Raw genomic sequence first — 920,038 nt, forward strand, 5'->3', positions numbered from 1 at the left:
TTCAAATCGATAATGGCCGCCAAGCGGGACCGCATCGAGCGTTTCCTGCGGTACGAGATAGTAGACATACAACCCACCGTCTGCCTTTCCGGTCGGGAAAACAACAGTATTGAACGGCTTGTTCGAACAACGCTGCATCTCTTCGTTCAAAGGAATTTTGCTCGCATTCGCGAGGGTGGCTTCAAACTCGGATAATGGCCGCTCGCCCGGTTCGTAAGTCTTGGCGTCAGTGACTTTCTGATCACTGTACAGGGCAGACCAAACGGCCTCGAAACCGTCATCGGTGCCCCGCATAAAGACAACTTCGAGCCCAGCTTCGATGTCATTCACGATCCAGCCGCGAATACCTTCACCAGCCGGGTCTGCAATATCTTCAAACATCGCATCGGTGGTGTGCCATGCAGCCTGATCATAAGCATAAAGCTATTGACCGCGGTCCAAAGCGCCTCGCAATTCCGTCGCCTCGCCATCGGTTATCTGGGCTAGAGCGTCCTCGCCAGCGTCCCCTTGTTGAGAGTTCGCGTTTGCAGGAAGAGACATCGCCGAACATAAAATCGCAAAACCGATACGTGAGATCATACGCCCTACCTTCCCCATCTAACTCGTTGCAATGTCGCTGAAATCCGGCTGCTGGTCAAACGCTCTATGCGTGACATCTAACAAACGCTGGTCTCACGCCCTATTTCGCTCCAATGGAGCTTTATTTACTTCTCGGCGCGATTGCGTTGATCGTCGGTTTTTTAGTCTATCGCCGCGTTGCGAAGGCGCAGCGGCGCACAAAGCTCCTTGTCGCCCCTCTCACCCCTGAGCAACGCGAAGTGGTTAGACAGCTTGTGCCGATCACACGCCAGTTGCCCCAGCCCCTGCGGCTGAAACTGGAGGGGAAGATCAACCTATTCCTCGATCAGATCACATTTCACGGCCAAAACGGTCTTGAAGTGAATGAGGCGATGAAGCTCTCGATCGCGGCTCAGGCCTGCCTGCTCATTGTCAACACGGACGCATGGTATGACACGCTAAGGACAGTGCTTATCTACCCCTCGGCTTTCCGCACCCGCCGCAACACGCATGACGGCTATGTCGTTCAGGAACGAGACCTCACCATGCTTGGCGAGAGCTGGGCCCGCGGACCAGTGGTTTTATCTTGGGATCATGCATTGAAAGGCGGTCTTGACGCCCATGACGGACACAATGTCGTGATCCACGAATTCGCGCATCAATTGGACAGCCTAACCGGCCACACCAACGGCATCCCGCTCCTGAGCAAGGGCCAGGCCTATGAAGGCTGGGAGAAGGCCATGCTGGACGCATACAACGACCATGTGGAGCGGGTCCAAAGCGGATACCGAACCTTGATCGACCCATATGGCGCAACCAACCACGAAGAGTTCTTCGCGGAAGCCATCGTCACATTCTTCGAAAAACCGCAGGCTTTGCGGCGAGATATTCCAGCGCTTTACGCGCAATTGACGGAACTGCTGGCGCTTGATCCAGCGAAGTGGGGTTAATCACTCGCCGTCAGGGAAAAAGAACTCGCGCATATGTTCGCCAATCCGCGCCGGGCGCAAAGTGGTCGAGTCGATGCAGCACCAGCTTGATTGCACCTCGGCCAGGACTTCTTCACCGCGCGAGATGACCGTGCGGTAGAAGGCGCGCGCGCCATTATATCGTTCCAGCACCGTGTTCGCGATCACATCATCTTCCAGGAATGCAGGGCGGCGATAGGTGATCTCATGTTTCAGAGCGACCCAGGCTTTGGAGGCAATTTCTTCGGCCGGAGCAAGGTTGTTCCAATGCGCCAGAACGGCATCCTGCACCCAGTTCAAATAGCGCGCATTGTTCACGTGCCCCATGAAATCGATGTCTTCGGGAAGGACTTTGATCGGAAAGGCAAAGGGCGCTGCTGACATGATTGTAAGTTAAACACACAAAGGTGTCTTTTCCATGACTATCCGCCTGCCGAGTACGGAGCGGGTTGCAAGTGTTGCACCAAGGCCGCTAATCGACTCGTCATGGCTAGCAAACCACGCACATTGTACGAGAAGATCTGGGACGCGCATGTTGTTGAGACGCGCGAGGATGGGACATCGCTGATCTATATTGATCGGCATTTGGTTCACGAGGTGACGAGCCCGCAAGCGTTCGAAGCCTTGCGGCTGGCGGGGCGTCCAGTGCGCCGCCCGGAATTGACCCTGGCCGTGCCGGATCACAACCTGCCTACCACCGCTCGGCGCGATGCGAGCGGCAGAAAGATCCCGATTGCCGATCCGCAAAGCCGCGCTCAACTGGAAGCGCTGGAGAAGAACGCGCCGGAATTTGGCATTCGCTACATTGGCGATGCGGATGACGCGCAAGGCATCGTCCATGTTGTTGGGCCGGAGCAAGGCTTCTCCCTGCCCGGCACCACGATCGTCTGCGGGGATTCGCACACTGCCTCTCATGGCGGATTGGGCGCGCTCGCATTCGGTATAGGTACCAGCGAAGTGGAGCACGTGCTCGCGACGCAGACCTTGCTGCTCCAGAAATCGAAGACGATGGAGCTTCGCGTGGAAGGAGAACTTTCCGCAGGCATCACCGCCAAGGATCTGATTTTGCATATCATTGGTCAGATTGGCGCGGCTGGCGGGTCTGGCTATGTGATCGAATATCGCGGCCAAGTGTTTGAGCAGATGAGCGTCGAGCAGCGCCTGACCGTGTGCAATATGAGCATTGAGGCAGGCGCGCGTGCGGGCCTGGTCGCGCCGGATGATGTCGTATTCGACTACCTCAAAGGACGCCCGATGGCGCCCAAAGGAGCGGATTGGGACGAGGCGGTGCAATATTGGCGCTCGCTCGTCAGCGACCCCGGCGCTCAGTTCGACAAGAGCGTGGTGATCGATGCCAGCGATGTTGAACCCACGGTCAGCTGGGGCACCAGCCCTGAAGACGTGATCGCGATTGGCGGCACGGTCCCCTCGCCCGAGAGCTTTGCCGACAAAGACAAGCAAGAGGCCGCACGCAAAAGCCTCGACTACATGGGCCTGACGCCGGGCACCGCGATGAGCGATATTCCAGTGGAGAACATCTTCATCGGCAGCTGCACCAACAGCCGTATCGAAGACCTGCGCGCCGCCGCTGAAGTGCTGAATGGCCGCCGCAAGGCAGACAATGTGAAATGGGCCATCGTCGTGCCCGGGTCTGGCCTGGTGAAGCGCCAAGCGGAAGAGGAAGGCCTCGACCACATCTTTACAGAAGCCGGATTTGAGTGGCGAGAGCCGGGGTGCTCCGCCTGCTTGGGGATGAACCCGGACAAAGTTCCAACCGGGGAACGCTGCGCCTCAACCTCCAACCGCAATTTTGTTGGCCGCCAAGGCCCCGGCGCGCGCACGCATTTGCTCTCGCCAGCGATGGCTGCGGCGGCAGCTGTAACCGGGCGGTTGACCGATGTTCGCACGCTAAAGTGATGCAGGGCAGCTGCCATTGCGGGAACGTGAGCGTGATCATCGCGAGGCAGCCAGACTACATCAACCTGTGCGATTGCTCGCTGTGCTTAAAATCTGGCGGCGCGTGGGGATATTTCTCTGAGAGCGACGGTGAGGTGGATGGTTCAACCCGCGCCTACCGCCGTAAGGATTACAAGGAACCTGCGGTCGAGATGCAATTCTGCGGAGATTGCGGGACGACGACCCACTGGGTGCTGACAGAGCATTTGGAAGGCGAACGAATGGGCGTGAATATGCGGCTTTTCGCGCCGGACCAGGTCGAAGGAATTGAAGCGCGCACGCTTGATGGGCGCAATTGGTTTGACGAAACTGAGGCTGAACATCGCCGATCTCCGGGCAAACTGGGCAGCGATGTCTTTTTGTGAGCAGCAAAGCGATTGCTTGATTGGGTTTCGCGGGCCATTGGCCTCGCAACAGGAGGGTTAGCAAGCGATGGATGTGATGAAGGGAATTCGGGTTCCAGAGCGGCTCTACAAGGGCGTGCTGTGGCTTGTTTCGATTGTCTTTGCCGCCTTTCTGGTGGGCCTGGGCAATCTCATCATTGGCGATCTGCCGCAGGTCCAGGCTGAGCTGAACCGCGATCAATATGTCGAAACCGCTGAGGTAAAGGAGCTGCGCGGCCAGATAAGCGCGCTTGATGAAGAGCGCTCCGCTCTGGATGATCGGCGCGAGCTGCTTTATATTCAGCAGCGTCAGGCAGCCGAAGAGAAGCAATCCGCGACCGAGACGTTTGAGGCGTGGATCAAGACCCGCTCTGCGACCACCGATCCAACGCAAGATCCAGAGGTGATCGCGCGTACCCGCGCTTTGGAACAATTGCAGCAAAACGAGCGCTCAATCAGCAGCTCGATCAACGCGCTCGACACCGAAGCGACCGAACTGAGCCAGCGTCGCAGCGTGATTTCAGAGCAGCTTTACGATGCCGAAGATGCGGGCGTACCCGCTTATGAACGTGCCTATTTCTGGCAAGAGCTGCAGGTATTTGGGCTGAGACTGCTCATCACCCTGCCCATGCTGGGGATCGCCGCATGGCTGATCGTGAAGCGCCGCAAGGGCGAATATTGGCCGATCTCACGCGGGTTTGTGCTCGCCTCGGTGTTTGTATTCTTCGTCGAGTTGGTGCCTTATCTGCCAAGCTATGGCGGCTATGTTCGCTATAGCGTTGGCATCCTCCTGACCTTTGCGGCGGGCCATTTCTTAATCAAGAATATGCGGCAATATCTCGCTCAGCGGCAGGAGGTTGAGCAAAAGGCTGAGGAAGAGCGGCGCAAGCTCGTCTCGCACGATGAGGCGTTCAAGAAAATGTCCTCCAGCGTGTGCCCCGGCTGTGACCGGCCAATCGCCAAGATGGATGGAACCGAGAGCAATTTCTGCGTCCATTGCGGCATGACCTTGTTCGATCGCTGCATCAGCTGCGAGACCCGCAAAATGGCGTTCTTCCGCTTTTGCATGGCCTGCGGAACCACCGCCGAGACCGAGTCGGAGGATCCTGCCCCTGCAACCTAGCCGAAGCTGAGAACATATTGCGCGCAATCCCTTGCAAGCCTGCCCTCCCGCTCCCATGAGGATATCATGACGAAAAACACCAAAAGCAAAGCTGCCATCGCCGCCGGTGCAATCGGCTCTGCTGCTGTTGCAGCGGCGCTTCTCTATGCCAACAAACGCAAGAGCAAAGACAAAAAACCAGAAGCGCCCAAAGTGCCCTCTGGCGAAAACCCGGAAACAGACTGATGGACGCTATTCAAAGCGTGGCAGGGCAAGCGATCCCGTTCGGCGCCAAAAATATCGACACAGATATTATTATCCCAGCGAAGTGGCTGAAAACGACCAGCCGCGAGGGGTTAGGTGCTGGCGCTTTTGAGTCGATCCGAGAGATTGATGGCAACGTCTTTGACGACCCCGCCTATGCCGGGTCACAAATCCTGATCGCTGGCGACAACTTTGGCTGTGGCTCCAGCCGCGAACACGCCGCCTGGGCTCTGCTCGATCTGGGGATTCGCGCGGTCTTGGCGCCGAGCTACTCCGACATTTTTTCAGGCAATGCGGTGAAGAACGGCATCTTGCCGATCGTCCTGCCTCAGGCAGCGATTGACCGCCTGCTGGAGGTCGCGCGCGGGGGCGAGCCAATCGACATCGATCTGGAAACGCAAACCGTCACGACCCCGTTTCAAGACCGCTTCGCATTCGACATCGATCCATTCCGTAAGCACTGCTTGCTCAACGGATTAGACGAGGTCGCGCTCACGCTAGAGCGCAATGACGCCATTCAATCATATGAGAACCAGCGCGCATCGACGCAAAGCTGGCTGACACAGGGAACGGAGATACACGCATGAGAGCGCTACGCACACACGAGATTGGCGGACCGGAAACGCTGAAACTCGACGAAATTGAGGTGCCTGCGCCGGGCAAAGGCGAGGTTCTGGTCGATGTAAAGGCGTGCGCGATCAACTTCCCCGATACTCTGATGATCCGCGACCTCTACCAATTCAAGCCAGAACGCCCCTATGCGCCCGGCGGCGAGATCGCAGGCGTGATCGAGGCAGTTGGCGAAGGCGTGGAAGGATACAAAGTCGGCGACAAGGTCATGGCCGGGATCGGCAATGGCGGCTTGTCAGAGAAGGTTATTGTGCCTGCCGCTCGCATGTTCCCTGTCCCGGACGGTGTGCCCTATGAGAAGGCGGCATCGCTGCTGCTGACCTATGGCACCACGATCCACGGTCTGAAAGACCGCGGCCACATCAAGGCGGGCGACACAGTCCTGATCCTAGGCGCGGCGGGCGGCGTTGGCCTGTCCGCTATCGAGCTTGCCAAGGCATATGGTGCGCGCGTCGTCGCCGCCGTCTCCAGCGAAGCCAAAGGCGAAGTCGCCAGAAACGCGGGCGCGGACGAGGTCGTCATCTACCCGCGCGATGAAATGGACAAGGCAGCCTCCAAAGAGCTCGCCGGGGCGTTTAAAGCCGCGTGCGGACCTGAAGGCGCGAACATTGTCTATGACATTGTCGGCGGCCAGTATTCCGAGCCAGCCTTGCGCTCAATCGCTTGGGAAGGCCGTTTCCTGGTTGTGGGCTTCCCAGCAGGCATCGCGAAAATGCCATTGAATCTGACCCTACTGAAATCCTGCGATATTTGCGGCGTTTTCTGGGGCGCTTTCACCGCGCGCGAACCAGCCAAATTCGTTGAGCAGGTCAAGGAGCTGTTCGAGCTTATGAAGGCAGGCAAAATTGATCCGCTGGTGTCTGAAACCTTCCCATTGGAGCGCGCAGGCGAGGCCATCGCCAAGCTGGAAAGCCGCGAGGCGGTGGGCAAGCTTGTGGTGACGATGGACTAGCGCCCGTACGCTTACTTGGAGGCGCCGCGCGATCCACGCTTGCCGCAGGCCGCCCGGCCTCCTATTTTGCATGGGCACATTTCAATACTTGGGCCACCGGCCGAGGGGACTAATATGACTGATTTCAAAGATCGCGAACGCGCCGAAGAAGCCAAATTCGCAATGGACGAAGAAACCGCCTTTAAAGTCGCGGCGCGTCGCAACCGCTTGCTGGGCGAATGGGCCGCTGGCCTCATGAACCTCACCGAAGAAGAGACCGACGCTTACAAGAAGGCCGTCGTACAGGCGGACTTTGAAGAAGCTGGCGATGAAGATGTGATCCGCAAGCTGCTGGGCGATCTCACCGCGGCGGAATGCGATGTCAGCGAAGACGACATTCGCGCCAAGCTGGAAGAAAAGGCCATCGAGGCAAAACGTCAATTCATGAGCGAGAGCTAAGCGGCATGCCGATGGCAGCGGCCGATATCGAAGCGCTTATCACGGCGGCGCTGCCTGGCGCTGTGGTGGAGATGCGCGATTTGGCGGGAGACAATGACCACTGGGCCGCAACCGTCACTGCGCCGCAATTTGCTGGCAAGAACCGGGTTCAGCAGCACAAGATGGTCTATGCGGCGCTGGGTGAGCGCATGGGCGGCGAACTGCACGCCTTGCAAGTCACCACCGTTGTTCCCACCTAATCCTCATACGATTTTTCATGATTCAATTTTCAAAGGTCTAGGCCATTATGTCCGACACAAACGCCCGCATCACCAGCATCGTTAGCGAAAACGATGTCGTACTGTTCATGAAAGGCACCCCGCTGTTCCCACAGTGCGGATTTTCTAGCCGGGCCATCGCCATCCTCGATCATTGCGGCGTCGCTTATGAAAGCGTCGATGTGCTGCAAGACATGGAAGTGCGCCAAGGCATCAAGACGTTTTCCGAGTGGCCGACCATCCCTCAGCTCTATGTGAAGGGCGAATTTCTGGGCGGCAGCGATATCATGATGGAAATGTTCGAAGCCGGCGAACTGCAACAGCTTATGGAAGAAAAAGCGGTCGCAAAAGCCGAAGCGTCGTAAGTCTACGCGCTCGCATCCGCGAGCGCGATTTCCTCGCCCACGCGACCTGAAGGTCGCATCGCTGCGGGCGGGCAGTCGCCCTTGCGACGCCTGCGGCGCCGAGTTTTCACGGACCTCCCGGCTTGCGCCTAAAGCCGAACAAACACCCGAAAAACGAAAAACCCGCCTCGTGAACCAAACGAGGCGGGTTTTCTAATTTCGGGGAGGTGAAACCAAGAGACCAAAAAAGACCTCACCTCTTTATCGAAGACCACTAGGGGCACACATTACTATGCATCCACCGTGCCAAAAACGCGGGCGCTAGTATTTTCAGTCAGTTAAATGGTTTCTACGGGTTAACCATAGGGCCAAATGTAAAAGATACCGACAAGCAAAGCTGTAAATGCGCTTGGCAAGTCGCCCTGCCCTCGGCATCACTGCAAAGAATGGCCAATCAAACACCGCAATCACCCGAAGGCATCCCTGCCGCGACCATCGTGATCTTTCGCAAGAGTAGCGATGGCGGTGCCCCTGAAATCCTGATGACGGTCCGTTCGCGCAATATGGCATTTGCGGGCGGTATGGCCGTGTTCCCCGGCGGACGGGTCGATGATGCGGACTTTGCGCTGGCCCGCACACTTGCCTCTCCGCTTGATATTGCTGAGCTTGCGCATCAGATCGCGGCGGTTCGCGAAACCATCGAAGAAACCGGTCTGGCGCTGGGCATTGCGGGCGATGTTGATGCGGCAAAGGCGGCCGACGCGCGGGCGATGCTGCTGGCGACCGGCGAACTCGCACCCGTGCTGGACGCGTTCAATTGGTCGCTCGACCTTGATCAAATCACGCCCTTCGCCCGCTGGTTTCCCAAGAATGAGAACATCAGCCGGGTCTATGACACGCGCTTTTACCTTGCCAATCTGGGTACGGGCGAGGTCGAGATCGCCGCTGACCAATCAGAAAACACGCGATTGTTCTGGGTCAGCGCGCAAGGGGCGCTCGACATGGCGGAGCGCGGCGAGATCAAGCTGATCTTCCCGACTCGCCGCAATCTGGAACGCCTCGCTCTGTTCGCAAGCTATGAAGAAGCGCGCACGCAGGCCGAGGCTATTCCGGTCAAAACCATTATTCCCAGGATCGACGACAGCAATGATCAGCCGATGCTGAGGATCATGGAAGACGCTGGCTATCCCATCACAGCAGAATTGCTGGAGACGGTTCAGCGCGGGTAGCGTGAGTTTGCGACAAGGACCGTGCCGCCCGCACCCTCCACCCTTCCACCCGGATGGTATCCCGGTAGGCTCCGGGTGGAAGGGTGGAGGGTGCGGGCTGGCTAAGGCATTCTAACTACGACACACTACCTACGCGCGAGCCTGCGGTTGTTCTCTTTGAAATTGGCAACGTGATAGCCGCGCTCGGCCATTTCCTTGCGATAATCATGGCGCGCATCGCGGAGTTCCTGGCGATATTCCTCATAGGCATCGCGGCGATCTTCTTCATCGGTTGCGCGGCGAAGGTCACTCGCCAGCTCGCGCTTGGCCTCGCTGATATCAGTCCGATAATCGAGCCACCATTTGTTGCTGTCATTATTGGGCGAGAGCGGCGCGCGGTAGCCGTCGACCACAATCCCCTTTTGGTGGGCCGCAGCGGGAGCCGCGATCATGGCGCTGCCAAGAGCGATTGAAGCAAGAATCATACGGGTCATCGGATGTCTCCTATCGGTGATTAGTCCGCGCAAAGTGTCGCTCAGCACATGAACCGCAGGTGTCGAAATATGCGCTGCGATCGCGGCAAGGGCGATGCGCCACACCAGCTGTGCGGAATGAGCGACGAGTTGCAGGGCCCGCGACACGCAGGAGCTTCAATCGTGACTCTGGAAAATGGCGCGCCCGGCAGGACTCGAACCTGCTGCCTCAAGATTAGAAGTCTCGCGCTCTATCCAGATGAGCTACGGGCGCGCACGCTCCTTGCGAGCACATTCGCCCAATAGCGCGCTTTGCGGCGGTGTAAAATCGCGTTAGGCACTTCGGCTATGAATAACCCAGATAACAATGCGGCCAGCGGGCCGATTGCGACCAGCGCAGCGCCGCGAACTTTCCGTTATTACGACCTGGTGATGGCTGCCTTTGTGGCGATCCTGCTGCTCTCCAATATTATCGGCGCGGCAAAGCTGACCTTTCTCGAGGTGCCGTTCTGGCCCGATAGCATGTGGCCCGCACCCGACGGGATATTCATCTATGGCGCAGGGATCCTGTTCTTCCCGCTCGGCTATGTCATCGGCGATATTCTGACTGAGATCTATGGCTTCGCAAAAGCGCGCCGAGTGATCTGGACCGGCTTTGCTGCGATGATCTTCCTCGCCTTTATGAGCTATGTGGTGGTCGGCCTGCCCGCCTTTGCCGGATGGGAATGCGCGGCAAGCTCCTCTCTGCAATTCACAGGCAACAGCGACTCGATCCCCGGCGAGATATGCCAGCAGACCTACGAATCCGTCTTTGGCAGCACATGGCGGATCGTCATGGCCTCAATCATCGCCTTTTGGGCCGGCGAATTCGTCAATTCCTATGTCATGGCCAAGATGAAGGTCTGGACGAAAGGCAAGGCGCTGTGGACCCGCACGATTGGCTCGACCGTGGTCGGCCAAGGGGTCGACAGCCTGATCTTCTACCCAATCGCCTTTTACGGCATTTGGAGCACTGAGGCGGTGATCACTGTGATGATCACGAATTGGCTACTGAAGGTCGTGTGGGAGGCTTTGCTGACGCCAGTGACCTATGCGGTAGTTGGCAAACTTAAGAAGGCGGAAGGCGTCGATCTGTTCGACACGGAAACCAATTTCTCCCCCTTCGCGAGTGAAAAACAGCAGGCTTAGCAGCTCCTACGCGGACGCTATTCCTGATCTCCGATGGGAAGGTGCAGCGCGCCATCCTCGACAATTTCGACGGTGAAGTCGACGCCGAGGCGGTCCGAGAGCAATTTCAAATCCTTCTCGGTCGGGATGCCAAATAGGTCGCGGTGGCTGTGTTCTAACCGCAGGACTAGACCGTTCTCGCCCAGCATCAACCGGCTGACCTGCAGCGAACGCCGCGAGCGTCCGCCGATCCGGCGCGCCAAGCGAATGGCGAGGCCCCAGCACACCGCCTCCTCCAAAGCGTTTTCGGTGGCAAGCGCATGCAATTCGTCCGGCAGATCGCAGTGATTGCCATTGGCCATGCTCGCCGCGGCCAGCATCGCCCGCCCCTGCCCATCAATCGCCAGCCAGCGTTTATGCATCGCCCAATCCACCGCCAGCGGATGGCGCAGGTTCGGCTCTATCTGCATGCTGGCGAGCGCCAACATGGTCGCGGACAGACGCAGCCGCTCTGACCCGTGCTCGCCCAGCGGTGCAGCATCCGCCGTCCAACCTGCGATCTGCGTTGCGAGGGTCGGCGGCGCGCCGCGCTGCGCGGCAAACACCGCCACGCCAGCTTGCAGCGGATCTTGGTCCTTCCCGTGCATCGGCAAGGCATCGAACAGCAGCCCTTCGCGCAGGCCCCAAGAGGAAAACACAACCCGCTCCGGCTCCAACTGCTCCAGCATCGCTTGCAGCAGAACCGCCGCATCGGGCAGTTTCTCAGAACGCATGGTCGAAATCCGGTCGATCGATTTGAGGGTTTCAGGCGACTGATCTGCAAGCCCCTTCGCCAGCGCCATCGCATCGCTCTGTGATAGTTCAAACGCGTGCGGATCGCTCAGCGGATGGCCGCGCTCCTGCATCGCGTAAACCGCCATCGCCCGCCAAGTGCCACCGACCAGATAGAGCGGCGTCTCAATCGGTTCACCCCAACCGGCTTTCTTGAGCCGTTTCTGCAGCGCTTTGCGCATGTCTGATTGTTTGTCAGCGTGATATTCGGGCAGCCTTAGGGTGCCGAGCGGCAGTGAGGTCGCCTCTCCCGTGTCTCCGCCAGCAATAGTCACCAGCTCCAGACTGCCGCCACCGAGGTCGGCCACAACCCCTTTGGCGCGAGGGAACGCGCCAATCACACCGTTCGCGCTCAGCCGCGCCTCTTCTTCACCAGAGATGACTTGCAAATCCAGCCCCAGCGCGCGGACGTTTTCCACGAATTCTGGCCCGTTTTTGGCATCGCGCACAGCGGCGGTGGCAACTGTCTCAATATCTTCAATCCCCAAGCCATCGAGCAGCAGCACAAAGCGCCTTAGGCCGCGCATGGCGAGCTCCACCGCTTCTTCTGCCAGCATACCAGTTTCGGAGATTTCGCGGCCCAGCCGCGCCGTTACCTTTTCATTGAACAGAACAGTCGGCGCCCGCATCGTCCCGCCATAGACCACCAAACGAACCGTGTTCGAACCCACATCGATGATCGCGCGTTCGGCCTTGTTCCCAGAGAACGCCCCCTCGCGATCCGCTCGCTTGGCTCTCAATGTCATCCAGTTCCGCCCCTTCGCAGCGACAATTTCGGCACAGCGCCCGCCTCTAGCGCGCCCCCACGCCCAGACAGCGAAGGGTTCGTCATAAAATAACGGTGACAATTAAATGGCTTAGCATCAGTTACGACGCGTTCATAGGAGCCGTCGGACTGCAACCACCAGCTTTGCTCTGTATCGAGCATATTGGCGAGCAGCACCTGCTGCAGCACCTGATCATGCACGGTGCGATTGGTGATCGGGATCAGGGTTTCGACCCGGCGATCGAGATTGCGCTCCATCAGATCGGCAGAAGCAATGTAGACCCGTGTGTCTTCGCTGGGCATTGGCGCGCCATTGGCGAAGGCGTAAATCCGGCTGTGTTCCAGAAAGCGCCCGATGATCGATTTCACGCGAATGTTCTCGCTGAGGCCCGGGATGCCCGGGCGCAAGCAGCAGATACCGCGCACGATCAGCTCAACCATGACCCCGGCCCCGCTCGCTTCATACAGGCGGTCGATGATCCCTTGATCGGTGATCTGATTGCACTTGATCCAGATCGCGGCGGGCCTGCCCGCTTTCGCATTGGCGATTTCTGTGTCGATGCGGCTGCCAATCTCATCGCGCAGATTGATCGGGGCGATCTTCAGCGCCTCCAGCTCATCCGGCTCGACATAGCCAGTGATGAAATTGAACATCTTCGTCGCATCGCGGACCAGCTGAGGATCGGCGGTGAAGAATGACAGATCGGTGTAAATTTTGGCGGTGATCGGATGATAATTACCGGTGCCAAAGTGGCAATAGGTGCGCAGTCCATCTTCCTCGCGGCGCACGACCATCGCGACCTTCGCATGAGTTTTCCAATCGACGAAACCGTAGATCACCTGAACCCCGGCACGCTCCAGCTTGCTCGCCCACATCAGGTTCTGCTCTTCGTCAAACCTTGCCTTCAGCTCGACGACTGCGGTCACGGATTTGCCCGCCTCTGCCGCTGCGATCAGGCCATTGATGACCGCCGATTGCGAGCCTGCGCGGTAGAGCGTTTGTTTGATAGCCACGACATCGGGATCAGCTGCCGCCTGCCGGATAAAGTCGACCACCACTTCAAAGCTCTCATAGGGGTGGTGAATGATGATGTCTTTTTCGCGAATGGCGGAAAATGCGTCGCCATCATGCTCGCGAATACGCTCCGGATAGCGCGGGCTATAGCTGTCGAATTTGAGGTCTGGTCGGTCTTCTTCGACAATCTCAGCCAGCCCATCGATGCCGATAATCCCGTCGGTTTTGATCACGGCGGCTTCATGAATGCCGAGCTGTTCGAGCAATATCTGCTCTGCGCGAGGGTCGAAATCTTCTTCAATCTCCAGCTGGATCACACGGCCACGGCGGCGGCGCTGGATCGCGCTGCGGAAATAGCGCACGAGGTCTTCGGCTTCTTCCTCAACTTCGATATCGCTGTCGCGCAAAACGCGGAACTGGCCATCGCCTTCTATCGTAAAGCCGGGGAAGAGCATGCTGGCATAGCGCTGGATCAGGCTTGAGATTGAGACGTAGATCGCCTCCTCGCCGGGCACACGAATAAAGCGCGGCAATCCGCTGGGGATCAGGATCATCTCGATGATCTGTTCCTCATCTGCGTCACGGTTCAGCGTGAAGAGTACGCCGGTTCCTTCATTGGCAATGAAGGGAAAGGGATGCGCCGGATCCAATGCCTGCGGCGTGATAACCGGCAGAATTTCGTCACGAAAATAGGTTTCAAGCCAGTCCTTTGCCTCATCGCTCAGGCGGTGATCCTCATCGACCAAAATGCCCGCATCGTTGAGCAGTTGATGCAGGTCGCGCCAACTGTTTTGCTGATTTTCGGAAATCACCTCTAACCGTTCGCGTATGGCAGACAGCTGCTGCGACGGGGTGCGGCCATCAATCGCTGGCCGGGCGATGCCGCGCTGAACCTGACCGACCAGCCCTGCAACCCGGATCATCATAAACTCATCAAGATTGGTGCCGGAAATCGAAAGAAAGCGCAGCCGCTCAAGCAGCGGATATTTCGTGTTGTCAGCCTCTGCCAGAACGCGCTCGTTAAAACGCAGCCAAGACAGCTCGCGGTTGAAATAGGCCTCGCCGGGATGCTGGGATTCCATGCCTTCTCGGCTGAAATCGCCAGCGACATCGTCGTTACTCGGGATTGGCTGGCTGCCCATCATCGCCTCATTGTTGAGAAGTTAAACGCTGCTTTTTCGTCGGACATATTCGCGATGTAAATCAAGCTCGCAAACTTGTCACACCAATGATCGGCAATCCGCAATTTGTGTAATCCCGCGCTTGCCATTGGCATCGCGTCCGAGCTGAACGATCACATCAATGACACTCGCCGCATAGGCAATGGTGTCCGTGCGTGAGAGGCCAATGCCGGTCTGCATCACCATTAGCGACAATTGTTCGAGAGCGCCGGTCAAGCTGTTGGCGTGAATGGTCGAGAAACTGCCCGGGTGCCCGGTGTTGATCGCCCGCAGGAAGGAAACACTTTCCGCGCCGCGCAATTCGCCCAGCACAATGCGGTCTGGCCGCAGACGCAGCGCAGCTTGCAGCAGTTCATTGGCGGTGACCTTTGCCTCGCCCAGCTCGCCTTTCACCGCGACCAGGCCAACCGAGTTTTCTCCCGGAAATTTAAGTTCTGGCGTATCTTCCACCATCACCACCCGTTCGGCGCGCGGTATCTCGCCCAGCATGGCGTTGAGGAATGTGGTTTTACCCGTGCTGGTGCCGCCAGAGATCAGGATTGTGCGGCGATTGCGGATCGCTTCGCGCAAATATGCAATCGGCTCTTTTTGAGAGTCCGGCATTGGCGTTTCTGGCGCGCTGGTCAGAGGTCCAGCGTCATAGGCATCCAGCGGCAGGTCGAGTTGCCGGTGGCGGCGAATGGCCATCACCCAATGCTTGCGCGAGGCAGGCGGACCGCAAAACTGGATCCGCGCCCCGTCTGGTAACGTCGCCCCGAGCAGAGGATGCTCGCGGTTGATCCCCTGGTGGCTAACGCGCGCAACTTGCTCTGCCAGGCGCTGAACCAGACGGTCATCAATGTCGGGCGCGTCGATCCGCTTGAACCCGGGATCAGAGGCGTCTTCGACCCAAACCTCGCCCGGCTGGTTGACCATAATCTCGGTGACCGTATCCCGGTCCAGCCAACGACGAAACGGCGCAAGATAGGCGTCGAGATAGACGCTGCGCTCGCCGATCATGGCCGCGCCCGGTGCGGGTATGGCCTGCTCGCTGCCTGCCGATGCGGCTGGGCCAGTGTCATTGGCCAAAGGATGGATCTCTGCGCTCATGCGGGACCGTCGGGCTCAGTTGACCGTGCTGAAATCGAGATCGCGCGCGGTGAAGACCCGGATTGGCTCCCCCATCTTCACGCGGATCGTCGGGCTGATCGCGCCGTCTTGCTGAGCCGCGATGCTGGCTGCACCCTGCCCTGCTCCGCCGAGGACGACCGATGCGCCGCCGCTGCCGATGGCTGACAGGCCGCCAACCACTGACAGCAACATGGCCGAACCAAACCGGCGGAAGAAGTGGTTGTTCACATCACCTTGCAGACCCGTCGTGCCATCAAAGGCGACCGCCGGTGAGGCAATGTTGACCGACACGCCGTCAGGACGGATCAAGCGGGTCCAAATGACATAAGCGCGCTTCTGTCCCTGCTGGACGCCGGACTGATATTGCCCAACCAGGCGCGAGCTGCGCGGGACCAGTACCTTCGTACCGTCGAAGCTGCGCACATCCTGGCTGACGACAGCCCGGACAAAGCCCGGAACATCGGTGTCGATAGCGGTCTCAAGGATCGCTGGGATCAACGTGCCTTGGGTAACGGTAGTCGTTGGATTGGCCATCGGCTGTGCTTGGGCAGGCCCGCCGCCTACGCCGCCGATACGGCTGGCAAATTCGCTAGCTGAACCGACCGCACCGCCCGGTACAGAGGTCGCGCCAGCTGTCGCCGCCATGGGAGCGGGTGCAAGCGCCTCACCGAGACGCGCAGAGCTTGCCGCAGCGCTCGCATCAAACACCATGGTCGGCGTCGCGTAAGGATTGGTCGCTGGGCCAAGCACGCGGTTGGGATTGTTCGAGAACACCGGCGATGGCGCAGGGTCGCTGCGCGGCGCTCTGGCGGGCGCAACCTGAGCGACATTCACCGGACCGGCAGCGCCCGGCGCTCTGGCCGGAGGCGGCGCACTGGCAACTGCCGCAGGCGCAGTTTCTGCTGTACCAGTGCGCGCGGCGTCCATGCTCCACAGCGTAACTGCGCCGAGGCCAAGGACAATGACGGCGCCCAAAGCCAGACCCAAGCCGTCGGATTTGGAGGTGCGCTCTGTGACGGCGGGAAAGCCATTGCGGCTGGCGAGATCGATGATCTCTGCCGACTCGCCGTCGCGCGGATCAGTATTGGCGTCAGAATTCGCATCCGCGCCGTTTTGCCCCTTCTTGGGCGGCATTCGCATGGCAAGGCGCATCACTTCACCTCCGTCTTGGTGCTAAGCCGGGCCAACGCAGCATTATCGCTGAGCGCCCCGAGATCGACCGAGCGGATTGGCCCGGTGTTGGTCAAAACTGCGCTGTCTTCGCCAGAGCGTAGGATGATCTGAGTCGGCACACCTTCCACGATCACAGTGTCCCCGCGAACGGTGAAATTAACCGGACCCTCATCGCCCTTGTGGTTGGTCGTCAGGATCGCCGGAATGGTCGAACCCTCCGCCCAAGTCAGAAAGGTCGTGTCGCCATCGTCATAGGCGCGGGTCGGCAGCAATTCCTTGTCACCCTCGCTCGCCCAATCAAAATTGAGCCGCGATGGATCGCTTACCGCGAAGGGATCATTGGCCGCCGCCAATTCCGCTGCGCTGGCGCGTTCACGCTCTTCCCGCTCCAACCGTGCAAGCCGCTCCGCTTCTTCAGCTGCCTCAGCCTCTGGATAGCTAAACTGCAAGACATAGAGCGGCTTATTGCGCGGGCTTGCCACCAAATCGAACAGGTATGTACGCTTGGTCGTCACCACGGTCATATTGGTGCTGGCATTGGCCGAGAGCGGCTTCACGAACAGCAGGCTGGCGCGCTTATTTGGCGTGACCTGCCAGGCTTGGCTGTCGCCAATCGCGACGTTCTCGATCGTCTCATCATCGCGAAACTTGATCGTTGCCTGTACTTTTGGCTTGCCAGAAATGCGCACGACCTGTGTCTCATCATAGACCATGGTCACAAGGCGCGAGTCCTGCGCGGTGGCGGGCGCGGCGGCGATAGGCATGAGGCCTAATGCGAGAGCAGCAAGCGGAAGCCGGAATTTCGGCGCGCGGATCATTTTGTCGTCTCCGGTTTACGCGAATGTGCGGGACGGAAGCGATTGCCTATCCCGTGTGTGCGTGACGTGGATGGATTGAGCGGAGCGTTCTGCACGCCTCCGCCTGAACTGGTGGCGAACACGCGGGTCTCGCGCACTGCCGCGCCGCCGGCCGTGCCCGTGTCATTGGCGGCGGTGATGGTTGTGATCGTCGGCATATCGATCCGGCGTTGACCAGTCGCACCCATAGGCGCGGTTTGCGCGGTGCGATTGTCAGCCACTGTCACTTGCGGCTGAGGCGGCGTGCTTGTCATGTCGCGGCCCTTCTCGACCTCGACATTCTGGGCAAAGCCAAACACCTGCCAGCCGGCGACCATGGTCGAGGTGACTTTGATCGTCATGATCATCAGCGCCACATGGACCGCACCGACCAGGAAGAAGGCCATGGCGGCCTGCTGGTCAATCTCGCCCGGTACAGCCACCAAAGCGGCGAGGATCGGCACGGCAAGCTCCAACATGATCGATCCGCCCAGCACCGCGAACAGCGGGGTCAGCGCAAGCATCACTACGCCCTTCAGCCAGCCTACAAACAGCCCTCGCGTGCCATTGAACAGCGCCATCACCACGAAGATCGGCCCCAGCGCCACAAGCAGCGCGAGGCCAATGCGCGCAGTCACAAGCAGACCGACCGTGCCAAGCAGCAGCAGCATAGCGCCGAGCCACATCATGCCGGGCGGCGAGAATGCGCTGATATCAACCTCACCCGTGCTCGCGTCTTGCACGGCCAGGAACACGATATCGAGCTTGGTTGCGAAGGTCTGCGTCGCGGAGCCATCGCTGTCGGTCAGAATACCCGCCAGCCAGTCCGGCCCGCCCACCGCAATGTTCCAAACCACGCTTTGATAGGCGACCCAGCTGGTCACAAAGGTCAGCACCAGGCCAATGGTAAGGATGCGCGGAGTTAGCGCGCGAATGCTAAGGTTGGACCGCCCAAGCAGCAAGCTGATCCCGAAGAATGCGACATAGAGCGTGAGCAGGATCGTCAGCACCGTCGCCAGCGACCCGCCTGAGGCAAACAGGCGCCCAAAGGCATCGCCCGTCACTTCACTGGCGATGCAGTCCACCGCCGTTAAAGCGGCGGCTACTCCAGTGCCCATATTCTCGGCAACAGTGTCGCAATTTACCGTCATTCGGCCGCCAATCGCATGGCTTGTGCGTCATCGGAATCGAGGCTCGGCCCATCCGGCCAGGCATGATTGGTGAGTGCCGGGTACCAATCCTCTGGCTTATCGCCGACCGCCTCGCGCAGCAGGTCGACCCTGCGCACGGAGCTTTCGCGGCCAGAAAGAACGGTCAGCACCTCAGGCGCGCCTGACAGATCAAGCCGCACAACCACGCTCGCGTCAGGTTGGCGCACAAGGAAACAGCGCGAATGTGCTGGCAATGTGCGGATCAGCGCCAGCTCATGCTCGGTCAGGCCAAAGCCCTCGCAATAATCCTCAGCGCGCGCTCTGCTGTTTGGCATAAACACCATAGTCGCGGTCTGCTCGACCAAAGCGGTCGAAATGCGGCTTTCCAGCGCATCAGCGGCGGACTGTGTGGCAAATCCGACCAGAGCATTGCGCTTACGCAAAGTCTTCAGCCAGTCGCGAATGCGCGCGGCGAACACTTCGTCATCGAGCGCTTTCCATCCCTCATCGATCAGGATCATGGTCGGTTGACCATCGAGCCGTTCGTCGACGCGGTGGAACAAATACATCATGGTCGGCGTGCGCAGGCGCGGATTTTCCAGCAGCGCTGTCATATCAAATCCGAGCACGCGCTGGTCGAGATCGAGCTTGTCCTGCTCATTGTCAAACAGCCAAGCGTGCTCGCCGCCCTCGGCATCTTTGGCCGCATCGTTGGAGCCTATCCATGCCGACAGACGGTCAGCGAGATCGCCAGGCTCTGGGCGCTTTGCACCGGCCAGCAGCTCCTTAAAGTGGCGCAGACGGCGCAGGCCCGCATCATTGGCATAGGCCGCATCGACAGCCGCGCTGATAGTTGCAAATTCCTCTGGACCATCTGCGTCAAGCAGCACCGCCAGCCAATCGCGCAGGAATGCCTTATTGGTCGGCGTGTCCGGCAAGGACAACGGGTTAAACCCGGTCGGCTCGCCCGCGCTGATCCGGTCATAGCGCCCACCAATCCCGCGCACGAACAGTTCCGCGCCGCGATCCTTGTCGAACAGGATCGTGCGGGGACTGAACTTTTGCGCTTGCGCAGCGAGGAAGTTCATCACCACAGTTTTGCCTGAGCCCGATGGCCCGATGACCGAGAAATTGCCAAGATCACCGTGGTGAAAATTGAAGAAGAACGGGGTCGCACTGGTTGTCTCCAGCAGAGTGACCGCATCGCCCCAGTGATTGCCGCTGGCCTGGCCCAAGGCAAAGCCGTGGAAGCTGCCAAAGCTTGCCATATTGGCCGAGGAAATGAGCGCGCGCCGGACGATATATTCCTCGTTGCCCGGGAATTGCGCCCAGAACGCAGGCTCAAGATTGGTGTCTTCGCGTACCGCAATCGCGCCGGTGTCCGCCAGTGCTGCCGCGCAGGCCGCCGTGGCGTCGTCCAGGCGGTCAAGGCTGCGTTCCCGCACCAGCACAGTGAGGTGGTGATCGCCAAAGCCGACCGCGCCATTGCCCAGCGCATCGCGCGCCGCGAGCATATCATTGCGCTCTGCCGCCGCTTCTTCGTCAACCGAGCGCAGACGCCGCAGCGCCAGATCAATCCGCTCCCTCGCGGTCGTGCGTTCATTGGGCGCATAGCTCTCGGTCACGATCATCTCGTATGGCAGGCGCAGCAAGCCATCGAGTAGACCGGGCGATGTCGCCTCGGGATAATCTTTCAGTCCTAGGATCGCAGAGAAATCCGGCTGGCCAGAGCCGCGTTGCTCCATCGCATCCAGACCAAAGCTGGCGCGGCGATAGGGCAGCATATGGCCAATATCAGTGTCTTCATCCGGGCGGCGCACGGGGCGCATCTCGCCATTGTAGAGCGCAGAGAGCAGCTCCAGCATTTCTGAATTGGTGCCGTCGCTGCCGGGCACGGAATAGTCGGCCAGCACACTCGCGCCGTAAGCGGAAAGCGATGCGACCAATCCAGTGGCGGCCGATTTCAGGCTGCGCACATCTTTGATATCGGCTTCCAGCTCGCTTTGGCCAGTGCGGCTCCACATGCGCGAAAACCGCTCTGCAAGGCCAGCTTTGCCGCGCGCAGGGCGGCGGATCAGCGTGATAAACTGGTCGTTGATAAACAGCGAACCGCCCGCCAGCCGCTCTTTCCAGCGCTGGTCAATATGGCGCGACAATGGATCGGCAAACTGCGCATCCAGATCAACCTCAACCTGACGGCGAATGACGTGGTGGTACAGCGCAAAGCGCGCATCCAAGGTCGAGCGCAGCATCACCTCGCGCGTCGCCGCATGGGCGTTAAGCGCGTCGGAATCCTCGGTCTCAAACAGCAGGCCAGGCACTTGGATCGCGGTCATCACCGATCCATCGCGCAACAGCACGGTGCTCTCATCGATCAGCCGCGCATAGGGCAGGCGATCGCCAGCCAGCGCCTCTTTGGCGCTCCAGCTTGCCGGTCCAATCCATTTCACCATAGCAGGCCCTCCTTATCAGGCCTTAAGCCGCGTAGCTGTTACAGCCCCACCGCTTGTAATTCTTGACCCGCGGACATTTCGAAACCTTGGTGATCCAAAGGTCGAAAATGCGCGGTTCGCGAAGCGAAGAAAAATAGCCGATCACGTGCACGACCACCGGCACGATCATGATCCACCAGTTTTTGAGGATCAAAAACGCAATCGTCGTCACCATCAGATTGATGATGAAAAAGTTCATCGTCACGCCGGCAAACATTTGCGGGCGGGTAAGAGCGCGGTGAACCGGATGGCGAATGAGATTGGTCATATGCTCGCCTCAGGCCGCCGCGCTTTGGATGCCAGCGACAATGGTCGATGCGCCAAACAGGATGAACACGCCGATGATCACGGTCGCGCCAAAGCGCCAATTCATCCGGCCGGTCAGCATCATGAAGCCGACCGCTGCGACAGCCATCACCGCAACTGCAGTGGCGACATTGCCCAGCAGCGTGCCTTGTAACCAGCCGAGCGCCGCAACAATCGGGCCGGAACCCTGCGGATCAGCAACCTGCTGAGCATGCGCAGCAACAGGCGCCATCATCAGGGCGATAAAGGCCACAATCCGGGCCATCATCATGGCTGGCATGCAAAAAAGTGACGACATTGATGTTCCCATTCGTGTTCTGCTTTGTCCTTAGATGCCGTGTTTACGACATCATGGTTAAAAAGGTTGCGTATCGGCGCGCGAGTGCGACGCCAGCCGGCCCATGATGGCCGCGACATAGAGTTTCGTCTCGCGAATATTCGGAACGCCGCCAGCGCGCTCGACCCGTCCGGGTCCAGCGTTATAGGCGGCCAGTGCTTTTTCGAGATCTCCGTCAAAACGGTCGAGCTGCTCGCGCAGATAGCGCGCCCCTCCCTCTAAGTTCTGGAACGGATCATCGGGGTCTACGCCGAGATATTCGGCGGTGCCCGGCATCAATTGCGCAAGCCCCCGCGCCCCCGCATGCGACACAGCATTGGGGCGCCAGCGGCTTTCCTGCCAAACCAGCGCCTCAAGCAGCGATGGGCTGAGATCGAACCGCACAGACAGGCTCTGAATGGTGTCGGCATACATCGCCGGCACACCCAAGGCATGACGCGATGGATCGGCAATAATGCTGTCCGGCACGATCATAGCGTCGAGATCAATAGCATCGCTGGAGACAGAAAATTCAGGATTTTGGGTGATCGCCACCGACCGCGCCCCGGTGATCCAGCGGGCACCGTCAGCATCGATTTGCAGCACATCCGCCTGAGCGGGTGCAGTTGTAAGAGCAAACGCAGCAACAGCGCCGGCCATGCCCAAACGAGCGAGAATCATCCAAAACCCTCCAATCACGCCCCCTTGCTCATGGTACATGACAAGCAAGTGACATTTACGCAGTTCATAGCCTTATCAAGGCAAAGTATTGCGTAGCAATTAAAGTTAACGCCTATGATTAAGCGATAGATTGGACTGGTTGCAAACAGGAAAGCAATCGTGGGGCCTGTCGAACCCGCCCAATTGCGTCGTTTTGTGCGATGAAGTGTTGGAATTACGGCCTAGACGACAAGGCCGCCCAAGTTGGTCACTCTTTCAAAGAGACGCGATTGGCGAAACGCTCGCTCCGCACGGGGGCGAATTCGTCATTGTCGAGCATGCGCAGCGCTTTGCGCGCAAGCCGGCGCGAGTCGGTTTCTGTGCCGTTCGCTGTGTCGATTTCAATGCGATCATCGCTGGCTGCAGCGGCCTTGAACAAAGCGCGCGCCCGCTCCTCATCCCCTTGCCGCGCATAGGCAATGCCAAGATTGATAAGCTGCGCGGGATCATGAGCGCGAACCGCCTCCAGTTCAGCAATCGCATCAGCATTGCGGCCGGCGACCAAATGCGCGGCTTGCAAATCAGGCTCGGCCTGCCTTGCAATGACCTCAGATGTGACAGGACTTGCTGTCAAAGACGCAGCTACCAATGCTGAAGTGATGAACACGGCTCTCTCCTTCTTGAATAATCAGAAGATGCGCCGCCAAACCGCAAACTGCAATAAAAATGTCATATTGTCATTTTTCTGTAACGAGATTCTCTTTTGATCTGTTTTTAAATAATATTTTTTTCTGTTCTTTCTCACTTTGACGTGATGCAAAATCTGACAAAACGGACATAAATATCTTTCTTTTGTCATAGTTCGGTCAAAGAAACCGAACCGTCATATTCGACGCAATTCCGTCATGCTCGCTGCCTAGCGGACTCCCCGAACGCGATAATCGCGCTCTATCGATTCTTCGGTTTTTAAGGGGACCGCTCGCTGTGAAAAACATGTCTCGTACTCTCGTTCTTGGTTGCAGCCTCGCTGCATTAGCTGCCTGCGGCGGCGATGAAATTGTCTCCCCCGGCACCTCGGGGGACATTATTATTAACAACCCCACGCCAACCGCGACACCCACCACCACACCGCCAACCGGCGGAACGGTCACACCGGCTGCTGGTTGCCCTACAATCAATTCAACTGGCGGTCTTACCGATGCCGGTACGATCACCGGTCCAACCGGCGAATACCGCGTGTGTGAGCTTCCAGCTCTGATCGATGCCAATGACACGCTGCCATTCGTGGACGGCCTGCTGTATGCCCTGCCCGGACGCGTCGATGTCGGCACCGACCAAGGCTTCTCGAGCACTGGCACCGACGTAACGCTCACGGTTGATGATGGCGTTATCGTCTTCGGCTCAACCGGCCGTTCGTTCCTCGTCGTCAATCGCGGCAACGCATTGAACTCTGTTGGTACGGCTGACCGTCCAATTGTCTGGACCAGCCGCGACAATGTGCTCGGCCTTAGCGATGATAATTCCACCGGTCAGTGGGGCGGCATTGTTCTGCTCGGCCGCGCGCCAGTCTCTGACTGCGCAACCGGCGTGTTCAACACCGATGCCAACCCCAACGCCAATCCGACCTGCGAGCAATCGCTCGAAGGCACCACGGTGGCCACCAACTTTGGCGGCGGCGACAGTGCCGACAGTTCGGGTGAGATGAACTACAATCAGATCCGCTTCTCCGGCTTCAGTCTGGCGCCGGGTGATGAGCTGCAATCGCTTACCACGGGCGGCATCGGCAGCGGCACGACGCTCGCCAACTTCATGTCGTTCAACAGCTCGGACGATGGCATGGAATTCTTCGGCGGCTCGGTGAACATGAGCAACGTTGTGGCTGTCGGCGCGGATGACGACTCGATCGACGTCGATACTGGCGCTCAGGCCAATCTTCAGTTCGTGGTCGTGGCTCAGCGCACCTCTGGCGGGGACAGCCTCATCGAGCTCGACTCGCCTGATGCGGACTTCTCCGTCAACGCCCGCCCACGCACCGTATTGCAAGTGGCGAACTTCACGTTCCTCGAACGCTCTGGCTCCAACTCGCAAGCGATCCGTGCACGCGGCGGCGCGGCGCTCAATCTCGCCAATGGCGTGATCGACACCAATGACGAAACTTGCCTGCGCATCGATGAGACCTTCACCCGCGATGTCCCGCCAAGCTTTAACTCGGTGGTCGGCGATTGCGATGCGACGCGCCCTGTTCGCGGCGATGCTGGCGTGACTGACGCTGAGGTTCAGGCGCTGGTCGATGGCGGCACGAACAACAATGTCGCCTTCACCATCTCGCTGACCGGTATCGTCAACGGCGCCAATGAAACCGGCGTGGCCGCGTTCGATCCGACCGCCCTCTCCAGCTTCTTCACCGCAGAGACCTTTGTCGGCGCGGTTCCAGATGCGGCGGACACGCGCTTCGGCAATTGGACCTGCAATTCCGGCACGCTCGATTTCGGCAGCACCACCGGGTCTTGCACCTCGCTGCCGGTTTACTGATCGAACGCCCAAAATGCGAAGGGGGAGGCGCTGTGATCTGGCCAAGATCTCCGGCGCCTCCCTTCTCACAATCTACGAGCCGAACTGCCGGCTCATCACAGTTTCAGACCTGATTTCATGAGGGGGTCTAATATCATGCCAATTGGCAAGCGCCTCGCCGGCACGCTGCTCTTCACCACCGCGCTGACGTTTCCAGCCTTCGCCGCTGCGCAGGAGGCTGAGCAGCCTACGGCAACCGAACGAGCGGCTGACGTACCAGTCGAGAGCGAAGAAGATCAAGCGGCGCAAGAACAGCAGCCGGACGTCTCCGTACCAGGCGGCGGGATTATCGTCACCGGCCGCCGCAACCGCGATCCGCAGCGCGCCTCAACCCAAGTGCTGAGCGTATTGTCAGAAGAAGACATCGCCCGCACTGGCGAGAGCGATATTGCTGGCGCTTTAGGCCGAGTTACCGGCCTGTCGCTGGTCGGCGATGGCCGCGTGTTTGTGCGCGGTCTGGGCGATCGCTATTCGCTCGCGCTGCTCAATGGCCTGCCGCTGCCGAGCCCGGAACCGCTCAGCCGGGTTGTCCCGCTTGATATCTTTCCGACCAGCGTGGTCGCTTCCTCGCTAGTGCAGAAAACCTACTCGGCGAACTTCCCCGGCGAATTTGGCGGCGGTGTCATCAACCTCACCACGCGCGCCGTGCCGGCGGAAGACTTCCTCAGCTTCAGCTTCAGCACGGGCGGTGACACTGAGACCACTTTTCAGGATGGGCTGACCTATTTTGGCTCTGATCTCGACCCGTTCGGCTTCGACAATGGGAACCGCGATATCCCATCCAATCTTGCCGCTTTCTTTGCCAGCGGTGACCGGATCGAAGACACCTCGATTGAGGTGCAAGAAGGGGTCGCTGGGCAAATCCTGCCGACCAATCTCGTCACCTTGCAGCGCAATGACACTCTGCCAGCGAACTTTTCCGCATCGATAACCGGCGGCACCTCGATTGAACTGGGGGGCGACAATTACCTCGGCATTATCGCCACCGCATCGATCAAAAACAATTGGCGCAATCGCAATGTGCGCAGCCAGTTTGCAACGCCTGATCTGGCAACGGTGACCGAAGACTTCACGACCTTCATCACCGACAACAATGTGCTGGTGAACGGCCTGCTCAGCTTTGGCCTCGACCTCGGCCCGCACACCTTGCGCTGGACCAACCTTTATATCCGCGACACGCTAAAAACGGCGCGACTTGAGCAAGGCACAAACTTCATTTTCGGCGAAACCGGGTTTGACTTTGCCAATCAGCAAACCGCCTGGTTTGAGCGGCAGCTGATCGACACGCAATTTGTCGGCGAGTTTGATTTTGACCGCTTCGACTTTGACGTGCGCGCTGGCTATGCCCGGACCGACCGCGAAGCGCCGTTCAACGCCAATGTCCGCTACACCCGCACGAATTTTGCCGAGGATCCGCTTGGCGAGTTTTTCGTGGCTTATCTCAATCGTCTCTCCGACACGGGCCTGACGACCATCGCCTTTGACGATCTGCAGGAAGAACTGCTGTTTGGCAGTATCGACGTCTCTTACGAAGTCACCGATACGCTCGAGCTGACGGCAGGATATGCCTACAGCGACACCGATCGCCGCTCCTCCAGTCGGGAATTCAGCCCACTGATCGAAGGCGATGTGCTGGATGACAGCCTGGTCCCGATCCTTGGATTGCGCCGTCCGGGTGACCTCATTAACGGAGCGACGCTCGCGGGCTTCAACGTCCGTCTCGACGAGACGAGCCCGTTTCCCGTCTTTGACGCGGCGCTCGAAACGCAGGCCGGATACGGCATCGTCCGCTACCTGCCGACCGACACGTTCACGATGGAATTTGGCGTTCGTTATGAAGATGCGACGCAAACCGTCGCGCTTGATCAGACGATCTTCACCACGCCTATTGTCGGCGCGACTCCAACCAATCTCGCGGAGGATTACTTCCTACCGGGCACGACGATCACATGGGAGCCGGTCGAGGATCTACAGCTGCGCCTCGCGGCGTCCAAGACGATTGCCCGCCCCCAGTTCCGCGAACTCGTGGAGCAGACCTATTTCGATCCGGAATCAAACCGCGAATTTCGCGGCAACCCCTTCCTAACCGATAGCGAGCTGTTCAACCTTGAGGCGCGCGCCGAATATTACATCAGCGGCTCTGACCGGGTCAGCATCGCGGGCTTCTATAAGGAAATCGACAACCCCATCGAGGCCTTCATTTTCTCAACCGCTGGCGACTTGGTGACCAGCTTTGCCAATGCGCCGAAGGCCGAGCTTTACGGCGCAGAGATCGATCTGGTCTACGGTATCGACCTCTACAATTGGGGCGGCAGCTTCTTTGAAACCAAACAGCTGCTGTTTCTTGCAAACTACACCTACACCCAGTCGCAAATCTCGGTCGACCCGAGCGATGTGACCTTTGTGCCTCCGGGCGGCGAAACCAACGCGTCGCTCCTGTTTGATGATGGTGATCCGCTGGTTGGACAATCGGATCACATCGCCAACTTCTCTATCGGGATTGAGGACACAGAGAAGGTTCAGCAGTTCACCGTGCTGTTCAACTATGCGAGCGAGCGGGTGACGACACGCGGGTTCCAGCGCCCTGATATCGTCGAGGATCCTGGCCTGACCGTCGATATCGTTGCGCGCTCTGAGGTGGGCATGTTTGGCCAGCCGTTCGAGCTGGAGCTGGAGGTGCGCAACATCTTTGGCCGCGACAATCTGGAGTTTCAGGAGAACTCTAACAACCGGATCGACATCAACAGCTATGATGTCGGCACCTCGTTCTCCATCGGTATCAAGACCGAATTCTAAGCGCTAAGCGCACCACCTCTCCCAGGATCGCTCAGACACTTTAAAGGCCGCTTTGGAAAACCAGAGCGGCCTTTTTTCAGGCTTTGCAGGGAAACTAGGCGATCAGGGCAGATCGAAGACATATCCGCGCGAGCGCACCGTGCGCAGCGGATTGCCGCCGCCAGCCTGCTTAATCGCGCGCCGCAACCGGCCAATCCAGACATCGACTGTGCGCTCATCAATGGGCGGCTCGCGCTTGCCCAGCCCGTTGATCAAATCATCACGGGTGAGCACCCGGTTGGGGTTTTCCGCCAGAAAGCGCAGCAGGCGAAATTCATTGGGGCGCAGGGAGATGACTTCCCCATCCCAGCGCGCCTGCAAGGCCGCCATATCAATCGAGAGATCGCCGACCTCGAACAGGCGGGCCGCGTGCCGATCATTGGGGCGCGATTGCAGCGCCAGCACTCGGTCGAGCACCTTGGTGCGGTCAATCGGCCCGACCATGTAGTCATGCGCCCCGGCCTTTAAGGCGCGGCGGCGATCATCATGATCGTCTTGTTCAAGCACCATCGTCACATGCGCCTCTTTCGTGCGCGGATCAGCGCGCAATCGGCGGCACATCTCCAGGCCTGCCAGATCGTCCATCACCCAGTCGACAAAGGCCCACATTGGCCCTTCGACCAAGCGGCGCGGGCCATCGGAATAGAGCCGATCAAAGGTGAATTGGCGGTCACCATAGACAAAGTCGTCCTGGTTTTCAGCCAGATCGCTGGTCAGAAAAATGTTGATGACGTCCACGACCACCCCGCTTCGCTTTGAAGCTGGGATGACGACGACTTATGACGCATTCATGACGTGTTTTTGACCGCTACAGCGATCTTGTCACATTTGGAGAATTGGGGGCAGATAAGACGCATAAACTCGCAAAAAGTCAGGTCAAAGTCATCCCGCCATCTACAATCAAAGTCTGGCCCGTCATGTAGCTCGACAAGGGGGATGCGAGAAACAGCGCTGCGCCCGCCATATCCTCTGGCGTGCCCGTTCGCCGCATGGGAATACCGCTGACCATGGCTTCCAATCGCTCAGGGTGGTCGGTCATGACCGACGTCATCTTGGTCGGGACTAGGCCGGGCGCGATCCCGTTTACCCGGATGCCATCGCGCGCCCACGCCGCGCCAAGCGTTTTCACAAGGCTCGCTGCGCCTGCTTTGGACGCCGCATAGGCCGGGTTTCCGATCACTGCGTTGAACGCGGCGACAGAGGAGATCACGATCATCGTACCGCCTTTGTCCGCCAATGCGGAGTGAAAAGCGCGCGCGCAATCGGCGATCGAATTGAGATTGACATCCACGACCGCGTCCCAGCCATGGCTCATAAACTCCTCGCGCCCATAGCGCACCAGACCCTGACACTGAACCAGCACATCAGGCTCCAGCATGGCATCAGGCAAAGCGTCCACCGCTTTGCGGTCCGTCACGTTCAATTGGTGATAGGTAAGCCCCGTAAAATCGCTGTCTTCCGCCTCAAGATAATCGCCCGCATCGGGCCGCGTTCCGGTGACATGCACCTCCGCGCCGCGTGCTCGAAAGCCCTGCGCAATCCCATTCCCGATCCCGCCTGATCCGCCAATGACGAGGACAAGTTTGCCAGTAAATTTGAGTGGGTCCGTCATAGTCGGGCTCTCCTTAAATCTCGCGGCTCACGACTTCCTTCATGATCTCGCTCGTGCCGCCATAGATGCGCTGCACGCGCGCGTCGCGCCACAGCCGGGCGATGGGATATTCATTCATATAGCCTGCCCCGCCATGCAGTTGCAGCGCGGCATCGACCATCTCCCATTGCATTTCAGTGTGCCAAAGCTTTGCGGCGCTGGCCTCTCCCGTGGTCAGTTCACCGCGCAGATGGCGGGCGATGGCCCAGTCAAGATGCGCCCAGCCCACTTGCAGCTTTGCCTGCAGGTCCGCGAGCGTGAATTTGGTGTTCTGAAACTCGAACACGGTGGAGCCAAAGGCCTTGCGGTCCTTGGTGAAGTTCACCGCTTCGTCAAATGCGCGCTGCGAGCCGCCCATGGCGGATACGGCGATAGAAAGGCGCTCTTGCGGCAGCTCTTCCATGAGATGGATAAATCCGCGATTTTCGCCGCCCAAAATGTTGGTCTTGGGCACGCGCACATCGGCGAAGAACAGTTCGGACGTGTCGGCGGAATGCTGCCCGATCTTGTCGAGATTGCGCCCACGCTCAAAGCCCGGCGTGTCTGCATCGACAAGGATCAGCGAGGTTCCTCTAGCGCCGGCACTCGGGTCCGTCTTGGCCACCACGATCACAACATCGGCGTTCTGTCCGTTGGTGATATAGGTCTTGGAGCCATTAATGACCAAGTGATTGCCATCCTCAACCGCGGTGGTCTTGATCCCTTGAAGGTCGCTGCCCGCGCCTGGCTCGGTCATGGCAATGGCAGTGATGACATCGCCAGAGATCATTCCGGGGAGGTATTTCGCCTTTTGCTCATCGCTCCCCAGCCGCTCAAAATAATTGACCGTGATGTCGTTTTGCAGCGTGAACCCGGCGGACGAGCCCATATAGCTAAGCTCTTCGGCGAGCACGCAGTTGAACCCGAAATCGAGGCCCAGCCCACCATGCTCCTCTGCAATGGTTGGGCACAGCAGACCCGCCTCCCCCAACGCCTTCCAGGCAGAGCGAGGGACAACGCCCTCTTCCTCGTGTTGGTCAAGGTGAGGCTCCATATGCTCAGCAAACACCTTGCGAACCGTATCGCGAAACGCCTCGTGATCTTCGTTATAGGCGGTGCGGTGGGCGACGTTGAGCATTGGAGTTTTTCTTCCCGATTGTCATTTAAGTTTCTAGTTGCAATTCATGCCGCACGCACGGGTTTTGTAAAGGCCGTGCGGCAAAAATTGCCTTGCGAAATTCGCACGAATGCCAGTGCGCGCTTGCAAAATGAGTGGGGCAGACGCACATGCGCTGACACATGAAATCGCCCTCCCACACCGAATATCGCTCTGGCTCTGATCCGCGCATCTTGCGCGATGCGCTTGGCACGTTTGCAACCGGCGTCACTGTGGTCACGTCGCTGGGAGATAATGGAGAGCCCGTGGGGCTCACCGCCAACAGCTTCACCTCGGTCAGCCTTGATCCGCCATTGCTGCTGGTTTGCCCGGCGCGCAGCGCGTCAACCACCAGCGCGCTAGAGGCAAGCGATCATTTCGCCATCAATGTCCTGCGGGCGGATCAGCGGCACATCTCCACCCTGTTCGCGACCAAAGGAACGGATCGCTTTTCCGAGATCGCCTTTGATACTTGCGAGCACGGGGTGCCGATCATCCACGATGCGCTGGCGAACTTTGAATGCCGCAAGCACGCCGTGCATGATGGCGGCGATCACCTAATCCTGATTGGGGAGATCACGCGCGTGCGCTTCACGCCGGAGCATGACCCGCTGCTCTACTACGGCGGTCAGTATCGCAGTCTACTTGCCGACTGATCAGCAGACGTGATTATGCGGCGCGAGGCCACCAATTAGCCGACAAATGCGCGTTCGATCACAAACTGGTTCGGCTGTGAATTGCTGCCTTCGGTAAAGCCGCGCTCTTCCAGATCAGCCGCATGGTCCTTAATCATCGCCATACTACCACATAGCATCACGCGGTCTTCCTCCGGCACGAAGTGCTTAGGTCCATTGCTCTTTTCGAACAATTTACCGCTGTCGATCAGAGTTCCGATCCGTCCCGTCGTGTGGAAATCCTCACGGGTCACCGTTGGAATGTAGTGGAAGCGTTTGCGGTCTTCGTCTTCAAGCAACGGATCGCCTTCAAGCTGGCTTTCCAGCAATTCGCGGTACGCTAGTTCGTTCACTTGCCGCACCGAATGAACGATGAAAATCTCATCATAGAGATTGTAGATCTCTGGATCACGGGCGAGGCTCATAAATGGCGCAAGGCCTGTGCCGGTCGACAGCATGAACAGCCGCTTGCCGGGCAGCAGAGCGTCAGTCACCAGCGTGCCAGTTGGCTTCTTGCCAAGGTAAATCGGATCGCCAACCTTGATGTGCTGAAGCCGCGAGGTCAGCGGGCCGTCTTGCACTTTGATCGAGAGAAATTCGATCTCTTCCTCATAGCTCGGGCTCGCCATCGAATAGGCGCGCAGCAGCGGTTTGCCATTGTCGCCCGGCAGGCCGATCATGATAAATTCGCCTGACCGAAAACGGAACGCAGCAGGCCGCGTGATCCGCAAAGTGAACAGGCTATCCGTCCAGTGATGGACGTAGGTGACGGTCTCAACGGAAAGCGCGCCGCTTTCGGTGAACTGATCGCGATCTAAAGTGAGCTCGGTCAATTAGGGCCTCGATAAATCAATTATAACGGCCAGTCGCCAGGAGGCGCGGCCTTGGCGCACGATGCGCCGGATATGTCTTCGCGGCGCATTTGGCGGTTTGGTCAGCGCTCTTCAAGTGAGTTTAGCGTTCACTCCTGAAAGTCAGCCTTGGGACGATCCCCCGGCCAGTCGCTCTAGGAGGTAGGTTGAGGCAGCGCCAATGCGACCTTTGATGCAAGTGCAGAGACCTGCCCTGCTGGCGCCGGATCAGCGGGCGGGATCGGCCCTTCCTCTGGCCACAGCGCAAGCATAGCGGTGAGCTGCGTGCGCACATCCTCGGCGCGCGGCGTGTCCAAATCTGCCGCCATTTGCCAGGCCACGCGGGTAAAGCCCCAAGCGTCTTGATACTCAGCGGGATCGGTGACTTTCCCGTCAGACACAGCAACGCTGTATTCCGCAACCGCCGTGTCCATCAGGAAGCGAATGATCTCCACCTCATCGCCGCCGGCCTTGCCGCGCACTTCGCGCAGGTTCGCCTCAGCCGCCGCCAATTGCGGCTCAATCTCCCCTGCAGGCTTGCCCGTTTCAAGCGCGGCTGACACCGCTTCGAATGGTGCCGGATCAAACCCCAGCTCCTCTAGACCAGCGCGCTCAGAGGCGTGGGTTTCGGAAACCGGGTGGAGCAAATGCGGGGCCGCAGCCTCAGCATCGCCAGCCCGGTAGAGAGCAAGACCCGCTGCGACATGGCCAGACATAAAAGCGAGGCGATTGGGCAGTTCCAGCGCGCCGACATCTGCGCCCGCTTCGCCGCCCTCGCCTTCACCGCCAGCCGCTTCGCCGCCTTCTCCAGCCTCTTCGCCCATACCAGCTTCGCCGGTTTGTGCAGCTTCGCCGCCTTCACCGCCCTCGCCGCCTTCTCCAGCGCATCCTGCCAGCCCGCTGCCCATCAGCGCGGTCGCCACGCCCAATCCAGTCCACAATTTCAGCTTGGAATTCATTGTCTCGCCTTTCGCGCAATTCTATGCTTCAAATCCTAGCCACACCGTGCGCTTGTGCAACACACTATCGGGCCAATTTCTCAATGATCCTGTCGATATCCGCGATTACAGACCAGCAAATTCTGGACACCATCACAACCCAACTGGGCAAGTTGACGTGGCAAGACGGGCGAGCCACAGCGGGCAAACGCGCCAGCGCGGTTAAGGTCAATCAGCAAGCCGTGATGAGCGATGAGGCCGGCCAAGCGCTGCGCCAGACGCTGCTGCCGCATATCGTCGACAATCCGATCCTGCTTTCAGGCGCACGGCCCCGGCGGTTCTCGCATTTCCTTGTCAGCAAAACGGAAAACGGCGGCCATTACGGCGCACATATCGACAATGCGCTGATGGGCAAAGGGGAAGGCCGGATGCGCAGCGACCTTTCCTTCACTCTGTTTCTGACCCCGCGCGATCAATATGAAGGCGGCGAGCTGGCGATCCACAATGCCGGCGCAACGCAGGAGATTGCTGGCGAAGCGGGCCAGTTGGTGCTGTATCCGTCAACCAGCATTCACGAAGTGCGCCCGGTAACTTCCGGAACGCGGCATGTCTGCGTCGGTTGGATCGAGAGCCTGATTGCCGACGGGCCGCAGCGCGAGCTCTTGTTCGACCTCGACAATCTGCGCGCCAGCCTGCGTGCGGCGGACAACATCGATCCAGCGCTATCGTTGACGCTCGATAAGAGCATCGCCAATCTGACCAGGATGTGGGCGCAGCCCTAGAAGTCCAAGCGCGCCGTCACGCCCCGGATCAGTTCCAACCGGCTTGGTCGTAAATCCGCACGGCTTGCGCTTGGCCCTTACCAACCTCCGCCGCGTTCAGCGTGTCTGGCTTAAACTCGCCCAGACCCTCGACCGCGGATGACGCCGCGACACTCAACACCGCCGGATACTCATTGTTGCCGTTTGCGAAATATTGCTGGGCGCTTTCGTCCGTCAGATACTCGAGGAAGCGGATCGCATTCTCACGATTGGGCGCGTTTTTGAGCACGCCAGCGCCGCTGATATTGATGTGTGTGCCGGTGGTTTCCTGATTGGGAAAGATCACCCCAATCGCATCCAGAACTTCAGGATTTTCCGCATCCTCCGACGCATAGCGCGCAAGGTAATAGGAATTAACGATCGACATGCGGCATTCGCCAGAGGCAACCGCTTCGATATTAGCCGTATCATTGCCTTGCGGCGGACGGGCAAAATTTGCGACCACGCCGCTGGCCCAATCCTGTGCGGCCTCCGCGCCATTGTTGGCGATCATGCTGGAGAGCAGCGAGATATTGTAGATGTTGGATGAAGAGCGGACACAGATTGCGCCTTTATAGGCCGGGTCGGTCAGGTCTTCATAAGTGGCCAAGCCTTCCGGCTCGCCCACTGCCTTATTGTAAATAATCACGCGGGCACGGGTGGAAAGACCAAACCACAGGCCATCGGGATGTCGCAAATATTCCGGCAGACGCTCGGTCAGCACATCGGACTGCACCGCAGACAAAATACCCGCTTCCTCGGCGCGCCAAAGACGGCCTGCATCGACCGTGACCAACAAATCTGCTGGTGAAAATTCGCCTTCGCTGACAATCCGCTCGATCAAAGCATCCGCACCTGCTTCAATGCGATTCACCCGAATGCCAGTTTCGCGGGTGAAATCCTCATACAAGGCCAAATCAGTGTCATAGTGACGCGAAGAATAAAGGTTCACCTCACCAGTGATTTCGACGCCTTCTGACGTTTCGCTGTCACCGCTCGCCCCAGAACACGCCGCGAGTGCGCCAGCCAGAATTACCGTGAGGGCACCGCCCAAAAATCGCTTAGCCATTATGTTTCCTTGAATGCTTATTGCGATTGATTAGCATTAGAATATATTTACGCAAGCCTTCATGGCGTGACGGCGATCAATCTGCCGTTGGTGCGGTCGCAAATGCCAACACGCTCGCCGCGCGCGGCTGCACCGACAATCGGGCGCCAATCGCAGGCACATTGCCGCCCGCAAGCTCAATCGACAGCTCTTTTCCGCCATCATTGGCAAGGACGATCTGCATGCGCGCGCCCGTGCGGCGAATGTCGCGAACCACCAATCCGCGCCCCTCTCCCGCGCTTGACACTTCAAAACCATCCGCCCGCAGCAGCAGCTCTAAGTTCAGGCTGTCCGGGGCATCCCCCACCAAAGCGGATAGCGGCCACGTGCCAAACGCGGTCGCAATCCCGCCTTCCACACGCTCACCCGCAATCACCTGCGCACCTCCGAAGATCGCGCCCACTTGTGCGCTACTGGGCGTGTCATAAAGCTCGTGCGGAGTGCCGAATTGCGCAATCCGTCCGCGGTCCATAACCGCGATTTGGTCGCCAATATCCAGCGCCTCTTCCGGATCGTGCGTGACCATGATTACCGTCGCACCTTGCTGGCGTAGCAAAGCGCGGCATTCGCGCCGCAGACTTTTACGCAGGACAATATCGACGCTCGCAAAGGGCTCATCCATGAGCAGCACTTGCGGCTTAGGCGCCATCGCCCGGGCCAAGGCTGCGCGCTGCTGCTGCCCGCCAGACAGCTCATGCGGATAACGCGCCCCAAGCCCGGCAAGGCCAACCAGTTCCAGCCATTCTTCGGTCACATCGCTGCCGCCGCGCGATTTCGGCAGTCCGAAGGCGACATTTTGCGCGATTGTCATATGCGGAAACAGCGCGCCATCCTGAAAGACCAGCCCAACCGGGCGCTTCTCAGGCGGCGGAGAATGGCCCTCGTCGGCCAGCAATTCGCCGCCAATATACACGCTGCCTTGCTGCACAGGTAGCAATCCGGCGGTGAGATTTAGCAAAGTTGACTTGCCACAGCCCGACGATCCAAGCAGACACGTGATCTCTCCTTGGGGCGCCGTGAAGCTGATGTCTTTTAACGCCCTAGTGTTACCGTAAGCATGGGCGATATGGCGAAATTCGAGGCTCAAATCTTCATTCCGGGCCAGTTGCGTTGAGCCGCCTTAGGCTCAATGCTTTGCCGCGCGCAACCGCGAAGGGCGATGACGCAGCGCTCTCGCCCACCGCATCGTCGGGCCTTGGGGCGCTGGACCGCTGGTCGCTGGGCGCGTGGATCATTGCGGCCTTGGCTGCAATTCCCATCATTACCATTGTGGTCTCCGCGCCGAGAGGCGGCATCGACAGCCTACTCGAGCTCGTCTCCACTATCCTCACCGACTATCTGATCAACACCAGCGCGCTGATGCTGCTGACCGGTTTGGTCGCGGGTGTGATCGGCGTCGGCACCGCATGGCTGATCAGCGCGGCGCGCTTTCCCGGCAGGCGAATACTGGCTTGGGCCTTGGTGCTGCCGCTCGCCGTGCCCGCCTATATTGCGGCCTATATCTATGCTGACCTGCTGTCGTTCACCGGTCCGGTGCAAAGCATGCTGCGAACGGCAACCGGTTGGGGTCTAGGGGAATACAGCTTTCCTCAGATCCGCTCGCTTCCCGGTGCGGCTCTGATCTTGGGCCTCGTGCTCTATCCTTATGTCTATCTGCTCGCCCGCGCTGCCTTTTCCGCGCAAAGCCTCGGTCAATTTCGCGCAGCTCGCAGCCTTGGCGCAGCTCCGCTACGCGCCTTCACCCGTGTCGCTTTACCCGCCGCCAGACCGGCAATCGCTGGCGGCCTTGCGCTCGTCTTGATGGAGACTTTGGCCGATTTCGGCGTCGCGGAATATTTCGCTATACCGACCTTCAGCACCGGCATTTTCCGCAGCTGGCTGGCGATGGGTGACAAACAATTGGCGCTCAAGCTGGCGGCATTCATGCTGGTCTTCGTGATCGCGCTGGTCGTGTTTGAGGCAAGCAGCCGGCGCGGGCGCACCGATAGCCGAGATGCCGCCCGATCCGATGAAGCCTTGGTCTCGCTAAACGGCTGGCAGCAAGCGTTGGCGCTCATTTTCTGCGCCCTGCCCGTGCTGCTCGGCTTTGGCATTCCTGCCGCGCATCTGGTGGTTCTGGCGCTCCAGACCGGCGATCAAATGAGCGCCGCAACCTTGTGGAGCTACGCGCAGGACAGCCTGACCCTTGGCCTAAGCGCGGCTCTGGTTTGCACCATAGCAGCGGTCGTCCTGGCCTTTGCTCAGCGCCGCTCAAACAGCCGCATCACGCGCTTTGCCATCAGGGTCGCGACATTGGGCTATGCCCTGCCCGGGGCGCTGCTGGCGGTGGGCTTGCTCGCTCCTTTGGGCGTGTTCGACCAAGCGATCACCCGCTTCTCACGTGATACATTCGGTTTTACGCACGGCCTGCTGCTCGCTAGCACCAGCGCGATATTGATCTACGCTCTGTCTGTGCGGTTTTTGACCGTCGCGTTCAACTCGGTCAGCGGCGGGTTTGAAAAAGTCCCGCCATCGCTGGATGCCGCCGCCCGCTCACTGGGCGCAGGACCGGGAGAGGTCATACGTCGGATCCACATCCCGCTGCTCACGCCCAGCCTCGCCGCCGCCGCTGCGCTGGTGTTCATCGACACCTTGCGAGAGCTGCCCGCGACCTTGATCTTGCGGCCCTTCAATCTCGAAACTTTGGCCACACGGGTCTACCGGCTCGCAAGCGATGAAAAGCTGGCCGAGGCTTCTACCGCTAGCCTCTTGATCCTTGCCGCAGGTCTTATTCCCGTGCTGATGCTGAACCGCGCGGCCAAGGTCTAAGCGCAACTGCACGCCGCCTTTCTGTCAGCCAAGCCTGTCAAATCAAACTGTCATGGGGACTTGTCCCGCGCCGCGCACTCGTCCACAAAGCCAATGATATGGCTCGTTTTCCTTTCTCCGCCATCGTCGGCCAAGACGAGATGAAGCAAGCTTTGCTGATCGCGGCGATTGAGCCAGCGATTGGCGGCGTTATGGTGTTTGGCGATCGCGGCACCGGCAAATCGACCGCTGCGCGCGCGCTCGCCAGCCTGCTCCCGCCAATCTCCTCGGTAGAGGATTGCCGCTACAATTGCTTGGGCGATCAGCGCGGCACGTGCCCTGATCCATGCACATCGGGCCGGGTACGAAAACGCGTGGTTCCCTTCGTTGATCTACCGCTTGGCGCAACCGAAGACCGTGTAATCGGCGCGCTCGATTTGGAAAAGGCGCTGCGCGCTGGCGAGAAGAGTTTTGAACCCGGATTGCTGGCCAAGGCGCATCGCGGTTTTCTCTATATCGACGAGATCAATCTGCTCGAAGATCATCTGGTCGATCTGCTGCTCGATGTCGCGGCATCCGGCGAAAACGTGGTCGAGCGCGAGGGGCTATCCGTACGACACCGCGCAAAATTCGTCCTCATCGGCAGCGGCAATCCTGAAGAGGGCGAGCTGCGTCCGCAATTGCTCGACCGGTTTGGGCTTTCCGTCGAAGTTCGCACGCCGACTGAGCTAGACCAGCGCGTGGAAATCATGCGCCGCTGCGGCGATCAGGAACGCGATCCAGAGGGCTTTGCCGAGCAATGGGCCAAGGAAGAGGAAAAGATCCTGCGCCAGGTTGCGCGCGGCAAGACCAAGATCGCCAAAATGGAAACTCCGGATGCGATCATGCAAGACGCCGCTGAGCTGTGCATGGCAGTGGGCGCAGATGGCCTGCGCGGTGAATTGACTTTGATGCGGGCGGCCCGCGCTCAGGCGGCCTTGGCCGGAGCAAAATCGGTCCGCCGGGAGCATTTGATTGCGGTCGCGCCATCGGCCTTGCGTCATAGGCTGCGCCGCGATGTGCTTGATGAAACCGGCTCAACCGTGCGGATTGCCCGCGCGATTGACGAATTGTTCGGATGAGCGAGAAGCCCGCAGCTGATGATCCGCTCGCCGATGCGCTGCTCGCTGCCCGCCTGTTCCTAAACGCTCCGGCCGCGCTGGGCGGATTGACATTGCGCGGCGGCGGACCAGCACGAGACGCAATGCTTGCCGCGCTAGAAGGCGCTGGCCTTACCATGCGCAAATTGCCGGCCCATGTGGATGATGAGCGATTGCTGGGCGGAGTGGATATCGCCGCCAGCCTGGCCGCTGGGAAGGCGGTCTCGCAAACTGGTATTTTGACGGAGGCTGCCCGCGCGCGCGCCGCTTTGCTGGTGCCGATGGCGGAGCGCATGCCTGATGCGCTGGCTGGCAAGCTCTCGCAGGTTTTCGATTGCGCCGAAGAGAGTGCTCCCAAAGGCCTCATCTTGCTCGATGATGGGATTGATCCAGAGGAAGCGCCGCCGCTCTCTCTGACCGAGCGCCTGGCCTTTCACGCGGACCTTTCTCAGTCCCAGTTTCACGGCACGGCCATTCTGCCGCCCGTGTCAAAAGCGATCCCAATCTCTCAAGTGGACACGCTGAACGAAGATGCACAGACGGCCCTCACGCAAACGGCAGCTGCATTCGGCATTCACACTGTGCGCCCCTTGCTGTTCGCTCAAACTGCTGCACGCGCCCATGCCAGCCTGTTTGGACGCAGCGAGACAAGCGAGCAGGATCTCAAAGCCGCGGTTCGTCTGGTCTTGGCGCCGCGCGCACTGCAATTGCCGCAAATGAGCGAGGAGGAACCGGAGCCTCCGCCGCAGCCGCCAGAGGATCAGACGCACAATGACGAACATTCGGACAATTACGATCCCGGCGAGCGCGATCTCGATGATATTCTGGTTGAGGCCGCGCAGGCAGCGATCCCAGCCGATCTTTTGGCTCAGTTGACCAGCGGCAAGGCAAAGCGTCAGGCACAAGGCAGCGGCGCCGGGCAAAAGCGCAAATCGGCGCTGCGCGGCAAACCCTTGGGCACCCGCCCCGGCCTGCCCCGAGGCGGCGCGCGCCTAGCCTTGGTCGACAGCCTTAGGGCAGCGGTGCCATGGCAACCCCTGCGAAGGCGGGAACGAGCAGTCGCTGGCGGCGAAGACAGCGGCGCGATTATCATGCGCAAGGGCGATTTGCGCGTGAAACGCTTTGAAGAACGCATGGGTAAGGTCACCATTTTCTGCGTCGATGCCTCTGGCTCGGCAGCGGCTGCGCGTCTGGCGGAGGCCAAGGGCGCGGTCGAACTGATGCTGGCTCAGGTCTATGTCACCCGCAGCGAGATAGCCTTGGTCGCCTTTCGCGGAGAAAGCGCGGAATTGCTGCTGCCGCCTACTCGCTCTCTGACCCGGGCGCGGCGCGCTCTGGCGGAGTTACCTGGTGGCGGCGGCACGCCTCTGGCCAGCGGGCTCAATATCGCGCGCGAGCTCGCCGATATGATCGCTGCGCGCGGACGCACGCCCAGCCTTGTGGTGCTGACCGATGGCCGGGGCAATATCGCCGCCGATGGCTCGCCGGGCCGGACGCAAGCGAATGAGGATGCACAGGCCGCTGCGAAAGCCATTCATTCAGCGGGCTATGAAGGGCTGGTGATTGACATTGCCGCCCGCCCTGGGCCGCACGCGCCGGAACTGGCAAACGCCATGGGCGCGCGTTTTCTCGCCTTGCCGATGGCGGACGCAAAAATGCTGCACAAGGCAATATCAGCTGCGACCACAGCCAACGCGCAAAACACCAAGACGGCGGCATGAGCCGACCACTCGAATGGGAGCGCGATGGGTTGATCTGGCCTCACCGCGAGGCGAGCGAATTTGTGAGCGTCGGGCGAACCCGGTGGCATGTCCAGCGCATGGGCAAAGGCCCGGTTATTCTGCTGCTGCATGGGACTGGCGCATCGTGCCATTCCTGGCGCGGCGTCATGCCGCCACTTGCCAAAACGCACAGTGTGATCGCGCCTGACCTGCCGCGCCACGCCTTTACCACCGGCCATCCGCCAGAGGTGATGGCGCTGCCAAGCATGGCGCGCGCTCTGTCCAGCCTGCTGAGCGAATTGGAGATCGAGCCGGACCTAATCGTCGGCCACTCAGCGGGAGCAGCCTTGGCCCTGCAACTGGCATTAGACCGGGGGCTTGGCGTGCCGGTGGTCGGGCTCAACGCAGCGCTGCGTCCGTTTCCAGGTCTCGCGGCGCAGCTTTTTCCAGCCTTTGCAAAACTGCTTTTCGTCAATCCTCTGGTGCCGCGATTGTTTTCCAAAAGCGTTGCGCGCGCCGAGGATGCAGAGCGGTTCTTGACGCGGGCCACTCAGTCCCAAATCGATGCTGAGGGGATGGCTTGTTACGCCGCCCTGCTGCGCAACAGCCGGCACACCAAAGGCGCGCTGTCGATGATGGCAAATTGGGATTTGCCCGCGCTGCAATCGCGCCTGCCGCAGGCCAGCAATCAGGTCCTGTTGGTGCATTCGGAGCGTGACAATGCGGTGCCGCTTTCGGCCGCTCGCGAGGCAGCAGAATTGCTGCCCAATGCGCGGCTTGAGGAACTGCCCGCGCTCGGCCATCTTGCTCATGAAGAGGACCCCAAAAACGCCGCGCGACTGATCGCAGCCTTTGCAGAGCTTCATTGCGTTAGCGGCCAGAAGTAAGGAGAACGCAGATGGAGGGCCACAATTACGGCTGGATCGAAATCGTCTTCTTTTACGGAATCGCGCTTGGCTTTGCTGGGTGGCAATATTGGTCAGTCAGCAAATCGCTCGAAGAGGACCGCTCCAAGCGCCGTCAACGCGAGGCTGAGGAAGCTGCCGCGACAGAAGCTGATAGCAGCAGCGATACCGCCAACTAGAACTTTCGCCGCGGCATCCGGAACGGCAGCATAAACTGCACAATTGGTGATGCATAACGACGCAAATCCAGGCTTTCCTGAACCGCAATCACCGGCTCGCCGTAGACCCGCGATGAAACCGTTGAGCGCGCATAGAACGGGGTGTCCTCCCACGTCTTGTCGACCTTCGCCTCGCCCTTGTCCGCGCGCGTTCGGCGCTGGACCTGCCATTTGCTGTTGGGCAAATCCGCCATCATTGGCAGTTCATCCTGAGCGGGCACGCCGTGCTGATCAAATCGCAACGCGCTGGCAAAGCGTGAGCCATCGGCGCGCTCGCCCTCATAGCAAACGACCGCCCCATCAGACAGATGCGCACGCGACCAATGCCAGGATCGAAAGCCCTCTTCGAGCGATTCCGTCCCGCGATTGTGATCAATATATCCGCTGCCACTCCATGAGATATCGGGGTAGTTCATTTCCACCACGATCCGGGCGCGCGGGGCGAGACATTGCCAGATGTGCTTTTCCTCTGGGTCGAGCGCAAAGCCGACCGGGTTGAGCATTTCCGGCACCACACGAACGCGCCCGCGCACCGGCCTGCGCCAGGGTATGCCCAGCCGCTTGTCGCGCTCCGCAATATCAATCTCCAGCGCATCGCCGGTCCAGCGCACACTGCTCGGACCGATACTCAGCATCTTCGCATCGCGCGAGACATTGCCTGCCGGGCGCTCCGTCATCGCCCAGCGCGCCTGAGGCCCATACAGCGCGACATTCAGTGAGGCGTGATCTTCTGGATGACCGCGCCCGCTTGCCTTGTAATAGGGCGAGAAGACACTGCCCAAAAAGGCGATGATCGTCAGGCCGTGCTTTCCGTCGTCGCTGATCGCGTCGATGTACCACCAGGAATAGCCGCCCGGTGGAACCGGCGCATTGAAGCGAGGTCCGAGCTCACCGTGTTGGCAGCCAGTCGCCCGCTTAAGGCGGCCATAGGCACGCCGGCTCCGGGATGGGTCGCCCCGCCCGTGCAATAGAGCCCCGGGATCTTGGTCTTTGGCCCTTGCCTCTGGAACGATGCCGCCCAGCCGTGCGACGCCCGGCCGTACAGCGCTCCCCCCGTCGACGGGAACAGCTTCGCCCAGGTCTGCGGCGTCGCCAAGGAGCTCGGCATGGCCTCCTCCAGCTCGAGACCGCAGCGCGTCAGGCTTGCCCTCATCTGCTCGGTGCATCGTTCGATCTCCTGCTGTGTGTAGGTGTGGGTGTCGCCATTAGCGGGTGCGTTGACGATGATTTGAATGCGCTCGCGCTGATCATTGACCGCGCCGCCGGCATGCGCCTTGGCGCTGCGATCTTGCGCGCAGACATAGACGGTTGGATCGCTGGGAACCTGACCGCTCGCGATTTCATCAAACTCGCGGCGGTAGTCAGGCGAGAAAAAGACATTGTGATGCTGCAGCGCAAAGCCGGATGTCTTGGCATGCGCGAACCAGACGCAGGCGGAAAGCGAGCGTTTTTGCGGCGACAGCTGAGGCACCGCGCGCGCCGCATCATGGCCGAACTTTCCAGACGAAAGCGCCGCCGGATCGGCATTGCAGATGATCCGATCCGCCGCGATATGATCGCCGGATACGAACCTGACCCCGCTCACCGCGCCGCGATCCGTCAGCACCTCTGCCACCGGCGTTTCAAACCGAAATCGTGCGCCTTTGTTCTCGGCGATCTTGCGCAAAGCGTTGGCGAGCGCATTCATACCGCCATCAATCAGCCACACGCCCTTCGCCTCAACATGCGCGATCAACATCAAGGTGGCTGGGGCAAGGTAAGGCGAGGAACCGCAATAGGTCGAATAGCGCGCAAACAATTGCCGCAGACGCTGATCTTTGAAGTGCTTACCCAGCGCGCTCCACAGGGTCTCGAACGGCTTCATCGCCGCCATCTCCGGCAGGCGGCGCAGGCCAATTCGCCACATCATCGGCAATGGGGTGCTGGCCTTGGCCCCGCGCATAAATGGCTCGTCCAGCACATTGTATATCCGCGCGGCTTCCGTTCTGAAGGCGCGGTAACCCGCCGCCGCATCGGCGCCTGCAAAATCGCCAATCGCCTGCTCGCTGCGCAATGGGTCGGCAAACAGATCGAGGTGCGTGTCATTGTCCCAGGCATGGCGCGCCAGCACCTCTGCCTGCTGAATTTTCACGTGATCCTCCAGCCGAGCCCCGCATGCGCGAAAGACCTCATCAAACACATCGCGCATGGTGAAAACGGTTGGACCTGCGTCGATAGGCTGGCCATCCACCTCGACCCGGCGAGCCTTCCCGCCAGCCCAGGCCTCTTTTTCCAGCACCGTTACATCGTGTCCGCGCGCAGCGAGGAGCGCGGCACTCACCAGCCCGCCAATTCCTGCACCGATTATCACGACTCGCGCGCTCAAAGGCATCTCTCCTGTGCAATATGATTGACCTTTACACTCAATATGTCCAATCTTTTGGACAGATGTTGCTCAATTGGATCAAAAACTAATGGCGTCTGTGACGCTGCGTGAGCGTTGGGCGGCGCGTCGCAATGCCGTGATCGGCAATCCCAGTTTTCAGCATTGGACCTCGCGCATTCCGTTCATGCGTAGCGTCGCCCGCAAGCGGGCGGCGGGCATGTTCGATCTGATCGCAGGCTTTGCTTATTCCAAAATCCTGTTTGCGATGGTCGAGAGCGGTCTGATCGACCACCTTGCAAAAGGCGCGAGCGAGCTCAGCGAGATTGCGCGCTTTGCCGAGCTTGAACCCTTTGCTGCGGAGCGATTGCTGCGCGCGGCAGCGGCATTAGAGCTGGTGGAAGAAGTCGCTCCTGAGCGTTGGATGCTGGGTGAGCAGGGGGCGGCGCTCCAAAGCAATGCCGGGGCCAAGGCGATGATCCGTCATCACCGTCTATTGTACCGCGATCTTACCGACCCGCTCGACCTGCTGCGCAAGAACCGCAGCGAGCCCACAGAGCTGTCGCAATATTGGTCGTATGCGGGCGCATTGCACGGCCATGCGGAGCGCGGCGATGAGACCGCTGAATATTCCGATCTTATGGCCACATCTCAGCACTTTGTTGCCGAACAGGTGCTCTGCGCCTTCTCGTTTAGCGGCGTTGCATCACTGCTTGATGTGGGCGGCGGACATGGCGCATTCCTAAAAGCCATCGGAGCGGCGCATCCAAGACCACGACTCGGCCTTTTCGACCTACCCGAAGTGGCCGATGCCGCGCGCGACTCGCTAACGCAGGAACTGGGCCCGGAGCGGGTGACAGCGCATGGCGGCAACTTCTTTGAAGACACGATACCCACAGGCTACGATCTCATCACGCTCAGCCGCATTTTGCACGACCATGATGACGAACCAGCGCTAAAATTGCTGCGCAACATTCGCGCAGCATTGCAGCCCGGAAAACGCCTGTTGATCGCAGAACCTATGGCCGGTGTACGCGGGGCAAAGGGCATGGGGGATGCGTTTTTCGGGCTTTATCTATGGGCAATGGGATCTGGCCGCCCGCGCAGCGCGTCGGAGATCCGTGCCATGCTGAGCGAAGCTGGCTTTTCCAGTTCGTGCGTCATTTCAACACCCCAGCCAGTTGTGTCCGGCGCCATCGTCGCAACAGCCTGACAACTAACTGTCTTGTTTATTTGACACTATGTGTTGTTAGGCGTACCTGACAGTCAGGGGAAGCACCCCTCCACTGTTGATCGTAGATATTGCGACAAAGGGGAAGAGGACCAGATGGAAGCATTGGCTGTCACACTTGAGGGACCAGAGCGCTTAGCGCTCCGGACGCTTGAGCTGACCGCACAAAAGCCTTCCGATGTCCTCGTAGAAACAGCATTTAGCGGCATTAGCGGCGGCACTGAAAAACTGCTCTGGAACGGGCAAATGCCTGAATTTCCGGGGATGGGTTACCCGCTGGTGCCAGGGTACGAATCGGTTGGGCGCATTGTTGATGCGGGCGCTGAGGCCAAATCGCGAATCGGCGATTGGGTGTTTGTGCCAGGGGCCAATTGCTACACCGAGGCACGCGGATTGTTCGGCGGAACATCGCAGCGTCTGGTCGTCTCATCCGCCCGCGCCTTCACCGTTTCCGAGTCGCTGGGCGATGCAGGCGTGCTGCACGCGCTTGCCGCAACCGCGCTCCACGCAATCAATGGCGGCACTCCGCCTGACCTTATTATAGGTCACGGCGTTTTGGGTCGTTTGCTGGCGCGTCTAACAATCGCGCTGGGCCATGCTGCACCGACAGTTTGGGAAACCCACGCCGGTCGCCGCGAAGGCGGATCAGGTTACAGCGTTATTGCCCCCGATCAGGATGAGCGGCGCGACTATGCGTCAATCTATGATGCGAGCGGCGATGAAAAGCTGCTCGACACGCAGATCACGCGCCTTGCCAAGGGCGGAGAGATCACGCTCGCCGGTTTTTACTCCAAGCGTTTGAGCTTTGATTTTGCCCCCGCCTTCATGGCCGAGGCCCGCCTGCGCATCGCCGCTGAATGGCAGCCGGATGATCTCACGCAAACTTGCGCGCTGATCGAAAGCGGCAAGCTCAACCTAACCGGATTGATCAGCGACCGGCGCTCTGCCGCCGACGCATCAGAGGCTTACCCACGCGCATTCGGCGATCCCGACTGCCTAAAAATGGTTCTCGATTGGAGGGGCTGCGCATGACAATGCTCGAAACACAGGCTGAAGCACTGCGTGAAGAGGCTGACCAAGAGCCCGATCCCGTTCACACCGGCGAAGTGACCAGCGAAACGCAGGTTATTGCGATTTACGGCAAAGGCGGTTCGGGCAAGAGCTTTGCGCTTTCCAACCTGAGCTACATGATGGCGCAGCAGGGCAAACGCGTGCTGCTGATCGGCTGCGACCCAAAGTCAGACACGACCAGCCTGCTGTTCGGCGGCAAAAGCTGCCCGACGATCATTGAAACCTCTTCGAAGAAAAAACTCGCCGGTGAAGAAGTGAACATCGAGGATGTCTGCTTCCAGCGTGACGGCGTGTTCGCGATGGAGCTTGGCGGGCCTGAGGTCGGTCGGGGCTGCGGCGGACGCGGCATCATTCACGGCTTTGAGTTGCTGGAAAAACTCGGCTTCCACGAATGGGGCTTTGACTATGTCCTGCTCGACTTCCTCGGAGATGTCGTTTGCGGCGGCTTCGGCCTGCCGATTGCGCGGGACATGTGCCAAAAGGTGATCGTGGTCGGCTCGAACGATCTGCAATCCCTCTATGTCGCTAACAACGTCTGCCATGCGGTTGAGTATTTCCGCAAGATGGGCGGCAATGTCGGGGTAGCCGGCATGATCGTGAACAAGGACGATGGCACGGGCGAGGCTCAGGCCTTTGCGAAAGCGGTCGATATCCCTGTGCTCACGGCGATCCCAGCGGACGAAGATATCCGCCGAAAATCCGCCAATTATCAGATCATAGGCAAGCCCGGCGGCGAATGGGCGAGCCTGTTCGAAACGCTGGCAACCAATGTCGAAACTGCACCGCCATTGCAGCCAAACCCGCTCGATCAAGACGGGCTGCTCGGCCTGTTCTCGCCAGAGGACACCGGCGGCAACGTCCAACTCATCCCGGCCACTCAGGCCGATATGCGCGGCGGCGTGTTCGAAGAAAAGCCATCACTCGAGGTCATTTACGACGAAATCTGATGACAGACGCTCCCGCCTCGAACCCTGATATGGGCCGCAATCGCGACACGCTCGACCTGGCTGCGCCAGCGCCCGAAGGTGGCGCGTGCTCCAGCGGCGAGACCATGCGCGAAGCCGCGCGCGCTGCTGGCAAGAGTGATATTCTCGATCAATACGAAGCCGATTACCCAGTCGGCCCGCATGACCAACCGCAAAGCATGTGCCCCGCCTTCGGGTCGCTCCGAGTGGGCCTTCGCATGCGCCGCACAGCAACCGTGCTGTCAGGCTCGGCCTGCTGTGTTTACGGCCTCACCTTCACCTCGCATTTCTACGGCGCACGCCGAACGGTGGGCTATGTCCCGTTCAGCAGCGAGACGCTGGTCACGGGCAAGCTGTTTGAGGACATCAAGGAAGCAGTTGAAGACCTCGCTGATCCTGAGCAATATGACACGATTATCGTCACCAATCTGTGTGTTCCCACCGCGAGCGGCGTGCCGCTGCGGCTGCTGAAGAAGCAGATCAATGGCGTACGCATAGTCGGCATTGATGTGCCTGGCTTTGGCATTCCCACCCACGCCGAGGCGAAAGATGTCCTCGCTGGCGCGATGCTGCAATATGCACGCGAGGAAGTGGCCGCTGGCCCCGTTGCTGCGCCCGCAGAGCGCACTGACAAGCCGAGCGTCACCTTGCTGGGTGAGATGTTCCCGGCTGACCCTGTTGGCATCGGACAAATGCTGGAGCCGCTGGGATTGGCCGCTGGCCCGGTCGTACCAACGCGCGAATGGCGCGAGCTCTACTCCGCGCTTGATTGCGCGGTCGTTGCCGCGATCCACCCGTTCTACACCGCCAGCATCCGCGAATTTGAAAAGGCTGGCCGCCCGATCATCGGCTCCGCCCCTGTCGGCGCAGACGGCACCGCGGCATGGCTCGATTCCCTGGGGCAAACCTTGGGTCTCGCGCAAAGCAAGGTCGACGGCGTCAAAGACACAATGGTCGGCGCAATCAAAGGCGCGCTCGCTTCCGCTCCGATCAATGGCCGCATCACAGTGTCTGGCTATGAAGGGTCTGAGCTGCTCGTCGCCCGCCTGCTGATCGAAAGCGGCGCAGATGTGCCCTATGTCGGCAGTGCATGCCCGCAAACGCGCTGGTCCGATCCGGACCGCGAATGGTTGGAGGCGCACGGCGTGCGGGTGAACTTCCGCGCGAGCCTAGAAGAAGACATTGCGGCGATCTCCGAATTCCGCCCTGATCTTGCGATTGGAACCACTCCGGTGGTCCAACATGCCAAAGCGAAAGCAATTCCCTCGCTCTACTTCACCAACCTCATCTCTGCTCGGCCCCTGATGGGTCCCGCAGGCGCAGGCAGTCTGGCCCAAGTCATCAATGCGGCAATGGGCAACAAAGCCCGGTTCGATAAGATGCGCGACTTCTTCGAAGGGGTCGGCACAGAACACGCCGCGGGCGTCTGGGAAGACACGCCAATTGATCGTCCGAAATTCCGCAAGAAATACGCGGCGCTCAACGAAGCGGCCCGCAAAGCGGCCGAGGCGGTGGGCACATGACCCTCGTTCTCGATCACGACCGCGCTGGCGGATATTGGGGCGCCACTTACGTCTTTACGGCGGTCAAAGGCCTACAAGTCATCATTGATGGCCCAGTCGGGTGCGAGAACCTGCCGGTCACATCCGTGCTGCATTACACCGATGCCCTGCCCCCGCATGAGCTTCCCATCGTGGTCACGGGTCTGGGCGAAGAAGAGCTGGGTAAAACGGGCACGGAAGGCGCAATGAAGCGGGCCTGGGAAACGCTTGATCCAGAACTGCCTGCAGTTGTTGTCACCGGTTCCATCGCGGAGATGATTGGCGGCGGCGTGACGCCTGAGGGCACCAATATCAAGCGGTTCCTGCCGCGTACAATCGATGAAGACCAGTGGGAAAGTGCCGACCGCGCGCTCACCTGGCTGTGGACCGAATTTGGGCCGAAGAAGACGCCCAAACCGCGCGCTCGCAAAGAAGGCGAGAAGCCGCGCGTCAACATCATCGGTCCGTCCTATGGCATGTTCAACATGCCCTCCGATCTCGCCGAAATCCGGCGTTTGATCGAGGGGATTGGCGCAGAAGTTGGCATGGTCTTCCCGCTCGGTAGCCACCTCGCTGACATTCGCCAGCTTGGCATGTCAGACGCCAATGTTTGCATGTACCGCGAATTTGGCCGCAATCTGTGCGAGACCTTAGAGCGGCCCTATTTCCAAGCGCCGGTCGGACTGTCCTCAACCACCAAATTCCTGCGCGCCTTGGCTGCAGAATTAGGCCTAGACCCAGAGCCCTTTATCGAGCGCGAAAAGCACACCACAATCAAGCCATTGTGGGATCTGTGGCGCTCCGTCACGCAAGATTTTTTTGGCACCGCGAACTTTGGGGTCGTCGCAAACGAGACCTATGCGCGCGGCATCCAGCATTTTCTCGATGACGACATGGGCCTGCCTTGCGCTTTCGCCTTTTCACGCAGCGCTGGGGTCAAGCCCAAGAACGAAGATGTGCGTGCAGCCATTGCGGCCAACCCGCCGCTCGTGGTGTTCGGCAGCTATAATGAGCGGATGTATATGGCCGAATGCGGAGCGCGCGGGATCTATATTCCCGCAAGCTTCCCGGGTGCGGCCATCCGCCGTCACACTGGAACGCCGTTCATGGGCTATTCGGGCGCAACCTATCTCGTTCAAGAGGTGTGCAATGCGCTGTTTGACGCGCTGTTCCACATCTTGCCGCTGGGCACGGAGATGGACAAAGTGCCCGCAACGCCGGCACGCGAGCTGACCGAGCTGACCTGGGACGATGCCGCCAAGACGAAGCTTGATGAGCTGGTCGAAGCGCAGCCGGTCCTGATCCGTATTTCCGCAGCCAAGCGCCTACGCGATGCCGCCGAACGGGCAGCGCGTAGCCGCGGCAACACCATCGTCACCGCAGATTGCCTCGCGGACGCTCTTCTCGAAGGGGAACGCGCATGATGAGCGCCAAGCGGACCAACCAGTTTACAAGATTGCCTGGAAACAGGCTCCCAAATCCACGTGGGGGATCACGCGGGGATATCGTCGGGGGCATTTATGCCCTCACTCCAACAACTGAATACGGAGAATACCGATGAACGATCCGGCTGATCGCCCGAGCGTTGGCACGTATCTGACCGACGAAGAAGCCAAGGAGATCCATAAAGCATTTATGGGCACCTTCGCTCTTTACGTCGGCATTGCTGTCGTCGCTCACCTTTTGCTTTGGATTAACAAGCCTTGGCTTCCGATCCCCTAATAATCAAAAGATAGGAATTACCTATGTGGAGAATTTGGCATCAATTTGATGTTCGCCGGGTGCTTGTTGCCCTGCATGTGGGCTTGGCTGTGCTGGCCTTTAGCATCCACTTCATTCTGCTTAGCACGGACCGCTACAACTGGCTCGATGGGCCTAGTTCGGGGGCGTCACAAGCAGCTGCAGTGATCGAAAGCTCGGAAGCCTCCGGCTAGTCGAGCTTTCACAAGTGTGGAGGCAGGTTCGCCTGCCTCCAACAACTTAACGAACACGAGAAGAACCTGCCGTCTTGGCGGGGAGGATGGATTTATGCTCCTTAGTTTCGAGCGCAAATACCGTGTGCGTGGTGGTACCTTGATCGGAGGGGATCTCTTCGATTTCTGGGTAGGGCCATTTTACGTCGGATTTTTCGGGGTGACAGCGGCGATCAGTGCGCTGCTGGGGACCATGTTGATCTTTGCCTCTGCGGCTCAGGGGCCAACCCTGAACCCGTGGCTGATCTCAATCGATCCTCCAGCCATCGAGGCCGGCCTTAAGCTGATGCCGCTCAACGAGGGCGGCTATTGGCAAGTCATTACAGCCTGCGCGATCGTGGCCTTTGGGTCGTGGGCGCTGAGGCAAGTTGAGATATCGCGCAAGCTGGGCATGGGGCTGCACGTCCCGTTCGCATTCAGCTTTGCCGTGCTCGCTTACGTAACCTTGGTTGTCATCCGCCCTGTCTTGATGGGCGCATGGGGCCACGGTTTCCCATACGGGATTTGGACCCACTTGGATTGGGTCTCTAACGTCGGCTATCAATATGTGAACTTCCACTACAATCCGTTGCATATGATCGCGATCACGTTCTTCTTTACGACGTGTCTTGCGCTGGCTTTGCACGGCTCGCTGGTGCTCTCTGCGGTGAACCCTGAAAAGGGCACTGAGGTGAAATCACCAGAATATGAAGACACCTATTTCCGCGATTTCATCGGCTATTCGGTCGGCACTTTGGGCATTCACCGGGTCGGTCTGATCTTGGCGTTAAACGCTGGGTTCTGGAGCGCGGCCTGCATCGTGATCGCTGGTCCATTGTACGTCGGCAGCTGGGTCGAATTCTGGGATTTCTGGAAAGCCATCCCGATCTGGTCTTGAGGAGAACCTGATAATGCTACGCTATCAAAATATCTTCACTCAAATCCAGGTCAAAGCGGCCCCAGAAATGGGCGTTGCACTGCCGGCTGGTAACGAAGATCGTATCAACGAAACCTTCTACAGCTATTGGGCGGGCAAGATCGGGCAGGCTCAAATCGGGCCGTTTTATCTCGGCTGGCTGGGCATGATCGCGCTCGCTTTTGGCGGTGCGGCGATCATGATCATCGGCCTGAATTTCTGGGCTCAGGTCAATTGGAGCCCGCAGGGTTTCATGCGCGAGTTCTTTTGGCTCTCGCTAGACCCTCCTGGCCCAGAATATGGCTTCAGCCCAATTGTCCCGCTGAATGAAGGCGGCTGGTTCATCTTGACCGGCGCGTTCCTCACCATCTCCGTGTTGTGCTGGTGGGCGCGTACTTACACCAGAGCGAAAGCGCTGGGCATGGGCATGCACATTCCATGGGCCTTTGCGAGCGCGATCTGGTTGTTCCTGGTACTCGGTTTTATCCGTCCACTGCTAATGGGCAGCTGGGCCGAGGCGGTACCATATGGCATTTTCTCGCACCTTGATTGGACCAACAATTTCTCGCTGATTTACGGGAACCTGTTCTACAATCCGTTCCACGCTTTATCGATCGCATTCCTCTATGGCTCGGCCCTGTTGTTTGCCATGCACGGCGCGACGATCCTGGCGGTTGGCCGCTATGGCGGTGAGCGCGAGATCGAACAGATCACGGATCGCGGAACGGCATCGGAGCGCGCCGGCTTGTTCTGGCGCTGGACGATGGGCTTTAACGCCACGATGGAATCAATCCACCGCTGGGCTTGGTGGTTCGCAGTGCTGACGACCTTCACCGGGGGGATCGGCATCCTGCTGACCGGCACGGTGGTCGACAATTGGTACCTGTGGGCACAGGAACATCATTACGCACCAGAATAACGAGTAGTCAGGCCTAGCGCGGCCCGAGCGGGCCCCGCCTCCTCTCCCGACGGGTAGAGCTCGCTAAAAAGGGAACCCGGCTCCTGTTCCTGATCAGGGGCCGGGTTTTTCTTTGCCTGTAAAGAATGTGAATTGCGGCGCATTCGCGCGTTTGGGGGAGGCGCTAGTCTCGGCCAGAGCGCGCGGCGAACCTCGCCCGCAAATCAATGAGATGCAGCGGCAGCGAAAGCGCCAGCGGCAATGCCACCCAATACCACGCGGCTCCCACCAGAGCGGCTCTCATCCCAAGCACCAAAAACACCGCCGGTCCCAGCAGGGCGAGGATCTCGCCCCATGTCCAGCCGCGTGACTTTAGCCACAGCGCCTCACATGCAAGCACCGCCAGTACCAGATCGGCAGCGTGCCCAGACTGGAAAAAGCCGCTCATCATAGATGGAAGGTCAGCCAAATGGCCCGTTGAGCTCAATCACTTGCCAATTGAGCGCCCCGGCAATTGTCACCCAGATCAGATAGGGCACCAACAGCAGGCTCGCTGCCTTCGAATATCGGTACGAATAGATGATGAGCGCGAGGATCGACAACCACAGCAGCAACAGTTCGATAAACGCCAAGTCTGGTCGCTGGATCCTGAAGAAGATCAGGCTCCAAGTGATGTTGAGGAACGCATTGAGCGAGAACAAACAAATCAGCACGTCCGATACTCGGCGGGTGGGTGCGGCCAGCCAAGCGGAAACAGCCGATGCGGTCACAAACGCGAAGATGATCGTCCACGCGATTGGGAACAGCTGATCGGGCGGGTTCCAGCTCGGCTTTTCAAGCGACTGATACCAAGGGCCAAGATCGGTGATCGTCGCGCCCAGCATCGCCACCGCAATCGCAGCGATGCTGGCGATGACGACCGGTAGAACCCAGACTTTACCCATTAAGCAGCCGCCTTCAGCCCCAGCAGATGCGCGCAATCCTTCAAGAATATTCGGACATGCGCCATCGGTTTGGAGCGCACCAGCCGCTTGTTCATATAGGCCTGCCAAGTCAGCTGCTGCACGTCTTTGTCAGCACACATGGTCACAAACCGCTCACGCCGCTTATCGCTGGAATACCAGAAATATTGCATAATCCCGAGGACCCAGAACACTTTGCCGTGTTCTTTCATAAAGTGTTTGCGCGCCTGGCGCAGGGCCTTGACCTCGCCGGTCGCCAGAAACGCATGCGCGGCCTCCGCCACATAGCGTCCGCCGATCATGGCGTAATAAATGCCCTCGCCCGATGCCGGGGCAACAATGCCCGCCGCATCGCCCGCGACGATCACATCGCGGCCATTGTCCCAGCGTTTGAGGGGTTTGAGTGGGATCGGTGCGCCCTCCCTGCGAACGGTCTCGCATTTGGCCAGATCGAGCTCGTCGCGCATGGTTGTCACCGCGCCGCGCAGGGAAAAGCCCTTGTTTGCGCTGCCTACGCCAATGCTGGCAGTTTTACCATGCGGGAACACCCAGGCGTAGAAATCGGGCGAGAGTTTGCCTTGATAGAAAACGTCGCAGCGTGCCGGATCATAGGCGTCATTCGCATGCTCCGGGGATTGAATGATCTCGTGATAGGCGAACACGCAGGGAATCTTTTCAGCGCCCGGAATGCTCTGCTTAGCAACCGCAGAACGGGCACCATCGGCGCCGATCACGAGCCGCGCACGCACTTGCTCAATCTCTCCGCCGCGTTCCCTGCGAAAGCGCACGATTGTGCCTTCCTCCTCATCGCGCTCAATCCGCTCGAAGGTGGCTTGCAGCCGCTCTGCGCCGCTTTTAACCGCGCGCTCGCGCAGCCATTCGTCAAACTCCTCGCGGTCGACCATGCCGACATAGCCAATCTCGCCAACTGGCATATCTACGGCGCGGTTCGAAGGCGCGATCATGCGCGCTGAGCGTGCGCGCGCAACCAGCAGACTTTGCGGAATTTCGAAATCTTCCATTAAGCGTGGCGGCACGGCACCGCCGCATGGCTTGATCCGCCCGCCTCGCTCCATCAGCAAAACCGAATGACCGGCCCGGGCCAGATCATCGGCCGCCGTCGCCCCAGATGGGCCGCCACCAACAATGACAACATCATAGATCATCTCAGTCATGCGAACACCTGTTTTTGCGAGGAATGAACACGGCGAGTGGCGCGCAGCGCCAGCCCAGCAGCGATGATGAAGAGCCCGGCTTCGAGCGCGAAAATCAATTGGAAGGCATCGCCGTCACCCTGATTGGCGCGGCGAGCGAAATCGACACCAAGCGCACCGAGGAGGCCGCCGAGACCAAAGGCGATGGCTTGGCTTGCACCCCACACGCCCATGCGTACGCCTTCGCGGGTTTTCTCGCCCGATCCCGCGAGGCCCATCATCGCGCCGATAGCAGCAACCGCAAACACGCCGTTGCAAAACCCGAGCGCAAAGACATTGGCGGCCAGCGGCCATCCCGGCCCGTAAACAGCGGCCATGGCGAGGCCTGAAAGAGCAATCGCCGATCCTACGCAGCCGGTGACGATCCAGATTTTGAGGTCGACTGGCATGCGCCCAGCAAAGGCGCTGCCGCCAATTCCAGCGAGGATCATGCCGAGCAGAACACCGCCATGCTGCATGCTGGAAAGCTGGGTCGAAGCGCCGGGTGACATATCAAACACGAGCCCAGCAAACGGCTCCAAGATCAGATCCTGCATGCTATAGGCCAGCATTGAGACGAAGATGAAAACAGTGAAACGGCGCGCAGCGGGTTCGGCATAGATCTCTGCCAGTGCGGCGCGGAAATCCGGGGTCGGTTCGTCCTTGGCTGTCTCAGCGAAGACCTGCCGCGCGGGCTCCAGCCGGATAACCGCCAGCGCAGTGGCGATCACCGCTGCGATCGCGACACCGCTCGCGACACTGACCAAGCGATCAGGCGAAAACGGCTCATCAGGAAAAGCGGGCTTGAGCAATGCGCCAGCGGTGGCGGCGGAAATGACAATCCCGGCCACCATCATGATCCATGTGGTCGCCGCCGCAGCCGCTCGCCGTCCCGGCGCTACACCAGAGGCCAGAAGCGCCAGTGCCGAGGTTCCGCTCGCGCCAACGCCTGCTCCAATCAGAGTAAAGCCCAGAATCGCGAGTCCAATCGCGAAGCTGCGGTTGCTGTCCATCATCACCGTTGCATTGATCGCCAACATAGCCCCGGCAGCGAGCACCATGATGCCGCCCAGGATCCAAGGCGTGCGCTTGCGCCCTTTGTCCGATCCATGGCCAAACAATGGGCGTCCCAATTGCACAGCGTAGTGCCAAGCGACGAGTCCAGCGGGGATCGCCGCCGCGAGCGAATACTCGACCACCAACACGCGGTTGAGAAGCGAGGTCGCCAGCATCACAATCGCGCCAATGCTAGCTTGAACGACGCCAATCCGGGCAATCGCAAACCAGCTGAGGCCGCGTTCGGATGATGCGCTGCTCACCATCGGATATATCCCCCCAGCCCCAGCGCGGCGGCCAACATGCCGAGCACATAGAGCAGCACCCCGACGGCGTTGTACCAAGGCGCGTATTTCGCAGGGTTGCTGAGCAGGCGCGGCATAGCGGCCAATTGCGCGAGCAGCAGGATAGAAACAGCAATGGCCGAGACCATCAGCCCCCAATATGCGAGCAGCGCGATCACAATCGCTTGCGCCGCCGCCATTACGGCGCAGGCCAATCGCGCGGCGTTATTGACCCCCAGAGTGACCGGCAGAGACTTAAGTCCCGTCTGGCGATCACCCTCCACCGCCTTAAAGTCGTTGAGCGTCATAATGCCGTGTGCGCCGACGCTGTAGAGCGCCAGCACGATGAGCACCTGCGCGGATGGCAAAGCCCCGGTCATCACGCTCGCCCCGGTGAACCAACTGAGACCTTCATAGGTCAGGCCAACCACGGCAGGCCCAGCCCAGCCGCTTGATTTGAGACGGAATGGCGGCGCGCTGTATGCCCAAGCGAGGCCGAGCCCAACAAGTCCGGCGACCAAGACCCAAGGGCCGAGCAGTCCCGCAACTATCGCCGATAAAACGGTGCCGGCTATTGCTACATACAGACCCCAGCGGCCCGCAATGCGCCCCGACGGAATGGGCCGGTCTGGTTCGTTGATGGCATCAACATGGCGATCAAACCAATCGTTCACCGCCTGGCTAGTCCCGCACACCAAAGGCCCTGCGAGAATGATACCGGCGGCCACAAACAGCCAGCGGCCATCCATGCTCGCGCCAGAAGAAACCGCACCGCACATGAAAGCCCACATCGGCGGGAACCAGGTAATCGGCTTTAGAAGCTGAACAACATCACGAAGCGCCGGAATCGGTGCATGGTGAGTCGAGGCCGCAGATCGCTGCATATGTGCAGGCTATGCCTGACACTTCAATGCGTCAAATTATTTTGACACTTTTGCCAGTCGCTTGCAAACTTTGCAAAGAACTAGTCGTTTTCAGCCGCCAAATTGCCCAATCCATGCCGGTGCAGCTTGGAATAGAGGCTCTGGCGCGAAAGACCGAGGATCTCCGCGGCGGATGCGCGATTGTCCGAGGTGTAAGACAGCGCTGCCTCGATGCACAATCGCTCGATCAGATCGGTGCTTTCACGCACAATATCTTTGAGCGGCATGCGGCCAACCAGATCGGTGAGTTGGTCAACCGAACGCGGCAAATCTTCAGAGCCCGGAGGTAGATCGCGCAGTCGGCGACCAATTGGGCGGATTACAAAACCAAAATGCGCTTCATCATCGCCGCTGACGACGGCTGACAGCTCTACGGGCTCGCCAGCATCTTCGCTGCTCGCGCGCAGAACGGTGCTGACATTGCGGGCCGATCCGTGCTGGTCGATCTGTCCCGTGATCAACTCCAAATCGATGCCCGGTCGGCCAATCCATTCGGACAGATGCCGACCGCGCAGCTGATCAACGCTCGCCGCCTGCACCAGTTCAACAAATGCAAGATTGGCGCTGACAAGTTGCATATCGCGGTCAGCCACCACGAAAGCATCGGGCATTTGATCGACAATATTCTGCACTGGTGAGGCCTCAGCAGCAACCTCATCCTGCGCGACTGGATTTAGGCGCAGTAGCAGATATTGGACACGGTCCTGAGTGAAGCCCGAGGCCGCTAAAATCGTCGACGTGCTGCCTTTTGACAGGGCAACCTCCACCGGGGAAACACTATCCGAGACCAGCGCAGAGCCGGTGAGTGCCAAAACATCATCTCGCGAATTGCGATCAAATAGGGAAAGCAGTTTCTTACCAACCAAAGTGCCTGCGCGCGCGCCAAGCAGATCATGCGCGGCCGGATTGGCCTCTCGCACACGCTGCGATGAGACATCGACGATAACAACCGGCTCGCCAGATATATCGAACAGCATGCGGTAACGCGTCTCAACCTGGCGCATCCGCAGGTAATCACGCTCTAGCGATTGTTGAACTTGTAGGAGGCGCTGCTGAAGTTTTGCTGCCTCGCGCAGGTCGCGGCCAAAGGCGATGCGGTGCTCGCCGCCGTTTACGCTGACCACAACATAGCGGATCGGGACGTCGCCATCACGAACCGTATGGTTGACCTGGCGCCAGTGCTGAACCTCGCCGCGGCGCGCGGCCGCCAGCATTTCCATGATCTTCGGACGGCTCTCAACCGTCACCGTATCAATCCAATTGCTCCCGGTGAGGTTTTCCAGCCCTGGATAATGTTCCGGATCGTACGCGGCATCCAAAATTGTGCCAGTATCATCAAGAACGAGCGTGATATCCCCCGCAACCATCGCCAATTTCATGGCGGCGTCGGCATCCAGCGAATCAAACAGCTCTGCTGCATCACCGAAAGGGCTCTTGCCCTCGATGCTATGTTTGCGGGTTAACATGCGCAATCTAGTCTATTGCGTTTGATGCACACTCGTAATCGCTTCCCGAACCATTTGTTCAGCTATTTCAACAGCTGCTCGGGCATCAAGCGCTGTGCCATCGGCTCCGACCTCTGCGACCAGATCAGGGTTTTCATTGACCACACGTCCCCCAATAAGCACTCGCATTTGAGGGTTCGCGGCAACGCTTCGCAGGGCGTTGATCATGTGGGTGATCGCGGCGCTAGGGCAATCACGAGATATGGTCAATCCCACCACATCGAACGGCTTTTGCCCGGCGCGGCTGAGTAATTCGCGGCGCCCCGGTTCGACCAAAACTTCGCTTTTCCAGCCGGCCCGAACAAACACATCATCAAGCATAATTGCCCCAAAACTGTGCTGATCACCGGGAAGTGGAGCAAGCAGTATTGAGCGCGGCGCAGAAAGCGCTTTCGCAACCGGCGGCGAGCGCACGGCAATCTCGCGCATGACTTCTTGCAAGCGCCATAGCCCCATTGTCACGTCAACAAAGTCGCACTCGTCGGCTTCCCAAAGACTGCCGAGTTTGCGCGCAGCCGGCGCGAGCAGATCAATATAGATCGCCTCAACGCTAACGCCTTCTGCAAGATAGGCATCGACCTCTTCCAGCAATTCGGCGGCTTCGGAGTGGAGCGGCATCGAGGCAAATCGGCTTGCATCCAATGCATCAATCTCGTGAGCGCTTCCGCGCCCAGGCGCTGCGCCGGCTGATGAATGCGCCATCAGCAGGCGCGGCAATATTTCACTTTCTATAATCGCGTCGATCGAGTCGCTTGCGAGCGAGGCTTGCTCACCATCGCTCAAAACGTGCGCTTTGCGCTTCCGTCTTGCCAAGGGTTCGCTGATCACTTTGCGTAAGGCGGCTGAGCCAGCCCCAATCACTGATGCCATTACAGACTCTCCCAGTCTGCCAAACCAGCCAAGGTCTGGATGCGGCGCGGATCGCGTCAATGCCAATGGGGCGAGCGGACAAAACGAATCCAATCCCACCAACACGTTGGACTGTACGCCTTTTTTGACAGGCTGGCAAATCAGCCCCGCGAGACACTGTCCATCTAATTTGTCGTCAAGCTAGATTGACACACGTGTAAAAGAGGGCGTAAGCCATGGATTGAAAGCGGAGGTATTTCGCATACATGGGATGGGATAACCCAAGACTCGATGGCACGGCCCCACTGGCCCGCGAAGGCGGCGCAAGAGGGTCAAGCACGGGGGCGCTCTACACCGCAGAAGAGCGCCGCAGACGCGACGAGTCGGTATGGACCACCATCCAAGGCGTGCTTGCCCCGCTTCAGTTTCTCGTCTTCCTCATCAGCCTGATTTTGGTGATTCGTTTCTTAATGAGCGGCGACGGCGCAGGCGCGGCGGATATCTCCGTCGTTATCAAAACGCTCACTCTCTATACGATCATGATCACCGGCTCCGTTTGGGAGAAGGTTGTGTTTGATCGCTGGCTGTTTGCGCCGGCGTTCTTCTGGGAAGACGTGTTCTCAATGCTCGTTCTGGCATTGCATACGCTTTATCTCATAATGCTGTTCGGCGGTTTTGGCTCGGTTGAGGCGCGCATGATGGTCGCGCTGGCGGCCTATGCGGCCTATGTCATCAACGCCGGGCAATTCCTCTTAAAGCTGCGCGCTGCGCGGCTCCAGGCGTCGCGTAACAATACGGTGGCGGCATGAACGCACTGCCACCAGCATCAGGCTGCGCGCCGGAGCTTGCGACGCTGGAACGCGCGCCGATCCTGCGTGAGCGCGGCCAACGCGAGGTGTTCTGCGGGCTGACCGGCATCATCTGGCTGCACCGCAAGATGCAGGATGCGTTCTTCCTGGTGGTCGGCTCGCGCACCTGCGCCCATCTGCTTCAATCTGCCGCTGGCGTGATGATCTTTGCGGAGCCACGCTTTGCCACCGCAATTATGGAAGAGCGCGATCTGGCCGGCATGGTCGATGCGCAGGACGAGCTCGACCGCGTCGTCACCAAGCTGCTGGCGCGCCGCCCCGATATCAAAACTCTGTTTCTGGTCGGCTCTTGCCCATCAGAAGTAATCAAGCTCGACCTAGCCAAAGCGGCCGAGCGTCTGGGCACAAAATACAACCCCAGCGTGCGCATTCTGAACTATTCCGGCAGCGGGATCGAAACGACCTTCACTCAGGGCGAAGACGCCTGCCTCGCCTCACTTGTACCAGAGATGCCAGCGGGCGATCCAAACGGCGAGAAAGAGCTGCTGATCGTCGGCTCGCTGCCCGATATTGTCGAAGACCAATTCATGCGTTTGTTTGACCAGATCGGGATCAAGCGCGTTGGCGCTTTGCCTGCCCGCCAGGCCAGCGATCTGCCTAACCTTGGCCCGCAAACACGCTATCTTTTGGCTCAACCATTCCTGGCTGAAACCGCCATGGCTTTGGAAGGCCGCGGGGCGCAGCGTCTCGATGCTCTGTTCCCATTTGGCGCGGAAGGCACGACCGCTTGGTTGCAAGCCGCTGCGCGCGAGTTTGGCATTGATGAAATGCACTTCAACAGCGTGATCGCTGGCCCGCGTGAGCGCGCCAAACGAGCGATTGAGCACAGCGCAGCGCAATTGAGCGGCAAACGCATCAGCTTCCTGCCCGACTCGCAGCTGGAAGTGCCGCTGGCGCGCTTTCTCAACCAAGAACTTGGGATGGAGCCAGTTGAGATTGGCACACCCTATCTGCACCGCACGCATCTCGCGCAGGAGCTGGAATTGTTGCCGCAATCCGTTCGTCTTAGCGAAGGGCAGCACGTTGATCGCCAGCTCGATCGAGTACGCGAAGATAAGCCTGATCTGACCGTGTGCGGCCTCGGCCTCGCCAATCCTCTGGAAGCGGAAGGCTTTGCGACCAAATGGGCGATTGAACTCGTCTTCTCACCCATTCACGGGTTTGAGCAAGCTGGCGATCTTGCTGAACTCTTTGCCCGGCCGCTTCGGCGCCGCGATGTGTTGAGGGTTTAGGCGATGCAGCTATCCGTCTGGACATATGAAGGACCGCCTCATGTTGGGGCCATGCGGGTCGCCACCGCGATGGAGGGCATGCATTATCTGCTACACGCCCCGCAAGGCGACACCTATGCCGACCTGCTGTTTACGATGATCGAGCGGCGCGGAAAGCGTCCGCCGGTCACCTACACCACATTTGAAGCGCGCGATCTGGGCAAAGACACAGCGCAGCTGTTTCAAGACGCCGCGCGCGATGCTGCGGCTAGGTTCCAGCCGCAGGCGATGATGGTCGGTGCCTCTTGCACCGCGGAACTGATCCAGGATGATCCCGCCGGTCTGTCAGAGGCGATGGACCTGCCCTGCCCCGTCATTCCGCTGGAGCTGCCAAGCTATCAGCGCAAGGAAAACTGGGGCGCTGCAGAAAGCTTCTACCAAATCGTCCGCACTTTGGCCGACCGGAAGGTGGAGCGCGCACCGCGTGAAGGCCGCCGTCCGCTGGTCAATCTTCTGGGCCCAACCGCGCTCGGTTTTCGCCACCGCGATGATCTGGTCGAGATCCGCAAGATCCTCGATGCGCTGGGCGTAGACATTCACCTGGAAGCGCCATTGGGCGCCAGCCCTCAGGACATCACACAGATCGGCGCGGCCGATTTCAACATCGTTCTTTACCCCGAAATTGGAGATGAAGCGGCGCGTTGGCTTGAACGAGAGTTTCGCCAGCCAGCCGTTCGCACGGTCCCGATAGGCGTCAGCGCAACGCGCGCGTTTATCGCGGAAGTCGCCGAGTTAGCAGAGGTTGATCCCACTTCTGCGCTCGGCGACGATTCCGCCCGTATGCCGTGGTGGAGCCGCTCGGTCGATTCCAATTATCTCACCGGCAAGCGCGTGTTTATTTTCGGCGATGCGACCCATGCGGTTGCCGCCGCGAAAATCGCTCATGAAGAGCTCGGATTTAAGGTCTGCGGCCTCGGCTGTTACAACCGCGAATTTGCCCGCGACATTCGCGCCGCGGCCAAGCTCTACGATGTTGAGCCGCTGATCACCGACGATCACATGGCGGTCGAAGACGCGATCATGGCGGCTCAGCCAGAGCTGGTGCTCGGCACGCAGATGGAGCGGCACATTGCCAAGCGGCTCGGCATGCCCTGCGCAGTGATTTCCTCACCGGTTCACGTTCAGGATTTCCCGGCGCGCCATTCCCCACAAATGGGTTTTGAAGGCGCAAATGTCATCTTCGACACCTGGGTCCATCCGCTGGTGATGGGATTGGAAGAGCATTTGCTCACCATGTTCCGTGATGACTTTGAATTTTCGGACGAGGCTGGCCCATCGCATCATGCCGCCCATGCCCCCAAAATGCCGCAGGCAAGCGCAGCTCTCCAATCGGCAGAACCAAAAGCGCCTACTCCTACTGTAGCTCCGGTCGAAGCGGCCAATGATACAATCTGGACCGCAGAGGCGGAGCGCGAGCTTAAGAAAATCCCGTTCTTCGTGCGCGGCAAGGCTCGCCGCAACACAGAGAATTTCGCCGCTGACCAAGGCCGCTCAGAGATCGATCTCGACACTTTGTATGATGCGAAGGCTCATTATGCACGGTAGCGCCCCCGCCTCTCCCGCCGCTGAGCGCCCGCACGTGCGGGTCGTGATTGTCACGCTCGACAATCACCTCAAAGGCGCAGCCGAGCGCGCCAATGCTGAACTGCGCCAAGAGAACATTTCGCTGAGCCTGCACGCAGCCGCAGACTGGGATCGCAGTGGCGATGCGCTGGAGCAGACCAAAGCCGCCATCGCAGAGGCCGATATCGTCATTGCGACGATGCTGTTCCTTGATGATCACGTTCGCGCGATCCTGCCCAGCCTAGCGGCGCGGCGCGAAAAGTGTGACGCAATGCTCGGCCTGATGTCCGCTGGCGATATCGTGAAGCTCACCCGGCTTGGCGGATACCGCATGGATGCGCCAGCTAAAGGCCCGCTGGCTCTGCTTAAGAAGCTGCGCGGATCGCCTAAGAAAAACGCCAGCTCTGGCGCAGGCCAGATGAAGATGCTGCGCCGCCTGCCCAAGATTTTGCGTTTCATTCCCGGCACGGCGCAGGATGTGCGGGCCTATTTCCTCACGCTGCAATATTGGCTCGCGGGTTCGGAAGAGAACGTCATCGCCATGGTTCGCGGCCTGATTGACCGTTATGCTGATGGCGAGCGGATTGCCCTGCGCGGCGAGACAGCAGCGGAGCCGCCGCTCGAATATCCAGAGGTCGGGGTTTACCACCCGCGCACCAAGCAGCGTATTTCAGAAGGTGCCCGTCTGCTGCCCGCAAAGGCTGGCAAAAACGGAACCGTCGGCCTGCTGCTGCTCCGATCCTATTTGCTTGGGCGCGATACAGGACATTACGATGCCGCGATCGCCGCATTTGAGGCCGCTGGCCTTAAGGTTATCCCAGCTTTCGCCAGCGGGCTCGATGCGCGTCCAGCGATTGAGAAATTCTTCATGGAGCGCGGCGAGCCCACGGTGGATGCCATCGTCAACCTGACCGGCTTCTCGCTGGTTGGCGGCCCTGCCTATAACGACGCGGAAGCTGCGGCGGAGACGCTGGCCGATCTCGATGTTCCCTATCTCGCAGCCCATGCAATTGAGTTCCAAACTCTGGAAGAATGGCGCGCGCGCGATCAAGGTTTGCTGCCGCTCGAGACGACCATGATGGTCGCCCTGCCAGAGCTCGATGGATCAATCTGCCCCAGCGTTTTTGGCGGCCGGTCTGGCCCGGGCGAGGTCTGCAATGGCTGCGAGCGCAAGTGCGAACAGCCCAAGACGGAGAATGTGCGGGCGATGATGGGCTGCCCAGAGCGCGCCGAAGCCTTGGCAGACAAGACCGTCAAACTGATCGAATTGCGCCGTGCACAGCGCGCCGAGCGCAAACTTGCAGTCGTGCTGTTCAACTTCCCGCCAAACGCAGGCGCAACCGGAACCGCCGCATTCCTCTCTGTGTTCGCCTCGCTCCACGCGACACTCCAGCGGCTGTCCGATGAGGGCTATCAGGTCGAGGTTCCAGAGACGGTCGATGCCCTGCGCGAGGCAATCATCAACGGCAATTCAGAGCGTTTCGGCAGCGATGCCAATGTCGCCGCGCGCATCCCCGCCGATGAGCATGTACGGCGCGAGCCTCACCTTGCCGAGGTTGAGGCGCAATGGGGCCCAGCCCCGGGCAAAGCGCAGAGCGACGGCGCCAACATTCAAGTGCTCGGCGCGCATTTCGGCAATGTCTTTGTCGGGGTTCAGCCAGCCTTTGGATATGAAGGCGATCCGATGCGCCTGCTGTTTGAAGGCAATTTTGCGCCAACCCATGCCTTCAGTGCGTTCTACCGCTGGATCCGCGAAGATTTTGGCGCGCATAGCGTCTTGCATTTCGGCACCCATGGCGCGCTGGAATTCATGCCGGGCAAGCAAGCGGGCATGACCGGCGATTGCTGGCCAGAACGGCTGATTGGCGATCTGCCAAATTACTATCTCTATGCCGCCAACAATCCATCCGAAGGCATCCTTGCAAAGCGCCGCTCGGCCGCAACCTTGATCAGCTATCTGACCCCACCGCTTGCGCAGGCTGGCCTCTATAAAGGCTTTGCTGAGCTGAAGCAGAGCGTTGAGCGCTGGCGCAGCAGCGCCGATGGTGATGAGCGCGCAGATCTAGAAACGCTGATCCATGATCAATGCGATGCGCTGGATATCGAATGCAGCGACATCAGCCAGCTCGCCAGCCAGCTTTATGAGCTGGAACGCACTCTGATCCCACACGGTCTCCACGTGCTGGGCCAGCCGCCTGTCGGCAGCGCCCGCGAGGAAATGCTCGATGCGATGGAAGAAGCCGGCGCAGGCAGCGATGCTGAAATGGATCGCGATGCACTGGGCGAGAAACTCGATGCCTGCGACGAGCTGACATCACTCATCCATGCACTCGATGGCGGTTATGTGAAGCCTGCCCCCGGCGGTGATGTGGTCGCCAACCCGGATGTGCTGCCCACTGGGCGCAACATCCACGGCTTTGACCCATTCCGCATCCCCAGCGCCTTTGCCTGTGAGCAAGGCCTGGTGCAGGCAGAGGAACTGATCGCGCGCCATGTAAACGGCGGCGAGCCTTTCCCAGAAAGCTTAGCCATGGTGCTGTGGGGCACCGACAATATGAAGAGCGAAGGCGTCCAGCTTGCGCAGGCAATGACGCTGATCGGTGCCAAGCCTCGGCGTGATGGCTATGGCCGTCTGTGCGGCGCGGAGCTCATTTCACTGGAAGAATTGGGCCGTCCGCGGATCGATGTGGTCGCCACGCTTTCAGGCATTTTCCGCGACCTCTTGCCGCTGCAAACGCGGATGCTGGCCGAAGCTGCGCTGCTTGCCTCTCAGGCCGACGAGCCGGTTGAGGCGAACTTCGTGCGCAAACACAGCCTCGCCCATCAAGAGGCACATGGATGCGATCTGGAAACAGCTGCCCTGCGGGTCTTCTCCAATGCCGAGGGCGCATATGGCGCCAACGTCAATCAGATGATCGAAGGCGGCGTTTGGGCCGATCCGGATGAGCTCGCCAATGCGTTTGAGACGCACAAGGGCTATGCCTACGGCGTCAATGGCGCGCCGGTTCAACAGCGCGAATTGCTGCAAAGCGCGCTCGCCAAGGTCGAGTTTACCTATCAAAATCTCGAAAGCGTCGAAGTTGGCGTGACCGACCTCGACCAATATGTCGACGGGCTCGGCGGGGTCAGCCGCTCGGTTGCCAAAGCCAAGGGCGCGGACGCTCCGGTCTATATTCTCGATGCGACGCGCGGCAATGCAAAGGTCCGCACTCTGTCCGAACAGATTGACCTTGAGACCCGCAGCCGGACGCTCAACCCCAAATGGTATGAGGGCATGCTCGACCATGGGTATGAGGGCGTGCGCCACATCGAAGGCCATGTGACCAACACGATGGGCTGGTCCGCGACCACCGGACAGGTTGCCCCGTGGGTCTACCAGAAAATCAGCGAAACATTCGTGCTCGATGAAGAGATGCGCAGGCGTCTTTCCGAGCTCAACCCCAAAAGCTCCGCGCGCGTTGCGGGCCGCTTGCTTGAAGCGTGCGACCGCGAGCTTTGGACACCCGATGATGCGACCCTCGCCGCTCTGCGCGAGGCCAGTGATGAACTCGAAGACCGTCTCGAAGGCGTTTTCGCGGCGGAATGATGAGGAAGAGAACGCTATGAACCTGATGGATCCAAAGACCCGTTTCAGCGCACCCGATGGCGAAGGCTCTGTGCAGGTGGCGCTCGACCCGCAAGATCAGATCAAGGGCGCGAAAGTGTTTGCGGTCTATGGCAAGGGCGGAATCGGCAAATCGACGACCTCCTCCAACCTGTCGGCAGCCTTTTCAAAGCTCGGGCACCGGGTGCTGCAAATCGGCTGTGACCCCAAGCATGACAGTACGTTTACGCTGACCAAGAAGCTGATGCCGACTGTCATCGACGTGCTTGAGACGGTCGAATTTCATTCCGAAGAATTGCGGCCCGAAGATTACATGTTCGAAGGCTACAATGGCGTGATGTGCGTTGAAGCGGGCGGACCGCCAGCGGGCACGGGCTGCGGCGGATATGTCGTTGGACAAACCGTCAAATTGCTCAAACAGCACCATCTGCTCGAAGACACTGACGTGGTGATCTTTGATGTGCTGGGCGATGTTGTATGCGGCGGCTTTGCCGCACCGCTGCAACATGCCGAGCGAGCTGTGGTGGTCGCAGCAAATGATTTCGACAGCATCTTTGCGATGAACCGCATTGTCGCCGCCATCGCCGCCAAATCGAAGAATTACGACGTGCGGCTGGCTGGAGTAATTGCCAACCGCAGCCGCGAGACGGACGAGATTGACAGGTTCTGTGACCAAATCGGCATGGAACGGCTAGCGCACTTCCGCGACGTTGATGCGATCCGCCGCTCGCGTCTCAAGAAATGCACTCTGTTTGAGATGGAGGACAGCCCGGAAGTTCAGCAGGCTCAAGACGAATATATGCGCCTTGCCGCGATGCTGTGGGCCGGGGTTGAGCCATCAACGGCTCAGCCGATGAAAGACCGCGATATCTTTGACTTCTTGGGGTTTGAATGATGGCAACACGCTCACCCTCTTCCTACGATGCGCACCGCGACCAACTGGCGACTTACTTCGACAGCACCGCGCGTAAGGCTTGGATCGACCTCACCTCTGACGCAAAGGTCAGCGGCATTCGCGCGACCGTGCGAGCGGGACGCGATGAAATGCGCGCCACTCTGCTCAGTTGGCTGCCAGCCGATCTGCGTCGCACCGCCGTTTTGGACGCAGGCTGCGGCACGGGCGCGCTCAGCATTGATGCCGCCTGCCGCGGCGCTGAGGTGACCGGAATTGATGTCGCCGCAGGTCTGGTTGAGGTCGCGCGCGAGCGCACGCCATCCTTTATCGGCCACGGCCGCATCCGCTGGCGCTCTGGTGATATGCTGGACCCCGCGCTGGGCGAATTTTCCCATGTCGTCGCCATGGACTCGCTGATCCACTATCCCTTGAGCGATCTTGTCTCGGCGCTGGAGCAGCTGGGCGAGCAATGCGGCACTTCGCTGCTCTTTACCTTTGCCCCGCACACGCCGCTGCTCGGCGCGATGCACAAGGCGGGCAAGTTCTTCCCGAAGAGCGACCGTTCACCGGCGATTGTCCCGATCAATGAAGAGGAACTGCGCGCCAGCCTAAGCCGCCTGAATGGTTGGCATGTCGGGCGCACACACAGGGTTTCCTCCGGCTTCTACACCTCGCAAGCAATGGAGCTCGTCAGGGCATAATGGCCGGCACCGCCTCTTCTGTCAAATGGATCCAAGCCGCCGCTGGATGGCTTCCGTTCGCAGATGCGGCGAGCGCAGACCTGCCTCTACCTCGCCTGCTGCGCCTGGCTCTGTTCCAGGTGAGCGTCGGCATGGCGATGGTCTTACTCAACGGCACGCTCAACCGGGTGCTGATCGTGGAGCTGAATGCCCCGGCATGGCTAATCGCCGTGCTGATCGCGGTGCCATTGCTGATCGCGCCATTCCGCGCTCTCATCGGCCACCGTTCTGACACTCACCGCTCGGTCCTTGGCTGGCGGCGCGTACCCTACATCTGGTTTGGCACTATGATGCAGTTCGGCGGTCTGGCGATCATGCCATTTGCTTTGCTGCTGCTCGGGCGGGAAGACACCTTTACCCTTGGCATCATCAGCTCGGCGGCCGCATTCCTGCTGACCGGCGGCGGCATTCATACGACGCAAACTGCTGGCCTCGCCTTGGCGACCGATCTTGCGCCGGAGGACAAACGCCCACGCGCGGTTGCTCTGCTTTATGTCATGCTGCTGATCGGCATGATGTTCTCCGCCTTTGCGATTGGCGGCTTCTTGATCGATTTTACTGCGACCCGGCTTGTCCAGGTCATCCAAGGCGCGGCGGTCCTGACCCTCGTGCTCAATGTCATCGCTTTGTGGAAGCAGGAAGCGCGCAACAAAGAGCTGACTGCGCCGAGCCGCGAGACGCCCGCCTTTGGAACTTTGTGGCGCGCCTTCATCAATGATGGTCGCAACGCCCGGCTCCTCACCGCAATCGGCATCGGCGCAGCAGGCTTTGCGATGCAAGACGCTCTGCTAGAGCCTTATGGCGGCGAAATTCTCGGACTCTCTGTTGGCGCGACCACGGGCCTTACCGGAGCATGGGCAGCGGGCGCATTGCTCGGTTTCCTGCTTTCTGGCCGCTCGCTTACCAAAGGCGGCGATCCTTTGCGCATCGCTGGCATGGGTTTGGTCGCCGGGGTCACTGCATTCCTGCTGATCCTGTTTGCGGCTCCGTTCAATTCGGTCGCCATGCTGTTTGGCGGCGCGACCGCAATCGGGCTTGGTCTAGGCCTGTTTTCGGTCGGAACTTTGATCGAGGCGATGAGCATCGCCAAGCGCGAAACCGCTGGGCTGGCGCTCGGCGTATGGGGCGCAGTTCAGGCAAGCTGTGCAGGCCTCGCCATTGCGCTGGGCGGCGTCATTCGTGACGGCGTATCGAGCGTTGCCATGGCCGGTGATCTGGCCCCAGGTCTGGCCACCAGAGCCAGCGGATACACCACAGTTTACTGCATCGAGATTGTACTTTTGCTGGCGGGCTTGATCGCCCTCGGCCCACTGGTGGGCCGTCACCGCAAATCTGGGAGCGACGATGCACCAGTCCCCTTTGGACTGCGCGAGTTCCCAACCTGAGTGTGAATGAGAGGAGTGTGAGATGAACGCAACATACATAGTGGGCACGCTTGACGTGGCGGAATTGGTCTTCCTGCTCTTCGTGCTCTTTTTCATCGGTCTAGTCATTTATCTGAACCGCGAAAGCCGCCGCGAAGGCTATCCACTTGAAGATGAGTGGACCGGCAAAGTGCTGGGGGCGCCGCTAACTGATGGCGATAAGAAGGTCTTCAAGCTCCCGCACGGTCAAGGCGAATACATCCCAGAAGACGTGCCGCGCGATCCAGTTGATGTGCCAGCAAAACGCACCTTTGGCGCCGCTGGCGCGCCCTATGTGCCCGAAGGCGATGCCATGAAATCCGGCATGGGTCCGGGCGCATATGCGAAACGTTCAACCAATCCAGACCTGACCATTGATGGCCGCCCGCGGATCGTTCCGATTGGCGACAGCCACGAGATCGAAATCGCGCCAAACGACGCTGATCCTGTGGGTCTGCCGGTCTATGACGCGAATAAGAAACTGGCGGGCAAGATCAGCGATGTCTGGGTTGACCAGTCGGAGCACATCATCCGCTATCTCGAGGTGACGACGAATTCCGGCAAGAAAGTGCTGGCTCCAATGTTCTTCGCAAAAGTGCAAGGGAAAGGTCTGCTCTTCGGCGATAAGACCCCGCTGATCGATATCGACGCGATCACAGCAGAGCAGTTTGAGGACGTGCCTCAGCTTGCAACGCCGGGCCAAATCACTCGCGACGAAGAAGAACGCGTGATGGCTTACTATGGCGGCGGCTATCTCTACGCCACGCCAGAGCGTCAGGAACCGATCCTATGACACAGGAAAACGCTCCGCAATTTCCTGATGCGCAAGGCGATCCGCTGGGTACGCCAGCGGATGATGAAACGGTGCTGTGGCAAGGACGGCCCAATACGGCTGTGCTCGCCCGCACCGCGTTTCACACCTACTCTATGGCGATCTATTTTGCCGCTCTGGCAGCGCTCGCAGTGGCTCTGGGCCGCTATGATGCAGCGACATTTGTGGCTGTGTTTGGCGCGGGCGTCATCGCGCTCTTCTATGCCGCAGCATGGCTGACGGTGCGCAACACGCTCTACATCCTCACCGATGCGCGCCTGATCATGCGGGTCGGCATGGCCGTGGACAAGCGGATCAATGTCCCGTTGAAGAAAGTGACGGCGGCGCATTTCGCGGATCGCGGCAAAGGCTACGGCGACATTGCCTTGGAGCTCGGCGATAAGACTGTGCTTGGTTACCTGCTGCTGTGGCCGCATGCGCGCCCATGGCACATTTCTCATCCTCAGCCGATGCTGCGCGCCCTGCCAGATGCGCAGGCCGTGGCTCAGCATCTCGCGAGTGCCAGCGCTCAGTTCAATGCAATTGAACGCGGTGATTTCGAAGCCGGGACGGCGGGCGCTCAAACCGCATCAAACGCTGGCTTTGCCGGAGCCAGCGCATGAGCGCTCATTACGAATATGACCACGAGCACGGTGAAGTGCACAAAGCCCCGGTGATCGCGATGGCTGTGGTCGCTCTGGTCACTGTCGTACTTGCCGCCTCGGTCAGCCTTGGCTTTGTCGACAAGCTATCCGTGCCTAGCGAAGCGCGCGCCGCGCAAGGCACCGCCGCCGTGTCAGAACGCGCGCTGAGGTTCTTTGACGAAGAAAGTGGCGCGGTGCGAATAGAAGACGCTGCCACTGGCGAGGCGATTGCTCGTTTTGAGCCGGGCACTGGCGGCTTTGTTCGCTCCACCGTTCGCAGCCTCGCGCATTCACGCCGCATTCGCGGGATCGGGGCAGAGGCACCATTTGCGCTCACCCTGTGGGAGAATAACTCGCTCTCACTGCGCGATGACACCACCGGAAAGAGCGTGGAGCTCGGTTCATTTGGCGCGACCAACCGCGCCGTTTTCGCAGCATTGCTAAAGAGGGATCAAAGCTAATGCCAACACGTACGTTCGAGACGCCGTGCCGAATATCGGTGGAGCAAAGCTCCGATCATTTTCACGCTCATGTCGAGCTGGAGGGCAATCTTGCGATTGAACCCGGCGACAAAGTGCGCGTGCATGGCGACCCGATCCAGATCCCCTTTGGCCACAGCGCCGTTTACGAACGCGCCGCAACCGTGACGCGCGCCGGCCCATTCGACCGGGCGATCACGCGTCTCGCGGCCTATTTCGATCTCAAGGAACTCTACGAAGTCAGCTTCAATCCAGGGAGGATCAAATGAACGCGCACGCCCCGATAACCAGCGAAGACGCGATGGAGATCGCCACCCAGGACACCATTCTCACCCCGCGTTTTTATACTACGGATTTTGATGCATTGGACGCGATTGATGTGTCGCTGGTGCGCGAGGAATGGGACCAGCTGATCGCCGATATGGTGGGCGATCCCAACAAGACGCACTTTAAACACAACGACAGTTTCACTGGCGTGATCGAAAACCTGGAGCCGGAACTGCGCGCCGAGTTCACCGACTTTCTGGTCAGCTCGATGACGTCTGAGTTCTCCGGCTGCATCCTCTATGCCGAGATCGCTCGGCGCACGAAAAACCCCGATGTGAAGCAGCTGTTCAAACTGCTGGCTCGTGATGAAAGCCGCCATGCAGGCTTCATCAACGAAAGCCTCAAAGATGCAGGGATCGGGGTTGATCTAAGCTTTCTGACCAAGACCAAGAAATACACTTACTTCAAACCGAAGTTCATTTGGTACGCGGTCTATCTGTCCGAAAAGATCGGCTATGCGCGCTACATCACGATTTACCGGCATCTCGCCGCCAATCCGGAGAAGAAATTTCATCCGATTTTCGATTGGTTCGAGGAATGGTGTAATGATGAGTTTCGCCATGGCGAAGCATTCGCAATGCTGATGCATGCCGATCCGAAGCTGCTGAAAGGCTATAACAAGCTGTGGATCCGCTTCTTCCTGCTGTCCGTCTATGCGACCATGTATGTGCGCGACCATGCGCGCCCTGTGTTTCACAAGGCGCTGGGCGTTGACCCGACCGAATATGATTACAAGGTCTTCAAGGTCTGCAATCAGATCAGCCGCCAGGTTTTCCCAGTTGAGCTCGACATTGATGATCCGAAATTCCGCGCCAATATGGAGGCCCTGCGCCAGGCAGCCTTGCGGATCGAAGATGGCAAAGCGCAGGGCGGCATTGGCGGCTTAGCTAAGCGGATAAGCGGCGTCGCAGGCGCTGGCTGGAACTTCGCCAAGATGTATTTCCGTCGCACCAAATCGAATGAGCTGCCTCAGACCATCCGGCTACAACCTGCGTGGTAAGTTGGAGCGGACATATTGTCCCCATCGCGGTGACGATTGCGATCTGGTTTTTCGCAACCGGGCTGATTGCCTGGGCGGATAATCGCGGCCGCGAGACATTCTTCACCAGCCTGATGATCGCAGGCGCAGTGGGGATTGCGGGATTAATCGCGATCCTGATTTCCGCGCAGGCCGCCAGCGTTGGCGGGGTATATCTCGCCTTTGCCGGTGCGCTAATGGTGTGGGCCTGGCACGAGGTGGGCTTTCTCACCGGCGCGGTTGCTGGCCCTCGGCGGGAGGCCTGCCCAAAGGATGCGCGCGGGCTCGCCCGCTTTACGCAAGCGAGCGCAACTGTTCTGCACCACGAGATTGCGCTGGCGCTGACCGCTCTGATGCTGATTTCGCTAAGCTGGAACGCCGCCAACCAAATCGGCGCGACCGTGTTTACTTTGCTGTTCTTCATGCGGCTGTCGACCAAGCTCAACATGTATGTTGGCGTGCCCAACACCAGCCTGGAAATCCTGCCGCCGCACCTCGACTATCTTAAGAGCTACTTCGGGCCGAACCGCCTCAACGCCATGCTTGTCCTATCGACCATTGCGATTGTCGCGGTGGCCGCTTGGTTCGGTACCTTGGCCGCCGCGGCGCCTGTCGGTAGCGCCGAAATGGTCGGCGCGAGCCTGCTGTTCGCGCTGTGCCTGCTCGGCGCGCTTGAGCACGTTTTTCTGGCACTGCCATTCCGCGATGGCGCCCTGTGGGGTTGGGCCTTGCCCCGCCGCAGCGCCGCTGTCGCCACATCAAATCACGATCAAAGCACAATCAAGACAGAGGGATCAGCCCATGGATTATGAAGCCTATTTCAAGGACGAGCTGGACAGCGTTCGCGAAGAGGGCCGCTACCGGGTGTTTACCGATATCAAGCGGCATCGCGGCTCATTCCCCCATGCAACCCGTTTTGTCGGCGAAGAGACGCAGCCGGTAACGGTATGGTGTTCCAATGATTACCTCGGCATGGGGCAGCACCAGACTGTAATCGACGCCATGCATGACACGCTGGAAGAATGCGGCGCGGGTGCGGGCGGCACGCGCAATATCTCTGGCACCAATCACCACCATGTCTTGCTCGAACAAGAGCTGGCGGACCTTCACGGTAAAGAAGCCGCGCTGCTGTTCACCAGCGGATATGTCTCCAACTGGGCGGGCCTTGGCACCTTGGCGAGCCGCATTCCCGGATGCGTCGTGTTCTCCGATGCGCTCAACCATGCGAGCATGATCGAGGGCATTCGCCACAGCCGCGCGCCCTACAAAATATGGCAGCATAATGATCCGGAAGACCTCGACCGGTTGCTGAGCGATTATGGCCCCGATGTGCCCAAGCTGGTCGCGTTTGAAAGCGTTTATTCGATGGACGGCGACATCGCCCCGATCGCCGAGATCCTGGACGTCTGCGAGAAGCACGGTGCCATGACCTATATCGACGAGGTTCACGCAGTTGGCCTCTACGGTCCACGCGGCGGCGGCATCGCGGAGCGCGAAGGTCTGATGGACCGGATCGATGTGATCGAGGGTACACTCGGCAAAGCATATGGCGTCATGGGCGGATATATCGCCGCCAGCCGCAACCTTGTGGACTATGTGCGCAGCTTTGCCAGCGGCTTCATCTTCAGCACCGCCCTACCCCCAGCAGTCGCAGCGGGCGCGGCGGCCAGCATTCGCCATCTTAAACAAAGCAGTGAAGAGCGCGAGGCGCAGCGTGACCGCGTTGCCAAAGTGCGCCGCAGGCTTGATGGCATGGGCATTCCCCATCTGGCTAATCCCAGCCACATCATCCCGGTGATGGTTGGCGATGCGAGGAAGTGCAAAATGATCAGCGATTGGCTGATGGATAATCACGGCATCTATGTGCAACCGATCAATTATCCGACGGTTCCGGTCGGGACGGAGCGCCTGCGCATCACCCCATCACCCGTCCACAGCGATGATGACATCGACCGCCTGGTCGAGGCGCTGAGCGAGATTTGGTCGCAATGCGAGCTGGCCCGGATGGCATCCGCTGCTTAAGCGCATAGCCGAACAACCCGCCTTTTCCGGATGAGAGAAAAGGGCGCGCGCACCAGCCACAAACCAAACCGATTGCAGACACAAAAAAGGCGGCGTGGGAAACCACACCGCCTGTTTTGTCATCGGCAGGCTGAACGCCCGCCGCGATTAGCGATTATTCGCCGTTGGTTTGCAGATACGCGATCAAGTCAGCGCGATCTTGCGGATCTTTCACCCCTGGAAACGCCATGCGTGTGCCAGGAATAACACCCTGTGGATCTTCGAGATAGGTGAAGAGCTCTTCAGGGGTCCAGGTGATGCCGCTGTTCGCGTTTGCTTCGGTGTAGTTGAAGCCTTCAACCGATCCGGACACGCGCCCAACAATGTTGTGCAGCGATGGGCCAACGCGGTTCACGCCTTCTTCAAGCACATGGCACGAACGGCAAAGCGCGAAGACTTTTTCACCAGCTGCAGCGTCGGCTGTCAGATCAGCAAAAGCTGCGCCTGCGGCAGCTTCGGTTGCTTCTGCTGGCGCCTCAACGGGCGCCTCTACTGCTGCGGTTTCTGCTTCTGCAGGAGGCGCGCTGGCTTCATCGGTGCGGCCACCACAGGCCGAAACGGAGACAAGGCTTACCAGGGCCAATGTGCCCAGCAATGCATTACGCTTCATATTCGAACATCCTCTACAATTCAGATTGCTTCGATCCCAATGACCGTAGGCTTATACGAGAATTGGCACATTGCCTAGCTATCCCAGCCATTTAGGTGGTTTTTCCCGCTTTATCGCGGGTTTCATGCCGATCACTTGCATTTGCCTCAACCAAACCGCGCGCGCTTCGTCCAAATTCGCGCCCTGACAGCCCCCTGAGTCGCGGCGCGCTCACTCGCTGATAGGAATGAACCGGATCGCCGCCCCACCAGAGGAAGCAAGGCGGAGCGATAGCGCCTCCCCGCCAGTTACTGTGCGGCTCTCGATGACGATATCATAGGGATTTGTGTCCCAATGCGCGTCCGGCCCGTCCACATAGAATTGCGCGGTGTAGCTCTTGCCCGCTTCGAGGAAATCCGTGGGCACTTCTACCGTGCGCGGCGTGCCATCGGTGACCGCGCCGAGGAACCACTCATCCCCGCCCCGTTCTTGCCGTGCAATCGCGACATATTCGCCAACCTCGCCGGCCAACGCGATGCTTTCCTCCCAATCGGCAGGCACGTCTTTGATGAACTGAAACGCGTCCATCCGCTGCTCGTAATTCTCCGGCAAGTCGGCCGCCATTTGCAACGGCGAGTAGAGCACCACATACAACGCCAATTGCTTCGCCAGCGTTGTTTGCGGGCGGTTTGATGGATCTCCGCGCGGCATATCTTCGCGTACTGGCGGGCGCTCGTTCGGCTTTAGATCGAAGATACCCGGCGTGAAGTCCATAGGGCCAGCGAGCATCCGCGTGAATGCCAAGGTGGAGATATGCGAGGTGGGATTGGGCGGCGTGCCCCAGGCGTTAAACTCCATGCCGCGTGCACCCTCGCGCGTCATCCAATTGGGATAGGTCCGGCGCAGCCCTGTGTCCTTCACAGGCTCATGCGCATTGATCGAGATATTGCGCTTCGCCGCCGCTTTCACAGCGCGCAAATGATGGCCGACCATGAATTGGCTGTCGTGCCATTCAAATTTCCTAATGCCATTTTCATCCACGCGCGAAATATCTCCCGCATCGGCGACATAGCCGGTTTTTACCTGCGCAACGCCGACCGATTGATAGAGGTCATAGGCAGCATCCATCTGGCTTTCATAATTGGAGACATCGCCCGATGTTTCATGGTGCCCGATGATCCGCACGCCTTTGGCACGCGCATATCGGCCCAGCTCCTCCAGATCGAAATCAGGATAGGCCTCTGTAAAATTGAACAGTGCACCATTGTTGAACCAATCACCGTCCCAGCCGATGTTCCAGCCTTCGACCAGAACGCCCGCAAAACCATGCTCGGCAGCAAAGTCGATATAACGTTTGGTTTCTTCATTGGTCGCGCCGTGGATCCCATCATTGCCCCAGGTGCGCTCGTTGATGTGCATCGCCCACCAGATGCCGATATATTTGCCCGGCTCCACCCAAGAGACATCGCCAAGCTTGTTCGGCTCATTGAGGTTGAGAATGATGTCGGAATTGATCAGACCAGCGGCATCAGGCGCGATCTGAATGGTGCGCCACGGGGTATTGAAGGGCGCGCTGGTTTTCACTCGAATGCCGTCTGATCCCGGGCGCAGGCGCGCTTCAAAATTGCCCTGCCGCAAAGCCTCCAGCGACATGCCGGAATAGTTGACTAGAGCGGCTTCATGGATGCTGATGTGCACGCCCACCGGATTGCGGAATGTCACCGGCGTATGCGCATCATCGACATCGCCGGCGCGGCCAGTGCGGTAGATATATTCATAGCGGTTGAACTCGTCGCTGGGCGTATACCAAGCCTTGCTTTCTGCACCGACGCCGAACTGGGTGAGCTCGTCCATGATGTTAATCTCGCCAGCGAAGGCTTCTTGCTCTGCCAGCTCATAACGAAAGCCGAGCCCCGTATCGAACACGCGGAATCGCACAGTGATGGAGCGCGCTGGCCCTGTTTGCGCAGCGAAGGTCACGGCCAGCTCATTGTGATGATCGCGAACAAACCGGCGCTCGCCCCATGGCTGCTCCCAGGTCGCATCATGTGTGGCCGTTTGCGAGCCAGTGATTGCCAGATCGCGATCAAAACCATGATGGTCACGGAACAACATGCCGAGTTTAGAAGGCGCGATGACGCTGTGATCGCCGTGGCTCACGGCATAGGTCGCCAGCCCGCCATCATCGCTCACGGTCAAAGTGATCGCGCCATCGGGCGAGGTAGCAGTGAGGGTCTCCGCGCGCAGCGGCAGCGCGATAGCGAGCGAGGCGGCGAGAAAAGCGACAATCGCGCCCATTCGTTTTAGCATATTGCGTCCCCATTCCAATCAAAGAGAAAATGCTGATGTGGTGTGTTTGGCCCCGTGCTCAGGGCACTTCACGATAGATTTTGTAGTCCCAGGGCGGCAGCGTGAGTCCGGTCATTTCACCCTCGCCTTCGCCAAAGGAAACTGGCTCATCGGACAAAAAGTCGAGGTAATTACCGGTGTGACGGGCGAGCGAGAATTCGGCGGTTTGCGCCTCTCCAGATAGGTTGAAGACGGCAAACACACGGCTTCCCTTTTCGCCGCGTACGAAGCTGAGCACTTGCTTGCGCGCGCTGCTCGGCACCTCGACCATCGGCCCGCCATAGCGGCCATTCCACAACGCTTTGTTCTCGGTCTTGAGCGTGATTAGGGCGCGGAAGAGCGCATCATAACGGCCTTCACGCCAAGTGATCTCGTCCTTTTCGAAGAACTCCAATTGACGATCAAGATCGGCCTCTTGACCATTGTAAATCAGAGGAATTCCCGATCCAACAAAGGATAGAGCAATGGCCGCCTCATAGGCCGGGCCATATATTTCCGATGCGACCCCATCCCACGAGTTTTGATCGTGATTGTCGGTATAGACCATGCGGTAGGCATCGGAGGGCCAGGTGGTTTGCTGGCTGTCGTAATAGCCCCGGATCGCCGCCGCGCCGCCACCATCTGAGACGGTTTCCTGCATGGCTTCTTTCCAGCCCCACGCATAGGTCGCATCGAACGCTTTGCGATGCAGATCGCGGGTCTGCCATTCGGCGAGCATAAAGACCGGCTTGATCTGGTTCAGCTCGCCGCGCGCGGTCTCCCAAAAGTCGAGCGGAACATATCCAGCAACATCAGCGCGATAGCCGTCAATGTTAAATTCGCGCACCCAATAAACAAGGCTCTGCGTCATGTACTCGCGCAGCCCAATTTGCGCGTAATCGAAGTCGACTGTGTCGGCCCAATCGGTCCCCTGCGGCGGCATCAAATCGCCCTCAGGCGTGCGGCTGTACCATTCCGGATGCTGCTCAGTCAGCGGGTTATCCCAGGCGGAATGGTTCGCCACCCAATCGAGAATGACCTTGAGGCCGTTTTCATGCGCCGCATCCACAAAGGCGCGAAATTCCTCCTCAGTGCCCAGCTCAGGATTGACCGCGCGGTAGTCCTTCACCGCATAGGGACTGCCCAATTCGCCCTTACGATTGACCTCGCCAATCGGATGGATCGGCATCAGCCAGATGATATCGACGCCCATATCCGCGAGCCTTGGGAGGTGCTCCTGCGCGGCGGCAAATGTGCCGTCCCGCGTGAATTGCCGGGTGTTGAGCTGATAGATCACCACATCTCGGGTCCACTCAGCATTCTCGAACTCCACGTAATCCTGTGGCTCATAATTAGCCGCTGGCGTAGCTGCCATGTCATCGCATGCGGAAAGCGAAATCAGCGCTGCAAGCCCGATGCACGAACGGCGGATCATGCCTCTGCTCCCACCGCATCACCGTCTTGCACAAACAGCGTCGCAATCGCCGCCAACGCAAAGGACACTGCCGCAATCACCATCGCATAGATCGGCGCGCCATCGAAAAAGACAGTCAGCATAAAGCCGAGCAATGTCGCCGCAATCAGCTGAGGCACAACGATGAAAATGTTAAAGATGCCCATGTAAATGCCCATCTTATTCGCAGGAACCGAGCCAGCGAGGATTGCGTAAGGCAGCGAGACAATCGACGCCCAGGCGATGCCGACACCGACCATTGGCAGCCACAGCAATCCGGGATCTGTGATCAACAGCATCGCTGCGAAGCCGACCGCGCCAATTGCGAGATTGGCGCTATGCAAGCGCTTTCGATCAATCTTCGACGCGATCCAGATGAAACCGAGCGCCGCCGCCGCTGCAATCCCGTTGCGCACCGAACCAAGCAGGCTCCACCAATCCGCCGCGTCCTGATAGCCGCGCGTCGTAGGATCAGGCGCGCTGTAGTGAAATTCTGCCAGCGCAGGGGTGCCATAAATCCACATCGCGAACATCGCGAACCAACTGAAAAACTGCACCACCGCGAGTTGCCGCATGGTCTTGGGCATGGCGAACAGATCGTTGACCACCTCCATAAAGCCGTTTTCATCGCGGCCTCCACTGCGCAGCATTCCGGCAACCAATTGAATTAGACCGAAAGCAGCGATCAGCCCCGCGAGGACATAGAGCTCTTGCGCAATCTCAATCTCGTCCAAGAATTGCGGACGCGGGTCTTGCCGGGCAAAAAACAGGAACGCGGCAAGGGCCAATCCAATCAAAAGCCAGATCAAACCGCCAGTGTTGAATTGGCCGGCGCTGCGCAGCACTCCGGCATCCTCGGCGGGCGCAGTGCCAAGCTCCGCCTGCCGCGCGGCCTCGAACGCTGCCAGCTGATCCGGGCTGTATTCCTTTGTCTTGAAGACCGTCCAGGCGACCGCCGCGAGCAGAGCCGCTCCGCCAATATAAAACGCCCATTGGACAGTTTCAGGGATTTCACCCGCAGGAGCGGTGTTGCTGAGCCCCATCCAATTGGTCATCATCCACGGCAAGGCCCCCGCCACCACGGCACCGACCCCGATAAAGAAGCTCTGCATGGCATAGCCCTTCGTCCGCTGCCGATCGGGCAGATTGTCGCCAACAAAGGCGCGGAACGGCTCCATCGTGATGTTGAGCGAGGCGTCCATGATCCACAGCATGCCTGCCGCCACCCACAGGGTCGGCGAATTGGGCATGACGAACAAAGCAAAACTGGCGAGAATAGCGCCCAGCAGGAAATAAGGACGGCGGCGGCCGAAACGGCCCCAGGTGTTATCCGACAAATGACCAACAATGGGCTGAACGATCAGACCTGTCATCGGTGCCGCAATCCACAAGATCGCGAGCTCATTGACCTCCGCCCCCAGCGTTTGGAAAATCCGGCTGACGTTTCCGTTCTGCAGATCGAAACCGATCTGGATGCCTAGGAAGCCAAAGCTCATATTCCAGATCTGCGCTGGATTAAGCGCTGGCTTCTGCCCCGTGCCCGTGGCCGGATTACTCATGATAAATGCCTCTCACCCTCACCCGCCCCGGCCTTTTGTAGCGCCAATCGACGCCCAAACCTTAGGCTTTGCGAGCAACAGAAATGCACCTGAGGCACATTTTCCCGCAAACTCGCCGTCCCGCCAGTCTGACCAAATTGCAAATTTTTGCAAGAAACTTTCTTTTTTCTTAAAATTTTCTGCTGATAATTCTGATCTGAGTTTCAGTAAAATGCTTTATTTCAGATATATGATGGCAGAATATCGATAGCGTTTTACGAAATACAAAGATTTGCAAAATCTGAAAATTGATGGCATCCACGTGATCGGAGGGGCCTGATAATGAGACCATACCTTAGCCTGATTCTCGCTGCAATTGGCGCGGCCAGTGTGCCCGCACTGGCGCAAACTGCGCCTACTTCGCCGCAGGAGCGGCCGCCAGAAGATGAGGTGGTCTATTTCGTCCTGCCTGACCGGTTTGAGAATGGCGACACCAGTAATGATCGCGGCGGCATCGCCGGAGGTCCACTCGATCATGGCTTCGACCCCGCTCACAAGGGCTTCTACCACGGCGGAGATCTCAAGGGCCTGACCGAGAGGCTCGATTACATTCAGGGCATGGGCGTGACCGCAATCTGGTTCGCACCAGTGTTTAAGAACAAGCCGGTCCAAGGCGAAGCCGGCAAAGAAAGCGCCGGTTATCACGGCTATTGGGTGACTGATTTTACCAGCATCGACCCCCACTTTGGCAGCAATGAAGAATTCAAAGCCTTCGTCGATGCGGCGCGCAGTCGTGGGATGAAGGTGTATATGGACATTATCACCAACCACACCGCTGATGTGATTGATTACACGGAAGGCCAGTCGACCGGCTATGCCTACCGCAGCCTCGCGGATTACCCCTATTCCCGGCGCGGCGGCGCAGATGGTGAGGCGATCAACGAAGGATTCCTGGGCGACCACGTGCAAACGGCGGAGAATTTCGCGCGCCTGATAGCTCCGGATTTCGCCTACACCCCGATTGTGCCGGAGGCGGAGCGCGAGGTGAAGATGCCAGCATGGCTCAACGATCCGATCTATTATCACAATCGCGGCAGTTCGACCTTTAGCGGGGAAAGCAGTTTATACGGTGACTTTGCCGGACTCGATGATCTCTACACAGAGCATCCCCGCGTGCTGTCCGGCATGATCGAAATTTATCAGAGCTGGATTACGCGCTTCGGCATTGATGGCTTTCGCATCGACACCGCCAAACACGTAAACCCAGAGTTCTGGCAGGCATTTGTGCCTGCCATGTTGGAAACCGCCGAGGCTGAAGGCCTGAGCAATTTCCATATCTTCGGCGAGGTGTTTTCAGAGAGCCCAAACAGTGGTTTCCTAGCTCAGTTTACCCGCCGCGATGGCTTTCCAGCAATCTTGGACTTCGCATTTCAGTCCTCGGTTCGTGAAGCCCTTGGCCGCGGCGCCCCGCCTTCTGTTATCGTCGATATGTTCGCAGGCGATGTGAATTACGAAGGCGGAGAAGAGGCGGCGCTGGGGATGCCAACATTCCTTGGCAATCACGACCTTGGCCGTTTTTCGACACTGCTTAAGGCGGACATACCAGACATCTCCCAAGAAGAGCTGCTCGCCCGCGTGAAGCTTGGCCATGCGATGCTGATGAGCCTGCGCGGCTCGCCCGTGATCTACTCCGGCGATGAGCAAGGCTTTGTCGGCGACGGCAATGATCAGGCGGCGCGCGAAGACATGTTTGCCAGCGAAACGGCAAGCTACAATGATAACGATCTGATCGGGACCGATGCGACAACCGCTGAGGCAAATTTCAATACGGAGCATCCGCTTTACAGCCTGATCGCGGAACTGGCCGCCGTTCGCGCTGAGCATGCAGCGCTGCGGCGCGGTAAGCAGATCACTCGCAGTTACAATGACACTGCGCCCGGCCTCGTCAGCTTCTCGCGCTTCGATCCTGAGGAAGGCACGGAATATCTGCTCGCCTTCAACACCTCGGCAGAACCGCTTAAGCAGCAATCCGCCATCGGCTATGACGCGCGTGAGCTTGAAACGCTGAGCGGCGCTTGCACAGATACCGTGTCCGCGCCGGGAAGCGTGGCGGTGGAGCTGCCCCCGCTGGGATGGTGCATAGCGAGAGTTTCAGAGACCGCCCAATGAATGAGATGCGACCTGTGAACGGCAAAGACCTAAGCACGACAACGGATGAATGGTGGCGCGGCGCGGTGATCTATCAGATCTATCCGCGCAGTTTTCGCGACACCAATGGCGATGGGATCGGCGATTTGCGCGGCATTGCCGATGGGCTCGACTACGTTTCTTCATTGGGTGTGGATGGGATTTGGATCTCGCCTTTCTTCACCTCGCCGATGAAAGACTTCGGATACGATGTGTCCGATTATTGCGGGATCGATCCAAGCTTTGGCGATTTCGATGACTTCGACCGGATCATCGACAAGGCGCATAAACTTGGCCTGAAGGTGATCATTGATCAGGTCTATTCGCACACCTCAGACGAACATGACTGGTTCGCGGCAAGCCGCAAGGATCGCAGCAATGCCAAGGCCGATTGGTATGTCTGGGCCGATGCGAAGCCCGATGGCTCTCCGCCTTCCAATTGGCAATCCGTATTCGGTGGATCAGCATGGCAGTGGGACGGCCCGCGTAAGCAATATTACCTGCACAATTTCCTCACCTCTCAGCCGGATTTGAACGTCCACAATCCAGCGGTTCAGGACGCGCTGTTAGAAGTCACAAAATTCTGGCTTGATCGGGGCGTTGATGGCTTCCGCATCGATGCCCTGAACTTTGCGATGCATGATCCGGAGTTTCGCGACAATCCGCCCTCGCATGCCCCAATGGAAGCAGTCACGCGGCCGTTTGATATGCAGATCAAGCAGTTCAACCAGTCGCATGAAGACATTCCGCTGTTCATTGAGCGCATCCGCCAAACGATTGATCAATATCCCGGCCGCTTCACCGTTGCTGAGGTTGGCGGGCCGGATCCGCTGGCGGAGATGAAGGCGTTTACAGCCGATGGGAAGCGGCTCGATTCTGCCTATAATTTTGACTTTCTCTACGCGCCAAAGCTGACTGCACAAGCGGTCCGACGCTCGCTGATGCAATGGCCGGGGGAAGCTGGTGAAGGCTGGCCGAGTTGGGCATTCTCAAACCATGATGCACCGCGCGCCGTCACGCGCTGGGTATCTGGCGATGCCGGCCATGGTCAGATTGCTCGGCTTTCCATGCTGCTGCTGATGGCGCTGCGCGGCAATCCGATCATTTACCAGGGCGAGGAATTGGGCCTGCCGCAGGGTCATGTCGCGTTCGAAGACCTGCAGGATCCCGAGGCGATCACCAATTGGCCGCATACTTTGGGCCGCGATGGCGCGCGCACGCCGATGCCGTGGGAGGCGAAGGCGCCGCAGGCGGGCTTCTCCAATGCGAACCGAACCTGGCTAAAGCTCGATCAAACGCACGCTGAGCTAGCGATTGATTGCCAGCGCGAAGACCCCACTTCCATGGCGAGCTACACTCGCGATCTGCTGGCGCAAAGGCAGGCTCTGACCGCGGTCGTATCAGGCGACTTGGAGCTGCTGGAAACGCCTGATGAAGTGCTGGCGTTCATCCGCACCGATAATGCTGGCCGGGTCTTGTGTGCCTTCAACCTGTCCGACAATCCTTGCGATTGGGCACCGCCATCAGAATTCGCGCACGCGAAAACGGTTGCTAACCAGCGACAAGTGGGTTCACCTGAACCCATCACTGCCACTATGGAAGGCTGGTCGGGCTATTGGGCCATGACGACCGGGCAATAGGGGGCAAACGAGCATACGGGATGAGTGAAGAGCAGGACCAAAAGAACGCGAAATCGGCCCGGCTCGAAGACATCGCCCGCGAGGCTGGAGTATCGATCTCCACCGTATCGCGCGCGCTTAATGACAATCCTGCGGTCAAACGGCGCACCAAGCAGGCGATCTGGAAGATTGCTCGCGCGCATGATTATGACTTTCGCAGCACCATGCCCAATGCGCCCATCGGTGCAGAGGCGACAATTGCGGTCGTCGTCCCCGCCCCGCAAGCCCGCGAAAGCCGCGTTGCCGACCCGTTCTTTCTTGAATTGCTGGCGGGCGTTGCCGAAGCCGCCAGAGTGCGCAATGCCGACCTCGTCATCAGTCATTTGAGCCCGAGCTCGGCTGAAGACCTAGAGTTCGCGATGAACACCAGCAGAGCGACCGGCGTGATCTTTATCGGACAAAGCTCGCTGCATGCCGCCTTCAATGATCTGTCACAGCGCGACAGCCGGTTTGTCGTTTGGGGCGCAGAATTTGCCGATGCCGAATATTGCTCGGTTGGCTCCGACAATATGGCGGGCGGCAGGCGCGCGACTTCCCACCTCACGCGCTTGGGTCGCAAACGCATCCTGTTCCTCGGCGATACCGAGGCGCCGGAAGCAGAGCAGCGCTATCGCGGCTATCGCCAGGCGCTCGAAAGCGCAGGGATTGATGTGCGTGATGAGCTGCTGATGCCCGCACACTTCGACGTCCATTCTGGCGAGGCCGTGACCCGCTCCGCGATTGATCAAGGCATCCAGTTCGATGGCGTATTCGCCGCCAGTGACCTGATCGCCATCGGCGCAATGCGGGCGCTGACCCGCGCGGGCCGCAGCATCCCAGAGGATGTGTCGGTGGTGGGTTATGACAATATTCCGGCCGCTCGGCTCGTCACGCCGCGCCTCACCACGATTGATCAAGACGCCAATCTCGCCGGGCGTATGCTCGTCTCGAAATTGATCGATACCAAGGGCGGGCGCGCCACGTCCGACCGGCTAGAAACCAGCCTGACCATCAGAGACAGCTGCGGCGGATAGACAATGGCCAGCGCGTTCTCCCCCTTAGAAAGCATCATCATTGTCGGCGGCGGCAGTGCAGGGTGGATGACGGCGGCTGCGCTCGCGAACACGCTAGGTGAGAGCTGCGAGATCAGGGTCGTCGAATCTGAAGCGATCGGCACCGTGGGCGTTGGCGAGGCGACCATTCCGCCGATCCGCCACTTCAATCAGCGGCTCGGGATCGACGAGGCGACCTTCGTCAAGGAAACCGGAGGCTCCTATAAACTCGGAATCGAGTTCGTGGATTGGGCCCGGCTTGGCCACAGCTATTTCCACCCGTTCGGCCAACATGGCGCCGAATTTGACAGCGTGCCGTTCTACCATTTCTGGATGCAGGAAAGCCTCGCTGGCCGGGTCAACGGACCGATCGACGACTTCTCCATGGGCTGGGCCATGGCGAAAGCGGGCAAGTTCGCGCATCCCCTGCCCGACCGTCGGCAAATCCAATCTACCTATGACTACGCCTATCACTTTGACGCGGTGCTTTATGCCGCGTTCCTGCGCAGATATGCCGAGGCGCGCGGAGTTAAGCGGATCGAGGGTAAAGTCGTTGATGCTGCGCTCAATGCAGAAAACGGTACAATCGAGAGCGTTCAGCTTGAAAACGGTGGCAAACTAAAAGCAGAGTTCTTCGTCGATTGCAGCGGCTTTCGCGGGCTCTTGATCGAGGGGGCACTGGAGGCAGGCTATGACAATTGGCAGCAATGGCTTCCTTGTGATCGCGCTGTCGCTGCGCCCAGTCCAAAGCAGGCTGACATCGCCCCTTACACCCGCTCGACCGCCAAGGCGGCGGGCTGGCAATGGCGTATTCCACTGCAACATCGCACCGGAAATGGCTATGTCCATTGCGGCGAGTTTGTGAGCGAAGATCAAGCGGCCGATACGCTACTAAGCTCCCTAGAAGGCGAAGCTCTGGCTGAGCCGCGAATGCTGCGCTTCGTGACTGGGCGGCGTCGCAAGTTCTGGCACAAAAATTGTGTTGCAATTGGGCTGTCCGCTGGATTTATGGAGCCGCTGGAATCAACCAGTCTGCACCTGATCCAATATGGCATCTTACGCTTGCTCGCGCTGTTTCCGGACAAGGAAATGTCGCCGCTGCTGGCCCAAGAATACAATGCTCAAACGGCGGCCGAATATGAGCGAATACGCGACTTCTTGATCCTGCATTATAAGGCGACATCGCGCGATGATGCGGAGCTTTGGCGCTATTGCTCCAGCATGGCGATCCCAGACAGCCTGCAATACAAGATCGACCACTTCCGCAATTATGGATTGTTGGTGTCTGACGAACGCGAGCTGTTCAAAAACCCCAGCTGGATCGCGGTTTATCTGGGCCAAGACATCGTGCCTGAGCGCGCGCCCGCCCTGGCGGCCATGCGTAGCGGCGCGGTGCCCGTAGCCGACCGGATGAGCGCTATCTCATCGGCGATGGACAGCGCGGTTGCAGCCATGCCGAGCCATTCGGAATTTCTCGCGCAGCATTGCCCTTCCCCGCACGCGTAACCGCTCGCAGCGCTGGTTTCGCAGGCGCTCGCTCAATCGCACAATCACCATAGAAAAAGGGCCCGCCATCGCCGGCGAGCCCTCTTTCATTTTGCGACCCCAAAAGAGGGGTGAACGACGATCTAGAACTCTTTCTTGATCGTGAAGTTGTAAGTCCGACCATAGAGCTCATGACGGCTCGGGAAGGTGCCGATTTGATTGCCCGCACCATCGAACAGATCGTTCTCGGTGACGAACGGCTCATTCGTGATGTTGAATACTTCAAACTGGAAACCAAGGCCGTTGAGGAAGCCATCCGCTTCTTCGAACGTGTAGCCGATTTGACCATCAAGAATCGTCTCGCTGCGGGCCTGCGCGCCGCTTAGGCTACCGTCGAAGTTCTGAACTTCTGACAAGAAGCCGCTGCGGTGGCGGGCGCTGAGCTTGGCTTGGAAACCGTTCTTTTCATAGAACATATCGCCGGACCATACCGTTTCGGAATAGCCGGGAATATCGAGCGCCGTCATCGTGGTGTCTTCGACTTCTGCGTCAGCATAGGTGAAGCTGAAGCTGCCGCCGAAGCCATCGAGACTTTCTGCAAGGTCAACGAAATCAACTCGCAAGGTGCCTTCAATGCCAGTTATCGAGCCATCGCCAAAGTTGACCGGACCGCTGAACGCGCCGGTGGCAAGTTCTGGCGCGTTGGTTAGGATTGAGCCGAAACCAGCGTTGATGATTTGTTGCTCAACGTCGATCGTATCACTGAAGTCAATCACCCAATCCGACAGATCCTTGTGGAACACCGCGACCACTAGGGCCGTGCCGCGAGAGAAGTACTTCTCGAACGAAATGTCATAAGAGGTCGAGGAGTAAGGCTGGAGCGCTGGGTTACCACCGCCAAGGTTGAAGCAAACCAATTGCGGCGGGTTAAACGCGATGACCGTATCTGGCACTTGATCACCGTCAGTGTCCGTACAGCTAAGCGGGTTCACCGTGATATTCTGGTTCGCGGCCAATTGATCGAGCCGTGCGCGCGTGATCGTTTTCGCAAAGGCGAGCTTGATGAAAAAGTCGTCAGCGACTTCAAAGCTGAGGTTCGCGCTTGGCAGCCAGTCATCATAGCTTTCGGTGACCGTATTGACCAAGCCGCCCCCGATCGTGCCGGTCGAGCTTTGCGTGGTGTCGACATATTTGAGGCCGATATTGCCGCGCAGCGGAACCGAGCCAAGCAGCGTGTCGATATTGGCCTGAGCGTAGAAGCTGTGAATTTCCTCGGAAACGACCCACTCAGTGTCGAAGGTCGCCTTTTCAACAACGTAAGTACCGTCAGTGAGGAAGCTCGATGGATCATAGGCGATCACATCAAAGTTCAGACCGCCGGTGTCGGTGCTGCCCAGGATCGAGCCCGCTGGAATTGCCAATGCACCATCGGTGAAAGCAGCCGATTGACGCAGGAAAGCTTCGTTTGAATCGAAGTCTTTCTCACGGTCGGTGTAGATCCAGCCCACCGTGATGCTATCGAGAAATCCGCCGTCAAAGGCGTATTCCGCCTCTGCGCGAAGCTGATGCAATTCGTCATTGATCTCAGGCTCTTTGATAAAGCCAACCTGGCCCCAGCCTCCTGGATCAGTAAGCAGAACCGTACCCGGATCGGTGTAATCAAGTTGAGTGTCGACGCTGTAACGGCCGCTTTGCGGGAACGTAAATGTGATCGTATCCTGCGGGCCGCCGCGAGCAAACCCAGTGCCAGCGTAGCTTTCGTAATCGATGTCGTTCCGGTCGAGCGTCGAATAGCCATAATCAAGCTCAAGCGAGAGATTGTCAGTCACGCCCCAAACAAGGTTTGCACCTGCCGCAAAAATCTGAGCTTCGTTGCCTTCGGTGTCTGTGCGGACGATTGGCACAACGGCTGAGTAGGTTGCCGTATCAGCGAAGGGCCCATTGCCGGTCGCACCGTCAAAGCTTGCGCCGCTCCATGAGGCAATCGGTGTTTCCGTACCGCGGAAAATGCCGGAATCTTGCGTGTCAGTGTAAAACGCATCAAGCGCGAGCGAGAAATTGTCGGATGGCTCGAACTGCAAAGCGCCAGCAATCGATGTACGTTCAAAATCGCGTGAAACGGCGCCTTGGCGCGGGTTGTCCGAAGGGTAAATCAGACCATTTGCGTCAGTAGAGACCTGGTTCTGGTTCGTCTTCAACTCGCGCGAAAGGATTTGCGTTGGGTTGGACTGGTGCGTGACACCAATCGACCAACCAACGGTGCCCGCATCATTCTGGCCGATGTATGATCCGAAGAAGCGGTAGCCCTGATTACTGAAATCTGGGTTTAGCTCGCCGCTGTCATTGACGACATACCGCGCTGATACGTTGAGCTTCGTATCCTTGAAGTCGAGCGGGCGGATCGTGCGCAGGTCAACCGCGCCGGCAATGCCGGTGGCGGCGAGGCTCGCCTCAGCGGTCTTGTAGACAACACCTTGCGCGATCAGCTCTGATGGGAACTGGTCGAACTCAATCCCGCGATTGTTACCAGCGGAGACAACCTCACGGCCGTTCAAAAGTGCCAGCGAGAAATCTGGGCCAAGGCCGCGGATCGAAATTTGCTGAGAACGACCGCGCACACGCTGAGCGGTAACGCCGGGCAGGCGCGCAAGCGCATCGGCAATTGAAAGGTCAGGCAGCTTACCGACATCTTCTGCTGAGATCACTTCGACGATGCTGGTGCTTTCGCGCTTTGCCTCAAGCGAGCTTTCAATCGCGCTGCGGATCCCGGTGACGACGATACCCTCGTCCTCCACACCGCTTTCTGTCTCTGGCTCGGCATCCTGAGCCGCCGCAGGCATAGCCGCCGCGATCATCGCGAGGCCGGTCGCTGCACCACAAAGCAGGCGCGCGTTTGCTGAGTTACGCTTAAAAACCATTATCTCTCTCCCCTAACGCCAATTTTTGATCCTCGGCGTTTGCATATTTTTTCATAGCGGATGTTTTGAGAGACGTAAACGCCCAATATTTGGAACGCATTTCATGTTTTGAAATTCCGCAAACTCCTGTTTTAGTGTACTTAAACGGGATTAAGTGTGACTTTTGAATGTAACAGTGCCACAAGTTTCAACAGGCTGTGGCAAGCCTGTCACACCCAACCAGACCCAAGATGAAGCCGGGTCACCCAGCAGATTCTTGCAAACCACTCGACTCGCAAATTTCCAAACTCAAAAATCAATATAAATACTATATTTCAATGTTTTAAGTTATTTCAATTGGCGCTCTGCATGCGATTTGTTAGCCTCAACGTAGAATTTTCCGATCATTAGCAAGGCCTCAAACCGCGATGAAAAACTGGTCGATATCACTTGCAAATTTGCAAAAATCGCATTTTTCATCGCAAAAACATGATCTTGTGACGATCAATGAGTTCCTTGAACAACCACAAGCGGTCATTGAAAATTCGTTTTTGCAAAATTTTGCAGAAATTACTCCGCAATATCCCGGGGTCCGCTCGCCGCTGCCGCAAAAAGTCTGTGAGGCATGGTTGGAGCAGCTCTCACCGACGCTCGAGGAAACCTTCCCGCCCGCGCAGCCCGCCTCACCAAACGGGGGCAAAGCGCGCTGGGCAATGCAGGGATGGTATTCAATCGTCACCACCGCGCCAGAGCAATTGCAGCCGATCCAGCGCCTGCCGCATGTCGATGGCACAGATCCTGATCAAATCGCGCTAATGCTTTATCTACACACCACCCCGCATGGCGGCACGGCATTCTTCCGCCACAAATCCACTGGGCTCGAGGCGCTCACACAGGACAGTTACCCGCGCTACGCCGCCGCCTTGCAGCAAGATGTAAAGCGCAGCGGCCTGCCGCCCGCCGCCTACACCACGAGCGGAGAGCCTCACTTTGAACGCACCCACGCCGCGCCCGGCACATTCAACCAAGCGGTGCTCTATCGCGGCAATATTCTGCACAGCGGCGTGATCAGCAATTCAGACCCGCTGCCAGCGGACCCCAAATCCGGCCGACTGACTATCAATGCCTTTTTGCGCCGAGAGGCTCCCCAAGGATGAGCGCACTCTATAGTCTGACACAAACGCCGCCCCTTCTTTCTAACCGCGCCGCGCCGCCAAAGAGTAAAACGCCATGAGTAAGCAGACACAGCGTCGGTTAGTAATCGTCGGCGGCGGAACCGCAGGCTGGATAACAGCGGCGGCATTTGCGCGCCTGCTCGGACCGAGCTTGTCGATCCACCTGGTCGAATCCGATGCGATTGGCACCGTCGGCGTGGGCGAGGCGACCATCCCGCAGATCATCCGTCTCAACACGATCCTGGGCTTCGATGAGAACGATTTCCTGAAGCAAAACTATGGCACGTTCAAACTCGGCATTGAGTTTGTCGATTGGGGCAAGAAAGGTGATCGTTATCTGCACACTTTTGGCGATGCAGGACTGAACCTCGCCAATGTGCCCTTCCACCATTATTGGCACCGTGCATCCCAATCCGGCGCTGATGCCAAAGACCTGTGGCATTATTCCTTGCACCAGCTGGCCGCTGCACAAGGGCGTTTTTCCAAGCTCGACCGGGTCGGCAACACCGCGATGACTGGTCTAGCCTACGCCTATCATTTCGACGCCAGCCTTTATGCCCAATATCTGCGCAAATATTCCGAGGCGCGCGGCGTCACCCGGCATGAGGGGATCGTCAGCGCAGTTCAGCGGGACGGCGAAAGCGGCGATATCACCTCAATCACGCTGGATGGCGGGGCCGAGATCCATGGCGATTTCTTCATCGATTGCACCGGGTTTCGTGCGCTGTTGATGGGGCAAGAACTGGGCGTTGGCTATCAGGATTGGTCTAAATGGCTGCCGTGTGACCGCGCGCAGGCGGTGCCAAGCAAAAAACTAGACAGCCTGCCGCCCTATACCCGCGCGACCGCTAAGGATGCAGGCTGGCAATGGCGCATCCCTCTGCAACATCGCACAGGCAATGGCCATGTCTATTCCAGCGGCTTTACCACTGACGAGGCGGCGCATGATGTGCTGATGGCGGGGCTGGAGACAAAGGCCTTGGCTGATCCGCGCCCAATCCGTTTTACCACTGGGCGGCGCGAACAGTTTTGGTCCCACAATTGCGCAGCTATAGGCCTGTCGAGCGGATTTCTGGAGCCGCTGGAATCGACCAGCATCCACCTGATCCAATCGCATGTCAGCCGCCTGATCCAGCTGTTTCCGCAAAGCGCGAATGCCGATGCAGAGCGCGCTGAATACAATCGTCGCTGCGCCGCAGAATTTGAACAGATCAGAGACTTTCTGATCTTGCATTATCATCAGACGGAACGCGAGGATTCCGAGTTCTGGCGCTATTGCAAGAATATGGAGGTGCCAGATAGCCTGACCCACAAACGCGAATTGTTCGCCTCGAGTGGCCGCCTGGGCCGCGATGTCGATGATCTGTTCCGCGAGGCAAGCTGGGTCCAAGTGATGCTGGGCCAGGGGATCACACCTGACGGCCACGACCCAATGGCCGATGCGATCAGCGACGCTCAGCTGAGCGAATTCTTGGGCAATCTGAGGACTATTGTCGAGCGGGCGGTCGGCGGTCTCTCCACGCACCAGGATTATATCGCCAAACATTGCGCCGCGCCGCAAATGGCGTCTTAATCCCAGCCTAAAGTTCAACGTTATGAGCACATGCGCTGAGCGACTTTCGCTGGGGCGCAAGATTTGATAGTGTTTTGAAACGTAACGCGTAACGCGCGCAAGCCCCGCCTCCAATGGAGCCAAACAAATGATCGAGTTCACCATCAACGGCCAAGCCACCAGCCTGGATGCCGATCCCAATATGCCAATCCTGTGGGTCGTGCGTGAGAAGCTGGGTATGACCGGGACCAAGTTTGGCTGCGGGATTGCGGCCTGTGGGGCCTGCACCGTGCATCTCGACGGGGATCCTGTGCGCAGCTGCTCCACTCCGCTGTCGGCCGCTGAAGGCCGCGCGATCACTACGATTGAAGGCGTTTCAGGCGAAGACGGCGAGCTGAGCGCGGTTCAACAAGCCTGGATCAGCGAGCAAGTGCCGCAATGCGGATATTGCCAATCGGGCCAGATCATGTCGGCGACCGCGCTGCTGCGCGACAATCCTGCGCCGAGCGATGACGACATTGACGCCGCGATGAGCGGCAACATCTGCCGCTGCGGAACCTACAAACGCATTCGCCAAGCCATCAAGGTTGCCGCCGGTCTTGAGACCGCACAATCCGAAGACGAAGCGCAGGAGAGCGCAGCATGAGCGAGCAAAGCACAGACACACCTGCCGCGAAAAAAGAACGCAGCACAGCCGCCAAGTGGAGCCGCCGCGGATTCATTGGCGCTGGCGTGCTCGCCGGCGGCGCATTGCTGATCGGGGTTGGCGTGCGGCCCGGCAATCCAGTTGGCAAGCTGAAGGCGACAGTTGCCGGCGGAGCTGGCGAAGAGCTGGTCAACAGCTGGGTGAAAATCGGGGCTGACAATATCGTCACGGCGATCATACCGCACTGCGAAATGGGCCAGGGCGCGCATTCCGTTCTCGCGCAGATGCTGGCTGATGAACTTGATGCCGACTGGGCCAAGGTCGAAGTGATGCAAGCGCCAGCGGACGGCAGCTATATCGTCAGCGACACCGCGCGCATGTTCGTTGCGCCCTTCACTATGAACGCAGCCGATTGGATTGAGCCGACGTGGGACGGCCTGTTCACGCAGATCGGGCGTTTGGCCGATGCGATGATCACCGGTGGCAGCTCCTCCATCCGCACCACGGGCCAATATCAGATGCGGATCGCAGGCGCGGCGGCGCGTAAAATGCTGATCGGTGCCGCAGCCGATGAATGGGGCGTACCGGCCAGCGAGATTACGACGCGTGACAGCACGCTGATCCACAGCGGCAGCGGCAAGTCTGCACCCTATTCTGATTTCGCAGCGGCGGCAGCTGATCAGCCCATGGACAGCTCGCCTGCGCTGAAAGATCCCAAAGATTACCGCCTGATGGGCAAGAGCAAGCGCCGGACCGACATTCCCGCAAAGGTGATGGGCAAGGCGGATTTCGGGATCGACGCGAATATTCCCGGCGTCGAGCTTGCCGATTTATCCTATGCTGCGGTGCGCCGCCCTCCGGTGCCCGGCACTAAGGTGACGAGCATGGACGCGGAGGCGGCCAAAGGCATGCCGGGCGTGCAGCAGATCCTCAACATGGGCAGTTTCATCGCGGTGGTGGCCGATGGATATTGGAATGCGCAGCAGGCGCTGAACACGATCACGGCGGAATACAGCGCCTCGGAAAGTCCTATCAAAACAACCGCCGATCAATTTGCAGCGTTTAGAGACGCGATTGATGCAGCGGGCGATGACGGCGGAGAGCAAGCCGCCTCCAAAGGCAATGCGGCCAGCGCGTTTGCTGATGCGGCAACAAAGCTGGAGGCGGAATACAGCGCCCCGTTCCTTGCCCATGCTCCAATGGAGCCGGTCAATTGCACCGCATGGGTGCGCGATACCGACGACGGCGCAAAGTGCGACATCTGGACCAGCACTCAGGTGCCGCTGATGGCGCGCAGCGCAGCCGCAGGCGCGCTCGGCATGAATGACGAGGACATCACCGTGCACCATCCGTTCCTCGGCGGCGCATTCGGGCGGCGGCTGGAGAATGACTACGTCACGATGGCGGTGCGAGTGGCGAAGGCCACCGGCTATCCGATCAAGATGATCTGGTCGCGCGAGGAAGACACGCAAAAGGCGCTTTACCGCCCGGCAGATGTGAGCCGCTTTAGAGGCGGGCTTGATGCGGGCGGCAAGATGGTCGCTTATAACAACATCTTCACCCAGCGGCATGACCCGGCAGAAGCCAGCGTTCCGGGCATTTACGACATTGCGAACACCTCCGTGCGCGTCGCAGAAGCACCTTTGCACCTGCCATTTTCCGCGTGGCGTTCGGTCGACCACTCACAGCAGGGTTTCTTCATTGAGAGCTTCATTGATGAGGCCGCGATTGCCGCTGGCGCAGATCCGCTGGAATACCGCCTCAACATGCTCGGCGCGAACACCGCGCGGCACAAAGGCGTGCTCGAAAAAGTCGCTGAGATGAGCAATTGGAGCGCTCCGCGCGGCGAAGGCATTGGTTTGGGCGTCGCCATCGTCGAAAGCTTCGGCACCGTCGGCGCAGAGGTGATCGAGGTCGATATGACCTCAGGCCGCCCGAAGATGCTCAATGTCTGGGCCGCGATGGACGCGGGCTATGTCATGAACCCGGACGGTTTCCGCAACCAGATCGAGGGCGGCATCGTGTTCGGCCTGACTGCGGCGATGTACGGCGAGATTGAGCTGGAGGACGGCGCGGTCAAGCAGAGCAATTTCCACGATTATCAAATGCTGCGGATGGATGAGACACCGGCGATCGAGGTCGCAATCATCAACAGCGGCACCGTGCCAGTTGGCGGCGCGGGAGAGCCGGGGACTCCGCCCGCAGCGCCCGCATTGGCCAATGCGATCTTTGCAGCCAGCGGCAAACGCCTGCGCGACATGCCGTTTGCCAAGCAATTTGCGTAAGCGCGGGGCAAGGAGGCACACTATGCGCAAGTTTACCGCAGTCATGGCCGCTCTTGGTACGCTGTCTCTTACCGCGTGTGGCGGATCAGAGGTTCAGGAACCGGTCGAGCAAATCATAATCGCCGAGCCGGGCGAAGCGGCCAGCGCGGCCCCGCCCGAGCAAGCAGCTCCCGCCGAACCCGAACAGCCTGCTGAATAGAAACGCTGAATGGACCGCGACCGGGTCTTTGCCTTTCTGAGCGATCGGCAGCGCGAGGGCCGCACCTGCGCGCTGGTGACGGTGATGGCGGTGGAGGGTTCCTCCATCCGCAATCCCGGCACGCATATGGTGGTTTGCGACGACGGCCAATTTGCCGGATCATTCTCTGGTGGGTGCATCGAAAACGCCGTTGTCACGGAGGCACAAGAGGCCCTGCGCGAGGGAAAGCCGCGCATCGTCCGCTTTGGCGCAGGCTCCCGCTACATCGATATCACCCTGCCCTGCGGCGGCGGCATTGATGTGCATTTCCAGCCATTGGCGAACCAAGAATTCGCCGGGCAGTGCAATGCCGCAATCACCGCGCGAAAAGCCTTCACCGTGCAAATCGGCGGTGGCGAGGTCGCATGTCTAGATGGCTGGCAAGAACCCAAGGCAGATGTCGCATCAGGCAATGGAACGTTCGGACATTGGCCCCAGCCGCGCCTCTGCATCATCGGGCATGGAGCGAGCGTAGAGGCGCTAGCCAAGCTGGCAGGCGCGATGGACATTGGCAGCGGCGTTTTGTCACCCGATCCCGATATCTGCGAGCGCCTAACCAGCATTGGCACCCAGGCCCAGCTGCTCACCAGAACCAGCGACACCCATCTGCTCAGCAGCGATCCCTGGACAGCCTTCGTCTTTCTGTTCCACGATCACGATTGGGAAGTAAAACTGCTCGGCCGCGCGCTGGAACTGCCGCATTTCTATTGCGGAGCTATGGGCAGCCGCAAAGCGCATGGCGCGCGCAGCGAAGCGCTGATCGCCAGCGATGTGCCCGCCAATACGGTCGCCTCGATCAACGCCCCGCTTGGTCTGTTTCACTCTTCGCGCGATCCAGAGACGCTGGCGCTATCCGCCTTGAGCGAAATCGTGAGAGCCTATCAATCGGCGGATTTTGCGAGCCATGACGCATAGCCACGGCGGACCCATGATCGCGCTACTCGCGGCTGGACAGTCTCAGCGCTTTGGTACGGCGGACAAGCTTTCTGCGGATATGAACGGCACAATGCTGGGCCTACACGCGAGCGAGACACTCGCCGCCTTGCCCGCCAATCACCGCATCGTCATTGCATCCAGCGATGAGCATCAGTGCGTCGGTGGCTGGCGCGCAGCGGGCTTTCAAATCGCGCTCAACTCGAATGCCGATCAGGGCATGGGCACATCGGTCGCGCTCGCCGCAAAACTTGCCTTTGAAGCAGAGGCAAAGACGCTGCTTATCGCGCTCGCTGACATGCCCTTTGTGCCGCTTGCCCATTTCCGCGCGCTAGCGTTGCAAGCCACCGCCAGCACCATCGCCGCCTCGCATAATGGCGCTGCCCCCACCCCGCCTGCGGTGTTTGGCAAAGAGCACTTTGCGTCCTTGATGCAGGCTACGGGGCACCACGGCGCAGGCGCTTTGCTATCTGAGGCAAAGATCATTTCCTGTCCGCCCAAGCAACTGGCAGACATAGACACTCTGGACGATCTGGAACGGCTGACGCGCTAGGCCTCGCCTACATCAGGCCCGCCGCACGCAGCACCAACCTCAGGCCCAGTCCCGCTGCAATCAGCACCACGCCAAAGCCCAACACATTCGCAAGCGTGCCATTGGCATAGCGGCCCAACACCGCCTTCTGGTTCATCACATAAAGCAGGAATGCGGCGACTATCGGCAGCAGCAGACCATTGGCAAATTGCGCGGTCACGATCACCTCAATCGGCCGAATGCCCGCGAGCGATATGCCCGCACCAATCACAATCACGCTGAGTGCGATCCCCCTAAAGGCGAACGATTTCTGGCCGCCCTTCAGCCGCAAAACCTCTGTCATCGCAAAGGCAGTGGCAAGCGGCGCGGTAATAGAACTCGTCAAGCCCGCTGCAAACAAACCGATACCAAGCAGATATTTAGAGCTAGAACCAAACAAGGGTTCGAACTGGCTCGCCATTTCTGCGGCGCTGGATACAGTGATCCCGGCGGCAAATAGGCTGGCCGCGGCGGTCGATGCGATCAGGATCGCGATCAGGCCGCCAATGCCAATGGCTATGCTGGTGTCGGCGCGCGCTTCGCTCAAATTGGCGTCGGTATTTTCGGTTTTGCTCCAGCGCGCCTTGGCCGCCGATGCGTGCAAAAACAGATTGTAGGGAACCACCGTGGTGCCGATCAGAGCGATGACGGTCAGCAGCGCTTCCGGCGGGATCTTAGGCACGAACATACCGGCAAACATCGCGCCGAAATCAGGGCGAACGATGGCGAATGTCGCCGCAAATGCGAGGGCCATAATCGCCACCAAAGCAAGCAGAACGCGCTCAATCTGTTTGTACGATCCAGCGAGCAGCAGCGCCGCGGACAGCACCGCTATCGCGATCACCGCGACCTTGAAGGCCGCATCCCCCTCGCCCGCAATCGCCGCAATTCCGAGTGCCGCGCCAGACAGATTGCCCGCCTCATAGGCAGCGTTACCAAGGTAGAGCGCAAGGCCGACGAGCAGGATCAGCGGCCATTTGAAGACGGAAGTTTGCAGCAGGTCCGCCAAAGTCTCGCCCAGCCCGCGCTGCGTCACCACGCCCAGTCGCGCCGACATTTCCTGCAAGATGATCGTGGCCAGCGTCGCAAACACCAAGGCCCACAGCAGCGCAAAGCCAAAGCTCGCGCCCGCGATGGTGCAGGCGGTGACGGTGCCCGGACCAATGAACGCGGCGGTCACCAGCGCGCCGGGGCCGATATTGCGAATGCGGCTGATCATGTGTCGTTGCTTTCTGCTTCCCTATCGGCAAGTGGGCCGAAGCCGCCGCCGGTGGGTGTTTCAATCACGATCCGGTCGCCGGCCGCCATATGGGTTTGCGCGCAGCCGCCAAGGTTGTCGCTGCTACCGCCCGCGCGCTCAGCCAGATTGCGGCCCACGCGGCCATTCTCGCCACCCATGATGCCTGGGGCTGGCACGCGCCGCCGCTCTGACAGGATGGAGCATTCCATATCCTCCCGAAACCGGATCACTCGGCGTACCCCATCGCCCGCGTTCCATTGGCCCTTGCCGCCCGATCCGCGCTCAATTCGAAACTCGTCGAGCACCACGGGATAGCGCTGCTCCAGCACTTCGGGATCGGTCATCCGTGTGTTGGTCATATGGGTGTGGACGCCGGAGGCTCCGTCAAAGCCCGGGCCAGCGGGCGCGCCCGAGCAGATCGTCTCATAATATTGGACGCGGGCATTGCCAAAGGTGAGGTTGTTCATCGTCCCCTGCCCGGTGCCGAGCCGCCCGAGCGCCGCGAACAGAGCATCGGTGACTGCTTGGCTGGTCTCGACGTTGCCCGCGACCACAGCCGCTGGGAAAGCAGGGTTGAGCAGGCAGCCGTCTGGGATGATCACGTCAAGCGGCTTCATACAACCAGCGTTGAGCGGAATGTCATCGCCAACCAGGCAGCGGAAGACATAGAGGATCGCGGCATGCGTGATCGCGCGCGGGGCGTTGAATGCGTTGTTCATCTGGGCAGACGTCCCAGTGAAATCGACGACCGCGCGGCCCGTTTGTTTATCCGCGCGGATGGCAACTTTGATCACCGCTCCGCTGTCGAGTTCGAGCGCAAATTCGCCGTCATCAAGCGTCTGGATCGCGCGTTTGACCGCAGCCTCCGCGCTGTCCTGGATAAAGCCCATATAGGCGCGCACTTGCCCCAGCCCATAACTGCGCACCAGCTTAGCTAGCTCATTCGCGCCTGCTTTATTGGCTGCGACTTGCGCCATCAGATCGGCGATATTCTGAGCCGGATTGCGCGCCGGATAAGGCCCGCTGCTGAGCACATCCTCCATACGCGCGGTTTGAAATTCGCTGCTCTCAACCAGCTTGATATTGTCGAGCAGCACGCCCTCTTCATGGATGGTGCGGCCCAGCGGCGACATGGATCCGGGCGCGATGCCGCCAATATCCTCGTGATGCGCGCGCGAGGCGGTAAAGAACATCAGCGCGCCATCCGCCTCGTCGAACACCGGGGTAACCACAGTGATATCAGGGAGATGCGAGCCGCCCTTATGCGGATTGTTATGCACGAACGCATCGCCTGGCTGGATCGACTGGCCGCTTTCGATGATCGTCTTTACGCTCGCATCCATTGATCCGAGATGCACCGGCACATGCGGGGCATTGGCGACCAGATTGCCGCCCGCATCAAAGATGGCGCAGGAAAAATCGAGCCGCTCCTTCACATTCACCGATTGCGAGGTGTTGCGCAGGACAATGCCCATTTGCTCGGCGATCGACATGAAGAGATTGTTGAAGATCTCGAGCGTGACCGGGTCGCTTTGTTCGCTTGCCAGTGTGTCCGCCGCCGAAGTGCTTTCGGCCTTGCCTGCCGTCAGGATGAGGTGCCCATAGGCGTTGAGATCGGCGCTCCAGCCCGGCTCAACAATGATCGTGCCAGTCGGCTCAGTAATGATGGCGGGGCCTTGGATGGCCGCTCCGGGCACTAGTGAGGCGATGTCATAAATTGGTGCCTGGTGATGCGCGCCCTTGGTGAACATGCGCACTTCGTCAATCGGGGTTGGCTCCGCAGCGCCGCGCCCCTCCAGAACCGCTTCAACTGGCGTCTCGACCGCTGAGCGGGTTTCGACCACCAGAGTGTCCAGCAACACAGCCTTACCCGGCGCGAGAAAGCCGAATTGCCGCGCATGATCCGCTTCAAACGCCGCGCGCATCGCCGCTGCGGTGTCGATGGCGACGCGGATGACCGTGTCCGTCCCGCGATAACGCAGCAGAGCAGACGCACGATGTTCGAGGGTGTGCTCATCCGCTCCTTGCCCCGCCAATTCGCGCGCGTTCTCCGCCTCAAGTTTAGCGATATCGGCATCAACCTGCGCCAGCACTGCATCGCTGAGCTCATCTTCGATAACCCGCTGCCGCTCGGTCTCTATCGCGGCCAATCCCATGCCATAGGCGGACAGGACACCAGCAAAGGGGTGCAGCAAGATAGAGCGAATGCCGAGACGTTCCGCGACTAGGCAGGCGTGCTGTCCCCCCGCTCCGCCAAAGCAATTGAGCGCATAATTCTGCACGTCATAGCCGCGCGCAATCGAGATTTTCTTGATCGCTTGGGCCATGTGCTCGACTGCGATCTCAAGAAAACCCTCCGCCACTTGCTCCGCGCTGCGGCCGTCGGCAATTTCGCCCGCGACCGCTTCAAAGCCCGCGCGCGCCGCCTCCACACCCAGCGGCTCATTCTGACCAGCGCCAAAAATCTTCGGAAAATGGTCCGGCTGCAATTTGCCCAGCACGACATTGATATCCGTGACCGTCAGCGGGCCGCCGCGCCGGTAACTCGCCGGGCCGGGGTCTGCACCCGCCGAGCCCGGTCCCACCCTCAGCCGTCCATCCTCGTAGCGCAGCACCGATCCGCCCCCGGCGGCCACGGTGTGAATGTTGAGCATCGGCACGCGCATCTGAACGCCCGCGACCTTGGTCTCATAGACCTTCTCAAACTCGCCCGCGTAATGCGACACATCGGTTGATGTCCCGCCCATGTCGAAGCCGATCACGCGGTCGAACCCGGCTAGCTTTGCCGTGTGCACGCAGCCGACGATCCCGCCTGCCGGACCAGAGAGGATAGCGTCGCGCCCACGAAACTGCGCGGCATCCACCAAGCCGCCAGAGCTTTGCATAAACAGCAGCTGACCCGGCTCATGCACCTCGCCAAAGGCGCCCGCCACCCGGTCGACATAGCGCCCCAAAATCGGCGTCAAATAGGCATCGACAATCGTCGTCTCGCCGCGCGGCACAATCTTGCTGAGCGGGCTGACATCATGGCTGACCGAGATTTGCGTAAAGCCAATTTCACGCGCGATCTCTGCCACTTGCCGTTCGTGTTTCGGAAATTTGTAAGCATGCATCAAAGCCGCAGCGAGGCAGCGAAGGCCCGCATCATAAGCCGCTTGCAAAACGCCGCGCACCTGCGCCTGATCCAGCGGCAACTCCACCGTTCCATCCGCCAGCACACGCTCATCAATTTCGGCCACTTCGCGGTAGAGCAAATGCGCCTTTTCAATGTTGAGCGCAAAGGTGTCTGGCCGCGATTGATAGCCAATCTCGATCACATCCCCGAGCCCGCGCGTGGTCAGGAACAGAGTGTCCTCGCCCTCCCGCTCCAGCAAAGCATTGGTGGCAGTCGTCGTACCCATTTTGATCGCGGATATCTGATCCAGTGGGATTGGCGCATCGCCGTCCAGGCCCAGGATCAGGCGAATGCCATGCAGCGCGGCATCTTCATAATGCTCAGGATTTTCGGAAAGGAATTTGTGGGTGGTCAGCGCGCCAGCGGGATCGCGAGCGACGATATCGGTGAAGGTACCGCCGCGATCAATCCAAAACTGCCAGCCGGTGTCCCCGTCCATCTCGCCTCAACACGCACCCAAAAAGCTCATCACAATCTAAGCTGTGGTCGAGCCGGGCGGTGATGGCAAGTTAGCCCTTGGCAATCGCCACAGCTTCGCTCGCCAGCTGAGTGACGCGCGCAAAATCGCCGCTTTCCACTGCATCGCGCGGGGTCAGCCAGCTGCCGCCGCAGGCGAGCACGTGATCAAGCGCCAGAAACTCTGCCAGATTGCCCGCGGAAACACCGCCGGTGGGCATGAAGCGCATCTCGCGAAACACGGAACCCAATGCCTTGAGCATTGGCACGCCGCCGGCGAGGCTGGCGGGGAAAAACTTCACATCACGCAGACCCAGTGCATAGGCGCGCTGAACTTCGCCAGCGGTCATGGTGCCCGGGAAGAAGGGAATGCCTTCATCGAGACAATAGACAGCAATCTCGTCAACTAAGCCGGGGGACACGATAAATTCCGCGCCGCTCGCGCGGACAGATTTGGCTTGGTCGAGTGTCAGGACGGTACCCGCGCCAACGATCAGACCCTCGGTTTCAGCGATGATTGCCTCCATCCCCGCTTGGGCGGCATCGCTGCGCATCACAACCTCAATCACCGACAGGCCGCCGGCGTTTAGGGCATTGGCGGTCTTCACCGCGAGTGCCGCGTCATTCTCGCCAATCAGAGGAACCACGGGCGCTGCGCTGAGCCGGGAAGAAAGATCGCTGGTCATGTGGGTATGCCTCCGTGCCCCATTGCGCCGCTTGCCGGGCGCCTTTGAAAGAGGCTTGTCTCTAACCCTTATTGCGCCTGATGCACCAGTGAAAACGCTGTGCGGCGATGGAGCAAACGTATGCGCGGCGCACCGTGATTTAGGCGGTGTGCGCGGTCACATCATGGCCATATATCCAGTCGAATTGCGCATCCAATGCTTTGGGGACAAGGCGACTGGCGAGCCAGATCGGTCCATAAGTCGCGAGCTTCGCAGGCGCGCTGCGGCGGTGGAATATGCCCATATTACCAGTGGCACGGCGCTGAACCCGGGCGGTGCGCGGCTGACGCTGCGCCTCATACCAAGCCAGCGCATCTGGCACGTGCGCTGCCTCGGACAAAGCGCGCGCTAGCACCCAGCCATCTTCAATCGCCATCACCGCCCCCTGCGCCATAAATGGCAGCATCGGGTGGCAGGCATCGCCGAGCAGAGTGACGCGCCCGTCGCTCCATTGATCGATTGGCACGCGGTCAAACAAGGCCCAGCGATAATGCGCATCGGCTTGCTCGATCATGCGAGTGATGACCGGGTGCCAACCTGCGAAATCGGCCAAGGCCTGTTCCCTAGTTCCGCGCTCGCTCCAGCTTTCGACCTGCCAATCATCGCGTTCCACCACGCCGACAAAATTGGCCAATGTCCCTCCGCGCAGCCGGTAAGTGACGGCATGCTTACCCTCACCCATCCAGATGCAAGCGGCCGGCGGCGGGGCGTGCTCACCCAGCTGATCCATGGGCACAACAGCGCGCCATGCGACATTGCCGGTGAAGCGCGGCTTGGACAGCCCGAGCATCTGCTGACGAATGACGGATTTGATGCCGTCTGCACCGATCACAATGTCGCCTTGCACTTGCGATCTGTCGGCGAGATTGGCCCAGGCAGAGCGCGCGTCCTGACCATAGCCCGTAACCACCGAGCCAGTTCGCAAGGCGCCCGGACTGCGCGTTTCCAATGCGTCTGCAAGCACTGCCGCCAGGTCCGCACGGTGCACATGCCAGTATGGCGCGCCGTGGCGCTGCTCCATCGCTGCGCCCCAGCGGGTGCGGCCGATCAGCTTGCCAGAGGTACCGATGCGAAACTGCGCTTCCTCCGGGGCGAAGGCGCGTTTCTCCAATGCCGTCTCCACGCCGAGCGCGCGCAGCACCTTTACGCCATTGGGGCTGACCTGAATGCCGGCGCCCACTTCGCTCAGCTTCTCGGCCTGCTCCAAAACCTCGACCTGCCAACCAAAGTGATTGAGGCACAGCGCCGCACACAGCCCCCCAATTCCGCCGCCGACAATGATCGCTTTCATGGAAACCTATGCCTATCCGCTTGCGCCGCCGGGCGGCGTCTGGAGCGCCCCCTATCGCGGGCGCAGTGAATTCTATCAACACCCGCCTTTGCCTGCGTGATGATGGGGCTTTGCAGCTTTGGGCTGCCTCGCTAAAGATGCGGTCATGCAAAAAACCCCTTGGCACAGCCGCTTCGTTTTCGCCCTCGCCTTGCTTTTGCCGGTCTATTTCGCCGGTTCAGCGCTTGGGACCAAGTTTGGATTGTGGAGCTGGCAGACAGGCCTTGGCACTCTGATCGCCAAGGTTGGCCCGCTGCTGCTCGGCGGCGTGGCGCTAGCGGCATTGGCTTCCTTTGTGGTCTGCATATTCAGAAAACCGCGCAAAGGCTGGCTCTTGGCATTGCTCGCAATTGCGATCCCGGCGACCGCTTTTGGCGCGCTGGCGATGGTCCGCGCTCAGGCAGGCGCGATCCCGCCGATCCACGATATTGCGACCGACACCGCGAACCCTCCCGGCCTGTCTGCCGCAGCGCTGGCCGCGCGCGATGAAAGCGGCGCGAACCCGATCAACGATTATCAGACCCCGCTCGGTCAGATTGACATGTGGAAAGAAGGCGATCCTGAGATCGCCAGCAAATCCCACGCTCAGCTGATCACATCGGCCTATGCGGATCTCGCGCCTTTGCCGCTCGGCAGCACCAGCCAAGCAGACGCCGTGGCCGCGGTTGCGGCAGCGATGGAAGACATGGGCTTTGACAATGTGGTGGCCGATACCGAAGCTGGCAGAGTTGACGGTCTGGCTGAGACTTTCTGGTTCGGCTTCAAGGATGACGTGACCGCTCGCGTTGCGGAAAATCAGATCGATTTTCGCTCGATCAGCCGGGTCGGGGTAAGCGATCTGGGCGCCAATGCCGCACGGATCGAAGAGCTGCGCGCGAATGTCGAAAAGCGGCTCAATCCTTAAACTGAATTGCGGCCAAGGCGCTGCGCTGAAAAACGGTTATGACGCACAGACCCGCATATGCGTATGCGATGAAAGCGAACCATGTCGGAAACGCGCACATTGCAATGAAAACTGCAATGGTTTCGGCGCCTTCTGCGAATCCAGTAGAGTAAAAGAAGCTCTTTTTCCCGTGGGCGTCTGTCTCTTCACCGCGCTTGCCCGCGATCACCGCAAAGGCAAGGAAACTGGTGCCGGTTAAGACGAATGCTGCGACCAAGACCAAAGCGGGCAGAGTGTTCGCCGGATCAAGCACGCCAAAGCCGAGCGGGATCGAGACGTAAAACGCGAAGTCGGCAACAATGTCGAAATAGCCACCCAGATCGCTCGGCTGCGTCGCGCGCGCCACCGCTCCGTCCAGTCCATCGGCCAAGCGGTTTGCGATAATCAGCACGAGGCCCAACCACAATTCGCCAAAGGCAATCGCCGCCGCCCCGGCCAATCCCAAGGCCAAGCCGCCAAACGTCAGCATATTCGCGCTCACGCCAAGGCGCGCCAATGCAGCGCCCATCCGGTTCAGCGGCGGATCAATTAGAGGGCGGAGTTTTGAGTTGAACATCGCAGTTCGGCTTTACGTCCCAAACGTCACGAGGCCAATCCACGCGCCCGTCATGGCGGTGGCGATATTGCCCGCAATCCAGCTCTTGATGCCCAGCCCAGCGGCCTCTGCCCGGCGTTCCGGGCACAGAGTGCCAATGGTCGACACCAAGAGGCCAATGCTGGCAAGGTTCGCAAAGCCGCACAGAGCATAGGTCACGATCAGCAGGCTGCGCGGATCGAATGTGCCCTCTGCCAGGGCCGACAGCTCCAGAAAGGCGACATATTCGTTGAGAATCGCCTTGGTCCCCATCAATCCGCCTGCATCCTGCGCCTGATCCCACGGCACGCCGATCACCCACATTAGCGGAGAGAATAGCCAGCCGAAAATGCGCCCCAATGTGAGCGCTTCCCCGCCCACCAGGGGCAGCAGGGACAGCGCCTGATCGGTTAGTGAAACCAGCGCAAACACCACGATGATCACCGCCACCACGGCCAGAAAGAGCTGCATCCCGTCCATCGTGCCTTTGACGATGGCATCAATGCTGCCTTCGTATTTGAGGCCCGGATCTTCGCGGTCGATCTCGGTTGCGATTTCTTCGCCGCCATCCGCATCCGCTGTGCCCGGCACCATCAACTTCGCGATCAACAAGGCCGCAGGCAGCGACACGAGCGAGGCGGAAATCATATGGCCCACCGCATTGGGCACCGTCTCTGACAGGGTGGAGGCGTACAGCACCAGCACAGCGCCGCTGATGGTCGACATGGCCAGCACCATCACCTGAAACAGCTCTGCCCGGCTCATTTTCGCAAAATAGGCGCGGATCACCAGTGGGCTTTCCACCACGCCGAGAAACATGTTGGAGCCGCCCGCGAGCCCTACGACGCCGCTGACCTTCAGCGTACGGCGCAGCATGTAGGACAAGCCGGCAACCAGCCAGCGCAGTACACCCCAATGCCACAGCAGAGCGGCAATGGCGGACAGAACAATCACCAAGGGTAATATCTGAAACGCCACGATCAGCGGCGCATCCGCGCCCTCTTTGAGCTCAAAGGGGAGCGGTGCACCGCCGAGATAGCCGAACATGTAGGCTGAGCCATCGAGCGTCGCCCGCTCAATCGCGGCCACACCAGCATTGGCATATTCCATCACGGACCAGACAAATGGCACCCGCACGATAATCAGCGCGAGCGCGCCCTGCATCACCAGCGCCCCGGCGATCCATGCCCAGCTGGGCCGCCCGCCGCGGTTTTCAGACAGGCCCCATGCGATCAGCACCAGCAGCGCAAGGCCGATGATCCCGCGAAACTGATCGAAGAGTTCCAAACCGCTCAACCGCGCCGCCAAGTGTGATATTTCTCCACAAAGGTGAGCAGTTTTTCCGGCTTGTGCGCTTTCTTCCAATTACCCGCGGCAAATTTGTTCGCCTCAGCCATGGTTGGATAAGGGTGCACGGTGCCCAGGATCTTATTGAGACCCAGCTTGTGCTTCATCGCCAGCGTATATTCGGCCAGCAATTCGCCCGCATGCGCGCCGACAATGGTCGCGCCCAGAATGGTGTCTTTGCCGCCCGGCGGGGTCAGCACTTTGACGAAGCCCTTGGTCTCGCTTTCGGCGATTGCGCGGTCGAGATCGTCGAGATCATAGCGGGTTACCTCGTAGGCCACGCCCTGCTCTTTCGCCTCAGTCTCGTTCAGACCAACGCGGGCAACCTCTGGATCAAGGAAAGTCACCGCCGGGATCACGCGGTAATCCGCCTTAAACCGTTTGAACTGGCCGAACAGCGCATTGACGCTGGCGAACCAAGCCTGGTGGCTGGCGGTGTGGGTGAATTGATAAGGGCCAGCAACATCGCCCGCCGCATAGATATTCGGGAATTTGGTGGCGAGAAATTCGTCGGTCACAACCGTACGGCTAGTGTCGACGCCAATGTCCTCTAGGCCATATCCGGTCAGGCGCGCTTTGCGACCAACCGCTATGATCAGCGCGTCATAGGGCACTTCGCTCTCGCTACCCCCATGCTCGACGACAATCGCGCCGCCTTCTGCGCGTACCGCTTTGTGATCAGTCAGGACGGTAACGCCCGCTTCCTCCAGCGATTGCTGCGCCAGTTCAGAAACCTCTTCATCCTCGCGGCCCAGCACACGGTCCGCCATTTCGATCTGCGTGACGTTAGAGCCGAGGCGCGCAAGGGCTTGGCTGATTTCACAACCAATCGGTCCGCCACCCAGCACAGTGACGCGCGCGGGCGCTTTGTCCATTTCGGCAAAGGCATCCCACATAGTGTCCGAGGTGAGGTAGCCGCTATCTTCCAATCCATCGAGTGGCGGAACAAACGGCTCTGCGCCCGCTGCGATCACAATGCTGCGCGTGGTGAGGCGATCTGTACCGCCATCATTGCGCGCGATCTCGACCGTCCATGGATCAATGACCTTCGCATAACCTTCAATCACATCAACGCCGAGATCGGTGTAGCGCTCCACACTGTCATGCGGCTCGATAGTTTTCACCGCAGCCATAACTCGGGCGATGGTCTGCTTAAACGGCACCTCCGGTTCATGCGGCGTAAGGCCATATTTGTCAGCATTGCGGATCATCGAAGCGACCTTGCCGCTCTTGATCAGCGCCTTTGATGGCACGCAGCCCGTATTGAGGCAATCGCCGCCCATCTTGTTCGCTTCAACCAAGGTCACCTTAGCCTTCACCGTCGATGCGATGAGCGCGGAGACCAGCCCGGCGGAGCCTGCACCGATAACCACCATATTGCGGTCGAAGTATTTGGGCTTGGTGAAACCTGCGTAAACCTTGCGCCGCTTGATCCAGCCGATAATCAACTTGGCCAGCCACGGGACGATTGCGAGCAGCACGAAAGAGCCGATCAGTGCGGGCGACAAAATGCCCTCAAGACTGTCGATCTGAGCAAGCTGGGTGCCCGCATTCACGAACACAGCCGTGGCGAGCAGCATGCCGATCTGGCTGACCCAGGCGAAAGTGAACGTTTTGATCCGGGTGAGGCCCATGACCAGATTGACCACGAAAAACGGGATCGCCGGGATCATACGAATGGTGAAGAGGTAGAACGCGCCGTCGCGCTCCAAACCATTGTTCACCGCCTTTAACCGGTCGCCAAAGCGTGCCTCTATGCTGTCACGCAGGACATAACGCGAGGCGAGGAATGCCAGCGTTGCGCCAATGGTAGAGGCGAAAGAGACGACAATCGTCCCAACCACCAGGCCAAAGAACGCACCAGCAGCAACCGTCATGATCGCCGCACCGGGCAGCGAAGCGGCAGCAACGGCTACATAGGCTAGGAAGAATATTCCAATCACCAAAACCGGATTCTCTTGATAGAACCCATCGATGTTGGCGGCTTCCTCTTTCAAGCGCTCGATTGAAAAATATTGTCCCAGATCAAAAATGAAATAGGCGGCGATTAGCGCAATCAGCGCGATTATGATGACGATCTTCTTCATGGGTTTTCCTATGCTTACCCCTACTTCGCGCTGCTTGGCCAAGCGGTTACAGTTTGCCGGCCAGCTTCGCGTAGGAGGCCAGCCAGCGTTTGTCGATCCAGCGTTTGAGTTTTGCCGCCCAGCGCCCTTTGGCCACGAGCCCACCATAAACGGCGATGGCAGAGCCATTGCCGGTAGAGATCAAGTAAAGGCTGGCCGGACGCGGATCGTAGGTGTGGCTAGGCTCTAGACCGCCCGCAGCGGCGCGAATGTTGCCGGCGAGTACGGGGCCAGTATGGACCGCATGCACTCCAGATCGCGTGACATGCCGGTCTTGGCGGCTCGCGACGTCTCCGGCGGCAAAGATATGCGGGTGGGAGACGCTGCGTTGGTGGGCATCGACCGCGATGAAGCCTTGTTTGTCGGTCGCAAGCCCTCCCGCTGCGGGCCAATCAGGTGCGCCGCTGCCTATGGCGGCAACGATCAGATCTACGGACTCTAGGGAATGCGAACCGGCGAGCAATTGGCCGTTTTCGATGCGAGCATTGTCTGCTGCGACTGCGATCCCTTGGGCGGCGAGTTCGGATTGGACGAGGCTGCGCGCTTTCGCCGCGAAGCCCGGAAGCAAGCCATCTGATCCAGTGATCAGTGTGACTTCGGGTTTTGAGTTTCCGCCGCGCATATTGCGCAGGCCAAAGGCAAGCTCGGTCCCGCCTGCCCCGCCGCCAATTACCGCGACGCGCCGCGCGTCCGCTGTTTGGCTCCATTCGCGCAACCGCTCAGCAAAGGCATCAATCGGGCGGACATCGGCAATGCGCGGATCATTGCCCAGGATGAGCGCGGCCCGGCCGACTCCGCCGGTGTCGATTGAGCATCTCTTGAAGGCTATCAGCCCGCTGCTCAGCGTGATGACAGAGCGTGCCTCTGGGTCGATGGCAACGCAGCGGTCGGTTATGAATTCAGCGCCCGCGCGCTTCGCCAACGCCTTGACATCGACCAGGCCATCCTCCGGCGCATATTCGCCCGCGATCCAACCGGGCACAGTGCCGGAATATCGCAAGTACCGCGAAGGGCTGAGGACCGCCGCACGCGCCGCTGGCAAGCCGTTGCGGATCCAGTCCGCCAACACCGCAAGATGCGCATGCCCGCCGCCGAGCAGCAGAATCTCAAAGGGCGCAGGCGCAGTCATCCCTGCCCCATTTGCGCGCCCGCTCGCCGATGTCAAAGAATGCGCGCTATCTCAGGCAATCAAGTCCCTTCGATAAGCGGTCCTGCAAATCCTGTTGGCTGATCTTTTCTACATCAGAAACTGCATCGTCCGAAGCAAGCAGGCCCGCCTGACAACGCAGCGACTGCGACACGAGATCAACCGATTGCAATTGCGCCAGATGGTTGGAGAGCACCTGCTCATCGCTGCACAATACCTCGCCAAGGCCTTCGACAATCTCGGCCAGCTGAATGAGCTCACCCGATATATTGCCGAGCAGTTCTGAGGGGATCACTTGTTTGTCATGCTGTGACGGAACTATTCCGACACGCTGAAAGTTGAGTTGCCTTGGGCTTAGGGGTAAGCCCTTAGCTTCTTGCGCGCTGCTCGTAATGCCCGACCTAGAAAATACGGCGGAACATGCGCGCGAGCTCAGTCGCGGCCCACTCAGCAAAAGAGCGCCCTTCGGTGCGGATTTGAACCGATCCCGGCACCAGCTGGATCTGATAGTCTTCGCCGCTCAGCGCGCCCTTTTCCGCAATCATCCGAATACGGTACAACGCCTCTCTCGGGGCCAACTCCTCGCCGTCTTTGTCAACCGCGATCGGTCCGCCATTGGTCGAGGCAAGGATGGGCTGTTCCAGCCGCGCAATCGCGCTCGAAGACATCTCAACCAACTTGGCAGAGCGCGACGGCCCGCCCGCATCGGAGGCTACAAATGTGCCCAGCGCGCCATCGCTGAGGCGCCAAATCTCGTCCTCTGGGACATAGGCCTGAACATCGTAATCGCTCGGCGTTACGACATGGGCGATCACCTCTTCGCCGCCAATCCAGCGCCCTGGATGCATATCTGGCATCAGTCCCGAGACCGTGCCCGGCCCCGGCGCGCGCAGGATCAGCTTGTCGGCGCGCCTTTCCAATCCAGCCAGCTTGCCGCGCTCCCGCGCCAGTTCTCGCTCCAGCACAGCGCGGTTGGAGCGGTCCCGGCTGTCCGCCATGGAGCGGCCCATCTGCAGTTCAAGCTGAGCGATCCGCACTTTAGTGGAGGCGGCATCCGCTGCGAGCTCCGGCGCGTCGAGCTCTATGATCGGATCACCTGCGGCGACTGTCTGACCATTTTGCGCAATCACTTTGACCACGCGCGCTGGCTCTCCTGAAACAATCGGCGCAGCGCCAACCGGGGTCAGAACGGCATAGCCGGTCACATGCCGGTCGAGCGGCAGGAAAGCAGCCAGCAGCAGCCCTCCCAATATCCAAAACCACGCCTTGCCCCGGCGGGTGCTGGTGATCGAATTGCGAAGGCCAGCCCACTCACGCATTTCAGCAAACACCGGGCGACCGATAAACACCGCCAGCTCCACAATCGCCAGGATCAGGCCGAGCGGTTGGAAAAACAGATTGTAGACTAGGATCGCGATCCCGGTGAACAGAAACAGGCGGTAAATCCAGGTCGCATAGGCATAGATAATCATCCCGCGCCGCAGCTTGCGCGGCACTTCTTCCGGGGCATCGACGCCTAGTCCGAAGAGGATTTCGCGCATCTTCCACTTGCCCAGAGCAAAGGCGCGCGGCTGCAAATTGGGCACGTTGAGAAAGTCCGACAGCACGTAATAGCCATCGAAGCGCATGAACGGATTGAGATTGATCGCGAGGCTCATGATCCAGCTGGTCGTCGCCAGGATAAAGGCGACGCTGCGCGCGGTACCATCGGGCAGGATCACCCAAAGCATCGTCGCAATGCTGGCCACCATCAGCTCTGCGGCTACCCCTGCGCAATCAATCGCCAGGCGTTTCTTGCGCGATGTCAGCCGCCAGGCCGCCGTCGTATCGGTGTAGAGCACCGGCATCATCACTAGAAAGCTGACGCCCATGGTCGGCACCCGGCAGCCATAGCGGGTGGCTGTGTAGGCGTGGCCTAGCTCGTGCAAGATCTTCACAAAGAACAAGCCTGCGCCATAAGCGATCAGGCCCTGCCAGCTGAAGAAATAGAGAAACGACGCCATGAAGGCATCCCATTGGCGCGAGACCAGAAACAGGCTGGTGAGCGCGAGCGCAGCGAAGAACACCAGGCTGTAGAGCGACCACAGCGGGCGGACATGCTCAATCGTACGCTCCAGAAAGCGCGCAGGCTTAACCAGCGGAATGCGGATGAAGAGATAATTGTCGAGCAGCCATTTCCACGCCGCTTTCTTGTTGCTGGCGCGCTGCTCCATAAAGGCAGAGACACTGTCGCGCCCCACTGGGCCGACAGTAAGGCCATTGGTCGCGGCGAATTCGACGACGGCATTGAACGCTTCATTGGATTCGTCGCTGGTGAAGCCGCGCTGCTCCAGATCATCACCGATCCGGGCCAAATTGCCGCTCGCCCAATGGGAAAAGATCACAAATTCGATCTGACCCAGCTGAAAGAACGCATGGCGGACGGGGTCAAACAGGTTCCAGCTTGGCGCTCCATTGACCAGCGGCGCGCCCGGTTCGATCCGCAATTCCTGCCGCAAGGCGGGCAGCGGAGGCGGCTTTGGCATCTCCGGCAGATCAATGGGGATCGCCGCTGAACTCATAGTCCGACAAATTGGCGCAGGGCAGCAATCGGCCGGCGCAGCAGCGAGTAAACAAACGGCACCCAGCGGCCATAAACCTGCGCCGTGCCGCGCGATCCAATTCGGGGGTTATCGCCATCCAGACGCGCGGTGAGCGCAAAGGCGAGCGTTCCATCGGGCGTCTGGCGGGCCTGATAACTCGCCGTCTCCAGCAGACCGTCGATGGCCCACAAAGGCTGGGAATCGAGCCACATTTTGATCTTCGCGCCCTTCTCCAGCGACATCTGCTCCGCCGCCGGCAAATCGATGCGGATCATCACCTCATCTGGATTGACGACCTGCATGATCGGATCGCCAACATTAACAGCGCGCCCTTCCCAATCGCGGCGGTCGCTGAACAAAGCCATCCCGTCGCGCTGAGCGGTGATTGCGGATTGTCCGGCGAGCTCTTTCGCATAATCATATTCGGCCTGCGCGACTTCAACCTCGGCCCGCATGATCGCAATATCAGAGGTCTCGTCCTCGTCACTAAAGGCAGAGCTGGTGGAGCGTTCGAGCCGCGAGCGAGCAACAGCCAGCCTTTCCTCGGCCAGCTCCAGCTCATTGTCGAGCCGGACGTCGTCAAAGCGCAGCAGCACTTGGCCCGCCTTCACCGGAGCATTCGGTGTGACCTCGATTGAGGCAATTCGGCCTGAAAATGGTGCAGCAACGATGTAGGGCCGCTCAGCAACGATCTCAGCAGGGGCCAGAGCTGTCAGGCGCACCGGGAACAGCAGGATCACGGCAACGGCGACCGCGATCCATTTCTTCTTCTTGCTGTCGATCACAGGGAGCCGGCGTACAGGCTTACCGCCGCTCTGGGCCAGCCAGGAATGCGCCGCTGTTTCGGCGATGCGGGCCGCGCGGTATTTCTCGCCCTCGCGCAATGGCTCATCGCGGGCGAACAGCAGACCGCCGAACACTTCGCCGTCTTTGCCGAGCAGCGGCTGCCAATGCAGCTGGGAATAGGGATATTGGTCAAAGGCCTCGTCCGCGCGCAGGCTGGCCGCGTCAAAGGCGTTGGGCTGCTCCAGCCCGTGATCCTGAGCGAGGCGCTCAATCGCCTTCTCCAGCGCATGGATCAGCGGCGCATTGCGGTCCACGGTCGCCAAGGAGGAGGCGCATTGCACCTCAAAACCCTGCCCGATCCGCGCCTGGCGCAGCACAAACATCTGGCCGTAAGGCAAGACCTGCCGCGTTTCATTGGCGACAAGATATTGCAGTTCTTCGACGGTTTCCTGGCGGCGAATTTCCGCCTCAAATTGCAGCAGCGCAGCAAGCTTTGCCGCATCCGGCGCTGCGCCTTTGGGGGCCAGAGAGCTGACCTTGGGCGCAGCGGCCTCAACCGGATCAGGTTGGCTGGCTGCCATCGGCTTCAGCCCCTTCCGTGGCCGCTCCGCTTGCTTCGCCTTCAGCCGCGCCTTCGCCCTCACCCGCTGCCTCTGTTTCGGCAGGTGCCTCGCTCGGCTCTTCGAAAGTCGCTGTGCCGCTCATTCCCGGCAGGACCAGAGCATCGCCGCGATCAATATTGGCACCAATGCGGATCGTCTTGCTGACCGGATCAACCGATGCGCCCAGCCGGGTGACAACGCCGGTGATGGTCGCGCCTGTCTCGTCGATCACGAAGTCAAACTTCGCACCCGGCTCAAGCCAAGTTAGCCAATTGCTGGGAACGATCAGGTCCGCCTCCAGGTCGCCGCCGCTTTGAATGCGCAGCAGCGGCTGACCGCTCGCGGCCACTTCGCCGCGGCTTGCGATCTCTTCGACCACTGTGCCGGCGAATGGCGCATAAACCGCGCAATCGCGCAGCTGAGCCGAGACCGCATTGGCCTCTGCCTGAGCGCGGCCAAGATTGGCGCGCGAGACCGCGACTTCGTTTTTGCCGACCGCCTCATAGCTGTCGAGCTCAACATTGGTCTCATAAGTTTTTTGATAGGCGGCGGTTGCGGCGCGGGCCGCGTTCAATTCCGCCTGAATGGTTGAGCAGTCAAACCGAGCAAGCAAGGCCCCTTTGCCAAAGCTGCGCCCTTCCCGAAATGGCATAGAGGTGATCCGCGCGGTCATGCGCGAGGCCACTGTGCTCTCGTTCTTCGCCGCGATCACGCCGCGCGCCTCCAGAACCGGCTCTGGCTCGGGCTCTGAGGCGACTTCACCGCCCTCACCCGCTGCCAGTTCCGTCTGCTCTGCTGAGGCCACAGCGGTGTTATCCGACCACTGCGTGTCGCCGCTGCCCGCATAGACAACGCCTGCTATGGCCGCAGCCACAGCAAGCATGCCGCCGCCAATCCACAGCTTGCGGTTGCCATCTTCTGCGGGCGGTGATCCCTCGTCCACCTGCTCAATGTCACTCATGTTTTAACTTCCAGACAGCTTTACCGCAGCTTCGCGGTCCTGCCACATTTGCTCCAGTGATGCGCGCAGAGTAGCGACATCTTCGCGTCCGGTCACGTTTGGACTAAACTCGTCGATGCCCATTGAGGCGAACAGGCCAGCATAAGCGTTTTGCGCCTCTGCATAAGCGATGTCATATTTCACCTCTGCGGCGAGCGTATTCATCTCTTCACGCAGCAGTGTCTGACGGCTCATTGCTCCGGCCCTATGGCCAGAACGAATTTGATCGAGGATCTTGTCTTGTACCTTCATCTGGCGCGATGCCGTGTCGAGCTCTTCGCTCAAATGGCTGAAGCGCGCACGCGAGACGTGAACCTGCGTCATCACTGCCATGGTCAGCGCCAATTCGCGCTGTTCCAGCAGATCTTCCTGAGCGCGCACGGCCTTTTTGTGCGCTGGCAGGCGGAACAGGTTGAGGACGTTCCAGCTGGCGCGGGCGCCGTAGTTCATCCAGTCATTGTTAAACAGGAAGTCGTTGGAATCGACATTGACACCCAGGACACCGCGGAAGCTTGGCAGAGCGGAAAGCAGTGCCGCATCCAATTCGCGCGAATTGATCCGCTGACGATAGCTAACCTCGCGCAGCTCTGGACGATTGAGCAGCGCCGTCATCATCATGTCTTCGCCTTGGTAATTGACCGCAGGCAAAGTGTTGGTGCGATCTGGCAAAGCGAGCGAGAACTCAGTGCCGGGGCGCAGGTTCATGAGCGCGGCCAATTGCGCCTTTGCAACCACCAGCTCGCGCTGAAGCTTGCGGATTTGCGCCTGAATTTCCAGCAGTTCACGCTGATAAGTCAGCGCGGTCAGCGGAGCAGACAGACGGCGCTCAGCCAAACGCTCTGAATTTTGCAGCGTGGTGGTGACCGAGTCTTCCAACTCTTGCAGCTTGGTCAGCAGGCGTTCGGCGCTAACCGCCCGCCAATAGGAAGACCGCACATCTTCGATCACGCGGTTAGCAACCTTGCGGCGGCGCTCCTGCGCGATCAGAACTTCATCCGCGCCTTGCTTGGCCCGAACATAGGACAGGCCGAAATCGAGCACGTCCCAGCTGAGCGCGAGATCTGCGGTAAACAGATCGCGCTCCTGCGAGGTTGAAGGCTCCAGCGATTGCCGCCGGGTGATCAGCGAGAGCGAACTCGCACCAGAGAAGTTGTTGCGTCCGGCATAGCCAGCGCTGGCAACCAATTGCGGCAGCATATCGTAACGCTGAAGATCAAGCTCGCGGTCGCGCAGCGCAATCTCCATGAGCTCAACCTTGTAGTCGAGGTTGTATTTCAGCGAGCGGGCCATCGCCTCATAAAGGTCAATTGGCGCCGTCACCGGCTCCTGATCCACATCAACCCGCTCAAAATTGCTGGCCGCTGTTTCGTTCAATTCCGCCGCCGTGAACGGCTCGGGTACAGTTGCGCAGGCACCCAGGAAGAGTGTTGATGCGCTTACCAGTGCAAGTCCCTTATTCATTGGCTCACCTTCATCCGTTCTATTTTCAACTAAAAGCTGCAAGCAGTTTGCTTGCTTCGTCATCGGCTTCGCCACTGGCGCGTGCCATCATCGTATCAAGTGTTTCAGCCTTGGCCACCGCATCTGCAATCGCCTTATCCAGCTGTATCTCACCGGTTGCACCCTGAATAACGACAGGGATCTCAATCACTTCACCATCAGCCCGGATTGCGCGAACAACCAGTCTGATTGTCTCTGCATCCACAGGGCGTTCAATGATCGCTAGGCCGCGAGCATCCATCCGGATCCAGTCAGGCAGCGGCGCACCATCGCGCGTCACCAGCTGATATTCGGTGATCCGAGGGGCATTGTCCGCGCCAATATCGCGCATTTCGACATAGACCACGCGGTCGCGAGAAATGCTCTCGATCATGACCTGATCGGTGCCAGTATCGAGTTGCCGCACGGAGAAGCCGGTAAGTGCCTCTGGCAGGAAGTCGCCAAAGCGCGGATCGAACAGGCGGTCCACACCAAAGCGCAGATCGCGGATGTGATCGATATAACCAACCACGTCATCAATCGGATGGCCATTGGCATCGAAGCCGCCAATGCCGTTCAAGGAGCGCAGGCCGTTCACAGCGTTCAGCAATGGCTGATCAACGTTGAGCGTGCCCATGCCGCCGAGCGAGCGGAAATCATTGACCGTATCGAGGATGATCAGCGGCGCGGTTATAAAGGCGTCGCTCTGATCCAGCACCCGGTCAACCGGATAGGCATCAGGAATGCCCGGAGCAGGCTCCTCGCCGAGCAGGAAGCTGATATCAGCCGCAGCCTCAACCACGGTGATCGTCGCGAAGCTCTCTACAAAGCCACCCTGACCATCAGAGATGAAGTAGCGGATCGTCACTTCGCCAAAGAAGTCTGGCGGCGCAGAATAAGTGAGCGTGCCGTCAGGATTGATCACCACTTCGCCAATATCGACGAGCGCGATCACCACTTCCAGAGGATCGCCCTCTGGATCAGTCGTATTGTCGAGCACGTTGATAATCGTGTCAGTGCCGCTGATAACGGTCACGTCCTCCGGCTCATCAACCGGCGGTTCGTTGGTGTTGATCACCTCTACCGCGACGGTCGCTGTCGACGTGCCGCCATTGCCATCCGTGATGGTGTAGGTAATCGTATCCTGGCCGAAGAAATCGGGGTTCGGCACATATGTGATCGTGCCATCCGGGTTGATCGTAACCGTACCATTGGTGGCAGTAGCGGTTGTCACCGTCAGCGGATCGCCATCGGCATCCGTGTCGTTAACCAGCACTGGAATGGTGACTTCGCTGTCTTCATTCACACTGGTCACGTCATTGCCCGCAACCGGCGGATCATTGACTGGATTGACGGTGACGGTTGCCGTCACTGTGTCAAAACCGCCCATGCCGTCGCTCACCTGATAGGTGATCGTATCGGTGCCGTTGAAGTCCGGGTTTGGCGTGTAAGTGATTGTGCCATCTGGGTTGATCGTAACCGTGCCATTCGGCGCATTAGCCGAGACCACCGTCAGCGGATCGCCATCCGGGTCATTGTCATTCGCGAGCACCGGAATGGTGACAGGTGTGTCTTCATCGGTGACGGCCGTATCTGGCTCGCCCACAGGCGGATCGTTCACCGCGACAATGTCGACGGTAACCGTCGCTGTCGCCGTGCCGCCCTTACCATCATCAATGGTATAGGTGATGGTGGTTGGCCCGTTGAAGTCCGGGTTCGGGACAAAGGTAATCGTGCCATCCGGGTTGATCGTAACCGTGCCATCTGGCGAAGTCGCCGTTGTCACGGTTAGCGGATCGCCATCTGCATCACTGTCATTGGCAAGCACTGGGATAGTGACCGGCTGATCTTCCGTACCGGTTGCCGTATCATCTTCGGCCACTGGTACGTCGTTCACTGGATCAACCGTGACCGTCAGCGTCGCCGTATCAAACCCGCCATTGCCATCAGAGACAGTGTAGGTGATCACATCGGTGCCGTTGAAGTTCTCATCCGGCGTGTAAGTGACCGTGCCATCCGGGTTGATCACAACCGTACCGTTTGGCGCGGTCGCCTCCGTAATGGTCAGCGGATCGCCATCTGCGTCGCTATCATTGGTGAGCACAGGAACGGTAACCGGCGTGTCTTCGTCGGTCGTTACCGCATCATCTTCTGCAACAGGCGGATCGTTGACCGGCGCAACATTGACCGTGACGGTCGAGGTTGCGGTGCCGCCCATGCCATCATCAATGGTATAGGTGATGGTGGCCGGTCCGTTGAAGTTCGGATCGGGCTCAAAAGTGATCGTGCCATCTGGGTTGATGGTGACTGTGCCATCAGGCGAGGTCGCATCAGTGACCGTAAGCGGATCGCCATCAACATCGCTGTCATTGGCGAGCACTGGGATGGTGACTGGTGTGTCCTCATCCGTGTCCACCGTGTCAGGCGTCGCAATCGGCGCGTCATTGACCGGCGCAACCACAACAGTGATCGTCGCAGTGTCGGTGCCGCCCATGCCATCATCAATGGTGTAGGTGATCGTGTCGGTCCCGTTGAAATCGGGATCCGGCGTATAGGTCACTGTGCCATCAGGGTTGATCATAACCGTGCCGTTTGGCGCGGTCGCATCGGTCACCGTCAGCGGATCGCCGTCCACATCGGTGTCATTGCCAAGCACAGGGATCGTAACCGGCGTGTCTTCATCGGTTGTGGTAGTGTCATTGACGGCCACCGGCGGATCATTCTCTGGATCAACTGTAACCGTGACGAGCGCCGAAGCCGTGCCGCCATTGCCGTCGCTGATCGTGTAAGAAATCGTGTCCGTACCGTTGAAATCCGGGTTCGGCGTGTAATCAATCGTGCCATCGGGCAGGATCGTAACCGTACCATTCGCCGCAGACGCGGTGACCACAGTCAGCGGATCGCCATCAGGATCGCTGTCATTGGTCAGAACATCGATATTGGTCAATGTGTCTTCTGTAGTGGTCGCGGTGTCGTTCACCGCCACCGGCACAGGATTGGTCACTGTCCAATTAAAGGTGGTGGACACAGTGCCGCCATTGCCATCATCGGCTGTCACGGTGACTTCATAGACACCGTCACCATTCGGTCCGCCGATCGAAGCGGATGGATCAATCGTGCCGGAAATCACGCCCGTGGCCGGATCAATCGAGAGGCCGGTTGGCAGACCAGTGGCATCAAAGGTCAGCGGATCGCCATCAACATCGCTGAAATTGCCAACGGTCGGCACGTTTACCACCGCGCTATCGACATTATCGCGCGGGGCAATCGGCGTCACATCCGGATCATCATTGATTGGATTGACCGTAACCGTAACGATCGCAGTCGAGGTGCCGCCGTTGCCGTCGGAGATCTCGTAAGTGATCGTATCCGTTCCGTTGAAGTCTTCATTCGGCGTGTAGGTGACCGTGCCATCAGCTTCGATCACAACCGTGCCATTTGGCGCGCTAGCCTGAGTGACAGTCAGCGGATCGCCGTCTGGGTCATTATCATTGCCAAGCACCGGAATGTTGACCGGCGTATCTTCGTCGGTAATCGCGGTGTCATCCACTGCGAGCGGCGCTGGGTTACCAACCGTCCAGGTGAAGGTGACATCAACGGTGCCGCCATTGCCATCATCAGCGGTGACAGTGACTTCGTAGATACCATCGCCGTTCGGCCCGCCCTGCGAAGCGTCCGGATCAATCGTGCCGGTTACATTGCCCGCTGCGTCAATGCTGAGACCAGCAGGCAGACCGGTCGCCGTAAAGGTCAGCGTATCGCCGTCGACATCAGCAAAGCCTGGCGAGAGGTCCAGAGCGACAACGTCGGCATCATCATTGATGAGCGCCGACAAAGGCGGCGCGGTTGGATCGTCATTATCCGCGCCAACCGTCACCGTCACAATGGCTGTGGACGTGCCGCCCTGACCATCGGTGATCTGATAGGTGATCGTATCGGTGCCGTTAAAGTCTGGATCCGGCGTATAGGCCAAGGTGCCATCAGCGTTGATCGAAACCGAACCATTTGGCGCACTCGCGGAAACCACGGTCAGCGTATCGCCGTCCGGATCGTTGTCATTACCAAGCACATCAATCGACGCGATTGGCGTGTCTTCCGTGGTCGAAGCCGTATCATCCGCGGCCGTCGGGCCAGGGTTGGTCACGGTCCAGACGAAGGTGACATCGGTCGTGCCGCCATTGCCATCATCAGCTGTAATGGTTGTCTGATAGACACCATTGTTCACCTGGCTGGCATCGGGATCAACCGTCCCACTGACAATGCCAGAGACGGGATCAATCGTCAGGCCAGCTGGCAGATTTGTCGCGCTGAAGGTCAGCGTGTCGCCTTCGATGTCAGAGAACAATACGCCAGCGTCGATCGAGATTGCATCGCCGTCTTCATCGCCGCGATCGGGCAGCGGCGTCGCATCAGGCGCATCGTTTTCTGGCGCGATAACGATCGTCGCAACCGCGGTTGCTGGATCGCCGTTTGCATCTTCGATGGTGTAAGTGACCGTCGCCGTGCCGTTGAAATTGGGATCCGGCGTAAAGGTGATGGTGCCGTCAGAATTCACCACGGCCGTACCATTGGTCGCCTGCGCATCGATGACGACAATTGGCGTTGTGGCATTGCCATCCGGGTCAATATCATTCGCCAGCACGTCGAGCACTTGCGGTGTGTCTTCCGTACCGACGAAGTTATCATCAACGGCTGTCGGTGGCTGATTGTTGATCGTCCAAGTGAAGGTCGTGCTGACCGTCCCGCCATTGCCATCATCAGCAGTGATCGTGACCGTGTAGACGCCATCGCCCAGCGGTCCGCCGGTCGAAGCAGTTGCGCTGGTGGTGCCAGTAACGGCGCCTGTGGCCGGATCAATCGACAGGCCATCTGGCAGGCCCATAGCGGAGAAGGTGAGCGTGTCGCCTTCCGCATCGCTGAACGCTGGAGCCAGAGGCACGTTGATCGCCTCGTTATTGCCATCGGTGAGATCTGGCAGACCAATTGTCTCTGGATCGTCATTCACCGCGCCAACAGTGATTGTGACGGTTGAGGTCGAGGTGCCGCCCTCGCCATCACTGATCGTGTAGATCACTGTGTCGGTGCCGTTGAAATTCGCATCCGGCGTGTAAGTGATCGTGCCATCGGCATTGATCAGAACGCTGCCATTGGCGGCATTCGCCTCTATCACGGTCAGCGTGTCGCCGTCTGGATCATTGTCATTCGTCAGAACCGGAACATTGACCGGCGTGTCTTCCGTGGTGCTGGCCGTATCAGGTGCGGCGAGTGGCGGCGGATTGTTTACGGTCCACACAAAGGTCGATGTCGTCGTGCCGCCATTGCCATCATCGGCTGTGACGGTGACGGTGTAGAGGCCATTGCTATTCGGCCCGCCTTGCGATGCGTCAGCATCCAGCGTGCCGGTGATGACACCATTGGCGTCAATTGACAGCCCGCCCGGCAGGCCAGTGGCGGTAAAGGTGAGCGTATCACCATCAACATCGCTGAAATTGCCAGACACATCGAGCGAGATAACATCGGCGTCATCGTCGGTCTGATTGGTCAGCTGCGGGTCAGCGACCGGATCGTCATTCACCGGATCAACCGTAACAGTGACAGTCGCGGTGGTGGTACCACCCTCGCCATCGCTGATCGTGTAGGTTATCGTATCCGTGCCGTTGAAGTCTTCATTCGGCGTGTAAGTGATCGTGCCATCGGCTTCGATCACGACGGTACCATTTGTCGCAATTGCGGACGTCACCGTCAGCGCATCACCGTCTGGATCATTGTCGTTCGCCAGCACAGGGATGTTGACCGGCGTGTCCTCTGGCGTGGTCGCGGTATCATCCGTGGCCACTGGCGGCGGATTGGAGACGGTCCAGGCAAAACTGCTTTCAACAGTGCCGCCATTGCCATCATCCGCCGTCACGGTGACGGTGTAAATTCCATCACCCGCTGGCCCGCCTTGCGAGGCATCAGGATCGATGGTGCCAGTGATGTTGCCAGCCGGATCAATGCTGAGACCCGGAGGCAGACCTGTCGCCGTAAAGGTCAGCGTATCGCCGTCGACATCGCTGAAGTTACCGGCAACCGGAATACTGACAGTCGCGCTGTCGATATTGGCGAGATTGGCCAGCGGCGTATCAACCACCGGATCATCATTCACCGGATCGACCGTTACAGTGACCGTCGCGGTCGAGGTGCCGCCATTGCCATCACTGATGGTATAGGTGATCGTGTCGGTGCCATTGAAGTCCGCATTCGGCGTGTAAGTGACCGTACCATCAGCCTCAATCACCACCGTGCCATTTGGCGCGGTGGCAGATGTGACCGTCAGCGGATCGCCGTCTGGGTCATTATCGTTGGCAAGCACTGGAATGTTAACCGGCGTATCTTCGTCAGTCGTCGCCGCGTCATCCACCGCCTCTGGTGGCGGGTTGGTGACAGTCCAGGCAAAGGTCGTCTCCACCGTGCCGCCATTGCCATCATCAGCCGTAACAGTGACGGAGTAGATACCGTCACCTGCCGGGCCGCCTTGGCTAGCATCTGCGTCAATCGTGCCGGTGATCTCGCCCGTGTTGGGGTCGATCGAGAGGCCCGCTGGCAGGCCAGTGGCGCTGAAGGTTAGTGTGTCGCCATCCACATCGCTGAAATTGCCCGCTGTCGGCAGCGATACAGCCGCGCTGTCGATGTTATCTTGCGGCGCAATCGGCGTGACAACCGGATCATCGTTCACCGGATCAACCGTGACAGTCACGGTTGCGGTGGAGGTGCCGCCATTGCCATCGCTGATGGTGTAAGTGATCGTATCAGTGCCGTTGAAGTTCGGGTTCGGCGTGTACGTGACCGTGCCATCAGCCTCGATCACAACCGTGCCATTGCCCGCATCCGCAGCCGTCACGGTCAGCGGATCGCCGTCTGGATCGCTGTCATTGGCGAGCACAGGGATATTGACCGGCGTATCTTCATCGGTTGTCGCGGTGTCATCCACGGCCTCTGGCGGCGGATTGTTCACCGTCCAAGTGAAGGTTGTATCAACCGTGCCGCCATTGCCGTCATCAGCGGTAACAGTGACTTCATACACGCCGTCGCCCGCCGGGCCGCCTTGCGAGGCGTCTGGGTCAAGCGTGCCAGTGATATTGCCATCGGCATCAATGCTGAGGCCGGGTGGCAGACCGGTGGCGCTGAAAGTCAGATCATCGCCGTCAACGTCAGAGAAATTGCCGCTGACATCGAGCGTGACAGGCGTGCTGTCATCATTGGTTTGTGGCGCGATTGGGGCCGCAACTGGATCATCATTGACCGGGTTCACCGTGATGGTTGCGGTCGAGGTTGAGAACCCACCATTGCCATCACTGATGGTGTAAGTGATTGTATCCGTGCCGTTAAAGTCCGGGTTAGGCGTGTAATCAACACTGCCATCCGCGTTGATTACGACGGTGCCATTCGCCGCGGTCGCAGCGGTCACGGTCAGCGCATCGCCATCCGCATCGGTGTCATTACCAATGAGCAGTACGTTGACAGGCGTGTCTTCATCGGTGGTCGCCGCATCAGGGTTCGCAACCGGCGGATCGTTGATCGGGTTGACCGTAACCGTGACGGTCGCAGTGGCCGTGCCGCCATTGCCGTCCGAAATCTCGTAGGAGATCGTGGTCGTGCCGTTGAAGTTCGGATTCGGCGTGAATTCCAGCGTGCCATCGGCATTGATCGTAACGGTGCCATCGGGCGAGGTAGCGGTCGTGACGGTCAAATCATCGCCATCAACATCACTGTCATTGCCCAGCACACCGATGGTGACCGGCGTGTCTTCATCGGTCGTAACCGCATCATCGACAGCCACCGGATCATCATTGATTGGATTGACGGTGACGATAACCGCAGCGGTCGAAGTGCCGCCATTGCCATCATCGATCGTGTAAGTGATCGTGTCTTCGCCGTTGAAATCAGGGTTCGGCGTGTAGGTCAGCGTGCCATCGGCCTCGATCACCACGGTGCCGTTCGGCGCGCTCGCGCTGATCACGGTCAGCGGATCGCCATCGGGATCATTGTCATTGCCGAGCACATCGACATTGACGCTGTCGTCTTCATCAACGCTCGCGGTGTCGTTCACTGCTGTTGGCGCCGGGTTGGTCACGGTCCAGACGAAGTCTTGCGACACTGTGCCGCCATTGCCGTCATCCGCCGTCAGCGTGACGGTGTATGGGCTGCCCTGGCTTGCATCAATGTCGAGCGTGCCAGAAATGATGCCGGTCGCCGGATCAATCGAAAGACCTGGTGGCAGGCCAGCCGCCGTGATCGTCAGATCATCGCCATCAACATCGCTAAAGAAGCTCTCCGTTGCGATGGAAACCGACTGATTGTCTTCATTGGTGACGTCAGGAATATCGACCGCCACTGGCGCATCATTTTCGGCAGTGACAGTAACGGTCAGCGTCGCTGTCGCAACGCCGCCTTGGCCATCACTGACGGTGTAGGTGACATTCGCCTCGCCGTTGAAATCGGGGTCTGGTGTGAATGTGACGGTGCCATCTGCATTGACGACAACTGTGCCATTGTCCGCGCTCGCGCTGGTAATGGTCAGCGCATCGCCATCGGGGTCGCTGTCATTGGCCAGAACCGCCACGGTAACCGGCGTATCTTCCGGCGTGGTCGCTGCGTCATTCTGCGCGATCGGCGGCAGGTTTTGTACCGAATAGATAAAGGTAGTGCTGACTTCTTCACCGGACGGATCAGTCGCAGTCACAGTCACCACGAATGGCCCGTTTTGCGAACTGTCCGAAGCCAAAGTGCCGGAAATCACGCCTGTAACGGGATCGATCGTCAGCGCATCGGGCAAACCATCGGCGCTAAACGTCAAGGCATCGCCATCAACGTCGTTAAACGCACTGGCCGTTGGGATAGAAACGGTCTGACTGTCTTCGCCGCTCTGATTGGGCAGCCCGATTGTGGTCGGTCCGTCGTTAACCGGAGTGACGGTCACATCGACGCTCGCCGATGAGGTACCACCTTCACCATCGTCAATGGTGTAGACGATTGTGTCCGTGCCGTTGAAATCTGGGTTCGGCGTGTAGACCAACGTTCCGTCAGCATTGATCGTAACCGTGCCATTGCCGGCCTCAGCCTCGATTACCGTCAGATCATCACCGTCAGGATCGACATCATTGGCAAGCACCGGAATATTGACCGGCGTATCTTCATCGGTCGTAGCAATATCGTTGGATGCAATCGGCGCTGGGTTTGCAACGGTCCAGGTGAAGTCCTGTGAAATGGTGCCGCCGCGTCCATCATCGGCTGTCACTGTGATGCTGTAGCTGCCACCGTTCACCTGGCTCGCACTGTTATCAATCGTGCCAGAGATTACGCCCGTATTGGGATCAATCGTCAGACCCGCAGGCAGGCCCGTCGCTGTAAAGCTGAGCGCATCGCCATCCGGATCGCTGAATGCGCCCGCAACTGGTAGGTTGATGTCTTGTGCATCAAGGTTGGTTTGATCACCGATAGAGCCGCTGATCTCTGGCGTATCATTGATATCGTTGACCACGACCGTAACGGTCGCAATCGACGTGCCGCCATTGCCGTCAGAAATCTCGTAAGTGATCGTGTCCGTGCCATTAAAGCCCGGATTTGGCGTGTAGGTGACCGTGCCATCAGCGTTGATGACCGTGGTACCGTTTTGCGCATCAGCCGACGTCACTGTCAGCGGATCGCCGTCTGGATCACTGTCATTGGCCAGCACATCAATAATGACCGGCACGTCTTCATCGGTGGAGGCGTTGTCGTCCACTGCCTCTGGTGGAGGGTTCCCAACATTAAAGGTGATCGTCTCGGTTGTCGTGCCGCCATTGCCATCATCAACAGTGATGGTCGCGGTGTAGACGCCGCCATTGGTTTGGCTGGCATCCGGCGTGATCGTGCCAGAGATGACGCCTGTATCGGGGTCGATCGTCAGACCTGGCGGCAGATCAGTCGCGCTGAAGGTGAGCGTGTCGCCATCAACGTCGCTGAATGCGTCCGCAACCGGCACAGAAACCGTATCACCGTCGAGCGCATCGACGGGCGGGATCGGGGTCGAATCCGGATCGTCATTTTCTGGCGCAACCGTAACCGTAACGGTCGCCTCAGACGTGCCGCCCTCACCATCGCTGATCGTGTAGGTAATGGTCGCCGTGCCGTTGAAGTTGGCGGGCGGAACAAAGTTGATCTGATTGCCGACCAGCGTCGCCTGGCCAACGGAAGAGAATGCGGAAATAACCGTTAGAACATCGCCGTCTGGATCGCTGTCATTTGGCAAGACATCGATCAGAACAGGCGTATCTTCCGTGGTGCTGGCGGTGTCATCAACTGCGATTGGTGCAGGGTTGGTGACTGTCCAGGTGAAGTCCTGATCCGCGCTTTCGCCTGCCAGATCAGTCGCTGTCACGGTGATGTCATAAACGCCGCCCGTGCCGCCAGTGCTTGCAGAATTGTCGATCGTACCGGTGATCTCGCCCGTGGCGCTGTCAATCGACAGGCCCGGCGGCAGGCCGGTCGCGCTGTAGGTGAGCGTTGCATCATCGCTATCGGCAAAGCCGCCAGCAGTCGCCACAGAAATCCCGCTATCGGCATCGAGATTGGTCTGCGCTGGCAAAGTGCCAACGGGAACAGGCGGATCGTTGACCGCGCCCACAGTGACAGTGACGGTCGCCTGCGAAGTGCCGCCCTCGCCATCACTGATCGTATAGGTGATGGTGTCTGTACCGCTGAAATCAGCATTTGGCGTGTAAGTCAGCGTTCCGTCAGCATTGATAACAACCGCACCGTTGGGCGCGGTGGCCGAAACAACGCTCAGATCATCGCCATCGGGATCATTATCATTGGCCAGAACCGGGATGTCGACAGGCGTGTCTTCGTCGGTGGTCGCCGTGTCATCGGTCGCCGTCGGCGCAGGATTGCTTACCGTCCAGCTAAAGTCCTGGGTGGCTGGCGTTCCGCCCATATTATCCGTCGCAGAAACGGTGACATTGTAGACGCCTGCTGCGCCGCCTTGGCTGGCGGAATTATCGATCGTCCCGGTGATCTCACCGGTCGAAGAATTGATGCTGAGCCCCGGCGGAAGACCAGTTGCAGAGTAAACCAAATTGGTGCTGTCAACGTCATCAAATCCACCCGCAGTGTCCACGCTGATGCCGGCATCGGCATCGTCATTCACTTGCGGCGGCAGTGAACCGACAGCGACCGGATCATCATTCTGCGCGTTTACAAACAGGCTAACAGTCGCTGTGCTTGTACCGCCCTCACCATCACTAATCGTGTAAGTGATGGTTTCCGGGCCGCTGTAATTGGCGTTCGGCGTATAAGTGATTGTACCGTCGGCATTGATGACAACTGCGCCATTCGGCGCGCTGGCCGAGACAACGCTTATATCGTCGCCATCAGGGTCTTGGTCATTGGCCAGCACATCAAAGGTAACTGGCGTATCTTCGAGCGTAGAGCCGCCATCATTATTGGCCTGAGGCGGAGGGTTGGTGACGGTCCAGCTGAAGTTTTGCTCCGCAGTCAGACCGCCGGGATCGGTGGCGGTCACAACCACGTTGTAAACACCGCCAGAGCCGCCCTGGCTCGCGGAGTTATCGATATTGCCGGTGATAAACCCGGTGTTTGGATCGATTGAGAGCCCAGCCGGCAGGCCGGTCGCGCTGTAAGTCAGGCCGTTCGGATCTTCGGCATCGCTGAAACCGCCAGAAACATTGACGAAAATGCCTTGCTGCGCATCAATATTGGTTTGCGGCGGCAGATTGCCATTGGTGGTCGGATTGTCATTAACTGGATCAATCACAATCGGAACGGTCGCCGTGGATGTCCCCCCGCGGCCATCGCTGATCGTGTACGTGATGGTGTCTGTTCCGCTAAACTCTGCGTTCGGCGTGTAGTTCAGCGTGCCATCAGCATTGATCGTGACTGTACCGTTGCTGGCATTGGCACTGATCACGGTGAGCGTATCGCCATCACCGTCAAAATCATTCCCAAGCACGTCAATGTTGTTGACCGGCGTATCTTCGTCGGTCGTGACCTGCGTGTCATTGACCGCAGTTGGCGGATCATTGACCTCGAGCACATTGATAGTCGCGGTCGCGACGTTTGAACTCAACGAAGCATTTTCGAAACTGATATCAATTGTGCGCGGCGTCTCAACCGGACGCTCACCCGCCGTCAGGAATGTTATCGCCTGAAGCGCATTCTCATAGTCAACTGCGCTACCATTTCCGGTGATGAGGATTTCAGTGGCAGTGCGGGTGTAGCTAAGGCCGCCACCCAAAGAACCAGAGGCTGCATTCGAACCGTTGACAAGCAACTCATCGCCACTCTGCGCATTGGTTAGAGTGATGGACGCGCCAGTGACCGACCCATTTGGGTTTTGCACATCGACATCATTGTCGACGATCGACACGCCCGCGCCGTTCTCGACGTAAGTGTTGGTATAGGCAGACCCGGCAGCCGTGCTGTCGTTGCCATCCAAATCAAGCCGCGGAATGGAAACCGTCGTCCCGCCAGTGCCGAGGTCAAAATCAGCATCGCCATCGTGACGGAAAAACGCACCAGTGAAACCGCTTGCAAGGTTGTACTCAATGGTAAAACTGTTGGTGTCTAGCCAATTGAAACGCGCAGCAGATGGCAATCCGCTGTCCTCATTCGCAGATCCAGACGCAGTAACCTCGCCAGGCACGGAAGTATCAAACAGAACGCGCGAACCATTTGCCGCCTCAAAGGAAGACAACGTATCCGTGTCAATTACCAGAAACTCACGCGTCTCTGGGCCGCCATTGCCATCAATATCGGCGACTGTGAAGTTCACGTCCACGTTTGCAGGCGCGCCGGTTGCGCTAAAGAAAATGTCCCAACGGATTGCGGTCGTTCCGAGCGTTGATCCATCTCCCTTGCGGAGAAACACCCCGAAGTCATCCCCAGGCCCGCTGAATTGCACATCGTCACCCGGCGTCAGCGACAAAATAGTAGCCCGAACGCTGATTTGCTGGCCATTGACGGTCGCTACATCGAACCAAGTCGCAGATGACCCAACAGTTGTCAGGCGAGTACCATCCGCCACCTGATTGCCGTTCTCATCGAAAACATCGAATGCGCCCGTTACGAATGCCGCGGGCGCCAGCAAGCCAGCCCATTCGCGCGCTACGAGCGAAGCCGTTTCAACCACACCAAGGCGGTTTTCGAGCGTCCAATCGCCGCCGCGAGAAATGCTACCGGTATCATCAATAGAAGCCGCAATGTCAGCACCGGTGATAGCAGCCAGATTGTTGAGCAGAGCCTGACCATCGGCATCACTGCCGACATCACAGCCGTAAATCAGGATATCCCCATCAGCTGAGAGTTTTGAGCCGATCGAAGCAAAGGCGGAAGCCAGCTCTCCGGTCAGCGATGCGTTATCAATCCGGGTGTCGCCCAGCCAAAACATGCCGTCTTCGCCATGGCTAACGAAATGGATCGCGCCAATATCGCTTGCACCGGCAAGCGCGGTGAGAACCTGATCCACGCCGTCGCTATTGCTATCGACGAACACAATCGTGCCGCGACCTTCCCAAATCTCGGCCAGCTGCTCGTAGTTTTCCACGCTGGTGTCGATAAAGATAAAATCGTTGGGTACTTCGCCGGACTGCGCGACAACCGCATCATCAGCGGGCTCTGCAAAGAAACCATCAGCCAGCGCGCGCTCCGCGCCATACATGGTCGTCGCACGGTCATCGCGCATAGCTTCAAGAATAGCGCGCGGCGTGCTGCCCTCGCGCAACTCGTCGTCAACTTGAATTTCCGGATACAGCCCTGCGTTGCCCTCAGACCGGTTGCCAGAAAGTAGCCCGACAGGTTGAGCGGAAAGACTTGAGCCACCCACATCGCTAAGGCTTGAAGAAGTATCACCGCGTATATCGAGATTTACAGGCGCAACACTCGCTTCGCTGAAGGCATATTCACCGGGCGCGGCGGCCATCGGGCCAATGTCTGCAGTGACAGCCGTAACCACCCCTGCACCATCGAACATCATCCGTGGTTCAAGCGCCAGAATGTGACGACTTACAGCCTGTTTTTTTGTCATGCGCGACCTGACCCCATATTCACAAGCCTACCCCAAATTTATGGCTAAGCGTTGCGATGCATTTCTCACTTTACAATCAAAACAGTATCATAGTGAAACAGCTTTGGCACCAGCAAACAGGGGTGAGAAGTTGTAAAATTACGTTAAGCCGGGCAAATCTGATTGCAAAAGTCTTAATGCAATCAAGCACTAACAAAGCCTGTTAGTTACTCGTTAGTACGAATACTGAGCCGCGCTGTTAAAATGCGACTTGCGGCTTGGAACGCACTCCGAAAGCACCTTCTTAGGTCACAGCACGTGCGCCTCTATGCAACCGAGGCACGCGCAATCCGAACAGCGAGCGAAACGAGCGCTGGAACTCAACCCACTTTATGCCAGAATCCGTTAGCTGCAGGTTAGTCAAAACGCCTTACATCGCGGCCACACCTCCCAAAAACTCATTTTGTGCCAGATGCTTACCGGACTGCCCATCCGATCAGCCATGTGGTGCAGCAAGCGGGATGAGGCGACCTTTGGGTCTAGTGACAAGTTACGGTTTGTTCGCACATCTTGCGTAAAGCGTCAGGTCCGACGTCATGAAAACCGCGTTAGCTTTAATGATTAGGAACTGGTTTCATCGCCGATGATAGCGGTGCACCCAGTTGCGATATTACCCGCCATCCGGCGGTCTTTGGGAGGAATTCCAGTATGAGTGATGAGCTGCTTGAGGCGCCCGTGCGCCCTGAGGTGGAGACAGCCAATCCGCCAACACCAGAAGCGGGTGAGGCCAGCCATAGCCCCGCCATTTCCAAAGGCGCAGCGGTATCCGCGCTAGCAATTGCGACCGCAGCATGCGGCGGCGGTGGTGGCAACGGTTCAACCGCTGGTGGCGCGCCCCCAACCGGTGGCGGCACGCCCGCGCCCGTTGCTGTGGTCACTCCGCAAACCGACGAGGAGGCATCACGCTTCCTGCTTCAAGCATCGCTCTCTGCTTCGACTGCTGAGATCTCGGCTTTGCGTTCCGATGGCTACGAACCATGGCTTGATAGCCAAATGAACCGCAGCAACGATCAGACCGCGCGGCAGTTCTTTGCCAGCCGCGGCTATGATCAGGTCACGCAAGAACGCTATTACTTCAACTCCACCATTGGCGATAACATGGTTTGGAGCCAGTTGATCCAAGGTGGCAGCGGCGTTCGCAAGCGCGCGGCCCTGGCAATGTCAGAGTTCTTCGTTGTCTCTTTGAACAGCATCAACAACACCTGGCGAGCTCTCGCAATAGGTGAATATTGGGACATTCTCAATCGCAATGCGTTCGGCAATTTTCGCGATCTGCTCGAAGAGATCACACTTAACCCGGCGATGGGCATTTTTCTCAACACTCGTGGAAATCGTAAAGCTGACCCAAGTTCAGGCCGGGTTCCGGATGAGAATTTTGGCCGTGAAATCATGCAATTGTTCACGATTGGCCTGTTTGAACTCAACAATGACGGGACCGTTCGCACCAGCGGCGGCGAACCGATCGAGACATATGCAAACGAAGACGTCACTGGTATTTCCAAAGTCTTCACAGGCTATGATTACGATTACACCGGGATCGGGTTTACTCCGGACGCGCAAGGTGGGGACTTCGACATCCCCGACCCAGACTACACCCGCCAGGCGATGACCGCCGACCCTTCCAAGTGGCGCTTCCCAAGAAATGAATCGTTCCATTCCGATCTAGAAAAGACCTTTCTCGGCGTCACGATCGCTGCGAACACCGGTGCTGAAGAATCCTTACGTATCGCGCTCGACACACTGTTCAACCATCCCAACGTCGGGCCGTTCTTTGGTAAACAGATGATCCAACGTCTGGTGACCAGCAATCCGTCACCGGCCTATGTTGATCGGGTCGCATCGGCCTTTAATGACAACGGCAGCGGCACTCGAGGCGATCTTCGAGCAGTGTTCAAGGCGATTTTGCTGGATGACGAAGCGCTTTCCAGCGCCAATGTCACCAATGCCAATTTCGGCAAGCTGCGCGAACCCATGCTGCGCTATGCACAGTGGGCACGCACATTTGGTGCACAATCAGTCTCGGGAAATTATGAAGTCGGCAACACATCCGACAATTCAAATCGAATCGGCCAATCGCCATTAAGGTCACCATCCGTTTTCAACTTCTTCCGTCCCGGCTACGTGCTAGCAGGATCGCAAGCGGCAGAACGCAATCTGCTCGCCCCAGAATTTCAACTGGTCAATGAGACCTCGGTCGCTGGCTACGTCAACCAGATGGAGCGGGTGATCGATGGCTCAGTGTTCTGGTCACGCGATATCCAGGCTCAATATTCCGCAGAGCTAGCAATTGCAGATAACAGCGCCGCTCTGGTCGACCGGCTCGACCTACTGCTGACAGCGGGCCAACTGAGCGACAACACCCGCTCATTGATCCTTCCCGTCCTCGACGAAATCGACGTTACCGCCACTAGCGATAACGAGACCAAGCTCAGCCGAATCCATCTGGCGGTCCTGCTGATCATGGCGTCGAACGATTACCTCATTCAGAAATAAGGGCAGCAGCATGTATATTGGCAAAGGAAATGAACTTTCGCGCCGCGCCTTCATGCGCCGCTCTGGCCAGCTTGCAGGAGCAGGTGTGGCATCATCTTATGCGCTTGGACTTGCAGGAATTGGCGAAGCCGCAGCGTTCTCATCTGCCGGCGGATATAAAGCGCTCGTGTGCGTGTTCCTCTATGGCGGCAACGACCATGGCAACACGCTGATCCCCTACGATCAGGCGAACTACAATCGCTATGCCGCCATTCGCGGTGGTCAAGGCGATGCGGGCGGCGGGATTGCACTGGCGCGCGGTAGCCTGGCCTCGACAGTGCTGAACCCGACCGGCAATCAAACGCTGACCGACGACATCCAATATGCGCTCGCGCCGTCCATGCCGCGCCTCAAGGCTCGCTTTGACCAAGGCGCGATGGCGCCATTGCTCAACGTCGGTCCGCTGGTCGTTCCGCTGACCAAGGCACAGTATGAAAGCAACAATAACTCGCAATTCCCGCGCCCGGCAAAGCTGTTTTCGCACAATGACCAGCAATCAACCTGGCAAAGCTCACAGCCGGAAGGGTCAACCTCTGGCTGGGGCGGGAAAATGGGTGACCTTGCCCAGTCAAGCAACACCAACTCGATGTTCACGCTGATCAATGCCACCGGCAATGCCGTATTTATGACCGGCGAAGAGGCTGTCCCGTACAAGATTGGATCCAACGGTGCGACCCAGTTCCAAGGGCTCGAGCGGGGCCGTGTCTATCGTTCACAATCGGCCTCTGCAGCTTTGGACAGCATCCTGAAAAGCAGCAATGGCAATGTCCTTGAGGCGGACTATTCGATGGTGAACGCCCGCTCAATTGAATATGGCGGCTTTATCGCTGATGCGCTGGACAACACCAACGTCACCACGGATTTTGGCCAAAACAATAACCTTGCATCACAATTGTCAGTTGTCGCCCGGCTGATCGCTGCACGCAATCGGTTGGCTGTGACGCGCCAAGTCTTCATGGTTGGTATAGGTGGGTTCGACCACCACGATGGCCTCATTGGCAGCCATGAAGCTCTACTGGGCCAAGTCGATTTCGCGCTTGATGCGTTTTATCAGGCTACAGTCGATCTTGGCATCCAGGATCAAGTGACCACCTTCACCGCATCGGACTTTGGCCGAACCTTTGCCTCCAATGGCGATGGTTCAGACCATGGCTGGGGCAGCCACCACTTCATCGTTGGCGGCGGGGTCAATGGCGGACGCTTCTATGGCACCGCGCCTCAGGTCTCTGTCGAGAGTGACGATCAGGTTGGTCGCGGCCGTTTGCTGCCGACCGTCTCGGTTGACGAATATTCCTCAACCCTGGCGCGCTGGTTTGGGGTCGACAATTCAGAGCTGCCGTCGATCGCGCCGAACATTGGCCGGTTTGCTCAGCCTGACCTTGGCTTTATGGCCTAAGCTAAACCTAGTTCACACGAAAAGGGGCTCTGCGCGGCAGCGTAGAGCCCCTTTTCTTTGTCGGCTATGGTCGCGCTTCTTAGGCGTTCGCCAGCGCGATGTGCCGCTTCATATGATGATCGACATTGCCGAACTCATTGTCGTACGTCGTCAAGCGCTTGAAATAATGCCCAATCGCATATTCATCGGTCATGCCATTGCCGCCATGAATCTGGATCGCTTCCTGGCCGATGTGATGGGCCGCTTGGCCAATCCGCACCTTGGCCGCTGATATCGCAAGCTTGCGCTCACGCTCATTGGCATCGAGATTAAGTGTCGCAAGGTACGTCATCGAGACGGCCTGCTCATACTCCGTATACATGTCGACCATACGGTGTTGCAGCACTTGGAACGATCCGATTGGCACGCCGAATTGCTTGCGCTCCCGCGAGTAATCGACCGTCATGGTGTGCGCGACTTTCATCGCGCCGCATATTTCTGCGGACTGCGCAGCAATCGCCTCGTCCGTAACGAGTTCGATCAGCGGCAGGCCATTGCCTTCTTCGCCGATCAAAGCCTCAGCTGGAATGCTGGCGTTCTCAAAGAACACCTCTGATGCGCGGCGGCCATCAACCGTGGCATAGTCGCGCGTCACCACTCCATCGGAGCTCTTATCGATCACAAAGACGGACACACCTTCACGGTCTGTCCGCTCGCCTGAAGTGCGCGCTGTGACGACCAGATGGGTCGCCCAAGGTGCGCCAATCACAACCGCCTTGTGCCCGTTTAGGACATAGCCAGAGCCATCCTTCTTCGCGGTTGTCTCTAGATTGGCATAATCGTAGCGCCCGCGCGGCTCTGCATAAGCAAAGGCGAAGATGCGGCTGCCATCGACGATCCCGCCAATATGCTCTTCCTTTTGCGCATCCGTTCCCGCGTGCTTCAGGAACCCGCCCGCGCACACCACGGTGGGAACAAACGGCTCCACCACCAGGCCTTTGCCGAATTCTTCCATCACAATCATCGCATCGACCGCGCCGCCACCAAAGCCGCCATCGGCTTCAGAAAATGGCATGCCGAGCAGACCCAGTTCAGCCAGCTGCGCCCAGATCGCTGGCTGCCAACCGCTTTCGCTATTGATCGCCTCCATGCGCGCTTCCCACGCATAATTTTCACGCACCAGCCGCGTCAGGCTGTCGCGCACCATGTCTTGTTCTTCAGTGAAGTTGAAATCCACGTAATGTCTCCCGCGTGTCCTTAGGCCCTAAAGGCCCAGGATCATCTTGGTGATAATGTTGCGCTGGATCTCGTTCGATCCCCCGTAAATCGAGGTTTTGCGCATATTGAAATAGCTCGCAGCGGAATGTTCCGCATAGGCGGGGCCAACCGGATATTCGTTCGATCCGGCATCGGACACGCTTGGATAGAACGGCATGCCATAATGGCCGACCGCCTCCAGTGTGAGTTCGGTCAGGCGCTGCTGAATCTCCGTGCCCTTGATCTTGAGGATCGAGCTTTCTGGACCAGGGCCCTTGCCCGCCTGCTCACCGGCCAGCGTGCGCAGCTCGGTGATTTCCAGCGCGGAAAGGTCGATCTCCAGCTGGCTGACTTTGCGCGCAAAATCGAAATCGCTCATCAGCGGCGCGCCGTCCATCTGCTCTGACTTGGCAATATCACGCAGCTGCTCAACACCGCGTTTGGAGCGGGCCACACCTGCAATTCCGCTGCGCTCATGCGCGAGCAGGAACTTCGCGTAAGTCCAGCCCATATTCTCTTGCCCAACAAGGTTTTCGACCGGCACGCGGACATCCGTGAGCCAGGTTTCATTGACCTCATACCCGCCGTCGATCAGCTTAATCGGGCGCACCTCAATACCTGGCGATTTCATATCAACCAGAATGAAGCTGATGCCTTGCTGCGGTTTCGCGGCATCGGGATCGGTCCGGCACAGGACGAAGCCCCAATCGGCGTGCTGCGCCAATGTTGTCCAGGTTTTCTGACCGTTGATCACATAGTGATCGCCATCGCGCACGGCGGTGGTCTTGAGCGAGGCAAGGTCCGAACCAGCGCCCGGCTCTGAATATCCCTGGCACCACCATACATCGCCGCTGCGAATGCCGGGCAGGTGCTGTGCCTTTTGCTCGTCATTGCCGAAGGAGTAGATCACGGGGCCAACCATTGAGACGCCAAACGGCAGCGGCATGATCGCATTCACCCGCGCGTTTTCTTCAGACCAGATATAACGCTGCGTCGGGGTCCAACCGGTGCCGCCATATTCCGTTGGCCAAGCCGGAACGGACCAGCCCTTTTCACCGAGGATTTTGTGCCAAGCGACCATATCCTCTGGATCAAGGTCATCACGCAGGCCGTCCGGCGAGACGTGCTTCGGATAATTCTCTTCGATGAAGGCGCGCACTTCTTCGCGAAATGCCAGCTCTTCGGGGCTAAACTCCAGATTCATGCTCTCTCACTCCTGATCGGTCCCACGCAAGTGATAGTGGCATCACTGCGAGGGACTGAAAAGGGGTGACGTTGCGGCAACCGAGCGATTTATTTTTGCCCGGAAGAGCGCACGCTCCGAATGTAAGCTCCCCTACCAGAGGTATGCGTAGAGGCCGATGAGGATGGCGATGGTGATGGTGGCAAGCGTGTTGAACAGCGCACTGGTGGCAAAGGCGATATCGCCCAGCTTCACAGTCTGCTCTTCATCAGGCGCCGCCGTCATCCGCGAGACGATGGCTGCTGCAACCAAGCCAACCAGGAACACGATCCAGATCCGCACCACAAACGGCAGATCAGGCAGAACCGCGTTGACGATGATGTTCAGCGCAACCGACCCGATCAGCGCGGTAAAGGCGCCGGCCGCATTGGCCCGTTTGTCAAAGAAGCCCAGCAAGAACACGATCACCACGCCCGGTGCGATATAGCCGGTGTATTCCTGAACCGTCTGGAACGCGCTTTCGAACCCGCCGAGGAATGGCCGGGCCAGAACCAGCGCCAGCGCCATTGCGGTGAAGGCTGCCACGCGGCCAACGGTCACATAATGCCGCTCGGTCTCATCGGGCTTCACGCTGCGATAGAGATCCATGGTGAAGATGGTCGAGATCGAGTTCATCATCGAGGCGAGCGAGCTCACCACCGCCGCGATCAGCGCCGCGAATACCAGACCGCGCAGGCCAGCAGGCGCAAAGCCCATCAGCTCGCCGTAAGTGCGGTCTGAACGTTCTGCCAGAGCCGCGCTATCCAGTGCACCTTGCTGAGCCAGAATGACCGCGGCAATACCCGGGATCACCACGATGAACGGCACCACAAGCTTCAGGAACGCAGCGAACGCCAGGCCCTTTTGCGCCTCGCCCAGGCTCTCTGCGCCAAGCGCACGCTGGATGATGTACTGGTTAAAGCCCCAATAGCTAAAGTGCAGCACCCACAGCCCGCCCAGCAGCGTCCAGATGCCGGGAAGATCGTTATAGGCGGGATGGTCATTATCGAGGATCATTTCAAAGTGGCCCGGCATCTCGCCTGCGAGATAGCTGAGCCCGCCCAAAGCGCCGTCCGCTGGTAGCGCATCAAGCGCAAACCAGGTAATCGCAAAGCCGCCTAGGATCAGGATCACAACCTGGATGATGTCAGTGAGCGCAACCGCCTTCAGTCCGCCATAGAGCGAATAGAGCGCGGCAAACGCCGCCAGCGCCGCCATCGACGTCAGCACGCCCCAACCGGTCAGGCTTTCCACCGCAAGGCCGCCTAGCCACAGCACGGTGGTGAGGTTGACCGCCGTGTACAACGCGACCCAGAATACGCTCATCAGCGTCTTGACGCCGCTGCCATAGCGCTGCTCGAGGAACTGCGGCATCGTATAAATGCGCCGCTTCAAAAAAATCGGCAGGAAGTATTTCGCAACGATGATCAGGACCAAGGCCGCCTGCCATTCATAGGCCGCAATCGCCATGCCCACGGCAAAGCCTTGGCCCGATTGACCGATGATTTGTTCCGCTGAAATGTTCGAGGCAATCAGCGAGGCACCAATCGCCCACCACGGCAAAGCGCGGCCGGCCAAGAAGTAATCCTCGGTGTTCTTATCGCGCCCCTTAGGTTCGCGGCTGACCGCCAAGGCTATGCCCAGCAACGCCACCGCGTACCCAACAATGATCACGATATCGATCGTCTCAAGCGTCACGAAATTCTCTCCCCATTGATCCCCGGCCGTCCATGCCGTGTTTTAGGGATCATATCCATTACCTAAACCCAAAGACCCCCGGACAGCATGGCTATCCGGGGGTCTCGGGAGTTCCTAATAAAAAGCTTGCGCCTCCTATTAGAAGTTCGCGCGAAGAACTACTGTGTATCGCCGGTCATTGCGGAAGAAGTTACGCGGTGCGCGTAGTCCGGCCTCATTGACGGTCTGTTCCGTTACAGTGACGTCATCAGTTAGGTTCACGCCCTGAACACCAACAGTGATATTGTCCGTAACATCAAAGAAAAGCGAAGCGTCGAGTTGTCCAGTTGCCGGCTGATAGATAGACGCAAACGGGAAGATCACATCGCGCGGCGTTAGCTGGAATGAGCTGCGCCAATTGTAGGCCAATCGCGCCTGAACCGGCCCTTTTTCATACAATGCAATCGCGTTGATATTGTGTTCTGACACGCGCGGGAACACATCACGATCGATCTCGAAACGTGCGACCGGAAGGTCATCTTCTGCAGGCAAACTAGTGTCTAGCTCCGCAGCAACACCTTTCGCGTCGATATAAGTGTAGTTGAACTGCATCCCAAGCCCGCTCAGAACACCTGGCAAGAAATCATAGAATTGCGTGTAGGCAAACTCGATACCGGAAAGGCTGGCATTCTGTTCAGCATTCACGTTAGCGTTGCGGAAAACTTCAAGCCCTTCTGCATCGAGCGAAACCGGTGCGAAGGTGATAAAGTTATCAATGTCCTTGTGAAACGCGGACAATGTGATCGAGCCGGTTCGAGAGAAGTAAAACTCGTAGCTCAGATCAATGTTCCACGACAGTTGAGGCAGAAGCGAGGCGTTACCTGTCGGCGAACCCCCAATTCCAGAACCCTCGAAACCAGCAAATGTCGCGACTTCATCTCCGTTGCCGTCGAGCGTGATGGTGTCTGGTATCTGCGCAATCCGAACGCGTTGGAAAATCTCGTCCACTTCCGGTCTCGACAAGGTGCGCGAGATCGCCGTGCGAAGGACATGCCCACCAGGAAATTCAAGCTTCGCATTAAAGCTAGGCAAGAAATAGTCATAATCCGTTTTGACCACATTGGCTGTCAGAGAGCCGTCACCAAAAAATGCCTCAAGCGCTGCCAGATCTTGGGAACACACGCCCGGTTCGACGAAGTCTGGCTCAGCGCGAGCTGGATCGCCCGGTTCACACTCATTCACTGTAGGGAAGATGCTGTCATAAGCGGGGATGCTCGTAATGGTGTCAACTTCCCTACTGCTGCGAACATAACGCAAACCGACGTTACCGCTCAGGCTAACTCCACTGCTGTGATCATTACCCCAATCGAGCCGAACATAGGCGGCAAAATCATCCCGATTTACGCTTCCAACCTCGCTTGGAAAGAACGGCGTACCATCAATTAGGCTTTCGTTTGCACCCACTCTGTTTGCCAGTGTCGCGTAAGGCCCGCCAAACGGTCCGCTGCCTGTCGCCCCACCAGCTGCCGCTCGAATAGCTTCGATAGTTGCAGCCCAGGAGTCGTAATCTTCAGTTGAAGGACCGGTATAGAAAGGTGCGCCGCCGGCCAAACCGGTGCTCGCTCCACCCTGACGATTAAAATCATCAAACCCAAAAAGTCCGAAATTGCCAGCTACAGCTGCTTCAACATCGGGATCCGTGTTCCCGCCAAGAAACACCAGTGGCTGACCTGTCCACACCTCTGAGATATTGCCCCAGTTAAAGTCGGACTGCCGCAATAGCCGATCTTGCTGCGAATAACGCGCACCGGCTCTGACCGATTTTAGCCAGCCATCGCCAGAGAAATCGTATTCAACATCACCGCGGAATGCAAACGACTCCGCCTCGTTTTCCGTAAGGTGATCCATTGCAGAACGCAGGTAAAAATTTGATGGGTCTTGATAAAAGCCCGCATCGCGATCTGCTGGCTCAAGATGCGTAACAGTCGCGGCATTCGGATCGCTAATATCGATAAACAGAGGAGCAAACGTCGCGCCATGCACCGTAAGATCGATCACTTCAGCGGTTGAATCGATATATTGCGCGTCAAAATTGAAACGCAATTGATCAGTTGCAGCAAACTTCAGATTGAAGCCAAAATCGTTGGTGATATCGGTCTCTGACCGCTCACGATTAAGGAATATCTGGCGGCTACCAATGTTGGAAAAAGCCGCTGCATTCGGGCCACGCCACTGCCCCGCATTGGTATCACTGATCGTTCCGCTCTGAAAAACACCATCTTCATCGAAGACAAAATCAGAAGGATCAAAGCCGTCTGGCGGACCCGCATCATCAATGCCGGACTCGGTTACGTTTTCGCCCCATACGAGGTCAGAGTCAGAGCGCAAGAATTGCGCAGTGGCCAGCCAACGACCATCAGCGCTTTCATATTGAAGCGCGCCAGCCAGGGTTAGGCGCTCGCGGTCAAATTGCTGTGAGCGAACACCACCGCCTAGCGGCACAAATACCGGTCCATTTCCAAAGTTAGTTTCGCGAAAATCGGAAACACTCACCGCATCAGCACGTGAACGCAGGCGTGAGTAGGCCGCATTCAATAGGATACCGAATGATCCGCCATCGGTGTCCCAAGACTTTGAAACAAGACCAGACACGGTAGGAGTTAGCACTTCGGCAAAGTCACCATAATTCCCCTCAATCGAGAATGCGACTGTATCTTTGCTGTCCAGCGGAAGACGGGTGCGAAGATCGATCGTGCCAGACAAGCCACCTTCTACAAGGTCAGCGGTCTGGTTCTTAAAAATAACCACACTGCCAAGCAGTTCCGGGGAGACATCTTCAAAGCCCAGGACACCGCTGGAATTAGCACCAAAAACATCGCGGCCATTCAACTCAGATCGAACAAACGGAACACCGCGTACTGTTACACCGGACCCTTCAACCGCGAAGTGATCAGGATCGTTGGCTCCAGCGAACCGCAGCACATTAACACCAGGTACACGCTGCAAAACCTCGGAAACCGAACGGTCAGGCAGTGCGCCGATATCCGAAGCGGTAACAACATCAACCACTGTGTCAGCGTTTCGCTTTTGCGCCGCTGAGGTTGCGAGAGATGCTCGCAGGCCTGTCACAATGATGGCGTTACCTTCATCTTCGCTAGCAGCCTCAGCTCCTTCTTGCGAAGCTCCGTCTTGTGCGGCTTCGTCTTGAGCCAGTGCTGGCGCAGCCGCCAGCAATCCCAAAGACGAAACACTCGCCAAGAGCGTTTTGGACACGGCACCACCTGCGGCACGAGCGCTAAACTGTTTCACTGATTTTCCTCCCCTAAGAGCCTCCACTATACGGAGGTCACCCTAACTTATTCCCTAATTCAATCCCAAATTGACAACCTTGTCAACTGAGATTGTCAAATCTTGTGGAAGGCGTGGCCTCCGCGTCACTTAGAATTTTAAAGCATTGTATTTGATGCGCAATTTTCTTCGATAAACGAACGATGTGTCGGCATATCATTGGCTGCGTTATCAATTGTTGCCCGAACCTTGTTCAGGATCGAATCAATCCGCTCCATCGGCAGCTTGGCAATTAACGGGTTGCTCGCCTGCGGTTCGACCCCTTGACCATACATCACAGCGAGCCAGCTGGCCGTGCCAAAAATGTCGTTCGGCTCTTCAAAAATCCGCCCGCCTTGTTCGAATTGTGCGATCCGGCGGCGCAGCTCTTCAGGCTGTTCGATCGTTTGGCAATGCCGCCAGAACGGCGTGTCGTCGCGCTGGGTCGCGGTGTAATGCAACACGAGAAAATCGCGCACCCGGATGTACTCCTTCAAAGTGCGCGCGTTAAACGCATCGATATCCGGCTGGCTAAAGCGCTTGTCCGGGAAATGCGTCAGCAGCCGGGCAATGCTGGTCTGGACCAAATGTATGCTAGTGGATTCCAGCGGCTCCATAAACCCAGCCGCCAGCCCGAGCGCGAGAACATTGCCGTTCCAAAACTGCTTGCGATGCCCGGTGACAAAGCGCAGCCGGTTGGGCTCTGCCAAAGGTTCGCCATCGAGATTGCTCAGCAGCGTCTGCTCGGCTGCGTCATCGTCGAGAAACTCGCTGCAATAGACATAGCCATTGCCGGTGCGATGCTGCAGCGGGATGCGCCATTGCCACCCGGCCTCACGCGCTGTGGCCCTGGTGTAGGGGATCGGGAATTCATCGCGAGTGCAAGGGATCGCGACCGCCCGGTCACATGGCAGCCACTTGCGCCAATCCTCATAGCCCGTCTTCAGCGTCTGCTCGATCAGCAGGCCGCGAAAGCCGGAGCAATCCACGAAGAAATCGCCGCTTACAGATTGGCCGGATTCCAATTCGAGCAAGCGCACATGGCCGCGCTCGCTGTCTTGCGCGACGTTGCTGATCCGACCTTCGATCCGCTCAACGCCTTTGCCCTCTGCAAAGCGCCGCAGGAACGCGGCATAAAGCGAAGCATCGAACTGAAACGCGTAATTGATCCCGGCAAAGGCCGATTGCGGCCGCTCCGGCGTTGCCCGCATGAACTTCTCGCGCCGGCAGGCCTCGACCATCAGCGAGTACGAAAACAGATCGTCTTTGTATCCCGCAAGGTTGCGGTGCAGCCAATATTGATAGAACGGGATGGCATCGAAATCGCGGCCAAAATCCCCGAACGGGTGGATGTAGCTCTCGCCCTTTTTGAACCAGTCGACGAACTCGATGCCGAGCTTGAAGGTGGCATTTGTTTCGCGAACGAACTCGTTCTCATCAATGCCCAGCATGGTGTTGAAAGCGATAATTGGCGGAATGGTCGCCTCGCCTACGCCGACGGTTCCGATGGCCTCAGATTCGATCAGCGTTACTTTGGTGGGCGAGCCTTCGAGCAGATGGCCGAGCGCCGCAGCCGTCATCCAGCCAGCGGTCCCGCCGCCAACAATAACAACACGGTCGAGCAAATGAGGGTTCATGCAGGTTCCGTCGCAAAGGAGATGGGCGCCGCCTTACAAAAGCGGTCGATATAGGCTTGGTGAGTGGGCATGGCCTGAGCCGCCTTGGCATAGCTGGTGCGCATGTTGGCGAGGCTCCCCTTGAGGTTCGCCTCTGACAATCCGCTGGCGATGGGGTTGAAGCCTTGCGGGCCCCATCCCTGCCCCTCAGCAACGGCAAGCCAGCTGGTCACGTCAAACAATTCGGCATCATATTTGAAAAAGCGCCCTTGCGATTTTAGCAGTTCCAACTTGCCCGCGAGGCTGTCTGGAATGTCCATCTCCCGCACATAATCCCAAAACGGCGCGTCATCGCGCTTGGTCGCTTTGTAATGCAAGATCAAGAAGTCGCGCACATGGGTGAAATCATCGGTCATCAGCCGGTTGTATTCCGCCCTTTCCAATGGCGCATCGGCGCTGCGCGGGAACAGTGAGACGAGCTTCGCAATACCCATATGGATGAGGTGAATGCTGGTCGATTCCAGCGGCTCCAGAAAACCTGAAGACAGGCCAATCGCAACGCAATTTCCGGCCCAGAACTCCTCGCGGTGGCCGGTGCGGAACCGCAGATGGTTGGGTGAAGAAACAGGCGCGCCATCAAGGCTGCCCAGCAAAGTCTCCTCAGCCTGCTCAGCGCTCAAATGCTCGTCGCAATAGACATATCCATTACCGGTCCGATGCTGCAGCGGGATGCGCCATTGCCATCCCGCCTCACGCGCGGTTGAGCGGGTGTATGGCACCGGATCACCTTGCTTCTCACAAGCCACGGCGACGGCGCGGTTGCACGGCAGCCAATGGCCCCAATCCTTATGCGCAGAGCTCATTGCTCCATCGATCAGCAGCCCGCGAAAACCGGTGCAATCGATAAACAAATCGCCCTCAATGCGGCGATCATGATCAAGGGAGAGCGCCGTGATCAGGCCGCTGGCGCTATCTTGCTCAACCTCTTGAATGCGCCCTTCGATCCGGGTCACCCCCAGCCCTTCGGCAAAGCGGCGAAGGAAGGCTGCGTAAAGCCCGGCGTCAAAGTGATAGGCATAGCCGAGTTGGCCGATGACAGCCCCGTGGTCAGGCTCTGGCCGCAGGAATTTGCCTGCATAGGCGGCGCAGGTGTTGAGCGAATAATCCGCCAGACCATGCGCATCGCCCAGGCCTTTCAGCCGCGACCAATATTGGTGAAATTCGATTCCTTCCAGATCAAAGCCGTATCGGCCGAAGGGGTGGAAATAGCGTTCGCCCAAACCGCCCCAATCGGCAAATTCAATGCCGAGTTTGAAGGTCGCCTGCGTCTCGCGCACGAAGGTGTGCTCATCAATGCCCAGCTGGGTGTTGAACTTTGTGATCGGCGGGATGGTCGCCTCGCCCACACCGACTGTCCCAATTGCCTCGGACTCGACCAGAGTCACGGAGATACCAGCAGGCATCACCATTTTTGCAAGCGCCGCCGCTGTCATCCAGCCAGCGGTGCCGCCGCCCGCGATAACGACGCGGTTGATTTGCCCCTCTGTCATGCCGCCTGCACCTGCCGCGTTAGGCTGGCGATTTGCCCGCGCAATTGATCCAGCCAATCGAGCAGCTGCGTGTCCGGCAGGCGTTCTGCCATGCGATCAGACCGGCGCGGACGAACACCGCGCGCCCACAGTGCTGCAAGCCATTCTGGCGGAGTGAACACTTCATAATCCTCGGTTGGGATTCGCCCGCAGGCGGCAAACACCTCTACCTTTCGCTGCACAGCGGGCCCCGCACTCGCGAGCGGATCATCAATGCTGAGCAGCTCGCGCATATCCGCCACACGCTCTTGCTCTGCTAGCGCCAGCCGGGTCCATTCGGTCTGCTCCGGCGCGCTGTCGGACAAGGGCGCTGCGAGGTTTGCAAAACGCCGCGCGGCACTGCTCAAATGGTGCCATTCGAGACCGGGAATATCGCATTCGCCCGCAATGGTTAGCTCTTGCCCCTGCCACTTGGGAGCGCCTGCGTCAGTCGAACATTGGATCACCAAATCCGCCTCCTGCCCTTGCTCATTAACGCTCTCGATCACGCTCGCCCCGCCCGCCTTTGCAAAAGACAATAACGCATTGCCATAGGCCGCCCGGTCAAATGCAATTCCAAACTCCACCGGCAGCTGCGCCAATTGCGCCAGCGGCGGCTTATGCGCGGCATTTTGCAGCGCCAAGGACAGGGAAAATTCGGTGAGATCAGCCTGCTTTGTTAGGCGGCTCGCGCGCAGCCAATATTGATGAAACTCCACCCCGCCGCGCGGCACGCCAAAGGCGGAAAACGGCAGCTGGACTGATGTGTCATTGGCGACGAGAGCCTCAGCCGCCAAAACGGGAGAGCCCCCGCATCGGGCGAAAAGCTGATCAATCGGCAGGCCCATCTCGCCATGGATGCGATGGACGCTGGGCCGGGTTACAAAAGGATCGGCAGTGTTCTCCTCGGGGCCAACTCCCAGCTCCAAAGCACGTCCTGGCCCAAGCCAGCGGCTGGCGAGATAAGCGCCAACAATCCCCGCCTGCACCGGCGTTCCACGGACAAGGATGCGCTCGGCGCTCATGGTGCCGCCCGCATCATGTTATTGCGCGCAAGATAGGCCGCGTGATCTTCCATCGATCCGGCGGCCTTTTTCATATGGCCTTTGAGCCCAGCCAGATGGCGCAGGACCTCCGCATCCGACTGCCCAGAAATGCGGGCATCGACACTGCTTGGCAGCACACGCTGGCCGATCAGCACCGCGATCCAGCTCGGCACCAGAAAAAGGCCGTGATCATATGCGCTGACATGGCCGTGCGCGGTGAACAGCTCCAGCCGCTCGGCCAAACTATCGGGCACTGTCATCGTGCGCATGTGGTTCCAGAAATCGGAATCGTCGCGCTCGGTCGCGTGGTAATGCAGGATCAGAAAATCGCGCACCCGCTCAAATTGCAAGTCCATCCAACGATTGTATTCCGCCACCTCGACATCGCAGTCCTGATCGGCGGGAAACAGCTCCAGCAGCTTGGTGATGCCTTCCTGAATCAGATAGATGCTGGTCGATTCCAACGGCTCCAAGAAGCCGCCAGACAGGCCAATCGCAACGACATTACGGCTCCACAATTTGCGCCGTTTGCCGGTGACAAAGCGCAGGAACCGTGGGTCGGCCAATCGTTCCCCCTCGAGCCCGCCAAGCAAGGTATCGCATGCGGCATCATCGCTTAAGAACTGGCTGGAATAGACATGGCCATTGCCGGTGCGATGTTGCAGCGGAATGCGCCAGCTCCACCCGGCCTCATGCGCTGCGGCCCGCGTGTATGGCAGCAGCGGTCCGGCACTTTCACACGGCGCGGCAACTGCGCGGTCTGCGGGCAGCCATTCGCTCCAATCGTCGTATCCAGCGCTCAGCGTCTTTTCGATCAGCAGGCCGAAAAAGCCAGTGCAATCGACGAACAGATCGCCCTCGACAACCCGGCCATCGTCCATGGTCAGAGCACTCACTCGGCCGCTTTCTGGCTCCAGCGCGACGTCGACCACCTTGCCTTCCATCCGCGTGACCCCGCGCGCTTCGGCATGGGAGCGCATGAAGGGCGCATATTGCAGCGCATCGAACTGATAGGCGTAGCGATAGGTCGACATGACCGAGCGCGGATCTTCGCTCGGCGGCTGAAACTTTCCCATACGCGAGGCGATGACGGGCAGCGAATATTCGTCGAGCGCGCCAACGCCCGGCTGGACTGCAAATTTGCGCCAATATTGGTGGAAGGCGACGCCCGCATTGGGCAGGCCGAATTCGCCGAACGGGTGGATGTAACTGTCGCCCTTGCGGCCCCAGTTCACAAACTCAATGCCGAGCTTAAAGGTCGCCGAGGTTGCGGCCATGAACTCCGCTTCATTGACGCCGATCGTGTCGTTGAAATTCTTGATATGCGGCAGAGTGGCCTCGCCCACGCCGACAACACCAATCGCCTCGGATTCGATCAGCGCGATCTCCAGCCCGGTTGGGCCGAGCATGCTGGCAAGCCCAGCCGCAGTCATCCAGCCGGCGGTTCCCCCGCCAACCACAACCACGCGGTTTATCGCTTGCTTGCCCTCATTCGCGCCCACAGGTCGCTCCTCCATCCCACCGCCAAGATCGCATTTGCTCGCTCGCTGTCAATCGCAAGCATTGCAACATTCACGCTGCTCAGCTGAGGACGCCAATACGCACAATCACTTGACGCCTCTGCCGAAACAGTAATACTAATTGACAACGTAAGACAATAGCAACCTTGGGGAGGGGTTCAGTGAGTTCTTCGCGCGTGCGGATGGGAATGGCCGGCGGCGGCCAAGGCGCCTTTATTGGCGGTGTCCACCGCATGGCGGCTGCGCTAGATGGCCAGATTGATCTGGTCTGCGGAGCATTCAGCCGCGATTTCGCCAACAGTCTGGCAACCGGCAAAGCGCTGGGGCTCGCTGAAAAGCGTTGTTATCAGGATGTCGCAACCATGCTCGCCTGCGAAGCGCAGGTTGCGAGCGGCGGCACGGGCGAGCGCAATCCGATGGAATTCCTGTCGATTGTTACCCCCAACAACACCCATGCGCCCATGGCAAAGGCGGCGGCGGACGCGGGCTTTCACATAATGTCGGATAAACCGGCGGGCGTGAGCCTGGCCGAAATCGAGGCTTTGGCTGAGACGCTGCAAGCGACCGGCGCGCATTACGGGTTGACGCATACCTATCTTGGCTATCCTATGGTGTGGCAGGCGCGGCATTTGGCCGCCCAACCGGACTTTGGCCCAATCCGCAAAGTGCTGGTGAATTACACTCAGGGCTGGCTCGCGAGCGAGACGGAAAGCAGCGGTAGCAAGCAAGCGGAGTGGCGGGTCGATCCAGAGCGCTCTGGCCCCGCAGGCGCGCTGGGCGATATTGGCAGCCATGCCCATAGCCTCGCTGAGTTTATCGCCAATTCGCGGATGGCCCGACTGTCTGCGCGGCTGCGCAGCCACTATCCAACGCGCGCGCTGGATGATGATGGCGAGATCAGCTTCTCGCTGGAAAATGGGGCCACCGGACAGCTCGTCTCAAGCCAGATTTGTGCCGGCGATGAGAATGATCTGACGATCCGCATTTACGGCGAACATGCGAGCCTTGAATGGCGACAAATGGAGCCAAACACGCTCACACAAAGGCTCGCCAGCGGACAAAGCGTGATCCACCGCGCTGGCGTCGACAAGCCGCTGTGCGATGAGGCGTTGGAACGCTGCCGTCTGCCCTCCGGCCATCCGGAGGGATATCTTGAGGCATTCGCCAATCTCTACCGCCACTTTGCTGAGGCGCTGCGCGCTGGCACGGCGCCGTCATCGCTTGGTGTGCCGGGCATTGCCGAAGCTCTGCGCGGCATGGCTTTCCTAGAGGCAGCCGTCGCCAGCGATGTCGCCAATGGCGCGTGGCACGACATCAAAGCGCCCTCGGTGGGCCCTGATCTGAAAGGCCTCCTGGCGTGAAAGAACTTCGTGGTCCGGCCATTTTCCTCGCCCAATTCATGGGCGACACCGCGCCGTTCAATTCGCTTGATACGATTGCGGAATGGGTTGCGGGCCTCGGCTATAAGGGCGTGCAAATTCCCTCCAACGATCCGCGCTGCATGGACCTTGATCTGGCGGCGGAAAGCCAAGACTATTGCGACGAGCTAGCCGGTCGCTGCGCCGAACATGGCCTGACCATCACGGAACTGTCGACACACCTGCAAGGACAGCTGGTCGCGGTGCATCCGGCCTATGATGAAATGTTCGATGCCTTCGCCCCAGAAGCGCTGCACGGCAAGCCTGCCGAGCGGCAGGAATGGGCCGTCGATCAGATGAAAAAGGCCGCGATTGCATCACGCCGACTGGGCTTGAAGTCGCACGCGAGCTTCTCTGGCGCGTTGATGTGGCACCTCGTCTATCCTTGGCCTCAGCGTCCGGCTGGATTGGTGGAGGCTGGCTTTGCTGAGCTCGCCAAGCGCTGGAAGCCGATTCTGGACGTTTTTGAGGATAACGGTGTTGATGTCGCCTATGAAATCCACCCCGGCGAAGACCTGCACGATGGCGCGACCTTTGAGGCATTCCTCGATGCGGTGGACAACCATCCACGCGCCAACATCCTGTTCGACCCGAGCCATTTCGTGCTGCAACAGCTCGACTATCTCGACTTTATCGACCGCTATCATGAGCGGATCAAAGCCTTCCATGTGAAGGACGCTGAATTCCGGCCCAACGGGCGCACCGGAGTCTATGGCGGCTATCAAGGCTGGCAAGACCGGGCGGGCCGGTTCCGTTCACTTGGCGATGGGCAGGTCGATTTCCGCCAAATCTTCAGCAAGCTGACCCATTACGGGTTTGATGGCTGGGCGGTTCTGGAATGGGAATGCTGTTTTAAGCATCCCGAACAAGGCGCCGCCGAGGGCGCGCCGTTCATCGCAGACCATATCATCCGACCAACCGAATATGCGTTTGACGATTTCGCGGGCGGTGATGTGGATGAGGCCAAGATTAAACGCGCGCTGGGCATCGATAGCTAGATGCGATTTGGAGAGGAAAACTCATGGAAGCCGTAGCAATGGGCACGCGAGCAGAGCCCGGAATAGATCGAAACCGTCTGTTCTGGCTAAGCTGTATCTCACTGATCGTGACCGCTATGACCTTCGCGATACGCGCAGGGATTTTGACTCAGCTGTCGGATCAATTCGCGCTGAGCGATACTCAGCTTGGCTGGGTGAACAGCATGGCCTTTTTGGGCTTTCCGCTGGCCATGGTGGTGTTCGGTTTCCTCTACAACAAGCTTGGCCCGCGCCTGATTATGATCCTGGCCTTTGTCGGCCATCTGCTCGGCCTTGTCCTCACCATTTTTGCTGATGGGTTTTTAGGCTTGCTGATCTCCACATTCTTCATCGGTTTCGCCAATGGTTCAGTGGAGGCCGCGTGCAACCCCTTGGTTGCAGATCTGTACAAAGACGAAAAAACTAAGTGGCTAAACCGCTTCCATGTTTGGTTTCCTGGGGGAATCGTGATCGGTGCGGTTGTCTCTTACGTCATGACCAATGCGGGAATTGGTTGGCAGCCCCAAATTGCAGTGATGCTAATTCCTACGGCAATTTATGGCGTCATGATTTTCACCACGCGCTTCCCGGACGTGCCCGAAAGCGAAAGGATCATCGATCTGGACGCTAAAGGCGTGTTTCTGATGAGCGCGATCCTTGGCCTTCTGATCCTGATCGGCACACCAAACAACCTGATCGCGGGTCTGCCAGGGACGTTTGTCTTGCCGCTGCTTCTGGTGCTGGGCCTGACTTTTGTCATGATGCTGTGGCGTGCAGGGCGCGCGCGCGATGCGTTGCTCTTGATTGTGTTTATGTCGATCATGAGCATCACAGCCACTTCAGAGCTAGGGACTCAGCAATGGGTTGATCGCATCCTTGGTGCGCAGCTCGGGAACCTTCCCGGCCAAGCGATGATAGTGCTCGGTATGGTGACAGGTATCATGGCGGTCGGCCGCTATTTTGCCGGGCCGCTTATTCATGCACTCAACCCTATCGGCGTGTTGTTGATGAGCGCCATACTGACGACGCTGGGACTGTTTATGATGTCATCGGCAAGCGGGGCAATGGTCTATGTATCGGCCATCATTTTTGCGGTTGGCGTGTGTTACTTTTGGCCAACGATGATCGGCATCACAGCGCAATATGTACCGCGCTCCGGCGCTCTGGGCATGAGCCTCGTCGGGGCCGCAGGCATGTTTGCACTAACGATTTGGAATCCGATCATCGGGGGGTGGATCGACAGTGCAAGGGCCAATGCTGAGGCTAGCGGGCTCGAGGGCACAGCTGTTGAAGTGGCAGCGGGGCAAGGAGCGCTCTCTCAACTGGTCTATTTCCCAGTGGTGCTGATCGGTATCTTTGCCTTGCTTTACGTCAGCCGAAAACAACTCGAAAACTCTGCGGAAGGTGCTCAGTTATGACGACAGATACTCTGTCAATGAACCGCCGCTTCATGCTGCGCGGCTCTATCACAGTGGCAGGCGCTGCAATTGTGCTGCCCGCGATGGGCGGCCTCGCAGGCTGTTCCAGCGGCGCAGGCGGTAGTCTTGCCGGAAAGCTGGAGCTGATTGATGCGGTCAGCGATCTGGTGATCCCGCAAACCGATACGCCCGGCGCGCGTCTGGCCAAAGTGCCCGCCTATATCGAGGCGGTATTCACCGACCACTTCACCATCGAGCAGCAAGATGATTTCGCCGCTGGCCTGTCCGTCTTTGACGACATGGCAAAAGACGCAGGCGCCGACAGCTTTAACAGCGCATCGGCGGAGCAGCAGCGCGCGATCCTAACCGAGCTGGACACGGGCCCCCGCGATATGACCGGCAAAGCCACCTGGCAGCAGCTGCGCGATATGACGATCTTCGGCTTTTACACCTCGGAACAAGCCACCGAGGAGCTCAAGTTTGAAGAGATCCCGGGCCGGTATGACGCCTGTGCACCGTTGGAAGAGGTCGGCCGCGCCTGGCTGAACCGCGGCGTCTGATTGGAATCGAAAGCGAGTATCAAGAGAATGTCTGAGAACACCCCTTTCGATGTAATTGTTGTTGGGTCCGGAATGTCCGGCGGCTGGGCCGCGAAAGAATTCAGCGAGAAAGGGTTTAAGACCCTGGTGCTGGAGCGCGGCAAGCAGAACGAGCACAGCAAAGGCTATGTCACGGAAAACCAAAACCCGTGGGATATGAAGCACCGCGACCGCGTCGACCCGAAACTGGCCGATGCGGAATATCCGGTGCAGCAGACCTGCTATGCCTTCCGCGAGAGCACGCGGCACTACTTCATCAACGACAAGGAAAATCCCTACTCCGTAGAAGACGGCAAGACCTTCGCGTGGCTGCGCGGCGATCAGGTCGGCGGCAAGTCAATGATGTGGGCGCGGCAAAGCTATCGTTGGAGCGAGATGGATTTTGCTGCCAACAAAGCCGACGGACACGGCACAGATTGGCCGATCCGATATGCCGATGTTGCGCCATGGTATGACTATGTCGAGAAATTCGTCGGCATCAGCGGGTCTGAAGAAGGTCTGGACCAACTGCCTGACAGCGTATTCCAACCGGCGATGGACCTCACCTGCGTAGAGAAAGACGCAAAGGCCAAGATCGAGGCAGCCTTTCCGGGCCGCAAGATGATCCCCGGCCGCGCGGCGCATCTGACCAAGCCAACCGAAGAGCAATTGGCGCTGGGCCGCGGTTCTTGCCAGTTCCGCAACCAATGCGAGCGCGGATGCTCGTTTGGCGGCTATTTCTCAAGCGTCTCGGCCACCTTGCCAGCGGCGAAGAACACCGGAAATATGACCCTGCTGCCCGACACCGTGGTTGAGCGCATTCTCTATGACGAGAAGAGCGGCAAGGCGACCGGGGTGCGGACTATCAATCGCACCACCAAAGAGCGCCAGGATTACCAGGCCAAGGTGATCTTCATGTGCGCATCGACGCTGGGCACAGTGCAGGTCCTACTCAATTCGACCTCAGAGACCTTCCAAAACGGATTTGCCAATAACAGCGGCACGCTCGGCAAATATCTGATGGATCACCACACCCGGGTCGGTGCAGAGGCGGCCTATCCCGGTTTTCAGGACAGCTATTTCGCAGGGCGTAGGCCCAATGGCATCTACGTGCCGCGCTTTGCCAATCTCGGCAATGAAACCGATGGCGAGTTTTTGCGCGGCTATGGCTATCAGGGCCAAAGTTCGCGGTCCTCTTGGACCCGCGCCTTGGGCGGACAGGGCTTTGGCGAGGAACTGAAGAACCAGCTCAGACAGCCCGACGACAGTTGGCGCATTCGCCTGCAGGCCTTTGGCGAGATGCTGCCGCGCGAACAGAACAAAGCGGTGCTGCATCCGACCAAGACGGATGACAATGGCATCCCGCAAATCCACTTGGATGTGACCTGGTCCGAAAACGAGCGCAAGATGCGCGTCGCGATGAAGCGCGATGCAGTTGCGATGCTGGAGGCAGCGGGCTGCACCGACATCCAGACCTTCGAGCAGGAGCCTGTTCCGGGGCATTGCATCCATGAAATGGGCGGTGCGCGCATGGGCTATGACGCGGCGACCTCTGTCGTGAATGGCCGCAACCAATGCCACGATGTGCCCAATGTGTTCATCACCGATGGCTCGTCGTTCTCCTCAGTCGCATGCCAGAACCCCTCACTCACATTCATGGCGCTGACCGCGCGCGCAGCCGATTATGCCGCCACGCAAATGAAGCAGGATTTGATCTGATGAACGCATTTCCATCCCTGGGCCGCCGCGATGTCTTAAAGGGCGGATTGATCGGCAGCATGGGATTACTGGCGGCTTGCAATGGCGTGATTCCAGGGGAGGAAGTAGCGGCAAAGGCCAAGCCTTATGCCGGTAAGCTGGGCATTCAGCTGTACACTTTCCGAGAGCAGTTTGAGCAGGACTATGACGGCGTTCTCACCACTCTGGCCGAGATTGGCTACAAGGACTTAGAGTTCGCGGGATATTTCGAACACGACGCCGCCGCGATCAAGGCTCGGATGGATGACCTCGGATTGGTCAGCAATTGCACCCACGTGCAGCTCGCCGATATGCGCGATAATTTCGATGCTGTTATCGAGCGCGCGGCATTGATGGGACAGAGCAAATTGATCATCCCGTGGCTCGCCCCAGAAGCGCGCACTCTAGACAGCTACAAAGCGATTGCCGATCTGCTCAATGAGCGTGCCGGACCTGCGAAAGAGGCGGGCATGACGGTTGGCTATCACAACCATGAATTTGAGTTTGAAACTGTCGAAGGCGAAGTGCCTTACGACATCCTGCTCGAACGCACTGATGCAGACAAAGTGACCATGGAGCTCGACTTTTTCTGGACGCATAAGGCCAATGTCGATCCATTAGCCTTATTTGCAAAAGCGCCGGGCCGCTTCTCCGCCTGCCATATCAAGGATGCATCGGCCGATGGGGAAATGGTCAATGTCGGCGACGGAGTGATCGATTTTCCAGCTATCATGCAGCAGGCGGAAACCGCTGGGCTCGAGCACTTCTACGTCGAAAATGACGACACGACGGATGCCGCAAGCTTTGCCAAGGCAAGCTTCGCCTACCTCAATCAATAGCGGGAATTGCGGGCGACCACGCGCCCGCACGCCATCAGCCTGCGATTAGTCTTCGGTCAATACGGCAAGCATATCCTCGTCCCAGCCATTCTCTTCAGAATGGAGCGCAAAGGTATTGCCGTAAGCCCATAGGCACCAGGGAATGTCGGCCGCTTCCATCGCTGTCTTCACCGCGCCGGCCCATTTTACCCGCTGTTTGTTGTCGACCGGTTCGTTCACTCCGAACTCGCCGAGAAAGACAGGTCGCTTCACGGCATCGCGAAACGCATTTGCAATCTCAATCGCATTGGCGAGCTCTGCCTTGTCCGCGGCAGAGCCCCAACCACGTTTGCCCTTCGGCATGTTCTCACCCAGCCAGGTCGCTTCTTGGTGCGTGAAATCAAATGGGTCATAATAGTGGAAAGTGTAGACCACATTGGGATCGTCGGTAGCGAGGTTCGTCGCAAGCGTGCGGATGCCAGACCATTCCTCACCGCCCAAAATAACAATTCGATCAGGATTATCGCGGCGAATAGTCGCCAGCGAAAGCGCCTGCGCTTGGCGCATTAGCTTACCTTGGAGGTTCTTGTTCGGCTCGTTTAGAACCTCAAACCAGACATTGCCCGGCAGCTTGGAATAGCGCAGCGATAGCTGGTCCCAGATAGCCCGGAACCGTTCCATCTGCTCAGCCGGGTTTTCCATGATCTCATCAAAGTGATGGACGTTGACGATCACATTGAGGCCGCTGGAAAGCGCCCATTTCAGATTGCTATCGACCTGCTCAGCAAAGTCAGGATGGATGCGATAATCTGGCGCAGGCCCGGTGTAATCGCTCCAGCGCACGGGAATGCGGACCGTGTCAAAACCAGCAGCTGCGATCTTTTGGTAGTCTGCCTTGGCATAGTTCTTACCCCACGGCGCACCGTTCGGGGCCTCCAGCGCATTGCCCATATTGACGCAGCGCTTCATCTGGAAATCCGCCGCTACTGGGGCACTCGCAGCCGGTTCTGCGGCTGAGGTCGGTACATCCTGTGCATTCCCGGGAAGCGACAAGGAAAGACCCATTGCCGCAGCAATCGCTAGTTTCGAGTTTTTCCAGTGTGTCACATTCAAATCCCTTATTCTGCGTGATTTTTAGCCGCGCTTTGGCGGCGCGGTTGTCCCTCTCAGCACAAATTCATGGTCCAGCACGATGCGATGCGGCCCTGCCTTTTTGCTATCGCTGAGGCCCTGTACCAGCTCGCTAACAGCAGTGCCGCCCAGATCGCTGAGCGGCTGACGCACAGTGGTGAGGAAAGGCCGCATCCGAGTGGCGATATCGGCGTCATCGAACCCAACGACAGACATGTCGTCCGGCACCTTAAGGCCTGCTTCGATCAGCGCAGCGACTAGGCCCGCCGCCATGTCATCGTTTGAAGAGAAGATGGCTGTTGGACGGTCTTCTAGGCTCAAGAAATGCTGGCCCGCTTCATAGCCGGACGAGAAATCAAACGCGCCAGGACGCACCAGATCATCAGCAAGTTCTAATCCCGCGGCCTCCATCGCCACAGTAAAGCCAGAATGGCGCACGTGAGTGGCGCGCTGATCTTCGCTGCCACGCACAAAGCCAATGCGCTTGTGCCCAAGATCAGTCAGGTGGCGGACGACCTCAATCGCCGCCTGATAATCATCGATCTCGACCATCATACCTTGCGTCTGGAGGTCAACCGGCCCCACGCGCACGACCGGAATGCCGAGATCATTGAGCACAAAGCCAATCTTCTCGTCATTGGCATAGGGCGCGAGCAACACCACTCCATCGGGACGATTGCGGCGCACCAAAACGTCAAAGGCGGCGCGGATATCGGCAATGGATTTTCCGGTTAGGTTCTCCAGTAGGCTGATCGACAATTGATAGCCCAGCTCTTGGCATGCGATCACCGCGCCGAACTGGATCGAATTGACATAATTACTGCCTGCCATGTGGCAGACCAGATTGATATTGTAAGAACGGCTGCCGCGCAGAGATCGTGCCGACTGGCTTGGCACATAGTCGAGCTTTTGCGCAGCCTCGCGCACTTTACGGCGCAGCTTTTCCTGCACATGTGGTTCGTTATTCAGAACCCGCGAAACAGTTTTGATGGAGACGCCAGCCAGATCGGCCACGTCCTTCATCTTTGCTGATTTCCCCGCCTTTACAGTCGCCATCTCGCCCCCGTCATTTCGATAACTCGTCAACTATCCGTGCATGCAAACCGCGGCTCAGTGGCATAAGAAACAGCGTAATTGAAGCGATCACTAGGAATGAAGCTGGCACCAGGGCCATAAAAACCCCTAAAGATTCCGCCGTTTGAGCAGTCTGAACCTCGCGCCCCGCGTCATATCCAATACCCGCCAAGAGGTAGCCAATGCCTAGACCCGTGAGCGCGCCAGAGGCTTTTTGCACAAACAGGCTAGAGCCGAAAACAGGTCCTTCATAACGCTGCCCGTGGGTGTACTGACCATATTCGACGGTATCAGGAATGAGCGCCCAGATGATGATCGCAAACGCAGATGTCGCAAATCCAAAGGCGATGATCTGCAGCGGAATTCCGCTCATGAGCAACGGTCCGCTGATGAACAAAGACAGGCCAGCCGCAGCTGATAGGATGGTCGCCAAGTACCAGCATTTTTTCTTTCCATAAGCGCGTGCGATCATGGTCCAAACGGGCGTTCCGGCGAGAGTTGCAATGGCATAGGAAGAGAGGATCACCTCTTTGTTAGCAAAGGTCTGCGAATTGGCTTCGACATAGAACGCCATGGGGATGTGCAGGCTCGCCCCGGCGGCTGAATTGACCAACAGCAAGAGCAGCAACAGCCGCAGGGCGTCATTCTTTTTGAAAGCATCGACGAACGAACTAAGGTCCCAGCCTCGCGACAGATCTTCACCGCCCAGCGGTGGTTTTTCCTCTGTCAGGAAATAGCATCCGACCAATGCAATCGTCGCGATTGATGCGCCGATTGCGGCCGCGATCAGGAAACCGCCGCTGGTGTACTGGCTTGCCCCACCCAGCGCGCGCGCCAGCGGGAAAAAGAAGCTGGTGACGCACAGCATGCCGCAAAAGGCGAAAAACATCCGAACGCCCGAAAGCTCCGCTCGCTCGACAGAGCTGAAGGTCAGCCGCGATGAGAGAGCAGAATAGGGCACCGCGACAATGGTGTAAGAAGTACGGAATATGATCGCCGAACCAAGCAAGGCCGCGAACAGTGCCCAGCCTTCAAATGGCGGTGTCCAAAACAGCAGACAAAACGAGGCACCCAGCCCAAAACTGCCAAACAGAATAAAGGGCCGGTAAACGCCTCGCTTGCTGCGATTGGCAGCGGCTATGGAGGCAATGAGGGGGTCAGAGATAGCATCCCAAAGCAAACCCAAGGCATAGATCCAGCCTGCCATTTCCGGGGCAAGTCCCACCACCTCTGCATACCAAAAAACAAGAATAAGCGAGAGGCTGTGCCAGTAGATATTGAGCCCGAAATCGCCAATGCCGTAGCCAGCCAAGCGTAGAGGTTTACCGCCAATCATCAGCTGGCGCAGCTCAGACGCAGCGGCGATTGACGCGGCGTGGGACAATTCAAAAAAGCCCTACTCCAGAAACTTTGGTGCGCACCGCAATCAAACGGTCGGCGGCTGTGATGAACAAGGTGCGTCCATCCTCGCCAAAGGCGCAGTTGGCCGTCGCTCGTCCGGTTCCAATCCGGCCCATGCAGCGGGCCTGAGGATCGATCACCAGCACACCGCCCGGACCCCCTAAGAAGATGTGCCCGCTGGTCGCAACGGCCATCCCATCGGGCAGGCCGCCAACCTTGTGCATGAACGGCTTTGCGTCGAACCATATCTCTCCCCCGCCCATCTCACTATCGGCAGACGCGGGCGTGTCAAACCGGCGGATCAACGGAGCCTCTGGATCAGATTGGCTCACATACAACGAGCTCTCGTCTGGAGACAGGACAATGCCGTTGGGAAAGGTCATATCATCCACAAGCCGCGACAGGGTGCCGTCGTTCAACAAGCGATAGACGCCATTGGCATCCTGCTCCTTCATTGGCGATGCGTTGAGCCCTTCTAGCCCATAGGGCGGGTCAGTGAAAAAGATGGTTCCGTCGCTTGCCTCGATCAGATCATTCGGGCTGTTAAAGCGTTTGCCATTGTATTCGCTGGCCAAAGTACGGCGGCGGCCGGTGGCCATATCGCGCGCTTCAACACTTCGTTTGCCATGGTTGCAGATCAGCAGCTCGCCGCTTTTCCCCATCAGTAAACCATTGGCACCGGGCTCTCGCATGCCGCCAGCTTCCTCTGCCGCGACGCCTGAAGGATCGAGAAAGACAGACGTTCCCTCTGCTTCACTCCAGGAAAAGGCGCGGTTTTGCGGGACATCGGTAAAATAGAGCTTCTGGCGCGCCGCATCCCATACCGGGCCTTCAGACCACTGATGCCCTTCGGACAACAGCCGCGCTGGAGCGTCTATATCGACGAGGTCGGCAAAGCCTGTCTCGAAACCCTCAAAGGTGACACCAGCGCCCGCATGAGCGTCATCCGCAGCAACTTTTTCGCTGCCATGATCGCCAGCGCAAGCTGCAAGCGCGCTAGCCGAAAGGCCCAGCATTGTTGTCCGACGCGTAAACTGCATAGTGAATCAATCCCTCCTAGCCCCCTGATATTCCAATATTGACAACCTTGTCAAAAAACGCTGCTAGTAGGACAAGATTGACGAATAGGGATTCGCCTGCGCAAGGCTGCGCGGGCGGGGGAGAGCCAGAATGCAGTTTAAATCAATGAAGCCAGCCTTGGCGCTGGGACTTAGTCTTGGCGCGGTAAGCTGCGCCTCCAGCAATCAGGTTCAAGTCGCCTCGACCGACGAGGTGAAGACGCAGGGCGTCATCAACCCGGACGTTTGGCCTCAGCTTCCCGCCACCCCGCTCGATCCGGCGATTGAAGCGCGCATTGATGCGATCATGGCCAAAATGACTTTGGAGCAAAAGGTCGGCCAGACGATGCAGGCCGATTCCGCATCTGTCACGCCTGAGGATGTGAAGAAGTACCGCCTCGGCTCCGTGCTCAGCGGCGGCAATTCCGCGCCTGGTCCCCTGCCCTATGCCGATACCGCCAGCTGGCTGGAAATGGCCGATAAATATTGGGAAGCCTCAACCGATCCTGAAGGGGTTGAGGTCGCTATCCCGGTCATCTGGGGCATTGATGCGGTCCATGGCCACGCCAATTTGCTCGGCGCGACAATCTTTCCGCACAATGTCGGCCTTGGCGCTGCGCGCGATCCCGATTTGATTGAACGGATTATGGCCGCGACTGCGCGCGAGCTGGTGGTATCCGGCCATGACTGGACCTTTGCGCCAACCTTGGCTGTGCCGCGTAATGACAATTGGGGGCGCGGTTATGAAGGCTTTTCAGAAGACCCTGAAATCGTCGTTTCCTATTCCGACCGCATCGTTGAGGGCCTGCAAGGCACATACGGCGAGGCTGACTTCATGGCGCCGGGCAAAATCCTATCCGCAGCCAAGCACTATATCGGCGATGGCGCGACGGATTTTGGCCGCGATCAGGGCGATGCCAGCATCAGCGAAGAGGAGCTGCGCGATATTCACGCAGTCGGCTACCTCCCCGCGCTAGAGGCGCAGGTGCAAACCGTGATGGTCTCGTTCTCCAGCTGGCAGAACGTCAAAATGACGGGCAACAAGGCGCTGATCACAGATGTCCTTAAGGACCGCCTGAACTTCAATGGCTTCGTGGTGAGCGACTGGAACGCGCACGGACAAATTCCGGGTTGCTCCAACACTGATTGCCCAGAGGCGTTCAACGCCGGCATCGATATGTTCATGGCGCCCGACAGCTGGCGCGGCCTGTATGAGAGCACGCTAGCCCACGCAAAATCTGGACGCATTCCGATGGAGCGATTGGACGACGCGGTTCGCCGGATTTTGCGGGTGAAGCTGCAATATGGCCTGTTTGATCGCGGCGCACCGAGCACGCGGCAGGATGCCGGTGATGTAAGCCTGCTGGCCAATTCAGAGCACCGCGCGCTTGCCCGGGAGGCGGTTCGCAAATCGCTTGTTCTGCTGAAGAATAATGAGTCCTTGCTGCCACTTGATCCGGGTAAGACCGTTTTGGTGGTGGGTGACGGCGCAGACAGCATCGCCAAGGCATCCGGGGGCTGGACTCTGTCATGGCAAGGCGGAACGCACACGAATGACGAGTTCCCCAATGGCCAGTCTATCCTGAGCGGCATTCAAGAGGCCGTTGGCGCAGCTGGCGGCACGGTGATCTTTGACGAGGATGGCACCGGCAACCATTCCGCCGATGTTGTCATCGCGGTTTACGGTGAAGATGCCTATGCAGAATTCCAAGGCGACCGTCCGCATCTCGATTTTTCTGAAGATGGCTTCGACACTAGTCTGCTTTCAACCTACCAAGCGGCAGGCACACCGGTTGTCTCTGTATTCCTTTCAGGCCGGCCTATGTGGGTCAATCCAGAAATCAACGCCTCTGACGCGTTCGTCGCCGCATGGCTGCCCGGTAGCGAAGGCGCCGGGGTCAGCGACCTCCTGTTCCGGACAAATCCCGCCTATGATTTTACCGGCAAACTCTCGTTTTCCTGGCCAAAGCTCGCGAGCCAGTCAGAACTGAATGTCGGGGATGACGATTACGACCCACTGTTCGCCTATGGATATGGCTTGTCCTATGCGAGCAATGGCAATCTTGCAGAACTATCTGAGCGCTCTGGCGTCAACACCAGCGGATCCGCCGTCGGCGATGTGTTCTTTGCTGGCGGGCGCGCACCAAACCCTTGGTCGCTTTACGGAATAGTAGATGAGGCGCAAACTCGCCTCAACTCAAGTGTATGGGACGGCGGCGTGTTGTCCTTTGCTGGCCTTGATCGCTTGGCCCAAGAGGACTCCCTAGAGGTCACCTGGGGTTCTGGCGAACCCTATGTTCGCTTCAGCAGTCATGTGCCTGTGGACTTCATGCGGCAATCAAACGGCGCAATGGAGCTGGCCTTCTTTGTTCGCAACACTGGCGATACGCCCGCCAGCCTGCGTGTGGCCATGGGCTGCGAAGATGACAGCACTTGCGGGCGCGGACTGCCGGTGAATGTGACGTCGAGCGAATGGCGCGAAGTGCGCTTGTCACTGGCCTGTTTTGCGGACCTGGGCGCTGATCTGGGTGCGCTCAGCAACGGTCTGATAGTCCGCTCTGATGGTCCGGCGTCGATCGGCCTGTCGGACATCCGGCTAGAGCCCGATATCGACGCTACGCGGACTTGCGAATTTTGAGTCAAGCAGCGCTGTGACATGACCGCTCGGCTCGTCATCATTATGGGGCCAAGCGGCTGCGGCAAATCGCGGATTGCCAGTGCGTTGGCGGAAGCGATGGCGGCTGCGATGCTGGAGGGTGACGATTTTCACCCGACTGCAAACCGCGCCAAGATGACAGCGGGCGAACCTTTGATTGATAGCGATCGCACAGCTTGGATCGACGCCATGCTCGGCGCGATTGCGGAGCGTAACGAGCCGCTGGTGGTGCTTGCATGCTCGGCCCTGACACGGTATGTTCAAATGCGGCTGAAAGCAGTTCCGAGCCGCGAAACTCGGTTCGTCTTGCTAGATGCACCGCGCGATACCTTGGCCGCCCGTATGACAAGCCGCGAGGGTCACTTCATGCCGGTCAGCCTGCTCGACAGCCAGCTTGAGGCACTTGATGTGCCGACAGGCGCAATCCGCATCGACGCGCAACAATCCGTCGGCGCAATTGTGCACCAGATCACCGCCGCTCTAGAGCACTAGGCCCAGCGCCAGCACCATCGCAAAACCGATAAGACCGACGAGCGTCGAGGCAACGGTCCACGTCTTCAGCGTCTCGCGTTCAGTGAGCGCGAAATAGCGCGACACCAGCCAGAAGCCACTGTCATTCACATGGCTGACCACGCTCGCCCCGGCGGCGATGGCGATCACCATGCGCGCGAGATCCCAACCCTCTAGCCCGGCGGCCAGTGCCAATGGTGCGCACAGCCCCGCCGCCGTCAGCATCGCGACCGTCGCTGAACCCTGCGCCACCCGCACAATCGCAGCGAGGACGAAGCCCGCAACAATCGGACCGATGCCCAGACCCGCGAAGCTCTCTGCCAGCATTTTGCCAGCGCCCGTGTCGACCAAGACCTGTTTGAAAGCGCCGCCCGCCCCGGTCACCAGCAAGATCACGGCGGTCGGTTCAAACGCGCGCGACAGCCCATCTTTGAGCCGCGCAGTGCCTGCCTCATCATCCGCGCTCAGCGCCAAAGCGGCGGCTGCGCAGCCGATCAGCAGCGCGGTGAACGGGTGACCGACAAACGCCAGGACCGAGCTCTCAAAACCAAACTGACCAGCAAGCGCAGCGGCAACGATCAGCGCAATCGGCAACGCCACAACCAGAGCAGCGCGCATTGCGAGGCCCGTGTTCGCTGCATCCTCGTTTTCCACTGTGGTGCCTGCTTCGCTCATCGGCAACCAGCCGCGTGCATCGGCAAAGCGCGCATAATACGGCCCCGCGATCAGCATGGCCGGAATGCCCGCTACGAGCCCGCAGACAATCACCAAGCCTAGGTCGGCTGACAGGATCTCCGCCACGGCCACCGGACCGGGCGTTGGCGGGATGAAGGCATGCGCGGTCGCCAGCCCAGCGAGCAGCGGCAGTCCGAAGAACAGCGCTGGCTTTCCCGCCCGCATCGCCAGCGCTTGCACCAGCGGGAAGAGCAGGATCAGACCAACATCGAAGAACACCGGGATCGCAATCACCAGCCCAACAAAACCCATCGCAACGCCCGCAGGCCCGGCGGGACGGTTGCCGATCAGCGAGCGCGCGAGCGCGGCTGCGCCGCCGCTTGCCTCGAGATAGACGCCAAGCAAGGCGCCAAGCCCCACGATCACAGCGATAAAGCCGAGCACCCCAGCAAAACCGTTTTTGACTGCGTCCAGCACCGCGTCAGGCGCAAGGCCTGCCATCAGACCGGTTGCCAAGGCTGCAACGAGGAGAGCAGCAAAGGCATTCACCCGCCGCATCAAAATCAGGATCAGCAACCCAGCTACGCCAAGCGCAGTTGCGAGCAAGGGCCGCCATTCGGCCAGAAATGCTACAAAATCGCTCATATTTTATTCGCCTTCCCGCGCATCATGGCTCAGCTCGGTCCAGCAAGAACACTCGGTCCCCTGTGCCAGATGCCACGGCAAGAGCTGCAAGCTCATCTGAACTCGCCAGCTCCACCCTCTTTGCTGCCCCTAAAAACTCACCTGCAACCGGATCAAACGATCGCACCCGGTAAGCGCTCGGCTCGACCGTGCCCGCATCCGGTTTTGGCGTCGCATCGCTCCAATAGATCGCATAGCTGCCCTCTGCGTCAGTCAGGCAATAGGCCGCGCCCACGCATGGCCGCATCGCCCAATACTCAAGGTTCTCTTCAAAGAAATCGAGCGCCACTCGCGTCTGCCGCCACAGCTCAGCGCGGCTGCGCCAATCCTCTGTGGTCAGATCATTGCCGTCCTGATGCGCACCGAAATACCATTCAACGCCCGCACCGCCGCCTAGCAAAGTGCCCCACAGCGCATGCCGCCGCAGGCTGTCATGCGTGGGATCGTCTTTGTCCGCCTGCGCGCCCACCTGCCATTTGCCGATTTCGTCCATGGTGATCGCCCACGGACGGCCCGCCGCGCGTGCGGCCGCGATCCATTTGCGTACCTCTGCGTTCACCGTCTCGCGCTCGTTCACCTGAAACGAAAGACCGTCCAGCGCTGCCTCACCGAGCAATGGCGCTAGGATCACGTCCTTATCCGCGGCCTCTGCATGGGTGTGGAGCAGGACGGCATGCTCATAGGGATCGTTCGCCGCAAAATGCTCCGCCATCGCGTTGCGCTGCGCATCGGTCTGGCCCTCTGGCCGCCAGTGGACCGGGCCATTTTCCTCGCCCAAGTTCCAAAACAGCGCCGGGTGATGCGCAAAACGCGCGATCAGCTCGTTGAAATAGAGCTGGCGCATTGGCCCCGTATCGCCGCCATCCAGCAGCAATTCGTTCTCGGTTTCTTGCAGCACAATATGCAGCGCAACGCCGCGCGCCTGCATATGCGCGAACACCGTTTCCCATTGCGCCAGCTTGCTGACATCAAACCGAGTGGGATCATCGGGCGAGGTCCAGGGCCACACATCCTTGCCGTCGCCCTCAATATTATAGGTCAGGAAATAGACGGCGTTCATGCCTTGATCAGCGAGGTAGTTTACCGCTCCGATCAGACCTTTGCCTTTGCCGCCCTGCCAAGTCGGATCGCCCTCGCGCCAATCGCGCACGTGCGGGGCAAAGGTGTGAATGTCGCCGCCCGCATCAGATTCGCCCTCTCTGGCATTGTCAGAGATGCGGTAGGTGCCATCGAAATCCGCGAAAGCGAGCAGGTTTTCCGGGCTGTTCGCCCCGCCCTTTAGCCATCTTTTCCCGGTTTGCGCGGTGCGGAAAAACTGGCCGTCTTGGGTGAGTTTCCCGGCGGCATAGAATCCCGTCGCATCCCGCTTTGGCGGGGCAACGGCAAACTTTCCCTGCCATTCGCCAAGGCTTTTGGGCTTAGCCTGCGAAGCAGACTTCAATGCGATGTCAGGCCCCTGCTCCAACCGCGCGTAATACTGCCATTCGCCCGGCTCATCCGGCATAAACCGCGCGCGCCAGACATTGCCGCTATCCGCGCCCGTCTCGCCCGCATTGCCATCGGCGGCGAAGAACCCGCGCGTCGAAACCGCACGGGCGCCCTTGGTGTAGGTGACCAGCAGGCGCACGTCGGTGAACGGGTTAAGCTCGCCGGTCTCGCTCAGCTGAGGCCCGGTGAAATCCAACGTCACCGGTTGCCATTGCCGATACACATCGAGCGCTTCCAGCTTATTGGAGACAGCAACCACGTTCTGGGGCGGCGGCGACACTGCGCAACCTGATAGCACCAGCACAAGTGCTGCCAAAGCGACGGCGCGGGCGGCCCAAGGGCTGAGCATCGTCACCTACTCTTCGCCTGCCGCCTCCATCGGATCAGGCGGCGCTGGCAATCCGTTTGAATTCCATTTCCAGAACACGAAGGTCAGCGGCGTGTCGCCGGTGTTCTTAACCCCGTGCAAATCCCACGGCGCGGCGTAGAGCATATCACCCTTGTTCGCGGTGAAAACCTCCTCACCCACGGTCCATTCGCCCTGCCCCTCCAGCACCATCAGGAATTCCTCCTCAGCGTGGCGATGCGGCGGGTGAATTTCGAGGCCCGGCTTGATCGTCGCGGTGCCGGACAGGAGGTCACGCGTGCCAGCCGTTGTCCCGGCGAAAAATTCGGCAAAGGTACCCCATTCCTCTTCGGTGGATTTGGCGGTTTCGTTCGTCAGCACAGCGGTGGCCAATGCGGCTCCATCCGCTGCTGCCGGGGCCTCTGCGTCCGGCTCGCTGGCCTGCGGTGCACCGCAAGCGGTTAATGCGCAAGCCATCAAGCCAAGCATCGCTGCGTGAAACTTCATCAATCCCTCCGTCTCTCTGGGACCACTGATAACGTTGTCAATCGGTACACGCAAGATCACCTTCTGCGCGCTGCTAAACATACGGTGCGCATCCCAAATTCACTGGCTGACTTACCGGGCTGCTTCGACTAGCACACATGAGAAGCGGCGGCGGGGCAAATGGGATTGGCTGAATGACGATAGACTGGGTATCTTTGGCTGATGAAGCGGCGCAGGCAGCGCGCGCCTATCGCGCGGCGGTCGCAGACAAGACCGCCAGCGTGATTGCGCCAGGCGGCCGGGTCGACGCCGCATTGGCCGAGCGCGAGCAGCGCCTGACCCACGGATTTGCCTGGATCGCCACCACGGTTGAAGCACTTGAGGCGGCCGCTGAGTGGGCGCAATCCGCGCAAAGTGCGGGCGCGTTCCAAACCGTCGATGAACTGGTCTTGCGCGTAGGCTTCGGCGAATATTGCGCGCAATTGGCGAGCGGCATTGTGATGAGCGTCAATGAAGTGATCCGTCCGGGTGAATTTGGTCTGGAGGATGCGGCACGGGCTTTTTCCGCCAATCCCGCCGTCGCTCAAATGATTGCGGAAGGCAACACGTTAGAGACCCGCGCCGAGCTGACCGGGCGATTGAGCCAAGGCGAGCGTCCCTATGAGGGCCTAGGCGATGAAACGCTCGATATGATCCGCACACAGTTTCGCGCCTTCACCGCCGATCGGATCACCCCGCATGCCCACGCCTGGCATTTGGCTGACGATCTCATCCCGCTGGAGGTCGTGGGTGAAATGGCGGAACTCGGCGTCTTCGGCGTATGCATCGCCGAGCAATATGGCGGGCTAGGCCTCGGCAAACTGGCGATGTCGCTCGTCTCTGAAGAGCTATCGCGTGGCTGGATCTGCGCAGGCTCGCTTGGCACAAGGTCAGAAATTGCTGGCGAGCTGATCGGAGAGAACGGCACAAACACCCAAAAGGCGGAGCTGCTGCCGCAAATCGCCGATGGCCGGATCCTGCCAACCGCCGTTTTCACAGAGCCGGACACCGGATCAGACCTCGCATCGGTGCGCACCCGCGCGGCCCAGCAGTCGGATGGAAGCTGGCGCATTCACGGGGCGAAAACCTGGATCACCCATGCTGCGCGCGCTGATCTGATGACAGTCCTGTGCCGCACCAATCCCCACGAACCCGGCTATGGCGGGCTCTCCATGCTACTCGCACACAAGACGCGGGGCACTGACGCTGAACCCTTCCCTGACGCTGGCCTCGATGGCAGCGAAATCGAGGTGCTCGGCTATCGCGGGATGAAGGAATATGCCCTCGGCTTTGACGATTTTGCCGTCGCTGAAACGGGCCTGCTCGGCGGGGCAGAGGGCCAAGGCTTCAAGCAATTAATGCGCACATTCGAAGGTGCTCGCATTCAAACCGCCGCCCGCGCCATTGGGGTCGCTTGGAACGCCTTCGACCTCGCTTTGGGCTATGCACTGGAGCGCAAGCAATTTGGCAAGAGCCTCACCGCCTTTCCGCGCGTTTCAGACAAGCTGGCGATGATGGCCGCAGAGACAGTAATGGCGCGCGAACTCACCTACCGCGCCGCCCGCCACAAGGACCGGGGCGAGCGCTGCGATATTGAGGCCGGCATGGCGAAACTGCTCGCCGCGCGCGTCGCCTGGGCCAATGCGGACAATGCGTTGCAGGTGCACGGCGGCAATGGCTATGCGCTGGAATATCCGATCAGCCGGGTGCTGTGCGATGCGCGCATTCTCAACATTTTCGAAGGCGCTGGTGAGATCCAGGCCCATGTCATCGGGCGCGGCCTTGTAGCTGGCAGGCTCAACGGCGCATCAACCTAGGCAAGACGCTATTTCTTCACTGGCGGCTGCTTGCGCGTGAACACCAGTTCGCTCTCGCTAGAGGCCGCCGCGTCATAGGCATACCCTTCCGCATTGAAGTCCTTCAGGCCCTCTGCCCGGTCAATCCGATTTTCCATGATCCAGCGCGCCATCAGCCCTCGCGCGAATTTGACGTGATACATCAGCCGCCGCGCCTCGCCATCCTTCACATTGAGGAAGCTCGCGGTGAGAACCGGCGCATCCAGCGCGCTTTGATCGACCGCTTTGAAATACTCGTTCGACGCCAAATTGACCACGGTCTGATCGCCATGATCCGCCAGATCACTTTTGAGCGTTTCAGCAATCCGGCTGCCCCAGAAGTCATACAGCGACTTGCCGCGATCATTGGCCATCTTCGTGCCCATTTCCAGGCGATATGGCTGGATCGCATCCATCGGGCGGAGCAAGCCGTAAAGGCCGGAAAGAATGCGCAGATGCTCCTGAGCATAACTGAGCGATGCCTCGTCCATGCTGCTCGCCTCCAGCCCCCAATAGACATCGCCATCAAAGGTCAGACCCGCTGGCTTGGCTGAATTGCTGCGTCCTTCTAGATCGAACACGCGAAAGCGCTCTTCATTAAGCTCAGCCAGCTTGTCCGAAATGTGCATCAAGCGTTTGAGATCGGCGGCAGATTGCTGCTTTGCAACGCCAGCAATCTCGCGCGTATCCTTAGCCAGGCGCGGCTGCGTGATCTCTAGGCTGGTCTCTAGCGGATCAAAGTTCAGCTTCTTGGCAGGCGAAAGCAAAGTGATCATCGGTCGTTATGTCCTATCAGCATTGGCGGCGGGAATGCGCGCGAACAAAGGCTGGAATACGCGTGAAATATGGGGAGGATGAAACAGCTTTAAACGGCTGATGGCAAGCAGTGATGCGCGGCAATCATCGGCAAAATTGCGGCCACACAGATCGATTGCTTCGCTTAATTGGCTGCACGATGCACAGCTCACGTCACCGCTGACATGGCGTGGAACTCTGGCCTGTCCCAGCTGCGCGTCTCGCAAATCTCGCTGAGGCGCTGGACCGCCTCCACAATGTCTGCATAGCGCAGGTACAGCGGGGTCAGCCCCAAACGCAGCACATCTGGCGCGCGGAAATCGCCGATGACATCGCGGGTCTTTAGAGCCTGCGCAATCGCATAGGCGTTGGGGTGCGCGAAAGAGACGTGGCTGCCACTTTCCGCTCGGTTTTGCGGACTGACCAACTCAAAGCCATATTGCGCGCACAGCGGCTGCATCTGCTCGATCAAGAGCTCTGCCAACTGAACCGATTTCGCCCGAACATCGCGCATGTCTGCCTTCGCGATCAGGTCCACGCCGGCCTCTAATGCCACCATCCCTAGCACTGGCGGGGTCCCGCAAAGAAAACGCTCAATCCCGCTTGCCGCATCATATTGCTCTTCAAAGGCGAAGGGGCGCGCATGGCCAAACCATCCGGCTAGCACCGCATCGGCATGCTGGTGACGCTGCGCCACATACATGTAAGCGGGCGCGCCCGGCCCGCCGTTGAGGAATTTGTAGCCGCAACCAATCGCGAAATCCGCGCCCGCGCCGCTTAGATCAACTTCAATCGCGCCGGTCGAATGGCTGAGATCCCAAATCACCAGAACGCCGTGTTTATGCGCAGCCGCGTTGACCGCCGCCATGTCTCGCATTGCGCCGGTCTTATAATGCACCTGAGTCAGCAGCAGGACGGCAATGTCGTTATCCAAGCGGCCAAGCACGTCGCCTGCAGGCACCGCGAGCGAGCGCACTGTGCCGCCACTGAGACGCTCCAGCCCTTGCATCATGTAGTGATCTGTGGGGAAATTGCCTTCCTCGGTCAGGATCACCGAGTGCCCTGATTGCAAGGACAATGCCGCCCCCAAAGCCTTGAAGATATTCACCGAAGTGCTGTCCGCGGCAATCACTTCGCCAGGACTTGCGCCGATCAAGGCGGCAATCTTATCGCCGATCCGGCGCGGCGAATTCACCCAATCCGCGCCCAACCATGAGGTGATCAAGCCCTCGCCCCATTGCTCACCAACCGCATCCTGCATGGCCGCCATCGTCGTCTTGGGCAGAGCGCCAAGCGAGTTGCCGTCAAGGTAAATCAGCCCATCGCGCAGTTGGAATTGATCGCGAAAGCCGCGCAAAGGATCATTCGCATCGAGCGCCGCCACTTGGTCTGCCAATGAAGTCATGCCGCCAGCTCCCTTAAAATCGCGCGCACCGGGCTTGCATCAGCCCCGGCAATCGCCAGCGGCAATGCGATCAGCTCATATTGGCCGGGCGGTACATCATCGAGCACCAGGCCTTCCAAAATCCGCATATCGCCCGCGCGCACCTCGTGATGAGCGTCCATCGTCTTGGATGTTTCCGGGTCAAGCGACGGCGCATCAGTGCCGATCAGGCGCACTCCCCCCTCACGCAGCCGCGCAATCACGCGCGCATCAATCGCGGTAAAGTTGGAGTCCCAGGCGTCATGCGGAAAGCGCTCATAAGTGCGCAGGATCACGCGGCTTTCCCCGGCAATTGCCTGCCAGTCGAGATCGCCCTCCTGCACGCTGCCAACGGCATGGCGCGCGTCGACCACCAGGCAGCGGCCAAGATAGGGCTCAAGACCGCACTCATCGCTCGCAATGCCCACCGGGTCGTAATGCAGCGGCGCATCGCCATGCGTGCCAGTGTGCAGCGGAAGCGAGAGTTCACCGATGTTAACCGGACAGTCCGGCCCGATTTCGACATTGCGCTTTATCACCACCGGCGGCTCGCCCGGCCACAGGGGGATACCTGCATGAATACGCTGCGAAATGTCCCAGATCCGGGGCGCGCTCATGAAACGGGGCACTGCGAATAATCGCCGCCCTCTTTGGGCGCGTTCATGCGGGTGCGCATCGACCACAGCTCTGGGAAGAAATTGAGATCCAGCGCTTTGACGAGGTAATTGACGCCGGAAGAACCGCCAGTCCCATGCTTATGCCCGATCACGCGCGAGACGGTTTTCATGTGCTTGAAACGCCATTCCTGGAAATAATATTCGAGCGCGGTGACGTTCTCGCCGAGCGTGTAGAGCTCCCAATACTGATCAGGATTGGTGTAGATCGCGAGCCACGCGTCTTCGACTGCTTCGCTCGGCTCATAGGGCTCGCTCCAGTCGCGCTTTAGCTTGCCGTCGGGGATATCGAGTCCGCCGCGCGTCAGCGCCGCCAGCACTTCGTCATAAAGCGAGGGTTCTTTCAGAACCTGCGTCAGCTGCTCGGTCGCCTCACCATTGTCATGGTGGACCAAAATGAGGTCGGGGCGCTTCAGGCCCAGCAGGAATTCCAGCTCGCGATATTGGTGCGATTGGAAACCCGATGCTTTGCGCAGGAACCCGCGAAAGGTGAGGAAATCATGCGGGCTCAGCGTCGCCAACACCTCCCAGCTGTGGATCATATGGCGCATGATGGTCGCCGTCCGGTCGAGCGTCTTGCCCGCCCTGCCCAGCTTGTCTGAGCGCAAGGCAGCGATCGCCTCACGCACCTCATGCAGCATCAGCTTGATCCACAGCTCCATGGTCTGATGCATGATGATGAACAGCATCTCGTCCGGCTTGTCTGAGACCGGAACTTGGCTACTAAGCAATTGATCTGTTTGCAAATGGCGACCGTAGGTGAGGCCCTTATCCCACTGGATCGTCTCGCCTTGAATCACCGCTTCGAAAGTCTCCACGCCGTCCTCGATCCGGCGCGTGATCGGCGAGCGTTCAGGCAGCTCTCCGCTTGGTTTCTTGTCGCTCATGCCCCGCCCACCTTAAACTCAATATCGCTCGGATCGCTCTCGCCTGGCGCGAGGATTTTTAGGTCCTTCAACTCGTCATAGACGGCGCTAAGGCTGGTCGTCTCCATTTCTTCGAGCAGCGCTGCAAAGCTCTCAATCACAAAATAGGTCGGCTGAAACGTGTCGAAGGGATAATCCGTGCGCATCATACGCGGCAGATTAAACCGCAGCCTGCGGGCGCTGTCGCCGCTCACCGCATGCACCGTCTCAGCATAGCTGGAAAGCAATCCCGCACCGTAAGCCTTCACTCCGGCGCCCTCATGGATCAGGCCAAATTCGACCGTGTGCAGATAAAGCCGCCCGAGCAGATCAGACACGCCCTTGTTTTTCGCACGCAATCCCGCGCGGCCATAAGCGGCCATGAAATCGCCAAAAGTGCGGTCAACGAACATTGGCAGGTGGCCAAAGACATCGTGAAACATATCCGGCTCGTCATTGTAATCGAGCGAGGAATGCTGGCGCAGGAAGTTTGAAACAGGAAAACGGCGCTGCGACAAATGCTTGAAGAACACATCTGTGGGGATCACGCCGGGGACAGCAATCGCCTGCCAACCGGTCGCCGCGAGAAAACGCGGATTAAACTCTGCGTAGTCCGGAATGCCATTTTCCGCGAGCTGCAAGGTTGCAAGCCCATCCAGAAAAGCCGCAGACGCAAGCCCCTGCAATCCTGCTGATTGCCGGGTGACAAGATCACGCCAGCGCGCGTGATCCTGATCAGAAAACTGCGCCCAGTCCTGCGGAATGGTCCAATCATCCGCCGCACCCTCTGGCGGTTCTTCAGTCATGCGAAGTTGCTCCATGGGCACTCAATAAGCCGATCCTGCGAAGAAACCAATCTCAGTGCGCGTTACTCTGAAACAAGTAGAAACAGGGTTTCGCCCCAGCATCACCCTCCGCTTGGTCACGATCAAACATCACAAGGCCTATGGATTACCCAAATCGTGTGATAACAAGTTATTGAAGCAAATAATTGTACAGGGGATCTAGTAAATGCGCGTGGCTCTAGCAGATGACGAAAAGGAACTGCTCGAACAGGTGTCTGCCATCGTGGTAGGGGCAGGGCACGAGGTTGAGACATTTCTAGATGGCTCCGCTTTGCAACGGGCGCTGCAACGCGAGACGTATGACATTGTGCTGCTTGATTGGAACATGCCGGGCATGACCGGGCCAGAGGTCGTCAGCTGGGCGTCTGAGAACATGGACACACCGCCGCCTTTCATCGTGATGACCAGCCGCGCGGCGAAAGAAGATGTGGTCCATGGCCTGGAAGCAGGCGCGGTCGATTACATTATCAAGCCCGAATCAGACGAGGTGATCAAAGCGCGCATGGAAGCCGCAGCGCGCCGCAACGAGACCTCAAAACCAGACACCCAAGCCAGCTACGGCAAATATTCGCTCGACCGCAAAGCGAAGTCGATCACCGTTGATGGCGAGGATGTGCCGGTGACCTCGCGTGAGTTTGATTTGATTGACCTGTTTTTCCAGAACTTTGACCGGCCACTTTCTCGCGGCTATCTGTTGTCCAAGGTTTGGGGCGGCAATGCCGACCTCGAAACGCGCACGGTCGATGTCCACATCTCGCGGCTTCGCGCCAAGTTAAAGCTGGAACCGGCCAATGGCTTTGTGATCAGCACTGTTTTTGGATTTGGATATCGGATGGATGCGTATAATGATGAGCCATCCGATGAAGAGTGAGATATGATCCGCAAACACCGGTTCCTCAGCAGCGCAATCCTGGCCGCATCTTGCAGCCTTGCTCCCGCTTGCGCGGTGACCATGCCGCCGCAGATCAGCTCCAGCACGGGCGCTGCTCCGAGCGCGCAATCAATCCATCTGGTTGAACCGGACAAGGAACAGGCGCAGCTTTTGGCGCTGCATTCCGCTCTCAAACAAAGTTTGGCCGCTAAGGGCATCACTGTGGCGGAGGACGCCGATGTCGTGGCCGAATTGGCCCTGTCTCAGCGGGCAGCAAGTCTAGGCGTTTTCGCCGGTGAGGCTGGAGATAACACAGAGCCGCCCCGCCCTGTTGCCGAGCCGCGCAAAGCAAGATTGCTCGACCTGTGCAAGGCCGTAACGGTGGAAGCGAGCCTCGCCTTGTTTGACCGCGCAAGCGGCAAGCCGGTTCAGCAGAGCAAAGCTCAAGGCACCATTTGCGAAGGCAAAGAGCCGCCAATGGATGAATTTGCCGAGATTCTGGTGAGCCAGCTCGCCAGCAATTAGTAGCTGATCATCTGCTCGCAGTTCAGAATAATCTCAAACGAGGTGCCACCATCCGATTTGGTGCGCACTCTGATCTCTGCCTCGTGCTCGTCGACCACCTTTTTCACATAGGCCAAACCTAGCCCGGCGCTGGGCCCTGCTCCCTTGGTGCGCGCACCAAAGCGAGCAAAAGGATCGCTCACGCGTTCCGGCGGCAGGCCGGGGCCTTCGTCGACAACCTCAATCACCGGCGCGCCGTTTTCGCCGCTCTTCAACGCAACCTTGACCGTTTCGCCTTCGGACGAAAATTTGAGCGCATTGCCGATTAGGTTGTCGATCGCGCGCGACAGCGAATAAGCCTCCACCATACAGAACACCGGGTCCATCGGCAGGCTGGTTTCCAGCTTGATATGCTTGCGTTTTGCGAGCGGATAGGCCCGGTCGGTGGCCTCGTGCAGCAAAGCGCCAATATCGGTCTCGATCGGCTCAATGCCTTCATATTCCAGCCGGGCGATCTGCACGAAATCATCGGTCAGCTTAAGCGTACGGCGCGCCTGGCTCTCAATCCGCTCCATGCGCTCTTGTTCAGGCAGGTTCTTGCCCGCTGCTCCAACCAAGCCGACAATCGCGGCCTGCGGGGAGCGCATATCGTGCGAGAGAAATTCCAGCATTTCACGGCGCTGCTGCTCGCTCTCGCGGATCTTGGTGATGTCGCGCATGGTGATGATCTTGATCTGCTCGTCGATCTCCACCTCAGAGGAGGCGACCAGAAACTCGCGCCCATCCGCGGACGTTATCTCTTCCATCTTGGTGTCGAATTGCGCCCGGTTTTCGGCGAGCAATTGGAGTAAGGTCAGACCAGACCAATCGCTTTCCTCACCAAAAATGACCATCGCCTGCTCGTTCATAAGGACCGCGCGGTCCTCTTCATCAAACACCATCATCGGGTCGGGTGATGCGGACAGCGTCTTGCGCAGAAACGCCAGCCGCTCGCGCGTGGCTCCGATCAAATTGCGCATCAAGGATACCTGGCGCGCCACCGTATCAAAGCCGGAGCTGCCATCGGCGACCTCTTTGCCTGCGCGCGGCATCAGCGCCTGCGCTTCAACTTCCAAGAACCGGCTGACCGCGCTGAGGCGCCGCCAACCCCACAGCGGATAGGCAACCACCACGCCCAGAATCGCAGGGAATACCGGCATCCAATGGCCCGACACGACCAGCGCGGTGGACAGCGCCACCAGCGCCGCGATCAGCGCCAATGACAACCGCAATCCCCAAACCGGTGGGAATTGCCAGAAGGTGAGAAATAGCAGCGCAATCGCCGCGATCAGAGCTGCGCCAACGATCCAATCATTGAGGTCGGTGATCAGCTCATTTTGCAAAATGGCGCTCAATAGGTTGGCCTGCATTTCGACCCCGCTCATGATTCGCCCGGCATGATCCGCGACGGTGTAGCGGTCTCCAAGGCCTTGCGCGGTCGATCCAATCAGAACGATCTTGCCAGCCAAAAACTCGCGCGATGCCTGTCCAGAAACCACATCGCCCGCTGAATAGCTGACGAAGGAGCCATAGGGATGCATCGGTACAATCGGCTCGGCGGTGTCTTGCGGCAATTCCACAGCCTCCGCATCTGCACTCAGCGCGGCAACTTTGGTCAGATGGTCGTATTGCTGACCGCCCGCTTCAAATTCGAGCACAAAGCGGCGCACCACGCCGTCGCTATCGGCCCCGACGGACACATGCCCCACATCCTGCGCTGCATTGGCCAGCTCTGGGATAGGGAAAACCGGGACCGGTTCGTTGGACGCGCCCATCGGCCGCGCAAAGGCATGGGCCAGGATCACATTGCCAGCCTCCGCCACAGAGCGACTCAATTGCGCGTCGCTCTCTGGCTGGGTCGGGTCGACGAACAGAATATCGACCACGGTCAGCTTAGGACCATAGGTCGACAATTGATCGATCAGCTCCGCATGGCGCGCCCGGTCCCATGGCCAATTGCCAATCTCTGACAAGGCACGATCGTCTATTTCGACAATGACGATCTCGTCCGACGGCTCTGCAAGGCGGTATTGCGAGGCGAAATCGAGCAGACTGTAATCAATCCGGTGCGTCCATTCCTGCTGCCAAGCGGTCAGCACGAGCACAATTGTCGCGCCAAACAGCAGCAGCCATTCGCCGAACAGACGGAAATTCTTCATGCGGACGCTCGATTGTGCGGCAAGGGCTGACTCACTCGCTTATGGACAGCTCTTGCGTCGGGCTCCACACTTTGATGACGTCGCCTTCGTCAATTTCGAAGGTCGCAACGCGCCAGCGATAATCTCCATTCTCTAAGTTGGAGATGATGATGGCGGAATTTTCGAGCGCCACTTCATCGACCAGCAATTGGCCTGGCGTCTTCGCATTCCATAGCTGGAAGGCGCTCAGGCTGTCTTCGCTGCCCTGCGTGCGCCAAGCGAATTTGAACGCATCATCAAATGGTGATGGTTCAACCCCGCCCTCCACACCGGCGCGCTTGCGGCGGAAAGAGAATGTCCGCGACAGACCTTCAAGCCCAGAGGCGGAGATCGCGCGGGAGCGCACGAAATAGCGGCCGTCTTCGAGACCATCGAAACTGGCAAGCGGCGTATCTGTGATCCGCTCAGTCACGGTCTCGACAAAACCAGCATCCTTGGCAATTTGCGTACGATAGCCCGCCGCGCCGCTCAATTCGTTGATCGCAAACTCGACCATTTCGTCGGTTTGGATACGGCCCGGATCAACCAGCTCTGGCGCAGTTAACAGACGTTCTTGCGCGCCCAATTGATCCTTAGCCGAGGCAACACCGAAACCAGCAGCAGTCGCGGCCTCACTCTCGCCCGCGCTAACCGCAACCTCGCCTTCGATAACTTCGGTCAGGCTGACTTCGCCATCAGGCTCAAACCCGACGCGGAATTCGGTGCCGCGCACTGCCGTCACAGATAGAGGCGTGCCAATCCGATAGCGGCCCTGACCGTTCACCTTGGGCGCGACGACTTCACTGCGGCCTTTGAGAACCCTGATCTGCACATCGATCTGGCCATTGATGAGATAGCGGCGCGCATCGACAATGCGCACGCGCGAGTTGGAGGGGATAGAAAGGCTCGAATTGCCGTCTCCGGAAAACGCGGCAAAGCTGTTTGCGCGGGTGGTAATCTCTGCGCCTTCACGCACAGCCAGGCCAATGCGAGGCGTCACATTGCGGCCGCGCGCGGTTAGGCTGACGCTGCCCGAAAAGCTCTGAAGGGTCAGCGGGACCGGGCGGTATTTCAGCAGGCTGCGCGGAATTTTTAGGGTCGTCCCAACCTGCATCAGGCGCGGGTTGCGCACGCCATTGGCGCGGCGCACGCGCTCCAGCGCGGCTGGGTTCACCAAATAACGCTTGGTCAGGTCGTACAAAGTGTCCGACGGCTTCACGACATAGCGGATCTCGCCCTCGGGCGCGGCAATGGCTTGGGTCGTCGCTGAGGCGAAAAACGCCCCCGCAATCAATATTTTCAGCGCAGCTTGCTTCATGCAAAATCCTCCGGTCCTCTGGGTATAACACCTTGGAGGGCCGCGAAACCAGTATTGGCTGGCTGCAATGAAATTTTACATGTTCTGAGCGCAGCAGGAACGCGTCTTAAACGAAGCCCTCGGCTTGGTGTTTGGCCAATTCCTGCTCGTCCCAGCCCAGCAGCTCCCCGAAGATTTCCGCGTTATGCTGCCCCGGATGGGTCGGCGCAGATTTGCGAAAACCCGATTGCGATTTGGAAAAGCGCGGAAAGGCATTTTGCATCTTCAACTTGCCGCGGCCCTCGGTCTCAACCTCGATGATCGCCTCGCGCTCTTTGAAATGCGGATCCTCAAGCATGTCTTTCGCGGTGTAGACCCGGCCCGCTGGGATCGAATATTCGATCATCAGTGCATCGACCTCGTCCATGGTCAGCGTGGCGGTCCACTCATTGATCAGAATATCGAGCTCTGTCTGGTTTTCGCCGCGCGCCAGATGGGTCGCGTATTTCGGGCTTTCTGCAAGCTCGGGCTGGCCCATGGCCTGCGCCAGACGGGCAAAGATGGCATCATTATTGCCGCCAATCATAAACGGACCATCCTTGCAGGAATAGACGTTCGAGGGGGCAATGCCGGGCAAGATCGACCCAGACCGCTCCCGAATGAAGCCATTGTAATCATATTCGGGGACCAGCCCCTCCATGACTTGCAAGACCGCCTCATACAGCGCGGTGTCGATCACCTGGCCCTCGCCGGTTTTCTCGCGGTGATGCAGCGCGGCAAGCACACCCATAGTGCCATAGGTCGCGCATAGAGTGTCGCCGATTGAGACGCCCATGCGCGATGGCGCGCGGTCCGGCTCTCCCACGATATAGCGCCAGCCGCCCATAGCCTCGCCAATACCACCGAACCCGGCGCGCTTTGAATAGGGCCCAGTCTGTCCATAACCAGACATGCGCGCCACAATCAGGCCGGGGTTGTGCTTGTGGAGCTCCTCCGGTGAAAGGCCCCATTTCTCCAGCGTTCCGGGCTTAAAATTCTCAATCAGCACGTCGGCTTTCTTGATCAGTTCAGCGGCAATCGCCTGGCCCTCTGGAACGCGCAAATTGCAGGTCACAGAGCGCTTGTTGCGGGCAATGACCTCCCACTGCACCTTCTCCTCGCCCTGACCCCAAACGCGCATCGGATCGCCTTTGCCCGGTGCCTCGATCTTGATGACATCTGCGCCCATATCGCCGAGCAATTGACCGCAAAATGGGCCAGCCAGCAGCTGCCCCATTTCGACCACGCGCAATCCGGCGAGCGCGCCATTGTTTTTCGGCTCGGTCATTCGGCCGCCTCGGCAATGCCTTGATCATGCCACTCAGGTTGGATTGGCGCCGGCAGGCCGGTTTCGCTCTCGCAATTGGCGCGCAGAGTCTCGATTCCAGGACCGTAGTCGAACAGCGATAGCTCGCCGCGCTCAGCTCGCATCTTGGTGCGCAAGGCCTCAGTGGCCGCAATGTCGATGACGCCGTCACCGTCGGCGACGACCCCATAATTGGCCGCGCCTTCAGGCGTGACAAGGCCTTGCCGAATTTCGAGGCCCACCAACTCTGGATCACGCTCCAGCGGGTCGCCCCAGCCGCCGCCGCCCCAGGTGATGAAGTGCAGCAATTCGCCTTCTTTGACGGATACGTCTTCGATCTTATTGCCAACGATTTCCGTGGTGCCATCCGCGCGTTCGAGCACTTTCTTCGCGCGCATTCCGGGATGCCCGCCATTGACGCCCCAAGGCGGCACGAACCAGCGGTCATCATGGATTGCGATTTCACCATCGGCAAGGAAACGGTAAGTCATGTGAATACCATTACCGCCGCGGTGCAGGCCCGCACCCCCGCTGTCTGGTTCGGTCGCATAGCGTTCAATCCGCAGCGGGAAATAACGCTCCAAAAACTCGTTTGGCACATTGGTAAAGCCCGGCCACAGCGAGTGTCCGTCCGGTCCATCGCCCAGCGGCCGCCCCGGAATCCCGCCAAAGCCGATTTGGAACAGCTGGAACCAATCGCGCTCTTTGCCCTCTCGGCTGTCCCAGCCGGAATAGAAGAGATGCGGTGATGAGCTGAACCCAGCAGCGTTGAGGAACTCCGGCGTTCCTTGGCCCAGCAGACCACCGAGAATGTCGAAAATCCGCCCCAAAGCGTGGGTGCGCCCAGAAAGCGCTGCGGGGAATTTCGGCTTCAGCAAAGATCCTTCTGGAATGCGGACCTCGATCAGATCGTAGAACCCGTCATTGAACAGGATCTGCGGGTCGAACACCATGATCATGTAGATGCCGAAGAACATCTTGAACATGTTTTCATTGAGGAAAAAGTTGATCGAAGCGGCAGATTGCGGATCGGTGCCGTCAAAGTCGAGAATGACCTTATCGCCCTCGCGCCACATTGTGCATTTGATCTTGTAAGGGCCATAGCCCTTGCCATCATCGCAGATGTAATCCTCAAAGCTCGCTTTCTCGGTCGGGATCGCCTGAGAAATCAGCGCCTTCATCGCGCGGTGGTTGCGCGCAAGCAGCTCTTTGGTGGCCGAATAATAGACATCATCGCCAAAGCGCTCGCACATTTCGATCACGCGATTGGAGGCGACGCGGCAACTGGCGATCAGCGCGTTGAGATCAGCCTGACACCAGTCGGGCTTGCGCGTCTGGTGCATCACCAGCTTCATCAGGTCGTCGTTATATTCGCCGTCCTTCCAGATTTTCACCGGCGGGATGCGCACACCTTCTTGAAAGATCGAGGTCGCACCAATCGGCATGGAGCCGGGCACCATGCCGCCAATGTCAGACTGGTGGCCGAACATGGACGTGTAGGCGACCAAGCGGCCATCCTTGAACACAGGCAGCAAAACGAGCCAATCGTTGGAGTGGCTGATCGCGCCGCCAACGGAGTAAGGATCGGAGAGGAAGATCATATCGCCTTCCTCAACCGTGCCATCGAACCCGTCTAGGAATGGGCCGATATAGCTGCCAAATTGGCCTACGATCATCTCGCCGCTGGGCGCAGCGATCAGCGGAAAGGCATCGCCTTGCTCGCGAATGCCGGGCGACATGGCAGTGCGCACCAGCGTCGCATCCATCTCAATGCGCGCATTGCGCAGCGCGTTCTCGATAATGTCGAGCGTAACCGGATCGATATCGAGCTTTTTGAAGGGAGTGGTGTTTGATTGAATGATTTGTGCAGGCATCGTCTCAGCCCTTCTCGTTCAAATTGATAAGGATATTGCCGACCGCATCGACCGTGGCGGTGCAGCCATTTTCAATCAGAGTGGTCGAGTCCATTTCGGTGATGATCGCCGGGCCAGGGATGATGTCCCCTTGGCGCAGTTTCGCGCGGTCATAGATCACAGCGGCGCGTTCTTCGCCGTCCATCCAAAGCGTGTGAGCCCGGATCTTCGCGGACGAAGGATCGCCGTCGCCCTTCTCCAGCTCATTGGCAGGCAGATCGGGCGCTTCACCCATCGCAACCGCGCGCAGGTTCACGATCTCGTGCGGGGTATCCATGTTGAAAGTGAAGAGGCGCAGATGCTCCTCGTCAAAGCGCGCCAGAATACCGTTGATCCCATCTGTGTTGAGCAAGTCCTGATCAATGGTCAGCGGCACTTCAAAGGCTTGACCCGCATAACGGACGTCAACTTCAAAGGTGCTGGTAATGGCGCTTTCGGGCACGCCGTCCGCGAGCAGTTCCGCCCGCGTCTGCTGCTCCATTTCGGTCAGGACATTGGCAAGCTCCACCTCGTCCGTATCGCGCGCCAGCTTGCTAAAGCTGCGTGCGGTTTCGGTGCGCATCCGCGTGGTCGCATCGCCGAGCGCGCACAGCACGCCGGGGGATACCGGGCTGACCGCTGGCCAGCTGCCCATCAGCTTCGCCACCGCATTCACATGCAGCGGCCCTGCCCCGCCAAAGCCCATCACCGCGAACTCGCGCGGGTCATAGCCCTGCTGAACGCTGATCATGCGCAGCGCGCCGAACATGTTTTCATTGACGATGTCGATAATGCCGCGCGCGGCCTCCATCAGGCCAACGCTCAGCGCATCCGCAACCGTCTGAACAGCCTTCTTAGCGCCTTCCCGATCAAGCTGGAACGCACCGCCGAGCAGATCCTCTGGCAGATAGCCGAGCACAACATTGGCGTCGGTCACGGTCGGCACTTCGCCGCCCTTGCCATAAGCCACCGGGCCGGGCACCGCGCCCGCGCTTTCCGGGCCAACCCGCAGTGCGCCGGTTAATTCTGGCACGTGAGCGATTGAGCCGCCGCCCGCGCCGACTGTCTTTACATCGAGCGCCGATGCGCGGACCGATAAGTGGCCGACTTCGGTGGTGCGCACGCGGCGCGCCTCAAGCCCTTCAATCAGCGCCACATCGGTCGATGTACCGCCGACATCCAACGTCAGGATATTGCTGAGGCCAGCGTTCTTGCCGACCCACAATGCGCCGGTCACACCGCCAGCCGGGCCGGACATCAGAATGTTGACCGGATGCTCTTCAGCCTTCTGGCTGCTCATCAACCCGCCATCAGAACGCAGCAGCGAGAGCTTGCCTTTGAGGCCCTCTTGCTCAAGCCGATTGCGCAGGTTGGAGACATATTTGCCGACCACCGGGCGCACCGCCGCATTGGCAACCGTGGAGAGTGTGCGCTCATATTCCTGCATTTCAGGCAGAACCTCATGGCTCAGCGACACAGGCAGACCGGGCAGCTCTTCGGCTGCAATTTCGCCAATGCGCTGCTCATGCGATCCGTTCACATAGGCGTTGATCAGGCTGACAGTCAGCGCTTCGATACCCTGCCCCTTCAGCTTGCGCATTGCGGCGCGCACTGCGTCCTCATCCAGAGGGCGCACCTCCTTGCCATCCGCGCCCATCCGGCCCGGCACGTCAATCGTGTCCTCCAGATGCGCGAGCGGTTGAGGCTTTGGCCAGACGATCCAAGCGGCAAGCCCACCGGGCACAAAACTGCGCGCAATCTGCATCACGTCGCGGTAACCCTCGGTCACTATCAGGCCGACTTTCGCGCCCTTGCCCTCCAGCACCGCATTGGTCGCAACGGTGGTGCCGTGCAGGAAATATTCGATCTCGCTCGGCGCGACATCGGCTTCCTTCGTGATCGCTTCGACGCCCGTCAGAATACCCTCTGAGCTGTCATGCGGGGTCGAGGGGGTTTTGTGACGCCAGAATGCTCCGGTCTCATCGTTAAACAGCAAGAGGTCGGTAAACGTGCCCCCAACATCCACTCCAAGGCGATAGCCCATTAGGCAGCATTCCTTTCTTTATCATCGGTCGGGTTTGGAAACCCACCTGCTTTACCGACCATCGCCGGCAGTTCTTTATCCATCACACCGGCAAGCCAGTGGTTCGTTTTGATAATGGTATCGAGCGAAAGGCCCGTAGAAATCTTCGCTCTTTCGAGCATGTAGAGAACATCGTCGGTCGCAACATTGCCCGCAGCGCCCGGAGCAAAGGGGCATCCGCCGAGCCCTCCAATCGATGCATCGACCGTTTGCGCGCCTGCGCCGATGGCCGCCCAGACATTGGCGAGGCCTGTGCCGCGCGTGTTGTGAAAGTGTACACGGACGGGCAGCGGATCAATGGCTTCGCGCACTCGCTCCACCAGACGCGCAACGTGCGCTGGATTGCCGACGCCGATTGTGTCGGCCAGAGCAATCTCGACCGGCCCTGCCTCGGCAATGGCCTTAGTCATGGCGACAACGTGATCCTCGCTCACCTCGCCTTCGAACGGACAGCCAAAACTTGCGCCAATGGTGGCCTGCGCAGTGAGGCCTGCCTCCTTGGCTCGCTCTATAATTGCGCAGCAGGCATCGACCGATCCATCACTCGTCTGGCCCTGATTGCGCATGGCAAAGGTGTCGGTGGCCACCGCTACTGCGCCCAATTGATCAATGCGTCCTGTGGCAATCGCTCGCTCTGCTCCGCGCAGGTTCATCACCAGGCCAATGTAGGTCACATCATCACGGTCAGGCAGGCCCGCGCACACCGCATCGGCATCGGCCATTTGCGGCACCGCCTTGGGATTGACGAAGCTGGTCACTTCGATCCGCCGAGCCCCGGCTTCGATTGTCCGATTGATCAGCGTCAGCTTGTCCTCCGTGGAAATCGGTTGCTTCTCATTTTGCAAACCGTCGCGCGGACTGACCTCAACAATTTCTATGCTTTCTGTATACATTTATATTAGGCCCGCTTCTTATTCTGATCCGCTTCCGCTGCCATCATTTCTTGATGCGCATCCGAATAAGCATGGAAAGCACGGCGGATATGGCCGGTCATAATCGCTTCCGCCCACGGCCCATCGCCGCGCTCAAAAGCCGCGATCAATTCGTCATGCTCCTGATGCGAACGAACCAGTTCACTGAGTTCATAATGATGCGCAGTGCGCCAAATTACCGGCTGCTCAATCAGGGTTTGCAGCAGAATTTCGAGCCGAGGTGAAGCCGCGGTTCGCAGGATCAGCGCATGAAACTCGCGGTTGCGAGCAAGGAATTCTTCGATATTCGGTGGATCACTCGAAACCGCATCTCCAAGACGGGAATTGTGCATTTCTAACGCCTTGAGAACCGCATCATCCATCAGCTCTGCGGCTCTGCGCGCGGCATATCCCTCCAGCATGGCGCGCAGCTCAAACACATCATGCACGTCATCCAGCGACCAGTCAGAGACATAGCTGCGCTGAGATTCTGTTTTGCGGATCAGCATATCCGCCTCTAGCCGGCGCAAGGCCTCGCGGATCGGCGTACGCGACACGCCGCACATCTCAGCCAGCGCCTCTTCACCCAAGGCCTCACCCGGGGCAAGATCGCCCGAGATGATAAGCTCGCGGATTTGCGAGTAGGCCTTGTCCGATGCGCGAGACATAGAATCCTCTAAAAGCTTGACGGGTTGATTTTGTATACAATAAGGAACGCGCACTGCAATGATTGTTTATTCGCTGTGCGATTTTTCGAAAGATCGCAGCCGCCACCGACCAAGTCCGATCAAAATCGGATCACGATAAATCTGGGGAAGTCGAATTATGAAGCGTTCAACCAAAGCTCTGCTGTTCGCCACGGCTGCATTTGCGCCCGCGCTGGCAACACCTGTTCACGCGCAAGATTCAGAGGTGCCCACCTCGGTCGATGCGGATGAAGAAGACAATGCGATTATCGTTACCGCGCGGCGCCAGAATGAACGCTTGCAAGATGTTCCCGCATCGGTTTCGGTTCTTACCGCACAAGCTTTGGAGCGCACCGGCGCCGACAATGCCGAGGATTTCGTTCAGCTAACCCCCGGCGTCACCATCGTGACTGGCACGGCTGAGGCGGGCGATACCCAGATCAACATTCGCGGGATCAATGGCGCGCGCGATGCGGAAAGCTCCGTCGCGCTGGTGGTTGATGGCATCCTTAAAACCAACACTGCGCAATTGAACCAGACCCAAGGTACGCTGCGCCAGGTCGAAATCCTGAAAGGTCCGCAAGGCGCGCTTTACGGACGCAACGCGGCTGCTGGTGCGATTGTCCTGCAAACGCTGAAACCCTCCGATTTCTTCGAAGGCGGAGTGAAGGCGTCTTACGCGAACGAAAACACCATACAGGCAACCGGTCATGTGGCTGGGCCGCTCGGCGACAATCTGGGCTTCGTCGTATCTGGCTATTACAGAAGCACAGACGGTTTCTTCCGCAATGAATTTCTCGACAGCGATGTGGTCGATGATCAGGAAGTGTGGAGCGTGGACGGGCGCTTGGTCGCGAACCTGGGCGATGCAACAGAGCTCGATATCAAAGCGCGCTATTCACAGCTACGCGGCGCGTCGATCAACTTCAATTCCTCGTTCCACCTGCCGAATTTCGCGGGCGTGAACCCGGCATTTAACGAAGATGTGAACGACCATCCGTTCCGCTATTATGGCAATATCCGGCCCACGAACGAGCAGGACAGCTTGGATATCTCAGCCAAGATCGAGCATGATTTTGGCGACATCACGCTGACCGCATGGGCGCTCTATTCCGACGTCGATCAATTGCTGACCGCCGACGGGACCTCGGCGGACTTTGCACGCTTCATCGCAGCGGCGGACCCCGCCGCGCAAAATGTGGTCGACAGCTGCTTCTCCTCTACCGCGAACCTCACCGGCTTCCCGGTCAACCAGCCCGGCTTTGTTGGCGCTCTGCCGGTTCCCTTCATCTTTGATCCCGTCAATGGTTCCACCTTTGGCGCCTACAGCCCGAGCACATGCGACGGCACTCAGCTGCAGATCCGCAAGCAATCCGACATCAGCGGCGAGATCCGCCTGGCCTCTAACGGCGGCGATGCGCTGAGCTGGCAGATCGGGGCATACTTCCTCAATATTGACCGCGAAACCGGCGTCAGCATTGGCGGCGACACAGGCGCAGGCGTCAGCCGCGAGCTGTTCAACGCACCGGGCAGCGCCAACCCAACCTCGCTGTTGCTCAATGATACATTCGACACCAGCGTCTATGCCGTGTTCGGCAATGCGGAATATCAGTTCGGCGATTTCACCGCTGGCCTCGCCTTGCGCTATGACATCGAAGACCGCTCGTCAGAATCGCTTGTGCCAGCCGGCGCGCTCGATCCCTTCACCGGCGGCCCGATCAACCCTGGCCTTGCCTTCGGAGCCTTCGCGCCGGTCGATGCGACCTTCCGGCAGCTCCAGCCGAAAGTCAGCCTCAGCTGGCAGCCCAATCCTGACCTAAACTTCTACGCCAACTGGGGCATTGGATTTAAGTCGGGCGGCTTCAACAACCAAGGCTCCGCCGCCATCATCGATGCCAATTTCGTGCAATTTATCGGCGCGGATGTATCCATCGAAGACCAGTACGACAAAGAGGTCTCCTCCGCGTTTGAAGCGGGCGTAAAGGGCGAGATTGCGGGCGGCGCGATTACCTTCGACCTCGCGGCCTATTACACCGACATCGAAGACATGCAGTTCTTCGAGTTCTTCGTTGGCTCGTTCGGCTTGCTCCGGGTCGTGTCCAACATTGACGAGGTCGATGTCTACGGGATTGAGTTCAACACCTCTGCCGAAGTGGTCGACGGCTGGACCTTCTTCGGCTCGGTCAACGTCACCGAGAGCGAGATCAAAGCCAACAGCTCGCGCCCTTCAACGGTTGGTAACAAATCACCCTACACCGCTGATTACACGATCAATCTGGGTACAGAGATCGATGTACCATTCAATGACAGCGTCGATCTGATCGTGCGCGCGGACTACCGGATTACTGGCCCGACCTGGTTCCACTCATTCCAGAACCAAGAAGCGCCCACGCTCTTCTCCGGCCTGCTGCCGATCTCTGCCCTCGCCCTGCCTGACTTTGTCGGCAATGCGAATTACGGCGTGGCGCGGCGCGATGCCTTTGGCGTGCTGAACCTGCGCGCTGGGATTGAGACTGGCAATATCACCGCCGCGATCTTTGCCAACAATGCGCTGAACCGCGAATACCTCAACGAGGTGATCCCGGCGATCGAATTTGGCGGATCCTTCATCTCGCCGGGCGCCCGCCGCTTGGTTGGCGCTGAAATTGGCTTCAAGTTCTAAGCCAGAAATCTAACGGGCACCAAAAGAGGCGTTGTGATGAGCAAGCTCGATGAAAACTACGCCAAAGCCTATGGGCAAAGGGCGGGCTTTGGCAAAAAGCCCGCTCTCATCCTGATCGATTTTGTCGAAGGCTATTTCGACCCAGAATGCGATCTCTATGCAGATGTCGATGACGCGCTTGCCTCGGCGCTGCGCGTGCGCGAGGCCGCCAGCAGAGCGGGAATTCCGATCATCCTGACCAACGTGGTGTATCACCCAAAGGCAATTGATGGCGGGCGCTTTTATGAAAAGGCCCGCCCGCTGCGCTACTTCCTCGAAGGAAGCGCGATGGGGGCATGGCCCAAAGGGTTGGAGCCGCGCGAGGATGAGCTGATCATTTCCAAGCAATATCCCAGTGCATTTTTCGGGACGTCGCTCGCCTCAACCTTGACCGCGCTGGGCGTGGACAATGTTATTTTGACCGGCCTGACGACGAGCGGCTGTGTCCGTGCATCATGCGTGGACGCGATGAGCCACGGCTTTATCACAACCGTAGTGCGCGATGCCGTAGGCGACCGTCACAAGGCCCCGCACGAAGCCAATCTGTTCGATATGGACGCCAAATACGCCGATGTGGTGAGCGAAGGAGAAATCGTCGCTCATCTGCAAGGGCTTTAAACGGTGCTGTCAGTCTAATCGCAACCAGTCTCTGATAGCGCGAGTACCCCTTCCTCACTGGGTTCTCAGGCCATGAGGTTTTGCCACTCAATCAGAGCGGCTGAGCGGCTTGCTTGGTAAATTTGGCGGTCGGTGAGGTGGCGATTTGCGTTGAAGTGATTGTGGACGTTGGCGTGAACTGAAGCGAACTTTTGCAAGCTCTTCATCTGTCGGAACCGCAGCATTGCTCGCTCTCGTCGTCGAAACGGTAGATGCGAGTTTTCCGCTCGATTGTTCTTCGAGCGCCCCATCTCTTGTCGTTCGAGATTACCAAGTTCGCGCATCGCTGCTGGATAAGATTTCAGACCGTCAGTGACAATCGTTTCAGCGTCTTCTTGAAAAAGCGCAAAGCTGCTGATTTGTCTCGTTTCTTGGTGACATTGCTTTCGAGGATCTCGCCTTCATGATCGACAGCGCGCCAAAGGTAATGCGTCTCGTCGTTGATCTTCACAAAGACCTCATCGACGTGCCAGCGCCAATTTCTAAAGCCGCGCATCCTGCTGATCCGCTGGCGTTTAATGTCCGCTGCGAACAGCGGGCCGAAACGGTTCCACCAATGCCTGACGGTTTCATGGCAAATGTCGATGCCGCGCTCGGCCAGCAAATCTTCGACATTCCGCAGGCTGAGCGGAAAGCGGACGTACATAATCACTACAAGCCAGATGACTTCAGGTGACGAGTTGAAATAGCGAAATGGACTGGCGAGTTTGAGAGGTCTGGGCATGGCCCTGCCCTCGCCTATCACTCGCAGTCCGCTAACCGGTGCATTTGCTCTAACAGCGCTCCCCCCTTAGAACTTGCTCAAGATGTTCAGGAACGGTCCATGACTTGAGTAACTTTGGTCGGTCAGATCATCAGAGAAGTCTGACAGTGAATAGCCAACACCTACCTTCACATTGTCACCAATGTGGCGGTAGATCGCCCCCAGAGCGCCAAGCCGCATATCGTCGGCCAAAGTGACCCACAAAGCGCGCCCTTCAACTAGCGCATCCCATTTCTTGTTCACGCGGTAGTCGGCACGGAGCACACCCAGATGGGCTTCCGAGCTCACGAAGATATCGCTATCACGGGTTACAGAAACACGGCCTTGACGGTAGCCATATTTGGCACCCAAAGTCAGTTTCTGGCTCAGATCATAGTTTAAGTCTGCACTGAAGACGACGCTGCGCTGTTTCGGGCTTTCTACCTGGCCTGATCCGGTGATCTGACCCACTGGGCCCAGATCTTCGAAATAGGTGAAGCGAACAAGACCATTGAAGCGTTCATTGTTGACCGGACGGAATGCCAGGCCAGCGACCGCTTCGGTGAACTCAGCTGCATTGACGGAGCCGCTTTGCTGATCGGCACGAGCCAGGTTGAACCGGCCCAATGCAGTCCAGCTCGGGTTCACTTCATAACTAATGTCGTTGCGGAGTAGCCAAACGGTTTGATCGATCGTTGCGCTTTTCTCTTTGCGCAGCTCAATCGAGCTACCCAAACGCACGCCCTCGGTGACGTATCCAAAGCCTAAGCTACCTGCGGTACGGCGGAACACGCCGGTGGATACATCGTCAATGCGGCCATTTTCAAAGCTACCGTTGATCGATATCTTATCAGTAGGATCGAATTGCAGACCAAACCCGCGGGTCAACGCTGGCGCAGAGCCGCCAAAGCCGATGCGGTTTTCGCCGTAGACAGACAGGCTGTCGCTAAAGCGTTGGCGTGCACCGACCGTAAGCGTACCGCGGTTAGACCGGGTGAAGATGTTCTGGCTGTCGAGGCCGGTGTCAGTGCGATCTGCGAACAGAGCGTAACCAACATAGGCTTCTGAGCCTTCGCCAAGGCGGCGATTAAGCTGAACATCTGCGCCAAGGCCGCCGTCACCATCGGAGACTTCACCGCTCAGCGACATTCTTTCAGTCAATTGAGCGGTTACGCCGCCGCCGAAGCGGTTGTTGCGTTGACGCGTATCATCACGATCAAGTGTGGCTTGGCCAAAGGCATGCACTGCTACGTTCTTAGAAGGAGCATAGGCCACTTCCACAGCGGCATCCGTACGGCTGCCATCCTGCACTGAATTGAACAAAGTGCCCGGCGTGCGATCTTCATAACGAAGGCCCAGTTTGGTTGTCACATTGCCTGTGCCTGCTGCGAATTTAGCCGCCAGATCGACCGACCCGGTTTTGTTGTCGCCGGTATTGTCTGACGAAAGCTCATCATATTTGGCTGCAATCGACAATGCTTGCCCAATGGGAACACTTGCTGCCGCGCCCCAGCGGGTGGTGTCCGAAAGGGTGAGATTACCAGTGGACGCAAAGCCAGCTTCGTAATTCTCGTAATAGCCGTGCAATTTGCCCAGATCGCCAGCCTTGCCAGCGAGTTCAGCGAAATTGACGCCGGCTTCTGCGCGGTAAGCTTTCGCTTTTGCACTGGTGCCGGGGTTGGCAATGTCAGTGAATGACAGGCCGCCATCAACCGAATTGGACTGGCCGAAACCGGGTCCATCAGTGCGGGCGACTTCACCCTTAATATAGGTGCCAGCAGTCAAGCGGATCAAGACATCGGTGCCAAGCAGAGTTTGCGCTGCTTCTTCAACGGTGTCGCGTTGACCCGTGATACCAAAGCGCACTTTCTCGCCCAGCCAGCTGGTCGCACGGCCGCCTACAGTGTAGCCATCAAGATCACCCACCAATGGTGTGTATTCATAGCGGACCACAAGAACAGGAACGTTACCCGTCGAGCTGCCTTCACGAACTGTGCTGCCATTGGCAACCGTTGATGAAAGCGGGTTAAGCAGAGTGATCCGGCCCTGATACGGGTCAAAATCATAATCCTGCTGCGGATAGAGATCGCGGCTTTCAATAACGAGGCCAGTGTTGCGATCACGCGTTTCAATGCGCACCCGCTCAGAACCGATCGACACATCTTGACGTTGCAAGAAGTAGAGCGAGCCGCCCGTACCGCGGAATTCTTCACGAGCTGGCAAAGTGCCAGGATCAGAAGCAAATGCGGTGATCTGTGTTTTGCGCTCACCAAACTCTGTGGTTTGATCGCTGTTGATGTCGATCAATGCGCCGAACAGGCCGCGGTCGAGTTGAGCAAGTTCTGCGCCATTGAAATTGGTTACGAAGTTACCGAGCACAAACTGGCTGTCGTCCTTGGCAACTTTGAGATAAAATCGGCCTTGCGTCGGAGCATCTTCTACCAGCGTCGAATTGTCCCCGTAGGTCGGGTAATATTGATCGCGGTTCAAACGGCGCAGCAATTGGCTTGGATCTTTGCGGTCAAGATTGCTGAAAAGGTCTTTCAGCAAAGTCTCCCCCGTATCGACAGAAGCCGTGATGCGGATATCGTCTTTGTCATCGCCATCATCGTCTCCGATCACACCTTTGGCATAAAACGCCGCGCGTCCGATTGCGAAGCTGCCTTGGGCAAGAGTATCTCCGCTAACATCCTCTGCAGGGCCAGAGCCAAAGCTACGGCCGAGTGTCAGATCACCCTGCCCTACTACAAACCAGTCATCCTTTTTCACGGCGAAGCTCTGCGACTTTTCGTATACAGTCTCGCCATTCCGCTTGATGACTACATCAAGTTTGGATGAAGGTCCGCGGCGCGCGACAATTTGCTGCGCAGCAAACCGGCCATTATTGTCGATAGGGACAACTTGGCCCGCGACATAGACTAGATCGGTGTCAGGATCGGCGAACCCTGTGACAGTGGCCATAAGCCCACCAAGATTGATATTGCGATGCGCCGCTTCGTCAATGGTACCAAAGTTAGAACGATCAATCGGTTCATCATCGCCTAGCTCGTCTAGCTTCTTATCAACGATGGTCAGCTCTTCAACGGCCGTTTCGTCAAACTGGCCATTCTTCCCATAAACCCGCAGCACATAGAACATTGCAGATGGTCCTGACATCGGCACATCCCAAGAAGCTGCGCCCATTTCATTAACGTCAAGAACAGCCAATGGCTCGCTGTCTGGAGATTGCGAAGCGCTGAAAATGCGCACTTCACTTTTCTCGATAAACCCGGGGTAGTTATTGTAGGCTAAGAATGTGGCTTTTTGCCCAGCAACAGCCGACCGCTGTGCTTCTACCAAACCTACATTGAGGACTGGCGAGACAACCAGTGTATCAGCACGAAAACGAACTTCATGCTGAGCGTTCGTTGAGATTGGCTCACCTGCCGCGCGGCGTTCGTTGCGCCTTAGGCTCGCTGCATTGAAGTTATCGGGCTTGGTTGTTTGAACCTTGTCGGCAATACGCAGGACCGTCTCACGGGCCGTTTCTCGGTTGGCTGCGGATGCTTGCGATTGCGCCTGCGACGTTTCAACAACAGCCTGGTTAGCTGTTGCAACGGCAATAGCCGCTTTCGAAGTTGTGCTTGAAGCACGTGATTTCGCTTGCCCTTGAATCACGGCATCCGAAACAAAAACAACCTGTGGTTGTGCGGCTGCTTCCGGCTCATCTGCCAGGACCGCCGTGGGCGTTGCCAATGCGGCAGCCACAATTCCCGTGCGCAGAGCCCAAACATTGAGATTTTGGGCAATTGATGAAGTGGTATATGTGTTTTTCATGGCCCTTACTCCCCCTTCTCGGTTCGTTGGGCTTGCGGCACCTCTTCTGGCGCGACGCCAAAGTTCAGCTCGCCAAATTTGCCTCGTGTGAGCCTGATCGAACGTGGGTTGTCAGTGGTCGGCTCCCAGCCAAGTGGTAGGCTGCGAGTGTCGATCTTGAGTACGAAGTTGGAGCCGATGCGAGCATCTGGCACAGCGGCACAAGCAATATGATAGCGCCCGAACTCATCGGTCGTTATCAGTTGTCCGTTGACCGTGCCGAGGCGCACACCTGGCACACCCGGTTCGTTTTCGTCCTGATAGCCATCCCTGTCTGCGTCTTCGAAGACCTTTCCGATCAGTTCAGAGCAGTCGAAGACCGCACTCGGCACGATGGTAACAACGGCGGTGCCGCGGTTCGAAATTTCCAAACCATCAGAGCCGTTCTGTGCAAGGCCAGTGTTCACCTTCTCACCGCCTGTCACACCGGCACCAATCACGACTGCCAAATTGTATGTCACGGAGCCGTTCGCAGGAATGACCTGATCTTCCCAAATCAACGTGCGACCGGTGCTAACTGGTTCTTCAGGCTGCCCATCGACCAGCGATGTGCCAAGCACATACTTCGTACCCGATGGCAGAATATCGACTACATCGACGTCGGCTCGCTGCACATTCTCTGCATTACTGACCGTGATTTCGTAGGGGACGACATCGCCAACGTTCGCGGTGCGTTTTGGGCTAGTCTTTGTAACAATCAGCTCGCCGCGCGTCAGGAATGGATCGAGTGGAATGTGATTGAAAATCACATCGGGGTCGCCTGCCTCAAGAGCAAACTCCAAGTAGTAAGGAGGTGTTGGCCCGGTCGGTATGGCATTGGTCGGATTGACCAAAACCGGCGCTGCAAGCCCAGTGGGGTCAAACGGCCCATCCAATGGCGCGATCACGCTTGAAACTGGGCCAAAGCCGGCGGGTGGCTGGATAGAGATCGTATACTCCGTCTCGCCAACTGGACATTGCGGTGCAGCCCCCGGAACGATGTCGAAGCGATAGGCTCCAGACGCCCCGGTTGTTTGGTTCGCCTGGCTAGAGTCTACATAGCAAATGTCGGGCAACGCATTGCCTTGATCATCAACCAAATTCAGCGTCGCACCCGCAATTGGGCTGCGCTCCACTGAATCGTAAATAATGCCCGAAGGATCAATCGGAGCATTTACGTCGCTAGTGGTCGTGTTTGGCTCAAGAGTAAGGTCTTCTATGGTTTCGAAAACGACGCCGTTCTCAGGATTAATAAACTGCACCGTGAGAGGCGTGTTGCTGGGCAGACCTTCAATGCTGTAATTGCCGTCGGCATCAGCGGTGGTTTCGGCGATTACATCGCCGTTCTCATCGAGAACCTGGACAAGGTAGCCCGGCGCGCCATCCTCGTCAGTTTGCAGATCTTCATCGCCATTGTCGTCGTTGAAGACGGTACCTTCAAGAGTACTGATCGGCGCCTCAACTACGACTGTAACGGTGCTCGTCGAGCAATTGGTCGGATTCAGGGTCTCGCAGATCTCATAGATAATCGTGTACGTGCCAGCAGGCACGTCTGCACTAACAGAAACAAGGCCGGTGGCAGGATCGAGCACAACGCCGGGATCAGCTGCAGGTGTCAGAACTGTCGCGGTAATCGCGGCAGGGTCAACTGGCTCTCCGTTCAGCGTATCGTTGTCGAATGCATTGATGATATCATTGCCGCCAATGCCAGAACGAACCGGCTCGGGCACATCGTCGACAGACTCAATAACCGGTGGCTCGACCTCGATCGTTATTGATGCTTCTGCACAATTGGTCGGGTTCAACGTCTCGCAGATCTCGTACACGATGGTGTAGCTGCCAGCAGGCGTGCCAGGAGGCACATCAACTAGGCCTGTTTCGGGATCAAGCTCAGGCACTGGTGCGCCTGGTGTCAGCGGCGTTGCTGGTGTTAGTACAGTCGCGGTAATTGCGTCTGGATCGACCTGAACGCCATTCAGCATGTCGTTGTCAAAGGCGTTAATGGCATCATCTGCGCCGTCTGCACCATTGATACCTATCACGGTGTCATCGTCCGCACTGATTTCTGGCGCATCAACGACAACCGTCGCCGTGGCCTCTTCACAATTGGTTGGGTTCAGCTCTTCGCAGATCTCGTAAACGATCGTGTACGTGCCAGCAGGCGTTCCCGCAGGAACGTCAATAAGACCCGTTGCCGGGTTCAGCACTGGCACCGGATCACCCGGGTTCTGCGGAGTGGCCGGTGTAACAATGCCGATGTCCACTTCAGCAAGCGTGGTTTGCGCGTTGTTCAACAGATCGCCGTCCAGCACATCGAGCACGCCGGTCGCACCTGTGGTGCCATTGATGCCTGTGACCATGTCATTGTCAGGCGCAAGGTCTGCGCCCTCAACGACAACCGTCGCCGTGGCCTCTTCACAATTGGTTGGGTTCAGCTCTTCGCAGATCTCGTAAACGATCGTGTACGTGCCAGCAGGCGTTCCCGCAGGAACGTCAATAAGACCCGTTGCCGGGTTCAGCACTGGCACCGGATCACCGGGGTTCTGCGGAGTGGCCGGTGTAACAATGCCGATGTCCACTTCAGCAAGCGTGGTTTGCGTGTTGTTCAACAGATCGCCGTCCAGCACATCAAGCACGCCGGTCGCACCTGTGGTGCCATTGATGCCTGTGACCATGTCATTGTCAGGTGCAAGGTCTGCGCCCTCAACCACGACTGTGGCCGTGGCCTCTTCACAATTGGTCGGGTTCAGCTCTTCGCAGATCTCGTAAACGATCGTGTACGTGCCAGCAGGCGTTCCAGCAGGAACGTCAATAAGGCCCGTTGCCGGGTTCAGCACTGGCACCGGATCACCCGGGTTCTGCGGAGTGGCCGGTGTAACAATGCCGATGTCCACTTCAGCAAGCGTGGTTTGCGTGTTGTTCAACAGATCGCCGTCCAGCACATCGAGCACGCCGGTCGCACCTGTGGTGCCATTGATGCCTGTGACCATGTCATTGTCAGGCGCAAGGTCTGCGCCCTCAACGACAACCGTCGCCGTGGCCTCTTCACAATTGGTTGGGTTCAGCTCTTCGCAGATCTCGTAAACGATCGTGTACGTGCCAGCAGGCGTTCCCGCAGGAACGTCAATAAGGCCCGTTGCCGGGTTCAGCACTGGCACCGGATCACCCGGGTTCTGCGGAGTGGCCGGTGTAACAATGCCGATGTCCACTTCAGCAAGCGTGGTTTGCGTGTTGTTCAAAAGATCGCCGTCCAGCACATCGAGCACGCCGGTCGCACCTGTGGTGCCATTGATGCCTGTGACCATGTCATTGTCAGGCGCAAGGTCTGCGCCCTCAACGACAACCGTCGCCGTGGCCTCTTCACAATTGGTTGGGTTCAGCTCTTCGCAGATCTCGTAAACGATCGTGTACGTGCCAGCAGGCGTTCCCGCAGGAACGTCAATAAGGCCCGTTGCCGGGTTCAGCACTGGCACCGGATCACCCGGGTTCTGCGGAGTGGCCGGTGTAACAATGCCGATGTCCACTTCAGCAAGCGTGGTTTGCGTGTTGTTCAAAAGATCGCCGTCCAGCACATCGAGCACGCCGGTCGCACCTGTGGTGCCATTGATGCCTGTGACCATGTCATTGTCAGGCGCAAGGTCTGCGCCCTCAACGACAACCGTCGCCGTGGCCTCTTCACAATTGGTTGGGTTCAGCTCTTCGCAGATCTCGTAAACGATCGTGTACGTGCCAGCAGGCGTTCCCGCAGGAACGTCAATAAGGCCCGTTGCCGGGTTCAGCACTGGCACCGGATCACCCGGGTTCTGCGGAGTGGCCGGTGTAACAATGCCGATGTCCACTTCAGCAAGCGTGGTTTGCGTGTTGTTCAAAAGATCGCCGTCCAGCACATCGAGCACGCCGGTCGCACCTGTGGTGCCATTGATGCCTGTGACCATGTCATTATCAGGGGCAAGGTCTGCGCCCTCAACCACGACTGTGGCCGTGGCAGTGTCACAGTTTTGAGGCTGACCAGCTGGAGGGACATTGGCCGTTTCGCAGATTTGATAAGTGATCACATACGTGCCAGCGGGCGTACCTGCCGGCACATCAACTGCCCCGGTTGTGGTGTTCAAAACAGGGACCAGATCGCCCGGATTAACAGGTGTTGCAGCGGTGACTTCGCTGATCGTTACGTTGCCTGTGGTGGCTGGGTTGCCGTCCAGTGTGTCATCCGTCAAAACATTCAGCACATTAGTCGCGCCAGCGGTTCCATTGATGCCCGAGACACTATCATTCACGGCGACGATCGGAACCGCGACGGTCACCGATTCCATTGCATCAACCGGGGCAAGCGTGCCTGAATCTGGTGTGCCTGTCACAGTCGCAGTGTTGACCAGTTGCGCATGCGCTGGGCTTGCCGCCAAGCCGATGCAAAACGGCGCTGCAGCAACAGATGCAAGAGCGGCCCTTTTGAAAGAACTGCGCGTTTGGACATTTGACCCTTTGTTGATCGTGGTCATGATCTTACCCCTAAATCGAATTTCAAATTCGAGCGTGAATCAATGGCGAACTCGGTAAATAACTGTTCGAGAACGCAAATTATTGTAGATTGTCGATGTCGGCCTGTTGGACCGTATACGTTCCGGTGAATGTCACGATGTCACCGGGCGCGAGAACGCTCCAGATGCCGTCATTGGCTGTTACGTCGGTTGAATCGCCGGTCGTACCCGCGTCTGTGGTGAGTGTTTCATTCGCTGGCGTTGGAGCAGGTCCAGCGCCATTGTGAACGTCGTTCACTGTCACGCCGCGGATGATTTCATTCCCGGTGTTCGTTACCCTGTAGGTGTAGGTCACAATTTGGCCGACCGTGACGAACTCATCATCATCTGCTTCTTTCGTCATCGCAATCCCTGGTGCAGGATCGACAACGACCGTCGCCGTCGCAGTTTCACAGTTTACTGGGTTCAGCGTTTCGCAGATTTCATAGTCGAAGCTATAGGTGCCTGACGGCGTGCCAGGCAGCACATCGACTGAACCATCGTTTGTATCGAAGCTGAGCTCAGGTGGAACGCTCGATCCCGTAGCAACACCAATTGTTACATTGCTTGTTGTCGCAGGATCGGTGCCGAGAGTGTCGCCTGTCAGGACGTTTAGAACATCGGTCTCGCCGTTAAGCCCATCTACGCCCGTAACTGTATCATTTGTTGTAGCAATTTGCTGAGGCGTGACAGGGAAGCTGTAATTCGTTTCGTTGGATGTCAAAACGTTGTCTGATGTATCGCCCGTGGCAACGGCATCCGGCGAAATGGTGAAACCCGATGGCTCGGCATCGTCCATGTTGTCTTGGGTCAAAGTGTACGGGCGAGTGATAATCCAGGTTTCGCCAGGATCAAGAACACCGTCCCCATCGGTATCACCAGAATCTGGAGACGTGATGACGATCGTGCCCAGCAAATCGTCTTGGACAGTAACAGTGCCCAGAGGCCGAAGGTTACCGGCCGGGTTGCTGATTGTGTGCTGGATATCGACCGTGTCTCCGGCGCTATCCCCACCACTTCCATCAACATCATCGCGGCCTGTTACGGTTGATGCGAGTGTGATGAAGGTTTGACAGACTTCAACGCCATCGAGGAAGTTGCCTTGCGATGCCGAATCCGAGCCTTGAATTGAGGTAAAGTTCATCGTGAACGAAGTGGCGGCGGGATTTGTGACTGTGGTAAAGCTGTTCTCTACCCATGCCGAGGAGTCTGCGGAAAACGGGCCGGTGTTACCGATAGTACCCTGATCATCGGCAATTTCAGCTTCCGCGATATTGGTGAGTACGCTTGCTGGGTTGGTCGGCGGCAAGGAATTGCTTGCCCTTGCGCGGTGTGCCCAGCTTATAAAAAGTTCGGCCCCGCCTGCTGCCGTTCCGGTTTGCGAAAGTGTTGCAGGTTCGCGGGCATTCAATTCGGCAAACTGCCCCCCTTCAAACGCTGGCGTAGGAGCCGAACTTCCCGGCGCAAAATTGGACTGCCAAATTTCAATCCGACCAGAACTATCGGTCGTCGACCAACCGGGCACCTGACCTTGGAGCGTTTGAACCTGACCCGGGCTTGAACTTGGGTTGATAACTGGCTGTTCAAAACCGCCATTGATTTGGATTTGCGTCGCAATCCCGCAAGATGTCGGCGATGTTGTCTGCGCGCTGACCACCGATGGCGCAGTCATGACACTGGCACTCACCATGAGTGTCGCCAAGACTTTTCGCGACCGTTTGGGCGTGGCTGTACGAAAGTTACTCAACATTCAAAGTCCCCAATTTGATCCACTTCGGACCAGGTAATGCCACATTTTTTGAGCGAACCTGGTTAACAGTTCCATAAAAAACGTACGACTTTACGTTGTTTTACAAGTCTATAGGATCGGCCACTTCACCGACGCGATGCTGTCAATCTCATCACGACTTGTCTCGGTTTGGCGCAGCTATCCCTGATCCGGTGCTGTGTCAGGCCATTGGGGTTGCCGCTCAGCAAGGCATCTTAAGAGTGGGTATCGTAAGCCTGTCTGTCGGTGAGAAGTGGTCTAAAGGGTGCTGTCAGTTTAACGCTAATTAGTCTCCAATAATGAGATTATGGAGTCTAGATTGGTGAATATGAAGCCCCTTTCGTTCAAGCGTCATCGCTTTCCAGCTGATGCCATCCGCCAGGCCTTGTGGCTGTACTTCAGATTCACGCTGAGCTTACGCGATGTCGAGGATTTGATGGCCGAACGCGGCATTGACGTGACCTACGAAACGATCCGCTGCTGGGTGGATAAGTTTGGGCCAGCGATCGCTGCCAACATTCGAAAGAGACGTGGGCGAGTAGATTGTGTTTGGCATCTCGATGAGATGATCGTGAAAATTGGTGGCAAGAAAATGTGGATGTGGCGAGCCGTCGATAAGGAAGGCGAAGTGCTGGATGCCCTTGTCCAGAAGCGCCGTAACAAAGCAGCAGCGCTGAAATTACTCAAGAAACTGCTCAAGAGCGAAGGGTTTGTGCCGGACAAATTTGTGACGGATGGGCTGGCATCGTACGGCGCTGCCCTGAGAAAATTAGGTTGTTCTAAGCGTCATCAACCGGGTCAGCTGAAGCACAACAATCGAGCCGAAAACTCCCATCTCCCAGTGCGAAGACGGGAACGAAAGATGCAGCTGTTCAAGTCACAGGGGCAAGCACAGCGTTTCGTTTCAACCCATTCAGCCATATACAACAACTTCAACATCCAACGCTATCTCATCTCAAGAAATACAATGCGGAAGTTTAGAGATCAGGCGATGGCCGAATGGAAAGTCGCGTCCGCAGCAAATGGGTGAAGTTCGCGAATTGCGCTTCAGCGCGCCCTCAGAAAGTTAACCTGACAGTGCTCAACCCTACTCAAGGTTACATAAGTGACACATCAGCATTTGCTGTCACCCACCGCAAGCCCAGCATTTGTGCAGGTTTGCGTGGATGGACAGCGCAGGCGCCCGCAAAGGCAGAACGCAACATTATTTCCTACAAGGGGCTTACGAGACGGGTTGGGTGTAGCGCCGCGGGAGTTAAGTATACTGTCCCCGAAACTCTCCCGGAACTCAGAATCTCAAGATCGGGGTTTTGGTTTAGCGGGAAGCCAGTCTGGATCATCCAGGCGTTTTTCCGCTATCTCCAGAGCACGGTCGATATAGCCCTCGTCAATATAGGGCACGAAGTTCAAACGGTCCCCACGAGCAAAGCTCTCTCTGTAGTACTTCAGCTTTTCAATATCCGGATGGATCGCCAGTGCTGCCAGATGCCGGGCCGGCATTGCGCCTTTGGCATCCGTTGGTAGAGCACGAAGAACTGCCAATCCTGCTTCAATATCCTGGCGTTGTGCCCAATTGATCATCATGTCGCAGTAGTGTTCGACTTGATCTTTGGTTTTGAGGTCTACCTTTTCATATATATCTGTCTGCAAGACGATACTTCTCTCAGCAATTCTTTTGGGTCTACCAGAGATATAGGTCTGCGCGACATCAAAGTCATCGCGTGATAAGGTCGGACCCAGATCGACCATATTTGAGCGTAGCATCGGCAAGACCTGCAGCGTGACATCTCTCATTCTGAGGCTCGCCATCAGAGCTCCGGTCTCATCGCGCAATTTCGTCCAGCCCAGTTCAACCATACGATCGACAAAATCCTCGCGCGTCATCAATTTCCTCCTCCCTGCAAGCCTGGGAACCCCTGCTCCATGACCGGAATGCCGTTGGGGTAACCCTGATCCCGCAATCTGAGGTTGGGATCGAGTCCCAACCGTCTAGCATTTTCGCCTCTTGGATAGGCATCGCCGCTATTGATAAAGCTATAAATACGCTTCTGCCCGGTCGATAGCGACGCATTGCCGGTTTTAACCTCGATGACAACCAGACTTCCATCCGGTGCTTGCGGGACGGGTTGGGCGTAGCGCCACGGGAGTTCGGAAACAAGGAAGCCGATGTGATGCCAACTAATCCTTGGCAAATTGTGGCTTGGTTATATCTGGCGGGAGAAAGCCCAGTAGTTCCAGATCGATACGCAGCTCGCGCTGCTCTTCGTCGGGAATGCCTGCGGTTAATTCGTCAAGATCATGTTCGCGCAGCAGCTCTTCGATTTTCAAGGTCGCGTTAGTGCGTCCTGGTTCTGGGGCGAGACCTGCACAAAGAACAAGAAAAATCGTCTCGTACATTAAACGTTTGAGCGGTCCCATGTCCACACTATCATACTCCCAGTCCATAAACGCCACGCCTACATCTTCAATCGGGTGCAGCCATTCACGCTTGTCACGCAGTATGTTTTGACGCGCCATATACATCAGCTTGAAGCAGCCAATTTTAATATCATCATACGTTCTTCGCGCGGTCATTGTTATTCTCCTGTCGGTGAGGAAGAACTGGGTTCTTGTCTACCCACCCTTTTTACATTCACCGTAATATTGGGATAGCGCTTTCTAAATTGCTCTATAACCTTCAAACAACTGGTACATGGGGGAAGCTCTGTGAACAGGTTTATACTGCCACTGGCATTGGTGTTATCACCCAATTGATCCGCAATGTTATCAAGGATCTTGAATTCCGCATCGGTACTGCGGTTGATTGGGAAACCATTGGCCCCTGGAATTATGTCAGCGTCAAAATTTCCGCTTCCTCTTCCGACGAGACCGTTCCCAGCATCGTTGACTTGACTATGCGCCGCAAAACGTGTGCTCCCAATTCCTTCGATATTGACGTCCGCTACCGCGACATTGCCTTTCTGATCTGGATCCCTCAGTGGCACAGATGCGCGGATATCACTGATGCTATCTTGTGCCCTCGTCAAATCCGCTGCTTCTTGACCCGTCAACTGATCATTGAGGCGTTGTTGATTTGCCGCTGATGAAGCCGGGCCAGGATCACCATCAGCCGTATCGGCATTGTTGTTAGGTGTGTTTGACGTATCGGGTGTGTTGGGTGTGTCAACATCCGGGCTTCGCGTAGCGGCACGGATTGCTGCACGGGCGGTGAGTGCAGTGCCGCCGGTTGTAATAGCAGCCGCTGCTTCAAAGGTTGCCCGTCCTTTAATCTCGCCAAGCACCCTGGCCTGCTCATCGCTTGGAAGCGCGGCAAAGGCAGCAAGTTCAGCTGACCCAGCGCCATACACATCACTAGCGATTTCCAGCGGGGTCCGCGTCTCAAGGAAAACCGCATCCAAACCCTGTGCAATTGAGCCAAGGACGTTCAACGTCGCTGCCCCCGGATCATCAAGCGCTGTGCCCAATGCCTGAAGCGTATCAGCACCCGCCACGAGGAAGGACTCGTCAGAGGCTATCTCGACCAGAGCGGCAAAGCGACGCGCTTCGATTATAAACTCAGGTACGCCTGCGGCTCTCCAGGCTTCTTCCTGTTCATCGAGTGCTGCGCGCTCTGTTTCGGCGTCTTGCGCTGCGGAATCGCGGATTCCTTGCAAACCTTCCACGCCCGCCTGCTTGGCTTCTTCCACCGCGATGGCGATGCGAACCGCGCCTTCGCTGCCCACCAGCACATTAAACGCACTGCCCAATGCGTCGGTTAGCAGATTGCCTTCACTTGCCTCATCAATATCAGCATAGATCGCACGGCGCACTTCAGGCGTAGTATTGGCCAGCAACTCACCAATACGCTGCTCTTCAGGATTATCGGATGCAGCCAAGTTTTCAAGCAACTGCCCATCACGCTCGCGAAATTCAATTTCGTTTGTGGCAGAAACAATCGCATCAAGATTTCCACTTTGAATTGAGTCGATTACAGATTGATCCAACCCGATTTGTTCAGCCCGCTCCGTCAAATTGCCAATATATTCGCCAAGCCTTGCCTGCGCCTCTTGGCAGGCGGCATTGCTACCATCATCGGCGGCACAAACACGAACCAACCGTTCACTACCAAAAACCTCAAGCAACAAGGCGCCATTATCAGTAGCAAAATAATTCTGCCATTCCGCTTCCACCTCTTCAGGCGTCAATCCTTCAGAAGAACCAACTCTTAAGACCGTACCATTAGGCAGCGTGATCTCATTATTCTCGGTTTCGATCTGCGCGGCCTGAGTGGCGGCGGCGGCGTCGAGGCCGGCGGCGGCGGCGATACCGCCAATGATGGTCGCGACCAGGTCTACGCGGGCTTGCTGGTCGGACAGCGTCGCATCATCGATAATCCGGCCATTCTCATCCAGCTTGACCGTGCCGGGATCGTAAGTGATGCTGTCTGCGTCCAGCGCGCTGTTAATCAGCGCATTGACGACCACGCTGGCCGATGCGCCCAGAGCGGCACTACCGCAATCGCCCTGACCACCTGCTTGAGCGCCGCCGCATGCGACAATCCCTTGTAGAACAGCGCGCACGGTCTCGCTCGTCTCATTGGCCGAGACCGTGACTGTACCATCTTCATTGCGCGTTCTGGTCAGCAAGCTGTCGGCGATGTCCTTCACCTCACTCACCGCCAGCGACTGTATCACATTGACCGCAGCGGAGCGGGCCAGATCGGTCAGGCCGCCAGCGACATTGCCGCCTGCTGCGCCGTTAATGGCGGTGGCCGCGATCCGCGCAGGGGAGCCTGCACCGAACGTGTCGTTGATCGCATCTGCATCGCTGCGCAGCTTGTTGGCCCGATCGGTGTCGCCCGCCGCTTCTGCAGCGTCCGCTTCTGCGCGCAGGTCCGCCTCATCACTCGCACGATTGGCGAAGAAGGTGCTGGTCTGCTCAATCAGCTCGCGCGTTACGGCAAAGCCCTGCGCGATCTCCTCGCGCCGTGCAGCGTCAAACTGCTGCACCAATGCGCCGTCATTTGCGCCCTGTGTATCCCGGCTGATCGTCTGGGCGAGCGCTGCGCTGTCATCATCGCCGCCGGTGATCGTAATCCCGCCCGCTGCAATCGCGCTTTGCGTGGACCCTGATTGCGAGCCAGAGGCGCTCAGCGCGGATGGTGCGCCCGCAGACAGAGTGCCGCCATTACCCAGAGCAATCCCGCCCGTGCTGCCGCCAGAACGGCTCGCATCGGCTTCTTGATTGTCATTCCGGCCAGCAGAGCCACGGCTGTTATCGCCGCCGCCAAGGCCAGCAAGCGAGCCAGACAGGTTCAATGACGAGGCATCATAGCTCTCGCTGTTCTCAATATCGCTAGCGGTCAGAGTGCCCGTGGTCAGCTGATTATCAGCCGGATCCGCAGTGGAGGCAATAACCCCGCCTACCAGATCGGTGTTACCCGTTACATTGATATCAAAGCCACTTGTCCCGGCGGTAATCCCGGCCTGCTCAGCGACAGAGGCAAAGGAACCATCTTCCCGGGTCCGGCCAACCGAAACAGAACCGCCAATGCCTTGGGATTGCCGGCCGCTACCGCCCTCTGCCGAGCCAGTGTTGCCAAAGTCGGCGGAGACTGTAACGCCAATATTGCTCTGCCGCGCCTGGAAATCAGAGCTGTCTTGCAGGCTTTCAATGGCGAGCGAACCCGCATCAATCTCTACACGTTTGCCGCTTACTTGGGAACCGGTGATCTCCAGCGCATCTGGCGTCGCGATAGTGACCGTCTCGCCAGCGCCGACAATGCTCTCAATATTAGTGACATCACTGCCAGAGCTGTTGCCCTTGCCAAGATTGAGCGAGGCATTGGGGGTGATCCCTTGCGGGCTGAAGGTCACGCCGACGCTGACGCCGCTGCTGCTGTTCTTCGATTGCAGCGTGTCTATTTCTTGCGCAGCCGCAATCGTAATCGGACCCTGCGCCGCAAGCGTCAGATCGCGGCCTGCTTCAATTGTCGAGCCGGTCACGTTAATCGTGCCGTTCGCGCCTTCACCAGTCGCGATGATCGCAACATCCCCGCCGCTGATCTGCGAGCCGATGACGGTTTCATCAACAGTGTTCGTTTCGCTCTTCGACTTGGAGAAGCCAACTGAGACGGAAATGTTCGGAGCGATTTTCCCGCCAGCGAGCACATCTTTGGCGGCATCAACGGTGTTCGCCGCTGCCAATCCGCCAGTAAGACCTGCGACTGCTTTGGTCCGGTCGCTTTCACTGGTGGCTATTGCTTGCGCAGAGTCCGCGATCGCTTGAACCCCAGTGAGAACCGGAATGTTGGCAGAAGCCGTCACCCCAAAAGAGGAAGACTTGCTCTCTGTTCGTCCGATTGAGACGTCGGTAGCGTTGGTGATCTCGACGCTTTCGCCAAGCAGCGCGACTGATCCAGGTGCCGCAACCTGACTGCCGACGATGGATAGTGCTTCACCCGCACTGATTGTAACATCGCCAGTGGCTGAACCGATCAACGAACCGAGGTTGGTTGTCGCGGTGTTTTCTGAGGTATTGCGATTTTTCGATACTCCCAAGAACAGGCCGCTGCCGCTGATTGACAGACCAGACTTCTTCACCTTGACGCTCTGATTGGTCACATCCACCGTCGCCAGCGTTCCGATATCGATCGCGCCTAGAGCGGACAGATCGACATCATTGGTCGCAACGATGTTGCTACCGCGCACGTTGATATCACCGCCCGCGTTGACGACAACTTGATTGCCTTCAAGGGTGGACGCGATGGCCGTTTCGTCGATGATGTTGGTGGTCGTCGTGGTCTTCTTGGACGAGAGGAAGCCGGACTTCTTCTTGCGAACCGTGCTGTCCTGTGTTGCCACATCAATGACACCAGTGATGTTCACATTATTGGCACCAATAGCCGCAATGCCCCCAGCCGCCAGATTAGCGCCGACGATATCGACGTCGCCAGGTGTAGTGACGACCAGATTGCCGCCAGCGCTCAATTCGGCAAGCTGATTGGTAACGGTGGTTTCGCTGGAGCGTGTTTTTGTCTTGCGGATATGTGTGCGCAAGTCGCTACTGCTGGTCGATTGAGCGGCCTCCAGTGTCACGTCGCCGCCTGCATCAATGGCCAAATTGCCAATGGCCGCAATTTGCGAGCCGGTTACGCTCAGCTGATCACCAGCCGAGATCGACAGATCTCCGCCAACGGCCACTGTTGAGCCGACAAATTGCGTCGTTTCCGTGGTGATCTCACCATTGTTGCGCCGATTGCCGAACAGCTTCTTGCGGTCTAGGTTCCATGCTTCGCTTGAGCTGCTGCTTTCGTTCGTGCCGGTAATATCGACATTACGACCCGCCTGAAGCACAGCATCACCGCCAGCACCAACGGTTGCAGAAACCACATTAATGTCGCGTTGGGCATTCAGCAGCAGATTGTTTTCTGCGACGACTGATCCACCAGTGACAGTGGTTTGGCTGCTAGTGCTGCTCTCAAAACGGCGCTTACTCAGGCTTGTGTAAGAACTGTCGCTGGTCGTCTCAGTAACCGGCACGATCGAAATGTCGCGGCCAGCGGACAGCAGAATGTCCCCACCTGCGATAGAAGACGCACCGTTATTGATAATATCTCGAGCAGCACTGGCGATGACGGTGCCCCCGCGAATGAGGCCGCCTTCTGAATTAACGATGTCATTGCCTGCTGTGAGGCTGACGACATTACGCGCCGAGATTTGTCCGGTATTGCGAATGTCGCCAGCAATATTGGCAACCACATTAGTGCCGGCAATGAGATGGCCGTTTTCAAGCGATTTCTGATCGCTGGCAGCGAGATACAGCACTGGTACAAGAACATCGCGGCCGTTGAGGTCAACATTCACCCACCAGACCAGGCTGGATGTCAGGTTCTCAAGTTGATCGTTGGTAAGTGCAATGCCCAGCTCAAGGCCAAGCGCGGCCTGCTGATCTACTGCCGACTGCATTAGCGCTTCGGCCTGTTCCAGAGCGCTGCCATATTGTGGAAGCTGCGCCTGATTGGTTGCTTCCTGTACTTGTTGACTGATCAACTGCGTTTCAAAGAAACCATCACCAAGCCTTACGAAATTGGTTTCGCGGTCGATGTTCAGTTGGTCGAAGAAGAAATCGCTGTCGAATAGGCCTGCAAGATCGCCGAAGCCTCGGTTGGTGGTGAACAGCACATCCGCGTCCGGCGCATCATTGAAAGTGAACAGGCCGTTCCCATTGGCGAAGCCGAAGCCGCCATTGTCGTCCACAAGATCGAACTGGCCCAGGAAGCCGAGAAGAAAATCGCCTGCCAATCCATCGACGCCAAGAATGGAATTGATTGCAATGCCGCCAAACCCGTCGAGCACCATCGCTTCAGACGCCGACTGGCCGGTAGCAAGCATGCCAGCGTCGATCTGACCGAGAGTCATTACCCCGGTTTGAGACAGGTCCGCCATATCCGCTGACAGAATGTCCACCGCACCTGCCTGAGGGGTGGCAGCTGTAATCAACACCGCAACCGGATTGTTGCTTTCTGCTGCGCCCTGAATTGTACCGCTAACTCCTGCGGTAGCGCCCAGAGCATCATTGGCAATAAGCGCCATTGATGTGCCCGAAACGTCAGCCTGTCCGGCAAGACCGCCAGTTGCAGATCGGTCACCAATGCTCTCGGGAGCGGTAGTCGTCACACCTAGCGGGATCTGATTTGCGCCGCTGGTCGCGAGCGATACCGCATCTGGACCCACATTCCCGATGCCGCTGACATTGGCGATATTGACCAAGGCAGCTTCCGCCACGGTGTTGCCAGTCGCGCTCCCGCCAGCAGCAACAGCGTTGGTGCCCCCTGTGAACGCCTGAGCACCCTGGCCATTGGTTTCGGTTGATCCAACTGCCCCGCCACCCAGCGCGCCGCCAATTGTCGGTGCCATGTTGCCAAGCGCTGTCACCGCGCCCGCACCATTGCCAGCGATTGCCGCTGCCTCACCGCTCACAAGCGGGTTAGTTTGGCCAGTAAAGTCAGGGCGGTTCCCCTGCGCGCTCACAGCAGGTACGGACGTATCAGGCGAGGTATCGCCTCCGCCAGCAACCGTTGTGCCTTGAACAACTGTGCCATTGCCCAGTTCATTGGCCGTGATGGTGACTGTACCACCCGCCTGAATGATGGTGGGTAGCGGAACCTCTTCGGTCACAGTTTCCTGACCGGTTACTTGTCGCTCAATGAGACGGTAGCGAGTTTGTATTGCTGGCAGAGGTGCGTTGAAGCAAGAACCCGGTACGTATCCAGGATATTGAGCGACTTCGGCGCATGATATGAATGCGTCTTCGACGTACGCCACCTCGACGTCCTCAATGATATCGCGCAACATCGTTTGTGTAAGCGTGCTAGCTACATTGTTCAGCGTGCCGGTGGTAATCGCAATGTTCCGGCCAGCGAGAATTGAGCTATTGCTATTCGTGACCGCGCCAGTTGCGCCGCCATTGATTGTTACATCACGCGCCGCGATGATTTGCGAGGCTCCAGAGCTTTGAGTAACTGAGTCATTGCCAGAGCCATCAGGTGTGATCACCAGATTTTTAATCCGGTTGGTGACATTGCCACTGTTAATCGCAACGTCGCCAGCCAGCGCCTCGATGCGGGCGCTGTCATTGAGCAGCTCTATCGCGCTCAGCGTGATATTCCCGAAAGCAGACAGGATCAGGCCTTCGTCATTGTGGATCAGCCCGCCAGCATCCACCGACAGATCGTCACCGGCAAACAAAGTGCCTGTATTGATCACATCGCCAGTGGTATTGAGCGTGAGATCGAAGCCCGCACCGATAAGGCCGCTATTGGTGATGTTGGGCGCATCGATCAGCAAGCTACCGTTGGCCACAAATGCGCCAGTGTTATTGAGGTCTACGGCCTGGAAAATGCCCAGCGACCCCGCAGATACATTGCCATCATTCACAAGGCCGAACTGGTCAGCCTGAGTGATTACAGTACCGGCGGCAGTGATACTTCCGCTGGCCCGGTTTGTTATGGTGGAGTTTGCGCTTCTTAGGACAACCGACCCGGTTGAGAAGATGGTTCCGTCATTGCTCAGTGAGCCAATGGTTTGCAGGTCGATATTCGCCGTCGCACCCTGATTGCGGTCCAGCGAAATAGCCTGAGCATTGCCCAGTGTCTCAATCTGTCCGCTGCTCAAGATAGTGATGGAGTTTCCAGCATTGGCCGCAACGCGCCGACCCGATTGGATCAGCCCGCCGACAATGAGATCACGGCCTGCATCGAGAGCAATAAGGTCGCCCGCTGCGACAGTGCCTTGCGCGGTGATGTCTGTCGCGGCGATAGCGATGCTGGTGTCGGACACAAGCAGACCAGTTTCGCTGATCAGAGCAGTGCTATTGCTGTTAGCTCCTGTGGTAGAGGTTATGGCAATCGCGCCGCCTGCTTGGACGCTGCCGGACAATGCAAAGGCGAGGAGGCCCGCATCTGGCGTGGTGAACTGAGCACCGTTGTTGATGGTCAGTGTGCCCGCGGCGAACACATCGCCCGCAACATACTGATTGAAAGCTGTAATGCTAGCATCCCCGCCAGCGTATAGATATCCGCGATTGCCCGCCGAGCTCTCGACAATAAATCCGCCTAGCACATTGAGGGATACGTCGCCGCCAGCTGCCACGAAGCCGGTATCTTCAATCGTCAGACTGATGGGTGTTCCAGTTACGTCTGGAACAGGCAAACCGAACGAGCCCGCATTGCTAAAATCGATCGTACCCAGCTGGTATGACTGGGTTGCAATCATCAGATCGCCCTCAGCAAAAATCAGCCCGCCGATCGTAGTCGCGCCGCCCGAAAGGTCGATATTGTTGCTGGCCACGACTTCACCATTGATGGTGGTGGTGAGGCCGGTATTGCCCGCAGCGCCTGTGTAACTGAGCGTGACATTGCCCTCACCAAGTGCAGCGCTGATCGCTTCGATTCGTCCGGTAGCGCCGACAATCAGGGAGCTCGCATAATCTGCGGTCACCGCATCACTTGCGGAAATCAAGCCATCGACCGACAGGTTGGAAACGCGATTGAGCGTCACGTCACCGCCGAGGGCTTGCAGCGACCCGGCACTGCCCAGCGTCAGGTCTGCGTTCGCTGCGAGACCGCTATTAAAGGCGATGCCACCATCGGCAATGACGGCGCCATTGATAGCTGCATTTGTGGCTGCGCTAAGTGTGATATCGCCTAGCGCGCGCAATACCCCGCCATCGACATTCAGGCTGGTAGATGACGCGCTGATATCTCCGCCATCGACACGGCCACCAACCACGATGGTTTGACCCGCCGCGGTGCCCGTAGACAGATCAACCGCGGTCAAACCAACGACATTGCCGCTAATATCGATCGAGCCGCTGCTGGCGTTGATATCGACTGTAGCCCGGCTCGCCAGATCGCCTGCGATGTTGACATTTTGCGCTGCGAGAACCGCGTTGTCAGCAGCATAAAGACTGCCGCTATTCACAACCGTGATCGCGCCATTGGCTGCCGAAACAGAAAGCGCACCTGTGCCATCGGACCCTGCGTCTACGGAGCCGCCAATGGTGATATTGCCATTGCTGGCCGAGAGCGAGACATCGCCATTGGCAAGAACATCACCTGTCGCGGTGATGGCGCGCCCGGCAATAAGAACATTGTCACCAGCCAAGGCGCTGCCAGAGATAGCCACCAAGCCATTGGCGCTTTGCACATCGATGTTCGCATTGCTTTGCAACGCGCCGTCGATGGTCACGCCGTCGCGCGCGGTGATAGTCGCATCGCCGGCCGATTGAATTGTGCCGTTTGAAGTGATGGACTGCACCGCGCCTGTATTGGCGGTAAGGGTCAGCGCGCCCAGCGTTCTCACAACGCTGCTATTGTCAAAGATGAAAGAGCCGCCCGAAATCGCCAGAGCCCCAGCGCTTTCGATTGTCCCCGCGACCGCGCCCCCTGACGCAGAGGCAATCGCCACACCGCCATTGATCGAGGCCAGTGCACCTGCTTGGCTGAAGCTATTGGTTGTAATGTCGATGGCATCGGCTGCGACAACATCACCCACAAGATCGAGCGAACCAGTCGTGACCAAGTTTAAGCCGCCGCCGACTTCGAGTGCGCCAGTTGCAGCAACCACACCCGTGGCTACATTGATATCGGCATTGCCGATTGAGCGCAGAGTTCCCGCTATGTGAAAACTCTGGATATCGAGATCGAGCGCCCCATCTGACTGCAACAGCCCACCGCTACTGATGGCAAGGTTGGCTCCCGCACGGTTGAGCGCAATAAAGCCATCGCTAACGACTTGGCCGCCGATAGTGATCACGTCACTCTCAAGGTTCAGACCGGTCGTGCCTTGCGCGTACACTGCGCCATTTAGATCCAGTTGCGCGCCTGAAAGGCCGAGCTGTCCCCCCGCTGCAAAGATGGTCCCGATATTGCTCAGTGTTTGGCCGCTGGTGAGTGAAACCGTGTTCGTCGCGGCAATGGTGCCTGCATTTGTCAGATCGCCAGCCGCCCTGACGGTGACACCCGAGAGCTCACTGCGCAGGGCGCTACTCGCATCAATCTGAACGAGCCCGCTGGCCGCATTTGCCGTGACTGCGCCGCTAGCATTCACTTCCCCGGTGATTGAGACCGAGCCAGCTGCGCTCAGGTCAACGCGTCCATCGGTCAGGATCTGACCGCTGGTGATCCCGCCGCTCGCGGTTGTGATGGCGACATCGCCAAGCGACTCGATGCCCAAGGCGTTGCCTGAACCATTAACGCCATTGCCGAGATTGATGAAGTCGATCGCTGCATCCGCCGAGAGGGTGCCCGTGGTCGCAACTCGGGCCGGTGTGCCGAGCGTGATTGAGCCATTGCTGGCGATCAGACCGATGCCGAAACCAGCATCATTGCCAGCCAGGATCGAGCCATCCACAGTAATGTCATCACGTGCCGATAGCCTTGTATCAAGAGCGCTGCTGATCGCCCCGGTAGCATTAAGAGCAATGGTGCCCGTCGCTGCATCCATCTCGACCGTACGGCCCGAAACTGCGCCATCAAGTGCGAGGTTACCGACATTGATCGTAACATCATTCGCGCTTCGGACGGTGCCGGTGATGAGACCGTTTGCACCAGCCAGATCAAGCGCGCCATTCGCCTCCAGCACGCCGCCAATGGTGAGATTACCGCCAGAGTTAAGGCTTAGAGTTTCACCTGCGCTGACAAGCCCACCAGCGGTTTGGACAAAGTCACCGGCACGGCGCAAAGTGATCGAGCGATTGGTCGCAACTGTTCCGCCAATGGTGAGCGCTGCGCCGCTGTCGATCACCATCGCATTGTCGCTGAGCACGCTGCCGCTGAGCGTTACTCCCAGCCCAAGTATATCCACCGCTCCAGCGGATGAAATAATACCAGCCAGATCAACGCTACCATTGCCATCTATCCGGGTTGTGCCGCCCGCAAAAAGGCTACCTAGAGCGGATTGCGTGATATCAGTCCCGGCAAGCGACAGCGCGGCGTTGGTCTCAATGGTTCCGTCGAGATCAAGATTGCCGAGCGCCGCGACCGAAATCGCACCGGCTGATGCGATCAACCCGCCAAGGGAAGCGGCACCTGCGCTGTCCAACGTGATGGAGGTAGCTGACAGCATTTCGCTGGTGTCCGCAGCATCAAGCACACTGACGTTGAGGAGCAGCGCGTCTTGCGATGACAGCAGGCCAGTGAGATTGAGATTATCAGCGGTCAGCGACAACGCATCTGCGGTGCGGATGCCGCCGGAGATAGTCGTCGCTCCGCCAGTAAGGGTAACCGCCTGCAAGGCTGTGAGGTCGCCGCCAATATCGAGAGCGCTACCAGCAACGGCGCTCAATCCACCAGCCGCCGACACACTGCCACCAAGGGTAAGGTCAGTGTCCGCATCAAGCGTGACATCGGCATTGCTTTCAATCCGTCCGAGCACATTCTGATTGGCTGCCGTTACAGTGATCGCGCCATTCGCGCTCAGCGTTGACGCAGAGCCGAGGGTGAAGTCGCCCGACGTATCAAAGATTTGCGTCAGGTCTGAAAAGATCAGCCCGTCAGCCTGCACATTGCGACCCGTAAGGCTCGCCGAGCCACCAGAAATCAACTGGCCTGACTGGGTAATATCGCGGAACTGTGCATCGATATTACCAGCGGCAGAAACCACACCTGCCAGTGAGAGATCATCAGTCAGTGTAAAATTAATCGTTCCGCCCGACAGTGTCTCTCCAGCCAAATTGCCAGATGCCGCAGCAATCGTGATGGCGCTGAGCGCCTCCAATCCAGTATCCGCCGCCGCAACAATCGCGCCATCGCTCGACAAATCGAGAGTATCGCCGCTCACGATTGAGCCGGTGCCCGCTAGGTTAATCCCGCTAATGCCCGATAGCGTTGTGTCGCCCAATGCGAGCACGCCGCCATCGATCTGCAAGACGTCGCTCGCCGTCAGGGTGAGCGCAATACCGCTTTGTACACTGCCGCTATCGGTGATCGTGATCGCCCGTCCGGTCGCATCGAAGCCGGCCTGGCCAACTAGAATTCCCGCAATAGAAATGTCGCGCGCATCGAGATTGATCGCGCCGCCCGAAAAGACGTTGCCTGTGAGAGCCAGGTCACCTGCTGTGCTGATAGAAAAATCGTCACCCGATGCGAGAGTGCCAGTGTTATTGAGCGCGCCAACAAAGCTCAAATTGAGGGCGTTGTCGCTGCTGATAACGCCCGTATTGGTTATGTCAGATGCAGAAGTGACTGTGAGCTCGCCAATCGTGGCCAATGTGGCCGGATCTGCGCCCGCCAGCGTCTCAACATTGACTGACCCTGCCGAGATGACACCTTCTGAAAGGCCGGTCAGACGCCCGGCTACATCGAGCGCGCCGGGTGTAGTCACGTTTAGCAAGCCATTGGCCGCAACCGAACCAGCAATGCCGATCTGCGCGGCGTTCAATTCCGTGCGGCCAGCGCCCTCGATACTTCCGCCAACAGACAGCAGGTTGTCGCTGCTGATCAGCAAGTCACCGTTGCTGCCAGCCAGGCCGTCAATGGTGATGTCGCCCATGGCGAAAAGGGTTTGCGCGCCGCCTGAGAGCAGCTCGCCTGAGCCCGCGATCGTGAGGTCTTGCCGCGCTTCAACGGTCAGAGTTAAGTCCGACTGAATACCGCCCGAGAGCGATAGATTCTGTCCGGTGATGGTCAGGTCTTCGCCCGCGAGAACCCTACCGCTGAGGCTACTGTCGTCCGAGCTTGTGAGAGCGATCGCAGCGTTGGTTTGAATGAGGCCAGCCAGATCAATGGCACCCGCATCAATGGTGATGTTTGCATTGCTCAGGATTTCTCCCGCTACGCCGCCAGCAAGGCCACCGGCAACCGATATTGCAATCGTGTCAAGCGCAGCCACACCCCCATCAAGCGATGCGCTGTCGGCTGTGATGCCAATCGCGTTGTCAGACTGGAGCGTACCAGAAAGCAGCAGATTACTCGCCGCCACCGCATCTACGTTGCCAACCGCAAAGAGATTGCCGGAAAGGTCAATGTCGCCCGCTGTTGCGCTAATCTGCGCCATGCCATTGGAGACAACATCTGCCGCAATTGCGATTTCGCCAGCCGTGAGCGCAAGGTCGCCCGTGGCTTCGATATTGCCGGTGACGTCAATCAGCCCGCCAGCGTCTACTGACAAAGTATCACCTGCCGTCAGGGCACCGCTGATCGCTGCATCGCCGATAGCATTGAGGGTCAGTTCACCCACCGATATCACGCGCGAGCCAAGCGCAACTGAACCTGCTGCATCAATCGTGGTGGCGCCGCCGCTCAGCAATTCGCCTGATGCGCCAGTGCTGAGATCCGTGACGGCCAGCGACACGCCGCCCATTCCCAAAACGCTGCCTGCAACGGACAGATTTCTGGCTGTGGCATCGAGCGCCCGAGCCGTCTCGATAGTGCCAGGAACCGAGATGTCTTCGGTCGTCGTAATGCTAATTGCGTCGGCAGAAACGAGTTCGCCAGCATTGCTCAAATTGACAGCCGAAAGCGCGATTGCCCCATCCGCGTAAATGGTGCCGAGATTGTCGAAAGACGCGGCGCTGTCTGCTGTCAGTGCCGCATTCGTGACCAATTGCGCAGTGGCGCCAAGCGCAATCGCTCCTGCAGAGACATCAACCGCATCGACCACCGAAACGCTGCCATCAATCACAACCTCATTGAGCGCGGTGACAGTGAGGCCCGAGAGGCTGACGCTTGTCCCATCGATCAGGACTGAGCCGCCGTGCCAGTGCTGTGGGCCGCCGCTCTGGACCGTACCTGTGCTAACCAAAGCACCGCCACTTTCCAGACTGATGCCCAGTTGGCTTGATACGACACCTGCATTGCTGAGTGTGCCCGAGCTCAGCAAGGACACATCGCCGTCGCTGCTCAGCTGAGCAGTGCCTGTGACCGTAATCGTATCGAGCGCTGCTACGTCCAGCGCGCCAGCACTTTGAACGAGCCCTGCCAGGCTGATTGCGGCTGCTTCAAGTGCAAGATCGCCGCCAACCGACTGCTGCCCTGCAAGCGAGAGCGTTTGCCCCGCAGCGACGCTCAGATTTCCGTCGCTTTGCAGGATGCCGGGGCTGGTAAAGTCTGCGCCTGATGCCAGGGTCAGACTGTCCGAACTGGCAATCGCGCCATTGGTGACAAAATCACTGGCGGTGCTGATCACCGCGTCACCCACGGCAAAGATAGTCCCGTCATTGACGAGAGAGCTCAGGTCCAGTGACAGGCTCGATCCGCTGGTGAGGCCCGCGTTGCTGCCGATAGCCAGGGCAGATCCATGTGAGGCACTAACGCCCGCTATGCCCAGCACATTGCCGCTTATGCCGATAGTGTCCGCCAACAGGGCAAGGTGAGCGTTGCTCTCAACTGATCCGGCAAGGGTTAGGTTGCCCGCCGACGCAAGTGTAATGTCGCCTTGCGCAGCTAGAGAGCCTGAGTAGTCGATGCCGCCAGCAGCCGCATCAACCAGAAGGTCAGCATTGCTGGTGATCGCGCCTGCGCCAGTTAGGGCATTGGCGGTGAGCAGAACGGCACCATCGGCCAGGAGCTGACCATCTTGAACCAGAAGACCCTGCGCGGAAATAGAGCCCGCTGCGCCCAGCGTAATCGTGGCATCGGTCAGCAAATCGTTGCCGACGTCCAAAGTGGCAACATCAACGGACACAAGCGAACCGGAAAGGCTTGCGGAACCAGTTGTGCTCAGTGCGAATAGGCCGCCGCTTTGCACATCACTCGATGCCGCAAATTCCAGCGTGTCGGCGCTCATGGAAATGCCCGTGCCGCCGATAACACTGCCGGAGTTCCGGACACCGCCAGTGGCCGTGATAGTGAGATCTTCAACGCTTTGAAGGATCGCCGCGTTATTGAGTTCACCAACAGTAAGGCGCAGCGTATTCGCATTGAAAAGGCCGTCCAGATTGGCCGTGCCATTAGCTGATACCGCGATGTCGCCATTGGCAATAAGACGGCTGTCGCTACTTGTGTCTAGCAACGCTGTATCGACCACAATCGAGCCAGCACTTTCAACAGTGCCATCAATAGTGATCGCTGAAACGGTATTAAGCGAGATCGACTGGCCAGCGTTAAGATCGCCGCTAACAGTGAGGGTGTCGGCGCTGATATCGAGCGTGCTGTTGGTGGCGAGCAAACCGGAAAGCTCGGCATTCTCTGCATCCACCGACACAGCGCCAAGGGCGGTGACAACGCCGTCCAACACTGCGCTATCGCCCGCAACCAGCGAAAGACTGTCATTCGAGGCAATCACTCCGCTGTTTGTCAAATCAGTGGCAGCGATTGCGACTCGTCCACCCGCCAAAATGCTGCCGGTATTATCGAGCGCTGTATCTACAGTGATCGTCAGTGCGCCGTCCGCAATCAGATCGCCAGCGAGAGATGCCATTTCAGCTTGCAGGGACAAAGCACCGCCAGCTTGCAACGCGCCGTTACCACCAAACGCGCCCAGGACCGTCAGATCGAGAGCCCCGTCCGAGGTAATCTGGCCAAGGTTCTGAAAATCGCCATTGATCGCCAGTGACAGCGCCTCTCCGGCAAAAAGAAGACCAGCATTGTCGAACTGATCGATATCAAGCGTGATCGCCTGGGCAGACAAAAGCGCGGCATTTTCATTGATTGCCAGTCGATCAAGGTCATTGCTGGTGATTGGGCCAAGCGCACTCACGGTGCCATTTACAAGCAGCGAGCGGGCGGCGAAATCAATCCCGTCATTGCTCTGTACAGTGCCGCCTACGGTCACTTGATCGGCGGCAAGCGTAACTGCGCCGTTGGCCGAGATTGTTCCATAGTTGGATAGCGTGCCGGCGGCAGTCAGCGATCCTGAAGCGCCAAACGCGATGTCCGCGTTCTGAGCAAGATTGCCAGCTGTCTGGAGGGTTGCATCCCCAATCGAGAGGATATTGCCGGACAGTGTGAGGTCGTTATCGGTAGCGATGGACAGCGCCCCGCCGCTTTGCAGCTCGCTGCTTTCAGCAAGAGCGAGTGCCGATGCGTTCAGCACGAGGTTTTCGACAGCGAAAACACCCCCGCTGTTGGCGATGCTGTCCGCACCGATTTCAACATTGCGGCCGCTTAGCGTGCCCGAAATATCCACGAAGTCCTGCGCCGTAATCACGAGGGCATCATTCGTGGCGATAAAGCCTGCAATGTCGGTTTGCGTGCTGCCTAGGCCAATTGTGCCGTTGGCCTGCAATTCGCCTACCACCGAGAGGTTCTCGCTCGCGGTTAGCGTCGCCTCGCCGCCAACCGAAGTGACACCTGCAAGTGCAATATTTGTGGCCGCGAGATCGAAATTGCCATCGGCCACTTGCACCGAGTCAGCCTGACTAACAATGCCGGTCGCGCTCTGCATCGACAAATCGCCACTGGTCGAAATCTGACCTGAAAGAGCCACATCAGCGGCCATAAGATCGACATTGCCAACGGCTGCAACAGCGCCGCCAAGATTGGCCGTGCCATCGGTTTCGAGCGCAATCGCGCCATTTGCGCTGATAACACCGTCAGAAGACAGCGCCGCTGCCGCATCAAGCACAATATCGCTACCCGAAAGCACAGCTCCGGCATTGCTCAGCTGACCTGTGGTCGTAAGGGCTACCTCTCCAACACCGAGCAGAGTGCCCGCATTGGCAATACTATCTGCACTGCCATTCAGAATGCCGTTTGTCTGAGCCGATGCGCCGTCAGCAATATCAAGAGATGTGCCTGCGCTAATCGAGATAGATTCGAGTCCGATCGCATCGCCGGTAAGGGCGATGGTATCGCCGGAAATCGCGAGATTGCCATTGCCGGTGACTGCGCCCGCAAGGGTGATTTGATTGCCTGTCAGCGTCAGATCACTCTGCGATTGCAACTGGCCACTGATCGCCAAGTCGCCATCCGCGCTCAGCGCCAACGTGTTGGCAGACAATATGGCATTCTGACCAAAATCAATTTCGCCTGCGTCGACTACGGCGGCACCCGTTGCGAGAATCCGAGTCGCATTGACCGTAAGCGCCCCGCCAGCGGAGATATTCAGCGCGCTTGTTCCATCGAGCTGACCTGATGGGTTGAGGCCTGCGTAAAGCCCTTGAGCTGCCAGATCAGTATTGCCGCCAGAAACAAGCGCAATGTTGCCGCCAGCACCAACAAAACCGCCGCGTTGGGCAATATTGTCCCCGGCATTCAGCGTTAGATTACCTGCGCCATAGAGGCGCTCATCAATCGTGATGTTGCCGTCTGTCGACCTTAATTCCACGTCACCAGCACTAACCGCATTGCGCACAGCGATCGTTCCATCAGCAGTGATCTCAAGCGGGCCTTCCAGAGCTGTCAGCGTGCCACGAAGATTGATCCCTACACCATCACCGGTGCCGATCAGGCGAATACGGTTAGCAAACATGCCGCCCAGCAGGCTGGAATCGATCACTACTCGGGGCTGGCCAGTGCCGTTGCCGGATGCGGTGCGAGCATCATAGTCAAATTCGCCATTCCCTGCCGCGATCACGAGATCTTGAGCGAACAAATCGGCGTTGAGGCTGCTTGACGCAGTAACAATATCGAAAAAGTCAACATTTCCGGCCAGCAAACCGTCACCTTCGATAAGCACGTCGCCGCGAGACGTCACAAATCCCGCAAACGATCCGTTCTCATCAAAGGTAATTCGACCCGTAGAAAGAGAGACACGATTGATATTGATAAAGCCACAGCCATTGCACGTGATGCCTGCTTCATTTGCCAAAACAAATGCGGCGGTCGGTCCAAAAATCTCGATCGGCCCAAACAGGTCGGAACGGCTCGAGCTCACCACCTCGCTCAGAATGAGCGATGCATTGTCGCTGTTGCGCAGATTGGGGTTGGCAAGCAGTTGGCCACCGAGCGCAGTAGTGCCAATCTGTTTGCTGTTGTTGAGAATCAACCCTTCACGATTGACATTAAATCGGTCAAAACGGTTGTAGGATGTGCCGTTATCATCGGGGGTCGCGATGTTGACAATAGGTGTGCCAGTTGGAGTGACATCCAGAGTAGTGGAGTCATCAGCAGGGGCCACGGGCGGAACCGCAATTGGGTCATTTGTTGACTGCGCGCTGAGACTAGCGCCCAATCCAAGCACAAGCCCCATGGCAGTTGTTGTTTTGAGAAACTTCATTGGTTTGTGGCCCTGTTCAAATTCCAAGCCGCGCCGAGAACGCGAGTTCGACGTCTTTCCGCTCGACAAAGGCAGGTGCGCTCAGCGGTCGCGATGCAGAAAACTCCAAGCTGACCCAGCGGCTCGCATAGCGCAGGCCCAGGGTCGCAGAGTGGAGGAAGCCGCGCTCAAAACTGTCTTCGCCGCGGTTGAATATGCCGCCCGCGTCGTAGCCGACATAAGTCGACAAACGTCCCTCCCAGTCAGCGTTGTCAGCAAAGGTAGTAATCACAGGCACTTCGGCTTGCTGACGCACGGTGATGCCGCTGCGCCCGCTCAATCCGTCATCGCGAAAGCCGCGCACGGTTGAGCTGCCGCCCAGGTTGAAACGGTTTGCAGAGAACACGGCGTCCAACGCCGTTTGCCCGCGTGCGAAAGCCGAATAGCCAACTCGCAGATTGCCGATTTGAAACGGCTGGCGATAGCCGAGCGAGGCGTCGAGCACGGTAAACGTCAGCCCCGGTCCGCTAGGTCCAGTATCTGCGGCATTGGCACCCAGAACATCGAGCCCGCGCGTGATCCCCGCACCCGCAGTCAGCAGGCCGCGTTTGAGGCGCTGTTGTAGGCGCGCATCGACTGACCCAGTTGCCAAGCGAAATGAGCTGGTTGACAGGCGAATGCCCTGAATGCGGTTTTCAGTGTCGGTGACGGCCAGCGTTGCAGAAATGGACGCTTTTGTGTCAGCGTCACGGTAGACTAAGCGGTCGAGGGTGGCGGATGCGTTCCAGCTATCGCCATCGCTCACAAAGCTTTGGCCGTTAGCATCAAGCACGCTTTCGTATTCGAACCGTCCGGCATTGGCGCTGAGCGTCCAATAGCCATAGGGCACTGATACAAAGCCACCGAACCCCTTGCTCCCCCGGTTACGATCATCCTCAACAGATCGGGTCACATACAAAGACCAGAAGTCGGCAACTCCAAGAATGTTGTCGGCATCAAGGCCGATATTGCCCTGTATTCTGCCTGTTGCGATTGAACCGTCGTTATTCGCAGATACGGATGGACGAAGGATCGGCGCGACCGCTTGTCGTGCTACTTTGACAGCGCTTGTGCCGGGCAAGTTTCCCGGTTCGATGTCGATCTTTGCCTCGTAAGAAGGCAGCCGCGCGAGCTGGTCAACGCCTTGCTCAAGATCACGCAGGTTGAGCAAGGCGTTTTTGCGGCTTGGGAAGGCCGCGTCCAAAGCAGCATCGCCATATCCATTGGCCTCTGCATCGCCAATGCCATCAAGCGTGCCCTCAACCACGGTTATGTCGAGCACGCCATCATTCAGGTCTTGCGGGCCGACCACTGCGCGCGAGGTGATGTAACCATCCTCGATATAGGTGTTGGTTATGACGCGGAGAGCTTCGTTGATCGTGCCAAGGCTGGTGCAATCGCTGACCAGCTTGGCCAGTTCGCTGGACAATTGCGCCTCATCGTAAATCGTCATGCCGACGATGTTGACTTGGGTAACGGCGATGCACTGTTCGTTGTCGTCAGTCGCAACGCCCGGCTGAATAATTGCTTGTCCAGAGGGCGCCGTTTGTTGCCGCTCAAGTAAATCCTGCTCGCGCGCTCTCTGACGCTCCAATTCGCGTTCTTGCAGCCGCTCGGCCTCGCGCACAACCGCGTCCGGCTGCGCCTGCGCAAAGGCTGGCCCTGAAAACAAAAAAAGCGCGCCAACCGGCACCAAAATCCCAACAAAACGCACAACGACCTCGAACTACTTTTGCAAGTCGAGCTATGCCGTTTTCAGTCTAAGAATTCGTAAATAGTTTTACGTGGATCCGTGTTTACCTGGTGTAAGCTATAAGGAACTGGATCGGCCCCTGTCATATCTCGGACTTCTCGGCGTCTGTGTGCAGCCTGCCAGCTATGAAGATGGTACTGTGTGTCCAAGGCGGACCGCCTCTTGAAGGTTTCAAGTCCCCTACCTTTATCGCGTCTCCAGCGCAAAGCTGCCGTTCACTCAGTGACCGTCCACCACTCTGGCCAGTTCACTTTGTGCCGCATGCGGGGGCAGTTCCACACTTCGTGTTGTTCAGCCTCAGTAAGTTGCCGGTCGCCCAGCCTCGCAAGTGCAGCCTCGACCGCCCAGGGATTGATTTCCCAACGCACACGGTCTTTGTCAGTCGGGTACTTCTTGATTGCAATGCCAAGCGTCCGCAGAACGCACTCGATCTGCATTGGAACAATCACGATCTTCGTGATCCCAATGCCTTCCGCGTCTGCGTTCTTTGCGCGCGCAGTTTCGAGGGCAGCCAGTGATGAACGCATCGCCGTGCTGTCTCCGGCTAACCCTTTCTGCGTGAGCTGAAGGATAAAAGCCTCCGCTGCTGTAATGCGGCGCTCGCGTCCATCTTCACGTACCGTGACCATTTGCCCTAGAACATGATCGTATGGGATTTCTGAGTTGCGCTTACCCTTGGGCCGTCCTTTGGGATTGCCGGACTGGCCTTTCTTGAACCGAGTGGCGCTCGGCGGTTTGCCGTAACCGTTTGGCGCAGATGTTTTACCTTGGTCTTCATTCTTGAACCGGCTCATATCCCGCGTCCTCGCGGCCAGCGCAGCTTGTCAGAATCCTTGGTGAAGAACTTTATGTCGTTCAGATCCTTCGTTTCTAGCTGGCGCTTACCCGACTGGCTCAACCCAGCTTGAGCAGCCCAGCTCGTCACTTTCATGCGCGATTCTGCATCATCACTTTGGCTTGGCTCGGGCTCAATCAGGCCAAAGATAATTAAAGCCTCGCGTGCATTGTCAGAGCTTTGTTCATGCACCGTGCTGACTCGCCCAGCGGCCGGTTTGTTGCGTTTAACAAGCGCCGCCTCGCGTTTCTCGATCATCTTTAGAACTTGGCGGATAGCCATTTTACTGCCGCCCAGCGCTGCCTGATAGGTTTGTAGCTGCAGTGCTTCATCGACGGTCAGCTCGCGTTCCTTGCCATTTTGATTGACGGTCAGAACCTTGTCGAACACGATATCGAACGCAGAAACATTGGGGCGGCGCTTCTTCGGCCTGCCTGCGGGGTTGCCGGACTGGCCTTTCTTAAAGCGAGTATCACCGCCCCGGCTCATTCAGCAGCCTCTTGCGCGCTGACCTCATCTCCCGAACGGTGGACCAGCTGCGGCTCTTTACCCGTGATCTGCGACCAGCGCGTCATCGCCACATCAACATAGGATGGATCGATATCGAGCCCGCGGAACGCGCGTCCAACCCGCTCAGATGCGATCAAGCTAGTGCCGGAACCAAGGAAGATATCCAGTACCAGTTCGCCTTGGCGGGTGACGTCACAGATCGCGTCGGCAACCATTGCGACAGACTTTACCGTGGGATGCAGCTCCAGGTCCTCACGCCGCGACCCGCGCATCGAATTGACCGAAGCGTAATCCCAGACATTGGTGCGGTTGCGGCCGTGTTTGCCGAGCTCCACCGCGTTAGTGTGCGGCGCATCGCCCACCCGGTAGACAAACACCATCTCGTGTTTGGAGCGGTAGAGCGATCCCATCCCGGCATTGCTCTTGTTCCATACGCAGATGTTGAGCAGCTTGTTGTAAACCTCGGCAACCGACGCGGTAACATCATCCATATGGCGCCAATCCATGCAGACAAAATGCACAGCTCCTTCTCGCGATACCTTGGCGCAGGCACCCAGCGTATCACTGAGGAATGTGCGGAACTCATTCTCGCTCATCTCGCCCGATGCCATCGCAAACTCACGGTGGCGGCCTGCTGCGTTGACATGGCCATTGACCTTTACATTGTAAGGCGGGTCCAGGAACGCGCAGTCGATCTTAGCGCCCTCACCAACCAGCTGGGACAGGAACTCTGTGTCGCGGCCATCGCCGCAGCCAATGCGGTGTTCGCCCAGCTGCCAGATATCGCCCATCTGAACCCGCGGCGCACTGGGCACTTCTGGAATAACCTCATCATCCGGATCCGGGCTATCCGCCAGCACGACGTCGATCTCGCCCGAACTGAAGCCTGTAAGACCCAGATCAATATCGATCTCAGGCATGGAGAGCTCGGCAAGTTCGAGCTTGAGGATCTCCATATCCCAGCCAGCATTGAGAGCAATCTTGTTGTCAGCGATCCGCAGTGCCTTTTTCTGCGCTTCGGATAGCCCGCCAAGTTCTATGACTGGAACTTCGGCAAGCCCCAAGTCTTTGGCTGCTCGCAATCGGCCATGGCCTGCAATGAGATTGTCTTGCTCATCGGTAAGGACCGGGTTGGTAAACCCAAATGCCTTTATTGAAGCGACAATCTGTTCGATCTGCTTCTTGGAATGCGTGCGCGCATTGCGGGGGTCAGGGGTCAGCTCTGAGAGGGCCTTGTAGACCACTTCGAGCGGGCGATCGGCAGTAGGGGCTGCCTCTGTTGGTGATGTTGTCATGCTGAAAATATATAGGAACAAAGTAGGTACCCAAAGGGGGTAAATTGATTCAAGCGGGGACAAATCGTGCAAAAACTGAGTCGCTGGACTTCTTTCTACTTTTGAGCATTGGTGCAGTGGCCCGGCCTGTTCGGGCTCGTGCCGGTAGCGGCCGTCATTTGAGGCGGCCTAAGCAACCGGAGAACACGCATGACAAAATCATCAAAGGCCCAAAAACCAACTAAGCTTGATACGCTTGAGAAGCTTCTCAAGCGCAAGAACGGCGCCGCTATTGCCGATATGATGAAGGCAACAGGCTGGCAGCAGCACTCAGTGCGCGGGGCTATGGCGGGCGCGCTTAAGAAACGCGGGCTCATCATTACTTCGCAGAAGGTGGCGATGTCCGCCGCTACAGCGCTAAGCAATCGGCATGAGCGCTGCAATGACCCATACCGAGCAAATGGTCCATGAAATAGGAGCGATGGACCTTGAGGCACTGCGCAGCGCATGGAAGCGGCGCTACGGCGCTCCCCCAACCCTGCGGTCTGAACCGCTCATGCGCATGCTGCTGGCATGGCGCGTGCAGACAGAAGCGTATGGAGGGATTGATGCACAGACCCGCAAAGCGCTGGCCCGAACGGGCGCACCCCAGCCTGAAGGGCGCCAACTTGGCCTCGGCGCGGTCCTCACCCGCAATTGGAAGGGCAGAGAGGTCAAGGTGGTGGTTGAGGAGGATGGGTTCCGCTGGGAGGGCGAGTTTTATCCCAGCCTTTCAGCAGCCGCGACCGCTATCGCTGCAAGCCGCTGGAACGGCCCCCGCTTTTTTGGCCTCAGGGATGCGACATGAGTAGCGACGCAAAGCCTTCAAAGGAGGCGGCGATCCGCTGCGCCATCTATACCCGCAAGAGCTCAGATGAAGGCCTCGAGCAGTCGTTCAACAGCTTGGATGCGCAACGCGCTTCTGGCGAAGCCTATATCACCAGCCAAGCCAGCGAAGGTTGGACGATACTTCCAGCTCTCTATGATGACGGCGGCTACTCTGGTGGCACGTTGGAGCGGCCCGGTCTGCAGGCTCTGTTGAGTGACATTGAAGCAGGGCGGATTGACGTGGTGGTGGTCTATAAGATCGACCGGCTCACCCGCTCGCTCACAGACTTCTCGCGCATCATTGAGACCTTTGATGGGGCCGGGACCAGTTTTGTCTCAGTCACCCAGTCGTTCAACACCAAGGACTCGATGGGACGGTTGATGCTCAACGTGCTGCTCTCATTTGCGCAGTTCGAGCGCGAGGTGACAGGAGAGCGCATCCGCGACAAGATCGCTGCTTCCAAAGCTAAAGGCATGTGGATGGGCGGCAATCCGCCGCTGGGTTATGACCGGCCCAAAGAGGGCACACACAAATTGCTAGTGAACGAGACTGAAGCTGCAAGAGTGCGAGGTATATTCAACCGTTACCTGGAGATCGGCTCGGTCCATGCTCTCCAGCGCGAACTCACAGCGCAGGGTATCGTCTCCAAGCATCGCACCTACTCCAACGGGCGAACATCAGGCGGCACCCCCTTTAGCCGCGGGGCGCTATTTCATCTGCTGCGCAACCGCATCTACCTTGGGCAGATCGTCCATAAGGACCAGGTGTTTGAAGGCGAGCATGACGGGATCGTCGATCCGGACCTGTTTGAGCGAGTGCAACGCAAGCTCAATGCCAATGCTCGCCGCTACCGCGCCGCTGCTGACACCCGCGTCACCAAAGCACCGCTTACGGGCAAGTTGTTTGACGCAAACGGCGAGATCATGAGCCCATCATTCTCGCGTGGGCGATCAAATCGGGTCTACCGCTATTACGTCTCCGCTTCACTTCAACAGGGAGGCAGTCAGAGCGACGACAAGATCGTTCAAAGACTGCCAGCGCCTGCAATTGAAAAGCTCGTCGCCGACATAACATCGCGTTGGCTGCCGCGTGAGGAGCATCCCCTTGATCATACAACGGCCGTTCGGATCGCCGATGAAGGATTGGTCTTCGAGTGCCCCGCTAAGCTAGCCGACGACATTGCTCAGCATCTGGAGGGCGGTGAGCGGATGATCCATACCTCTGCCAAACTCTGCCGGATCCACGTACCGGTCGCTCTTCCGCTGCGCGGCGGCAAGCGCCTCATCATCCCATCCGGCAAGCCCGATATCCGCCCAGACCCGACCCTAATTGCTGCGCTTCGCCGCGCGAATTCTCTGCTCGAGCGCGACCGCCGGGGAATGCCCATGCTCGAAGTGTCGCCGCCCTCCGCCTACAATCGCAATCTGGTTCGGCTTGCTTTCCTCGCGCCAGATATTCAGCGCGGCATCATGGAAGGGCGTCAGCCAGCATCGCTCAATCTTCAGCAGCTTATCAAAATGGACATCCCGATCCGCTGGCATGAGCAGAGAAAAGCGTTGGATTGGGCAAACACGAACTAGCCTGTTCCGGCGAGTAACAGGCCTGTTCTGCCTAAGTTGCACCCTGTTATTGGCGGATAAACACCCAGTTACGTCGAAGAACAGGGAAACCCCATTCCCACACCCATAAACCTCTGTAATTACGCGCTTTTACTAGGAGCAATCCAGCGAATCTTGATCGATTTGGCCTGTTATCGCCCTCAAATGCATGATTTTCCCCTGTTCTTTCCCTGCCAAACGGGGAAACTCTACCGATTGCGATTGGCGCAGAGACCGGCCGCGCAAATCTCGCCTGAAACGCTCTGAGACTGATGCTGAAGAGCGCGCCAACAGCGGTTTGACTGTTCAACCCCGCGCACACCGCCGTTGTGCGCGCGCGCCCTGTAAACAGAGATTGGTGCTGGGGGTGGGTGGCGGAGACGGTGGGATTCGAACCCACGAAAGAGTTGCCCCTTTACACACTTTCCAGGCGTGCGCCTTCGACCACTCGGCCACGTCTCCGCATTCCCGTATCCGGGAAAGGGCGCGGATAGACGCAAGCTTGCTCTTTCGCAAGCGGCTTCACGGTGGCAGACTATAGTCCATGAAAAAACAGCTCCTGACTGCCGCTTGCGCTCTTGCGCTCACCCTGCCCGCCCATGCTCAGAATGAGGGCGAGCCCCAAGGTGCGCCATCACCCAATGAAATCGTCGATAGCGCCGCTGGTGATGAGTGGGTCGCGATTGCAGCGGAGGATTTGCTGGTGATGACACTCGCCCCGGATGCGCAAGGGGCCGCGCGCAAAGTGGTGATCCAGCTGATGCCTGCGCCCTTCTCCCAAGGCTGGGTCGGCAACATCCGCAAGCTCGCCCGCGCGAAGTGGTATGACGATATCACCGTCAACCGCGTGCAGGACAATTACGTCGTACAATGGGGCGATCCAAATTATGACAATCCCGAAGGCGAAGGCGAGGCAAAGCCGCTGCCAGAGGGGCTGAGCGTGATGGATGAGGAGGATTACACCGCTACGGATCCATCAGAAATTTCTGCAATTTTGCCCAATGCTGATGCCGAGAAGTTTGCAATTCAAAACGGATTTGCGGCGGCTGGTTATTTTCCCCTGACCAACTTACCTGAAAGGAACTCAGATGCTCTTTTAGCTGACCGATACGCCCCAATGAATCTTTTGAGCGGGGGCTGGCCATTGGGTATGTCTTTTGGAAGAGGAATATGGCCCGTCCATTGTTACGGCATGGTCGGCGTGGGCCGCGGGTATTCGCCGGACACTGGCTCAGGTGCGGAGCTCTACACCGTGATCGGCCATGCGCCGCGCCATCTGGACCGCAATATCGCGCTTGTGGGCCGGATCATTTCCGGCATGGAGCATCTTTCTTCATTGCCGCGCGGCAGCGGCGCTCTGGGCTTCTACACCGCCGAGCAAGCAGACAAGCGCACGCCGATCCTGTCGGTTCGCGTCGCGTCAGACCTGCCGGACGGTGAGCGGCCCCAATTCGAGTATCTCTCCACCGAAAGCGATACCTTTGCTCAATATGCGGAAGCGCGAGCGAACCGCCGCGATCCGTTCTTTATTGTGCCCGCGGGCGGCGCAGACATCTGCAACATCCCGGTTCCGGTGCGGCCAGTCTCTGCTGACGAATGAGCGAGGCACAGCTCACACAAACGGGCCCGCTGTGGCTATGGACCGCCTCCAATGGGGTCAGCTGGCACTTTGTCACGATTAATGGCGAGGCGGGTGAGAGCATCTCAGCCAATGAGGCGATGCGGCGGTTGGAGCTGGGCCGCAAACGGGGCTTTCGCTCGCAAAAGGTCGAGGCCAGGATTGGCGAGACCGCATGGCAAACCTCTTGCTTTCCAAACACCGGCAATGACAGCTCACCCAGCAGCGATGAGGGCGGCTGGCTGCTCCCGGTAAAGGCGCAAGTTCGCAAAGCAGAGGGACTGGCAGAAGGCGACGAAGTTCAGGTCTCGCTGACACTGATTTGAGCCCAGCCCAGTGTGCCCTACTATACGTCCTTGGAATTCAGATCGCTGGCGCTGCTACGGACCGTTTTGAGGAACTCGTCCGCCTTTTGACGCATTGCAGCAGCGTGCTCTCCCAATTGCTCAGCAGATGCCTGAACTTGATTGGAAGCTGACCCGGTCATCAACGACGCGTCATGCAATTGTTGTAGCTGGCCCTCAACGGTCGCCGTGCTTGCCGCGACGCTATCAATATTGCGGGCAAGTTCGCTGGCGGCGTGAGACTGCTGCCCAACAGCCTCGGCAATCATCATAGAAGACTGCTCTAGCTCGTTGATTTGATTGACGATTGATGTGAGATCGCTGACGCTCGACCCGGTCGAGCTTTGCATTGCGCTGATTTTCGCCGCCACGCTGCTGGTTGCATTGCTGGTTTGGCTTGCAAGCTCTTTCACTTCAGAGGCAACGACGGCAAAGCCGCGCCCTGCCTCTCCGCCCCGCGCCGCCTCGATCGACGCATTGAGCGCGAGCAGGTTGGTCCGCTGAGCGATCGTTTGGATCAATTCGGCAATTTCACCGATCTCTTCAGCAGCGCTGGACAGCTCGGTCATCTTGCTATTTGCCGCGACAACCAGCTCGCTGGCATCATGCGCCAGGGACGCAGACGCTTTCGCTTGATTGCTAACCTCAGCAATCGACAAAGCAAATTGATCCGTTGCAGCCGCAGCAGCGCTCACATTCCTGGTCGCCTCCACCATGGCGTTGGAGGCCTCGGATGACTGCAGCGTTGAGCTGTCGGCTAGGGTCACCATGCTTTGCGATGTCGTCTTCAGCTGCTCCGACGCCCCGCCGATCTCGGCAATAACTGCTCCGTTGGAAACTTCGAAACTGTCTGCCAGCCCCTGCAGCAATTGGGCCTTGTCAGCTCGCATTTGGGCCGATTGCTCGGTCAGCTGCTGCTGTTGGAAGAGCTCTTTTTCGGCAGTTTGCGCTCTTTGATCGTTGAGCTGCTGCAGCTCTTGCGACCTATCGCGAAACACCACGAGCGCGCGCGCCATCTCGCCCAATTCATCACCGCGTTGCTGGCCCGGTATCTGGGCCTCGGAATAGCCATCGGCAATCCGTTTCATGGCGCCGGTGACCGATCCAATCATACCAATGATATTGCTCGTAACTTGCCGCCCGCCCCAAACCGCCACGGTCAACAAGACAATTCCTGAGATCGCGACGAGCCAGGCCATGACAGTGATTTTCCCAATCAGATCGGCAAAATCCACGGCGACAACTTCGACGACTGTATCAAATTCAGAGCGCGATGATTGCAGAACCGCGGCGGTGCGAGACTGTAGCGCAGCCACTGCGGCAGCGTTCGCCGCTGGCTCTTCGAGGTTGGACAGCGAATTTCGAATTGCGCCGATTTCCTCAAGCCGTGCAGTGTTTCCTGATTGGATCTCCTCAGAGAATGGATGGTCATCCTGCGTCAACAAACCATAATTCGTAAATGCCCGGTCCATCTCAGTCTGCGCGCTTCTAACGTCCGCCAGATTGCGGCTCTCATCAAACTCATTGAGATGAAAACGTGCCTCGCTAAGTGCTGTGTTTGCATCTGACATCAATTCGCTGGTCGACGCCTTATCACCTTGCGCAACACCCTCGCTGCCCAGGTAAAAAACCGAGCCTAAGACAATCGCAAGCAAGGCAATCATGATCAGAATATTGCCAAAAATCGCAGCGCGTACCTTCGCAACAACCGTATATTTGTCGAGCCAGCTATCAGCCGAATCGAGGAACTGCGCATCGACATGCGTACCAGCGTCTGCTGGCTCAAAATTATTGTTCGCCATGTCCATTTGATGCGTACTCCACGCGGAACGTTCTTCAACTAAGCGCTTACGAGACTGCGATTAAAGAGCGGTAAATTGCCCCTTAACCAAACTCACTATCCGCTGCTTCACGCGGCCTTTGCTTTCGCTAGCAATTCGCTGTCTGCCGAATCCAGTTCGCTCGCACTGCGGCGCACATCAGCAAGGAAACTCGTCGCTTTCTCGCGCAGGGCATCGGCGTGAAGATCAAGCTCGCTGGCAGAAGCCAGAACTTGCGAAGAGGCAGAACCGGTTGCGAGCGAAGCCTCGCGCAATTTGCCCAGCTGCGCATCCACTTGCGAGGTACCACTGGCGACGGTGTCGATATTGCGCGCCAAATCCTCGCCAGAAATTGATTGCTGATCAACGGCGGTCGCAATCACGACTGAGGCGCGTTCAAGCTCATCGATCTGCGTCACCATGGAATTGAGGTCCGCCACGCTCGAATGGGTGGAGCTTTGCATCGCGCTGATTTTCTCCGTCACGCTGCTCGTCGCATTGCTGGTCTGGGTTGCCAGCTCTTTCACTTCGGAGGCAACGACAGCAAACCCGCGCCCTGCCTCTCCGCCCCGCGCCGCCTCAATCGACGCATTGAGCGCGAGCAGATTGGTGCGCTGAGCGATCGTCTGGATCATCTCGACAATGCTGCCGATCTCATCAGCCGCGCTGGAGAGATCGGTCATTTTGCTGTTTGCGGCGGTCACGAGCTCGCTCGCCTCGCGTGCTAGAGCCGCTGAGGCGCTGGCTTGCTTGCTGATCTCCGTGATCGACAGGGCAAATTCATCCGTTGCTGCGGCTGCCGCCGTTACATTGCGAGTGGTTGCCTGCATCGATGTGGAGGCCTCTTGCGATTGCTGGGCAGAGCCTTCCGCAAGCTTCACCATGCTCTCAGACGTTTCTTTAAGCTGCGCGGAGGCTGCGCCAACGGCGTCGATCACTTCCCCGATTGAAACTTCAAAACCGCCGGCAAGCCGCTCTAACAGTTCGCCTTTATCGGTGCGCAGACGGTTCGATTCCTGCGCGAGTGCTTGCTGTTGAGCCAGCTCATGTTCCGCCGCGCTCGCGCGCTCAGCGGTCAGCTGGCTAAGCTCCAGAGCGTCCTGGCGGAACACCGCGAGCGCGCGGGCCATATCGCCGATTTCGTCTTCGCGCTCTGCATGGAGAATATCAGTCTGATCGTCGCCATTTGCGATCCGCTCCATCGCATCGGTGATGCTGCGGATCATGCGCACGACATTGCGAATGATCGCGCGGCCGCCAAAGAAGGAAGCGATAACCGTGAACGCCAATAGGGCCATGAAGGCGAGAATTATCTTGCCAACGATATCGAGCAAGTCGCCGGCTTTGCCGCTTACAAAGACGTGCAGATCATCAACATAGACGCGCATTTCGGAATAAAGCGTGCCCACCTGTTGTTCGACTTCGCGCGCAGCAGCCGCATCAGCGCCAGCACCGGGCGCAATCGCGTTAAGGCGGGCATCGGCATTTTCAATCCGCCCGAGGTAATCCTCCAGCGAAGTGCGAATGTCACTCGGCATCATTTCGCCGCCATAATTCAGCGCCGTTCTGATGTCTTCCGCTGCGTCTTCAAGCTTGTCAGAGGCGCGCTCAAGACCGGCCTGTTCGCCGCGTTCCGTCACATCACGCAGCGAGACATAGGCATCGCCCAGCGCCAGCGCGGCATGGCCGCTGCGAACCTCGGCAGAGGCCAGCACGGTTTGGCGTTCACCTTCATTGCCAATGTAGGCAAGACCGCCAAGAATGATGAAGGCAACCACCAGCACCATGGCCGCATTGCTAAAAATCGCGATGCGCAGGTTTCCGACCAGTGAAATGCGTTCGAGCCAGCGCTTGCGGGGTTCCTCGCCAGCGCTCAGATTCGCGTCATAGGTGTCCAACTCCTCGGTTGAGGCCGGCACAAATTCATGCGCTGAATAGCTCACAGTATTATCCTCATGACGCCGCTTACGGACGTTTGGTTTCTTACATGAGGGGCAATACGAGGACGGGTTTAAGGAGTGGTAAACGCCTATTTAACCATCAAGTGGGGCAGTGCAGCTGGCCAAGCGGATTAAATCCGCTCTGCCTGAGCCACCGCGTCGCTGGCGCGCAGCGCGCTCAATATCCGTGTGAGGTGCGCGAGATCCTGCACCTCTGAATCGATTTCATAGGTGGTGAAGGGATGGTCGAGCTGGACCTGATTGAGGCTGGTCACATTCGTCTTATTCTGCGCGAAAATCCCGGCCATTTCCGCCAGCGTGCCCGGACGGTCATAGAGCGTCACCCTAAGGCGACCGACCGCGCCAACGGAACGCTTGCCCCAGGACAGATCGAGCCAATCGGCATCGATCCCGCTGGCAAGCTCCAGGCAATCAATCGTGTGCACTTCGACCCTTTTGTCCTTGCGGCGCAAGCCCACTATTCGGTCACCCGGCACCGGGTGACAGCAGTCTGCCAGCGTATAGCCGACCTCTGGCGTCAGCCCGCGAATAGAGATCACCCGCTCGCGCTTGGACCAATCTGCATCGTCTTCGAAATCGGCGGTTGATCCGGGGACCAGCGCCTCCATCACTTCGCGGTCGGTCAGCTTGGCCGCCCCAATTGCGAACATCAGGTCTTCCGGCTCTTCCATCTCAAGGCGTTTGACCGCCTCGCGTATGGCCTTCTTGCCGATCCGCGCGGGCACTTTTCCGGCGATCTCATCGAACAATTTGCTGCCAATCGCAGCGATCTCTGCGCGTTCCTTAAGCCGCACAGAGCGGCGGATCGAAGCGCGCGCCTTGCCCGTCACCACAAAGCCTAGCCAGGACAGCTGAGGCTCTGCATTCTTGCCTTTGATAATCTCCACGACATCGCCATTGTTCAGCGGCGTGCGCAGCGGCATGTGCCGGCCATTGATCTTCGCGCCGACCGTTTGCGCGCCCAAATCCGTGTGCACGGCAAAGGCGAAGTCGACCGAACTTGCGCCCTTGGGCAGCTGGAACAAAGCCCCCTTAGGCGTGAAGGCGAAAATCCGATCCTGGTAGATCGCCATGCGGGTGTGCTCGAGCAGCTCCTCCGCGTCATGGCTGGCATCGACGATCTCGATCAGATCGCGCAGCCAAGCGACCTGGCCATCGGCGGAATCGCTTTGCTTATAGGCCCAATGCGCCGCCAACCCGAATTCATTGCGGCTGTGCATTTCGCGGGTGCGGATTTGCACCTCCACCCGCATGGAATTCTCATACATCAACGAGGTGTGCAAGCTGCGATAGCCGTTCGACTTGGGCGTTGAGATGTAATCCTTGAACCGGCCCGGCAGGAATTGCCACGTTCTGTGCAGCACCCCCATGGCGGCATAGCAATCCGTCTCGCCCTCGCAGATGACGCGAAATGCCATGATATCAGTGACCTGCTCAAAGCTGACGTGGCGTTCCGCCATCTTCTTCCAGATCGAATAGGGATGCTTCTCGCGCCCCATCACCTCAACCTGAAGCCCCGCCTCAGCCAGCACCTGCTTCACCTTCAGGGCGATTGCATCAACCTGCCCGCCGTCCTGACTGCGCAATTGCTCCAGCCGGTTGGTGATGGTCGCAAAGGCCTCTGGCTCCAATTGCTCAAACGCCAGCGCCTGCATCTCGCGCATATATTCATACATGCCGATCCGCTCCGCCAGCGGGGCATAGATATCCATCGTTTCGCGCGCGATCCGCTGGCGCTTTTCGGGCTTCTTGATGAAATGCAGCGTGCGCATATTGTGCAGCCGGTCCGCCAGCTTCACTAGCAGGACGCGGATATCCTCACTCATCGCGAGCAGGAATTTGCGCAGGTTCTCCGCCGCCCGCTCGTTCTCGGGCATAGCCTCGATCTTGGATAGCTTGGTCACGCCATCGACCAGCCGCGCCACGTCCGGCCCGAAGTGCTCTTCGATGTCCTCAATCGTGGCCAGCGTGTCTTCGACCGTATCGTGCAGCAGCGCGGTGATGATCGTTTCCTGATCGAGCTGCAGGTCGGTCATCAACCCGGCGACCTCGACCGGATGCGAGAAATAGGGATCGCCGCTGGCGCGCTTTTGCGTGCCGTGTTTCTGAACGGTGTAGACATAGGCACGGTTGAGCGCTGCCTCATCCGCACCAGGGTCATATTCTTTGACCCGTTCCACCAGTTCATATTGCCTCAGCATACGTTCCTATGATGCGGTAAAAACGCTCAATATTGCAAAGCAATTCGGCACTTGGGCAATCAAATATCAAACTCTTCGGCTTATGAGGCCTCGGCATACGGGGTGGACCGAGGGAATTTGCACATGAGTATCACGGGTAAACTGAGCGCAGCGGCGCTGACATTGGGCGCATTGGCGGCCGCTGGCTGTCAAAAGGCGCCGATCACGCCAGAAAACCAGATGTGCGATTTCAAGACGATCCGCATGAATGTGGGCGTGCCCGTCTCTCGTCCAGCCGACCTGGGTGAACGCACGCCTTCCGCGCTCGCGGCAGAGATTGAGACCAGCCTGCGCGCGCATGACCGGCTGCAGAACGGTGAGAAGGCCAGCCTGCTCTCGCTATCCGGCGGCAGCGAGCACGGCGCGTTCGGCGCAGGCGTTCTCGCCGGATGGGGCGGCACGGGCGATCTGCCGGACTTCCAAGTCGTCACCGGGATCAGCACCGGATCCATCCTGGCCACCTTCGCCTTTGTGAACGATGCAGCAGGCGCGGTCGAAGGCTATACGATCAATTCCGAAAGCGATCTGATCAATGTCTATGCCACGCCGAAGGACGGAAAGCCGGACTTTGCCAATTATCTGACGCTGATCGAGCATGGCTCGTTCGGCAATCTCGAGCCGCTGCGGGCGAGGCTGCACACATATATCTCCGACGACGTCATGCAGACGGTGGCGGTTCGCTATGCCGCTGGCGCGCGGCTGTATGTGGGCGCAACCGACGCCGATAGCGGCGATGCGGTGGCGTTTGATCTGGGCGATATGGCCACGCGCTATGTGAACACCGCGCCCGATGATGAGGGCAAAGAGAACCTCAAGGATTGCTACATCAGCGCGATCATAGCCAGCTCATCTTCGCCGATTGCCGCCCCGCCCGCGTTTATTGACAATACGATGTATGTTGATGGGGGCCTGCGCTTTGGCCTGTTCTCAGACAGCGTGCTCGAGGCGTTTTTCCGCCGGCAAAACGGGATGACAGATGCCTATGAGCTAGCCGAACTGATCGAGCCGGGGAGTGAAGAGCCCGCCCCGCTGCCGGTCCGATCACTCGCCCCGGTGGTCTATGCCGTGATTGACGGCACGCTGGAACTGCCCCAGCGCCCCTGCCCCAAGGCGGACAAATCTCTGTGCACCGAAGAACAGCCGATGGGCGGCAAGCAAGGCGCGCATAAGGATTGGAACATCCTGGAACTCGCGCTCGATGCCGAACACATTCTCGTCAATGAGGTCTACCGTTTCTCTGCCCTCGCCGTCGAAGCCGATGCTTGCGAAGAAGCGGGCTGTTTCAATTTCCTGCGCATTGAGCCAGACGTGAATGATTTCATGAGCGGCCTGCCAGCGAAAGACGGCGGGATCGAAATCCTCACCTGCCCTGAATGGCAGCAGGTCGATATCGAAATCGATGACCCGATCGAATTCCACAAGCGATATATGCGCTGCCTCATCTCCTATGGTGAGGAAAAGGTGGGCGCCGCTGGCTGGGGCAAAAGCTAAGCCTTTTTCGCCGCGCCAAACCTGAAGGGTTTTACGTAGCCTAACGGAAGGGTCATGGGAGGCAGTTGGTGTTAGCCTCCCGGCGATGTCTTTCTCAGTTCCCTCCGCCAAAGAACGGGTTGCCGCTGCAACCGGCTTGGTCACCCTTGCCGCTGCTTTTGCAGCAGTGATCGTCCTGATAGCTGGGTTGCTGGGCAACGAAACAAAGCTCTATTTCGCAGAGGCCACAATCGCGGCATTGCTGCTGACGATTGGCCTGCGCGAGTTTAGCTCCAAACTGCATCACGTCCGCCAAACGGATGAGCTGCGCGAACAGATGAAGGTGGTTGAGGAGAAAAACCGGCTACTCAACCTCACCGAGGCCTCTGCCCATGTCGGCCATTGGCGGATTGATCTGGCGACAGACGATCTGCATTGGTCGGCGGAGACCTATGCCATTCATGGCCTCGAACCGGGCAACCTGCCGAGGCTTGAGGACGCCATAAACTTTTTCCACGAGGATGATCGCGATCTCGTCGCCACATCGGTTGAGCAATCCCGGCAAACGGGCAAGCCTTACACCTTCAAGGCTCGCCTAATTCGCAGCGATGGTGAAATTCGCCATACGCAAAGCATCGCCCGGGTGGAGTTTGATGAGGCGGGCAATCCCGCCGCTCTGTTCGGCGTGTTCCGCGACCGCACCGATGAAGAGCAGATGCAGCAGGAACTGCGCAAGGCCCGCGATGAGGCGCAGGCCATGGCCAAGGCGAAAAGTGCATTTCTGGCCAAGATGAGCCACGAAATCCGCACTCCGATGAACGGCGTGCTTGGCTTTGCCGAACTGCTGCAGACCAGTTCGCTGGACAAAGACCAAAGGCGCCACGTTGATCTGATCGTCGAATCCGGCCGCTCTTTGCAGACTCTGCTCAATGATATTCTCGATCTGACCAAGATCGAGGCTGGGCATATGACGATCAAGCCGGAACCCGTCGATATTGGCCACATCGTGCACCGGGTCGCGCAATTGATTGAACCGCTCGCGCGGGAGAAAGCGCTAAAGGTGGAGCGGGTCGTCGATTCCGCATTGCCGCAATTTGTGCTGCTCGATGGCCTGCGACTGCGGCAGATCCTCACAAACCTCATGCACAATGCCGTGCGCTTCACCGACCAGGGCAAAATTCGCCTTTCTGCCCAATGCGTGAACGGGCAATTGGAAATCACCGTCGCGGATACGGGCATCGGCATCTCGCAAGAGATGCAAGAAAACGTCTTCGCCGCCTTCGCTCAGGTCGATCAATCCTCGCAAACAGAGCGCGGGGGCACTGGGCTTGGCCTGGCCATTTGCCAGCAATTGGCCGAGCTCATGTCTGGCTCTCTATCGGTCCACAGCATACCGGGCCGCGGCTCTGCCTTTACACTGAACCTGCCATTGCTCGCGGCCAGCAACATGCGGCACGAACTCCCTCATTCCAAAATGATCGAGGCAGAACATCGTCTGGCCGGCAGGCGCGTGTTGCTGGCCGAGGACTTCGATATCAACCGCGAGCTGTTTGCCGATATGGCTCAGCGTCTGGGTGTGGAATTAAGCGCGGCGAAAGATGGGGCAAACGCGGTCGAGATGGTGCGCGATGCGAGCCATGATGATCAACCCTATGAGCTGGTCCTGATGGATGTTCGCATGCCCAATATGGACGGATTGCAAGCGACCGCGACTTTGCGCAAAGACGGATTTGACCCATCGACCCTGCCTATCCTCGCGCTGACCGCCAATGCCTTTGCCGATGACGTTGAGGCCTGCCTCGAATGCGGCATGCAGGAGCACCTATCCAAGCCGATTTCAATCGACACCTTGCGCGATGCCTTGGAGCGCTGGCTGCCCGAGAAGGAAGAGGCTGTTCTTGAGACTTGAGAGGGCGCGTCTCCCAGCCTGATCAGCTCCAGGTTGCTCGTGGCGGCAGGCTCATCAGGATTGCGTCGATATTCCCGCCGGTCTTTAGGCCGAACAATGTCCCGCGATCATAGACGAGGTTAAACTCGGCATATAGCCCGCGATATTCGAGCTGCTGTGCGACGTCCTCGTCGCTGAATTCGCTGTCCATCCGGGTGCGCACCAGCTTCGGATAGATGTCTAGGAAGGCTTTGCCGACGTCCTGTGTGAAGGCGAAATTGCGATCAAACGCGGCTTCGTCCTCGCATTCCAAATGGTCGTAGAAAATCCCGCCAACGCCGCGATGTTTCTCGCGGTGGGGAATATAGAAATAGTCGTCCGCCCAATTCTTGTATTTCTCATAATAGGTCGGATTGTGGGCCATGCAGGCCGCGCGCAGGCTGGCGTGGAATGCCTCGGTGTCTTCCTCATAGGGGATCGGCGGGTTGAGATCTGCCCCGCCGCCAAACCAGGCCTTGCCGGTAGTGAGAAAGCGCGTGTTCATATGCACGGCGGGCACGCGCGGGTTCGTCATATGCGCCACCAGCGAAATGCCGGTCGCAGAAAACCCCGGGTTCTCCGCACTCGCGCCGTTCACTTGGCCAGCAAACTCCTTGCTGAAGCTGCCGCGCACGGTGGAGACGTTGACTCCGACCTTCTCAAACACTTTGCCCTTCATCAGGCCTTGGGTGCCGCCGCCGGGATCAGAATTGCCTTCCTCTTCCCGTTCCCACGGGGTGTATTGAAAGCTCGCATCGGATCCGGCCTCACGCTCGATCGCCTCGAACTCAGCACAGATCTGATCGCGCAGGCTTTCGAACCACGTGCGTGCTTGCTCTGTGTTGGATTGCCTATCGCTCATAAATCTCGCTCTCGCCCTTCTAGCGCCCCGGCGCGTACTTCATGTCACCTGAGCGATGACAAGGCCGCTGTCCACCCGCTTTGACATAAATCAAATAGACACAGCGAAAGCAATGATCGCGGTTGCATTATCGCGTGGCCCGCTCCAGATGAAGCGCATGGTTCACCTTTCGTTCGCACCATCTGATTTTGCCGCCATGCAATTTGCGGGCGAGGAAATGGTGCTGCTGAAAAACAACGCGCTGTATTGGCCGCGAGAGCGCGCCTTGCTGGTCGCGGACCTACATTTGGAAAAGGGCAGCTTCTATGCGCAGCACGGGCAGATGCTGCCGCCCTATGACAGCCGCGAGACCCTGGAACGGTTGGCCGATAGCGTGAAGGCAACGGGCGCGCGGCGCGTGATCACTCTGGGCGACAATTTCCACGATGATGACGGTACGCACCGGCTCGATCCCTATGCCGCTGGGATGCTGGAATCGCTGACCCGCGCGCTCGATTGGGTGTGGATCACCGGCAATCACGACGAGAATATGCAGCGCTCTTTCGGTGCGCAGCTGTCCGAGGAGCTGGAGATTGGCGGAATTGTGCTGAGGCATGAGGCAAAGGCGGGCGAGACGCAGCCGGAGCTGTCCGGGCATTATCACCCCAAGATGCGTCTCAGGGTGCGAGGCCGCCATATCGCCCGCCCCTGCGGCGTGGTGAGCCGCGGAGACACGCGCGCGGACCGGATGATATTGCCAGCGTTCGGTGCCTATACAGGCGGCATGGATGCAGGCGATCCAGTAATTTTGGACGCGCTGAAACCCGCGAGCGAAATCGACGCGGTGCTGCCAGCGAAGGGGAAATTGGTGAGCTTCGCGCTGTTCCGAGAGGCGGCCTAGTTTTTTGTTTGGCCTCAAGCGCCGGCGTTCGCATCCGCTCACTTGGCTATCCTCGCATAAGCTCGGGCGGGCGGTCGCCCTTGCGACGCCTGCGGCGTCGAACCAGCGCTTTCCAAATGGCTTGGTGGCGGAGCACGGTCGCGCCAGCGACCGCAAGGCCCTTGCGGCCGCCCGCAGCAGCGCGGACTTGTCCGCAAGCTGCGAGGAAATCGCGCTCGCGGATGCGAGTGCGAAACGCAAAAATCTAAATCCAATCTCATCTGGCAATCCTCCGCGTTTGCCCTTACATAGCGCGCTGCACACTTTGGCTATTACAGGAGAACACACATAGCCCGTCCACCTCGGCGTTCGATGGCCCCGCCAATCAAAAGCGGCCCTCGCTACGATAATTTCATTCAAGTTCCCAAGGTCCGCGTGATCGACGAAAACGGCGAGAATCTCGGCGTGATGATCACGGCTGAAGCCACCGAGCAGGCCAATGAAGTTGGTCTCAACCTGGTTGAGGTTTCGCCCAATGCAGACCCGCCCGTGTGCAAATTCCTGGATGTCGGCAAGTATCGGTATGAGGCCCAGAAAAAGGCCAATGCCGCGCGTAAGACCCAGAAAACGCAGGACATTAAAGAAGTCAAAATGCGCCCTAACATCGACACGCATGATTATGATGTGAAGATGCGCAATGTAAACAAATTCATCGAAAACGGCGACAAGGTGAAGGTCACCTTGCGTTTTCGCGGGCGCGAAATGGCGCACCAGCATCTGGGCATGGACTTGCTCAAAAAGGTGCAGGCTGACGTCGACGAAATCGCCAAGGTCGAAGCATTCCCGCGCCTTGAAGGTCGGCAAATGCTGATGGTGCTCGCCCCGAAATAGGCTGGCAGCGATGCTGATGAGGTTTCAAGAAAGGGTAAGGGCATGGATTGCTCTTGCCCTTTTTTGCTTATGCGCCCCCCTTGCCGGCTGCGCCACGACCGCACAGGAAGAGGTGAGCGCATTGAGCCCCAATGCCGATTTCGCAATCTACCTGGCGCGGATTGAAAAACAGAAGTTTGTGGGACTACCCGATTGTCCTGAGGGATACATCTGCATGAGCGCTCTATACGATTTGTCGCTCAATCCGGTCGAACTCATCGCCGGTAACCCAAAGATCGGCAAACAGACATTTCGCGTGGCTCAGCACAGTGCTTATCGCAGCGACCTTTTGCTCATGGCTCACGCAAAACGCGGCGAGAATGGACAGTGGGAGCTGGTCGAGCGCACAGCAGTTGATCTGTCGGCTTGCCTTGGCGAGAAGGCCAAGGAAGATGCCGAAATACTCGAAAATACCGACAGCGACTGGGATATTGAGCACGGCTCAGATGAAGAAGAAGTCTGCTTGAGGCGTCTCCACTTAGAGAGCCCAGAAGCCGCCCGATAAGCGCATTTCTCTGATCCCGCTTGCACTTGCGGGCATTGCGCGCGAGTAATGCGGGACCGCCGCGAGCATTCCAGCGCGCGGCCACTGCACGGGGACCGATAGCCAGTATGAGCGCGCGCATGATTGGCCTGATCCTTGGCCCGCTGGTCTTTGCCATCACCGCGATCACCGCCCAGCCCGCCGGGATGCCGGGCGAAGCGTGGCTAGTCGCGGGCCTGGTCGTGTGGATGGCGGCCTGGTGGATGACAGAGGCCGTGCCGCTGACGGTCACGGCGCTGCTGCCGTTTGTGATCCTGCCCTTTAGCGGGGTGTCGACCGCGCGCGAGACGGCCAGCACATATTATTCACCGATCCTGTTTCTGATCCTAGGCGGCGCGTTTCTGGCTTTGGCGATTGAGCGCACCGGCCTGCACAAGCGCCTTAGCCTGGCGATCCTGCGCGTGGTTGGCAAAGGCGGCGGGCAGACGCAATTGCTGCTGGCGTTTATGATCTCCGCCGCGCTGCTGTCGATGCTGATTTCCAACACTTCGACCAGCCTGATTATGATGCCCATGGCGCTGGCTGTTCTTTCTGGAGGCGCGGTTGCCCGCGCCGCCGCGCCTCCCGCTCCCTCCGCCCTTCCACCCGGAACAGTTTCGGATACGATCCGGGTGGAAGGGCGGAGGGAGCGGGAGGTCCAGCCCCAGGTTTCGGCGGATGCCGAGACCCCGCTCGACAAAGAAGGCCTCTCCGGCGCGCTCCCGATGGGCATTGCCTTTGCCGCCAGCATTGGCGGGCTCGGCACCATTGTCGGATCGCCCACCAATGCGATTGCCGTCGGCCTGCTCGACACGATGATCGGGGTGGAGATCACCTTTGCCCAGTGGACCCTGTTTGGCCTGCCGATTGTGATCGTTGGCGTCCCGCTCGCCGCGCTGATCATCGCCAAGTTTCAAAAGGTGTCGCAGCACCCGTTTGACGTCGCCGCCGCGCGCGATGCGATTGAGACGGGCACGGCCTGGACCACGCCGGAAAAACGGCTGATCCCGGTCGCCGTCCTCACCTTCCTCGCGTGGATGACATTGCCGCTGGTCAAGCCGTATTTGCCGGAGGGGTCATGGACCAATGGCACCATCGCCATCCTCGCTAGCTTTGCGCTGTTCCTGCTGCCCGATGGCACAGGCCGCGCGCTGCTGAATTGGAAAGAGGCCGACCGCGCGCCCTGGGGCGTGATCATGATGTTTGGCGGCGGATTGGCGCTGGCTGGCGGGATGCAGGCCTCAGGGCTAGCGACATGGCTGGGCGAGGCGTTGTTGCCGCTGGAAAACCTGCCGCTGATCGTGGTGGCCCTGTGCGTGGTGGCGATGATCGTTGTGATCACCGAATTCGCCAGCAATGTCGCAACCGCAACCGGCATTATCCCGGTGATCGCGGCGCTGGTGGTGGCTCTAGGCGCAGACCCGTTGCTGCTCGCGATGCCCGCTGCGCTGGCCGCCAGCTGGGGCTTTATGCTGCCCGCCGGGACCGGGCCAAACGCGATTGCGTGGTCCACCGGACGGATCAAGATCGAACGAATGGTCGGCGCCGGCCTGGTGCTCGATATCGCCGGGATATTCCTGATTGTGGGGATGGTGTGGGGAATTGCGGCGGTGTTTTAGGTTTTCTTGGCCGCCAGGCAACGTGCAGGCGCGCTTCATTCCACGCCAGCAGCTAATGCCGCTCACGCCTCAGGTCACATCAGCGAATTTCTCAGGTTCTTTCTTCGGTCGCACCCAATTGCGCAGCCGTTTTACCGGGCCCGTCCGCCACAGCGCCAGCAATCCAAAGCCGAGCAAAATCCAAGGCAGAATGATGCCTAGGAATGTGAGCACTCCTGCAATCATGGCGGAAAGGCTGAACCACGCCGTGCTGCCTGCATCTCCAATCGGATTAGAACCCAGTGAGAAGCCCTCATCGCTCCGATAATAATAGGTCATTGGCGTGTTGGCCAAGGATTCAGACAAATTCTCGCGCGTCGTCCCCTGAGCCTCAATCTGCGAACGGATTTGAGATATCTGTTGCTCCAACCGGCGACGCTCATCCTCGCTCTGGCCACCTCGGCGCAGCTGCGTCTGTGCCCTTTCGAGCTGCTCTTCGAGCCGGGAAGTGGTTTCTTCTGATTGTTGAATTTGTTCGGCGGCATCAGTGCCGACGATCACCGCTTCGATCAGCTGACCATTTGCCTCTTCGATGCTGGCAATGCCATCCTTGCCGAAGTCGCGGGCCAGTTCTGGCGCAAGTTTGAATTTGAGATAGGCCTCGATCCGGTCTTCATCGATCAGCTTATAGCGCATGCCCGTGATACGGCATTTTGCACGTCCCAATTCCTCGCAAGCTTGCGCATGCAGTTCTTGCTGAGCCGCAATTTTGTCGCTGCCGAGGACGAAGGCATAGCGATAGGTGAAGGCCACACCTGGTGCGGCAGTAACCGAGATGCCGGGAGCCGAACGGCTCTCGAGAACGGGCAAGTCGATACTCACCGCGCGTTCTTCCATCGCCTCGTGAAAGCCGAACTGGTTTTCCGGAGCGTTTGATCCAGAACCGCTCTCGGCTTCGTCCCAAACCGAAGGCTCGTCTTTCTGCTGGGCGCAGCCTGCTGCTAGAAAAACTGGCATTGCAAACGCCAACAGTGCACGTGAATTCACAGTCAAACCCTTCCCGATATTTATATTCAGGCTATGGTTTGAAGTTTAAAAATTGATTTAATTAGGAATTCCTTGCTCCCCGCATTTGCCGTGTGAGCACCGCCCTCACAAACTCGTCATGCTGAATTCAGTTCAGTATCCATCGTTAGTCCAAACCCAAGTATGTCGCTCGGGGGATGGACCCTGAACCAAGTTCAGGGTGACGTGGGCGGGAACGAGGCGTTTTTGCGTAAGTAACCCGCCTCAATCGTCATCCCGGGCTTGATCCGGGATAACACCCTCGGCCTCGCGCGACCTGTGACGGTTATCCTGAAACAAGTTCAGGATGACGGTGGGGCTATTGATGGTTTGGAGCGGAAGAAGCAGGACCGGACTTTCCCAATCGGCCAATCCACACATCGCATCGCATTTCCTACTCGCCCCAAGCAGGCTATCACGAGGCCATGCCAGCCCCCTCGCCCTTAATCGGAAAAATCGATCATACGGCGCTTTTTGATCGAATGGATTTTTGGCCTAAGACTGTGCTCCAGCCGTTCCAAGCGTGCTTCACCAGCGGTGAGTTGAGTGAGGAAGGAGAACGCGGATACTGGCCCCTCAACCGGTTGCAAGTGCAACCAGTGCGCGATAATCAAGGCGCATTGCATGGGCCGAGTGGAGAGGCGTTCCTGCGGAGGTTAGGAGCGGGGGCTGCTCGGACTGATCAGACCAGCTCCTGCCTTCCTGGGAGCGTGATCAAGGAAGGATGCCGGCCATCATGACCGACGTTATCGACCCAACCAACACTCCGACCCCGCGGCGTAAGCCCAAGCAGCCCAAGACCATGATCGGCGGGCGCGAGATGAAGCCTGCGACCCAGATGATGGGTTACGGCTTTGACCCCGCCCTGTCCGAAGGATCGCTGAAGGCGCCGATCTTCCTCACTTCCACCTTCGCGTTTGAGAACGCGGCGGCGGGCAAGCGGCATTTCGAAGGGATCACGGGCCAGCGACCCGGCGGCGCAGAGGGCCTGGTCTACTCACGCTTCAACGGGCCCAATCAGGAGATCCTCGAAGACCGGCTGGCGATCTGGGACGGCGCGGAGGATGCACTCACCTTCTCCAGCGGGATGACCGCGATCTGCATCCTGATGCTGGCGAGTGTGAGCCAAGGCGATGTGATTGTGCACTCCGGCCCGCTCTATGCCGCATCGGAGGGCTTCGTCGCCAAGGTGCTGGCAAAGTTCGGCGTGACTTACGTGGACTTCCCCGCCGGTGCGAGCCGCGAGGAGCTGGACGAGGTGCTGAAGCGCGCCAAAGCCCAGGCCAATGCAGGCGGCGGCAAGGTGGCGATGATCTACCTTGAAAGCCCGGCCAACCCGACCAATGCTCTGGTCGATATCGAGGCGGTCAGGGAAGCGCGCGATGCGAACCTCAAATGGGATTGTCCGATCGCGATCGACAACACGTTCCTAGGGCCGCTGTGGCAACGCCCGCTCGATCACGGCGCGGACATCGTGGTCTACTCGCTGACCAAGTATGTCGGCGGCCATTCGGACCTTGTCGCAGGCTCGATTGCTGGTGCGAAGAAGTGGATGGACCCGGTGCGCGCCCTGCGCAACACGATGGGCGGGATTGTCGATCCGAACACAGCTTGGATGCTGCTGCGCAGCCTGGAAACGGTTGAGCTGCGGATGCAGCGCGCAGGCGAGAATGCGGCTAAGGTCTGCGCCTTCCTGAAAGCGCATCCCAAGGTGGAAGGGCTCGGCTATCTCGGCTTCATCGACGATCCGCGCCAGCAGGACATCTATGATCGCCATTGCAAGGGCGCAGGCAGCACGTTCAGCGTCTTCATCAAAGGCGGCGAGGCAGAGAGCTTCCGCTTCCTAGACAATCTGACAATCGCGAAACTCGCGGTCAGCCTGGGCGGCACAGAGACGCTGGCGAGCCATCCCGCGGCGATGACGCACCTGTCCGTCCCGCCGGAACGCAAGGCGGCGCTGGGCATCACAGACAACCTGGTGCGGATCAGCATCGGGATCGAGGATGCGGACGATCTGATCGCAGACTTCGAACAGGCCTTGGAGCACGTGTGAAGGGAAACCGCCGATGACTGACGCACGCAAGCCCGTATGCCTTGTGATCGGCGCTGGCGCTGGAATCGGCGGGCACACGGCGATGCGCTTTGCCGCTGGCGGCTATCACACCATGTTGGCGCGGCGCAGTGATGAGGAAGGCCTGGCGAAGTTGGTCAGCCAGATTGAGGACGCGGGCGGATCAGCGAGCGGCGCCTTGCTCAACGCCGCTGAGGATGGATCGATTGAGGAGCTGGTAGAGCGGACCGAGCGCGATATCGGCCCGGTCGACACTGCGCTCTACAATCTGGGCGCGCAAATCGGCAATCGCTCGCTGGCGGATACGCCGCATCGCGCCTTTGAGCTTGGCTGGAGGCTCGGCACTTACGGCCTGTTCCGGCTCGCTCATGCAGTGCTGCCCGCGATGGCTGAGCGCGGTAAAGGCACGCTGCTCGTCACCTCCGCCACCGCCGCTGTGCGCGGCAATGCCGGACAGCACAGCCATGCTGCGGCGATGGGCGGGCGGCGGATGCTGTGCCAAACGCTCAATGCAGAGTTCGGCCCGCAAGGCGTGCATGTGGCGCATATCGTGGTTGATGGTTCGGTCGATGCGCCCGACACTCTCGGCAAGCTGCTGGGCGACAAGTTTGAGGCCTATAAGGCGTCAAAGGGCGAAGACGGCGTGATCGATCCGGCCGCGCTGGCGGAGACCTATTGGCACCTGGCGCAGCAGCCCAAGAACTGCTGGACGCATGAGATTGACGCGCGGCCTTGGACCGACACGCCATGGTGGAACGACAATCCGATTGCAGCGATCAATGCTGTTAAAAAGGAGCTGCCAGGGCCAATGGAGTAGCGCCAATATCACTGCCCAGCGCATGGTGCCTCACCGTCAGGCTCGCCCTTTTCCTTGAAGTACTCACGTACCAATACGCAGGGTATATCGGGTCCGGGTAACAAGGCCGCTTTATAGGTGCCATCGGGACCGCGCTTGTCAATCTCAGATGCCACAGGCGAATAATCAGAGTGGGGCCTTTCGATGAGGATCATCGCGTAGTCACCGGACTCCGTGATCGAGCGAATGTCGCGCTCCGCCAGTGCCTGCCGCCAACGTTCCTTCGTCTGATCGAGGCCATAGGTATTAATTTCGCGGCCAAACTGCCTCAGCATGTATTCCGGATTATCGGTCATCTCCGCCGCTGCTGCGAATTCGCCTGCGGCTCCAAGCTTCATTAGCTCTTGCGCAGCCTGTTCGGCTTCATGCTCTGCGATCGGAGTTGCTCGTTCTTCAACAGCGTCATTTGCACCGAGCCCCGTGGGGTTCGTCTGCCCAGTGACCGCGCTCTCTGAACAAGCTGAGAGAAGGCTGGCCAAGAAAAACGTGTTCTTGAATCCGAATTTGCTTTGAAAGAAAGTCATTGAGCAAGGTCCATTCTAGTGGTTGTCTAGATTGTAGGTACGAGGTTAGATGCGGGCTTACCCCTTCCACTCTCGGCGTTCTTCTGCCTGGCGCAGCACTTCGTAGGACACCTGGATCGCTTGGAACTGCTGCGCAGCCTCTTCGTCGCCCGGCATCACATCGGGATGGACCAGTTTCGCTTTGGCCCGGTAGGCTTTCTTGATCGCGGTAAAGTCGGCATCCGCCTCTAGCCCCAACACTTCCAGCGCGCGCATTTCATCATCGCTGCGGCTGCCATCGCCAGAGCCAGTCCAGCCATAATGGCTCGCCTCAGCATAGCCGGAGTTTTCGCGCTGCTCATCCTTGGCGCGCTTGGCCTTTTCCTCTTTGTCGAGACCTTCAAAATAGTCCCAACCCTTATTGTACTCCGCCGCGTGCTTTTGGCAAAAGTGCCAGCGGTCGGGGCTGTTGGGCGATTTTGGCGCGGGGCACAGGCCCGGCTCGCCGCAGCCGTGTCGATCGCATTCACGCTGAGTCACCGCCTCGCGCGAGGAATCGTAAGACCTCCAGCGCGGGAAACCCCAGTCGTTTGATCGTCCTTTGCCGCTCATGCCGGCTGCCCCGCAGCGGCGCGATTAATGTTGTTTGTCGATGCCATTATTCGCTTAACCTAGGCGCGCTGGCGCACAAAGCAAAGCCAGTAGATTGCTTATGAAGGAAAATTCTGGAACCAGTTGCGTATTGCAATGTTGCATTGCAATAGATCGTTCATATCTGAGCGCTAGAGCGCAGCCGAACACCAACCGTAAGTATGAGACCCAAGACCAGCATGAGCCCACAACTCGCCATCTCAAGCGCCTTTGCCACTTTCGCAATGGCTGCGCTGTGCGTCTTGTCGGCAGGCGGCAACATGAACAACACGTCCGATGCGGCCTTTATGCCGGTGCAGGCCGAGCTTCCTTCGCTCGATTTGCCCGCTTCAGATTACTTGCTGCCATAAAGGCGCTGACCCGGCGCGAAGCCGGGCCAGACACCTCTATGCAATTCTCAGTTTAGTTGATGACGACGCTGGCCGCGCGGCGGTTCTGCGCCCATGCCTCTGCGTTGGAGCCCAGCGCAACCGGGCGCTCCTTGCCATAGCTGACCGTCCGGATCCGATTGGCGGCAATGCCCAGGCTAACCAGATAGTTCTTGGCTGAATTGGCCCGGCGTTCACCCAGAGCGACGTTGTATTCACGCGTGCCGCGCTCATCCGCATGGCCTTCAATCGTGATGGTCACTTGCGAGTACTGCCCAAGATATTGTGCCTGCGTTTGCAACGCGGCAGCATCAGTGCTGTCGATGTTAAATCGGTCTGTGTCGAAATAGACCACGGCATTGCTGCCCACGGCCTGTTCGAAATGCGCCTGTGTTCCAACGCCCGGGACAGACGCCGTGTTCGAGGTGCCGCCGGTTGTCGGTGCAGCCGTTGCTTGCGGGGTCGGTGGCAGTTCCTCTGGGGCCTTTTTAGCGCAGGCGCCGAGCAATGCGGTCGATGAAAGAACAGCGATCGCGATGATACGAGTATTAGGGATAGTCATGGCAAATCCTCTCTGGTTGCCGGCGGGTCGGGGAGCCCGGCGGATGGTAATTAACGTATCTTAGGGACGAATGGGTCCCCAAGCAGGGTCTGAGGCATCAACCGGGGTCGGTAGGCGGCGTTCATTACGCCCGGTCAGATCAACCTGATGCAGTCCCGACCGGCCCGAATTGCGCGCCGTGCGGAAGAATTGGATGATGCGGCCATTGGGTGCCCAAGTTGGTGCCTCATCTTGCCATCCGTTGGTCAGCACTCGAAGGTTACGCCCGGCAGGCGTCATGACGGCAATATTAAAGTCGCCTGCGATGCGGGTGAAGGCGATCTGATCACCGCGCGGGCTCCATTCCGGCGTGGCGCAGCGCCCGCCAAAGAAGGTGATGCGACGCTGGCCTGAACCATCAGCATTCATCACATAGCATTGCTGAGAGCCAGAGCGGTCGCTCTCAAACACGATCTTTTGCCCGTCGGGGGAATAGGATCCGCCCACATCAATTCCGGGTGTGTTGGTGAGCCGCACGCTCTGCCCGCCATTGGCCGACACTCGGTAAATATCCGTATTGCCGTTCACTGCCATCGAATAGAGGATCGATCGGCCATCCGGCGACCAGCGCGGCGCGAGCGTTGGATTGCCCGTGTCCGCCACCAGCTTCTGCTTACCGGTACCGATGTCATAGACATAGATGCGCGGATTTCCGTCGACATAGGACAGATAGAGCAGCTGAGAATAATCCGGCGAATAGCGCGGCGTGAGCGCGGTCGCGCTGCCTAGGGTCAGGAAGCGGTGGTTCGCGCCGTCGCTGTCCATAATCGCGAGCCGCTTGACCCGTTTGTCCTTGGGGCCCGTCTCCGCAATGTAAGCGATGCGGCTATCAAAGAACGGGCTCTCCCCGGTCAGCCGGGCATAGATGAGGTCAGAGCACTTATGCGCAGCGCGGCGCCAATCCGCCGGACGCACGACCCAACCTTCACGGATCAGTTCGTCCTGTAGGGCAACGTCATAAAGATAACAGCCGACGACCAAGCGGCCATCATCACGTGCCCTCACATAGCCCTTCACCAGCATCTCTGCGCCGCGCCCGCTCCAACTGCTCCATGATGGCGCAGTGATCTGGGCGAAGCTGGGCTTGGGCAAAGCATCCGGACCGGTCGGCTTGAAGATGCCATTGTTGCGCAGGTTGGCGGTAATCACACGGGCGATCTCTCCGCCCAGCGCGCCGGTGCCGCTGGCATTGGCCGGGGTCGAACGCTCCCGATCGGTGGCAAAGGCCGGGATTGCAATGCCGAGATCCTGCCAATCGCTCTCGTCAGTGACCGAACCTGTCAGCCCACCGTCATCTGAGGCGCTCTCTTCAAAGGCGGTTTCAACATTGCCGCCTTCCCCCACAGGCTCACCTAAGTCCTCGTTTTGAGCGGCAAGCGGGGCTGCAAAAAGAGCCAGGGAAAGTGCGAGATACGATCTCATAATCATTAGAGCCTTCTGTCGAAACGCCATGAAGAAATGGTCTTCCACCCATTGTAGAACTGATCGGGCAGATCGAAAGGGGCCGCAAGCTGAATTGCTCGAATCACGCGTTCGCAATGCAAATTCGCTTGGGGCCGATTGGATGGGGTAATGCTGCTACTGACGGTGTTGCATTTCGGAGCCCCACTCAAAGAACCATCGGGATTGAGTCGCCAAGAGGCAACCGAAACCAATTTCTCTGCATCAACGCCCTGCGGCGCGTTCCAATGGGGCCGCAATTGCCGGGTGATCGCAGACCGCAAAGACGCCTGCGCACTCGCGCCAATCTGAGAAGCTGGAATGCGGGTGTCATCTGTAGTCGTAGAACTGCCTGAACCGGGCAAGAAATCGCTGCCGATCCGGCTGCCGCCGCGCGGGGTCGGGGTGGCCGAGGGCGGCGTGCGCGGTGTTTGTGTCGCGCGGGTTGTTGGACGCGTGGTCGGACGCGACGTGGGCTGGACCGACGGCCGTGTCGGCTCAGGGTCGCTTTGCGCCTCGCTGGGCAGCTCTTCTGCCGTTGTCGGCGCGGGATCATCGGCCAATGTCGGCGCAATCGCGGCTCGGCTGTCCGCCACGGGATCAGGCGCGGTGGATTCTAGGCTCACTTCGCTGGCCAGGCTCACCGTCATCCGCTCCGGGATCGGCATGGCCTCATCACGCACTGGCTGCAGCAGCATCACCGCAACAACGCCCACGTGCAGCGCCAGAGCGACCAGAAGGCCGATCCGTTCCTCGCTACTAAATTGCGCTGGCTGCATGGTCTGCTCGCTCATCACTTTACCGGGCTATGGCGGCGAAACTGAACCGCTGGTGACCAGCGAGATCGAAGAAAAGCCCGCGCGGTTCAATTCACCCATCACAGCCATCACTCTGCCGTAATCAAGCGTGCGGTCGCCGCGCAGCACAATCGCGAGCTGCTGGCCATCACTCCCGCGATCAATCTGTGCCAAAGCCTCGGGGAACGCGCCCGGTTCCACCGCGGCATCGTCAATGTAGATCACGCCCGCACCATCGACAGAGATCATTACCTGCTCCGGTGTCTGATCAATCGGATTGGCGCGGCTTTCCGGCAGCTCAATCGGCACACCAGAGGCGAGCAGCGGCGCTGTGACCATAAAGATGATTAGCAGCACGAGCATCACATCGACAAAAGGCGTGACGTTGATTTCCGCCATCGGCGCACGGCGCGAACGGCGCCCGCCGCGAGAGCTAGAGGCCAACCCCATCGCCATTAGCTTATTTTCCTTCCGCACGCCCGTCCGGGCGCGCGAACTCCTCGCTCATGCGGCCATAAGCCGCGTCGCTGCGGGCGGGCAGTCGCCCTTGCGGCTGCTGCGCAGCCGAACATCGCCAATCGCAAACCTCGCTTTGTCATGCCTTGTCCAGCTCCCTACTCAGGCCAGCGTGGAAACGGTCCGCAAAACGCTGCAATCGCGCCTCAAACCGGTTCACCCGGTTGCTAAAGCGGTTGTAGGCGATGACCGCCGGGATCGCGGCAAACAGGCCGATTGCAGTTGCGAACAGCGCCTCGGAAATGCCCGGTGCAACCACAGCCAGCGAGGAACTTTCCTGAGCGCCGATTTGGAAGAAACTGTTCATGATGCCCCAGACCGTGCCGAACAGCCCGACAAAAGGGGCCACCGATCCGGTCGTAGCCAGAAAGTTGAGCCGCGCGGCAAGTTCATCCGCTTCAAAAGCAACCTGGCTCTCCATCGCTGCGCCGATCCGCTGGCGCGCTGCATCGCGGTCAACGCTGGAGGATTGGGTCGACATTTTCCATTCGCGCAGACCCTTGGCCGCGACGCGCGCAGAGGCGACCTCTTTCTGCGTGCGCTTGCCCAGCACCGCCTCATGGTCGCTGGTCTCAAAAAAATCCTCTTCATAGCCGCGCGCCTTACGCTCCATTCCGCCGATCCGCAGGCTGAAAGAGACGATGATCATCCACACCCAGATGCTGGCAAGGATCAAGCCAGCCATCACCAATTGCACAACAATGTCGGCGTCTAGAAACAGCTCAACCGGGTCGAGCCGGGTCGGCGCAGCAGCAGCGGCGCTCGCCGCAAGCGATGAAAAAATCGTCATTTAGCCTCTTGGTCCATGAAGTTCTGAAAGGCCGCTCGCCAAACACCAGGCTGACGCTTTGGGCGACCTTCGAGAGAGATAAAGCCGACGCGCAAATGCGCCTCGCACAGGGTTTCTTCGCCGCGCTTTGCGATCTGATGCATGCGGCAACTCGCCGCGCCCAGCTCTGTGCATGTGGTCACAATCACCACATCATCATCAAGTTTGGCCGGGCGCAGATATTTCAGGTTGATCTCAGACACCGCATAGGCGCCCTCATCCGCCTCAATCGCGGCGCGCTGATCAATCTTGAGCATACGCAGCAGGTCAGAGCGCGCACGCTCAAACCAGCGTAGATAATTCGCGTGATAGGTAATCCCCGAGAGGTCTGTGTCTTCGTAATAGACGCGCACCGCATAAAAATGGCGCGGCCCATCAAAGGCGCCGCCAGGAAAATTCAAAGACTGCGGATTGGGGTTAACCATGGTGCAAACCGTCTAACGCAGCGGGGATTCGCTGGGAAGTGGGCTTTTCACGCCTGATGATGAATGGCGGTGAAACGAGTCTTATCTGCGATAAGATAGGTTACGCGCTGATCATCCGGCCGAGCGGCTGGCCACCAAAAATGTGCACATGCAGATGCGGCACCTCTTGCCCGCCATGCGCACCGATATTGGCGAGCAGGCGGTAACCCGGCTCAACCAGCCCCTTGGCCCGCGCCACTGTGCCAACCGCTCGAACAAATCCGCCAATCTCCGCGTCCGAAGCCGAGGCCGAAAAATCATCCCAGCTGACATAGCGGCCCTTGGGGATTACCAGCGTGTGGACCTCTGCCTGCGGATTGATGTCTTCAAAGGCGAAGGCCCACTCATCCTCATAGACCTTGATCGAGGGAATTTCGCCGCGCAGGATTTTGGCGAAGATGTTCGCATCATCATAGGGCAAGGTGGCATCAATCGGCATGTAGCTACTCCCGAGAGGCTTTTTCATCGAGGCCAGAGACACCTTCGCGCCGGTCGAGCTCGGCCATCACATCGCCAATCGCAACGCCCTTATGACCCAGCAGCACCATGAGGTGAAACAGCAGATCGGCAGCCTCACGAACCAGCGCATCATCGCCTTCGCTAAGTGCGGCAATAATCGTCTCGGTTGCCTCTTCGCCTAGCTTTTGCGCGATTTTGCCCAAGCCCTTGGCATTGAGGCTGGCGACATAGCTGGCATCCGGCGCAGCGTCAGCGCGCGCGGCAATGGTTTGTTCAAGACGTTTCAACGTATCCATATGACTAACCTTGGTTCAAACGCCGCGTGCGGGCAAGCCAGCGGCTCTCAGCGCTTCATGGGCTTCAGAGACGGTGTGCTCGCCAAAATGGAAGATTGAGGCAGCCAAAACCGCGCTCGCATGACCTTTCGTGACGCCTTCAACCAGATGATCGAGAGTGCCCACCCCGCCGCTCGCGATCACGGGCACGCTGACTTTGTCCGCGATTGTGCGGATCAATTCCAGATCATACCCGGCCTTGGTACCATCGCCGTCCATGCTGGTGACCAGCAGTTCGCCTGCGCCCAAATCGGCGACTTTCTGGGCATATTCGACGGCGTCGATGCCTGTTGGTTTACGCCCACCATGGGTAAAAATCTCCCACTGCGGAACCGCCTCACCAATCGGCAGGACAACCCGCCGCGCATCCACGCTGGCGACGACGCATTGGCTGCCAAACCGCGCAGCGATTTCGCTTACCAGCTCTGGCCGGGCAACCGCGGCAGAATTGATCGCGACTTTATCAGCACCTGCGAGCAGCAATTCGCGCGCATCCTCAACGCTGCGGACCCCGCCGCCGACGGTCAGCGGCATAAAGCAAACCTCCGCCGTGCGGCGCACCATATCGAGCAGCGTGCCGCGCCCTTCGTGGCTGGCGGAGATGTCTAGAAAGCAAAGCTCATCCGCGCCCGCCGCATCATAGGCGCGCGCTTGCTCAACGGGATCGCCAGCGTCTTTGAGGTCGACGAAATTGACCCCTTTGACCACGCGGCCTTCGGCCACATCAAGGCACGGAATTACGCGGATGCGGACGGTCATGGTGCAACCACTCCGGCAAACATCAAGGCAAGCCAAATGAAGTATGCGCCCAGAACAGTATTTAAAATCAGCACAATTGCGAAACCTACCGGCTGGTTTGACCGACTTTTTAGAGCGATGTTCGGCCCCCAACCGATCTCACCGCTTCGCCAACCTTTAACGACCAGCCAAAGCATGCACGATCCGAGCACCATCAGGATTAAGATGAGTAGCAAGTTCAAGATCTCTTAGACCTCACAAAAGCAGCGCACCTTGATCTAATCAGGCAAGGGATCACTCGGCTACGGACAGTCATTGGGTATTCTCCTTTAGCGTCGCAAGAAAAACGCCCATTTCGAGACACTCGTCTCCGACACAATCCTCGCCAGACTTGAAGGCGATCAAGCCGTAAGGCCACAAAAAGCTTGCAAAAAACGCTCCCGCCATGCCGTAAACTAGGCCATTCTGCCCAAAGCGCGGCTCAATGAATTTAGCAACAGCCAAAGCCAGCGCTAGAAACACAACAACATTGATCAACGCATACTCAATTGTGCCAACCGTTATCCCTGCGAGGAATGTGAGGCACAGAAAGAGGACGCCCATAAACCGCATGGATCACGCCCGCGCCCCCATCGCAATTGCCGCCGCCAGATCAAGCTTCCCTTCATACAAAGCGCGGCCCGTAATCACGCCTTCGATGCCCTCTTTTGCGTGCAGTGAGAGGACGTGAATGTCGTCCAAGCCCTTTACCCCGCCGCTGGCGATCACCGGAATGTCGACCTGCCGCGCTAGCTCAAGCGTCGCATCGATGTTCGCGCCTTTCAGCAAGCCGTCGCGGCCAATGTCGGTGAACAGCAGGCTCGCTACGCCCGCGTCTTCGAACCGGCGAGCGAGATCGACCACCGGGACATCCGAGACATCGGACCAGCCTTCGGTTGCGACCATGCCGTCTTTCGCGTCGACCGCGACGACGATGCCGCCTTCCCACTCGCCAGCCATCTCTTTGACAAACTCAGGGTTCTTGAGTGCAGCAGAACCCATCACCACGCGCGAGACGCCGAGCTTAAACCAGCCTTCGACCCCTGCCGCATCGCGGATACCGCCGCCCAATTGCACGTGACCGGGAAAGGCCGCGATGATGGCTTCCACAGCCTCGCGGTTCTCGGTCCGGCCGGCAAAACTGCCGTCGAGATCGACCACATGCAGGTGCTGCGCGCCGCTTTCTGCAAACAATTGCGCCTGCGCGACAGGGTTGTCGCCATAAACCGTCGCGCGGTCCATATCGCCCTCGGCCAGGCGCACGACTTCGCCGTTCTTCAGGTCAATGGCAGGGAAAATAATCATGCGGGGTCCCAATTTAGGAAGCGTTCGAGCGTTTCCAGCCCGTAAGTCTGGCTCTTTTCCGGATGGAATTGCACACCGAGTAAATTGTCCTTGGCAACCGCCGCGACAATCCCCTCACCGTGGTCGGTCAATGCGGCAATGTGCTGCGGGTCTTCGGCGGCGAAGTGGTAGGAATGGAGGAAATAGGCCTCGCCCTCCTCCACCACATGATGGCCGCGCGCATGGGGCAGCAATGCGACATCGTTCCAGCCCATATGCGGCACTTTAATTGCCGGATCTGTCGGTTCGATCAGCCGGACCTCGCCCGGAATCCAGCCAAGTCCGGCGGTTACCCCGTGCTCCAACCCGCGAGTGCAAAGCAGCTGCATACCCACACAAATGCCCAGAAACGGCGCGCCGCCCACCTGCACTCGCTCTGTCATGGCCTCAACCATGCCGGGAATTGCGCGAAGGCCCTCAGCGCAGGCTTTGAACGAGCCGACGCCGGGCAAAACGATCCGGTCAGCGGCGCGAACGGTGTTCATGTCTGCCGTCACATCGACTGCGGCGCCAACCGCCTTCAAAGCGTTGTGGACGGAATGAAGATTGCCCGCGCCATAATCTATGAGGGCAACCCTCTCACCCACCGAGCTGTCCCTTAGTGCTAGGGATTGCGCCGGCTTTGCGCGGGTCTTGCTCCACCGCAGTGCGCATTGCGCGGGCAAAACCCTTGTAGATCGCCTCGCAAATGTGGTGATTGTTTTCACCATACAGCAGCTCAATGTGCAGTGTGATCCCTGCAGATTGTGCAATTGATTCAAACCAATGGCGGATCAACTCAGTGTCCCATTCGCCCAACTTCTCTTGCGAGAATTGCGCATTCCATACGCAATAGGGACGGCCAGAGATGTCCAAAGCCACACGCGCCAAAGTCTCATCCATCGGGGAGTAAGCACTGCCATAGCGCCCAATCCCAGCCTTATCGCCCAGCGCATCGGACAGTGCCTGACCCAGCGCAATCGCGCTGTCTTCGGTCGTGTGGTGCTGATCCACATGCAGATCGCCCACCACCTTCATCGAAACATCGATCAGGGAATGCTTGGAAAATTGCTCGACCATATGATCGAGAAATCCAATCCCGGTGGAGATGTCATACGCACCGGTGCCATCGAGATTAACCGTAATAGCAATCTCGGTTTCCGCCGTTTTGCGCTCTATCGTGCCTGTGCGAGCTGTTTTTTGCATAAAGCGCGCTATAGGCGCACCGCAAATTGACGCAAGCACTCGCACGCCGCCGGGCGTAAGTGCGAACATAAGTTACCAATTTGCTTGACCAGCGCGGCGCGGCTCGCCACCCTTTAAGCATAATGACTGAAGACACCCCCGATAGCCTGATCCCCTATGATGAGATCGTCCAAGAGGCACTGCGCGCCGTGGTTGGCCGCGTGCTTGGCGAAATCGTCGCTGGCGGCAGCGAGCTTCCTGGCACGCATCATTTCTACATCACCTTCAAAACCGAGGCGCCCGGCGTCTCGATCCCGCCGCATCTGCGTGAGCGGTTCCCTGATGAAATGACCATCGTGCTGCAAAATAAGTTCTGGGAGTTGGAAGTTACCGACGAAGGTTTCTCCGTGGGGCTGTCGTTCAATCAGATCCCGGCTAAACTGTCCGTGCCATTTGCGGCGATCACCGCATTTGTTGATCCAGCGGTCGATTTCGGCCTGCAGTTTCAGGCGACCGTCGCCGATATGGCTCCGGAAGAGCATGAGGACGCGGAAAATGACCTCATCGAGAGCGGCGCAGAAGAAGCAGCCGAGGGCGCTGATGATGGCTCGAACGTGGTCACAGTGGATTTCGGACGCAAGAAGTAGCCGCCTGCCCTATGGCAATGCGGATCAATGGCGCCCGCCGTGCATTGAGTGATTAATGAGCAACTTAGAAAAACCATCGCAGGACTTGGTCCCCGTCTCGGCATCGGATGACGAGAGCGGCGAGGTGCGCGTTCTCGGCCCCAGTACAAACCCGGCGACTAACCTGCTGATCGCGGATATTGTCCTGCGAGGCGCCTCAAGCCTGTTTCGCAAGCAGGCAGAAAAAGGCATCGTCCGCACCAGTGAAGACGAACAAAGCGCGCGCGATATGCTGGACGGGCGCGGGATTTTGACCACTCTGGCGCTATACGGTGTGAGCAAGCTTGCCACGCGCTCTGTGCCCGGCCTCGCGATTGTGGCGGGCGGGTTGCTGGCCAAGACGCTGTATGATCGCGGAAAATCGATCGAACTTGGGCGCAGCGCGCGCTCAAAAAAAGGCGCAAGCGAACCACTGGACTGAGTCCAATCTTGCCCGCGCGCGGTCACAAGACTTGATTTAACCGCCCAGTTTGCGGCATCGGGTCGCATGGGCGAAACACCACAGCATACCAATGATGATCCCGGCCACCTCAATCGCCGCGGTTTGATGTTCATTCTTTCCTCGCCATCGGGCGCGGGTAAGACGACTTTGTCTCGAATGCTGCTGGAGGCGGATCCCGAAATCGCTTTATCCGTCTCGGCCACCACGCGTCCGCCGCGCAAGGGCGAAATTGACGGCGTGCATTATCACTTCGTCTCGGATGCGAAGTTTGACCAAATGGTCGAAGAGGACGACTTTTACGAGTGGGCACCGGTGTTCGATCATCGTTATGGAACGCCCAAAGGTTTGATCCGCAATGCCTTGAAAGAGGGGCAGGATTTCCTGTTCGATATTGATTGGCAAGGCACTCAACAACTCTATCAAAAGGACCAGCAGGACGTCGTCAGTGTGTTTATCCTGCCGCCGAGCCTCGAAGAGCTGCGCCGCCGCCTGGAAGAACGCGCCACTGATAGCGGCGATGTGATCGATGGCCGGATGGAGCGCGCGCGCGGAGAGATCAGCCACTGGGCCGAATATGACTATGTCGTGATCAATGATGATGTCGATGCGTGCTTTGCCAAGGTCCGCGAGATCCTGGACGCAGAACGCATGCGCCGCACGCGGCAGACGGGTCTGATCCCGTTTGTGCGCGAATTGATGGGGTAGGCTTCTACCGGAAACGTCCGCTTGCGGCTTAGTGGTGTTCGTCTCACTTGCCCTTTTCCAATTGATCGAATACTCAAAGTCTCGATCTTCGGGGGTGAGTGATCGCGCACACTGCGTTAGCCCAGTGCCGGAAATTTGGCGAAGCACTACTATCCGATCTTTGCATTGGATCACCTTTGCCTAGCTGACCGACGGCCTAACGAAAGTAGATGATACATCATGCGAACATTCATGTTAGTCTTTGGTTGGGGCGCGATTTTCCTTTCCGCCGTGTGTATCCTGGGTCTCCTGGGGGAGACGATCGAACCATTTAAGGTTTTCAAATCCATTTCTGCGCCTTGGATGGAAAATGTTCAGCCAGTAATCTCAACCGTCACAAACAGCCTGTTCGGAGTGGCAAAAGAGAGTATCATCAACCTCTGGACCACAGTTGGTTTGCCACTGATTATCGGCCTAATCGTTCTCCTAGTACCGCGCCCGACGTGACTTTATTGAGTGCGCGATCATTCAGGCGGTTGTTCTTTTTTACCGCCAGTCACCGGCAACAATCTAAACCGTCCCTTTCCGATCCAACTCTTCCAAAAGCTCGCGCAGCTGCTCGCCAATGATCGCGCCGCTATCGCCGCCGCCATAGTTGAGAGCGCCGCTTGAGAAGGTCGTGCCAAACGTTTCGGCAAGAGCGTGAGTTTGCAGCACGCCTGAGGCGAAATCGCGCGTGGTTAGCGTGTCGAGCGGATGGATATAGGCGCCCCACACCAGGTTTTGCGCCACCGCATAACGCGCATCGAGAGCCGTATCGAAATTCGCCTGCATCAAGCGCTCCATCGCGCCATCTGGCAAATCCGAAACGGCGGCTATCGGAGTAATCACGCGCATGCGGCCCTGGCTGATATCAGTGACCACCAGAATGCTGCGTTCCTGCAACGTAAACTGCCAAGAATTGCCAGTGCGTTGCGCGTCTCCATCAAGCGCGCCAATCACCTCATCCATCTGATCGAGCACGGCTTTGAGCTCTTCGCTGATTTCTGGCGTACCCTCAGGCGTCTCGCCATTCTCTGGCGCGGGCTCGCTAAAATCAGGGGCCGGTTCTGCGTCCTGCGCATCGGCATAGGGTGCCGCCGCAATGCCCAGCCCTAGAAAGATCGTGAGCGATGCCGCCTGAATAAGCTGATAGCGGCGTTTGTGTTTGGACATAGTGTAATCCTCCGGCAGGCGCGTCTCTTACAACTCAGTTCGAGAGGCGCAGGCCGAAGGTTACAAGTTTTGAAGCCGTAAAGGCTGTGATTAGCCAGCAGGATCGTTGAACATGCTGGGCAGTGAAGCGTTCACCACCCCGCCATCGACTGTTACTGTATCGCCAACCACATAATCACCGGCGCGGCTGCACAGATAGATAGCAGCCGCAGCCATATCTTCCTTCGTGCCGACGCGCTTGGACGGGATCATAGCAGCCGAAGCGTCAGGCGCATTCTTGGCGGCCTTGTTCATCTCACTTGGGAAAGCGCCGGGCGCGATCGAGGTGACGATGATATTGTCTTGGATCAGACGTGCGGCCATCCGCTTAGTCAGCTGGATGACGGCCGCTTTCGATGCCTGATACGGATATGTTTCCCACGGGTTGATACGCTGGCCATCAATAGACGAGACGTGGATCACCTTTGCCGGGTGATCGCCCTTGCCGCCTTCAACCAGCAGATCGTGCAGTTTTTGCGTGAGGAAAAACGGTGTTTTGACGTTCAGGTCCATCGTGCGGTGCCAGCCCGCTTCGCTAAACTCCAGATAAGGCTGGCCCCAAGCCGCACCAGCATTGTTGATCAGGATATCAAGCTTGTCCTCGCGCTTCGCCATTTCATCGGCGAGGCTTTGGATGCCATCCATCTGGCTGAGGTCAGCGGGAATACCGATCACTTTGTCTTCGCCGAATTCAGCAATGGTTTCCTGCATCTGCTCAACCTTGCGCGCCGAGATGTAGACCCGCGCGCAGCCAGCGGACAGCAGGCCCTCAACAAACATCTTACCAATGCCGCGGCTGCCACCGGTCACCAGAGCAACGCGGCCGTTAAGGCCAAACAGGGCGTTCATATCCATCATAATTCTTGCTCCAATTGGAAGGCTTAGTAGCCGCTCATCTCGGCCACACGGCCAGCATGGTAATAGGCATCGCCAAGGAATTCGCTGAGCGCCCGGTCGCGCTTCATATAGAGGCCGATGTCATATTCGTCAGTCATGCCAATGCCGCCGTGCATTTGCACGCCTTCGCGCACGGCGAGACCTGCGGTTTGTGAGACCTTTGCCTTGGCAACAGATGCCATCAGGTCAGCTTTCTCGCTGTCGCCATCGAGCAATTGCTGCGCCTTGATCACGGAAGCACGCGCAATCTCGACCTCGGAATAGAGGTGGCTTGCGCGGTGTTGCAGCGCTTGAAACTCGCCGATCAGCTTCCCGAATTGCTTGCGCTGCTTGAGGTATTCGACAGTCATATCCATTGCGCCGCTGGCCACGCCAACGCCCTCTGCCGCCGCGCCGACGCGCCCTGCCTTCAGCATGGCGTTGAGCACTTCGCGTCCGCCATCGACTTCGCCAATAACCGCGTCACCATCCAGCTCTACGCCATCAAAGGTGGTGTGGGTCGCGACGGAACTGTCGACTAGGCGAACCGCATCGTGGCTCATATTTGCCGCGTCCTTGGGCACCGCGAACAGAGTGATGCCGTCTTCATCATCATCGCTGCCGCTGGTGCGAGCCGCGACAACGATCATGTCAGAGCTTGCGCCGTGGATGACGAAATCTTTCTGGCCGGAAAGCTTGAAGCCATTGCCTGACTTTTCAGCGCGCATCTTGATCCGCTCAGGGCGATGCTTTGCGCCTTCATCAATTGCCACGGCAAACACGCTTTTGCCTTCGATCAGGCCGGGCAAATAGCGTCCGCGCAGATCGCTGGAACCGTGGTTCAGCGCGGTGGCAGCCAAGACTGAGCTGGTCAGAAACGGCGAAGGTGACAGATTGCGTCCGATCTCTTCGAGAACAATACCTGCCTCGACATGGCCCATGCCAAGCCCGCCATCTTTTTCGCCAACAAGAATGCCGGTGAAGCCCATTTCGCCAAACTGCTCCCACAGCGCATGGCCAAATCCATCCGGGCAATCACGGTCTCTCCAATGGCGCAATTGCTTAGCAATATTGCCTTCTTCAGCCATAAATTGGCGCGCGCTGTCGGCCAGCATGGCCTGGTCGTCATTGTGGTAAAGGGGCATAGTCCCTTGATCCTCTCATACGTTTATTCGTGCGGGCCGCCCGCGCGATTTGCGGGGCGGCCATGTGTGCTTGAGCTCTCGATTAAGAACCGGGCAGGTCGAGAATGCGCTTGGAAATCACATTCAGCATGACTTCCGATGTGCCGCCCTCAATCGAGTTAGCCTTCGTCCTCAGCCAGTTGCGAGATGGCTTGCCGCCGCTTGTTTCTTCGCTTTCCCATTCGAGGCTACGCGAGCCGCCAGCTGACATCATCAGCTCGTGGCGGCGCTTATTGAGCTCAGTCCCTGCGTATTTCATCATGTTCGGCTGGGCGGGATGCGCCTTGCCAACCTTGATTTCATCGAGGAATTTCTCGCCCATCGCGCCATAAGCCAGCGCATCAACGTCGAACATCGCCAGCTCTGCGCGCAGGACTGGGTCCAGCTCGCCAGCGTGGCGCTTCATCGCCGCGCCGATCGTACCGGTGTTGCCGCCGTCAGCGCCGGAAATCATCTCACGTTCGTGGCCGAGCAGATATTTCGCCACGTCCCAGCCGCGATTAACCTCGCCAACTTGCGCAGGCAGGCCTTCGCCATAGCTCTTGGGCACCTTCACATTGTCCATGAAGGTTTCGCAGAACGGCGAGTTGCCGCTGATCAGCTTGATCGGCTTGGTCGAACAGCCTTCGCTTTCCATGTCGAACAGCATGAAGGTGATGCCTTGATACTTGTTCTCTTTGTCAGTGCGCACGAGGCAGAAAATCCAATCGGCTTGGTCAGCATAGCTGGTCCAAACCTTCTGACCGTTGACGATCCAGTGATCGCCTTTGTCCTCGCCAAAGGTTTGCAGACTGACCAAATCGCTGCCTGAACCCGGCTCCGAATAGCCCTGGCACCATCGGATTTCGCCGCGCGCAATCTCGCCCAGAAAATGCTTCTTTTGCTCTTCGGTGCCGAAGTGCAGCAATGCTGGGCCAAGCATCCAAATGCCAAAGCTGGAGAGCGGCGGGCGCGCATTTATGCGGCTCATTTCCTGACGCAGCACCTTGGCTTCTTCAGGCGCGAGGCCTGCGCCGCCATATTCTTTCGGCCAAGCTGGAACCGTATAGCCTTTCGCAAGGCACGCATCGAACCACGCCTTTTGCGCGTCATTCTTGAAGGTTGCCCGGCGGCCGCCCCAATAAATGTCGCCTTCATCGCGGACAGGTTCGCGCATCTCAGCCGGGCAGTTCGCCTCCAGCCATGCGCGGGTTTCTTGGCGGAATTGTTCTAGATCGGACATGTCGCCGACTCTCCTCTCAACTAAGCTCCCACTTGACGCTTACGTTATGGTCATTTGCCCCATGGCTGCAAGCATAGAAATTCGATCGATAGCATGCCGTAACGTCAAGCGGTTTCGATTGACGCGCACAACGCTTAGCTTACGCTTGCGTCAGGAGTTTGGGAGAACTTTTGTGATCAGATTCGCAGCGAAGACGGCGCACGGCAAGGTGCATGAATGAGCTTCGTTAAAGGCAAATTGCCCTTAAAATTAAAGATCATCCATGGCTTTGGCGCGGTCGCGTTTGGGGTCAAGGATGGCGGATTTCTGTTCTTCCTGCTGTTTTATTACAGCCAAGTGCTGGGAATGGATGCCGGCCTTGTTGGTCTGGTGCTGCTCGGGGCACTGCTGATCGATGCTTTTATCGATCCGATTATCGGCTATCTGTCGGACCGCACCTACACCCGTTGGGGCAGGAGATTGCCGTGGCTTTATGCAGCGCCGATACCACTGGCCTTCGCCTGGGTACTGTTGTGGTCACCGCCGGGCGGCGAGGCCCCAACGGCGCTGGGATTGCTTGGCATTATGGTCGCGGTGCGTTTGCTGCTGTCAGCGTGCGAAGTCCCCTCAACCAGCCTCATTCCTGAACTGACATCAGATTATAATGAGCGGACCACCTTGTTCCGCTATCGATATTTGTCGGGCTGGATGGGAGGCATCATGATGATGGTGCTGGCCTACACCGTATTTATGCCGGGCGAGAACGGATTGCTGGTACAGGATGGCTACCCCGCCTTCGGCGCATTCGGCGCGGCCGTGATGGCTGTGGCGGTGCTCGGTTCCGCCTATGGCCAGCACTCCATTGTCGCCAAATTGCCAGATACCAAGCCTCCGCCTTTCAGCCTCAAAGACGCATTTTCTGAAATCAAGGAAGCGTTTAGCGAAAAGGCATTCCTGATTTTCGCCGCAGGTGGCCTCGCCGCTTACATCAGTCAGGGAATGACATTTTCGATCTCTAACTACCTAAACCTGTTCGTCTGGCAGCTTGACCGGGTGACGTTCGATTGGGCTCCGGCGTGGCTTAATGGCCTGACCGCCTATCCGTTCGTCCTGGCCATTTCAGTCATCGGCATGTTCATGATCGTCGGCCCGATGCATGCCCGCTTAGGCAAGCCAAAAAGTGCGGCAATCAGCGCCTTCATCGCGCTTGCATTCGGCCTAGCTCCCTATGGACTTTTCCTGATTGGATGGTGGCCAGAGGTTGCCTCATATTCTTCGACTTTCCTTTATTACGCCTTCGTGATCTTCGCGAATATGTTCGGCGTGGTGATCATGATCTCCGCTTCATCGATGATCGCAGAAATTGTCGAAGCCTTTGAAGAGCGTACTGGACGCCGTGCAGAGGGATCGTTTTATTCAGGCAATTGGCTGGTCCAGAAATGCGCAACCGGCTTTGGCGCGGCTTTAACCGGACAGATCATCGCCATTTCGCAGTTGGAACAAGGGGCCGACCCGACATCCGTTCCAGCAAGCGTGCTTTCAACAATGATCATCAGCTTTGCTGTTGCAACCATCGTGCTGGCGCTTTTAGCGGCCTATTGGCTCGGCAGATTTCCAATTACGAAGGAAGAACATGAGGCACGCGTGGAAGCGCGCGATGCCGCATTGGCCGCGCAAGGACATTCACCCGGACTTAGCTAGAAGTTCCACAAAAGAGAGCTTGGCGGGTCAGTTGCACTCTGCCACGGTTCTCTCAACAGATTCGAAGATAGAGAGAGGAAACCCCCAATGGATTTTCAGCCAACCGAACGTCAGGTTTATTGGCGCGACCGCGTGCGCGATTTCATCGAAGCGCATGTTCGCCCCAACATGGACACCTATAAAGCGCAGGATGCCGAGGGTGATCGTTGGAAGGTGATCCAGATCATCGAAGACAAGAAGAAGCTGGCGAAGGAAGCTGGCATCTGGAACCTCTTCATGCCGCCTCGCAATGAGGGCCATCATCACGTCGAAGAGACGTTCGAATTCGAAGGCCCCGGCCTGACGAACCTCGAATATGCTCTGTGCGCGGAAGAGATGGGCCGCATCGGCTGGGCCAGTGAAGTCTTCAACTGCTCCGCGCCTGACACTGGCAATATGGAAGTGTTCCACCGTTACGGCACCATTGAGCAAAAGGAAAAATGGCTGCGGCCGATCATGAACGGTGAAATCCGTTCTGCCTTCCTGATGACGGAGCCCTTCACCGCTTCGTCTGACGCGACCAATATCGAAACCCGGATTGAGCGCGACGGCGATGAATATGTGATCAATGGCCGCAAATGGTGGTCGTCGGGTCTGGGCGATCCGCGCTGTAAGGTCTCCATCGTAATGGGCAAGACTGATCCAACAGCAGGCCGTCACGCACAGCAATCAATGCTCTTGATGCCTAACGACGCGCCGGGAGTTAACATCATCCGTCACCTGCCCGTATTCGGCTATGACGATGCGCCGCACGGCCATATGGAAGTCGAAATGAAGGACGTTCGCGTCCCGGTCACCAACATGCTGCTGGGCGAAGGTCGCGGTTTCGAGATCGCTCAAGGACGCCTCGGCCCAGGCCGTATCCACCACTGCATGCGCACCATTGGCGTTGCTGAAGAGGCGCTGGCAAAGATGTGCAAGCGTCTGCAAGAGCGCGAAGCATTCGGCAAACCGATCTATAAGCACTCAGTCTGGGAAGAGCGCGTGGCGCGTGCCCGGATCGATATCGACATGACCCGTCTGCTGTGTCTCAAGGCTGCTGATATGATGGACAAGGTGGGCAACAAATCAGCCAAGCAGGAAATCGCGATGATCAAGGTTCAGGCGCCGAACATGGCTCTGAAAATCATTGACGATGCGATCCAAGCCCATGGCGGCGGCGGTGTGTCGAACGATTACGGCCTCGCCAACGCTTATGCGCATCAACGCACCTTGCGTCTCGCCGATGGTCCCGATGAAGTGCACGCACGCTCCATCGCCCGAATGGAATTTGGCAAGCACGCCCCGGAAGCAGGGCCGACCGCCAATGCGCTGCGCGGCAGCGGCAATGCCGCCAATGATGCTGGCAGCATGAGCTCGGGCGATATGGGCGCCACCCGCTAAGCGGGGGCAAAAGGGGAGAGGCCAGCTATGGCAAAGGCAGCAATTCTGGAGACGCCAGGTGAAGGCCTCGTCATTGGCGAGGTTGAACTGGCCGATCCAGCGCCGCACGAAGTGCTGATTGACACCAAGGCCTGCGGCCTGTGCCATTCAGATCTGCACTTTATCGACGGGGCATATCCGCATCCTCTCCCAGCCATTCCGGGGCATGAGGCAGCCGGCATTGTCCGCGCCGTGGGCAGCGAAGTGCGCTCCGTCAAACCCGGCGATCACGTCGTATCATGCCTCAGTGCCTTCTGCGGGACCTGCGAATTTTGCGTGACTGGGCGCATGGCCCTCTGCCTTGGCGGGAACACTCGCCGGGGCAAGGGTGATGCGTTGCGCATTACCCGCAACGGCGACGAACCCGTCAATCAGATGCTCAACCTGTCGGCATTCTCTGAGCAGATGCTGATCCATGAGAATGCCTGCGTTTCGATCGACAAAGACATGCCGCTAGATCGGGCGGCGATCATTGGCTGCGCGGTCACAACCGGCGCGGGCACGATCTTCAATGCTTGCAAACTGACGCCGGGACAGACTGTCGCGGTGATCGGTTGCGGCGGGGTTGGCCTTGCGGTTGTTAATGCGGCCAAGATTGCCGGCGCTGGTCAGATCATCGCCGCCGATCCGCTCCCGGAAAAGCGCGCATTAGCAGAAGCGTTGGGCGCAACTCACACCGTGGACGCCATGGCCGATGATGCCGCCAAGCAGATCACAGCAATCTCAAACGGCGGTGTCGACTTCGGCATCGAAGCAGTTGGGCGTCAGGCCTCCGCCGACCTCGCGGTCGCATCTTTGCGGCGCGGCGGAACAGCTGTGATCCTCGGTATGATGCCACTCGATTGCAAAGTCGGGCTTGGCGCGATGGATCTGCTCGGCGGCAAGAAGTTGATGGGCGCGATCATGGGAATGAACCATTTCCCGGTCGATCTTCCGCGGCTCGTGGATTTCTACCTTCGCGGTCTACTCGATCTCGATACGATCATCGCAGAGCGGATCGGGCTCGATGAAATTAATGCTGGTTTTGACAAAATGCGCGCCGGCAATTCCGCGCGCAGTGTGGTGGTATTTGACTGATGACTGACAATTCTGCTCCGCAAATCGATTTCGACAAGGAAATGGTCGGGACGGTTGAAGTGGCGGACGCTGACAAGCTCGATATGGACAAGCTGACTGCGTGGTTTGAAGCCAATGTCGAAGGCTTTGCCGGGCCGATCAGCTACACCAAATTCAAAGGCGGGCAATCCAACCCAACCTATAAGATTGAGACGCCCGGCGCGAATTACGTTCTGCGCCGCCAACCCTTCGGAAAACTGCTGCCGAGCGCACACGCGGTCGACCGCGAATATGCGGCGATGACGGGGCTTTATCCAACCGGCTTTCCGGTACCGCGCACCTATGGTCTATGCGAAGACCCCGAGGTTCTGGGCTCAAAATTCTTCGTTATGAGCATGGCTGATGGACGCAGCCTGTGGAATGGTGCTTTGCCCGGATGCTCCAAGGAAGAGCGCCGCGAACTTTACAATGCGCTGATCGATACGATCGCGGATATGCACCTTAAGACACCGTCCGAAATCGGACTTGGGGATTATGGCAAGCCCAATGATTATTGCGCGCGCCAGATCAGCCGCTGGTCAAAACAATATAAGCTCTCTGAAACAGAGCACATGCCGCAAATGGAGCGGCTCATTGAATGGCTGCCCGAGACGATCCCGCCGCAGCATGAAAGTTCCGTGGTGCATGGCGATTACCGGCTCGACAACGTGATTTTTCACCAGACAGAGAACCGCGTGATTGTCGTGCTCGATTGGGAGCTTTCAACGCTTGGCGATCCGATTGCTGATTTCAGCTATTTGATGCTCAACTGGTTTCAGCCTGCCGATGGCCGCGCCGGATTGCTCGGGCTCGACTTGGGTGAACTGGGCATTCCGACGGTCAAGGAAGCGGTTGAACGCTATGTCGCGCGCACCGGCTATCCCGTGCCGCCGATGGAATGGTACTTTGCCTACAATCTGTTCCGGCTCGCAGGCATTATCCAGGGTATTAAGAAGCGCGTGATCGACGGCACCGCCTCGTCCGCTCATGCGAAAGCGATGAGCGAGCGGGTCGCCCCGCTGGTCGCGCGCGCTTATCAATTTGCCATCGAAGCGGGAATGCCAGAATAAGCTATTCGCTCAGCGCGCTCAGAACTCCGCGCTAAAGCTCACTACTGCACCCGCATCATCGCGTGACGCGGCGAAGTGCCCCGGATCGCGGCGATAGAACAGGCTCGCCGAGGCATAACCGAACGAAAGCGGCCCTTGCCAGGCAAGTTCGCCCATCACTTCGCGCCCCTCCGGAGAAAGCGAAAGCCGCTGCGTTCCAAAGACTGCGCTCTCGGTCGCATAGTCATAGGCCACCGGCAGGTCGAGGTTCAGCCCGCCGCCGCTCACCCGCAATGGCTGACTAAAGCGAAGGCCCAGACTGTCGCTGTTGGTCAGCACGCCGTAGCGCGTCACATCGAATGACCAAGCTTCGCTCAGTAATTGTGAGCCGTCACCAAGGAGTGATCCACCACGGGGGCGAGTAATGCCTTGACGATAAGCCCCGCCCACTCGCCAACCGCGAGCAAATTCATGGCCCAATTCGGCGTCCAGAAACACCGTGTCCGCCCTGCCAATGCCAAGCGCATCGTGGAAATGCGCACCCAGCAGGGTGTCCGTTTCCTGCATCCACGTGAGCGAGACAATCGCGTCCACGCCCGCTATGGAGCGATCCGCAGCCAAGCCAAAGCTTTGCGTCGGCCGTTCTTCGCGCACGCCTGTAAGCACATCTTCGGCCTGTCTGTCCGCGCCCAATAGCACATCGCCGCGATCCGCCGAGACAGTCAGCCCCCAAGGGCCAAGCTGGTGGCGTGCGGCCAGTGAAAACTCGCTGCTTTGAAAAAATCCATCATCACCGTTCGCTTGTGGTGCGATGCGGAAGGCTGGCCGGTCCGTGCCTTGCATCTGAGCGACTAGGCCGCCTGCGCCTTGCGACAATGCAAAGCCTAACTGAAGATCAGGCGCTATCTTGGCCGCAACGCGCGCCGCCAGAACCCGCGCGCCTTGCGCCTCCTCTGGAGTCAGTTGCAATTGCTGAGCCCAAGCGCGCTCGCCAGTGCGGGCCGTGTCTCCAATAGTGAAGGCCATCGACACAGCGCCGGTCGTTCCGCCGCGGCTGATGCCGCTGCGCTCAACCACGCCGCGAAGGCGCTGAACCTGCGCAGAATTGCGTGTCTGTGTGCCCAGGTCATAGGCATAAGCCCGGTCATACCTATCGGTCACAACTGCCGTTAGACTGGTTCTGTTCAAGGCATCGCCCATGGCGGCCGAACCAATCACGACGTCATCGGCCAGCGCCAGTCTCGACTGGGTTCCGCCTAGGGTGGTAGTGCCCGCTGGCGCAAACGCAGCCTCAATATCAAGAATGCCCGAGCCGAAGACCGCGTCAACGCCGGTCGCGCCAGCATCCCGCGCGCTGTCGAGCAGGATCTGCACAATCTCTTGGCCGGTTAGATTTGGGAAAGCCTGCGCCAGCAGGGCAACAGCGCCAGACACCTGAGGAGCGGCAAAGCTGGTTCCAGAAAACAATGTGACGAATTCGCCCCCATTAATGTTTTCAACGAACAGCTCGCCATTGTCATAGACGCAGCAAATGGTTTCGCCGCGCGCATTTATGTAAGAGCTGGCAAAGTCACCGGCACGGTTTGAGAAATCCGAAATCGCGCCGTTTTCATCGACCGAGCCGACGATGATTACATTGCCGTTGCCGGCCTGCTGAATGCTAGACGCGAAAGCGTCTGGCTGGTCAGGGTCAATGTTTGGATCCGAACCGTCGCCAGAATTGCCGGCCGACACAACAATAGCCAATCCTGCATTGGCGGCCCGTTCCACCGCATCAAGCAGACTTCGCGATGCGAAACCGCCGCCCAAGCTTATGTTGACCACGCTCGCACCAGAACTGATCGCAAGATCAATGCCATCGGCGATGTTCCCGTCGCTGAACAAGCATCCGAGCGATGGGTCAGACGGCGTGTCTATACCGCAAGAGCCGATGTTGTCGGCCCGAACCGCAAGGATGTCGGCATCAAACGCAATTCCCAGCACACCGATGCCATCGCGCCCTCCGGCGGCAACCAATGCCACGTTTGTGCCGTGATCATCTTCTGGATCGACCCCGCGATTGCCGACGACATCTGCAGAATTAGCATTCACTCGGCCAGCGAATTCAGGACTGTCCGTATCCAGACCCGTATCGATGATCGCAATAATCTCTCCAGCCCCAGTGAACCCCTGCTCCCAAGCCGAGACAGCGCCGTGAAAATCAGGCCCATCAGAACGGCGAAATTCCGCGGTGTCAAAATTGGTTGTGGGTGGAGGCGGCGGTGGTGGAGGGGGTGGCGGCGGCGGCGGCACTGGGGCAGGTACCGGCGTTGATATTGGCCCGGCTCCGCCAGCGCCGCCTGCGCTTCCACCGCAAGCACCGAGCGCTGCACACGCTGTCGCCGCAACGACAATTTTCAAGTTGACCGGGCAATTGGGCTTCTTATTCATCAAGATCGTCCTTCGTGTGCCCCTCTAAGGACAAAGCTTAAGTCCAAGGTTAATAACAAGGCAAGCCGATTGCTTGGCTAAACGCCGAATTGCGCCAGCGATGTTGTGAACTCTTGTGACTATGATCTCAGCGGGCTAGCAGCACAACAACCTTGTAAATTACGAGAAGGCATTGCGGCGAATTTTCCGGCTGAAGGCAAATTCAAGAGCAGTCATTTTGGAGAAAACATGTCAGAAGAGTTGATCACCCAAATCGAAGCTGCATGGGAAGCGCGCGCTGATATCACTCCGGGGAGCGATGTACGCCACGCGGTGAATGATGCTCTAGCCTTGCTCGACAGCGGTCAGGCCCGGGTGGCAGAACCCGATGGGAATGACGGGTGGCGTGTGAACCAATGGCTGAAAAAAGCGGTGCTGCTCTCATTCCGGCTCAGCGACAATCACGTGATGGAAGGTGCCTCGGCTGGTGAGGCAGCTTATGACAAGGTCCCCACCAAGTTTGCTGGTTGGGGCGAAAGCCGGTTCAACGACGCCGGTTTTCGCGTTGTCCCGGGCGCAATCGTTCGCCGCGGCAGCCACATTGGCAAGGGCGTTGTCCTGATGCCAAGCTTTGTAAACATCGGCGCATTTGTTGATGAAGGGTCGATGATCGACACCTGGGCAACCGTCGGTTCGTGCGCGCAAATCGGCAAGAATGTCCATATCTCTGGCGGCGCAGGCATCGGCGGCGTGCTGGAGCCGTTGCAGGCCGAGCCCGTGATCATTGGCGACGGTGCATTCATTGGCGCGCGCAGCGAAGTAGCAGAGGGCGTGCGCGTTGGCGAAGGCGCTGTACTCTCAATGGGCGTTTACCTAGGGGCATCTACCAAGATCGTCGACCGCGCAACGGGCGCGGTCCACCGCGGCGAAGTTCCACCCTACGCAGTGGTCGTCCCGGGCGCACTGCCGGGCAAACCTTTGGCTGATGGCAGCCCCGGTCCGTCGCTCTATTGTGCGGTAATCGTGAAGACAGTGGACGCGCAAACTCGTTCTAAAACAGGCATCAATGAGCTGCTGCGCGATTGATTAGAATATCGAGCAGCCCAGCAACCTTGGAACGATTGCTGGTTCTCTCCGTTAAATTATCTATAACTACGCAGAGTGGAGGGCTTTATGCATAAAGAAGGCGACGAAATTCACATCGAAGATGACGATGCTACGGCTGCGGTAAAAACTGGCGCGATGCGCTGGGTGCTCGGCATCAGCCTAGCCGCTGCGGTCATTGCGATGACCCTCGTCTGGGTTATTCCTGCGATCTACGGCTAAGGGCCGACTTCCGAATTCCGGCCTAGCGAGTGAGTGCCCCCATCAGGGTGACTCACTCACTAGGTTCAATCAGCGTCTCGATTGGCGGCATTGCTGAAACACTGCTCGAATAGCGTTCAGCTGCCCGCAAAACGCGTATCGCATTGAGACTTGAAATCAGCTCAAGCTCCGTTTGTGAATAGCCGCGCCGGGCAAGCTCTGTGAAGAGCGCTGGATAGCCTGCGCTGTCTTCCATGCCGATCGGCCCGGTTGGCATCCCGTCGAAATCCGCCCCTATCCCGATATACTCAACGCCCGCGACCGAGCGGATATGATCGATGTGATCGGCCATCTGGCTCACTGGTGTCTGAGGCTCTGGATTGGCCGCATCCCACTCTTCCATGGCCGCTTCAACAATGCTTGGCTGCCCCTGGTAGAGCGATTCCTGCCGCGCTAACTCTGCCTCGCGCTGGCTATACCACTGGCGCCGTTCTTCATTGAGAAAGCCGGGCAAGCCAACGACCATCACAATACCGCCATTTTGAGGCAATCTTTCGAGAACTGAGTCGGGCACATTGCGCGCATGGCCATTGATTGCGCGCGCGCCGGAGTGGCTGAAGATCACCGGAGCGCGAGTCGTATCAAGCGCGTCCATCATTGTTTCTTCGCTGACGTGGCTGAGATCGACCAACATCCCAATGCGGTTCATCTCGCGGATCAAGTCTTTGCCGAAATCGGTCAAGCCGCCATGCTCGGGCGTATCCGTCGCGCTGTCAGCCCAAGGCGTGTTTCTGGAATGGGTGATCGTCATATAGCGCGCGCCTAGCGCATACATTTGCCGCAGGACCGCGAGGCTGGAGCCGATTGAGTGGCCGCCCTCCATTCCCAGAAACGAGGCAATCCGCCCCTCAGCCATAGCGCTTTCCGCCTGATCCGCGGTCAACGTCAGCTGCAATTGATCGGGATAACGCGCGATCAGACGCTTCATCACGTCGATCTGCTCCATCGTCATCTGCACGGCCTCTGGCTCGCTTATGTTGGTGGGCACATAAACCGACCAATATTGCGCGCCGACCTTACCCTGCGCCAGACGCGTCAGGTCAGAATGCATCGCCCGGCCCTGAGGATGAGTCGCGCCTGTGCCCGTCGTATCCACAAAGTCAAAATCATTGATCTGATTGTCGAACCGCGAGCGCAGCTGGATCGGCACATCGTTATGGCCGTCAAATACTGGTGCAGCCTCAAGCGCGGCCGCTGCGAGCGCTTCTGCGGGATCTGGCGCGGCTGCTTCGCCGCCTGCCTCTTGCGCAGCAAGCGGCGATGTCAGCAGGGAAGCGGCGAGCAAGGCGGCGGCATATTTCATGGCAAAAACAGCTCCTAAGCATGGTCCAGATCGGCTAGGTCTTGTCTTAGCAAGCAGTAGAGCGAAGGGAAGCGGCTTTCTGCAAAGCGGCGGGGAATGACCAATCAACAATTCAATTGAGCAGCGCCAAGGCGAAACCATCGCTGCGGGCCAGCGAGAAAGCAGCGTAAAGCGTTGGAGCCGTGCGGTCTTGCGGGTGATTTTGGCTGCATTTTACGGCTATGCTGGCTATGCCCATATCGCCACGCCGGGGCCATTTCTGGCGATCACGCCAGGCTTCGTGCCCGCACCAGAGGCGGTCGTCTATTGGACAGGAATTGCCGAGGTCGCCGGCGCAATCGCCTTGCTTCAGCCCATTTCTAAGCCTCTGAGGCAGGCGGGCGGCATCGGCCTTGCTCTTTATGCGCTGTGTGTATGGCCCGCCAATATCAACCATTTTGCCATGGACATGGCGAGCTCCGATGGCGGTCTCGGGCTTGGCTATCATATTCCGCGAATGATCGCGCAACCGATATTGATCTGGTTGGCGCTGTTCGCTGGAGAAGTGGGCTGGCGACGCCGCACATAATATGCGCGCGGCGCCGCCAGCGATCACTCTTAGGTGAGGTGCTTAGACACCGCAGCCGTCATTTTGAACATTGAGATCTGATCTTTACCGATCACAGCGCTGAGCTTGCCATCAGGATTGATCTGACGCTTGTCTTTGCTGTCTTGCAGGCTGTTGCCCTTAATGTACTCCCAAATCTTCGACGTCACTTGTGCGCGCGTCATCGGGCCTTTGCCGATAACAGCTTCAAGTTCAGACGAAAGCTGCACTGGTTTCTGCAGTGCGTTAGTCTTTCCAGCCATAATCCTCTCCTTCTCAGTGGTGGCAGGTTTCAAAAAATCAAAGTCACGTATTCAACTTCAAATATCGTCTTCAGCCCAGTCGCCTTCATCCTCAGCGGCAGAACCAGTAAATGGGGCGACCAACAATGCGCTGGCGACTATCGACCCTTCTAATGTCGCCAACAAATCCGCGCGGGTCGCCCCGGGCATCAATGTCAGCGGCAATTCCGTTGCAAACAATTGGAACACATATTGCCGCGTCTCACCCTCTGGCGGGTTAGGCAGCAACCATTCCGAATTGCCTTTTGAATTCTTTCCGACGCGCGGAGGCGTCTCACCTTCCAGCAGCATGCCCTTTTGGCCCTTGAGCCCCCAGACTAGCCAATGGCAATCCGGCTCATCCCCGGCACTGGTCGCGTCTTCTACGATAAGCACCAATTCTTGTGTACCAGGAGGCGGCGCATTCCACTCAAGTGGCGGCGCGACAGCGTCCTCTTCTTCAGCGCTGAAGCAAGGGTCAAGTTCTTCACCAGGACCAAATGCCGGGCTGGTCAATTTGAACCCGCCGCGAGCAAAATTGCGTTCGCTGCCCAATTGCGCAATCGCCAAGCCCGCATGCTGCGCAGACGCAGGCAGTGCAGTTTTGAGCCAATCAGGCAAACCCGTCATCGAAACAATTCCCTCCTAATTCTCTTTGCAAACTAGGCGCATCGGATCGCCAAGACGAGAGTTTTAGCTGAGCTTTGCCCCGGTTTCTGAGGAAAACTCATCCAAAATTGTGAAAAGTTGTATCCAAATGGCAGAATTCCAGCCTTTCGTTGATGCCCATTGCGAGCAGGCGTGCCTGACATTCGCCCATTAACAGGAGAGTAATCTTGCTCACTAGGGGTTCATCAGCCATGCTGATTGTATAGAAAACATCCATCAAAGACGCTTTTGTAAGTCGGAGTCGCACCGCATGACGATTGGTCGCATTACCCTATCTACCCTCCTCGCAATCTCATTGGCCGCTTGTGGCGGCGGTGGAGGATCCGGTCAAACGACCGGTGGCGGCACCGCGGGCGGCGGGACTGGTGGAGGAACGAGCGGAGGCACACCAGGATGCACGCTCGCCGAGCAACAACAATTCGCCAAAGACGTAATCGATGAATGGTACCTGTTCCCGAATTTGATCGACAACACTGTTGTGGCCAGCAATTTCACCGACCTTCAAGGTTATCTGGACGCATTAGTCGCCCCCGCCCGTGCTCAGCAGCGCGATCGCGGCTTTACCTTCGCAACATCCATCGCCGAAGAGAACGCGCTGATTAACTCCGGTTCTAATGCGGGGTTTGGCATCAGGCTTGCCTATGACACGGTCAACGACCGCGTGTTCGTGCTTGAGGCTTTTGAAAATGCACCTGGGTTTGGCGCAGGCATTGATCGCGGCACAGAATTGCTCGCGATTGGCACAAGCAGTGGTAACTTGCAGAACGTATCCTCCCTGATGTCGACGGGCGGACCGCAAGCGGTGATAGATGCACTCGGCCCATCCACAGCCGGCACCACTAGGGTGATCCAGTTCCGCACAGCGGCCAACACGACCAGCGAATCCAGTATTACAAAGACTGATTTCTCACTTGATCCGGTATCTGACCGATACGGGGCGCTGATCCTGGATGATGCGGGCAAAAAAGTTGGCTACCTCAACCTTCGCACCTTTATTGTCGCCAGCGCCTCTGACGAGCTGCGCGAGGCCTTTGCGCTGTTCCAAAGCGAAGGAGTGACCGAACTGATCATCGACTTCCGCTATAATGGCGGCGGTTTGGTCGATGTCGCGGATCTGCTCGGCGACCTTCTGGGGCAAGGACGCACCGGTCAGGTGTTCAGCGAGACGGTCCTGCGGGCCTCGAAATCCGCGGAAAATTCAACCGAGCTGTTTCAAACAGAGGCCAACGCAATCCAGCCAACCAAAATCGCATTCATTGGCCGCATAGGCACGGCTTCCGCTAGCGAGCTCGTGATCAATTCGATGATCCCTTATTTAGGCAACAATCTAGCGCTGGTCGGAGATGACACCTCGGGTAAGCCAGTGGGTCAATTTGGCTTTGACCTTGCGGCCTGCGATCTCAGGGTTCGCGCCGTGACGTTCCAAACCAACAATGCCGACGGGAACGGTGAATATTTCAACGGGCTCGCAAGCGAAGTGCCCAACACTTGCCGAGCCGACGATGACATCTTCACGCCATTTGGCGATCCGACCGAGGCCTCTATCGCAGCAGCTCTGGATTTTCTGGGCGGACGAACCTGCATCGCCATTGGCGCTGCCGGAGTGCAGCAAGCTCTGGGTTCTGGGCGTCAGACGATGCTGCAACCCGATCGCCCGAATGCCGCGCAGTACGAGATCCCAGGGCTGTTCTAAGGCAAGCGACCCGCAGGGCCCGAGAGACTTACTCTGCAGTGATGTGAACGGCCCTAGCATCCGTGCCTTGCGAATGCGCGATTGCGGCTGCGATGACCTTGTCAGCGGAGGCTGGCTTAGCAATCAGCTGTGCGTCGAGCTCGCGAATGCGTTCATTATGGCGGTCCAGATCGCCCGAGTGCAGGATGTAAGGAATGTCCAGACGCTCAAGCTCATGCGCAACCGGGAAGCATGTCAGTCCATTGCCAAGCGACACATCGAGGATGGCCAAATCGATGTCGCGTCCGTGAGTCTGAATATGACGGTGAGCCGTTTCACAATTTGTCGCAGTGAGCGGTTTGCAGCCGAGATCTTCAGCGGCAAACTCCATATCCATCAAGATCAAGGGTTCGTCTTCGAGCAGCAATATCGTGTAGCTCTTGGCCATCACACGCTCCTTACCGGCAGTGTGATAACGGCTTTCAAGCCAGTTTCGTTCCAGTTGCGCTCTATTGTTCCGTCAGTCGTGGCGAGCAGCCGATCGACGATTGCTGTGCCCGTCCCGGCTTCAATTTGATCCAGGTCAACAAGAGGGCCGCCTTCTTCCGTCCAGGTGATGACGAGGCCTTCTGTGTCCTGCGCTGGCATCCAGCTTACTGTGACCTTACCCTCTTCAGTGGCCCAGGCCCCGTGCTTGGTGGCATTGGCCGCGAGCTCGTGGAGGATGAGGCCGACAATGGAAATGACCGTGAACGGCATGCGCACCCCATTGCCCAGCAAGATCATGCGCTCTTCGTCACGGTCATAGGGCAGCAGGACTGCTTTGATCGCTTGCCCAATATCAATGCTGCCAGACGAAGCATCATCCAGCGTCGTCTCATACGCACGGCCTAGCGCCTGAATGCGTGAGTTGATCTCATCAGCTTCGGCGCGAATGCCGCGCACCCGCCCAGTGACATTCACAATGCCGGAGATCACTGCGAACATGTTCTTCATGCGATGCGAGAGCTCGCGCGCCATTTCTTTGGCATGGCGTCCCTCAGAACGCGCCGCGCGAACGTCGGACACGTCCCATTGGCTGCCGAAAAAATAGACGAGTTCGCCCTCGCTATTGTAGATCGGCCCGAGGTGCAGAGCGTTCCAGAATGTGGTGCCATTCTTGCGGTAATTGAGCAGCTCAACCACCACCACATCTTCATTGGCCAGCGCTTCACGAATGCGCGCCACAGGCTCTGGATCGGTTTCAGGCCCCTGCAGGAACCGGCACGACCGGCCTAAGATCTCGTCCTCGCCATATCCGGTCAGGCGGCGAAATGCCCGGTTGGCAAATACAATCGGCAGATCTGGCTTGTGCGGATCGCAAAGACAAATCGCCATGCGGGTCTGCGCCATGGCTTGTTCAAACAAGACGCCTGATGCGCCAGAAAATTGGTCGCCTTTGTGACCGGCCCGAAACCTCTCGGGCGCGTCATCAAAACTCAAGGCTGCTTGTCCGGATCGCTTAGGATCGCGTTCTTCGTCGGTGCTCACTGTAGTCCGCTTTCCCGAGGCATAAATTGACGCCGCGGTGATATCTGTTCATTGCCATCTAAACGGCAAACAGACGCATGCGTTCCGAGAAATTCGGTGGGTCAAGACCGGCGGGTTGGTAAGCTATTGCACTATAGGGATTTTAGCTGAGCGAGCGCTGTTTCTGATCGTTCTAACGTCGCGGCAAGCGGCGGTTTTGGGGGCTCAGAGAGATGCTGCGAGCCACCCAAATCAGATCTCGTAGTCGTCTATCACGCTCATCAAAAACACCAGGAATCCGACCGCAAAGATCCCGTCTGCGACCAAGCCGCCTGCCACCATTGGATCGACTGTCTGAGCACCGAAAACCTGAGGCGCGAGCAGCGCCAAAATGCCAATCTTGCTCAAGATACCGGCCCACAAAATTGGGCCAAAGCGCATCGGTTCGCGCGCAACATGGAAATAGACGATGCCAAAGCTGAAAATGAACAGACCAATGATCCGGGCGTCAATCGTCGCCTCTGGGCTGAGCATACCTGCGAGGCCAATGATCAAATTGAAGACCGCCGCGGCCCAGAAGAACATCCGCCAATAGCGAGAAACGGAATAGGCGCTCGCCATGCCTGCGGTTTCGCTGTCGGTAATCGCTTGATCATCGTCCACCTGGACATCATGCGCATCGTTCATTCGGATTCGTCTCCAGTGATCGGATTGCTGTCGGTGTAGCCGCAACCAAGCAGCGTCACATCACCCAAATTGACAGTAGCCGTGAATGGGTATTCAAAATCGCTCATGCCGTCGCTGCATTCGCCTGGGGTTACGGCGATCTGCAAACTCTCACCAGCAAGCTCGCCAGAGTACCCCAGCCCGTTATTGCCTGAAAACCGGCGCACTTCTGTGACTTCACCTTGGAGGTTTTCAGGGCTGGAATACGTCAGCTTGGTGCCATCAATCGCCATGCTCCAGAACGGCTCAGTCCCGCTCAAGGTGATCGTTTCATCATCGGAAATGCCGGCAAAATTCTGCGGCGTGTCAGCGCGGTTATCCCCGCTGGCTGCGCAAGCGGAACACATCAATATTCCCAGCGCCAGCCAGGAAATTCGCCCTATACCAATCATCTAACGCCCAACTCTAAGTACTTGATCAAGGATGATAGAGCACCTTGCCCATGGCGTCACCACCTTGTTGCAGGCCACCAACAAATTCGTGATCGCAGTGGTCCATTGACATCACCAAACAGCAAAAAGGCGGATCCCTCGCAGGACCCGCCCTTTTCTCAGCTTTGTTCAAAGATGCGTAAATTACTGCGGCATCAGCACCGAATCGATCACATGGATCATACCGTTTGATGCTTCCACATCGGTCGCGGTCACGGTCGCAGTGCCGCCAGCCGCATCGGTCAGTACCACTGCGCCATCGACGACATTTGCTGTCAGCGTTCCGCCGTTTACAGTTGGAATTTCATAGCCGCCTTCGCCCGCGCCTTCGATTGCGCCAATGAGCGAGGCCGCATCAACTGCCTGAGCAACAACGTGGTAGGTCAGGATCGTGCCAAGTGTTTCGGTGTCTTCGGTGGTCAGCGTTTCGACTGTGCCTTCCGGCAATTTCGCGAACGCATCATTGGTTGGCGCGAACACGGTGAACGGACCTTCACCCGACAGCGTTTCACCCAGTTCAGCGGCGTTCACTGCTGCTACCAAGGTCGAGAAGTTGTCATCGCCAACGGCCACGTCAACGATCGTGCCGGGTGCCACTTCTTCCGCTGCCATTGCATCTTCGGTTGCGACATCATCGGTCGCCGCTTCTGGTGAACAGGCGGCAATCGACAGAGCGATGGTTGAGGCCAAGGTCACTTTAAGGGTGTTCATAGGGATCATCCTTGTAATATATACAAAATTTGTGTCGTTCGTGAAGGAACGGGAACAAGCCGTTTTGCTGCTCGCTCACAGTTACGAACGAGCCGCCGGAATAGATGTTCCGAAATTTATTGTGCGTTTGAGCACGAAAATTACACAACTCGGGATCTGCGCCGCGCATTTTGTTGGAACCCGCGCGCGAGCCTCTGGTTGTCCTTTCTATGAAATGGACCCCTACCCGCGCCGCTGGCCTTGAACAATTTGCCGACTTCTTGCCCAAGGCCGGGCGTCGCTATGCTGATGCGCGTAATTTTGACGACGGAATGGGCCGCAGCAATGTCTCGCTGCTGTCGCCATGGCTGCACGCAGGACTGCTAAACGAGGCTGAAATCTGCACCTCTGTGCTGGCACAGCACAGCCCGCATAAGGCAGAGAAATTCATCGCTGAGGTGTTCTGGCGGGTCTATTTCAAAGGCTATCTCGAACAGCGCCCCAGCATCTGGTCACAGTTTTGCGAGGATCGTGACGCGGCCTTTGCTCGGCTAGACAGCAACACCGGCCTGCAGAAAGCATATACCGAGGCTGTCGACGGACGCACGGGTATCGAAGCATTCGATGTGTGGGCACGCGAGCTTGTGGATACAGGCTATCTGCACAATCACGCCCGCATGTGGTTTGCCAGCATTTGGATTTTCACGCTTAAGCTCGATTGGCAGCTTGGCGCAGACTTCTTCTTGAGAAACCTGATTGACGGAGATGCAGCCTCGAACACTCTCAGCTGGCGCTGGGTCGCAGGCCTGCACACCAAGGGCAAGGTCTATCTCGCTCGCCCAGACAATATCGCCACCTACACGGTCAATCATCCAGATGGTCCGTTGCCGGCTGAAGGTCTGGCAACCGAAGCGCCTGCGCTCGAAGAGCCTCGCGACCACCAGAAGCGACCATTGTCGCTGCCCGATGTTCCAAGCGATGACGCATTTGCTGAGCCGTTTGCCCTGCTGCTGCACGATGAAGCGGCGAGCCACGCGCCGCTGACGCTGCCTAAGGTGCCGAGCTTGGTCATTGGGGCCGCTCGCCCCGCCGCGCGATCTCCGCGTGAGGTGAGTGATAAGGCGCTGAGTTTTGCTGAGGAAGCCGTCGCGGACTCGCTCAGCAAAGCTGCCGATGCGTTTGGCTGCAAATCCACCGTCTGGGACAGCGAGCAAAGCCTTGCTAACTTGCTGTCAGATGCCGGGGTCGCGCGGGTCGTGTCGCCGTATTTACCCATTGGCTGGACACGCGATGCTCTGTGGCCTGAGCTGTCCGAGCTGGAAACAGAGGGTAACCTCGTCACTCTGCTGCCAGAACTTGACCGGGCCACTTGGCTGCACGCCAAAGCTGGGTTTTTTGGCGTCAAGAAGCAGATCGAGAGCATTTTGGGTGAGCTTGGCATCGGCAGCTGATACGTGCCCGTCTGAAATGTGCGCTCGATCTTGCCATAACCGCGTGAGGCGCGGTGCATAGTTAACCGGAAACTTACGCCTGCTGCCTTACAGTCTGGGTATTGGAAACCGGGACCCAAGACGATGAAATATCCGAACCGTTTGCAAACCGCTTTGCTGTTCGACCAGCCGTACGACATTTTGGAGGCGGCGGTGCGCGATTTCGCTCGGATCGAAGAGATGAAATCGGGCGCGATTTTCAACGTGCCTGAGGCCAATCCGAGCAAATTCTACCGGTTATTCAACGGTTCAGAAGAACTGATGCTGACCTTTGAATATATCGATGCTCCAGCCAATCCTGACGCATTCACCGCCGCGTTGTCATCGACAATCACTGGCCTTCTGTGCCCGGACATTCGCGAACGCATCGCTCGCTCGCGCAGCCACATCCTGCTGGAGGTGTCGCATGGGGTGATGGGAGGTGTCGAAAACGACCCTAAGATCGCCGAGATGTTTCAGCAGATCGGCGTAAAACAAGCGGGCGCGACGCGGGAGCAATTTGACCGGCGGCTCCAAGTTTTGGCCTTGATGAGCCGGATTGTCACCGACCATGCCAGCCCATCCGCTGTGCATTGGACGCAGTCAGATCAACTGATCTCTGGCGAGATGTTTGATAGTTTTGCCGCTATGGATGCGCCAAGTCCGCTTCACATACACCCGTATTTGTTCGGACCGCAGGCAGGCCCTGGCGAAGATCAACTGCTCGGCATTCGCACCTATGGCGCGCGCCATTGGCTGGGCCGAGAATTCGTGATCAAACCCAATGTGCTGCCTTGGGCGGCCAATTTCGAAACCATCCTTGGCTTCATGAATGTGAGCCTGGTGGAGAACGGCTATGTCATCCCTGATGGCGATATCTTTGGGCCGGAAGACCGCAGCCTTTCATACAGGGTGAATTGGCGCGATGCCGACCCAGAAGATGGCGAAGCTGGTTTGGCGTTTTATGAACTCACTCCGCTTAAGCATGTGGAGCATGGTTTTCTCGCGGAGGATCACGTGCCTGAGGAGAACGCCATCAATGATCGGGCCTTCCCAGCCGACCTAATGCCAGAGGAACAGGACGCCAAGGTCGAGCTCGCCAACGAATGGGCCGAGAAACGCGCCATGGCCGAAGGTATTGGCGGGAGGTTTGAAGTTCGCGCGATTGGAGACGGCGGTGCACAGCCACCTGATCCAGACACGCCAAAGCCAGTCCAAGTCAGCCAACCGACGCCGAGCAATCCGGGCATGCCTAGCCTAAGCGGCAAGGGGTTGCGCGCGAAAGTGTTTGGCCGAAAAGGGCTTTAGAGCGCAGCATTTGCCCCCTCAGCGAAAGGCTGAGAGGCCATACTATGATGCGCTAGACATGCGGATTTAAGCGCTTTTAAGCGCTGGCTGCTTCGGCCGCTTCAGCTTCTGCTGCACGGCGTGCAGCGCGTTCTTCATCGGCGCGAGCGCGATCTTGTACGGTCTTGCGAGCCTGCTCGGCCAAACCACGCCAGGTTTTTTCAGCCCGCAAATGCCGCTCGCGCACGTTCGCGAGATCAGACTTTTCCGCTTGCGCCGCGGCTTCGTCTGCGCGTTCGCTGTAGAATTCGTATGTTTGGGCCATGCAATGGTCTCTCTTTATGCTCCGGCTGAGCAGGGGTCAGAGTGCATGCAAGCACTTGGCCTGTCTTGCCGCTCGCAAAGCGTAGCGGTGCCGGATTCTTTGGATAGGCCGACAGGTTAGCAGATTTATGCACAAATACCTAATTCGCTCAGCTTTCTTGGTAAACGCGCACGCAAGCACTCGCACCTTGCGTCGACCATTCTTGCCCGTTTTGACTAGGCAGCCTTGTCGACCGAGCGCCCGCGTCCGAACAAGCGGCTGAAGAAACCACGCTTCTTTTTTGGTTCAGGCTCTGGTGCCTCTTCTATGATCTCATCGACCTTGCGGCGCAGATCAGCGCCGGAGAATTCCTTCTCTTCTTCAACCACTTTACGCTGGATGAAGGTCTCTGCTTGGATAGATGCAAGCTCAGCCGCCGGACGGCGTTCTGCAACCTGCTCAGTCGCAGGCCGCGCCAGCACGCTGATCAGCTCGGGGCGCATGTCCTCAACCGCGACAACCGCGCCGATGCCGATAGGGTGCAGGTGCTTTTTCACGCGCGCGGCAATGGCCTGCTGGCACCTAAGCGCGCGCCACCAACAGCCAACTACGTACTCAACGTAACGCAGCGGCGCTTGCGGCGGATTGTCATCGCGGAAGAAGTGACGCTGTTTGTGGAACAGCAGCGCGGTGTTGAGCGGACCAAACCCCTCAATTTCAAGATAGAGTTCAATGTCCTCTTCTTTGCCAGCCCACGCCGGACCTTCTTCGTTGCCGCATTCCGCGATGATCTGTTCAGCGGGCGTATCGGAGAAGGCATAGCCCTCGTCCGTGTAAAGCATGGCGGCGAGGAAAGGCTCATGCGTCTTGCCCTTTTCAAAGGCGAGATCTGGCGGGTTCGCCGCAACGATGATCACCGTGCTGACAGGTTCGCCTTCAAGTCCATCGACGCAATCGAATACGTCTTCGAGGCCATTGATCTCAACCGCATCATGATCCAGCTGACGGCACAGTTCAGCCACCGGGGTGTCCATGGTCGCAATATGCTCTGAGAGGATTGCCTCAGCAGCATCGAAATCCGAGGCGGCAAACAGCGCATGCAAGTGCGCCTCAAAAGCCTTTTCCCCTTCGGCAGTCGCGAAGACTTCCTGCAGCTGATGCATTCTCAAAACCCCTTAGTAACGATCCGCACTGACACAAACGGCCAGCCCCGCTGGTATGCAGCGAAATTCTTCCAGCGCGTTAACCGTGCATGGCTACCATAGGGTTAATACGGAGGTTACTGTGGTGCATTTGCTCGCTTCTAACCACAGTCAGTGCGAGTAGGAAAGCGCTGTGGCGGCCGTTGGCCTGCGTCATCAGCGCTTCATATCTTGGCTCAAAGTGCCCGAGCCGATTGCGCATTGTCCCGCGCAGAGGGATTGCAACGGGGCAGAGCCATCACAGCCCCGCCCCGCTACGGATCGCTTAGTCAGCAGCTGACAAGTTTACAGCGCTTTCTTTACCATTGCGGCCTTCTTCGAGGTCGAAGTTGACGCGCTGGTCCTTATCAAGCGATTGCATGCCGGCGGCCTGCACTGCGCTGATGTGGACGAAGCTGTCATTCGAGCCATCGTCAGGCTGAATGAAGCCATAGCCCTTGTCAGTGTTGAAGAACTTTACGGTTCCAGTCTTAGACATAGTCGTTTCCTTTCAAGCGAAACGGTAATTGCCGTGCCCCAATGTGAGGCATGGTTGTGCGTCAAATCGTCAAATGAAAGGAAGTCGTCGTCTGGTTTACGCCGGGGGCCACAGGGGCCAAACGGCGGAAGGCAAATCTCGAAGTCCGTCGCAAATCTCGACGTCAGCAACGCGCAACTAGCAGACATTTGGGCAATCACCTAATTTGAAGGAGTTAGCCGTAATTTCTGCGCCGCCATGTGAGGTCGCTTTTTGCACGCTCTCAAGTCCCATTCCTCGACTCGCCGCACGCACAGGGCGCTTGGAACAGCTGGAACACAGTCTAAGGCCAAAAACCATCCGATCACAGACACGCCTATTGATCGAAAAAATCGATTGAAGACTGCGAGCGGTATCGCGGCAATTGTCAGGAAAATTGGCCATCCGCATGGTCTAAACCCCGCGCCCATCAGTAGGAAAGCCTGAGCGCCGCCTCAGACCATCCCGCCGCCGCAAAATGGCATTTCCGCCCGCACTGTGGCACAGCCATGCGCATGACATTCAAACACGCCCCCCGCGCACTTCTAACCCTGCTCGCCGCAACCACGCTCGCCGCATGCACCGGCTCCCCAGGCCCTGTCGGCAACACGGCCGTGCCAGAGCCCGCAAAGCCGGTTGCGCTCGCATCCTACCTTGGGACGTGGCACGAATATGCCCGCTATGAGGCACCGTTTCAAAAGGGCTGCGAAGGCGTCACCGCGACCTATTCGATGCGTGACGACGGCAAGATCGCCGTGCTCAATTCCTGCCGCGAAGGCGGGCTTGATGGCGAACTCAGCGAAGCCAAGGGCCGCGCCAAAGTGGTCGAAGGATCAGACGGCGCCAAGCTGAAGGTCAGCTTCTTTGGCCCGTTCTACGGCGATTATTGGGTGCTGGACCGCGGCGAGCCAAACGCCGAGGGGCAATATCCGTGGTCGATCGTCGGCGAGCCATCAGGGCGCTATTTATGGATGCTCACCCGCGAGGCCCAGCCCAGCGCAGAACTGCGCGCCGCGCTAGAAACCCGCGTGCGCGAGCTGGGGTATGACTGGGATTTGGTGAGGAAAACGGAGCAAGCGCCCGCCACCCCGTCATCCTGAACTTGTTTCAGGATAACAAGCCACAAGCCTCACTCTCGCAAACCCAGCTCCACACTCAGATCAATCCAATTGGAGTTCTCTTCCTCCACCAGATTGATCTTCCAGTCTCGGTGCCAATTCTTCAGCTTTTTCTCGCGCGAGATCGCGTCATACATGCTCTCAAACATCTCTATCCTGACGAGACGTTTGCAATTTCGCCTTTTGGCAAACCCTTCGATTGCGCCGGTGCGATGTTGCCACACGCGCTGAGCGAGATTGGAAGTAACGCCGATATAGATGTAACCGCGACGACCGCTCGCTAAGATATAGACGCAAGGTTGTTTGGCCATATGCTAACCGTCATGCTGAATTCACTTCAGCATAACAAGTGAAGCATCTCTTAGGCGGTTATCCTGAAACAAGTTCAGGATGACGAGGTATTATGACGGTCCCGGACCACCAAAGACCAGCCTCCAGGCGCCACTCCCCTCACATCTCCTTATCAGGCCGCGGGTCGTGCTTGTGTTTTTCCTGCTTGCCCAGCACGCGTTCCAGCCGCTGGGCCATGGTGTTCGCCGCCTTGCGAGCCGCCGTGTCCACATCGCCCGCATGCTCGGTAACGCCAATCGGCTTGTCTCCGCGTGGGCGCGCTTCGATCATACAGGCTTTGTCATCATCGCCGCCCTTGCGCGCATTGTCATCGCGCACGTGAACCTCCAGCCGGGTGAGGCGATTTTCGAACCGGGCGAGCTTGTGCCGCACGGCATTTTCAATCCGCTCTGCGACGTTTGCTGTGCCCATAACGCTGCTGTCAGAGTTGAACTGGAACTGCATGGTTTCGGTGTTTGGCATCGGGGGCGACGCTCCTCTCTTACGGGGTTTGTTGTGCCATTAGATATGGGGAGCCGCCCCGGAATTTCGAGGGATTTCGGAAGAGTGTTTTGCTTGTTTTTACCCTCAGGCGCTGAACAATCCGGCCCAAATGTGTATGAAGCCGCGAACCGATCATCAGACCAGCTGAAATTTAGCGTCAGGAAACCCATCATGCCAAAACAGTCTCTTCCCCGCCCGATCCTCTCATTCAGCGTCATCAGCGCCGCTTTATTGAGCGCCTGCTCCCCTGCGAGCGACGACACGGCCGAAGGCGGCGCCATTCTCGAAGAGGCGCCTGAAACGATCTCGACCGAGATTGATTTGGCCAACATTCCCGAAGGTATTCTGGCGGCTGCTGAAGAAAAGATCCCCGGCATGACCATTGCTGAGATTGAGAAGAAGGAACGCGAAGGCAAAACCTTCTTCGACGTCGAAGGCACGCGCCCCGATGGCAGCGAAGTTGAACTGGATATGCTGCAAGGCGACGATGGTTCTTTCACCGTGGTGGAGGTTCAGCGCGATCTTGATTGGGCCGACGTACCCGAAAATGCTCGCGCCGTGACCGAGGGCGTTGACGGCATGTTCGTGCCGGTGCGGGTCATCGAAAGCGTGCAGAACGACGGCACCGTAATTTACGAATTGTTCGCCGAGGGCAAACCCGAAGCGCCATCGGCGGAAGTTTCGGTAAAAGACGGCCAGGCCGAAATGCTAACCGAGCGCTGGGAATTCTAAAGCCTGAAAGCGCCCTGCTGATGCCCGATGCAATAACTATTCTGGTCGATGCCGATGCCTGCCCGGTAAAGGACGAGGTGTACCGCGTCGCGGAGCGGTTTAAGGCCGAGGTACGCATCGTCAGTAATTCGCCATTCCGCATCCCCGATCACCCGCGCATAACGCGGATTGTCGTCGATGATGGCTTTGACGCGGCGGATGATTGGATCGCGGAAAATGCGGACCCGCGAAGCGTGGTGATCACCGCCGACATTTTGCTGGCGGAGCGGTGCCTAAAGGCAGGCGCGGCGGTGCTGTCTCACAATGGCAAACCGTTCGATGCCGCCAGCATCGGCAGCGCAATCGCAACCCGCGCCATTATGGAAGACCTGCGCGCCGGGATGGACGGCATCGGCGGCGGCCCACCGCCATTCTCAAAGGCCGACCGCTCGCGGTTTTTGCAAAGCTTGGACCGGGTGTTGGTGAAATTGGGGCGGGGTTAGTGCTGGAATGGCAGGTGCGTGAGCTTTAGCCATTTGAGTATGGTTTTGGACACTTCGTCATACTCAAATCGAATTGACCATCATAGATTGCATACAAACTACGTTGAATATAACGCAGAGCGAAATGTGATAAACAAACAACCTTGCGCTTAGCTCATGATAGTCTAATCAGTTTGTCTATCAAAAAGTGCGAGGTTTTAAAGTCAATGGCTGACATACAGGGTTACGATCTGAGCAATGCAGTGAGCTATCACCTTGGTCAATTTCCTCCAAAGAAAATTGATTATCAGCTACTTGCCACGTCGCTCACAGGTGCAACCAGCGCTTTGGCAAGATACGATACCAAGCTTGAGGGCTTACATAACAAAGAGCTGCTACTGGCCCCGCTTAGGAACGCTGAAGCTGTCGTTTCATCAAGAATCGAAGGTACGATAGCCACTTTGGACGAAATCCTCCAAATTCAGGCTGATGAAGAAGAGGACGAGGATGATCTTAGCACTTATCGCCAAGAGGCGATTGAGGTGTTTTCGTACACCAGAGCGGTAAAACGAGCTCAACAATTGATAACAAAAGGGATACCGATCTCCTCACGCTTGATTCGTGAAGCACACTCACAGTTGCTCTTCTTCGGACGCGGAGCAGATAAAGCTCCCGGTCAATTCAAACGAGAGCAAAACTACGTTGCAGACCGGCGAAAACGCGAAATACTGTTCATCCCAGTTGAGCCAGACCGCTTAGAAGATGGGATCGCTTCACTAGAGTCATACATACACGATCAGGCTATCGAGCCATTAGTCCAAACAGCAATTATGCACTTGGAGTTCGAGGCTCTACACCCCTTTAAAGATGGCAATGGGCGTTTAGGCCGTATGCTGATACCACTCAATTTGTGGCAGAGGAATGTCATTCACGCTCCTCACTTCTACGTAAGTGCTGCCATTGAAGAGCGCAGAGAGGAATATGTGGATCGTCTGCGGCACGTCTCTTCAGATGGGGATTGGAATGAATGGATTCTGTTCTTTTTAGAAATCCTTACCCGGCAAGCGGAGATCAACATCGCAATAACGGATCGCATAAACGAATTGTATCAAGACATGCAGGTTCATTTCCGCGATTTACTCAGTTCACAATGGTCCCAACCTGCTGTCGACTACATCTTCGGAAAGCCGGTTTTCCGAAATAGTGCATTCACGACTTCCGCGGGCATACCTCAACAAACAGCTCATCGAATGAGTCGAATACTAACGGACGTTGGGCTTCTAAGGGTTGTCGAGCCAGCAGCAGGCCGCAGGGCGGCATTGTTGGCGTTTGATCCACTTCTTGAAATAGTGCGCAACTAGCCACTCACTCACTCCTCCGGCAAGTACAGCTTCTGCCCCATATCCCTATATTTCTCGCTCATTTCTTCCATGCCTTTGAGCGCTGCTCCGCACCGCCCTCACTCCTTAGGTGTCACCCGCGCGGTGATCTTGATCTCGATTACACCGCCTGGCGAGAACAGCCGGTCCACGTCAATCGCGGTCCATGCTGGAAAGGGCGCTTTGATATAACGGTTTTTGACCGCGCTAAATGCGGGCATCGAGGCTTCGATATCGGTGTGGTAGGTGGTGAGATCGATCACATCGTCCCAGCTTGAGCCTGCGCGCTCCAGCACGCTGCCGAGATATTCAAACGTGCTCTCAAGCCCCTCTTCGCTCAATGTGCCGTCCTGTCCCCCGCCGACGATCACGCCGGACAGATAGACGGTGTCGCCGTGGATTACCGCTTCGGAAAAACCGAACTGTTCCATAAAGGCGCGCGGACCTTCCGCTTCGGGCATGAGTGTTTGCTTCTTCGAAGAAGCTTCTGTGTGATCGTCCGCCTGCGCGGCGGTACCCGCGAGGCAAAGTGCGCCCACGATTGCGGTGGATTTGATCAGGGCCTTCATGCGCCCTCCTCCGGCAAGTACAGCTTCTGCCCCATATCCTTATATTTCTCGCTCATTTCTTCCATGCCTTTGAGCGCCGCTTGCTTGCTGGCCTCGGCGGTGTCTGCGCCCAGTTTTTCCGCGGCTAGGAACGTCTCGGGGCTTTCATTCTGCTTCGCGGCGAAATCGCGCACTTCCTGGCTGATCTGCATCGAGCAGAACTTTGGCCCGCACATGGAGCAGAAATGCGCCGTCTTCGCGCCTTCAGCTGGCAGGGTTTGGTCGTGATATTGCTCGGCGGTCTCCGGGTCGAGCGACAGGTTGAACTGGTCCCTCCAGCGGAATTCAAAGCGCGCCTTTGACAGGGCATCATCGCGCACCTTCGCCGCCGGGTGCCCTTTCGCAAGGTCGGCTGCGTGCGCCGCGAGTTTATAAGTCACAACCCCGACCTTCACATCGTCGCGGTCGGGCAGGCCGAGGTGTTCCTTCGGCGTGACGTAGCAAAGCATCGCCGTGCCGTACCAGCCGATCTGCGCCGCGCCGATGCCGCTGGTGATGTGGTCATATCCCGGCGCAATATCGGTGACGAGCGGGCCGAGGGTGTAGAACGGCGCCTCGCCGCAGACCTGCAGCTGCTTTTCCATGTTCTCTTTGATCTTGTGCATGGGCACGTGGCCCGGCCCCTCGATCATGACCTGCACGTCATGCTTCCACGCGCGGTGGGTCAGCTCACCCAGGGTGTAAAGCTCGGCGAATTGCGCCTCGTCATTGGCATCCGCGATGGAGCCCGGGCGCAGGCCATCGCCGAGGGAATAGGCGATGTCATAGGCCTTCATGATCTCGGTGATGTCGTCGAAATGCTCGTAGAGGAAGCTTTCCTTGTGATGCGCGAGGCACCATTTCGCCATGATAGAGCCGCCGCGCGACACGATGCCGGTCACGCGGTTCGCGGCCATCGGCACATAGGCCAGGCGGACGCCTGCGTGGATCGTGAAATAGTCGACGCCTTGCTCGGCCTGCTCGATCAGAGTGTCGCGGAAAATGTCCCAGGTGAGGTCTTCTGCGACCCCGCCGACCTTCTCCAGCGCTTGGTAAATCGGCACGGTGCCAACCGGCACAGCGGAATTGCGGATGATCCATTCGCGGGTGTCGTGAATGTTGCGACCCGTAGACAGATCCATGATCGTATCCGCGCCCCAGCGGGTCGCCCACACCATCTTATCGACTTCATTGGCGACGTCTGAGGCGACGGCGGAATTGCCGATATTGGCGTTGATCTTGACCAGGAAATTGCGCCCGATCGCCATCGGCTCGGTTTCCGGGTGGTTGATGTTGTTGGGAATGATCGCGCGGCCGCGAGCGACCTCATCACGCACGAATTCCGGCGTAATCACCGTTGGAATTTCCGCGCCCCAGCTCTCGCCATCGCGCACCAGATCAGCGGCCACTTCGCGGCCCAGGTTCTCGCGCTCGGCGACATATTCCATCTCCGGCGTGATGATGCCTTTGCGGGCATAGTGCATCTGGCTGACGTTCATGCCCGCCTTCGCGCGCAGCGGGCGCTTCACCGCATTCGGGAATTGCGGGACGCCGCCGCTGCGATCTGGGCCGAGCTGGCCGTTGTCCTCTGGCTTTACTTCGCGCGCGTCATATTCCTCAACATCGCTGCGGGCGAGGATCCAGTCACGGCGCTTCGCCGCAAGACCCGCATTGATGTCGATGTTGACGTTCGTGTCGGTGTAGGGACCGGAGGTGTCATAGACGCGCACCGGCGCCTCGCCGCCCTCCAGATCAATCTCGCGCATGGCGACCTGAATGCCGCTGCCTGTGCGTGCGCCGATATGGACCTTGCGACTGCCACGGATGGGCCCGGTGGTTACGCCGATTTCGACCGGTGAGTTGATGTCTGCCATGCGAAGTGTCTCCTAGTAGCGGAGAGCGGACTTCTGGCCTGTCTACAGACGATTATGCCAGCCGCTCCCTCCGCCGATGTTAGTCGGTTCAGGTTCAACGGGTCAGGCGGTGCTTATCCCGCCCCTCTCAGCGCGAGCGCGCTCCCCGGGGATGTAAGGCTTACTAGGCGTGTCGCGCCAATGCGTCCAGCCGAATGACGACCGACCGCATGAGGCGAGAACGATTTTGAAAGCTTCAGTCGTCTTTGACCGCGACCGATAGGCACAGCGCCAGCAGCAAGGTCGCAAGAACGCCTGAACCACCAGCAAGCGGCAGATCGCCTGAGAAGCCGCGGCCCAGCGCCATCGAAAGGGTGTTTGTGATCAGAGCAACCACACCAACTGCTGCTGTGAGACCGCCCAGCGCTTTACCGCCAGCGTTCATCTTGGCCATGCCGAATACAATCGCCGCGAGACCGAGCAAGACCTTAGCCGCATTGTAGACCATGAAGGAGAAGGCAACGATCGCGCCAGCCAACGGAGTGAGCGCTTCGGAAGCCTGTGCCGCTTCACGGAAGGGGCCAAACATCGTCAGGCCAACGCCGACCTGAACAACATTGAGCACCGCGCTCATCGCGATCGCGGAAAAGCCAAGGCTATAACGTTTGGACTGCACCAAAGCGGACCCAGAAAACGCCGCCATAATCACAAAAATGAACGCCTCCACGCCCCAAAGCCACAGGCGATTAACCTCCGGTGCGCCAAGGTAAAGTGCTGTATAAATCGGCTGTAAGAGAGCCGCAGCAAAGATCAAAAAGATCAAGGCTTGAACTGTGCGTTTCAGTGTAAATTCCATTGAAATGGACCCCTTATTGAAGGCAGTGTATTCGGCAGCGTTCGTAACGCGCAGGTGAAAGGTTACATCCTCCGATGAACATTTTTTGCACGCTGAGCAATCATGTTCTGCTGGCCATCACCTTCATCGTCTTCGGAACCGGCGTCTGACCCAGCTCTACCGCCTCGATGCGAGGGCCGCCGATGTTGCGCGGCGATTTGGCGCGGCGCCGGGCGAAGACCCGTGGGCGGGCGGCTATGTTGCCCCGCTCAACTTTGCGCCTGTTATCACCGCAGGGCGCGAATTCATCGCTGGTTCGCGGCCCTCTGGCGGACGGCTCAGCCCGCGCATGACGCCGCGCCTATGGGGTGTGTTGCCACCTCCCAAGTCAGATGATCCGACCCGGCGCATTGCATCGGTGCGCAATCTCGATAGCCCGTTCTGGATCGGGAACCTGCGCAACAGCGAGTTCCGCTGCCTCGTGCCCGCAACCAGCGTCATGCTGTGGGGCAGCGGCACAGATTACGAAGGGCGGTGCCTAAAACATTGGTTCGCGCCGGAAGGTGGCGGGATCTTCGCTATAGCGGGCGTCTGGAAAGACGAGGACGTGCCCGCCTTCGCCCTGCTAACCCGCGACGCAGCGGGCACGCCGAGAGCTGCGGGTTGCAAGAGCATGCCGGTGATAGTGCCTGATAACGAAGCCGCGCGGCAAACATGGCTCCATGGCGGCTGGGACGCAGCGCGCAGCATCGCAGAGCAAAGCGAGCCTGCGCCACTCGTTGAGCTGGGTTCAGATCAGCCTGACTAACCGCTCGTGATCGGCCGCACTTTCGCGCCCTTCAAACTTCCCGTACCTTTGACAACAATCGCGTTCAGTATCCGCTCAACCCGGCGCATTACAAACGCCGACCAACAACAAAAGACATGGGTCGCAGACTGTTCACTTTGGGGGGAAGTGCCATGCGCTTTTCTAAGTCTGCAATTGTCGTTTCGGTTGTCAGCGCTGCGCTGGCGTTTTTCGCATCGCCTGCGCCGGACACATCAACAAGCCATATCAGTTTTGCCGCCTCGGCGGCTGCGCGAACACCGTGCGGCGGTGATGGGCAGCGCGCCTGCATTGCGATCGTGGATGGCGGCCCGATTGGTTGCCGCAAAGGCATCGTCGAGCGCAGCAAGAACGTGCTCGATCCCACCGCCGGTTACTGCGTTCGCGCCTCAGGTGGCTCCAAATCCATCCTGTCAAAGGCCGCGGTAAGGGCGGATCAATCCGCCGATCTGATCGGCAGGATTGCAACGACCTGGGCGAGTTGCCGCTTTCCCGCAGACATTTTGGCCAATCCGCACAGCAAAGCCTTCCACGACAATATCCTCGCCTCCAATTGCTACGAAGGGACGATGCAGCTCGCCGACGAAGCCGGTTACCGCACCGTCACCATCGGCTTTGTCAGCGGCGGCGGGATTGGGATTGGCGCAGAATTCGACAAAGGCTTTGCGTTCGATACGGCGGGACAACTTCCTGCCTCGCGCTATCGCACCAAAGCGCTTGAGTTCGGAACTCTGGGCGGCGGAAGCGGAATTGTGGTTGGGTTCTTCAAAGGTCGCAACCAACCCGGGTCAGGTGGCATCGCGGGAACCGCGCATGGCGGCAGCGGAGCCTATGGCAAGGATATCGGCATCTGGTACGGCTATGATGGCGCGTATCAGGGCCTCACGGTGGCTGTCACAGCGGGTCTGGGCGGTGACTTTGCTTATGTCCGCAATGAAACAGAGGTGTGGCGCACCAACCTGACCGGCAGCGTCATTCTGCCCGCGCAAAACAAGGCCCCGCCGCGCGAGGAAAAGCCCGCCTATGTTTACAAGCCGGTGCAGACCCAGCCGGGCAGCCTCGCGCAATATGAATATGCCGACCAGCAGACCGAGGTGCAATTTTGCAACCGCACACGCGAAACAGTCCATGTCGCTTTTGGCTATTACGATTGGGGCAAATATTCGCCTCGCTCCAATTGGTCTAGCGTGGGGTGGTGGACGCTTTCCGGCGGTCAATGCGCATGGGTCGGCTTGCCTGATCAAGCCGATGGCAGCGCCTATTATGGCGAGATATTCGTCGTCGGAAGAAGCGGCGAGGACCGCTGGCAAGCGCGCGACGGGATGGAGCTATGCGCCCCGTCAGGCCGAGCCTTTCATTTTGCAAAGACAGAGGCGATTAAATGCCAAATGCGCGATGTGATGATCGGCCAACGATATGTGGTCGGCCCTCACACCGACAATACGATACCGTTTGAATAATGCTGGGAGGAAATGACTGATGAAGACCCTTATTCCTATGGCTTTGGCAGCCGGAACGCTCGCTCTTCTACCTTCGCCAGCGATAGCATCTCACGGGCCGGGCGCGCCTGATTTTGAGCGCGGCGAGATGCAGCTTTACGCCTGCGAGGGCGGCTTCAAAATCACGGTGACCCGGCTCCAAGTGCTTGGTGAAAGCGCCGTTCAGGTGGGCTTCCCGACGGGGCGCGATGACAATTTGGCCGCGCTCCAATTGCTGCCTGCAACGCAAACCGGCAGCGGTGTCCGCTACGCATCGGACATCACCAGTTTTCACGAAAAAGGTGACACGGCGATTTTCAGAACTGAGGCATCGGCAAAGTCTGAGGCAATACCGTCAAGCACATGCACATTGGAGCGAACGGGGCCCCCTACCCCTGCCTCAGCAGGCAAGTCAGATTCCGTCACTCAGACCGCTAGAAATGGCAGCTATTGGGCCAAGGTCAAAACGGGCTACGGGGCCGATCCGTTCGCCGCGCCAACCTATTTCGAAATCGAAAATGTCTGCATCACCACCGATGGCAAACGCTTCTTTGGCATCCACCCGCCGGTTGGCAACGAACCCGCCTTTGCCATCACCGAAGACGGGCCGCTGGCAATCAATATTGGCGAAGTTGATGCAAGCGCAGGCGGGCGGCACTACAAAATCAGCAACCCTGATAACGTCGGTGAATTCCTGACCATGAACTTTATCGCGCCCGGCATGCGCGAGGCGGATCAGCCCAGCGCCACCGCGGGCCTATCGAGCATGACAGGCGATGATCGCCAGATCGATTGCACCGACAATGACCAAATCGTCTACATGGCGATGATTGAGGGCGGCGGCGTCACGATCTCATTCGAGGCGGGTGAACTGGTCTTACGTTTTCTAGGCAACAGCCCGGATGCGGGCGAGGAATTTCGCGGCGGCTTGTTCTCACGTTCGGCAGAAGAGGCAAGGTTCGATTTCTTCGTCGATGAAGACCGGGTGCGCTTTATCGCGAGTGATGCGGGCCAAATGCCGAGCGGATCGATTAGCGTCGACACGCCAGGGGAACGCCAGCCCCCTTCTGGCCCGATGGTCTATTTCCTGGCGAACCCCGATATGCTGGCGGAGCGTTTGCCGAGCCTAGCAGCCGGTGTCTCGCCGATGATCGACCGACTGTCGCGGTGCAATCATTTCGTTGGGGAAGCCAGCGAAGACGCGGAGCGCAATCAGCAGATCATGCAGGCTTGGGAGGAATTGGCCTGTGACGACATATCGGCTGAATACAAGTCAGCTTTGGCAGCAGCAGCGAGCGGCAGCCCGCTCAAATTCTACCTTCAGAAAAACAGCCCCGCCTGGGAGTGATCACTCGCTGGGCGTGGCAATGGGCGTGATGGCGACTTCCTCGCCGGCCTTAGTGAAATAGGTCCAATCGCTGCCTTCGAGGAAAGCGGGTGTCTGCACGGGAACATGCACGCCAATGGGCTTTTCTGCGTTGAGCGTGCGGTCGATCAGCACACCGGCCTCCTCTTGTTGGAAGAACCAAAACGGCACCATCACCACATTCGTTCGCGCGCAGCAAAAGAACTCTGAATTCATGGTGAAATGCTGCGCGGCGGGATCGGCATCGCCCATATGCATCACGCGGATCGGCGCGCCTGCGGCATTGGTCGCGGAAACCCGGAAGGTGATGTTGTGCACCTCGCTATGCCGCTCTGGCCAGCCTGCATGCGGGGTGCGCAAAGCCTCAACCACCGTCCCTGAGACCTCGATCCGTTCCGCCGCCTCGCCATTGCTGAGCGTGACGCTGGTGATCCGCTCGGCAAAGCCATCCTGCCACAGCTCATGGCCTTGCATCGCCTCTTCAGCCTGAGCGGGCGCGATCAATTGCACGCTCGGCTGCGCGGCCATCATGCGGTTGAGATATTCGGCGGAGAAGTGGTCACCATGCGCGTGGCTGACGAAGACGGCATCGACATTGTCGTAAGGCGCGCTGCCAGTGATGATCGCCTCGATCAGAGGCTCGCCCATTTCGGCGAGCGAGCCAAAATGATTGTCATACAAGGGGTCGAACAGAAACTTGGCCCCGCCCATATTCGCGCTGACCCCAGCATTCAGGATCGAGGTGACGGCATCGACGCTGCTGGTCTCACCAGCCGGGGCCTCAGATGCGGGCGCGGCCGAGCACCCCGCCAGCACCAATGCTCCCAAAGCCGCTGCGAACGCTGCGCGGTAAGCCATACCCATTCCTCTTCCATCCATCCATTTGAGGGCGAAGCTAAGCCGCAATACGGAGCAGGTCCAGTCGGCATGCGGGGGCATGACAAGCCCGTCCCTGCCACCTATCGTGCAGTCATCAGCATTCAGACCAAGGATTGGAGCCGTCTTGGACGCCCCGCAAACGCCCAGCATTGATGAGCTTACCAGCATCGACCGCACTGAGTTTGAAAGCGCGGTGGTGCAGGCTGGCCAGCCGGTTGTCATGCGCGGATTGGTGAGCCACTGGCCGGTGGTGAAGGCCGCGCAGCAATCGCCAGAGGCGCTGCGTGATTATCTGAACGCAGGCTATAACGGCCAGCCGGTGGAAACCTTCGTCTCCGCGAGCGGAAATGACGGGCGCCATTTTTACGATGAGCAGATGCGCGGCTTTAACTTTCAGCGGCAAAAGGCACCGCTGAACGCTCTGCTCGACAAGCTGATCGAGGTTGCAGACCAGCCCAATCCGCCCGCCATTTACGCAGGCTCCGTTCCGGCGGGCAGCTGCCTACCCAGCTTTGCGGTGGACAATGCGATGCCGCTGCTCGAAAACCGGATCGAGCCGCGCGTTTGGATCGGCAATAAGTCGCGCGTCGCGGCGCATATCGATGTCGAGCTCAACATTGCCTGCGCCGTGGCCGGGCCGCGCAAGTTCACACTCTTCCCGCCCGATCAAATCGGCAATCTCTACATCGGCCCGCTGGAATTCAATATGGCTGGCCCACCCGCCAGTCTTGTCGATTTCGCCAATCCCGATTTTGAGCGTTTCCCAAAATTCCGCCAGGCTTGGGACGCGCGCATCGAGGTTGAATTGCAACCGGGCGATGCGCTGTTCCTGCCGCCGTTGTGGTGGCATCACGTCACCGCTGATGGCGCGTTCAACATGCTGGTGAACTATTGGTGGCCGAGCGATCCGCGCGGCGTGCAAATGGCCTCGATGGCGCTGGCCATGCTGGCCATTCGGGAACGCCCCTTGTCGGAGAGGCAGGCCTGGAAGAGCCTCTTTGATCATTACGTGTTTGGCGAAGATGCACCGCAATCCGCTGACCACATTCCCGATCACGCTCGCGGCGTTTTGGGACAGGCGGGGACGGAGCGCGACAAGACCATCATCGGCTTTGTCATGCGTAGCCTCGGCATGCGCTAGGTCGCTCCGCTAAGCCTTGACCACACGCGCTGCGCGCCGCAATCCTTAAGCCAACACCGCCAACCTTACGAAAGACCCGATAATGCCATTTCGCATGACAGATATGGTGGGATGTGAATTCCCGCTCTTTGCCTTCTCGCACTGCCGCGATGTGGTCGCCGCGGTCAGCCGTGCGGGCGGGTTTGGCGTGCTCGGCGCGGTCAGTTTCACTCCGGAGCAGCTCGAAACAGAGCTCAAATGGATCGACGACAATGTCGAGGGCAAGCCCTACGGCATCGACGTTCTGATCCCCGAGGTGCAGGCCGTCGATCATTCGGTGAGCGCGGATGATATCGTCGCCGCGATCCCGGCGGAATACCGCGATATGACCGCCAAAATCCTGCGCGAGGCGGACGTCAGCCTGGATGGCACAGCGCCGCTCGGCGGCAGCCAAGCGCCCAACACCTCGCTGGGTCAGGAATTGCTGGAGGTCAGCTTCAACCACCCGGTCCGCTTGATCGCCAATGCGCTGGGCACAGCCCCGCCCGCAATGATCGAAGCGGGCAAGAAGCACGGCATTCCGGTGGCCGCATTGGTCGGCGCAAAAGAGCACGCGATGAAGCAAATCGAGGCGGGCGTTGATCTGATCATTGCCCAAGGCGGCGAAGGCGGCGGGCATTGCGGCGAGGTCAGCACAATCGTGCTGGTGCCCGAGGTGATCGAGGCGATTGAGCGGGCAGGCGCGGACATTCCCGTGCTCGCAGCAGGCGGGATCATGAACGGGCGGCAAATGGCCGGGATGATGGCAATGGGCGCAGCGGGCGCATGGTGCGGCAGCGTGTGGCTCGCCACACAGGAGGCAGAGACGCATGAGGTTTTCCGCGAGAAGATGATCGCCGCCTCCAGCCGCGACACAATCCGCTCCAAGCACCGCACGGGCAAATTCAGCCGCCAGCTGCGATCCGGCTGGCACGCACGCTGGGAAGAGGCTGGCATGCCCGCCCTGCCCATGCCGCTGATGATGCTGCTGTCAGAGCCAGTGCTGCGCGCGATCGACAAAGCCGCTGTAAACGGCAATGAACAAGCGCGCGAGCTATGCTCTTACTTCGTCGGGCAAGGCGTTGGCCTCGTCACCGAAGTGCGCAGCGCAGGCGGCGTGGTGCAGGATTTCAAACAGGAATTCGCCAGCGGTTATGAGAGTTTGGCGGGCGCGCTCGAATAGGCGGTCCAGCCAACACTCAGCGCCAATCACCCGCCCTTTTGCGCCGCGATCCAGCGGTCGATCTTGGCCTCGAGCACTGCCAGCGGCAGGCCGCCGGTGTTCAGCACTTGGGCGTGGAATTCCTTGATATCGAAGTCATCCGCAAGCTGCTCTTCAGCCCGCGCGCGCAGTTCCTGAATTTTCAGCGCGCCGATCTTATAGGCCAGGGCCTGCGAAGGAATAGCGATATAACGCTCAACCTCAGAGACCACTTCGGTCCGGGTCATGCCGGAATTTTCCAGCATGAAGTCGATCGCCTTCTCGCGGCTCCAACCTTTCGCATGCAGGCCGGTGTCGACCACCAGACGCATCGCGCGCAGCTGCTCATCCTGCAGCGTGCCATAACGGTTCCACGGGTCTTCAAAGAAACCCATTTCATAGCCCAAGGTCTCAGCATACAGCGCCCAGCCCTCAACAAAGGCGGTCGTCCCGCCAAAGCGCATGAAGGCGGGCAGAGCTTCGTTTTCCTGAGCCAGACTGATCTGGAAGTGATGGCCCGGTGCACCCTCGTGCAGGTAGAGCGTCATATTGCCGGTCGTCAGACGGCTCGGCAGGTCATAAGCGTTGAAATAGAATGTGCCGGGGCGCGAACCGTCGGGCGTTCCCGATTGGTACGAGCCACCTGCGCTAAACTGCTCAATCGAAGGATCGTAAGGCTTAATCACCAGCTCCGACTTAGGGAGCAGTGAGAAGTACTCGCCGATCTTCTTATCGACCTCTTTGCCGAGATCGTAATAGCTCTGGGTCAGCGCCTCGCGGCTCTCCGGCTTGAACTGCTCATCGGTGCGGACATAGTCGAAAAACTCGTTGAGCGTGCCTTCAAACCCGACCTCAGCCTGGACCTTTTCAAGGTCCGATTTGACCCGCGCGACTTCTTTCAGTCCAAGCTCATGGATCGTATTCGCATCGAGTGGCAGCGTCGTCGTGCTCTCGATCAGCTGAGCATACAGCTCCTCGCCGCCTTTCATCTGGCTGAGCCCGACGCTGTTGCGGGCTACGGCCAGATATTCATCGCGCAGGAAATCGCGCATCGAGGTGTGCGCGGCGTAAATTTCCTTGGTCTTCGCTTCGTAGGCCGCGGTCAGCCGCGCTTTGTCCTCCTCAGAGAAATCCTCCGGGAAATTCTTCACCGGACCCATGAACTGCGATTCCGCAATCGGAATGGCGATCTGGGTGTCGAGCTGGGAAATGACATTGCCAATCGTCAGCTTGGTTTCCACCACGCCGCTTTTCATGCCTTCGCGGAATTTCTCAACCGCGCGGTCATTGATCGCGATGTAATCATCATGGCGCGACAGATTGTCTTCGTAATTGGCGATCGTGCGGAATGGCGCCGCGCCGGTACCGCTGGCGAAGCTGGGGTAGAAGGTGTGAAAGCCGCTGAAATGGTTGACCGGGCGCACTTCGGTAAGCGCACGAATGCGGTCCGTGCTGGCTTTGAGCGATTGCTCCTGATTGTATTTGAACACATCATAGGCGAGCTGATCAGTGGCGGAGAGCTTTGACCGGTCGATCTGCGCGAGCAGCGCCATGTTCAATTGGGTGTCGGTGCGTCCGGCAAGGAACTGCGCATCGGTGAGGAAATCGCCCAGCTTGTCCGCGTCCTTGTCATCCCCGCGGAACAGCCGCGAGAGCGGGTTGAGCGCGAGCTGGCGCTGGTCAGAATCGGCGAACAACGCAAACAGCTTCTCGCCTTCCGTCTGCGGCTGCGCAGCGGCGGCCTCTGATGCGGCGCTGTGATTGTCAGCCAGAGCTGGCGCAGCTGGTAGAGCGAAGGCTGTCGCGGCGAGAAGTGCGGCACGAATATACATGATGCGGGAGTCCCCTTAACCAAATTTGATTGCTGGTCGGCAGCTACGCCTGCCCCAATGCAAGGGCAAGCGCATGCCCGACCAACGTTCGATCCTGTTCGATCAATTAACCGTGATTACTCGATCACCCGGCCGCGGACCATTACGAAATCGACATCCTCTAGCACGCTGACATCAGCCAGCGGATTGCCATCGACGGCAATGATATCGGCTGAGAAGCCCGGCGCGATCCGGCCGATCTCGTTTTCCAGGCCCAGCACTTCTGCTGCGACTGTGGTGGCCGAGGCCAGCACCGCGCGGTCTGACATGCCGCCTTTGCGCATCAAAGCCAGCTCGCCCGCGTTTTGACCATGCGGGAAAACGCCCGCATCGGTGCCGAACGCGATCTTCACGCCATATTCGTTCGCGCGTTCCACAATCGTGCCAGCAAACTGGCCGACTGTGCGGATCTTGTCCTCCACCACTGGGGTGTAGAAACCGGTTCCGAGATTGGTTTTAATCCCTTCAAACGCCATCAGTGTGGGGACCAAAGTCGTGCCATTTGCTTTCATCGCGTCAGCTGCGGCCTTGTCGATATAGGTGCCGTGCTCAATCGTGTGCACGCCGGCGCGTGCTGCGGCTTCGATCCCGCGCGCACCATGCGCGTGGGCAGCGACCTTCAGACCGAGCGTTTCTGCCGTGTCGACGATCGACTTCATTTCAGCATCGGTGAAATGCGCCTCAAGCCCCCGGCCCTGCTGGCTGAGCACGCCGCCTGTGGCCGTGATCTTGATCAGGTCTGCGCCATATTTGGATGCCTCGCGCACCTTCTCAGAACACTCGACCGGCCCAGTGCAGGCAAACCCGGACTCCAGCACGTCGTTTACATGCTTGTGAAAACCATTGGTGTCGCCGTGTCCGCCAACAATGCTGATCGTGCGGGCGGATGTTACAACACGCGGGCCGGGCACAATGCCCTCTGCCGTGGCGCGGCGCAGCATTTGCGTGACCTGATCGGTCCGCGAGCCGAGGTCGCGCACGGTGGTGAACCCAGCCAGAGCGGTGATGCGGGCGTTCTTCGCCGCAATCAGCGTGTAATATTCCGGCGGCGTGGTGGCCGCGCGCCAGAACTCGCCGCTGGGGTCACCGGACAGATGCGTGTGCAGATCGATCATGCCGGGCAGCACGGTTTTGTCAGAGAGGTCAATTACCCGGTCAGCATTGATTGGTCCTGGGGGCGCGGGGGTCGTATCAACGGCAACCAGACGCCCATCTTCAATGTAGATGACCGCTGGTCCGGTCGGATCGCTCTCCGCATCAGCAATCACGGATCCTGCACGGATCGCAATCGTTTCGGCAGCAACAGGCGCGCTCAGCAGTGTCACAGCAGCGATCGCGGGAACCGCGAGCTTGGATAGCAATTTCATCATTACACCTCTCTTACGTTTTGCACTTGATAGGCTCGCTCTAAGCTGAGCCGCAAGCCCATCAGGCAAGAAACGAATGCGCTGAAATTTGCCAAAGGCGCGCTGAACGTTATGAAAGACATGTAATTATCCACCCACAGGGGACAATTTTCTTATGAACCGGCTTTCCTTAATTTCCGCCACATTGTTCGCATCGGTCTCATTAACCGCGGCGGCACATGCCCGCCCGATGACACCGGAAGACGTCGCCAAGCTGGAAAGCGTTGGCGCGATGGCCGTCTCGCCTGATGGGCAGCGCATTGCCTTCACGACCTCCAGCCTGCCAGATGTGACCGAGGGCGAGAAGGACGGATCGTTCACTCAGGAATTGAAAGTGGCAAGCGCGCCGGGTGATGCCCGCGCTTACTTGCCCGATGATGTGTCACCGGGCGGCGTGGCGTTTTCGCCCGACGGCCAGATGGTCAGCTTCCTATGGACGAAGGACGACGAGAAACGCGCCGTTTGGGGCGTTCCAGTGGACGGCGGTACGTATAAGAAACTCGCCGAAGTCGAAGATGCCAATGTCCGCAGCTACCGCTGGAGCGATGATGGCAGCACCTTGTTCCTGCTCGCCAATGCTGAAGAAGACAAACAGCGCGAGACACAGCGCAAGGCCGGATTTAACGCTCGCGTTTACGAAGAAGAGTTCAAGCCCGCCCGCATGTTCGCGGCGAAAGTCGGCGAGGAAGTGGACGAGAACCCGCGCGAGATTGCTCTGCCCGGTTTCGTCAGCGCATTCGACATTGCGCCGGGCAGTGCGTTCGGCATCGTTGAAACCGCGCCGACCCCGCTGGTCGATGACAGCTACACCAGCAAACGGGTCAACATCATTGACCTCAGCACGGGCAATGTTCGCGCAGTTGTAGAAACGCCGGGCAAGATCGACGATGTCGAAATCTCACCCGATGGCTCGCAGCTCTCGCTGATCGCGGGCGTCGATATGAACGACCCGGCGGCGACCACTTTGCACCTCGTCGACACTGCAACGGGCGCTTACCGCGCGCTCAATGCGGGTGCTGAGGAAGCTGCCGTTGATGCGGAATGGCTAGCCAATGGCCGCCTCGCCACCATCATTCACACTGGCGCGCAAAGCGTGCTGCGGGTCTACAATTCGAACGGCACCGTGCGCCAAGAAACCGATCCGGGCGATTTGATCCTGACCCGGGTTGAGGCCGCCGGCGGACAGATCGTTGTCGCCGCGAACAGCCCCAAGCATCCGAACGAAGTGTTCTCCGTAAGCGGCAGCACCTTCACCCGTTGGACCACGCACAACCCGTGGCTGGCCGATATCTCCTTCGGCAATCAGCGCGCCTACACCTACACCGCGCGCGATGGCCAAGAGATCGAAGGCGTTCTGATCGAACCGGTTGGCGGCGTTCCAGAAGGCGGCGCGCCGACCATCATGAACGTTCATGGCGGGCCGGAAGCGCATGAAAGCAATGGCTGGCAAACGGCCTATTCGAAACCGGGCCAAATGGCCGCTGGTAAGGGCTATGCGGTGTTCCTGCCGAATTATCGCGGCTCCACCGGATATGGCGTTGCCTTCGCTAAACAGCATCAGGGCAATTATACCGATCCTGAGTTTACCGATATTGTCGATGCGAAACGCGCGCTGGTCGCGGAAGGCATCACCGATGCGGACCGCACCGGGATCACCGGCGGATCATACGGCGGCTATGCCAGCGCCTGGGGCGCAACCGCGCACTCAGCAGAATACGCCGCCAGCGTGATGTTCGTCGGTATTTCCAACCAGATCAGCAAGTTTGGCACCGGCGACATCCCATATGAGATGTACAATGTGCACAGCCGCAAATGGCCATGGGATGATTGGCAGGCGATGCTGGAGGTCTCTCCGATCTTCCACGTTGACAAGGCCGAGACACCGATCCTGATCATGCACGGCGACAGCGACACCCGCGTTGATCCGGGCCAATCGTTTGAGCTTTATCGCTCGCTGAAGATCCGCAAGCCAGAGACGCCCGTGCGCTTTGTGCTGTATCCGGGTGAGCCACACGGCAACCGCCGCGCCGGCAGCCGCTATGATTACAGCCTGCGGATGCTCGAATGGTTCGACACCTATCTGATGACCGGCGACCGTAAGGCAGCCCTGCCCGCCCCGCGCCCGCAATTGGCCGAAGGCGCCAAAGGCGCAAAACCATCAACCAAGGACGATGACGACAACGAGGATTGATCTCGCGCTTCACTGAAACAAAAAAGGGCTGCCTGTGATAGGCGGCCCTTTTTCGTTCGGCCTACTTCAGTATTTTCGATCACCTTGCAGCGGGCTCAAAGCCTCTTTCGCTATACTTCACCAATTCTGGCCATTCCTTGATTATGTGCTAACATGAACATTACTTATGTTTGGCTTCATTCAGAGGAGTTGATCACTTGATGCAAATTTTTGACTGGAAACCAGCACTGGTTGCGATCGTGATCTTAGGAACGAACGTTGCGCCTGTATCCGCACAAAACGCCCTCGAGTCGCAACCTGAAGCCACAGACCAAATACAAACATCTCAAAATGAGGTGACAGAAGAAGTTCCTTCAATCATCGTCAAGGGATACACTACGAAACAGATCCGCCAATTTTTGTGGCGATCTATGGTGAAATCAAATAACGCAATAACCATGCGCGGATCACCGATCTGCCTCGGTATTGATAACGCGCCTGAAGGCATTGAGCAGCCCTTGCGGGAGCGCATTCTCGCAAACCTTAGAGAATTCAATATCCCTGTAAGCGAACCAGACTGTAAAACGAACGCGGTCGTAGCCTTTCATCAAGACGCGCACCTTTTTGTTAACTGGCTAAGTGACAATCACTATCGTGCGTTTGCTGCGCTTCAATTGCCTGAAAAACAAAGCCTGATTCAACGCGAACGCCCAGCATACAGTTGGCACTTAATCGCATCTAGGGCTTCGAGATTTGAGGGGATCGGTGGGCTACCAGTGCTAGAGAGCACTGTGGATTCCGCCATAGAAGGCAAAAGGGGACTCCGAAGCGAACCCACGCCGCCTGCTCTTAGCATGCTTAGTTTCAGCGTGGTCGATTTGGATGCTATCTATGGACTCACGATCGCACAGTTAGGTGACTATCTGACTATGCGGATGGTTGTCGAGTTCGAACCTGACCTTCGAGACACCGTGCCTGCAGACTCCATTTTAAGGTTGTTCAATAAGTCAGGCATCAACTCCGACGCGCCGCCTGAAATGTCTCGGTTAGACCGAGCGGTCCTATCTGAAATCTATTCTTACAAGCGCCAGAACTTTGCCCATGGTGCCATTCGACAGGCAATCGCGCGCGCTTCAATCGCTACACTCGATGACGAAGGCCTGATAGTCGACGCAAGTGCCGCTCAAATCGAAGACTAGAGAACATGATCGGTGATCATGAGGGTAGACCGAATGAAGATCGAGATTGATCAAAAAGTATAACCTACACCCGCGCCGACCAGGAATTGATCCGCGCTGCCTCGGACCGAGGTAAATGGCGTGTCAGCGGCATCGCCGACCAGGCGGCTGTACCCGCCGATACCGTAGATATTGAGCCCGCCATTGAGCGCATTGCCGTCTAAATCAAAAGTGACAATCGCGGTCAGGCCTAGGCTATTTAGTCCGCCATCGGCGGTGAATTCGGCAAGGCCGCTATCCGCGCTCTGCTGGGGCGTGACGGTGTAGTAATAGTCGGCAAAGCTATCATCGACGAAGCTCGCGCTCGCGCTAACCTGCACCACAGCGCCGCGTCCGACCGGGGTGAAATAGCCGACGCTCGGCTCGATCAGCATCCCGTCATGCGCGCCCAAAATGTCCCAGCGCACTTGCGTTGAGAAGGTCACCGCATCGAAGCGGTTGAGCACGCCGGGAATGCGCACGCCGCCTTGCACGCCAAGCTCAAAGGCGGTGTCCAAATCCTCAATCAGTGCGACCACAGGATCTTCGATGTCGCCATCGCGGTCATTGCGCAGGCGAAAGGCTGGCCCAAAGGAGACGCTGGTCCCAGATGGCCCAGCACTCGGCTGCTGTGACAGCAGATCGAGCGCAAAACCGGGGCCATTAGGGCTGATCCCGACGCCGCCCACGCGGCCAACGATCAGCGGCAGCGGAAAGACATTGTAGTCATCCGAGCCGGAATAGCTCGGCACTAGCCCTGCGCCGATGCCAATCGTCACCCAGGTTTCATCAAAGACGTTCTCGCCGTTCAAGACACCCGGCGGCGGACCACCTGCGCCGCTTGGCGGGCCTTGGCGTTCAGATGGCTGAGCCTGGCCGGCAGCAGCATCGCGCTCAGCCGGTTGGGACGCGCCCTCTGCGTCATCACCGCTCGCATAGGCTGTTGTGCTGGCGAAACCGGCGGCTGCGACCAGCGCCAAAGCGATTGTTTTTCGTGACATTCCTAGCTCCATTTAGCCATTCAACCGACCGCCCTTGGGTCAGTTCCCAAAGGCCTAAGCGGAACCTGCCGCCTGCCACTCGGCAATTGCATCAATCGGGAACAGCAGCATGATGACGGTAAGCGTCAAGCCATCGCGCACCACATATGCTGCGAGCAATTCCATAAACACGGCAAGAACGACTGTCACTTTGATCGGCAGCTTCATCGCGAGCCAAAAGCCAAACGCCATCCAACCGATATCGGCAAAGGAATTAAGGACGCTGTCGCCGGAATAGCCCCAATTGGCCGTGACCGAGCGGAACCGCTCAATCACCATGGGCGTATTTTCGAGCACTTCCCATGCCGCCTCAAGAAACACCGCGAGCGGCAATCCCCAACGAAACGCACTCTCTCCGCCGATTTTCCATTTCACAAACAGCAGCCACCCCAGCGCATAAAAGATCGGGCCATGAATGATGTGACTGGGCGTGTACCAATCGGCGATATGCTGGCTGTTGCCGGCAGAATTGATGTCGCCATGCCACAGCTTGATATCGCCGCATTCGCAAATCGGCGGGCGGCCCATGAGGAGCAAGATCAAGACGGCCGCGATTGCAATCCCGATAGAGACAAGGATTGTGGTTCGATTGGGGATGAGTTTTGCCATTGCCGTCGGTGTGAATCAGCACGCGCCCACTTGCAAGCAAAGATCGCCGCAAGCAGCCATAATTGCAGCGCAAAGCCTGAGGCAGCGGCATGGCAATATGCCTGCTATTACAACGCCCCATTGCCGATCCCTCGCGCTTTCCCTAGGGCGGGGCCAGCATGAGCGGAAACACAATCGATGTGGCCATTGTTGGCGGCGGACTGGCTGGCGGATTGATCGCGCTGGCGCTTTTCCGCGAGCGGCCCGAATTGCGGCTTTCCATCATCGAAAACGGCAAGAGCTTTGGCGGCAACCACCGCTGGAGCTGGTTTGACAGCGACTTGTCGGAGGCTGGCCGCGAGCTGCTCGCCGCCTTCCGCCAGACCGAATGGGATAGCGGCTATGACGTCGCCTTTCCGAAATATCGCCGCACGCTGAAAACCGGCTATCGCTCTATGGCGAGCGCCGACTTTCACGAAGGTCTCGTTCGGCTGCTGCCAGAGGGCGCGATGCGGCTTGGCTGCGCGGCGGAGGCGATTGATGCGCGCGGGGTCACGCTCGCCGATGGAGAGCGGATCAACGCCCGCGCCGTGATTGACTGCCGTAGCTTCTCACCCAGCCCGCATTTGCGCGGGGGCTGGCAGATTTTCATGGGCCGCCAAATGCGCCTCGACACGGCCCACGGGCTGGAGCGACCGGTGATCATGGACGCCGCCGTTGATCAGCACGCCCCGCACGGCAATGGCGGGGCCTACCGCTTCGTCTACACCCTGCCGCTGGGCGCGCATGATGTGTTTGTAGAGGATACCTATTACGCCGACGAGCCCAAGATGGACCGCGGCGCTTTGTCCTCTCGCATCGATGCCTATGCGAGCGAACACGGCTGGGCCGATGGCGCAATTGTCGGCAGCGAAGCGGGCCTGCTGCCTGTGCTGACCGGCGGCAATTTCGCCGCTTACCAGGCCGAGGTGCGCATTCCCGGCGTCGCCATTGCTGGCGCGCGAGGCGGCTTTGTCCACCCGCTCACCAGCTACACCATGGTGATCGCGGTCGAAAACGCACTCACTATAGCGGCCGAGGCAGACCTTGCCGGCGCTCAGCTGGCCGCCCTGTTTGAGACGCGGGCCGCGCGGCATTGGCGCAAGACTGGATATTACCGGATGCTGGCGCGCATGCTGTTCTTCGCGCCAAAGCCGCACCGCCGGGTCGACATATTCCAGCGCTTCTACACCCTTCGCGAAGGCCTGATCGAGCGGTTCTATGCCGCGCGTTCCACCCGGCGTGATAAACTGCGCGTCCTTTGGGGCAAGCCGCCCGTAACTATCCCGCGCGCGCTCGCCGCCATGATCAAAAGCGGCGAGCCGCTGACAACCAAATCGCAATCGGAGAAATCGGTATGAATGCCCCCGTGTCGCAGACTGACAGACTGGACCTTGCCTCTCCGCCCGCCACCGGCCAAGGGATCAACCCGGCCTCGGCAGAGAAATATGAAGGCCGCACCGCCTGCGTCGTTGGCGCAGGATTTGGCGGCATGGCGCTCGCTATGCGGCTGCAATCGGCGGGTATTGCGACCACTGTGGTGGAAGCGCGCGACAAGCCGGGCGGCCGGGCCTATTTCTGGGAAAAAGACGGCTTCACCTTTGATGCTGGCCCTACCGTCATTACCGATCCGCCGTGCCTTGAGGAGCTATGGCAGCTGACCGGGCACGATATCTCTGAAGACGTTGAGCTGATGAAAGTCATGCCGTTTTACCGGCTGAATTGGCCCGACGGCACCAATTTTGATTATTCCAACGACGAAGCGGAACTCAACGCCGAAATCGCCAAGCTCGATCCCGATGATGTGGTCGGATATGCGCGCTTTCTGGAATATTCCGCAGGCGTGCATGAAGAAGGCTATCTGAAGCTCGGCCATAAGCCGTTCCTCGATTTCAAGAGCATGCTGAAAGCCGCCCCGGCGCTGGTCAAGAAACAGGCCTGGCGCAGCGTCTATTCCATGGTCTCCAGCTATGTGAAGAACGAAAAACTGCGTGAGGCTCTCTCATTCCACTCGCTGCTGGTTGGCGGCAATCCGATGAACACCAGCGCGATCTACGCGCTTATTCACAAGTTGGAAAAAGACGGCGGGGTTTGGTGGGCGCGCGGCGGCACCAATCGCCTGATCGCGGGTATGATCCGCCATTTTGAACGCCTCGGCGGCACCATGCGCGTCGGCGACGGGGTGAAGCAGGTTCACACTATCGGCAATCGCGCCACCGAGGTTGAGACCGAAAGCGGCTGGAAACAGCGCTTTGACGCGGTCGCCTCCAACGCGGATATCATGCATTCCTACCGCGATCTGCTGTCCGGCTCTTCGCGCGGACCCAAGGCGGCGAAAGCGCTCTCGCGCAAGAGCTTCAGCCCGTCCTTGTTCGTGGTGCATTTCGGGCTGGAGGGCGCATGGCCCGGCATCCCGCATCACATGATCCTGTTCGGCCCGCGCTATAAAGGCTTACTCGACGACATTTATAAAAACGGCGTGCTGCCCCAGGATTTCTCGATCTACCTCCACCACCCAACCGTCACAGATCCCAGCATGGCGCCAAAGGGCAAGAGTACGTTTTATGCGCTCGTTCCCGTCGCGCACATGGGCAAGATGCCGATTGATTGGGACGTCGAAGGGCCGAAGCTGGAAAAGGCGATCCTGGACGAAGTTGGCCGCCGCCTGATCCCCGACATTCACGACCGGATCGTGACCAAATTCAGCTATGCGCCAAAGGACTTCTCGCAAGATCTCAACGCGCATTTGGGCAGCGCCTTCAGCCTTGAGCCCGTGCTGTGGCAAAGCGCCTATTTGCGCGGACACAACCGCGACGATGTGATCGACAATTTCTACCTCGTCGGCGCCGGCACCCATCCTGGCGCAGGCATCCCCGGCGTGGTCGGCAGCGCAAAAGCAACCGCAGGCTTGATGCTGGAGGATTTGGCGGCCAAAGCGACCGCATGATTGCCAAGCTTCTCCTCGCGTCGATAGCGCTGGACCTGGCTGCAGCCCAGCATCCTAAATCGGAGCTCGTGGCCGACGATCATGTGCATGAATGGACTGAGGTTGATCGGGAGATCAAGCGCAACGAAGAAGTCGTACTGCTCGATACTGCCGAGCAGGCCGAATACACAAATGACACCGCCACGTTTCAGACGGCTCTCCTGCGCGGAGCTGAAATCAAGGATGGCGGGATTCTTTACTACGTAGACGTCAGAGTTGCGATTGATTGTGAGGCTTCACGAATGGCAATGGTCGCTCTGGCCGAACCTAAAATCGACGAAAATTGGCCAAAGGAACCGAACGCCCGACTTGGAGAGTTTGGACCGTTAGTTGACGAGAATCATGACAGTGGCGATGAAAAAGTGCTGACCGCGATGTTCAACCATGTTTGCGGTCCAGAATGGAGTTACGAATTCCCCCAATGAAACGCCTAGCAGTCTATTGCGGATCGGCCACGCCCGAAGACCCGCGCTATATCGAACTCGCTCGCGAAGTCGGCCAAAGCCTTGCGACGCGCGGCATTGGCGTCGTCTATGGCGGCGGGCGGCTGGGCCTGATGGGCGCGGTTGCGGGCGGCGCGAAGGACGCGGGCGGCGAAGTCATCGGCGTGATCCCGGAGGCGCTCGTCAATTCCGAGGTTGCCAATCACAATTGCGACGAGCTGATCACCGTCAAAGGCATGCACGAGCGCAAACAGCGGTTCACCGACCTCTCCGATGGCTTTGTCACCATCCCCGGCGGGGTCGGCACAATGGACGAGCTGTGGGAGGCGATGAGCTGGGCTCAGCTTGGCTATCACTCCGACCCGGTGGGTCTGCTCAATGCCTTTGGCTTTTACGATGATCTGATCGCGTTCAACGCCAAAATGGCGGATGTCGGCTTTGTCCGCCCGGCGCATCAGAACATCCTGATCCACGCCGACACAATGCCCGATCTGCTGGACAAAATGGCCGCATACCAGCCGCATACGCCGATCTTTCGGATGAAGGCTGAGGATTTGTGATGGTATACCTTGGTGAGTCCCCGCGCAGGCGGGGACCTCTTGCGGTCCAGTTTGAGATCCCCGCCTTCGCGGGGATTCACGCTTGATAAAATGATGCCTCCGCTCAAACGCGCGGTTCTGGTCGAGCACGCACGCCAAGCCATCAAGCACGGCTCGCAAAGCTTCTCCGCCGCATCCAAGCTCTTCGACGAAGAAACGCGCGAGCGCGCCTGGCTGCTATACGCATGGTGCCGCCGCGCCGATGACATTGCCGACAATCAGGACATGGGCGGACCGCTGGGCGATCAATCCAGCGCCGAGGAACGTCTGGCCCTGATCCGCAAGCTCACAGGCAAAGCGCTGAGCGGCGAGCCGACCGGCGACCCGGCATTCGATGCGCTAGGCGTGGTCGCGGAGGAATGCGGGCTGACCGCGCAAATGGCCGAGGACGTGATCGAGGGCTTTGCGCTTGATGCAGACGATTGGCGCCCGCGCAGCGAGGCCGATATGCTGCGCTATTGCTATCACGTGGCGGGCGCGGTTGGCGTCATGATGGCGGTGGTCATGGGCGTCGCCCCGGATGATGAAGACACACTCGATCGGGCCTGCGACCTTGGCCTCGCCTTTCAACTCTCCAACATCGCCCGCGACATCGTCGAAGATGACGCGGCGGGCCGGTGCTATTTGCCAGCGGAATGGCTGGTCGAAGAAGATATCGAGCCCGGCCAGCATACCAAGCCGCACCACCGCGAGGAACTCGCCGATATGGCCGCGCGGCTGGTCGCTTTGGTTGAGAAGCACGAGGCCGCCGCCCGTGTCGGCGCCGCCCGCCTGCCCTTCCGCAGCCGCTGGGCAGTACTGTCCGCCGCGCGAATTTACGGCGCAATCGGACGCAAGGTCCGCGCACGCGGGACCGAGGCATGGAACAGCCGCACCTATGTCCCGCGCTCTGAAAAGGCGCTGTATGGCGCACGCGCATTCCTCTCCGCCGTGATCAACCGGGAGAAGCATCCCGACGGCCCGATCACCTGGGGCATCAAGGATTTCCGGCCCTAAGCCACTTGAAGCGCGGACCGGCAAAGCGTAGCCACCGCTTCATGCAACGCACACTTTTCTCTATCGCCGCAGCGGCAGCAGCATTTGCCGTATCACCGAGCGCCGCAGCGCAGGACGATCTCTCTCCAGAAGGCGAGGTTACCTTTGCCGCGGAGCAGTTTTTTGACGCCATTCGCAACCCGGACAAAACCGCGCTTAGAGAGATGATGCTGCCCGAAGGCACAATATTCATCCATGACCGCATGCGCCCGGCCTTCCCCACGATTGTGGCGGTACCCGTAACTGATCACTTGGCAGTTTGGGAAAGCTCCAACGCAAAAGTTGATGAACGCATGACCATTTCGTCGATTAATGTGGATGGGAACATGGCGCATGTCTGGGGGCCTTATCGCTTTTTGATGGATGGTGAGACAACCCATTGCGGGTTCAATTCACTGAGTATGGCGATGACGGACAATGACGGATGGAAAGTGGCCAACACCAGCTTTTCCGTAATCCCATCTGACGAATGTGATGCCATTGGCGCGCCGGAAGTGCCGCAATGATCAGCAAACTCCTTATCGCCAATCGCGGCGAAATCGCCTGCCGCATCATCCGCACCGCTAGGGACATGGGGGTCGCCACAGTGGCGGTCTATTCCGATGCCGATGCCAAGGCTTTGCATGTGCGCCAAGCCGACGAGGCCGTGCATATCGGCCCCTCGCCCGCTGCCGAAAGCTATCTGATCGGCGACAAGATCATTGCCGCGGCGAAAGAAACCGGAGCCGAGGCGATCCACCCTGGCTATGGCTTTCTGTCAGAGAACGCCGACTTCGCGCAGGCCGTGATCGACGCGGGCCTGATCTGGGTCGGGCCAAAGCCGGACAGCATCCGCGCGATGGGCCTGAAAGATGCGGCCAAGCAGCTGATGATGGATGCGGGCGTGCCGGTCACTCCGGGCTATCTCGGCGAAGATCAGTCGGTCGAGCGCCTTTCCAAAGAGGCGGACGCGATTGGATACCCTGTGCTGATCAAAGCGGTTGCAGGCGGCGGCGGCAAGGGCATGCGCAAGGTCGATGCGCCAGAGAATTTCGCGGCTGATCTGGAAAGCTGCCGGCGCGAGGCCAAGGCAAGCTTCTCCAATGATGAGGTGCTGCTGGAGAAGTGGATCACCTCGCCCCGCCATATCGAGGTGCAGGTGTTCGGCGACACCCACGGCAATGTCGTCCACCTGTTTGAGCGCGATTGCTCGCTGCAACGCCGCCACCAAAAGGTGATCGAAGAAGCCCCTGCGCCGGGCATGGACGAAGCCACCCGCGAAGAGATTTGCGCCGCCGCCGTACGCGCCGCAAAAGCGGTCGATTACGAGGGCGCAGGCACAATTGAGTTTATCGCCGATGCCAGCGAAGGCCTACGCGCGGACCGCATCTTCTTTATGGAGATGAACACGCGGCTTCAGGTCGAGCACCCGGTGACAGAAGAGATTACCGGTGTAGATCTGGTCGAATGGCAGTTGCGCGTCGCGAGCGGCGAGCCAATTCCGCTGAAGCAGGACGAGCTGAGCATCAACGGCCACGCGATTGAAGCGCGGCTCTATGCGGAGGATCCAGCGAAGGGGTTCTTGCCGAGTACGGGGCGGTTGGATATCCTAGATTTCTGTGGCGATGCGCGCATCGAAACGGGCGTCAAGGAGGGGGCAAATGTTTCGCCATTTTATGACCCTATGATCGCCAAAGTAGTTTCCCTTGGTGAAACGCGGGAAGAGGCAATCGAGGCCCTCGCCGTGGAGCTCGAATATTCGTCAATCTGGCCCATAAAGACCAATCTCGCTTTCCTAGTTAGTTTGCTTCGCGATGAAGACGTCGTGCAAGCCAATCTCGATACTGGTTTGATTGAGCGCAAGCAGGAAGCACTGACCGCACAACCCGAGTTGAGCGATCACGCCTTGAGTGATGCGCTTCATTGGTTTGTGCGAGAAACCACCGGCTTTGGCCAATTCGATCCAAAAGCAGAACCCTTAATCGGTGTTCGCCTAAATAGGGTGCAACAGCAGGAATTCAGACTGGCAGTTAACGGCGAGGTGACAGCGTTCCAATACGACCCAACACCCAAAGGGCAGTATTTTGAGCACGGATTCAGAGACTGTATCGAACCTCATGCGCAGTTCGTCAGCATTGGCGGGCACATGTTCAAAATTTCGCTCCCGCGAACCGAAGGTGGGACAGGCACTTCCGCCGCAGACGGCGCGATCCTCGCTCCCATGCCAGGCAAGGTTATCGCCGTTGATGTAAGCGAAGGCCAGACAGTCAAAGCGGGCGACCGCCTGATGGTGCTGGAGGCGATGAAGATGGAGCATGCGCTCACTGCGCCGTTTGATGGGACCGTCACCGAGCTTTCCGCCAGCCAAGATGCGCAGGTTCAGGTCGAGGCTGTACTGTGCGTGGTGGAGCCAGCCGCGGAGGACTGATCGTCCTTCCAACCTCTCTCCTTTAGGGGAGAGGCAGTGAGACTTGGCAGCGTGCTGCCTAGTCGCAGCGGAGAGGGGGCTTGCAGGAACCATTGCGCACACTTTCCCCACCCCCTAACCCCCTCCCCTAAAGGGGAGTGGGAATCGGGATGAGCTGGGCCAAAGAACTCGAAGAACTGCGCGCACGCGAGGCGCTGGCTGACGAAATGGGCGGGCCAGACAAAGTCGCGCGCCAGCATGGCCGGGGCAAGATGGACGCCCGCGCGCGGCTGGCTGCGCTGTGCGATCCCGGCTCTTTCCGCGAAATTGGTAAGATTGCAGGCGCGGCCCGCTATGACGAAAACGGCGATCTGACCGGCGTCACCCCTGCCCCGTTCCTGTTCGGCAAAGCGACCGTCAATGGCCGCCCCATCGTCGCGACCGCAGATGATTTCACCATTCGCGGCGGCGCGGCGGATGCGGGCATTTCGCGCAAGATGGTGCAGGCGGAGAAGATGGCGCACGAGCTGAAGCTCCCCATCGTCAAGATGATCGACGGCACTGGCGGAGGCGGCAGCGTCAAAACGCTGGAGCAAATCGGCGCGACTTATATCCCCGCTGTTCCCGGCTGGGGCGATGTGGTCGAGAACCTCGACACTGTCCCCGTCGTCGCACTCGCGCTTGGTCCAACGGCCGGCCTTGGTGCGGCCCGCATTGTCGCCAGCCATTACTCGATCATGGTGCGCGGCCTCTCGCAATTGTTCGCCGCTGGCCCCGCCGTGGTGGATGGGCTGGGTGAAAGCTACAAGGGCTCCGCCGATCATGCGCAGGCGAAGGAAGACCTCGGCGGCGTCGATATTCACACACGCAACGGCGTGGTCGATGATGAGGTCGCAAGCGAAGCCGAAGCCTTTGCCCGCGCGCGCCATTTCCTCAGCTTTATGCCCGAACACGTCGGCCAGCACGCCCGCCGCGCGCACCCGAGCGATCCGGTGGACCGCCGCGAGGAGGCGCTGCTCTCGCTGGTGCCGCGCGATGACAAGCAGGTGTACTCCATGCGCCGCGCGATGGACCTGATCCTGGATACGGGCACGGTGTTTGAAATTGGCAAAAATTGGGGCCGCGCCGCGATAACCGCGCTTGCCCGGCTCGACGGTTACCCCGTTGCCGTGGTGGCGAGCGATCCGAGCTATCTTGGCGGGTCGTGGGAGGCGAAGACCTCTGAAAAGGTCGAACGCTTCGTGAAACTCGCCGACCAATTCCGCCTGCCGATCGTGCACCTCGTCGACAATCCCGGCTTTATGATCGGGCGCGAGGCGGAAATGGCGGGTACGATCCGTTATGGCGTACAGGCGATGAACGCGATCTATAAGGCCAGCGTTCCGCTCGCCAGCATTGTGATGCGCCGGGCCTATGGGATCGCGGGCAGCGCGATGAGCAACGCCGACAAATTCCAATATCGCTATTGCTGGCCCTCGGGCGATTGGGGCAGCCTGCCCATCGCGGGCGGACTGGAGGTTGCCTATAAATCTGAGCTGGAGGCAGCCGATGATCCCGCCGCCATGCTGGAGGAGATCAAGGCGCGATTGGGCAAAGTCACCTCACCCTTCCGCAGCGCGGAGCGCTTCAATGTCGAGGACATTATCGACCCGCGCGACACGCGGCCGCTGTTGTGCGAATTTGCAGAGCTGGCTTGGCGGCGTCTCGAAACGGATCGCGAGCCGACTAGTCTTCGAGCGCGTTGAACGCACCATCCGCGCTCCAGCCACCATCGCCATCACCTTCTGAATTATAGTGATTTGCGTAGGTTTCCCGCGCGTCTAGGCGATTTTGCTCGCCCACATTGGCCGGCTTATTGCCAAATTGTGACTGACTTTCCAGCACCAACACTTCTTCCTTCGCCAAACTGTCCAGATCGAGTTTTGCAAAGGCTTCGTTCACTAGGGTCTGATCCAATGGGCGGCTTGAAAGCGTGGCATCAACCACTTCACGCAAAGCGATTTCGGCGACCGCTTTCTTGTGAGCTGCGAGTTTCCCTTCGAACTGTGCGCCAGGGCAGGATACTTCGACGTTCACACCCTCAGAACGGACAGTGGTAAGTTCTGCGATACAAACAGCATCTGATCCCGATTTGCGATCAATGTACTCAACAAGACCCGGGTTAGGGCTGTAGGAATATGGCCTCCAACCGCCCAGCTTAACGCGCTTAAGTTTATTGTCTGAACCATCAAGCAGGCGCACAGCCTCTTGTTTGGTCAAAGGATAGACCTTGGCAGGCTCGCTTGATGGGAAAAAGAACACACCCAGACCTACTGTCGGGACAAGTACCATACCAAGAATCAGTTCGCGCATCAGTCTTCTCCAAAAAATGCACGGTTTGACTAGATAAAACTAATTACGGTTAAGTAAAAATCGCTTGGCCCTATATCAAAGCCGGACGTTTCGACCGCGATCGTTGTGGAACTGGATAGGTCAAAGGTTCACTGATCTGATCGCCGGCGAAGGGGCATGCAAGAACAATTGCTTCACTCACCCATTTGGCCGCGTGAATAGCCTGCCCCGCTCGCTGAACAACACGATGCCCAGCGACAGCAAAGAACAGACCAGCATTGCTATCGCCAGCGGCACCGCTGTTCCGTCATAAGACTTGCCAATCGCAATGCCCAAGACCGCGCCCAGCGTCATCCGCAAAGATGCGTGAACGGAACTGGCCGCGCCCGATATGTGGTAAAATGGCTGCATAGCGATTGAACTGAAATTCGCGCCGACAAAGCCAAGCATGGCCATCGAAAAGCTGAGGATTGGCACAAATTGCCACACGGTCTGCGCGCCGCTGCTCGCCGAGTATAGCTGTAGCAAGGAGGCGGCGATAAATAGGAACAGCGCAGTGTGGCTGACGCGGCGCGCGCCGAACCGTTCGACGATCCGCGAATTCGTAAAATTGGCCGCCACCATGCCGAGCACAGCGCCGCCGAAAATGAGCGCGAAATATTCGCCCATGCCAAACGCCTCGCCGATCAATTGCTGCGAGGAATTGAGGAAGCCAAACAGAGATCCAAACACCAGCCCGCTGCCGATGACATACCCGATCGCCTGACGATTAAGCAGCGCCTGCCCCATGTTTCGCGCAACGGTCGGTAGGTCGATTTTCTGCCGCGTTTCCTCCGTCAATGTCTCTGGCAAGCGCACCCACATCCACCCAGCAACCAGCGTGCCCGCCACAGCCATTGCCAAAAAAATCGCCTGCCACCCGGCGAATATTAGGATCAATTGCCCGATTGCAGGGGCAATGATTGGGACGATCAAAAAGATCATCATAATGAGGCTCATCAGCCGAGCCATGCGGTCGCCGCCCACCTGATCACGCACAATCGCCGCGGGTACAACGCTGAGCCCGGCGCAGCTAAATCCCTGCAACAGGCGCATCACAATCAGCATATCAAAACTGGTCGCCAACGCGCAGGCAATGGAAAGGCTGATATAGGCAAACAGACACACCGCGAGCACCGGCCTGCGGCCAAACCGGTCTGCGAACATGCCGGGGAACAAGGCGCCCACGCCGGCGCCAAGGAAATATGCGCCGATCACTTGCTGACGGTCATTGCCATCGGCGTCAAAGTCGCTCGCGATCTCTCCAAGAGCGGGTAGCATTGCGTCAATGCCAAACGCCTGCAGGCTCATCAGCAGCGCCATCAGCACGATCATCTCGCGCTCACCCAAGGCATTGGGAGCAGTGGCGGCAGTGGTTGTTGACATGGTAAGCCGTCATTGCGCGCAAGCGTGCAAGAAAGAAAGCAGCGATTTTGTAGAGCTCAGTTTTTGTTGAGGATTGCGAAGGTTTCGCTTGCCCAAGTGATCCCCTATTACAGCGCGATGGAAGACAGCGCAGGAAGCGGCGGGGAAAGCGACGAGGCAATTGGCCTGCGCAAGATCATCCATGTCGATATGGATGCGTTCTTTGCCAGCGTTGAACAGCGCGATCACCCTGAGCTGCGCGGAAAGCCAGTGGCGGTGGGCGGCTCTGGCGGGCGCGGCGTGGTCGCAGCCGCCAGCTATGAAGCGCGCAAGTTTGGCGTGCGCAGCGCCATGCCATCGGTCACGGCCAAGCGCCTGTGCCCCGATCTCATCTTCGTGCGCCACCGCTTTGATGCGTACAAAGAGGCCAGCCGGACGATCCGCAAAGTGTTTGAGCATCACACGCCGCATGTCGAACCGCTCAGCCTGGATGAGGCCTATCTGGATGTGACCGAGGACCGGCTCGGCATAGGCTCGGCCACCCGCATCGCTCAGCTGATCCGGCAAGAGATCAAGGCCAAGACCGCGCTGACCGCGAGCGCGGGTATTTCATACAACAAGTTCCTCGCCAAGATTGCGAGTGATCAGAACAAGCCCGATGGCATGTGCGTGATCCGGCCAGGCGAAGGCGCGGACTTTGTCGCTGGCCTACCGATCCGCCGGTTTCATGGGGTCGGGCCAAAGGCGGAGGAGAAAATGAAGCGTTTCGGCATTGCGACCGGGGCGGATTTGGCCGCGAAAGACATCACATTTCTGCGCGAGAATTTCGGCAGCTTTGCCGATTATCTCTACCGCGCCGCGCGCGGCATCGACCTGCGGCCTGTGCGCGCTCACCGGGAACGCAAGTCTGTCGGCGGAGAGCGGACTTTCAGCGAGGACATCTCCAGCGGTGCGCAATTGCGCGAGACCCTGGCCAATATTACCGACATTGTGTGGGAGCGGATTGAGAACGCCAAGGCGCGCGGACGCACGGTAACCCTGAAAATGAAATACACCGATTTTCAGTCGATGACGCGCTCGAAATCTTTGCCTGATTGGGTCGCGAGTAGAGAAGAGTTTGCAGAGGTTGGCAGGGAGCTGCTCGATGAGGCTTTGCCATTGAGGTTGCCGATCCGCCTGATGGGGCTGACCTTGTCCAATCTGGAAGGCGTAGAAGACAAATCGCCGCCCAAAGACACCGCGCAATTGTCGCTGCTTTAGCCAGCGTCAGTGCGACCAGCACCCTTCTGTGCGCGCCAGAACTCGAGGCGTGTGCGGGTTCGTTCGTTCAGCGGCTCTGGCAACGAATGCAACGGGAAGAACCGCGCCTCCAGCACCTCGCGCTGGTCCGGCTGCGGGCGGTCGTCGCAAATCGCAGCGAACAGATAGGCCGTATGCGGCGCGCCTGACATCACCTCTTCGATTGTGCCGATGAGGGTGACGGAGTTGAGCTTCAGCCCCAGCTCCTCATGCACCTCGCGCAGCGCCGCTTCGCTTGCGTCTTCGCTCTTGCCCAGCCCTCCGCCGGGCAGCGCCCAACCTTGCGGGCCGTAACTGTGCCGCAGCAGCAGCAAATTGCCATTAAAGTCGGTGATGATGACCGAGCAGCCCGCCAAAGGCTGCTTCGTCAAACCGCGCCAGCGATGCCGCACCTTGTGCGCCAGCGGCAGCGCTGCCCGGTGGAGCGCCGCAGGTATCAGTCCGGTCAGCTTCATGCGAAGCAGGTTAGCGCCTGCTCGCCCGCTGCGCCAATCAAACGCGCAACCGGCAGGTCGTGCTCACCGGCAAGGGCTGCCTCAAACACGGCGCGCTTGTCCGCCGAACCGCCGAGCGTGAACATCACCTGCCCGCTGTTGAGCAAAGCTGGAATGGTCAGCGTGATCCGATCAAACGGAGCCTCTGGCGGGAGTGGATCAGGAGTCAGACGGCGTATAAGCTGCGCGTCGTCGACCTGCGGATCAGTGTTCGGGAACAGCGAAGCGATATGACCATCCGCTCCCATACCCAGCCACGCCAGCGCAAAATGCGGCGGTTCCTGCGCATCTGGCAAAGCAACGACCTGGGCACTAACCGGCTCAAAAATGTTGCGCAATTTGCCGGTGTTGGAGGCCGCATGGTCCTCCGCCACGATCCGGTCGTCATTGGGCCACACGATAATGCGCGACCAATCGAGCGGATGGCGAACCAACGCCTCGAATATCGGAAACGGGGTCGAGCCGCCCGGCACGGTGATAGCAATCGCCAGGTCGCCCGCACCATTAAGGGTTGAGGCGAGCGCATCGCTAAGCTGCGCGGCGACAAATTCCGCGATGGCCTCAGCCGTGGCGTCTTCAATGATCTGTGCTTTCATAACGCCCGCATAGCAAAAGGGCCGCTCCCGGCTAGCGGAAACGGCCCATCGCATATGTATTCTCATGCAATCTCGTGCTGAATAACGTCTGCTCCAAAAATGACGCCAGCACGTTATCGCAAAAGACTACCCTAAGATCGAATTGAGGAACCAGACGCGCTCTTCGGCCATGTCGGTCCAATCGTCGATCAGTCCGTCGGTCGCGTTGTCACCTGCCTGCTCGGCGGTGTCCTTCATTGATTTCAGACGCTCGACCATTGCTGCGTTGTCATCGCGCAGTTCGGTGATCATGTCCTCGGCGGTCAGCGTGGTGCTGTCCTGATTTTTGACCTGTGTGTGCTGCGCAATCATCCCGACCGATGTGATCGTGTCGCCGCCCAATTTCCGGGCGCGCTCACCGATAGCGTCAATTTGGTCGCGGATTTCGATGGCCTGTTCGTCGAACAACATGTGGAGGTCGCGGAAACGTGGTCCCTTCACGTGCCAGTGGAAGTTCTTCGTCTTTACATAGAGTGCGAAGTGGTCGGCCAGCAGGCCGTTGATTGCTGCTACCATTGCGGTTTTCGAATTGCTGTTTGGGTCGAGCATGGGGGGCTCTCCTGTTCTCGTGTTGGGCGCCTGAATATGTTCGCGGCGCGTCGAAAAGTTACACCTAAACAATGGTTAGGGTGCGCAATCGGTTCCGAGAATATCCAAATTGCAGTAATCGTTTGGGTCGATCACAGGAATGTGAAACGAGCGTTCAAACCAATCACCAAAGCCGCAACAATCAAACAAAGGGCCAATGCAAACCGGAGGGTGCGCAGCGGAAATCGCTGCAATTGACACAAACCCAATGTCCAACCGAGCCCAATCGCGGCAATCCCGCCTATCGCCCCGCCGATGAAAGCTGTGGTCGGATAGACTGCCTCCGCCGCGAGCGCGAAGATCGCAAAGCGCGCCGCATCCCCGATTTGGCGCGCTAGCAAAACCGCTCCAATCGCGATGTAGGAACGGGTCGGCTCCTTCATCGGTTTGACTTTCACCCGCCAGCACAGCTCGAACGCGGCAATGGCAAGCGCGAAGGCAACCAACATATCGGCCGCGCGCGGGGGCAGGATTGCGGCCATGGTCGACCCGGCATAAGCCATCACGCCTGCGCTCATCACGGCGCAGGCGCCGCCCGCGATCAGCAATCCGATATTGCGCTCCTGCACTTCAGAAAACTGCGCGATGATCAACTGATCACGTCCGCCCAGCGCAATCGCAAACACCAGCAGCATGGCAAAGAGAAACGAGTCCATCACCCCGCCCTAGCCATGCCGCTGCGGTTTCGCCAGCGAGTGTTATGTCGCTCAGGCTTGCGAGCGCGCAGAACCTGCGCCAAGGACAATCGCGAAACCGCATTCAGGAAACGACCCAATGACCGACCATATCCGCATTGAAACCGCCGAGCGTTTGACGACGGTGTCCTTCAACCGCCCGGAAAAGAAGAACGCGATCACGCAGGATATGTATCAGGCGATGGCTGATGCGGTGAACGATTACGCCAGCGACGACGGCGTGCGCGCTTTGATGTTCACCGGAATTGGCGATTACTTCACCTCGGGCAATGATTTACAAGATTTCGCGATGGGCCCGCGCGGCGATGGGCTGCCGCCGGTTGTGCAATTTCTCCATGCGATCAAGGATTGTCCAAAGCCGCTGATTGCTGCGGTCAATGGCCCCGCGATTGGCGTTGGCCTGACGCTGACGCTGCACTGCGATCTGGTCTATTGCGCGACCTCGGCGACGTTTGCCGCTCCATTCGTAAAGCTGGGGCTGGTGCCAGAGGCGGCGTCTTCGATGCTGCTGCCAGCGATCATCGGCATGGCGGCGGCGAACGATGTGTTCATGACCGGGCGCACGCTGACGTCTGAAGAGTCGCTACGCATGGGGCTGGTCTCACGCGTGTTTGAGGATGATATGTTTGCGGCGGAAACCCAAACGCTGGCGCAATTGGTTTCCAATGCTGCGCCGAATGCGATGCGGCATTCGAAAGCGCTGGTGCGCACTCAGAACGAGGCGATCACCGAATGTATGAATATCGAAGGTGAGATTTTCGCGGCGCAATTGAAATCGAGTGAATTCGGCGAAAGCGTGGCCGCGATGATGGCGAAACGTCCGGCGGTTTACCCGTAAACTGCGCTTCTTTGCCGCCCAGTCTCCAATATTGAGACCGGGCGCTTGCTTAAGGCCTTATCGGCCCGGGATCATGCGAACAGGCGTCTTAAGCGAAAAGGCCGGGGCTGGCTGGAACGATCGCGCCTGCGAACAGAACGGCTGAGATGGCGACGGAGAGGACGGCTGCGAGGATCGTGGTGTTGTTGGCGTCGGCGTACATGATTGAATTCCTTTGAATGAGTTGGCGCTGTTAAGCGAAGAGAGCAGGGCTGGCTGGGATGATCGCGGTGGCGAACAGAGCGGCAGAAATTGTCAGCGAGAATACGGCTGCGAGGACGGCGTTGTTGGTTTCGGTAGCGAACATTTTGTAGTCTCCTTTGGGTCTGTTTCGTATCTGGCGGGGCGATCCCGCTGGATGAAAACAACATTGCAGGAGCCGTGCCAAACTTAAAAAACGGCAGAGTTCTGCGGATCTCAGACATTAAGATGAACCGCAGATAAATGCGAATTGCGCATGATTGGGAAATCGCGCCAACAGTTGGGATTGGTGATTGATCAGGCGATCCGCATAGCTGCGCGAGGGCAAAATCTCGCTCGGCGCGCTGCGTGCTGGAACCAGCCGCAACCTCTACAAGTTACTGTCAGGAACACCGCCGCAGGCAGCGGTGGACGCAAATCTTGGAGACCAAATCGACAATGGCAAAAGCAGCACTTACCCCGCTCGCTCAAGCATCAACAATTCTGGAAGCAGCCAAGGCGCGCTATACCACTAAGGAATATGACGCGAGCCGCCCAATCTCTAGTGAGGACTTGGCAAAGGTTCGCGAATTGCTGCAGTTCAGCCCGTCGAGCACCAACGCTCAGCCTTGGCATTTCATTCTGGCAACCACGCCGGAGGGTAAGAAGCGCGTCGCCAAAGGCACTGAAGGCCCCTACGATTTCAACACGCCAAAGATCATGGACGCAGGCGCAGCCGTGGTGTTTGCATCGCGCACCGAGCTGAGCGATGAGTTTCTCGCCCGCATTCTCGAGGTGGAGGACGAGGATGGACGCTTTGCGTCAGACCCAGACGCGCTGGCCAAGCAGACCGACGATGTCCGCAAGATGTTCATCAATATGAACCGCGATGCTGGCAAGCTCGCAGAATGGAACGCCAGGCAGACCTATCTGAACATCGGCCAGTTTATGCTCGGCGCCGCCGCCATTGGATTGGATACGACGCCCATGGAGGGCATTGATTGCGATGCACTCGATGAGGAATTTGGCTTTGCAGAAAAGGGCCTGCGCAGCTTGTGCATCGTTTCGCTCGGCTACCACGCCGAGAGCGACTTTAACGCCGCTCTGCCGAAATCGCGGCTGCCGTTAGGCGAAATCATAACCGAGATTTGATCGATTGCGCTGGAGCGGGTGAAGGGAATCGAACCCTCGTCGTCAGCTTGGGAAGCTGCTGCTCTACCATTGAGCTACACCCGCATTGAGCGCCGCGCGGTAAACACCAGGATCACCGGGCCGTCAACATGCGTGCACGCTGCGAAGGCTAGGCCCTCGCGGCCTGCTTTCGGTTCACTTGCACAGTGAAGTAGATGATTAGCCCTACGCCGATCACGCTCGGCCCGGCCCAGATTGCGGGGTTGAACACTTGATCGGGCACCAGGCGGATCAGACCGACCGAAAGAAACGCGGTGTAGGCGGAAATTCCCATGCCGATCAGCGCGCGAAAATGCTCGCCAACGTAATCGCCGCGCGCGGTCTCTTTGCGCCAGACAAACCGCTCTTGCAGCACCATGGCGACCAGCCCCACCGCCGCGACCAGGACCATCAGCGGGTGGCCAACGCGAAAGCCGAAATATCCGCACCACAGGGCCGACACGACCACCGCCGCCATCACCGCTTGATAACGCAGGCCCCTGAGCGGCGCGCGATCGCGGTTGTGCTGCACGGTCGCGAGGCCATAATCCGCAAAGCCTATCGTCAGGAAACCGAGATAGAGCATCATCCAGCCAAACAGGCCCGCGAACAGCTCCCGGTCGGTAATAGAAGGTATCCGCTGCTCTGAGCCATAAAGCGACAGCAGCGCCATTGCGATTGCGAGAGCGCCCGCTCCGATAAAGCCATAGCAAGCGATGCGGCCCCATTTGCGATGCGGGCGGGCCCCCTTGCGCGCGGCAATCGGCACCCAAAAGGCCACCAGGCCAATCGTACCGGCGATGACGTGCACCACCACAAGGGCGTCGAACAGATGCATTGCGCAATATGGGTGCACAAAATTTCACAAAGGCACAACCGCAAGACAGATCGTGTCGCAATCTGGGGCCGAGAATTCCCAGCAGTTTTGTGAGGCGTGCTAAGCTTGCGCGGCGCGCGGCGAGCTGCAATTGATCGGTCAATAGAGGAGCATCCAACCCCATGCGTCAGATTGATCACTTCATGGTTGGCGGACCAAACACCGCTGCCGCTCGTAAGCACCAAGTGTGGAACCCATCAACCGGCGAGATTCAGGCCGAAGTTGTGCTGGGCGATGCAGCGCTGCTCGAAAAAGCCGTGGCGACCGCGAAGGAAGTGCAGCCAGGATGGGCGGCGACCAATCCGCAAAAGCGCGCCCGCGTGATGTTCAAGTTCAAAGAGCTGATCGAGGCGAATATGCAGGAGCTGGCAGAGCTGTTGTCCTCCGAACACGGCAAGGTGATCGACGATGCCAAGGGTGATGTTCAGCGCGGGCTGGAAGTGATCGAGTTTGCCTGCGGCATTCCGCAGGTCTTGAAGGGCGAATACACCCAGGGCGCGGGGCCAGGCATTGATGTCTATTCCATGCGTCAGCCGCTGGGCATTGGCGCAGGCATCACCCCGTTCAACTTTCCCGCGATGATCCCGATGTGGATGTTCGGTATGGCCATCGCGGTTGGCAATGCATTTATCCTAAAGCCGTCGGAGCGCGATCCATCTGTGCCGGTTCGCCTCGCGGAATTGTTCGTTGAGGCCGGCGCGCCAGAGGGTCTGCTGCAAGTCGTGCACGGCGACAAAGAAATGGTCGATGCAATCCTAGACCACGAAGATATCAGCGCGGTAAGCTTTGTCGGCAGCAGCGACATTGCGCATTACGTCTACAAACGCGGCGTTGCCGCCGGTAAGCGCGTGCAGGCCATGGGCGGCGCGAAGAACCACGGCATTGTGATGCCGGATGCGGACCTTGATCAGGTCGTGAATGACCTATCGGGCGCGGCCTTTGGCTCAGCCGGGGAACGCTGCATGGCGCTGCCTGTGGTTGTGCCAGTGGGCGAAGACACTGCCGAACGCCTAAAAGAGAAGCTGATCCCAGCGATCCATGCGCTTAACATTGGCGTCTCGAACGATCCTGATGCACATTACGGCCCGGTTGTGACGCCAGAGCACAAGGCGCGGGTCGAGGGCTGGATCGACACGGCGGAGCGCGAAGGCGGCGAAATCGTGGTCGATGGCCGCGGGTTTACTTTGCAGGGCCATGAGAAAGGCTTCTTCATTGGCCCCACCCTGATCGACCGGGTCACGCCGCAAATGGAAAGCTATCAGGAAGAGATCTTCGGCCCCGTGCTGCAGATCGTGCGGGCCAATGATTTTGAAGAGGCTGTGCGCCTGCCGAGCGACCACCAATATGGCAATGGCGTCGCGATCTTCACCCGCAATGGCCACGCCGCGCGCGAATTCGCGAGCCGTGTGAATGTCGGGATGGTTGGTATCAACGTGCCAATCCCCGTGCCCGTTAGCTATCACAGTTTTGGCGGGTGGAAACGCTCTGGCTTTGGCGACACAGACCAATACGGAATGGAGGGGCTGAAATTCTGGACGAAGGTCAAGAAAGTCACCCAGCGCTGGCCCGATGGCTCGCCTGATGGTGGGAACGCCTTTGTCATTCCAACCATGGGGTAAGCTGATGCGACTGCTGATTGGATCCATTGCTGTGGTTCTGACGTCCTGCTCGCCAGCGGACCAGAGCGCGGAGGAAAGCATGGCGGCGGACGGCGAAGCGCCCGCTGCGCCTATTGCTGCATCGCCTGAGCCAGCAGCCGCATCGGAAGCGCCCACGCCTCCGCCGGTCGCGGCAATCCCAGAGCAATTTCGCGGCGCTTGGGATTATATCGAGGGCAGCTGCGCGCCTGACTTCGACCTTCGCCTCGAAGTCACCGCCAGCGATCTGATGTTCTACGAAAGCGTCGGCGAGGTGGAGAGCGTCGAGGTGGAGAACGCCAACCAAGTGGTGGTTGAGCTGTCTATGTCTGGCGAAGGCGAGAGCTGGACAGAGCGAACGCGGCTGACGCTAACCGATGGCGGCGATATTCTGACGCCCGTTGATGCGGACGGCGAGCAAGCGGGCACGCCGATGCCGCGCAAGCGGTGCGAATGACGGTGAGCATGGCCCAGATCGTGAAGGCGAGCCTTCTGGCTCTCTTGGGCATATTGCTCGCCAATTGTGCGAGCCCGAACGCAGCGCAGGAAGCGCCCGAAGCGCAAGCGATCGGCGACAAACGGATTGCGCTGACATTTGATGACACGCCGCGTCATCCCGGCGCGTTTTTCCATGAAGACGAACGTACTGAGCGATTGATCACACAATTGCGCAAGGCAGGTGTTGCTCAGGCGGCGTTCTTCCTCAACCCAGCCAAGATTGCTGAGCGGCCCGGCGCGGAAAAGCGCATCGCCGCCTATGTTGCCGCGGGGCACGTGATCGCCAATCATACGGCGGGGCACCCGCGCCTCTCGCAAACTGAAACCTCCGCGTACATTGCAGAGATCGACCTTGCGGGCGCATGGCTCAAGGACCGGCCCGGCTACCGCCCTTGGTTCCGCTATCCCTATCTCGACGAGGGCCGCGATGATGTGGCCAAGCGCGACGCCGTGCGCGCGGCGTTGAAAACGCGCGGGCTGCTTAATGCCAGCCCGACGGTAGACGCCTCAGACTGGTTTACCGACAACGAATTGAACCGCGCCAAGCGCAGCGGCGAACCCTTCGATTTGGCAGCGGCGGGTCGGATTTTCGTGGAGAGCCACGTTGAGGCCGCCGAGTTCTATGACCGCCTTGCCCGCGAGACCTATGGCCGCCCGATTGCTCACAACATGCTGCTGCATGAAACCGGCCTATCGGCAATGTTCATTGGCGATTTGGTCAACGCGCTGAAGGCAAAGGGTTGGACTATTATCACCGCCGACGAAGCCTTCGCCGATCCCGCGTTTCTCGCTGCACCCGATGTCCCATCCGCGCAAGGCACGTTGGTGGAGCTCGCCGCATGGCACAAGGGGATCGGGTCACAGCGCTGGTATCCGGGCAATGACACGGCCAAGCTTGGCGAGAGGTTCAATCGCGAAGTTCTGGGCACAGGCGAATTGCAACAGGAAACCCCATAATGACGCGTCAACGCACGTCCTCCGGCTCACCTTTCGAAGCACAGTTCGGCTTTTGCCGCGCGGTTAGAGAAGGCAATCGCATCGTCGTCGCAGGCACCGGCCCGATTGAGGACAACGGCGAGACAACGCCAGGTGGGGCCGCGCAGCAGGCCGAGCGCTGTCTCACCCTCATCGTGAAAGCGATAGAGGATTTGGGCGGCAGCGCGAGCGATGTTGTGCGCACCCGGATGCTGCTGACCGATCCCGCCGATCAAAGCGCGGTTGGCGAGGTGCACGCGCGCTTCTTCGGCGCGAACCCACCGGCCGCAACCATGGCCGGTGTCGCGTGGCTGTGCCGTGAGGAATGGAAGGTCGAGATCGAAGCTGAGGCTGTTATTGATTGATGGGTTTCAGACGCCAGCGCTGAAACGGCCTAAAGGATGGATGAAGCGGCTGGCTTGGTTCTAGTAAGACTAAGCTGCCTCATCTTTAGTCCGGCGCGACAAAGCCAGCTCCAGCGCCGCGATCAGCTCTGCCACATGGGTCATCTCGTCCAATTGCTCTGGCCCTAGCAGCAGCTCAGGTTGGCCCTCGTCTTCACGGATAAAAAGGGCGGGGAGTGCAAATTCATGTGCCGGATAGTCAGCGGCGAAATCATCGCGGTGGTGAAACACCTTCTCCATGTCCAGCCCATCGAGGAATTTTCGCCAAACCTTGCGCATCGACACGGTGCCATACGTTACCGCGCATAGAGAGCACGGATAGGTCGCGGGAAAGACGGATTTGTGCACCGCATGGACCAACGCATTCAGGATGCCGCCATCGGCATTGTACACGATCAACAGCTTAGGCTTTGTCTGGGTCATACCGATAGTTACGTGCCGGCGAGCAAATAGTTACAAAAAATTGCATGGGCTCACAAAAATTCGCAGCCGATCACGCCTTTTCTCGCGCCCTTAAGCGGGGTAGGAGATGACCCATGACTGGACAATTTCAACTCTCCGAAGATCAACTCGCCATCCAAGAAATGGCGCAGCGTTTCACCGCCGATAACATCACGCCGTTTGCTGGCGAATGGGACGAGAAACATCACTTCCCCAAAGACGTTATCAAGAGCACCGCAGAGCTGGGCTTTGGCGCGATCTATGTCTCAGAAGAAAGCGGCGGCATCGGGCTTGGCCGGCTTGAGGCGGCGCTGATCATGGAGGCGATGGCATACGGTTGCCCCACCACCAGCGCGTTCATCTCGATCCACAATATGGCCGCCTGGATGATTGATGAATTCGGCGGGCAGGAGTTGAAAGAACGCTACCTCCCCGATCTCGTCACGATGGACACAATCGCCAGCTATTGCCTGACAGAACCGGGCAGCGGATCAGACGCTTCCGCGCTCAAAACCAATGCGAAGCTGGACGGCGACCACTACGTCCTCAACGGCACGAAGCAGTTTATTTCCGGCGGCGGCGTCAACGATATCTATGTCACCATGGTACGCACGGGTGAGCACAAGACCAAAGGCATCACCTGCCTGGTCATCGATAAAGACACGCCGGGCGTCAGCTTCGGCGCGCCTGAGAAGAAGCTCGGCTGGAATGCCTCCCCCACCGCTCAGGTCATCTTCGAAGACGCGCGCATCCCCGTCGCGAACCGGGTCGGCGATGAAGGCGAAGGCTTCCGCTTTGCCATGATGGGGCTCGACGGCGGACGCCTGAACATTGGCGCATGTTCACTTGGCGGAGCGCAGCGCTGTCTCGATGAGGCGATTGCCTACACCAAGGATCGCAAGCAATTCGATACGCCGATTGCCGATTTTCAAAACACGCAGTTCATGCTGGCTGACATGGCGACCGATCTGGAGGCCGCGCGCGCGCTGCTTTATCTGGCGGCGGCCAAGGTCACCGACAATGCGCCGGACAAGTCGCGCTTTTCCGCGATGGCCAAACGGCTGGCGACCGACAATGGCAGCAAAGTCGTCAACGATGCGCTGCAATTGTTCGGCGGCTACGGCTATCTCAAGGATTACCCGATTGAACGGTTCTGGCGCGATCTGCGCGTGCATTCGATCCTCGAAGGCACCAATCAAGTGATGCGCATGATCGTTGGCCGCGATCTGCTGCGCCAATAGATCCAATTTCGCGTTTAGAAAGTTGCTAATGACTCAAGACGTCCTCACCCGCAAAACCGGCGCTGTCGGCCATATTTCACTGAACCGGCCCAAGGCGCTGCACGCGCTAACGCTGGAGATGTGCCACGCGATCAGCGCTGCTCTGTCCGAGTGGGCCAATGATGACACGGTTGAGGCGGTTATCCTCGACCACGTAGAGGGCACACGCGGGTTTTGCGCGGGCGGCGATATCGCGTTCCTGCGGGATTCTGCGCTGAATGATGGCGGCGCATCGGGCCGCAAGTTCTTTCACGACGAATATCAGCTCAACCATCAGATGTTCACCTATGCAAAGCCGATTGTGGCCTTCATGGACGGCATCACGATGGGCGGCGGAGTCGGTATTTCTCAGCCTGCGAAATTCCGCGTGGCGACCGAAAACACCCGCTTTGCCATGCCCGAAACCGGCATTGGCCTTTTCCCTGATGTGGGCGGCGGCTGGTATCTTTCTCGGCTTGGCGGGCGGATCGGCCAATTCCTTGCGCTCACCGGCGCGCGGCTCGACGGCGCAGAATGCGTATGGACCGGACTTGCGACGCATTACGTGCCGAGCGACATGCTTGAAGACCTGAAAGCGCGTATCATTGAGCGGCCAGGACGGATCGCGGGCATTCTGTCTGAACCTGTGGGCACGCCGCCCGATGCGCGGATTGAGAAGAACGCCCTGCGCATTGCCAAGCATTTCGCCAGCGACAGCTATGAAGAGATCCTCGCCAGCTTAGAGGCAGAGATCGAGACCGATGAGAATGGCGGCGCGGATTGGGCCGCGAAAGAGCGCGATACTCTGGGCACCAAGAGCCCGCAGACCTGCAAAGTGGCGCTGCGGCAATTGGCGGACAGCGCGGGCCTGACCGATTTTGCTGACAATATGCGGATGGAATATCGCATCGCATCGCGCGTGCTGACCCGGCCCGACTTTGCCGAGGGCGTTCGCGCGGTGATCACCGATAAAACCAATGATCCCAAATGGGATCCGGCGACCCCGCAAGAGGTCAGCGATGAATTGATTGAGAGCATCTTTGCTCCCCTCCCCGAAAACGAGGAATGGAAACCCCTATGAGCTACGAAACCATCACCGTCGAAACCAATGCGCAGGGCAACACCGGCGTCACGCTGATGACGCTCAACCGGCCTAAGGCGCTGAATGCGCTCAATTCGGTGGTGCTCGCAGAATTGACTGAGGCGTTCGCAGCCTATCAGGCCGATGACAGCCAGCTGTGCGCGGTGCTTACCGGTTCTGGCGAGAAGGCGTTCGCTGCTGGCGCAGACATCAAGGAAATGTCGGACAAGGCGGCGGCTGATTTCTATCTCGACGATTTCTTTTCGCCTTGGACATCCGAGATCGTGAAAAAGACCCGCAAGCCGTGGATCGCGGCGGTTAACGGCTTTGCGCTGGGCGGCGGGTGCGAACTGGCGATGATGGCCGACTTCATCATTGCGTCCGACAATGCGAAGTTTGGCCAGCCTGAGATTAAGCTCGGCGTGGCTCCCGGCATGGGCGGATCGCAGCGCCTCACCCGCGCCATCGGCAAGTCAAAGAGCATGGAAATGTGCCTGACGGGCCGGATGATGAGCGCGGAAGAAGCCGAACGCGCGAACCTGATCGTTCGGGTCGTGCCTCAGGCGGACCTGCTGGCCGATGCGCTGAAATCCGCAAGCACCATCGCGAGCATGCCGCCAATGGCCGCGATCGCGAATAAGGAAATGGTCAACGCCGCGTTTGAAATGACGCTTGATCAGGGCCTGATTATTGAGCGCCGCATCTTCCAAATCCTCACCGCGAGCGAGGACAAGGCCGAGGGCATGGCCGCCTTTATCGAAAAGCGTGAGGGCGTGTGGAAGGGGCGCTGATCGCAGCTCTCGCTCTACTGTTCGGAGGGCTCGGAACGAGTGTAATTGCGATCTGGCAAATGAGACAGCCCAGCGAGAACCAGCTTTGGGCAATCAGCAATTCGTTCGAAGGCTGGATCTACGGAATTGGCGGCGTCGTAGCGGCCGCATTGGGTGGGTTGCTCCTTTTTGATCAACTCGCATGAGGGAGAGAGAAACATGAAAATCGCCTTTATCGGCCTCGGCAACATGGGCGGCGGGATGGCCGCGAACCTGGTGAAGGCGGGCCATGATGTGCGGGCCTTTGACCTTAGCGAAGCCGCATTGGCCGCTGCAAAAGACGCGGGCTGCAAGGCCTTCACCAGCGCGTCTGAAGCCTGTGCCGGTGCCGAGGCGGTTGTTTCCATGCTTCCCAATGGCGCCATCGTGAAATCGGTTTTCACCGCAGATGTGATCGCCACAGCGCCCGCTGGCGCGGTTTTCCTAGATTGCTCAACTATCGATGTTGCGACGGCTCGCGAAGTGATCGGACTCGCCACAGAGGCCGGTTATGACATGGTCGATGCGCCCGTATCGGGCGGGATTGCCGCGGCGAATGGCGGCACGCTGACCTTTATGGTCGGCGGTACAAAGGCCGCGTTTGACCGCGCAGAGCCGATCCTTTCCGCGATGGGCAAAGCCGTGATCCACGCAGGCGATGCCGGCAATGGTCAGGCGGCAAAAATCTGCAACAACATGCTGCTCGCCGTGCATATGGCGGGCACATGCGAGGCCTTTGCGATGGCTGAAAAGCTTGGGTTAAACCCACAAACCTTCTACGATATTTCCTCGGTTTCATCGGGCCAAAACTGGTCGATGACCAGCTATTGCCCGGTCCCCGGCGTCGGCCCGCAAAGCCCGTCTGACAATGATTATGAAGGCGGTTTTGCCACGGCATTGATGCTGAAGGATTTGCGCCTCGCAATGGATGCGGCAGACACTTCGGATAGCGCGGTTCCCATGGGCTCACGCGCGGCTGCGCTTTATGAAGATTTCGACGGCGCGGGCAATGGCAGCAAAGATTTCTCGGCCATTATCAAGACCTATTTATCTCAGCGATAACCCGCTCCAGCCATTCGCGCGGGGCCTGCCTACGCCCGATGTCGGCGACGAATTCCTGACCGCGCGCAACGCTTTGCAATTGGCCGCGCTTGGCCCAGCGCGATGGCCGGTCGTGATAGGATAGGCCGCCGCGTTTTAGCCATTTGGGCCTTCTCCAAACGCTAGGCGAAGCGCCGGTGAGCGTCAGTCGCAGTGCATCGCTCGCATGGTTTGCCATGCGGCCTTCCCCGCGCCAAATCACATCGTTGGAGCCGTGCATCGCGAGAGCATGGGGATGCCCCTCGTCAGCAAATTCGCTTGGGACGCTTTCAGTCAGCGCCACCATCTCTTCTGCGCGCAAATATCCAAAAATTCGGTGGTGAGGATCGCCTCGTGTGCCGTCTGCGTGCTCTTCACGAAACAGGCCGAAGAACACGAACACATCGCCCAGGCCAACGCCCTGCCGCTCCAGATGGGTTTGCGCCGCGCCGCATTGGCCGAACCAGCATGTGCCATCCTGCCGAAACATCGGATCGTGATGGCACAGATCGTCTGCGCCGAGCTTCCCCTTGCTCGCCGCAAAGACCAGATCCCCCAGCCCCAAATCGCCATAGCGCGTTTGGCTCGCCGCGCCCGCCGGGATAGGCAGACTGATCGGGCGACCATCCACTATCGGCGAAGGACCACCGCCCGCCGCGCTGTCAAACCCTTTGCGAGAGAAGATAATCCGCATGCGCTGATCCATGGCGCGCAAACCGGTGTTGCACAACACTCATCGCACACCACTTTGCGCAGCCCCCCGATTAGCGCTAAAGGCGCGGGCATGGACGGATCAATCAAAGCAACTGCTCTCATCATGGCCGGCAAACGCTCCGGTGTGCTCGACCCCTTGGCCCAGCGCGCTGGTGTCGCACAAAAATGCGTCGTCCCGGTCAATGGCACACCCATGGTCGCGCGCGTCGTCGAACAGGTCGCCGCTTGCGAGCGAGTGGGCAAAATTCGCATCGTCGCGCATGAGCCGGACGAAATCGCTGCTCAGCCCGTGGTCGCAAAGCTGATCGAAGAAGGCCGTCTGAGCTTTGCAGAAGGCAAGTTCAACATTGTCGACAGCGTGTTTTCAGGTGCGGAGGGCGTGGAGTTTCCCATGCTCATCACCACCGCTGACAATTGCCTGGTCACGCCCGAAGGCTATGCCGAATTCATCGACAAGGCTTTGGCCGAAAACGCTGGCGCCGCCGCTGGGCTGGCGCGCAAGGAAGATGTGCAGGCCGCCGATCCCGAAGGCCAATCGAAGTTCTATCAGTTTAAGGACGGCGGATATTCGAATTGCAACATGTATTGGATGGGCGGTGCGGAGGCATTGAAAGCCGCAGAGATCATGCGCGAAGGCGGGCAGTTTGTGAAATTCCCGCGCCGCATCATCAAGGCGTTCGGCTTTATGAACCTGATCCGGTTCCGCATGGGCTGGGGCTCAAAAGAGAAATTGTTCGCGCAAATCTCACGCCGGTTTGGGCTGAAGATGGTGCCGATTGTTCTGTCGAGGGGCCAATACGCCATCGACGTCGATAATGAGCGGACCTTTGAAGTGACCGAGCGGCTGTTGGCCAAGACCGAAGGCAAACGCGGCTAAGCATACGGACACGCCGCCATGAAGCGCCTCTTCAAAAACATCGGTTGGCTCCTCGGAGGGCGCGGCTTTAACGCAGCGATGAGCCTGCTCTATCTCTACCTCGCGACGCACACGCTGGGGATTGAGAGCTTCGGCCATTTCGCGATCATTGTCGCTTTGGGCCAGACGGTCACGGGCCTTGCCAATTTCCAGACCTGGCAATTCATCATCCGCTGGGGCGCAAACGGTGACGGCCCGGGAGAGGCGACCGGCTTTGCCATCGCGCTTGATCTGCTGTCGGTGGTGATGGGCGCGGTGATCGCGGCCTTTGTGGTGTGGACGGCGCAGATATGGCTGCCGCTGCCGAACGAGCTGCTGTGGCTGACCTTTGGCTATTGCATCGTCTCGCTGCTATCGATCCGCACCACGCCCACGGGCCTGCTGCGGCTGAGATTTGAATTTGCCACGGCAACCGGCGCAGAGGCAGTCCAGCCCGCGATCCGCGCGGCAGGCGCGGTGCTCGCTTGGTTGTTCATGCCCAATGTCGCTGGGTTTATAATGGCTTGGGCCGCGGCGGAGGTCGCCGTGGCGATCACGCTATGGATCGTCGCCACCCGCAAAGAGCCGATTGATTTTTCAAAGGTCAGCTTGACCGAACTTCCCAAAAAGCACCGCGATGCATGGCGCTTTGTCTGGTCGACCAACATGTCGGGCAGCCTAACGATTGCGGGCAAGCAGGTGATCATTCTACTGGTCGGCACATTCGGCGGGGCGGCGCTCGCGGGCGGCTTCCGCGTCGCGGCTCAACTGGGTCAGGCGCTCGTCACACTCGCGCAAACCATATCGAAAGCGATCTTGCCAGAGCTCGTGCATGACAAGGAAAACGCGGTTGAGATCGCGCGGCGCATGGCCAATATCGCGGTTGTTGCCGGCGGGCTAGCAGTGGGCATGGCGCTGCTGTTTGGCCGTTGGGGCCTCGCGACCATCGCGGAGGATGACTTCTCCGGTTTCTACTGGGCGATGGTGATCCTATCCATCGCAGGCGCGGTGGAGCTGGTCGGGGCCAGTCTGGAGTCGCTGCTGGTTTCCGCTGGTAAGGCGCACACCGCATTTTTCGTGCGCGCGGTGCCGACCATACTCGCGCTGCTCCTGCTCAGCACAGCGATCGAATGGGACGGCGCGAAAGGCGCGGCTTTTGCCATGCTCGGATCAAGCTCGCTTGCCGTGCTTGGCTTCTTCGTGGTGGTGCTGAACCTGCGTGAGATCAAAATCGCGGTCGCGCCGGATGGCGAGGCGGAGCTTAATAAGCCCGATCGCCCCGCCCTTTAGGTCCTACCGCTTAAGCTGACGACTCCGGATCCTGCCATGCCAGCTTCGGCTTGCGCGCAGCCTGCGTCTCATCCAGCCTGCGGCGCGGCGCATAATACGGCGCTTGCTTCATCGTCTCATCACCAGCCAGCGCGCGCTCTGTCACGCTGCGGAACGCGGTGATGAACTGATCAATGCTCGCCTTGCTTTCGGTCTCAGTCGGCTCGACCAGCATCGCGCCATGCACCACCAGCGGGAAGTACACGGTCATCGGGTGATAGCCCTCGTCGATCAGCGCTTTCGCCAGATCGAGCGTTGAAAGGCCGCCACCGAAATCCTTATCGCCAAACAGCGCCTCGTGCATGCACGGCCCGCTGTCTGCGAATGGAGCATGCAGGATGTCTTCCAGACTGCGCAGCACGTAGTTTGCATTGAGCACCGCGTCTTCGGAGACTTGCTTCAGACCGTCGGCCCCGTGGCTCAGCATATAGGTGAGCGCGCGGGTGAACATACCCATCTGGCCGTGGAACGCGGTCATCCGGCCAAAGCTTTGCCCGCGATGCTTGCGGCCCTCTTCTTCGACCAGCTCATAGCTGTCGTCAGCGGTTTTGCGCACTACCGGCAGCGGGGCAAAGTCCTTCAGCGCTTCTGAGAACACCACCGGGCCAGAGCCGGGGCCGCCGCCGCCATGCGGGGTAGAGAAGGTCTTGTGCAGATTGATGTGCATCGCATCCACGCCAAGGTCGCCCGGGCGCACCCGGCCGACAATCGCGTTGAAATTCGCGCCGTCGCAATAGACATATCCGCCCACGGCATGAACCGCATCGGCAATCTCGCGGAAATCCTTTTCGAACAATCCGCAAGTGTTGGGATTGGTGATCATCACCGCCGCCACATCAGGCGCGAGCCGGGCCTTGATCGCCTCCAGATCGACGCGGCCTTCCGGGGTGGCGGGAATATCCTCCACCTTGTAGCCCGCAAAGGCCGCGGTCGCTGGGTTGGTGCCATGCGCGCTTTCCGGCACCAGCACGACTTGGCGTGCATCGCCGCGCGCAGTGTGCGCGGCGCGGATTGCCAGAATACCGCACAGCTCACCATGCGCGCCCGCTTTCGGGCTCATCGCGACGCCGGGCATGCCGGTCAGCTTCATCAGCCAATCGCCCAGTTCGTGGATCACTTGCAGCGCGCCCTGCACCGATTGCTGCGGCGCGAGCGGGTGAATATCGGCAAAGCCGGGGAGCCGCGCGACTTTCTCGTTGAGACGCGGATTGTGCTTCATCGTGCAACTGCCAAGGGGGAAGAAGCCCAGATCAATACCGTAGTTTTGGCGGCTAAGCCGGGTGTAATGGCGGACCGTCTCTGGCTCAGTCAGGCCAACGAGGCCAATCGAATCACTGCGCTCAAACCCGCCGAGGCGATTGGGCGCATCAGGATCAATCTCGGGCAGATCAACGCCGGTCGTCTCCGCATGGCCAATCTCAAAGATCAGCGGCTCTTCGAGCATCAAAGCGCGATTGCCGGTCGTCGTCGACGGGCCATTGTGCAGGCCGTCTTCGCTCACTTGCATCTCAGGCTTCCAGCCAGATTTGTTAGGCGCGTTCATGACAGCACTCCTTCCAGCTCTTTCGCCAGTGTTTCGATATCTTCCTCTGTCGTCGTCTCGGTCACGGCGACCAGCAGAGCATCCTCCAGCCCCGCAACGCCGGGATAGAGCCGGTCGAGCGATACGCCGCCCAGAACGCCGCGATCAGCCAAGCTGCGCACAACGCCGCGCGCGGGCTTTCCGCCAAGTTGCAGGGTGAATTCGTTGAAGAAGGCGCTGTTGAGCAGGCTCACACCGGGGATTTGCTCCAGCCGGTCCGCCGCAATGCAGGCCAAGCGGTGGTTCTCTGCCGCCAGTTCGCGCAGGCCCTTTTCGCCGAGCAAGGTCATGTGAACATTGAACGCCAGCGCGCACAGGCCGGAATTGGTGCAGATGTTGGAGGTCGCCTTTTCGCGGCGAATATGCTGCTCGCGCGTAGAGAGCGTCAGCACGAAGCCGCGCTTGCCCTCCGCATCCGTGGTCTCACCGCACAGCCGGCCCGGCATTTGCCGCACATGCTTGGGATCGCGCACTGCGAACAGGCCAAGGTAAGGCCCGCCAAATTGCAAGCCGACGCCGATAGACTGCCCCTCGCCCACAACGATGTCCGCGCCCATCTCGCCCGGCGATTTGATCGCGCCCAGCGCCACCGGCTCCGTGTTCACCACCACCAGCAAAGCGCCCTTTGCGTGCGCAGCATCGGCCAGTTCAGTGAGGTCAGGGATGCGCCCGAGGATATCGGGATATTGCACCACAACGCAGGCGGTGTCGTCATCGATCCGGCTGATCAGGCCAGCGTTGTCTGGCTCGGTTTGAATGGCGGGCATGGCATCGGCGATGGTGTCGCCGGTAAACTGCGCCATGGTTTTGACCACTTGGCTGTAATGCGGGTGCAGCGCGCCAGATAGCACCGCGCGGTGGCGGCGAGTGACACGGCCGGCCATTGCCACCGCTTCCCAGCATGCGGTGGAACCATCATACATCGAGGCATTGGCGACCGCGCAGCCATAGAGCCGCGCGACCTGGCTCTGAAATTCGAACAGCATTTGCAGCGTGCCCTGAGCGATCTCAGGCTGATACGGCGTGTAGGCGGTCAGGAACTCGCCGCGCTGGATCACCGTATCGACGCTGGCGGGAACATGATGGCGATACGCCCCTGCGCCCAGAAAGAATGGCGCATCGCCTGCCGTCAAATTCTTGTTCGCGCGCGCTTTCATATGCCGTTCAACCGCCATTTCAGAGGCATGCATCGGCAGCTCGCGGATCGGGCCATCAAGCTGCGCCACGGCGGGCACATCGACAAACAGATCATCAATCGAATTGGCACCAATTTTCGCCAGCATATCGGCGCGATCAGTGTCGGTGAGAGGCAGGTAACGCATTGTTTTTCACTTTCGTCATTCCAGCGAAAGCTGGAATCTAGAGCGGCATTTTTTTGGCTTGGCAGCCTTGAGGTCCCAGCTTTCGCTGGGACGACAGTCACAGATTATCGACAAACGCCTTGTACGCTTTGTCATCCATCAAGCCTTCGAGCTCGCCGGTGTCACTGATCGTGAGGCGGAAAAACCAGCCCTCTTCCTCAGGCGAGGTGTTGACCAGCGCAGGCTCATCTTCGAGCCCTGAATTGGTCTCGGTCACTTCGCCAGTGATCGGCGCGTAGACATCGCTTGCCGCCTTAACGCTTTCGACCACAGCGGCCTCGCCGCCTTTGTCGACCATTGCGCCCACATCGGGCAATTCGACGAACACGATATCGCCCAATTGTTCCTGCGCATAATCGGTGATGCCAACCGTGGCGGTTTCGCCTTCGACATCAATCCATTCATGTTCATCGGTGAAATAACGCGGCATTGTGATCAGCTCCCTCGGTAATAATTATGGGGTACAAATGGCATGGGTGAAACGGTGGCGGAAAGGCGCTTGGTGCGCACCTCAATCTCTAGTGTCTGGCCCTCGCCCGCATGGGCGGGATCGACATAGGCCATGGCGATGGGTTGGCCGAGCGTGGGCGAGAAGCCGCCGCTGGTTACGACGCCGATTTCTTCACTCCCAGCGAAGACCTTGGCCCCCTCGCGTGCAGGCATGCGGCCGTCCACTTTTAGGCCGATGCGCGTTTTCGCAGGGCCATTCACGATTTCGCTCTGAACGCGCTCTGCTCCCAGAAAGCCGCCTTCGCTGCGACGGCGCTTGTTAATTCCAAAAATCAGCCCCGCTTCGATAGGGCTGATTTCCGGCGATAGATCATGGCCGTAAAGCGGCAGGCCAGCTTCTAGACGGAGACTATCGCGCGCACCGAGGCCAATCGGCCGAACCTCTGGCTCCGCGCACAGCAGGGTCGCAATCTCTTCCGCGGCCTCTGCGGGAATCGAGATTTCAAACCCGTCCTCGCCAGTGTAGCCAGCGCGGGCAATCGTCACCACATGCCCAGCGATATCGAACCGGCCGAAGCGCATGAAGGTGAGATCAGACAGAGAATATTCGCCCGTCGCATTGCGCGCGAGCGCATCTACGGCCTTGGGGCCTTGCAGCGCGAGCAGAGCATGCTCGTCCATGTGGTGCAGCGTAATTGCATCGGGCAAATGCTCGCGCAGATGGCCGATGTCATCCCATTTGGTCGCGCCATTCACGACCAGATACAAATTACCCGGCCAGCGCGAGACCATCAGGTCATCGAGCACGCCGCCATTTTCATCGAGCAGCAGAGAATAGCGCTGACGCCCCAATTTCAGCGTTGAGAGATCAATCGGCAGAATTGCTTCGACGGCCTCATCAAGGCCTTCGCCCGACAACAGGACCTGCCCCATATGGCTCACATCGAACAAACCGGCACTAGTCCGCGTCCATTCGTGCTCTGCGACAATGCCGCCGCCTTCGCCCGTATATTGGATTGGCATTTCATAGCCGGCGAACTCGACCATGCGCGCGCCGCGTGCCCGGTGCCAGGCATCGAGCGGCAATTGCCCAATTGGCGGCGCGCCATCTTCCATATCGTCAGTGGTGTGATCGTCGCTCAATATCAGTCCCCGCACAGGCGTGCGACGCTCCACTATTGAAGCGCCGTGTCATCCTGCCCCCTCTGTCGGGAAACCTGAGAGCTTAGCTTAGCCTAGCCTTGCAGCGCGGCGAGCCTTCCCCTTCGGTGGCTTTGCGAAAGCTCGCAAGAGCGCTTTCCAGAGTGCCCATTCCAGCGCGGTCCGTTTGCCTGAGAGTTTCCGGGGCGGTTGCTCCTTCGGCGCCTTATCCGACTGCCTTGGAGGGCAAATCGGCCAAATCTCTCCCGCGAAAGATGCCAGAATCACTTCTGACGGGCATCCGTCATGTTGCGCATGCGAAGGGGTGCGTCAATCTCCGCTAAGCATTATCCGGGAAAACGCGAAACAATCGTGCGATCAGTTGGAGTTTTGCTCCACCAGCAGCGCCTGAGCGCGCGCCATTAGGTTGATTTCTCGCTGTGAGAACCCGCCCTCGTCCTCGGCCCCTTGGCGCGGAGGAACGGCGGTGGTGAAATAGGCAAACACCAACTTTCTACTTTGATTGAACCAGAGGCCTGATCGCAAGCCATATGCCTCACCTGCATGACCGGCCATTTCAGCGCCATCTGCGAAAAGCTGGTCAAGACATCCGCCCTTGGCCACTCCGATCACCTGAAATCCGAGCGCGTAATAGCAGAAGAATTCTTGCCCCTCGATCCGTTCATCCATCAATTTGGTCTGCTCTGGACCGAACACGCCATTCGCAACAATCGGTGAACCTGGCGTAATGATCGCTTGCCCAATCTTGGCGAGATCCATCATCCCAATCCGCACCCCACCTTGAGGTGAGAAGATCGAGGCGTTGGTGCCGGGCACATAGCTATCAAGATCGCATGCAGTGCCCTCCTTCACGGGTACAGTGCAATTGGGCGGCAGATCGCTTGGCTCATCGCGGGCGACCTCGCCAGTATCGCGGTAAAGCGTGACCGCGCGGGCGATCATGCCGTCATCGCAGCCCACCCAATTCAGGCACGCCTTCACGCCCAAGGGCGCAAAAACCGTGCGCTCTACGATGCGATCAAAGCGCTCACCCGTGGCCGCCTCGAGCACGGTCGCCACCACGGGCGATCCGAGGTTAGCGTATTCAAACGGAGCCTCTCCGGGCGGGCTGTCAGCATACCACGCCTCCGGCTCAGCAAGTTTCGCCTCTAGGCTTTCGCCGAGCGGAATGACGTAGCCCGCATTGTCGCGCAGGCCGGATCGGTGGGACAGCAATTGCGCCAAAGTCACCTTCGCATCGGGGAAATTGGGCGAGCGAACCTGCCAGCCCAAATAGTCCGACACATCCGCATCCAGATCGACCTTGCCCTCATCGACCAACCGCAGGGTTGCCAGCGCCATGATCAGTTTTGAAATGCTGGCGATGCGCACCGGATCATTGGCTTCGACCGCCTCGCCGCGCTCCCGATTGCGCACGCCCTCGACAATCAGCGGCGTGATCGTCTCTCGGTCGAACGCCACCACCACTGTCGCGGGCGGCGGACCGGCATCAATGTCCGGTATGGTCGCGCAGGCCGAAGTCATCGGCAGAGCAAGGAGCAGCGGAGCAAGCAATCGAGCATACATGGCCCGAGCATTGCCGCTAAACCTTGCACAATCAATCCAAATTAGGACGCAGCCAGCGTTCCGCTGTTTCCAGATCGACGCCGCGCCGCGCCGCATAATCCTCCAATTGATCGCGCCCGACGCGCGCAACGCCGAAATATTGCGATTCCGGGTGCCCGAAATAGAAGCCTGAGACGGCCGCCGTTGGATACATCGCGAAGCTCTCGGTTAGCTCCAGGCCGACGTTCTTTTCTGCTTCGAGCAGCTCAAATAGGATCGGCTTAAGCGAGTGATCCGGACAGGCAGGATAGCCCGGCGCCGGGCGAATGCCGCGATACTGCTCTTTGATAAGCGCTTCATTGGTCAGCTGCTCACCGGGCGCATAGCCCCACAGATCGGTGCGCGTGTGCTGGTGCAGACGCTCAGCAAAAGCCTCGGCAAACCGGTCAGCCAGCGCTTTCAGCAGGATATCGGAATAGTCATCCTTATCCGCTTGGAAGCGGGCCGAATGCGGATCAATCCCGTGGATTCCGACTGCAAAGCCGCCAATCCAATCCCCATCAGGATCGATAAAGTCGGCAAGGCACATATTGGCCCGGTCGCGCGATTTCTTCACCTGCTGGCGCAGGAATGGCAGCGTTATATGCTCCTCACGCCGAACGCGGTGGATCGTCACATCATCGCCGTCGCGTGCGCAGGGCCAAAGGCCCGCCACACCGCGCGCGGTCAGCCATTTTTCCGCAATGATCTGGTCGAGCATTGCATTCGCATCATCGAACAACTGGCTGGCAGTTTCGCCAACCACATCATCCGTCAGGATCGCAGGATAATTGCCGTGCAGCTCCCAAGCGCGGAAGAATGGCGTCCAATCGATATATTGCCTGAGATCCGCCAAATCCCAATCGTCAAACACATGCACGCCGGGGTTCAGCGGCGGGGCGGGTTTGTCGCTGAGGTAGGCGTCGTAATAATTGGCCCGCGCATCTTCGAGGCTTAGCAGCACGCTCGGCGTTTTGCCCGCCCGCGCTTCACGCACTTTGGTGTATTCGCCGGCGGTGTCGCCGACAAAGCCGTCGCGCTGAGTATCTGAAAGCAATTTCGACGCCACGCCAACCGCGCGGCTCGCATCGAGCACATGGATCACCGGGCCATTGTAGGCCGGATCGATCTTCAGCGCGGTGTGAACCTTGCTAGTCGTCGCTCCGCCGATCAGCAGCGGCATCGTCATCTCTGCGCGCTGCATTTCTTCGGCCACGGTCACCATCTCGTCCAGCGACGGGGTGATCAGGCCGGATAGGCCGATCATATCGACATTGTTATCGTTCGCCGTTTCCAGGATTTTCGGCCACGGCACCATCACGCCAAGGTCGATCACTTCATAGCCATTGCATTGCAGCACAACGCCGACGATGTTTTTGCCGATATCGTGCACGTCGCCCTTTACGGTCGCCATGATGATCTTGCCTTTGGCCTTACGCTCAGCCTCCGGCAGCAGATCCTTCTCAGCCTCGATAAAGGGGATAAGATGCGCGACGGCCTTTTTCATAACGCGCGCGGATTTCACCACTTGCGGCAGGAACATTTTGCCGCTGCCGAACAGATCGCCAACGACATTCATGCCGTCCATCAGCGGGCCTTCGATCACTTCAATCGGACGGCCACCTGCGTCGGCAGTGGCGCTGCGCATTTCTTCGGTGTCATCGACGATATGCGCATCGATCCCTTTGACCAGCGCATGTTCCAATCGCTTGCGAACTTCCCATCCGCGCCATTCCGCCGCCTGTTTGTCGTCTTCTTTCGATTTGCCCTTGAAGCTTTCGGCCAGGGTGATCAGCCGCTCGGTCGCGCTGTCTTCACCCTCTACCGGGCGCATCAGGATCACATCCTCACACGCATCGCGCAGCACGGGGTCAATCGTGTCATAGACATCCAATTGCCCAGCATTGACGATCGCCATGTCGAGCCCTGCGGGGATCGCATGATAGAGGAAAACGGAGTGCATCGCGCGGCGCACTGTCTCGTTCCCGCGAAAGCTGAAAGAGAGGTTGGACAGCCCCCCGCTGGTTTTCACATGTGGGCATGCAGCCTTGATCTCGCGCACAGCCTCGATGAAGTCGAGGCCATAGCGGTCATGTTCTTCGATGCCGGTGGCGACCGCAAAAACGTTGGGATCAAAGATGATATCTTCCGGTGGAAACCCGATGCTGGTGAGCAGCTCGTAAGCGCGGCTGCAAATCTCAACCTTGCGCGCCTTTGTGTCCGCCTGGCCGGTTTCGTCAAACGCCATCACCACCACAGCCGCACCGTAAGCCATGCATTTGCGCGCTTGCTCAAGGAACGGCTCTTCGCCTTCCTTCATCGAGATTGAGTTCACAATCGGCTTGCCGGATACGCATTTCAGACCAGCCTCGATCACCTCCCATTTGGAGCTGTCGATCATCACCGGAACGCGGGCGATATCAGGCTCTGCCGCGATCAGTTTGAGGAACGTCGTCATGGCGTGAACCGCATCGAGCAGCCCTTCGTCCATATTGACGTCTATCACTTGCGCGCCGTTTTCGACCTGCTGCCGCGCGACCTCGACCGCGGCGGCGTAATCATCCGCCATGATGAGTTTCTTGAACCGAGCGCTGCCGGTGACATTGGTGCGCTCACCAACATTGATGAAGCGTGCGCCAGTGGCTTGAGTGGAATTCTCGTTCATCGGGTCACTTCCGGTCCGATTCGCGCGCCAGAACGCTGTCATCGTATAGCTTGCCACCAACATTGAATTGGCGCGTACTGATTTGGGCAAAGCCTTGCTTTGTGTAAAATGCGATTGCGCGGTGATTGTCCGCCTTTACGCCCAGCAGCAATCGATCATAGCCTGCTGCGCCTTCAAGGACCGCCGCGAACAGACGCGGCGCAATTCCTTGGCCGTGAAAGCGCGAAAGCAGATAAATCTTCTTCAGCTCAATATCGCCGCTGCGCGCCGCATCCAACTCTGGTGCGGTTAGCATTGCATAGCCAACTGGTGCTCCATCCAGTTCGGCAAGCCAAGCCTTCGCGCCTTTCGTCAGCAGCTCCAACAAATAGTCGGGTGCATGCTTGTCCTGGCAATGCGCGACAAGAGCATCGCCGCTGATCTCACCTGCAAAAGTCTCAAGAAAGGTGGCGTCCGAAATCAGGCGAAGACGCGCTACGTCGTCTACGCCCGCAGGCCGGATTTTCACCGCATCCACCGCAACAGCCGCCTGAGTCATGCCGCAATCGTGAAAGGTTCTAGGCCAGCAAGTCGCATGGCCGTTTCTGGCGCAGGCACTTTGCGCGGGGAAAGGCCAGCAACAGCATCGGCAATCGCCTGAATATGCGCAGGCGACGATCCGCAGCAACCACCCAGAATATTCGCCTGGCCGTTCTCGGCCCATTGCTTGACCAGACCAGCCGTGGTCTCCGGCATTTCGTCATATTCGCCCAGCTCATTGGGCAGGCCCGCATTGGGATAGGCCATCAGCAAAGTGTCGGCGATGCCCGAAAGAACCTGAACATGCGGGCGCAGCTGATCTGCGCCAAAGCTGCAATTGAGACCGATGGTGATCGGATTGGCGTGGCGCACGGCATACCAAAATGCCTCGACCGTATGGCCGGACAAATTGCGGCCTGACAGATCGGTGAGCGTCATCGAAATCATCACTGGCACTTCGCGGCCCAGATCTGCCTCCAGCTGCTTCACCGCCATAATGCCTGCCTTGGCATTCAGCGTGTCGAACACGGTTTCGATCAGGATGAAGTCGCACCCACCCTCGATCAGCGCGGAGGCCTGTTCTTTGTAGACTGCGGTCAGCTCATCAAAGTCGATCTCGCGAAAGCCGGGATCTTCGACATCGGGGCTGAGCGATAAGGTCTTATTGGTCGGGCCTATCGCGCCTGCGACAAAGCGCGGCCGGCCGTCTTTCGCCGCATATTCATCCGCCAATGCGCGGGCGATTTTGCCACTGGCAATGTTGATCGCGGCCACCTGTTCCTCAGCGGCATAATCCGCTTGGCTGATCCGGTTGGCTGAGAATGTGTTGGTGGAGATCACATCCGATCCCGCATCCAGATAGCTGCGCGTGATGTCTTGAATCACATCGGGCCGGGTCAGGGCGAGAATGTCATTATTGCCCTTTTGATCGGCCTTCAGCCCCAGATCACCGGCATAGTCCTCTTCGGTCAGCTTGCGCTCCTGGATTTGCGTCCCGAACGCGCCGTCAAAGATCAGCACGCGCTTCTCAGCTTCCGCCCGCAGAGCTTCCCGCGCGCTCATGCCGCTTCTCCCAACGGACGTTTGCCAAGCATATGACAAATCGCATAGCTCAGCTCCGCACGGTTGAGCGTGTAGAAATGAAACTGGCGCACACCGCCTGCATAAAGCTTGCGGCACAGCTCTGCGGCAATCGTCGCAGAGACCAGCTGGCGCGCAGCCGGGCGTTCGTCCAAGCCGTCAAACAAGCCTTCCATCCAAGCTGGTATCGCCGTGCCGCACATGCCGGACATCCGCTGAACCGCAGCGAAGCTCATCACCGGCATGATGCCGGGCACAATCTCACCATTGATCCCGGCCGCCGCCGCTTTGTCGCGGAAGCGGAAGAAGCACTCTGGCTCAAAAAAGAACTGGGTGATGGCGCGGGTTGCGCCTGCTTCAAACTTCGCTTTCAAATTGTCGATATCGGCCTGTGCATCAGGGGAATCCGGGTGAACTTCTGGATAGGCTGCAACGGATATCTCGAAATCAGCGACCTTCTTTAGACCCGCGATCAGCTCCACCGCATTGGCGTATCCACCGGGGTGCGGCGTGTATCCGCCCGCGTCCTCAGGCGGGTCTCCGCGCAAGGCAACGATATGGCGGATACCGCTTTCCCAATAATGCCGCGCCACCGCATCCACCTCTTCGCGGGTTGCGTTGACGCAGGTCAGATGCGCTGCTGCTGGAATATTCGCTTCGTTCTGGATCCGCACCACTTGTTCATGGGTCCGTTCCCGCGTCGATCCCCCGGCACCATAGGTCACCGAGACAAAGCGCGGCCCCAGCGGTGAAAGCGTGTCGACACTGCTCCACAGGGTCTCTGCCATCTTCTCTGATTTGGGCGGGAAGAATTCAAAGCTGATATCAATGTCACCGGGCAATCCGGAGAAAAGCGGCGTATCCAAAGCCGTGCGCGCTTCATGCATTTGATCGAGGGTCGGGCTCACGCTGTGCGCTCCTTAGCGGGGGTTGAGAGAGGGTTGCTGCGGCGTTCGCCGAGCCAAATTTTTACGGTCAGCTGCTCGCCGTCGAGTGCTTGGGGCGCTTCGGGCTTAAAGCCTGCGTCAAACAAGAGGTCGCGCAATTGCGCATCGGAAAAGCCGAGGCGCGCGTGCGCGTGCCGATCGCGCAATTCTTCGTGATTGTGCGCGGCAAAATCGACGATCGCGATGCGCCCGCCGGGCCGCGTGACCCGCGCCGCCTCCACCAGTGCTAGCGCTGGATCCTGCACGAAATGAAGCACTTGGTGGATCACAATGGTATCAAAGCTCGCGGCGGCAAAGGGTAGATCGCCGAGATCACCCTGCACCAACTCGATTTGCTCGGTCGGAAGATGTTGCAGCTTAGCTCGCGCGATCCGCAGCATCTCGAGGCTCTTATCGAGCGCTACAATCCGTTCTGCGCTACCTGCGAACAATTCCGCCATGCGGCCCGTTCCCGTGCCAATATCAAGCAGCGCTCCAAGCGGCGCACCGCCCAGGGCGCGCGTTAAAGCCTTCTCGACCTCACTATCTGAGCTGTGCAAGCGGCGCAGCTCATCCCATTCGCCGGCATGGCGCGCAAAGTAACCCTCGGCGGCTTCTTCGCGGGCGGTCCGGATCGCGGCCAGCTTTCGCATATCCTCAGCGCAGGCCTGGCCAAAATCCTGATCTTCCACCTCAGCAATGGCGAGCAAACGCGCAACTGCCTCTACCACGGGGGAGGCTTGCTCCGCCCCGCCCTGCATCCGCAGGAACACCCAGCTGCCCTCGCGCCGGCGCTCTGCCAGGCCCGCATCGCACAAAATGCCGACATGGCGCGAGACGCGCGGCTGGCTCTGTCCGAGCACTTGCGCGAGTTCGCCCACGGCCAATTCCATCGCCGAAAGCAGGCGCATGATGCGCAGCCGAGTGGGGTCGGCCAGCGCGCGGAAGATTGTGTCGATATTCATCGTGAAGGCGACATATAAAGATATTTTTATATCTGTAAATGCACCAAAGCCATAGGAGTTAACCCTTAGGCCGATAATCGAACAACGCGCAGACTTGCTTTCTGATCCGCCGGGCGCGAAACCCCGCTTTCGGAAACGCCAAAGGACGCGCAAAATGAAGCTGGGTTGCTGCTATTATCCCGAACATTGGCCGGAGGATATGTGGGCCGATGATGCGCGGCGCATGGCCGAAATGGGGCTGTCTCTGGCACGGATCGGCGAATTTGCCTGGAGCCGGATTGAGCCGCAGTCGGGCAAATTTGAGTGGGATTGGCTCGACCGGGCGATTGAGACACTCGCCGATGCGGGCCTCAACATCATCCTTGGCACGCCTACGGCGACGCCGCCCAAATGGCTGGTCGATCAAATGCCGGACATCGTCGCGATTGACGAGCAAGGCCGTCCGCGCGGCTTTGGCTCGCGGCGGCATTATTGCTTTTCACACATGGGATACCGCGCCGAGAGCCGCCGGATCACCGCGGCCATGGCAGAGCGTTATGGCACTCATCCTGCGATCACCATGTGGCAAACCGACAATGAATATGGCTGTCATGACACGGTTTTGAGCTTCTCAAAGGCAGCAGCTGAGCGTTTCCGCGAGTGGCTCGCCGCGCGATACGGCTATGTCGATGCGCTGAATGCCGCGTGGGGCAATGTCTTCTGGAGCATGGAATATCGCGCCTTTGCTGAAGTCGATCCGCCGCAGCTCACCGTAATCGAGGCAAACCCAGCGCATTGGCTAGACTACCGCCGATTTGCCTCCGACGAGGTCGCCAGCTTCAACCGCGAGCAGACTGAAATTCTGCGCGCCGCAACGCCGAACCGCGATATCACTCACAATTTCATGGGGTTCTTCACCGAGTTCGATCACTATGACGTCAGCCAGGATTTGGATGTCGCGACCTGGGACAGCTACCCGCTTGGATTTCTGGAGCAATTCTGGTTCAGCGAAGACGAAAAGCGGGATTTTCTGCGCCAAGGCCATCCCGACATCGCCGCCTTTCACCACGATCTTTATCGTGGCTGCACGGGCGGGCGCTGGGGCGTGATGGAGCAGCAACCGGGCCCGGTGAACTGGGCGCACTTCAATCCTGCGCCGCTGCCCGGAATGGTGGCGCTATGGACGCTGGAGGCGATGGCGCACGGGGCGGAATTCACCAGCTATTTCCGCTGGCGGCAGGCCCCATTTGCGCAAGAGCAAATGCACGCAGGCCTGCTGAGGCCCGACAGTGAAGAAGCGCCAGCAGCCGACGAAGTGCGAGAGGCCGCAAGGGTGATTGCTGATATCGGCCCGCAAGAGACCGCGCGCGCTCCTGTCGCTCTGGTGTTCTCTTACGAGGCCGCTTGGGTATGCGGTATTCAGCCACAGGGAAAGAGTTTCCGCTATCTGGAGCTGGTGTACGAGCATTATTCCGCGCTGCGCCGCGCGGGGCTCGACGTCGATATTGTCTCGCCCGCCGCAGACCTGACGGACTATCAAATGGTCGTCATCCCAACCCTGCCGATTGTGCCAGATGGCTTCGCGGAGAAACTGGCGGCGCTTGAATGCCCCATTCTGATCGGGCCCCGCTCTGGCAGCAAAACGAGCAGCTTCTGCATTCCTGACAATTTGGCACCCGGCGCATTGCAGGAGCTGTTTGCGCTTAAAGTCACCCGCGCCGAAAGCATTCGCGATGGCGTGAACGAGCCGGGTGATGGCTTTGATATCACACGTTGGCGCGAGGATATTACGAGCGACCTCGAACCCGAATTTGCCGACGCCGATGGCTGCGGCGTGGTCTATAAGCACAGCGATCGCCGCTATGTTTCTGTCTGGCCCGATCGCGCCTTGCTGGACCGGCTCATAGAGCGCATGGCAAGCGAAGCGGGTGTTGCCCTCACCGCCCTGCCCGAAGGTTTGCGCACCCGCCGCAGCGCCTCGCATATCTTCGCGTTCAACTATTCCAGCAGGCCTGTGGTTTGGCCTGAAACCGGTGAGGAAATTGCGCCCGCTGGCTATGCGATTACTCAACGCGGCGCATGATCACTTGCCATTCCGCCGCCGCGCAGACATGAGCCAGCCATGAGCATCGCACGCAAATACGCAATCATCGGATGCGGCATGATGGGCCGCGAGCATATGCAGAACTTGGCGCTGGTTTCCGGCGCGGAGCTGGTCGCGATTGCCGATCCTGATGCCGGATCTCGCAGCGCCGCCAAGGCGCTCGCAAACGAGCTTGGTCAGGCCATCACCTGCTATGACGATAATGCCGCCATGCTGCGCGAGGCGAACCCCGACGCCGTCATCATCGCATCGCCCAATTTCACGCATTACGAAGTCGTTGCGCCGGTCATGGAAGCGGGCTGCGCGGTGCTGCTCGAAAAGCCGATGTGCACCAGCGTCGATGATGCAGAGGCGCTGGCCAAAATCGCGCGCGACTATGAGGGGCTTTTCTGGGTCGGTCTCGAATACCGCTACATGCCGCCGGTCACACGCTTTATTGAGCGGGTTCATGCTGGCGAGGCGGGCGATATCAAAATGCTCGCCATTCGCGAGCACCGCTTCCCATTCCTCGAGAAGGTCGGCGATTGGAACCGTTTCAACCGTAACACTGGCGGCACCTTGGTGGAGAAATGCTGTCACTTCTTCGACCTAATGCGGCACATCCTTCGCGATGAACCCGTGCGCGTGTTTGCCAGCGGCGCTCAGGACGTAAACCACCTCGATGAAACATATGGCGGCGAAACGCCCGACATTATAGACAACGCCTTTGTCATGGTGGATTTCGCAGGCGGAGCGCGCGCCGTACTGGACCTGTGCATGTTCGCTGAAGGGTCTGAGCAGCAAGAAGAAATCAGCGCGGCCGGCCCCATCGGCAAGATGGAAGTGAAGCTGCCGCGCGGCCAAGTGATCTGGTCTCCGCGTGATAGGTCTGGCCCGCACCGCGAGACTGTCGAAACCCCTGCCGATGCCCTCGCCGCTGGTGATCATCACGGGGCAACATATTATCAGCTGCGCGATTTCCACGCGGCGCTGCTGAGCGGCGGCGAACCGCTGATTACGGCTCGCGATGGCTATCGCTCGGTTGTCATCGGCGCTGCTGCCCAGCAAAGCATCGCCACCGGCCAGCCGGTCGAACTCAATTTCTCAGACGAAGGTTAGACTATGCCGCAAATCCTGCCCCCAATCGGCTTTGGCCTTTGGAAAATCCCGCGCGAAGATACGGCAGCAACCGTCATTGAGGCTATCCGCGCAGGCTATCGCCATTTCGACAGCGCCGCGGATTACGGCAATGAGATTGAAACCGGGCAAGGAATTGCGCAGGCGATCGCTGAAGGTCTGGTGACCCGTGATGAGCTGTGGATCACCTCTAAGTTGTGGAACACATTCCACGCGCCCGAACATGTCGAAGAAGCATGCCGAAAGTCTCTGGATGACCTGGGCGTCGAGCAGCTTGATCTCTATCTGATCCATTTCCCGATCGCGCTTGAATATGTGCCTATTGAGACACGCTATCCGCCTGAATGGGTGCATGATCCCGCCGCGAACTCCGGCATGAAACTGGCCAACGTTCCGCTGCATGCGACATGGGCAGCGATGGAGGCTCTGGTCGATAAAGGCCTCGTGAAGCAGATCGGCGTATGCAACTACAACACCGGCTTGATCCATGATTTGATGAGCTATGCCCGGATCGTACCAGCGATGCTGCAAGTAGAATCTCACCCATTCCTGACACAGGAGAAGCTGATCCGCTGCGCGGGGGCCTACGGCATTCCTGTCACCGCCTTTTCCCCGCTCGGCGCGCAAAGCTATTTCGAGCTCGACATGGCGGAAAAGGAAGAGAGCGTGCTCGGCTCTGCCCCGGTTATGGTGGCGGCTCAGTCGCATGGCAAAACGGCGGCGCAAGTGGTTCTGCGCTGGGGCGTGCAGCGCGGCACGGCGGTGATCCCAAAGACCACCAAGCCTGAACGGATGCGTGAGAATCTCAGCATTGATGATTTTGAACTGAGCCAGGTTGAGATGGCCGCGATCAGCGCGCTCAATCAGGACCGCCGGTTCAACGATCCTGGTGTGTTCGCTGAGGCGGCGTTCGGCACCTTCCACCCGATTTACGATTGAGCGGCGCGATGAGTGACACCCCCGAATTCCCAGCCATCATCACCGGCGGCGGCGATCTAAGCGCGTTCATCAGCGCGAATAAGCCAGCGGTCGATGCGGCGCTGGATCATGCAGGTGCCCTGCTGTTTCGCGGGTTCGATGTACCAGACCCCCTCGCCTTCGATGCGGCGATTGAGGCTTACGGTGAGGCTGGGTTCACCTATGAGGATTCGCTCTCCAATGCGGTGCGCACCAATGTGACGCCGCGCGTCTTCACCGCCAATGAAGCGCCGCCAGAGACTGAGATTTTCCTGCATCATGAGATGGCGCAGACCCCGCTGTTTCCAGCGAAACTGTTCTTCTATTGTGAGATCGCGGCGCAAAGCGGCGGAGCGACGCCGCTGTGCCGGTCCGACTGGGTGCTCGATCAATTGCGCGACGCCAATCCGGAATTCGTCGCGCGCGTCGAGGCCGAGGGCGTGCGCTACACCAATGTCATGCCGGGCCGCGATGATGCCGGTTCTGGCCAAGGGCGCAGCTGGCGCAGCACGCTGAGCGTGGCCGATCAGGCGGGCGCAGAAGCGCGGCTCTCAGAACTCGGCTATTCATGGGAATGGCTGGAGGATGAAAGCCTGCGCGTCACCACTGCGGCTTTGCCCGCTGTGCGCGAGCTTGCCAGCGGCGGCACCAGCTTCTTCAACCAGCTGATCGCGGCGTTTAGGGGCTGGGCCGACAGCCGCAATGATCCTAACCGTGCGATTACCTTTGGCGGCGGCGAGCCGATAACGCCGGAAGAGATGGCCGATGCGATCCGCATTGCGGATGATCTCACCCATGATCTGGCGTGGCAGGCCGGCGATGTCGCTTTGCTCGACAATTATCAAGTGATGCACGGTCGGCGGCCATTCGCGGGCAAACGCCGGGTGCTGGCCTCGCTGATTGCCTAAATTTTCACCTCGTCATGCTGAACTTGTTTGTGCAAGCACGTCTTCGACTCCAGCATCCATCGCCCACTCAACATTCGCGGTTTGTACTGGGGATGGACCCTGAAGCGAGTTCAGGGTGACGGATTGACTAAGCGTTTGCTCGATTTGCCGACCATATCCACACGGCAACATTCCCGACCGTTAACGCACCGAGCAGACCAAAAAACACCACCCCCGGACCGGCCACCGACGCCAGCCCCAGCGGCGAGAACAGCAGGTAGGTCGCCACGACACAGCTGAACAGCGTCACCGCCAGCGGCTTGGCAAAGCGCCACGGCCTCATATCGACCTGCTGTTTGCGGGTGAATTGCCACGCCTCTGCGCGCGGACGCAGCCAGCCGCAGGCCAGCATGATGCCAACCTCGATCCAAAACAGCACCGCATAGAGATGGATGAAGTGCAGTGTGATCACATCATCAAACACGAAGCGGATGAGACAGTATGTGACCACATGGAAGATGATCACCAGCTTCGCGCCCAGCGCAGGAACGCGCGATGTAAACAGGCCGACGATCACGATCACCACCGTCGGGATGTTGTAGAAACCAGTGAAGACCCGGATGATCTGCCACAGCCCTTCTGGTGAGAAATAGAGCAGCGGCGCGACCACGAAAGAGAACAGCGCGATCACCAGGCTGGCGATTTTGGCGACCCGCACCAATTCTGCGTCACTCGCCTCACCGCCGCGCGCGGGCGCATAAACGTCCAAGGCAAACAGGGTCGCGGCGGAATTAAGCAGAGAATTGAAAGAACTGAACACCGCGCCCAGCAGCACCGCGAGGAAAAAGCCGGACAGATAGACCGGTAAGACGTCTCGGATCAGCCTTGGATAGGCCTCGTCAATCGTGCCCAGTCCCGGGCCATAAAGGTGGAACGCGATGACGCCAGGGATCATCATCATGAACGGCACCAGAATCTTGAAAAAGCCAGAAAACAGGACGCCCTTTTGTCCCTCAGCAAGGCTTTGTGCGCCTAGCGTGCGCTGGATCACATATTGATTGGTGCACCAGTAAAACAGGTTGGCGAAGATCATGCCGGTGAAGATCGTACCGAACGGCGTGGGATCATCCGCCGCGCCAATCGCGTTCAGCTTCTCTGGGTTTTGCGTGGTGATCTGGGCCAGGCCATCGCCAAAGCTTCCGCCGCCCAGCGCGATCAGGCCAAACACCGGTACAAGCACTCCGATGATGAGCAAGCCCGCGCCATTGAGCGTGTCGGAGATCGCCACCGCGCGCAGCCCTCCGAATATCGCATAGACCGCACCGGTGACGCCGATCGCAATCACCGTCATCACCAATGCCGGGAAGTATGCGAGACCGGTCAGCGTGGGCACATCGAACAAGAGCAGCACCGCGACCGAGCCGGAATAGAGAACGCTAGGGATCGTCACGAGGCCGTAGCCAAGCATGAACAGCACCACCGACATGCGGCGAACCACCGGGTCGAACCGGTCATTGAGGAATTGCGGCAGGGTGGTGAAGGCGCCCGCGAGATATTTCGGCAGGAATATGAGCGCCATCGCAATGGTCGCGACCGCCGCCGTTACCTCCCAGCCCATGCTCGACATGTTGTAGCCATAGGCGGAACCGTTCAGCCCGATCAGCTGCTCTGCGGAAAGGTTGGTGAGCAGTAGCGAGCCTGCAATAAAGGTCGCGCCGAGCCCGCGCCCCGCGAGGAAATAGCCGTCTTTGGTATCAGCCGTCCCGCGCGTTTTCAGCCAGCTGATCCATCCGACCAGCGCCATAAAGAACACGCAGCTGAGCGCGGTGAAGAGCAGACTGCCTGAACTCACTCGGCGGTTTCCAGCAATTTGGCATAGTGATCGCGCAGGGTGTCTTCGCCGAATTCAGGGGTCATATCGGGATCATATTGGCCGGTTTCCGGGTCGAGCACCAGCATGCTTTCCGTCGCATAATAGCGCGCGATCCGGGCGTATTCGGCTTTTTCCGCGCACCAACTCGACCACCGCTCTCCAACAGCGAACAGGCATGCGAACACGCTCATCATGCCAACCGGCACGCGCCGCACCTTGACCTCACGCCCGAGCAAATCGCCCAGCATTGCGGCTTGGTCGAGCGGGCCAATTGCTGGCCCCGGACCGCCAATTGGCAGAATACGATTGTGCCGCTCAGGATCGGTAAGGCAATCGGCGATAAAGCGCGCAAGGTCCGCGTCGCTGATCGGCTTGCACCGGGTCAGCTCGCCATCGCCGAAAACCATAAAAGGCTTGCCCTTTTGTACGCCTTTGACTTGCCCGGACAGGGACTTCAAGAAGGCCGTTGGCCGGACGATTGAATATGTCAGGCCTGACGCGGCAAGCTCCGCCTCGAACTTCAGCTTTGCGCGCTGGAATGCGAGCAGCGGCTTTTGAACGCAGATGGCGGACAGCAAAATGAAATGCCGCGTCCCAGCAGCCTTCGCGGCCGCGAGGGCATTCGCATTCGCCGCGAAGTCGATGACCTCGGCATCTTTCGCCGTGCCGCTGCGAGAGGCGAGGCACGAGACGACTGCATCGAACGGACCGCCTTGGAAAAGGTCGCGTCCAATCGAAGTAGAGTCAGTGACATCGCCAAAGCGGCATTCAGCGCCTGCTTGCTGGAGCTCTTGAACGATAGCATCCGCCGCTGGTGAGCGCCGCAGGGCCGCGGCCACTTCATGCCCGTCGGACAACAAGGCGGCCACGACCGCCCGGCCAATCGTCCCGCTCGCGCCCAAAACAAGTACGTGTTTTTCAGGGCACTTTTGCGCGTTGGCTTCCATGCTGGCGACCCTATCAGGCAGCCCGCACCGGTCAAATCATCGCTGTGTGTAAGCTGGCCGGGTTTGACACCGGCCAGAACTTACCGTTGCACGCGTCCTGAGCCGTCACCTGACATGAGTTTCTCAACTTCAGGCACAGTCACACGGTTAAAGTCGCCCATGATCGTGTGCTTGAGCGCGCTAGCCGCAACCGCAAACTCCAGGCTTTGCTGGCGGTCTTCATATGCGTTGAGGCCATAGATCAGCGCCGAGGCAAAGCTGTCGCCCCCGCCAACGCGGTCAACGATATCGGTCAGCGCGTATTTCTTCGACAGCATAAACCCGTCATCGCGCGTGCGCAGGCAAGCCGACCAATTGTTGCGATCCGCGCTCAGGCTTTCGCGCAGCGTGATCGCGATCGTGTGCATATTGGGGTAGATGTCGAGCACCTTTTGACCCAGCGCTTCATACTTTTTTGTATCCAGCTCGCCGCTTTCCACATCCACATCAACGGTGATGTCGAGCGATTTTTGGCAGTCTTCCTCGTTCGCAATGCCAACATCGACATATTTGACGAGCTCGCGCATTACCTCTGGCGCGCTCTTGCCATACTTCCACAGCTTGCCGCGGAAGTTGAAGTCGCAAGAGACGGTAACGCCTGCCTCTTTCGCAGCCTTAACGCAGGCCATCGAAAGGTCTGCTGCAGACTGGCTGAGCGCAGGGGTGATCCCCGTGATGTGGAGCCATTTGGCCCCTTTGAAGATCACCGGCCAGTCGAATTCATCCATATCTGCGTTGCAGATTGAGGAATTGGCCCGATCATACACCACTTTGGAAGGGCGCTGGTTGGACCCCGTCTCTAGGAAATAGATCCCCACCCGGTCGCCAGAGCGACTGATATGCGCGGTGTCCACACCGAACTTGCGCAGCTCCATGATCGCATTTTCGCCGATATCATTGTCGGGCAACGCGCTCACGAACCCGGCATCAAGGCCGTAGTTCGACAGCGCCACAGCGACATTCGCCTCGCCGCCGCCAAAGGTCGCCTCAAAACCAGGCGACTGAAAAAAGCGCTCATGCCCCGGCGTTTTTAGCCGCAGCATGATCTCACCAAATGAAAGAAATTGCGTCATGGGGAGAAGATCCAAGTCCTAGAGAATTTTAAGGGAAAGGCCGCTTACGAGAAAGCGAGGCCGCCATTTATGTCGATATTGGCACCGGTGATGAAGGAAGCTTCTTCCGATGCCAGGTAAGCGACAAGATCAGCGGTTTCTTCCGCGCGGCCTTGACGCTTAAGTGGGGTGGAGTTCGCGACATTTTCACGCGCTGCGTCAGGCGTGAAATCATCGTGGAACTTGGTTGCGATCATGCCGGGGCACAGCGCGTTGACACGGATACCGTCTGGGCCAAGCTCTTTGGCAAGACCGCGGGTCATGGTCATCACAGCGCCTTTTGACGTGGCATAGGCAATCGCGCCGCCGCCGCCGCCATCGCGGCCTGCAAGGCTGGCAAGATTGATGATCGCCGCGCCCGCACTCATGTGAGGCACAGTGGCCTTACACGCGAGGAAAGTTGACGTGGTGTTGAGCTGCATGACGAAGTTGAAGAACTCTTCATCCATCTCGCCCAGCTTCTTACGAGCGACAAGGCCGCCTGCATTGTTCACTAGGATGTGAATGGCATCGCCAAAGGCGGCGGTTGCGGCCGCGATCAGCGCGTCGACTTCGGCGGGCTTGGTCACGTCAGCTTTGACTTTGATCGCTTTGCCGCCAGCGGCTTCAACAGCGGATACGGTTGCATCTGCATCCGCTTCATTGCTGTTGTAGTTCACCACAACATTCGCGCCTTCGCTGCCGAGCTTCACGCAAACAGCGCGGCCAATATCACGGCTGCCGCCGGTCACGATTGCAGTTTTGCCTTCAAATTTCATTGTGTTTTCGTCCTATTTTTGGGGAGGAGAGAGCGGCGCTATGCCGTCTTTGGTTTGAGAGGTTTAATGTCTGGGCACAGAACAAGCACCGAGAGCACAGTCAAGATCGCAAGGCCAGCCCCGACAACGAATGCCGGTGTGTAGCTGTTCACGGTAATGACCGGGATCAAGAAATTGAGCCCAACAACAGCAAGTTTCGCCGCTGTCCCAGCAAAACCGGCAAGCGAGCCAACCGATTTGCCGCTGTAGAAATCGCTCGGAAGCGTCTGAATATTACCAACCGCGGTTTGGAACCCAAACAAGATCACGGCCATCAACATAACAGCGAACAGCGGCGTGCTAGCCTGAGTGGTTGCCAGCAATGACAGGAGCATAATCACTCCGCCAAGGGCAATCACGGTCTTACGTGTCCGATTAACTGTCCAGCCGGCCTTGATCCGATTGCCTGCTAGCAAGCCGCCAAACCATGCCCCGAACATCGCACCGACATAAGGGATCCAAGCATAGACGGCGATTTCTTCTACGCCGAAACCGTATGTTTTGTAGAGGTAGATCGGCAGCCAACCAACAAACAGCCACCAGATCGGATCGAGGAAAAACGAGGCCATGATCACGCCCCAGCTTTCCTTGCGGCTGAGTATTTCGCCTGTGTCGGGTGCGTAGTCAGCGACCTCATTGGTCTCGACATTGCGCTGTCCGGTCAGGATATATTCACGTTCTTCTGCACTGATCCATGGGTGCGCATCGGGGCCGCTTTTGTAGATGATCAGCCACGGCGCCAGCCAGAGGAAACCAAGCGCGCCAATCGCAACGAAGGTCGCCTGCCAGCTGCCCAACCAAACAAACAGCAGTCCGATGATTGGTGCGGAGACAATCCCGCCAATCGCGGCGCCTGAGTTGAAGATGCCCTGCGCAAGCGCCCGCTCGTTGATCGGAAACCATTCGGCGTTGGCTTTGGTCGCGCCAGGCCAGTTGCCCGCCTCCGACACACCAAGCAATGCGCGGAAAATCGCAAAACTGGTCAGTCCAGTGGCGACCGCATGCAGCATGGTCGCAGCCGACCAAACGACAATCGAAAGGACAAAGCCCAGACGTGTTCCGATCCAGTCAAATATCTTGCCAAAGATCGACTGTCCGAACGCATAGGCGAAGGTGAAGACATTGAGGATGATTGCATAATCAAGCTCAGAGAGTTCGAGCTCTTGCGAGATTTCCGGCCACAGGAAGCCAAGGGCACCGCGGTCAATGTAGTTGATAACTGTCGCAACAGCGACGAGCACAACGATGACATATCTCAAATTGCCTTTGAGCATGATCAGTTCCCCTCACCCAAAAAATCTTCGCGCAGCGGGCTGAATGTGTCGATTAAAACGCCAGCCTCCAGGCACACTGCACCATGGTCGAGATTCGGCGCGATATAGAAGCAGTCACCCGCCTCAAGCACCCGTTTCTCGCCGTCGATGAACACTTCGAACTTACCGCTTTCAACATAGCTCGATTGGCTATGCGGGTGCGCGTGGACCTGGCCCACGGCGCCTTCCTCAAACCACACCCGAACGATCATGATCTCTTGACCATAGCCTAGGATCTGACGGGAAATCCCATCTCCCAGATCCTCTTTGGGGGTATCCTTTGCGACCACAAAGGGCGGGCTTGCTGCGTTCATCACACTTGCCATGTCTAGCTTTCCTCTCCCTTGAGAGCGATCACGGCGGCGAACCCGCTCCATGCGATCGTCTCTCCGTCAAGAACGACCGAGTGGGCCGCCTGTGCATCTTCGTCATGTGAGACAGCGATCGCGAAACGCTGTCCGTTTTTAAGAGTAATCTCGACCACGTCTTTCCCCGCGACGTGGGCGTGCTGCATGTCGACGATGCGGCTGCGACTGGCAACGGTTTGTTCCGCCGCACCGTCATAGCTGCCGTGGCTTTCCAGCAGCGCAGCCATGCTGACAGAGCCAGCGGCACGGTTCGCGCGCAGCATGATCAAAGGCTCGCGGCGCAGGTTGAAATTGGGGTCATTCGCCCCGCTCTCACCCAGCACCACGTCTAGCGCTCCATCTGCGGCAAAGCGGTAAGTGTAGAACCGGCCATCGAGCAACCAAGTCAGCGCGCCCTTGCCATCACGCTCTTCAGCAATCGCATCGGTCCAAATGTGTTGATAGCCATTGGCCTCGCCCAGCACCGGGCGTTCTGCCGTGAAATTGCGCGCCGCAAGATCATGCTCAATAATGTGCCCGCTGTAATGCAGCGGCAGATCGTAGAGATGCGGCTCGCTGCTCTCGCCGCGCGTCAAATCGAGCACAATCGGAGCTTCGAGCCCGGGAATATCCGGCATCACTATGGTGCGAGTGAGTGTGACACCATCGTAAGCGGTATCGATACTGGCACTGCTAACCTGCAGGCCGGGCGCATCGGAGAAATAGAGCTGGGTCGGCGCGTTCTGATTGCCGATCTTTACCTTGCCATCAAAATGGCTGCGCTGGTCAACGACCACAGTGTTATGCGCGACGGTGGATTTCGCCCAGCTTGTGTTCTCAGGCAGATAGCGTCCGCCTTCTTTCGCCTCGATATTGAGGAAACGCGCCGCGCCATAATCGCGGATCACTTCATTGCCATTGTCGTAGAGCTGCCATCCGAGCTTGTCGAAATGGCCGTGCCCCAGACCTTGCGAAGTATTCTTCGCGATCAGCACGGTGGACGGCTCGCCATTGGTATTCATCGGGCCTTGGCGCAGGATCGCCAGAGCGCCCTCATCACCCTCCGGTCCATCGCCGAAAAGCATGGAGCGGAACGGGAATGGCTCAGCCTTACCCGCAGCCAAATCGCGCGCGACCAGACGCCCATTTTTGCTCAGGATCGTGCGGTCTTGAAACTCGGCAATCGACAGCAGCGACGGATCACCAGTTTGCGCATAGGCAATTGCGACCCCGTGATAGAGCTCGTCGGTCTTCAGGCTCTTGTCGCGGATCGCATCATTGAACGGGAAGAAAAACCCGCCATAGCTCAGCTGAACGGTCGTGCGCAGAGCCTTCAGCAAGATGCCGTCGCGATGTTCCCAGATGCCTTGCTCCGGGTCATTGCGCTCAATTGCATCGGCAAAGACCATGAACGGCATCAGCGCATAGCGCTGATAATATGGCCCCTCATTGTAATAGCCCTCCGGCGAGAACAGCAGCTCTGTCTGACGCAGAAAGCCGACCTTGCCGCTCTTGTCTGAGCCCTTAAGCGCGCGGTCGACCATATCCTGATCGCCGAGCAGATAACCGGTCATGCCGACGCCAGCGGTCGCCCAGGTCGCATGGTTGTGAATGCGGTCAAAGGTCGCTTGCGATTCAACCGATAGGAAATAGGCTGCGCGGCGGAACACGTCATTATCGATCCGCTCACGATCGGCATCGCTCAGCGTGTCGCGGATATCGCCGTACCCCTGAACCGAGTGCACCATCCACACAGCGTCATTGAGCACTTGCCAGAAAATCCGGCCAGGCCCCTGATTTTTCCGCGCTGGATGCTCGCCAAGCGTTGGATAGAGGTCCGCATAGCCAAGCAGCATCTCGCGGGCGTAATCAGCATAGGCTTGCTCACCCGTGATCTGAAACAATTGCCCAGCGAGATAGATCGCCTTGTAATTGCGCTTATGCTGTTCGTGGGTGTAGCCGCCGCCGGGATCCTTCGGCTGAGGCAAGACCACGCCTTGCTCCATCATCTGATCGACGAAGCTGCGCGCCCGGTCCAGTTCGGCCTTGTAAAGCGGCGGCAAGTCCGAGACCGCCGCAGCTCCCCCAAGCGCGGCGGTCTCGTCGTGGGCAGCCGCAAAGGCCGGCTGCGATAGCGGGGTGCAAGCAACAGCTGCGGCTAGGAAAAAGGCGCGCTTCATTCGCTATCCCCCGCATCAAAAACGTTGCCAGTGAGCGTGGCACGGTGATCGCCTTCAAAATTGAGTTCTTCCAGAACCAATTGAGGCGTGTGCGAAAACGCGTTCTCAGTAATTGCGGTCTTGGGCGTGCCGACTGTGTGAACCACTCGGAACGGAGCAGATTCATCGACCGCGTTTCGGGACACATCGGCGATTTGCACGCCGTGCAAATTGACCGCTGCTCCCGAGCCATTGGTCACAGCCTTACCGACGTTCATCAGATTATTGCTGGAGATATTGACGAACGGGCCAAACGTGCTCTCGTCGCGGCCTCCGCGATAGACATCGGCAATTGCGCCCCCAACATTGGCAAAATTGCTGTTCGTGATGTCGAGATATTCGACATTGTACTGTCCGAAATCCTCGGTCTCCGCAGCGGCGGAAACGACCGTACCCGTGATGTCAGCAAAGTTGCTGTTGCGGATCGTCACGCGGTCGGCGAGCGAGCTTTTGCCAAGGGTCAGCACATTGAACGATTTGTTGACCACCAATCCGCGTACAGACACGCCGTCCATCTCAATCCGCATATTCGATTGGATCGGGAAGGTGGTGGTGCGGATGACGGAATTGCCCACCGAGTCTGGGGCAAGTTCACCATCAATCACAAGATTGCTAAGCTGCAGATTACCGCCTTCGCGCAGCTCAATCAAAGATGGCCGCGTGAACAGAATGCGCGGCGGCTCTGCACCTTCATCAAACGCACCGCGAATGGCGATTGTTTTGCCAACCGGAATAGAGCGATCGACGGTGTAGTCGCCGCCGCTCAACTGTAAGACATCGCCATCTTCGGCGGCCATCGCAGCCTCTGCGAGACTGCCCTCGCCCGGCTGCACCTTGATCACGCGGCCAGAGGAACCAAACGCGAGCTCATCACCCGGCTTTGGATACCATTTCGCGCCAACCTGATCGAGCGAGACAACCTTAAGGTCGCGCGGCGCGCCTAGAGCCTTCAACTCTGGATCGGCGGGATAGAGCAATCCGTTTTCGGCGCGCTCCATCGCGACCGGAGCGCGGTCGAGTTTCTCGACCAACTCCGCTTCGACCTCGCCCTGCGCAACGCGGTTGCCGCTAAACGCAATGCCGGAGATGTCATCATAGACCTCGAGGAATGACTGCCCCTCAAGACCGCTCAGCAGATTGTTTGCAAAGGTCGAATTGCTGGGCGCAGCCGAACGCTCCTCGTCCGCCCCGACGTTGAAGCCGACCCGTGCGCTATCGACGATCGTGTTGTTCTCGATCCGCGCGCCCTCAACCTCGACATAGCGATTGACCGGCGAATTGGGCACACCGTTCATAATCGCGAGCGCGCTAGAAAATGCCGTTCCGCGCAGCCCCTCCATGTAATTGCCGCGCACCGTCTGGCCGCGATTGATCACGCGGATACCGCCGGTGTAATCCTTGCCGTGACCCATGAAGACATTGCCCTCGACAACATTGTTGTCGCCATGCCTCAGGGTCAGCGTACCGCGCGAGCGCAAAAACAGATTGCCGCGAAACGTATTACCGCCCGACTTCGAGGAGATGATCTCCACCTCGCCATCGGTGCGATCAAACACATTGTAAGCAACCAATGTGTTGGAGTTGAACATCGAGTATTTGCTAGTTCCGATGCGCAGCGTCTCGCCGCCATTCGATCCAAGAACCGGGCGCGGGCCAAAGTAATTGTATTCGATACGGTGATTGTTCTCGCGGCTTTCCTCGCTGTCGAGCCGCACCGCCAGGGTCACACCCTTATTGGTTTTGCCAACCATGTGGTTGTGATCGAAGCGGTTGTTCGAACCGTAAATGCCGACCCAATAATCGGATTCGTACCGGTCTGGCTTACTGAAATTGTCGATCACCACTTCGGTGACGCGGCTGTTGCGGGAGATATCCTGCTTCGTGCGGCGGAATGAAATCACCTCACCGCGCGGGCTGTAGCCGTCCTTGAAAACGAGGCCGGTGACCAGGATATACTCGCCGCCAATGCGCAGACTGGATTGGCCGGTGAGGAACACCTTGCCAGGATCTTCAGAGATGACAGTGATTGGCTTGTCCGACTCACCCTTGCCGGTGATCACCAGCTCAAAGTCGCGCCATTCACCATTGGCCAGAATGACGACATCGCCTGCCTCAATATCTTTGAGCGCATGGGCATATTCGTTTTGATTTCGGACAAAGTGGTTTTCTGACAGTGCGGGGACTGATCCCAAACACACAGCACAAGCCACAAGGCATAGCCTCGACAACATCCCCAATACTCTCCCGTCCTCTTATTGAAGGCAACTATAAGGAGAGTCGAACGCCTGTCAATCAATCTGGCATGTTAGATTTAGATTTTTTGTAATACCAATTGGTTTAGCCGATTTTGGCTGAAGCCAGAAAGCGCTCGCGGCTTTGATTGGCCTGCTGCTGCACCTCTTCCAAGGCCTGCCTTTCGGTGGCTTCAAGCATCGCCTCTAGCAGGCGGTGGAAGTGCTCCCGCATCGCCGCCCGCGCGCGCGCAGAATCGCGATCTTTTAGCGCATCGAACACAGCGCGGTGTTCCTCCGTGCGCGATTCCGCATCGTGTACACACACAGCCTCATAGGTGGATTTAACTGCCGGAATTTCCTGACGCATCCGCCACAATGACGTGATAGTATGGACCATAGCCGCGTTGTTCGAAGCCTCTGCGATGGTCAGGTGGAATTGCTCATCCGCCTCATTCGCTTCGTCTTCGCTGCCATGGCGCATTTGCTCAATGAGCACGCCCAGCTTTGCAATGCCCTCGTCCGAGATATTATGCGCAGCGAGTGCGGCGGATTCGGATTCGACTAGCAGCCTCGCCTCGGTCACCTCAAAGGCACTGGCATTCGGTAGAGCATCCCCCAAAGCGGGTGGATTCTCGCTGACATAGACACCCGAACCGGTCTTGATCTCCAGCTTGCCAATGGCCTGCAGCGCGATCTCAGCTTCGCGGATGGTCACCCTGCTGACACCAAGCTTTTCAGCCAGTTCGCGCTCCCCAGGCAACCGAGTTCCGGGCGGGTAAGCGCCCTCGTCAATTAGCTCTGCGATTTGCTCCGCAACGGCTTGAAAAAGTCTCTTGCTGCTCATTGGTGCTGGTTACTCCGCGAATGACGGGACAGTTCTATACCAATTTCCCTAGTCGATATGCCTTCCTAATTGCAATTGGAGTGCCGGCCGCCGAATTATTGCTCCAATTATCGGCGGCCGGCAAAGCTTAGAACTTGAAACGAACGCCGGCGAAATAGCGTGGTCCGTAAACAAGAATCTGACCAAGATCATCCGGAGCGCCGCGGAAATCGGTCCGTGGCTCGTTGAACAAGTTGAGACCTTCAAGCGTGAAGGTAACATTGCTGTTCAAGTCGAACGATACACGTGCCTCAAAGACTTCGACATCTTCCACGTTACGAATACGGCCCGGCGTTCCAACAAACTGCTGGAAGTAGCTGCTGCGGTATTTGTACACGCCCTGGAAATCGAATGGCCCGATCTCATAGTAAGCCTGAGCAGACAGAACATGCTTGGAGAAGCCAAACAGGTTCGTTGGCGGAATGATGCCTGGCTGGCTGACAAATGTCTCGCCAGTAACCTGATCCACGGACAAGATTTCGCCAAGCGTATCATCTTCAAACTCAAAGTTTGAGTCAGCGTAGTTGTAGCTCAGCTTAAAGCCGAGACCATCGAACGGCGCTGGAAGATAGCTAAACCTGTGCGCTGCAGTAACCTCCAAACCGAAGATACGGCTGGTCTCCTCACTCACATTGTTAGTGGTGACCAAGACATCGATATCTTCCCCGCTGACGTTGAAGGTCTCAAACTGTCCAACGGTTTCGAAACCACCATCAAAGCTCTTGTAATAGGCGTTAAAGGCAAGGATCGTATCGTCGTTTGGATACCATTCCAGACCCACATCAACGTTCCATGAAAGCAGTGGATCGATAAACGGGTTACCGGTCGCAGTAGCCGTACCAACCAATTCCGAAATCGACGTCACATCATCCGTTTCGTCGGTCGCACCAGTAAAGAAGCGACCAAAGCTCAAATCGGATGGATCAGGACGCGACAGCGAACGATAGACCGCAAACCGGCCCAACAAATCAGGCTGAATGTCTGCCACCAGGTTAAAGCTAGGCAGGAACTCAGTGTAAGAGTTACCACCGGTGACTGACAGCAAAGAACTGGTGTCTTCAACAATGGAGATTGTCAGGTCAACCGGGTCAGTCACAGCGGTCAAGGTCCCGCGGAAACCGGTCGATTGAACGTCGGTTCCAACGATACGCAGGCCGACATTACCACGAATAGGCAAGCTACCCAGGTCACTGTCGAAGTTTGCCTGAGCATAAACGGCCCAGCTGCGCTCTTCGACATTGGTGTTCTGGATCGAGTCGAAATCGCCGGTTGGGAAAATGACATTGCCATTCTCATCAAAATTGATGAGGTCCGACGGATCTTCACGGTCAAGGACCTGCACAATACAGCGCGCATCGAACGTAGCGAAGCTGTTCGCAGTCCCGATGACATTACCAGCATCATCAACATTGGTAATCAGAGCATTGCCGCCAGAAATAGAGCTCAAGAAGCCCGTGGTCGGGAAGCTCGTCCGGCACTCTTGGTTGGCAATAGCCAAAGCACCCACACCGTCTTCATCATCGAAGTTCACTTCGAAACGGCTGGTGCCGTTGGCAGCGCCTGGGACATCGCGGTATGTGAGTTGCTGATAGCGCGCGCCAGCCATCAAGTTCGTAAAGAACCCATCCAACGCGTAGTCAACATCACCGCGAACCGCCCAAACTTCGTTGAAGCGGTCTTGCTCCAAATCAGCTCGCACGCGAGGATCATTGGCAAACAGACTATGATCGGTGACATCAAAGTTCTGAACGATGAAGTTCAAGCCCTGCGACCCGTTCTGGAAAATCTGAGTTAGAGTTTCGACACGGTCATTGTTGATGTCGCCATTATCCTCGGTCACCAGCGGGAAGAATGGGTTGCCGTCCGCATCGGTGTTGCCGAAGATAGACTCGCCATCTTCGGTACGGAAACGCACCTGCACAGCCTCTTCGATACGCTGTGTACGCGAGTAAGAAGCATCGAGCGAAACCTTCACACGATCAGAGACCTGCGCCTCTACCGACAGACCACCGCCGTAATACTCTTCTTCGCGCTCAAGATACTCACTAACAGCCTCGATGCGCGTCTCGTTGGTGAATAGACGAAGCGCACCACTATCTGTGGTCACAAGAATATCGCCGAGGCCAAGATCAGCCCCGATGTTGTTGAGGTCCCCGTCCGGCGTAATACGCCGCCCTTCAGAGAAGTTCAGGTCACTGCGCTGCTCACGGAAGACGCGCCGCGAATATTGGAAGTCCGCGTTGATATCTACGTCAGGCGACGGCTTGAACTGCACCGCACCAAAAAACGCATTCCGATTATCTTCAGTGATATTCGTTCTGAATGCGTAGCTGTTGCGCGCAATCGCGAACGGCTCCTCACCAGCCAAAATAGCGCCAAGAGCGTTGATACCGCCTGTGTCGGTATCGCAGTTATCCTCGTGGATAATGCCGTCATTTTCGGCATCTAGCGCCGGGTCAAACGAGCAAGCACGAATTGTGTTTGAAGCAAATGCCTCTTGCTCTGGATTGTTTGAATCGCGCCGCTCATAACCAAGCGAAATGCCGAGTTCAGCATCGCCCAGAGTGAACTGATCGATGTAGCTGAGCGAACCACGGTACCCGAACTTATTGAAACGCTGATCCGCATCAATATCGAGGTTGTCCGGATTGATTTCCGCCTTGATCTGACCTTGGAAGCGCTGCTTGCCAAATTCGAGCGGACGCACGGTCTCGAGAACGATTTGACCGGCCACACCGCCTTCAATGTAGCTTGCCGCCTGCGTCTTGTAGATACCAACCTTGCTGAAAAGCTCGGAAGGGAACTGGCTGAAGTTAACAGAGCGGTCGCCGCTACCGTTGGTCGCGATGCGGCCATTGATAACGGTAGAACCCAGGAAAGGACCGAGGCCGCGGATAGAGATCTCGGTCGCGCCGCCTTGCTCACGGTGAGAGCCAGCGCCGGTCAGCGTTTCAAGCGCCTCACCGATGGAGAGCGCCGGGATGTCACCAATCTCGTCTGCGGAGAGCGCGTCGAACACTTCGATGGAATTGCGTTTTTCCTCAATCGAGCCCTGAATGGTGGCCCGAATGCCGGATACGATGATCTCACCTTCACCCTCTTCGACCACTTCAGGCTCATCAGCGTCCTGAGCGATTGCCGGAACCGAAGCCAAAGCCGTGCCCGCAAGCAGCGTTGCAACAGTAAATGAAGTGCGCAGTGAGCCGCGCGAGATGTTCTCACGTAGTGTCAAGTTACCCCTCCCAAGGTTTTAAGTTGTGCCGTGAAATTAGAGCGACGAACCGACATGTCAACCGTTAGATCAGACCATTTTGCAATTATCTGTCATACCAATTGCATGGCGTGGCATACAAGTCACACAATGCAAATCAGGCGCCACCGGGGAGACGGTGACGCCTGTTGTGCCTAGACCACCTTTTTCAGGTTGATCTGCAAGTTGCCCCGTTGGCCAGTCCAGAGCCAACAAAGAGTGGCATCTGCGGTCCAGCCCAAGGAGCTATGGTAAGCCCAGCCGTTACAGCTTCAGCGTTGCGCCAAATGTGATCCGGCGATCTGGCAGACCTTGGAAGCACAGGAGCGCCCCTTCGTTCACGCAGCGCTGCTCAATCTTGGACTTCGTCAAGTTAACGCCCTCCACCCCGATGTTCAGATAGTCGGTCACATCGTATGTAATGCTGGCGTTAAGCTGCCCCCGCGCCTCCGTCACGGTAGGGAAACCGAGCGTCGAGTTGAGCGACGCACCACCTGCCGTATCAAGCGTGCGGAAGGCGTCGCGCCATGTGTAGCGCGCGCGGGCCGAGATGCCATATTTCTCGTAATAGAGCGTCGCATTGTAAGCATGCTCTGAGAAGTCCAGCAGACCCTGAACCGCTGTTACTGGCACAACGATGTTTGGATTGATCGCTTGGAAGATGTCTTCGCCGCGGCCCGAGTTTTCGTTGGTCGCCTCACCGCCACCAAAGTCTTGGTAGGTGTAGTTGGCAAGGATACCAAAGCCCGATGCGAAGCCCAAGGTGTCCTCAAATTGCGAGAGGTCATATTGAAACGCGATCTCAACGCCGGTTTGCGTGGTGTTTGCCGTATCGTTGATGATAGTTTGCAGCGGCACACACAGGCCGTTGCCCGGCACTGGCGACAGAACATTGCGATCCGGAACCGGGTTGAAAATACCGCCACCTTCACATGGGTCAGTGATGTCACGGAAGCCGTTTGCATCTTCAACCGCATCCTCCACCTGGGTCACGAACAGGTTCGTGCGGTCCTTATGGAAGAAGCCGATGCTGATCAGTGATGATGGTGCAAAATACCACGACAGCGAGGCGTCAAACGACTGCACCGTCTCTGGTGCAAGGTTCGGATTGCCCAATGCCACAGCATTGTTTGGCCCGGTTGGGAATGACACTGAAAGCGATAGATCGCTAAAGTCAGGACGATTGATGTCCTCGGTGTAACTGGCGCGAAACACCAGATCATCGGTGAGATCAGCGATCACATTCACACGCGGCAGGATCTCATTGTAATTGCCTGAGGATGTAACCGGAGAAGCAACCCCGCCCGCAACCGTATTGCCGAAAGAATCGATCTGAGTATCGACCCAGCGCAGGCCAACATTGCCGCGAACCACACCAAACTCAAAATTGGCCTGAGCATAGAAAGCATGGGTTTGTTCTTCGATGCGGAACGATGCAGCCAGATTGCTAGAAGCAGTTGGATCAAGATCGCTCAGCAAGCGGCCACCGCCGGCGATTGCCGCTTGCCCTCCCGGAGTCGCATCAAGCGCGGCTTGCAATTGGGCAAACACTGCCTCGCGATCAGAGAACGAGCGATCTGGATCAATCAACACAAAGTTGCGGAACGCCAGCTCACGGCCGTCGAACGCGCCAAAATTGTTTGGCCCCGGGACGATCAGATCCGCGAAGGTTGAGCCACTTGGGCTGTTGGCGATCGCGCCTGTGCCGAAGGTAGAGCGCAGCTGGTCAAACTGCGTTGAGCTGTCGTTGTAGCGATAGCCCGCATCCACCGATGTGATGAAGCCAATGACATCTTCCAGATCAAGCGTAGTGTCGATTCGGAATGCGTCTTCTTTATTCTGCGTGCGGTCGTTGCTGTTCGTAACCGCATCGAGAACCGTGTTGGCCGGGTCGAGCAATTGCTCAACGGTCGGCGCAAATGGAGAAGCAAAATCAATCCCGAATGTGAGCGCTCCATTGCGCAAATCATAAATAAACGGAACGCTGTTATCGTTGCTGCTTCCATCGAGCGGAGTTAGCGGATTTGGGTTGATGAAGTTGAGCGTGGTGCTCAAATTCGGGCTCGATGAATCCGAAGTAGAGCGAGACAATTCCACCCGCGTGCTAAGGCGGCCGGTTTCGAACTCAGTGCCGAAGCGATAGAGTTCACTCTTGGTAACCCGCGCGCCGGTATCACTGGAAAAGCGCAGGTTCGGATCATCATCATCTTGCGCGAGGTTTGGCTGAATTGTGCCAAACAGAGCCGCCTCAATGCTACCCAGAGCAACACCATCGAGCGATCCAAAATTGACAGTCTCAAAACCATCGGGGACGTTGACAGTGTCGACCGCGCTCACGCCAGAGGCCTGAATACGCGAGCTGTCCTGACGACGCTCCTGATCGTTATAGATCGTGTCGAAGAAGAACATCAAATTGTCGCTCGGCGCCCATTCCAGAGAGCCAGCAAAGTTGATTGTCTCAAACTCAAAATTCTCAAGCTCCTGATTGAGGAACTGAATGTTGAGGAAGGGGAAATCCGGACCAGCAGCACCCGCTGCGGTGACGGCCTGACCTGCAGTGATCAGGTTATCACGGTCGACGCGTGGACGGAAAGATGTCGCCTCTTGCTCCGAGTAACTTGCACTCAAAACAATGCCAATTTCGCCAGCGCCGGTGTCCCATACATTACCAAAGCTACCAGAAAGGCGCGGCGTAATGCTGTCAGACAATTCGCTGTACTCACCTTGCGCACGGAAGCTCAAGATGCGGTCAGAGATATCGAGCGGGCGGATGGTGCGCAGATTGACGGTACCGCCAACAGAACCCTCAATCGTGTCTGCGGTTGGCGCCTTGATAACCTCAACCGAAGCGATGATCGCTGGGTTGATATCTTCAAAGCTGATACCGCCGCGCCCCGTACCCGCCGCAACGGTTTTGACGCCGTTGATCAGAACTTGGTTGTCATTCGTACCACGAATTTGAACCCCGGTGCCAACACCAGCGGTCCGAGTGATCTGAACGCCTGTTACGTTTTCAAGAACTTCAGCAAGGTTTTGGTCAGGCAGCTTACCAATGTCTTCCGCCTGGATCACCTCAACAAGACTGTCCGCATTGCGTTTTTCATTGAGCGCGCTTTGCAGCGAGCTGCGAATGCCAGTGACGATAATTGTATTTTCATCTTCAACAGATTCTGGCGCTTCAGAGTCCTGCGCCAGCGCAGCGCTCGGCGCGAATGCCATGATCGCTGAACCAGCCATCAAACATGCGAAAAACTGTGATTTTTTTGAAGACCGCCCCTCGGCGGCAAACCGATAACCCATAACTCTCTCCCATGAATTCTTCTGGTTATTGGCTTTGAGTTTATATTGGCATGAACTGATGTCAACCTATTGGACAAGCCTTTGGCCGATATTCTGTCATACCAATTTGGTATAGTGACTCGAGCAGACTTAACTTGGCACAGCTTTTCACAGTCAAAAGGCGTTGTTTTAGAGGGGCTTGCGGGTATTCTTGCGGAGATTGATCGCTAGTCCGACGTTGCTCAAATAAAGGTGCAAAGTGCACATATTTTGCGCAAAAGCATCTTGAATTATTATAAAACGAAAGTGGTGGTGCCGCTTAGAGGACTCGAACCTCTGACCCCATCATTACGAATGATGTGCTCTACCACCTGAGCTAAAGCGGCGCCTGCGGGTGATAGTGGTGAACCACCCGAATGTGCATCTTCCCAAGAGAAAGATGGAGGCCCGAGCCGGAATCGAACCGGCGTACACGGATTTGCAATCCGCTGCGTCACCACTCCGCCATCGGGCCAACCCTTTTGGTCTTACGACCTGCGGAGCGCGCGCACTAGCGATTCGTGGCGGCAAAGGCAATGCGCCTTGTGCCCCTAATGCGAAGCCAGCGACTTTCCGTAAGGGCAATCTGGACGCAGACGCTTTCGCGCGGCACAGATGAGCGCCATGACTATTGCCAGCCTTCTTGAACCGATCACCGGCAAGCCCGGCCCCGCCCGCCTGGAACATGCGAGCGACTGGATGCAGGGACGCACTCTCTATGGCGGCGCATCGGCGCTCGTTGGATACACGATGGCGGTGCGCGCCTTTCCTGATCTGCCACCGCTAAGGGCTGCGCAAATCGGCTTTGTCGCGCCGATCGGTGAAGAAGTTGAACTGACGGCCGAGATCGTCCGTCAGGGGCGCAATGTCACTCAGGTGCGCAGCGAGATCTTGAGCGACGGAAAGGTGGCGCTTACCGGGTTCTGGCTGTTCGGCACCAGCCGCGCCCCCAATGCGCAGCGGCCCTCGAGCCCGCCCGACAACTGGCCCGGCACGCCAGAAGAAGCCGCGCAGGCCATGACCGGGCAAGCGCCGGCCTTCATCCAGAACAATTTCGATGTACGCTTTGGCCAGGCCAAAGGCGAAGACCACGGCGCGACCGTTCGCCGGTGGGCCCGGCTGACCGAAGACCACAGCCTCGATACGGTCAGTCAATTGGTGCTGATGGGGGATGTGATGCCGCCTGGCGCGATGCGGATTATGCAGCGTATGGGGCCGATCAGCTCGATCAACTGGTCTTTCAATGTGCTGGAGCCAGAGGCGAGCAATCCCGATGGTTGGTATCTGGCCGAAAACGCCAGCCAGCACGCCGACAACGGCTATTCCTCAGAACGCTTGCGGATGTGGAACAGCGAAGGCCGGCAGATGCTCGACGGGCTGCAATGCGTCGCCGTATTTGGCTAGCGCAGCAGACGGATTAAGCCGCCGCCAACCTCAAACGTCGTCGAAGTTGGCTTTGCGTTTTTCCATGCTGGCCGTCACCGCCTCGACCTGATTCTTGGTGCGCATGATCCCGTGCTGCTCGATGCTTTCCTCCATGAGGATCGTATCGGTGTCGCTTTCCAGCATGCCAGCTTGCAGACGCTTGGCCGCACGGATCGCATGCGGATTGCGACCCGCAATCTCACTCGCGATCAGAGTGGCGCGCGCAACCGGATCTTCGTCCACGTGGGTCGCGAGGCCGAGCTCATGCGCCTCCGCTCCCGAAAACTCGCGATTGGTGTAGATCAGTTCGCGCAGGACATCGTCACGGACCAGCCCGCGCCACAGGGCATAGCCGCCCATATCGGGCACCAGCCCCCATTTCATCTCCATGATCGCCATGCGCGTGTCGGGATGGACCACGCGAATGTCCGCTCCGCTCGCAATTTGTAGACCGCCGCCAAAGCACACGCCGTGGACCGCCGCAATCACCGGCACCGGCAGCTTGCGCCATTGCATCGCCACCTGCTGAAACTTGTTGGCATTGCCATAGGTCCGCTCGGTCAGCTCCGGCTCATCAGGACTGGGCTTGCGCGAGAAATTGGACAGGTCGAGACCAGCACAAAACGCGCGGCCTTCGCCCGAGAGGACAACCGCCCGAAGGCCCTTCATCCGCTGCAACTGGCTGCTGGTCTCAATGATCCGCTGAAACATCTCTGGATCAAGCGCATTCATTTTGTCGCCGCGGGTAAAGCGCACCTGCGCCACCCCATCATCACCAAGCTCAATCGCAATGCGATCGTTGGAAGTCATTACAGCAGCTTCGGACATTGTTTTTTCCCTCAAGGCCTTTGACGTGGCTTGGACTTGCTTAGTCCGCCTCATCCGTGAAAAGACTGCCGCAAGGCGCTCCTCGAGTCCAGATAAGCCTTAGCGTTTGTCGCTGACTTCGTTTTCATCCTGGTCTTCAACCTCGGCTTCAGCGGGCTCGGCTGTCTCTTTGGAAAATTTAAACACGCCTGGCTCAGCCGGGACATCGAGGAAATAGCCGCCGCTTTCATCCGTGACCAAAATATGCGCCAGATCGAAGCCAGCCAGTTTAGCCCGGACACGCGCGACGTGAACCGCAACGCTGTTGGTCTCTGGCTCGTGCATTATGCGCCAAACATCGGCCAGCAATTGCTCGCGCGACAGTGTTACTCGCGGTTCTTCCGCGAGCCGCCAGAGCAGCTCAAATTCGCGCGGATGTAGGCCCAGCCAGCGATCCTCTACGCGTCCATCGCGGTGGAATAAGTCCAGCGTGAGGTCACCTGCTTCCCGAAACCGCGGGATCAGCGCGTCGCCATCAGGCACCAGATTATAGGCTGCGATCGAGCTCACGGCGCCCTCCACGATGCAGTAGGATATATCGCACGGTCACGCGTGTTTGGGTGAGCGCACGGCAAAGGCGAAGTGTAAACGCCATCAACCATTTCCTGGCATGTTCAATTTTATGCATCTAAAAGGAATATGAAATAATTTCGTTCCCGGCTTCAATTGACTATTTTGCAAATCCTATTTCGTTCAATTGCTTAGATATACATGAATTTTTTGATGTTCTTAATAAGATCATGGAAATTCTACTACAATCTCATAATGCCGCATACTCTGAATTGGTCGGAACTTTTAATAGCCATCGAGTAATTCAAAACTAGAAGCCAACATCCATGATATTGCTGAGTGCTTGCGCGGCGTTGAGAGCCAAAATTACAGCCAAAAGAACGCCAAAAGCGATCCCCACAACTGCAGCCAGCCGAGCAAGCAAACCATAGCGCCCATCGAAAAGCCCAAGCGAAACCTTATGCTTGCCAGCGCCGGGAAAGCTTACCTGTTCGGGGAATTGAACGGGACCAATAAATGGCCGCATTTCAGGGCTTGCCTTTGCCTGCACCGCTTCAGAGCTCTTTGGCTTCGTGGCGCGATACTTCTCAACCAGCTCGTTCAGGCTGCCGGCTTCATAGACGTCTTTCAGCGCCCTGATATGTTGGTTGATCCGGGTTTCCGAAACGCCGAGCTCTTGGGCGATGACCTTGATAGGCACACGCCGATCGATCCGCTCGATAACGTCACGCTGCCGGTCGGTTAATGGCCTTTGGTCGGCGGATGGCATGTGCCCCTCCTTAACTCAGCAGTGCTCATGCGAACAACGCTCGCCAAGCCGTTCCGCTCCGAACCAAGCTTAATAATTCTGCCCCGACCCATCATCATTCTTAAGATGCGCCAGTGTTGAGACCAAGTGAGGCAAAATATTTCTTAATGTTTCGAGCCGCTTGCCGCAGTCGCTGCTCATTTTCGACCATTGCAATACGAACAAAGCCTTCACCTTCCTCACCGTAACCAACACCTGGTGCGACAGCGACTTCAGCTTCGGTCAGCAATTTCTTGGAAAACTCTAGACTGCCCATTTCTGCGAGCGCTGGCGGCAAAGGGGCCCAAGCAAACATCGAAGCCGAGGGCGAGGGAATGTCCCACCCCGCACGGCCAAATGCCTCCACCATCACATCCCGGCGTTTGCGATAGAGGTTGCGGTTGCTCTCGACGATGTCTTGCGGGCCATTGAGAGCTGCGCAGGCTGCCGCCTGGATCGGCGTAAAGGCCCCGTAATCGAGATAAGACTTCACTCGGGTCAAGGCGGCGATCAGCTGCTTATTGCCGACGGCAAAACCCATCCGCCAACCCGCCATCGAATAGGTCTTCGACATGCTGGTAAATTCCACCGCGACGTCTTTCGCGCCCTTCACCTGCATGATCGAAGGTGTGGGGTTGCCGTCGTAATACAGCTCTGAATAGGCAAGGTCAGACAAGACCCACACCTTGTTCTCGCGCGCCCAGGCGACAAGCCGCTCGTAAAACGCGAGATCAACGACTTCAGCGGTTGGGTTTGAAGGATAGCTCACCACCAGCACGCTGGGGCGCGGGACGGTGAAGTTCATGGCACTTTCGAGCGAGCGCCAATAATCCTCGTCCGGCGTCGTCGGAATCGCGCGGATCGTGGCGCCGGCAATGATGAAGCCAAAGGTGTGGATTGGATAGGATGGATTGGGCGCCAGCACCACATCGCCCGGCGCAGTGATCGCATTGGCAAGACTGCCCAGCCCCTCTTTGGAACCCATAGTCACCACGACTTCGCTCTCGGGATCGAGATCGACCCCAAAGCGGCGGCCATAATAATTCGCCTGAGCCTTGCGCAGGCCCGGAATGCCCTTTGACTGCGAATAGCCATGCGCGTTGGGTTTCGCGGCAACTTCGCACAATTTGTCGATCACGTGCTGGGGCGGAGGCTGATCGGGATTGCCCATGCCCAAATCAATAATGTCTTTACCCGCCGAGCGCGCCTCGTGACGCATCGCGTTAACTTCGGCGATTACGTACGGCGGCAGCCGCTTCATACGGTAAAATTGGTCGTTCATTGCGATTCCTACCCAGTTTTGCGCAATCATCATAGCAAAAGGCGCACGAATCAGTTTAGGCGATTAACAGTCGAAGTGGGAAGGCAATTTCGCTATTCTGCTGGGGAACCTCGAAAAACCCCGTATGTTGGGTAGAGGAAACGGAGCACAAACGGCCATGTCAAAAGATGATCCCACCAACCCATTGCTGGGAGGCGGTGAGCCATTCCGCGCCTTTTTCGACATGCAAGGCGAAGCAATGAGAGAGATGTTTTCGCAAGGGGCTGGTGGCGGCGAACCCGGCGCGGACAGCGCTGGCAGTGAGGTCAGCAGCGACCTTTTTGGCAAAGTACCCTCGGCCGGCGAACTCGCCGAATGGGGCAAAGCCAGTGCAGAGCTGCAAAAGATGTGGCTCGAGTTTGCCGCCTATCAAGCGAGTGAAACCGCAAAGCAGGTGACCCAAGGCAGTAACCCGCTGGACCCGGCGCAGTGGATGCTGATGACGCAAAGCCTGCTGAAGCAAGCGCCGATCAATCCGCTGGAGGCACCGGCCAAGCTAGCGCAGGAATCGCTGCAATTGTGGCAGGGTGTGCTCGGTCGCTTTGCGGCGCCGATGACGGGCGGCGCAGCGGCAGCGCCTGAAGACGAGCTGCAACTGCCGCGCAAAGACCGCCGTTTTGCTGATCCGGCGTGGAGCGAGCACCCTGCCTTTGCGCTGCTGCATCAAACCTATCTGATGCTAGCGGAGCATTTCCAAACTACCGTGAAATCAATGAAAGGCGTCGACAAGGAAAAACGCCGCCAATTGGAATTTGCAGTCACCGCTTTGGCGGAGGCGATGAGTCCGGACAATTTCCTGCTCACCAATCCGGTTGTGATGAAACGCACGGTTGAGACGCGCGGGCAAAATCTGGTGCGCGGAATGAAGCATCTCATCACCGATCTCAAACGCGGGCAGCTGACCCATACCGACACCAACGCCTTTACCCTAGGTGAGAACTTAGCGGCGAGCCCCGGCAAGGTCGTGCATGAAACCGATTTGTTTCAGCTCATCCAATACAATCCATCAACCAAAGACGTCTATGACGTGCCGCTGGTGATCTTCCCGCCGTGGATCAACCGGTTCTACATCCTCGATCTCACGCCGAAGAAGAGCTTCATCAAATGGGCCGTTGATCAAGGCCTGACGGTCTTCGTGGTCAGCTGGAAGTCCGCTGATGAAAGCATGGGCGAGGTTGTGTGGGACGATTACATCCGCTCGCAGATGCAGGCGATTGATTTGGTAAGAAAGCGCCTGTCCGTGCCCGCCGTGCACGCTATCGGTTACTGCGTGGCTGGGACAACGCTGGCTGCGACATTGGCGGTGCTGGAACGCCGGGGCGAGGCGGATAAGGTCAAGTCAGCGACATTCTTCACCGCGCAAGTGGACTTTGAGAAAAGCGGTGAGCTGAAACACTTCATCAAAGAGAGCCATTTGGAGATGATCGATACGCTCTCACCCAAGGGCTATCTCGACGGGCGCTATCTCGCCGCAACGTTTAACGCACTACGCGGTAAGGATCTGATCTGGAATTACGTGGTCAACAATTACCTGCTGGGAGAGGACTATCCTGCCTTTGACCTGCTGCATTGGAACGGCGACGTCACCAACCTGCCGTCCAAATGGCACAATGATTACCTGCGCGACCTTTACCGCGACAACAAGCTGGTGGTGCCAAACGCTCTATCCGCGGACGGCACGCCGATTGATCTGACGCAGGTGAAAACGCCCAGCTTTGTCCAAGCGGGCAAAGAGGACCACATCGCGCCTGCGGAAAGCGTGTGGCGTCTGACCGAGCATTTCAGCGGTCCGCTGGAATTCCTGCTCGCAGGCTCCGGCCATATTGCAGGCGTGGTGAACCCCCCGGCGGCGGGCAAATACCAATATTGGCTGGGCGACAGCAAAGCGGGATCACTCAAGGCCTTCGTCGAGAGCGCAGAGGAGCATCCGGGCAGCTGGTGGCCGCATTGGCTCAGCTGGCTGGAGCAGCAGGCACCCGAAAAAGTTCCCGTAAAAGGCAAGCGCAAGCCCGGCGGGCGCGGTGACACGGTCATCGAAGATGCACCGGGACGCTATGTCAAAACCCGCTAAATCTCTGCTTTAAAGCCATTTAATCGTTTATTGTGCACTGCACAAAAAATGCTTGACTTCGCAGTTGCAATCACTATTTTGTGCAGTGCAACATAAAGTGAGGTTATTATGGCTACCAACGCCCCATCGAAGATTGATGCTGCTGCTGAGAAGGCATATGCCGAAGCTGCTGCACAGAAAACTGTAAGCGAAAAGGCTGTAGAAAAAGCAGTCGACGCCGACGCGCCGAAGCCTGCCGCAAAGGCAGCCGCCGTGAAAAAAGCGGTCGCAGCTCCTGCTGCTAAGAAGACCGCTGCGAAAAAGGCACCTGCCAAGAAGAAGGCAGTCGCGAAGAAAACCGCTGCAAAGAAGAAGCCAGCGGCGCGCAAGGCAGCCCCTAAGAAGGTTGCCGCCAAAAAGACCGCTGCGAAGAAGCCTGCTGCCAAGAAGCCTGCTGCCAAGAAGGCACCAGCAAAAGCCGCAGCGAAGACCACAGACACCAATCCAGTCATCAAACTGAAGGATACGATCATGGCCACTGCCAAGAAAACCGATATCACTGCGACTGCCAAGGAATTGGCTGCTGACGTACAGACCCGCGTGAAGACCGCCGCTGCTAAGGGCACTGAACTCGCAAGCGAAGTTGGCGATTTCAACAAAGCCAACGTCGATGCCGTCGTTGAATCAGGCAAGATCCTGTTCGCTGGCATGCAAGACATGGGCCGCGAGCAAGTCGAAACCGGCAAGACCGTTGTTGAAACCGTCACCGCAGACGTGAAGAAAATGGTTTCCGTTAAGTCACCAACCGAACTGGTCCAAATGCAAGGCGAATTGGCTCGCCGCAACTTTGACGCGGTTGTTTCTTACGGCTCGAAGAGCACAGAAGCATGGGTGAAGCTTTACAACGAAGCATTCGCACCAATTTCGAACCGCGTTAGCGTAGCTGCTGAGAAAGTCTCGAAGGCTGCCTAATTCGAATATTCGAATTTGAACAAAGAGCTTTTCAGAGCCGGCCTCTCCACTCTCCCAACTGGCTCTCGAAAACGCGCGAAAGCGCTGGGCCGGATAGACCATCATGGTTTGTCCGGCCCCTTTGTTTTTGGGCTACAAATTGGCAAGCCCGCGCCGTGAATAGGCCGAAACTGCGCTGCAATCAGGCAAATCTCCTTGGTAAAACCTTAAGGTTGCGCATGGCACCTTGCAGATGGACCAACCTTTCCGATATTGCACACCATGATGACTAACACTCTGCTTCTCACCCTCAGCGATGCGACCACACCTTTATGGCTGCCGCCATTGTCGGCTGGCGATGATGGTGCAGGCAGTAATGACAGCGATGATGGGTCGGATAGCGAAGTTGGTGTCGCGACCAAGACCCGCACAAAGCCGAAGAAGCCCAGCCAATATAAAGTGCTGCTGCTGAATGATGACTACACCCCGATGGAATTTGTGGTGATGGTGTTGAAGCGGTTCTTCTCGATGGATTTGGAGCAGGCGACCCGCGTGATGCTGCATGTGCATCAAAAGGGCGTCGGCGTGTGCGGGATCTTCCCCTATGAAGTGGCTGAGACGAAGGTCAATCAGGTGATGGATTTTGCCAAGCAGAACCAGCACCCGCTACAATGCACTCTCGAAAAGGCGTGAGTTCAGCGCGGACCTTTAGACGCGCGGCCTGCTAAGCTGGTGAAGCAGCCCCACCATCCAGAGCCCGATCCCGTTGGCGAAAATCAGGAAAGCGTGTGGGATTACCCGCGCCCGGCGATTGCCGAGCCGACAAGCCGCCGGATCGCTATCATGCACCGCGGTGTCGCATTGGCCGATACGACGGCGGCTTTCCGCACGCTCGAAACCAGCCACCCGCCAACCTATTACCTGCCGCAGGCAGACATCGCGATGGAGCATTTCAGCCCCAATCCGCGCCGGTCTCTATGCGAGTGGAAGGGGCAGGCGAACTATTGGGATATCACCATTGGCGATCAGCGCTTGGAGGCGGCGGCGTGGTCTTACCCCTCGCCCACGCCCGCATTCGAGAAAATCGCGGGCTATCTTGCCTTCTATCCCGACTTCTTCGACCAATGCCTGGTCGATGGCGAACAGATCACGCCGCAGCCCGGCGGATTTTATGGCGGCTGGATCAGCCAATATGAGGCGGGCCCGTTCAAAGGCATCCCCGGCAGCCGCTTTTGGTGAGCTTGCTTTCATTGCAGCAGTCCGCGCAGCCGCTCCCGTCCAGTCAGAAACCATACATCCACCGCGCTTAGGCATACGGCAGATGACCCAGGTGAAAAACCTCGCTATGGGCGTTGATAAGACACCGCTTCGCCTGGGTGATTGCCTCGGCGAACGCGCCACGCAACCTTTGGATGTGAAAGCCAGCTAAGCTCCCGTGCTCAACGCTTTTCCCAGTATTGACCGATATATCTTCCGGCTGGTGATATTTCCAATGCTGGGCGTGTTCGCTCTCGCCGCTTCGCTGCTGATGCTCGACAAAATGCTGCGTCTGTTCGATTTCGTTGCGGTAGAAGGCGGCCCGATTGGCGTTGTTTTCAAGATGCTGGGCGCGCTGATCCCGGAATATGCCAGCCTTGCGATTCCGCTGGGCTTGCTGCTCGGCATTCTGCTCGCTTTCCGAAAACTCGCAACCTCCAGCGAACTCGATGTGATGCGCGCCGTCGGCCTCAGCTATTGGCGCCTGCTACGCGTTCCCTATGCGATCACATGCGTGCTGGTGGCGATCAATGTTGCGCTGGTGTTCTATGTCCAACCGATCAGCCGCTATTACTACGAGCAGATGGAATTTGACCTCCGCTCAGGCGCGCTTGGCGCATCGATCAAGGTCGGTGAATTCAACACTTTGGCCGACCGTATGGCCTTGCGGATTGAGGAAAGCGAAGACGAAGGGCGGCGCTTGATCGGCATCTTTGCGCGCGTCTCCAATTCACAGGATCAAGTGCTGTCGATCAGTGCGCGTGAAGGCGCGTTTCTGGCGACCAGCGATGATCCCAACACGATCATCTTGCGCCTGTCCGAGGGCACCATCGTCCAGGACACCGGCAACGAGACCCCGCGTGTCCTATCCTTCAGCCGGCATGATCTGCCAATAGACCTGCCTGCGATTGAGGAATTTCGCGCGCGCGGCGATGCGGAGCGAGAGTATATCCTGCCCGAATTGCTCAGAATTGGGTGGTCGGATGACAATGTCGCAGAGCTGGAGCGCGATGCCAGCCAGGCAAGCTTTCACTTCCGATTGGTGGAGGTGGTTATGATGCTATTAATGCCGCTGTTGGCGGTGGCATTGGCGATCCCGCCCAAACGATCAACCAGTGCGCTGGGCGTGTTCGTCTCGATTGTGATGGTGGTCGCCTATCACAAGATCAATCAATATGGCGAAGACATCGCGACGCTGGGCCGGATCGATCCGATTATCGCCTTGTGGGGGCCGTTTGTGGTGTTCGCCGCGCTGATCCTGTGGATGTATTACCGCGTCGCCCATGTGCCCGGCGGGCAAGCGATTGGCGCGCTGGAAACCGGCACAGCCAAGATCGGCAAAGGACTGCGCAAGCTGTTTGACCGTCGCAAGCCGCACCGGCTGCGCGGGCCTGATCCTGACCCGCAACCATCGCCAGCGGAATAGGCAAGGTATAGCCTCACTATGCAGCTCGACTTTTTCCCTTCGCGCACCCTCACGCTCTATCTGGCGAAGATGTTCATCGTGCGGATCCTTGCGGTCCTGGTGATGCTGGTGCTGGTGCTGATGATGCTCGACCTGCTGTCGAACAGCGGCGACATTCTGGCGGTGCCCGGCAACGGCGATAGCGAGGTTTGGAAATATGCCAGCCTGCGCATTCCTCAGCTAATATCGCGCTTCCTTCCCTATTCCGTGCTGCTCGCGACGCTGATCACCTTGGTCACGCTCAACCAGAACAGCGAGGTCGTCGCGATGAAAGCCGCTGGCCTCTCAGCGCACCAAGTCCTCTCGCCGCTGCTGCTCACAGCCGCGCTGGTGTCGCTCATCAGCTTCGGCTTTCACGACCGCGTCGTGACCCGCGCAACCGCCACTCTCAAGGCATGGGAGGCGGCCGATTATGGCCCTGTCCCAGAGGCTTCGAACGTGAAGGCCAACGTCTATCTTACCGATGGCTCCAGCATTTTGTCCGCCGCCAGCCTCAGCGGCACGGGCGAGCAAATCACCATGACCAACGTCACTTGGTATGAACGCGCGCCCGGCGGCATCATCCGCCAGCAAGTCCGCGCGCCGCGCGCCGTCTATGCGAGCCCGGGCTGGAAGCTGGAAAACCCCGTTCGTTTTGAAGTCGGCAGCGCAGACAGCCAACCGCTCGACAGCCTGACTGTCGGGGCAGGCATCTCGCCGGAGAGGATTGGCTTGGAGTCGGTTGATCCAGAGGCACTGTCTTTCTTTGAGCTGTCCGAAACAATCGACGCTTATGAAGCGGCTGGCCGGCGCACCTCGGAAATGAAGGCCAAGTGGTGGCACAAATTGTCCGGACCTTTGTCCGCTTTCCTGATGCCGCTGCTGGGCGCAATCGCCGCCTTTGGTCTCGCCCGGTCAGGGCAATTGTTCGTGCGCGCGATCATCGGCATGGGTCTGGGCTTTGCTTATTTCGTGGTCGACAATGCCGCGCTGGCGATGGGCAGTTTTGGCGGGTACCCCCCGTTCCTCGCTGCATGGGCTCCGTTCTTCCTGTTCTTCCTTGTGGGTGAGACTGTTCTCATTCGGACCGAGGAATGAGCGGGTTTTCCATTCGCCTCTCGCGCAAAGAGGATGCTGAGCACTTCTTTCTTGTCGAAGACGATGCGGCAGAACTGCTAAGACAGGCCCCGGAGCTTGAGGGCATTCCGATCCCGCCTACGTCCAGCATCGAGCACCACATCAAAGCGATAGCGCATGGACGCTCACTCACCGCGGTGGCTGGGGAAGAGATTGTCGGCTTTGCTGAGGCGGGCCCCGTCCGCAGAGAACTGCATTTGCACGAGCTCAGCGTATCACGAAAACACCAACGGAAAGGGATTGGTGCAACGCTGCTGGGCGCGTTGAAGATTGATGCGCGCAATTCCGGCTTCAGAGCAATCACGCTCAATACGTTTCGCGAGATCGCGTGGAACGCGCCATTTTACGCGCGGCATGGTTTTGTCGAAGTGGAGAACTTTGAAGGGCGTCCACATTTGGCTGAATCGCTGGAGGGTGCCGTCGCTTTGGGCATTCCCGCCGAGAGCCGCTGCGCAATGATCCATTTCCTCGATTGATTGCCCGCGCGGCGGCGCATGAGCCCTCGTAGCAACGCTCTGCCGCAAGCTGGTTTGAACACCTCAGCCTTCGCGCCTAGGCTTGAGGCCAAGCTCTGGGGAGGACAAATATGAAGTGCATTCAACTCATCGGCGTATTGGGCGCGGCCGCGCTGCTGTCAGCTTGCGGCAATCGCAGCGATGAAACCGCCGAGGCTTCACGCGAATTGATCCCGCTTGAGGATGTCGATGCGCCAACCGATGAAGAGATGGCCCTCGGCGTGGGCGCAGAGGATGCGGTGGATGGCGCCGATGGGAGCGTGAGCGGCAATGATTCGGCCTCTGGCCTCAACATCACCAGCGGGCCAGATTACGGCAAGGACGCAGCGAGCGGTTCTGACACAATGATCCGCGGCGAAAGCTCGCAAGCCATCGATCCCAATGCATCCAAATTGATCAAGGCTGACCCAGCGCAGTAGGCTGAGCCAAGTCCGCTCAGCGCATCATAGTGCTGCGCGCGATCCGGCCCACCAGCGGCAGCAGGCCGGGATGGTTGGCGCCGGAATAGGTTGATCCTGCACCAAACTCAGCCGCCAAGCGCCGATGCGCCTCTGGCAGATCGTGATAGGGCATTGACGGCATCAGGTGGTGCAGCGCGTGATATCGCAGACCAACAGGGGCCCAAACCTCTGCAATGGGACCCGGCGGCGGGACATTCACGCTGTCGAGGAACTGGGCGGTCACCGTCATTGGTTCGCCTTCATTCTCCCACAAATGCGCCACCAATGTGCGCAGCTGGTTTAGAACCGCCGTCAGCGACAGAATTGCCAGCGCGATCAGCAGTGGTCGCCAGCCGAGAAATTGAGTGCTCGCAAGCAGCGCCCATGACCAGACGAACACACCCGCCTCTTGCCATTTCACCTGGCGAGACAGCTCTCCCTTGGGCGGCTTGCGGCGGAAATCCGGGTTGATCGACAGCGCAGAAAACCGCTCCCACACAAACGTGCGAACCGGCGGGATAATCGCGCCCAATGGCACGAGGATCGCCGCACGTACGATCAGAGCAATCGGGGCAAGAAACGCGACCAGCACAAAAGCGGGCAAGCTCCACGGTTTCATCAGCGCCAGTGGCAGATATTCGGGATCTTCAATCGTGCCGTAACGCGTCCGAGTGTGGTGGATCGTGTGCACGCCCTCATACATGAAGCTGGGGGTCAGCAGCGGAATGCCGACCAGCAGGTTCCAACCCTTGCGAAACCCGGGCAGCGCATCGCGGTGAATATGAGTGAGCTCGTGGATGAACATCAGCGAGCGGTAAAGCGCCAAGGCCGCGACCAGGCCGAACACGATTGAAAGCGCCAAATTGCCCGACAGGATCGCGCCTGCGATACCCGCATATCCAACACCGGTCGAAATCAGCATGTCGGGCCAGTAAATCCCGGCGCGTGCTTCGCCCAAATCCTTGGTCAGATCGCGCGCGGAGCGCAGCATATCTTTATCGTCGCTCGTCTGGAACTGCGCACGCGTGGGCACACCAGCGGTCTCGCCGGGCGCGTCCTTTGCAGGGACAAGAGGTTGCTCAATCATCGTCATTACGGTGCTTTCAATTCCGCCATTTAGGCGATCTTACCGGCGAGGACAAACGCATCCTGTTGGCAAGAGTGATCGATTCTCTTGCGCGTTGGCCGCTGCCGGGACAAACAGATGCCTTGGCAATGGGCTGAACAAGGCGATCTGCGTGACCAATGCGCAAATAAGCATCGAAGCGGTAACCGACAAGCGCGGACGGGCGCAATTCGTTGAATTGGGGCGTGAATTTTCGGCATCTGTCCCGCACCACGTCCCGCAATTGCGCTCTGAATTGCTGGAACTGATCAACCCGGACAAGAACCCGTTCTTCAAGCATGGCAAGGCGCAATTGTTCATCGCTCACCGCGCAGGAAAAATGGTCGGGCGCATTTCGGCGCAGATCGATGAGCTGGCGCTGGCCATGCCCGCCGAGCAGGGCTTTGGCCCGGGAACCGGCATGTTCGGATATTTCGATGCAGCCGACGAACAGGTGGGATCGGCTCTGCTGGAAAAGGCGCAAAGATGGCTGGCGGAGCAAGGCATGACGCGCGTGCTCGGCCCAATCTCTATGGCCATGTGGGAGGAGCCCGGGCTGTTGGTAAGCGGCCATGACCATTCGCCGATGATCATGATGGGCCATCATCCCGCGCACTATCAAAGCTGGATCGAAGGCGCAGGCTACACCCGCGCCAAGACGCTTTACACCTATGATCTCGACATCACGAAAGACTTCCCGCCGCTGGTCCAGCGGATCGTGAAATCGGGCAAGCGCAACGAGCGGATCACCATTCGCCGCGTCGACAAATCCAATTGGGACAGGGACGCAGGGATCGTGCTGTCGATCCTCAACGATGCCTGGTCGGACAATTGGGGCTTCACCCCTTTTACCCCGGAAGAGGTCGCCTATGCCGGCAAGAAGCTGAAGACGATCATCTTTGAGCCGCTCAATATGATCGCCGAGGTCGAGGGCAAACCGGTGGCCTTCATGCTGACCTTCCCAGACATCAACGATGTGCTGGACAAAATCGATGGCAAGCTGCTGCCGTTTGGCTGGTTCCACATGCTGCGTTGGCTGCGCGGGCCGCGCGGATCGGGCATGCGGGTGCCGCTGATGGGCGTTCTAAAAGAGGTGCAAAATTCGCGGCTGGCGAGCCAGCTGGCCTTTATGATGATCAACGAGATCCGCGACAGCGCCAACACCACCTTTGCCTCAAAGCGGGCGGAGATCGGCTGGATCTTGGAAGACAATCAGGGAATGGTCGCGATTGCCGACACAATTCAGGCTCAGATCAACCGCGAATATGCGATCTATGAAAAGCCGCTGGTTTAGGGTCTAGCCGGCGCAGTACACCTTGCAGACTGTAACGGATGCGCCAATCTGTTCGTAAGACCAATTGTCGTTACGTCGTTTAGCCAAGGGTGAAGCATGCTCTCATTTAGCAAAGGAAAAACTGCACCTGCCCGCCTGCCCCGGCTCGTCCTGGTGGTTGAAGACGATGCCGAGCATGGCCGCGTGCTGGAGCGGGCCCTGATCCACGAAGGCGTGGAAGAGGTGAACATCTGTCCCTCGACAGCCTGCTCGCTGGAGCGGCTGCGCTCTGGATCGTTCGATGCAATCATCCTCGATGTGCATCTGGCGGACAGCGATATGGGCTGGCAAATTGCGGAACTGGTCGATGCGGTCGGCGGCGATGCCACCCGCATCATTTTTCAGACCGATGATCCCACCGAAATCCCGCTAGCGATCCAGAAACTCGGCCCTGTCCTTACCAAGCCCTATGGCCCTGATGATCTAATTTCGATGCTGAAGGCGGCCCCACGCCAAGGCATGTTTGATCGGCTCCGCCGCAAGGGCTGATCCCCGCAAAGCTCTGGCACGATACGAAAAAAGGCCTTCACTCGGGTGAGTGAAGGCCTTGGGATCGTATCACCAACCGCTTGGACGGGAGGGGGGTCTCGGCGGTGATACAGACAAAATGCACCGCCCAAACTCTGGTTCCCGCTAACTTCAAAAAAAATCAAAAATTTGACTCCATATCGGAGCAAACCGAGGGCATCCTTCTCTCACGCAACCCGACCAAGAGTTGAGCCGCCACTTGAGACCTATTGCAACCAAGCATAGATGCGCCGCGTAACTGCAACGAAGCTATAGAATAGGCGCTCCAAATCGTTATAGGGATGCGCATATCCAAGAATGAAAGCGAACCAATGCCACTTGGCCAAGACATTTCTACCAACCTTCCTTACCTACGCCGCTACGCACGGGCGCTGACTGGGGCGCAGGCGACGGGCGATGCGTTCGTGCGCGCTACATTGGAAGCGGCGCTGGCCGATGAAACGCTGAAAAAATCGCTCGAAGGAGGCCGAGTTGCGCTTTATGCCGCGTTCAACAAGGTCTGGTCGAGCGCCTATTTGGAAGTCGCCAAGGATGAGGCACCCGCCGGCGAGCATGAAGCAGCGGCCAAGGCGCGGCTAGAAGCCATCACGCCGCTTAATCGTCAGGCTTTGCTGCTGACGACTCTCGAAGACTTCACCCCGGCGCAAGCGGCGCAGATTATGGAGCTGGAACCCGCTGACGTCGAAAAGCTGGTGCAAGAGGCGGTGAGCGAAATTGATCGCGAGACCAGCACTGAGGTGCTGATTATCGAAGACGAGCCGTTGATCTCCATGCAGCTTGAGGATCTGGTCAAATCGCTGGGTCACACCATTTGCGGGACAGCCGCGACGCGAACGCAAGCGCGCGAAATCATCGCGGAAAAAACGCCCGGATTGGTGCTGGCCGATATTCAATTGGCTGATGGTTCATCGGGCCTCGATGCCGTCGACGACATTCTGGCGATTGGCGATGTGCCGGTAATCTTCATCACCGCTTATCCAGAGCGCCTGCTGACCGGCGACCGGCCAGAGCCTACCTATTTGGTGACCAAGCCATTTGAGGAACGCACTGTTAGCGCGGCTGTCAGCCAGGCTTTGTTCTTCGGCTCCAGCAAGCCGCTCGATTAGATTCCCAAAAAGTAGCAGGCGAGCAATCAGCCCGCTGGTTGATCGCGCAATTGAAATTCGCCTGCGGGGCGAACCGGCACACGTAGGGCGCAGCGCACCCCGGCGGTGTCGAATTGCAAATCAACCGGATGGCGCAGTTCGTGAGCAACGATCTTTTGAATGAGCTCAGTGCCGAAGCCGCGCCCGCGCGCCTCGCTCACTTCTGGTCCGCCCGCCTCCAGCCATTCCACTTCGGCCAAGTCCGGCTCTATCAATGACCATGTGATCGACACCCGGCCCGCATCAGCGCTCAGCGCGCCATATTTGGCGGCGTTGGTAGCAAGCTCGTGAATCGCCTGCCCAAACGTCAGCGCATTATTAGGGGCAAGCTCCACGTCTGGTCCCGCGATCTCGATCTCGTGTTCTCTTGCCGCGCTGACATGGGCCAGCTCTGCTTTCACCACGGAGGCGATCGGCGTGGTTCCCCATTCCGAATTGGTCAGCAAATCATGGGTTGCGGAAAGCGCCCTGATCCTGCCAGCGAGCCCTTCCGCAAAATCATCGAGACTGTCCGCCCGGCGCCGCGTCAGCGACAGCAGGGAAAGAACATTTGCGAGCGTGTTCTTCACCCGGTGATTGAGCTCCCGGGTAAGCGAATTGCGGATTGAGTGCTGCTCTTCGAAGAACTCAAGGCGCGCGTTGTCCTTCGCCATTTGCCGGGTCAGGATCCGGGCGAGCGCAGCGAGCAATGCGGCCACCGAGAGGCCGAGCAGCAGAGTGACCACAGACAATGGGGTCAACAAAGCAGGCGTAGGCGCGGCCACTTCCAAACGCATTGTGCGGCCAGCAATCTTGACCTGTTCTTGGTTCACATCATTGCTGGCGGCGGTTGAGGTGCGCTCTGCCAGCAGCGCGGCCTGATCGTCCATTCCGTCGAACAGGCGAACAGTAAGATCATTCTCAGTCGCCGGCTCCAGTGCCGATGACAGGAACATATTTGCGTCGAACGCGCGGTGCAGGAAGCCATTAAGCGCATCCCCATCCATCACTGGCATGGCAATTAAAAAGGCGGACACATCGCCGCCCTCAGAGCCAGCGATCATCAACCTGCCAGAGGCCGAAGGAGCCCCGCTGGCTAGGACCGCCGCCAGTGTTTGTTGAAGCATCGGGCTTGCTTGCTCTTCGCTATCTTCAGCGCCTGTCAGGGGCATCCAGCCCATCGGCCCCGCCCCCGGTATTTGGAATTCGCCCTCCATATCGCTGCTGAACTGCTGAAGCAGATCCGGCTTAGCCCGACCATCGCTGAACAACACGACCGCGCCCGCATGCATGTAAGAGACAGCAATGTTCGCTTCATGGCTCAATTCAGAAGCGATGGAAGCGGCAATTTTGCGGGTCTGCAGGCTTTCGTTGTAGCGCGCATTTGCCTCTATGGCGAACACGCTGAGCAAGGTAACCGCAGAAACCGCGATGAAAATAAACGCGGGCACGGCGCTCGGATAGGCAATCAGCCATTGCCGAATTCCTCCGAGTGATACCGTGTGTTTTTGTTTAGATGCCTTTGCGTGCATCAGTCCAAGCTCTTATGTGTCAGTTGCAAGGGAACAATACATAGGCAGTATCGTTCCCAAATTGATACGTAATAGTGACGCCGATATGGCGGGAAATGCCGGTGCCTTTCGCCTGCTGTGGAGTATATCAGGATCAATTATGGCCTCGGGTAAAGAAACATCGCCGACTGACGCAGCGGCGCAAAAATCAAAAAGCGCGAAAGCTGCAGACCAGCCGCAATGGGCCGACGGGCTTAAACAGCTGTACGATTCCGTGGTCGAAGAACCGCTGCCTGACAGCTTTAAAGACCTGCTGTCTCAGCTGGACGACGCCGGCACAGACGACGCCAACCAGAATGGGAATGGCTGATGTCGGTCGAGACCCGCAGCGCGTCTGAAAAAGCCGACTTTAAGCGCGAGCTGACCGAGGTTGTGCCGCATTTGCGCGCGTTTGCGCGCGGCCTTTGCGGCCGTCCCGACATGGCCGATGATCTGGTTCAGGAAACTCTGCTGAAGGCATGGGCCGCGCAGGAACGGTTTGAACCGGGCACATCCATGCGCGCTTGGACCTTTGTGATTCTGCGCAATGCCTATCTCACCGATATGCGGCGCAACCGTTTTCGCGGTGATTATGATGAGACAGTGGCGGAACGCATTTTGACTGCGCCAGCTGGGCAGGAAGAACCGATCCATCTGTCCGATATGCACCGCGCGCTGCTGACGCTGCCGCCGGAACGGCGCGAGGCCTTGTTGTTGGTCGGCGCAGGCGGGTTCTCTTACGAGGAAGCGGCGCAAATTTGCGGGTGCGCCGTCGGCACGATTAAGAGCCGTGTGGGCCGCGCCCGCTCAACGCTCAATGACATGCTGGCGGAGGGCAATATTCCGCAACGCTCGATCGAAGATGAGACCGCGCACCGCGCCATCCTAGAAGAATTGGACGATGTTGCCGCTGGCAATGGCGAGACGGCTAAGATCGACTAGGTCAGGCACACTATCCACGCCTACTCAACGCACGTCCAGCCGCCTGGAATCTCAAGTTCACACATCAGGCGCTTGGCGCGGCTTTACAGTCCTGCAATAAGGCCGACGACCGACTGGAATTGCCTGAAATGACGAGTGAAACACCCGATCCAAACGCCAGCGAGCCAAGTGCCATCCCTGCTTCCAGCAGGCGGCTAGCCTTTGCCGAGCAGGAAGTGCGTCTGGTGTCGGCATTGGTCTTGCTGATCGGGATTGGCCTGTTCCTCGCCTTACCCTTTGTTCTGTCGATTGGCTCGGTGGTGTTCCTGCCGTTGGTCACAGCGATCTTGCTCACCATCCTGCTGTCGCCGCTCGCCGATAGAATGGCGCGGATCGGCCTGCCTAATGTGCTCGCATCCTTGGGCTCATTGCTAGCGTTCTTGGCCGTTGTGCTTCTCGCGCTTGCGCTGGTGCTTCAGCCTGCTCTCGCCCTGTTCGACACCCTGCCGGCCATTACCGAGCAAGTTGGCGCGCGCTTTGCTGAGCTGCGCGATCAGTTCGAATGGCTCGCCATCATCAATCGGGAACTGGGCGAAATATTAGGCGAATCTGGCACCCGCGAAGTCGTGCTCGCCACCCCAACCCTGCTCGAACAGATCGCTTGGTCGACCCCCAGCGTGCTGATCGAGGTCTTGATCACCCTGCTGATGACGTTCTTCATGATCGAGGCGCGCGTGCGGCTGAGGCGGCATTTGCTGTTTGATCGCTCCAGCTTCGGCTCCAGCGTGAAGGCCGCGCGAGTGCTGCGCGAGGTGCAGGACCGGGTTGCCGCCTATATTCTCACCGTCGGCTTCATCAACGCCTGTGTCGGTGTGGTCGTCGCGCTTGGTGCATGGGCGCTGGGTGTGGAGGCGCCGATCATGTGGGGCGGGCTCGCCGCGATCCTCAATTTCGTGCCCTATATCGGGCCAATCGCCATGGCTGCCCTGCTCGGCATGTTCGGCATCGGCACGGCGGACACCGTGTTCTTAGGACTGGTCCCGGTCACGGCATACATCGTGCTGCACACGGTAGAGGCGAATGTCGTCACCCCATCAATTCTGGGCGCGCGCTTTACCATGAACCCGGTGATGATCTTGCTCGCGCTTTCCTATTTCACGTGGATCTGGGGTGTGCCAGGCGCGCTGCTATCGGTGCCAATCCTGCTGACGCTCACCGCTCTGTTCGACCACGTTGGCCGCCCCAATCTGATCGGCTTTGTGTTTGGCGAACCCCTGTTTGCCAGCGAGCTGTTCAACCGCGGCCTCGAAGAGGAAGCCGGCCCAGCGGGCTAGCCTCGCAAGCCTTCAATCCTTGGACCGGTCCACCGTGCTGGTCACCGCCACGTTCATCGTGACATTGGCCAATGTCCGCATGATATCGGGCAGCATTTCCACCGCCACCAGCAAAGCTAGCGGCTCAATGGGGACGCCCATCGCGAGCGCAATCGGACCAATCGACACCACGAAACTGATCGAGCCGGGCAGGCTGACAGAGCCGATGGAGATGATCACCGCCACGCCAATACCGATCAGCATCAGCGGCCAGGACACCTCGATGCCGGCAAGGCTGGCGACATACAGCGCCACCGCCATATTCATCGCCACGCTGGTCGCGCGGAAAATCGCCACCGCCAGCGGCAGCACGAACTCGTTGGTTTCCTCCCGCAGGTTCAGGCGCGCCGCGCTGTCGAGCATGGCTGGCAGGCTGGCGAGCGAGCTTTGCGTGGAGACTGCAACCGCTTGGGCAGGCAGCACCGCTTTCGCAAAACGCAGCGGGCTGACTCCGCCCAGCGCCCACGCCATCAGATAGGCCAGCACCAGGATGAAACCGCCCATTGCGGAGACGACCAGAATGTAATGTGCCAATGTCGCAAACGCGCCGCCGCCGCTTTTGAGGCCCACGCCAAAGGCGAGCGCAAACACGCCGAGCGGCGCGATCCACAGCACCCAGCCGATGATCATCAGCATGGTGTTGGCCAGCGCATGGAAAAAGCCGAGCATCCGCTCGCTCTGATCCTTAGGCAGGCCCGTAACGGCGACCGCAAACAGAGCGAAGAATATAGTCAGCGGTAGCATTGCCGTTTCCGCCGCGGCGGCGATGATATTGGGCGCGATGAGCGAGGCGAGGAAATCGAGCACGCCGGGCACTTGCTGCTCGCCATCCGGGACAGCGGCCAAAAACCCGCTCGCGCTATCGGGAATCGGCAAAGCACCGAGCACAACCGGCATCATTAGGGCGGTGAACAATCCGCCCGCAATCAGCACCGCAAACACAAGGGCCAAGAACCGCCGCGCCGCCGCGCCCGCCCGCGCAGCCTCGGCCATTTGCGCAATGCCCAGCACCAGCAGCGCCGCAACCAGCGGGATGATCGTCATCTGCAGCGCCCGCAGCCACAGGCTGCCGGTGAGCGCGATGATTTGCTGCAGCCAGTCAGCGATCCCGCCGCCCGCCAGCACCATGCCGAGCAGCAACCCTGCGACCAGCCCGGCAAATGTCAGCGCCACTGGCAGACGGATAGAGGCCAGCTCGTAACGCTGTCCGCTCGTGGCTGCTGCGCTTTGGCCTTCAACTTCGCTCAAATTCTGTCCCCTTTGGGCCTTGCGCCCTTCCATTCGTGCGATAACCGCGCCAGAAGCGCCTGACAAATCGGCTTTTGCCCCGCGCACATTCGCAGCGGCGCTTTCATGGAGAGAACAGAAACAGCCATGGCACGCAAATTCTTTGGCACAGACGGCATCCGTGGCCGCACGAACAGCGATGTGATGACATCGCAAATGGCGATGAAAGTGGGACAGGCAGCGGGCGCTCACTTCATGCGCGGCAAGCACCGCCACCGGGTTGTGATTGGCAAGGACACGCGCCTGTCCGGCTATATGATTGAAAGCGCTCTGGTCGCAGGCTTCACCAGTGTCGGCATGGATGTGATCATGACCGGCCCGATCCCGACCCCGGCGATCGCGCTGCTGACGCGCGAAATGCGCGCCGATCTGGGTGTGATGATTTCCGCTAGCCACAACCCCTACGAAGACAATGGCGTCAAACTGTTCGGCCCTGACGGCTTTAAGCTGTCCGATGAAGACGAAATGCAGATTGAAGAGTTGCTGGATATGGAACCAGCGCTGGTCGATGCCCCGCAAATTGGACGCGCGCGGCGGATCGAGGATGCCCGCGGGCGCTATATCCACGCGGTCAAGCAATCTGTATCTGATGAGGTCAGCTTTGACGGGCTGAAGGTGGTGGTCGATTGCGCCAATGGCGCGGCTTACGAAGTGGCTCCATCGGCGATTTGGGAGCTTGGCGCGCAGGTCATCACGGTCGGCGTTGACCCCAATGGCACCAATATCAATGACGGCGTTGGCTCCACCGCGATCGAAGCGCTGCAAGCCAAGGTCGTCGAGGAACAGGCCCATATCGGCATCGCTTTGGATGGCGACGCAGACCGGCTGATCGTCGTGGATGAGAAAGGCTGCGCGGTCGATGGCGACCAGATTATGGCTCTGATCGCGACCCGGATGCATGAAAAGGGCGCTCTGACCGGCGGCGGTGTGGTTGCCACTGTCATGTCCAACCTGGGGCTGGAGCGGCACCTCCGGTCACATGGCCTCACGCTGGAGCGGACCAAGGTCGGTGATCGCTATGTGCTGGAGCGCATGAAACAGGGCGGCTTTAACATCGGCGGCGAGCAATCGGGGCATATGATCCTGCTCGATCACGCAACCACTGGCGATGGCACGGTCGCCGCGCTGCGCGTGCTTTCCAGTCTGGTGCGCTCTGATAAACCTTCCAGCGAGCTGCTGCATGTGTTCGATCCGGTCCCGCAATTGCTCAAAAACGTGCGCTATCCCGGTGGGAAGCCCTTGGAGAACGACGCCGTCAAACAGGTAATCAGCGAGGCTGAAGCAGAGCTGGAAGGCAAAGGCCGCTTGGTTATCCGCCCATCCGGCACTGAGCCGGTGATCCGCGTCATGGCGGAGGGCGATAACAGCGCCCAGGTAGAGGCAGTGGTGGACCGCATCTGCGACGCCGTGCGCGCCGCCGCATAGGCCTCAGCCGAGAGGGAAAAGACCATGCTCGAAATGCGCCCCGATTGCGAAAAATGCGGCACTGATCTGCCCGCCGAGGCACCCGGCGCGTTTATCTGCAGCTTTGAATGCACGTTCTGCGCCGAGTGCGCGGACGCTCAGGATGACCAATGCCCCAATTGCGGCGGCGAATTGATGGACCGCCCTACCCGGGCCAAGGCTCTGCAAGAGAAATTTCCGCCCAGCACGCAGCGTAAGTTTAAAGGATGAGCGAGAACGCACCGCCTGCTCCGCCGCGCATTCTGGCGATTGCCGGGTCCGATTCCTCTGGCGGCGCGGGCATTCAGGCCGACATCAAAACGATCACCATGCTGGGCGGTTACGCGATGACCGCGATCACCGCCGCGACCGCGCAGAACAGCCAAGGTGTGCAGGCGATCACGCCGCTGTCTGGTGACTTCGTCGCCAAGCAGATCACCAGCTGCATCAACGATATCGGTGTCGATGCGATCAAGATCGGCATGCTGCATGACGCCGACATTATCGCCCATGTGGCGGACGCGCTGGAACTGGTCGACAGCCTGGTGCCCGTGGTCCTGGACCCAGTAATGGTCTCAACCTCCGGGGCGACCCTGATCGCGGATGAGGCGATTGAGGTCATGCGTGAACGGCTGTTCCCGCGCGCCACCATCGTCACGCCCAACCTGCCAGAGCTAGAGCATCTGGTCCGCCGCAATCTTAGCGACACGCGCCTGATCGAAGGCGCCGCCGAGGAGCTGATCCGGGCCCATGGCTGCGATGTGCTGGCCAAAGGCGGGCACACAGAGGATGCGCGCATTATCGATATTCTGGTGCGCCGTGGCGAAGTGCCTAAACACTTTGCTCAAGCCAAGATCGACACGCGCCACACGCACGGCACCGGCTGCACTTTGTCATCGGCCATTGCGGTGCTGCTAGGCCACGGTCAGCCGCTCGAAAACGCGGTCCGACTGGGCCAGAGCTTTGTCCGGCAAGCAATCGCAGCGGCACCGGGGTATGGCCTTGGTAATGGACCGCTCGGCCATCAGGCGGTGCGCAGCCTATGATGGAGCCGGTCATCCGTGTGGATGGCCGCGACGCCGACCCACTCAGCGGCCGCGTACGGATCGATTGGCCAAAGGCTCTATGGAACGCTGGCATGCTAGGCGGAACGGCAGCTGCGCTCTTTGTCGCGAGCCTGCCCGCCATCGCACTGCTCCTTGGGCTAACCTATTTTACGCTGCTGATCGGTCACAGCGTTGGCATGCACCGGATGATGATCCACCGGACGTTCAAAGCGCCCAGATGGCTCGCCAGAGCGCTGATTTACATCGGCACGATCGTCGGCGTTTCTGGCCCATCGGGTATCATCCGCATTCACGACACCAGAGATTGGGCGCAGCGCGAGCCGAGCTGCCACGACTTCTTCGCGCATCGCCGATCATTGGCTCAAGACCTCGCGTGGAACCTGTTTTGCAAATTTGAATTTGAGCGCCCACCCAAGGTGACAATCGAGCCGGAAATCGCCGAAGATCCTTTCTACCGAATGCTCGATGCGACATGGCGATTGCACCAAATCCCGCTCGCCATCGCGCTCTATTGGATTGGCGGTTGGGCCTTCGTTCTATGGGGCGTCTGCGCCCGCGTGTTCGTGAGCACGGCGGGTCATTGGACCATCACCTACTTTTGCCACAACCCCGGCCCCGGACGCTGGCTGGTGCGCGATGCAGGCATTCAAGCCTCCAACCTGCCGGGCCTTGGCCTGCTCACCTATGGCGAGTGCTGGCACAACAATCACCACGCTTTTCCCGAGTCCGCACGGATCGGCATTGAGCCAGGACAGGCCGATCCGGGCTGGTGGGTGATCGCCGGTTTGGAGCGCCTGGGCCTAGCCCACGAAGTTGGTGCCCCGCGCGAGCACGACCGCCGGGAGGACTTGGTTGAGCGAAATAGTGCGTGATGCGCTGTTTGAAAGCGGCTTAACCACCCGCTCCGGTCACCTAAGGGTGAAACCCCTAGCGCTTAAGCTCGTAAAAGTCGGAGATATGCGACCAGGCCTCATCGGCGGTTTCGCACCAATGGAACAGCTCAAGATCTTTCTTTGAAATCGTGCCTTCCTCAGCGATCGCTTCGAAATTGACCACCCGGTTCCAGAAATCCTTGCCAAACAGCAAGATTGGAATGGGCTGCATCTTGCCGGTCTGGATCAGGGTCAGCAGCTCAAAGAACTCATCAAAGGTGCCGAATCCGCCGGGGAACACCGCAACCGCCCGCGCACGCATCAAGAAGTGCATTTTGCGCAGCGCGAAATAGTGGAAATTGAGGCTGAGATAGGGCGTCACATAGGAATTGGGCGCTTGCTCATGCGGCAAAATAATGTTGAGCCCGATCGATTCAGCGCCGGCATCTGAAGCACCGCGATTGGCGGCTTCCATGATCGACGGGCCGCCGCCAGAGCACACAACAAACTGCCGCTTGCCGTCTTCCACGATCCCTTTTTCCGAGACCATTTTCGCCAGCTTGTGCGCCTCGGTATAATATTTCGACTTCGCCGCTAAGCTAGCCGCGACCTTTTGCTCATATTCGCTGCCGTTCTTGGCCGCTTCAACCTTAGCATCCGCTTCTTCAGGTGAAGGAATTCGGGCCGATCCGTACATCACCAGAGTAGAACCAACGCGCGCCTCGTCCAGCAGCATTTCCGGCTTCAAGAGTTCGAGCTGGAAACGCACCGGGCGCAGCTCATCACGCAGCATGAAATCAACATCGCGAAACGCCAGCTTATAGGCGGGATGCTCGGTCTGAGGTGTGTGGTCAGGCGCTTCTTCGGCGAAGCGGGTTTCCTGCTCGGCGCGGTAAAACTTGCGATCTATGAGGTCTTTTTCAGTCATATCAACGCCCTTAGGCGCACAGCCAAGCGCGGGCAAGGACCACGCCGGTCCGAATTGACTGAACCGGCCAAGCCGCACCGCTTGCTCTAAAGCGCGCTATCCGTTAGTTTTCTTTCCAGGTCCTCGCGAGAACATGCGCGCGAGAGGAAGAGAAAGAGTTGAGTATGGCGGATCTGTCTCCGCCGGACGGTTTTAAAAAGGCTGGCAGAAAAAGGGGACGCAAGTCCGGTAAAGTAGCCGATTTTCGCTACAAACGCGCCCACCAGCCCAATGAAAGCAGTCACCCCGCCCATGGCCGGCCGGGTGCACATCCACGCGGTAAAAACGCGGGCGGACGCTCGCATCGCCCTAATGAGGCGTACGCTGCGCTCGATCTTGGCACCAACAATTGCCGGCTGCTGATTGCGCGGCCTTCGGGTAAAGATTTCACTGTCATTGATGCGTTCAGCCGGGTGGTGAAGCTGGGCGAGGATCTCGCCAGCACGGGCCGCCTTTCTGATGAGGCGATGGACCGCGCGCTGGGCGCGCTCTCGATTTGCGCGGACAAACTGCGCCGCCGCAAGGTGCGGCTTGCCCGCTCGGTCGCGACAGAAGCCTGTCGCAGGGCCAGCAATGGGGCGGATTTCATCGAACGCGTGCGGCAGGAAACCGGGATCGTGCTCGACATTATCAGTGCAGAAGAAGAGGCGCGCCTCGCGGTGCTGGGTTGCCATATCCTGCTGGAGCAAGGCCACGGCCCCGCGGTCATTTTCGACATTGGTGGCGGGTCGACGGAACTGGTCCTGCTGGAGCCGGGCGGCAAAGTCCCGCGCATTATCGACTGGCAAAGCGTGCCTTGGGGCGTCGTCTCGCTGACCGATACGGTCGGGCGCGGTGCCAACACAGACGAGGGCAGAGCCGAGCGTTATGCCGAGATGCGCCGCCGCGTATCGGAAAGCTTCGCCCCCTTTGCCAAGCGCGTCAGCGAGGCCGCCGCGCATGAGGACATCCGCCTGCTCGGCACCAGCGGCACGGTGACAACGCTCGCCAGCCTGCATCTTGAGTTGCCGCATTATGATCGCAAGGCGGTTGATGGGCTGATCGTGCCATCACGCTCTATGCGCGACATCAGCACCCGGCTGTCCACCATGTCGCCGGAGCAGCGCAGCGAGCTGCCCTGCATCGGCAATGACCGGGCCGATCTGGTGGTTGCGGGCTGCGCGATTTTGGAATCGATCCTGGATCTATGGCCGGCCAGCTGCCTTGGCGTGGCGGACCGGGGCATTCGCGAGGGCATTTTGCGCAGCCTTATGGCGGCCGAGCGAGACGGCGAACGCTGCATGCGCGCACTACAAAAACTGCGCGCGGGCGAAGTACCGGTTGCTGGCGGCGACGCCAAAAGCGGCGGGCAATAGGCGATGACACGCTCTGGCCGCGACCCGGAAAAACGGGTCCGAAAATCGCGCAAGCGCACCGCATCATCGACCCGCTGGCTCGAGCGTCAGCTGAACGATCCCTATGTCAAAAAGGCCAAGGCCGACGGCTATCGGAGCCGCGCGGCCTATAAGCTGATCGAGCTGGACGAGCGCTTTGGCCTGATCCGGGGTGCTAAGCGCGTTGTCGATCTCGGCATTGCACCGGGCGGCTGGGCGCAGGTGGTGCGCAAGCAAGCACCGCGCGCCGCGATTGTCGGAATTGACCTGCTGCCGACCGAACCGATTGAAGGCGTCGCGATCCTGGAAATGGATTTCATGGCCGATCACGCGCCCGCTGCTTTGCAAGCGGAGCTCGACGGAAAGCCTGATTTGGTGATGTCGGATATGGCCGCAAACACGGTGGGTCACAAACAGACCGACCATTTGCGCACGATGGGCCTGGTCGAGGCGGCGGCGTGGTTCGCCACAGAGAACCTGGAAGAAGGCGGCACCTTCATTGCCAAGGTGCTGGCGGGCGGCACGGACACCGATTTGCTCAACCTGCTCAAGAAGCATTTCAAGAGCGTCAAGCACGCCAAACCCCCGGCCAGTCGCAAGGGTTCATCGGAATGGTATGTTGTGGCTCAGGGATTTAAGCCCGGCGCAGAGGCCGGCTAGCGTCTGATAAGACAGGACGGCACCGCGCCGCCCCGCATTCCACTAGGCGCTTATTCCGCAGTCGCTTCTTCGATTTCGGCAGCGGCGTCTTGCTCAGCTTCTGCCTCTGCCACTTCGCCTGCTTCACCTTCAGCGGCGTCTTCTGCTTCTTCTTCGCCGCTGTCTTCAGCAACCGCCTCGACGAAAGTTGGAACTTCGAGGTTTGAGCCGAGCGAGTTCATGTAGACCGCAACAGCAGCGCGGTCTTCAATCTTCGAAAGACCAGCAAAGCTCATCTTGGTGCCGTCAGCAAAACGACGCGGGCTTTCCAGCCACGCATCCATTGCGTCCCAGTCCCAAACGCCGTCTTTGCCAGACAGGACCGCGCTGTATTCGTAGCCAGCGACACTCTTACCGATGGGTTTGCCCATAATACCATAAAGGTTAGGACCGATGCCGTTCGCGCCGCCTTGGTCAACCGTGTGGCAGGCGGAGCATTTGTTGAACACTTGCGCGCCCTTTTCGACTGTGGTCTCCGCCATGTTCAGCGCCTCAGCCATGGTCATTTTAGCCTCAGCGGCATCTTCCACTACGCCTTGAATCGGATAACCCAATTGCTCCGGACGCTCTGGGTTGTCGGCGTGGAAATACTTGCCGCTCAGAATCGAGAAGCCGAGCGCGATAATGCCTGCAAACAGCACCCAGCCAGCGGCGGTGTTAAAACGATCATCCATGGTGAATTGAGATCCGGTAATCTTGCTATTGTCAAAGTTGGGGTCGCTCTAATGGCCGATGCCCTTTGGTGCAAGAGTGATCGCAGCATTACGCATTGCACCAAATGCAAGCGCGCCAAAGAGCGAGCTTGCGACCGGGCCGCTCCCTCTTTAGCAGGCTTGGCTCTATGCACAGTTTTCCCGCCCCTGCCCTCGCCATTGTTGAAACCATGCGCGCCGCCGCCGCTGAGCAGCCTGAACGCGCGATTGCGTTTCAAGGATCGCCGGGGGCCAATTCGCACCGCGCCGCAACCGAGGCAGCGGGCGATTATCTGCCGCTGCCCTGTTTCAGCTTTGAAGATGCGCTGGAGGCGGTGAAAGACGGACGGACCGCGCGCGCGATCATTCCGATTGAAAACTCCCAGCATGGCCGGGTTGCTGACATTCATTTCCTGCTACCGGAAAGCGGACTGTCGATTGTTGGCGAATATTTCATGCCGATCAATCACGCGCTGATGGGTCTTGGCACTGGACCGTTTGAGGCCGCCTACAGCCACCCGCAAGCGCTTGGCCAATCACGCTTTTTCCTGCGTGAGCGCGGCATTGTCCCGCTGAGCTATGCCGACACGGCGGGCGCTGCTGCCTTTGTTTCGGAGCGCGGCAATCCCAAGCTGGGTGCTATTGCCCCGGCGATTGCGGCCGAGCTTTACGGTCTCGAAATCGCTCAGCACAATGTCGAAGACAGCGCGGATAATATGACCCGCTTTGTGATTTTGGCCGAGGCTCCGGAAAGCGAAGAAGCGCTAGAGGGCAGCGCGGCAGTCACGACCTTCGTGTTCGAGGTCAAAAACATCCCGGCCGCGCTGTATAAAGCAATGGGCGGGTTTGCGACCAACGGCGTCAATATGACCAAGCTGGAAAGCTATCAAAAGGGCACAAGCTTCTCCGCGACCGCCTTTTACGCCGACATTCTGGGCGCGCCGGGCGATCCGGCGGTGGACCGGGCGCTGGAAGAACTTGCGTTTCATTCCAAAGAATTGCGGATTCTGGGCACCTACAAACAAGGCCGCGCGCGCCAGATTACTTAGGCGATTCGCTGAATTCGCGCGCCAGGGGCAAAACACTCACCCAATTGTTTAATGATCGGGTGTTGCGCCCTGCTGCGCTCCGTGCCACGAACATCCCCGCATGACGAGCGTAACAGGGACCAATTCAGGGCCAGCGGAGGCCCCCGGCGATGGCTCTGCTGCTGGCGGGGACGATGCGGCGCTTGATCCTGTTAGCAGTGCGAATGCACCGGGCAGCTGGCGCGAACTGCGCAGCAATGATGATATCCAGTTTGAGCAGATCGAAGTACCACCGATTCCGCCTCGCGAACCGGGTTGGTTCGAAGAGTTCATGCAAGCCCTGGCGGAATTCTTTGCTCCGCTGGGCGGAATGTTGGGCGGCGCGTGGCCAATCCTGCGCTGGGTGCTTCTTGCACTGCTGGTTGCAGCGGTTCTGTTCATTGTTTGGCGCATGTTCGGCCCGCTGACGGGACTGAGCGCGCGAACGGCAGAGGCAGAAGAAGACATTGAATGGCAGCCGGACCGGGCGCAATCGCTGGCCCTGTTGGAGGATGCCGACAAGCTTGCCGCTGACGGACGGTATGACGAGGCGGTGCGCCTGCTGCTGCAACGCAGTGTCGGCCAGATCGCATCCGCGCGGCCTGATTGGGTCGTCCCGTCCAGCACAGCGCGCGAACTGGCGGCACTGCCCGCCCTGTCAGACGCGGCCCGCACGGCCTTTCGCACAATTGCAGAGCGGGTGGAGCAAAGCCTGTTTGCGCTGCGCTCGCTCGATGCCGGTGATTGGGAGGCCGCCCGCAAAGCCTATGCCGATTTCGCCTTGGCCAAGATCGAAGGCAGCCGCCAAAAGCGCAACTTGATTGACCGCGACGCGGCAGCAGAGGCGAGCGCATGAGCGGCGCGCTGCAACAGGCAAACAACCGGCGCGGCGGCGGCAGCTTCAGCCGCCGCACGGTTCTGGGCCTCGTGCTGTTCGGCTTCCTCGCCTTTATCACAATGCTCTACTTTATCGGGGCGGGCGACACGCAGGGGCGCGGCAATAATGGCGCGGCTCACGCCGAAGCCAATGGCCTCAATGGTTATTCGGGTTTGGTCGAGCTATTGGAGCTGGAGGGCGAGGATGTTCGCACTTCACGCTCGCCAAGTGGGCTGGAGACGCCAGACCTGCTGGTGCTGGCTCTACCGCAATATTTTGACAAGGATGAACTCGGCGAGATCCTGCAGAAACGCGCCTATGTCGGGCCGACCATGGTGATCCTGCCCAAATGGTTCGCCAGCGGTTTCCCACCTGGAACCAGGGGCCGGGTTGAGGAAGATATTGAGGATGACTGGGTCCAGTTGAATGGCGCGATCCCCTTCAATTGGAGCGAAAGCCTACCTGATCATTATTCAATCGAAACAGAGCTAAAAGACGCAAAAGGCGGAGCGAACAGCTGGGCTGGTCTTGGCCTTCAGGGCAAATTGCCAACCGACACGAACATTGTGGTGACCGACCGCGGCAATGGCGCGGCATTGGTGGTGAACCAGAGCGGGGAGCCGCTCGCGCTGTCGTTCCCAATCGAGGACGAATATGGCAACACGGGCGACAATGAAGAGGTGGTGTTTGTTGTCGAGCCTGATCTGGTCAACAATTACGGCCTCGCTGATCCCAACCGCGCGGCGCTCGCTCTGACGCTGATTGACGAGGCGAGCTATGGCTATGAATATCCCATCGTCTTTGACCTTACACTCAATGGCTTTGGCGGTTCGACCAATCTGCTAACTCTGGCATTTCGCCCGCCATTTCTGGCCGCGACCCTGTGCCTTATCCTGGCCATGCTGATCATCGGTTGGCGCGCGTTCAAACGCTTTGGCCCGGCGGCGGCAAGCGGGCCTGACATCGCCTTTGGCAAGCGCCGCTTGGTCGCCAATGGCGCAGGGCTGATCGTCAAGGCGCGCCGTTTGCGCTTGCTGGCGAACCCTTATGTCGCGCTGTCCGCCCGGCAGCTGGCGAGCAGGCTGGGCCTGACCAAACCAGACGAAGAGGCGATTGACGACGCGGTTCGCCGGATATTGCCCGAAGACGCACCATTTTCTGTCCGGGCGCAGCAATTGCGCACCGCACAATCACCATCCGATATTCTGCGCGCCGCGCGCGCGCTCAATGAGCTGACAAGGAAACTCGAGAAATGAGCATGAGCCTCGAAGAACTGCGCGAATTGGCGGACGCGATCCGCGCCGAAGTGGCGAAAGCGATCGTCGGTCAAGACGAGATGATCGACCAATTGCTGATCGCGATGATCAGCGAGGGACACGTCCTGCTGGAGGGCCCTCCGGGTACAGCCAAAACCTTCCTGGCGCAGAGCTTCGCCACTGCGCTCGGCCTCGATTTTGGCCGTATCCAGTTCACGCCAGACCTGCTGCCAGGCGATATTCTGGGCTCGAACCTGTTTAACTTCCAAACCAGCGAGTTCACTCTGACGCGCGGGCCGATTTTCTGTGAACTGCTGCTCGCGGATGAGATCAACCGTACGCCGCCCAAGACGCAGGCCGCTTTGCTGGAGGCGATGCAGGAGCGCCGCGTCACCCTGGATGGGGAAACTCACCAGCTGGCGGAACGCTTCATGGTGGTGGCAACCCAGAACCCGATTGAGAACCAAGGGGTCTATCCTCTGCCCGAGGCGCAGCTCGACCGGTTCTTGTTCAAGCTCTTGGTGCAATATCCCAATGAGGCGGAAGAGACCAAGATCGTCACCAGCTATGGCCAGAAACAGGGGCCAATTCGGCCCGCCACACTGGGCGTAACGGCGGTGGCTGATGCAGCAAAACTGGTCGCGGCCAGCGGCGCGCTGGACCATGTGACGGTTGCCGAAGAGGTCACCGGCTATGTCGTGCGGTTGGTGCGAGCAACGCGCGAACACGCAGAGCTATCCGTTGGCGCCTCTCCGCGCGCCGCCGTGATGCTCGCGAATGCCGCCCGAGCGCGCGCCGCTCTGCATGGCCGCGCCTATGCCATCCCTGACGATGTGAAGGCGCTGGCCGTGCCCGTCCTGCGCCACCGCCTGACGCTCAGTCCAGCTGCGGAGATCGAAGGCCGCGATGTCGAGGCGTTGGTCGCCGAACTCATCGAAAGCACCGAGGCGCCGCGCTAAACCCATGGCTCTCGCTTTGCCCAAACTGGCGAATATGCCCAGCCTGCCGATCGTGCCGACAGAGCGCGCGGCGTGGCTGGCGGCTGGTTTTGCGCCCATCGCTTTGGTGATCGCGGCGATGGCCCCGGGCACTTGGATCGCGGCCCCGGCGGCGGCGGTTGTCCTGTTGCTGCTGATCGTGCTTGACGCAGGATTGGCCGGGCGCGCGGGTGAGTGGGACGTACGCGCCCCGCGCGATACCGAGGTTGGCCAACCCGCTGCGCTCACCATGCTTGCCGAATTTAACGGCGGGCAGATTTCGCGGGTCGAAGGCGCGCTGGAATTTGACCCACGCCTGGGCGGCGGCGGCCGCGCAGAGCTAAGCCTGACCCCGCATTCGACAGAGGACTACTACGCCGGCACCTATCAGACCAAGCCGGAGCGGCGCGGCACCGCTAAGGTTCCGCGTGCATGGCTGCGTTGGGCCGGACCGCTGGGCCTTGGCGCGCGCCAGCAAAGCCGCGAGCTCGACACCGAGCTCAGGATCTGGCCCGACCTCTCACCCGTGCGCAGCCGCGAGCTGCAGACGTTTCTGCGCGATGCCCAAACCGGCCTGATCGCCCGGCGCATTCGCGGCGAAGGCACGCAATTTGAGGCTTTGTCTGAATACGAGCCCGGCATGGACCGCCGCCGGATCGATTGGAAAGCCAGCGCCCGCCACACCAAGCTTTACGCCCGCGAAAACGAAAGCGAGCGCAACAATCAGATCGTCTTCGCGTTCGATTGCGGACAGGCGATGTGCGAGCCGGTGGACGGCATGCCGCGCATTGACCGGGCCGTGTCCGCCGCCCTCACCGCATCCTATGTCGCGCTAAAAAGCGGGGACCGCGTCTCGCTGTTCGGCTTTGACCAGCGCCCGCAAGTGATGACACCCTTCGTTGGCGATGCGCGCGCATTCCACCGCCTTCAAAGCGCCGCCGCCTCGCTGGATTACACCAGCACAGAGCCGAACTTTACCCTCGCGCTCGCGACCCTGACCGCCAAGCTTCAGCGCCGCTCGCTGATCATTCTGTTTTCCGATTTCACCGATCCGACCGCAGCGGAATTGATGATCGAAAGCCTTGGCAGGCTCGTCGACAAGCATCTCGTCTTGTTCGTCACCATCGCGGATAGCGAGCTGGAGGAATTCATCGCCGAGGAACCCTCAGACATCGCCGTGCTTGCGCGCAGCGTCACCGCCGACACCCTCGCCAATCAGCGCCGCGTTGTGCTGCAACGGCTGCGCCGCATGGGGGTCGATGTGATCGAGGCCCCGTGGGATCAGATCGGCTATCAACTGATTGACCGTTATTTCATGATCAAGAACAGCGAGGCGATCGGATGAAGGCCCCTGTTATCTCCAGCTGGTTTGGCAAAACCCAGATTGAAGCGCCCGCCGATATTGAGAGCGCGGCGCTGCGTTCCGACCGCTTTCGTCTGGAACGAGAGGGCGATTGGCGGAGGCTCGAAGAAATCCTGAAACGCATGGAGCGCGGCGGCTTGCGACGCGTCAGCGATGAGGATTTGCTCGCCCTGCCCACCCTTTACCGCACGGCGGCCTCCAGCCTTTCGGTTGCGCGCGAGACCTCGCTCGATGCGTCAACCTTGCGCTATTTGGAGAGCCTGGTTCAGCGCGCCTGGTTCCAGGTTTACGGCCCCCGTCAGGGATTTGGCGGCTGGCTCCGCTCTTTCCTGTTTGGCGGGTGGAGCCGCGCGGTGCGCGAGATCTGGCTGGAGATTTGCATCGCCTTGGCGGTAATGGTCGCAGGCACAGTGGTCGGCTGGCTGCTCGTGGTGCAAGACCGCGAATGGTATTTCCGCCTCGTGCCCACCCAATTCCTCGACACCCGCGTGCCAGGCGCAAGCCGGGAGGTTTTGCAGGAATCGCTCGCGGTGGAGCAGGATGCGAGCGGCCTATCCGTGTTCGCCGCCAGCCTTTTCAGCAACAATGCCGGGGTCGCGATCCTCGCCTTTGCGCTCGGCTTTGCCTTTGGCATCCCCTCGCTGATGCTGCTGGTGCACAATATGGCGGTGCTGGGCGCAATGCTGTGGCTGTTTGCGGGTCAGGGACTGACGGTGGAATTCGCCGCATGGCTCAGCGTCCACGGCACAACAGAGTTGTTTGCGATCCTGCTATCGGGCGCAGCGGGCCTCCACATCGGACGCTCCATGGCCTTCCCCGGCAATCGCTCTGTCCTCACCGCAGCGGCGGAAAGCGGGCGGCGCGGCGCAGCCGTGATGGCGGGCGTGGTGCTGATGATGGTGGTCGCTGCGATCTTAGAGGCTTTCCCACGCCAATTGGTCGGCGGAATGGAAGATCGCTTCCTGATCGGCGGCACAATGCTGGCGCTCTGGCTGGCCTATTTCTTTGCCTATCGGCCCAAGAATATTGAGGACACCGCATGAGCGCGGCGGCCGGCAGCTATCAATATGTCAACAAGAGGCAGCGCACTCTGGTCACGCCAGAGGGCATCAGTGTGCCGATCGTGGTCGCATCGCGCGGGTCGCGGGTGGGCGCATTGGTGCTCGATTTCGTGCTGCTTTATGTCGGTCTGACAATCTTCGTCCTGCTGATGGGCTGGATCGCAGGCGGCCTGTTCGATGAAGTGACGAGCGAGATGGAAGAAAGCGTCTCTGGCGCCGGAGAGTTCATCGTCATCGTCTTCATCCTGATCCTTTTCCTGGCGCGCTATGGCTATTTCCTCGCTTTTGAACTCGGCCCGCGCGGGGCAACTTTGGGCAAGCGCGCGACCGGGATACGCATCGCCGCGCGCGATGGCGGACGCCTGACCGCAGAGGCCGTTCTGGCGCGCAATCTGCTGCGCGATATTGAGCTGTTCATGCCGCTCGTCTTCCTGATCTTCGCCCCAACGGGCGAGATGGGCAATGCCGGGCTAGCGGGTCTTGCCTGGTTCATGGTGTTCATGGCCTTCCCATTCTTCAACAAAGACGCATTGCGCGCTGGCGATGTGATCGCGGGCACTTGGGTGGTCGAGGCCCCGCGCACGAAGCTGGCCGAGGCGCTGTCCACGCAAGGCGCAGCGCGCGGGCAGAGCGGTGTTACCGGCGCGCGCTATGAGTTTGGCGATGAAGAGCTGTCGGTTTACGGCGAGCATGAATTGCAGACGCTGGAGCAGGTTCTGCGCGATGGGCGCGGCGAGGCGATTTCGGCGGTGCATGCGACCATTTGCGGCAAGATCGGATGGGATCCGGGCGCCGGTGATGAGCGGGCTTTCCTAGAGGCGTTCTATGCGCAGCTGAGAGCGAAGCTGGAAAACGATATGCGCTTTGGCAAACGCAAACAAAACAAGTTCGCATGAGCAAAATCGGCGATCATAAAGGAGCACCCATGACTCAGCGACGCGCGGTCCTATCCGGAATGCTGGCAAGCGCGGCGGCGGCCTGCGTGCCGATCAATCAAAGCGCGCTCGGGCGGCTTTCGGCCCGCCTGCGCATTCTTGAGGCGGCCAGCGCGGGCGGCGCATTGGGCGCGGCCATTATCGATACCGAAACCGGCCAGTCGATCAGCCATAATGGATCCATGCGCTTTGGCCATTGCTCGTCCTTCAAGACCTCGCTCGCCGCGCTGGTGCTCGCGCGCCATGCCTCTGGCGCAATCGACGCCGACCGGGTCGTGCGCTGGAGCGAGGAGGAGCTGCTATCCTACGCGCCCTTCACCAGACCGCGCCTTCAGCAAGGGGCGAGCCTGCGCGAACTCGCCAAGGCGACGCAGATTACCTCCGACAACACGGCGGCCAACGTATTGCTCAGAGAACTTGGCGGACCAGAGGCGCTCAACCAGTTTTGGCGCGAAATTGGCGATGATGTCAGCCGGCTGGACCGGATCGAGCCCGCACTCAATCGCGCGCCAGCGGGCGAGGTCCGCGACAGCTCAACCCCGCTTGCCATGGCGAGGACCGTGGCCACACTGATTTATGGCGATGTCCTGCCGCCGCAGGAACGCGGGCAATTGCGCCGCTGGATGGCAGAGACCGAGACCGGGCTCAACCGCGTGCGAGCAGGCTTACCCGAGAGTTGGCCCTCAGGCGACAAGACCGGCACATCGTTTTGGTCAGGCATGGACAGCCTGTATGTCGATATTGGCTTTGCCGAGCCGCCGGGCAGAGCGCCAATAGTCTTCGCCGCATATTTCCGCGCAACCGACACGCACCAGAAGATAGAGCCAGCCGCCGAAGCATTGCTGGCAGAAGTAGGCAAAGTGCTTGTCGATTTTGCGCGCGGCTAAGCCGTTTGCGACCTAGCGCTATTCACCTGCAAAGATCGCCACTTCATTCACGCCGTCACTGGTCGCCCGGCCCCGGTACATGCCGGTGGTGTTGAAGCTGTAGAGCGCGTGGCCTTCGGGTGTGACGAGGATGATCCCGCCATCACCGCCGATTTCTTTGACTTCAGCCATTACATCGTCGGCAATTGCTTGAGAGAGTTCTGCTAGATCAACCGGATTACTGATGAAGCCAACCGTCCCGTTTGAAAGCTGTTCGATCAAGTCACTAGCCGACATGAAATCCGGTCCAGCTCTATATCGCAACCTAGTACAAATTTCCTGCGCTACGCCAACCCGGATAAACATCTCGCCCCAGCCAGTCGCGGACACCGCGCAAGAGCGATTGTCCGCGTAGGTCCCCGCGCCAATCATGGGCGAGTCCCCAATGCGGCCCCAGCGCTTGCCAGTCATGCCGCCCGTCGATGTGCCCGCGGCCAGATTACCGTTCTGATCGAGCGCAACCGCGCCGACCGTCCCAAACTTGTGATCGACATCAATCGCAGAAAGCTCGCGCGCTTTCATCCGCACCAAAGCCTCGCGGCGATGTTCGGTCGCGAACCATTCCGGTCCCGCCATCTCCAGCCCTTTGTCGGCTGCGAATTCCTCAGCGCCCGCTCCGCTCAGGAACACATGGCGGCTGTCCGTGCGCACTTTATCGGCGAGCAAAATCGGGTTCTTGATCGCTTTGACCCCGGTGACCGCACCAGCGCTACGGTCGCCTCCAACCATGATCGAGGCATCGAGCTCGTTCTCGCCCTCCCAGGTGAACACCGCGCCGCGCCCAGCGTTGAACAGCGGATTGTCCTCCAGCGGAACAATCGCCGCCTTCACCGCATCCACCGCGCTGCCGCCGTCTTTTAAAATCTGCGTGCCGCGATCCAGCGCGTCTTGCAGCGCCGCCTCATACTCAGCGCGCAGCTCTGGCGTGATCCTCTCTGGGTCAAGCGTGCCCGCCCCGCCGTGGATCGCCAGCGACCAGCGCGGTTCGTTCGGGTCCTGCGCCGCGGCAGGCGTATGAAGGGAGCCTGCCAGCAGCATCGCTGAAAACAGGCCGAAAGCGGATCGTATGAGCGTGTTTTGCATGGCTGAACCATAACCCGCTGATTTGATTAGACCAGAGCGAAATGCCGGACGCCGCGTAACGAGAGTTTACATTTCATCCCTGTTCGCGGGGCGCAGGAACCTATACCCTGCGCCAGCAAACTAGGGGATTTCTTATGCAAATTGGCAATTATCAATTTGATCAAGCACTTGCGATGGAGCTGCTTGAAAAGGCAGCTTTCGCAGTTGCAATTTTGGTCGTCACATGGCTGCTCGCAAAAGCGGCCAAATGGGCTTTCGCAGCGCTCGTCGACAAAGTCGGCATCTTTCAGCGTACGTCCGGCAGCGGCGAGAGCATCGGCGCATCGCTTGGTAAAATTGTCTCTTTGCTGATCTGGCTGTTCGGCCTGCTCGGCATCTTGCAAGTGCTTGAGCTGGACGGCGTTGCCGGTCCAATCAACGAACTGCTGAACACTGTTATGGGCTATATCCCGAACTTGGTCGGCGCTGGCTTGCTGCTGTTCATCGGCCTGATGATTGCCGGTATTGTCCGCGATATCGCGATCACTGCGATGCAAACGCTCAACCTCGACAAATGGGCCAACAAAGGCGGCGTTGACGAGGTCACCGGCAACAATGCGATCAGCAAAACGCTGGGTACGATCATCTATGCGTTGATCGCCATCCCGGTTGTTATCGGCGCTCTTGGCGTGCTCGACATTCAATCGATCTCTGGCCCGGCCACTGATATGCTGGCGATGTTCCTGAGCGCCATTCCGAACATTCTTGGCGCATGCATCTTGCTCGGCATCGGCTTTATGATCAGCAAGTTCGTTGTCGGCATCCTGTCCGAAGTGTTGTCAGGACTAGGCATTGATCGTCCGGTTGCAGCGATTGGCCTGCTGCCAGAAGGCACGAGCGCCAGCGCGGTTATTGCGCGCGTTGCGCAAGTTGCCATCATGCTGTTCGTGGCCATCATGGCGACCCGTCTACTGAACTTCCCAGAGGTGAATGAAATCCTCAGCGAAGTGCTCGCGCTCGGCGGCAAGGTCGTGTTTGGCGGCATCGTAATCGCCGCTGGCTTCATGATCGCTAATCTGATCGGCAAGCTGGTTGGCAGTACCGGTGGCAGCGAAACAGCGGGCACTGTGATCCGCTATGCCGCGATGCTGCTGTTCACCTTTATGGGCCTGCGCTTCATGGGTGTCGGCAATGAGATCGTTGAAATGGCGTTTGGCGCATTGGTGATCGGCGGCGCAGTCGCTGCATCGCTGGCCTTCGGTCTTGGTGGGCGCGAATGGGCCGCCAAGAAGCTGGAGCAATTCGACAAATAAACTCTCCCAATAGTCGCTTGATTGAGCGGCTATGCACATGACGGGGCGCGGTGGCTATGTTACCGCGCCCTTGTTGTATGTGGCAAAGGGATGACGCGAGCATGAGCAAGTTTGATGCGCAATCGACCACGGATGACGTGCTGTCCGGCGTAGATCTATCGGGCAAAACCGTGTTCATCACCGGCGCCAATTCGGGTCTCGGACAAGAGACCGCGCGGGCGATGGCGGCCAAGGGCGCGCATATTGTGCTGGCCGGACGCAATCAGGCGAAGCTCGACGAAGCCAAGCAAAGCATTGCAGCGGAAACGCCCGGCGCTCAGCTGGAGACGATCATTTGCGATCTCGGCTCGCTGGATAGCGTGCGCGCCTGCAGCGCAGAGGCAAATGAGCGCTTCGCCAAGATCGATCTGCTGATCAACAATGCAGGCGTCATGGCCTGCCCAAAGGGAGCAACAGCAGACGGATTTGAGCGGCAATTTGGCACCAATCATCTGGGCCATTTCCTGCTGACCAAAGGCCTGATGCCGCTGGTTGAGGCGGGCGCAAACAAGCGCATCGTCAATCTGTCGAGCCGCGGCCATCACATCGGCCCGGTTGATCTGGACGATCCCAATTTCGAAAATCGCGATTACAATGAATGGCTAAGCTACGGCCAGTCCAAGACCGCAAATGTGTTGTTCACCGTGGGTCTGGAGGACCGCTTTGCTGAGCGCGGGGTTCACGCCCTTGCCGTGCATCCAGGCGGGATCAACACCAATCTCAGCCGGCATTTAAGCAAAGAGCAGGAGCAAGCGCTCATCGAACGAGTGACCAGCAGCGATCCCGACTTTGCCTTTAAGAGCATTCCTCAAGGCGCGGCGACGCAAACCTGGGCCGCAACCACGCCGGAGCTGGATGGCAAAGGCGGGCTTTATTGCGAGGATTGCCACGTCGCGGAGATTGACGACCAATCCACCAAAGGCGGCGTGCGCAGCTATGCCCTCGACAAGGGCAATGCGGACCGGCTGTGGGCGCTGAGCGAGCAGATGCTGGGCGAGAGCTTCAGCGGCTGAGCCCGCGCCGGAGCTGCACTATGCCTCGGCCAAAAACTGCCGGACCAAAGCGAAAACATCCTTCGCCTCGCGCGTTGGCGTGACCGCCATGAAGACATGCGGCGCGCCCTCATATTCATAGAGCTTTGCATCAACGCCCGCATCGCGCAGCTTGTGCGTGAAGGTGCGGCTGTCGATGATGAACAGATCGTGCCGCCCAGTGAAAATGCGGGTCGGCGGCAATTGCGCCAGCGCCTCTGGCGCAGTGTATAGCGGGCTGCATTCCGCGCTGGCTGGATCGCGCTCATCAGCGAACATCGCGCCGCAGCTGCGCAAGGTGCCGATCTTCAGCATGATGTCATGCGGCTCCACCGCCTGCATCGCCGGATCCGCCATGGTCATATCGAGCCACGGCGCAAACAGAGCGAGCTTGCCAGCCTGCGGTCCGCCTGCCTTCGCCAGCCTCAGCGCAAGGCTGAGCGCCATATGCCCGCCAGCGCTGTCGCCGCAGATCACGATGCGCTGCGGATCATGCGTTTCGGCCAGCTTAGCGAACGCCGCATCCGCTAGTCTGTCAGCGCGCGAGTAATGGCTTTCCGGCACGACCTCATACATCGGCAAAGTGATGCTGACGCCGGCCTGGCCGACCAGCTCTGCGGCGAGCGGCCAGTGTTCCTTGAACATCGGCCGGACAAAACCCCCGCCGTGAAAATAGAGCATATGCCAGTCCGCTGGACCGGATTTGGGGTGCAGAGTGACGAGCTTTTGCCCTTCCGCCTCCCAATGCTCGACGCGAAATTGCTGCTCAAACTTAGGCGGCATTGGCGCATCTTCGGGGAGTTTGCGCGAGGCCATGTAAGCGGCAAAATCGTCTGCATCATGCGGAAAAACCGGAGTTTTGCGCGACATGATCCATTTAACCAGCCGCATGGTCAGGCTCGCCTTGGCGCTGCGCAGTTCAATCGAGGTTTCGCTAAGCATGGTCTCTCCCTTTGAGTGAGAGACTGAAGCAGCGGCGCTCGAAGTCAAGTCGGCGAACACCAAGACCGGGTTAGGCGAGCCCGATGATCAGCCCATCATTGAGCCAGCCGCCCAGCATCGCGCCAGCGCGCATCGCCGCATCGGCGATGTCTTGCTCACCGGCATTGTCGCCCGCCAGCAGCATGCAGATTTCGCCATAGCTGGCGCCGCTTTGAACCGCGCGAAATGCCCGCGCTTGCTCGGCCTCGACCATGATAAAGACCGGCTGTTCGCCTTCGCGCCACACCAGGCATCCGCCGGGACTTTCGAGCGTAAATTCGCCCAGCTCTGCGCCGCCCTCGCCCAGACTGTTCCAGATCGCGGTGAGATCATGCGCGACCTCGCGCGCGGCGGCGCGCGGGGCAAGCACCAGCTTCATCGCGCCCCAATCTTCGTCCCCGAACTCCGCCGTGGCCGCGCCAAAGCCCGCGCCATCAAGCGGCTCAGCATCCGGCGCAGTCGCCAGGCCCAGCATGGTCCATTCGAGCCAAGCGAGCTCAGCCACTTCGGGATTGTTGCCGAATAGCTGAGCGCAGCTTTCATCAAAGCCCGCGCCCGCATCATCAATTGTCCAGCTGGCCGGGGGATTGGCGATCGCGTGGTGTGCGGCAACCTGGGCAAAGGGCGCATCGCCGACATATTGCTTCACCCGCTCAAACGTATCGCCCAGCGCGTCCATCAAGGCGGAGCGATAATTACCGCGGTAAACCTGCATTCCCGCAGCCTGCGAATTGCCCCAGCCCGCTGGCAGAGGCGCATTTTCATCGAGCACTTGCGCCATAAAGGCGGCCTGCTGCTGCGCGAGATCGGCGGCGTTCATGCGGGGACAGGCTCGCGCACGTCATCGGCGAGCCCGCGTGCGCGCTCCAGCTCTGCCAACAGCTCACTCAGCGGTGGGATATTGTCATCCCGCTCAATCATGGTCGCAACCGGTCCAGGCAGCATGCGCAAAGCCTTGGCATAGAGCGCCCACACCTCGTCGCACACTTCGCGGTCATGCGTGTCGATAATGATGTCGCGCTGCTCCGTCGCAGGATCATGGCCAGCCAAATGGATTTGGCGAACGCGGTCCAATGGCAGGCCAGCAAGATAGTCATCCGCGCTAAAGCCGTGGTTTTGGCTGCTGACGTAGATATTGTTCACATCGAGCAGCAGATAACAGCCGGTGCGCCGCGCCATTTCCGACAGGAATTCCCATTCGGTCAGCTCGTCGTCGGGGAATGTGAGATAGCTGGAGGGATTTTCAAACAGCATCGGCCGCCCAAGGTGATCTTGCGCGCGGTCAATATTGGCGCACACCGCATCCAGCGCTTCGCCGGTGAGCGGCAGAGGCAGCAGGTCGTGGCTGTTATGCGCGCTGGTGCGGGTCCAGCACAGATGGTCAGAGACCCATAGAGGATCGATCCGGCGCTCCAGCACTTTGAGCTTATCGAGATACTCCGCATCCAATCCGTTTGCTGAGCCGATCGACATCGACACGCCGTGGATGATCACGGGGTGCTTTTCACGCACCGCCTCTAGAATGCGCAGCTGCCGCCCGCCTTCGATCATGTAATTTTCCGAGATCACCTCGACAAAGTCGACCGGCACATCCGGCCCGTCCCCCCGCTCGAGGAAGTCTTCGTAATGCGTGCGCCTGAGACCCAGGCCGAAGCCGCCAAAAGGGGCGATTGTGTCTTGTGGGGTTTGCATATCTTTTCCAGCTATAGCAGAAATTTAGCGGCCCGGTACGCCCACATTGCTCGTCCATTTGAAGGGTCGATTAATGGGAAGACGTGCAAGCGCCCCGGGCCGCTTGGCAATAAAAACGCTCATGCTAGGTGTGAACGCTTCTTCGCCAGTTTGTGAAACATCACTGAGCAGCGAAATTTTGCGCTGCGCTGTTATGCTCGCTTCATGGGTAATGTTCGCGCGTGAGGGCCCGTGCGTTACAGCTCGGCGCAAACAAACTTATCTCTCACCTAAAAATCACAAAAAATTTCGTGGCTGTAACCATTCATTCCAAGCCTGCGAACTCATGGTCAGTTCCGGCATTAAGCTGGACCAACACAGTGATTTTAAATTTTGGAGAAACATCATGAACGCTAAGTCAATCGCCACCTTCGCCGGCCTCGCCATGACCGCCGGTATTGCCGCTGGGCTTGCAAGCACACCCGTTGCTGCGCAAGGTGCCAAAGAGAAGTGCTACGGAGTATCAAAAGCAGGCAAGAATGATTGCGCCGCCGGTCCAGGCACCAGCTGTGCAGGCACATCGACCCGCGACTACCAAGGCAACGCATGGACTTATGTCGACAAGGGCAGCTGCGTTAAGATCAGCACGCCAAAGGGCAAAGGTTCACTGAAGCCGGTTAAGCGCTAATAAGCGCTTCGAACTCTAGGAGGAATTTATGAGCAGCGTAATCTCTTTATACGACCGATTGGTCGGACTATTATCTGGTCGGTTTTTCGAAGGGCTTGCGCTGCTCTTCACCCGCATCGCGCTCGCCGGGGTATTCTGGCGGTCGTACAAAACCAAGGTCGAAGAAGGCACCTGGCTTCAGATCAGTGAAGTGCAATACTTCATCTTTGAGAATGAATTTTCAGGCCTTCCTTTGCCGACCGACATAGCAGTGCCAATGGCAACCTATGCCGAGTTTCTGTTCCCGATCCTGCTGGTGCTAGGGCTGTTCACACGGTTCTCTGCGCTTGCTCTGATGGGCATGGCAATTGTCATTCAGTTGTTCGTCTTCCCAACCTCTGATCACTTCTTTGGCTGGGCTGTTACGATCATCGCTCTGGCTCTGGCCCTTATCTCACGCGGCGGCGGTATCTTCTCCCTCGACGCTCTGATCGCCAAAGCGCGCGGTCAGTAACGGGAGCCCGGGTCCGTGATTGCTGACGAAGCCACCCTCGCCCGCCTCATGGCATCGGCACAAGACGGCGATAAAGCCGCATATAATGTGCTCTTGTCAGAGGCGGGGATGTGGCTGGAGAGATATTTTCGCAGGCGCGTGCCCCCGTCCCAGCTCGATGATCTGGTGCAGGACGTGCTGCTGGCGATCCATCATAAACGGGCGACCTACGATCCCACCCGTCCGTTTATGCCCTGGCTGGCCGCGATTGCTCGCTATCGCTGGGTCGATCATTTGCGCAAAGTGTACAAGCACGAGAGCAAAGAGATCGAAGATGACGATGCGGTGCAGGATAGCGAAGAAGAAGTGACCCTGGCCCGGGTTAGCCTTGAGCGGCTGTTTAGCCACCTCAATGATAGCCAGGCAGAAGCCATTGAATTGGTCAAAATCGAGGGGCTTTCGATCCGCGAAGCCTCCCAAAGAACAGGCCAGAGCGAAAGTCTGGTCAAAGTGAATATACATCGCGGCTTGAAGAAGCTTGCCGCGCTGGTTGAGAAAGCTGATTAAGATGAACACATCACGCGAAAACATGATTGCAGGACTGTCTGACGATCTGGAACCGGTCCGCCGGATTACCGCTCAAAGCGGCCTATTGCTGGTCGGCTTTGCCACACTGGTTGCATTCGGGGTGTCGGTCGCCGTGTTCGACTTCTGGTTCGGCATCTTCGAAGGCAAGGCCTCCTCGTTCTTCTGGGTCACCAATGGCCTGGTTCTGCTGCTTGGCGTGGCCAGCGCTTTGGCTCTGGTCATGGGCGGATCTCCGCGCGTTGGTCAGCGTGAGAACGCACCGAGCTGGTCAGCCGCCATGGTCGGCGTGCTGCCAATTGCGGCGATCATCGCGCTGTTCACTGGCGAGGCAAGCCATGTGCATGAAGGATTGAACGATCCAGTTGCCTTGATGTGCACTCGCGCATCGCTGGCCGCATCGGCCTTGGTCGCAACCGCATCGGTTCTTTGGCTACGGCGCAGCGCACCGGTTTCGATCGAGCGTTCTGCTTGGCTGGTCGGGATCGCATCAGGCGCGCTTGGTACTGTTGCCTATGGCATTACCTGCCCTCTCGACACGGTATCACACCTCGGCCTGTGGCATGTTGCGCCAGTGGCAATCGCCGCCGTCATTAGCCGGATTGTGGTTCCGCCATTGATCCGCTGGTAACAGCGCAATCTCATAGCATTTTGGCGGCGGTCAGCGATAAGCTGGCCGCCGTTTTTGTATGCGCGCGCTTCGTCAACCCGCGCCTGCGTCATTGCCCCTGCGCATCAACGCCCCTATATCAGCGCCCATGTCTTCAATACGGCCCTGGCGCGATATCGAACGGCGGCAATGCCGCCAAATCATGGTTGGCGATGTGCCGGTGGGCGGCGATGCGCCGATCACCGTGCAGACCATGACCAACACCCCCACCGAAGATGCGGTCGCGACGCTCGATCAGATCCGCCGCTGCGAAGAAGTGGGCGCAGATATCATCCGGGTGTCCTGCCCAACCGAAGAAGCCACCGCCGCCTTTAGCAAGATCACCAAGGCGGCGCGCATCCCCATCGTCGCCGACATCCATTTCCACTACAAACGCGCGCTCGAGGCCGCCGATGGCGGCGCGGCATGCCTACGCATCAACCCCGGCAATATCGGCAGTAGCGAGCGCGTGGGCGAAGTTGTCCGCGCGGCGAAGGCCAATGGCTGCGCGATCCGCATCGGCGTGAACGCGGGCAGCCTTGAAAAGCACCTGCTCGAAAAATACGGCGAACCCTGTCCAGAGGCGCTGATCGAAAGCGCGCTTGATCATATCAAACTGCTGCAGGATCACGATTTTCACGAATTTAAGGTCGCAGTGAAGGCCAGCGACGTGTTTCTGGCAGTCGCGGCCTATCACGGCCTTGCAGAAACCGTCGATTGCCCGCTGCACCTCGGCATTACAGAGGCTGGCGGCCTGATCGGCGGGACGGTCAAATCCTCAATCGGCATGGGTTCGCTCCTCTGGGCCGGGATCGGCGACACGATCCGCGTTTCACTCTCGGCGGAGCCGGAGGAAGAAGTCAAAGTCGGCTATGAAATGCTCAAATCACTTGGCCTGCGCACACGCGGCGTTCGCGTCGTCTCCTGCCCCAGCTGCTCACGCCAGGGCTTTGATGTGATCCGCACGGTTGAGACGCTGGAGAAACGACTGGAGCATATCAAGACGCCAATGTCGTTGTCCGTGCTCGGCTGCGTCGTCAACGGTCCGGGCGAAGCGCGCGAGACCGATATTGGCCTCACCGGCGGCGGCAACGGCAAGCATATGGTCTACCTCTCCGGCGTGAAAGCGCATGCGATTGATGATGAAGACACGCTTGAACACATCGTCAGGCTGGTCGAGGAAAAGGCAGCAAAGATCGAGGCTGGGGAAGCCACCGCCTTTGATCCGCACGCAGCCGAGGCGGAAGCAGCCGAATGAACGAAATTCTGGGTCGGATTGCAAGCGGTCTCAAAGCAACATTGTGGGGCGGTCTTTCATTGCTCTGGTTGGCTCCGCTGATCCCATTGATCTCCATAATTCCTGAGTTCGCTCAACATGTCGCCGAGATCCAGCTCGGCATGTTTGAAAGCGAAGAGGCCTTCGCAGCCAATGCAATGAGCGAAGACCGCTGGTTTTACGCCTACTTCAAGATCGCTGGCCTCTTTATCGCAATACTGGCCGCAGCGCGCTTTATCGGCGGAGCGGGCAAGCGCTGGTGGGATTTGCGGACCATCGCGTGGAAGCAATTCTTGATTGCGCTCGCCGTCAATCTGGCGGTCACGGCTATCGCAGTAGTCGGTGCGCAATTGTTCGGTGGCGAAGTTCCGCCATACATTGATTACCCTTTCCAGTTTTTGACGTTGCCACTTCTGATTTATCTGGTCGGACCGCTCATTGGTGACCGGGCCATGACATTGCGCCGGGCATACACTGTAGGCTGGCTGGCTACGCTTATGGCGGCGGGCCTTTCGCTAGTTGCTTGGGGTCCGGCGCAATTGCTGCATCAATACAATCACACACTGGCTATGGGACAGAGCGATTTGGTAGTCTGGGCGCTGATGGTCTGGGACTCGCTGCTAGTGGGCCTAATGGCGTGCTGGATGGGCGCGGCGCTGGGTGCGGGCTATTGGCTTGGACGGCCGCCTGAGACTGACGCGAAGGCGGCAACATGATAAAAGCGCTATTTGGCGGAATTGCAGGCGGGTTATTGGTGACAGGCAGCCTCGCCGCGCTCGAAACATTCGCCGGCTCGCACGACTATCCCGAGGCCAAGGCCTATGACGTTTCGCAAAACGCAAACGCCGATGTCGATGCCGCCTTTGAGCGCGCAGCGGCAAACGGTAAGCTCGTGATGCTGGTGATGGGCGCAAACTGGTGCCACGACAGCCGCGCACTTGCCGGATGGCTTCAAACCGAACGCCTCGCCAAGCTGGTCGATGCGAAATACGAGCTGGTGTTCATCAATGTCGGTAGGCCGCAATCGGGCGACGGGCATAACCTAGAGATCGCTCAGCGCTTCGGCATCGGCGACCTGCCCGGCACGCCTAATGTGCTGATCGTGACGGCGCAGGGCGAGCTGCTCAACGCGGACACAGCGACCACCTGGCGCAACGCCGCAAGCCGCAGCGAAGATGAGATTTACGGCGAGCTTGATGGGTATCAAGCATCGCCTGCGCGCAGGGCTCCTCAGCAAGAGGCGGAACTAACACAATGACTAAAGGCTTAATTGCGGCTATTCTCTCAGCCTTCGGCTCTCCGGCATCGCCCGAAACAGAGCACAGAGAAATCCAAACGGACGGAAGCGAACCCCCGGTGATTGCAGCGCTTGATGCATGGCTCGACGCGTTTGAGGCACAAAAAATCCGCATCCGCAAACAACTGAACACGCCAGCATCAGACGCCGAAATTGCTTCGTTCGAGCAGCATGTTGGCTATAAATTGCCCACGGAAGCCCGCGAGTTTTACCGCTTCGCAAACGGACAAAAATCGCCTTTCAAAGTAACCTATCGCGCGCCCGAGGCACCCAATATTGTCGAACTGCCAGTTCCACTGGGTGAGGGCGAGTATGTCGGGAACCTGTTCGGGAACTACGAATTCCTGTCGCTCCAACAGGCAAAGAAAAATTGGGATGGCTGGGCGGAAATCAGAGCTGGATCGACACCAGAAGAACTGGCACTCGATTTTGATGGATCAGTCACGGTCCGTGACGGCGATCCCGTACTTAAACAGTACACGCACCCTGCATGGATCCCATTCGCACAAGATGGCGGAGGCAATGCTTATGCCCTCGACCTTGCTCCAACCGAGGGCGGGCATATCGGTCAAATCATTGTGATCGGACCTGACGAAGATTTCCGGCGGGTATTAGCCCCAAGTCTGACCGAGTTTTTCATCTCCGCCTCTGCTCGCGGAATCTCGTTTGAAGACTCAGAAGATCACCGTGTTTTCTTCAATATGGAAAATGACTAAACCGTAGTCACCCGTGCTCCACGTTGTTCATCACGCTGATTACATGGCCCCTCGCCCGGAGCGCGGGACCTTTAAGTTCGACAAATATTACCTCGTCATGGAAGCTTTGCGTTCGAGCGGCGCGGCGATCACGGAGCACGCGCCTTTACCGATCCCGCGCGAGTGGCTGGAAGCGGTGCATGACCCGGCCTATGTCGAGGAGGTCTTCACCGCCAGCGTCCCGCGCGAAAAGGAACGCCGCATCGGCTTTCCCGTCACCCCGCACATCGCCAGCCGCGTCGCCCACACAAATGGCGGCACATGGCTCGCGGCGAAGCTGGCGATGGAGCATGGCTACGCCGCAAACAGCGCCGCTGGCAGTCACCATGCGCTGGAGAACACCGGCGCGGGTTACTGTGTGTTCAATGACCTTGCGGTCGCCTCTAACCGCTTGATCGCAGAAGGGGACGCGGCGCGCATATTGATCGTCGATCTCGACGTGCATCAGGGCGACGGCACCGCCAGCCTCACCGCGCTGCGCGATGATATCTTCACCCTCTCGCTGCATGCGGAGAAGAATTTCCCAGTGCGAAAGGCGCGCTCCAACCTGGATGTGCCGCTGCCCGATCGGGTGGATGACGAAGGCTATATGGAGGCGCTGACGCTGCATCTGCCGCGGGTCTTCGCCGAATTCGCGCCCGATTTTGTGCTCTATCAGGCGGGCGTTGATCCGCATGCGGAGGACAAGCTCGGGCGGCTCGCGCTGTCCGACCAGGGGCTGACCATGCGGGACCGCTATGTCGTGCGTGAGGCGCGGTCGCGGGGGCTCTCTGTCGCCAGCGCGCTAGGCGGCGGGTACGGCGATGATCAGGCGGAGGTTGGCGCCCGGCACGCCCGGTCCATGCTGGCGATGGCGGATGAAAATGCGCAGGCTTCTGCCCCTGCCGCTCTTTAGAGAGGCTTAATCTCGCCCGGCTAAGCTGCGCGGTGATGGAACGTTTTATTGTCTTTGCGCTTGCCGTCTTCGGCTTTGCCTATCTCGCTGTGCCCTCTGCTGATGAGGATGCGGCCGAGAGCGAGACGAGCGCGTCCGCATCACGCTTTGGCAGCAATTCTGCCGGACAGTCGCAATCCAACGCCGCGTGGTCTGCCGGTGAGCATGTGCTTGAGCGAGGGTCAGATGGGCATTTCTACGCCTCCGCCTATGTCGATGGCGCGGATATCCGCATGTTGGTCGACACCGGGGCAAGCGTAATTGCACTAACCGCGGATGATGCGCTGGCCGCTGGCCTGCAATGGGACGAGAGCGAGATCCGCCATATTGGCGCAGGTGCGAGCGGCGCGGTTTATGGCGTTCCGACGCGCCTGAACGAAGTTGAGATTGGCGGCATGATGCGGCGCAATATCCCCGCTGTGATCATTCCAGAGGGGCTGGGCATTTCGCTGCTTGGCCAATCCTACCTCTCCAAGATTGGCACGGTCGAAATCGCCGATAACAAGATGGTCATGAGCGCGCAGTAGCGCGCGCTAAGCCTGCCTCAAAAATAGATATCGATGTAGTCGGTCAGCCGGTCGCACCATTCAAATTCGCGCAAACGCCAATATTTGCGGTTCTGCGTAATGCCGAAACGCCATTGCTTGTTTTGATCGCAAAACCGCTCAGCATCCGGCGTGCCCGCAATAGTGATCTCTCCTTCAAACAGGAAATAATCCGAGCCGATTTCGGAAATGTACCCCTCGAGCTTCAGTCGCGCTGTTGTCTCATCATCCTGAACGCCAGTGAGCCACCAGACCCCGTCCTCGTCGATTGCTATGAATACGATCCCGCGCTGGTCCCAGGTGATCCATTGCAGGGTTAGGCCAGAATTGCTGAACAGGCGCTCCGCAGCGGCCTGATCGGTAATCCTGGTCGGCGTTTCGGGGATTTCATCCGCCTCCACCGTGATGACCGATGGGCCCTCCGCTATGTTCTTGCGCACGATGACGCGGTCGCTGAATGCGGGCAAATCCACTGGGGCGGCATAGGCCGGTTCTTGTGGCTCCGCATGCGCCTCCACAGGCGGCTCTGGCGCGGGCTGCGATTGCACGACGGGAGGCGGCGCGGGCGCGGCACTCTCAGCCGGAGCAACACAGCCGCCGAGTAGCAAGCTCCCTGAAACCAAGGCTAAAACCGCCTCTTTCCGCATGTTCATTCGCTCACTCCCCGCCTGCATGGCCTTGCATGACGCCGCAAAAGACGCCACGCATTTCCGATAGATCACAGCGCAAGGGATAACAGAGCCATGGCCGACATTGAAACCGATTATCTCGTCATTGGCGCTGGCGCAGTGGGGATGGCTTTCACCGACACGCTGCTCGACGAAGACCCCGATTGCCACATCACCATTGTCGACAAACATGCGAAGCCCGGCGGGCACTGGAACGATGCCTATTCCTTTGTGACTTTGCACCAGCCCTCGAGCACGTATGGCGTCAATTCGATGGAGCTGTGCACCAACCGGGTCGACACGCACGGCCATAACGAAGGCATGTATCCGCTCGCCAAACATGCCGAGATCCTCGCCTATTACGAGCAGCTGATGAACGAGCGTTTCCTGCCGAGCGGACGGGTCACCTATCTGCCGCTGAGCGAATATCATGAGGGCCATACCGTCAAAGGCATTCTGTCGGGCGAGACCCGGCAGGTGAATGTCCGGCGCAAGCTGGTCGATGGCACCTATTTCCAGACCTCGGTCCCTTCCACGCACAATCCCGCTTATGAAATCGCAGATGGCACGCCCTTTACCATTCCCGGCGAGCTGCCCAGCCTATGGAAGGATGCGGACAATCTGCCTGAGCATTTCGTGATCCTGGGCGCGGGCAAGACCGCGATGGACACCGCTGTCTGGCTGCTGGAGGCGGGCGTTACGGCGGATCGGATCGGCTGGGTGCGCCCGCGCGATAGCTGGATGTTCAACCGCAAGTTCCTGCAACCCGCCGAGCATCACCTTGACCGCTTGGTCGACTTCCAACGGCGGCAAATGCGCGCCGCCGCCGCGTCGGAAAGCGGCGATGAAATGTTCGCGAAACTGGGCGAAGAAGGCCTGATGCTGCGGATTGATCCGGAGACCAAGCCAGAGATGTTCCATTTTGCGGTGATCTCTGAAGGCGAAATTGAGATGCTGCGCGGGATCAAGCAGGTCTACCGCCAGGGCCGCGTGACGCGGATTGAACCGGGCAAAATGCACTTTGCGAGCGAAAGCGTCGAAGTGCCCGCGCGCACGATGTTCATTGATTGCACCGCGTCGGCTGTACCGTTTGACGCGCGCAACAATCAGCGCCCCTTTTTCGATGGCGACACGATCACCCTGCAATTGGCGCAGGCCCCGTTCGTGCCTTACAGCGCATCACTCGCCGCCTTCCTTGAGGCGAATTTCGAGACCGACGACGAGAAGAACGCGCTGACCCCGCCCGCGCCGCTGACCGACACGCCGAGCGCCTATCCAGCCGCGTTTTTGTCCAATTTGCGCAGCACCGGGCTGCTCTCGCAAAACGAAAAGACCAATGCGTTTAACGCGCGCAGCCGCCTGCACCCGACCGGCCCAGCGGTGGCCAAGATGATGGCGGAAGGCAGCCCGAAACTTGCCGCGATCGCCGATATTGGTTCGGTGGTGAAGGAATGCATGCCGGGGATCATGGCGCTGGGGATGAAGGCCTTTGCCGAGCACAACGCCGCCCCGCCGCGCGAAACCTCGGTCACGCAAACACAAGCACAGGGCTAATACGTTTTTTGTTCACGGGAACGTTAGGTTTAGGCTATTAGTTTGAGCATGATGAAACGGCGCGATCTTCTCAAAACTGGCCTAGTCGCAGGCGCGGCTTTGGCTGCTCCTGCTTTGCCAGCGACCCTCGCAGCGCAGCCGATCAAAGGCTCTGCGCGCGACCGCAAGCTGTTCGACATTGCCCATCGTGAGCTGAACCGGGCAGGCGCGGCAATCTGGAAACGCGATATTGTGGGCATTGCCGATTTCGGCGTGCACTCGGCGCAGCGGCGGTTTCACTTCGTCAATTTGGACCGCCAAGAGGTGCAAAGCTATCACGTCAGCCACGGCACTGGCTCTGATCCAGAGCATGACGGCTGGCTCAACAATTATTCCAATGTCGAAGGCTCCAACGCGACCAGCCGCGGCGCCTATGTGACATGGGAATGGTATGTCGGGCGCTATGGCACATCGGTGCGCCTCGGGGGCCTCGACCCAACCAATGATGCCGCCCTGCGCCGCTACATCGTGATGCACCGCGCCAAATATGCCGAGCCGTCGCATATTGATCGCTGGGGCCGGCTGGGCCGTTCCAATGGCTGCTTTGCGCTGGGCGAGGAGCAGTTTCGCATTGCCCTGCTCAACCTGTCTGGCGGGCGCTTGCTGTTCGCCGACAGCCTAGGCCTGAACGAGGATGGCAGCATCGCGCAGCGCCCGCAGTACGAACCGCTGCAACCCGAGCGCCCAAGCGATGTTCAGCGCTACGCCCCGGGGTCGTTCTAAGATAGTGCCCTATCGGCCTGCATTCGACCTTTCTGTGCTTCCCGAAGCGAAGCCAATCTTTCGAGTGAGTGTAATCGCCGCAGCAATCGGAGTCCTAGCAATTGTAGCGGTCACGATTGTCGATGCGAAATTCATGGATATCGCGGGACTTCATGATACCCAAAAATTGATGGAAGCCTTGCCCCTAGTTTTCATGGTTGCGATGGTTTTGGGTGCCTTGGGAAACTTTATCGCGCTAATGATTTTGGGCCTGCCCATAGCTAAGCTGATTGGCAATGAGCTAGCAGGTTCCAAAGGCCTTGCGATATCTCTGATTTCCTCGGCGCTCGGATGCTTCGCATTCTATGCCTTGGCCGCACAGCAACCATTTTCCGGGGACTTCGACGCCATTTTGCTCGGGATCACCGCTTGCTTCGCTCTACCCGCCGCTTTGCTCTACAGGCGCAGCCTGATCATCGCGCTCGGTAATTAGCAGCGACTAACCCCCAACGCGCGGGTCGTCCTCAATCACAATAACCTCATCGTCGATCAAATCCGTGCGATTGTCGACGCGCGGCTTGTCCAGGCTCGCCAGCACCGGCTTGTCCCGGCCATAAATGTCCTGGAACGTCGTCATGTCACCATTAATGTCAGACGCCATCGTGAAATAGGTGATGTACGCGGGCAGCTCGCGCTTGTTCTTCACCTTGGTGTATTTGCCTGAGGTGGAGATTTGCACCGCCTCTTCTTTGGTCGCACCTTTGCCAAGGATCGTGACCAGCATCGCCACTTCGAGCGCGTTTTCCGTGCGGATACAGCCATGGCTGAGCGCGCGATTGGCGTTCTTAAACAGGTGCCGCGACGGCGTATCGTGGAAGAAGATCGCATGCCGGTTTGGCATTTCCAGCTTCATCCGGCCCAGCGAATTGCCCGGCCCGGGCTGCTGAACCACGGTGATCCAGCCGTTGGAATTCTTGGTCGCCTTATAGCCATTGCGCCGCGCCCAGGCTGGATTGTTGAGCACTTTATTGCCCAGCCCTTCGCCCTTCACGATTGATTGCGGCACGGTCCAGGTTGGGTTGAACACCACGCCTTCGACCATTTCAGCGAGCTGCGGGGTCGCGGTGCGGCCCGGCTTACCCACAACGGTGCGATAGGTCTTGATGATCTTGTCATTCACCGTCAGGCGCAGCTGATATTCCGGCACATTGGTGATCAGATACATGGTGCCCAGATCACGGGCGAGCCAGCGCCAGCGGTCCATATTCGCGCGGATCAGCTTGCGCTTGGCCGGTTCGCTCGCCGGTGTCTTGGCCAGTTCGTCTTTCAGCCGCGCGTAATCGGGATGGGTCGGTGCGAGGTCCGCCAAAGTGCCAGCAATATCGCCGGTTTGAACGGCCTTTTCCAGCAGGTCTGCGGTGCGATACGTGTCGCGGTCTGGGTCAACGACGAACCATTGCTTGCGCGCATCCATTGGCGTGCGGCCATCGCGCATGTCCTCCACCAGCCAACGGAAGTTCTTCGAGGCCAGCATATCGAGCTCTGCCGATGGGCCGGAGGCCTGCGAGACCTTGAGCGCCTGCAGATCATAATCCGCCGGGTCGAGACCTTCGCTGGCGATGCCTTTGATCACCGCGATCAGAGCGGCGGCGTTTTCGGTCGACCAGGCCTGAATGTTCGGCTTTGGCGTGGGACCAAGGTCGCCTTGTACGAGCGGCGCAGAAACACTGCCCGGAAAAGCCTCGTCAAAGCTGCCGGATTGCTCCTGCGCTTGAGGGGCCGTCTGCGTATCAGCGGCTGGTTCAGCCTGCGCATCGGCAAGCAGGTCAGCAGGCTCGGCCTGCTGCGCGGAGGCGCCGCCAAAAGCGATCGCTGAAAGTGCTGCTCCAGCGGCAAATTTGCTGAGGTGTTTGCGCATAAATATCTCTAGCATCCCAATACGCGCCGCCCGGTGGCGACGCAGTAACCATAGTTATAAGGCTCTGAGGCCCCCCGATTCAAGCGGATGTTTATGCGATATGCCCTTTCGCTTGGCTGAATCGCTGGGGTTTACGCATATTAATGAGAGGCGCGGGTGTAGCCGCCGCGCAATCGCCCCTGCACAGCGGCACGAAAGCGGTGCCTACGCGAGTTTCCAAGTGACGCGCCGCCGATGCGCCATTAGGGCAGGCCCGCAATGAACAGCTCCCACCGCCTTTTGCCTTTTTTGGCCGCTTTAGCCGGGGTCGGGCTGCTGTCCTTGATGGACGCCTTTATGAAGGGCGCGGCGCTTGCCGCCGGGGCCTATACCGCCACATTGCTGCGCGCGTTGATCGGGGCCGCAATGATCGCGCCGTTTTGGCTGGCACCGATGCTGAGAAATGGCGCGGGCCGCTGGCCAGAGCGCGCGGTGATGAAGCTGCATCTGGAGCGCGGGACTATCTCCGCCTTTATGGCGCTCAGTTTCTTTTACGCGCTCACCAAAATGCCGCTGGCCGAAGCGATTGCGATCAGCTTTATCTCGCCGCTGATCGCGCTCTACCTCGCCCGCGCGTTGCTGGGCGAAGAAATCCAACCGCAAGCAATCTATGCCAGCATCATCGGCTTTGTCGGGGCGATTGTGATTATCGGCGGGCAGTTTGGGCGCGCGGAAATGAGCAATGATCTCATCCTCGGGCTGATCTCGCTGATGTTCTCTGCCCTACTCTACGCCTATAATTTCATCGTGATTCGCCGCCAATCGCAGGTCGCCGGGCCAGTGGAAATCGCCACTTTTCACAGCGGGGTCGGCGGGCTGGTGCTGCTGCTATTTGCGCCATTCCTATGGGCCACGCCTGATCTGAGCGCAGTCGGGTCGATTTCGATTGCCAGCGCCTTCACCGTCACCGGCGCGATGGCGATTGCCTGGGCCTATGCCCGCGCAGAGGCGCAGGCGCTGGTTCCGATTGAATATTCCGGATTTCTCTGGGCGAGCGTGCTGGGCTGGCTGTTCTTCCGCGAAGAAGTGACGCTGACGACGCTGGCGGGAACCGCGCTGATTATCGCAGGATGCTGGATCGCGGCCCGCAAGGCGCAGCCAGCGCCGCCAAGTGCGAGCGCCAGCCAAACACCTTAGGGTTCGTTAGCTGCCCTGCACTTCGTAGGGACGCTGATTCAACTGCTGCTGATTGCCGTAGCGGCCATTGGTCTTGTCGAGGAAGAACGCCACGATCTCTGTTCGCGTCATACCATCGAGCCGGTGGCCTGACCATTCGATCCAGCGGTTCCACGCGGTCGCCGAACCATAGCCAACATTATAAGGCTCACCGATCGGCGCGCCGCCCACCAGATAGCGCCGCTGAACCGTACGGAGGACTTCAGAATCGGGCCGGCCGCGGTAGATGAGATTCAGCGAGACCCATTTGGAGTCCTCGTAATAGGTGCTCATGTTGCAAATCCCATACTTCTTGGGATTGGTGAACGTGTTAGGCACATAGCTGCGGCGGTCGCGATCTTTGCATCCGTGGTAATATCCCAGCGCGCCAAACACCCGCGCGAAATACTGCCGCTCGCTCTTGTTCATGCCGGTAACCATGCGGGCCAGGCTGTTATGCGCCTCTGCCGCTGAATTGGCCGAAAACCGGGTGCCATCATCGGGGGTGCTGAAGGTCGGCAGGACATAAGCCCCATCAGCCGTTTTGTCGGCGCGCGGCCCCACCGCACTGCCGATCAAGCCGACGGTTTCGTCCATCACGGTTGTACAGCCAGACGTAGCAATCAACGCAGTGCCTAAAACAAGTGATCGAAAAACTCGTGTCATTTGCATTTCTCCCCCCGCACAACAGTCACTGTGCGATAAGCCTTTTATTCTAAATGCAAATTTGAAGCAATCACGCATCATGAAAGGATACAGGATTGCATAGGACCGCAACTGCAGCGGACACAAAAAAGGCCGGATCAGCGCGCAAACGCCGATCCGGCCGACCCCCTTGGTAAGCCGGGTGTGAACTCTACGGTTCGTTTCCAGCTGCGACCCGAGGGCTATTGGTTGCCCCCAATTGGACCAACGCCGCCGAGTACCCCTGTGGTGCCTCCGCCTGTTCCCCCGAAAAGGCGACGGCTGCCCCAAAACAAGCTATGACGATTGTCACTGCGCCCAATAATCCGGCGCGTAGACTGTTAATTTTCGCCCTGTGCGACTGCGCGTTGTTATTCATTTTTTTCCGCGTCCCTGCTGCGAAACGGCTTTTGCACCGAGGCCACAGATTCGGAAAGTTAACTGTTGTAAAATGTGCAGCGCCGGGATCGCAGGGGCCACGCCGCACTTGACCTAGCGGCCAAGGTCTAGCAGGTGATCCAGAAGACATTTCTCCGGCGCGGAACCCGCCCGGAACACACCACAGACAAGGAAGAAACGCCTCGATGACACAGGTCGGCAAGGACACGCTCGCAACCCGCTCAACCCTCAATGTTGGCGGAACAGAATACGCTTACTATTCGCTCGCAAAAGCGGCGGAGCAATTGGGCGATGTCTCCAAGCTGCCGATTTCACTGAAAGTGCTGCTGGAGAATATGCTGCGCTTTGAAGACGAAGGCTTCACCGTTGGCAAGGAGCATGCGCAGGCGATTGTCGATTGGCAGAAGAACCCGGTGACCGGCAATGAAATCCAATATCGCCCAGCCCGCGTGCTGCTGCAGGATTTTACCGGCGTTCCTTGCGTGGTTGACCTCGCCGCGATGCGCGATGCGATCAAGGAACTCGGCGGCGACACCGCCAAGATCAATCCGCAGGTTCCCGTCAACCTTGTGATCGATCACTCGGTCATGGTTGACGAATTTGGCCATCCGAAAGCGATGGAAGCGAACATGGCGCTCGAATATGAGCGCAATGCAGAGCGTTATGACTTCCTCAAATGGGGCTCAAAAAGCTTTGAGAACTTCTCTGCGGTTCCTCCTGGCACCGGCATTTGCCACCAGGTGAACCTGGAACACATCGCCCAAGGCGTGTGGTCGAGCAAAGACACCAGCGGCGCGATGGTCGCCTACCCTGACACCTGCGTCGGCACTGACAGTCACACCACCATGATCAACGGCCTGGGCGTGCTCGGCTGGGGCGTTGGCGGGATCGAAGCCGAAGCAGCGATGCTCGGCCAGCCGATCTCCATGCTGATCCCAGAAGTGGTTGGCTTTAAGCTGGAAGGCCGCATGGCCGAAGGCATCACCGCCACTGACCTCGTTCTCACCTGCGTGCAGATGCTGCGCGAAGTGGGCGTGGTTGGCCGCTTTGTTGAGTTCTACGGCCCGGGCGTCGCCAACCTCACCCTCGCCGACCGCGCGACCATCGCCAATATGGCGCCGGAATATGGCGCGACCTGCGGCTTCTTCGGGATCGACGACAAGACGCTCGATTACATGCGCCTCACCGGCCGCTCAGAAGAAAACATCGCTCTGGTTGAAGCCTATTCGAAAGAGCAAGGCATGTGGTTCGACCCAGCGAACGAGCCTGTGTTCACGAACACACTCTCGCTCGACATGGGCTCGGTTGTGCCAAGCCTGGCCGGACCGAAGCGTCCGCAGGACAAGGTCATCCTTCCTGAGGTTGATGAGCTGTTCAATGGCGACCTCAAGACCACCTATAAGAAAGACGCGCCCGTTCGCGTCGGTGTTGACGGCAAAGACCACGATATTGGCGACGGCGACGTTGTAATTGCCGCGATCACCAGCTGCACCAACACCTCCAACCCCGACGTGCTGATCGCCGCTGGTCTGGTCGCGAAAAAGGCGAATGAACGCGGCATGCTGCCCAAACCTTGGGTGAAGACATCACTCGCGCCGGGCAGCCAAGTTGTGACCGACTATCTGGTCAAATCCGGCCTGCAGGACGATCTCGACGCGATCGGTTTTGACCTCGTCGGCTATGGCTGCACCACCTGCATCGGCAACTCTGGCCCGCTCGCTGCGCCAATCAGCAAAGCGATCAACGGCAATGACATCGTTGCGGCCTCTGTCCTGTCGGGCAACCGCAACTTTGAAGGCCGCGTATCGCAAGACGTGCGCGCCAACTTCCTCGCATCGCCGCCGCTGGTCGTCGCCTATGCGCTGAAGGGCACCGTCACCGAAGACATCACCACCACGCCGCTGGGCCAAGACAAAGACGGCAATGACGTGATGCTGGCCGATCTGTGGCCAAGCAATGCGGAAATCGCCGAGCACCGCGCGGCCAATATCGACCGTTCGATGTTCGAAAACCGCTATGCCAACGTTTATGACGGCGACGAGCACTGGCAGGCGATCACCGTTGAGCCATCCGACACCTATCAATGGCGCGCGGGCAGCACCTATGTTGCCAACCCGCCATACTTTGAAGGCATGGGCATGGAGCCTGCGCCGATCCAGGATATCGAAGGCGCAAAGCCGCTCGCGATCCTCGGCGACTCGGTCACCACCGACCACATTTCGCCCGCTGGCGCGATCAAGGAAGACAGCCCTGCTGGCTCTTATCTGAACAGCAATCAGGTCGCGAAGAAGGACTTCAACTCCTACGGCTCGCGCCGCGGCAACCATGATGTGATGATGCGCGGCACCTTCGCCAATATCCGCATTAAGAACGAGATGGTCCCGGGCGTCGAAGGCGGCGAGACCACTTACAATGGCGAGCAAATGCCGATTTACGATGCGGCTATGAAGCACAAGGCGGATGGCACTCCGCTGATCGTGGTTGGCGGCAAGGAATATGGCACCGGCTCTTCACGCGACTGGGCGGCCAAGGGCACCATCCTGCTCGGCGTGCGCGCTGTGATCGTTGAGAGCTTTGAGCGGATCCACCGCTCGAACCTCGTCGGCATGGGCGTTCTGCCGCTGCAGTTTAAGGGCGGCGACACGCGCAAGAGCCTGGGCCTTGGCTCAGACGACAGCTTCAGCATTCGCGGCCTTGCCGATCTGACCCCGGGTCAGGACGTGACAATCGACGTCACCCGCGGCGATGGCACCACGTTCAGCTTCACCGCATTGTGCCGGATCGATACTGCGAACGAGATGGAATATTACCGCAATGGCGGCATCCTCCACTACGTTCTGCGCAAATTGGCGGCATAGGAACTCAGCTATGCAGGCTCGCACTTCAATGATTTCAATTGTGGCTGCGAGCCTGTGCCTTGCGGCGTGCAATGCGGATGATACCCTTCAGGAGGCTGTGAAGGAAGAAATCAACGAATCGGCTGGCACAGAGGCGGCGGTTGAAGCGAGCGCAGAGGCGGCTGTCGTCGACCTCAGCGTGGATGAACTCACCAGCATGATAGACGCCGGCAATGTCCGTCTGATCGATGTGCGGCGCGATGATGAAGTGGCCGAAGGCATGATTCCCGGCGCAGAGCACATCATGCTCGATGATTTTGATCCGGCCGCGCTCGACCTATCCGATGGCCGCGAAGTCGTGCTCTATTGCCGGTCAGGCCGGCGTTCCGGCATCGCGGCGGAAAAACTCGCAGCGCATACTGGCGAGCCAGCCAAACATCTCGCCGGGGGCATCAACGCCTGGCGTGAGGCAAACTCGACGGACTAGGCATTTGCTCCGACAAGCAACATCTATCATCAAAATGTCGCATTAATGTGTTTGATTGTAAGATTGATGCTTCGAACGCAATTAGGGGAAACAAATGTTGACTGAACTGACAGGCTTGATGGCCGGCCTTTTCTTGGCACTGCAAGCACAGCCAGCCGAGGCGCCAGCGCCGAAGCCCGATCCAGCTGCAGAGGCCGCCCCTGAAGAAGCCGTCAATGATGAAGACAAAATTGTCTGCCGCCGGACAGCGGTCACCGGGTCGAAATTCAAAAAGAAAGTCTGCGCGACCAAAAAAGAATGGGCCTCGCTGGGTCGGCGCAGCAGAGAAAATGCTGGCGAAATGCAACGCCGCGGCAAAGGGCTCAGCCCCAACGCCAACTGATGGCCGCATGCCATATACGCAGCCACACTGTTCAGCGCCCTTTCATTCTTAGGCACGCATGACTGCCCTCTAAATGAGGAGGGAAAGCTAATGCGACCTATTCTGATGACTGCACCAATGCTTGCCCTGTTGGCCGCAGCAGGTGCCTCGGCCCAAGATCAAACACCTCAGGGACAGCCTGACGTGTTGGAGAGTCCAACACCGCAAATCGACTTTCCCGCCTTTGTTAGACTGACGGGTGAAGTCGCTGAGCTGCGCGAACAGCGCCTACTTCCCAAGGACATGTTTCTTGAGCAAGCGCTCGCCGATGGCGCTCTATTGCTCGACACTAGGTCTGCCGAAGCGTTCCGGCTTGGCCATATTGAAGGCGCAGTGAACCTACCGTTTTCAGACTTCACCGACGAGAAATTGGCCAAGGTGATCGGCGAGAACCGTGACCGCCCGATCTATATCTATTGCAACAACAATTTCAGCGATAATGTGGAGCCAATCGGCCTAAAGGCCGCACCGCTCGCGCTTAACATCCCGACATTCATCAATCTGGTCGGCTATGGCTATGCCAATGTCTGGGAGCTGGACGGCGTGATGACCATTGCCGAGGTGCCATGGCAAGCTGAACCCATGTTTGCGCAGTTACAGGCCGTCGCACCGCAAACCAACCCCTGATACGAAAAGGGCGGCTCTAACGCAGAACCGCCCTTTCACCAGGAGATTGAAAAGCGAGGCGTTTATGCGCCGCGCTTAATCCGAAATTTCTTGCGGCCCAGGATGGCTGCTGCGGCCAAGCCGAACAGAACAGTCATCGGCGGCGCAGGGACTTCCGTACCGCTGCTGGTGCCGCCGGAGGAGCTGCTGGAACTCGACGAAGATGACGAGCTCGAAGTGCTGCTGCTCGAGGTGGTTGAACCGCCCGATGACGAACCAGAGCTAGAGCCGGAAGAACTCGACGAAGACGAAGAGCTGCCCGACGAGGAGCTGGTGCTGCTGGTCATATCGCCTGAGGTGCTGCCGCCGCTGGTCGATACGCCAGATGATGTGGCGCCGCCCGAAGAGGATGAACTGCTCGATGAAGAGCTGCTGCCCGAAGACGAAGAGCTGGAGGACGCGCCGCCGGAGCTGCTGCCGCTCGACGACGAACCAGACGAGCTGCCCGAAGACGAGCCTGAGCTCGAACCGCTAGAGCCGTCGGAACCACCCGAACTGCCACCCGATGAGGACGAGCTGCTTGAGGACGAAGACGAGCTTGAAGAAGAGCTGGACGATGAACCGCCCGTGCTGCCGCCGGTTGAGGTCACTCCGCCTGTGGTCGTCGAAGAACCGCCGCTGCTGGAGCTCGATGAGCTGCCTGAACTGCTGCCGCTGCTCGACCCACCGGTGGAACCGCCACTCGAAGTGGTCGTGCCGCCCGTAGAGGTATCACCGCCAGTGCTGGTGTTACCGCCCGATGAGCTGCTTGAGGACGACGAAGACGAACTTGAAGAGCTCGATGAGCTGGACGATGACGAGGATGAGCTCGAAACATTGCCCGAAGAGCTGGATACGTTGCCGGACGAACTCGAAACGTTACCCGAAGACGACGAGACATTCCCAGACGAGCTGGAGACGTTACCCGAGGACGAAGACACGTTGCCGGTCGACGAAGACACTGCACCGGTTGAGCTTGAAACAGCGCCGGTTGAACTCGACACATCACCTGACGAACTCGAGGTAGAGGTCGAAACTGCGCCCGTTGACGATGTGACCGTGCCGCTGGAGCTGGTCGAGGTGACCACGCCAGAAGACGATGTCGTCGAGGTTGAATTATCGATATCGATGATAATGCCGCCCGAGGATGACACCCCGTCGCTCGTCGTGCCGCCGCCCGAAGTCGTGGTGCTGACCACGGAGACATCACCGCTCGACGAACCGCCGCCGCCGAAGAATCCGCCGCCAAAGCCGCCGCCGAAACCGCCAAAGCCGCCGCTGCCGCCGATTACAACCGGAGCAGCCGAGCCGCCGCCGCCGCGAATGGGCGGCAATGGTGGGAGCGGCGCAGGAGCGTAGGCAACTTGAGCGATGGGCGGGCACTCAGCTGGATCGAAATAGGTTTGCACGATGCGACCTGCGCCAGCACCGGCGGCCGCGCCGGGCGCTACGCCCGCAATTGCGCCAGGACCGCCAAAGCCAGGCTGTTCTGGCTGGCACTCAATCGTGCGCTCAACAATACGCCGGCGGCGCTGCTCTGGTGGTGGCAGCTGACGCGTACGCGTTTTAATCTGGATCGGTTCGCCCTTCACCATGCGGGTGCGGGTCTCCACCAACTTGCCATCAATATTGGTGGTGAACTGGGGATCATCCGTGTTCATCGGCTCTGCCACTCGCACAGCACCCCCGGTCATCAGGGCGAGCCCTGCGGCGGTGGCTGATAGCTTTGCTGCGGCCAGTTTGATCGACATGAGATACGAACCTTGCGTTTGCTTGTGGTGGCTAGGGGGCGGCCCATCCGCTCCTTCACCAAATCCAACGTTCTCATGATGCTTCGGCAGGCCCGCGCACAACGCGGTTAACCATGATTCACCGCGGCTAACGCCGAAAAACCCACCAAAAGCGTGGTTTTTCAGAGGGCCTGTCCCAGTTTGATACCGAATATGCGGGCTAAGTAAGTCGCTGCGTTAGCCTGACGCGGCTAATCGCCCTCGCCAAACATGCTGGGCTGGCCATCGGCGCTGGCCCGATTCGCAGCCGCAGGGGCTGGCGGGGTCATTTCCAGATGCTCCCACCCGCCATCATTGAGCACCCGGCCGCGCGCGGTACGCGCCAGCAGACCCAGCTGGATGAGGTAAGGCTCGACCACATCCTCGACCGTGTCGCGCGGCTCTGCGAGGCCCGCTGCCAGCGTCTCCACGCCCACCGGGCCGCCCTTGTAAGTGGTTGCAATCATGGTGAGATAGCGCCGATCCATCGCGTCCAGACCCAGCCGGTCAATCTCCAACCGGGTCAGCGCGTTGTCAGCGCCCGCGCGCGTCACCGTGCCCTCGCCCGCGACATGGGCAAAATCGCGCACGCGCCTCAGCAAACGGCCAGCAACCCGCGGCGTCCCGCGCGAGCGGCGAGCGATTTCGCGAGCGCCCTGACTATCAATATTGAGCCCCAGCAGCCGCGCCCCGCGCGTCACCACCTGATCAAGCTCATCATGGGTGTAAAAATTGAGCCGTACCGGAATGCCGAACCGGTCGCGTAGTGGCGTCGTCAGCAAACCCTGGCGGGTGGTCGCGCCGATCAAAGTGAAGGGCGGCAGGTCGATCCGCACGCTGCGCGCAGACGGCCCCTCGCCAATAATAATGTCGAGCGCACGGTCCTCCATCGCAGGGTACAGCACTTCTTCGACAACTGGGTTCAGCCGGTGAATTTCATCAATGAACAGAACATCATGCGGCTCTAGATTGGTGAGCAGCGCGGCGAGATCACCCGCCTTTGCAATCACCGGGCCTGAGGTCGCGCGGAACCCCACGCCAAGCTCATTGGCGACGATCTGCGCCAGCGTCGTCTTGCCCAGCCCCGGAGGGCCAAAGAACAGCGTATGGTCCATCGCCTCGCCGCGCGATTTCGCGCTTTCGATGAACACGCGCAGATTATCGCGCGCGGCCTCTTGGCCGATAAATTCCTTGAGCGATTTCGGGCGCAGCGCGGCATCGGGATCATCAGGCTGCCGGTCAGGCGAATGGATCGGTGTTTCGTCGGTCATAACGGCCCTAGCCCTGCACCCGCTTTAGCCATTTCACAAACGGATCATCACTATTCTTATCGCCCATTTCTGGCATATCTCGCATGATTTCCGATGCCCTGTGCGGTATCACTGCGCCGAACGTCTCGGCCACCCAAGCCCGCAGAGCCATCGGCGCGGCGGGCGGCTGGGGCCGCTCATCTTCCATGCCTTCATAATCTCCGCGCGGATGCTCTTCTTCATGGATCTCAAGAGGCGTGCGCCCGTGGTTTTCTGACCAGCAGAGCTCATCATATCCAATCGCGAGCAGACGCAAGAAATCAACCGGATCGCCAACCATCACACCAATCATGGTTGACCCCGAACCCGACCCCAAATGAACAATCTGAGAATCCTCTGCATCATCCACCCAGAATGCTGCATAAGAGCCATCGCCGCCAGTCTTGCAGAACGGGACCAAACGCTCGCTAACCTCTGGCTTGTCACAGCCCACCCACAGCCGCGCATGGTCAGGATCGGGCGGAGTGATGCCCATGCAGCTGTTTTCCAGCGCAGGGTCGAGCAGAGCATGTCGGAATCCGTCTGAGCCATCAAAATGACGGTCCAGCCTATTGGCCTCAATCCATCGAAAATAGGCCAGGATTGGCTCTGGCACGGCAACGCTTGGACCAATTTCGGCCAGCATAGTTTGCGTAAAGCCGGTCATGCGCCCTCCCCTTCCTCTGGCATGATGCAATCGCGCACGCCCGGCCCATCAAGCAGGGTGCCCCCTGCCTCCTCGCATTCGCTTTTGCCAGAGATTTCAACCGCGCCGCTTGCGCCCAGAATAAAGGCGACCACCACCCCGCCCGCCAGCAAGGGCAAAAGCCAGCGCGGGATGTTCAATCCGGGGCGAAGGTCGTTGTCCTGCGTCAAAACGGGTTCACCGTGTAGCCGTTTTGCTGGAGCACCGCATGGGCCGTCATCGCCGAGAGCGACATGCGCACGCCTTCGATCAGCTCTTCAGGCGCGATGCCATTGGCCGCCGCGCTTTGCCCGCACAGCACCACATCGACGCCGTAATCGATCATGGTGCGCAGCATCGCAGCACTGGGATTGACGTCAGGGCTGGCCTCTCCGCCGCGCTCTCTCGCCGCCCATGCCTCATTGCTCAGCAGGTCGAGCGAGGCCTTGCCATGCACCACCAATGCGACGCGGATTTGCGCCGGATCAACGCCATTGGCGACATGCATATTGATAAAGCGCGCCACGCTTTCAAAGCTGCGGTGACGCTGTCCCTCGGCGGCCGCTTCGGCGACATCAAACGCGACGCTGAAACTCGCATCGGCGGGCAGATCGGTCATGCTTTCGACGGGTGCATGCGGGCCGAATTTCTCAAACACCGGGCCGGTTTTGAAGGCACTGAGATCAGCTTGCTGCGCAACGGCTGGACTGGCGAGAAAGAGCGCCGGGATCAGAAAAGCGAAACGCATGGGTATTCCTTTGGTGGTGATTTTGAGCGGTGCTGGCTTAGTCCGTGTCTGTGGAACCACGAGTAACATGGCGAGCCCGAGAATTCTCGAACGGATTATCAAGACTTCGTGACATAGCGGTCCAAACAATATGCAGCGACGAACAAAATCCCCACAGCGAGCCATTGCAAAGCTGGGACGATGACTATCACGATCGCATTTAACGGATCGGGTTCGACTAAAAATACACCTGCCCATTGTAGATAGTACCCCAATGCTGCGACCAAGATCACGGCGGAGTATAAGAAAATGGCAACCCATTCCGTAACTAGCTTACGACCTAACCAAATGCCAATTCCGATCGGCAAAATCGCCCAAAATCCCAAGCCTATGATGACTGCCATAGACAACAAATCTAAGTGATGATCAAACGCGCCAAGTTTGAGAAATAGGACAATGATCGCGGCAGAATACGCGCCACCGATCACGATGAACGGTAGCTTAGTCGGCCCCTCCATCACCCAGCTGCCTTCTTCAGCGCCACGCGGATCAGATCGCCTTCCTTTGCATCCTCGCCCAGCTCGCTGTGTGCGCGGGCCACGGCTTGGGCTGCGACCGCTGGTTTGAAGCCGAGGTTCTCCAGCGCGCTCACCGCATCAGCGCTTGCGCCGCCTTTCGGAACCGCAGCACCGGCAACGCCCGCAATCCCGCCGCCGGGCAGTGCGCCGGCTTTATCCTTCAATTCGTTGACGACCCGGCTCGCGAGTTTTGGCCCGACCCCCTGCGCCCGCGCGACCGTGGCCGCATCGCCGCCTGCGCAGGCATCGCGCACTTCGCCGGTCGATAGGGCAGACAGGATCGCCAGTGCCACTTTGCTGCCCACCCCTTGAACGGTCGTGAGCAGGCGGAACCAATCGCGCTCTGCGCTTTCGGCAAAGCCGAGCAGGCGCATATCGTTCTCGCTGACCTGCAAATCGGTGTGGACGGTGCAAGCCTCGCCCACTTCGCCCATGGCGCTAAGCGTTTTGGTGGAGCAATGGACCAGATAGCCGACGCCCTGAACATCGACGATGGCCCAATCCTCGCCCGTTTCATCGAGCCGTCCGGATAATTTCGCGATCATATTCGTGTTCCCTTGGACATGGTTTGTTCCTGCCTTACCTGCGCGGCTTTGACCAGAGGAAGTTGTTTGGTTGTCCAGAAGGGTATTGGTTTTCCTACCGATAGGGCCTTCGCTATGAACTCACCTATGCCAAACACTGCGCCGCTCACACCAATCGCTCTTGATCGAAATTTCCGATCAATCGGAGCGCCTGTAATCGATTGCCTTTCTCCCTTTGGACTGTGTTCCAGCCGTTCCAAGCGTGGCTGGCGTACGACGAACCGAGTGATCGCGCTTTGCGGCGACACACACTCAGCCAAAGGTGGACAAACGCGGCGAGATTGGCGAATTGGGCGGCTATGAGTTGGAACACCTTCGGACGCGCATTGCGCTTCACCACTTGGGGCGAGAGCCATGGACCGGCATTGGGCGTGGTGCTCGACGGGTGCCCGCCGGGCATTGGCTTAAGCGAGGCGGACATTCAGCCGTTCATGGACGCGCGCAAGCCGGGGACAAGCAAGTTCACCACTCAGCGCAAAGAGGCCGATCTGGTCCGGATCCTCTCCGGCGTGTTCGAGGGCAAGACGACCGGCACGCCGATCAGCATGATGATCGAGAACACCGATCAGCGCAGCAAGGATTACGGCGAGATCGCCAAGAGCTATCGCCCCGGCCATGCGGACTACACCTATGATGCGAAATACGGCATCCGCGACTATCGCGGTGGCGGACGCAGCAGCGCGCGCGAAACCGCGGCGCGTGTGGCGGCGGGCGCCGTGGCCCGGCTCATCATCCCAGAGGTCACCATCACCGGCTTCGTGTGCGAGCTGGGCGGGGACAGGATCGACCGCGAGGCGATCAATCTCAGCGAAATCGGCAGCAACCCGTTCTGGTGTCCAGACAGCTGGGCGGCGAAACGTTGGGAAGAGCTGGTCGATACAGCGCGCAAGGATGGGTCATCGCTGGGCGCGGTGGTCGAATGCGTCGCGGAAGGCGTGCCCGCCGGATGGGGCGCACCGGTTTATGCGAAGCTCGACAGCGATCTGGCCGCCGCAATGATGACGATCAACGCGACCAAGGGCGTGGAGATTGGCGATGGGTTCGAGGCAGCGCGGCTGACTGGCGAGCAGAACGCCGATGCGATGAGCCCGGGCGCAGATGGCACCCCGCAATACGCCAGCAACCACGCGGGCGGCACGGCAGGCGGTATCTCAACCGGACAGCCGGTCGTGTGCCGCACGGCGTTCAAGCCAACCAGTTCCATCCTGACCCCAGTGGACTCGATCAACTCTGATGGAGAGGCGACCAAGGTCCGCACCAAAGGGCGGCACGACCCGTGCGTCGGCATTCGCGGAACTCCGGTGGTGGAAGCGATGATGGCGCTGGTGCTGGCTGATCACAAGCTGCTGCACCGTGCTCAGGTCGGCGGCGCATAGGATGCGGGCTCACATACGCCGCGAACACTACCAAGCGGCTCTGCCATTCGACCAACGCCGATTGCCACATCACCCGCCATTGGCTAGCTAGAACAACGCTTTGCCCCCTCTCAACGAACAAGCAGGTATCCCCATCCGTTCTTCCCCTTCTCAGCAATCAGACCTACACCTCGACAGCGCCGCCTACGGCCAGGACGATGGAAGCTCCGAGCCGGCCCCTACGACTACCGGCGACGAGACAGTGCCGGCGATCAACCCGCGCGTCTTGGCCCGCGAGCTGGCCGCGTTCCGCACACCGCGCGTCTCGCGCAGCATCTGGGAGGTCGCCTCCACCTTCCTGCCATTTGCGGTTCTGCTGGGCGCGATGCTGTTCGCGGTTCAGGCCGGGCATTACATCGCCTTTGCGCTGACACCGTTTGCGGGAATGCTGCTGCTGCGCCTGTTCATCATTCAGCATGATTGCGGCCATGGCTCGTTCTTCAAGAGCAAGACCGCCAACACCTGGCTTGGCCGCTCGATCGGCGTGCTGACGCTGACGCCGTACGACTGCTGGCGGCGCAGCCATGAGCTGCACCATGCGAGCACGGGCAACCTTGATGCGCGCGGGTTTGGCGATGTCGACACGCTGACCGTGCGCGAATACCGCGCAAAGAGCTGGTTTGGCCGGTTGGGATACCGGCTCTATCGCCATCCGATCGTGCTGATGGGCATTGGCCCGGCCTACCTGTTCCTGCTCAGGCACCGCCTGCCGATTGGGCTGATGAAGGACGGCTCGGTCTATTGGATCAGCGCCTTGGCCACCAATGCCGCGGCTGCCGGGCTGCTCGTGGCATTGGGCCTGATCTTCGGAGCCTATGTGACTGCAATCGTGTTCTTGCCCGTGCTGTTGACCGCCGCATCGGTTGGCGTGTGGCTGTTTTATGTCCAGCATCAGTTCGAAGATGCACATTGGGACACGCGCGAGAACTGGTCCTATCACGAGTTCGCAATTGGCGGCAGTTCCTACCTTCACCTGCCCGCTGTGATGAATTGGTTCACAGGCAATATCGCGATCCACCACATCCACCATCTGGTCAGCCGCATCCCGTTCTACCGCCTGCCCACGGCGTTGAGGGAACACCCGGAGTTGGCACAGGTCAACCGCGTCGGCCCGCGCGAAGCGGTCAGCTCCATGTGGCTGGCGCTATGGGATGAGGATCGCCGCAAGCTGATCAGCTTTCGCGAGGCGAAACGGCTACAAGCCTAAGCTCAAACCGGGCCTATTACCCGCTCGCAACGGCGCAGAAGGTTCCCAGAAACTTCGATTGGAAAATTCGATCATCGTGATCGCACTAATCGGCTTTTGTGCAGCGCAGCAATCCCTATGTGAGGTGCACGTCAAGGGCGGACCGCGCCCCACGTAACGCATTACCAAATAAGGGGTATTACCAATGGGCATTATCGGCTCAACCATCAAACCATTCACCGCCACAGCCTTCAAAGCCGGCGAAGATTTCTACGAAGTCACCGACGAAGACGTAAAGGGCAAGTGGTCGATCTTCTTCTTCTATCCTGCTGACTTCACCTTCGTATGCCCGACCGAGCTCGAAGATCTCGGCGAGAAGTACACCATGCTGCAAGACATGGGCGTCGAAGTGTACGGCGTCAGCACTGACACGCACTTCAGCCACAAGGCATGGCACGACACCTCTGACAAGATCGGGAAGCTGCAATTCCCATTCCTGGGCGACCAAAACCACGTGCTCGCACGCAATTTCGACGTGCTGCGTGAAGGCGTAGGCCTGGCCGACCGTGCGACTTTCGTGGTCGACCCCGACGGCGTGATCCAGATCATGGAGCAAACCTGCGAGGGCGTAGGCCGCAATGCCAACGAACTGACTCGCAAGATCAAGGCCGCTCAATATGTGCGCGCCAACCCAGGTCAAGTCTGCCCGGCAGCATGGGAAGAAGGCAGCGACACCCTGGCCCCATCGCTCGATCTCGTCGGCAAAATCTAAGCAGCGGCCTCAGGCTACTCAAACACACTCGGCGGCGCGGCTTTCACAAGCGAGAGCCGCGCCGCCGCCCAACTCAAGACAATACGGATTTCTCCATGCTCGACGCCACTATGCAAACCCAGCTAAAGCAATATTTCGCCAATCTGCGCGAGCCGATTGAGCTGGTCGCAAGCCTGGATGAAAGCGAGAAGTCCGAGCAAACCCGCGACTTACTGAGCCAGATTGCTGAGCTGCACGATCTGGTCAGCGCCAGCTTCGACGGCACCGACGATCGCAGGCCGAGCTTTATCATTCGCCGCGCCAGTGATGCGACCAAATGGGTCCGCTTTGCTGGCCTGCCCATGGGCCACGAGTTCACCTCTCTGGTGCTCGCCCTGCTCTGGGCTGGCGGACACCCGCCAAAGGTTGATGCCGATCTGATCGAACAGATCCGCGCTCTGGAGGGCGACTATGACTTTGAGATGTTCTTCTCACTCAGCTGTCACAATTGCCCGGATGTCGTGCAAGCACTCACCCTGATGGCGCTCGAAAATCCGCGCATCAATGCCACGCTGATCGAAGGTGGAACCTTCCAAGACGAGGTCGACGCGCGCGAAATTATGGCTGTGCCTGCGACCTTCCTCAACGGCGAAAGCTTCTACAATGGCAAAATGGAGCTGGCAGAGATCCTCTCCAAGCTCGACAGCGGCGCGGACGCGAAAGCGGCTGAAAAGCTCGATGCGAAAGAGCCATTCGAAGTTCTGGTCATCGGCGGCGGCCCCGCGGGCGCAGCCTCGGCCGTTTATACCGCTCGCAAAGGCTTTCGCACCGGTATCGCAGCAGAGCGCTTCGGCGGCCAGCTGATGGATACGCTTGGGATCGAGAATCTGCCCGGCACCAGTTATACCGAGGGTCCAAAGCTGGCTGACAACCTCAGAAGCCACACGGGTGATTATGACATCGACGTGATGGATCTGGCCCGCGCGACCCAGATGAAACCAGCTGGTGAAGCAGGCGGCATGCACGAAGTGACCATGGCGAATGGCGCGGTGCTAAAGGCGCGCTCGCTGATCCTGTCAACCGGCGCGCGCTGGCGCAATCTTGGCGTTCCGGGCGAGACGGAATATCGCAATAAGGGCGTCGCCTATTGCCCGCACTGTGACGGCCCCTTGTTCAAGGGCAAGAACATCGCGGTAATCGGCGGCGGCAACTCTGGCGTCGAGGCCGCGATTGATCTGGCCAAGATCGTCGGCCACGTTACGCTGGTCGAATATGACAGCAAACTGCGCGCCGACGATGTGTTGCAACGCAAATTGCGCAGCATGTCCAATGTCGAAATCATCACCTCAGGCCAGACCACCGAAGTGCTTGGCGACGGATCGAAGGTCAGCGGGCTAGTCGTCAAAGATCGAACCAGCGGTGATGAACGCCGGATCGAGCTGGAAGGCGTGTTCGTCCAGATCGGCCTGGTGCCAAACACGGAATGGCTGGAAGGCACCGGCCTGGAGCTGTCTCAGCATGGCGAGATCGTGGTTGATCAGCACGGCGCAACCAACCTGCCCGGCATTTATGGCGCAGGCGATGCGACCACTGTGCCAGACAAGCAGATCGTCGTGGCGATGGGCGAAGGCGCAAAGGCTGGTCTTGGCGCGTTTGACTATCTGATCCGCAACGAACCTGCGGACGAGGTCGCCGAGGCGGCATAATCTCGCGGACGGCGGGCACGCTGACGCGCAACGCTCCTACGACACAGACAATAGGCATCAAGGGGTGAACGCTGGGCGCTTGCCCCTTTTTGCTGTGTGCTGCGCTCAAGCCAAGTCCGGGCCTTCAATCGATCCTATCAATCAATTAGCGCATATTAATCGATTAGACAGATCAAACTCAAACGGTCATCTTCTCCCCATAACCTTGGCTCAACCCCGAGTCTCAATGTGGTGAGGAGAACCCCAATGGATGCAAAAACTGGTGAAATGAACGGCTGTCCCTTCAATGGCGACAGCACAATGCGCTCTCTCTTAGGCCGGACCAATCGTGATTGGTGGCCAGAGGCAACCCAGCTGGAAATCCTCACTCAGGGAGGCCGCGACGCCAACCCTTACGGCGACGACTTTGACTATGCCGAGGCCTTCAACACGATAGATTACACCGCGCTGAAAGCAGACTTGACCGCGCTGATGACCGACAGTCAGGATTGGTGGCCAGCGGACTATGGCCATTACGGTCCGTTTTTCATTCGCATGGCATGGCACGCGGCCGGCACCTATCGCACCGGCGATGGCCGCGGTGGTTCCTCCAGCGGCCAGCAGCGCTTTGCTCCGCTCAACAGCTGGCCAGACAATGGCAACCTCGACAAGGCGCGCCGCCTGCTCTGGCCGATCAAACAGAAATACGGCAAGAACATCAGCTGGGCTGACCTGTTCATCCTGACCGGCAACGTCGCCATCGAAAGCATGGGCGGCCCAGTGTTCGGCTTTGGCGGCGGCCGCGCCGACGTGTTCGAGCCAGAGACCGTCTATTGGGGCACAGAAGAGCAGTGGGTCGACGAAGGCGTTGAAACGCGCATCATCCCTGACGAAGGCAAGGCGCTGGAAAACCCGCTGGCAGCGATCCAGATGGGCTTGATCTACGTCAATCCAGAAGGGCCAGGCGGCAATCCTGATCCGCTGCAATCGGCCCGCGACATGCGCGAAACCTTCGCTCGCATGGCGATGAATGACGAAGAGACCGTTGCGCTGACCGCTGGCGGCCATGCCTTCGGTAAGGCTCACGGTGCGGCGCCATCTGACACCTTCGGCACTGGCCCGGAAGGTGAGCACCTGCATCTGCAGGGACTCGGTTGGCTGACCGACGAGAGCGAAATCGAGAAAGGCCATATCACGACCTCTGGCATCGAAGGCTCGTGGTCCAACAACCCGACGTCATGGAGCCACGATTACTTCCGAATCCTGTTCAAGTACGACTTTGAACTTACAGAAAGCCCCGCTGGCGCGAAGATGTGGACACCGATCAACCCGGAAGAGGCCGACATGGCACCGGATGCTCGGGACCCCAGCAAGAAGGTCCAGACCATCATGACCACCGCCGATATGGCGCTGAAGATGGACCCGGAATATCGCAAGATTTCCGAGCGTTTCCTCGCCAATCCAGAGCAGCTGGATGACGCATTTGCGCGCGCATGGTTCAAACTGTGTCATCGCGATATGGGGCCAAAGGTCCGCTACATGGGTCCAGAGGTTCCAGAAGAAACCCTTATCTGGATGGACCCCGTTCCTGCCGGAACGGAGCCATCTGACAACGCGGTTAGCGCGTTCAAGTCGGCCATCCTTGGCAGCGGTCTGACCGTGAGCGAGCTGGTCAAAGCGGCATGGGCTTCGGCTTCAAGTTACCGCAATTCGGACCACCGTGGCGGCGCCAATGGTGCCCGCGTGCGGCTCGCCCCGCAAAATGGCTGGGCGGCGAACGATCCCGATGAGCTTAGCAAAGTGCTTGCCAAAATCGACGAGCTGCGCGGTGATCTGTCGATGGCCGACGCCATCGTGCTCGCCGGAACGGCCGCGGTTGAGAAAGCCGCTGCGGACGCTGGTCACAGCGTGAGCGTGCCATTTGCTGGCGGACGCGGCGATGCGACCGAAGAGCATACCGATGCGGAGAGCTTTGAGCCGCTGGAGCCGTTTGCTGATGGCTTCCGCAACTACCTCAAAACGAAGGCAAGCGTTCGGACCGAAGAAATGCTGATCGACCGTGCGCATTTGCTCGGCCTGTCCATTCCGGAAATGACCGTTCTGGTTGGCGGCATGCGAGCGCTGGGCGCAAACACTGGCAACACCAGCCACGGCGTGTTTACCGACCGGGTTGGTCAGCTGACACCCGACTTCTTCACCAACCTGCTCGACATGGGAACCAAGTGGACTCCGGTCGATGACAGCGGCGATGAAGAGTACATCGGCACAGACCGCAAGACTGGCGCAGAGAAGTTCCGCGCCACCCGCACGGACTTGGTCTTCGGTTCCAACTCACAGCTGCGCGCACAGGCCGAAGTTTATGCCGAGGCTGGCAATGAGGCGAAGTTCGTCGCTGACTTCATCGCGGCTTGGACCAAGGTGATGAATGCAGATCGCTTTGATCTGACCCATGCAAAATACCATGGCTGATCCGGCACGAGCCTGATCGGGTCGCAAGAGAGCCCTCGGCAGAAATGCCGGGGGCTTTCCGTTTTTAGCTTGAGAAAATGTGGAACGTGAAGGAGCGTTTAGCGCTGCCGTTTCAGCACCAGATAGAGCGCGCCTTCGCCGCCATGGCTGCGGTGGGCCGCTCTCACTGCTGAGATCGATCCGGCATGCGGGCCAGCGGCGAGCCAATCGAGCAGTTTGGCCCGGATAGCGCCGCGTTTCTCCCCGCGGTCCGCTGGATCCACTGGTCGCGAGCGCCCAGCAATCACCAGCACGACCCGCGCATCCATTGCCCGCGCTTGGTCAAGCCCGCTGGAGAGCCGCATGTAGGCGCTGTCGAGCGTGTGGCCGTGCAAATCGAGCGTGTAATCGGGCACAATCCGGCCTGTTTTCAGCTTACGATCCCAGTGCCCATCAAGACTGGACGGGGCCAGTTTGGGCGGAGGCGCAGCAGCCACCTGTGCACTCACGCGCGGGAGTTTCTTGGACTGTTTGCGCATTGGCGAGACCGGCTGCGGCGTCTTCAAGCCAGTTTTCGGTTTCGCTTTCGTCTGCACCCCAGCGGCAGGTTCTTGCGGCATTACGGGGCGCGCACGCCCCTCTAGCGGAGTGACGCTCTGCGCCAAATGCGCCCAAGCAGCCGCCTCTTGCTCATTGAGGCCGCGCGGGATGCTCATTGGCCAGCGTGGCGTTCCACTACGCCGCGCGGAAGCAGGATCAGAGCTTGCCCGCGCCCGCTCATGCCGCCAGCGATCTGGCGCGCGTCTTCGCCTGCCCCCCAAAAGGTATCGAAGCGGTTCGGCCCTTTGATAGCCCCGCCAGTGTCTTGCGCGATCCACAGGCCATCGGCGACATCGCGGTCGAGATCGAGCCAGACAGGCGCGCCGTAAGGTACGAACCGCGGATCAACCGCAACCGAGCTTTCCCGCCGAACCGGAATACCCAGCGAACCCAGCGGCCCATCACCGGTTAGCTCGCGGAAGAAAATCCAGCTCTTGTTGAGGCGCATCAGCTCGCGACCGTCCTCGGGATTTTCGCGGATATAGGCCATGATGCCTTGCATGGAGCCAGCGTATTTGCCCGGCCCTTCGCCGATCAAACCACGGTCGCGCATAACTCGGCCAACACCGACATATTCGCGGCCATTCTGCCCGGCATAGCCGATACGGATCACTTCGCCATCGGGTGTGCGCAGGCGCCCGGAACCTTGGATCTGCAGGAAGAAGAGCTCAACCGGATCGGCTGCCCAAGCGATGACGGGGACTTTCCCATCAAGCGCGCCTTCTTCAATCTCGCGGCGCTCGTAATAGCGCACGAACTCGCCCGCGTCATTGGTGCGTCCCAGCGGCGCTCGCCCCGTGCGTTCTGCCTCCGGAATATCCGCCGTCCAGCCGCGCTTCAGATCGCTCGGCATGGCATAGATCGGTGTTTGGAAACCGGGGGAGCGCGTACGGCTTGCGCGGATTTCAGGCTCGAAATATCCGGTCGCAAAGGCCTCGCCCGTGCCGACAATCGCGGTTTCAAAATAGGTCGCAAAGAAAGTGTCGGCGGTGCCGCGATTGCGCGGTGCGGCCTCGCAGGCTCGCTCCCAATCGCTTTGCCGAGTTAGGCCGGTGGTATCCTCACGCCGCAGCAGGCTGGGGCAGCTTTCGATGAAAGAGCGAAGCGCGCCCTCTGCATCGGCCTGAGAATACCCCAGCCCGGAAACATATGGTCCCGCCTGCACGCCTGCCATCAGCGCGCTGGTCGGCGCTGGGCCGGTAGGCGCAGGCGGCGTAATTGGAGCGGTTGGCGCGGTCACAGGCGGCAGCGGTGTCGTCACCACCGGGCCACTAGGCGCAGTGCTTTCAGGGATCAGCCGGACGCAGCCGGACAGGAGGATAGCGATCGCCAGAACCAGGCCTGTGCGCATTGTACTCTCCTTAAGGTCAGTGCCCGTTAGGCAAGCTGCCTAGCCTTCGTCGGTTTCGTCGAGCACCCAGTTTGGATCTTTGTCGCTCACATTGCGTGAGAACACCCAGATGTCGCGGCTTTCGATTGCGTCATCAAGCGAACCGGCGATCATATTGCCATCCTTATCGCGGGTGACAGCGGCGATATCGGCCACGAACAGCAGAGCGATCCGGGCCATCCGGCCATCAAGCTGGGCAGAGTGGATCTTCGTCTCTTCGATGCGGATCAGCTTGTTCTCAAGAGTGTGACCAGCGGCCTCACGCTCATCGATAGCGGCGACAAAGCCTTCGTAAACATCGTCATCGCACAGATCGCGCAGGGTCTCACGGTCACCTTGCCAGAATGCCTCAAGCACCATTGTGTAGGCAGTCCGTCCGCCTTCTAGGAAGGATGTGAGGTCAAACCGGCTGTCGGCCGCAGCGATTTCGCGAATGCCGCGTTCGACCGCTGGCAAAACGCCTGTGATCTCTGGCTGAGGATTGGCGGCCACTGGCACTGCCGCCGGGCTTGGCGGGGTATGCGGCGGCTGTTTGCCGCTCGGCTCAAACCGGTTTGGAACCGATTCCTCTTCATGTTCTGCACGGCGGCCAAGCACCGAATAGAGACGCAGCCCCAAAAATGCGGCGATCATGGCGAGGATGATAATTTCAACAATCACGTTTGTAATACCCGGTTGGTTTGGGATCACGCAGCCGTGCGATCTCCGATTCCTATGTACCTTAAGTGCCTTAAATAGGCGCTAAATACAAATCGACAACGACCTTTCGCGTGCCCGTTACAGGTTTTTGCGTGCATCTCATCCGGTTGCGAGCACGGCTCGCGCCTGCTAGGCGCGCCGCCAACCGAACACCCGATTACCCTGCGCACTGTGCAGGCTTCACATTATCCCTGATGGAAAGAGCTTAAAAATGGCCGAAGAAGGCGACATCCTAACCGATCTCAACAATCCAGCAGCCGGCGCAAATGGCGCCGATAATCAGCCCGCAGCTGGCCTGATTACGCAATATGTCAAAGACTTGTCGGTCGAAAATCCGAATGCGCCGGACGTCTATCAATGGCAGGATCAACCGCAGATCGACGTACAGTTCAACATTGGCGCTGAGCAAGTGAACGAGAATGTTCACGAGATCACTTTGAAAGTGAACATCGACGCCAAGACCGAGCAAGGCAGCGCCTATTTGGTAGAGCTGGCCTATTGCGGCCTCATCGGTGTGCGCAATCTGCCTGAAGATCAGACCCATGCGTTTCTGTTTGCCGAAGCACCGCGTCTGCTGTTCCCATTCGCTCGCCGCGTCGTTGCCGATGCCGTGCGTGATGCTGGCTTCCCGCCGCTGCTGATGGATCCGATTGATTTCAACGGTCTCTATCTTCAGCAGCTCGCTCGCAAGCAGCAAGAAGAAGCAGCCGCTGGCGGTGCGCCTGCTGGCGAGGCTTAGGGCCGCGTTTTGCTTGGCCCGGCTCACAGGCTTTCAAACCGCTAGACCTGTGATAGGGCTGGTGCAGCCATGAGCCTGCTTAAAAATGTCGGAACCATTGGCGGGCTAACCCTCGCCAGCCGGGTCGCCGGGATGGCGCGCGAGATGATTTTCTCGCGTGTCCTCGGCGCCAATGACATCACTGATGCCTGGTTTCAGGCCTTCATCATTCCGAATGTGTTTCGCCGGCTGTTTGCCGAGGGAGCCTTTTCGGCTGCCTTTGTGCCAATGTTCTCCAAGCGCCTGCACGGCGAAGGCGGCATGGAAGAAGCCCGCTCGTTCAGCGCCGATGTGCTGAGCGTATTCCTGCCAGTGCTGATCGCGCTCTTGGCGATATTTGAGCTCGCTATGCCGGGCGTGATCTGGCTGCTGGCAGAAAAGCCTGTTGACGAGAACACCTTTCCGATAGCCGTCGATTTCGCTCGGATTATGTTCCCCTACATCGTGCTGGTCAGCATGGTGACGCTCTTCACCGGCATGCTGAATTCGGTCTCGCGCTTTGCGCCGGGTGCCAGCTTTCCGATCATTTTGAACATAGTGCTGATCGCAGCCTTGCTGGTCGGCGAGCGCTGGATGGCGACCGGGGCCAGCCTTGAGCAGGTCGCCTATGGCATCGCCTGGGCCGTCACCGGGGCGGGCGTGATGCAGCTCGCCTGGCTGTATTACTGGGTCAGGGTTGAGGGCTTCGAGGTCAAAATGCGCCTGCCGCGTCTCACACCAGAGGTGAAACGGCTAGGGATCATCGCCCTGCCAGCCGCGATTGGCGGGGGCGCGTATCAGATCAACACTCTGGTCCAGCTCTATTTCCTCAACCAGCTGGAAAGCGGCGCGGTCAGTTACATGAATTATGCCGATCGGCTCAATCAGCTGCCGCTCGGGATCATTGGGATCGCCCTGTCCACCGCAATCCTACCGACCCTGTCCAAATTCGTCGGCAGCGACAATCACGAGGGCGCATCGCGAATCCAGTCAGACGCGATCGAGCTTGCGATGCTGCTGACGCTGCCTGCGACTTTTGCCCTCGCCATTTGCGGCGTGCCGTTTGTGACGATGATTTTCGAAGGCGGACGTTTCGCGATTGAGGACGCCAATCAAACGGGCGCGGTCCTCACCGCGCTGGTGCTGGGTCTGCCCGCCTATGTCCTGATCAAAGTGCTGGTCCCGAACTTTTACGCGCGCGCCGATACGAAGACGCCGGTTTACACCGCCTTTGTCGCGCTCTTCGTATTCATCACTTACAACATCCTGTTCTTGGAAACTTATGGCGTCGTCGGCGTCGCTTTGGCCAGCGCGACCGGCGCGTGGATCAATGTCACCATCCTTTATGTGATCCTCGCCATGCGCGGGCATTACCGCGCCAATTGGCAGCTGGTCGGACGGATCGCGCGGCAGCTCATTGCAGCCGCCGCAATGGGCGCTGCGCTGTATTTTGCCAGCGATATGCTGAGCGACTATTACTCCGCCGGTATCTTTGCGCGCCTGTTTGCCCTCGCGGTGCTGGTCGGCGCGGCGGCAATCGTCTATTTCACCTTGGCATTCGCTCTGGGCGCGCTCGACCGCGAACGGATCGCTAAGCTCACCCGCAAATCAACCTAAACTGAAAGAGCCTATTTCTCATGCAAGTCGTCTCCGGCATTCAGCCCACCGGCAATCTTCACCTCGGCAACTACCTGGGGGCGATCCGCAATTGGGTGAAGATGCAGGACGATATCGGTGAGAACGGCGAATGCCTGTTCTTTCTCGCCGACCTGCACGCAATTTCGCTGCCGCATGATCCGGCGCAGCTTAAGCAATCAACGCTTGAGATGACGGCGGCCTTGGTCGCTTGCGGGGTCGATCCATCGCGCTCGGTTCTGTTCAATCAAGCGCAGGTTCCCGCCCATGCAGAGATGCAATGGCTGCTCAATGGAACGGCGCGAATGGGCTGGCTCAACCGCATGACGCAGTGGAAGGATAAGTCGGGCAAGAACCGCGAGGGGCAATCGATTGCCCTGTTCACCTATCCTGTCCTGCAGGCCGCAGACGTCTTGCTGTATCAGGCGACCCATGTGCCGGTGGGCGATGACCAGAAGCAGCATCTGGAGCTAGCGCGCGACATTGCGCAGAAATTCAACACCGATTTCGCCAGCGAAGACGCGCCAGTCTTTACCCTGCCCGATCCCTACATTCCGCCAGAAGCCGCGCGGATCATGTCGCTGCGCGATGGCACAGCCAAGATGAGCAAGTCTGATCCCTCAGACCTCAGCCGTATCAATCTGACCGATGATGCCGACACCATCATGAAGAAGGTGAAGAAGGCGAAGACCGATCCAGAGCCGCTGCCCAGCGAGCTTGGTGGGCTGGAAGGCCGCGCAGAGGCGCTGAACCTGGTGAGTATCTTTGCCTCGCTGGCAGGCGTCAGCAAAGAACAAGTGCTGGTCGACTTCGGCGGGCAAGGGTTCGGCGCGTTCAAGCCCGCTCTTGGCGAGCTGCTGACCGAGAGCTTTGCGCCGGTGACCGCGCGTTTCCGAGAGTTGATGCAGGACCGGGAGGCACTGGATGCGATCCTGGCCAAGGGCGCAGCGAAAGCGCGCGAGCGCAGCGCGCCAACACTCAAGGCGACCTACGAAGCGCTCGGCCTCGTGCGCGGATAAGGGCATCCACTCAGGCGGCCAATCGTATTCTGGACGCTGCGAACCGCACGATTCAGTCATCGCGCGTTCAAAATGGGTTCAGGCCACGTCTTTACACTTGGGCCTGCTGATGACAGCTTGCCGACTCGATGATGGGATTCGCACCAGAACTTTATGGGGCGATTGAAGGGAAATGGCGGCGGCAAACCATGAGCCTTTGAAAGCCATGTGAGTGATAAGAGGTAATGCCATGACCAATTCCGATACTTCCTCGGCAGAAACGCCGGGCCGCACGTTGATGAAACGCCTGGGACGCGCGAGCGTGCCAATTCTGCTGCTCAGCCTCGCAGCCTGCGCCACGCCGTTTAAGGCCGATGTCTCGCGCTTCCAGAGCGCGCTTCCGGCGCCGACTGGCCAGACCTTTGCCGTCGTCGCGGATGATCCCAAGCTGGCTGGCGGTCTTGAATTCGCGCAATATGCCGATTTCGTCGAAGCCGAGATGGAGCGCCTAGGCTATTCGCAGGCCGAGCCTGAGGCAGCCAATCTGCTGGTGCGCTTCGACTACGGAATCGACAAAGGACGCGAGAGAATTCGCACCACCAATGCTGGCTTTGCCGGCGACCCATATTTCAGCCCTTGGTATGGCCGATTCGGCCGGCGCGGATTTTACCGCGGCCGCGGTTTCCATCGCAGCCGGTTTGGCGGCGCGTGGGGATTTGGCTTCTATGACCCATGGTTTGGCGGCCCCGAGGTGCGCAGCATCACGGTCTACACCAGCGGCATCGATATGAAGATCGACAGCGCAGCGACAGGCGAACGTCTGTTTGAAGGCAAGGCGCAGGCTGTCTCCAGCTCAAACCGTCTGCAATATCTGGTGCCAAACCTGGTGGATGCGATGTTCACAGACTTTCCCGGCAATTCGGGTGAGACTTTGCGCATCACCATCAAGCCAGAAAGCAAAAAGGTCCGCCGCACCGACTAATCGGACGGCTAATCAATCCTTTTCCCTTGGACGGGATTTGAAGAGGCGGTGCTGGAAACGGCGCCGCCTTTTTGCGTTTGGAGTGCGGTGGCTAGAGCTTTTCGTGGCCGCCAGTGGAGCCAAAGCCGCCCGCGCCGCGTTCCGTCGCGTTGAGCTCTTCGACCTCTACCCAAGCGCCTTGTGTAACAGGGGCCAGCACCAGCTGAGCAACCCGGTCACCGCGTGCGATGGAAAAGGGCTCGCTGCCGTGATTGATCATGATGACCTTTAACTCGCCGCGATAATCGGAATCGATTGTGCCAGGCGTATTGGGCACGGTGATCCCATGCTTCAGCGCGAGGCCAGAGCGCGGACGCACCTGAATTTCGAACCCATTAGGAATGGCGACCGCAAGGCCGGTGGCAACGGCATGACGCGCGCCCGGATCAATGGTCACATCTTCTGCCGCGACAATGTCCATGCCCGCTGCGCCGTGCGTGGCGTATGCTGGCAAGGGTAGCCCTTCCCCATGGGGCAGGCGTTTGAGCTCCACCGATACGTGCGAAGTCACTCGGCAGCCTCAGCGGTCAAAGTCTCTGCGATGCGCTCAACCAGAGCCAGAGCAACGGCGCGCTTTGGCATCTTATCGAGGCTCTCCACCCCTTCGCTCGATACGATATGAACGGTGTTCTCATTGCCGCCCATCACATCGCCGGACACGTCGTTTGCGACGATCCAGTCAGCGGCCTTGCGCTTGCGCTTCTTCTTCGCGTTTTCGAGCACGTTTTCGGTCTCAGCGGCAAAGCCAACCACCAGTTCAGGACGGTTAGCACCGCCGGCAAGATTGGTGAGAATGTCTGGGTTTTCAGTCAGCATCAGAACCGGCGGAGCCGAGCCGCGCTTCTTCATCTTCTCAGATGTGTATTCCTTCGGCTTCCAATCAGCCACAGCGGCCACCATCACGGCAGCATCTGCAGGCAAAGCCGCTTTCACACGTTCAGACATTTGCGCAGCGCTCTCAACGTCAATCCGGTCGACACCGGCGGGCGTTTGCAATGCGACAGGGCCAGCCACCAGAGTGACCTTCGCGCCCAGCGCCGCCGCAGCCGCCGCAATGGCGAAGCCTTGCTTACCGCTTGAGCGATTGGCAATGTAGCGCACAGGATCGAGCGATTCCCACGTCGGCCCGGCGGTCACCAGCACATGGCGACCCTCCAGCGGACGATAGTTCGGATCAATATCAAAACCGCCACCGCCCAGCGCATCATCCAGCGCGGCTTGAACGCCGTCTTCCAATGATGCCATTTGTCCGGTCAGCTCAGGCGCAGCCTTGCGCTTGTCGACTTCGTGGTTGATCGCGCTTGGATCCATCGGCGGTGCAGCACCAGCTCCGCCCTTCTTGGCGAGCAGAGGCCCGCCAAAGTCTGGATTGAACTCAGGCGTTTCTTCGATCTCGCCTTCATCAGCCAGCTCAGCCGCCTCCGCATCATCGAGATCGGCCGCTTCGACATATTCGGTCTCAATCTCTTCATGCGTGCGTTTCGCGGTCGAGCGCGGAATAATCATCGACAACAATCCGCCAAGACCGCCGCTTTTGCTGTCGGAATCTTCTTCTTCGTATTCCGGTTCCGGCTCAATCGCCTCGACTTCATACTCCTCGTCTTGCCCATCATTGGCGGGGACAGCGACGGGAGTGGCCGCGGGTACAGCAGGCTCTTCGACTTCAATGTCAAAGTATGAAGCGATTTCGCGCCAGATCGCATCCGGCTCTGGCAGGCGGCCATAGCCGAACTCGCCGCAGGCCATTGGCCCTTCATCAGGGTCCAGCACATTGACACCGGCCTGGCGCAGCCATTCGATATTGCGCTGGGTCGCCTCATGCTCCCACATGCGCACGTTCATCGCCGGCACAGCCATCACTGGCTTGTCGGTGGCAAGGATCAAAGTGGTCGCAAGATCATCGGCAATGCCTGATGACATTTTGGCCAAAAGATCGGCCGTCGCCGGGCACACGACCACAAGGTCGGCCTCGCGGCTCAGCTCGATATGACCCATCTCGACCTCGTTCTTGAGATCCCAAAGATTGGAGTAAACTTGATTTTCGCTCAAAGCGGCGAGCGACATGGGCGTGACGAACTGCTGACCGCCTTTGGTCACCACGCAGGTGACATCGCCGCCGCCTTTGCGGATCAGGCGAACCAGCTCGCAAGCCTTGTAAGCGGCAATTCCGCCGCCCACGACCAACAGGATTTTCGGCCGTGTTTCGGTCATTTTTGCGTCCTCACACATAGACTTACACTTGGGCCGGGCAAGCAAACAATCACTCGCTTCACTCCCTCACATCACGTTAACGCTGTCCCAGAACCTAGACGTACAGCGTCCTTGGGCCAAGCCCAAGCGCGTTCCATGGGATACAATGGTTAATTAAGCTTGATCAATGGGGCACTAAATCAAGTAAAATCAGCAAGAATTCAACCAATCAAACCCAGTGCCACCGCGCCAAACATCGCGCCTGCCCCGGCGACGCCTGCGATGAGGTACCCAAACACACTGCCGCCCTCGCGCGGTTTGCGGTCGGTCATCAGAGGCACATCGGGCAGCGGAGGCTGCTCTGGCGCGCCGCCTTTGGCTGGGAAGCGGTCTTCTATCCGGCGGATCAAATCGGGCAGGCGCAGGAAGGTTTGCGTGTCCTCCTTGATCCGCTCAGCCACTGCAGCCTCTGGCCCCAATTCGTCGCGGATCCAGCCGCGGACATAAGGCGCCGATGTGTCCCACATATTGATCTCAGGGTTGAGCTGGGTCGCGATGCCTTCGACCATCACCATGGTCTTTTGCAGCAGCAGCAGGTGCGGCTGTGTTTGCATGTCGAAATCGCGCGTGATCGCGAATAGCCCGTCGAGCATTTGCCCGACGCTCAGCTCGCTCACAGGCTTGCCGCGCATCGGTTCACCCACAGCGCGCAGTGCGGTCGCAAACTCACCAACCGAGTGATAACTCGGCACATATTGCGCCTCGAAATGAATCTCGGCCACGCGCTTATAATTGCCTGTCGTCAAGCCATAGAGGATCTCTGCGAGCCATTGCCGCGCGCGCCGGTCGATCCGGCCCATGATGCCAAAATCAATCGCGACAATCGTGCCGTCTTCTTCAACGAACAGATTGCCCTGGTGCATATCAGCATGGAAGAAACCGGCGCTGATCGCTTGCGTCAGGAAGGATATCACCAGACGTTCGGCAATATGCGGTAAGTCTTGGCCTTGCGCCTTAAGCTCTTCAATCCGGCTGATCTTCACCGCGTTGATCCACTCAACCGTCAGGACGCGGCCATTGGTGCGGTCCCAATCGATCTCCGGGATGCGGTATCCCTCAATCCCGGCCATGCCCTCCGCCAGCTCAGATGCAGAGGCCGCCTCGCGCCGCAGATCCAGCTCGCTGTTGGTCCAGCGCTTGAAATTGGCAATCGTCAGGCGCGGACGCAGCCGCTCGGCCTCTCCGCCAAAGGCCTCAAGGTGCGCCGCCGCCCATTCATAGGTCTGAATATCGCGCGCAAACTTTTCGCGAATGCCGGGCCGCAGCACTTTGATCGCCACTTCGCGGCCATCCGTTGTCACACCCTTGTGAACCTGAGCGATGGACGCCGCGCCAACTGGGTCGGGGTCAATTTCGCGGAACAAAGTCTCCAGCGGCACGCCAAAGCTCGCCGCGATTGAGGCTTCGATTTCGGAAAATGGCACAGGCGGCAGATTGTCCTGCAGGCTGAGCAGATTGTTCGCCGCTTCCTCGCCCACAATATCGGGCCGGGTGGCCAATGATTGCCCAAGCTTAATCGCCGCCGGGCCAATCGCGCGGAAGGCTCCGGCATAGTCGGGCGTGCCAGATTTGCCGGTAAAGGATATCCAGCGCGCCAGCTTGACCAAGCGCCGCACCGGCGGCGGTGCATTAGGATCATTCTCGATGCCGACGAGCGCGCGGCGGCGAGCGAGCGTGATGCCCCACTTCAGCAGGCGAAACAGATGCGTGGCGGGCTGCGTCACCCTAGATCTTCCACCCCGAGTGAATGGCCACTGCGCCGCCCAGGATCGGCTCCACCTTAGTGTTGGCAAAGCCCGCATCGCGGATCATCTGCTCAAACTCCGGCATTTTCGGGAAACGGCGGATGGATTCGGCGAGATAGCGATAGCTCTCTTCATCTTGAGCGATGATCTTACCCATCTTCGGCATGACCTTGTGCGAGTAGACGTCATAGACCTCTTTGAAGCCCGGCCATTCCGTGGTCGAAAACTCCATGCAGAAGAAACGCCCGCCAGGCCTCAAAACCCGGTTTGCCTCACGCAGAGCCTTTGGAATGTCGGTCACATTGCGAATACCAAATACGATTGTGTAGGCATCAAAACTGCTGGAGGCGAAGTTGAGTTCCTCAGCATTCTGACAAGACCAGACCAGCGAGCCCTCATCATCGTTTAGGCCGCGATCCATCGCCCGCTCAACGCCAACATCGAGCATATCCTGATTGATGTCGCACACGGTGATCGCTGCGCCGCTCGGCGCCATGCGAAAGGCAATATCGCCCGTGCCGCCTGCCATATCGAGGATCGTCTCGCCCGACTGCGGCTTAACCCTCCTGACAAAGCGGTCCTTCCACAAACGGTGCATGCCGCCCGACATCGCGTCATTCATGATGTCATACTTGCTCGCGACGCTGGAGAATACGTCGCCAACACGCCGGGTCTTTTCCTCTGGGGCCACTTCTTCGTAGCCGAAAGATACTGTCTTTTCGCTCATAGCGCAGAGCCTTAGGGAAGTTTGTGCAGCGCGCAAAGCTTGTTAGAGCGCTATTTTTGTGGGGCCGGGCCGCCCGCTCCCTCCACCCTTCCACCCGGACAGTTTCCCGGTAGGCTCCGGGTGGAAGGGTGGAGGGAACGGGCGGCTACGGTTAGCGAGTGTCAGCGAGCCTAGAACGATGCCTGAATTACCAGAAGTTGAAACCACCGTTCGCGGGCTAGAGCGCTTTATGCTGGGCGAGCGCATTGCGCGCGTCCAATTGAACCGCCCCAACCTGCGCCGCCCCTTCCCGCCAGACTTGGTGCAAGTGATGACTGGCGCGGTGATCACCGGATTGTCGCGGCGCGCGAAATACGGCCTCATTGATATCGACCGAGGCCAGTCGATGGTCTTCCATCTGGGCATGAGCGGGCGCTGGCGAATCGATCCTGAGGAACCGGACAAGCACGATCACCTGATCATCGAGACAGACGATCATCAATTTGCCCTTTGCGATCCACGCCGGTTCGGTTCGGTCGATCTGCTGCCGAGCGATGCGCTGGACCAGTGGCCACAATTTGCGAGCCTTGGTCCGGAGCCATTGGGCGATGGGCTGAGCGTGGAGCACCTGAAAGCGGCGCTGAAAGGCAAGACGCAGTCGATCAAACTGTGCCTGCTCGACCAGAGGATTATCGCTGGGCTTGGCAATATTTATGTGTGCGAAGCGCTGTGGCGCTCTGGCATTCATCCTCGCAAGCAAGGCGGCAAAGTTACAAAGCCGCAGCTGGAACGGCTGGTTCCGGCCATTCGCGAGGTGCTTGAGACCTCGATCCGCGATGGCGGCTCCACCTTGCGGGATTATGCGCAGCCCGACGGCGAGCTGGGCTATTTCGCCACGCGCTTTAATGTTTATGACCGCACGGGCGCGGCCTGCCACCATGAGGATGGCGGGACGATCAAGCGCATCGCGCAAGGCGGGCGCAGCACGTGGTTCTGCCCCAAGTGTCAAAAGTGAGCGCGTTAGATTAAAACGTCCTCAGTCAGGATCGCACCAAAATCATTGACGATTCGCAAGGCTGGCCCTATGTGCCGCGTTTTCCGGCGTACGGGTGAATTCCTGAGCGCCGATTCTTCGAGCAACCGATATTAGAGATCAGGCCATCCTTGGTGGCCCGCAGAAACCGCGAGACAGACACAGATATGGCCAATACGCCGCAAGCCCGCAAACGCATCCGCCGCAACAATCGCCGTGCGGAAATCAACACCGCTCGCATGAGCCGCATTCGCGGCTTCGTGAAGAAGGTAGAGGCCGCTTGCGAAGCTGGCGACAAGCCTGCTGCTGCTGAAGCGCTCAAAGCTGCTCAGCCAGAAATGGCTCGCGGCGTTGCTCGCGGTGTCATGCACAAAAACACAGTCGCGCGGAAAATGTCGCGTCTCTCAAAACGAGTCGCTGCGCTCTGATTCGCACCCACTCGCATCCGTAATTTTACGGATAAATATACATAAGGGTCGGGCCGTAGTGGCGCGGCCCTTTTTGTTTGTGCGGCACATGACAAAGCTGAAACACTAAGAGGGCAGGATTCCCCACGATTCGCGGGGGCATAAACCAAAAATTAAAGGTAATTCAGAGCGTTGAACGGAGGCCTGCGGGTCACAGCCGAGTCAACACAAATATTTCTGTTTTTTTACATTATGCACCCTTGCCTCAAGGTGAAATCCATAGGTACATCATGCCTGACTCGGGGCGGGACAGCCCGGGTTTTTAAAGTTTGAATGAAGAGGGGAAACCCGGATCTTTCGATTCCGGGTCATGGGAAGGCTTTGCCTGTCATGAAGTTGGGGAAACGCTCCAGATCAGCGGCTCTGGGGTTGGTACAGGATTACGTACGATGGCTCATAAAATAGAAAAGGCGCGGTCTACGCGTCGGAAAGCAGATGACGACTTGATGGAAGATTCCGAAGCTGTGAACCTCGCTGCAGATTGGTCAGATATCAGCCAAGGACTTCGCAAGGATCTGGGCCATCAATTGCACAGCCAATGGATCAAACCGATCCAAGTTGGCGGCATTGATAAAGAAACCGGTACGCTCGATCTGTTTTTGCCCACTGAGTTTTCGGCCAATTGGGTGCAAGACCGGTTTCACGACCGTTTGCAGCTCGCTTGGAAGATCGCGCGCAGCGAAGTTCGCAATGTTCGCGTGCAAGTTCACCCAGGACGCCGCCAATTGCCAGAGCTGCGGCTCGACAATGGCCGCCGTCCAGCCAATGACGCGGATGCCAGCGCAATCGCGATGGCTGCCGGCACAATCGGCGATGCAGGCTTCACCAGCTCTGTAGGGCTCGACCCATCGCTGACCTTTGCCGCCTTCGTCACAGGCGAGGCCAATGTGCTCGCTTGCAACGCCGCCCAGCGTATGGCCGCGACCGAGCAGCCGCAGTTTTCGCCGCTCTATCTGAAAGCCGCGACTGGCCAGGGTAAGACGCACCTGCTGCACGCAATTGGGCACGCATTCCTGCAAGCCCACCCGCGCGCCCGGATTTTCTACTGCTCAGCTGAGCGCTTCATGGTCGAATTCGTCCAAGCGCTTAAAGCGAACCAGATGATCGAGTTTAAAGCGCGGCTGCGCAGCTTTGATCTGCTGCTGGTTGACGATATTCAATTCATCATCGGCAAGGCAAGCGCTCAAGAAGAGCTGCTTTACACAATCGATGCGCTTCTGGCTGAAGGCAAACGCCTGGTGTTCGCTGCTGACCGCGCACCTCAGGCGCTCGACGGGGTCGAACCGCGTCTCCTCAGCCGTCTTTCGATGGGTCTGGTTGCCGACATCCAGGCGGCCGACATTGAACTGCGTCGCAAGATTCTGGAATCGAAGCTCACCCGCTTTGCACCGCTCAATGTGCCGGACGATGTGATCGATTTCCTCGCCCGTACCATCACGCGCAACATTCGCGAGCTGGTGGGTGGCCTCAACAAACTGATCGCCTATGCGCAGCTGACCGGCCAAGAGGTCTCGCTGCAGCTGGCCGAAGAACAGCTGACCGATATCTTGTCGGCCAATCGCCGCCGGATCACAATTGATGAAATACAGCGCACGGTCTGCCAATTCTACCGGATCGACCGCAGCGAGATGTCATCCAAACGCCGCGCCCGCGCCGTTGTCCGGCCGCGCCAGGTGGCGATGTATCTTGCAAAGGTGCTGACACCGCGCAGTTACCCAGAGATTGGCCGCAAATTTGGTGGCCGCGATCACTCCACGGTTATCCACGCTGTGCGCCTGATCGAAGATCTGCGCACCCGCGATGCGGATATGGATGGCGATGTGCGCAGCCTTCTGCGCCAGCTGGAGAGCTGATTTTAGCGCTGCCAGAAACCCGCTGGGCCTAACCGTTTAGCGCACAGCATCTGCACAACTACTCAACAGTCTGTCGACAGGGTCATCAACAGCCCTGCCCACAGGCTGTCGACAGGTTGTGAACATGATGCCAACAGGCTGTGCATGACTGTCTCCAGCGCCTTATCCCCTGCCCGCCTTGATCGATTTGCGCGGCATATCGTGCTGCCAGAGATTGGCGGCGCGGGTCAGGTCGCGCTGGCTGGCAAGCATATCGCGATGATCGGGCTTGGCGGGATTGGATCGCCAGCGCTGCAATATCTCGCGGCCAGCGGCATCGGGCGCTTCACTCTGGTCGATGATGATGTGGTCGATGCCAGTAATCTCCAACGTCAGACCATTTTTTCATCCCGCGATGTTGGCCACGGAAAGGCCGTCTCAGCGCGCCGTTGGCTGGCAAACTTCGATGATGAGATCGACGCGGAGATTTCCGACAAGCGCATTGATCCGCACAACGCCCACGGCCTGATCGCCAGCGCCGATCTGGTGCTCGATGGCACAGACAATTTCGCCACCCGCTTGGCTGTGTCCGATGCCTGCGTCACGGCCGGTGTGCCGCTGCTCAGCGCCGCCGTTGGCCGCTTTCAAGGCCAAGTTGGCGCCTTTGCGGGCCACCTTGCTGACCATGCCTGCTATCGCTGCTTCGTTGGCGATGCCTTTGATGCAGAGGATTGCGACACCTGCGCAGAGGACGGGATGCTGGGCGCGATGGCCGGCTGGGCGGGCAGCTTTGCCGCCATGCAGGCGGTTCGCGTTTTGCTGAGCGGTGTCAGCGCCTTTGGCGATCCGCAATGGGGCAGAATTCACATCCTGGACGGCATGAAGCCCGGCATGCGCACGCTCAGCATTGCCAAAGACCCAGCGTGCAAAGGCTGCGGGCCCTCAGCCGCCTAACACCTCATCGACCCACGCTGGCACCAACACGCTGGCGACGCCGTGGCGAGCTTCGGCAAAATGATGCGTGCCCTCGCTTGGCTCCAAATTGAGCTCCACGGTATGAACACCCGCCGCCTTCGCCTCCTGGACGAAGCCCGCCGCTGGATAGACCGCGCCGCTGGTGCCGATGCTAACGAACACATCAGCGCTGAGCAGCGCCGCATAGATGCGGTCCATCTGATACGGCATCTCACCAAACCAGACGACGTCCGGGCGCAGGGCCGGTGCCTGACACACGGGGCATGGCGGGCGATCCGCCATTGGCGTATCCCACGGCGAGCGAACTTCGCAAGAGCTGCATAGCGCGCTTTTCAACTCACCATGCATATGCAGCACGTCGCGCGAACCGCCGCGCTCGTGCAAATCATCGACATTCTGCGTCACCAGCAGCACTTCACCCGCAAACTCTTGCTCAAGCCGGGCGAGCGCGCGGTGCGCATCATTCGGCTCCACCTTGGCCAGCGCTTCGCGCCGCATGTCGTAAAACCCCAGCACCAGATCCGGGTCACGCGCAAAGCCCTCTGGCGTCGCCACGTTCTCCACCTTGTGCTGCTCCCACAGCCCACCAGCAGAGCGAAAGGTATCAATGCCGCTCTCTGCGGAAATTCCTGCGCCTGTCAGGATGACGATGCGTTCAATGTCTGCCATGAGGCCATCAAACACTTTGAATAGGTTAGTAGCAATGGCGCAAATCGGAATTATCGGCAGCAAGGGGCGTCTGGGCGAGGCTTTGGCCCGGGCCATCGCGGATGCTGGCCACCAATTGGCAGGCGGCGTGGATCAAGGCGAGGCGCCGGGTCCGCTCGCCGCCCAGTCCGACGTGCTCGTGGACTTCTCCGCCCCTGCTGCATTGCAAGCCAATCTAGAAGCGGCGCAGGCTGCAGGCACTCCGATTGTGATTGGAACAACGGGCCTGGAGGCGGAGCATTTCACAGCGATCGACAAAGCGGCTGAGGCTGTAGCAGTGCTTCAAACCGGCAACACGTCGCTGGGCGTCACCCTGCTGGCGCACTTGGTGCGCGAGGCGTCGGCGAAGCTTGGCCCAGACTGGGATATTGAGGTGCTGGAAATGCACCACCGCCACAAGGTCGATGCCCCCTCTGGCACGGCCAAACTGCTGGGCGAGGCGGCGGCTGAAGGGCGAGGAATTGATCTTGCAAGCCACACGGAGAGCGGCCGCCACGGAAACACTGGCGCGCGGGCCGAAGGCGCAATCGGCTTTGCCGCCCTGCGCGGCGGCAGCGTTGCCGGGGATCACAGCGTCATTCTGGCGGGGAATGAAGAGCGTGTCACGCTGTCACACAACGCGGAAAACCGCATGATCTTCGCGCGCGGTGCCGTGAAAGCGGCCGCTTGGCTGATCGGTAAGCCCACTGCACGCTACACAATGAACGACGTGCTTGGATTGTGATTAATTTTATCAAACGACTGTTCGGTATGTCGAACACACTGGCCGCTCCACCTCAGCCGGGTAAGCACTCATTGCCGTCTGTGCCAGACGAGAAAGCCGATGAATTCATCGCCTGGTACCTTACAAAAACAAAACCTGCTGTGGTGCTGGAGCCTGCGCCATCTCTTCCGATTTCGCGTGGCGGTTCGCGTCTCTTTGGACCGGCTTATCTGCAAGCAGGCGAAGAATGGCCCATTGGTAACGATGGTAAAACACTCGATTTCCTCGCACAGCTCGATCTTGCCGATTGCGCCCCATTGGATGGCTATCCGCGAGAAGGGACCGTCCAATTTTTCATTGGTCGCGATGATCTGTTTGGAGCAAATTTTAACCAGCCGCGGTCCGGCAATTTTCTCGTAAGGCTGGTGATCCCCAACGAAGCCGGAGCGCTGCACCCTTCACCGCATATCGACGAGTTCGATACCAGTGGGATCGACGACTACTCGCCATCGTACAATTATGAGATGCGAAAACGGGGCCTCGGCTTAACCCCGCAGCAGGTCACCGATCGGATCGATCTGTCGGTCAAAGAGGCAAGCAAGCGATTTGATGCTCTTGGCATGGAATACGATCTTGATCCGCTCTATGATCGGATAGACAAGATCGATGAGGGGCGTCCGCTGAGACATCACACGGGCGGCTACCCCGCTTTTACGCAATCCGATATCCGCATGGGCCCGCACAATGCGGATCTAGATCAGGTGCTGCTGCGGCTCACATCCGACGATTATCTGATGTGGGGTGACATGGGCGAATGTGTTTTCATGATGTGCAGCGAAGACCTTGCTAAAGGCGATTTCTCCAAGGTAGCCTATTCCTGGGACTGCTCCTGAAACGATGGCTGCAAACCAATGACCAAAGACCAGATCTTCGAATTTTTCCGCCGTCTGGCTGAGGACAATCCAGAGCCTGAGACCGAGTTGGAATATGGCAACGCCTATCAACTGGTCGTCGCCGTGGCGCTGTCTGCGCAGGCGACCGATGTTGGCGTGAACAAGGCAACGCGGGCGCTGTTTGCGAAGGTGGAGACACCGCAGCAGATGCTCGATCTGGGGCTGGCGGGCCTCATCGAGCACATCAAGACGATCGGTCTGTTCAACTCCAAAGCGAAGAACGTCATCGCGCTCTCGCAATTGCTGATCGACGATTATGGCGGCGAAGTGCCCGATACGCGCGAAGACCTCGTCCGGCTGCCCGGCGTGGGGCGAAAGACCGCGAATGTCGTGCTCAATTGCTGGTTCAAGCAAGAGACCTTTGCAGTCGACACGCACATCTTGCGGATGGGCAATCGCACAGGTCTGGCCAAGGGTAAGACGCCGGAGCAGGTCGAGGCAAAGCTGGAAAAGCGCGTACCGCAGCCCTTCCGCCTGCACGCACATCACTGGCTCATCCTGCATGGCCGCTATGTCTGCAAAGCACGCACGCCGGAATGCTGGCGCTGTCAGCTGGTGGACCTGTGCAGCTTTAGGAAGAAGGTGCTGGAGGCGCCGAAACGATGAAACGAAACGCCATTATGCTTGCGCTGTTATGGATCACAGCAAGCTGTTCGCCCCCGCTCCTCTACTCTGAAACGCCTTTCGATTCAGAAAAGTGGCGTAATGCCGACACAAATACACATGCGCGTGCCGAGATGCTGAATTCTTATCTTGTGCAAACCGACCTGACGAGCAAGACCCGTGCCGAGGTCGAGCAGACATTTGGTCCCCCGACCGAGACGGGACGTTTCGCTGAATCGGATATGGTCTATCTCCTCGGACCGGCGCAGAGCCTGGACAATTCAGTTGGCTATGAGTGGCTGGTGATTGATCTGGACGCCAATGAGTTAGTCACGCAATTTGAGATTGTGACAGACTAAACATCATCCGCGCTGATCATTTCTTCGCGGTCGATCCCCTTCTGCATAGCCGCTATGTCTGCAATGCGCGCACGCCGGAATGCTGGCGGTGCCAGTTGGTGGATCTGCGCAGCTTTAGGAAGAAGGTGCTGGAGGCGCCGAAGGGGCGGGCTTAGCTCTCTTCTTCAGTAAGATAGTCACCTATGACTTGTTGTATTTCTTCGTTTGCTTTTCTCAATTCAGACCAATGGCCGCTCTCAATTACAAGCCGCTTGCATTCATTAATCTCGCCAACATCAGCATTATGAAGCAGATGGACGCTGATCCCTTGTGAGAAGCCTTGCGACTTCAATAAACCAATTAAGTCGTCTGCACGCGCACCCTGCGCATGCTTTGCCTTTAACTGTCGAAGAGCAGCATTGACTTGCCTCTGGCGCTGCCAGCTTCTCCTCACGCGGAACGGATTAAACATCATCCGCGCTGACCATTTCCTCGCGGTCGATCTCGTTCGTCAGGCTCGCCACCGTCGTCGCCACGGCCGCATCGCCGCTGACGTTCGTGGTAGTGCGCATCATGTCCATGATCCGGTCGATACCGGCGACCAAAGCGATCGTCTCTAGCGGCACGCCGACCGCGCCAAACACCAGCACCATCATGATCAGGCCTGATCCGGGAATGCCCGCCGCGCCAATCGCGCCGAGAGTACCCAGGACGGAGATCAGGAAGTAGTCGCTCCAGGACAGATCCACGCCAAACACCTGCGCCCCAAACAAGGTCGCAAGGCCCAGATACATCGCCGTGCCGTTCATATTGATTGTCGCGCCCAGCGAAATCACGAAGCTGGCCACCGAGTTCGACACGCCCAAATTGCGCCGTGTGCAACGCAAAGTGACCGGCAATGTCGCATTGGAACTGGCGGTGGAATAGCTGACCGCGATGGCATCGATAATGCCGCGGAAGAAGTCGATCACGGGCAAGCGCGCGACAAATTTAATCATCCCGGCATAGATGATCCCGATGATCAGGAAGCAGCCGAGATAGTTCAGGAACACCAGAAATCCGAGCGCCTGCAGCGCCTCTATCCCAAGCGTCCCTGCGACCCATGCCATCAGCGCAAAGACCCCAAACGGGGTGAGCTCCATCACCACCATGGTGATCTTTTGCATTACGACAGAACCGCTCTCGAAGATCTTGAGGACAGGCTCGCCCTCTTCCTTTGCCATCAAGATGCCGATCCCGATCAGCAGCGAGAAAACGATCAGCGGCAGAACATTGACATCCGCCATCACCTGAACCGGGCTGGAGGGCACAACCTCCAAGATCATGTCTTGGAAGGTGACCGCGTTTTCTTGGCGGTCCTGCGCGCGTTCGAGTGCCGCTGAATCGAGCTGCATCGCCGATGCATCAAGGCCAGAACCCGGCTGTAAAAGGGTCCCGATACCAAGGCCGAGCCAGACGGCCATTTGCCCAGTGACCACGAAAATCAGCAAAGCTCGCCACCCGACGCTGCCCAATTTGCGCAGGTCTCCAATGCTCGCAACGCCGGCAACCAGACTGAAGAAGATCAATGGAACGACCAGCATCTTGATGAAGGCGATAAAGATATCGCCGATGATCTTGATGCTTTCAGCTTCCGGCCCCCAGAAGAGGCCCAGCGCAATGCCGAAGATCAGCGCCGCGATTACCCGCTGCCACAAGGGAATATTGAACCAAGCCTTCAGCACATCTGCGCTCCCGCGTTTAGTCGTGTTTTAGAGCGGCCAAGGCCACATTCGTATAAATCCGGGCCAGCGCATCCAGATCAGCAATGGCCACCGCTTCATCGCGCTTATGCATGGTTGCGTTGCAAAGCCCAAATTCAATCACAGGGCAAACATTGCGCAGGAAACGTGCATCCGATGTGCCGCCGCTGGTGGAGGCCTCTGGTGCGGTGCCGGTTTCTGCCTCAACCGCATCCGCAATCATCTGCGAAAATGCGCCCGGCTCGGTCAGAAATGGCTCGCCCGAGATGATAGGCCGCGCTGTCCCACCGTGGTTTTCAGCGATGGAGCTGACCCTGTCGGACAGGCTGGCGCCGCTATGCAAATCGTTGAAACGGATCGAAATGCGCGCCTCGGCCTTTGCCGGGATCACATTGTGGGCCTTATTCCCAACCGTCAGATCGGTGATTTCCAGATTGGAGGGTTGAAACCAATCGGTGCCCGTATCCAAGGTGAGCGCATCAAGCTCAGCGAGCATCGCCACCAGTTTCGGCAATGGATTGTCGGCCAGGTGCGGATAGGCGACGTGGCCCTGCGTGCCCTCCACGCTCAGCCAGATATTGACCGAACCGCGCCGTCCGATCTTCATCATATCGCCCAGCCTGTTAACGCTGGTCGGCTCCCCCACCAGGCACAGATCAGGCTGAATGCCCTGCTCGCGCATGTAATCGATCAGAGCGCGCGTTCCGTGCAGCGCGGGGCCTTCTTCATCGCCCGTGATGATAAAGCTGATCGTGCCCGCATCCGCTGGCACATCAGCGATGGCCGCGATCATGGCGGCGATCGCGCCCTTCATATCGACCGCACCGCGCCCATACAGCAGATCGCCCCTGATCTCTGGCTCAAACGGAGCGCTGGTCCAATCTTCGCCCGGAGGCACAACATCCAGATGGCCAGCGAAGGCGAAATGCTTGGAGCCCTCTGGGCCTGTGCGAATGGCGAACAGGTTTTCGACCGGGGCCTCATCGCTGCCCTCTGGCCCGTCGCCGCGCGTGAAACGGTGCACCGCAAAGCCATGCGGGGCCAGCATCGCCTCCATTGCATCGAACACTGTGCCGGTCGCCGGCGTAACGCTGGGCGCTGCGATAAGCCGCTGCGCAATCTCAAGAACTGTGGTCATCGTCGCTCCGGTTCGGGCAATGGTCCTGGGGCAAAGGCGCTTTCGAGCAGCTCTGCAATGCGGATGCCAGCCTGCTGGACCCGCCGCCGCGCGATTGGCACGCCTTTGACGATATCCTCTTGGCTGAGCGCAGTTTTGCGGGGCAGCTCGGTGCCGCAAACGTCCTGCGTGTCGAAGGCGGTAGGATAAACGAAATCGCGGGCAATTTTCCAGCTTTCCCGGCCCCAATCCGCCGGTGATCCGCCGCCCAGCTCGGCGCGTTCAGCGGCGCTGTAAGAGCGGACAACAGGTCGCTCACCGCTGGTGATTGCCCGTTCTGCCAAGGGGCCATCCCAAATCCAATGCAGATTAAGGCTGGGGACGATCCCATAATCGGTCTCGCGGTCATTGCCGCCGCGATCATTCTTATCGCCCGAATGCAGTGGCATATGAATGTCGCCTGCGAAATGGACCATGAAGGCCAGCGCCTCCAAACGAATGTGATTTGGCAGGCTTTCGTCGGCGAGCATGCGGTGGCTGCGCTCTATCTGGGCGGTGACGCAATTCCCGCCAGAGCAGTTGGCGCGCGGGTTGTAAGCCTCGCAAATCGGCGTCGTGCGGTAATGCCAAGCGGCGGTGTAGCCCCAGCGCCAGCGAGTCCGGCGGACGCAATCGGGCCAGACAGAGGCCTCTTCCAACGTGGAAAGCGAGCATTCCGGCGTGCCCAGCAGCGCCTCTGAACGCAGCAGCCGCGCAATCTCAGCGCGAGCCCTTGGCGAAATATTTGCCTCGCCAATCTCAGCCGTCTTGCCATGCGCATAAAAGCCCCAAGCGAAAGCGGGGCTTGGCGCAGCGAGCATCACTGCCAAGACGCACAGCCAGAGCTTTGCGAAAGCGCGCATCAGCCGATTGTCTCGTATTGCTCAATCACCCATTGCTCCTCTTCAGAGGCGCCTATCCATTCCTGCATCCAGGCATGCTCCCAAACCGCTTGCATATAGGCCTCTGCAAAACCGGGAACGCCAATGCCGTAGGTGATGAAGCGTGAGACGACCGGCGCGTAGAAGATGTCCGCAGCACCAAAGGTTCCGAACAAGAACGGCCCGCTGCTGCCGTAGCGCGAGCGCGCCTCTGCCCACAGGGTCAGGATACGCACGATGTCCTGGCGGGCCTCTTCCGAGACATCCTCCAGCTTCACCTTGCGGCGGACATTCATCGGCAGCTCTTTGCGCAGCGCCATGTAGGATGAGTGCATCTCAGCCACCATCGCGCGGGCCATGCCGCGCGCACTTTCGTCCTTTGGCCAGAAACGGTCGCGCCCAACCTTGTCACCGAGATATTCCATGATCGCCAGACTGTCCCAGATGACTGTGTCATCATCCCACAGGATTGGAACCTTGCCGTGCGAGGGCTGCATCTCGCCCATGCCCTGCTTCTGCTCTTCCCAGCCCTCGCCCAGGATTGGCACCGTCAGTTCTTCAAATGACAGCCCAGATTGCTTCGCCGCCAGCCAGCCGCGCAGCGACCAGCTGGAATAATTCTTATTGCCGATAATCAGCTTCATGACGGCTTGCTCCATCTTGCGGGGCTTAGAGGTTTGAGGCAATTATCAGCCTCGCTTTGCGATGCCCTAGATATTCAGTGTTTCGCTGTCGAGGCTGAACGGTTACTTCTCGGCCATCCAATCACAGAAAGGCTCTTCGCCCAGACATGGCCACGCCACCATTTCACCTCGCCTTTCCGGTTGATGATCTTGCCGCCGCGCGTGCGTTTTACGCGGGCGTTCTCGGGTGCGCGGAGGGGCGCAGCAGCGAGGAATGGATCGACTTCGACTTTCACGGGCACCAGATCGTTGCGCATCTGGCACCGGGCGCGGCGGGCGATGCCGCGAGCAATCCGGTCGATGGCCACGGCGTGCCGGTGCCGCATTTCGGCTTGGTCTTGGGTATGCCCGCATGGGAGGCTCTGGCGCAGCGCTTGAAAGACGCAGGCACTGATTTTGTGATCGAGCCGACCGTGCGCTTCAAAGGCGAAACCGGGGAGCAAGCGACGATGTTCTTCCGCGATCCATCGGGCAATGCGATCGAGATGAAGGCTTTCGCCGATCCCGCTCAGCTCTTTGCGAAATAGCCTTTAGGTGAAGTAGCTCTCGCCCATCGCGTCGAGCAAGACCGCAGCGCGAAGCTCCTCGATACCCATGCCCTTCTCGCTGCTGGTGATGTGCAGCTCAGGAAAGGCGGCAACGTGTTTGCGCGCCTCAGCGGAAACCGCCTCTGCCGTTTTGGCTAGCTCGCTCGCTTTGATCTTATCCGCCTTGGTCAGCACGACGCGGTAGCCGACGGCTGCCTCGTCCAGCATGGTCATCATTTCGCGGTCAACATCTTTCAGGCCGTGACGGCAGTCGACCAGCACGAGGTTGCGAGCGAGAACGGGCCGTCCGCGCAGGTACTGACGGACAAGCTTCTTCCAAGTCTCAACCACTTTGGGCGGGGCCTTGGCAAAGCCATAGCCCGGCATGTCGACGAGCCGGAACTGCGTTGGTTCACCCACTTCAAAGACATTGAGTTCCTGCGTGCGGCCCGGCGTAACCGAGGTACGCGCAATTGAGCGGCGGCCCGTGAGCGCATTCAGCAGCGAGCTTTTGCCCACATTGGACCGCCCGCAAAAGGCAATCTCAGGCACCGTTGGCTCGGGCAGGAATTTGAGCTGGGGCGCGGACAGCAAAAAGTCCACGCGCCCGGAGAAGAGCTTAGAGGCCGTGCGCTCACGAAACTTCTGCGCGCGCTCCTCTTGCTCTTGCTGCTCTTGCGCTTGAGTTTCCTCTGGGGTCACGCCTCGCCCTTTGATTGATCTTCAAGCGCTTTGGCGCGCTCCTTCTCGGCCTTTTCCTTCTCTATGGCAGCGCGCATTTGCGGGTGTTTGGAATAGAGATAGCTTTGCTGAGCCAGCGTGAGGATGTTGTTGGTGACCCAGTAGAGCAGCAGACCAGCCGCAAACGGTGCCATCACAAACATCAAAATCCACGGCATGAAGTTGAAAATTTGCTGCTGCATCGGGTCCATGGCCGATGGGTTCAGCTTAAACGTCAGCCACATGGTGATGCCGAGCAAGATCGCGAGCACGCCGATGCCAAGGAAGCCGGTGACTTCAAATGGCAGCAAACCGAACAGGTTGAGGATCGTCCAAGGGTCAGGCGCGGACAGATCCTTGATCCAGAAATCGACAAACGGCTCATGCCGCATTTCAATCGCCAGGATCAGAACCTTGTACAGCGCAAAGAAGATCGGGATCTGAATGAGGAGCGGCAGACAGCCGGCGAGAGGATTGACCTTCTCATCCTTGTACAGCTTCATAATCTCTTGCTGCTGCTTCTGTTTGTCGTCTTTGTAACGCTCCTGGATCGCCTTCATCTTGGGCTGAACCGCCTTCATCGCAGCCATGCTGGAGAATTGTTTCTGCGCAACAGGAAACAGGAACCCGCGGATGATGAGGGTAAGAACGATAATCGCCACGCCGAAATTGCCGACGAAATCAAACAGAGTCTTCAAGAGAAGCAGCATTGGCTTCTCAATGAACCAGAACCAGCCCCACGAAATCGCCAGACCGAAATCATCAATGCCAGACGCTTCATATTCGTCCAGCACCGAACTCTCTTTGGCGCCGACAAACAGCTGAGTTGATTGCTGGATTGATTGTCCGGCAGGCAGCGTGACGGCATCATAGATCAGATCACTGCGGTAAATTTGGCTACCCAGCGCGCGGAAGCTGCTCTCAAAATTGCCCTCGCCCGGCACCAGCGCAGACAGCCAATAGCGGTCTGTAAAGCCGAGCCAATTGGCTTTGCCTTCGGGCGTGTAGCTGGGGACCTCGTCGAGGTCGTCATACGCGTATTCTTCATCGATGGTGCCGCCAAACACACCAACCGGGCCCGCGTGAACGATAAACTCGTCCGCCGAGGCATTGGCGCTCGTGCGATTGATCAGCGAGAACGGCTGAATCACTGCCGCGCTTTCGCCCGCATTGGATACGGTTTGCACCGCCTCCAGCATGTAATTGTCATCAATCGACAGCTTGATCGAATAGGTCAGCCCATCGGCCGCTGTGTGCGTCAGCGTGACCGGCGAATCCACCGTCAGCCGTTCCGCATCGGCGGTCCACACGACATCGGGGCCAAGCCGCTCAGCATTCGCCAAAAAGCCGAACTCAGCAAAATATTGGTTGTCCGTGCGATCCGGCGCAAACAGCCGCACTGGGCCGCTGTCATCGTCAATCGTCTGGCGGTGATCCTTAAGAACAATGTCGTCAATCCGCGCGCCAACCAGGTTGATCGAGCCAGCCAGGCGCGGCGCATCAATCGCCACCCGCAGCGGGTTTTCCAAGGCTGCATCAAGATCCACCGGCCCTGCCGCCGGGGTCACGCCGCTGGGCAAGTCTGCGGCGACAACGCTGGTCCCCGGGACGTCGCCCGCGCTAGCCGCTGCCGCTGGTTCAACCTCTTCAGTTGACGCGGTGATCGCGGCATCCGGATAGAACTGGCGCATGGCCACGTCCCAACCGAGGATAAGCAGACCTGAAAGCGCTACGGCCAGCAACAAATTACGCTGATTGTCCAAGAGTAAATCCTGTTTGTATGTTTGCCCGATTTGGCGGCAGGCGTGTTATATAGGTATGACAGTCAAAAATGCGAACTCAAGGGACAGGATCATATCCATGCCCGCCCCACGGATGGCAGCGCATTAGCCGCTTCGTCGCCAGCCATCCACCCTTGATCGCGCCATATTTCCCCAAGGCCTGGATCGCATATTGCGAACAAGACGGCGCATAGCGGCAAGTCGGCGGCAAAATCCGGCTTGGGCCCCATTGCCACAGCTTGGCGATAAAGATGAGAACATGCTTCATGAAGGGGCCGTGCCGCTAGCCTTTGGGTTAGGGGTTTGGCGCTTGCCGCGCCGCGGCCTGCGCCCACGGGCCGGATCGCCCTTCCCCGCCTTGACGCGCTCCAATGCGTGTTCAAGCTCTTGACCCAGCGCGTCAAAGTCGCGCTCCACACCGCCTGCGCGTCCAATCAAGACGTGGTCATGATCCGCTAGGCCAAACTGAGGCAGAGCGGCCCGCAGAATTTCCCGGAAACGGCGCTTCATTCGGTTGCGCACCACGGCATTGCCGATCTTCTTGGTAACGGTAATGCCATAGCGCTGACCCAATCCGCCATTGGGACGGGTAAGCAAAACAAACCCGGGCCGCGCCACACGCAGACCGCGATTCGCCGCCAAGAAGTCAGACCGCTTTGTAAGAACTTGAGCCATTAAGGTGCTGCTATACGCAGAACGGGCCCCCAATGGGAGCCCGCAGCATGCGACTGTATCTGTCGCGAGCAAAAACTGCGCGCCTCAGACGAGGCGCCGACCAGTTTAATTTACGCGCAAAGGGTCTTGCGGCCACGCTTGCGGCGAGCGCGCAGAACCTTGCGGCCACCTGGCGTAGCTTTGCGAGCGAAGAAACCGTGGCGGCGGGCGCGCACGAGATTGCTTGGTTGGAATGTCCGCTTCATATCGTCCTCGAAATCAATGTGCTCAGCAATATCAGCTATCGCTATTGCTGCGCGAATAAAAAGGGCCGCCTGCTGGCGACCGCATTACGAGCGCGCAGTTATGGGAAAGCGTAACCTGAGTCAAGCATTGCGAGCTCAACATGAGCGATATGACTGAATGCCAGTTTGATGGTTGGCAGCATGATAAAGTTCAGGTCAATCTGGCGCGTCCGCTCGACCTTGGGCCTATGCGCAGGGCGCTCCGGACGCAGCCAGTTACGCATTTCGTCCGCGCCGAGCCATTTGGCACTTTGGTGCGGCACGGAATTGGTCATCGCGTAAAAGTCGCGGGCGCGCACATCGCTCATGCCCATCTCGGTGTAATAGTCGAGATAGAGGCGATTTTCCGGTGCGTCTGGGGCAAAGTCTTGCGGTTGGCGACCATAATTGTCGAGCCAGGAATGCACGGCGAACTCGGCGCCGTCTTCCATTGTGCGGGTCTTGCCCGCCAGGAAGAGCTCAACCGCGCCCGAACGCACTGAGCCGCCGTCCGGGACATGGGTGGAGATGCCAGCGGCGCGAATGGCGCGGCCCACAGCCAGATTGGCGATGTCGTCGCTGGTGCCAGGGGCTTCGATCAGTTCAAGCTGCTTGAGGCCCGGAAAGTCACGCAGCATCGCGTTGAAATAAAGCGGGCTCATCCGGTTGGTGGAGCCAACGACAGCGGCGCGGCTTTCATCAAGGACTTGGAACGGACCATATTGCGCCAGTGCCGTTTTCGCTGGTCGCGCGGTCTTTGGCAGCGGCGCGGCGTAGCGGGCGGTCATCGCCGCAGTTTGCGGCTCCACATAGGTGTATTCAGTAGTAACCGTTTTGCTGCCCGAAGACACCGATTGAAAATTGGCCGGTGAAGCAGCCGAAGACTGCAGGCGCACCCACCGCTGAGCCGCCGGATCCCATTCTTCTACCCAACGTTCCACCGCAACTGAGCGCGACGCGGCAAATTCTTGCGCAGCGGCGACGCTTGGCAATGCAAACAAGCTGAAAAGAATGACGAGAAGGCGACCAATTTTTTGCATGCCGACTCTATAGATTCGACATATTTTAGGAATGGCGAAGTTTTATGCTTGCCAAAACCTTTAGGACTTGCACCTATGCCCGTAAGTAGTGGGCTTAAAAGAGTTTAAAGAGTCAAACGCACTATAGTTATTAGGGGGTTACTGCGTGGTCGCGCTGGTAAAAACGGTCGCATATCTCGGGCTAGAGGCGCGCAGCGTAGAGGTACAATGCCAAGTTGCCTCTGGTTTGCCCCGCTTCACAGTGGTCGGATTGCCCGACAAAGCTGTTAGCGAAAGCCGTGAACGCGTGCAGGCCGCACTAGCCGCGATGGGCCTCGCCCTGCCCCCAAAACGGATCACTATCAATCTCTCGCCAGCTGATCTTCCGAAAGACGGCTCACATTATGATTTGCCAATCGCGCTTGCGCTGCTCGCCGCAATGGGTGTGACCGATGCGGAGCAATTGGGCGACTGGCTGGCGGTTGGCGAGCTATCGCTTGATGGCCGAATTGTCGCCACGCCCGGCGCATTGCTGGCCGCCCTGCATGCGAGCGAAAATGACATCGGGTTGATCTGTCCGGCGGAGCAAGGCCCCGAGGCAAAATGGGCAAGCGGCATACCTGTACTGGCGGCGAAGGATTTGGTCAGCCTGCTCAACCACCTCAAAGGCACGCAGACCCTGGCAGAGCCGACACGCGGCGCGATTGAGGAGAAGCCAATTGGCGCAGACCTGAAGCAAGTCAAAGGGCAAGAGACCGCCAAGCGCGCGCTCGAAATCGCTGCCAGCGGCGGGCACAATATGCTGATGATGGGGCCGCCGGGATCGGGCAAGAGCCTGCTCGCCTCTTGCCTGCCCGGCATTTTGCCAGAGCTTACGCCCGGCGAAGCGCTGGAGGTGTCGATGGTGCAATCGGTTGCGGGCTTGCTCGATAGCGGCCGGATCAGCCGCTCGCGCCCCTTCCGCGCGCCGCATCACTCCGCGAGCATGGCCGCTTTAACGGGAGGCGGCCTGAAAGTGCGCCCCGGCGAGGTTAGCCTCGCGCATCTCGGCGTATTGTTCCTTGATGAGCTGCCGGAATTTCAGCGGCCTGTGCTCGATTCCCTCCGGCAGCCACTTGAAACCGGCCATGTCGATGTCGCCCGCGCTAATGCGCACGTCACTTTTCCAGCCAGAGTGCAATTGATTGCCGCCATGAACCCGTGTCGCTGCGGGCATGCGGGCGAGCCTGGCCATGTTTGTGCGCGCGGACCGCGCTGCGCCACCGAATACCAAGCGCGCATCAGCGGCCCCTTGCTGGACCGGATCGACCTGCATGTTGAAGTGGCGGCAGTGAGCGCGATGGACATGGCTCTGCCGCCAGCGAGCGAAGGCAGCGAAGCGGTCGCGCAAAGAGTGGCGGCGGCCCGGCAGGTGCAAGAAGGGCGCGGTGTGCGCTCCAATGCAGAGCTCGATGGAGAGAAGCTGGAGCACTACGCCTCGCCCGATGACGATGGCCGCCAATTGCTTATGCAAGCGGCCGAAAAGCTGCGCCTGTCAGCCCGCGGCTACACCAGAATGCTCAGGGTCGCGCGGACAATCGCGGATCTCTCAGCTGCGGAGACAGTAGGACGCGCGCATATCGCCGAGGCGCTAAGCTATCGCCATCAGCCTGCGCGGATGTAGTAAACTACTACGCTCTTGGATTAACCCGCCGCACGCTTCGCAGCGGCCAAATCAACAACATCGCCGCGCGTCAGATCGCCCTCTGCCGACGCGATTGAGCCATCCGCCCGTTTGCCGAGGTTTTCGCGAGCGACCAGCCATAGGTCTTCATGCGTCAGAATACGTCCGTCATGGGCGAGGATAGCAACCGGCCCGATTGGCAAACGGTCTTGCTCGTCAACCAAGACAGGGCTTTCTTCCACCTCGACACCATATTTCTGGCCCCATTGCCGAAGCGCAAGCATGGCGGGCAGCAAATCAAAGCCCTTGGGTGTGAGGCGGTATTCAATTTTGCGGCGGTCATCAGCGCATGGCTCTCTTTTCAGGATGCCGTGCTCGACCAATTTCGCCAGCCTGTTGGACAGAATATTGCGCGCAATGCCGAGCTCGCTGAGGAATTCCTCGAAATGATGCAGTTCGTTGAAGCTCGCCCGCAGAATCATAAATGACCAGCGTTCGCCCATCACTTCAAGCGCTTGCGGCAGGCCGCACTCGGTCAGTTCGCGTAGTGGCTCGCGGATATCGCCCATATTCAGTCCTCTTCCTGAAACCTATTTAGCGCGATTTTCCAAGGACGCAAAAAGATTTCAGTTTTTAGTTGCAACTCAAAATCTAATCACTTAGGTAGTGATTCGAAACTGGTTTTCAAATGAAACTAAAATCGCAACTCAAGCAAGGAATAAACGATGACCCTCTCCCCTTCACGTTTCAGCCGCTTTTCGGTTTTCGCAATGGCGCTGGTCTACACTGCCTTGACATTCGGCGTGGCAACGGCACCGTCGCCCGCAATGGCGAAGAGCGGCCCATACTACACCGTCACTCTTGCACAACCCGCAGATGACAACCGCGCGGTCGCATCCGGCGTCGCTTGGTCATGCAAAGGCACCACATGCGTCGCAAACAAAGGCCCATCTCGCCCGCTTCGCATTTGCCGCGGCCTCGCGCGTGAATTCGGTGAGATCGTAAGCTTCACCGCCAAAGGCAAAGAACTGGCTGCGGACAAGCTGGCGAAGTGTAACGGCAAGTAAGCCGCTCCAAACAAACTCCTCTCGCCCGAAGCTCTCCAACTCGGGCGAAGAAAGATGGCCCCCGGCGCTTCCCCAATCCGCGCCGGGGGTCTTTTATTGTAGACTGCTAATTATTCTAGCCTGCCAAGAAGCCAGCGGAGCGCAATTGCGCCTCTAGGCTGGACGCATCGGTGAACAAATGCGCCGACCATCCGCGTGCCTGCGCCGCGTTGATATTCGCGGCGTTATCGTCGGTAAAGAACAGCTGCTCAGGCGCGAAGCCGCTGCGCTGCTCGACAATCTCGTAGATGCGGGGCTCAGGCTTTGCGACCTTCTCCGTGCCCGACACGATGATATCTTCAAACAGGTCAAAAATCGCATGTTCGGGGCGGAACATGTTCCAAAATTCATGCCCGAAATTGGTCAGGCAAAACAGCGGCACCCTGTCAGCGTGCAGGCGCCTTACAATGTCATGCGCCCCCTCAACCGGGCCGGGCACGGTCTCGTTAAAGCGCGTGGCATAGGCTTCGAGATGGGCCTCATACCTTGGAAACATCGCGATCCGCTCTGGCACCATATCACCCAGCGGGCGGCCGCGATCATGTTCGAAGTGCCATTCTTCGGTCACGACATTGGCGAGGAACCAATCGAGCTCTTCTGGCTCCTCGATCAGCTTTTCAAACAGAGCCCGAAGCTGCCAGTGAAACAGGACGCGCCCGACATCGAACACGACGGCAGTCGGTGAGTTACTCATTGGAAATGCTCCAAACACGGCAACGGCCCGCTCTCCATGGCGGAGGCGGGCCGGTGCGGTTGCTCAATTGCCGGGAAGGCAATCGGCCAATACAGAGCTGATTAGCCCTGGCGCGCCTTGAAACGGCGATTGGTCTTGTTGATCACATATGTGCGACCACGACGACGAATCACTCGGCAATCGCGGTGACGGTTTTTCAGCGACTTCAGGCTGTTGCGGATTTTCATTGTCTGTCTTCCAAAAGGTAAGCGCGCCGGAGATAGCCCCGACGCGCGGAATTTGTTGAGCGCTCACTAGCGCCGAAGCCCGCCAAGGTCAAGCAATCTAGGCCGTAAAGTCTACGCCATACGATCGAGGCGCTCCAATGGTGCAGCTATCGCTTCGAAAGTCGCGCAGGGAAGGCTGGCCGCCTTTCCAAGTGGCTTTCGAAGTGAGAGCAAAGCCATTGGAACGTCCCTGCGGGATTTGGCCAAAATGGCCCATTCCTGCGTCAGAAAGTCTTGAAAGATAGCCATATTCCGGCGACCTTCTTCCTTGTACTGGGCCATTTTGACTCAAACCTCGGCCGTGTGGCGTATGACTTTACGGCCTAGCGCAGATCTGACAGCTTTCGCTCCCACGCGAGCGCGTGGGTGATGATCGTGTCGAGGTCAGCGTGCTTAGGTTGCCACGGCAAAGTGGATTGAATCCGCTTTGGATCGGAGACAAGCGAATCGGAATCGCCCGCACGGCGCCCTTGAAGTACGCGGTTTATCGGGCGATTCGTCACGCGGTCGACCGCATCGAGCACCTCAAGGACCGAGAAGCCTCGGCCATAACCGCAATTCATCGTAAGCGAGCGCTGGGGCTGCTCAATCAGCGCCTCAAGCGCCAGGACATGCGCCGCCGCCAGATCGCTGACATGGATGTAATCGCGCACCCCGGTGCCATCCGGCGTGTCATAATCGGTGCCGAACACACTCACCGATTCGCGTTTGCCCAATGCCGCTTCAACCGCGACCTTGATGAGGTGCGTGGCCCCTGCAGTGGATTGGCCGCTGCGCGCCTCGGGATCTGCGCCCGCGACATTGAAGTAACGCAGGGCGCAATAGTTGAAATCATGCGCCGCGGATACGTCGCCCAACATCTGCTCGGTCATCAGTTTCGACCAGCCGTAAGGATTGATCGGATTGCGCGGCGTATCCTCGGTAACGGGCGAGGTTTCTGGCACGCCGTACGTGGCGGCGGTGGACGAGAAAATGAAATGCGGCACGCCCGCCTTGGTCGCAGCCTCGATCACGGCCCGGCTCTTTGCGGTGTTGTTATGGTAATATTTCAGCGGGTTCTCGACGCTCTCAGGAACGATGACCGAACCTGCAAAATGCATGATCGCGCCCGTTCCCTGCTCAGAAAATATGCGCGCCAGCAGCTCGCCATCCTCAATGTCGCCTTCGTAAAGCGGCACACCGTCAGGGATCGCAAAGCGAAAGCCAGTGGTGAGGTTGTCGATCACAGCAACCGGCCAGCCCGCGTCTTTGAGCGCGAGCACTGCATGGCTGCCAATGTAACCGGCACCGCCCGTTACGAGCACTGGGACTTTAGAAATTTTGGTCATGGGTAAGGCCTTAGCAAGCTACACATGCAAAAGCGTAGATGGCTCATCGAAAGGAGCACAGTTTTGCACAATCACGCCAATGGGTCCAAACAGTGCGTAACGATACCGGGAACGCGCGATCAATCGCCGCGTATATTTGAGGAGGCCACCATGGCTCAGCCCATCAGGAAACCAGCCGCAATGCTCATCGCAATGGCGGCCAGCGCCGCGCTTGGCGCCTGCGCCACCGTTCCGCCGCCCAGCCCGGTGTCGGTGACCCGTTTTCACCAACAGGACACGCTGGGCCAGATTGGCCAAGGCGTGGTGTTTGTTGAAAGCGCACCGGATGAAAGCAACGCCAATCTCGAACTTGCTCCCTATAAAGCGGCGGTGGCAGCAGAGCTTGCAGCGCTGGGCTACCGCGAGGGGCCTCGCAGCGAAGCGGGTGCCATCGCCAGCATCTCGCTGGAGCGGTTTGATGTGCGCAGCGAGCGGCAGAACCGCGGCCCTGTAAGTGTAGGCGTCGGCGGCGGGACAGGATCGTTCGGTTCCGGCGTTGGTCTGGGCATTGGGATCAACCTTGGCGGGGGCAGCAATCGCGCGCGCATTGGCACCGAGCTGTCGGTCACTTTGCGGCCCGTTGGCGCACAAACGCCAGCTCCGAGCAACCTTTGGGAAGGGCGCGCTCAGATCGAAGTTTCTGAGGGCACGCCCGAAGATCAAGCGGCTGCGACTGCACCAATTTTGGCAAAAGCCTTGTTTCGTGATTTCCCAGGGGGCAATGGCGACACCGTAACGATCAAATTGCAAGATATTGAAACGAGTGAGTGACCAAGACAGTGAATGACATTGCCATTGATGCCGAATTTGACAGCGGCAATATCCAAGTTCTCTCCGTCTCCGGCAACAGCGCTGAGCTGGCGCTGCACAAGGATCACATGTCGGAATTTGCGCAGTGGTTCCATTTCCGGGTCACATGCGCCGCCGGCGAAGAGCTGACGCTGAAGATCACCGGCCTCAACGAGAGCGCATTCACAGGCGGCTGGCCTGATTATAACGCCTGCGTGTCCGAAGACCGCGAGTTTTGGGCGCGCGCTGCCAGCAGCTTCGACAAGGACGAGGCAAATGGCACGCTGACCATCAGCTATGTCCCATCGGGCAATATTGCCTGGTTTGCATATTTCGCGCCTTACTCGATGGAGCGGCATCACGACCTCGTCTCAGAGGCGGCCGCGAGCGAGGGCGTCGACCTCTTGCGCCTTGGCACCACGCTGGACGGTCAACCAATTGATTGCCTCGAAATGGGCGAAGGCGAGCGTTCCGTCTGGCTCTATGCGCGCCAGCACCCCGGCGAAACGCAGGCCGAATGGTGGATGGAGGGCGTGCTGGAATGCCTGACCGATCCGGGCGACCCTGTCGCGCGCGCGCTGCGCAGCAAATGCCGTTTTCACATCGTGCCCAATTGCAACCCGGATGGGTCGCGCCGCGGCCATCTGCGCACCAATGCCGTTGGCGTCAATTTGAACCGCGAGTGGTCTGAGCCGAGCGCTGAGAAATCACCCGAAGTCCTCGCGATCCGCAATTATATGGACACCACCGGGGTCAACTTTGCCATTGATGCGCACGGCGATGAGGCGATCCCCGCTGTGTTTCTGGCAGGATTTGAAGGCATCCCATCCTGGACCGACGAGCAAGGCGAGGGTTTCTATCGCTATCAGCGCATTTTGGACCGCCGCACGCCAGACTTCCAAACAAAGCTCGGCTATCCCAAAGCCCCCGCTGGCAAAGCCAATCTGGGGATCAGCACCAATTTGGTCGCGGAACGTTTCGGCTGCACGGCCATGACGCTGGAGATGCCCTATAAGGATTTGGCCGAAGCACCAGAGCCAGAACAGGGTTGGTCGCCGGAGCGCTGCAAGCTGCTCGCGCGCGACTGTTTGGCCGCGCTGCTGGAATGGCTGGACGATCCGCAATAGGATTTTACATCCCATTCAGTCTGCTCCCAGCCAGCGCTGTGCTACTATGCAGCACAACGCACATGGAGAGGACAATATAATGGCCGCACAATCGAACTGGAATCGCCGGGATATTCTGCTTGGAACAGGGGCACTCGGCCTTGCAGCAGCCCTCCCAGCGCCAGCCTATGCCCAAGGTTTCAGCCTGACCTCATTGCTGGGCAAGGCCAGCGACAGCGCGCTCGACCAGCTCGCGCAGCCCGGCGCCTTCTACGGCGACGAGGCCATTCGCATTGGTCTGCCGATTATAGGTAAAAAGCGCGGCGGACTGCTCGGTTCAATTCTTGGCGCTGGCCAAAAACTCGGAATTCTTGATGGCGTCACACGCCGGATCAACGATGCCGCCGGGATCGCTGCGGGCGAGGCCAAGCCAATCTTTCGCGATGCGATCAATGACCTCTCAGTCGCCGATGCGCCCGGCATTATATCCAACGGCGATGGCGGCACGCAATATTTGCGCAGCAGCGCCAATGACACGCTGCAAGGCAAGCTCTCCCCGCTGGTCGACAGCGCGCTTGAGGAGCTGGGCGTTTATGGCGAGTTCGAAAAGCTATCGAGCCAGCACAGCTTTATCAGCGCAGCCGGGCTCAACCGCGAGGGGATCAACCGCAGCGTGACCGATCAAGGCCTCGATGGCATTTTCTCTTACATCGGCAAGGAAGAGCGCGCATTCCGCAAGAACCCGCTCGGTGATGTCGGCAAGGCTTTGGGCGACATCTTCGGCAATTAAGCCAAGTGCGCTGGCCCAAATGCGTGCGGGAGCAGCTGTGACAGGGTGACATGCCGGATCTCATCCGTGCCGACGCACAATATTTCGGGATCGGTCCCGCCCAATTGCGCGAGCTCATTGAGCACCTGGCGGCACCGCCCGCACGGGGTGATCGGCTCTCCATCGCCGCTGTCATGCGGCCCCGTCACGGCAACCGCCACCAGCCCGCCGCGCCTGCCATCAGCCATCGCCTTCGACACTGCGATCGTCTCCGCGCACAGAGCGAGGCCATAGCTGGCGTTCTCAACATTGGTGCCGGTCACAACCGCGCCGTCGTCAAACAGCAGCGCAGCGCCTACTGAGTAATTGGAATATGGCGAGTAGGAATGCGCCGCCGCCTCGCGCGCAGCAGCCACCAATTCGCCTGCATTCAATTCTGGATGACCACCCATTCTATCGGCTCCTCTGCCGCTTCACTGACCAATTGGCTGTTGGCGCTCCATAGCAGCCATGGCCGTCCGGCATAGGCCGGTTTCGCGCGGTCTCGCTCCAGCCAAAGGTCGCGCTCAATATTGCCGGCAACCGTGTGGCGTTCTTCAAACTCGCTGCTGATTTTTAGCACCACTGGCTTGCCCGCGTGCATCTCGATCTGATTGATCAGGGTCATCAGCTCGCTTTCAACCGCCGCGTCGCTGATCGTGTCTTCGCAAACATCAGCCACCGTAGACAAGCCAATCGCTGGCGGCAGCAGGTCGGCGCTGCGCGGCACCATGCGGGTAAAGCGGGCCGATTGCGGGTCTGCGCGCAGGCACGGGTTGAACACATGCAGCATGCCGACCTTCATCCCGCTGCGCTTAGCCGCGCTGAGGTGCTTTGCAAACTCAGGGTCTGGCGGCGCAGTGGCATCGCCCAGATCAAGATAGACGAACTGACCGCCTAGCGCTTTGAGCGTTTCAAACCGAACATCTTTCGCGCCGCTGGCAACCACCACGCCTTGTTCTGGAAAGACCCCCTCATCGGGACGCCAACTGCGCATGTCCCACCAGAACCAAGCGGCATAGAGAATCGCAACCAAAGCAAGGCTGGCCGCCGCATAGAGCAGCAAACGACCGCGGCGCGGCTTGCCCGTGCGCGTACGGCTTGGCCGTTTGGCCTTGGTTTTGGAACGATTGCTCGCCACGTCTTGCCCTACCCCTGCCCTCAGCCTTTGATATGCAAAACGCAGATCAGGGTGAACAGACGGCGGGCGGTGGCGAAATCGGTTTCCACTTTTCCCTCCAGCCGCTCAAGCAAGAGCTCGGCGGCATTGTTGTGAATGCCGCGCCGCGCCATATCGATCGTCTCAATCTCTGACGGGGTCGCCTTGCGGATGGCCTGATAATAGCTGTCGCAAATCGCAAAATACTCGCGGATCGGACGGCGAAAACGCGCCAGACCAATCACCAGACTTTCCAGCAGCGTCTCGCCCGTATCGCTGACATCCATCACGAGGCGGCCATCACGCACCGACAATTGCAATCGGTACGGTCCATCCGCGCCGCGCTCTGCACTGCGCAGCGGCTTAAAGCTGTTTTCCTCGATCAGGTCATAAATCGCGACGCGCCGTTCCTGCTCGACATCGGCGTTGCGCCAGAGGATCGTCTCCTCATCCAGCGCGACATGCGCGATGCGATAATTGCCGGATTGGCTCGCAGAAGATTCGCTTGGCGTGACCATTACAAGCATCGCCTTCGCAGATCGTATCGGGACAGTTCAAGCACTTCGATCAACCATCCCCGCTATCCACAGCCAAGTGAGGCGAATTTGCCGCCATTTGCCCTTGCGCCATTTCCCATCCGCTGCGCAAGAGACGCGCATGGCCGAACCAGAAATTCTTCTCCCCGTTGATTCTCAAACCGACAATGCGCGCAAGCTGCCTTCTAACCTTGAGGCGGAGGCGGCGTTTCTGGGTGCGGTTCTGATCGACAACCGGGTGATTGAGGAATTGCAGACCCCTCTGCGCCCAGATCATTTCTTCGAACCGCTGCACGACCGGATTTACACCCGCATCCTCACCCTGATTGAGCGCAATGCGACCGCCAGCCCGGTCACTTTGCGCCCATATTTTGAGAGCGATGAGGCGCTAAAGGAATTGGGCGGGACGAGCTATCTGGCCCAGCTAACCGCCAACGGCGCAGGCCTGCTTGCCCCGCGCGAATTAGCCCAGCAAATTTACGATCTCGCGCTGCTGCGCGAGCTGGTCAGCGTGGGCCGCGGCCTTGTGGAAGGCGCGCTCGACACCAGCGAAGAAGTCGATCCGATGGACCGGATTTCGCAAGCGGAAGCAGACTTGTTCAAGGTTGCTGAGGGCGCGGCCACGGGCAGCGAGGCCTCGACCTTCCGCGACGCGGCGCTTGCGGCGATCAAGATGGCCGAAGCCGCAATGAATTCGGGCGGCGGACTGTCGGGAAAGACGACCGGCCTGCAATCGATCGACCGCAAGACATCAGGCCTGCACGCCTCCGACCTTATCATCCTCGCTGGCCGTCCCGGTATGGGCAAGACGTCGCTTGCCACCAATATCGCCTTCAATTGCGCCGAAGCGCATTTGAATTGGGAGCAAGATGGCGGCGAGTTTAATTACGGCGCGCCAGCTGCCTTCTTCAGCCTAGAGATGAGCGCAGACCAGCTCGCAACGCGTATCCTCGCCGAACAAGCCGAGATCAGTTCTGAAGCTTTGCGGAGCGGTAAAATGAGCCGGGAGGACTTCCAGAAATTGTCCTTCGCCAGCCAGCGCCTTGCCGAATTGCCGCTCTATATCGACGACACGCCTGCCCTCACCATCGGTGCCCTGCGCACGCGCGCGCGGCGGATGAAGCGGCGCCATGACATCGGCCTGATCGTGGTCGACTATCTTCAGCTGCTGCAAGGCTCTGGCCGCGCCAATGACAACCGGGTCAACGAAATTTCGGAAATTAGCCGCGGCCTGAAAACCCTCGCCAAAGAGCTGAGCGTCCCGGTAATCGCGCTCTCTCAGCTTAGTCGTGCGGTGGAACAGCGCGAAGACAAGCGCCCGATGCTGTCTGACCTGCGCGAATCGGGCTCGATTGAGCAAGACGCCGACATGGTCTGGTTCGTCTATCGTGACGATTATTACCTAGAGGCCACGCGGCCCGACTTCCCGACCGAGGCGAGCACGCCCGAAGCGGTCGAGAAATACCGCGCTTGGGAAGAATCCTACGAGCAGGTCAAAAACAAGGCTGCGGTCAACGTCGCGAAGCAGCGTCACGGCTCTACCGGCATGGTCCCGCTGCATTTCCAGAGCGAGTTCACCAAGTTTACCTCGCCCAACCTGAAGGACTACTCGGACTACGGGTACGAGTGATATTGGCGCGAGATGGCTCGGTCCTTAAGGATTGAGCCTGCGAGCGGCCCAGGCATCCGCCAATCCGAAATAGAACCACAATCGCCAGCGCAGGCGCGTGAAGAAGGTGGCATTTTCTCTATACCATTCCGGCGTGATCGGCGCGCTGGCTCGCTCCAGATGGTCCATGAACTCACGCAAGCGCTCTGCCAGCGCCTCGTCTTCAACGCGCACCATCAGCTCCAAATTGATACGCACAGAGCGGCGATCCAAATTGGCGCTGCCAAAATAGCTGATCGCATCCACTACCAGCAATTTCATGTGCAGCTTGCATGGGCGGAACTCAAAAATGCTCACGCCCGCTTTCAGAAAGCGTTTGTACAGCAATCTCGCCGCTTCAATTGTGGCCGTAATGTCGGACTTTCCGGCCGTGATCATCCTCACATCACCGCGCTTCCCCACACGGACCATTTGGCGCCGAATGCTGCGCGGCGGGGCGAAATAGGCAGTGACGAAATCAAGTCTGGTTGCCTTCGCAAGATCCTTCTTCAGCCGGTACGCCCAATTCTGTGCGCGCACGACTGGCCCGCCAAGCACCAACTGCACGGGCGCATCCCCAGGGTCCCAATCGCGCACCATCTTGCGAATCCGGCGAAGCTGCGATCCTTCGCTTTCCACCCAGTCGCTGACCAAACCGAACCAATCGCTGAACTGCTCGACCACCGGCCCCTCGATGGCGACGCCCAGATCACACCAGCCGTTCTTTTCCGGCGGGTCGTAATAGTGATCAGACACGTTGGAGCCGCCCGTCATAACCCGCGCGCCGTCGGCAATCGCGAACTTTTGATGGTTACGAATGAGGTAGCGCACGCCCCAGCGCGGTGAAAAGACGGCGAAACGCCCGCCTGCTTGCTCCAGGGGTTCAAAGAACTCCGGCGGGGCATCGCTGCCAAAAGCATCGACGATCAGATGGACCTTCACCCCGCGCTCCGCCGCCCTCACCATCGCATCGCGCACTTTCGTGCCGGAGACATCGTCTTGAAAAAGGTAGTAAAAAACCTCCAAAGAGCGCTGCGCCTCCTCGATATGATCAATCAGAGCGGCGAGCCTGTCTGAGCCTCTGGGATAGAACGTGAAGGCGTGCCCCTGAGCCTCCATCTGGAAACTATCAGAATCGCTGTAATCGCTCGTGGGCGTTTCGGCGGGATTGGGCGCAGATTGCATAGAAACACCCTCTTAAAGCCTCGCCCGCAGAATGCTCGCATTTCTTGACTCACAGCGGCCTTGCGACTAATCGCGGCGCTCATTTTCCAAAAAATCTAATTTAAGAGGCCAGTATGGCACGCGTTACCGTTGAAGATTGCGTAGACAAGGTTCCAAACCGTTTCGATCTGGTGCTGCTCGCAGCCCAGCGTGCGCGCGAAATCTCTGGCGGTGCTGAACTGACCCTCGACCGCGACCGTGATAAGAACCCGGTTGTGGCCCTGCGCGAAGTGGCTGAGCAAACGATCAAGCCGAAGGAATTGAAGGAATCCCTCGTCACGGGCCTTCAAAAAATCCTTCCTGATGACGAAGATGATGCCGATGAAATCGGTTCGCTGAGCCAGTCTGCCGAAGCGCTGCGGATCACCGCTTCTGCTCCGACCCGCTCAACATCGATTGGTTCGGATTACGACGGCAGCTAAGCCGGCTCACATTCATGCGCGCTTTGCGCGCAGTTTACGAAAGAGGCTGCCACTTGGCGGCCTTTTTTGTGCCTATCTTGTGAGCACTCTTTACAATGGTCGAAGTCTGGGGCCTCAGGGTCTTTCACCTTGCCTGCCATGCTGCCTATAAGGCGGCAGTCGATTAGAGGGGTTTATGAGCGACATAACAGAAGGCGTTGGCGCCGCGATTGAAGGAGCCTTGGCCAGCCGCACTGTTGAGCCAGCGCACGGCGAGAACGCTGCTCTGAATGCGGAAGGCGACGCCGCGGCGATCTGCAAGAATTGCGGGGCTGAGGTGACAGGCGAGCATTGCTCCGCCTGCGGCCAGAAACGGCACATTCACAGCAGCCTGGCCGCTATCGCCCACGATCTGATCCACGGCGTGTTGCACCTTGATGGCAAGCTGTGGCGCACCTTGCCCATGCTCATCCTAAGGCCAGGCCAGTTGACGCGCCGCTACATCGACGGGGAGCGTGCAAAGTTCGTCAGCCCGATGGGCATGTTCCTGTTCACCGTCTTCTCAATGTTTGCAGTGTTCCAAATCGCTGGGATCAGCACGCCGACCAACTTCGTCGGCAACACCCGCGCGCAAGTGACGTCAATGGCAGAGGCCGAAGCCGAAGCCGTTACTGGGCTGATTGCCGAAATTGATGAGGAGCTTGCGCAGCCAGATCTGGAAGAGGCGCGCCGGACCGAGTTGGAGTCGAGCCGCAAAGGGCTGGAAGCAGATCTGGCCCTGATCGAAACGCGCGCACAGAACCTCACCACAATGCTGACCTCCGGCGGCAGCGACATTCTGGATGAGGTGGAAACAGCGGGCGCTACGCAAATCGCTGAGGGAAAGGCCAGGCTGGCGACCCTGCCCGAGGATTCCGCCGAATATACCGAGCTCGCCGCTGAAATCGCTGCCGCAGAAGAAGGGATCGCAAATCTGGAGCAATTCGAAGAGTCAAACCCGTTTGTGGTCGGGGAAAATGGATCATTCGAAGGATCTGAGACCGGTGTCGAATTCGTGGATTCACTTCTCGAGAAGTGGAACAAAAACCCCAGCCTGATGGTCTACAAATTGCAGGCCAATGCCTACAAATTCAGCTGGCTCCTCATCCCGCTCTCCGTCCCCTTCGTTTGGCTCATTTTCGCCTGGAAGCGGCGCTTCAAAGCGTATGATCACGCTATTTTTGTTACCTATTCGCTCGCCTTCATGTCGCTTTTATTCATCACCGTATCGGTAGGCGGCGTGCTCGGCGCGCCTATACCGTTGATCGTTTTCTCGACGCTGCTCATCCCGCCCATTCATCTCTACAAACAACTGCGCCGGACATATGAGCTCAGCAGATTCTCTGCGTTTTGGCGGCTATTGGCGCTCAGCGTGTTCATCTGGATCGTTGCGGCGCTGTTCATACAAGCGCTGCTGCTGCTCGGCGCGTTTTGACCATCACCAAAAAGGGCGCCTGAGTTGCCCCAGACGCCCCGTCTCACTTCGGTGATATTTGGCTAAGCCTTACGCGCCCTGAGGTGCAGCTCCGCCTTTGTCATCTTTCGATCCAAAGCGCTTGCCCGCTTTCGGGATCGCGGAGCCATGGGCCGGTGGAACCACCGCTGGGCCTTTCGGCTCATCCGGTCGGTCCATCTTGCCGGTATCGAGCAATTGCTTGATCTCGTCGCCGGTCAGGGTCTCATATTCGAGCATCGCCTGCGCCAAGAGGTGCAATTGATCCTCGTGCTTCTTGAGCAGTTGAGTGGCGCGCTTGTGTGCGCCCTCCACGAGGCCCTTGATCTCGGCATCAATCAGCTTGTTCGTTTCCGCCCCGCCCATTGTGCGCGCGGTCTGGCCCATGCCGAGATAGCCTTCTTGGCTTTGCTCATATTGCAGCGGCCCAAGCTTTTCTGACATGCCCCATTTGGTCACCATATTGCGGGCCAAGTCGGTGGCGTATTGAATGTCTGACGATGCGCCAGAGCTGACCTTGTCATGGCCGAAGATGATTTCTTCCGCCACGCGTCCGCCCATGCTGACAGACAGGTTCGCGTGCATCTTGTCGCGGTGATAGGAATAGCTGTCCCGCTCTGGCAGGCGCATGACCATACCCAACGCGCGGCCGCGCGGAATGATCGTCGCCTTGTGGATCGGGTCGGATGCTTCCTCGTGAACGGAGACAATCGCGTGACCGGCCTCGTGATAGGCGGTCATCTTCTTCTCGTCCTCGGTCATAACCATGGAGCGGCGTTCCGCGCCCATCATGACCTTGTCCTTCGCGTCCTCGAACTCGCGCATGGCAACCAGGCGCTTATTGCGGCGCGCGGCCAGCAAAGCGGCCTCGTTCACAAGGTTGGCGAGATCTGCACCGGAGAAGCCCGGCGTACCGCGCGCAATCGTACGCGGGTTCACATCCGGGGCCAGCGGCACCTTCTTCATGTGAACGCCAAGGATCTTTTCCCGGCCATCAATATCAGGGATCGGAACCACAACCTGACGGTCGAAACGGCCCGGACGCAGCAGCGCAGGGTCGAGTACGTCAGGACGGTTGGTTGCGGCGATGATGATGATGCCTTCGTTCGCTTCAAAACCATCCATCTCAACCAAGAGCTGGTTGAGCGTCTGCTCGCGCTCATCATTGGAATTACCGAGACCGTGGCCACGCGAGCGGCCAACCGCGTCAATTTCGTCGATGAAGACGATACATGGCGCGTTCTTCTTGGCCTGTTCAAACATGTCGCGCACGCGGCTCGCGCCGACGCCAACGAACATCTCGACAAAGTCAGAGCCTGAGATCGTGAAGAACGGCACGCCAGCCTCACCCGCAATCGCGCGGGCCAGCAAAGTCTTACCCGTACCGGGCGAACCGACCAACAATGCGCCCTTCGGAATTTGACCGCCGAGCTTGGAGAAGCGCTGCGGATCTTTCAGAAATTCGACGATTTCTTCGAGTTCTTCGCGCGCCTCATCAATGCCGGCGACATCGTCAAATGTGACGCGGCCCTGGCGTTCGGTCAGCATCTTGGCCTTGGACTTTCCAAAGCCCATAGCGCCGCCGCCGCCGCCTTTTTGCACTTGGCGAAGCGCAAAGAATGCGATTCCGAGGATTAGGATAAACGGCAAGGCTTGGATCAGTATGTAGAGCAACATGTTAGGCTGCTCTGCCGCCTGCCCTGCATATTTCACTTCGTTATCATCGAGCAGCTGTGTCAGCTGATCGTCGCTCGGAACCGGAACAGTCGAGAATGTCTCGTCATTGTTCTTAAGCTTGCCGGTAATCAGGTCGGGCGCAATCTGAACCTCGGAAACGCGCCCTTCGGCGACCGCTTCACGAAATTCAGAATAGCGCATCTGCTGGCCGGGCGCAGTATTGGTGTTGCTGAACATCGACACCACGACGAGCAGCGCCATGAAGATGCCGCCCCAAATCATCAATTGCTTGACCCATGGGTTCGGGTTCTCAGGTGGAGTTTGTTGCGGGTCGTTTTCGTCGCTCATGCGCTCAGATTCCTTGTTCTCACCCGAATATGTAGGTGAGCAGAGATGAATGGCAAGATATCCTTATAGGTAAGGGATCATGCGAAATTACGAACAGATTGATCTGTTTTTGCGATTCAAGCCAATTGGTTACGCCTTTACAGGCGAGTAGGCGCGCAGGAAAACATCGACTGCGCCGCTAATGCGGGCCTCTTTTGCCTCCGGCTCTATCACCTCGCCGAACCGTTGTTCGAGGTCACCCATCCCCTTGCACATTGCGACAAACTGTTCCGCGGCCAAGTCGGGGTTTGGCACCGATAGCTCGCCTGACGCATCGGCATGGGCAAGAAACCCGCTGAACGTCTCTTTCATCCGCCACGGCCCGGCCTCCAAAAACGCTCGCCCGATGGCCGGATTGGTTTCCGTCTCAGCAGCGATCCGCCGCTCAAACTGGACCATTTCTGGGCGTGACAAAAAGGCGAACATGGCCTCGCCAATCACGCGCAGGCGCTCAGCAATGGGCATACCTGAGGCCGAATCGATCGAAAAATACCCGCGCATCTTTTCGCATTCATGATCGACCGCGGCGGCAAACAAAGCGCGCTTATCGCCGAAATGATTGTAGATCGTGACTTTGGATACGCCAGCATCAGCGGCGATTTGTTCGATCGAACTTGCTGCAAAACCAACATTAAAGAAGGCGCGCGAACCCGCCTCGATAATCGCCTCACGCTTGGCGGTATCGACCGGCCTTCCGGTTCTTTTCTGAAGCTGGGTTGACAAAGTGAACGGCTCCGTTCAATTAAACGCGACCGTTCAATAATGTGAGCTATATCACAAGGACGCAACCCCCTCTGGCGGTAAAGGTTCCCCTGACGTGCTTTGGATTGCGATACGAATGCTGACCGGTGATGCCCAAAAATTCTATGGGCTGTTGTTCGGTATTGGCTTTTCGACCCTGCTGATCACGCAGCAGCTCACGATCTTTGTGAATCTGGTCGAGCGCGGGGCAAGCGGTGTCTACAACGTACCGACCGCCAAAATCTGGGTGATGGACCCGGTCAGCCGGACGACCGACGTGAACTATGCGATGCCGTCCACAGCGCTTGATCAAGTGCGATCGGTGCCCGGCGTGGAATGGGCCGTCCCGCACCTGCGCGCGACCGCTGCGGTTCGCACCAGCACCGGAGACCTCGAAGGCGTCTCAATTATCGGCGTGGATGACGCGAGCCTGATCGGTCTGCCCAAGAATATGATCGAGGGGTCGCTAGAAGTCTTCGCGCAACCCGACACGGTGGTGATCGACGATGTTGGCATCAACAATATGTTCGAAGATGGGACCGATCCCATTGGCCAGCGGCTGGAGCTGAATGATCAGCGCGCCGTTATCCGCGGCGTGGCCGATGCCATCCCGAGCTTTACCAGTCAGGTGACGCTTTACACAAAATACAGCCAAGCGCTGAACTACGTCCCCGGCACGCGCAACCGGATGAGCTTCGTGCTCGCCGGGATTAGCGACGGCGAGACCGCTGAGGGCGTGGCTGATCGCATTGAAGAGCAGACGGGTTTGAAAGCGGAAACGCGCGACGAGCTGGCGCAAGCGGGCGTCGACTTCATAATCCAGAACACCGGCATTCCGACCAATTTCGGGATTACCGTCTTGCTCGGCTTTATCGTCGGCGTCGCGATTGTTGGTCTCACCTTCAGCCTGTTCATCCGCGACAACATCAAGCAGTTCGGCGCGCTCAAGGCGATTGGTGTGACCAATGCCAAGATCATTCGCATGGTGGCCGTGCAGGCGGGCCTTGTTGGCTTCATCGGATACGCGATTGGCGTGCTCGGCACGGTCGGCTTCCTCGCGGCATTTTCGGGTAACCCCTTCTTCAAAGGGTTCTATATCCCTTGGCAGATCCCTCTCATTAGTCTGGTTTCGGTCATCATCATCCTTGCGATCACGGGCTTTATCGCAATCCGCAGCGTCCTGCGCACAGAGCCAGCAACGGTGTTCCGGTGAGCGATATGACACAGACGCAAAACGCCCCGAGCAATACCGAGGCCCCACCACGCGAAGTCGCCATTTGCGCGCGCGGCATCGTGCGCGATTTCGAGGCCGGGCAATCAACGATCCGGGTGCTTCACGGCATCGACACCGATATTCAGCCGGGCGAAATGACCTACGTGGTGGGCGAAAGCGGCTCCGGCAAAACGACCTTGATCTCGATCATGTGCGGCATCCTGTGGCCGACCGAGGGCGAGGTGCGCGTGTTCGGCACCGATATCTACAATCTGAGCGACACGGAGCTTGTAAACTTCCGCCTCCAAAACATCGGTTTCATTTTTCAGCAGTACAACCTCATCCCCTCCATTGATGCCGCGGCCAATGCGGCTGTTCCGCTGATCGCTCAGGGCATGGCTTTGGAGCCGGCGCGGCGCAAGGCGATGGAATTGCTCGATGCGCTCAACATTGGCGATCAGGCGAATAAGCTGCCCAAGCAGCTCTCCGGCGGCCAGCAGCAACGCGTCGCGATTGCCCGCGCCTTGGTTCACGAGCCGCGCCTTGTGGTGTGCGACGAACCGACCGCTGCCTTGGACGCAAAATCCGGGCGCCGGGTGATGGATTTGCTGCGCGAGGTTGCGGTCGCCGAAGACCGCGCCTGCATCATCGTGACCCACGACAACCGTATTTTCGATCTCGCTGACCGTATCCTCGTGCTCGAGGATGGCCGGGTCACGCATGACGGCACAGAAATGCCGGACGACCACTAAACCCTCTTTCGTTCTCCCTCGAGGCACAGCCATGGCTATTCTACCCGAAAATCTCAGCTTCTCACGCAAGGTCATGCCGATCCTGGCCGTCATCGGCCTGATAGCTGCGGTCTATTTCATCGTGACCGGCCTGCCCGATCGCGAACTGTCTGAGCCTGACCGCGAACCGCCCAAAGCGAGCGGCGAACTGGCCAATTCGGCCCGCGTGGCCGGCGCCGGGCTGGTCGAGCCGTCGAGCGAGATCATTGACGTGGGCACGGCCCTTTCCGGACTAATCGCGGACCTGCGGGTGCAGCCGGGCGATTTCGTGGAGAAGGGACAACCGCTGTTCGTCGTCGACGACAGAGCCATTCGCGCACGGCTTCAGGAAACGAACGCCGCCGTTGGCGAAGCCCGCGCCGCCATTCGCGAAGCCCAAACCGCGCGCAGCACGGCGCAGCGCCAACTCGCGCTTTATGAACAAATCGACGATCCTGCCGCCGTCAGCCAATCCGAAGTCATCCGCGCCGAAGGTGAAGTCGCCGCGGCAACAAGCAGGCTGGAGCTCGCCCGCGCCCGCCTGACCGCCGCCCAAGCGGGGGCATCCAGCGCCCGAACCGAGCTAGGCCGTTTGACTGTGCGCGCACCGATTGCTGGCGAAATTCTGGCGGTGAATATCCGCCCGGGCGAGTTCGTCTCCAACCAGGGCGGCGGCAATTCCCTGCCCTTCATTCAAATGGGTGAGACACGCCCACTTCATGTGCGGATCGACGTCGACGAAAACGAAGCCGTCCGCCTGAACCTGGGCGCATCAGCCATCGTCAGCCCGCGCGGCGCGGCGGACAGCCAAGTCGAAGCGAAATTCGTCCGCGCCGAGCCGCAGGTGGTGCCCAAGCGCCAGCTGACCAATAGCGCGGCAGAGCGCGTCGATGTCCGCGTGCTCCAAGTGATCTACGAACTGCCAGAAGGCGATGCGTTCCGCGTTGGACAACAGGTCGATGCGTTTATCCCCGCCCGCAGCAGCTCGAGCGATAGCGCCGAGACACCTGCAGGTGAGACGGAGGAATAGCCGATGCTCCGCTCCTCCTCTCACGCACTCTTGCGCCGATCCCTCGCCGCCGCGCTAGCCCTATCGCTCGGCGCCTGCGTCGCTGGACCCCCGCCGGAAATCGCCACACCTGCGCCTGAGCTGCCTGAGAGTTTTCTGTTCGCGCCCTCAGCCGAAACGAGCGCCACTCTGGCTGAGCTTTTGCCGAGCGACGACCCTGCATTCATCGACCTTTCTGCCCAAGCATTGGACAGCGCCCCCAGTCTTCAGGAGGCCTTGGCCCGCATCGATATCGCGCGCTCCGGCGCACGCCGGGCGGGTGCTGCGCGCCTGCCGCTCGTCACAGGTGATGCATCGGCAACGGGCACGCGGATCAACCCCAACCAATTCGGCGATGGCGCGGCACAGGGCGGCTTTATCGACACCGAGCAGGTGCAATATGGCGCCAATGTCTCGGCCAGCTGGGACTTGGATATCTTCGGCCGTCTGCGCGCGCAGGAACGCGCGGCCATCGCCCGAATTGATGCCGCCAGCGCCTCCGCGGGTGCCGTCCGCTTGGCTCTGGTCGCAGAGATCGCGACCAGCGTGATCGACTGGCGCACATTCTCTCAGCGCCAAGAGGCGCTCGAGCAAGACGTGCTCGCCGCCGAACAACTCGCAGGGCTAGCCAAAACGCGCGAAGACGCAGGGCTCGCCCCCGGATTTGACCGCGTCCGCGCAGAGGCGGCGGCAAGCGCCTCGCGCTCTCGCTTGGCCGCTCTCGCCAGCGAGCGGGTCCTCATCATCGGCCGCTTGGTCACACTGACCGGTCAGAACGCGGGCATCGTCACCGCTGCTCTGGAAAAGCCAGGTCCAGCGGGCGTGCGCGCGATGGCACCAGCCGCCGTCCCGTCCCTGGTGCTGACCAACCGGCCTGACGTCTTGGCGGCAACCGCAGAGCTTGCCGCAACCGACGCAGACCTTGCCGCGACTGCGCGCCAGCGCTTTCCGCAGTTCACTCTGTCCGCCGCGCTCGGCCTGCTCGCCTTCAACCTCGGCGATCTGTTCGATTCAGATTCTCTGGTCGGCTCGGTCAGCGCAGGCTTGGCCGCGCCCTTGCTCGACTTTGGTCGGATAGAGGCAGAGATCGACGGCGCAGCGGCGACCAAAAGAGCCGCGTTCGCCGCCTATCGCGGCGCCGTGTTCCATGCGCTGGGCGAAGCCGAAACCGCCTATGGCCTGATCGAAGCGAGCGACCGCGAAGCGGATCTGGCGGTGAAGGAAAGAGACGAATTGCAGCGCGCAGCGAGCCTCGCCAATTCACGCTACCGCGCCGGACTAGCCGATTTCCTGACCGTGCTAGAGGCCCGCCGCGCCGCCGATGCCAGCGGAGAGAGAGCCGCCGCCGCGCTTGGCAGGGCGCAACGAGCACGGGTGCTGCTGTGGCAGGCTCTGGGCGGGGAGCAAATGTAGGCGGTGATGCTGGATTGGCGCTGAACTGCTTACTTCAGCCAACTTAACTCGAATGCCTAACCACGGCTGACGCGCTGTCCTTCCTCCCTGACCGATTTTTGCCGGTGTGAGCAGAGAGCCGACTTTCTGCTTTCGACCCAGAAGTCGTCATCGCGCCGCCCATTCCAAAGGTGATATGCGCACATCGGCTCCAAGACTTATTTTATCATTGCCCTGAAGATAAAATCCATATCGACTGGATCGCTTTGAGCATCTCGCAAAGTGCCGCTTGGAGTGATTCTTAGAAAGGTGACGGCAGGATCATATTCCGAGACGGGGATGTATCCAAAAACTGGCGGAGTTGTGATTGAGTTGGAGTATTCGATTTGCGCAGATGTGCAACAGCTTAGGCCTGACGAGGGCGTGCTCGAATCGATGAATCTTACTGGGCTACCGGAACCATCGAGATCACCGGTAAACATAATCAGCTCTGAAGGTATGGAATCGACGATCGCCAAAGAATTTGAGTCTGCCTTGCCTCCAGTGTTCCCAATCGAGATTGTGTAGTCGACCAGGTTTCCTGGAAGAGCAAAAGTGTTGCCAACAACTGCAGACGCTTTCTGCGCTGCAATCTCTGGCATTACCGGAAATGCCGTAACCGTCATGTTATCAAAGCCGCATGACTCATCATTGCCACCCTGATTCAGGGCGCAACGCAAAGTCAAATCTAGCGTTTGTCCGGGATTCTCAACCGTGATTGTGAACCGGTGAAGTTGGTCAAACCAAAACTGACCAGTTCCAAAGGCGAGCTCGACAGTGCCCGTTAATGGTACGTGAGACCAATCTACATCTCCAAGGCTGCCTGAACGCGTCGCTTGAGGATTGGGGAATGGTAGGGAGAATATCTGAACTCCATCCAAATCGACTTGGAACCTGTCAAAGCCCCATCGTGCGGTGTTGTCCCAGCTATCGAAACGATAAAAATCGAACACAATCTCAACACGGTCAGTGCTGGGTGGAATTGTGAAGGTGCGGCTTGTGGCATTAGGCGAGTTATCAAACCGTCCCAGAAATGTCGTAACGTCAGTATCAAAATCAGTATTGTTGACAGTCCAGCCCGTGACAGGACCTTCAAAATCATCTTGGTACACAATTGTAGATTGAGCATGTCCGACTGAGCACGCGAAAAGTGCCGTCAATGCCAAACTTAAATTGGCAGTTAGAGACGAATAGATTGCCATGTCACCGAGCCAATATCACAAACCGAGAAAGCAAATTGTTAATCGTCAGATGTTTTACTCATTATTACAAATCACTGCCTCATAGAAGAGCTGGACGGGCTGGCGGCGGGATCTAAGGCGAGTTTAGATGCTCGCTTTGGTCATGAAGTACTCGTCGTCCAGCGATGCAGCATCCGCTTTCACACCCAATGATGATCATTTTATAGCTGATACGAGACACCTCAAAGCGGACGCTCGAGTAAAGTTGGTAAGCCTCAGTGCCAAACATCCCACGTCACCCTGAACTCGGTTCAGGGTCCATCCCCCGCGCGGCCAGCAAGGCTTGGAGCTAAGGATGGATGCTGAACTGAATTCAGCATGACGCGTGTTTCATCGTTTGCGTCACCCCAGCGCGGGCTGAGGTCTAGAGCCATGCAGTGCAGCGCTTGCCCGCGTGAGAGCCCAGCCCTTAGGCAGGCTCAGGAGAATGCCTAAGGGCTGGGATGACGATGTGTGGGAGCAAGAGATCGCTTGGATTTTCCTACTCGATACGCTCTCGCTAGGACTGCGGCATGCTTTTGCCCCGAACCCTCCAACCCCTCAGTAATCGACTGGGTCGATCAATCAGCGCATCTGTGATCGATTGGTTTTTTGGCCATGACTGTGTTCCAGCCGTTCCAAGCGTCCCTCACATGCGATGGACGGAGCTAGGTCAGAAGCCGCTCAAACAGCCAGAAGCTGGCGATGGTGCCGATAGCGTAGGTGATGAGCTTCAGCGCAATCGGCCACGCCTGAGGCGCCCAGCGCAGGACCAGCCAGCGCAGGCACAGAACGGCGGCGATGACCAGCAATTGCCCCGACTCCACGCCGATGTTGAAGGCGAGCAATGCGGCGGGCACCTCGCCAGGTGGCAGGCCGATCTCCGAAAGCGCGCCGGCAAAGCCGAACCCGTGCAGCAGGCCGAAGCCCAGCGCCACCAGCCATGGCGCGCGCTGTGTCCAGCTCATCGGGCGATCTGGCTGGCCGCGACCGTGCAGCTCCACCGCCAGAAACAGGATGGACAGCGCGATCAGCGCCTCAACGGGGCGCTGAGGCAATCCGGCATAGCCCAATGTGGTCGCGACCAGAGTGACCGAGTGCGCTATCGTGAAGGCCGTGGCGGCTTTGACGACCGACCAGCCCCCGCGCACCAGCAGCACCAGCGCGATGACGAACAGCAGATGGTCCCAGCCGAGCAGGATGTGCTCAACGCCGATGGCAAAGTAGCTGCGAGCGACACCCCAGGTGGTTGGCGCGGCGGCGATGAGAACGCTTGGTATGTCGGACGTCAGCCGAGAGGTCTGCGAGGCTTGCCCAATTGGAACCACCCGCAGCAGCGCATCCGAACCGCTGGGCAGCGCAGCAAAGCCGATCCGCTGATCCGCAAGCGCGCCCTCGCATTGCAACCGGCCGTGGCCAAGCTGAGCCAGGGGGGCGGCGCGCAGAACGGGCCCCTCGATGAAGGCGCAGCTCTCCGGGATCACCAGCGCAGGAACGGGACCGGCGGCCTGATCGGCGGATGGGATGGGCAGCTTCCAATCGAGCAGCCACTCGCCTGGCTCTTGCTCGGACAGCTCAACAACGGCGGGGCGGATCTCATCGGCGGACGCAGGCACTGCAAGCAGCACCGCGCAGCACGTCAGCAGCCATCCCAGCCATGACCTCACTCGGCGATCTCGACTGTGTAGGCGCTCCGCAGCAGCTCATAGGCCGCTTCCTTGCGGGCCGCGATCGTCTCGCTGCGCCAATCGTTCAGGACTTGGTCGCGGACATCCACAAAGTCGGGCGCAGCGGCACTGGTCTTGGCTCGCAATCGGACCACGTGCCAGCCGAAGCCGGAGCGCAACGGGCCTTGCCAGTTGTCACCCGGATCAAGCTGTGCGAGCTCCGCCAGGAACGCCTCGCCAAAGCGGGTATCGACTTCGCGGGCGGGCATCCCTTGCGTGGATGCGGGCAGGCTGATGGTCTCGCCGATGGCGCTCCAATCACCCTGCGAAGGGAGACTCGCAAGCGAAGGCTTGGCCGCGCTTTCGCTCCCGAAATAGAGCTGATCAAAGCTGTAGCTCACTGCGCCGGCATAGCGCTCCGCATTGGCCTCATACCAAGCGCGCAAGGTCTCATCGGAAGGGGTAGCCGCCTCTGCCCGCGCACTGGCGGCAAGCTCCATCTTGCTCGCAAGCCTGCGCCTAACGACAGCATCACCCTGATCAAAGCCAAGGCGCAGCGCTTCGCGATACAGCACTTCGTCGCGGACAAAGCGCTCAATCTGCTGGTCAAGCTCCGCATCCGTCGGCGCCCGGCCCAATGTCCGCTCAAACCTGAGGGACAGGTCAGCCTGAACCGCGCGGTCGATGTCTATCGTGCGGCTGGCGGGATCAACCTCTTCGCCGCGCCACGCAAACAAGGCAAAGACAAGCGCGCCCGCGGCCAGGAAATGCACCAACGGTTCGCGCGTCCAATTGGGCCAGGCTCGCGCTCCGTCGCTAGGCTCGCTCACCCTTCCTCCATGATCGCAGGGGCCGTCGCCACCGGCGCAGGCCGCAGCCATATTGGTGAGGTGTACGCACGCTCTTGAGCCACAGCGTCGGCCATCGCGTCCTCTGACAGAGTGATCCCAAAACGCACCGCATCAAACAGCGACCAGCGCGGCGTTGGGATCTCGATGACGCGGACATAGTAGAATGCGCGCTGACCCTCGGAGTAGTCTGGATCGGTCCAGACCGTGCGCAGCTCGGATGCACCGATGTCATTGGTGTAAGTTGCCGTCTCGCGGTCGACCGTATCGCCAACAGAGGGCACCTTGCCGCCTGCTAGCGCGCGGTTTTCCATGTCGCTCCAAACGGCGTCATAAACCTGTTCCTGGGCCTCGCCCGAGGCATCGATCCACCCCTTCACCACCTGAACGCGGTCGAGGTTTGCGCCGTCAGGGTCTTTGAGCGCGGAGATCATGAAGCTTGGCGCGCTTCCCTTGTCGGCCAATTCGCCGCCCATTGGCACGCCGCGCGTGTAGCCTGCTCTCACCCAATCGCCGTCCCAATCAGCATCGGTGAAGTCGAACCCGCCAAAGATACGCACGGACATGCGCGGGCCAGTGGTGGCGTAAACCTCTCGCCGGGCAAAAGCGTCGAAAATCTCCGCCCTCGTGTTGCCGCGCGCCCATGCCGCTGCGTAGCCGCCAGCGAGATAGTGCCAGCCGAAGCGTCCTTCGCGCGTTCCCAGGTTTTGCGCAACCGTCGCACGGTTCTCGACGGTTGGCTCATTGCCGGTGTGCTTGCCGAAGAAATTGTCCTCATCACCCGTGGCCAGCGAGGTGTGGCTATCGGTCGAACCGATCATGCCAAAGGCATAGGGGTTCACGCCGAGCTGTTCTTCAAGCGAAAGGCCCCGCTTCAGTGCTTCTCGAACATAATTGCCGCCCAGCATCTCAGGCTTTGTCTTGGCAGTGAGCGGCAAATTGCCAAGCTCCCAACCTTTCACGCCGTAACCGGCCATCTCATCATTGGGCGACAACAGCGGGTGAGATTCGCTATCGCCTTTGATTTGCGTGACCTCAACCACAGGCTCTGCCGCTGCGCGCTTGGCCGCATATTCGGCCGTCATTGCACTGCCATCAGGCATGGTCATCTCAAACATCATCCCATTGGAAAGGTTCGAGTTGTGCGGAATGGCGAGCGCTTTGCCGCCCGTCTTCTCCGCGTAGGCGCTCATATAATCCCACAATTGTTCCGCTGTGTTGCTGAGACCCGGAAACGGCAGAACTTGGCTGGTCCGGTCGCTGCCATCGCGAAACATCACCACCCGGTGCAAATTGTTGCCATCAGGCATCAACGTCCATTCAAACCCGGCCAGCGCCGTAAAGCTGCCCGGCTTATTGTAGCGATCGAGGATCTCGAGCTGAGTGTTCCAAATGTCGGTGGTGTTTTCTATTTGCCGTTCTGGATCGCTCATCGCCTCGGGCAAGGTGCCATTGGCCGCCGCCGTAATCAGCTCGCCGATGGCGCGCTGAGATTGCTCCGGACTTTCATGCATCATGTCGTACCAGCGTAGCATGGTCTCATCGCCCATCGTCTGCACGCCGATACGCGGAGCATCGTAGAGCCTCCGGGTCGCGCCCAGGCCATCGGAATGGTCAGCAATGACCAGGAAATCGAGCGGGCGAGCGAGCTTCGCAGGTACACCGGTGGTCGCCGTTACCTCTTCGCCGCTGGCAAAACGCAGCGCGTCTTCCGGGCCGAGGCGGACGCCGAAGCCAAACGCATCAACCGAATTGTCCGTATGCAGGTGAGTGTCGCCCCAATAGGGCCGGTCGGGAAATTCCGCGAGTTCGATGGTGCCTTCGCCATCCCCACTTTGCGCTTCATCAACGCCGCTCAATGCGTCGCATCCAGCCAACGAAATGCTCGCAATGCCGGCCAAAGCGGCCGCTTTCCATGTCATCTGCATGGCGTCCCTCCCATTCCTCTTTTTATGGCCAGGAATGTGGGCCGAGGACACGCACTTCGTCAAGCCAAAGGGGAATGGTCAGCCCGACTTTTGCAGCAAAGCGGAACGCTCACAGCGGCACACGACCTCATCGCGTTGGTTCGTCAATTCATGGATGAACGTCACGACGCCAGCCTCTGGGCGCGACTTACTGAGGCGCAGTTCTTTGACTTCGCTTGCCGCGCGCAAAGTGTCGCCGATGAACACTGGCTTAGGCGTCACGACCTTATCAAAGCCCAAATTCGCCACGAGCGTCCCCAACGTTGTGTCGCCAACTGAGAGCCCAACCAAAAGCGAGAACGTGAAGGTTGAATTGACGAGAATCTGCCCGAAACCACTCTCTTTCGCGGCCTCAACATCAAGATGAAGCGGTTGAGGATTGTGAGTCATGGTCGAAAACAACAGATTGTCCGTCTCGGTCACCGTGCGGCGGATATCGTGCTCGATCCGCTCGCCCACCTGCCATTCGTCAAAGTACTTTCCAGCCATTGGCTTCAGTCTTCCTTCTTCCAGCTTGCAGCAACATCTGCCCCGTCCATCGCGCTGCCCCGGATGACGCCCGGTGTGCGGCTAAACCGAGGAGCCGGAGCCGTGTGCCACTCCCCGCCATGCTTCACATAGGCACCGCGCGCCTTCAAATGCGGATGCTCACGGGCTTGCTCGACCGGAAGGACAGGCGCAAAGCAAGCGTCGCTACCCTCGAGCAAATCGCACCATTCGGCCTGCGTCTTGGTCTTGAACATGGCCGTCAGTTGCTCAGCATAATCATCCCAATTGCGTGGGTTCATCTGACCTTCGGAAAGTTCGCTCGGCGCATTCGATTTTGCGAGAAACTCGGCATAAAACTGCGGCTCAATCGCACCCACGGAGACTTCCAAACCGTCAGCGCATTCAAAGCAGCGATAGAAGTGCGCCGCTCCGCCAAGCATGCCCTTCCCCTTCTCGGTCGAAAGGAATGGCCGCGAGCCAGCACCAAAGAAAAAGCTCATTAGGCTGGTGGCTCCATCGACAATCGCCGCATCGACAACTTGCCCTTTGCCCGACCGCTCTCGTTCATAGAGAGCGGCAAGAATTCCAAATGCGCAGTACATTGATCCGCCGCCAAAATCACCGACAAGGTTCTGCGGCGGTATCGCCGGCTCTCCGGCCCGTCCAACCGCGGCGAGAGCGCCCGTGATCGCGATATAATTGATGTCGTGTCCAGCCGCCTTTGCGAGCGGACCTTCCTGACCCCACCCGGTCATCCGAGCATAGATCAAGCGTTCATTCGCGCTGAGCACCTCATCTGGGCCCAGACCTAACCGCTCCATCACACCGGGGCGAAACCCTTCGATCAAAACGTCTGCTTTGGCCAAAGTCTCAAGGCAAAATGCGCGGCCCTCATCGCTCTTCACATCGACCGCAACGCGATTGCGCGCCCGTTCGACCACTGGGTTGCTGATCTGAGTGCCATGGCGCTCAATCCGAACAACTTCAGCGCCCAGATCCGCGAGCAGCATTGCAACGTGCGGCCCTGGGCCAATGCCTGTAAACTCGACCACTTTGAGGCCGGTTAGCGGCCCATTCGATTGCGTCATGCAATTCCTCTCCCTCTTGCGGGCGACATTGGCCTGCCCGGCTTCGGCTGGCAAGATATCGAGCGGGAGATTGATTGACTTTGTGAGCACAAGTCACACAATTGTTTGGTCGGCGATTTTTGCCAGATGAGGGGCCAGTTACGATATGAAAAAGGTCCTGGCAGTCGCTTCGGGCGGAGGGCACTGGGAGCAGCTGATGATGCTGCGATCGTCACTTGATCCGCACGATGTCTGTTATGCCACGACCCATAAAGGCATGGCCGCCGCCCATGGAATTGGGGATGCTGCCGAATTGCCTGATTGCAATCAGCGCACGCCCATTCGCGCGCTCCTTTGCCTGATTGCGGCGGTCCGTCTCGTGTTGAGGGAGAGGCCGAGCATTGTGATCTCCACCGGTGCCGCACCCGGATTTTTCTGCATCCTCGTCGGCCGATTGATCGGCGCCAAAACGCTATGGGTCGATAGCGTCGCCAATGCCGAACAGCTCTCAATGTGCGGGAAGCTGTCGCAACACGTGGCTCATGAATGCCTCACCCAATGGAGCCATTTGGCGAGCGACACTAAGCCCCGTTTTCGTGGGTCAGTCCTGTGATTTTGGTGACCGTCGGCATGCAACTGGGGTTTGATCGGCTGATACGCGCGATGGACGAAATTGCGCCAACGCTGGATATGCCCGTAATCGCTCAGACGGGACGAAGCCAGTACCACCCAGCCAATATGGAAACACACGAAAGCCTGGGTACGGGCCAGTTTGAAGCGCTGGCAACCGAGTCAAAACTGATCGTTTCCCACGCCGGGATTGGCACAATCCTGACCGCGCAAAGGCTGCAAAAACCAGTCATCTTACTTCCGCGAAGAGCGGAGTTAGGCGAACATCGCAATGATCATCAGTTGGCGACAGCCAAGCAGCTGAGCAATCGGCACGGCATCCTTGTTGCTTGGGATACAAATGACCTCGGTGCTGCGATCAGCAAGAGCCTGGCAAACCCAGACCTGCCTGACGCCAAACCTCAGGCCTCCGCAGAGCTTCTAGACGCAGTCTCCAGCTTCATTGAGGATAGACAGATTTAGCGACTGCCGCTCTGACTGCCCGCTACAATCACCGCGTACTGCGCCGCGCATCCGGCGACGACAAGTGACGCGCCAATATCGACGATCCAGTTCACCTTTAGTGCGCCTCCATACAGCAGGGCGTCGACCGAATGCAGCGATATGATTCGCAGCGCACTCAACAACAGCATCGCAAATGCGGCCAGCTGCGCAGTCATCAGCATCCTATTTGCGCCGCTATTGACCGCACCGGACGTGGCGCGCAGTCCTTGTCGGCCAATCAAGCCAAGGGCGCAGACTGCAATTGCAAACAGAGCAATCACGGCGGGAAGTTGCCAAACGCTGCGAGCCTCATAAGTACCCTGAGATCGCAGCAGATCGCGCATCACATCGCGCAGCATATCCTCAAGACCCAACAACCGCGACGCGATAAGCAGACAAAAGAACAAAGCCATCAGGAACCAAACGCGCCCATGCGGCATGCTCATGCCTTGCTGCACAGAAGCACGCCATGCCGCCCCGCACATCATGACCACGAAGAGATAGAGACCTGCGCCAAGCCAATTGAGGAGCGATACATCCTGAAGCACAGCCTCTGCCCTTCTTTAGTTGAGTGGAAACAAGCACGTATCCAAGCGCAAATGTCCCGTTTCAGCCGGTCCAGCCGCCAGAACGCAGTCCCAGCCCGAACTTAGATGATCCGCACATTGATCCTGATCACTGGGCGACATCGGATCAATTTGTAGTTGCTGACATAAACTATTGCACCTCAGGATTTAGGAAACTATCATTTATTACTTGAGACTTGAAAAAAGTCTTTGGGGTCATTATTGTGAAAAATCAAATTATTGATCAAGCACTTCGCGGTGCTCCAATCTTTGGCGCTGTAGCCATTCTAGGGGGCTGCGCTTCCCTGCCTCCGGCCAATATCGGCGCAAGCGTCACTGAGCCCGATGAAGCGCTGGGACAGGCCGACTACACCTTCCAGAAGCCCAGCACCTATCGGCTGCGCGCTTCTGATGTGATCTCCGTCGGTGTCTTTCGCGAGCCTGATCTTTCCCTCGAAGATGTGCGCGTCGGCGTAGATGGGATCGTCTCGCTCCCGATGCTCGGACGCCACGAAGTTGGCGGCAAAACAACCGGTGAGATTGAGAACGAACTCACCCAAAGGTTAGATACGCTGGGCCTCAAGAACCCGCGCGTCAGCGTCAATATCTCCGATTATGCGTCCCATCTGGTGACGGTCGAAGGAGCCGTGCAAGAAGCAGGCGTATACCCGTTTCAGCCGGGCGCGCGTCTATCATCCGCGATCGCAATGGCCAAGGGGGTGACCCGCGTAGCTGAACTAAAACAAGTGGCCGTCTTCCGCACCCGCGCAGATGGTATTTACGCGGCGCGCTTCGACTATGGCGAGGTCAGCCGCGGGACAATGCTCGACCCGGTGCTAGAACCCGGCGACCGGGTTGTGGTCGGCACCTCGACTTTGTCGCAATTCTGGCAAGACACCCTGCGCGCGCTGCCAGCATTCGGCGTGTTTGCGAGCTTGGACAATTGAGCCGGTCATGAACGAAACGTCCGCAGTTCCAAGCCCGACACCCGAGCCAGTCAATGCTTGGTACGAGCGCTATCTCCCATCTCCTCAGGCGAGCACTCAGGAGCGTCGACCGCTGTTCGATGTGACCGCATTGCGCGGATTGCTGTTCAGACAGCGCTGGACGATCGGCGGCACTGTCCTGCTGGCTCTTGTTGCCGGCCTGATACTCACAATGCTGCAGCAGCCGATCTACCAGGCTGACACGACGTTGCGGGTGGAACCGCGCGGGCTTTACGTGGTCGAAGGCCAGGATGTCGCCCCGCAAATCTACAACAATGAAATCTCGAGCTATATGGCGACGCAAGTTGGCGTGATCGAAAGCTACAATCTTGCGCTGGTTGTGGCGCAAAATCTCAAACTTGCTGGGCGCCCCGGATTCATGGGTGAAGAAGCAGACAGTGGCCGCCCGACTGGCCTCAGTGACGAGCAATGGCTTGAAGATAAAACCGCCATGGCCGCGTCGATGCTGAAGCGCGGGCTGACCGCAGATATTCCCTATGACAGCCGGATCGCGACGATCAGCTATCAATCAGAAGACCCGGCTTTGGCGGCGGAAATCGCGAACGCCTATGCCGAGGCCTATGTATCATCTGACACGCGGCGGAATGTCGACAGCAACGAATATGCACGCACTTATTTGCAAGAACAGATCGCCGATGTGCGGGCCCAGCTCCAAGATGCAGAGAAGGCTGCAAACGCCTATGCCCGCAGCAATGGCATCGTCACGCAAAAGCCTGCAAACGAAGACGGCGAAGCGGCAACCACCACGACCGCAGCGAACCTGACGAGCATCAATGAGACCGCCAGCGCCGCGCGGGCAAAACGCATAACGGCGCAGCAACGGTGGAGAGCTGTTTCCACCATGCCGGCTGCGCAATTGCCGGAGGTTCAGAACAATGTGGTGGTCCAAAACCTGCAGAACACACGGGCACGGCTCATCGGTGAGCGCACCAATCTGCAGCAGCGCTACAATGACCAATATCCTTCAATTGTCGAAATCAACGCTCAGATTGCCGAAATTGAACGGCAAATCGAGGACGCCAGTGCCGATATCAAGGCAAGCATTCGCAGTGACTTTGTGATTGCCCGCGAGCAGGAACGCGCGCTCACACGCGAGCTCCGCTCCGTCACGCAAGCGACGCTCAACGAACAAGATCGTCAGGTGCAATTCAGCGTCCTTGAACGAGAAGCCGGCGCGCTTCGCAGCCAGCTTGCAGAACTCTTGGAGCGGTTCAACTCGATCAGCACAGCGGCCAATGTGCAAAGCGGCTCCATAACACGGCTAGACCCAGCGTTGGTGCCCTCATCGCCCATATCGCCCAATCTCATGCGCAATTTGCTGATCGCTTTGGTTGGCGGCATCGCTCTGGCCGGCGGATTGGCCGTGATCCGCGAGACCTTTGATGATCGCCTGCGCTCGCTCGACGACGTTGAATCGAAGGTCAGATTGCCGTTGTTTGGGCACACACCCTTTGTCGATGAGGCCAAGATCCATGAAGAGGGGTCAGAGCAGCATGGCGCCTTGATGGAGGCCTATGCATCGATCCAGTCCACCCTCGACTACGCAATGTCGCGCGACAAAAACGTGCTGCAATTCACCAGCGCCCAGCCAGGCGAAGGCAAATCGACCAGCGCGCTGGTCCTGGCTGAGATGTTTGCTCGGTTGGGGCGCAAGACGCTGCTTATTGACGGGGATTTGCGTAAGCCGTCGATCGCGAAATTGCTTGGCAGCGAGCCTCCCGAAGCTGGGCTCGTCGAGGTATTGCTCGGACATTCTGATTTCGAAACGGCAGTGGTCAAAGGGCCTCATGAAAACTTGGACGTACTGGCCGTCGGCGCGCTTCCGCCCAATCCGGTCGAAACCCTGTCGTCAGATTATCTGGCCAATTTTGTATCTAAGCAGCGACAAGACTATTCGATCATCCTGATCGATTCCTCGCCGGTCATGGGGATCGCCGATGCCCCGCTGCTCGCCAAACATGTTGATGGGACAGTCTTCATTCTTGAGGCAAACAAAGTGCAGTTCGGCCAAGCCAAAGCGGCGGTTAAGCGGTTGCAAGGTGTTGGCGCTAATGTCTTGGGCGTGGTCCTGACAAAGTATCGCGCGCTGACCGCTGGGCAGAGCTATGATTACCAATACCGCTATTACCAATATGAGGACAAATAAGCGGGAGCTCAGGCCGATGGGCGCGGCAAGTTTCACGGTCATCATTCCCGCTCATGATGAGGCCGCAGTAATCGCGCGTTGCCTCACAAGCCTATATGAAGATGCGCCGGCCGAAGCCGAGTTCGAAGTGCTCGTGGTGGCCAATGGATGCAGCGATCAAACCGCCCGGATAGCGCGCGATTTTGCGCCTGAGATAAAAGTCATAGAAATAGCGCAACCATCAAAAACCGCGGCGATGAACGCGGGACGATCCGCCGCTTCGTATTTCCCTCAAGTGTTCCTGGATGCAGATGTGAGGTGCAGCTTTGGAACGCTCCGGGCGCTGGCGGATGCATTAGGGAATAGTGAGGTGCTGGCCGCGGTGCCAAAGGCACGGTTTGATACCTCGGGGTGTAGCTCGTCCGTACGGGCCTATTACAAGATCTGGCAGCAGCAGAGCTTTGCGTCGTCCGCGCTGGGAGGGGCAGGATGCTTTGCCATCTCACAGGAAGGCTTGGAGCGGATAGGCCCCTTCCCTGCGATTATCGCCGATGATTTGTGGGCTTTGTCTCGGTTCGCTGATCATGAAAGAGCTCTAGTGACGCAAAATAGCGCCGGGGAACCAGCCTATTCCACCATAACCCCGCCTCAGACCGCTATCGAGCAGGTCCGTATAGAAGCACGACGGCGGATCGGCAGTGAGCAGGTTCGCGGCCATTTCCCGAGTCCCCATTTGCCAGAGACAGGCACAGGCCTGCTCAAATCAGCTTTCTTCGAAGGGAATGCGCCCTTAGCCGCCATGACCTTTGCGGGACTGAAACTGGCCTCGAAGTTGCTTGCCGAGTGGCGTAAGCTGCGCGGGCAGCAGGCGATCTGGGTCCGCGATCATAGCTCGCGCAGCCTGTGAAAGTAGATCGCCCCGTGATCTCCTCACCAATCGACATTTCAATTCTGGTCGTGGCCTTCAATTCGCGCGGCTGTATTGATGCGTGCTTGGACTCAATTGAGAGGGCTGGTGGGCGGGCCCGCGTTGAAGTCCTGCTCGTCGACAATGGCAGTGACGGGACTGAGCAACACGTCTCCGAAGCTTTCCCGGATGTCACAACCATAGCCAGCGAAGGCAATGTCGGATTTGCGCGAGCGAACAACCGTTTGGCCCAGCACGCGAAGGGGCAGTATCTGCTGCTGCTCAACCCAGATGCTTTTCTTCAGGAGGGCGCGCTCGATGCGCTGCTGGACGGCGCCGCGCGCTACCCAGAAGCCGGTGCATGGGGCGGCATCACGCTCGATAGCGACGGCCAGCCCGACTTTGGCAATTCCATTCAAATTCCGTCCTTGCGCGGGTTTCTATCGAGTATGCTGGGCCTCACGGGGGCGAGTTATGAGTCCTCTTCAAGTATTACGAGCGACCGGCCAGCAGATGTTTTGTCCGGCGGATTCTTCATGATCCGGCGCGACCTTTGGGAGAGGATGAGCGGCTTGGACGAGCGTTTCTTCCTGTATTGCGAAGAAGTCGATCTATGCCTGCGTCTGAGTCAATGCGGATACGGCTTAAGGCAAATTGCCGAAGCAAAAGCGCACCACCAAATCGCTCATGGGAATTTTCAGTCGCCCCTCCGACGCCTCTATCAAGCCGCTGGGACCATGGAATTCCTCAAGAAACACTGGCCTTTGCCCAAGCGGATCATCGCCGCTGTATTGATCTGGAAGGCCGCGCTGTTGCGGGTAGTCCTCGGCGCGCTTTTGGGTTGGTACAGCGACCGGCTTGCCGCTGCAGGCAAGGGGTATCGCCACGTTGCACTTCGGCCAGGCCTGTGGCTGCGCGGCTATGATCCGAAGTCAGGCCTAAAGGCTAGGCTCGATGGGGGCGCATTGGCCTAGCAAAAGCAATAGTGTGCTGAGAAAGCGATACGGAGATGCCAAGCAAGGCGAAAAACCAAACCTGAGGCGATAACCACAAGGCCACCGAAAACACGCCTAGGCACGTTACCGACAAGGCAATTGCAGCGCCGCGCATCGTGTTCTGATCAACGCTCGCCAAAGGCACGGAATTACGGGCGAGGCCAACCACAGCAATCACGACCGCCAGCAATGCGAGGACGGGAGCCATGACCCCGTGCCGCATCGCCAAGACCAGCCAGTAATTGTCGACCGATGGCGGCATCCAGCGTGGCCGGGCCCAATCGCCAAAGCCGATCCCGAACAGCGGATTTTCGACCACCGTCTTAATGCCTTCATCCCAAATGAGCAGGCGAAAGAAAGCTGTTTGATTGTTAAGAGCTGCGAACCGGGTGATCAGCTTTACAACGCCCGACTGACTGGCCACCTCCAGAAAAACAATTACGGCCAGCAATCCCAAAAGCGCAAGCCGCCAGCTGACCATGCTTGTGCGGGAAATCATAAAATTTGCCGCAACCAATGCGAGGCCCGCGGCAAGCACCAAGAACGCACCGGAGCTGAACGTGAACACGCAGCACAAGCCTCCAAACAGACCGAGCCACAAGGGCCAGCCACGCAGGCCAGCCACCAGATAAAGCGGCAAGAAACTGCCCAGAAAAATCCCGGCGAGTATTGGATGCGGGAACGGCCCCTGCGCGCGCATCAGGCCGAGCCGGATCGACGGTTCAAGTTCATGGACTTGTCCAGTAATCGCACTCGCAGCGGGCATGACCAGATGCGTCTGGAGAAGCGATTCAGCCCCAGTGAAAAGTCCCGTGACTGCCAGCCCGGGCGCAACAAGAACCAGCAGAATGCGCAAATCCTTGAGCGAACGAAGCGTGGTGCGCAGCCAGAAATAGGCGATGATTATGTCCAGGATCAAAGAGCCAGAGGCCTGCACCGCTTGGTCCAACCCCATGGTCACAATAGAGGATATGGCGATCCAAACCCCGAGCGCGGCGACGACATAATCGGCCGCGCAAAGCCTGAGGTGGCCCTTCAGAACGTCACGAAGGATGAAGAATACCGCGCCGATCAGGAACAATCGATAAGGCGGCAGCAGCAATGTGCCGACGCTAAAATTGAACGGCAGCGGGATCAGCAGACAATAAACCAGCGCCGCCGCGCCAAAGATGCGCCATCGCTCAACCTCATAACCCCGCACCATCTGCGGCGCAGTCACTGAGTTGATTAGCAAGGCTGTAGAATTTTCCATTGGGATATTGTGGCGGCTTCCTTTGACCTTTGAACAATGCACTACGTCGATTGCCCAAGCCTACTGTGCATCACCGCGTCCGCTCTTGCCAGACCCAAGTTCTCGCACCGCAATTTGCACCGCGAGCACCTCTACTCGCAAACAACTTTCCTACATGTTCTATTTATGTTCTTATCCTCGGACAGTTTCATCCAACGCGAATCCGAGGACATCGAAATGCAACAAGACCCGTTCCGCAACCAAGCCGACAGCCCAATGGCGCCAGCTGAATATTGCTTTGAAATCACACCCAGCGACACAGACGATCTGATGTGCGCAACCAAGGCGCTTTACATTGGCGAAGGCGGTGATCTGGCCGTCACGTCGGTCCGCGCCGATGCCCCAGTCGTCTTCACCAGCGTTCCATCAGGCAGCATTATCGATGTCCGCGCTCGGAGAGTCAGCGCATCCGGCACGACAGCAGCGAACATTATCGGACTGGCCTAATGGGGCGCGTCGGATTTGGCTTTGGCTCGGTTGCGAGGCTGCTAAACGCAGCATCCGCATCGAGCAAAGCGACCATCATCCCGGGCGAAAATTGGACCGGAGCAGCGGGCAGCGGGTTTGCATCCACGCCCGCTGATACAGCTCGGACAACCGCCAAGCCGGTGCTGCGTCTCATCACTCCGCCCAAGCAACGCTTTTCCAGCAATCTTACGGTCGGCGTGCGGGCGGCGGCGAACAATTCTGGCACTTTGTTCGACACAGACGGCCTGTCGTTTGTCCGCGTCCACTATGAAGGCAACATCGTCGATATTGCCGCACCGAGCGTGCGTAACCTCGTTGACGCCAATGGTATCACCAAATGCTATTGGGGTTGGTGGTGTGAGCTCGAATACAGCGGCAATGGCGCAGCCGATGTGTATTTTGAGGCGGTCCCGACCGACACCAGCATGCAAAGCCGCGTGATCGGCCCCTACACCTTTCATCCGAATGACGAGGAGTGGGAACTCGACTTTACCGTCAATCCCGACTTGCCGCTTTCGGCCACGAATTATCACGACATCAATCCGGCCATCAATGCGATGAAGCAGCAAGGTGCATCCGGTGCCTTGCGGGTGCAAATTGAGAAAGCCGGCGATTACGCACTGACAGACCGCAATTGGAACAGGGGCGCGGAGGCTGAATGGCTTGTCGTGGAAGCCACTGTTCCCGGCGTTCGCTTTTCCCAAGACCTGCAAGCGGACGGCACGCTCAGCTTCTTCCGCCCCCGCTTTGAGCCAGTTTGCTTTCGCCGCTGCGAATTCGATTTTGCTGGATCGAGCGAGTATTATTTTGAGCCTGGATGGGCGCGGAACAATTGGTTCGATGGCTGCATCTTGACCAACAGCAATGGCCGCAATAACGCCCCGCTAAAAGTGCCTCGCAACACGCTGGCCTGGATATTGCGCGGTCGGCATTGGATCACCGAATGCAGTTTCAGCAATTTGGCAAACTGCGCGACGGGTCAGCATCTGGTTCGCGGATGCGAATTCAACCAGTGCTGGTCCGATCTCGCAAACGGCACATATGCCTTTGTTGGCAACACCGTACAGGATTTCGACGGCAGTTATTTCCGTGACGGCATGGCTGCTTTGAGCGTCGAATACACCGGGTCTGCTGGAAGCGCGACCATCGCAGCGAGCGGTATTGGTCCGAAAACCTTCACCTTGCGAGAAGATGGCGCAAGCATCGGGACGTTTGTGACTGGAACCGACAAGGCCGCGTTTCTCGCCGATACCAATTATACGGTTCAAAACCTAGCCGACTGGATCAATGCGCAGCCCGGTTGGAGCGCGGCCGTGCTGGACAATCGCTTTGCGGCTTTTGGACTGTGTCTGGATAGCGGCTCTCCGCAGGCCGTCTTTGGTCAGCAGGATGTAAAGTCAGCGCCGCTGGTCTTGCATACAAAGTTCGACATCCATGCCGATATCTATCAACTGAGCGGCAATTCAGCGATTGAGAATATCATTATCGCAGAAAACCGGATGTGGGATATTGATGCGCAGAACATCTTCCTGACCGCACCCGGCGGGTTCAGCGACGTGATGATCGTGAACAATGCGTTTGAGAACTTCCTAAGCAGCGGCGCGCAAAGCCAGTTCAGCTCCGCCCACAGCCATGTGATTATCGCGCACAATTCCATGGCGAGCCAAACAATCACCATGCGCAGCGACAGCACGTTCAACCCCGACGTATACTGCCTGATTGCAAACAACGTATCGCAAGAATTGCGTTGGGGCGGCGCGGCGGATCCCGATCCAATTGTTGCTGACAATCACGTACATGCCGGATCGTCACCTCCAACAGGGGCAAACGGGACGTCAATCGGCGGCAACTTTGGCTCGCTTTATGTCGATGCCGACAATGGCGATTTCACCCCTGCCGGTGATCTTCTGATCAATGGTAAGAGCCCAGTGCTGCGCGGCGATTTGAACTGCGCGAAACGCTCGACCTATGGAGCGGTAGGCGCTGTCGGAAAGTCGATCTTTGGTTGAGCCTCGCGGGAGGCAAAGAGAGCCGGAGCTGTCCCAACGCTCCGGCTCTCACATCGCTTAATCTTGCGTAGAAGTGCTCAGCGAAGACCAGTTTCGCAGCATCACCAGCAAAACCGCGCCGATCCACAAGACTTCGAAAAAAACCTGGATCATAGCCGCACCAACGGTGCCGTGTTGTTCAATCATCCAAGGGGCAGCGAGCAATGCGATCAAGGCAAAGAGATTGCATTTCAGCATCGCCCCTGGTCCAATTTTGACAATTGTTAGCGCCCTCAACCCTAGGGTCGTGAGACTCACGCAAATCGCGAGCACGAGCCAGTTTAGGGTGGCTGCGGCGGGTACGAATTCCGGCCCTGCGACAAGTTCAATTATTGGCACACCCAGCCAATAGACCGCTACCAAGGCTGCTGTGGAAGCGAATAGTCCGAATGCGGCAATCACACCCGCCAATCTCAGCGGACTTGTTGCGGTTGGCATTTCTCGAAATACGGCTTCGAATGCGGCGCGGTAGAGCATTTGCATCAGTGAGGCGATCCGGTCAGCCACGGCATAAATGCCGACCATGGAAGTGCCGGCAACCGAGCCCAACAACACAATCATGCCGCGCTGCCTCACCGCACCCACAGCGCCCGACAGCCCGGTCGGCAGGCAGAACTTCAATACCTCAAGAGTTTCACCGCGGGCCGGCCGCTCTGGCACACACAATTGCCATACCTTTGCAAGCAGAACTGCGTTCGTGGCCACAAAGACCAGCGCAAAAGCAATTAAATACGCGTCTATCGGAACTGCAACGTGCCAAAACACCGCGGCAACGAGCAGGCTAACCGCAGCGGCTCCTGATCGGACGATCGCCAAGTAATCAAAGCGATCGTGCTTGCGCAAAATTCCGGTCATTGGGTCAGACGTTCGAAACAGCTGCGATCCGATCAGCACAATCGCGGCCCAGCCGCCCTCCCAATCCAACCACATCAGAGCGCCGAGGCCAAGCAGCACTCCAATCGCCGCCGCCAGCAGATTTAGGATCAACGCCGCGCCCAATATTCGGCTCTCTCGACCTTCGGACAATGCTAAAACTGCCTGCCACAGTTGCATGCCAGCCAAAGCCTCTAACATCATTGTAAGAGCCAGCAGTGTAGCCAGCGTGCCAAGGCCATCGACGCCGAGCGCCCGGGCGTTGAAATACATGGCCGCAAACCCGAACACGGCAACCGCGCCGAGCGATACCAGTGACCAGCCTGCATTTTTGCGTATTCGTTTCCAGACCGTCACGGCGCTATCGGCCAATTAGCTCGAAAAAGCGCTGGGTTATATGCTGTGCGCGGCCAAGCTCATCATTGCTCAACCCCTTCAATTCACGCTTTGTGGTCGCCTCCTTCAGTGCGCCAAGCGCCCGCATCTCGCAATCGAAACCCCACTGGTTCAGCCGTTCAATTATAGCACCATCATTTGCGACCATGCTGGCTAGATCATGCACCATATAGCGGTTAGGCTCGCTTGCCTCGATATGGTCCAGCAAGCATTGATTGTAATATATCCAGGCCTCCAGATAGTCGCTGCGCAATTGCTCAAACCACGCCTCACTGCGGGATCGCATCGCCCAGTAATAGGCCTTTCGCCAACCGCGATGGCCAGTCTCCGCATGGACACGTCGTTCCCGATCCAGCAATGAAGACACGACTTCTTGAAAGGGGCGAAACAAGATCAGCGCAAAGGGATCAAGCGCCTCGCGATAGAAAGGCAGGAAGAGGCAAGTGCGCGGTTCCTTCCAGCCAAAGCACTTATTGGACCTTCGCTTCCGCTCCAGAAGAGCGTGGCCTTCTTCGGCCAGTTCGCCTTCGATCTTCATCGCGCGATAAGCGGATGGATCAAATGAGCGCGCGCCCCAATCGGCCATGCCATTCTTGGACAATCCATGCACCGCCAAAACTTTGGTATGAAACGTCAAAAATTCGACATCTTCATAGTGCCCATGCTCATTGCCAATCCCAGCGCCTAACGTGGAGCCGCCCATATCGATCCCGCAATTGGCCAGCCACCGCGCGGCCAGCGAAGTGTAGGAGCGATGCATGCCCAGCACTGCTAATGATGGCAAAGACCAAGCCCCCTAGCCAAGAATACCGCCCTACCCGCAAAACCGTCTAAGCTATGGCGCTTCATAGCCCGCTTGCCTAGCAATGTCCCGCGCGTCGGCTTGCAAATAAGGACCGCGCGATTTTACTTTCCGCCGCCTCCACTGTGCACGCCAAAGCGCCAGCGGATTGTTCGACAACGCACAAATAGAGGTGTGAATTGGCAGATTTTCTCGCCATTTTTTGCGGGCGTAGTGATAAGCATCACTATAGCCTCCACCAAGCGAGACAATTGGCCGATTGTTATGAACCACGGGCAGCTCCACCGCCCAAGCCGTTCTGCCAGCCGCAATCGCGCTCTGCGCCAGATCCGTCCCGTAAAGGTGGAAATGCGGCAAATTAGAATCGAATTGGAAACCCGGCTCTCGGCGCAAGATCAAGACCAGCTCGTCAAATGAACCGACTTGTACTGGGGCAAAGCCGCTAGATCCTAGCTCTTTTCCCATCGTCACATCCCAGACCCGGCCGATATGCTCCCCGTTAGGACGAACTCCATAAGGACCTGCCGCCATCCAATCCGGTGCGCTCTCGCTCAGAGCATTGAGCGCCGCGACGGCACGCTCCAGCCAGCCCTGCGGCAAGTACACATCCTGGTGAGCAACGACACAAATGCCCCGCGAGGTTTTGGCTAAACCCTGATTATAGGCGTCCGCCATATTGCTCGCGCCCCGGATCTCCGTGATTGGCAAAGCGCCGCTCGCAACATCCGGAGACCGCTGCAAGCATTCACTGAGTATCTCATCATTATTGACCGCCACGATCAGGCAGAAATCATCGGAACTCAGCGCTGAATTCGGGGCTTGCTGCATCGCTTCACTCAAACCGTCAGCAAAGGGCACCACCATGCCACAGATAGCGAATCAATCAGATAGATCACAATTACATAAACACATCAGCAGATACAAATTTATGCCCTAGCTACCACTTAGAAGATGCCTTTGTGGCTGATAGTCATGGGATCAAAACTCCAAGTACTGGGGAAATTACTCTGTGCTTTTTCTAATTAGATTAATTACAGAGCCACCTTTCAAGGTCAACGCACAACAATTAACTTCTAGCGATTTAGCATTACAATCAACGCAATTTGAACCAGCAAGCACACCAATAATTATTCATCGGACTTGGTGGTTAAGCGGCAAAACTTCATTAAAATGAAAAATAATTGATCGGATTTCTCAAATTTGTAAGATAGAGAAATTTACAAATTTGAACCAAATTGATAAAAATATTTGGATGATAAAGAGAACCAGACCATGGCGCCAACATTACGAGATCAATTAGCGGCTTTCGCAGCCGGTATTACGTTGTTTTTCGCGCCATTTTCAACCCACGCCAATACAAGGGCTGGTGATTACTCTGTCTGCTGTACTGGATTGGCGGCTGGATCTGCGCTTGAGGACGGCGTTGATGAGAGTTGGATTGCTGAGGGTACAGATCGCAGCGTACTATGGCTAGCGCTGTTGGGCGGTGTGGGAGCAATCATCGGCATCCTGATCATTCAAGAAGATGGTGGTCAAGAACAGCGCGGTGATGGAGGCCTCAATCAATCGCCAGGGGCCAATTGAAGCGGGCCCTTTGATCGCCTCCCATGCGCGCTGATCGCATTTCCCAACAATCAAGCGCCTTTGCGCTCGCTGCGCTACTGACTCTCGCGGTGATAGCTGGTGGAGGCGGCGTCAGATACGCTCTGGCAAACCTGGCCGTACAACTTGCCGCCCTCGTTGTGCTTGGCGTGCATCGCCGCGCGTTTGCGGAGTTCTGGAGCACGGCGCCAATTGCCCTTAGCGCTCTTGTTGGTGCTTGCCTCTTGCTTCCGATTGGGCAACTCATTCCTCTACCGCCAGGAGTTTTAGAAGTCTTACCCGGCAGGGAGTTGGTGCTCAAAGCGCACTCGCTAGCCGGGGTGAACATCTGGTTTCCCATGAGCGTTGACCCGGCCAGAACGCTTGTAGCGATTGCAGGTCTGATCTTGCCACTCACCGTGCTGATTGTCGCTTATCGACTTTCGCGGCACCAATTGATCTGGATCGCCTGGGCGTTGGTGGGCTTGGCTCTGACCAGCGTATTGCTCGGAGCGATCCAAGTCGTAACGCAAGGTCAGAGCGGACTGCTCTATCCGGAAAACCCAATGCCTGGCGTCCTGTTCGGGACCTTTGCCAATCGCAATTCGGCTGGCTTGTTTCTGGTCTCCGCCCTTGCGCTCGCCGCGCTGCTGCCCGCTCCGCTGAATACCTCAAGACTTACCGTCTGGCGCGCGACCATCTGCTTGCTGTTGATCACTGCCATTTTGCTCACCCGCTCTCGCACCACCATAGTTCTGGCCGCCTTGCCGCTCGCAATGTTGTTTGCGAAGACTCTGGGCACAAAGTTCAGCAAGGCTCAGGAAAACCCAAGCAAAAGACGTCATCTCCTGAAGAAAGGGACGGTTGCTCGCCTGGTATTTGCGGCGTTAATCGCTGGCCTTCTCGCCTTTGCGCCCGGGCGGATAGGCGACAGCATCGACCGCTTCGATGCCAGAGAGGACGCCCGCAGCTACATCTGGGAAGATGCCACCTACACCGCGGGCCGCTATTGGCCGATCGGATCGGGCATGGGTACGTTCGACGAAGTTTTTCAGCTGGCCGAATCTCTAGAGAACCTCACGCCCCGCCGCGCAGGCCGCGCGCATAATGACTATTTGGAAGTCGCAATTGAAGCTGGTTTTGTTGGTGTCTTTCTGATCGCGATGTGGCTCATTTTGATTGCTTCGATGTCATGGGTAGCGCGGCTATCAGCGCAAAAATGGTTCGCCTGGAGTGGAAGCGCGATCCTCGCTAGCATCGCATTTCAATCATTATTGGACTACCCACTTCGAAACCAGACCATGCTGGGAGTGGCTGCATTTGCGGTCATCCTATTGCTGCGTTTTGGCAAGGCGCATCAGGAACAAGAGGCATGAAGCAAGCACTTTGGATCATAGCTCTTTTGCTCATCGGCCTAGTCACCATAGGAGCGCAGATTGACCGGCAGGCCCGCGTATCAGGCGATCTCGCTGCTCACGTTCCAGCTCCATTCCGGGCCTTCGCGCAAGAACGGCTAACCACTCGCGCCCTCGCAGAAGGTACGCCCAACCAAGCACTGGCCGAAGCCCGGCAGCTAGTAACGCGCCGCCCAATCGCTGCTGAACATTTGCGCAATTTGGCCATCGCCCAAGCTCTTAGTCAAAATGACGCAGCGAGCATGCGGACCCTGCAAGCCGCCAGCCGCCGCGGCTGGCGCGACCCGATCACACAGGAAGCAATCTTGAGACTGGCTATCGAAACGGAAAACCACAGCGAAGCCGCAAGACGATATGCCGCTCTCATAGCCATGCCAAACACGTCAGACGCTCTGCTTACTGAACTGGGTGAGGCAGCCTTGAGTACACCCAAAAGTCGCACAACCTTTGCGACTGTCTTGGCTCCAGCCAAACGCTGGCACAGCACTTTCCTTCGGCGCGGGCCAAGGAACCTGACGCCGCCGATCTTTGTGGAATTGATTACCGAGGCACAAGCTCAGGGCGCAGAGTTTGATTGCAAGCAATTGAAGCAGGCGGAGAGGGTTTTGAATGACGAATCAAATACTCTAAAGCTGCGCCCAAAGTTCGCGGTCAACGATAATTGTGTGAAGTGAATGGTGCCCAGAAGAGGACTCGAACCTCCACATCCTTGCGAATACTAGCACCTGAAGCTAGCGCGTCTACCAATTCCGCCATCTGGGCACACCTGCTCGCGGCGCTGCAACAGCGTACTCGCGGTGAGGGCGGGCCAATAGCGATGTGCGCGCCCTGCTGTCAACGCCAATACGCATGCCAGGCCGCCTTAGTGATCGTGACGCTTGCAGTGGTGCGCGGCTTAGGACATGGGGAAGCGAGATTATTCAAGGCTGGGAAAGCACAGGCAAATGGCCAAATCAGACCTCTTTCAAGACAAGCTCGTCACCGTTTTTGGCGGCGGCGGCTTTATCGGCAACTACGTGGCGCAAAGCCTGCTGGAGCGCGGCGCGCGCCTGCGCATTGCGAGCCGCAATCCTGAAAATGGGTTTTCGCTCAAACCGCTCGCCAATCTTGGCCAGTTGCAATTCGCCCGGTGCGACATCACCAAAGAGGCCAGCGTGGCCGCTGCAATTGGTGGGGCGAGCTATGTGGTCAATTTGGTTGGTACGTTTGATGGCGACCAGTCCAAGGTCATGGGCGAAGCGCCTGGGACAATGGCCAGGCTCGCCGCACAGGCAGGCGTGAAAGCCTTTGTGCATGTCAGCGCGATTGGACCTGATGCCAATTCCAGCGCCGAATATGCGCGGGCCAAGGCCCAGGGCGAAGAGAGTGTTACAGCCGCTTTTCCAAAAGCGACCATCCTGCGCCCATCGATTCTCTTCGGGAAAGACGACAATTTCCTCAATATGTTCGGTTCAATGATTGCGAACCTCCCGGCGCTCCCTGTCTTTGCTCCAGAGGCGAAATTGCAATTGGTGTTTGTCGATGACGTAGCCGAGGCGGTCCTACGCGCGCTCGAGAATCCGGCCAAGCATGGCGGCAAAATCTTTGAGCTTGGCGGCCCAGAACAGCTCAGCATGATGGAAATTAATCAGCGTATTGCCGCCGCTCAGGGACGGACGCGCAATTTCATCGCCATGCCGGATGGCGTCTCAGCGCTGTTTGCGGCCCTGCCCGGCACACCAATGAGCCGGGATCAATGGACATTGCTGAAACTAGGATCTGTTACTTCTGGCGATTATCCAGGTTTCAAAGAGCTGGGCATTGAACCCAAGCCACTCGGGCTGTTTCTGGACAAATGGATGGTTCGCTACCGGAAGTTTGGCCGATTTGGCCTCAGCAATGAGCGCGCCTCAAACTAATCAGCCGGGCTCTCCATCGGCTCCAGATGGCGACCCGTTTTCGATCGCATGAGCGATCTCAACCAGCAATACCGCCCCTTCGCTGCCAGTAATGCGGACACGTTGCCCAACATCTAAATCGGGGCCGCGGGCTAGCCATTCGCTGTCGCCGTGCTTGATCCGGCCAGAGCCGCCCTCAAACGCTTGGGTTACGACCGCGCTCTGACCGACCAATTGCGCGCCGCGATGGTTGAGCATCGGATCAGCGCTCACGATAGGTTGATCCCGCAGAAAACGCCGCGCGCTGAATACAGCGATCAAAGACAGCGATACAAAGATCACAATTTGGCTGGGTAGTACGAGATCAAGGCCGAATGTCAGAAACCCTGTGATGATCGCTGCGACGGCCAGCCAGATGAGATAGACGCCTGGCACCAGCATTTCGAGCGTAGCCAAGACTAAGCCGAAAGCGACCCAGATCCAATGCGGATCGAAAGAACCCCAATCGTCCATTATTGGTCGCCTGTGCGCGGCACGCTGGCGCGAGCGCGCGATTGCGGCAAGGGCGCTCCCGCCCTGGTGGTAACATCGCCTTCGGCTGGGGTTACGGCCTCGCGCACCAATTCACCGATCCCGCCAAGTGAACCGATGAGCTGCGTTGCCTCAACCGGGAACAGGATCGTCTTGGCGTTGGGGCTATCGGCAAACTTACCGACGGCTTTCGTATATTCTTGTGCGATAAAGTAGTTGATCGCCTGGCTGCCGGAAGAAGCGATAGCATCGGACACCATCTGGGTCGCTTTTGCCTCAGCTTCGGCGGCGCGTTCGCGCGCTTCAGCATCGCGGAATGCGGCTTCTTTCGTGCCTTCCGCTTGCAGGATGGCGGATTGCTTGTCGCCTTCAGCGCGCAGGATGTTGGATGCACGGTCACCTTCTGCCTCTAGAATTTCCGCGCGCTTAAGGCGCTCCGCTTTCATTTGTCGGGCCATCGCCTCGGAAATATCGCGCGGCGGGCGAATATCCTTGATCTCCACGCGCGTGATTTTGACGCCCCACGGTGAGGTCGCATGGTCCACCACACTCAGCAGACGTGCGTTGATCTCATCGCGCTTTGACAAGGTGCCATCCAAGTCCATCGAGCCCATAACAGTACGCAAGTTCGTAGTAGTCAGTGCCATGATGGCCCCGTACAAATTGGACACCTCATAGGCCGCTTTGCCAGCGTCCAACACTTGGAAGAACACAACCGCGTCCACGCCAACCATCGCGTTATCTGCGGTGATGATTTCCTGCCCCGGAATATCGAGCACTTGCTCCATCATATTCACTTTGTGGCCGACACGATCGATAAACGGATAGATGATGTGCAAGCCTGGCTCAGCGGCCAGGTGAAACTTGCCTAGCCGCTCAACGGTGTAGACATAGCCTTGCTTGACCACTCGAACAGCGAGCACCAAAAACACAACAAGCACCAGCACGAGTGCAATGAGCACGAATTCCATTCCTAAACTCCCCACTTCAAGCTTTGGCGCAGACTAGCCTGCATCACTAGGATATCAAAGGGCAGCGCGATAAAGCTCGAGCTTGTCAGCATAGGCGCGCTCGGCAGCAGTTTCGGTGTAGGCGGGGCTGTCAGGAACGGTCCAACCATGATCACCTGCATAGACATCGACCGTTGCAGGTCGGCCCGCTTCGGCGGCGGCGGCGGCAAATTCATCTTTATGCGTTGGCTCAGCAGCATCATCGTCTTGCGCAACAGCAATGAGATAGCTCGCTGTGCTTGCACCTAGGACCTTGTGCGGGCTCTTGTCATAGTCATCGCGTACAAGACCGCCCCCATGGAAGCTGGCCGCCGCCTTGATCCGCTCAGGTGCAGCCGCAGCGCTCCAAACGGTGAAAGGTCCGCCCATACAATATCCTTCTGTTCCGATACCGCGCGATGTGTCGACCGCGCCTTGCGCATCGAGCCACACGACAGCTGCGCCTGCATCACGCCCGATGGAATCAGCGTCGAGCTTTTCGCGGTAAGGGGCAACCGCTTCCAAAGCGCCCGCCTCTATCCAGCCAGCAAAATCCTCAAACTGCTGACCTGCAACATCCCGGTAATAGGGATTCATGATCAGTACAGCGAAGCCCTCACTTGCCAGACGGCGCGCCATATCGACCTTAGCCGGGCGAATGGAGGCGATGTCGGGCCAGAAGATGACTGCAGGGTGTTTACCCTCGCTCGGGTGGATGAAGACGCCGTCCATCACGCCATCAGCTGTTGGGAAGGTGACCTGCGTCTGCGTAAGCGCCGCCTCATCTGCATCATCGCTATTTGCTGTGACAGATTCCGGCGCGCAGGCCGTGATGGCAGCTGCGCCTGCCAACACTCCGAGTTCGCGGCGGCTCAACGCCCAGTCTTTTAGTTTGGCTTCATCACACATTGTCACTCATCCTTTTCCGATCCGGAACATCCTGATTGATAGGCGCTAGAGCAATCCATGGACAAGCGCCAATTTGCGCTGCAACATACCGCTCTGAGGGAGAGGCAGGACAATGATAAGAACAGGGTTTGCGCTGGCGGCATTGATCGCTTTGGCGAGTTGCGGGATGCTCGAAGAGGGCGAGGCAGAAGGCGGGATCACGCACGCCTCGTTGGTCAATGCCGGCGATAATGATGCGGATTGGATCACCCATGGCCGCACCTATTCAGAGCAGCGCTTCTCCCCGCTTGAGCAAATCAATGCAGAGACTGTCGGCGATCTGGGGCTCGAATGGTTCGCCGATATGGACACCGCGCGCGGTCAGGAAGCCACCCCGCTGGTCATGGACGGCAAGCTTTACCTCACCACCGCTTGGAGCAAAGTCCGCGCCTTTGATGCCGCTTCTGGTGAGCCTTTGTGGGACTATGATCCCGAGGTACCCGGCGAGACCGCGGTTAAAGCCTGCTGTGATGTCGTGAACCGGGGCCTTGCCGCTTGGGGAGACAAACTGTTCCTAGGCACATTGGATGGACGTCTGATCGCGCTCAACCGCGACAGCGGCGAAGTGGAGTGGGAGACGGTGACCGTTGACCAGTCGCAGTCGTACACAGTTACAGGCGCGCCGCGGATCATCGATGGCAAGGTTATCATCGGCAATGGCGGCGCCGAATTTGGCGTGCGCGGATATGTCGCGGCCTATGATGTCGCGGATGGCAAGGAGCTATGGCGCTTCTACACCGTCCCGGAAGGTAATGAGGACGAGGCATCGCCTGAGTACTTGAAAGCGGCGGCTGAAACCTGGAGCGGCGATGCTTTGGTCGGTGAAGACGCGATCGGCGGCGGCGGCACCGTCTGGGATTCGATGGCGTATGACCCAGATCTAGACCTGCTCTATATTGGCGTGGGCAATGGCTCACCCTGGAACCGGGCCTATCGCTCCCCCGGCGAAGACGGGACGGGCGAAGGCGACAACCTCTACCTGTCCTCAATTGTAGCGATCCGGCCAAGCACTGGTGAATATGTCTGGCACTATCAGACCACGCCGGGTGAGACCTGGGATTACACCGCCACCCAGCACATCATCCTGGCCGATATGGAGATCGATGGCAGCGAGCGTCAGGTTCTGATGCAAGCGCCCAAGAACGGGTTTTTCTACGTGATCGACAGGGCAACTGGGGAGTTTGTCTCGGCCGAGCCCTATGTTGCAGTAAACTGGGCAAGCGGAATTGGCGAAGATGGCCGTCCGATTGAAAACCCCGAAACCCGTGTCGATAAAACCGGCCAGCCAGCGATTGTTACGCCGGGCGCACTTGGCGGGCACAACTGGCATCCGATGGCTTATCACCCTAGTGAAAACCTAGTTTACATTCCCGCGTTTGAGGCCGCGATGGTCTATGCGCCTGAGGCAAATTGGAAACCGGACCGTGCGCGCGGTTTCAATGTCGGATTTAACCTTGCCGCTGGCGACTTGCCGCCCGATCTGGGCATTCGCCGTGAAGTTGTTGGCACGCTGAAGGGTAAGCTGGTCGCATGGGATCCGGTTAGCCAAGAAGCGAAATGGACCGTCGATCATCCCGGCCCCTGGAATGGCGGCTTGCTTGCAACGGGCGGCGACCTCGTTTTCCAAGGCACAGCTGGCAGCGAGTTCAACGCCTACAGCGCAGCAACGGGCGACAAAGTCTGGAGCTTTGGCGCGCAGACTGGCGTGGTCGCACCGCCCATCACCTATACCGTCGATGGCGAGCAATATGTGGCTGTGCTGGCTGGTTGGGGCGGCGCCTATGCGATCACAGTTGATGGCGGGCTGCTGAATGATCTTGCGCCTGTGCGAAACATCAGCCGGCTATTGGTCTTCAAACTTGGAGGTAAAGCGGAATTGCCTCCAGAACCTGAACTGGCCGCACTCCCGCTTGATCCTCCCGCAAGCCGTGCGGACGAACAGACTATCGCTCTGGGTGCGGAGAAATACGCTCGCTATTGCGCTGTGTGCCACGCGCCCGCAGCCGTCGGCTCTACTGTGCTGCCTGATCTCAGGCGGTCGGGAACGCTCGGCAACAAGCAAAGCTGGATGGCGGTCGTTGGTGACGGGATACTAAAAGATAACGGCATGGTGAGCTTTGCCGAATCGCTTTCACCCGAAGAGATCGAAGCCGTCCGCGCTTATGTGATCCACCGCGCCAACGAGGATAAGGCAGGAGGTCTACAATAGCCCCTTCCAAACTCGTCCCGCTCAATTGCCGAAGAAATTCAGCTCTAGCAGGACGTTGTTTGGGTCGGCGGTGAATATCTGCCGCAACCCAATCGAGGGGACATCGTTGATCTGATAGTCGGCGCCGTTTGTATCGAGGCGAGCCTTCACCTCGTCAAAGTCGCTGCACCTTAGCGCGACATGATGGATCGAACCGGTTTCCTGCCCTGGGGCAACCGCGCGGTCATAGACGCGCGGGAACTCAACGGAATTGAGGTGCAGGATGGCAATATCATTGCGATCATACATCCAGCGCACTTGATCCGGCTTCATATGCGGCGGTCCGTCGCGCTCCTCTAGGTCGAGAAGATTGGCATAGAATTGCGCCGTCTCAGACAGCTTGTCAGTGATGATATTTATGTGATCAAGGCGCTCTACAATCATCATGCAATTCCCTTTGAGCTTAGCCTCTGAAAACAACTGTCCGACTGTCGTTTAGCAGCACGCGCTCTTCAACAAACAAGCGCACAGCCTCGGCCAGAACGCGGCGCTCAATATCGCGGCCTTTGCGCACCAGATCATCGGGCTGATCGGCATGACTAATCGGCTCAACATCTTGGTGGATGATCGGTCCCTCATCGAGGTCTGGCGTGACGAAATGCGCAGTGGCTCCAATCATCTTTACGCCGCGCGCGTGCGCCTGGTGATAGGGCCGCGCGCCCTTGAAACCAGGCAGGAAACTGTGGTGGATATTGATGCAGCGCCCGGCAAAATGCAGCGACTGTTCGTCTGAGAAGATTTGCATGTAGCGCGCCAAGACCACCAATTCGGCATCCACGTCTTCAGCAATCTGGCGCATCTGCGCTTCTTGCTCAGACTTCGTCTCTTTGGTGATCGGCAGATGGAAAAACGGCACATCGCCGATTTCACTGTGCGACACCGCTTCGCGTGGGTGGTTGGAGACAATCGCAACCGGCTCGATGTTCAGCTCGCCCGTGCGCCAGCGATAGAGCAGATCGGCGAGGCAATGATCAAACTTGCTGACCATGATAAGCACGCGGCGCGGTCGATCGCGCAAGGCAAGCTTCCAACGCATGCCATACTCGCTGGCAAACGCGCTGAATTCTTCGCGCAGCTCTTCACTTGAACCATCAGCCGGATCGAAGGCGACACGCATGAAAAAACGATCACTAGTGCGGTCGTTGAACTGCTGCGCTTCGAGGATATTGCAGCCGCGCTCGAACAGAAACGCCGTGACCCGCGCGGTGATGCCGGGTTGGTCAGCGCAATCAAGCGTAAGGATCAAAGCGTTACCACCAGACTGATCACCCGCAGCAGCCATTCTATCTGCCCCCCAACGCGGCCTCGCATTCGCGCATTAAGGACGCGATGATATCCGCAGCGGGTTCTTCTGCCTTCACCATGCCCACACTTTGACCGGCCATCAGGCTGCCATTCTCCACATCCCCGTCGATCACGGCCCGGCGCAATGCGCCTGCCCAATAATGTTCGATCTGCAATTGCGCCTCGCCCATGTCGACCTCGTCCCGGTCGAGCATACCGGCAACCTCGATCTGCTTGGCGGTGAACTCTTCCGTGCCCTTGTTTTTAAGCGCTCGCACTGGGATCACGGGCAAGCGCGGATCGACCTGAACGCTGGCATCGGCATCGCGCGCTTTGGCCCGGAAGAAGGCTTTTTTGAAATCGGGATGCGCAATGCTCTCGGTCGCGCAGGCAAAACGTGTGCCCAGCTGAACACCGCAAGCGCCCATCTCAAGATAGCTCGCAATCGCTTCGCCCCGCCCAATACCGCCAGCGACAAAAACCAGGTGATCATCGGCCAGCTCAGGCAGGAATTCTTGTGCCAAGACGCTGGTTGAAACAGGACCGATATGGCCGCCCGCTTCCATGCCCTCGATCACCAGCGCATCGCCGCCAGAACGCAGGAGCTTCTTCGCTAGAGCCAGTGTGGGGGCGAATACAATGACCTTCGCGCCGAACTCTTTGATTGCCTCAACGCTGCCCTTTGGGGGAATGCCGCCAGCCAATACGACGTGCGTGACACCATGCTTGCCGCACACTGCGATCAAATCGAACAATTGCGGATGCATGGTGATCAGGTTCACGCCGAAAGGCTTGCTGGTCATCGCCTTGCTCGCTGCGATCTCAGTATCGAGCAGATCAGGCGTCATCGCGCCGCACGCGATCACGCCAAATCCACCAGCGTTCGAAATTGCCGAGACGAGGTTGCGCTCAGACACCCAGCTCATTGCGCCGCAAAGGATCGCTGTTTCGCAGCCAAGAAAATCGGTTCCGCGCTGCATCAGGGCGGCGCTCTTTGAATAATCACTCATGTTTGAGGCGATTAGAGGCCTCAATCGCGATAGGCAATGCGCACCTTGCTTGCGGCGTCATTGGCTAGCTTTCGAGCCGCATCGGTGTCATCCGCTTTGGCGAGTGCAACCGCCATCCGGCGATAAGGCCGAGTGACCGGCTTTCCAAAGATGCGGACATCGACGTGCTCTTCGCTGAGAGCGAGAGCATCAGCAACGCCCTCAAAGCGGAAGTCCGAACTGTCTCGGTCAGCCAAAACCACCGCGGAGGCGGAGGGACGCGCGGGTATATCTTGCGGAACGGGCAAACCCAGAACTGCCCGAGCATGAAGGTCAAATTCGTTTAAATCCTGCGAGATAAGCGTCACCATGCCGGTGTCATGCGGACGCGGGCTCAGCTCTGAAAAGATGACTTCCTCACTGCGCACAAAAAACTCGACCCCAAACAGGCCGAGGCCGCGTCCCTTGCCGCCTAGTTCGGTCACGACCCTTGAGGCCATCTCTTGTGCTTTAGCGAGAGCGGAAGCGCTCATCGCGGCAGGCTGCCAGCTTTCCTGATAGTCTCCGCGTTCCTGACGGTGGCCAATGGGTGGGCAAAAGCTGATCCCGCCAGCATGGCGCACAGTCAACAAAGTGATTTCATAGTCGAAGTCGATGAATTGCTCGACTATCACGCGCCGCCTGTCGCCGCGCATATTGTCCACTGCATAGTTCCAAGCCGCCTCCAGCCCAGCCGGATCATCGACTTTGCTCTGCCCCTTACCGGAGGAAGACATCACTGGCTTAATTACACAAGGGAAGCCCGCATGGGCGGCGCCTTCGCGCACTTCGGCCAGGCTTTCAGCGTAGCGATAGCGCGAGGTTGTGAGGCCAAGCTGGTCAGCGGCCAAATCCCGGATCGCATCGCGGTTCATAGTCAGCAGCGCGGCTCGCGCCGAGGGCACGATTTTAAAGCCATCAGCCTCCAATTCGGCCAAGACTTCGGTTCGGATCGCTTCGATTTCTGGAACGATAAAGTCGGGATTGTGCCGGACCGCCACTTCTCTCAGTGCTTCTCCATCCAGCATGGAGAACACCTCGCGCTCGTCCGCGACCTGCATAGCTGGCGCGTTGTCATAGGCATCACACGCAATTACGCGCGCGCCCAATCTTTTTGCTGAGATGACAAACTCGCGGCCCAATTCGCCCGAGCCAAGCAGAAGTACTGTTGCTGTAAACGCCATTGCTAGCCCTTAGCGGGCTGCGAAGCTGACTCCAAGCTCGCCGACCAATGGCCGTTCACGAAAGACGATTGGTCCGCGGGTATCCCCGCTCACGCCGACACGCATACCGCCGCTGGCTCGAGCCATCACCAGCGCAAGTTCAGCCTGCTTAAACGCTTCGTCAACGCTGGAGCTGAGTGTGGTCAGGCCAACGCTGGCCTTGAGGCGCGGTTCACCCGGCGTCGCGCCGATTGCAAGCGCTGCGAAGGTTTCGAGCACATCTTCGCACCAGACACGAGCGTCTTCGGACGACAAGCCTGGCAGACACACTGCAAAGCGGCCACCATCCAAGTGCGCAAGATTATAATCCGGCTGCGACATTGCTTCGAGGAATTGTGCGAAGGCCCATAGCACTTCTTCTGCCGCGCTCTGCCCATATTGCATGAATATCGCCCGGAACCGGTCGAGTTCGAACAGAGCGAGCGCCCCACCCTCATCACTCTTCTTGGCGCGCCGCAATTTCGCGGCAAAGACTTTGCTGTTGCACAGGCCCGTCAAATGGTCAGTGGTCGCGCTGGCATAGAGCTCGCCTTCGAGCATGCGGCGATGTTCGACCGAACGCAGCAAGCCGATAGCGCCGCAAGCCGTGCCGTCATCATTTAGGACAGGACGCAGGCTCAGCGAATGCCATTTGCCTTGGTCGACCAGGCCAGTTTCGCCGGGTATCGCAATTGGGAATTCGAATGGTCCCTCTGGAGCATCACCGCCCATGGATGCCGCGACAAAAAAGCGCAGGCCATCCACGTAATTAGCGCAAGCCAAATCCGCGATATGCGGCAAGAACAAGAGCTGACTTAGCTCAAGCCCCATTGCCTTAATGTTCGGTGACGCGTGCTGGATGAAACCATTCGCATCCAATTTGACGACGATGTCACCGGCAGCTTCGGCCAGTAGACCGTGCAGTTCGGCACCCTCTGTCGCGCTTAAACCAATTTCCATTGCCGTATTGCCCCCGGCCTGACACCCCCCGGGTCAAACCGTTCTCTAGTTAAAATCAACAAATAAACTAACGAATGCCAGTAATCGCTACTAAAAAGCCAAGACCTGCATTACTTTTCTGAAGTTTTGTTAGTCTAGTAAATTAACTTACCTAAAAAACGAATCAACCTCAGATATACTTACCACAATCTGAAAATTTATTGAGAATCATATTCATAGCTATTCATATGCTCCCGCAAGATTTTCAAACGATCCGTCACTCATCATGCCGTGTGCGAATCAATGTTGAGCTTCTTCTACCGCAATTTGTGTCTTGTGTTTGTAAAACAATATTCTCAAAGCTCGATCATGATACGCACCTTGTCCGGCGTCGTTCCGAGGCTGGTAGCAATACGTAAACGGCTCTCATTGATGATCGCGGTGCTGTCATCTGGGGTGGCCGCGCCCGACAAATCATCGGTTGAAACTCCCAAAACTTGAGCGATCGCATCAAGCCGATCAGGCAGAGGACGCGCCTTGCCTTTTTCCCATGCCCACACGGTTGGCTTGCTAACCCCAAGGTATTCAGCAACTTGAGCAAGGGTGAGGCTGCGCTCTTTGCGCAAACGCGATAATTTGAGGCCGAGAGTCTCATTGTTGATTGGCGTCATCGCAGGAATTGCTGCGGTCGTCCCGATGGCCTCTGGCAGCGGCGCGTCAGAGCGCAATTCAGCTGCAGCCAAGGCCGCTGGACTAAGGGCTTTCGCGAAGGCGCACCCAAACAAAGAACCGCTGACCCAGACGATCTCAGCGACCACTTCGCCAATCTGCGGCAGCTCCACAGCCAGCGTCTCTCCGCGTACGACAGCCAAGCCTGTTTCGACCAGCAAACCCGTTGCCGAGATATTGTGAACGGTAACATTCGCGGTCACACCGCCAGGCAGCACGCCGCTAGTCTCCAGGCGCAGCTCGCGCCTTGGCTCATCGCGTTGTCCATCAGAACTGTGGGCAGGCTCAATTGGGCCCAGATGCGCTCTCAACACCATAATCGCGACTCCTTTGCGAGCCGCAAATCTTGCCGAGCGGAGTTAAGAAGTAGTTAGCAGCTAACGCCTAACCGGACGAAGCGAGACCTTAACCAGTTGGACGCCGCAAAAGCGCGTAATCAGACAGCTTCTTCCACTGCATCAAGCCCATAGGCGGTGTGCAAAACGCGCACAGCAAGCTCTGTTTCATCCTCATCGATCAGCACGCTAACCTTAATTTCTGAAGTTGAGATCGCCTGAATGTTAATCCCGCGATCTGACAGAGCGCGGAACATGGTGCTGGCCACACCGGCGTGGCTTTTCATGCCAACGCCAACAACGCTGATCTTCGCGATGTGACTGTCCGTAATGATCCGGTTGAACCCAATATCCTCAAGCCGGTCCTCCAGCATCGCCTGAGCGCGGGCCAGATCCGCTTGAGGCACGGTGAAGGTAACGTCGGTCTCGCCCTTATCACGGCCAACGTTCTGAATGATCATGTCGACATTAATGCTGGCATCGGCCAGCGGTTCAAAAATATGGGCCACAGCGCCGGGCTTATCAGGCACACGGGTGAGGATGATTTTCGCCTCATTCTTATCATGCGCAATACCGGTTACCAGCTGGCGTTCCATATCGCCGTTCTCCACCAATTGATCCATTTCCGTATCCGAGACGATCAGCGTTCCCGGCAATTCATCTGCGCTCGCTGCATCGTCATCGCCAAAGCTGGAGAGCACTTGAATGCGCACCCCAGATTTCATCGCCAACCCGACTGACCTGGTTTGCAGCACTTTGGCGCCCACCGAAGCGAGCTCGAGCATTTCTTCGTACGTGACCGCCTTAAGCTTGCGCGCCTTGGCCACAATGCGCGGGTCGGTGGTGTAGACGCCGTCAACATCGGTGTAGATGTCACAGCGATTGGCCTTAATCGCAGCAGCGATCCCCACCGCAGACGTATCTGAGCCGCCGCGCCCCATTGTGGTGATGCGGCCTTCCTCAGAAACGCCTTGAAAGCCCGGAATGACAGCGATCTCGCCATCTTCCAGCGCTTCGATCAGGCCGGGCGCGTCAATCGTTTCGATCCGCGCCTTTGAATGCGCCTCAATCGTACGCACTGGCAATTGCCAGCCGAGCCAACTGCGCGCCTTAATGCCCAATGATTGGAGCGTGAGCGCGAGCAGCCCGCTGGTCACTTGTTCTCCGCTGGAGACAACCACGTCAAATTCAGCCGGATCATACAGTGCATTGGCCTCGCGGCAGAAATTGATCAGCCGGTCAGTCTCTCCGGCCATGGCCGACACGACCACCGCGACCTGATTGCCAGCAGCCGCCTGCGCGCGCACGAGATTGGCGACGCGGCGAATGCGCTCGGTTCCGGCCATTGATGTGCCGCCGAACTTCATCACGATCCGTTTCCCGCTCTTGGGCCCATTCTTGGCCAATTTATTTTCGCTCCTGCTGGTTCACTGTGCTGCGCGCTGTTAAGGGCGGTGAATGACAAAGGCAAATGTCACAAATGTAACTATCCGCCCGGAGGAGGCCGAACACTTCGCCTCTTTGGCGCGCGACTGGTGGAACCCAAAGGGGCCGATGGCCTCTTTGCACCAGGTGAACCCGATAAGGCTTGAGTTCATTCGCGGCGCCATCGATGCGCATTGGAGCGGCTCAGCCAGCAGCGCCAAGCCTCTTGCAGGCAAGACCGCGCTCGACATCGGCTGCGGCGCTGGCCTTGTTTGCGAACCCATGTCCCGATTAGGCGCAGCAGTAACGGGCGTTGATGCCGCCGCTGAGAACGTGTCAGCCGCCGCCGCTCATGCCGAGGCTGTCGGGCTCGACATCCGCTATATGGCGGGTGAGCTGGCGGGGCTTGATATTGGCCAGTTCGACCTCGTGACTTGCCTGGAGGTTGTTGAGCACGTCGCGGACAAGCCCGCTTTTCTCGCTAATGTTGCCGAGCGGATCGCGCCGGGCGGGTTACTGGTCATGTCTACGCCTAACCGCACAGCTGCGAGCCGCTTGCTGCTCGTGGGCGCCGCCGAAGCTATTGGTTATGTGCCGAAGGGCACGCACAATTGGTCCGACTTCGTCACACCTGAGGAGATCGCAGATTTGCTGTCAGACGTCGGGCTGGAGCTGATCGATCAGCAAGGCATCGCCTACCGACCAGGCAAAGGCCTGCATCTGTCCGATGATGAGGCGCTCAACTACATTCTCTCAGCGCGCCGGATCTAGCGTTTCTGCTGTTCAAGCACTTCCACGAACTCACCAACATTATCAGTGAAGAACCCGTCTGCCCCGCTCTCGATCGCGCGGCCCCATAGCCATTGGTAACGGCCATCACCCGCCGGTCCGCCGGCCCCTTTCAAAGCGGCAGGCAGGAAGCCATTCTCCTTGCGCAGGGTCCAGGGATGCACCGTAAGGCCCGCCGCATGAGCATTGGCGACTAGGTCGCTAAACGAGCCATCCTCATTGACGATGTAGCTCAACCCCGGCCCAATCCCGTCGGCATATTCAGCGATCTCTGCCAGACCCGATGGTGTGATCATGTCCGCCCAGCGCAGCTCCGGCTCGTCATAGGGGCCGCCTTCTGGATGGATCAGCAGCACCAGCGGCACATCCACGCGCTGATTGAGGCGTTGAAGCGGACCGACCTCGAAGATCTGTACAAAGATGCGGCTGTCCGATTTGTCCATGCCCAGGGCGCGCAGATCGCGCACCAGCAGGTCAACCATGTCAATGCCTGCCTCTTGCAGCATGAAGGTCGGGTGCTTGAGCTCAGGATAGAGGCCGATGCTGCGCCCGGTCTCCGCCTCTTTGGCCCGCACCAGTTGCACCACTTCTTCAAACGTCGGCACCTGATAGAGCCCGTTGTACGCCGTATTGCCTGGCCGCGCGCTCGGCACGCGTTCGCGCGCGCGCAGGGTGCGGATTTCAGCGAGGGTGAAGTCCTCTGCAAACCAGCCAGCGACCAATTGACCATCGATCATCTTGTCGCGGCGGCGGTCCTCAAACTCTTCGCGGCTCGCCACATCCGTCGTGCCGGACAGTTCGTTTTCATGCCGCGCGATTAGCACCAGGTCCTTGGTCGCGACCAGATCGGGTTCGATGTAGTCGGCGCCCAGCTCGATCGCCAGCTCATAGGCGGCAAGCGTGTGTTCCGGACGGTCGCCGCTGGCGCCGCGATGGGCGATGATGAGTGGCCGATCAGCCACGCGCGTTGTCCCAGACTGCGCCGCCGCAGAGGCAGGCATCAAGACGGGTGAGATCACCGTGAGCGCGCATGCGAGCAGACCTAAGACAGAGCCGCGGACCATTCTTCCTCCTTAAACCCAACCAGCAAGCCGCCCTCATACTCGGCGACAGGTCGCTTGATCATGGACGGATGCTCTTGCAGCAATGTGACAGCCTTTGCAGGCGTGATATCAGCCTTTTCAGCATCGGACAGTTTGCGGAATGTCGTACCACGCCGGTTGAGCACCACATCGACGCCCTTGTCCGCGATCCACGCCTCCAGCTTGGCCGGATCGGCGCCGACCTTCTTGTAATCGTGGAAGTCGAAAGTGTGACCTTTGGCATCGAGCCATTTGCGCGCTTTCTTGACCGTATCGCAGTTCGGAATCCCGTAAATCTGCAGTTTCATGCCCAATCCTTACCCATATTCTTGGAACACATTTCACGTTTTGGAACACGTCTATTTGGTCCGCATTCCGCATCATCACAAACACAATTGCTGGCCCAATGTCGCATCATGGTTCGCACTCTTATCGCCCAGTTGGCGTGTAGGACAGATGCGCATCGGCAATCGCCACCGCCAGCGCATCGGCCGCATCCGCACCGGCCAGAACCGCATTTGGGAGCAAAACCTTGAGCATAGCCTGAACCTGCTCTTTGTCCGCCGCGCCCGTCCCGACAACAGCCTTTTTGACCGAGCGCGCCGCATGCTCGCGCACCTCAAGACCCCGCGCCCCGCATGCGGCCAGCACAGCGCCGCGCGCCTGCGCTAGTTTCAAAGTTGATTGCGGGTTTTTGTTGACGAAAATCTCTTCCGCCGCCGCCCGGTCCGGATCGTGTTCCGCAATCACCGCATCCAGCGCGGTGATCAGATGTGACAAGCGCGCCGCCATTGGCGCTTTGGGATCCGTCTTAACCTGACCATTGGCGACGTGGCTGATCCGGCTGCCTTCACTACGCAGCACCCCCCAGCCAGTGCAGCTGAGCGAAGGGTCAAGGCCGAGGATAATGGTCAATTCAAAATATTCCGCTCACCCTGAGCTTGTCGAAGGGTTGTACTGTCTCAATTGGCCGCTCGGACAGAAGTGCAGTGCTTCGACAGGCTCAGCACGAACGGTCGAGAGACAAAGGGTTCACAATCCTACCATCCAGCCAAGCCGCCAAGCGATCGCGAGCAGAAAAGCAGCCCCTAGCGATAGCGCCAGCAGCCATTCCAGCCGCGTCACGCGTCAAGCTTCGCCATCACCTCGTCAGAGATTTCGTAATTGCCCCAAACGGTCTGCACATCGTCATCATCATCGAGCGTGTCGATCAGCTTCAGCAAAGTGCCCGCGCCTTTTTCATCGAGTTCAACCGTGAGGTTCGGTTTCCATGCGAGCTTGACTTCCTTGGCCTCGCCAAGAGCTTTCTCAAGCGCGGATGCGACCTCGTGAAGATCATCGGCTGCGGTCCAAATCTCATGGCCATCATCGCTAGAGGCAATGTCCTCTGCGCCCGCTTCCATCGCGGCCTCCAGAACCTTGTCCTCTCCACCTGCCTCCGCAGAATATTCGATGTAGCCAAGCCGTTCAAAACCGTGCGCAACTGAGCCTTCTGTGCCCAGATTGCCGCCATTCTTGCTGAAGGCGGTCCGCACCGCTGTTGCCGTGCGGTTGCGGTTGTCGGTCAGCGTTTCCACGATGATCGCGCTGCCGCCGGGGCCATAGCCTTCGTACCGGACTTCTTCGTAGTTCTCGTCATCACCCGCGCTTGCCTTGTCGATTGCGCGCTGGATATTGTCCTTTGGCATCGATTGGCCCTTGGCGGTGTTGACCGCCAGCCGCAGACGCGGGTTCATATCCGGATCGGGGGTGCCCATTTTCGCTGCCACGGTAATTTCGCGGGAAAGCTTGGAAAACAGATTAGAACGCTTTTTGTCCTGCGCACCTTTACGGTGCATGATGTTCTTAAATTTGGAATGGCCTGCCATGGTCTCTGAATCACTACCGCTGTAATTGTATGAAGGGTGGCCTTACTCCGATGCCTGATATTGAGGCAAGACCAGCTGTAGCGGATATTACCCTTCGCCAGCGTGCTGACGACCTTTGGAGGTTCATTCGCCAGCCATCCCCGTTTCGGGTTCCCTATCCATGGGGCCGGCATTTGCTGGCCGCAGTCGGCTTTGTGTTCCTGATCGATCTGCTGATTGATTTCGGTGTTCAGCAATTGCTGGACTGGATCAACGCGAGCGTTTCAGCGCTTCCCGATGCAATTGATTTTGAGACGACATTCGAAGAAGACCTCATTGGCTATCTTCTATTCGCTCCGCTTGCCGAAGAGGCGCTGTTCCGCGGGTGGCTGACGGGCAGGTTGGCGTCATTGCGCTTTGCCGTGTTTGGAGCTGCATCAGCGGTGCTTTTCATTGCAGCCGGCTATGTTGGCGAAGGGACGAGCAGCCTGCTCGTCCTAACGGGCTTTGCAGCGCTAGCATTTGGCCTTTGGCAATGGAGCCAGACCCGTTTCACCGACACGCGCATCCCGGCTTGGTTTACGCAGAATTTCACTTGGCTGGTTTGGGGTAGCTCGCTCGCCTTTGGCTTGGTGCATCTCGCCAATTATCAGGCAATTACCGGAGCAATCGATCTAGTGGTTGTCCTGCCCCAAACCATCGGCGGTCTACTATTGGCCTACACGCGCGTGCGCTTCGGCCTACGCGCAGCGATGCTGCATCACGCGGCGTTCAATGCCCTCTATTTACTGACAGCCTATCAGCTGTAAGCAGGTTCAGATTTTCACAGCCGTGCCGCTGGCACTGACCATCAGCATTGATCCTTTGTCGCCCACGACTTCGTAATCGAGATCAACCCCGACGACGGCATTGCCTCCGCGCGACGCACATTCTGCCTGCAACTCAGCAATCGCTTCATTGCGAGCATCGGAAAGGATGCGTTCGTACGAGCCTGACCGACCGCCGACGATATCGCGAATATTGGCGAACAGGTCACGGAACAGGTTTGCCCCGACAATGACCTCGCCGACAACAATACCGTGGTATTCTTGGATCGGACGTCCCTCGATCGTCGGTGTTGTGCTGACGATAATTCCGCGTGCGTCTTTGTACTGTTCGGCCATGTTTCCTCCAATGAATGCTGTATTATAGAGATAATACACAAACGGGAGTTTTCAAGCTGAACGCCGCCAATCAAGCGCGCAATCAGCCGAGGCCGAGCGCAGCCTTATAGGTGTCGAGGACCATTTCCATTTCATTGCGGTCGTCTGGCTTCATCTTACGCAGACGCACCACTTGGCGCATGATCTTAGGGTCATAGCCGACCGCTTTGGCTTCGGCGTAAACATCGCGAATATCATCGGCGATGCCCTTTTTCTCTTCTTCAAGGCGCTCAATGCGCTCAATCAAAAGACGCAGGCGGTCATCTGTGGCGTCAGCCATATTCTGTGTGCTCCAAAATTTGAGAATCAGTTGAGCGCTGCGATAGCCAAAGGGGGATCAGCCGTGAACCGGGCTCGTCGCTAATCCACGCGATTTTTGGCAACGCTGGCTTGCATGGCCGCCAATTGCTCTTCTGTTGCCGGAGATTGGCGCGCCGCTTTCCACTCATCCATTGGCATGCCATGGATCAACTCACGCGCCGCCGCCTTGTCGCCTTCAAAGCCAGCATCGCGGATCCAATCCGCCAGACAATTTCGGCAAAAACCGGATAGCCCCATCAGCTCAATATTCTGCGCGTCATGACGGTGCTGTAGATGCCGCACCAATCGGCGGAAAGCAGCGGCCGCCACCGCGTCATCCAATTGCTCCAGCGAGCCTGCATTGGGGCCATCTTGTTGAGGCGCATTCGTATCCATGTGAAGCTAGTCCTTGAGTTGACACTTACCTGTGTCATAGCTGAGCCTATGATAAAGAGCGATCTCAATCCGATGAACCCCCGCGGCCGTAAGGTCAAAATTTTGGCGACAATCGGCCCTGCCAGTCGCTCGCCAGCAATGCTGCGCAAATTGTTTCGCGCAGGCGCCGATGCGTTCCGGGTGAATATGAGCCACGGCGAACACGCCGACCATGCCGCCTCGATTGCCGCGATCCGGGAAATGGAGCAGGAATTTGGCCGCCCCGTCGCGATCCTGGCCGATTTGCAGGGCCCGAAACTGCGGGTCGGCACGTTCAAAGATGGCAGTGCGGTGATCCGCCATTCGGGTCACTTCACGCTCGACCGCAATCCAGAGCCGGGGGATGAAACCCGCGTCTGCCTGCCCCATCCAGAGCTGTTTGGCATTTTGAAGAAGGGCCAGCGCCTGCTGATCAATGATGGCAAGATCAAGCTGAAGGTGATCAAGGCAGGTGACGATGAAATCCTCTGCTCTGCTGAAGTGGGCGGGGTCATCTCTGACCGTAAAGGCGTCAATGTGCCGGACGCAGAAGTGCCAATCCCCGCGCTCACCGATAAAGACCGCCGCGATCTCGCCTTTGCGGTTCAGCAAGAGGCGGACTGGATCGCATTGTCCTTTGTTCAGCGGCCGGAAGACCTTGCCGAGGCGCGCAGGCTAATCGGCAATGACACTGCTCTGTGCGCAAAAATTGAAAAACCGATGGCGGTGCATCGCCTGGAAGAGATCATTGAGCTGTCCGATGGCATCATGGTGGCGCGCGGTGATCTGGGCGTGGAGCTGGAGCCGTTCGAGGTTCCGCCGCTGCAAAAGAAGATCGTCAATGCAACGCGGCGCGCAGGCAAGCCCGTGATTGTCGCCACGCAAATGCTGGAAAGCATGATCGAAAGCCCGATGCCGACCCGCGCGGAGGTCTCTGATGTCGCCAATGCGGTTTATGATGGCGCGGACGTAGTGATGCTCTCGGCTGAAAGCGCTGCGGGCGAATGGCCTGAGGAATCTGTTGCGATGATGGATAAGATCGCAGGGCAAGTGGAGCGCGACGAAGGCTATAAGGAACGCGTGCGTTTCCTCGAGACGCCGCCGGACGCAACAACATCTGATGCGCTGGCCCATGCTTGCATGACGATCGCCGATACCGTTCCGATCAGCGCGATTACAGTGTTCACAGCCTCCGGCTCAACCGCGCGCCGCGTTTCGCGAGAGCGGCCTGACACGCCAGTTTTGGTGCTCACCCCATCAAACCGGACCGCTCGCCGCGTGTGCTTGCTCTGGGGCGCGCATGCAGTCGCAACGAAGGACATCGGCAGCTTTGAAGAGATGATTGCCAAGGGCAAGCGCATGGCCTTGCGCCACGGTTTTGGTGAAGCTGGCAACAAACTGATCGCACTCGCCGGTGTGCCGTTTGGCACCCCAGGCGCGACCAATTTGCTGCATGTCGTGACGCTATCCGGCAATGAGCTTGAGCGACACGAGGGCCAGTGAAGCCTAGTTAGACGCCCGCTCCAATCGGCGGCGCGCGACCTCTTCGCCGAGCACGGGAAGCAATTCGCCCATGTCTGGTCCGTGGTTCATCCCGGTAAGCGCCTGCCGCAGAGGCAGGAACAGGGCCTTGCCCTTGCGGCCGGTCTTTTCCTTCAGGGTGGACGTGAGCGCAGCCCAGGGATCATCGCCCCATTCCAGCGTACTCGCCGCATCGGCCAAATAGGCGCGGTCTTCTTCGGAGAATTCAGGCAGCTCAATCGGGCCGGTGACGATCCGCCAGTAAGCATGTGCCCCGCCGACAGTCTCCAGATTGGGACGCACGGCGTGCCATGCGTCTTCACCCATGCCTTCTGGCAAGCGATCTTTGACCTCGGCGAATTCCATTTGGTGGACGATAGCCGTGTTCACCCGCTCCAGATCCGCGTCGTCAAACTTCGCCGGCGCGCGGCCGAAGGTCGAGAGATCAAAAGTCTCGAGCAAATCTTGCATGTTCGCAATCGGTTCGACCGAGAGCGACGTGCCAAGCCGGGCTAGCAAAGCGATCAGCGCCTCTGGCTCAATCCCGCGCTCCCTAAACGCATCGCAGCCAAGCGAGCCCAGCCGTTTGGAGAGCTTGCCCTCGCGCCCCACCAGCAAGGCCTCATGCGCGAATTTCGGCAGTGCATTAGGCGCGCCTGATGCTGCAGAAAATTGTGCAGCATAAAGTGCGGTAAACATCTGAATTTGAACGGCAGTGTTGGAAACATGATCCTCACCGCGAAGCACTTGAGTCACGCCCATTTCGACATCATCAACTGTGCTGGGCAGCATGTATAGCCACGACCCATCAGCGCGCCGGATAACCGGATCCGACAGCTGAGCCGCATCGAATTTCGCCGTGCCGCGAACACCGTCTTCCCACTCAATTGGTTCGTCATGATCGAGCTTAAAGCGCCAATGCGGCTGAATGCCTTCAGCCTCTTTCGCTGCGCGTTCCTCGTCCGTCATGGTCAACGCGCCGCGATCGTAGATCGGTGGTAGTCCGCGTCCGAGCAAGACCTTACGCTTAAGCTCCAGCTCCTGGCTTGTCTCATAGGCCGGATAGATCCGCCCGGCAGCTTTCAGAACGTCAAACGCCGCATCGTACCGTTCGAGCCGCAAGGACTGACGTTCCACCATGTCTGGCGCCATGCCTAGCCATGCGAGGTCCTCGTGGATCGCATCGACATATTCCTCTTTGGATCGTGCCGCATCGGTATCATCGATGCGCAGCAGAAATTTGCCGCCCGCCTTGCGCGCGAGCATCCAATTGTGGAGCGCGGTGCGGATATTGCCAACATGGAGGCGGCCCGTCGGAGCAGGCGCAAAACGTGTAATGGTCATGCGGCAAGCGGTAGCCAGCGCGCGCCCTTCGGGCAAGCATTGTTGCAGCCAGTCTACCCGTGTGATTCCGCCAGGATCAGTGCCTGCGTCCTGTCCCACAGCTCGGCAATTCGCTCTGGCCGGACCAGCCCGCTGAGCTCCCGGCCGAATTCTACGCGTGAGCGCGCAGCGGCATGATCAATTATCGAGCCAATGCAGGCCTCATCATGGCTCAGCATGCGGCAACAGAAACGTGAGACGTGAATATTCTCAGGCCATGTCCGTGAGATCGCCTGAGCAAGAGACAGTGATTGGCCCGCCGCACTCACACTACCAAGTCGAACGGCAAGCTCCGGCACGGGATCTTGCCTCGCGCGCTCGTGCAGAGCGATCAGGCGCAGCGAATAGATAAAGCGCGCCGCAATTGGGCCGAGCCTCTCCATTCTCGCAGGTTCCGCAAGTGCCGCGATCCAATCGGTTACCCCCGCTTTAGAACCGGCGGATGGCATGTTGGAACGCGGTGTTTTCATAGAGACCTCGGCAATGCTGCATAGCGACTCGCTATAACCATGCACTACCTTTAATGCGAGTGCCTCGCAATAGCTATATACCAAGGAAGCTGAATCGTGCATGCGCGCCTCGCAAGCACAAAATTTTGATCCTGCACAATTCTGAGCTCCGTAACACCGGGCGTTAAAGTTCGGCCCTCTTGTAAAGTTCTCGGAAATTTGCGGTTAAGGTGCATGCCCCTATGATAGGAATTGATAACAAAACGGGATGAGTGCCAAGAATGAAACGTCTGATTACCCTCACAAAGATCGCCTCAGTAAGCGCAATCAGCATTGCGCTTGGAAGTCCTGCGCTTGCCGAGAAAGAGGTTGCACCACCGGCCAGCATTTTTGACATGAGCCAGTGGAAGATCACTCTCCCGACTGATGATAACGGAGACGAAAAGCCTGATGAAGTTGACGTCGCTGAGATAAAAGAGCTCTCGCATCCAGACTTCTTCTACTTGGACGACAATGGCGGCTTGGTTTTCGCCGCGCCCAACAAGGCCATCACCACGGCCAACACCAGCAACACACGCAGCGAATTACGGCAGATGATCCGCGGCACGAACACCCGCTACAAGACGCACGGGCCAGAAAACAATTTCGCGGTTGAAGCCCGCAAGGGATCGGACAAATTTGGCAGTGTCGGTGGGAAGCTAGAGGCGACCCTGAAGGTTGATCATGTTGCTGTAAATGCCGGTGACCCCACCACCAAAGCGGCATATTCCGCTGTCGTTGGACAAATCCATGCCGTGAAATATGACGATACGAGCAGCGGGTTTGGCTATGGCAACGAGCCCATCAAAATCTATTTCAAGAAGTTTCCGGGCCACGAATACGGATCTGTTTTCTGGAATTATGAACGCAATCTCGCGAAGGATGACCCCGATCGCAATGACATTTCCATCCCTGTCTGGGGCGAGCATTGGTCAAGCGATAAGGACCCTGGCGAGGCAGGCATCAAGCTGGGTGAGGAATTCAGCTACACTATCAATGTTCATCGCAACGCGATGTATGTGACGTTCGAAAATGAGCGGCACGGCAGCGTGACCCACGCACTCAGCTTGGTCCGAGGCGCCGACGAGAAAGACAATCCTCTATCCTATGGCGGCGACACTTTGTATTTTAAGGCCGGTGTCTACAATCAATGCAGCACCAAAACGGGCGGCGGCAATTGGTATGCTGGCTGCGCGGGAACCGGGGACTGGGAAACAGACAAGGCCAACGGTGACTACGCACAAGCGACGTTCTCGCGCATCGTCTTGAGCGACAGCACGCCCCCTCCAGCGAAGTCTAAAAAGGACAAACCTAAAGCGGAGTAGCCCGCGCTACTTCGGCCGGATGGCGAAATCGTGCTCAATGTAGAGGAAGATTTCGGTCTCACTCGACTGCTGCCAATAGAGATCGCCATCCAGTCCGTTGATCTCGACACCATATCCAGTGCCAAACATGCTGGCATAGCTGGTCGCCTCTTTGGCGATATGGCGGACGACATCGCTGCGATATTGCTCTGGATTGTCGATCGCAAGCCCGGTGGTGCCGACATCAATGAACGAACGGCCAGTGGCCGGAACGGCTTTCACAAATGCCGCGATCCGCTTCGCAGTGTCCCGCACATTGGCATCGGCCCCTTTGAGCGGGATACGCGCATAGATCTGAACCCGGCTTGTATCGGGGCGGTTGCCGCCAGTGACGGGCAAAGCGCGCATATTGGCCGCCGTGACCGGTTCAAGCGTATAGCGCCCGGCGACCAAGGTAATCCCTTGCTGCTGTGCGCGGTCCAAGGTCGCGGAGAGCATCGTGAACAATTCTTCGACCCGAACATCGGGATTGCGCGAGTCTGAGCTGACAAATAGCGGCGTCACGAAATAGTCTGCGCGGCGCGTAACCCCGATCGCGGATGGCCCGTCATTTCGGAAGTAAGCGTTGGCGGAAGAGCGATCTTGCCGCGAGCCTGTTACCACCACTGTATCCTGCGCAAGCACAGGCATTGGAACCGCAGTACTCAATACAGCAGCGGTCAAAATCAATCTTTTCATCAGTCCCTCCCATTTTCGACAAGCGAAACATGGGACTAGCAGACCGACTCTAGCCTGAACGAATCAAAAGCCCCGCTGAAGCACTTAAGCTCCAGCGGGGCCTTGTCTGTTAAGCTGCAAAAACAGCCAAACTGCTCGCGCTTATTCAGCGCCGCCTTCGTCCGAAGCAGGCGTCGGAGCCGCAGCGGCCATGGCCGCCTTCATGGCTTCTTCGCTCGACACTGGGTCGGCTTCTGGTTCAGCTTCCGCTGCACCGGCCGCAGCCAATGCTTCTTGTTGCTTCTTCCACTGAGCTTTCAGCGCCGCATCACGGCTTGATGCTGTTACCCGCATACGGTTCATGCCCGCACCGGTACCAGCTGGGATCAGGCGGCCCACGATGACGTTCTCTTTGAGACCGATCAGCGTGTCCTTCTTACCCTCAACCGAAGCCTGCGTGAGGACACGCGTGGTTTCCTGGAACGAAGCGGCAGAGATGAACGAACGCGTTTGCAGCGACGCCTTGGTGATCCCGAGCAGGATCGGCGTGCCGGTGGCAGGCTTCTTGCTCTTGGTCAGCTTGGAGTTGTACTCGTTCATTTCCTCAAGATCGACCTGTTCACCCGGCAACAGCGTGGTGTCCCCGCCATCTGTGATCTCAACCTTCTGCAGCATCTGACGAACGATCGTCTCGATGTGCTTGTCGTTGATCTTCACGCCCTGCAAACGGTAGACCTCTTGGATCTCATTGACGAGATATTCGGCCAGCGCCTCAACACCCATCACCTCAAGGATGTCATGCGGGTTAGGCGAACCAGAGATGAGCGTATCGCCCTTCTTCACGAAGTCGCCTTCCTGCACATCAATCACCTTGGTCTTGGGGATCAGATATTCGACTGCATCACCTTCTTCCGGCACGATCGCGATTTTACGCTTCGCTTTGTATTCGCGAACGAACTCGATCTTGCCTGAGATCTTGGCGATGACGGACATGTCCTTTGGCAGACGTGCCTCAAACAGTTCCGCCACACGCGGCAGACCGCCGGTGATGTCACGGGTCTTGGCAGCTTCGCGGCTGGCACGTGCGAGGATGTCGCCCGCCTCAACCGTCTGACCGTCTTCGACCGAAAGCGTGGTGCCCGGTGCCAGCATGTAACGCTGTGCCTCGGTTTCATCCGCATCGGTTTGGCCTTCGCCAAGAAGAGTCATGCGCGGACGCAGTTCCTCTTTCTTCTTGCGGCCAGTCGCGCGGTTCTCTGTCACAACACGCTGAGCGATACCGGTGGCATCATCAGTGCGCTCTTCCAGTGTCGTACCTTCGACAAGGTCTTGGTACTTCACAACGCCCGATTGCTCGGTGATAATTGGCAGGGTGAACGGGTCCCATTCAGCGAGGCGGTCACCCACCTTCACCTTTGCGCCGTTCTTGAACATCAGCACGGTACCGTAAGGCACCTTGTGCATTTCACGCTCGCGGCCCTCAGCATCGATCACGGCAATCTCGCCGTTACGAGCAAGCGAGAGGATCCGGCCCTTCTTGTCGGTGATTGTCGGCATGTCGCGAAGTTCGACCTTGCCGTCCGAAATCGCCTCAAGGTGCGAGGTTTCATTCAGCTGAGCCGCGCCGCCAATGTGGAAGGTCCGCATGGTCAGCTGCGTGCCCGGCTCACCGATCGATTGAGCCGCGATAACGCCGACGGCTTCACCAATATTCACCGGAGTACCGCGAGCGAGATCACGCCCGTAGCACTTGGCGCAAACGCCTTGCTCGGCTTCACAAACCAGCGGTGAGCGGATCTTGGCAGACTGAGTTTCAGCCGCTTCGATTTCCTTCACCATCGCTTCGTCGAGCAGAGTGCCAGACTTCACGATGACTTCGCCGGTTGCCGCGTTGACGATGTCTTCCGCCGTTGTCCGGCCAAGAATACGCTCGCCAAGCGATGCGATAACCGAACCACCTTGAACGATGGCGCGCATTTCCAGCGCCTGATCAGTCTTACAATCTTCCTGGACGATCACGCAGTCTTGCGACACGTCAACCAGACGGCGGGTCAGGTAACCTGAGTTTGCCGTCTTAAGCGCGGTATCGGCAAGGCCTTTACGCGCACCGTGGGTGGAGTTGAAGTATTCAAGGACGGTCAGGCCTTCCTTAAAGTTCGAGATAATCGGCGTCTCGATGATCTCGCCCGAAGGCTTAGCCATCAGACCGCGCATACCAGCCAGCTGCTTCATCTGAGCGGGTGAACCACGCGCACCAGAGTGAGCCATCATATAGATCGAGTTGATCTGAGCCTCGCGGCCATCCTTATCGATCGGCTGAGCCTTAATCTCGTCCATCATGGCGTCGGCCACTTGGTCACCGCAGCGGCTCCAAGCGTCGATGACCTTGTTGTACTTCTCTTGCTGAGTGATCAGGCCGTCCTGGTATTGCTGCTCATAGTCAGCGACCAGCGACTTGGTTTCCTCAATCATGCCTTCCTTGCTGTCAGGAATGATCATGTCGTCCTTACCAAAGCTGATGCCGGCCTTAAACGCGTGGCGGAAGCCCAGAACCATGATCGCATCGGCAAACAGGACAGTGTCCTTCTGACCCGTGTGGCGATAAACCTCATCGATCACATCGCCGATGTCTTTCTTGGTCAGCAGACGGTTGACGATGTCGAAGGGAACCTTGTGGTTCTTCGGCATGCACTCACCGATCAGCATCCGGCCAGGCGTGGTCACGAAACGCTTCAGCACGACCTTGCCCTTTTCATCAGCCTGCGGAACGCGGGCGATGATCTTGGTGTGGAGCGTGACAGACTTGGTTTCGAGCGCCTGGTGCACTTCGGCCATATCGGCAAAGCGCGGCAGCTTCTCGATCTTGGTGCCGTCTTTCTCTTCGATAAACTCCGGAGCGTGTTCTTGGCGCTCCATCGAGAGATAATAGAGGCCCAAGACCATGTCCTGCGAAGGCACGATGATCGGCTTACCGTTGGCGGGCGAGAGGATGTTGTTAGTCGACATCATCAGCACGCGCGCTTCCAGCTGCGCTTCGAGGCTCAGCGGCACGTGAACGGCCATTTGGTCGCCATCAAAGTCAGCGTTAAACGCCGAGCAGACCAGCGGGTGAAGCTGAATCGCTTTACCTTCGATCAGAACCGGCTCGAACGCTTGGATGCCAAGACGGTGAAGCGTAGGCGCACGGTTCAACAGAACCGGGTGCTCGCGGATCACTTCGTCGAGGATGTCCCAGACTTCCTTGCGCTCTTTCTCAACCCATTTCTTGGCTTGCTTCAGGGTCATTGACAGACCCTTCGCATCGAGGCGGGCGTAGATGAACGGCTTAAACAGCTCGAGCGCCATCTTCTTTGGAAGACCACACTGATGCAGTTTCAGCTCTGGACCGGTCACGATGACCGAACGGCCAGAGTAATCGACACGCTTACCGAGCAGGTTCTGACGGAAGCGACCTTGCTTACCCTTCAGCATGTCGCTGAGAGACTTGAGCGGACGCTTGTTCGCACCAGTGATGACGCGGCCGCGGCGGCCGTTGTCGAACAGTGCGTCGACGGCCTCTTGCAGCATACGCTTCTCGTTACGGACGATGATGTCCGGCGCGCGCAGCTCAATCAGACGCTTCAAACGGTTGTTCCGGTTGATCACGCGGCGATAGAGATCGTTGAGATCCGAGGTCGCGAAGCGGCCACCATCCAGCGGCACCAGCGGGCGCAGCTCTGGCGGGATCACAGGGATCACTTCGAGGATCATCCACTCAGGGCGGTTGCCTGAATCGATGAAGCTCTCAACAACCTTCAAACGCTTGATGATTTTCTTTGGCTTGAGCGTAGACTTCGTCGTCGCCAGCTCTTCCATCAGATCATCGCGCTCTTGCTCAAGATCGAGATCCATCAGCATGTGCTTGACCGCCTCAGCGCCGATATCGGCAGAGAACGCGTCTTCGCCGTATTCGTCCTGCGCTTCGAGCAGCTCGTCTTCAGTCAGCAGTTGGAATTTCTCAAGCGGGGTCAGGCCCGGCTCGATCACCACATAGCTTTCGAAATAGAGGATGCGCTCCAGCTGTTTCAGCTGAATGTCGAGCAGCAAGCCGATGCGCGATGGCAGCGACTTCAGGAACCAGATGTGCGCAACCGGCGCGGCCAGTTCAATGTGGCCCATCCGCTCACGGCGAACCTTAGTGACGGTAACTTCAACGCCGCACTTCTCGCAGACGACGCCTTTGTACTTCATGCGCTTGTACTTGCCGCACAGGCATTCGTAGTCCTTTACCGGACCGAAGATACGGGCACAGAACAGGCCGTCACGCTCAGGCTTGAACGTACGATAGTTGATCGTTTCCGGCTTTTTGATTTCGCCAAATGACCAGCTGCGAATGCGCTCTGGCGAGGCAATGCCAATCTGGATTTGGTCAAAAGTTTCCGGCTTGGCCAGCTGGTTGGTGAATTTGGTAAGTTCGTTCATTTTTCACATTCCCTTGCGGGTGAATCCTAGGAGCGGGGTTGGGAGGGCTGGATAGCCGCTCCCTTTATTCCGCTGCCTCCGGCCACTGATCATCATCGCCATCTTCGCCGTCAGACAAAGACTTAAGCTCAACGTTGAGACCCAGGCTGCGCATTTCCTTCACGAGAACGTTGAAGCTCTCCGGAATACCTGCCTCAAAGGTATCATCGCCCTTGACGATGGCTTCATAGACCTTGGTCCGGCCAACGACGTCATCCGACTTAACGGTGAGCATTTCCTGCAAGGTGTAGGCAGCGCCATATGCTTGCAGTGCCCAGACCTCCATCTCACCAAAGCGCTGTCCGCCGAACTGCGCTTTACCGCCCAGCGGCTGCTGAGTGACGAGCGAGTATGGACCGATTGAGCGAGCGTGGATCTTGTCATCGACCAAGTGGTGCAGTTTGAGCATGTAGATGATGCCCACGGTGACCTTACGGTCGAATGCTTCACCCGTGCGGCCATCAAACAGAACCGACTGACCAGAGCTGTCGATACCGGCCTTCACCAGCATGTCCGACACGTCCGGCTCACGTGCACCATCAAACACAGGGGTACCCATTGGCACGCCCGCGGCGAGGTTGCCCGCCAGATCAACGATCTGTTCGGTCGAACGGCTGTTGAGATCCTCGTGATACGCTTCGCCGTAGACATCCTTCAGACGGTCAAGCACGGCCTGTGGTGGTTTCGCCTTGGCATAATCTTGACGCGCATTCGGATTGGCCGCTTTCCAGTCTTCGAGTTTCTCAGCGATATCCATGCCGAGCCCGCGAGCCGCGAAGCCTAGGTGCGTTTCAAAGATCTGACCGACGTTCATACGCGATGGCACGCCCAGCGGGTTCAGCACCACGTCAACGGCGGTACCGTCTTCGAGGAATGGCATGTCTTCAACCGGCAGGATGCGAGAGATCACACCCTTGTTCCCGTGACGACCGGCCATCTTATCGCCCGGCTGAAGCTTGCGCTTCACGGCAACGAAGACCTTGACCATCTTGAGCACGCCCGGAGCGAGTTCATCACCGCGCTCCAGCTTCTCTTTACGGTCTTCGAACTTCGCATCGATCCCGCCAACGGCTTCGTCATATTGCGACTTAACCGCCTCAATTTGGGTCTGGCGCTTGTCCGCAGCAACAGCGAATTTGAACCATTCGTGACGCTCAATGCCCTCAAGCATGTCAGCGGTAATCTTGTCACCCTTCTTCACGCCCTTTGGACCTGCGGCGATGGTTTGACCCACCAGCATGTCACGCAGGCGGTTATACGTCGCCCGGTTCAAAATACCGCGTTCGTCAGCCGCGTCCTTGCGCAGACGCTCGATCTCTTCGTTCTGGATCGCCCGGGTACGGTCATCGATCTCGATGCCGTGACGGTTGAACACGCGAACTTCGACGACCGTGCCAGCAACACCCGGTGGCAAACGCAGCGAGGTGTCACGCACGTCACTAGCCTTCTCACCGAAGATAGCCCGCAAGAGCTTCTCTTCCGGTGTCATCGGGCTTTCGCCCTTTGGCGTGATCTTACCAGCCAGAATATCGCCTGGATGCACTTCTGCACCGATGTAGACGATGCCTGCCTCATCCAAGTTGCGCAGAGCCTCTTCGCCGACATTTGGAATGTCGCGCGTGATGTCCTCTGGGCCAAGCTTGGTGTCGCGGGCCATGACTTCAAACTCATCGATGTGGATCGATGTGAACACGTCATCTTTCACGATGCGCTCTGAAATCAGGATACTGTCTTCGTAGTTGTAGCCATTCCAAGGCATAAAGGCGACGAGGCTGTTCTTACCCAGCGCCAGCTCACCCAGATCGGTCGAAGGACCGTCGGCGATGATATCGCCTGGCTCAATCGTCTCACCAACCTTCACCAGCGGACGCTGGTTGATGCAGGTGTTCTGGTTTGAACGTTGGAATTTTTGCAGCGTGTAGATGTCAACCCCTGACTGGCCAGGCTCAACATCGCCGATCGCACGGATAACGATACGGGTCGCGTCGACTTGGTCGACAATCCCGCCGCGCTTGGCCGCAATCGCAGCGCCACTATCGCGCGCCACGGTTTCTTCCATGCCGGTGCCAACCCAAGGCGCTTCCGCCTTGACCAATGGCACAGCCTGGCGTTGCATGTTCGAGCCCATCAGCGCGCGGTTGGCGTCATCGTTTTCCAGGAATGGAATGAGCGATGCTGCGACCGAGACAAGCTGCTTAGGCGACACGTCCATGAGCGTGATCTGCTCATTCGGCGCCATCAGGTTGTCACCGCTCTGGCGCGCAGAGATCAGTTCTTCAACAAAAGAGCCATCTTCATTCAGCTCAGCCGATGCCTGGGCAACGGTGTGCTTCTGCTCTTCCATGGCGGAGAGATAAACCACATCGCCGGTAACCTTATTGCCTTCGACGCGGCGATACGGTGTTTCGATAAAGCCATATTTGTTGACCCGGCTGAACGAGGCCAGCGAGTTGATCAGGCCGATGTTCGGGCCTTCCGGCGTTTCAATCGGACAGATCCGGCCATAGTGGGTCGGGTGAACGTCACGCACTTCAAAGCCAGCGCGCTCACGCGTCAGACCGCCTGGACCAAGCGCCGATACGCGGCGTTTGTGCGTCACTTCAGACAGCGGGTTAGTTTGGTCCATGAACTGCGACAGCTGCGAAGAGCCGAAGAATTCACGCACCGCAGCAACAGCTGGCTTCGCGTTGATGAGATCGTTCGGCATGACAGTCGATACATCGACGCTGCTCATGCGTTCTTTGACCGCGCGCTCCATGCGCAGCAGACCGACGCGGTACTGGTTTTCCAGCAATTCGCCGACCGAACGGACACGGCGGTTGCCGAGGTTGTCGATATCATCGACCTCGCCCTTGCCGTCCTTCAGATCGACCAGTTCCTTGACCACAGCGAGGATGTCTTCCTTGCGCAGGGTCGTAACAGTGTCTTCGGCATCAAGCTCGAGACGCATGTTGAGCTTCACGCGGCCAACCGCGGAAAGGTCATAGCGCTCGCCATCGAAGAACAGGCCCTCGAACAGAGCTTCTGCGGTTTCCTTGGTAGGCGGCTCGCCCGGACGCATCACCTTATAGATGGCTTCCAGGCCTTCATCACGGTTTTCAGCCTTATCGACCTTCAGCGTGTTGCGGATCCACGGACCGGTGTTGATCTCGTCAATGTCGAGCAGCTCGAGGCTGTCGATGCCGGCATTGTCGAGAGTCTCGACATGCTCCAGCGTCAGCTCATCACCGGCTTCAACATAGATGCGGCCGGTCGCCTCATCGATCATGTCGCGCGCGGCATAGCGGCTGACAACTTCCTCGGTAGGAAGCAGCAGGTCCGTTAGGCCATCTTTCGCAGCCTTATTGGCGGCGCGCGGCGAAATCTTCTGGTTCGCGGCGAACACTTCTTCGCCGGTCTTCGCATCAACCAGTGGGAAGGCAGGCTTCTGGCCGCGCCATTGGTCAGCCACAAACGGCATCTTCCAGCCGTCTTTCGCACGCTCCCAAGTGACGGTGTCATAGAAGAAATGCAGGATTTCTTCGCTGTCTTGCCCCAGCGCATAAAGCAGCGCGGTGACAGGCAGCTTACGTTTACGGTCGATCCGGACGTTTACGATGTCTTTCGCGTCAAACTCAAAATCGAGCCACGAACCGCGGTATGGAATAACGCGGGCTGCGAACAGCAACTTGCCAGAGGAGTGCGTTTTACCGCGATCGTGATCGAACAGCACGCCAGGCGAGCGGTGCATTTGCGATACGATGACGCGTTCTGTGCCATTGATGATGAACGTGCCGTTCTCCGTCATCAGCGGCATGTCGCCCATGTAGACGTCTTGCTCTTTAATATCGAGAACGGAGCGGGTTTCCGTTTCTTGGTCGACTTCGAACACGATCAAACGCAGCGTGACCTTCATCGGCGCCGCGTAAGTGATGCCGCGCTGGCGGCACTCGGTTGTGTCATATTTTGGCGGCTCGAGTTCGTAGTGAACGAAATCAAGCTCGGCAGAGCCAGCAAAATCGCGGATTGGGAAAACCGAGCGCAGCGTCTTTTCAAGACCGGAAACATAGCCTGTTTCCTTGTCCGAGCGCAGGAACTGCTCGTAGCTTTCGCGCTGAACCTCAATGAGGTTCGGCATTTGCACGACTTCGTGAATGTCACCAAAGATCTTACGAATGCGTCGCTTGGCCGTGCCTTGCGCCGCGCCCTTGGATTTGATGGGCTTTGCCTTAGTAGCCATGGAGGTAAGTTGCCTCTTTATCTGTCGCCGGGAAGAAGCCCCGGTCGCTCAAAATTGATTTCTGCACCGCGCGAAATCAGCCTCATATCAGACGCGAAAAAGGCCGCACGCAAAGAGACCGTAAAAAGGATCGCTTTGCAGCAGCTCAATATAACGTCGCGAATATGAAACTCGCCGCTTCCATTCCTAAGCCCATTCCCGCGTATGAATCGGCTTTGCTCGAAGCGCGCGATTGGCGTGCATGTAGGAATTCGCAGGCTCCGAGTCAAACATCAGTTTCGCCGCGCCACGCCCTGCGCTCAACCGAGCCGGCTATGCGGCGGCCCGGAACACGCATAGGCCAACACCAACTGCGCGGTCGATACGCCCATTTGGTCTCTTACGTTCAGTCGTCACACCTCGTTATTCGATGCATCATATATTGTTTTTCAATATTATTGATTGACAATAAATCGACTCGCGCCTAGATCGGAATTATTGAATATCAATATGCACCATCAAGGAGATCGATATATGACAAACTTTGGCACCCAATCATTCGCCGCTTTTGCAGCGATCCTCATCGTCTTTTCGTCAATCGGCGCGGTCGTCACCGTTCCGCCAGCGCAGGCCAATGCAAACGGCCAAGTCCACTCAGCCATGCCTGAACTGGCTTGATCGAGCGTAGAAGGGAGTTTTTCAATGACAGACAAGCCAAACGACCTGTTGCTTCTGGCGGCCAAAGTCCTGACCATCTTGATGCAAATCGTGATCGGTTTTGCCGGAGTCTTTATCTTGTTCGCACTTCCATTGATGCTGATCTTTCAGGGGCATATAAATGCTGAGATCACAAAGGAATTCGGCAACGCGATCGGCGCGTTTCCTACGTGGCCGGCGGCCGTCATTATGTGCTTGGTCGCGGGCCTGATGGCTTTGAGCTTCTTGTTTTTCGGGAAACTGCGCGCAATCGTAGCAACTGTCAGTGAGGGCGACCCTTTTGCTCCAGAAAACGCGGATCGTCTTAATGTGATGGGTTGGCTGATGCTGGGCTGCCAATTGCTGATAATACCGATCAGTGGCTTGGCCTTGTTCATCGCAAAGTGGGCAGAACCGATGGAGAATTCAGACTTCACAGTCGATGCTGGCCTCGACATCGAGGGTGTTCTGCTTGTGATCATCCTCTTCATTCTCGCCCGTGTTTTCAAGCATGGCGCCGCGATGCGCGATGATCTGGAAGGGACCGTCTGATGCCAGCCGAAGAAGGAACCAATATCATGGTCAAACTCGACGATCTGCTGCACGACCGCCGCATGACCCTCACAGAGCTAGCGGAACGTGTAGGCCTGACCCTCGCCAACCTGTCGATCCTGAAGACCGGCAAAGCGAAAGCGATCCGCTTCTCAACGCTGGAGGCAATCTGCCGCGAACTCGAATGCCAACCGGGCGACCTGCTCTCATTCGAACCACAATAGCTTGACATTCGGGGCGCGTAGGCTAATTGCGCGCCTCGGCTGTTTCGGCAGCCATCCGTCCAAGACAGTTGGTGAAAGCAATTTGGCTTTCTTAATTTCCAGCCTAGACGGGGAAAAGAGATTTCAGGCCTCCCTATTTGGCGGCCCCTTTGATGCCTGATGGCATCCTCCTTCCCCATCAATGGACATTCGGTCTTGTCGGTTAGCGGCAAGGCCAATTGTGAGCCGGTCGTCTGGCATATGCTGGGCGATCATTAGTGAAGGAGCAAAAGCATGGATCGTTCGCAAAAAGCCGATGCGGTTGCCCAGCTCAATGCAGCTTTCCAAGATGTTGGCGTGGTGGTTGTCACCCGCAACCTCGGCCTAACGGTGGACCAGTCCACTGAACTGCGCGGAAAAATGCGTGAAGCCGGCGCTTCCTATAAGGTTGCGAAGAACCGTCTTGCTAAGCTCGCCCTGAAAGACACCGATTACACCGGGCTCGAAGAGTTTCTCTCCGGCCCGACTGCGCTGGCTTGGTCGGAAGACCCGGTTGCCGCGGCTAAAACAGCCGTCGAATTCGCAAAGTCGAACGACAAGCTGGAAATCGTCGGTGGATCGATGGGCACGCAGGTGCTCGACGAAGCTGGGGTCAAGGCACTCGCCTCGATGCCAAGCCTCGACGAGCTGCGCGGCAAACTTGTGGGTCTCGTCAACGCACCAGCAACCAAGGTTGCTCAGGTCGTCAACGCACCCGCCAACAAGCTTGCTCGTGTATTTGGTGCCTACGGCGCCAGCGAAGCTGCTTAAGAGACGCTCTTATTAGAGACGAAACATACTGGGGCCTTGGGATGAACCCATCCGCCCCGCCAAATTTTTGGAGTGAACATCATGGCTGATATTGCCAAGCTTGTTGAAGAACTTTCGAAGCTGACCGTCCTTGAGGCAGCTGAACTCGCAACCGCACTTGAAGAAGAGTGGGGCGTAAGCGCCGCTGCTGCTGTTGCTGTTGCTGGCCCTGCTGCTGGCGGCGACGCACCGGCTGCTGAAGAGAAAGACGAATTCGACGTCATTCTCACCGGCGACGGCGGCAAGAAAATCCAGGTTATCAAAGAAGTCCGCGCCATCACCGGCCTGGGCCTCACCGAAGCCAAGGGCCTTGTCGAAGGCGCACCGAAGCCGCTTAAAGAAGGCGTTGCTAAGGCTGAAGCTGAAGAAATCAAAGGCAAGATCGAAGCTGCTGGCGGTACCGTTGAACTTAAGTAACGGGCTCGCTCAAGTAATCTTGACCAGAGTTTTGTGGGTGTCTTGAAGCGCCCGCAGATAGGAGGGCGGTACCGCAAGGTGCCGCCCTTTTTGTTTGTCGGTAAGGTTTTGGCGCTATCCCTCCTCGCGGCGTAGACTTGAGGCAGGGTGCAAAACGGATGGCGAAGCTAGGCGATGATGTGTTCAAAATCAGCGAGCATGCCGCGCGTGCCCGGCTCTCGCGCATTATTCGCAACAGTGAGGCAGGTTGGCTCTTCTATTCACCCGGCGGAAGCGCATACCACTTACTAAGCGACGAAGCCGAATTGCTAACCAGGCGCGGTCTACGGAGACTTGAGAAGTGCTCTTGGCTTGCCAGCGAGCTCTCAAAACTGCCTGGAAAAGCCTTCAAACTCGCCTTTGTCATCCTAGGGATAGGCATAGTTCTCTCAGTCGCTGTCGGACGCGTCTGGATAGAGCCATATGGTGATTTTATAGCACGCTACATCTTTCCCAGCCTGATCCTGTTTTCCCTATTCTTCGCGCTCCTTAGGCCACTAATCGCACTGGCTTTGAGGTCGACCATAATGCTCGCCTGGCAAGCCCGTGAAGCCAGCAATCTGCGCAAGCAAGGAAGGGGCGGAGTGGCAGGGGTAACCGAGCAAAAGCACAACCGCTACAACCTATTCCGCATCCTCTTCTGCATGGCGCTCGCGGTACTGACGGTGCGTTTTGTCACGATGTGGTTTCACACACCGTCGCAGCTAACGGAACCAGGTTTCGTTCCGGAAATCATCTGTCTCGCGATTATGGCGATCAGCGGTGTGCCCGCACGGCTAATCGACATAACGCACATCCGCCGGAAATGGTTCGACTAAACGAACTATCCGCTCTGGGCTTATCGGAAGCCAGTCTTTTGGCACCTTAGCCTTTGCGCAAAATTGCTCCGCCAGCGAGCAAAACGAGGCCGAATCCGGCGCCCGCAGCAAGGGCGATTCCCATCGAGGAATCGTCATCATCGCCCTGCTCTGATGCACTATCCTTGGCCAGTGCATGAGCCGCCTCGCTACTGATTCCAGCCAATCAGACTCTAAAGTGCTGAACAGCCTGACAAACCGGGGTGTCGCGTGAAGGGCTGATCCAACACATGACCGAGCAATATCGGACCTGACAGTTGATTGTAGAAGTTGACTCGGTGTTGCGGCGAATGACGGGGTGTTACCGAAGGTGCCACCCCGCCAACCCGCTCCTTAGAGTCTCGGCCGCAGAGAGTCGCCCTTGAGCTCGATACGGTGAGACCGCTGGATCAACCGATCCATGATGGCATCCGCAAGATGAGCCGTTGCCAAGTAGTCGTGCCATTCAGAAGGCGCGAGTTGCCCGCAGATGATCGTCGAACCGAGATCAGTGCGCGCCTCGAGAAGTTCGAATAGATCTTCTTTGGATTGCTCCGAAATCGGCGCGATCCCGAAATCATCCAAGATTAGCACCGATGGACGGGCAAGTGCCTTTCGGATTCTCGAGATTGTGCCATCCAAATGACCCGTGCGCATAAGCTCAAGCATAGGGTTTGTTCTTACATATTTGACGGTGACGCTGTGCCTGATCAGCGCATGGCCAATCGCGCATGCGAGCCATGACTTACCTGTGCCCGATGCCCCAGTAAGCAATACGTTTTCTGTACGACGGGTCCAATCAGGCAGCAGGAGCGCTCGGACCTTTTGCTTGTCCAGTCCACGTTTGGAATCCCAATTGATATCTTCAGGTTGAGCCTCAAATCTGAATTTGGCCGCGCGCTTCAGGCGGGCAAGCGCAGCTTTTCGGTTCTCTTCCTCTTGGGCAATGCACATTTGGAAGATAAACTCTTCACGGGTTAAGTCATCTGCAGACCGATTTGCGATTTGATCTTGGAAAGCTCTGGCCATTCCGCCCTGGCGCAGCTCGATGAGCATCTCATACACGTTGTCTGAGGTCATGACTCACCTCCATCGCGAAAATCGCCTTGGAAATATCGACTTCCACGGAGATTGCGCTGCGGAGTGATCGAAATGAGTTCGTTCTCTTCCGAGAATGTTTGGCGCTCTCTGTTATTAAGCAGTAGGTTCTCAGCGTGCGCAAGATTGAGCGCCTCATTCCGGCGCGCCTGTTTGCAGGCTGCGATCAATCGATCGTTTCCGTAAATGCGGGCAAGCCTTCGTGTGCGCGACATCAACTTGCTGCGATCGCCCACTCGCCTCTCAATAGAGACTTCACTATCGACGATTGCTTCTACATCGGGATGAAGTGTCGACTTCCAATCATCGAAGTTTTGGCGAATGAAGGCTCTGTGACGGTCTGGCCGATGGCTGTCCACAGTAACAAACTCGTCGGCTGTGAAACTGCGGGGATGGATTGCGACCGGTTTCCCATCATGACGGATCTCAACGACCTTCGAAGATGCCCTAACACTAACCATCTTACCGATTAAGCGATGTGGGACTGAATAGTTGCACCTGTCATACGGAATATGGTGGTCCGCTGATACGCGACGGTCGACTGGAAGTTCGAGAAATTGCAGTCTGTCTTTTGGAAGCGGAATTAGTGCTGGCCTGTCTAGGCGCTGATATCGCTCCTCGCGTGTTTCACCTCCTCGCTTCATTGGTCGCGCATTGAGCTGCTCCACGACCGAAAACAGCGTGCTGTTAATCGCACGAAGATCCAAGAGTGGCATGGAATTGAGTCGCAGACGCAGAAGGCGCTGAACCAGTTTTACGCCAACTTCTACCGCTGCCTTGTCTTTAGGATGACGAACCCTCGCAGGCGTTACTCGAGTGCTGTAATAGTCCGCGAATGCCAGGAAAACTGGGTTTATGATGGGCTTGCCAGTGCGTGTTCTGCCGGTCACTGCAGCTTTGAGATTGTCTGGACAGATTGTCTCCGGCGCCCCACCGAAAAACTCAAGCGCCGCGATGTTCGCTTCGATGTGATCTGAGGTCGATTGACTGCGAGTGCAAATGGCAAATAGCTTGTGTGAGGCGGGAAGCACAGCGACGAACAGCTGAAACTTCTTCTGTACGCCGTCTTCTTCTCCAATCGGAGCATACCCAGCGAAATCAATTTGCATGGCGTAACCGGGCTGATGCACATGACGGAATACAAGCTCTTTGCTTTTCATGAACTCACGCATTTGAGCGCAGTAGGCCGAATAGCTGACTGCATTCTCTATTCCGACGTCGTCCATGTACCGCGCGTGCGTCTCTGCCCGATTGTAGCCCTTTTCGAGCAGTTTCTGATCTTGCTCTAAATTGGGAGGGATTTTTTGCGTGACCCGCTTGGATGGCAGCATCATCTTATGCAACTCGGTGTCTGACAATTGATCGAGCCTTGTCTGTGTAAGCCCTCTTTCCTCGGCTATCGCTTTCGCTCTTCGAACTGTGTTGTGCGAGCAGCCTCGCGCAGATGCGATCGCATTGCATGATGCATTACCAAGCAGCAGATGTTTCAAAATTCCTCTGTAGTCGACCATTGGTTTTCTCCGATGTCATTTGTGTCAGGCAGCCGCGCTCACCTCGGAAAGCACTGCTTTCCGCTTGACCGCAGCCAGTGTTTTGGGCAGACATGGAGTTGATGAGGACACCACGTCCGGAAGAGGCTCTCATTGCTAAGCAGTGTAGAGCCTTTTCTATTGCCCCAGACGGCTTTTGATTTACCCGCTTCGCCGGCTGCGGGCCTACGTTCCTACATTGGCGCCTCCTCATCTAAGGATCGAAGCCAATTGGCTACTTCGTGCGTGAATGCGAATGTACCGCGCCGATTGGGAAGAGAGAAAACTCGAACATCCAATTGCCCTCTGAGCTTCGCCTGCCTGAAGGCCGCTGAGTTGCGAAATCCGAGATTACGCCAGAGGCGTTCGCCTGAGAGCAAAGGACCATTCTCACGCAGCAGGGTCTGTTGGAGTTGCGCTGAAGTTTGATGTTTTGTCACGGGCAGTTAACCTCGTTGATAGTTAATAACGACTCGCTATCCACTCGCAGTTTCCTGTCGATCAGGAAATCCCGCGAAAGCGTTTCCATTTTCGCGGGTGTACTCAAATGTCTAGTATTAATGAGAAATCGATAGGGCGTCCGCGAAAGGGAGTTCGAGTTCGCGGAATGTGGTGGTTAGGTAACGTCCTGCATCAATCGCACGTTACCACACTGAAGGAATTGGATGATCTACTGAACGAGCAGCTACCTCAAACCGTGAAGTGGGGGGAATTTTTGGCCGGTCGACGTGATCCCAAGGATGAAAAGATAACGGCCGTCGAGAGGGTGTTGCCGGGCACCGCTAAATGCTGGCAGAGTCCACTATGGAGCATTCAACAAGGAAGTTGGCTAAACGAAGGTCAGATCCAGGATTTCATTGTCGAAAGAGGTTGGGATTCGATGCTGATCTGTTCCGGAAATCAGGACCGATCATCGCATCCATCCATTGATCCGCAAGTTGCGCATGAAATCAAAAAGGCTGCAACTTTTGACAGCCTCGAAGCACTGGCAGTGCTTGCAAATCTGGCTCGTGTGCTAGAGTCATCAGATCTGGCTGATAAGGTGGAGGAGCTTTACCATTCATGTCTTCCGGCGCTTTCAAAGATGCCTCAGACCATTAAGCATGCAGATGTATTTTTTACTGAAATGACAAAGATATTTCAGGAAAATGCTCTGTCATTGCGGGACCAGGCAAGCGCAGCAGTATCCGCTGTAAATCAAAAATCTAGACTGTCTGAAGCGCATTGTGACTCGCAGCCAGTTGAATATCATGCAGTCGGTGCGGCCGACGAGGCTGGCAGTCCTGAACTGAAACCAAAAAACAGCCAAGTAAGGCGTTTGCAGGACTGGCCTTGGATACGGATAATCAACGGCTCGATCGCTATCCTGATCCTGGCGATCGTTAGTATCGCTAATCCGGCGCTGTTGCTTTCGATAGTCGCCACAGTCCTCATCGCTACAGCCGTTGATACTCGCGTTGCGAACTATAAGGCCGTTTAGCGCCCTCCCTCGTTAGCTTTGTCCGCCGGACGAATGCGAAAATGAACCGTCCGAAGGGTTTCGTCCAGCGTATCGTACTCCAGATGATCGACGATTTTACGCTCGTCGTCAGCTTGACGCAGTCGGATGGTGCGATTGCCTTGCATCGTATGCAGATAGAGCGTCGCAAATGAAATTCCGTCAGCGCCATTTAAGGTCAGCGTTTGGAGCGCTCGGTCAATGGCATCGCCAAATTCCGGGATCGAGTATTTTCCGCCGAACGTAATCTTCATTGCACAGGCCATCCTTCGACTTGAAAGCCGGGCCGTAGTAACATCCGAGACTGAGTCCGAACGCGCTGCCGTCTTTAGGCAGGGCCTTGGACATGCACGACAGCGACCCGGCCAGTTGCACTGGCCAAGCCTCAGTCGTTCAGCGGAGTTACTACGCTCCGGGCCGCATTTTCTGCGGCGTTGTCCAAGCTATTGCATTGACACGCGGTTTTGTCATCCCTGTTCGATCGGCGGTCGATGCTGGCTCCCTTTGCGGGTGTCCATTAACTGTTTGCTCAATGATCCAATGCGCCAGCTAATGCCGATGCCCATCGAAGAGTCGTTGAGATGCAATTTGTGCCATGACGACAGCTGTCCGGTTAAGAAGCTGTGATTTCGCTAGATCGCTGAAATCGCGACTACTGCTTATGATCGGATCGGGAACTTCGGCTTGCTTATCCGTCAGAAAAGCTCGCATCAGGGCTAAATGCTCACGCAATTCTGTGGCAACAAGTGCCTTGCCAATTACAGCTTCTTTTTGCGTTTCTGAGGCGCTTTTGAGCTATTAATGACGAGCACTCCACCTTTGCGAACAGCGTGCTTGCGTATTTCAGTCCAACTACGACCGAAATGCTCGAAAGCTCTGCGGGCGACCGCGAGCGACTTATCGGAGTTGATCCTAATGGGTTATGCTTAAGCTTTGATCTAAATTTACGCAATGCTGCGAAAGGGGTAAGGCTGCTCCCATTAATCCAGCTCCCCTATTCTTAACCACGTCAACTTTGCGCCCCAAATTTGGACGTATATGGGATACTAAAGCAGTCCCAACAGCAGACACTAGCGGACTTGTCCGCTCACGGATCATGGCCTCGCTTCGAAGTCCTAACGCACCTTCTCGATATTAGCCGGACCGGGCTCGAGCAACCAACCGAAATTGCTATGAAGCGCTTCTTCGATCGGTTTACGCAGGCGCCGACCTTGAAACGCGCCTCTACGATACCTAGAACAAATGCAGAATATTTTCCCGGATGAAAGAGACCATGATCCAGCAGCCCAGCGCCCTTTCCCGCCGCTACATCGAGGCCCTCGTCGAGGAACTTGCCGTCGATGAAAAACGCTATGAGCAAGCCGAGACCAGCTACAAGTCGGTGGGCTCGTGGCTCAACCGGGACAGGTCCACATTGGCCGCCTTCGGCCCATCCGTTTACGTCCAGGGGTCCTTTGCGCTCGGAACCGTCATCAGGCCGCTGCATGCTGATGAAGAGTACGACATCGATGCTGTCTGCGAGCTGGTGAAGCTTGGCAAGAACGAAGTCACGCAGGCACAGTTGAAGGAAATGGTGCGGGTCGAGCTCGAACTCTATCGCCGATCACAAAGCATGACAAAGCCGCTCGAAGAGAGCCGGCGCTGTTGGACGCTTCGTTATGCCGATGGCGCGCAGTTCCACATGGATGTCGTTCCTGCGCTTCCCAACGCTGCCGATACGCGGCAGCTCCTGCTCGATGCCCAGCGCGACACCGCGCGCGCCGGGACGGCGATCGCGATCACCGACAACGAACACCGCACCTATCGCAGCTTCAGTCCCGATTGGCCGCGATCGAACCCGAAGGGCTACCTCGACTGGTTCCGCTCGCGAATGAGCGTTATCCTCAACGAACAGAAGGAAATTCTCGCCAAGCGGATGATCGACAGTGTCGACGATATTCCCGACTATCGCGTACGAACGCCACTGCAATCCTCGATCATGCTGCTTAAGCGGCACCGCGACATGATGTACGAAAAGGACGAGATCAATTGCGCGCCGATCTCGATCATCCTCACCACTCTGTCCGCGCACGCTTATAACGGCGAGCGCGATATCGCCGATGCTCTCTACAGCATCTTGAGAGATATGGACCAGTTCATCTTCCGCGACGATCGGCGTCGGGCAATCATTCCCAACCCGGCCGACCCGCTCGAGAATTTCGCCGATAAATGGGAGAAAAATCCCGAACGCGAAGAAGCATTCTATGAATGGCTCGAGCAAGCGCGCGCCGACTTCGCGGCGATCGCCAGCCAGAGCGACGTGAACGACATGAGCAAGCGCCTGTCCGACCACATGGGCACGGAGCTTGCGGAAACCGCTGCTTCGCGCGCGAGTGGCCGGTCCGGATCGCTCCTGCGGGGTGCCTCGAGCGCAGCGCCGTTGGCGGCAAGCTCCATACCGTCTTTCGCGAATACGCCAAGCGTACCGTCCAAGCCCAAAGGGTTTGCGTGAGCTGGTGGATGCTGCGCCCGGCAAGGGCGCTAAAGGAAAAAGCGGCTATTGGCGAGTTGGCACTCGCCAATGACTGGTTGAGCGAGGTGCATTGGTCGTTCGCTGGCGACCTCCGCCTCTCGGTATCGTTCACCATCCACTATGCGCAAACGAGCGCCATGCTGGTCATGGAATATCCCGCGTTCTTTCCTGACCTTCCGCCGCAGATCAAGCCTGCCTCGAAGCAGGTGCTGTCGGGTCATCAGTACGGTTCAGGAGGAGAGCTCTGCCTAGAATGGCGAACTGATAATTGGCATCCCGACATTACCGGGGCGATGATGATCGAAAGCGCCTTTCGTCTGCTCTCCGGTGAAGCACCGGTCGAAGGCGAGCAGCAGGCCGTTCCGGATGCGCATCACGTAAGCATCGGCCAGGAGGTGAAATCCAGCCACTTCCGCCTCGTTCTGCCTCCCGAGGTGAAGGCGAAACTCGATACGACCTCGCCGGGGGCTATCCATCCTCTCCATATCGCCGAACACAAGCGGGCGGGCTGCTGGATTGCCCAAGTCGAGCGGATAGGCGCCAAAGACGCCGCTGTCCTTTCAGCAAACCTCCCGGCTGACTGGGCTCGCCGCACGGGAAGCTGTATCCGACTTCCAGACGGCGCTTCCATTCCGTCCAACTTGTCCGAGCTGATCGATGCCGTTCGGACCGTCGACGGCGACGAAAACCTTATCACTGACATCGAGGCAGGCAGCAACGAACACCCCGTCTTGTTGAATAACGGAGCGAAGATCGAAATGCGCACGGCGGCTTCATGGTCTGGCGAGCGCAAAGTAATCTCCTACAAGACGATAGCCGCGCCTCCGTTCCAGCAACGTCTGACAGACCATAAGTCGCTCGCTTCTGCCAAGGTCGGGATCGTTGGCTGCGGATCGGTCGGATCGAAGGTCGCGATTTCTCTTGCTCGCACGGGTGCGGCCAATTTCGTGCTCGTCGATGGAGACCTGTTCTTCGATGAAAATCTGGTGCGCAATGGACTAGATTGCAGAGCATCCGGACTTCACAAAACCAACGCGCTCGAGGCTGCAATCACAGAAGTGAATCCAGGCGCAGTGGTCGCGAAATGTAATGTAGGCCTTGGTGCGCAAACAAGTTCGACCTTTATGGAGACGGCAATCGCCGCGCTTGAGGTCTGCGACACACTGATCGATGCCACCGGCGATGCCGCCGGCTTCAACATCCTTGGTGGTATTGCGCAAAGATCGAAGACGCCCATGCTTTTCGCGGAAGTCTATGGCGGCGGTATCGGAGGCCTCATTTGCAGGTTGCGACCGGAACATGAGCCGACACCTCATGCTGCGCGCGACCAGATCGAGGCCTGGTGCAAGACGAAAGGCGTAGCGGCGCCCATGCCAAACGAGACCAGCTATGCGTCAAACGATGAGGAAGGCGCGCCGCTGATTGCCGACGATAGCGCGGTGAGCGCGATCGCTGCGCATCTGACGGCCATGGCGGTGGACGTGCTTGAAAACCCCGATGACAGCCGCTTTCCGTTCCCTGCCTATATGGTTGGTTTGGCCGAAGGGTGGATTTTTTCCTCCCCCTTCGAGACATTCCCGATCGAGCTGCACAGCGAAGGGGCCTGGGGCCCGACCAAAGACGACGGCGGCAAGGATGCGGTTACGTCTTTCGTCGAGGATATCGTCTCAGATATGACGAACCATCGAGGCGAGGCGAAGTGAAGCTCAGGATCGGCTCGGACCTCTATCGCAAACTAGCGCGCGCTTTGCAGGCATCGGGAGAGAACGAGACCGGCGGTGTGTTGATGGGCGAACAGCTCGCTCCGGGTGATTTCCGACTTGTCGACCTGACGGTCGCTATGCGAACCGGTGGCCCTGCCCACTTTGAAAGGTCTGCGGAAGAGCACGGAAACATGCTCGAAGGCTTTTTCGACGAGACCGGTTCGGACTTCAACCGCTTCAACTATCTTGGCGAGTGGCACTCGCACCCTCGCGACCTGCCGCTGCCAAGCGGCAAGGACATCATCTCCATGCGCGAGCTGCTCGAAGAGGATCCGCATATCCCTTTTGCGGTCCTGATTATCTGTCGCATGATCGAGGATCGTTTGGCGCTGAGCGCAACGTTGTTCCAACCCGGCCTGCCGCACGAAGAGGTTGAGTTGATCGATGACACACGCGGCAAAAGACATTTCGAAGGTCAGAATGATGGCAAAAACGACAATCCCGAATAAGGTACAGAACGCGCTCTGGGCGAAAGCTGGCGGGCGATGTCAGTATCGCGGCTGCAACGAACTGCTCGTGGGCGATCTTATGTCGGGCAAACGAGGTGGCACCTATGGGTTTCTAGCCCATATCATCGCTGACGTTGGCGATAAGCTAAAAAGCAAGGCGCCCCGCTACGATCCCGTTCGTTCGCCGAAACTGGCCAAGGACATCCGAAATTTGATGATCCTTTGCCACAAGCATCACAAACTCATTGATGTCGAAGAGGTGGATGCGCATCCGGAAGAAATCCTCCTTAAAATGAAGGAGGAGCACGAAAAGCGTATCGAGCTAATTACCGGCATCGGTGCCGATCGTGCCTCGCATGTCCTGCGTTTCGGAGCCTCGATCGGGACACATCCGGTATTGATGGATACCAGCGCCATCTTCGCTGCAATGCCGCCGGATCGGCATCCGGCCGAGCACACCACGATTGACCTACAGATGAGAAACCAAGCCATCCAGGACAACGAGGATGGTTTTTACGAGACAGAAAGGGCAAATCTCGAACGGCTGTTTGCGCAGCGCGTAACCGAGCGCGTAGAAGCCGAGGATATAAAGCATCTTAGCGTCTTCGCTCTCGCACCCCAGCCCCTTTTGTTCGAACTCGGCCGGTTATTGAATGAAATCATGCATATGACGGTCCATCAGTATCATCGCGACCCGAAAGGCTGGTCCTGGGCACGTGACGCCGATCCGCTGGAGTTTGAACTTCACGAACCGCAGATCGCCGGTGATGGGCCAATAGCTCTCAAACTTGCCGTTAGCGCGAAGATCGATGACGAGAGGCTTCACTCTGCCTTGAGCAACAAGACCGCACAAATCTGGACCGTGACTGTTCCTGACCCGCACAACGATATCGTTCGCCGACCCGAGGACGTGGCTAACTTCGCGAGGACTATGCGCCGCGCCTATGCGGCAATACAAGAGGCTCACGGCGTCGATGCAATCGTCAATGTCTTCCCTGCGGTCCCTGTGTCTCTGGCGGTCGAAGCAGGACGTGTATGGATGCCCAAGGTAAACCCTGCACTGCGGCTATTCGATCAGGTACGGGAACGCGGGTTCATCGAGGCATTCACGTTTGGTTGTCAATGAGGCGCGGACCCACAAGTCTGAAACTGGGTGGTTAGCGGAATGACCGCATTTTGATGAACTCTGCCGAAAGCAGACTGTCAGCTAGCGGCCCTGGTTGAGCCATCATTCAATGACTGAAACTGGGGGTGAAAGCGGGCCTTCCTTTCGCTGGATATAGTCTTGAAGGCTACGGGCATTCATGCCAACTTCAAGCGCAAATGAAAAAGATCATTGCTTGTTGTATCGCTGACCGAGAACCTATTCATGTTCAGTAAGGCAATATGGATGCTGGTAAAGCTGCAGTTCGCCAGAAACCTCGAGGCGAGAGCCAGCATCAATCCCCGAAGCAAGGGCACACTTCCTATTTGCTCTTGCCCTAACTGTGGGTCGTGCCGGCTTCCTCATGCTTATCCTTGTGCGTATCGCGCAGGATATCGATCCCGCCATAGATCGCGATCCCGGCAACAGCGATGCCGACCAATAGATCTGGCCAATTCGCGCCAGTAAGCGTGACGACCAGCCCTGCGACAATAATCCCGCCATTTGCTACAAAATCGTTGAAGCTAAAAGTCGTTGCGGCACGCAGACTGACGTCCTTCTGCTGGAGGTTTTGAAGCAGGCGGAGGCAGATGAGGTTCACTACGGCTGCGATCGCAGCCATAGCCATCATTTCGATGCCGCCAGGGTCGGACCCCTCCAGAAAGCGACGTATTGCATCGGCAATAACGCCAGCGGCAAACAACAGGAGCAAGCCACCTGAAAGGCGAGCCGCGTTGCGCTTCCACACTCGAGAACGGCTAAGTGCGAAAAGGCTCAGGATATAGACAAGAGCATCAGATGCATTGTCGAGACCATTGGCGAGAAGCGCGTTAGAATCGGCAAAATATCCGACGAACAAGAAACCGACAGCCAACGCGACGTTGAGCCACAGGACAATCCACAGAGTTCGCCGCTTTTCAGCACTATCAAGCTCGAATTTATGATCGCCGCTCATGGCATTTCTCCGTGACCCTTTGCCTGCTCGGATTTCTCCGCGAAAATCAGGCTCACAATGGCAGGCAGCACGAACAGTGTGAGCGCTGTTGCCGTTATCAGTCCGCCGATCACAACCGTGGCGAGCGGGCGCTGCACCTCGGCCCCGGTTCCTGTCGCAAGCGCCATCGGAACGAAGCCGAGCGAGGCGACGAGCGCCGTCATCAAAACCGGGCGCAGGCGTGCAATTGCGCCTTCGACTATCGCTTCACCAAGCTCCAAACCCTTTTCGAGCCGCTGCTTGATCGCGGTTATCATGACGAGACCATTCAAAGTGGCCACGCCAGATAGAGCAATGAATCCCACGGCTGCCGAGATCGAGAATGGCATGCCCCTGAGGGCCAGGAAGAAGACCCCTCCAGCCAGTGCCATCGGAATCGCGCTGAACACCGCTAACGCCGAGACCCATCCGCCGACCGCCATGTAGAGCAGCAGCAGGATGACCGCGAAGGCGAGCGGAACCACGATCAGTAGACGTTGCTGCGCTTGCTGCAGGTTCTGATACTGCCCGCCCCATTCGATAAACGACGCGGATGGCAGATCGACGTTTGCGGCCACTTCGGACTGGGCCTGCTCGACAAATGAGCCAAGATCACGCTCCCGCACATTGGCGGATACGATGACCAGTCTTCGTCCCTGTTCGCGGCGGACCTCGGCCAGCCCATCGATGACCTCGAATTGGGCCACGGCTCTAAGCGGAATACTCCCGCCATTCGGGAGGACAATCGGCAAGGTGCCGAGCTGGTCAAAATCGTTGCGATTGGCATCTGACAATCTGACGACCACATCGAACCGGCGGTCGCCTTCGAACACCAGGCCGGCGTTGCGACCGCCAAGCGCGATGGCAACGGACTGGGTCACATCCTCGACGCTTAGCCCGTAGCGCGCGATCGTTGGCCGATCGAAGGCGATATCGAGTGTCGGGAAGCCAGAGACCTGCTGAACCTTTACGTCGGCTGCACCTTCGACGCCATTCAGCACGGCGGCGACTTCGTTCGCAGCGGAAGTCATGGCGGTCAGATCATCTCCGTACAGCTTGACCGCCACATCGCCGCGAACGCCTGCAATGAGCTCGTTGAAGCGCAATTCGATGGGCTGGCTGAACTCATAGAGATTGCCGACAAGGTCGCCCAGCGCCTCCTCCATCTCGCTTACCAGTGCATCCTTGGACAGCGAGGGGTCAGGCCATTCTTCTCGCGGTTTGAGGATCACATAGGCATCCGAAATGTTCGGCGGCATCGGATCGGTTGCGACCTCGGCCGTGCCGGTGCGCGAGAACACTAGCTCAACCTGCGGGAACTGTGTGAGACGTGTCTCGACCTGGCGCTGCATTGTGAGCGACTGCTCGAGCGGAGTAGAGGGGATGCGCAATGACTGCACTGCCAGATCACGCTCGTCGAGTTGCGGCGTAAATTCGCTGCCAATGAAGCTGAAGACCAGCGCTGCAAGTGCAAATACGCCGACACCGGTGCCGATGACCGGCCATGGACGGGCCAGGGCCTTGCGCAGCAGTGGACCATAGCGTTCTTTTGCCACGCGAATTGGCTTCACTTCTTTCTCGTTGATTTTTTTGTTCAGCAAGAGAGCGATCATCGCAGGGACAAAAGTCAGTGACAGGATGAAAGCCGAAGCCAGAGCAAGCATGACGGTGATGGCCATGGGCGTGAAGGTTTTGCCCTCAACACCGGTGAAGGTGAGAAGAGGCGCAAAGACCAGAAAGATGATCGCCTGACCGTAGACGGTCGGCTTGATCATCTCATGCGCTGCTGCGCGGGTTTCTGCGAGGCGTTCACGCAGCGTTAGCAGGCGTCCTTCAAGCTCCTGCCTATGGGCAAGGCGTGCGATACTGTTCTCGACGATGATAACAGCACCATCGACGATCAGGCCGAAATCGAGCGCGCCAAGGCTCATCAGATTGCCCGATACGCCGAGCCGGTTCATTCCGATGGCTGCCATCAGCATCGAGAGAGGAATGACCAATGCGGCAATGATGGCAGCGCGTATATTTCCAAGTAGCAGGAACAGCACGACGATAACGAGCAAGGCGCCTTCGACCAGGTTGTTGCGGACCGTCACGATGGTTGCATCGACCAAAGTGGATCGGTTGTAGACAATCTCAGCCACCACTCCGGCAGGCAGCGATGCACGAACTTCCTCAAGCCTGTCGGCTGCGCCAGCGGCAACGGTTCGGCTGTTCTCGCCCGCTCGCATCAGGACAGTTCCGACGACCGCTTCATCGCCGTTGAGCGAGGCAGCCCCTGTGCGAAGGTCACCGCCAATCTCGACTGTGGCAACATCGCCTACGCGGATCGGCATGCCTTCGCGGGTCGTCACCACCGCCTGCTCGATGTCTTCTACCGAATTCAGCCGGGAATCGACACGGGCCAAGAGCGCTTCGCCGGCACGTTCGACGAAGTTCGCGCCTTCCGCCTGGTTTGCCACTTCGAGCGCAGTAATCAACTGGTCGAGTGAAACACCGTAGCCGCCCAGACGATCCGGGTCGGGCTGCACCAGATATTGCTTTTCAAAGCCGCCGATCGAGTCGACGCCTGCGACACCGTCGGCTGATCGCATCAGCGGCGCAAACACCCAGTCCTGCACCGTGCGCAGATAGGCGGCTCTCGCCACCTCCGTGTCCAATCGCTCGCCCCGGTCGGTGACAAAGCTGCCGTCATTCTGCCAGCCAATGGCGCCGCCTTTTGGCGCATCCGTTCCACCCGGATGCTCGAATTCGATGGTATACATCAAGACTTCGCCAAGGCCGGTCGCAATTGGCCCCATCGACGGCTCCGCGCCTGCAGGAAGCGAAGAGGCGAGCGTGGCAAGCCGTTCTTCAACCTGCGAGCGCGCAAAGTAGATGTCGGTGCCCTCTTCGAAAATCGCCGAAACCTGACTGAAGCCGTTGCGCGAGATCGAGCGGGTCATCTCCAGTCCCTCGATCCCGGCGAGGCCCGTCTCGACAGGGAAGGTTACCTGCGTTTCGATCTGTGAGGGTGAAAGCGCCGGTGCTTCGGTGTTGATCTGCACCTGAACATTTGTGATGTCCGGCACCGCATCGATCGGCAGTTTCGCAATATTGAAGGCGCCCCAGATGGCTACACCTAGGGCAAGGGCCACGACCGCCCAGCGATTGCGCACCGACCAATCAAGGACGCCGCCAATCAGGCCGCCATTGTTGTTGCGCTCTTTTTCGAAGCCGCTTTCAGAACGATCAATGTCCATGTTCGGCTTCCTCTTTTCCGAGTTCGGCTTTGAGCAGGAAGGCGTTTTCGGTCGCGATCCGCTGGCCATTCTGCAATCCTGACACAATCACGATGCGCCCTCCCGAGCGCGATCCCGTCACGACAGGCGTCGCCCGAAAGCCAGTCTGGGTGCGAACGAACACGACTTCGCGCCCTTCGACCATCTGAACGGCTGCCTCAGGCACCGAGATGGCAGTCGCATCGGTCTCTCCGGAAGGCCGAATACGCGCCTGCAAGAATGCGCCTGGCTGTAATCCGGGCACTGCATTCGCAAGGGAAATAATAGCGGTGGCGCTTCGGCTTTCCGGATCGAGCGCGGGGGTTATCGAGCGCACACGTCCGCCGATCTCCCGCTCCTCTCCGAATTCGAGCGTTGCCTCGTCGCCGGGCCTAATTCTCACGGCATCGCTGGCGGGCAGAGCAACCTGCACTTGCAAGCCGCTCGCGTTCACGATCTGGAACATCTCTTCACCGGCTGAGACGTAGGAGCCCAGCACGATCGGCGCGCTGGTGATCTGCCCTGAAATCGGGCTCGTCACAGCGAGCGACCGTCCATCTCCGCTGACACCAGCAGCTGCGGATGCGGCTTGCGCGCGGGAAAGTTCGGACCTTGCCACCTGCAGATTCGCCTGCGCAGCTTCGAGATCCTGCCGAGCCGTCACATTGGCCTCGAACAGCCGTTTTTCCCGGTCATAGAGTGCAGAAAGTTCATTTACCCGCGCACGCGCGGCGGCGACCTGCGCAGCCAGTCCGGCAGCATCAGCGCTCTCGATCCGCGCGATCGCTTCCCCCTGCCTGACATAATCGCCAAGCATCTTGTTCACGCTCCGCACGACCCCCGAGGCACGTGCATCAATTCGCGCGCTGGCGTTGGGCGCGGCTGCGACAGTTGCGGGGAATACGATCTCTGTAACAGCACCAAACTGAACAGCTTCGATTTCGATGGAGGAAGCCGCGATTTGCTCTTCGCTAATTTGCAGAGCGCCTTCGGAACCTTCGGTTTTTGCTCCGCCTTCCTCTTCGCTCTGTCCTTCTTCGGAGTGTTCGGCAGACCCTGACGGCCAGAAGGCCCAAGCAGATACGGCCGCCAGAACAAGGATGCCGACTATTGCGATAAGATAGTTACGTTTCATGGGAAGGGATCTCACTGTGCGGTGAGCCAGATGAGCCGCGCCGCGAGCAGGCCGCGGGACTCTTCTGCCTGAATCAGATTTTCACGAATGGCGTCGCGCGCTTCGGCAGCTGCTAGGACTTCGATCAGCGGAAACCGGCCATTGCGGTATCCGATCTCGACAAGTCGGAGTGCTTCCTCGGCCTGCGGCAGGGATGCGCTGGAAAGGGTCTCCACCCGCGTTTCGGCGGCCAGATACAGCGTTCGCGTCCGCTCGAACTCCACGCGGTAGTCCGCCTCGGCTATCGCCTCGCTCGCGCTTGCCGCGCGGTATTGCGCTTCAGCGGCCGCGATGTTGCCTTGGTTACGGTTGCGGAAGGGCAGCGGAATGGAAATCCCGACAATGAAGGCTTGATCGTTGCTTTCCTGAAATCGGCGCACGCCTGCCGACAGCGTGGGGTCGGGAACGCCGAGCGAGCGTTCACGCGCAATTTCGGCCTCAGCAAAGCTGGTTCGCGCATCCGCAATGCGCAGCTGCAAGGGATCTTCGGAACCCAGCGGAGCGAGCGGCGGCGCTAAATCAGGAAAGACGTTTGATACAACCGGGTTGGGCCGGCCGGACACCCAAAGAGCCGCGAGCGCCTGACGTGCCGCTAGATCGGCAGCTTGTGCAGCCTGCAGCTCAGCTTCCGCTTCTGCAAGCGCTGCACGGGCGCGCATGGCACGCAGCGGCGGCTCCCGCCCGACCTCGACAAGCACATTGGCGATCCGGGCCAGCTCACGGTTCCGTTCGACGATTTCGAGCGCCAGGACGAGGCGCTGGCCTGCGGCGACAGCTTCGACATATCGCTCACGAACGCCCAGCGCGAGTTGCGACAGGGCGAGGTCGCTCTGCAAGCCGGTGAAGTCGGCCGATGCCTGTGCGCTCGCGATGCGCGCCCTTCGTTTGCCGCCGAGTTCAAGCTGCTGGCCGATCGCCAGAGTATATTCGGAAGAGCGCAGGCCGGAAAATGCACCGGAACCTGCAATGTCTTCCACCTCGAACGACAGCGAAGGGTTAGGCCGAAGCCGCGCCTGGTCGATAGCCGCACGCGCGGCTTCTGCTTCCGCTTGCGGGCCGTAGACGCGCGGATTGCTGTTCGAACTTGTACCCTCTTGACCGTCAACGCCCGCTCTGGCGAGCGCTTCATCGAGAGTAATTGTTTCCTGTGCCGATATCGGCAAACCCGTACACACGGCAATCAAGGCCGCGGCCAGTGCAATGCACCGCATTTCTTATCTCCTGACTGAAACCAATCGAGCGCGCTCGAAAGCGAGCTCGCAAATGATTGTCGGTCAGGCTTTGGGAGGCTGTATCAGGACTGGGGGAGCACGGGAGGCGAGCGATGACGTGGCAAGCGGGCCCCTCAGGTTATCCGAACTCCAGAAAGGTGATCGCAGGAGCATGCTGGTGTCAGCGAGACTAAAACTGCAATTGTGGTGGTGCGTGGCCGAATGGTCATGTCCATCATGGTCTGGTGTTGCATCGTTCGTATCAAAATGGTCCGCGCCATGCGCATAGATATGATCGGCCGCATGAGCGAAGCTTTCACCTTCCCCGGCATGCACGTCCGGGAGGGACAGCACGCTGCTGAAAAGGATCGCTAATACGGCGAGAAAAGGCAAAATCTTGCGTGTCACTTCAGCGAACATCTTAGAAACACGTGAAGATTTGTACAAGTTTATATCAATCATGGAACTTGGATGGCTGAAAATGCTCATAGTTGATCGTGCTCCAATCCACGCGCCGCCCATAGCCCTATGCCGCCAAGCAATATCTCGATAAGAGCTTCACGCAGCGGTTGGACGGCAAGCAGATCAGCGCCCTCCATGAAAACAGCCGCAACTCTGCTTAATCCCACGCAGATAAAAATTGCGGCAGCAGTCAGACTAAGCTGACGCGAAGAGAGGTTGATGCGCCCCCCAAGGATCAGCACAACGCCTATACCTATCTCGCCGCCTCCGATCATGGCGCGCATAGCCACCCGGGCAGATGGCTGGTCGAGCCCAATCGCATAGTAGCTCATGATTTCCGGCTGAATGAGAGTTACTATTCCGAGCGCGAGAAAAATGCAGCCCGCAAAAGAAGGGTAAACACGGCCCAGGTTTCGATGAAGATGGCTCATCACAGAAACCGCCTGGTTTGGCGTTTGTAGTCCAGATAGTCCTGACCGTATTGCTGCTCCAACCATGGTTCCTCGAATACAGGGGCAAGCAAATACATGGTCGCCCAGAGCGCCAATAATATCCAGACAAGCAACGTGTTGGCGAGCAGGCCCCAACCAATCATGCCGACCCATGTTGCGACGTAAACAGGGTTCCTGCTTATCCTGAACCAACCTTGTGTTTTCAGGCCGTGCTTTTCGCCAAATGCATTGCGCCAGCCCATCTGGAACGTGATCCAGAATGCGAGTGCAAAGCCGACAACCAACAGCACTAGGCCCAAAGTATATTGGAGCACAGCATAAGCGGGAGCCACAGATGCAAAGTCGAGAAGGGAAAGCGCCAGCAATGGGTAAAGGAACAGGCGAAACAGCGCCATGAAGGTGCGGTGCTGCCAACTGTTTCCTGAAGGGGGAGGGAAGAACTGAAACTTTCCGCTCAAAACCGCGAAAATGGAAAGCCCGATTATCGCGCAAATCGAACTGGCCGCTAATCCGAACAAACTCCAAGAGACCCATGAAGGCAGGTCAATCATGTGCAGCACTCCTACAACCAGCGCCGCGTCTGTTTGCGGTAGGCTGTAAATGCGCTTCCGAAATTCTGCTCCAGAACTCGCTCTTCAGGGATGATCTGGAGGAGCGTGATAGAGAGGGCGTAGAGAATTGGTCCGCTGAATGCTGCGAGGTTTTGGAGGGCCAAGGCTCCACCCACGAGCACGAGTAGCATACCCAAATACATGGGGTTTCGGGTAAAGCGATAGAGGCCTGTTGTAACGAGTTGCTCGGCTTGCTCAGGCGTAATCGGATTTACCGTTGTGTTCGCTTTCCCAAACGATCGAACCGCCAAGAAAAGCACCAGCGCTCCAACCGCAATGACGGGAACCGATAGCCAAAAGAGAGGCACTGATCCGTAAGCAAGCGCGGGCAGGTTTGTCGCCAGAATATAGCCAGCAAGGCCATAGAACGCGAACTGCATCAGGGGCGGGAAATACAGCTTTTTCTGTTTCTTGGATCGCTCTGAAATCTGGGTTTGAGGCATTTTTCGACTCGCTTGATTGTGATTCGAGTCAAGTGATACAGTCTACAGCGACTGTAGGGGCAAGTGGGAAAAGCACACTCATATGAAACCAATGACAATTGGCCGTCTTTCAAGTGCGGCAAAGGTCAAGGTGACCACCATTCGATATTACGAAAGTATCGGCTTGATGGGCACGCCAGACCGCAGCGCAAGTGGGCAAAGGCTCTATGGCAGCGTCGATGTGGAACGCCTCTCATTTGTGAGGCATGCCCGCGAACTCGGCTTTTCGATGGACGCAATCAAAGACTTGATTGGATTGCAGACTGAACCAGACCAAGACTGCTCGGCAGTTGACACAATCGCTCAGAAGCAACTTGCCGAAGTTCAAAAGCGGCTGGCACAGCTAGAGGCTCTGGAACGCGAGCTGAAACGCATGATCGAAAATTGCAGGGGCGGTAAAGTCGGCGGATGCCAGGTTATGGCGGCGATCAATGACCACTCTGAATGCGAGACTGATAAGCACGAGCGCCTTAAACCGCTGTGAGTTAAGAGAGCGGTTCTCGCACCTGAATGTGCGAGATTTCTGCCATCCAGTATCGCTCCCAGCCAATGTCCCCGAATGGGTCGGCAACAGACTGTCGGCTTTGAGCACAGGTTAGCTGAAGAGTGGACTGACCGCCCGGCCGAAGTGCCCTAGTTTAACTGCTCATAGAACGGACATTGGCCGGAACTGCCAACTTGCTGAGGATTTCATTGCAAATTGCGGGCCTTCGCACTAACCTACGCAGGCATTTGAGATTGCTATAGTAATCACCAAGGGACGCACCGCTGCTACGGTTGCGTCCCTTTTGCCTTCGAGGAAGGCCTGACTGATCTCGCTAGCGTGCTTGAGGGCCGCGCGCCAGTCAGCAATGAGGACGGCCACGTTCCGGCCCCGACCCTCGACATCCGTTTCGGCAAGATAGGCAATTGGTGGAAGGCGAAACTAAAGGCCCATCGCAGAGCGATGGGTCCGGGCGGCACACCGTTATCATCCGCTAGGGCAGGTTCAGCGCTGCGCTAGATTGAAAAGCTCCACGCTGAACCTGCCTCCGGAACCGAGTCAACCAAAACGACATTCTGGAGTCATACGAACTCGGAGAACTGAGTCAAAAGAATTGGCGTCAATACTCGCCATCCACCGCCTCGCTTGCATCTGCCCCTGTCCTAGGGACAAACCCATTCGCCGTTAGCGTCATCAACGATAGATCCAGGCCGCTAGCCTTAGCGCCCTTGCGCGCTGCGTCCGCAAGCAGTTGAAGCTTAGTCGGATCACCTTGCGATTGGTCAAATGCGGCAGACAAGAGCATCGCTTGGAGCATCAGCGCCTCGGCATATTCCTGGCGCTGGACATCGGTCGCCGAGTTAAAATCGGGAGTTGCAGCGAATGCGTTGCGAACCTGCTGCTTCACAGCCCTAACCACGGAAGCGCTCGGCTCTTGATCGGTCTTCTGCGACGTCGACCAAACATTGATCCACCACAGGGTGTAAGCGTCAGCAACATTATGCGAGTCGAGGCCATAGCCGCGAATTGCGGTGCGCAGCTCGCTCATGATGTTCGGCTGCGCCTTAATTAGCTGCTCTAGGTCAGCTCGGCCTGCCTCTACCGGTGTACGTTCCACAAAATTGCGCAGGTTTTTCTGGGTCTGCGCGCTGTCATAACGATAAGTGAAGCGGGTCTCGGGAAGGCTAGAGCTGCTCTGAACGGTTAGCCCGTTCTTTGGGCGCGGTGCTCCTAGTTGGGAGATTATGCGCTTGCCAAGTTTCTGCCGGAGAGCCGTCTCCGTTGTTACCGAAGACATCAAGTCAATACCGGGCATATTCATTTGGGCCGAAGCTGGTGCAGAAACAAACAGCGATGCGTAGAACAATGCTGAGAACGCTAAAAAAGATCTCATCCCTAATATCCTTATCTACGCCAAAAATAGCAATGGGTGGCCGCAACCGACCACCCTTTGATAAGATCGTTCGAAAGTTCAGCTTTTGCGCAAAATTGCTCCGCCAGCGAGCAAAACGAGGCCGAGTCCGGCGCCTGCAGCAAGGGCAATTCCCATCGAGGAATCGTCGTCATCGTCCTGCTCTGAAGAACTATCCTTGGCCAATGCATGAGCCGCCTCGCCATCCACCGCCTCGCTTGCATCCGCGCCTGTCCGAGGGACAAACCCATTCGCTGTGAGTGTCATAAGCGATAGGTCGAGGCCACTCGCTTTTGCGCCTTGTCGGGCAGCTTGAGAAAGCTGTTCAAGCATTTCAGGATTGCCCTCAAACTGATCGAGAGCCGCCGCAAGGATCAGGCCTTGGATCAACAACGCCTCGGCATATTCTTGACGCTGAGCGTCATCTGTAGTTGCAAAATCTGGGGTCGCAGCAAAAGCTGACCGAACCTGCTGCTTGACCATCGCAACGGTGCCTCGATCCGTATCAACATTGCGCTTTTCGGAAGCCAGCCAAGCATTGATCCACCACATCGCATAAGCATCAGCGGTATTGTGCGAATCAAGGCCATACGGGCGAATGCCTGCCCGGATATCATCAATAATGTTTGGCTGTGTCGCAAACATCTGTTCGAGGTTTTCACGCGCTGCCGGATCTGGAGTTCGAGCGATAAAATTGCGCAAGTTCTGCTGAGTTCGAGTGCGGTCTCTGCGAAAAGAGAAATCACTTGCACGAGGAGCCGCGTTCAATGCCCCTTGCTGTCGCGGAGCAATTAGCGAGGATCGCGTGTTTTGCGACTTTCGGACATGGCCCTGCGCTGCAGCACCAATGGCAATATTACCCATGCCAACGTTATTGACGAGAGGCGGCAGCGAGAAATCCTGCGCAGAGGCAGGCACAGTCGCACCTGCAGCAAGAAAAGTCGCAAACGCTGCGGTAGCAAGCTGGCGAATTAAAGACATAGAGTTGCTCTCTTAGTACCTAAGCAGTTTCAAATGAGCACCACCAAGTTCTGCATAATTTCTCGCACTGGCCTTCTCGACAGTAAAGGGCGGCCACAACAGACCACCTTTCGGCAACGCCGTTTGGCATTTCAACCTTTGCGCAAAATTGCTCCGCCAGCGAGCAAAACGAGGCCGAGTCCGGCGCCCGCAGCAAGGGCGATTCCCATCGAGGAATCGTCATCATCGCCCTGCTCTGATGAACTATCCTTGGCCAGTGCATGAGCCGCCTCGCCATCCACCGCCTCACTTGCATCTGCACCTGTCCGAGGGACAAACCCATTCGCCGTTAGCGTCATCAACGATAGATCCAGGCCGCTAGCCTTAGCGCCCTTGCGCGCTGCGTCCGCCAGTAGTTGAAGCTTAGTCTGATCACCTTGCGATTGGTCAAAGGCAGCAGACAAGAGCATCGCTTGGAGCATCAGCGCTTCGGCGTATTCCTGACGCTGGACATCCGTCGCGGAGTTAAAATCGGGAGTTGCAGCGAATGCGTTGCGAACCTGCTGCTTCACAGCCCTAACCACGGAAGCGCTCGGCTCTTTATCAGTCTTCTGTGACGTCGACCAAACATTGATCCACCAAAGCGTGTAAGCGTCAGCAACATTATGCGAGTCGAGGCCGTAGCCGCGAATTGCGGTGCGCAGCTCGCTCATGATGTTCGGCTGCGCCTTAATTAGCTGCTCTAGGTCAGCTCGGCCTGCCTCCACCGGTGTACGTTCCACAAAATTGCGCAGGTTTTTCTGGGTCTGCGCGCGGTCATAACGATAAGTGAAGTGGGTCTCGGGAAGGTTCGAACTTTCTTGAGAACCCAAGGCAGATGCGGGGCGCGGCGCGGTAAGCTGGGAGGTTATGCGTTTGCCAAATTTTTGCCGGAGAGCAGTCTCCGTCGTGACCGAAGACATCAAATCAATACCAGGCATCATCATTTGAGAGGAAGCCGGAGCAGAAACAAGCAACGACACGGACAACAGTGCAGAGAACGCCAGAAAAGATCTCATCCTTAATCTCCTTATCAGTGCTCAAAATACAACAGGGTGGGAGAATGAACAAGCACCTCCCACCCCGTAATTTAGATCAGTTCAGCTTATTGTTTACGTGCCATCGCTGTCAGACCTTCGCCAATCGTCTTGATTGCGGTGCTAGTCGCATTCATCAGATAGGAGAATTCCTGAGTCTTGACGGTCAGTGTGTTGGTGTCTGCAATCGAGCGATCATCGCCCTGATCGTCGAGAGACTGAGCCAGCGACTCAATATCGCTGATTTTCGCATCAAGCGCAGAAGACATTGAGTCCGCAATCACCTGCAGCCAGCTGCGGCCACCCTCAGCACCTTCGCGCTCTGCACGGCGACGACCTTCGGTGACCGCTTCGTTGAGACGGTCGAAGATAGCGAGCGAGTCGCTTTCAACGGCACGCTGGAAGTCAGCGGTCTGACGAGGCGACAAGTTCACCATTTCCGCAAAGCCGCCCGCTGCTTCACGCATGTTCTGCATTTGCAGACCAGGCATGCCAATATTCGAAGCGAAGCTTGCTTGGGCCAAGTCAATGAACGGCTGCGCAATGCCAAGCCGGTCACCAAGCTGCTGAATGATATTCATTCCGACTTGAGCGCCAATCGTGCGCATCGCGAGCGAAGCCCAACCTGCCGGGCCCATTGCGAGCTGCGCCAAGTTGATAGGGTTAATGACAGAACGGACGAGACCACCAATACCAAACATCACAATACTCCTTTTGAAGAATGTCCCGGCGGGCTTCCACTCGCCTTGGGATCTTTGTGACGGGTCCCGGCGAGTCGCAGTATCGGCAGAATGCATAGATCGCCTCTGCAAAACGCATAGGCGGCACCAATTACCTGATTCACGAGCGTCTGACGCAGCTACGTAACAGCTGGTCGCCATGTGCTTGTCATTCATCGTCAGATATCGGCCAATCACGTTTGACTAGTCGAATGATAATTCAGGCAAAATCGTCAATTCAGGGGGAAATATGGGCAAGCTGCTAAGCGCGATCACTGGGCTGACCTTTGCAATCAGCCTCTCGGGGCCTTTTGGTATGAGCGCCGCGCTGGCCCAATCTTCCGAAGCCGAGGTAGAAGAGAGCATTCTTGGCGATGATTTTGCGCGCGACACCGGCGCGATCATTGTCACTGGCAAGCGCCTTGGCGACAATCTGTTTGAGCAAGTCGATGTGCCGGAGGATTCCTGCCTTGCCAATGCGCCGCCAATTGGCACCAACGAGCCAGGCTTCGCGATTGACGCGACTGGAATGAAGCGGGTCAGGGACCTCACCAGAATTCGCAAGAGAACGCGCGCAGGCACAATTTACATTAAGGGCGGCTCGTTCGTCGGCGCCAAGATGCGAAAGGCGCGGCTGTATAACATGTGCTTCTTCGGCACGGATTTCAGTCAGACAGATTGGACTGGCTTTGCCGGATCGGGCCTCGGCTTTGTGAATGTAGACCTATCAGGCGCCAAGATGGCCGGGGCAAAGCTGCCTTATGTCTTAATGCGCGATGCCAAGCTGGCTCAAGTCGATGCGCGGCAGGCCGATTGGCAAAATGGGCGTCTTGATGGCGGCTGGACCGGGTCGATGCGCAATCTCGACCTATCAGGTGCAAACCTCACCAATTTCCGTATCGCTTGCGGCAGCGGCGCGGCCGATGGCTGTCCGACCGAGCGAGAGGGCATATCACTCAAGAACGCAAATCTACGCCGAGCCAGTTTCTACGGCTTCTTTTGGCCGGACATCGATCTTAGCGGCGCGCAAATCGATCAGACAGAGCTGGCACTGGATCATCTTCCAAGCTTGAAAGGCGCGCGTCTGGTTGGCCCGGTAGTCCTGCGCTCGCCGCGCCGGGCAATCATGCTATTTCCTGGTGAAGTCGATCAATTGGTCAAAGGCTCCAGCGAAGATGCGAACCAGACTGATCCATGCGGCAATGCTCGGCTTGTTCCCGCCCTGCAATTGGCATGCGACGTTCCGGGCAGCAGCACGCGCGCACTGCTCGCCTCGGTAATGCAGCTTGAGCGCCAGAGCACCTCTCAGAAAGGCTATGCATCGCGCCGGGCGGCCTGGGCGTCGGGCCGAGACGGCTGCATCAATCTCGAAACAGAAGATCAGCAGGTCAGCTGTGTCATCGCCGCTTACGAGGCGCGGCAGGCTGATCTGCGCTCCAGCACTGGCGCGCCCTCTTGGGTGTCTGGCTCCGGCTATCGGTTGTTTGTTTCGAGCGAGGCGGCCTATCCAACCGCTGAGGGTCAGCCAGGCCTTTATGGCCGGATCTTGCCGATCCTGCTCGATTCTGCGGTCGCAGCTGTGATTGTGAAAACGGACGGGTCTGGTTGGGCTAGCGCGAAGGGCGTGGCCGTTGGCGGTTGCTATTTCGAAGTCGATGGACTGGCCTATGACGATGCGGATGGCACCTTAAACTTCGCCCGCAAATCGCGCCGCCGCAGGGCTGCACCGATTATGCAGGAACCGCTGCTTAGCTTCGCCGGACAAAGCACCGAAGTGCGCGAAGAGGGCGCGGCCAGGATCGAGGGCTGCTCAGCGAGCGGCGACTTCCCGCGACTCGAGGCGCTCGATTTGAACGACAATCTGCTCGAGTCCATGTGGGAACGGTTCTAAGCAAGAACTCACGCACGCCGTTCCCCTGCGCCGCCTATACGAAACGTATAGAGACGCTCGCCGCCATATTTGGCATTAGCTGTAAGATATGCAGGAACGCTAGAAGGCGAGACGGAGCGAGCAATGGAAACCAATCGCGTAAATGATTTTGCTGCGGACAGACGCAGCGAGATTGGCGTTGGCGTCCAAACCTCCCCGCTAGCAGCCGCCAGCGACGCGCGAATTGAGGCCGCCCGCAATACAATAACAATCGGCGGGCCAAGCAATGCGGTGCAATTTAACCGCACTCAGTCCGTACCGGATCAGATTGCGGTGGGGCAGGCCGGACCAGCAGACACAATCGCGACGGGCGCTCCGCCGCCGCCAACCACCCGTGAACTCGCCGCTATGGCAACCGACGTCTACACCCCAGGTGCAGCGCCGCCCGCTGGCTGGGATTTAGCTTCCGGCGCGCAGCTTGCTGAGATTGGGCTAAGCGAGTCGATGCTCTCCTCACCCACGACCGACTTCCAGGCGGAGGTATACACCCGCGAAATCGCCGGACAGACGAGCTATGTGGTCGCCTTTAGAGGCACACAGAGCGCCGCCGATTGGCGCGGTAATTTTGGCCAAGGACTGGGCCTGCGGACCGATTACTACAACCGCGCCTTGGAAATTGGCGAGCGGCTGACCGTGCCTGAGGGCGCAAGAGTGACCCTCACTGGCCATTCGCTCGGCGGCGGACTCGCCTCGGCAGCGGCAACCGCAGCAGAGCTCGATGCGACCACGTTCAACGCCGCTGGTCTTTCGGAACCCACTCTGACTCAGGCGCGCAGCATAGCGGCAGCCGACGGACGCTTGGATGTCCCAGACATCAGCGCCTTTTACGTGCGCGGTGAGATCCTATCGACCCTGCAGGATGGCGGTGACCGCATGATTGGGGCAATCCTGGGCGGCGCGCTGGGCGCTGACGTTGTCGACATGCCAGAGGCGATCGGCACGCGCATTGAACTCGATCCAGTCCGCCCTGAAGGCATGAAGTGGTATCAAGACCACGCAGTGAACCGCCACTTCATGAGCTATGTGAATGCCAGTCTGCCGGGAGGCTGACTTGGCGCGCGACCTTAGGTTGCCTATAGCCTGGTATCTACGATGCGCTATGCGCTAGCCTTATCACCTGCTATTCTGGCCCTCGCTGGTCTTTCTGGGAGCTGCTCTGCATTGAGCGAAACCTCATCCTGTTACACACGGTCGCAGCCTAAGCTTCCTGATCGTCAAAAAGTGCGCGCCCACCTCAGCAATGGGGAAGAGGGACGGCAGCTGTTCGATGCCGTGATGGACAGTGATATTGGCCGCGTGGAAGAAATGGTGCGCGCCAATCCGCGGCTGCTTTCCACCCACCGGGTGCTGCGCGAAAATGAACGCGCGGCCAGCGGCAATAGCGGCGGCCTGCTCAGCTTTGCGATTGCCAATTGCGATCCCCGTATGCTTGGCGCTTTGCTAGAGCTTGGGGCCGATCCCGATGGCGTTCCGGCGGGCCTGGCACTCACTTATGCGCTGCTTGCTGATGATCCATTGATGGCGACAATGCTGCTGCAAGCGGGTGCCTCGCCCGATGCCCAGACGCCGGGCCGATCAACACCGCTAAAGGAAATCCTTTATTTTGAGCGGACCGATGCGGTTGATCTACTGCTTCGCGCCGGAGCAGACGCAAACCGCCCCGATGAGCTGGGCGCGAGTCCTCTTGAGCTGGCCTTGATGTTCCAGGATTTTCGATCAGCGGAAATTTTGCTGAAGGCGGGCGCAAACCCTTGGCAGGTCGGCAATAAGGGCGCTCTGCCAGCGGCCATGCTGACCAAGCCAGCCGAGCAAAGCAGCCACGAGCCGCACCGGCTAAAATTGCTCGAAATGGTGCAAGCTCGTAGCCCGATTTGGCCGCCACCCGCCCCAGCTGAGGTCATCAAAGGGTTCCTCCACGGCGATTGGCCCAATGCCGCAATGAAAGAAGCTGGATTTGTCGCAACTGAGCAGGCGATGTCTTCCATGCAGCTTGCTGACCGTGCGCAAAAGTAGGGAGGGCGAGAGATGGTGAATTCAATCCGCCCGGCCGGCGTAAGCGCGGTGTCAGCCGTTTCTGCTGGCTCTGGCAAAAACGGTGGACGCACCGGCGGCGCGCTGCGGAAATTGGCCAAGCAAATCGCAGGCCGCGTCGTCCGAGAATTTCGGATGTCTGAGGATGAGCGCGATTATCAAGAAGAGGCGCCGCTGCGCGATGGCGAAGACCTATACGAAATCCGCGCCGTTGCCCGCGAACTTGCCAGTGACCTGCAGGCCAGGCCCACTGACGAAGGGCGATTGACCCGCAGCTTAGGAGCGTTTGCGGCGGAAAGCGCGTCTCTGCTCGCGGCGCGGCCAGAAGCGGCTTCGCTCGATACGATAGCGCGGGTAATTGCCGCGCATGAACAGCCTGCTGATGGTGAAACGATTGAGCGCGCGTTCAATCAGATTGATCAGACAGCCCTTGGCATATCAGAGAGCCGTCCAGGCTGAGCGTCACCAGCACTCTTGCTGGCCCGCTCAAACTGTAAGGACGCAATATTCAAGCGCCGCCGGCCCAAACCATGCAGTAAAGCCAATTGCGCATATCCCGCCCGCAGCGCATTCAATTTCGGATCAAGTCCTGAAATGCGAATAGCAATCCCGCCATCTGCCTGCCTTTGCAAATGCGCACCTTGCGCCAAAAAGCCTGGTGGAAACTCGATCTCTGCAGATGGCTGAAACGCGCTTGGCCAGCTTTCCGCGATCTGCGCCGCCATCCGTTCGAACACGGCCTTATCAGCAGGCGATAGCGCAGACTGAGCGGCAATCGCCTGCGGGTCTTTGCCAGCAAGAATGCGGGTCATATCCGCGCGCGCAAATTCGCCTTCGCTCTGATGCCCGCTCTCGCCTGACATGCTGTCGAAGTCGCCTGAGCGCGAGCGCGCGGACGAGTTCTGCCCTGCTCGCTCTGCGCTCTGCTCGGATGAGCGACCTGTGTCATCACCCGCTCTTTCGACTTTGGCTGAGAACCGCTCGCTGAGGGTTTTGACCTCCGCTTGCCGGCGCGGGGGTTCATTGGTCTTGGATACGTCCGGCGCATGTCGCGGCGCGCGCGAGGCACTGGGATCATTTGCTGCTCGGGACGCCTGCGTCATTGGCGGCATTCCTCGGCTGCTTCATCGGCAATGGTCTCGCGCCGCAGAGCTTCTGCCTTTCGCTGTGCCACGGCTTTCTCAGTGATCAGATCAGCCCGTTCTGCCGCCCGTTCATGCTGCGTGCGGGCGGCCAGCAAATGCTCGCGCGCTTCGCGCAACGCATCATAGGCATCGGCGCGCTGCATGCTGGCGCTTTCGCATTTTTGGTCGGAGACTTGGCGCCAGAGCAAGGCCTGAGGATCAGCAGGATTGGAACGCAGCATAAACTCCGCATACTCGCGCTGCTCGCGCTCCAATTTATAAACATCATGCGCTTGCTGCGCGGCGGCAGCGCTTTTGAGCTCAGCGGCCTTAGCCTCGCGCCGCACGCGCTGCGCACGCCGCTCTCTCAATTGAGCAATCCGGTTTGCCTGCTGCAATTGCTGGGTCATAGGATCGCCTCTCCAATGGCCCGAAGCCGGGCAAGCGTGGTTGCTTGATCGCAGGCATCTTCGGAGCGCTGGCATAAGAACGCCTCAATCGCATCGCGCTGTTCCAAGGCCACATCGGCAAGCGGATCCTGCCCAGATTGATACTCGCCCATTTGCAGCAGCAGTTCGATCTCGGACAATTTTGCAAGCATTGCCCTCACCGCTTCTGCCGAAGCAATTTGGCCCGGACCAGACAGCTTGCGGAAAAGCCGAGACTGGCTGGTGGCGATATCGATTGCGGGAAAATGACCACGCGCTGCAAGCTTGCGCGACAGATGAATATGCCCATCAAGCAAGGAGCGGACTTCTTCGCCCACCGGATCTTCCTCCTCGCCCTCGGTTAGCACAGTATAAAGCGCGGTGATCGCGCCCTCGCCATCCGTCCCTGCGCGCTCAAACAGTCGCGGCAGCTCAGCAAACACCGAAGGCGGTAGGCCGCGCCGGACAGCCGGTTCACCAGCGGCCAAGCCAATTTCCCTTAGCGCTCGGGCATAGCGGGTAACGCTATCCATCAGCAGCAAGACATGCTTACCCTGCGCTCTGAAGCCCTCCGCGATTGCGGTTGCCGCGCGCGCAGCCCGGACGCGTTCCATTGCCGGGCGATCCGAGGTCGCAACCACGACGACGGAGCGTGCAAGTCCTTCCTCGCCAAGCGTATCGGCGATAAACTCACGCACTTCACGGCCTCGTTCACCGATCAGGCCGATTACAATCGCGTCAGCTTTCGCCCGGCGAGCGAGCATTGCGAGCAGGGTCGATTTCCCGCCGCCGGCTGCCGCAAAAATTCCCATGCGCTGCCCGATGCCGAGCGTGAGCAGGCCGTCTACAGCGCGAACCCCGCTCTCCAGCGGCATATCGATCGGAGGGCGCTCCATTGGTGCTGGCGGCGGCGCAACCAACGGTCGGTCAGGTGTGGGAGCGATTGGACCAGCGCCATCGATTGGCGCGCCTTGCGCGTCCAGAACCCTACCCAGCAGGCTGTCATTGGCCGGTACCCGGTCGGCCATTTCGCGCAAAATGACCTCAGCATCAGCGTATAACCCGCGCAACTCGCCAAGCGGCGTTAGCAGCATGATATCGCCATCAAATCCCACGATCTCGGCGCGCAACGCCTCCTCGCCCTCAGTGGTGGCGATCTCCATGACATCGCCGATGCGACCGCGCGCGCCTCTCACTCGGAGTGTGGTGCCGACCGCTCCGACCAGCCGCCCGCGCTGCTCGTAGAGCGGCGAGCGCAGGCTATCGAGCAAAGAGGAGGCGTCAGAATTAGCCATCGAGGTCAGCCGCCAACGTTCCAGCGCGCGCGTAGGGCCTCCAACTGCGTCTCAAGATCAGCGATGATCCGCCCGCCCCCGGCCTCTATCCGGCAGCCCATATCTTGCAATTCGGGATCCCCTTCGACCAAACGCGCGCTGCTCTCTGACAGCCCGCTCCGGACCGCCTCTACCCATTGCTCAGCGACAATAATGCGCGATGCTTTTGCGCCGGAGCGATTGAGAGTTTGTTCGACCAATCCCGTAACGACGGATGCAGCATCGCGCGCTCCAATCAAATGCTCGACCGCTTCCATCGCCGCGATAGCCGCAGCGCGTTCACGCCGCGCATCTTCGCGGGCCATATCTTCTTGCAATTTCGCCGTGCACTTCGCGAGGGCATCGCGCATTTCTGCCAGCGCCTCTTCGCGGCCCGCAGCATAGCCTTCCGTTCGCGCAGCGGCAGCGTCTGCCTGCGCTTGGTCCGCTATGGCTTTCGCATCGGCAAGCAAAGCGGCACTTTCACGAAAATCGCCGACATGCTCTCTCGCAATCCGAGAGGATGACGGACGCACCAAGACATCGCCGCACATCACGAATTCGCTCATTCCGCTGGCTCCATTTCAGGTGTTTGTGTGTGCGCCAAAATTTCCGCTGCCAGCTCAGCCAATGGGGCAAATTCGCGGTGCCGCTGTGCCTTTTCGACCAGCTCCTCGCCCTCCTCCACCAGTTCAACCGGCGTCGGCAAATCGTTAGTCAAAAACGCGGCGCTGAGCTGGCCGATTTCCGCATCGCAAACCGCATCAAAAAGGTCTTCACCGACGAAAGTTGCCAAGGCAGCCAGCCTACCACCGTTGAGCTCAGCATCGATTGCGGGCCGCGCGTGGAGCAGGCCAACAATCGTGACCAGCTCGCTATGGCGCTCTTGGTCTGCAATGCTCCAATCGGACGGATTGGCCAGATCACTAAATGTCGGCAGGCTTTCCCCGCGCAGTCTCGCGGCAAACCTTTGCGCGCGCGTCGGCAGACCCTCGCTTTGCGCCTCAGCCGCCATGGCTCATCCCAATTGGCTGCTCGACTGCTCTTGATTTTGACCGGCGACGGCGCCCTCGCCACAATTGCAATCCGCACAGGCCGAGTAGGCCGGCACCCATAATGGCCGCGAGCGTGACCAGAATTTCACTCAACTGATAAGTTGGCGCATTTGTCGTCACTGCAGGCAGCGGCTTGGCCTCTGTCATCGCGACGCTGACCTTCTCATACTCAAGTCCTTCGATACTGTTGGTGACCAATGCCTTGATCGCGGCAGTCTGCGCTCTGAGGTCAAAGCCTTCGCGGTATTTCACAAAAACCGATGCCGACGGCGGATTTGCAACACCTGTCATCACATCTGCTTCGGGCAAAGCAAGGTGGACGCGGGCTTCAACGACGCCGTCAAATTCGCTGATCGTATGGGATAGCTCTTGGCTGAGGCCGTAAACCAACCGGGCGCGCTCCGCCAAAGAAGACGAAGTGAAGCCCTCTTTTTTGAACACTGTGCCAAGCGATTCGTATTGATCGCGCGGCAGACCATTTTGGCGCAGGACCTCAACCGAGCGGGCGAAGTCGCCTTGAGCAACAGTGACGGTGAACACGCCCTTCTCGCCCGGGCTCTTGCCGCTTTCAATGCCCGCTCGCTCAAGCACGGCGACCATCTCATTCGCTTCGCGCTCAGCCACATCGCGGTATAGCTCCTGCCCGCTGCAAGCCGCCACAGCGACCATCAAAACCAGCGCAGCCAAGCCTCGCAGTCGCCGCTGCAGACCCGTACCCAACGATACACTTTGTCCGCTGCCCATAGTCACCTTACCCCTGTTGCCGGAACAATTGTTGCAGACCGTCTGCGCTGCGATTGGCGATGTTCGAGGTCAGTTGACACTGGAACATGAACTCCTGGCATTTCATCGTCAGCTGCACAATTTCACCCGGTGTCAGCTCGCCATTGCTGGCCTGCGCTGACTGGGCGAAATCCGTCACTGAGCGCGCTTGCACATCGATCCCGTCAAGCGCGCGCAGCATGTTGCCAAGCGGCGCAGGCAAATCGGCTCGATTAACCCCGCTCGCGCTGGAGGCTTTGTCGATCGCTTGCGCAAAGCGCGCGGCTTCTGTGCCTTGCGCCCCTGAGGCAGCGGTCGACGGACCGAGCGAAATGGTGCGGTCCGCTCCTCCACTGGGCTGCTGCGCGCCGCCAGGGAGCATGGCCGCTGTGAGTAGCTCGATACTCATGGTTCAGTTCTTCCGGGCCATGGTCTCCAGCGCTTTGGAAACGCTGTCGAGCGAGGTGTGGCTGCTCTGCGCCATGAAACTCATACGCATAAATTCGGCGGTTAGCTTGGTGATTTCAGACGGGCTGTCAGCCCCTTCATCACCGCTGATGACGGTCGCTTGCTGCTCAATCTTGGAGGCCTGATTATCGAGTGCAGAGCCCCAAGCCCCGGCAAAGGCCTCGAACCAATTGCGGTTGCGGCTGCTGGTAAACATCGATGGGCTGGAGCTCAGATTCGCCAATACCCGTCCGCTAATATCCGTCATGTCACTTCCTTTCGTGCTCGGTTCAATTCTGGCATTTCACATCACTAAAGTGTCGCGCATCCCTTCGCGCTCAACAGTCACTTGGCCTTCGCCAATCTCTACGATTTTGTGCCCGGTCGGCAGGCTGGCACCTACAAACCAGCGGGTCCCATCTTCGGTCACCAAATAGCCAGGGTCACCTGCCACAAAGCTGGCCGCGCCATATCCGGGCGCATTGAAGAAATAGGCGAGATCACTGCCGCCGCGATTGGGGTCCGCACGAAACTCAACAGAGCGGACATGCGGCAGGTCTTTCTGGACCAAAGCGGTCAGTTCGCCTTGCTTGTCCTTGGGCAAAAACGGCCCTTCAATGATCAAACCACTCGCACCGGCTGGCAAAGCGCGCGCGTCGATTTTTTGGGCCGAAAGCAGGTCAGTTGCGGTTTCCGCCGCTTCCGACAGTGTCTCAACCCCAACGAACAATGACGGGTGCTCTGCCGCTGCCCATTCGCGCAATTGCAGCAAAGCGCTCTCATTGGGGACTAGACCGGTTACCGCCAGCGCGCCCGTGTCTGCGGCGCGTCCAACCTCAAGGCCCCGAAACCCTTGATCAACCAACGCCAGCTCAATGGCGGTGGGATCATCAGCGTCGGGACTAAGCGCGGTGTTCCCAAAGAACGCACCGCCCGCAACCACGAGCAGCGCGGCTCCAATCAGGCCCAGCTTTCCAGCGGTCCATTCGATCCCGGCAATCTTGGTACGAGCCGGCTGAGAACGCAGCGCCAAGCGCTCGCCCATATCTGTCGCGGGCAAAGCATCTGTCTCTTGCAAAGCAACAACCATGGTCTCACTGGCGGCTTCGCTCGCATCAGACCAACGTTCTTCATCATCGCCGCCAATTGCAAATTGCAGATCACCAATCTGGACCGGAAGATAGGGCTCAAGCACCAGCTTCTCGCCGGACCCCATATCACGGCCCAACACCACCGCCTCGCCAGAGACAATCTCAAGCATGGGTCGCTTTCCGCAGGTTGCAAGCCTTAGCGTGCAGCCTTTCGTCGAGCGATCGCGCAGAACGATATCATTTTCGAAACTGTGACCAATTGCCAGCGAACGACCGGGCGGCAAACGATGCTCCGCCCCTTGCGAGCGCCCATTCAGTACCCGTAGCGTCAGCGATATGCTTTCGCCAAGCTCCTGCACCTCGGCAACGGAAGAATGCGCATTCATCGGCGGCGCCTCGGAGTGACAGGCTCTTCGCCGCGCAGCTGTTCCATAAACAGAGGCTCGACCTCATTGGCGGACAATTGAGCCGTGCCAAGATTGCTGATCCTAGGCGTAAGCAGGAAGAGGCGTTCGTAATGATCCTCACCTTTCTTGCGCTTGCGAAACAGCTGACCAAGGCCCGGAATATCGCCCAGCAGCGGTGTCTTGCGCTTCCGGTCATATGTCGTCGTCCGGGTCATACCGCCCAGCATTACGCTCTCGCCTTGGCGCACGATCATATGCGTTGCCAGATTGGCCCCGCCGGTCACAGGCACACCATCGACCACCATGCCATTGAGCTGTGTGTCGTCGATCTCAATCTGCATGCGGATCCGCATATCGCCGCCATCTTCGATGGCAGATGGCCGCACCCGCATTGTCAGGCCATAATCAACGGTAACAGCGTCCACTTCTCGCTCGCCCTCCAGCTTGATCACTTGCTGAGTGCTGTCTCCGAAAGAGGCGACTTCATTGTTCAATGACGTGAGCAATTGCCGTGTTGTCACGCGAACCGCACCGCGCTCTTCCAACGCCTTCGCACGGGCCAAGAACACACCTCCATCACCGCTCAGATAGCCGCCCGTAATCCCGCCCGGCCCGAAATTTGGGCCGCCACCGAAGAGCAGGCCCAGGCTCTCGATGCCAAAACCGAAATCAAGGCCCAGCTCTTTGAGCTTCGTAACGTTAAGCTCGAGGATCGTAACCTGCGTCTCAATGCTCAGCGGCTCGATATCGAGGTTAGCGATCAGCTTCTCATAGACGCCCATGGTCTCTGGCCGATCTCGCACGATCACCGCATTGACGGTCGTATCGGCCGAAATTCGCGGTCCATTCAAATCGCGTTCAATTCCCCGCCGGTCGTCTTCGTCCCGCTGGCTGAATTCCCGGTTTCGATCATCAAATGGCCGATCACGCAGGCTGCGTAACCCGGTGGTGCTGTATTCATTTGCGGAATTTGAAGTGACGCTGCCTACTTGCCGACCATCGCCCATTTGCTCCTGAAGCAGAGTTGCGACACCCGGAATAATCGTGAGCAAGTCAGCATTACGAACTGGGCGATCAGCTGCGCTGCGATATTTCAGATAGAAAATGCGCACTTCAAACGGATTGCGAAGGCCCGCCTGCCGGATCACCTCGGAACGCACGCTGTCGCGCGCTAGCGGTGCGCGAAGCAATGGCGAGGCGACAAGAGTTGACGTCTTTTCAATTGGGACGATTTGTTTTGAAGCAGACAATGCCTGAGCCTGCAATTGACCAGTCATATGCTCGACCTTGTCGAGGAAAGACGGAACGCCCGTGGCCAAGACCATCCCATTCCTGGTCTGAACCGTGTTGACCTGATCCGTAAGCCCCATGCTCTCGACTTGAGCACGAACTTTTTCGCCATCGTAGGTCGGTATGGATCGGCTGGAAATTTCATTGTTGCTGTAGATCCGAGCAACTGCGCCATCCCAGTAAACGACAAGGCCATAAGCGCGTGAGATTGTGCCCCAAATGGTTGAGGGATCGTCCTTAAAGACGCCCTGCACCTTGCCTTTTACTCCAGTGCTAACTTTGGCCCGAAGACCAGCCTCACTGAACAAATCAGCCACAAAGTCTCGTACATCCTGACCGCGCGCACTGATCGATATTGGGTCCTCCTGAAACGGAACCTCACCTGCGCTCACCGCTACTGGTGACAGCATTGCCGCCAAACCGAGACCAGCGATTATTGGCCGACGCATGGCTCTCATCAAAACAGGGAAAATCGAACGGGTGTTAAGGGGATTCACTCCGCAGCCTCCGCATAAATTTCGTCCGGCTCAGCTGCATGAGCAACCAAATCCGGAGCGATGTCGAGTTGCCGCACCACATCAAGCGGAACGGCGGGGTTCAATTCGTTGAAACTCAAAACTGGTACATCAAACAAATCAGCCGCGCACACGAGGCGCAAAGGCCGGCGCAGGTCTTGCGCGGTCAGGATAGCGCGGGCGCCGCCGGCCTCGACTTCCTGCCCAATCAGTTTGACGAGATCGCGCATGCGCAAGGGATCAACGGCGAGGCGCGGCTGACCGTCAATGCTCGTCAATGTCGCACGGATCGCATCTTCTGCGCGCGGGCCGATCATCATGACCTTGAGGCGCCCGTCCTCGCATAGCGGGGCAACAATATTGCGCCGCAAGGCAATACGGACGCGCGCGGCGATCATATGCGCTTCGCGTTCGGTTTGCCCAGCCTCGCTGATCGCAGCGATGCAATCGCGCATATTGCGCAGCGACACCTGCTCATCAGCCAATATGCGCAGGACTTCGACGATGGTCTGGATCGGTACGGCGCGCACCGCTTCCTTCACCACTTCTGGGTGGCTCTCGCCCAACACGTCGAGCTGGTCAGTGACCTCTTGCAGACCAAGGAACAGAGTCAGATTGCGGCGCAGGAGCTCACGCATAAACGCAGGCACTCGCTCCTGGATTTGCTCCGGCTTCTCGCGCGCTGCACCCAGCGGAGCATCATAAGCCAGCAGCTCCCAGCTTCCCTCCGGCTCATCGTCTTGCATCCGCTGAACCCTCAGCGCAGGAAGAGCCACACCGGAAACCATTTGCAGATCGTCTTTGGCCGCCTCAAGCTCGCTGGTCAGCAGCGCCATCTTGCTCGCATTCATCGTGCCCCACTGGAGCGACAGGACCAGTGGCTCTACCTGCGGCGCAGGGCGCGCTTTCAGGATGATTTCTTCTGCAACAGGCGCCTCATCGGTTTGTCCGCGCGCTACGAATTCGCGCATCTTGCCGCCAACAACAGGATCGCGCCAAGCGCCCACCAACATCAGCGTCAGCCCGAGCGCGCAGAATACGGCCCAAGGGAAACCCGGGATTAGCCCAAGCGCCAGAGCAATCGCGCCCGCGGCAACCAATGTTCCGGGACGCGCACCGATTTCAGAGAAGATCGCTGGAGCGAGATCAGGCTTCGTGCTTGGATCATTGCTGCGTGTCACCAGCAATCCAGCAGCGAGCGCACACAGAAACGCAGGGATTTGCGCAACCAACCCATCACCAACCGTCAGGATCGAAAAGGTTGACGCAGCCTCACCCAGTGAGAGGCCAAAGGTGAGCATCCCAACCGCGATGCCGCCAATGAGATTGATGACCACGATCACGATTGTGGCGATCGCATCACCTTTCACGAACTTCATCGCACCATCGAGGCTGCCGTAGAGCCGGCTTTCCTGCTCGAGTTCGCTGCGCTTCTTACGCGCTTCATCCTTAGTCAGCATTCCAGACCGCAGGTCGCTGTCGATGGAAAGCTGCTTGCCCGGCATCGCGTCGAGGCTGAAGCGCGCGCACACCTCGGCGACCCGCTCTGAACCTTTGGAAATCACAATGAACTGAACCACTGTGATGATCAGGAAGACGACAAGGCCAACGATGATATTGCCGCCAGCGGCCGTCTCCCCAAATTCGGTAATGATTTGGCCGCCATCCATTTCGGTCAGGATCATCCGCGTCGTCGCGATACTGATCGCCAGTCGCGCGACCGTTGTGAACAGCAGGATCGACGGGAAGGTGGAGAATTCGAGCGGATGGCGAGCGCCAATCACCGCAATAAGCAGCAATGCCGCGGCGGTGAGATTGAAGGCAATGAACACGTCCAGCATCACTGGAGGTATTGGCAAAATCAGCATTGCGAAGATTGCGACCAACCCGCCGATAACAATCAGCTGGGCCGTTGGCACTGCCGATGCGGCATTTTTAAGCTTCGCGCTGAGCGCCATCAGAAGTTCACCGCAATCCCATTCTCGCCAGCTAATGAGACGTAATTCGCCTTCACTTTGGCAACATAATCTTGTGTTTCACGATAGGGCGGGATCCTCATGCCGTGCTTGCGAACGGCGCCTTCACCTGCGTTGTACGCAGCGAGCACTAGCTCCAGATCCCCATCGAATGTCTGCCACAAACGGCTGAGCAATTTCGCACCCGCATTGATATTGGTCGTGGGATCGAACAAATGCTGCGGATTTCTCACCCCCAAATCGCGGCCTGTACCCGGCATAACCTGCATCAGCCCCCTCGCGCCCGCATGACTGACCGCACGGTCGCGGTAACGGGATTCTTGCTTAATGACAGCGTGGAGAAGCAGAGGATCGACCCGGTGGGCCCGCGCTGCCTGCTCGATTATCGCGTCGAAGCGTGTGCCATAGCTTTGCGGGCTGAGCGCCAGCACCGCTTCAACATCCTGATCGCCGATCTGCCCTTGGTCACCCAAGCCATCGCCCTCGATCGGGCGGCGCGCGCTTTCAGGAGGGATGATTGCGACAATAGACCCATCGCCCAGCTTGAAAGTCTCAGCCTCAAAGCTCGGTTTTGCACCCGCTTTCTCAGGTCTTTTGCTCTGGTTCTTCGCGTCCGTCTTGGCCGCCAAAATGAACCTCGGATCGTCGGTCGCCTCGTCATTGTAACCGGGGCCGCGGGGCATTGTCTCCGCCTCTTCGGAGATCGTCGTGCTGCGCACATTATCGCGCGGACGGTTTGCCCTAAAAGCTGGCGACTCGATCACAGTGGTTTCGGGACAATGGCCCAGCAAACCCTCAAAATGTCTAAGCGAATCAACGCTCGCCACACGAATGGGCGCATCGACCTGACATTCGCCTGGATTTTCGATTGGGTCCGGATCCCGCTCTTTAGCTGCGACGCTCACACCGCTGAGCGCAGTCAAACCAGCACCCATTAAAGTAAGCTTCAGACTATAAGACTTCATGCCTTGAAGAATTAGGACAAAACTATTTTGTGTTTTACTTGACACGCGACCTCCTGTTCAGAACTCAGTTCTAAACCAATCAAGTAACCTAGCTATCTCGCTAACGGGTTGGGAATCCTGCCTTTGACCCCACCAAGCCAGCAACCACGATGGTAAAGGATATTTGGTAAGTTTGAAGGCCCCACATAAACCTTGGGAAAACTTGCTCAATTGCCCGGAATTGCGTGCGTTGTGCGACGAATTGAGTGCTTTTCGCATTTTCAGTTCACCGTAAAATTGGAGCAATTCGTCTGTGACAGATTTGTGAACCGATTACTGCAACCGAGTCGAGTCGTGAAAAGTTTCACTGGTAACGACTTCAAAGCCCGTTGACTTTACTAACAGGCGTGCAAATAACGTGGCCTCCGGGCCTGCCATCCGGAGTCGCGTGGGGGCGAAAAATTGTCTCTACGCTCGCATCAAAAGCCCGTTTCTGACAGGCGTCTTATGAGGTGAGTGGCAGGCCAAATGGCGGATGAAGATAAAGGCGGCGACAAAACAGAGCTGCCGACCCCCAAAAAGCTACGAGATGCCCGCGAAAAGGGGGACATTGCCAAGGCTCAGGACATTACGTCCATGCTCGGCACGTTCGGGGCAATCCTATTACTCATGGTAGCGGGCGCGTGGATCGCGCGCAGCATTGCTGATTTTGGTGAGCGGGTAGTGACCCAGGCGGCCAGCGGCGATTTCAATTTGGCATTCGATGGCTTGGCGGGAGAAGGAGCCTTGCTGCTGCTGATGCTGAGCGCTGTGATACTTATACCGCTGTCTGCGCTCGGTGGTTTGTCAGAAGCCTTCCAAACTCGCGGCCTGTTCGCGCCGAAGCGGCTTGAACCGAAATTTGAGAACATCAATCCGGTCAAAGGATTGAAGCGATTGTTCGGTAAGGACGGATTGGTCCAATTGGTCAAAACGCTGGCGAAAGTGCTCGCCGTGCTCGCCGTCATTTGGCTCGTCGCTTACGGGCATATTGAAAAAATGGGCTCCATGCTGCTGCCCGCCTCAGAAGCCGTTTGGCGAGATGGGCTTGGCGCACAGGCAGGATCGCGTGATGCCGCCCTGACCTACAGCATAACGCTTGAGATCCTTGCTTGGGTCGGCGGGCTATTCGTTGGGATCGCGCTCATCGATAACGTCTGGACCAAACAGCGCTTCCTCAAAAAAATGATGATGAGCCGGCGCGACATCAAACAAGAGGTGAAGCAGGACGAAGGTGATCCGCATGTAAAAGACCACCGGCGGCAGTTGGGTCAAGAATGGGCGCAATCAGGCGCTATCTCAGCCACGCATGACGCATCGGCATTGCTCGTCAATCCGACCCATCTGGCCATCGCGCTCGACTATGATCCAGACCGCGCCCCGGTCCCCGTGATTTTGGCACGCGGCGATGGTGAAATCGCGCAGGCTATGCGGGAGGCAGCGGTCGACGCCGAAGTCCCAATCATCCGCCACATCCCAACGGCGCGCAAACTGTGGGCGCGCGGCGAGGTTGGTGAGATGGTTCCCGAGGAATTGTTCGATGCGATCGCCGAGGTGATCTTGTGGGCGAAGCGTGCCCGGGCCGGAAAGGCTCCGATGGAATGTGAGCTCGACCATGGTCGCGCGCCGCACAGCGAACCAAGTGACAAAGAACCAATGGAGTTAGAACCGTCATGACCATCGGAACGGTGCTTTCGTCCCTGCTCGCAATCATCTTGTCTCTGGCCTTCGTTATCGCTCTCGCATGGGGCGGGCTTTACCTTATGCGGCGGTTTCAGGACGGGAGCTTTGGGAAGCTCGGCGGCCAGCAAGACACTCGCAATTTGCGCTTCATCCGGGCCCTGCCAATTGGACCGCGCGAACGCTTGGTTCTGATTGAGATTGAGGGCGAGGAGATGCTGCTGGGTGTGACCGCGCATTCAATCTCTCGGCTGAGAGAATGGCCCGCTCCCGGCTCTGCCGAACCGGCCACGGACGCTGCGGACTACTATGCCGATCAAACGCCAAACGATGCCGCAAAAGAGCGGCCACGTTTTCGCCTGCGTATGTCTGATGAGGGGCAGATATGAGCGCTCAGCAGGATCAACCCGAAGGCGTCGCCAGCAGTCTGCCCAGCTTGAACGCCGACCAATGTGCCTGGGCGCATCATGCGGCCCGTTTGCTAGCCCGCCGGGGTATCGCGACATCAATTGTACCAGCTCAGTCTTCACAAGCGGGCTGGTACAAAGCAGATGGGCTTGCGTTTCGCCCTCCGCCAGAGACGCGCGCGCCACTGGGCGCAGCGGCTGACGCATTGGTGGACGCTTTGGCTTTGCACAATTCGTCGCTCGATGAGATTGAGCAGGCGACCGGCCTCGCTGCTGAGTTCGACAATCATGGCGAGCTCGGCGATGATCTTGCCTGCGTCCGCCTCACTCGCGCCGGTGAGCCTTTGGGCGAGATCGCGCCGCTTGCGCCGCCGCCCATACCCTGTCCCGCAGCCACTCCGGTGCCAGTGCCGCTGTCGCTCGCTGCTACGCGGCTTACTCTGGATGAGGCTGAGGCACTGGGAGGGGGCGATCTGCTGCTTCTTTCTGGATCGCCTTGGCCCGTTATCGAGAACCCGGCCAGCCCCGTTGGCGGCGGCGTAGTATTCGATCCGCAAACAGGGCGGCTGATTGCCGCGCTTACGAACACCCCTAACAACTTTGAGGCAACTCCGATGAGTGACCCATCAGACACCAGTCAAATGACCGTGCCAGTGGCTCTGCAATTGCCCGATGCAATCCTATCGCAAGAGGATCTGGCCGCCCTTGCAAATGCCGGATCGATTGACCTCGGCCCGGTGACAGAGGGCCTCCAAGTCACTGTCAGCGTCGGCGGATTGCCAGTTGGCAAAGGCGAGATTGTCCGCGTGGGCGATCGGTTCGCAGTGCTGGTCGAGAGCCCCTCACCAGCCGCAAACCAGCCTGGCGGTCAAAGCGCCGACACGGCCGCGCCCGCCGCCGAAGAAGCATCGCCCGGTGATCCGTTGAGCGATACTGGCGAGCTGGCGGCAGAAACAGAATGATGGAACTCGGGACATTCACACCCGGCTCCGCGCTGATCACAGTATTGCTGATCGCGCTGGCTCCGTTCCTAGCTGTGATGGTCACCAGCTTCACAAAAATCGTGGTTGTCCTGGCCATCGTGCGCAGCGCGCTTGGCCTGCAGCAAACCCCGCCCAACATCGTTCTCAATGGACTGGCGCTGATCCTGTCCGTCTATGTCATGTATCCGACCCTTCAGGACATGTCAGCTGCCGCTGGAATGGGGACAGAAACCGAGGCTACCATGCCGGGCGATAGCCCTGCCGGCCCGTCCCAACTTGGCGATACCCAAGAGATCATATCAACCGCCGACAAAGCCAAAGAGCCGCTGCGCAAGTTCCTGATCGCCAATACGGATGCAGAAGACCGAGCCTTCTTCTTGGCGACACAGCGGCGCATAAGCGGGCCAGAACGCGCGGCACAAATTAGCGACAGCGATTTTGTCATCATCGTCCCGGCGTTCGCGGTGCGCGAGCTGACAACAGCCTTTCAGATTGGGTTTCTGATATTCCTGCCGTTTCTGATCATTGATCTGGTGATCTCGAATATCTTGCTCGCGCTCAACATGATGATGCTCAGCCCGGTCACGATCTCACTGCCGTTCAAGATCTTGCTGTTTGTGGTCATCGATGGGTGGGCCAAACTCAGCCATGGATTGGTGCTGTCCTATGCGATGTAGCAAGGCGGGGCTTTGGCCATGAACCTGACCGACATCACGCTTGAAGCATTGTGGCTAGTCCTGCTGCTTTCAGCTCCGCCGATTATCGCCGCGTCGGTGGTCGGCCTGATGGTCGCCGTGGTGCAAGCAGCCACACAGATCCAAGAGCAGACGCTCCAATTCACCCTGAAGTTCTTCGCAATCGTGCTGACCCTGTTCATCACTGCCAGTCTGATGGTTGGCAGCCTGTTCGCCTTTAGCGACAAGATTTTTAGCAATCTCAACGGGTTGGTTGGATGAGTGTTGGGGGCGCACTTGGCCAATCGCTGATTTCAGCCGCCCCTTGGACTGAGCAAGCGCTGCTGGTCGGTGCCGCATCTGCGCGGTTTGCCATGGCCTTCATCATGCTGCCTTTGTTTTCGCCGCAACTGATCCCGCCGCTGGTGCGCAATTCCCTGATCATCGCCTTTGGTTTGGTCGCTCTATCACTGCCTGTCTCCTTCTCGCCCAGCACCTTGACCGCAGCACAGTGGCTGGCGCTGTTCGGGCGCGAAGCGGCGGCAGGCGTTGTAATTGGTCTGTTCTACGCGACATTCCTCTGGGCCATGGCCTCAGCAGGCGAGATCATCGACAGCAAAACGGGCGCCACCATTGCGCAAGTCGTCGATCCTATTTCCGGGAACACGCAATCACTTTCCGCCACTCTGCTGGGTAGGTTTGCGCAAGTAACCTTCGTAACCGCCGGCGGCCTGACGCTGCTCATTGGAACCCTGATGATGAGCTATGCCCTTTGGCCAATGGGGCCGGGCGGGGTCGGGCTCGACATGTCATCAGTCATCCTGTTTGAGGGGGAGTTTGGCCGGTACTTTATGATTGCCTTCATTCTCGCTAGCCCTGCGCTTATGGTCTTGTTCATGATCGACCTTGGTATGGGATTGCTCAATCGCTTTGCGCAGAACTTCAACGTGTTCATGCTTTCACTCTCGATCAAAGCCACCGCTGCGATCTTTGTACTCGTCTTGATCTTGCCTTTACTCGGCAATCTGGTCGTGAACGATCTGATGTCGCGCGATGCCGTTGCGCAGGGCATGCTTGACCGCACAGGAACACCGCAGTGACACAGCGTCCCAACCATCCTGCGGCCGAGGGCCTTGCCACTCGCGCTAGCTCGCAAGGCAGTCCGCGGAGCGGCTCGGAGGTTGATACCGAATTGCTCGCGCTGATTGAGGAGATGCGCAGCGCCGCCAAGCGTGATCCATCGCGCAAGCGTGAGGTCACCGTAGGCGAGTTCCTGGTCGATGGAGCGCGTGTTCCACTGTCTCTGGTTGATCCATTGCAGCAGCTGACCCGTACCGAAGCCGCCGCCCTGAGGTTCGCAGGATGGGGACGCTCCAACGCTGACATTGCGACCTTGCTTGCGATTAGTGAGGGCACCGCCCGCACGCACCTAAACAGTGCGGTGCGCAAACTGGAGCTTGATGGGATGCGCGGGCTGGTCGCGCTCGCAGGCTTGCTGTTTCACCCGCTGGACTAGCGCCGAGATACGGCGAACCGCGCCAATCTATACGATCTGCAGATACTTCGGAACTTGATAACCCGGTACCGCTGACATCGAATGATTAATTCGGCGAAGGTGTTTGCTATGAATGGGATTACCAGCTCTGCACAGGGTTCGAGTAGCAACTTCGCAGAAGGCCTGCCGCCAAGCAGTTTTGAAACGCTTGACCGACTAGATGATGGGTTTGTCGCACCTCCGCCGGAGATGACCCGAAGCCAATGGCTCGAACAGGCGCGCAATAGCACCAATCCCGCAACGCAGGCGTATTTGAATGAGCTCATCACTTTGGCCGGTGGTCGCACGGATGACGCAGCTCTCAATCAGGTGATCGATCGCTTCCAGGCGCTACAAGCGGCGAGCACTGCTAGCGAATTGGCAGCAGCACAGCGCGGTTTCATCGATCAAATTGGCACAGCTCTGCAACGGTTAGACCCGCTTAACAATTTGCTGAACCTAGTCCAACCGCAGATCGCCGATATGGCTCGAACCGCAGGACTTGAGCAGACTGAATGGGGGGCCTCGCTTCAAGGTGTACTCGATAACCCCGGCACGCTCAGCGCATTTAACAATGGCTTGCGGCAAGGCATGTTGAACGGCGCAAAAGACTTAGTGGTAGGGACACTCGAGCTGGCCGGTAAAACGTTGCAATATGGCGCCGACAGCGGGGTCTTGGGTGATGCAGGTGACTGGCTGCGCGATAATGTTGGCGGCTTAGGTAGCGGCGCATTCGATGCCATTATACCATCGGCCGCGCGCGGAGAGGCGACCACCGCCACACTTGACCGCATGGGTTCAGTGATCGGCGACTATGCAAGCGCCGTGGCCGCTAATCCTGGCCGCTTAAAAACAGATATCGCCAATGCTCTGGATGCACAGTGGAGCAGTCTAAAAGATGCCCACGCCGCCGCCGCTGCGCTTGGACCGGAGGCGGAGGCGCAATGGTTTGGCGAAGCCATTGGCCGCGTCACCTTCGAGGTGGCTAGCACTTTCATACCGGTTGCAGGACAAGCGGGTAAAGCAAGCAAGGCCGCGAATGTCGCAGCAGATGTCGGCGATGTTGCAGTTGATGCGGCGCGTCTGGCGAACCGGACTGATGCAGCCGCAGATGGAGCGCGGCTCGCAGAGGGCGCTGACAATGTGCTGGACGCTGCGCGGGCCGCACGTGCAGGTCGGAGCATTGACCATGCATTTGGTTCAAACTCAGTAAGGTATACCTACGATTCCCAAGGACGATTGGCATCGGCGAAGGCTGAGCTAAGCGAAGTGTTCAGCGGGCTAGATCGGAGCAATGCAGAAACAGCCGCGCAGCGCGATGTTGCGCGCTTGGGTCAAACCGGCGACCACGGCGGCCATGCCGCTGGACATAGATTTTTGGGGGATCAAGGTGAACGGGCAATGTTCCCGCAAAACGGCACTCCGCGCGATGTTGTGATCGACGGACAGAATGTTCGTTTGAAAAATCTCAACAGCGGCGCATTTGCGAGATTAGAAAATGAAATCGCCGACTGGATTAACGCTGGCGGCAAAGTCGACTATGAGATCAATTTCTCTGACTTCGACGGTGTACGTCCGGGGCGGATCGAAGTAAGGTATAGCGTCCGCGACGCCGATGGAGACGTGATCTTTGAAAATAGCAAGGCATTCCGCAATGAAGCCGGTCAGAGTTTTGACCGCATTTCTGCTGCCGATATGCCTCAATATTTCGAGTGATCAAGAAGGAATTGAAGCGATGAATATTGAGGATTCGCAACTCGACCAATCGAATACTTATGTGAACGAAATTGCGCGTCTGTTGCTGCAAACTGAGCGTTTGAGCGATGATTGGGAAGCGGTTGCCTTGAGCGTCATTCTCGATGGCGAATCATACGATACTGCAGGTTTCAAGTATAAAGCGAATGGCAAAATTGTTCCGATTGCTCCCAATGAGTGGGAGTTCTACGAAAAGCTGATTGCCTACCGTGATTTTCAGGCCAAGCAGTCGGGCGATCCGGTGTGGAAGAGCTGCCTCATCCAAATTGATCGCGCATCCAACTCTTTTGAAATCCACGTTGAATATGACGATCCAATGCGTTGGAAAATCACGCCCAAAAATCTCGCCCAGATGCGAGATTCTCTGAGGCCTTAGGGACTGCATCGACCTGTGGCTCACAGGACATAGCGCGCTCCCTAAATTGTCAAAGGTTTGCTCGTTCGATTGAGGCACTGAAGCCATGCGCCTATCCGGGCCGGCTGTATGAGCGAGATTGCAACTCATAATTCGCCCACATGGGGCAAGGAACTGCGAGCGACCTTGCTGCTCGCGGGTCCACTTGCGGCTGCCAATCTCTTGCAGATGCTCACCTATGCTGTCGATGTAATCTTCATTGCCCGGCTCGGCGATGAACAGCTTGCGGCATCGGCGCTCGCCGTTTCATTGTTCGGGCTGGTGCTCTGGGCCATGACAGCTCTTACCGGCGCCGTTGCCCCGCTTATTGCCGAGGCCATTGGCGCACGCTCGCCATCTTTTCGGCCAGTCAGACGTTCCACAAGAATGGCCCTCTGGCTTGCGTTAATAACCGGCGCATTGGGCATGGGTATCTGCCTGCTGCTCGAGCCATTGATGCGGGTTACCGGCCAGCAATCATCAATAATCGCGCTCGCACGTGAATATAATGTCGTGATCATCTTTTCGATGATCCCAATGCTGTTGGCCGGCGTTTTGCGCTCCTATGTTTCGGCGCTTGGCCGTCCGATCTTTGCGACAGCAATTACCGGGCTTGGGGTTTTTGTGAACGCCGCCGCGAATTACGCCTTTATCTTCGGCAATTTCGGTGCCCCGGAGATGGGCCTGACAGGTGCAGCTGTCGCGACGATCATCACGTCACTCTTCACGCTTGCCATTTACGTCATCGTAATCCTCGGCGATCCCGCACTTGCCAAGTTTCGGATATTCTACCAATTCTGGAAACCAGACTGGCAACGGTTCTGGCAGATCATTCGGGTCGGTACACCTATCGCGTTTACCGTCACTGCAGAGGCCGGGATCTTTGGTGCTGCAGCATTCATGATGGGCCGCTTTGGTGCGGCAGAGCTTGCCGGTCATACGGTCGCCCTACAATTGGCTGCACTCGCTTTCCAGATACCCTTCGGGGTGGGGCAAGCGGTCACAATTCGCGTGGGCTATTTTTACGGGGCCCGCGACCCGCTAGGGGTGAAACGGGCGGGCTGGGTCGCACTCGCAATCGGCACAGGCTTTATGGCGCTCACTGCCAGCGCGATGGTCTTCGCGCCATATCTGCTGCTCTCGATCTATGTTGATCCATACGCGGCAAAGAATGCCGCTCTTGTCGGGTTTGCGCTCCAATATCTTGTACTAGCCGCCGCGTTTCAGCTGGTAGACGGGGTGCAAGCCGTGGCGGCAGGCGCGCTACGCGGATTGCAGGATACACGCGTGCCAATGTGGATCGCGATTTTCAGCTATTGGGTGCCCGGCATCGGGCTTTCTATCTGGCTGGGGTTCTTCACTTCGTTGGAGGGAGTTGGTGTCTGGATTGGACTTGCCGTCGGCTTGGCTTCCGCGGCGGTTCTTCTCACATGGCGCTGGATGCTGCGTGAAAAACTGAGCCTTACCCGGCACCCGATCTAATCTGGCGCGAGTTTCCGAAAAAAATATCGCGGGCAGAGTGTTGACTCATGCAGGCGCCACAACCACATGCCCCTCGCTGGCACTCTCAAGCGGAGAGTGCCAATCTATTTATCAACCTAAGAAGAAAGGTCATCATTATGGCATTTCGTCCGCTGCACGACCGCGTTGTCGTGCGCCGCATCGAAGCCGACCAGAAAACCGCTGGCGGCATCATCATCCCTGATAGCGCGCAAGAAAAACCAAGCGAAGGCGAAGTCGTCTCCGTTGGTGAAGGGGCTCGCGATGACAGCGGTGCGCGTATCGCGCTCGACGTCAAAGCTGGCGACCGCGTTCTGTTCGGCAAATGGTCCGGCACCGAAGTCAAGATCGACGGTGAAGACCTGCTGATCATGAAGGAAAGCGACATCATGGGCGTGATCGGCTGAGCCGAGCGATCCCAATAGCTTTTCAATCAATCCAATTTTTCAGGAGAAACAATCATGGCTGCTAAGGACGTAAAGTTCGGCCGCGATGCCCGTGAAGGCATCCTCAAGGGCGTAGACACGCTCGCCAACGCCGTAAAAGTGACGCTCGGCCCGAAGGGTCGCAACGTTGTCATCGACAAGAGCTTTGGCGCACCGCGCATCACCAAGGACGGCGTAACCGTCGCCAAGGAAATCGAACTTTCTGACAAGTTTGAAAACATGGGCGCGCAAATGCTCAAGGAAGTTGCGTCGAAGACCAACGACCTCGCCGGTGACGGCACGACCACTGCCACCGTATTGGGCCAGGCCATCATCCGCGAAGGCATGACCGCTGTTGCAGCTGGCATGAACCCGATGGATCTGAAGCGCGGTATCGACACCGCGACCACGAAGGTCGTCGAAAATCTCAAAGGCCGCTCGAAAGAAGTCGCTGGCTCATCTGAAGTTGCACAAGTTGGCGTGATCTCTGCCAATGGTGACAAGGAAGTTGGCGAGAAAATTGCCGAAGCCATGGAAAAGGTCGGCAAAGAAGGCGTCATCACGGTTGAGGAAGCCAAGGGCCTCGAATTCGAACTCGACGTGGTTGAGGGCATGCAGTTTGACCGCGGCTATCTGTCGCCGTACTTCATCACCAACCCGGACAAGATGACGGTTGAACTCGAAAACCCGTACATCCTGATCCACGAAGCCAAACTGTCGAACCTGCAAGCTATGCTGCCAGTGCTCGAAGCGGCTGTTCAAAGCGGCCGTCCGCTGCTGATCATCGCTGAAGACATCGAAGGCGAAGCGCTCGCGACCCTCGTGGTCAACAAGCTGCGCGGCGGCCTCAAGGTTGCAGCGGTCAAGGCTCCTGGTTTTGGCGATCGCCGCAAGGCAATGCTGCAAGACATCTCGATCCTTACCAAGGGCGAAATGGTCAGCGAAGATCTCGGCATCAAGCTAGAGAACGTCACACTCGGCATGCTGGGTGAAGCCAAGCGCGTCACCATCGACAAGGACAACACCACGATCGTCGACGGCGCTGGCGCTGAAGAAGACATCAAAGCCCGCGTCGGCGAGATCAAGGCTCAGATGGAAGCCACGACCAGCGATTATGACCGCGAGAAACTGCAAGAGCGTCTGGCGAAACTCGCTGGCGGTGTTGCTGTGATCAAGGTTGGCGGCGCTTCAGAAGTCGAAGTGAAGGAACGCAAGGACCGCGTTGATGACGCGCTCCACGCGACCCGCGCAGCTGTCGAAGAAGGCATCGTCCCTGGCGGCGGTACTGCACTGCTCTACGCCTCGAAGGTTCTCGAAGGCCTCAAGGGTGAAAACGACGACCAGACCCGCGGTATCGACATCGTGCGCCGCGCGATCTTGGCGCCGGTTCGTCAGATTGCTGCAAACGCTGGCCATGATGGCGCGGTTGTTTCTGGCAATCTGCTGCGTGAAGGCGATGAGACCCAAGGCTTCAACGCTGCGACCGATACCTATGAAAACCTTGTAGAAGCTGGCGTGATCGACCCGACCAAGGTTGTTCGCACCGCATTGCAGGACGCAGCTTCGGTTGCTGGACTGCTGATCACCACAGAAGCGGCGATCACCGACACTCCAGAAAAAGAAGGCGCTGGCGCCCCTGCAATGCCTGATATGGGCGGCATGGGCGGAATGGGAGGCATGGGCGGCTTCTAAGCCCTCATCCCCTTCTAAAGCTTACAGAAAGGCCCCGGTGGAGCGATCCGCCGGGGCTTTTTCGTTGTTACAATCGCAAATCGAACCTTTCCATTCGCTCAGGGTTAACGCATGGATAATGCGTAACTCAAACAATGACGGACCGTCTCGTGATGAAAAAATACGCTGCCCTACTCCTGGCCTCTGTTGCTGTGACCGGATGCGACATGATGAGCGCTCCTGTCCCAACCATCGAATGCGCCACCACGCAAACCGAATGCATCAACGCTTGGTTTGACGAGAAGTTTGAAGAAGAGCTGAAATTCAGCCCCATCCGGCAAACCGCGCTTGGCCGCAAAACGGATTACGACAAGATCGACGATCTGAGCCTCGCTGCACAAGCCGCTCAGATCGAATGGTGGCAGGCCGCAACCGCCGAGATGGAAGCAAACTTCGACTATGATGAGCTGTCCGACGAGGCCAAGCTGTCATGGGACATGTGGCAATTTCGCAAGGAGCAGGCCGAAGCAGCGGCCGAGTTTAACAGCCAAGAATACGTCCTCCACCAAATGAACGGCACGCACACCTCGCTGCCCAGCTTTGTGATCGGCCAGCATAAGGTCGAAGATGAAAGCGATATGACCGCATTCATCGCGCGGCTTGGCGGGATTGGCACAGCGATGGATCAATTACTGGAACGCGCGCAAGCCAATGCGGAGGCTGGCACCCGCCCTCCTCGCTTTTCCTATGACGCAGTCATCGCAGAATTGGGAAAGCTCATCAGCGGCGCACCGTTCGATGATGGTGAGCCATCGGCGCTGTGGGCGGCGAGTGAGGAGCGCCTCGCCAGTCTGGTTGAGGCAGGCACAATTACCGAAGAACGCGCCGGTGAATTGCGCGAGGAAGCCCGCACAGCCCTCACCGATCAGATGGCGCCTGCCTATCAGCGCGTGATCGATTGGTTCACCGAAGATCGCCCCAATGCTGATGAACAAGCACAAGGCGTTGGCGCCCTATCGGATGGTGCAGTTTTCTACAATTACCGCTTGGGGCTGATGACCACCACCGAACTGACGGCGGATGAAATTCACGAGACGGGTCTCGCCGAGGTCACCCGCATTCTCACCGAAATGGAGGCGATCAAGGATCAGGTTGAGTTCGATGGTGATCTTCAGGCGTTCTTCGCCTTCATGCGCGAAGACGACCAGTTCTATTATCCCAACACCGATGCGGGCGCACAGCAATATATTGATCAGGCTGAGGAACACCTCGCCTTCATCAAAACCAAATTGCCTGAGTTTTTTGGCACTCTGCCCAAGGCCGATCTGGTCGTGAAACGGGTTGAGCCTTTTCGCGAGCAAGATGGCGCGGCGCAGCACTACCGCGCCGGCACGCCCGATGGTTCGCGTCCCGGCGTCTATTATGCGCACCTTTCCGACATGCGCGCCATGCCGATCCCGCCGCTGGAAGTGATCGCCTATCATGAAGGCAATCCCGGTCACCACATGCAAAGTTCAATTGCGCAGGAACTGACGGGTATTCCAAAGTTCCGCGCACAAGGCGGCTATATCCCGGCATTCGGCGAAGGCTGGGCGCTCTATTCAGAGCTCCTCGCGAAGGAAATGGGCGCGTATGAAGACCCCTATTCTGACTTCGGCAGGCTGACGACAGAGATGTGGCGGGCGATCCGACTGGTCGTCGACACAGGCATCCATTCCAAAGGCTGGAGTGAACAGCAGGCGATCGATTACTTCCTAGAAAACTCGCCCATGCCAGAGACGACGGTGCGCTCCGAAGTGCGCCGCTACATCGTCATGCCGGGCCAAGCGACCGCTTACAAAATCGGTATGATCCGCATTCAGGAACTGCGCGCCAAAGCCGAGGAAGAACTAGGCGAGAGCTTCGACATCAGGGGTTTCCACGATACGGTTCTGGGCGGCGGCTCAGTACCGCTCAGCATTCTGGAAAAACGGGTTGATCAGTGGATCGCTCAATCAAAAGAGAGCTGAGCCCTCCGCGCTAAAATACAAAAGGGCGGGATGGCTTAATTGCCGTCCCGCCCTTTGTTTTGCTCGCACCAGATGTACGGCGATGCTGAGCGTTATCCGCCTCGGCGGCTGTTCGCTGCGGCTTCAATCACATCCGCATCCCAAGTGACTTCGGTTTGCGTCTGCGGGTTAAACCGGGTGTTGGCATAGCTTGCGGCTTCCGCTGCAGCAATTTCCTCAGTGGTGAGAAACTCGCTTGGCTCAAGTGCAAACACGTCGATGCCGCGAGTGATTTCGGTCCCATAAATCCGGCCATTGTACCAATAAGACGACCAGTAACCGCCGACGACCAATTGCTCGGCATCAATCGGGCCGCGATCGAAATAAGCGATCTCAACCGGGTTTGAGCTGTCGGTGAAATCCATCACACTGATCCCGCCCTGATACCAGGATTGAACGAACAGATCGCGGCCCGGCACCGGAATGATCGAGCCGTTGTGCGCGACGCAGTTTTCCTTGTCGCCCTGCGGCGCAGGCATCTTGTAGTGGCTGCGGAATTCTAGCTTGCCCTCGGCGATATCGTAGATCGCATTCGCGCCCCACGTCATCGGGTCGGATGCGCGGCAACGTGCGCGGCCGCCGCCGCCCCATTCATCGGTGAAGATCACTTTCGTGCCGTCATTGTTGAACGTCGCGGAGTGCCAATATGCAAAGCCTTTATCGAATACGGCATCGATCCGCACCGGGTTCATGGGATCGGAAATGTCGAACAAGATACCATTGCCGGAGCATGCACCCGCGGCGATATTCTTGCTCGGGAAAACCGTGATATCGTGGCATTCGTCGGTCGGACGTGTATCCTGCGTGCCCTCACCACTGTCACCGCCGGTCCAAAGGCCTGCGATGCTGCCGGTTTCGGGGTCAGCAAAGACGCGCGGTGATTTTACGATGCGCGACTGAGATGGATCAGCCAGCGGAATTTCGATCACGTCGATGCTGAACAGGGCCGTTCGCGTATCACCAGCGATGTCGCCAACGCATCCGGCCAGCTCATCTTCTTCCCGAATGCTGGACGTGCCAGAGTTGTAGACGATGATTTTCGTGTCATCTGCGCTGACGATGGAGTGCGTGTGGCTGCCCCGGCAGGTTTGCACGCCCCCGACTTGGCGCGGGCGGGTCAGATCTGAAATGTCAAAAATGCGCAGGCCGCGAAAACGGTCTTCACTCACGTCTTCAGCAACGCCCTGCAGACCGCAATCGACGCGGCCCCGGGTTTGCTCGACGCTCATAACCAAGATATCGCCGACAACCGAGACATCCCCTTGGCCGCCTGGACAGACGACCGAGCTCATCAGATTGGGTGCGCCATCCTCGCTCAGCTTGTAGATGTTGAAACCGTGGTAGCTGCCAGCGACCATGATATCGTCGAAGAAGGCCATGTCGGTGTTGGCGAAATCGAGCAGAGGCGAACGCTCAGCAAACTTGGTGAGGTCTTCTTCCTCTTCGCGAAGCGGCGTGTCCTCAGCAAGCTCAGCGTCTTCTGCAGGCTCAGCCGCGTCCACTGCCTCTTCCGCTTTGTCCTCTTCCTCATCAGGAATTGCAGGCCGCAAATCGGCGGGGTTAGCCGGATCGAAGAAGCCAGCCGGTTTGGAAAGGCTCGCGACCTTGCGCAGGTTGAGAATTGCTTCACCGGCATCGGCAAAGCCAGCTTTCAAAGTTGCGCGCGGGTCAGCGGAGAGGCTGGCCAAAACGGTGTTCATCTTATCGATTTCGCTGGTCTGGTCGGCGTCCACATCGCCTGCGAATTTGAACAAGACAGGGTCAGCTGCACTGCCCGGCTGGCCGAGCAATTCTTCGACCATGTCGATTGCGCCTTCGTGGTGAGCAATCATCAGTGTCAGGAACAGGCGATCAAATTCAACGCCAGAAGCCGCCGCCAAAGCAGCCATTTGTTCCGGACTGGCCATGCCAGCCATCATATGGTGCATGTGCGCCGCATGGCCCGCATGGCCCGGTATTTGCGTTGCCTCGCCGCGATCCTTCAGCCAGCCTTCCATGAATTCAATTTCGTCGGCTTGGCTGGCTTCGATCCGGCCAGCGAGTGCCACCACTTCTTCGCGGTTCGTCCGGTCTTTCACCAAGACCGCCATATCGACCGCCTGTTGGTGGTGCACAATCATGCCCTGCATGAAGGCAACATCGGCTGGGGAATGGGTGGTTGCGGCAATCTGGGTTGCTTCATCGGCGCTCAGCACGCGGCCTTCTTGGCCAGGTGCGCCAGGCTGCACAATCGGGGCGTTTTGCGCGAGTGCGAGGCTGGACGTTCCGAGCAAAAGCCCGGTAATCGCGAAGCTTGAGGTTTTGACGATCTGTTTGGTTCGAATCATTAGAAATTTACCCTGTTCCAAAGCTTGACGATCACCCTGCAGGGGCGCTCGCTACAGTCAAGATCAATCAGCGCGCTGCCAAACTCAAATGCGACAAGCCGTAACGCTAAATTACTCCATGGCTTGATAACCTGCACGGGCTGCGCTGGTGTCCAGCGAATCCGGTCGCTTGCGACACACCGTTCATCGCGAGCGATGAAACTAAAGCTTGCCGCGGCGAATCGCTCATTGTTAAGCCTCCGATAACCCTAGTTGAGTACATTCGCTTCATGTTCAAACGTCGTCTCGCACCACTTTTCGCAGGCTTAGCAGCCACCCTTCTGATCTCCAGTCCAGCATCCGCGCAAGGCAATGAGCTGCTTGCCAGCTTTGACAATGCGCTGGGAACGGATGTTCGCGACCCGCAAAGTTTTGAGGCCGTCTATGCCTCTGGCTTTGAGCAGCGGATTGCTGAGCTCGCCGATGGCGACAAGGGCCGCATCGGCGTCGCCGCGGTTGATCTCACGACAGGTGATCAGCTCTATGTTCTGGGTGACCAACTGTTCCCGATGGCATCGACCAGCAAGATTGCGGTTGCCGGCGCCTATCTCGAGATGGTGGAGCAAGGACGCTATTCGCTGACAAGCGAGTTTCCGCTGCTCATTCCGATCCGTTCGGCCAAATATTCAAGCGCAGCTGCTCCCGTGCGCAAAGGCAATTATATGCAGGCGATTGATCTCATCGAGATCATGATCACGCGCTCCAGCAATCCAGCAACCGATGCTTTGCTTGCGGCAGTCGGCGGCCCAGAGCGGGTCAATGACTGGGTGCGCCGCCAAGGTATTGAGAATTTCAGCATCGACCGTGATATCGCGACCCTGGTCCGCGATGATGGGGAATATGATCCCGCCGCTTGGATCGATCCGAGGGATTCGGCGACACCCAAAGCGATGATACAATTGCTCCAAGGTCTGTATCGTGGCGACTTTTTATCTGCGCAAAGCCGCCGTGTCCTGCTGAGCGCGATGAGCCGCACTCGCACGGGCAAGCGCCGCATTGTGGCAAACATGCCTGCGGATGCACGGGTCAGCCACAAGACAGGCTCGCTCAACAACACATCCAGCGATATTGGAATTATCGAAGCACCTGATGGACGGGCGATTGCCGTCGCTATCTATGTCACAGGACAAGGATCACGTTTGGCTCGCGAACGGCGGATCGCCGCAATCGCGCGCGCGCTCTATGACGGCTTCGGAGCCAAAGCGCGCAATCAGCCAAATTGGACAAACGCTCCGCACAGCGGCGGCTAAACCAAGAAGGTTGGGCGTTTCACCATTAACGGGCGCAGCGCATAGAAAAAGGGCGACACCAATATGGCACCGCCCTCAATCTGATTAGCTAAAGCTAAAAGGCTGAATTACTCAGCAGCTTCGCCGGTCATTGCTTCTTCAGCAGCGGCAGCAGCGCCTTCAGCAGCTTCTACAGTCGCATCAGCAGCGCCTTCGGCAGCTTCGCCGGTCGCGTCAACAGCGTCACCAGCAGCTTCGGCAGTCGCATCAGCAGCGCCTTCAACGGCGTCTGCGCCATCTTCAACAACAGAAGTTGCGTCAGCGGCCATCGCGTCAACGGTTTCACCAGCTTGTTCAGCGGTTTCAGAGCATGCAGCAAGGCCAAGAGCCGAGCCAGCAACAGCGGCAGCAAGAATCATTTTACGCATAGGATTCAATTCCTTATCCAGCGAGTGTGTTAAGCACATCCGGTCCCCCCGGAGAATGCCAAAGCCAAGTCTAAATGCCCGGCTTCGAGTTTGTAAATAGTGGCAACTTTGTGGCAATGCAAGGCCAAATCGCCTTTTTTGCCATTTTTCCGCCTTATTTACCGCTCCTGCCGTTTATGCTCGCTATTGCGTGGGGATAGCCGCGAAGCCTTGGCCAAACCGGCTTATCACCTGCCCTACGCGGTGCTAGCACCGCATTATGGCCGAGCAACAACACCTCTATCTCGTCGATGGTTCATCCTACATTTTTAGGGCGTATCACCGGTTGCCCCCTCTGACTGATCCTGAGGGTACGCCCGTCGGCGCGGTCTATGGCTACACCACCATGCTGTGGAAGCTGGCCGAGGACCTCGATCAAGCCGATGGCCCAACACATATGGCGGTGATTCTGGATGCTTCGTCCAAATCGTTCCGCAACGATATTTACCCAGAGTATAAAGCAAACCGCCCCCCTCCACCGGAAGACTTGGTGCCGCAATTCCCGCTGATCCGGGATGCAACGAAGGCCTTTAGCCTGCCGTGTATTGAGCAAATGGGTTTGGAGGCTGACGATTTGATCGCCTCCTATGCCCGCGCTGCGCAGGCGCAGGGGTGGAATGTCACCATCGTCTCGTCCGACAAGGATTTGATGCAATTGGTGGGTGAGCGCAGCGGCGGGCGGGTCGACATGCTCGACACGATGAAGAACCAGCGCATCTATATCCCTGAAGTCGAGGAGAAGTTCGGCGTTGTGCCCGAGCTGGTCGGCGATGTTCTCGCTTTGATGGGCGACAGCGTCGACAATATTCCCGGCATTTATGGTGTTGGTCCAAAGACAGCGAGCAAGCTGATTGCGGAGCACGGCTCGCTCGGCGGCGCTCTCGACTCCGCGCCAGACATGAAGAAGTCAAAACTGCAGGAGCGTTTGCTTGGCGGGCGCGAAGAGGCGGAGCTGAGCCGCGTTCTGGTGGCGCTCAAGGAAGATGCCGATCTGCCGCAACCACTTGAAGATTTTAAGCTGGAAAGCGTGCCCGCCGAACCGCTTGCGGCGTTCCTCCAAAAGCATGGCTTCACCAGCCTGCTGAAACGTCTCGGAGCGGGCAGTGGCAGCCCCGAACGCGCGACCAATCTGAACCCAGCCAAAGCTGAGACAGCAGGTGATGCGGGCACGCAAGAAGGCAGCAGCCAAGCCATACCAGAGATGCCAGCCGTGGATCGCAACGCTTATGAAACGGTGCAGACCATGGAGCGCCTGAAGGACTGGGTCGCCCGCGCCTTTGCTGCGCGAAAGGTGGCGGTCGACACCGAAACATCCTCGCTTGATGCGATGCAGGCGGAGCTGGTCGGCATCAGCCTCGCGCTGGGTCCAAACGATGCCTGCTACATCCCGCTCGCGCATGGCGGCGTTGATCTGCTTTCCGAAAAGCCAGAGCAAGTGAACCGCGATGCTGCAATTGTCGCTCTGAAGCCGTTGCTTGAAGATGATGCCGTTCTGAAAATCTTTCAGAACGGCAAGTATGACCTCAACGTGCTGGCGCAACACGGTTTGAGCGTCAGCCCAATTGAAGACACGATGGTGATGAGCTTTGCGCTTGATGCCGGGCGCGGTGAACAAGGCCTTGGCGGCGGACATGGGATGGACGATCTTTCCGTGCGTCACCTCGGCCATACGCCATTGTCGTTCAAAGAAGTCTGCGGAACCGGCAAGAAGCAAATCCCATTTGGCGAGGTTCCGCTCGACCGGGCGACTGAATATGCCGCTGAAGATGCCGATGTAACATGGCGGCTCTACCAGCACCTCAAACCGCGCCTCTCATCGGAAGGCGGCTCACAAATTTACGAGCGCGTTGACCGGCCATTGATCCCGGTAGTTGCCGCCATTGAGCGCGAGGGCATCAAGGTCGACCGTGCGCGTCTGGCAAAACTGTCCGAGGAGTTCGCAACAGAAATAGCCTCTCTCGAGACGCAAATTCATGCAGCCGCGGGGCAAGAGTTCACCGTTGGCAGCCCCAAACAGCTGGGCGAAATTCTGTTTGATAAGCTCGGCTATAAAGGCGGGCGTAAGGGCAAAAGTGGGCAATACTCAACCGATCACAGCACGCTGGAGAAACTGGCTGGCGAAGGCGCAGAGATCGCCAATAAAGTGCTCGAATGGCGCCAGTTGGCGAAGCTCAAGTCAACCTACACCGACGCTTTGCAAGAAGCGATCAATCCCAAGACGGACCGTGTGCACACGAGCTACAGCCTGGTCGGCGCGCAGACGGGCCGGCTGTCGTCAACCGATCCGAACCTGCAGAATATCCCAATCAGAACCGCGATTGGTCGCCAGATCCGCGAGGCTTTTGTGCCCGAGCCCGGCAATGTCCTGCTCGCGGCTGACTATTCGCAAATCGAATTGCGGCTGGCCGCGCATATGGCCGATGTTGGCACACTGAAAGAAGCCTTTGCCTCAGGCGAAGACATCCACTCGCGCACGGCGAATGAGATGTTTGGCGAAGTCACCAGAGACACGCGCGCGCAGGCGAAAACGATCAACTTTGCCATTCTCTACGGCATATCGCGTTGGGGACTGGCAGGTCGGTTGGAAGTCGAGCCAGACGAAGCTCAGGCTATGATCGACACCTATTTCAAACGCTTCCCCGGCATCCAGCGATACATCATGGAAACGCTGGAGACAGTGCGCGAGCGTGGGTATTCAGAGACCCTGTTCGGGCGAAAGACTTGGTTCCCGCGGATCAAATCAAAGAACCAAGCCGAACGTCAGGGTTCCGAGCGCGCCGCAATCAACGCCCCAATCCAAGGCACCAGTGCAGACATTATCAAACGCGCGATGGTGCGCATGCTGCCAGCTTTAGAAAAAGCTGGCCTGCCCAATGTTCGCATGCTTTTGCAGGTCCACGATGAATTGGTGTTCGAGCTGCCAGAAGACGATGTGGCGAAGGCCAGCACGGTTATCGAGCGCGTGATGGCGGAAGCAGCGCTGCCTGCGATCACCCTCGATGTGCCATTACAGATCGAAATCGGGACCGGGCCAAGCTGGGATGCGGCGCACTAATTGACTGCACGCAACCCTCAGTGCGGCGAGCACACAGTAGGATCCAAGGTTGTATTCGCAGGCTCGGCTGCATAGGTGCGCAGCATGCTTGATCAATTCAATCTCGCCAATCTCTCTATCGACTGGTTCGCATGGGGCATCGCTGGCCTCGCCCTATTGCTCGCAATAGGGATCGCATATCTTGCCTACCGTCTCGTTTACGCGGCGGTCGGCAAGCTTACCAAGATATCCGAAACAACCTCGGACGAGATGATCGTTGAGCGAATCCGGCTTCCGATCAAATGGTCTTTCATTGCGATTGGTATAACGATTGCGGCGCAAATGAACGCCGAACTGCAATCGATTTGGGAACCGCTCGGCAAATTCTTGCGTCCGGCCTTGCTGGGTTGGATCGCCTACAATTTGGTGAAGGGCTTTACCGCTGCGCTGGAATTGAAACTTGAGGCATCGAACGATCCGGTGGCGATGCGCAGTCGCAAAACCAGGATCGCGATTTTAGGCCGGACGGCGACGTTCACGATCATTTTCATCACGATCGGCCTGATGCTGCTCGGCATCCCAGCCGTACGCGACATTGGTACAACGCTGTTGGCGTCTGCTGGTCTCGCGGCCTTGGCGGTTGGTGCAGCCGCGCAACCAGCGCTCAAGTCATTGATCGCGGGGCTTCAGGTTGCCCTCACGGAGCCGATGCGGCTTGGTGATATGGTCAAGGTGGACGGCGAGGTCGGCCGCGTCGAAGAAATCCATATGAGCTTTGTGAAAGTTCGTACGTGGGATGAAAGAGCCTTGATCGTCCCGACAACGCGCTTCCTCGACAACAGTTTTGAAAACTGGTCGCGCCGGAGCGAAATGCTAACAGGCCCGGTATTCCTGCACCTCGATCCAGCCGCTGAGGTCCCGCCAATCCGCGAGGAGTTTGAACGTTTCGTGGGCTCGCACGAGCTGTTTGATGGGCGCACCTGCGCGATGCTGATGACGGAAGCCTATCCAGAAAGCATGGAGCTGCGCCTTTCAATGAGCGCAGCGACCATTGGAGATCTGTGGAACCTGCGCTGTGAGACGCGCGAGCACATGATTTCCTGGCTTCGAAGCAACCAGCCGGATGCATTGATCCGGCACCGGCTCGAAGTGCAAGCCGCCAATGAGCGCGTCCAAGGAGACTAACGGTCTCTTTGAGCTAACGCATCACTCGTGCTTTTTGGCGCGGGTCGGCTCCAGCTTCTCTGGCTGCAGAAAGCCGATCGGATTGACTTCAGCAGCGCGCTTTTTGAGCTCACCGCGCATCTTGCGATATTCGGCTTCCATCTTGCTGGTAACCGTCGCGCGCGAATCCTCCAGCGCCTCTTCAAAGTCCTGTGCTGTAACCTCTTCAACGTCATTGCCCATGCGGTGAAGCGCGTTGAGGCCGGCTCTGCGCACAACATCTTCGAGGTCTGCTCCAGTGAAGCGTTCGGTCTTTCCGGCAACCACAGATAGGTCGACGTCGCTCGCCAATGGCATCTTCGACGTGTGGATCCGCAAGATGTGCTCGCGGCCTTCAGGATCAGGTGTGCCAACATAAACAAGCTCGTCGAAACGGCCCGGGCGAAGCAGTGCGGGATCGACCAGGGTTGGACGGTTGGTGGCCCCGATCACAACGACCGATTGCAAGTCTTCCATGCCGTCCATCTCAGCCAGAATGGTGTTCACCACGCGGCCGGTCACTTGCGGCTCGCCTTGACCAGATCCGCGGGCTGGCACCAGGCTATCGATCTCATCAATAAAGATAACGCACGGGGCAACCGCGCGAGCGCGCGCAAACATGCGCGTGATTTGTTGCTCGCTCTCACCATACCATTTGGACAACAGGTCAGAACTCTTCATCGAAATGAAGTTCGCTTCAGCCTCTTTTGCCACAGCTTTCGCGAGCAAGGTCTTACCCGTACCAGGAGGGCCATAGAGCAAGAAGCCTTTAGCCGGACGAATACCCAAACGCCGGAACGCATCAGGCTTTTTCAGCGGCAGCTCGATCCCTTCTTTGAGTTTCTCGATGGCATCTCCGACGCCGCCAATATCATCCCATTTGACATTGGGCACTTGCACCATGACTTCGCGCATCGCGCTTGGCTGGATCCGCTTCAGCGCGCCCAAGAAGTCCTCTCGGGTCACGCAGAGTTCTTCAAGAACCTCGGGTGGGACGGTTCGCGCATCAAGGTCCAGCTTGGGCATGATGCGGCGAACCGCATCAATCGCAGCTTCACGCGCCAATGCAGCGAGGTCTGCGCCTACAAAGCCATGGGTGACGCGGGACAATTCATCGAGGTCAACTGCGCTTTCAAGAGGCATCCCGCGAGTATGGATCGAGAGGATTTCGCGCCGCCCCCCTTGGTCGGGAACGCCGATAACAATTTCCCGGTCGAATCGGCCAGGACGCCGCAAGGCCTCATCAATCGCATCGGGCCGGTTAGTCGCGGCGATCACCACTAGGTTCGCGCGCGCTTCCAACCCATCCATCAGTGTCAGCAATTGCGCAACCAAGCGCTTTTCCGCCTCGCCGGGGACATTCTGCCGCTTTGGCGCAATCGAGTCGATTTCGTCGATAAAGACAATCGCTGGCGCAGCGCGGGTCGCTTCTTCAAATACCTCGCGCAGGCGCTTTTCGCTCTCACCATAGCCAGAGCCCATGATCTCAGGGCCATTGATGGTGAAGAACTCGGCATCAGATTCGTTGGCAACAGCCTGCGCCAGCCGCGTCTTACCTGTGCCGGGAGGGCCATGCAGAAGGACTCCTTTGGGCGGATCAACCCCAAGTCGGGTGAACAGCTCTGGATAGCGCAGAGGCAATTCAACCATTTCACGCAGAGCCTGGATCGTATCAGACATGCCGCCGACATCGTCATAATTCACCGTTGCGCGAGCATCACGCGGCTCTTCAAATTCCGTCCGCAATTCGACTTCAGTGTTTTCGTCGATATGCACGATGCCTTTAGGCACAGTGGCGAAAACAGACAGGCGAATTTGTGTCAGCGCATAGGCCGGTGCGCGGAGCATTTGGCGCACGTCCGATGGCATGTTCTGGACCGGCTGTTGGCCGGTGGTTGCGACCAAATCGCCAGCCACCAATGGACGGCGGAAGAAGTTTCGCTTCAGGGCCTGTGTCGGCCCTTGCAGACGCATTTCACGCTGGGCTGGCGCAAAAACGACACGCGTCGCTGGGCGAGACTCAGCCGCACTGATTTCGACCTTCTCTCCTGAGCCCGCCTCAGCATTGCCGCGTTGCAGTCCGTCGAGCCGCACCACATCGAGCGTGTCATCCTCGGCGTATGCGGCCATGGCAATCGCAGCGGTTGTACGTTTGCCAGCGATCTCAACAATGTCGCCTTCCGTTATGCCGAGCGCCTGGAATGCTGAGCGCGGCATGCGCGCAATGCCCTGGCCCGATTCTTCCTGCCGGGCTGGCGCCACTTGCAGCCTTGTTGTTCGGGTTGGCGGCGCAGCTTCGGCATCAGCCATTCATCACTTCCTCTTCGGGCGGTTTTCTAATTACAGGCCCTTGTAGCTAGGAAGACTGGCATGGGAATGCAAATGCGCACGCACGGCGCTGCGCCTACTTGTGGGTTTAGCGTAAGGTGAAGTGCACGACGTCACTTAAATCTGAAGGGAAAAGTGCGCCCAAAAAGAAAAAGCCCGGTCCGAAGACCGGGCTTAAAAGTTTGGGAGAGGATGCCTGTTAGGCACGCAGCACTTATGCGGAGATGAGGCATTTTGTGCAAGTGCGAAACGCGCATTTTAAATTGCAAAAAACGCAATCTAATTGATGTAAGAATTTGTTAAATTACTGATTATACGTCTTTTCTAAGTTGCAATTGCCGCAAACTCTCGATGTTTTAGCACTGGCTTTCACGCCTTGAACCAACAAAAAATGTTGCAGCGCACTATTCGCATACGTATGCGACAAATGATGCAAATAGCCGCCAAGCAATCACCTCGCCTCAATCTCTAACTTGGGCTGAAACGACTCACCAAAACAGGCGGTGAGGTGGTGACAGCCAATCCTCAAACGACTAATCGACAGACCAACATTCAACCTCAGCCAAGGCTAGCCCCATCCATGAACAAGCTTTTCCCAGATGCAGCGACCGTTCTTGAAGGTGTGATCGCCGATGACATGCTGATCGCCGCTGGCGGATTTGGCCTATGTGGCATTCCAGAGCGCCTTCTCGATGCGATCCGCGACAGCGGCGTTACTGGACTAACCTTTGCCAGCAACAATGCCGGCATTGATAACGAAGGCATCGGCAAATTGCTGCGGACCAAGCAGGTCGCTAAAATGATCAGCTCCTATGTTGGCGAAAACAAAGAGTTCGAACGGCAGTTTCTCGCAGGTGAACTTGAGGTGGAATTCTGCCCTCAAGGCACATTGGCCGAACGCATGCGCGCTGGCGGCGCGGGCATTCCGGGCTTCTACACCAAGACCGGTGTCGGCACCGAAGTCGCCAAGGACAAAGAGCATAAGGACTTTGATGGTGAAACCTACATCCTCGAGCACGGGATCTTCGCCGATCTGGCCATCGTAAAGGCATGGAAAGCGGATGAGACCGGAAATCTCGTGTTCCGCAAAACAGCACGCAATTTCAACCAGCCAGCAGCAACTTGCGGCAAGGTCTGCATCGCCGAGGTCGAGGAAATCGTGCCTGTCGGGGAGCTGAGCCCCGATGAAATCCACTTACCCGGCGTATTCGTCCAACGTCTTGTACTGGGCGCGCCTTACGATAAGCAAATTGAGTTCCGTACGACGCGCGAACGCGTTACTGCCTGAATAGCGGAAGCTGAATTTAGAGGCTGACACATGCTCCCCAACCGCTCGCCATTGATAGCTGGAGTGCTCGTCGCAGCATTTGCGCTTAATGGATGCGTTGCGGGCTTTATTCCCGTGGTTGCTGGTGGAGCGCTTGCCGGAGCGGACATTAGCCGTGAGAGACGGGAAGCCAGAGACCTCACAGACAACGCCGAGTTGGAGCCGAGCCAAGGTGATGTCGCCGCAAACCAAGCTGGATTAGCCGCCACGGCAAGCCAAGTACCTGTGTCGGCACGCGAAGCTGCGCTTTTTGCTCCGATTTCAAATCAGGGCGAATTCACAGATTTACTCACTTATGCGCGCGAGCAAGCAGGACAGATATTGTTGCAGTCGGGCGAGAGTGCTCCGCCAGCCAGCACTGCCGTGCTCACCAATCCAGCAGCACTGGACGGCAAGCGCGATGAGTGCGGAGAACGCACGCCCACTGTGCTGATCGACTTGGACCCAGGCGATGCCCCATTTACGCCGCCAAGCAGTCCGACCGCTCAGCCAATTCTCGCTGAAGGGTTAGCGAACCTTCGGGCGCTGGGTCTTGAGATAACCTGGCTCTCCGCCAATTCCGCAGCCGATGCTGGGAAGGTAAGGCGCGCCTTGCATGCCTCTGGTCTTGATCCTGAGAAGTCAGACAATCTGCTGCTGATGCGGTATCAGGCCGACCGCAAACAAACGCGGCGCGGCGAGCTGTCGAAAACCCATTGCATCGTTGCGATCGCCGGCGACACGCGCAGCGACTTTGACGAACTCTACGATTACCTTTTGAAACCCGAGGCCGCCTTTGCCCTCGAGCCGATAATCGGCAACGGCTGGTTCCTTATTCCCCCAGTGCTTGGTCAAAATTGAAAGCAACACACATGTCAGATGAAAAAACCGGATGGTCTCGCGACGAAATGGCAGCGCGCGCGGCGCAGGAATTGCAGGATGGTTATTACGTCAATCTTGGCATTGGCATTCCGACATTGGTCGCCAATCACATTCCAGAGGGCATGCATGTGACCCTGCAAAGCGAGAACGGAATGCTTGGGATTGGGCCTTTCCCCTATGATGATGAAGTCGATCCCGACCTGATCAACGCGGGTAAGCAAACGATCAGCGAACTGCCGCACTCAGCCTATTTCGACAGCGCCACCAGCTTTTCGATGATTCGTGGCGGTCACATTGACCTGACCGTGCTCGGCGCGATGGAAGTGGCTGAGAATGGCGACATTGCCAATTGGATGATCCCGGGCAAAATGATCAAGGGCATGGGCGGCGCAATGGATCTGGTCGCGGGCGTCAAAAAGATCATCGTCGTTATGGATCACAACAGCAAGGCGGGCGATCCGAAGCTCATCCCCGAATGCACATTGCCGCTAACGGGCAAGAACGTTGTCGATATGGTCATCACGAATTTGGGCGTATTTCACCGCGAGAACCATGAAAGCCCGTTCCGACTTATTGAGCTGGCACCAGGCGTCACCGAAGCGGACATCGCCGCAAAGACCAGCGCAAAATACGAGGTGGCTCTGATTTGAAAAACCTTCGTATCCTAGTCGCGGCATTCTTCGCGGTGCTGCTGCCAGGCTGCAATGGTGAGCCGCGAGTGATGTATTTTGTGGCAGATGAGGGCGATGCATATTCAAGTGGTTCCGCTGCGTGCGGCGGCCCAATTCCGGCGGGGAATGCGATTACTGACTTCAACAGCGGCGGTTACAAATACCGCATGCTGTGGACCAAAGGCATGATGTGCGAGCGGGGTGCCAATGGTGCTTTTGGCGCCAGCTACTCTCTGCACACCGGCAACAATGCGACCGCAACACATGTTTATGTAGACCGCTCCGGCGTGCTCATGGATGACATGGAATTCGGCCCTAAAGGCCGCATCTCCACCGCCCCGCGCAGCACGTTGGCAAGCACCGTCGATGCGATTGCGCTCGGCTTATTGGGTGGGCTGGTATTGGCCATTTTTGTAAGCGTCCTCAGAAAAAGGCGCAGCCACACAAGGCCGCAATCAAGCGATGAGCGAAGCAGCACACAGATCGTTTTGGAAGAGCACAATTTCCCCGCGACAGACGTGGTCCGAGCGCTGGGCGCAGGTGCAGTCTTAAGCTGCGCCAATGGGTTTCCCATGAACGTGGTTCATCCGCGTGGTAGTGAGGATTTTATGAAGGCAATGCTGGACGAGAGCTGGCATATTTTCAACGCCGAGCAGCTCGAAGGGGCCTACCAACATTTGTTGGATCGTGGCCATGCCGAGATATCCGACTTGCTCATAGAGGCGTCACTGGAAGTGCCAGCCGACCAACTTAAAGACCGAATGCTGCTTTATTGCGAAGATGGTTGGGATCTCAATGAGACCTCAGAAATGATCGATAATTTCCAACCGGCGGTCGATTGGATGCGGCAGGCAGGCTACATTGCAACAGATGAGGATCTACTGCGCGGTGCTGCAGGTTATGACATAGACCGCGCAGTATGGCTGGCCAGAACTGGTCTTGGCGCTGGTTATATTTCGCGTAGTCGCGCTCTCGATCTGGTCCTTTATGCGGGCGACCATGCCCGAGGACGCTTTGCTAGCTGGCGCGAATTTGGCACCAGCGTTCTGCTCGGGCGCGGCATTTGGGGCGGAGTGAACGATCCAGACGGGCAGTTTGCGCACAGGGCTCAACTGGTAGAAACCCTCCTGACCGATCCGCGCAGCACATGGGTAACTGCAGGGTGGTGGCCTACGGAACAGAATGCTGGCATGGAGGATGAACTGCAAGACAGCGAAGGTGATGCTGGGACTCTAGAAGACCCTGACGCCGGGCCGACACTTCACTAACACCATGTGGCTTGACCGACCCCGCAACGCGAACGCGCCCTTGGCTGGGCTCAAAGTGTTGGAACTCGCGCGCGTCTTGGCAGGGCCATGGGCAGGGCAAATTCTCGCTGATCTGGGCGCTGATGTCATCAAGATTGAGAGTCTTCAAGGGGATGGTACCCGGCTGTGGGGTCCACCCTGGATTGAGCGAGAAGGCCGGGACGGCGCGACTGAGCGCGAGGCCGCTTACTACCACGCCTGCAACCGCGGCAAGCGGTCGGTCAAAGCCGACTTTACGGCCGAGCAAGATCGGCAATTCGTCCGCAGTCTTTGCGACGAAGCGGACGTGGTCCTGGAAAATTTCAAACCGGGCACGCTCACAAAATTCGCCTTGGATTATGACAGTATCGCGCACTCCAATCCTAGAGTCGCATATTGTTCCATCAGCGGTTTTGGCCAAGATGGGCCGAGGCGCGATGAACCCGGATACGACTTCGTCATTCAAGCGATGAGCGGTTTCATGTCCCTGACCGGTGAGCCCGATGGCGAGCCCATGAAACATGGGGTGTCGATCTCTGATCTTACCTGCGGTCTTTATGCCGCCAACGCGATTCAAGCCGCGCTGCTAATGCGAGAACGCACTGGCAAAGGGCAATGGATCGACATGAGCCTGCTAGACTGCTCTGTCGCCTTGCTCGCCAATCAAGCAACGAGCTATTTTACCACGGATCAAATCCCGCCGCGCATGGGCAATGCGCATGCACAGGTGAGCGCCTATGGCGTCTTCCCGACGCGAGATGGCCCCGTCGTTCTTGCGCCCGCCAATGATGGCCTGTTCCGTAAGCTGCTGAACGTGCTCAAGCGTGAGGACCTGCTGAGTGATGATAGGTTTGCGACCAATGAGGCGCGGATCGCCAACCGAGAACTGGTTGACGATATGATCGCACAAGAAACCACGAATTGGGCACGCGAGGACTTGCTAAAAGCCTGCGCAGTCGCAGGTGTGCCCGCTGGGCCGATCAATGATCTTGAACAGGTATTTTCGGACCCGCAAGTGCAGGCCCGCGGTCTCAAGGTTGAGCTAGACGGGCAGCCGGGCGTGCGCAGCCCATTTGCATTCTCTGACGCAGAGCTTGCGCTGGACCGCCCATCACCAAGGCTTGGTGAGGACACCCCAGACACCGCGTAGAGTTCGTCCGATTAGGTAAGCGCTGCCTTCAGCGTATCGACCAGATCCGTGCGCTCCCATGGGAAGAAATCACCCTTCGCCTGACGGCCAAAATGACCATAGGCCGCGCTTCTGAGATAGATCGGCTTGTTCAAGCCCAGGTGCGTACGGATGCCGCGCGGCGTCAATCCGCCAAGGCTTTCGATGCCAAGGATCGCTTCTTCAATACGGTCATCGCCTACCGTACCCGTACCGAAAGTATCGACATAGAGCGACAATGGCTTTGACACACCGATGGCATAGGCAAGCTGAATGGTGCAGCGCTTTGCCAATCCGGCGGCGACGATGTTCTTCGCCAGATAGCGGGTGATATAGGCTGCGCTGCGATCAACCTTCGTCGGATCTTTGCCGCTAAAGGCGCCGCCGCCATGCGGGCTAGCGCCGCCATAAGTATCGACAATGATCTTGCGCCCGGTCAGGCCGGCGTCCCCATCTGGACCACCAATCTCAAAGGCCCCGGTCGGATTGATATGCCAGACCGTCTCATCACTGATGAAGCCATCCGGCAGGACATCACCAACCGCGCCTTTGACATAGGCCTTGAGTTCAGCCTCTTTCTCACCTTCGTGATAGCCTGGTGCGTGCTGGGTTGAGACCACAATCGCTGTGCAAGCCACTGGCTTCCCGTCGCGGTAGCGCAAGGTCACCTGGCTTTTCGCATCCGGCTCAAGGAACGGGGCCGCACCCGATTTTCGGTCACGCGCGAGACGCTGCAAAATCTTATGACTGTAGTCCAGCGTCGCAGGCATCAGATCCGGCGTCTCATCGCACGCAAAGCCAAACATAATGCCTTGGTCGCCAGCGCCTTCGTCTTTGTTCGAGCCTTCTGAACCCGCATCCACGCCCATCGCGATTTCAGCCGACTGGCCGTGCAGATGGTTCTCAAAAGTCAATGTCTCGTGGTGAAAGCCGGACTGGGCGTAGCCAATCTCTTTTACCGTATTGCGGACCGTCCGTTCAATTTCGTCAAGCGCGCCTACGGCCCACTCACCGTTCTCGTAAATGCCCTTCGCACGAATTTCGCCCGCCAGTACAACGCGCTGCGTCGTGGTCAGGGTTTCGCAAGCCACGCGGGCTTCTGGGTCTTTCGACAGAAACAGATCAACAATGGCATCGGAAATTTGGTCGGAGACCTTATCCGGATGACCCTCAGAGACGCTTTCTGATGTGAACAAATATTCGCTACGCATGGTACCTCTGCGTTAAAGTCACAGGATATAAGGAAATCTTTATGTCTAGTAAGCCCTAACTCGCAGCGCGGCGTTGCGCAACCAGTCTGGACACGCACAGCGCCAGTAAGCTCAACAACGCGGCCCAGATGAGCGGGAGGGCATTGCCCAAACGCGCAAATAGGGTCGGCGGCTTGGCGCTCGGCACATAGCCATCGAGCCTATCCGACTTGCCGATCGCAATGCTCTGCCTGACAATCCCATCGGCATCGATTACCGCGCTAATCCCGGTTGTGGTGGAGCGCAAAACAGGCAAGCCTTCTTCGATGGCGCGCAATCTTGCCTGAGCCAAATGCTGCGGCGGGCCCCAAGCACCAAACCATCCATCATTCGACGGATTGAAAAGGTATTCAGGGCGATTGACGGTATCGACCACCTGACCGGAAAAGACGATCTCATAGCAAATTTGGACGCCCACTTTGCCAAACGCCCCCGTATCGAGCGTGCGCGGACCGGGGCCGGGCAGATAGTCAATGGAGCCTGCCACCAAACGGCTGAGGCCGAGCGGTTCCAACAGGCCGCGCATCGGCAGGTATTCGCCATATGGCACCAAGTGTGCCTTGGCATATTGCTGCGTGATATCGCCTGCTCCGTCCAAAGCTATGACAGAGTTTCTCGCGCTGACCGCGCGGATGAAGCCATTTTTCTCAGCAAGGTCGAGGTTCACCACACCGGATAGCAGCAGCGATTCTGAGCCAATGATCGAGGCGATCCGATTGCGCGCAAACTCTGGATCGCCCGCCGCGGTCATTCGGTCATAATATCTCTGCGGGTAGCCATCTTCGAGATAGTCGGGCACTCCACTCTCTGGCCACAGCACAAGCCGTGGCTGCTCACGACCTGGCAAAGTCAGCTGAGTGATACGCGCGAATTGTTCCTCAAACTTACTCGGGTCGTTGATCTCTGGTTGCAGGATGAGCGGCTGGATCAGCGCATAAGGCACTGCGCTGTCTTCGCGATCGAGAACGCTCGACAAAGGAAATAGCATTCCGGCCGAAATCAGCGTGGCCAAAACGGCGAGGCCGATCCGTGCCTTGTTAAGCGCGAGATGGGCAAGACCTGCAGCGAGTAAAACCACCAATCCCGAAAGCGCATAGGTGCCAAGCCAAGGCAGCAATATCGCCAGTCCTGGCCGCTCCCAAGATCCCAGCAAAGATAGGCCGAGTGGAGGCCACGGATAGCCGGTAAAGACCCAGCTGCGCAGCCACTCCGTCACAATCCACGCGGCGGCCAGCACCAATCCGAACGCGGGCAATCCCGCGCGTCTTGCAGCGAGATAGGCAATTACGACCGCTAGGGCCGGGTAAATTGCCAGATAAATGCACAGCAATGGTACCGCGAACCAACCGAGGAACTGCGGCATCTCCGCCTGGTATGTGAACGCCGTCGCAATCCAATTGTTGGCCAACGTCAGGTGTGACCACCCGAACAACCAGCCAAACAAAGCGGCCTTGCGCCAATTGTCCGCCTGGCTGAGCAAAACGACGAAGGCCGAAACAGCAGCCAAAGTCACCGGCCACCATCCAAGCGGAGGGAAGCCCAGCGCGGCCAATGCGCCCAGCAATAATGTGGTCCAATTGGGGTGCGCGCGGGCAATGCCAATCCAGCGATCAAAGATTGCCCGCATATTGGCTGTCTATCCCGCGATCATCCCTGCCCTGAGGCGCCGTTAATCTACAGTTTCCAGATTGTCGCCGCTATCATCTTGGCTCGGTGCGTCCCCGCCAATCGCTGGCGGCAGAACGGAAGCGTCGATTTCATCAGCAACCTTGTTGTCGCTTTTGGGCTTGCGCGGCGCACGAGGCTTCCGGCGCGTGGTGCGTTCTTCCGACTGTCCTTCACCGCGCGGCTTGCGCGCACGGCGCTTGGGCTCTTCTTCGCCTACGTCATCTGAACCGGCATCACCGGCATCCGCTTCGGCGCCGTTGTCGCTGTCAGATTTCTGGTCATTGGCCTGTTCATCGCGGCGTGAACGCGGGCGGCGAGAGCGGCGACGGTTTTCACCGTCTTCATCTTCATCGCCATCTTCACCTGATTGGCCGCGTTCTTCCTGACGCTTGGCCCGCGCTTCGTCTTGGCGAGCCTTATTATCGGCGATTACGCGCAGATAGTGGTCGGCAAACTGCAAATAATATTCAGCCTGGACCCGGTCGCCGTGATGCTGAGCATCCTGTGCCAGCTTTTTGTATTTATCGAGCAATTGCGGCGCATTACCCCGCGCTCTGCTGTCGATCCGGTTTAGCTGATTGCCGCCGCCTTGATTGCGATTACCGCGACCGCGGCGACGATTGTTACGATTGTTATTCAAGGAAATTCATCCTCATTTACGGCCTTCGGGCAAATTCTCATTGCACCACGACCAGTAGACCCCTCGTCCAAACGCCAGTTCTAATATTGGCGCGCGCTCCGCGCTGTACGAGCCGGGGGTATCCACGCGGCAAATCCATGCTTTCATACGGAGCTAGACCAATTGATTTGCAGCCCGTGCCGATCAATTGCCTGATTCGGGGTTAGCGAGGCTGGCCGCGTTTGCCAAGCCCTGTCGAAATTTCGTCAACCCCGAATCGCTGATCAAGTAAGGATTAACGCGCGGTCGCGGCCTGCGAGATCGCGAACAACCTCCACGTCAAAGCACTCACTCTCAGCGATTAAGCGAACGGCGTCCGCTTGTTCCGCCCCAATTTCGAGCACTGCGATACCATCAGGCGTCAGCAGGCCTCGCAATTGCGGGATGATGCGGCGGTAGTCGTCGAGACCTTCTTCGCCGGCGAACAGCGCCGTCGCAGGCTCAAAATCGCGCACATCCGGGTCTAGCGCCGCGTCGCTCTCCACATAGGGTGGATTGGAAATGACTAGATCGTAGGGACCAAGGCCCTCGCTCCAGCCGGGCACGCTCCAATCTGCAACGCAAAGCTGCGCTCGGTCGGCGACTTCCAATTTTTCCGCGTTGGCCTTTGCCACATCAATTGCCGCGGATGATTGATCGATGCCCAAGCCAGATGCTTTGGTTTCAGCTAGCAGTGTGAGCAGGAGGGCGCCGCTGCCCGTGCCGAGATCCAGGATTTGTACCGGGCTGGGAGCCTTCAAAAGCGCCGCTTCAACGACACTTTCGCTGTCACCGCGCGGGATCAAGACATCGGCCGTGACGCGAAATTCACGCCCATAGAACTCTTGCACGCCGGTTATGTAAGCCACTGGCTCGCACGCTATGCGGCGATCAAGCAAAGCCTCAAAGCCCCCTGGCACCTCGTCCTTCATATGCCTCAGCAGCATGTCAGATCGGCTTTTGCCAAGAGAATGAGCCATCAGGATTTCGGCATCGAGACGCGCGGTGTCACTGGTGCTCGAGAGCTTCTGAGCCGCCTCGCGCAAAACCTCGGCAATGGTCATTCGCTCAGCGCAGCCAGCCGCTTGCCTTCGTCTTCCGCCGTCAATGCATCGACCAATTCATTGAGGCCTGGGCCTGCGAGTACATCTTCAAGCTTGTGCAAGGTCAGCCCGATACGGTGGTCCGTCACGCGGCCCTGAGGGAAATTATAGGTCCGGATTCGTTCGGAACGGTCGCCTGAACCCACCATAGCTTTGCGCGCTTCCGCCTCGGCGCCTTGCGCTTCATCACGTGTTTTCTCAAACAGGCGCGCGCGCAGAACCTGCATCGCTTTCTCGCGGTTCTTATGCTGGCTGCGTCCGTCTTGGCAGGTGACCACCAGCCCGCTTGGCTCGTGGGTAATTCGGATCGCGCTGTCGGTTGTGTTGACGTGCTGCCCCCCGGCACCACTGGCCCGGTACGTGTCTATTTTGAGATCACCGGGATCGATCCGGATATCCACCTCATCCGGCTCTGGCAGAACCGCAACTGTGGCTGCAGATGTATGGATACGCCCGCCGCTCTCTGTTTCAGGAACGCGCTGGACCCGGTGAACACCGCTTTCAAACTTGAGCTTCGCAAACACATCGGCCCCGCGCACGTTCGCAACGATTTCCTTAAAGCCCCCGACTTCTGAAGCGTTCATGCTGACGGGTTCGACCTTCCACCCCTGCTCAGAGGCAAAGCGCTCATACATGCGGTAAAGATCGCCAGCGAACAAAGCCGCTTCGTCGCCGCCCGTCCCTGCGCGGATTTCCAGCATGGCTGGCTTGCTGTCGGCGGCGTCACGGGGCAGCAGGGCTATTGCAAGCTGGCGCTCTGCCAAAGGCAATTGCTCGCGCAGCTTACCCAGCTCTTCCTCAGCCATCGCCTTCATTTCAGGATCAGCCAGCATGTCTTCGAGGCCAACAATTTCCTCCCGCATCGCCTTTACCTGCAGCGATAGCTTCGCGACCGGCTCAAGCTCTGAATAGTCACGCGAAGCGCGCACGAACTCGTCACCCTCCAGCGTGCCAGATGCCATGCGGGCTTCCAGCTCAGCGAAGCGGTGCGCGATCTGATCAAGGCGTTCTGCGGGAATTTGCATGTTGCTCAGCCGCCAAGTTTTTCAGCAAAATTGCGTAACGCATGACCAATCCGCTCAATGTCAGCGTCTCCACCTTTTAGCCGCGGCGCCTCAAGCGTCCCGTTGGCATCTTCACTGTAAGCCATAATAACCGTTGCTGCGCTCTTTGCCGCTTTATCAAAACGTTTTCGCGGCGAGCCAGCGGCAAACACTTCGGCGACAAGCCCTTCACTCCGCGCCATCATTGCAGTTCGCAGTCCGGCAGAGTGCAATTGCTCGCTGTCGCCTTCCACAACGATTGCCAATTGAGGCGGCACTTCTGTGCGCTCCTCCACCAACATAGCCAACCGCTCAATTCCAGCCGCCCATCCGACAGCTGGCGTCGTTGGTCCGCCCAAGCTCTCCATCAAGCCGTCATAGCGCCCACCACCAAGGACAGTGCTTTGCGCGCCCAGAGCGTCTGCCGCTGCTGAACCCTCGTCCGGAATGAATTCAAAGGCAGTGTGGCGATAATAATCGAGCCCGCGCACCAGCACCTCTGACCGCACCCATTTGACGTCTGCAGCATCCAGGCCGTCAGTAACGGCCTTAAAGAACGCCCGCGCCTCATCAGACAGAAAGTCATCGATTTTCGGCGCGTCGACCAGGAAAGGTTTGTCCCGGCCATCCTTGCTGTCGAGAATGCGCAGCGGGTTTTTCTCCAGCCGCTCCTGCGAATCTTCCGACAGCTGATCTTTCACCGCGCTAAAATAGTCGATCAACGCCGCGCGCCAAGCCTCACGGCTTGTCCCATCGCCCAAGGTGTTGAGATGCAGCGTCACCCCTTCGATACCCAACTCTTTCAAAAGCTGGTCGGCCATGCACAGCAGCTCCACATCGGCCTGCGGTTCTGCCGCCCCGATGATCTCGGCATCGATCTGGTGAAACTGCCGGTAGCGCCCCTTTTGCGGGCGCTCATAGCGGAACAGCGGGCCGTGCGTTGCCGCCTTTAGCGGCGCGTGCTGCTGCCAGCCATTGGTCAGATACGCGCGGGCAATGCCGGCGGTGAACTCTGGCCTAAGCGTGAGCGAATCCCCGCCGCGATCCTCAAACGAGTACATTTCTTTGGAGACAACATCTGTCGTCTCGCCAAGGGAGCGCGCAAACACTTCCGTCTTCTCAAACACGGGCATTTCAATGCGGCGAAATCGGTAAAGCCGCCGCACGCGCTCAAAGGTTTCGACCACGAACGCAAAGGCTTCGGCATCAGCGCCAAAGATATCTTGCGTCCCACGAATGGCTTTTGGAGTGTTTTTCGACATTACACTTGAGCGATTAGGGACAAGATCATCTTGCCGCAATAGAGCCGCGCAGCTAGGGGGCACTCAAGCTCAGGGAGAGGGCTTTGACACTAGTAGGATAGCAGCATGCGTATCGACAAAATCCCGACCGGAAATAATCCACCTGACGACCTCAATGTGATCATTGAAGTGCCCACTGGCGGCGAGCCGGTGAAGTATGAATTTGATAAGGAAAGCGGCGCATTGTTCGTCGACCGCATCCTGCACACGCCAATGCGTTACCCAGCGAACTATGGCTTTGTGCCGCATACACTCAGTCCTGATGGCGATCCCTTGGATGCTTTGGTGATTGCGCGCACGCCGTTTATGGCTGGCTGCGTTGTGCACGCTCGCCCGATTGGCGTCTTAAACCTAGAAGATGAGCACGGTGGCGACGAAAAACTGATCTGCGTGCCGGTTGACACAACTTTCCCATATTACTCAGATGTGGGTGAGACCAAAGATTTGCCGTCGATCATTTTTCAACAAATCGAGCATTTCTTCACACACTACAAAGATCTTGAAGCGGAAAAGTGGGTCCGTATCGGTAAGTGGGGCGACCGCGCGGAAGCTCAGCGCATTGTTGTTGAAGCGATTGAGCGCGCTAACGCCTAATTTTTTAATTAGGCCCACAAAAGCGAAAAGACGCCTTTAAAACAAAAAGTCAGCACGAACGGCAGGCCAATCGCCATCACCCAAAGGCCAGCAAGATCGCGCCGGAAAGCCGGACGATACGCTTGGTCTGCCGCTTCGCTGTCTGACAGGCCAGTCCAGCGTTTCTCGAACCAGCGACACGCCGGAATAATGGCTGCAACCAAAACCACGAGTGCAATGTAAGGTAGGATGGATGCACCACCGGTGTTGAGCGCCTTAATCGTCACGAATATCTGAAGGCCCGTGTAGACGAGCAGCGCATAGGCAACATGATCGCTCATCGATTTACGCCAATCGAGAGCATAGCCATCGGATTTTCCGTCAGCTTGCTCGTTTGCGTCATAGCGATGCGCGATATTTTTCATTGTGCCGCTCTCCAACGGAATCGTTCCCCAGACATGGAGTATTTCAAATTGCCGCATATCTTGCAAGCTCGGTAACCAATCCGCAATTTTGTTGCAGGAATTGCGACACGCAAAAATCCTGCCAAATTGGGCAATACTGCCCTTTTATGTCTGGAATGCGGTGCTAAGGGTGGTCCGATGAGTGAGACGAACGCCCTAGCCGATACGCTTGAAAGCGGCACCGCCGATGCCACAGCGCCGCTGCCTGATGGCGGCCTTGAAGTCATTTCTATTGCTAAGAGCTATGACAAGCGCTCGGTCCTAAGCGACATTTCCTTGACTGTCGGCAAAGGCGAGGTGCTGGGCCTGCTCGGCCCCAATGGCGCAGGCAAAACGACGTGCTTCTATTCGATAATGGGTCTTGTTCGCCCGGATTCTGGCCGGATCCTGATGGACGGCGAAGATGTCACCAAGCTGCCGATGTATCGCCGCGCGATCTTGGGGCTTGGCTACCTACCGCAGGAAACCAGTATTTTTCGCGGCATGACCGTTGAGCAGAATATCAATTGCGTTCTCGAGATGGTCGAGCCGGATAGTGATACGCGCGCTCAAGAACTGGAACGCCTGCTCGGTGAGTTTGGCCTGACAGAACTGCGCAGTTCACCAGCCATGGCTTTGTCTGGCGGCGAGCGGCGGCGGTGCGAGATTGCCAGAGCGTTGGCCGCAAAGCCCTCCATCATGCTGCTCGATGAACCGTTTGCCGGCATCGACCCGCTGTCGATCAGCGATATTCGCGATCTTGTAAAAGACCTCAAAGGGCGCGGCATTGGCGTGCTGATTACTGATCACAACGTTCGAGAAACACTCGATATCGTTGATCGCGCATGCATCATATATGGCGGACAGGTTCTCTTCGCCGGAACGCCGCAGGCGCTTGTCGCAGACGAGAACGTCAAACGGCTCTATCTCGGTGAAGGCTTCACTTTGTGACGAGACGGCGGAATTAAATCATGGCGCTCGGCCCAAGGCTAGACCTACGCCAGTCACAGTCTTTGGTGATGACGCCGCAATTGCAGCAGGCGATCAAACTGCTGGCGGCATCGAACCTCGAAATCGAAACCTTCATCTCCGACGCTTTGGAAGCCAATCCACTGCTCGAGGCCGGGGCGCTGTCCAGTGAAGACGGTGGGTCCAGCGGGGAAAACGATGATATCCCGCGCGAAGAATTCACCGCCGACCAGCTGATCGGCCAAGCGCAAGGGGAGAGCGAGGCTCCACTTGATTTGGACACTGGCGCGCTCGACCGCGACCGAGATACGGGCGACGGGGCAAGCGGTCCTGCGGCAGGCGATGCAGAGTGGGGAGCGGCCGCGAGCAGTGGCGGCGGCTCAGATATTCTGCCCGACCTTGAGCAAACAAGCGCAGCACAAATTACGCTCGCGGAACATCTTGGCGAGCAAATTGGCGCGGCAGCCAAAGACGAACGCGAGGCTTTCATTGCGCGTCACTTGATCGGATTGCTCGACGAGGCAGGCTACCTCTCTTTTGATTTGCGCGATGTGGCCTACGATCTTGGGGTGGAACTGCGTGATGCTGAAAGCGCCCTAAAGGCAGTGCAAACGCTCGACCCCAGCGGAGTTGGCGCGCGCAGCCTTTCGGAATGCCTGGCGATCCAAGCGCGCGAAGCGGACCGCTACGACCCGTGCATGGCGCAATTAATTGACCACCTGGAATGGGTCGCACGCGGCGAGATCGCCCGATTGAAGCGCGTTTGCGGGGTTGATGAAGAAGATTTCGCTGACATGCTCGCCGAGCTGCGCGGCTATGACCCAAAACCGGGGCTGTCTTATGGGGCAAGCACTGCGAGCGCAGTCGTGCCGGACATTCTTCTCACCGACAATGGTGAGGGCGGCTGGGATGTGGCGCTGAATGAGGAGACCTTGCCTCGCCTGATCGTCAACCGGTCATATTTTGTCGAACTGCGAGATGGCGCGCCGGATCCCGACGCGCAAAGCTGGCTGAAGGAAAAACTGGCCGATGCCCATTGGCTCATCCGGGCGCTGGACCAGCGCCAAAAGACCATTCTGAAGACGGCAGCTGAGATCGTGAAGAAGCAGGAAGGCTTCTTTCGCAATGGCGTGTCGGAGCTTCGCCCTCTAACTTTGCGCGAGGTCGCCGAAGAAATCGATATGCACGAAAGCACGGTCAGCCGCGTGACCAGCAACAAATTTCTGCATTGCGAGCGCGGCTGCTTTGAGCTGAAATACTTCTTCACCAGCGGCGTTTCATCGAGCGACGGCGAAGGCGCATCGTCCGAGGCGATCAAAGCCCGCATTAAAGCTCTGACCGATGCTGAAGAGGCCAAAAAGATCTTATCCGACCAAAAACTCGCAGACCTTCTGAAAGAGGAAGGCTTCGACCTGGCACGCAGAACAGTTGCCAAATATCGTGAAGCAATCGGCATCGGCTCCAGCGCAGAACGGCGCCGGCAAAAGAAGCTCGCCAACCTTTAAGCCGGCACCTTAAAGTATCTGAGCATGCCTAAGCATCTCAGAAGCGGAGGGATTTAGGCCATCCGCTGTATAGGTATGAACCCCTGCGACTCGCCGGTTTCTAATGCTTTACGGTAAATTAACCTTTTCCGTTCAGAACTTATGTGGTTAATACATGGCAACACCTCTTAGCGAGGAGTTACCGTGACACTTTGTTACGATGATCTGGGTATATAGGGGACCAGCAATGCGTGTGCTCTTGATTGAGGACGAGCCAACAACGGCCAAAGCAATTGAGCTTATGCTCACGACAGAGGGCTTCAATGTCTATTCGACCGACCTCGGCGAAGAAGGCTTGGATCTAGGTAAGCTGTATGATTACGATATCATCCTGCTCGACCTTAACCTCCCAGACATGCACGGATATGACGTGCTCAAGAAACTGCGTGTCGCGAAAGTGCAGACACCGGTTTTGATCCTTTCAGGCATTGCCGAAATGGACAGCAAGATCCGCAGCTTTGGATTTGGCGCTGATGACTATGTCACTAAGCCATTCCACCGCGAAGAGTTGGTTGCTCGCATCCACGCTGTTGTGCGCCGCTCTAAAGGCCACAGCCAATCAATCATCCGCACTGGCAAGCTTGCCGTGAACCTCGATGCGAAGACTGTTGAAGTCGACAGCGCCCGCGTTCACTTGACCGGTAAAGAGTACGCCATGCTTGAGCTCTTGAGCCTGCGCAAAGGCACGACGCTCACCAAGGAAATGTTCCTCAACCACCTTTATGGCGGAATGGACGAACCTGAACTCAAAATCATCGACGTTTTCATCTGTAAGCTACGCAAGAAATTGAGTCACGCTTGCGGCGGTGAAAACTACATCGAAACGGTCTGGGGCCGCGGTTATGTGCTGCGCGATCCAGATGCAGAAGCAGAGGCCGCTTAAGCGCCTAAACGAATTCTCCAGTCTTCTGGGACGGGAACGAGAAACGCCCGGGGCAGCAATGCTCCGGGCGTTTTGCTGTGTTCGCCTCGCGGTAAACTCGTCCTGCCGCAGTCTCTACGAAACGTATAGATACAGCAGGTGCCCCCTGTGAGACCATGCTTAGCGATGGAGGTAGGGCATGGTAAACGCAGCCACACAGAATATTTCTAACGAGACCAGCCGTATCGCCGCTGCAATGCAGAGCGCGAGCACTCAAAGCAGCTATACGATACGCAGTGGTGACACACTCAGCAGCATTGCGCAGAGGTTTGGAACCGATGTGGCGACCCTGGCGAGAGCCAATGGGATATCCAACCCTAACCGCATATATGCTGGCGACAGTCTAAACGTGCCGGGCGCAGGAACAAGCACGCACACCGTTGTGAGGGGCGACACCTTAGGCGTTATTGCGCGAAGCGCGGGTTTATCCTTGCAAGCTGTGCTGAATGCTAATCCTCAAATTCGCAACGCCAACCTTATTTACCCGGGGCAAGAGATTACTCTTCCAGCGACAAGAGCGGCCGCGCCGTCAGCACCGCAAATTGGGGTCGAAGCCTCTGACAATGGGACACCAGCCGTCACCGGGCCAAGCGATGTTGCTCCTGTTGGTTCGACGACCTTTAACGGAGAGACCCTCAGCCTGTCTCAGGCGGACGTCAACAATTTGAAGCGCGTCCTGCAAACTGAATGGGTGCAGTCGGCTGGAGAAGCCCAGGCACATGGGATCATCGACACTCTGCTCAATCGCACTGCATCGGGCCGCTGGGGCGATACAGTCGCCGATGTGGCGAACGCGCCATATCAATTCTCGGACATCAACGGCCCTGTGTCTTGGCCAGACGGACGTACCTCCGTCGAACAAATCCCCATGGCTCAGGTGAGCGCGCGCGTTGATCAATTGGTGGACAGCTATCTTGCTGAGCGCGCTCAGGGTAGAGAATCCTCAATCGGATCACACCTGAATTACGCCAATCCGAACTATTCCGATTCCGTCAATCTGGGATGGATCAATGCTCTTGAGGGACCCGTGCTAGGACGAGGCGACGCCATTCACCGTCATGGCACGACGCCGGATCTTGAGCGCTATCGCCCGGGCGAATTCAGAGTGGGCCTGCCGGGTTCAGCCAGCGTAGCGCAGCCCACATCTGAGCCAGCGACCGGTTCGTTCGATGGCAGAGTGCTTGCCGCCGAAGTTGGCGTTGCCATCAAGAGTAGCAGTGTGAACCTGTCTCAGCTGCACTCATCCATGGACCCTGCGATCCGTGCTGTGGCAGTAGCAGCGCAGCAGCTCGGTTTGCCTCAGCCTGTCATAACAAGCGGCAATGACGCGCGGCATAGCGAGAACTCCCTCCACTATGAAAACAAAGCGCTCGATTTCCGAGGCAACAATCTGACCATTGCTCAAGGAAGGGCCTTGCGAGATGCCGTGAGTGAGGCTGTTGGGCCAGATTACGATGTGTTGTTTGAGGTCTTCCCAAACAATCCGGCCAACAACCACCTTCATATCGAATTTGATCCAGACTAAGCTCAGGTAATGAGACGCCCAAAGAGCTTTCGATATCTTCTGCTCGCAGCGCTGCCGTGGATGGTGGCTGCGTGCTCCGATGCAGGGGCTCTGACGAAGGACGAAGGCGCCGAGCAAACCGCGTCGGCCGTTCCAGCGCCCTTGGCCGAAACGTCATCGGACGAGCCAAGTTCAGCGGAAATCAAACGGACAGGCTCCCCTGCTCTACCGCCGCCAGATAGAGCAAACGCACCAATCGAGAGCGAAGCCCGGATCATTTCTCTAGATGATTTGCAGCGCGGGGAGCGCTCTGCCTGCCAGATCAATTTCACATATCCAGGCTATCCTGCACAGGAAATCCTATGGTTCGATGAGGCGTGCTCAGCCCTTAGCCCCAGCTTTATGGACCGGCCAAAGCTAGAGGCGGCTGACCGCTGGCAGCGGATCGATGAATATGGCCAGATGCAAATTGCCAAACGCACCGGCGGCATCGTGTTCTATGTTGAGGGCCAATTCACCGCGTCTGTGTTCCCGATGGACTACAATAATGCGCCGATGGAAGTGACTGTCGCGGACTGAGCACTGGACATGGGCCTGCGCTCTTTCTAGCGGGGGCACATGACTGCGCACAAAGAAGGCGACCCCACAACACTCAACCGTTTGTACGGCCGCAGCGTCGGCAAACCCCTGCGCGCGCGCCAGCAAGGCTTGGTGGATGATTTGCTGCCTCGCATCGCCGTCCCCGCCGAAGGTCCAGTCACCGCGGAGAGGCTGTTCGGCCAAGATTGTCCGATGCACTTTGAAATCGGTTTTGGCAGCGGAGAGCATCTTGCCTATCGCGCGGACTTGCTGCCCAACCATGGATTGATCGGCGCCGAGCCATTCATGAACGGCGTGGCAGCTGCGCTTGGTCATGTCGAAGATCAGGGACTGACCAATGTCCGCCTGCATGCGGGCGATGCGCTCGATGTGCTGAGCCGAATTCCCGATGGCGCTCTGACCATGGTGTATCTGCTGCACCCCGATCCCTGGCCAAAGGCGCGCCACGCAAAGCGGCGCATGGTCAATGATGGCCCCATCGCCATGATCGCGGACAAACTCAAACCCGGCGGCGAATTCCGCTTCGGGACCGACCATGCAATTTATCTGCGCCATGCGCTCATGGTGATGCAGCGTTTTTCGGATCGACTCGAATGGGTGACTGAGGGCCCAGAAAGCTTCCAAAACCGTCCATCGGGTTGGCCAGAAACACGCTATGAAAAGAAGGCGCGCGAAGTGTTCGAGCACGAAGTTTGGTATTTCCGTTACCGCAAACGCTGAATTTGCTTTCATAGCTCCGCTGCGTCAGACTTAGCTAATAACCTAGGGGGCAACATGGTAGCGCGGCGACAATTTTTGGCAGGAGTGGCAATCGGCGCGGGAGCGCTTTCGGCTTGCAGTGAGATCACAAGCAATTCGGGCGGTGACCGGATCGCCGCTGCGCTCGATCAAGGCGGTAGATTGCTGGACGCGGAAGCGCTGGAAGATGCGCTGGTCGGCAGCTCCTATCTCGGCACTGGCGGCGGCGGTAGTCTCTCCGAAGCGCGCGAATTGATCGCCACAGACCTGGCGGCTGGCCACAAGTTCAGCGCGATTCCAGTCTCTGGCCTCGCTGATGATGATCGGGTCGCCTGCCCCTACGGCTTGGCCAGCCTCGCGCCAACAAGTGAAGATATGCAGGCGCGGTTGGATGCGATCGACAACAAGATCGAAGAGCCAGTGCAGGCCGCATTCGAGACACTAGAACGCCATCTGGATCAAAAGTGTGCGGGCGTCATCCTTGGGGAGATCGGGCCGCTGAGCCTGGCCGAAGGTCTCTCAATAGCAGCGCGGCTGGGCGTGCCTGCGCTGGATGCCGACACGGTCGGCCGCGCGGTGCCAGAGATCAACCAGCATTCGGTGAAGGTCGCAGGCGTTCCGCTCACACCAATTGGCGCAGCCACTCCATTTGGTGATGAGATGGTCATCGGCACTCTGGGCGATCCGACCCGAGCGGAAGACATTTTGCGAAGCATAGCCGTCGTCAGCCGCGAGTGCGGCGTCGCAGATTCGCCCATCACAGGCAAACAAGCGAAGACGGAAGGCACGCTGGTTACCGGTAGCCTCACTTTAGCGATATCGATCGGCAAAGCGGTGCGCGAAGCCAAGGCGGCCGGCAATGATCCTATCGAAGCCGCGCGGGTGGCAGGTGATGGTTTCCTACTGTTCACAGGCGTGGTCGCGGGCACCGAATGGGCCGATGAGGACGGATTTCTCCAAGGTGAAGTGATGCTGGACGGAACCGGCGATTTCGCAGGCAAATCCTTCGAAACTGACGTGAAGAACGAGCATCTCGTCGCGCGCCAAGATGGCGTCGTTGTCGCCACTTGCCCCGATCTTATCAGCCTGATCGACCTCGAGAGCGGCGATGGAGTGGTCAATCCGGGCTATGAGAATGGGCAGTCTGTTGCTGTGCTGGGCTTTAGAAGCGATCCGATCTGGCGCGGTGAAGCGGGCCTAGCCGTCTTCAGCCCGCGCTACTTTGGCTATGATCTGGACTATGTGCCGATCGAAGAGCTCGTGTCGAGCGCGGCGTAAAGCAGGCACCCAACACTAGAATGAGAATATCGGAATCAGCCTAAGAGCCAGGAAGGGTTCTAGCCCACCACGCCCGCACTCGCGAGTACAGCTAAGGTCAGAACATCCGGTGCAATGGCAGTCATCGGTACGATCTGCACCGGCTTCTCCATGCCGATCAGCATTGGCCCAATCGTGTCATTGCCAGCCAGCTCTCTCAGCAATTTGGCCGAGAGATTGGCCGATTGCAGGCCCGGCATGATCAGCACATTGGCAGGCGCAGACAGGCGGCTGAACGGATAAAGCTCCATCACCTTCGGATTGAGCGCGGCATCCGGTGCCATCTCGCCTTCATACTCAAAGCCGGGGTCTTCACGGTCAAGGATAGCAACAGCTTCGCGAATACTGCCTAGCCATTGGCCCGACGGATTCCCAAATGTCGAATAGGAAAGGAAAGCGACTCGGGGCTCATGCCCCATACGCCGTGCCACCGCGGCCGTTTCCTTGGCAATATGCGCCAATTCTTCCGCGCCCGGTCGCTCATTGATGGTTGTGTCGGCGAGGAACGTCGTGTGGTTCTTGCCGATCATCATGTGCACGCCAAACGGCAATGCACCCGGCTTTTTATCGAGCACCAGGTTCACTTCGCGGGCTGTCTGCGCGAATGTTCGGGTTAGACCAGAAATCACTCCATCCCCGTGGCCAAGTGCAACCAGTAGGGCCGCAAAGACATTACGCTCTTGGTTGACCATCCGGCGCACGTCACGCTCTGTGTAGCCTTTGCGCTGCAAGCGTTTGTAGAGATAGTCCACCATCGCCGGGACATGTTCCGACGTGGCAGAATTCTGAATTTCAAAACTGCCTGGATCAGACACTGACAGTTGGTGCAGCTTGTCGATCACCGCTTTTGTACGGCCCACCAAAACCGGGGTGCCATATCCGAAATCGCGGAACTGAATCGCCGCCCGCAGAACCACATCCTCTTCCGCCTCGGCGAACACCATCCGCTTTGGATTGGCTTTCGCCTCGTTGTAGGTTCCCGTGAGGACAGCGGTTGTTGGGTTGAGCCGCGATTTCAGCGCATGGCGATAGGCGTCAAGGTCTTCAATCTTGGCCTGCGCGACGCCGGAATCCATTGCGGCCTTTGCGACAGCGGAGGAGACCACCTCGATCAGACGCGGGTCAAATGGCGCAGGGATGATGTAGTCTTTGCCGAACTTCTGGTTCTTACCATAGGCGCTAGAGACCTCTTCGGGCACTTGCTTGCGAGCCAGCTCGGCAATCGCATTGGCCGCGGCGATTTTCATTTCTTCATTGATCGTGGTGGCCTGCACATCGAGGGCGCCGCGAAAAATGAAGGGGAAGCCCAGCACATTGTTCACCTGGTTCGGAAAGTCCGACCGGCCCGTGGCAATGATCGCATCGGGGCGAACTGCCTGCGCCTCATCGGGCATAATTTCTGGCACGGGATTGGCCATGGCAAAAATGATGGGTTTGTCCGCCATCTTCTTCACCCATTCCGGCTTCAGAGCGCCAGCGGCCGATAGGCCGAGGAAAATGTCGGCACCGGCCAAAGCCTCTTCCAGATTGGTCGCATCTGTCTCAACCGCGTGCGCGCTCTTCCACTGATCCACATTGTCGCGTCCCGGCGTGATCGGGCCAGTGCGATCGCACATGATTACATTCTCATGCGCAACACCCATTGCCTTCATCAGCGCAGTGCAAGCAATCGCCGCGGCCCCGGCGCCATTGACGACAATCTTTACGTCTTTCACGTCTCGGTCGGTCAAATGGCAAGCGTTGAGCAAGCCGGCGGCGGTGATGATCGCGGTCCCGTGCTGGTCATCATGCATCACAGGGATGTTCATCCGCTCGCGCAGCGCCTGCTCGATGATAAAGCACTCAGGCGCCTTGATATCTTCCAGATTGATCCCGCCAAAGGTAGGTTCCATCAACGCAACGGCATCAATGAACGCCTGAGGGTCTTCGGTCGCGAGTTCGATATCAATCGAATCCACATCAGCAAAACGTTTAAACAGAACCGCCTTACCCTCCATAACCGGCTTGGAAGCCAGCGCACCAAGGTTGCCGAGCCCGAGGATTGCGGTGCCATTTGAAATGACCGCGACCAGGTTTGACCGAGCTGTGTAGCGGGCCGCGAGGCTGGGATCAGCCGCAATCGCTTCAACCGGAGCCGCAACGCCTGGCGAATAAGCGAGACTGAGATCACGCTGCGACGCCATCGGCTTTGACGCCACAATTTCAATTTTACCCGGGCGGATTGTCTCGTGATAAAACAGGGCTTCGCGGGTCGTGAATGTGACTTGCCGGTCATCGGCCATCTGGAGGTCTCCCAAATCAATTTCTACCCAGCGCTTAGCGACCTAACGATGCAAACGATAGGGGAAAGGGGACTAGGGACCGTTCCGAATCGCTGCGGGGGTGGCTAGGCCTTACGGATGGCCGCAAAAACGACACCGATGATGCAGCAATTCCTCGCCCTCAAACAAGAGGCGGGTGATTGTTTGCTGTTCTATCGGATGGGCGATTTTTTCGAGCTGTTTTTTGATGACGCCAAGGCTGCATCGGCAATCCTCGATATCGCCCTCACCACACGCGGAGAACATAGCGGCGAGCCGGTGCCGATGTGCGGCGTTCCGGTACATTCTGCCGACAGCTATCTAGCTCGCTTGATCAAAGGCGGGTGCCGGGTCGCGATTGCAGAGCAGGTGGAAACGCCAGAAGAGGCCAAAATACGGGCTAAGAAGGAAGGCACCCCTTCCTCCAAAGCGCTCGTTAAACGCGACATTGTCCGCTTTGTGACCGCTGGCACGCTGACCGAAGAAGCCTTGCTGGAACCACGCAATGCCAATCTGCTAGTTGCTCTAGCGGATGTCCGGGGCGCGATTGGTTTGGCCAGCTGCGACATCTCCACCGGGATCGTGGTGCTGGAGGAATGCACACAGGATATGCTCGGCGCGCATTTGGCCCGCCTTGGCGCGAACGAAATTGTTGCGCCGGAAGACTGGGCGCACGGCCCGGATGAAATCACGCCTCGCCCAAAAGGTGATTTTTCAAGCGACGATGGCTCGGAGCGGCTGCGCAAACTTCACGGCGTTGCAACACTGGATGGGTTCGGCGACTTCTCGCGCGCTATGCTGGCGGCGGCAGCCGGTCTGATCAGCTATCTTGAACATGTCGGCCGCGGCAATCTGCCTATGCTCCTTCCGCCAGTCTCACGGCGCGGTGCCGAGGGCATGGTGATGGACGAGGCGACCCGTGCGAGCCTAGAAATCTTGCAGTCTCAGGATGGCTCACGCAGCGGCAGCCTGATCGCCGCAATAGATCGCTGCGTAACTGGAGCTGGCGCTCGGCAATTGGCAGAAGACTTAGGCTCACCATTGCTTGATCAATCCGCGATTGAAGAGCGCCTGTCCCTAGTTCACTTCTGGCACAGCCAGCCGATTGACCGCGCGGACCTGCGCGAGGCCTTGCGAGCCCTGCCAGATATTGGCCGCGCCTTGGGCCGTGTGGTGGCTGGCCGCGGCAGTCCGCGAGATTTGGGCCAGATACGCGATGGCCTGAGAGATGCCCGACTACTTCACGAAACGCTCGTCAAGCAAAGCGATCACCCGGGCCTGCTGAAGCAGCTTATGCCGAGCTTGACCGGCCACAGCGCCTTGGTGGATTTGCTGACCAATGCGCTTGTCGCCGCCCCTCCGACAGAGCGGTCTGGTGGCGGCTATATCGCTGATGGCTATGACGCCGGATTGGACGAGCTGCGACAAGTCTCCGGCAATGCGCGCAAGGCGATCGCCGCAATGGAGGCGAGATACCGCGAGGAGACGGGAATTGCCTCGCTCAAGATTAAGCACAATGGCGTGCTTGGCTATTTCATCGAGGTGCCCAGCCGGCATGGCGACGCTTTGATGGGGCAGGACAGCGGATTTACCCATCGGCAGACGATGAAAGGTGCCGTGCGGTTCAACTCGGTGTCTCTGCACGAAGAAGCAACCCGGATTGCGGAGGCTGGCGGCCGCGCATTGACCGCTGAAGAAGCGCATTTTGAAGAGCTGACCGGTGCAGTGATCGCGTCGCAACAAGCGATTGCGCAAACGGCAGCAGCGCTGGCTCGGATTGATGTAGCAGCTGGTCAAGCGGAGCGTGCAGCGGAGGGGGATTGGTGCAAGCCCGAGATCGTCGATACGACCGAACTTGCGATCACCGCTGGCCGCCACCCGGTGGTTGAAGCCGCCTTGACCAAGACCAATGACCGCTTCGTCGCGAATGATTGCAGCCTGGCGCAGCAAGACCGCCTATGGCTGATTGGCGGTCCGAATATGGGCGGTAAATCGACCTTTCTGAGGCAGAATGCGCTAATCGTCCTAATGGCGCAGGCTGGCGGATATGTTCCAGCACAGTCAGCGACCATCGGCCTTGTTGACCGGCTCTTTAGCCGCGTCGGGGCGTCAGACAATCTCGCGCGCGGCCGCTCTACGTTTATGGTCGAGATGGTCGAAACCGCCGCAATCCTGTCGCAAGCGACCGAGCGCAGCTTTGTTATTCTAGATGAGGTGGGCCGCGGAACGTCGACCTACGATGGTTTGGCTCTAGCATGGTCAGTCGTCGAGGCGGTGCATTCCAAGACTGCTTGCCGCTGCTTGTTCGCAACCCATTATCACGAGCTCGCTCGGCTCGCCGACAGCTGCGAAGCTCTGTCCCTCCACCATGTGAAGGCGCGGGAATGGAAAGGCGATCTGGTCCTGCTCCACGAAGTATCTGAGGGTCCGGCCGACCGCTCTTACGGGCTTGCCGTCGCCAAACTGGCCGGCGTCCCTGCTCCGGTTGTGAAGCGAGCCAAACAAGTGCTGCAGAAACTGGAGGCGGCCCGTGCAGAAACGGGGGGCATAGCCGCGGGTCTGGGCGAACTGCCATTGTTTGCCAATGCGGCTCTGGCCGACAAATCCGAAGAGCCTGAACCTGACGACATCTTGAAAGAGAAATTGGAAGGCGCAGATCTTGATGCTTTGTCACCCCGGGAAGCGCTTGATTTTCTATATAATTTAAAGCGTGATTTGACGTCCACCAAACCTTAACCAAGCTCGAGTATCTCTGGGCGGGCTATGGCTATACTTGATAACTACAAACCCGTCCTTGCTTTCGCCGCGATCATCGTGGGCGGAGTAGCGATTTTTGGTAGCTCACTCTCGACGAACACCAAAACACCCGAAAAGGATGGCTCGCAAGGCGTGGAGAGTTCAGACTCGCCGGCAGCGCCTATCCGTCGGCAGGCATCCAATCCAGTTTCGAGCGAACAGCCGGTAATCGGCGATTTTGCCTCTGACGCAGAGCTAATCGATAACGCTAGCGGTTTTGATCCATCGCCTGCCCCCTCTCTTCCAGCGAGCGGCGCGGATGCAAACACTCAGTCAAGCCCAGCTAGGCCATCGAACTCTGATGGCAACAGCAGCACCGTTCGCATTGAAGAAGTTCAAAATGTTCAAGAGATTACCGAATAGCTCAGCAGCTATATTGCGGCGCGGTCTCCTGACTTGCACAGGACGCCCAACGCATGCCGTAACCGTCATCATTTTTGACGGTATTAGGTGACATCCATTTTATCGTGTGGGGAGCGGTGCCTCGCCGGAGTAATCATAGAAACCGCGTCCGGTCTTGCGGCCCAGCCAACCTGCCTCGACATATTTCACAAGCAATGGCGCAGGCCGATATTTCGTATCGCGCGTCGTCTTGTAGAGCACCTTAATAATATCCAGGCAGGTATCGAGCCCAACAAAGTCTGCAAGTTGCAACGGGCCCATGGGGTGATTGAGCCCTAAGCGGCACCCTTTGTCGATATCTTCAATGCCGGCTGTTGACTGACCCAGAACAAACACTGCTTCATTGATCATGGGAAGTAGAATGCGGTTGACGACGAAGCCTGGCTCGTCCTGGCTCAGGACCACTTCCTTACCCAATCCTTCGGCAAACGCCGTGATTTGATCGGTCGTGTCCTGCGAGGTTGCAAGGCCAGGGATAACCTCAATCAGGCCCATTACCGGCACTGGGTTGAAGAAATGCAGCCCGATGAAACGCGCTGGATCAGGCCAAAAGTTCGCCATGCGCGTGATGGGAATAGAACTGGTGTTGCTGGCCATAATCGCATCATTAGCGAGGACTTTGCCGGCCCGTTCAAAGATGGCTTGTTTGATCGCCTCTTGCTCAGTCGCGGCCTCAATAATCAGGCCCGCTTCGACCATAGGCTCATATTCGCCTATTGGCGTGACCTTGGTGAGCAAGGTCTCAGCTGCATCCGCTTCGATTTTTCCGCGCCCGACCAGCTTTACGAGAGCCTTCTCAATCGCGGCTTTACCAGCTTCTGCGCGGGCTAAATCCACGTCAGACAGCATCACCGGCATTCCATGCTGAGCGATGGTCTGAGCAATGCCAGTGCCCATTTGCCCGGCTCCAATAACCGCTATCGTTCGCATGAATAGTCCCTTCGCAAGTGCAGCAAAGGGCGGGTGTTAGCGGTGCAAATCCCGCTTGGCTAGCGATTCGCTCCTGGCACCCACTTTACATCGGCGCGGCCATTGCCGTTGAGCACACGCGCGAGCACAAACAGACAGTCGGACAGGCGGTTAATGTAGGCGAGCGCTGATGGGTTCACGGCATCATGCTCTGATAGCCGGGTCATCGCCCGCTCGGCTGCACGGGTCGAAGCGCGGGCGACGTGAGTGCGCGCGGCTGCTTCACTCCCGCCGGGCAGGACAAAGCTGGTTAACGGCTCAAGCTCTTCATTAAGGCCGTCGATCTGATCCTCCAGCCATGTTACTTGAGCAGGAACAATCCTCAGCACCATTTCTGACGGCGTAAAATCACCGTCTTCACTTGGCGTTGCAAGATCAGCGCCAAGATCAAACAGATCGTTCTGAACTCGTGTGAGAAGCCGCTTATGCGCTCCCTCAGCCAAATGGCATGCCGCAAGGCCGATCGCGCTGTTGGCTTCATCCACGCGGCCAATGGCTGAGATGCGCGCTGAGTGCTTTGCCTCACGCGAGCCATCAACCAAACCAGTGGTGCCATCGTCCCCAGTGCGGGTGTATATCTTATTGAGTTTTACCACGTCTCTTGGCGTCCCTGGATTGGCCTAACGGGCCACAACCAAAATGATCGCCACAACCAAGATCGCTAGCGCTTGATATTTGATCCGCGCAAACATCGCCTTGTTCTGTAGCAATTGCATGTCGGTGGCGGTTTCGCCCTCACCCGTCTCCAGATCGATCTTCGTCGTCTTCAAGAAAGCGATAATACCGCGAACAAGTGAGACAAGCACCAGAACGCTCAAAACGGCCAGAACAGCTATAAGAAAATATGTCATGCTCAGTATTTAGGCGCTTTCCAGTGAGATACCACCCGGCAATCGTTGCAACCGCAATTGCTCTGCCAGCAAGAGACCATCCTCGCCCTGCTCTCGCATGTCCGCCAGCGAAGGCGAACCGCGCCGTTTCGCAAGCTTCTTGCCTTGCTCGTCGAGCAGTATCTGGTGATGATGCCAATGCGGCACTGGCAGGCCCAGAAGCTCTTGCAACAGGCGATGAATATGGGTTGCTGAAAAGAGATCGGAGCCGCGGGTTACCAAAGTCACCCCGTCCGCTGCATCATCGAGCGTGGCGGCCAAATGATAGCTGGCAGGCTCATCCTTTCGCATGATCACAACATCACCAAAATCACGCGGATCGGCGATCACTGATCCGGCATGTTCGTCCGTCCAGATCAATTCGCGGGCGCTAGCCATTGCTTTGTCCAGATCGAGCCGCAGGCAATGCGGCTTCTCCAGATCGAGATCGTCTCGACCTTTGCACGTTCCGGGATAAAGTCCGCTTTCGACCCCCGCCGTCTGCTGAGCACGCTGTATCTCTGATCGGGTGCATGTGCACGGGTAGAGCAGCCCTGCGTCTTTCAATTTCTGTGCGGCGGCCTGGTAGCTTTCAATCCGCTGCGACTGCGCCGTCACCTCCTGCCATTCCAGCCCAAGCCATTCGAGATCACGGCGAAACTCATCCGCCAGCTCTGGCCGCGACCGGGCACCGTCGATATCCTCAATCCTCAACAGAAATGTCCCCCCCACGTCCTCTGCCAAATCATGCGCGGTGATCGCAGAATAGGCATGGCCAAGGTGCAAGTGCCCATTGGGGCTGGGGGCAAATCGTGTGACAATCATCGCTGCAATTCACTGCCACAGTGGCGACAGAAGCGCGAGGCCACCCAAAATCCTTGTGGAAACCCGGCACGTCATGGGTTTGACTCTTTCGTCTGCCACGGCATTCTCATGGTAATCGGAAAGGATCACAAACGTGTTCAAAGCCGAATTGATGGAGCGAGTGGCGCGATTTCGCAGCGCCGATGAAGACCCGACATGCAATCCGTCGGCGTGCCCGGCGCTCGTGCTGAACGCGGATTACACCCCGCTGTCCTATTACCCTCTAAGCCTGTGGCCGTGGCAAACAGCGATCAAAGCGGTGTTTCTCGACCGGGTAGACATTGTCGCAAGCTATGACCGCGAGGTTCATTCCCCCTCGCTAGATATGAAAATCCCGAGCGTCATCGCGCTCAGACAATATGTAAAACAAAGCGAATTTCCCGCCTTCACACGGTTCAATCTGTTCCTGCGCGACCGGTTTCAGTGCCAGTATTGCGGACAAGGCCAGGGGCCAGGTCAAAATCTGACGTTCGATCATGTCATCCCGCGCCGGCTAGGCGGAAAGACGACGTGGGAGAACATCACCACTGCCTGTGCACCGTGCAATATGAAGAAAGGCGGCCGCACGCCTAAGCAGGCGCATATGAGCCTAATGATGAAGCCAATTCGCCCAACCAGCTGGCATTTGCAGCAATATGGCAAGATGTTTCCGCCCAACTATCTCCATGAGACGTGGCGGGATTGGCTCTATTGGGACATTGAGCTAGAGGCCTAACGGCCCGGTTCAAAACTCCGATCGCGCTGTAGTCTACTAGCCCTCGATAACACGGGTTTCGGGGTGATGCGCGTCGAGATGCTTGATAATGATGCGCAGGTTTTTCGAGTTAGAGCGGTAGAGGAAATCGGCCGCGTCTCCGACCACCGGCAGCAAGCCAATAGCGGTATCGAATGCGACATTCGCGCCCATGCGCCAAAGCTTCCATTTAGGAATTTTGAGGTTGCGCGCTTCCCAAATTATGTAAGCACCAAGCGCCGTGGTGACGAGATCGCCAAACACTGGGATCAGACCAACCAGCGCATCCAGCCCGATGGGCATATTGACGCCTGGTACGCGAAACGTACGCTCCAGAAGGTTTTCCATCGCAACCACGCGTTGCCGCACGGACTCGGGATCCGTGCCAGTTGGTAGGGCGAAATTCATCGCCTGTGGTCGTTCAGGCCCATCCATAGTGTCTCTCCTTAGCTCCTAAATGGTGGGTTGTGAGAGCGGGAACAAGGGGTGCACGCCCCATTGGTTGGGTTGGTAGGCGTTGACGGTGCCCCGGACCAAGGACCAACGCACCGGCACACCAAGCGGAATAAACACCTCTTCTGCCACCATTGTGGCATGCGCTTGCGCCAACAACAGAGCCTTTTCGCGCGGATCGCGCGAGGTAAGCGACTGCGCCACCAATTGATCGGCTGCCTCGGAGCATAGGCCGATTTCAAGCTCGCAATTGAACTGATTGAGGTACCAGCGCGGCGAGGAATAGCGCGCCAGCCGGTCTCTCAGCTCCAGGTCAGCGCCTGTGCCAGGCTCCATCTTAATCAGCCGAAGGCCCACTGTTTCCCAATCCGCCGCCAATTGGTTGAACAACAAATCACCGCCCGGCCCCTGGGGTAGCCCAACTCTCAGCACAGCTTCTGCGCCATTCTCAGTTTCCCAGCTGGTAATCCGGCGCGACGCAATGCTGCGGCGCTGAGCGAGTGAGAGGTCTTGCCACCTTTCATCGCCGGTGGTGACTGGCTCCAGCAACTCTAACGGCACTACCCAGCTGGTCGATTGCCATCCGCCCAGACTGAACGGCTCGATCAGCGTATCGCGATCAATCGACATCGACAGAGCTTCTCGCAAAGCGGGTGATGCCAAGACGCCATCGTCATTGCGGATCGCAAACCCAAACAAACCGGCTGCCGGATCAACCCGAATGTTGCCGCGCGACAGCGGGCCAAGCTGCGCCAATGGAAAGCTGACCAATTGGCCATTCAGCAAAATGTCGACATCGCCATTGGAGAAAGCAGCTACCGCACGCTCTTCCAGCATCGCGCGGACAAGGATTGGCCGTGCGTTTTCTTCCCAATCCTGACGTGCAGGCAGGCCCCGCTCCTGAGGCGGCAGAGCATCCAGACGGGCAAGCAGCGGGGTCTCTTCGTCGCTCGAGACAATCATCGGTCCCATACCGCTATTGTCGCGCACAAAGCCAAGCTCCGGCTGGGCCATAAGCCGGAGAAACTCCGGCATGGGGCTGCTCAATCGTATTTCGATCACCCGTCCTGTCATAGCCCGGATCTCGGTGACTTTCGCCAGGTCGAGACCAAGAGAAGTACCCTCGAGGCGGCGCATGAGATCGCGCAGCTGCAGCCTGATATCCTGCGCTGTAACTGCCTCGCCATCGGGCCAGGTCGCTTCTCTCAAGCGGAAAATATAGCTCAGGCCATCGCCTGTCACGATCCAGCGCTCTGCAATCGCCGGGAGAATTTGACCAGTTGGGTCCAGGGTTACCAAGCCCTCATGTGTCGCGGCGCGCAAATGCTGCGCTGCAGGCGACAGGCGAACGCCTTGCTCCAGCAGGCTTTCCGGCTCGCCAATGATCACCACTTTTACAGGCCCGTCGTCCGCCGACGGACCACAGGCTAAAAGCGCAAAAAAGAAAGGTAAAAGCAGTGAGACTCGCATAATTGCCGCGAGCCTATCAGGTTGTTTCCATCCGGTCAGCGTTGAAGCTGACTGAAATCCTCAAACCTTACGAAAATCCCGTGGATCGAGCGCCGCAGGCGCCTTGCGCGTGTGAGCGGTGCTTATGCTGGCAGCGTCTGATTGAGCGTCGCCATTGGCTGGCTTACGAGCAGACTGAGAATCAATCTCGTCATCGAAGGCAATGCCGAAGCGGTCGTCCTGAACCCAAGCAACAGTTCCCGCAACTGACCCGATGTTCTTCAGTTCAATCTCCAGCCGGTTGCCAGGCTGAACGCGCAGATTGCCTTCGCCCATCATGCCGCCGTCCGACAGATTGCGGACGCGCACGCGGTGCGTATCTCCGGCTTGCTCAATACGAATACCGGCGAGCAGAAAGAGACTGTCTCGCGACACGCTCCTAGTTTCAACACCAGTCATTCCAAGAAGTCTCCTGTGCCCACCACAAACAAAACTGCCATTTTCATCAGCTCCAGCACGCCAATGTAGCGTACAGAGATTTTTCTATCGAGCCTGCGGGCTATGCCGCGATGCCTAATGATTGTTTAACACGCGCGCTGGAGCAGCCTCGAAAAAGCTTGCGTCCCAATCTGGCACTTATTCCAAGCCGTTCGTTAGCTTGGTTGATCAGTCGTCGCGTGAGATTTTCTCTTTGCGTTCATGCGCTTCTTGCGCCTCAACGGTCATGGTCGCAACTGGCCGCGCGATCAGCCGCTTTAAACCGATCGGATCACCAGTTACCTCGCAATAGCCATATTCGCCCTCGTCAATACGGCGCAGGGCGGATTCAATCTTGGCTACAAGCTTACGCTGACGGTCGCGGGTGCGCAGCTCAATGCCCCAATCGGTTTCGCTCGATGCGCGATCATTCAGATCGGCTTCTCTAATTGGGCCATCTTGCAAGGATTGGAGCGTTTGATCAGCCGCATCGCGGATTGATCTTTTCCACTCAAGCAGGAGCATACGGAAATAGTTCTGCTGCTGCTCGTTCATATACTCTTCGTCATCGGTAGGCACATAGCCCGCCTCGAGCATACTCTTCGCTTTGGCTAGAATATCAATATCGTCAGTCGACGCAGTGGCCATGTGGTCCTCTTACCCCAATCGCATTCGGCGAGACTATCCAATTCGCTTAGCGCGGAAATTCCAAACGCTTCGCTGGCCCCCTGAGTCTACGCATTGAGCGCGCCTATAGGCTTGCAGTCTGAGACGCACAAGCGGCTTTGCTCAACCCAGTGTCATCACGGAGCCCAAAAGTTCTGCATCTCGCGCACTTCGAGTTGTCCAATCACAAAAATTAACGTCGCCGTTAACCAATTGTTGACCACGAGGAGCGAGGACTTGGTTAAGCGGACCAGCCGGGGGGCGTTGGTTTCGTGATTAACGGGGTAACCAAACAATGGAACTTAAACCAATCACTGGCGGCGTAGCCACCGAACTGGGCACAGACCTGAACAATGAGATCCTTGCCGAATATCTGGCAGCAGCATCTCAGGGCGACATTTCAGCGCACTTTGACCTGGGCGTGTCTTTTTCAACCGGCAGCAATGGCGCCGAATGCGACCTTATCGAGGCGCACAAATGGTTTAATCTTGCCGCTGCGCAGGGTCACGAAGAGGCCGCGTGGTGCCGCGCTGACATTTCTGATGAGATGACCGCTCGCGAAATCGCAGAAGCTCAGCGCCGGGCGCGCCAATGGCTTTCTGAAACTCGCCGCCAAGCGGCCTAATTCTGCTTGAAAGGCGTACGCCTGTCCAAAAGGACTTGATCGGTCGCCACGCCATCGCGCTCGCGCTCTAGGAAGTCCGCGACCGCGTCACGAAAACCAGGGTCGGCAATCCAATGCGCCGACCAGGTTTGCACGGGTTCATAACCACGGGCGAGCTTGTGACCGCCTTGCGCGCCAGCTTCTACCCGGTCCAGACCGCGTTCGATCGCGATCTCTATGGCTTGGTAATAGCACAGCTCAAAGTGCAGAAAGCGCACATCGCGCGCGCATCCCCAATAGCGGCCATAAAGCGCATCCTGGCCGATGAAATTAAGTGCGCCTGCAATCGGGATCCCCTCGTCCAGAGCGAGGATCATGACCAGGCTGTCGCCCATCCGCTCCTGCAGCAGTGTAAATGCCTCGCGCGTTAAATAAGGCGTACCCCATTTTCGCGCGCCGGTGTCTTGGTAGAACACCCAGAACGCATCCCAATGCTCCGCTTTTATGTCGTTTCCTGAAAGGCGGAAAATTTGTAGATCTTTCTGCGCCGCCGCCCGCTCTTTGCGCAGGTTTTTGCGCTTACGGGACGAGAGAGCATCCAGAAAATCATCGAAAGTGCTATAGCCGCGGTTGATCCAATGAAATTGTAGATCGCTTCGCTTCAACCAACCGGCATCCTCGAACATAGGCATTTGCGCCTCATCGATGAAGGTCGCGTGCGCTGATGAAAGCCCGTTTTGCTCGCATACCAATTCTGCGCCCTTAAGCAGGTGCAGCGCCAATGATGGATCAGACAGCAGAAGACGCGGACCGGTCGCAGGGGTAAACGGCGAGGCAATCTGAAGCTTCGGGTAATAGCGCCCGCCGGCACGCTGATAGGCGTCGGCCCAGGAGTGGTCGAACACATATTCGCCCTGGCTGTGCCCTTTGGCATAGCTCGGCATGGCCGCCAGCAGTTTGCCATTCTCGCCGGAAATGGCGATAGGCACGGGGTCCCAGCCTGTGCCTTCACCCACGCTGCCGGAATCCTCCATAGCGGTCAGGAATTCATAGCTTACGAAAGGGTTCTCAGTCGAGTCGAGCGCATTCCATTCGGCCGCATCGAATGAGCCAACGCTCGGCGCCAGCCGCACGGTCAGCTCATCGCCGCTCACGCGATCCCCTCACCTTCAGCAATCGGCGCGTCGATCAACCCTTGCGATCGCTCGCGCAAGTCCTTGCTGCGAATAGTCCAGCTGAGCAGTGGCCGTTTCGCCGCGCGCCAAGTCTCGCACAGCGCATTGGGAAGGTCGCGAATATCCATCGCCAGAAAATCTGGCTGAGCTTGCTCGAGCGCGCCGGGCTGACGCCACACGCCTAGAAAGCCAAGGTCTAGGGTGTCTGTGCAGACCAAGCCTCGGGTTCTTTCAGGATCATGTTCGGCGAACCAATGCCCGACGCGCGGATCGAAGCTCATGACCGCATGATCGCCCGCATAGCTAGCCAGTGCAGCACTGACGCATTCGCATGTCAGACACACATCATACCAAGGCTTTGATTTCACCTCGATCAGCAGCGGCACTTTGCCGCCAATGACCTCGAGAAACTGAGCTAGCGGGACGGGATGCTCCCCTGTCCCTAACAAGCGCAGCTGAGCAAACTCACCCATATTGAGCGCGCCTGTTTCGCCCTCTTGGTCCGTCAGTCGGGCAAGCTCCCAGTCATGGAAGACCATCGGCTCATTGTCACAGCTGCGCTGGATATCGCATTCAATGCCCATGCCCGCTGCGATGGCCGCCTCCGCTGCGGCGACCGAGTTTTCAGGGACACTTGGCCCATGCAGTCCGCGGTGGGCATAGGCCCACTCGGTGAGCCAATGCGGAGCGCGGCGCTCACTCACTGGCAATGGCGATAATCGCGTCCACCTCAACCGCAGCGCCAAGCGGCAAGGCTGGCACGCCGACGGCTGCACGGGCATGACGGCCAATATCGCCAAACACCTCTTGCATCAGATCAGAAGCGCCATTGGCGACCTTCGGTTGGTCGGTGTATTCCGGCGTGCAATTGACAAACGCGCCAAGCTTTACGACACGCGTCACGCGATCGAGATCGATCCCGGCCGCTTTGAGCTGCGCCAAAATCATCAACCCGCATGCCCGAGCCGCCGCCTGACCATCTTCAAGCGAAACATCATCACCCAACCGGCCAGTCGCAAGCTCTCCCCCAATAAAAGGCAATTGGCCGGAGACATGCGCAAATCCGTTCTGCAACACGACCGGAACATAGCTCGCAACAGGCGCAGCGGCCTCTGGCAAAGTGATACCAAGTTCCTTCAGGCGGGCTTCGATACTCATCGTGCTTCCTCTTCCAAACGCTCTAACAACCACGGTAACGCACGCGACCACTCATCGATCCTTGCATTGGCGTGACCGGCCTTGTGCGCGCAATCGATGTGCGGCGCGATCATAGGCTCCCCGCACAGGTGCAGCCGCACCGTGTCCGGCACCACTTCAGATGCGGATTCGTGATGCTGCGCCAAGTCATCGATGAAAATCGCCCGACTCGGCGAATATTCCTCCAAGATGGATTGCAGCGCCGGGCCTTTCGGGCCCTGATTGGTGAACACGCGGGCATTGAGGCCGTGCTCCGCCAATTGCTGAGCGCGGTGATCGCGCCGCTCATCGACCAGATTGGTCAGGATCACTACGTCAGCTTGCTCTGACAAGTGGTTGAGGCCTTCGACCGCCCCAGCGATCGGCATTTGGCTGTCCATTTCGGTGTCGAAAAAGCTACCAAGAAATCGCCAGATGTCCTTTTGGTCGAGAACATTGCCACTGTTCTGCCAACGCAAAGCGGTCGCGAAGCTGTTGCCCTCCAGCTCAAAATCCACGCCTTGGCTGCTCTCCAGCCACTGCTTGAACGGCGCGACCATGTGCAGGATGACTTCGTCGCAATCGCTGATGATGAGAGGGCGGCTCATGATGCTAGCTCCTGGCGGGCAGCAATCAGTTCTTCAGGCGTCACTGCGAGCGCTTCAGCCGCTCTGATCAGGTCCGGTTCGTGGTTCGCGAGAAAATCGAAAACCGAGGCAAGGACCGTCGGATCGTTCAATCCGCCGCGCAAACTATCCGCATCAAGACCGGTCAAATCGAGGTAGCGCTCCGCGCGCTCACCGTCCTCCAGGACCCACCCCAGCACCGCCAAAGCGAGGGTTTGCGGGCTAAGCTGTTGCGCTCCGGCATCGTGAATATTTGGATTTTGAATTGTCGTAACCTCTTTGTCGGGGTAATCAGCCCACTTCGGGGGAGCATCGGTCAGTGGCAAAGCGAGTCTTGGTTGTCGAGGATAATGACCTCAATCGAAAACTGTTCTGCGACGTGTTGAAGGCAAACGGCTTTGAAGTCGAGCCCGTCGCGGATGGTGATCAGGTGCTTGAAATGGCGCGCGGAACCGCTCCTGATCTGATCATTATGGATATTCAGCTACCCGGCATTTCCGGTGTGGACCTGATCGAAGCGGCCAAGCGTGACAACTCGCTTTGCGAGATCCCGGTTTTGGCAGTCACAGCCTTTGCCGGAAAGGGTGACGAGGAACGGATCCGCTCGGCAGGCGCAGCCGGTTATCTGGCAAAGCCCGTTTCGATCATGCCGTTTATGAATGCGGTCAAAGCTCTGGTTTAGAGCCGAAACGCAGGCTGCGACGTCAGCTTGAATTCTGGAAATTGGAGGCCAAATGGCCATGAAGCGGCAATGATTTGAGCCGTTTGCCCCCGAGAAATGGTTTCATATGGGCTGGTCTGCGATTCCAAATACCTCTAGACCTCATCCTTGAAGCTGAAGTTGCACCGAGAAAGTGAGCGCCAACACCATGGATTCTGCCGCAGTTGATGAGCGTATCCGCGCCTTGATCGAGCCTTTTAATAAGAAGGGCGTCGCTATCGAAGACGCGACAACATTTGCTGGCGATCTAGAGTTCGACAGCCTCACCGTGATGGATTTCGTCGCCGAGATTGAAGACGAATTCGACATCATCATCAGCATGAATCAACAGGCCGAAATCGAAAATTACGGTCAGTTGGTCGCTGCTGTGCACAAAATGCAGGATAGCTGATATAGGCCTTGCCCATGACTGAGACCCTTACCGATATCGCGCCATCAGGCGATCTGCTATCCAAATTCGACGACCTCATCCAAACGCGCGAAACCCTGCTCGCGAGCGGCATTGAAGACCCCTTCAATCTCGTCATGGAAAAGGTGCTCTCGCCAACCACTGCGATCTGCAATGGGCGCGAGACAATCTTGCTCGGCACATACAATTACATGGGAATGACGTTCGATCCGGATGTGATCGATGCAGGCAAGCAAGCCTTGGCTGATTACGGCTCAGGCACCACCGGCAGCCGCCTCCTTAACGGTACTTATCAAGGTCACCGGGAATGCGAAGATGCATTGCGCGAATTTTACGCGATGGATCACGCCATGGTGTTCTCGACGGGCTACCAAGCCAATTTGGGGATCATCGCGACTCTTGCCGGCAAGGGCGACTACATCGTCCTCGACATCGATAGCCACGCCTCGATTTGGGATGGCTGCGCGATGGGGAATGCTGAGGTTGTTCCGTTCAAGCATAATGATATCGAAGCGATGGAAAAGCGCCTGCGCCGTATTCCAGAAGGCGCTGGCAAACTCGTCATCCTCGAAGGCGTCTATTCGATGCTGGGCGACGTTGCCCCGCTTAAAGAAATGGTTGCGATCGCGAAGAAATATGGCGCGATGGTGCTGGTCGACGAAGCGCATTCGATGGGCTTTATTGGCGAAAACGGACGCGGCGTGTGCGAAGAGCAAGGCGTGATCGACGATGTTGATTTTGTCATCGGGACTTTCTCGAAAAGCGTTGGGACAGTTGGCGGTTTCTGCGTGTCCAACCACCCCAAATTCGACATCATGCGGCTTGTCTGCCGCCCCTATGTCTTCACCGCCAGCCTGCCGCCAAGCGTGGTGGCGACGGCCGCGACCTCCATTCGCAAGTTGATGCACGGCGCGAACAAACGCGCGCACCTTTGGGAAAATTCCAAACGGCTCCATGGCGGTTTGACCGAGCTCGGCTTTGAGCTTGGAACGAGCGAGCCGCAAAGTGCGATTGTGGCCGTCATCATGCCGGATCTGGAGCGGGGTGCTGCCATGTGGGAAGCGCTGCTGAAAGAAGGGCTTTACGTCAATCTGGCGCGCCCACCGGCAACACCGGCGAACATGACTTTGCTGCGCTGCTCGCTATGCGCTGAGCATTCGGCGGAGGAAGTCGAAACTATCCTCGGCATGTTCGAACGTGCCGGCAATGCGATAGGCATTATCTAAGAAACTAGGCGCGTACTTCGGTTGCGTTGTCGCAGGCGTTCACTTCGCCTTCGTTTTCGCTGCCCGCGAGCTGCGTAAATACCACGAAGCCGCCGACCACCAGAATGACGAAGGCCGTGGTTACCCAACCAAGGTATTTGTCGATGACCGCCTTGATCGGCGCGCCGAACAGCTGGAACAGCACGCCGACGATCATGAAGATGAGCGCGCGCCCTGCGATGGCAGCGAGCGTGAACGTCATGAGGTTCATCTCGATAAAGCCCGCCGTGATTGTCATCAACTTAAACGGAACCGGGGTACCAGCGGCAAAGAAGACGGCCAGGCCGCCCTGCTCTCTGATGTAGCAAGCCGCAACCGGAAAGCTCTCTGTGAGGCCCAGCACACCGATCACCCACGAGCCCACAGCGTCGTAAAGAAAGTATCCGATCGCATAGCCGAACAGCCCGCCAAGCACCGATGCCACCGTTGCGACGACTGCAAAGCGGAGCGCCTTCTTTGGCTCGGCCAAGCACATCAGGCCAAGCAGTGGGTGCGGCGGAATGGGGAAGAAGCTCGATTCGATGAAGCAGAAGAACGCCAGCCACCACACCGCCTTTGGGTGAGCGGCCTTGTCCATGGTCCAATTGTAGAGACCGCGCAGCAATTTCATCATGAGCTTGGGTGTCTTTCGCCAGTTCGCGCCCGATTGATCACCAGCACTTAGCCGCGCCCTAGACAGGACGCAACTGAGACTAAATAACCGATTTGGTACTTTTGCATTGACATTGTCACGATCATCGGTTAGAAGAAATCAACATCGCGATAGTGTGAGTCGAAACGAGGGGCTGAGACAACCTCAGACCAGCTCCCGCGACTTTCCTATTTCGGTCCCCTGGCGTTTCAGCTTCAGCCGGGCCGAGCGGAGACCAAAGATGCCAGACAATTCACGGTCGGATCATTCCGACCACGAAAAACGCCCGCGGATAAACTCGCGCTGGCGCGACCGATTTATTGAGTGCCTCGCGCAATCCTCAAACGTCAGCCGCTCTGCTGAGTTTGCGGGCGTATCAAATAGCTATGTCTACCGTGCTCGTGCCAACGAGCCCGAGTTTGCCCGGCGCTGGCTCGCAGCTTTGTGGGAAGGGTATGAACATTTGGAAATGGAAGTCCTTCGCCGCCTGCGTGAAGGAGACCTGCAAACAGATCATGCGACAAAGTACGACTTCGCCAATGCCATTCGCCTGTTGAACGCCCACCGCGACAACGCCGCCAGAGCGCAAGCGGAGCAGCGCAATGTAAGCGCCGCCGAAATTCGCGGATCAATCGATCGCAAGGTGGAGGAGATCCGGCACAGAATACAGCAGGAGCGGGCCCGAGAAGCGAAAAATTCGTGATCGAGCAACATGATTGGCTGGCGACTGCGCCGGCCATGCTCCGCGAAGAATTGAGCCGCGTACTCAACGCTCAAGAACGCGCGGAATTTGCCTATCACTGGGGTTTTTTTGCGCGGCTTGCACAATTGCCACCCGAAGGTGACTGGCGCATCTGGCTGATCCTGGCTGGAAGAGGTTTTGGCAAGACCCGCGCTGGCTCCGAATGGGTGCGATCAGTTGCTGAAGGCAATCCTCAGGCGCGGATCGCATTGGTCTCGTCTTCGCTGGCCGAAGCGCGCTCTGTTATGGTTGAGGGAGAAAGCGGAATTATCGCATGCTGCCCGCCAGAGCGCAGGCCCGTTTTTGAACCGTCACTAAGGCGGCTGCGCTTTCCCAACGGAGCGCAAGCGCAGCTGTTCTCTGCCGCGGAACCGGAATTACTAAGAGGTCCTCAGCACACCCATGCTTGGTGTGACGAAGTCTGCAAATGGCCGCTTGCTCATGAGCGAGCAACGCGGTGCTGGGACAATCTCCTGATGGGTCTCAGACTTGGCAGCGACCCACGGATTGCAGTGACCACAACGCCGCGCAGCGTGCCATTGATCGCGCGAATTTTGGAACAAGAAGAAAGCGGCGAAGCTGCTGTCACGCGCGGTTCGACCTATGACAATTCGATCAATCTGCCGCAGCGTTTTCTTACCGCGATTGAGGGGGAGTTCGCGGGCAGCCAGCAGGCCCGGCAGGAAATTGATGGCGAGATCCTGACAGATATCGAGGGTGCGCTGTGGACACGGTCGATGGTCGAACATGCCCGGGAAACGGGCGAGAGACCTGATGATGCGAGGGTGGTGGTGGCGGTTGATCCGCCCGCCTCGGCCAATGGTGATGCCTGCGGAATTATTGTTGCCGCTCTGGGGCAAGATCAAATTGGGCGTGTGCTGGCGGATTGCACAATCGAACAGGCCAGCCCTGAACAATGGGCCCGGCGCGTTGCCGCGGCCGCAGAGGAATGGAATGCCGACCGTGTGGTCGCAGAGGCCAATCAAGGCGGCGCGATGGTTTCCAGCGTGCTGCGCGCCGCCAACAACACACTGCCGATAAAATTGGTCCACGCCAGCCGCGGCAAAGTCGCCCGTGCTGAACCCGTTGCGGCACTCTACGAGACCGGGCGGGTGAGACATTGCGGATTATTCCCGCAGCTCGAAGACCAAATATGCGGCCTTAAGACCGGCGGGGAATACGCCGGACCAGGCCGCAGCCCCGACCGCGCCGATGCGCTGGTCTGGGCGCTCACAGAACTAATGCTCGGCCCATCTCATCGGCCACGCGTGCTGCCAATCTGACTGCAGAAGGAAAACTCATGGCATTGCTCGAAACAATCGCCGCTGCTTTTAAAGGCGGCGAGGAAGCTCGTGTGCCTCTTGCACCAAGCTTCATCCCAACCTGGGCGCCAGCTTTTAATGCAGCGGATGGCACCCGAAACTACGAATATCACAAGGCGATCCGCGACGGCTTTTTGAGCAATCCGATTGCTCAACGCGCCGTCCGCATTGTCGCGGAAGGCGTCGGCCAATCACCGCTGACCTGCAATGACGATGCTTTAAAGGCTCTGGTGCAATCGACCAGCGCAGGACAGTCCTTGATCGAGACGATTGCAGCGCATGTTGTGCTGCACGGCAATGGCTTTATCCAAATCATCAAAGATGCATCCGGGCAGGTCGTCGAATTGTTCGCCTTGCGTCCAGACCGAGTAAAGATTGTTGCCGGCTCTGATGGATGGCCGTGTGCGTTTGAATATCGCCCTTCCGACCAGCCAATTACGATCCCGCTGGAGGATGAAAGCGGCTGGGCCAACATGATCCATATCAAGGCCATGCATCCGGTCGAGGATCACTATGGCGCGGGCGCTCTGGCGGCGGCCCATGAGGCAATTGCCATTCACAATGCGGCGGCAAATTGGAACCGTACTTTATTGGAGAACGCTGCAAGGCCATCTGGCGCTCTTGTCTATGACACAGGCGATGGGGTGGGCCTGACCACAGATCAATTCGACCGGCTTAAGTCTGAACTCGCCAGCGCCTTTTCTGGCCACAGCAACGCAGGCCGCCCTATGCTGCTCGATGGCGGGCTCAAATGGCAAAGCATGGCGTTGTCTCCCGCGGACATGGACTTTGCGACCCTCAAAAGCGCGGCTGCACGAGACATCGCGCTCGCATTTGGTGTCCCGCCGATGCTGCTGGGCCTGCCGGGGGACAATACCTATTCCAATTATCGCGAAGCCAATCGAGCGCTGTGGCGACTGACCTTACTGCCGCTCGCTGATAAGCTCTTTGGCGCTTTGCACGAAGGCTTGGCGCCGTGGTTCCCGGAGGGGGAGCTGCGCGTCGATATGGACCGCGTACCAGCGCTTTCAGAAGACCGCGAACGGCTGTGGAAGCAGGTTTCTGACGCTGAATTCCTATCCCGCGCCGAAAAGCGAGAGATGCTCGGACTGCCCCCAGAGGAAGCTGACGGGGAAACGCCATGAGCCGCGAAGAAATGCTGGCCAGCTTAATGGTCCAGGCCTCTGAAAATGGCGCAGACATCGCGACACTGCGAGCCATGATCGAGGAATCGAGCGAACTGGCGGCGGAAAAAGTCCTAGCCCGATTGGGGTTAGGTGATGCGGGCGCTCAAGTCGATTTGGATGAACTGCGCGAGCTGCTGCAGGCTTGGCGCGATGCCAAGACAAGCGCTTGGAAAGCATTTGTAGGCTGGGCGATACGGGCCCTGCTTGCCTTGGTCCTGATCGGTATCGCTGTCCGATTGGGCGGTTGGGAGCTGTTGAAATGAGCGCCGAGCCAATCCGTTTCGCCGGCTATGCCAGCCTGTTTAACATCGCTGATGCGGCGCAGGACACGGTCAGGCCTGGCGCATTTCTTGATACGCTGACAGCACAGGACGAACCTTTGCCGCTGCTGTGGCAGCATAGGCCCGACCAGCCTCTCGGTGTCATCGAGGATATCTCAGAGGATGCCAAAGGGCTGCGCATTATCGCCCGGATCGACAAGCAGGATGCGCGCGGTGCCGCAATGCTCAAGCAAGGTGAGGTCGATGGGCTCAGCTTTGGCTATCGCGCTCGCCAATATCGCAAAACCGATAGGGGCCGCGAATTGCTCGCCATCGATCTCTTCGAGGTCAGCCTCGTGTCTCATCCCCTGCAACACGGTGCGCGAGTGCATCTCGTCACCTGACAATCACCGCGCATTTTCAAATTTCCCAACTGGCCGCCAACGGGGCGGCCTTTTTTATGCCCAACAGAAAGGTTGCATGCCCCATGGAAAGCACTCCCGTCCCTAATGTTACCCCCAATGATCAGCTGGAAGAGAGCTTCGATATTGTCGCTCGGCAAGATCAGGCTGAAGCCGATATTGTTGGCCTGCGCAGCGATGTCGACGAAGTGAAAGCGCGGCTTGATAAGGTCTCCCGCGCAGCTGGTCGGCCATCAATTGGCGGCGCCAACACATCAAACGAAGTCAAGGGCTTTGTCGATGGCTACTTGCGCCGCGGCAAAGAGAGCGAAATCAAGTCGATCAGCGGCTCAGTCCCTACCGATGGTGGGTATGTAGTGCCACGAGAAATCGATGCTCTGATCTCTACCGAGCTTGCTGAAATCAGCCCGATCCGCTCCATCGCCCAAGTCGTGCAAACTGGCAGCGCTGGCTATCGCAAGCTCGTCTCAACTGGCGGTACCGCGTCGGGCTGGGTCAGTGAGACATCAACGCGCCCGGAAACCGACGCGCCAGAATTTGCCGAAATCGCGCCGCCAACTGGCGACCTCTATGCCAATCCAGCCGCCAGCCAAGCAATGCTGGACGATGCCGGATTCAACCTTGAAGCATGGCTCGCTAGCGAGATCGCAAACGAATTTGCCCGCGCAGAGGGTGCAGCGTTCGTTTCTGGCACGGGCTCTGACCAGCCTGAAGGCTTCCTCAGCGCTCCCATGGGCACTGGCGAAGATGGGGTGCGTGCATTCGGCACTTTGCAATATGTCGGCTCCGGCGATGCGAACGGCTTTGATGGCGCGCCCGATGCCAAGCTGATCGATCTCATTCACACGATGAAATCAGGTCACCGGCAAGGCGCCAGCTTTGTGATGAATTCGGCCACATTGGCTGAAGTCCGCAAGCTAAAGACCGCTGATGGCGCGTTTCTCTGGCAACCTGGTATGGTCGAGGGCCAACCGGATCGCCTGCTAGGCTATCCTGTGGTCGAAGCCGAAGACATGCCCGACATCGCCTCAGGCACCTATCCAATCGCGTTCGGCAACTTCCGCCATGGCTATTTGATTGCTGAGCGCAGCGCGACGCAAGTGCTGCGTGATCCGTTCACCAACAAGCCGTTCGTGCATTTCTACGCCACCAAACGGGTCGGCGGCAAAGTGCTCGACAGCAATGCGATCAAACTCCTCAAGGTCGAGGCCTGATCGGCTCCCGGCTAGGTTGAGTTAGCCCCTTTCTCCCTAGCCGGCACCCCGCACCCGCGCCGCTCCAGGCCACCCTCCCGCCTGCTGAAGCGGCGCGGGTGCACCCTTATTGAAATCTGTTTCTGGGAGACCGCAATGCGGCGGACTATTGTGATTGCGGCCGACCTCAATGGCGCACCGCTTGATGAGTTGAAGACCTGGCTCGGGATCACTCGATCCAATGAAGATGATGTGTTGGTCGAGCTGCTTGCGACTAGCCTTTCCATGTGTGAGGCCGTGATTGGCCAAGTGCCGCTGGAAGTCGCTCTGGAAGAAAGCTTGCCGCCTATTTCAGGGCGTTACCACTTGCCATCTCGTCCCGTTCAAAGCTTGATATCGGCAGAACTTCTCGCCCAAAATGGCATACGCAGCACGCTTGCAGACGATGATTTCGAGATCGAGATTGATAGCGCCGGACGCGCCTGTTTCACGCTCATATCATCTGCTGATGCACGAGCCGTCATAGTACAGACGGTCGCCGGCATGGCTGCCGATTGGGAAGAGCTGCCAAAGCCGCTGCGCCACGGGGTCATTCGGCTGGCCGCCTATTATTACCGCGACCGCGATCGTGAAGAAGCGATCGCACCGCCAGCCAGCGTCAGCGCACTCTGGCACCCATGGCGCACAGTGGGCCTGACATGACAGCCCAACGTGTAGGTAGCGCGAGCGCTGATCTGGTGCAGCGCCTCACTCTTAAAGCCAAGAGCATCGCCGAACAGCGCGCTACATTTCGCCATGAGCAAAGCAAAGCTCGCCATCACGTCTGCCGCAGCGCCCGCACGCTCTGGCCTCAATTTACGGTGGTTTAAACCTATGGAAAATCTGCTGCGCGCAGCGTTGATCGATTGGCTCAGAACCGATCCTCAATTGCAGGGTATTAATGCAATCGAAGAGGAAAGCCCTCTTTCCGCAAGCCCGCCCTGGCTCGGTATTGCAGCCAGTGGCTCGGCCGACTGGAGCGTCAAAGACCGGCGGGGGCGTGAGATCCGCATCGCGCTTGAACTTGAAAGCCGCGCCGATGAACCGGCGGCCGATGCGGATTTCGTCGAGGCCATTGAAAGCCGCATCGCCGCGTTCCCGCGAGAGCAAGCCGACTTCCATCTGGTGTCATCGCAATTCCTGCGCGCACGCAGCGAGCGCCGCCCGAACAATTTGCGCGGCGCGTTGCTCGAATTTCGTTTCCGACTTCTCGAACCCATTACGGAGTAAGCCCTATGCCTGCACAAACTGGCTCTGCCTTCCTGCTCAAAATTGGCGATGGCGGCGCCCCGCTCGCCTATGAAACAGTCGCTGGACTGCGCACCACCCAAATGTCGATCAACGGTGATACGGTCGTCGTCACCCACAAAGAGTCCGGCGGCTGGCGGGACCTGTTGTCCGGTGCTGGCAATCGCTCGGTATCCGTGAGCGCTGCCGGAATTTTCCTCGGCAGTTCCGCAGAGGCATCGATCCGCGCCCATGCCTTGGCTGGCACTATTGATGACTATGAATTGTCATTTGAAGACGGCGAAAAACTGCATGGTCGTTTTCTGGTGCAACGACTGGACTATTCCGGCGATTTCAATGGCGAGCGTAACTACACTCTACAGCTGGAAAGCTCAGGTCCGGTCGTACCTGCATGACCAATGCCGCGAACCCAATGCGGGGCGAGGCTGAGCTAGTAATCGCTGGCCAATGCTACATCGTGCGGCCCAGCTTCGAGGCACTCGTCGCGGCAGAGGAAGAGTTGGGATCACTCTTTGCTCTGGTCGAACGGGCCTCGTCAGGCTCGCTGACCATTGCCGAAATCACCGGGCTGCTGTGGCATTGTTTGCCCACCGACAATCGTCCTGACCGAACCCAGGTTGGCAGCACCGTCTTGGCCATGGGGCTACTGGAAGCATCGAAACCGATCCGCGTGATCTTGGCGCAGGTTCTCAAGGGTCAGAAGTGACACCTTCGTTCAGCGACAGTGTCCCCGACTTCTGCGGGTTTGCCGCTCGCATTCTGCATTGGTCCCCGTCTCAATTCTGGGGCGCGACCCCGGCGGAGTTGGCAATGGCCCTGCACACGCCAGAATCTGAGACAGCCTCACCTCTCTCGCGCGAAGCGATCGCGCAAATGATGGAACACGACAGCGATGGAAAATAACATAGAAGAGCTGGTCATCGATGTGCGAGCCACGACCGATGGCTTTTCCAATGATCTGCAGACTATGCGCAGCGCGCTCGACACATCATTGCTCGACGGCTTTGAAAAAGCGGGAAGCATTCTGGAGCGAGGGCTGGCATCGGCCTTGAGGAATGGCAGCTTAGGTTTCGATGATCTCAAAAAGACCGCCTTTCAGGCGCTCGACCAGATCGCAGCGCATGCCATCAATGCAGGAATTGGCTCATTGTTTGGAGGCGCTGCAGGATCATCCTCCGGCCTTGGCGGCTTGATCACGCAATCGCTCGGTGGATTGCTGGGACTGCCCGGCAGAGCGACAGGCGGCCCAGTTGGTCCAGGCAGCAGCTATTTGGTCGGCGAACGAGGCCCCGAAGTCTTTGTCCCAACTAGCGCCGGGCGGGTTGAACCCAATGGCACTCTGGGTGGGCCGTCACGGGACGTTCGAGTGGCAATTCAAGTTGCCTCGCCGCGGGGAACCTCTGCGCCAACCGCGATGAAGCGCTCTTCTCGCCAGGTCGCAAGCGCCGTTCGCCGCGCCCTCCAACAGGCTTAGTCAAAGGGGACTATCATGGCATTTTGGCTAGCGCGCGAACGCCGCGCCCAAGAAGCACGTTATCTGCAGAGGTTTGACCCACGGTTCTGGACAATCGATTTCCCGAGACCAGCCATGGCCTCTGTCATCACGACAGGATCAGATAGGCTACGAGTTGATGTGGAGCTGCACCACAAGGGAGAGCTTGTCGGTCTAATCTGGGACAGCGCGGACAGTCTCGATCACCCTTTGCTCGCCTATGAAACGAGCCGAGACTACTCGCATACTGAGCTCACATTCCGCTGGCAATCGGACGGCGTCGCGACGCTTGATCAGGTAAACGGGCCAACCCTCACGATCGAGGGGCGTGATGCGGAAGGCAATGCGCGAGCATGGTATGTTCGGCTGTGGAACTATGCCGTAGGCACGCCAACCGATGCGATCATCACTTTGCCCTTCTCAAAATTGGGAAGTGGCTGGGCTTTACCTGGCGAACCCGTCCATCCAACGGACATCGACCGAATGTTCATTTCGATCGTCGCGCCTGACTTTGCTGCTGGCGGCACAGAACCCTTATCATCACGCCTCAACGGCCATGTGATTGTTTCATCCATCAAATGTGATGGCAAACACGCGATGCTAGAATTGGGTGATGTCCGGATGCCGCCGCATCAAGAGCGGATGGCAACGGCCTATGACGATGCCTATAATCAGACGCCCGCGCGGTTGCTCCGCAACATTGTTGGCTTGGGCTACCGCGATGAGATCCTTCATTATGTGGGCATGAGCCATTTCATGCGGCTCCAGCAGGCTGGGCCAGGCGAACTACATGTGATCGAAAGCGGGGCGCTTTGCACACCTGCGGACATCTGGCACCGGGCATTTTTTGCTGCCTGCAAAGAGAATGAATTTGAGGCGATCGCCTCGCTCTCATACGAATTGTTCGACGCCTATTGCCCTGATTCTTGGAAACAGCGAACCGCCAGCGGCACGCAGGCTCTTACCGGTTGGGTCCCGCCTTCAACGCTTCTGTCACCTGCCAATGATGAAGCCATGGCGTGGTTGCAGGCCTGCGCCGCACAGTTTGTGCAGTTCATGGAAGACGCACAGCTGCCAGTGCGCTTTCAAATAGGTGAACCTTGGTGGTGGGTCACACCGGCGGATGAGATCTGCCTCTATGATGATGCGGCAAAGGCAGCGTTCGGCGGCGATCCACCCGCAATCAATGACGTTACCGCCACGCTTGACGCAAGTCAGCTCACCTTGCTCGACCAAGCTGGCGCTGCATTGGCGCAGTCGACAGCCGATCTTGGCCAAGCGGTTCGTGAGGCAGCAAGCGGTCCAGCCGAGATATTGCTGCTTGCCTTCACGCCGACAATTCTGAGGTCAGACACACCTGAGCTTTATCGGGCCAACCTGCCGTTGGGTTGGGCTAGGCCAGCCTTCGACCGTCTACAGCTGGAGGACTATGACTGGCTAACCGACGGCGCCGATGCAGCGCGCCGGCAGGCCTACGCCTTCGTCGATGCCAGACTTGGCTACCCCTTGGCAGAGCAAGACTATCTATCGGGCTTCGTGTTGAACGCTGTCGATGCCGAGCAATTGTGGCCGCCAATCGATGCAGGCCTTGATGAGGCGCGAGAAAGGGGCGTTGAGCGCCGCTTTGTTTGGGCGCTCCCTCAGGTTGCGCGTGATGGATACACCCGCCTTCCCAACAATGACGAGGATACCATGCAAGCTTTCGATGATGTGCTTTATCCCTTCGCGCTTGGCCGTGACACCGCCGTTGCACCGGAGTTCTCCACGTCAGTTGCAGTGACCACATCCGGCTATGAACGACGCAACGCGCTATGGTCTGACGCTCGCATGCATTTCGATGTTGGCCCAGGGGTTCGATCGGAGAGCGAACTCGCTGAGCTCATCGCTTTTTTCCGTGCGCGGCGCGGCGCGGCGCGCGGATTTCGGATCAGCGACCCTTTCGACCACAGTTCCAACGGTATGACCGGCACACCAACCGCGTCTGATCAGCTCATCGGTACCGGTGACGGATTGAAAGCCGATTTCCGGCTCATAAAGTCTTACGGACCGACCGAAGACCCGCAAGAACGCCCCATCACCCGCCCTAGAATCGATAGCATATTGATCAGCGTCGACGGTATCGAGCGGAGCGATTGGACTGTCTCAAGCAAAGGCGTGATCCAATTCTCAGCAGCACCAGAGAATGGCGCGGAAGTGCGCGCGGGTTTCTTGTTCGACGTTCCGGTGAGATTCGCGGAGGATCGCATCGATGTCTCAGGCGTCAGTTTTGAAGCGGGTGAAGCGCCAAGCATTGCGTTAATCGAAATTCGCGAGGCTGACTGATGCGGGTGTTCTTCGACAGAGAGCTCGACAATGTCGCAACATATTGGCGCGTTTTTCGGCGCGACGGCGTTACGCTCGGTTTCACAAGCCATGATCGCGACCTGTACCTAGACGGGATCTGTCACAAATCCGCCCCGGGGATGGTGCCCGCGGCTATCCGGCGAACAACAGAATTGAACGATGATAGCGCTGAGGTCGAAGGCGCGCTCAGCCACGACAGCATCACAACAGAGGATTTGGCCGCTGGCCTATTTGATGCTGCCGCAATTGAGATCGGTGTCGTCGATTGGGAAAGTCTGGAACACAGCACGCTCTATTCCGGTCGGCTTGGGCGTATCGATGACAACCAACGCGAGTTCGTGGCAGAACTCCGCTCCGCAAAAGCCTCGCTTCAAGAGGATTTAGTGCCGCGCACGAGCCCCACGTGCCGCGCGGAATTCTGCGGTCCTGGATGCACCTTGTCTGCGTTCGGACTAACCAGCGTCCAAGAAGTCTCGCAAATCGACTTTGACGCCAATCGCGTGTCCTTCGCCGGTCTTTCCTACGATCTCTACATAAATGGAAAGCTACGGTTCTTGGCTGGGCCTCAAACCGGACTAACCTTCGGAATTGTAAGCGCGGATCCGCAAGGCCTCATCCTGGATCGTGCCCTTTCCGAGGGCACTCAAATGGGAACACGCGCAGAATTACTGGAGGGGTGCGACCACACTTTGGCAACATGCGCCGGGCGCTTTAACAATGCCGCTAATTTTCGCGGTGAACCCTTTCTGCCGGGCAACGATCTCTTGTCGCGCTATGGCAGACCAGCAGAATGACAAGTGCGCGCCTGCTTGCTGAAGCAGCTGCATCTTTCGTAGGCGCGCCCTTTAGGCTTCACGGACGTGACCCGACAAGCGGATTAGACTGCATTGGTCTATTGGCCTGCAGCTTGCGAAAGGCCGGTTTGAGACACCAGCTCCCGGTCGGATACAAGCTGCGCAATGAGAATGTTGATCCATGGCTTGCCTGCGCATCCTTATCGGGGTTCAGCGAGACCTGCAGCGCGATCGAAACGGGCGATGTCCTTCTTGTCAGCCCGTCTCCTGGTCAGTTCCACATTATGATTGCTGAGCATTCAGCAAGCTTCATTCATGCTCACATCGGCCTCCAGCGCGTAATTCGCGAACCCGCACCAGAGAGTGTTTCGCTCGTCAAGCACTGGCGACTTGAATCTGAAACCCAAGGAAAAACCTGATGGCAACGCTTCTGCTCACAGCAGTGGGAACGGCTATTGGTGGTCCGGTTGGAGGCGCAATAGGCGCTCTGATCGGTCAGCAAGCCGACCAAGCAATATTTGGTTCTGGAACAATCGAGGGACCTCGTCTCAAAGAACTCTCAGTGACCACCTCAAGCTATGGACAGCCAATTGCTCGGGTCTTCGGGCGCATGCGAGTGCCCGGAACGGTGATTTGGTCCACCGACTTGATCGAAAGTTCTGAGAAAAGCGGAGGAGGCAAAGGCCGGCCTTCAACCAAAACCTATAGCTATTCTGCCTCGTTTGCGGTCGCCCTGAGTAGCTTGCCGGTTTCCTCACTTGGACGGATCTGGGCAGATGGTGAGTTACTTAGGGGCGCATCCGGGGACTTGAAAACTGAGGGCAATCTCAGGTTCTATGATGGCCACGGGGATGATCCTGTCGACCCGATCATTGCGGCTGACAAGGGCGGTTCTGCCCCGGCTTTTCGAGACTGCGCTTACGTCGTTTTTGAAGACCTACAATTGACTGACTTTGGCAATCGTATTCCGGCGCTCACTTTTGAGATCATGGCGGAGAGCCCTACGTCCGTTGCACTTAACGACATTGTCCCTCAGGCGATCTCTGGCGGACCAACTCAAACCCTGCATCATTTGCGGGGTTTTGCTGATGAAGGTGGACCGTTGGCATCATCTCTATCGGCGCTGAACCGGATTTTCCCGCTTTCTTGCGTAACGAAGGACAGCGGATTGAGCCTTGCCCAAGTGGGCAATTCCGAACCGGCGATTCTCGCCCTTCCTGCAGAAGTAAGCCATGGCAAAGAAGAGCAGCGAAACAGGCGAAGAGCCGAGAGGTTTGAGCAAGAACCGTTTGCGCTGCGCTATTATGACGAAAACCGCGATTACCAGCCCGGTGTCCAGCGAGCGATAGGCTCAAGACCGAATGGCCGCGAGGCAATGATCGACATTCCAGCGACCTTGCAAGCAAACGGCGCGCGCGAACTCGCGAATAAGAATGCTAACCGGCTAAGATGGCAACACGAACAGATTACTTGGCACACGGCTGAACTCGATCCTGCGCTCGAACCAGGATCACTTGTGAAAATTCCCAATATGCCTGGGCGCTGGCTTGTCAAAGGTTGGGAATGGCTCGATCGCGGCATTGAACTGAAGTTGGAGAGACTCGCGCCAGGACTAACTGGAAATGTTTCGTCAGATGCTGGCGCAGCGAACACACCCGATGATGAACTAGTTGGCCCGACGCTGCTGAGCCTGTTTGAAACGCCCTCCGATGGAACGAGCTCTTCTTCCGAACCAATGATACTCGCAGCGGCCTCATCAGCAACTTCAAGCTGGAAGGGTGCCGCCTTGTACGTTGAGCGCGCCGGAGGTCTTGTCCCAATCGGTTCAACAGGTTCACAGCGTGCTGTTTCGGGGACCATTGCGGCAGACCTCGCGCCATCCAACGCAACCCATTTCGAAGCCGGCTCATCAGTGCTTATTGATCTTCCTAGTGATGGTCTCTCTTTCTCGGAAACCACAATTGCCGGGTTAGCGCTTGGCGAGAACCGCGTTCTCGTTGGTGAGGAAGTCGTACAATTCCTGTCCGCCGATGCGGTGAGCCCAGGAAGATGGATGCTCTCCGGGCTATTGCGAGGCAGGGGCGGGACAGAGGCGGCTGCGCAGAATGGTCATGTGTCCGGCACTCCAGTGGCTTTGCTTGATGACCGGCTAACCGCGCTTAAGCCTTCGGAAGTCCCATCGAATGCCAGCACTAGAGTAGCTGCGATTGGTTTAGGTGACGACGAGCCCGTATTTGCGGGTCTTTCTAATTCGGGGCTTTCAAGACGCCCATTGACGCCTGTCCACCCTCGCCGATCCGTACTAGCTGACGGGGCTTGGTATTTTTGTTGGACACGGCGCGCTCGCGGCCAGTGGCTGTGGAAGGATCTGGTCGACACTGCACTCGTCGAAGAACGAGAGGCCTATATTGTTGGGTTTGGCCCAACTGACGATCCGTTTCTTTCTTGGGAAACGACTGAGGCCGAGATCAGTTTTTCTGAAGCCGAACGAAGCGATCTGCTCGCAAATTTTGGACCGCAGGAACTCTGGGTCAAACAAGTCGGGACGTTTTCAAGCTCGTCAGCAATCCAGCTGACAACACTTTCCTAAAATTTATGGAGTCCTAACATGCCGACAGCTGCTTCTTTTCCGGCAACGACGTTAAACCACGCATTGCCACTGCTTTTCGCAGGTCAATCGCAAAAGGAGTTCTTCGTCAACGAAGCGTTTTCTTTAATTGATAGTCTATTGGCGAAAACAATCCTTGGCGTTCAGGATACGCCCCCAACTCTCCCTAATGCAGGCGACATTTATGTGGTCGGCGCTGGTTCAGGTGAATGGAGCGGTCAAGATAATGATTTGGCTATTTTCATAAATAATTCTTGGCATTTTGCGTCAGCAGTGCCCGGCATGATGGTGTTCAATCAAGATACAAACCAAATCATGTTCTTCTCGTCTTTTTGGGCGAGCGCAACCGAACCACTCCTCCCCGAAAATGGGAGCGTTGTAGACGCAGAAGCTCGAATCATGCTCGCTGAGATCGTCGATGCCTTAAAAGTGGTTGGTATTCTTGCATGAGGCCAAAACCGCGGTCTTGCACGGCACGCAACCGATACAAGATATGACGAAGCCTGCCTTTTTTGGGACCAACTTCGCCAATAGCGACTTTATTGCAACAGTTTGATCGATTGATTGCTTGCCACCGGTAAAGGGAAAAGTTAGAGAGTGCGCTGCTCCAAATAACGCTAAAAAGGGGATTATTGGAATGCGCAAACTCGTCATAGGATTGGCGATGGCTTCAACGGCGCTCGCAGCGCCTGCTACGGCTCGTGATGGGCAGTGGTACATCCAAGGCGATGGTGGAGCCATGCTCGTCGAAGATATCGATTTCGACGTAAATGGAACTTCAGATGCGGTAGGGACTGACTACGACTCTGGTTATGATTTCGGTGCAGCTGTTGGCTACGATTTCGGCGCTTTCCGGCTTGAAGCTGAAGCAAGCTATCGTGCGGCAGATCTCGAAGATTTGACGGTTGGTTCTGTTGGAGTAGCTTCAGCAAGCGCAACCAACATCCGTACGACTGGAAACTTCCCTGCATCTGGCGAAGTGAACGCGCTAAGCTTTATGTTGAATGGCCTTCTCGATTTTGGCGATGACGACGGCGTTCAGGCTTTTGTCGGAGGTGGTGTCGGTGTTGCTCGCGTGGATCTAGACGGGACGATAACATCGACTGGCCCGGGCGCATTCAATGACTCAGACACTGGGCTTGCTTGGCAGATTCTAGCCGGCGTCCGCGCACCACTGAATGATAGGTGGGATGTGGGCTTGAAGTATCGCTACTTCAACGCTGTTGGGGTCGACATTGTTGACACGCTTGGTTCACAATATGAGACCGACGTAAGTACACATTCGATCCTCGGTTCGATTACGTACAACTTCGGCGGCGACGTGGCACCAACTCCACCACCACCACCACCTCCTCCTCCTCCGGCACCACCGCCGCCGCCGCCACCTGCACCGCCAGCACCAACTGCGGCTCCGTGTAACACCGGCCCATACATCGTATTCTTCGATTGGGACGAATCGGTCATTACACCTGAGGCAGCGACCATCTTGGATAGTGCGGTTACCGCCTATGCAGATTGTGGTTCGGCGAATGTTATGCTTGCAGGCCACACTGACCGTTCGGGCAGCGTGACTTACAACATGGCGTTGGCTGAGCGTCGTAACGCTTCGGTTCGTGGTTACCTTGCTGGCCGCGGTGTTCCAGAAGGCCGCATCACTGGTGAAGCCTTCGGCGAATCTCAGCCTCGCGTACCTACCGCAGACGGTGTTCGCGAACTGCAAAACCGCCGCGTAGAAGTGACTTACGGGCCCGGTTCGGGAATGTAATCACGACTAACGTTGAAAAATTGAGAAGAGGGGTCGGCACAGTCCGACCCCTTTTTTTGCCAAAATTTCTGGTCTGGAACCTGTTATGCCTCGTCTCATCCCAACCACCTTGCTTTCCTCATGCCTTGCGCTGAGCGCATGTGGCTCTGGTCCAGAGAGAGAAAAAACCGCTCCAGCCAGTAAAGATGCTCAAGCGGAGCAAGTTGCGGCCGCCACACTCCTCGACGCTAGCGATGTCGAAATCGGCTCAGTTCAACTGATCAGACAGTCTGACGCTCTGTATGTTGAAGTAGCCATCGAGGATCTAGAGCCTGGCCAGCGTGCTTTTCACCTCCACACGACGGGCGTCTGCGATGGCCCCGATTTCAAAACGGCAGGCGGCCACCTTAATCCATTCGAGAAAACCCACGGCTCGCAAAGCGCGAATGGAGCACATCTTGGCGACCTGCCGAACCTAGCCATTGAAGAGCAATCATCACTCGAAACATCGTTTCAGTTATCTGGAACCGCCGATGAATTACTGCCCCTCATCTTCGACGAGGACGGGACGGCTGTTATGCTTCATGCGGGTCCAGACGATTATGTCAGCGACCCTGCAGGTGCAGCTGGACCACGCATCGCTTGCGGCGTTCTCGTCAAGCAATAACGGCCAAGAAAGTTAACCGGTGGGCGCTGGCTCCCCTGCAGCTTGAGCCCGCTCAAGCACCGTTGCATTCGCTCGCGGAACCAGACGAATAGCTGTGATTAGCAAAAGCAGACCAACCGGCGTAATCCAGAGCGTTGAGAGCACTCCCACACTCAACCCGGCGTCGTCTTGTGCTGAAACATAGCCAGCGGTGTATGGACCGAGGGCCAAGCCCACCAGAGTCGTCGCCAAAAAGAACGTAGCAGTCGCGGTTCCCCGCATCCTAGGGAGGACCAGTGCCTGGCTGCTAGCCGCTGCCGCACCGAGTGCCGATGCGGCCAATGCACTAGTGATAACGTTCAAAATGAGAAACAACGTGAAGCTGTCGGTTGTATATTGAACGAGTGCAAATGGGATCGGACTGACAAGCCCAAACAAAATCACCCAAATCCTGCCGGATGAGAAACGCGTAAACAACGCATCTGCCATTCTACCGCCGACGATCACGCCCAAAAATCCGCCGGCTGCGCCTCCCCCGCCAAGCCAAAAGCCGAGCTCAGCCTTCGAAACGTCGAACGTTCTTTCGGCATATGGCGCTCCCCAATAAGAAGCGGCGTAGGCCATGAATGCTACGGTTCCGTACCCGAGGATCGTGCATAGGAAGGCCGGAGATCCCCAAGTCAGAGCGAATGTGGGATAGTCGCGCTCTCGAAGAGCGCTCGCCCAACAAAAGACTGCGTAATACCCGATCGCGAGCAACAACCATTGATCCGTGATCGGCGCAAAGATGAACCCAGGACCCGAGCCTAGAATATTCGTCAGACCATAAGCCACCGCAAGAGCGCCGATGAAAACCGCGATGTTGATCGCCAAAGCTTTTCCACCCCGTGCGGCAGCACCGAAAAAGGTAAAGCCTGGAATGACCGTGTAGAGCTCCCGCACGAAACCCTTGAAGGGATGCGGGTCCTCGGCCGTCTCGAGACCGTCAATTGCTCCGCGAACCGGCTCTTTTAGTGTCACGACCCAAATTGCTAGAAGCAAGCCAGGCACCCCGACGGCAATAAAAGCGGCCTGCCAGCCAGCTAGGCCGAGTATAGGATCGCCCTGCGGAAAAGCTGCATTCCAGCGGTCCACAACCAGCCCGCCAATCGCGAGCGAAATTCCCCCACCGATATAAATTCCTGAACTGTATATCGCGAGTGCGGTTGCCCTCAGTCTCGCCGGAAACCAATCCGAAATAAGTGAGTATGCTGAGGGGCTTGCAGTCGCCTCTCCAACACCAACGCCAATTCTTGCGGCCGTCAACGTCGCGGCATCTCGCGCAAAACCTGACACCGCAGTCATTGCCGACCAAAGAGCGAGGCCAATGGTCATAAGCCGCACCCGCTTCCAACTATCGGCTAACTTCCCAAGCGGGATGCCGAAGAGCGCGTAAAAGATCGCGAACGCAGTACCGTACAAAAAGCCGAGATAGGCATCATCAACGCCTAGGTCCGCTTTGATGTCGTTGGCCAGGATCGATAAGATTTGCCGGTCAATAAAGTTGAGCACATAGACCACCACCAAGACGCTCAGTGCATACCAGGAATAGGCGGGCACCGGCTGGTCGGTATCGACCGCTGGCTGACTTTCGGTGTCGCTCAATTCAGTTCCCCAGTTGGAGCAGGCATTTCTTATGCTGCGTATTGCGTGTTGTCAGTTAGATCCGCCTCGGCAAAACCCTTGCGCCTGAGCCGGCATGAATCGCACTCACCACACGCCGCTCCATCGGGCGCGGGGTCATAGCAAGACCAGCTCCAGGCAGGGTCGAGATCCAAGCGAGCGCATTCACCAGCGATATCGGCTTTCGTCATGTGCTGAAGAGGCGCGTGGATCTCGAACGGAAACCCTTCCACACCAGCCTTCGTCCCAAGGCGAGCGGTCTCAGCAAAGCTGGCGATGAATTCCGGACGGCAATCCGGATAGCCAGAATAATCGAGCGCGTTTACTCCGATGAAAACATCCTTCGCACCCGCCGCTTCGGCGAATGCGATTGTCAGTGCGAGAAACACCAGATTGCGAGCAGGCACATAGGTGACGGGAATATCATCCGCGACACCCGTTTTGGGCACGTCGATATCTGCAGTCAGTGCCGATCCACCAAATGAGCGCAGATCGAGTGACATTTGCACCTGTCGCTCAAGACCCAGTTTCTGGGCGATATCCTTGGCTGATTGCAATTCCCGGCGATGGCGCTGGCCATAGTCGATCGTGAGCGCTTGGACGGCAAAGCCGCGCTCTATCGCAATTCCCGCTGAGACCATTGAGTCGAGCCCGCCTGATAACAGGACCACGGCGGTGGGCTTCTTTTGTTCTTGTTCGAAACTCATTGTCACTGGATTAGCGAGCTTATAATATTAAGCAATCCACCGTAGCCAATTCCTAAGCAATCAGCACGTGCCTGTGCGGCGGGCCTCCGCGGTCACCTGGAATGGCAAGCCACCAACAATCCCTTGGCTCTCGACTTGCACCAAAGAGGCCGTTTCACGGCGAATATTTGTCCGCCCATATCCATCACCCGGACAGGTGTATTGGACCGACACTTCAGACGCCCCATCCTCTACCACGAACCGGCTACAATTGTCTTGAGTATGGCGAAGCTGGATGAGCTCTCGCCCGCTGCGCACGCAAATCTTACGCGATGGAGAGCCGTCTCGCGGCTTCACGGTCCATTCGCCCTTTGCCAGCCCAGACAGCATCGCAAGCCCGTCGGACTGTGCAGCCAGAGGCACGGCTCCGACGACAGCAAACAGACCCAAGGCCATCAGCTTTCGCTTACCAATCGGTGCGCTACGTTTTTTCATCAACATACCTCGCCACATATTTGCTGCACTGAGTTGTACGTATTGGACAACCCGCGATGAGCCGTTCCTGAATAGCGATGAACTGTTAAATTGCCAAGACATATTGCTGAGCGCAAAATTGGCAATCGACCACAATCCGCCCCTTATCATCGCGCATTGCATCCTGCTCATCAGCTGGGAAGCGAGCGATGACGCTATGATAATAGTCCGCGCTGCAGCGGCAACCGCGTTCAAGTCCCTTGCCGGGCTGAACCCGAATCTGATCCTCTTCGTGGAACAAACGCCACACGATGCTTTCCATGGAGAGCTCAGGATCGAGCAGTTCGTCGTGACTGATCGTGCCAGCCAGCGCGACGATGTGTTCCCAATCCGGATGGTCGAGGCGAACATGCAATCGCTCACGTCCCTCTTCGCCATCGGCAAGGTGCTGGATCAGCACCCCAGCAGCGTGATGGCCCTCAGCGCTGGATCGGCTGGCGACTCTGATCAGCGTAGGCACTTGCTCCGACTGAACGAAATAGTTCTCGCACGCCTCAGACAGATTGTCCCCTTTCAGCGGCACGATGCCCTGATAACGCTTGCCCGCACCTGTTTCGAAGGTGATCGCAAGATACCCTTCCCCAAACAGAGCCGCGAGCGCTGGATTAGCGCCAAGTCCCTCAACCTGAGCGCCATCAAACTCAGCATAGCCGCGCATTGTCCCGCCGCGGTAATCGCACACGAGCAATTGCACCGGGCCCGCCTTCGTCTGCGCCTGCATGGTCAACTGGCCATCTTCGCCCTTGAGCAAGCCGCCCATCAGGGCGCCCAGCACAAGCGCTTCACCAAGCAGGTGCTGAATTGGCGCAGGGTAATCGTGGACCGCCAGAACATCGTTCAGCACTGCATCAAGGCGAACCACGCGGCCACGGGCGCTGCGAGAAGGCAGAGTGAAGCCAAGCAGTTTATCAGCGAAAGTCTCTGGCTCTTGCGTCGTGGGAGATTGGGCCTGTGTCATAGCGAGCTATATGGTGGCTCTAACGCCGGAGGTAAGCCCCAATCGTGGGGCAAGCCTCACGCAAGCAGGCCAAAGCTCCACAGCAAAACGGATTTTTGCGCATGAATGCGGTTTTCTGCCTCGTCAAAGACGACCGATTGCGGCCCTTCAAACACCTCTTCGCTTACTTCTTCGCCGACGTGCGCAGGCAAGCAATGCAGGAACAATGCGTCAGGTTTGGCTTCAGCCATGAGCGAGGCGTTGACCTGAAATGGCTCCATGGCGCGGCGCTTCTCATCCGCATCCGCTTGTCCCATCGAGATCCAAGTGTCGGTGACCAGGACATCCGCCCCGCGTGCCGCAACTGAGGCGTCATGCGTCAAAGTAACCTCTGCCCCGCCAGCCCGCGCCATTTCGACAAATTCACTGTCAGGCTCATAGCCAGCTGGCGTCGCCACCCGAACATTGAACTTCATCAGGCTGGCTGCTTCCAAGATGGAATGCAGCACATTGTTGCCATCCCCAAACCAAGCGACTTCCAAGCCCGGCAGAGGCTTGCCGTGTTCAATCACTGTGAGCAGGTCGGCCACGATCTGACATGGATGCGAGCGATCAGTTAGCCCGTTGATCACAGGTACAGTCGCGTGACGCGCCATTTCCTCGATCTTCGCATGATCATCAGTCCGCAGCATGATTGCATCAACCATTCGGCTGAGGACGCGGGCGGTATCCGCAATGGTCTCGCCGCGCCCCAATTGGCTCGATGCGCTATCCAGGATCAGCACAGAGCCGCCCAGCTGCCGCATCGCAATGTCAAAGCTCACGCGGGTCCGTGTGGAGTTCTTCTCAAACACCAAAGCCAGGACTTTACCCGCCAGGGGAGCGTCGGCATCAGCCTGCCCCTTGCCCCAGCCTTTGCGCGCCGCTTTGCGATCAATTGCATCGCCGACCATTGCGGCCATTGCATTGGCCCCAGCATCGCTGAGGTCGAGAAAATGTTGGTGCGTCATCAGGCTGGCTCTGGAATTTTATAGCTCGCCGCACCGGCGGAAAGCTTTTCGAAGAACTCATCAATTTCAGCGTCGCCAATCACCAACGGCGGCAGCACACGCAAAGTGTTGTCGCCCGCGGCAACGGTAAGCAGATCGTGATTCTCGCGCAGGTGCACAAAGAACGGGCGGCTCTCAACCTTCATCTTAATGCCCAGCATCAGGCCCATGCCGCGCACCAGTTCAAACAGTTCTGGGTAATTGCCGATAAACTGTTCCAGCCGGGTGCGAATACGCTCGCCCTTCTCGCGAACTGAGCTCAAAAATTCCTCATTGGCCACGGCCTCCATGACAGCGCAGCCCGCCGCCATCGCCAGCGGATTGCCGCCATAGGTCGAACCATGCGTCCCAAAGGTCATTCCCCGCGCAGCCTTTTCGGTCGCTAGGCAGGCGCCAAATGGAAAGCCGCCGCCAATGCCCTTTGCGGTCGCGACAATATCTGGCGTGACGCCATATTGCTCATAGGCATAGAGCGTGCCGGTGCGCGCGACCCCGCATTGCACCTCATCCAGAACGAGCATTAGGTCATGCTCATCGGCCAAGTCTCTCAACCCCTGCATGAATTCCTGCGAAGCGGGGCGAATACCGCCCTCTCCTTGGATCGGCTCGACCAAAAAGCCCGCTGTGTTCGGGCCCATCAACGCCTTGGCGGATTCCAGATCGTCAAAATCAGCATACTTGAAACCATCGAGCATTGGCGAGAAGCCGTGATGCATCTTGGTCTGGTTCGACGCGCTGATAGTCGCCATCGTGCGGCCGTGAAAGGCGTTGGAGAATGTGATCAGCTCATGCTTGCTCGCATCACCGGCATCGCCTGCGTTCTGGTGGTAGGCACGCGCGGTCTTGATCGCGGTTTCCACCGCTTCGGCGCCTGAATTGGTGAAGAATACCGTGTCGGCAAAGGTGTTGTCGACCAGCATTTGCGCCAGCTTCTCACCCTGCGGGCTACCATAGAGGTTGGAGACATGCATCAAGGTCGCGGCTTGCTCTTGGATAGCCTTGATCAGCCCCTCGTGTGAGTGACCCAGCAAGTTCACTGCAATGCCGCTGGCAAAATCGAGGTAACGCGTACCATCCTCGTCAATCAGGTGGCAGTGCTCGCCTCGGACCGGACGGACACCGCACCGAGGGTAGACAGGCATAAGCGGTGTGATCGACATGGTTTGATCCTTAAGAACTGAGTGAAGTCGAAAATTGAATTCAGGAATGGAAAAGGCGACCCTAGACAGAGCCGCCATTTCCCGAATTGATAAGGCCGCTCATGTTTCCGGTCAAACGGCCCTGATATGTGCTGGGGAGATTTATCCCTGCGCAGGCACCAAGTTGACAGCAGAATGCTTGCCTCGTCGGTCGACTTCAATGTCGAACTCGTAGCGTTCGCCTTCATTGATGCCTTGGAGCCCGGAACGCTCAACCGCGCTGATATGCACGAATGCATCCGGCTGGCCATCGTCGCGCACCAAGAAGCCAAAGCCCTTCATGGAATTGAAGAACTTCACGGTCCCAGTCGCTTTTTCGCCGGTCAGCTCGCGCTGAGGCGCGGCTTCTTTTTTCTCAACCGCGATCACATCGCCAACGACTTGAAGATCCTGAGCGGAGATTTTGCCGCCGCGGTCAACCAGGTTGAACTCAAGCTCTTGACCCTCAGCCAGACCTTCCAACCCAGCACGCTCAACTGCGCTGATGTGAATGAACACGTCTTCGCCGCCGCCTTCTTGCGCGACAAAGCCGAAGCCCTTCTGGCTGTTAAAGAATTTCACAGTACCTTTGCCGGTGCCTACGACTTGAGCGGGCATGCGGTTGAATCCGCCGCCACCGCCGCCGCCGCCTGGGCCACCACGACCGCCACCGCCGCCGCTGCGATCACCGCCGCTGAAACGGTCACCACCGCCTCCGCCGCCGTAACGATCGCCGCCGCCACCGGGGCCGCCACGTCCACCGCCGCCATAGCGATCACCGCCACCACCGCTCCGGTCATTTCCGTAATTGCCTGGAGGCGGAAATCCATCGCCGCCGCCGCCAAAAGGATCGTAGCTGTCCTCGCCGAATCCGTCGCGCTTGTCCCGGCCGCGCCGACGTCCTCTATCGTAACCCATAACTCAAAACGTACCTTACAAGACTGCCCATCCTCCTATGCATCAGGGCGGGGACAGCAAGCCGCCACTGACACAGGCAGAACACCGATATTGTTCGGAGTCCCACCTCGTAGAATCGGTGCATAGCGCACAAACCATTGCTTTGCGAATGATTTAACCGATCACCGCTGTTATCACTGAGAGTTGTGACACTTTCGAACACGCTTAATACTTGCTTCGCATCAAAGTGTTGGCCATGAAATGCGGGCGCGCGCAGGCATTCTGAGGATTCCAGCAGGCTTTCACGTCATAAGAGCGATTAAAAACATGAGCGACTTTCGCGAACTCTCACCCGCCTTTTTTGCCAGCCGGCAAATCACATTGGATGATGTTGCTTCGGCCAAGGATGCGGGCGTCACCTTGATCATCAACAACCGGCCAGATGGCGAAGAGCCTGACGCGCCTCAGGGTGATGCGATCGAAGCGGCAACCAAGGCAGCGGGCCTAGATTATTGCGCGATCCCGATCGGGCATTCCGGGTTCAGCCAACCGCAGATTGACGACATGGTTAGCGCGATAGGCAAAGCTGAGGGCAAGGTGCTCGCCTATTGCCGCTCTGGAACTCGCTCGACCTTTATGTGGGCGCTCGCCCAGGCAAAATCGGGCCACACCCCTGCTGGCATCGTCCATGCGGCGGCCAAGGCTGGCTATGATGTCAGCCCGGTGCGCACCATGCTCGACATGCTCTCTGGTCAATCAGGCGAGTAAATCCGCACGCTTAGTTACTTGCGGTAATCAAGCGGCGGTTCACGGTCGCCCAGCAGCGATTTGTAGGTGTAATCCGGTCCGCGTGCGGCATCGAATTCGGCCTTCGCCGCGCTACGTAGCCCCGGATTGGTGTAAAGCTCTGCCGCCATCAAAGCCATCGCCTTGGCCGCGACCTGAGCGCCCTTGTGGCCAATCGAATGACCACTAGCGGCAACCGCTTGCCAAGTATGCGCGCTAGTGCCGGGCACCCAAGTGGCCGTGCGGACGCCCACTGTTGGCGTCGCCCAAGAGACATCGCCAACATCGGTTGAACCATAGCCCAAGCTTTTGCTGTACTCGCCGATTTCGCCGGCACTGCTGAGCGGTTTGGCCGCATCGCCGAGCGATTTTTGAACTTCTTCGGCCCATGCGCGCTCTTCAGCGGTGTATTCAACGCCGCCGACCATCCGCAATTTCGCGTCCATCATCTTGGCGAGGGTCTCATTGACCAGCAGCGGATTGTTCCCGTGGATCACTTCCCACTCGACATCCGTCCCGGTGCCAAGCGCAGCGCCCTTGGCCGCATTCTCCAGCCGCTCCCAGATTTCATCCACACCGTCGGGATCGGGATGCCGGACATAATAAAACACCTCGGCAAAATCAGGCACCACATTGGGCGCATTGCCGCCGCTGGTGATGACGTAATGCATGCGCGCATCTTGCGGCATATGCTCATGCAGCATGTTCGCCATCATGTTCATCGCTTCCACCCCATCAAGAGCAGAGCGGCCCCGCTCTGGCGCGCCAGCCGCATGTGCAGAGATGCCCTTGAAGCGAAACTTGGCTGATCGATTGGCCAGGCTCGTCTGGGCCGCTGCGCTGTTTTCATCGTCCGCGTGCCAGTGGATCGCAATGTCAACATCATCGAACAATCCGGCCCGCGTCATGTAAACTTTGCCAGATCCGCCCTCTTCCGCAGGCGTTCCATAGAAACGGATGCGGCCCGGCGTGCCGGTCGCCTCCAGCCATTGCTTCACTGCAATAGCGGCCGTGAGTGACGCGGCACCAAACAGATTGTGCCCGCAGGCGTGCCCAGCATGTTTGCCGTCAACCATATCGCGCGTTGCCAGCGCAGATTGGTTGATCCCGGGCAGAGCATCCATCTCGGCAAGGATCGCGATGATTGGGCCGCCCTCGCCCCATTCGGCGACGAACGCAGTCGGAATCTCGGCGATACCCGCCTTGATCTCAAACCCCTCGCCCGCAAGCTCCGATTGCAAGAGCCCGCTCGACTGAGTTTCAAGATAACCAACCTCAGCCAGATCCCACAATTGCTGAGCCACTCTGGCGGTGCGCTCTTGCTGCGCCTCAACATTGGCGGCCGGGTCTTGAACCTGAGCGCTGAGCGGCGCTGCGCTAAGTAGCAGTCCAGCCAAAACGGTGCGAGCAACGAACTTCATGAGCAATCTCCCTTGCGCTCTGCTTGCCGCAAAGTTGCCGCCGTGCCAATCCTTTGCGGATGGAAATTGATCCGCTTCTTCTGCAATTTGGCGGTTCGCTTGTGGCGATTGTGCTGTTGGCGTGGATTGCCTCTGCACTGAAGCTAGGCGGCAAGCCAAAGTTGGCAAACCATAGCGAGGCTGCGCGCGCCGCGAGCGAGGTGACGGACGGCTTTGCGCCAGTTGAAAGCGCAATTGCGCGTGATGGGGCCGGAGCGATCCTGAAGGACGCACAAGGCCAGATCATGCTGCTCAAGCCGCATGGCGTCCATTTTGCCGGACGCATTCTTTGCGCAGAAGCCAGTGCCACCGCTTCAGACAACATGCTCATCGTCGACACAGGTGAGGCACGCTTTGGCTCGGTTCGGCTGGCACTCGATGATGCAGACATTTGGGTGGCAGCCATCAATCAGCTAGACAGGCGTTAACATGATCGACCTGCCCGATTTCTCTGTCACTCAGCTGGCTGTGCCGCTGTTTGTCGCGGCGATCCTCGCCGAGATGGCCTGGGCAAAGCTGCGCCAGCAAAGTGCCTACGAACCCAAGGACACACTTGTCAGTCTTGGTTTCGGGCTCGGCTCCACGGTCGCAGGCGCGCTGTTTGGCGGCTTCTTCCTCGCGATCTTCATCGCCGCCTATGAATACCGCTTGTTCGACATCAGCGAGAACTGGTGGGGCCCGCTTTGGGCATGGCCGGTCGTATTTGTGCTCGATGATCTAAAGTATTACTGGGTCCACCGCGCGGGGCACCGTGTTAGGTGGATGTGGGCCGCCCATGTTAACCATCATTCAAGCCAGCACTACAATCTTTCAACGGCCCTTAGGCAGACCTGGACAGGCTCGTTCACATTTGGCTTTATCTTTGCGTTGCCATTGGTGCTGATCGGCTTTCACCCCGGCATGATCGCGGTGTGTGGCGGCATCAATTTGGTCTACCAATTCTGGATCCACACCGAGGCGATTGGCAAAATGCCGCGCTGGTTCGAAGCGGTGATGAATACGCCCAGCCATCACCGCGTCCATCACGCCACCAATCCGCGCTATCTTGATCGCAATTATGCCGGTGTTTTCATTGTCTGGGACAGGATGTTCGGCACATTTGAGGCGGAGCGAGACGATGAACCAATCCGCTATGGCATCATCAAACAGCTCGGCAGCTTCAACCTGCTGTGGGCGGTGTTCCATGAATGGATCGGCATGCTGAGCGATATCGCCCGCGCGCCGTGGCGGCATAAGCTGTCTTACCTGCTGCGCGAACCTGGTTGGACCCACGATGGCAGCCGCGAAACCTCCGATATGATCCGCGAACGCTGGCGCGAGCGCACTGGCCAGCCACCACAAAATCCGGTGGCGGATCGAAACTCGATTGAAAGCCCGCACGAAGCTGCTTAAGCCTGTCACCTCCAAGAGGAGAGATCATGGAAAGCTTCGATTACATCGTCATCGGCGGTGGCAGCGGCGGCAGCGCAGCGGCGGGACGGCTCGCCGTCGATGGAACCAGGCGCGTGTGCTTGATCGAGGCAGGTGGGCGCAATGACAATGTCCTCATCAAGACCCCTGGCTTCATGCCCTTCATCCGCAATTCGTCGAATTACAAGTTCGACACGGTGCCGCAAAAGGGGCTGAATGACCGGATCGGGTATCAACCGCGCGGCAAAGGCCTTGGCGGATCTTCGGCGATCAACGCCATGGTCTACATTCGCGGCAACGCCTGGGACTATGACAATTGGGCGGCGATGGGCTGCACCGGCTGGGCCTATAAGGACGTTCTGCCCTATTTCAAAAAGGCGGAGGCCAACGAGCGCGGCGCGGATGATTACCACGGGGCGGGCGGACCGTTGTTTGTGTCTGACCTGATCTCACCCAACCCCACCAGCCATGCCTTCGTCGAGGCGGCCGGCGAGATGCAGCTGCGCCGCAATGATGATTTCAACGACGAGACCCAAGAGGGCTTTGGCCTTTACCAAGTTACGCAGCGCAATGGAGAGCGTTGGTCCGCTGCGCGCGCCTATGTTGAGCCCATTCGCGAGCAGGGGAATTTCGCGATCCGCACGGGCACTGTGGTTGAGAAGCTTGTGATTGAGCAAGGCCGCGTGACAGGCGTTCGGGTCAAGCGTGGTCGGCGCAGCGAAATGCTCTATGCAAAGCGCGGCGTGATCCTGTCCGCTGGGGCATTTAACAGTCCGCAAATCCTAATGCTGTCTGGCGTTGGCCCGGGTGCGCATTTGCAAGAACGCGGCATCCCCGTGGCGCTCGACCGGCCAGAGGTTGGTGCCAATCTGCAAGATCATTTGGACTATGTCTCCGGCTGGGAAACCGAGAGCGATGTACCGATTGGCGGGACGCTGAAAGGGACATTGCGGATGGCCGCCGCCATGCTCGAGCATCGCCGTAGCCGGACCGGCGCAATGACCACCTGCTACGCTGAGGCGGGCGGGTTCTGGACGGTTATGCCAGACAGCCCCGCGCCGGACGTGCAATGGCATTTTGTGCCCGCCATTCTAGAGGATCACGGCCGCGAGAAAATCAAAGAGCACGGCTTTTCTCTGCACGCCTGCGTCCTGCGCCCGGAAAGCCGGGGCACAGTACGGCTGGCATCGCGCCGCGCAACCGACGCGCCAGTAATCGATCCGAATTTTCTGGATGATGAGCGCGATCTCGCGGTCCTAAGAGCGGGCGTGCGTCTCTCTCACCGGATTGTGGATGCCCCTGCACTACAAGAATATGGTCCCACGGATCGGCACCCGATCGACCTCGAGAATGATGACGAGCTCGACAATCTCATCAGGCAGCGCGCCGACACCGTCTATCACCCGGTCGGCACCTGCCGGATGGGCAGCGACAAGGACAGCGTGGTTGACCCCACGCTCAAAGTGCGCGGACTCGAGGGACTATGGATCGCAGATGCCAGCGTGATGCCCAAAATCGTCAGCGGCAACACCAATGCGCCGAGCATCATGATCGGTGAACGCTGCGCTGACTTTGTGAAGGCCGCGACCGCTTAAGCGGCCCAAACCAAGCAAGGCCAATCGCAAACCAGAGCTGCAAGTTAGGACAAAAAAGAGGCCGGAGCGGATTGGACGCCCCGGCCTATCAAAAGTTGTTTGTTCGCAGGAGGAACAAAGGTTAGCGGAGGGAGTGGGAGAGGAGAGTACTCCCCCCGCTAAACTGGGTTGCGCGACTTAACTGCGCGCGAATTCTGGATAGGCTTCCACACCAATCTCTGCCTTATCGAGGCCGTTCATTTCGTCTTCTTCGCTCGGACGCACACCGATGGTGTATTTCAGAGCAAGCCAGACGATGGCCGAGGCTGCGGAGACAAAGACTGCAGTAACAAGAACGCCAATACCTTGGACGCCGAATTGCTGGCCCATTGTGAGAGTGACGCCGTCAACTTCTGACTGAGTGTTGAAAGCAACTGCTAGCGTGCCCCAGATCCCTGCAAACAGGTGAACCGGAATTGCGCCAACAACATCGTCAATCTTCAGCTTATCGAGCAGCGGTACGGTGAACACCACGATCGCGCCGCCGACTGCACCGATCAGGATCGAAGATCCGACCGTTGGAGCCAGTGGTTCAGCAGTGATCGAGACCAAGCCAGCCAATGCGCCGTTCAAAGCCATGGTCACATCGGCCTTCTTATAGCGGATCAGTGTCAGCAGGATTGCCGTCACAACACCGCCGGCTGCGGCCATGTTGGTGTTGACGAAAATCTTCGACACATCAGACACGTCACCAACGGTGCCCATGGCAAGTTGAGACGCGCCGTTAAAGCCGAACCAACCGAGCCAAAGAATGAACGTACCCAAGGTTGCCAGTGGCACATTCGCCCCTGGGAAGACGTTGACTTTGCCATCCGGGCCATAGCGGCCAGCACGGGCACCAATGATGATTGCGCCGACCAAAGCCGCCCAGCCGCCGGTCGAGTGGACCAGAGTGGAGCCTGCGAAGTCGGAGAAGCCCATCGCGTCAAGTGAACCTGCGCCCCATTCCCAGCTGACGACAACGGGATAGATGAAGCCAGTGAGCAAGAAGACGAAGATAAAGAACGGGACGATCTTCACGCGCTCTGCCACGGTGCCCGAAACAATCGAAGCGGTGGTGGCGCAGAACACCATTTGGAAGAACCAGTCGGAGGCGACTGAATAGCCAGTATCAAGGTCAGCCTCGCCAACACCCTGCATCGGGTAAATCGTGCCAGCCATTCCAAACCAGCCAGCACCATCAAATCCTGGGTAAGCAATGTTATAACCGACGACCCAGAACATCAGACCAGCGATCGAATAGAGACCGATATTTTTGAGGCACTGTGTTGAGGTGTTTTTCGAACGGACCAGGCCAGCTTCCAACATGGCAAAGCCAGCGGCCATCCACATAACCAGAAAACCGCCAATCATGAACAACAAGGTGTTGAGGATATAGGCAGTTCCGTCAGAAACAACTCCGGCCGCCGGAGCAGCGGCCATGGCAGGCGAGGCCAATGCCATGCTTCCCGTCGCAAGGGCTGCAAAAGATAGGAGAGTTCGCTTCATTTGATTGCCCCCTTAAAGCGCTGTTTCGCCGGCTTCGCCTGTGCGAATCCGGGTTGCCGATGCGAGATCGAGCATGAAAATCTTGCCGTCGCCGATCGCGTCGGTGTTGGCGGTTTGCTGGATGGTCTCGACCACTTGCGCAGCGATCTCGTCGCTGGCTGCAATCTCGAGTTTCACCTTAGGCAGCATGTTGGTCGAATATTCTGCGCCGCGGTAGATTTCGGTCTGGCCTTTTTGGCGGCCAAATCCTTTGACCTCAGAAACGGTCATACCGGCGACACCGATGCTGCCCAGCGCTTCGCGGACTTCATCGAGTTTGAATGGTTTTATGATGGCGATGATGAACTTCATCCGTGCCCCCTCAATTTCCGCCGGTCAGCTCCGGCACACACGAAGCAGCAAAAGGCGTGCCAGTTTCGGCAAGAGAGCGGAATCGCGGAGAAGCGCGAGTTCTAGGGTTAACCACCTAAAGCGGCCTGCCTAATTTTTAACCTCTTGTTTATTTTTTAGGCAGTCAGAACAACTACAACGCAGTTATTCACCCGCAATATAGCGATCGGTTGGGCGCGTTGGCAGACCATCAATGCTGCTGATGCGGGTCGCCATTTTTGCTTCCCATTCCGCCGGGTCAGATTGCCGATGCGCTTTCTTCAGCGTCTCCCGCTCCGTCTCCAGCGTCATCAGCGGGACGCCCCAGCCGCAGCTGGTCTGCACACTTTCAATATCAATCGCAAAGATTTGGCGCGTGCCTGGCAGCATCGTGAAATGGCTCGCCAAATTATCCCAGCCGTCATCCTGAGGCAGCACCGGAACACCGCGCCCATAAATCCGCAGGATATTCGCCGGCTGCTGAAAATTGCAGAACATGATCGTTATGCGCCCATCCGCGCCAAGATGAGCATGGGTCTCATTGCCGGACCCGCCGAGGTCGAGATAGGCAACGCGTTTCGGGCTAAGAATGCGAAAGGCATCATAGCCCTTCGGACTGAGGTTGATGCGCCCAATCGGCGCCGATGTCGCCACGAAGAACACCGGCTGCGCTTCGATCATCGCGGTGTGCTTGTCATTCAACGCATCAAAAAACTCAGCCATTTTGGTTTTCCTTATGGATCAGAACAAGGCCTTCAAAGAAAGTCTCTTAGCACGTTCATAAACTTGTCGAACTGGTCATGGTGCAACCAATGCCCGGCCTTCTCAAATTCGATGACTTGAGCGGTGTTGAAATGCTTGAGCCGCCCATCTTTCTCTGGGTTGGAGGCCCAGCTGTCCGCACCATAAAGCAGCAAAGTGGGACATGTGATCGCGCCCCAAGTCTGCTCGATGAATTCATCCGCTATGTCTTCAACGCCCCAGACATTGAGATGCGGATCAAATTTCCAGCTGTAGGTGCCATCCTCGTTACGGTTGACCCCGTGCACGGTCAGGTGCCGCGCCTGCTCCTCGGTCAGGTAGGAATTTTCCTCGATCATGCGCGCGAACGCGGCCTCGATGCTCTCGTATTTGCGCGGGCTTCGCCCAGCCGCCTTACGCTTCTTCTCGATCCATTCGGCCAGGCGCTCGGGATAGGGCGTTGAACGCTGCTCAGCCCTCCATGCGGGGCTTGGCCCAAGACCTTCGATCGCGACCAGCTTTGTCACCATGTCAGGGAAGGTGCCTGCATAGCGAAGGGCGACATTGCCGCCCATGGAATGGCTGACAATGGTCACAGGCCCGCTGCCCAATTGGTGGATCAGCTGCGCCAGATCATAGACCATATCGCCCGACTGGTAATTGCCATCAGACACCCAATCGCTGTCGCCGTGCCCGCGGTGATCCATCGCCACCACGTGATAATCGGCGCACAGCTGCTCAGCCGTCCAGTCCCAGCTGCGCGCGTGATCGCGCCCGCCGTGCACCAGCACCAGCTTGGGCTTTGCGCGGTCAGCATCGCTTTGCGCCCAATCGAAATAATTGAGCTTGATGCGCTGAGAGAAAAACGTCTGAGAGGTTGGGCCTGATACAGTCATGCAATGTCCCATGCCGCGAACATTGCTGCGCTGCAACACTCGCGTGAGTGCCTAGCGTTCTTTGGTGGCAGAGAATTTAAGCTCTGGGTTCTTCTCTTCCTGATAATTCACGTCCCACGGGCTCTTGGCCATGAACACCAGATCACCATCGCGGTCTTTGGCAAGGTTCGCGCGGTTAAAGCTCTCAAAGTCGGTAAGCGCCTGGCCTTCACCTTTGACCCAGCGAGCAGTCGCAAACGGCGCAGCCTCTAGCCCCGCCTCAACTTTATATTCCGCCGACAGCCGCGAGATCAGCACCTCAAGTTGCAGCTGACCGACCACGCCGACAATATGCTGCGCGCCGAGCTCCGGATAAAACACTTGGATCACGCCCTCTTCGCTGAGGTCATCCAAGGCTTTGCGAAGCTGCTTGGTTTTGGTCGGATCTTTGAGCTGGACCCGGCGCAGGATTTCCGGCGCAAAATTTGGCAGGCCGGTGAAGCGGACTTTGTTTTGTTCGCTCAGAGTGTCGCCCACGCGCAAAGTGCCGTGGTTTGGAATGCCAATAATATCGCCCGCCTCGGCGGTGTCGGCAATCTCGCGATCCTGTGCGAAAAACAGGATCGGGGAATGGATCGCAATCGGCTTGCCTAAGCCAGAAGGCGTCAACTTCATGCCGCGCTTAAAAGTGCCGGACACTTGGCGCATAAAGGCGATCCGGTCCCGGTGATTGGGGTCCATATTGGCCTGCACCTTGAAGATGAAGCCAGTAACCTCATCATGCTCGGGCGTGATCTGATCATCGCCTGCTGGCTGCGGACGCGGCGGCGGCGCGTGCTTGGCGATTGCATCGATCAGTTCAGTGACGCCGAAATTTTTAAGCGCCGATCCGAAATAGACCGGGGTCAAATCGCCATTGCGGTAAGCCTCAAGGTCAAACTCGGGATAGCCCACTTGCGCCAACTCAGCCTCTTCGGCCCATTCAGAGGGAATGTCTGGATCGGTGTCGCGGGTACCGAGGAATTCCTTCGACGGGCCTTCCGGGCGGCTAACAGCGCCGCTCTCAAAATCGAGCACGCCTTCAAATTGGCCGCCCATGCCAATTGGCCAGCCTTGCGGACTGACATCAAGCGCCAGCATCTCTGCAACCTCATCCATCAATTCAAAGCCAGGGCGCCCTTCGCGGTCGACCTTGTTGATGAAGGTGATGATCGGCACGCTGCGCAGCCGGCAAACTTCAAACAATTTGCGGGTCTGCGGTTCAATGCCCTTGGCCGCATCAATCACCATCACCGCACTGTCGACCGCGGTCAGCGTCCGGTAGGTATCCTCAGAAAAATCCTCGTGACCCGGCGTGTCGAGCAGGTTGAAGGTGATCTTCTCACCATCATACTCTTTTTCAAAGGTCATCACCGACGAGGTGACCGAGATACCGCGCTGCTGCTCGATCTTCATCCAGTCAGAGCGCGCCCGCCGCGCCTGCCCGCGCGCCTTCACCTCGCCCGCCAAGTGGATCGCGCCGCCTTGCAGCAGCAGTTTTTCCGTCAGCGTGGTCTTACCCGCATCGGGGTGAGAGATGATCGCGAATGTGCGGCGATTGGACATAGGTTTAGCTTAAAGCACCGTTGGACATGGAGCGCGCGCCTTAGCCGCAAGCGTTGAACCCGTCTACATCCCCCCCTGAGCGTACACCACTCGGCAGCATCAGTTTACCGACTGGTAAGATCAATCTGCGAAATCGGCTCCACAAATAGGGGGTGCAAATGTCGATTTACAGAATTCTTCTTTCCGGTCTTTGTGCCGTCTTTCTGTCTGCATGCGGGACATCGGGCCAATATTTCGAGAAATCTCCAGAACAAGTTGCGAAAGCCTTGAAGGGCGCCAAGCTGCCGGTGGCCATTATGGGAAGCAGTGTCGTCGGCGAGACTGTCACCAACCCCAGCCCCAACACATTTGTGATCACCGCGAACGACGAGCTGGGCGGTGATATCTTCCGGATCGTGGCTACCATCGCGCCAGATGGCGATGGCACCCGTGTCACTTCGAAGTTCGAACAGCTCCACAAAGGTGAAAGCACACCTGCCAACTCAATGGCCCAAAAAGCGGCTGAGGAACAAATCGCCTCAACTATCGAAGGGCGCCCTTTCGACATGATGTTCGCCACATCCCCTGCCGCGAAAGCCATGCTCTCTGCCCAAGGCGGAGAAGTTCAACAACGGATCAACGCCGCCAATCAAAACATGGCTGCCTTCAGCGAGATGGAGCGCAAGATGGCTGCACAAGAAAAGCGCGAAAAGTTTGAGAAAGAATACGGCGAAGACTGGGGCGCAAGCGGCTCAGATCGTGCGGATGGCTGGGGCGAATAGCCCCGCCAACACGCGCCTGTCTATCCGAGCTGAAGCGCGCTGCGCTTAGCCGCGCAGCTCCGCTCCGTGCTTGGCCGCAGCTGTGACAATCTTGTCCGAAATCTCGGCCAGTTCCGCATCCTTGAAGCTCTTTTCGCCGGGCTGCAGAGTCACCTCAATCGCGAGCGACTTTTGACCCTCTGGGACATTGCCGCCAGTAAACAGGTCAAACACCCGCGCACTGACTATGTTCGCCTTATCCGCGCCTTGAACCGCGCGCAGCAGGTCACCCGCCGCAAGCGCCTCTGGCACCAGAAACGCAAAATCGCGCGTCACCGATTGCAAGGCAGGCGGAGCGAAGCTTGGCCGCGCGAAGCTGATCGAGCCTTTGCCCGCCTTTTTCGCCGGGATCGCATCGAGGTGAATGCCAAAAGCGGCGACAGGAACGCCAATCCCAAAAGCCTTAAGTACAGTCGGGTGGACCATCCCAAAACTGGCGATGCGGTTCTTTGGTCCTAGGCGCAAAGTTGCAGACTGGCCGGGATGATAAATATCGCCCGCCTCACCCATGACTTGCAATCTGTCGACTGGCGCGCCCGCTGCTTCGAGCAAGGCCAAGCACTTAGCCTTGGCATCATAAGCATCGAAACTGCGCGCTTTGCCATGTTGCCAAGAACGCGGCGCAGCATCGCCCGCCATCACGGCAACAAGCGCCGGGTACTCTCCATCTGCGAGGTAGCGACGGCCTATCTCAAACAAACGCACGCTGGACGAGCCGTGATCAAAACTACGCCGTGCCGCCGACAGAAGGCCAGGCAACAGCGATGGGCGCATCACTTTCAAATCTTCGCTGATCGGATTGTCGAGCGACCAATGCCCGCCCCCGACTGCATCAGCCTCGTCCTGAGAAATAAACGACCACGTGATTGCTTCATCCAGCCCGCAGCCAGCCGCCGCGCGGCGCAACTTGCGCTCGAGCAGCTGAGCCGGTGTCGCGGTTGGCCGGGCCACCCCGTCCATGCGCGGCAAGGCCACGCTTTCCACCTTGTCGAGGCCGTGAATACGCACGACTTCTTCAACCAGATCGGCTGCGCCTTCGATGTCATTGCGGCGCAAAGGACAGGTAACCTGCCAATCGTCGGACACCGTGAAATCCAGACTTTCGAGAATGCGGCGTTGTTCATCAACCGCGACTTCAACACCGCCCAATTTTGCGGTGAGCTCCGTATCGAATGCAACCACTTTGGCCGTGCTCGGCGGTGCGCCGGCACGCACTACCTCGCTTGGCGAACCACCCCCAAGCTCAACAATCAGACCAGTGAGTAGATCTAGGCCATCGTCAAGAAATGCTGGGTCGACGCCGCGCTCAAATCGCGTGCGCGCATCCGAAGCGAGGCCAAGCTTCCGGCCAGTCACACCGATTTGCGCAGGATCAAAGTATGCGATCTCCAACAACACATCGGTCGTCTCATGCGAGCACCCCGTGTCCAGCCCGCCCATAATACCGGCCAGATCGTGCACACCGTTATCGTCGGCAATCACGGTGACACTGGGATCAAGGGTGTAGGTTTTTTCGTTGAGCGTGGTGACTTGCTCGCCATCAACGGCACGCCGCGCCACCATTGCGCCGGAAAGCTTGCCATAGTCATAAACATGTGCCGGCCGCCCATAGGCAAACATCAAATAGTTTGTAAGATCGACGAGCAACGAGATCGATTTCTGGCCCGCACTCGCCAAACGTTGCTGGAGCCAGTCAGGCGATGGCCCGTTTTTCACTCCCTTGATGACGCGGGCATAATAAGCGGGAACACCTTCGGCATCCTCGATCCGCACCACCGCAGGGCATTCGCCCGCAGCGTCGAATTTAGGAAACGCAATCGGCTTCAGCGTGCCAAGGCCCGCCGCCGCTAGATCGCGCGCAATTCCGTATACGCCCATGCAATCAGGCCGGTTCGGCGTGATCGCGACATCAATGATCGGCGAGGACCCTTGGTAGTCGGCGAAGGCATGGCCGACGCTCGCATCATCAGGCAGCTCAATGATGCCGTCATGCTCATCGCCCAGTTCCAGCTCGCGCACGGAGCACATCATGCCGTTGCTTTCCACACCGCGGATCGCGCTCTTGCGAAGCTGCATGCCATTGGCAGGCACCACCGCGCCGGGCAGACCGAGTACACCCTTCATTCCCGCACGCGCATTGGGCGCGCCGCACACAACCTGCAGCGGGTCACCCTCGCCTGTGTCGACGCTCAGCACTTGCAGCTTGTCAGCGTCAGGATGTTTTTCAGCGGTCAGGACTTTGGCCACTTTGAAACCCGCGAGCCTCTCGGCCGGGTCCTCAACGCCTTCAACCTCAAGCCCAATCGCGGTCAGCGCCTCGGTGATCTCGCTGAGCGTGGCATCGGTTTCGAGATGGTCTTTGAGCCATGTGACGGAGAACTTCATGCGCGCGCTCCTACACCGGCAGAAAGGGTCGGCTGATCAAACGGCGAGAAGCCATAATGCGCCAGCCAGCGCGGATCGCCATCGAAGAAGGCGCGCAGGTCGTTCATGCCATATTTCAGCATGGCGATGCGGTCGATCCCGAGGCCAAAGGCAAAGCCCTGATATTCGTCCGGGTCGATCCCGGCAAACTCAAGCACACGGCGGTTCACCATCCCGCTGCCGCCCAGCTCCATCCAGTCATAGCCCGGCTCATCACCGTGCCCGCCGACCACACGGCGGTCGCCTTCGTTTGAGTAGCCAACATCAACCTCGACGCTGGGTTCAGTGAACGGGAAGTATGATGGGCGCAGACGCAGGGTGATATCTTCGCGCTCGAAGAACGCCTTGAAGAAAGTCTCCAGCGTCCATTTGAGATGGCCGAGGTGGATGTTCTTGTCGATCACCAGGCCTTCGACCTGGTGGAACATCGGCGTGTGGGTCGCGTCGCTATCGCTGCGATAGACACGGCCCGGCGCGATCAAGCGGATCGGCGCGCCTTGCTCTTTCATGCTGCGGATCTGCACTGGCGAGGTGTGCGTCCTCAGAAGCATTTTTTTATGGCCTACCGCTTCGCTACTTGAGGCCGATTGGCCACCATCCGCTGCCTTGTCTGGGAAGTAGAACGTATCGTGCATCGCGCGCGCGGGATGGCTCTCATCCATGTTGAGCGCGGTGAAGTTGTGCCAATCGTCTTCAATCTCTGGGCCGGTTGCGACCGCAAAGCCGAGGTCGGCGAAGATCTCCGCCAGCTCGTCCATCACCTGGCTCACCGGGTGGACCGAACCCATGGCGATGTCAGGCGCTGGCAGTGTGAGGTCGAGCGTTTCGCTGGCCAGCTGCGCTTCGAGCTCAGCGGCCTCCAGCGCTTGCCTTTTCGCCGCAATCGCATCGGCCACCTCGGCGCGGATCGCCTGGATCGCGGGTGCTGCCGCGCTGCGCTCTTCCGGGCTCATCTGGCCCAAAGTCTTCAGCGCCAGGCTCACCCAGCCCTTTTTGCCGAGCGCGCCAACGCGCTGTTCTTCCAGCGCGTCAAGCGTATCAGCCGCAGAGATTGCCGCGAGCGCGGCGTCTTTTTGTGATGTCAATTCAGTCATGGTCTAGCCCAAAGGTTTGAGCCGGTCCGCTAGCGGGATTTCGCCGCCTTGGCAAAGCGCGAATTGCGCATCGCTGCGAAGATCGGCACATCGCTTGCTCGGCGTCTATCGCAGCGGCTTGTCCAGCGTCTGCGCCGCGCTGCCCCAAACCCGTGCGCGGGCCTCCATGAAAGAGGCCAGAATGGGATGCTCCAGAGCGGCATAGTCGCTCGGGTTCATGGTCATGAACTCGCGGAACTCTCGGGTGAACTGGGCTTGATCGTGATAGTGATCGTCCATCGCCTCGGTCCAGAGCCGCTTATCATGCAGCATCCAGTCCGACAGGCTGCGCATGAAGCGCTGGCGCCGGATCAGGAGCTTTGGAGCAAAGCCGAAATACCGCCGGCACACGCGCTCAAGCGTGCGCACGCTGATCCCGCTTGCCTGCGCCAAGTCATCAACCGTATTGAGCTCGGGTTCGACCAGCGCCTTGTGGACGCGGGCAATCTTGGGCTCATCGCGATTGGGCCGCATCAGCGCGCGCATCGTGTCTTCAATCGCGGCCAATTGCTGCTCGTCGCTCGCGCTTTCATCGCACAAGACGTCAGCCAGCCCTTCGAACTTCGCAAATGCAGGATGCGCCGAGCCATCACAGCCGACATTAGCGAGCTCCCGCGCGTCGACATCGATGAACCGCGCCCAACCCAGCGGCAGGAAGCCAATGCCCCACATGCGCGATGCGCCCAGTTCGAACTGGCATGGGAGCGAGCTTGGCCCAGTCGCCGTGAAGCGCGATCCAGAAAGCTGCGATGTGCCAATGCTGGCGTTTGGACGGCTGCCGCCGAAGAAGCGGATGTTGGCCCATTCCGGCTGCAGATGGTCTTTGACGGTTTTGCCATCTTCAACCTCCAGCACCAATTGGTAGAAGGTCGTAAAGCAGCCATCGAACTCTGGCGAAGGCGAGTAGAATTGGCTGCGGACGGTGTAGTCCGCATTGCTGCTGCTTGCGCGTTTTGTCCTCTGCCCACCCATGCGCGGGGTTTGGCCGATGTGTCGCGTTTTTACAAGCGAAAGGGCGCCAGCCTCTTCGGCCAGCGCCCTATCCGTTTTGCGTTTCCTAGACGGCACCGCGCGGCTGCGCATGCCATGCTGAGAGCGCTGGCTTAAGCTGGCAATGCGGCCTTCGCCTGAGTGATGATCGACTTGAACGCCGCTTCTTCGTTCATGGCGAGGTCCGCCATGACTTTGCGGTCAAGCTCAATACCCGCCAGCTTCACGCCATGCATGAACTGAGAGTAGGTCAAGCCTTCAGCGCGAACAGCCGCGTTGATGCGCTGGATCCAGATCGCGCGGAAGCTGCGCTTCTTCGCTTTGCGGTCGCGGTAGGCGTATTGACCGGCCTTCTCGACCGCTTGGCGCGCGACGCGAATGGTGTTCTTGCGGCGACCGCGATAGCCCTTGGCTTGTTCGAGTAGACGCTTGTGCTTTTGGCGTGTGGTGACGCCGCGTTTAATGCGAGGCATATGTAGTATCCTTTGTAGAGTTCTGCGCCAGCCCGCTCCCTCCACCCTTCCGCCCGGATTTTCACACCGGAGTATGATCCGGGTGGAAGGGTGGAGGGAGTGGGCGGTCTAGCCCATCAAATCAATCGAGCCCGTAAGGCGCCCATTTCTTGATCGTCCGTGCATCCGGGTCTGAAGCGACCGAGGTGCCACGGTTTTGGCGGATATACTTCGCATTGTGGCTCATCAGACGGTGACGCTTACCAGCGACGCCGTGCTTGACCTTGCCAGTTGCGGTGATTTTGAAGCGTTTCTTCACACCGCTTTTGGTCTTCAGCTTGGGCATTTCGTTCTCCTTTATCAGAGACACGTTCTAATCGGCCCTGGCAGCCCTAATGAGCCAGGCCAATCGCTTGATTCGTGTCGTTGAAGTCGCGCCACATAAGGGCCACGGCGCGTGTAGGCAAGCGTTTTGGTGGGATTGGAAGGGAGTCTTTGTGTTGCGCAGCACATCCGTGCTGTGTTCCTGTCTTGCGCACTCGCATCCGCGAGCGCGATGTCCTCGATTGGTTTGTTGGGCCTCAAGCGCCGGCGTTCGCATCCGCTCACTTGGCTATCCTCGCTCATGCGATCTGGCGATCGCGTCGCTGCGGGCGGGCGTGCGCCCTTGAGAGACCTGCGGTCTCGAGCCATTACAAGCCAGCAATCCAGCACTAAGCGTCTTGGAGCTTGGCATCTGGCTTGGTCGCGGAGCACGGCGCGCAGCGCCGCAAGGCCGACTGGCCGCCCGCAGGCCCGCCAGGGCCGAGGACATCGCACGCTGGATAGCGTGCGGAACCACAAACGACTCCTCTCCCCTCCCCACTCCGTTCATCGCTGCTGAAGCACGCTTGGAACGGCTGGAACACAGTACAGGGCCAAAAAACCGATCGATCAAAGACACGCTGATTGATCGATTTAGTCGATTAAAGTCTTGAGGTAAGCACATGACCCACCTCTAGCGACGGCGTTCCAAGTAGGAAAATTGGGCATGATAGAAAGTAATTCTCTCTTCGCTCCAATCACACGCAACAGCGTAAAGCTCACTAGTCTCGACCGAACGAGGAGAAATCACAGCTCCGTTATCTTAGCAGATCTCAGCAGTCCCAATTCTCGAGACATACGCGAGGTTCAAATGCACTCTACAACTATCAAATAGTCCCATCCATCAATAGCCAATTTTGTCCTGATGCCGAGTGAGCAATTGGCCAAAAGTGTATTATGTCGTTGTCGTCTTTAAAGCCCGTCAAGCAAACTGGCCGGGTATCCAAAAAACAGATTTCACGATCACGAACAAAGTATGTGGTTCGATCAGTTTCATAATGCTCTCTAAACAAGCCAGAGAACGTAATCTGATTGCTAGAATCTCTTGTCCATCCGCCGACCAATTCCGAGGAATCCGAGTCGCGGAAATCCACTCGTCCTTTCGACGCGAGCTTTTCTATTTCGGCCTTCGACAACCTATTTACCAAGCGCACAGGCTCTTCAGAACGATCTGCATTGGTGCTATAACTTTCTTTCCAAATATCTGGTGGCAAAAGAGCGATAGTAACCCCGTAGCGAGCGGATAACGGAATGCTAGACCATCCAGTGCCCGAGAAGTATCGCCAGGCGCTCGCAGCGAGCGCAAGCCAAGCTATGAAAGCCACAAGAAGCGCCAACCGCAAAAGAAGATAGATTGGTGACGTCCGTTTGCTCGAGCAATTTCGGTCTTCATGACCCAACATGTGTCACTTGCCCCTCTCCCAGTTCCAGCAAATGATCGCGCTTGAAAGATGCATCACTTTGTTTCCGTAGCTATAGCGACACAGCGTCAGCCGAAAGTACTACAAACACAAGCTCAACATGCCAGTTGCTGCAACGGGCAGCCCCCTACCCCATAGCCTCAAGCGCTTCTTCCAGCCGCGCAGGCTCGCCGAGCGCCAGCACGGTGCCGTCGGAATTCGCGTCCAGCGGGTTGCCCTGCCAATCGCTCATCATGCCGCCCGCGCCTTCGACAATTGGGACCAGCGCGGCGTAATCATAGAGCTTCAGCCCTGCCTCGCACACGACGTCCAAATGGCCGCTGGCCAGCAAGCCGTAATTGTAGCAATCCCCGCCCCACACCACGATTTGCGATGTTTGCGCGGCGAGCGACATGAATGCGCCGCCTTGGTCGTCGGTGAAATATTGCGGGCCGGAGGAGGCAATGGTCGCCTCTGACAGTTCCTTGCAAGACCGCGTGCGCACCGGCAGGCCGTTGAAGGTCGTGCCCTCGCCAATGCGGCCGACCCAGCGTTCTGCCGCAATTGGCTGATCAATCACGCCCAGCACGGGCCAGCCATCCTGCAGCAAAGCGATCAGCGTGCCAAAGATCGGGCGGCCCGCCATAAAGCTGATCGTGCCATCGATTGGGTCGAGCACCCATTGCCGGCCCGCGCCCTCATTATGGGTGCCGTATTCCTCCCCGATGATCCCGTCATCGGGACATTCCGCCTCGATGATTGCGCGCATCGCGGCCTCTGCCGCGCGGTCGGCTTCTGTCACGGGCGAGGCGTCGGCCTTGCGTTCTTGCGACCAGTCTCCGCGAAACAGGGGGCGGATGGCATTGCCAGCCGCATCGGCCAAGCGCTGAGCGATTGCTACGTCTTTGTTCGTCATAATCCGCGCGCAGTCTCATTACAGGCGCGGCAATGCAAGGGGCCTGTTGGCACCGGCCCAGCCGGTTTCCGTATAGGAATGTTGCAATTGACACACGCTTCGAGCGGTGCCTTATGGTTAAAGACAATTGGCTGTCCTGATGAGGATAGACCAGAGGGTGGGTTATAGGCTGCATAAGTGGTGCGGGTTGCACAAGGTTCAAACCGCGGCCGATTTTGGCAGTCGCAAGTCTTTTTAACGGGTCCGACATGGGCAAACAGGCAGGCGCAGATGCGCCGGTACAATTCGCGCCCCGCTCTGGGGTCAATCGCAGCGGCATGCCGCTCGCCGCCAGCCGTGCACCCGCCAAAGATCTGGACCCCTGGATTGGGCGGCTGGTCGCCTCGAAACTGGTGGCGGACGAAGCCACCCACATCGCCTGCGGCATTTGCAATGATGTGGCCTTTGCTCGCATTGTGATGGGCGGCACATGGGACGCGCAAACCGCCAATGGGCCGATGGAGTTTCGCGATGAGGCCATCCTGTTCGGCCCGCAATCGCGCCATATGCCGGTGGGATGCAGCGGCCATGTGATCGCCATCGGCATTGGCTTTCGCCCAGGGGCGATCCCCTGTCTGCTCGGGCGCGAATTGGCGCCGCTGGTTGACCGGATTGAGCGCTCTGATCCCTTTGGTCTGATCACGAATAGCGCCGCGCAGGACTATCCGCTCGATGCCGAGCCAGAGCAATGGCTGCAGACGGTTGAGGAGGCGATGCGCGCCTTTATCGCGCGGGTTCAGCCGGAGAAGCCCGATCCTCTGGCCGCCGCGTTCGAACATGCGAGTTTTGCCGATCCGACGATTACGCCGGGTGATTTCGCCGCGGAGCATGGCATGTCCTCGCGCAAGCTGGAGCGGCTGGTGCGGCGCGATTTCGGCATGACGGCGAGCACGGTTTTGCGCCGGGCAAAGGCGCTCGATCTGGCAGCCCAGCTGTGCGGGGTGGCGGATGAGGAAGAAGAAAGCGAGCTGCTGCTGCGCTATTTCGACCAATCGCATTTGATCCGCGATTTTAAGGCGTTTTTCGGGACGACCCCAGCCGCTTTCCGCTCTGAGCCGCGCTTGTTCCTTCGGATCAATGTGGAGACGCGCCAAGCACGGCGCCTGGCCGAGCTCGACCGGATTAAGCCGGGTGCAGAGCCGCCATGGCGCGGTGAATGAGGACGGCGCGGTCCGCCTTAATCGAACAGACTGCTCACGCTGCTTTCATCCGCGATCCGGCGGATGGCTTCGCCGACCAGCGGCGCCATAGTCAACACCCTGATCCGGTCAGAGGCCGCGCAGGCCTCCGTCGGCAGGATCGAATCGGTGATCACCAGCTCTTTCAGCTTTGACCCGTCGATCCGCGCCACCGCGCCGCCCGACAGAACACCGTGGGTGATATAGGCCGCGACTGATTTCGCCCCACCCGCCAGCAAAGCCTCCGCCGCATTGCAGAGCGTGCCGCCGGAATCGACGATGTCATCGATCATGATGCAATGCCGGCCCGAGACATCACCGATGATGTTCATGACTTCCGATTCCCCAGGGCGGTCGCGGCGTTTATCGACGATGGCCAGCGGCGCATTGTCGAGCCTTTTGGCGAGCGCGCGGGCGCGCACCACGCCGCCAACATCGGGGGAGACAACCATCAGATCCTGATCGCCGTAGCGCGCCTGAATATCGGCCGCCATAACCGGGGCGGCGTAAAGGTTGTCCGTCGGGATATCGAAAAAGCCCTGGATCTGGCCAGCGTGCAAATCCACCGCCAGCACGCGGTCAGCGCCCGCCTCGGTGATGAGGTTCGCCACCAGCTTGGCCGAGATCGGCGTGCGCGGGCCCGGTTTCCGGTCCTGCCGGGCATAGCCGAAGTAAGGCACCACCGCCGTGATCCGCTTGGCCGAGGCGCGTTTCAGCGCATCGATGCAGATCAGCAGCTCCATGAGATTGTCGTTCGCCGGAAAGCCGGTCGACTGGACGACAAACAAATCCTCGCCGCGCACGTTCTCGTGGATCTCGACAAAGATTTCCTCATCCGCGAACCGGCGCACGCTGGCATCGGTCAGAGGCATTTCGAGATAGGCGGCGATCGCCCGGGCGAGCGGCAGGTTTGAATTGCCGGACATGATTTTCATGGATGCGAATCCCCGCGTGCAGTTGATGGCGGTTCACCTAGCCCAGACTCGCACCAACGCAACAGTGGCCGCCGCCCTTTTGTCCGCAATTGGGTTGGAGAGCCGAGGCTCTCTACCTACCCTTGCGTCAATGCTTCCCGCACGCTCGCCATGTTGCGGCGGCTTACGGGAACGGTGCTGCCGTCGGACATTTCCAGATTTCCCGTGCCAGCGCTCTCGCGGGTCAGCGATTTGACGCAAGCCGCGTTGACTATGTGCGAGCGGTGTACACGGATAAAGCCGTCTGACAGCTCTCGCTCCAGCGCGGCGAGGCTGGCATTGTACAAGGCGCTGCGTCCGCTGCGCAGGAACACTTCGACATAATCGCCCGCCCCGCTGAAGCGCACGATGTCGCTCGCATCGACAAATTCGACTGTGCCATTGCTGGTGAGCTCAATCCGCTTTGGCGTGCTGTCTTCGGCTACCGGGGTCACAGTGAGATCGCCGCCGCGCGCCTGCTTGAAAAACAGCCACAGCAGGCCCGCTGCGACCACTAGATAGAGCACGGTGTCGAGAAAGAACCCGCCAAGCCAATAGATCGCCGCTGCCAATGCTGCGCTGGCCAGCGCGATACATCCGCCGCTGCGATTGCCTTGCGCGAAATATGCGGTGGCACCGGCTATTCCAGCTGCAAGCGAAGCGGTGATAAAGACAAATCCGGTCTTCAGGTCAAAGCCAGGCTGAAACGCGCTGATCCCCAACATGACGGCAAGCACGGCGGCCAAAGCCAGCAGACGCCGCCGCGGATATGCCCGGAACAGCCGCAGCAGCACATAAGCGGTAAAGCTCAGACCCAGAGCAATCGCAAAGGTCAGGATCAGCGACAGCCGCAAATCATGCAGGGGATAGGGATAGGGCAGGACATCGCGCGCCGCCTCAGCCGCGAGCTGCAATGCAGCGGCGAGCGACAACGCGGCAATCAGCGCGGACCCCGCCCGATCATCGCCGCGCAGGGACCGCACGCCGAAGAATACAAAGCCTGCGACAAACAGCCCTAAAGTGATCAGCGCAAACCATGTCGCAGGCCCGGGCTTGCGCGGATCGCGATAGGGCGCGAGGGCAATATTGTGGATCGGCGAATTGAGTGTGATGCCGCCATTCATCGAGGACAGCCGTAAGACCAGCCGGTTCTTGCCCGGCTTCAACGTGCCTTCCGGCACAAAGAACACCGCATCCATATCGCCGGGCTCTTCGCTGCTTTGCGATGCGCCTGGCCTGCCGTTCGTGCCAATCGGCACCCCATTGAGGATCGCCTCGCTAGAGGCCTTTGCGCTCACAAACAGACCAAGCGGCTTGCCCCCTTCGAGCAGGGCTGGCTCTGCCTCAAACACGATTTGCGCCCACAGCATTTTGTCCTGCGGATCAGCCTGATAAAACAGCACGGACCGGCAAGTCGTACCTGCAAAATCCGGGGCGCTATCCGAGGCCAAATCCGCATCACAAACCCGCGCGGGGGAATCGATAAAGCTCTGATAATCCTGCGCCTGCGCAGCAGCAGAAAACGTCAGCAATGACAGCAAGAGGATGGCAAAACGCAGCACTGCAATTCCTATAGCTTCCGATAAACGGGAAGTCCCCCCGCTCACCGATTAGAACCCCCCGTTAACAGATCGGCCCCTATTCAAAGCCCCGATTTCCGCCAGTTTCAGGCTCAATCCACGATCAACCAATCGGAAAGAGCCGCAATGAAAAAACCACACCTGATCAGCGCCCTTGCACTCGTACTGGCTTCCCCCGCCCTCGTCTTCACGCCCAGCGCGGCGCACGCTGCACCCAATGAGGAGGCAATCACCTTTGAGGCGCGCAGCGGCGAGAGCGTGGAGGCCTTTCGAGGCACGCTGACCGTGCCAATGAACCGCAGCGACCCGGCCAGCGGCACGACAGAGCTCGCCTATGTCCGTTTCCCGGCCACGACAGACACGCCCGGCAATCCGATTGTCTATCTGTCCGGCGGCCCCGGTGGCTCTGGAATTGGCACCGCGACAGGGCCGCGTTTCCCGCTGTTCATGGCGATGCGCCAGCACGGCGATGTGATCGCATTTGACCAGCGCGGCACCGGCCAATCTCAGCAACCAGAGCGTTGCACCTCCAGCGTCACAATTGGCGAAATGGAGAGGATCAGCGATGCAGAGCATGCCATGCGTTACCGGCTGGCGGTGCGCGAATGCGCGGCGAAGTGGCAGGAGGACGGAGCGGACCTGCGCGGTTTCACAACCGCCGAGAGTGCGCAGGACCTCTCTGACCTTCGCCAGCACCTGGGGGCGGATCAAATTTCACTGTGGTCGATTTCCTATGGCAGCCATTTGGCGCTCGCGGCGCTGGTCGCAATTCCGGACGAGCTGGACCGGGTGATTATGGCGGCGACCGAGGGTCTTGATCAGACGGTGAAACTGCCATCGCGCACGCTCAGCTATTTTGAGCGGTTGCAGGCCGCCGTCGATCAGCAGCCTGAAGCGGCGCAACTCTATCCCGACATATTGGGCTTGATCAGCCGTGTTCACGCCAAACTCGAAGCTGAACCAATGACGGTCACCGTACCGAACCGTGATGGCACGACCTATGACATCCTCTTGCAAAAACGGCACTTGCAGCAATTTGCAGGCGGCATGATTTCTGATCCGCAATACGCGGCTGTGATGCTGATGATGTACCGGCAGATCGAGGCGGGCGATCCCACTTTGATCACCTTAGTCCTGCAGCGTTTCTGGACCCCGGATGAGCCGATCACATTATCGGCCATGTCAATGGCGATGGACCGCGCATCCGGCATCACGCCCGCCCGGCTCAAGGCATTTAAGCAGCAGGCCGCGGCATCTCCAGTCGGCGCTTTTCTGAACTTTCCGATGCCACAGATCCTCGCCGAACTGCCAGAAATCGACGCCGGTCCCGATTTTCGCGACGGCCCATTTGGCGACACGCCAGTCTTGATGCTGACCGGAACTTTGGACGGCAGAACCTATCCCGAAGGGCATACGGAGGCGACCGCAGGGCTAAGCAATGTCGAGCAGATTATGGTCAAGAATGCCGGCCACAATCTATTCATGACATCCCCGCAAGTTGGCGAGGCAATGCACAATTTCATGCGCGGCGAAGCGGCCAAGTCGGACCGGATTGTGGTCGAAGCGCCGGACTTTACAAAACTGCCAGACCTGGGGGGCTGATTGCTGAAAGGGGCGATCCGCAGCTAGCGCGGCGATGGACGAACCGCATTTGCCAGCGGCATTGCCGTATGTCGCGATGAACCAGTCCGCGCGGGGTTGGTTGATCCCGCACAGGACTGGCGTTGGTCGAGTGTACATGCGCTGCTCGATCCCACCAAAGGTGACGGCGCGACGCAGAGAGCGCCAGTGCTAGAACGAGTGCCCGACTTTGCGACTTTGTTGGCAGCCGGTGAGGAACAGCCGCTGAGCGAGGCACTACGCAAATCGGAGAGCACTGGTCGGCCGTTGGGCTCAAGCGACTTTCTCGATCGGGTTGCGAGACTTGTCGGGCGTGATCCCAGACCGGGAAAGCGAGGGCCGAAGACGTCGAAGACAAAGCGACCCGAGCCATTGGACATAGGTGGTAATTAAATGCACTGTCACCGTAATCGTTTGGGGCGAAGCTTGGTGAAGAAGGGGGAGAGTGATGATAGGTAAGTGCACTTTCGTTTTGCTCGGTCTCGCCCTCACGTCAGCTTGTGACAACTCTTCACACGAAGTGAACTCAGAGCAAGAGGCCTTTTTTGAAAAGGTTTCAATCGCGACAGCGAACTGCAGGCGAACCATTTGCCAAGAAAAATTCTGGGATAATACTCATTGTGGTGAAGCCTACTATCACCTCTATCGCTCTGCTTACGAAAGGCCTTTTTCTCAAAAAGCCGATGGTGGCGCCTCGTTTGATAGGCGGCTGTACATAATGCAAAGCCAATTGGATCAGGCCTACGAGATATCACTTGAACAGGAAGTCGGCTTCAAGATTGGTCCGGTGGCTTCCCATTGTGGCGTAGATCTTGAGTATCGTTTTGAGGCGTACGACAAGTTATTGCACGGCAAGAAACCGAGGTAGTTTTTGAGGGGGCTTTCGAAGCCTAAGAGTTCTTAAGAGTTCTAGGGACAATGCATTGAATTGGAGGGTTCGGGGACTTTCCCGTGAGCGCGCCTTCTCATGCACCGTGCGCAGGACCGCCGAGCCTATGGAAAGCTTAGTGCTCTCCCAATTCCCTCAAACTTTATGCTCGCCCCGGATCCACCTTACGGTGCCGCTGCTCGCGCGCATCACGACGCTGTCGGTGGTCATAATCGTCTCGCCGGTTGGTTTGCGGCGGCGCTTTACTCCGTCGAGCAGAGAGCCTTGCGTCACGCCGGTGGCGGCAAAGATGCAATCGCCGCTCGCCAGTTCTTCCAGCTTATAGATGCGGTCAAATTCGGTGATGCCCCACTTGCGGGCGCGGGCCTTTTCATCCTCGTTGCGGAACACCAGGCGGCCGTTGAACTGACCCCCGACACAGCGCAATGCGGCGGCAGCCAGCACGCCCTCTGGCGCGCCGCCCTGGCCCATATACATGTCGATATTGGTTTCCTCATCCGTCACCGCGATCACGCCAGCAACATCGCCGTCGCCGATCAGCACGACGCCGCATCCCAATCCGCGCAGCTCCGCAATCATATCGGCATGGCGCGGACGGTCTAGCACGCAGATGATGATATCGCCCGGCTCCACCCCTTTGGCCGCCGCGACCGCTTTCACATTCTCGGTCGGCGATTTGGCCAGATCAATCACGCCCTCGGGATAGCCGGGGCCGATTGCGATCTTGTCCATATAGGTGTCAGGCGCGTTGAGCAGACAGCCCTCTTCTGCCGCCGCCAACACGGCCAGCGCATTGGGGCCAGCCTTGGCGGTGATGGTGGTGCCCTCCAGCGGGTCGAGCGCGATGTCGATCTTAGGCCCCTTGCCCGGCGCGCCGCCAACCTTCTCGCCAATGTAAAGCATCGGTGCCTCGTCACGCTCGCCCTCACCGATCACGACGGTGCCATCCATGTAGAGCGTATCGAACGCGCGGCGCATCGCCTCCACCGCGGCGGCATCGGCGGCTTTCTCATCGCCCCGGCCAACCAATTGCGCAGCGGCCACGGCGGCTGCCTCTGTCACGCGCACCATTTCCAGCACCAGCACCCGGTCGAGTGCGTTTTCTTGGCCCTCATCCTTGCTGGCGAGCATATCTGTTTCAGCGGGGGTGTTCATGACGAATTCATTCCTTACAGGGTGTGTGGCCGCCAAGCAGGTGGAACGCTTTGGCCTTGGGTCAAGCGCTTAGACAATAGGAGCAAGCCTTGTCGAGCAGCAGGTCGAGCCAATCGGCAAAGATTGTGCGCAATTGCCCGCATCTCTTGGCAATTTCTCCTGCTGCCGCTGCGCTGCTTTTTCTTACCGCCCCTGTGCATGCCCAAGATGACAGCCCCGTGTCGGACGCGGAAATTTCTCAAACGGATCAAACGGATGAGGAGCCGCAAGGCGAGGATGAGCCCTTTCGGATCGACCTCACCGTGACAGTCCCGCGCGGCGAGGTGAACGAGAGCAATGTGCGCGCCTGCGAGGAAGAGGCCGATGCGGCCAGTATTTCCGGCGACATTATCGTGTGCCGCCAAATCGGCGAGGACAATTCCAATTATTACAGCGGCAGCCGCGAGGATGCGCGTAAGCGCTATGCCGAGGAGACGCAGAACGCTGGCACCTTGCCGCCGCCGGATGTGGCAGGGCCGGGAATATTTCGCGGTCCAGCGACGGTTGGCGGACTATGCCTGATCCCGCCATGCCCGCCTGAGGCCGCGCTGCTCATCGATGTCGAGGCCCTGCCAGAAGCGCCCGAGGGATCGGATGCAGACCGGATTGCGCGCGGCCTACCGCCGCTGGGCGACCGCGAGCTAACCGAGGAAGAGGAGAAGGCCCGCCGCGCGGCGCTGGGCCTCAGCACGGCTGATCCACTGGAGGACTGAGTTTTCGTGAAGTGGGGTACGGCATGGCTGGCGTTAGGAGGGCTTTTTGCCTCTTCCGCCACCGCGCAAGAGAGCCCGGAACAGCCGTCGGTTGACGAAGACCGCACCCCGATCGACTTTACTTTGCCGCCCAACGTGATTGAACGCGATCCCGTGCGCGAGCAGGAATGCAAAGATGAAGCAGATGCCGCCCGGATCAATGGCGAGATCGTGGTGTGCGGCGCACTGCGTGAGGATAGCCAGGGTGCGTGGGACCGCCAGCAATTGCAGAAAGACTACGCCGAGCGCACGCAGGGCCTGAAAGGCCCTAATGTCGATGGCAGCGGAATCCGTCTCCCGACCGAGGGCTCGATCGCCAGCGTGACCGTATCGGTGGCGGTTGGCGAACCCGTTGAGGAGAGGCTCTTGATAGACATCGAGGCTCTACCCGAAGCGCCGCCAGGATCGGATGCGGATCGGATTGCGCGCGGCCTACCGCCGCTGGGCGACCGCGAGCTAACCGAGGAAGAAGAGAAGGCCCGCCGCGCGGCGCTGGGGGCTCCTAGCTCCAACCTGGACGGGCCTCAGTAAAAGGGTTTGGGCTGGGCCGAGCCACCCTGCGTCCCACTAACTCTTCAGAATTGGCATCACCAATGGCGGAGCGGTGAGACTGTCTGAGCCTTCGAGCAAATCGAGCGCTTTGTGCACGCAGCGCTCCTGCCCCTCATGCGCGACCATCGCGACCAGCACATCATCGCCCTGCGATGGCCGGCCCTTTTGGATAAGGCTCTCAATTGAGACATCGCCGTCGCGCATCGCCGCTGTGATCTCGGCCAGCACGCCGGGGCGGTCAGCCACGGTGAAGCGCAGATAAGTCCGCTCCATCCGGTGGCCGGGTTCCGCTGGCGCGAGTTTTTTGAGCTGATCGGCGGGCACAGAGAACGGCGCGCCCGTATCGCCGCGCGCAATATCAATAAGGTCGGCAACCACCGCGCTCGCCGTGGGGCCATCGCCTGCGCCCGCGCCCTGGAACAGCAGCCTGCCTGAGAAATTGCCTTCCGCAACCACGGCATTGGTTGGCCCATCAACCGGGGCGAGCGGGTGATCCTTCGGCACCAGGCACGGGCGAACCCGCTGGAGCAAATGCGGCGCATCGGCCGCGCCGCCATCGACATCAGCCTGAGCGATCAAGCGGATGACATAGCCAAGCGCATCAGCCTGAGCGATGTCGGCGCTGCGCACTTGAGTGATGCCGGTCGTGCGCACCGCGTCAAAATCAACCTCAGCGCCGAAGCCAATACCGGCAAGGATCGCGAGTTTATGCGCCGCGTCAACGCCCTCAATGTCAAAGGTCGGGTCGGCTTCCGCGTAACCCAGCTTTTGCGCCTCGGCCAAGGTCTCGCCAAAGTCCGCGCCGGTCTGCTCCATCTCTGACAGGATGTAATTGCAGGTGCCGTTGAGAATGCCATAGATCCGGGTGATGGCATTGGCCGCCGCGCCTTCGCGCAGGCCCTTCACCACCGGAATGCCGCCCGCAACCGCGGCTTCAAACTTGAGCTGCTGGGCTTCGTATTCCGCCAGTTTGGCGAGTTCCATACCATGATGGGCAATCATCGCTTTGTTCGCGGTGACAAAGTCCTTGCCCCATTTGAAGGAATCGCGCGCCAGATCGAGCGGCAAACCGTCCTCACCGCCAATCAATTCAACAACCACGTCCAAGTCAGGATCACCGGTCAGAGCCATTGGGCTGCTGCACCAGCTGTAGGCCGACATATCAATGCCGCGATCCTTGTGCCGGTCGCGCGCGCTGACAGCGATAACTTCGATGGCGCGCCCGGCCCGCGCCGTGATCAGATCGCGATTGGTTTCAAGCAGGCGAATCACGCCCGCGCCCACTGTGCCCAAACCGGCGATTGCAATGCGTAATGGCTGCTGTGTCTGCGCCATGCTCAACGCTTCCCTTCAAGATTCGCGCGCTCACCGACCCCTTCGAATGAGCATTTGCGTCGCGCATCGCTGTAGCCGCCGCGAAATGCAAACTGAAAGCAGTTTGTCTTGGGCAGGGTCAGCCTAGACTTTAGGGTCGAGGCCCTAGCTGGTGGTGATTTGGCGGTTGCATGGTCCGAGCTGCGACAGGACGAACCCATAGTCCGCTGCGGCGAGCCGCCGAGCAGAGGGATCGCGCGACAGATTGGCTGAGCTTGGCAATTCGCGCGGCAGGGCGCAGGCGAGCCGGTACCACCGCAGCGTATTCGGCTGAGGTGCGCGCGCTGACGAATCGATGATCTCTCCCCAGGATACGCCCCAGACCGGGGTTTGACCCGGGCGGCGCAGCACGGTGAGCGAAACCGGCGAGCGGTTGGTGGTTTCAAGGAAAATCTGCGTTTCCGATTCGCCCACCAGATTGCCCGCCACCGCCAGCGCATCGCGCACCCCGGTGACCGTCGCAGGCGCATCGGCCGCGACCAATTGCGTCAGGATCGGGCGCAGGCGCGCCTCCAATGCCGGGGTGTAATCAAGCTGAGCGCCGTTACCCACCAATTGCACTGCGCCAGGGCGGCCCGGCACGCCGCGTGCAAACAGCAGCATCTCGCGCTTTTTTAGTTTCGGCGGCTTACCTTTGGCGGTGAGCGGCACATCCACCAGATAATTGAGCGATTCGCCGATCGAAGTGCGGCCAGACAGCAAAGCGATTGTCTCTGCCTCTATGTAAAGGCGCGCGAATCCGGGTGCGAGACCCGGTGCGCGTTCCGCCTCAACAGCGATTTGACGGCGAATCTTCGCGCGTATGACCAGCTCAGACCGGTCAGCAAGGGTGGTTAGATCAGCAAAAGTTGCAATTTCGCTTTGCGGCGCGACAGCATCTTGCGCCAGCACCGGAACGGGGTTTGCAAAAAGACCCAGCGAAAGCGCCAGGGCACTGATTTTGTTTGTTAAAAAATGCTTAAACATCTGATCAGTCCGTATATCTAAACGCGTTAAATCGCGAGCCAATTGCGCCGGGCCGTTCCACCCCCGCGACACTGAATCGCCCCTGAATGGATAAAGGGTTTGATTGCCCCACGCATGACCGTTAAAGCCTGCGATCACCAGAAGCGAGGATGGGGACATAGTCGCTTTTGGTCACGGCTGTAATGTGCGGGACAAATCACATTGATAGCCTGTCGGGTGAAAAAACCTGTTCCCATATTGGGATGGTATGAGATAACGAGTTTCATTCGCAGTGCAGACTGCGCATGAGGAGCGGACCGGTTTTTGCCGGTTGAAACGACGGAGAGAAAGCAACTGGATGGCCTACGCTGACCAACAGATGAGCAATAACAGGATTATTGCTCTGATCATCGTGGCGATAATTCATGTGGCTGTCGGCTACATGCTGGTAACGGGCTTGGCCATTTCGGCGGTCAAGAACGTTGTTGAGCGCGTGACCACAATCGACATTGAGGAACCACCACCCCCTGAACCAGAAGACGAGCCGCCGCCCCCTGAGCCTCAGGATGTCGCGCCTCCTCCACCGGTAGCACCACCGCCGCCGATCAGCGTGGCAACATCGCCGCCTGAGGTTCAAACGCAACAGACGATCCCGCCTGTGTCGCCTCCTGCGCGAGTAATTCCGCCGGCAGCACCGGTCGCGCCTCCAGCGCCGCCGCCCCCACCGCCATCACAGGCTCGCGGTGCGACGACCCGGAACGAAGGTCGCTGGGCACGACGCATCCAGGAAAACTATCCTTCACGCGCGCTGCGTGAAGAAGTTGAAGGGACCGTTGGTGTCGCTGTGACTGTTACAGCTAACGGCCGGGCAACCGGATGCTCTGTAACGGCCTCCAGCGGATCGAGCGTGCTTGATCAGGCCGCCTGCCGCGGGATGGAACGCTATGCGCGCTTCAATCCCGCACTTGATGATGCGGGCAATCCGACTTCGGGCCGCTATTCGACACGGATTACCTACCGTTTGAACTAAGATTTATATTTCGGCCATGATCGAGATAACATCATGGTTCGGGGACTTTTAAAGAGGACTTTTCGCAATGATTATTCAACTCCTTACTGCTGCTGGTGAAGCGGCTCCGGAAAACCAGTTTGGCTTCGTCAAAGCCATGGAAGAAGGCGGCCCCGTCGCTTGGTTCATTCTTGCTGTGATGATCATTATGAGCGTCGGCTCATTCTACATCCTCATCACCAAGCTGCTCGAGCAGAACAAGGTTATGAAGCAAGCAAAGGGCTTGCAAAACTTCTGGCGCACCAACTCGCTGAAAGAAGGCGCGACCAAGCTTGAGAAGAACAGTGCATGGCGCCAGGTCGCAGACGATGCGATCACCGCTGAAGAGAAGCACGCCAAAATGACCGACAGCCTAGAGGCGCATGATTACATGCATGGTTCGCTTCAGCGTTCAGAAGATTCGATCAACTCGAAGCTTGCTGGCGGCCTGCCATTCCTCGCTTCCGTTGGTGCAACCGCACCGTTTATCGGTCTGCTGGGTACGGTGATCGGTATTTACCGCGCACTGATCAACATCGGTATCGCCGGTTCGGCATCGATCGATAAGGTTGCTGGCCCAGTTGGTGAAGCCCTGATCATGACCGCGATTGGTCTGCTTGTGGCTGTGCCTGCCGTGCTCGCGTTTAACTGGCTGCAGAGCCGTAACCGCCGCATTGCTGAGCTGCTCAACAGCTTCTCAACCGACATTCTGGCCTACATCAGCTCAGATGGCGCGGTTAAGCCAAACGTTGCTCCGGTTGCTAAGAAGCCAGCTGCTGCAGCTAAGCCTGCTGCGAAGCCTGCCGCTGCCCGGTCCTAATCGTATTGCGTGACGGGCGGCCTTGCTCTTTGTTGGCCTCGAGCCAGGAACCAGCCGCCCCACGCTAACCGCTCTGTTAAGAGCACAATACGATTACCAGCCCGGATTTTCGGGCGAAGTTTAGGATAGGAATACACAATGGCGATTTCGATGGGAGGGGGTGAGACCCCCATGTCAGAGATCAACACCACGCCCCTCGTGGACGTGATGCTGGTTCTTCTGATCATCTTCCTTATCGCGGTTCCAGTGGCGATTCAGACGATCGAGAAACTCGAAATTCCAGTTTTCGAGTCAATCGAATCTGACGACAAGGTGGAAAACCTGCTGCTAACGGTCAGCACGACCGATGGCGCTGGCAACAGTGCAGGTGAGCCTGGGTTTGATGGCGCTGCCCGACAGGGTGAGTGCCGGGTCTATTTCAACAACATCACTCCAGTGACCTCAGAAGAGCTGTACGATCGGGCGTTTGAACGCCTTGACGCAATCGTTCAGCGCGCTGGCGGCGTGGAAGCGATCATGGATGACCCAGATCAGATCCCACAGGTTCACATTCGCGGCGACGTGAATGCACCTTGGCGCTGTATCGCTGGCGCGATTTATAACGTGCAGGCTGCTGGTTACCCAACGGTCGGCTTCATCTCGAACCCGGTCGATCCAAACGGCTAAGCCGACCAGAAAGAACTAGGAGATAACCTATGGCAATGGCTGGAGGCGCAGACGACGGCGAACCGATGATCGCAATGAACATGACGCCGCTTATCGACGTTTTGCTCGTGCTGCTCATTATGTTCATCATCACCATTCCAGTGGCGACCCACTCGGTTGATATCGATCTTCCGCAACCGTCTGAAAACGACAATCCACCGCCGGTAGATCCGGTAAAGAACAAGCTGGTCCTGACACAGGGCGGTGAAATTCTTTGGAATGCGGTTCCGATCTCGCAAGGCGAGCTGGTGTCCAATCTGCAGCAATCGCTGACCTTTGCGGTTGAGCCTGAGCTGCAATTCGAACCAGAACCGCTTGCCGGCTATGACCTGACAGCGCGCGTGCTGCAGATCATCAAAGGCTCGGGGATCACCAAATTCGGATTTGTCGGCAACGAGAAATACCGCACATTTGGCACCGGCGGACCGCCAGTTGGCGGATCGCAGTAACGATCACGCGATCACACAGACACTCGAAGAGGGCGGGCCGTATATGCGGACCCGCCCTTTTCTTTTGGGCGACGCAGAGACGGCAGCTCGGCGGAGAAACGCAGCGTCACACCCGCCCAGGCGCGCGAATTCCCCATGATGTGAGCCGAGCGCGGAACCTCGCGGCCCGACATAAGCGCCAGCTCTGGGCACCCAGAGACATGACTCCAAGAAGGCCCCAAACAAGGTATGCATTTGGCAACCCAATTGTTATGATATACAGTCTTATGGCTAACGCGAAGATTGAACGGAAAGCACCCACTGCAACGCAGACATCACCCATCTAAACCGTCATCACAAAGGAGATGAAACCATGCCAATGACCCTGCGCCGCCCGAATGGATTTGCAAGCCGCAAAGAGACCATGGGCGAAATGAATGTCACTCCCTTTATCGATGTACTCTTGGTTTTGCTGATCATGCTGATGCTGGCGATCCCAATTCAGACCAATACCACAGAGGTTGATCTGCCAATCGGGGATTGTGTGGACTGCACCGCCAGCTCCAAGATCAACATTGTCCATATCGACGCCTCAGACCAATTGTTCTGGAACGGTGAGGCCGTGGACCGCGACAGACTGCGCGCATCGCTAGAACTCGCCAGCGCTATGCCCGAAGAACCAGAGCTGCGCTTCAATCCGGATGCCTATGCCAGCTATGACCAATCCTCACGCACCATCGCGCTGATCAAAGACAGCGGCGCGACCAAATTCGCCTTTGTCGGCAACGAGAGGCACAAGGATTTTGTGCGGTGAACGGTATGGGGCCGCGGCAATTGCAAACACTACAGCAAAGGCGGCGCTCCCGCCTAACGAAGCGCTATGATCATGGAGCGCCGATATCGCGGATTGATACAAGGCCAATAGCGTTTGTTACGATGCTGCTTGCGCTGTTTGGTATCTTGCTGACCAGTCAAACACGAACCCATGCATTAATTGTGCACCTACCCACGCCGCTCGATACGTACAATCAAGCAGTCGCCTTACCAGTTCGCCAGCATCTCGAAATTGACGCTAATGGATCATTGCTACTAAACGGCGGGCAAGTCAGCGATGAAAATCTGCGCAAAAGATTGGTAGTCAATAAACGCACTGCGGCGCGAACACTGTTAGTGTTCGAGCCTTCGGCAGACACGCGCTACGTCCGTGTTCTTGAAGTCCTTGGGATTGTGCAAAAAGCGGGCCGGCTACCGGATTGCTTTAGGTTCCATGATAACTCCCGTTACCGGAGGTTGGGAAACGCTATGTCAATCGATGAACCCAATTCAGATTACCTTCCAAAAACCTGTGAGCCTAATCCAATCCCGGCACACAATCGCCCTGATCAAAGATAGCGGCGCAACCAAATTCGCGTTCGTCGGCAACGAGCGGCACAAGGATTTTGTGCGGTGAGCAGCATGGGAGCGCGTTCTAAAAGCGAACGCTGACCACTTTGGATATTTGGCCCCTGTTCGAGTGGCTCGACCTATCTGCGAAGGGAATTTCCCTTCGCGACCCGCTCAGCGTTCACCAAATAGAAGTTCGGAAATCTCATCGGCGACCAACGGGGCAATTTGGCTCCCCTCTCGGTTCGAGAGCACTACAATTCCGACTCTCTTTTTCGGAGCGTAGCGAATAACGGCCATGCCCCCGCCGCCGCTGTGCCCCAATGTCTCTGTGTCGCCGAACACTTTCACCTCGGCAGAAATTCCATAGCCTTGCGGCTCGCCGCCGAGATAAGCCGGATTGAAGATCAATGACTGCAAGAAAGGCAGGGTGACGATCTCCTCACGATTCATAGATTGGATCAATCGAATGAGATCATTGAGATTGGAGTTGTAACCTGCTCCTGTGCTCAAAACGGGTGGATAATAGTAAGGCGGAGATATCAGCTCTCCTTTCGCCAAATTGTAGCTTTGGGGATGGCGGGTCAACGAGTCGCCATAGCTGGTTTCCTGCATCGCAGCTGGCTCAAACACATGCATATTGACTAGCTCATCCCAGCTTTTCCCGGTCTTTTCGCTCGCAATCATGGCGATCAAGGCAAATGCGCTCTGCTGGTAGCGAAAGGTTGAACCATTCTCGTAATCAAGGGGTGCGTCACGAAGCGTACCGAGCAAGTCCTTGTATGAGAATTTCGCACGTTCTGCATCGGAAAGACCCATGAAAACGTCATTGTTTAGGATTTGTGGGATGCCTGAGGTGTGATTTAGCATCGTCCACAAGGGGACCCTCGCCCAATCCGTTCTGAGGTCCGGCACATAATCACCGATTGTCGCATCCAACGAGATGATACCGTCTTCTGCCAGGGACGAGACGGTCAGCATGGTCAGGAATTTTGAAGACGAAGCAAGCCGAGACCAGGTTTCACTGGAATAGGCGTTTTGGTCGTCAAGATTTTCAACTCCAAACGCTTCGCTGAAGAGTACCTCGTTCTCCTGCACAACCGCTACGGCCAGGCCGGGGACCGCCATTTTCCGTATCAATTCGTCGATATGGCCGGACAATGTGCCGGAGTTAAGGTCGACCGCATAATCCCGATTATCAGAGTCGGAAATTGCGTAGTCCCCTTTGAACCCTATGGGTTCTGGAAAGCACTCAATCGCTGTTTTTGCGTCTCTGCCGTCAGGGGCCTTTATGACGAACTCTCGATAGTCAGTCCCAGAGACCCTGAACGTTACTCCGTCAGAACCGGTGTTGATGCGAACCGACTTTGGCTTATTCGCATCGCAATAGATCTGCAGGCGATCAATCTCCACTTCGGGCCGCACAGACCAATCTATGGCATCGCCATCATCAAGCTGAACCTGCACAGTGTTCACGTCTGATCGTAAAACAATCCTCGCCTCATTGGAGATGCCAACCTTTCCCTCGTCAATTGGATTGGCAGTTGCTGGACTTGCGAAGGTGACCAATGACGCAATCAGAACCGCGAAACTTGACGTTGTAGAAAACTTGCAGTGGCTGGACACAAAGGCGCTCCTTAAGGGTGGCGTTCTACTATAAACTCGCATTTTTCGGAGTTAGGGCCGCGTAGCTCTGGCACCCAAGATCGCCGAGTTTGGATCGATTAATGACCAATCTCAACCGACCGAGGATGGGCTCTGAATAAAGCGCGGCGGTAACCAGACAATCAAAATTAGCTCATTATCGACCACCACGCCTTGCAATCAAGGACTGTGTCACCTTAGTTTCCGCAAGACCAATTGGGAGATCGACGTGGCTCGCAAAAATGCAACCTTCATTCTAGCGGGTCTCGCTGCCACCCTCCTGGCCGCTTGCCAGACTACGCCATCGCAAAATTTAAGGCTCACTCCTGAACAAGCCGTGTTCAATGCTGCGCAATCCGAACGCGGAACCAGCGGGGTTTTTCAGATGGTCGTGCGCGCAACCGGAAGGCAGCGCGGCAAGCTGTTCCTCAATTCCGAAGCCGACTACCGCGACCCGCGAAACCTCACGATAGTGATCTCGAGCCAAGCGGAAGAGGAACTGGTTCAGCGGCTTGGCGGACCAATCGAGGAAACGCTGTCGAAGCGGGTAATCGCCGTAAGGGGCACAGCGAAGAAAACGCAGATCGACTTTTTGGAACGGCGCGGGACCCGGCCAACGGGCAAATATTACTTCCAGACCCATGTTGTGCTTGAATCCGCACGCGATCTGACCGTCGAGGGCGAACTACCGCGAGCCTAATCCCCCTCCACCGGCTCATCCACCCGCATCGCTTCACCTGCGAGCGTCTCCGCCTCCAGCAACAGTTCGTCATCCACCGCGCCTTGCGGCACAGCTTCGCGCCCGATCATGGTCATCACCGGCACGGCCAGCGGGCTGACCCGTTCGAGTTCGACATGCACCAATTCTCGCTCTGAACGCTCCAGCAAATCCGCCAGCCGCCCGACATCCGTCATCCGCGCGCGCGCATCGGCCCATGCGGCCTCCAGCAGCACATGGTCCGGCTCGTACTTCTTCAGAACATCGTAAATGAGGTCGGTTGAGAAGGTGACCTGCTTGCCGGTCTTGCGCTTACCGGGATGTTGGCGCTCCACCAGCCCGCTGATCACGGCGACCTCGCGAAAAGCGCGGCGCAAGAGGTGCGATTCCTGCACCCAATCCACAAACTCATCGGTCAGAATATCGGGCGAGAGCAGCGGCGCTGGGTTTTTCACTGGTTCCAGCCCCCACACGCCGAGCGAATAGTCGTTCGCCACGAACCCGCCGGGTGACAGCCCCAAATCCTCCATTCGCCGCGTGATCAGCATGCCCAGCGATTGGTTCGCGTTCCACCCCTCAAACGTATAATAGACGCTGTAGTGCTTCTTCGTGTGGGGGAAGCTCTCGACCAGCAGCTTGCCCGGCCCCGGCATTTCGCTGCGCCAATCCTGCACCTCCAGCCATTCGCGCACATCATCGGGAAAGCGCGCCCAGCTAACGCGGTCGGTTAGCATTTGCTGCACCCGGCTCGCCAAATGGGTGGTGAGCGGCAGGCGCAGGCCGCCATAACTTGGGATGGTCGCGCTTTTCTTCGCCGCGCGCACGATCACATCCATATCCTTGAGGCTCTCAACCTCCAGGCTCATGCCCGCAAAGAAGAACGTGTCACCGGGCGAGAGCTGAGCGGCAAAGCGCTCCTCAACCTTGCCAAGCTTGCGGCCATTCTTGAACCGCACCATCAGCATTTCGGAATCGACGATGATCCCGGCGTTCATCCGGTGGCGCTGCGCATGGCTGGGATGGGTCAGCCGCCATGTGCCCTCGCCAAAGGGCAGTTTCGCTAGCGGCTTATCGCGCGTGATCCGCTTAAACTTGTCATAGGCTTTGAGCGCATATCCGCCGTTCTCGACAAAGCTCAGCACCCGGCCAAGCGCGGCCTCATCAACCCAGGAATAGGCAAGGCTGCTGCGGATTTCGGCGAGCAATTCGTCTTCGCGAAAATCGCCCGCACAGGCGCAGGCCATCACATGCTGCGCCAACACGTCGAGGCCGCCGGCGCGAAAGTCCTCGCCATCGCGCTGTCCTTCATCCACCGCATCCTTGGCCGCGGTGGCCTCCAGAAACTCAAAGCGATTGCCCGGGACCAAGATCGCGCGGCTGGGCGCCTCGAGACGGTGATTGGCGCGGCCAATGCGTTGGAGCAAGCGCGAGCTGCCCTTGGGCGCGCCCATTTGCACCACGCAATCGATATCGCCCCAATCGACGCCCAGATCGAGGCTGGCAGTGCACACTAGGCCGCGCAGGCGCCCCTGCGCCATCGCGTCCTCAACCTTGCGCCGCGCCTCTTTCGACAGGCTGCCGTGGTGCACACCGATCGGCAGATTGTCCTCGTTCACATCCCACAGGCATTGGAAAATGAACTCCGCCAGAAAGCGGGTGTTGGTGAAGACCAGCGTCGTCCTATTGGCTTTGATCTGCTCGTACAGCTGATCCACCGCCCAGCGCCCGGCATGTCCGCCCCACGGCACACGCGCATCAATCGGCAGCAGGATTTCCACCTCAGCCGGCGCGCCATTCTCGCCTAGCACCAGCTCCGCCGCCGCGATCTCCCCCGTACCATCATCGGCCTGCGGGGCGAGCCATTCTCTAAAGCTAAGCGGGTTGGCGAGCGTCGCCGACAAAGCCACGCGTTGCATATCGGGCGCAAGTGTCTGAAGCCGCGCGAGTGCGAGCGCGAGCAAGTCCCCACGCTTACCCGTTGCAAAGGCATGAACCTCGTCGATCACCACCCGCTTTAGGCCGCGAAACAGCTCCAGGCTTTCAGGGTACGACAGCAGCAGAGAGAGGCTCTCCGGCGTGGTCAGCATCACATGCGGGGGCTTGGTGCGCTGGCGCTTCTTCTTATCCGACGACGTATCGCCGCTGCGCGTCTCAACCACGATGTCGAGGCCAATCTCCTCCACCGGGGTCAGCAGATTGCGCTGCACATCATGGGCCAGCGCCTTGAGCGGCGAGACATAGAGTGTGTGCAGCCCCTCTGGCGGCTTGGCGCCATTCAGGGCCGATGGCGCGAAGGCTGCCAGCGTCGGCAGAAACCCGGCCAGCGTCTTACCCGCGCCGGTATCCGCGACAAGCAGCGCATGATTGCCCGCCTCCGCCTGCGCCAGCATGTCGAGCTGATGCCGCCGCACGCGCCAACCGCGCGCATCGAACCACGCCTGGATCTCAGTTGGAAGCGTTGGGGAAGGCGCGCTGGCTGTCACGCCTCATACAATGGAGATCGGCGCGCCCTCTCGCAAGCGCGGATCAGAACGGCAAGCTGCCACCAGGACGTGGTGGCTGCACAGTGTCTGCCAGCTCGCCCTCTGCCAGGCCGAGCAATTGCGCCATGCGCGCCCGCTCATCAGCGCTTAGGTCTTCGTAAGAGCGCTCTGCGGGAACCTCCGCCAATTTCTCAGACACGCGCGCTTCCATATCGGCGAATTGCCCCATCATCACGGGCATCGCCTCCATGCTGGCCGACATCACCTGCGGGTCGGTGAACAAGGCCATGGTCTGCTGCGCGTAAATCTCGCCAGTTGGCGTCGCGTAAAAGGCGGAGATATCGGCCAGCTGATCGGCGGTAAACCGCACCGCATAGGCGCGCGCCATGCCCTCACGAAAGCCCGGCTCGATCAGGGTGGCGACCTCAGTCATCATGTCGCCAAACACGCTGCCCATGGCCTCGCCGCGCTGGTCAAATCCGGGATCGAGCAAAGCCACCAGCTCGCTGCGCTCCTCTGCGCTCAAGGCCTCAACCTTGGCCGGATCGGTCGCCAAACGAGTGGACAGCATCATCTGCGCGCCCGTCTCGCCGCTGAACATCGCCATGATCGGTGTGAAGGTATCGCCCATCACATCGCTCATCAGTTCCGCGTAGAAACCCTCAGGCATCATGGTTGCAACAATCGCCTCCGCCGCGGGTAGGCGCGCCTCTTGATCCGCCGTCAGCGGCTCTGCCTGGAACATGCCCGTCAGCGCGCCCATGATCTGGTCCAGCTCTTCTGTCGTCGGTTCTGACGAGGCCGTATCCTGAGCTGCGAGCGGGGCGGTGAATGCCAGCGCCAAACCCGATGCGGCAGCAAAAATTGTTTTCTTCATCAGCTACGATCCTTTGTAAAATCCATGCGGCAATGATGCCCGGCACTTCCTTCGAGCGCCAGTCTTTTGATCATCTTGATCTGCCGTCATGTGCTGCAATAGCCAACCAAAAACACGAATCCGAGACCATACCATCCGGGGTGTTCCTCCGGAGGATAGCGTTTGAAGAAGCGCATGATCGACGCGAGGGGCTCCTGTTGCAGCACTCGTTTAACATCCGGCGGAAGATCCCCTTCATCGCCGTGCCCCGCCAATTCTGTCTCGGTCAAATAACCGCCGGAATGGCTCCATTCCTTCTCTGGCTCTGGCTTTGGCTTGGGTGGGTCGACGTCGAGCTCATAAGACGCGGCCGGTTCATAGCTGCCAGCATGCTCCCACTGGACCTCGGGTTCGGGTTCGGGTTCGGGTTCGGGTTCGGGTTCGGGTTCGGGTTCGGGTTCGGGTTCGGGTTCGGGTTCGGGTTCGGGTTCGGGTTCGGGTTCGGGTTCGGGTTCGGGTTCGGGTTCGGGTTCGGGTTCGGGTTCGGCAGGGAACTCCTGGGCTGTCGCCTCCGCGTCAAGAGCTGGCGCTTGTGCGGCCCGCTCCTGCTCGCTTGCCAGCTCCTCCGAAGGCTCAGAGGCCTGTTCGGCCAACGGAGCATCGCGTCCTGCGCGCGCTTGCTCACGGAGCATTTCGGAGGCCAAGAACAGTGCCTTCTCGCGCGCTTCGGTCAGCTTTGCGAAGGCTGAAATCCGCATCGCTTCTGCGTCGAGCAAAGCGCGCTTTTCAGCGTAAGCCGCGTGGATCGCGCTCTTGTCGCTTGTCTCCGCAATGCCTAGCGCGGACCACGGCCATTCGCCGGTATCGTTGTTCACTGCCCCGTTAATGTCCCACGCTTTCGCCGCGTTCCAGCCCTGACAACGCCAATTGTTCATCGATCTGCGCCATCAAGCGCTCCAAGCCTTCCTCGGTGTCGCTTTCTGCGCGCGCTACCAGCACGTCCTGCGTGTTTGAGGCGCGCAGCAGCCACCAGCCATCGGCGGTGTTCACGCGCACGCCATCGGTTGCATTGACCTCTTCCACGCCGGGTCCGGGATTGGTCGTCATCCGCTCGACAATCTCTGCCATCGCAGGGAATTTGCGCGTTTCATCGACCTGAAACCGCATTTCCGGCGTGTTCAGCATGTCTGGCATCGCGCCGCGCAGCTCCGTCACCGATTTGCCGAGTCGCGCAGAGGCCGCGATCAGCCGCAATCCGGCGTATAGAGCGTCGTCAAACCCGTAATATGTGTCAGCAAAGAACACATGGCCGCTCATTTCGCCGGCCAGAGGAGAGCCCGTCTCCTTCATTTTGGACTTAATCAGGCTGTGCCCGGTCTTCCACATCAGCGGCTGTCCGCCATGCGCTGCAACGTGATCAAACAACGCGCGGCTGGCCTTCACATCGGCAATAACCGTCGCGTTTTGGTGGGTCTTGAGGACATCCTCGGCATAGATCATCAGCAATTGGTCGCCCCAGATCACCCGGCCCGAACCGTCGATCGCGCCAATCCGGTCCCCGTCGCCATCGAAAGCCACACCAAAGTCGAGGTTCTTCTCCGCGACCAGCGCGCGAAGATCGGCCAGATTGGCCTCCACAGTCGGATCAGGGTGATGATTGGGAAAATGTCCATCAACGTCAGTAAACAGCAGATGATGTTCTCCGGGCAGCCGCGCGGCCAGCGCCTCCAAAGCGGGCCCAGCGGCGCCATTGCCAGCGTCCCATCCGACCTTGAGGTCAGCGAGGGCTTCCCCCTCAATCCCGGTGACAGCCTCGAGCAAGCGCTCGACATACTCGCCGAGGATATCGCTCTCGCTGACCTCCCCGTTTCCGTCGGCCCAGCGGCCCGCGGCGGCCATTGCGCCGATCGCCAGGATGTCTTTTCCAAAGAACGGACGCCCTTGAAATACCATTTTGAAGCCATTGTAATTGGCGGGATTGTGGCTGCCAGTTATCTGTATGCCGCCATCAATCTGTTCGGATGACGCCTCAGCATAGTAAAGCATTGGGGTGGCGCTCATCCCGATCTTTACAACGTCGCAGCCGCTGGCTGTGAGCCCTTCGGAAAGGGCGTGTTCGAGCATGGGTGAGCTGACCCTACCATCATAGCCCACCGCCACCGTTTTGCCGCCCGCCTCGCGCAGCATGGTGCCAAAACTGCGCCCGATGGCCCGCGCATCATCAGCGCCCAGCGTCTCACCAATGATCCCGCGAATGTCATATTCACGCAGGACCGTGGAATGAAATTGGTGGCTCATGAGAAGGTCATCCTGAATTGGGTTTGGGGTGGTTGATTGGGTGATGGGCGGGAGCGCGCTTTAAAGCTCGTTATCTTATCGCGCGCGGCTTGATTATCGGCCTGCATCACTCGGGCGGGGTCTCAGCATTATCATCGTCATCGCGCGCCTTCACCGGCACGGAACCGGGCAATTCTTCATAGAGTAAATCGCGCGCTGCATTCGCTTCATACACCTGCTCGGCCGAGCCGCCTTTGTCAGGATGCACGACCGCGATCAGGCGCTTATGCGCAGCGGCAATCTCTTCGTAATTAGCGTCCGTGCTGACCCGCAGCAATTGCCGCGCTTTGGCCAGCTCTCTGTCTCTGCTGGAGGGGCCCTTCGCCATATCCCACGGCCATTTGCCCAGCGCCCAGCGGAACAGGACGCAAATCAGCACAAGAATAACCGCGATCTTTAGCATGGCTCAGGCGAGCTCCATCTGCGATTGCCCACGTTCAAAATCGGGCAGGTTGAGGGCTTTTAACAGCGAACGCAGCTCTTGCCGCGCGATCAGATGGCTGGTGCCCAGCTCACCCAAGTGCCCCTTATCAAGCAAAGTGAGCCCGGAGGGAAACAGTTCCCGATAAATCACCCGCTCAGACAGGCCGTGGGCGACCCGAAAGCCCACGCGTTTCGACATTTCAGTGAGCGCCTGCTCAATCCGCGCCATATTGCGCGCCTCAACATGGCCCGTCCGGTTGCGCACCACGATCCAGTCCATTTCGGGCCGCTTGTCCGCCAGAGTGGCGCGGCTGCGCTTCATCCGCGCCTCCCAGATCAGCTCTGCGAAGAAGGACAGCTTCTTGACCTTGAAGGTCTCCGAATCCACTTGGCCGATGAGATCGAAATCGACGAAACTGTCGTTCATTGGGGTCACCAAAGTGTCGGCATTTTCCGCCGCTGTGCGGGCCAAGGGATCGTCGCGCCCCGGATTGTCGATGATCAGGAAATCGGCGTCTTTCTCCAGCCGGTCAATCGCCACCAGCAGTGCATTATCGCTACGCCCCTTGAACACCTCGCACTGGGGCGTGGGCAATGTGATTCCGCGCCGTTCAGCAGTCGCCGCACGATTTTCCATATAGCGGTCCATCGTGCGCTGACGCGGATCAAGGTCGATCGCCACCACCCGCGCGCCCAAATAGGAAAGTGCCACGGCAATATGCACCGCGGTGGTGGATTTGCCGGTCCCGCCTTTTTCATTCGCAAAGACGATGCGGTGTGCGCTTTTCTGGGCCATGGGCCGGGTCCTTTATTGCGAACTTCTGTGCGAACGGGCGATCTTGTCTCCGCTCGCCGTGAGCGGCTAAAGATGTGTCACAGCGCATACCGAAAGGGCAAACCACTGCAAACCGTAAGCACACTCGAGATGTTGAGAAAATCCATCGCGGCGCTGCGCCGGGAGCCGGTGGCAGAGGGCAGCATCAACGCGCCCGCCAGCATTGGCCTGGTCCCGACCATGGGCGCGCTGCACGAAGGGCATCTCACTTTGATGCGGGCGGCGCGCGATCAATGCGACCATGTGGTGGCCTCGATCTTCGTCAACCCAACCCAATTTGGCGAAGGCGAGGATTTGGACGCCTATCCCCGGCAATTGGCCGAGGATTCCGCCATGCTGGAAAGCGTCGGAGTCTCTTTGCTGTGGGCGCCGACGGTCGAGGCGATGTATCCCGGCGGGCCGCAAAACTTCGCCAGCAGCATTTCTGTGCGCGGGGTAAGCGCAGGCTTTTGCGGAGCGGATAGGCCGAGCCATTTTGACGGGGTCGCCACGGTCGTGTGCAAACTGTTCAATCAGGTTCAGCCCGATATGGCCTTCTTTGGCGAGAAGGATTTTCAGCAGCTCGCCGTGATCCGCACCATGGCGCGCGATCTTGATCTGACCCAGCCACCTGCAGAGCAGATTATCGGCGTGCCAACCGTGCGAGAGGCCGATGGCCTCGCGATGAGCAGCCGCAACCGCTATCTCTCACCCAGCGACCGCGCAGCTGCCGCGACCCTGCCCGAGGCGATGAAGGCAGCGATTGCAGAGATCGAGAGCGGCGGGCCGGTGGATGCGGCGCTAAGCACGCTCAAATCCGCCCTGCTCAATGCGGGCTTCTCCAGCGTGGATTACGCGTCACTGGCAGACGCGGGCACCCTGGCAGAGATCACTGCCCTAAGCGGCGGCCCCGCCCGCCTGCTGGTGGCCGCACGAATTGGCGGCACGCGGCTGATCGACAATATGGCGGTGGATTAGGCAGGGCGCAGCGAAAGGCGGGGCTGTTAGACCCCGCCACACGCCCTGCAATTAACGCTTTGCGCGTGTCCGCACTTCATCAAAGCTGCGGCGAACGAGCAGCTTGCCATTGCGCCAGACCGGCTCAAGCAAGTCCTCAGCGCCATCAAGAGCGTCTGCGCGCCGAGCAACCATCTGCCCGTTTTCGAGCACCACCGCCTGACGTCCAGCCTTGCTGGCTTTGCTCGGATCGGTTGCAGGCTTCTTTGAAACATCGTGCCACTCACCATCGGCATCGCGCATCGCATTGGCCTTCATCGCAAATCGCAGAGTGTCGCGATTGACCGATTGCAGCAGCCCTCCGCCCATTCCGAACGCGATATTGTCGATCGCAAAGCCATCATGGATCACGCGGTCCACCAATTGGCCAATACTGGTGATGTTCATCCCATCGCCCTGGATTACCCGGACATTGGGGTGCAGCACGCGGTAGCCTTTGGCATTGACCGTGCCGCCAAAGATGTCCCACAATTTGGCAAGGACACGCGCGGGGGTCTCAACCGGATCGCCACTATCCGGGCGAACAACCAGCGTGCCTTTGCGCTCCAGCACCTTCTCTTTCAGGCTGCCGCCCCAGATGTTCTCGACCGCATTGTCGAGGTCATAGCTGTCTGACACTACGGCGACGATTTTGCCTTCACCCTCGAACGCGTCGAGCATGTTTTCATAGGCGTCCGCCTCGCCCTCTCGGCCCCAGCTGGTCATTGTGCTGTGCTCCGCCGCAGGGATCGAAAAGCCGGGCATGTCCGCGCCGTAATAGCGGCGCGCTGCCATGATCCCTTCCAGAGTGTCGGTCCCCGCAAAATTTACGAGGTGAGCCATTCCGCCCAGCGCGGCGCTTTCAGCAGAGCTGACCCCGCGAGCGCCAAAATCGTGCAGCTTGAACGGCAATTGACCCGCAGGATCATCAGAGCTGCGCTCCAGCCCCGCACCAATCACCTGCGCGCATTTCCAGCTCAGTGTTGCGACCGTGGTCGGATACCAGATCGCCCTGAGCAGAGCAGTTTCGATGAAAGTGGTGAGCCATGGCATGCGGTCATCCGTGTTCACCACTTGAAACAAGGGCACACCTGCTGGGGCGACCACGCCCTCTGGCAAAGCGCTGATTTCAATCGGCAGATAGCCGTCATAGTCGGCGAGAATGGCATCCCACCCAGCGCGGTTAAACGGCACGCCGTGCGCCGCGCAGATCGCCTCCGCTTCCTCGATATCTGCCTCAGATATCGGTTTGCCAAGATAGTCGATCAAAAACGGCTGAAGGCCAAAGAACACGGCTTCGTCTGAGAAGTCATTGGGCCGGCTCTCGCCATAAGCGCTGATCGCGCGGGCCTGAGGTGGATATTGAAGAAAGTGGCTCTGTTTGTAACTGTCAGTCGCCAGAATGATATTGGTCATAATGTGAACTCCTCACATGGATTTGCCTCGGTCTTTTGAGGCCTATGGACCGGCGGGACTCCCCCGCCGGTGGTTTCAAAGGTCTGCCATCCGCTCGATGATGGACCAGTGATCTTCAAACAGCATTTCCGGGGCGAGTTCGCCCAGCTGATACCAGCGCGCATGCGCCGCATCATCGCCGCCCTTCACTTTGAACAGCTTGCGCCGTTCCGGCAGGCGAAACAGGAACGCATGGGTGATGATCCGCCCGCGCAAGGAACGCTGCGGCGCATCAAACACCTGGGTCCGGCTGTCCTCGATAAAGCTTGCGAGCATGGCCGGAGGGATCTGCCCCTTGGTATCAGAGATTTCGGTCTCTTCCCGCAGCTCCCGAATGGCCGCATCGCGCAGCCTTTCGCCGTGATCGACAAAGCCGCCCGGCAGCGCCAGCAAACCCTTGCCCGGCAGACGGCCGCGCTCCACCAGCAGGATATGACCCGCCTGAATCACCACCGCATCAGCGGTGACAAATGGCCCGGGGCCCCATTCCTGCGGATAGGCGTCAAGATATTCGCGTTCCGCCAGTAGCGCCTTGAATTCCTCGGACAGCTGAAATTCTTTGAGCTGCTCTGCAACCCCTGGCGACAGCACTTGAGCAGGCACGTCGGACAAGCGCGCAAAATAGCGTTCGCGAATGTCGGAGCTGCTAAAAGTGCCGAATTGGCTGTCGATCTGGATATTGCCCCAAGACGGGAACAATTTGAGATAAAACGACGAATTGTCTTTGCCAAAGCCAGCAAGCGAAATCTCAAAATCATCGAGGCCGTTTGAGGCAAAACCGTTATTGCCTTCCTTCAAGACAATATCGTGCACGCGCCGCTGAACCTCAGCGACCCAAGCGGTATCGGAATAGAGATGGTCGTCCAGCGGCTCGACGATCACGCGGCCCTGCGCAATTTCATATGCGAAGGCTGAGCGGATCATGTGCTCGCGCTCTTCAAAGGTGAAGGGGTTGCGCGGATCGCGCGCTATATTGGCCGATCCGACCAGCACGATGACGCGGTCAACCTGCTCCAGCGATTGCCGGATTACATATTCGTGGCCGATGTGAAGGGGCTGGAAGCGTCCAATGAAGACGCCGAAAGAAGCTTTTGCCGGTTTGGCTCCGCTGCGAGCGGATAGTTTTGCCATGATCGAGACTCCCTCGATTGATGTAAACGGCAATTGGACTCCCCAATCGCCTATGCTTGGTATGTGCTGATCCCAGCAATGGGTCAAACGCGAAGTTTGCAGCTGAATGTTGCGAAATATGCACGCCCTGCGATTTCACCGATGCGGATTTCGCGTTGACCTATGCCACCCACCCGTGGCAATGGCGCTGCGCCCAACGGCAAAACGTGGGCGGGTATAGCATAGTGGTAATGCTCTAGCCTTCCAAGCTAGCTAGAGGGGTTCGATTCCCCTTACCCGCTCCAAATCTCCTCATAGAAATACGCGATTTACGCTGTGCGCTCTGGGCGATCCTCTGTCTGCGCAACAGGCTAGCCTTCTTGCCGCCCAATCAAAACTAGGTTTGATGCAAGGCTTTCAGCTATTAGCTGCCCAGAACCATGAAAAGCCTTACCCATCTTGAGCGGCTCGAAGCCGAAAGCATCCATATCTTCCGCGAAGTCGTGGCCGAAACCGAAAAGCCGGTCATGCTGTATTCGGTCGGCAAGGATTCCTCGGTCATGCTGCACCTTGCGCGTAAGGCCTTCTATCCTGCGCCGCCGCCCTTCCCGATGCTGCATGTCGCCAGCGGGTGGGATTTTCAGGCGCTGCTCGATCACCGTGACAAGACGGTGAAGGAATATAACCTCGACCTGATCGTGGCTGAGAACGAGCATGCCGAGGAGCAAGGCATCAACCCGTTCGACACCGGCAGCGCGCTCTATTCTCAGGCGCAGCTGACCGATCCTTTGAAAGCGGCGCTCACCCAGCACGGTTTCGACGCGGCCTTTGGCGGCGGTCGGCGCGATGAGGAAAAGGCCCGCGCGAAAGAGCGCGTGTTCTCATTCCGCACCGCCTCACACCGCTGGGATCCCAAGAACCAGCGGCCTGAGCTGTGGAACCTCTACAACACCAAAAAGGCCGATGATGAGAGCATTCGCGTGTTCCCGATCAGCAATTGGACCGAGCTCGACATCTGGCAATATATTGCGCTGGAAAAGATCGATATCGTGCCGCTCTACATGTCGCAGAAACGCCCTACTGTGGAGCGCGACGGCATGCTGCTTGTCGTGGATGATGATCGCTTTCGGCTGGAGCCGGGCGAAGAGCCGGTGGAGCGGTCCGTCCGCTTCCGCACGCTGGGCTGCTATCCGCTGACCGGCGCGACGGAGAGCGATGCGACGGACATGAACCTGATCATTCAGGAAATGCTGCTGGCCACCGGGTCTGAACGCCAAGGCCGCGCGATCGACAAGGGGCAATCCGCATCGATGGAAGATAAGAAGCAGGAGGGCTATTTCTGATGAGCACGCAAGACTCCAGCTTCCAAACCGACGCGCTCATTGCCGAAGATATCGACGCCTATCTCGACCAGCATCAGCATAAGAGCCTGCTGCGCTTCATCACCTGTGGCAGCGTGGATGACGGCAAATCGACCCTGATTGGCCGATTGCTGTACGATTCCAAAATGATCTTCGAAGATCAGCTGACCGCGCTGGAAAGCGACAGCAAGAAGGTCGGCACGCAGGGCGATGAGATCGATTTTGCGCTGCTGGTCGATGGCCTCGCCGCGGAGCGCGAACAGGGCATCACCATCGATGTCGCGTACCGGTTCTTCACGACCGAGAAACGCAAGTTCATCGTCGCCGACACCCCGGGGCACGAGCAATATACTCGCAATATGGTCACCGGGGCCTCAACCGCCGATCTGGCGGTTATCCTGATCGACGCGCGCAAAGGCGTGCTCGAACAGACGCGGCGGCACTCTTTCCTGGTCCACCTGCTGGGCATCAAGCATTTGGTGCTGGCGGTGAACAAGATGGATCTGGTCGATTATGATCAGGCCCGGTTTGAGGAAATCCTGGCCGATTACAGCCAGTTTGCCGATCAGATTGGCATAGAAGACTTCACCGCGATCCCGATCTCCGGCTTTAAGGGCGACAACATCACCGCCGCCCCTTCGGCCAACACGCCGTGGTATAGTGGCCCCTCGCTGATCCAACATCTGGAAACGGTTGAGCTGGCCAACACTGCCGCGCAAGAGCGCAGTTTCCGCATGCCGGTGCAATGGGTCAACCGGCCCAATTTGGATTTTCGCGGGTTCACCGGCCTGATTGCCAGCGGCACAGTCAAGCCCGGCGATAAGGTGCGCATTGTCCCTGCGGGCAAGACCAGCACGGTCAAATCGATCCTGACCTTTGATGGAGAGCTGGATGAGGCCGTCGCCGGCCAATCGGTCACCATCACTTTGGCGGATGAGGTTGATTGCAGCCGCGGCGACGTGATCGCGGCGGCAGACAATCCGCCTGAGGCCTCAGATCAGTTTGAAAGCACCTTGGTGTGGATGGACGAGGCAGCGCTGAAGCCCGGCCGCGCCTATTGGCTCAAGATCGGCAGCCAAATGGTCAGCGCGACCATCGCTGAGCCAAAATATGAGATTTGCATCAACAGGTTTGAGCATCTGGCGGCGAAAACGCTGGAGCTGAACGGTATTGGCGTGGCGGAGCTGCGCACGGATCGGCCGATCACGTTTGAAGCGTATGAGACGAGCCGCGCGCTTGGCGGGTTCATCCTGATAGACAAGTTCACCAATGCGACCGTTGGCGCTGGCATGCTGCATTTCAGCCTGCGCCGCGCACAAAACGTGCATTGGCAGCCAACCACGATCACCCGCGATGATCATTCCGGCCTGAAGAACCAGCGCCCGCGCGTGCTATGGTTCACCGGGCTGTCCGGCTCAGGCAAATCGACCATCGCCAACGAGGTGGAAAAGCGCCTCGCGCTGATGAACCGCCACACCTTCCTGCTCGACGGGGACAATGTGCGCCACGGGCTGAACAAGGACCTGGGTTTTACCGAGGCAGACCGGATCGAGAATATCCGCCGCATTGGCGAGGTAGCGAAGCTGATGACGGATGCCGGACTGATCGTGATGACCGCGTTCATCTCGCCATTCCGGGCCGAGCGCCAGATGGTGCGCGAAATGATGCCGGAAGGTGAGTTTATCGAGATCTTCGTGGACACGCCCTTGGAAGTCGCAGAACAGCGCGATGTGAAGGGCCTTTACAAAAAGGCGCGCGATGGGGAGCTTAAGAACTTCACTGGGATCGACAGCCCCTATGAAGCGCCAGAGAACCCGGAAATCCGCGTGAACACGGTGGAGATGTCCATTGAAGAAGCCGCCGACCACATCATTGCCGCGATCCTGCCGCTGAAATGACAGGCAAAGCAATGAACGCCGATCCCGCCGCAATGTCCGATGCCGAATTGGCCGCGCACCTCGCGGAGGTGGCTGGCCGCATCCTGCTGGATGTCCGCAGCAGCGGCATGTTCACCGGCAAAGCGCTGGGCGCGGCAGGCGATGCTACCGCCAACCAATTCTTGTGCCATGCGATCCGTGCCGCGCGCCCGGAGGATGGCCTGCTGTCCGAAGAGGAAAAGGACGACACCGCCCGCTGCTCCATGAGCCGCGTGTGGATCGTCGACCCGGTGGATGGCACGCGTGAATATGGCGAGGAGCGGAGCGATTGGGCTGTGCATGTCGGCCTGTCAGTGGATGGCGCAGCCAGCGTCGGCGCGGTCGCTCTGCCCGGCCTGGACGGCGGGATTGTGCTGAACTCTGATCAGCCAGCTGCCCTGCCCGAAGCGGCGGCAAAACCGCGTCTGGTCGTCAGCCGCACTCGCCCCGCCAAAGAAGCGGTCGCATTGGCGGAAGCTATTGGCGGCGAATTGCTGCCCATGGGCAGCGCGGGCGCAAAGGCCATGGCAATCGTGCGCGGTGAGGCAGAGATCTATCTGCATTCCGGCGGGCAATATGAATGGGACAGCTGCGCACCGATTGCGGTCGCGGCGGCCCACGGTCTGCATTGCAGCCGGATCGATGGCTCACCCATGGTCTATAACCAAGCGGACACGTACCTGCCCGACCTGCTCATTTGCCGCCCGGAATATGCCAAGCGCGCACTGGAGCTGGTGGCCAGCCTCAACAGCTAATCCGCGGGCGCGGATAGAGCGGGAATTGGGTTGTCGACGAAGGGCGGCGAAATCACCACTTCCACCCGGCGATTGAGTGCCCGCCCCGCCTCATTGGGTTCACCATTCGGCAGAGCGTTGGGCTCTATCGGGTTTTGCTCCCCAAAGACGATCACGCGAATGCGGTCATCGGCAATGCCGTTTTCGATCAGCCATGCGGCAACCGCCAGCCCGCGCGCCTCGGACGCACGCGCATTCACGGCATCACTTCCGCCAGCATCGCTGTGAGCACCCAGGATAATCGGCAGGCCGCGCGCGACCTGTTCTGAGGCGAGCACTTCTTTGAGCGCCGCCAGAGCCTCTTCGCTGAGGTCCGATTCGCCATCGGGAAAACCAATCGTCGCGTTAAGCGGCTCCAGCGGAGCCTCCACTTCGGCCTGCTCAATATCGCTGCGCAGGATTGAGACCGGTTCTTCTTCGCCCGCACCGTCTTCGGCATTTTCGCCATCGGCAGTGCTGACGTCCGCGTCCGCATCCGCATCGCCGCGCTCAGAAGCGCAGGCGGATAGGCCCATCATCAATGACGCTGCGATCAAGACTGTCGTCGTTCTCATCACTTCCTCGTGTACCTTTGCCCGCCCGGATTAGGCCGTTTGCGGACCTGCATCGTCCTCGCCGCTGGGCTTGGAGTTTTCTTTCGCGCGTTCTTTTCCGCTCTCTTTATTGGCACGCTTCGCCGCGTGTTCTTCCGCGCTCTTCATTGAAGGCGGGGTGAAGGAGATGATCGTATCGCCCGCACGCGGCTCTGGCCGGGCGGCGTGGGTGAAGAACCTCAGCGTCCCGCTCTTGCGCACCAGCATCAGCATGTTGGCACTGTCAGGGAGCACCTCCTGCGCGTCTTCGAAATTGAACTCGTCAGACAGCTTCGTTTTGCGGAAGACCCAGCCTTGCTCCTGACGCTCATTGGTATCCGACACACCAAAGCCGGACTCGAACAATGCCCGCCCGCGAATGCTCTCTGGCAACGCGTGCTTATCATCCTCATCTGCGCTTTCGCCCAGTTGATAGACGGAATCGCGCCCCACCTCATGCGCGAATTCATTACAGACGAGTGCATTGTAAGCCTCGTTGTCGGTCGCCGCGACCAGCACTTGGAACGGCGCAAGGTCGAGATTGTGCTCCGTTGCCTCGTTCAGGATCTCGCCGTGGTAAAACGGCAACCCCTCGCGCCGCGCCGCGCCAAGTCTCTGCCAGCTGGGATCGACGATCATCACGGGGGTCTTGAGCGCCTTCATCTCGCGGGCGAGCGCAATGGTCCACGGAGTCGCCCCAACAATCAGCAGGCCGGGCCGCGATTCGCCCTTCACCTTCAGCAATTTGGCCGCCCATTCGACCGTAAAGCCGTGAGCGATAACCGTGATGACGACCACGGCGAAGCTGAGGCCGGTGAGCAATTGTCCGCCTTCAATCCCAAGCTCATCCAGACGCAGCGCAAATAGGCCAGAAATCGCCACCAGAACAATGCCGCGCGGCGCAATCCAGGCGATGAACAATCGCTCGTTCCACGGCACGGCGGTGCCCAGCAGGCTGAGCAGGACGGTGGCCGGACGTACAAGGAACAACAGAGCCAGCAGGAAGGCGAGCGGACGCCAGCTGGTCTGCAGATAGGTCAGCTCCTCCCACTTCAGCGAGGCTGAGAGCAGGATGAAAATGCCGGAGACAAGCAGCACCGCGATATTCTCTTTGAACGGGTGGATTGAGCGCAGGCTGGAGACGCCAAGGTTGGCGAGCGTGATGCCCATCACCGTGACCGCGACCAGCCCCGCTTCGTGCTCAATCTTGTTCGACAAGACGAACACGCCGATCACCGCGCTGAACAGCACCGGCACCTTGAGATACTCCGGGATCGCGCCGCGCGGGAACAGGAAGGCGATCAGGCGTGCGGCCGCATAGCCGATCAGACCCGCCATGATCGCAGCGATGATCAGCGGCGGCACCACTTCTATCAGCGATGCGCCCGGACTCTCAGCCACTTTGCGGAAATATTCATAGGCGATGACCGCGCACAGCGCCCCGGTGGGATCGTTGACGATCCCCTCCCATTTGAGGATCGAGGCTGGCCGGGTCTGGATGTTGGATTGCCTCAGCAGCGGGATCACCACTGTCGGCCCGGTGACAATCAAGATACCGCCAAACAGTACCGCGACCGGCCACACCAGTCCTGCAATGTAATATCCCGCTGCCGCGCCTAGCGCCCAGCCGATAAATACACCGATGGTGGCCAGGCGGATCACCGCTTGGCCGGAATGCCTAAGCTCTCGGTAGTCGAGGCTGAGCCCCCCTTCGAACAAGATCAGCGCAACGCCAATGCTGACCATCGGGTCGAGCAGATCGCCAAAGGCGGCCTCTGGATCGATCAGTCCAGTGATCGGGCCAGCGATAAAACCCGCGGCCAGCATCAGGACAATCGCAGGCCAGCCCGTTCGCCAAGCGACCCATTGCGCGCCGATACCGAGCACGCCGACCGTGGCGATTACAAGAGCTTGCGAGTCCATCACTGGTTTCGGGTGCGCGCTAAATCGGTCAAAATCAAGCCTTGAGACAAATACTTATAGCGCCGCGAGCCTGCGCTGTGCGGCGTCAATCGCCTTCAAAATCCAGCAAAGTGCGCACTTCAAGGCCCGCCGAGGCGAGTTTCTTCGCCCCGCCAAGGTCCGGCAGATCAATCACAAACAACGCATGATCAATCCGCGCACCCGCCATACGCAGCAGCTTCGCCGCCGCGATAGCCGTGCCGCCGGTCGCGATTAGATCATCGACGATCACCACATGCTCGCCCTCGCCGACGGCGGCGGGGTCCATCTCCAACCGGTCGGTGCCATATTCGAGGGCATAGTCGACGCCGATGGTCTCAATCGGCAGCTTGCCCGGCTTGCGCACCGGGACAAAGCCGATGCCGAGTTCGACCGCTACTGCCGCGCCAAAGATAAAGCCGCGCGCCTCCATTCCGGCGATCTTCTCAGCGCCGCAGGCACGCGCCATTTCCGCCAAGTGCCGCACGCTGGCCGCCAATCCTTGAGGGTGGCCGATCAGCGTGGTGATGTCGCGAAATTGGATGCCGGGCTTGGGAAAGTCTGGGACCGTGCGGATCAGCGCGCGCAGTTCTTCGGGGGTCATATCCAGTTCCTCTTTATGCGCCGTGCCCGTTTGGCATAGGCCTCAAACGAAAAGCGCCCCGCCATCGCATGTGGATGGAGAGGCGCTGTTTCAAACAGGGGGGGTGCCCGTCTGCTTATTTCTTCTTCGGCTTGAGCCCAGCCCAGATCTGCTTCTTCGAGAGATAGGCAAGGATCGTAGCGAACAGCAGGAAGCCAAGAACTGGCCAACCGGTCTGCTTACGCTTCACCAGTGTCGGCTCAGCCGTCCAGGTCAGGAAGGCCGCAACGTCGGCTGACATCTGATTGACAGTCGCCTCGGTGCCATCGGCATAGGTCACTTGGCCGTCGATCACGATGGGCGGCGCCATCGCAATGTTCACATTGGCAAAGTACTTGTTGAAATACAGGCCCGCTGGCGTCTCAAATTCTGGAACGGTCGCCGCGATCTCTGGATCCGCTTCACCGTAACCCGAGAGTAGTGAATAGACGTAGTTTGTGCCGTCTTTGCGCGCCTTGGTCATCAAAGAGAGATCAGGCGGAATCGCATTGTTGTTGGCAGCAGCCGCAGCCACATCGTTTGCAAACGGTGATGGGAACTGGTCGGTCGGCTTGCCCGGACGCGTGGTTGCTTCTCCCGTGTTTGGATCGATGCCTGGGACCGTCCAATTGGCGGCTTCAGCCTGAACTTCCGCTTCGGAATAACCAAGCTCGCTCAAGTTGCGAAATGCCACAAACTTCAGGCCGTGGCAGGCCGCGCAGACCTCTTTGTAGACCTGATAGCCGCGCTGCAGCTGAGCATTGTCCCAACGGCCGAACGGTCCCTCGAACGAGAACCCGCCCTCAGGCGCGATGGGCTTTTCCTTGAAGGCATAATAGTCAGGCTTTTCAGGCGGCGCATAATTGATCGCGCCTGGCAGCAGGGACCAGAAAAACAGGATCCCCACGATCCCTAAACCTGCAATGATCGCTCCGAGACGAATGCTCATACGCTTAGACTTTCAACTTAAACTAGAGTTCACTGGGCCAAACGGTTGACGTTGCCAATGGCGGACTATTCGGCCGGCTGCAAGGAACCGGCTTCGCCAGCGCCCTTTGCACCCGAACTTGCAGAGTTTCCAGGAGCCGCATCATCCGACCCAAGCACCGATTCGGTGATCGAATAAGGCAGCGGCTTTGGCACTTCGATCTGACTGACGATCGGCAGGATCACCAGGAAGTGCAGGAAGTAATAGGCCGTCGCGATCTGGCTTAGCAGAACATATGGCTGCTCTGCCGGTGCGCCACCGCAGTAGGTCAGCAACGCCATGCAGGGGATAAGACCGAACCAGAAGAACTTCTTGAACATCGGACGATAATGGCCGGAACGAACCGGGCTCTTATCGAGCCACGGCAGGATGAACCAGACCAGGATAGAACCGAACATCGCGATCACACCCAGCAGCTTCGCCTGGATCAGCACGATACCGGTGAACGGGATCGTCAGATCGTCGGTAAAGGCACGCAAGATCGCATAGAACGGCAGGAAGTACCATTCCGGAACGATCAAAGCCGGCGTCGAAAGCGGGTTCGCCTCAATATAGTTATCGGGGTGACCCAGCATGTTCGGCAGGAAGAACACCATAAAGGTGAACGCCAGCAAGAAGATGCCGAGGCCAAAGCCGTCCTTCGCCGTGTAATACGGGTGGAACGGTACCGTATCGCTTTCTTTCTTCACTTCGATTCCCGTGGGGTTCGAAGATCCAGGAATGTGCAGCGCCCAGATGTGCAGAATAACAACACCGGCGATCACAAATGGCAGCAGGAAGTGCAACGAGAAGAAGCGGTTGAGCGCAGCATTATCCGGCGCAAACCCGCCTAAAAGCCAAGTTTGAAGCGATTCGCCGACTAGCGGGATCGCCCCGAACAGGCCGGTAATCACCTTCGCGCCCCAGAAGCTCATTTGGCCCCACGGCAAAACGTAACCCATGAAGGCCGTTGCCATCATCAGCAGGAAGATAACCACGCCCAGCAGCCAGATCATCTCACGCGGCGCTTTATAGGACGAATAATAGAGCCCGCGGAAGATGTGCAGGTAGATCACGATGAAGAAGAAGCTTGCGCCGTTGGCGTGCGCATAACGCATTAGCCAGCCAGAATTGACGTTGCGCATAATGTGCTCAGTCGTCGCAAAAGCAACTTCGGTGTTGGCGGCATAGTGCATCGCCAAGATCACGCCGGTGATGATTTGGATCATCAGACAGAACCCGGCGAGCACGCCGAAATTCCACATGTAATTGAGGTTGCGCGGCACCGGATAGCCCGCACCAACCGCATTGTAGACCAGCCGCGGCAATGGCAGCTTTTCATCAATCCACTTGGTGAAGTCGTTCTTCGGTTCGTATTGTTTTGCCCAGGCGAAGCTCATGGCGTTCTCTCGTGAGTGTTCAGCAGATAGATCAGTTACGCAGGATTACCCGACGCGGATGACCGATTCAGAGGTAAATGCGAAATCCGGGACGACCAGATTGGTTGGCGCCGGGCCTTTGCGAATGCGGCCAGCAGAATCATAGTGGGAACCGTGGCACGGGCAGAAATAGCCGCCATATTCACCTTTGTTTTCGCCTTCAGCCGCGCCCAGCGGCACACAGCCAAGGTGCGTGCAAACGCCCATTGTGACGAGGATATCTTCATTGCCCTCGCCCAGGCGGTCAGTCAGGCTTTCCTGATCGCGCAGGTCGGCAATATCGACATCATTAGCTGCGGCGATTTCCTCAGGCGTCAGACGCTTCACAAACAATGGCTGCTTGCGAAAAATAGTCTTGATGCTCTGGCCCGCTTCGATTGCAGAGACATCAACATCGGTGGTGCTTTCAGCAAGCACATCAGCCGATGGAGCCATTTGGGTAACCAGCGGCAATGCGCTGGCCGCAGCACCAACGCCCGCGGTCGAAAGCGCTGCTACGTGAATAAAATCACGCCGCCGTACGCCCTCATTTGCTTCGTTTGCATCAGCCATCGTTCAAAAACCCTGTCTTCTTTGCCGCATTGGATACGTGCCCTTGCGGCGGTAACGTTGATTGTTTGTCTAGCCAGTCCAGCGGAGGTTTACGCAGTCAGCGAAAGCCCAAACCTGCATTCACCCCATGCCGGATTACAACTCGTGCGCGCTCCTAGCCCCAATGGCCGGGGATTCCAACACTGTTTTCAGCATTGCTTGTTCGCTTTCCTGCAAGCCTATGTCCAAACGGACTCAGGGCGCAGCGATCATACTGATTTGACGCCCATAATTCGCCTCGCCGCGCTGAGACGCACGGCGATAGGAATAGTAACGCTCGGAAAGCGAAAAAGTGTCCAAATCGAGCAATTGGACGGTTTTTAGCCCAGATTTTGCAAGCCGCGCGGCGACAAAACCGGGCAAATCAAACTGCCAATGCCCATCGCGCCCAGCCGAAAAATGGCGCTCATCCTCATGCGTGAAATTGGCCTTAAAGGGTGCGTCCACCTCATAGCTTGCTTGAGCGATTGTCGGGCCGATGGCGGCGGCAATGTTCTGCCGAGCTGCGCCCATTGCCTCCATTGCGGTGAGTGTATTTTCCAGAACGCCGCCGACCGCGCCGCGCCATCCCGCATGGGCTGCACCGACCACCCCAGCCTGCTGGTCCGCAAACAATACCGGCGCGCAATCCGCCGTCACAATGCCCAGCACAATGCCGGGTGTTGACGTCACGACAGCGTCACCTACCGGGCGGCCAGTGGGATCATCCGCCCAAGCCTGATCCACCGTGATCACATCCGGCGAATGGACCTGATGCGGGGCGGCGAACGCGGCGCCCTCCGCCAAAGCTTGCGCTGCTTCCAGCCGGTGCCGCGCGATGACAGCGCCGTCACCATCCCCGCCATAGCCGAATTGATGCGCGCCATTTGCGTGTCCGAAAAAGCCGTGCGGAATATGCCCGAGCGCATCGGCCCGCGTGATATCGAGCGCGCCCACGCTCAGCCTTCCAGACTGCGTGTGACCTGTTCAGATGTGTCGCGTGAGAGGCCGGATACGGCAGCAATCCGCTCTAGCTCAGCCTTCATCATGGCGGCGCGTTTAGGCTCGATCCGGCGCCATTTGCCCAAAGGCGACACAAACCGCGCCGCCGTGTGGGGATTGATTGGATCAAGCGCCAGAATGAGGTCGGCGATCAGGCGGTAACCGTTTCCGCTCGGATCGTGGAAGCCCGCCGGATTGCCAGCAAAGGCCATGTAGAGCGAGCGCACACGGTTAGGGTTCTTGATCGTGAAGTCATCATGCTCGGCCAGCGCCTTCACATGATCGACCACATCCGCATGCGGCGCGAGCGCTTGCAGCGTGAACCATTTGTCGATCACCAGATCATTGCCGGTGTAGCGATCATAAAAGGCCGCTAGCGCATCGGCCCGCTGCGGACAGTCGATACCGCACAGCACCATCAGCGCGCCTTGGCGGTCGGTCATATTGTCCGCTGCATCAAATTGCTGGGCCGCCATACCAGCCGCTTGCTCTGGATCGCTCGCCGCGAGCAGCGCCAGCACCTGAGTCTTCACCTTGCGCGCGCCGCGCCCAGCAGGATCGTCAAAGCCAATCGAGGCCGTGCGGGCATAGAGCCCTTCAAGCTCGCGTTTCAGAACAGTGCCCAGCGCAGTTTTCAGCGCCTCCCGCTCGGCATGGATCGCGCCCGGATCGGCCAGCCGCGTGCCACTCGCCATTTGCTCAAACAGATAGGTCTCGCTCGGCAGCATCATCAGCTCACCGCGCATATTATCGTCCAGCGCATCGTCAGTCAGGATTGCGGCCAGCGCATCGCCAATCGCTCTCTTTCCTTCTGCTCGATGCGCCTCATCAAGTTCGCCAGAGGCCGACGCGACCAAATGGCCGACGCTCAGCTGCTGCATCGCCTCATAGCGCGCAAAGGGATCATCATCATGCGCGGCGAGAAACCCAAGATCTTCGAGCGGCACATCATGCTCGATCACCACAGGCGCGGTGTAGCCGCGGTTGATCGAGACCACGGGATCTGGCCCGACCATTGGCAGGGTAAAGCTCTGCTCGCCCTCGGTAAGGACGATCAGTTGCTCTTCACCAAGCTGGCTGGTCGCGCGGCTGTGCAACGCGACCCGGAGCGGAATCGGCATCGCCTGCTTATCCGGCTGACCCGGCGTCGGCGGCACGGTTTGTGAGAGCGTCAGGGTAAGACCGTCGCTCGTCAGCTCTTGGCGAACTGTCACGCGCGGCGTGCCTGCTTGGCGGTACCACAGGCGGAACTGCTCCAGATCAAGCCCAGCCCCGTCTTCAATGGATTTGATGAAATCCTCGCAGGTCGCCGCCTCGCCGTCGTGACGATTGAAATAGAGGTCGGTCCCGGCGCGGAACCGCTCCAAGCCCGCCATATTGCGCATCATGCGGATAACTTCAGCGCCCTTATTATAGACGGTGGCGGTGTAGAAATTGCTGATTTCGCGGTAACTGTCCGGGCGGATTGGATGCGCGAGCGGCCCTGCATCTTCCGGGAACTGGGCGGCGCGCAGGATGCGGACATCTTCGATCCGCTTCACCGCTTCGCCGCGCATATCCTGACTGAACAGCTGATCGCGCAGAACGGTAAAGCCCTCTTTCAAAGACAGCTGGAACCAGTCGCGGCAGGTGATGCGATTGCCCGACCAATTGTGGAAGTACTCATGCGCGATCACGCCCTCAACGCCGTCATAATCGGCATCGGTGGCGGTGTCCGGGTCAGCCAACACATATTTGGTGTTGAAGACGTTGAGACCTTTGTTCTCCATCGCGCCCATGTTGAAATCTGACACGGCGACGATGTTGTAGAGGTCGAGATCATACTCGCGGCCAAAGGTCTCCTCGTCCCATTTCATCGAATGGTGGAGCGACGCGAGTGCGTGATCGGTGCGGCTTAGGTCTTCAGGGCGGACCCAGATGTTGCACTCAACCTCGCGGCCAGACATCGTCGTGAACGGCGCGGAATTGGCAACCAGATCGCCCGCGACGAGCGCGAAGAGATAGCTCGGCTTAGGCCATGGGTCGTGCCATTCTGCAAAATGCTGGCCATTCTCGCTTTCGCCCTCGGCCACTTTGTTGCCATTGCACAGCAGAACCGGGAACAGCTCCTTGGGTCCGCTCATATGCACCCAATAGGTCGACAGCACATCAGGCCGGTCTGGGAAGAATGTAATCCGGCGAAAGCCCTCCGCCTCGCATTGAGTGCACAGCATGCCGTTCGAGGCGTAGAGGCCCATCAGGGTGGTGTTCGCGCTCGGATCGATTTCAGTCTCGATCATGATTGTGTGGCTGTCACCGGGTAGCGTCAGGATCAGATCCGGCCCGTCCATCACGTAATCCTGAACCGTCACATCATCGACGGTGACGCGCGCCGGTGTCAGGCTGTCACCATTAAGCCGCAGCTCGTTGGAGGCCTCAGCCGCAGGATTGCGCTCCACCTTAAAGCTGGCCAGCACGCGTGTCGTCTCAAGGCCTAGATTGAACACGAGCTTGGTTTCTGGGAGCAGCCAAGGGAACGGCTTGTAATCCTCGCGCAGGATCACCGGCGGTTCGGCTGGGACGGGCGGCGCATCGGCCAGTTGAGGGTTGCCATCCGGGGTCGAGGGGGTCGTTGCAATATCCATAGGCTCAGATTTAGGTTGATTTGCCTCAGCGTCCAGCGATTAGGTGGCGCGCATGACAAATTTGCTGATCTTTGGGCTTGGCTACACCGCGAAACGCATCGCTGAAGAAATGCGAACGCGCGGCTGGCAAGTGGATGCCACGGGCAGCGCGGGCAATGTCGATTTTGCTGACCGCGATGCTGTGAAAGCAGCGCTGGAGCGCGCAAGCCATGTGCTCTCCTCCGTCCCGCCAGATCGCAAGGCCGGGCTGGATCCTGTGCTGGACACCTATGGCCGCGATTTTGGCGAGGCCCAAAATGAACGATGGTACGGCTACCTCTCCTCCACCGGCGTCTACGGCGATCAGCAGGGCGCGTGGGTCGATGAAAGCACGCCGACGATTGCCGAAACCGGTAAAGGCCGCCGCAATGCCCGCGCCGAAGCCGATGCTTTATGGATGAAGCTGGGCGCGAGAGCATTCCGCTTGCCCGGCATTTATGGGCCGGGCCGCAGCGCGCTGGACCGCGTGCGCGATGGCCGCGCGCGCCGGATCGATATGCCGGATCAAGTCTTCAGCCGGGTGCATGTCAATGACATCGTCAGCGGCGTGGTTGCCGCGCTCACCAGTGACGCGCCAGCGGGGGCTTACAACCTGGCCGATGATCTGCCCGCGAGCGGCAATGCGGTGACCGAGCATGCCTGCCGATTGCTTGGGATCGAGCCTCCCCCTTTGGAAACGCTGGAGGAGGCAAACCTGTCAGAAATGGCACGCGGATTTTACGCCGAAAACCGCCGGGTCGCGAATGGCAAAGCCAAGCGCGCGCTGCGATGGCAGCCGGAATATCCGACCTATGTCGAGGGCATCCAAAGTCTTCTTTAGCGCGTCATTGCGAGGAGCCTGAAAGGTGACGCTGCCATCCATCATCCGCCGCCGCACCAAACCGCAAAGCCAGGCGATGGATTGCTTCGCCTGCGGCTCGCAATGACGAAAACTACTTCGTTTGCTTGGCCCTTAGCGCCAAGATCATGCCCACCACCGCCAGCACCATTCCGCCAGCTGTCAGCCACGTCCACTGATAGTCCTCAAACAGGGTCGAGATCAGCATAGCAACCGAGATCGTGAGGATCGAATTGTAGGCAGCCCGCCCTGCCCCAATTTCGCGCACCAGGTTGTAATGCAGCGGGAAAGTCACCACCGATCCAATCACCGCAAGATAGACGATGCCCAACCAATATCCGGTGTCTGTCGGAATTGGCGGCGGACCTGCGGTTAGCGCGGCAAAGCCAAGATCAAACACCGTCCCGTACAGCATCGCCCATGCGAGCAGGCTGACCATCGGCACCGCGCGGCCGGTTGGGTTCGCCTGGATCACATTGGCCACAGAAGCGGCCAAAATTCCGAACAGCGCAAGCACGATCCCGAGCCCGACATTGCCGCCGACAACCCCAGCATCCGGGTTTGCGCGCCATTCGTGAACGAGCAGGAAGGAGACGCCGATGATCGCAATCAGACTGCCCAGCACAAACCCGATCTGGACCTTCTCGCCAAGAAACAACCTGCCGAACAAGGCGTTGGGCACCATCAGCAAGCCAAACATCATCGCGACAATGCCAGAGGTGACGTAAAGCTCGGCGTGATAGACGAACAGGAAATTGCCGCTGAATTGGAAAATGCCGACAATCACGGCGAGCATATGCTCTGGCCGGGTCAGTTTCAGCCGCCGCTTCATCAGAAAGGCGACCAGAAACAGAGCCGGGGTCGCCAGAGCAAAGCGGTAGAAAACCGACCATGCCGCGGGCACGCCGTCGATCTGTCCGGTGATCACAAACCAGGTCGATCCCCAGATCGACCCAGTGAGGACAAAAGGTAGGATCACACGCCAGCTCAGCATCGGCGTTTGGGTCGCGCTCAAGGGAATAGGCTCATAATGCAGCGATCGCCTTGGCCAATGCCAGCGCATCGTCATCGCGGGTGTTCCACGCGGTCACAAACCGGGCGGCATCTGCGCCCCAATCGTAAAAGGCAAAGCCTTGCGCGCGCAGCGCCTCTCGCTCGGCCTCGGTCAGGCGCACGAACAGCTCATTGGCCTCGACAGCGTGCATCAAGCGATCACCGCAAGCACCGGCAATCTCAGCCGCCGCCGCGTTCGCATGGCTCGCATTCGCCAGCCATAGATCACCATCAAGCATCGCGAGAATTTGCGCCGCCAAATAGCGCCCCTTACACTGCAAATGGCCGGCGCGTTTGCGGCGATAGCGCACTAGGTCGGCTTGGCTCTTGTCAAACAGCACCACGGCTTCTGCGCCCATGCCGCCATTTTTGATGAAGCCAAAGGCCAGGCTATCAACCGGACCGCACGCCGCCCGCGCGGCTTCCTGAGCCGAGCCGCCAGCAGCGGCCGCAGCATTGGCAAAGCGCGCGCCGTCCATATGCAGGCCAAGCTTGCGCGCCGCCGCAAATTCTTTGAGCGCGGCGAGTTCCTCGCTGGAATAGACGCACCCATATTCGCTTGCCTGCGTGATCGCGATGGCGTGGGCTTGTACCTGATGCACATCATCGCGGATCGGATCGATCAGCGCGGCAATGCCTTCCGGCGTCAGCTTCGCGCCTTCGCCGCCCGCTAGCATCAGCTTTGCGCCGTGCAGGTAAAAGCCGGGCGCGCCGCCCTCATCGACCTCAATATGCGCCTCTTCATGGCACACGACGCCGCCATGCGGTGCGCACATGGTGGCCAGCGCCAGACAATTGGCCGCCGTGCCCGTGGCGATCCATTCCGCCGCGCATTCGCGCCCAAACAGATCGCTAAAGCGCTCGTCCAGCTGCGCCGACAAAGCGTCGCCATCATAGGGGTTGTCGGCATGATCCGCCGCGCGCATCGCCTCCCATACATTGGGGTGGACCGGGGCGGCATTGTCGGACAGGAAAGGCTTAAGGCTCGTCATTACAAAGCGGCTTTAGTGCGAGCAGCGGACTTGGCAAGAAGGAGCATGGCGAATGACTGACATCACAGATGATCTCACTATTAATCACCGCGATACAGACACCGGCGGGAAGTATGTCGCTGAGCTTAAAGGCGAGTCCGCGACCGGATATCTTGAGTGGGAAACGCGCGGCGAAAATGTACGCGTCGCCACCCATACGGTTGTTCCGCGTGCGATTGGCGGGCGCGGTGTGGCGGGCGAATTGGTGAAGCGCTTGATCGCCGATGCACGGGAACAGGGCTTTAAGATCGTACCCCAATGCTCCTATGTCGCCGCCAAGTTTGAGAAGAACCCCGACTGGAGTGACTTGCTCGCGTAGTTTTGGGAGTGGGTGGCTAGGCCTAAGAACTACGCACTTTCCAGCTCAGAAAAATCCTTGCTAGTGATCGTTTCGAGCACCGCGGCGCGGACCTCGCGGGCCCGCTCAAGTGGGACGCCGGAGATCGAGAAACTCCCTCCTGCCAATCCAAAGTCCAAACTCGCATAGCCGCGTTTGCGCGCAATCGGGCCTTGGCTGATCTCGACCGAATGCAGTTTCACGCGGTTGGCGATCATGCTGCTGGGTGAGAACAGCCCGCTCACCGACATGATCTGGCTGTCATCGAGCGCGTGGCGCTTAAACTGCCAGGAATAGAGCGCAGCAAAAGCAAACACCGCCGCTAGCACCAGCGGGATCAGCACGAAGTATGGCGGCGCAAAAATCGCCACCGGGACAGCGATGAGCAGAAACACGCCGCCATCGATCAGCGCGCCGTCAAAGCGGTATTTCTTCGCAGCTCGGTGCCATTGCGCGTCTTCACTCGGCAGATGAAAGCCGGAGGCCTCAACGATTGGCGCGATCTCATCCAGCTGCGCGAACGGCGCAACATCGTGGTTCGATGCCCCCGCATCCTGCGCCAGGCTGATGAATTTGAGGCCATGCCAGCCGAACCGGTAACGGATGAAACGCGTACCGATTTTGATGCCCTGCACCCGGTGAACCGGCATCACGACGTCAGTTTTGGTCAGCAGTCCGCGCCGACGCCGAAACCCGCGTGGCGTCTTCTCCAGTAGGAAATCCCATTCGCGCAAAGCCGTGCGGATTAGGCCTGTCGCAATGCCCAAGATGATCAGCGAGAGGACCGCAATTATCCCGCCGACAATCTGCGCGCTGCGCCCAAGGCTGGAGAGCGCATCGCTTTGCCCGATCAGCCGCTCTTCCCAAGCCTCAAAATCCCACAGATCAAACGGCAACAGGAACTCAAGCTGCTGGGTCAAACCGAACAGAACGGCGACCACGGCGAGCGAGAAACTGAACAATCCAAAGATGAAAATGCGGCGCGGCCCCATGGTGAAGAGCGCCTCGGCGGTCTCATCCTGCGGGGCCACTTGCGTTGTCGCTGCTTCGCCCGCGCCTTCAACCGCCAGCGGGGCGGTTTCAGCAGCGCGGCGTTCGCGCACCACTTGGCGCAGTCTTTCGCCTTCGTCTTCTGTCAGGAAGGAAAGCGACAAATCCTCGCCGCCACCTGCGCCGGTTTCAAACTTAACTGAAACCAGACCGAACAGGCGGGGCAGCAATTTCTGCTCCAGGCTGACGTCTTGAATGCGCTCAAACGGGACCGAGCGCGCCGTGCGCGACACCAGCCCGCTTTCGACCCGAATGTCTTCCACGCCGACGGTGTAAGTCAGTTTGCGCCAACGGATGTAGCCAAGAGCAAAACTGACCGCGAAGATCAGCGCTGCGACACCGAGCGCGATAAGAATGGCGTAATTGCTGCGACCGCTGAAAGCGACAAAAGCCGCTGGCAGAATGGCGTTCTTAAGCCCGCTGACCACGCCCAAGGCGACGCTAAGCGGGGCGGTGCGTTGAGGCACGATCCCGGCAGATTGGGTATCTGCGGGTGCAGCTGCAGAAGCGCCACCGCTATCAGTGCTCACCTCGCCGCTCACATTGTATCCCGCTTGATATGCGCGCGAATATCCTCGCGCATGTCGTCAGCCAGCGCCTTGTTGAGCCCTGGCAAATGCACCGAAGCATTGTGGCTGCCCGCCGTGTGCACGGTGAGGGTCGCGAGATCGAAGAACCGTTCAATCGGGCCCTGATCCACATCAATGTGCTGAACCCGGCCAAATGGCACGACCGTGTCCGAATTCCACAAGACCCCGCGCACCACGCGCAACCGGTCTGCGCTCATATTATATCCGCGCGCATTGAACCGGCGCATCGGCACGCGAATGATGAAGATAAGCGAGAGCACAAGCAAAACGCTCATCACTACACCAGCCGGAATTGGCGTTTCCTCGACAATAACCGCTTCAAACACCAGCCCGCCAATCAGAACCGGGATCGACGTCAGGATTGCCGTCAAACGCAGGGAATGGACGTAATTCGGGTGCAGCCGAGTGAGCGCTGCATCATCATGCGGAGAGACCTGTTGCGCGGCAGTGGTCGCAGCAGAATTGGCGGCCGGTACAGATGTAGCAGGGGTCGGAATTGTATCGGGTGTGTCCATAGTGCCTTAGATGCGCAATACAGCCGCGCCGCACAAGTCCCAATTACGCCCTTTGATTGAATCGGCGGCCGACCATGGCGCTGGCGATATTGGTCTTTTGCACGTCGATTGCGCCGCCCGCGATCCCCCAGGCGTAGGCATCGCGCAGCCGCTGCTCCATCCCGTAATCCTTGTGATAGCCATATCCGCCCATCACTTGCATGCCGAGCGCCGTGACATCGCGCACGATCTCATTGGCGTAGCATTTGGCTAGGCTGCTTTCATACACGCTCGGCAGGCCATCGGGATTGCTGGAGGCGTTTACTGCCGCACGGTGGATGAGCAGACGCGCGGCATCGACCTTCATTGCCATTTCAGCCAGCTTCATCTGCACGGCTTGAAAATCCACGATCGGCTTGCCGAACGCTTCGCGCTCCTGCGTGTAGGCGAGCGCTTGTTCCAGTGCCGCCGCCGCAACGCCCAGGCTTTGCGTTGCATTGCCGCAGCGCTCCAGCCCGAACGCGCTCATCAATTTGCTAAAGCCCCCCGCGCCAATGATGACGTTCTCGCCGGGCACTTTCACATCCTCAATCGCATAGTCGGCGGTCGGGATGCCGCGAAAACCCATAAGCTCCTCGCGCTTGCCAAATTGCAGGCCCGGCATGTCTTTTTCGAGCAGGATCGCGCCGATCCCTTTCGCGCCCGGTTCATCGGTGAAGCGGCAATAGGTGACGTAATAATCGGAATGCCCGCCGCCGCTGGTCCAGCGTTTGTAGCCATTGACGACATAGCCGTTTCCGTCCGGGACGGCTTTGGTCGTGAGGTCGGTCAACGCCGTGCCTGCGTCCGGTTCTGACATCGAAACCGCGACAATCTTCTCGCCCTTGATCACCTCTGGCAGGATGCGCGCCTTCATCTCTGGCGATCCAAACCGGTCAATCGTGCGCACTGGCCCGGTCAGCGCCTCGAACACTGGAAAGGCAACCGCGTTGGAAACCTGCGCGAACTCCTCCAGCACGATCAGCGCCTCAATATGACCCAGCCCCAGCCCGCCATATTCCTCTGGCAGATTGACGCCGAGGAACCCCATTTCGCCATATGTCCGCAGCATTTCCAGCGGCACGGGATAGTCATTGGCCTCCATATCGCGCGCAAGCTCTGGCAATTCAGCGCGGGCGAATTTGCGCGCGGTTTCCTGCAGCTCCCGCTGCTGATCGGTCAGATTAAAGTCCATGGCTGTCCCCAAAGGCGGTGTTCGCGGTCCGCCGCTTCCTAGCGCATGAGAGCGGGTCTTGCGCAAGGGAAGCCTCACAAAGACGCGGCCACCCAAAATAAATCTGTAGACGGCCATCCGCCTCGATCGCCATAGTCCGCCGCATGAGCATTTCTGCAGATTTGACCGGGCGCAATGCGCTGATCACTGGGGCTTCTTCTGGCTTGGGCATGCGTTTTGGCCGGATATTGGCCGCGAGCGGCGCGAATGTTGCGCTAGGTGCGCGGCGCAAGGATCGGCTCGAGGCCTTGGCCAGCGAAATAGGCGATAAGGCCACCCCGATCACGATGGATGTCGGCCGAGAGGCGGACATTGTCGCGGGGTTCGACGCAGCGGAAGCAGCGTTTGGCACGGTTGATACTGTCATCGCCAATGCCGGTATTGATGGTCAGGGCATGGCGACTGAAACCAGCGAAGAAGAGATAGAGCGAACGCTAAGCATCAATCTAAAAGGCGCGATCCTGACCGCGCGTGAAGGTGCGCGGCGAATGATTGATGCAGGCGTGCCCAATGGCCGGATCGTGATGATTGCCTCGATCACCGCATTTGAAGCCTCGCCGGGACTCGTGGCCTACTCAGCTAGTAAAGCGGGCGTGGTGCAGGCCGCACGCAGCATGGCAAAGGAATGGGCGCGCACCGGGATCTGCGTAAACACAATCTCGCCCGGCTACATCCGCACCGACATCAACAACGACTGGTTCGAAACCGATGCTGGCAAACGTCAGGTGAAGCGCTTTCCAAAGCAGCGGCTGATGGGCGAAGAGGGCTTGGACCCAGTGATATTGATGCTCTGCTCAGACGCGGCGCAGTTTATCACCGGCGCGGATTTCGTCCTAGACGATGGGCAGAGTTTATAGGCCCGCGCCAAGTGAAGGTGCTGCCAATTTTCATCAAACAGAGAAGAATGGTGCCACGAGAGAGAATTGAACTCTCGGCCTCGTCATTACCAATGACGCGCTCTACCACTGAGCTACCGCGGCGCCTGTTCAAGACGCGCGCCTATCGTTGGGTGCGGCGCCAATGTCAAGCGGCGCTTGAACCTGAGGCCCGATATCGGCAAGGCGTTTCGCATGAGTGACACCAAAAGCAACAATCTGTCGCGCGAGGAGCGTTTGGCCGCGAAATTGCGAGAAAATCTGCGCCGCCGCAAAGCGCAAGGACGCGATCTTGCCAACCCCGCGAGCGAATCGGGCGAAAGCAGGGTTTCCAAGGACGACGCCGGGGGCTAGTGCTCTCGCGTCTTAATGGCTGCGCCCAGAGCGCGGAACTTCGGAGAAAAAATGCCTAAACTTATTCTCGTGCGCCACGGCCAGAGCCAGTGGAACCTGGAGAACCGTTTCACCGGATGGTGGGACGTTGACCTAACAGAACAAGGCATTGCCGAGGCCAAAGCCGCAGGTACGCTGATGCGCGAGAAAGGCGTGGTGCCGACCACCTGCTTTACCTCGCTGCAAACGCGCGCGATCAAAACGCTCAACCTTGCGCTGGAAGAAGCGGGTCTGTTGTGGCTGCCGGTGACCAAGAACTGGCAGTTGAACGAGCGGCATTATGGCGGGCTGACCGGGCTCAACAAACAAGAAACCCGCGATAAGCACGGCGATGAACAGGTCCACATCTGGCGCCGCAGCTTTGACACGCCGCCCCCGCCGATTGAGCCGGGCAGCGAGTATGATCCCGGCGCAGACCCGCGCTATGACGGGATTGATGTGCCTCAGACCGAAAGCCTGAAGCTGACGATTGAGCGCGTGCTGCCCTATTGGGAAAGCGCGATCTTGCCGGTGCTGGCCGGCGGCGAGACGGTAGTCATTTCTGCGCATGGCAATTCGCTGCGCGCGCTGGTGAAGCACCTGTCGAACATTTCAGATGAGGACATCACCGGCCTCGAGATTCCCACCGGCCAGCCGATCATCTATGATTTTGACGATGCCATGGTCCCGGGCGAGCGGTACTATTTGAAGGACAGCTGAGGCGCATATGGCCAAGGATACCACCGGCAAAGTCGCCATCGTCATGGGCAGTCAATCGGATTGGCCCACGATGAAGCGCGCGGCTGACGTTCTTGAAGAACTGGAAGTGGAGCATGAGGCGCGGATCGTCTCGGCCCACCGCACACCTGACCGGATGGCCGCCTTTGCCAAGGGCGCCGAAGGTGAAGGCTTTGACGTGATTATCGCGGGCGCAGGCGGGGCGGCCCATTTGCCCGGCATGATCGCGGCGATGACCCATCTGCCCGTGCTTGGCGTGCCAGTTCAGTCCAAGGCTTTGTCGGGTTGGGACAGCCTGCTCTCAATCGTGCAAATGCCCGCTGGTGTGCCCACCGGGACTCTGGCGATTGGCGAGGCGGGTGCGACCAATTCCGGCCTGCTCGCCGCGAGCATTTTGGCGCTGTCGGACGAAGGCCTGTCGCAGCGGCTGCAAGATTGGCGCGCCGCGCGCAGCGCCGCCGTCACTGAAACGCCGCAGGACTAAAGGGGCGCCATGAGAACGCTTCCTCCCGGCTCGACAATTGGAATTTTGGGCGGCGGTCAGCTGGGTCGAATGCTGGCGGTTGCCGCGCTCCAGCTTGGCTATCGCTGCATTGGCTATGCGCCCAAAGGCGACAATATCGCGCGCGACGTCTGCACGGATTTCTTCGAGAATGATTGGAGCGACACCGCGGCGCTCGCCGCCTTTGCGGCCAAATGCGATGTGGTGACGTGGGAGTTTGAAAACGTCCCGCTCTCCACGGTGCACGCTCTGCCCGAAACAATGCTGGCCCCCGGACCGAAGGCTTTGGAAGTCGCGCAAGACCGCCTCAACGAAAAGAGCTTCGTCGAGGGGTTCGGAGCGCAGCCAGCACCGTACAAGCGGGTTGAAGATGACGCGGATTTTGCCAGGGCGCTGGAGATGGTCGGCGCGCCCGGCATCCTTAAAACCGCACGCGATGGCTATGATGGCAAGGGCCAATGGCGCGTCGCCTCCGCGCATGACGCCGATGGCATCCGCTTCCCCGGTGTCGCCTGCGTCTATGAAGGCATGGTCGATTTCGAAACTGAATTTTCGGTGATCCTCGTGCGCGGATATGACGGCGAGATCCGCTTCTGGGATTCCACCGCCAACACCCATGACAGTGGCATGCTGAGCAGCTCTATCCTGCCCGCAGGTCCGCTGGTCGAGGCGCAGGTTGAGGCCGCGCGCGGCATCGCAGAACAAGTCGCCGATGCGCTGAATTACGTCGGTGTCCTAACGCTCGAATTTTTCGCGACAAAGACTGGCCCGGTGTTCAACGAAATGGCACCGCGGGTCCACAATTCCGGCCATTGGAGCATCGAAGGCGCGGCCACCAGCCAGTTTGAAAACCACATTCGCGCGATTTGCGGCCTACCGCTGGGCGGCACCGAAACCCGCTTTGCCAGCATCGAAATGCGCAACATTATCGGCAAAGACGCGCTGGAGGCGCACGCGCTGCTGGCCGAGGACGGCGAGCCGCATCTGCACCTCTATGGCAAGGCTGAGGCCCGCGAGGGGCGCAAGATGGGCCATGTGACCCGGGTAAGCAATGAAGCAGGACCGGCCAGCGCGTGAGCGACAAGATATTCCTGATTTATGCCCGCGCTGGGAACGGCACGATTGGCAAGGATGGCAAGCTGCCCTGGCACCTGCCCGCAGACCTAAAGCGGTTCAAGGCGCTGACCATGAACCGCCCGATGATCATGGGGCGCAAGACCTTTGAGAGTCTGCCCGGCCTGCTGCCCGGCCGCCGCCACATTGTTCTGACCCGGCGAGATCGCTGGGACAGCAGCGGCGCAGAGGTGGTGCATTCCATCGACGAAGCGCTGGAGCTGGCCCGCGATGGCAATGAAACCGGCGAGATCGCGGTGGTTGGCGGCGCAGCGATCTATGACGTCTTTCGCCCGCATGCCGACCGGATCGAAGTGACCGAAATTCATGCGGACTATGCCGGCGACACCTTCATGAAGCCGATTGGCGATGAATGGGAAGTCACCGCGCGCGAAGATTTTCCAGCCGAGGGCGCCGATCCCGCCTACTCCTTCCTCACCTATCACCGGCAAGGACGCACAAACACGCAAGGCTCGGACGCATAATGCGCTGGCTCGATCACCGTGAACCTGTGTCCGAGGCGCTGCGCGGTGCGATCATCGCGCTGGGCAATTTCGATGGCTTCCACCGCGGGCATCAGGCCGTCGCGGGTGAGGCGATAGACTGGGCGCACGCTGAAGGACGCCCTTCGATCATCGCCACATTCGATCCGCATCCGGTGCGCTTTTTCCGCCCCGATGCCCCGCCGTTCCGCCTGACCACACTGGAGCAGCGCCAAGAGCTGTACCTGGGCGCAGGCGCGACCGCGATGCTGGTGTTTCATTTTGATGCCGAACTGTCTGGCACCAGCGCAGAGGATTTCATCACCGAGATCCTGATCAAGCGCTTTGGTGCGCATGGCGTGGTGACCGGCGGCGACTTTACCTTTGGCAAAGGCGCGAAGGGCAATGTTGATCTGCTGCGCGGCTTTGGCGGCGAACATGGCCTGGAAAGCCGGGTCGTCTCCCCGGTTGAGGGAGATGGCGCGATCGTCTCCTCCAGCCGCATTCGCGAGGCCTTGCGCGAAGGCCAGCCGGAACTCGCCGCAGAGCTGCTCACCCGTCCCTTCGCGATCCGCGGCATTGTTGAGCATGGCGACAAAAACGGGCGTGAACTCGGCTATCCCACCGCCAATCTTCATGTCGAAAGTTACTTGCGGCCCAAATACGGTGTCTACGCTGTGACTGGCAAAGTGCTGGCCACCGGCGAAGAGCTCAAAGGCGCGGCGAACATGGGCATCCGCCCTCAGTTTGAGCCGCCCAAGGAATTGCTGGAGCCGCATTTCTTCGATTTTTCCGGCGACCTTTATGGCCAGGAAATCGAGATCGCCTTCCACCACTTCCTGCGCGGCGAGGCAAAGTTTGACAGCCTCGACGATCTCATCGCTCAAATGGACAAGGATTGCGAGGAAGCGCGAAGGCTTCTAAGCGCGCCGAAAGCGTAGATTAGGCCAACAATGACCGAAGAAACCCAAAAGCGAGATTACAAGGACACCGTCTTCCTGCCGAAGACCGCGTTTCCGATGAAAGCCGGCCTGCCGCAGAAGGAGCCGGGCATTCTCGCGCGTTGGCAGGATGCAAACCTGTACCGCACCATGCGCGATACCCGCAGCGGACGCGAGAAGTTCATTCTGCATGATGGCCCGCCCTATGCCAATGGCGACATGCATATCGGCCATGCGCTGAACCATATCCTCAAAGACATGGTGTGCCGCACGCAAAATCTGATGGGCAAGGATGCGCCCTATGTGCCGGGCTGGGATTGCCACGGCCTTCCCATCGAGTGGAAGGTTGAGGAGCTTTACCGCAAGAAAAAGAAGAACAAGGACGAGGTTCCGCCAAAGGAATTCCGCGCCGAATGCCGGGCCTATGCGCAAAAATGGGTCGATGCCCAACGTGAGCAGCTGAAACGCCTTGGCATCATGGGCGATTGGGACAATCCATACCTCACCATGGACCCTCAGGCAGAGGGCACAATTGTTGCCGAGCTGATGAAGTTTGTGGAGGCCGGCAACCTCTATCGCGGGTCGAAACCGATCATGTGGAGCCCGGTTGAAAAGACCGCCCTGGCCGAGGCGGAGGTCGAATATGAAGACTTGACCGACAGCCCGCAGATCGATGTGGCGTTTGAGATCACGGAATGCCCGAATGTGCCAGATCTGGTCGGCGCGCATGCGGTGATCTGGACGACGACGCCTTGGACGATCCCGGTTAATCAGGCTTTGGCTTATGGGCCGGAGGTTGAGTATGTCCTCCTCGGTCCCGACAACCTCGACCATCCAGATGCTCCGCGTTTTCTAGTTGCGATGAACCTGCACGAAGAGTTTTTGAAGCGAGCCGAAGGCTTACTTCCTTGCTCCTACCTTATTCACAACGACTGTGCGGGCTCAGATCTAGCCGGAACCATCGCCAAACACCCGATGGCGGATCGATTCCCGGACAGCGAATTCTACACCAAGCCGCGTCCCTTCCTTGAGGGTGACTTCGTAACAACCGACAGCGGCACGGGCCTTGTCCATATGTCGCCCGATCACGGCGAGGATGATTTTGAGCTGTGCAAGGCGAATGGCATCAACCCCGTTTTTGCGGTGATGGACGATGGCCGGTACCGTGATGATTGGCCGTGGCTTGGGGCAGATGACCTCGATGCGGATGGCAAGGCGCGCCGCCGCGCGGTCATCAATAAGCCGTTTAACGCACCCGATGGCCCGATCTGCAACGATCTGCGCGAAGCGGGCGCTTTGCTCAGCGCCTCTGCCGATTACGCGCACTCCTATCCGCATTCCTGGCGCTCCAAAGCCAAGGTGATCTATCGCTGCACACCGCAATGGTTTGTGCCGATGGATAAGCCGCTGGAGCCATTGTCCTCGCTGCATTCTGCGCCTTTGGAAGACTTGGACGCGGCCGTGGGCAGCGCACTGCCCAAGGGCGAAGGCGACACTCTGCGCGCCCGCGCCATGTCGGAAATTGAGCGGGTAAACTTCGTCCCGCCCAAGGGCCAGAACCGCATCGGCTCCATGGTCGAGGGACGCCCAGACTGGGTGCTCAGCCGCCAGCGCGCCTGGGGCGTGCCGATCACGCTCTTCGTGCGTCCCGATGGCACTTATCTGCAAGACCCAGAGGTAAACGCGCGCATTGTCGCCGCCGTCACCGCAGAGGGGGTCGATGCCTGGGAAGAGGCCCGCAAAGCCGAATTCCTCGGGGCCAATCACAACCCGGATGACTATGAAATGGTCACCGATATTCTGGACGTATGGTTCGACAGCGGCTGCACCCACGCATTCGTGCTGGAATCGGACCGCTGGCCGGATCTGACATGGCCTGCGAACCTCTATCTCGAAGGCAGCGACCAGCACCGCGGGTGGTTCCAATCCTCCTTGCTGGAAAGCTGCGCCACACGCGGCCGCGCGCCGTATGACGAAGTGCTGACCCATGGTTTCACCATGGACAAGGCCGGCAAGAAAATGTCGAAATCGCTCGGCAACACCATCGATCCGCTCAAGGTCATGGAGCAATATGGCGCGGATATCATCCGGCTGTGGGCGCTTAGCGTGGACTTCACCGAAGACCACCGGATCGGCGATGAAATCCTGAAAGGCGTGGGTGACCAATACCGCCGCCTGCGCAACACATTCCGCTATATGCTCGGCGCGCTCGATGGCTTTGTCGGCGATATGTCGGATGGCGGCGAAATCCCTGAGCTGGAGATCTATGTTCTCTCGCTGCTGGGTGATCTCGACGCCAAGCTGCGCAAGGCCGCCGAAGAATACGACTTTAACAGCTACACCCGCCTGCTAGTGGATTTCTGCAACGAAGACCTCTCGGCCTTCTTCTTCGATATCCGCAAAGACACGCTCTATTGCGACGGCGAAACCTCGGTTAGTCGGACCGCCTATCGCACCGTGCTCGACCTGCTGTTCCATGCGCTGGTGCGCTACGCCGCGCCAGTGCTGGTCTACACCGCCGAGGAAGTGTGGCAGAGCCGCTATCCCGAGGACGGCGAGCAAGGTGGCAGCGTGCATTTGCTCGAATGGCCGAGCATTCCGACCGTGCCTGCCGACACTGGTCGCTGGACAAAAGTCCGCCTGGTCAGAAACTACGTATCACAAGAAATCGAGCCTCTACGTCGGGCAAAGAAAATACGGTCTAGTCTCGAGGCGAGTATCGACCTTGCCTTGGACGCTGACACCTTTGAGCAAACGAAAGGGGTCAATTGGGCGGAAATCTTAATCGTCGGTTCAGTGCGGCTCACCAAGTTGGAGCGCTTTGATGAGCCAGATAAGGGTGTTTCCGCTTCAGTGTTAGTCTCTGTCTCCACGGACCACAAATGCGGGCGCTGCTGGCGCTTGCTGCCTGACGTGCCTGAGGAAGGCGCGCTGTGCGGACGCTGTGCGGAGGTGCTCGGTGAATAACGAACAGATCCGTCACCCTGAACTCGTTTCAGGGTCCATCCCCAGCGCCATTTCACTCAGTTGGAGTGGGCGATGGATGCTGAAACAAGTTCAGCATGACGAGAAAAAATCATGAGCGGCCTGTTCACACGCAACCGGATAATCGGCCTGGTGCTGGCGATCATCATCGCGGGCGTGGATCAGCTGATCAAATGGTATGTGACCGGACCGCTTGGCCTGACACGCGAAGGTGACAAAATCGATCTCCTGCCATTTTTCGATCTAACGCTTGTTTTTAATCGCGGCGTTTCACTTGGACTGCTGACGGCGCAGAGCATGGAAATGCGCTGGGCGCTGGTCGGCATGACCGCGCTGATCGCGCTGGTCGTGCTGGTGTGGATCATGCGAGAGCGGATGATGGGTGACATCATTGGCCTTGCCATGATCCTGGGCGGAGCCATTGGAAACATCCGTGACCGCTATGAATTTGGCTATGTGATCGACTATGCTGATTTGCACATCGGCACGTTTCGCCCGTTCCTTGTTTTCAACGTCGCCGATGCCGCTATCACCATCGGCGTGATCGTAATCCTTATTCGCAGCTTTTTTGCGAGCGATAAGAGTGATACAGAAACCGCTGAAGAGCCAGCCAGCGAGCTTAACGCTGAGCGGCCAGCTGAGAATTGACTCGGAGAATTTGCAATGCGTGCCTACAAAACTGCCATCCTTCTGATTTCGACCAGCGCCATGCTGGGCGCCTGCGGAGGCTCGGGCATTTTCAACCGTGAGCGGCCTGACGAATTCGCCGTTCAGCGTCAGGCACCCCTCGTGGTTCCACCAGATTTCAACCTTGCACCGCCTGCACCGGGCGCGCCGCGTCCGGCCGATGGCACTGCCTCTGAGCAAGCGTTGGACGCTATCTTTGGCGGTCCTGCCGAGCGCAGCCAGGTCGAAACCAGCGCGCTTGACCGTGCCGGAGCCGCTGCACCTGGCATCCGCTCACAAGTGGGCGATGAGGGCACCAATACGGTCGCCAAGGGCCGCGTAACGCGGGATATCATCGCTGCCCCTGAAGGCGACGGCGCATCAGCTCAGACAATCGTACCTGGTTAGTTTGCGCGAGGCGCATCCGCGCTCGCGATATCCTCGCTCACGCGACCTAAGGGTCGCGTCGCTGCGGGCGGCCGCTTGGCCTTGCGACGCCTTCAGCGTCGTTCAACCGCCCTTTCCGAAAATTCACTCTTCGGTTGGCTCCGGCAACTTCCGCACCAGGATCTTGCTGATCCGGCGGCGGTGCATTGTCACAACCTCGAAACGCCAGCCCTGGTCGCTGAACGTGTCGCCTGCAACCGGCAGGCGTTTTAGCACGGACAGGACGTAGCCTGCGGCCGTGCCAAACTCTCGGCTCTCGTCGTAATCGAGGCCGAGCCGGTCTGCCAAAGCATCCGCTGAGATCGCGCCCGAAATGATCAGAGAGCCATCCGGGCGCTCAATCAGATCAGGCTCATCGCCTTCGTCCTTATCGCTTACAAAATTGCCCGCCATTGCGGTCAGCAAGTCGACCGGCGTGACGATACCGTCGAGATGGCCATATTCATCGTGGACCATGGCAAGCGCGATATCGGCTTGCTGCAGCACCCGCAGCGCATCCATCGCGTCGAGCTGATCCGGGACCACCTCGGCCTTGCGCATCATATCTTTCAGCGAAACCTCTTCCCCGGCCACCATGTGGGCGAGAACTTCGCGCACTTTCACCACCCCCAGCACATTGTCGGGCGAGCCATCAGCGATCGGCAGCAGCGAGTGCGGGCTGGCTTCAATCGCGGCCTTAATCGCCTTTTCATCGGCGCTAATATCAATCCAATCTAGCTCTGTTCGGGGCGTCATCATCTCGCGCACGGGCCGCTCGGCCAGGCGCACAACACCGGTCAGGATCTGATGCTGTTCCGCCTCGATCACGCCAGAGCGGGTCGCATCAGCGAAAATCATCTGCAATTCCTCGGCCGTCACCGAATTGGAGCTGCCCTTGCGAATGCCGAACAGGCGGATGATCCCAGCGGAGGATTTATCGAGCAGCCACACCAACGGGGCGGCGATCTGGGCGATAAAGGCCATCGGCCGCGCCATCACCAAGGCGATAGGCACCGAGGAACGCAGCGCGAGCTGCTTTGGCACCAGCTCGCCAATCACCAGGCTGAGGTAGGTGGTGAGCGCAATCGCGATGCCAAATCCAACGTCACTGGCCATGTCTGCAGGCACGCCCAACGGGATCAGACGCTCACCCAATGGCTCACCCAGGCTAGCCCCGGAGTAAGCGCCGGTAATGATCGCCACCAAGGTAATGCCGATTTGCACGGTCGAGAGGAATTTGCCCGGGTCAGCGGCTAGCTCTAGCGCGGTCTTCGCCGCAGCGGAGCCATCCTCTGCTTTTGCCTTAAGGCGTGCGGTTTTCGCCGATACGATCGCCAGCTCTGACATGGCGAACACGCCATTGAGCACGATCAATCCGAAAATGATGAACAGGTCTGGCCAAGGAAAGGGGGTCACGCCCTATTCGCTAGCACAATTGTTCAGCCTTGCCAGCCGGTCTCGCATCCATACGCTCAAAAAGCGGCCACTCTGGATTATGGTTTACAAGAATTAACCCCATTCAGCTTGCCGAAAAGCGGGCCAAGGCACATGCACGCCAGATCAGCGCAGCTTTAGGCGCTGACACTTGCGCGCGAAGCCCGATTTGTGCGAGCTTTGAGCAGTCGAGGAGGACAACGACAATGAAAACAGCAAGAATTTTCCTATCGAGCACGGCAGCCATCGCGCTGCTCGGCACCAGCGCCTGCGTCACGGACCCTAACACCGGACAGCAGAAAATTTCGCGCACTGGTATCGGCGCGGCATTGGGCGGCACTTTGGGCTATCTGCTCGGCGGCGTGGTCGGCGGCGATACGGCCCGCATCATTGGTGCAGGCATCGGCGGTTCTGCCGGCGCGGTGATCGGCAAGCAATTTGACGACCAGATCAAGGAACTCGACGAGCAGACCGCAGGCAGCGGCGTGGATGTTGAAGAGATCGGCGATCAAGATGCAATTCTGGTGCGCCTGCCCGATGGCGTAACCTTCGCCAGCGGATCAGCCGACATCAATCCCGGGTTCTATGACACGCTCAACACCGTGGCCGACAGCCTGATCAAATATCCCAACAGCCTGGTCGATGTGTACGGCTTTACCGACACCACCGGCTCCAATGCACTGAACCAGCGCCTGTCAGAACAGCGCGCTCAAGTGGTAGCCGATTACCTCGCGTCGCGCGGCGTCGCGCGCAGCCGGATGGCAACGCAAGGCTTTGGCGAAAGCTACGACTATCTGCGCGTGAAGACCGGCGACAATGTCAACGAGCCGCTCAACCGCCGGGTCGAAATCAAGATCGTACCGATCAGCCAAGACGATGTGAACGCAGCGCGCGCTGGTTCATAAACACTCATTCTTGTGAGTATCGAGGAGGGCCGGGGAAACCTGGCCCTTCTCTCTGCCTCAAGCGCCGGCGCTCGCATCCGCTCGCTTGGCTAAGCCTTTTGAACGATGGCCTAGCCACCCGCGCCCTCCACCCTTCCACCCGGAGCCTACCGGGATACCATCCGGGTGGAAGGGTGGAGGGCGCGGGTGGCTAGGTCGCAAACAAAAAAGCCTATTTGGACAAATCTCTGGCCCGCTCCGCAATCCGCTCTACCGCCGCACTGTGGATCTCAGGCGAGCTAACGATCACTCCAAAAGCGCGCGGATCCCGTTTGTTATAGCCAAGCGGCGCGCCAAACGCGTCAGAAACCTGCGCACCGGCCTCCCGCGCGATCAGCGTCGCAGCGCCCACGTCCCATTCATAGCCCCAGCGCAAGGTTGCGACCAAATCCGCCATATCTGCCGCCACCATGGCAATGCGCAGCGCGATTGAATTAGGCTTTTCAACGATCACCAGATCAGAATCGGGACCAGGCAATTGATCAATCGGAATGCGCGCCCCGGAAAACTCGGTCCGCCTTGAAGCGGTGATCGCTTGGTCATTGAGGGTCGCGCCTTTGCCCGCCTCCGCAATCCATTCCTCCCCGCGTGAAGGCGCAGCCAGCATCCCGATAAGAGGCCGTCCAGCGCTGATCAACGCAACGGATACGGCCCAGCCCGGCCGCCCGCGAATAAAATCGCGCGTGCCATCAATCGGATCGACCAGCCAAATCAGGTCGTTATCAAGCCGCCCCGGATCATCCACGGTCTCCTCGGACAGCCAGCCCGCCGAGGGCAGCAGCGCGCCTAGCTCTCGCTTCAAAAAGGCATCAACCTCAAGATCGGCCTCACTTACGGGATCGCCCGGCGTCTTCTCCCACGTGCTCAGTGCATGGCCGTCGCCCGGCCAGCGCGAATGCGCTATCCGGCCCGCTTCGCGGACGATTTCTTGAAGGCGAATTCGGTCAATCATGTGAGCGTTTAGTCGTGGCCGTACAAAGCACACTTTTCAAGCCGGTGAATCCATGCTTAGGCACGCACCAACATTATCTCCCCGCATTTACGAATTAAGGACAGCCAGCGATGAACATTCACGAGTATCAGGCCAAGGAATTGCTCAAAGAACACGGGATCGCCGTGCCAGCAGGCCATGCCGCGATGAGCGTGGAAGAAGCCCTGGCCGGTGCCAAGCAGCTGCCCGGGCCGCTCTATGTCGTAAAAGCGCAAATTCACGCTGGTGGACGCGGCAAGGGCAAGTTCAAGGAACTGCCAGAAGATGCAAAGGGCGGTGTGCGCCTCGCCTTCTCGCTCGATGAAGTGGAAAGCCACGCGAAGGAAATGCTCGGCAACACGCTGGTCACCATTCAAACCGGTGCAGAGGGCAAGCAGGTCAACCGTCTGTATGTGACTGACGGCGTTGATATCGAAAGCGAATATTACCTAGCCATGCTGGTCGACCGGGCCAGCGGTCAGGTCGCCATGGTCGCCTCAACCGAGGGCGGCATGGATATCGAAGACGTGGCGCACAACACGCCAGAGCTGATCACGACGATCACCATCGACCCAGCGCAAGGCTTTATGCCGCATCATGGCCGCGCGGTTGCGTTCGCTCTGAAACTCTCAGGCGATCTCAATAAGCAGTGCCAGAAACTCGCCGCCAAGCTTTATGCCGCGTTCATGGCGAGCGATTGCGAAATGCTCGAAATCAATCCGCTGGTTGAAACCAAGCCAAATGCCGAGGGCAAAGCCGATCTGCTCGTGCTCGACACCAAGATGAGCTTTGATGGCAACGCGCTCTATCGTCACAAAGACATCGAGGAGATGCGCGACGAGACCGAGGAAGATCCATCCGAGGTCGAAGCGTCAGAATATGACCTCGCTTACATCAAGCTCGACGGAAACATTGGCTGCATGGTCAATGGCGCAGGCCTCGCCATGGCAACGATGGATATCATCAAGCTGAACGGCGCGTTCCCAGCCAATTTCCTCGACGTAGGCGGCGGCGCAACCACTGAGAAAGTAACCGCAGCCTTCAAGATCATCCTGAAAGATCCAGCGGTCGAGGGCATCCTCGTCAATATCTTCGGCGGGATCATGAAATGCGACATCATCGCCGACGGCATCGTGCAAGCGGCGAAAGACGTAAACCTGTCCGTTCCGCTGGTGGTCCGCCTCGAAGGCACCAATGTCCAGCAGGGCAAGGACATCCTCGCCAATTCCGGACTGCCGATTGTGGCCGCGGATGACCTGGGTGACGCTGCGAAGAAGATCGTCGCAGAGGTCAAACAGGCGGCTTAATTCTGGCTGTCTACAACGGACATTGCCGGTGCGGCGGAGTGCAGTTCGAGGTCGATGGACCTCCCCTGCTCACCGCCGCTTGCCACTGCGAGGGCTGTCAGCGCATGACCGGCGGTCCATATTCCTTGAGCGCACTTTACAAAAAAGAGCGCTTCCGTGTGACGGCGGGCAGCCCGGTGCTAGGCGGCCTCAAGGAAGCCACACAGCACTTCTTTTGCCCAGAGTGCCTCAGCTGGATGTTCACTCGCCCAGCCGGGCTTGACGATATGGTCAACATCCGCACTCCGATGCTCACGCAGGCCGGGGACTTTCCGCCTTTTGTTGAGCTTTATACTGACGAAGGACTAAATGCCGCCGTTCGCGTGGCACCACACAGTTTTGCAGCCGCGCCAGACGTCGACGTGTTTCTTGCACTCTCACAAAGCTATCAGAGCTGGGACAAGCGGCCTCACTAGAACGCCGAGGCTCATCCTCCACACGCCCAGCCGGTTTCACCGCACGCAACGCCTCCTGCAAAGCTCTCAAAAGGGCAGGCTTGACCTTGAGCGATCAGCGCGCGAGGACTGCCTGTGAGACATGCACTTGGGACTCCGGCACTGCTTGACGTTTACGTAAACGCAAGCTAGGGCGGTTCTCAGTAGAGTTGCGCCTAAGCGCCATAAGGAAGGAACTGCGATGAAAATCCTCGTCCCCGTCAAACGGGTGATTGATTATAACGTGAAACCGCGCGTTAAGGCCGACGGCACAGGCGTTGATCTGGCCAATGTCAAAATGAGCATGAACCCGTTTGATGAAATCGCCGTCGAAGAGGCGATTCGCATCAAAGAGGCGGGTAAGGCAGAAGAAATCGTCGCTGTATCGATCGGCCCTGCCAAGGCTCAGGAAACGCTTCGCACCGCGCTCGCCATGGGTGCAGACCGCGCGATCCTGGTTGAGACCGATGAAGAGGTTGAGCCGCTCGCCGTTGCGAAAATTCTGAAGGCAATTGCGGACGAAGAACAGCCCGGTCTCGTGCTGCTCGGCAAACAATCGATCTCTGACGATTCGAACCAAACCGGCCAAATGCTCGCCGCTCTGATGGGCCGCCCGCAGGGTACGTTTGCGAACACTGTCGCGGTTGACGGCGACAGTGTCGAAGTGAAGCGTGAAGTCGATGGCGGCCTTGAAACCGTCAAACTGACTCTGCCAGCGATTGTCACCACTGACCTGCGTTTGAATGAGCCGCGCTACGCTTCGCTGCCGAATATCATGAAGGCGAAGAAGAAGCCGCTCGACAGCAAGACCCCAGCCGATTTCGGTGTCGATGTGGCCCCGCGCCTCACGACCACCAATGTCGCTGAGCCGCCCGTCCGTCAGGCCGGCGAAAAGGTCGCTGACGTCGATGCGCTGGTTGAAAAGATCAAGGCTCTGGGCATCGCCTGAGGCGCGCCTGAGCAGGATAAGGAATAAAGACCATGAACACTCTGGTTCTCGTCGAACACGACAATTCATCCGTTAATGACGCCACGCTGGCTGTCGTCACCGCCGCGGGCAAGCTGGGCGAAGTGACCGCGCTGGTCGCTGGCCACAATTGCGGTGCTGTCGCCGATGGCGCCGCGCAGATCGCAGGCGTATCAAAAGTGCTGAAGGCGGACGATGCCGCTTACGCCAATGGCCTTGCGGAAAACGTCGCCCCATTGGTGGCTGGCCTGATGGACAGCTATGACGCTTTCCTCGCCCCGGCGACTACGAGCGGGAAGAACATCGCGCCGCGCGTTGCCGCGCACCTTGATGTGATGCAGATCTCCGACATTCTTTCGGTTGAGGGCGGCAAGACCTTCACCCGTCCGATCTATGCCGGCAATGCCATCGCCACCGTCGAAAGCGCCGATCCCAAGCTGGTGATCACCGTTCGCGGCACGGCCTTTGACAAGGCAGAGGCCACTGGCGGATCAGCCTCGGTTGAAGACGCAAGCGGCCCCGGCGATGCTGGTATCTCAAGCTTTGTCAGCAGCGAAATTGCTGATGGCGGCGACCGTCCAGAGCTCGCCAGCGCTGGCGTGATCGTGTCCGGCGGACGCGCACTGAAAGACGGCGAAACCTTCGAAAGCGTGATCACGCCGCTGGCTGACAAGCTGGGCGCGGCCATCGGCGCATCGCGCGCCGCGGTGGATGCGGGCTATGTCCCGAACGATTATCAAGTCGGCCAAACCGGCAAGATCGTCGCTCCAGAGGTCTATATCGCGATCGGCATTTCTGGCGCGATCCAGCACCTTGCGGGCATGAAAGATTCCAAAGTGATCATCGCGATCAACAAGGATGAAGATGCACCGATCTTCCAAGTGGCAGATATCGGACTGGTCGCTGATCTGTTCAATGCAGTACCGGAACTGACGCAAAAGCTCGGCTAAGCCTCGGCCCAGCATAAAGACTTAAGGTTGAAGCAGACCCTCGCCTCGTTATTGTGGGGCGAGGGTTTTGTTTTATGGGGGCACATATGCGGTTTGGATTGGGAGCTTTGGCGGCAGCCATTTTGGGCATGGGCGCTGCGAGCCAAGCCTATGCGAAGACTGAACCGGTTGTGCTTGAGCCTAAGGGGCGATGGCTCCTCGACTTTGCCGAAGATAAATGCAGCCTTTCGAGAGTCTTCGGAGAAGGCGAAAACCGTATCGAATTTCTACTCGAGCAGGCAGGCGAGGAGCCGTACTACACCCTTGCCATATTCGGTGCGCCAGCCAGAGCAAGCCAGCGAGAAACAATGCGTATTCGGTTCGGCCCGTCGGAAGGAATGTCTGAACGCAGCTTTCTCTCTGGCCGCACCGGTGATGAAAAGACCCCGTTTGTACTGATGCACGGAATTCACCTTGCCGCACCGGCAAAGGACGCGAAACAAGGTGAATTCGAAGTAGTTGATATCGGGCCCGCCAGAGAAAACGCGATAACAACTGTCTCATTTGAGCGGGGCGTTCGCCGGCCCCTCACCCTCGCGCTCGGCTCGATGGGCGAACCTTTAAAGGCGATGAGAACGTGCATCGCCGACCTGATGGAGGAATTTGGGCCAATTGAGGATGAGGCTTCACCTTCGAAGAAGCCAGAACTGACGAATCCACACAAAGTCGGGCGATACCTACAAGAACGATATCCACTCCGTATGCTCAAAAATGATCAAGGCGGTACGGTCAAGGTACGCCTCACGGTGGACCGAAAAGGCGGAGTCTCAGGCTGCCAGATTACCAAATCGGCCAGGCCCGCAGCATTCGATGACCTCGTGTGTTTTGGTCTGATGAGAATTGCAGAGTTTGAACCTGCTGTTGGCCCCGACGGCGAGCCACGTCTGGGCGTATACCAAACGCAAGTGACCTATAAATTAAACTAGCGAGCCAGTGGAATCACGAGCAACTGCACGCGCAAAAGGCTTTGTCAAAACCTGCAGTTAAACCGTTCCGTTTGAGACGATCTGCGCCCGCCGCTGCGCCGGCGCTCCGCGAGGGCTTGGCGTACGCTTTGCTTTCGCGGCATTCGCCTCAGCCAATCGGCGCGCACTTGCTAGCGCGGCCTCTGCATTGCCCGCGACCAGAGCTGCGGCGCAGGCAGCGCATTCCTTTTGCGACTCGTGCGTGCGGTCTTGGGCCACCACCTCGCTCAGGGCGGCGAACAAGCGGAAGCGTGCGGGCTCAAAATTTTCCGGTGCAGAGCACGCCTCCAGCATGGCGAAGTAGAGCCCGTCGGCACTGCTGGAGCGGTCTCGCTGGCTGCGCCAAAGCGCGCGGCTCGTAAGGACATAAGCGCCGGAGCCGACCTCAAACTGGCACGGTTCCAGAGCAGTCACCAAAGCGCCATTGATCACCGCTTGCGCGCCGGCGGCTAAGCGAAACGTCTTTGGTGCGGGAGCTGGCTGTTTTGTAGGCATGCCTTGTTGCTAGCGCCTATTGCCAAACTGATGGCTGCGATGGGCCTGCGTACTTCCCCGCAGGCGGGTGCAGTTTTCAGCTACATAAAGCCGATGATGAAATGGATCGTCATGCCGACGAGCCCGCCCACCAGCGTCCCGTTGATGCGGATGAACTGGAGGTCACGCCCGACCGCGCTTTCGATCCGCCCAGTGATTGTGGTCGCATCCCAGCGCTTCACCGTGTCGGACACCAGGGTCACAATCTCGCCGCCATAGCGGGTCGCAACGCCCACCAGAGTGCGCCGCGCAAACCGGTTGATCTGTAGCTGCAAGCGCTCGTCCTGTTTGAGCGCGCTGCCGAGCTCGGACAGGCCTTTGCGCATTTCGTTGCCAAGCTCGCTGTCAGCCTCACGTGCGCGCCGGATCAAGGACCTGCGGATACGTTCCCACACGCCCATCCACCATTCGGCCACCGCCGGATTTTCGATGAGGTCGCGCTTCATGCTTTCGACGCGCTCGCGGGTCTCAGGGTCATGCTGCAGATCTTGCGAGAGTTTGGCGAGCCCCTCTTCAATCTTGCTGCGTAGCGGATGCTCGGGATCGACCAGAACCTCTGCCAGCAGTTTATAAAGGCCATCGAGCACAGAGCCGGAGATCCGCTCGTCAAGACCGGTCCAGCGCAGCACCGCGTTGGCGCGCGCGTGGATCACCTCGCGAACTGTCTCTTCATTGTCCTCCAGCGTCAGGCCCGCCCAGCGGATGAAGCCATCCATCAACGGCATGTGCCGTCCATCGGCGATCGCGCTTTCGAGCATTCGGCCGACCAGCGGCGAGATATCAATCTTGGCAAATTGGTTGCCCAGCCCGCTGCGCACTTGATTGCCAAGCCGGTCAGGATCGAGCGATTCGAGCACCTCAGCCAGCAATTCTGCTGCCCCTCCCGTAATGCGAGAGCGAGGGTCAGGACCGTCCTCGCTGCGCGCCGGGGCGACTAGAAAATCGCCGACCGCGCGCGCGACATTCATGCTCGCCATACGCCGCGCCACCACCGCCGGGGTCAGGAAATTCTCCTGCAGAAACTGCGCCATCGTATCAGCGATGCGGTCTTTGTTCTCAGGGATGATCGCCGTGTGCGCGATCGGTAGGCCGAGCGGGTGGCGGAACAGCGCGGTCACCGCAAACCAATCGGCGAGGCCGCCAACCATTGCCGCCTCGGCAAAAGCGTTCGCATAGCCCCATGCCGGGTGCAGCTCGACATAGGGATGCGTTGTAAAGAACAGCAGCGCCATCGCCGCGAGCAACCCGGTTGCCGTCCAGCGCATACGCCGCGCACGGTCCGCCGTCAGCGCTTCGCCGCCGAACTTTAGTGGGATTGGCTGAGCATCAGACATGGCCGCGCGCCTAGCATGCCGCTGGGAGTTGCAACACGGTGGCCGGCATTAGCGCGAGATCACTCACTCGGCAGGCTCGGCCCCGGGCGGCAAACGGGTTGCCGGAGTGGCCGAAGGCTTAGGCTCGCCGCCCGCCTCAGACACGTCCACCGGCCCTGGTGTGTTGCTGCTGTCTTCATCGCCTGGACGATAGGTGAGGAAGCGTTGACGCATCCAAGGCCCAGCCCGCCGTTCAAAACTATCGGCCAGACTGAAACCAGCTGGAACGATCAACAGGGTCAGCACGGTCGACAGGATCAAGCCGCCGATCACCACAACGCCCATAGGTTGGCGCCATGCGCCATCACCTGACAGCGACAAAGCTGTTGGCACCATGCCAGCGGTCATGGCGACCGTGGTCATCACAATTGGCTGAGCGCGCTTATGGCCAGCCTCCATGATGGCTTTAAACTGATCCGTGCCGTCGGCCATTTCCTCAATCGCAAAGTCTATCAAAAGAATCGAGTTTTTGGACACGATCCCAAGCAAAAGCAGGATTCCGATCATGACCGGCATGGAGAGCGGCTGACCCACGATCCAGACGAGGAAAATTCCGCCGAGTGGCGCCAGCGCGAGCGACGTCATGTTCACCAGCGGACTCATCAAACGCTTATACAGCAGCACCAGCACCGCAAAGACGAGCAGAACGCCTGCGAGAATGGCCGTGCTGAAATTCTCAGCAAGTTCATTCTCAACATCGGCTGCGCCAATGGAATCGCGGATGACGCCGGTTGGCAGGTCCTGCAGGGTTGGTAGCTCCTCGATCTGCGCATTCACATCACCGCGCAGGAAGCCAGAGGCCAAGTCCGCGCCGATGAAGACGCGGCGGTTCTGATTGTAGCGCTGAATCGAGGTTGGCCCCGAGCCGAATGAGATCTCAGCAATTGTGCCGAGCGGCACCGATCCGCCGCCCGCTGTCGGAACCGGCAGATTTTCCAGCGTCGTCATATCTTCACGGGAAGAGGCAGGCAGCCTGACGGAAATCGGCACTTGGCGATCAGACAGTGAGAATTTGGCCGAGTTTTGCTCAATCTCGCCCATCGTCGCGATGCGGATCGTTTGGCTGAGCGCAACGGTTGAGACACCCAAATCCGCTAGCAGTTCTTGGCGCGGACGGATGATGATCTCCGGGCGCGGAATATCGGCGCTGACACGCGGCGCGACCACCGAGTCGAGCTTTTGCATGTCCTCAACGACCTTTGCCGCGGTGGCATTGAGCAAAGCCGGATCAGAACCCGCCAACATGATTGTAAAGTCGCGCCCGCTGCCGCCGCCGCCCGGTCCATTGTCGTTTTGGAAGCGAACACGCGCATCCGCAATGCGGGCCAGTTCTGGCGCCAGATCGCGGGTGAATTCGACCGATGTTTTAGAACGATCATCCTTCAGGGTGACGAACATGGTCGCTGCGCCTTCGCGCACGCGCTCCAGCGCCAGCTCCACATCATCTTGCGCATACATCAAGGCGGAAACCTGATCGGTAACGCGTTCGGTATCCGCCAGCGTAGTGCCGGGCACCATCTCGATCTCAACCCGAACGTTATCGTCATCAATATCCGGAAATGCCTGAAACGGCGTTTTCTGCATCAACAGCACAGTCAGCAGAAGCGCGAAATAGCCGACGCCCAGCATCCATACCCGGTGGTCGAAGAAACGCGCGGTCATGTATTTGACGCTGTGCGAGAACTGTCCGCTACCAAAGAGCCAGCTTAGCGACTGAATGACTTGGAACACCAGCCAACCAGCCAAAAAGCCGACCGCTAGGCCCAGAACCAGGAACAGGAGTTCGAAGACTTTCGAGACCAGGCCGAATGCAAAGGAGTTCGTATCGCTGGAAACGAGCGCGCCTACTTTGGCAGGAATTTCGAGGCCTGAGACAACCCCGAAGCTCATGAACAAACCGGCCGCCGACGCTGCTAGCAAGGCAAAGACTGTTAGCAGCAAGGAAAGAACATAAAGCCAGCGATGACGCGGGGCATCCACACCTTCGCGGCGCTCCAGCATCTTCGTCTTATCAAGCGACCAGTTGAGGACCCGCATGTAGCGATCCATCCACTTGCCTTCGCCATGCGCCGCGTGCCCTTCTGCGCGCAGGAAATAGGCGGCAAGCATAGGGGTGATCATCCGCGCCACGGCCAAGCTCATCAAAACCGCGATCACGACCGTCAGGCCGAAGTTCTTGAAGAACTGGCCCGTAATTCCCGGCATCAAGCCAACGGGGAAGAACACCGCGATGATGCAAAAACTGGTCGCGACAACGGGCAGGCCAATTTCATCCGCCGCGTCAATCGATGCTTCATAGGCGGATTTGCCCATTCGCATGTGTCTGACGATGTTCTCAATTTCAACAATGGCATCATCAACCAAGACCCCCGCGACCAGGCCCAATGCCAGCAAAGACATTTGGTTGAGGTTGAAGCCGATCAAATCCATGAACCAGAAGGTCGGGATCGCCGACAGCGGGATCGCAATCGATGAGATCATGGTTGCGCGCCAATCGCGCAGGAAGAAGAACACCACCACAACAGCCAAAACCGCGCCCTCCACCATCGCAGAGATCGAGCTGGTGTATTGGTCTTTGGTGTATTTGACGGTGTTGAACAGCGGGATAAATTTCACCCCGGGGTTTTCTGCCTCAATCTTGTCAATGATCTCGAGAGCTTCTTCGTAGACCGTTACGTCTGAGGCGCCTTTTGCGCGCGACATGAAGAAGTTGACGACCTCCTTATCGCGCACCTTGCTGATCGACGTGCGCTCGGAATAGCCATCGCGCACCCTGGCCACGTCAGCCAATTTGATCGACGTGCCATTGTTCAGACGGATCTGGCGCTGAGACAATTCAAACGCGCTTTCGGTGTTGCCAAGCACGCGCACCGATTGCCGCGCGCCGCCGATTTCAGCCATACCGCCGGCGGCATCGACATTGTCGACGCGTAGCACTTGGTTGATCTGACTGGCCGTGACGCCGAGCGCGGAAAGCCGCGCTGGATCAAGAATGACCTCGATTTCGCGGTTTACCCCGCCCCATCGGCCGGCCTCAGCCATGCCCTCAACAGACAGCAATTGTTTCGAAACGGTATCGTCGATGAACCAGCTGAGCTGCTCGATCGTCATATCGTCCGCTTCAACGGCGTAGATTCCCAAGAACCCACCCGCAATTTCGACCTTGCTAACCCGCGGTTCTAAAATCCCGTCAGGCAGGTTCCCACGCGTGCTGTCGACCGCATTCTTGACCTCAGCAACGGCCACATTGGGATCAATACCAAGCTCAAATTCGACAAAAGTGTTTGAGCTGCCCTCGCGCGCAGTCGAAGATATATTGCGCACGCCGCTCAGCGAACGCACAGCCAATTCGACCTGCTGCGTGATCTGGTTTTCGATCTCAGTTGGGGCCGCGCCAGGCTGAGAAATGGTGACGTTCACGCCCGGAAACTCAATATCCGGGTTGTTCACCACATCCATTTTGTTGAAGCTGAGCAGGCCCGCCAAGAACATTGCGGTGAACGCAACCAGCGGGATCACGGGATTGCGGATTGACCAAGCAGAGATGTTCCGAAAACCCATGGCGATTAGCTATCCTCGAGCATCTTAGGCGAGACCGCTTCGCCTTCGGTCAGGAAGCCGCCGGCGCGCAGAACAATTTGCTCGCTGCCGTCGAGGCCCTCGGTCACGACGATACCGTCAGGCGTGACCATGCCGGTCTTGATCGCGCGCCGCTCCGCCTTCTTCTCATCGCTGACGATGTAGACATAGCTGCCCTCGCTATCGGCCAAGACCGAGCTTTCGGGCAAGATCGTCGCGACGACCGTGCCGCTCTTGATTTCTGCGGTGGCAAAGCCGCCGGGGCGCAGTTCCGGTGCATAGGACAATGCGACACGCGCAATGCCTTGGCGGTTTTGAGGATCGATGATCGGCGAAACCTGCCATACTTGACCGGTAAAGCTCTTGGTTGATCCGGTCGGCACAACTGTGGCTGCTACGCCCTGACCCAGAGATGCGATTTGTTCCTGGCTCAGCTGCGCCAGCATTTCCATTTCGCCGCCGCGCGCAATCCGGAACAGGCTTGGCGTGCCGCCAGAGACCGTTTGTCCCGGTTCAACATTGCGCTCAAGCAACAGGCCCGCCGCCGGAGCGACAATATTAAGCCGAGCCGCGCGGGCGCGCAGTTCGCGCAATTGTGCCTCGGCCACCTGGACCCGGGCATTTGCTGAATCTCGCGTTGCCGTCAGGCGATCGACATCAGCCTTGGAAACAAATCCGCGCTCAACCAATTGCAGCGCGCGGTCGAGATTGGCCTGTGCCAACTGCGCATCCGCCTTGGCAACGCCAATTTGAGCCGCTTGCGCCTGAGCCTGCTGGGACTGAACCGAGCGGTCAATCACGGCCAGCACTTGGCCTTGACGAACCCAGTCGCCTGCGTCCACGGGAACGGAGACCACCCGGCCGCCTTCGCCGACTACGCCAACTGGCATTTCACGCCGCGCGGCCAAAGTGCCTGGCGCAGTGATCACGCCTTCGACGGTGGTTTTGCCAGGGGCGACCACGGTGACGACCGGCGCCTGATCATTGTCATCGCCCGCACCGACACCGTCATCCGAGGTCATCACGACGTAAGCCGCAATCGCCAGAAGCAAGCCAATGATCCCGATACCGATCAACACCACAGGGCGCGAGACGCGCGGCTTATCCGCAGCAGTGCCCGACAAGTCTGTCGGCACGCTATCGGCGGCCTCTGCAGTGATGGTAGTTTCGTAATTCATGGCCAAACCTCAGGTGTATCGCACAGGTGTGTTATACTCATAAGTCACCTTGTGCAATCCCTCATACGCCGACGCAGCGCAGCGGGCAATGCGCGGTTCGACTGATGACTTTGACCATAGACGAGCGGCGTGGCGCATAAGTTCCTAAGCGCGCACGAAAAAGGGCGAGACAGCCCACCGCTGCCCCGCCCCTAAATGCGTATTTATCGCAGTGTCTTAGCGCACACTGCCACGCTTGATCAGGTTAACGATGCCGAGAAGCACCACGGCGCCGACAACAGCAACGCCCAAACCGATCAATGAGAACTCTTGCACGCTGCCGCTGATACCGAGCAGCGGGCCAACGATCGCATTGCCGACGATTGAGCCAATACAGCCCACGACAATGTTCCAAAAGATGCCCATCGAAGCATCGCGGTTCATAACCAAGCTAGCGAGCCAACCAGCCACGCCGCCGACGATAAGAGCAATAATCCAACCCATAATGATCCCTCCTGAGGTTTTCTCTGTCAGCAGTGAACCGCGACAAGGCGCGAATCCACTGCGTCCCGCGCCCTTTAGAGCGCGAGAACCACAGGATGCTAGGGTGTTTTACGAGTTTGTGCGAATCCGGTGCCGAAAAGGCCGGATTCACGCGCTGCTGGCGTCAGTATTTCAGCTGTCGCTCGTAGAGGTCACGGTAATGCTGGATGCGGGTCACACGCAGGCCTTGCATGCCTGAACGGTCGACTGCGCGCTGCCATGATGCGAACTCTTCAAGAGTCAGCCCATAGCGCTCTAGCACTTCGTCAATGGTCAAGAGACCGCCATTTACCGCAGCCACGACTTCAGCCTTGCGGCGCACAACCCAACGTTTCGTCTTGGGCGACGGCAAGTCATCGATCGTCAGTGGCTCACCAAGTGGGCCAATGACCTGTGCGGGGCGGATGTCCTGATTTTCAATCATTTATCGTCTCTCGATCGCCTCTTACCGCGTTTTCTTCGTGTTGAAGCCTTATAGTGGCTGAGGCTTTGCGACCCTCTAAATCAATAGGGTTAACAGGCCGTTCGCTTTCTCCAATCGCAGCAAAATAACTTGCTGCCGCATCTCCAAAGCTCGCGACGCTAACAGATCCATGGACCGCATCACGGCGCAATACGGCGCGAAGGTCGTGCGCTGCGTTGATCCGTGCGGTCAGTTCGCTCCAGCCGATTGCGCGCAAAGCATTGCCGCCCCGATCATCGTCCATGCCATTGGCACTCGCGTCGATCTGGGTCAGCGATGTCGGCACGGCGATACCCGCTGCGGCCAGTTCGGCCTGTAACTGAGTGCTGTGAATCGGTGAAACGTTTTCGAACATTCGCTCGTCTCTAAGGCAAGCATGTCAACATGAGGTAAAACTCACATTTACCTGCTCTTAGGACTATTGGCTGGCGAGTATTCAAGTATTCGCAAGTTCTCGCGCAGCATTTCGTTAGACACCGCTCGGCCTTAGCGTAGGTCTCGCAAAGCACTGGAACCCGCAGCAAAGCGGGTGTAAAGGCGCCCCCTGCAATGACTGACAACACACTTCTTGATGCCAGCCCTACCTTTGGGCTCGATAGCGCCGCCCTGTTCGACTTGCCCAAACCAGCAAGCGAATCGCGCATCGTTGTGGCGATGAGTGGCGGCGTCGATTCCTCCGTGGTGGCGGCGTTGGCGGCAGATACCGGCGCTGAAGTGATCGGGATCACGCTGCAGCTCTATGATTATGGCGCTGCGACGGGCCGCAAAGGCGCATGCTGCGCCGGCGATGACATTCAGGATGCCCGCGCCGTGTGCGATCGCCTGGGCATTGCGCATTATGTGTTCGACCATGAAAGCGCTTTTCGCGAAGACGTCGTCGAGCAGTTCGCTGATGAATATTTGGCTGGCCGCACGCCGGTGCCCTGTATCCGGTGCAATATGGGGCCTAAGTTTACCGATCTGTTCCGCATGGCGCGTGAGCTGGGTGCAGACTGCCTCGCCACCGGCCACTATGTCCGGCGAGTGATGGAGGACACAGGGCCAGAGCTTTACCGCGCGGTCGATCCCTCACGCGATCAATCCTATTTCCTTTATGCGACCACGCAGGAGCAGTTGGACTATATCCGCTTCCCGCTGGGCGGCCTGCCCAAAACGCAGGTGCGCGAGCTCGCTGAAGCGGCGGCGCTGCGCAATGCGGCGAAGCCAGACAGCCAAGACATCTGCTTTGTGCCCGATGGCAATTACGCCAAGATCGTGAAATCGCTGCGCCCTGAAGGCGGCATTCCGGGCGACATCGTGCACGCGCAAACCGGCGAGACCTTGGGCACGCATAAGGGGATCGTCCATTTCACCGTTGGTCAGCGCAAGGGTCTGGATATCGGCGGACAGCCTGAGCCGCTCTATGTCGTAGGCCTCGACGCCAACAGCCGCGAGGTTCGCGTTGGCCCGAAAGTCATGCTCGCAGTGAACGAAGCGAAAGTCATTGAGACCAACCGGATTGGCCCGCTGCCAGATGCTCCGCTGACCGCGAAAGTACGCAGCCTTGCCAAGCCCGTGCCGATCGAGCTGATCGGTGAGCTGGGCGATGGAGCGACCTGCTCCATTCGCTTTGCTGAGCCAGAATTTGGCGTAGCGCCTGGACAGGCCGCCGTGATCTATTGCGGAGAGCGCGTGGTCGGCGGTGGCTGGATCGATGGGACGACCGCAGCGGCTTAAGCGGCCAGAGGCTGCGCTCAGCCCTCCCACTTCTCCATAACGCAACCATAGCCCTCGCGGTAAGTCGCGGTTGCATCGGTGATCAATGGGAAGCGCGCGGTTACGCTTTTCGCTTTCACATTATCGACCAAAGTGATCAGCTCCATCCCGGCAAGCTTGTCTTTCTTGCAGTCTTCTAGGCTGCGCCCAGCGACAAACCGACATGAGCACGCAACCCGCGCAGAATAGGTCGTGCCCGCAATCGCATAGCCGCGCACCGGCTCGCGGTAGACCCATGCTGTTACCGCCAAAGCGATCAGGATGAGGAGGAAAAGCCACAATCCCACTCGCGATGATCGCGCCGCGCGCGGCCGCGTTGAATTTGCCATTGCTAAACCGTGATCCTTGGGGAATTGAGTGTCAAATGTCTGTGCGTCACATCTCCTCTAACGCTGCTCTTGCGCTTCTGTCAGCCCTTTTGATGCTGCTTTCCGCATGCGGCGAAGCCCCGCCAGCTGGACCGGCACCGCTCAGCGATGAGGCATTGGCCGCCGTCACTGAGAAAGCCGGCGCCCCGCGCGAAGATCTGGCGCGCGCCATCGACGAATTGTTCAATGCCGAGGGGATCGGTGAGACCCGCGCCGTAGTGGTAATGGCAGATGGAGAGCTGGCCGCAGAGCGCTATGGCAAGGGCTATGACGCGGATACCCAGCACATCAGCTGGTCCATGGCCAAGACGGTGACCGCGGTGATGGTCGGCATGTTGGTCGCGGATGGACGTTTGCGCCTCGACGAGGCTGCTCCGGTTCCAATGTGGCAGCGCCCCGGCGATCCGCGCGCGGAGATCACCTTGCGACAATTGCTGCAGATGCGCAGCGGGCTGCGCCATACCGAGGCTGGCGATCCGCCGTACGAATCCTCTGAGGTCCGCATGCTGTTTCTCGATGGGCGCGACGACATGGCGCGCTGGGCTAAGGAGCAACCGCTGGAGGCGGAGCCGGGCGAGACCTTCGAATATTCATCCAACACCACCGTGATCCTCGCAGATATTGCGACCCGCGCGCTGACCGAGAGCGATGATCCCGATCGGCGGCGCACTGCGGTGAGCGAGTATTTGAGCGAGCGTCTGTTCGATCCGCTCGGCATGGACTCCATGGTGCTAGAGTTCGACGCCTCAGGCACGATGATCGGCGGCAGTTTGATGCATGCCACCGCGCGCGATTGGGCCAAGTTTGGCGAGTTCCTGCGTGCCAAGGGCCGCGCCCCCAACGGCGAGCGTTTGGTCCCGCGCCGCTATGTTGAGGCGATGGTCACGCCTAGCCCAGCAAGCCCGCATTACGGCCTGCAAACCTGGCTCAACCGGCCATTTGGCGAAGCGGGTAGCGATCGTCCGCATCCGCTGTTCCCGGATCGCGCGCCGGCCAGCCTGTTCTCGCTGATCGGACATATGGGCCAATATGTGCTGGTTTCACCAGAGCAGCGCGTGACCTTGGTGCGCCTCGGTCATTCCACTTCAGAGGAACGCCCGCCCATGCTTGAAGAGGCCGCCGACGTGCTCGCGCTTTATCCGGTTCGTTAGGCAAGCACCCGTACGCAGACTGATCACTCAAACGTAGAACACGCCCTCAACCACAGTCACGCATGGCCCGCCGAGCCACACACGCTCTCCGTCCAGACGGCAGGTTAGGTCGCCGCCGCGCTCCGACGCCTGATGCGCGGTGAAGCTATCACGGCCCAGCCGCTCGACCCAGAACGGTGTGAGCGCCGCGTGTGCAGAGCCGGTCACGCTGTCCTCATCCACACCAGCGCCAGGCACGAACACCCGGCTAACGATATCGCTGTTGTCGCCCGGCGCGGTGCAATCGAACTGGTCAACGCCCAGCGCGCCAAGCGCCTTCAAGTCAGGCTTAAGCGCGCGCACTTGCGCTTCGTTTTCATAAAGGAAGATGTTGTAAAGCGTGTCATTGCGGTGGACGAGCAGCGGCTCAGCCCCGAGCAGTTTCACCGCTTCTGGATGGGCTCGAGGCTCGGTCCTGATCGCAGGCAGACCGACTTCATAGCCATCGCCTGCTCGCCTAACCTCAAGAATGCCTGACTTGCGCGTGCGAAAGGTGACGGCCTCGCGTCCGCCATTCTCACTTCCCCAGTCGTGGTAGGAAAGCAGCACGTGACCCGCCGCCAAAGTCGCATGACCGCACAGCGCGATCTCGTAGGTCGGTGTGCACCAGCGCAGCTCCCAATCAGCTTCGCCCGTTTCATCGCGAACCACAAAGGCGGTTTCCGCGAACATGTTCTCGCCGCCGATTTTAACGAGCACATCATCCGGCAGCCACTCCTCAAGCATCATCACCGCCGCCTGATTTCCGCCGAAGGCCTGAGCGGCGAAGGCGTCAACATGCCAATAGGGTATTGTTTGCGCCATTGGGTGCTGCTTCACGGATAGAGCAGCGTATCGGACCAGCCGCCGTCAGGCGTGCGCTCGAACAGGCGGCGGTCGTGAAGGCGATTGTCGCGGTCCAGCCAAAACTCGATTCTGCTGGGCACCAGCGTAAAGCCGGTCCAATGCGCCGGGCGCGGCACTTTGCCAGCCGCCTCATGCTCCGCGCGCACGTGCTCAACCCGATCGACATAGGTTTGGCGATTGGGAAGCGGGCGCGATTGCTCGCTGGCCGCAGAGCCAACCTGGCTCTTGAAAGGACGCGAGTGGAAGTAGGCATCGGCGCGCTCAGGGGTCACCTCGTAAAGCCGTCCTTCGATCCGGATTTGGCGGCGCAGGCTCTTCCAATGAAACAGCATGCTCGCCTGAGCATTGGCGAGGATCTCGCTGCCCTTGCGGCTTTGCGCATTGGTGTAGAAGGTGAAGCCCCCACCCCCGATCTCAGCGGGCGCGTCCTGCGGTCCATGCTCTTTCAGCAAGACCATGCGAACGGATGGCGCGGCATCGGCGGCCGCGGTCGCAATCGCCACTGCATTGGGATCGTTCGGCTCGCTCTCTTTAGCAAGCGCGAACCACTCATCAAACAGGGCGTAGGGGTCCGAGCCAGAGGGGATCGCGCTATCCGCCAATTGCGCGGCATTCAGGGCCGTATCACTCATGTCATTTCCCACTCGCTTCACCGCACGTCAGTAACGCTTGGAACACTTGGAACACTGTCCAGAGGCAAAACTTCTGAGCTTCACCGCATTGCAAACCAGCGCCACTGCCTATGCCAGTCATGTGGGATGTTCGGGCCATCATGCAACGAGAATTACCGCCCTGCATGCAAGTAGGAAAGCGCAGCGCCATAAAGGCACTGTGCGCTCCTCTACTAACGCCCAAACGAAAGCGGCCCGGCTTCCGCAGTGGAGGCCGGGCCGCAAATCAGCTTAAATGCTAAAGCGTTTATGCGCTAACAGGCGTATCGTCGCCGTCATCGGCAAAGGCCAATACGCCAATTGCGATGATACCAGCGATCAAGCCAGCTGCTACGAGACCAGCGCTGTCACCGCCCAATTCGCTTTCAGCTTCAACAGGTGCAGCAACCTGCGCCATGACTGGCGCGCTTGCGAGACCAACAACAGCCAAAGCTGCGAAAATATTCTTCTTAATCATCTGAGTAACCCTCATAAAAAAACAGAACGACTGCAATGGCGCAGCTTACGTTACCCCTTCGTGAATAGTGGTTAAGAATAGTTGAAGCAACGCATTTTTTTTCGCAACTCGTCTTAGCTAATGCACGGCTCATTGCCCAATTGTGTCGTTTAATCGATTTCAGCCCCCGCAGCCGGATTGGCGCCCACCATTCAGGACAAGCGCATGTGCACGCTTGCGCCGGGGGACTGTTGCACTTAGCTAATACGCTATGGCTGACCCGTATAGCACCCTTGGCATTGCCCGCACCGCCTCCGAAAAGGAGATCAAGAGCGCGTATCGCAAGCTCGCCAAAGAGCTGCACCCAGACAAAAATAAAGACAACCCCAAGGCCTCAGAGCGCTTTTCCGACGCCACCAAAGCTTATGATCTGCTATCTGACAGCGCCAAGCGCGCTCAGTTTGATCGCGGCGAAATTGATATGGAGGGCAATCCCACCAACCCGTTCGGCGGCTTCAGCGGCGGCCCGGGTGGAGGATTTGGCGGCGGCGGTGCACGGCGCAGCTACAGCGCAGATGACATTGGCGGCTTTAGCCCGGACGATATGGACCTGGGCGATCTATTCGAAGGGCTGTTTGGCGGCGGCAAACCGCGCGGCGGCGCACGAGGTGGAATGGGCGGCGGGCAAAGGCGCGGCGGATTTGGCGCGCGCCCCTCACCTCCGCCAAAAAAGGGCGCAGACATTCAATACCGCTTGGCAGTGCCGTTCATCGATGCGGCAGCGGGCGTCGACCAACGCATAACTCTGGCCGATGGCAAGACCATTGATCTGAAATTGCCCGCTGGCGTCGAAGATGGCACGCAAATGCGCCTGAGGGGCAAGGGCCATGATGGTCCCGGCGGCAAAGGCGATGGTCTGGTGATCGTCGAGGTTGGCAGCCATCCGTTCTTCCGCCGCGATGGAGATCATATCCGCATGGATTTGCCGCTTACTTTGGATGAGGCGATCCGCGGCGCGAAGGTCAAATGCCCGACCGTCGATGGCCCGGTCATGCTGACCATTAAGCCCGGCACCAATGGCGGCACAGTCATGCGCCTGGGCGGCAAAGGCTGGACCAAGAAGGGCGGCAAGCGCGGCGATCAATTGGTGACGCTAGAGATCCAGTTGCCCGAAGACCTTGATGCCCTGTCGGAAAAGCTCGGCGATTGGAGCGATCCAGACAAACCGCGCGAGAAATTTGGCCTGTGACCCTCAGGGCTTTTTAACCAATGGGCACGCCAACAGGATACCCCAGTGATGATATTCGCGAAGTGCGCTCGCACTCGCCGGAGGCGCGCCGCGCCCGGCTGAACGCGCAGGCCAGCCCGCAGGGGCTGATGAGCGCTGGCGAAGCGCCGCTCTCTGTGCGCGGCAAAATGCTGAGCACGCTGGGTCCGGGTTCGCGCGCTTTTACAGTGGTGAAGCGCGCCGCGATTGGCACCTATAATGATGGCTTCATCCATGCCGGCAATCTGGCCTATTTGTCGATGCTGGCGATCTTCCCGTTCTTTATCCTTGGCGCGGCTTTGTTTGAGCTGGTTGGCGGCAAGGAGAACAGTGCCGGGCTGATCGCGACGGTGCTTACCGCAATGCCTCCGGTCGTCGCCGATACTATCGCGCCGGTGGCCAACAACACGATGGGGGCGCGCAGCGGCTGGCTGCTGTGGTTTGGCGCGGGCGTGGCGTTGTGGACTGTCTCCAGCCTGGTTGAGACCATTCGCGATATTCTGCGCCGCGCCTATGGTACGGTCGCCAGCCACGCGTTTTGGAAATACCGCCTGCTGTCCGCCGGACTAATCCTGGGCGCTGTCGTGCTGCTGATGGCATCGCTGTTTGCGCAGGTTGCGATTGGCGCCGCTCAGCAGCTGATTGATGCGCGCTTCCCGCAATTGATCGAGGCGGTCGGCACCTTGCGCCTGTCGCGCATTATCCCGGCCTTTGGCCTGTTCGGCTCGCTTTATATGCTGTTCTACACGCTAACCCCGGCGGCATACCGGACAAAGGCCTATCCCAAATGGCCCGGCGCCTTGTTTACCGCCGCCTGGTGGCTCGGGGTCTCAAGCGCCCTGCCCCCGATCCTGCGCAGCTTTTTTACCTATAATCTCACCTACGGCAGTTTTGCCGGGATCATGATCGCGCTTTTCTTTTTCTGGCTGGTGGGGCTAGGGCTGGTGATCGGCGCAGAATTGAACGCTGCGCTTGCAGAGCCTGACAGTGATAGCAGGCAAGCGAGCGAAGACGGCGACGCGCAAGACGCAGGTAATGAGTGATGAGGAGGATGCGATGGGTACGGCTGGTCAAGGTCTAATGCAGGGCAAGCGCGGGCTGATTATGGGCCTCGCGAACGACAAGTCGATCGCCTGGGGCATCGCCAAGCAGCTATCCCAACAAGGGGCTGAGCTGGCATTTTCTTATCAGGGTGATGCGCTGGCCAAGCGTGTCAAACCGCTTGCAGAGCAGCTCGGCAGCGATTTCGTGTTTGAATGCGATGTGTCGGATATGGCGTCGCTCGACAGCGCGTTTGATACGCTGAAATCGCGCTGGGACACGCTGGACTTTGTGGTCCACGCAATCGGCTTCTCCGACAAATCGGAGCTGCGAGGCAAATATGTCGACACCAGCCTCGATAACTTCCTGATGACGATGAACATCTCCGCCTATTCGCTGGTCGCGGTGACCAAGCGCGCGGCGGAAATGATGCCGCCATTGCAGGAAGACGGCTCAGGCGGCGGCAGTATCCTGACGCTGACCTATTACGGCGCGGAAAAAGTCATCCCGCATTATAACGTCATGGGTGTGGCCAAAGCCGCGCTGGAGACCAGCGTGCAATATCTCGCCAATGATCTGGGTCCAGCAGGCATCCGGGTCAACGCGATCAGCGCGGGGCCAATCAAGACATTGGCGGCAAGCGGGATCGGCGATTTCCGCTACATCCTGAAATGGAACGAATACAACTCGCCGATGCGCCGCAATGTCACCATCGACGAGGTCGGCGGATCAGCGCTCTATTTCCTATCCGATATGTCCAGCGGCGTAACCGGCGAGGTCCAACATGTAGACGCCGGATATCACGTGGTCGGCATGAAACAAGAAGACGCGCCTGACATTACTGTGTCGTAGGACGCCGGCGACAAGCGATGCCCGCTAAGGCTGGTCAGGCCAGATTCCGCGCGTGTCATAAACCTGTTTGTCAGCACGCTCGGCCAAGGGCACGGATTTGAAGAGGTCGTGGTCGACGAGCACGATCATCACGTCGCATTCTTCAATCGCAGTATCGATGTCACACAGCCGCGCGCCTGTGCCCTTAAGCTCGAGCGGCAGATCGGCAATGTAGGGTTCGACAATATGAATGCGCTCTCGGTACTCGCGCGCCAATGTTGACGTCACCAGCCGCGCGGGACTCTCTCTCAGATCGTCGATATTGGCTTTGAACGCCAAGCCAAGACAGGCGATTTTTGCGTCAGGGTTGGATTTCACCAGAGCCTGCGCCCTGGCAATCACATGATGGATTTTGCCATCATTGACCTGCCGCGCGGTTCGGATGAGCGGGCTTTCATCGGGCGCGCCGTTCACGATGAACCATGGATCGACCGCAATACAATGCCCGCCCACTCCGGGCCCTGGCTGCAGGATATTGACGCGCGGATGGCGATTGGCGAGCTTGATGACTTCCCAAACATCCAATTGCATCGCGTCAGAAATCATCGAGAGCTCATTGGCAAAGGCAATGTTCACATCGCGGTAAGCGTTCTCAACAAGCTTCGTCATTTCAGCGGAGCGTGCATCGGTCGTGACACATGCGCCGCGCACGAAACGTTTGTAGAAGGCCAGCGCCTTGCGCGCACAGCGCGGCGTGATTCCGCCGATTGAGCGATCATTGTTGATCAATTCTTCCAGAATGCGCCCGGGCAAGACACGTTCGGGACAATAGGCAATCGCGACATCCGGCGTGCCCTCGCTTAGGCCAGGCATCGCCAGATCAGGACGCTTCGCAGCGATAGAATCGCGGATTTTCTCAGTTGTCTTCACTGGCGAGGTGGATTCAAGAATGATCGTGTCGCCGCTCTTCAGCACCTTCGCCACTTCTTCTGCAGCCGCAAGGACATAAGAAATGTCGGGCGTGTGCGATCCATCTTTCTCAAATGGTGTTGGCACCGCAATCACAAAGACGTCTGAGCTTGCAACCTCGGTCGATGCCTTCAGAAATCCGCGCTGCACTACGCCTTGGACTAGGCCATCGAGATCGACTTCTTCGATATGAATTTCGCCGCGGTTGATCGTGTCGACCACCTCCGAGGACACATCGACCCCGTGCACGCGCATGCCCGTGCGGGCGATAACGGCCGCCGTGGGCAGTCCAATATAGCCTAGGCCAATAACACAGACAGTGGGTTGATCATCGCCGCGCATGAAAGAGTTTGCCTCAAAACCAAAACAGTCTGAGGTCATTGGAGCAAACAGGTAAATTTAGCGGTAACGATACTCTGGGCGCGCCGCGCCGCCGGCTTATGAGTGCTGATCAAGCAGCAGTTTTGCGATCCGCGCGCTGCTGTGTCCATCGCCAAACGGGTTATGCGCCTGCGCCATCGCGGCATAAGCGCCCGGATCATCCAACAAGGCCGTGGCGGCCTCGACAATGGCCTTATGATCAGTCCCCACCAGCTTTGCGGTCCCCGCGGCAACCCCCTCTGGACGTTCGGTGGTCTCGCGCATCACCAGCACCGGCTTACCCAGCGCAGGAGCCTCTTCTTGGACGCCGCCGCTATCGGTCAGCATGATGTCTGCCAGCTCAAGCAAATGCACGAAATGCGGATAATCAAGCGGTTCGATCATCGCGACATTGCTCAGCCCCTTTAGCTCCTGATCCATCACCGCGCGCACATTGGGGTTCGGATGGACCGGAAAGATTAGCGCGGTATCATCACGCGTGGCCAATTCAGCAATGGCCCCGGCGATATTCTCCAACCCTCCGCCAAAGTTCTCACGTCGGTGACTGGTCACTCCAATGATACGCTTGCCAGCAAATCGCTGCTTAAGCTCATCCAAACCGCCGGCGAGGCCCGGGTTATCGGCAATGCGCTGCGTCACCCAGTGCAAGGCGTCAATCACAGTGTTGCCTGTGATGTGGACCTGCGCCTCAGGGACGGCCTCTCGCATCAAGGCTTCAGCCGAAGTCTGCGTTGGCGCAAAATGCAAATCGGCGATGGTGCCGATCATCTTGCGGTTCACCTCTTCCGGCCAAGGGTGATAGATGTTGTAGCTGCGCAGGCCAGCCTCGACATGGCCAACCGGGATTTTCCGGTAATAGGCGGCCAGCGCCCCTACCATCGCGGTTGCCGTGTCGCCCTGAACAAGCACACGATCAGGTTTGACCTCATCCATCACAGCACCAATTTTCAGCAAAAGCCGCGATGTTAGTGCATCAAGCGTTTGATCAGGCTGCATGATATCAAGATCAAAGTCGGGCGAAATCTGGCCAATCTCGAGCACTTGATCAAGGATCGCTCGATGCTGCGCTGTGACGCATACGATCGGCTCCAAGCCCTCGGTCGCTGACAAAGCCTGCACGACCGGAAACAGCTTAATGGCCTCTGGCCGCGTGCCGAAAATGACGAGAACCTTAGGGGCAGTTTTTTGGGCCAAATCAGTGCTCTTTGCTTTGCCTTTTTTCATTTCTGAGCTGGGCTTATCACATCACAACTTTGGGTAAACGATCACTTGGTGATCGCTTCAGAATTTCTAGAGAATATGATCTAAATATCGAGTTTGGTCGAAGCCTGCATCTCCCCCGAAAACAACTAGTTTGCGACTTCACGATCCACATTGGCGTGCTTTGCGGCAAAATTTCTTTCTCTGCATCAAGCAGTGAATAGCGCTTGGACGAAGAGGTTGTTCAATTTGTTGCAACTCATGCGAACGACGTATAAACTGACGTAATTCTCGCAGACTGAACAGCACAAGTGCAATTCTCATGCAATTATTGATATCCCTAGTTGTCGGCATTCTTGAAAAGATGTCGCAATGGTCCCGTGCTCGAAAACGGGCCATGGTGTTCGCTCAAGATTTTTGCTTGCTCATCTTATCAGTCTGGATCGCGTATTCTCTGCGCGTGGGTCAATGGGAATTATTTTCTGACCCCATTATCCGATTGCTCACTGGCGGCGTTGCGCTGATGGTCCCGATCTTTTGGTCGTCAGGGGTCTACAACACCATCTTCCGGTATGCAGGTGTGGGCATGATGCGCACCCTCGCGCCGCCATTCTCCATCTACACGGCCGCGATGTTCGGTGCGTTCATGGTATATGGGTTTGCAGGCGTGCCGCGAACGATGGGCTTGCTTCAGCCGTTTACTTTCTTTCTCTTAGTGGTCGGTTCACGGATCGCTGCACGCTATTTCTTTATCGACATATTAGAGCGCGGAAATACCCAAGGTGAAGTGCGCAAAGTCCTGATCTACGGAGCAGGCCGTGCCGGACAGCAACTCGCGAGTTCCATCCGTTCTGATCCGCTGATGCAAACGGTCGGCTTTATCGATGATGATATACGGTTAGCCGGGCAATGGCTCGACGGTGCACCAGTTTTTGGAAGCACGAAGCTAGGTGCCCTGATCGACCGTCGACAGATTACGGACATTCTGCTCGCTTTGCCGCGCATCTCGCGGCAACGGCAACAAGAGATATTGCGTCATTTGCGAGAATTTGACGTGGATGTGAAAATTCTACCAAGGGCCCGGGATATCGTAGACGGCCAGGTCTCGTTGAGTGACATTCGGCCCGTCGAGATTGACGATCTTTTGGGCCGTGAGGCCGTTAAGCCCAACGAGCTACTTCTTGGCCGCACGATTGTTGGAAAAACGGTTCTGATCACTGGAGCAGGCGGTTCGATCGGAAGCGAGCTTTGCCGTCAAGCTGTCCAGATTGGTGCACGGCGACTGTTGTTGTTCGATCAGAATGAGTTTGCTCTCTACAGCATTGACAGTGAACTGCTTGCGCAGCAAGCGACTGTGCAAGCTTCACCCTGCGAGATCATCCCAATTTTGGGCTCGGTAACCAATCCTGAGCGATTGGCACATATTTTCGCGCATCATGACATTGATACCGTGTATCATGCCGCTGCTTACAAGCATGTGCCGTTGGTCGAAGCCAACCCGATCGAAGGGGCCCGCAATAACATTTCTGGAACACTGGAAGTGATGAAGGCGGCCAGCAGTTCAGGTGTGCGGAGTTTCACTTTGGTTAGCACTGACAAGGCAGTCCGTCCTACCAATGTTATGGGGGCAACCAAGCGCACCGCCGAGCTGGTAGTGCAGGCGTTTGCTGAAGAGCAAAGTGAAATGTGCTGCTCAATGGTGCGTTTTGGAAATGTACTGGGGTCGAGCGGATCAGTCGTACCTCGCTTCGAGGCGCAGATCGCTGCGGGCGGCCCAATCACCCTCACCGACAGGGCAATTACCCGGTTTTTCATGACCATTCCCGAGGCGGCTAATCTGGTGATTCAAGCCGCTGGTATGGCGAAGGGTGGAGAGGTTTTCTTATTGGATATGGGACAACCGATAAAAATCTATGACCTTGCCCGAACAATGATCGAGCTGTCTGGCTTAAAAGTCTGTGATGAAGATAACCCCAGCGGCGACATTGAGATACAAGAGGTAGGCCTGCGACCAGGCGAAAAACTGTTCGAAGAACTATTGATTTCAGACGAAGCGCAAGCGACCAATCATACCCGAATTTTCAAAGCCCATGAAAATTTCCTTGCGTGGCCGGAAATCACCAAGATCGTTGAACGATTAGGACAATTAGAAGAGGAACAGCACTTGATTGCGTTGCTTCAGCAAGTGGTTCCAGAATTTACCTTCAAAGGCGGCAGCCCCTCCGCGAGATCAGGAACGTAAGACTGTATTGCGCCATATCGCTCAACCAACAAGTCACGCGATGCCGGACCTAGTAGCAAAATGATCGCAGCCCTAGATGCGAGAGTGGATTGTTGAGGGGCATTACGCCGCTAAGAGACAGTGACGCTCTCAATTTCCCCCTTAATCGCCGACCGTCCAGTAAACGAACGACCGTGGATTTGGATGGTCATAAATTGGCAATCCTGCGGCATGTTATCCAAACTGACGCTTCGATCAAGAGTAGCGAAACTGCGATCTACAAACGGCGTTCTGACCCCATCACAGTACAAACGCAGCCGAACAGCCTCCAGCTGATCTTCAGGCTCAACTGAGTGAGCAATCTGGATTGTACGGAGAGGACGAGGTGCAGGAATGGTCCGCGACATCAACACTCCGCCACTGCCCGACCGCACGAAGATCTCCACGGCACTCTCGTCTCGGCTCAGCTGAGCTCGTAAGTCCTTACTGTCGGCAAAACGCCAATCGAGCGGTGAGTACATTGTCGGCCAATTACTTCTTTGCACGACGCGTTTCGTTTCTTGGACCCATTCAAGTTGGGCTTGAGCCTCAGCAAGATAGCCACGCGCGACCAACCGATCAATCAGCAGTTGGTCCAAAGAATCGCTTTGATAAGGAATTTGTTGGCTGAGCAAGGCAGCGTTGACGACCGCGTCCGGGTCGGCGGCAGCCAATTGCAAGAACCGCTGTTGCCAAGGTGATTCATTTCTGAATGCAAAAGCAAAAACCGGGAGCGTTTCAGGGTTAGTGAGTGCCCGTTGCAAGACCGGGCCAAATTCAGCCAATCGCTCCGGATGTACTCGCAGGATTTTATCCAGCGTCTCAACAAACGCTCGCAAGTCGTCATCTCTGCCATATTGGTCCAGAGCAACGCCTTGGAGCGACAGTGAACGACGGTGAAGCTTTAGCGCAGACGTCAAAAATGCGCGCCGCCTTGCCTCACTGTCTTGTGCCAGCGCTATCAGTGCCAACGCGCTTGGGTTGATTGGATCATTCTCAAAAGCTTTATCGGCCAATGGCGACGAATCCCGCGCCTCTCCTCTCAGCCTACCTATATCCAGGCCAACGGATGAAGCACCTGGGACTGACGTGCCGTTGTCAGCGCCAGAGGCCGCCTCTTTTTGGGTTTCCGCAAGCCTTTGCATTGCTAGCCGGCTCATAGCCAAGCCATTTCTTGGATTGAGTTGAAGCGACAATTCGGGATTAGACCGAAGCAAAACGCCACTCGCTGACTGCAGCGCCAATAGGAATGCGAGCACGATTGCGGCTACACAAATTGGTAGCAATCGCCCCCATCGCAAGCTGTTCATAGCCGTGACCCTAAGACCCTAAAAGTGGCGAATTACTCGTCCGCGTCATCACGGCCATAACCGTAGCCATAGCCATAGCCCTCGCCATAACCATAGGCAGACTGACGTTGATCAATCTTCGTGACGATCGCACCATTTATGTTTGCACCGGCTGAACGCAATCGATCAAGCGCTCGGCCAATTGCACGAACCTTTACTCGATCCGCCTCAATCACATAAATCAAACCATCGACAGATTTGGATAGTTCAAGCGCGTCAGCAAGAGCCAAAACCGGAGCTCCGTCGATAATTACCTGATCATACTGAGACTTCGCGTCCTCAAGGATTTCACCAAGTCTCTGCCCCGCGAGCAGTTCAACCGGGTTGGGTGGTACTGGACCTGCCAACAGGTAGTCAAAGCCAAACTCTTCGGAATGTTCAACGCTATCACGTAGGTTGTCCAATTGCCCAGAAAGTAGGCCAGCCAAACCCTGCGGGTGCCGAGGGGTAACATTAAGCGTCGCTGCCAACACCGACTTACGCAAATCGGCATCCAGCAGGAGCGTTCTCTTGCCCAAATGAACAAAGCTCGCAGCAAGCGCCAATGACGAAAACGATTTGCCTTCCGACGGCACTGACGAGGTTAGCATCAAAGTTTTTGGTGCGCCGTTTGCGGTTAGGAACGTAAGGTTTGTCCGCACGGAGGCATATGCTTCGCTGACCTCTGAAGAGCGCTCGGCCACTTGCCCGACGAGTTCCGGACTGTCGTTTCGCGGAATAGCGCCAAGCAAGGCAACCCCCAGCTCCGACTTCACATTTTGCGGATCACGCAAGGTCTGACTCATCGCAACCCTTGCAAACAACAGCAGTGCCGCAATTCCAAGGGAGCCAAAAAAGGCAATTGCCAAGTTCAAAGCCCAAGATGGCGAGTAAGCGAACCGAGGAGTCTCAGCCGCATCGATCAGCTTGATGTTATTTTGACCGGCTCCCGCTGCTTCAAGTTCTTTCAAGCGCTGCAGCAAGCTGTCGTACAGTTCTCTATTTGTGTCCACTTCACGTTTGAGAATACCGTAGCGGATCCCCTGATCTTGCTGGGTGAGAAAGTTTGATTTGACCGAAAGAAGTTGCCGGCGAAGCTGACCCTCCTGAGCACGTGCAGCCTCAAGTTTAGCAAGCGCCGCCGCGCGCGAGCCCGAATTCACTTCACTATTACTTTCGGTAATCACTCTTTCCAGCGAGGCCACCTTTGCAGTAGCCTCTCTCAGAGGAGGGTATTCCGGGCCAAAATTCGCAGAAAGTTCAGCCATCTCGGCTTTGGCAAGGGCCAGGCGGTCGGTTAACACAGGCAATGTAACGGCCCTGCCTGTTCCGATAGAGCTCAGCTCAGCTTCAGCAGCAATACGTTCTGTAACCGCTGCAGCAAGAGCTTCATTAAATGCGCTCAATTCTGCACCAGTTAGTGTTTGGCTCGCCGACTCTGAGCCTGCGGCGTCAGATGAACTGCGGCTTAGAACTAAAATGCCATTGGCGCTGGCATACTCGACCAATTCTTGTTCCGACACCGCGAGCTGATCGCGCAATTCATCGATCTGGTCACGCAGGAATTCCCTAGCTTCAATGTTGTCGCCGAAGCGTTTTTCATAGTTTGCTGCGATAAACTCTTGAGCCCAAAGGTTGGTGATCTGCTCTGAGATTCGCGGCGATGCGCTTGAAAAACCGACATCGACCAAACTCGACTGCTCAATTGGTTCCACTGAGATGTTGTCAAGCAGTGTGTCTAAAACCTGTTGCGTTGTTGCTGCACCGTCTTCGCCTAGACCGAAGGCCTCAAGAAATTCCTGATCGCGCTCAAGATTGCCCGCTTCATTCGCACGCTCTGCCATAAACCGCGATACAAGCAATTCATATTGGGTGTTGAGGTACTGCAGCTCAGAGATGTTGCTTTCTGCAGTTAGCGGGTCGAGGTCAGTGACATTAGCCACCGCCTGCGAAACCTCGATTCTTGAATTAGCTTTGTACAGTGGGGTGCTTAGCAGAGTTATGATAACCCCTAGCAAAAGCCCGGCAATCACTAGGCCCGCCAACCAGTATTTGATGGCAAGAGCTTCATTCCAGTAACGCTCAAAATCAATTGATAGCTCACCGCTCTCGGTCGAATAGTCATATCCGCCGCTATCGCCACGATTAAGGACGGCCGGATCCTGGCCGGCGAAAGACTGCTGGCTATTGCTCAATTTTCAGTCCCCAAGCGATCAATGAGAACGGCCGCACTGATGGCACTAGGCAATAACGAGAGGATCGTTTCCAGTCTGCGCCTAGCCGCCGAGTCGCCTACCATAACAACGTCGTTAGGGTAGAGCTTGGGATCCTCAATATTGCCACCACGGATTGCTTGAAGATTGTACACCCCAATATAAGTTTGCGGTCCGATATCGCGAAAAACCAAAACCTGTTTCAGATCGGAATACTCTGTCTGGCCTCCAGCTGCGTTGAATGCGCGCATCAAAGTCAAGTTGCTACTTACAGGATAATTCCCCGGCGTATCGACTTGCCCACCAATCGAAAATGTGAGTGGCTCAATTTCTTCTGGAATTACAGTTATCTGAGGGTTCTTTACAACCCGCCCTTGCAATTTACTGGCGATCAGTCGTGCAGCCGAATTGGGTGTCTCTCCGGCGAGTTCGATCGGGCCAACAAGCGGATAATCTATCCTGCTCGCGCCGTCGGTCAGATAGGTTCCGCTTAGCAACTCGGAATTCGTAACCGTGATGTTCAACAGTTGCTGAGGTCCAATCGCATAGAAAAAGTTATCTTGCGGAACGGGCAGTGCCTCGAGGTCTGTAACCTCGATATTGCTCGCTGCACCATAAGTGCGCTGAGAGCTGCAAGCACCAACAAGCGAGGCGGCCATCAAGCAGGCCAGCAGCCGTTTGAGATCAAACATTGAAAGCAGAGCCTTGAATGAAAAGTTGAAGATATCGGTTGTCACAATTAATCACTTTTTCCTCGCGCATATGCTGCGAGCTCGAAATTCTTTAGAGCCAAGCTCGCCAAAAGCCAAACAGCAACCAATTGCATGAGGGGAGCACGCAAAGGATAGTCAATTACCGAAGCTGCCCCCAATATCGCGACGGTAGCTGCCCAAAGTAAGGTAGACTTCGCAAACAAGCCCTGTTGCTTAACAAGCTTGCGAAGGTTTGATCCAATCCAAAGCAGCAAAGTGATAAGCAGAAGGGTAGCCGGCAGACCCCCTTCAATAATGATCTGCATCCAGTCGTTATGTGCCTGATTGACATAATTCGGCATAAGCAATTCAGTCGGCTCGAACTGATGATATGCGTCCTTGAAGGCACCAAACCCGATCCCCACCACCCAAAAAGTAGATGCCATCTGGCTAAGGATTGGAAACAGGTCCGCGCGCAAATCTTCGAATGGCTCATCATCGAGCAATTGCTCTAATGCAGGCACATCGTTGAACAGCACGAAGGCTGAAATCAGAGAGGCGATGATAGCCAGTGCGGCGACAAACGCCCATCGCGTCGTGCTTTCCTTGCTAACCTGGAGCTTAGCAAGCGCAAGCGTCTTGTGCTTGCGCTTGCGCAATTTCTGCCCTGGCGGCCGAAACATCAGCAATGACACAAGCAGCGAAAACAGACCAAAAATCAACCCGGCACGAGATCCATTCACCAAAATCGCTAGCAATATCAGAACGAAGGCAGGTGGGTAGACGAAGCGCAACCAGGCTGGGTCTTTGGATTTGGAAGATCCGATCGCAAGGTAGCTAACGACCAACAAGCAAATTGCCGAAAAAGTAGCAGAGTGATTTTCGTTTGCAAACAAGCCAACCGGGCCACCCTCATTGGTGATCCGATAAAAGTAAAGCGCATTTCCAGGGGCAGCCAATTGGAGCAGGCCAAGCGCTGCATCAAGCAAGCCAAGCCCGGCAAGCAAGAGCAACAGCATGCGAGAGTGCGCTCGCACACTCGCGGCAGCCAATAAACCTACTATCGGGACAATCAGGCTCGCTAACGCATTCCAGCTGCTGGTCGGAGCCAGCGATATCGGCCGCCACAAATCACTCTGTTCAAGCAAGGCGTCCAGTTCCGTGATCGGTTTTCGACCTGGTAATAAGTGCCAAAGCGAAGTCGGCAAAGGTATGAGCTGAATTGCCATCCACAAAAGCAAAAAGCAGACTAGGCCGAGCAAAAACCGCAGTGGCTTCGTCTTTTCCCAAGTCAGCCAATACAAAGCGGGTATTATCATCAAGGCGGTAAGCGGTCGCAGGGCGATGATCTGCGGGAGATCTGCACGCGAAGTACCACCGAACGCAGCCACGATGAAGGCCAATAGACCCAGCACACCCCAAGCCAAAACGCGCGATCTATCCTGCGGCGAAAAAGTGTTTTGAATGGAAGAGGGCAAGGTCTTTTCTCTATGCCGATGATCGGCTAAATGGAGGTGAGCAGTAGAGTGTTAACAGAGGCCTTGGCAAGTCAAACTTGAGCAGGCCTCAGCAGCGGCACCTCTCCGTTTCGACATACTGGTTTTCATAGGCAACCAAGGTCGTTATAAGCCCATGATCTGCTTGATGCTGCGTCGGAGCAGCTTCCGTTCCGCCCTTCAAGGTCATAGGCAAACATGCAAATCGAAAAGACAGATTTAGAGGGCGTCTTCGTTATTTCGCCAAAGCGTTTCGGCGATCAACGCGGTTGGTTTTCTGAAACCTGGAAAGCTAGCGCGATGGAAAAGGCCGGCCTTCATCTCAATTTTGTTCAGGATAATCACTCGTTTTCTGCCGAAGTCGGTACGTTGCGAGGTTTGCATTATCAAGCGCCACCATACGCGCAAGACAAGCTGATTCGATGCTCTCGCGGCGCAATTTTCGATGTGGCGGTCGATGCCCGCGTTGGGTCGCCAAGCTTTGGCCACTCCCTAGCGGTTGAGTTGACGGCCGAAAATGGCAAGCAACTCTTAGTGCCGAAGGGCTTCCTGCATGGGTTCGTTACGCGCCTGCCCGACACAGAGGTGCAATACAAAGTAACCGACGTCTACTGCGCTGACAGCGATGGCTCTGTGCGTTGGGATAGCGCAGGTGTCGACTGGGAATTGTTCGGCGATCCCATCCTTTCGGACAAAGACGCAAACGCCGAGGCTTTTGAAAGCTGGAATTCACCCTTTTTATACGGAAAATGACTGTGAAAATACTCGTTACAGGCGGCGCTGGCTTCATTGGCTCAGCAGTCATACGGTTGGCTATTTCACGCGGGCATAGTGTCGTCAACCTCGACGCACTGACGTATGCGGCGTGCCTGAATAACCTAGCAAGCGTAGCAGGAAGCGAGCGGTACACTTTCGAACATGCCGACATTAGAAACCGCCATGAACTGAGGCGTATTTTCTCTGATCATCAACCTGATTTGGTGATGCATTTGGCAGCTGAGAGTCACGTAGACCGTTCTATTGATGGCCCGGCAGAGTTCATTGAAACCAACATACTGGGCACGTTCAACATGTTGGATGTAGCCAGGACATATTGGCTCGAACGAGACAAACCGAGGTCTTTCCGTTTTCATCACATCAGCACTGACGAAGTGTATGGATCTCTCCCGGATGATCCCGCGATCCAATTCACCGAGAGCACACCATACGATCCGCGAAGCCCATACTCAGCTTCAAAAGCCAGTTCTGACCACCTCGTAAGGGCGTGGGCGGAGACCTATGATTTGCCTGTCTTGATAACAAATTGCTCAAACAACTATGGCCCCTATCACTTCCCCGAAAAACTCATCCCTGTAATCACTATCAACGCTTTGCATGGTAAGCCTTTGCCTATCTACGGCGACGGTTCGAACGTTCGTGACTGGTTGTTCGTGGAAGACCATGCTGATGCGCTGCTGTTGGTGTTGGAAAAGGGCGAAATCGGGCGCACCTACAACATTGGCGGTGAAAATGAGTGTAGCAACCTCACACTTGTGAAAACGATCTGCCAAATATTGGACCGCCTTCGGCCACTAGAAGATGGCGTTCCGTACAGCGACTTAATTACGTTCGTGGCGGATCGCCCAGGCCATGACGCTCGATATGCAATCGACCCAAGTCGCATCCGCAATGAATTGGGTTGGCGACCTTCCGTCACTGTCGAAGAAGGCCTAGAGCGCACCGTCCAATGGTATCTGGATAATGAGGATTGGTGGCGACCGTTGATGAGCCGCAAAGGCGTTGGCGAACGCCTTGGTTCGGGCAAATAGCAGATTATCATGAGTATCTTAGTTTTTGGCAAGACTGGTCAGGTTGCGCATTGCCTTCAGAGGCTTGTGCCCGACAAAGATCAGCTCTTGGCGCTCTGCCGAGAGGACGTAGATCTCCGAGATGGCGCAACATTAGCCTCCGCAATCGAACGTTATTCCCCGTCAGCTGTGATCAATGCAGCTGCTTACACGGCGGTGGATCAAGCCGAAGATGAGGAGGAGTTGGCAGGGCAGATCAATTCAGAAGCTCCAGCCGCAATGGCCCGCGCATGCGCAACAAATGATATTCCGTTTGTCCATATTTCCACCGACTATGTTTTCGATGGCAGCGGTGACCAGTCCTGGCGAACAGATGATCCGTCGGGACCCGCTTCGGCTTATGGCAGAACGAAACTTGCAGGCGAACGCGCAATTGCGCAAAATTGTCGCCGCTATGCCATTCTGCGAACATCATGGGTATTTGCTTCACATGGCCAAAACTTCGTCAAATCCATGCTGCGGCTCGGATCAGAACGAGATAAATTGACTATTGTCGCCGACCAAATAGGCGGGCCAACGCCAGCCTTGGCGATCGCAGCGGCATGTATCGATATTGCTGGACAACTAAAGTCCGACATTGCGAAATCTGGCACATACCATTTCTCTGGCGCGCCCGACGTCTCTTGGGCTGAATTTGCAAGAGAGATATTCGCGCAAGCGGAACTACCATGTGAGGTAATCGACATCAGAAGCGCAGACTACCCAACCAAGGCTGTCCGCCCCAAGAATTCGAAGCTCAATTGCGCAACCACACTGTCAGCTTTCCGCATTCACCGGCCAGACTGGCGAGAACATTTGCGCATGGTTTTGACAGAAATTTCAGAAGAGAAAGTCTAGCGAAATGCAACGCAAAGGTATCGTTTTAGCCGGTGGATCAGGCACTAGGCTCTATCCAGTAACTGTAGGTGTGTCGAAGCAGCTGTTGCCCATCTACGACAAGCCGATGATCTATTATCCCCTGAGCGTACTCATGCTCTCCGGTATCCGTGAAATCGCTATGATCACAACCCCAGAAGATCAAGAGCAATTCAAGCGCACGCTCGGAGATGGCGGCCAATGGGGCATCAACCTTACCTATATCGAACAACCCAGCCCTGACGGATTGGCTCAGGCCTACACTCTTGCCGAAGAGTTCCTCTCTGGCTCCCCTTCGGCCATGGTGCTGGGAGACAATATCTTTTTCGGCCACAGCTTATCCGAATTGTTGCTGCAGGCTTCGGCACGAACAGAAGGCGGCACAGTTTTTGGCTATCACGTTGCTGATCCTGAGCGGTACGGTGTTGTCGATTTTGCCGATGATGGGTCAGTCCAGTCGATTGTAGAAAAGCCAAGGCGTCCTGCATCAAATTATGCCGTTACCGGACTCTACTTTCTCGATGGGAGTGCACCACAACGTGCAGCGAAAGTTAAACCATCTGAGCGCGGCGAGCTGGAAATCACCACGCTGCTCGAAAGCTATCTAGAAGATGATCTTCTCAACGTTAGCCTTATGGGGCGGGGCTTTGCTTGGCTGGACACAGGCACTCACGCTAGTTTGTTGGATGCAGGCAACTTTGTACGCACGCTTGAACAGCGGCAGGGAATGCAAACTGGCAGCCTAGACGAGATAGCTTTCTCACAGGGCTGGATTTCTGACAGAGAGCTGGCAGAGCGTGCCAGCGTCTTCGGAAAAAACGCATATGGCCAATATTTAGAGGGGCTCCTTCCCCAAAAATAGGACGCTTAGCCGAGCTAGCTCAGCCGACGATACAACTCAGCATACTGCTTCGCGTGGCTTTCAAACGAAAACAGTTCGTCAACCAACGCATTATCGGGCTCCGTCAAGTAGGCGGCACGCAGCTTATCTCGAGTGATCTCATCATGGGTATGAGGGTCATAGGCGATGCCTAACCTATTGTCCTCAACGATCCGAGCAGCGCCTCCGCAATATCTATTGCAAAGCACTGTACTTCCAAAAGCGCTGTACTCCGCCGTCTTTGTGGCCAAAACTGAGTGCGCGAGGCGCTCTTCAATTTCATTCTGCGGCAGGCGATAGGCTAGCGCAAAAAAGTCGCCTTGGGACAGGTATTCGTAAACCTGACTAGCAGAAGAGGCAGAAGTAATTCGGAGCTCCTTGTCGGACAAATCCGAAAAAGCGTCGACAAAATCAGACTTCGGGCTGGTTGTGATCAAATGTAAGCGCGTATTGCCCAATTCAGTTTTGAATTTTGCATATAGTAAAGCGAGAACAGTTGGATCATGCCAAGTCGAGTGGCCTAAAGCTCCGCAATAGCTTAGAGTAAAGCTTTCCTTGTTTGGGTCTTTATGCTTTGGGAATTGCTTGGCGAGTTTTGTGTCGCAGCTGAGCAATACACACTCTGAATCTGTGCTACCCAACTCTCTAAAATACTCTTGCATCGTATGCGATACAGACACGATGCAATCGGTGCCCTCGATCAGCATTTTCTCAATTTTCTTCCGAAACAAAAGTGCTGATATTTTCTCATTGTAATTCAAGCGGTAAGCAACCTCCTCCGGCCATAGCCCTCGAGCATCAAAGATAATTGAATAGGGCAGCCCAAACGTCTCTCGAGCCCTAAGTGCAGCGTAGGTTGCGTGGTATGAGCGGCAGTGAACAACTGCACTCCCCTTCAACTTCTCTGCCAACGCGCGATGCGCACCGCTCGGATGTAAACGATGAAATTTGCGCTCATCTGAGTTGATGTCACTTTGGAGAGTTCGTATCCAAACGATCGAAAATGGTATCCGGCCAAGCATGTCGGAGACTTTTCGCAATTCGTCACGATAGCCAAGTCGCTCGCGCACGAGCCCACTATGAACGATCGGCACACCAGAAACGAACTGATATTCAAATTCAGGAGCAGCGGCACTGTTATGAAGGAACTGGCCGATAGGCTGCGAACCAAAGACCCCATAAGAGCGAGGCGTTTCTCCCCACGTGAGATATGTAATCACTGTTTGTAGCCTCTCATGCTGCACCTGTAATGACTTTTCGTTGCGACCGCCCCGCTGAGCTACGTGTCAGGCAACAACGTGAAAAGCATCGATAAAACCGCACGGCTAATGCCGCCGAAGAGCATGTCATTCAAGGCTATGCTCGTATTATATGTTGGAAGCGAGCAACCCTACACCAAGAAGGATGTTGGCCCAAACTAAGGTGCTACCAACCTTTCTAAATCCATAGTGCTGCACAAACGGGCCCAATATAATAGGAGTCAAAAACACATAGTATTTTGCATTTGTATAGCCAGGCAACACAAAGACGATGGCGATTATGAAAGCGAGAGCACAGTAAAATTCGAAGTACAGGTCTTTTCTGAAATATTCATGTTTCTCAATATTATTGAAAAACTTAATTGACCGAAATATTTCTTTCAAGAACAGAAGGCCAAAAAGAAAAGTGAGGGGTGCAAAAATAACGCCTGAAGGTGTCATGAATGTGAAGGTCATGAACGTAATACCCGGCCTCAAGAAGAGGGGGTACTTTTCAATAACCTCTATGCCTCGCTCACTATTATACGCTGCAGAGACAGCCGACAATTCGCTACTGAACGAAACAAGCGACCCAATATTTTGGATGAAATCAGTGCCAAACACGTACAAAACCAATAAGGCGATAGAAAATATAGCAATCGTCGTACGTAGACCTGCATTGTGGAACATGAACCGTGTAGAAAGCCTGAAACCCCAAAACAATAAGAGCAAGATTGCGTTCCCGCTATCAAATACAAACGCAACGGCAAAAATTGCAGCGAAAATCAGAGGTCTATTGAAAAAGAAGATTGCTAATGTGGAGAGCGCTAGAACCCAAGTTTCCTGCGAGAACACAAGCAAATAATAGACATATGCAGGGAGCAACAACGTCAGCAGGGTGGCCTGCAGCATTGATTTGCTACCGATATATCCTCGCACAGCACGGTGATTACGGGCGATCAGATGGATAACGAACGCTAGAAACAGGACGTGGGCCGCGTAGACAGCAAAGCGTATCAACGTAAGGCTGATGGACGACCTACAGTGGGCACCTTTAAGATCGTAGTATAGTCCTGGAACGTGCGCTTCCGGCGCACAGAGCAACGAACGCAACTTGATTTCAGCCCAGTCTGGAACAAAAAAGTAGGGGGAATATTGTCTTACTTCAGAGTTAAACACGCCGAGCACACGAATGATGAAGTCTGGTTCATCGGCTGGCGCTAAGGCAAAGCGAAACAACAGCCCAAACAGGATCGCCAAAACGACGATCTGAAGCTGATCCCTTTTGTTCAGGACCATTACGCCTCCACCCCTTCAAAGAACCGCTTTTGCTTCAGGTACATAAGGAGCAAAACTGGGACAATCGTCACTTTCTCCTTTGGCCTGCGCCGAAGATGGCGCGCTTTTGCTAGGAGGCGGATTAGCCCAATCCAGCCATTTGGCTGCCGAGCAGCCCTCAGAAAGGCAGGGGCATCCATAAGCTCCATAATTTTTTGCATATCGCTCGAATACCAGCCACCGTCTAGCAACTTCAACCGTTGCCAGGCGGCGCCGATGCCCTCATTCGCTCCAACAACATTGTTGTCATGCTGACGGTAGCGCATTGTCGAGCACGGCAGAATATACCACTTTTTGCCGCTAGCCCGCGTGAAAGCATAGAACAGCCAGTCATGCGCACTGACCTTCGATACGGTTTCCCACTGATCATTCAGAAAATGTCGCAGGTCTGTCGCTGTTGCTCGAGTGAAGACATATGTACAACCCGGTCCCGCCGCCTCAAAGAAATGGTCAAATCGCGTCTGGGGATAGGACTTTTTAATTAGGGTCGCTCGGCCATCAGGCCAAAAGGCCTCGACATCAGATGATACTGCATCCGCTTTGTGGGTATTCAGGGCTTGAATCGAACGAGCCAGCTTGTCGGGTAACCACAGATCATCTTGGTCACAAAGCGCGACGTATTCAAACTCTTCCCACGGCGCATTTCGCACTAGAAAAATGAAATTCTGCCCAGCCGAGCCCGCCTTAGGGCCTTGCAGCAAGGTCACTTTGCCCCGCCGATATGCATTGACAATATCGCAGGTACAATCCGTCGATCCATCATCGCTGACAAAAACCTCAATGTCGAAGCCATCGTTGGAGAAGATCGAATCTAACTGATCCTCAATATGCTCAGCACCATTGTAGGAGGCTAACAGAACAGCAATTCGCGTCATGGTCGCCTTGCAAATTTCCAAGCCCCATTCTCTCTAACCCAACCTCACAGGAAGGTGGAGTTTGATCCGCAGAGACCATGAAGCAGGTTTGTCATCAGTGAATCGCAGAGGCTTCCGCGCAATCACACATCGAGGTGTGGGGGCTAACTTATAGCCGCTGCGAGGTCCATAGCTTTCACGACAGGCTGTCCCACAGTAGCTACACCTTAGCTTTCAAAAGGCAACTTTGCTCACTCGGCTTAATCCGGCCTATTTTACGACCTTGTCGCCTTGTCCACGCCCCACAGCTGTCGCCAGCATAATTTTTGCATCTAGGACCAAAGACCGCAGCTTGGCATATCTCTGATCAGATATTGCAAGCCGTTGTGGCTCCGACATATCAATACCACGAATTTGCGACAGGCCCGTTATGCCTGGCAGAATATCGAGTACGCCACGCTCACGCCTCGCTTCAATCAATTCCACCTGCACAGGTAAGCAAGGTCTTGGCCCAATCAGGCTGACTTCACCTTTGAGAATGTTCACCACCTGGGGCAGCTCATCCACTTTAGTGCGCCGCATGAACGCTCCGATTTTTGTTATCGACGCTGCGGAAACTTCATGGGTTCCAGCCTGCTTAGTGCCGAGCGTCATTGTCCGAAATTTGTAGCATATGAACGGCTTACCTTCACGCCCAATCCTAGTTTGTGCAAACACACCGGGCCCCGTGCTGTCCAACTTTATCGCCACCCAAAAAGCAATCAGCAACCACCAAAACAATGCAATCACAGCAACCGCAAATGTTTTGTCGATCAGCCACCGAAAGCCGCTATACAAAAGGTTCTTGCTTTTATCATCGGCCAGAATGACAGACACCTCAGCATCTTCTTGCGGTCCGCGCTTACTTACATAATCCGCCAAAAGCTGAATATGACCTGTTGGTAACAACGCAGCTGCCATCGAGAACAGACCGCGGGCAACCACTGCGGGCAGGTGATTGAGAAACGAAAGACGACCAGCCCACTGCGTTGCGTACATCGCGGGCAAGAAAACTGCGACTGATCGCAAGCCCTGGATCGCCTCGAGCTCTTTTGCTCCAGCTCGTTTGCTCCTAGCATATGCTGAACTGTTCGTTTCATCCAATGCATGCACGGATGAGGTGAACACAAATTGCTCTATGCCAGCGGCCTTCGCTTCAAGCGCGACCTGACGCATGAAGTCGACGTTAACTTCAAAAATCTCAGCTTCGGATAGATCGCTATCATTGTTTGCCACCGCCAAATGCACGAGAACATTATAGCCCTGCGCTTGATCAGCGAGCTCAGAATAAGAAGATACTGAAACGCCTGGGTATAATTGCGCCAAAAGCTCACTATCGCGTCCGATCACTAACAGCTCATGATCGCCCTTCCTTAGGAGCGGAACGAGCTGCTGACCGATGAACCCAGAGGCTCCGGTTATTGCGATCTTCAATGGTATCTTCACCTTCTAATTAGGTCCGAGGCGTCTATGCCAGCCTTTGCCAGATCGTCGTTTATCTACGAGAGTACAACAAGAGCCCAAGGCACTCTTATTAAGAATTTTGGCCAACAAAGCTGTGTTGCCGCGCCCACAAGCGATGAAGGCTTTCAGAAAAGTCGCGCTCCAACCCCTAAACCTCTTTCTGAAAAGTTGTTCGGCCAGCCCCAATCATTGCCACTGATGCCACACCCCCCGTAGAAACCTCTTATACTTTAAACTCGCAGCCAGGTACCTCAAATAGACATTCGAAAGTTCCATCAAACCAAGCTTTTTCGACGCGCTAGGCTCGTTCATGATAACGCTATAACCCAGAGCTTCAGCTAGCTGTGGCGGGGACATGCCAGAGCACTCGATGCCCGTGTAATCACAAAAATACTGGTTGGCCCGCATGTGTAGAAACATTGCCGCCATTTCATCAGGAATAACATTACTAACTTTTTTCGACTTGATTGGGCCCCGCACGTCGTGCTCCCAGCTCGACAACTCCACCGTATCTGCTTCTTTGCGGTCCTCAAGTACGGAAGGCGGCGGCGCGCTCATTCCAAGAAAGTCAAATATTCGATCCAGCTCGAGCGTAGGATCCTCCGTTAAGTTCTCGTATTTCACAACCAAGACACGGTCGCGCTTCGCCATTTCATGAACAATAAGGTTCGCAAAAAACCAGCGCCCGACGCAAACGAATGGTTGAAGGCCGCGTTTGCGCAGCGACTTATAAACGGAAACAGGATGCCTCACGATCATAACAAATTTTGCATCCGGAAGTCTCAAATGAAGGTGCGGAAACGAAAAAATATTATTCGGAGTCTTTTCCACAAATGAGGAGCAGTCTGCGGACGCAGCTAGCCTCTGCATTTCTGAAAGCGCGAAACCAACGTAGTCACTGGGCGATTGGGAAAATTCCGGAATTTTGGCAAAGCCGTTAAACATAGCAGCTTGCTCAAACGGATAATGAATGTGGTATCCCCGCTTTGCATGACGAGTCCAATTGCTTTTCAAATCGGGAATGCGGTCTGCGCACCAATCAGGTTTGTCAAAGACGTTCAATTCTCGCGTTTGAAATATTTCAGGATGCCCGCCTAATAATGTCACCAGCAGAGTACTGCCAGAGCTAGGTGCGTTTCCAAGAATTATGGATTTTGAGTCAGACATTTATTAGGCTTTTCTTTTATTATTATCGATTCTTGATGAATCCAAAAACAAGAGTCCTAGACAAAAGTATACTATTGCATTCACAATTGCATAAGCCTCGATCATGGGCTGCTCATTGATATAGTTGATCGCAATCACCACGGCCCCAATTCGGGCAATTGTAGTGAAAAAGCGCGCGAACAGGAGTTTCTTCTGTTTATCGGCGACCATCATCACCATCGAGACTGGCGATGCGATAAATTGAAGCAAAATTGACGGCGCCAACCATGTCACAATGAACCCTGTCCGCGTCCATTCGCTGCCAAACACAAACGGAACAATCAAGGGCGACGCAATTGCGACAAGGAGTATTGGCCCGACGCCGACCCAAAAAAGTCGCTTCATAATTTTTGATGTGAGCTGGTGGAGTTTACCATCCGCCATAGCTTCTGGCGCCCGTGAGACATACACCTGCGCAATAGATGCGCCCAAAAGAGACATCGGCGCAGACATGATTTGAGTGGCGAGATACAAAAATCCAGCCTCGGTTGCAGAGTTTGCAGCGATTAAAAGAATAGGGATTTGAAGGCTTGCAATATTCAGCAATGCCTCAGGTGTCGAAAATAATGGAAATCGGTAGTGCCTCTTCAGGGAAGCTCTCATCTTGCTGAATGAGATTTGCCGGAACACGGACCAATCTGAGCGAAGCGCTCGCATGCTCAAACTGAGGCTCCCAGCCCCAATATTGGCCACATTGCCGAGCAAAAGACCTATCGGCCTCCAGCCAGCGAACCCGAACGCAACCAAAATGGCAACCCCGGTCAAAGCTTGACTGACACGTGTGCGAGCGATGTCTCCGAAGCGGCGTGCCCGCGTGGACCAAAACTGGATGGCAGCGTAACTTCCGGCTGCACAAACTCCAATCGGAATTAACCACAAATATGGAGCGAACTTTGGAGAACCGAGCCAAGTCGCCAACTGCGTTGGGAGAAACCATACTAAAACAGAGCAAAGCACCGTAACTGAGGTGAGGCCGAGAAGCGCCAAAGCCAACAAATTCGCAGCATCCCCGTCGTTGTCGGCTATGGGGATCGCGATTTCAAGACGAAAGCAAGAGATAACTGAGACCAAACTAACCACCGAGAGATAAACCGCTAAGATCGAGAAATCTTCTGGAGAGTACAAGCGTGTTGCCAAGGGCAGCGCAGCAATCGAAATTATCCGGCCTAACGCAGTACCGGACGCTAGTTTTAGAATATCTTGCAAGAAAGTGCTGTCCAGAAGACTGGAAAAGCGATTGCGCAAGGACTTAGCCAAAGACACTGAAAACCGCCTGCCCCAGGCCGTCCGTAACTTGATCAATGTCGCGATCGGCCAAATAGGGATGGATCGGCAAGCTCATCACTTGCTCAGCAGCGCGGTCTCCTTCAACAAGTGAGACATTGTGATCGGCGACGGCCGGTTGCCGATTGAGCGGGAGTGGGTAATGGACCGCTGTTGGGACGCCAAGCTGCTTCAGCCGCGCCTGAATATCCTCGCGATTATTGACCTGCACGGTAAACTGAGCCCAAGCACATGTGTTCCCATGCGTGATGGTCGGCATTTTCAAATGGTTGTGACCGCCTAGTCGCTCCACATAAATATCTGCAATCCGTTGCCGAGCAGCAATCTCGTCATCCAAAATAGCCAACTTGGGCAACAAAATCGCCGCCTGCAGCGTGTCTAGTCGAGAGTTTACCCCGACACATTCATGATAGTACCTTTTCGTCTGGCCATGCCGCGCAATCTTACGCAGCTGCTTCCCAAGCTCGGGTTCAGAGGTGAAAATAGCTCCTCCATCGCCGTAACAGCCGAGCGGCTTTGAAGGGAAAAAGCTCGTACACGCAATCGTGGATAGGTTGCAGCTCTTACGGCTATTTTGGCTGGCACCAAAACTCTGAGCCCCATCTTCAATAACTGGCAAGCCGTGCTTTGCTGCGATCAAATTAATCGCATCAAAGTCTGCGGGCTGGCCGTAGAGTGAAACCGGGATGATAGCTTTCGTTCTTGATGTGATCGCGGCTTCGAGCAAGGCAGGCTGCATGTTGAAAGTCACAGGATCTATATCAACGTAGACTATCTTTGCGCCCAGCACCGCGGTGGTTTCAGCCGTGGCAATGTAGCTGAAACCTGGCGTGATCACTTCATCGCCAGGCCCCACACCAAGGGCCATGAGGGCGATTTGCAATGCATCTGTGCCATTGGCAACAGTGATGCACTCGCTCGCGCCAGTATAGGCAGCCAGCTTCTCCTCAAGCTCAGAGACTTCCGGCCCGAGAATATACTTTCCATGGCTCAACACGCGAGCGATACCGGCGTCAATATCCTCGCGCAAACGAGCTTGTTGAGCAGCTAAATCTACAAATGGAATCATTTTTCAGCCTGTTTCCGAACCACAGCAGTGCCTCGAAGAGTGTAACTATCACCAGTATGGCTGCAAATCACCTGCCCTTCACCCTCTAGCGGCAACTCGAGCTGCTCGCCGTAAGCACTCATCCAGCCAATTTGTCGACCAGGAACACCCACAACAAGCCCAAAATCAGGAACGTCCTTGTTCACCACTGCGCCCGCACCGACGAAGGCATAAGCGCCCACAGAGATTCCGCACACAATAGTGCAATTAGCTCCTAAAGTTGCACCTTGTTTAACCAAAGTCGAACGATATTGATCCTTACGCTCTATCAATCCTCGCGGATTGTATACGTTAGTAAACACCATCGAAGGTCCACAAAAAACGCCATTTTCTAGCGTCACATTGTCATAAACTGACACGTTGTTTTGCACCTTGCAGTTGTCGCCAATTACAACTTTGCTGCCAACAAATACATTCTGCCCGAGTGAGACACCTTTACCAATTCGCGCTCCACTGCAAACATGAACAAAGTGCCACACACGGCTCCCTTCGCCAATTTGAGCACCTTCATCGATTATGGCGCTTGCATGTTGGAAAAAGCTCACACTATTTTCTTGCAAAGTCATGAGCTCACACTATTTTCTTGCAAAGTCATGAGTCAGGTCGCTAATCTGTGCAATTGGCGCATTTCGGATGTCCGCAACGGTCTCGATAGCTACACGGTTCTCTTCAACGCCAAAACCGCCTCCAGCGAGGATATCTTCGTAAATTTTGGTATGCAATTCCGTGAAGCCTTCGGAGAATTCCAATGTTTCTCCATCAGCCATGACCGAGCGATAGGTGCGCTTGCCCTTTGCCCGTTCTTCAGCAGGCACGTCATTGCAGTCAAGAGAGAGAAACCATCGCACGCGCGCGCGCTCATATTCGAGATAGCCCGCAGCCTTTGTCGGAGTGTTTAGATGGACAAGGCTCTCTTGCAGTCTGCCATAAACGAAGTGCAGCATGTCAAAAAAATGGACGCCGATGTTGGTGGCAATTCCACCTGACTTTTCTTGCGCACCCTTCCAGCTCTTAAGGTACCAGTTTCCGCGGGACGTAATGTAGGTTAAATCCACCTCAACCTTTTGGTTGTCTGGAGCTTGAGCGATGCGGTCGCGCAAAGCCAAAATTGCCGGATGCAGACGCAATTGCAGAATGGTATGGATTTTTTGGCCAGTATCAGCCTCGACCGCCTTCAGCTCGTCAATATCTTCCGGATGCAACACCAGAGGCTTTTCGCAGATTGCATCCGAGCCCGCGCGTAAAGCCCATTGCATATGAGCCGAATGCAGGAAATTGGGTGAGGCGATCGAAACGTAATCAAGCGCAACACCCGCTCTGCGCTTGCTGCTGAGGTGGGCATCAAACATTTCAAAGTCGGTAAAGAACTGAGCATCGGGAAAATGACTGTCTATAATGCCAACGGAATCGCTCGCATCCATCGCAGCAACCAGATCATTACCAGTGTCACGGATCGCTTTCATATGGCGGGGTGCGATGTACCCAGCGGCACCAACGAGGGCAAAATTCTTCATTGATTTAGGCCTTAACAATATGATCAGCAGGGGCGCGATACACCCCGCGAGTGTCCACTATGAGCTTCGCGTTTTCGCGGATCATTTCATAATCAAAATTCGCATGGTCTGTCGTCAGTACCAACGCATCAAATTCAGCAATTATCTCTGGCGTAAGAGCCACTGACTTTAGATCAAAAGTGTGATTTCGCATTTTTGGAAAAACGCGGACGTGCGGATCAGAATACTCGACTTGCGCACCTGAATCACGAAGTCTTTCCATCACTTCAACAGAGGGACTTTCGCGCATATCATCAACGTTCTTTTTGTATGCGATTCCTAAGACCAAGATCCGGCTACCGCGCAACGCTCGGCGATTGTCATTCAACGCAGCCATCACCTTGCTCACGACATAGTCTGGCATCGCTTGGTTGATCTCGCCAGACAGCTCAATGAATCTGGTATGCAGTCCGTACTCCCTTGCCTTCCAAGTAAGATAAAATGGGTCGATGGGAATGCAATGGCCGCCGAGACCGGGGCCTGGATAGTAAGGTGTGAAGCCAAATGGCTTAGTTGCGGCAGCATCAATCACTTCGAAGATGTCAATCCCCATGCGATCCGCCACGATCTTCATCTCGTTCACCAAGCCGATATTTACCGCGCGATGAATGTTCTCAAGAAGCTTTGTCATTTCAGCGGCTTTGGTAGAAGAAACCGGCACAACCCGGTCGATCGCTTGACCGTAAAGAGCTTCGCCAACCGCCAAACAGTTCGGGGTGTGCCCCCCTACGACCTTGGGTATCGTGTTCGTCGTAAAATTGGCATTGCCAGGATCTTCACGTTCAGGTGAATAGACCAAGAAAATGTCTTCACCGACCCCCAGACCACCAGCCGTAATGCGTGGCAGCAGCTCTTCTTCTGTTGTGCCCGGGTAAGTTGTGCTTTCCAAAGAGACTACTTGGCCAGCCCGCAAATACGGGAGAACCGACTCTGTGGTCTGGACAACATAGCTAAGATCAGGCTCGCGGTGCTTATTTAAGGGGGTTGGCACACACAGAATGAGAGCGTCTGCCACCGATGCTCTACTGAAATCAGTGGTGCATTCCATACCCGCAGCATTCGCAGCAGCGACATCGGAATCGCTAATGTGCTCAATGTGTGAATGCCCCGCGTTTAGTGCCTCGACTTTTTCAACATCAACATCAAAGCCAATCACTTTGTAGCCGAGTTCACTGTAACGAAGCGCTAATGGCTGGCCCACATAGCCCATGCCAAGAACACCGATCACAGCGTCACGGCCTTCCAGCTTTTCAATCAGTTGCTCATTTGCGGCAACCGGCAGGCGAGTAGCCATGTTTGTCCTTTCAGTGATATAAGAGCAAGCGTTGCAACCCGCTCTTTAAGCGAACTCTTATCATTTGTCATAGCGCAAGACGATCGGCTGCCCTCTATGCGAAATCTATTGCTTGAGGGCATTTATGCAAACTCATAGCCGTTGCTGCTAATCGTTAGGAGCAGTGCCATCGCGGTATATTCTGCGCCCTATTCAAGCCACACATCGATCTGTCAACGCTGGGTGCCTTTTTAGCGCTTTCAAGTTCGGGCAAGAATGCTCGAATGCAATGAGCATTAGTGCCTTTCTCATACTCCACTCCCGGGGTTTTGGACCGTTACGGAGCAGAGCGCTTAACAAAAACCCGATTACTTGCACTGGTGACCACGCTCCAAAACCGCCCTATATGCCATGGGATTCCTAGGAGACCGTATGCGTAAGGTTCTTATTACAGGCAGCGCCGGATTTATCGGCTTTCACTTGTCTCAAATGCTGATCGAAGAAGGCTTCGCAGTTGTAGGATACGACGGGCTAACCGACTATTACGATGTTCGCCTAAAGCAACGGCGCCACGAAATTCTGCAACAAAATTCCAACTTTTACTGCGAATGTGGGCGACTTGAAGACTTTGACGCCCTCCGTGCTTTGGCCCTCACTGAACGACCCGAGATCATAGTCCACCTAGCTGCGCAAGCAGGGGTAAGGTACAGCTTAGAAAATCCTCGAGCTTACTTGGAATCCAACATAACCGGTACGTTCAACATAATGGAAATTGCACGCGAGCTCGAAGTCGAGCACTTGCTGATGGCTTCAACCAGCTCAGTGTATGGCGCGAATGAAAACATGCCATTCGGAGAACGCCAGAGATGCGATACTCCTTTAACCTTTTATGCCGCGAGCAAGAAAGCAAATGAAGCTATGGGTCACTCCTATGCGCATTTGTGGAGCCTACCGACCACGATGTTTCGGTTTTTTACTGTCTACGGACCGTGGGGTCGGCCGGATATGGCATTTTTTAAATTTACAAAGGCCATTTTGGCCGGCGAACCGATCGACATCTACAACAATGGCGACATGTACCGCGACTTCACCTTTGTCACAGATCTGGTGCGCGGGATCCGCTTGCTGATTGATGCCGTACCAGTCCGGCCGGAAGCAGCAGAGGACATTGCTGATTACGACAATCTCTCACCGACCGCGCCCTATCGCGTCGTTAACATCGGCAATAATGACAAGGTTCGCCTGATGGACTTTGTTGAAGCGATTGAGGACGCTTGCGGACGAGAGGCAGTTAAGAACTTTATGCCTATGCAAAAAGGCGATGTACCCGCCACCTGGGCGGATGCGACTTTGCTGAAAGAGCTAACCGGATATGTGCCGGAAACGGATATTCGTGACGGCGTAAAGCAATTTGTCGACTGGTACCGAGACTATTACAAAATCTGAGCCTCAGGCGCACCAGCCGCTCACTAGCGAACTCAGCCCTGTGGGGCTTCCTCAGCAGGTGTGTCAGCCGGCTCTGGCTCGGTCAAAGCAGGCGGTCCGTCTTCGCCTGGCAGCGACTGCGAGCGTTCTCGCTCGAGCCGCTCCAAATATTCGCGTTCGATCTGTTCGACCCGGCGCTGTTCAGCGGCGGCATCGACGTCAATGTTTGACAAGCGCTCTTGGCGCGCTTGCTCGATTAGCTCGCTAAAGCGGATATCCTGACCTTCGGCGCGGTCCTTATAGGCATCGTTGATCAGCTTTTGCGTGCAACCGGTCAACCCGCCTGCGCCCGCTGGATCGCACGCCAGAGTGCCAAAAGCACCAACCAATTCAAGGCTTTCAACCCGGCGTGACCATGCCGTGTTTTGCGGATTGTCCGAAAAGCGCAAGGCAGGCGGAATGCGGAACCGGTCGTCTTCCGGCAGGCGCGCGATCACGCAGATCGTACCCTCTGGGCACGGCGGCGCGTCATCATCGCCGTAAACATAGGCGGTTTGCACATCATCAGGCAGCGCCTCATCTTCCTGAGCCGAAGCAGGCGCGGCAGCCAGCATGGCAGAGGCGCCGAATGCGAGACTGGCGATCAGGGTCTTACGGGGCAGCGACGTCATCGGATGTTCCTCACATGAATTTCTGAGCTTTATATCACACCATCAGCCGTGAACCATGGCTGAAGAGGGTCGCGGGCTAAATCCGCTTGCTGATCTTGATAGCAGCGCGGCAACCCAGCCGGATCGCGCCGGAGAGCAGGCCGTAAGCAGGCGCTTTTTCCGCGCCGTGGGCAATCGCGGCATCGTGATGCTCGCGCTCTTCCTCGCGGAATTTCTCAATCATCTCAGCCAGCTCTGGGTCGGCATTGTCCGCTTCTAGCTCGTCGAGCTGATCCGAATAATGCTTGTCGATCTCGGTTTCGACCGCTGCGGTGCAGGCCATTGCCGCCTCTGGCCCGAGCAAGGCTGTGCCAGCGCCCAAAGCGTAACCGGCCATCGACCAAAACGGTTGCAGTGCGGTCGGGCGAACGCCGCGCTTTGCCATAAGCGCATCGAATTTCTCGCGGTGGACCTTCTCTTGCTCAGCCATGTGGGCGATTTCCTGGCTGTGCGGCCCGCGATCGCCCATCACGGCCAATTGGCCTTCATAAATCCGCGTTGCGCCGAATTCGCCGGCCTGATCGACCCGGATCATGCGGTGGATGTCTTGGCGTTTCATGCTCGCTCCTGCTTAGCTGTCAGCCCCAAGATGGTGATCCCACCAAGACATGAAAAGAGGAAATTCCAACCCGCCAGCGAAATGCCAAATAGGCTCCATGGCGCGACGTCACAGCGTACCAGCGGCGTGCTGGTGTCCATGACCGACACCGCCGCTCCCGGTCCCGAAGGAATGGTCGCGCATCCAGTGATGCCTTCCCACCAGCCATATTCCACACCTGCGTGAAATCCGCCGATCAAGCCGGAGACGATCACCGCCAGTCCGGCGAGAGTGAGCCACAGGCGCTTTGGCGCGGCAAAAAATCCCAGAACCGCAAAGCCAAGCGCAGCGAAATGCGGCCAGCGTTGCCACCAGCACATTTCGCACGGGAACAGGTCAAAACCATATTGCGACACATATGCACCGCCCAGCAAGCCCGCCGGGAGCGCAAATGCCAGGGTCTGAGCGGTCTTCAACCGCGAGTAGTCAGCCATAACGCGCCTGCTTTAGGCGGCCTAGTCGCGCAGCGCTACCGAACTTGCCGTCGTGCGGCGCAGAGTTTCCAACGCATAGTGCAATTGGAAATCTTCAACGCCCTGTTCCTCCAGCTGTTCAGCGGTCAGTTTGAAGCGCGGATCATCTATCTTATCGCCCTCAAGCTCGTCGTCCTTCAGCCCCAGCTCGTTCACCAAATGCCCGCGCAGATCGCTCTCACGCGTCACATATTTACTGCGCAGCGCGTAATCCGGATCGGACAATTGCGGCACGGTGATATCGGGCTTGATCCCGCCTTCTTGCACTGAATGGCCCGACGGCGTGTAATAGCGCGCCGTGGTCAGCTTAAGCGCGGTGTCACGGCCCAGCGGCAACAGCGATTGCACGCTGCCTTTGCCAAAGCTGCGATCGCCCATTACCAGAGCGCGGCGGTGATCCTGCAGTGCGCCTGCGACAATTTCAGAAGCCGAAGCAGAGCCCGCATCAATTAGCACGATTACCGGAGTGCCCTCTGCCATATCGCCGCGGAACACGGTTTCGGCATCATACAGCAGAGTTTCACCGCGAGCGCGGCCGCGCTGAGATACGATCCGGCCCTTGTCGAGGAACAGGTCGGACAGAGCGACTGCTTCGTCAAGGCTGCCGCCCGGATTGGAGCGAAGATCAAGGATCAGGCCGCTGACCCGGCCGGTCGCTTCGGTTTGGATGGCTTGCCATGCGTTGAACACGTCCTGGCCAACATCGGCAGAGAATTCGTTGACCGAAATCACGCCGACATTGCCTGCTTCCAGCTTGTGCGTAACCGGCTCCAGCTCGATCACGCCGCGTGTCACGGACACTTCCAGCGGCTCTTCGCGCCCGGCCCGGAAAATCGTCAGCTCAATCGACGTGCCTGCCTGGCCGCGCATACGCGCGACGGCATCGTCCAGTTCGCCGCCATAAATCAGCTCACCATCGAGGTGCGTGATGAAGTCGCCCGCTTTGATGCCCGCTTCTTCTGCGGGGCTGCCGCGGAATGGCGAGATCACCTTTACCGCGCCATCTTCCATTACCACAGACAGGCCAAGACCAGAGTAATTGCCGTCAATCATGGTGTTGAGGCGCTGCAGGCTGCTGCCATCGAGATAGGCGGAATGCGGATCAAGCGCCGCCAACATCCCGTCAATCGCACCGCGAACCAGAACCTCGTCCTCGACATCCTCGACATAGCTCGCCTTGATCCGTTGATAGGTGGCAAACAATTTCGAAAATTCCGGACCGGCTCGGCCTTCCACTTGGGCCATGCTGGCCGTGGCGGTCGGGATAAGCGCGATGGTGGTCACGAGCGCTGCACTCTGCAGCAATGCGATAAACTTCTTGGGCACGCAGGGCTCCTTTAGCGTAATATGCCATGTGTATCGCGCAAACTGTCTGAATGCCAGATGAGAGCGACCACATGAGTTTTGTGCATCAGAGCGTGCCGTTTTGCGCGAGGCGAGGTGTCTGGGGCGCGGCAAGTGTATCCGCAGGCGCGCGCCGGTTTCTAAAGGAATTGCAGTGGGTTAACTGGCTTTCCAGCGCGGCGAAGCTCAATCGTTATCGCCGGATTCTGACTTGCGGCGACCCCCAAAGGACTGCCGCTGACGAGCTGATCGCCGACCTCAGCATCGCTGGTCGCAAGCCCTGTAACAAGGCTGGTCCAGCCATTTTCATGCTCAATAATGACGATTCGCCCGAACCCGCGATAGGGCCCAGAAAACGCCACCCGGCCAGCAGCGGGCGCGATCACTTGCGCTCCTGCAGAGGGCGCGATCACCACGCCAGTGCTGCGCGAGCCGCTATCGCGAAGTGCGCCAAATCCAGCGACGGTGCGGCCTTGCACCGGAAGCTGAAAATCCGTTGGCGGGATCACTTCATTCGCGGCCTGTGACGGAGTAGCCGAAGGTTCGACCGACACTTGCGATGCGCTTGGCTGAGCGGGCCGCAAGACTGGCCCGGATAAAGCGGCCAGCTCGCGGCGCAATTCGCTCGCATTGCCTAGCTCTCCGATCAGTCCATCGAGGTCGCGCGCATCCTCGGCCAGGGCGAGCGCGCGTTCGTTCTCGCGCGCGGCGATCCCTCGGGCTTCGCTGGAGGCCTGTCGCTGGCTCGCCTCTAACCGCGCGAGAGCAGCTCTGCGTTCCTGCAAGGCGCCTTCGCTGCCGCGCAGATCTGCTAGCGATTCGCGCGCCTGATCCTCCAGCGCACGCCCCTCGTCCAGATCGCTGCGCAAAGCAGCAGTCCGAGCTCGGACTTGCGGCACGGCGCTGTCGAGAACCGCGCGCACATAGACAGTTTCTCGCAAGGAGCCCGGCTGCAAAGCAGAAAGCACCAGCGGCCGGCGAGACATTGCCTGCAGCGCGCCGGTTAGCCGGACCAGCGGCTCTTGCCGCTCCGCTAAGCGCGCACCCAGCTCTGCGCGCCGGGTCTGAGCCAAGGAATAACGCGCCTGAGCCGCCGCAATCTCCGCCTCGGATTGCTGGACCTGCGCCGCCAAGGCCGCCGCTTCGCTCGCAGTCTTCTCTGCCGCCAGCGCAGAGTTCTCCGCTCTTTCGGTCAATTCAGCGGCGCGTTTCTGCGCATCCGCCGCTGCTCGCTGAGCGCGGGCCAATTGCTGGCGCGCTTCAGCCGGATCAAGCAGCGCAATATCGCGCTGAGCATTGCCATCAGTGGTAAGCGCCGCAAAGCCCGCAATCGCCACGGTCATAGCGCCTGCGGTAGCTAGGATTTGGCTCTTCATGTGCGCCCTTTTGCCCGATCATTAAGAGCGATGATAGGGGTGACCTGCAAGAATGGTGGAGGCGCGGTAGAGCTGCTCCATCAGCATCGCGCGAGCGAGCAGATGCGGCCACGTGGCCGGGCCAAACGCGAGCAAGAGATCCGCCTCAGCGCGCTCTTCGCAGCTGTGCCCGTCCGCCGCGCCCAGCACAAAGCGTGCCTCGCGAATGCCGTCATCGCGCCAGCGGCCCAGCAGCGCGGCGAACTCTTCCGAGCTCATGGTTTTGCCGCGCTCATCGAGCAGAATGGTCTTTAGCGGCGCCTGAGGATCAGGAATTTTCCCGCCGGTTTCTGGCAGTTCGGTGAGTTTGACCGGCCACGTCAACCGCTTTTCATAGCGCGCGACCAGCTCCGCCTCTGGCGAGCGGGCGATCTTTCCGCGAGCGATGACGTGAAGGAGAATGGTCAGAACTCCTGTTGGTGAAAGGAGGGGTTGTAAAGCCCGACATCCTGCGATGTTGAACTGGTCCGGGCCGGACTACGGGCCGCAAGGCCAAGTGGCCGCCCGCAGCGATGCGATCTTTGATCGCGTGAGCGAGGATAGCCGAGGCGGCGGATGCCGCCGCTGGCGCTTGAAGCTAGAAAACTACGCCTTACCCATGCCGACTTCGCCGTCGAACGCCCACATCCGCTCTAGGTTGTAGAAACTGCGCACTTCGGGGCGGAACAGATGCACCACCACATCACCGACATCGACCAGCACCCAATCGGCTGCTGGCAGTCCTTCGATGCGCACGGGGCCATGCCCGGCCTGCTTGACCGTTTCAGCCAATTTCTGAGCGATAGCTGCCACTTGCCGGGTCGAACGACCCGATGCGATCACCATGTGATCGGCAATCGAGCTCTTGCCCTCAAGCGGGATCGAGACGATTTCTTGCGCCTGATCATCGTCCAGCTGACGCATCACCAAATCGTGCAATTCGTGGCTAGCCATATCAGCTGCTCCGCCTGCTGGCGGGGCCGCATTGGCATTGGACGCGGAAGTTTGTGCCTGATTCATAGGCGACCATAGAACTCCAGATACTGGGGTGGGTAAATGCAGGAATTGAAACGCCAAATATGCGCCTCATACTCCCTCCGATGTCTGAATCCGTCTGAACGTCAGCCGGTCTCGCACGCCTGTTTGCGAATATTGCGCCGCCCAATCCGCATTGGCACGGCGAATTGCCGTGGCCGAACGCGTGTCAGGATCGAAACGCAATAACACCAGTGCAGGTGCGCTCCATCGCCCCCGTTTTTGAAAGCTGGCGGCGGGCACTCGGTAGCGCCTGAGCCAGGCCATAGCGGGGCTCGCCATAGCCTGACCAGTATAGCCGGGCCTTGCGATCACCGCAATCGGCATTGTGCGCGCTATATCGCGCCAGGCCTTCCACCGGTGGAACTCAGCCAGATTATCCGACCCCATCAGCCAGATAAACTCGCGTTTGGGATAGCGGCGTTTGAGCGCGCGCAGAGTATCGAGCGTGAAGCGCGTGCCGAGTTGCTGTTCGATAGCGGTGGGCACAATCCGCGCGCGGCGCGCCTGCTTTTGCGCCGACTGCACGCGGGCAGGGAGCGGCGCCATGCCCCTGCGCGGCTTTAGCGGGTTGCCGGGTGAGACCAACCACCAGGCCTCATCCAAACCCAGCGCATCAATAGTGAACAAGGTGATTCGCCGGTGCCCGCCATGCGCGGGATTGAAACTGCCGCCCAGCAGCCCTGTTCGAAGGCCTCTCTGCATGGCGCGTGCGATCGGCTTAGGGCCGCGCTTGACCAGTGCCGCGCACCAGCCATTTGTACGTGGTCAGACCTTCCAGCGCGACGGGCCCGCGAGCGTGTAGCCGCCCGGTCGCAATGCCAATCTCTGCACCAAGTCCAAACTCCGCCCCATCGGCAAATTGCGAGGAGGCATTGTGCATCACAATCGCGCTGTCGACGCTGGCAAAAAACCGCTCTGCAGCTGACTGATCTTCGGTGATGATCGCATCGGTGTGCGCGCTCGAATGCTTCGCAATATGCGCCAGCGCCTCGCCCATATTGTCGACGATTGCAGCGGAGACGACTGCATCGAGATATTCCGTGTCCCAATCCTCTGGCTCAGCGGGTTCGACACGCGGATCAAGGCTCTGCGCCCGGCCATCGCCGCGCACTTCGCAGCCTGAGGCAAGCAAAGCTTTGACCAGCTCCGCCGCCTTCGGGAAGCGCGCATCGATCAGCAACGTCTCCATCGCGCCGCAAATACCTGTGCGCCGCATTTTTGCATTGAGGACAATCTCTTGCGCCATCGCGGGGTCCGCATCGGCGTGAACATAGGTGTGACAAATACCGTCAAGATGGGCGAGCACGGGTACGCGCGCATCGGCCTGAACCCGCGCGACCAATCCCTTGCCGCCGCGCGGCACGATCATGTCGATCAAGCCGCTGGCAGTCAGCATCGCGCCAACCATCGCCCGGTCTTGGGTTGGCATGATCTGTACGGCCCCCGCTGGCACGCCGCCTTGGACAAGGCCTGACGTCATTGCGGCGTGGATCGCGTGATTCGAATGAACCGCCTCGCTCCCACCGCGCAGCAGGGCGGCATTGCCAGCCCGCACGCACAGCGCCGCCGCATCGGCTGTCACGTTGGGACGACTCTCATAAATCAATCCAATGACGCCAATTGGCACGCGTATGCGCGACAGTTTTAGCCCGTTGGGCCGCTCGCTGGCGTCAATGATCTGACCCACCGGATCAGACAGCCGCGCAACCGCATCCACCCCGGCCGCAATGCCTTCAATTCGCACCTCATCCAGCGCCAACCGGTCAAGCATTGCCTCGGGCAGTCCTGCGGCTTTTCCGGCGGCAAGATCCTTCGCATTCGCCTCCAGAATTGCACTGACGTCACGGCGTAATTGATCCGCCGCATGATGCAGCGCCGCGGCGCGCGCATCGCTCGGCATTGAGGCAAGCTGCCGCTGAGCCGCGCGAGCGGTTTTGGCCAGCTCTGTGACGCATTCAGCGGCGCTGGCTGGCTGAGGCAAAGTGGGAGAAATTGCGGTCATAATCTGACGGCAATAGCACCGAGAAACAGCCCTGTCAGTCCCGATGACGTCACGGCCAGAGACAAAGCGAATCGGGCGCTCAAAATTCGCAAAAACTGCCAATTTGAGCGATTCTCTCAGCATCAATCCCTAGGCCCAAACCCTCAGAAAATCGCCGCCTAGCGGACATATTTCTCTCAGATGAACGTTTCATCGCGTTATGTTCACACTTCGCCCGGCCCTTTAACCTTTGGATTCGACCTCAGTGACCCTGCTTGGTAGCTCCACAATCAATAAAGTTTGGGGCAGAGAGATAAAAGGGTTCGCCTTGCCAAATGTAGGTTCCACCGCCAGCTGGCGTGACCAGCTGGAGAAGTGGTTTCCTGACCGTGAGTTCTTCATGCGCTCGCAGGGTCAGGTCCGCTTCATCACTTTCACATCGCGCATGCAGAAGATTGTGGCGGCAACGATTGTCGTGCTCGTCGTCGGCTGGGCAGTGACGATGGGAGCGATGGCGTGGTCGAAGTATCAAGCGGATGCGGACCGGCTCTCCCTGCTGGAAAACGCAGCAAAAGTGGCCACAGCGCAGGAGCGCTTGGACACGTATGGCGACGACTTGAGCGCTGTTGCAGAAGATCTGACCGCACGGCAGAATTTCATCGAACAAATGACCGAGGCGCTGCCCGCTGATGTGAAAGACACCAGCGGCACGGTAACCGATTCGACCACCGAAACCTCAGAAATGATCGAAAAGGTCAGCGCCTCTTTCCCAGAAGCGGCGTCTCTGGCCAAAATCGAAGCGCGCCAGCTCGCTTATGTCGAGCGGGTGACCCGTTTTGCTGATGACCGCGCCAAGCGCGCTGAGACTGCGCTGCGCAAACTTGGCTTCGACCCCAAATCCATGGTGGAAAGCGCTGACATGTCAGCCGTCGGTGGTCCGCTGGAAATTCTCGCGACCTCTGCTGATGGCAGCATCGACCCACGTTTTGAGCGCCTCGGCCTCAGCCTCGCCCGTATGGCCGCGCTGGAGCGCGGGCTTGAATCCGTACCGCAGTTCACGCCAACCGATCTGTCGAAGACAACGGTTTCATCTGGCTTCGGCTATCGCCGCGATCCTTTCAATGGCGGCGGCGCAATGCACGGCGGCCTGGATTTCAAAGGCCCAACAGGAACGCCGATCTATTCAGCCGCAAAAGGCGTCGTCACATTTGTGGGCCGCAAGTCTGGCTATGGCAAAGTCGTCGAAGTCAGCCATGGCAATGGCGTGATGACGCGCTATGCTCATATGTCGCGGTTCGATGCAGTCGAAGGCAAGCCAGTTGCCGCTGGCGAAACCATCGGCGCAATCGGCAGCACTGGCCGTTCGACCGGACCGCATCTGCACTTTGAAGTGCGTATCAATGACCGCGCGGTAAACCCGCGCCCTTTCCTGGAGACCGCCCCCGATGTTCTCAAAGAAGCCCGCGGAGCAGAACCAGCCCGCACCGCCTCAAACTAGCCACCAAGAAAAGCCCCGAGGAAAATCCATGCCATCCAATTCTTCAACATTCTCGGTGATCGGTTCTGACGTTTCGATCAAAGGGAATGTTTCCGCCTCTGCCGACCTGCACGTTGATGGTTCGGTCGAAGGCGACATCAAATGCACCTCACTGGTTCAAGGCGAGACCTCGCTGGTGACCGGCGGGATCATGGCAGAGACCGCGCGCCTTTCGGGCCGCGTAACGGGCTCGATCAATGTTCGCGAGCTGGTGATCCTGAAGAGCGCGCAAATCGAAGGCGACGTGCATTATGATGCGCTGACCATCGAGCAAGGCGCTCAGGTTGATGGCCGTTTTGCCCCAAACGATCGGCGCAAGCCTGAGGCAAAGCCAGCTGCTCCCAAAGCAAGCGGCGCGAAGCCGAACGGCGATGAAGAGCCGCAGCTGAAGATCGCGCAATAGCGACCAGCGACGCATTCAAAGCATAACAAGAGGCCTCGGATTTTCCGGGGCCTTTTTGTTTGAGCAGAATTAAACTCGGTTCGCGCTCGGCGCGCGCGCGAAGGCTTAGGTGATCACTTCGGCCCGCAGAGCCTTGCGGTCGAGCTTGCCAATCATTGTCTTGGGCAGCTCATCGCGGATGACGATTTGGTCGATCCGCTCGTGCTTGCCGATCCGGCCATTCAGCCAATCGCGCAATTCCGCCGCGGTTTTCTCCCGATCAGCGCCCGCATCCGCCAACGTCACAAAGGCGCGAGGCACCTCGCCCTTATAGTCATCGGGCATGCCGATCACGAGCGCTTCCTTCACCGCGTCGTTTTCAAGGATCACGTCCTCAACCTGGCTCGGAAACACCTTAAACCCGCCAACCGCGATCATATCCTTGATCCGGTCAACGATCTGCAGAAACCCGTCCTCATCAAAGGTCGCGACATCGCCGGTGCGCAGCCATTGCTTGCCATTGTGCTCAATGAACACATCCGCTGCCGCCTCTGGCCGGTTCCAATAGCCGCGCATGATCTGCGGGCCGGCAATGGCGAGTTCACCGGGCTCGCCCGCTGGCGCCAGCTTGGTGGGGTCTTCTTTGTCGAGCAGCAGGATCTCAGTGCCAGCGACAACCTGGCCGATGGTCCCGCGCTTGCGCGTGCCCGCATAGGGATTGACCGAGACGACACCCGAACTTTCCGTGAGGCCATATCCCTCGACCAGGCGCACACCGGTGACCTCTTCGAATTTCGCATGCACCGGGGCGGGCATCGGCGCACCGCCGGAAATGCAGACCTTGAGCGAGGACACGTCAGTTTTCGCAAGATCAGGATGATCCAGCAGCGCCTGAAACATGGTTGGAACGCCCGGAAAGCCGGTGGTCTTGTACTTCTGGATAGTTTGCAGCACCTGCTTGGTCTCAAACCGAGGCACAATCGCAATCGAGGCACCGCTCGCAACCGCGTGGTTGAGAAGAGCGGTGTTGGCAAAGACATGGAAGAACGGCAGCGCGCCCATGAACACCTCATCGGAACCTTTGCCAAATGGGTTGATCGCGGCGACCTGCTGAGCGTTCTTCACAAGCTGCGCATGGCCCAGCATCGCGCCTTTGGGCCGCCCGGTCGTGCCCCCAGTGTATTGCAGCAGCGCCAAATCTTCCGCCGGGTCAATCGCGGGCAGGCTAGATGCCGCACCCGCTTCCCAAGCGCTCCAATCCCAATCGCCAAGCGTCTCGGCCCAGCTTTTTACATTTGCGCTGAATTGGACTTTTGCGAGTTTGCTGCGGCCAAGGGTCTTTAGCGCGAGGCTCTTAAGCCCGGGCAGCATATCGGGCAGCGAGCCAACGATCAGCGTTTCGAGCGCAGAGCTGCTGAGGACTTTGGAGGCGGTCTCATAAAGTTCTGGAACGCCGAGCGTCACAAGTACGCGCGTGCCCGAATCCTCAACCTGCCAAGCCAGCTCTTCAACCGAATAGAGCGGCGAGAAATTCACGACGATCGCGCCCGCCATCATCGCCCCATAATTGGCCGAGGCGTAGATCGGGACATTGGGGAGGAACAAGCCAACCCGGTCGCCCTTTTCGATACCCATCGCTTGCAGGCCAGCCGCGAACCGCTGAGCCTCGGTGAAAATTTCGCGATAGGAAAACGTGCGGCCCAGAAAATGCAACACAGGCGCACCGGGATCGCTGCGCACTGAGCGTTCGAGCAAATCCGGCAGACTCATCAGCTCGAATTGCGAATCCCATGGGGCGGGATGGTGATACGGCGCGTTATTGACATTCATGTCAGTAGAATGGCGTATCCCTCCGCAAGTCACAAGCGATTCCGCGCGCCGCCTTATATCTTTTTGCGCCATTTTGGTCGCTGCTGCGCGAAAGGCATGAGAATACGAAAAGGCCGCCACACAGTGATCCTGCAGGCGGCCTTTCATTGTGGCTTGAACTGAAACGCCAATTGGCGCGGGATCAGTCGTCCTTAGTCTCTTCATCCTCGGCTGCGGGAGCTGGCTCTGCTTCCAGCTCAGCTGCTGGCTCTTCCGCATAACCAGGAACGGTCTCAGCAACGTCGCCATTCTCTTCCGCTTCGCGCTTGGCCGCCAGCCATGCTTCGGCTTCGGCCTCTTGCGCGGCTTCTGCGGCGGCTTTCACATTGGCGTCGCGCTCTGCACGCAGCTCTTCGATGAGCTTTTCCTTGTCGCTGCGATCATCGCCGTCGGTTAGCACTTCTTCCGCAACCACGCCGGCACGCTTGGCCGCTTTAGCAACAACCGCATCAAGCTCACGCTGCGAACAAAGCCCCAGGGTCACCGGGTCTTTCGGCTGGATGTTCTGAATGTTCCAGTGCGAACGCTCTTTAATCGCGCCGATCGTGTTGCGAGTCGTCCCGATCAATTTTGAGATTTGTGCATCAGACACCTCAGGGTGGCTGCGCAGAATCCAGGCGATGCCATCAGGCTTATCCTGACGCTTCGACACTGGGGTGTAGCGCGGGCCCTTGGTCCGGGTCACTTCAACCGGGGCCTTCTGCATCACCAATGCGTAATTGGCGTCCGCTTGACCTTTGTCGATCTCGTCTTGGTTCAGCTCACCGGCGTGAACCGGGTCGCGGCCAGTGTATTTGCTGCCCGCAAGATCATCAGCCATCGCTTGAACTTCGAGAATGTGCAGGCCGCAAAACTCCGCGATCTGTTCAAACGACAAACCCGTGTGATCGACCAGCCAAGTGGCAGTCGCATGCGGCATGAGCGGCTTCGGTTGTTCCTTTGGCGCTTGGGCCATGAGGCAAACTCCGTTAAAAATTAAAAGGGCCGCCCCTTGCGGAGCGGCCGTTGCGAGACTGTAGATAGGCAATTGCGCCGCATTGAGCAAGCGAGTTCAGCACATGACGCCGCATGACGCGCAATTCGGCCCAAAATTCTTGAAAATATGGCGCTGGGTTGAGCGCCAGAACGCGCCCACCAGCGGTTCAAACCATTGGCGTGAAGCCTGGCAATCCCTCGATGCGGTCAATCCAGGCGCAAACGTTGCTGAAGCTTTCAAGGTCGATCCCGCCCTGATCCGCAACATGGGTGTATGGGAACAGGACAATATCAGCCAAAGTCACTTCATCGCCGCATAGAAATGCCGACTCGCCCAGCTGCTGATCCAGCAGCGCAATCGCCGCCTCGCCAGCCGCCCTTTTGGCCTCAATTTGAGCGGATTGCTCTGAAGACAGATTGGCTTCGCCCACAATTGCCAGCCAAAACCGCAGAGTCGCGACATTGGGCTCGTGATTATATTGTTCAAAGAACATCCAGCGCAACATATCAGCCTGCGCAAAGCGGTCTTGCGGGATAAGCGGTGAGCCCGACGCCAAGTACCAGCACGCCGCATTACTCTCTGGTAAAAAGCGCACTCCTTGGTCTCCGTCGATTTGAAGAACCGGAATGCGGCCATTGGCATTGATGTTCTGAAGAAAGCTCGGCGTGCGCGTTTCACCCTGCAGAATATCATATTGATTGGCGGTGACTTCGTGCCCGACCAGCGCGGCGGTCAGCTTAATTTTATAGCAGTTTCCGCTGCGAGGGTCCTCGTGCAAGTGATAGGTTTCAGCCACCGCATACCTCCAGCACAATCTTCCCAATATGATTGCCGGCCTCCATCCGGGAATGGGCCGCGGCGGCCTCTGCCAACGGGAAAGTCTGATCCATAATTGGGGCGAGTTCTTCACTCACGAACAATGGCCAGGCATGACGCGTGATCTCTTCGGCCAGCGCTGACTTGAACGCATCGGAGCGCGGGCGCAGCGTCGATCCGGTCAGCACCAGGCGACGCATCATCACGAACGCCATATTGATCTCTGCTTTTGCGCCGCCGAGGATCGCGATGGTGACATGCCGACCATCCTCAGCCAGGCATTTGAGGTTGCGCGGGACATAATCGCCAGAAACCATGTCGAGCACGATGTTCACGCCCGCACCATTGGTGTGCTGCTTTATAACCTCGACAAAATCTTGCGTCCGGTAATTGATCGCCAGATCCGCGCCAATCTCGCGCGCGGCGGCGCATTTCTCATCATCGCCGCAAGTCACGATCACTTCCGCGCCAAACGCCTTGGCCAGCATGATCGCCATAGTACCAATGCCAGAGGTGCCGCCGTGCACCAGCAGCCGCTCGCCATCGCAGGCCAGCCCGCGCTCAAACACATTGTGCCACACGGTGAACAATGTCTCCGGCAAGGCCGCGGCTTTTTCGAGCGGCATGTCACCGGGCACAGGCAGGCAATGCTGCCATGGGGCGGTGCAATATTCCGCATATCCGCCGCCCGGCGTCAGCGCTGCGACGCGATTGCCGAGCATCTCAGGCGGAACTTCAGTCCCCACTGCCACCACTTCGCCCGCAACCTCTAACCCAAGGATCGGCGAGGCTCCGGCAGGCGCGGGATAATTGCCCGCGCGCTGAATACAGTCGGGCCGATTGACTCCGGCAAAAGCCACGCGGATCAGAACATCTTGCGGACCGGGCTGCGGAACGTCCGCTTGCTCCAGAACCAGAACGTCGGGTCCGCCCGGTGCGGTGAAACCAATCGCCTGCATATGCTGCGGAAGTTCTGCCGAATTGTGATCGACCATCGTGTTCGCCCCTTGCCACGCTTCATTGGCCTACCCCTTGCCCCGGGGTCAGACGCGAGAAACTTCGGTAGTGGTGGCGATTAACGATGGCGCGGATTGACAGCAAGCCGTTCTGCTTGCGATGTTGTGAACCAATATGGAAGACGACGACCAGCCACGCGCAAAAGGAGACGCGGCGAGCAAGCTCGCAGCGGAGGATTTAGCGCCTTATTCGCAAGACGAATTGGACGAGCGAATTGCTCTGTTAGAGGCTGAAATCGCTCGGGTTTCTTCGCATTCTGCGAAAACCGCCGCGCACATGCAAGCGGCCGATGCCCTGTTTAAGAAGCCGGGTAGATAGTCCTATCCGAAAGCCCGCCGCCCGATTTATGCCGTCTTGTGGGTTTAGCCCATGTGCAGAGTCGCAATTGAGAAAGGGCGTCCCATATATGCTGCAACCGCCAAGGTCTGCATATTCGCGCGGACCAACAGCGAGCCAAACCGTTTAAAGACCCCACTCTTTTAAAGCCCAAAGCCAGAGACAATCAGACCCATGCCCAGTTTTGCCCAGAACCTAGAAAAAACGCTGCACCACGCACTTGGCCATGCGTCGGAGCGTCGCCACGAATATGCCACGCTGGAGCATTTGCTGCTCGCGCTTATCGATGATGAAGACGCAGCCCAGGTGATGGCGGCATGCGGGGTCGATCTGGCGGAGCTTGGCGAGGTCGTAAAACAGTATCTTGATCAAGAATATCAATCACTTAAGACCGAAGAAGAAGCCGATCCGCAGCCGACCGCTGGCTTTCAGCGGGTGATCCAGCGCGCCATTTTGCATGTGCAATCCTCGGGCAAGGATACCGTCACAGGCGCCAATGTGCTGGTCGCACTGTTCTCTGAGCGTGACAGCTATGCCGTCTATTTCCTGCAGCAACAGGATATGAGTAGGCTCGATGCGGTGAGCTATATCAGTCACGGCATTGGCAAGGGCGGCCGCCAGCTGGAGGCGAAATCTGCGCAGGGCTCTGACGAGCCGCAGCCGGAAGGCGGTGAGAAGCCTGCCGAGGCGGCGAAGAAGGAAACCGCGCTCGATCAGTTCACCGTCAATCTCAACGCCAAGGCGGAGGCCGGCAAAGTCGATCCGCTGATCGGCCGTGGTCCCGAGGTTGATCGGACGATCCAGATCCTATGCCGCCGCAGCAAGAACAACCCGCTATACGTCGGCGATCCCGGCGTTGGCAAAACCGCGATTGCCGAAGGGCTCGCGCGCAAAATCGTCGAAGGCGAAGTGCCAGAAGTGCTCAATGAGGCAGTGATCTACTCCCTCGACATGGGCGCGTTGCTGGCGGGCACGCGCTATCGCGGCGATTTTGAAGAACGACTCAAGCAGGTTGTGACCGAGCTTGAAGGGATGCCGCACGCGGTGCTCTTCATCGATGAAATTCACACGGTTATCGGCGCGGGCGCGACCAGCGGCGGGGCGATGGACGCCTCCAACCTGCTGAAACCAGCCCTATCCGGCGGCACCATCCGCTGTGTCGGGTCGACGACTTACAAGGAATTCCGCAATCACTTCGAAAAGGACCGCGCGCTGCTGCGCCGGTTCCAGAAGATCGATGTGAACGAGCCGACAGTGGAAGACACTATTAAGATCCTCAAAGGCCTGCGAACAGCCTTCGAAGAGCATCACAATGTGAAATACACGCCCGATGCGCTGAAAACGGCGGTCGAGCTGTCCGCGCGCTATATCAATGATCGCAAATTGCCGGATAAGGCGATCGACGTGATCGATGAGGTGGGCGCGATGCAAATGCTGCTGCCGCCCAGCCGCCGTAAGAAGAAGATAACTGCCCGCGAGATTGAGCAAGTCATCGCGACAATGGCTAGAATCCCGCCGAAATCGGTCAGCAAGGACGACAAGAAGGCGCTCGAGAACCTCGAACGCGATCTCAAACACGTCGTGTTTGGCCAGGATGAAGCGATCCACCGCTTGTCGACGGCGATGAAGCTATCCCGCGCTGGTCTGCGCGATCCAGACAAGCCAATCGGCAGCTTCCTGTTCAGCGGTCCAACCGGTGTTGGTAAGACCGAGGTCGCGCGGCAGCTCGCCTCGATCATGGGCATTGAGCTGAAGCGCTTCGACATGTCTGAATATATGGAGCGCCACAGCGTTTCGCGCTTGATCGGTGCGCCTCCAGGCTATGTTGGTTACGACCAAGGGGGTCTTTTAACCGATGCGGTTGATCAGAACCCACATTGCGTCCTGCTGCTCGACGAGATCGAGAAGGCCCACCCGGACCTGTTTAATATCCTGCTTCAGGTGATGGATAATGGCCGTCTGACCGATCACCACGGCAAAACGGTCGATTTCCGCAATGTCGTGCTGATTATGACGACCAATGCCGGCGCATCCGACATGGCGAGCCAGGGCATCGGCTTTGGTGACGTGTCTAAGGAAGACGCCGGTAGCGAAGCTGTGAAGAAGATGTTCACGCCGGAATTCCGCAACCGTTTGGATGCGATCGTGCCATTCGCCTATCTCGGCAAGAGCACTGTCGCCCGCGTGGTCGACAAGTTCATCCTGCAGCTCGAACTGCAACTGGCCGAGCAAAACGTGCACATCCAGTTTGACGGTGATGCGCGCGATTGGCTGGCCGACAAAGGCTATGACAAGCTCTATGGCGCGCGGCCAATGGGCCGTCTGCTGCAAGATAAGATCAAGCAGCCGCTCGCTGAGGAATTGCTGTTCGGTAAACTTGCCGATGGCGGCGAAGTTCATGTTGGGATCAAGGACGGTAAGCCGACGTTCGAGCTCACCCCCGCCCCGCCCAAGGCCAAGCCGAAGCGCAAAGCTCCTGCGAAGAAAAAGCCTGCGGCGAAAAAGGCACCGCCTGCAAAGGATAGCGGTGACACCAAGCCCGAGGCCTCTGGCAGTGATAGTGGTGGCAGCGACACGGGAGGCGGCGATAGCGAAAGCTAAGCCAACCAAACCAAAGAAAAGGGCGCGCGCCAGCATACGGTTCGCGCCCTTTTTCGTATCTAAGCTATGAGCGCCCCATTCTCCTGGATCCGGCCCGAACCTTGGGGCGTGCAGATCGTCCCTGCGGATTGCTGGATCGACCCGGGGCGCGCGGTCGACCGAGCGCTAGTCACCCATGGCCATGCGGATCACGCACGCGGCGGGCATGGGGAGACCATCGCCACGCCGGAAACCTTAGCGATTATGGCCTTGCGCTATCGCACTGGCGTTGAAAACGGTGAGGGCGAGATGCCCTCAAAGGCCACGCCAGTGCAATATGGCGAAACAATCAGCCTACCTGGCGGCGTGAAGGCGACTTTTGTCCCGGCAGGCCACGTGCTCGGCAGCGCGCAAATCCTGCTGGAACACGCTGGAGAGCGTGTTGTCATCACCGGAGATTATAAACGGCGTCACGACCCCACCTGCGCGCCCTTCGAAGTGGTGCCATGCGACGTTTTCATCACAGAGGCAACTTTTGGCCTGCCCGTGTTCGTTCACCCACCGATCGAGCAGGAAATGGCCAAATTGCTTGGCGTGCTCGCCGCCAATCCCGACCAATGCGTCGCCGTGGGCGCCTATGCCTTGGGCAAGGCGCAGCGGGTGATCGCCGAATTGCGCGCGGCGGGCCATCACCAGCCGATCTATCTTCACGGCGCGATGGAGAAAATGTGCCGCCTGTATGAAAAGCACGGCGTGGATCTTGGCGAACTGCGGCTGGTTGCGGATGCGGAGAAGGATAATATGCGCGGGCACATCGTCATCGCGACGCCGGCTGCGCTGAACGACCGCTGGTCTCGCCGCTTGCCCGACCCGATCACCGCCATGGCGAGCGGCTGGATGCGGGTGCGCGGACGAGCTCGGCAACGCGGCGTTGAATTGCCGCTGATCATCTCTGATCACGCCGATTGGAATGAACTGACAAACACCATCCTCGAGGTGAATCCGAGCGAAACCTGGATCACGCATGGCCGCGAAGAGGCACTACTTCGATGGTGCGAGCTGGGCCAGCGAAAGGCCCGCGCGCTCGCAATGGTCGGGCGCGAGGAAGAGGCGGAGTAGGTGGAAGAATTCGCCGCCCTCCTGAATGCGCTGGTCTATACGACCAGCCGCAACCGCAAGCTGGCGCTGATCGCCGCCTATTTGCGCGAGACGCCCGATCCCGATCGCGGTTGGGCACTGGCCGCGCTGACGGGATCGGTCGATTTCCAAGCGGTGAAGGCAAACACCTTCCGCAATCTCTTAAAGGAGCGCGTCGACCCGGTGTTATGGACGCTCAGCCGCGATTTCGTCGGCGACACGGCGGAAACGGCAAGCCTGCTGTGGCCAGAAGGTAGTACGTCATCGGAAAATTCACCCAGCATTGCCGAAGTGGTAGAGACACTCTCCTCCCTGACCCGAGCCAGCGCGCCCACCGAACTGCCAAAGCTGCTCGATCGGCTCGATGAGAATGGCCGCTTTGCCCTGATCAAATTCGCCACTGGCGGCATGCGGATTGGCGTGTCTGCCCGGCTTGCGAAGACGGCCTTTGCGCAAAGCTTTGGTGTCTCGGTCGAGGAGGTCGAGGAATATTGGCACGCGCTGGAGCCGCCCTATGCCGAACTGTTCGCCTGGGCCGCCGATGGCGGCGATCCGCCGGATGTCACGAACCGGCCCATGTTCCGCCCTTTCATGCTCGCCCACCCGCTCGAAGAAGACGAGCTGGACCTCAGCGACTACGCGGCGGAGTGGAAATGGGACGGCATCCGTGTGCAAATGGTGCGGGTGAATGGCGAAACACGGCTCTATTCCCGCTCCGGCGATGATATCTCCGCGACATTCCCCGAATTGCTCGATGTCTTGCCGATTGATGCTGTGGTGGATGGCGAATTGATGGTGCGCGGATCGGTTCAAGGCGGAGAGACCGGCGGCGCGGCGAGCTTCAACGCCTTGCAACAACGCCTGGGCCGCAAGAAGGTGAGCAAGAAGATGCTCGCCGAGCTGCCTGCCTTCGTAAGGCTCTATGACGTCTTGCTGCTAGAGGGTGAAGATCTGCGGGAGCTTGGTTGGGAACAGCGCCGCGCGGCTCTGGAGGCGGTGATGCCGCGCCTACCTGATAGTCATTTCGACATCTCGCAAATAGTTGCGGCGCGCGACTTTTCACACCTTGCCGAAATCCGCGAAGGCGCGCGCGAGGATGCAATCGAAGGCCTGATGCTGAAGCGCAAGGACGCACCCTATATCGCCGGGCGTAAGGTCGGGCTGTGGTACAAGTGGAAACGCGATCCGCTGCTGGTGGATTGCGTGCTGATGTATGCACAGCGCGGCTCTGGCAGGCGGTCGAGCTTCTATTCGGATTACACCTTTGGCTGTTGGGACGGCGATCCGGACGCGGGCGCGGAACTGCTGCCCGTGGGCAAGGCATATTCGGGTTTCACCGATGCCGAGCTGAAGAAGCTCGACAAGCTAGTGCGCCAAACCACCCTGAACCGCTTTGGCCCGGTGCGCGAGGTGGAGCGAACGTTGGTGTTCGAGGTCGCTTTTGACAGCGTCCATTCGAGCAAGCGCCATAAGAGTGGCTTGGCCATGCGTTTCCCGCGCATCCACCGCATCCGCTGGGACAAGCCAGTGCACGAAGCGGACCGGTTGGACAACCTAAGGTCGCTTATCAGGGATTGACCAATAGCGCCCAGCATCTAAGTTGCAAATTGCAACTGGAGATCACAATGCCCATCACTACCTATCGCAACATGCTCACCGCCCTGTCTGGAATGCTGGACAAGGCCGCTTCCCATGAAGCCGCCGACACGATCATAAATGGCCGCCTCGCGCCGGATATGCTGCCCTTCGCAACGCAAATCCGGATGCTGGCCAACTTTCCGCGGCAATCGCTCAACACGATTTCAAGCGCTGAACTGGCATCGAATGAAGATGATCCAACCACTCTGGCGGAGGCAAAGGCTAGGATCGCTGAAACTCTCGCCATGCTTGATGCCTTTGATGAGCAGACACTACTGCCCGACGACACGATGGTCGATCTGGAGCTGCCAAACGGGCTGAAATTTCGCTTGTCCGTCGCCGATTATGTCGCCGACTGGTCATTTCCGAACTTCTATTTCCACACCAGCATCGCCTACGCGATCATGCGCAGCCTCGGTGTACAACTCGGCAAGGCTGATCTGGTGCCGCATATGCTGCGGCATCTGAACACGCAGGGTTAGGCGGAAATGCGCGGTGAGGCGTTATCCCAGCGCCTCGCCCACCGCCTCAGCATGGTGTTTCGCATTCTCGGCGTAATGCGCCACGCCCAGCCGCATGCCAGCAATCGCGGCATCGTTTAGCTCGCGCAGCGGCTTCGCAGGGCGGCCCGCCCACAGCATGCGCGGCTCCATCACCTTGCCCTCGGTCAGCATAGCGCCCGCTGCCAGCATGGCGTCGGAGCCGATCACGGATTTGTTCATCGCAATCGCACCCAGCCCCACAAAGCCGCGATCCGCAATCGTACAGCCATGCACCATCGCCATATGGCCGATCAGCACGTCATCCCCGATGATCAGCGGACAGCCATCGGGATCGCCCGGCTTTGGCCCGTCGCAATGCAGCACGCTGCCATCTTGCACATTGGTGCGTTCACCAATGCGAATTGGCGCGACATCCGCGCGCAGCACGCAATTGTACCAGATCGAGCTGCCTGCACCGATCTCAACATCGCCGATGATCGTGCATCCGGGGGCGATGAAGGCCGTTTCGTGAATCTTAGGCGTTTTGCCGTGGATCGCGATGATATTGACGCCGGGGTGCGGCTGGGCGGAGCTCATTTATGGTTCTCCCATTGCTCACGGGTGAGCGAGTATTGAATGGTTGGATTGTGTTCGGGGACGAAGAACGGATCGTCAAAGTCGAGCTCTGGGCGGCGCCGCATGCCGAGCTTCTCCATGAGTTTCCAGCTGCCGATATTGCTCTCGCTGGTGAGCGCAACCAGATGCGGGGCGTCATGCGTGTCAAACGCCCATTGGATCACGGCGCGCATCGCTTCTTCGGCTAAACCCTGACGCCAGCGATCCTCGCGCACGAGCCAGCCGATTTCATGATCGCCAACATTGGGCGCGAGCGGGTTGGAAACGCGTTTCATCCCGCAATGCGCGACCAGTTCACCGGTCTTGCGATCGCAGGCAAACATAAAGCCGAACCCGTCCTGCGCGAAACCAGCGCGCGAGGCCTCGTGCTTCTCCGCCAACTGCTCGGCAGTGCGCGGACCGCCGAGCTTGGCCATCACAGCGGGGGAATTGAGGTGGTTAAGATGGGCTTCGAGGTCATTTTCATCGATCTGGCGCAGCTGCAATCGCTCAGTGGTCAGCACAATTTCACCCATTTTGGGCTTCCCACTCGTCTTTCTCAATACGGTAGACGATTATGTTTTCGCCTTCCGCCCAAGAGACGGTGTCCGGGAAATCCATATCGGATCGGCGCTGCATCCCGAGCTTCTTCATTAGGCCCCAGCTTGGGGCATTGCCCTCCACCGTCAGCGCAATGACATGGGGGGCGCCAAATTTGCGAAAGGCGATTTCAAGTGAGGCCTTAGCCGCCTCTTTGGCGTAGCCCTGGCCCCAAGCGCTTTCGCGCAAGCGCCATCCGGCCTCCATATCGCCAATCGGCCCCTTGGGTTCATTGCAGCGCTTCAGACCGCAAAACCCCAGGATGGCTCCGTCTGATTTGCGTTCAACCACCCAGAAAGTGTGCCCGTGATCAGCATGATACCCCAATAACCGGCGGCGCGCATTGTCCTGACCGGCTTCATCGATCACACCGCCCAGCCATTTCATCACCGCTGGCGTATTTGTGCCTTCCCAGAACTCAGGCCAGTCCTCATCACGCCAATCGCGTAGGATGAGCCGCTCTGTCTCATGGCGAAAGTCAGCCATTGAGAAGGCGCGCAGCGTGCGCAGCATGATAGGTGAGTATTCCGGAGCATCCTGCACGCTTGAACGCCAGCAATGTCTCCAGCACCAGCGCATCACGGTCTCCCGCCCCGGCCGCCACGGCGGCCTCGATCATCGCATATTCGCCGCTGACCTGATAGGCGAACACGGGGACGCCAAATTGGTCCTTCACGCGTGTTGCGATATCCAAATAGGCGAGGCCAGGCTTCACCATCACACTGTCAGCACCCTCTGCCAGGTCAAATTCCACCTCGCGCAAGGCCTCCAGAGTGTTGGCCGGATCCATCTGATAGCTTTTCTTGTCACCCTTCAGCAGGCCGCCAGAGCCAACTGCATCGCGGAATGGCCCGTAAAACGCACTCGCATATTTCGCGGCATAGCTCATGATCTGGACATTGGTGTGCCCGCCCATTTCCAGCGCCATGCGGATCGCGTGAATGCGTCCGTCCATCATATCTGATGGAGCGATAATATCCGCGCCTGCCTCCGCCTGGTTCAAAGCCTGATCGACCAGCATCGCGACCGTTTCGTCATTCACAACATAGCCCGCATCATCGAGCAAGCCGTCCTGCCCATGTGCGGTATAGGGATCGAGCGCGACATCGGTGAGCACACCGATCTCATCGCCGCACTCTGCCTTGATCGCGCGGATCGCGCGGCACATCAGATTGTCGGGATTATGCGCCTCTGCGCCGTCATCGCTGCGCTTATCCGCCTGAGTGTTGGGGAACAGGGCGATAACCGGAATACCCAGAGCGATCGCCTCTTTCGCGCGCTCGACAATGCCATCGACCGACCAGCGCGAGACGCCGGGCAGCGTAGCAATCGGCTCTTCCACGCCCTCGCCATCGGTGACGAACAGTGGCCAGATCAAATCCGCCGAAGTCAGCATTGTTTCGCGGTGCAACGCGCGGCTCCATCCAGTGGAGCGAGTGCGGCGAAGGCGGGTGTTGGGATAGCTGCCAGTCATGGGCAACCTGTTGCCGCAATTTTTGGGCGCGTGCAATCACGCCGCAATTCCTGGAGCTAGGTAAAGAACAGCCGCCACCAAAAGCGGGCGCGCTATTCCACCTCTTTGACGCTGTCGAGCTTCTCAATTTCGCGAAGCGGCGCTTCCACCTCTTCGCTCGTCGGGGTCAGGTCTTTCAGCGCCAGACCCGGCTCAACGGTTTTCAAACGCCCAAGGGCAGCGCGGAATTTCTTGAGTTCTTCACCAGACAATTGCGCCCGGGTGACGAATTTGACGCTGGCCGGGTTAATCGCGCGGCCGCCGCGGTACATTTCATAGTGGAGGTGCGGCCCAGTCGAGAGGCCAGTTGAACCAACATAGCCGATCACCTGCCCGCGCCGGACATTCTGCCCTCGGCTCACCGACATACGGCTCATATGGCAATAACGGGTCGACAGATTGCCGCCATGATCGATCTTCACCGCATTGCCGCAGCCGCCAGCGCGGCCAGCTGACGTCACGCGCCCATCGGTAACAGCGACAATCGGCGTTCCGTGGCGAGCACGGAAATCCATGCCTGAGTGCATCCGGCGATAGCCAAGAATCGGGTGGCGACGCATGCCAAAGCGCGAGGAAATCGGGCCAGGCACAGGGGCGACCAATCCGCCGCGCTGCTCGCCCACACCAGAGGCCTCGTAAAAACGGCCATCTTCGCCCCAGCGCATCAATTGCGTCTTGGAAGCTCCGCCGCGATCAACACCGGCATAGAGCAATTTGCCCGCCTGGCGTTCGCCCGTGGCGGCGCGGCGGTAGGATATGATCATGTCGAACTCGTCGGTCGAGCGAACCTCGCGGTCCATATCGATTTGCTCATCAATCGCCTTGATGTATTCTTGCACGGCGCTGGCCGGAGCGCCCGCTGCGCGCATGGAGCGGTAGAGGCTGTCGCCAACAGTCCCGCGAATGCGCAAAGGTGTCTCATCCACGCGAATGATGTTGCGTTCCAGCGCCAAGGCGCCGCTTTCCCGAGTGATCGCCAGTTCCAAGTCGAACCGAGCGCGGAAGGACAGCTCATCGAGCGGACGAGGCGCACCATCCGCTTCGCGCCTGCCCAAGATAATGTCCATTTGCGTGCCAGCATCAATCTCGCTGAGCGGCATTGCGCCAGACACAAGCTCGCTCACCCGGCTAACGTCGCTGGAGGAAAGGCCTGCACGGCGCAGCATGCTTTGAAAGCTGTCGCCTTCCGCCAGAGTCGAAACGAGCTCGATCTGTGGGCGCTCGGGCGCGCTGGCGAGCGGGATAACCTCAGGGGTCGGGCTCATCCGGCGGCCGGAATCGGCACCCAGCGCCAGCGGCATAATCATCTGACTGCGCAGCTCATCGTGGGCGGCCGCATCGATTTTCATGGCTGGCCGAGCCTCAAGCGGGCTCATGTCTGGCCAGAATGCGAGCGCCACTGCGGCGAGGCCGACCATAGTACCAAATCCGCGAAACCACTTGCGGCTGCCGATATTGCTCGCCAAATCAGGGGCAAGATCAATCGCCGCGAGGCGATCTTCAACCGAATGCTTCCATTCGTCATAGCGATCACGCCAAGTGCCAGCGCGGGTGAGTGAAACCTTGGTCGATACCGCGGTGCCAGTGTCGTCCGTTTCCGGAATGTTGTCGCCAAAGTAGCCAAACAGGTCCGCGTCGTCATGCGCATCACACGCGCCCGCATCGGGAGCGGCAAGATTCGCGTCAGCCACGTCCATTAGATCCGCAGAATCAGCAGAGCTGGCGATTTCGCCATCAGCAATGTCGCGTGCGTGATCCAACTCGCATCCTAAAACTTGCAAGGCTTGCTAATCCTGCGTCTGGCCCGAATCCGCCAGCGCATCACCTCTATTGGCTGATTTCCTGCACGATTAAAGTAAACGCCGCCTTAACTCACGACCAAAGGACTCGCCCAAGCGGTGACTTGTGGAGAACCTGTCTAAGGGATTGTTCGTGGGACATTGCAGCAGGCCGGTCGCGGTGACACAAGCGAGGATGTGACTGCCCGACCCTCTTGGAACCCCAGCCAAAATCACAGCGACGGCCGCGTTCGAGCGGTGCTTGGGCCGACCAACACTGGCAAGACGCATTTGGCGATTGAGCGGATGTGCGCCCATTCCAGCGGGATGATGGGCTTTCCGCTGCGGTTGCTGGCGCGGGAGGTTTATGACCGGGTGCGCGCGATCAAAGGCGATGCGCAAGTCGCTCTGATTACCGGTGAAGAGCGGATTGAGCCCGAAAACGCGCGCTATTTCTGCTGCACGATGGAGGCGATGAACCGCACAGGCGGCAACCACGCCTTTGTCGCGATTGACGAGGCGCAGATCGGCGCAGATCCAGAACGCGGCCATATCTTTACAGACCGGCTGATTAATGCGCGCGGCCGGGAAGAGACTATGATCCTGGGCTCGGCCACGTTGGAGCCGATTGTCAAACAGCTGATCCCGCGCGCTGAACTGGTCGAGCGCCCGCGTTTCTCCACCCTCACCCATGCCGGACAGACGAAATTGTCCCGCCTGCCTCCGCGCAGCGCGATCGTCGCCTTCTCTGTCGAGCAAGTGTACGCGATGGCGGAAATGCTGCGCCGGTTTAGAGGCGGGGCAGCGGTGGTGATGGGCGCGCTCTCCCCGCAAACCCGCAATAAGCAGGTCGAATTGTTCCAGAATGGCGAGGTTGACTACATCGTCGCCACCGATGCGATTGGCATGGGCCTCAACCTCGATTTGCATCATGTTGCCTTCGCCGCGCTGAGTAAGTTTGATGGCCGCCGCAAACGCCGCCTTACCCCTGCTGAGATGGCGCAGATTGCGGGCCGCGCTGGGCGGCACCAGACCGACGGCAGCTTCGGCACGCTCACTGGTGGCGGCACGCGCAATGGCGCACCGCTCGAATTTGCTGAGGAAGAGATTTACGCGATTGAGGAGCATCAATTCGCGCCACTGACCAAGCTGTTCTGGCGCGAGGCGGAGCCGCGCTTTGACAGTATTGGCACCTTGATCGGTGATCTGGAGAGCAAGCCTCAAAGTGATGTTTTGACGGCAGCTCCAAGAGCGATTGACCTCGCGGTTCTAAAGCGTCTGGCCGAGGATGATCTGGGCCGCACTGTTCGCGGCAGCGGTCAGGTCCGGCGGTTTTGGGAGGCTTGCTGCCTTCCTGATTTCCGCCAAATCGGCCCCGACAATCATGCCCGTTTCGTCGCGCGGCTCTGGCAAGATATGGCCGATGGCTATATCGGCGCAGACTTCGTTGCTGCGCGGATCGCAGAGCTGGACCGCACGCAAGGCGATATTGATACATTACAGGGTAGGATCGCCGCGATTCGATCCTGGGCCTATATTTGCCAGCGGCCCGATTGGGTGCTGGCGCGGGATGAGATGGCTGCGCGCGCCCGCGCGGTCGAAGCAAAATTATCGGATGCGCTGCACGGGCGGCTCACCGAGAGGTTCGTCAATCGGAGGACGACAATACTTATGAAGTCGCTGGGACAGGATGCCGACGCATTGCCAGTTACGCTGGAGCCTGATGGGCAAATGTGCGTTGAGGGTGAGCCGATAGGCAGGCTCGATGGGTTCCGCTTTGTGGTCGACCCCAATGCCACAGTTGCCGACCGCAAAATGTTGCTCGCCGCTGGAGAAAAGGCACTGCCGACGATCCTGACCCAGCGGGCCAATTGGCTTCTAGCGGAAGGGCTTGGCGAATTGGAATTGTCTCGCGGGGCGATCCGGTGGCAGGATCGCACTTTGGCCGAAATCAGCTTTTCGGCGAATTCCGGCCCAGAGGATTTTGCAGCGCCGCGCCTGATATTGGCGCGCGATATCTCGACCTTGCCAGAAGCGCCCAGGACCGCGCTCGAGGCTGGGCTGACTCAGTGGCTGGCAGGGCAGCTGGAACCGCTCGAGCCATTGCGCAAGCTAGCAGAGGCAGCGCGTGATCCAGAGGCTGGATCGCAAGCGCGCGCTTTGCTGCATATCCTGATTGATGCGCGCGGCGTTGTGACGCGCGAAAAAGCTGGGCTCGAACATCTGCCCAAGGAAATGCGCCCCTTCCTGCGCAAATTGGGCGTGACTTTCGGCGCGCTCGACATTTTTGCTGCGCCGTTGCTTAAGCCAGCCCCGCGGCAATTGCTGCATGCGCTGGGCGTCGACAAGCGGCCGCTGAACCCCTCCATGTTGCCAGTCATCCCCGAGGCAAAGGGCTTGCCTGCAGGATATCGTCCAGCCGGCACCCAAGCGATCCGGGTTGATCTGGCGGAGAAGATTTTCCGTGCGGCCTTTGATGCGCGCGGCAAAGCGCAGGAAAAGGCGGGCAAGCAGCGCAATCTGAAATTTGCGCTCGATCTGGCGCTGCCGATTTCAATTGGTTTGGAAGAAGACAATGCACGCCGCCTGCTGAGTGCGGCTGGTTTCCGGGTCCAGCGCGCCCGCACTCTCGCCGAGGGGGCATTTGGACCTCCCGCGCCGGACAGCTGGACCTGGCGACCCAAGCGCGCTGGCGATGAAAATCCGCGCCGACGCCGCCCCAATGCCAAGGGCAAAGAGGCTCGCGGAAATAGCAAGCGTGATGACGGCAAACGCAAGAGCGCAAAACACGGCAAAGGCTCACCGCAAGGGCAGCCACAGGGCAAACCGCAAAACCGCAGCAAGAAGCCCGACACAGGCCCAGCCAAGGCTAGCGGCGCCTTTGATGCTTTGGCGGATCTCCTGCGCTAATGCGGCTCGACCGGCTGCTGGTCTATCTCAGATTCGCGCGGACCCGATCCCGCGCACAAAAGATGATCGCAAGCCGCTCTTTACGTTGCAATAGAAAGCATGTGATGCGCGCATGCGAAGATGTTGTAGCAGGCGATGTGCTGACTTTAGCAATCGGTAATGAAGTGCGCGTAGTTGAGATCATCTCGCTGCCAATGCGGCGCGGGTCGCCCGACGAAGCACGCACGCACTACCGCGAGCTTGACCGCGCTGGGTAAAGCGCACTAGCAGCGCTCGAAACGGTATCGAAAGAAAGCCTTACCTCATGACTTACGTCGTCAACGACGCTTGTATCAAATGTAAGTACACCGATTGCGTCGAAGTGTGCCCGGTCGATTGCTTCTATGAAGGCGAAAACATGCTGGTCATCAATCCCAGCGAGTGCATCGATTGCGGCGTGTGTGAGCCGGAATGCCCGGCAGAAGCGATTCTGCCTGATACCGAAGACGGCCTCGAGAAATGGCTGGAGATCAACACCAAGCTATCCGCTGAATGGCCGAACATCACGAGCCAGAAAGAACCGCCGGCTGATGCCGATGATTTCAAAGGCGTCGAAGGCAAGTTCGAGAAGTACTTTAGCGAGGCACCCGGCGAAGGCGATTAACGCCTGAAAATCGCCCGAGCCAGAGCGCAACAAAGACCCCGCTGGGGCATCCACTCGCATAGTTAGAAACGCTGAGAGACGGCCAATAGAGTTGCGATTCGCAATTTTGTTGCAGTCGTGCTATATAAATGTGCAACCGCGTTGGTTGGTCCCGGCGCCGGGTCGAAAAACAGGAAGGTTTCAGACCAGTAGCAAAAGATCTGGCAATGAATAGACGGCGTTTGCACATCGCAGCGCCGCTCAAAGACATGCCAGCTATTTGCAATTGAACTGAGCCAATTGAAAGGAACTCGCATGGCAAGCAATGTGCCTGCATTTACCGTTGGCGACTATGTCGTTTACCCCAAACACGGCGTTGGCCGCGTGATCGAACTTCAAAATGAAGAGATCGCCGGCATGCAGCTCGAATTGTATGTGCTGCGCTTTGAAAAAGAGCGGATGACCCTGCGGGTGCCCACCAATAAGGTCGAAGCGATCGGCATGCGCAAGCTGTCGAGCGACAAGACTTTGAAAGAAGCGATGGAAACGCTCAAGGGCAAGCCAAAGGTCAAGCGCACCATGTGGTCGCGCCGCGCGCAAGAATACGAAGCGAAGATCAATTCTGGCGAAATCGTGCTGATCGCTGAGGTTACCCGCGATCTGTTCCGCCCCGAAGATCAGCCAGAGCAGAGCTATTCTGAGCGGCAGATCTTTGAAGCAGCCTCCAGCCGCCTCGCGCGGGAGCTGGCCGCAATGGAAGAGACCGACGAGCCAACCGCGCTGGAGAAGATTCTCGACGTTCTGCGCGAACATGCGCCGCAATATTACGACAATCCGGACGAAGAAGGCTAAACCCTCTCTTCCTCTTGAGACGTTTCAAAGGGGCTGCCTGTCGCGGGCGGCCCCTTTTCATTTGCCCATCAGAAACTAACCAATGCTTGAACCTTCGTATCTAGTGTATTATATCACTAATACGCTATTCAAATACTCTTGGAGGATCCCGCATGCTGACACCCAATTCGAAACACCTCGCGCCCATCGCCGCCCTCGTGCTGGGGGTCGGCCTGTCGGGCTGTGATGTGGACATCAATGTTGGCGGTGACGGGGTGCCATTGGCCGAACTCGAAATGACCGGTGCAGCACCCGACACGCTATCCATTGCTGGGCCGGACAAGGTCATCATCACCGAGGGCGAAACGCTCGACATAACGGTTGAAGGTGATGAGGAAGCCGTCGAGACGCTGCGCTTTGATCTCGATGGCAGCGATCTCTCCATTTACCGAGAAGATGGCTGGGACAGCGGCGGTTCGACCACCGTTCGCATCACCATGCCCGCCCCGCGCGATATCAATATCGGCGGCAGCGGCAATGTCGAAACCCCGGTTATGGCGGATAGTGCATCGATCAATATCGGCGGATCGGGCAGCGTAAGCGTTGCTGAGTTCGATGCCAGCAAGCTGGACGTGAACATTGGCGGATCAGGCACCGTAAACGGCGCAGGTTCTGCCAGCCGGTTGGAAGTGGTGATTGGCGGCAACGGCAATGTAAATCTCGATGACCTGACGGCCGAGCGCGCCAGTGTGACAATTGGCGGCTCGGGCGATGTGGCCTTCTCATCCGATGGTACAGTCGAGGCCACGATTGCCGGGTCAGGCGATATCAACGTGTTCGGCAGCGCCAAGTGCGAGCTCAATTCGGTTGGCTCAGGGGACCTCAATTGCGCACCGCGCCCAGGTGCAGAACCGGCCGCAGATGAGCCAGCAACAGAAACAGAAACACCGCAAGACGAGGCTGACGAGAGCTAATCCGGCGCATCCCTCACTTGCCAAGCGGCAGGATGCGCGCAACAAGGGCTGTATGCGCGCACCTTCCCCTGCCTCAACCTTGGCCCTCGCCCTTATTTCAAGCATCGCTTTGAGCGGCTGCCTTGCCCGCACTGCGCTCGACGTAGTGACGGCGCCGGTGAAGGTCGCTGGCAAAGCGGTGGATGTGGCAACCACCAGCCAATCTGAGGCTGACGAAAACCGCGGGCGGGAAATTCGCCGCCGTGAGGAAAAACTCGGCAAGCTTGAGCGCCAATACGACAAGCAAATCGAGGAATGCCGTGAAGACGATGATGCGGCATGCGACGAGGCTCAGGCGACCTATGCTGAAATGCAGGCAATCCTGCCCACTGTCCCGCTGGAGCCGGAAGACGATTAGTCTGGCGGGGTAGCCGCCCTGCGCAATCTATCATTGATGGCGATACCAATGCCGTCCTCTGGGATGGTTGCAATGGCGATGCGCGGCTTATCGGAAGCGGCGCCCCTATGCAGGCAATCATAGAGCCGAGCGGCAGCTTCGGTTAGATCGCCCGCTGCTGACAATGTGCAATCGCCCAATACGGCGCTGAACCCGATAAGAAACTCACCCGCCTCTGCGTGAGCAGCGTTTAGACGCACTGGTTTGCCCGGCGCATAATGGCTGGCGAGCTGACCGGGAGCTTCAACACCTTTTGCCGCGGCTTGATGCGCGCCCGCCACCACCACAGGACCGGGCCGCAATTCTTCTAAACCGCCATCGCCGCGAACGGCGACAATCGTCGATTCAACCCCGGCCTGGGTCGGCCCGCCATCGAGCACCAGATCAATGCGGCCATCGAGCGAGGCTAGCACATGGCGGGCACTCGTCGGGCTGATAAACCCGCTGCGATTGGCAGACGGCGCGGCAAGCGGAAAATCCACCGCCTCAAGCAAGGCCTGCATCACAGGGTGAGCGGGCGCTCGCAGCGCTACCGTGGGCAGACCTGCCGTGACTGCGCCAGCGAGCTTTGCCTCCGGCCTGCAGGGTAACACCAATGTCAGCGGGCCCGGCCAATGCTGATCGGCCAGCGACCGCGCCGCATCTGAAATCTCGGCCAGCTCAATTGCTTGCTCTATGTCACGCACATGCACGATCAGTGGGTTGAAATCCGGCCGTCCCTTGGCCGCATAGATCTTTGCCACAGCCTCGGCGCTATCTGCCCGCGCCGCGAGCCCATAAACGGTCTCTGTGGGCACCGCGACAAGTCCGCCCGAATCGAGAATCGCCACAGCGCGCGCAATCCCCTGCGTATCCGCACCCAGCACTTCCGTAAGGTTCTTGTCGCTCATGCGATCTGCGCTATATTTAAGCGTAAGCCCTGCCAAGAGGCAGGCGGCCTCCAGCCGAGAAATGCACCCAATCAAAGGACGACCACGCCCGTGACCCCTTACACGCCCCCTACCCAAGACCAATTGCTCGCCATCCGAGTGAACGCCGGGATCGAAGAGTTGGCGCAAAGTGAGCGCTTTGCCAATGCGGAGGCCGATTTGGTCGAGGCGATTGTCGATGGCGTGAGCCAGTTTGCGGCGGGCGAGTTCGCGCCGCTCAACCGCGTGGGGGATCTTGAGGGTGCGAAGCTGGAAAATGGCGTAGTGCGCCTGCCAGAGGGATTTAAGCCCGCCTACCACGCCTATGTCGAGCAAGGCTGGAATGCGATCGCCTCACCAGAGGAGTTCGGCGGCCAGGGCCTGCCCTTCACTCTGTCTTGCAATGTGCTGGAGAACCTGGGGTCCGCCAATATGGCCTTCACCCTGCTGCCGATGCTGTCGGTCGGGGCGATTGAAGCGATTGGCCACCATGGCAGCAAGGATCAGCAGGCAAAATACATGCCGGATCTGGTCAGCGGCAAATGGTCTGGCACCATGAACCTCACCGAGCCGGGCGCAGGCAGCGATGTGGGCGCGCTGCGCTCTACAGCAGAACCCATCACTGAGGGTGAACACGCCGGGAAGTACAAGATTGCGGGCCAGAAGATCTACATCACCTGGGGTGAGCACAACTTGGCTGAGAACATCATTCATCTTGTGCTCGCACGACTGCCTAATGCACCCGAAGGTTCACGCGGCATCTCGCTGTTCCTCGTCCCTAAATATCACGTCAATGACGACGGATCGCTCGGCAATCGCAACGATGTGCGCTGCGTCAGTCTGGAGCATAAGCTCGGCATCAACGCCTCGCCCACTTGCGTTATGAGCTACGGTGACAATGGAGAGTGTATTGGCGAGTTGGTCGGCGCGGAAAACCGCGGCCTGATGGCAATGTTCACGATGATGAACAATGCCCGGATCAATGTCGGCAACCAAGGTGCGCAAATCGCTGAGCGGGCAACCCAGCAAGCAATCTATTATGCGATGGACCGGGTGCAATCGGCCCGCGCTGGTTCGCCTGACAAAACCCCAGTTGCGATTATCGAGCATCCCGATGTGCGGCGTATGATCCTGCGTATGAAGGCCCTGACCGAAGGCGTCCGCGCTCTGCTCTATTACTGCGCCGGCCAAGTGGATCGCGGCACGATTGGCGATGAAGCCGCCGGCGAACGCGCCGAAGTGCTGGTTCCGCTGGTCAAGGCTTGGGGTACAGACATCGGCGTCGAGGTGTCAGGTATCGGCATCCAAGTGCATGGCGGCATGGGCTTTGTTGAAGAGACCGGCGCCGCGCAGCATTGGCGCGATTCCAAGATCGCCCCGATCTATGAAGGCACCAATGGCATTCAGGCCGCCGATCTGGTGACGCGAAAGCTCGGCATGTCGGGCGGCGAAGCTGTCTTTGGCCTGTTTGAGGAAATCGCCCGAGACGCGAGCGACGAAGTGGGCCTTGCGGGACTTGCCAGCGATTGCGCGAATATCGCCCGCTGGATGCGCGATGAGGCAAGCCTGGATGATCGCTTGGCTGGCAGCACCGCGTTCTGCACGATGGCTGCGGTAGCGGTCGCCGGGTGGCAAATGCTGCGCCAGGTGCGCGCTATCGCCGAAGGGGCCGCGCCTGCTCTAGCGGAGACCAAGCCGGTGACAACGCGCTTCTTCCTTGATCATATCGTGCCAGAAGCTTCTGGCTTGAAGGCGAGCGCGATCAGCGGCTCAGGCCTGCTGTATGCCTTGAGCGCCGACAAACTCGCAAGCTAAACGGCACGGCAAGTCCACGCGGCAAAGTTGCGCCGTGCGACTTTTGCGCGAAGCCCTCGCCTGTACCTAGGCGTCACTCGGCGGGCTGGATGCGGGCATAGTCGTCTTCGCCAAAGCTCGCATTGGGGCTACCGCTGAGCTCGCGTTGAGGCTCCAAACGCCGACCTTGCAAACGTTCGATCCCCGCGCCCGCTTCTGCATCGGGCGCAACAGCGCGCCAGATGATCCCCGCAGTGTCGTCTGACACCAGCAAAGAGCCATCGCCGCCCCATTCGACCCAAGTTGGGCGGCCTTTTGTCGTGCCGTCCTCGTTCAAGAAACCAGTCAGCACAGGCACAGGCTTACCCGTCGGATTGCCGCGCTCGTCAAAGGCGACATAGACAACGTCATAGCCGGATGGCGGCTTGCGATTCCAAGACCCGTGCCGCGCGATGAATGCGCCGCTGGCAAATCCATCCCCCATGCGGTGGCCTTCCTTAGTGAAGACCAGACCCAGCGCGGCGACATGCGGGCCAAGCGCATATTCCGGATAGCGAGCATATTCCATCAGATAGGCCGGCATCGGTGCCTCAACCCGGCGATCGATGTTGGTGCGATAATATAGCCACGGCCAGCCATATTGCGCGCCAACCGGCACATTCGTCAGATAGTCTGGCACCAGGTCAGAACCAAGCATGTCGCGCTCATTCACCGTAGTCCACAGCTCACCCGACCATGGGCTAAAGTCGAGACCATTGGGATTGCGCAGACCGACGGCAAACTGGCGTTGACGCCCAGCCGTCAGATCATACTCCCAGATCATCGCCCGGCCTTCTTCGACCTCCATCCCGCTTTCGCCGATATTGCTGACCGAACCGACCGCGACATAGAGGCGATTGCCATCCGGGTGCAGCTCCATATTGCGCATCCAGTGCCCACCGCCCGGCGCCAGATCCATCAGCTTGGTCGGCTCGCCCGTGACAGCTTCCGCACCCAATTCATAAGGGAATGCCAACACGGCATTGTGATTGGCAACGTAAAGCGTGCCATCGTTCCAGCTCATGCCGGATGGGGAATCGAGTCCTTCCGACAGGATCACGCTCTGCTTTTCAGCGACACCGTCTCCGTCCTCATCGCGCAGCAGAATAATTTGATTGGCCGAATCGCCTGCGGCGCCCGCTTCTGAGAACAGATATTCTGCGACCCATCCACGAATGCTGGCCATGATACCACCGTCGCTATCATCCTCCGCCTTGGGCGCCCGGGTCAAAGTGACCAGCACGTCCCCATTCGGCAGGCCGTAGAGTACGCGGGGGTGGTCCAGGCCTTCGGCAAAGCGCGTCACGGCCAGCCCTTCAGCGGCCACAGGCAAAGCGCCTTCTTCCCAGCCGACCGGCTTTGCGATCTGCACCGTCGGGAAACTTTCAGGATCGGGCTCTTCCAAGGTGGGATCGGTGCCCGCGACCTCGTCAACCGACAGCTCAGCGGTGTCGCCGCGCGTCAAAAAGAAACCAGCAATGCCCAGGATCACAAGTAGGACGACCAAAGCGATGAGAATTTTGCGAATAATAGCCATAGCTATCCGCGATATAAGAGGCTCGCCCTTGCGGCAATGGGGGAAGCGATTAGACAGCCAAGTGCCATGTATGATTTCAAACCCGACGAAACCCTCGCGCCAGCTGAACTTTATCGGCAATTGGGCGATGCCGCCGACGCCCTTACCGCCGGGGAGAGCGATGGCATTGCCAATATGGCCAATGTGGCTGCGCTAATCTGGGAATTTGTCCCCCGTCTCAATTGGGCAGGATTCTACCGCGTGGTGCAAAACGGGACGGAAAAGGAGCTGGTGCTCGGGCCGTTTGTCGGCCGCCCTGCCTGTATTCGCATTCCTTTTGGCCAAGGTGTGTGCGGCGCCGCGGCGGCAACTGGCGAAACTCAACTGGTCGAGGACGTCCACGTCTTCCCAGGGCACATTGCCTGCGATGCTGCCAGCCAATCCGAGGTTGTCGTTCCTGTCATGCGCGATGGCGAGGTGATCGCGGTGATCGATTGCGACAGTCCGGAGGCTGCTCGCTTCACGGGAGAGGATGCGCGCGGGTTACAGGCCCTCGCCGCTTTATTGAGCGACCGAATTTAGCTCCCTTTCGGCTAAAAACGTCGGCTGATCACTCAGATATCGCGCTCAATCGCCCCGAAAAGAGACAGTTCCGCTGTTTGGCTGGTTTGGTGTGTTAGTTGATAGTAACTAACAATCTGCCATGGGCTCGGCGTGCGAATCGCACAATATCGCGCCCCATGATCGCTCTATAAGCACAGGGGAAACTTTTGATGTCGACAATCCATTTCGCGCTTCGCAGCCTCAGCGCTCCGGTCGCTGGACTGGCTTTGGCCAGCGCCGCACCTGCCTTCGCACAGGCGGAAGTGGTGATGACCGAGGGAGAGATTCAATCACTCCCGGCGGATCTTCAAACCGCGCCAGCCCCAATGCCTCAGACCTCGATCGCTCCGGCGCAAACCGGTGGGAGCACCTTGGGTGAGACCGAAGAGATCATCATGGGAGAAGACGGTGTCGAAACCGTCATTCGCACGCGTTACATCACGCCGCGCACGGCAACTCGCTCCATCCCGCCAGCGGATGGTGGTTTCGGCCAAGCGGCTCCGGTTCAATATTACCCAGCGTCTCAGCCAGTGGTGTTTGAACGCGAACAATGGCTCGCAGAATGCCGCCGCCGCACCGACGGCCGCGATGGCAAGGAAAAAGGCGGCATCATTGGCAGCCTGCTTGGCGCAATCACCGGCGGTATCATCGGTAACCGCGTATCCAGCGGCGAGCGTTTGGCTGGCACCTTGATCGGTGCGGGCACAGGCGGCTTGGCCGGCCTGGCGATTGGCACCCTGATTGGCGATGGCGACGATGATGATGGCTATGATTGCGAGGCAGCACTCAACGATTATCTTCAGCAGAACAACGGGCTGGTCTCTGCACCGCCACAGCGTTTTGCTAGCCGGACAATCGCGGCGCCGGCTTATGCGTATCCGCAATATGCACCTGCACCCGTCGCCTATGGCTATGGGGGCTGTAACTGCTACCAAGCACAACCATCACAGCAAACAGTCCTGGTTCCGGTACAGACCACTCAACGCCAGCGCGTGATCGTGCGTGAGAATGTCCGCGAGGAGTTTGTACCAGAGCCAGTGCGTGAGCGCACAATTCCAGAGCCACAAATGATCAAGCAGCCCACACGGGTTGTGCCGGCACCGCGCCCGGTCAAAATGATCAAGAACTGAGGTAGGACGGCGGGCTTAGACGCCGCGAAATACCGATATATCAGCGCGCGGGGCTCTCAGTCAGTCTCGCGCGCTTTTGTTTATGTCGTCCGCAAACGAAAGAGCGTCCAACGGGCTAAAAAAGGAGCGCGAGTTGCGCGGCGCGACTTTAAGACACAATTCAATCACGCTGTATAAGCAGCTCAAAGCATTGATTTAGTGAATCTTTGCAAGAATCGCTTGCCGCTGAATCGGCGTTAGATATCGCCGCCCGTCAGCCTCTGGCACACCAGATCCAATTGATCGAGCGTCCGGTAGCGGATCGTGACCGCGCCAGAGCGTGGATCGGCATCGGCCTTAATCCTCACAGTGAGGCCCAGAAATTCCTCCAGGTGGCGCTGGACCGCTTCGATATCGGCATCATTTGCCGGATCGCGCCCGCCCACCTGCGCTTTCGGAGCCTTGGTCGCCACTTTGCCCGCAACCTTGCGCACCATACGCTCAATTTCCCGCACGGAGAGGTTGTCGTTCACCGCCTGCTGAGCGAGGCTTGCGGCGTTTTCTTGTCCAATAAGAGCGCGTGCGTGGCCCATGGACAGCCTGCCACTCTCGACAAGATCAAGCACCGCACTCGGCAGACCCAAAAGGCGCTGAAAGTTCGCCACATGACTGCGCGACTTGTCGACCATGCGAGCGATTTCCGCTTGGGTCATACCCTCACTATCGGCAAGGCGCTGATAGGCGCGCGCCTCTTCGACCGGGTTGAGGTCTTCACGCTGAATATTTTCGATCAGCGCGAGCGCCATCACTTCGCGGTCATCAAGCTCACGAACCAGCGCAGGAATCTCATGCAAGCGCGCCTTTTGCGCAGCCCGCCAGCGGCGTTCGCCCGCAACCAATTGATAGCGGCCCTCGCCGCGCGGCCGAACGATGATCGGTTGAATAACACCGCGCGCTGCAATCGACGCAGCCAGCTCTGCGAGCGCCGCATCATCAAAGTGCTTGCGCGGCTGCCCTGGCAGTGGGCTAATCGACGCTATTGGCAGAGCGGCTAGCCCAGAAACGGGCTTCGCATTTCCATTTTCTGACGCTTTATCAGAGCTCTGCGATGTATCACTACGGACAAGCGGCTCTTCACGCTGAGTTTCGCCCAACAGCGCTCCCAGACCCTTACCGAGCTTCTTCTTCCGGTCACCAGGTCCCCGGTGCGGTACAGAAAATTCAATTTTCTCGCCAGATGGGTTCGAACCCGATTTCACACTACGGCTCATGCGGCTTTCCTTTCTGGCGGGAATCGTCCGATTAACTCGCGGGCCAGCGCGATGTAAGCGCGGCTGCCCGTACAAGAATGATCATAAACAAGCGCTGGTAGCCCGTGGCTCGGCGCTTCCGACAAACGGACATTGCGCGGAATGACCGTTTCAAACACCAAATTGCCGAGGCAATCGCGCACATCGTCAGCGACTTGGTCGGTCAAACGGTTGCGGCGATCAAACATTGTGAGCGCCACGCCAATAATACCCAAATCAGGATTGAAACGCTGTTGGATGCGCTCAACCGTCTGAAGCAATTGGCTGAGGCCTTCGAGCGCGAAGAACTCACATTGCAATGGTACCAGCAGAGTATCGGCGGCGCATAAAGCGTTGAGCGTCAGCAGACCCAAAGACGGCGGACAGTCGATAAAGCAAATATCGTGCTCGCCATGATTGGCCAAAGCCGCTTTGAGTCGCCCGGTCCGCTCTTCGACAGAAACGAGCTCAACCTCAGCGCCGCTCAAATCCACCGTTGCCGGAACGAGATCCAAGCCTGGGATGCTGGTCGGCACAACTGCATCTTCCAACGCAATTTCATCAACTAAGAGGTCATAGCTCGACAGGCCGCGATCATTGGCATCAACGCCCATACCGGTCGACGCATTGCCCTGAGGATCAAGGTCGATCAGCAGGGTCCGCCACCCCGTCGCCGCCATCGCTGTTGCAATATTGATGGCAGTGGTCGTCTTACCAACCCCTCCCTTCTGGTTTGCAATTGCGATTGTCAGCATCTTAACGCGTTCCTTATTGGTGCTCGAACCAGCAAAACTCTAAGCACAAAGACCGCCCATTGCGGGGGATTTGCGCTCAAGCGAGTCCAAAATCGCTGCAACCGAAGCCATTCGACGCCGCGTTCTCAACTCACAAACTGACGATGATACCTGCGTCGCGATCGGTCAATGATTGTTCCACGTGGAACTTCCGCCGATTACGAGCTTTTAGTCCCGCTAACTCATCCGATGCAGACCGGCCTTTGGGGAGAACATAGCGGGTATGCGCGGTACAAAACGGGTGCGAAAGGCGCAGAAGCTTATCAAGTGGTGCGAAGGCACGCGCGGTTATCACATTGACTGGAAATGGTTTTATCTTTTCCAGACGCTCACCCACCACCCGGCATCGCTTGAGGTCTAGTTCGCTGACTAAACCGTTTAGAAACTCAACGCGGCGAGCCCTGGACTCAACCAAAACCATAGGGATGTTAGGTAACAGAGTAGCCAAAATTATCCCCGGAAAGCCTGCGCCTGTTCCCAGATCGAGCCATGGAGTTCCGCTGCGATCTTCGCGTGTTTCACGTGGAACATGTTGTAGAAGCTGAACGCTGTCGGCGATATGGCGCTGCCAAAGCTGACTTTCTGAAGGCTTTGAGATCAGATTTTGTTGTTTGTTTTCAGCAAGAAGAAGTGTTGAGAAGCGCTCCAATCGCTCGATTGCTTCGGCGTCAGCCCACTCACCAACAAACGCACGTGCCTGCTCTTCAGTCTCAATGATGGCGTGATCGCTCATGCGGCGGTTTGCCACCGGCGTGCGTATACCAGCAAAGCCGAGAGAGCAGCCGGCGTAACACCGGGCACACGGCCCGCCGCGGCAAGCGTTGGAGGACTGGCAGAGGTCAGCCGTTCGATCATCTCTGAAGAGAGCCCGGGAACCTCAGCAAATGGGAAGTCACCTGCGAGCGCCAGGCTCTCACTCGCACGGAGATCTCGCAATTCCGCATCCTGACGTGCGAGATAAGGCTCATAAGCCGCATCCTCAGCCATCTCATCAGCAAGGTCTGCATTCGCATAAAGCGCCTCGGCAAGTTCAGTATCAACCCAATTGAGCAGGTCTGCAAATTCGACACCATCATGGCGAAGCCACTCGGAGATAGGCTTTTCACCGCCATCACGCCGAACCGGTAGGCCTGCGTCTGCCAAATCTTTCGAATGGAGCTTTTGCGCGAACAGAGGCACCAACACCTCTCGCATAGTTTCACGTTGCTCAAACCAATTCGAACGATGATCGCCAATGCAGCCGGCATCAATGCCCAGCCTTGTTAGGCGCGTAGAGGCGTTGTTGGCCCGCAACCGTAAGCGGTATTCAGCGCGCGAGGTGAGCATCCGATACGGCTCGCTCACCCCTTGCAGCGTGAGATCATCCACCATCACCGCGATGTAAGAATTCGCGCGGTCCAAAACAGGTGCCTCGCGGTCAGTCTCTGCAGCTGCCGCGTTAAGACCTGCAATCAAGCCCTGCGCAGCCGCTTCCTCGTAGCCCGTCGTCCCGTTAATCTGCCCGGCGCAATAGAGCCCTGGGATAGCTCGCAACTCAAGGTCGGGTGTCAGCGCCCGTGGATCAATATGGTCATATTCCACTGCATAGCCCGGTTCGACGATTTCCGCTTGGGACAGACCCGCCATTGCGCGAACCATATCGCGCTGAACATCCACCGGAAGGGAGGTGCTGATCCCGTTTGGATAGACCAAATGCGTGTTTAGGCCTTCCGGCTCCAAGAAAACCTGATGCCCATCGCGATCCCCAAATCGGTGGATCTTGTCCTCGATCGAAGGGCAATAACGCGGGCCGGCCGCGTCAATCGCGCCGGAAAACAGCGGAGAGCGGTGCAGATTAGCGCGAATGGCGTCATGCGCCGCCTCTGTGGTCCGCGTGATTGCGCAAAACACCTGAGGGTTCGCGCGCTTTTCAGTGAGCGCCGACATGGTCCAACTTTCATCGTCTGAAGCTTGCTCGGGCAATGCCGCCCAATCAATCGTGCGCCCATCAATTCGAGGCGGCGTACCTGTCTTCAGCCGCGCCATAGGCAGATCGGCGCCGCGCAGTTGCTCGGCCAAACGCTGAGCGGAATTTTCACCAATGCGCCCGCCGGTAAAGCGCTCTTCGCCGCGAAACAAAGTCCCGCCGAGAAAAGTCCCCGTGCAAAGGATCACGCGCGGCGCATCCATTGCCGTGCCATCGGCCAGCTCCAGGCCGACCACCCGTCCGCCCTCTAACCGCAGCGCCGCAGCCTCTCCGGCGATCAACGTCAGATTCGCTTGCGCTTTAATGATCCGCTGAACTTCAGCTTTGAACAGCACACGATCAGCCTGAACACGCGGACCCCAAACGGCGCTCCCTTTGGAACGATTGAGCATACGGTAATGGATGGCGCCCGCATCCGCTGCGCGGCCAATCACCCCGTCGAGCGCATCGACTTCGCGAACCAGATGACCCTTGCCCAGTCCGCCAATCGCCGGATTGCAGCTCATCGCGCCAATGGTTCTGAGATCAAAGCTGACCAACCCGGTGCGCGCGCCCATGCGAGCCGCCCCACAGGCAGCCTCCACACCGGCGTGACCGCCGCCAATAACGAGGACATCAAAGCTATGCATGCTGCGCCAGATAGGATGTCACGCCGCTTGGGTCAAAGCTGTTTCACGTGAAACACCGCTCGGTTTGACTGATTTGTTTTGAGGTGCGCCACTATCGAAGGTCTTTCTCCGCCGAGAAAGCCTACTTCCCAATGCAGAAGCGCCCAAACAGCGTGTCCAGCATATCTTCGGTGGTCGTGCGACCAATGAGGCGATCAAACGCGCCTCGGGCCTGTCTTAGCTCCTCTGCGCACAATAGCGGATCACGTTGACCAATCGCTCCGTGCAGCGCCTGAGCGCCGTCAGATAGGACCGAATGCTGCCTTGCATTCAGCGCTGCTTCGCCGGGCTTCGGCAGAGCCGCCCTCGCCGCGGCGACCAGACCCTGTTTTAGCACATCAACACCGGCACCTGTTGTCGCCGACAAAACGTAGTCGGCAGAAGGTTTCGCCTGATAATCATCCGCATCGCTCTTGGCCGCCACTTCCCAGGCCCCATTAGGGCCCTCGCCTTCAGGCCCAAGCCATAGAACCGTATCCGCTCGCCCAAGCTGCTCGCGGGCACGGTCAATCCCGATCCGCTCGATTGCATCATCGCTTTCCGCCCTTAGGCCCGCGGTATCGACGAAACTAAACGGGACGCTCGCAATGGCGACGTTCCGCTCGATCACATCACGCGTGGTACCGGCAATGTCCGACGTGATCGCCGCTTCGCTCTGAATCAAAGCATTGAACAGCGTGGATTTGCCGGAATTGGGCGGACCGGCCAGCACCACTCGGTAGCCCTCGCCCAATTTCTCGGCCCGCGGGCGGCCCAGCCATTCGTCCAGATCTTGCGACAACGCACCGATGTCCTCGGCAAACTGCGGGGGCAGAACTGACACATCGTCTTCATCCGAAAAGTCGAGTGCTGCCTCCAATCGCGCGGAAAGCCGCAAAACAGACGTGCGCCATGCCTCTACCTGGGCTGAAAAAGCGCCGCCCGCCATTTGGATCGCCGCCGCCCTTTGAAGCTCCGTTTCAGCGCTGAGCAGCTCTCCCAACCCCTCCGCTTCGGCCAAATCAATTCGCCCATTGGCAAAGGCCCGCCGGGTAAATTCACCAGCCTCCGCTGCTCGAAGGCCCTTAAGTTCCTTCAGAGCGCCCGACACTGCGGCCAAGACCGCCCTGCCCCCATGGCAATGCAGTTCTGCCAAATCTTCGCCAGTCGCCGTTGCTGGCCCGGGGAACCATAGAACGAGCGCGTGATCGAGCGGCCCACCGTCCGCGTCTCGCAATGCCGCGAGTGATGCGCGGCGCGGCGTGAAATCTCGCCCCGCCAGCTTGCGCAATGCAGACTCTGCTTCAGGACCGCTAATCCTGATGACGCCAATCGCAGCAGGAGGCGCACCGCTGGAGATCGCAAAGATGGTGTCACTCATTCAATGCAGGCCTAAGTAATTCATTTTATTCAATATGTTAATCGTCAGAACTGTCTTTTTTCGAGCGCGATGATCCGCCCATCGTCCCTGCCCGCATGCCATTCTCAACAAAGTTCTGGAACATCTTCAGCCCCATCTGACCCATAGGCGCCAAGGCCTGAGCATATTCCTGCAATTGATCAGGGCTGCTCACGCCTTTCATCGCTTTGGTGATGTTATCCACGTAAGCGTTGTTGGCTTCCGTCACATCAGGCAAGCCCATGAAGCTGCGCGCTTCTTCTGGCGTGCAATCAATCTCAATATTGACCTTCATTGGGTGTCCTCTCCATCCTCACGGGGCCGATCGCCCTGGCATTTGCGCTCAGCTGTGCGCTGTAACATTTGGTTTGGCATTGGCGAAGCGCGATGCATAGTATCAACCGGACACCAAGCGAAATTAATGACCCTAGGACGCGATATGACAAGCATGACCGCCCATGAGGCACTCAAAAGGTGGCATCAAATCGCCGAAAACGGCAGCAAAGCATCAGAATTGGCCAGTATCATGCACGAAGATGCGGTTTTTCACTCCCCGGTCGTCCACACACCGCAAGAGGGACGTCCGATCGTCGTCGCCTATCTTTCAGCTGCGGGGCAAACGCTCGGCAACGCCAGTTTTCGCTATATTCGCGAAGTTGTTAGCGACAACACAGCAGTGCTCGAATTTGAGACTGAAATGGACGGTATCAAAGTGAACGGCATAGACCTGATTACCTTCGATGAAGAAGGAAAAATCAAGGATTTCAAGGTTATGGTGCGGCCGCTAAAGGCCGTAAACAAGGTCTGGGAGATGATGGCCGCGCAATTGGAATCCCAAAAGGCGGCAAGCTGAGAACGGACGAAACTTCGCGTTTATGCTGCTTTGGCTGAGGCCGATCTCAGGAACTCTTCAACAAATGGCAAAATTCCGGCGTCCCGAACGGATTCTTCCAAAGCCCCAAGACTGGCCGCCCAATCATCGCCACTTTGAACGGCAATTCGCTGCATTGCCCAGCGATCAAAATGTGTCCTTTGAACAGATTGATCGCGCAAAACCTCGATCTTCTCATGGCGAGGATCTTTGCAAATTGTCTCAAAGACATCACTTACCGCATCGCCCGGCCCTTCAAGGACCTGAAAAAACGACTCACCTGAATAAATGAGAAAGCCGCGCAGCTCTTTCGCAGTGTTGTTGCGAACGGACGTCTGGATAATTTCAAACACACCGCCTTCGCCGAGTTCAGGCGTTTGGACACTGCTGTAGATGATTTGACGCACGGCTTCTTTCCCCTTGGATAGCCGCCGGATACAGTCTGAGTGAAAACGATCAGTTAACGCGGTTAAGATGGTTTGCGGGTAGCAGAATTCATCAACGTTAGCCTCGGCAGCTGAAAGTCAGTTCAAAATCGCGAAATTGACGATCAATTTGCGTGTTTGCGGCTCCAAACCGGGCGGAAGCTCGGCCTCTAGCAAACGCTGACGCTCTTCAACGGGTTCTGCGATCAATATTCGCTTCATCGCCCAGTCCGAGCACGCCCGCTCAGCAATATTACGCCGATCAAGCAAGGAAACGCCGGAATGGCGCGGGTCATAGGAAATCCGCAGCATCAAATCGACCAGCTCCGCCTCTTCCCCCTCAAGCAGTTGGAGGAAGTTTCGCCCATTATACAGCAGCAGGCCCGTCACCCCGCGCGCGGGATTGTTACGAGCGCTGCTGCCTAAGATCGATTCCACTTCCTCGCGCGAGAGGCTCGGCGCGGTGCTGATATAGAGATATTGCCGCAGCATCTCGTCAGCCAGCTTCTATTGGTTCATCGTTTCGAAGAAGTCTTCGTTGGTCTTGGAGTCCTTCATCTTGTCGAGCAGGAATTCCATCGCATCGACCGTACCCATTTGCATCAGGATCCGGCGCAACACCCACATCTTGGAGAGCTTGTCCTTCTCAACCAGTAGCTCTTCCTTACGCGTACCGGATTTACCAACATCGAGTGCAGGGAAGATGCGCTTATCAGCAACCTTACGGTCCAACACGATTTCAGAGTTACCGGTGCCTTTGAATTCTTCAAAGATAACTTCGTCCATCCGGCTACCGGTGTCGATCAGTGCGGTCGCGATGATGGAAAGCGAGCCGCCCTCCTCAATGTTACGTGCGGCACCAAAGAAGCGCTTAGGGCGCTGTAGCGCGTTGGCATCCACACCGCCGGTCAGAACCTTACCAGAGCTTGGCACGACCGTGTTGTAGGCCCGGCCAAGACGCGTGATGGAGTCAAGCAGGATCACCACGTCGTTCTTGTGTTCGACCAGGCGTTTTGCTTTTTCGATAACCATTTCAGCGACTTGAACGTGGCGATTGGCCGGTTCATCAAAGGTTGAGGAGATCACCTCGCCCTTCACGCTACGCTGCATGTCGGTGACTTCTTCCGGCCGCTCATCCACCAGCAACACCAGAAGGTGCACTTCAGGGTGATTGTCGGTGATAGCCTTGGCGATGTTTTGCAGTAGAACCGTTTTACCAGTCCGAGGCGGCGCAACGATCAATGCGCGCTGGCCCTTACCCTGAGGTGAGATGATATCGATCACTCGGGCGGATTTGTCTTTGACCGTCGGATCGGCCTGATCGAGCGTCAGCTTTTCATCCGGATAGAGCGGCGTAAGGTTGTCAAAATTGGTGCGCATCCGCACCTTTTCTGGGTCTTCGAAGTTTACGCTGGTGAGATCGGTCAGCGCGAAATAGCGCTCCCCCTCTTTCGGTGCGCGAATTTGCCCCTCAACGGTATCGCCGGTGCGCAGGCCCCATTTGCGGATCTGGTTTGGTGACACGTAAATATCGCCTGGGCCAGCCAGATAGTTCGCATCTGGCGAGCGCAGGAAACCAAAGCCGTCCTGCAGCACTTCGATCGTGCCGATCCCCATGATGTCTTCGTTATATTCTTCGTCCTCAGCGAGCTCGCGCAGGATGCTGAACAGCAAATCTTGCCGCCGCATGGTCGAGGCACTTTCAACGCCCAATTCTTCGGCCATCTGGACGAGTTCAGCGGGGGTTTTCAGTTTTAAGTCTTTAAGATGCATAGTAATTTCAGTTCCGTCTTGGAGATGACCGGCGGGTCAGTGCCTCTTTTGAAAAGAGGTGCCAGATCGCAGATTTACGAGCAGGCTTGGGCTTGGAGAAAGCAGACCTGATAACGCGATTGCCGCGCCATCAAAGCCGGGTTGATGGATTGCAAAATATGAGAGCGGCGCGCTTAGGTCAATTCCCGAATTGCTGCTGGCCTGAGAAAGGCAGGTGTAAGGCGCCGGATAAGTCTGAGGAAAACCCGATAGCGCAAAAGTCGCCTCGCTCAGAACGGCCGTGTGTAGACCAGCACCACGACCACAACGAGGATCAGACCGGGCACTTCACCGAACATGCGCAATTGCTTTTCGGTCAGCGGTCGCTCACCGCGGGCCATCTTTTTCGTCTGGCCCACCAACCAGCCATGATAGCCTGTCAGCGCCAGCACCAGAGCCAGTTTCGCGTGGAACCAACCTTGCGTGAATGCGCCGGTGGAATAGGCCAAGGTTAGGCCCAAAACCCACACGATTATGAGGCTGGGCGTCATGATGATCTTACGCAGCTTGCCCATGCGCTCGGCCCATTTCGCCTCGCCTTCAGAGCCGCTGGCGTGATCAAGAATGTAGATGCATTGGCGCGGCAGCATGAACAGCCCCGCCAACCAAAACACCATGAAAATCACATGGCCTGCTTTGAGCCACACGTACATCAACGAAAGAGGATCCTGCATGCAGCCTGTGTAGGGAGACTTGGCGTGAATTTCATCCCCTGATCAGCCCCGAATGGTTTCAAGCAAGCTTTCGACATGCTCAATCGGCGTGAATTGACCAATGCCATGTCCCAGATTGAAGACATGTGGACGCCCGGCAAAGGCACGCAGGATCAGTTTTGCACGGGCGCCAACGGCATCGCCGCCCGCCTCGAGCAACAGTGGATCAAAATTGCCCTGAACCGGCATTCCGTCAGGTAAAACCGAATGGACCCAGTCTGGATCAAGCGTCTCATCCATCCCGATCGCATCGACCCCGGTCTCGCGCGCATAGCCGGGCAGTTTCGCGCCAGCACCCTTCGGAAATCCAATAATGGGCGTGTCGGGATGGGACTGCTTCACCGCTGCAACGATCTTTGCGTTCGGCGCAATAACCCAGCGCTCAAACTCATCTGGCGCAAGACTTCCCGCCCAGCTGTCGAACAATTGGACCGCCTCTGCCCCGGCGTCGATCTGACCGCGTAAATAACCGATGGTCACATCGATGATCGCATCCAAGATTGCCTGCATACGGGCCGGATCGCGGTACGCGAGCAAGCGCGCTGGACCCTGATCTTTGCTACCCTCGCCAGCGATCATGTAGGTCGCAACGGTCCACGGACTGCCCGCGAAACCGAGCATGGTGACCTCTTCGCTGATCATGCCGCGCGTCAGCCGCACGGTCTCATAGATTGGATCAAATCGCTCTGGCGCCGCGGTGAAGTCTTCAAGCTTCGCCTCCAGCAAAGTGGGGCTCAGTTTGGGTCCCTCGCCTGCGAGAAATGCGAGGCCCTGACCCATCGCATGGGGAACGATCAGAATATCAGAAAACAGGATGGCCCCGTCAAAGCCGAACCGGCGAATGGGTTGAACCGTGATCTCAGCCGCTGCTTCGCTGTCGTAAACAAGCTCCAGGAAACCACCCTTTTCGGCACGTAACTCCCTGTATTCGGGTAAATACCTACCGGCTTGTCTCATCAGCCAAATGGGAACCTTTTCCTGTTTGGTTCCTTTAAGAGTATCGAGCAAGATGCCCGGCATAGAATGGCTCCAATCAATAAATATATATATTTATATAAGGTTTGTAGGAGTTTGTTGGCCCTGTGGAAATCGGGAATTACCAGCCTCTGCCTGATTTCTCCGGCTCTGAACAGACCCAAAGGTGAACGCGAATCTAGGTATTTATGCGGTCAAGCCATTCTTATCCCCGCTCTCCCCAGCCTGTTTAAACTCGCCGTCCCGTGTCGACAAATGGGTAGCCCAAAGCCTGTCACTGGGCATGAATCTCGTCCCCGATCTTGTCGACCGTTTTCTCCCGTGGTTTATACCTATGTCTATCAACATGCTCTCGCTGCTGATAAAGCATAGCGACCAAGCAGCATGAAATTGGCACTGCGCCGACCAGGGATCACACACCAAACGCTATGAACCGGCTGAATCTGCATCTCGTATCGGATTCTACCGGCGAAACATTGGAGATGATCGCTAAGGCGGCTTTGGCTCAGTTTGATGATCCCGAAGTAAACCGTCACTTTTGGCCTATGGTGCGTTCGCGCAACCATCTCGACCGGATTGTACCTGATCTGGCCGACAATCCAGGCTTGGTGCTCTTCACACTAGTCAATCCTGACACCCGCGCCCGGCTTGAGGAGCATTGCCGTCAACTCGGACTACCAGCGGTTCCCGTGCTGGATGGCGTCACGGCGGCGTTAGAGGCGCAATTGGGCGAAGAGGCGCACGGCCGCCCGGGCCGCCAACACCTCATGGATGAGGCCTATTTCAAGCGGGTGGAGGCGATTCAGTTCACCATCGCGCATGATGACGGCATCGGCTGGGAAAATTGGGAAGAGGCCGACATTGTCCTGGCTGGTGTTTCGCGCAGCTCAAAGACACCAACCAGCATCTATCTGGCCAACCGCGGCTATAAGGTCGCAAATATCCCACTGGTCGTGGAAAGCCCTCCGCCCAAAGCGCTGTTTGGCCTGCGGCATCCCTTGGTCGTCGGGCTTACCACCGCGCCAGAGCGCTTGGTCCAAATTCGGCGCAACCGCCTACTGTCACTCAATGAGGGCACAGAGACCTCCTATGTTGACGGTGACCGGGTAAAGGATGAGCTGCAATTTGCCCGCCGGATGTTTGCCGACAATGGCTGGCCCGTGATCGATGTGACGCGCCGCTCGATTGAGGAAAGCGCGGCGGCGATTATTCGCCTGGTGCAAGAGCGGGAGCGCCGCGATCGACCGGTTGATGGGACGGCGAAACCGATATGAGCGCGCCCTCCCCGAAACTCATATTAGCCTCCAAGTCGGCCTCTCGTCGCGCGATGCTTGATGCTGCTGGGGTGACCTATGAAGCGCGCCCCGCCGCAATTGACGAGCGCGCGCTTGAGGATGAAATGGCTGCCGCTGCCTCGCATGAGATTGCTGAGGCACTAGCGGTCGCGAAGGCGGCGGCGATTGCGACCGAAGAGCCTGATGCGTTGGTTTTGGGCAGCGATTCTTTGGTGGTCGCGGGCGGCAAACGCTTCGACAAGCCCACCGGCCGGGCGAATGCAGCGGAGCATTTGCGGTTTTTCTCTGGCAAAGCGATTGAGCTGCACAGCGCGGCGGCGCTGGTGCGCGCAAACACATGCGAATGGAGCGCGACATCGCTTGCAAAATTGCATGTTCGCGAGCTGTCAGAGGACTTTATCGAGCATTATCTGAGCCACGAATGGCCAGAGATCGGCTTTACTGTGGGCTGCTTTCGGATTGAGGCTCTGGGCGTGCAATTGTTCGAGGAAATTGAAGGCGATCAATTCACCGTTCTGGGCATGCCGCTGCTGCCTGTGCTCGGCGCGCTGCGCGAACTGGACGTGCTACCCTCATGAGCGAGCCCAAACCTTATGCCGAGGTGATCGGCGATCCGATTGCGCAGTCCAAATCGCCTCTGATCCATGGGTTTTGGCTTAAACAGCTTGGGATTGAAGCTGATTATCGCTCTCACCGGGTCACTAGCGCTGATCTGGCCGCCTATATTGCTGAGCGCCGCGAGGATCCGGCCTGGCGCGGCTGCAACGTCACTATGCCACTGAAACAAGAGATGATCCCGCTCCTTAGCAAGGTGGAGGGTGATGCGCAGAAGATTGGCGCGGTCAATACGGTGTATCGAGGGGACAATGGAGAGCTTATCGGCACCAACACGGATGCGGTGGGCTTTACAGAGCCGCTGCAGGAAATTTTGGCCAGCGAGCATCTGTTTCGCATGGCGCGCATCATCGGGACCGGCGGAGCGGCCAGGGCGATCATCACTGCCCTCACCGCGCATGGCTTCACCCTCGTGATCGCCGCGCGCAATCAGGCGAAAGCAAAGCAATTACTGAAAGAACTACACCCCAAGGGCGAGCATTACATCGCCCCACTCGATCATTTTGCGAAGCCCACAGACTTTGCCTTTGATGACCGCGACAGGTGCCTCGATCTGGTGGTGAACGCATCGCCTTTGGGCATGCGAGGCAGCCCCGAACTGGTGTTTGACTGGAGCCATGCGCCGCCCGGAAGCATTGCCTATGATATTGTCACTGACCCGGTTGAGACCCCGTTCTTGCAGCACGCGGCTAAGGCAGGTTTTTCGACAATTGGTGGACTATCGATGTTGATCGGTCAGGCGGCAGCAGCGTTTGAGAAGTTTTTCGGGCAGGCCCCGCCCCGCGATCACGATGCGCAGCTGCGCGAGCTCATATCTCAGTGAGCAAGCCGTTTATCCTCGGCCTCACCGGTTCAATCGGCATGGGCAAGTCGACCGTTGCGGCCATGTTTGAGGCGCAAGGTGTTCCCGTGTTTGATGCTGATGCGCAGGTTCGGGCAATGCAGGGCCCCGGCGGATCATTGCTGCCCGCGATTGAGGCGGCCTTTCCCGGTTCAACCGGACCAAATGGCGTTGAGCGAGAGGCGCTGGGTAAACTGGTGTTTGCAGAGCCAGAGAAGCTGCGACAGCTAGAGGGTATTGTACACCCTGCGGTGGGCCAGAAGCGCGCCGAGTTCCTGCAAGACAATGCAGGCGCTCCGCTGCTGGTGTTTGACATACCGCTCCTGTTCGAAGGTGGCGGCAATGAAGCGGTCGACGCGGTTGTGGTTGTCTCCGCCCCGCCAGAGACGCAGCGCGAGCGGGTGCTTGCCCGCCCCGGCATGACGGCGGAGAAATTTGAGCACATTCTCGGCCTGCAAGTGCCCGACAGCGAAAAGCGCAAACGCGCAGATTATGTGATTGATACAGGCACTTCGTTGGAGGAAACCGAGGCGGCGGTGAGCGATTTGATTGCGCAGCTTACCACTAACACCGCCTGACGCGCCGCGCAGCTTTGGCTAACCACCACCTAATGGCACCAATTTGAGTTAAGCTGCTGCAATTGACCTCTTGCGCCTTCGCAATCTTGGTCCGATAGTACCGCCAATGCGCGAAATCGTCTTTGATACTGAAACCACCGGCCTCGATCCTAAGACAGGCGACCGGATGGTTGAAATTGGCTGTGTTGAGATGGTGGGGCGGGTGCCAACAGGCGCCAGCTATCACGCCTATTACAATCCTCAGCGCGATATGCCCCAGGCCGCAGAGGCGGTTCATGGACTGTCGATCTCATTTCTTGAGACAAAGCCCTTGTTCAAAGACACGGCGGGCGAATTGCTGGAGTTTCTGGGTGATGCGCCGCTCGTTGCGCACAATGCCAGCTTTGACTTTGGCTTTTTGAACAATGAGTTGGTTCTGATCGGGATGGAGCCGATCTCATTGGACCGGATGGTTGATACGGTCGCTCTGGCGCGCAAGAAACATCCTGGCTCCAAGCTGTCATTGGATGCGCTTTGTACGCGTTACGGCATTGATCGCAGCCACCGGGTGAAGCACGGGGCGCTGCTCGATGCGGAACTGCTGGCGCAGGTTTATGTTGAGCTAACCGGTGGTCGCCAAATTGGCTTGGGGCTCGCAGCGGACGCAGGATCTGACGTGGCAAGCGGCCGGGAAGATGTCAGCGTGCCAGCGGCGGCTTTGGCCGCAGCGGCAAAGCGGCGCGATCGCCGCGAACCGCGCCCGCATGCAGCTACGGCAGAGGAACTGGCGCGGCACAAGGCGTTCGTAGAAGGAATTGAAAAGGCAATCTGGGCGCGTTGAGTTCTCTCACATCATAACGCGCGTATTGGATTTGGGGCATTTGGGTCGAACACAATAAAGGAGACAGCCACAATGGATATCCGGGTTTCAGGGCATCAAGTGGAAACTGGCGCGGCATTGCAGGAGCATGTCGAAGACCGTTTAGGCGGCATCGTCGATAAATATTTCGACCGAGCGATCTCCTCTCATGTCACCTTTGGCAAAGCGCCAGGCGGCGCGTTCTCATGCGACATTGTGACGCATGTGATGCAGGGCCTGATCCTGAAGGCTCGGGCGGATGCGCATGACGCGCACCAAGCGCTGGATAATGCGGCGGCCAAGATTGATAAGCAGCTGCGCCGCTACAAACGCCGCCTCAATGACCGGCATGAACAAGCCGACCATGCGAAGCGTGAAGAAGAGGCAGCCTACACTATCTTTGCTGCTTCCGAAGAGCCTGAAGAAGAGGTCGTAGCGGACGCACCGCTGGTAGTTGCAGAGACTAGCACAGACATCCCATCGTACAGCGTTGCAGACGCTGTGATGATGCTGGATTTGCGCGATACGAACGCATTATTCTTCAAAAATGCTGGCACTGAGAGGCATAATATGGTTTATCGCCGCTCAGATGGCTCAATCGGTTGGGTTGAGCCGCGATAGGGCAGCGCAGCACCCAAGCTGACAAAATGCCCCTTCATGACCGCAGGAGAAACGCCGCGCAGGACAGCGGCAACCCCCGGTGATGTGGTTATGACATGCGAGTGACTGAATTAGGATCACGATTTTTGCCATGGATGTAAATCTGAGATTGCTGCCCGAGGCGGTTGCCTCGGCTCGTTTGGAAACGCGCCAGCAAGTCCTGAGCCAGATTGCCGAGATGTTCTCGGAGGTTCATGGACTTGATCGCGTGGATATACTTGAGCGTTTGGAAGAGCGTGAGGCGCTTGGCAGCACCGGCTTTGGCCGGGCTGTCGCGATTCCGCACTGCCGCTCCCCTGAGGTCAAGCGCCCCACTGTTGTTTTGCTACGCCTGGAGCAGCCGGTCGATTTTGCTGCGGCTGATGCCATGCCTGTGAGCCTCATTTTCGGCCTGGTTTCGCCAGAAGATGCGGGCGCGACTCACCTGCATGCTTTGGCGACCATTTCGCGGTTGATGCGCGATGATGCGATCCTGGATGCGGTGCTAGAGGCGCCGGATGCTGATGCGCTTTATTCCGTTCTGACCAATCAATTCCTGCGTGATGCCGCCTGAGGATCACATGAGCGAGCCTGCGACGGATTTGGGCGCAGAGGCCTCTTCCGGAGGTGCTGAGCGGCATTACCGCGCGCTTGAAGGGTTGTATAACTCAGCCCCGATCAACGCGAAATTCGCCTCTGATCTCGCGATTGTCGAAGAAGGACGCTCGCGCCTGACCTTCACCATCACCGACGATGTGTTTCACGCCGCTGGTGCGGCCCACGGCACGATCTATTTCAAAATGCTCGATGATGCGGCCTTTTACGCGGCCAATACGTTGGCAACCGATCGCTTTTTGCTCACGACCAGTTTCAACTTGCATTTCACCAAGCCTGTGCGGGCGGGAGAGGTCGTGGCCGAGGGGCGCTGGGTCAGCGGAAAGCGCAGGGTGTTTGTCGCCGAATCGCGACTGGTCGATGCCGAAGGTGATGAGATTGGCCGCGGCACAGGCACATTCATGCGCTCGCGGATCGCGCTGTCCAGCCTGTCTGGCTACACCTCTCACCGGGACAGCTCAGGCCAGTAAAATGGACGCGCGGCTGCCTGCCCACATCGAAATTACCGGTTTGATCCGCGCTGCCGAGGCGCAGGGCGGCACGGCAATGGTCCTTTCGAAGGGTGAAAGGGACGCTGGAACGATCCTCGTGGTAACCATGTATCGCGGTGAAAACGCAACACTTTATGAGCGGATGCCGCAGCTAGACGGGTCACGCTCTTTCGTTGCGACAAAGGTTCAAGACACTGAAAAACCTTATGAATTCACCGAATATCTGGATCGGCGAGGCGCGCAAGACCCCGATAATTGGATCTTGGAGGTGGACGTCGCGGACCCGGAACGCTTCGTCGCATCCAACCTCCATTAACTTGACATGGTTGCATCTGTGACTATTTGCCCGGATAGCTTCCAAGAGCGTAGGCGGTTTGACGCGGCGATACGGCCGGCAGACTAGCACGCAGACGGGGGGCAGCCGGTAGGCACACTAGACCCCTCTCTTAATCCGCGAACACACTCGCAACAGGTCTAAGCCTGCGTCGGAGCTTGCTCACCGCACAGAATGTGATTGTTCATGAGTCGTAAGACTTATTCTTTGAGTGCAGCCGCGATTGTCGCGATTGGCACCATCAGTTTCTCCAGCGCCGACATGTCCGGTGCTGTCGCTCAGGAAAGCGACGCCGAAGTGGTGTCCGTTCCTGAGGTCGCTGAGAGCAGCGATGCTGTCTTCATTTCGCAGGAGGTGGTTCAACCACTGGCCGCGGAAACACTGGAAGACGACGACAAAGCTTCTTTGATCCCTCAAGCGGCACCAACAGCGGACTCGTTGCGCCAGCTTGTCGGTCAAATCGATACCACTGGCACATTATCCGAAGAACTGCGCTGCCTCGCCGGCGCGGTATACTTTGAAGCGCGCGGTGAGCCCCTCGCTGGCCAGCTCGCCGTTGCAAAGGTTGTGATGAACCGCGCAGATGATCGCCGCTTCCCAGCAAGCTATTGCGGCGTTGTCTATCAGCGCGCGCAATTCTCCTTCGTAAAGGGCGGCCGGATGCCAAACATTCGCACCGGCACGGCGGCCTGGAAGCGCGCTAAGGCGATCGCTCAAATCGCGCATGATGCGATGTGGGAGTCCGAAGCGGACGATTCGCTCTATTTCCACGCGAAATATGTGCGCCCTTCATGGAGCCGCAAAAAGACGCAGCGCGCCTCGATCAACACCCACATTTTCTACCGGTAGTTTGATCTTCACAAGTTTAGCAGGCCCCCGCTGGAAACAGCGGGGGCTTTTGTTTTGGAGAACGCGGGTGGCTAGGACGAGGCTAAATTAAACTAGCCCAGACAGGCGCATGATCGCTGGCTTTCTCGCGCCCGCGATGTTCCTTATCGACGCCCACAGCACTTAGGCGATCGGCCATTTCCGGCGAGAGCAGGATATGGTCGATCCGGAAGCCATGGTCGCGCTGCCATGCGCCCGCTTGATAGTCCCAATAGGTCCACACGCCGCCGCGCGGATTGAGCGTGCGCACAGCGTCGGTCCAGCCATCGCCCAGCAATCTGGCATAGGCGGCGCGCGATTCCGGCTGCATTAGAGCATCGCTGGCCATTGCCTTGACCGCGAACACATCATCATCCTCTGGGATCACGTTGTAATCGCCCAGCACCGCCGCTGGCACTTCCTCGGCCCAGATTTCGCTCATGCGCGTGCGCAGTTTTTCCATCCATGCGAGTTTATAGTCGAATTTCGGCCCGGGCAGCGGATTGCCATTTGGCAGATAAATGCACACGATCCGGGTTGTATTCCCGTCCTTGTCCCTGATGTCGGCCTCAAGATAGCGCGATTGCTCGCCCTCACCTTCCTTTGGGCCATCAATGCCGAGGCCGCGCTGTATCTCTTTGGGCGGCTCATAGCCCGCTTTGCCATCGGTCAGGATAGCGACGCCATTGAAGCTCTTCTGGCCATGCCAGATCGCGTGATAGCCCAGCTCTTCAAACTCGCTGGCTGGAAAGCCTTCATCCTGGCTTTTGATCTCTTGCAGACAAGCCACAGACGGGCGCGTTTCAGCGAGCCATTCCTTTAGGCGCGGCAGGCGGGCTTTGATCCCGTTGATATTGTAGGTCGCGATTTTCATGAAAGCCGTAATGGCCCAAAGTGCCGCGCGGGTCTAACTCAAATCCCGAAGCTGGAGCCGCATCCGCATCCAGCCGCCGCATTGGGGTTTTCGACCTTAAATGCCGCTCCGCCCAGTGATTCAACAAAATCCACAACGCTGCCGCCGACAAGATCGAGGCTGACCGGATCCACCACCAGTTTCACGCCGTCGGTCTCGCTCACGCTGTCATCATTGTCAGGCGCATTGGCCAGATCAAACTTGTACTGAAAACCAGAGCACCCCCCACCCTCAACGGATAGGCGCAGAATAGCGGGCGCTTTCTGCTTTTGAGCGATCAGCGCAACGCGCTTCGCAGCAGAGGGTGTAAGTTTGAGTGTTTCGGCCATGATGCGTCTAATTTAGGCGGCCTTGCCCCATTCCTCAAGCACTACCGGGCACGTCGCACTGAATTAGCCGGTTTGAATATAGGTCCGCAGAGCCTCGGCCTCGTGCTCAACCTCGTCAATTTTGCTCTTCACCAGATCGCCGATGGAGATGAAGGCGCACAGCGCACCGTTGTCGATCACAGGGAAATGGCGAAACCGCCGCCGGGTCATTAGCGCGAGGGCATCGTCAATTGTCGTTGAGGGCTCAACCGTCACCGCGGGTGAGGTCATGATTTGTCCAACCGTTCTGGTGAGACAACTCGCACCCTCTTCCGCCATGCGGTAAATCACGTCTCTTTCAGACAGAATTCCTGCGACCGCGCCATTGTCGAGCACTGGCAAAGCGCCAATCTTCTTACCCGCCAGCATCGCCACCGCTTGCGAGACCGGCGTATCGACATTGCAGGCGATGATATCCGAAGAGGATCGGTTGGAGATGATTTTGGCGATGGTCATGTTGCGCGGCCTCCTGTGACGACTTGCAAAACATGCCACCTCAATCGCAAAAAAGCGAATCTGGCGAGTCACTTAGGGCGCAGAGCAGGCGTGAGGCGCCTCAAACAGCGTTCGGTTGCGCCGCAAGCCTATTGAATCCTCCCCGGCCCCGGCGCATGTGGAGGCAATGGTCAACAAATCCCCGCTCGACGATCCAGAAAACGCCGCTTACGCTTGGGCGCGCTATCGCCGCATCATGCGTTTGTTGATGGGGGTGACGATTGGTGTCGTAGTGATCGCGCTAGCGCTGTTGTATAAGTTCAACGGCGCGATTTCAGTCCATTTTTACATCGCGGTGGCGCTCGGCATCAGCTTCACGATGCTGCTCGGCGGCGGGCTGATGGGGTTGGTGTTCCTGTCCAATGGCACGGGGCACGACGAATCGGTCGATAACAAGCTGCCCGATCCTGATGAGCTGTGGGGCAAGCGCGACGAGGATTGAGCGCTTGCCTGCTGGCTAAACCGCGCGCGGTGCCGGCCTCAGGCGGAATTCTTCGACTGGCTCTCCGCCGATCAGATGCTGAGTGATGATCCGCTCCAATACGGCTGGCGAGCAGGAGTGGTACCAGACCTCATCCGGCCACACGACGGCAATTGGCCCATGGGAGCAAATCTGCAAACAATCAGCTTTGCTGCGCTGAACGCCGCCGCCCGGCCCGCGTGGATGCTCTGAGGGGCGTTTGGGCCCGATCAGGCCCAATTCCTTCATCCGCGTCTTAAGGAAGGTCCAGGCTTCCTCGCCTGCCTCTGGTGAGCAGCACTTTTGCTTCTCGCTGAGCGCACATAGGAAGATATGACGCTCTGTCTCTGCGCCATATTTCTTGGACAACGCGGTTTGCGCCGCGAGCAGGCTCAGTTCGTTGGGGCTTTCCGTCATTCTTTGACTGTCTCGACCTTCTGCACCAGCCATTGGTCTAGCCAATTGAACACGGTACCATGCCATTGCAGCGAGTTTTCCGCGCCCAGCACCCAGTGGTTCTCATCCGGGAACACCAGCAATTGCGATGGGATGCCGCGTTCCTGCAGCGCGGTGAAGCTCTGCAATCCTTGGCCGTACGGCACGCGGTAGTCTTTCTCACCCGTGATCACGAGCATCGGCGTTTTCCATTTGTCGACGTGATTGACGGGGTTCCAGCGCTCATAGGTTTCGCGCGCTTCGCTGTATGATCCGCCGAAATCCCAGCGGGGGAACCACAATTCTTCCGTTGAGTAATAGAAGCTGCGCATGTCGAACAGGCCGTCATGCTGGACCAGACAGCTGAAGCGATCTGGCCAATTTCCTGCGATCCAATTGACCATATAGCCGCCATAGCTCGCGCCCATGGCGCAGGCATTGCCGCCATCGATTTGACGATCGACTTTCAGCGCTGCTTCAAGGCCCAGTTGCAAGTCTTCCAGTGGTTTCCCACCCCAATCCTTGTTGATCGCATCCATGAAGTCCTGGCCGTATCCGGCAGAGCCGTGAAAATCGACCGAGATCACCGCGTAGCCCTGGCTTGCAAGAACGCGCGGGTTCCAGCGGCTGGACCATCCATCGCGGAATGTGCCCTGCGGGCCGCCGTGGATGTAGAGGATAGCCGGGATGGGGCCGGTTTGCTGCTCTAGCCGCGTGATCTGGCCCCAGACAGTCTCACCGCCAGCGCCGGGAAAGCTGAAACGCGTGGTCACCGTTGATGCCATCTTGCCGGTGCGGGTGGTGGCGACATCGGTCAGCGGCCGGGCCTGCCCATATCCGTCCGACAGGAACAATTCCGCAGGCGCGCCAATCGAATCGCGCGTGAACAGCAAACGGTTACCGGGCAGCGGCGTGACATTGCCGATATGCGCTTCATTGCCGGCCATCAGATCAAGCTTTTCGACCGCGCCGGTGTTTGGATCGATCTTGAACACGGGGGTGTCGAGAACATCGGCGGCGGTGGCCAGAATGGCTTTGCTGTCTGGCGTCCAGGACAGCCCGCCAAAGCTGCGATCATAGTCCTGAGTGAGTGCGCGGGTCTCGCCTGTCTTGAGATCGCGAAGATGCACTACCGTGCGATCAGATTCGTAGCCGGGCCGCGCCATGGCAACATAGGCCAGATATTTGCCATCAGGTGATGGCACTGGGCCGGTATCGACCGCTTGGTTTGCAGCGGTTAGCTCGCTTGGCGCTCCGCCCGAAAGGTCAGAGAAATAGATGTCGAGATCGGTCGAAGTGGGTTCTGTCGCGCCGCTCTCTCGGGCAACGAAATAAATGCCCGACCCGTCCGGCGCCCAGAAAATATCCTCGCCCCCGCCAAATGGCATGGTGGGCGTATTGCCGGTGAGGCCGGTCTCCGGATCAACACCGTCAATCGGAACGCCGCCGATGACCCGCCCACGGTGGATATCGAATACGAACACGCGGTTATAAGTGCCCGGCGTCGACCAAGTGTCCCAATGGCGGAAGAACCCGCCATCGTCCTCGTAGAGCCTTCCCGTTCCCGGTCCGGGCAGATGGGCTTCACCATCGCCTTCGCAGCCAAATGTCGGACAATCACGAGCGATTGGTGCCCACAGCGCGATCCGGTCGCCGTCGGGCGACAGTTTGAAGCCGTGAATATCGGCGAGCGGCATGTCGGCGACCAAACTCGGGCCAGTGACATTGCCATCGGCCTCTAGTGCGACCTTCCATACGCGGCTGCGCTCTTCCTGGCTTTCGTCTGTGTGCTCAGAGGAGAGAAAATAGAGGTTGTCGTCGGAGCCGAAGGCGAGTGAATTGGCCGAGAGCCCTAGGTCCAGAGAAACAGGAGCCTTGCCCGGCTCTTTCAGGTCTAGCAGGTAGAGGCTTGGCGTGCGCTCAAAACTCTTAGGATCGGTCCGAGTGACCTGATAAATCGCAAAGCGCCCATCATTCGTCACGATAGGCCCGCCAAGACGCGGCGTGGAGATTAAGTCCTCCGCCGACATCGGAGTGGTCTCCACTCCCGGAATGACCTTAGCATGGTCATCAGCGGCGGCGGGCGAATGCGTGAAGAGAGCGATGCAAAGCGCAGCGAAAGCGGCGCTGCTGGGCATGAATTTCGTCATGGACACGGGGCCTAACGCCTCGCTTCGTCTCTGGCTAGAGTTTCGCGCGCGGCGAAGCTCGCGCAGACGCACAAATTAGCCGCGCTTGCCAGCGATCCGGGCGATTTCAGCTTGGACTAGCTTCTCCACGATACCGGGCAGGTTTTTCTCAAGCCATTCGGCCAGCATTGGACGCATCAGATCGCGGGTCAGCCCCTCGAGTGAGGTCTCGCCAGAGCGAACGATCTGCGGCTGAGCGCCGGGCTCCGCCAGCATGGCCAAGGCTTCCAAATTTTCGCGCATTGCGCCGCGCACCGCCTCATTGGTCAGCTGCGGATCGTGGTCTTCGCTTTGGCTGGCGCTCAGCAGAAACTCACCATCGTCGCTCACCTGATCATCGGCATCCACGTCTTCGGCAAATTCCATTTCCGCCAGGTCGAGCACTTCGTCAGCGTCTTCAGCGACAATGGCTGTATCCGCGCGTTCGGCCTCTTCCTGACGCCGACGGCGCGCTTCCAGCGCACCTTCGCGGTTATCGCGGGCGATCACCTTCTTGATTGATTCGAGGATTTCCTCGACCGAAGCTTCGTTATCTTGCGCCATTTTGTGCTCGTAGCTCGCTGATACTGTTAACTAAGTTTCAGACGCAGTTACGGATAGTTAGCCGCGTGTCAATTGACTTCGTCTGAATCCAATGTGGGGCCGATTGTCGCGTCAGCCGCCGGAATGTCAACGGTTCTGGTCGAATTTGGCGAAGGTTCTGGGTCGCGATCAAAGTCCCAAATCTTACCGCGCACCCGCTCATAGTTAACTTGCGGGTCGTAAAGCACGCCGCCGGTATCCAGGTTAAGGTCACGCGCTTCGGCCTGCCCCATCAAGGCGAGTAGGGAGAAGCCAGCGACATAGGCATTGCGCCGCGCGGTCACCAATTGCGCCCGGGCAGAGAGCAATTCCTGCTCTGCATTGAGCACATCAAGGATCGAGCGATTGCCGATCGAATTTTCCGCTTTCACGCCTTCGAGGCTGAGCTCAGCGGCCTCTACGGCCACTTGCGAGCTTTCGATCACCGCATTGGCGGCCTGCCAATTGGAATAGGTTGAGCGGGTTTCCTGAATGACGCTGCGTTCAGAGGCGATCACCGCCTCTAAGGCCGATGTCTCGCGTGCGCCCGCTTGGCGTTGCCGTGCGGCGGTCTGTCCGCCCTGAAAAATCGGGATCGTCACGCGGACGCCGACATTCGCGGTTTTCTCACTCTGCGAGAAGTCGGATGAAACCGGCCCGCCGAGTGTTCCGAAGAAATCGCTGTAATCGCCATTGGCGAACAGGCCCACGGTGGGAAGACGCCCGGCCCCAGCAACCTCTGTGTCGTATCCGGCGGCTTCAGCGCGTTCTTTTGCGGCGATCAGATTGGGGTTGTTCTCAAGCGAGACTACGATCGCCTCGCCAACATTTTTGGGCAGGCCGGGCAGCGGCGGCGGCGCCATCAGCCTGCCGGGCGCTTTGCCAACCAATTGCAAATAGACCTCGCGCGCGGAAATGACATTGGCCTCGGCCAGTCTCAGATCACCCTCGGCCAGAGCCAGCCGCGATTGCGATTGCGCCACATCAGTGCGGGTCAGATCGCCGATCTCAAAACGGTCGCTGGTCGCCTCGAGATTGATGCGCAGCACTTCGACCTGATTGGCGCTGAGCGCAACTAGAGTCTCTGTCCGCAGCACATCCATGTAGGCGGCAACGACCTGGCTGAACACGGTGCTTTCGGTGTTTCGCAAAGTGGCTTGGCCAGCGGCCACGCGCTCTTTGGCGGCGCGCACCGCATTGCGCACAGCTCCGCCGGAATAGACTGGGACGAGCAATGCCGCATTGACGCCAAGGTTGCGTTCCGGCGCGGTGAAAGAGTTGGCGGAGCGGCGCACAAACTCGATATGCGTCGCTGTTACTGTCGCGGTGGGCAATCCGTTGGCGCGATTGATTGGCACGTCTTCATCGGTCGCGCGCTGATCAGCGCGTGCGCCTTGCAGCGTGGGATTGGTGTTATAGGCTTCTACCAAAGCATCGCGTAGCGTATCCGCCTGAGCAGGCGCAGCTATCGCGCCGGCAGCGAGCGCCGCAGCAATACTGGCCAGAGAGCTCATTCGGCGGATGTTTGGCAGACGCGCGCGGGTCATGCGTTAAAAGCTCCAGCTTTTCGCTTGGTCAAATTCGTGCAGGATCGGGATCCCGATATCGTGCACCGCTTGCAAGGTGACTGCACCAGCCACTTTGCGGCCCGATGCGATGCGGGTGATGCCGTTCTCAACGATACCGGTGACGATCCGGCCGTTTTCCGCGAGGCGTTTCGCAAGCCCATCCGGCAAATGCTCAATCGCGCCATCGACCACGATCAGCGAGAATGTCTTGCGCGAATTCTTGGCCAAAGCCTCTTCGGCGGTGATTTGCTGAACGCTAGCTACCAGCGGCCCGATTAGCTCCGCAAAATATTGCGTTCCGCCTTCGACCACCAAAACGCTGTCGTCCTTGGTCGGTGCGGCCTCGGTCAGCATCATCCCATGCACCACTGGCGATGAGAGATAGCGGCCATCGCCCAGCGGTACGGCGCGGTCCATATAGGCAATGGGACGTGCTTCAGTCGGCACGAAATTCTCACGAGGCACCGCATTCATGCGCGCCAGCACATATTCTTCATTCACGCCGCTGGTCCGCAGCTGACTGTCAATCATAGCCTTGCGGGCGACAGGTGCATTTAACTCAGTCATATTCACTCCACGAGAGCTGTATTACTCCAGCAATACAGCGCGTCAAGACGTTTAGCTGTTCGCACCGCTAGCGCCAAGGGCTTTGACGTTCACGATTAGCAGTGCTTATGGGAGCCTAAAATAGACCGAATGGAGTATGTCTTCGATGAGCGACGTTAAAAATATGGGTGCAGTAGGTGAAGGCGCGGTGCGCATTGAGACCGATTCGCTCGGCGAGGTCTCTGTTCCGGCTGACAGCCATTGGGGCGCGCAAACCCAGCGCAGCCTCGCAAACTTCGCAATTGGCGATGAGATTATGCCTGCGCCGTTGGTAAAAGCGCTGGGCATTCAGAAGAAATCCTCAGCGCTCGCCAATATGGAGCTGGGCGTGCTCGATGCGAAACTGGGCGAGGCGATCGTCGCGGCGGCTAATGAGGTGATCGACGGCACTTTGGCCGATCAATTCCCGCTATCCGTATGGCAAACTGGCTCTGGCACCCAGAGCAATATGAACGCCAATGAAGTGATCGCCAGCCGCGCGAACCAAATCCTGACCGGCCAGCATGGCGGCAAAGAGCCAGTTCACCCCAATGACCATTGCAACATGGGCCAATCCTCAAACGATACCTTCCCCACGGCAATGCATATTGCCGCGGCGAGCGAAACGGTGGAGCAGCTGATCCCGGCGCTCGGAGCGCTTCACACTGCGCTTGACGCCAAGGCTCAGGCATTCGCGGATATCGTCAAGATTGGCCGCACACACTTGCAGGATGCGACCCCGCTGACCTTGGGTCAGGAGTTCTCGGGCTACGCGAAACAGGTTGAATATGGCATCGCCCGGCTCGAAAACGCTCTGCCGCGCGTGTTGGAGCTCGCCCAAGGCGGGACTGCTGTGGGGACTGGCATCAATTCCAAGGTCGGCTTTGCTGAGAAATTCGCGGCTCATGCAGCGAAACTGACGGGTCATGATTTTGTAACCGCAGCGAACAAGTTTGAAGCTCTGGCGGCGCATGATGCGCTGGTGGAGCTCTCTGGTGCGCTGAATTCAATCGGCGTCAGCCTGATGAAAATCGCCAATGACATCCGTCTGCTCGGCTCTGGTCCGCGCAGCGGCCTTGGCGAAATTGCCCTGCCAGCGAATGAGCCAGGCTCTTCGATCATGCCGGGCAAGGTCAATCCGACTCAGTGCGAGGCGCTGACCATGGTCTGCGCTCAGGTGATGGGCAATCACACGACGGTAAGCATCGCGGGATCGAACGGGCATTTGGAGCTCAATGTCTTCAAGCCTGTGATGATCTACAATGTGCTGCAATCGATCCGCCTGCTGGCCGATTCGGCGCGGAGCTTCACCGACAATTGTGTGACCGGGATCACCGCGAATACTGACCGGATCGATAAGCTGATGAACGAGAGCCTGATGCTCGTCACCGCGCTCAACCCGCATATCGGCTATGACAATGCGGCCAAAATCGCGAAAAAGGCTCATGCTGATGGCACGACTCTAAAGGAGGCAGGCATGGAACTTGGCCTGCTCACCGAAGAGCAATTTACGCAGTGGATCGTGCCTGCGGAAATGATCAAGCCAAAGGCATAGGCGCAGGAATTCTGGGGCAAATGCTGGTCTGAACGGGTGATACGCTGAGATCGGCATTCGACCAATGCATGATCATGTCCGACGAGAAATTGGCCATGCTTTCCCGCGCGCGCTATCTGCTGAAGTCCAATGATTATCTCGAAAACCTCTGAAAAGCGGCCAACCGTGCCTTTCCGCATGGTGCTGCTGTCGATGATCGTGATGTGGGCGACTTATTTCGTCCTCATCACCATGCGCAGCTTCGTCATGGACTACGAACTGCAAATTGAAATGGCGTGGCGACGCGGCATCGTGACTATGGTGGGCATTGCCTTGACGATTGCCCTGTGGGGCATGCTGCGCCTGTTTGATCATAAAGCAGTATGGCTCAAGGTGATGGCGGCAATCATCCTTGCGGTCCCGGTCGCGCTGGCGATTGGCAAGACAAATCAGCTCGTCTTTCAGGATATGCGAGAGGTAGAAGAGCAAAAATACGCCGAAAAGAATGGTATCAATCTGCGCCGCGATGAGGCGGGCAATCTGCTGGTTGATGTGCCCGTGACACGTGCAGCGCCAGATGATGCGAATGGCGCCGATACAATCCTCGATTCTGAAAGCGTTATTCTGGTGCCTGCGCAAACCAGCGCGGACGTGTGGAAGGACGTGTTCGATATCGCGCTGGGCCGCTATTTTCTGCTGCTCGCATGGGCGTCGCTCTATTTCGCTATTCTAGCGGGCTATCAGGCGCGGGCAGCGGAGCGGCGCGGGCAGGAATTCAGGTCCGCTGCAGAGGCGGCCGAGCTGCGATCTCTGCGCTATCAGGTGAACCCGCATTTCCTGTTCAACACGCTAAACTCGCTGTCCGCGCTGGTGATGACCGGCAAGGCTGAGCGGGCAGAGCGGATGATCCAGACCATGTCGCGATTTTATCGCCACAGCCTAGCGGATGAGCCAACTTCTGACGTTCAGCTAAGGGACGAATTTGACCTCCAGCAGCTCTATCTCGACATTGAAGCGGTGCGCTTCCCAGAGCGGTTGGTCTGCAATTTTGACCTCCCCGATGATCTGGCGGATGCGCGCGTGCCGGGCATGATCCTGCAGCCTCTGGTTGAAAATTCGGTCAAATATGCGGTGTCCGCCGTAAACCGGCCGGTCACCATTACCGTCAAAGCGCGCGAAGAGTTTGATCGGTTGGTCGTAACAGTCAGCGATGATGGACCCGGCGTTCCTGAAAATGCCAGCCACGGCTTCGGCATCGGTCTTGCCAATGTGCGCGACCGGTTGGAGGCACGCTTCGGTTCAGATATTGTTCTAAGCTCAAGCCCTATTGAGGGCGGATACAAGACAGAACTGCGGATACCCCTGACCAAAAATGGCTGACACCGAAGAAACCAGCGGTGCCTTGCGCACCCTCATTGTCGATGATGAGCCTCTTGCGGTTGAGCGCATTCAGGTGATTTGCGCTGAACTTGGTTCGATCAATGTGGTTGGCACGGCCAGCGATGGTGCTGCGGCCTTGCGGCTGGTAGAGGCGCTGACCCCGGATTTGATCTTGCTCGATATGACCATGCCAGAGCTCGACGGCCTTGGGGTCGCCAAGAAGCTCGGCAAAATGAAAAATCCGCCTGCGGTTATCTTTGTGACGGCGCATGATGACTTTGCGGTCGAGGCTTTTGACCTCGAGGCGATTGATTATGTTCTGAAACCGGTTTCGGCTGACCGCCTGGGCCGCGCGATTGAGCGCGCGGTAGCCCGCCACGGCGAGACGGGTAAGAAGACCAGCAAATGGCTCGATGAGCTGTGGGTGCCGCATCGCTCCGAATTGCTGCGCGTCGCGGTTAGCGAAGTGCATCAGATCGATGCTGAGCGCGATTATGTGCGGCTTCACATCGGCACTGACGAAGCGCCGCAGTCTTACCTTTTGCTCCAAACTATCGCCGGGCTTGAAAAGCGGTTGGATCCCGATGAATTCATCCGCATTCACCGCTCGACCATTTTGCGGCGCGATAACATTCGCGGCCTGCGCCATGATGGTTTGGGAGTTTGGTCTGCCGAGCTGCAGAACGGCGACGCCTTGCGGATTGGCCGGACGTATCTTTCGAAAGTGAAGGGTATGGCGGGGCGCTAAGGTGCTTTTCGCGTGATGCAGAAGTGATTCTGGGCAGCGCTTGTTTCGATACTAAAAGACGACCCGAACCCTGGGACTGGATAGGGTCCGAGCCGTCATCTATGGACCTGAATTCAGGCTCATAGGGGTCTTGCCATGGCGTTTGCGGATCAACCGCCGCGTTGCTGCGCTTCCACCAGAGTAGCGACTTGCTGTTCGGCGCTTTTCATCGCCTTGGCATAGCAACGCTTGCTTTCCATTGATGGGATCCGCGAGCCGGAACGGCGCTTATTCACTTCACAAATGCTTTGCGCGGCTTTCCGCACGCGGCGATCGAGCTGTTTTTGGCCTTCCGGGGTGCCAAGATTGATATCTGCAGTTGCGATTTCAACGCTTGGAACATCAGTGGGGCCAGCGAGAGCGGGGGTTGATACGACTGCAAGGCCAAGGGCCGCAGTGGTCAAAGTAGTCTTCAGCATAGTTTCCTCCATTTGCAAGAAGCGGCTCGGTTCGAGCGGGGGTTCGAATGGGGGTGCCGAAACCGCCCTTGCACAATCAGAAATAGGAGAAGCGAGGCGCTTGGTCATTCGATGCTCGTTCGCCGCAGAATGCCGCTCGACTGGTGCGGCGTGGTCCAGACAGATGGGATAAACTGCCCGACGAATGACCCTTTCCAGCAGACCAGCGTTTGCGCCATAGTGCCGCTATGCTGCCTGTGATCATCATTTTTGCCCTTGGCGTGGGAAATTTCGCTTTGCATCAGGCTGTGCTGCAAAGTGGCCACCCAATGCTGGGGCAAATGCCGTGGTTTGTGCATATGCTCGGCGGAAAGCTGACGCTTGCGACCGAATTTATGGTTTTGCTCGCCGCGATGATGCTGGCCGCGAATGGCTGGCCCGCGCTCGTCTGGGTCTATCTAGGGTATAGCGGCCTCAATGCGCTGGCGGCGTGGTTGATTCTGTCGGATCAGATCTAAGGGGCAGGCCAAAGACAGATTGGACTTGCGCTTTTGCCGCAATGCCGCTTGTCATTTTGGACTATGGCGACGCGGCTCTTTCATATCAGCGATGTGCACTTTGGCGTTGAGGATCGTGCTGCGCTCAGCGCAGTTGCCGCTGCGGTAGAGCAAGAGCGCCCCGATGCGGTTATTTGCACAGGCGATTTGACCCAGCGGGCCAAGCATAGCGAATATGCCGCTGCGGCGCAGTGGTTTGGTTCACTTGGCGTGCCAACAGTGCTGCAAGCCGGCAATCACGACATGCCGTATTATAATTTGTGGGAGCGTTTTACCGATCCCTATGGGCGCTATCGCGCGCTGAATGATCAGGCTGGCGCACAGCTCAAGTCCGATGATGTTGTGCTTGTTCCTCTGGTCTCCACTGTGCGCGCGCAGCCGCGATTTCCCTGGTCGGACGGATTTGTGCGTAAGCCGGCCTTGGCCCGCACTGTGGCGCAACTCGAAGAGTTAAAAGGCGATCCGCGCACAAAGATTGTGATGTGTCACCATCCCCTGCTTGGGCCAGAAGGTGCAAGCGCGAATCCGACTATCGGCGGTGAAGAGGCCTTTGCAGCAATTGCCTCTGCCGGTGCGCATGCCGTGATATCGGGGCATGTGCACACGCCGTTTGACGAGGTGCGTTCTCGCGGTGGGCATTCGATGCGGATGATCGGTATTGGCACGCTCTCGACCCGCCTGCGGCACGGGGCACCCCCTTGCTATCAGGTGCTGGAATGCAAGCCGGGCGGGTCAATTGCGGTGGAATTGCGTGTTGTTGGTGATCCGCCACCAGCCTAATCGAACGCTTTGCTTGGTTTTGCCAATGAGCAGCTTGGAAACCAGATGTTAGGCATATCTCGCTAATCCCTCGCCGAACCGCAGATTTGCGGCACTATGGATCGTATGTGATTTGGCTGAGGAGTGGTGGTCATGAATGCTATCAAAGCGATGATTTTGGGCGGCGTGCTGACTTATGTTGTTGCGTTGGTGATTGGCTCACAAGGGACCAGTGGGGGCTTTCTGGCCATCCACAATATGCGCATGGGCGATTATGCCGTCCTGTGGTCATGGCCGCTGTTCTTGGCCGGCACTGGTCTCGCGTGGGCGATGACGCTGCTGCAACCAGAATAAGTGATTGCTGATAGGCGGCTTGAAACAATCGCTGCCTTACCAACCTTCATACAGCACAAAGAAAAAGGGCGGCCTTCCCATCGGAGAGCCGCCCTTTTCGTATTCGGTTCGCAGTGAAAGCGATTAGCGTTTCGAGAACTGGAAGCTCCGGCGGGCTTTCGCGCGGCCATACTTCTTACGCTCAACCACGCGGCTGTCGCGGGTGAGGAAGCCGGCAGCTTTCACCGTGGAGCGCAGCGCAGGCTCATATTTGGTCAAAGCCTGACTGATGCCGTGCTTCACCGCACCAGCTTGGCCGGACAGGCCGCCGCCGCGAACGGTAGCAACGATGTCATACTGGCCTTCACGTTCAGTGATTGAAAACGGCTGGTTGATGATCAGGCGCAAGGTCGGACGTGCAAAATACACTTCCTGCTCGCGGCCATTGATCGTGACCTTGCCTGTGCCTGGCTTCAGCCAGACGCGGGCAACCGCGTCTTTACGGCGACCAGTGGCATAAGCGCGGCCATATTGGTCAAGCTCTTGCTCGCGCAGAGGCGCTGCCGGATTTTGAGCGATTTCCGCAGCATCGGCTGCAGGCGCATCACCAGCGATGTCTTTCAGATCTGCAAGATCAGACACGGTTTCCGTCGCGGTTTCAGTTGCTGGCGTTTCAGTCGCAGCTTCTGGCGCGGTTTCGGTTTCGGTGTTCTTTTCGTCGGCCATTATGCAGAGACCTTATTCTTGCGGTTCAGGGATGCCACGTCGAGCACAGCTGGGTTTTGCCCATCATGTGGGTGCTCGGTGCCGTTGTAGAGGTGCAGCGCACGCATTTGCGCACGGCCCAACGGGCCACGCGGGATCATACGCTCGACAGCTTTTTCAAGCACGCGCTCAGGAAAGCGACCTTCCAGAATTTTGTTCGGGGTCGTTTCTTTAATGCCGCCAGGGTGGCCGGTGTGCTTGTAATAGATCTTGTTGGCCATCTTGTTGCCGGTGAATTTCACCTTGTCGGCATTGATGACGATCACGTGATCGCCGCAGTCAACGTGCGGAGTGTAGCTCGGCTTGTGCTTGCCGCGCAGGATATTGGCGATGAGAGAAGCAACACGGCCAACGACCAGTCCTTCGCCATCAATAATATGCCATTTCTTATCGACCTCGGCCGGTTTGATCGACCGGGTCTGCTTGCTGAGCGCCTTCATGGGCTTTTCCTTAAACCTTAGGCCGCCATTCGGAAGAAAAGAGGCCTGAAAAATCAAAACAGCCGGGCGTTTGGGCCGCGGCTGCGAATCGAAAGGCACGCCTTGCAGCGCATCTCCATCGATATGAGGCGCGATTTGTCGCTAAGACGGCTCGAAGTCAAGCAAAACCGGGCGCTTCAAGGGAGGTAAAATAATACCGCTGTAACTTTGCGTCGGCTGAGAAGGGCTTGGCCGCATGCTAAGCGTTCAGTGCCCAGGTCTCGTTGGAGCGGCGCTCATCATCGCCAATACGGGTGATTATCTGCCGTTCGGCATGCGCAAGCCAGCGCTCGCCCGGTGCGCAGCGGGCCAAAAAGCTAAATTCAAACTCGCCTTGCGAACCATCGGGCAGATTGACTGGCTTTATCGAATGAACCTTTTCTTCGCTGGGATAGAACAGATCGCGCGGCATTTGTGCAAGCAAGGTGCCGCCTGCCTGCTGCAATTGCGCCAGATGCGCCATGCGCTGCGCCTGCTGCGTAGCGGAGCTGCTGGTCCGCTTGATCATCGATTCGGCCTCTTTGATCGCCGCATCCATATCTTCCTGCTTGGTTGATATCCCGGCTGCTAGGATTTCTCCGGCCTCGCCCAGCATAATGGGAAACATGCTGTCGGTTGAGCGCGCTTCTTCTATCGCGGCGAGTCGAGCCAGCTGCTGCGGTGCATCGACCTTCGCGAATATCTGCTGGCCATTAATCACAATGCCGCGGCCTTGCGGGGCAAAGTCCACCAACCATTCACGGGTTACGGTCAGCATTCGACTATCGCGCAGTTCGCGCTCAATTCGCCGCATGAGCCGCATGGAATTTGCTGGGACTGTTAGGCGGCCTGCTGCCATCGCCGGCAGACTAAACGCGGACGCCCCCACCACACACGCTCCAAGCGCCGAGCCTAAAGCGGTCCGGCGAGTAAAATTAGTCATGATCCCCCGTCCTAAGTCGTTCTAGACCGGCCGAAGAGCAGCCAGCCATGCATCCGTTGTTTCGTGAGCCGCGTCACAATTCAACCCAAGTATTGCCGGACTATCATAGGGATGCAATACGCCAAGACGCTCTATAGTGCGATTGAGCAATCCGCTGCGTGTCTTTAGCAACACTGCCACTTCGGCGCTGGTCTTGACTTTATCTTGCCATTTGAAGATCGATTCGACCCCGCCAATGATATTCACGCAGCCAATCAAGTTCTCTTCAAGCAATATGCTTGTTGCGTTGCGCGCTGCGTCGCGATCAGGGAATGGGCACCAAATGAGTGCAGCTAAACTGTCGGAGTTTGTGCTGGGCGTTCGGTCAGTCATCGCCTCAGTATAGCGCAATTTTGAAAGTTATGCCCGCTCGCTTGCCAGTGCATTTTGCCCGTCGCTGTGCATCGCCCAGGCAAGGCTGGCGACCAGCAAAGCCCCGGTGAGTTGGTGGGCGACCGCTATCCAGAGCGAAACCTCGCTGAGCACAGTGGCAATGCCAAGCAGCACCATTACGCCGAATGCGCTGTGCACGGCAACGGATGCCATTCGGTGCGTCTTGCGCACGCGCCGTGCGATCCAAACGAGCGCGGCGACTGCGATCCAGGCCCACCAGCGGTGCAGCCAATGCAGCAGAAATGGATCATGGGTTAGGGTCCAGAGCACGCCTTGCGAGAAATTGACCTCAGGGATCAGCTTCCCATTCATTAACGGCCAATCATAGGCAGCGTGGCCAGCATTGAGGCCCGCGACCCACGCGCCGAGCAGCAATTGCACGAACAAAATACCGGCAGCAATCATCGCTGGGCCGGTAAGTGGCGCGGGCTTCGCCTGCGGATCGCGCGCCAAAGCCTTCAGATCAAGCGCTGTCCACACCAGCCCGCCGAGCAAGAAGAAAGCGGTGAGCAAATGCGCGGAGAGGCGAAAATGGCTGACATCGGTCAGGTCTGTGCCCACGCCAGAGGACACCATGTACCAACCCAGCGCGCCTTGAAAACCAATCAAGGAAAGGAGCGCGAACAGGCGGCCCTTGTAACCTGTAGGGATCGCCCCTTTGATCCAGTACCACGCGAGCGGGAGCGCGAACGCCACCCCAATCAATCGCCCGAGATTGCGGTGGAACCACTCCCAGAAATAGATGAACTTGAAAGCTTCCAAATCCATGCCGGCCGGGCCGCTTTCAAAGCGGTATTCGCCCGTTTGGCGGTACAGATCAAACTCAGCCTGCCACGCCTCTTCACTAAGTGGTGGGAGCACGCCAGAGACCAAATCCCATTGGGTGATTGAGAGGCCGCTCTCCGTGAGGCGCGTGATACCGCCGACCATGACGATGATCACAACCATTGCAGCAACAACCATCAGCCAGCGTACAAGCGCCAGCGGGCGGCCGAGCACAATGCCGAGTGCTGGCGAGGATGGTGCAGGATGAAGCGAGGAAGCCATTTCGAGCGCCTAACTGTCCCGCGAGGCAGCGAAGTGCAAGCCTGTAGATCGCAAATGACCTTGCGCGCGCTGCAATTAGAGCAGCGCCGTTCTTGAAGATCATGCGGAGCTCTAGTCCGAGGTTGTGCTTGCAGAATGGTATAATGTTACATACATAGCGCGTGATTGCTCATGAACGACACAAACACCTCGATTCGCGGCCGGTTTGACCGGGCCGGCATTTGGCTCTCGGGCCTATGCGCGCTGCATTGTGTCGCAACAATCTTGATCGTATCCGGTCTAGGTGTGGGCGGGCAGTTCTTACTTGCACCTGAGCTTCACCGTTTTGGCCTCGCGATCGCTCTAATCGTGGCAGCTGTGGCGATTGGTTGGGGCGCGCTTAAGCATCGCCAAGCCGCCCCCTTTGTGGTCGCTATGACGGGTCTTACATTCATGGGCGGAGCATTGGCCGTGCCACATGGCATTCAAGAAGCCGTGCTGACGATTATTGGCGTTTCGCTTGTGACGTGCGGACATGTGCTCAATTTACGGCATGCCCACTAATTGAGCAGTGCCGCAATAGCGTGCTGATTTCGCTGCTAATTTCTGTCATCACAGAGCATCCCCGACGATCCAATTTGCGCTTATGCTTGCGCCGCGCGGCGATGCCATTATCTCGGCGCGCATGACTGCACAAAAAAGCATCACCCTTAATGGTGACACCCGCCAGACCAGCGCCAACACAATCGCTAACCTTGTGCGCGAATTGGAGCTGTTGCCTGAAAAAGTGGCAGTGGAGCGCAATGGTGAAATTGTGCCGCGCTCAACCCTTGAGCAAGCGGCGTTGGCCGATGGGGACACCTTGGAAATTGTGCATTTTGTGGGCGGCGGTGAGCAAAACACCTCTGGCGATGACAGCTGGAGCGTGGCGGGCCGAACTTTCCATTCGCGGCTGATCGTGGGCACGGGCAAGTACAAAGATTTTCAGCAGAATGCCGATGCCTTGCAGGCGAGCGGGGCGGAAATTGTCACCGTTGCCGTGCGCCGGGTCAATGTGAGTGATCCCAAGGCACCGATGCTGACTGACTTTATCGATCCGAAGGTCACCACCTATCTTCCCAACACCGCAGGCTGCTTCACCGCGGATGATGCGATCCGCACGCTGCGCCTGGCGCGCGAGGCGGGAGGTTGGGATCTGGTTAAGCTGGAGGTGCTGGGCGAAGCGCGCACGCTCTATCCGGATATGCGCGAGACCCTAAAGGCCACCGAAGTGCTGGCCAAAGAAGGCTTTCACCCGATGGTTTACTGCGTTGATGATCCGATTGCGGCCAAGCAATTGGAAGAAGCGGGCGCGGTGGCAATCATGCCGCTTGGCGCGCCAATTGGCTCTGGCCTCGGCATTCAAAATCAAGTGACGATACGTCTGATTGTCGAAGGCGCGAGTGTGCCGGTGCTGGTCGATGCGGGAGTCGGAACGGCTTCTGATGCGGCGGTCGCGATGGAGCTTGGCTGTGATGGGGTGCTGATGAACACCGCCATTGCGGAGGCGAAAGATCCGATCCGCATGGCGCGCGCGATGAAGCTGGCGGTGGAGGCCGGGCGCGAGGCCTATCTGGCCGGCCGCATGGGGCGGCGGAAGTATGCCGATCCTAGCAGTCCGCTAGCAGGATTGATCTAAGATATTGATTGGCTTGGTCGCGGAGCACGGTTCACGCGAGTGAATCGCAAGGCCGACCGGCCGCCCGCAGCGATGCGACCTTCAGGTCGTATGAGCGAGGATAGCCAAGAGAGCGGATGCGAACGCCGGCGCCTGAGGCGCAAAAAAATGCCTACAGGTTACTACCTATTAACCAAGTTCCGCGATGACCGTCTTCAACGCAGAGGAGACTTTCATGGCGACCGTGGGCAGTACATCAATGGCAATCGGCGAAATGCGCGAGTTCGCAGGCTTTAGCGCCGCTGAGCAGCGCTATATCAAGTGCAGCCTCGACATTGGCTTGAGCCGTAAGGACGCCTTTAAGCTATGGGCCCGCGATGCGCGCGAAAACGCCGCGATCCGCCGCCAATATGTCGCCTATCAGGACCTCAAGTCGCTGCGCGCTCTGATCCCTGCCCAGCACGGCATGGCCGACACCGAAGTCTTCATCGGCAAGCTGATCCGCATGGCGACCTTCGACCTGCAAGCCGATGCGATCACTAGCTTTTCCGCGTTTCGCTTCCTCTACGAGCGCTTGCTCGGCGCAGAAGCACGCCCGTTTCTACCCGCAGCTTTCTGCGCGGCCAGCGCTCTGCCGCAAATTCAGCCGGACCGCCGCAAGGTCCTGTTGCAATCCTTGAGCGAAGCAGCAGCAACCGCGCCAGCATGGTCAGATGAAACGCCGAGCTTCTATCCGGAATATGTCGAGGAAGCCGAACTGGTTTGAGTGATTTGCCACAGGACGCTCTGACGCAGCATCAGATTGCTCGCGCTGAAATCGATGCGTGGCGTGGGTGCTGCCTTGATTTGTACGCTCGCACGGAGCAGGCGGTCGGAAGGACGCTCGAACAGGCTATCTCAAATGGTAAGGAGTTGAAGCTAGCTCACTTGGCCGGGCAGCGCTTCGATACCCTTCAAGAATTGGCTGAAAATGAACCGGCTACCACGAAACAGCGGGAGGCACTGGTGCTGGCCATTTCAAGCTGGCGTCGAGTTGAGAGCGAGCGTTTCTTACTAGCGCATGGGACTGCCCAAGAATTGATTGACCGCCGGGGCGATTGGCATGTTCGGTTTGATGCGCAAATTTACAAAGCAGGAAAATCCACACCAACCCAATGGTGTCTCAGCAAGTCGGAAGCCATGGATCTCCGTGATACTTTAGAAACTCGGTTTAAGGCTCTCTCAGGGCAGCTCGGTCATTTTCGCAAACGGCTCGACAGCTACCCCCGATAGAGCCCGTTGATCTTATCCTGATAGCGGTCACGGATCTTGTGCCGGCGAATTTTCATGCTCGGCGTCATTTCCTCGTTCTCGATTGAGAACGCTTCGTCTGCAAAGGTGAATTGGCGCACCTTCTCGATCACGGACAAATCCTTGTTCACCCGGTCAACGGCTGCGCGAACGGCGGTCTTGAAGGCGGGCAGATCTTGTAGAGCGACCATGTCGAACTTCTCGTCATTGGCGCGTGCCCATTCCACCGCCCATTCGGCATCGGGTACAATCAGGCCGACGACATAAGGCCGCTTGTCACCGCTCACCATCGCCTGCGCGATTTCCGGTTGCAGGGTCAGCATGCCTTCGATCTTTTGCGGGGCAACATTGTCGCCCTTGTCGTTGACGATCATGTCCTTCTTACGGTCGGTGATGACGATCCGGCCCGCTTCATCCAGATGACCGATATCGCCGGTGTGTAGCCACGGCGCACCATCGGGATCATTGGGGTCTTTCATTAGCGTGCGCGCGGTTTCGGCGTCATTCTGCCAATATCCATGCATCACCAGCTCGCCGCGGCACAGGATCTCGCCATCATCGGCGATCTTGATCTCCACCCCCCGCATCGGCGGGCCAACGGTGTCCATCTTCAAGCCTGTCGCCGGGCGGTTGCAGCTGATCACCGGGCCGCTTTCAGTCTGGCCATAGCCTTGCAGCATAGTGAGGCCCATCGCCTCAAAGAAGGTGCCAACGTCCGGGTTAAGCGGCGCCCCGCCAGACACCATCGCCTTGATCCGGCCGCCAAATTTGTCGCGGATTTTCGGGCGCAGAGTGCGCTCGACGATGAAGTCCATTGGCTTATCACGCTTGCGCTTGTTCCCGCGCTCGGCGGCTTTCTCGCTAATCGTCAGCGCGCGGTCCATCAGGTAATTGGCGAGCTTGCCCTGCTTTTGAACCTGCTTAAGGATCCGGCTGCGCAGCACCTCGAACAGGCGCGGGACGACGACCATGATGGTCGGGCGCACTTCCTCGATATTGCTGGCGAGTTTCTCCAGGCCTTCTGAATAAAAGATCTCTGCCCCGACCGAGATTGGCAGATATTGCCCGCCGGTGTGCTCATAAGCGTGGCTGAGCGGCAGGAACGACAAAAAGCGTTCCTCGGAGATGCCAAAGTCATTGATCAGGATTTCCGCCGCGCCGCTCGCATTGCACAGGATTGCGCCGTGATGCTGCTTCACCCCGCGCGGCGCGCCGCCAGTGCCGCTGGTGTAGATCAGACACGCAGTGGTGTTCCGGGTGATGCCCCTAAGGCGCTCTTCCACGGCTGCGCGGGCTTCAGCCGGATCGCCCGCAATCATGCTGTCCCAGTTGTGGTACTCAAAGCCGCTTGATTGCTTGCGGTGCAGGTCTTCGATGCCAATCACATGGTCGGCAATACCGGTCGACTGGATCGCGCCGTGCACCGGGGCGAGCAGCTTTTCGGTCGAGACGATCACTGCGCGCGCGCCAGAATTGTCCAAGATGTGGCAATGATCGCGTTCGGTGTTGGTGATGTAGGTCGGCACGGTGATGCAGCCTGCGGCCATCACGGCAAGGTCAGAAATGCACCATTCGGGGCGGTTTTCTGAAACCAGCGCCACCCGGTCCCCGTCTTTCAGGCCAATCCGGCGCAGACCCTCCGCCAGCAAGCAGACCTGCTCTGCCACTTCGCGCCAGCTTTGCGTGGTCCATTCGCCATTGGCTTTGCGGCCCAGAAACGGCGCATCGCCTTTTTCATCGGCGCGTTTCAGGAACAATTCGACGAGATTGTTCGCATTATCGATGTCGTTGAGATGCGTGTCTTGCGGCACTGAAATTTGGCTCCCCCACCAGTATTCTTGTTTTGCGCAGATTAGGCGCGCCCAGCATTAGCGCAAGCGCCAAAGGCGCTCGCGGGTGTGGAGAGGTAATGCACTCGCGGTGAGCTGAGTTCCCCAGCCGGGCGAAAGCCCTAGCGGGTGTAGACCAGCTTCGGCGCGATGCGCGGGTCGGTGGCCACTTCCCAGCCATCCGCTGTGCGGCGCAGGGCATTGGCTTTGAGCGGCGGGCCAAAGGCGCGGATTTGCGAATGGCCCAGCGCGGCCAGTTCGTCCTGCATGTCCTCCAGCATGGTGCCCTGCTCAATCACGGCGGTTTCGCCAAATGACATGATCAGCGGCAGCGCCAGGGCATCCTGTGCGCTCAGTCCAAAATCCACCACGCCGATGATGGAGCGTGCGACCTGTACCGGAATGGTCGGCCCGCCTGCCGCGCCGATAACCAGCACGATCTCGCCGTTTTGATTCAGGACAATTGTTGGCGCCATGGAGCTGCGCGGGCGTTTGCCGCCTTCAACCGCATTGGCCACGGGCTTGCCATCGATCACTGGGGTGGAGCTGAAATCGGTAAGCTCGTTGTTGAGATAGAACCCACCAAAGAACAGGCCCGATCCAAAGGCGCCCTCGACGGTTGAGGTGTAGCTGACCGCATTGCCCTCGCCATCTACGGCGGAGAAATGGGTCGTGCCTTGCTCGAGCGGCTCGTCGCCATCTGCGCGGGCAAGCGGAGCCCCCGGAGGCGTGCCTGGTTTGAGGTCGGTGATAGTGGCCGTCGGGCTGATGAGCGCGCTGCGGCTCGCGACATAAGTGGGGTCGACTAGCCCTTTGACGGGCACACTCACGAAATCGCTGTCGCCAATGTAGAGCTCTCGGTCGGCATAGGCGACGCGCTGAGATTCCAGAAACAGGTGCCAGAACGTCGGGCTTTCTGGGCCAAGCGCGGCGATATCAAAACGCTCTAGCTGCCCCAGCATTTGCGCAACGGCAACGCCGCCCGATGATGGCGGACCCATGCCGCAAATTTGATATTCGCGATACGGCGCGCACACCGGATCGCGCAGTTTGGACTGATAGCTGATGATGTCCGCTGTGGTCATCTTGCCATCTTGCGGGGTCTTTTCGGCGATATATTCGGCCAAATCCTCTGCATTGCGGTCATACAATGCCTCTGCGCCGGTTTCGGCCAGATCAGTGAGCGTTTCCGCCAGCTCTTCATTCCGCACGATCGATCCAACCGGCAGCGGTTCGCCGTCCGCGCCAAAGAAAACAGCGCGTGCTTCTTCAGTCAGCCCAGCGCGCCCTTTGTTGCGTCCGGATAGCGACTCGTTGAGCCGCACATTCATGCGGAAGCCATCCTCAGCCAGCGCGATCGCAGGTTGAAATAGGTCGGCCCAAGGCAATTTGCCGTGCGCTGCATGCGCCTTGGCCGCGAGCGCCAGATTGCCCGGCACACCGACACTTAAGCCAGAAAGGACGCGCAATTCGCGCGGCAGGCGTTCACCGTTTTCATCAAGGAAGCGCGTGCCGGTCGCCGCAGCAGGTGCAGTTTCGCGGCCATCATAGGTCAGCAAATCTCCGCCTGCGCCATCTGCCCGGACCAGAAAGCCGCCCCCGCCAATGCCGGAGCTTTGCGGTTCGACCACGGTCAGCGCCAGCATCACTGCAATCGCGGCATCGGTGGCAGAGCCGCCTTTCGCCAGGATCGCTTCGCCGGCGGAGGTGGCGCGCGGGTCAGCGCTGCTCACTGCGCCTCCGCGTGAAAAATCAATATTCTCGACACCCTCCAGCGGAACGGTCTGTTGCGCGGTCGAACAACTGGAAAGGAGAAGGGCTGAGGCGAGACTTGCAGAAAGGCGTTTGATCATGGGCCTTCGCTATTCGGTTCCGACCGCCTCTTCAAGCCGTGTGAAACCATCGCGCTGCATTAGCCGCTCAATCCCGCGCGCAATGTGAGCGCCCAGGCCAGGGCCTTCATAAACCATGGCGGAATAGAGCTGGATCAGGCTGGCGCCCGCGCGAATGCGCTCCCACGCGTGCTCTGCGCTGGCAATTCCGCCGACACCGATCAGTGGGATGGCGCCGCCCGTCGCTGCGCGGAAATCGCGCATGCGTTTGAGCGCCAGTTCACGCAATGGTGCGCCGGACAGGCCACCGGTCTCGCCCGCATGGCGCGAGCGCAGCGCTGGCCGGGAGATGGTCGTATTGGAGACGATCAGTGCGCCAAGCTGCTTGTCGAGAGCAATCCGAGCGATCGCATCAATATCATCCTGCATCAGGTCAGGGGCGACCTTTAGGAAAATCGGCGGCAGTTTGGGAAGGCTTGCGCCTGCCTCTTCGCGCGCTTCGATCACAGCGTCGATCAATGCACTGAGCGCGCCCTCATCTTGCAGAGCGCGCAGGCCAGGGGTGTTGGGGCTGGAAACATTCACTGCCAGATAGCTGGCGAGCGGCGTCATCATCCGCGCCATCGCTGCATAGTCGGCGATGCGGTCTTCTGATTCCTTGTTCGCACCGATATTGATGCCGACGATCCCGGGGTTGTCTTTGCGCCGCTCAAGCCGCGCAAGCGCCGCTGCGCCGCCACCATTGTTAAAGCCCATGCGATTGATGACCGCTTTATCCTCGACCAGACGGAACAGGCGTGGCTTTGGATTGCCAGCCTGCGGGCGCGGCGTGATCGAACCGACTTCGGTAAAGCCAAAGCCAAGACCGAGCAGCTGATCGGGAACCTCTGCATCTTTATCAAAGCCGGCCGCGACACCGACCGGATTGGGAAAATGGAGGCCAGCGATCTCAATCGCGCTCGGCCCTGATTGAGAGGTGGCGCGCAGCGGCGATGCCTTTAGCGCGGCCACACCGAGTCGGTGAGCCTTTTCCGAATCAAGCGAGAAAATTGCGGGGCGTAAGAGGCGAAACAACATAACTGCGCGCTATCGCAATATTCGTGTGCTTGTCGAGGGTGCCCGCGCAATAGAATTCAGAAAAATTGTGAGCAGGGCTGCAATTTGTCGTTTGCATACAATTATTCGCCGCATTTCTATCCTACATAGTGCGTGCGACCCGAAGGGCTCGGAGCAGCAATGCGAAGAGTTCCTCAACTTCAATAGGGCGGTTCTCATTTGAGAGCTGCCCTTTTTTTGTGTTAAATCATAGGGGAAGCGGCTAGGCCTGCGTCCATGAGGCGCTCGTAATGGTTGACCATCACTTTTCAGCGGCGGGTCAAAGCGAGCCGGACTTTCCCGAGTCCGACACCGAGTTTGCGCTCACTCCGGCGTCGCTCATCTCAATCGACTACATCGCGCCGCCATCCGCGATTAGCGATTATGTGACGACGCTCTATCACTTCCGCTGTGAAGAAGCGGAGATCCACGACATTCAGCCCGCTTCGATCGGGCATCTCTCGCTGTTCCCTTATGGCAAAGGCGAAATGCTGTTTGCCAGCGGACGCCGTGACCCCAATCCAGAAATTGCGATGCTTACGCCGCTCTCAACAGCGACGCCGATTGTTGTTGAAGGACCGTTTCATGTGGTCGGCGCGGCGCTCACTCCGCAGGGCTGGGGGGCGCTCACTGGATTGCATGCGGGCGAGCATCGAGACCGGATGATCGAGGCACGCACTGTGCTTGGTAGTGAAATTGTCGCCTTGGGCGAGCGCCTGAATGCGGGATACCGCGCAGGCAAGTTTGGTGGGCGCGAATGCGCGCTGGAACTGGGCGCTTTTATAGAGGGCCGCGCCCGGCGACTCAACACTCGCCATAATGACCTCATCCGAACGGTTAATCAGTGGCTGGGCGCGTCGCTCAATCCCAATCTGGCGGACCTAATGGCGGCGGCGTCTTATTCGGAGCGGCAGGTTCAGCGCTTGGTCGAGCGATATTTCGGCCTCCCCCCGCAAGCGCTCGCGCGCAAATACCGCGCCTTGCGAGCCGCGGCATGGCTGTCTTTCCCGCAGCTCACCCCTGAATATGAAGCGGAATTGGACGATGCATTTTTCGATCAATCGCATATGATCCGCGAGATTCAGCGGTTCGCTGGGCGCACCCCAGCGCGGCTGAGCGATGATGACAGTCCGTTCTTGAATGAAATGATCGACCCGAAGAATTTCCGCGAATTGGGTTAGGAACTGCGGTGATTTGTGCCGTGAAACCCGCTTCGGACCGCCTACCGAGACATGACCACTAATGAGGATATCTATGCGCCGCTCTGCCCTTCTGTTTAGCTCCACTATTGCTCTGGCTCTCGCTGCTTGCGCACCGACCGCAGCTCAGCAGCCACTTGCTAGCGCGGATGCGTCCGTGGACACCGCCGAGGCCGCGCTTTCGCTGAGTGAGTTTTTTGAGAAATATGATGAAGCGCAATTGGAGCTCTCGCCTGAGGCCAAGGCCTATCGCGGCATTCGCGACGCTTCCTACGGCAACTGGGATGACTACAGCGATGCAGGTGCGGCTAGGCAGCAGGAATTGCTGCAAGCCGCGGTCGGTTATATGCGCAGGAACTACGATCTTGGTGACTTGTCAGGCGACGATGCGCTGTCTTTCCGTCTGTTTGAGGCGATGGCAGAGCGCAGCGCTCGCACGCATAAATATCGTAAGAATGTCTATCTGTTCAATCAGATGCGCGGCGCTCAGAGCGGCCTGCCAGCGTTCCTGATCAACATTCACCGGGTCTCATCAGAGGATGATGCCATGGCTTATGTCAACCGGATTGAAGGCATGGGGGCTGTGGTCGACACGCTGACCGCAGAGGCGCGCGAGCGAGCCGAAAATGGCGTGATGCCGCCCAAATGGGTGTATCCCTATGTCATCTCGGATATCGAGAACCTGCTGAATGCTGGTGATGAGAATGCGGTCTTGGTGGATTTCAAGGCCAAGGTGGCTGGGCTACCGGATGTTGATCAAAACAACGCGGCAGAGGCAGCGGAGGCATCCATCCTTTACGAACGAGCGCGCGATGCGTGGAAGGGTTCTGCTGAACCCGCACTCCAGCGCCTGCTGGCTGAAATGAAACGCCAGGAAGCCATTGCGCCCACCGATGACGGGGTATGGCGCCTGCCGGATGGCGCCAATTATTACAGCGCGCTGCTCAAGAACTACACTACCACCGATCTGACTGCGGATGAGATCCACAATATCGGCCTTAGCGAAGTCGAGCGGATCCACGGCGAGATGCGCGCGATCATGGCCAAGGTCGGGTTTGAGGGCAGCCTGCAGGACTTCTTCAAATTCACCCGCAATGACGACCGCTTCTTCTATACGAGCCGCGAGGATTACCTCGCAGACGCGAATGCGGCGCTGCGCAAGCTGGAGGCCAAGTTGCCCGACTATTTTGGCCGCTTGCCCAAGGCTCCGATGGTTATCAAACCGGTTGAAGCGTTCCGCGAAAAGAGCGCGGGCAAGGCGTTTTATCAGAGTCCCGCGCCCGATGGATCGCGCCCGGGCACTTATTATGTGAACCTCTATAATCTGCGCGATATGAGCAAGAATGAGCTGGAGGCTCTGGCCTATCACGAGGGCTCACCCGGTCACCATCTTCAGCGCGCCCTTCAGACCGAAATGGGCGATCTGCCGCCATTCCGCCGCTTTGGCGGGGTGACCGCTTATACCGAAGGCTGGGGACTGTATTCTGAGGAGCTCGGCAAGGACATGGGCTTCTACACCGATCCCTATTCCGATTTTGGCCGGCTTGGCATGGAGCTGTGGCGGGCCTGCCGCCTCGTGGTCGATACAGGCATTCATGACAAACGCTGGAGCCGCGAGAAGGCGATCCAATATCTCACCGACAATACGCCCAATCCCGATGGTGACATCCGCAAGGCGATTGAGCGCTACATCGTCTATCCGGGCCAAGCGACCGCTTACACCATCGGCAAGCTGAAGATCATGGAGCTGCGCGAGCAGGCCAAGACCCGGCTGGGCGTTCAGTTCGACATCCGCGAATTTCATGATGTGGTCTTGGAATCCGGCCCGGTTCCGCTCGATATTCTGGAAGAGAATGTTGAGGGCTACATCAACAAACGCTTGGCCATCATGACAGACGGGTCTTGATCGGAGACGAATAGCGCGCCAGGCGCTAACGACTCGCAACAGGCGCATTTGCGTTGAATTCGGACAGATTCGCTCCTAATTGCAATTCGGAACGAATCTGTCCGATTAAGAGTTTTGGCTGTGTCATCACTCTGTAAAACGTAGCGAGCCATGCGCCTTTCAAACCTTGCCGATTACGCTGTGATTATCATGCGTCAGGCCGCCAGCCATTGCGGCGATGGGCGGGTGAGCGCGGCTGAATTGGCGAAGGAATCGGGCCTGCCCGTCCCCACGGTTCAGCGGCTCGTATCAAAGCTTACAGCTGCGCATTTGCTGCGCTCGGTTCGCGGCGCGCATGGCGGATTGCAATTGGCCCGCCCGGCCGCCGCGATCAGCGTGGCCGACATCATCGAAGCGGTGGAGGGGCCAATCGCCCTCACCGCCTGTATTGATTCCAACGATTGCGACTTTGAGGCCGCTTGCGAAATGAAACCGCATTGGCCGATCATCAACACCGCATTGCGCGGCGCCTTGGCGGATATCCCGCTGACGCAGCTGGTGCATGCAGAGGAACTGGCATGAGCGATAATCTCGATATTCAGGAAAACCCACTGTCCGATGCGCCTGAAATGGACGCCGAGGCCAAAGAGGCAGCGGCCAATGTGGCGGAATATGAGCATGGCTGGTCGGCGGAAATCGACACTGAGTTTGCCGAAAAGGGCCTCACCGAGGATACCGTGCGGTTCATCTCGGGCAAAAAGGGCGAGCCGGAATGGATGCTCGATTGGCGTCTGAAGGCGTTCCGTCTGTGGGAACAGATGGAAGAGCCGGATTGGGCCAAGGTTGGCTATCCGAAAATCGACTATCAAGACGCCTATTATTACGCCGCGCCGACCAAGAAGGTCGAGCTGGATTCGCTCGACGATCTCGATCCCGATATCAAGGCGGTCTACGATAAGCTCGGCATTCCGCTGGGCGAGCAGGAAGTGCTGGCCGGGGTCAAAGGTGCCAAGAAAGTGGCGGTCGATGCCGTGTTTGACAGCGTCAGCGTCGCGACCACCTTCCGCGAAGAGCTGAAGAAGGCGGGTGTCATCTTCCTGTCGATTTCCGAGGCGATCAAAGAATATCCCGAGCTGGTCAAAAAATGGCTCGGCAAGGTCGTGCCTCAGCGCGACAATTACTTCGCGACATTGAACTGCGCGATCTTTTCCGATGGCACCTTCGTCTATGTGCCAGAGGGCGTGCGCTGCCCGATGGAGCTCAGCACCTATTTCCGCATCAATGCGGAGAATACCGGCCAGTTTGAGCGGACCCTGATTATCGCTGAAAAGGGCTCTTACGTCTCCTATCTCGAAGGCTGCACCGCGCCGATGCGTGACGAAAACCAGCTACACGCCGCCGTGGTCGAATTGGTCGCGATGGAAGACGCCGAGATCAAATATTCGACCGTGCAAAACTGGTATCCCGGCAACAGCGAAGGCGTGGGCGGGATCTACAATTTCGTGACCAAACGCGGGCTGTGCCAGGGCGACCGCTCCAAGATCAGCTGGACGCAGGTTGAAACCGGCTCTGCTGTGACGTGGAAATATCCATCCTGCGTGCTCAACGGCGAAGACAGCGTGGGCGAGTTCTACTCGGTTGCCGTCACCAACAATTTCCAACAGGCCGACACCGGCACGAAGATGATCCATAATGGCAAGGGCTCGCGCTCGACCATCATCTCCAAAGGTATCTCGGCGGGCAAGTCGAACAACACCTATCGCGGCCTTGTGCGGGTTGGCCCCAATGCCGACGGCGTGCGCAATTTCACGCAGTGTGACAGCCTGCTGCTAGGTGATGAATGCGGCGCGCACACCGTGCCTTATATCGAGGTGAAGAACCCCGGCGCTCAGATCGAGCACGAGGCGACCACCAGCAAGATCAGCGAAGAGCAAATGTTCTACGCGCAGCAACGCGGGCTGGACGAGGAAGAGGCGGTGGCCCTGATCGTCAACGGCTTTGCCAAGGATGTGCTGAAAGAGCTGCCGATGGAATTCGCCGTCGAGGCGCAGAAGCTGCTGGCGATTTCCTTGGAAGGATCGGTTGGATGATCCTGCTCAATCCCATCAATCACCGTCACCCCGGCCCCCTAGCCGGGGTCCAGCTTCTTGCTGGCGCAGCACTCGAATTAAGCGGGACCCCGGATCAAGTCCAGGGTGACGACAAGGCGATCTCGCTTGAGGGGAGTGTGGGGTGATGTCGAAAGAAGACCCGCAAAGCCTCGAAGCGACAAGGGCGCGTTACAATGAGCTTCTATCCTTCTTGCAATCGGTAAAAGAGCAAGTCGTGTGGTGGAAAGAGACTTTTCCGAAGTCCAATACCGCCGCAGAATTCAATAACGATTTCATGCATATCTATAAGCAGGCAGTTGAAACACATGAACAGCTCGTCACCGGTGATCGCCAATGGAAAGATCTCCCTGAGGGCTTTCTTCAAAAACTAGACAAGTTTCGTGCCGCTGCGCTCGAGCACATGGATAAATTTGATTTTCAGGCTGCGTGCCGCGCTGAGCAAGATGGCGAAAATGTCGAAGTCTGGTGGGACAAACAGGTCGATCAAGTTTCGACTGATGTGAAGAACCGGCTTTCTAATGACTGATCGCAAAACCCTCGGCCTCAAGGATACTTCCGACTCCAGAATGCCCGCGCTCACCAAAAAGGGCCACGTTTGGGGCAATGCAAAAAATGGCTTCGACAGGAGCGCCGGGTGAGCCTCACTTACGAAGTTTCTGTCCCACAGGGCAAATGGCCGAGCTTTGGCCAGATGAATGCGGCGCTGCAGCAGCGCGGCTACCCTTTGCGTGTGCTGCTTCAAGGCGATCAAAAACTCGATGATCCGATGCAAGAATTTGACGGCTTCCTGAGCTTCCACGTTGAGTTCATGGGTGAATTTCAGGAGATGGAAGTTTACTGCCAGCCCTATGGCGCCAAATTTCCGGATCACCGGATTACTGAAGACACCAACGAACATCTCGAAGAGATTGGTTCTGAATTTCGCGTCAAAGATGGCGATCACAATATGAATGTCGGCTTTGGCCCGCGCATTCCGCAAAAATTCTTTGCGCCCTATTGCCTGCTTATGGGAACTTTGGTGCGCGATTTTGGTGGCTATGGCTATGAAGGTCAGGGCCCGTCTTTCGGGCGGATGGACTGGGCGCAGGAGCTGCTTGATAATGCCGAGGGCACTATTGAGTATGAACGCAAGCAGGCCGCCAGCGCTGCTGCAAAAGCACGAGAAGACGCCGATGCGGCTTTGGTCGCACAGACAAGTGCGCAAGCCGCCAAGCAGAAAAAGGGCTTTCCGCTATGGCGCACTTTGGCTGTGATCGTGGTCATGCTGCTGCTGGCCGAATTCGTTGACAAGAACATCTACAATTTCACGGGAGCGGGCGCATGACCGAACGCAAGAAACTCGCCCTCAAGCCTTCTGACGAGGCGATTGATCCTGAGACCCTCAACAAGAAGGGGCGCGGCTGGAAAATCTCCGACAAGCGCCTCGACGCGCTGCATGATCGTGCGCGCGAAATGCGGCGCTTCGCCTCGCCCGCCAACAAGGCGCTCGCTAAGCGCTTTGCCGAGGCCGACATGGGCAAATACACCTTCAAACGTTTCGCCGTTGTCGGCAGCGCAATTGTTGACTTCAACTGCCACAATTTGGGCATGGCGATCATCATTGAGGAAGAAGATGACGATCTGGCGATCTCCAAGCGCCGCGACAAAAGTCTGGAGGCGGTCGGCATTCGCGTGATGCGGATCAAGGCTGAGCACATCCTGGAAAACATGGACAAGGTGCTGGAACGCATCACGATCGGCATGCGCATGCGCATTGGCGACAAGAAAGACGCCGCGCGGGCCCACCGCGAAGAAAACCCCAACCAAGATTACCCCCGCCGCCGCGATTGAGCTGGGCTGGCGACAACCATTTTGCAAAGAGAACATGTCCAATGCTGAAGATTAAAAACCTCCACGCCGAAACCGCCGGCAAAGCAATCCTAAAGGGGCTGAGCCTCGAGATTCGCCCTGGCCAGGTGCACGCGATTATGGGCCCCAATGGCGCGGGCAAATCGACGCTCGCCAATGTGCTGGGCGGAAAGCCGGGTTACGAAGTGACCGGCGGCAGCGTCGAGTTCATGGGCCAAGACCTGCTTGATCTGGACCCGCATGAGCGCGCCGCTGCTGGCCTGTTTTTGGGCTTCCAATATCCGGTTGAGATCCCCGGTGTATCCAATGTGCAATTTCTGCGCGAGGCGCTGAACGCTCAGCGCAAAGTGCGCGGCGAAGAGCCATTGTCCGGCGGCGAGTTTCTGAAGCTCGCTAAGGAAAAGGCAGGACTGCTTGGCATGGATATGGACATGCTAAAGCGGCACGTGAATGTCGGCTTTTCCGGCGGCGAGAAAAAGCGCGCGGAAATGGTGCAAATGGGCATTCTTGCCCCGTCGCTGGCGGTGCTGGACGAGACCGATAGCGGCCTCGACATCGATGCACTGCGCGTGGTGGGTGAGGGCATCAATGCCATCATGCGTCCGCAAGGCGGCGCAGCGGATAAGGGCGTGCTGCTGATCACCCACTACCAACGTCTGCTCGACGTCGTGAAGCCTGACTTGGTGAGCGTGCTGGCCGATGGCCGGATTATCGAAACCGGCGGCCCAGAGCTAGCTCTGCGGCTTGAGAACGAAGGCTATGACGCGGTTATGGCCGAAAACCTCGGGGCGGCGGCGTGATGGATCGCACAGCATCCCTAGAATCGCTCCACGCGGATTTTCGCGCAACGGGCACGAAATCCATGCCGATTGCCGGCATGATTTGTTGGGCCGGCTTGGGCATTGCGGCATTGAGCTTGCCCGATGCCACCGTGGGCACATTGGCGCTCTATATTATGATGGGTATTATGCCGATCGCTTTCACGCTCGACAAACTTCAGGGGAAGAACCTTTTCTCTGGCGGTGAGAACCCGCTTGTGAAGATGTTTCTGCTCTCGATTGTTGGAATCGCGGTGACCGTGCCTGTCGTCCTGTTTGGCGCGCAGCTCTCGGGCGAGCCCGATCTGGTCGTGCTGGGTATGGCAATCCTCGCAGGTGTGATTTGGATCCCTTATGGTTGGGCAGCCGATGATAAGGTCGGAGTTTATCACGCGGTTGGACGTGCGATCGGCTGTTACGTCGCATTCAAAATGGTTGAAGAACCTTACCGTGCAACGGCGATCTGCGCCGTGGTTGTTGCGAGCTACGTTTACTCTCTGATCTTTATGCGAAAGGTTGGCTCATGAGCGAACTGGCCACTCTTCCAACCCGGCACGATGAGGCCTGGCGCTATGCCGATATTGCGGCGGCAGAGGCGATTGGCGCTGAGGCGCTGAACGCTTGGCGAGAGGTTTCCGTGGCCGCGGGTGAGACGCACCGTGAGACCTTTGTGCTAGACGGCGATGCGCCTGCGGTCACGCGGCTGCGCGTGGCGCTGGGCGAAGGCGCGCGGGCGGAGTTCTTCGCGGTCAACGCAGCCAGCGGCTCAGCCCGGTTAGAGATCGAAGTGACATTGGCACGCGCTGCGCATTTCGAGTTTGGCTGCGTGACGATTGGCGGCGGCGATGCCACCCGCGAATTCGTAACCAAGACCGTTCATGCAGAGCCCGATGGGACCAGCAACCAGACCGTGCGCAGCGTGCATTGGGGCACTGCCTCTGGCAATTTCCTGGGCGAGATCAACGTCGCGCGCCATGCGCAAAAGACGGACGCTGCGCAGGACTTCAAAGCGCTGCTGCTAGAAAAAGGCGCGAGCGCCAATGCCGTCCCTCAGCTTGAGATCTTCGCCGATGATGTGAAATGCGCACACGGCGCGACCATGGGCCAGCTCGACGAGAGCGCACGGTATTATATGGCCGCACGCGGTATTGCTCCTGATGTAGCGCAGCGTTTGCTTGTGCAGGCCTTTCTTGGCGATGCTCTGGTGGCAATGGGCGACACGGATGCGCAGGCGCAGCTGCTGGATGTGGCGCTGGCCGCGCTGGAGAGGAGCGCACTGTGAACGCGCCCGCTGCCTTGACCCGCGATGCTGGTGATCTGCGCCGAGCCGACTTTCCTGGTCTTGTCGGCCGGGACGGTTCGCCGTGGCATTATCTCGATACCGCCGCGACCTCGCAAAAGCCGCAGGCGGTGATTGATGCGATGGCCCGCGCGATGGGCGAGGATTATGCGACCGTTCACCGCGGCGTTTATGCGCGCTCTGCGGAAATGACCGCAGCCTATGAAGGCGCGCGGCGCACGATTGCGCGCTTCATTGGCGGGCAGGAAAACGAGCTGGTCTTCACGCGCGGCGCGACCGAGGCAATCAACCTGGTAGCAAACACCTGGGGCGAAGCCAATATCGGCGCTGGCGACCGGATTTTGCTCTCTCAGCTGGAGCATCACTCCAATATTGTGCCGTGGCAAATGCTCGCCGAGCGTGTCGGCGCGTATATCGACGTGTGCCCGCTGACCGATGATCACCAAATTGATCTGAACGCCGCCGAAGCCATGCTGACCGAGCGGCACAAGCTCGTCGCCTTTGGCCATGTCTCCAACGTTCTGGGCTCTGTTCTGGACGCGAAGCGTGCGGCTGATCTGGCGCATAAGGTCGGTGCGAAGCTGCTGCTGGATGGTTGTCAGTCGGCCCCGCATATGCCGGTCGATGTGGCGGCGCTGGCTTGCGACTTCTACGTCTTCTCCGCGCACAAGCTTTACGGCCCGACCGGGATCGGCGCGCTGTGGGCGAGGGCGGACATTCTGGACGCTATGCCCCCGTGGGAGGGCGGCGGCGCAATGATTGACCGCGTGACCTTTGAAAAGACCACCTATGCCCCTGCGCCGCAGCGGTTTGAGGCGGGCACCCCTGCCATTGCTGAGGCGATCGCTTTTGCAGCGGCGGCTGATTATGTCAGCGAAGTGGGCTTGGGCCAGATTCACGCGCGCGAAAGCGCTTTGGTTGCTCGGCTGCGCAATGAACTGGGCGCGATGAATGATGTGCGCCTGTTCGGCCCTGCGGACAGCGCGGGCATCGTCAGCTTTGCGATCGATGATATTCACCCGCATGATCTTGGCACCATCCTCGACGAGGCCAATGTCGCTATCCGCGCGGGACACCATTGCGCACAGCCCCTGATGGAGCATCTGGGCGTGCCAGCAACAGCGCGGGCCAGTTTCGCGCTCTATTCGAATGATGATGATGTTGATGCGCTGCTCGAAGGCATTGCGCGGACGCGTCGTTTGTTTTTGGGAACTTCGCAATGAACAAGCCAGAAAATGACACCGAGTTTGTCGCGGCCCCTGCGCCGAATGAAGACGTATTGGCCAACAAGCCAAAGCGCGCGCGGGTGGACGATGCGATTGACCCTGATGCCGAGGTTCAGGCCGCGTCTGACGAGCCGCGCAAGCGCGACTATCTAGAGGGCTTTCTGGCTAAGGCACCCGCGACCGGCGAAGTCGGCGGCGCGGGCAGCGATTTGCAACAGGCGGTGGTCGATGCGCTCAAGGAAATTTACGATCCCGAGATACCCGTCAACATCTATGACCTTGGTCTGATCTACGGCGTGGAGGTTGATGACGAAGCTGATGTGACCGTCACTATGACGCTGACAACGCCGCATTGCCCGGTTGCCGAAACCATGCCGGGTGAAGTGGAGCTGCGTGCGGCCAGCGTGCCGGGCATTCGCGATGCTGAAGTTGATCTGGTATGGGATCCGCCTTGGGGCCCGGATAAGATGACGGATGAAGCGCGGCTTGAGTTAGGAATGCTGTGATGAGTGCAGTGAAAATAAAAAAAGCCGACTATGCTGACCGACAGGATGCCGAAGACCTGGTTGATTTGCTGGGCTATTATGCGCTCGATCCAATGGGAGGAGGAGCCCCCCTCGATCCCGAAGTTCGCGCCAACCTTGCTGCGCGTCTGCAGGAGCAACAGAACGCTTTCTCCCTGATAGCGTATTGCGATGGGGAGCCGGCAGCGCTGGCAAATTGTTTTTTTGGATTCTCGACGTTTTCTGCAAGGTTACTCGTCAACATTCACGATATTGTGGTCAAAACGGCCTATCGCGGGAAGGGCTTGGGCAAAGCATTGTTCGCCGAGATTGAGAGTATCGCAGCCCAAAATGGAGCGTGCAAAGTCACGCTGGAAGTTCTGAGCGGGAATGAGCCTGCCAAGGCCCTATACAGCTCTTTGGGTTACGGCGATTATCAACTGGACCCAAACAAAGGCCATGCTTTGTTTTGGCAGAAGGAGCTGGCGGCATGACCGATATCAAAACCAAAACGCGCAAGATCCCTGCGGCCGTCACCCTGACCAAAGGCGCGGAGGCGCGCGTGGCTGAGTTGATGAGCAAAGCGCCTGAAGATGCGATTGGCGTAAAGCTGTCGACGCCGCGCCGCGGCTGCTCAGGCCTTGCCTATTCGGTTGATTACGTCACCGAAGAGGTCGCAATGGACGAGAAGATCGAGACGCCGGGCGGCATCTTCTACATCGACGGCGCGAGCGTGCTCTATCTGGTCGGCTCAATCATGGATTGGGTTGAGGATGATTTCACCGCCGGGTTCACTTTCGAGAACCCCAATGCCAAGGGCGCTTGCGGCTGCGGCGAGAGCTTTATGGTGTAGGCTGATTGCTTGCTGGCTAATTGTGTATTAGTATGATAGTACACCCTCATGGCTCGTAAGCAACAAAGCCGCCAAGAGCGCTATCAAGATGTCATGCGCGACATTGAACAGCGCAAACGCGAAACCAGACGACGTGCACGTGCGCGCGAAAAGCTCCTAGGTGTTTCGCTCAGTGATCGATCTACAGAAATCAAAGGTGGCGAGGCTCTCGCGATAGAGAGAGTGCTGCGCGCAATTGATCGGGAGATAGTCAAACTTACCAAGAGAATTGATCGCACAGCTCAAGAGAAAGAGAGGCTGCTGCTGAAAGCGGAATTCGCGCATCTGCAAAAGTTGCGTGATCGGATGGACCTTCGCCGCAAGAAACCGCCCGAATCAGGCATTGCTGTCCCGGCTGTGCCACCAAGCGGGCCCACGCCGAAGCAAGGCGGAGCTGCAGCTCCACTGGACTTCAGCGACTGAGCTTAACCCTCTTCGCTAAGGCGTTTGATTAGTGCCTGTTCAAGCGCATCCAGTTCGCCGTCGGCATCGACCATGCCTTGCAGCCAGGCGTTCTCGTTTTCGGTCACGATATTGCCTTCTGCGGCGCGTTCCTCGAACTGAGAATTCGAGCCCTTTTTGCCGAACACTTTGCCAAAATTGTTGGCGACGTCTGGCGCTGCTTTCGCCATTCTGCCCATGAAGCGGCCGACATTCGCTTTGTTGTCGGCGATGAACGCTTCTAGCTCTTTAGCGCGTTCGTGGCTGATCTGAGCATGGGCGAGGTGGAAGCCTTTGAGATAGTTCGCGATGCCATCGACGAACAGATCTGCCCATTCCGGCGCGTTCGCATCGTCTTTCGTTGCGTCTTTCAGGCGGAACAGCATTTCTGCGTCAAACCGGGTGACGGCCGCTGTGCCGTGGCCGCCGCTGGCAAAGATCAGGCGGCGCAGGATCTTGCATTCAGACGCGCTGATATGCGTGTCTGACAATTCGCCGCCATCGCGGGTAGGGCCAGTGCCAGTCAGCACTTCGTTTTCAACCTGCTTCAGCGCATAGTGCTTTAGCGTGTCTGGCACGTTTTGCGCGCGCTCAACGATGCGAACGATCGCTTCGAGTTCCGCCATGCTGTCGACTTTGCCGTCGTGATCGATCTGAGCGATCAGCCATTTCGCTTCGTCTTCGTCGCACATCAGGCGCGGGTCGGTGCCATTGAGGACAAATTCGCCAATCGCCTCCACGAAGAAGTCGGTCCATTCTGGGCTAGGGTTTTCGACCACATTGTTGATCGCGAAAATCGCTTCGGCTTCTGCGCGGTGGATGATGCCATCGCCCCAGCCAAGCTGGCGCAAGGAGAGCAATTCCTCAGCAGAGATGTGCCCGTCTTCACTGGCACGGCGGGCGAGATCGGCAAATTGGGTTGTCATGGCGTGTCAAAGTCCCTTCGCAATTGCGCGAAGTCTTACCGCAAAAGTGCTTAAAGCCCGGTTACCATAGTGTGCGGCGCTTACGCCGAGGGGCCTTTAGCGGCGGGCCAAATCGCGCACGCAGCTCGCCTCATCCACGCTGGTGCCGCCTTCCGGATTGCGCGCCTCGACATAGGTTGCTGTTGGCGTTTGCCCCGGCTCCAGCGGATAGAGGAAGACGTCGAGCACGCATCCTTCGCCTGCAAATTGCAGCTTGCGCGCATCCCCCTCGACCAGGTCAATGCGGGCATCGCCAAAGCTGGCGGTGAGCTGTTCTGCGCGCGCGCCAATTACGCCGCCGAGATTGCCGGCATTTTGTACCGTAGGCGGTCTGAACCCGCCGCCTGCCGGCTGATCTCCGCTGCGCACTGTGGTGGTCAGCGGCCCGGTGCGGGTGACGCCCGGCGTGTGCGTGGCCCCGCCGCCAGAGGTGCTGGCACACGCGCCAAGCAGCAATGTTGCCGCAAGCCCAAGCTCTTTACGCATCAACGCCCCTTTGATCTCGCGGCAAGCGGCCGCGCGCATGGTGGGTCAAATGGGTTCCCGCAGCGGCGCCCAGGATTGGGGCAAGCAGATTTGCAAATGGCACCAGCATCAATCCCACAATCACACCGCCCAGCGCCAATCGCTGAAGCGGGCCCACTGGAGTGCCGGTATCATCCGGCTGGCGATGCCGAAGCCACGCCATATCAGTGAGTTCGCGCCCCAATAGCACCGCGTTGACGATTAGGAAAACCAAGGCGGGGCCGATGGCTGTGAACAACAGGATGATCGCGATGGGTAGCGCCAGCAGGTTGAAGCCCAAGGCACGGCCAATCCCGCGCAGACTGTTGCTGAGGTCTTCGCGAAACGGCAGGTCTCGGGCGGAGCTGGCGGCGTCTGGATAGTGGCGCTGCTCCACCGCGCGCACGATCTCATCAGCGAAGAACTGCAGCACGGCGAGCGCGACGATACGGAACAGCAACCAGCCCATGAGCAATGTGACCACCACCGTCACGCCTGCGGTGATCGTGCCGGTGTAGTCGCCGCTGTTGTAGGGCGCGATCCAGCGCTCCACCATGGCATCAATCGCGAACCACATGCCGGTACCCAGCACGGCGAAGATCGCCAAGGTGATGAGCAGGGATTTGGCGAGCACTTTGAGCACGGCGCGGTCGGTCAGCTGCGCAAATCCCTTCGCCAATGCCGTGATGACCGCTTTCATAGCGCCACCGTTGCGAGATGCGCCCACGCAAGTCAAACTCGGGAGTGGTCTGATCCGTCGTGCGGTAACACTTGGCCTGCGCCCTCAAGCGGGCTAGGCGCTGCGGCGCAATTCAGACTTTTAGCCAAACAGGACTTTGCTGTGCCAGAACCCGTAAACGAGCCGCGTTATGATGTGATCGCCATTGGCAATGCAGTGGTGGATGTGATCGCCGCTTGCGAAGAGGAGCTGATCGAGGAGCTGGGTCTCAATCGCGGCGGCATGACTTTGGTCGACGAAGCGCGCGCGGATGAGCTGTACGAGGCGATGCCGCCTGCGCGTGAGGTGTCTGGCGGATCAGCGGCGAACACACTCGCGGGCCTTTCCACTTTGGGTATGCAATGCGCGTTCATCGGCCAGGTTGCGGATGATCAGCTGGGCAAGGTGTTCCGCCACGATATGCGCGCCACCGGCATCGATTTCGACACGGCCGCGCGCAGCGGAGAGCCTGCCACGGGACGCGTCCTCATCTTCGTAACGCCCGATGGCGAGCGCACGATGAACACCTTCCTTGGCGCAGGCCAGTATCTCCCGGCTTCCGCACTTGATGAAGAGCTGATCGCAAGCGGCGCGATCCTCTATCTCGAGGGCTATCTGTGGGATCCGGAAGAGCCGCGCCGCGCGATGCGCCGCGCCATCGAGGTCGCGCGCGCAGCGGGCCGCAAGATCGCCTTTACCGCGAGCGAGAGCTTTGTGATTGATCGCCATGGCGACGACTTCCGCGAGATGATCGAGGCGGGCCTGATCGACATCCTGTTCGTCAATGAGAGCGAGCTTGCGACGCTGACTGGTGAGGCTGAGTTTGAGGCTGGCGTCGCCGCGGTCGCTGGCAAGGTGCCGGTTCTGGTCGCCACCCGCGGCGAGAAGGGCGCTATCGCGATTGCGCATGGCGAGCGCGCAGAGGTTGCCGCTGTGCCGATTGACAAGGTCGTCGATAGCACGGGGGCTGGCGATCAGTTCGCGGCGGGCTTCCTCTCTGGCTATGCCAAGGGTGAGCCGCTGACGCGCTGTCTGAAGCGCGGCGCGATCACTGCGGCTGAGGTGATCTCCCACTATGGCCCGCGTCCCGAGGCGGACATGAAGGCGATGATGGAAGAGAGGTTGTAGGGCTTTGGTATCACGCAGGTCCATCCGGACCAGCGTCTCCTCGCTCTCACGGCCTGAAGGCCGCATCGCTGCGGGCGGCCAATGCGGCCTTGCGAACCCTGTCGGGTTCGAACGGGCTCATGGTAGCGCGGCAGCAGAGCCTCACTCCATTCACCGCTGGTGAGGCACGCTTGGAACGGCTGGAACACAGTCCAGGGCCGAAAGTGCATTCGATTAACGCAGGAGCGTATGATCGGATTTATCGATCAAAATTGGCTGGGGTCTGACGATGTGAAAGAGCGCGGGCTTCCTAGCAAAGCCGACCTGAGTAGGAAAATTCACCACGAGCCGTCGCCTCCCAGATCCGGGGGGCAGCTACAGCGAATCGCTGCTTTTGTGAAAGTCGATTTTGACCCAAGTGAGTCAAGATTTAGCTTACTTTGAAGACCCTCAAACGAGGCATCGTTGCGGCTCCCCTGTGGACAATATGACTTATCCACCGGAAGTGACAAAGCGGCAAAAGGTTCAAGAGTTCAGGATTTTAAACGAGTCGCGGCATTCGTATACGATCCCAAAATGTTCGATCGTCTTTTTCCGAGATATCCCCGAAGTTACACCTCTTGCGTCCAATCGCGAGGTTATTCAACATACTGATGGACAGCGAAAAGCCGGACCCCAAAAATGAGGCCCGGCCTATCGTTTGCCGGGGTAGTTTCGAGGCCACCCGGTGCAAAGCAGCTGTGTCTAGCAGCATTCGCAAACTGCGGATGTTACCTGTTTTGGTCAAGGTCTCTTTTTAGAAGGAGCCCTTACTATGGGACAAAAAATAAGGCGCCAGACAGCGCATCGTAGCTCTGTAGACGGTCAGTTTGTCACGGAGAATTATGCTAAAAGAAACCCACGTGAAACCGAGAAAGAGCGGATCAAGCGTCCGGATTGGAAGCGCTAATGCTATCCGCCTCTTTCAATTCGTCGGCTATTTCTAGCGCGACATACGGTCCGGCCAATGGAGACCTGCACATCGTGTTCACTAGTGGAAGAGGTTATGACTTCTGCGGTGTCCCAATGCGCGTTTGGCAGGGGCTTTGCTCCGCAGGTTCAACTGGCAGTTATTACAACGCTGTTATAAAAGATAACTATCAGTGCTGATACAGTGGTGGGGGCGACTTAACTCGCTCCCATCATTGCCCCTCCCGCTCAACCTCGCGCCAGCCAATATCCCTCCGGCAAAAGCCGCTCTCAAAATTCAGCGCATCAACCGCGCCATAGGCGGTTTTCTGGGCTTCGGTGGCGCTCATGCCTTTGGCCGTCACGTTGAGCACGCGCCCGCCATTGGCCACCAGCTGACCATCGACCATAGCCGTGCCAGCGTGGAAGACCTTGGCCGCGCCGCCATCGCGCAGCGCCTCTGCCAGGCCCAGATTGATCTGCCCGCCTTTTTCCGGCGTGCCGGGATAGCCTTTGGCCGCCATCACCACCGTCATTGCAGTGGCGGGTGAGAAGTTTGCCTCGCATCCGGCAAGCTCGCCCTTGGCGCAGGCCAGCATGATCTCGGCCAGATCGCTGGTCAGCCGGGTCATCAGCACTTGGCATTCCGGATCGCCAAAGCGACAATTGTATTCGATCAGCTTTGGCCCCGCTTCGGTCAGCATCAGGCCCGCATAGAGCACTCCGGAATAGGGCATGCCCTCTGCGCGCATGGTCTCAACCGTGGGTTTGATGACCTCGTCCATCACGCGCGATTGAAGCTCTGACGTTAGAACGGGCGCAGGCGAATAGGCGCCCATGCCGCCGGTGTTCGGCCCGGTGTCGCCTTCGCCCACGCGCTTGTGATCCTGAGCGGTGCCAAAGGGCAAGATTGCGGTGCCATCGGTGATCGCGAAGAAGCTCGCCTCTTCGCCGCGCATAAACTCCTCGATCACCACCTCTGCGCCCGCCGCGCCAAAACGCCCGCCGAACATATCGGCCAGCGCCGCCTCGGCCTCTTCGCGGGTTTCGGCGATCACCACGCCCTTGCCCGCCGCCAGCCCGTCGGCCTTCAGCACGTACGGCGCGTCGAATTTCCCCAGAGCATCCTCGGCTTCATCAAGCGTGGTCGTGCGGACATAGCCAGCGGTGGGGATATTCGCCCGGTCGCACAGCTCCTTGGTAAAACCCTTGCTGCCTTCCAGCTGAGCGGCGGCGGCAGAGGGGCCGAACACGGCGGTGCCGCCTTCGCGCAGGCTATCGGCCAGGCCATCGACCAGCGGCGCCTCTGGCCCGATCACCACCAGATCAATCGCCTTTTCCGCGCAGAACGCGGCGACCGCCAGATGGTCGCTGGCATCAAGCGTGACGAGCTGAGCCTCTTCACCAATGCCGGGATTGCCGGGGGCAGCGTATAGCTTTGTGCATGACGGGGATTGCGCCAGCTTCCACGCTAACGCATGTTCGCGCCCGCCCGACCCAAGTAAAAGGATATTCATGGCTTCCCCGCCGATTGATAGTGACAAACAGGCCAATCTCGTAGCGCGAGAGCGGGAGGGCGACAACGCTCAGCCGCTGTCGATCACCGAGATTTCTGGTCTGCTGAAGCGCACGGTCGAGGATCGCTTTGGCTATGTCCGGCTGCGCGGGGAAATGTCCGGCGTAAAACGCGCGGCCTCGGGCCATATGTACCTTGCGCTGAAAGACGAAAAGGCCGTGATCGACGGGGTGATGTGGCGCGGCAACACGTCGAAGCTGGCGTTTAACCCGGAAGACGGGCTGGACGTCATCGCGAGCGGCAAGCTGACGACCTATCCGGGCCGCTCAAAATATCAGATCGTGATCGACAATCTGGAGCTGGCGGGTGAGGGCGCGCTGCTGGCGCTGCTGGAAAAAACTCGCGCTAAACTGGCGGCAGAGGGCCTGTTTGCCAGCGAACGCAAGCGGGCTTTGCCCTATCTGCCGCGCGTGATTGGCGTGGTGACGTCACCCACAGGCTCTGTGATCCGCGATATTCTGCACCGACTGGCGGATCGTTTCCCCAGCCACGTGCTGGTGTGGCCAGTGCTGGTTCAGGGGCAGGGTTCCGCATCGCAAGTCGCAAACGCGATCCGGGGCTTTTCCGAGATGGCGCCGGGCGGCCCGACACCGCGTCCCGATCTGCTGATTGTGGCGCGCGGCGGCGGCTCTATCGAAGATCTGTGGGGCTTTAACGAGGAAGAGGTGGTGCGCGCGGTCGCCGACTGCTCGATCCCTGTGATCTCGGCGGTCGGGCACGAGACCGATACGACACTGGTGGATTACGCAGCGGATCGGCGCGCGCCGACGCCCACAGCGGCGGCGGAAATGGCCGTGCCCGTGCGGGCGGACCTCGCCGCGACATTGTCTGACTTTGCCACGCGGCAACGCCGCGCGGTGCACCGCCCGGTGGAGCTGGGGCGTGAACGGCTGGAGGCGCGCGTTCAGCGGCTGCCGCTGCCGGAAAACCTGCTTCAGCCGCAGATCCAGCGGCTTGATGATCTGGCCGAACGTCTGCGGCGCGGCCTGACGATGAGCGCGGGTAAAGGGCGAGAGGCACTGGCCGGAGTGTCGGCACGGCTATCACCTGCCATCTTGCGCCGCGGGGCGCAGGATGCACGGCGCAGGCTCGATCAAGTGCGCTTGATGCCGGCCTTGGTGGAGCAGCCCTTGGCGCGAAAGCGCGAGACTTTGGATGCGCTCGCGCGGCTCGCAAGCCAGTTTCATCCAGAAAAACCGCTGGAGCGCGGCTATGCGATTGTTCGCGACGCAGCCGGGCGCGCGCTGACCGGCAAAGCGCAGGCGGAGCAGGAAACGGCGCTTAAGCTTCAATTCAAGGACGGCGAGCTAGGGGTGAAAACAGGCGGTAAAGCGGGCCCCTCTGCCCAGTCTGCACCGCCACCCGCGCCCGCGCCCAAATCTACAAAACGGCGCGCGAAACCGTCTAAACCCGGGAACGCGGCGCAAACGGATTTGTTTGATTAACGCGCCATGCTAGAGAAAAAACCATGTTGATGTCATCGGGCGATAACGCCGCAAAACTCCATTACGGCCCCTCCACCTTTCGGGTTTTGAGGCCCGGCAAACACGTGCTGTGCGCGGTGAGCGGTGAGGTCATTCCGCTCGAAGAGCTGCGCTATTGGAGCGCGGATCTGCAAGAAGCATACGCCACTTGCGAGATCTCGACCAAGCGTCTGCTGGGCGAGATATGATCGCGATGCTGGGCAGCTTGCGCGGCGCTTGCCTCGCTGCGGCGCTTGGCCTGCTTGGCTGCGCGTCGGGAGAGGCGAGCACGCCCGAAACGGCGGGCGCTGAGCCTGCCAGGACGCAGCCAGCCTATACCGCGACCATCGAAGACGCGCGACCGCAGCCGAAACCGGCAACCGAGCGGATCGGCACTGCGCCGGCCTCGGTTCTGGCGAAGACCAAGCCGCAGCTCAGCTTTTCAGGCGAGCTCACCCAAGGCGGGTATATCCGCGGGCGTTTGCCGCGCGGGACGGTGTCGGCGAGTTTGGGTGATCAGACGCTTAGCATTGGCGAGGGCGGCGGCAATTTCTTCGCCGCTTTTGACCGGGACAGCCCCGGCAATCTGACTTTGTCGGCGACCTTGGAAAGCGGAGAGACCGTCACCGAAGAGCTGACCATCTCTCCGCGCGAATGGAAGATCCAGCGCGTGAATGTGGCGCGCGGTACAGGCCGCTCGAGCGAGGCCTGGTGGAGAAAGCGTGAGCCGGAATGGCTAGCGATCAAGGCTGCGCGGGAGAAAGTAACCGGCGCGGAAGGGTGGAAGCAGGACTTTATCTGGCCCGTTAAGGGGCGCATTTCGGGCCTATTCGGGCGTCAGCGGATTTATCGCGGCGAGCCTGGCTCTTATCACTCCGGGATCGATATCGCGCCGGGTAATGGCGTGCCGTTCGCCTCCCCCGCCGATGGCGTGGTGGTGCTGGCGCGCACCGGCTTTAGCCTGGAGGGCGGCCTGATCATTATCGACCACGGTGCGGGGCTCAACAGCGCATTTCTCCACGCCTCCAAGATCGCCGTGCGCGAAGGGCAGGCGGTCAAGCAAGGCGAATATATCGGCAATGTCGGCGCTACCGGGCGCGCGACGGGCCCGCATTTGCACTGGGGCCTGAAATGGCATGACACGCGCCTCGACCCGCTGCTGTTTACCGGCCCGCAGTAAAGCGGCTCAAACGGCAAGGACATCCAGCCACAATGGGGCGCAAATTCCTGATTTTAGCGGTCGCGCTTGGCCTTGCGCCGGGCACATGGCTGCGCACTAATCTGTCGACCTCGTTCGATACGCCGATTGAAGTGATCGACATTGATCAGCGCTCCGGTGTGTCCGGGCCGCTGAGGATCACTGGCGCGTGGCAGCTCGATTCGCAAAACGCGCATTTCGGCGGCTATTCCGCGCTCATCCTGCTAGGCAATGGTGACCTATATGCAGGCAGCGACCGCGGCCGGATCATGCATTTGCGGATGGTGGACGGCGCCCCGGTCTCGGACGGCACAGTGCTCGATTTCCCGCCCGGGTATGGCGAGGTGCGGCGCGGCATCGCCGACCTAGAGGGGTTCACCCGCGACCCCGAAACCGGCACGATCTGGGCGGCCTATGAGCATGGCAATGTGATTGAGCGGATTGCGCCTGATGGCACGATCAAGCGCGCCAAACCGCCGCAAATGGCCAGTTGGTCACGCAACAGCGGGCCAGAGACCATTGTCCGTCTGGAAGATGGGCGCTTTCTGGTTTTGGGCGAGGCTCCGGAAGGCGAGGGGCGCACGAATCGCCCTGGTCTGCTGTTTTCAGGCGATCCGGTCGACGGGGCTGAGGCGATAGAATTCCGCTTCTTTACAACGCGTGGCTATTCGCCGGTTGATGCGGCGCTGCTGCCGGATGGCGATGTGATCATTCTAGAGCGCCGAGTTGAATATGCCTTCCCAGCCAAGTTCTACGCCCGCCTCGTGCGCGCGGACCCCAATGAGATTGCCGAGGGCGAAGTTTGGGGCGGCGGCGTGCTGGCAACGCTTGGCCGGGCCTATTGGGGCGAGAATTTTGAGGGCATAGAGTTCGTGCCGGACCCAGCCCTTGCAGAAGATGCCGAGAATGAAGATGCAGCCCAATCCGGCTCGCTCTATCTCATCGCCGATGACAATGTCTCCGCGTTTCAGCGCACCTTGCTGCTAAGGCTGGCGTGGCCTCCGGAAGAACCGCAAGGCGACGCAGGCCGCCCGCAATCGGGCGAAAGCGGATCTACCGCAGACAAATGAAAAGGCGCGCAAGGCCTTTGCCCGCACGCCTTTTTCAAAATCCGTCAAGGAAACGCAGCCGGTAAACCCGGCCAGCCTGCCAGCCTTATGCGGCGGCTTTTTGCGCCTTGACCAATTCACGCTTCACTTTGCGTGCATTGGCAGACAGCTTGTCGTCCTTGGTCTTCAGCAGCCAATTGTCGAGCCCGCCATTGTGCTCAACCGAGCGCAGACCGTGGGTCGACACGCGGAATTTAAAGCCCCGCTCCAGCGTTTCGCTGAGCAGAGTGACGTGCTGCAGGTTCGGCAAGAACACGCGCTTTGTCTTGTTGTTGGCGTGGCTAACGTTGTTGCCAGTCAAACGACCTTTGCCGGTCAGTTCGCAAATGCGCGACATGATATCTCTCGTCTGTTCACAGTGACAGGTGGCCAAGCGATTCGGCCGCCTAAAAAGTTCGGGTGTTCCCGGAAAGGGGCGCGGATAGCCTTCACAATGCGAATCGTCAAGCAAAGTTGCGCCTATTCGCCGCGCCGTATAGCGACCGCTTATGACCCGCTGGCCCATTCCGCAACCAATGATGCACGCTCTAGAGGCGGCGCGCGAGGCCGCACGCGTGGGCGAGGTGCCGGTCGGCGCGGTGGTGATGCAGGGGGACACAGTGATCGCGGTGGCCGCCAATGCCACGCGTCAGCCGCCCGATCCCACCGGGCATGCAGAGATCCGTGCCTTGCGCGAAGCCGCCACAAAGCTGGGGCAAGATAGGCTGGGCACATGCGATTTGTACGTCACTCTGGAGCCATGCGCGATGTGCGCAGGCGCGATCAGCCACGCGCGGATTGCGCGGGTCTATTACGGCGCGAGCGATCCCAAAGGCGGCGCGGTGGAGCACGGTGCGCGCGTGTTTGAACATCCGCAATGCTTGCATAGGCCAGAGGTCTATTCCGGCATGGGCGAGGAAGAAGCGGCGGAGCTGCTGCGCGCGTTTTTTAAGGAGAGGCGGTGAGAAGGAGGGTGTCTGCTTGTTACCCATTTGCGGATCGGAGCATAATTTGTGAATAGGCGTGCCGCCGTCATGCCCCCAAAGAACGCAGTGCAAGTCCGCAATTAGCACTTGCACAATAGCCTTGCTGCGTTGCACAATAGGGTAATGCGGATCGCTATTGTCGATGAAAGCGCTGCGCGCGCCACCATAATTGAAGAGGGTTTGGCGACGCTCGATCAGTGCGAGATCTTTACCGTCACCTCTCGCGAAGGTTTGCTGTCTCGGATTGCCGAGATTGCGCCGGACGTGGTGCTTATGGATCTGGGCAACCCTTCACGCGACATGCTCGAGGAATACTTCGCCGTTAGCCGGGCGCTGGACCGTCCGATTGCCATGTTTGTTGACAAGAGCGACGACGATTCCATCGCGGCATCAATTGATGCAGGAGTTTCCGCCTATGTGGTGGATGGTCTCGCTGCCAACCGCATCCGCCCCCTCCTCGACCTTACCATGCGGCGCTTTAACGCGTTTGCGAGGCTGGAGGCGGACCTAGCGGAAGCAAAAGGGAAGTTGGCAGAACGCGAAACAGTGGACAAAGCCAAACGCATTTTGATGGACAGCAAGGGCTTAAGCGAGCCGGACGCCTACCGCGAGCTGAGACGCAAGGCGATGTCTTCCAATCGCCGTATTGTCGAGATTGCCGACGCGCTTGTGACGGCTCATGACTTGATGAAGGACACCGATTGATGAAGCGCCTTTCCATTGGTTTCCTGCCGCTGGTCGATGCGTGCCTCCCAATTCTGGCGCATGAACATGGGTTTGCGCAGGAGCAAGGGCTCGAGCTCACGTTCGTGCGCGACGTGTCGTGGGCGACTGTGCTGGATCGATTGCTGTATGGGCATACCGATGCCGCCCATATGCTGGCACCATTGGCCATCGCGACCACGCTGGGGCGCGGCCGGCCAGCTCAGCAGCTCGCAGCGCCATTCGTGCTTGGCCTAAACGGCAATGCTATTACGCTCTCCAACACGCTTGCAGAGGCGATAGGAACCGGTGGTTCGCTTGGCGACCCGAAGGAAGTTGGCGCGAAGCTCAAGGCCGAGGCGATCAAAGCCAAAGCGGCGGGCAAAAAGCTGCGTTTCGGCGTTGTGCACCGCTATTCGAGCCATAATTACATGCTGCGCTATTGGTTGGCGGCTTGCGACATTACCCCTGATGAAGAGGTGGAGATCGTCACAGTGGCGCCGCCGTTCAGTGCAGATGCGCTGGAAGCTGGCGAGATTGACGGATCCTGCGTGGGCGAACCTTGGAACAGCATCGCAGTTGATCGCGGCGCGGGCCAGATCGTTCTGGCGACGGCGCAAATCTGGCGCCGCGGCGTTGAAAAAGTGCTGGCGATGCGAGCCGATCACCTCGATGAAAAACGCGAAGAGGTGAAAGCCCTGATCCGGGCTATGCGGCAGGCAGGCGCACATTTTGTCAACCCGGACAATTGGCAGACAAACGCCGCTATTCTCTCACGCCCTGAATATTGTGATGCTTCACCCGATTTGGTCCTGAGGGCCATTTCTGATCAGTTGGTTCTGCGACAAGGCGGGCAGCCCACTCAATATCCTGACTTTATGTTCCAGCACCGCGAGGCCGCGAACTTTCCCTGGGTTAGCCAAGCAGAATGGCTCTACACGCAAATGGTCCGGTGGGACGGGCTGAAATACAGCGCCAAAGACGCTGCGGCGGCGGCCCGAGTCTTTAGACCAAACGTCTATCGCGAAGCGCAAAAGGGAACCGGAGATTCATTACCTGGGGCCAGTTCCAAGGTTGAAGGAAGCATAACCTCGCCCCTTGCAACGACCGCGCAGCAAGGCTCTATCACACTGACAAATAATAGCTTTTTTGACGGCGAAAGTTTTGATCCAGATAGAATTGAAGCGTACATTGCTGGGCAAAAGTGATGCTGCACTGCAAAAAACGCTTTACCTTTGATGCCAATGTGCAGTATTCGATTCGCGGACGGGGCGAGCTTCCAATGACGCGAAGCTTACACAAAACCTCGTAAATCTTATTTCAATATGCGTGGCAACGGTGCCGCCCGAATTCAGGCTTTTTGGTCTGTTCGTGGCGGCTTTTTTGCGTTGTCCGCATCACTAAAGGGAACGAGCAATGGCAGTGATGGCGGGATTTGAATTTAACCGACGTGGGGTTTTGACTGCGGTTTTGGCTAGCCTGGCCTTGGCGGGCTGTGGCGGTTCGCCAAGCGAGGGATCAGGCGAGACTGTTACCGCCGCCACGCTCGATGGAGAGATTGAAAAACCCAATCTGAAATTCGGGTTCATCAAGCTCACAGACATGGCTCCTCTCGCGATTGCGAAAGAAAAAGGCTTTTTTGCTGAAGAAGGCCTCAACGTTACGCTTGAACCGCAAGCAAACTGGAAAGTTCTGCTTGATGGAGTGATTGGCGGGCAACTTGACGGCGCACATATGCTGGCTGGCCAGCCGCTGGCAGCAACCATCGGATATGGAACCAAAGCGGATCTGATCGCACCGCTTAGCCTCGATCTCAATGGCAACGCCATCACCCTGTCGAACAGGGTGTGGGACATGATCAAGGCTGATCTGCCCAAGCGCGCAGATGGCAAGCCGCAGCACCCGATCTCAGCTGAACACCTCAAGCCGGTGGTCGCTGCGTTTGAGGAGCAGGGCAAGCCGTTCAATATGGGCATGGTCTTCCCGGTCAGCACACACAATTACGAGCTTCGCTATTGGTTGGCTGCGGGCGGATTGAAGCCTGGATATTATGCCGATGGCGATGTGCAGGGTGTGATTGATGCAGACGTCAAACTGTCCGTTACCCCGCCGCCGCAAATGCCGGCAACGCTCGAAGCTGGCACGATCGAAGGGTATTGCGTCGGCGAGCCATGGAACCAAGCGGCCGTATTCAAGAAGATCGGCGTGCCGGTCATCACTGATGATCAGATCTGGAATGACAATCCCGAGAAAGTCTTTGGCCTGCGCGAGGATTTTGCCGAGCAATATCCGGCAACGACAGCAGCAATGCTGCGCGCGATTATCAAGGCGCAGCAATGGCTTGATGCCGATGGCGGTGCCAATCGCAAAGAGGCCGTCGAGATCCTGTCTCGCCCCAATTATGTAGGAGCTGATGCGGAGGTGATCGCTGCATCGATGACAGGCGTGTTCACATTCGAGCCGGGCGACACACGCGAGGCCGAAGGGTTTAACATCTTCTTCGAAAAGTTCGCGGGTTACCCCTATTACTCCGACGCTATTTGGTACCTCACTCAAATGCGTCGCTGGGGACAGATCTCTCAGGACAAGAGCGACGAATGGTATTTCGAAACCGCGAAGTCAGTCTACCGCCCAGACCTCTATCTCGCCGCTGCCAACAAGCTGGTCGAAGATGGCGTGATCCCCGCTGCAAGCGTGCCGGAAACAGATGGCTTTAAGGGTGAACAAGAAGGTTTCATCGATGGCATCACCTATGATGGCAAAAAGCCAAATGACTACCTCGGCAAGTTTTCGATTGGCCTGAAGCAGGGCCAAACCGTCACCGCCTCTGGCGTGTCGAGCAAGTAATCAGAGCGATTGGAGAAGCCAAATGGCAACTGCATATGTAGACGGAGAGGCGGCAGCGGGGTCAGAAGTGATCCCGCCAACCGACGGCTCAACGACATCTAAAGCAGCGTCTGACGCCGCTGAGAAAAACGCAGAGGCTGCGGCAAGCCCCAACCCAATTGCGGCAAAGGTCGCTGATTTTGCCAAATCCCTGCTTTGGCCAACAATCGGTATCTTCGGGTTTCTGGCACTGTGGGCTATGTTGGCACCGCAGGTGGATACCTCGCTTGGTACATTGCCCGGTCCAGTGGAAGTGGGTGAGCAAGGCATTGCACTGTACGACGAATACTCCGCTGCCAAAGAGGCGGAGGGTCAATTCTATGCCGATCAGGATGCGCGCAATGAAGCCGCTATTGCTGCCGGAAATTCAGGCGCAGTGCGCGACTTTGAATATGCAGGTCCGCCCACCTTCCTCGATCAGATTGTGACTTCGTTGCAAACAGTTGCTTTGGGCTTTATCCTGGCGACAATATTCGCAGTGCCGATTGGTCTGTTGGCTGGACTTTCCACGCGCTTTAATGCGGCGATCAACCCGCTCATTCAGATCATGAAACCGGTTAGCCCGCTCGCTTGGTTGCCGATTGTGACCATGGTGATCTCAGCGATGATCACGAGCGCAGACCCGCTTTTACCCAAAGCCTTTGTTATCTCGGCGCTCGTGGTGATGCTGTGCTCGCTCTGGCCAACACTCATCAACACCGCCGTTGGCACAAGCTCAATCGACAAAGACTTGCTCAATGTTGGTAAAGTGCTGCGGCTTGGCTGGTTTGCAAAGCTCACCCGGCTCGTGTTGCCAGCGTCCCTGCCCTACATCTTCACCGGAATGCGGTTGTCGCTGGGTGTGGGCTGGATGGTTCTGATCGCGGCAGAAATGCTGGCGCAAAACCCGGGTCTGGGAAAATTCGTCTGGGATGAATTCCAAAACGGAAGCTCGCAAAGCCTTGCACGGATCATGTTTGCAGTGGTCGTCATTGGCCTCATCGGCTTCATGCTCGACCGGACAATGATGAGCCTGCAATCACTCGTTTCCAAGAACCGCACAGTCTGAGGGGAATTGTGATGAGCGATACAGCATTTCTTTCTCTCGCCGGGGTGACCAAGTCTTACAAAGGTAAGAACGGTGAAACGACCGATGTCCTTGCTGGCATCGACCTGGATGTCCGCGAGGGGGAATTCATCGCCATTCTAGGCTTCTCGGGCGCCGGCAAAACGACTTTGATTTCCAGTGTCGCCGGTCTGGTTGAGCCTGATGGCGGATCAATCACCCTGCGCGGCAAGCCGATCAATGGCCCTGACCGAGAGCGCGGGCTTGTGTTTCAGTCCTATTCCCTGTTCCCCTGGCTGTCGGTCAAACAGAACGTCGCTCTGGCTGTAGATGCGGTGCATAAGGATCGCAGCAAGGCGGATCGTGAAGCGCTGATTAGGCAGAAAGTCGAGCTGGTTGGGCTTGATCACGCGATGGATCGCAAGCCTGCTCAGCTTTCCGGCGGCATGCGTCAACGTGTGGCGGTTGCGCGTGCGCTCGCTATGGAGCCGGAAATTCTCTTACTGGACGAGCCGCTCTCTGCGCTCGATGCGCTGACCCGCGCGAAGCTTCAGGACGAGATTGAGCGTATCCGCAAGGAAGAAGGACGGACGATTGTCCTCGTCACCAATGACGTGGACGAGGCGCTGCTGCTGGCAGACCGTATCGCAGTTCTAACGCCCGCCCCCGCGGCAAAGATCGGCAAGATGTTCGATGTTGATGTGGCGCGGCCACGTGAGCGTGAAGCGGTCAATGATGACCTGCAATATCAATCGCTGCGCAAGGAAATTGTCGGCTACCTAAGCGCGTTGAACTCAGACGCTGGCGCGGCCGGTGAGAGCAGCATTGACTTGCCAAATGTCACTCCGCTCGATCTCGCGCCGCCACCGCAAGCCTACCGCGAGGCAGCATTTAGCCCCGTCGAAAAACGCTATCTTGAGTTTTACAAGCTCGACAAGGTTTATCCGACACCGAAGGGGCCGCTCAAAGTGGTCGAGAACTTCGACCTGTTGATGGATAGAGGCGAGTTCATCTCGCTAATTGGCCATTCGGGTTGCGGTAAATCGACCGTGCTCACCATGGCGGCTGGCCTGAATGAAATCACTGGTGGCGGCATCGTGCTGGACAACCGCGAGATTAGCGCCGCCGGGCCGGACAAGGCCGTGGTGTTTCAGGCGCCCAGCCTGATGCCATGGCTGACCGCGCGGCAGAATGTCGAGCTGGGCGTCGAGCGCGTCTACCCGCATGCGGAAAAGTCGGAACGGCGCGATATCGTTGAGTATTATCTTGAACGCGTGGGCCTCGGCGATGCAATGGATAAGATGGCGGCGGAAATGTCGAACGGCATGCGTCAACGGGTCGGCATTGCCCGCGCCTTTGCTTTGTCGCCGCGCTTGCTCTTGCTGGATGAACCATTTGGCATGCTGGACAGTCTCACGCGTTGGGACTTGCAGGATGTGCTGGTGGATGTCTGGAACCGCACCAAGGTGACAGCAATCATGGTCACTCATGATGTCGATGAGGCAATTCTGCTCGCGGACAAGGTGGTGATGATGACCAACGGTCCGCGCGCGACAATCGGCAAGGTGCTCGAGGTAGATTTGCCGCGCCCGCGCGATCGCAAAGAGCTGCTCGAGCACCCCAAATTCTATCAATACCGTCAGGAAGTCCTGCATTTCTTGGCCGAATATGATCACGGTCCGGCTGCAAAAGTGGCCTGATCACAACCCATTTGCAGGGCGGGATAGCAACGGCGCTATCTCACACAGCCCTGTCTAAATTTGCGGCTCTTAACCGGGTCGTGCTTCGCGGGCAGCGGCGCTCGCCTTCCAACTCTCAAGCAAGGGACGCTTGCGTCCGAACCATCAAAGGAAGGTCTTCATGCGTAAAACTCTAGG

848 protein-coding genes, 8 tRNA genes, 3 pseudogenes and 3 riboswitches (2 of these 862 only partly in view) are annotated in these 920,038 nt (G+C 58.3%); of the genes and pseudogenes, 422 read left to right on the forward strand and 437 right to left on the reverse strand.

From position 1 onward, the window contains the following. On the reverse strand, positions 1-381 hold the 5' portion of the coding sequence (locus AC0V6V_RS04680; RefSeq protein WP_486164281.1) for a hypothetical protein. 255 nt of this gene lie to the left of the window's left edge; 381 of the gene's 636 nt are visible here — the first part of the coding sequence; its start codon is at positions 379-381; the stop codon falls past the left edge of the window. Positions 382-725: 344 nt separating this feature from the next. On the opposite strand from AC0V6V_RS04680, the gene AC0V6V_RS04685 reads away from it, so the two are divergent. Beyond that, positions 726-1,508: a M90 family metallopeptidase gene (locus AC0V6V_RS04685; RefSeq protein WP_486166226.1), complete on the forward strand. Its 783-nt coding sequence runs from the start codon at positions 726-728 to the stop codon at positions 1,506-1,508. Here the strand turns inward: AC0V6V_RS04685 and AC0V6V_RS04690 are convergent, their stop codons facing one another. Beyond that, positions 1,509-1,910, reverse strand: coding sequence for an acyl-CoA thioesterase (locus AC0V6V_RS04690; RefSeq protein ID WP_486164283.1), 402 nt, complete (start codon positions 1,908-1,910; stop codon positions 1,509-1,511). Between the two features lie 102 nt (positions 1,911-2,012). Between AC0V6V_RS04690 and leuC the strand changes: the two genes are divergently transcribed. The 10 genes from leuC to AC0V6V_RS04740 all read left to right on the forward strand — a co-directional run bounded on the left by leuC (position 2,013) and on the right by AC0V6V_RS04740 (position 9,081). Beyond that, positions 2,013-3,443, forward strand: a complete 1,431-nt coding sequence (gene leuC, locus AC0V6V_RS04695) for a 3-isopropylmalate dehydratase large subunit (protein WP_486164284.1) — start codon at positions 2,013-2,015, stop codon at positions 3,441-3,443. Next, positions 3,443-3,847, forward strand: coding sequence for a GFA family protein (locus AC0V6V_RS04700; RefSeq protein ID WP_486164285.1), 405 nt, complete (start codon positions 3,443-3,445; stop codon positions 3,845-3,847). Before leuC ends, AC0V6V_RS04700 begins: the two co-directional genes overlap by 1 nt. Positions 3,848-3,923: 76 nt before the next feature. Then, positions 3,924-4,988, forward strand: coding sequence for a zinc ribbon domain-containing protein (locus tag AC0V6V_RS04705; protein ID WP_486166043.1), 1,065 nt, complete (start codon positions 3,924-3,926; stop codon positions 4,986-4,988). 66 nt (positions 4,989-5,054) lie between these two features. Next, positions 5,055-5,213, forward strand: coding sequence for an isopropylmalate isomerase (locus AC0V6V_RS04710; RefSeq protein WP_472638148.1), 159 nt, complete (start codon positions 5,055-5,057; stop codon positions 5,211-5,213). After that, positions 5,213-5,818 carry a 3-isopropylmalate dehydratase small subunit gene (leuD, locus tag AC0V6V_RS04715; RefSeq protein WP_486164286.1) on the forward strand — a complete coding sequence of 202 codons (606 nt, stop codon included), beginning with the start codon at positions 5,213-5,215 and terminating at the stop codon, positions 5,816-5,818. The genes AC0V6V_RS04710 and leuD overlap by 1 nt, the downstream gene beginning before the upstream one ends. Next, on the forward strand, positions 5,815-6,813 hold the full coding sequence (locus tag AC0V6V_RS04720; RefSeq protein WP_486164287.1) for an NADPH:quinone oxidoreductase family protein: 999 nt from the start codon (positions 5,815-5,817) through the stop codon (positions 6,811-6,813). Before leuD ends, AC0V6V_RS04720 begins: the two co-directional genes overlap by 4 nt. 114 nt (positions 6,814-6,927) lie before the next feature. Further along, on the forward strand, positions 6,928-7,251 hold the full coding sequence (locus AC0V6V_RS04725) for a DUF1476 domain-containing protein (RefSeq protein WP_472642855.1): 324 nt from the start codon (positions 6,928-6,930) through the stop codon (positions 7,249-7,251). 5 nt (positions 7,252-7,256) lie between these two features. Continuing rightward, positions 7,257-7,490 (forward strand): BolA/IbaG family iron-sulfur metabolism protein, encoded by a 234-nt coding sequence (locus AC0V6V_RS04730; RefSeq protein WP_486138560.1) that lies wholly within the window; start codon positions 7,257-7,259, stop codon positions 7,488-7,490. Positions 7,491-7,537: 47 nt separating this feature from the next. Next, positions 7,538-7,873, forward strand: coding sequence for a Grx4 family monothiol glutaredoxin (grxD, locus tag AC0V6V_RS04735; RefSeq protein ID WP_486164288.1), 336 nt, complete (start codon positions 7,538-7,540; stop codon positions 7,871-7,873). A gap of 425 nt (positions 7,874-8,298) precedes the next feature. Continuing rightward, entirely contained in the window at positions 8,299-9,081 is a 783-nt protein-coding gene (locus AC0V6V_RS04740) for an NUDIX hydrolase (protein WP_486164289.1), read from the forward strand. A gap of 125 nt (positions 9,082-9,206) precedes the next feature. Here the strand turns inward: AC0V6V_RS04740 and AC0V6V_RS04745 are convergent, their stop codons facing one another. Both AC0V6V_RS04745 and AC0V6V_RS04750 read right to left on the reverse strand, forming a co-directional pair. Further along, a complete protein-coding gene (locus AC0V6V_RS04745) occupies positions 9,207-9,554 on the reverse strand; it encodes a hypothetical protein (protein ID WP_486164290.1) in 348 nt (115 codons plus the stop codon). Positions 9,555-9,730: 176 nt separating this feature from the next. Further along, positions 9,731-9,807, reverse strand: a tRNA-Arg gene (locus AC0V6V_RS04750). A gap of 74 nt (positions 9,808-9,881) precedes the next feature. Here AC0V6V_RS04750 and AC0V6V_RS04755 point away from each other — a divergent pair. Further along, complete coding sequence (locus AC0V6V_RS04755) at positions 9,882-10,721, forward strand: queuosine precursor transporter (protein ID WP_486164291.1); 840 nt, start codon at positions 9,882-9,884, stop codon at positions 10,719-10,721. Positions 10,722-10,738: 17 nt separating this feature from the next. Here the strand turns inward: AC0V6V_RS04755 and AC0V6V_RS04760 are convergent, their stop codons facing one another. The 11 genes from AC0V6V_RS04760 to AC0V6V_RS04810 form a co-directional block, all read right to left on the reverse strand. After that, entirely contained in the window at positions 10,739-12,277 is a 1,539-nt protein-coding gene (locus tag AC0V6V_RS04760; RefSeq protein ID WP_486164292.1) for a Ppx/GppA phosphatase family protein, read from the reverse strand. Next, entirely contained in the window at positions 12,274-14,454 is a 2,181-nt protein-coding gene (locus tag AC0V6V_RS04765) for an RNA degradosome polyphosphate kinase (protein ID WP_486164293.1), read from the reverse strand. Before AC0V6V_RS04765 ends, AC0V6V_RS04760 begins: the two co-directional genes overlap by 4 nt. A 78-nt stretch (positions 14,455-14,532) precedes the next feature. After that, the gene (virB11, locus tag AC0V6V_RS04770; RefSeq protein WP_486166227.1) at positions 14,533-15,582 is read right to left on the reverse strand and encodes a P-type DNA transfer ATPase VirB11; all 1,050 of its coding nucleotides are present in this window, start codon (positions 15,580-15,582) and stop codon (positions 14,533-14,535) included. Between the two features lie 15 nt (positions 15,583-15,597). Continuing rightward, complete coding sequence (locus AC0V6V_RS04775) at positions 15,598-16,755, reverse strand: TrbI/VirB10 family protein (protein WP_486166228.1); 1,158 nt, start codon at positions 16,753-16,755, stop codon at positions 15,598-15,600. Continuing rightward, positions 16,755-17,540 carry a TrbG/VirB9 family P-type conjugative transfer protein gene (locus tag AC0V6V_RS04780; protein WP_486164295.1) on the reverse strand — a complete coding sequence of 262 codons (786 nt, stop codon included), beginning with the start codon at positions 17,538-17,540 and terminating at the stop codon, positions 16,755-16,757. The genes AC0V6V_RS04775 and AC0V6V_RS04780 overlap by 1 nt, the downstream gene beginning before the upstream one ends. 50 nt (positions 17,541-17,590) lie before the next feature. Then, the gene (locus AC0V6V_RS04785) at positions 17,591-18,763 is read right to left on the reverse strand and encodes a TrbL/VirB6 family protein (protein ID WP_486164296.1); all 1,173 of its coding nucleotides are present in this window, start codon (positions 18,761-18,763) and stop codon (positions 17,591-17,593) included. Then, positions 18,760-21,216, reverse strand: coding sequence for a VirB4 family type IV secretion/conjugal transfer ATPase (locus AC0V6V_RS04790; protein WP_486164297.1), 2,457 nt, complete (start codon positions 21,214-21,216; stop codon positions 18,760-18,762). The genes AC0V6V_RS04785 and AC0V6V_RS04790 overlap by 4 nt, the downstream gene beginning before the upstream one ends. 22 nt (positions 21,217-21,238) lie before the next feature. After that, positions 21,239-21,523: a VirB3 family type IV secretion system protein gene (locus AC0V6V_RS04795; protein ID WP_486164298.1), complete on the reverse strand. Its 285-nt coding sequence runs from the start codon at positions 21,521-21,523 to the stop codon at positions 21,239-21,241. Between the two features lie 9 nt (positions 21,524-21,532). Beyond that, positions 21,533-21,829: a TrbC/VirB2 family protein gene (locus AC0V6V_RS04800; protein ID WP_486166045.1), complete on the reverse strand. Its 297-nt coding sequence runs from the start codon at positions 21,827-21,829 to the stop codon at positions 21,533-21,535. Positions 21,830-21,916: 87 nt separating this feature from the next. Continuing rightward, positions 21,917-22,558 (reverse strand): lytic transglycosylase domain-containing protein, encoded by a 642-nt coding sequence (locus AC0V6V_RS04805; protein ID WP_486164299.1) that lies wholly within the window; start codon positions 22,556-22,558, stop codon positions 21,917-21,919. Between the two features lie 247 nt (positions 22,559-22,805). Then, entirely contained in the window at positions 22,806-23,204 is a 399-nt protein-coding gene (locus AC0V6V_RS04810) for a hypothetical protein (protein ID WP_486164300.1), read from the reverse strand. A gap of 326 nt (positions 23,205-23,530) precedes the next feature. Between AC0V6V_RS04810 and AC0V6V_RS04815 the strand changes: the two genes are divergently transcribed. Continuing rightward, positions 23,531-25,069 (forward strand): hypothetical protein, encoded by a 1,539-nt coding sequence (locus AC0V6V_RS04815; protein WP_486164301.1) that lies wholly within the window; start codon positions 23,531-23,533, stop codon positions 25,067-25,069. Between the two features lie 135 nt (positions 25,070-25,204). Beyond that, positions 25,205-27,904: a TonB-dependent receptor domain-containing protein gene (locus AC0V6V_RS04820; RefSeq protein ID WP_486164302.1), complete on the forward strand. Its 2,700-nt coding sequence runs from the start codon at positions 25,205-25,207 to the stop codon at positions 27,902-27,904. Between the two features lie 102 nt (positions 27,905-28,006). Here the strand turns inward: AC0V6V_RS04820 and AC0V6V_RS04825 are convergent, their stop codons facing one another. The 3 genes from AC0V6V_RS04825 to AC0V6V_RS04835 form a co-directional block, all read right to left on the reverse strand. Continuing rightward, a complete protein-coding gene (locus tag AC0V6V_RS04825; protein ID WP_486164303.1) occupies positions 28,007-28,681 on the reverse strand; it encodes a response regulator transcription factor in 675 nt (224 codons plus the stop codon). Between the two features lie 133 nt (positions 28,682-28,814). Next, a complete protein-coding gene (locus tag AC0V6V_RS04830) occupies positions 28,815-29,555 on the reverse strand; it encodes an SDR family NAD(P)-dependent oxidoreductase (protein WP_486164304.1) in 741 nt (246 codons plus the stop codon). Between the two features lie 13 nt (positions 29,556-29,568). Beyond that, positions 29,569-30,711: an acyl-CoA dehydrogenase family protein gene (locus AC0V6V_RS04835; protein ID WP_486164305.1), complete on the reverse strand. Its 1,143-nt coding sequence runs from the start codon at positions 30,709-30,711 to the stop codon at positions 29,569-29,571. A 161-nt stretch (positions 30,712-30,872) separates the two neighbouring features. On the opposite strand from AC0V6V_RS04835, the gene AC0V6V_RS04840 reads away from it, so the two are divergent. Then, positions 30,873-31,385, forward strand: a complete 513-nt coding sequence (locus AC0V6V_RS04840) for a flavin reductase family protein (protein WP_486164306.1) — start codon at positions 30,873-30,875, stop codon at positions 31,383-31,385. Between the two features lie 35 nt (positions 31,386-31,420). Here the strand turns inward: AC0V6V_RS04840 and AC0V6V_RS04845 are convergent, their stop codons facing one another. Together AC0V6V_RS04845 and AC0V6V_RS04850 are read right to left on the reverse strand one after the other, a co-directional pair. Next, the gene (locus tag AC0V6V_RS04845; protein WP_486164307.1) at positions 31,421-32,236 is read right to left on the reverse strand and encodes a ferredoxin--NADP reductase; all 816 of its coding nucleotides are present in this window, start codon (positions 32,234-32,236) and stop codon (positions 31,421-31,423) included. Positions 32,237-32,409: 173 nt separating this feature from the next. Beyond that, positions 32,410-33,213: a hypothetical protein gene (locus tag AC0V6V_RS04850; RefSeq protein ID WP_486164308.1), complete on the reverse strand. Its 804-nt coding sequence runs from the start codon at positions 33,211-33,213 to the stop codon at positions 32,410-32,412. An 83-nt stretch (positions 33,214-33,296) separates the two neighbouring features. On the opposite strand from AC0V6V_RS04850, the gene AC0V6V_RS04855 reads away from it, so the two are divergent. Further along, entirely contained in the window at positions 33,297-33,974 is a 678-nt protein-coding gene (locus AC0V6V_RS04855; protein WP_486164309.1) for a Fe2+-dependent dioxygenase, read from the forward strand. 28 nt (positions 33,975-34,002) lie between these two features. Here the strand turns inward: AC0V6V_RS04855 and AC0V6V_RS04860 are convergent, their stop codons facing one another. Both AC0V6V_RS04860 and AC0V6V_RS04865 read right to left on the reverse strand, forming a co-directional pair. Further along, on the reverse strand, positions 34,003-35,061 hold the full coding sequence (locus tag AC0V6V_RS04860; RefSeq protein ID WP_486164310.1) for a Fe(3+) ABC transporter substrate-binding protein: 1,059 nt from the start codon (positions 35,059-35,061) through the stop codon (positions 34,003-34,005). A 76-nt stretch (positions 35,062-35,137) separates the two neighbouring features. Beyond that, complete coding sequence (locus tag AC0V6V_RS04865) at positions 35,138-36,187, reverse strand: ABC transporter ATP-binding protein (protein ID WP_486164311.1); 1,050 nt, start codon at positions 36,185-36,187, stop codon at positions 35,138-35,140. 47 nt (positions 36,188-36,234) lie between these two features. Between AC0V6V_RS04865 and AC0V6V_RS04870 the strand changes: the two genes are divergently transcribed. The 5 genes from AC0V6V_RS04870 (at position 36,235) to AC0V6V_RS04890 (ending at position 41,831) form a co-directional block, all read left to right on the forward strand. Continuing rightward, the gene (locus AC0V6V_RS04870; protein WP_486164312.1) at positions 36,235-37,908 is read left to right on the forward strand and encodes an ABC transporter permease; all 1,674 of its coding nucleotides are present in this window, start codon (positions 36,235-36,237) and stop codon (positions 37,906-37,908) included. A 98-nt stretch (positions 37,909-38,006) separates the two neighbouring features. After that, positions 38,007-39,008, forward strand: a complete 1,002-nt coding sequence (bchI, locus tag AC0V6V_RS04875) for a magnesium chelatase ATPase subunit I (protein ID WP_486164313.1) — start codon at positions 38,007-38,009, stop codon at positions 39,006-39,008. Beyond that, complete coding sequence (locus AC0V6V_RS04880) at positions 39,005-40,747, forward strand: magnesium chelatase subunit D (RefSeq protein ID WP_486164314.1); 1,743 nt, start codon at positions 39,005-39,007, stop codon at positions 40,745-40,747. The genes bchI and AC0V6V_RS04880 overlap by 4 nt, the downstream gene beginning before the upstream one ends. After that, a complete protein-coding gene (gene bchO, locus AC0V6V_RS04885) occupies positions 40,744-41,634 on the forward strand; it encodes an alpha/beta fold hydrolase BchO (RefSeq protein WP_486164315.1) in 891 nt (296 codons plus the stop codon). The genes AC0V6V_RS04880 and bchO overlap by 4 nt, the downstream gene beginning before the upstream one ends. An 11-nt stretch (positions 41,635-41,645) precedes the next feature. After that, positions 41,646-41,831, forward strand: a complete 186-nt coding sequence (locus tag AC0V6V_RS04890; protein ID WP_486164316.1) for a hypothetical protein — start codon at positions 41,646-41,648, stop codon at positions 41,829-41,831. Here AC0V6V_RS04890 and AC0V6V_RS04895 read toward each other — a convergent pair. Both AC0V6V_RS04895 and crtD read right to left on the reverse strand, forming a co-directional pair. Next, entirely contained in the window at positions 41,828-42,652 is an 825-nt protein-coding gene (locus AC0V6V_RS04895) for a hydroxyneurosporene dehydrogenase (RefSeq protein WP_486166229.1), read from the reverse strand. The genes AC0V6V_RS04890 and AC0V6V_RS04895 overlap by 4 nt on opposite strands. A 14-nt stretch (positions 42,653-42,666) precedes the next feature. Beyond that, positions 42,667-44,241: a 1-hydroxycarotenoid 3,4-desaturase CrtD gene (gene crtD, locus AC0V6V_RS04900; RefSeq protein ID WP_486166230.1), complete on the reverse strand. Its 1,575-nt coding sequence runs from the start codon at positions 44,239-44,241 to the stop codon at positions 42,667-42,669. An 82-nt stretch (positions 44,242-44,323) separates the two neighbouring features. On the opposite strand from crtD, the gene AC0V6V_RS04905 reads away from it, so the two are divergent. The 9 genes from AC0V6V_RS04905 (at position 44,324) to pufM (ending at position 52,827) form a co-directional block, all read left to right on the forward strand. Continuing rightward, complete coding sequence (locus AC0V6V_RS04905) at positions 44,324-45,445, forward strand: methyltransferase (RefSeq protein WP_486164319.1); 1,122 nt, start codon at positions 44,324-44,326, stop codon at positions 45,443-45,445. A gap of 114 nt (positions 45,446-45,559) precedes the next feature. Further along, positions 45,560-46,495, forward strand: a complete 936-nt coding sequence (bchC, locus tag AC0V6V_RS04910; RefSeq protein ID WP_486164320.1) for a chlorophyll synthesis pathway protein BchC — start codon at positions 45,560-45,562, stop codon at positions 46,493-46,495. Beyond that, a complete protein-coding gene (locus tag AC0V6V_RS04915; RefSeq protein WP_486164321.1) occupies positions 46,492-47,481 on the forward strand; it encodes a chlorophyllide a reductase iron protein subunit X in 990 nt (329 codons plus the stop codon). Before bchC ends, AC0V6V_RS04915 begins: the two co-directional genes overlap by 4 nt. Further along, a complete protein-coding gene (gene bchY, locus AC0V6V_RS04920; protein WP_486164322.1) occupies positions 47,481-49,022 on the forward strand; it encodes a chlorophyllide a reductase subunit Y in 1,542 nt (513 codons plus the stop codon). Before AC0V6V_RS04915 ends, bchY begins: the two co-directional genes overlap by 1 nt. Beyond that, positions 49,019-50,464: a chlorophyllide a reductase subunit Z gene (gene bchZ, locus AC0V6V_RS04925; RefSeq protein WP_486164323.1), complete on the forward strand. Its 1,446-nt coding sequence runs from the start codon at positions 49,019-49,021 to the stop codon at positions 50,462-50,464. Before bchY ends, bchZ begins: the two co-directional genes overlap by 4 nt. A 133-nt stretch (positions 50,465-50,597) precedes the next feature. Next, complete coding sequence (pufB, locus tag AC0V6V_RS04930) at positions 50,598-50,762, forward strand: light-harvesting antenna LH1, beta subunit (protein WP_472642893.1); 165 nt, start codon at positions 50,598-50,600, stop codon at positions 50,760-50,762. A 23-nt stretch (positions 50,763-50,785) separates the two neighbouring features. Then, positions 50,786-50,974: a light-harvesting antenna LH1, alpha subunit gene (pufA, locus tag AC0V6V_RS04935; RefSeq protein ID WP_472642894.1), complete on the forward strand. Its 189-nt coding sequence runs from the start codon at positions 50,786-50,788 to the stop codon at positions 50,972-50,974. 94 nt (positions 50,975-51,068) lie between these two features. Then, positions 51,069-51,890, forward strand: a complete 822-nt coding sequence (gene pufL / locus AC0V6V_RS04940) for a photosynthetic reaction center subunit L (protein ID WP_472642895.1) — start codon at positions 51,069-51,071, stop codon at positions 51,888-51,890. A 13-nt stretch (positions 51,891-51,903) separates the two neighbouring features. Then, a complete protein-coding gene (pufM, locus tag AC0V6V_RS04945) occupies positions 51,904-52,827 on the forward strand; it encodes a photosynthetic reaction center subunit M (RefSeq protein WP_486164324.1) in 924 nt (307 codons plus the stop codon). A gap of 163 nt (positions 52,828-52,990) precedes the next feature. On the opposite strand, the gene AC0V6V_RS04950 is transcribed toward pufM, so the two are convergent. The 7 genes from AC0V6V_RS04950 to AC0V6V_RS04980 all read right to left on the reverse strand — a co-directional run bounded on the left by AC0V6V_RS04950 (position 52,991) and on the right by AC0V6V_RS04980 (position 59,599). Continuing rightward, positions 52,991-53,275 (reverse strand): hypothetical protein, encoded by a 285-nt coding sequence (locus AC0V6V_RS04950; protein ID WP_486166231.1) that lies wholly within the window; start codon positions 53,273-53,275, stop codon positions 52,991-52,993. Beyond that, complete coding sequence (locus AC0V6V_RS04955) at positions 53,268-53,750, reverse strand: TspO/MBR family protein (protein WP_486164326.1); 483 nt, start codon at positions 53,748-53,750, stop codon at positions 53,268-53,270. The genes AC0V6V_RS04950 and AC0V6V_RS04955 overlap by 8 nt, the downstream gene beginning before the upstream one ends. Continuing rightward, complete coding sequence (locus AC0V6V_RS04960) at positions 53,750-54,943, reverse strand: geranylgeranyl diphosphate reductase (protein ID WP_486164327.1); 1,194 nt, start codon at positions 54,941-54,943, stop codon at positions 53,750-53,752. The genes AC0V6V_RS04955 and AC0V6V_RS04960 overlap by 1 nt, the downstream gene beginning before the upstream one ends. Then, positions 54,940-56,283 carry a BCD family MFS transporter gene (locus AC0V6V_RS04965; RefSeq protein ID WP_486164328.1) on the reverse strand — a complete coding sequence of 448 codons (1,344 nt, stop codon included), beginning with the start codon at positions 56,281-56,283 and terminating at the stop codon, positions 54,940-54,942. Before AC0V6V_RS04965 ends, AC0V6V_RS04960 begins: the two co-directional genes overlap by 4 nt. Next, entirely contained in the window at positions 56,277-57,185 is a 909-nt protein-coding gene (chlG, locus tag AC0V6V_RS04970; RefSeq protein WP_486164329.1) for a chlorophyll synthase ChlG, read from the reverse strand. Before chlG ends, AC0V6V_RS04965 begins: the two co-directional genes overlap by 7 nt. Positions 57,186-57,265: 80 nt before the next feature. Next, positions 57,266-58,690: a transcriptional regulator PpsR gene (gene ppsR, locus AC0V6V_RS04975; RefSeq protein ID WP_486166232.1), complete on the reverse strand. Its 1,425-nt coding sequence runs from the start codon at positions 58,688-58,690 to the stop codon at positions 57,266-57,268. 12 nt (positions 58,691-58,702) lie between these two features. After that, a complete protein-coding gene (locus AC0V6V_RS04980; RefSeq protein ID WP_486164331.1) occupies positions 58,703-59,599 on the reverse strand; it encodes a cobalamin B12-binding domain-containing protein in 897 nt (298 codons plus the stop codon). 245 nt (positions 59,600-59,844) lie between these two features. Between AC0V6V_RS04980 and bchF the strand changes: the two genes are divergently transcribed. From bchF to hemA, 14 genes are read left to right on the forward strand one after another with little or no spacing between them, the layout of a single operon-like run. Further along, positions 59,845-60,387: a 2-vinyl bacteriochlorophyllide hydratase gene (bchF, locus tag AC0V6V_RS04985; protein ID WP_486164332.1), complete on the forward strand. Its 543-nt coding sequence runs from the start codon at positions 59,845-59,847 to the stop codon at positions 60,385-60,387. Next, on the forward strand, positions 60,384-61,679 hold the full coding sequence (locus AC0V6V_RS04990) for a ferredoxin:protochlorophyllide reductase (ATP-dependent) subunit N (RefSeq protein WP_486164333.1): 1,296 nt from the start codon (positions 60,384-60,386) through the stop codon (positions 61,677-61,679). The genes bchF and AC0V6V_RS04990 overlap by 4 nt, the downstream gene beginning before the upstream one ends. Positions 61,680-61,682: 3 nt before the next feature. Further along, entirely contained in the window at positions 61,683-63,263 is a 1,581-nt protein-coding gene (gene bchB / locus AC0V6V_RS04995) for a ferredoxin:protochlorophyllide reductase (ATP-dependent) subunit B (RefSeq protein WP_486164334.1), read from the forward strand. Beyond that, positions 63,253-66,867: a magnesium chelatase subunit H gene (locus AC0V6V_RS05000; RefSeq protein ID WP_486164335.1), complete on the forward strand. Its 3,615-nt coding sequence runs from the start codon at positions 63,253-63,255 to the stop codon at positions 66,865-66,867. Before bchB ends, AC0V6V_RS05000 begins: the two co-directional genes overlap by 11 nt. A 16-nt stretch (positions 66,868-66,883) precedes the next feature. Then, positions 66,884-67,780 (forward strand): ferredoxin:protochlorophyllide reductase (ATP-dependent) iron-sulfur ATP-binding protein, encoded by an 897-nt coding sequence (gene bchL / locus AC0V6V_RS05005; RefSeq protein WP_486139600.1) that lies wholly within the window; start codon positions 66,884-66,886, stop codon positions 67,778-67,780. After that, on the forward strand, positions 67,780-68,481 hold the full coding sequence (gene bchM / locus AC0V6V_RS05010) for a magnesium protoporphyrin IX methyltransferase (RefSeq protein ID WP_486166046.1): 702 nt from the start codon (positions 67,780-67,782) through the stop codon (positions 68,479-68,481). Before bchL ends, bchM begins: the two co-directional genes overlap by 1 nt. After that, entirely contained in the window at positions 68,481-69,905 is a 1,425-nt protein-coding gene (locus tag AC0V6V_RS05015; protein WP_486164336.1) for a BCD family MFS transporter, read from the forward strand. Before bchM ends, AC0V6V_RS05015 begins: the two co-directional genes overlap by 1 nt. 22 nt (positions 69,906-69,927) lie before the next feature. Next, positions 69,928-70,716 carry a photosynthetic reaction center subunit H gene (gene puhA / locus AC0V6V_RS05020; protein ID WP_486164337.1) on the forward strand — a complete coding sequence of 263 codons (789 nt, stop codon included), beginning with the start codon at positions 69,928-69,930 and terminating at the stop codon, positions 70,714-70,716. Further along, positions 70,713-71,357, forward strand: a complete 645-nt coding sequence (gene puhB / locus AC0V6V_RS05025; RefSeq protein ID WP_486164338.1) for a photosynthetic complex putative assembly protein PuhB — start codon at positions 70,713-70,715, stop codon at positions 71,355-71,357. Before puhA ends, puhB begins: the two co-directional genes overlap by 4 nt. Beyond that, the gene (gene puhC / locus AC0V6V_RS05030; protein WP_486164339.1) at positions 71,354-71,839 is read left to right on the forward strand and encodes a photosynthetic complex assembly protein PuhC; all 486 of its coding nucleotides are present in this window, start codon (positions 71,354-71,356) and stop codon (positions 71,837-71,839) included. Before puhB ends, puhC begins: the two co-directional genes overlap by 4 nt. After that, positions 71,839-72,126, forward strand: a complete 288-nt coding sequence (locus AC0V6V_RS05035) for a hypothetical protein (protein WP_486164340.1) — start codon at positions 71,839-71,841, stop codon at positions 72,124-72,126. The genes puhC and AC0V6V_RS05035 overlap by 1 nt, the downstream gene beginning before the upstream one ends. Then, on the forward strand, positions 72,123-73,184 hold the full coding sequence (gene acsF, locus AC0V6V_RS05040; protein WP_486164341.1) for a magnesium-protoporphyrin IX monomethyl ester (oxidative) cyclase: 1,062 nt from the start codon (positions 72,123-72,125) through the stop codon (positions 73,182-73,184). Before AC0V6V_RS05035 ends, acsF begins: the two co-directional genes overlap by 4 nt. Continuing rightward, entirely contained in the window at positions 73,178-74,014 is an 837-nt protein-coding gene (gene puhE, locus AC0V6V_RS05045) for a putative photosynthetic complex assembly protein PuhE (RefSeq protein WP_486164342.1), read from the forward strand. Before acsF ends, puhE begins: the two co-directional genes overlap by 7 nt. Further along, entirely contained in the window at positions 74,004-75,224 is a 1,221-nt protein-coding gene (gene hemA, locus AC0V6V_RS05050) for a 5-aminolevulinate synthase (protein WP_486164343.1), read from the forward strand. The genes puhE and hemA overlap by 11 nt, the downstream gene beginning before the upstream one ends. Positions 75,225-75,378: 154 nt before the next feature. Here hemA and AC0V6V_RS05055 read toward each other — a convergent pair whose 3' ends face one another. The 4 genes from AC0V6V_RS05055 to AC0V6V_RS05070 form a co-directional block, all read right to left on the reverse strand. Beyond that, positions 75,379-75,873 carry a c-type cytochrome gene (locus AC0V6V_RS05055; RefSeq protein ID WP_486164344.1) on the reverse strand — a complete coding sequence of 165 codons (495 nt, stop codon included), beginning with the start codon at positions 75,871-75,873 and terminating at the stop codon, positions 75,379-75,381. A gap of 210 nt (positions 75,874-76,083) precedes the next feature. Beyond that, on the reverse strand, positions 76,084-78,162 hold the full coding sequence (locus AC0V6V_RS05060; RefSeq protein WP_486164345.1) for a glycoside hydrolase family 97 protein: 2,079 nt from the start codon (positions 78,160-78,162) through the stop codon (positions 76,084-76,086). 58 nt (positions 78,163-78,220) lie between these two features. Next, positions 78,221-79,615: an alpha-amylase family glycosyl hydrolase gene (locus AC0V6V_RS05065; protein WP_486164346.1), complete on the reverse strand. Its 1,395-nt coding sequence runs from the start codon at positions 79,613-79,615 to the stop codon at positions 78,221-78,223. Continuing rightward, positions 79,612-81,192: an MFS transporter gene (locus AC0V6V_RS05070; protein WP_486164347.1), complete on the reverse strand. Its 1,581-nt coding sequence runs from the start codon at positions 81,190-81,192 to the stop codon at positions 79,612-79,614. The genes AC0V6V_RS05065 and AC0V6V_RS05070 overlap by 4 nt, the downstream gene beginning before the upstream one ends. A 321-nt stretch (positions 81,193-81,513) precedes the next feature. Between AC0V6V_RS05070 and AC0V6V_RS05075 the strand changes: the two genes are divergently transcribed. Genes AC0V6V_RS05075 through AC0V6V_RS05090 form a run of 4 tightly spaced genes read left to right on the forward strand, consistent with a single transcriptional unit; the run spans position 81,514 to position 87,574 of the window. After that, on the forward strand, positions 81,514-83,340 hold the full coding sequence (locus tag AC0V6V_RS05075; RefSeq protein WP_486164348.1) for an alpha-amylase family glycosyl hydrolase: 1,827 nt from the start codon (positions 81,514-81,516) through the stop codon (positions 83,338-83,340). A gap of 5 nt (positions 83,341-83,345) precedes the next feature. After that, positions 83,346-84,998, forward strand: coding sequence for an alpha-glucosidase (locus AC0V6V_RS05080; protein ID WP_486166047.1), 1,653 nt, complete (start codon positions 83,346-83,348; stop codon positions 84,996-84,998). Between the two features lie 20 nt (positions 84,999-85,018). Further along, positions 85,019-86,050 (forward strand): substrate-binding domain-containing protein, encoded by a 1,032-nt coding sequence (locus AC0V6V_RS05085; protein ID WP_486164349.1) that lies wholly within the window; start codon positions 85,019-85,021, stop codon positions 86,048-86,050. A gap of 3 nt (positions 86,051-86,053) precedes the next feature. Next, positions 86,054-87,574 carry a tryptophan halogenase family protein gene (locus tag AC0V6V_RS05090; protein WP_486164350.1) on the forward strand — a complete coding sequence of 507 codons (1,521 nt, stop codon included), beginning with the start codon at positions 86,054-86,056 and terminating at the stop codon, positions 87,572-87,574. Between the two features lie 122 nt (positions 87,575-87,696). On the opposite strand, the gene AC0V6V_RS05095 is transcribed toward AC0V6V_RS05090, so the two are convergent. After that, positions 87,697-90,471, reverse strand: coding sequence for a TonB-dependent receptor (locus AC0V6V_RS05095; protein ID WP_486164351.1), 2,775 nt, complete (start codon positions 90,469-90,471; stop codon positions 87,697-87,699). A 407-nt stretch (positions 90,472-90,878) separates the two neighbouring features. Here AC0V6V_RS05095 and AC0V6V_RS05100 point away from each other — a divergent pair, with 407 nt between their 5' ends. From AC0V6V_RS05100 to AC0V6V_RS05130, 7 genes are all read left to right on the forward strand, one after another. Then, the gene (locus AC0V6V_RS05100) at positions 90,879-91,607 is read left to right on the forward strand and encodes a DUF6445 family protein (protein ID WP_486164352.1); all 729 of its coding nucleotides are present in this window, start codon (positions 90,879-90,881) and stop codon (positions 91,605-91,607) included. 73 nt (positions 91,608-91,680) lie between these two features. Then, entirely contained in the window at positions 91,681-93,198 is a 1,518-nt protein-coding gene (locus AC0V6V_RS05105; protein WP_486164353.1) for a tryptophan halogenase family protein, read from the forward strand. Between the two features lie 127 nt (positions 93,199-93,325). Next, positions 93,326-93,823 carry a (2Fe-2S)-binding protein gene (locus tag AC0V6V_RS05110; RefSeq protein ID WP_486164354.1) on the forward strand — a complete coding sequence of 166 codons (498 nt, stop codon included), beginning with the start codon at positions 93,326-93,328 and terminating at the stop codon, positions 93,821-93,823. Next, on the forward strand, positions 93,820-96,108 hold the full coding sequence (locus AC0V6V_RS05115) for a xanthine dehydrogenase family protein molybdopterin-binding subunit (RefSeq protein ID WP_486164355.1): 2,289 nt from the start codon (positions 93,820-93,822) through the stop codon (positions 96,106-96,108). The genes AC0V6V_RS05110 and AC0V6V_RS05115 overlap by 4 nt, the downstream gene beginning before the upstream one ends. Before the next feature lie 22 nt (positions 96,109-96,130). Next, a complete protein-coding gene (locus AC0V6V_RS05120) occupies positions 96,131-96,307 on the forward strand; it encodes a hypothetical protein (RefSeq protein WP_486164356.1) in 177 nt (58 codons plus the stop codon). 9 nt (positions 96,308-96,316) lie between these two features. After that, on the forward strand, positions 96,317-97,261 hold the full coding sequence (locus tag AC0V6V_RS05125) for an XdhC family protein (protein WP_486164357.1): 945 nt from the start codon (positions 96,317-96,319) through the stop codon (positions 97,259-97,261). Positions 97,262-97,274: 13 nt separating this feature from the next. Further along, entirely contained in the window at positions 97,275-97,832 is a 558-nt protein-coding gene (locus tag AC0V6V_RS05130) for a nucleotidyltransferase family protein (protein WP_486164358.1), read from the forward strand. Between the two features lie 7 nt (positions 97,833-97,839). On the opposite strand, the gene AC0V6V_RS05135 is transcribed toward AC0V6V_RS05130, so the two are convergent. The 4 genes from AC0V6V_RS05135 to AC0V6V_RS05150 all read right to left on the reverse strand — a co-directional run bounded on the left by AC0V6V_RS05135 (position 97,840) and on the right by AC0V6V_RS05150 (position 104,737). Next, the gene (locus AC0V6V_RS05135; protein WP_486164359.1) at positions 97,840-99,069 is read right to left on the reverse strand and encodes an Nramp family divalent metal transporter; all 1,230 of its coding nucleotides are present in this window, start codon (positions 99,067-99,069) and stop codon (positions 97,840-97,842) included. Continuing rightward, positions 99,066-102,704 carry a hydantoinase B/oxoprolinase family protein gene (locus AC0V6V_RS05140; RefSeq protein ID WP_486164360.1) on the reverse strand — a complete coding sequence of 1,213 codons (3,639 nt, stop codon included), beginning with the start codon at positions 102,702-102,704 and terminating at the stop codon, positions 99,066-99,068. Before AC0V6V_RS05140 ends, AC0V6V_RS05135 begins: the two co-directional genes overlap by 4 nt. Before the next feature lie 70 nt (positions 102,705-102,774). Next, positions 102,775-103,407 (reverse strand): bifunctional 4-hydroxy-2-oxoglutarate aldolase/2-dehydro-3-deoxy-phosphogluconate aldolase, encoded by a 633-nt coding sequence (gene eda, locus AC0V6V_RS05145; RefSeq protein WP_486164361.1) that lies wholly within the window; start codon positions 103,405-103,407, stop codon positions 102,775-102,777. Positions 103,408-103,546: 139 nt separating this feature from the next. Next, on the reverse strand, positions 103,547-104,737 hold the full coding sequence (locus AC0V6V_RS05150) for an FAD-dependent monooxygenase (protein WP_486164362.1): 1,191 nt from the start codon (positions 104,735-104,737) through the stop codon (positions 103,547-103,549). 145 nt (positions 104,738-104,882) lie between these two features. Between AC0V6V_RS05150 and AC0V6V_RS05155 the strand changes: the two genes are divergently transcribed. Next, positions 104,883-105,680: a DUF1499 domain-containing protein gene (locus AC0V6V_RS05155; RefSeq protein ID WP_486166233.1), complete on the forward strand. Its 798-nt coding sequence runs from the start codon at positions 104,883-104,885 to the stop codon at positions 105,678-105,680. On the opposite strand, the gene AC0V6V_RS05160 is transcribed toward AC0V6V_RS05155, so the two are convergent. From AC0V6V_RS05160 to AC0V6V_RS05205, 10 genes are all read right to left on the reverse strand, one after another. Then, positions 105,670-106,275: a CDP-alcohol phosphatidyltransferase family protein gene (locus AC0V6V_RS05160; RefSeq protein WP_486166234.1), complete on the reverse strand. Its 606-nt coding sequence runs from the start codon at positions 106,273-106,275 to the stop codon at positions 105,670-105,672. The genes AC0V6V_RS05155 and AC0V6V_RS05160 overlap by 11 nt on opposite strands. A gap of 12 nt (positions 106,276-106,287) precedes the next feature. Further along, complete coding sequence (locus AC0V6V_RS05165) at positions 106,288-107,589, reverse strand: NupC/NupG family nucleoside CNT transporter (protein WP_486166235.1); 1,302 nt, start codon at positions 107,587-107,589, stop codon at positions 106,288-106,290. Beyond that, a complete protein-coding gene (locus AC0V6V_RS05170) occupies positions 107,586-109,727 on the reverse strand; it encodes an FAD-dependent oxidoreductase (protein ID WP_486164366.1) in 2,142 nt (713 codons plus the stop codon). Before AC0V6V_RS05170 ends, AC0V6V_RS05165 begins: the two co-directional genes overlap by 4 nt. A gap of 46 nt (positions 109,728-109,773) precedes the next feature. Next, positions 109,774-110,895: an FAD-dependent oxidoreductase gene (locus AC0V6V_RS05175; RefSeq protein ID WP_486164367.1), complete on the reverse strand. Its 1,122-nt coding sequence runs from the start codon at positions 110,893-110,895 to the stop codon at positions 109,774-109,776. A gap of 46 nt (positions 110,896-110,941) precedes the next feature. Further along, entirely contained in the window at positions 110,942-111,208 is a 267-nt protein-coding gene (locus AC0V6V_RS05180) for a hypothetical protein (RefSeq protein WP_486164368.1), read from the reverse strand. Positions 111,209-111,314: 106 nt separating this feature from the next. Continuing rightward, the gene (locus AC0V6V_RS05185; protein ID WP_486166236.1) at positions 111,315-113,438 is read right to left on the reverse strand and encodes a site-2 protease family protein; all 2,124 of its coding nucleotides are present in this window, start codon (positions 113,436-113,438) and stop codon (positions 111,315-111,317) included. A 32-nt stretch (positions 113,439-113,470) separates the two neighbouring features. Beyond that, a complete protein-coding gene (locus AC0V6V_RS05190; RefSeq protein WP_486164370.1) occupies positions 113,471-114,862 on the reverse strand; it encodes an efflux RND transporter periplasmic adaptor subunit in 1,392 nt (463 codons plus the stop codon). After that, on the reverse strand, positions 114,843-115,844 hold the full coding sequence (locus tag AC0V6V_RS05195) for an efflux RND transporter periplasmic adaptor subunit (RefSeq protein ID WP_486164371.1): 1,002 nt from the start codon (positions 115,842-115,844) through the stop codon (positions 114,843-114,845). Before AC0V6V_RS05195 ends, AC0V6V_RS05190 begins: the two co-directional genes overlap by 20 nt. A gap of 3 nt (positions 115,845-115,847) precedes the next feature. Next, entirely contained in the window at positions 115,848-117,344 is a 1,497-nt protein-coding gene (locus AC0V6V_RS05200) for a TolC family protein (RefSeq protein WP_486164372.1), read from the reverse strand. Positions 117,345-117,369: 25 nt separating this feature from the next. Continuing rightward, complete coding sequence (locus AC0V6V_RS05205) at positions 117,370-131,424, reverse strand: Ig-like domain-containing protein (protein WP_486164373.1); 14,055 nt, start codon at positions 131,422-131,424, stop codon at positions 117,370-117,372. A 687-nt stretch (positions 131,425-132,111) separates the two neighbouring features. Between AC0V6V_RS05205 and AC0V6V_RS05210 the strand changes: the two genes are divergently transcribed. Both AC0V6V_RS05210 and AC0V6V_RS05215 read left to right on the forward strand, forming a co-directional pair. Next, entirely contained in the window at positions 132,112-133,956 is a 1,845-nt protein-coding gene (locus AC0V6V_RS05210) for a DUF1800 domain-containing protein (RefSeq protein ID WP_486164374.1), read from the forward strand. Positions 133,957-133,966: 10 nt separating this feature from the next. After that, entirely contained in the window at positions 133,967-135,391 is a 1,425-nt protein-coding gene (locus AC0V6V_RS05215) for a DUF1501 domain-containing protein (protein WP_486164375.1), read from the forward strand. Positions 135,392-135,470: 79 nt separating this feature from the next. Here the strand turns inward: AC0V6V_RS05215 and AC0V6V_RS05220 are convergent, their stop codons facing one another. The 8 genes from AC0V6V_RS05220 to AC0V6V_RS05255 form a co-directional block, all read right to left on the reverse strand. Then, positions 135,471-136,607 (reverse strand): acyl-CoA dehydrogenase family protein, encoded by a 1,137-nt coding sequence (locus AC0V6V_RS05220; protein ID WP_486164376.1) that lies wholly within the window; start codon positions 136,605-136,607, stop codon positions 135,471-135,473. Between the two features lie 27 nt (positions 136,608-136,634). Then, positions 136,635-137,831: an acyl-CoA dehydrogenase family protein gene (locus tag AC0V6V_RS05225; protein ID WP_486164377.1), complete on the reverse strand. Its 1,197-nt coding sequence runs from the start codon at positions 137,829-137,831 to the stop codon at positions 136,635-136,637. Between the two features lie 132 nt (positions 137,832-137,963). Continuing rightward, complete coding sequence (locus AC0V6V_RS05230; protein WP_486164378.1) at positions 137,964-139,547, reverse strand: sodium:solute symporter family transporter; 1,584 nt, start codon at positions 139,545-139,547, stop codon at positions 137,964-137,966. Positions 139,548-139,685: 138 nt separating this feature from the next. Further along, on the reverse strand, positions 139,686-142,835 hold the full coding sequence (locus tag AC0V6V_RS05235) for a TonB-dependent receptor (RefSeq protein ID WP_486164379.1): 3,150 nt from the start codon (positions 142,833-142,835) through the stop codon (positions 139,686-139,688). Positions 142,836-142,972: 137 nt separating this feature from the next. Next, positions 142,973-144,490 carry a tryptophan halogenase family protein gene (locus AC0V6V_RS05240; protein WP_486164380.1) on the reverse strand — a complete coding sequence of 506 codons (1,518 nt, stop codon included), beginning with the start codon at positions 144,488-144,490 and terminating at the stop codon, positions 142,973-142,975. Further along, positions 144,487-146,019, reverse strand: coding sequence for a tryptophan halogenase family protein (locus AC0V6V_RS05245; RefSeq protein ID WP_486164381.1), 1,533 nt, complete (start codon positions 146,017-146,019; stop codon positions 144,487-144,489). The genes AC0V6V_RS05240 and AC0V6V_RS05245 overlap by 4 nt, the downstream gene beginning before the upstream one ends. After that, on the reverse strand, positions 146,016-147,062 hold the full coding sequence (locus tag AC0V6V_RS05250; protein ID WP_486164382.1) for a tryptophan 7-halogenase: 1,047 nt from the start codon (positions 147,060-147,062) through the stop codon (positions 146,016-146,018). Before AC0V6V_RS05250 ends, AC0V6V_RS05245 begins: the two co-directional genes overlap by 4 nt. Continuing rightward, complete coding sequence (locus AC0V6V_RS05255) at positions 147,059-148,585, reverse strand: tryptophan halogenase family protein (protein WP_486164383.1); 1,527 nt, start codon at positions 148,583-148,585, stop codon at positions 147,059-147,061. The genes AC0V6V_RS05250 and AC0V6V_RS05255 overlap by 4 nt, the downstream gene beginning before the upstream one ends. 179 nt (positions 148,586-148,764) lie before the next feature. Between AC0V6V_RS05255 and AC0V6V_RS05260 the strand changes: the two genes are divergently transcribed. From AC0V6V_RS05260 to AC0V6V_RS05285, 6 genes are read left to right on the forward strand one after another with little or no spacing between them, the layout of a single operon-like run. Further along, positions 148,765-149,964 carry a Gfo/Idh/MocA family protein gene (locus tag AC0V6V_RS05260; RefSeq protein ID WP_486164384.1) on the forward strand — a complete coding sequence of 400 codons (1,200 nt, stop codon included), beginning with the start codon at positions 148,765-148,767 and terminating at the stop codon, positions 149,962-149,964. After that, positions 149,961-151,019 carry a sugar phosphate isomerase/epimerase family protein gene (locus AC0V6V_RS05265; RefSeq protein WP_486164385.1) on the forward strand — a complete coding sequence of 353 codons (1,059 nt, stop codon included), beginning with the start codon at positions 149,961-149,963 and terminating at the stop codon, positions 151,017-151,019. The genes AC0V6V_RS05260 and AC0V6V_RS05265 overlap by 4 nt, the downstream gene beginning before the upstream one ends. Before the next feature lie 38 nt (positions 151,020-151,057). Further along, on the forward strand, positions 151,058-152,455 hold the full coding sequence (locus tag AC0V6V_RS05270; RefSeq protein WP_486166048.1) for an MFS transporter: 1,398 nt from the start codon (positions 151,058-151,060) through the stop codon (positions 152,453-152,455). Continuing rightward, the gene (locus tag AC0V6V_RS05275; protein WP_486164386.1) at positions 152,452-153,015 is read left to right on the forward strand and encodes a gluconate 2-dehydrogenase subunit 3 family protein; all 564 of its coding nucleotides are present in this window, start codon (positions 152,452-152,454) and stop codon (positions 153,013-153,015) included. The genes AC0V6V_RS05270 and AC0V6V_RS05275 overlap by 4 nt, the downstream gene beginning before the upstream one ends. 27 nt (positions 153,016-153,042) lie before the next feature. Continuing rightward, complete coding sequence (locus AC0V6V_RS05280) at positions 153,043-154,752, forward strand: GMC oxidoreductase (RefSeq protein WP_486164387.1); 1,710 nt, start codon at positions 153,043-153,045, stop codon at positions 154,750-154,752. Further along, positions 154,752-155,609 (forward strand): sugar phosphate isomerase/epimerase family protein, encoded by an 858-nt coding sequence (locus AC0V6V_RS05285; RefSeq protein ID WP_486164388.1) that lies wholly within the window; start codon positions 154,752-154,754, stop codon positions 155,607-155,609. Before AC0V6V_RS05280 ends, AC0V6V_RS05285 begins: the two co-directional genes overlap by 1 nt. 45 nt (positions 155,610-155,654) lie before the next feature. Here AC0V6V_RS05285 and AC0V6V_RS05290 read toward each other — a convergent pair whose 3' ends face one another. The 4 genes from AC0V6V_RS05290 to AC0V6V_RS05305 are packed head-to-tail and all read right to left on the reverse strand — an operon-like array spanning position 155,655 to position 160,234. Continuing rightward, positions 155,655-156,695 (reverse strand): glycoside hydrolase family 5 protein, encoded by a 1,041-nt coding sequence (locus AC0V6V_RS05290; RefSeq protein WP_486164389.1) that lies wholly within the window; start codon positions 156,693-156,695, stop codon positions 155,655-155,657. A 27-nt stretch (positions 156,696-156,722) separates the two neighbouring features. Beyond that, positions 156,723-157,775 (reverse strand): LacI family DNA-binding transcriptional regulator, encoded by a 1,053-nt coding sequence (locus AC0V6V_RS05295; protein WP_486166237.1) that lies wholly within the window; start codon positions 157,773-157,775, stop codon positions 156,723-156,725. A 10-nt stretch (positions 157,776-157,785) separates the two neighbouring features. Further along, positions 157,786-159,177 (reverse strand): MFS transporter, encoded by a 1,392-nt coding sequence (locus AC0V6V_RS05300; RefSeq protein WP_486164391.1) that lies wholly within the window; start codon positions 159,175-159,177, stop codon positions 157,786-157,788. Position 159,178: 1 nt separating this feature from the next. Continuing rightward, on the reverse strand, positions 159,179-160,234 hold the full coding sequence (locus AC0V6V_RS05305) for an SMP-30/gluconolactonase/LRE family protein (RefSeq protein ID WP_486164392.1): 1,056 nt from the start codon (positions 160,232-160,234) through the stop codon (positions 159,179-159,181). Between the two features lie 130 nt (positions 160,235-160,364). Here AC0V6V_RS05305 and AC0V6V_RS05310 point away from each other — a divergent pair, with 130 nt between their 5' ends. Together AC0V6V_RS05310 and AC0V6V_RS05315 are read left to right on the forward strand one after the other, a co-directional pair. Continuing rightward, positions 160,365-162,890, forward strand: a complete 2,526-nt coding sequence (locus tag AC0V6V_RS05310; RefSeq protein WP_486164393.1) for a glycoside hydrolase family 3 protein — start codon at positions 160,365-160,367, stop codon at positions 162,888-162,890. Positions 162,891-162,908: 18 nt separating this feature from the next. Further along, positions 162,909-163,400 (forward strand): gluconokinase, encoded by a 492-nt coding sequence (locus tag AC0V6V_RS05315; protein ID WP_486164394.1) that lies wholly within the window; start codon positions 162,909-162,911, stop codon positions 163,398-163,400. Here AC0V6V_RS05315 and AC0V6V_RS05320 read toward each other — a convergent pair. Genes AC0V6V_RS05320 through AC0V6V_RS05330 form a run of 3 tightly spaced genes read right to left on the reverse strand, consistent with a single transcriptional unit; the run spans position 163,389 to position 167,118 of the window. Further along, complete coding sequence (locus tag AC0V6V_RS05320) at positions 163,389-164,738, reverse strand: GntP family permease (protein WP_486164395.1); 1,350 nt, start codon at positions 164,736-164,738, stop codon at positions 163,389-163,391. The two genes, AC0V6V_RS05315 and AC0V6V_RS05320, sit on opposite strands and share 12 nt — an antisense overlap. A gap of 22 nt (positions 164,739-164,760) precedes the next feature. Then, complete coding sequence (locus AC0V6V_RS05325) at positions 164,761-166,614, reverse strand: DUF5060 domain-containing protein (protein ID WP_486164396.1); 1,854 nt, start codon at positions 166,612-166,614, stop codon at positions 164,761-164,763. A 6-nt stretch (positions 166,615-166,620) separates the two neighbouring features. Then, positions 166,621-167,118: a cupin domain-containing protein gene (locus tag AC0V6V_RS05330; RefSeq protein WP_486164397.1), complete on the reverse strand. Its 498-nt coding sequence runs from the start codon at positions 167,116-167,118 to the stop codon at positions 166,621-166,623. A 173-nt stretch (positions 167,119-167,291) separates the two neighbouring features. On the opposite strand from AC0V6V_RS05330, the gene AC0V6V_RS05335 reads away from it, so the two are divergent. Then, positions 167,292-168,953, forward strand: a complete 1,662-nt coding sequence (locus tag AC0V6V_RS05335; RefSeq protein ID WP_486164398.1) for an acyl-CoA dehydrogenase family protein — start codon at positions 167,292-167,294, stop codon at positions 168,951-168,953. Between the two features lie 8 nt (positions 168,954-168,961). Here AC0V6V_RS05335 and yaaA read toward each other — a convergent pair whose 3' ends face one another. The 5 genes from yaaA to phhA all read right to left on the reverse strand — a co-directional run bounded on the left by yaaA (position 168,962) and on the right by phhA (position 173,574). Beyond that, positions 168,962-169,747 carry a peroxide stress protein YaaA gene (gene yaaA, locus AC0V6V_RS05340; RefSeq protein WP_486164399.1) on the reverse strand — a complete coding sequence of 262 codons (786 nt, stop codon included), beginning with the start codon at positions 169,745-169,747 and terminating at the stop codon, positions 168,962-168,964. 188 nt (positions 169,748-169,935) lie between these two features. After that, the gene (gene kynU, locus AC0V6V_RS05345) at positions 169,936-171,171 is read right to left on the reverse strand and encodes a kynureninase (protein ID WP_486164400.1); all 1,236 of its coding nucleotides are present in this window, start codon (positions 171,169-171,171) and stop codon (positions 169,936-169,938) included. Continuing rightward, positions 171,168-171,806 carry an arylformamidase gene (gene kynB, locus AC0V6V_RS05350; protein ID WP_486164401.1) on the reverse strand — a complete coding sequence of 213 codons (639 nt, stop codon included), beginning with the start codon at positions 171,804-171,806 and terminating at the stop codon, positions 171,168-171,170. The genes kynU and kynB overlap by 4 nt, the downstream gene beginning before the upstream one ends. Next, positions 171,803-172,750, reverse strand: coding sequence for a tryptophan 2,3-dioxygenase (locus AC0V6V_RS05355; protein ID WP_486164402.1), 948 nt, complete (start codon positions 172,748-172,750; stop codon positions 171,803-171,805). Before AC0V6V_RS05355 ends, kynB begins: the two co-directional genes overlap by 4 nt. Beyond that, positions 172,747-173,574 (reverse strand): phenylalanine 4-monooxygenase, encoded by an 828-nt coding sequence (phhA, locus tag AC0V6V_RS05360; RefSeq protein ID WP_486164403.1) that lies wholly within the window; start codon positions 173,572-173,574, stop codon positions 172,747-172,749. The genes AC0V6V_RS05355 and phhA overlap by 4 nt, the downstream gene beginning before the upstream one ends. 205 nt (positions 173,575-173,779) lie before the next feature. Between phhA and AC0V6V_RS05365 the strand changes: the two genes are divergently transcribed. Beyond that, on the forward strand, positions 173,780-174,484 hold the full coding sequence (locus tag AC0V6V_RS05365) for a response regulator transcription factor (RefSeq protein WP_486138439.1): 705 nt from the start codon (positions 173,780-173,782) through the stop codon (positions 174,482-174,484). Between the two features lie 3 nt (positions 174,485-174,487). Beyond that, positions 174,488-175,009, forward strand: coding sequence for a hypothetical protein (locus AC0V6V_RS05370; protein WP_486164404.1), 522 nt, complete (start codon positions 174,488-174,490; stop codon positions 175,007-175,009). On the opposite strand, the gene AC0V6V_RS05375 is transcribed toward AC0V6V_RS05370, so the two are convergent. The 7 genes from AC0V6V_RS05375 to AC0V6V_RS05405 form a co-directional block, all read right to left on the reverse strand. Beyond that, entirely contained in the window at positions 175,006-177,186 is a 2,181-nt protein-coding gene (locus tag AC0V6V_RS05375) for a CHASE2 domain-containing protein (RefSeq protein ID WP_486164405.1), read from the reverse strand. The two genes, AC0V6V_RS05370 and AC0V6V_RS05375, sit on opposite strands and share 4 nt — an antisense overlap. Before the next feature lie 31 nt (positions 177,187-177,217). After that, positions 177,218-178,522: a FecR family protein gene (locus tag AC0V6V_RS05380; RefSeq protein WP_486164406.1), complete on the reverse strand. Its 1,305-nt coding sequence runs from the start codon at positions 178,520-178,522 to the stop codon at positions 177,218-177,220. A gap of 106 nt (positions 178,523-178,628) precedes the next feature. Beyond that, the gene (locus AC0V6V_RS05385; RefSeq protein WP_486164407.1) at positions 178,629-179,828 is read right to left on the reverse strand and encodes a CaiB/BaiF CoA transferase family protein; all 1,200 of its coding nucleotides are present in this window, start codon (positions 179,826-179,828) and stop codon (positions 178,629-178,631) included. After that, positions 179,825-181,720, reverse strand: a complete 1,896-nt coding sequence (locus tag AC0V6V_RS05390; protein WP_486164408.1) for a hydantoinase B/oxoprolinase family protein — start codon at positions 181,718-181,720, stop codon at positions 179,825-179,827. Before AC0V6V_RS05390 ends, AC0V6V_RS05385 begins: the two co-directional genes overlap by 4 nt. 4 nt (positions 181,721-181,724) lie before the next feature. Continuing rightward, entirely contained in the window at positions 181,725-183,782 is a 2,058-nt protein-coding gene (locus AC0V6V_RS05395) for a hydantoinase/oxoprolinase family protein (RefSeq protein ID WP_486164409.1), read from the reverse strand. Next, positions 183,782-184,714 carry a hydroxymethylglutaryl-CoA lyase gene (locus tag AC0V6V_RS05400; RefSeq protein ID WP_486164410.1) on the reverse strand — a complete coding sequence of 311 codons (933 nt, stop codon included), beginning with the start codon at positions 184,712-184,714 and terminating at the stop codon, positions 183,782-183,784. The genes AC0V6V_RS05395 and AC0V6V_RS05400 overlap by 1 nt, the downstream gene beginning before the upstream one ends. A gap of 5 nt (positions 184,715-184,719) precedes the next feature. Next, a complete protein-coding gene (locus AC0V6V_RS05405) occupies positions 184,720-185,400 on the reverse strand; it encodes a GntR family transcriptional regulator (RefSeq protein WP_486164411.1) in 681 nt (226 codons plus the stop codon). Between the two features lie 157 nt (positions 185,401-185,557). On the opposite strand from AC0V6V_RS05405, the gene AC0V6V_RS05410 reads away from it, so the two are divergent. Together AC0V6V_RS05410 and AC0V6V_RS05415 are read left to right on the forward strand one after the other, a co-directional pair. Continuing rightward, positions 185,558-188,080: a TonB-dependent receptor gene (locus tag AC0V6V_RS05410; protein ID WP_486164412.1), complete on the forward strand. Its 2,523-nt coding sequence runs from the start codon at positions 185,558-185,560 to the stop codon at positions 188,078-188,080. 36 nt (positions 188,081-188,116) lie between these two features. Next, complete coding sequence (locus tag AC0V6V_RS05415; protein WP_486164413.1) at positions 188,117-188,737, forward strand: isochorismatase family protein; 621 nt, start codon at positions 188,117-188,119, stop codon at positions 188,735-188,737. 65 nt (positions 188,738-188,802) lie between these two features. On the opposite strand, the pseudogene AC0V6V_RS05420 reads toward AC0V6V_RS05415, so the two are convergent. The 4 genes and pseudogenes from AC0V6V_RS05420 to AC0V6V_RS05435 all read right to left on the reverse strand — a co-directional run bounded on the left by AC0V6V_RS05420 (position 188,803) and on the right by AC0V6V_RS05435 (position 199,541). Next, positions 188,803-189,500, reverse strand: a pseudogene (locus AC0V6V_RS05420) (IS6 family transposase). 66 nt (positions 189,501-189,566) lie between these two features. Next, positions 189,567-193,334, reverse strand: coding sequence for a TonB-dependent receptor (locus tag AC0V6V_RS05425; RefSeq protein ID WP_486164414.1), 3,768 nt, complete (start codon positions 193,332-193,334; stop codon positions 189,567-189,569). 5 nt (positions 193,335-193,339) lie between these two features. Further along, positions 193,340-197,851, reverse strand: a complete 4,512-nt coding sequence (locus tag AC0V6V_RS05430) for a hypothetical protein (RefSeq protein WP_486164415.1) — start codon at positions 197,849-197,851, stop codon at positions 193,340-193,342. A 79-nt stretch (positions 197,852-197,930) separates the two neighbouring features. Beyond that, positions 197,931-199,541 carry a DUF7507 domain-containing protein gene (locus AC0V6V_RS05435; protein WP_486164416.1) on the reverse strand — a complete coding sequence of 537 codons (1,611 nt, stop codon included), beginning with the start codon at positions 199,539-199,541 and terminating at the stop codon, positions 197,931-197,933. 424 nt (positions 199,542-199,965) lie between these two features. Between AC0V6V_RS05435 and AC0V6V_RS05440 the strand changes: the two genes are divergently transcribed. After that, positions 199,966-200,667 (forward strand): IS6 family transposase, encoded by a 702-nt coding sequence (locus AC0V6V_RS05440; RefSeq protein WP_486166049.1) that lies wholly within the window; start codon positions 199,966-199,968, stop codon positions 200,665-200,667. A gap of 266 nt (positions 200,668-200,933) precedes the next feature. Here the strand turns inward: AC0V6V_RS05440 and AC0V6V_RS05445 are convergent, their stop codons facing one another. The 7 genes from AC0V6V_RS05445 to AC0V6V_RS05475 all read right to left on the reverse strand — a co-directional run bounded on the left by AC0V6V_RS05445 (position 200,934) and on the right by AC0V6V_RS05475 (position 224,687). Beyond that, positions 200,934-201,521: a DUF6990 domain-containing protein gene (locus tag AC0V6V_RS05445; protein WP_486164417.1), complete on the reverse strand. Its 588-nt coding sequence runs from the start codon at positions 201,519-201,521 to the stop codon at positions 200,934-200,936. 294 nt (positions 201,522-201,815) lie between these two features. Then, positions 201,816-202,211: a hypothetical protein gene (locus AC0V6V_RS05450; RefSeq protein WP_486164418.1), complete on the reverse strand. Its 396-nt coding sequence runs from the start codon at positions 202,209-202,211 to the stop codon at positions 201,816-201,818. A 2-nt stretch (positions 202,212-202,213) separates the two neighbouring features. After that, on the reverse strand, positions 202,214-220,177 hold the full coding sequence (locus AC0V6V_RS05455; protein ID WP_486166238.1) for a two-partner secretion domain-containing protein: 17,964 nt from the start codon (positions 220,175-220,177) through the stop codon (positions 202,214-202,216). 115 nt (positions 220,178-220,292) lie between these two features. Then, complete coding sequence (locus tag AC0V6V_RS05460) at positions 220,293-221,966, reverse strand: ShlB/FhaC/HecB family hemolysin secretion/activation protein (RefSeq protein ID WP_486164421.1); 1,674 nt, start codon at positions 221,964-221,966, stop codon at positions 220,293-220,295. 296 nt (positions 221,967-222,262) lie between these two features. Next, positions 222,263-222,841: a DUF5681 domain-containing protein gene (locus AC0V6V_RS05465; RefSeq protein WP_486164422.1), complete on the reverse strand. Its 579-nt coding sequence runs from the start codon at positions 222,839-222,841 to the stop codon at positions 222,263-222,265. After that, positions 222,838-223,371: a DUF5681 domain-containing protein gene (locus tag AC0V6V_RS05470; RefSeq protein ID WP_486164423.1), complete on the reverse strand. Its 534-nt coding sequence runs from the start codon at positions 223,369-223,371 to the stop codon at positions 222,838-222,840. Before AC0V6V_RS05470 ends, AC0V6V_RS05465 begins: the two co-directional genes overlap by 4 nt. After that, positions 223,368-224,687 (reverse strand): site-specific DNA-methyltransferase, encoded by a 1,320-nt coding sequence (locus AC0V6V_RS05475; protein WP_486164424.1) that lies wholly within the window; start codon positions 224,685-224,687, stop codon positions 223,368-223,370. Before AC0V6V_RS05475 ends, AC0V6V_RS05470 begins: the two co-directional genes overlap by 4 nt. A gap of 189 nt (positions 224,688-224,876) precedes the next feature. On the opposite strand from AC0V6V_RS05475, the gene AC0V6V_RS05480 reads away from it, so the two are divergent. The 3 genes from AC0V6V_RS05480 to AC0V6V_RS05490 are packed head-to-tail and all read left to right on the forward strand — an operon-like array spanning position 224,877 to position 227,114. Further along, positions 224,877-225,137 (forward strand): DUF3489 domain-containing protein, encoded by a 261-nt coding sequence (locus tag AC0V6V_RS05480; protein ID WP_486164425.1) that lies wholly within the window; start codon positions 224,877-224,879, stop codon positions 225,135-225,137. Further along, positions 225,097-225,513: a DUF2924 domain-containing protein gene (locus tag AC0V6V_RS05485; RefSeq protein WP_486166239.1), complete on the forward strand. Its 417-nt coding sequence runs from the start codon at positions 225,097-225,099 to the stop codon at positions 225,511-225,513. The genes AC0V6V_RS05480 and AC0V6V_RS05485 overlap by 41 nt, the downstream gene beginning before the upstream one ends. After that, positions 225,510-227,114, forward strand: coding sequence for a recombinase family protein (locus tag AC0V6V_RS05490; protein WP_486164427.1), 1,605 nt, complete (start codon positions 225,510-225,512; stop codon positions 227,112-227,114). Before AC0V6V_RS05485 ends, AC0V6V_RS05490 begins: the two co-directional genes overlap by 4 nt. A gap of 390 nt (positions 227,115-227,504) precedes the next feature. On the opposite strand, the gene AC0V6V_RS05495 is transcribed toward AC0V6V_RS05490, so the two are convergent. Then, positions 227,505-227,594, reverse strand: a tRNA-Ser gene (locus AC0V6V_RS05495). An 82-nt stretch (positions 227,595-227,676) separates the two neighbouring features. On the opposite strand from AC0V6V_RS05495, the gene AC0V6V_RS05500 reads away from it, so the two are divergent. Next, positions 227,677-228,732 carry a peptidylprolyl isomerase gene (locus tag AC0V6V_RS05500; RefSeq protein ID WP_486164428.1) on the forward strand — a complete coding sequence of 352 codons (1,056 nt, stop codon included), beginning with the start codon at positions 227,677-227,679 and terminating at the stop codon, positions 228,730-228,732. After that, positions 228,729-229,076 carry a DUF1905 domain-containing protein gene (locus tag AC0V6V_RS05505; RefSeq protein ID WP_486164429.1) on the forward strand — a complete coding sequence of 116 codons (348 nt, stop codon included), beginning with the start codon at positions 228,729-228,731 and terminating at the stop codon, positions 229,074-229,076. Before AC0V6V_RS05500 ends, AC0V6V_RS05505 begins: the two co-directional genes overlap by 4 nt. Before the next feature lie 20 nt (positions 229,077-229,096). Here the strand turns inward: AC0V6V_RS05505 and AC0V6V_RS05510 are convergent, their stop codons facing one another. From AC0V6V_RS05510 to AC0V6V_RS05520, 3 genes are all read right to left on the reverse strand, one after another. Beyond that, positions 229,097-230,896 (reverse strand): methyl-accepting chemotaxis protein, encoded by a 1,800-nt coding sequence (locus AC0V6V_RS05510; protein ID WP_486164430.1) that lies wholly within the window; start codon positions 230,894-230,896, stop codon positions 229,097-229,099. A 107-nt stretch (positions 230,897-231,003) separates the two neighbouring features. After that, complete coding sequence (locus AC0V6V_RS05515; protein WP_486166240.1) at positions 231,004-232,857, reverse strand: methyl-accepting chemotaxis protein; 1,854 nt, start codon at positions 232,855-232,857, stop codon at positions 231,004-231,006. A 128-nt stretch (positions 232,858-232,985) separates the two neighbouring features. Then, positions 232,986-235,076: a RelA/SpoT family protein gene (locus AC0V6V_RS05520; protein WP_486166241.1), complete on the reverse strand. Its 2,091-nt coding sequence runs from the start codon at positions 235,074-235,076 to the stop codon at positions 232,986-232,988. 123 nt (positions 235,077-235,199) lie between these two features. On the opposite strand from AC0V6V_RS05520, the gene AC0V6V_RS05525 reads away from it, so the two are divergent. Together AC0V6V_RS05525 and AC0V6V_RS05530 are read left to right on the forward strand one after the other, a co-directional pair. Further along, positions 235,200-236,606 (forward strand): patatin-like phospholipase family protein, encoded by a 1,407-nt coding sequence (locus AC0V6V_RS05525; RefSeq protein WP_486166242.1) that lies wholly within the window; start codon positions 235,200-235,202, stop codon positions 236,604-236,606. Between the two features lie 85 nt (positions 236,607-236,691). Next, positions 236,692-238,494 (forward strand): ATP-binding protein, encoded by a 1,803-nt coding sequence (locus tag AC0V6V_RS05530; protein ID WP_486166243.1) that lies wholly within the window; start codon positions 236,692-236,694, stop codon positions 238,492-238,494. A 22-nt stretch (positions 238,495-238,516) separates the two neighbouring features. On the opposite strand, the gene hemF is transcribed toward AC0V6V_RS05530, so the two are convergent. Then, on the reverse strand, positions 238,517-239,374 hold the full coding sequence (hemF, locus tag AC0V6V_RS05535) for an oxygen-dependent coproporphyrinogen oxidase (RefSeq protein ID WP_486164435.1): 858 nt from the start codon (positions 239,372-239,374) through the stop codon (positions 238,517-238,519). Between the two features lie 157 nt (positions 239,375-239,531). On the opposite strand from hemF, the gene pdeM reads away from it, so the two are divergent. From pdeM to AC0V6V_RS05555, 4 genes are all read left to right on the forward strand, one after another. After that, positions 239,532-240,254 (forward strand): ligase-associated DNA damage response endonuclease PdeM, encoded by a 723-nt coding sequence (gene pdeM / locus AC0V6V_RS05540; protein WP_486166050.1) that lies wholly within the window; start codon positions 239,532-239,534, stop codon positions 240,252-240,254. A 351-nt stretch (positions 240,255-240,605) separates the two neighbouring features. After that, a complete protein-coding gene (infC, locus tag AC0V6V_RS05545) occupies positions 240,606-241,124 on the forward strand; it encodes a translation initiation factor IF-3 (RefSeq protein WP_472643072.1) in 519 nt (172 codons plus the stop codon). A gap of 16 nt (positions 241,125-241,140) precedes the next feature. Then, complete coding sequence (locus AC0V6V_RS05550) at positions 241,141-241,668, forward strand: hypothetical protein (protein WP_486164436.1); 528 nt, start codon at positions 241,141-241,143, stop codon at positions 241,666-241,668. 107 nt (positions 241,669-241,775) lie between these two features. Further along, positions 241,776-243,305, forward strand: coding sequence for an SLC13 family permease (locus tag AC0V6V_RS05555; RefSeq protein WP_486166244.1), 1,530 nt, complete (start codon positions 241,776-241,778; stop codon positions 243,303-243,305). A gap of 69 nt (positions 243,306-243,374) precedes the next feature. Here the strand turns inward: AC0V6V_RS05555 and AC0V6V_RS05560 are convergent, their stop codons facing one another. Both AC0V6V_RS05560 and AC0V6V_RS05565 read right to left on the reverse strand, forming a co-directional pair. Continuing rightward, complete coding sequence (locus tag AC0V6V_RS05560) at positions 243,375-244,301, reverse strand: DUF4349 domain-containing protein (protein ID WP_486164439.1); 927 nt, start codon at positions 244,299-244,301, stop codon at positions 243,375-243,377. Positions 244,302-244,792: 491 nt separating this feature from the next. After that, on the reverse strand, positions 244,793-244,963 hold the full coding sequence (locus tag AC0V6V_RS05565) for a hypothetical protein (RefSeq protein ID WP_486166245.1): 171 nt from the start codon (positions 244,961-244,963) through the stop codon (positions 244,793-244,795). A gap of 122 nt (positions 244,964-245,085) precedes the next feature. Between AC0V6V_RS05565 and AC0V6V_RS05570 the strand changes: the two genes are divergently transcribed. Further along, entirely contained in the window at positions 245,086-246,402 is a 1,317-nt protein-coding gene (locus tag AC0V6V_RS05570; protein ID WP_486164442.1) for a cystathionine gamma-synthase family protein, read from the forward strand. 13 nt (positions 246,403-246,415) lie between these two features. Continuing rightward, complete coding sequence (locus tag AC0V6V_RS05575; RefSeq protein ID WP_486164443.1) at positions 246,416-247,237, forward strand: SDR family NAD(P)-dependent oxidoreductase; 822 nt, start codon at positions 246,416-246,418, stop codon at positions 247,235-247,237. Between the two features lie 8 nt (positions 247,238-247,245). Here the strand turns inward: AC0V6V_RS05575 and AC0V6V_RS05580 are convergent, their stop codons facing one another. Next, positions 247,246-247,800, reverse strand: a complete 555-nt coding sequence (locus AC0V6V_RS05580; RefSeq protein ID WP_486164444.1) for a hypothetical protein — start codon at positions 247,798-247,800, stop codon at positions 247,246-247,248. A 57-nt stretch (positions 247,801-247,857) separates the two neighbouring features. After that, complete coding sequence (locus AC0V6V_RS05585; RefSeq protein ID WP_486164446.1) at positions 247,858-248,391, reverse strand: J domain-containing protein; 534 nt, start codon at positions 248,389-248,391, stop codon at positions 247,858-247,860. A 218-nt stretch (positions 248,392-248,609) separates the two neighbouring features. Here AC0V6V_RS05585 and AC0V6V_RS05590 point away from each other — a divergent pair, with 218 nt between their 5' ends. Beyond that, positions 248,610-248,780, forward strand: coding sequence for a hypothetical protein (locus tag AC0V6V_RS05590; RefSeq protein ID WP_486164448.1), 171 nt, complete (start codon positions 248,610-248,612; stop codon positions 248,778-248,780). 52 nt (positions 248,781-248,832) lie between these two features. Here AC0V6V_RS05590 and pal read toward each other — a convergent pair whose 3' ends face one another. The 13 genes from pal to hisB form a co-directional block, all read right to left on the reverse strand. Continuing rightward, on the reverse strand, positions 248,833-249,360 hold the full coding sequence (gene pal / locus AC0V6V_RS05595) for a peptidoglycan-associated lipoprotein Pal (protein WP_486164449.1): 528 nt from the start codon (positions 249,358-249,360) through the stop codon (positions 248,833-248,835). Between the two features lie 60 nt (positions 249,361-249,420). Next, positions 249,421-250,827, reverse strand: a complete 1,407-nt coding sequence (tolB, locus tag AC0V6V_RS05600; protein ID WP_486164450.1) for a Tol-Pal system beta propeller repeat protein TolB — start codon at positions 250,825-250,827, stop codon at positions 249,421-249,423. Next, positions 250,827-251,633 carry an energy transducer TonB gene (locus tag AC0V6V_RS05605; protein WP_486164451.1) on the reverse strand — a complete coding sequence of 269 codons (807 nt, stop codon included), beginning with the start codon at positions 251,631-251,633 and terminating at the stop codon, positions 250,827-250,829. The genes tolB and AC0V6V_RS05605 overlap by 1 nt, the downstream gene beginning before the upstream one ends. Positions 251,634-251,645: 12 nt before the next feature. Then, complete coding sequence (locus AC0V6V_RS05610) at positions 251,646-252,092, reverse strand: ExbD/TolR family protein (protein ID WP_486164452.1); 447 nt, start codon at positions 252,090-252,092, stop codon at positions 251,646-251,648. A 139-nt stretch (positions 252,093-252,231) separates the two neighbouring features. After that, the gene (gene tolQ, locus AC0V6V_RS05615) at positions 252,232-252,942 is read right to left on the reverse strand and encodes a protein TolQ (RefSeq protein ID WP_472643085.1); all 711 of its coding nucleotides are present in this window, start codon (positions 252,940-252,942) and stop codon (positions 252,232-252,234) included. Next, positions 252,939-253,406, reverse strand: a complete 468-nt coding sequence (locus tag AC0V6V_RS05620) for a YbgC/FadM family acyl-CoA thioesterase (protein ID WP_486164453.1) — start codon at positions 253,404-253,406, stop codon at positions 252,939-252,941. Before AC0V6V_RS05620 ends, tolQ begins: the two co-directional genes overlap by 4 nt. A gap of 100 nt (positions 253,407-253,506) precedes the next feature. Then, positions 253,507-253,884: a histidine triad nucleotide-binding protein gene (locus AC0V6V_RS05625; protein ID WP_486166051.1), complete on the reverse strand. Its 378-nt coding sequence runs from the start codon at positions 253,882-253,884 to the stop codon at positions 253,507-253,509. 4 nt (positions 253,885-253,888) lie between these two features. Then, positions 253,889-254,200, reverse strand: a complete 312-nt coding sequence (locus AC0V6V_RS05630; protein ID WP_486164455.1) for a phosphoribosyl-ATP diphosphatase — start codon at positions 254,198-254,200, stop codon at positions 253,889-253,891. Between the two features lie 15 nt (positions 254,201-254,215). Then, a complete protein-coding gene (hisF, locus tag AC0V6V_RS05635) occupies positions 254,216-254,998 on the reverse strand; it encodes an imidazole glycerol phosphate synthase subunit HisF (RefSeq protein ID WP_486164457.1) in 783 nt (260 codons plus the stop codon). Positions 254,999-255,289: 291 nt separating this feature from the next. Then, positions 255,290-255,580: a hypothetical protein gene (locus AC0V6V_RS05640; protein WP_486164459.1), complete on the reverse strand. Its 291-nt coding sequence runs from the start codon at positions 255,578-255,580 to the stop codon at positions 255,290-255,292. 12 nt (positions 255,581-255,592) lie between these two features. Beyond that, a complete protein-coding gene (hisA, locus tag AC0V6V_RS05645; protein ID WP_486164460.1) occupies positions 255,593-256,321 on the reverse strand; it encodes a 1-(5-phosphoribosyl)-5-[(5-phosphoribosylamino)methylideneamino]imidazole-4-carboxamide isomerase in 729 nt (242 codons plus the stop codon). Next, positions 256,318-256,947: an imidazole glycerol phosphate synthase subunit HisH gene (gene hisH, locus AC0V6V_RS05650; RefSeq protein ID WP_486164461.1), complete on the reverse strand. Its 630-nt coding sequence runs from the start codon at positions 256,945-256,947 to the stop codon at positions 256,318-256,320. The genes hisA and hisH overlap by 4 nt, the downstream gene beginning before the upstream one ends. Further along, entirely contained in the window at positions 256,940-257,545 is a 606-nt protein-coding gene (gene hisB / locus AC0V6V_RS05655; protein ID WP_486164462.1) for an imidazoleglycerol-phosphate dehydratase HisB, read from the reverse strand. The genes hisH and hisB overlap by 8 nt, the downstream gene beginning before the upstream one ends. 122 nt (positions 257,546-257,667) lie before the next feature. Here hisB and AC0V6V_RS05660 point away from each other — a divergent pair, with 122 nt between their 5' ends. From AC0V6V_RS05660 to gmk, 3 genes are all read left to right on the forward strand, one after another. Beyond that, positions 257,668-258,171 (forward strand): SspB family protein, encoded by a 504-nt coding sequence (locus tag AC0V6V_RS05660; RefSeq protein ID WP_486164463.1) that lies wholly within the window; start codon positions 257,668-257,670, stop codon positions 258,169-258,171. 55 nt (positions 258,172-258,226) lie between these two features. Continuing rightward, positions 258,227-258,631: a hypothetical protein gene (locus AC0V6V_RS05665; RefSeq protein ID WP_486164464.1), complete on the forward strand. Its 405-nt coding sequence runs from the start codon at positions 258,227-258,229 to the stop codon at positions 258,629-258,631. Positions 258,632-258,697: 66 nt separating this feature from the next. After that, positions 258,698-259,357 (forward strand): guanylate kinase, encoded by a 660-nt coding sequence (gmk, locus tag AC0V6V_RS05670; RefSeq protein WP_486164466.1) that lies wholly within the window; start codon positions 258,698-258,700, stop codon positions 259,355-259,357. 549 nt (positions 259,358-259,906) lie between these two features. On the opposite strand, the gene AC0V6V_RS05675 is transcribed toward gmk, so the two are convergent. The 4 genes from AC0V6V_RS05675 to AC0V6V_RS05690 form a co-directional block, all read right to left on the reverse strand. After that, positions 259,907-260,551, reverse strand: coding sequence for a hypothetical protein (locus AC0V6V_RS05675; protein WP_486164468.1), 645 nt, complete (start codon positions 260,549-260,551; stop codon positions 259,907-259,909). A gap of 90 nt (positions 260,552-260,641) precedes the next feature. Next, on the reverse strand, positions 260,642-261,445 hold the full coding sequence (locus AC0V6V_RS05680; RefSeq protein WP_486166052.1) for an SDR family oxidoreductase: 804 nt from the start codon (positions 261,443-261,445) through the stop codon (positions 260,642-260,644). Positions 261,446-261,471: 26 nt separating this feature from the next. Further along, entirely contained in the window at positions 261,472-262,611 is a 1,140-nt protein-coding gene (locus AC0V6V_RS05685; protein WP_486164469.1) for an acyl-CoA dehydrogenase family protein, read from the reverse strand. 82 nt (positions 262,612-262,693) lie between these two features. Continuing rightward, a complete protein-coding gene (locus AC0V6V_RS05690; protein ID WP_486164470.1) occupies positions 262,694-263,872 on the reverse strand; it encodes an acyl-CoA dehydrogenase family protein in 1,179 nt (392 codons plus the stop codon). A gap of 216 nt (positions 263,873-264,088) precedes the next feature. Here AC0V6V_RS05690 and AC0V6V_RS05695 point away from each other — a divergent pair, with 216 nt between their 5' ends. The 4 genes from AC0V6V_RS05695 to AC0V6V_RS05710 all read left to right on the forward strand — a co-directional run bounded on the left by AC0V6V_RS05695 (position 264,089) and on the right by AC0V6V_RS05710 (position 269,178). Beyond that, the gene (locus AC0V6V_RS05695; protein ID WP_486164471.1) at positions 264,089-265,552 is read left to right on the forward strand and encodes an MFS transporter; all 1,464 of its coding nucleotides are present in this window, start codon (positions 264,089-264,091) and stop codon (positions 265,550-265,552) included. An 87-nt stretch (positions 265,553-265,639) separates the two neighbouring features. Then, positions 265,640-266,974 (forward strand): acyl-CoA dehydrogenase family protein, encoded by a 1,335-nt coding sequence (locus tag AC0V6V_RS05700; protein ID WP_486164472.1) that lies wholly within the window; start codon positions 265,640-265,642, stop codon positions 266,972-266,974. Positions 266,975-267,001: 27 nt separating this feature from the next. Beyond that, positions 267,002-268,090 carry a Zn-dependent alcohol dehydrogenase gene (locus AC0V6V_RS05705; RefSeq protein WP_486164474.1) on the forward strand — a complete coding sequence of 363 codons (1,089 nt, stop codon included), beginning with the start codon at positions 267,002-267,004 and terminating at the stop codon, positions 268,088-268,090. Further along, the gene (locus AC0V6V_RS05710; protein WP_486164475.1) at positions 268,090-269,178 is read left to right on the forward strand and encodes a phosphotransferase family protein; all 1,089 of its coding nucleotides are present in this window, start codon (positions 268,090-268,092) and stop codon (positions 269,176-269,178) included. Before AC0V6V_RS05705 ends, AC0V6V_RS05710 begins: the two co-directional genes overlap by 1 nt. A gap of 18 nt (positions 269,179-269,196) precedes the next feature. Here AC0V6V_RS05710 and AC0V6V_RS05715 read toward each other — a convergent pair whose 3' ends face one another. Further along, positions 269,197-271,587 carry a S8 family peptidase gene (locus tag AC0V6V_RS05715; RefSeq protein WP_486164477.1) on the reverse strand — a complete coding sequence of 797 codons (2,391 nt, stop codon included), beginning with the start codon at positions 271,585-271,587 and terminating at the stop codon, positions 269,197-269,199. Between the two features lie 228 nt (positions 271,588-271,815). Between AC0V6V_RS05715 and dapD the strand changes: the two genes are divergently transcribed. Together dapD and AC0V6V_RS05725 are read left to right on the forward strand one after the other, a co-directional pair. After that, positions 271,816-272,652 (forward strand): 2,3,4,5-tetrahydropyridine-2,6-dicarboxylate N-succinyltransferase, encoded by an 837-nt coding sequence (dapD, locus tag AC0V6V_RS05720; protein ID WP_486164478.1) that lies wholly within the window; start codon positions 271,816-271,818, stop codon positions 272,650-272,652. Between the two features lie 87 nt (positions 272,653-272,739). Next, positions 272,740-272,892: a hypothetical protein gene (locus tag AC0V6V_RS05725; RefSeq protein ID WP_486164479.1), complete on the forward strand. Its 153-nt coding sequence runs from the start codon at positions 272,740-272,742 to the stop codon at positions 272,890-272,892. A 52-nt stretch (positions 272,893-272,944) separates the two neighbouring features. Here the strand turns inward: AC0V6V_RS05725 and AC0V6V_RS05730 are convergent, their stop codons facing one another. Beyond that, positions 272,945-274,234, reverse strand: coding sequence for a dipeptidase (locus AC0V6V_RS05730; protein WP_486164480.1), 1,290 nt, complete (start codon positions 274,232-274,234; stop codon positions 272,945-272,947). A 139-nt stretch (positions 274,235-274,373) separates the two neighbouring features. Between AC0V6V_RS05730 and AC0V6V_RS05735 the strand changes: the two genes are divergently transcribed. Continuing rightward, a complete protein-coding gene (locus AC0V6V_RS05735; protein ID WP_486166053.1) occupies positions 274,374-274,802 on the forward strand; it encodes a DoxX family protein in 429 nt (142 codons plus the stop codon). Between the two features lie 29 nt (positions 274,803-274,831). Here the strand turns inward: AC0V6V_RS05735 and AC0V6V_RS05740 are convergent, their stop codons facing one another. After that, a complete protein-coding gene (locus tag AC0V6V_RS05740) occupies positions 274,832-275,083 on the reverse strand; it encodes an SWIB/MDM2 domain-containing protein (protein WP_472640715.1) in 252 nt (83 codons plus the stop codon). 57 nt (positions 275,084-275,140) lie between these two features. Further along, complete coding sequence (locus tag AC0V6V_RS05745; protein WP_486164481.1) at positions 275,141-275,731, reverse strand: YbhB/YbcL family Raf kinase inhibitor-like protein; 591 nt, start codon at positions 275,729-275,731, stop codon at positions 275,141-275,143. Between the two features lie 289 nt (positions 275,732-276,020). On the opposite strand from AC0V6V_RS05745, the gene AC0V6V_RS05750 reads away from it, so the two are divergent. Beyond that, complete coding sequence (locus AC0V6V_RS05750) at positions 276,021-277,463, forward strand: S41 family peptidase (RefSeq protein WP_486164482.1); 1,443 nt, start codon at positions 276,021-276,023, stop codon at positions 277,461-277,463. A gap of 28 nt (positions 277,464-277,491) precedes the next feature. Here AC0V6V_RS05750 and AC0V6V_RS05755 read toward each other — a convergent pair whose 3' ends face one another. From AC0V6V_RS05755 to AC0V6V_RS05775, 5 genes are all read right to left on the reverse strand, one after another. Beyond that, entirely contained in the window at positions 277,492-277,890 is a 399-nt protein-coding gene (locus AC0V6V_RS05755) for a response regulator (RefSeq protein ID WP_486164483.1), read from the reverse strand. Continuing rightward, on the reverse strand, positions 277,890-278,972 hold the full coding sequence (locus AC0V6V_RS05760; protein ID WP_486164484.1) for a PAS domain-containing protein: 1,083 nt from the start codon (positions 278,970-278,972) through the stop codon (positions 277,890-277,892). The genes AC0V6V_RS05755 and AC0V6V_RS05760 overlap by 1 nt, the downstream gene beginning before the upstream one ends. A gap of 231 nt (positions 278,973-279,203) precedes the next feature. Beyond that, positions 279,204-279,638: a hypothetical protein gene (locus tag AC0V6V_RS05765; RefSeq protein WP_486164485.1), complete on the reverse strand. Its 435-nt coding sequence runs from the start codon at positions 279,636-279,638 to the stop codon at positions 279,204-279,206. Next, the gene (locus tag AC0V6V_RS05770; protein WP_486164486.1) at positions 279,635-280,024 is read right to left on the reverse strand and encodes a COG3650 family protein; all 390 of its coding nucleotides are present in this window, start codon (positions 280,022-280,024) and stop codon (positions 279,635-279,637) included. The genes AC0V6V_RS05765 and AC0V6V_RS05770 overlap by 4 nt, the downstream gene beginning before the upstream one ends. 228 nt (positions 280,025-280,252) lie before the next feature. Further along, a complete protein-coding gene (locus AC0V6V_RS05775) occupies positions 280,253-280,819 on the reverse strand; it encodes a fasciclin domain-containing protein (protein WP_486164487.1) in 567 nt (188 codons plus the stop codon). Between the two features lie 209 nt (positions 280,820-281,028). Here AC0V6V_RS05775 and AC0V6V_RS05780 point away from each other — a divergent pair, with 209 nt between their 5' ends. Together AC0V6V_RS05780 and AC0V6V_RS05785 are read left to right on the forward strand one after the other, a co-directional pair. Further along, entirely contained in the window at positions 281,029-282,249 is a 1,221-nt protein-coding gene (locus tag AC0V6V_RS05780) for an FAD-binding domain-containing protein (RefSeq protein ID WP_486164488.1), read from the forward strand. Positions 282,250-282,372: 123 nt separating this feature from the next. Continuing rightward, entirely contained in the window at positions 282,373-283,575 is a 1,203-nt protein-coding gene (locus AC0V6V_RS05785) for a hypothetical protein (protein WP_486164489.1), read from the forward strand. Positions 283,576-283,651: 76 nt separating this feature from the next. Here AC0V6V_RS05785 and AC0V6V_RS05790 read toward each other — a convergent pair whose 3' ends face one another. From AC0V6V_RS05790 to AC0V6V_RS05800, 3 genes are all read right to left on the reverse strand, one after another. Beyond that, a complete protein-coding gene (locus AC0V6V_RS05790; protein ID WP_472640703.1) occupies positions 283,652-283,879 on the reverse strand; it encodes a hypothetical protein in 228 nt (75 codons plus the stop codon). Between the two features lie 215 nt (positions 283,880-284,094). Further along, the gene (locus AC0V6V_RS05795) at positions 284,095-285,021 is read right to left on the reverse strand and encodes a hypothetical protein (RefSeq protein ID WP_486164490.1); all 927 of its coding nucleotides are present in this window, start codon (positions 285,019-285,021) and stop codon (positions 284,095-284,097) included. Between the two features lie 304 nt (positions 285,022-285,325). Further along, complete coding sequence (locus tag AC0V6V_RS05800) at positions 285,326-285,538, reverse strand: cold-shock protein (RefSeq protein ID WP_472640701.1); 213 nt, start codon at positions 285,536-285,538, stop codon at positions 285,326-285,328. Between the two features lie 533 nt (positions 285,539-286,071). Between AC0V6V_RS05800 and AC0V6V_RS05805 the strand changes: the two genes are divergently transcribed. Beyond that, positions 286,072-286,656 (forward strand): lipocalin family protein, encoded by a 585-nt coding sequence (locus AC0V6V_RS05805; protein WP_486164491.1) that lies wholly within the window; start codon positions 286,072-286,074, stop codon positions 286,654-286,656. A 29-nt stretch (positions 286,657-286,685) separates the two neighbouring features. On the opposite strand, the gene AC0V6V_RS05810 is transcribed toward AC0V6V_RS05805, so the two are convergent. Together AC0V6V_RS05810 and AC0V6V_RS05815 are read right to left on the reverse strand one after the other, a co-directional pair. After that, positions 286,686-286,985, reverse strand: a complete 300-nt coding sequence (locus tag AC0V6V_RS05810; protein WP_486164492.1) for a GIY-YIG nuclease family protein — start codon at positions 286,983-286,985, stop codon at positions 286,686-286,688. A gap of 139 nt (positions 286,986-287,124) precedes the next feature. After that, a complete protein-coding gene (locus AC0V6V_RS05815; RefSeq protein ID WP_486138294.1) occupies positions 287,125-287,487 on the reverse strand; it encodes an HPF/RaiA family ribosome-associated protein in 363 nt (120 codons plus the stop codon). A gap of 192 nt (positions 287,488-287,679) precedes the next feature. Here AC0V6V_RS05815 and AC0V6V_RS05820 point away from each other — a divergent pair, with 192 nt between their 5' ends. From AC0V6V_RS05820 to AC0V6V_RS05830, 3 genes are all read left to right on the forward strand, one after another. Beyond that, the gene (locus tag AC0V6V_RS05820) at positions 287,680-288,240 is read left to right on the forward strand and encodes a hypothetical protein (RefSeq protein ID WP_486164493.1); all 561 of its coding nucleotides are present in this window, start codon (positions 287,680-287,682) and stop codon (positions 288,238-288,240) included. 20 nt (positions 288,241-288,260) lie between these two features. Beyond that, positions 288,261-288,722, forward strand: coding sequence for a YaiI/YqxD family protein (locus AC0V6V_RS05825; RefSeq protein WP_486164494.1), 462 nt, complete (start codon positions 288,261-288,263; stop codon positions 288,720-288,722). A gap of 206 nt (positions 288,723-288,928) precedes the next feature. Next, positions 288,929-290,062 (forward strand): Fic family protein, encoded by a 1,134-nt coding sequence (locus AC0V6V_RS05830; RefSeq protein ID WP_486164495.1) that lies wholly within the window; start codon positions 288,929-288,931, stop codon positions 290,060-290,062. 98 nt (positions 290,063-290,160) lie between these two features. Here AC0V6V_RS05830 and AC0V6V_RS05835 read toward each other — a convergent pair whose 3' ends face one another. The 3 genes from AC0V6V_RS05835 to AC0V6V_RS05845 all read right to left on the reverse strand — a co-directional run bounded on the left by AC0V6V_RS05835 (position 290,161) and on the right by AC0V6V_RS05845 (position 293,376). Further along, positions 290,161-290,649, reverse strand: coding sequence for a RidA family protein (locus AC0V6V_RS05835; RefSeq protein ID WP_486164497.1), 489 nt, complete (start codon positions 290,647-290,649; stop codon positions 290,161-290,163). Next, entirely contained in the window at positions 290,646-292,541 is a 1,896-nt protein-coding gene (thiC, locus tag AC0V6V_RS05840; RefSeq protein ID WP_486164499.1) for a phosphomethylpyrimidine synthase ThiC, read from the reverse strand. The genes AC0V6V_RS05835 and thiC overlap by 4 nt, the downstream gene beginning before the upstream one ends. A 48-nt stretch (positions 292,542-292,589) precedes the next feature. Then, positions 292,590-292,699, reverse strand: a riboswitch (TPP riboswitch). Positions 292,700-292,776: 77 nt separating this feature from the next. Beyond that, positions 292,777-293,376, reverse strand: coding sequence for a thiamine biosynthesis protein ThiC (locus tag AC0V6V_RS05845; RefSeq protein ID WP_486164501.1), 600 nt, complete (start codon positions 293,374-293,376; stop codon positions 292,777-292,779). Between the two features lie 85 nt (positions 293,377-293,461). Between AC0V6V_RS05845 and AC0V6V_RS05850 the strand changes: the two genes are divergently transcribed. From AC0V6V_RS05850 to AC0V6V_RS05860, 3 genes are all read left to right on the forward strand, one after another. Next, the gene (locus tag AC0V6V_RS05850; RefSeq protein ID WP_486164503.1) at positions 293,462-294,163 is read left to right on the forward strand and encodes an SOS response-associated peptidase family protein; all 702 of its coding nucleotides are present in this window, start codon (positions 293,462-293,464) and stop codon (positions 294,161-294,163) included. Between the two features lie 152 nt (positions 294,164-294,315). Then, complete coding sequence (locus tag AC0V6V_RS05855; protein ID WP_486164505.1) at positions 294,316-295,641, forward strand: DUF1036 domain-containing protein; 1,326 nt, start codon at positions 294,316-294,318, stop codon at positions 295,639-295,641. Between the two features lie 19 nt (positions 295,642-295,660). Further along, entirely contained in the window at positions 295,661-297,007 is a 1,347-nt protein-coding gene (locus AC0V6V_RS05860; RefSeq protein ID WP_486164507.1) for a hypothetical protein, read from the forward strand. On the opposite strand, the gene AC0V6V_RS05865 is transcribed toward AC0V6V_RS05860, so the two are convergent. Beyond that, on the reverse strand, positions 297,008-297,883 hold the full coding sequence (locus tag AC0V6V_RS05865) for an MBL fold metallo-hydrolase (protein ID WP_486164508.1): 876 nt from the start codon (positions 297,881-297,883) through the stop codon (positions 297,008-297,010). A 145-nt stretch (positions 297,884-298,028) separates the two neighbouring features. Between AC0V6V_RS05865 and AC0V6V_RS05870 the strand changes: the two genes are divergently transcribed. Together AC0V6V_RS05870 and AC0V6V_RS05875 are read left to right on the forward strand one after the other, a co-directional pair. After that, positions 298,029-299,045, forward strand: coding sequence for a cupin-like domain-containing protein (locus tag AC0V6V_RS05870; protein ID WP_486164510.1), 1,017 nt, complete (start codon positions 298,029-298,031; stop codon positions 299,043-299,045). A 94-nt stretch (positions 299,046-299,139) separates the two neighbouring features. After that, positions 299,140-300,246, forward strand: coding sequence for an NAD(P)H-dependent flavin oxidoreductase (locus tag AC0V6V_RS05875; RefSeq protein WP_486164511.1), 1,107 nt, complete (start codon positions 299,140-299,142; stop codon positions 300,244-300,246). A gap of 26 nt (positions 300,247-300,272) precedes the next feature. Here the strand turns inward: AC0V6V_RS05875 and AC0V6V_RS05880 are convergent, their stop codons facing one another. Both AC0V6V_RS05880 and AC0V6V_RS05885 read right to left on the reverse strand, forming a co-directional pair. Continuing rightward, the gene (locus AC0V6V_RS05880) at positions 300,273-302,096 is read right to left on the reverse strand and encodes a DUF885 domain-containing protein (RefSeq protein ID WP_486164512.1); all 1,824 of its coding nucleotides are present in this window, start codon (positions 302,094-302,096) and stop codon (positions 300,273-300,275) included. A gap of 116 nt (positions 302,097-302,212) precedes the next feature. Then, positions 302,213-303,505 (reverse strand): metal-dependent hydrolase family protein, encoded by a 1,293-nt coding sequence (locus AC0V6V_RS05885; RefSeq protein WP_486164514.1) that lies wholly within the window; start codon positions 303,503-303,505, stop codon positions 302,213-302,215. Positions 303,506-303,656: 151 nt separating this feature from the next. Here AC0V6V_RS05885 and AC0V6V_RS05890 point away from each other — a divergent pair, with 151 nt between their 5' ends. Both AC0V6V_RS05890 and AC0V6V_RS05895 read left to right on the forward strand, forming a co-directional pair. Further along, positions 303,657-305,732 (forward strand): S9 family peptidase, encoded by a 2,076-nt coding sequence (locus AC0V6V_RS05890; RefSeq protein ID WP_486164515.1) that lies wholly within the window; start codon positions 303,657-303,659, stop codon positions 305,730-305,732. Positions 305,733-305,932: 200 nt separating this feature from the next. Beyond that, positions 305,933-306,910: a hypothetical protein gene (locus AC0V6V_RS05895; RefSeq protein ID WP_486164516.1), complete on the forward strand. Its 978-nt coding sequence runs from the start codon at positions 305,933-305,935 to the stop codon at positions 306,908-306,910. A gap of 50 nt (positions 306,911-306,960) precedes the next feature. On the opposite strand, the gene AC0V6V_RS05900 is transcribed toward AC0V6V_RS05895, so the two are convergent. After that, entirely contained in the window at positions 306,961-307,929 is a 969-nt protein-coding gene (locus tag AC0V6V_RS05900) for a MipA/OmpV family protein (RefSeq protein WP_486164517.1), read from the reverse strand. Positions 307,930-307,983: 54 nt separating this feature from the next. Continuing rightward, positions 307,984-308,577 carry a DUF2585 family protein gene (locus AC0V6V_RS05905; RefSeq protein ID WP_486164518.1) on the reverse strand — a complete coding sequence of 198 codons (594 nt, stop codon included), beginning with the start codon at positions 308,575-308,577 and terminating at the stop codon, positions 307,984-307,986. 158 nt (positions 308,578-308,735) lie between these two features. On the opposite strand from AC0V6V_RS05905, the gene crtY reads away from it, so the two are divergent. The 8 genes from crtY to AC0V6V_RS05945 all read left to right on the forward strand — a co-directional run bounded on the left by crtY (position 308,736) and on the right by AC0V6V_RS05945 (position 317,789). After that, the gene (gene crtY, locus AC0V6V_RS05910) at positions 308,736-309,956 is read left to right on the forward strand and encodes a lycopene beta-cyclase CrtY (protein WP_486164519.1); all 1,221 of its coding nucleotides are present in this window, start codon (positions 308,736-308,738) and stop codon (positions 309,954-309,956) included. Then, positions 309,953-311,542, forward strand: a complete 1,590-nt coding sequence (locus AC0V6V_RS05915) for a phytoene desaturase (RefSeq protein WP_486164520.1) — start codon at positions 309,953-309,955, stop codon at positions 311,540-311,542. Before crtY ends, AC0V6V_RS05915 begins: the two co-directional genes overlap by 4 nt. Beyond that, positions 311,539-312,006, forward strand: a complete 468-nt coding sequence (locus tag AC0V6V_RS05920) for a hypothetical protein (protein WP_486164521.1) — start codon at positions 311,539-311,541, stop codon at positions 312,004-312,006. Before AC0V6V_RS05915 ends, AC0V6V_RS05920 begins: the two co-directional genes overlap by 4 nt. Next, positions 312,003-312,584: an LOG family protein gene (locus AC0V6V_RS05925; protein WP_486164522.1), complete on the forward strand. Its 582-nt coding sequence runs from the start codon at positions 312,003-312,005 to the stop codon at positions 312,582-312,584. The genes AC0V6V_RS05920 and AC0V6V_RS05925 overlap by 4 nt, the downstream gene beginning before the upstream one ends. 93 nt (positions 312,585-312,677) lie before the next feature. Further along, positions 312,678-313,619, forward strand: a complete 942-nt coding sequence (locus AC0V6V_RS05930; protein WP_486166054.1) for a phytoene/squalene synthase family protein — start codon at positions 312,678-312,680, stop codon at positions 313,617-313,619. A gap of 41 nt (positions 313,620-313,660) precedes the next feature. Then, a complete protein-coding gene (locus AC0V6V_RS05935) occupies positions 313,661-314,164 on the forward strand; it encodes a nuclear transport factor 2 family protein (RefSeq protein WP_486164523.1) in 504 nt (167 codons plus the stop codon). Continuing rightward, entirely contained in the window at positions 314,161-316,065 is a 1,905-nt protein-coding gene (locus AC0V6V_RS05940; RefSeq protein ID WP_486164524.1) for an acetyl/propionyl/methylcrotonyl-CoA carboxylase subunit alpha, read from the forward strand. Before AC0V6V_RS05935 ends, AC0V6V_RS05940 begins: the two co-directional genes overlap by 4 nt. A gap of 149 nt (positions 316,066-316,214) precedes the next feature. Then, positions 316,215-317,789, forward strand: coding sequence for an acyl-CoA carboxylase subunit beta (locus AC0V6V_RS05945; protein ID WP_486164525.1), 1,575 nt, complete (start codon positions 316,215-316,217; stop codon positions 317,787-317,789). On the opposite strand, the gene AC0V6V_RS05950 is transcribed toward AC0V6V_RS05945, so the two are convergent. Then, positions 317,770-318,396 (reverse strand): hypothetical protein, encoded by a 627-nt coding sequence (locus AC0V6V_RS05950; protein ID WP_486164526.1) that lies wholly within the window; start codon positions 318,394-318,396, stop codon positions 317,770-317,772. The two genes, AC0V6V_RS05945 and AC0V6V_RS05950, sit on opposite strands and share 20 nt — an antisense overlap. A 177-nt stretch (positions 318,397-318,573) precedes the next feature. Further along, positions 318,574-319,800, reverse strand: a complete 1,227-nt coding sequence (locus AC0V6V_RS05955; protein WP_486164527.1) for a multidrug effflux MFS transporter — start codon at positions 319,798-319,800, stop codon at positions 318,574-318,576. A 117-nt stretch (positions 319,801-319,917) separates the two neighbouring features. Between AC0V6V_RS05955 and dinB the strand changes: the two genes are divergently transcribed. Continuing rightward, on the forward strand, positions 319,918-321,039 hold the full coding sequence (gene dinB / locus AC0V6V_RS05960; protein ID WP_486166055.1) for a DNA polymerase IV: 1,122 nt from the start codon (positions 319,918-319,920) through the stop codon (positions 321,037-321,039). On the opposite strand, the gene AC0V6V_RS05965 is transcribed toward dinB, so the two are convergent. The 4 genes from AC0V6V_RS05965 to AC0V6V_RS05980 form a co-directional block, all read right to left on the reverse strand. Beyond that, entirely contained in the window at positions 321,036-321,533 is a 498-nt protein-coding gene (locus AC0V6V_RS05965; protein WP_486164528.1) for an NUDIX domain-containing protein, read from the reverse strand. The two genes, dinB and AC0V6V_RS05965, sit on opposite strands and share 4 nt — an antisense overlap. Then, the gene (locus tag AC0V6V_RS05970) at positions 321,530-322,168 is read right to left on the reverse strand and encodes a 6-phosphogluconolactonase (RefSeq protein WP_486164529.1); all 639 of its coding nucleotides are present in this window, start codon (positions 322,166-322,168) and stop codon (positions 321,530-321,532) included. Before AC0V6V_RS05970 ends, AC0V6V_RS05965 begins: the two co-directional genes overlap by 4 nt. A 126-nt stretch (positions 322,169-322,294) precedes the next feature. Further along, positions 322,295-322,756 carry a Dps family protein gene (locus AC0V6V_RS05975; RefSeq protein ID WP_486164530.1) on the reverse strand — a complete coding sequence of 154 codons (462 nt, stop codon included), beginning with the start codon at positions 322,754-322,756 and terminating at the stop codon, positions 322,295-322,297. Positions 322,757-322,887: 131 nt separating this feature from the next. After that, positions 322,888-323,451, reverse strand: a complete 564-nt coding sequence (locus AC0V6V_RS05980) for a hypothetical protein (protein WP_486164531.1) — start codon at positions 323,449-323,451, stop codon at positions 322,888-322,890. Positions 323,452-323,569: 118 nt separating this feature from the next. Here AC0V6V_RS05980 and AC0V6V_RS05985 point away from each other — a divergent pair, with 118 nt between their 5' ends. Then, positions 323,570-324,328 carry an enoyl-CoA hydratase-related protein gene (locus AC0V6V_RS05985; RefSeq protein WP_486164532.1) on the forward strand — a complete coding sequence of 253 codons (759 nt, stop codon included), beginning with the start codon at positions 323,570-323,572 and terminating at the stop codon, positions 324,326-324,328. An 88-nt stretch (positions 324,329-324,416) separates the two neighbouring features. On the opposite strand, the gene AC0V6V_RS05990 is transcribed toward AC0V6V_RS05985, so the two are convergent. Continuing rightward, positions 324,417-324,530, reverse strand: coding sequence for an enoyl-CoA hydratase (locus AC0V6V_RS05990; protein WP_486164533.1), 114 nt, complete (start codon positions 324,528-324,530; stop codon positions 324,417-324,419). A gap of 476 nt (positions 324,531-325,006) precedes the next feature. Between AC0V6V_RS05990 and nfsB the strand changes: the two genes are divergently transcribed. Then, positions 325,007-325,699, forward strand: coding sequence for an oxygen-insensitive NAD(P)H nitroreductase (nfsB, locus tag AC0V6V_RS05995; protein ID WP_486164534.1), 693 nt, complete (start codon positions 325,007-325,009; stop codon positions 325,697-325,699). 10 nt (positions 325,700-325,709) lie between these two features. Here nfsB and AC0V6V_RS06000 read toward each other — a convergent pair. Together AC0V6V_RS06000 and AC0V6V_RS06005 are read right to left on the reverse strand one after the other, a co-directional pair. After that, positions 325,710-325,783 (reverse strand) — tRNA-Gly (locus AC0V6V_RS06000). Between the two features lie 64 nt (positions 325,784-325,847). After that, positions 325,848-326,555 (reverse strand): hypothetical protein, encoded by a 708-nt coding sequence (locus AC0V6V_RS06005; protein WP_486164535.1) that lies wholly within the window; start codon positions 326,553-326,555, stop codon positions 325,848-325,850. A 161-nt stretch (positions 326,556-326,716) separates the two neighbouring features. Here AC0V6V_RS06005 and AC0V6V_RS06010 point away from each other — a divergent pair, with 161 nt between their 5' ends. Genes AC0V6V_RS06010 through AC0V6V_RS06025 form a run of 4 tightly spaced genes read left to right on the forward strand, consistent with a single transcriptional unit; the run spans position 326,717 to position 330,069 of the window. After that, positions 326,717-328,213 carry a CoA-acylating methylmalonate-semialdehyde dehydrogenase gene (locus tag AC0V6V_RS06010; RefSeq protein ID WP_486164536.1) on the forward strand — a complete coding sequence of 499 codons (1,497 nt, stop codon included), beginning with the start codon at positions 326,717-326,719 and terminating at the stop codon, positions 328,211-328,213. 4 nt (positions 328,214-328,217) lie between these two features. Then, positions 328,218-328,688 carry a hypothetical protein gene (locus AC0V6V_RS06015; RefSeq protein ID WP_486166246.1) on the forward strand — a complete coding sequence of 157 codons (471 nt, stop codon included), beginning with the start codon at positions 328,218-328,220 and terminating at the stop codon, positions 328,686-328,688. An 8-nt stretch (positions 328,689-328,696) separates the two neighbouring features. Further along, positions 328,697-329,686, forward strand: coding sequence for a polysaccharide deacetylase family protein (locus tag AC0V6V_RS06020; protein ID WP_486164538.1), 990 nt, complete (start codon positions 328,697-328,699; stop codon positions 329,684-329,686). Then, positions 329,686-330,069 (forward strand): RidA family protein, encoded by a 384-nt coding sequence (locus tag AC0V6V_RS06025; RefSeq protein ID WP_486164539.1) that lies wholly within the window; start codon positions 329,686-329,688, stop codon positions 330,067-330,069. The genes AC0V6V_RS06020 and AC0V6V_RS06025 overlap by 1 nt, the downstream gene beginning before the upstream one ends. Before the next feature lie 69 nt (positions 330,070-330,138). On the opposite strand, the gene AC0V6V_RS06030 is transcribed toward AC0V6V_RS06025, so the two are convergent. Continuing rightward, the gene (locus tag AC0V6V_RS06030; protein ID WP_486164540.1) at positions 330,139-330,531 is read right to left on the reverse strand and encodes a hypothetical protein; all 393 of its coding nucleotides are present in this window, start codon (positions 330,529-330,531) and stop codon (positions 330,139-330,141) included. Positions 330,532-330,644: 113 nt separating this feature from the next. Here AC0V6V_RS06030 and AC0V6V_RS06035 point away from each other — a divergent pair, with 113 nt between their 5' ends. The 4 genes from AC0V6V_RS06035 (at position 330,645) to mmsB (ending at position 334,760) form a co-directional block, all read left to right on the forward strand. Next, positions 330,645-331,790 carry an acyl-CoA dehydrogenase family protein gene (locus tag AC0V6V_RS06035; RefSeq protein ID WP_486164541.1) on the forward strand — a complete coding sequence of 382 codons (1,146 nt, stop codon included), beginning with the start codon at positions 330,645-330,647 and terminating at the stop codon, positions 331,788-331,790. Positions 331,791-331,818: 28 nt separating this feature from the next. Then, positions 331,819-332,889: an enoyl-CoA hydratase/isomerase family protein gene (locus AC0V6V_RS06040; protein WP_486164542.1), complete on the forward strand. Its 1,071-nt coding sequence runs from the start codon at positions 331,819-331,821 to the stop codon at positions 332,887-332,889. Beyond that, complete coding sequence (locus tag AC0V6V_RS06045; RefSeq protein WP_486164543.1) at positions 332,886-333,680, forward strand: enoyl-CoA hydratase-related protein; 795 nt, start codon at positions 332,886-332,888, stop codon at positions 333,678-333,680. Before AC0V6V_RS06040 ends, AC0V6V_RS06045 begins: the two co-directional genes overlap by 4 nt. Positions 333,681-333,878: 198 nt before the next feature. Further along, positions 333,879-334,760, forward strand: coding sequence for a 3-hydroxyisobutyrate dehydrogenase (gene mmsB, locus AC0V6V_RS06050; RefSeq protein ID WP_486164544.1), 882 nt, complete (start codon positions 333,879-333,881; stop codon positions 334,758-334,760). Here the strand turns inward: mmsB and AC0V6V_RS06055 are convergent. After that, a complete protein-coding gene (locus AC0V6V_RS06055; RefSeq protein ID WP_486166247.1) occupies positions 334,735-335,472 on the reverse strand; it encodes an Nmad3 family putative nucleotide modification protein in 738 nt (245 codons plus the stop codon). The two genes, mmsB and AC0V6V_RS06055, sit on opposite strands and share 26 nt — an antisense overlap. A gap of 90 nt (positions 335,473-335,562) precedes the next feature. On the opposite strand from AC0V6V_RS06055, the gene AC0V6V_RS06060 reads away from it, so the two are divergent. Both AC0V6V_RS06060 and AC0V6V_RS06065 read left to right on the forward strand, forming a co-directional pair. After that, positions 335,563-336,369, forward strand: coding sequence for an NTP transferase domain-containing protein (locus AC0V6V_RS06060; RefSeq protein WP_486164546.1), 807 nt, complete (start codon positions 335,563-335,565; stop codon positions 336,367-336,369). 18 nt (positions 336,370-336,387) lie between these two features. Continuing rightward, entirely contained in the window at positions 336,388-337,677 is a 1,290-nt protein-coding gene (locus AC0V6V_RS06065; protein WP_486164547.1) for a lipopolysaccharide biosynthesis protein, read from the forward strand. A gap of 10 nt (positions 337,678-337,687) precedes the next feature. On the opposite strand, the gene gcvPB is transcribed toward AC0V6V_RS06065, so the two are convergent. The 10 genes from gcvPB to AC0V6V_RS06115 form a co-directional block, all read right to left on the reverse strand. After that, the gene (gcvPB, locus tag AC0V6V_RS06070) at positions 337,688-339,259 is read right to left on the reverse strand and encodes an aminomethyl-transferring glycine dehydrogenase subunit GcvPB (RefSeq protein ID WP_486164548.1); all 1,572 of its coding nucleotides are present in this window, start codon (positions 339,257-339,259) and stop codon (positions 337,688-337,690) included. Continuing rightward, entirely contained in the window at positions 339,256-340,620 is a 1,365-nt protein-coding gene (gcvPA, locus tag AC0V6V_RS06075; protein WP_486164549.1) for an aminomethyl-transferring glycine dehydrogenase subunit GcvPA, read from the reverse strand. Before gcvPA ends, gcvPB begins: the two co-directional genes overlap by 4 nt. 97 nt (positions 340,621-340,717) lie before the next feature. After that, positions 340,718-341,089, reverse strand: coding sequence for a glycine cleavage system protein GcvH (gene gcvH, locus AC0V6V_RS06080; protein ID WP_472643177.1), 372 nt, complete (start codon positions 341,087-341,089; stop codon positions 340,718-340,720). A 5-nt stretch (positions 341,090-341,094) separates the two neighbouring features. After that, a complete protein-coding gene (gene gcvT / locus AC0V6V_RS06085) occupies positions 341,095-342,252 on the reverse strand; it encodes a glycine cleavage system aminomethyltransferase GcvT (RefSeq protein WP_486164550.1) in 1,158 nt (385 codons plus the stop codon). A gap of 58 nt (positions 342,253-342,310) precedes the next feature. Continuing rightward, positions 342,311-342,416: riboswitch (glycine riboswitch) on the reverse strand. A 2-nt stretch (positions 342,417-342,418) separates the two neighbouring features. Next, positions 342,419-342,528, reverse strand: a riboswitch (glycine riboswitch). A gap of 99 nt (positions 342,529-342,627) precedes the next feature. Continuing rightward, positions 342,628-343,836 carry a serine hydrolase domain-containing protein gene (locus tag AC0V6V_RS06090; RefSeq protein WP_486166248.1) on the reverse strand — a complete coding sequence of 403 codons (1,209 nt, stop codon included), beginning with the start codon at positions 343,834-343,836 and terminating at the stop codon, positions 342,628-342,630. A 31-nt stretch (positions 343,837-343,867) separates the two neighbouring features. Continuing rightward, complete coding sequence (gene metH / locus AC0V6V_RS06095; protein ID WP_486164552.1) at positions 343,868-346,519, reverse strand: methionine synthase; 2,652 nt, start codon at positions 346,517-346,519, stop codon at positions 343,868-343,870. A gap of 4 nt (positions 346,520-346,523) precedes the next feature. Then, positions 346,524-347,057: a GNAT family N-acetyltransferase gene (locus AC0V6V_RS06100; RefSeq protein WP_486164553.1), complete on the reverse strand. Its 534-nt coding sequence runs from the start codon at positions 347,055-347,057 to the stop codon at positions 346,524-346,526. Next, on the reverse strand, positions 347,054-348,100 hold the full coding sequence (locus tag AC0V6V_RS06105) for a homocysteine S-methyltransferase family protein (protein ID WP_486164554.1): 1,047 nt from the start codon (positions 348,098-348,100) through the stop codon (positions 347,054-347,056). Before AC0V6V_RS06105 ends, AC0V6V_RS06100 begins: the two co-directional genes overlap by 4 nt. Then, the gene (gene metF, locus AC0V6V_RS06110; protein ID WP_486166056.1) at positions 348,097-349,005 is read right to left on the reverse strand and encodes a methylenetetrahydrofolate reductase [NAD(P)H]; all 909 of its coding nucleotides are present in this window, start codon (positions 349,003-349,005) and stop codon (positions 348,097-348,099) included. The genes AC0V6V_RS06105 and metF overlap by 4 nt, the downstream gene beginning before the upstream one ends. A 17-nt stretch (positions 349,006-349,022) precedes the next feature. Continuing rightward, the gene (locus AC0V6V_RS06115) at positions 349,023-350,009 is read right to left on the reverse strand and encodes an ArsR/SmtB family transcription factor (RefSeq protein ID WP_486164555.1); all 987 of its coding nucleotides are present in this window, start codon (positions 350,007-350,009) and stop codon (positions 349,023-349,025) included. A gap of 154 nt (positions 350,010-350,163) precedes the next feature. Here AC0V6V_RS06115 and AC0V6V_RS06120 point away from each other — a divergent pair, with 154 nt between their 5' ends. From AC0V6V_RS06120 to AC0V6V_RS06135, 4 genes are read left to right on the forward strand one after another with little or no spacing between them, the layout of a single operon-like run. Next, entirely contained in the window at positions 350,164-352,071 is a 1,908-nt protein-coding gene (locus tag AC0V6V_RS06120; RefSeq protein ID WP_486164556.1) for a beta-galactosidase, read from the forward strand. 39 nt (positions 352,072-352,110) lie between these two features. Then, positions 352,111-353,190: a Gfo/Idh/MocA family protein gene (locus AC0V6V_RS06125; protein ID WP_486164557.1), complete on the forward strand. Its 1,080-nt coding sequence runs from the start codon at positions 352,111-352,113 to the stop codon at positions 353,188-353,190. A gap of 3 nt (positions 353,191-353,193) precedes the next feature. Next, the gene (locus AC0V6V_RS06130) at positions 353,194-354,147 is read left to right on the forward strand and encodes an aldo/keto reductase (protein ID WP_486164558.1); all 954 of its coding nucleotides are present in this window, start codon (positions 353,194-353,196) and stop codon (positions 354,145-354,147) included. Between the two features lie 8 nt (positions 354,148-354,155). Beyond that, positions 354,156-355,073, forward strand: a complete 918-nt coding sequence (locus AC0V6V_RS06135; protein ID WP_486164559.1) for a TauD/TfdA family dioxygenase — start codon at positions 354,156-354,158, stop codon at positions 355,071-355,073. Positions 355,074-355,200: 127 nt separating this feature from the next. Here the strand turns inward: AC0V6V_RS06135 and AC0V6V_RS06140 are convergent, their stop codons facing one another. From AC0V6V_RS06140 to AC0V6V_RS06200, 13 genes are all read right to left on the reverse strand, one after another. Further along, a complete protein-coding gene (locus AC0V6V_RS06140) occupies positions 355,201-356,904 on the reverse strand; it encodes a solute:sodium symporter family transporter (protein WP_486164560.1) in 1,704 nt (567 codons plus the stop codon). Then, positions 356,901-357,872 carry an SDR family NAD(P)-dependent oxidoreductase gene (locus tag AC0V6V_RS06145; protein WP_486164561.1) on the reverse strand — a complete coding sequence of 324 codons (972 nt, stop codon included), beginning with the start codon at positions 357,870-357,872 and terminating at the stop codon, positions 356,901-356,903. The genes AC0V6V_RS06140 and AC0V6V_RS06145 overlap by 4 nt, the downstream gene beginning before the upstream one ends. Positions 357,873-357,952: 80 nt before the next feature. Continuing rightward, complete coding sequence (locus AC0V6V_RS06150; protein WP_486138237.1) at positions 357,953-358,984, reverse strand: PfkB family carbohydrate kinase; 1,032 nt, start codon at positions 358,982-358,984, stop codon at positions 357,953-357,955. Between the two features lie 44 nt (positions 358,985-359,028). After that, complete coding sequence (locus tag AC0V6V_RS06155; RefSeq protein ID WP_486138236.1) at positions 359,029-359,781, reverse strand: SDR family NAD(P)-dependent oxidoreductase; 753 nt, start codon at positions 359,779-359,781, stop codon at positions 359,029-359,031. 38 nt (positions 359,782-359,819) lie between these two features. Then, entirely contained in the window at positions 359,820-361,094 is a 1,275-nt protein-coding gene (locus tag AC0V6V_RS06160; RefSeq protein ID WP_486164562.1) for an MFS transporter, read from the reverse strand. A gap of 2 nt (positions 361,095-361,096) precedes the next feature. Continuing rightward, the gene (locus tag AC0V6V_RS06165; RefSeq protein ID WP_486166249.1) at positions 361,097-361,447 is read right to left on the reverse strand and encodes a cupin domain-containing protein; all 351 of its coding nucleotides are present in this window, start codon (positions 361,445-361,447) and stop codon (positions 361,097-361,099) included. A 14-nt stretch (positions 361,448-361,461) separates the two neighbouring features. Beyond that, positions 361,462-363,660, reverse strand: coding sequence for an alginate lyase family protein (locus AC0V6V_RS06170; protein WP_486164564.1), 2,199 nt, complete (start codon positions 363,658-363,660; stop codon positions 361,462-361,464). Further along, complete coding sequence (locus AC0V6V_RS06175; RefSeq protein WP_486166250.1) at positions 363,657-365,897, reverse strand: polysaccharide lyase 6 family protein; 2,241 nt, start codon at positions 365,895-365,897, stop codon at positions 363,657-363,659. Before AC0V6V_RS06175 ends, AC0V6V_RS06170 begins: the two co-directional genes overlap by 4 nt. A 139-nt stretch (positions 365,898-366,036) precedes the next feature. Beyond that, positions 366,037-366,777 carry a FadR/GntR family transcriptional regulator gene (locus AC0V6V_RS06180; RefSeq protein WP_486138231.1) on the reverse strand — a complete coding sequence of 247 codons (741 nt, stop codon included), beginning with the start codon at positions 366,775-366,777 and terminating at the stop codon, positions 366,037-366,039. Between the two features lie 127 nt (positions 366,778-366,904). Continuing rightward, on the reverse strand, positions 366,905-370,048 hold the full coding sequence (locus AC0V6V_RS06185; RefSeq protein ID WP_486164566.1) for a TonB-dependent receptor: 3,144 nt from the start codon (positions 370,046-370,048) through the stop codon (positions 366,905-366,907). Positions 370,049-370,330: 282 nt separating this feature from the next. Continuing rightward, a complete protein-coding gene (locus tag AC0V6V_RS06190) occupies positions 370,331-373,303 on the reverse strand; it encodes a TonB-dependent receptor (RefSeq protein ID WP_486164567.1) in 2,973 nt (990 codons plus the stop codon). A gap of 352 nt (positions 373,304-373,655) precedes the next feature. Further along, positions 373,656-373,731, reverse strand: a tRNA-Thr gene (locus AC0V6V_RS06195). 54 nt (positions 373,732-373,785) lie between these two features. After that, positions 373,786-373,859: transfer RNA gene (locus AC0V6V_RS06200), tRNA-Cys, on the reverse strand. Between the two features lie 149 nt (positions 373,860-374,008). On the opposite strand from AC0V6V_RS06200, the gene AC0V6V_RS06205 reads away from it, so the two are divergent. Then, entirely contained in the window at positions 374,009-374,788 is a 780-nt protein-coding gene (locus AC0V6V_RS06205; protein WP_486166251.1) for a thioesterase family protein, read from the forward strand. Positions 374,789-374,818: 30 nt separating this feature from the next. Here the strand turns inward: AC0V6V_RS06205 and AC0V6V_RS06210 are convergent, their stop codons facing one another. The 4 genes from AC0V6V_RS06210 to AC0V6V_RS06225 form a co-directional block, all read right to left on the reverse strand. Next, the gene (locus AC0V6V_RS06210) at positions 374,819-375,619 is read right to left on the reverse strand and encodes a crotonase/enoyl-CoA hydratase family protein (protein ID WP_486164569.1); all 801 of its coding nucleotides are present in this window, start codon (positions 375,617-375,619) and stop codon (positions 374,819-374,821) included. Between the two features lie 117 nt (positions 375,620-375,736). Beyond that, positions 375,737-376,186 carry a winged helix-turn-helix domain-containing protein gene (locus tag AC0V6V_RS06215; RefSeq protein ID WP_486164570.1) on the reverse strand — a complete coding sequence of 150 codons (450 nt, stop codon included), beginning with the start codon at positions 376,184-376,186 and terminating at the stop codon, positions 375,737-375,739. 310 nt (positions 376,187-376,496) lie between these two features. Then, entirely contained in the window at positions 376,497-376,955 is a 459-nt protein-coding gene (locus tag AC0V6V_RS06220) for a helix-turn-helix domain-containing protein (RefSeq protein ID WP_486164571.1), read from the reverse strand. A 100-nt stretch (positions 376,956-377,055) separates the two neighbouring features. Next, positions 377,056-378,255, reverse strand: a complete 1,200-nt coding sequence (locus AC0V6V_RS06225) for an LL-diaminopimelate aminotransferase (RefSeq protein ID WP_486164572.1) — start codon at positions 378,253-378,255, stop codon at positions 377,056-377,058. A 157-nt stretch (positions 378,256-378,412) separates the two neighbouring features. On the opposite strand from AC0V6V_RS06225, the gene AC0V6V_RS06230 reads away from it, so the two are divergent. The 8 genes from AC0V6V_RS06230 (at position 378,413) to AC0V6V_RS06265 (ending at position 386,067) form a co-directional block, all read left to right on the forward strand. After that, complete coding sequence (locus tag AC0V6V_RS06230; RefSeq protein WP_486164573.1) at positions 378,413-380,365, forward strand: PHA/PHB synthase family protein; 1,953 nt, start codon at positions 378,413-378,415, stop codon at positions 380,363-380,365. A gap of 108 nt (positions 380,366-380,473) precedes the next feature. Further along, entirely contained in the window at positions 380,474-381,316 is an 843-nt protein-coding gene (locus tag AC0V6V_RS06235) for a phasin family protein (RefSeq protein ID WP_486164574.1), read from the forward strand. 264 nt (positions 381,317-381,580) lie between these two features. Then, a complete protein-coding gene (gene clpS / locus AC0V6V_RS06240) occupies positions 381,581-381,988 on the forward strand; it encodes an ATP-dependent Clp protease adapter ClpS (RefSeq protein WP_486166252.1) in 408 nt (135 codons plus the stop codon). Between the two features lie 39 nt (positions 381,989-382,027). Beyond that, positions 382,028-382,534 carry a DUF427 domain-containing protein gene (locus AC0V6V_RS06245; RefSeq protein ID WP_486164576.1) on the forward strand — a complete coding sequence of 169 codons (507 nt, stop codon included), beginning with the start codon at positions 382,028-382,030 and terminating at the stop codon, positions 382,532-382,534. A gap of 196 nt (positions 382,535-382,730) precedes the next feature. Next, entirely contained in the window at positions 382,731-383,978 is a 1,248-nt protein-coding gene (gene lptF, locus AC0V6V_RS06250; RefSeq protein WP_486166253.1) for an LPS export ABC transporter permease LptF, read from the forward strand. Positions 383,979-383,996: 18 nt separating this feature from the next. After that, a complete protein-coding gene (lptG, locus tag AC0V6V_RS06255; protein WP_486166254.1) occupies positions 383,997-385,094 on the forward strand; it encodes an LPS export ABC transporter permease LptG in 1,098 nt (365 codons plus the stop codon). Continuing rightward, the gene (locus tag AC0V6V_RS06260) at positions 385,091-385,609 is read left to right on the forward strand and encodes a GNAT family N-acetyltransferase (RefSeq protein ID WP_486164578.1); all 519 of its coding nucleotides are present in this window, start codon (positions 385,091-385,093) and stop codon (positions 385,607-385,609) included. Before lptG ends, AC0V6V_RS06260 begins: the two co-directional genes overlap by 4 nt. Positions 385,610-385,719: 110 nt before the next feature. Then, on the forward strand, positions 385,720-386,067 hold the full coding sequence (locus AC0V6V_RS06265) for a hypothetical protein (RefSeq protein ID WP_486164579.1): 348 nt from the start codon (positions 385,720-385,722) through the stop codon (positions 386,065-386,067). A gap of 16 nt (positions 386,068-386,083) precedes the next feature. On the opposite strand, the gene AC0V6V_RS06270 is transcribed toward AC0V6V_RS06265, so the two are convergent. Beyond that, positions 386,084-387,175, reverse strand: coding sequence for a fatty acid desaturase family protein (locus AC0V6V_RS06270; RefSeq protein ID WP_486164580.1), 1,092 nt, complete (start codon positions 387,173-387,175; stop codon positions 386,084-386,086). 151 nt (positions 387,176-387,326) lie between these two features. Here AC0V6V_RS06270 and AC0V6V_RS06275 point away from each other — a divergent pair, with 151 nt between their 5' ends. The 3 genes from AC0V6V_RS06275 (at position 387,327) to AC0V6V_RS06285 (ending at position 390,160) form a co-directional block, all read left to right on the forward strand. Beyond that, complete coding sequence (locus tag AC0V6V_RS06275) at positions 387,327-388,487, forward strand: N-acetyltransferase (protein WP_486164581.1); 1,161 nt, start codon at positions 387,327-387,329, stop codon at positions 388,485-388,487. Positions 388,488-388,583: 96 nt separating this feature from the next. After that, positions 388,584-389,015 (forward strand): response regulator, encoded by a 432-nt coding sequence (locus AC0V6V_RS06280; RefSeq protein WP_486164582.1) that lies wholly within the window; start codon positions 388,584-388,586, stop codon positions 389,013-389,015. Positions 389,016-389,365: 350 nt separating this feature from the next. Next, positions 389,366-390,160, forward strand: coding sequence for a response regulator (locus AC0V6V_RS06285; RefSeq protein ID WP_486164583.1), 795 nt, complete (start codon positions 389,366-389,368; stop codon positions 390,158-390,160). A 26-nt stretch (positions 390,161-390,186) separates the two neighbouring features. On the opposite strand, the gene AC0V6V_RS06290 is transcribed toward AC0V6V_RS06285, so the two are convergent. Beyond that, positions 390,187-391,710 (reverse strand): sensor histidine kinase, encoded by a 1,524-nt coding sequence (locus AC0V6V_RS06290; RefSeq protein ID WP_486166255.1) that lies wholly within the window; start codon positions 391,708-391,710, stop codon positions 390,187-390,189. Positions 391,711-391,849: 139 nt separating this feature from the next. Between AC0V6V_RS06290 and AC0V6V_RS06295 the strand changes: the two genes are divergently transcribed. From AC0V6V_RS06295 to AC0V6V_RS06305, 3 genes are all read left to right on the forward strand, one after another. Beyond that, positions 391,850-392,059 carry a NepR family anti-sigma factor gene (locus AC0V6V_RS06295; protein WP_486164585.1) on the forward strand — a complete coding sequence of 70 codons (210 nt, stop codon included), beginning with the start codon at positions 391,850-391,852 and terminating at the stop codon, positions 392,057-392,059. Then, positions 392,059-392,670 (forward strand): sigma-70 family RNA polymerase sigma factor, encoded by a 612-nt coding sequence (locus AC0V6V_RS06300; protein WP_486164586.1) that lies wholly within the window; start codon positions 392,059-392,061, stop codon positions 392,668-392,670. Before AC0V6V_RS06295 ends, AC0V6V_RS06300 begins: the two co-directional genes overlap by 1 nt. Before the next feature lie 128 nt (positions 392,671-392,798). Next, positions 392,799-393,983 (forward strand): AI-2E family transporter, encoded by a 1,185-nt coding sequence (locus AC0V6V_RS06305; protein ID WP_486164587.1) that lies wholly within the window; start codon positions 392,799-392,801, stop codon positions 393,981-393,983. A gap of 12 nt (positions 393,984-393,995) precedes the next feature. On the opposite strand, the gene AC0V6V_RS06310 is transcribed toward AC0V6V_RS06305, so the two are convergent. After that, entirely contained in the window at positions 393,996-395,270 is a 1,275-nt protein-coding gene (locus AC0V6V_RS06310; protein ID WP_486164588.1) for a dicarboxylate/amino acid:cation symporter, read from the reverse strand. A gap of 126 nt (positions 395,271-395,396) precedes the next feature. Here AC0V6V_RS06310 and glmM point away from each other — a divergent pair, with 126 nt between their 5' ends. Genes glmM through AC0V6V_RS06330 form a run of 4 tightly spaced genes read left to right on the forward strand, consistent with a single transcriptional unit; the run spans position 395,397 to position 398,691 of the window. Beyond that, a complete protein-coding gene (gene glmM, locus AC0V6V_RS06315) occupies positions 395,397-396,734 on the forward strand; it encodes a phosphoglucosamine mutase (protein ID WP_486164589.1) in 1,338 nt (445 codons plus the stop codon). A gap of 24 nt (positions 396,735-396,758) precedes the next feature. Further along, entirely contained in the window at positions 396,759-396,983 is a 225-nt protein-coding gene (locus AC0V6V_RS06320; protein ID WP_486164590.1) for a DUF1272 domain-containing protein, read from the forward strand. Beyond that, on the forward strand, positions 396,980-397,798 hold the full coding sequence (gene thiD, locus AC0V6V_RS06325) for a bifunctional hydroxymethylpyrimidine kinase/phosphomethylpyrimidine kinase (protein ID WP_486164591.1): 819 nt from the start codon (positions 396,980-396,982) through the stop codon (positions 397,796-397,798). The genes AC0V6V_RS06320 and thiD overlap by 4 nt, the downstream gene beginning before the upstream one ends. Next, positions 397,795-398,691 (forward strand): acyl-CoA desaturase, encoded by an 897-nt coding sequence (locus AC0V6V_RS06330; RefSeq protein WP_486164592.1) that lies wholly within the window; start codon positions 397,795-397,797, stop codon positions 398,689-398,691. The genes thiD and AC0V6V_RS06330 overlap by 4 nt, the downstream gene beginning before the upstream one ends. Positions 398,692-398,746: 55 nt before the next feature. On the opposite strand, the gene AC0V6V_RS06335 is transcribed toward AC0V6V_RS06330, so the two are convergent. Next, positions 398,747-399,619 (reverse strand): LOG family protein, encoded by an 873-nt coding sequence (locus AC0V6V_RS06335; RefSeq protein ID WP_486164593.1) that lies wholly within the window; start codon positions 399,617-399,619, stop codon positions 398,747-398,749. Positions 399,620-399,783: 164 nt separating this feature from the next. On the opposite strand from AC0V6V_RS06335, the gene AC0V6V_RS06340 reads away from it, so the two are divergent. Further along, positions 399,784-401,013, forward strand: coding sequence for a Ppx/GppA phosphatase family protein (locus tag AC0V6V_RS06340; RefSeq protein ID WP_486164594.1), 1,230 nt, complete (start codon positions 399,784-399,786; stop codon positions 401,011-401,013). A gap of 3 nt (positions 401,014-401,016) precedes the next feature. Continuing rightward, on the forward strand, positions 401,017-401,691 hold the full coding sequence (locus tag AC0V6V_RS06345; RefSeq protein WP_486164595.1) for an RlmE family RNA methyltransferase: 675 nt from the start codon (positions 401,017-401,019) through the stop codon (positions 401,689-401,691). A 50-nt stretch (positions 401,692-401,741) separates the two neighbouring features. Here AC0V6V_RS06345 and AC0V6V_RS06350 read toward each other — a convergent pair whose 3' ends face one another. Further along, positions 401,742-402,404, reverse strand: a complete 663-nt coding sequence (locus AC0V6V_RS06350; RefSeq protein WP_486164596.1) for a c-type cytochrome — start codon at positions 402,402-402,404, stop codon at positions 401,742-401,744. 167 nt (positions 402,405-402,571) lie between these two features. On the opposite strand from AC0V6V_RS06350, the gene AC0V6V_RS06355 reads away from it, so the two are divergent. The 8 genes from AC0V6V_RS06355 to bla all read left to right on the forward strand — a co-directional run bounded on the left by AC0V6V_RS06355 (position 402,572) and on the right by bla (position 410,845). Then, positions 402,572-403,471, forward strand: coding sequence for a prephenate dehydratase (locus AC0V6V_RS06355; RefSeq protein ID WP_486164597.1), 900 nt, complete (start codon positions 402,572-402,574; stop codon positions 403,469-403,471). A gap of 100 nt (positions 403,472-403,571) precedes the next feature. Continuing rightward, positions 403,572-404,345, forward strand: coding sequence for a hypothetical protein (locus tag AC0V6V_RS06360; RefSeq protein ID WP_486164598.1), 774 nt, complete (start codon positions 403,572-403,574; stop codon positions 404,343-404,345). Then, positions 404,342-405,622 (forward strand): DUF4350 domain-containing protein, encoded by a 1,281-nt coding sequence (locus AC0V6V_RS06365; RefSeq protein ID WP_486164599.1) that lies wholly within the window; start codon positions 404,342-404,344, stop codon positions 405,620-405,622. The genes AC0V6V_RS06360 and AC0V6V_RS06365 overlap by 4 nt, the downstream gene beginning before the upstream one ends. A 2-nt stretch (positions 405,623-405,624) precedes the next feature. After that, positions 405,625-406,581 (forward strand): AAA family ATPase, encoded by a 957-nt coding sequence (locus tag AC0V6V_RS06370; RefSeq protein WP_472645755.1) that lies wholly within the window; start codon positions 405,625-405,627, stop codon positions 406,579-406,581. 4 nt (positions 406,582-406,585) lie between these two features. Further along, the gene (locus AC0V6V_RS06375; RefSeq protein WP_486164600.1) at positions 406,586-407,944 is read left to right on the forward strand and encodes a DUF58 domain-containing protein; all 1,359 of its coding nucleotides are present in this window, start codon (positions 406,586-406,588) and stop codon (positions 407,942-407,944) included. Beyond that, complete coding sequence (locus tag AC0V6V_RS06380; protein WP_486164601.1) at positions 407,941-409,005, forward strand: stage II sporulation protein M; 1,065 nt, start codon at positions 407,941-407,943, stop codon at positions 409,003-409,005. Before AC0V6V_RS06375 ends, AC0V6V_RS06380 begins: the two co-directional genes overlap by 4 nt. Then, a complete protein-coding gene (locus tag AC0V6V_RS06385) occupies positions 409,002-409,919 on the forward strand; it encodes an RDD family protein (RefSeq protein ID WP_486164602.1) in 918 nt (305 codons plus the stop codon). The genes AC0V6V_RS06380 and AC0V6V_RS06385 overlap by 4 nt, the downstream gene beginning before the upstream one ends. Before the next feature lie 29 nt (positions 409,920-409,948). Beyond that, positions 409,949-410,845: a class A beta-lactamase gene (bla, locus tag AC0V6V_RS06390; protein WP_486164603.1), complete on the forward strand. Its 897-nt coding sequence runs from the start codon at positions 409,949-409,951 to the stop codon at positions 410,843-410,845. 18 nt (positions 410,846-410,863) lie between these two features. On the opposite strand, the gene AC0V6V_RS06395 is transcribed toward bla, so the two are convergent. After that, positions 410,864-411,967 carry an isoaspartyl peptidase/L-asparaginase family protein gene (locus AC0V6V_RS06395; RefSeq protein ID WP_486164604.1) on the reverse strand — a complete coding sequence of 368 codons (1,104 nt, stop codon included), beginning with the start codon at positions 411,965-411,967 and terminating at the stop codon, positions 410,864-410,866. A 134-nt stretch (positions 411,968-412,101) separates the two neighbouring features. On the opposite strand from AC0V6V_RS06395, the gene AC0V6V_RS06400 reads away from it, so the two are divergent. Together AC0V6V_RS06400 and AC0V6V_RS06405 are read left to right on the forward strand one after the other, a co-directional pair. Next, entirely contained in the window at positions 412,102-413,259 is a 1,158-nt protein-coding gene (locus AC0V6V_RS06400) for a mechanosensitive ion channel (RefSeq protein WP_486164605.1), read from the forward strand. Between the two features lie 101 nt (positions 413,260-413,360). Beyond that, complete coding sequence (locus tag AC0V6V_RS06405; protein ID WP_486164606.1) at positions 413,361-414,311, forward strand: SDR family NAD(P)-dependent oxidoreductase; 951 nt, start codon at positions 413,361-413,363, stop codon at positions 414,309-414,311. Between the two features lie 18 nt (positions 414,312-414,329). Here the strand turns inward: AC0V6V_RS06405 and AC0V6V_RS06410 are convergent, their stop codons facing one another. From AC0V6V_RS06410 to bufB, 3 genes are all read right to left on the reverse strand, one after another. Further along, on the reverse strand, positions 414,330-415,271 hold the full coding sequence (locus tag AC0V6V_RS06410; protein WP_486164607.1) for an alpha/beta hydrolase: 942 nt from the start codon (positions 415,269-415,271) through the stop codon (positions 414,330-414,332). A gap of 70 nt (positions 415,272-415,341) precedes the next feature. After that, positions 415,342-416,130 carry an HvfC/BufC family peptide modification chaperone gene (locus AC0V6V_RS06415; RefSeq protein WP_486164608.1) on the reverse strand — a complete coding sequence of 263 codons (789 nt, stop codon included), beginning with the start codon at positions 416,128-416,130 and terminating at the stop codon, positions 415,342-415,344. Then, positions 416,127-417,002: an MNIO family bufferin maturase gene (bufB, locus tag AC0V6V_RS06420; protein ID WP_486164609.1), complete on the reverse strand. Its 876-nt coding sequence runs from the start codon at positions 417,000-417,002 to the stop codon at positions 416,127-416,129. The genes AC0V6V_RS06415 and bufB overlap by 4 nt, the downstream gene beginning before the upstream one ends. 385 nt (positions 417,003-417,387) lie before the next feature. Here bufB and AC0V6V_RS06425 point away from each other — a divergent pair, with 385 nt between their 5' ends. The 10 genes from AC0V6V_RS06425 to AC0V6V_RS06470 all read left to right on the forward strand — a co-directional run bounded on the left by AC0V6V_RS06425 (position 417,388) and on the right by AC0V6V_RS06470 (position 424,164). Beyond that, complete coding sequence (locus tag AC0V6V_RS06425) at positions 417,388-417,669, forward strand: BufA1 family periplasmic bufferin-type metallophore (protein WP_472639753.1); 282 nt, start codon at positions 417,388-417,390, stop codon at positions 417,667-417,669. Between the two features lie 28 nt (positions 417,670-417,697). Beyond that, on the forward strand, positions 417,698-418,162 hold the full coding sequence (locus tag AC0V6V_RS06430; RefSeq protein WP_486164610.1) for a DoxX family protein: 465 nt from the start codon (positions 417,698-417,700) through the stop codon (positions 418,160-418,162). A 15-nt stretch (positions 418,163-418,177) separates the two neighbouring features. Continuing rightward, positions 418,178-418,708: a sigma-70 family RNA polymerase sigma factor gene (locus AC0V6V_RS06435; protein WP_486164611.1), complete on the forward strand. Its 531-nt coding sequence runs from the start codon at positions 418,178-418,180 to the stop codon at positions 418,706-418,708. A 1-nt stretch (position 418,709) separates the two neighbouring features. Further along, entirely contained in the window at positions 418,710-419,357 is a 648-nt protein-coding gene (locus AC0V6V_RS06440; RefSeq protein WP_486164612.1) for a DUF1109 domain-containing protein, read from the forward strand. Between the two features lie 127 nt (positions 419,358-419,484). After that, positions 419,485-420,633, forward strand: coding sequence for a flavodoxin-dependent (E)-4-hydroxy-3-methylbut-2-enyl-diphosphate synthase (gene ispG / locus AC0V6V_RS06445; protein ID WP_486164613.1), 1,149 nt, complete (start codon positions 419,485-419,487; stop codon positions 420,631-420,633). Next, positions 420,630-421,367, forward strand: coding sequence for a hypothetical protein (locus AC0V6V_RS06450; protein WP_486164614.1), 738 nt, complete (start codon positions 420,630-420,632; stop codon positions 421,365-421,367). The genes ispG and AC0V6V_RS06450 overlap by 4 nt, the downstream gene beginning before the upstream one ends. After that, a complete protein-coding gene (locus AC0V6V_RS06455) occupies positions 421,364-421,909 on the forward strand; it encodes a thioredoxin family protein (RefSeq protein ID WP_486164615.1) in 546 nt (181 codons plus the stop codon). Before AC0V6V_RS06450 ends, AC0V6V_RS06455 begins: the two co-directional genes overlap by 4 nt. Before the next feature lie 98 nt (positions 421,910-422,007). Then, a complete protein-coding gene (locus tag AC0V6V_RS06460) occupies positions 422,008-422,664 on the forward strand; it encodes an SMI1/KNR4 family protein (RefSeq protein ID WP_486164616.1) in 657 nt (218 codons plus the stop codon). A gap of 43 nt (positions 422,665-422,707) precedes the next feature. Continuing rightward, positions 422,708-423,598, forward strand: a complete 891-nt coding sequence (locus tag AC0V6V_RS06465) for a histone deacetylase family protein (protein WP_486164617.1) — start codon at positions 422,708-422,710, stop codon at positions 423,596-423,598. Between the two features lie 35 nt (positions 423,599-423,633). Then, positions 423,634-424,164, forward strand: a complete 531-nt coding sequence (locus tag AC0V6V_RS06470) for a retropepsin-like aspartic protease family protein (RefSeq protein ID WP_486164618.1) — start codon at positions 423,634-423,636, stop codon at positions 424,162-424,164. 17 nt (positions 424,165-424,181) lie between these two features. On the opposite strand, the gene AC0V6V_RS06475 is transcribed toward AC0V6V_RS06470, so the two are convergent. Continuing rightward, positions 424,182-424,835, reverse strand: coding sequence for a hypothetical protein (locus AC0V6V_RS06475; RefSeq protein WP_486164619.1), 654 nt, complete (start codon positions 424,833-424,835; stop codon positions 424,182-424,184). Positions 424,836-424,925: 90 nt separating this feature from the next. Between AC0V6V_RS06475 and AC0V6V_RS06480 the strand changes: the two genes are divergently transcribed. The 3 genes from AC0V6V_RS06480 to AC0V6V_RS06490 all read left to right on the forward strand — a co-directional run bounded on the left by AC0V6V_RS06480 (position 424,926) and on the right by AC0V6V_RS06490 (position 427,638). Further along, positions 424,926-426,404 (forward strand): NAD(P)-binding protein, encoded by a 1,479-nt coding sequence (locus AC0V6V_RS06480; RefSeq protein ID WP_486164620.1) that lies wholly within the window; start codon positions 424,926-424,928, stop codon positions 426,402-426,404. A gap of 48 nt (positions 426,405-426,452) precedes the next feature. Next, on the forward strand, positions 426,453-427,166 hold the full coding sequence (locus AC0V6V_RS06485) for a murein L,D-transpeptidase catalytic domain-containing protein (protein WP_486164621.1): 714 nt from the start codon (positions 426,453-426,455) through the stop codon (positions 427,164-427,166). 64 nt (positions 427,167-427,230) lie between these two features. Beyond that, positions 427,231-427,638 (forward strand): hypothetical protein, encoded by a 408-nt coding sequence (locus AC0V6V_RS06490; RefSeq protein ID WP_486164622.1) that lies wholly within the window; start codon positions 427,231-427,233, stop codon positions 427,636-427,638. Positions 427,639-427,644: 6 nt separating this feature from the next. Here the strand turns inward: AC0V6V_RS06490 and AC0V6V_RS06495 are convergent, their stop codons facing one another. Next, on the reverse strand, positions 427,645-429,063 hold the full coding sequence (locus tag AC0V6V_RS06495; protein WP_486164623.1) for a L,D-transpeptidase family protein: 1,419 nt from the start codon (positions 429,061-429,063) through the stop codon (positions 427,645-427,647). Between the two features lie 258 nt (positions 429,064-429,321). On the opposite strand from AC0V6V_RS06495, the gene AC0V6V_RS06500 reads away from it, so the two are divergent. Continuing rightward, complete coding sequence (locus AC0V6V_RS06500) at positions 429,322-430,239, forward strand: DMT family transporter (RefSeq protein ID WP_486164624.1); 918 nt, start codon at positions 429,322-429,324, stop codon at positions 430,237-430,239. A 6-nt stretch (positions 430,240-430,245) separates the two neighbouring features. On the opposite strand, the gene AC0V6V_RS06505 is transcribed toward AC0V6V_RS06500, so the two are convergent. Then, positions 430,246-430,884, reverse strand: coding sequence for a hypothetical protein (locus AC0V6V_RS06505; protein WP_486166256.1), 639 nt, complete (start codon positions 430,882-430,884; stop codon positions 430,246-430,248). A 641-nt stretch (positions 430,885-431,525) separates the two neighbouring features. Here AC0V6V_RS06505 and acnA point away from each other — a divergent pair. From acnA to AC0V6V_RS06535, 6 genes are all read left to right on the forward strand, one after another. After that, a complete protein-coding gene (gene acnA, locus AC0V6V_RS06510; protein WP_486164626.1) occupies positions 431,526-434,198 on the forward strand; it encodes an aconitate hydratase AcnA in 2,673 nt (890 codons plus the stop codon). A gap of 10 nt (positions 434,199-434,208) precedes the next feature. Further along, complete coding sequence (locus tag AC0V6V_RS06515; protein WP_486166257.1) at positions 434,209-434,664, forward strand: rhodanese-like domain-containing protein; 456 nt, start codon at positions 434,209-434,211, stop codon at positions 434,662-434,664. 94 nt (positions 434,665-434,758) lie between these two features. Next, positions 434,759-435,046, forward strand: a complete 288-nt coding sequence (locus AC0V6V_RS06520; RefSeq protein WP_486164628.1) for a hypothetical protein — start codon at positions 434,759-434,761, stop codon at positions 435,044-435,046. Between the two features lie 90 nt (positions 435,047-435,136). Beyond that, positions 435,137-435,712, forward strand: coding sequence for a rhodanese-like domain-containing protein (locus AC0V6V_RS06525; RefSeq protein WP_486164629.1), 576 nt, complete (start codon positions 435,137-435,139; stop codon positions 435,710-435,712). A gap of 102 nt (positions 435,713-435,814) precedes the next feature. Next, positions 435,815-437,089, forward strand: a complete 1,275-nt coding sequence (locus AC0V6V_RS06530) for a hypothetical protein (RefSeq protein ID WP_486164630.1) — start codon at positions 435,815-435,817, stop codon at positions 437,087-437,089. 5 nt (positions 437,090-437,094) lie between these two features. Then, positions 437,095-437,451, forward strand: a complete 357-nt coding sequence (locus AC0V6V_RS06535) for a hypothetical protein (protein ID WP_486164631.1) — start codon at positions 437,095-437,097, stop codon at positions 437,449-437,451. A gap of 260 nt (positions 437,452-437,711) precedes the next feature. On the opposite strand, the gene ruvB is transcribed toward AC0V6V_RS06535, so the two are convergent. The 6 genes from ruvB to ruvA all read right to left on the reverse strand — a co-directional run bounded on the left by ruvB (position 437,712) and on the right by ruvA (position 441,323). Further along, on the reverse strand, positions 437,712-438,770 hold the full coding sequence (gene ruvB, locus AC0V6V_RS06540) for a Holliday junction branch migration DNA helicase RuvB (RefSeq protein WP_486164632.1): 1,059 nt from the start codon (positions 438,768-438,770) through the stop codon (positions 437,712-437,714). Positions 438,771-438,777: 7 nt separating this feature from the next. Continuing rightward, positions 438,778-439,455: a hypothetical protein gene (locus AC0V6V_RS06545; RefSeq protein WP_486164633.1), complete on the reverse strand. Its 678-nt coding sequence runs from the start codon at positions 439,453-439,455 to the stop codon at positions 438,778-438,780. Then, entirely contained in the window at positions 439,452-439,664 is a 213-nt protein-coding gene (locus AC0V6V_RS06550; protein WP_486164634.1) for a hypothetical protein, read from the reverse strand. The genes AC0V6V_RS06545 and AC0V6V_RS06550 overlap by 4 nt, the downstream gene beginning before the upstream one ends. Then, entirely contained in the window at positions 439,661-440,221 is a 561-nt protein-coding gene (locus tag AC0V6V_RS06555) for a DsrE family protein (protein ID WP_486164635.1), read from the reverse strand. Before AC0V6V_RS06555 ends, AC0V6V_RS06550 begins: the two co-directional genes overlap by 4 nt. Before the next feature lie 98 nt (positions 440,222-440,319). Next, complete coding sequence (locus AC0V6V_RS06560; RefSeq protein ID WP_486166258.1) at positions 440,320-440,718, reverse strand: hypothetical protein; 399 nt, start codon at positions 440,716-440,718, stop codon at positions 440,320-440,322. Beyond that, on the reverse strand, positions 440,718-441,323 hold the full coding sequence (ruvA, locus tag AC0V6V_RS06565; RefSeq protein WP_486164637.1) for a Holliday junction branch migration protein RuvA: 606 nt from the start codon (positions 441,321-441,323) through the stop codon (positions 440,718-440,720). The genes AC0V6V_RS06560 and ruvA overlap by 1 nt, the downstream gene beginning before the upstream one ends. Positions 441,324-441,661: 338 nt before the next feature. Here ruvA and aroC point away from each other — a divergent pair, with 338 nt between their 5' ends. The 5 genes from aroC (at position 441,662) to katG (ending at position 448,868) form a co-directional block, all read left to right on the forward strand. Then, the gene (aroC, locus tag AC0V6V_RS06570; RefSeq protein WP_486164638.1) at positions 441,662-442,738 is read left to right on the forward strand and encodes a chorismate synthase; all 1,077 of its coding nucleotides are present in this window, start codon (positions 441,662-441,664) and stop codon (positions 442,736-442,738) included. A gap of 100 nt (positions 442,739-442,838) precedes the next feature. Then, complete coding sequence (locus tag AC0V6V_RS06575) at positions 442,839-443,984, forward strand: fatty acid desaturase (RefSeq protein ID WP_486166259.1); 1,146 nt, start codon at positions 442,839-442,841, stop codon at positions 443,982-443,984. 184 nt (positions 443,985-444,168) lie between these two features. Further along, a complete protein-coding gene (ahpC, locus tag AC0V6V_RS06580; RefSeq protein ID WP_486138156.1) occupies positions 444,169-444,735 on the forward strand; it encodes an alkyl hydroperoxide reductase subunit C in 567 nt (188 codons plus the stop codon). 95 nt (positions 444,736-444,830) lie between these two features. Next, positions 444,831-446,420: an alkyl hydroperoxide reductase subunit F gene (ahpF, locus tag AC0V6V_RS06585; protein ID WP_486164640.1), complete on the forward strand. Its 1,590-nt coding sequence runs from the start codon at positions 444,831-444,833 to the stop codon at positions 446,418-446,420. 246 nt (positions 446,421-446,666) lie between these two features. After that, positions 446,667-448,868 carry a catalase/peroxidase HPI gene (gene katG / locus AC0V6V_RS06590; protein ID WP_486164641.1) on the forward strand — a complete coding sequence of 734 codons (2,202 nt, stop codon included), beginning with the start codon at positions 446,667-446,669 and terminating at the stop codon, positions 448,866-448,868. Between the two features lie 98 nt (positions 448,869-448,966). Here katG and AC0V6V_RS06595 read toward each other — a convergent pair whose 3' ends face one another. Genes AC0V6V_RS06595 through AC0V6V_RS06605 form a run of 3 tightly spaced genes read right to left on the reverse strand, consistent with a single transcriptional unit; the run spans position 448,967 to position 451,497 of the window. Then, positions 448,967-449,563 (reverse strand): Smr/MutS family protein, encoded by a 597-nt coding sequence (locus AC0V6V_RS06595; RefSeq protein ID WP_486164642.1) that lies wholly within the window; start codon positions 449,561-449,563, stop codon positions 448,967-448,969. Beyond that, entirely contained in the window at positions 449,560-450,798 is a 1,239-nt protein-coding gene (gene mltA / locus AC0V6V_RS06600) for a murein transglycosylase A (RefSeq protein WP_486164643.1), read from the reverse strand. Before mltA ends, AC0V6V_RS06595 begins: the two co-directional genes overlap by 4 nt. A gap of 39 nt (positions 450,799-450,837) precedes the next feature. Next, entirely contained in the window at positions 450,838-451,497 is a 660-nt protein-coding gene (locus tag AC0V6V_RS06605) for a Tim44/TimA family putative adaptor protein (RefSeq protein ID WP_486164644.1), read from the reverse strand. A 250-nt stretch (positions 451,498-451,747) separates the two neighbouring features. On the opposite strand from AC0V6V_RS06605, the gene secB reads away from it, so the two are divergent. The 4 genes from secB to AC0V6V_RS06625 all read left to right on the forward strand — a co-directional run bounded on the left by secB (position 451,748) and on the right by AC0V6V_RS06625 (position 455,908). Beyond that, a complete protein-coding gene (gene secB, locus AC0V6V_RS06610) occupies positions 451,748-452,275 on the forward strand; it encodes a protein-export chaperone SecB (RefSeq protein ID WP_486164645.1) in 528 nt (175 codons plus the stop codon). 69 nt (positions 452,276-452,344) lie between these two features. Beyond that, the gene (gene murJ, locus AC0V6V_RS06615; RefSeq protein ID WP_486166260.1) at positions 452,345-453,910 is read left to right on the forward strand and encodes a murein biosynthesis integral membrane protein MurJ; all 1,566 of its coding nucleotides are present in this window, start codon (positions 452,345-452,347) and stop codon (positions 453,908-453,910) included. A gap of 20 nt (positions 453,911-453,930) precedes the next feature. Then, positions 453,931-454,947 (forward strand): tryptophan--tRNA ligase, encoded by a 1,017-nt coding sequence (gene trpS, locus AC0V6V_RS06620; protein ID WP_486164648.1) that lies wholly within the window; start codon positions 453,931-453,933, stop codon positions 454,945-454,947. A gap of 229 nt (positions 454,948-455,176) precedes the next feature. Next, positions 455,177-455,908: a DUF4136 domain-containing protein gene (locus tag AC0V6V_RS06625; protein WP_486164649.1), complete on the forward strand. Its 732-nt coding sequence runs from the start codon at positions 455,177-455,179 to the stop codon at positions 455,906-455,908. Between the two features lie 91 nt (positions 455,909-455,999). Here AC0V6V_RS06625 and dut read toward each other — a convergent pair whose 3' ends face one another. The 4 genes from dut to AC0V6V_RS06645 form a co-directional block, all read right to left on the reverse strand. Then, positions 456,000-456,458, reverse strand: a complete 459-nt coding sequence (gene dut / locus AC0V6V_RS06630; protein ID WP_486164650.1) for a dUTP diphosphatase — start codon at positions 456,456-456,458, stop codon at positions 456,000-456,002. Next, positions 456,455-458,158 (reverse strand): bifunctional phosphopantothenoylcysteine decarboxylase/phosphopantothenate synthase, encoded by a 1,704-nt coding sequence (locus AC0V6V_RS06635; RefSeq protein ID WP_486164651.1) that lies wholly within the window; start codon positions 458,156-458,158, stop codon positions 456,455-456,457. Before AC0V6V_RS06635 ends, dut begins: the two co-directional genes overlap by 4 nt. Positions 458,159-458,358: 200 nt before the next feature. Continuing rightward, the gene (gene ubiB / locus AC0V6V_RS06640; protein WP_486164652.1) at positions 458,359-459,921 is read right to left on the reverse strand and encodes a 2-polyprenylphenol 6-hydroxylase; all 1,563 of its coding nucleotides are present in this window, start codon (positions 459,919-459,921) and stop codon (positions 458,359-458,361) included. Between the two features lies 1 nt (position 459,922). Further along, positions 459,923-460,669: a class I SAM-dependent methyltransferase gene (locus tag AC0V6V_RS06645; protein ID WP_486164653.1), complete on the reverse strand. Its 747-nt coding sequence runs from the start codon at positions 460,667-460,669 to the stop codon at positions 459,923-459,925. Between the two features lie 178 nt (positions 460,670-460,847). Between AC0V6V_RS06645 and mutM the strand changes: the two genes are divergently transcribed. The 4 genes from mutM to AC0V6V_RS06665 all read left to right on the forward strand — a co-directional run bounded on the left by mutM (position 460,848) and on the right by AC0V6V_RS06665 (position 464,934). Continuing rightward, on the forward strand, positions 460,848-461,663 hold the full coding sequence (mutM, locus tag AC0V6V_RS06650) for a bifunctional DNA-formamidopyrimidine glycosylase/DNA-(apurinic or apyrimidinic site) lyase (RefSeq protein ID WP_486164654.1): 816 nt from the start codon (positions 460,848-460,850) through the stop codon (positions 461,661-461,663). A gap of 185 nt (positions 461,664-461,848) precedes the next feature. Then, entirely contained in the window at positions 461,849-462,109 is a 261-nt protein-coding gene (gene rpsT / locus AC0V6V_RS06655; protein WP_472640822.1) for a 30S ribosomal protein S20, read from the forward strand. A gap of 428 nt (positions 462,110-462,537) precedes the next feature. Beyond that, positions 462,538-464,001 carry a chromosomal replication initiator protein DnaA gene (dnaA, locus tag AC0V6V_RS06660; protein ID WP_486164655.1) on the forward strand — a complete coding sequence of 488 codons (1,464 nt, stop codon included), beginning with the start codon at positions 462,538-462,540 and terminating at the stop codon, positions 463,999-464,001. A 144-nt stretch (positions 464,002-464,145) separates the two neighbouring features. Then, entirely contained in the window at positions 464,146-464,934 is a 789-nt protein-coding gene (locus AC0V6V_RS06665) for a HesA/MoeB/ThiF family protein (RefSeq protein WP_486164656.1), read from the forward strand. On the opposite strand, the gene AC0V6V_RS06670 is transcribed toward AC0V6V_RS06665, so the two are convergent. Then, the gene (locus tag AC0V6V_RS06670; RefSeq protein WP_486164657.1) at positions 464,923-465,624 is read right to left on the reverse strand and encodes an NAD-dependent deacylase; all 702 of its coding nucleotides are present in this window, start codon (positions 465,622-465,624) and stop codon (positions 464,923-464,925) included. The two genes, AC0V6V_RS06665 and AC0V6V_RS06670, sit on opposite strands and share 12 nt — an antisense overlap. 34 nt (positions 465,625-465,658) lie before the next feature. Here AC0V6V_RS06670 and dapB point away from each other — a divergent pair, with 34 nt between their 5' ends. The 5 genes and pseudogenes from dapB to AC0V6V_RS06695 form a co-directional block, all read left to right on the forward strand. Further along, positions 465,659-466,387, forward strand: a complete 729-nt coding sequence (dapB, locus tag AC0V6V_RS06675) for a 4-hydroxy-tetrahydrodipicolinate reductase (RefSeq protein ID WP_486164658.1) — start codon at positions 465,659-465,661, stop codon at positions 466,385-466,387. Then, a complete protein-coding gene (locus tag AC0V6V_RS06680; protein WP_486164659.1) occupies positions 466,384-467,259 on the forward strand; it encodes a YwqG family protein in 876 nt (291 codons plus the stop codon). Before dapB ends, AC0V6V_RS06680 begins: the two co-directional genes overlap by 4 nt. Before the next feature lie 18 nt (positions 467,260-467,277). Further along, entirely contained in the window at positions 467,278-467,925 is a 648-nt protein-coding gene (nth, locus tag AC0V6V_RS06685; RefSeq protein ID WP_486164660.1) for an endonuclease III, read from the forward strand. Next, the gene (locus AC0V6V_RS06690; RefSeq protein ID WP_486164661.1) at positions 467,922-468,281 is read left to right on the forward strand and encodes a hypothetical protein; all 360 of its coding nucleotides are present in this window, start codon (positions 467,922-467,924) and stop codon (positions 468,279-468,281) included. Before nth ends, AC0V6V_RS06690 begins: the two co-directional genes overlap by 4 nt. Positions 468,282-468,319: 38 nt before the next feature. After that, a pseudogene (locus AC0V6V_RS06695) lies at positions 468,320-468,436 on the forward strand (endonuclease III); the annotation flags it as partial. Here AC0V6V_RS06695 and AC0V6V_RS06700 read toward each other — a convergent pair. Genes AC0V6V_RS06700 through AC0V6V_RS06720 form a run of 5 tightly spaced genes read right to left on the reverse strand, consistent with a single transcriptional unit; the run spans position 468,433 to position 472,683 of the window. Beyond that, a complete protein-coding gene (locus AC0V6V_RS06700; protein WP_486164662.1) occupies positions 468,433-468,735 on the reverse strand; it encodes a hypothetical protein in 303 nt (100 codons plus the stop codon). The pseudogene AC0V6V_RS06695 and the gene AC0V6V_RS06700 sit on opposite strands and share 4 nt — an antisense overlap. Further along, on the reverse strand, positions 468,725-469,984 hold the full coding sequence (locus AC0V6V_RS06705; RefSeq protein ID WP_486164663.1) for a dicarboxylate/amino acid:cation symporter: 1,260 nt from the start codon (positions 469,982-469,984) through the stop codon (positions 468,725-468,727). Before AC0V6V_RS06705 ends, AC0V6V_RS06700 begins: the two co-directional genes overlap by 11 nt. A gap of 16 nt (positions 469,985-470,000) precedes the next feature. Continuing rightward, the gene (gene dapE, locus AC0V6V_RS06710; RefSeq protein ID WP_486164664.1) at positions 470,001-471,140 is read right to left on the reverse strand and encodes a succinyl-diaminopimelate desuccinylase; all 1,140 of its coding nucleotides are present in this window, start codon (positions 471,138-471,140) and stop codon (positions 470,001-470,003) included. Next, positions 471,137-472,021 carry a S1/P1 nuclease gene (locus AC0V6V_RS06715; protein WP_486164665.1) on the reverse strand — a complete coding sequence of 295 codons (885 nt, stop codon included), beginning with the start codon at positions 472,019-472,021 and terminating at the stop codon, positions 471,137-471,139. The genes dapE and AC0V6V_RS06715 overlap by 4 nt, the downstream gene beginning before the upstream one ends. After that, complete coding sequence (locus AC0V6V_RS06720) at positions 472,021-472,683, reverse strand: glutathione S-transferase family protein (protein ID WP_486164666.1); 663 nt, start codon at positions 472,681-472,683, stop codon at positions 472,021-472,023. Before AC0V6V_RS06720 ends, AC0V6V_RS06715 begins: the two co-directional genes overlap by 1 nt. A gap of 146 nt (positions 472,684-472,829) precedes the next feature. On the opposite strand from AC0V6V_RS06720, the gene AC0V6V_RS06725 reads away from it, so the two are divergent. After that, positions 472,830-473,249, forward strand: coding sequence for a VOC family protein (locus tag AC0V6V_RS06725; protein WP_486164667.1), 420 nt, complete (start codon positions 472,830-472,832; stop codon positions 473,247-473,249). Positions 473,250-473,252: 3 nt separating this feature from the next. Here AC0V6V_RS06725 and yihA read toward each other — a convergent pair whose 3' ends face one another. The 6 genes from yihA to AC0V6V_RS06755 all read right to left on the reverse strand — a co-directional run bounded on the left by yihA (position 473,253) and on the right by AC0V6V_RS06755 (position 477,728). Further along, positions 473,253-473,951, reverse strand: a complete 699-nt coding sequence (gene yihA, locus AC0V6V_RS06730) for a ribosome biogenesis GTP-binding protein YihA/YsxC (protein ID WP_486164668.1) — start codon at positions 473,949-473,951, stop codon at positions 473,253-473,255. Further along, positions 473,948-475,732 (reverse strand): membrane protein insertase YidC, encoded by a 1,785-nt coding sequence (gene yidC, locus AC0V6V_RS06735; protein ID WP_486164669.1) that lies wholly within the window; start codon positions 475,730-475,732, stop codon positions 473,948-473,950. The genes yihA and yidC overlap by 4 nt, the downstream gene beginning before the upstream one ends. A 76-nt stretch (positions 475,733-475,808) precedes the next feature. After that, positions 475,809-476,018: a membrane protein insertion efficiency factor YidD gene (yidD, locus tag AC0V6V_RS06740; protein ID WP_472639804.1), complete on the reverse strand. Its 210-nt coding sequence runs from the start codon at positions 476,016-476,018 to the stop codon at positions 475,809-475,811. Further along, positions 476,015-476,425, reverse strand: a complete 411-nt coding sequence (gene rnpA, locus AC0V6V_RS06745; protein ID WP_486164670.1) for a ribonuclease P protein component — start codon at positions 476,423-476,425, stop codon at positions 476,015-476,017. Before rnpA ends, yidD begins: the two co-directional genes overlap by 4 nt. 110 nt (positions 476,426-476,535) lie before the next feature. After that, positions 476,536-476,670: a 50S ribosomal protein L34 gene (gene rpmH, locus AC0V6V_RS06750; RefSeq protein WP_119514694.1), complete on the reverse strand. Its 135-nt coding sequence runs from the start codon at positions 476,668-476,670 to the stop codon at positions 476,536-476,538. A gap of 98 nt (positions 476,671-476,768) precedes the next feature. Next, positions 476,769-477,728: an alpha/beta hydrolase gene (locus AC0V6V_RS06755; protein ID WP_486164671.1), complete on the reverse strand. Its 960-nt coding sequence runs from the start codon at positions 477,726-477,728 to the stop codon at positions 476,769-476,771. 145 nt (positions 477,729-477,873) lie between these two features. Between AC0V6V_RS06755 and AC0V6V_RS06760 the strand changes: the two genes are divergently transcribed. Further along, on the forward strand, positions 477,874-479,370 hold the full coding sequence (locus AC0V6V_RS06760; protein WP_486164672.1) for a YifB family Mg chelatase-like AAA ATPase: 1,497 nt from the start codon (positions 477,874-477,876) through the stop codon (positions 479,368-479,370). 20 nt (positions 479,371-479,390) lie between these two features. Here AC0V6V_RS06760 and AC0V6V_RS06765 read toward each other — a convergent pair whose 3' ends face one another. Further along, complete coding sequence (locus tag AC0V6V_RS06765; RefSeq protein WP_486164673.1) at positions 479,391-479,939, reverse strand: winged helix-turn-helix transcriptional regulator; 549 nt, start codon at positions 479,937-479,939, stop codon at positions 479,391-479,393. 156 nt (positions 479,940-480,095) lie between these two features. Between AC0V6V_RS06765 and AC0V6V_RS06770 the strand changes: the two genes are divergently transcribed. After that, positions 480,096-480,437: a CC_3452 family protein gene (locus AC0V6V_RS06770; RefSeq protein WP_486164674.1), complete on the forward strand. Its 342-nt coding sequence runs from the start codon at positions 480,096-480,098 to the stop codon at positions 480,435-480,437. 115 nt (positions 480,438-480,552) lie between these two features. Here AC0V6V_RS06770 and AC0V6V_RS06775 read toward each other — a convergent pair whose 3' ends face one another. The 3 genes from AC0V6V_RS06775 to galE all read right to left on the reverse strand — a co-directional run bounded on the left by AC0V6V_RS06775 (position 480,553) and on the right by galE (position 482,764). After that, entirely contained in the window at positions 480,553-481,170 is a 618-nt protein-coding gene (locus AC0V6V_RS06775) for an HAD-IA family hydrolase (protein WP_486164675.1), read from the reverse strand. Positions 481,171-481,271: 101 nt separating this feature from the next. After that, positions 481,272-481,397: a type B 50S ribosomal protein L36 gene (gene ykgO / locus AC0V6V_RS06780; protein ID WP_007165381.1), complete on the reverse strand. Its 126-nt coding sequence runs from the start codon at positions 481,395-481,397 to the stop codon at positions 481,272-481,274. A 362-nt stretch (positions 481,398-481,759) separates the two neighbouring features. Next, entirely contained in the window at positions 481,760-482,764 is a 1,005-nt protein-coding gene (gene galE, locus AC0V6V_RS06785; protein ID WP_486164676.1) for a UDP-glucose 4-epimerase GalE, read from the reverse strand. A 150-nt stretch (positions 482,765-482,914) separates the two neighbouring features. Between galE and AC0V6V_RS06790 the strand changes: the two genes are divergently transcribed. The 3 genes from AC0V6V_RS06790 to AC0V6V_RS06800 all read left to right on the forward strand — a co-directional run bounded on the left by AC0V6V_RS06790 (position 482,915) and on the right by AC0V6V_RS06800 (position 485,488). After that, on the forward strand, positions 482,915-483,574 hold the full coding sequence (locus AC0V6V_RS06790) for a DUF4136 domain-containing protein (protein ID WP_486164677.1): 660 nt from the start codon (positions 482,915-482,917) through the stop codon (positions 483,572-483,574). Positions 483,575-483,582: 8 nt separating this feature from the next. Continuing rightward, the gene (locus AC0V6V_RS06795) at positions 483,583-484,719 is read left to right on the forward strand and encodes a M14 family metallopeptidase (protein ID WP_486166057.1); all 1,137 of its coding nucleotides are present in this window, start codon (positions 483,583-483,585) and stop codon (positions 484,717-484,719) included. Positions 484,720-484,798: 79 nt separating this feature from the next. Further along, complete coding sequence (locus tag AC0V6V_RS06800; protein ID WP_486164678.1) at positions 484,799-485,488, forward strand: DUF4197 domain-containing protein; 690 nt, start codon at positions 484,799-484,801, stop codon at positions 485,486-485,488. Here AC0V6V_RS06800 and AC0V6V_RS06805 read toward each other — a convergent pair. From AC0V6V_RS06805 to AC0V6V_RS06815, 3 genes are read right to left on the reverse strand one after another with little or no spacing between them, the layout of a single operon-like run. Further along, positions 485,485-485,919 carry a cytidine deaminase gene (locus tag AC0V6V_RS06805; protein ID WP_486164679.1) on the reverse strand — a complete coding sequence of 145 codons (435 nt, stop codon included), beginning with the start codon at positions 485,917-485,919 and terminating at the stop codon, positions 485,485-485,487. The two genes, AC0V6V_RS06800 and AC0V6V_RS06805, sit on opposite strands and share 4 nt — an antisense overlap. Next, positions 485,898-486,647, reverse strand: a complete 750-nt coding sequence (locus AC0V6V_RS06810) for a glycoside hydrolase family 25 protein (RefSeq protein ID WP_486164680.1) — start codon at positions 486,645-486,647, stop codon at positions 485,898-485,900. Before AC0V6V_RS06810 ends, AC0V6V_RS06805 begins: the two co-directional genes overlap by 22 nt. Positions 486,648-486,667: 20 nt before the next feature. Further along, entirely contained in the window at positions 486,668-487,183 is a 516-nt protein-coding gene (locus AC0V6V_RS06815) for a UPF0262 family protein (RefSeq protein ID WP_486164681.1), read from the reverse strand. 139 nt (positions 487,184-487,322) lie between these two features. On the opposite strand from AC0V6V_RS06815, the gene AC0V6V_RS06820 reads away from it, so the two are divergent. Continuing rightward, on the forward strand, positions 487,323-488,831 hold the full coding sequence (locus AC0V6V_RS06820) for a replicative DNA helicase (RefSeq protein ID WP_486164682.1): 1,509 nt from the start codon (positions 487,323-487,325) through the stop codon (positions 488,829-488,831). Between the two features lie 24 nt (positions 488,832-488,855). On the opposite strand, the gene AC0V6V_RS06825 is transcribed toward AC0V6V_RS06820, so the two are convergent. Continuing rightward, entirely contained in the window at positions 488,856-490,034 is a 1,179-nt protein-coding gene (locus AC0V6V_RS06825) for a phospholipase D-like domain-containing protein (protein ID WP_486164683.1), read from the reverse strand. Positions 490,035-490,147: 113 nt separating this feature from the next. Here AC0V6V_RS06825 and rpoZ point away from each other — a divergent pair, with 113 nt between their 5' ends. Further along, entirely contained in the window at positions 490,148-490,495 is a 348-nt protein-coding gene (gene rpoZ, locus AC0V6V_RS06830; protein WP_486138114.1) for a DNA-directed RNA polymerase subunit omega, read from the forward strand. A 175-nt stretch (positions 490,496-490,670) separates the two neighbouring features. Beyond that, a complete protein-coding gene (locus AC0V6V_RS06835; RefSeq protein WP_486164684.1) occupies positions 490,671-491,948 on the forward strand; it encodes a DUF3667 domain-containing protein in 1,278 nt (425 codons plus the stop codon). 69 nt (positions 491,949-492,017) lie between these two features. Here the strand turns inward: AC0V6V_RS06835 and ftsH are convergent, their stop codons facing one another. Together ftsH and AC0V6V_RS06845 are read right to left on the reverse strand one after the other, a co-directional pair. Beyond that, entirely contained in the window at positions 492,018-493,991 is a 1,974-nt protein-coding gene (gene ftsH, locus AC0V6V_RS06840) for an ATP-dependent zinc metalloprotease FtsH (protein ID WP_486164685.1), read from the reverse strand. 129 nt (positions 493,992-494,120) lie between these two features. Beyond that, on the reverse strand, positions 494,121-494,753 hold the full coding sequence (locus AC0V6V_RS06845) for a TetR/AcrR family transcriptional regulator (RefSeq protein ID WP_486164686.1): 633 nt from the start codon (positions 494,751-494,753) through the stop codon (positions 494,121-494,123). Between the two features lie 115 nt (positions 494,754-494,868). Between AC0V6V_RS06845 and AC0V6V_RS06850 the strand changes: the two genes are divergently transcribed. From AC0V6V_RS06850 to AC0V6V_RS06865, 4 genes are read left to right on the forward strand one after another with little or no spacing between them, the layout of a single operon-like run. Continuing rightward, positions 494,869-495,984 carry an ABC transporter permease gene (locus AC0V6V_RS06850; protein WP_486164687.1) on the forward strand — a complete coding sequence of 372 codons (1,116 nt, stop codon included), beginning with the start codon at positions 494,869-494,871 and terminating at the stop codon, positions 495,982-495,984. Positions 495,985-495,989: 5 nt separating this feature from the next. Continuing rightward, a complete protein-coding gene (locus tag AC0V6V_RS06855) occupies positions 495,990-496,736 on the forward strand; it encodes an ABC transporter ATP-binding protein (protein WP_486164688.1) in 747 nt (248 codons plus the stop codon). A 31-nt stretch (positions 496,737-496,767) separates the two neighbouring features. Beyond that, complete coding sequence (locus AC0V6V_RS06860) at positions 496,768-497,784, forward strand: efflux RND transporter periplasmic adaptor subunit (RefSeq protein WP_486164689.1); 1,017 nt, start codon at positions 496,768-496,770, stop codon at positions 497,782-497,784. Positions 497,785-497,787: 3 nt separating this feature from the next. After that, a complete protein-coding gene (locus AC0V6V_RS06865; RefSeq protein ID WP_486164690.1) occupies positions 497,788-499,215 on the forward strand; it encodes an efflux transporter outer membrane subunit in 1,428 nt (475 codons plus the stop codon). 197 nt (positions 499,216-499,412) lie between these two features. On the opposite strand, the gene AC0V6V_RS06870 is transcribed toward AC0V6V_RS06865, so the two are convergent. The 6 genes from AC0V6V_RS06870 to AC0V6V_RS06895 all read right to left on the reverse strand — a co-directional run bounded on the left by AC0V6V_RS06870 (position 499,413) and on the right by AC0V6V_RS06895 (position 506,512). Continuing rightward, positions 499,413-500,435, reverse strand: coding sequence for a hypothetical protein (locus AC0V6V_RS06870; RefSeq protein ID WP_486166261.1), 1,023 nt, complete (start codon positions 500,433-500,435; stop codon positions 499,413-499,415). A gap of 686 nt (positions 500,436-501,121) precedes the next feature. Next, on the reverse strand, positions 501,122-502,120 hold the full coding sequence (locus tag AC0V6V_RS06875) for a HupE/UreJ family protein (RefSeq protein ID WP_486164692.1): 999 nt from the start codon (positions 502,118-502,120) through the stop codon (positions 501,122-501,124). Then, complete coding sequence (locus AC0V6V_RS06880; protein WP_486164693.1) at positions 502,117-502,950, reverse strand: peptidyl-prolyl cis-trans isomerase; 834 nt, start codon at positions 502,948-502,950, stop codon at positions 502,117-502,119. Before AC0V6V_RS06880 ends, AC0V6V_RS06875 begins: the two co-directional genes overlap by 4 nt. After that, on the reverse strand, positions 502,947-504,890 hold the full coding sequence (locus tag AC0V6V_RS06885; RefSeq protein WP_486164694.1) for a DUF3604 domain-containing protein: 1,944 nt from the start codon (positions 504,888-504,890) through the stop codon (positions 502,947-502,949). The genes AC0V6V_RS06880 and AC0V6V_RS06885 overlap by 4 nt, the downstream gene beginning before the upstream one ends. An 84-nt stretch (positions 504,891-504,974) precedes the next feature. After that, positions 504,975-505,424, reverse strand: a complete 450-nt coding sequence (locus tag AC0V6V_RS06890) for a MaoC family dehydratase (protein WP_486164695.1) — start codon at positions 505,422-505,424, stop codon at positions 504,975-504,977. Between the two features lie 5 nt (positions 505,425-505,429). Then, on the reverse strand, positions 505,430-506,512 hold the full coding sequence (locus AC0V6V_RS06895) for a CaiB/BaiF CoA transferase family protein (protein ID WP_486166058.1): 1,083 nt from the start codon (positions 506,510-506,512) through the stop codon (positions 505,430-505,432). Positions 506,513-506,657: 145 nt separating this feature from the next. Here AC0V6V_RS06895 and AC0V6V_RS06900 point away from each other — a divergent pair, with 145 nt between their 5' ends. Together AC0V6V_RS06900 and AC0V6V_RS06905 are read left to right on the forward strand one after the other, a co-directional pair. After that, positions 506,658-507,104 (forward strand): glucuronosyltransferase, encoded by a 447-nt coding sequence (locus AC0V6V_RS06900; protein ID WP_486164696.1) that lies wholly within the window; start codon positions 506,658-506,660, stop codon positions 507,102-507,104. Positions 507,105-507,121: 17 nt separating this feature from the next. After that, on the forward strand, positions 507,122-507,583 hold the full coding sequence (locus AC0V6V_RS06905) for a glycosyltransferase (protein WP_486164697.1): 462 nt from the start codon (positions 507,122-507,124) through the stop codon (positions 507,581-507,583). Here the strand turns inward: AC0V6V_RS06905 and AC0V6V_RS06910 are convergent. Then, entirely contained in the window at positions 507,580-508,152 is a 573-nt protein-coding gene (locus tag AC0V6V_RS06910; protein WP_486164698.1) for a hypothetical protein, read from the reverse strand. The two genes, AC0V6V_RS06905 and AC0V6V_RS06910, sit on opposite strands and share 4 nt — an antisense overlap. 242 nt (positions 508,153-508,394) lie before the next feature. On the opposite strand from AC0V6V_RS06910, the gene AC0V6V_RS06915 reads away from it, so the two are divergent. The 4 genes from AC0V6V_RS06915 to AC0V6V_RS06930 are packed head-to-tail and all read left to right on the forward strand — an operon-like array spanning position 508,395 to position 513,183. After that, a complete protein-coding gene (locus AC0V6V_RS06915) occupies positions 508,395-509,117 on the forward strand; it encodes a polysaccharide biosynthesis/export family protein (protein ID WP_486164699.1) in 723 nt (240 codons plus the stop codon). Positions 509,118-509,124: 7 nt separating this feature from the next. After that, a complete protein-coding gene (locus AC0V6V_RS06920; protein ID WP_486164700.1) occupies positions 509,125-511,323 on the forward strand; it encodes a GumC family protein in 2,199 nt (732 codons plus the stop codon). Then, positions 511,283-512,209 carry a glycosyltransferase family 2 protein gene (locus tag AC0V6V_RS06925; RefSeq protein ID WP_486164701.1) on the forward strand — a complete coding sequence of 309 codons (927 nt, stop codon included), beginning with the start codon at positions 511,283-511,285 and terminating at the stop codon, positions 512,207-512,209. The genes AC0V6V_RS06920 and AC0V6V_RS06925 overlap by 41 nt, the downstream gene beginning before the upstream one ends. Before the next feature lie 14 nt (positions 512,210-512,223). Further along, positions 512,224-513,183 carry a glycosyltransferase family 2 protein gene (locus tag AC0V6V_RS06930; protein ID WP_486166262.1) on the forward strand — a complete coding sequence of 320 codons (960 nt, stop codon included), beginning with the start codon at positions 512,224-512,226 and terminating at the stop codon, positions 513,181-513,183. Here the strand turns inward: AC0V6V_RS06930 and AC0V6V_RS06935 are convergent. After that, complete coding sequence (locus tag AC0V6V_RS06935) at positions 513,155-514,456, reverse strand: O-antigen ligase family protein (protein ID WP_486164703.1); 1,302 nt, start codon at positions 514,454-514,456, stop codon at positions 513,155-513,157. The genes AC0V6V_RS06930 and AC0V6V_RS06935 overlap by 29 nt on opposite strands. Before the next feature lie 216 nt (positions 514,457-514,672). Between AC0V6V_RS06935 and AC0V6V_RS06940 the strand changes: the two genes are divergently transcribed. Together AC0V6V_RS06940 and AC0V6V_RS06945 are read left to right on the forward strand one after the other, a co-directional pair. After that, complete coding sequence (locus AC0V6V_RS06940; RefSeq protein WP_486164704.1) at positions 514,673-514,942, forward strand: spike base protein, RCAP_Rcc01079 family; 270 nt, start codon at positions 514,673-514,675, stop codon at positions 514,940-514,942. Further along, a complete protein-coding gene (locus AC0V6V_RS06945) occupies positions 514,942-516,972 on the forward strand; it encodes a hypothetical protein (RefSeq protein ID WP_486164705.1) in 2,031 nt (676 codons plus the stop codon). The genes AC0V6V_RS06940 and AC0V6V_RS06945 overlap by 1 nt, the downstream gene beginning before the upstream one ends. Positions 516,973-517,029: 57 nt before the next feature. Here the strand turns inward: AC0V6V_RS06945 and AC0V6V_RS06950 are convergent, their stop codons facing one another. The 3 genes from AC0V6V_RS06950 to AC0V6V_RS06960 are packed head-to-tail and all read right to left on the reverse strand — an operon-like array spanning position 517,030 to position 519,910. After that, the gene (locus tag AC0V6V_RS06950; protein WP_486164706.1) at positions 517,030-518,241 is read right to left on the reverse strand and encodes a lipopolysaccharide biosynthesis protein; all 1,212 of its coding nucleotides are present in this window, start codon (positions 518,239-518,241) and stop codon (positions 517,030-517,032) included. A gap of 4 nt (positions 518,242-518,245) precedes the next feature. Continuing rightward, the gene (locus tag AC0V6V_RS06955; RefSeq protein WP_486164707.1) at positions 518,246-519,064 is read right to left on the reverse strand and encodes a hypothetical protein; all 819 of its coding nucleotides are present in this window, start codon (positions 519,062-519,064) and stop codon (positions 518,246-518,248) included. A gap of 51 nt (positions 519,065-519,115) precedes the next feature. Beyond that, positions 519,116-519,910 (reverse strand): glycosyltransferase family 2 protein, encoded by a 795-nt coding sequence (locus AC0V6V_RS06960; protein WP_486166263.1) that lies wholly within the window; start codon positions 519,908-519,910, stop codon positions 519,116-519,118. Between the two features lie 420 nt (positions 519,911-520,330). On the opposite strand from AC0V6V_RS06960, the gene AC0V6V_RS06965 reads away from it, so the two are divergent. The 3 genes from AC0V6V_RS06965 to AC0V6V_RS06975 all read left to right on the forward strand — a co-directional run bounded on the left by AC0V6V_RS06965 (position 520,331) and on the right by AC0V6V_RS06975 (position 522,752). After that, positions 520,331-520,666 (forward strand): hypothetical protein, encoded by a 336-nt coding sequence (locus AC0V6V_RS06965; RefSeq protein WP_486164709.1) that lies wholly within the window; start codon positions 520,331-520,333, stop codon positions 520,664-520,666. A gap of 311 nt (positions 520,667-520,977) precedes the next feature. Then, positions 520,978-522,039, forward strand: a complete 1,062-nt coding sequence (locus AC0V6V_RS06970) for an O-antigen ligase family protein (RefSeq protein WP_486164710.1) — start codon at positions 520,978-520,980, stop codon at positions 522,037-522,039. Further along, positions 522,036-522,752 carry a hypothetical protein gene (locus tag AC0V6V_RS06975; protein ID WP_486164711.1) on the forward strand — a complete coding sequence of 239 codons (717 nt, stop codon included), beginning with the start codon at positions 522,036-522,038 and terminating at the stop codon, positions 522,750-522,752. The genes AC0V6V_RS06970 and AC0V6V_RS06975 overlap by 4 nt, the downstream gene beginning before the upstream one ends. A gap of 1 nt (position 522,753) precedes the next feature. On the opposite strand, the gene AC0V6V_RS06980 is transcribed toward AC0V6V_RS06975, so the two are convergent. Further along, positions 522,754-522,840, reverse strand: a tRNA-Leu gene (locus AC0V6V_RS06980). A 182-nt stretch (positions 522,841-523,022) separates the two neighbouring features. Between AC0V6V_RS06980 and AC0V6V_RS06985 the strand changes: the two genes are divergently transcribed. Continuing rightward, the gene (locus AC0V6V_RS06985) at positions 523,023-523,976 is read left to right on the forward strand and encodes a complex I NDUFA9 subunit family protein (protein WP_486164712.1); all 954 of its coding nucleotides are present in this window, start codon (positions 523,023-523,025) and stop codon (positions 523,974-523,976) included. Here AC0V6V_RS06985 and AC0V6V_RS06990 read toward each other — a convergent pair whose 3' ends face one another. The 3 genes from AC0V6V_RS06990 to AC0V6V_RS07000 are packed head-to-tail and all read right to left on the reverse strand — an operon-like array spanning position 523,977 to position 526,384. Continuing rightward, on the reverse strand, positions 523,977-524,468 hold the full coding sequence (locus tag AC0V6V_RS06990; protein WP_486164713.1) for an NfeD family protein: 492 nt from the start codon (positions 524,466-524,468) through the stop codon (positions 523,977-523,979). After that, positions 524,468-525,457 (reverse strand): SPFH domain-containing protein, encoded by a 990-nt coding sequence (locus AC0V6V_RS06995; protein WP_486164714.1) that lies wholly within the window; start codon positions 525,455-525,457, stop codon positions 524,468-524,470. The genes AC0V6V_RS06990 and AC0V6V_RS06995 overlap by 1 nt, the downstream gene beginning before the upstream one ends. A 54-nt stretch (positions 525,458-525,511) precedes the next feature. Then, on the reverse strand, positions 525,512-526,384 hold the full coding sequence (locus AC0V6V_RS07000) for a dienelactone hydrolase family protein (RefSeq protein ID WP_486164715.1): 873 nt from the start codon (positions 526,382-526,384) through the stop codon (positions 525,512-525,514). Positions 526,385-526,496: 112 nt separating this feature from the next. Here AC0V6V_RS07000 and AC0V6V_RS07005 point away from each other — a divergent pair, with 112 nt between their 5' ends. Next, positions 526,497-528,632: a PQQ-dependent dehydrogenase, methanol/ethanol family gene (locus tag AC0V6V_RS07005; protein ID WP_486164716.1), complete on the forward strand. Its 2,136-nt coding sequence runs from the start codon at positions 526,497-526,499 to the stop codon at positions 528,630-528,632. Positions 528,633-528,653: 21 nt separating this feature from the next. Here AC0V6V_RS07005 and AC0V6V_RS07010 read toward each other — a convergent pair whose 3' ends face one another. The 7 genes from AC0V6V_RS07010 to AC0V6V_RS07040 form a co-directional block, all read right to left on the reverse strand. Then, entirely contained in the window at positions 528,654-529,058 is a 405-nt protein-coding gene (locus AC0V6V_RS07010) for a VOC family protein (protein ID WP_486164717.1), read from the reverse strand. A 16-nt stretch (positions 529,059-529,074) separates the two neighbouring features. After that, positions 529,075-529,953 (reverse strand): formyltetrahydrofolate deformylase, encoded by an 879-nt coding sequence (gene purU / locus AC0V6V_RS07015; protein WP_486164718.1) that lies wholly within the window; start codon positions 529,951-529,953, stop codon positions 529,075-529,077. A 1-nt stretch (position 529,954) separates the two neighbouring features. Then, a complete protein-coding gene (locus tag AC0V6V_RS07020; RefSeq protein WP_486164719.1) occupies positions 529,955-530,965 on the reverse strand; it encodes an NAD(P)H-dependent flavin oxidoreductase in 1,011 nt (336 codons plus the stop codon). A 20-nt stretch (positions 530,966-530,985) separates the two neighbouring features. Then, a complete protein-coding gene (gene purT, locus AC0V6V_RS07025; RefSeq protein ID WP_486164720.1) occupies positions 530,986-532,167 on the reverse strand; it encodes a formate-dependent phosphoribosylglycinamide formyltransferase in 1,182 nt (393 codons plus the stop codon). Positions 532,168-532,176: 9 nt separating this feature from the next. Further along, entirely contained in the window at positions 532,177-533,145 is a 969-nt protein-coding gene (locus AC0V6V_RS07030) for a GGDEF domain-containing protein (RefSeq protein WP_486164721.1), read from the reverse strand. A 335-nt stretch (positions 533,146-533,480) separates the two neighbouring features. Beyond that, a complete protein-coding gene (locus AC0V6V_RS07035; protein ID WP_486164722.1) occupies positions 533,481-534,170 on the reverse strand; it encodes a helix-turn-helix domain-containing protein in 690 nt (229 codons plus the stop codon). A gap of 119 nt (positions 534,171-534,289) precedes the next feature. Beyond that, positions 534,290-535,555: an aspartate kinase gene (locus AC0V6V_RS07040; protein WP_486166059.1), complete on the reverse strand. Its 1,266-nt coding sequence runs from the start codon at positions 535,553-535,555 to the stop codon at positions 534,290-534,292. A gap of 91 nt (positions 535,556-535,646) precedes the next feature. Between AC0V6V_RS07040 and ubiG the strand changes: the two genes are divergently transcribed. Further along, on the forward strand, positions 535,647-536,384 hold the full coding sequence (gene ubiG / locus AC0V6V_RS07045) for a bifunctional 2-polyprenyl-6-hydroxyphenol methylase/3-demethylubiquinol 3-O-methyltransferase UbiG (RefSeq protein WP_486164723.1): 738 nt from the start codon (positions 535,647-535,649) through the stop codon (positions 536,382-536,384). On the opposite strand, the gene AC0V6V_RS07050 is transcribed toward ubiG, so the two are convergent. The 4 genes from AC0V6V_RS07050 to AC0V6V_RS07065 form a co-directional block, all read right to left on the reverse strand. Continuing rightward, positions 536,381-537,466 (reverse strand): glycerophosphodiester phosphodiesterase, encoded by a 1,086-nt coding sequence (locus AC0V6V_RS07050; RefSeq protein ID WP_486164724.1) that lies wholly within the window; start codon positions 537,464-537,466, stop codon positions 536,381-536,383. The two genes, ubiG and AC0V6V_RS07050, sit on opposite strands and share 4 nt — an antisense overlap. Further along, positions 537,445-537,792 carry an arsenate reductase gene (locus tag AC0V6V_RS07055; RefSeq protein WP_486164725.1) on the reverse strand — a complete coding sequence of 116 codons (348 nt, stop codon included), beginning with the start codon at positions 537,790-537,792 and terminating at the stop codon, positions 537,445-537,447. Before AC0V6V_RS07055 ends, AC0V6V_RS07050 begins: the two co-directional genes overlap by 22 nt. A 121-nt stretch (positions 537,793-537,913) precedes the next feature. Next, on the reverse strand, positions 537,914-538,399 hold the full coding sequence (gene ruvC, locus AC0V6V_RS07060; RefSeq protein WP_486166264.1) for a crossover junction endodeoxyribonuclease RuvC: 486 nt from the start codon (positions 538,397-538,399) through the stop codon (positions 537,914-537,916). 206 nt (positions 538,400-538,605) lie between these two features. Continuing rightward, positions 538,606-539,352: a YebC/PmpR family DNA-binding transcriptional regulator gene (locus AC0V6V_RS07065; RefSeq protein WP_486164726.1), complete on the reverse strand. Its 747-nt coding sequence runs from the start codon at positions 539,350-539,352 to the stop codon at positions 538,606-538,608. Between the two features lie 50 nt (positions 539,353-539,402). On the opposite strand from AC0V6V_RS07065, the gene AC0V6V_RS07070 reads away from it, so the two are divergent. Continuing rightward, a complete protein-coding gene (locus AC0V6V_RS07070) occupies positions 539,403-540,140 on the forward strand; it encodes a CPBP family glutamic-type intramembrane protease (protein WP_486164727.1) in 738 nt (245 codons plus the stop codon). A 6-nt stretch (positions 540,141-540,146) separates the two neighbouring features. On the opposite strand, the gene AC0V6V_RS07075 is transcribed toward AC0V6V_RS07070, so the two are convergent. From AC0V6V_RS07075 to AC0V6V_RS07085, 3 genes are all read right to left on the reverse strand, one after another. Further along, positions 540,147-540,494: a heavy metal-binding domain-containing protein gene (locus tag AC0V6V_RS07075; RefSeq protein ID WP_486164728.1), complete on the reverse strand. Its 348-nt coding sequence runs from the start codon at positions 540,492-540,494 to the stop codon at positions 540,147-540,149. An 82-nt stretch (positions 540,495-540,576) separates the two neighbouring features. Then, a complete protein-coding gene (locus tag AC0V6V_RS07080) occupies positions 540,577-540,813 on the reverse strand; it encodes a DUF2312 domain-containing protein (RefSeq protein ID WP_095011409.1) in 237 nt (78 codons plus the stop codon). A gap of 80 nt (positions 540,814-540,893) precedes the next feature. After that, positions 540,894-541,229, reverse strand: coding sequence for a DUF1244 domain-containing protein (locus tag AC0V6V_RS07085; RefSeq protein ID WP_486164729.1), 336 nt, complete (start codon positions 541,227-541,229; stop codon positions 540,894-540,896). 48 nt (positions 541,230-541,277) lie between these two features. Here AC0V6V_RS07085 and pyk point away from each other — a divergent pair, with 48 nt between their 5' ends. Beyond that, the gene (gene pyk, locus AC0V6V_RS07090) at positions 541,278-542,750 is read left to right on the forward strand and encodes a pyruvate kinase (RefSeq protein ID WP_486164730.1); all 1,473 of its coding nucleotides are present in this window, start codon (positions 541,278-541,280) and stop codon (positions 542,748-542,750) included. A gap of 3 nt (positions 542,751-542,753) precedes the next feature. Here pyk and AC0V6V_RS07095 read toward each other — a convergent pair whose 3' ends face one another. Together AC0V6V_RS07095 and AC0V6V_RS07100 are read right to left on the reverse strand one after the other, a co-directional pair. Beyond that, positions 542,754-544,112 carry a glutamate--tRNA ligase gene (locus AC0V6V_RS07095; protein ID WP_486164731.1) on the reverse strand — a complete coding sequence of 453 codons (1,359 nt, stop codon included), beginning with the start codon at positions 544,110-544,112 and terminating at the stop codon, positions 542,754-542,756. 53 nt (positions 544,113-544,165) lie between these two features. Next, the gene (locus tag AC0V6V_RS07100) at positions 544,166-544,621 is read right to left on the reverse strand and encodes a DNA-directed RNA polymerase subunit beta' (protein WP_486164732.1); all 456 of its coding nucleotides are present in this window, start codon (positions 544,619-544,621) and stop codon (positions 544,166-544,168) included. Positions 544,622-544,881: 260 nt separating this feature from the next. Between AC0V6V_RS07100 and AC0V6V_RS07105 the strand changes: the two genes are divergently transcribed. Further along, entirely contained in the window at positions 544,882-545,964 is a 1,083-nt protein-coding gene (locus AC0V6V_RS07105; protein ID WP_486164733.1) for a polysaccharide lyase family 7 protein, read from the forward strand. Positions 545,965-545,970: 6 nt separating this feature from the next. Here AC0V6V_RS07105 and AC0V6V_RS07110 read toward each other — a convergent pair whose 3' ends face one another. The 3 genes from AC0V6V_RS07110 to rpoB all read right to left on the reverse strand — a co-directional run bounded on the left by AC0V6V_RS07110 (position 545,971) and on the right by rpoB (position 555,379). Next, positions 545,971-546,681 (reverse strand): hypothetical protein, encoded by a 711-nt coding sequence (locus AC0V6V_RS07110; RefSeq protein WP_486164734.1) that lies wholly within the window; start codon positions 546,679-546,681, stop codon positions 545,971-545,973. A gap of 141 nt (positions 546,682-546,822) precedes the next feature. After that, positions 546,823-551,121, reverse strand: a complete 4,299-nt coding sequence (gene rpoC / locus AC0V6V_RS07115; protein ID WP_486164735.1) for a DNA-directed RNA polymerase subunit beta' — start codon at positions 551,119-551,121, stop codon at positions 546,823-546,825. Positions 551,122-551,185: 64 nt separating this feature from the next. Beyond that, a complete protein-coding gene (gene rpoB / locus AC0V6V_RS07120; RefSeq protein ID WP_486164736.1) occupies positions 551,186-555,379 on the reverse strand; it encodes a DNA-directed RNA polymerase subunit beta in 4,194 nt (1,397 codons plus the stop codon). Between the two features lie 513 nt (positions 555,380-555,892). Between rpoB and AC0V6V_RS07125 the strand changes: the two genes are divergently transcribed. The 6 genes from AC0V6V_RS07125 (at position 555,893) to AC0V6V_RS07150 (ending at position 558,932) form a co-directional block, all read left to right on the forward strand. Beyond that, positions 555,893-556,036 carry a hypothetical protein gene (locus AC0V6V_RS07125; RefSeq protein WP_486164737.1) on the forward strand — a complete coding sequence of 48 codons (144 nt, stop codon included), beginning with the start codon at positions 555,893-555,895 and terminating at the stop codon, positions 556,034-556,036. Between the two features lie 24 nt (positions 556,037-556,060). After that, positions 556,061-556,606 (forward strand): DUF2975 domain-containing protein, encoded by a 546-nt coding sequence (locus AC0V6V_RS07130; RefSeq protein WP_486164738.1) that lies wholly within the window; start codon positions 556,061-556,063, stop codon positions 556,604-556,606. After that, a complete protein-coding gene (locus AC0V6V_RS07135) occupies positions 556,606-556,830 on the forward strand; it encodes a helix-turn-helix domain-containing protein (protein ID WP_472643519.1) in 225 nt (74 codons plus the stop codon). Before AC0V6V_RS07130 ends, AC0V6V_RS07135 begins: the two co-directional genes overlap by 1 nt. A gap of 273 nt (positions 556,831-557,103) precedes the next feature. After that, the gene (gene rplJ / locus AC0V6V_RS07140) at positions 557,104-557,619 is read left to right on the forward strand and encodes a 50S ribosomal protein L10 (RefSeq protein ID WP_472643520.1); all 516 of its coding nucleotides are present in this window, start codon (positions 557,104-557,106) and stop codon (positions 557,617-557,619) included. Positions 557,620-557,700: 81 nt separating this feature from the next. Continuing rightward, a complete protein-coding gene (rplL, locus tag AC0V6V_RS07145; RefSeq protein ID WP_486138038.1) occupies positions 557,701-558,075 on the forward strand; it encodes a 50S ribosomal protein L7/L12 in 375 nt (124 codons plus the stop codon). 179 nt (positions 558,076-558,254) lie between these two features. Next, positions 558,255-558,932: a hypothetical protein gene (locus AC0V6V_RS07150; RefSeq protein ID WP_486164739.1), complete on the forward strand. Its 678-nt coding sequence runs from the start codon at positions 558,255-558,257 to the stop codon at positions 558,930-558,932. A 46-nt stretch (positions 558,933-558,978) separates the two neighbouring features. On the opposite strand, the gene AC0V6V_RS07155 is transcribed toward AC0V6V_RS07150, so the two are convergent. The 3 genes from AC0V6V_RS07155 to istA all read right to left on the reverse strand — a co-directional run bounded on the left by AC0V6V_RS07155 (position 558,979) and on the right by istA (position 561,559). After that, positions 558,979-559,137 (reverse strand): hypothetical protein, encoded by a 159-nt coding sequence (locus AC0V6V_RS07155; protein WP_486164740.1) that lies wholly within the window; start codon positions 559,135-559,137, stop codon positions 558,979-558,981. Between the two features lie 167 nt (positions 559,138-559,304). After that, on the reverse strand, positions 559,305-560,030 hold the full coding sequence (istB, locus tag AC0V6V_RS07160) for an IS21-like element helper ATPase IstB (protein ID WP_486164741.1): 726 nt from the start codon (positions 560,028-560,030) through the stop codon (positions 559,305-559,307). Further along, positions 560,027-561,559 carry an IS21 family transposase gene (gene istA, locus AC0V6V_RS07165; protein ID WP_486164742.1) on the reverse strand — a complete coding sequence of 511 codons (1,533 nt, stop codon included), beginning with the start codon at positions 561,557-561,559 and terminating at the stop codon, positions 560,027-560,029. The genes istB and istA overlap by 4 nt, the downstream gene beginning before the upstream one ends. Positions 561,560-562,238: 679 nt before the next feature. Here istA and AC0V6V_RS07170 point away from each other — a divergent pair. Continuing rightward, positions 562,239-563,057 carry a hypothetical protein gene (locus AC0V6V_RS07170; protein ID WP_486164743.1) on the forward strand — a complete coding sequence of 273 codons (819 nt, stop codon included), beginning with the start codon at positions 562,239-562,241 and terminating at the stop codon, positions 563,055-563,057. Here AC0V6V_RS07170 and AC0V6V_RS07175 read toward each other — a convergent pair. Continuing rightward, positions 563,054-563,329, reverse strand: coding sequence for a hypothetical protein (locus AC0V6V_RS07175; RefSeq protein ID WP_486164744.1), 276 nt, complete (start codon positions 563,327-563,329; stop codon positions 563,054-563,056). The two genes, AC0V6V_RS07170 and AC0V6V_RS07175, sit on opposite strands and share 4 nt — an antisense overlap. A gap of 1,019 nt (positions 563,330-564,348) precedes the next feature. On the opposite strand from AC0V6V_RS07175, the gene AC0V6V_RS07180 reads away from it, so the two are divergent. The 4 genes from AC0V6V_RS07180 to AC0V6V_RS07195 are packed head-to-tail and all read left to right on the forward strand — an operon-like array spanning position 564,349 to position 568,925. After that, positions 564,349-565,566, forward strand: a complete 1,218-nt coding sequence (locus AC0V6V_RS07180; RefSeq protein ID WP_486166265.1) for a nucleotidyltransferase domain-containing protein — start codon at positions 564,349-564,351, stop codon at positions 565,564-565,566. Between the two features lie 56 nt (positions 565,567-565,622). Then, on the forward strand, positions 565,623-567,290 hold the full coding sequence (locus AC0V6V_RS07185) for a ThiF family adenylyltransferase (protein ID WP_486166266.1): 1,668 nt from the start codon (positions 565,623-565,625) through the stop codon (positions 567,288-567,290). Next, complete coding sequence (locus AC0V6V_RS07190; protein ID WP_486164747.1) at positions 567,287-567,799, forward strand: Mov34/MPN/PAD-1 family protein; 513 nt, start codon at positions 567,287-567,289, stop codon at positions 567,797-567,799. Before AC0V6V_RS07185 ends, AC0V6V_RS07190 begins: the two co-directional genes overlap by 4 nt. Beyond that, the gene (locus AC0V6V_RS07195) at positions 567,735-568,925 is read left to right on the forward strand and encodes an SAVED domain-containing protein (protein WP_486166267.1); all 1,191 of its coding nucleotides are present in this window, start codon (positions 567,735-567,737) and stop codon (positions 568,923-568,925) included. The genes AC0V6V_RS07190 and AC0V6V_RS07195 overlap by 65 nt, the downstream gene beginning before the upstream one ends. 355 nt (positions 568,926-569,280) lie before the next feature. Here AC0V6V_RS07195 and AC0V6V_RS07200 read toward each other — a convergent pair whose 3' ends face one another. The 8 genes from AC0V6V_RS07200 to AC0V6V_RS07235 form a co-directional block, all read right to left on the reverse strand. Next, positions 569,281-569,898 carry a cation efflux transmembrane domain-containing protein gene (locus AC0V6V_RS07200; protein ID WP_034960314.1) on the reverse strand — a complete coding sequence of 206 codons (618 nt, stop codon included), beginning with the start codon at positions 569,896-569,898 and terminating at the stop codon, positions 569,281-569,283. Then, positions 569,895-573,101: an efflux RND transporter permease subunit gene (locus AC0V6V_RS07205; RefSeq protein ID WP_486166060.1), complete on the reverse strand. Its 3,207-nt coding sequence runs from the start codon at positions 573,099-573,101 to the stop codon at positions 569,895-569,897. The genes AC0V6V_RS07200 and AC0V6V_RS07205 overlap by 4 nt, the downstream gene beginning before the upstream one ends. Positions 573,102-573,147: 46 nt before the next feature. Beyond that, positions 573,148-574,311, reverse strand: a complete 1,164-nt coding sequence (locus AC0V6V_RS07210; protein ID WP_486164749.1) for an efflux RND transporter periplasmic adaptor subunit — start codon at positions 574,309-574,311, stop codon at positions 573,148-573,150. 11 nt (positions 574,312-574,322) lie between these two features. Further along, the gene (locus tag AC0V6V_RS07215) at positions 574,323-575,561 is read right to left on the reverse strand and encodes a TolC family protein (RefSeq protein ID WP_034960316.1); all 1,239 of its coding nucleotides are present in this window, start codon (positions 575,559-575,561) and stop codon (positions 574,323-574,325) included. A gap of 63 nt (positions 575,562-575,624) precedes the next feature. Next, entirely contained in the window at positions 575,625-576,050 is a 426-nt protein-coding gene (locus tag AC0V6V_RS07220; RefSeq protein WP_034960317.1) for a hypothetical protein, read from the reverse strand. After that, positions 576,047-576,454 carry a DUF4345 family protein gene (locus tag AC0V6V_RS07225; RefSeq protein WP_034960319.1) on the reverse strand — a complete coding sequence of 136 codons (408 nt, stop codon included), beginning with the start codon at positions 576,452-576,454 and terminating at the stop codon, positions 576,047-576,049. Before AC0V6V_RS07225 ends, AC0V6V_RS07220 begins: the two co-directional genes overlap by 4 nt. After that, entirely contained in the window at positions 576,454-577,026 is a 573-nt protein-coding gene (locus AC0V6V_RS07230) for a methyltransferase family protein (protein WP_034960320.1), read from the reverse strand. Before AC0V6V_RS07230 ends, AC0V6V_RS07225 begins: the two co-directional genes overlap by 1 nt. An 11-nt stretch (positions 577,027-577,037) precedes the next feature. After that, positions 577,038-577,529 (reverse strand): methyltransferase family protein, encoded by a 492-nt coding sequence (locus tag AC0V6V_RS07235; protein WP_486164750.1) that lies wholly within the window; start codon positions 577,527-577,529, stop codon positions 577,038-577,040. Positions 577,530-577,611: 82 nt separating this feature from the next. On the opposite strand from AC0V6V_RS07235, the gene AC0V6V_RS07240 reads away from it, so the two are divergent. After that, positions 577,612-578,052 (forward strand): MerR family transcriptional regulator, encoded by a 441-nt coding sequence (locus AC0V6V_RS07240; RefSeq protein ID WP_034960321.1) that lies wholly within the window; start codon positions 577,612-577,614, stop codon positions 578,050-578,052. Positions 578,053-578,671: 619 nt separating this feature from the next. Here AC0V6V_RS07240 and AC0V6V_RS07245 read toward each other — a convergent pair. The 4 genes from AC0V6V_RS07245 to AC0V6V_RS07260 form a co-directional block, all read right to left on the reverse strand. Next, complete coding sequence (locus AC0V6V_RS07245) at positions 578,672-579,169, reverse strand: DUF6683 family protein (RefSeq protein ID WP_486164751.1); 498 nt, start codon at positions 579,167-579,169, stop codon at positions 578,672-578,674. 354 nt (positions 579,170-579,523) lie between these two features. Next, positions 579,524-580,444 (reverse strand): DUF6683 family protein, encoded by a 921-nt coding sequence (locus tag AC0V6V_RS07250; RefSeq protein WP_486164752.1) that lies wholly within the window; start codon positions 580,442-580,444, stop codon positions 579,524-579,526. Between the two features lie 131 nt (positions 580,445-580,575). Then, positions 580,576-581,481 carry a DUF6683 family protein gene (locus tag AC0V6V_RS07255; RefSeq protein ID WP_486164753.1) on the reverse strand — a complete coding sequence of 302 codons (906 nt, stop codon included), beginning with the start codon at positions 581,479-581,481 and terminating at the stop codon, positions 580,576-580,578. Positions 581,482-581,567: 86 nt separating this feature from the next. After that, positions 581,568-582,200, reverse strand: coding sequence for a hypothetical protein (locus tag AC0V6V_RS07260; RefSeq protein ID WP_486164754.1), 633 nt, complete (start codon positions 582,198-582,200; stop codon positions 581,568-581,570). A 268-nt stretch (positions 582,201-582,468) separates the two neighbouring features. Between AC0V6V_RS07260 and AC0V6V_RS07265 the strand changes: the two genes are divergently transcribed. From AC0V6V_RS07265 to AC0V6V_RS07280, 4 genes are all read left to right on the forward strand, one after another. Continuing rightward, entirely contained in the window at positions 582,469-584,109 is a 1,641-nt protein-coding gene (locus tag AC0V6V_RS07265) for a pentapeptide repeat-containing protein (protein ID WP_486164755.1), read from the forward strand. Between the two features lie 123 nt (positions 584,110-584,232). After that, positions 584,233-585,198, forward strand: coding sequence for a Tle-like phospholipase domain-containing protein (locus tag AC0V6V_RS07270; protein WP_486164756.1), 966 nt, complete (start codon positions 584,233-584,235; stop codon positions 585,196-585,198). A gap of 171 nt (positions 585,199-585,369) precedes the next feature. Beyond that, complete coding sequence (locus AC0V6V_RS07275) at positions 585,370-586,161, forward strand: ankyrin repeat domain-containing protein (protein ID WP_486164757.1); 792 nt, start codon at positions 585,370-585,372, stop codon at positions 586,159-586,161. Between the two features lie 12 nt (positions 586,162-586,173). Continuing rightward, the gene (locus tag AC0V6V_RS07280; RefSeq protein WP_486164758.1) at positions 586,174-586,638 is read left to right on the forward strand and encodes a hypothetical protein; all 465 of its coding nucleotides are present in this window, start codon (positions 586,174-586,176) and stop codon (positions 586,636-586,638) included. Here AC0V6V_RS07280 and AC0V6V_RS07285 read toward each other — a convergent pair. The 12 genes from AC0V6V_RS07285 to AC0V6V_RS07340 are packed head-to-tail and all read right to left on the reverse strand — an operon-like array spanning position 586,599 to position 597,510. After that, the gene (locus tag AC0V6V_RS07285) at positions 586,599-587,282 is read right to left on the reverse strand and encodes a hypothetical protein (protein WP_486164759.1); all 684 of its coding nucleotides are present in this window, start codon (positions 587,280-587,282) and stop codon (positions 586,599-586,601) included. The genes AC0V6V_RS07280 and AC0V6V_RS07285 overlap by 40 nt on opposite strands. Then, positions 587,279-587,713 (reverse strand): hypothetical protein, encoded by a 435-nt coding sequence (locus tag AC0V6V_RS07290; protein WP_486164760.1) that lies wholly within the window; start codon positions 587,711-587,713, stop codon positions 587,279-587,281. Before AC0V6V_RS07290 ends, AC0V6V_RS07285 begins: the two co-directional genes overlap by 4 nt. After that, the gene (locus AC0V6V_RS07295) at positions 587,710-589,026 is read right to left on the reverse strand and encodes a FliI/YscN family ATPase (RefSeq protein WP_486164761.1); all 1,317 of its coding nucleotides are present in this window, start codon (positions 589,024-589,026) and stop codon (positions 587,710-587,712) included. Before AC0V6V_RS07295 ends, AC0V6V_RS07290 begins: the two co-directional genes overlap by 4 nt. 5 nt (positions 589,027-589,031) lie before the next feature. Then, entirely contained in the window at positions 589,032-589,613 is a 582-nt protein-coding gene (locus AC0V6V_RS07300) for a FliH/SctL family protein (protein ID WP_486164762.1), read from the reverse strand. After that, positions 589,610-590,059, reverse strand: coding sequence for a hypothetical protein (locus AC0V6V_RS07305; RefSeq protein ID WP_486164763.1), 450 nt, complete (start codon positions 590,057-590,059; stop codon positions 589,610-589,612). The genes AC0V6V_RS07300 and AC0V6V_RS07305 overlap by 4 nt, the downstream gene beginning before the upstream one ends. Further along, complete coding sequence (gene sctJ, locus AC0V6V_RS07310) at positions 590,049-590,843, reverse strand: type III secretion system inner membrane ring lipoprotein SctJ (RefSeq protein ID WP_486164764.1); 795 nt, start codon at positions 590,841-590,843, stop codon at positions 590,049-590,051. Before sctJ ends, AC0V6V_RS07305 begins: the two co-directional genes overlap by 11 nt. 7 nt (positions 590,844-590,850) lie before the next feature. Then, complete coding sequence (locus tag AC0V6V_RS07315) at positions 590,851-591,270, reverse strand: hypothetical protein (protein ID WP_486164765.1); 420 nt, start codon at positions 591,268-591,270, stop codon at positions 590,851-590,853. A 3-nt stretch (positions 591,271-591,273) separates the two neighbouring features. Further along, positions 591,274-591,576 carry a hypothetical protein gene (locus AC0V6V_RS07320; protein ID WP_486166268.1) on the reverse strand — a complete coding sequence of 101 codons (303 nt, stop codon included), beginning with the start codon at positions 591,574-591,576 and terminating at the stop codon, positions 591,274-591,276. A gap of 36 nt (positions 591,577-591,612) precedes the next feature. After that, positions 591,613-592,785, reverse strand: a complete 1,173-nt coding sequence (locus tag AC0V6V_RS07325; protein ID WP_486164766.1) for a SctD/MshK family protein — start codon at positions 592,783-592,785, stop codon at positions 591,613-591,615. Further along, positions 592,782-594,545 carry a secretin N-terminal domain-containing protein gene (locus AC0V6V_RS07330; RefSeq protein ID WP_486166269.1) on the reverse strand — a complete coding sequence of 588 codons (1,764 nt, stop codon included), beginning with the start codon at positions 594,543-594,545 and terminating at the stop codon, positions 592,782-592,784. The genes AC0V6V_RS07325 and AC0V6V_RS07330 overlap by 4 nt, the downstream gene beginning before the upstream one ends. Positions 594,546-594,589: 44 nt before the next feature. Further along, the gene (locus AC0V6V_RS07335; protein ID WP_486164768.1) at positions 594,590-596,569 is read right to left on the reverse strand and encodes an FHIPEP family type III secretion protein; all 1,980 of its coding nucleotides are present in this window, start codon (positions 596,567-596,569) and stop codon (positions 594,590-594,592) included. Next, positions 596,569-597,510, reverse strand: coding sequence for a lytic transglycosylase domain-containing protein (locus AC0V6V_RS07340; RefSeq protein ID WP_486166270.1), 942 nt, complete (start codon positions 597,508-597,510; stop codon positions 596,569-596,571). Before AC0V6V_RS07340 ends, AC0V6V_RS07335 begins: the two co-directional genes overlap by 1 nt. Positions 597,511-598,059: 549 nt before the next feature. Here AC0V6V_RS07340 and AC0V6V_RS07345 point away from each other — a divergent pair. The 13 genes from AC0V6V_RS07345 to AC0V6V_RS07405 all read left to right on the forward strand — a co-directional run bounded on the left by AC0V6V_RS07345 (position 598,060) and on the right by AC0V6V_RS07405 (position 610,602). Continuing rightward, positions 598,060-599,247, forward strand: a complete 1,188-nt coding sequence (locus AC0V6V_RS07345) for an EscU/YscU/HrcU family type III secretion system export apparatus switch protein (protein ID WP_486164770.1) — start codon at positions 598,060-598,062, stop codon at positions 599,245-599,247. Beyond that, a complete protein-coding gene (gene fliO / locus AC0V6V_RS07350; RefSeq protein WP_486164771.1) occupies positions 599,244-599,639 on the forward strand; it encodes a flagellar biosynthetic protein FliO in 396 nt (131 codons plus the stop codon). The genes AC0V6V_RS07345 and fliO overlap by 4 nt, the downstream gene beginning before the upstream one ends. Then, on the forward strand, positions 599,636-600,619 hold the full coding sequence (locus tag AC0V6V_RS07355; RefSeq protein ID WP_486164772.1) for a FliM/FliN family flagellar motor switch protein: 984 nt from the start codon (positions 599,636-599,638) through the stop codon (positions 600,617-600,619). The genes fliO and AC0V6V_RS07355 overlap by 4 nt, the downstream gene beginning before the upstream one ends. Next, complete coding sequence (sctR, locus tag AC0V6V_RS07360) at positions 600,616-601,317, forward strand: type III secretion system export apparatus subunit SctR (RefSeq protein WP_486164773.1); 702 nt, start codon at positions 600,616-600,618, stop codon at positions 601,315-601,317. Before AC0V6V_RS07355 ends, sctR begins: the two co-directional genes overlap by 4 nt. A gap of 18 nt (positions 601,318-601,335) precedes the next feature. Then, positions 601,336-601,596 (forward strand): type III secretion system export apparatus subunit SctS, encoded by a 261-nt coding sequence (gene sctS, locus AC0V6V_RS07365; protein ID WP_472640431.1) that lies wholly within the window; start codon positions 601,336-601,338, stop codon positions 601,594-601,596. Next, entirely contained in the window at positions 601,593-602,414 is an 822-nt protein-coding gene (gene sctT / locus AC0V6V_RS07370) for a type III secretion system export apparatus subunit SctT (RefSeq protein WP_486164774.1), read from the forward strand. The genes sctS and sctT overlap by 4 nt, the downstream gene beginning before the upstream one ends. After that, positions 602,411-602,830, forward strand: coding sequence for a helix-turn-helix transcriptional regulator (locus AC0V6V_RS07375; RefSeq protein ID WP_486164775.1), 420 nt, complete (start codon positions 602,411-602,413; stop codon positions 602,828-602,830). Before sctT ends, AC0V6V_RS07375 begins: the two co-directional genes overlap by 4 nt. Positions 602,831-602,938: 108 nt before the next feature. Beyond that, positions 602,939-604,564 carry a DNA/RNA non-specific endonuclease gene (locus tag AC0V6V_RS07380; protein WP_486164776.1) on the forward strand — a complete coding sequence of 542 codons (1,626 nt, stop codon included), beginning with the start codon at positions 602,939-602,941 and terminating at the stop codon, positions 604,562-604,564. 19 nt (positions 604,565-604,583) lie between these two features. Then, the gene (locus tag AC0V6V_RS07385; RefSeq protein ID WP_486164777.1) at positions 604,584-604,979 is read left to right on the forward strand and encodes a hypothetical protein; all 396 of its coding nucleotides are present in this window, start codon (positions 604,584-604,586) and stop codon (positions 604,977-604,979) included. Between the two features lie 108 nt (positions 604,980-605,087). Further along, positions 605,088-606,479 (forward strand): MATE family efflux transporter, encoded by a 1,392-nt coding sequence (locus AC0V6V_RS07390; RefSeq protein ID WP_486166271.1) that lies wholly within the window; start codon positions 605,088-605,090, stop codon positions 606,477-606,479. Between the two features lie 137 nt (positions 606,480-606,616). Continuing rightward, entirely contained in the window at positions 606,617-606,904 is a 288-nt protein-coding gene (gene groES / locus AC0V6V_RS07395) for a co-chaperone GroES (RefSeq protein WP_472643550.1), read from the forward strand. A 54-nt stretch (positions 606,905-606,958) separates the two neighbouring features. After that, on the forward strand, positions 606,959-608,614 hold the full coding sequence (gene groL / locus AC0V6V_RS07400; RefSeq protein WP_486164779.1) for a chaperonin GroEL: 1,656 nt from the start codon (positions 606,959-606,961) through the stop codon (positions 608,612-608,614). Positions 608,615-608,766: 152 nt separating this feature from the next. Then, entirely contained in the window at positions 608,767-610,602 is a 1,836-nt protein-coding gene (locus AC0V6V_RS07405; protein ID WP_486166272.1) for a DUF885 domain-containing protein, read from the forward strand. Positions 610,603-610,694: 92 nt separating this feature from the next. Here AC0V6V_RS07405 and AC0V6V_RS07410 read toward each other — a convergent pair whose 3' ends face one another. Further along, positions 610,695-612,968, reverse strand: a complete 2,274-nt coding sequence (locus AC0V6V_RS07410; protein WP_486164781.1) for a DUF305 domain-containing protein — start codon at positions 612,966-612,968, stop codon at positions 610,695-610,697. A gap of 269 nt (positions 612,969-613,237) precedes the next feature. Between AC0V6V_RS07410 and AC0V6V_RS07415 the strand changes: the two genes are divergently transcribed. Continuing rightward, positions 613,238-614,257, forward strand: coding sequence for a serine hydrolase (locus AC0V6V_RS07415; protein ID WP_486164782.1), 1,020 nt, complete (start codon positions 613,238-613,240; stop codon positions 614,255-614,257). A 107-nt stretch (positions 614,258-614,364) separates the two neighbouring features. On the opposite strand, the gene AC0V6V_RS07420 is transcribed toward AC0V6V_RS07415, so the two are convergent. Beyond that, positions 614,365-614,664: a hypothetical protein gene (locus tag AC0V6V_RS07420; RefSeq protein ID WP_486164783.1), complete on the reverse strand. Its 300-nt coding sequence runs from the start codon at positions 614,662-614,664 to the stop codon at positions 614,365-614,367. 259 nt (positions 614,665-614,923) lie between these two features. Between AC0V6V_RS07420 and polA the strand changes: the two genes are divergently transcribed. After that, entirely contained in the window at positions 614,924-617,758 is a 2,835-nt protein-coding gene (gene polA, locus AC0V6V_RS07425) for a DNA polymerase I (RefSeq protein WP_486164784.1), read from the forward strand. Between the two features lie 84 nt (positions 617,759-617,842). Continuing rightward, positions 617,843-618,922, forward strand: coding sequence for a mechanosensitive ion channel family protein (locus tag AC0V6V_RS07430; protein WP_486164785.1), 1,080 nt, complete (start codon positions 617,843-617,845; stop codon positions 618,920-618,922). A gap of 21 nt (positions 618,923-618,943) precedes the next feature. Here the strand turns inward: AC0V6V_RS07430 and AC0V6V_RS07435 are convergent, their stop codons facing one another. Further along, a complete protein-coding gene (locus tag AC0V6V_RS07435) occupies positions 618,944-621,250 on the reverse strand; it encodes a CDC48 family AAA ATPase (RefSeq protein WP_486166273.1) in 2,307 nt (768 codons plus the stop codon). Positions 621,251-621,848: 598 nt separating this feature from the next. Between AC0V6V_RS07435 and AC0V6V_RS07440 the strand changes: the two genes are divergently transcribed. Genes AC0V6V_RS07440 through AC0V6V_RS07460 form a run of 5 tightly spaced genes read left to right on the forward strand, consistent with a single transcriptional unit; the run spans position 621,849 to position 626,563 of the window. Further along, entirely contained in the window at positions 621,849-622,556 is a 708-nt protein-coding gene (locus AC0V6V_RS07440; RefSeq protein WP_486164786.1) for a CoA transferase subunit A, read from the forward strand. Positions 622,557-622,586: 30 nt separating this feature from the next. Further along, positions 622,587-623,435: a hypothetical protein gene (locus AC0V6V_RS07445; protein WP_486164787.1), complete on the forward strand. Its 849-nt coding sequence runs from the start codon at positions 622,587-622,589 to the stop codon at positions 623,433-623,435. An 11-nt stretch (positions 623,436-623,446) separates the two neighbouring features. Further along, complete coding sequence (locus AC0V6V_RS07450; RefSeq protein ID WP_486164788.1) at positions 623,447-624,106, forward strand: CoA transferase subunit B; 660 nt, start codon at positions 623,447-623,449, stop codon at positions 624,104-624,106. Further along, positions 624,103-625,395, forward strand: a complete 1,293-nt coding sequence (locus tag AC0V6V_RS07455) for a DUF1266 domain-containing protein (RefSeq protein ID WP_486164789.1) — start codon at positions 624,103-624,105, stop codon at positions 625,393-625,395. The genes AC0V6V_RS07450 and AC0V6V_RS07455 overlap by 4 nt, the downstream gene beginning before the upstream one ends. A gap of 4 nt (positions 625,396-625,399) precedes the next feature. Further along, complete coding sequence (locus tag AC0V6V_RS07460) at positions 625,400-626,563, forward strand: CaiB/BaiF CoA transferase family protein (RefSeq protein WP_486164790.1); 1,164 nt, start codon at positions 625,400-625,402, stop codon at positions 626,561-626,563. 11 nt (positions 626,564-626,574) lie between these two features. Here AC0V6V_RS07460 and metK read toward each other — a convergent pair whose 3' ends face one another. The 6 genes from metK to hisS form a co-directional block, all read right to left on the reverse strand. Further along, the gene (gene metK / locus AC0V6V_RS07465; protein ID WP_486164791.1) at positions 626,575-627,792 is read right to left on the reverse strand and encodes a methionine adenosyltransferase; all 1,218 of its coding nucleotides are present in this window, start codon (positions 627,790-627,792) and stop codon (positions 626,575-626,577) included. A 55-nt stretch (positions 627,793-627,847) separates the two neighbouring features. Further along, positions 627,848-629,458, reverse strand: a complete 1,611-nt coding sequence (gene lnt / locus AC0V6V_RS07470) for an apolipoprotein N-acyltransferase (RefSeq protein WP_486164792.1) — start codon at positions 629,456-629,458, stop codon at positions 627,848-627,850. Positions 629,459-629,500: 42 nt separating this feature from the next. Next, the gene (locus AC0V6V_RS07475) at positions 629,501-630,139 is read right to left on the reverse strand and encodes a DUF4167 domain-containing protein (RefSeq protein ID WP_486164793.1); all 639 of its coding nucleotides are present in this window, start codon (positions 630,137-630,139) and stop codon (positions 629,501-629,503) included. Positions 630,140-630,402: 263 nt separating this feature from the next. Beyond that, a complete protein-coding gene (gene prmC / locus AC0V6V_RS07480) occupies positions 630,403-631,221 on the reverse strand; it encodes a peptide chain release factor N(5)-glutamine methyltransferase (RefSeq protein WP_486164794.1) in 819 nt (272 codons plus the stop codon). After that, positions 631,218-632,285: a peptide chain release factor 1 gene (gene prfA / locus AC0V6V_RS07485; RefSeq protein ID WP_486164795.1), complete on the reverse strand. Its 1,068-nt coding sequence runs from the start codon at positions 632,283-632,285 to the stop codon at positions 631,218-631,220. Before prfA ends, prmC begins: the two co-directional genes overlap by 4 nt. 5 nt (positions 632,286-632,290) lie before the next feature. Continuing rightward, positions 632,291-633,565, reverse strand: coding sequence for a histidine--tRNA ligase (hisS, locus tag AC0V6V_RS07490; protein ID WP_486164796.1), 1,275 nt, complete (start codon positions 633,563-633,565; stop codon positions 632,291-632,293). 105 nt (positions 633,566-633,670) lie between these two features. Here hisS and ppa point away from each other — a divergent pair, with 105 nt between their 5' ends. Further along, positions 633,671-634,198 carry an inorganic diphosphatase gene (ppa, locus tag AC0V6V_RS07495; RefSeq protein ID WP_486164797.1) on the forward strand — a complete coding sequence of 176 codons (528 nt, stop codon included), beginning with the start codon at positions 633,671-633,673 and terminating at the stop codon, positions 634,196-634,198. An 8-nt stretch (positions 634,199-634,206) separates the two neighbouring features. On the opposite strand, the gene AC0V6V_RS07500 is transcribed toward ppa, so the two are convergent. Then, positions 634,207-634,602, reverse strand: coding sequence for a hypothetical protein (locus tag AC0V6V_RS07500; protein ID WP_486164798.1), 396 nt, complete (start codon positions 634,600-634,602; stop codon positions 634,207-634,209). Positions 634,603-634,779: 177 nt separating this feature from the next. Here AC0V6V_RS07500 and lptB point away from each other — a divergent pair, with 177 nt between their 5' ends. The 7 genes from lptB to AC0V6V_RS07535 all read left to right on the forward strand — a co-directional run bounded on the left by lptB (position 634,780) and on the right by AC0V6V_RS07535 (position 642,175). Beyond that, complete coding sequence (gene lptB / locus AC0V6V_RS07505; protein WP_486164799.1) at positions 634,780-635,571, forward strand: LPS export ABC transporter ATP-binding protein; 792 nt, start codon at positions 634,780-634,782, stop codon at positions 635,569-635,571. Between the two features lie 20 nt (positions 635,572-635,591). Then, complete coding sequence (gene rpoN / locus AC0V6V_RS07510; protein ID WP_486164800.1) at positions 635,592-637,094, forward strand: RNA polymerase factor sigma-54; 1,503 nt, start codon at positions 635,592-635,594, stop codon at positions 637,092-637,094. A gap of 226 nt (positions 637,095-637,320) precedes the next feature. Then, a complete protein-coding gene (ctrA, locus tag AC0V6V_RS07515; protein WP_472640405.1) occupies positions 637,321-638,016 on the forward strand; it encodes a response regulator transcription factor CtrA in 696 nt (231 codons plus the stop codon). Between the two features lie 178 nt (positions 638,017-638,194). Continuing rightward, positions 638,195-639,580, forward strand: coding sequence for a LysM peptidoglycan-binding domain-containing protein (locus AC0V6V_RS07520; RefSeq protein WP_486164801.1), 1,386 nt, complete (start codon positions 638,195-638,197; stop codon positions 639,578-639,580). Between the two features lie 9 nt (positions 639,581-639,589). Then, complete coding sequence (locus AC0V6V_RS07525) at positions 639,590-640,138, forward strand: hypothetical protein (protein ID WP_486164802.1); 549 nt, start codon at positions 639,590-639,592, stop codon at positions 640,136-640,138. A 39-nt stretch (positions 640,139-640,177) separates the two neighbouring features. Further along, on the forward strand, positions 640,178-640,879 hold the full coding sequence (trmB, locus tag AC0V6V_RS07530; RefSeq protein ID WP_486164803.1) for a tRNA (guanine(46)-N(7))-methyltransferase TrmB: 702 nt from the start codon (positions 640,178-640,180) through the stop codon (positions 640,877-640,879). Between the two features lie 54 nt (positions 640,880-640,933). Next, entirely contained in the window at positions 640,934-642,175 is a 1,242-nt protein-coding gene (locus tag AC0V6V_RS07535) for an S-methyl thiohydantoin desulfurase family protein (protein WP_486164804.1), read from the forward strand. A gap of 59 nt (positions 642,176-642,234) precedes the next feature. On the opposite strand, the gene AC0V6V_RS07540 is transcribed toward AC0V6V_RS07535, so the two are convergent. After that, a complete protein-coding gene (locus tag AC0V6V_RS07540; RefSeq protein ID WP_486164805.1) occupies positions 642,235-644,496 on the reverse strand; it encodes an NADP-dependent malic enzyme in 2,262 nt (753 codons plus the stop codon). A 117-nt stretch (positions 644,497-644,613) separates the two neighbouring features. Here AC0V6V_RS07540 and mutS point away from each other — a divergent pair, with 117 nt between their 5' ends. Together mutS and AC0V6V_RS07550 are read left to right on the forward strand one after the other, a co-directional pair. Continuing rightward, a complete protein-coding gene (gene mutS / locus AC0V6V_RS07545; RefSeq protein WP_486164806.1) occupies positions 644,614-647,250 on the forward strand; it encodes a DNA mismatch repair protein MutS in 2,637 nt (878 codons plus the stop codon). Between the two features lie 27 nt (positions 647,251-647,277). Beyond that, positions 647,278-647,673, forward strand: a complete 396-nt coding sequence (locus tag AC0V6V_RS07550) for a hypothetical protein (RefSeq protein ID WP_486164807.1) — start codon at positions 647,278-647,280, stop codon at positions 647,671-647,673. Positions 647,674-647,772: 99 nt separating this feature from the next. Here the strand turns inward: AC0V6V_RS07550 and AC0V6V_RS07555 are convergent, their stop codons facing one another. From AC0V6V_RS07555 to gluQRS, 4 genes are read right to left on the reverse strand one after another with little or no spacing between them, the layout of a single operon-like run. Next, positions 647,773-648,642: a 3-hydroxyacyl-CoA dehydrogenase family protein gene (locus tag AC0V6V_RS07555; RefSeq protein ID WP_486164808.1), complete on the reverse strand. Its 870-nt coding sequence runs from the start codon at positions 648,640-648,642 to the stop codon at positions 647,773-647,775. A gap of 59 nt (positions 648,643-648,701) precedes the next feature. Beyond that, a complete protein-coding gene (locus AC0V6V_RS07560) occupies positions 648,702-649,277 on the reverse strand; it encodes a cob(I)yrinic acid a,c-diamide adenosyltransferase (RefSeq protein WP_486164809.1) in 576 nt (191 codons plus the stop codon). Between the two features lie 24 nt (positions 649,278-649,301). Further along, a complete protein-coding gene (locus AC0V6V_RS07565) occupies positions 649,302-649,532 on the reverse strand; it encodes a hypothetical protein (RefSeq protein WP_472640395.1) in 231 nt (76 codons plus the stop codon). A 9-nt stretch (positions 649,533-649,541) separates the two neighbouring features. Beyond that, complete coding sequence (gene gluQRS / locus AC0V6V_RS07570) at positions 649,542-650,375, reverse strand: tRNA glutamyl-Q(34) synthetase GluQRS (RefSeq protein ID WP_486164810.1); 834 nt, start codon at positions 650,373-650,375, stop codon at positions 649,542-649,544. Positions 650,376-650,526: 151 nt separating this feature from the next. On the opposite strand from gluQRS, the gene AC0V6V_RS07575 reads away from it, so the two are divergent. Continuing rightward, positions 650,527-651,129 carry an HNH endonuclease gene (locus AC0V6V_RS07575; RefSeq protein WP_486166061.1) on the forward strand — a complete coding sequence of 201 codons (603 nt, stop codon included), beginning with the start codon at positions 650,527-650,529 and terminating at the stop codon, positions 651,127-651,129. Positions 651,130-651,165: 36 nt separating this feature from the next. Here AC0V6V_RS07575 and AC0V6V_RS07580 read toward each other — a convergent pair whose 3' ends face one another. The 4 genes from AC0V6V_RS07580 to dksA form a co-directional block, all read right to left on the reverse strand. Next, entirely contained in the window at positions 651,166-651,582 is a 417-nt protein-coding gene (locus AC0V6V_RS07580; RefSeq protein ID WP_486164811.1) for a DUF4112 domain-containing protein, read from the reverse strand. Between the two features lie 18 nt (positions 651,583-651,600). Next, a complete protein-coding gene (locus tag AC0V6V_RS07585; RefSeq protein WP_486164812.1) occupies positions 651,601-652,992 on the reverse strand; it encodes an ABC transporter substrate-binding protein in 1,392 nt (463 codons plus the stop codon). Between the two features lie 138 nt (positions 652,993-653,130). Continuing rightward, positions 653,131-653,508 (reverse strand): PilZ domain-containing protein, encoded by a 378-nt coding sequence (locus tag AC0V6V_RS07590; RefSeq protein ID WP_486164813.1) that lies wholly within the window; start codon positions 653,506-653,508, stop codon positions 653,131-653,133. A 207-nt stretch (positions 653,509-653,715) separates the two neighbouring features. Next, on the reverse strand, positions 653,716-654,174 hold the full coding sequence (gene dksA, locus AC0V6V_RS07595) for an RNA polymerase-binding protein DksA (protein WP_486164814.1): 459 nt from the start codon (positions 654,172-654,174) through the stop codon (positions 653,716-653,718). 313 nt (positions 654,175-654,487) lie between these two features. Here dksA and AC0V6V_RS07600 point away from each other — a divergent pair, with 313 nt between their 5' ends. After that, entirely contained in the window at positions 654,488-654,817 is a 330-nt protein-coding gene (locus AC0V6V_RS07600; protein WP_486164815.1) for an SEL1-like repeat protein, read from the forward strand. On the opposite strand, the gene AC0V6V_RS07605 is transcribed toward AC0V6V_RS07600, so the two are convergent. From AC0V6V_RS07605 to AC0V6V_RS07625, 5 genes are read right to left on the reverse strand one after another with little or no spacing between them, the layout of a single operon-like run. Continuing rightward, the gene (locus AC0V6V_RS07605) at positions 654,814-655,950 is read right to left on the reverse strand and encodes a GNAT family N-acetyltransferase (protein WP_486164816.1); all 1,137 of its coding nucleotides are present in this window, start codon (positions 655,948-655,950) and stop codon (positions 654,814-654,816) included. The genes AC0V6V_RS07600 and AC0V6V_RS07605 overlap by 4 nt on opposite strands. Continuing rightward, a complete protein-coding gene (locus tag AC0V6V_RS07610) occupies positions 655,947-656,675 on the reverse strand; it encodes a glycerophosphodiester phosphodiesterase family protein (protein ID WP_486164817.1) in 729 nt (242 codons plus the stop codon). Before AC0V6V_RS07610 ends, AC0V6V_RS07605 begins: the two co-directional genes overlap by 4 nt. Next, the gene (locus AC0V6V_RS07615; protein ID WP_486164818.1) at positions 656,668-657,129 is read right to left on the reverse strand and encodes a RidA family protein; all 462 of its coding nucleotides are present in this window, start codon (positions 657,127-657,129) and stop codon (positions 656,668-656,670) included. Before AC0V6V_RS07615 ends, AC0V6V_RS07610 begins: the two co-directional genes overlap by 8 nt. Next, positions 657,126-657,755, reverse strand: a complete 630-nt coding sequence (locus tag AC0V6V_RS07620; protein WP_486164819.1) for an HAD family hydrolase — start codon at positions 657,753-657,755, stop codon at positions 657,126-657,128. Before AC0V6V_RS07620 ends, AC0V6V_RS07615 begins: the two co-directional genes overlap by 4 nt. Beyond that, positions 657,752-658,099, reverse strand: a complete 348-nt coding sequence (locus AC0V6V_RS07625) for a DUF3572 domain-containing protein (RefSeq protein ID WP_486166274.1) — start codon at positions 658,097-658,099, stop codon at positions 657,752-657,754. Before AC0V6V_RS07625 ends, AC0V6V_RS07620 begins: the two co-directional genes overlap by 4 nt. Here AC0V6V_RS07625 and AC0V6V_RS07630 point away from each other — a divergent pair. The 3 genes from AC0V6V_RS07630 to spt all read left to right on the forward strand — a co-directional run bounded on the left by AC0V6V_RS07630 (position 658,093) and on the right by spt (position 660,129). After that, complete coding sequence (locus tag AC0V6V_RS07630; RefSeq protein WP_486164821.1) at positions 658,093-658,455, forward strand: response regulator; 363 nt, start codon at positions 658,093-658,095, stop codon at positions 658,453-658,455. The two genes, AC0V6V_RS07625 and AC0V6V_RS07630, sit on opposite strands and share 7 nt — an antisense overlap. Before the next feature lie 187 nt (positions 658,456-658,642). Next, on the forward strand, positions 658,643-658,885 hold the full coding sequence (locus tag AC0V6V_RS07635; protein WP_486164822.1) for an acyl carrier protein: 243 nt from the start codon (positions 658,643-658,645) through the stop codon (positions 658,883-658,885). Positions 658,886-658,899: 14 nt separating this feature from the next. Then, positions 658,900-660,129 (forward strand): serine palmitoyltransferase, encoded by a 1,230-nt coding sequence (gene spt, locus AC0V6V_RS07640; protein WP_486164823.1) that lies wholly within the window; start codon positions 658,900-658,902, stop codon positions 660,127-660,129. Between the two features lie 4 nt (positions 660,130-660,133). On the opposite strand, the gene AC0V6V_RS07645 is transcribed toward spt, so the two are convergent. Further along, entirely contained in the window at positions 660,134-660,778 is a 645-nt protein-coding gene (locus AC0V6V_RS07645; RefSeq protein ID WP_486166062.1) for a YqaA family protein, read from the reverse strand. 157 nt (positions 660,779-660,935) lie between these two features. Here AC0V6V_RS07645 and AC0V6V_RS07650 point away from each other — a divergent pair, with 157 nt between their 5' ends. From AC0V6V_RS07650 to AC0V6V_RS07735, 18 genes are all read left to right on the forward strand, one after another. Next, positions 660,936-661,502 carry a hypothetical protein gene (locus tag AC0V6V_RS07650; RefSeq protein WP_486166275.1) on the forward strand — a complete coding sequence of 189 codons (567 nt, stop codon included), beginning with the start codon at positions 660,936-660,938 and terminating at the stop codon, positions 661,500-661,502. Between the two features lie 35 nt (positions 661,503-661,537). Next, entirely contained in the window at positions 661,538-662,824 is a 1,287-nt protein-coding gene (locus tag AC0V6V_RS07655; protein WP_486166063.1) for a DNA-packaging protein, read from the forward strand. 17 nt (positions 662,825-662,841) lie between these two features. Further along, positions 662,842-664,008 (forward strand): phage portal protein, encoded by a 1,167-nt coding sequence (locus AC0V6V_RS07660; RefSeq protein WP_486164825.1) that lies wholly within the window; start codon positions 662,842-662,844, stop codon positions 664,006-664,008. Next, positions 664,005-664,313: a DUF6127 family protein gene (locus tag AC0V6V_RS07665; RefSeq protein WP_486164826.1), complete on the forward strand. Its 309-nt coding sequence runs from the start codon at positions 664,005-664,007 to the stop codon at positions 664,311-664,313. Before AC0V6V_RS07660 ends, AC0V6V_RS07665 begins: the two co-directional genes overlap by 4 nt. Beyond that, entirely contained in the window at positions 664,310-664,714 is a 405-nt protein-coding gene (locus tag AC0V6V_RS07670; RefSeq protein WP_486164827.1) for an HK97 family phage prohead protease, read from the forward strand. The genes AC0V6V_RS07665 and AC0V6V_RS07670 overlap by 4 nt, the downstream gene beginning before the upstream one ends. 83 nt (positions 664,715-664,797) lie before the next feature. Next, complete coding sequence (locus AC0V6V_RS07675; protein WP_486164828.1) at positions 664,798-665,946, forward strand: phage major capsid protein; 1,149 nt, start codon at positions 664,798-664,800, stop codon at positions 665,944-665,946. Positions 665,947-666,081: 135 nt separating this feature from the next. Further along, positions 666,082-666,627, forward strand: coding sequence for a head-tail connector protein (locus tag AC0V6V_RS07680; protein ID WP_486164829.1), 546 nt, complete (start codon positions 666,082-666,084; stop codon positions 666,625-666,627). 195 nt (positions 666,628-666,822) lie between these two features. Further along, on the forward strand, positions 666,823-667,194 hold the full coding sequence (locus AC0V6V_RS07685; protein ID WP_486164830.1) for a DUF3168 domain-containing protein: 372 nt from the start codon (positions 666,823-666,825) through the stop codon (positions 667,192-667,194). A gap of 5 nt (positions 667,195-667,199) precedes the next feature. Then, a complete protein-coding gene (locus AC0V6V_RS07690; RefSeq protein ID WP_486164831.1) occupies positions 667,200-667,607 on the forward strand; it encodes a phage major tail protein, TP901-1 family in 408 nt (135 codons plus the stop codon). Continuing rightward, positions 667,604-667,918 carry a gene transfer agent family protein gene (locus AC0V6V_RS07695; RefSeq protein ID WP_486164832.1) on the forward strand — a complete coding sequence of 105 codons (315 nt, stop codon included), beginning with the start codon at positions 667,604-667,606 and terminating at the stop codon, positions 667,916-667,918. Before AC0V6V_RS07690 ends, AC0V6V_RS07695 begins: the two co-directional genes overlap by 4 nt. Next, entirely contained in the window at positions 667,915-668,115 is a 201-nt protein-coding gene (locus AC0V6V_RS07700) for a phage tail assembly chaperone (RefSeq protein ID WP_486164833.1), read from the forward strand. The genes AC0V6V_RS07695 and AC0V6V_RS07700 overlap by 4 nt, the downstream gene beginning before the upstream one ends. Next, positions 668,105-668,686 carry a tail tape measure protein gene (locus AC0V6V_RS07705; protein ID WP_486164834.1) on the forward strand — a complete coding sequence of 194 codons (582 nt, stop codon included), beginning with the start codon at positions 668,105-668,107 and terminating at the stop codon, positions 668,684-668,686. The genes AC0V6V_RS07700 and AC0V6V_RS07705 overlap by 11 nt, the downstream gene beginning before the upstream one ends. A gap of 15 nt (positions 668,687-668,701) precedes the next feature. Beyond that, entirely contained in the window at positions 668,702-671,026 is a 2,325-nt protein-coding gene (locus AC0V6V_RS07710) for a DUF2460 domain-containing protein (RefSeq protein ID WP_486166276.1), read from the forward strand. Next, positions 671,026-671,841, forward strand: coding sequence for a DUF2163 domain-containing protein (locus AC0V6V_RS07715; RefSeq protein WP_486166277.1), 816 nt, complete (start codon positions 671,026-671,028; stop codon positions 671,839-671,841). Before AC0V6V_RS07710 ends, AC0V6V_RS07715 begins: the two co-directional genes overlap by 1 nt. A gap of 418 nt (positions 671,842-672,259) precedes the next feature. Continuing rightward, entirely contained in the window at positions 672,260-674,431 is a 2,172-nt protein-coding gene (locus AC0V6V_RS07720; RefSeq protein WP_486164836.1) for a GTA baseplate fiber-binding domain-containing protein, read from the forward strand. An 18-nt stretch (positions 674,432-674,449) separates the two neighbouring features. After that, positions 674,450-674,899 (forward strand): DUF2793 domain-containing protein, encoded by a 450-nt coding sequence (locus AC0V6V_RS07725; RefSeq protein WP_486164837.1) that lies wholly within the window; start codon positions 674,450-674,452, stop codon positions 674,897-674,899. Between the two features lie 187 nt (positions 674,900-675,086). Then, positions 675,087-676,214: an OmpA family protein gene (locus tag AC0V6V_RS07730; RefSeq protein WP_486164838.1), complete on the forward strand. Its 1,128-nt coding sequence runs from the start codon at positions 675,087-675,089 to the stop codon at positions 676,212-676,214. Between the two features lie 85 nt (positions 676,215-676,299). Next, positions 676,300-676,860: a superoxide dismutase family protein gene (locus tag AC0V6V_RS07735; protein WP_486166278.1), complete on the forward strand. Its 561-nt coding sequence runs from the start codon at positions 676,300-676,302 to the stop codon at positions 676,858-676,860. A gap of 12 nt (positions 676,861-676,872) precedes the next feature. On the opposite strand, the gene AC0V6V_RS07740 is transcribed toward AC0V6V_RS07735, so the two are convergent. The 7 genes from AC0V6V_RS07740 to AC0V6V_RS07770 all read right to left on the reverse strand — a co-directional run bounded on the left by AC0V6V_RS07740 (position 676,873) and on the right by AC0V6V_RS07770 (position 683,803). Next, positions 676,873-678,438: an MFS transporter gene (locus AC0V6V_RS07740; protein ID WP_486164840.1), complete on the reverse strand. Its 1,566-nt coding sequence runs from the start codon at positions 678,436-678,438 to the stop codon at positions 676,873-676,875. Between the two features lie 74 nt (positions 678,439-678,512). Beyond that, complete coding sequence (queC, locus tag AC0V6V_RS07745; protein WP_486164841.1) at positions 678,513-679,208, reverse strand: 7-cyano-7-deazaguanine synthase QueC; 696 nt, start codon at positions 679,206-679,208, stop codon at positions 678,513-678,515. A gap of 60 nt (positions 679,209-679,268) precedes the next feature. Then, the gene (locus tag AC0V6V_RS07750; RefSeq protein WP_486164842.1) at positions 679,269-679,682 is read right to left on the reverse strand and encodes a hypothetical protein; all 414 of its coding nucleotides are present in this window, start codon (positions 679,680-679,682) and stop codon (positions 679,269-679,271) included. An 85-nt stretch (positions 679,683-679,767) separates the two neighbouring features. Continuing rightward, complete coding sequence (gene hslO / locus AC0V6V_RS07755; protein ID WP_486164843.1) at positions 679,768-680,679, reverse strand: Hsp33 family molecular chaperone HslO; 912 nt, start codon at positions 680,677-680,679, stop codon at positions 679,768-679,770. Positions 680,680-680,735: 56 nt separating this feature from the next. Next, positions 680,736-681,668 (reverse strand): ornithine carbamoyltransferase, encoded by a 933-nt coding sequence (argF, locus tag AC0V6V_RS07760; RefSeq protein WP_486164844.1) that lies wholly within the window; start codon positions 681,666-681,668, stop codon positions 680,736-680,738. Next, positions 681,668-682,867 carry an acetylornithine transaminase gene (locus tag AC0V6V_RS07765; protein ID WP_486164845.1) on the reverse strand — a complete coding sequence of 400 codons (1,200 nt, stop codon included), beginning with the start codon at positions 682,865-682,867 and terminating at the stop codon, positions 681,668-681,670. The genes argF and AC0V6V_RS07765 overlap by 1 nt, the downstream gene beginning before the upstream one ends. Before the next feature lie 141 nt (positions 682,868-683,008). Beyond that, positions 683,009-683,803 carry a cold-shock protein gene (locus AC0V6V_RS07770; protein WP_486166279.1) on the reverse strand — a complete coding sequence of 265 codons (795 nt, stop codon included), beginning with the start codon at positions 683,801-683,803 and terminating at the stop codon, positions 683,009-683,011. A 306-nt stretch (positions 683,804-684,109) separates the two neighbouring features. On the opposite strand from AC0V6V_RS07770, the gene AC0V6V_RS07775 reads away from it, so the two are divergent. Next, the gene (locus AC0V6V_RS07775) at positions 684,110-684,550 is read left to right on the forward strand and encodes a protein tyrosine phosphatase family protein (protein ID WP_486164846.1); all 441 of its coding nucleotides are present in this window, start codon (positions 684,110-684,112) and stop codon (positions 684,548-684,550) included. A 14-nt stretch (positions 684,551-684,564) separates the two neighbouring features. Here the strand turns inward: AC0V6V_RS07775 and AC0V6V_RS07780 are convergent, their stop codons facing one another. Further along, a complete protein-coding gene (locus tag AC0V6V_RS07780) occupies positions 684,565-685,989 on the reverse strand; it encodes an amidohydrolase (RefSeq protein WP_486164847.1) in 1,425 nt (474 codons plus the stop codon). 59 nt (positions 685,990-686,048) lie between these two features. On the opposite strand from AC0V6V_RS07780, the gene AC0V6V_RS07785 reads away from it, so the two are divergent. The 3 genes from AC0V6V_RS07785 to AC0V6V_RS07795 are packed head-to-tail and all read left to right on the forward strand — an operon-like array spanning position 686,049 to position 689,033. Beyond that, positions 686,049-686,456, forward strand: a complete 408-nt coding sequence (locus AC0V6V_RS07785) for a hypothetical protein (RefSeq protein ID WP_486164848.1) — start codon at positions 686,049-686,051, stop codon at positions 686,454-686,456. Positions 686,457-686,466: 10 nt separating this feature from the next. Further along, positions 686,467-687,420: a sterol desaturase family protein gene (locus tag AC0V6V_RS07790; RefSeq protein ID WP_486166064.1), complete on the forward strand. Its 954-nt coding sequence runs from the start codon at positions 686,467-686,469 to the stop codon at positions 687,418-687,420. Positions 687,421-687,446: 26 nt separating this feature from the next. Further along, positions 687,447-689,033, forward strand: coding sequence for a GMC family oxidoreductase (locus AC0V6V_RS07795; RefSeq protein ID WP_486164849.1), 1,587 nt, complete (start codon positions 687,447-687,449; stop codon positions 689,031-689,033). A 177-nt stretch (positions 689,034-689,210) separates the two neighbouring features. Here AC0V6V_RS07795 and amt read toward each other — a convergent pair whose 3' ends face one another. From amt to AC0V6V_RS07820, 5 genes are all read right to left on the reverse strand, one after another. Further along, positions 689,211-690,560: an ammonium transporter gene (gene amt, locus AC0V6V_RS07800; protein WP_486166280.1), complete on the reverse strand. Its 1,350-nt coding sequence runs from the start codon at positions 690,558-690,560 to the stop codon at positions 689,211-689,213. Positions 690,561-690,572: 12 nt separating this feature from the next. Beyond that, positions 690,573-690,911, reverse strand: a complete 339-nt coding sequence (locus tag AC0V6V_RS07805) for a P-II family nitrogen regulator (protein ID WP_486137947.1) — start codon at positions 690,909-690,911, stop codon at positions 690,573-690,575. A gap of 183 nt (positions 690,912-691,094) precedes the next feature. Then, the gene (locus AC0V6V_RS07810) at positions 691,095-691,652 is read right to left on the reverse strand and encodes a pyridoxamine 5'-phosphate oxidase family protein (protein ID WP_486164851.1); all 558 of its coding nucleotides are present in this window, start codon (positions 691,650-691,652) and stop codon (positions 691,095-691,097) included. 32 nt (positions 691,653-691,684) lie between these two features. After that, positions 691,685-692,566: an alpha/beta fold hydrolase gene (locus AC0V6V_RS07815; protein ID WP_486164852.1), complete on the reverse strand. Its 882-nt coding sequence runs from the start codon at positions 692,564-692,566 to the stop codon at positions 691,685-691,687. A 51-nt stretch (positions 692,567-692,617) separates the two neighbouring features. Next, positions 692,618-694,150: a peptide chain release factor 3 gene (locus tag AC0V6V_RS07820; RefSeq protein WP_486164853.1), complete on the reverse strand. Its 1,533-nt coding sequence runs from the start codon at positions 694,148-694,150 to the stop codon at positions 692,618-692,620. 158 nt (positions 694,151-694,308) lie between these two features. On the opposite strand from AC0V6V_RS07820, the gene AC0V6V_RS07825 reads away from it, so the two are divergent. Beyond that, the gene (locus tag AC0V6V_RS07825; protein WP_486166281.1) at positions 694,309-694,911 is read left to right on the forward strand and encodes a hypothetical protein; all 603 of its coding nucleotides are present in this window, start codon (positions 694,309-694,311) and stop codon (positions 694,909-694,911) included. A 45-nt stretch (positions 694,912-694,956) separates the two neighbouring features. Here the strand turns inward: AC0V6V_RS07825 and pheT are convergent, their stop codons facing one another. From pheT to hisN, 6 genes are all read right to left on the reverse strand, one after another. Then, complete coding sequence (gene pheT, locus AC0V6V_RS07830) at positions 694,957-697,335, reverse strand: phenylalanine--tRNA ligase subunit beta (RefSeq protein WP_486164855.1); 2,379 nt, start codon at positions 697,333-697,335, stop codon at positions 694,957-694,959. Continuing rightward, entirely contained in the window at positions 697,332-698,468 is a 1,137-nt protein-coding gene (gene pheS / locus AC0V6V_RS07835) for a phenylalanine--tRNA ligase subunit alpha (protein WP_486164856.1), read from the reverse strand. Before pheS ends, pheT begins: the two co-directional genes overlap by 4 nt. A 105-nt stretch (positions 698,469-698,573) precedes the next feature. Continuing rightward, on the reverse strand, positions 698,574-699,479 hold the full coding sequence (locus tag AC0V6V_RS07840; protein WP_486164857.1) for a helix-turn-helix domain-containing protein: 906 nt from the start codon (positions 699,477-699,479) through the stop codon (positions 698,574-698,576). Positions 699,480-699,610: 131 nt separating this feature from the next. Then, the gene (rplT, locus tag AC0V6V_RS07845) at positions 699,611-699,970 is read right to left on the reverse strand and encodes a 50S ribosomal protein L20 (RefSeq protein WP_472640353.1); all 360 of its coding nucleotides are present in this window, start codon (positions 699,968-699,970) and stop codon (positions 699,611-699,613) included. Between the two features lie 121 nt (positions 699,971-700,091). Next, a complete protein-coding gene (rpmI, locus tag AC0V6V_RS07850) occupies positions 700,092-700,295 on the reverse strand; it encodes a 50S ribosomal protein L35 (RefSeq protein ID WP_472640352.1) in 204 nt (67 codons plus the stop codon). 1,565 nt (positions 700,296-701,860) lie between these two features. Beyond that, positions 701,861-702,628 carry a histidinol-phosphatase gene (gene hisN, locus AC0V6V_RS07855; protein ID WP_486141078.1) on the reverse strand — a complete coding sequence of 256 codons (768 nt, stop codon included), beginning with the start codon at positions 702,626-702,628 and terminating at the stop codon, positions 701,861-701,863. Between the two features lie 248 nt (positions 702,629-702,876). On the opposite strand from hisN, the gene AC0V6V_RS07860 reads away from it, so the two are divergent. Beyond that, on the forward strand, positions 702,877-703,827 hold the full coding sequence (locus tag AC0V6V_RS07860; RefSeq protein ID WP_486164858.1) for a helix-turn-helix domain-containing protein: 951 nt from the start codon (positions 702,877-702,879) through the stop codon (positions 703,825-703,827). 17 nt (positions 703,828-703,844) lie between these two features. On the opposite strand, the gene AC0V6V_RS07865 is transcribed toward AC0V6V_RS07860, so the two are convergent. Both AC0V6V_RS07865 and AC0V6V_RS07870 read right to left on the reverse strand, forming a co-directional pair. Continuing rightward, positions 703,845-704,780: a ribose-phosphate pyrophosphokinase gene (locus AC0V6V_RS07865; RefSeq protein ID WP_486137935.1), complete on the reverse strand. Its 936-nt coding sequence runs from the start codon at positions 704,778-704,780 to the stop codon at positions 703,845-703,847. A 116-nt stretch (positions 704,781-704,896) separates the two neighbouring features. Continuing rightward, positions 704,897-706,360 carry a LytR/AlgR family response regulator transcription factor gene (locus AC0V6V_RS07870; RefSeq protein ID WP_486164859.1) on the reverse strand — a complete coding sequence of 488 codons (1,464 nt, stop codon included), beginning with the start codon at positions 706,358-706,360 and terminating at the stop codon, positions 704,897-704,899. A gap of 144 nt (positions 706,361-706,504) precedes the next feature. Here AC0V6V_RS07870 and AC0V6V_RS07875 point away from each other — a divergent pair, with 144 nt between their 5' ends. Then, on the forward strand, positions 706,505-707,980 hold the full coding sequence (locus tag AC0V6V_RS07875; RefSeq protein WP_486164860.1) for an alpha/beta hydrolase: 1,476 nt from the start codon (positions 706,505-706,507) through the stop codon (positions 707,978-707,980). Between the two features lie 466 nt (positions 707,981-708,446). After that, entirely contained in the window at positions 708,447-708,866 is a 420-nt protein-coding gene (locus tag AC0V6V_RS07880; RefSeq protein ID WP_486166282.1) for a hypothetical protein, read from the forward strand. 156 nt (positions 708,867-709,022) lie between these two features. Here AC0V6V_RS07880 and glpX read toward each other — a convergent pair whose 3' ends face one another. Beyond that, positions 709,023-710,042 carry a class II fructose-bisphosphatase gene (gene glpX, locus AC0V6V_RS07885; protein WP_486164862.1) on the reverse strand — a complete coding sequence of 340 codons (1,020 nt, stop codon included), beginning with the start codon at positions 710,040-710,042 and terminating at the stop codon, positions 709,023-709,025. Between the two features lie 89 nt (positions 710,043-710,131). Between glpX and AC0V6V_RS07890 the strand changes: the two genes are divergently transcribed. Both AC0V6V_RS07890 and AC0V6V_RS07895 read left to right on the forward strand, forming a co-directional pair. Next, positions 710,132-710,794: a hypothetical protein gene (locus AC0V6V_RS07890; RefSeq protein WP_486164863.1), complete on the forward strand. Its 663-nt coding sequence runs from the start codon at positions 710,132-710,134 to the stop codon at positions 710,792-710,794. A 6-nt stretch (positions 710,795-710,800) separates the two neighbouring features. Continuing rightward, a complete protein-coding gene (locus tag AC0V6V_RS07895) occupies positions 710,801-711,364 on the forward strand; it encodes a hypothetical protein (RefSeq protein ID WP_486164864.1) in 564 nt (187 codons plus the stop codon). A 36-nt stretch (positions 711,365-711,400) separates the two neighbouring features. Here the strand turns inward: AC0V6V_RS07895 and AC0V6V_RS07900 are convergent, their stop codons facing one another. Together AC0V6V_RS07900 and AC0V6V_RS07905 are read right to left on the reverse strand one after the other, a co-directional pair. Beyond that, positions 711,401-712,720, reverse strand: a complete 1,320-nt coding sequence (locus AC0V6V_RS07900; protein WP_486164865.1) for a homoserine dehydrogenase — start codon at positions 712,718-712,720, stop codon at positions 711,401-711,403. Between the two features lie 144 nt (positions 712,721-712,864). Further along, a complete protein-coding gene (locus AC0V6V_RS07905; protein WP_486166283.1) occupies positions 712,865-713,725 on the reverse strand; it encodes a hypothetical protein in 861 nt (286 codons plus the stop codon). 337 nt (positions 713,726-714,062) lie between these two features. Between AC0V6V_RS07905 and AC0V6V_RS07910 the strand changes: the two genes are divergently transcribed. The 6 genes from AC0V6V_RS07910 (at position 714,063) to AC0V6V_RS07935 (ending at position 718,097) form a co-directional block, all read left to right on the forward strand. After that, positions 714,063-714,734 (forward strand): energy transducer TonB, encoded by a 672-nt coding sequence (locus AC0V6V_RS07910; RefSeq protein ID WP_486166284.1) that lies wholly within the window; start codon positions 714,063-714,065, stop codon positions 714,732-714,734. Positions 714,735-714,801: 67 nt separating this feature from the next. Then, entirely contained in the window at positions 714,802-715,572 is a 771-nt protein-coding gene (locus AC0V6V_RS07915) for a MotA/TolQ/ExbB proton channel family protein (RefSeq protein WP_486137927.1), read from the forward strand. 138 nt (positions 715,573-715,710) lie between these two features. Then, positions 715,711-716,238 carry an ExbD/TolR family protein gene (locus AC0V6V_RS07920; RefSeq protein ID WP_486137926.1) on the forward strand — a complete coding sequence of 176 codons (528 nt, stop codon included), beginning with the start codon at positions 715,711-715,713 and terminating at the stop codon, positions 716,236-716,238. A gap of 29 nt (positions 716,239-716,267) precedes the next feature. Beyond that, positions 716,268-716,726 carry an ExbD/TolR family protein gene (locus tag AC0V6V_RS07925; protein WP_486164868.1) on the forward strand — a complete coding sequence of 153 codons (459 nt, stop codon included), beginning with the start codon at positions 716,268-716,270 and terminating at the stop codon, positions 716,724-716,726. A gap of 352 nt (positions 716,727-717,078) precedes the next feature. Continuing rightward, complete coding sequence (locus tag AC0V6V_RS07930; protein WP_486164869.1) at positions 717,079-717,519, forward strand: ExbD/TolR family protein; 441 nt, start codon at positions 717,079-717,081, stop codon at positions 717,517-717,519. A 5-nt stretch (positions 717,520-717,524) separates the two neighbouring features. Then, positions 717,525-718,097, forward strand: a complete 573-nt coding sequence (locus AC0V6V_RS07935; RefSeq protein WP_486166065.1) for an ExbD/TolR family protein — start codon at positions 717,525-717,527, stop codon at positions 718,095-718,097. Positions 718,098-718,262: 165 nt separating this feature from the next. Here the strand turns inward: AC0V6V_RS07935 and AC0V6V_RS07940 are convergent, their stop codons facing one another. Then, entirely contained in the window at positions 718,263-719,714 is a 1,452-nt protein-coding gene (locus tag AC0V6V_RS07940; RefSeq protein ID WP_486166285.1) for a serine hydrolase domain-containing protein, read from the reverse strand. 247 nt (positions 719,715-719,961) lie between these two features. Between AC0V6V_RS07940 and AC0V6V_RS07945 the strand changes: the two genes are divergently transcribed. After that, the gene (locus AC0V6V_RS07945) at positions 719,962-720,432 is read left to right on the forward strand and encodes a hypothetical protein (RefSeq protein ID WP_486164871.1); all 471 of its coding nucleotides are present in this window, start codon (positions 719,962-719,964) and stop codon (positions 720,430-720,432) included. On the opposite strand, the gene AC0V6V_RS07950 is transcribed toward AC0V6V_RS07945, so the two are convergent. From AC0V6V_RS07950 to AC0V6V_RS07975, 6 genes are all read right to left on the reverse strand, one after another. Next, positions 720,429-722,933, reverse strand: a complete 2,505-nt coding sequence (locus AC0V6V_RS07950) for a ligase-associated DNA damage response DEXH box helicase (RefSeq protein WP_486164872.1) — start codon at positions 722,931-722,933, stop codon at positions 720,429-720,431. The genes AC0V6V_RS07945 and AC0V6V_RS07950 overlap by 4 nt on opposite strands. A gap of 43 nt (positions 722,934-722,976) precedes the next feature. Beyond that, positions 722,977-723,810: a DUF2059 domain-containing protein gene (locus AC0V6V_RS07955; protein ID WP_486164873.1), complete on the reverse strand. Its 834-nt coding sequence runs from the start codon at positions 723,808-723,810 to the stop codon at positions 722,977-722,979. An 86-nt stretch (positions 723,811-723,896) separates the two neighbouring features. Then, positions 723,897-724,724, reverse strand: coding sequence for a hypothetical protein (locus tag AC0V6V_RS07960; protein WP_486164874.1), 828 nt, complete (start codon positions 724,722-724,724; stop codon positions 723,897-723,899). Continuing rightward, positions 724,672-726,087, reverse strand: coding sequence for a phosphoglucomutase/phosphomannomutase PgmG (gene pgmG / locus AC0V6V_RS07965; protein ID WP_486164875.1), 1,416 nt, complete (start codon positions 726,085-726,087; stop codon positions 724,672-724,674). Before pgmG ends, AC0V6V_RS07960 begins: the two co-directional genes overlap by 53 nt. Positions 726,088-726,193: 106 nt before the next feature. Next, positions 726,194-726,529, reverse strand: a complete 336-nt coding sequence (locus tag AC0V6V_RS07970) for a J domain-containing protein (protein WP_486164876.1) — start codon at positions 726,527-726,529, stop codon at positions 726,194-726,196. Between the two features lie 3 nt (positions 726,530-726,532). Then, positions 726,533-727,345 carry a division plane positioning ATPase MipZ gene (locus AC0V6V_RS07975; protein ID WP_486164877.1) on the reverse strand — a complete coding sequence of 271 codons (813 nt, stop codon included), beginning with the start codon at positions 727,343-727,345 and terminating at the stop codon, positions 726,533-726,535. A 105-nt stretch (positions 727,346-727,450) separates the two neighbouring features. On the opposite strand from AC0V6V_RS07975, the gene panC reads away from it, so the two are divergent. Next, positions 727,451-728,341 carry a pantoate--beta-alanine ligase gene (gene panC, locus AC0V6V_RS07980; RefSeq protein WP_486166066.1) on the forward strand — a complete coding sequence of 297 codons (891 nt, stop codon included), beginning with the start codon at positions 727,451-727,453 and terminating at the stop codon, positions 728,339-728,341. A gap of 51 nt (positions 728,342-728,392) precedes the next feature. Here the strand turns inward: panC and AC0V6V_RS07985 are convergent, their stop codons facing one another. Both AC0V6V_RS07985 and AC0V6V_RS07990 read right to left on the reverse strand, forming a co-directional pair. Then, complete coding sequence (locus AC0V6V_RS07985) at positions 728,393-729,775, reverse strand: nicotinate phosphoribosyltransferase (RefSeq protein WP_486166286.1); 1,383 nt, start codon at positions 729,773-729,775, stop codon at positions 728,393-728,395. A gap of 75 nt (positions 729,776-729,850) precedes the next feature. Beyond that, positions 729,851-730,945 carry a bifunctional nicotinamide-nucleotide adenylyltransferase/Nudix hydroxylase gene (locus AC0V6V_RS07990; protein ID WP_486166287.1) on the reverse strand — a complete coding sequence of 365 codons (1,095 nt, stop codon included), beginning with the start codon at positions 730,943-730,945 and terminating at the stop codon, positions 729,851-729,853. Between the two features lie 210 nt (positions 730,946-731,155). Between AC0V6V_RS07990 and AC0V6V_RS07995 the strand changes: the two genes are divergently transcribed. From AC0V6V_RS07995 to AC0V6V_RS08010, 4 genes are all read left to right on the forward strand, one after another. Continuing rightward, positions 731,156-731,229 (forward strand) — tRNA-Gly (locus AC0V6V_RS07995). 135 nt (positions 731,230-731,364) lie between these two features. Further along, the gene (gene cysD / locus AC0V6V_RS08000; RefSeq protein WP_486166288.1) at positions 731,365-732,267 is read left to right on the forward strand and encodes a sulfate adenylyltransferase subunit CysD; all 903 of its coding nucleotides are present in this window, start codon (positions 731,365-731,367) and stop codon (positions 732,265-732,267) included. Continuing rightward, positions 732,267-734,183: a sulfate adenylyltransferase subunit CysN gene (cysN, locus tag AC0V6V_RS08005; protein WP_486166289.1), complete on the forward strand. Its 1,917-nt coding sequence runs from the start codon at positions 732,267-732,269 to the stop codon at positions 734,181-734,183. Before cysD ends, cysN begins: the two co-directional genes overlap by 1 nt. Next, a complete protein-coding gene (locus tag AC0V6V_RS08010) occupies positions 734,180-734,956 on the forward strand; it encodes a 3'(2'),5'-bisphosphate nucleotidase CysQ (RefSeq protein ID WP_486164882.1) in 777 nt (258 codons plus the stop codon). Before cysN ends, AC0V6V_RS08010 begins: the two co-directional genes overlap by 4 nt. On the opposite strand, the gene AC0V6V_RS08015 is transcribed toward AC0V6V_RS08010, so the two are convergent. The 8 genes from AC0V6V_RS08015 to pepN all read right to left on the reverse strand — a co-directional run bounded on the left by AC0V6V_RS08015 (position 734,953) and on the right by pepN (position 744,732). Next, on the reverse strand, positions 734,953-735,549 hold the full coding sequence (locus tag AC0V6V_RS08015) for an OmpA family protein (RefSeq protein WP_486164883.1): 597 nt from the start codon (positions 735,547-735,549) through the stop codon (positions 734,953-734,955). The two genes, AC0V6V_RS08010 and AC0V6V_RS08015, sit on opposite strands and share 4 nt — an antisense overlap. A gap of 30 nt (positions 735,550-735,579) precedes the next feature. Continuing rightward, complete coding sequence (locus AC0V6V_RS08020; protein WP_486164884.1) at positions 735,580-737,490, reverse strand: cation:proton antiporter; 1,911 nt, start codon at positions 737,488-737,490, stop codon at positions 735,580-735,582. A gap of 85 nt (positions 737,491-737,575) precedes the next feature. Then, positions 737,576-738,112, reverse strand: a complete 537-nt coding sequence (locus AC0V6V_RS08025; protein ID WP_486164885.1) for an adenine phosphoribosyltransferase — start codon at positions 738,110-738,112, stop codon at positions 737,576-737,578. Positions 738,113-738,227: 115 nt separating this feature from the next. Then, the gene (locus tag AC0V6V_RS08030; RefSeq protein WP_486164886.1) at positions 738,228-739,079 is read right to left on the reverse strand and encodes a cytochrome c1; all 852 of its coding nucleotides are present in this window, start codon (positions 739,077-739,079) and stop codon (positions 738,228-738,230) included. 65 nt (positions 739,080-739,144) lie between these two features. Then, entirely contained in the window at positions 739,145-740,497 is a 1,353-nt protein-coding gene (locus AC0V6V_RS08035) for a cytochrome b (RefSeq protein ID WP_486164887.1), read from the reverse strand. Positions 740,498-740,542: 45 nt separating this feature from the next. Next, a complete protein-coding gene (gene petA / locus AC0V6V_RS08040) occupies positions 740,543-741,088 on the reverse strand; it encodes a ubiquinol-cytochrome c reductase iron-sulfur subunit (protein ID WP_486164888.1) in 546 nt (181 codons plus the stop codon). A 234-nt stretch (positions 741,089-741,322) separates the two neighbouring features. Continuing rightward, on the reverse strand, positions 741,323-742,063 hold the full coding sequence (gene pgeF / locus AC0V6V_RS08045) for a peptidoglycan editing factor PgeF (protein ID WP_486164889.1): 741 nt from the start codon (positions 742,061-742,063) through the stop codon (positions 741,323-741,325). Positions 742,064-742,065: 2 nt separating this feature from the next. Further along, positions 742,066-744,732, reverse strand: a complete 2,667-nt coding sequence (gene pepN, locus AC0V6V_RS08050; protein WP_486164890.1) for an aminopeptidase N — start codon at positions 744,730-744,732, stop codon at positions 742,066-742,068. 52 nt (positions 744,733-744,784) lie between these two features. Here pepN and AC0V6V_RS08055 point away from each other — a divergent pair, with 52 nt between their 5' ends. Further along, a complete protein-coding gene (locus AC0V6V_RS08055; protein ID WP_486164891.1) occupies positions 744,785-745,591 on the forward strand; it encodes an SDR family oxidoreductase in 807 nt (268 codons plus the stop codon). A gap of 112 nt (positions 745,592-745,703) precedes the next feature. On the opposite strand, the gene AC0V6V_RS08060 is transcribed toward AC0V6V_RS08055, so the two are convergent. Further along, positions 745,704-746,603: a DMT family transporter gene (locus AC0V6V_RS08060; RefSeq protein WP_486166067.1), complete on the reverse strand. Its 900-nt coding sequence runs from the start codon at positions 746,601-746,603 to the stop codon at positions 745,704-745,706. Between the two features lie 31 nt (positions 746,604-746,634). Further along, positions 746,635-747,654: a threonine aldolase family protein gene (locus AC0V6V_RS08065; protein ID WP_486164892.1), complete on the reverse strand. Its 1,020-nt coding sequence runs from the start codon at positions 747,652-747,654 to the stop codon at positions 746,635-746,637. Between the two features lie 52 nt (positions 747,655-747,706). Between AC0V6V_RS08065 and AC0V6V_RS08070 the strand changes: the two genes are divergently transcribed. Beyond that, entirely contained in the window at positions 747,707-748,012 is a 306-nt protein-coding gene (locus tag AC0V6V_RS08070; protein ID WP_486164893.1) for a GNAT family N-acetyltransferase, read from the forward strand. A 29-nt stretch (positions 748,013-748,041) separates the two neighbouring features. Here AC0V6V_RS08070 and AC0V6V_RS08075 read toward each other — a convergent pair whose 3' ends face one another. The 3 genes from AC0V6V_RS08075 to AC0V6V_RS08085 are packed head-to-tail and all read right to left on the reverse strand — an operon-like array spanning position 748,042 to position 751,398. Beyond that, positions 748,042-749,610: a PH domain-containing protein gene (locus AC0V6V_RS08075; RefSeq protein ID WP_486164894.1), complete on the reverse strand. Its 1,569-nt coding sequence runs from the start codon at positions 749,608-749,610 to the stop codon at positions 748,042-748,044. An 8-nt stretch (positions 749,611-749,618) separates the two neighbouring features. After that, positions 749,619-750,185 (reverse strand): PH domain-containing protein, encoded by a 567-nt coding sequence (locus tag AC0V6V_RS08080; protein WP_486164895.1) that lies wholly within the window; start codon positions 750,183-750,185, stop codon positions 749,619-749,621. Between the two features lie 43 nt (positions 750,186-750,228). Then, the gene (locus AC0V6V_RS08085) at positions 750,229-751,398 is read right to left on the reverse strand and encodes an acyl-CoA dehydrogenase family protein (protein ID WP_486164896.1); all 1,170 of its coding nucleotides are present in this window, start codon (positions 751,396-751,398) and stop codon (positions 750,229-750,231) included. Between the two features lie 143 nt (positions 751,399-751,541). Here AC0V6V_RS08085 and AC0V6V_RS08090 point away from each other — a divergent pair, with 143 nt between their 5' ends. Further along, positions 751,542-752,294 (forward strand): SDR family NAD(P)-dependent oxidoreductase, encoded by a 753-nt coding sequence (locus AC0V6V_RS08090; RefSeq protein WP_486164897.1) that lies wholly within the window; start codon positions 751,542-751,544, stop codon positions 752,292-752,294. A gap of 48 nt (positions 752,295-752,342) precedes the next feature. On the opposite strand, the gene AC0V6V_RS08095 is transcribed toward AC0V6V_RS08090, so the two are convergent. Next, positions 752,343-752,417 (reverse strand) — tRNA-Thr (locus AC0V6V_RS08095). Positions 752,418-752,507: 90 nt separating this feature from the next. Between AC0V6V_RS08095 and AC0V6V_RS08100 the strand changes: the two genes are divergently transcribed. From AC0V6V_RS08100 to AC0V6V_RS08140, 9 genes are all read left to right on the forward strand, one after another. Continuing rightward, positions 752,508-752,666 carry a hypothetical protein gene (locus tag AC0V6V_RS08100; RefSeq protein WP_486164898.1) on the forward strand — a complete coding sequence of 53 codons (159 nt, stop codon included), beginning with the start codon at positions 752,508-752,510 and terminating at the stop codon, positions 752,664-752,666. A gap of 51 nt (positions 752,667-752,717) precedes the next feature. Then, positions 752,718-753,404 carry a 2,3-diphosphoglycerate-dependent phosphoglycerate mutase gene (gene gpmA, locus AC0V6V_RS08105; RefSeq protein ID WP_486164899.1) on the forward strand — a complete coding sequence of 229 codons (687 nt, stop codon included), beginning with the start codon at positions 752,718-752,720 and terminating at the stop codon, positions 753,402-753,404. Between the two features lie 7 nt (positions 753,405-753,411). Next, the gene (purE, locus tag AC0V6V_RS08110; RefSeq protein WP_486137886.1) at positions 753,412-753,906 is read left to right on the forward strand and encodes a 5-(carboxyamino)imidazole ribonucleotide mutase; all 495 of its coding nucleotides are present in this window, start codon (positions 753,412-753,414) and stop codon (positions 753,904-753,906) included. 9 nt (positions 753,907-753,915) lie between these two features. Then, on the forward strand, positions 753,916-755,001 hold the full coding sequence (locus AC0V6V_RS08115; protein WP_486164900.1) for a 5-(carboxyamino)imidazole ribonucleotide synthase: 1,086 nt from the start codon (positions 753,916-753,918) through the stop codon (positions 754,999-755,001). Then, entirely contained in the window at positions 754,998-755,522 is a 525-nt protein-coding gene (locus AC0V6V_RS08120; RefSeq protein ID WP_486164901.1) for a dihydrofolate reductase, read from the forward strand. The genes AC0V6V_RS08115 and AC0V6V_RS08120 overlap by 4 nt, the downstream gene beginning before the upstream one ends. Next, a complete protein-coding gene (locus tag AC0V6V_RS08125; RefSeq protein ID WP_486164902.1) occupies positions 755,522-756,460 on the forward strand; it encodes a bifunctional riboflavin kinase/FAD synthetase in 939 nt (312 codons plus the stop codon). The genes AC0V6V_RS08120 and AC0V6V_RS08125 overlap by 1 nt, the downstream gene beginning before the upstream one ends. Before the next feature lie 12 nt (positions 756,461-756,472). Next, a complete protein-coding gene (ileS, locus tag AC0V6V_RS08130) occupies positions 756,473-759,427 on the forward strand; it encodes an isoleucine--tRNA ligase (RefSeq protein ID WP_486164903.1) in 2,955 nt (984 codons plus the stop codon). 111 nt (positions 759,428-759,538) lie between these two features. Next, entirely contained in the window at positions 759,539-760,093 is a 555-nt protein-coding gene (gene lspA, locus AC0V6V_RS08135) for a signal peptidase II (protein WP_486164904.1), read from the forward strand. A gap of 15 nt (positions 760,094-760,108) precedes the next feature. Then, a complete protein-coding gene (locus AC0V6V_RS08140) occupies positions 760,109-760,519 on the forward strand; it encodes a DUF3035 domain-containing protein (RefSeq protein WP_486164905.1) in 411 nt (136 codons plus the stop codon). A gap of 123 nt (positions 760,520-760,642) precedes the next feature. Here AC0V6V_RS08140 and AC0V6V_RS08145 read toward each other — a convergent pair whose 3' ends face one another. After that, the gene (locus AC0V6V_RS08145; protein ID WP_486137880.1) at positions 760,643-761,953 is read right to left on the reverse strand and encodes a hemolysin family protein; all 1,311 of its coding nucleotides are present in this window, start codon (positions 761,951-761,953) and stop codon (positions 760,643-760,645) included. A 224-nt stretch (positions 761,954-762,177) separates the two neighbouring features. On the opposite strand from AC0V6V_RS08145, the gene AC0V6V_RS08150 reads away from it, so the two are divergent. After that, positions 762,178-762,876, forward strand: a complete 699-nt coding sequence (locus AC0V6V_RS08150) for a YiaD family glycine zipper/OmpA-like lipoprotein (protein WP_486164906.1) — start codon at positions 762,178-762,180, stop codon at positions 762,874-762,876. Between the two features lie 211 nt (positions 762,877-763,087). Here AC0V6V_RS08150 and AC0V6V_RS08155 read toward each other — a convergent pair whose 3' ends face one another. Then, positions 763,088-763,867: a 3'(2'),5'-bisphosphate nucleotidase CysQ gene (locus AC0V6V_RS08155; protein ID WP_486164907.1), complete on the reverse strand. Its 780-nt coding sequence runs from the start codon at positions 763,865-763,867 to the stop codon at positions 763,088-763,090. Between the two features lie 110 nt (positions 763,868-763,977). On the opposite strand from AC0V6V_RS08155, the gene sucC reads away from it, so the two are divergent. From sucC to AC0V6V_RS08180, 5 genes are all read left to right on the forward strand, one after another. Next, positions 763,978-765,192 (forward strand): ADP-forming succinate--CoA ligase subunit beta, encoded by a 1,215-nt coding sequence (gene sucC / locus AC0V6V_RS08160; RefSeq protein ID WP_486164908.1) that lies wholly within the window; start codon positions 763,978-763,980, stop codon positions 765,190-765,192. A gap of 2 nt (positions 765,193-765,194) precedes the next feature. Continuing rightward, complete coding sequence (locus tag AC0V6V_RS08165; RefSeq protein ID WP_486166068.1) at positions 765,195-765,647, forward strand: GFA family protein; 453 nt, start codon at positions 765,195-765,197, stop codon at positions 765,645-765,647. A 220-nt stretch (positions 765,648-765,867) separates the two neighbouring features. Further along, entirely contained in the window at positions 765,868-766,614 is a 747-nt protein-coding gene (locus AC0V6V_RS08170) for an electron transfer flavoprotein subunit beta/FixA family protein (protein ID WP_472643678.1), read from the forward strand. Between the two features lie 32 nt (positions 766,615-766,646). Then, positions 766,647-767,582: an electron transfer flavoprotein subunit alpha/FixB family protein gene (locus tag AC0V6V_RS08175; RefSeq protein WP_486164909.1), complete on the forward strand. Its 936-nt coding sequence runs from the start codon at positions 766,647-766,649 to the stop codon at positions 767,580-767,582. Positions 767,583-767,689: 107 nt separating this feature from the next. Beyond that, a complete protein-coding gene (locus tag AC0V6V_RS08180; RefSeq protein WP_486164910.1) occupies positions 767,690-768,547 on the forward strand; it encodes an energy transducer TonB family protein in 858 nt (285 codons plus the stop codon). A gap of 57 nt (positions 768,548-768,604) precedes the next feature. On the opposite strand, the gene AC0V6V_RS08185 is transcribed toward AC0V6V_RS08180, so the two are convergent. The 7 genes from AC0V6V_RS08185 to AC0V6V_RS08215 all read right to left on the reverse strand — a co-directional run bounded on the left by AC0V6V_RS08185 (position 768,605) and on the right by AC0V6V_RS08215 (position 776,590). Continuing rightward, positions 768,605-769,081, reverse strand: coding sequence for a flagellar biosynthesis repressor FlbT (locus tag AC0V6V_RS08185; protein ID WP_486164911.1), 477 nt, complete (start codon positions 769,079-769,081; stop codon positions 768,605-768,607). A gap of 80 nt (positions 769,082-769,161) precedes the next feature. After that, positions 769,162-770,385, reverse strand: coding sequence for a DUF445 domain-containing protein (locus AC0V6V_RS08190; RefSeq protein ID WP_486166069.1), 1,224 nt, complete (start codon positions 770,383-770,385; stop codon positions 769,162-769,164). 132 nt (positions 770,386-770,517) lie between these two features. Further along, a complete protein-coding gene (locus AC0V6V_RS08195; protein ID WP_486166290.1) occupies positions 770,518-774,054 on the reverse strand; it encodes an efflux RND transporter permease subunit in 3,537 nt (1,178 codons plus the stop codon). Positions 774,055-774,059: 5 nt separating this feature from the next. Then, positions 774,060-775,250: an efflux RND transporter periplasmic adaptor subunit gene (locus tag AC0V6V_RS08200; protein ID WP_486164913.1), complete on the reverse strand. Its 1,191-nt coding sequence runs from the start codon at positions 775,248-775,250 to the stop codon at positions 774,060-774,062. Positions 775,251-775,466: 216 nt separating this feature from the next. After that, the gene (locus AC0V6V_RS08205; protein WP_472643684.1) at positions 775,467-775,733 is read right to left on the reverse strand and encodes a GlsB/YeaQ/YmgE family stress response membrane protein; all 267 of its coding nucleotides are present in this window, start codon (positions 775,731-775,733) and stop codon (positions 775,467-775,469) included. 163 nt (positions 775,734-775,896) lie between these two features. Beyond that, the gene (gene sciP / locus AC0V6V_RS08210; RefSeq protein ID WP_218316081.1) at positions 775,897-776,196 is read right to left on the reverse strand and encodes a CtrA inhibitor SciP; all 300 of its coding nucleotides are present in this window, start codon (positions 776,194-776,196) and stop codon (positions 775,897-775,899) included. Further along, a complete protein-coding gene (locus tag AC0V6V_RS08215; protein ID WP_486164914.1) occupies positions 776,189-776,590 on the reverse strand; it encodes a hypothetical protein in 402 nt (133 codons plus the stop codon). Before AC0V6V_RS08215 ends, sciP begins: the two co-directional genes overlap by 8 nt. 194 nt (positions 776,591-776,784) lie before the next feature. On the opposite strand from AC0V6V_RS08215, the gene mnmA reads away from it, so the two are divergent. Next, positions 776,785-777,951, forward strand: a complete 1,167-nt coding sequence (gene mnmA, locus AC0V6V_RS08220) for a tRNA 2-thiouridine(34) synthase MnmA (RefSeq protein WP_486164915.1) — start codon at positions 776,785-776,787, stop codon at positions 777,949-777,951. Positions 777,952-777,968: 17 nt separating this feature from the next. Here the strand turns inward: mnmA and AC0V6V_RS08225 are convergent, their stop codons facing one another. Beyond that, positions 777,969-778,319 carry a hypothetical protein gene (locus tag AC0V6V_RS08225; RefSeq protein WP_486164916.1) on the reverse strand — a complete coding sequence of 117 codons (351 nt, stop codon included), beginning with the start codon at positions 778,317-778,319 and terminating at the stop codon, positions 777,969-777,971. Between the two features lie 92 nt (positions 778,320-778,411). On the opposite strand from AC0V6V_RS08225, the gene AC0V6V_RS08230 reads away from it, so the two are divergent. Beyond that, the gene (locus AC0V6V_RS08230) at positions 778,412-779,509 is read left to right on the forward strand and encodes a serine hydrolase domain-containing protein (protein ID WP_486164917.1); all 1,098 of its coding nucleotides are present in this window, start codon (positions 778,412-778,414) and stop codon (positions 779,507-779,509) included. A gap of 27 nt (positions 779,510-779,536) precedes the next feature. Here AC0V6V_RS08230 and AC0V6V_RS08235 read toward each other — a convergent pair whose 3' ends face one another. The 3 genes from AC0V6V_RS08235 to AC0V6V_RS08245 form a co-directional block, all read right to left on the reverse strand. Then, the gene (locus tag AC0V6V_RS08235; protein ID WP_486164918.1) at positions 779,537-780,352 is read right to left on the reverse strand and encodes a PhzF family phenazine biosynthesis protein; all 816 of its coding nucleotides are present in this window, start codon (positions 780,350-780,352) and stop codon (positions 779,537-779,539) included. An 11-nt stretch (positions 780,353-780,363) separates the two neighbouring features. After that, complete coding sequence (pdxH, locus tag AC0V6V_RS08240) at positions 780,364-781,026, reverse strand: pyridoxamine 5'-phosphate oxidase (RefSeq protein ID WP_486164919.1); 663 nt, start codon at positions 781,024-781,026, stop codon at positions 780,364-780,366. A gap of 286 nt (positions 781,027-781,312) precedes the next feature. After that, positions 781,313-781,522, reverse strand: a complete 210-nt coding sequence (locus AC0V6V_RS08245; protein WP_486164920.1) for a hypothetical protein — start codon at positions 781,520-781,522, stop codon at positions 781,313-781,315. Positions 781,523-781,772: 250 nt separating this feature from the next. On the opposite strand from AC0V6V_RS08245, the gene AC0V6V_RS08250 reads away from it, so the two are divergent. The 3 genes from AC0V6V_RS08250 to fabI are packed head-to-tail and all read left to right on the forward strand — an operon-like array spanning position 781,773 to position 784,661. Further along, positions 781,773-782,750, forward strand: coding sequence for a DnaJ C-terminal domain-containing protein (locus AC0V6V_RS08250; RefSeq protein WP_486164921.1), 978 nt, complete (start codon positions 781,773-781,775; stop codon positions 782,748-782,750). Between the two features lie 20 nt (positions 782,751-782,770). After that, positions 782,771-783,811 carry a YihY/virulence factor BrkB family protein gene (locus tag AC0V6V_RS08255; RefSeq protein ID WP_486164922.1) on the forward strand — a complete coding sequence of 347 codons (1,041 nt, stop codon included), beginning with the start codon at positions 782,771-782,773 and terminating at the stop codon, positions 783,809-783,811. After that, a complete protein-coding gene (gene fabI, locus AC0V6V_RS08260; protein ID WP_486164923.1) occupies positions 783,804-784,661 on the forward strand; it encodes an enoyl-ACP reductase FabI in 858 nt (285 codons plus the stop codon). The genes AC0V6V_RS08255 and fabI overlap by 8 nt, the downstream gene beginning before the upstream one ends. A gap of 24 nt (positions 784,662-784,685) precedes the next feature. Here fabI and wecC read toward each other — a convergent pair whose 3' ends face one another. After that, positions 784,686-785,951, reverse strand: a complete 1,266-nt coding sequence (gene wecC / locus AC0V6V_RS08265; protein ID WP_486164924.1) for a UDP-N-acetyl-D-mannosamine dehydrogenase — start codon at positions 785,949-785,951, stop codon at positions 784,686-784,688. A 96-nt stretch (positions 785,952-786,047) separates the two neighbouring features. Beyond that, positions 786,048-787,184, reverse strand: a complete 1,137-nt coding sequence (wecB, locus tag AC0V6V_RS08270) for a non-hydrolyzing UDP-N-acetylglucosamine 2-epimerase (RefSeq protein WP_486164925.1) — start codon at positions 787,182-787,184, stop codon at positions 786,048-786,050. A 328-nt stretch (positions 787,185-787,512) separates the two neighbouring features. On the opposite strand from wecB, the gene AC0V6V_RS08275 reads away from it, so the two are divergent. Then, on the forward strand, positions 787,513-789,432 hold the full coding sequence (locus AC0V6V_RS08275) for a polysaccharide biosynthesis protein (protein WP_486164926.1): 1,920 nt from the start codon (positions 787,513-787,515) through the stop codon (positions 789,430-789,432). A 110-nt stretch (positions 789,433-789,542) separates the two neighbouring features. On the opposite strand, the gene AC0V6V_RS08280 is transcribed toward AC0V6V_RS08275, so the two are convergent. From AC0V6V_RS08280 to AC0V6V_RS08295, 4 genes are all read right to left on the reverse strand, one after another. After that, a complete protein-coding gene (locus AC0V6V_RS08280; RefSeq protein ID WP_486166291.1) occupies positions 789,543-790,610 on the reverse strand; it encodes a hypothetical protein in 1,068 nt (355 codons plus the stop codon). A gap of 182 nt (positions 790,611-790,792) precedes the next feature. Then, positions 790,793-792,973, reverse strand: coding sequence for a GumC family protein (locus tag AC0V6V_RS08285; protein WP_486164928.1), 2,181 nt, complete (start codon positions 792,971-792,973; stop codon positions 790,793-790,795). Then, positions 792,970-793,728, reverse strand: coding sequence for a polysaccharide biosynthesis/export family protein (locus AC0V6V_RS08290; RefSeq protein WP_486164929.1), 759 nt, complete (start codon positions 793,726-793,728; stop codon positions 792,970-792,972). Before AC0V6V_RS08290 ends, AC0V6V_RS08285 begins: the two co-directional genes overlap by 4 nt. A gap of 2 nt (positions 793,729-793,730) precedes the next feature. Continuing rightward, positions 793,731-795,161 (reverse strand): O-antigen ligase family protein, encoded by a 1,431-nt coding sequence (locus tag AC0V6V_RS08295; RefSeq protein ID WP_486164930.1) that lies wholly within the window; start codon positions 795,159-795,161, stop codon positions 793,731-793,733. Positions 795,162-795,377: 216 nt separating this feature from the next. Between AC0V6V_RS08295 and rfbC the strand changes: the two genes are divergently transcribed. The 4 genes from rfbC to rfbA are packed head-to-tail and all read left to right on the forward strand — an operon-like array spanning position 795,378 to position 798,743. Further along, on the forward strand, positions 795,378-795,932 hold the full coding sequence (rfbC, locus tag AC0V6V_RS08300) for a dTDP-4-dehydrorhamnose 3,5-epimerase (RefSeq protein ID WP_486164931.1): 555 nt from the start codon (positions 795,378-795,380) through the stop codon (positions 795,930-795,932). Next, positions 795,929-796,987 (forward strand): dTDP-glucose 4,6-dehydratase, encoded by a 1,059-nt coding sequence (gene rfbB, locus AC0V6V_RS08305; RefSeq protein WP_486164932.1) that lies wholly within the window; start codon positions 795,929-795,931, stop codon positions 796,985-796,987. Before rfbC ends, rfbB begins: the two co-directional genes overlap by 4 nt. Positions 796,988-796,996: 9 nt before the next feature. After that, positions 796,997-797,863 (forward strand): dTDP-4-dehydrorhamnose reductase, encoded by an 867-nt coding sequence (rfbD, locus tag AC0V6V_RS08310; protein ID WP_486164933.1) that lies wholly within the window; start codon positions 796,997-796,999, stop codon positions 797,861-797,863. A 4-nt stretch (positions 797,864-797,867) separates the two neighbouring features. Beyond that, positions 797,868-798,743: a glucose-1-phosphate thymidylyltransferase RfbA gene (gene rfbA / locus AC0V6V_RS08315; protein ID WP_486164934.1), complete on the forward strand. Its 876-nt coding sequence runs from the start codon at positions 797,868-797,870 to the stop codon at positions 798,741-798,743. Between the two features lie 14 nt (positions 798,744-798,757). On the opposite strand, the gene AC0V6V_RS08320 is transcribed toward rfbA, so the two are convergent. The 10 genes from AC0V6V_RS08320 to AC0V6V_RS08365 form a co-directional block, all read right to left on the reverse strand. Next, positions 798,758-799,981 (reverse strand): glycosyltransferase family protein, encoded by a 1,224-nt coding sequence (locus AC0V6V_RS08320; protein ID WP_486164935.1) that lies wholly within the window; start codon positions 799,979-799,981, stop codon positions 798,758-798,760. A gap of 147 nt (positions 799,982-800,128) precedes the next feature. Next, entirely contained in the window at positions 800,129-801,298 is a 1,170-nt protein-coding gene (locus AC0V6V_RS08325; protein WP_486164936.1) for a hypothetical protein, read from the reverse strand. Further along, on the reverse strand, positions 801,298-802,212 hold the full coding sequence (locus AC0V6V_RS08330) for a glycosyltransferase (protein ID WP_486164937.1): 915 nt from the start codon (positions 802,210-802,212) through the stop codon (positions 801,298-801,300). Before AC0V6V_RS08330 ends, AC0V6V_RS08325 begins: the two co-directional genes overlap by 1 nt. A 249-nt stretch (positions 802,213-802,461) precedes the next feature. Next, positions 802,462-803,664 (reverse strand): sugar transferase, encoded by a 1,203-nt coding sequence (locus AC0V6V_RS08335; protein WP_486164938.1) that lies wholly within the window; start codon positions 803,662-803,664, stop codon positions 802,462-802,464. A 216-nt stretch (positions 803,665-803,880) separates the two neighbouring features. Next, complete coding sequence (locus AC0V6V_RS08340; protein WP_486164939.1) at positions 803,881-804,861, reverse strand: sulfotransferase family protein; 981 nt, start codon at positions 804,859-804,861, stop codon at positions 803,881-803,883. Positions 804,862-804,864: 3 nt separating this feature from the next. Further along, positions 804,865-806,163: a lipopolysaccharide biosynthesis protein gene (locus AC0V6V_RS08345; RefSeq protein ID WP_486166292.1), complete on the reverse strand. Its 1,299-nt coding sequence runs from the start codon at positions 806,161-806,163 to the stop codon at positions 804,865-804,867. Further along, on the reverse strand, positions 806,150-807,253 hold the full coding sequence (locus AC0V6V_RS08350; protein ID WP_486164941.1) for a DegT/DnrJ/EryC1/StrS family aminotransferase: 1,104 nt from the start codon (positions 807,251-807,253) through the stop codon (positions 806,150-806,152). Before AC0V6V_RS08350 ends, AC0V6V_RS08345 begins: the two co-directional genes overlap by 14 nt. Continuing rightward, positions 807,250-807,837 carry an acyltransferase gene (locus AC0V6V_RS08355; protein ID WP_486166070.1) on the reverse strand — a complete coding sequence of 196 codons (588 nt, stop codon included), beginning with the start codon at positions 807,835-807,837 and terminating at the stop codon, positions 807,250-807,252. Before AC0V6V_RS08355 ends, AC0V6V_RS08350 begins: the two co-directional genes overlap by 4 nt. Before the next feature lie 30 nt (positions 807,838-807,867). Beyond that, on the reverse strand, positions 807,868-808,806 hold the full coding sequence (locus AC0V6V_RS08360) for a Gfo/Idh/MocA family protein (protein ID WP_486164942.1): 939 nt from the start codon (positions 808,804-808,806) through the stop codon (positions 807,868-807,870). A 4-nt stretch (positions 808,807-808,810) separates the two neighbouring features. Further along, positions 808,811-810,139: a nucleotide sugar dehydrogenase gene (locus AC0V6V_RS08365; RefSeq protein ID WP_486164943.1), complete on the reverse strand. Its 1,329-nt coding sequence runs from the start codon at positions 810,137-810,139 to the stop codon at positions 808,811-808,813. A 411-nt stretch (positions 810,140-810,550) separates the two neighbouring features. Here AC0V6V_RS08365 and AC0V6V_RS08370 point away from each other — a divergent pair, with 411 nt between their 5' ends. Beyond that, a complete protein-coding gene (locus tag AC0V6V_RS08370; protein WP_486164944.1) occupies positions 810,551-811,564 on the forward strand; it encodes a GDP-mannose 4,6-dehydratase in 1,014 nt (337 codons plus the stop codon). 32 nt (positions 811,565-811,596) lie between these two features. Here AC0V6V_RS08370 and AC0V6V_RS08375 read toward each other — a convergent pair whose 3' ends face one another. The 9 genes from AC0V6V_RS08375 to AC0V6V_RS08415 all read right to left on the reverse strand — a co-directional run bounded on the left by AC0V6V_RS08375 (position 811,597) and on the right by AC0V6V_RS08415 (position 819,102). Beyond that, positions 811,597-812,214: a hypothetical protein gene (locus AC0V6V_RS08375; protein ID WP_486164945.1), complete on the reverse strand. Its 618-nt coding sequence runs from the start codon at positions 812,212-812,214 to the stop codon at positions 811,597-811,599. 76 nt (positions 812,215-812,290) lie between these two features. Continuing rightward, entirely contained in the window at positions 812,291-812,812 is a 522-nt protein-coding gene (locus tag AC0V6V_RS08380; protein ID WP_486164946.1) for a demethoxyubiquinone hydroxylase family protein, read from the reverse strand. Continuing rightward, on the reverse strand, positions 812,809-813,285 hold the full coding sequence (locus AC0V6V_RS08385) for a disulfide bond formation protein B (protein WP_486164947.1): 477 nt from the start codon (positions 813,283-813,285) through the stop codon (positions 812,809-812,811). Before AC0V6V_RS08385 ends, AC0V6V_RS08380 begins: the two co-directional genes overlap by 4 nt. A gap of 21 nt (positions 813,286-813,306) precedes the next feature. Next, positions 813,307-814,650, reverse strand: a complete 1,344-nt coding sequence (locus AC0V6V_RS08390; protein ID WP_486164948.1) for a S41 family peptidase — start codon at positions 814,648-814,650, stop codon at positions 813,307-813,309. A gap of 158 nt (positions 814,651-814,808) precedes the next feature. Next, a complete protein-coding gene (locus tag AC0V6V_RS08395) occupies positions 814,809-816,044 on the reverse strand; it encodes a murein hydrolase activator EnvC family protein (RefSeq protein ID WP_486164949.1) in 1,236 nt (411 codons plus the stop codon). Between the two features lie 21 nt (positions 816,045-816,065). Continuing rightward, entirely contained in the window at positions 816,066-816,485 is a 420-nt protein-coding gene (locus AC0V6V_RS08400) for a 23S rRNA (pseudouridine(1915)-N(3))-methyltransferase RlmH (RefSeq protein ID WP_486166071.1), read from the reverse strand. A 183-nt stretch (positions 816,486-816,668) separates the two neighbouring features. Beyond that, entirely contained in the window at positions 816,669-817,082 is a 414-nt protein-coding gene (gene rsfS / locus AC0V6V_RS08405) for a ribosome silencing factor (protein ID WP_486164950.1), read from the reverse strand. 66 nt (positions 817,083-817,148) lie between these two features. Then, entirely contained in the window at positions 817,149-817,802 is a 654-nt protein-coding gene (locus tag AC0V6V_RS08410) for a nicotinate-nucleotide adenylyltransferase (protein ID WP_486164951.1), read from the reverse strand. A gap of 16 nt (positions 817,803-817,818) precedes the next feature. Then, positions 817,819-819,102: a glutamate-5-semialdehyde dehydrogenase gene (locus tag AC0V6V_RS08415; protein WP_486164952.1), complete on the reverse strand. Its 1,284-nt coding sequence runs from the start codon at positions 819,100-819,102 to the stop codon at positions 817,819-817,821. Between the two features lie 307 nt (positions 819,103-819,409). On the opposite strand from AC0V6V_RS08415, the gene AC0V6V_RS08420 reads away from it, so the two are divergent. Further along, positions 819,410-820,579 (forward strand): M23 family metallopeptidase, encoded by a 1,170-nt coding sequence (locus AC0V6V_RS08420; RefSeq protein WP_486166293.1) that lies wholly within the window; start codon positions 819,410-819,412, stop codon positions 820,577-820,579. A gap of 28 nt (positions 820,580-820,607) precedes the next feature. Continuing rightward, a complete protein-coding gene (locus tag AC0V6V_RS08425) occupies positions 820,608-821,021 on the forward strand; it encodes a bactofilin family protein (protein WP_486164955.1) in 414 nt (137 codons plus the stop codon). A gap of 105 nt (positions 821,022-821,126) precedes the next feature. On the opposite strand, the gene AC0V6V_RS08430 is transcribed toward AC0V6V_RS08425, so the two are convergent. The 4 genes from AC0V6V_RS08430 to AC0V6V_RS08445 all read right to left on the reverse strand — a co-directional run bounded on the left by AC0V6V_RS08430 (position 821,127) and on the right by AC0V6V_RS08445 (position 825,656). Then, positions 821,127-822,830 carry a long-chain-fatty-acid--CoA ligase gene (locus AC0V6V_RS08430; protein ID WP_486164956.1) on the reverse strand — a complete coding sequence of 568 codons (1,704 nt, stop codon included), beginning with the start codon at positions 822,828-822,830 and terminating at the stop codon, positions 821,127-821,129. Between the two features lie 181 nt (positions 822,831-823,011). Beyond that, positions 823,012-823,824, reverse strand: a complete 813-nt coding sequence (locus AC0V6V_RS08435) for a cell cycle transcriptional regulator TrcR (RefSeq protein WP_486164957.1) — start codon at positions 823,822-823,824, stop codon at positions 823,012-823,014. A gap of 187 nt (positions 823,825-824,011) precedes the next feature. Further along, complete coding sequence (locus tag AC0V6V_RS08440; protein WP_486164958.1) at positions 824,012-824,641, reverse strand: glutathione S-transferase family protein; 630 nt, start codon at positions 824,639-824,641, stop codon at positions 824,012-824,014. Further along, a complete protein-coding gene (locus AC0V6V_RS08445; RefSeq protein ID WP_486164959.1) occupies positions 824,634-825,656 on the reverse strand; it encodes an NAD(P)H-quinone oxidoreductase in 1,023 nt (340 codons plus the stop codon). The genes AC0V6V_RS08440 and AC0V6V_RS08445 overlap by 8 nt, the downstream gene beginning before the upstream one ends. 136 nt (positions 825,657-825,792) lie before the next feature. Here AC0V6V_RS08445 and AC0V6V_RS08450 point away from each other — a divergent pair, with 136 nt between their 5' ends. The 5 genes from AC0V6V_RS08450 to AC0V6V_RS08470 all read left to right on the forward strand — a co-directional run bounded on the left by AC0V6V_RS08450 (position 825,793) and on the right by AC0V6V_RS08470 (position 831,851). Further along, positions 825,793-825,996 (forward strand): DUF1192 domain-containing protein, encoded by a 204-nt coding sequence (locus tag AC0V6V_RS08450; protein ID WP_486164960.1) that lies wholly within the window; start codon positions 825,793-825,795, stop codon positions 825,994-825,996. Between the two features lie 192 nt (positions 825,997-826,188). Further along, entirely contained in the window at positions 826,189-828,615 is a 2,427-nt protein-coding gene (gene clpA / locus AC0V6V_RS08455; protein WP_486164961.1) for an ATP-dependent Clp protease ATP-binding subunit ClpA, read from the forward strand. Between the two features lie 66 nt (positions 828,616-828,681). Further along, a complete protein-coding gene (locus AC0V6V_RS08460; RefSeq protein ID WP_486164962.1) occupies positions 828,682-829,713 on the forward strand; it encodes a ligase-associated DNA damage response exonuclease in 1,032 nt (343 codons plus the stop codon). Beyond that, a complete protein-coding gene (locus AC0V6V_RS08465; protein ID WP_486164963.1) occupies positions 829,714-831,309 on the forward strand; it encodes a cisplatin damage response ATP-dependent DNA ligase in 1,596 nt (531 codons plus the stop codon). It abuts the gene before it with no gap. A gap of 47 nt (positions 831,310-831,356) precedes the next feature. Beyond that, positions 831,357-831,851, forward strand: coding sequence for a DUF1993 domain-containing protein (locus AC0V6V_RS08470; RefSeq protein ID WP_486166294.1), 495 nt, complete (start codon positions 831,357-831,359; stop codon positions 831,849-831,851). Between the two features lie 21 nt (positions 831,852-831,872). On the opposite strand, the gene AC0V6V_RS08475 is transcribed toward AC0V6V_RS08470, so the two are convergent. From AC0V6V_RS08475 to AC0V6V_RS08495, 5 genes are all read right to left on the reverse strand, one after another. Further along, the gene (locus tag AC0V6V_RS08475) at positions 831,873-832,448 is read right to left on the reverse strand and encodes a gamma carbonic anhydrase family protein (RefSeq protein WP_486164965.1); all 576 of its coding nucleotides are present in this window, start codon (positions 832,446-832,448) and stop codon (positions 831,873-831,875) included. Beyond that, on the reverse strand, positions 832,445-833,002 hold the full coding sequence (locus AC0V6V_RS08480; protein ID WP_486164966.1) for a GNAT family N-acetyltransferase: 558 nt from the start codon (positions 833,000-833,002) through the stop codon (positions 832,445-832,447). Before AC0V6V_RS08480 ends, AC0V6V_RS08475 begins: the two co-directional genes overlap by 4 nt. Continuing rightward, positions 832,995-833,552, reverse strand: a complete 558-nt coding sequence (locus AC0V6V_RS08485) for a GNAT family N-acetyltransferase (protein ID WP_486164967.1) — start codon at positions 833,550-833,552, stop codon at positions 832,995-832,997. The genes AC0V6V_RS08480 and AC0V6V_RS08485 overlap by 8 nt, the downstream gene beginning before the upstream one ends. After that, the gene (hemB, locus tag AC0V6V_RS08490) at positions 833,545-834,540 is read right to left on the reverse strand and encodes a porphobilinogen synthase (protein WP_486164968.1); all 996 of its coding nucleotides are present in this window, start codon (positions 834,538-834,540) and stop codon (positions 833,545-833,547) included. Before hemB ends, AC0V6V_RS08485 begins: the two co-directional genes overlap by 8 nt. A gap of 92 nt (positions 834,541-834,632) precedes the next feature. Then, positions 834,633-836,339, reverse strand: a complete 1,707-nt coding sequence (locus tag AC0V6V_RS08495; RefSeq protein WP_486164969.1) for a peptidoglycan DD-metalloendopeptidase family protein — start codon at positions 836,337-836,339, stop codon at positions 834,633-834,635. Positions 836,340-836,555: 216 nt separating this feature from the next. Between AC0V6V_RS08495 and AC0V6V_RS08500 the strand changes: the two genes are divergently transcribed. The 7 genes and pseudogenes from AC0V6V_RS08500 to AC0V6V_RS08530 all read left to right on the forward strand — a co-directional run bounded on the left by AC0V6V_RS08500 (position 836,556) and on the right by AC0V6V_RS08530 (position 842,091). Next, positions 836,556-839,267, forward strand: coding sequence for a helicase-related protein (locus AC0V6V_RS08500; protein WP_486164970.1), 2,712 nt, complete (start codon positions 836,556-836,558; stop codon positions 839,265-839,267). After that, positions 839,267-839,368: pseudogene (locus tag AC0V6V_RS08505) on the forward strand (S4 domain-containing protein); the annotation flags it as partial. The gene AC0V6V_RS08500 and the pseudogene AC0V6V_RS08505, both read left to right, overlap by 1 nt. Positions 839,369-839,371: 3 nt before the next feature. After that, a complete protein-coding gene (locus AC0V6V_RS08510) occupies positions 839,372-839,524 on the forward strand; it encodes a hypothetical protein (RefSeq protein ID WP_486139665.1) in 153 nt (50 codons plus the stop codon). A 47-nt stretch (positions 839,525-839,571) separates the two neighbouring features. After that, a complete protein-coding gene (fdxA, locus tag AC0V6V_RS08515) occupies positions 839,572-839,910 on the forward strand; it encodes a ferredoxin FdxA (protein ID WP_486137818.1) in 339 nt (112 codons plus the stop codon). Positions 839,911-840,204: 294 nt separating this feature from the next. Next, entirely contained in the window at positions 840,205-840,741 is a 537-nt protein-coding gene (locus AC0V6V_RS08520) for a CarD family transcriptional regulator (protein ID WP_472643741.1), read from the forward strand. A 152-nt stretch (positions 840,742-840,893) separates the two neighbouring features. Next, positions 840,894-841,694: a head GIN domain-containing protein gene (locus AC0V6V_RS08525; RefSeq protein ID WP_486164971.1), complete on the forward strand. Its 801-nt coding sequence runs from the start codon at positions 840,894-840,896 to the stop codon at positions 841,692-841,694. A gap of 52 nt (positions 841,695-841,746) precedes the next feature. After that, positions 841,747-842,091, forward strand: coding sequence for a hypothetical protein (locus tag AC0V6V_RS08530; protein ID WP_486164972.1), 345 nt, complete (start codon positions 841,747-841,749; stop codon positions 842,089-842,091). Here the strand turns inward: AC0V6V_RS08530 and AC0V6V_RS08535 are convergent. Then, positions 842,088-843,020, reverse strand: coding sequence for an L-threonylcarbamoyladenylate synthase (locus AC0V6V_RS08535; RefSeq protein ID WP_486164973.1), 933 nt, complete (start codon positions 843,018-843,020; stop codon positions 842,088-842,090). The two genes, AC0V6V_RS08530 and AC0V6V_RS08535, sit on opposite strands and share 4 nt — an antisense overlap. A 90-nt stretch (positions 843,021-843,110) precedes the next feature. Here AC0V6V_RS08535 and AC0V6V_RS08540 point away from each other — a divergent pair, with 90 nt between their 5' ends. Next, a complete protein-coding gene (locus AC0V6V_RS08540) occupies positions 843,111-844,853 on the forward strand; it encodes an acyl-CoA dehydrogenase family protein (RefSeq protein WP_486164974.1) in 1,743 nt (580 codons plus the stop codon). A gap of 73 nt (positions 844,854-844,926) precedes the next feature. On the opposite strand, the gene AC0V6V_RS08545 is transcribed toward AC0V6V_RS08540, so the two are convergent. Next, on the reverse strand, positions 844,927-846,408 hold the full coding sequence (locus tag AC0V6V_RS08545; protein WP_486164975.1) for a PQQ-dependent sugar dehydrogenase: 1,482 nt from the start codon (positions 846,406-846,408) through the stop codon (positions 844,927-844,929). Between the two features lie 66 nt (positions 846,409-846,474). Here AC0V6V_RS08545 and AC0V6V_RS08550 point away from each other — a divergent pair, with 66 nt between their 5' ends. Together AC0V6V_RS08550 and AC0V6V_RS08555 are read left to right on the forward strand one after the other, a co-directional pair. Then, the gene (locus AC0V6V_RS08550; protein WP_486164976.1) at positions 846,475-846,969 is read left to right on the forward strand and encodes a GAF domain-containing protein; all 495 of its coding nucleotides are present in this window, start codon (positions 846,475-846,477) and stop codon (positions 846,967-846,969) included. Positions 846,970-847,160: 191 nt separating this feature from the next. Continuing rightward, complete coding sequence (locus AC0V6V_RS08555) at positions 847,161-848,120, forward strand: glycine zipper 2TM domain-containing protein (protein WP_486164977.1); 960 nt, start codon at positions 847,161-847,163, stop codon at positions 848,118-848,120. 236 nt (positions 848,121-848,356) lie between these two features. Here the strand turns inward: AC0V6V_RS08555 and AC0V6V_RS08560 are convergent, their stop codons facing one another. From AC0V6V_RS08560 to AC0V6V_RS08585, 6 genes are all read right to left on the reverse strand, one after another. Continuing rightward, entirely contained in the window at positions 848,357-849,370 is a 1,014-nt protein-coding gene (locus tag AC0V6V_RS08560) for a ParB/RepB/Spo0J family partition protein (protein WP_486164978.1), read from the reverse strand. Beyond that, a complete protein-coding gene (locus AC0V6V_RS08565; RefSeq protein WP_472645777.1) occupies positions 849,367-850,143 on the reverse strand; it encodes a ParA family protein in 777 nt (258 codons plus the stop codon). Before AC0V6V_RS08565 ends, AC0V6V_RS08560 begins: the two co-directional genes overlap by 4 nt. 130 nt (positions 850,144-850,273) lie before the next feature. Beyond that, positions 850,274-850,915 (reverse strand): 16S rRNA (guanine(527)-N(7))-methyltransferase RsmG, encoded by a 642-nt coding sequence (rsmG, locus tag AC0V6V_RS08570; RefSeq protein ID WP_486164979.1) that lies wholly within the window; start codon positions 850,913-850,915, stop codon positions 850,274-850,276. Beyond that, the gene (gene mnmG, locus AC0V6V_RS08575; RefSeq protein ID WP_486164980.1) at positions 850,912-852,777 is read right to left on the reverse strand and encodes a tRNA uridine-5-carboxymethylaminomethyl(34) synthesis enzyme MnmG; all 1,866 of its coding nucleotides are present in this window, start codon (positions 852,775-852,777) and stop codon (positions 850,912-850,914) included. The genes rsmG and mnmG overlap by 4 nt, the downstream gene beginning before the upstream one ends. Before the next feature lie 121 nt (positions 852,778-852,898). Continuing rightward, on the reverse strand, positions 852,899-854,176 hold the full coding sequence (gene mnmE, locus AC0V6V_RS08580) for a tRNA uridine-5-carboxymethylaminomethyl(34) synthesis GTPase MnmE (RefSeq protein ID WP_486164981.1): 1,278 nt from the start codon (positions 854,174-854,176) through the stop codon (positions 852,899-852,901). A 37-nt stretch (positions 854,177-854,213) separates the two neighbouring features. Further along, positions 854,214-854,489, reverse strand: a complete 276-nt coding sequence (locus tag AC0V6V_RS08585; RefSeq protein ID WP_486164982.1) for a DUF6489 family protein — start codon at positions 854,487-854,489, stop codon at positions 854,214-854,216. 144 nt (positions 854,490-854,633) lie between these two features. Here AC0V6V_RS08585 and AC0V6V_RS08590 point away from each other — a divergent pair, with 144 nt between their 5' ends. After that, positions 854,634-855,047: a nuclear transport factor 2 family protein gene (locus AC0V6V_RS08590; protein ID WP_486164983.1), complete on the forward strand. Its 414-nt coding sequence runs from the start codon at positions 854,634-854,636 to the stop codon at positions 855,045-855,047. Between the two features lie 20 nt (positions 855,048-855,067). Here AC0V6V_RS08590 and AC0V6V_RS08595 read toward each other — a convergent pair whose 3' ends face one another. From AC0V6V_RS08595 to hemE, 5 genes are all read right to left on the reverse strand, one after another. Then, positions 855,068-855,472 carry a BLUF domain-containing protein gene (locus tag AC0V6V_RS08595; protein WP_486164984.1) on the reverse strand — a complete coding sequence of 135 codons (405 nt, stop codon included), beginning with the start codon at positions 855,470-855,472 and terminating at the stop codon, positions 855,068-855,070. A 117-nt stretch (positions 855,473-855,589) separates the two neighbouring features. Beyond that, positions 855,590-855,982, reverse strand: coding sequence for a BLUF domain-containing protein (locus AC0V6V_RS08600; RefSeq protein ID WP_486164985.1), 393 nt, complete (start codon positions 855,980-855,982; stop codon positions 855,590-855,592). A 15-nt stretch (positions 855,983-855,997) separates the two neighbouring features. After that, complete coding sequence (gene rho, locus AC0V6V_RS08605) at positions 855,998-857,263, reverse strand: transcription termination factor Rho (RefSeq protein ID WP_472643758.1); 1,266 nt, start codon at positions 857,261-857,263, stop codon at positions 855,998-856,000. Between the two features lie 269 nt (positions 857,264-857,532). Next, positions 857,533-857,976, reverse strand: coding sequence for a CopD family protein (locus tag AC0V6V_RS08610; RefSeq protein ID WP_486166295.1), 444 nt, complete (start codon positions 857,974-857,976; stop codon positions 857,533-857,535). A gap of 42 nt (positions 857,977-858,018) precedes the next feature. After that, a complete protein-coding gene (hemE, locus tag AC0V6V_RS08615; protein WP_486164987.1) occupies positions 858,019-859,035 on the reverse strand; it encodes a uroporphyrinogen decarboxylase in 1,017 nt (338 codons plus the stop codon). A gap of 383 nt (positions 859,036-859,418) precedes the next feature. Between hemE and AC0V6V_RS08620 the strand changes: the two genes are divergently transcribed. From AC0V6V_RS08620 to AC0V6V_RS08665, 10 genes are all read left to right on the forward strand, one after another. Continuing rightward, positions 859,419-860,264, forward strand: a complete 846-nt coding sequence (locus tag AC0V6V_RS08620; protein WP_486164988.1) for a pyruvate, water dikinase regulatory protein — start codon at positions 859,419-859,421, stop codon at positions 860,262-860,264. Further along, a complete protein-coding gene (locus tag AC0V6V_RS08625; protein WP_486164989.1) occupies positions 860,261-860,863 on the forward strand; it encodes a Maf family protein in 603 nt (200 codons plus the stop codon). Before AC0V6V_RS08620 ends, AC0V6V_RS08625 begins: the two co-directional genes overlap by 4 nt. Then, positions 860,860-861,723, forward strand: coding sequence for a shikimate dehydrogenase (gene aroE / locus AC0V6V_RS08630; RefSeq protein ID WP_486164990.1), 864 nt, complete (start codon positions 860,860-860,862; stop codon positions 861,721-861,723). The genes AC0V6V_RS08625 and aroE overlap by 4 nt, the downstream gene beginning before the upstream one ends. Further along, the gene (gene coaE / locus AC0V6V_RS08635) at positions 861,720-862,319 is read left to right on the forward strand and encodes a dephospho-CoA kinase (protein WP_486164991.1); all 600 of its coding nucleotides are present in this window, start codon (positions 861,720-861,722) and stop codon (positions 862,317-862,319) included. Before aroE ends, coaE begins: the two co-directional genes overlap by 4 nt. 106 nt (positions 862,320-862,425) lie before the next feature. Beyond that, positions 862,426-863,139, forward strand: a complete 714-nt coding sequence (dnaQ, locus tag AC0V6V_RS08640; protein WP_486164992.1) for a DNA polymerase III subunit epsilon — start codon at positions 862,426-862,428, stop codon at positions 863,137-863,139. Between the two features lie 72 nt (positions 863,140-863,211). After that, positions 863,212-863,778 (forward strand): ribosome hibernation-promoting factor, HPF/YfiA family, encoded by a 567-nt coding sequence (gene hpf / locus AC0V6V_RS08645; RefSeq protein WP_486137795.1) that lies wholly within the window; start codon positions 863,212-863,214, stop codon positions 863,776-863,778. A 130-nt stretch (positions 863,779-863,908) separates the two neighbouring features. Next, a complete protein-coding gene (locus tag AC0V6V_RS08650) occupies positions 863,909-864,370 on the forward strand; it encodes a PTS sugar transporter subunit IIA (protein WP_486164993.1) in 462 nt (153 codons plus the stop codon). 7 nt (positions 864,371-864,377) lie between these two features. Next, complete coding sequence (locus AC0V6V_RS08655; protein ID WP_486164994.1) at positions 864,378-864,881, forward strand: PaaI family thioesterase; 504 nt, start codon at positions 864,378-864,380, stop codon at positions 864,879-864,881. A gap of 1 nt (position 864,882) precedes the next feature. Beyond that, the gene (locus AC0V6V_RS08660; RefSeq protein ID WP_486164995.1) at positions 864,883-865,218 is read left to right on the forward strand and encodes a DUF1491 family protein; all 336 of its coding nucleotides are present in this window, start codon (positions 864,883-864,885) and stop codon (positions 865,216-865,218) included. A gap of 204 nt (positions 865,219-865,422) precedes the next feature. Then, the gene (locus tag AC0V6V_RS08665; RefSeq protein ID WP_486164996.1) at positions 865,423-866,085 is read left to right on the forward strand and encodes a cell wall hydrolase; all 663 of its coding nucleotides are present in this window, start codon (positions 865,423-865,425) and stop codon (positions 866,083-866,085) included. 82 nt (positions 866,086-866,167) lie between these two features. Here the strand turns inward: AC0V6V_RS08665 and xth are convergent, their stop codons facing one another. The 3 genes from xth to AC0V6V_RS08680 form a co-directional block, all read right to left on the reverse strand. Continuing rightward, the gene (gene xth, locus AC0V6V_RS08670; RefSeq protein ID WP_486164997.1) at positions 866,168-866,977 is read right to left on the reverse strand and encodes an exodeoxyribonuclease III; all 810 of its coding nucleotides are present in this window, start codon (positions 866,975-866,977) and stop codon (positions 866,168-866,170) included. A 38-nt stretch (positions 866,978-867,015) separates the two neighbouring features. Then, the gene (gene erpA, locus AC0V6V_RS08675; RefSeq protein ID WP_486137789.1) at positions 867,016-867,345 is read right to left on the reverse strand and encodes an iron-sulfur cluster insertion protein ErpA; all 330 of its coding nucleotides are present in this window, start codon (positions 867,343-867,345) and stop codon (positions 867,016-867,018) included. Positions 867,346-867,408: 63 nt separating this feature from the next. After that, positions 867,409-867,840, reverse strand: a complete 432-nt coding sequence (locus AC0V6V_RS08680; protein WP_486164998.1) for a CBS domain-containing protein — start codon at positions 867,838-867,840, stop codon at positions 867,409-867,411. A 166-nt stretch (positions 867,841-868,006) separates the two neighbouring features. On the opposite strand from AC0V6V_RS08680, the gene AC0V6V_RS08685 reads away from it, so the two are divergent. Next, complete coding sequence (locus tag AC0V6V_RS08685) at positions 868,007-868,321, forward strand: hypothetical protein (protein ID WP_472643777.1); 315 nt, start codon at positions 868,007-868,009, stop codon at positions 868,319-868,321. Between the two features lie 15 nt (positions 868,322-868,336). Here the strand turns inward: AC0V6V_RS08685 and AC0V6V_RS08690 are convergent, their stop codons facing one another. From AC0V6V_RS08690 to AC0V6V_RS08710, 5 genes are all read right to left on the reverse strand, one after another. Further along, complete coding sequence (locus AC0V6V_RS08690) at positions 868,337-868,756, reverse strand: (2Fe-2S) ferredoxin domain-containing protein (protein WP_486164999.1); 420 nt, start codon at positions 868,754-868,756, stop codon at positions 868,337-868,339. Further along, the gene (locus AC0V6V_RS08695; protein WP_486166296.1) at positions 868,753-870,924 is read right to left on the reverse strand and encodes a dipeptidyl-peptidase 5; all 2,172 of its coding nucleotides are present in this window, start codon (positions 870,922-870,924) and stop codon (positions 868,753-868,755) included. The genes AC0V6V_RS08690 and AC0V6V_RS08695 overlap by 4 nt, the downstream gene beginning before the upstream one ends. Before the next feature lie 75 nt (positions 870,925-870,999). Continuing rightward, entirely contained in the window at positions 871,000-871,506 is a 507-nt protein-coding gene (locus AC0V6V_RS08700) for a DUF2497 domain-containing protein (protein ID WP_486165002.1), read from the reverse strand. A gap of 68 nt (positions 871,507-871,574) precedes the next feature. Beyond that, on the reverse strand, positions 871,575-873,038 hold the full coding sequence (locus AC0V6V_RS08705) for a TolC family outer membrane protein (RefSeq protein ID WP_486166072.1): 1,464 nt from the start codon (positions 873,036-873,038) through the stop codon (positions 871,575-871,577). A 36-nt stretch (positions 873,039-873,074) separates the two neighbouring features. Next, positions 873,075-873,659: a protein-L-isoaspartate O-methyltransferase family protein gene (locus AC0V6V_RS08710; RefSeq protein WP_486165003.1), complete on the reverse strand. Its 585-nt coding sequence runs from the start codon at positions 873,657-873,659 to the stop codon at positions 873,075-873,077. A 145-nt stretch (positions 873,660-873,804) separates the two neighbouring features. On the opposite strand from AC0V6V_RS08710, the gene fumC reads away from it, so the two are divergent. From fumC to AC0V6V_RS08725, 3 genes are all read left to right on the forward strand, one after another. After that, positions 873,805-875,232, forward strand: coding sequence for a class II fumarate hydratase (gene fumC / locus AC0V6V_RS08715; protein ID WP_486165004.1), 1,428 nt, complete (start codon positions 873,805-873,807; stop codon positions 875,230-875,232). 129 nt (positions 875,233-875,361) lie between these two features. Then, the gene (locus tag AC0V6V_RS08720) at positions 875,362-876,591 is read left to right on the forward strand and encodes a sensor histidine kinase (protein WP_486165005.1); all 1,230 of its coding nucleotides are present in this window, start codon (positions 875,362-875,364) and stop codon (positions 876,589-876,591) included. Continuing rightward, positions 876,584-877,339 carry a LytR/AlgR family response regulator transcription factor gene (locus tag AC0V6V_RS08725; RefSeq protein WP_486165006.1) on the forward strand — a complete coding sequence of 252 codons (756 nt, stop codon included), beginning with the start codon at positions 876,584-876,586 and terminating at the stop codon, positions 877,337-877,339. Before AC0V6V_RS08720 ends, AC0V6V_RS08725 begins: the two co-directional genes overlap by 8 nt. Positions 877,340-877,488: 149 nt before the next feature. Here AC0V6V_RS08725 and AC0V6V_RS08730 read toward each other — a convergent pair whose 3' ends face one another. Then, positions 877,489-877,797, reverse strand: coding sequence for a UrcA family protein (locus AC0V6V_RS08730; protein ID WP_486165007.1), 309 nt, complete (start codon positions 877,795-877,797; stop codon positions 877,489-877,491). Between the two features lie 227 nt (positions 877,798-878,024). On the opposite strand from AC0V6V_RS08730, the gene AC0V6V_RS08735 reads away from it, so the two are divergent. From AC0V6V_RS08735 to AC0V6V_RS08745, 3 genes are all read left to right on the forward strand, one after another. Further along, positions 878,025-878,294 (forward strand): hypothetical protein, encoded by a 270-nt coding sequence (locus tag AC0V6V_RS08735; RefSeq protein WP_486166297.1) that lies wholly within the window; start codon positions 878,025-878,027, stop codon positions 878,292-878,294. Between the two features lie 63 nt (positions 878,295-878,357). After that, on the forward strand, positions 878,358-879,113 hold the full coding sequence (locus AC0V6V_RS08740) for a metallophosphoesterase family protein (protein WP_486165009.1): 756 nt from the start codon (positions 878,358-878,360) through the stop codon (positions 879,111-879,113). A 132-nt stretch (positions 879,114-879,245) separates the two neighbouring features. Next, positions 879,246-879,446 (forward strand): hypothetical protein, encoded by a 201-nt coding sequence (locus AC0V6V_RS08745; protein WP_486137776.1) that lies wholly within the window; start codon positions 879,246-879,248, stop codon positions 879,444-879,446. A 123-nt stretch (positions 879,447-879,569) separates the two neighbouring features. Here the strand turns inward: AC0V6V_RS08745 and rpsI are convergent, their stop codons facing one another. From rpsI to AC0V6V_RS08770, 5 genes are all read right to left on the reverse strand, one after another. After that, positions 879,570-880,151, reverse strand: coding sequence for a 30S ribosomal protein S9 (gene rpsI, locus AC0V6V_RS08750; protein ID WP_472640192.1), 582 nt, complete (start codon positions 880,149-880,151; stop codon positions 879,570-879,572). After that, on the reverse strand, positions 880,151-880,630 hold the full coding sequence (rplM, locus tag AC0V6V_RS08755; RefSeq protein ID WP_472643793.1) for a 50S ribosomal protein L13: 480 nt from the start codon (positions 880,628-880,630) through the stop codon (positions 880,151-880,153). The genes rpsI and rplM overlap by 1 nt, the downstream gene beginning before the upstream one ends. A gap of 238 nt (positions 880,631-880,868) precedes the next feature. Continuing rightward, positions 880,869-881,591, reverse strand: a complete 723-nt coding sequence (locus tag AC0V6V_RS08760) for a hypothetical protein (RefSeq protein WP_486166298.1) — start codon at positions 881,589-881,591, stop codon at positions 880,869-880,871. A 21-nt stretch (positions 881,592-881,612) separates the two neighbouring features. After that, positions 881,613-881,963 carry a divalent-cation tolerance protein CutA gene (cutA, locus tag AC0V6V_RS08765; RefSeq protein ID WP_486165011.1) on the reverse strand — a complete coding sequence of 117 codons (351 nt, stop codon included), beginning with the start codon at positions 881,961-881,963 and terminating at the stop codon, positions 881,613-881,615. A gap of 27 nt (positions 881,964-881,990) precedes the next feature. Continuing rightward, a complete protein-coding gene (locus tag AC0V6V_RS08770) occupies positions 881,991-883,070 on the reverse strand; it encodes a COX15/CtaA family protein (protein WP_486165012.1) in 1,080 nt (359 codons plus the stop codon). A gap of 171 nt (positions 883,071-883,241) precedes the next feature. On the opposite strand from AC0V6V_RS08770, the gene AC0V6V_RS08775 reads away from it, so the two are divergent. From AC0V6V_RS08775 to AC0V6V_RS08790, 4 genes are all read left to right on the forward strand, one after another. Then, the gene (locus AC0V6V_RS08775; protein WP_486165013.1) at positions 883,242-883,613 is read left to right on the forward strand and encodes a MerC domain-containing protein; all 372 of its coding nucleotides are present in this window, start codon (positions 883,242-883,244) and stop codon (positions 883,611-883,613) included. Positions 883,614-883,734: 121 nt separating this feature from the next. After that, the gene (thiS, locus tag AC0V6V_RS08780) at positions 883,735-884,727 is read left to right on the forward strand and encodes a sulfur carrier protein ThiS (protein WP_486165014.1); all 993 of its coding nucleotides are present in this window, start codon (positions 883,735-883,737) and stop codon (positions 884,725-884,727) included. A 214-nt stretch (positions 884,728-884,941) separates the two neighbouring features. Beyond that, complete coding sequence (locus tag AC0V6V_RS08785) at positions 884,942-885,472, forward strand: hypothetical protein (RefSeq protein ID WP_486166073.1); 531 nt, start codon at positions 884,942-884,944, stop codon at positions 885,470-885,472. Then, positions 885,469-885,978 carry a hypothetical protein gene (locus AC0V6V_RS08790; RefSeq protein ID WP_486165015.1) on the forward strand — a complete coding sequence of 170 codons (510 nt, stop codon included), beginning with the start codon at positions 885,469-885,471 and terminating at the stop codon, positions 885,976-885,978. The genes AC0V6V_RS08785 and AC0V6V_RS08790 overlap by 4 nt, the downstream gene beginning before the upstream one ends. On the opposite strand, the gene AC0V6V_RS08795 is transcribed toward AC0V6V_RS08790, so the two are convergent. From AC0V6V_RS08795 to AC0V6V_RS08805, 3 genes are all read right to left on the reverse strand, one after another. Then, the gene (locus AC0V6V_RS08795; RefSeq protein WP_486165016.1) at positions 885,966-887,807 is read right to left on the reverse strand and encodes an AMP-dependent synthetase/ligase; all 1,842 of its coding nucleotides are present in this window, start codon (positions 887,805-887,807) and stop codon (positions 885,966-885,968) included. The two genes, AC0V6V_RS08790 and AC0V6V_RS08795, sit on opposite strands and share 13 nt — an antisense overlap. A gap of 140 nt (positions 887,808-887,947) precedes the next feature. Continuing rightward, positions 887,948-889,678, reverse strand: coding sequence for a gamma-glutamyltransferase (gene ggt, locus AC0V6V_RS08800; protein WP_486165017.1), 1,731 nt, complete (start codon positions 889,676-889,678; stop codon positions 887,948-887,950). Between the two features lie 9 nt (positions 889,679-889,687). After that, a complete protein-coding gene (locus AC0V6V_RS08805) occupies positions 889,688-890,734 on the reverse strand; it encodes a quinone-dependent dihydroorotate dehydrogenase (RefSeq protein WP_486165018.1) in 1,047 nt (348 codons plus the stop codon). Positions 890,735-891,003: 269 nt separating this feature from the next. Between AC0V6V_RS08805 and AC0V6V_RS08810 the strand changes: the two genes are divergently transcribed. The 15 genes from AC0V6V_RS08810 (at position 891,004) to AC0V6V_RS08880 (ending at position 902,957) form a co-directional block, all read left to right on the forward strand. Next, positions 891,004-891,933, forward strand: a complete 930-nt coding sequence (locus AC0V6V_RS08810; protein ID WP_486166299.1) for an AraC family transcriptional regulator — start codon at positions 891,004-891,006, stop codon at positions 891,931-891,933. A gap of 73 nt (positions 891,934-892,006) precedes the next feature. Further along, positions 892,007-893,857 (forward strand): DUF885 domain-containing protein, encoded by a 1,851-nt coding sequence (locus tag AC0V6V_RS08815; RefSeq protein WP_486165020.1) that lies wholly within the window; start codon positions 892,007-892,009, stop codon positions 893,855-893,857. A gap of 150 nt (positions 893,858-894,007) precedes the next feature. Continuing rightward, a complete protein-coding gene (locus tag AC0V6V_RS08820) occupies positions 894,008-894,418 on the forward strand; it encodes an SUF system Fe-S cluster assembly regulator (RefSeq protein WP_486137763.1) in 411 nt (136 codons plus the stop codon). Next, positions 894,415-895,926: a Fe-S cluster assembly protein SufB gene (gene sufB / locus AC0V6V_RS08825; protein ID WP_486165021.1), complete on the forward strand. Its 1,512-nt coding sequence runs from the start codon at positions 894,415-894,417 to the stop codon at positions 895,924-895,926. The genes AC0V6V_RS08820 and sufB overlap by 4 nt, the downstream gene beginning before the upstream one ends. A 145-nt stretch (positions 895,927-896,071) precedes the next feature. Then, positions 896,072-896,473, forward strand: a complete 402-nt coding sequence (locus tag AC0V6V_RS08830) for a hypothetical protein (RefSeq protein ID WP_486165022.1) — start codon at positions 896,072-896,074, stop codon at positions 896,471-896,473. 108 nt (positions 896,474-896,581) lie between these two features. Beyond that, a complete protein-coding gene (locus tag AC0V6V_RS08835) occupies positions 896,582-897,271 on the forward strand; it encodes a hypothetical protein (RefSeq protein ID WP_486165023.1) in 690 nt (229 codons plus the stop codon). Further along, positions 897,268-897,777 (forward strand): DUF559 domain-containing protein, encoded by a 510-nt coding sequence (locus tag AC0V6V_RS08840; protein ID WP_486165024.1) that lies wholly within the window; start codon positions 897,268-897,270, stop codon positions 897,775-897,777. The genes AC0V6V_RS08835 and AC0V6V_RS08840 overlap by 4 nt, the downstream gene beginning before the upstream one ends. Before the next feature lie 41 nt (positions 897,778-897,818). Continuing rightward, positions 897,819-898,595, forward strand: a complete 777-nt coding sequence (gene sufC, locus AC0V6V_RS08845) for a Fe-S cluster assembly ATPase SufC (protein WP_486165025.1) — start codon at positions 897,819-897,821, stop codon at positions 898,593-898,595. Continuing rightward, positions 898,595-899,140 carry a DUF7010 family protein gene (locus AC0V6V_RS08850; RefSeq protein WP_486165026.1) on the forward strand — a complete coding sequence of 182 codons (546 nt, stop codon included), beginning with the start codon at positions 898,595-898,597 and terminating at the stop codon, positions 899,138-899,140. The genes sufC and AC0V6V_RS08850 overlap by 1 nt, the downstream gene beginning before the upstream one ends. Beyond that, the gene (locus AC0V6V_RS08855; RefSeq protein ID WP_486165027.1) at positions 899,137-899,895 is read left to right on the forward strand and encodes a SufD family Fe-S cluster assembly protein; all 759 of its coding nucleotides are present in this window, start codon (positions 899,137-899,139) and stop codon (positions 899,893-899,895) included. Before AC0V6V_RS08850 ends, AC0V6V_RS08855 begins: the two co-directional genes overlap by 4 nt. Then, positions 899,892-901,136, forward strand: coding sequence for an aminotransferase class V-fold PLP-dependent enzyme (locus AC0V6V_RS08860; RefSeq protein WP_486165028.1), 1,245 nt, complete (start codon positions 899,892-899,894; stop codon positions 901,134-901,136). Before AC0V6V_RS08855 ends, AC0V6V_RS08860 begins: the two co-directional genes overlap by 4 nt. Further along, entirely contained in the window at positions 901,133-901,645 is a 513-nt protein-coding gene (locus AC0V6V_RS08865; protein WP_486165029.1) for an SUF system Fe-S cluster assembly protein, read from the forward strand. Before AC0V6V_RS08860 ends, AC0V6V_RS08865 begins: the two co-directional genes overlap by 4 nt. Further along, positions 901,645-902,136: a GNAT family N-acetyltransferase gene (locus AC0V6V_RS08870; protein WP_486165030.1), complete on the forward strand. Its 492-nt coding sequence runs from the start codon at positions 901,645-901,647 to the stop codon at positions 902,134-902,136. Before AC0V6V_RS08865 ends, AC0V6V_RS08870 begins: the two co-directional genes overlap by 1 nt. Continuing rightward, entirely contained in the window at positions 902,133-902,495 is a 363-nt protein-coding gene (locus AC0V6V_RS08875; RefSeq protein WP_486165031.1) for a HesB/IscA family protein, read from the forward strand. The genes AC0V6V_RS08870 and AC0V6V_RS08875 overlap by 4 nt, the downstream gene beginning before the upstream one ends. Before the next feature lie 48 nt (positions 902,496-902,543). Further along, positions 902,544-902,957, forward strand: a complete 414-nt coding sequence (locus AC0V6V_RS08880) for a hypothetical protein (protein ID WP_486165032.1) — start codon at positions 902,544-902,546, stop codon at positions 902,955-902,957. Positions 902,958-902,959: 2 nt separating this feature from the next. Here the strand turns inward: AC0V6V_RS08880 and AC0V6V_RS08885 are convergent, their stop codons facing one another. From AC0V6V_RS08885 to AC0V6V_RS08895, 3 genes are all read right to left on the reverse strand, one after another. Further along, positions 902,960-903,901, reverse strand: coding sequence for a hypothetical protein (locus AC0V6V_RS08885; RefSeq protein ID WP_486165033.1), 942 nt, complete (start codon positions 903,899-903,901; stop codon positions 902,960-902,962). Between the two features lie 96 nt (positions 903,902-903,997). Beyond that, on the reverse strand, positions 903,998-904,426 hold the full coding sequence (locus tag AC0V6V_RS08890; protein ID WP_486165034.1) for a hypothetical protein: 429 nt from the start codon (positions 904,424-904,426) through the stop codon (positions 903,998-904,000). After that, positions 904,419-905,144 (reverse strand): EI24 domain-containing protein, encoded by a 726-nt coding sequence (locus AC0V6V_RS08895; protein WP_486165035.1) that lies wholly within the window; start codon positions 905,142-905,144, stop codon positions 904,419-904,421. The genes AC0V6V_RS08890 and AC0V6V_RS08895 overlap by 8 nt, the downstream gene beginning before the upstream one ends. A 141-nt stretch (positions 905,145-905,285) precedes the next feature. Between AC0V6V_RS08895 and AC0V6V_RS08900 the strand changes: the two genes are divergently transcribed. Both AC0V6V_RS08900 and AC0V6V_RS08905 read left to right on the forward strand, forming a co-directional pair. Beyond that, positions 905,286-906,290: an adenosine kinase gene (locus AC0V6V_RS08900; RefSeq protein WP_486165036.1), complete on the forward strand. Its 1,005-nt coding sequence runs from the start codon at positions 905,286-905,288 to the stop codon at positions 906,288-906,290. A gap of 927 nt (positions 906,291-907,217) precedes the next feature. Continuing rightward, entirely contained in the window at positions 907,218-907,418 is a 201-nt protein-coding gene (locus AC0V6V_RS08905; protein WP_486166074.1) for a KTSC domain-containing protein, read from the forward strand. A gap of 32 nt (positions 907,419-907,450) precedes the next feature. On the opposite strand, the gene purD is transcribed toward AC0V6V_RS08905, so the two are convergent. Next, positions 907,451-908,734 (reverse strand): phosphoribosylamine--glycine ligase, encoded by a 1,284-nt coding sequence (gene purD / locus AC0V6V_RS08910; protein WP_486165037.1) that lies wholly within the window; start codon positions 908,732-908,734, stop codon positions 907,451-907,453. Here purD and xseA point away from each other — a divergent pair. From xseA to AC0V6V_RS08930, 4 genes are read left to right on the forward strand one after another with little or no spacing between them, the layout of a single operon-like run. Next, on the forward strand, positions 908,733-910,238 hold the full coding sequence (gene xseA / locus AC0V6V_RS08915; RefSeq protein WP_486165038.1) for an exodeoxyribonuclease VII large subunit: 1,506 nt from the start codon (positions 908,733-908,735) through the stop codon (positions 910,236-910,238). The genes purD and xseA overlap by 2 nt on opposite strands. A gap of 23 nt (positions 910,239-910,261) precedes the next feature. Then, positions 910,262-910,465, forward strand: a complete 204-nt coding sequence (locus AC0V6V_RS08920) for a DUF2093 domain-containing protein (RefSeq protein ID WP_486165039.1) — start codon at positions 910,262-910,264, stop codon at positions 910,463-910,465. Continuing rightward, on the forward strand, positions 910,462-911,436 hold the full coding sequence (locus tag AC0V6V_RS08925; protein ID WP_486165040.1) for a M23 family metallopeptidase: 975 nt from the start codon (positions 910,462-910,464) through the stop codon (positions 911,434-911,436). Before AC0V6V_RS08920 ends, AC0V6V_RS08925 begins: the two co-directional genes overlap by 4 nt. Before the next feature lie 32 nt (positions 911,437-911,468). After that, positions 911,469-912,524, forward strand: a complete 1,056-nt coding sequence (locus tag AC0V6V_RS08930) for an esterase-like activity of phytase family protein (RefSeq protein WP_486165041.1) — start codon at positions 911,469-911,471, stop codon at positions 912,522-912,524. Between the two features lie 85 nt (positions 912,525-912,609). On the opposite strand, the gene rpmB is transcribed toward AC0V6V_RS08930, so the two are convergent. Continuing rightward, positions 912,610-912,900, reverse strand: coding sequence for a 50S ribosomal protein L28 (rpmB, locus tag AC0V6V_RS08935; protein ID WP_472640163.1), 291 nt, complete (start codon positions 912,898-912,900; stop codon positions 912,610-912,612). A gap of 151 nt (positions 912,901-913,051) precedes the next feature. Here rpmB and AC0V6V_RS08940 point away from each other — a divergent pair, with 151 nt between their 5' ends. The 7 genes from AC0V6V_RS08940 to AC0V6V_RS08970 form a co-directional block, all read left to right on the forward strand. Continuing rightward, a complete protein-coding gene (locus AC0V6V_RS08940; RefSeq protein ID WP_486165042.1) occupies positions 913,052-913,507 on the forward strand; it encodes a nucleoside deaminase in 456 nt (151 codons plus the stop codon). A 144-nt stretch (positions 913,508-913,651) separates the two neighbouring features. Then, positions 913,652-914,233, forward strand: coding sequence for an ANTAR domain-containing response regulator (locus AC0V6V_RS08945; protein WP_486137923.1), 582 nt, complete (start codon positions 913,652-913,654; stop codon positions 914,231-914,233). After that, positions 914,233-915,438 (forward strand): ABC transporter substrate-binding protein, encoded by a 1,206-nt coding sequence (locus AC0V6V_RS08950; RefSeq protein ID WP_486165043.1) that lies wholly within the window; start codon positions 914,233-914,235, stop codon positions 915,436-915,438. Before AC0V6V_RS08945 ends, AC0V6V_RS08950 begins: the two co-directional genes overlap by 1 nt. Positions 915,439-915,646: 208 nt before the next feature. Then, positions 915,647-917,077: a CmpA/NrtA family ABC transporter substrate-binding protein gene (locus AC0V6V_RS08955; RefSeq protein ID WP_486166300.1), complete on the forward strand. Its 1,431-nt coding sequence runs from the start codon at positions 915,647-915,649 to the stop codon at positions 917,075-917,077. A gap of 22 nt (positions 917,078-917,099) precedes the next feature. Then, positions 917,100-918,164: an ABC transporter permease gene (locus AC0V6V_RS08960; RefSeq protein ID WP_486165045.1), complete on the forward strand. Its 1,065-nt coding sequence runs from the start codon at positions 917,100-917,102 to the stop codon at positions 918,162-918,164. Positions 918,165-918,175: 11 nt separating this feature from the next. Beyond that, a complete protein-coding gene (locus tag AC0V6V_RS08965; RefSeq protein WP_486165046.1) occupies positions 918,176-919,861 on the forward strand; it encodes an ABC transporter ATP-binding protein in 1,686 nt (561 codons plus the stop codon). A gap of 160 nt (positions 919,862-920,021) precedes the next feature. Further along, positions 920,022-920,038: the 5' portion of an alginate export family protein gene (locus AC0V6V_RS08970; protein ID WP_486165047.1), read on the forward strand. It continues 1,195 nt past the right edge of the window; 17 of the gene's 1,212 nt are visible here — the first part of the coding sequence; its start codon is at positions 920,022-920,024; its stop codon lies off the right edge, out of view.

The organism is Erythrobacter sp. S249 (genome assembly GCF_057364975.1).

Bases quoted from the DNA above. Each gene is read 5' to 3' on its own strand.
- AC0V6V_RS06870 (WP_486166261.1), bottom strand. From the start codon at position 500,435: ATGGCAATCTATTCGTCTCTAACTGCCAATTTAAGTTTGGCATTGACG.
- rsmG (WP_486164979.1), bottom strand. From the start codon at position 850,915: ATGAGCGATCACGCCATCATTGAGACTGAAGAGCAGGCACGTGCGTTT.
- AC0V6V_RS05915 (WP_486164520.1), top strand. From the start codon at position 309,953: ATGAATGCCCCCGTGTCGCAGACTGACAGACTGGACCTTGCCTCTCCG.
- AC0V6V_RS05055 (WP_486164344.1), bottom strand. From the start codon at position 75,873: ATGAAGCGTAATGCATTGCTGGGCACATTGGCCCTGGTAAGCCTTGTC.
- AC0V6V_RS05120 (WP_486164356.1), top strand. From the start codon at position 96,131: ATGCGCAAGTTTACCGCAGTCATGGCCGCTCTTGGTACGCTGTCTCTT.
- AC0V6V_RS05470 (WP_486164423.1), bottom strand. From the start codon at position 223,371: ATGAGCCGGGGCGGTGATACTCGCTTTAAGAAAGGCCAGTCCGGCAAC.
- AC0V6V_RS07020 (WP_486164719.1), bottom strand. From the start codon at position 530,965: ATGAGTGATTATTCAAAGAGCGCCGCCCTGATGCAGCGCGGAACCGAT.
- AC0V6V_RS07210 (WP_486164749.1), bottom strand. From the start codon at position 574,311: ATGAAACGTAACTATCTTATCGCAATAGTCGGCATCCTTGTTCTGGCG.
- AC0V6V_RS06645 (WP_486164653.1), bottom strand. From the start codon at position 460,669: ATGAGCGAAAAGACAGTATCTTTCGGCTACGAAGAAGTGGCCCCAGAG.
- istB (WP_486164741.1), bottom strand. From the start codon at position 560,030: ATGACCTCAGACAACGTGTATGAGATGCTCATCGAGCTGCGCCAGGGC.
- AC0V6V_RS08280 (WP_486166291.1), bottom strand. From the start codon at position 790,610: ATGAGCCGGCTAGCAATGCAAAGGCTTGCGGAAACCCAAAAAGAGGCG.
- AC0V6V_RS04990 (WP_486164333.1), top strand. From the start codon at position 60,384: ATGAACGCACTGCCACCAGCATCAGGCTGCGCGCCGGAGCTTGCGACG.
- AC0V6V_RS08195 (WP_486166290.1), bottom strand. From the start codon at position 774,054: ATGGGTTTTCGGAACATCTCTGCTTGGTCAATCCGCAATCCCGTGATC.
- AC0V6V_RS05000 (WP_486164335.1), top strand. From the start codon at position 63,253: ATGCACGGTAGCGCCCCCGCCTCTCCCGCCGCTGAGCGCCCGCACGTG.
- AC0V6V_RS08150 (WP_486164906.1), top strand. From the start codon at position 762,178: ATGAAAACAGCAAGAATTTTCCTATCGAGCACGGCAGCCATCGCGCTG.
- AC0V6V_RS08385 (WP_486164947.1), bottom strand. From the start codon at position 813,285: ATGGCTGACTACTCGCGGTTGAAGACCGCTCAGACCCTGGCATTTGCG.
- AC0V6V_RS08660 (WP_486164995.1), top strand. From the start codon at position 864,883: ATGGACGCGCGGCTGCCTGCCCACATCGAAATTACCGGTTTGATCCGC.
- AC0V6V_RS07325 (WP_486164766.1), bottom strand. From the start codon at position 592,785: ATGAATGCGCATTCTTCCGTTGCCGAGGTGCAGGAGCTTGGCGAAAGC.
- metH (WP_486164552.1), bottom strand. From the start codon at position 346,519: ATGAACGAGAATTCCACTCAAGCCACTGGCGCACGCTTCATCAATGTT.
- fumC (WP_486165004.1), top strand. From the start codon at position 873,805: ATGAGCGACGTTAAAAATATGGGTGCAGTAGGTGAAGGCGCGGTGCGC.
- rpmB (WP_472640163.1), bottom strand. From the start codon at position 912,900: ATGTCGCGCATTTGCGAACTGACCGGCAAAGGTCGTTTGACTGGCAAC.
- AC0V6V_RS06525 (WP_486164629.1), top strand. From the start codon at position 435,137: ATGCGACCTATTCTGATGACTGCACCAATGCTTGCCCTGTTGGCCGCA.
- dapE (WP_486164664.1), bottom strand. From the start codon at position 471,140: ATGACCACAGTTCTTGAGATTGCGCAGCGGCTTATCGCAGCGCCCAGC.
- AC0V6V_RS07320 (WP_486166268.1), bottom strand. From the start codon at position 591,576: ATGACGGATATTAGCGGACGGGTATTGGCGAATCTGAGCTCCAGCCCA.
- nfsB (WP_486164534.1), top strand. From the start codon at position 325,007: ATGGCAAAAGCAGCACTTACCCCGCTCGCTCAAGCATCAACAATTCTG.
- rplT (WP_472640353.1), bottom strand. From the start codon at position 699,970: ATGCCTCGCATTAAACGCGGCGTCACCACACGCCAAAAGCACAAGCGT.
- AC0V6V_RS07960 (WP_486164874.1), bottom strand. From the start codon at position 724,724: ATGAACAATTGGCGTTGTCAGGGCTGGAACGCGGCGAAAGCGTGGGAC.
- AC0V6V_RS05520 (WP_486166241.1), bottom strand. From the start codon at position 235,076: ATGCTGAGGCAATATGAACTGGTGGAACGGGTCAAAGAATATGACCCT.
- polA (WP_486164784.1), top strand. From the start codon at position 614,924: ATGGCCGAGCAACAACACCTCTATCTCGTCGATGGTTCATCCTACATT.
- AC0V6V_RS05585 (WP_486164446.1), bottom strand. From the start codon at position 248,391: ATGAGCGGCAAAGGACGATCAAACGACTGGGGTTTCCCGCGCTGGAGG.
- AC0V6V_RS06190 (WP_486164567.1), bottom strand. From the start codon at position 373,303: ATGGCTGGTTCAGCGATCATGGCATTCGCGCCGAGCGCTGCGCTGGCG.
- AC0V6V_RS06425 (WP_472639753.1), top strand. From the start codon at position 417,388: ATGAACGCTAAGTCAATCGCCACCTTCGCCGGCCTCGCCATGACCGCC.
- AC0V6V_RS07710 (WP_486166276.1), top strand. From the start codon at position 668,702: ATGGCATTTTGGCTAGCGCGCGAACGCCGCGCCCAAGAAGCACGTTAT.
- AC0V6V_RS05975 (WP_486164530.1), bottom strand. From the start codon at position 322,756: ATGCTCGACCCAAACAGCAATTCGAAAACCGCAATGGTAGCAGCAATC.
- AC0V6V_RS07915 (WP_486137927.1), top strand. From the start codon at position 714,802: ATGATTATTCAACTCCTTACTGCTGCTGGTGAAGCGGCTCCGGAAAAC.
- AC0V6V_RS08560 (WP_486164978.1), bottom strand. From the start codon at position 849,370: ATGAGCCGTAGTGTGAAATCGGGTTCGAACCCATCTGGCGAGAAAATT.
- AC0V6V_RS07735 (WP_486166278.1), top strand. From the start codon at position 676,300: ATGCCTCGTCTCATCCCAACCACCTTGCTTTCCTCATGCCTTGCGCTG.
- AC0V6V_RS08125 (WP_486164902.1), top strand. From the start codon at position 755,522: ATGCGCTGGCTCGATCACCGTGAACCTGTGTCCGAGGCGCTGCGCGGT.
- AC0V6V_RS05560 (WP_486164439.1), bottom strand. From the start codon at position 244,301: ATGCCAGTTTTTCTAGCAGCAGGCTGCGCCCAGCAGAAAGACGAGCCT.
- AC0V6V_RS08325 (WP_486164936.1), bottom strand. From the start codon at position 801,298: ATGGTCCTGAACAAAAGGGATCAGCTTCAGATCGTCGTTTTGGCGATC.
- AC0V6V_RS08080 (WP_486164895.1), bottom strand. From the start codon at position 750,185: ATGGACACACCCGATACAATTCCGACCCCTGCTACATCTGTACCGGCC.
- AC0V6V_RS04765 (WP_486164293.1), bottom strand. From the start codon at position 14,454: ATGGGCAGCCAGCCAATCCCGAGTAACGACGATGTCGCTGGCGATTTC.
- ppa (WP_486164797.1), top strand. From the start codon at position 633,671: ATGCGTATCGACAAAATCCCGACCGGAAATAATCCACCTGACGACCTC.
- AC0V6V_RS05370 (WP_486164404.1), top strand. From the start codon at position 174,488: ATGATCCGCAAACACCGGTTCCTCAGCAGCGCAATCCTGGCCGCATCT.
- bchO (WP_486164315.1), top strand. From the start codon at position 40,744: ATGAGCCGACCACTCGAATGGGAGCGCGATGGGTTGATCTGGCCTCAC.
- bchB (WP_486164334.1), top strand. From the start codon at position 61,683: ATGCAGCTATCCGTCTGGACATATGAAGGACCGCCTCATGTTGGGGCC.
- AC0V6V_RS05860 (WP_486164507.1), top strand. From the start codon at position 295,661: ATGAAGACCCTTATTCCTATGGCTTTGGCAGCCGGAACGCTCGCTCTT.
- AC0V6V_RS08375 (WP_486164945.1), bottom strand. From the start codon at position 812,214: ATGACGTCGCTGCCCCGTAAGACCCTGATCGCCAGTCTCGCATTCGGC.
- AC0V6V_RS07300 (WP_486164762.1), bottom strand. From the start codon at position 589,613: ATGAGCGAATTCGTGATGTGCGGCGATGTCTTGGTGCGTCCGTCATCC.
- bchF (WP_486164332.1), top strand. From the start codon at position 59,845: ATGGGATGGGATAACCCAAGACTCGATGGCACGGCCCCACTGGCCCGC.
- rpsT (WP_472640822.1), top strand. From the start codon at position 461,849: ATGGCCAATACGCCGCAAGCCCGCAAACGCATCCGCCGCAACAATCGC.
- AC0V6V_RS07260 (WP_486164754.1), bottom strand. From the start codon at position 582,200: ATGTTTGGTATTGGTGGTCTCGTCCGTTCTGTCATTAACCCTATCAAC.
- AC0V6V_RS07215 (WP_034960316.1), bottom strand. From the start codon at position 575,561: ATGCGGTGCATTGCACTGGCCGCGGCCTTGATTGCCGTGTGTACGGGT.
- AC0V6V_RS08275 (WP_486164926.1), top strand. From the start codon at position 787,513: ATGCAATTATTGATATCCCTAGTTGTCGGCATTCTTGAAAAGATGTCG.
- rpmI (WP_472640352.1), bottom strand. From the start codon at position 700,295: ATGCCCAAGCTGAAGACCAAAAGCGGTGTGAAGAAACGCTTCAAAATC.
- AC0V6V_RS07030 (WP_486164721.1), bottom strand. From the start codon at position 533,145: ATGGAAATTGGTTTAAGCGCGACAGAGGGTGCCGAACTGCACGGTCTA.
- mutM (WP_486164654.1), top strand. From the start codon at position 460,848: ATGCCTGAATTACCAGAAGTTGAAACCACCGTTCGCGGGCTAGAGCGC.
- AC0V6V_RS08850 (WP_486165026.1), top strand. From the start codon at position 898,595: ATGGATCGCACAGCATCCCTAGAATCGCTCCACGCGGATTTTCGCGCA.
- AC0V6V_RS05155 (WP_486166233.1), top strand. From the start codon at position 104,883: ATGCAAAAAACCCCTTGGCACAGCCGCTTCGTTTTCGCCCTCGCCTTG.
- AC0V6V_RS06450 (WP_486164614.1), top strand. From the start codon at position 420,630: ATGAACGAAATTCTGGGTCGGATTGCAAGCGGTCTCAAAGCAACATTG.
- AC0V6V_RS06150 (WP_486138237.1), bottom strand. From the start codon at position 358,984: ATGACGCAATTTCTTTCATTTGGTGAGATCATGCTGCGGCTAAAAACG.
- pufB (WP_472642893.1), top strand. From the start codon at position 50,598: ATGAACGATCCGGCTGATCGCCCGAGCGTTGGCACGTATCTGACCGAC.
- AC0V6V_RS08730 (WP_486165007.1), bottom strand. From the start codon at position 877,797: ATGCTGAAGACTACTTTGACCACTGCGGCCCTTGGCCTTGCAGTCGTA.
- lspA (WP_486164904.1), top strand. From the start codon at position 759,539: ATGAGCGGCCTGTTCACACGCAACCGGATAATCGGCCTGGTGCTGGCG.
- bchL (WP_486139600.1), top strand. From the start codon at position 66,884: ATGAACCTGATGGATCCAAAGACCCGTTTCAGCGCACCCGATGGCGAA.
- AC0V6V_RS06300 (WP_486164586.1), top strand. From the start codon at position 392,059: ATGTCGGTCGAGACCCGCAGCGCGTCTGAAAAAGCCGACTTTAAGCGC.
- sufB (WP_486165021.1), top strand. From the start codon at position 894,415: ATGAGCGATAATCTCGATATTCAGGAAAACCCACTGTCCGATGCGCCT.
- AC0V6V_RS05035 (WP_486164340.1), top strand. From the start codon at position 71,839: ATGCCAACACGTACGTTCGAGACGCCGTGCCGAATATCGGTGGAGCAA.
- AC0V6V_RS05810 (WP_486164492.1), bottom strand. From the start codon at position 286,985: ATGGCCAAACAACCTTGCGTCTATATCTTAGCGAGCGGTCGTCGCGGT.
- AC0V6V_RS06935 (WP_486164703.1), bottom strand. From the start codon at position 514,456: ATGGAAAATTCTACAGCCTTGCTAATCAACTCAGTGACTGCGCCGCAG.
- AC0V6V_RS06520 (WP_486164628.1), top strand. From the start codon at position 434,759: ATGTTGACTGAACTGACAGGCTTGATGGCCGGCCTTTTCTTGGCACTG.
- AC0V6V_RS05505 (WP_486164429.1), top strand. From the start codon at position 228,729: ATGAGCGAGGCACAGCTCACACAAACGGGCCCGCTGTGGCTATGGACC.
- AC0V6V_RS08925 (WP_486165040.1), top strand. From the start codon at position 910,462: ATGATCGCGATGCTGGGCAGCTTGCGCGGCGCTTGCCTCGCTGCGGCG.
- AC0V6V_RS06170 (WP_486164564.1), bottom strand. From the start codon at position 363,660: ATGAAGCGCGCCTTTTTCCTAGCCGCAGCTGTTGCTTGCACCCCGCTA.
- AC0V6V_RS05465 (WP_486164422.1), bottom strand. From the start codon at position 222,841: ATGAGCCGGTTCAAGAATGAAGACCAAGGTAAAACATCTGCGCCAAAC.
- AC0V6V_RS07130 (WP_486164738.1), top strand. From the start codon at position 556,061: ATGACAGACAAGCCAAACGACCTGTTGCTTCTGGCGGCCAAAGTCCTG.
- AC0V6V_RS05365 (WP_486138439.1), top strand. From the start codon at position 173,780: ATGCGCGTGGCTCTAGCAGATGACGAAAAGGAACTGCTCGAACAGGTG.
- AC0V6V_RS06560 (WP_486166258.1), bottom strand. From the start codon at position 440,718: ATGGAGGGGCCGACTAAGCTACCGTTCATCGTGATCGGTGGCGCGTAT.
- AC0V6V_RS05985 (WP_486164532.1), top strand. From the start codon at position 323,570: ATGACCGACCATATCCGCATTGAAACCGCCGAGCGTTTGACGACGGTG.
- AC0V6V_RS08370 (WP_486164944.1), top strand. From the start codon at position 810,551: ATGCGTAAGGTTCTTATTACAGGCAGCGCCGGATTTATCGGCTTTCAC.
- AC0V6V_RS05445 (WP_486164417.1), bottom strand. From the start codon at position 201,521: ATGACGCGCGAGGATTTTGTCGATCGTATGGTTGAACTGGGCTGGACG.
- AC0V6V_RS08225 (WP_486164916.1), bottom strand. From the start codon at position 778,319: ATGGCAAATTCAACGCGGCCGCGCGCGGCGCGATCATCGCGAGTGGGA.
- AC0V6V_RS05015 (WP_486164336.1), top strand. From the start codon at position 68,481: ATGGCCGGCACCGCCTCTTCTGTCAAATGGATCCAAGCCGCCGCTGGA.
- argF (WP_486164844.1), bottom strand. From the start codon at position 681,668: ATGACGCACCAACATTTTCTCGACCTCAGCGATGCTGGGGCCAATGCA.
- puhB (WP_486164338.1), top strand. From the start codon at position 70,713: ATGACACAGGAAAACGCTCCGCAATTTCCTGATGCGCAAGGCGATCCG.
- AC0V6V_RS06485 (WP_486164621.1), top strand. From the start codon at position 426,453: ATGATGAAACGGCGCGATCTTCTCAAAACTGGCCTAGTCGCAGGCGCG.
- AC0V6V_RS06100 (WP_486164553.1), bottom strand. From the start codon at position 347,057: ATGACTCAGGCGGCTGTTGCGGTGGATGCGGTGAAAATCCGGCCTGCG.
- AC0V6V_RS07290 (WP_486164760.1), bottom strand. From the start codon at position 587,713: ATGACCCAGCAATTGCAGCAGGCAAACCGGATTGCTCAATTGAGAGAG.
- purT (WP_486164720.1), bottom strand. From the start codon at position 532,167: ATGGCGTTTACAGCAACAGTACTTCTGCTTGGCTCGGGCGAATTGGGC.
- AC0V6V_RS04815 (WP_486164301.1), top strand. From the start codon at position 23,531: ATGTCTCGTACTCTCGTTCTTGGTTGCAGCCTCGCTGCATTAGCTGCC.
- AC0V6V_RS07810 (WP_486164851.1), bottom strand. From the start codon at position 691,652: ATGGCTGAGTTTTTTGATGCGTTGAATGACAAGCACACCGCGATGATC.
- AC0V6V_RS07135 (WP_472643519.1), top strand. From the start codon at position 556,606: ATGCCAGCCGAAGAAGGAACCAATATCATGGTCAAACTCGACGATCTG.
- AC0V6V_RS06475 (WP_486164619.1), bottom strand. From the start codon at position 424,835: ATGAACATGCGGAAAGAGGCGGTTTTAGCCTTGGTTTCAGGGAGCTTG.
- AC0V6V_RS06180 (WP_486138231.1), bottom strand. From the start codon at position 366,777: ATGAGCAGCAAGAGACTTTTTCAAGCCGTTGCGGAGCAAATCGCAGAG.
- rpoN (WP_486164800.1), top strand. From the start codon at position 635,592: ATGGCGCTCGGCCCAAGGCTAGACCTACGCCAGTCACAGTCTTTGGTG.
- virB11 (WP_486166227.1), bottom strand. From the start codon at position 15,582: ATGAGCGCAGAGATCCATCCTTTGGCCAATGACACTGGCCCAGCCGCA.
- AC0V6V_RS08425 (WP_486164955.1), top strand. From the start codon at position 820,608: ATGCCATCCAATTCTTCAACATTCTCGGTGATCGGTTCTGACGTTTCG.
- AC0V6V_RS05875 (WP_486164511.1), top strand. From the start codon at position 299,140: ATGACAGATATGGTGGGATGTGAATTCCCGCTCTTTGCCTTCTCGCAC.
- dksA (WP_486164814.1), bottom strand. From the start codon at position 654,174: ATGGCCACTGCGTCGACTGACGATATTGATATTCTAGCCAAAGCGAAG.
- AC0V6V_RS07055 (WP_486164725.1), bottom strand. From the start codon at position 537,792: ATGAAACTGCAGATTTACGGGATTCCGAACTGCGATACGGTCAAGAAA.
- AC0V6V_RS05160 (WP_486166234.1), bottom strand. From the start codon at position 106,275: ATGTTCAACTCAAAACTCCGCCCTCTAATTGATCCGCCGCTGAACCGG.
- AC0V6V_RS06865 (WP_486164690.1), top strand. From the start codon at position 497,788: ATGCTCCGCTCCTCCTCTCACGCACTCTTGCGCCGATCCCTCGCCGCC.
- AC0V6V_RS08395 (WP_486164949.1), bottom strand. From the start codon at position 816,044: ATGAAGAGCCAAATCCTAGCTACCGCAGGCGCTATGACCGTGGCGATT.
- crtD (WP_486166230.1), bottom strand. From the start codon at position 44,241: ATGCCTTTGAGCGCGCGAGTCGTGATAATCGGTGCAGGAATTGGCGGG.
- AC0V6V_RS05150 (WP_486164362.1), bottom strand. From the start codon at position 104,737: ATGAAAGCGATCATTGTCGGCGGCGGAATTGGGGGGCTGTGTGCGGCG.
- dnaQ (WP_486164992.1), top strand. From the start codon at position 862,426: ATGCGCGAAATCGTCTTTGATACTGAAACCACCGGCCTCGATCCTAAG.
- AC0V6V_RS05830 (WP_486164495.1), top strand. From the start codon at position 288,929: ATGGCTGACATACAGGGTTACGATCTGAGCAATGCAGTGAGCTATCAC.
- AC0V6V_RS07925 (WP_486164868.1), top strand. From the start codon at position 716,268: ATGGCAATGGCTGGAGGCGCAGACGACGGCGAACCGATGATCGCAATG.
- AC0V6V_RS07600 (WP_486164815.1), top strand. From the start codon at position 654,488: ATGGAACTTAAACCAATCACTGGCGGCGTAGCCACCGAACTGGGCACA.
- AC0V6V_RS08070 (WP_486164893.1), top strand. From the start codon at position 747,707: ATGACTGACATCACAGATGATCTCACTATTAATCACCGCGATACAGAC.
- AC0V6V_RS04725 (WP_472642855.1), top strand. From the start codon at position 6,928: ATGACTGATTTCAAAGATCGCGAACGCGCCGAAGAAGCCAAATTCGCA.
- AC0V6V_RS07085 (WP_486164729.1), bottom strand. From the start codon at position 541,229: ATGGATACGAATGCGCCTCAACAAGATGGCCCCAATGCAGGCTCGCTG.
- AC0V6V_RS08115 (WP_486164900.1), top strand. From the start codon at position 753,916: ATGAGAACGCTTCCTCCCGGCTCGACAATTGGAATTTTGGGCGGCGGT.
- AC0V6V_RS07730 (WP_486164838.1), top strand. From the start codon at position 675,087: ATGCGCAAACTCGTCATAGGATTGGCGATGGCTTCAACGGCGCTCGCA.
- AC0V6V_RS07930 (WP_486164869.1), top strand. From the start codon at position 717,079: ATGCCAATGACCCTGCGCCGCCCGAATGGATTTGCAAGCCGCAAAGAG.
- rnpA (WP_486164670.1), bottom strand. From the start codon at position 476,425: ATGGCTCAAGTTCTTACAAAGCGGTCTGACTTCTTGGCGGCGAATCGC.
- AC0V6V_RS05400 (WP_486164410.1), bottom strand. From the start codon at position 184,714: ATGTATACAGAAAGCATAGAAATTGTTGAGGTCAGTCCGCGCGACGGT.
- lnt (WP_486164792.1), bottom strand. From the start codon at position 629,458: ATGCGGGCAATCTTTGATCGCTGGATTGGCATTGCCCGCGCGCACCCC.
- AC0V6V_RS06360 (WP_486164598.1), top strand. From the start codon at position 403,572: ATGACGAGCGTAACAGGGACCAATTCAGGGCCAGCGGAGGCCCCCGGC.
- cutA (WP_486165011.1), bottom strand. From the start codon at position 881,963: ATGACTGACCGAACGCCCAGCACAAACTCCGACAGTTTAGCTGCACTC.
- AC0V6V_RS07385 (WP_486164777.1), top strand. From the start codon at position 604,584: ATGAATATTGAGGATTCGCAACTCGACCAATCGAATACTTATGTGAAC.
- ftsH (WP_486164685.1), bottom strand. From the start codon at position 493,991: ATGAGCGACGAAAACGACCCGCAACAAACTCCACCTGAGAACCCGAAC.
- AC0V6V_RS07235 (WP_486164750.1), bottom strand. From the start codon at position 577,529: ATGCCTCAAACCCAGATTTCAGAGCGATCCAAGAAACAGAAAAAGCTG.
- rpmH (WP_119514694.1), bottom strand. From the start codon at position 476,670: ATGAAGCGGACATTCCAACCAAGCAATCTCGTGCGCGCCCGCCGCCAC.
- AC0V6V_RS08435 (WP_486164957.1), bottom strand. From the start codon at position 823,824: ATGGCCCAAGCGCCAAAGGAACAACCGAAGCCGCTCATGCCGCATGCG.
- metK (WP_486164791.1), bottom strand. From the start codon at position 627,792: ATGCGTAGCGAATATTTGTTCACATCAGAAAGCGTCTCTGAGGGTCAT.
- AC0V6V_RS05190 (WP_486164370.1), bottom strand. From the start codon at position 114,862: ATGGCAGCCAGCCAACCTGATCCGGTTGAGGCCGCTGCGCCCAAGGTC.
- AC0V6V_RS07230 (WP_034960320.1), bottom strand. From the start codon at position 577,026: ATGATTGACCTGCCTTCATGGGTCTCTTGGAGTTTGTTCGGATTAGCG.
- xseA (WP_486165038.1), top strand. From the start codon at position 908,733: ATGGCTTCCCCGCCGATTGATAGTGACAAACAGGCCAATCTCGTAGCG.
- AC0V6V_RS05620 (WP_486164453.1), bottom strand. From the start codon at position 253,406: ATGGTTAACCCCAATCCGCAGTCTTTGAATTTTCCTGGCGGCGCCTTT.
- AC0V6V_RS05885 (WP_486164514.1), bottom strand. From the start codon at position 303,505: ATGATGAAATTGCTATCCAAGCTCGCGGTTCCCGCGATCGCTGCTGTG.
- hisN (WP_486141078.1), bottom strand. From the start codon at position 702,628: ATGACGAACAAAGACGTAGCAATCGCTCAGCGCTTGGCCGATGCGGCT.
- AC0V6V_RS08175 (WP_486164909.1), top strand. From the start codon at position 766,647: ATGAACACTCTGGTTCTCGTCGAACACGACAATTCATCCGTTAATGAC.
- AC0V6V_RS08740 (WP_486165009.1), top strand. From the start codon at position 878,358: ATGGCGACGCGGCTCTTTCATATCAGCGATGTGCACTTTGGCGTTGAG.
- AC0V6V_RS07065 (WP_486164726.1), bottom strand. From the start codon at position 539,352: ATGGCAGGCCATTCCAAATTTAAGAACATCATGCACCGTAAAGGTGCG.
- AC0V6V_RS07520 (WP_486164801.1), top strand. From the start codon at position 638,195: ATGGTAAACGCAGCCACACAGAATATTTCTAACGAGACCAGCCGTATC.
- AC0V6V_RS05325 (WP_486164396.1), bottom strand. From the start codon at position 166,614: ATGCTCAGCCCTTGGGCCGCCCGCGCCGTCGCTTTGGCAGCACTTGTG.
- AC0V6V_RS07005 (WP_486164716.1), top strand. From the start codon at position 526,497: ATGATAAGAACAGGGTTTGCGCTGGCGGCATTGATCGCTTTGGCGAGT.
- AC0V6V_RS06400 (WP_486164605.1), top strand. From the start codon at position 412,102: ATGCAAATTGGCAATTATCAATTTGATCAAGCACTTGCGATGGAGCTG.
- AC0V6V_RS05890 (WP_486164515.1), top strand. From the start codon at position 303,657: ATGAACCGGCTTTCCTTAATTTCCGCCACATTGTTCGCATCGGTCTCA.
- AC0V6V_RS06825 (WP_486164683.1), bottom strand. From the start codon at position 490,034: ATGCAATCTGCGCCCAATCCCGCCGAAACGCCCACGAGCGATTACAGC.
- AC0V6V_RS04795 (WP_486164298.1), bottom strand. From the start codon at position 21,523: ATGACCAATCTCATTCGCCATCCGGTTCACCGCGCTCTTACCCGCCCG.
- AC0V6V_RS05685 (WP_486164469.1), bottom strand. From the start codon at position 262,611: ATGCCCCTTTACCACAATGACGACCAGGCCATGCTGGCCGACAGCGCG.
- yaaA (WP_486164399.1), bottom strand. From the start codon at position 169,747: ATGATCACTTTGCTTTCGCCTGCCAAGAAGCTGAACTTTGATCCGCTA.
- AC0V6V_RS05690 (WP_486164470.1), bottom strand. From the start codon at position 263,872: ATGTCCGATCTAGAACAATTCCGCCAAGAAACCCGCGCATGGCTGGAG.
- spt (WP_486164823.1), top strand. From the start codon at position 658,900: ATGACTGAGACCCTTACCGATATCGCGCCATCAGGCGATCTGCTATCC.
- AC0V6V_RS06670 (WP_486164657.1), bottom strand. From the start codon at position 465,624: ATGGCAGACATTGAACGCATCGTCATCCTGACAGGCGCAGGAATTTCC.
- AC0V6V_RS06015 (WP_486166246.1), top strand. From the start codon at position 328,218: ATGCGACTGCTGATTGGATCCATTGCTGTGGTTCTGACGTCCTGCTCG.
- AC0V6V_RS07195 (WP_486166267.1), top strand. From the start codon at position 567,735: ATGACACACGCGGCAAAAGACATTTCGAAGGTCAGAATGATGGCAAAA.
- AC0V6V_RS07580 (WP_486164811.1), bottom strand. From the start codon at position 651,582: ATGGATGGGCCTGAACGACCACAGGCGATGAATTTCGCCCTACCAACT.
- AC0V6V_RS07750 (WP_486164842.1), bottom strand. From the start codon at position 679,682: ATGAAAAAACGTAGCGCACCGATTGGTAAGCGAAAGCTGATGGCCTTG.
- AC0V6V_RS08055 (WP_486164891.1), top strand. From the start codon at position 744,785: ATGACAAATTTGCTGATCTTTGGGCTTGGCTACACCGCGAAACGCATC.
- AC0V6V_RS07935 (WP_486166065.1), top strand. From the start codon at position 717,525: ATGGGGCCGCGGCAATTGCAAACACTACAGCAAAGGCGGCGCTCCCGC.
- AC0V6V_RS05330 (WP_486164397.1), bottom strand. From the start codon at position 167,118: ATGAAGTTTCACGCAGCGATGCTTGGCTTGATGGCTTGCGCATTAACC.
- sctT (WP_486164774.1), top strand. From the start codon at position 601,593: ATGAGTGTTGGGGGCGCACTTGGCCAATCGCTGATTTCAGCCGCCCCT.
- AC0V6V_RS06265 (WP_486164579.1), top strand. From the start codon at position 385,720: ATGAAGTGCATTCAACTCATCGGCGTATTGGGCGCGGCCGCGCTGCTG.
- hemF (WP_486164435.1), bottom strand. From the start codon at position 239,374: ATGAGCGATAGGCAATCCAACACAGAGCAAGCACGCACGTGGTTCGAA.
- AC0V6V_RS06755 (WP_486164671.1), bottom strand. From the start codon at position 477,728: ATGCAAAAAATTGGTCGCCTTCTCGTCATTCTTTTCAGCTTGTTTGCA.
- AC0V6V_RS07660 (WP_486164825.1), top strand. From the start codon at position 662,842: ATGGCATTGCTCGAAACAATCGCCGCTGCTTTTAAAGGCGGCGAGGAA.
- AC0V6V_RS06060 (WP_486164546.1), top strand. From the start codon at position 335,563: ATGGACGGATCAATCAAAGCAACTGCTCTCATCATGGCCGGCAAACGC.
- AC0V6V_RS07415 (WP_486164782.1), top strand. From the start codon at position 613,238: ATGTTCAAACGTCGTCTCGCACCACTTTTCGCAGGCTTAGCAGCCACC.
- AC0V6V_RS05835 (WP_486164497.1), bottom strand. From the start codon at position 290,649: ATGAAGGCCCTGATCAAATCCACCGCAATCGTGGGCGCACTTTGCCTC.
- AC0V6V_RS06020 (WP_486164538.1), top strand. From the start codon at position 328,697: ATGGCCCAGATCGTGAAGGCGAGCCTTCTGGCTCTCTTGGGCATATTG.
- AC0V6V_RS07010 (WP_486164717.1), bottom strand. From the start codon at position 529,058: ATGATGATTGTAGAGCGCCTTGATCACATAAATATCATCACTGACAAG.
- AC0V6V_RS07315 (WP_486164765.1), bottom strand. From the start codon at position 591,270: ATGAGTATCGAGCTACTCACAGCGGCCATGCTCCCTGGCGGCGCGCAG.
- AC0V6V_RS08830 (WP_486165022.1), top strand. From the start codon at position 896,072: ATGTCGAAAGAAGACCCGCAAAGCCTCGAAGCGACAAGGGCGCGTTAC.
- AC0V6V_RS08350 (WP_486164941.1), bottom strand. From the start codon at position 807,253: ATGATTCCATTTGTAGATTTAGCTGCTCAACAAGCTCGTTTGCGCGAG.
- AC0V6V_RS05675 (WP_486164468.1), bottom strand. From the start codon at position 260,551: ATGTCCAAACACAAACGCCGCTATCAGCTTATTCAGGCGGCATCGCTC.
- AC0V6V_RS08430 (WP_486164956.1), bottom strand. From the start codon at position 822,830: ATGAATGTCAATAACGCGCCGTATCACCATCCCGCCCCATGGGATTCG.
- AC0V6V_RS05195 (WP_486164371.1), bottom strand. From the start codon at position 115,844: ATGAGTGACATTGAGCAGGTGGACGAGGGATCACCGCCCGCAGAAGAT.
- AC0V6V_RS05755 (WP_486164483.1), bottom strand. From the start codon at position 277,890: ATGGCCAAGAGCTACACGATATTGCTGCTCGAAGACGAACCCTTGATC.
- AC0V6V_RS06945 (WP_486164705.1), top strand. From the start codon at position 514,942: ATGGGGCGCGTCGGATTTGGCTTTGGCTCGGTTGCGAGGCTGCTAAAC.
- gcvH (WP_472643177.1), bottom strand. From the start codon at position 341,089: ATGCCGCGTTATTTCACCGATGAACATGAATGGATTGATGTCGAAGGC.
- AC0V6V_RS08170 (WP_472643678.1), top strand. From the start codon at position 765,868: ATGAAAATCCTCGTCCCCGTCAAACGGGTGATTGATTATAACGTGAAA.
- AC0V6V_RS07180 (WP_486166265.1), top strand. From the start codon at position 564,349: ATGATCCAGCAGCCCAGCGCCCTTTCCCGCCGCTACATCGAGGCCCTC.
- AC0V6V_RS08885 (WP_486165033.1), bottom strand. From the start codon at position 903,901: ATGACAACCCAATTTGCCGATCTCGCCCGCCGTGCCAGTGAAGACGGG.
- gcvPA (WP_486164549.1), bottom strand. From the start codon at position 340,620: ATGCGTTACCTGCCTCTCACCGACACTGATCGCGCCGATATGCTGGCG.
- erpA (WP_486137789.1), bottom strand. From the start codon at position 867,345: ATGGCCGAAACACTCAAACTTACACCCTCTGCTGCGAAGCGCGTTGCG.
- AC0V6V_RS05525 (WP_486166242.1), top strand. From the start codon at position 235,200: ATGAGTATCACGGGTAAACTGAGCGCAGCGGCGCTGACATTGGGCGCA.
- AC0V6V_RS05385 (WP_486164407.1), bottom strand. From the start codon at position 179,828: ATGACCGAGCCGAAAAACAATGGCGCGCTCGCCGGATTGCGCGTGGTC.
- AC0V6V_RS07075 (WP_486164728.1), bottom strand. From the start codon at position 540,494: ATGGCCGAACAGTACAAAGACGCACGCGGAATTATCGTCAGCACAACA.
- AC0V6V_RS07000 (WP_486164715.1), bottom strand. From the start codon at position 526,384: ATGTGTGATGAAGCCAAACTAAAAGACTGGGCGTTGAGCCGCCGCGAA.
- rplJ (WP_472643520.1), top strand. From the start codon at position 557,104: ATGGATCGTTCGCAAAAAGCCGATGCGGTTGCCCAGCTCAATGCAGCT.
- thiC (WP_486164499.1), bottom strand. From the start codon at position 292,541: ATGGCAGACATCAACTCACCGGTCGAAATCGGCGTAACCACCGGGCCC.
- AC0V6V_RS08950 (WP_486165043.1), top strand. From the start codon at position 914,233: ATGAAGCGCCTTTCCATTGGTTTCCTGCCGCTGGTCGATGCGTGCCTC.
- AC0V6V_RS04710 (WP_472638148.1), top strand. From the start codon at position 5,055: ATGACGAAAAACACCAAAAGCAAAGCTGCCATCGCCGCCGGTGCAATC.
- AC0V6V_RS07295 (WP_486164761.1), bottom strand. From the start codon at position 589,026: ATGGCTAATTCTGACGCCTCCTCTTTGCTCGATAGCCTGCGCTCGCCG.
- AC0V6V_RS07110 (WP_486164734.1), bottom strand. From the start codon at position 546,681: ATGAAAAGATTGATTTTGACCGCTGCTGTATTGAGTACTGCGGTTCCA.
- AC0V6V_RS04960 (WP_486164327.1), bottom strand. From the start codon at position 54,943: ATGACTGAGATGATCTATGATGTTGTCATTGTTGGTGGCGGCCCATCT.
- AC0V6V_RS05780 (WP_486164488.1), top strand. From the start codon at position 281,029: ATGAAATGGACCCCTACCCGCGCCGCTGGCCTTGAACAATTTGCCGAC.
- groES (WP_472643550.1), top strand. From the start codon at position 606,617: ATGGCATTTCGTCCGCTGCACGACCGCGTTGTCGTGCGCCGCATCGAA.
- AC0V6V_RS06225 (WP_486164572.1), bottom strand. From the start codon at position 378,255: ATGAACGACCAATTTTACCGTATGAAGCGGCTGCCGCCGTACGTAATC.
- AC0V6V_RS06365 (WP_486164599.1), top strand. From the start codon at position 404,342: ATGAGCGGCGCGCTGCAACAGGCAAACAACCGGCGCGGCGGCGGCAGC.
- AC0V6V_RS08655 (WP_486164994.1), top strand. From the start codon at position 864,378: ATGAGCGAGCCTGCGACGGATTTGGGCGCAGAGGCCTCTTCCGGAGGT.
- AC0V6V_RS05335 (WP_486164398.1), top strand. From the start codon at position 167,292: ATGACGATAGACTGGGTATCTTTGGCTGATGAAGCGGCGCAGGCAGCG.
- AC0V6V_RS08190 (WP_486166069.1), bottom strand. From the start codon at position 770,385: ATGCGCTGGACGGCAACCGGGTTGCTCGCGGCGATGGCGCTGCTGTTC.
- AC0V6V_RS06985 (WP_486164712.1), top strand. From the start codon at position 523,023: ATGGCCAAATCAGACCTCTTTCAAGACAAGCTCGTCACCGTTTTTGGC.
- AC0V6V_RS05215 (WP_486164375.1), top strand. From the start codon at position 133,967: ATGTATATTGGCAAAGGAAATGAACTTTCGCGCCGCGCCTTCATGCGC.
- rfbB (WP_486164932.1), top strand. From the start codon at position 795,929: ATGACTGTGAAAATACTCGTTACAGGCGGCGCTGGCTTCATTGGCTCA.
- AC0V6V_RS06045 (WP_486164543.1), top strand. From the start codon at position 332,886: ATGAGCTACGAAACCATCACCGTCGAAACCAATGCGCAGGGCAACACC.
- AC0V6V_RS06385 (WP_486164602.1), top strand. From the start codon at position 409,002: ATGAGCGCGGCGGCCGGCAGCTATCAATATGTCAACAAGAGGCAGCGC.
- AC0V6V_RS05125 (WP_486164357.1), top strand. From the start codon at position 96,317: ATGGACCGCGACCGGGTCTTTGCCTTTCTGAGCGATCGGCAGCGCGAG.
- AC0V6V_RS06975 (WP_486164711.1), top strand. From the start codon at position 522,036: ATGAAGCAAGCACTTTGGATCATAGCTCTTTTGCTCATCGGCCTAGTC.
- AC0V6V_RS06995 (WP_486164714.1), bottom strand. From the start codon at position 525,457: ATGGAATTCGTGCTCATTGCACTCGTGCTGGTGCTTGTTGTGTTTTTG.
- AC0V6V_RS05590 (WP_486164448.1), top strand. From the start codon at position 248,610: ATGAGCCCACAACTCGCCATCTCAAGCGCCTTTGCCACTTTCGCAATG.
- chlG (WP_486164329.1), bottom strand. From the start codon at position 57,185: ATGCAGCGATCTGCGGCCTCGACTCACCATGCACCGATTCCGGCGCTT.
- bchY (WP_486164322.1), top strand. From the start codon at position 47,481: ATGACAGACGCTCCCGCCTCGAACCCTGATATGGGCCGCAATCGCGAC.
- AC0V6V_RS06900 (WP_486164696.1), top strand. From the start codon at position 506,658: ATGAAAAAGGTCCTGGCAGTCGCTTCGGGCGGAGGGCACTGGGAGCAG.
- dapD (WP_486164478.1), top strand. From the start codon at position 271,816: ATGTCAGAAGAGTTGATCACCCAAATCGAAGCTGCATGGGAAGCGCGC.
- AC0V6V_RS07875 (WP_486164860.1), top strand. From the start codon at position 706,505: ATGAAAAAACCACACCTGATCAGCGCCCTTGCACTCGTACTGGCTTCC.
- wecC (WP_486164924.1), bottom strand. From the start codon at position 785,951: ATGCGCGGCGATGATCAACCCACTGTCTGTGTTATTGGCCTAGGCTAT.
- AC0V6V_RS07820 (WP_486164853.1), bottom strand. From the start codon at position 694,150: ATGTCCAATCGCCGCACATTCGCGATCATCTCTCACCCCGATGCGGGT.
- AC0V6V_RS08015 (WP_486164883.1), bottom strand. From the start codon at position 735,549: ATGAGAACGACGACAGTCTTGATCGCAGCGTCATTGATGATGGGCCTA.
- AC0V6V_RS05695 (WP_486164471.1), top strand. From the start codon at position 264,089: ATGAGCTTCGTTAAAGGCAAATTGCCCTTAAAATTAAAGATCATCCAT.
- AC0V6V_RS05745 (WP_486164481.1), bottom strand. From the start codon at position 275,731: ATGACGGGTTTGCCTGATTGGCTCAAAACTGCACTGCCTGCGTCTGCG.
- AC0V6V_RS05295 (WP_486166237.1), bottom strand. From the start codon at position 157,775: ATGGCGACTGTAAAGGCGGGGAAATCAGCAAAGATGAAGGACGTGGCC.
- AC0V6V_RS05080 (WP_486166047.1), top strand. From the start codon at position 83,346: ATGCGACCTGTGAACGGCAAAGACCTAAGCACGACAACGGATGAATGG.
- AC0V6V_RS07985 (WP_486166286.1), bottom strand. From the start codon at position 729,775: ATGACCAATATCATTCTGGCGACTGACAGTTACAAACAGAGCCACTTT.
- AC0V6V_RS08035 (WP_486164887.1), bottom strand. From the start codon at position 740,497: ATGAGCTTCGCCTGGGCAAAACAATACGAACCGAAGAACGACTTCACC.
- AC0V6V_RS05930 (WP_486166054.1), top strand. From the start codon at position 312,678: ATGCCTCCGCTCAAACGCGCGGTTCTGGTCGAGCACGCACGCCAAGCC.
- AC0V6V_RS07240 (WP_034960321.1), top strand. From the start codon at position 577,612: ATGAAACCAATGACAATTGGCCGTCTTTCAAGTGCGGCAAAGGTCAAG.
- AC0V6V_RS08460 (WP_486164962.1), top strand. From the start codon at position 828,682: ATGAGCGCCCCATTCTCCTGGATCCGGCCCGAACCTTGGGGCGTGCAG.
- gluQRS (WP_486164810.1), bottom strand. From the start codon at position 650,375: ATGATTGTCACACGATTTGCCCCCAGCCCCAATGGGCACTTGCACCTT.
- AC0V6V_RS05075 (WP_486164348.1), top strand. From the start codon at position 81,514: ATGAGACCATACCTTAGCCTGATTCTCGCTGCAATTGGCGCGGCCAGT.
- AC0V6V_RS05625 (WP_486166051.1), bottom strand. From the start codon at position 253,884: ATGCCGATTGATGCCACCTTGCCCTATGATGATGCGAACATCTTCGCC.
- mmsB (WP_486164544.1), top strand. From the start codon at position 333,879: ATGAAAATCGCCTTTATCGGCCTCGGCAACATGGGCGGCGGGATGGCC.
- hemE (WP_486164987.1), bottom strand. From the start codon at position 859,035: ATGCCGGGCATCTTGCTCGATACTCTTAAAGGAACCAAACAGGAAAAG.
- AC0V6V_RS08215 (WP_486164914.1), bottom strand. From the start codon at position 776,590: ATGTTCGAAAACGTTTCACCGATTCACAGCACTCAGTTACAGGCCGAA.
- AC0V6V_RS06765 (WP_486164673.1), bottom strand. From the start codon at position 479,939: ATGGGCGATATCCGCGAGCCACTACGCGAACTGACCGAGTGCGGCCTG.
- AC0V6V_RS06145 (WP_486164561.1), bottom strand. From the start codon at position 357,872: ATGGAAGCCAACGCGCAAAAGTGCCCTGAAAAACACGTACTTGTTTTG.
- AC0V6V_RS07620 (WP_486164819.1), bottom strand. From the start codon at position 657,755: ATGAGCCGCCCTCTCATCATCAGCGATTGCGACGAAGTCATCCTGCAC.
- AC0V6V_RS04700 (WP_486164285.1), top strand. From the start codon at position 3,443: ATGCAGGGCAGCTGCCATTGCGGGAACGTGAGCGTGATCATCGCGAGG.
- bchZ (WP_486164323.1), top strand. From the start codon at position 49,019: ATGACCCTCGTTCTCGATCACGACCGCGCTGGCGGATATTGGGGCGCC.
- AC0V6V_RS06905 (WP_486164697.1), top strand. From the start codon at position 507,122: ATGCAACTGGGGTTTGATCGGCTGATACGCGCGATGGACGAAATTGCG.
- ubiG (WP_486164723.1), top strand. From the start codon at position 535,647: ATGACAAAGGCAAATGTCACAAATGTAACTATCCGCCCGGAGGAGGCC.
- sciP (WP_218316081.1), bottom strand. From the start codon at position 776,196: ATGATTGAAAATCAGGACATCCGCCCCGCACAGGTCATTGGCCCACTT.
- dapB (WP_486164658.1), top strand. From the start codon at position 465,659: ATGGCGCAAATCGGAATTATCGGCAGCAAGGGGCGTCTGGGCGAGGCT.
- AC0V6V_RS07095 (WP_486164731.1), bottom strand. From the start codon at position 544,112: ATGACCATTACACGTTTTGCGCCTGCTCCGACGGGCCGCCTCCATGTT.
- AC0V6V_RS05245 (WP_486164381.1), bottom strand. From the start codon at position 146,019: ATGACAGAGGGGCAAATCAACCGCGTCGTTATCGCGGGCGGCGGCACC.
- AC0V6V_RS07460 (WP_486164790.1), top strand. From the start codon at position 625,400: ATGTGGCTTGACCGACCCCGCAACGCGAACGCGCCCTTGGCTGGGCTC.
- pheT (WP_486164855.1), bottom strand. From the start codon at position 697,335: ATGAAGTTCTCCGTCACATGGCTCAAAGACCATCTCGAAACCGATGCC.
- AC0V6V_RS04690 (WP_486164283.1), bottom strand. From the start codon at position 1,910: ATGTCAGCAGCGCCCTTTGCCTTTCCGATCAAAGTCCTTCCCGAAGAC.
- AC0V6V_RS08815 (WP_486165020.1), top strand. From the start codon at position 892,007: ATGCGCCGCTCTGCCCTTCTGTTTAGCTCCACTATTGCTCTGGCTCTC.
- AC0V6V_RS07575 (WP_486166061.1), top strand. From the start codon at position 650,527: ATGGAGCGAGTGGCGCGATTTCGCAGCGCCGATGAAGACCCGACATGC.
- AC0V6V_RS06410 (WP_486164607.1), bottom strand. From the start codon at position 415,271: ATGCTTAGCGAAACCTCGATTGAACTGCGCAGCGCCAAGGCGAGCCTG.
- acnA (WP_486164626.1), top strand. From the start codon at position 431,526: ATGACACAGGTCGGCAAGGACACGCTCGCAACCCGCTCAACCCTCAAT.
- AC0V6V_RS08090 (WP_486164897.1), top strand. From the start codon at position 751,542: ATGAGCATTTCTGCAGATTTGACCGGGCGCAATGCGCTGATCACTGGG.
- galE (WP_486164676.1), bottom strand. From the start codon at position 482,764: ATGACCAAAATTTCTAAAGTCCCAGTGCTCGTAACGGGCGGTGCCGGT.
- ruvA (WP_486164637.1), bottom strand. From the start codon at position 441,323: ATGATCGCGAAATTATCCGGACGGCTCGATGAAACGGGCGAGGATTGG.
- AC0V6V_RS06350 (WP_486164596.1), bottom strand. From the start codon at position 402,404: ATGGATGATCGTTTTAACACCGCCGCTGGCTGGGTGCTGTTTGCAGGC.
- AC0V6V_RS08620 (WP_486164988.1), top strand. From the start codon at position 859,419: ATGAACCGGCTGAATCTGCATCTCGTATCGGATTCTACCGGCGAAACA.
- AC0V6V_RS07695 (WP_486164832.1), top strand. From the start codon at position 667,604: ATGACCAATGCCGCGAACCCAATGCGGGGCGAGGCTGAGCTAGTAATC.
- AC0V6V_RS08470 (WP_486166294.1), top strand. From the start codon at position 831,357: ATGCCCATCACTACCTATCGCAACATGCTCACCGCCCTGTCTGGAATG.
- AC0V6V_RS08650 (WP_486164993.1), top strand. From the start codon at position 863,909: ATGGATGTAAATCTGAGATTGCTGCCCGAGGCGGTTGCCTCGGCTCGT.
- AC0V6V_RS06770 (WP_486164674.1), top strand. From the start codon at position 480,096: ATGACCCTCTCCCCTTCACGTTTCAGCCGCTTTTCGGTTTTCGCAATG.
- hemA (WP_486164343.1), top strand. From the start codon at position 74,004: ATGGATTATGAAGCCTATTTCAAGGACGAGCTGGACAGCGTTCGCGAA.
- AC0V6V_RS05765 (WP_486164485.1), bottom strand. From the start codon at position 279,638: ATGAACGATGCGCATGATGTCCAGGTGGACGATGATCAAGCGATTACC.
- AC0V6V_RS05135 (WP_486164359.1), bottom strand. From the start codon at position 99,069: ATGATCAGCCGCATTCGCAATATCGGCCCCGGCGCGCTGGTGACCGCC.
- AC0V6V_RS06690 (WP_486164661.1), top strand. From the start codon at position 467,922: ATGAAACGAAACGCCATTATGCTTGCGCTGTTATGGATCACAGCAAGC.
- AC0V6V_RS05065 (WP_486164346.1), bottom strand. From the start codon at position 79,615: ATGATCCGCCGTTCGTGCATCGGGCTTGCAGCGCTGATTTCGCTTTCC.
- ahpC (WP_486138156.1), top strand. From the start codon at position 444,169: ATGGGCATTATCGGCTCAACCATCAAACCATTCACCGCCACAGCCTTC.
- AC0V6V_RS05705 (WP_486164474.1), top strand. From the start codon at position 267,002: ATGGCAAAGGCAGCAATTCTGGAGACGCCAGGTGAAGGCCTCGTCATT.
- AC0V6V_RS08785 (WP_486166073.1), top strand. From the start codon at position 884,942: ATGGCGACCGTGGGCAGTACATCAATGGCAATCGGCGAAATGCGCGAG.
- AC0V6V_RS05605 (WP_486164451.1), bottom strand. From the start codon at position 251,633: ATGAGCGAGCAGACCATGCAGCCAGCGCAATTTAGTAGCGAGGAACGG.
- AC0V6V_RS08020 (WP_486164884.1), bottom strand. From the start codon at position 737,490: ATGGACTCGCAAGCTCTTGTAATCGCCACGGTCGGCGTGCTCGGTATC.
- AC0V6V_RS05530 (WP_486166243.1), top strand. From the start codon at position 236,692: ATGTCTTTCTCAGTTCCCTCCGCCAAAGAACGGGTTGCCGCTGCAACC.
- AC0V6V_RS08685 (WP_472643777.1), top strand. From the start codon at position 868,007: ATGGTCAACAAATCCCCGCTCGACGATCCAGAAAACGCCGCTTACGCT.
- AC0V6V_RS06340 (WP_486164594.1), top strand. From the start codon at position 399,784: ATGGCGGATCTGTCTCCGCCGGACGGTTTTAAAAAGGCTGGCAGAAAA.
- AC0V6V_RS08855 (WP_486165027.1), top strand. From the start codon at position 899,137: ATGAGCGAACTGGCCACTCTTCCAACCCGGCACGATGAGGCCTGGCGC.
- AC0V6V_RS08865 (WP_486165029.1), top strand. From the start codon at position 901,133: ATGAACAAGCCAGAAAATGACACCGAGTTTGTCGCGGCCCCTGCGCCG.
- AC0V6V_RS08945 (WP_486137923.1), top strand. From the start codon at position 913,652: ATGCGGATCGCTATTGTCGATGAAAGCGCTGCGCGCGCCACCATAATT.
- AC0V6V_RS08510 (WP_486139665.1), top strand. From the start codon at position 839,372: ATGCGCGCATGCGAAGATGTTGTAGCAGGCGATGTGCTGACTTTAGCA.
- AC0V6V_RS05430 (WP_486164415.1), bottom strand. From the start codon at position 197,851: ATGACCACGATCAACAAAGGGTCAAATGTCCAAACGCGCAGTTCTTTC.
- kynB (WP_486164401.1), bottom strand. From the start codon at position 171,806: ATGAGCGCGCCCCGGATCTGGGACATTTCGCAGCGTATTCATGCAGGT.
- rpsI (WP_472640192.1), bottom strand. From the start codon at position 880,151: ATGGCCGACGAAAAGAACACCGAAACCGAAACCGCGCCAGAAGCTGCG.
- AC0V6V_RS08365 (WP_486164943.1), bottom strand. From the start codon at position 810,139: ATGGCTACTCGCCTGCCGGTTGCCGCAAATGAGCAACTGATTGAAAAG.
- AC0V6V_RS07250 (WP_486164752.1), bottom strand. From the start codon at position 580,444: ATGTCTTTAATTCGCCAGCTTGCTACCGCAGCGTTTGCGACTTTTCTT.
- AC0V6V_RS07900 (WP_486164865.1), bottom strand. From the start codon at position 712,720: ATGGCGCAGACACAGCAGCCATTACGCATTGCAATCGCCGGTTTGGGC.
- hpf (WP_486137795.1), top strand. From the start codon at position 863,212: ATGGATATCCGGGTTTCAGGGCATCAAGTGGAAACTGGCGCGGCATTG.
- AC0V6V_RS07920 (WP_486137926.1), top strand. From the start codon at position 715,711: ATGGCGATTTCGATGGGAGGGGGTGAGACCCCCATGTCAGAGATCAAC.
- AC0V6V_RS05450 (WP_486164418.1), bottom strand. From the start codon at position 202,211: ATGACCGCGCGAAGAACGTATGATGATATTAAAATTGGCTGCTTCAAG.
- AC0V6V_RS07680 (WP_486164829.1), top strand. From the start codon at position 666,082: ATGCGGCGGACTATTGTGATTGCGGCCGACCTCAATGGCGCACCGCTT.
- AC0V6V_RS05310 (WP_486164393.1), top strand. From the start codon at position 160,365: ATGCAGTTTAAATCAATGAAGCCAGCCTTGGCGCTGGGACTTAGTCTT.
- AC0V6V_RS06625 (WP_486164649.1), top strand. From the start codon at position 455,177: ATGACCAATTCCGATACTTCCTCGGCAGAAACGCCGGGCCGCACGTTG.
- AC0V6V_RS05250 (WP_486164382.1), bottom strand. From the start codon at position 147,062: ATGAGCGCCGAGCGCATCCTTGTCCGTGGAACGCCGGTGCAGGCGGGG.
- AC0V6V_RS07635 (WP_486164822.1), top strand. From the start codon at position 658,643: ATGGATTCTGCCGCAGTTGATGAGCGTATCCGCGCCTTGATCGAGCCT.
- thiD (WP_486164591.1), top strand. From the start codon at position 396,980: ATGAGCGAGAACGCACCGCCTGCTCCGCCGCGCATTCTGGCGATTGCC.
- leuD (WP_486164286.1), top strand. From the start codon at position 5,213: ATGGACGCTATTCAAAGCGTGGCAGGGCAAGCGATCCCGTTCGGCGCC.
- AC0V6V_RS05375 (WP_486164405.1), bottom strand. From the start codon at position 177,186: ATGAAGAATTTCCGTCTGTTCGGCGAATGGCTGCTGCTGTTTGGCGCG.
- AC0V6V_RS06335 (WP_486164593.1), bottom strand. From the start codon at position 399,619: ATGACTGAAAAAGACCTCATAGATCGCAAGTTTTACCGCGCCGAGCAG.
- AC0V6V_RS06920 (WP_486164700.1), top strand. From the start codon at position 509,125: ATGAACGAAACGTCCGCAGTTCCAAGCCCGACACCCGAGCCAGTCAAT.
- AC0V6V_RS07705 (WP_486164834.1), top strand. From the start codon at position 668,105: ATGGAAAATAACATAGAAGAGCTGGTCATCGATGTGCGAGCCACGACC.
- AC0V6V_RS08140 (WP_486164905.1), top strand. From the start codon at position 760,109: ATGCGTGCCTACAAAACTGCCATCCTTCTGATTTCGACCAGCGCCATG.
- AC0V6V_RS08625 (WP_486164989.1), top strand. From the start codon at position 860,261: ATGAGCGCGCCCTCCCCGAAACTCATATTAGCCTCCAAGTCGGCCTCT.
- AC0V6V_RS07105 (WP_486164733.1), top strand. From the start codon at position 544,882: ATGAAACGTCTGATTACCCTCACAAAGATCGCCTCAGTAAGCGCAATC.
- AC0V6V_RS06860 (WP_486164689.1), top strand. From the start codon at position 496,768: ATGGCTATTCTACCCGAAAATCTCAGCTTCTCACGCAAGGTCATGCCG.
- AC0V6V_RS08480 (WP_486164966.1), bottom strand. From the start codon at position 833,002: ATGGGTGAAATTGTGCTGACCACTGAGCGATTGCAGCTGCGCCAGATC.
- AC0V6V_RS06320 (WP_486164590.1), top strand. From the start codon at position 396,759: ATGCTCGAAATGCGCCCCGATTGCGAAAAATGCGGCACTGATCTGCCC.
- AC0V6V_RS05965 (WP_486164528.1), bottom strand. From the start codon at position 321,533: ATGAAGCTGACCGGACTGATACCTGCGGCGCTCCACCGGGCAGCGCTG.
- AC0V6V_RS05795 (WP_486164490.1), bottom strand. From the start codon at position 285,021: ATGCATCAGCTGCAGGAAGTCTTCGCGACTGCCGAAGGGGAAAAGGCT.
- bchI (WP_486164313.1), top strand. From the start codon at position 38,007: ATGGCTCGTTTTCCTTTCTCCGCCATCGTCGGCCAAGACGAGATGAAG.
- secB (WP_486164645.1), top strand. From the start codon at position 451,748: ATGGCCGAAGAAGGCGACATCCTAACCGATCTCAACAATCCAGCAGCC.
- istA (WP_486164742.1), bottom strand. From the start codon at position 561,559: ATGGTCGACTACAGAGGAATTTTGAAACATCTGCTGCTTGGTAATGCA.
- AC0V6V_RS07380 (WP_486164776.1), top strand. From the start codon at position 602,939: ATGAATGGGATTACCAGCTCTGCACAGGGTTCGAGTAGCAACTTCGCA.
- AC0V6V_RS04785 (WP_486164296.1), bottom strand. From the start codon at position 18,763: ATGACGGTAAATTGCGACACTGTTGCCGAGAATATGGGCACTGGAGTA.
- AC0V6V_RS07865 (WP_486137935.1), bottom strand. From the start codon at position 704,780: ATGAAAATCATGTCCGGCAATTCAAACCTGCCGCTCGCCCGGGCGATC.
- AC0V6V_RS07715 (WP_486166277.1), top strand. From the start codon at position 671,026: ATGCGGGTGTTCTTCGACAGAGAGCTCGACAATGTCGCAACATATTGG.
- AC0V6V_RS07955 (WP_486164873.1), bottom strand. From the start codon at position 723,810: ATGAAGAAAACAATTTTTGCTGCCGCATCGGGTTTGGCGCTGGCATTC.
- queC (WP_486164841.1), bottom strand. From the start codon at position 679,208: ATGAGTTTCGAACAAGAACAAAAGAAGCCCACCGCCGTGGTCCTGTTA.
- AC0V6V_RS05920 (WP_486164521.1), top strand. From the start codon at position 311,539: ATGATTGCCAAGCTTCTCCTCGCGTCGATAGCGCTGGACCTGGCTGCA.
- purU (WP_486164718.1), bottom strand. From the start codon at position 529,953: ATGGCTGCTGCGGGTGATCAGTCTGGTGGTAACGCTTTGATCCTTACG.
- AC0V6V_RS06090 (WP_486166248.1), bottom strand. From the start codon at position 343,836: ATGTATGCTCGATTGCTTGCTCCGCTGCTCCTTGCTCTGCCGATGACT.
- AC0V6V_RS08940 (WP_486165042.1), top strand. From the start codon at position 913,052: ATGACCCGCTGGCCCATTCCGCAACCAATGATGCACGCTCTAGAGGCG.
- AC0V6V_RS07645 (WP_486166062.1), bottom strand. From the start codon at position 660,778: ATGAAATTGCTGCGCGGTCTCTACAATTGGACCATGGACAAGGCCGCT.
- hisB (WP_486164462.1), bottom strand. From the start codon at position 257,545: ATGCAAAAAACAGCTCGCACAGGCACGATAGAGCGCAAAACGGCGGAA.
- AC0V6V_RS06715 (WP_486164665.1), bottom strand. From the start codon at position 472,021: ATGCGCGCTTTCGCAAAGCTCTGGCTGTGCGTCTTGGCAGTGATGCTC.
- ispG (WP_486164613.1), top strand. From the start codon at position 419,485: ATGTCTTCAATACGGCCCTGGCGCGATATCGAACGGCGGCAATGCCGC.
- AC0V6V_RS06725 (WP_486164667.1), top strand. From the start codon at position 472,830: ATGGCCACGCCACCATTTCACCTCGCCTTTCCGGTTGATGATCTTGCC.
- AC0V6V_RS06775 (WP_486164675.1), bottom strand. From the start codon at position 481,170: ATGAGTAACTCACCGACTGCCGTCGTGTTCGATGTCGGGCGCGTCCTG.
- AC0V6V_RS08875 (WP_486165031.1), top strand. From the start codon at position 902,133: ATGACCGATATCAAAACCAAAACGCGCAAGATCCCTGCGGCCGTCACC.
- AC0V6V_RS06835 (WP_486164684.1), top strand. From the start codon at position 490,671: ATGAGCGACATAACAGAAGGCGTTGGCGCCGCGATTGAAGGAGCCTTG.
- glpX (WP_486164862.1), bottom strand. From the start codon at position 710,042: ATGAACACCCCCGCTGAAACAGATATGCTCGCCAGCAAGGATGAGGGC.
- AC0V6V_RS08475 (WP_486164965.1), bottom strand. From the start codon at position 832,448: ATGAGCTCCGCCCAGCCGCACCCCGGCGTCAATATCATCGCGATCCAC.
- AC0V6V_RS05510 (WP_486164430.1), bottom strand. From the start codon at position 230,896: ATGGCGAACAATAATTTTGAGCCAGCAGACGCTGGTACGCATGTCGAT.
- AC0V6V_RS05475 (WP_486164424.1), bottom strand. From the start codon at position 224,687: ATGACAACATCACCAACAGAGGCAGCCCCTACTGCCGATCGCCCGCTC.
- AC0V6V_RS05395 (WP_486164409.1), bottom strand. From the start codon at position 183,782: ATGGGCTATCGCCTTGGAGTGGATGTTGGGGGCACGTTTACCGACCTC.
- AC0V6V_RS08690 (WP_486164999.1), bottom strand. From the start codon at position 868,756: ATGACGGAAAGCCCCAACGAACTGAGCCTGCTCGCGGCGCAAACCGCG.
- tolQ (WP_472643085.1), bottom strand. From the start codon at position 252,942: ATGACGATTTTTTCATCGCTTGCGGCGAGCGCCGCTGCTGCTGCGCCG.
- AC0V6V_RS06470 (WP_486164618.1), top strand. From the start codon at position 423,634: ATGGAACGTTTTATTGTCTTTGCGCTTGCCGTCTTCGGCTTTGCCTAT.
- AC0V6V_RS07840 (WP_486164857.1), bottom strand. From the start codon at position 699,479: ATGGGTGGGCAGAGGACAAAACGCGCAAGCAGCAGCAATGCGGACTAC.
- AC0V6V_RS08880 (WP_486165032.1), top strand. From the start codon at position 902,544: ATGGCTCGTAAGCAACAAAGCCGCCAAGAGCGCTATCAAGATGTCATG.
- AC0V6V_RS05665 (WP_486164464.1), top strand. From the start codon at position 258,227: ATGAGCAACTTAGAAAAACCATCGCAGGACTTGGTCCCCGTCTCGGCA.
- AC0V6V_RS06515 (WP_486166257.1), top strand. From the start codon at position 434,209: ATGCAGGCTCGCACTTCAATGATTTCAATTGTGGCTGCGAGCCTGTGC.
- AC0V6V_RS08010 (WP_486164882.1), top strand. From the start codon at position 734,180: ATGACAGGCAAAGCAATGAACGCCGATCCCGCCGCAATGTCCGATGCC.
- rsfS (WP_486164950.1), bottom strand. From the start codon at position 817,082: ATGAATCAGGCACAAACTTCCGCGTCCAATGCCAATGCGGCCCCGCCA.
- AC0V6V_RS04860 (WP_486164310.1), bottom strand. From the start codon at position 35,061: ATGGCTAAGCGATTTTTGGGCGGTGCCCTCACGGTAATTCTGGCTGGC.
- AC0V6V_RS04850 (WP_486164308.1), bottom strand. From the start codon at position 33,213: ATGAATTCCAAGCTGAAATTGTGGACTGGATTGGGCGTGGCGACCGCG.
- AC0V6V_RS08530 (WP_486164972.1), top strand. From the start codon at position 841,747: ATGCGCGCACCTTCCCCTGCCTCAACCTTGGCCCTCGCCCTTATTTCA.
- gpmA (WP_486164899.1), top strand. From the start codon at position 752,718: ATGCCTAAACTTATTCTCGTGCGCCACGGCCAGAGCCAGTGGAACCTG.
- AC0V6V_RS08905 (WP_486166074.1), top strand. From the start codon at position 907,218: ATGCTATCCGCCTCTTTCAATTCGTCGGCTATTTCTAGCGCGACATAC.
- AC0V6V_RS05905 (WP_486164518.1), bottom strand. From the start codon at position 308,577: ATGGCAAAACTCATCCCCAATCGAACCACAATCCTTGTCTCTATCGGG.
- AC0V6V_RS05630 (WP_486164455.1), bottom strand. From the start codon at position 254,200: ATGGATACGTTGAAACGTCTTGAACAAACCATTGCCGCGCGCGCTGAC.
- AC0V6V_RS08590 (WP_486164983.1), top strand. From the start codon at position 854,634: ATGACAAGCATGACCGCCCATGAGGCACTCAAAAGGTGGCATCAAATC.
- amt (WP_486166280.1), bottom strand. From the start codon at position 690,560: ATGAAGCGAACTCTCCTATCTTTTGCAGCCCTTGCGACGGGAAGCATG.
- AC0V6V_RS04905 (WP_486164319.1), top strand. From the start codon at position 44,324: ATGGCGTCTGTGACGCTGCGTGAGCGTTGGGCGGCGCGTCGCAATGCC.
- AC0V6V_RS05555 (WP_486166244.1), top strand. From the start codon at position 241,776: ATGAGCGCGCGCATGATTGGCCTGATCCTTGGCCCGCTGGTCTTTGCC.
- AC0V6V_RS07815 (WP_486164852.1), bottom strand. From the start codon at position 692,566: ATGACTGTATCAGGCCCAACCTCTCAGACGTTTTTCTCTCAGCGCATC.
- AC0V6V_RS07825 (WP_486166281.1), top strand. From the start codon at position 694,309: ATGTCGATTTACAGAATTCTTCTTTCCGGTCTTTGTGCCGTCTTTCTG.
- AC0V6V_RS07265 (WP_486164755.1), top strand. From the start codon at position 582,469: ATGGGCAAGCTGCTAAGCGCGATCACTGGGCTGACCTTTGCAATCAGC.
- nth (WP_486164660.1), top strand. From the start codon at position 467,278: ATGACCAAAGACCAGATCTTCGAATTTTTCCGCCGTCTGGCTGAGGAC.
- puhC (WP_486164339.1), top strand. From the start codon at position 71,354: ATGAGCGCTCATTACGAATATGACCACGAGCACGGTGAAGTGCACAAA.
- AC0V6V_RS06370 (WP_472645755.1), top strand. From the start codon at position 405,625: ATGAGCCTCGAAGAACTGCGCGAATTGGCGGACGCGATCCGCGCCGAA.
- AC0V6V_RS06495 (WP_486164623.1), bottom strand. From the start codon at position 429,063: ATGCGCAAACACCTCAGCAAATTTGCCGCTGGAGCAGCACTTTCAGCG.
- AC0V6V_RS08525 (WP_486164971.1), top strand. From the start codon at position 840,894: ATGCTGACACCCAATTCGAAACACCTCGCGCCCATCGCCGCCCTCGTG.
- AC0V6V_RS05305 (WP_486164392.1), bottom strand. From the start codon at position 160,234: ATGCAGTTTACGCGTCGGACAACAATGCTGGGCCTTTCGGCTAGCGCG.
- AC0V6V_RS08200 (WP_486164913.1), bottom strand. From the start codon at position 775,250: ATGAATTACGAAACTACCATCACTGCAGAGGCCGCCGATAGCGTGCCG.
- AC0V6V_RS05770 (WP_486164486.1), bottom strand. From the start codon at position 280,024: ATGTGTTCCGCTTGCGCAGCCAGCGGGGATAACCGCGCTGACACGCCG.
- AC0V6V_RS06940 (WP_486164704.1), top strand. From the start codon at position 514,673: ATGCAACAAGACCCGTTCCGCAACCAAGCCGACAGCCCAATGGCGCCA.
- AC0V6V_RS07390 (WP_486166271.1), top strand. From the start codon at position 605,088: ATGAGCGAGATTGCAACTCATAATTCGCCCACATGGGGCAAGGAACTG.
- AC0V6V_RS08065 (WP_486164892.1), bottom strand. From the start codon at position 747,654: ATGACGAGCCTTAAGCCTTTCCTGTCCGACAATGCCGCCCCGGTCCAC.
- mutS (WP_486164806.1), top strand. From the start codon at position 644,614: ATGGCCGCAAAAACGACACCGATGATGCAGCAATTCCTCGCCCTCAAA.
- purD (WP_486165037.1), bottom strand. From the start codon at position 908,734: ATGAATATCCTTTTACTTGGGTCGGGCGGGCGCGAACATGCGTTAGCG.
- ykgO (WP_007165381.1), bottom strand. From the start codon at position 481,397: ATGAAAATCCGCAACAGCCTGAAGTCGCTGAAAAACCGTCACCGCGAT.
- AC0V6V_RS05315 (WP_486164394.1), top strand. From the start codon at position 162,909: ATGACCGCTCGGCTCGTCATCATTATGGGGCCAAGCGGCTGCGGCAAA.
- yidD (WP_472639804.1), bottom strand. From the start codon at position 476,018: ATGAAGCATGTTCTCATCTTTATCGCCAAGCTGTGGCAATGGGGCCCA.
- AC0V6V_RS08965 (WP_486165046.1), top strand. From the start codon at position 918,176: ATGAGCGATACAGCATTTCTTTCTCTCGCCGGGGTGACCAAGTCTTAC.
- bla (WP_486164603.1), top strand. From the start codon at position 409,949: ATGACTCAGCGACGCGCGGTCCTATCCGGAATGCTGGCAAGCGCGGCG.
- AC0V6V_RS05575 (WP_486164443.1), top strand. From the start codon at position 246,416: ATGACTGACGCACGCAAGCCCGTATGCCTTGTGATCGGCGCTGGCGCT.
- sucC (WP_486164908.1), top strand. From the start codon at position 763,978: ATGAACATTCACGAGTATCAGGCCAAGGAATTGCTCAAAGAACACGGG.
- hisA (WP_486164460.1), bottom strand. From the start codon at position 256,321: ATGATTATTTTCCCTGCCATTGACCTGAAGAACGGCGAAGTCGTGCGC.
- AC0V6V_RS05425 (WP_486164414.1), bottom strand. From the start codon at position 193,334: ATGAAAAACACATATACCACTTCATCAATTGCCCAAAATCTCAATGTT.
- AC0V6V_RS04705 (WP_486166043.1), top strand. From the start codon at position 3,924: ATGAAGGGAATTCGGGTTCCAGAGCGGCTCTACAAGGGCGTGCTGTGG.
- trmB (WP_486164803.1), top strand. From the start codon at position 640,178: ATGACTGCGCACAAAGAAGGCGACCCCACAACACTCAACCGTTTGTAC.
- acsF (WP_486164341.1), top strand. From the start codon at position 72,123: ATGAACGCGCACGCCCCGATAACCAGCGAAGACGCGATGGAGATCGCC.
- AC0V6V_RS05550 (WP_486164436.1), top strand. From the start codon at position 241,141: ATGAGGTTTCAAGAAAGGGTAAGGGCATGGATTGCTCTTGCCCTTTTT.
- AC0V6V_RS08955 (WP_486166300.1), top strand. From the start codon at position 915,647: ATGGCAGTGATGGCGGGATTTGAATTTAACCGACGTGGGGTTTTGACT.
- AC0V6V_RS06115 (WP_486164555.1), bottom strand. From the start codon at position 350,009: ATGAATATCGACACAATCTTCCGCGCGCTGGCCGACCCCACTCGGCTG.
- AC0V6V_RS07770 (WP_486166279.1), bottom strand. From the start codon at position 683,803: ATGGGTTACGATAGAGGACGTCGGCGCGGCCGGGACAAGCGCGACGGA.
- AC0V6V_RS06205 (WP_486166251.1), top strand. From the start codon at position 374,009: ATGACTATTGCCAGCCTTCTTGAACCGATCACCGGCAAGCCCGGCCCC.
- AC0V6V_RS07440 (WP_486164786.1), top strand. From the start codon at position 621,849: ATGAACAAGCTTTTCCCAGATGCAGCGACCGTTCTTGAAGGTGTGATC.
- AC0V6V_RS06635 (WP_486164651.1), bottom strand. From the start codon at position 458,158: ATGACCGAAACACGGCCGAAAATCCTGTTGGTCGTGGGCGGCGGAATT.
- katG (WP_486164641.1), top strand. From the start codon at position 446,667: ATGGATGCAAAAACTGGTGAAATGAACGGCTGTCCCTTCAATGGCGAC.
- AC0V6V_RS08735 (WP_486166297.1), top strand. From the start codon at position 878,025: ATGCTGCCTGTGATCATCATTTTTGCCCTTGGCGTGGGAAATTTCGCT.
- AC0V6V_RS08185 (WP_486164911.1), bottom strand. From the start codon at position 769,081: ATGCCTACAAAACAGCCAGCTCCCGCACCAAAGACGTTTCGCTTAGCC.
- mltA (WP_486164643.1), bottom strand. From the start codon at position 450,798: ATGCGCACAGGCCTGGTTCTGGCGATCGCTATCCTCCTGTCCGGCTGC.
- AC0V6V_RS08060 (WP_486166067.1), bottom strand. From the start codon at position 746,603: ATGCTGAGCTGGCGTGTGATCCTACCTTTTGTCCTCACTGGGTCGATC.
- AC0V6V_RS06885 (WP_486164694.1), bottom strand. From the start codon at position 504,890: ATGACATGGAAAGCGGCCGCTTTGGCCGGCATTGCGAGCATTTCGTTG.
- fliO (WP_486164771.1), top strand. From the start codon at position 599,244: ATGACCATCGGAACGGTGCTTTCGTCCCTGCTCGCAATCATCTTGTCT.
- AC0V6V_RS08840 (WP_486165024.1), top strand. From the start codon at position 897,268: ATGACCGAACGCAAGAAACTCGCCCTCAAGCCTTCTGACGAGGCGATT.
- AC0V6V_RS05270 (WP_486166048.1), top strand. From the start codon at position 151,058: ATGGGCACGCGAGCAGAGCCCGGAATAGATCGAAACCGTCTGTTCTGG.
- AC0V6V_RS06330 (WP_486164592.1), top strand. From the start codon at position 397,795: ATGATGGAGCCGGTCATCCGTGTGGATGGCCGCGACGCCGACCCACTC.
- AC0V6V_RS06065 (WP_486164547.1), top strand. From the start codon at position 336,388: ATGAAGCGCCTCTTCAAAAACATCGGTTGGCTCCTCGGAGGGCGCGGC.
- AC0V6V_RS04915 (WP_486164321.1), top strand. From the start codon at position 46,492: ATGACAATGCTCGAAACACAGGCTGAAGCACTGCGTGAAGAGGCTGAC.
- AC0V6V_RS08680 (WP_486164998.1), bottom strand. From the start codon at position 867,840: ATGACCATCGCCAAAATCATCTCCAACCGATCCTCTTCGGATATCATC.
- AC0V6V_RS05285 (WP_486164388.1), top strand. From the start codon at position 154,752: ATGAACGCATTTCCATCCCTGGGCCGCCGCGATGTCTTAAAGGGCGGA.
- AC0V6V_RS06700 (WP_486164662.1), bottom strand. From the start codon at position 468,735: ATGATGTTTAATCCGTTCCGCGTGAGGAGAAGCTGGCAGCGCCAGAGG.
- AC0V6V_RS07780 (WP_486164847.1), bottom strand. From the start codon at position 685,989: ATGAAGTTCGTTGCTCGCACCGTTTTGGCTGGACTGCTACTTAGCGCA.
- AC0V6V_RS08360 (WP_486164942.1), bottom strand. From the start codon at position 808,806: ATGAAGAATTTTGCCCTCGTTGGTGCCGCTGGGTACATCGCACCCCGC.
- rplM (WP_472643793.1), bottom strand. From the start codon at position 880,630: ATGAAGGCGCTCAGCAAGCAGACCCGGTCGATCAAACCGGCCGAGGTC.
- AC0V6V_RS04830 (WP_486164304.1), bottom strand. From the start codon at position 29,555: ATGACGGACCCACTCAAATTTACTGGCAAACTTGTCCTCGTCATTGGC.
- AC0V6V_RS05355 (WP_486164402.1), bottom strand. From the start codon at position 172,750: ATGAGCGACAAGAAACCAAGCGGAGAGCTGCCTGAACGCTCGCCGATC.
- AC0V6V_RS08025 (WP_486164885.1), bottom strand. From the start codon at position 738,112: ATGACCCCCGAAGAACTGCGCGCGCTGATCCGCACGGTCCCAGACTTT.
- AC0V6V_RS07565 (WP_472640395.1), bottom strand. From the start codon at position 649,532: ATGACATATTTTCTTATAGCTGTTCTGGCCGTTTTGAGCGTTCTGGTG.
- AC0V6V_RS04835 (WP_486164305.1), bottom strand. From the start codon at position 30,711: ATGCTCAACGTCGCCCACCGCACCGCCTATAACGAAGATCACGAGGCG.
- AC0V6V_RS05380 (WP_486164406.1), bottom strand. From the start codon at position 178,522: ATGAAGCAAGCTGCGCTGAAAATATTGATTGCGGGGGCGTTTTTCGCC.
- AC0V6V_RS06130 (WP_486164558.1), top strand. From the start codon at position 353,194: ATGCCGCAAATCCTGCCCCCAATCGGCTTTGGCCTTTGGAAAATCCCG.
- ahpF (WP_486164640.1), top strand. From the start codon at position 444,831: ATGCTCGACGCCACTATGCAAACCCAGCTAAAGCAATATTTCGCCAAT.
- AC0V6V_RS05805 (WP_486164491.1), top strand. From the start codon at position 286,072: ATGACATTCAAACACGCCCCCCGCGCACTTCTAACCCTGCTCGCCGCA.
- AC0V6V_RS06260 (WP_486164578.1), top strand. From the start codon at position 385,091: ATGAGCGGGTTTTCCATTCGCCTCTCGCGCAAAGAGGATGCTGAGCAC.
- sufC (WP_486165025.1), top strand. From the start codon at position 897,819: ATGCTGAAGATTAAAAACCTCCACGCCGAAACCGCCGGCAAAGCAATC.
- AC0V6V_RS08340 (WP_486164939.1), bottom strand. From the start codon at position 804,861: ATGTCTGACTCAAAATCCATAATTCTTGGAAACGCACCTAGCTCTGGC.
- AC0V6V_RS07220 (WP_034960317.1), bottom strand. From the start codon at position 576,050: ATGAGCATTTTCAGCCATCCAAGTTCCATGATTGATATAAACTTGTAC.
- AC0V6V_RS05935 (WP_486164523.1), top strand. From the start codon at position 313,661: ATGCAACGCACACTTTTCTCTATCGCCGCAGCGGCAGCAGCATTTGCC.
- AC0V6V_RS06820 (WP_486164682.1), top strand. From the start codon at position 487,323: ATGGCCGAACCAGAAATTCTTCTCCCCGTTGATTCTCAAACCGACAAT.
- pdxH (WP_486164919.1), bottom strand. From the start codon at position 781,026: ATGAGTGATACGGCCCTGAATGCCGCGCAATTGGCGGATAGCGCGATC.
- AC0V6V_RS06165 (WP_486166249.1), bottom strand. From the start codon at position 361,447: ATGAACGCAGCAAGCCCGCCCTTTGTGGTCGCAAAGGATACCCCCAAA.
- aroE (WP_486164990.1), top strand. From the start codon at position 860,860: ATGAGCGAGCCCAAACCTTATGCCGAGGTGATCGGCGATCCGATTGCG.
- AC0V6V_RS05225 (WP_486164377.1), bottom strand. From the start codon at position 137,831: ATGAATCTGGAGTTTAGCCCCGAAGAGCTGGCATTTCGCGAAGAAGTG.
- AC0V6V_RS08705 (WP_486166072.1), bottom strand. From the start codon at position 873,038: ATGAGCTCTCTGGCCAGTATTGCTGCGGCGCTCGCTGCCGGCGCGATA.
- AC0V6V_RS08920 (WP_486165039.1), top strand. From the start codon at position 910,262: ATGTTGATGTCATCGGGCGATAACGCCGCAAAACTCCATTACGGCCCC.
- phhA (WP_486164403.1), bottom strand. From the start codon at position 173,574: ATGACTGAAGAACCGCCAGAGGGTGCGGCGGATGATTGGACCATTCCG.
- AC0V6V_RS06125 (WP_486164557.1), top strand. From the start codon at position 352,111: ATGAGCATCGCACGCAAATACGCAATCATCGGATGCGGCATGATGGGC.
- AC0V6V_RS07500 (WP_486164798.1), bottom strand. From the start codon at position 634,602: ATGAAAAATATCGCGCATCGCTATGACGCAAACGAGCAAGCTGACGGA.
- AC0V6V_RS05750 (WP_486164482.1), top strand. From the start codon at position 276,021: ATGACGATTGGTCGCATTACCCTATCTACCCTCCTCGCAATCTCATTG.
- AC0V6V_RS04965 (WP_486164328.1), bottom strand. From the start codon at position 56,283: ATGGTGAGCAGCGCATCATCCGAACGCGGCCTCAGCTGGTTTGCGATT.
- AC0V6V_RS08450 (WP_486164960.1), top strand. From the start codon at position 825,793: ATGGAAGACGACGACCAGCCACGCGCAAAAGGAGACGCGGCGAGCAAG.
- purE (WP_486137886.1), top strand. From the start codon at position 753,412: ATGGCCAAGGATACCACCGGCAAAGTCGCCATCGTCATGGGCAGTCAA.
- AC0V6V_RS08415 (WP_486164952.1), bottom strand. From the start codon at position 819,102: ATGACCGCAATTTCTCCCACTTTGCCTCAGCCAGCCAGCGCCGCTGAA.
- AC0V6V_RS05970 (WP_486164529.1), bottom strand. From the start codon at position 322,168: ATGAAAGCACAGATCATTGAAGACGCCACGGCTGAGGCCATCGCGGAA.
- pufL (WP_472642895.1), top strand. From the start codon at position 51,069: ATGCTCCTTAGTTTCGAGCGCAAATACCGTGTGCGTGGTGGTACCTTG.
- AC0V6V_RS06720 (WP_486164666.1), bottom strand. From the start codon at position 472,683: ATGAAGCTGATTATCGGCAATAAGAATTATTCCAGCTGGTCGCTGCGC.
- AC0V6V_RS05440 (WP_486166049.1), top strand. From the start codon at position 199,966: ATGAAGCCCCTTTCGTTCAAGCGTCATCGCTTTCCAGCTGATGCCATC.
- AC0V6V_RS05405 (WP_486164411.1), bottom strand. From the start codon at position 185,400: ATGTCTCGCGCATCGGACAAGGCCTACTCGCAAATCCGCGAGCTTATC.
- AC0V6V_RS08600 (WP_486164985.1), bottom strand. From the start codon at position 855,982: ATGCTGCGGCAATATCTCTATATCAGCACCGCGCCGAGCCTCTCGCGC.
- AC0V6V_RS07330 (WP_486166269.1), bottom strand. From the start codon at position 594,545: ATGCGTCGGCCAATAATCGCTGGTCTCGGTTTGGCGGCAATGCTGTCA.
- AC0V6V_RS06025 (WP_486164539.1), top strand. From the start codon at position 329,686: ATGACGCGTCAACGCACGTCCTCCGGCTCACCTTTCGAAGCACAGTTC.
- AC0V6V_RS07335 (WP_486164768.1), bottom strand. From the start codon at position 596,569: ATGGCGCTCAGCGCGAAGCTTAAAAATGCCGCATCGGCAGTGCCAACG.
- AC0V6V_RS05730 (WP_486164480.1), bottom strand. From the start codon at position 274,234: ATGAAATATGCCGCCGCCTTGCTCGCCGCTTCCCTGCTGACATCGCCG.
- AC0V6V_RS05185 (WP_486166236.1), bottom strand. From the start codon at position 113,438: ATGCCAAAGCCGCCTCCGCTGCCCGCCTTGCGGCAGGAATTGCGGATC.
- AC0V6V_RS08445 (WP_486164959.1), bottom strand. From the start codon at position 825,656: ATGGTCGATCACAATTCGGCAGAACTTCCGCAGCATATGCAGGCGATT.
- lptB (WP_486164799.1), top strand. From the start codon at position 634,780: ATGAGTGAGACGAACGCCCTAGCCGATACGCTTGAAAGCGGCACCGCC.
- AC0V6V_RS05955 (WP_486164527.1), bottom strand. From the start codon at position 319,800: ATGTCAACAACCACTGCCGCCACTGCTCCCAATGCCTTGGGTGAGCGC.
- AC0V6V_RS04805 (WP_486164299.1), bottom strand. From the start codon at position 22,558: ATGATTCTCGCTCGTTTGGGCATGGCCGGCGCTGTTGCTGCGTTTGCT.
- glmM (WP_486164589.1), top strand. From the start codon at position 395,397: ATGGCACGCAAATTCTTTGGCACAGACGGCATCCGTGGCCGCACGAAC.
- AC0V6V_RS08555 (WP_486164977.1), top strand. From the start codon at position 847,161: ATGTCGACAATCCATTTCGCGCTTCGCAGCCTCAGCGCTCCGGTCGCT.
- AC0V6V_RS06040 (WP_486164542.1), top strand. From the start codon at position 331,819: ATGACTCAAGACGTCCTCACCCGCAAAACCGGCGCTGTCGGCCATATT.
- AC0V6V_RS05820 (WP_486164493.1), top strand. From the start codon at position 287,680: ATGCCAAAACAGTCTCTTCCCCGCCCGATCCTCTCATTCAGCGTCATC.
- AC0V6V_RS06405 (WP_486164606.1), top strand. From the start codon at position 413,361: ATGAGCAAGTTTGATGCGCAATCGACCACGGATGACGTGCTGTCCGGC.
- AC0V6V_RS04720 (WP_486164287.1), top strand. From the start codon at position 5,815: ATGAGAGCGCTACGCACACACGAGATTGGCGGACCGGAAACGCTGAAA.
- AC0V6V_RS06270 (WP_486164580.1), bottom strand. From the start codon at position 387,175: ATGATTGAGCAACCTCTTGTCCCTGCAAAGGACGCGCCCGGCGAGACC.
- AC0V6V_RS06105 (WP_486164554.1), bottom strand. From the start codon at position 348,100: ATGAGCGCGCGGGAAGCTCTGCGGGCGGAAGCTGAGAAGCGCGTGCTG.
- hslO (WP_486164843.1), bottom strand. From the start codon at position 680,679: ATGACACAGGCCCAATCTCCCACGACGCAAGAGCCAGAGACTTTCGCT.
- AC0V6V_RS08030 (WP_486164886.1), bottom strand. From the start codon at position 739,079: ATGAGCATTCGTCTCGGAGCGATCATTGCAGGTTTAGGGATCGTGGGG.
- AC0V6V_RS07280 (WP_486164758.1), top strand. From the start codon at position 586,174: ATGGTGAATTCAATCCGCCCGGCCGGCGTAAGCGCGGTGTCAGCCGTT.
- fabI (WP_486164923.1), top strand. From the start codon at position 783,804: ATGAGTGATGAGGAGGATGCGATGGGTACGGCTGGTCAAGGTCTAATG.
- grxD (WP_486164288.1), top strand. From the start codon at position 7,538: ATGTCCGACACAAACGCCCGCATCACCAGCATCGTTAGCGAAAACGAT.
- AC0V6V_RS05725 (WP_486164479.1), top strand. From the start codon at position 272,740: ATGCATAAAGAAGGCGACGAAATTCACATCGAAGATGACGATGCTACG.
- AC0V6V_RS05940 (WP_486164524.1), top strand. From the start codon at position 314,161: ATGATCAGCAAACTCCTTATCGCCAATCGCGGCGAAATCGCCTGCCGC.
- AC0V6V_RS08710 (WP_486165003.1), bottom strand. From the start codon at position 873,659: ATGACTGAGTTAAATGCACCTGTCGCCCGCAAGGCTATGATTGACAGT.
- clpS (WP_486166252.1), top strand. From the start codon at position 381,581: ATGACTAACACTCTGCTTCTCACCCTCAGCGATGCGACCACACCTTTA.
- sctR (WP_486164773.1), top strand. From the start codon at position 600,616: ATGATGGAACTCGGGACATTCACACCCGGCTCCGCGCTGATCACAGTA.
- AC0V6V_RS08775 (WP_486165013.1), top strand. From the start codon at position 883,242: ATGAACGACACAAACACCTCGATTCGCGGCCGGTTTGACCGGGCCGGC.
- AC0V6V_RS06290 (WP_486166255.1), bottom strand. From the start codon at position 391,710: ATGCACGCAAAGGCATCTAAACAAAAACACACGGTATCACTCGGAGGA.
- AC0V6V_RS06815 (WP_486164681.1), bottom strand. From the start codon at position 487,183: ATGGTCACGCCAAGCGAATCTTCTGCGAGCCAATCCGGCAATTATCGC.
- hemB (WP_486164968.1), bottom strand. From the start codon at position 834,540: ATGACTGGCAGCTATCCCAACACCCGCCTTCGCCGCACTCGCTCCACT.
- AC0V6V_RS07910 (WP_486166284.1), top strand. From the start codon at position 714,063: ATGGCCTACGCTGACCAACAGATGAGCAATAACAGGATTATTGCTCTG.
- AC0V6V_RS05785 (WP_486164489.1), top strand. From the start codon at position 282,373: ATGAAATATCCGAACCGTTTGCAAACCGCTTTGCTGTTCGACCAGCCG.
- rfbC (WP_486164931.1), top strand. From the start codon at position 795,378: ATGCAAATCGAAAAGACAGATTTAGAGGGCGTCTTCGTTATTTCGCCA.
- AC0V6V_RS04880 (WP_486164314.1), top strand. From the start codon at position 39,005: ATGAGCGAGAAGCCCGCAGCTGATGATCCGCTCGCCGATGCGCTGCTC.
- ggt (WP_486165017.1), bottom strand. From the start codon at position 889,678: ATGATCAAACGCCTTTCTGCAAGTCTCGCCTCAGCCCTTCTCCTTTCC.
- AC0V6V_RS05925 (WP_486164522.1), top strand. From the start codon at position 312,003: ATGAAACGCCTAGCAGTCTATTGCGGATCGGCCACGCCCGAAGACCCG.
- AC0V6V_RS07990 (WP_486166287.1), bottom strand. From the start codon at position 730,945: ATGGCAAAACTATCCGCTCGCAGCGGAGCCAAACCGGCAAAAGCTTCT.
- AC0V6V_RS07225 (WP_034960319.1), bottom strand. From the start codon at position 576,454: ATGAGCCATCTTCATCGAAACCTGGGCCGTGTTTACCCTTCTTTTGCG.
- AC0V6V_RS07550 (WP_486164807.1), top strand. From the start codon at position 647,278: ATGGCTATACTTGATAACTACAAACCCGTCCTTGCTTTCGCCGCGATC.
- AC0V6V_RS07035 (WP_486164722.1), bottom strand. From the start codon at position 534,170: ATGGTGTTGAGAGCGCATCTGGGCCCAATTGAGCCTGCCCACAGTTCT.
- AC0V6V_RS07675 (WP_486164828.1), top strand. From the start codon at position 664,798: ATGGAAAGCACTCCCGTCCCTAATGTTACCCCCAATGATCAGCTGGAA.
- AC0V6V_RS07345 (WP_486164770.1), top strand. From the start codon at position 598,060: ATGGCGGATGAAGATAAAGGCGGCGACAAAACAGAGCTGCCGACCCCC.
- AC0V6V_RS04980 (WP_486164331.1), bottom strand. From the start codon at position 59,599: ATGGCATCAGTGATTGGGGCTGGCTCAGCCGCCTTACGCAAAGTGATC.
- AC0V6V_RS06455 (WP_486164615.1), top strand. From the start codon at position 421,364: ATGATAAAAGCGCTATTTGGCGGAATTGCAGGCGGGTTATTGGTGACA.
- pufA (WP_472642894.1), top strand. From the start codon at position 50,786: ATGTGGAGAATTTGGCATCAATTTGATGTTCGCCGGGTGCTTGTTGCC.
- AC0V6V_RS05640 (WP_486164459.1), bottom strand. From the start codon at position 255,580: ATGGGCGTCCTCTTTCTGTGCCTCACATTCCTCGCAGGGATAACGGTT.
- AC0V6V_RS08100 (WP_486164898.1), top strand. From the start codon at position 752,508: ATGAGTGACACCAAAAGCAACAATCTGTCGCGCGAGGAGCGTTTGGCC.
- AC0V6V_RS08485 (WP_486164967.1), bottom strand. From the start codon at position 833,552: ATGGCTGACTTTCGCCATGAGACAGAGCGGCTCATCCTACGCGATTGG.
- pgmG (WP_486164875.1), bottom strand. From the start codon at position 726,087: ATGAGCCACCAATTTCATTCCACGGTCCTGCGTGAATATGACATTCGC.
- AC0V6V_RS06895 (WP_486166058.1), bottom strand. From the start codon at position 506,512: ATGACGCAATCGAATGGGCCGCTAACCGGCCTCAAAGTGGTCGAGTTT.
- AC0V6V_RS06805 (WP_486164679.1), bottom strand. From the start codon at position 485,919: ATGGGTGGTCATCCAGAATTGAATGCAGGCGAATTGGTGGCTGCTGCG.
- rpoB (WP_486164736.1), bottom strand. From the start codon at position 555,379: ATGGCTACTAAGGCAAAGCCCATCAAATCCAAGGGCGCGGCGCAAGGC.
- rfbA (WP_486164934.1), top strand. From the start codon at position 797,868: ATGCAACGCAAAGGTATCGTTTTAGCCGGTGGATCAGGCACTAGGCTC.
- dnaA (WP_486164655.1), top strand. From the start codon at position 462,538: ATGGCTCATAAAATAGAAAAGGCGCGGTCTACGCGTCGGAAAGCAGAT.
- metF (WP_486166056.1), bottom strand. From the start codon at position 349,005: ATGCATGAAGCGCGCACGGCTTTGGATACGCCGCTTTTCTCCGGATTG.
- AC0V6V_RS05825 (WP_486164494.1), top strand. From the start codon at position 288,261: ATGCCCGATGCAATAACTATTCTGGTCGATGCCGATGCCTGCCCGGTA.
- AC0V6V_RS06555 (WP_486164635.1), bottom strand. From the start codon at position 440,221: ATGCGTTTCGCTTTTCTGATCCCGGCGCTCTTTCTCGCCAGTCCAGCC.
- AC0V6V_RS05240 (WP_486164380.1), bottom strand. From the start codon at position 144,490: ATGAACCCTCATTTGCTCGACCGTGTTGTTATTGTTGGCGGCGGGACC.
- mnmA (WP_486164915.1), top strand. From the start codon at position 776,785: ATGACTGACAACACACTTCTTGATGCCAGCCCTACCTTTGGGCTCGAT.
- AC0V6V_RS06500 (WP_486164624.1), top strand. From the start codon at position 429,322: ATGAACAGCTCCCACCGCCTTTTGCCTTTTTTGGCCGCTTTAGCCGGG.
- AC0V6V_RS07540 (WP_486164805.1), bottom strand. From the start codon at position 644,496: ATGGCCGATGACCGGCAAGTCACATTCACGACCCGCGAAGCCCTGTTT.
- eda (WP_486164361.1), bottom strand. From the start codon at position 103,407: ATGACCAGCGATCTTTCTTCCCGGCTCAGCGCAGCGCCCGTGGTTCCT.
- AC0V6V_RS05205 (WP_486164373.1), bottom strand. From the start codon at position 131,424: ATGACAAAAAAACAGGCTGTAAGTCGTCACATTCTGGCGCTTGAACCA.
- AC0V6V_RS05070 (WP_486164347.1), bottom strand. From the start codon at position 81,192: ATGAGTAATCCGGCCACGGGCACGGGGCAGAAGCCAGCGCTTAATCCA.
- AC0V6V_RS05090 (WP_486164350.1), top strand. From the start codon at position 86,054: ATGGCCAGCGCGTTCTCCCCCTTAGAAAGCATCATCATTGTCGGCGGC.
- puhA (WP_486164337.1), top strand. From the start codon at position 69,928: ATGAACGCAACATACATAGTGGGCACGCTTGACGTGGCGGAATTGGTC.
- AC0V6V_RS06465 (WP_486164617.1), top strand. From the start codon at position 422,708: ATGGCCCCTCGCCCGGAGCGCGGGACCTTTAAGTTCGACAAATATTAC.
- AC0V6V_RS05775 (WP_486164487.1), bottom strand. From the start codon at position 280,819: ATGAACACCCTTAAAGTGACCTTGGCCTCAACCATCGCTCTGTCGATT.
- AC0V6V_RS04730 (WP_486138560.1), top strand. From the start codon at position 7,257: ATGCCGATGGCAGCGGCCGATATCGAAGCGCTTATCACGGCGGCGCTG.
- mnmE (WP_486164981.1), bottom strand. From the start codon at position 854,176: ATGAGTGACACCATCTTTGCGATCTCCAGCGGTGCGCCTCCTGCTGCG.
- AC0V6V_RS08410 (WP_486164951.1), bottom strand. From the start codon at position 817,802: ATGCAGAGAGGCCTTCGAACAGGGCTGCTGGGCGGCAGTTTCAATCCC.
- AC0V6V_RS05680 (WP_486166052.1), bottom strand. From the start codon at position 261,445: ATGGATATGAACGCCCTGTTTGGCCTTAACGGCCGCGTTGCTCTGGTG.
- cysN (WP_486166289.1), top strand. From the start codon at position 732,267: ATGAGCACGCAAGACTCCAGCTTCCAAACCGACGCGCTCATTGCCGAA.
- AC0V6V_RS07785 (WP_486164848.1), top strand. From the start codon at position 686,049: ATGGAAATTGATCCGCTTCTTCTGCAATTTGGCGGTTCGCTTGTGGCG.
- rpoZ (WP_486138114.1), top strand. From the start codon at position 490,148: ATGGCACGCGTTACCGTTGAAGATTGCGTAGACAAGGTTCCAAACCGT.
- ctrA (WP_472640405.1), top strand. From the start codon at position 637,321: ATGCGTGTGCTCTTGATTGAGGACGAGCCAACAACGGCCAAAGCAATT.
- AC0V6V_RS04955 (WP_486164326.1), bottom strand. From the start codon at position 53,750: ATGGGTAAAGTCTGGGTTCTACCGGTCGTCATCGCCAGCATCGCTGCG.
- prfA (WP_486164795.1), bottom strand. From the start codon at position 632,285: ATGCAAATTCCCGCAGAACGCCTTGATCAGATCGCGCACCGCTTCGCT.
- AC0V6V_RS06010 (WP_486164536.1), top strand. From the start codon at position 326,717: ATGCGTCAGATTGATCACTTCATGGTTGGCGGACCAAACACCGCTGCC.
- AC0V6V_RS05660 (WP_486164463.1), top strand. From the start codon at position 257,668: ATGACTGAAGACACCCCCGATAGCCTGATCCCCTATGATGAGATCGTC.
- AC0V6V_RS05480 (WP_486164425.1), top strand. From the start codon at position 224,877: ATGACAAAATCATCAAAGGCCCAAAAACCAACTAAGCTTGATACGCTT.
- AC0V6V_RS07905 (WP_486166283.1), bottom strand. From the start codon at position 713,725: ATGTTTAAGCATTTTTTAACAAACAAAATCAGTGCCCTGGCGCTTTCG.
- AC0V6V_RS07270 (WP_486164756.1), top strand. From the start codon at position 584,233: ATGGAAACCAATCGCGTAAATGATTTTGCTGCGGACAGACGCAGCGAG.
- AC0V6V_RS06160 (WP_486164562.1), bottom strand. From the start codon at position 361,094: ATGCTCAAAGGCAATTTGAGATATGTCATCGTTGTGCTCGTCGCTGTT.
- AC0V6V_RS07535 (WP_486164804.1), top strand. From the start codon at position 640,934: ATGGTAGCGCGGCGACAATTTTTGGCAGGAGTGGCAATCGGCGCGGGA.
- gcvPB (WP_486164548.1), bottom strand. From the start codon at position 339,259: ATGAACGCGCCTAACAAATCTGGCTGGAAGCCTGAGATGCAAGTGAGC.
- rpoC (WP_486164735.1), bottom strand. From the start codon at position 551,121: ATGAACGAACTTACCAAATTCACCAACCAGCTGGCCAAGCCGGAAACT.
- aroC (WP_486164638.1), top strand. From the start codon at position 441,662: ATGAGTTGGAACACCTTCGGACGCGCATTGCGCTTCACCACTTGGGGC.
- AC0V6V_RS07725 (WP_486164837.1), top strand. From the start codon at position 674,450: ATGCCGACAGCTGCTTCTTTTCCGGCAACGACGTTAAACCACGCATTG.
- gmk (WP_486164466.1), top strand. From the start codon at position 258,698: ATGGGCGAAACACCACAGCATACCAATGATGATCCCGGCCACCTCAAT.
- AC0V6V_RS07805 (WP_486137947.1), bottom strand. From the start codon at position 690,911: ATGAAGTTCATCATCGCCATCATAAAACCATTCAAACTCGATGAAGTC.
- AC0V6V_RS04755 (WP_486164291.1), top strand. From the start codon at position 9,882: ATGAATAACCCAGATAACAATGCGGCCAGCGGGCCGATTGCGACCAGC.
- AC0V6V_RS05410 (WP_486164412.1), top strand. From the start codon at position 185,558: ATGAAGCGTTCAACCAAAGCTCTGCTGTTCGCCACGGCTGCATTTGCG.
- AC0V6V_RS08745 (WP_486137776.1), top strand. From the start codon at position 879,246: ATGAATGCTATCAAAGCGATGATTTTGGGCGGCGTGCTGACTTATGTT.
- AC0V6V_RS05990 (WP_486164533.1), bottom strand. From the start codon at position 324,530: ATGTACGCCGACGCCAACAACACCACGATCCTCGCAGCCGTCCTCTCC.
- AC0V6V_RS08810 (WP_486166299.1), top strand. From the start codon at position 891,004: ATGGTTGACCATCACTTTTCAGCGGCGGGTCAAAGCGAGCCGGACTTT.
- AC0V6V_RS05140 (WP_486164360.1), bottom strand. From the start codon at position 102,704: ATGGACGGGGACACCGGCTGGCAGTTTTGGATTGATCGCGGCGGTACC.
- AC0V6V_RS05390 (WP_486164408.1), bottom strand. From the start codon at position 181,720: ATGCCTGCACAAATCATTCAATCAAACACCACTCCCTTCAAAAAGCTC.
- AC0V6V_RS05945 (WP_486164525.1), top strand. From the start codon at position 316,215: ATGAGCTGGGCCAAAGAACTCGAAGAACTGCGCGCACGCGAGGCGCTG.
- AC0V6V_RS08720 (WP_486165005.1), top strand. From the start codon at position 875,362: ATGATTATCTCGAAAACCTCTGAAAAGCGGCCAACCGTGCCTTTCCGC.
- AC0V6V_RS06220 (WP_486164571.1), bottom strand. From the start codon at position 376,955: ATGCCATCCGCCGACCAAAGGCCATTAACCGACCGGCAGCGTGACGTT.
- AC0V6V_RS08760 (WP_486166298.1), bottom strand. From the start codon at position 881,591: ATGACTAATTTTACTCGCCGGACCGCTTTAGGCTCGGCGCTTGGAGCG.
- bufB (WP_486164609.1), bottom strand. From the start codon at position 417,002: ATGCAAACCCCACAAGACACAATCGCCCCTTTTGGCGGCTTCGGCCTG.
- AC0V6V_RS06305 (WP_486164587.1), top strand. From the start codon at position 392,799: ATGACGAGTGAAACACCCGATCCAAACGCCAGCGAGCCAAGTGCCATC.
- AC0V6V_RS07285 (WP_486164759.1), bottom strand. From the start codon at position 587,282: ATGACGCAGGCGTCCCGAGCAGCAAATGATCCCAGTGCCTCGCGCGCG.
- AC0V6V_RS05710 (WP_486164475.1), top strand. From the start codon at position 268,090: ATGACTGACAATTCTGCTCCGCAAATCGATTTCGACAAGGAAATGGTC.
- AC0V6V_RS06285 (WP_486164583.1), top strand. From the start codon at position 389,366: ATGCCACTTGGCCAAGACATTTCTACCAACCTTCCTTACCTACGCCGC.
- AC0V6V_RS05740 (WP_472640715.1), bottom strand. From the start codon at position 275,083: ATGGCTGGAAAGACTAACGCACTGCAGAAACCAGTGCAGCTTTCGTCT.
- ileS (WP_486164903.1), top strand. From the start codon at position 756,473: ATGACCGAAGAAACCCAAAAGCGAGATTACAAGGACACCGTCTTCCTG.
- AC0V6V_RS05110 (WP_486164354.1), top strand. From the start codon at position 93,326: ATGATCGAGTTCACCATCAACGGCCAAGCCACCAGCCTGGATGCCGAT.
- AC0V6V_RS06430 (WP_486164610.1), top strand. From the start codon at position 417,698: ATGAGCAGCGTAATCTCTTTATACGACCGATTGGTCGGACTATTATCT.
- AC0V6V_RS08585 (WP_486164982.1), bottom strand. From the start codon at position 854,489: ATGAAGGTCAATATTGAGATTGATTGCACGCCAGAAGAAGCGCGCAGC.
- tolB (WP_486164450.1), bottom strand. From the start codon at position 250,827: ATGATTATGAGATCGTATCTCGCACTTTCCCTGGCTCTTTTTGCAGCC.
- AC0V6V_RS08255 (WP_486164922.1), top strand. From the start codon at position 782,771: ATGGGCACGCCAACAGGATACCCCAGTGATGATATTCGCGAAGTGCGC.
- AC0V6V_RS08890 (WP_486165034.1), bottom strand. From the start codon at position 904,426: ATGCGTAAAGAGCTTGGGCTTGCGGCAACATTGCTGCTTGGCGCGTGT.
- rplL (WP_486138038.1), top strand. From the start codon at position 557,701: ATGGCTGATATTGCCAAGCTTGTTGAAGAACTTTCGAAGCTGACCGTC.
- AC0V6V_RS07615 (WP_486164818.1), bottom strand. From the start codon at position 657,129: ATGAGTATCGAAGCCCGCCTGAAGGAACTTGGTATCACTTTGCCAGAG.
- AC0V6V_RS07410 (WP_486164781.1), bottom strand. From the start codon at position 612,968: ATGATTCGAACCAAACAGATCGTCAAAACCTCAAGCTTCGCGATTACC.
- AC0V6V_RS05570 (WP_486164442.1), top strand. From the start codon at position 245,086: ATGACCGACGTTATCGACCCAACCAACACTCCGACCCCGCGGCGTAAG.
- AC0V6V_RS06960 (WP_486166263.1), bottom strand. From the start codon at position 519,910: ATGCAGCAAGCCCCGAATTCAGCGCTGAGTTCCGATGATTTCTGCCTG.
- AC0V6V_RS06925 (WP_486164701.1), top strand. From the start codon at position 511,283: ATGATTACCAATACCGCTATTACCAATATGAGGACAAATAAGCGGGAG.
- AC0V6V_RS05880 (WP_486164512.1), bottom strand. From the start codon at position 302,096: ATGTATATTCGTGCCGCACTTCTCGCCGCGACAGCCTTCGCTCTACCA.
- AC0V6V_RS08930 (WP_486165041.1), top strand. From the start codon at position 911,469: ATGGGGCGCAAATTCCTGATTTTAGCGGTCGCGCTTGGCCTTGCGCCG.
- bchC (WP_486164320.1), top strand. From the start codon at position 45,560: ATGGAAGCATTGGCTGTCACACTTGAGGGACCAGAGCGCTTAGCGCTC.
- AC0V6V_RS06855 (WP_486164688.1), top strand. From the start codon at position 495,990: ATGACACAGACGCAAAACGCCCCGAGCAATACCGAGGCCCCACCACGC.
- AC0V6V_RS07655 (WP_486166063.1), top strand. From the start codon at position 661,538: ATGCTCCGCGAAGAATTGAGCCGCGTACTCAACGCTCAAGAACGCGCG.
- clpA (WP_486164961.1), top strand. From the start codon at position 826,189: ATGCCCAGTTTTGCCCAGAACCTAGAAAAAACGCTGCACCACGCACTT.
- AC0V6V_RS07590 (WP_486164813.1), bottom strand. From the start codon at position 653,508: ATGACTGGTGTTGAAACTAGGAGCGTGTCGCGAGACAGTCTCTTTCTG.
- AC0V6V_RS07525 (WP_486164802.1), top strand. From the start codon at position 639,590: ATGAGACGCCCAAAGAGCTTTCGATATCTTCTGCTCGCAGCGCTGCCG.
- AC0V6V_RS04780 (WP_486164295.1), bottom strand. From the start codon at position 17,540: ATGCCTATCGCCGCCGCGCCCGCCACCGCGCAGGACTCGCGCCTTGTG.
- AC0V6V_RS07125 (WP_486164737.1), top strand. From the start codon at position 555,893: ATGACAAACTTTGGCACCCAATCATTCGCCGCTTTTGCAGCGATCCTC.
- AC0V6V_RS05275 (WP_486164386.1), top strand. From the start codon at position 152,452: ATGACGACAGATACTCTGTCAATGAACCGCCGCTTCATGCTGCGCGGC.
- AC0V6V_RS04745 (WP_486164290.1), bottom strand. From the start codon at position 9,554: ATGACCCGTATGATTCTTGCTTCAATCGCTCTTGGCAGCGCCATGATC.
- sctJ (WP_486164764.1), bottom strand. From the start codon at position 590,843: ATGGGCAGCGGACAAAGTGTATCGTTGGGTACGGGTCTGCAGCGGCGA.
- AC0V6V_RS05865 (WP_486164508.1), bottom strand. From the start codon at position 297,883: ATGGCTTACCGCGCAGCGTTCGCAGCGGCTTTGGGAGCATTGGTGCTG.
- AC0V6V_RS07670 (WP_486164827.1), top strand. From the start codon at position 664,310: ATGAGCGCCGAGCCAATCCGTTTCGCCGGCTATGCCAGCCTGTTTAAC.
- AC0V6V_RS06595 (WP_486164642.1), bottom strand. From the start codon at position 449,563: ATGAGCATCCCGCGCGGCCTCAATGAGCAAGAGGCGGCTGCTTGGGCG.
- AC0V6V_RS04800 (WP_486166045.1), bottom strand. From the start codon at position 21,829: ATGATGGCCCGGATTGTGGCCTTTATCGCCCTGATGATGGCGCCTGTT.
- AC0V6V_RS05085 (WP_486164349.1), top strand. From the start codon at position 85,019: ATGAGTGAAGAGCAGGACCAAAAGAACGCGAAATCGGCCCGGCTCGAA.
- AC0V6V_RS04740 (WP_486164289.1), top strand. From the start codon at position 8,299: ATGGCCAATCAAACACCGCAATCACCCGAAGGCATCCCTGCCGCGACC.
- AC0V6V_RS05580 (WP_486164444.1), bottom strand. From the start codon at position 247,800: ATGACTTTCTTTCAAAGCAAATTCGGATTCAAGAACACGTTTTTCTTG.
- AC0V6V_RS07255 (WP_486164753.1), bottom strand. From the start codon at position 581,481: ATGAGATCTTTTCTGGCGTTCTCTGCACTGTTGTCCGTGTCGTTGCTT.
- AC0V6V_RS08700 (WP_486165002.1), bottom strand. From the start codon at position 871,506: ATGGCGCAAGATAACGAAGCTTCGGTCGAGGAAATCCTCGAATCAATC.
- dinB (WP_486166055.1), top strand. From the start codon at position 319,918: ATGGAAGACAGCGCAGGAAGCGGCGGGGAAAGCGACGAGGCAATTGGC.
- AC0V6V_RS07555 (WP_486164808.1), bottom strand. From the start codon at position 648,642: ATGCGAACGATAGCGGTTATTGGAGCCGGGCAAATGGGCACTGGCATT.
- AC0V6V_RS05895 (WP_486164516.1), top strand. From the start codon at position 305,933: ATGCAAATTTTTGACTGGAAACCAGCACTGGTTGCGATCGTGATCTTA.
- AC0V6V_RS06120 (WP_486164556.1), top strand. From the start codon at position 350,164: ATGAAGCTGGGTTGCTGCTATTATCCCGAACATTGGCCGGAGGATATG.
- AC0V6V_RS07665 (WP_486164826.1), top strand. From the start codon at position 664,005: ATGAGCCGCGAAGAAATGCTGGCCAGCTTAATGGTCCAGGCCTCTGAA.
- AC0V6V_RS07880 (WP_486166282.1), top strand. From the start codon at position 708,447: ATGATAGGTAAGTGCACTTTCGTTTTGCTCGGTCTCGCCCTCACGTCA.
- AC0V6V_RS07305 (WP_486164763.1), bottom strand. From the start codon at position 590,059: ATGGCGGCTGAGGCGCAAAGCGAGGGTCTGCCGACGCGCGCGCAAAGG.
- AC0V6V_RS06415 (WP_486164608.1), bottom strand. From the start codon at position 416,130: ATGAACGCCGCCGATCTCGCGCAGCAGCAGGCCGCCTTTATGGCGCAA.
- AC0V6V_RS06135 (WP_486164559.1), top strand. From the start codon at position 354,156: ATGAGTGACACCCCCGAATTCCCAGCCATCATCACCGGCGGCGGCGAT.
- petA (WP_486164888.1), bottom strand. From the start codon at position 741,088: ATGGCTGATGCAAACGAAGCAAATGAGGGCGTACGGCGGCGTGATTTT.
- AC0V6V_RS05130 (WP_486164358.1), top strand. From the start codon at position 97,275: ATGATCGCGCTACTCGCGGCTGGACAGTCTCAGCGCTTTGGTACGGCG.
- AC0V6V_RS05115 (WP_486164355.1), top strand. From the start codon at position 93,820: ATGAGCGAGCAAAGCACAGACACACCTGCCGCGAAAAAAGAACGCAGC.
- AC0V6V_RS06230 (WP_486164573.1), top strand. From the start codon at position 378,413: ATGTCAAAAGATGATCCCACCAACCCATTGCTGGGAGGCGGTGAGCCA.
- hisS (WP_486164796.1), bottom strand. From the start codon at position 633,565: ATGTCGAAAAACACTCCAAAAGCCATTCGTGGGACGCAAGATATCTTT.
- AC0V6V_RS05415 (WP_486164413.1), top strand. From the start codon at position 188,117: ATGAGCAAGCTCGATGAAAACTACGCCAAAGCCTATGGGCAAAGGGCG.
- AC0V6V_RS07720 (WP_486164836.1), top strand. From the start codon at position 672,260: ATGGCAACGCTTCTGCTCACAGCAGTGGGAACGGCTATTGGTGGTCCG.
- AC0V6V_RS06440 (WP_486164612.1), top strand. From the start codon at position 418,710: ATGAACACATCACGCGAAAACATGATTGCAGGACTGTCTGACGATCTG.
- pal (WP_486164449.1), bottom strand. From the start codon at position 249,360: ATGACTATCCCTAATACTCGTATCATCGCGATCGCTGTTCTTTCATCG.
- AC0V6V_RS07860 (WP_486164858.1), top strand. From the start codon at position 702,877: ATGGGCAAACAGGCAGGCGCAGATGCGCCGGTACAATTCGCGCCCCGC.
- AC0V6V_RS08610 (WP_486166295.1), bottom strand. From the start codon at position 857,976: ATGCAGGATCCTCTTTCGTTGATGTACGTGTGGCTCAAAGCAGGCCAT.
- groL (WP_486164779.1), top strand. From the start codon at position 606,959: ATGGCTGCTAAGGACGTAAAGTTCGGCCGCGATGCCCGTGAAGGCATC.
- pheS (WP_486164856.1), bottom strand. From the start codon at position 698,468: ATGACTGAATTGACATCACAAAAAGACGCCGCGCTCGCGGCAATCTCT.
- AC0V6V_RS05980 (WP_486164531.1), bottom strand. From the start codon at position 323,451: ATGGACTCGTTTCTCTTTGCCATGCTGCTGGTGTTTGCGATTGCGCTG.
- AC0V6V_RS06850 (WP_486164687.1), top strand. From the start codon at position 494,869: ATGCTGACCGGTGATGCCCAAAAATTCTATGGGCTGTTGTTCGGTATT.
- AC0V6V_RS06790 (WP_486164677.1), top strand. From the start codon at position 482,915: ATGGCTCAGCCCATCAGGAAACCAGCCGCAATGCTCATCGCAATGGCG.
- AC0V6V_RS05435 (WP_486164416.1), bottom strand. From the start codon at position 199,541: ATGACTGCGCCATCGGTGGTCAGCGCGCAGACAACATCGCCGACATCT.
- lptG (WP_486166254.1), top strand. From the start codon at position 383,997: ATGCAGCTCGACTTTTTCCCTTCGCGCACCCTCACGCTCTATCTGGCG.
- pdeM (WP_486166050.1), top strand. From the start codon at position 239,532: ATGGTTCACCTTTCGTTCGCACCATCTGATTTTGCCGCCATGCAATTT.
- AC0V6V_RS05855 (WP_486164505.1), top strand. From the start codon at position 294,316: ATGCGCTTTTCTAAGTCTGCAATTGTCGTTTCGGTTGTCAGCGCTGCG.
- rho (WP_472643758.1), bottom strand. From the start codon at position 857,263: ATGCATCTTAAAGACTTAAAACTGAAAACCCCCGCTGAACTCGTCCAG.
- AC0V6V_RS07430 (WP_486164785.1), top strand. From the start codon at position 617,843: ATGCTTGATCAATTCAATCTCGCCAATCTCTCTATCGACTGGTTCGCA.
- AC0V6V_RS08960 (WP_486165045.1), top strand. From the start codon at position 917,100: ATGGCAACTGCATATGTAGACGGAGAGGCGGCAGCGGGGTCAGAAGTG.
- AC0V6V_RS08085 (WP_486164896.1), bottom strand. From the start codon at position 751,398: ATGGACTTTAATCTGACCGATCAGCAGCGGGAGCTGCAGGAAACCGCG.
- AC0V6V_RS07050 (WP_486164724.1), bottom strand. From the start codon at position 537,466: ATGGTCCGCGGCTCTGTCTTAGGTCTGCTCGCATGCGCGCTCACGGTG.
- AC0V6V_RS05100 (WP_486164352.1), top strand. From the start codon at position 90,879: ATGAAAAACTGGTCGATATCACTTGCAAATTTGCAAAAATCGCATTTT.
- AC0V6V_RS08250 (WP_486164921.1), top strand. From the start codon at position 781,773: ATGGCTGACCCGTATAGCACCCTTGGCATTGCCCGCACCGCCTCCGAA.
- ruvB (WP_486164632.1), bottom strand. From the start codon at position 438,770: ATGACCGACGAAACACCGATCCATTCGCCTGACCGGCAGCCTGATGAT.
- AC0V6V_RS07355 (WP_486164772.1), top strand. From the start codon at position 599,636: ATGAGCGCTCAGCAGGATCAACCCGAAGGCGTCGCCAGCAGTCTGCCC.
- cysD (WP_486166288.1), top strand. From the start codon at position 731,365: ATGAAAAGCCTTACCCATCTTGAGCGGCTCGAAGCCGAAAGCATCCAT.
- pepN (WP_486164890.1), bottom strand. From the start codon at position 744,732: ATGGATATTGCAACGACCCCCTCGACCCCGGATGGCAACCCTCAACTG.
- AC0V6V_RS07080 (WP_095011409.1), bottom strand. From the start codon at position 540,813: ATGGCTGACGCCACAGATGACCGCCTGCGTCTTTTGATTGAGCGCATT.
- crtY (WP_486164519.1), top strand. From the start codon at position 308,736: ATGAGCGGAAACACAATCGATGTGGCCATTGTTGGCGGCGGACTGGCT.
- AC0V6V_RS07445 (WP_486164787.1), top strand. From the start codon at position 622,587: ATGCTCCCCAACCGCTCGCCATTGATAGCTGGAGTGCTCGTCGCAGCA.
- AC0V6V_RS08520 (WP_472643741.1), top strand. From the start codon at position 840,205: ATGGCAAGCAATGTGCCTGCATTTACCGTTGGCGACTATGTCGTTTAC.
- AC0V6V_RS06375 (WP_486164600.1), top strand. From the start codon at position 406,586: ATGGCTCTCGCTTTGCCCAAACTGGCGAATATGCCCAGCCTGCCGATC.
- AC0V6V_RS05320 (WP_486164395.1), bottom strand. From the start codon at position 164,738: ATGAGCGATTTTGTAGCATTTCTGGCCGAATGGCGGCCCTTGCTCGCA.
- AC0V6V_RS05490 (WP_486164427.1), top strand. From the start codon at position 225,510: ATGAGTAGCGACGCAAAGCCTTCAAAGGAGGCGGCGATCCGCTGCGCC.
- AC0V6V_RS08155 (WP_486164907.1), bottom strand. From the start codon at position 763,867: ATGATTGACCGAATTCGCCTTCAAGAAATCGTCCGCGAAGCGGGCCGG.
- AC0V6V_RS05095 (WP_486164351.1), bottom strand. From the start codon at position 90,471: ATGGTTTTTAAGCGTAACTCAGCAAACGCGCGCCTGCTTTGTGGTGCA.
- AC0V6V_RS07420 (WP_486164783.1), bottom strand. From the start codon at position 614,664: ATGCGTAAAATGATTCTTGCTGCCGCTGTTGCTGGCTCGGCTCTTGGC.
- kynU (WP_486164400.1), bottom strand. From the start codon at position 171,171: ATGACTTCATTGGCAGACCAAGTGGCGGCGCTCGATGCGAATGATCCT.
- AC0V6V_RS08665 (WP_486164996.1), top strand. From the start codon at position 865,423: ATGAGTCGTAAGACTTATTCTTTGAGTGCAGCCGCGATTGTCGCGATT.
- AC0V6V_RS06395 (WP_486164604.1), bottom strand. From the start codon at position 411,967: ATGCAAAACACGCTCATACGATCCGCTTTCGGCCTGTTTTCAGCGATG.
- AC0V6V_RS07405 (WP_486166272.1), top strand. From the start codon at position 608,767: ATGAAAAAATACGCTGCCCTACTCCTGGCCTCTGTTGCTGTGACCGGA.
- AC0V6V_RS08695 (WP_486166296.1), bottom strand. From the start codon at position 870,924: ATGACGAAATTCATGCCCAGCAGCGCCGCTTTCGCTGCGCTTTGCATC.
- AC0V6V_RS06355 (WP_486164597.1), top strand. From the start codon at position 402,572: ATGCACAGTTTTCCCGCCCCTGCCCTCGCCATTGTTGAAACCATGCGC.
- AC0V6V_RS06890 (WP_486164695.1), bottom strand. From the start codon at position 505,424: ATGGCTGGAAAGTACTTTGACGAATGGCAGGTGGGCGAGCGGATCGAG.
- AC0V6V_RS07775 (WP_486164846.1), top strand. From the start codon at position 684,110: ATGAGCGACTTTCGCGAACTCTCACCCGCCTTTTTTGCCAGCCGGCAA.
- AC0V6V_RS08230 (WP_486164917.1), top strand. From the start codon at position 778,412: ATGCTGCTTTCCGCATGCGGCGAAGCCCCGCCAGCTGGACCGGCACCG.
- thiS (WP_486165014.1), top strand. From the start codon at position 883,735: ATGACTGCACAAAAAAGCATCACCCTTAATGGTGACACCCGCCAGACC.
- AC0V6V_RS06990 (WP_486164713.1), bottom strand. From the start codon at position 524,468: ATGGACGATTGGGGTTCTTTCGATCCGCATTGGATCTGGGTCGCTTTC.
- AC0V6V_RS07970 (WP_486164876.1), bottom strand. From the start codon at position 726,529: ATGCTAAAGATCGCGGTTATTCTTGTGCTGATTTGCGTCCTGTTCCGC.
- AC0V6V_RS07100 (WP_486164732.1), bottom strand. From the start codon at position 544,621: ATGAAAACACCGCGTTCCAACATGCCATCCGCCGGTTCTAAAGCGGGG.
- AC0V6V_RS08870 (WP_486165030.1), top strand. From the start codon at position 901,645: ATGAGTGCAGTGAAAATAAAAAAAGCCGACTATGCTGACCGACAGGAT.
- AC0V6V_RS05950 (WP_486164526.1), bottom strand. From the start codon at position 318,396: ATGCGCGAACTGATTCTTGGTATGGTACTTGTCCCGACAGTAGGTCTG.
- AC0V6V_RS07975 (WP_486164877.1), bottom strand. From the start codon at position 727,345: ATGGCCCAGAAAAGCGCACACCGCATCGTCTTTGCGAATGAAAAAGGC.
- AC0V6V_RS07435 (WP_486166273.1), bottom strand. From the start codon at position 621,250: ATGGCTGATGCCGAAGCTGCGCCGCCAACCCGAACAACAAGGCTGCAA.
- AC0V6V_RS05485 (WP_486166239.1), top strand. From the start codon at position 225,097: ATGAGCGCTGCAATGACCCATACCGAGCAAATGGTCCATGAAATAGGA.
- AC0V6V_RS05700 (WP_486164472.1), top strand. From the start codon at position 265,640: ATGGATTTTCAGCCAACCGAACGTCAGGTTTATTGGCGCGACCGCGTG.
- AC0V6V_RS08535 (WP_486164973.1), bottom strand. From the start codon at position 843,020: ATGAGCGACAAGAACCTTACGGAAGTGCTGGGTGCGGATACGCAGGGG.
- sctS (WP_472640431.1), top strand. From the start codon at position 601,336: ATGAACCTGACCGACATCACGCTTGAAGCATTGTGGCTAGTCCTGCTG.
- AC0V6V_RS06035 (WP_486164541.1), top strand. From the start codon at position 330,645: ATGACTGGACAATTTCAACTCTCCGAAGATCAACTCGCCATCCAAGAA.
- AC0V6V_RS06480 (WP_486164620.1), top strand. From the start codon at position 424,926: ATGGCCGACATTGAAACCGATTATCTCGTCATTGGCGCTGGCGCAGTG.
- AC0V6V_RS07795 (WP_486164849.1), top strand. From the start codon at position 687,447: ATGGAAAGCTTCGATTACATCGTCATCGGCGGTGGCAGCGGCGGCAGC.
- AC0V6V_RS06345 (WP_486164595.1), top strand. From the start codon at position 401,017: ATGACACGCTCTGGCCGCGACCCGGAAAAACGGGTCCGAAAATCGCGC.
- AC0V6V_RS08330 (WP_486164937.1), bottom strand. From the start codon at position 802,212: ATGACGCGAATTGCTGTTCTGTTAGCCTCCTACAATGGTGCTGAGCAT.
- AC0V6V_RS04855 (WP_486164309.1), top strand. From the start codon at position 33,297: ATGATCCTGTCGATATCCGCGATTACAGACCAGCAAATTCTGGACACC.
- AC0V6V_RS07070 (WP_486164727.1), top strand. From the start codon at position 539,403: ATGCCTGATATTGAGGCAAGACCAGCTGTAGCGGATATTACCCTTCGC.
- leuC (WP_486164284.1), top strand. From the start codon at position 2,013: ATGGCTAGCAAACCACGCACATTGTACGAGAAGATCTGGGACGCGCAT.
- AC0V6V_RS06800 (WP_486164678.1), top strand. From the start codon at position 484,799: ATGGCCGCACAATCGAACTGGAATCGCCGGGATATTCTGCTTGGAACA.
- AC0V6V_RS07175 (WP_486164744.1), bottom strand. From the start codon at position 563,329: ATGAAGATTACGTTCGGCGGAAAATACTCGATCCCGGAATTTGGCGAT.
- trpS (WP_486164648.1), top strand. From the start codon at position 453,931: ATGCAAGTCGTCTCCGGCATTCAGCCCACCGGCAATCTTCACCTCGGC.
- prmC (WP_486164794.1), bottom strand. From the start codon at position 631,221: ATGACCATTGCCGAGGTTTTGCGCGAGGCGGCTCAGAAGCTCTCGAGC.
- AC0V6V_RS07200 (WP_034960314.1), bottom strand. From the start codon at position 569,898: ATGAGCGGCGATCATAAATTCGAGCTTGATAGTGCTGAAAAGCGGCGA.
- fdxA (WP_486137818.1), top strand. From the start codon at position 839,572: ATGACTTACGTCGTCAACGACGCTTGTATCAAATGTAAGTACACCGAT.
- xth (WP_486164997.1), bottom strand. From the start codon at position 866,977: ATGAAAATCGCGACCTACAATATCAACGGGATCAAAGCCCGCCTGCCG.
- AC0V6V_RS06380 (WP_486164601.1), top strand. From the start codon at position 407,941: ATGAAGGCCCCTGTTATCTCCAGCTGGTTTGGCAAAACCCAGATTGAA.
- AC0V6V_RS06055 (WP_486166247.1), bottom strand. From the start codon at position 335,472: ATGCGGATTATCTTCTCTCGCAAAGGGTTTGACAGCGCGGCGGGCGGT.
- AC0V6V_RS06030 (WP_486164540.1), bottom strand. From the start codon at position 330,531: ATGACCCAGACAAAGCCTAAGCTGTTGATCGTGTACAATGCCGATGGC.
- AC0V6V_RS05500 (WP_486164428.1), top strand. From the start codon at position 227,677: ATGAAAAAACAGCTCCTGACTGCCGCTTGCGCTCTTGCGCTCACCCTG.
- AC0V6V_RS06295 (WP_486164585.1), top strand. From the start codon at position 391,850: ATGGCCTCGGGTAAAGAAACATCGCCGACTGACGCAGCGGCGCAAAAA.
- AC0V6V_RS06235 (WP_486164574.1), top strand. From the start codon at position 380,474: ATGGCTACCAACGCCCCATCGAAGATTGATGCTGCTGCTGAGAAGGCA.
- AC0V6V_RS04760 (WP_486164292.1), bottom strand. From the start codon at position 12,277: ATGACATTGAGAGCCAAGCGAGCGGATCGCGAGGGGGCGTTCTCTGGG.
- AC0V6V_RS07450 (WP_486164788.1), top strand. From the start codon at position 623,447: ATGTCAGATGAAAAAACCGGATGGTCTCGCGACGAAATGGCAGCGCGC.
- AC0V6V_RS06530 (WP_486164630.1), top strand. From the start codon at position 435,815: ATGGCTGCTGCGGCCAAGCCGAACAGAACAGTCATCGGCGGCGCAGGG.
- ppsR (WP_486166232.1), bottom strand. From the start codon at position 58,690: ATGTTAACCCGCAAACATAGCATCGAGGGCAAGAGCCCTTTCGGTGAT.
- AC0V6V_RS05175 (WP_486164367.1), bottom strand. From the start codon at position 110,895: ATGACTGCGCCTGCGCCCTTTGAGATTCTGCTGCTCGGCGGCGGGCAT.
- AC0V6V_RS07040 (WP_486166059.1), bottom strand. From the start codon at position 535,555: ATGAAGTTCGGCGGCACATCAATGGCCGGAACCGAGCGCATTCGCCGC.
- AC0V6V_RS08550 (WP_486164976.1), top strand. From the start codon at position 846,475: ATGTATGATTTCAAACCCGACGAAACCCTCGCGCCAGCTGAACTTTAT.
- AC0V6V_RS05800 (WP_472640701.1), bottom strand. From the start codon at position 285,538: ATGTCTAAGACTGGAACCGTAAAGTTCTTCAACACTGACAAGGGCTAT.
- AC0V6V_RS05845 (WP_486164501.1), bottom strand. From the start codon at position 293,376: ATGGAATTTACACTGAAACGCACAGTTCAAGCCTTGATCTTTTTGATC.
- AC0V6V_RS06005 (WP_486164535.1), bottom strand. From the start codon at position 326,555: ATGCATCTGTTCGACGCCCTTGTGGTGGTGCACGTCATCGCCGGTACG.
- AC0V6V_RS06280 (WP_486164582.1), top strand. From the start codon at position 388,584: ATGCTCTCATTTAGCAAAGGAAAAACTGCACCTGCCCGCCTGCCCCGG.
- AC0V6V_RS08545 (WP_486164975.1), bottom strand. From the start codon at position 846,408: ATGGCTATTATTCGCAAAATTCTCATCGCTTTGGTCGTCCTACTTGTG.
- AC0V6V_RS08895 (WP_486165035.1), bottom strand. From the start codon at position 905,144: ATGAAAGCGGTCATCACGGCATTGGCGAAGGGATTTGCGCAGCTGACC.
- AC0V6V_RS05900 (WP_486164517.1), bottom strand. From the start codon at position 307,929: ATGTCACGAAAAACAATCGCTTTGGCGCTGGTCGCAGCCGCCGGTTTC.
- AC0V6V_RS05715 (WP_486164477.1), bottom strand. From the start codon at position 271,587: ATGAATAAGAAGCCCAATTGCCCGGTCAACTTGAAAATTGTCGTTGCG.
- mnmG (WP_486164980.1), bottom strand. From the start codon at position 852,777: ATGCATAGCTTTGATGTCCTCGTTATTGGCGGCGGTCACGCCGGTGTG.
- AC0V6V_RS08820 (WP_486137763.1), top strand. From the start codon at position 894,008: ATGCGCCTTTCAAACCTTGCCGATTACGCTGTGATTATCATGCGTCAG.
- AC0V6V_RS06155 (WP_486138236.1), bottom strand. From the start codon at position 359,781: ATGAAATTTGAAGGCAAAACTGCAATCGTGACCGGCGGCAGCCGTGAT.
- AC0V6V_RS07765 (WP_486164845.1), bottom strand. From the start codon at position 682,867: ATGTCGATCACACCGCTTATGCCTGTCTACCCTCGGTGCGGTGTCCGT.
- AC0V6V_RS08235 (WP_486164918.1), bottom strand. From the start codon at position 780,352: ATGGCGCAAACAATACCCTATTGGCATGTTGACGCCTTCGCCGCTCAG.
- AC0V6V_RS05060 (WP_486164345.1), bottom strand. From the start codon at position 78,162: ATGCTAAAACGAATGGGCGCGATTGTCGCTTTTCTCGCCGCCTCGCTC.
- AC0V6V_RS05170 (WP_486164366.1), bottom strand. From the start codon at position 109,727: ATGAAGAAGATCGTCATCATAATCGCGCTGATTGCGCTAATCGCCGCC.
- AC0V6V_RS08380 (WP_486164946.1), bottom strand. From the start codon at position 812,812: ATGAAACGCCAAGACATCCACCGCATGATCCGGGTCGATCAGGCCGGC.
- AC0V6V_RS06545 (WP_486164633.1), bottom strand. From the start codon at position 439,455: ATGACCGGCTTTACGCAAACTATGCTGGCCGAAATTGGTCCAAGCGTT.
- AC0V6V_RS05200 (WP_486164372.1), bottom strand. From the start codon at position 117,344: ATGAATAAGGGACTTGCACTGGTAAGCGCATCAACACTCTTCCTGGGT.
- AC0V6V_RS05105 (WP_486164353.1), top strand. From the start codon at position 91,681: ATGAGTAAGCAGACACAGCGTCGGTTAGTAATCGTCGGCGGCGGAACC.
- hisF (WP_486164457.1), bottom strand. From the start codon at position 254,998: ATGACCGTCCGCATCCGCGTAATTCCGTGCCTTGATGTGGCCGAAGGC.
- AC0V6V_RS05815 (WP_486138294.1), bottom strand. From the start codon at position 287,487: ATGCCAAACACCGAAACCATGCAGTTCCAGTTCAACTCTGACAGCAGC.
- AC0V6V_RS06665 (WP_486164656.1), top strand. From the start codon at position 464,146: ATGACTGTCTCCAGCGCCTTATCCCCTGCCCGCCTTGATCGATTTGCG.
- bchM (WP_486166046.1), top strand. From the start codon at position 67,780: ATGGCAACACGCTCACCCTCTTCCTACGATGCGCACCGCGACCAACTG.
- pufM (WP_486164324.1), top strand. From the start codon at position 51,904: ATGCTACGCTATCAAAATATCTTCACTCAAATCCAGGTCAAAGCGGCC.
- AC0V6V_RS05210 (WP_486164374.1), top strand. From the start codon at position 132,112: ATGAGTGATGAGCTGCTTGAGGCGCCCGTGCGCCCTGAGGTGGAGACA.
- murJ (WP_486166260.1), top strand. From the start codon at position 452,345: ATGAGCCTGCTTAAAAATGTCGGAACCATTGGCGGGCTAACCCTCGCC.
- AC0V6V_RS05280 (WP_486164387.1), top strand. From the start codon at position 153,043: ATGTCTGAGAACACCCCTTTCGATGTAATTGTTGTTGGGTCCGGAATG.
- AC0V6V_RS08205 (WP_472643684.1), bottom strand. From the start codon at position 775,733: ATGGGTTGGATTATTGCTCTTATCGTCGGCGGCGTGGCTGGTTGGCTC.
- AC0V6V_RS06210 (WP_486164569.1), bottom strand. From the start codon at position 375,619: ATGACTTCCAACGATCGCATTGCGATTGAGCTTGGTGATGATGGGGTG.
- AC0V6V_RS05790 (WP_472640703.1), bottom strand. From the start codon at position 283,879: ATGGCCCAAACATACGAATTCTACAGCGAACGCGCAGACGAAGCCGCG.
- AC0V6V_RS04790 (WP_486164297.1), bottom strand. From the start codon at position 21,216: ATGGTGAAATGGATTGGACCGGCAAGCTGGAGCGCCAAAGAGGCGCTG.
- AC0V6V_RS08245 (WP_486164920.1), bottom strand. From the start codon at position 781,522: ATGATTAAGAAGAATATTTTCGCAGCTTTGGCTGTTGTTGGTCTCGCA.
- AC0V6V_RS08805 (WP_486165018.1), bottom strand. From the start codon at position 890,734: ATGTTGTTTCGCCTCTTACGCCCCGCAATTTTCTCGCTTGATTCGGAA.
- AC0V6V_RS04890 (WP_486164316.1), top strand. From the start codon at position 41,646: ATGGAGGGCCACAATTACGGCTGGATCGAAATCGTCTTCTTTTACGGA.
- AC0V6V_RS05610 (WP_486164452.1), bottom strand. From the start codon at position 252,092: ATGGCGATGGGGTTGGCCTCTAGCTCTCGCGGCGGGCGCCGTTCGCGC.
- pyk (WP_486164730.1), top strand. From the start codon at position 541,278: ATGATAAAGAGCGATCTCAATCCGATGAACCCCCGCGGCCGTAAGGTC.
- AC0V6V_RS08770 (WP_486165012.1), bottom strand. From the start codon at position 883,070: ATGGCTTCCTCGCTTCATCCTGCACCATCCTCGCCAGCACTCGGCATT.
- AC0V6V_RS07690 (WP_486164831.1), top strand. From the start codon at position 667,200: ATGCCTGCACAAACTGGCTCTGCCTTCCTGCTCAAAATTGGCGATGGC.
- infC (WP_472643072.1), top strand. From the start codon at position 240,606: ATGGCCCCGCCAATCAAAAGCGGCCCTCGCTACGATAATTTCATTCAA.
- AC0V6V_RS04820 (WP_486164302.1), top strand. From the start codon at position 25,205: ATGCCAATTGGCAAGCGCCTCGCCGGCACGCTGCTCTTCACCACCGCG.
- AC0V6V_RS08725 (WP_486165006.1), top strand. From the start codon at position 876,584: ATGGCTGACACCGAAGAAACCAGCGGTGCCTTGCGCACCCTCATTGTC.
- rfbD (WP_486164933.1), top strand. From the start codon at position 796,997: ATGAGTATCTTAGTTTTTGGCAAGACTGGTCAGGTTGCGCATTGCCTT.
- AC0V6V_RS04775 (WP_486166228.1), bottom strand. From the start codon at position 16,755: ATGCGCCTTGCCATGCGAATGCCGCCCAAGAAGGGGCAAAACGGCGCG.
- AC0V6V_RS04840 (WP_486164306.1), top strand. From the start codon at position 30,873: ATGAAATCGCCCTCCCACACCGAATATCGCTCTGGCTCTGATCCGCGC.
- AC0V6V_RS08565 (WP_472645777.1), bottom strand. From the start codon at position 850,143: ATGCTGACAATCGCAATTGCAAACCAGAAGGGAGGGGTTGGTAAGACG.